The sequence below is a fragment of the Asticcacaulis sp. genome, assembly GCA_024707255.1.
Classification (GTDB): Bacteria; Pseudomonadota; Alphaproteobacteria; order Caulobacterales; family Caulobacteraceae; genus Asticcacaulis.
The window spans coordinates 1,141,258-1,867,500 of record JANQAC010000002.1; the positions used below are offsets into that span (position 1 = coordinate 1,141,258).

Genomic DNA, 726,243 nt, shown 5'->3' on the forward strand with positions numbered 1-726,243 from the left:
AAGGAAGGTCTGTCGGTTCTGGAATACTTCAACTCGACCCACGGTGCTCGTAAGGGCCTCGCGGATACCGCGTTGAAGACCGCCAACTCAGGTTACCTGACGCGTCGTCTCGTCGACGTTGCCCAGGACTGCATCATCATGGAAACCGACTGCGGTACCACCAAGGGCATCACCATGAAGGCGGTGGTCGAAGGTGGTGACGTACTGGTCTCGCTCGGACAGCGCGTTCTCGGCCGTACCACGGCGGAAGACATCAAGGACGTGGCGACCCAGGAAGTCGTGGTCGAGGCCGATACCTATATCGACGAAGACGTGGTCGATATCATCGAAGCCTCGGGCGCCCAGTCGGTCAAGGTCCGTTCGGTCCTGACCTGTGAGGCTGAACTCGGCACCTGCGCCGCCTGTTACGGTCGTGACCTGGCCCGCGGCACTCGTGTCAATATGGGTGAAGCGGTCGGTGTCATCGCGGCGCAATCGATCGGCGAACCCGGCACCCAGCTCACCATGCGTACCTTCCACATCGGCGGTACGGCATCGGTGGCTGAGCAATCCTTCTACGAAACGACCTCGGACGGCGTGATCAAGCTGTCGGCCGCTCCGACCGTCAAGGGCTCGCATGGCGACCTGATCTCCATGTCGCGTAACCTGGTCATCACGGTTCACCACGATGGCAAGGACCGCGAAACCTACAAGGTGCCTTACGGCTCGCGCCTGCGCGTCACCGAAGGCGCCACGGTCAAGAAGGGCCAGCGCCTGGTCGAGTGGGATCCGTACACCACTCCGATCATCACCGAAGTCGGCGGCAAGATTCGCTTCGAGGATCTCAATGACGGCCAGACCGTCCGCGAGGAAACCGACGAAGCGACGGGTATCTCGAACCGCGTGGTTGTTGACTATCGCGCCACCACCAAGGGCGCGGAAGTCCGTCCCGGCATGGGCATTACCGACGAAGCCGGCGCCTACAAGAAGCTGGCCAATGGCGGGGATTCCCGTTACCAGCTTCCGGTCGGGGCCATTCTCTCGGTGGGTAACGGCGATGAGGTCAAGCCGGGCGATATCCTCGCTCGTATCCCGACCGAAGGCGCCAAGACCCGCGACATCACCGGTGGTCTGCCGCGCGTCGCCGAACTGTTCGAAGCCCGCCGTCCGAAGGACTGCGCCGTCATCGCCGAAATGGATGGCCGCGTCGAATTTGGCCGCGACTACAAGAACAAGCGCCGCATCAAGATCACCCCTGAGGGCGAAGGTGAAGCGGTCGAGTTCCTGATCCCGAAGGGCAAGCATATCTCCGTCCATGACGGCGATTATATCCAGAAGGGCGACTACATCATCGACGGCAACCCCGATCCGCACGATCTGCTGCGTATCCAGGGTGTTGAGGCGCTGGCTGAATATCTGGTCAACGAAGTGCAGGAAGTCTACCGTCTGCAGGGCGTGCCGATCAATGACAAGCACATCGAAGTCATCGTGCGCCAGATGCTGCAGAAGGTCGAAATCCTTGAACCGGGCGACACTGGCCTGATCAAGGGCGACCATCTCGACAAGGCGGAAGTCGACCTTGAAAACGCCAAGGCTGAAAAGCGTGGTGGCCGTGCGGCCCTCACGCAGCCGATCCTGCTCGGCATCACCAAGGCATCGCTGCAAACCAAGTCGTTCATCTCGGCGGCTTCGTTCCAGGAAACGACCCGCGTCCTTACCGAAGCTTCGGTTCAGGGCAAGATCGATACCCTGGACGGTCTGAAGGAAAACGTCATTGTCGGCCGTCTGATCCCGGCTGGTACCGGCGCCTATCTCCGTCAGCTCCAGCGCGTGGCCATGAAGCGCGACGAGCAACTGTCGCATCAGCGCGAAGAGGCCATGGAGCCTCTGCCCGCCGAAGTGCTGCTGGAAGGTCCTGTCGACGCCGGCGAATAAGGGGGTAAGCCCCCTTAACCCGGAATCGGGCCTGTGGTGGCTTCCGCAGGCGACTAAATTAAAGGCCCCTGAGCCGTGCGGTTCAGGGGCTTTTTCTTATTTGGTGAAGGTGATGGTCCGCCAGTTGTTTATCTCGACGAACTTGCGATATTTCTCGTAACCGGACACAGCCGCTTCACCCTTTTCCTTGCTGAAGACGGCATAGATTTCCTTCTCTATCGCCTGGTCGCGGGTCTGGTCCGGTTCCATGGCCGCGGCATTGACATAATGCGTGGCGATGATGACATTCGGCGCGCCGGCATTATACCCGTCCTTGACCATGAAGATGTAGTTGTCGATCAGGCCATGCTTTTTCATGATTTCCAGGGCGGGCACCTGGGAGGCTTTCAGGCCGACCAGATAATCATCGACATGGTTGGGATCGACCTCGACGACGGTCTCGCTCCAGATGCCTGTATCGGGCGTGTAATCCTTGTACATATCAGCGGATGCCGCCGTTGCAGAGACGAGCAGCACGGCGGCGCTAATGGCCGGCAAATACTTGATAAACATGGGATAGCCCCTTCAGTAGGGCGCAAAGGCACACATGCGCGGTGAATGTATGGAAGCATACTAACGCAAACGTACTTACCTCTAATAACATGGTTCTTTATGGCGCGCTATTAACGGTTTCGGCGCCAACCAGGGGTCATACCACCTGTCCGGCTGCCCAACCGGATGACCAGGCCCACTGGAAGTTATACCCGCCCAGCCAGCCAGTGACATCGACGCATTCGCCGATAAAATAGAGGCCGGGGCAAAGCTGGCTCTCCATGGTTTGTGAGGAGAGGGCGCGGGTGTCGATGCCGCCCAGGGTCACTTCGGCCGTGCGATAGCCTTCAGTGCCGTCGGGGATAAAGGTCCAGCGATTGACGGCATCAGCCAGGGTTTGCAGAGCGGCATTGCTGAGGTCTGCCATTCGAGATTCCGGCGGAAGGTCATGCCATTCCAGGATGCGATCGGACAGGCGTCGCGGCAGGATTTCCGCCACAACATTGCCGAGCGTCTGTTTCGGGCGATCCTTGCGCCGGCTCAAGAGATATTCTAGGGCATCCACATTTGGCAGTAGGTCTACTTCGATGGCCTGGCCAGGTTTCCAGTAGGACGATATCTGCAAAATCGCGGGTCCGGAAAGGCCGCGATGAGTGAACAGAAAGCCATCGGTAAAGCTGGCCTTGCCACAGGCGACCCTGGCGGTCAGCGAAACGCCGGACAGGCCTTCGATACCGGCCAGCTTTTCGCCGCCAAGCGTGAAGGGCACCAGGGCGGCGCGGGTTTCGGTAATATCGTGGCCGAACTGTCGGGCAATATCATAGGCAAAGCCGGTGGCACCCATTTTGGGAATGGACAGGCCGCCCGTGGCGATCACCAGCTTGTCAGCCATGGAGCAGCCGTTCGACGTATCGATTTCGAAGCCATCTCCAGTCTTCAGCACGCCTTCAACCGATATGCCGAGATAGAGTTCGCCACCGGCTTCCGCCAGATCATCCAGCAGCATATCGATAATGTCACCGGCGGACGTTTCACAGAAAAGCTGGCCTTCGGTTTTCTCGAAATAAAGAATGCCGCGTTTGACGACGCGATCGAGGAAGTCCCAGGGCGTGAAGCGTTTCAGCGCCGAGATGCAGAAGTGTGGATTTTGCGACAGGAAATTCTTCGGCGTGGCCTGCAGATGGGTGAAATTACACCTGCCGCCGCCGGAAATGCGGATCTTTTCGGCCGGCTTTTTCGCGTGATCGATCACGGCCACGCGCCGTCCGCGCCGGGCGGCTTCGATACCGCACATCAGGCCGGCGGCGCCTGCGCCTACAATCACCACATCGAATTTTGCTGCTGTCACTTTTTTTCTCATAACTTGACTTAAGGTCTGGCTTGCCGGGATCGAAACTTAACCTTAAGGTCACCCGGCTTTCAGCAGACAAAGGAGTCGGCCATGTCCGATCTTGAAACCATTACACAAAAAATCAGCGCCGCCGTCGGGGAAAATTCCGGTCTCGGCAAAATCATCAAGGTCGACTTCGGCGACGCTGGCAAGATTCTCATCAATGGCGCCGCTGTGCCCAACACCGTGACCAACGAGGACGGCGAGGCCGACACTACGATCCAGATCGCCATCGATGATCTCATTGCCATGTCCAAGGGCACGCTCGACCCGATGATGGCCTTCATGATGGGCAAAATGAAGATTCAGGGCGATATGAGCGTCGCCCAGAAACTCGCGCCCTTGCTGAAAGGCGCCTGATTGTTATGGGGTCAAGGGGGGCGGTGCCCCCTTGCCTTGGACTTATCCAGGTCCCTGCGTATTCGGCCCGGCCTTGCCGATAACGCGATCCGCCACGAAGGGATTGCTCTGTCGTTCGACATTGAAGCTCGACATCGGCCCATGCCCCGGCACAAAACGCACATCGCCCAGCGGCCATAGCTTCTGCGTGATCGAATGGATCAGGTCGGCGTGGTTGCCGCGCGGAAAGTCCGTCCGCCCGATCGATCCCTTGAACAGGACATCGCCCACCTGCGCGAACTGCGACGGCGCATGATAAAAGATCACATGGCCTGGCGTATGGCCAGGGCAGTGAATAACCTGCCAAGTCGTCTCACCTAAAGTCACCGTGTCGCCGTCATGCAGCCAGCGGTCGGTCGTGAAACTGCGCATGTCGGGGATGCCGTAGCGCTGGCCCATGTCCGGTATGCTGTCGATCCAGAACTGGTCGTCCTCATGCGGGCCTTCGATGGGGGCGCCGGTGCGCTCTTTGAGTTCCGCCGCACCGCCGGCATGATCGGCATGGCCATGGGTGATCCAGATCTTCTCCACGGTCAGGCCGCGCCGTTTGACCTCGTCCAGGATCGGGTCTAGATCGCCGCCGGGATCGATGATGGCGGCCTTGTTTGTTTTCGTACACCAGACCACCGTGCAATTCTGCTGCAACGGCGTGACGGGGGCGACAAACAGACGGATGGGTGGCTCTGTGCTCATAACTCATGAAATAGGCGAAACGAGCCATTAAGGCTACCCACCGGTTAAGATAGTTGCAGATTTAATTTTTGTGTGTAGGCTTCGTGACAAGACAGGTACTGGGGTGGTCCTTGGAATGACTAGTCGCCTGTTAAAACACATAAAAAGGTGAAAAATGAATCCTTTGCGAATTAAGTCGCTGGATGCGATCCTGGCGACAGCAGAGAAAAAAGTCGCTGCATCGATCCCTGGGGCCTGTCCAACTGACCTTGCTGGGTATCGGCGCGGTAATCGGCACCGGTATCTTCGTGCTGACTGCAGCCGCCGCCCAGAAAGCCGGTCCGGGTATGATGATCTCCTTCATCATCGCCGGCGCCGTTTGCGCGGTCGCGGCGCTTTGCTATTCCGAACTGGCCTCCATGGTGCCGGTCGCCGGCTCTGCCTATACCTATTCCTACGCCGTCATGGGCGAAATGGTCGCCTGGCTGGTTGGTTGGGCGCTTATACTGGAATATGCGCTTGGTGCCTCTGCTGTCGCGGTCGGCTGGTCCGGCCATATCGTCGGGTTTCTCGATGACATAGGGATACACATACCACACGCTCTCACTGTCGGACCGCCCATCTCCATCGGCTTCATCAAGGGGGGCGAAATCGGCGGTATACTCAATCTGCCTGCCGTTATCATCACCGCCGTTGTTACACTACTGCTGGTCATCGGCACCAAGGAAAGTGCCACGGCCAATGCGGTCCTGGTCGCCATTAAGATTGCTGCGTTGCTGTTATTCATCGTCCTTACCCTGCCGCTGGTGACCGGCCATATGGATAATTTTAGTCCGTTTACCCCCCGCGGCTGGGGCAACCCGCTCGATGGCACCGGAACAGGCGTTCTTGGCGCTGCTGCCTCCATCTTCTTCGCCTATGTCGGCTTCGATGCGGTATCGACCGCCGCCGAGGAAACCAAAAATCCGCAGCGCAACGTGCCGATCGGCCTGATTGCTTCGCTGGGCATCTGCACCGTGTTCTATATACTGGTTGCGACCGGCGTAATCGGTTCGTTCGGCGCCCAGCCGCTGGCTGATCCGGCGACGGGCCAATATTTCGCTGACGGCTCGACGGAGCTTTATGCCAGCGCCGCCTGTCAGGCCGCCCATGCGCCGCTTGTTTGCTCCAAGGAAGCCCTGGCTCACGTCCTGCGCGAAGTGAACAGCAATCCATTGTTTGGTAACCTGATCGGCCTGGCCGCGACGATTGCCCTGCCGTCGGTCGTGCTGCTGATGATGTTTGGCCAGACGCGCGTCTTCTTCGTCATGGCGCGTGACGGACTGTTGCCGAAGGGCCTGTCAGCCGTTCATACCAAGTTCAAGACGCCCTGGGTGATCACCCTGGTCACCGGCGTCGTCGTGGCCATTGCCGCGGCTTTCCTGCCGGTCGGTTCTCTGGCGGATTATTCAAACGCCGGCACACTGTTCGCTTTCGCGGCTGTCTCGCTGGGCGTCATGATCCTGCGCTTCACCGACAAGACACGCAATCGTCCGTTCAAGACACCGCTGCTGTGGATCATCGCCCCGCTGTCGATTTTCGGCTGCGTACTGTTGTTCGTCAGTCTGGGCACAGAATCCAAGCAGGTCTTTTTCGGCTGGACCGCGATTGGCCTCGTTTTGTACTTCGCCTACGGCTTCTGGCACTCGAACGTCCGCAAGGGCATCATCGAAGACCATGAAAACGACGCGGACCTGCCGCCGCCTCCGGGCACGACCTGATCCTGAAAAGGCGCCCCAACGGGCGCCTTTTTTATTGCGTGAAGACCTGCTAGGTGCGTGACATGCTTCCTATTGAAGAAATATATGCACCTCTGAAATCCTGGCTGGCGGAAAAGACCGCGGCCCTGATTATTGCGCCGCCGGGCGCCGGCAAGACGACCGGTATTCCGCTGGCCTTACTGGATTCGCCGTGGTTGGCCGGCCAGAAGATTATCCTGCTCGAACCGCGCCGGCTGGCGGCTCGTGCCGCCGCCGCCCGCATGGCTGAGACCCTGGGCGAACCGGTCGGACAAACGGTCGGCTTCCGGGTGCGCGGCGAAAGCAAGATCAGTGGAAAGACGCGGATCGAGGTCGTCACCGAAGGGATTTTCTCACGCCTGATCCTCGATGATCCATCGCTGGATGGCATCGCTTGCGTGATCTTCGATGAATTCCACGAACGCAGCCTGGATGCCGATCTCGGCCTGGCCTTCGCGCGCGATGCGCAAGTCCTCCTGCGCGATGACCTGCGCCTGCTGGTCATGTCGGCGACCCTCGATGGCGACCGTGTGCTCAGCCTGATGGCCGATGCCGGGCGCTTCGAATCCCACGGACGTAGCTTTCCCATCGAGACCCATTATCTCGGCCGCAATCAATCATTGATGATGGAGCAGGATGTTGCTCGTCATGTGGCCCGGCTGTCCGCCGGGCTCACGCCTGAACAGGCCGAGACAATGCTGGTCTTCCTGCCGGGGCAGGGCGAGATTCACCGTGTTGCGCGCTTCCTCGATGAGATCGGTCTGCCACCTCATATTGATCTCTGCAAACTTTACGGCGCTATGGATTTCAGGGATCAGGCGCATACTCTGGCGCGCAATGCGCCAGAACGGCCAAAGATCGTCCTGGCCACGGCGATTGCCGAAACCTCCCTGACGCTCGATCGCGTATCAATGGTTGTAGATTGTGGTCTGTCACGTTTGGGACGCTTCGATCCGGCGCGCGGTGTCACCCGTTTCGTTACCGAGCGCGTCTCCAGAGCCTCAGCCGACCAGCGCCGCGGACGCGCCGGCCGGACACAGGCGGGCGACGCCTATCGCCTGTGGGATGTCGAGCAGGACCGTTCCCTGATTCCCTTCGCCAAACCGGAAATACTGGAAACCGACCTGTCGCAACTGGCACTTTCGCTGCGGCTGTGGGGTGCCAAATCGACGGAGAGCCTGGCCCTGCTGGACCATCCGCCCAAAGCGGCGATGGACGAGGCCGTGAAACTGCTTCAGGTACTGGGCGCATTGGACAGTCATGGCGATCTGACGGCGCATGGCAAGGCCGTAGCGCAATTGCCGATGGCGCCACGCCTGGCCCATATGCTGATCCGGGCAGCCGAAAATGGCGCGGCTGAGCAGGGCGCCAACCTGGCCGTCCTGCTCTCCGAAAACGGTCTGGGCGGCAAGTCGACTGATCTCGATACCCGCCTGGAGGCGTTGTCACGCGACAAATCGCCGAAGATTACTCAGGCCCGCAACCTGGCGCAAAACTGGGCCCGGCAGGCGCAGAGCCTGAGTCAAACCAAGAGTAAGGCAGGGGGGCGTATCCTGTCACATCACCTGCTGGCGGAATGTTTTCCGGAACGTATTGCAAAGGCGCGCGGTAAGGCTGGCGAGTTTGTCATGGCTAACGGGCGCGGCGTCTATGTCGATGAGCATGACCGGCTGGCGCGCGCGCCTTATCTGGCGGTTGGCGACCTCGGCGGCGGCACCGGGCGCGACCGTATCCTGCTGGCCGCGCCTTTAAGCGATGGCGAGATATTGGCGTTGTTCGATGACAGGTTGGAACGCACCACGGCTTTGGAAAAGGTCAATGGCCGGTTCCGCGCCTTCGATCAGGTTCGGCTGGGGAGTCTGGTGCTTTCCAGCAAGCCGAGCGATACGATTCCACCGGAGCTGCTGCTTGAAGCGGAAGCTGAAGAGATCAGGCAAAAGGGATTGAAAGCGCTGAATATTCCAGAAAACGCGCAAACCTTTCGTGCCCGTGTTGCCTTTCTGCGTAGCCAGGACGACAACTGGCCGGATCTGTCAGATGACGCGCTTCTTTCCGGACTCGCGGACTGGCTCGGCCCTTATACTGCAGGCAAGTCCATGCTGTCACTCAACGGAGGCATCATATCGCAGGCCCTGCATGGCCTACTTGATTATGACCAGCAGCGCGCGCTGGATAAGCTTGCGCCGGAAACGCTTAAGATGCCGACCGGCTCGAATATCAGTATCGATTACGAGGCCGAAGGCGGTCCGCGCCTGGAGGTGCGGGTGCAGGAGCTGTACGGAACAACCATACACCCGGTAATCGGTCCAAACCGGACGCCAATAACCCTCTCCCTGACTTCGCCGGCGCACCGGCCGATCCAGATCACAAAAGACCTTCCGGCCTTCTGGGATGGTTCCTGGGCCGAGGTACGCAGCGAGATGAAGGGGCGTTATCCGCGTCACGTCTGGCCGGAAAATCCGCGTGAAGCCGATCCAACCACTCGCGCGAAACCTCGCGGCACATGATCCTTAATGGCTCCGGCGCGTATAAGCCTAGAAGGAGCCGCCATGATCACCGTTCACCACCTCGATAATTCCCGTTCGCAACGCATTCTGTGGCTGCTGGAAGAGCTGGGCCTGCCTTACGAAATCAAGGCTTATAAGCGTGGCAAGGATATGCTGGCGCCGCCTGAACTAAAGGCGGTGCATCCGCTTGGCAAGGCACCGGTGATTACCGATGGCGCCCTGGTTGTAGCGGAGACGGGCGCCATTATGGACTGTATCCTGTCCACCTATGGTCATGGTCGGTTGATGCCGATGATCGGCACAGAAGCGCGGTTTCAATATACCTACTGGATGCATCACGCCGAAGGGACGGCCATGACGCCTTTGCTGCTGAAACTGGTGACCAGTGCGATCAGGAGCCACGCGCCGTGGCTGATTAAGCCTGTTGCCAATCGTATAGCTGACAGTATCGATGCCAAGCTGGTGACGCCGAACCTGAACACAAATATCGATTTCTGGGAAAACACCCTGGCCAGGTCATCCTGGTTCGCTGGCGCCGAATTCAGCGCGGCGGATATTATAATGAGTTTCCCCCCTGGAGGCAGCCGCCAGCCGGGCAGGGGCCGGGGCAAGACCACATATCAGTGCCTGGCTGGGGAAAATCCACACCCGTCCGGCTTACGAGAAGGCGCTGGCGCGGGGCGGGCCGTATGCCTATGCCTGATCAGAGGGTGATGCAGCCGGCGAAAGCCAGGCCAATAAAGGGCAGAACGACTAGCTTGAGAATCAGCTTTTTCATGATGGGTACTCTCCTGAAGTAACACTCAGGCTACGGTGCGGAAGACCGCTTGTAAATGCGTAAGGCACCGTTTTTAGCAGTGCCTTACGCGATCGGGCATATTCCGGCCAGGTTCTTTAACGGCTGGATGAATAGGTCAGATGGTCGGCGCCGCTGCGATCGATGATAATGCAGCCGGAGAGGCTGGCCGCGAGAATGGCGACGCAGGCAAGTTTGATGGCAATGGATTTCATGGTTTTCCCCAGGGTTGGATTTAGAAGGATTGCGAGCCGCTGACCGTTTCCGCCGGTTTTTCGTCGGCCGGTGCCGGTCCATTGTCGGTGTGGTAGGTGTGATCCGGCGATACATACATGATGCAGCCGGTAAGGCTTATTACCAGTGCGGCCGTGCAGGCCAGTCTGATGATGAGATGTTTCATGGCGGTGTCTTTCGTCGAGACGCCGGATGCGCCCCCTTGAATTCAAATCTAGATTTCGATCTATGAACGGTAAATGAACCGTTTCCACCTTAATTCTATTTAATATTCAGGCGGTAATCGCCTTTTCTTGCGCCTGTGCCTCTTTTGCCCAACGGCTGGCGAGTGGCGTACAGATCAGCAATTGCAGCGGATGATAGATCATGATCGGCAGCAGGATCAGTCCCAGGCCAGACGCATGACCGGCGAAGATGAGCGACGCCATCGGTACGCCCGTGGCCAGACTCTTTTTCGTGCCGCAGAAAACCACGGCTGAACGGAAGGCGGGGGCTATGCCGCCATAATCGCACAGTTTCCATAGAAGCAGCAGTACGCCAAAGAACAGGACGAGCGTAGCGGCAATGACGGACAGCAGGGTCGCCAGGCTGGTGGAACCCCAGATATTGAGGGCAAAGGAGTCGCAGAACGAGGTGTAGACAAGCAATAATATGGTGCAGCGGTCAGCCACATGGGCCAGTTTCTTGTGGCGATGCAGCCAGGCGCCGATCCAGCGGCGCAAAACCTGGCCAATGACCATGGGCAGGACCATCCATTTGAACAGGTCTATAAAAACGCCCACGACATCAAGATGATGTCCGGAGGTTTTCAACAGAAGGCTCATCCACAGCGGCGTAACCACAATACCGATCAGACTGGAAATCGTGGCGTTGAAGACCGCCACGGGCACATTGCCACGCGCCGCCGAAGTCATGGCGACAGACGAGGATACGGTCGATGGCAGAGCGCATAGATAGAAGAAGCCGAGTTGCAGGTCAGGGCTGATCCAGCGTCCGGCGATGGCCAGAAACACAAGGCCGATGACGGGGAAAAGCACAAAAGTGGCGCTCTGGATGATCAGGTGCAGCCGCCAGCGCAAAACGCCGTCTTTCAGGGCATTGAAAGAAAGCATGGCGCCATTCAGAAAGAAGATCAGTGCGATCCCCAGCCTAGTCAGCAGTTCCGGATGCAGAAAGCCGCCATGCGCACCCGGCGCCGGAAACAGGGCCGCCAGAATGATGGCGATGACCATGCCCGTCAGGAAGCCGTCAAATTTCAGACTGCCTATTTTCACAGAGCCTGCCTCAAAGCCCCGCCGCCGCATAGATCATTATGCCGGTGGCGACCGACAGGTTGAGGCTGTCGGCACGGCCCTTCATTGGAATCTTGACATTGGTATCGCAGATGGCAGCGACTTCCGGCGTCAGGCCGGATTGTTCCGTGCCCATGACGATCAGGGTCGGTCGCGTATAGGGCGCCGTGCGGTGGTTGTGCGTGGCGGTGAGCAGGGTGCCGACCACCGAACCGGTCCAGCGCCTGCGATCGGCCAGGAAGTCATCACGGCTGCACTTGACGATCGGCAGGGCGAAGACCGAACCCATGGTGGCGCGCACGGTTTCCACCGAAAACGGATCGACGCAGTCGTCGATCAGGATGACGCCGCCAATACCGGCCGCGTCTGCGGTGCGGATGATGGTGCCGAGATTGCCGGGATCGCGTACCTGTTCCAGTGCCACCCAGACATCATTTGATTGCGGATCGATATCGGCCAGGGTCTTGACGACCTGGGCAAACACCGCGACCACCATCTGCGGATTGTCTTTGCGCGAAATTTTCTCAAGAATTTCACGCGTTACTTCCAAAACCTCACCTTTTGCCTTCAGGGTTTCATCGATTGCGCGGCGCAGCAATGGATGCTGGTCGGCATCCTTGCCATAGACCAGAATCTGCGGGGCAAATCCTTGGTCGAGGGCATCGATGATGATCTTCAGGCCCTCGGCCAGGAATTGCCCGGTGGCCTCGCGTTCCTTGCGCATATGCAGGGCGCGAATGTCCTTGACAGTCTGGTTGGTGAGAGAGGTTATCTGCTTAATCACGCATCCACCTCGCAAAGAAACTCAGGCCGATCTCGCGCGGCGCAATATCAGCCGGTTTTACGCCTTTAGGCGGCTTCAGGTCCTCGATCAGGGTCAGTTCGCCGTAATCGACACGGCCCACTTTGGCTGGTCCCACGGCTTCAGCCACCAGATGCGCCAGGGCCGGGCCGGAGACACGGGCGGCATAGGCGTTGAGCAACAGGAAAGACGCTTCATCGCTCAAAAGCTGGGCGCACAGATGAACCATTTCCGGCAGATCCTCAAACAGCCGCCAGACCTCTCCGGTGGGGCCGCGACCGTATTTCGGCGGATCAAGGATGATGCCCTCATATTTCGATCCACGCTTGACCTCGCGCTGGACATACTTGCGGGCGTCTTCACAGATCCAGCGGATCGGCGCTTCGCTCAGGCCGGAAAGGGCGGCATTTTCGCGCGCCCAGGCGACCGCCTTTTTGGAGGCATCCACGTGAGTGACGCGGGCGCCGGCTGCCGCGGCCACCAGGCTGGCGACGCCGGTATAGCCGAAGAGGTTCAGTACGCGCGGGCTGTCGAGTTTTGCCACGGCTTCTTTTTGCCACGCCCAGTTGGCAGCCTGCTCCGGAAAGAAGGCCAGGTGGCGGAAATTGGTGAAGCGGCCATGAAATCTGACCCCATTCTTTCCTGAAGAATCGGCCCAGCCCAGCGTCCATTGGTCGGCGGGCCGGCGTGGAAACCGCCAGTTGCCTTCATCGTCCTCGCCTTGCGGATCGAAAATGGCGTCGGCCTTGTCCCAGAGCTGAGGGTATTTCGGCGTCCACCAGCATTGCGGCTCGGGGCGAATGACAAGGTAATCGCCATAGCGCTCCAGTTTCCGGCCGTCGCCGGAATCGACGAGGGCGTAATCAGCCCAGGCTTTGGTGCGTAAGGTTGTCGGAGTATCGGTGATGATCATGCTCAAGGCCATAAGCGCATGGCCCGTCTTCGTAAAGGGGCTGGACGGCAAAAGTTGCGGGCGCGTGATCGGTCTTGTCCCAGTGAAAGGGCCGGGTTGGCAGTTGCCACAGGGCAAAGCCGGCGGCGACCGATTGCAGGCACCAGTAGGCCGGGGCGCTGAATATATCGGCCCACGTCAATCTCAGGCCGGCGCGGCGTGCGGCAAGGGCAATGGTGATCATGCCGCTCAAGGTTCCGAACAGGAACAGGGACAGATCAAACGGTGACAGAATATGAAGGGGATGCGCGGGATCGCCGATGCGCTGCAATTCCGTCAGCAATAGGGAAATGATCACCATCAGGCTGAAAGGCGCGTAGCAGACGGCGGCCGCGACGCTTAAGCCCACGCCGAGGAACAGGCCCAGCCAGGTGCGTGGCTTCAGAGGTGTATTGAGGCGTGTATGGACCAGCAGGGTCTGCATATAGCCCTTTATCCAGCGGGTCCGTTGCGGAATCCACGTCTGGCTGAAAACAGGCGGCGTCTCGACCGTGGGCGAGGCAATCATGCCGGTCTGGTAGCCCAGTTGCGCCAGACGCAGGCCGAGATCAGCGTCCTCGGTGACATTGAAAGCGTCCCAGCCGCCAACAGTACGCAGGACGTCTGCCTTGAAATGATTGCTGGTGCCGCCAAGCGGGAAGGGCAGGCGCAGGGCGTTCAGCGCCGGTAAAAGCACATCGAACTGCACGGCATATTCGGCGGCGAACTGACGGGGTATGAAACCGGTCCCACCCTTTGGCCGCAAAGGGGCTTGAAGGCAGGCCAGCATTGGATCACCCTTGGCAAACGCCCTGGCAGCCTCCCGTAGTTGGTCTGGTTGAGGCTGATCCTCGGCATCATAGATCACGATGAGATCGCCCCTGGCCTGTTCCAGTGCGTGGTTGAGCGCGCGTGGCTTGGTGCGGGGAAAGCCGGGCGGAACGGCGATGACCCGCATATAGTCCGGGAGGCTGTGGACACGGAATGCTGTCAGGGTATCTTCGTCATCCGATTCCAGGGCAAACAGAATTTCGATCCGGTCGCGGGGATAGTCGAGCGCCTGCATGGCGCCCAGAAGCTGCGGGATAATGCCGGCTTCCTTGTAAAGGGCGACAATGACGCTGTAGGCCGGCAGGTTTTCATTGACCGCCTCGGTCAGGGGATCTGCCGGTAGGTTGGTGGCGGGAAAGATCAGGCAGGCGGCGAGGCGCAGCAGGGCATTGCCCATAAAGCAGGCCCAGCCTGTCCAGTACAGGCCGCTAAGCAGGCCGGAGACTGACCACAGGCACAGTCCGCAAAATGACAGGCCGATGATGACAAACAGGCATAGTTGCTGCCAGGAAAGTCCTGAACGCGCGGAAAAAGATGTCTTGAGAGGTGAGATCGCCGCATGACTGCGCCAGGGGATGACGACCGCGAAAAAACCTGCTTTAAAGCCGCCTGGGAAGATCTGGACTGTGACGTCGTGGTATCCGAGTCTGCGCACAACCACTTTTCGGTAAATGTGCGCAACAGCGCATCGCTTCTTCGATATGGTTTCATTTTGAAACGCCCCCAGAATAGCCATAAGGCGCAGGTTTTGGTGCCGAATAAACCAATTGGAAGTAGGCGGGTTGCGGAAAAAATACACCCAAAAGTTGATTTTAGGAGGCGTCTTCGGGGTAAGTCTTTGCCTTTGCGCTGTTGCCGCCGTCATATGGGCGAGCCGGTTGCCGCCACGAGAGACGCTGGCGGCGGGGACGCAGCCGCTGAAAGTCATTTCGCTCGATGGCTGTGCCGACCAATATGTGCTGGCCCTGGTGCCGCGCAATCAGATACTTGGCCTGTCAGACCGGGCGCGGCTGTCGGATGCCTATTTCCGCGAACGTGCGTCGAACGTGCGACGTATCCAGCCGCGTCTGGAAACAATACTGGCGCTAAAGCCAGACATAGTGGTGCGCACCTGGGGCGGGGAGCTGGACCTGATCAAGGCGCTGGAAAAGCACCACGTCCGCATCGTCAATATCAATAACATCACAAACTACGACCAGGCCAAGCCTGAGCTATTCCGGGTCGCCGCCGAGCTGGGGCAGGACGCCGGCGCCGGCATAGAGGCCCGCAGGTTCGATCAGGCCATGGCCGCCATCCGGCCGGTGGGGCAGGGACGAACCGCGCTGTACTACACGCCCGGCGGTTACAGCGCCGGGCCTGACACCATGGTCGGCGATATGCTGCAAAGATTGGGTTTCAAGCTGGAGACTCAGAATAAGGGGTTCTTCTACCTGTCCCCCGAGGTTCTTCTCAGCATGAAGCCCGATATATTCGCCCTGGCCTTTTATGACGATCGTTACGCCATGCGCCGTGTGCCGGGGCGTAACCCGCTGGTCCGTGCAAAAATCGCGGCGTCGCCCAATTTCACCTTGCCGCGGCAATCGGTAAGCTGTTCGGGGTGGTATACGGCCTATGATCTCAGCGAACTTTCGCAATCACCGCTGACCGGCAGCGGCGGCCTGAAGGCGGTGCCGCAATGACGCTTTCGCTCCGTAGTCTATCAATGGCGCTTGGCGTTGCGATTGTCATTCTCCTGATTGTCCTGATGCTCTTCGGAGATGTGGCCATGAGTGGTGACATGTGGTTCGACGCGTTCTTCCGCTGGAACTCACTGCCGGCGGAAATCATCTGGGGTATTCGCCTGCCGCGTAATCTGGCGGGTGTTGGCGTCGGGGCCATGCTCGGCATGAGCGGCGCCCTGATGCAGGGCCTTTTGCGCAATCCGCTGGCGGAACCGGGCCTGCTCGGCGTTTCAGCGGGTTCGGGTCTGGGGGCGGCACTGGCGATTGTGTTCGGTCTGGGTTTGACGCCTTTTGCCGTTGAAGGATCTCGCCTTGGCAGGTGCGGTTCTGGTTGCCGTGATACTGCTGGTATTTGTTCAGCGTTTTCCGCAGCGTCAATCATTAATTTTGTTGGGCGTCGGTCTCTCCAGCCTGTGCGGCGCTTTAATGGCCCTGGTCTTCAACCTGTCACCGTCACCTGTCACCACCTCTGAAATGCTGAGCTGGATGATGGGCTCTGTGCAAAACCGTAGCTGGTACGACGTGCTGATGTGCCTTGTCGGCCTGGCGATTGTATGCGGCCTTTCTCTGCGCCTGGGCAAAGGATTGCGTTTCCTGACCCTGGGCGAGGAAACCGCGCGATCCATGGGGATCGATATGACGCGTCTGACGCAGGTCATCGTCATCGGTTCGTCACTGTTGGCAGGGCTGTCGGTGTCGGTGGCGGGCGTGATCGGTTTTGTCGGACTGGCAGCGCCGCACTTCGTCCGCGCCTTTGGTATCAAGGATCCCTATGCCCTGATCTGGCCGTCGGCCCTGACCGGTGGATTGATGGTTCTGGTGTCGGACGGCCTTATCCGCTTGCTGCCGCCCACGGCCGATGTCCATCTCGGAGTCCTGACCTCGTTGGTCGGCGCCCCGCTTTTCGCCATACTGGCCTATAAGAGCGCCAGAAGCTGGATGCAGGATTGATTTACTTGGCGCGCTTTTTATCCAAAAAGTGCGGACACTTTTTTGGAAAGCGCTTATGCCGAACCTTATTCTCCAGTCCGTCAGCGTCAAACTCGGCCGCGACACCGTGGTCCATGACGTGTCGGCCGAACTGGCGCCCGGCAAGCTTTACATACTGGTAGGCCCGAACGGCGCCGGCAAGACGACCCTGCTCAAGGCCATGGCGAGCCTCATTTCCTTGCAGTCGGGCATGATCAGCTACAATGGCCTTGATCTCGCCTTGCAGCGGCCGGGCGTGCGCACCGAGCATATCGCCTATCTGCCGCAGGAGCGCAGCATCGCCTGGGATCTGAGCTGTGTCGATGTGGCTGCCTTGGGCGCGCAGCATATGGCACCTGAACTGGCCCGGCAGAAGGCATTTGCCGAACTTCAGTCCCTGGGTCTGCAGGAGGTTGCCGATCGTGGCGTCTTCAAGCTTTCAGGCGGTCAACGGGCGCGCGTGCTGCTGGCCAGGGTGCTGGTAAGTCAGGCGGACGTTCTGCTTCTGGATGAACCCCTGATCGCGCTTGATCCCGCGTGGCAGAGGCAGGTGCTGATCCGGCTGAAACAGCGCGCCGAAGCCGGTCAGACCGTCATTCTCAGCCTGCATGACCTGCATCTGGCGGCGCAATTTGCCGATACGGTCATGCTGATGGATAAGGGGCGGCTCGTGAAGATAGATGGGCCGGAAAAGATATTTATTCCCAGTCTGTTGTCGGATGTTTTTAATCTGAAAGGCGAGTTGGTGGGGGACGAGGGGCAGAAGACTCTCCGGCTGGAGAGTCTGCCGCTCCTTTAATTGCGCTTTTTCTTTTTCGCGGTTTTCTTCTTCGTCGTCTGGGCCTTTTTCTTCTTAGCCGCTTTGGTCGCTGTGACCTTTTTCTTGACTACGGCTTGCGGTTTGACGACCGGATTAGGCACGGGCGCCATCGTGGTCGGGGCAGGGGCCATTGTCGTTCCGGTCAGTTGCGCCGCGGCAGCCGCATTGCTCGTTATGCCCTTGTTGTAATCGGCATAGCTGATCGGAGCATCGGGCGAAGCGACATCGCTGAATTCCGGCCCGGTAAACGGACCGATCGGGCCGGGGAAGCCGCGCTGCACGTCGGCCATGGCGGTCAGGGGCGCCGTGCCCCCATTCAGCCGGGCGCGATAGACGCGCATGTTTTCAGTCACACGCATCATATAGTTGCGCGTTTCGGTGAAAGGGTGGCATTCGATGAAGGACAAAGGATCGGCGGTGGCGCCGCGGGGGTCGCCGCAGGTATCGATCCAGGTCTGCATCCGGCTGGGACCGGCATTATAGCCGGCGGCGGCCATGATGTAAGAGCCATCGAACTTGTCGACCAGTTCGCCCAGGTGATACTTGCCGAGCGTCATATTGTATTCTGGCTCGTAGAGCGCCGCATCGCCGCTATAGCCGATGCCGAGACGTCGGGCGACGGCCCGTCCGGTCGAGGGGATAAGCTGCATCATGCCGCGCGCATTGGCGCCAGAGCGGACACTGGGGTCGAAGCTCGATTCCTGTCGGGTAATGGCCAGCACGAAGGCCGGTTCCGGGCCGGAGACGTTTGGCACACTGCGCACGGGATAGGCGCGTTCCGGCAGGTAGAAGCCGCGCTGCATCGCCACGCGCGCCACCTTCATGGCCATCAGTTGCGAATCGTATTGCCCGACAAGGTCGACCAGCAGGGCCTCTTCCTCGGCATTGGGCATGACATCATCGAGATGCAGCACCAGGGCTCGGAACAGGTCCAGTTCGCCGGCCTGACCGAGCAGGCGCGCCGCCTTGATCATTTCGCGGCCCTCGAAACGGGCGCGATCGGCAGCGCTTGGCACCGGATCCTTACCAAGGCTGATCGTCTTGATGCCGGCCTTTTCCGCGGCCATCTGACCATAGAAGGCGTAGATATATTGCCCACCCTGTTCATAATAGCGCTGGGCCAGGGTGGCGTCAGCATCGATGCCATTCAGCGCCGGATGGTTGCGCGCTTCATAGGCGCGGCCCAGCCAGTAATTGGCGCGCCCCTGTGTGATCGGTGAAGTGCCGGCCGTGGCCAGGGCCTGGAAGTGGCGGATGGCCGAGTCTGTATCGTTCAACTTAAGCAGTGCCATCCAGCCGGCGAAGAATTCCGCTTCGGCCATGCTTTCGCCGGGATCGAAGCCGCCGTTATTCATGGCATCATAGGCGGCGCGATAGTTGCGGGCCTTCAGGGCGGCTTTGAAATAACCCAGGCGCAGGGAGTAAAGCTGGCTGGCGGCTTCCGGGCTGGCCGAAGCCTGTGGCAGGTCAGGCAATAACTGGAAGCCGAGCGTTTCCAGTCCCTTACCGTTCAGGTATTTGGCGCGGGCAAAGGCGAGCGCCGAATTATGCGGATCGCCGGCCAGCGCCGCTTGATAGAGCCCGTCCGAAGCCGCCGAACCGGTACGCATGGCGATCACGGCATTGGCGACATCGGCGTCATGCTGGCCGACATAGGCGGTCATATCACGGATCGCCTGCGAATTGGCGTTTTGGTAGTTGATTTCCAGGCAAAGCAGACGCGCCCTGTGGTCGTCCTGATTGAGGTAGGTGCCGAAAGCCTGGTAGAAATTCGCCTGGGCGAGCGAATCAAACACTTTCGTCCGCCACCAGCTTTTCGCCAGGGCGCGGGCGTCCTCAGTACGCGCCAGGTTGCCATAGGCCGAAATCAGGGCTGTGGCGCCCTCAGTGGTCTGCGGCGGCGCGCCCTTAAACCAGTCAACGATTTGTTGCGCCGTCATGCCCGACAGGCCGATCAGCTTTTCCGCGGCGATCTGGCGCTTGGATTCACGCGGCCAGCCCCACAGGTCACGGCGGGCGGCATCAAGCGCGGCGAAGCTGTAAATGTTGCCGTCATTATTGATGATGGTCCAGGTAACGATCTTGCGCGCCACGGGATTGGTCAGGCCCGCCGCCAGCGAATCGGCCTGGGCGAAATTGCGTGACTTCACAGCGGAAAGTGCCTGCTCCAGCAGGTCCATGTCATTGCCGGAAAGGCCCGAAGGGATATAGGGCCGCGCCGTATCGGTCGGCATGGGCATGGTGGCCTGGGGGGCGCCGTTGACTTCCGGCGCCGGATCATCCTGGGCGGCCACGGGTTGCAATGTGCCCAGGGTAAGAGCGCTGACGCCCGCGATCAGGAGGGCCTTGCGGAAAAGAGGATTGAGCTTACGTATCTGGCGGTCAGTCGGGGTCATAATAATCCTGTCATTGGGCCAAAAGCGGTATGGCCGAACTATAGGCGATAGTTTCTTTTTAGAAAGCCATTGCGGCGAATGCTTTGTGTATCTATGGCTATTTTTATATATTCCCAAGCCACAGATGGCCGAAAAACCACAACTTTCCGTGTTTGCGGTGAGACGAGAGTAGACGAATGACCGATACATCTGCCCAGCCCCTGTTTCGCGGCGTAATTACCGCCCTGGTGACGCCGTTCCGTAACGGCGAGGTGGACTATGCGGCGTTTGAGAAACTGATCGAGCTTCAGATCGCCGCCGGTGTGCATGGCGTAGTGCCGGTCGGCACCACGGGTGAAACCTCGACGCTTTCCATGGAAGAGCACCGTAAGGTCGTTGAACTGTGCGTGCGCAAGGTGGCGGGGCGTATCAAGGTGATCGCCGGCGCCGGTTCCAACAATACGGCTGAAACCCTGGAACTGGCGCATCATGCCAAGGCCATGGGTGCCGATGCTGTGCTGGTGGTGGCGCCTTATTACAACAAGCCCTCGCAGGAAGGTATCTATCAGCATTTCAAGGCTTTGAACGATTCGGTTCAGATTCCGGTTCTGCTCTATAATGTCCCCGGCCGTACAGTCGTCGATATGAGCAATGACACGATTGCGCGTCTGGCGAAACTGCCGAACATCGTCGGCATCAAGGATGCGACCGGTGATCTGGAACGCATCAGCCAGCAGCGCCTGCTGATTGAGGGCGACTTCTCATATATATCCGGCGATGACCCGACCTTGCTCGGTTACCTGGCGCATGGCGGCCATGGCGTGATCTCGGTGACCTCGAACGTGGCGCCGGCGCAGGTCGTGGCCATGTATGAAGCCGCCGCGCAAGGGGCCTTCGATACCGCCCGCCAGTGGCAGGACAAACTGATCACCCTGCACAAGGTGCTGTTCGCCGATCCTCGCCGTCGCCAACCAAGTATGCCATGAGCCGCCTCGGCATCTGCACCGATGAGGTGCGCCTGCCGATCGTTGCCTGTTCGCAGGGTGTGCGGCCGCAGGTCGATGAGGCGATGGCTTTGGCGGGGCTTGAGGTGGAGCCGGCCTGATGGCGGAACTGACCACCAGCAAGACAATCGCCGATAACCGGCGGGCGAAGTTCGACTATTTCCTTGAGCAGAATACCGAGGCGGGCATCGCGCTTACCGGCACCGAGGTGAAATCCCTGCGCTCCGGTCGGGCCAATATCGCTGAATCCTATGTCAGTATCGAGAACGGCGACGAATTGTGCCTGATCAATGCCGATATCCCGCCCTATGGCCATGCCAACCGCTTCAACCACGAGCCGCGCCGCCGCGCAAGCTGCTGCTGCACCGTAAGGAAATCCACCGGTTCATGGTCGCCATCCAGCGCGAGGGCATGACGATTATCCCGACCCGGCTCTATTTCAATGACAAGGGCATGGTGAAACTGGAAATCGCGCTGGCCAAGGGCAAGAAGAACCATGACAAGCGCGAGGCCACTGCCGAACGCGACTGGGCGCGAGATAAAGCCCGCCTGATGCGGGATAAGGGCTAAGGATTCAAGGAGATCACGGATAAGGCACGGATGCGCATCGCAGGCGATGCGCCACGGATGAACACGGATGCTATTTTTTGCCTCCCGCAACACCCCAATGCCAACCGTTAGTAAGTAGCTTGCCTTTCAGGCTCTGAATGCGCCGATCTACGAATATCCGTGACTGTCTGTGTCGCTGCGAAGCGGCATCCGTGCCTTATCCGTGATCCTCTTGCCCTTAATATATTTGCCACGTCACAGCACACCCGGAAAAGCGCCGCCGTCGATCAGCAGGCTTTGGCCGGTGATATAGCCGGCCTGAGCCGAGCACAGAAAGGCGCAGGCGGCGCCGAATTCGTCTGGATCGCCAAAGCGTCTGGCCGGAATGGTCTGCCGGCGTTCCTCGCGGATGATCTCGATATCGACGCCGCGCTGTTCGGCAGTGCGTTTCTGGCCCGATTGCAGGCGATGGGTGTCGAATGACCCCGGCAGCAGGAAATTGATCGTGACATTGGCATGGGCCACGCTGCGCGCCACGCCCGCCAGGAAACCGGTCAGGCCGAGGCGCGCGCCGCTGGAGAGATCAAGACCTCCCAGAGGCATCTTCACCGAGCCTGAAGTGATATTGACGATGCGGCCGAAGCGCCGCTCGACCATGCCGTCGATTACCTGTTGCACCAGTTCGATTGGCGTTACCATGTTGCCGGTCACGCCTTCCAGCATGGCGGCGCGGTCGATCTGGCGGAAATCTCTATAGGGCGGGCCACCGTTGTTATTGACCAGTATATCGACCTGCGGCACGGCGGAAATCAGCGCCTCCTGGGTTTCCTTCAGGCTGACATCGCCGGCAACCGGGATGACCTGCGCGCCCGTCAGTTCGCGTATCTCTGCCGCCGTGCGCTCCAGCTTTTCGGCATCGCGTCCATTGATTACTACCACGCAGCCGGCCCGCGCCAGTTCAATGGCACAAGCCTTGCCAAGCCCTTCACTTGAGGCACACACTATGGCGCAGCGCCTTTCCAACCCCAGATCCATGAATTATACCTTGTGCTCCGAAATCGACAGTAGATTGCCATCGGGGTCTTTGAACCACGCTACCTTGTCGCCGCTGGGCGCCGTCCAGACACCATGGGGCGTTTGCGCCGCGCCCAGCCAGTCATAGAGTTCGAACTTGATGTCGAGCGCGGTGAGGGCGAAGACCTTGTCGTCAATATTGGTCACCTGAAAACCGAAAACCGTGTAGGGCGCGACATATAGCTTCGGTGGTTTGGTCAGACGGATCAGGGTCGAACCGGAACGCAACACCAGGGCGTATTCATCCCGGCTGAAAACGGTCAGGCCCAGAATGCCTTCATAGAAGGCGCGGGCTTGATCGAAATCGCTGACGGCCAGAAATCCCATCGGTGTGGCGTCGCGCAGGGGCAACGGGCCAGCCGCTGCGGATTTGGTCAGATTAAGTCCGAGCATAGCATGGACTCCGCAAGATCATACCGCGTCACCATGACGGCACCCGGCATAAAAAATCAAACCGGAAGCTGAAGCACTTTCCGAATAGTGTGGCGCACTTTTCGGATTAAAAAGTGCGTAGAAGCAAAAAATTAGAGCGCCGATCTGATCCAATCAGATCGGAAAACGCTCTATACAGTCTCGTCGTAATCTTCCTCGGCGCCCAGGAATTTCGGCGGGTTGTGGCTGGAGCGCGGACGGCCGACGACACTGGCCAGGTCGGCGAGATCGACGAAGGTATCGGCCTGGCGGCGCAGTTCATCGGAGGTCATGGGCGGCTGTGACTTGACGGTCGAAACCACAGTGACGCGCGCGCCCTTGCGCTGGACGGATTCGAGCAGGCGGCGGAAATCGCCGTCGCCGGAGAAAAGGACCAGGTGATTGGCGTGTTCGGCCATCTCCATCATGTCGCAGGCGATTTCGATATCCATGTCGCCGCGCCAGCGCTTGCGGCCCTGGCTGTCGGTATATTCCCTGGCGGTCTTGGTGATCAGGTGGAAGCCGTTATAATCGAGCCAGTCGACCAGCGGTCGTATCGGCGAGTAATCGTCGCCCTCGACCAGGGCGGTGTAATAATAGGCGCGGATCAGTATGCCGCGTTTGCGGAATTCATCGAGTAGCTTGCGATAGTCGATGTCGAAATTCAGCGCCTTGGCGGCTGAATAGAGGTTGGCACCGTCAATAAAAAGCGCGATACGGTCGGTCGGATAAAAGCTCATGGCTATACGCTATCCTGAAAATGTGCAGTTAAAATGGCAGGCGAAGATAAGAATATGTCCGTTTTTATTGCCTACGGTTCCAACCTGTTGTCTGGTCCGGTGACTGCATCGCAAGCTTTCAGCGAGGTTGTCAAGAACTTGCAGGCACGAGGACTGATTGTGAACAGGATTTCACGTTTGTGGTCTTCAAAAGCCTGGCCAAATCCAGACGATCCACCCTATGTTAATGCCGTCCTGCAGGTCGAAACGAACTTGCAACCCACGGAATTGATGTTGCTTTTGCATGATGTGGAGCGCGGCGCCGGGCGCGTGCGCGATGGACGCCTCAATGCCCCGCGCGTGCTTGACCTTGACCTTATCGCTTATGGCGATGTTGTTATGAATGGCGAAAATGGTCTGATCCTGCCGCACCCGCGCGCCGCGGAACGGGCCTTTGTTATGGGGCCACTGGCCGAGATAGCGCCAAAATGGGTCCATCCGGTTTTACAGCGCCCGGTGGCTGAGCTTTTTAAGGCGGCTACAGTCGGCACAGACGCCTATCCTTTGGACAATGCCGCTTCCTGACGCATGGCGCGCTGATCGATCCAGACATAGAGCCCGACGCCCGTAAGCACCAGCAGGGTGCCGGCGATATCGGCCAGGCTGATATGCTGGCCGAGGATCAGGCCGCTCAGAACCAGGGTAAAGATCGGATTGATAAAGCTGATAATGGCGTTGGCCTGCGAGGATATGCGGCTCAAGGCAAAATTGGTTAAATAGCTCGGCAGGACAGTGGCGCCGATAGCCAGCCCGATCACCAGGGTGAGCAGGGGCGGGGTCATGTGGATGTCGCTCACCTTATGGACGATGAGGAAATGGATACCGGTCGCCAGCGCCGCGCCGCTCATGGCCCATGAGGTGAAGAGTGACGGGCCCATGCGCCTGATAAGTGGCTTGGCCAGCAGCAGATAGAGCGCGAAAGCGACCGAAGAGACCGTACACCACAGCACGCCGCTGATCACCGCCGTGCCCTGGGCATGCAGGTCGGTCAGGAAAACCAGCCCCAGGCCGATATAGCTGATGGCGAAGGCCCAGACCGCTTTCAGGCGCATGGGCTGTTTGAAGAACAGGGCGCCGAACAGGATAACGAACAGCGGATAGGTAAAAAGGATCAACCGCTCGAACTGCGGCGACAGGGTCGTCAGGCTCTCGAAGTCGGTATAGCTGGCGACCCAGTATCCCAGGATGCCGACGCCCAGCGTGCGCAGATAAAGGCCGGGATTGCGATTAATCGGCGGCAGGTCGTGCGTGCCTTTCGCCTTGCCGCGCAGGAAGGTGATAACGCCGAACACTATGAAAAACGGTGTCGCCACCGACAGGCGCAGCGCCATCAGGGCCGAAGCATCGACCTGGTAGTTATAGGCGAGCTTGATCCAGATGCCCTTGCTGGCGAAAAGAAACGCGCCCAGCATGGCGAGAATATAACCGCCCCAGGTCAGGAGCCAGGGCGCGGAGAGTAGCGATTTCTTTTCAGAAGGTTCAGACATTGCAGGGCCTTTGCGGGCGCCTGTTAAATTCATGCGCCCCGGAGTTCGGGAAGGGGCGCGGATCGGACGATCTTACGCCTTGGGTTTCTTGCGCGAAATAAGACGCACGGACTTGCACGCCCAAATAAGCTTGGACATGATGTCGATGTGCGTCAGCGCGAAGGAATTGGCGAAATTAGTGATCATGAGCGGGCACTTAAGGGGTTTAATGTCGCTAAGCAACCGCAAAAACCGGTTTACGATGTCACGTTGGGTTACGCTCTGTTTGGTCTTGAGTGTTCTGGTCAGTGTTCTGGCGGCGCCGGTTCTGGCGAGGCCGGCCATTATTTCCGGCATGGCCTATGTGATTGATGGTGATACGCTTGTAATTCGCAAGCGGCACGTCCGCCTTTTTGGCGTTGATGCTTTTGAGCGCGACCAGTCCTGCGGGCGGTTCCGCTGTGGCACCGAGGCGCGAAAGGCGTTGCGCGACCTCACGAATGGCCGAACGCTGACCTGTGAGACGAAGGCAATCGATACCTACGGCAGGACTGTGGCGGTTTGCAAAACATCCGATGGGCGTGATGTGGGTGGTGAAATGGTCAGACGGGGACTGGCGGTGGCCTATAGACGTTTCTCGTCGCAATATCTCGACGAGGAAGCCTATGCGAAATCTCACCATCTTGGCGCGTGGGCCGATGGTTTTGAAAGTCCGTTGCAATACCGCCGTAAAGAGCGCTGAAACTATGGCAATATGTTGATAAAGCTGCGTTATTACAAATGCTTGCGAAAATTGCCTTTATTTTGCCGCATTTTTCCCCAAACGTGATATATGGGTGCTAAAGGCGGGTGAGTGGGTGTAAAATACACTTGGCTTCTGACATTGCAGGCTGCGCTGCCCCTTTCAATTTAACTATTTGAAGGCAGCAGGGAAGCGTACGCGCGTGGTCACCTCCGTATATTCGTCATACAGCGTCAGCCAGATCGCCGCCCTGTCACCAGCGGCCGTCGGATCCATGACGGCGACGGACATCGCCTCCCTGTCATCGACACAGATTTCGGCCTTTGGCGTAGAGGTCATCCAGGCGTTGAACGCCACGCAACTGGCGGCCATTTCGACCACCCAGATGAAGGCGCTGACGACGACGCAGATCGCCGCCTTCACCGCCAGCCAGATGACCTTTTCCGGCAAGCAGTTGTCGGTTCTGCTCGAAGCCCAGATGGAAGCTTTTGGCGTTGAGGAAATCGCCGCCCTGACCACGCAGCAGATCCAGGGCCTGACGGCGACGGATATCGGCGAGTTCTCGACCCAGCAGTTCTCGGTTCTGTCGCCGGCCCAGCTTTCGGTCCTTTCGACCCTGCAGATCAAGGGCATGGACGCGGACCAGCTTGGCATTCTGACGACGACCCAGCTTGGCGCCTTTTCCTCCACGCAGTTATCCGGCCTGAACTCGACGCAAATGAAGGCCCTGCCGGCGACGATCATCGACGCCATGACGACGACGCAACTGTCCGGTCTGACCTCCACCCAGATCAACTGGATGGGATCGGACGGCCTGGGCGCGCTCGATGCCAGCGATTTTGCCAGCCTTTCGGCCACCCAGATCCAGGGCATGACCACCACCGAGGTACAGTCCCTGACGGCGGCGCAACTGAACGCCCTGACCTCCACGCAACTGGCCGCCCTGAATTCAACCCAGATCCGGGCATTGACAGCGGATGAACTCAATGGTCTGAGTGCCGGTCAACTCAGCGGCCTGACCTCGACCCAGGCCTATTACCTGCAATCCACTCAGCTCAGCCAGCTCTCGGCGACCTTTATAGGTAACCTGAATGAAACCCAGTGGACGGCGCTTTCGGCGACAGCGCTCCGGGGCTTAAGCAACGACCAGATTGAGAGCCTGAGCGCCAGCCGGGTCAGCCAGATGACGGCGACCCAGGTCAAGGGACTGACCGAGACGCAGATAGACGCCTTATCTCCGGTGCAGGCGGCGGCGCTGACAGAGACTCAGGTTTCGGCTCTCAACACCACACAAATAAAGGGCCTGGATACGTCCTTCCTGACGGGGCTGTCGGCGACGCAGGTCGGCGCCCTGACATCGGCCCAGTTGAACGCCTTGACCGACCAGCAGGTCTACAGCCTGACCGAAACCGAGCTTGGCCTTCTGCGTACGGACCAGATCAAGGGGCTGAGCCTGACGGCCATGCAATCGTTCAGCACCACCCAGGTTCTGGCGCTGGGCTCGGCACAGCTAAACGCGCTCAGCGTGACGCAGATCAAAGGCTTGACGGCAGACGACATCGGCATCCTGACCGTGACGCAATTGTCTGGCATCAGTTCCACCCAGATCGCCGGCATGACGACCACCCAGGTCAGTGCCTTCAGCCCAGACCAGATCGGTAACCTGACGGTGACGCAGATCAAGGGGCTGACGGCCGCAGGCGTTGGCGTACTGACCCAGGATCAGCTACAGGCGCTTTCCACGGCCCAGCTCAGCAATCTGACCTCTACACAGATCGGCGGTCTTGGCCAGGATATCATCAGTTCGATCAGCAATACCCAACTGGCGGCGATGACGGCCGGTCAAATATCGGCCCTGGGGTCAAAGGCGTTGCAGGGACTGACGGCGGACCAGATCGGCAGTTTGAACTGCACGCAGTTGCGCGCCCTGACTGTGACCCAGATCGGCTATCTGAGCGAAGACCAGATTGCCAGCCTGAGCCTGACCCAGATCACGCTCCTGACTACGACCCAGATCAAGGGGCTGACGGCAACGGATATCGGCACACTGGCCAATACCCAGGTCAATGCGCTGTCGATAACCCAGATGGCGGCTCTGACGATTGGCGCCATAAAGGGTTTAAGCGAAGCCCATATTGCCGGCCTGACGACCACGCAGATCAGGGGGCTGCCGGCAACTCTGATCGCTGCCCTGACCACGAGCGAGATTGCGCAACTCAGTACCGCGCAACTGGCGGCGCTCGGCACGGATCAATGGGCGGCGATGACGGCCAGCCAGATCAGCGCGCTCAGCGAGGATCAGGTGACTTCGCTCACCACCACGCTGCTGCGGTCATTGTCGACGACACAACTGAAGGGACTGAACGCCACCGATATCGCCGAACTGAATAATACCCAGATCGCCGGTTTATCGGAAACCAGGTATCGGGCTTGACGGCAACCCAGGTGGCCAGCCTGTCCTCGGAAGATTTGACGGCGTTTACGGCCTCTCAACTGGCGGCCCTGACAACGACACAGATCAAGGCGCTGAGCGCGGATCAGATCGCTTCGCTCAATCCGTCGGACCTCGGTCGATTCACGGCGTCTCAGTTGAATAATCTGACCTCGGTCCAGATCAAGGCGCTGACGACCGACCAGATATCGCAACTGACGACAACCCAGATGTCGGCCCTTTCCACCACCGGGCTGAGCGGGCTGAAAGATACCCAGGTCGCGGCGTTGAGTTCGACCCAGCTCAATGTCTTGACAACAAAACAGGTGGCGGCCCTGACAACGACCGCGACCGCGAGCCTGACGGCCGATCAGATGGCCAGCCTGAGCACAACCCTGCTGCGGGCGATGACCGTCTCCCAGATCGGCGGCCTGTCCAACGATGAAATCGCCGCATTGACGGCTTCACAACTGGCGGCCCTGCTGACCAGCCAGATCAAGGGCCTGACGTCGACGCAACTGGGGGCGATCAGCGACACGCAACTGACAGCACTAGCATCAACGCAAGTCGCCGTTCTGACGGCGGCGCAACTGGCAGGGCTGAGTTCCGACAAGATATCCGGATTGAGCGCAAGCCAGCTCTTGAGTCTGAGCAGTGCCGCCATTGCCGGTCTCAGTGCTGGAAATCTGTCAGGACTGACCACAAGCCAGATGGCGCTGCTGTCGACCACACAGGTCAAGGCGCTGAGCGCCTCCGGCCTGTCCAGCCTGACAACGGAGCAGGTGACGGCGCTCAGCACGACCCAGATTCGCTATATCAATACGGCCGCGGTCAAGGGACTGACAGGTGAACAGCTTGACGCCTTGGACACGACGACGCTGCAATCCCTGACGACCACCCAGATCAGGAGCCTGAACCCGACCCAGATCGCGGACTTGAATCCGGACGACCTGGCAAGCCTGACGACAACTCAGCTCCGGAGCCTGACGATCACGGAGGCTGGTGCGCTGACGGATGACCAGGTAGCGGCCCTGAGCCTGACCCAGGTCAGTAGCCTGGCTACATCGCAGATCATGGGGCTTACCGCCACGGCGATTGGCGGTTTGTCGGAAACGCAGATGGCGGCCCTGAGTACCAGCCAGATAGCCGCGCTTTCCAAGGGGGGGGATGGGCGGCCTCAGCAATACGCAGATATCCAGCCTGACAGCGACCCAGATAGCGGTTTTCAGCACCGCGCAGATCGCCGCCATGACCGCCGACCAGATTGCCGGCCTTTCCACCACAGCCCTGTCATCATTGAGCCTGGCGCAGCTTGGCGCCCTGACGTCCACCCAGATGCAGGCCCTGACGAACGACCAGATCGCCAGCCTGACCACCACCCAGATCGGCGCGTTTTCCGCCACGGCCATCGGCGGCTTGAGCGGGCAGCAGGTATCGGCACTAACCGCGGAGCAACTGGCGGCGCTAAGCACTCGTCAGATAGCCGCCCTGAGCGGCACGGGCATAGAAAGCCTGTCGACAACCCAACTGCAAAGCCTGACCACGACGCAGTTCCGGTCGCTCACGGCGATGCAGATCGCCCGGTTCAGTGAAGACCAGATTGCCGGACTGACCACTTCGGAAATCGCCGCCATGACCACGGGGCAGATGGCCGCCCTGACAGCGACGGAAGCCGGGGCGTTGCAGCCTGAGCAACTGTCTGTAATGACTTCTACGCAACTGGCGGCCCTGACCGTGACGGCCTTTGGCGGTCTCACGGCCGACCAGATGGCGGAGCTGAACACGACGCAGTTGAACGGCCTGGCGGCTCAGCAGATCGCCTCCCTGACCGAGGATGAAATATCCGGACTGACGGTGACGATCCTGAAGGGCATGTCCACGACGCAGATCCGGGGGCTGACAGCGACGGGTCTCGCCGCCTTCAGTGCCGATCAACTGGCGGCCTTCAATACCACCCAGATTGGCGCCCTGACCACCGCGGCGCTGACTGGGCTGAACGACAGCCAGGTAGACGCCCTGAGTGATGATCAGTTGAAGGCTCTGACCTCGACCCAGCTTGGTGTTCTGACATCAACGGCTCTTGGCGGTCTGAGCTCAGGAGATATATCGCTTCTGACCACGACGCAGGTTAAGGGGCTGACGGCGGCAGAAATCGGTTATCTGTCAACGACACAGCTTAAGGGCCTGTCGGCGCTACAGATGTCCGGGTTGACCACGACCCAGCTCAAGGGGCTGACCGCCGATGAGGTGGCCAGCCTGAGCACCACCCAGATGGCGGCGCTGGACCGGACTCAGGTCGCCAACCTGTCGGAAACCGGCGTCGGCGGCCTGACATCGACCCAAATATCGAATCTGACCACGACCCAGGTTTCCAGCCTGACCTCGACCCAGATCGGCGCCCTGACCGAAACCCAGGTGAGGGGACTCTCCACCACCTTGCTGGCCGGCCTGACCACCACACAGATTTCCGGCCTGACCACGACCGGCATCGCGGCACTGGAAGAGAGCCAGATCGCCAGCCTGACGATCAGCCAGATTGCCAGCCTCAGCGCCACCGCCCTCGGCAGCCTGTCCTCGACCCAGGTGGACGAACTGACCACCAGCCAGTTGCACGCCCTGAGTTCCACCCAATTCGGCGGGTTGTCGGAGACCGGCATAACCGGCTTGTCCGTGACAGATTTCGCCACCCTGACCACGACCCAGGTCAAGGGACTAACCGGCGCCCTCATCGCCGCCCTGACCACAACGCAGGTGGCTGGACTATCGACGACCGACATCGCCGTTTTCTCCACGACGCAGATGGGCAGCCTGGCCTCGACCCAGCTTGAGGTTCTGACGGCCGGACAACTGGGCGCGCTGACCTCGACCCATCTTGGCGCCCCGGCGACGGCAAGCCTCGGTGGACTGACTTCGGACGGCGTTGCCACCCTGACGACAACCCAGCTTCGTGGATTCAGTTCGACCCAGATCGGCTATCTGAATGAAACCAATATCAAGGGCCTGACCACAACCCAGTTGACCGCGCTCACCACGACCCAGATCAAGGGGCTGAACGCCACCGAGGTGCAGGCCCTGTCGCAAGCGCAGCTATCGGCCTTGTCGACCGCACAGCTTGCCGCCATATCGACCGACGGAATCCAGGGTCTGAACGACGACCAGATCGCCGGCATGACCCTGACGCAACTGGTCTCCATGACCTCGACCCAGATCGGCTCGTTGACCACCAGCCAGGTGGCGGCGCTGAATGCCACGCACCTGTCGACCCTGACCACGACCCAACTTCACGGCCTGAGCCAGACACAGATTGGTGCGCTGAACCCGGATGAAATATCCGGCCTGACAACGACGGGGCTGGCAAGCCTCTATACGAGCCAGATCGGGGGCCTGACCTATACGCAGTTGGGCGCCCTCACGACAACGCAGATCGGCGCGCTGGTGACGACACAGGTAGCTGCCATCAGCCCTGATGCCATCTCCGGCCTGAATGAAACCCAGATCGGCAACCTGACGACCACGCAAATCGGGGCGCTGGGCGCTACGCAAGTGGCGGCCATGGAAACGGAAGATGTGGCGGATATGAATGTCACGCAGATCGCCGCTTTCAACAGCACCCAACTGAAAAGCCTGACCACGACGCAGATCGGTAACCTGACGACCACCCAGGTCCAGGGGATTGACGACGACCCAGGTTGGAAATCTGACAACCGTGCAGCTCAAGGGGCTGACCACGACGGAGATGGCCGTCCTGACCTCATCGCAACTCCAGGCGCTGACGACGACTCAAATGGCAGCCCTGTCGGTGACGGCGGTCAGTGGTTTTACCGAGAGCCAGTTGCAGGCAATGACGACCACCCAGTTCAAGGCCCTGACCTCCGTTCAGCTTGGCGCCTTGGCGGCGACCGGTATGGCGGCGCTGACGGCAGCGCAACTGGCCGTCCTGACTTCGACGCAAATGTCAGGATTGAAGGCGACCGAAGCCGCTGCGATTACAACCACGCAACTGGCGTCATTGACATCGACACAGCTTTCCGGTCTGTCACCCGCAGGCATGGCTGGTCTGACAGCCGAACTGGTAGCGGCGCTTTCGACCACGCAACTCAAGGGACTGAGTGCCAGCCAGCTATCGGGCCTATCCACCACCTATATAAGCGGTCTGACAGCGGCTCAGATCGGCGCCCTGACCACGACCCAGCTCAAGGGTCTGACGGCCGATCAGATGGGGGCGCTATCGACCACCGATATCTCGGCTTTCAGCACCAACCAACTGGCCAGTCTGACGACGGCACAACTGACCGGTTTGGTTTCGACCGGGGTCAACGCCCTGTCGACAACGCAACTGGCGGCCTTGAGCTCCGTGCAGATCAGCGGCCTTTCCACGGGTGGCCTGTCCGGACTGACGTCAGGCCAGACGGCCGCGCTGACAACCGCCCAGATATCCGGCCTGACCCAGACGCAGATGGGCGCTCTGACCACGACCGTCATCAACGCCCTGACCCAGACGCAAATTTCGCAATTGACGATGGTGCAATTCGGTTCCCTGTCCGGCACGGGCGTGGCGACCCTGCTCGAAGCCCATATCGATTCGATCACGACAACCCAAATCGCGTCCCTTTCCAACACAGGCATCAGCGGCATGACAGCGACGGAAATGGCTTCGCTGTCGCTCGATCAACTGGCCGCCTTCAATTCCACCCAGATCAGCGCCCTCTCGACCGACGCCATCAGCGGCCTGACCGAAACCCAGATCGAGGCCTTGACCCTGACGCAACTGGCCGGTTTGACCGCTACACAAATCGGCTCGCTTTCGGACGCGGATATTTCCGCCCTTGGCACCACTGAAATCGCCTCGCTGACCACCACGCAACTGGCCGGTCTGGTGCGAATGCAGCTTCGCGCCATGACGACGGCGCAGATCGCGGCTCTGACGACGACGCAGGTGGGCAGCCTGTCAGCGACGCAGCTTTCCAACCTGACCACGAACGAAATCGCCGCCCTGACGGTGACGCAATTCAAGACCTTGTCATCCGGCCAGTTCGGCGCCCTGACGGTGACGCAGCTTGATTACCTGTCACCGGGGGAAATGGCGGCGATATCCGGCATCCAGATCAGCGGCCTGACGACAACGACGATGTCGGTTTTGGGGACGACCTTCCTGACCGGGTTGAATACCTATCAGATCGAAGCCCTGACTCCGCAGCAGATCAGCTATCTGACGCCGGCCCAGATTGGCAGCCTGTCCGCCATCCAACTGGCGGCACTGGTGGCGGCCCAGGGATAACGAATGCATAGCTGGGAACGGGCGCGCCGCATCATTTTTTTATGCCGCCTGATCATTGCCGCACCGGCATTTTATCCGAATGCAGCCATGCTCTCTCGGCTGTTCAAAATCAGGAGGGCTGTCATGTCAGCAATATTGCCGCCGGACCCCGGCTCAGGCGCATCTCATCGGGATAGTTTTCCCTGGAGTGCGATCATCATCATCGGTTTTTCCATATTCGTCGTCGGATGGATGATCATGACCGCGGGCACCATGTAGACCGGGCCGTTCTAGAACTGGAAGCGCGTGCGCAGGGATACCGAGGTGTTGGTATATTCCGGCAGCTCCTGGTATTCAGCTTCTATCGAGAAGTAACTGTAGGGATTGTCGGCCGACAACCGGAAACCGGCCACGGGGCCGCCGCCTTCGATATTGCCGCCGACCAGGGTGAAGCTGTCGCCGCCAGTGAAGTTCGCTACCGTGTCCGGCAGGGTGGCGGAGACATTTTGCTTGTAACCGACCCAGAGTTCCGGCTTAAGGAATGAAGTCCTGTAGCTGAGGTTCAGCAGGGCGGTCGAGGTCAGCAGGTGTCCGTCACGCGCCCCCACAGTAAGATCGAAAAAATCGCCGCCCCCGCTTTCCGTATGGTCGTTTTCATGAAGCTGGTAATAGTCGGTCAGAATTTCAGGCGTAACCACCCATTTGCCAAGCCGGAAATCGTATGAGGCGCCCGCGCCCCCGCTGACAGAGTAACCATCCCACTTGGCCGTCGCCACATGATCGACCGTCGTGGTCAGGATGTTGCGCGTACTTTTGAAGGTATCGTAGCCGGCGCCGGCGTGCAGCCAGGTCTTCAGGCTGCTGGTATTGAGGCGCCAGTAAGCGCCGATTGTGATATCGGAATTGGACATGCCTTCAGCCGCCAGGGCGAATGTATCACGCGGCGAAGCGGAGGTCAGGGACAGATAGGTGCCGACCATCTGGTTGCCATAGATCTGCCTTTCGCGGCCGCCGGCGAAGCTGAAACCCGTCGATTTGAAGCCGGCGGTATCGCTGTAGGCGCGGTTGATGCCGTAGCCGTATTCCTGGAGCCAGTACTGCCCGCCGTTATTATCCGGGATGAGGGTCAGGTTGCTTAAGGAGCGGTTCAACGAGGCCGATCCGACGGACAGGGAAATCAGATTTTCACCGGAGTAGTCGGGCAGGTACTGGTTGTAGACCTGATCGAAGGCGTCCTTGTCCGTGGCCGCCAGCAGGGATGATTTGGCGCCCGAATCTTGGGCTACAACGGCTAGAACCGGCATCAACGCGGCATACTGATTGGACGAGTAGCCGGCTTCGCCTTGGGTCTTCAGGCGGAAATTGGCGGAAAGCACAGTATCCGTATCGTTAAGCGTCAGGTCCGAATGGTAGAGGTAAGGAATATAACCATCCAGCGTTGAGGTCGTCATATCGCCCAGGCTGATGCTGGAGCCGGTGAGGATATTGAAGCTGGTCGGCGTGGTCAGGATCTTATCAAGGGTCAGGTATAGCTTGGCGCCGTCATCGAAGGTCACCGAGCCGGAGCCGGACAGAATCGGTACGGTGGGGCTGTAGACGGCGAGCGTCAGGGCCAGACTGCTGTCCGAACCGACATGCAGGCTGCTCATCCGGACCGAACTGCCGGCCAACAGGCCGGCGCTGGCGCCGCTGTCGATATCCATGGCGATGTCGCCGGACGAGGTCAGCTTGCCAAGGTAGACCGCATCATTGGTCAGGCTGAAGCTGCCGGTGCCCGTGCCGTAGTCCACATTGCCGTAGATGTAACCGCCGGAGGATGACAGGCTGTCATTGCCGGAGCCGAACAGGATACTGCCGTAAATATAAGGGGCGGCGATGGCTTCATCATCGTCGCTGTCGGTCGCGTTGTTATCGACCTGGGTAATGGTGACGCCGCCCGTATTAGCGCTGACGTCGATGGCGGTAGCCTTGCCGGTGATGGTGTCCGTCGTGCCGTCGCCATCATCGTCGGAGGCGGTGATAATGGCACTGATCGTGCCGCTGTTGGTTATGGTCGTCAGTGTGCCCGACACGTCGGAAATGGCGGTGGCGCTGCCTGTTGAGCCGGAAGACGACGCATAGATGCCGGAACTGGCGCCAACATTGATCGTGGGGAGGGAAGCGCCGGAAGCGATGCTGACGGCTGTTGCCTTACCGACATTGGAGACGGTATAGACCGTATTGCCGTCGGCATCTTCGGCGGAGGTCAGGTATCGTGTCGTCGTGGCGCTTACCGTACCGTCGATATCAAGCCGGGGTGTTATGGCACCGCTGAGCAATGAAATGGCGGTGCCGTCCCCGCCGTAGGATGACGCGGTGATGCTGCCGGTGCTGCCGATGCCATTGTCGATGGTTGTTGCATAGTCCGTACCACCGATTTGCAGGGCGGTGGCGTCGACGCCGGGATGGACGCCATAGGCACCGATGGCCCCGCGATTGAGCAGACCGTAATTGACGGAGGGCGGATCAATGGCCGTCGAGGTGTAGGTCAGGCCGCCAAGTGTGATATTTTCTGTCGACGAGCCGATCACCAGAGCCGGTGCTGAGCCGTATTGCGTCAGGCTGGCCGTGGATTGCGAGGTGTCAACAAGGCCGTCGCCATCCTCGTCGGTATTGTCATCATCCGTGCTGGTCACGGAAGCGCCAAGCAGGACGCCGTTGGCGACATTGCCGGCGATGCTGACCAGCGGCCCATCCTGAAGCAGGTTGTTGGCCGGGATCAGGTTTTCATAAAGGGCCTGAGTGAGCGCCGCGGTCGAACTGTAGGCTGTGCCGCTGTAGGAACCATCGATGATCAGGTTGCCGCCAATATCGCCGGTGAGCGTGATCGCCGAGGCGTTTTCACCGAGCGTGCTGACCGAACCCGACAGGTAGACATTGCCGGTAACGCCTTTTTCGAGGGAAATGCCTGTGGAGTTATCGCCGATCAGCGTCATGGCGCCATCATAGGTAAAGGCGCCCTTGACCTGGTTCTCGAAGCGGATGCCATAGGATGAGTTCCCTTCGACATCGATGGCGGAATCGCTTGTGATATAAACGTCGCCGACAAAAGGTGACGATCCTGTAGAATGGATGCCGTAGCGGCCGGTGCCTTCGGCCCAGGGCGCATCAATGTAGCCGTCTTCGGTCCCGTCGAGGCTGGTGGTATCCGAGGCCGTGTAATCGTCTGTGACCGTGATATCGCCGGTCAGGACCAGACCCTTGGTGCGATCGGGGAAATCGGTGATCAGAATGCCGGTCGAGCCAGACTCAGAGCCGGACATGGCGATGCTGCCTTCGAAATCGAGTGTGTTGTCACTGTCTACCGTTATGGCCGTGCCGCTGGTCAGGGTAATGGAGCCGTCGGACGTAACCGTGAGATCGCCGGCTGTGCTGGTCAGTACGGGCGAGGTGGTCGCGGTCGAAATCGATGTTTCGGCAAGTGCCCGCGTGCCAAGTCCTCCGCTGCCGAGAACCAGTCCGAGGGCTGTGGCGGTCAGGAGGGTATGTTTACGCATCTTGTCAGGGCTCCAATTCTCATTCGTGCGCCGATGGGCTGGCGTGAAAATGAAAAATCAGAAGGGCTCTATTAAGTCCGCTTTGATGCAGCCCTGACACTCCGCAACAGGATTGAAATGAAAAGACGCCCCGCAGGGCGCCGTTTCGTGAATATGTGAAGGCTCAATGATGCGTATGGCTGTGCGGCTTGCTGTCTTTTTTCGGAATGTGCGCTTCGTGCATGGCTATGGCGGTCGCCTGCTTGCGGCTGGTGACCTTTTTGCCGCTGCCGCTTTTCAGTTCACCTGCCTTGAATTCGTGCATGACCTTTTCGACCTTCTTTTTCTGGCCGGATGTTTCCTTCGGCATGACTATGCTCCTTTGAAAGCCCACCTGTGCGCATTAGACAGCCCGGCCGGTAAAAATGCCATGCGGGCATAGGGGAGGGTGGCAAAATAGTCATTGGCGAGGCAGCCAAAAACAGGCATTCAGGCGGGCATGACTCTGATTCTCTACGGCATACCGAACTGCGACACGGTGAAAAAGGCGCGTAACTGGCTGACCGCCAATGGCGTCACCTATGAATTCCATGATTACAAGAAGGCTGGGATCGATGCCGCGCGTCTCAAGGCATGGTCGGAAAAGCTGGGCTGGGAAAAGGTGCTCAATCGCGCCAGCAGCACATTCAAGGGCCTGGCCGAAGAAGCGAAGCAGGGGCTGGACGAGACAAAAGCCATAACCCTGATGATGGCGCAGCCATCAATGATCAAGCGACCGATTTTCGAGAAAGACGGACAGGTGATTGCCGGATTGAAGCCGGACAGCGCCGAACTCAAGGCCCTGCTTATCTGACGCGCGTCCAGGTTTCGGACCGGCAGATGCGGTCGCCGAACAGGCACTCACGGCTGTAAAGGGTGGTGCCCTGAAGGGTAAGTGTTGCAGCGTAGGTCTTGCCTTCCTTGGGGCTGTAAGCCTTGCCCTTCCAGCTATTGGCGCCATCGGAAACCAGGTCGTAAAACACCTTGTCGCCGATGTGGGCTTTCGTTTTGACCGCTGGATTGAGCCAGGCGATCGTGCCGCAAACCCCCTCGGACTGGCCGCCGGCGCAGGGCGCAAAAGCGATTTGTGCCTGGCCGTTTGCGCGCTGCCAGTTACCGGACAGATCCGCCGCCAGAACCTTACCCGGAATGGCCAGCGAAAAAGCCAGCAGAAGTGATATTGATAAGCGCATGAACAAGCCCAACCTTTGACAACAATATAGGCGCTGTTGCCTTCGCTTTGGTTAAAAATCACCCGATCGTTTCATGCGTGCCGACGTCACCCTTGCGCCAGTAACCGGATGCCTTGATCCACGACGGATTGACGCCATGATCGTCGATCAATTGTTGACGGATAAGTTTGGCCAGTGTGCTTTCGCACGCCACCCAGGCATAAACAATGCCTTGCGGCAGGTGCATGGCCTTGAGCGCCTCGTTCAGGCAGTTAGCATGGCCGCCCTGGCGATAGACCCAGTGAACGCTGGCATCGGCTTTCGTCTCGAAATGCAGACGGTCTTCCAGGCCATCCACTTCGGCCACTACGCAGACCTTCGTGCCCTCCGGCAGTTCTTCCAGCCGCCGCGCGATGGCGGGCAGGGCGGTGTCGTCGCCGATTAATAAGTAACGGTCGAAGGTGGGTGAAATCAACATTGATCCGCGTGGCCCGCCGATATTCAGAATGTCTCCAATATTTGCATTCATGGCCCAGGCTGTGGCTGGGCCGGCCTCATGAAGGGCGAATTCGATATCCAGGGTCTGGCCGTCAAACCGGCGCGGCGTGTAGTCGCGCATGATTGGCTTAGGCCCGTCACCCGGCGGCAACCCCGGCTCCGGAAGGATCAGAATGCCGGTATCCGGATCGGGAAAAAACAACTTGATATGATCATCGAAACCCAGGCTCTGAAAGCCGGTGAAATCGCCGGCAAGCGTGACGCGCCGCAGGTGAGGCGTAATCGCTTTCACCTGTGTGACGGTCAGTTCACGCCGGCGGGTTTCAAAGCGGACGCGGGTAACCGAACGCCCGTCGGTCAGCGCATCCATGTTACAGTCTTTCGATTTTCTTGGCGGTTTCATCGATCAGGTCGACCACCGCTTCGATCTCGGCCTTGTTCATCGGGCGCATCCCGCGGGTGCGCAGGGCGGCTTTCAGGTTGGCCATGGCGCGGAAGAGCGGGGCATAGTCGCCGTGTTCACCGCGCTGGCCGTCCATCATTGAGAATAGCTGATCGACCTGCTCGGCCTTATCCGCCAGATGGGTGATGCCGGCCTCGGTAATGGTGGCGGACTTGCGGCCGTCCTCATTGGGGGCAATGGTAATGAAGCCTTCATCTTCCAGCCAGCTCAGGGTTGGATAGATGACGCCGGGGGAGGGGCTGTAGGCGCCGTTGAAGCGGTCCTCGATGGCCTTGATCAGTTCGTAGCCGTGGCTGGACTTTTCGCTGATGAGTTTGAGCAGTACCAGCCGCAAACCGCCGTGACCAAAGCCACGCCCATCCCTGCCGCCGCGCATCCGATCGAAAGCGCGTTCAAAGCCTTCACGGCCGCGACCGCCAAGACTGCCGCTGAAGCCGGCGCCAAAACCGCGATGACCGGGGCCGCCAAAGCCGTCCCGATGGCTGAAATTACGGTCAGCGCAAGCGCCCTGTCCGCGACGGTGAAAAAACATGCCTCGCATGTGAGGTCTCCTTTGCTATATATAGTTCGTAACGCGATATATCGAAAATAAAAACACATCAGATTGATAATGCGTCCATTTCGATATTAATTAGATATATCTAAATATGATCGAACGCAAGGGCGGGCGTGAAATTATTTGATTACGAAAACTTAATGCGACTCCCTGCATCCAAAAGATGTGTGTCGCGCCTCTTATTAGTCAAAGGGGCTGGCATAGGTGCGGCCCGACACAATACAAAGGAGTATTCATATGGATTGGGACGGCGTAAGCGGCATTCTTGCCATTGTCATGATTTTCGGTATGCCGGTTTTTATCGTCGGCATCATTTTTCTGTTTATCTTTCGTAGCAATGCCGAAAAGCAAAAAACCCTGCGGATGGCAATTGAGAAAAGCGACAGTTTGCCGCCGGAATTTCTCGAAAGCTTGAAAAGCCTTCAAAAGAAACCGCGAACCGCAGCCAATGATGTGCGCGCCGGTCTTATCCTCATCGCAATCGCGCTGGGAATGATAGCGCTGGATGCGGTGACACATAATTATGTGATCGGCGGTCTTGCCGGCGTTGCCGCCATCCCCGGCTTTATTGGCATCGCCTTGCTGATCCTCGGCATTATCGGCAGCCGCAAGCAATAAACCTCTCGCGGCAACCCGGAGAACACCTCATATGGGCCTGACAGGCGATAAGCTTGACCTGACGCGGCAGTCCGATGTCGATCTCGTGCGCCTGTGCCTGGGCGGCGACAAATCGGCATTCGCCGAACTGGTGCGTCGTCACGGTAGTCTGCTGCGGACCCATATCCGGCGGATGGGGGCACAGGGGCCGGATGCCGATGACATGGCGCAGGAGGCTTTCATGAGTGCCTACGAGCATTTGTCGGAATTCCGTTTTGACGGTGCCTTTGTTGGCTGGCTTAAGCGGATTGCCTCACGCCGCTACCTGAAAAAGGTAAGGGCGAATCAAAAATACCTGCTGACGGACGATATGAGCGCTTTTGAGCCTGAGCCTGCCGCCAATGAAGGCGAATTTCGCGCCCATAATCTTGATGCGGCCTTAAATCGCCTCAAACCTGTGGAACGCCTGTGCGTGACGCTCAATTTCAGCGGTGACCTGTCTCATCAGGAAATAGCTGACGAACTCAAGCTGCCGCTGGGCACGGTCAAAAGTCATATCAAACGCGCCATGGATCAGTTGAAGACCATTTTGAACGCCAAACCTGCTCCCGTACTGGAAACCGGAACATGAGCGATATGAAACTGGATGAGGGCGATATCCGCGATCTGTTCGCGGCGACGCCCTTTTATAACGATGCTGCGGCCTTCGAGGCGCGCGTGATGCGCGGCCTGCGGCTGAAGCTGTGGCTGCGGCAAGGCTTCGTGGCCCTGGCCGGTGTTGTGGGCGGACTTTATGCCCTGGCGCAGTTCGTGCGCGTGCCCAACTGGTCATTCGGCGAAAAAGTCCTGAGCGGCAGCCGGATGGCGCGGGTCGAAACCGACCAGACCTTCCGCGCCGGTGTCGAATTTTTCGACGTTATCGGCAAGAACGCGGTCAATCTGTTCTACTCGTCGCTGCATTATCTCGGCATCATGCAGACCCCGATCTTCTTCTGGGTCAGTTTTTCCCTATGTTTCGCGTGTTTAGCGCTGTATTACGCCTACTCCCAAGAGGAGACTATCTAGCTTTAGATATGCCGGGTAGTTTCAAGCGCTAAACGAGAGAGTTACCCTTGAGCAGCCAAACCGCCCCCAACCGTACCAAGCGCCTGACCGCTCCTGAAATCCAGGCGCGCAAGGGCAAGACGCCGCTGGTTGTCCTGACCGCCTACACGACGCCGATGGCGCGGATCATGGACCCGCATTGCGATATCCTGCTGGTGGGGGATAGCCTCGGCATGGTGATCCACGGCCTGCCCAATACCATCGGCGTCACCATGGACATGATGATCCTGCATGGCCAGGCCGTCATGCGCGGGGCTGAAATGGCGTTCGTCGTCGTCGATATGCCGTTCGGCTCATACGAAGCCGGCGTCGAACAGGCATTTGAGAATGCCGTGCGCCTGCTGAAGGAAACGGGCGCACAAGCGGTGAAGCTGGAAAGCGGCCCGACCGTCGCCACCACCATCCGTTACCTCACTGAGCGCGGTATTCCCGTCATGGGTCATGTCGGCCTGCGACCTCAGGCGGTCAATGTCGACGGCGGTTTCAAGGCCAAGGGCCGCACCGAGGCCGAACGCCAGAAGGTCATTAAGGAAGCGCAGGACAGCGAAGCCGCCGGTGCGTTTTCCATTGTTGTCGAAGGCGTGGCGGCAGATCTGGCGGCGGAGATCACACAACTCGTCAGCATTCCGACCATAGGTATCGGCGCTTCGGCGGATTGCGACGGCCAGGTTCTGGTGACCGACGACATGCTGGGCCTGTTCGACTGGACGCCGAAATTCGTCCGCCATTATGCCGATTTGCGTAACCAGATCGGCGCGGCGGTGGAAGCTTATGCGAAAGATGTCAGGGACCGTAGCTTCCCCGCCCCAGAAGAGACATATTTTACTAAATAAGTAGGGTTAAGAGATTTTCGGGGGAAGGCTCACGGCCGCGCCGCTGTATACGGTTGCGTTAACCCGTGCCAAAGGTTAGGTTCGCGCCGAATTGGAGCGCCTGACGGGCATTCCCCCAGTGATATGATTGATAAAGGATTCGCCGTGAGCGACATTTTTGACGAAACCGAAGAGAACCTGCGCGCCGACAAGTGGATCGGCATCGTCAAGAAAACCTGGCCGTGGGTGGCTGGCGTTCTGGCTCTGGCTCTGGTGATTGCGCTGGGCGTCTGGGGCTACCAAAGCTGGCAGGCAGGTATTGCCGCCAAAGCCGCCGAATCGTATGGGCAGGCGGTCGAATCGCTCGGCAAGGGCGATAAGGCCGTGGCGAAAACCCAGCTTGAAGCGACCATAAAGGCCGGCAATGCCACTTACAAGGCCCTGGCTTTGCAGCAACTGGCCGGCCTGGCGCTGGAAGACAACAAGACGGCGGAAGCCATTGCCGATCTGGATCAGGCGGCAAAAGCGACGAACAGCGCCCTGATCAGTGATGCTGCCGCGCTCAAGGCTGCCTTGCTGGCCATGGATACCAGCAGCCTGGCCGACACGCAAAAGCGCCTTGAGGCGCTAATGAAGGAAAAGCGTCCCTTTGCCGCCATGGCCAAGGAGGCGCTTGCCATGGCCAAGCTGCAATCCGGCGATATCAAGGGCGCCCGCACCGATCTGCAGGTCCTTTCAGTGACTCTCGGTACGCCGGATGGCGTCAAGCAGCGCGCCGCGGCCTTTGTCGCCGCCATCGATTCCGGTGCCATCGGCACGGCCCAGGCCATGATCAAGCTGCCGGAAGCGCCCATGCCGGTCATGCCGCAAATGCCCGTGCCGCAAGAGGCGCAGGCACCGGCGCAATAAGCTACGGATCAGGCCGTCCGCCGGTCTCAGTCAGAATTCTTGTTATGGAAACCCCGCATATGAGCTTGTCGATGGTTGATTTCAAAGGTGTCAAGCGCAACGGCGCCAGCCTGGTGGTTCTGGCGGCGATTGCGGCCATAGGCTTGAGCGGCTGCGCCACGGCGCGCAAGCTGAACCCGTTCAAGGATCATAACAGTGATCAGGGGGCGGTTGCTTCGCAGGGGCAGCGCATCTCCATCGTGGCCTTCGACCAGAAGCTGCAACCCTCCAAGAGCCTGAAAGGCATCGGTTATTACCTGCCGCCGGCCGCGCCCGTAGCCAACTGGCCGCTGGCGAGCGGGCCTGACACCCCGGTGCAGAACGCCGCGGCCGCCAAGGACTTCAAGGTGGCCTGGAGCAAGTCCATCGGCACGCCCAGCAAGGGGCCGAGCGAGGTTCTGGCCCAGCCGGTTTCCGACGGGCAGTTGATCTACACCATGGATGGCGAAGCGCGGGTTTCGGCCCATGATGTGGCGACCGGCAACCAGGTATGGAGCGTCGACCTCAATCCGCACAACAAGCGCGACAAGACGGCCTTCGGCGGCGGCCTGGCGCTCGATAACGGCAAGCTGTACGTCACTTCCGGATTCCGGTTTGTCGAGGCGCTCGATGCCGCCACCGGCGCGGAAATATGGAAAAAGGTCGTCGATACGCAGCTTCATGCCGCGCCGACCGTCAATGCCAGCTATGTCTTCGCCAGCGATGTCGACAACCAGATTTTTGCCTTTGACCGCAATACTGGCGAAATGATCTGGACCTATCAGGCCATTGCCGAGCCGGCGCGACTGCTGAAATCGTCAGCGCCCGTTGTTTCCGGCGACATCGTTTATGCGCCTTTCTCTTCCGGCGAACTGGTGGCGCTGAATGCCGCCACGGGCGATCCGGTCTGGCAGCAGGTTCTGGCGCAATCGAGCCGCACCAATGCCCTGTCGGAAATCCGTGATATTTCCGGCCGTCCGGTGCTCTATAATGGCACCGTCTTCGCCGCCAGCCATTCCGGCGTATTCCAGGCCATGGATGCCAAGACCGGAAATCCGGCGTGGAAAGTCGATACCGACAGCATCAACTCGCCATGGGTGGCCGGTGACGTTGTTTTCCTCGTCAGCCTGCAGGGTGAACTGATCTGTGTCAGCCGGGAAAGCGGCCAGGTCTACTGGATCAAGGATCTGAATGTTGGGTTCCAGAAGACCAAGAAGGGTTTCTTCGGCATGGGTCGTGAGAAGAAGGTCGGCAAGATTCCCCTGTGGGCCGGGCCTGTCCTGGCGTCCGACCGGTTGGTGATGGTCAATTCCCTGGGCGAGGCGGTGGCTTTCGATCCCAAGACCGGCGATCGCCAGGAAACGATCAAGCTTGGCGGCGCCGGTTTCATCGCACCCATCGCGGTGGGTGACAAGTTGTTTGTCGTCACCGACGACGCCAAGCTGGTTGCCATTCAGTAAGTGCGCCTCATGCCCGGCTTTCTCTTCAAAGGCTGGGAGTTTGATCTGGCGGTCAGGTATCTACGAACGAAACGAAAGAATGGCGGCATAGCGCTTATCGCCATCCTGTCCTATGTCGGGGTGGCCCTCGCTGTTACGGCGCTGATCGCGGTCATGTCGGTGATGAATGGTTTCCAGGGCGAAATCATGGGCCGTTTCCTCGTATTCAACAGTCACGCTGATATCACAGGACCGGCGATCAATAACAGTGGGCGTGATATACTGCTTGCTCGTATCAGAACTGTGCCGGGTGTTATGGATGCGGCACCCTATGTCGAGTCATCGGCACTCGCAGAAAGCTCGCTCACTGGTGTGCCAGTTTTTATCCGCGGTGGCGAGGCCGAAAGCCTGAAAAGCGCTGGCATTGGCGGGGACCTGATCGCCGGTTCGCTGGATGATTATATGAATGACAGCGTTCTGATTGGTGAGGGTGTGGCGGACAGCCTTGGGCTTAGGGCTGGCGACCAGATCGTGTTGACGGTGGCAGGCGGCCAGTCCGATGCGTTGGCGGCCGTGCGCCGGCCGTATACCGTAGCAGGTGTCTTCAGCTCTAAAGTCGCCAAGATAGACCAGACCTATATCTACATGCCGTTGCCCGAAGCACAGGACTTGCTGGGGAAGGGCAACAGATGGGATGTGATCGAAATCCGTGTGCGCAGTCCTTATCATATCGAGCGTTTCGCGCCGCGTTTGAAAGCGGCTGCAGGTAAGTCCGCCAGGATCGAAGACTGGAAACATCGTGACAGCGTCGTCTGGGGTGCCCTGAAATTTGAAGCGGCTGCCATGCGGGCCATTCTGTTTTTTGTCACCGTCATCGCCGCTATGAATATCGTCTCGGGCATTGTGATGCTGGTCAAAAACAAGGCGCGTGATATCGCAATTCTGCGCACCATCGGCGCTGGCAAGGGAGCTGTTACGCGGATATTCTTGCTGGCGGGTGTCCTGGTTGGCGGCGCCGGTACGCTTACCGGGCTTGTAGCAGGTGCGACCATCGTTACCTTTATCTATCCGTTGCAACGGGGCCTGGAGACGTTATTTCATTTCAGCTTTGCTATGGGCGGCATGGCCTATCTCCCGGCCAGTTTGCATATCGGTGAAACCCTGGCAGTTATCCTAGGCGCCTTCGTGGCGACCAGTCTTTGTACTTTGATCCCGGCTTTGGCGGCTGCGCGCCTGGAACCGGTGGATGCGCTACGTTACGAATAGCGCGCATTTGTAGTCATGCTTTTAAAGTGGCTATTTGAGCGTTTTTCGCTATAAGGCGGCCATGCCTTTAAAAATAGCCATTGTCGGCCGGCCTAATGTCGGCAAATCGACCCTGTTTAACCGCCTCGCGGGCAAGAAGCTGGCCATTGTGGATGACCAGCCCGGTGTCACCCGTGACCGCCGCTACGCCACCGGCCGCATCGGTGACATTGACCTCGAACTCATCGATACCGCCGGTTTTGAAGACCTGAGCGACCATTCTCTGGAAGCCCGGATGCGGATTCAGACTGAACGCGGCATCGAAGAGGCTGATGTTGCCTTTTTCGTGGTCGATGCCCGCGAAGGCGTGACGCCGCTCGATCGTATCTTCGCCGATATCCTGCGGAAGAAAGACAAGCCGGTCGTCATGATCGCCAACAAGGCCGAGGGGCACCAGGCGGCGGCCACCGCCGAGGAGGCGCGCGTTCTTGGCTTCGGCGAGCCAATCCACCTTTCGGCCGAACACGGCGAAGGCATGTCCGAACTCTACGAAGCCACTGAAAAGTACCGCCAGATGTTTGAAGGCGACTTCATGGAGGCCGACGATGAGGCAGAAGATGAGGACACCAAGCCGATCCGCATCGCCATTATCGGTCGTCCGAATGCTGGTAAATCGACCCTGATCAACAAGCTGCTGGGCGAGGATCGCCTGCTGACTGGCCCCGAAGCCGGCATTACCCGCGATTCCATCTCGGTGGACTGGGAATATGAAGGTCGCACCATTCGCCTGGTTGATACGGCCGGCCTGCGCCGCAAGGCGCGGGTACAGGAAAAGCTGGAAAAACTGTCCACCAGCGATACCATCCGGGCCATTACCTTTGCCGAGGTCGTGGTTCTGGTGATGGACGAGGCCAATGCCTTTGAGGTGCAGGATCTGCAAATCGCCGATCTGGTCGAGCGCGAAGGCCGCGCACTGGTCTATGCCGTATCCAAGTGGGATCTGGTCGAAAATCCGCAGTCACGGCTGAATGAAATTGTGGAAATATCCGAGCGTATGTTGCCGCAACTGCGTGGCGCGCCTTTGGTGACGCTTTCCGGCGCCACTGGCCGGGGGCTGGAACGCCTGATGCCGGCCGTGCTCAAGACCTATCGCAACTGGTCGGCCAAGATAAAGACGCGCGATCTCAATGACTGGCTGGCCCTGGCCATCCAGCGCCATCCGCCGCCCGCCGTCAGCGGCAAGCGCATCAAGCCGAAATATATGGCCCAGACCAAGGGGCGGCCGCCCACATTTGTGCTGTTCGCGGCCCGCGCCTACGCCATGCCGAATCACTATACGCGCTATCTTATCAATAGTTTGCGCAGATCTTTTGATATGCCGGGTGTGCCGATCCGTCTGACAGTCAAGGCCAATTCGACCACCAATCCCTATGACGAAGGGGCTGCGTCCGAAACCTCAGGCCCGCCGCGCGTTCGCTCCAAACCGAAGTCCAAACCGGGAGAAAAGCCGGCGCACCCGAACCGCGTCCGCCAGAAGCCGAAAGGGGCGCCGCCGCCCAAGCCCAAGGTTGTGGTCAAGGACCGGACCGAGGTCAGCAAGGCCAAGGCGGTAAAGGCTAAGGCCATGGGCCCGAGCACCAAGCCTGGCGCGGCAGGACCGGGCGGCCGTTCCAAGGTCAGGCCAAAGCAATAAAAAAAAGCGCCCCGGATAGCCGGGGCGTTTTTTATTCAGAGCTTCTCCAGAACGCGTGCCAGTTTGGTCAGCATGGCATCGATATCATCTATGGTGACATCGAGCGGCGGACGGAAGCGAATGCTGTCGGTGCCAGCACCAAGCAGCAGCAGGTTTTCCGTTTCCAGCGCCAGATCGACCAGACGGCCCTTGTTGCGCCGGTCATTGACCGTAAAGCCCTGATAGAGGCCAAGTCCCCGCACATTGCTGATCAGGTCGGGGAAACGATCCACCAGTTGATTGAGGCGGTCGAACAGGCAGCTGCCCTTGGCCGTCACCTGGTCCAGCAGCCCTTCGTCCTCGACGATCCGCCATTCCTGCACAAAACGCACCATGTCCGCGAGCGTTCCGCCCCAGGTGGAATCGAGCACACCGACATCTTCCATCGGGTTCAGCATGTAGACGGCGCCATTACCGAACTTCTTGGCGACCGCAATGGCCTGCGGCGGATAGGGAACGTCGAACAGATCGATGGAAAAGATAGCGCCGGTCTGGCCGCCTGAGGTCTGTACTTCATCCAGTCCCCAGCCGATATCATAGTCGTGACAGAGCCTGGACAGGCCCTGATAGAAGCGCGGTAGGGCCAGGCGATGGCCGCCGGCACCTTGCAGTGGCTCCAGGATAACACCGGCGATTTCATCCGGATGATCACGCATGAAGGCTTCGATCAGGCTCAGGCAGCGATCGACTTCCAGCTCATTTTCGGCATTCGACCGGCGGGCGTCATATTCCGGAAACGGTACCTGAAGATTGCCGTGAATGATGCCGCGAAAATCCCTGGTCGCCACCGGATCGTGAGTCAGATTGGTAATGTTAAGGGCAAAAACCGTACGCCCATGAAAGGCTTGCTCGAAATAGATGAAGCGATGGTTGAGGACCGTCCTGCCCTTGGCCTGCTGTTTATGATTGTGCAGGTTGATGAGATATTTCATCATGTTTTCGACGGCCTCGGCCCCCGAATTGACGGCATAGACCTCGACATGCTGGTCGCGCATACAGATGGGCGCCAGGCGATGGAGCAGGCGGTAATAGGCTAGGCATTGCGGGGTCAGGAAATCCGGATTTGCCATTTTGTTATTGGCGGCCAGAACCAGTTCGCGGACATAGTCAGGCTCGAACAGGCGCGGGTGATTATAGCCCAGAAGCTTAGAGCCATAGAGGCCGCACCAGTCAGTGATACGATCGCCATCCACTGTAGCCAGAGTCATACCCTGACTATGGGCAAGATCGACCACGAAGGGGTAAGGCTCGGCAATGACATACTTGCCGAGTTCCTCGAGCATGGAAGCGCTTTGCGCTTTGGGATAGGCGGGGGGCGTATGAGTGTTCATTTTGCCATTCTGAACCGATTTTTGGCAAAATGGAAGTTAATTTATGCAAAATGATCGCCAATTAAATCAAAATGACGGCGCTCAGGCGTATTGCGCGGCCTTGAGTTTCCAGTCAGGAAAACTGACCGTTTCAAGCGGCGGCACCCTTTCGGGATCGGCCAGTTCTAGGATAAGCGGAGCGATTTCCGCTGGCAGCGGCAGGGTTTCCGGATCTTCACCCGGATAGGCGGCAGCACGCATACGGGTGCGCATGGCGCCGGGCGACACAATGGCGGCGCGGACAGGGGTGATCTCGATTTCGTCGGCCCAGGCGCGGACCAGGGTTTCCATGGCGGCCTTGGTGGCGCCATAGGGGCCCCAGAAGGCTCGGCCTGTAGTCACGCTGGCACCGGTGGTCAGGAAAATGGCGCGGCCGGCGCTGGACTGGCGCAAAAGCGGCTCCAGGGCGCGCAGCAAACGCCAGGTGGCGCCGAGATTAACGGCGACGACCTTGTCGAAATCCTTAGGTTCGTGGTGCGTGACCGGACTGAGTGTACCCGAAATTGCGGCGGCATGGACCAGAACATCGATGCGGCCAAAGCGTTCGAACAAAACGAAACTCAGGCGATCAAAGGCATCGCTGTCGGTGATATCGAACGGAATAAGGGTGGCGTGCTGGCCGGTGGCAGCGAAGACTTCGTCATCCAGCTCTTCCAGCGCCGCCTTTGAACGTCCGCAGGCGATGACCTGAGCACCGGCCTTGGCAAGGGCCAGGGCGCAGGCACGGCCAATCCCCCTTGAAGCGCCGGTGACAAGGGCGATACGGCCGATCTGTGCGGTCATCTGAAGTCCTGTATTCTAGTAGCTGTTGGCGAGCAGCGAAAGCTGGGCACCGGCGTTTTCACCCTCGGCCTCAACCTCACGATCGGTCAGTCGCGTAGGGTATTCACCGGTGAAATAGTGGTCGGTGAACTGCGGATTGGCATTGTCGCGGCCGCTATGTCCCATCGCCTTGTAGAGACCGTCGACAGAGAGGAAGCCTAAGGAATCGCATTCCAGCCTCTGGCGCATCTCTTCCAGGGTGTGGTTAGCGGCCAGCAGTTTCTCGCGGTCCGGCATATCGATGCCGTAGAAGTCCGGCCACATGATCGGCGGCGAGGCCGAGCGCAGGTGAACTTCCTTGGCGCCGGCGGCGCGGACCATGCGGACGATCTTGACCGAAGTGGTGCCGCGCACGATCGAGTCATCGATCAGGATGACCTTCTTGCCTTCGAGCACGATGCGGTTGGGGGCGTGCTTCTTGCGGACGCCCAGATCGCGGATGCCCTGGGTCGGCTGGATAAAGGTACGACCGACATAGTGATTGCGGATAATACCCAGTTCGAACGGCAGGCCGGATTGTTCGGCGAAGCCAAGCGCAGCCGGCACACCGGAATCCGGCACGGGCACGACGATATCGGCATCGGCCGGATGCTCTATTGCCAGTTGGCGGCCCATGCGCTTGCGCACGTCATAGATGGACTTGCCATTTACGATGCTGTCCGGGCGGGCGAAATAGATATATTCGAACAGACACGGACGGGCGGACTTCTGACCGAAGGGTTTGAAGGAGGTCAGGCCGGTTTCGTCGATCTGGACCACTTCGCCATGCTCAACATCGCGCACGAAGGTGGCGCCGATCATATCAAGCGCACAGGTCTCCGAGGCAAAAACATAGGACTCGCCCAGCTTGCCGATAACCAGCGGCCGGATGCCGAGCGGATCACGAGCGCCGATCATCATATTGCGCGTCAGGGCCACCAGGGCGAAACCGCCTTCGATATGACGCAGAGCGTCCATGAAGCGATCGATGATCTTGATCGAACGCGAACGGGCAATCAGATGCAAAATGACCTCCGAATCGGAGGTCGACTGGAAGATGGACCCTTCGCTGACCAGTTTGGTGCGCAGGTGCATGAAATTGGTGAGGTTGCCATTATGGGCGAGGGCGATGCCGCCGTCATCCAGATCGGCGAACATCGGCTGGACGTTGCGGATGAATGCACCGCCGGCGGTTGAATAACGGGTATGGCCGATGGCCGAGCGGCCTTTCAGGCGGGCAACCACTTCGGGCTGGGTAAAGACATCGCCGACCAGGCCATGTTCGCGTTCGGTATAGAAGCGCTTGCCGTCACAGGAGGCGATGCCGCACGCTTCCTCGCCGCGATGCTGGAGGGCGTGCATACCGAGGACGGTAATGGCGCTGGCGTCATCTATGCCAAAGACGCCAAATACCCCGCATTCAAGGCGGGGGCGGTCATCGTCGGAGTCACGCTGGTGGGCTTGGGGATCGGTGAGAGCAGACAGTTCAGGCTGAGACAACAGCATGGAATCTCTTTTCTAAAACGCAGTGACCGTCCGCACGGGGAGACCGGAGGGTCAGGTTACTGATTGTCCTCGACCACCTTGTTGGCCACACCCGTACTTGCCGGAATGAAGGCCTGGATGATCTTGGCGCATTTGACGCTAAGTGGGTAAACCTTGGCGGCGCGAAACCAGTGAGGTTGCCGGTCAATAGGCGTCACCGCGGAAAAAATCAAATGGAATACGCCCAAAACCACCAGTGTACGGAAGATTCCAATGCCGATGCCCAGAACGCGGTCGAAGGTATTCAGAGCCTTTTGTTTCTGGATCTTCTCCGAAAGGGCGTGACCCAGATAACGGATGCCGAAATAGATCAAAAGGAAGATGACAAAGGCGGCGATATAGCCGGTGATGGTGTCGAGGTGGAAACTGTTGGCGATAAAGGGCTTGGCGATAACAGAGACAAACAGCGCCAGGAAGAAGGAAATCAGGTTGACCAGTTCCTTGGTGCCGCCACGCACAAAGCCTGCGACGCATGATATGGCGAGAATGGCCAGAAAGATGAGATCGTAGGCTTGCATGTTATCCCCCATATGTGATGGCGCCGGCCATTTTCCAGTCCTGAAGCGTTTTTATTGAGGACTGAGCGGGCCACGACGTCTGGGCGTAGTCATACCATTTGCGCACAGGCTTAACAACAAGGGTTAACTGGCAGGCGTGCTAGCCCTGTGGGAACAGGCTGGTGACGGCATCGACCAGGGTGGTGAAGCCGCGCACCTGCAAGGGCGCGTTTTCGGCGGCCGTTTGAGCGGTGACAGCGCTGGAAAATCCGAGCTTAAGCGCCTCTTTCAGACGGCCTTCGGCGCGGGAGACCGAGCGGATGTCGCCGGAAAGGCTGATCTCGCCAAAGACTACGCAATCGCGCGGCAAAGGTACGTCGGTCAGGGCGGATACCAGGGCCAGCGCTGCGCACAGATCGCCGGCGGGTTCGGAAATGCGCAGGCCGCCGGCGACATTGAGATAGACGTCCTTCTGGCCGAAACCTATCCCGCAGCGCGCTTCCAGAACGGCCAGGATCATGGCCAGACGGCCTGAGTCCCAGCCGACCACAGCTCGGCGCGGGGTGCCATAGGCAGAAGGCGCCACCAGGGCCTGAACCTCGACCAGCACCGGGCGCGAGCCTTCGATGCCGGCGAAGACCGCCGATCCGGACGCGCGTTCATGGCCGTCGCCCAGGAACAAGGCGGAAGGGTTAGGCACTTCGCGCAAGCCGGAATCGCCCATTTCAAACACGCCGATCTCGTCGGTGGCGCCAAATCGGTTCTTGGTGCCGCGCAGGATACGGAAGGGATAGCCGCGTTCTCCTTCAAATGACAGGACCGCATCGACCATATGCTCGACCACACGCGGGCCGGCGATCTGACCTTCCTTGGTGACATGGCCGACCATGATGATGGAGGTGGATTGTTTCTTGGCCAGTCGCACCAGTTCACCGGCGCAGGCGCGTACCTGTGACACCGATCCTTGCGCCGCCTCGACGGCGTCAGACCACAGGGTCTGGATGGAATCGATGATGACGAGGTCGAACTTTTCGCGTTTCAAGGCTTCCAAGATGGTGCGCAGGGCGGTTTCGGCGGCGAGATCGACCGGCGCCTTGGCCAGCCCCATCCGTCCAGCGCGGCCGCGTATCTGCTCGACGGCCTCTTCACCGGAAATATAGGCGACTTTCAGGTTCTTTAGTGCGGCACTGGCGACCACCTGTAGCAGCAGGGTCGATTTGCCGACGCCGGGGTCACCGGCGATCAGGATGGCTGAGCCCGGCACCACGCCGCCGCCACATACCCGATCAAATTCATCGATACCCGTCACCATGCGAACGGGAATTGCATCCTCGCTCTCAAGAGTCTCGAATTGCAGCTTGTTCAGACGAGAGATTTTGCCAGGCGATTCCGGTTTAAGTCCGCCGGGTGGCGCACTATAAGTCTCCTGAACGAGAGTGTTCCACTGGCCGCAGCCGCCGCACTGTCCGGCCCACTTGTTATGGACATTGCCGCAGGACTGACAGACATAGATAGCGGAATCGCGGGCCATGACACACTCATATGAAGTTATTTGTTCTTCGTATGTTCCGTTTTCGCAGTGGTGTCAAGGACCGGTTATTCGTAATTGCTCTCATACAGATGGCTGTTGGCCAGATTGCCGAAACGCACGGTATTAGCGTCGAACGACACGCGGACAGTGCCGATGGGGCCGTGACGCTGCTTGCCGATAATGACCTCGGCCATGTTGCGGCAGCGGTCCATGTCTTCCTGCCAGGTCAGGTGCTCGGGCGTGCCTTCGCGCGGTTCGGCTCGGCCTAGATAGTAGCTTTCCCGGTAGACGAACATGACGATATCGGCGTCCTGTTCGATCGAGCCGGATCTGCGCAGGTCGGAAAGCTGCGGGCGCTTGTCATCGCGGCTTTCCACGGTACGGGAAAGCTGGGACAGGGCGATGACCGGAATGGCCAGTTCCTTGGCGAGGGTCTTGAGGCCCATGGTGATGGTCGAGACTTCCTGCACGCGGTTCATATTGGCGCCGGCGTCGCCGATGGTGACAAGCTGGAGGTAGTCGACCATCAGGCAGTCGAGACCGGCCGTGCGTTTCAAACGGCGGGCGCGGGCCGTCAGCTTGGCCAGGGTAATGCCGCCGGTGTCGTCGATATAGAGCGGGGCGGCGCTGATCTCCATCGCCGCTTCCTTGATCTGCATAAACTCACCAGGCGTGATTTCGCCTTTGCGGATCTTGTCTGACGGCACGCTGGAGGCATCGGACAGCAGACGGCCAGCCAACTGATCGGCCGACATTTCGAGTGAGTAGAAGGCGACGATACCGCCGCGCACGGTCTTGCGGGTGCCATCGGGTTGCGGTTCGTAGGCATAGTTCTTGGCGATATTCATCGCAATATTGGTCGCCAGCGCCGTTTTCCCCATTGAGGGGCGGCCGGCCAGGATGATCAGGTCGGACTTGTGCAGGCCGCCGATCTGCTTGTCGAGGTCGGTCAGACCTGTGGATATGCCGGCCAGGCCGCCATCGCGGTGGAAGGCTTCCTCGGCGTGGTTCAACGCGCCGGCGACCGCGTCCGAAAAGCTGACAAAGCCGGTGGATGAGCTGCCGGTTTCGGCCATGGAAAAGAGCTGCGATTCCGCCGCTTCGATCTGTTCGCGGGCGTCCTGCTCACCCACCGCCGCCTTGGCGATTTCACCGCCCAGGCGGATCAGGTCGCGGCGCAGGGCCAGGTCATAAATGACGCGGGCATAGTCTGAGGCATTGGCAGCCGGCGGTGCACGATCGACGAGATCGGCGAAATAACGGATGCCGCCGAGATCCTGGAATGCCTGATCCGCCTTGAACTTGTCGAGCAAAACGATTGGTTCCGCCAGATGGCCGATGCGGATCTGCTCTTCAATCACCGCGAACAGGCGCTGGTGGAAGGGCTCATAGAAATGACGCGGCTGAAGACCATCATACAGTCGCTCATAGGCGCCGTTATCAAACAGCAGACAGCCGAGGAGGGCCTGTTCCGCTTCCAGATTATGCGGAATGGTCGAAGGCGTTTCAGGGGCGGTGTGAAGCGGGGGGAGGGTGTCGGGCATGGCGGCGGTCATAGAGTCAGGTTACGGCATGTGCAAGCCGTGTCATCCGGTTAATTTTTGTGTCCACTTAAGGCCAATTCACAGCCTGTGAAGTCTGGGGATAGAATCTGCCGAGCATAACATGAAAAACCCCTCGCAGGCGAACCGGCGAGGGGCGTTTTTTGGCCACGAAAGTCACAACACACGCTGTCATGATTCCGGGTGAAGGGCCTGTGGCCCTTCTACCAAGTTTGGCTGAGCTTGGCGTAAAGGTAACGACCATTGAAGCCAAAGGGCGAGAAGCGGGTGAAGGAGAGGGCGCCGACACCGTTGCCGCTGGTGATGTTCAGATTGGCCGGGGTCGCGTCCGGGTATTCGTCGAACAGATTATCCGCGCCGAGCGTGATCGTCGTGCCCGTGCCAAAGCGATAGCTGGCCGACAGGTCAACGAGGGTATGGTCGCCGCTGTGAATATCATTGGCCTGAACCGAGGCCGGGTCAATCACATCGCCGTAATAGGTGGCGCGGCCATTGACGGTCCAGTTGCCGGCATTCCAGTCCACGCCCACCGTGGCCTTATCCTCAGGCGAGGAGTTGGTCAGGATGACCTGGCGAACACGGGCGAAAAGCACCGGCTGAGGATCGAGGGGGGAGTTATTCAGCGGGTTCAGGCTGTCGATCTCGGTCTCGTTGTGGTTATAGGCCAGCGAGAAGTTGAAGCGGCCGAAATCGGTCGGCAGGCGATAATTGGCCACCAGGTCGACGCCGTTGGTTGTGGTGTCGGCGCCGTTGATGAAGAAACGCGCCGCGGACACGCCATAGGGGGCCAGCAGATCCGCAACCTGGGTGGAGAAGGTGCGGGAAATGTTTTCGGACAGCAGGATGCGGTCCTCGATCTTAATGCTGTAGGCATCGAGCGTCACTTCAAACGGACCGCGCTTCCAGACGCCGCCCAGGGTATAGCTGGTCGATTTTTCCGGGTTGAGCGGTTCGGCGCCGAGGGCCGTAGCAACGGCGCTGGTGGCCGGGAAGGTGCCGGTTTCGACGATCTTGCCGACGCTGCCGCTGGTATCGAGTACACTGGCGGTAGAGGTGAAATACTGCTGGGCCAGGGACGGCGCGCGGAAGCCGGTTGAGACCGAGCCGCGCAGGGCGAAGCTGTCTGTCAGCTTGTAACGGGCCGCCAACTTGCCGGAGACATTGTCGCCGAAATCGGAATAGTTCTCGGCGCGGATGGCGGCATCGAAGCTGAAGCGGTCGGTGATATCAGCCGCGACATCGGCATAGACACCGACATTGTTGCGATCGACATCTACGACATTGCTGGGCTGGAAGCCGCTGAAGCCCTGAGCGCCGGCGGACTTGGTCGTGTCGGAACCGAGGGCGTAGGAGGCGACATCTCCGGCCTTGATAGCGTATTTTTCCTGACGGGCTTCGAGGCCGAGCGCCAGGGTGAGCGGGCTGGCCCAGCCAGATACTGCGAACGGACGGCTGATATCGGCGTTGAAGACGGTCTGATCATACTTCATCTGGCCGTCATAGAAATCACGTGGCGAGGCGGCACCATAGGACGGGTTGACGCTGTTCAGCGTGTAATAGTCGAGCTTATTGCCACCGGCGCTTAAGGAAAAATCGCTGGTCCATTCGCCGAGAGCGCCGCGCAGGCCGATTGTGGCTGAATAGTCTTTGGATTGCGCATTTATAATCGGCAGGAAGCCAAACGGATAGATTTCGGGAATGTTGCCGGACGCATTGGTGTGGCGGAAAAAGGCCGCGCTCTTGGAGTTGAGGTCCGAAGCGCTGGCATTGCCGTAAAGCGTCCAGTTGTCGTTCAGCGGCTTGCCGGCATTGACGAAGACGCTGGCGCTCAACTGGGCCGGATCACCATAGCGGCTGGTGACAACGGCCGGCGAGACGAGGCCGTCGATATCGCCGCGCGAGGTCGGGGCGCGGTGGCGGGTTTCGGCGGAGATGGTCAGGAAGCCGTCGGAACCGAGCGGCAGGCCGACCCAACCGGAAACATTGGTGGTGGCGCCGTCGGAAGCATGACGCGAGGAATTGGCCGGGCTGACGTCGGTATCATATTCGCCGTAGGAAACACTGACACCGGCGCCATGATTAGCCTCGCGCAGATGCAGGTTTATCACGCCGGCGATGGCATCGGAGCCGTATTGCGCCGAGGCGCCGTCACGCAGGACTTCCAGGCGGTCGAGCGCGATTTCCGGGATGGCGTTGAGATCGACGGCGGATGACCCGCGGCCAGTCGAGCCGTTGACATTGACCAGCGCCGAAGTGTGGCGACGTTTGCCATCGACCAGAACCAGGGTCTGGTCGGGCGACAGGCCGCGCAAGCTTGCGGGGCGGACGTTATCAGTGCCGTCGACACCAGCCGGGCGCGGGAAATTCAGGCTGGGAGCCACGCGGGAAAGGCCCTGCGCCAGTTCGGTCGAGCCCTGGGTTTGCAGGCTTTGCGCGGTGACGACATCGACGGGCGCCAGGGTGTCGAGGCGTGAGCGGCGGCTGGCGCGCTGGCCGGTAACGACGATTTCGGTGGGCTGTTCATCGGCCGCCGGCGCGGCTTGATTGGTATCCTGCGCGAAGGCGGCGGGCGCAAAACCGGCCGACAGGCTAAGGACAAGGGCGGTTGTCAGATAGAGACGTGAAGTGGACATGCGTAGGCTCCATTAATTTCGGTTCGGGTTCGTCTTTAAGGCGATTTTCCGACTCGTGCGGTTGTGCTGAGCCACAATTGGTCGCATTGCTGTCATATTTAAAGAGGGAGCGCCGCAATGAATTCTTCTAAATTGCGTTAGAAAAACTATTCATAAATTCTGCACGGAACTCGAAATTTAGTTAAAACTATTTATTATTCAATTTATTGTGCTTGTTTCGTGTGTCGAGCGAGTGTGCTGCGCTCTTCTGAATTTGTGAGCGCACTCCTTATATTGTAACCATTCGTGACATCGGTGCTGGTCTGTCACAATTCGCATAACGGGTGTAGAGTGCCGGCAAGGCGTTCAAAAACGCATTCATGGGAGGCTGATTTATGAAGCAAATCAATTTGCTGCGCCTGATATTGGGCGGGCTCGTATCCGGGATTATCATCTATGTCATCGAGGCGGTCACCAATGCGGTCATATTGGGGAAGGACTGGCAAATGTGGGGCGCCGTCGCCAAAACCGTTTTCCCGATGCCGTCAGAGAGCGTGTCGCTTGTACACTGGGCTTTGCAGGCTTTGGTCGCGGGTATAGCCGGCACCTATATCTATGCCGGTATCCGGACATGGGCAGGCGCCAATCTGCGCGCCGCATGGGTATCAGGTCTACTTATCTGGGCCGTGGGCTGGCTGGGCATGAGTTTCGACAAGATGGCGATGGGAATCGAGCCAGCCAGAATGGTGCATTACAATGTGCTTGCGGCACTGATCGCCTGTTTGCTGGGGCAGGTGGCGGCAAGTTATGTCTACAAGGACAAGCCGTGATAAAAAAACCTCCGGAAGCCTTGGCTTCCGGAGGTTTTAAACTTTGAATTCGACAGGCCGAAGCCCGATGAATTACGCGGTTTGCAGGTTGGCAGCCGAGGTCTTGCCCTTTTCAGTGACCAGCTCGTAGCTGATCTTCTGATTTTCGTTCAGGGTGCGCAGACCGGCGCGCTCAACGGCCGAGATGTGAACGAACACGTCCGCACCGCCGGTGTCGGGCTGAATGAAACCAAAACCTTTTGTGGGGTTGAACCACTTAACCGTACCCGTAGCCATGATGGCCTCCGTTTATTGTAACGCACCTTCGTGCATGAAGTACGCATGGAATTACGCGAACTTTAAAATCCGAAAAGAGTGCGTCTTGGAAGCCTTGTGGGCGGTCGTGCAAGTCAAACCTTAATCTCGAATGCAGTGACCATACCTGTTTTCCAAGGAATAGCAAGACGGATCAGTCGGTTGCAGTAAACAGGCTGTGACAGGGATATAGAAAAGCCTTCGGAAGCGAGGCTTCCGAAGGCTAAATAGTCAACGCTTAGAAGCGATTAAGCTTCGTAAGGCGCGTTCTGCATGGCTTCGCCGGCGCCGCCTTCGAGCATATCGGCCGCGGCTTCTTCAGCAGCGACACGATCTTCTTCGAATTGCGAGGCGATGACATTTTCGCCGGAAGCCTGACGTTCAGCTTCATCAGCCGAGCGGGCCACGTTGACCGTGAGGGTCAGCGAGACTTCCGCGTGCAGGCGCACAGTGATGACGTGCAGGCCGAGGGTCTTGATCGGCGTATTCAGAACGATCTGGTTACGCTCAACCTTGCCGCCGGCTTCAGCAACGGCTTCGGACACGTCACGGGCGTTGACCGAACCGTAGAGCTGGCCGCTGTCACCCGCCTGGCGGATGATGACATAGGTCGTGCCGTCGAGTTCCGAGGCCGACTTTTCAGCGGCGGCCTTGTTGGCGGCGTTACGGGCGACGATCTGTTCCTTCTGGGCCTCGAAGACCTTCAGGTTGGCAGCCGTGGCGCGCAGGGCCTTGTGGCGGGGCAGGAGGAAGTTACGGGCAAAGCCGTCCTTCACACCAACCACGTCACCGATGGTGCCGAGGTTTTCGACACGTTCAAGCAAAACAACTTTCATGATCTCTGCTCCTTACTTCACAACGTAGGGCAGCAGGGCCAGGAAACGGGCGCGCTTGATGGCCTTGGCCAGTTCGCGTTGCTTCTTCTGGCTGACGGCCGTGATGCGCGAGGGGACGATCTTGCCGCGTTCCGAGATGTAACGTTGCAGGAGCTTGACGTCCTTGTAGTCGATCTTCGGGGCGTTGGCGCCGGAGAACGGGCACACCTTACGGCGGCGGAAGAAAGGACGGCGGGCGGGACCGTTGCCGACAGGCGCGCCGGGAGCGGTGGAGGCGATTGCGTCTTCAGACATCTGGTGCTCCCTTATTCTGCGAAGTCAGGCGTGCGTTCGGCACGGTCGGAGCGATCCGAGCGTTCCGGACGGTCACGGCGCGACAGGACGGGCGACAGTTCGAGGTCGAGCTCTTCGACGCGAACGGTCAGGAAACGGATGACGTCTTCGTTGATCGAGAGCTGGCGTTCCATTTCCTTCACGGCCGGGGCCGGGGCGTCGATGGCGAGCAGCGAATAGTGAGCCTTGCGGTTCTTCTTGACACGATAGGTCAGGTTGCGCAGACCCCAGTATTCGATCTTGGCGATGTGACCACCGCCTTCTTCGATCAGGTGCTTGATGGTGTCGTTAAGAGCTTCCGCCTGTTGCGGCGAAATATCTTGCCGTGCGAGCACGGTGTGTTCGTAAAAGGGCATGTTTATCCTCTTCCGTTGCTCCGGGTGGCGCCTTGAACCAGCGGAAGGTCTGGTCAGGACGATGGATCGGACATGACACGATGTCAGCCGACCACCCGGAAGGGAGCGCCCTCATAGATGAGGAACGCTCAAAAGGCAAGAGTTGTTTAGTTTTGCGCTCAATTGCCGGGCGGTCTGCACCTTATTTTCCGGCGTCGACTGCCTGCAAAAGCGTGCTTACATGGGTGGAGGCGTCGCCGCTGTCATGGACGAAGGCAATCTTCCCATCCGTGCCGACGACATAGGAAATGCGGTTGGACATGTTCATGGTGCCCATCTGCGCATCATAGGCTTTCGTGACCACGGCCTTGGTGTCGGCACCAACCGGGAACTTGCCCTGGCAGACTTCCTTGGAAAACTTTTGCAGTGTGCCGATCTCATCCGTGGAGACGCCGACGACGGTTACATGCTTCGCCTCGAACTTCGGAATGGCTTCGGAAAACTGGTGCGCTTCCAGCGAACACCCGCCGGTAAAGGCTTTTGGATAGAAATAAACCACGACAGGGCCGGATTTGAGGGCGTCCTGCAGTGAGAATGTGCTGACGACGCCATTGGTGGCGACCGGAATGCTGAAGCCCGGCGCCTTGTCGCCAACCTTGAGGGCGGCGAAGGCCGGGGAAGCGAGCAGGGTGGCTGTAGCGACGGCGGTCAGGCCGAGAGTTATTTTCTTCATGAGCGTATCTCCTGTTTTAGTGACGCTATGCCTTATACGGTGGCCTGGCAAGATCGGTTACCGGCGAAGGGTAATAACTAAAATTGTATCGGCACGCTTGCTCTGAAGGTCGCATTGTCCTAACGGAGTCGCCGGTTAAATTCTGAGAGGCAAGCATCATGACACTGGCTTTTGTTTTTCCGGGGCAGGGGTCGCAAAGCATCGGCATGGGCGCGGAACTCTACGACACCTTTGCCGCAGCGCGTGAGGTGTTCGATGAGGTGGATGAGGCTCTTGGGCAGAAGCTTTTCGCCATCATGCGCGAAGGGTCCGAAGATCAACTGACCCTCACAGAAAATGCTCAACCGGCGATTATGGCGGTGTCGGTGGCTGTATCGCGCATCCTCGAAAAGGAATTTGGCGTTCCGTGTTCTGCCGCGAAATATATTGCCGGTCACTCACTTGGTGAGTATTCGGCCCATGCGGCGGCGGGCACCTTCTCGCTGGCTGATACGGCCCGCCTGCTCAAGCTGCGCGGCCAGGCCATGCAGCGCGCCACGCCGTTGGGCGTCGGCGCCATGGCGGCCCTGATCGGCAAGGCCGACCTGGAGCTGGCGGAAAAAGCCTGCGAGGCCGGCGCTGCCGCCGGCGTGGTGGTCATTGCCAATGACAATAATGCCGGGCAAATCGTCATTTCCGGCATGAAGCAGGCGGTTGAACTGGCGGTCGAAAAAGCAAAGGAACTGGGCGCCAAGGGCATGTTGCTCAATGTCTCGGCGCCGTTTCACTCGCCTTTGATGCAGCCTGCCGCCGAAGAAATGCGTGCGGCGCTGGCGAAAGTAGCCATCAATCAGCCGGTGTCCACCCTGGTGGCCAATGTCACGGCGCGCCCGATCGGTGGCAAGGATGAAATCGCCGATCTGCTGGTGCGCCAGGTGACCGGCCGGGTGCGCTGGCGGGAATCGGTGCAGTGGCTGGCAACCGAAGGCGGTGTCACGACCTTCGCCGAGTTGGGCGCAGGCAAGGTGCTGACGGGCATGAGCAAGCGGATTGCGCCTGAAGCCAATTCGGTGGCTCTGAACGGCGCGGCTGATTTCGAGGCTTTTGCGGCATCGCTCAAAGCTTGACTAAGACAATCTGCTTGATCCCTTACACGGTTTTCGCCTAAACGCGCCGCCATACATTGTTTCTGAGGAGCCGATTCATGTTCGACCTGACTGGAAAAACCGCCCTTGTTACCGGCGCGACCGGCGGCCTTGGCGCCGCCATCGCCCGCTCGCTTCATGCTCAGGGCGCGAAGGTCGTTCTGTCCGGCACACGCGAAAGCGTTCTGGCTGAACTGGCCGGCGAACTCGGTGCTATGAGACCTGAAAGTGCTTTCGTGACTGCCGCCAATCTGTCCGATGCGGCTCAGGTCGATGGCCTGGTCGCCAAGGCTGAAGAGGCGGCCGGTTCCGGCCTCGATATCCTGATCGCCAATGCCGGCATCACCCGTGACGGTCTGATCCTGCGCATGAAGGACGAGGACTGGGAAACCGTCATCAAGGTCAATCTCGAAGCCTATTTCCGTCTGGCGCGCGCCGCCACCAAGGGCATGATGAAGCGCCGTTACGGCCGCATCATCGGCATCACGTCCGTGGTTGGCGTCACCGGCAATCCGGGCCAGACCAACTATGCCGCCTCCAAGGCCGGCATGATTGGTTTTTCGAAGGCCCTTGCGCAGGAGGTTGCCAGCCGCAATATAACCGTGAACTGCATTGCTCCGGGCTTTATTGCCTCGCCCATGACGGACGAACTCAATGAGGCGCAAAAGGCCGCCATCCTGACTAAAATTCCGGCCGGCGCTTTGGGTGAAGGCAGTGACATCGCCGCGGCGGCCGTTTACCTGGCCAGCGCGGAAGCCGGCTATGTGACGGGTCAGACCCTGCACGTCAACGGCGGCATGGCGATGATCTGAATATAACGGGCGGGCAAAATGCGCATTAGATGTGTGTTTTGCCGCTCTTGCTTTGGCCGGTGTTTTTAAATGTCTTGAAACGCCGGTTTTATATGCCTACAAGACAAAACTGGATTCTATCCTCCCCTTGGGACCCTGCGGTCTCGGGTCCTGAGTTTCTACTTTCTGAAGGGACAATAAATGTCTGAAGTTCTTGAACGTGTTCGTAAGATCGTGATCGACCATCTGGATGCTGATCCGGACAAGGTCACGGAAAAGGCGAGCTTTATCGACGATCTGGAAGCCGACAGCCTCGACATCGTTGAGCTGGTCATGGCTTTCGAAGAAGAATTCGATATCGAAATCCCTGATGACTCGGCTGAGCACATCCTGACCGTGGGCGACGCTGTCGCCTATATCGATGGCAAGCTGAAGTCCTAAGTCCAAAGACTTGCTTGAGCGCGGTTTCAGACTCTGTTATGGGGGTTTGGCCGCGCTTAGTTGTATCCAGGTCTGGCCGTAACATGTATGGCCAAGTTGAAGGTTGATCGCCTATGGTTCGTCGCGTCGTAATTACCGGTCTCGGTCTGGTTTCGCCTCTGGGTAACGGGGTCGAGATATCCTCGGAAACGCCTGCTGGAAGGCAAGTCCGGCGCTGGTCCCATCACGGCTTTCGATACAACCGACTATGCCTGCACCGTGGCTTGCGAAATCCCGACCGTCGATGGACGCGGTGGCGGCGGCCCGGATATCGAAGGCTCCTTCGACCCGTCTGCCGTGCTTTCCAACAAGGAACGCCGCAAGGTCGACGACTTTATTCTCTATGCCATCGCCGCGGCCGATGAAGCCCTGAATGATGCCAACTGGCACCCGGAAACGGATGAAGACCAGGAGCGCACCGGCACCCTGATCGGGTCCGGGATCGGCGGCCTCGGCATTATCGCCGACACCGCCTTAGAACTGCGTGACAAGGGACCGAAACGGATTTCGCCCTTCTTCATCCCGTCCTCGCTGATCAACCTAGCCTCCGGTCAGGTCTCGATCCGCCATAAGCTCAAGGGGCCGAACCATTCCGTGGTCACGGCCTGCGCCACAGGTGCCCACGCCATCGGCGATGCGGCGCGTCTGATCATGTTTGGCGATGCCGATGTCATGGTGGCCGGCGGCGCAGAATCGGCCATCGTGCCGGTCGGGATTGCGGGTTTCATCGCCTGCCGCGCCCTGTGTACGGCGTTCAACGACGCGCCTGAAAAAGCCTCGCGTCCCTATGACAAGGACCGCGATGGTTTCGTCATGGGCGAAGGTGCCGGCATTGTCGTTCTGGAAGAATATGAACACGCCAAGGCGCGCGGCGCCAAGATCTATGCCGAAGTTCTTGGCTACGGCCTGACCGGCGATGCCTACCATATCACCGCGCCCTCCGAGACCGGCGACGGCGGCTACCGTGCCATGGTGGCGGCGGCGAAAAATGGCAATATCGATCCGAAGACGATCGATTATGTCAATTCGCACGGCACCTCTACGATGGCGGACGGCATCGAACTGAAGGCCATCGAGAAATTCCTGGGTGACCGCGCCGCGACCGGCACCGTCTCATCGACCAAGTCGGCGATCGGCCACCTGCTGGGTGGCGCCGGCGCGGTAGAAGCTATTTTCTGTACTCTGGCGATCCGCGACCAGATCGCCCCGCCGACCATCAATCTCGACAATCCGGATGTCGACACCCCGATCGACCTGGTGCCGCACAAGGCCAAACCGATGAAGATTAAACGGGTTCTGTCTAACAGCTTCGGCTTCGGCGGCACCAATGCCGCGCTTATTCTGGGTGCGGTTGACGAATGATTCGCATCACCGGCCAGGCATCGTCGGAAAAGGGGGCAAGTCGCTTTGGGCCCCTCTGGCGGGGCTTTTGGCCGGTCTGTTACTGCTGGTTTTTTCCGGCGGCCTCTTCCTCTATGCCCAGCTTTACGGGCCGGGTCTGAAAACCGCCACGCGCGTGACGCTGGCGCATGGCCTGAGCGTCAGGGGCATGGGGCAGGCACTTGAAAAGGCGCATGTCATCCATTCCGCCAGCCTGTTCCGGATGGCGGCAAGGTTCAACGGCCGGCACAGCCTGAAGGCCGGGACTTATGAGTTTCCAGCCGGCACGTCTCTGATGAGCGCACTGCGGCGGATTGAGGATGGAAAGGTGGTCCAGACCTTCATCACCATCCCCGAAGGGCGGACCTCGGCCCAGGCTGTGCGTATCCTGATGGGCGTCAAGGATCTGACCGGCGATGTTGAAGTGCCGCCGGAAGGCGCCATCCTGCCGGAGACCTATCTCTATCAACCAGGTGAGACGCGTCAGGCGGTGCTTGACCGGATGCTCGATGCCGGCCGTGATACGCTGGACGCGCTGTGGGCCAAACGCGCACCGAACCTGCCGTTCGCCACCAAGGAAGACGCCCTGATCATGGCCTCGATTGTCGAGCGCGAAACCGCCCTGCCGGCGGAGCGCCCGCGCGTGGCGGCCGTTTTTATCAATCGCCTGCGCAGCGGCATCCGCCTGGGCTCAGACCCGACCGTCATTTACGGCATTTCGCATGGTGAACCGCTTGGCCGGGGGCTGACGCGCGAGGAACTGGATACGCCGACGCCGTGGAACACCTATCAGATCGACAAGTTGCCGGTGACGCCGATCGCCAATCCGGGCAAGGCATCAATTGCCGCCGTGCTCAATCCCGCCAAAACACAGGATCTCTATTTCGTCGCCAATGGCACCGGCGGGCATGTTTTTGCCGCCAGCTACGAGGAGCACCTGGCCAATGTCGCCAAATGGCGGGCCATGGAAGCCCAGGTCAATGTCTATACGTCTTCTGCCGTTGCGCCAGAGCCGCCTGGGGCGCCATCCGTTGCCAGGACCGACAAGCCGGCAAAACCAGTGCGTCTGAGTGCCAGGCATTAATACCCCCGACATCCGGAGATACCCCCATGAGCCTGGCTAGCATGACCGGTTTTTCCCGCGTTGAGGGCGGGCATGACACCTTGACCTGGACCCTGGAAATGCGCAGCGTCAATGGTCGCGGTCTCGACGTCAAATACCGCTTTCCGGCCGGTTTTGACGCAGTGGAGAGGCTGGGGCGTGAGCTGGCCAAGAACCGGTTCCAGCGCGGCCAGATAAACCTGACCGTATCGGTCGGCAGCGCCGCGGCGAAAGCGGGTGTCACGCTCAACAAGGATGTGCTTGAATTCTATCTCGAAGCCAGCCGCGCCCTGATCGACGCCGGTGAGGCGGTGACGCCTTCCGTGGACGGTCTGCTGGGATTGCGCGGCGTTATCGAGGCGGCCGGCGACGAGCGCGCCGAGTTAACTGCCGATGCCGAGGCGGTCCTGGCGGCTGATCTTGCGGCGCTCTTTGATCGTCTGAAAGAGGCTCGTGAAAGCGAAGGCCGGGCGCTTGAAGCCATATTGAAGGGCCACCTGATCACCATGGCGGCCTGTGTTGAACGCGCCAAAGGACTGGCGGATCAGCAGGTTGAGGCGATCAGGGAACGCTTCTCCCGTCGGCTGGATGAATTGCTGCCGGATGCCCAGGATTTCCAGGAGCGCGTCCTGCAGGAAGCCGCACTTCTGGCCACCAAGGCCGATGTGCGCGAAGAGCTGGACCGCCTGACCTCACATCTTGACCAGGCGCACCAGTTGATAGACGGTGAAGCCGCACCCGGCCGCAAGCTCGATTTTCTGGCGCAGGAATTCATGCGCGAAGCCAATACCCTGTGCTCGAAATCGGCCTTTATCGAATTGACCCAGACGGGGCTGGAGCTTAAAGCCTCGATTGATCAGTTCCGTGAACAAACGCAAAATGTGGAGTAGGCGATGCCGAATACCTCAAACCCCGGCACGCAGCGCATAAAGCGCGGTCTCATGCTTATCGTTTCATCGCCTTCCGGCGCCGGCAAGACCTCTCTGTGCCGCCGGCTGATGGCCGATCACGCCGATCTCGATCTCTCGACCTCGGTCACCACGCGCAAGCCGCGTCCCGGTGAACAGGAAGGCCGCGAGTACCACTTCATTGATGACACCCACATGGATGAGCTGATCGCCGAGGATGCCTTCCTCGAACATGCCTCGGTGCATGATCATCGCTATGGGAGCTTGCGCGAACCGGTCGAACGTGCCTTATCGCAGGGCAAGAACGTGCTGTTCGATATCGACTGGCAAGGCGCGCAGCGTATTTCCGCCAAGGCGCCTTCGGATGTGGTGCGTATTTTTATTCTGCCGCCATCGATGGAAGAACTGAAGCGCCGCTTGATTGCCCGCGCGCAGGACGATATGACGGTGATCGAGCGTCGCCTGGCCCGTGCCAAAGGCGAGATCGCACATTGGGCGGAATATGATTACGTCATTCTGAATGACGATTTTGACCGGTCCTATGCCGAACTGATTCACATCTATCATGCCGAGGTCGCGCGCCGTTCGCGGGGGCTGTGGATCGCGCCGTTTGTCGATGAACTGATGTCTGAGCCTATTTAGGTTAGATGCGGTGCTATCATTTGAAGAATTAAGAGCGATTGGTTTTGAGGGGTTTTATCCCGTTGGTAGCCTTCGTGATGAACTAACGCTTATCCCGACTGTGCCGGGCATATATCTAATTTTGTTGGCGCAAAAGACTGTACCGCATTTCATTGACGTGGGGACTGGCGGTTTTCATAAGAGGAAAAATCCCAATGTAACCACCAAAGATCTTAGGGCGAAATGGGTTACAGAGTAAGCCTCCGGCGAGGGCCGCCTTGTTCATTCGCCTTTGTTTCGCGCAGTTATCTGCCTGTAGGTAGTGCTGGCAGTAGTGCCGGCACTGGTGCTGGAAAGTTTTGTCGATGGCTACAAGCGGGATATATGTTCAGCGCCGGACCTGGAGTTGGCAAGAGAAGCGTCAAATTGTGGACGAGGCGTTTTCGGGAGAGGCCAGTGTTTCGGCCGTAGCACGGCGGCATGGCCTTCAAAACCACCAGATATATCGCTGGCGGGATGGCCTTGCGGCAGAACGTGTGAATGAGGCTGCCGGAGATTTCGTTGCGGTCACGGTGACGCCGGAGGCTGGCGTGGCTTTGGTGCCGGCCCTTTCAGGTCCTGGCAAGGACACGGAGGCCAAGACGCCGAAGCGTGCAAGTGGATGTACCAAGGGCATGGTCGAGATCGTTATGCCCGATGGATCGTTGATCCGGATTCCGGTCTCAGCCGGCGCTCGATTTGCTGCTGACGTGGTGGCGGCGGTGTCGCCCAGACGGCTATGATCCCGGTTCCGGCCGGTGTTCGGGTGTGGTTGGCGATGGGCCATACCGACATGCGAAAGGGCTATAACGGTTTGGCCCTGATGATCCAGGAGAGCCAGAAGCGTGATCCATCGAGCGGGCACCTGTTTGTCTTCCGTGGCCGCCAGGGCGACAAGATCAAAATCATCTGGCACGATGGCCAAGGCGCCTGCCTGTTTTACAAGCGTCTGGACCGGGGCCGTTTCATCTGGCCGGCCGTCAAGGATGGCAGTGTCAGTATCTCGCCAGCCCAACTGGGCTATCTCCTGGAAGGGATCGATTGGCGCAATCCGCAGATGACATGGAAGCCGGAAAGTGTCGGCTGAACGGGCATGTTTATTGGGTTGAGAGCCGTAAAATTCCTTTGCAAGATAGGGGTTTTGTGATTCACTTCGGCATGGAAACGACGCCCCAAATCACTCCGGACAATGTGGTCGCTTTGGAGGCGAAGCTCCTTCATGCGCAAGCCGAGCTGGCGGCCGCCAAGGCGGAAAATGCTGACGCCCTGGCGACCATCACGCACCAGAAGCTGGTCATCGCCAAGCTCCAGAACGCGCTGTACGGTCCGCGCTCGGAACGTAGTGTCCGTCTGATCGATCAGATGGAAATGACGTTCGAAGAGATCGAGGCGACCGCGACCGAGGCGGAACTGGCGTCGCAGGCCGCTGCCACCAAAACCTCCACGGTCGAAGGCTTCGTGCGCAATAAGCCGGCGCGCCGGGCCTTCCCCGAGCATCTGCCGCGTGAGCGGGTTGTCGTGCCTGGTCCCACAGCCTGCGCCTGTTGTGGCGGGGATCGTCTGCGCAAGCTTGGCGAGGACGTTACTGAAACCCTGGAGGTCATTCCACGCCAGTGGAAGGTGATCCAGCATGTGCGCGAGACGTTCACCTGCCGGGACTGTGAGAAGATCAGCCAGGCGCCAGCCCCCTTCCACACCATCCCCAGAGCCTGGGCCGGGCCGAACCTGTTGGCCATGATGCTGTTTGAGAAGTTCGGCCAGCATCAGCCCCTGAATCGGCAAATCATGCGCTACGAGAAGGAAGGCGTGCCCATCAGCCTGTCCACGGCCGCCGATGCTGTCGGCGCCTGTTGCGCCGTGCTCGATCCCCTCATCCGCCGGATCGAAGACCACACCTTTGCGGCCGGACGCCTGCACGGTGACGATACGACGGTGCCCGTGCTTGCAAAAGGCAAGACCGACACGGGGCGGATATGGATCTATGTTCGCGATGACAAGCCCTTCGGCGGCACATCGGCGCCGTCAGCCATGTTTTATTATTCAAGGGATCGAACGGCGGAGCATCCACAGGACCACCTGAAAACATGGCACGGCATCTTTCAGGCCGATGCCTATGGCGGTTACAGCAAGCTCTATCTTTCGGAACGAAGGCCGGGACCGATCCTGGAGGCGGCCTGCTGGGTTCATGCCAGGCGGCCCTTCTTTGCCATGGCTGATGCAGAGCAAAATGCGCGTCGCGTGGCGCAAGGCAAGGTGGCCTCCGTCCTATCGCCTATGGCGCTGGAGATGGTGCGTCGCATGGATGCCCTGTTCGATATCGAGCGCACGATCAACGGCAAGAGCGCTGAGGAGCGCAAGGCTGTACGTCAGGTTTCATCTGCGCCCCTGGTCGATGACCTCCATGCCTGGGTGGTGACGCAACGCGCCAAGCTGGCGCGCGGCAACGACCTTGCCAAGGCCATGGACTACATGCTGAAGCGCTGGCCGGCCTTCACGCGCTTCCTCGATGATGGACGAATCTGCCTCAGCAACAATGCTGCCGAGCGCGCCCTGCGCGGCATCGCCCTGGGTCGAAAATCATGGTTGTTTGCAGGCTCTGACCGCGGCGGTCAGCGGGCCGCTGCCATGTACAGCCTTATCGTCACGGCAAAGCTCAACGACATTGATCCCCAGGCCTGGCTGGCGGACGTCCTCGACCGTATCGCCGCTCACCCAGCCAACCGAATAGACGACCTCCTGCCCTGGAACTGGAAGCGGCTCCGCCAACTCGAACAGAAGGCGGCATAACCCCACCTGCGGCCTACGCCGAATGCTTACGTTACAGATACGCATATTCTATATGTCGGCAAAGCCGGAACAAATTCTGGCAAAACGCATTTGCGGAAACGTCTGCAACAATATTTTCAATTTGGCTTGGGGCGGAATATTGGCCATTACGGTGGTCGCTATATTTGGCAAATTAAAGATGCCACTGATCTAATCGTGGCATGGAAGCCCACCTACTCCGAAGATGCCCGTAAAGCCGAGAAAGAGTTCTTGTGGGAATTTGAAGCACAGTACGCGAGACTACCTTTCGCAAATTTGAAGCGATAGGCTATATCAATTGGGCCAGCCTCAGAAAATCTTGCGGTGAAATCTGCTCGGCGCGTTCGGTGGGGGGAATGCCTGCTTTTTCCAGCAGAGCTTCGCCGCCCAGTGGTTTTAGCGACGCGCGCAGCATCTTACGACGCTGGCCGAAAGCGGCGGCCGTGACCTTTTCCAGATTTTTGATAATCGCCTTGTCCGGGCGGTCGGTCTTCGGAATCAGTTTGACCACGGCACTGTCGACCTTCGGCGGAGGTGTGAAGGCACGCGCCGGCAGGTCCATGATCTTTTCACAGTCACAGAGCACCTGGGAGATAACCGATAGCCGACCATAATCGTCATCCCCGACCGGCGCCACAACGCGCAGCGCGACCTCAAGTTGGAACATCAGGGTCATGGACAGCGGCTGCCACGGCCCCGTCAGCCATTTGATCAGCAAAGGTGTGCCGACATTATAGGGCAGGTTGGAGACAATATGCGCCAAAGGCGGTAAACCGCGATCCGCAAGAGACTGGGCTTCATTGACCTTCATGGCATCACCTTCGATGACCTCGAAACGGTCACCATAAACCGCATTCAACTCACCGAGCAGATCAATAAAACGGCTGTCCATCTCGATGGCGATGACTTTTTTCGCCTCGGTTTCCAGCAGGGCGCGGGTCAGGCCGCCGGGACCGGGACCGACCTCGATGACCACATCGTCATCGAACGGCCCGCCGAGGCGGACAATCTTGCGGGTAATATTGAGATCGAGCAGAAAATGCTGGCCGAAAGATTTCTTGGCCATCAGGCCGTGGGCTTCAAGGCTTTCGCGCAGGCTGGGGAGGGTCATGAGAAGGCTCGATTACGGCTGATATCATCGGCGGCACGAATGGCGGCCACAAGGCTGTCAATCCGCGCAATCCCCTTGCCGGCGATATTGAAGCCGGTACCATGATCCGGTGAAGTGCGGACAATGGGCAGGCCGAGCGTGATATTGACGCCGCCCCAGAAATCGAGGGTTTTCAACGGGATCAGGCCCTGATCATGGTACATACAAAGCGCCGCGTCATAACCAGCGCGAGCCTCGTCATGGAAGAGGGTATCCGCCGGAAAAGGCCCATCAATCATAATACTTTCGTTTTGCAACTTATTGACGGCGGGTTTCAAAATATCAATTTCCTCGCGGCCTATGGTGCCGTCCTCGCCGGCGTGCGGGTTAAGACCGGCCATGACGAGGCGCGGCGCGGCAATAGCGAAATCTTTGATCAGCGCGGCATTCGTAATGCGCGCCAGTTCAACCAGTCCGTCGATGGACAGCGCCGCCGGTACGGCGCTCAAAGGCATATGGATGGTGGCCAGCACTACGCGCAAGTCTCTGGCTGTCAGCATCATGACCGGTGTCGGCACGGTCTCGCCCTCCCGGCAAAGCTCGGCGAGATATTCGGTATGGCCGGGAAAGGTGAAGCCCGTGGCGTAAAGCACCGACTTGGCTATGGGGCAGGTGATCAATGCCCGCGCCCGGCCGCTGAGGCATAGTTCGACACCAGTTTTGATCCAGTCAATGATATGGGAGGCATGGGCACTGTCGGGACGCCCGGCGACGGCAGGTGCACTCAAGGGGCTGTCCAGCACCGGCAAGGCGTTGGCGAAATGGACGTTCCCTTCCGAAACATCGGCCACGCGTACGACCGGCACACCTTGGGCGGCCAGCAGAGCGGCATCACCGACCACGCAAAAAGCTAAACCAGCCTGATCTCTCAGGCTGGTCCAGGCTTTCGCCGCAAGCTCCGGGCCGATCCCGCAGGGATCACCCAGGCTCATTACCAAAGGCGCGTCAGTGATTTTCAATCGTCGCCGTGCTTCTCAGTTCGCGCAGGTAGCGGCGCCCCAGCATGGACAGCCGCTGATTGACCAGGTTGTTTTCGACCTGGTCGCGGCTCAGGGCGTTATCACCGGCCAGTTGGCGGTCGCAAACATAGAGCACGTTCATGTTTTGCGCATTGCGCAGCGGCTCGGTGACCTGATTATTCTTCAGCGGGCGCAGGGCATCTGCATAGTTGGTCAGCAGGGTTGAAAGCTGGGCGTCGCCCAGATCGGTGACCTGGACACCGGCGGGGCCCTTGCCATTCAGATCATCGAAAGCCTCACAACTATCGACGCGCGACCGGAAACTGGCGAGGGCCGCGTTGGCGGCGGCCACATCGGCGGGGCTTGCATTTGCGGGCAGGGGAACAGCCGCCTGCTTGATGCGGAAGACCATATCGGCATTACCGTCGGTCTTCTGGCGCAGCAGGTAAACGTAAACGCCGTCCTTGGTGACGATCGGCTCGCTCATCTCGCCGGGCTTGAGCGAGGCCAGAACGGTTTCGACAGCCGGATCCATATTGCCGGAAACCAGCCAGCCGGCATCGCCGCCATTGGCGGCTGACGGGGCATTGGAAAACTGGCGAGCGACGGCCTGGAAAGGTGCGACCTTGGCCGCAATCTGATCACGTAACTGTTTGGCGCCCTGAAGTGCATTGGCAGGCGAACCGGCCGTCGTGTTGTCGATGAAGATTTCAGCCACAAGATATTGCGGCTTCTGGCCATCGGCGATGACCTTGTCCATCAGGGAATCGACCTGAGCCGTGCCGACATTGGCACTGGAATGATAGCGACCGCCGACCAACTGGTTCCAACCGGTTTCAGCGGCAATTTGGGCGCGCAGGGTTGCCGGTTCGACCCCGACGCGTTTCAGTTCGCTCAGGAGTTGGTCGGGCTTCAGGTTGCTTTGCGCCGCCATGCGGGCGATTTCGTCGTCGACTTCGGCATCGGTCACCTTGACCTTCCAGTGGTCCATCTCCTGCTGTTCCAAACGCTCGTCGATCAGGCTGTTCAGGGCCTGCTGCTGGAAGGCGGCATAATTTTCCTGCGTCACCTGCACGCCCGACGTCACGATCAGCAGCAACATGCGCTGTTTCAGGTCATATGAGGTGATCATGTCATTATTGACGGACACCAGGATGCCTTCCGCCAGAGGCGGCAGTTGCGGCGCCTGAGTATCCGGTGTCAGCGCCGGCTGCGAGGCGAGGGCGGCGTCACCCGTATCTGGTGTCTGCGGGAAGGTCTGCGCCAGAACGGGCGAGGCGCTGAGCATCAAGGCCATGGACAGGACGGGTAAAACCCTTGAGATGAATGAGCCGGAGGTCAGAGAATAGGACATGTGCATAGCGTGAGGGTTTGACCTGAATTTAGCGGACATCGTTAACCTTCGCAGGTGATGTTCCCAATGTGGTTAAGTTAAGGCGGAAGAATATCGAGGATGACGCTTTACCATTTCGCGCCGTAAGTTGGGAATTGTTTTGCTGATAAACCAGCTCGAACCAGCTACAGTCATCCTTATAGATCAGGCTTATGGTCGATTTACGCCAGGAATCAGAAACCAGGTCACGGTCAAGCCGCGCACCTATGCCCCAATGCTGGGTGAAGAAGTACTGGCCGTAAAGCTGGAGATTGCGGTAATTGTCGCCGAAGGTTTTCAGCTTGCCGTTCGAAGCGAGTTCGGCCAGCCGGGCGGCTCTTTCCACCGCTCTTTCGGTAGTATCCGTAATATCGCTGGCGGCGTAATAGCTGGTGATCTGGTTCGGCGTCAGGACATTATTGACGATATAGCGCAGAGTAGCGGTCGTATTCTGGCGAATGGCGGTCAGGCCATATTCACCCTGGCTCAGCCGACCGGTTTCGCTGTCAAAACGCAGGCGCGTGTAGCCATTCAGACCGGTATGGGTATCGAAGCTGCCGGTGGCGATCCAGTCGGATTTTTCACGGCCAAGACCCGATGGATCATAGGCATAGCTTGCGGTACTGCCGTTCGGCTTCACGATTTGCAGGAATTGTGACTCCGCTTCATTACGCAAAACCCGCCCGATCAAACCGTCTACCTGAAGTCCTGAGTTGAAGCGCAGTTCGCCGCGCAGGCCAAGGCTTGCCCGACTGCCGGCCTCATAAATATCAAAGCCCGGAGATTTGTTGAAACTGAACAGGGTTGTTTCATCAAACTCAAAGGACTGACTGTCTTCAGTCGGCAGATAAGGGCTTTCCTGTGTATCAGGCGATACCGCGAACTGCGCGACGGGCTCTATGATAGCCGTAAAGCTCTTGAACCTGCGGTACATGGGGTAGCTGATGTTCAGGCCCGCCGTCGCCAGATCGCGCGACACATCATAGGCCGTGCCGGTGGTATCCAGGTCAGTGATCTGATAATAGTCGTGGCGCACATCCAGGAATGGCCCCCACTTGACACCATTCCCGCTTGTCATGTCTCCGGTCCAGTTCAGACCGGCACTGACGCGGTTGGTGTCGTAACCCGTTGTACCATCGGATGCCACAGGCGCGCCGATATCGATGGCCCTGAGTCCCGATACATTGCCAAGGCGCTTGTGGTAGATGCCGATGGCATTGGCCGATAATGTTAGTTGCCCGCCAAGGATGCGTGATTTCGGTGACCAGTAGGCTTCGACCTGCGGCGCGATGGTCGGGAAGAAATCGGAAGTGATCGCATAGGGTTGCAGGCTGGTGCCGCCGGCACTATCCAGATAGCCACCAACCTGCAGGCTTTGGAAGTTCGCCAGGGTGACGGCGAAATAGGCATTGGAGACCTGACGCGTCACATTGAACTGATTTATAAGCTGGCGGGAATCAACGGACAGGTCACCGACCTGATCAAAGGCGCCGTCAATGCCGTAGCGCTCGAAGAAGTTGGCGTAGTCGCCCTTCGGGTCGCCGCTCTCATCCTTTACGTGCTGGGCGGTGAAGTTCCAGCGCCAGTCTTTATTTATCTTGAAGGCGCCGTCCGCCAGCAGGTATTCACGCGTCGCCGAAACGCCGTGGCGATTGCCGTCATTGTCGAAGAATGCCTCGTTGGTGAAGCCGCCGCGGACGTGCAATGTGCCGGAATAGAAGCGGCGCATATAGTCCAGGTTGAGCAGCGGATTGACACTGGCATTCAGTTGCGGGCTGACGATCAGGTACTGGTAGGGTGAGATCGACCAGAGATAGGGTTGCTCATAGGAGAATCCGCGTTTCTCATCGGCCGAAATCTTCGGCGGCAGGAAACCGGAGGCGCGCTCCAACTCCGGGTCCGGTGTCCAAAGGTAGGGCGCATACAGGACCGGGACACCTTTCAGCTTCACCACCGCGTTATTGTAAAAGACCATCTTCTTGTCTTTACGCTGGGTGATCTGGCTGGCTTCGATCGACCAGGTCGGATCCTGCGTCTCCCCGTTCTTCACGCACAGGGCACAGGGGGTATAGATGACATTGGTCAGGCGGTTGATATCCGGGCTGATCTGTTCCAGCCGTCGGGCAAAGACTTTTGAATTGTCGCGGCCGATCGAAGCGAAATTCTCGCTATAACCGGACTGCATGTTGTCGTCATAGGTGATCTTGTCGGAAAACTGTACGCTGCCATCCTCGTTCAGCGTCTGGGTGTGGCCTTCGGCCGTGGTGACGCCGGTCACTGAATTGGAAATGACCTTGTCGGCGCGGATGGTCCGGCCATTCTGACGCAGTTCGACGCTGCCAACGGCTGTCGTGACGTCATCATCGCTGTTGATGACCTGGTCGGCTTCCAGGTAAGACGTGCCCCTTGTCAGGCCGTCAGTGCCCGGCGTGGTTTCGGTGCGAATGACTTTGGGGATAGGCTTGGCATTGGCATAGGGCGGACGTGTTTCATCCACCACAGGCATGGGGGGCGTTATTTCTGTGGCCGCGACCTGTGCAAGCGCCAGTTCAAAGGCAAATTGCGTACCGGTCATGCCGGCCGATCGACCACTTTGGGCCTGGGATTGCGCCATGGCATGGCTGCAGCCTGCACCCATGGCGATCAGGGTTATGACACCCGCGCCGATCCGGCCTGCCTCCAGCTTGTAAGAATAGCGCTTAGTCATCGCCTGCCGTATCAGTCCTGTAGTTCAAAATCAAAAATTGCAGAACGCCGGCAGGAATGCCGCATCGGTTCATATAACATAGCCGGCTGAGAAACCGACGAAAAAGACATGCCTAAAGAGACAAATCGAGATCACAGCGTGAAGATTAGCCTGTTTAGCCATCCTCTGTGTAAACGATCAGGGTCATGGCGGCCAGCATGGCCAGAATGGCCGGCGACCAGCCCGCCAGAAACAGGGGGATTACGCCGGCCTTGCCCATGCTGGAAAACAACTGGTTGACGAAGAAAATGACGAAACCAAGGCTGATGCCGGAAATAACCAGACTTGTCATGCCGCCCAGCCGCATAAGACGCAGGCTGAAAACGGCGCCCAAAGCTGTCATGGCGGCGAACATCAGCGGTGTTGACAGAAGCTGATGCAGCTTCAGTTCATAAAGCGCGGTTGAGAAGCCTGATACGCGATTTTGGTGAATAAGGCCGGGCAGGCGCCAGAAGGGGACACTCTGGGTAGAGGCGTATTTCTTGAAAGCCTTTTGCGGGTCCAGGTTTGAAGGCATGGTCAAAACGTCATAGGGCGCGGTCGGCGGACCGGTGACAGTCGCTTCCTGGGCATTGCGCAATTGCCAGTAGCCCGGACGCAGGGTGGCTTCCTGGGCATCGATCCGCTTGCGGAATACCGGCACCTGCTTGGCGTCGATATCGTAAATCCAGAAGGTAACGCCCAGCAGGTGGCCCATGACCTTGCTGTCCTGGCTGGCGGCGCGGATAACGATCTGCTGCCGCCCATCGCCCTGACGCAGATAAATGGCGCCATTTGACGGTCCCTGAACGGGTGCATCTGTCTCTCCGAGGCGTGCCGTCACGCGTTCATAGTGATCATTGAGCCTGGACGCGACCGGATTCAATACGCCGATCGTCAGCAGGCCGAAGGCAAACGCCATGACGGTAGCGGGCAGGATGAAGCGCCAGGCTGAAACACCGGCTGCACGCATGGCGATCAGTTCGCTGCGGCGGTTGAGGTTCACAAAGGCGAACAGGGCACCGAACAGAAAGGCGAAGGGCAGAAGCACCAGGATCGAACCCGGTGACTTTTCCAGCATGAGGCCAATGACCGACAGGCCGGAAACATCGGCCTTGGCGCCCAGCGTCTTGGAAATGCTGACATATTCGATCAGGAAGATCAGCGCCGCGACAATCATCAGCGCCGACAGGAAGGCCTGGATGCAGGTTTGCAGAATGTAGGTCTCAAGGCGGCTTTTACGCCAGGGATTGAGATAGGCCAGATTGTCCAGGAATGCGGGGCGGCTCAGGTTCATGACATTTCCCCTACAATGGCCGCAAGGCCGCTTTGGCCTGTACCGCACGGGGACGCAAGCCGGGTGTCAGGCCATCATGCCTGCGGATCTGGCGCCAGCACAGGAAGACCGGAACAAGGGGGACAACATATTGCAGTATATTGATGATCCAGGCCGAGGCGCTGGCCGTTTCCACCACCACCCCGAATATACGGGTGCCGGCCGCCGCGGCCGCCGCGATGGCAATCCGCTGTGCATAACCGTTGCGGCTGAACCGGCCGCCCAGCACGCTGACAATGGCCAGCATGACGAAGGCCAGGTTATAGAGCGGGTTAGCTATGCGGGCATTGGCCTCGGCGTAGTATTTTTGCCAGACTGTTTTTTCGTAATCATAGCGGATCGGAAAGGCCAGTTCGTGCATGTAGCGGTCGCCTTCCTTATATTGCAGGTAATCGTCACTGGTGAAATAGGACGTGATGTCGAAGCTGTATTCGTCCCATGTCAGGTGATCGAGTACGCCCTTGCCAGCCAGTTGCTGGTTCGAGCCGTTACGCATAATCAGGATGGAGCTGCCGTCGATCTTTTTGATACGCCCCTCGCGGGCAGCGAACGTCTGGTCCTTGCCGTCGGGCTCGTCGGTACGGATGAATATCTGCCGCAGCAAACCGTTCTGGTCGATCTTCTGGACATAGATGGTCAGGCCCGATTCGGAGGTGGAGAAGTCACCCTCCTTTACCAGGCTGGAGATCAGGTCGTTCTTGACATCGAAAAGCGCCTGCCGCATCGCGCGGTTGGTCAGGGGCTGGATGAACAGGTTCACCATCAGGCTAATGAGCGTGAAGTAGATGGCGATACGCAGAATCGGATAGGCCACGCGCATCAGCGACATGCCGCTGGCGTAGGCCGCGGTGAATTCATGTTCACCCTGCATTCGGGTCAGGGCCACAAGCGTGCCGACGAACAGGGCGATGGGGAATATCAGCCCGGCGAGTTGCGGCATGGACAGCAGGGTGATCTTGATGAAGGTCCAGGCATTCTGGCCGCGCTCCACTACCAGGTCGAACTGGGTCAGGGACTGACTGAGCAGGGCAATGGCCGTCAATGCCGCCACGGCGCCGCCAACCGGCAATATCAGTTGGCGGAATATGTAGCGGTCAAGTGTGCGCATATTTCAGGTTAACTCGTCAGATGCCTTGTTCGCGTCCTCTTTTGACCGCTTACCGAGTTAATTACAAGCTGTTGCATGGTGCCATGCAAAAAAATTGAACACTTATGTACAGTCGGGCCATAAAAGCGGGATCAAACCCCAGACACGGCCTTTTCATGCTGCAATCCGGTAACAAAAAAGTTGCAGAAAACACTTCTGTCGGCGGGTAAAAAGGGGCATAGGGCTTAAGACTGCCGCCGTTTCAGGACGGCCACTGCTTCGGAGGAATTCATGCCGCAACCTGCCATTACACTCGCCACCGCACCTGCCGCCAAAACCTGCCTGGCGCTCATTCTGGGCGAAGGCGAGGGTGTCAGCGCCGGGTTTTCCAGGCTGGTTCCAGAGGCGGCGGAAGACGCGAAAGCCTCCCTTGCCGCTCTGGGTTTCAAGGCGGCGCGCGGTAAGACGCAACTGCTCAGCCGCCCGGCCGGCACGGACGCCGTGGCCCTGGCGGTAACCGGAGGCGGCGATCTTGCCAAGCTTGACGATGCCGGCATGGAAACCATTGCCGCCAGCCTTTATCATGCCGTCAAGGGCGCCGGTTTCGAGGGCCTGAGTTTCGACCTGACCGGCTACGCGCCGGAACTTGTGGCGCGGGCATTGCTGGCCTTCCATCTGGCCTCTTACCGCTTCGATAAGTATTTCGGCCAGGCCAAGCTGGACAAGGCGCCGACGCTGAAAAACATCACCCTTGTCTGCGACGATATAAAGGCGGCGGAGGCGGCGTTTGAACCCCTGGCGGCCCTGCGCGACGGTATTCTGTTCGCGCGCGACCTGGTATCAGAACCGGCCAATGTGCTTTATCCGCAATCCTATGCCGATCGCGTCAAGGCGCTGGAAACAACTGGGCTGCAGGTCGAAGTGCTGGGCGTGGCGGAGATGGAAAAGCTCGGTATGCACTCCCTGCTTGGTGTTGGCCTCGGCAGCCGCAAGGAATCGAAACTGGTCATCATGCAGTGGCAGGGCGCGGGCAAGGCCCAGCCCGTCGCCTTTGTCGGCAAGGGCGTAACCTTCGATACCGGCGGCATTTCGATCAAGCCCGCCGAAGGCATGGAAGACATGAAGTGGGACATGGGCGGCTCCGCGGCTGTGGTCGGCGCCATGATCGCGCTCGCCAGCCGCAAGGCGAAAGTCAATGCCGTCGGTATCATCGGCCTGGTGGAAAACATGCCGGATGGCAATGCCCAGCGACCGGGCGACGTGGTGAAAGCCATGTCGGGCACCACGATCGAGGTTATCAATACCGATGCCGAGGGTCGGCTCGTCCTGGCCGACGCGTTGTGGTATTGTCAGGACCGTTTCAAGCCGCAGTTCATGATTGATCTGGCGACGCTGACCGGCGCTATGATCATTGCGCTTGGTATGGATTATGCCGGTGTTTTCAGTAACAACGATGAACTGGCTGAGAGAATCGGTGAAGCGTCCAAAGCTGCGGGTGAGAACACCTGGCGGATGCCCTTGCCGCCGCAATATGAGAAACAGATCGATTCCAAGATTGCCGACATCCGTAATATCGGCGGCCGTCCCGCCGGATCGATCACCGCGGCGCTCTTCCTGCAACGCTTCGTCAATAATGTGCCCTGGGCGCACATGGATATCGCGCCCGTGGCCTGGACCAATGAGCAACGCATCCCGACCGTACCGGAAGGCGCGACCGGTTTCGGTGTGCGGACGCTTAATCAACTCGTCGAGCGCTTTTACGAGCAATAGGTCTCATGCCGGACATCTGGTTCTACCATCTGGAAAAGACACCCCTGCCTCAGGTTTTGCCGGACCTGCTGGAAAAGGTCGTGCAAAAAGGGTGGAGGGCCTATGTGCATGGCCATGACGATGACAAGATTGAGGTCTTGAATGGACAGTTGTGGGCCTATAGCCCGGCCTCCTTCCTGGCGCACGGCCGGGAGAGGGATGAACTGTCGCCGCGCCAGCCGGTCCTGCTTGGGGAATCGGGCGAGATGGTCAACAGTCCAGATGTTTACGTCTCAGTTGCACCGGTGGACTTTCCGGATGTCTCTGCATTGCAGAGGTGCCTGGTTGTCTTTGAAGGCAGCGATGACGAACATCTCGGCTGGGCAAGGCAACAATGGAAACGATTGAAAGGCGAGGGCGCCGATCTCGCCTATTGGAAACAGAACGCGCAAGGCCGTTGGGAGAAAATACAATGAAGAAATTACATCAACGTGGCGTTATTCTTGCTTTATTTTTCATGGGGCTGTCTTCATGTACATCGGCGCCGGAAACGCCTGTGGCTCACACACCCGAGCCTGCGCCTGTGCCCGCTTATCATCCGCCAGTGGTCAACCGACCTGCGCCGCCGCCAAAACCCGTTTATAAGCCCATGGTTGAGGATCAGTGTGGCGCTGCGGCCCTGCAGTACCTGGTGGGTAAGCCGCGCACGGAAATTCCGGTGCCGCTCGATCCGGGCAAGCGCCGGGTTGTCTGTTCGAGCTGCATCGTGACCCAGGAATACCGCTCGGATCGCCAGACCATCGTTTTCAGCAGCGAAACCGGCCTCATTGAATCGGTTAAATGCGGGTAACCACGATTTAGTGGTTTTGGGTGGTATTTCCGTTGGTCTGTGATCCGGGTGATGCTACCCTGAGTATAAGTGAAGAGACGAATCGACGGTATGCGGGGCGACCCGTCGTCCATACCCACCCAAACGATCGGGTCTTGAACGCATGGATAAAAAGCTCATAGGTGAGGGAAGGCCGGCGGAAATACTGCTGGTTGACGATAACCGCGGCGATGCGCTGCTGGCGGCCCACGCCTTCAGGGAATCGCGCGTCCAATCCAATCTGACGGTCGCTTCTACCGGGGAAATGGCCCTGGCCATGCTGGCGCAGGAGGGCGATTACCGGGGTAAGCGGCTGCCAGACCTGATCATGCTGGATCTTGGCCTGCCGAAGATGAGCGGCGTAGAGGTGCTGAGCCGAATCAAGAGCGATGTACGCTTCAGGCATATCCCCGTGATCGTGATGTCGAATTCGGGCGCCGGCAGCAATATCCTGAAAAGTTACCAGCTTCATGCCAATGCCTATGTCATCAAGCCCGTCGATCTGGCAAAATTCCGCGAAGCCATTTCGCTGATAGAACAGTTTTTTTTCCTTCTGGCCTGCGTGCCTTCCCAGAATATAGACGCATAAGGAGGACGCGCCATGCAGGAACCCCGACACATTACCATGACTGCTCCAGCCGATCCCGCCGAAGAATTCAAGGATTTCGCCTATATCGTCTCGCACGACCTTGCCGGTCCGGTCCGGTCGATGGTGGCGTTTTCCCAGTTACTGAAAGAAAGCCTGCCGGTTGTCGAGAAGGCCGAGGATCAGCTTCATCTGGACCTGATTATCGAAAGCGGCCAGAAGCTGGGGGAAATGATCCAGGGACTTCTGGCCTTTTCGCGCCTGAATACCGTGCCACGCAATCGCACCCTGGTTGAACTCGAAATTGTCGTGGCGCGTTGCTACATGCAGTTACAGTCGCAACTCGATGCCACCAAGGGACATTTCAACTACCCGCGGATGCCGGAAGTCATGGCCGACGCCCAGCAGATGCACACGGTATTCTTCGCCCTGCTGGATAATGCCATCAAGTTCCGCAAACCCGATCAGGCGCCGGATATCCGCATTCGTTGCGACAAGACGGCCGATTTTTGGGAGTTCAGCATCTCGGATAATGGCATCGGCATCGATCCACTGTTCTACGACGATGTGTTCCGCCCGTTGCGCAAACTGCATACGGATGAGGTCTACCCCGGTGTCGGCATGGGGCTGACCCTGGCGCGCAAGATCATAATGGCGCATGGCGGTGAAATCTGGTTGGAGCCGTCCGATATGGGTGGCCTGAAGGTCAATTTCACCCTGCCGCGTTAAACGCCTGCCTCGGACTTGGCGGTTTCGTATCTTTCCGCCGCGGTCATCCATTCGGCTTCCAGCGCAACCATTTTTTCTTCCAGCTTTGCCTTGTCCTTCCCGAGACTTATGGCGAGCGCCTGATCCTTTGCATAGAGGTTCGGATCCCCCAGCTTGAGATCAAGCAGCTTGATCTGGTTGCTGGTCGCTTCAATCTGGCGCTCAAGATCATCGGCCTTCTTCTTTAGCGGGGCAAGGGCGTTGCGCGCGGCGGCAGCGGCCTTGCGGGCCTCCTTGGAATTGATCTGCGGGTTCTTTTCCTTGGCGGCTTCAGCGGCTTCTTCGCGTGTCGCTGTCTTGGCGCGTTCGATGACCAGTCTGGCGTAGTCATCCATGCTGCCGGTATAGGTTTTCACCGTACCGTCATTGACCAGCCACAGCTTGTCGGCCACCAATTCGACCAGAGAGCGGTCGTGGGTGATGATCAAGACGGCGCCTTCGTAATCATTGAGCGCATCGAGCAGGGCGCGGCGGCTGTCGATATCGAGGTGATTGGTCGGTTCGTCGAGGATCAGCAGGTGCGGCCGTTCCATCGCCACCATGTTAAGCAGCAGGCGGGCGCGTTCGCCGCCGCTGAGGTCCTTGACCTTGGTTTCAACCTTTTGCGCGCCCATACCGAACGAGCCGAGACGCGAGCGGCGCACCTGGCCTCGGTTTCATCGGGACGTGCGCGGCGGATCATTTCCAGCGGTGTATCTTCCGGATCCATCGCTTCAATCTGATGCTGGTGGAACCAGGCCACGGTCATGCGGCGGTCGCGCCACTGCGTGCCATGACTCTCGGTCAGGGCGCCGGCCAGCAGCTTGGCGAAGGTCGATTTACCGGCGCCATTGACGCCCAGAACCCCAATGCGATCATCGGGATCGAGGCGAATATTCATGTGGCGCAGGATGACCGTATCGCCATAGCCTACACTGGCATCTTCCAGACGCAGGATAGGTGGTGAGAGCTGTTTTTCCGGCGAGGGCAGGATAAAGGGCGCCACACGGTCCTCGATGGATGCGGAGATGGGCGGCAGCTTTTCCAGCTTCTTCATGCGCGATTGCGCCTGAGACGCCTTGGATGCCTTGGCGCGGAAGCGGTCGACGAACGCCTGCAGGTGGGCACGCTCGGCTTCCTGCTTGGCGGCATTGGCAGAGTTCAGGCGGGCCTTTTCGGCGCGCATTCGCTCGTAATTGTCGTAGTTGCCGCTGTAATAGTCGAGGCGCTGGCCGACGACATGGACGATGGCATCGACCGATTCATTGAGCAGGTCGCGGTCATGGGAAATCATCAGGGCGGCATTGGGATAGCGCTTCAGGCGCGCTTCCAGCCACAGGGCACCTTCAAGATCGAGATAGTTGGTCGGTTCGTCTAGCAGCAGAAGGTCGGGTTCGGCCAGCAGAGCACCGGCGAGCGCCGCGCGCATCCGCCAGCCACCGGAGAAATCAGAGATCGGTCGGGTGAGGTCGGCATTCGAGAAACCGAGGCCGCTGAGGATTTCGGCCGCCTTGGCCGGCGCGCGATCTGCGCCGATGGCATAGAGATCGTGATGGATTTCCGCCTGATGCATCGGATCGGCGGTTTCCAATGCGCGCAGCAGATCGCGCCGGCGCACATCGAGATCGAGCACTTCATCGATGAGATGCTTGGGCGAAGCCGCGATTTCCTGATCCACGCTGGCAATGCGCCAGCCCTTGGGCGTGGTGATTTCGCCGCCGCCGGGTTGCGATTTGCCAAGAATAAGACCGAACAGGGTCGATTTGCCAACGCCGTTCAGACCAACCAGTCCCGCCTTGGTGCCCGGCGTCAGGGTCAGGTTGGCGCCGTCGAAAAAGCGGCGGCCATAGGCGTCGTACACCAGGTTGGTAATCTGCAACATTGACTTAAAAACTTTAGAATTTACGGGTTGGCGAATGCGTTTCGCATCGCTATAAGCCAGCCCAACGCAAACGCAACACAAAATGGATTTCCAATGTCCCGTACCTTCTCGATCATCAAGCCCGACGCCACCCGCCGCAACCTGACCGGCGCGATCAATGCCGTCATCGAAGCTGCCGGCCTGCGCATCGTTGCCCAGCGTCGCGTGAAGCTGACCCAGGCGCAAGCCGAGCAGTTCTACGGCGTCCACAAGGAACGTCCTTTCTTCGGTGAACTGGTAGGCCAGATGACCGCCGAGCCGGTCGTTGTTCAGGTGCTGGAAGCGGACAACGCCGTGCCGAAGTACCGCGAAGTCATGGGGGCCACCAACCCGGAACAGGCCGCTGAAGGCACCCTGCGCAAGCTGTTCGCCCTGTCGATCGGTGAAAACTCGGTCCACGGTTCGGACTCGGACGAGAACGCTGCGATTGAAATCGCCCAGTTCTTCACCGAAGACCAGATTGTAGGTTAAGCCTATGGGGCGTGGGGGCCATAGCTCGCAAGAGCTATACTCTTGCATCGCTAAACCCCACAAACCTTGCCTTCTTCAAAGAAAAAAGCCTGGTCGATTGACCGGGCTTTTTTCTTTGAAAGAGATAAGACTTTGTGGGCATGGACCCCAACCCCATTAGTTTGACCGCAGTTCGTTCAACAACGCCTGATTGTCGTAAATCTTGTCGAGCGCTACACTGACGGCTGCGGTAGACACCACAATCGCGCGATTGATCGCTGCGTCGTAAAAATACGCCCCCCAGGCTATGGATATTGCCATCGAACACGGCACCGATGATCTCGCCTCTGGCATTGACGGCGGGCGAGCCGGAGTTTCCGCCGACAATGTCGTTGGTGGTGACGAAATCCATCACCGTATTGCCATCGAATTTGCCGCGAGCTTCGATAAACGATTGCGGCAATTGATAAGGCGCCTTGCCGGTGGCCCGGTCATATATCCCCTTCATGTAGGTAAAAGGGGCGACTGTAGTGCCGCGCCAGGTCCAGCCCTGAATACGGCCATAGGAGAGGCGCAGCGACCAGGTGGCGTCGGGATAGGTGTCCGTGCCATAGGCTCTGAAGCGCACGCGCGCGATTTTTTCCGCCGCGATGCGCGTGGGGGCGGCAACCCGGTTTTCATATTGCCGCCGTATATCGCGCGAGGCCGGATCAATGCGCAGGGCGTACTGGATCATCGGATCGGACGACGCCTTGACCGCCGCCATGCCGCCTTGCCATAAGGTTTTACGGGTATCGACATCATCCAGACCCGTATTTTCCACCAGAAACGCCGCCAGTTCTTCCGGCGAGGACTTCCCCAGCAGTATCTGCGTTTGCGGGGCGCCGGCGCCCAAATACTCCCGCGCCTTGGACAGGCGGAATTCCAGATAAAGCTGTTCGAGCGGCTTCTGGACCTGCGCGTTGGCGAAGAGGTCGCGCTCGATCGCCGGCAGGCGCGAGTCGGCAAATTCCGGCAGGCGTTCGGCGGAGGGTTTCTGACGTTCGGCCGCGCCTCGCACCAACTCGCGGGCATAGTTGAGCAGGGTGGAGCTATAGGGGGTATTTTCCAGGAAATTATAGGGTAGAAAGAGCTCGGCAGATGCCTTCTGCGCCTCGGCGATCTCGGCCCACGGATCGCCGGTTTCCAGAGCAAACGAGCCGGTCAGGGTTGATTTGAGATAGGTTTCTTCCTGACGTTTGACGGCAATCATGGCCGGATCGCGCAATACCTGCCATTCAGCGGCCATGGCCTTGAAGCCGTTTTCGATGCCGAAGATCGCATCCTGGCTGATGCGCCGGTTTTCCTCGTCCTGCTCGGCGAAGGTGATCAACCGGCCGCGCAGTTCCGATTTCATCATCTGCACCGGCGGATAAACCACATCGCGCAGGGTTTCCAGTTGCGCGGCGGTCATCAGGCGTTTGGTCGTGCCAGGATTGCCGGCGACAAAAACCGGATCGCCCTCGCGCGGGGTATCGGTATTCCAGACCAGGTAATCGGGAGTCATGACAGGCGAATCATTTTCGTAAAGGCGGAGGAAACCGATATCGAGCGCATAGCGTGGGAAGTTGAAATTATCCGGATCGCCGCCAAAGAATGCCGCTTGGAATTCCGGTGCAAAAACAAGGCGTACATCGGAATACTTACGGTATTTATAGAGCTTGTACTGGCCGCCCTGATAGAGCGGTACGATTTCGCAGCGCGTCCTGATATCGCCGCCGCAGGCTTTTTTCTCGATGTCAGTAGAGGCCGCAGACTGCGCGCGTACAAAGGCGTCACCGGTCAGGCCGGCCGTCGCTGCGTTGATCTCCTTCGTATAGTCCGTGACCGAGGTGAGGATTTCGGCCATCAGTCCGGGGCAGGTGCGTTCGTCCTCACGCGCTGCCATATAGCCCTCAGTGACATAGTCCTTTTCAGGATCAGACAGGTCCTGCGCACATTCCAGGACGCAATGGTGATTGGTGAAGATCAGGCCTTCGCCTGAGACGATCGCCCCTGAACAACCTGAACTCAGGCGGACACTGGCGCCCTGAAGATGGTCAAGCCACTTTTGATTGAGCTTTGTGCCGTAGGCGGCATTGACCCTGGCCAGGGGAAAATTATCGAACGTCCATAGACCCTCTTCGGCGGTGGCGCGTCCAGAGGTCAGGGCAAACATCGCCAGAAAGACAAGGGTAGCTGTGCGGATCATCAAAAGCCCAAACCATGTAAAGTCGGATCATAGCATGGTTGCGACTGTTACCGTGTAACTGTCCGGATTACATTTTCGTAAGGAATTTTTCCCTAAGAACCTGGCGTAAGGCCTGGGCATAGAGCCGGTGTTCCTCGGCCAGAACACGCGTGGCCAGCATGTCGGCCGTGTCGCCTTCCAGAATCGGGACGCGGGCCTGGGCTATGATCTCGCCTTCATCCACGCCACTCGATACCCAGTGAACCGTGGCGCCGTGTTCGATCACACCGGCTTCCAGTGCGCGCTCGTGGGTATGCAGGCCCTTGAAGTCCGGCAAAAGGGCAGGATGGATGTTAATCATCCTGCCTTCCCATTGCTGCACCAGCCAAGGCGTGAGCACCCGCATATAGCCGGCCAGGCAGATAAATTCGACGCCATTGCCTCGCAATTCGGCATCGATCAGCCGTTCATGGGCCTCGCGGTCTTTGCCGTATGGCTTGTGATCGATGGCAAAGGTTTTCAGTCCATGCGCTGCGGCCCATTCCAGGCCGCTGGCGGCGGGATCGTTGGAGACGACCAGCACAAACTCGGCCGGAAAATCCGGCGCTTTCGCTGCTTCGACCAATGCCATCATGTTTGAGCCGCGGCCGGAAATAAAGATGGCCGCCTTAATCTTGCGCATCACTTTGCTGCCAGTTGACCGACAATAAAGGCATCCTCGCCGGCATTGAGCAGGGCCGCCAGAACGGCATCGGCGTCTTTCGGCGCGACATAGACCACGAAGCCGACGCCGCAATTGAAGGTGCGCAGCATCTCGTGCTTGTCGATATTGCCGGTTTCCATCAGCCATTTGAAGACCGGCGGGAATTCCCAGCCGTCGAAATCGAAGGTGGCGGTCAGGTGGTCCGGCACCGCGCGATCCGGGTTCTCGATCAGGCCGCCGCCCGTGATGTGAGCGCCGCCCTTGATCAGGCCGGACTTCATCAGCGGCAGAACGGTCTTGATATAGATGCGGGTCGGCTCCAGCAGGGCCCGGGCCAGCGACATACCCTTGGCGAACGGTGCGTCCGAGGCCCAGTTGAGGCCAGCCACTTCGATCACCTTGCGGATCAGCGAATAGCCGTTAGAGTGCGGACCGGAGGAGGCGAGGCCGATGATGACATCGCCTTCGCGCATATCATCCATGCGCGGCAGAACCTTGTGGCGATCGACGGCCCCGACCGAGAAACCGGCCAGATCGTAATCGTCATTGCCATACATGCCGGGCATTTCTGCGGTTTCTCCACCGACCAGGGCGCAGCCGGCGCGCTTGCAGCCTTCGGCGATGCCGGCGACGACGCGCTTGGCGGTATCGACATCGAGCTTTGACGTGGCATAGTAGTCGAGGAACATCAGCGGTTCCGCGCCCTGGGCCAGCAGGTCATTGACGCACATGGCGACGAGATCGATGCCGACCGTGTCGTGGCGGTGGGTCTCGATGGCGATCTTGAGCTTGGTGCCGACGCCATCCGTCGTGGTGACGATCAAAGGATCATCATAACCGGCCGCGCGTAGATCGAACAGGGCGCCAAAGCCACCGAGTGAGGCTTCTGCACCGGGGCGGCGGGTCGATTTGGCCAGCGGCTTGATGGCATCCACCAGGGCTTCGCCCGCGTCGATATCGACTCCGGACGCCGCATAGGTTAAGCCAGATTTTGAGCCGGGTTCGGACATAAATAAATTCCTGTGATCACTTTGCCCTGTATCGGGGCTATTCGGGTTTGCTATAACTACAAAATGACGCCAATTACAAATACCAATGACCTGATCGCCTTTTGTGAAGCGATAAAATCCGCCCCGTTCATCACGGTCGACACCGAATTCATGCGCGAGACGACCTACTGGCCCAAGCTTTGCCTGATCCAGGCGGCCAGCGAGACTCATGAGGCCATTATCGATCCTTTGGCCAATGGACTGGATTTAAAACCTTTTCTCGCTGTTTTGGCTGATGAAAGCATACTGAAGGTCTTTCACGCCTGCCGTCAGGACATGGAAATCTTCGTCAATCTGGGGGTCATGCCCAGGCCCGTCTTCGATACCCAGGTCGCCGCCATGGCCGCCGGTTTCGGTGACCAGGTCGCTTATGATTCGCTCGTGCGGCAAAAACTGAAGATCGATATCGACAAGGGGTCGCGGTTTACCGACTGGGCGCGCCGCCCGCTGTCGGACCAGCAACTGCATTATGCGCTCGGCGACGTGACCCATCTCGCCAAACTGTTTCCCCAAACTGCGCGACCGTTTGGAACGCCGGGGGACGCCTCGACTGGGTGTCCGAGGAAATGAAGGCCCTGACGGCCCCCTGGCCTCTATTCAACGAGCCCGGACGATGCCTGGCGCCGGCTCAAGCCCCGCAAGCATTCGGTCAAGTATATGGCGGTATTTTCGCAGGTCGCAGCCTGGCGGGAGCGAATGGCGCAGGAACGCGACATGCCGCGCGGCCGTATCCTGAAGGATGAGGGGATTGACGAGATCGCCACCCAGATGCCGACCGATCCGGCGGCATTCGATCATCTGCGCTCGACCTCCAAGGGGTTTGGCGCCTCGAAATTTGGCCTCGATCTGGCGGAAATCATCCGCAACGTTCTGAAGAATCCTGATGCCTTCGCCCCGAAGGTGGAAAAATCGGCCCCGCCGGTGCAGGTACCTGCCTCCGTGGTCGAACTGCTGAAGGTGCTGCTCCGCATCCGCTGCGAGGAAGAAGGCGTGGCGCCGAAGCTGATCGCTACAGTAGCTGACCTCGAAAAGATCGCACTGGATGACAAGGCGCAGGTGCCGGCATTGGAAGGATGGCGCCGAACCGTCTTTGGCGATGACGCCCTGCGTCTGAAACGCGGCGAACTGGCCCTGGTGCTGAACGGCACCAAGGTGGAACTGGTGGAACTGGACTAGCAGCTTCCGCCGCTGTCGGCCTCCTTGCGGTTCAGCACATAGGCCTTTCCGTTCCAGCGCATGACGGGGAAGCAGAAGCCCGGACCGCCGATCATGACGTCCGGCCAACCACCGGGCGTCTTTTCTTTTGTGGCCAGGAAGGTCGGTATGCCTTCGCTGGCGTAGATAACCTGCCATTTGCCTGACGCCTTGCTCAACAGGCTGAATCCCTGGCCGGTCATGCCGTAGCAATAGGTGCCGTTGTTCGTAATGACGAGGTCGGCCATGCCGTCGTCGTTTATATCGCGGTAGTCTTCGGGGGCAATGGTGGCCAGGCCGTTTTCATCGTCCGGACAACCTGTCCACTGGCCGTTTTTCATGACCATGCCGGCCGCCTGGTATGCCTGGGCGATATCAGAGGGCAAGGGCTCCGCCTCGGCGGACGGTGACAACAGGGATACGCAGAGTACTGGAACCGCGACATGTTTCATGACCGCCTCCTGTAAAATGGTGAATACAGAAAACGCCCGAAACGCGAAACTGGCAAGTCTAATAGGTGATAATATTGAGGCTCAGCTTGAGCGACTGGGCCAGGGCGCGGGCGCGCCGGCGGGTCTGTTCGCCCAGCAGCAGGTCTTCCCATCCCGATTTGGCGCTCAAGATCAGGTGAAGTTCGTGTTGCCGGATATGAGCGTGGCTCAGCAATTGCGCAGATTTGGCGGAGAGGTCGCAGCCGAGACGCAGGAGAAGCCCCAGTTGCGTCGCCTGCCTGAGCATGTCCTCGCCCAGGATCCGGCTGATCAGAACCGGCTCCTTGTTGTAGGAATCGCCGCTGTAACGCGTGTAGATCGTGCAGGCGAGGAAGACGCGTTCCTGGTGGTTCTGGCCGGGAATGGGCGCGCGCAAGACCTGATCGCAGGCGAGATCGGCGCGATGATCCGGATGCAGTCGGGCGCCGATGTCTGACAGTTTCGCCGCCGCGCGGATCAGCCGGACGGCGGGGCGCTCAATGATTGCCTCGTCGATACTGTCGTAGAATTCGGTCGCCCACTGTGCCAACGCCGGACCGAGATCGTCATTGATGCCGAGACGATGGCCAAGCGAAGCACAGCCTGCGATCAGCGGATCATCGGCCCTCAAAGGGGCTTCGAGCGCCTCGAACAGCAGCCCTTCGCGCAGGCCGAAGGCGGAAAAACACAGGGTTTCGAAATGCAGAACCTCGATCAGCCCCTGCATGACAAGCGCGGCATAGGCGATATTTTCCAGCCGCCGCTTCGAAACGCCAGGCAGCTTTTCCAGCGATGAAGGCGACTGGCTGGCGATCAGGCGGGCAATCGACAGAGCTTCGCGCGCCGGTAACTCAAATTGTTGAATGACTTGCAGCGGATAGTTCTGTTTCTGCATCCAGATCAGGGCCAGATTACGCCAGGCCCCGCCAACGGCATGAAACTGCTTGTTTGAAAAGCGGCCCCGCAAAGGCTCCAGGCGGTCCCGAACAGTCCTGTAAGTGGTGTCGAGGTCAACCGGCTTTGGCGCGCCGAGCGCAAAGGGTCCGAGCGGCAAGGTGATGCCGCGCAGGCCCTGTTCATTTCCACTGCTGAGATTAACCAGCTCAAGACTGGAGCCGCCAAGATCGCCGACCACCCCCTCGGCATCGAGATGCCCGCACTTCACGCCCATGGCGGAATAATGTGCCTCCTCGGCGCCGCTGAGCACCCGGACTTGAAAGCCAGTTGTGTCAAGGATGGTGGCGACAAAATCAGGACCGTCCACGGCTTCACGGATGGCGGCCGTGGCGACCACATGGACATCTTTCAGGTCATAGGATTCCAGTATGGCCTTGAAACGGCGCAGCGCGACCAGGCTTTCCTGCATTCCACCCTTGTGCAGACTGCCGGTGACTTTCAGTTCGCGGCCCAGGCCCGCCAGAACCTTCTCATTGAAGATGGGCCAGATAGAACGGCCCTCAACGCGGTATATTACCAGACGAACGGAATTTGAGCCGATGTCGATGACTGCGGTATTGTAATTCAAGATATCCGTTTCCCGCATTGCACGCCGAGACAAGACTTCGCTAGCCCGTTTGAGGGGCTTTTACCAGCCCCTGAACGTTTGCGCGATTGACTTCATTGTGAGTGGACTATTTGCGCGCGCCGACGTGATCGAAGGCTTGCGGCAGATCCTTGACGCCACGACCGCGACCGGAAAGCGACGGATTGGTCATGAAATAGTCATGGGCGGAGAAGGGCTTGTCGAGGTGGCTGGCATCGAGACGGCTGTAGGTGCCGTTCGTTTGCAGGAACCAGGTCTGGGCTTCGTCATTCAGATTGGCGACCATGATCTGGTCGAGCACCTGGCGGTGAACTGTCGGGTTTTCGATCGGGATCAGGGTTTCAACACGGCGGTCGAGATTTCGGCTCATCCAGTCGGCGCTGGAAATGAAGACGCGCGCCTGATCGGACGGCAGGGCATGGCCATTGGCGAAACAGACAATGCGGGCGTGTTCGAGGAAGCGGCCGACAATCGACTTGACGCGGATGTTTTCCGAAACGCCGGGCACACCGGGCCGCAGGCAGCAGATGCCGCGAATGACGAGATCGATCTGAACACCGGCCTGACTGGCCTGATAGAGTTTTTTGATAACGGTCGGATCAACCAGGGCATTGAGCTTTGCCCATATCTGCGCCGGTTTTCCCGCCTGAGCATTGAGAATTTCCTGATCTATCAGATGTATCAGGCCGGGTTTTAAAGTAACAGGCGAGAAATACAGCTTCTCCATCATTTCAGGCCGGGCGTAGCCGGTGATGAAATTGAAGACGCGCATAGCGTCGCGGCCCAGTTCCGGATTGGTGGTGAACAGGCTGAGATCGGTGTATATCTTGGCGGTGATCGGGTGATAATTGCCGGTGCCGAAATGGCAGTAGGTGCGCAAGGCTTCGCCTTCGCGCCGCACGACCACCGACAGTTTGGCGTGGGTCTTGTATTCGACAAAGCCGTAGACGACGTGGACACCGGCGCGTTCCATGGCGCGCGCCCAGCGCAGATTGGCTTCTTCGTCAAAGCGCGCCTTGATTTCGACAAGGGCGGTGACGTTCTTGCCCTGTTCGGCCGCCTCGATCAGCGCCGCCACGATCGGGCTGTCCTTCGAGGTGCGGTAAAGGGTCTGCTTGATGGCGATAACATTCGGATCGCGCGCCGCCTGGCGCAGGAACTGCACCACGGCGTCAAACGATTCAAATGGATGGTGGACGAGAATGTCCTTTTCACGGATGGCGCCGAAGACATCGCCGCCATTGTCACGGATACGCTCCGGGAAACGCGGCTCGAACGGCTTGAATTTCAGGTCATTTCGGTCGCGCGGAATGAGCTGCGACACCTCGGCCATACCGAGAATGCCGGTGATATTGACGATATCCTCCGGCGCAGCGTGCAGGTGACCGACGATAAAGCTGCGCAGGTCATCCGGCATGGTCAGATCGATTTCGACACGCACAACGGAACCGAGGCGGCGCTGTTTGATGAGTGCCTCGAACTCGCGCACCAGGTCTTCGGCTTCTTCTTCCATTTCAATGTCGGAATCACGCAGGATGCGGAAAAGGCCGCGCGAGACGATGTCGAAACCTGGGAAAAGCTGGTGCAGGAACAGCGAAACAAAGTTTTCCAGAGAGACGAACTTGCGGCGGACCGGACCGGTATCACCCGGTTTGCGCACGGCGGTTTCAACCTCCCAGAAGCGCTTCACGCCGGTCGGGATCGGGACCAGGGCGTACATGGTCTTGTTGTCCTTGCGGCGCAGCAGCTTGAGGACGATCGAAAAGCCGAGGTTCGGGATGAACGGGAAGGGGTGGGCCGGATCGATGGCCAGTGGCGTGAGGACCGGGAAAAGCTGGTTTTCGTAAACTTTTTCCAGCCAGGCCGTATCCGTCTTGTTGACATCCTTTGCCGAAAGCAGGTTGAGGCCGTTTTCCTGAAGCTGGTTGCGAATGCTCGACCAAATGGTCTGCTGCTTGCTCATCAGTTCGCCGGCAGCGCGGTTAACCATTTCCAGTTGTTCCTGGGGCGTATGGCCGTCGACAGACAGCACGCGCACGCCCTCGCGCACCTGACCCTGAAGGCCGGCGACGCGCACCATGTAGAACTCGTCAAGGTTGTTGGCGGAAATCGATAGAAAGCGCAGGCGTTCCAGCAGGGGGTGGCGCGGGTTTTTGGCTTCTTCAATGACGCGCTGGTTGAAAGCCAGCCAGCTCAGTTCCCGATTGATGTAGAGGGATGGATCGAGCGGCGCGTCACTGCTGAAATCAAACGGCGCTGGCGCCGTGGCATGTGCAACCGGCCCGCTCTCCGGCAGGGCGGGAGCGGAGGTCGTATCCAGGGCCAGGTTCGAGATCGGTCATAACGGTCACTTCATCAATGGAATCAGTCCTTGCCGGGCAATCTAGCGTAAAAACCTAAAGAAACTGCCGGACCTGGCTGATTATCGCAAATTATCGAACGGCGTTACAGGCTCATCGCCAAACATATCCGTTTCGTGGTCGAAAAAGGACTTGGCCAGGGCGCGATTGAACGCACGTCCATTGGCATAATGTTCCAGTTCTGTGACAATTTTTTGCGCGGCGCTGACCGAGCGGTTCATTCGTCTGACGATGTAGTCGATAAAATCGGGCGAAGGCGAAATGGCCCGCTGGGCGAACAGCTTGTTGAGGATGGCGACCAGCAGATCCTCGTCCGGTTCGGGCAGGGTGATGATCCGCATGGCGTTCAGGCGGCTGGCGAGATCCGGAAGCTGGATATTCCAGGCGATGGGCTGATTTTCTGTCAGTAAAACAAGCTGTTGTCCGGACTTCTGAACGTGGTTGAAGAGGTGAAACAGCGCCTCTTCCGACGCCTTCTCGGCGTCATCAATCACATAGGGAACCGGTTGCAGAGTGGAGAGGTCGAGATCATGCGTTTCCGTGGCTGTCAGGAACAGGCCGCCGGTCTGCGCCGCAAAAATATGCCCCAGATGGGTCTTGCCGCTGCCGGGCGGTCCCAAAAGGATCAGGTGCGGGCTCAGCCATTGATCCGGATGCAGCAGAAGGCCCATGGTCGCCGCCAGTTCCGTGGTGACGATGAATTGGTCGCGACTGTAGCGGTCGCCGGATTCCAGATCGAGGGGCAGTTGCAGGGACATATGGCTAATGTAGAATTGCCGGCCGTCGATGACAATGACCGCCTGACAGATATTCCGGGGACGATCCATGACGAATTGTGAGTAAAATCAGACCGGCACGCCGGGCAAATGCGGCAAAAAGCTTGACTTTGCCGGCGCATCATGTGCCCTACGGCGCAACGAAATTCCCTATGTCATCGGCTTTCACATGCATATTTATCGCTCCCATACCTGTGGCGCCCTGCGCGCTTCCGACGCCGGCACTCAGACCCGCCTGTCGGGCTGGATTCATCGCAAACGCGACCACGGCGGCCTGCTGTTCATCGACCTGCGCGACCATTACGGCCTGACCCAGCTTGTTTTTGATCCGTCTTCGCCAGGCTTTGCCAAGGTGGAGCGTCTGCGCGCCGAGAGCGTGATCCGCATCGACGGAAAGGTGGTGGCGCGTGACGCCGCGACGATCAATCCGAACCTGCCTACCGGCGAGGTCGAGGTCTATGTTGGTGATGTTGAAGTGCTTTCGGAAGCCGCCGAACTGCCGCTGCCGGTCTTCGGTGAACCGGAATATCCGGAAGAAATCCGCCTGAAGAACCGCTTCCTCGACCTGCGCCGCGAAACCCTGCACAAGAACATCGTTCTGCGCTCGAAAGTGATCCACTCGATCCGCCAGCGCATGGTCGATCAGGGCTTCCTTGAGTATCAGACCCCGATCCTGACGGCCTCGTCGCCGGAAGGCGCGCGCGATTTTCTGGTGCCGTCGCGCCTTCATGCCGGCAAGTTTTACGCCCTGCCGCAGGCGCCGCAGCAATTCAAGCAACTGTTGATGGTGTCCGGCTTCGACCGCTACTTCCAGATCGCGCCGTGTTTCCGTGACGAAGACCTGCGTGCCGATCGTTCGCTCGAATTCTACCAACTCGACGTTGAGATGAGTTTCGTTACGCAGGAAGACGTCTTCGCCGCCATCGAACCCCTGATGCACGGCCTGTTCACCGAGTTCGGCGAAGGCAAGCGCGTCTCCGCCTATCCATTCGTGCGTATTCCGTATCGGGAATCGATCGCCAAATACGGCTCGGACAAGCCGGACCTGCGCAATCCGATCGAGATGCAGGACGTGTCGGATAAGTTCCGCGGCGGCGGCTTTGGCCTGTTTGCCCGCATCCTGGAAAACCCGGCCAATGCCGTTTGGGGCATCCCCGCGCCGAAGGGGGGCAGCAGAGCTTTCTGCGACCGTATGAATTCCTGGGCGCAGAGCGAAGGCCAGCCGGGCCTGGGCTATATCTTCTGGTCGGAAGACCGGGGCGGCTGGGGCGGCCCGATCGCCAAGAACCTCGGTCAGGAAGGCACTGCGGCCGTCATGGGGCAGCTTGGTCTCGGTCAGGGCGATGCCGCCTTCTTCGTGGCCGGCGATCCGAAGGTCTTCTATAAGTTCGCAGGTAACGCGCGTACCAAGGTCGGCACCGATCTGAACCTGGTAGATGAAGACCAGTTCAAGTTCTGCTGGATCGTCGATTTCCCGATGTTCGAGTACAACGAGGACGAAAAGAAGGTCGATTTCTCGCACAATCCGTTCTCGATGCCGCAGGGCGAGATGGAAGCCCTGCAAACCAAGGATCCGCTCGATATCCTGGCCTACCAGTACGACATCGTCTGCAATGGCTACGAACTGTGCTCCGGCGCCATTCGTAACCACAAGCAGGATATCATGCTGAAGGCGTTTGAGATCGCCGGCTATGATGAAGCTTTTGTGGAAAGCCAGTTTGGTGGCATGTTGAACGCCTTCAAGTACGGCGCCCCGCCGCACGGTGGCCTGGCGCCGGGCATCGACCGTATCGTCATGCTGCTGGCTGGACAGACGGCGATCCGCGAAGTCATCGCCTTCCCGCTGAACCAACAGGGCCAGGACGTCATGATGAGCGCACCGTCTGATGTGCTCGACAAGCAGTTGAAGGAACTGCATATCCGGACGCAAATGCCGATCAAGGTCAGCTAATGGGGGTGGGGGCCTGAGGCCTCAGGACGTCTCTCTTTCAAAGAAAAAGCCCTGCCGATTTGGCAGGGCTTTTTCTTTGAATAAGGTAAGGATTTGTGGGGTCACAGACCCTAAACCAATAAGTTTAATGGACCACACACACCGGAATGCGCAGGCCGCGCGGCAGTTCCGTTGCCTCGTCACCGCAGGTCTGGTCAAGCTGGCGCTGTGTCAGGCCGATCGCCGAGCCCATTTCCGCGCCAGAGAAATTGACCCCGCTCAGGATCGCGCCCTTGAAATTGGCATGTTCGAGGTAGGCTCCGACAAAATTGGCATTGCTCAGATTGGCGCCGGCAAAATTAACGCGGCCAAACAGGGCGGCTGAGCCGTTAATGTCGCGCAGGTCGGCCCCGGCGAAGTTCGTGCCGTTGAAGATGCCAAGCCCCATGTCGGATTGACGCAGACGGGCGCCGGCGAAATTCCTGTTTTTCAGAGTGCGGTTGTTGAAATCGGCCTGAAAGAGATTGCAGCGCGGACAGTTGGCGCCATTTTGCGCGCTGGAGACCTGGGCGGCATTCTGCGCCATGGCGGGGGCGCTGATGAAGGAAGCGGCCAGCAAAGCCAGGACAATACGTTTCATAAAAGGACACCTTCGCTGATTTAGCGCTGATTTGGCGCTTACTGCCGGAAGACCAGCAAGGGAAGGGCCAGTTGATACCCTCCGTTACCGTTCCTCTACATCATCCTTTTCAAACGCCGGGTTAACCGCATCCTGTTTTTTGCGATTGCCAAATGGTACGACCACCAGATTGTCGGTCGCCGTGCCGCGTGCAAAGCCTTTCGAGATCAGTTGTGAAGCCGGCATGGCGTTGCTCGGCACGTCGTCTGTTTCGGGCAGGGCGTCGCCATGGAAATAGCCCTGACCCAGGCCATCGGCGTTCAGTTCATCCGGATCGGCATTGGAGAGATCGTCGCGGTCGAGGTAGGATATCGCAAGTTCGCGGAAAATATAGTCGAGGATAGAGGTCGCCGACTTGACCCGGTCATTGCCGGTGACTGGGCCGGCCGGCTCAAAGCGCGTAAAGACATAGGCGTCGACGAATTCTTCAAGCGGCACGCCATATTGCAGGCCGATCGAGATGGCGATGGCGAAATTGTTCATCAGCGAGCGGAAGGCCGCGCCTTCCTTGTGCATATCAATGAAGATTTCGCCGATCGAGCCGTCTTCATATTCGCCGGTATGGATATAGACCTTGTGGCCGCCAACGCCGGCCTTCTGAATATAGCCTTTGCGGCGATCCGGCAGCTTGGTGCGGGACCGCTCGCGTTCGACGATTTTTTCGATGACCCGTGGCGCCGCCTTCTCGATAACCGGTTCAGGCGCGGGGCGCCTGGGGGCATCATCAATATCGGGAATATCGAGCTTGAAGTCGGGCGGCGCGTCGGCCCGAAGCACTGAAACAGCCCTCAGACCGGAACTGGCGGCCAGGGAATAGATTTTCATCACGTCAACCACGCCCTGATCCCAGGTCAGGCGGAACGGCGTTGTTGCGGGCGCATCGATCAGGCTTTCAATGGATTGGCGGAGGTGAATTTGCGCCTTGCGGCCAGGTGGGCTCAGCAACTGATAAGCCTGATCCGAAATCAGGCGAAGTGCTTCCGGATCCTTGTGGCCGAAGATATGGACATCCGCTTCCTGAATTTCGGTTTCTGAAAAACCCATGACAGGCAGCAGGTTGAAAGCCGGATCTGAGAGATCGCTTTCACTCAGGCCCCAGATGTCCTGGATGAAGGCGGCATCGATATGGCGGACGGAAAAAACCTCAGCCAGAGATGATGCCGTGAGTAGCGCCGCTTCAAGCCGGTTGATTTCGAACTCGCTCAGGCCCTTCGATTTCAGCGCAGCCACATTAATATGCGGGGTGTCGATCAGGCTGCGGCTGCCGAGCAGGATCGGGCGCACATCGCCCCAGCTATGAGAAATGGCGTTCAACCCCCTGATAATGCAGGGTTTTATTGTCGGCACAAAAACGCCGTCCTCGGTTTCCATGACCGTCAGAAGCTCGCTGACTCCCTTATCGCCCAGCCCGGTGCCCGGGCGCAAGCTCAGTTCGGCATCATCGAACAGAGCGGTCACCTGTGCATTACGCAGGCCAGTTTTCTTTGTCAGCTTGAGTGCCATCTGGGTGAGGTCCAGCGCCGCGGACTTGATCTCGGCATGGCCTTTCAGGGCGGTGATCCGGTAGAGGCGCTGGCTCAGACGATCGGTCTGCTCCGCCTTGTCAATGGCGAAATTGCCATAAGAGGCCAGATGCGCGGCAAGGGAGGCAGACGCGTGAACCGCCGCCGCCTCGAACAGGGCAAAGATGTGGGTGGCCAGATCAATGCCGGCGGGTTCGCCGAGGCTGAGCCCGCGGCTCATTATAGCTTCACCGAGTCCCGCCGGGGTCAGGGCCAGCGGGCGCGTGGCGGCCCGGCGCAGACTGTCATCAAGCGTTGCCGAAAAACCGATGGCCGATTCGATATCGAGTGCCTGCGTCCAGAGGGTGACGGCATCGATAAAGGCGTCTACCGCGAATACGCCTTCGTCTGAAATGAAACGTTCAACATTGATCGCCGCCCGGGCAGCAAAATTCTGCGCCTCTATCGCCTCAGAATCCTGCGGGGCAAAAACCACATGCAAGGCGCCGGTTTCCAGTGCCGCTTCGGCCGCCAGAACCGCCGATGGATCACCGGCAGCGAGAAGATCGCGTTCGCCGATCACCGCCCGCAGGCGGGAGGAGGCCGGGGCGGTCGCCGGCGCGCGTGACCATTCGGCGGCCGCCATTCCCTGGCTGAGCTGAATTTGCCGGGCAATCAGGGCATCCGAGGCCCCGAAGCGCCGGGCTCTGGCGGCGGCGCGGGCAAGCGCCGGATTGTGTTTCAGGCTGGCGCGTTGCTCGCCTTCGGACCGGTCGATGGCGCCGGTGATCTCGTCCAGAGCCTCGGCCAGACGCGTTTGCGCGACGGCAGCCAGGGATTGGGCGCGGGCATCGATCAGGAGTTGATTGATGACGCTGTGGCCGGCATGATCATCGAGGTAAAGGGGCGCCGTTTCCGTGACCTCCGGCATCTGGTCGCCGGCCGTCGGGTGGACCCGGTGGCCGGACTTAAAGGCAATGGCGGGAGCCGCCGGGCCGGCCAGAAGGGTGATGCCCAGCATATCGGCGAACTCAGCCGCTGCCTTCGCATCGGGGAAGTATCCAAGCCGGAGTCCCCACTGGGAGAGACGATGAGCGTAGCCGGTCATGGCGCCGTCGAAAGCGTCTTCTTCGGGATTTATCGACAACTCGGCGGCACTAGCCGGCAGGTCTCGCGCCAGCGAATCAGCCCAGTCCATCCAGGCTTCGGCCTGAACTGTGGTCAGGTCGCGCGGGCACAAAACCTCGGCGAATCCGTTCGCGCGCTCGATCTCACGCAACTCCAGATCGGGCAAGGTGGCGAGTGCGCTCAGGGCAGGAGACAGATACGACATGCCTTTATCCTTGGTTTATGATGCCTTATCCCCAGATGTAGCGTTAATTTCAACAGGCATCAATAAATCTGGTGGGGTGGGCACCATTCATCCACAATATGTTGATCTGCTTGTGCAGCGTGGCAGCGGACAATATTTTCAGTGCCCGCTTTACCTTGGGCGGGCGTCTCACTATAGATATTGACAGGTTTCGGGGCCGTGACTGGCTCCACGCAAGGATATCACGATGCAATGGTTGCTTAATTTACTCGCTCCCTCATTCACCTGGTGGAATGGCGCCACGCTTGGCACCCTGTTCACCATAGGCAAGCGCGGCCGCAAGGTCGGTGAGGACGAATTCGGCAATCGTTACTATGAAGACCGCACGGCGAAGAACACCTATGATGCCGGCCGCAAGCGCCGCTGGGTGGTTTACAAGGGCTATGCCGACGCCTCCAAGATTCCGCCCGACTGGCACGGCTGGATGCATTACACCTATGACACGCCGCCGTCTGAAGCCCCGCTGCGCCGCAAGGCTTGGGAAAAACCGCACCTGCCCAATATGAGCGGTACTCCCTATGCGCAATTCCCACCGGGTTCGATGAATGCCGAGGCCGAGCGCGCGAAGACGACGGGCGATTACGAAGCCTGGAAGCCGTAAGGAGAATTATGGCATGAAGCGCATCACTGTTTCCGGCTGGACCTTGCTGGCGGCGGCTGCGGCGTGCGTTGTCATTCCGGCTTCCGCCCAGGTTCCGCCGCCTGACCGGGGCGGTGATGGCGGCCAGGCGCCGCATTATGTCGATAACGCGGACTATGATCCGCAGCCTTACTATGTCGATGGCGTGCAATATAAGCCCTATGTGCCTGAGAAGAAGAAGGCCAAGCCGGCCGCGGACAGTGTAAAGCCGGCCGCCGCGCCAGTAACGTCGGATGGTGAACCGCTTAGCGAACTTCATCCCTATGTGCCATCCAGTTCGGCAAGCGTGGCCCAGGCGAATGCCCCTCAGAAAGCCGCGCCCGCGTCGTCTTCGTCCGAAAGCGTTGTCAGCTACGCACCAAAAAAGCGACCGCGCTATGCCGTGGCGATCATCGAGGCACTGGATAAGGTGACGGCCGAAAGCGTGCGGTTCGAGGCGCCGATCGGTAAGCCCATCCGTTACAAGGGCCTGATCTATACGGTAAAGGCTTGTGAAACCACCGCCGATGACGAGGTGATGAGCGACGTCATGGCCTATGTGCGCGTGCGCAGCAATCCGGTGGCGGCCACCAATACGTCACCGGCAGTGAAGTCGAAGGAAGTCTTCCGCGGCTGGACTTTTGCGTCGACGCCAAGCCTGAACCCGATCCAGCATCCGGTTTATGATGCCTGGGTGATCGGCTGCCGCCAGCCGTTGCCGGGCAATGCCTAAGACAAAATTGACATGACCATCTGGCCGGAAGCTGTCCGCGGCAGGTCATAAAAGTCGGTTTTAAGGTCGATGGCGGCGGCCAGTTTTTCCAGATATTCGGCCTTGGGCATTTCAACCACGCCGAACTGACGCAGATGATCGGTCTGGAACTGGCAATCGAGCAGAGTGAAACCGCCGGCCTTTAGCCGCGCCACCAGATGGACGAGGGCGATTTTCGACGCGTCGCGGGCGCGCGATACCATGCTCTCTCCGAAAAAAGCACCGCCGATCGACACGCCATAAAGCCCGCCCAGCAGAGTTTCCTTGTCCCAGACTTCAACGCTGTGCGCCAGGCCGCGCGCAAACAGCGCCTGATAGAGGGCCTGAATGGAATGACTGATCCAGGTGGACGTGCGGTTCTGCGCCTCCTCGGCGCATAATTCGATAATCTGCGTGAAGGCTGTATCGATACGAATGGTGTACAAGTCCCGCCGCACCGTGCGCGACAGTCGTGTCGACACATGAAAACCATCCAGCGGCAGGACGCCGCGCATGGGCGGATCGACCAGGAACAGATAATCATCATCGCGCGCATCCGACATCGGAAATATGCCGGTGCGGTAGCAATTGATCAGGTCATCGAGTGTAAAGTCAGTCAAGTCGGCAGATCCGTGGTCTGGCGCCCATGAATACCGTCTGGAAATCAGAAAGCAATAAGGTTCAATGCCTTATGTGGCCTTACAATTGAAGCTGTCCATGATCTTGTTGGGTACGCGGATATTTCCGAACGGCGTGGTGGCGCCATCGGTGAAGCTTGTATGATAGGCGATATCGCAGGTCTGGCCGGGCTTCGGCAGCATCTGGTTCTTGTCGATATAGGTGGTATGGACGGTGTCCGGGGCGTAGCCGGATTTGGTGACGGGAATAACCAGCCAGTTGGTGATATAGCTGAACACAAAAAGCGGCCGTTTGTAGGGCTCGATGTGGACATCCTTGAGGACATAGGAATCGAACGGCCGCGACGGCAGGACATATTCCTTTGCCTGCGCCGGCGTACTGGCGAGTAAAATAAGGGGTAATAGCCCCAGACCCAGATTCATCTTGTCCAACATATCGGCGACAATATCACTCTAAACCACCCTTTGATGCGTGACAATGTGGACGAAACCAAGGCCACCCTCCCGCAACGACCAGACCATAATAACGCAGCACTACGCATCAACGAACACTGATATTATATTACATCATCAATGAACCTGTCATGAACGAAAAAAAGCCTTGCGGGCTGCAAGGCTTTTTCAGGTGACTTCAAGAGAAAATTCAGGCTGGATTGGCCAGAGCTTCCTGCGCTCTGATCCAGTTTTCCAGCCAGTGAATATTGTAATCGCCGGACTGAATATCTTTTTCCTGCAACAGGTCGAGGAACAGGGGAATGGTGGTGTCGATGCCGGTGACCACGGTTTCACCCAGGGCGCGTTTCAGGCGGGCCAGGGCTTCCGGACGATCGCGGCCGTGAACGATCAGCTTGCCGATCATCGAGTCATAGTAGGGCGGGATGGTGTAGCCGTTATAGACCGCCGAATCCATGCGCACGCCCAGGCCACCGGGCGCATGGAAATCCGTTACCGTGCCAGGAGACGGCACGAAGGTACGTGCGTTTTCGGCATTGATGCGGACTTCGATCGAGTGGCCGTGCATATCGATATCGGCCTGCGTGAAGCTCAGCGGATAGCCCTCGGCGATACAGATCTGTTCGCGCACCAGATCGATACCAGTGACATATTCGGTGACCGGGTGCTCGACCTGGAGGCGTGTGTTCATTTCGATGAAGAAGAACTCACCGTCTTCATAGAGGAACTCGATGGTGCCGACGCCTAGATAGCCAATCGCCTTGATGGCGTTGACGACGATCATGCCGATCTTGTCGCGCGCCGTCTTGTCAATGGCCGGCGAGGGGGCTTCTTCCAGCACCTTCTGGTGGCGGCGCTGCAGCGAGCAGTCGCGTTCACCGAGATGGACCACATTGCCGTGGCTGTCGGCGATGACCTGGATTTCGATATGGCGCGGCTTTTGAAGATAACGCTCCATATAGACCGTGCCGTCACCGAAGGCAGCAGCAGCTTCTGTTTGGGCGCTCATCACCTGCTCAGCCGGGGACTCGCGGTCCTTGGCGACCTTCATGCCGCGTCCGCCACCGCCGGCGGCGGCCTTGATGATCAGCGGGAAGCCGATCTTCTCGGCGGCTTCCATGGCTTCCTCGACCGTGGCGACGCCGCCATCCGAACCTGGAACAACGGGAATGCCTGAATCCTTGGCAGCCTGTTTGGCGGTGATCTTGTCGCCCATCATGCGGATGTGTTCGGGCTTCGGGCCAATAAAGGTCATGCCATGGGCGCCGACGATCTCGGCGAATCGCGCGTTTTCCGACAGGAAGCCGTAGCCCGGATGGATCGCCTGGGCGCCGGTGATTTCGGCGGCGGCGATGATCGACGGGATGTTGAGGTAGGACTTGCTGGCGGCCGGCGGCCCGATGCAGACGCTTTCATCGGCCAGATGGACGTGCATGGCGTTGCGGTCGGCTTCCGAGTGGACGGCGACCGTGGCTATGCCCATTTCCTTGGCGGCGCGGATGACGCGAAGAGCGATCTCGCCACGGTTGGCGATCAGGATTTTATCGAATGTCTTGACCATGTGTCTTACTCGAAGACGACGAGCGGTTCGCCAAATTCAACCGGCTGGGAATCGCTGACCAAGATCTGCGCCACCACGCCTTCACGCGGGCTGGGGATGGGGTTCATGGTCTTCATGGCTTCGATGATCAGCAGGGTCTGGCCCTGCTTGACCTTGTCACCTACCTTGATGAAGGCGGCAGCGCCCGGCTGGGGCGCCATGTAGACGGTGCCGACCATGGGCGACTTGATGGCGTCCTTGGCGACGGCGGGGGCCGCCGCGGGCGCAGGATCAGCCGCCGGGGCGGCAACCGGAGCGGTGGCAGGCGCGGCGACGGGGGCGGCGGCCTGCGGCACATAGGAAACGCTGGCGGCAGCGGTCAGTTGGCGCGCCACGCAGATCTTCAGTTCGCCCTGTTCGACCTCGATCTCGGTCAGCTCGGTTTCCTTCAGGATGTCGGCGAGCTTGCGGATCAGCTTGGGATCGATCGGATCGGCTGCGGGAGCTTTGGGAGTCGTCATGTGATAACCTTGTACAAAGTCTTGAAAAACAAAGACTCTACTGTTTAACGAGGGACAGAACGGCGCGAACGGCCAGTTCATAACCAATGGAGCCAAATCCTGCAATAACCCCTTTGGCGGCCATCGACACATATGAGTGATGCCGGAAAGGCTCGCGAGCATGGGGATTGGAGAGGTGGCATTCGATGATCGGTATGCTCAGGGCCTTAAGGGCATCGTAGAGCGCGACCGAGGTGTGGGTATAGGCGGCCGGATTGATGATCAGGGCATCCGCTTGTACACGGGCTTCCTGAATCCAGTCGACCAGTTCGCCTTCATGATTGCTTTGCCTGAAGACGAGACCATGGCCCGTGCCTTCAAGCAGGGCCTGGCAGCGCGATTCGATATCCGAAAGCGTGTCATGACCATAAATTTCCGGCTCACGGACCCCAAGGAGGTTGAGGTTTGGACCATTGAGGACATATATGGGCTTGGACATGAAACCTTCGAAAAAGAGCGAAGCGGACCTTGTAACGTGTCGCGGATAGGCTCACAAGCCGAACGACGCTAAATGGCGTCAGTTTCGGTAAAAAATGGCGTAAAAATGGTGAAAATTCTGTTGAACGGCGAAGAAAGGGAGGTTACGGCCTCCAATCTGACGGCGCTTATCGAAGATCTCGGACTGGATGGCCGCAAGGTGGCCGTGGAGAGGAATTTCGAAATCGTGCCGCGCTCGACCTATCTGGCCACGCCGCTCAATGACGGCGACCGGCTGGAAATTGTACACTTTGTTGGAGGCGGCAACTGAGCCATGGATGATCAATCTCTCATTAGCGACACATGGACCGTTGCCGGCCGCACCTTTACCTCGCGCCTGATCGTCGGCACCGGCAAGTACAAGGATTACGCCCAGAACGCCGCGGCTGCGCGGGCGTCTGGCGCCGAGATCGTTACCGTGGCGGTGCGCCGCGTCAATTTGACCGATACCAGCCAGCCGATGCTGATGGACTATGTGAAGCAGGATGAATTCACCTACCTCCCGAATACGGCCGGTTGCTTTACCGGCGAGGATGCGGTGCGTACCCTGCGCCTGGCGCGCGAGGCCGGCGGCTGGAACCTGGTCAAGCTGGAAGTCCTGTCCGATCCCAAGACCCTCTATCCGGACATGGAAGAAACCCTGCGGTCGCTGAAACTGCTGGTCAAGGATGGCTTCGACGTCATGGTCTATTGCTCGGACGATCCGGTCTATGCCCGCAAGCTGGAAGAAGCCGGTGCGGCCGCCATCATGCCGCTGGCCGCGCCAATCGGCTCGGGCCCGGGCATCCAGAACCCGGTGACCCTGCGCATCATCATCGAGAACGCCAAGGTGCCGGTGCTGGTCGATGCCGGGGTGGGCACGGCATCGGAAGCGGCCGAGGCTATGGAACTGGGATGCGACGCGGTGCTGATGAATACCGCTATCGCCGAGGCGAAAGACCCGATCCGCATGGCGCGCGCCATGAAATATGCGGTCATGGCCGGACGGGATGCCTACCTCGCCGGTCGAATGCCGCGCAAGCTCTATGCCGATCCGTCTTCGCCTCTGGCGGGGTTGATCTAATAAAAGCCCCGCAAGTCAGGCTTGCGGGGCTTTTATTATTTGCCGCTGCGAGCGGCGACAACCGCCTTTTCGAGTTCGTCGAGTTTTGCACCATCGATGGCGGTATCTCCGATGATGAAGGTCGGGGTGCCTGTGATGCCGAGATCGGCGCCCAGTTGCATGACCTTGTCGATATGGGCCTTGACCTCGGCCGATGCGGCGCTGGCCCTGACGGCGGCCGGATCAAGTCCCAGCCGGCCCAGGAGCGCGGTCATTTCAGTCTCGCTGCTGACCTGTTCGGTCATCAGGGCATAGTGAACCGCTTCATACTGTCCGGCCTTCGCCGCGCCGAGCGCGAAGGCGGCGAGAGGGCGCGAGTTCTGGTTGATGACCGGGTATTCCTTGACGATGATGGCAACGTCCGGATTTTTCGCCAGGAAGTCCTTCAGGACCGGCGTGGCGGCGCGGCAGTAGCCGCAGTTGTAATCCAGGAATTCGACGATTTTAATTTTAGCGTTCGGGTTGCCGAGAACCGGGTCGCTCTTATCGTTGAACAGAGACTCATGCTTGCTCTTGACCGCCGCGGCCATGGCCTTCGCCTTGTCGGCATCGTTTTGCGCATTCAGCTTTGTAATGGCCGTTTGCAGCATGGCCGGCCGGTTCAGCATTCCCTTTTCAACGACGAAGCTCTGGATCTGCGGCACCACATAGGGCGCGCCGGCCAGGACCACGGCAAAAACAGCCAGGGCGGTTGTGATATTAGCCTGGGAGAACAGGTCTTTCCATGGATTTGCGGATATTTGGGGCGGCACTTTGGGTTCAGTCACTTATAAAGCCTTGTCTGTTTTCAATTCTTGCGGCGTCGCTGAGTTTCCCGATCGACCGGATCGATCCCCATTTCTGAGGAACTGGTCATCACGATATCGCGGGCGCGGCGGTATTCGGGCGACTTGATGTCGAGGTACTTCTGCGACCATACCGCGGAAGTGCGGGCAGCCATATAGTCGCCGGCATAGAACTGCGCCTCCGCAGTGGATAAACGGGCGAGGCCCGGTTGGTTTAGAGCGTCGTAAGCCTGCGCCAGTTGCTGCCAGGCGAAGCTGTCATCCTCTTCGTATTTGATCGATTGCTGAAGATGCGCCACGGCGGCGTTGAGGCTGTCCTTGTCACCCACCGCGATCAGGGCCTGGCCCAGATTGAGCTGCAGCAGGGGCGCCTGCGGCATCAGCTCAACGGATTTCAGGTGTGCCGGCACGGCCAGCGCCGCGCGGCCCGTCTCGAAATAGATTTGCCCCTTCAATTCCCACAGATAGGGATTGTCCGGCTGCTCAGCGATCAGTTGATCGAGCTGTGTGATCGCCTGATCCCATTGGCCGCGCTTGTAGGTGGCGATTACGCGGGCATAACGGGCCGGGTAGGAGGTGTCGGTTTCCGGGTACTTCTGGTAGGTCTTGAGCGGGTCATCGAGAAAACCGGACAACTTGGCCTTGACGATGTCGAATTCCTTCACCGTTTCCGGATTGTCCGGCGTGTTGTAGTGCGGCTGCGACTGCGCCAGGCGCGTCGTCGCCTGGATGCGTTCGCGCGAAAGGGGGTGCGTGATGAAGAACTGGTAGCGTTCGGCATTGCTGAACGTTTCGACATTACGGAACTTGTAGAAGAAATCGACCAGCCCCTTGGCCGACATGCCGGCTTTTTCCATGGCTTTGACGCCGGCGACATCGGCGGCGGATTCCTCCGTCTGCATATAGTGCAGGGCGCCAAGTGTGCCGAAGGTCTGCGAACTGGCCGCCAGGCCAAGGCCCGCATCCGGCGCACCGGCCAGGGCCGCCACAATGCCAAGGCCGAGCGAGATCGCCATGGGGGCGCGGGCGGCGCGTTCAATCTCGTCGGTGCGCATCATATGGCCGCCGCTCAGGTGTCCGGTTTCGTGGGCGATGACGCCGAACAACTGGTTTGGATTGTCGGCTTCCATGATGGTGCCCGTATTGATGCCGATGCGCAGGCCCGTTGTGGCGAAGGCGTTCAGCTCATCGCTTGCGATCAGCAAGTAATGGACGCGATCGGGGTCCAGACCGGCGGCATCCAGCACGGGACGGGTGTTGGTCTTGAGGAAGGCTTCAACTTCGGTATCGCGGATAATGCTTTGCGAGTCCTGGGCATTGGCGCTGACCGGCAAAAAAACGGCGGCTGTCAGCAGGAAGGTCGGGATGAGCATCCGTGCCGCATATCGTTTCAGCGTTTGAAAAGCCGGCATTCTCAAGACCCTGTTTAATCTCCGCCTCACGGATTTTATTAGGCGTGAAGGATGACAAATCTAAGGCGGGCATCGATCCAGATCAATGCCCGCCCTGTCAGGTCTTGGATATTTGGTTTTAAATATTTGGGGCGCTTAACGGCGCCACCAGCCGCGTTTTGGCTTCTCCGGCGGTGCGCTGATCTCGTTCGGATCAATGGCTGCCACCACTTCCGGCACCGCCTCCGGCTCCGGCGGCGCGACCGCCACGGTTTCGGTGATGACCGGTTCAGCTATCGCCGGTTTCAACACCTTCTTTTCCGCCCTGGCGCGTGATGTCCTGGCCTTCACCGGCTTGGTGGCCGTTTCCGCAGGCACGGCCTCAACCGTTTCCGCTTCCGCTGTCTTCTTGCGGCTGCGTGTCTTGCGCGCCGGTGGGGTGTCCTCAACGGCAACCATGGGCGGCGCGCTGGCGGCGAAGGCCGCTTCCGGATCGACATCGACATCATGCGTCAGGGGCATGGGGGCAGTGTCATTCGCGGCGGCGGCTTCATCGACAATCATGGTCACTGCTTCCGGTGCGCCCTTGCGACTGCGACGCGGGCGCGGACGACGACCGGACGGCGCACCGGTATTTTCCGGCACCAGCGAGGTTGGCTGCGTCGTTTCCGCACCGAGCGCTGAGGTCACGGCCTCGGCTATGGCGGCTTGCGGCGAGGCGGCTTCCTTCAAAGCGTCACGCGAGGCGTCGGCTGAACGCGCGGGCTGTTCAAAACGCTTCTGCTGCTCCTCGAACGGATCGATCCAGACATAGGGCGCCTCAAGCGACGGCGTGCGGGCGCGCACCCAGCTATAGGTTTCGCGCGGACGGCTGTCGAAACCGGCGCGGCGGCCACCGCGACGACCGCGACGGCGACGGCCGCGGCGACCGTCGTCAGTGCCGCTGTCGTCCTCGTCTTCGCCATCCTCTTCGCCTTGCGCAGTTTCCGCCTGGGCAGAACGCTCTTCACTCTCAAACCGGTCACGACCACCGCGGCGGCGGCGGCGGCGCTTGCCGTTACGGCCGCCTTCACGCTCTTCGCGTTCCGGACGCTCAGCGCGCGTTTCACCGTCCTCATCGTCGCCATCTTCGGCTTCGATCGTCTCTTCGTCCTCATCCTCTTCCTCGGCCACGTCGGGCGTGGTGTCGAAGGCAATGGGCTCCGGCCGGACGGGCGGAACGAAATCAACCTCATCGGCGTGGACCGTGCGAACGATCTGAACCTCGGTGTGACCCAGGTCGGTGTCGATCTCGATATTGACCTTCAGGCCCCATTCGAGGCGCAGCTTCGACAGATGAACCTGCTTTTCATTGAGGATGTAGAGCGCGACATCCATCGGCACCTTGACGGTGATGGCGCCGGCGCCATTCTGCATAGCTTCCATGTCGATGGTGCGCATGGCCGAAAGGGCAGCGGAATCGACCGAACGGATGCGGCCCTGGCCTTCGCAGTGCGGACAGATAATGGTGGTGCCTTCGAGGAAGCCGGTCCGGCGGCGCTGGCGGCTGATTTCCATCAGGCCGAAGCCGGAAATCTTGCCCATCTGGATGCGGGCGCGATCCTCGGCCAGCGCATCCTTCAGTTTCTTTTCGACGGCGCGGTTGTTCTTCGGCTCATCCATGTCGATGAAGTCGATGACCACCAGACCGGCGAGGTCGCGCAGACGCATCTGGCGGGCGGACTCTTCGGCCGCTTCCAGGTTGGTCTTGAGGGCGGTCGCCTCGATATTGCGTTCCTTGGTCGACTTGCCGGAGTTAACGTCGATGGCGACCAGGGCTTCGGTCTGGTTGATGACCAGGTAACCGCCCGATTTCAGCGGTACGACCGGTGAATAGATTTTCGAGATCAGGTCCTCGACGCCATAGCGGGCGAAGAGAGGTGTATTGGCCTTGTAAAGCTGTATCTTCTTGGCCTGGGACGGCATGATCATGCGCATGAAGTCCTTGGCGGAACGGTAGCCGTCCTCGCCCTCGACCAGTACGCCGTCGAAATCCTTGTCGAACAGATCACGAATGGCGCGCTTGACCAGGTCTTCCTCTTCATAGATCAGCGCCGGCGCGTTGGATTTCAGCGTCGTTTCGCGGATGGTTTCCCAGACGCGCAGCAGATAATCATAGTCGCGCTTGATCTCCAGCTTGGTGCGCTTGGCGCCGGCCGTGCGGACGATCAGGCCCATGCCGTGCGGCACGTCCAGGCTCTGCACAAGGGTTTTCAGGCGCTTGCGATCCGAAGTATTGGTGATCTTGCGCGAAATACCACCGCCGCGCGCCGTGTTCGGCATCAGCACGCAATAGCGGCCGGCCAGCGACATATAGGTGGTGAGCGCCGCACCCTTGTTGCCGCGCTCTTCCTTGACGACCTGGACGAGCAGGATCTGGCGGCGCTTGATGACTTCCTGGATCTTGTAACGGCGGATCAGATGCTGGCGCAGACGGCGCTCTTCATCCGGCAGGTCGTCATCGTGACTGTGATCGTCTTCCTCGGCTTCGTCTTCATCCTCGGCATGACCATTTCCATTGCCGTTATTGGCGGCAGCCTGCGCCGCCAGTTCCGCCATCAGCTTTTCACGGTCAGCGACCGGGATCTGGTAATAGTCCGGGTGGATTTCGTTGAACGCCAGGAAGCCGTGGCGATTGCCGCCATATTCGACGAACGCCGCCTGAAGGCTGGGCTCTACGCGTGTGACCTTGGCAAGGTAGATATTGCCGCGGAGTTGTTTTCTGGCGTGGCTTTCGAAATCAAACTCTTCGACGCGGCTTCCGTTCATCACGACGACACGGGTTTCTTCCGTGTGCGTCGAGTCGATCAACATGGTCTTTGACATTAAAGATATCTCCGGAGCGCTCAAACGCGGGCGTCCGCACGGATCGTGATCCGGCGGCGGCAAGGGCGTGGCGCTGATAGGGGGTAAGAAGGCGCGCGCGGGCGAGGACGACGTTTAAGGCATCTGTCTTCGTTTGATAGCGGTTGAGGCTCAAGGCGCAGCCCATAAGGTATTGTTCCAAACGCAGTATCTGCGCGCCATAAGGCCGCGCAAACTTAATAAAGGTGTGATGCGGGTTCCGGGCGAAAAGCGCTTCCATTCCCCGGCGGGGTTGCCGGAACGGGCATGAAGGCGAGATAGGCGCGCGGCGCCGTTATCACAAGGGTTCGTCATAATCAGTCGGCGAAAAGTCTGCGCTTTGGCCGGACTCATGACGGACGATACCCGAATGTCACATGTTCGCAAAAAGCCGGATACGTCAATCTAATTCTTTGTGTGTGTCGGCAGGGACATATTTTTACCCCCCTGCTGCGATCCTTAACAACATGGCAACCATATTCGGTAATGGAAATATAACCGTACCCCTTAATCGTATTTCTACACCCCTGTGGCAGTATGGAGGGACAGCCGGAGAATACCGGCCAGAAAACACACATAATGTGGTGCGTGGAGTAGTGAATGTTTCGACGGTTTGACGTCCCTGGCAGTGCAAAGACCATCCTGAAGGCGATAACTCTGGCCGCCAGTGTGTGCGCGTTCGTGCTTGTCGCGCAGCCGGCCCTGGCGGGTGGCAGCGACGTGGTCAAGGTACGTCTGGGTGGTGATGCAGCACAGACGCGTATCGTTATCGAACTGGAAAAATCGGTCGCCGCCAAGATTGTCAGCCGCGACAGCGAAACCGACCGTCAGGTCATCGCCCTGCCGGATATCGATCTCGACAAGGCCATGGCCGGGCAGGGGCAGGGACTGGTCAGCGACTGGAAGCTTGAAAACGTGGCCGGCAGCGTCCGCCTGAAGCTCAATTTCAAGTCCGGCGCCAAGATTTACCGCCGCTTCCTCCTGCCCCCCGGCCGATGGCATCAGTGTTTATCGCTATGTGGTCGATATCGTACCTCAGGGCGCAGGAAAAGGCCCTGATGCGGCCAGCCGGCTCCTGGCGTCCGTACCGGTGGTTACGGCCGCGGCCCAGGCAACGGTTCAGCCGGTTGCGCCCAGAAACCGCAAGAAGGTCATTGTCATCGACGCCGGTCACGGCGGCAAAGACCCGGCGCCCATGGCGGCAAGACCTGGGAAAAGGACGTCAACCTCGCTGCGGCCAAGGCCTTGCGCGCGGCGCTTGAAAAGACCGGCCGGTATAATGTCATCATGACGCGCGACACCGACAGCTTTGTTGACCTGCCTGCGCGTGTCCGCATCGCCCGCTCGGCCAATGCCGACCTGTTCATCTCGCTGCACTCGGATTCAGGCGGCGACGGCAATACGCGCGGCGCCTCGATTTACACCTTGTCGGATTCCGGCACCGAACGGGCTGCCAAAAAGGCTCTGATCAAGGGCGACTGGTCGCAGGGCGAACCGCCGGCCGATGCCATTGTCAGCCGTATCCTGATCGACCTGACCCAGCGCGCCACCAAGAATCGCTCTTCTACTTTCGCCCAACTGGTCATGGATAATATCGGTGACTCGACGCCCCTGCTGAAAACGAACCAGCGCCAGGCCGGCTTCGTGGTCCTGCTGGCGCCGGATGTGCCAGCCGTGTTGCTGGAAATGGGTTTCGTCAACAATCCGCAGGATGAGGCCATGCTCAACGATTCGGGACACCGCGCCGTGATGATGGGGCAGGTGGCCAGGGCGATCGACAAGTATTTCGATAACAGCGTCCAGTACGCCTCGTTCGCTGGTCTGAATTAACTGACGGGTGCAAGCCATTGAAAATATAGAAGTCCTGCCATCATCGGCAGGGCTTTTTTTTGTGCGTAAGCGCCTGTGCCTAAAATGAGGCAGGCCAGGCGCGCGTGAATGAAATTTCGCTGAATGGCTTTGCCAATCGCGCACTGTTTGCTAAGTGTTGACGTCAATGACGGCAGATCGCATCGATCTGTGAACCGGATCGGTGGTTGGAGGTTTTTTGGTAAGGTCGTCTGAGCGTTGGTTTGCCATGGCCGGTGTCGCCGTGATGACCGCTGTGGCCATAGCGGGCTTCGCGGTCGCCATATATGCGGCGTGGCTGTTCCATGACATGCCCGATGGCAGCGAGCTGGCGGATTTCCATCCGGTGACCTCGGCGCGTGTGTTCGCCTGGGACGGCACCCTGATCGGTGAATATGGTCAGGAGCGCCGCATTTATGTGCCCTTTAACCGGATGCCGACACGGGTGACCCAGGCGTTCCTGGCCGCCGAAGACCGGAACTTCTTTACGCACAACGGGGTCGATGTCAGCGGTGTGTCGCGCGCCATGGCGAAGAATGTCTTCAACCTGCTGCGCGGCAAGCGGTTTGAGGGTGGCTCGACCATTACCCAGCAGGTGGCGAAGAACCTGCTGCTGAATAATGAGCGCACCGTAGGCCGCAAGCTCAAGGAAGTGATCCTGGCGCGCCGGCTGGAAAACTCCCTGCCGAAAGATCAGATTCTCGAACTCTATCTGAATGATATCTATCTCGGTTATCGCTCCTATGGCGTGGGCGCTGCTGCCTTCAACTATTTCGGCAAGTCGCTCGACCAGCTTTCCTTAAGCGAAATGGCTTTCCTTGCCGCCCTGCCTAAAGGGCCTGAAAATTACCGTCCGTCCACCCACAAGGCGGCCGCCATCGCGCGTCGCAACTGGGTGCTGGGCGAAATGGCTAAGGCCGGCTGGGTATCGCGCGAAGAAGCCGCCGCGGCCATGCAGGACGATCTTGTTATCCAGGACAAGCCGCGCCGCGCCAAGTATGCCGATGCCGACTATTTCGTCGGTGAGGTCGAGCTGCGCGCCAGGAAACTGTTCAACGACGCCATCTACACTGAGGGCTATTACGTCAAGACGACGCTCGACCCCAAGCTTCAGACCATGGCGCGGGAAGCGCTGATGGACGGGCTGGAAGTCTATGACCGTCGCCATGGCTGGCGGGGCGCGTGGGGCAATATACCGGTCACCGATAACTGGGAATCCGATGCCCTGCAGGCGGAAAACAATCTGCCGGACTCGCGCCGGGCGCCTTCCGAGCGCGCCGATTGGCAGGTCGGGATGATCGAGAAAAGCAGCGGCTCGGTCAGGGCTATCGATGGTGGCCACGGCGTGATCCGCGCCGATGATCTGGCCTGGGCGCAGGCCAACCGCCCCCTGAAAGCGGGCGATCTGGTCTATGTGTCGCAAGCCTCGACTGGCGTTTACCGCCTGCGCCAGGTGCCTAAAGTCAATGGTGCGCTGGTAGCCATCGATCCCTATTCGGGCCGGATCGTCGCCATGGTCGGCGGCTATAGCTATTCGCTGTCCAAGTTCAACCGTGCCACGCAAGCCTCGCGCCAGCCGGGCTCTTCGATCAAGCCGTTTGTCTATGCCGTCGCGCTGTCGAAGGATTTCACGCCGGCTTCCATGGTCGATGACGGCCCCATCAGCATGATGGGTGGCGATGGCAAGATGTGGACGCCATCGAACTATGAGCACGATTATCTCGGTATGCAACCGATCCGTCGCGGCCTTGAACTGTCACGCAATCTGATGACCGTGCGCCTGGCGCAAAAGACCGGCATTAAGCCGATTACTCAGGGGATCGTCAATTTTGGCGTGCTCGACAAGATGCCATCGGAAATGTCGATGGTTCTGGGTGCCGGCGAAGTTAATCCCTACCGCCTGACCAATGCCTATTCCATATTCGTCAATGGCGGCCGCAAGGTGAAGCCGCATATGATTGATGAGGTGCAGGATCGTAACGGCAAGGTGGTTTACAAGGCCGATGAACGCAACTGCCCGGCCGCCTGTACGGCCGATTTTGACGGCTTGGAAAGTCCGCGCCTGTCGCCCCAGGGCGACGTGGTGCTCGACCCGATCACCGCTTATCAGGTCAACTCGATGCTTCAGGGCGTGGTCCAGCGCGGTACAGGTGCGGCGGCACGGTCGCTTGGCATTCCGATGGGGGGCAAGACCGGCACGACCAATGACTACCGCAGCGCCTGGTTTGTCGGTTATACGGCGGATCTGGTGGTTGGGGTCTTTGTCGGTTTCGATGACAACAGTTCGCTGGGCAATCATGAAACCGGCGCGGTGGCCGCCTTGCCGATCTGGATGGACTTCATGAAGAACGCCAATGCCGGCAAGCCGAACCGCGATTTCAACAAGCCGCATGATGCGGTGTACATGTCGGTGCATGGTGTCGAAGAAGCCTTCAAGCCCGGCACGGAGCCAAAATATACGGCGCCATCCGAGGATGACGGACCCAAACCCTACCTCGATACCTGGTCGGATGACGGCGATACCAGCGGGCCGGTAACGGTTGTGCCGGCGGAAGAGCCGCCACCACCACCGAAGCAAAAGGCTGATACCGGTACGCTTTATTAAGTCATCAGGGTTGTCATTCAAGGCGACGCTCTGTAAACCCGCCGGCACACTTTTAGGAAAATTACCATGCGTTTGGATATCGAAGCGTCCGCTTCCGAGATCGAGCAGTCCATCGGACTGCTCAGGAGGCGTCTTTGACTGGGATGTCGCCCTGCGTCGTCTCGATGAATTGAATGCCAGGGTCGAAGACCCGACCCTGTGGGACAGGCCCGACGAAGCACAGAAGGTCTCACGCGAACGCTCGAAGCTCTCGGCTTCCGTGGAAGCGGTGCGTTCGATCGAAAAAGAACTGAAGGATGCCATCGAGTTCGCCGAACTCGGCGACATGGAAGGCGATGAAAGCCTGGTTGAGGAAGCCCGCAGCCTGCTGAAAGACCTGAAAGCGCGCACCGACCGCGCGGAACTGGAAGCCCTGTTGTCCGGCGAGGCCGATGGCAATGATGCTTACCTCGAAATCAATTCCGGCGCCGGCGGCACGGAATCCAACGACTGGGCGGGCATCCTGCTGCGCATGTATACGCGCTGGGCCACCGCGCACGGCATGTCGATCGATGTCGAGGAAGAAACTCAGGGCGAACAGGCCGGCATCAAGTCGATCACGCTCAAAGTATCGGGTGAAAACGCCTATGGCTGGCTGAAGACCGAGGCCGGCGTTCACCGTCTCGTGCGGATTTCGCCGTTCGATTCCAACGCCAAGCGCCATACCTCCTTTGCTTCGGTGTGGGTCTATCCGGTGGTCGACGACACGATCGTCATCGATATCAATCCCTCGGATGTGCGCACCGATACCTACCGCGCTTCCGGTTCCGGCGGTCAGCACATCAACAAGACAGACTCCGCCGTGCGCCTGACGCACATCCCGACCGGGATCGCCGTCGCTTGCCAGGCCGGCCGGTCGCAGCACGCCAACCGCGATGAAGCCTGGAAGATGTTGCGCGCCCGCCTCTACGAACAGGAACTGCAAAAGCGCGAAGCCGCGCAGCAAGCGCTGGAAGATTCCAAGACCGATATCGGCTGGGGGCACCAGATTCGTTCCTACGTTTTGCAGCCCTATCAGATGGTCAAGGATCTGCGCACCAATGTCGAAACCTCCGATACTCAGGGCGTGCTCGATGGCGATCTTGATGCCTTCATGGGCGCGTCACTGGCGCAGCGGGTCGGTGTCACGCGGGATGCTTGATCTCCGAGTTTCTGTAACTCGGCAAGCGCAAAGCGCGCCCGAGCTTATGCGAGGAGCCATGCGGCGTTTGAGCTGAATTAAATATCCGGTTTTGCGACTTTCGCATGACTGGGTGTCTTGGCGACATTGACAACTTCAGCATGAGCGGCCGCGTCAGTATGGGCGGTCGCCGCGATGTGTGCCGGCTGCTTGCGGCGGCCTTTCTTGATGACGATCTGTGCGCCCATATAGCGTGAGTAAACCTGGGTGAATTCCGCGCCCAGGAAGAAGATTTGCGTCGAGTAATAGATCCAGATCAGCACCACGATCAGCGAACCGGCGGCGCCATAGGCCGAACTAAAGGCGCTCTGGCCGAGATAGATACCGATCAGGAACTTGCCGAAGGTGAACAGGATGGCGGTGATCGCCGCGCCGATCCAGACATCGCGCCATTTGATATGGACGTCGGGCAGCACCTTGAAGATCATGGCGAACAGCACGGTGACGACGCTGAACGAAATCACCAGGTTGACGGTGTGCAGCAGGAAGGTGATGGAGATATAGTCTTCAAAGAAGGCGCTGATCGCCGAAAGCGCGGCGGAAATGACCAGTGCGATCAGCAGCAGAAAGCCGATGCCGACAATCATGGCGAAGGACAGCAGCCGCTTCTTGATAAACCATGTCCAGTGGCCGTTCTCACGTTCCTCCACATTCCAGATGGTATTGAGTGCATCCTGCAACTGGGCGAAAAAACTGGTAGCCGAGATCAAAAGGGTGACGATACCGATCAGGCTGGCGATGTAGCTGGCCTTCGGGTTGCTGGTGCTGGCCAGCATGGTCTGGATCGCGCTGGCGCCCTGGTCGCCGATCAGGCCGCGTATTTCATCGAAAATATAGCCGCTGACGGCGTCCCGCCCGAAAGCCAGACCGGCCATGGCGATGACAATCAGCAGCAGCGGGCCGATGGACAGCATACTGTAAAAGGCCAGCGCGGCCCCAAGGCGCGGCACCTTGTCGTCATTCCATTCGCGGATGGTTTCCTTGAGGATGAACCACAAGGCCGGAAGCGTCAGGGCCGGGCGCTTGCGAGATGTGTCCGTCATGAGGAGCCGCCGGTAAAGGGAGAATCGAAAGCGCGAATATGAGCATAAAGGAAATAAAGAAAAAAGCCGGAGAGGGCGATGTCTCCGGCTCTTCAAGGCTGCATTCGGCGTGCGTTTTCTACTTCAGATCGGAAAGCGCATTCAGGTCGTAGCTGTTCAGGCTCGGCGTGCCAAAATCGGACGGTGTGGCAGGCGCCGCCGGACTGACGGAGGCAACAGGCACCGGCTCGGCCCGGCGGCTTTGCAGGCAGCGTCCCCGGAAGAAGGCGCCGACATCGATGGCCAGTTGATCGTGGGTAATATCACCTTCGACATAGGCCGTGGCTTGCAGCTTGATCTGCTTGCCGGTGATCGAGCCGACGATACGGCCGCGCACTTCGATGGTTTCGGCCTCGACCTTGCCTTCGATATTGCCGGATTCTCCTACGATCAGGTGGCCGACCTTGACATCGCCGCGCACGGTGCCGTCGAGATGCAGGTCACCATTGCCCGAGATATTGCCCTCGATCAGCAGGCCGGAGCCGAAGCTGGATAGGGGACGCGCACCCGCGCTCGTGGCGGGCTTGGTGCGGTTCATATTGACAGTGGGCGTCTCCAGCGGCGGAACGACGGCGGGGGTCGGCTGCGGCTTGGCGGCGGGCGGGGTCGGTTTGCTAGTTTTGTTGAACATAATCTCCAGCCTTTAAGAAACGTGCGGGGTTTTGAGCGCGACCATTTTGCCAGACTTCGTAATGAAGGTGGTTGCCGGTCGAGCGGCCTGTGCTGCCCATCGAGGCGATCCGCTGATCGACGGCGACCCGTTGTCCGGGACGAACGGCGGCGGAAGCCAGGTGGGCGTATCGGGTCTTGAAGCCATTGCCGTGATCGATCTCGACCACATTGCCATAGCCTGTGCGGACGCCGACGAAGGAAACGATGCCGGGGGCCGTCGAATAGATCGGCGTCAGGTAGGGGCCGGCAAAGTCCTGTCCCTGGTGCATATGGGGACGGTGAGTGAACGGATCAAACCTCACGCCAAAGCCGCTGCTTTCACGTGTGCCAATGGTCGGGCGATCGAAGGGCAAGCGCTGGGCGCTGTTTTGCAGGCCGCGCATATCGCTCAGGTCCATGGCCGCATTGCGGATGCGTTCGGCGAAATCTTCATCGACGCCCAGGAAGCTGGCCAGCGCCTTATTATCCTTGGCGTCGGTCAGGGGATTGCCACTGCTGCCGCCGGCAAAAGCCTGCGGGTTGAGGCCGGCGATGCGGAAGGCCAGGCGCAGCTTTTCGGCGCGAGTCTTGGCGAAGACCTCGGCCTGGCTCACCATGCGCTCCTGCTCGGCACGCACCGAATAGATGCGTTCGATAGGCGGCAGGCTGTCATCTATGGGCGCAGGCGACAGAGCGGCCACAGCGCCGGGAACTCCCTTGAAATCTTTCAGTAGTGCAACCAGCCCCTGATGGCGTTTTTCGACCGTTTCGGCGAGTTGGTCGAGGGAGCCGGAATTGGCCGTTGCCTGTTGCGTGGCGATATCGAGTCGGGCCTGCCGATCGGCGATCCAGCGCTCGGACTGGGCCTTGACCATACGCAGTTGTTTTTCAGACCCACCGCCGTGATTGGCCGCAAAGAAGAGGGTGAAACCTGTGGATATAGCCAGCCAGGTGACCAGTGCCGAGGCGAGGATCGTCAGAACAAGTTGTTTTACGGGGCTTAGAACATAGCCACGGGTTTCGGTGCCCGAACGAATGTAGAGCTGACGTTCCGGAAATATAGATTCCATCCAGCCGCCCAGGGATCCCTCGTTTGTCTTGGTCGTCATCATCCGCACCCTCAACCGCTTGTTAACTATGCCTTTACGACGTTAATTGCGCAAGATGTATATCGTACCGGAAGAGGGGCGCCCAAGGTCGCGGAGGTAATGCTCAATAAAATCAGTTTATTAAGATCCGCGGCCATGGCCTGTGTCCCAATTTGAATGCCTGTGACCAGACTGCTTCAAGATTGGTGCCGTTCTGAATTTGCCAATAAATCCCTTTTCACGCGAGTTGTGGATAACCGCCCGCAAAACCTGAAACGTCAAGGGACGGGCCTGTGCATGGATTTCACTGAACTGTCATTAAGCTGAATTACTCACTTACAAGACTTTTTAATGTGTTTAAAACCTCATCGATATGTCCCTTAATCCTTACCTTACGCCATTCTTTTCTGATCATTCCTTGCGGATCAATAATAAAGGTGGAGCGGTCGGTGCCCATATAGACCCGGCCATACAGGCTTTTCTCGCCCCATGAGCCAAATGCGGCGATGGCGGATGTGTCAGGATCGGACAGAAGCGGCATCCGCAGGCCGTATTTGGCGATAAACTTTTCGTGATCCTTGAGGCTGTCTTTCGAGAGGCCATAGAGTTTCGCTCCCAGCTTTTCAAATTCCGGCAGGGCTTCGGAAAAGGCGCAGGCTTCCTGTGTGCAGGTGGGCGTATTGTCGGCCGGGTACAAAAAAAGCACCGCCCAATGGCCTTCGAGATCGGCAATCGAGACATAGCCGCCGGCGCTAGAGGCCAGGGTGAAATCGGGTGCCTTGTAAGGCTGGAAATAAGTTTCAGTTTTCAATGATTTCGCCATGACATCGCCTCGCTCTGACTCTAAAGAAGAATAGGTTGCGTTAACATTATTTTGCGCCGACCGTCCTATACATGAACTGCCCTGATGCCTAGCCGCCAATAAAGTAAAAACAGCCGAGCCCTGCCGAGTCTAAGTGAAGAGAATTTTCGACATAATCCGCAAACGGCTGCGCCTTTTCATCCTGGGCTGGGTGGTGTTCATGGTCGTGGTTCTGGGGGCGCGGCTGGCCCAGGGGCCGATCCGCGTCGACGGCATCCGATCCATTATTATTTCCCGCCTGGAGACGCAATTACCCCGCACGGAAGCCAGCATCAAGCATCTGGATCTTGTCTGGTTCGGTGATGCCCGCGCAGTCGGTTTCCGGTTTGAAGACCTGATCATCACCGACCGGCAGCACCGGATCATTGCCCGTGCCGGCCGGATGGAAGCGGCGCTGGCGGCGGACAGTCTCATTGTGGCGCACTTCGCGCCGGCACGCCTGACGGCTGAGGATTTCTTCGTCGCCGCCTCGGTCTCGAAGGAAGGCCGTTATGATCTCGGCTATGAGGCTCACGGCAAGCCGGGACGCACAAGCGGCCTGGCGCGTTTTTTCTATGACCTGACGGGGCCGGAAAAGCTGGGCCAGCCGGTCAGTTTCACCCGTCAGCTCAGCCTGAAGAACGGCCAGTTGCGGCTGATTCAGGAAGGCGCGCCGCTCGACTGGACCGCCAATGTATCGACCGTCGACTTTACCAAGTTGCATGGCAAACTGACAGCGCATACGGCCTTATCCATTGACGGCCTGGGCATGGAGGCGGGGGCGCCCGCCACTTTTAAGGCCGAAGCGTCGGGCGTGGTTGGCCTGGGCCGTGCCAGCATCTCGGCCAATCTCCATAACCTGGTGCCGAGCCGGGTGTTCCCTTCAGTGGGCCTGACCCGCGCCCTGGCGGGCATCAATGCGCCGGTCGATGGCCTGACCCGCGCGGATTACAGCCAGAAAAAGGGATTCGAGGGGGCCGCTTTCGATATCCGTGCGGCGGCGGGGCGGATCGATATCGGCGACTTCCACCAGCCCTTCAATGAAGCCCGTATCCGGGCAAACTACACCTCGGCAACGCATACCGCGCAGTTCGATACGTTCCGCGTCAAGTCACGGATGCTGGATACCGACCTGAAGGGCGCAGTCATTGTGCATCCGGGCGATGCCAAGGCCAAACGTGACATGGCCCTGGCGTTCAATTTTACCGGACCGCGGGTGACTGCCCGGCTGGCTGACGATTTCGCCCTGCAAACGCTAACCAACGCACGCCTCAGGGGCAGTTATGTGCCGCGTCAACGTCGCTTGCACATTGAAAGCGTAACAGGGCTGATCAATGGCGCGCCGCTGCAAAGCCAGGGTGTTGTCTACACGGACGATACAGGCGAATTGGGCGCCGACCTGACGGCGCAGATAAAGGGGCGCTTCACCAAGGAGGAGGTTTTTGCCTTCTGGCCGGAAGACCTGTCGCCGAATACACGCGCCAATCTGATCGAACGCATTCGTGGCGGGGATTTCGCCAATGCGGATTTCGTCCTCAAGGCCGAGCCGGGCGATTTCCATTATCTCGAAAACGAGGACCTGCGGCTCGATTTCGATTTCGAGAATCTTGAACTCTATCTCGAACATCGCCTGCAAAACGCCAAAGGGCTGAAAGGCCACGGCATCCTGCTGGGCAACAGCTTTGCCATGGATGTTTCCGGCGGCCGGCTGCTGGATGTCAACCTGATCAAGGGCGGGCTGAGCGTGCCCGACTTCCGCGATCGAAGGACAAAAACCCATATCTGGCTCGATGCCGAGGCGGATGTGCCGAGCGTCATCGAGGCGATCGACCCCATTACCGATAATCATCTGAGCCAGAATGGGCTGACCCGCCAGCGTTTGAGCGGCGCAGCCACCGCCCATGTCGAGATTGATTTCCCGGTCTTCGGCAATATCACCAATGATAATTTCAGCGTCAAATTTAACGGCCATATCAACAATGGCGCTTTCAAACAGGCAGCATTGGGCTGGGATATGACCCAGGGGCAACTGAACATAACCGGTGATCTGCTGGCCGATAAGCTGACCATCACCGGACCGGCGCATCTGGGGCCCTATTATGGTGATATCGGTTACCGCACGCAGATGAACGTCCGGTCGCAGGACATTGATTTCACTGGCCATTTCAATGCCGCGCAGTTTGGCGGTTCGCCGAAGGTGCCGGTGGCGATTAACGGGCAGTTTACCGTGGCTGACCGGGCCGGAAAGGGCCGGATCAGTTCGGATATTTTCCGCGGAAATGTAAGCTGGAGCGGCAATCCAGAAGGCGAGGAACAGCGCCCGACCGACATGCTGATCGAGGGCGCGATCCTTTCTGACGGTATGGAAGGGCAGGGACTGCCCATTTTCGAGCACCTGAAGCGTGAAGTCCCGACCCGCATATCCCTGTTGCGTTCCGGTGATATCTGGAGCGGCGAAATAGACGCGGAAGCGCTATCCGGCGATATCGCCTATATCCAGGGAACGCGGTCGCGGCTCGTCTATAAATCGGTTATTACGCCGGATGAAGCCGATGAAATGGGCTATGGCGCCTTGCCGATGTTCAAGGCACCGCGCCACCTGACGGTCAATATCTCACTTGATGGCCAGTCACGCGAGGCCCTGCTCAAGCTGGACCAGATGAGCGCCGTGCTGGGTTGGTCAGAGATACCGGGCACGGATGAATTGCGGCGCCGGTTAGACATGAAGGTCATGCCGGATGACTGGTATGTGCTCGGCCTGCCGAAAGCCTTTTTCACCCCGCCGGCGCCGGTCAATGTTACGGCCCTGTGGCAGCAGGACGACAAGACCCTGACCGGTGAGGTGAAGCTGCTCGATCAGACTATCAGCTTCGACATGCCCCTGCGCGGCCATGGCAGTCCGCCGCCGATCATGCTGCCCAATACCTCGGTTCCCTATGAGCTTCAGGTACGCGGCACCGCCAGCGATGCTGTGCTGGCGGGCCTGGGTTACTCGCAGACTCCCGTTCATATTGCCGGTAACGTCGGCCTGGTATTCAGTCTGTACAATACGCCAGGGCAGCCCGCCGCCGTGCTCAATCTCGATGCGACCGCCGCCCAGTTGGGTATACGGGCAACGGACTGGAACAAGCCGGTGGGCGAAGCGGCACAATTTGCCGTGTCTATCGATGAGCAGGGACCCGATGGCGGCACAAACCTGTCGCGCATCTATGGCGAGGGCGCGCATATCGGCATCGATGGACGGGCGTCATTCTCGGACGCCGGCGACCTGCAATTCGGCGATTTTTCAAAGCTTTATCTGAAGGACTTCATTGATGTTGCTTTCAAATATTATGCCGTACCCGATAGGAACACCAATATCATCTCGATCAGCGGCAATCAGCTTGATCTGCGTCCCTGGCTGGACGCCAAGAAAGAGCGCGTTCTTAAGGCCGTGACCAAGGCCGTGATCCCGACTGAAACCGTCACCGCGGGGCCGCCCGTGCCGGCGACGCACTTGGTGGTCGATCTGGCGCAATTGCGCATGGCGCCGGACGGTGTTTTCAATGATCTGAACCTGGACCTGACTTGGGATGGCCGCAATGGCCTGAGCGGCTCAGGACATGGGGAAAGCATGGATGGCAGCCCCTTCACCCTGGCCATGACTTCCGAAGGCGGCTACAGCCTGTTTACGGCCAGGACCGGCAATCTGGGCAACGTCATCGAGACAGCAACCGGCAATCACAATGTCAGGGGCGGCGTGGCCGTTATTGATGGGGTTTATGCCAATGGCCAGATAGATGCCTCGCTGCGGGGACACGATGTCCGTGCCCAGCAGATACCGATACTGGCGCAGTTGCTGACGGTGGCGTCGCTCCAGGGGCTGAACGATACCCTGGTGGGCGACGGCATCCTGTTCACCGATTTCGATTTTCCGATCCGCTACAAGGACAATGTCGTCTTTATCCGTGACGGTTATGCCAAGGGCGAGGCGCTCGGCATAAATGTCTGGGGCACAAGCGACCTGGATACAAAGGCTTTGGCCTTGAGCGGCACCCTGATCCCTGCCTACAGCCTGAATGGCATCTTCGGTGACCTCAGATCGAACGGACTTGGCCTTGTCGGGATCAAGTACCATGTCCACGGCACACAGAAGGCGCCGGAAGTGCTGGTTAATCCGCTGTCGGTCGTCCTGCCGGGCTTCATGAAGGTGTGGTTCGATTCCAGCCGCAAGGAACCGTTCCCGGCGCTTGACCTGCCGACCCTGGAAAACAAGCTCGACGACCTGCGTGACCGCAACGACAAGAGTCTCAAAAAATAGGCCGGCTGGGCTTCCAGCCGGCCTGTTCATGTTGGGGGAAATCAGACTGGCCTGACCAGAACGATCTTCTTTTTGCCCTGCGAAATCTTGATGACGCCGTCCGCATTCAGGTCGGCTTTTGTCACCAGTTGATTGCCGTCAGTAATCGCTACATCATTGACGCGCAGGCCACCGCCCTGAGCCAGGCGACGCGCCTCGCCATTGGAGGCGGTCAGGCCGATGCGGGTGGCGAGGGCCGCCAGCATGATGCCTTCCTCCACGGTGGCCGTCTCGATTTCCACGGTAGGCAGGTCGGCCGACAGCACGCCCTGTTCGAAGGCTTTCTGGGCGGTGTCGCGGGCAATGACCGCGGCTTCGACGCCGTGGACCATTTTCGTCGCTTCATCGGCCAGGATCTTCTTGGCTTCGTTGATCTCGGCGCCTTCGAGCTTTTCAAGGCGGGCGATTTCGTCCATCGGCAAGGTGGTGAACAAGCGCAGGAAGCGGCCGACATCGGCGTCTTCGGTATTGCGCCAGTATTGCCAGTAGTCGTAGGCACTGAGCATGTCGGCATTGAGCCAGATGGCGCCGCCGACCGTCTTGCCCATCTTGCCGCCTGAGGCCGTGGTTAGCAAAGGCGTCGTCAGTCCGAATGCCGCCTTGGTATTCATCCGGCGGGTCAGTTCGACACCGTTGATTATATTGCCCCACTGATCCGAACCGCCCATTTGCAGGATGCAATTATATTTTTCGTTTAACTCACGGAAATCGACCGCCTGCATCAGCATGTAGTTGAATTCCAGGAAGGTCATCGGCTGTTCACGATCAAGCCGCAGCTTGACGGAATCGAAGGTCAGCATCCGGTTGATAGTGAAATATGTGCCGAAGGTGCGCAGGAACTCGACATAGCCGAATTGCGACAGCCAGTCGTCATTATTGACCATGATGGCGTCATTGTCGTCTTCCCCGAATTTCAGGAAATTGGCGAAAACGCGTTTGATGCCGTCCATGTTGGACTGGATCTGTGCGTCGGTCAGCAGCGGGCGTTGCGTGTCCTTGAAGGTCGGATCGCCCACCTTGGTGGTGCCGCCGCCCATCAGGACAATCGGCTTGTGACCGGTTTGCTGCAACCAGTAGAGCAGCATGATCTGAACCAAGGAGCCAGCGTGCAGAGATGACGCCGTGGCATCGAAGCCGATATAGCCGGTCATCATGCCCGCCGCCGCCAGGGTGTCGAGCGCTTCGGCGTCGGTACACTGATGGATGAAGCCGCGCTCTTGCAGTGTGCGCAGAAATTCGGATTTAAAGCTGTGTTCGGTCATGATAGCTATAACAGTGTCGAAGTTGGGCCGCCTGTGTGGCCTGATATGCAGCGCAACGTCAAGACATAAGAGGCCCCGGATGATGAAAGTGCTTGGTTTTATGACCGGAACCTCGCTGGATGGCGTCGATCTGGCTGTTCTTGAGACCGATGGTGAAACGCAAGTGGTTTTCGGCCCCTGGGCTGAATTGCCCATGCCGACCACGACGCGGGAGGTATTGGAAGCCGCAATCCAGGCGGCCCTGAAGTGGCCGCGCGGCGAAGCGGAGCCGGCCATCTTCAACCAGGCCCGGCAGGCGATTGTGAAGTGTCACTTTCAGGTGGCAAGCGATTTTCTAGAGGAGAACAGCCTGAGTTTCGCTGATTTCGACGTTCTGGGCGTCCATGGCCAGACGGTCCTGCACGAACGTCCGAAAGGGGGCGTCAGAGGGCGGACGGTTCAGCTTTTCGACGGCCAGGCTTTTGCCGACCTGACCGGTGTGCCCGTGGTTTGCGACTTCCGCCAGGCGGATATCGAAGCCGGCGGCGAGGCCGCCCCCTGATGCCGGTCTATCATCAAGCCTTGGTGGAAAATGCCGGCCTTGATTTGCCTCTGGTTGTCATCAATCTTGGCGGCGTGGCCAATATCACCATGATTTCCGACAGGGGGCTTGTGGCGATGGATACCGGTCCGGCGAATGGCCTGATGGATCAATGGATGCGACGCCACGGTCGCGGCGATTTCGATCATGAAGGGCGCATTGCCGCGACCGGCAAGGTTCATGACGATATCGTCGCGCAATATATGGCACACGAATTTTTCAAGGCGGCGGCGCCGAAGTCGCTCGATCGGTATGATTTTACTTTGCAAGCCATTGAAGGGCTGAGCTTCGAGGACGGCCTGGCCACGCTCAGCGCCTTTACCCTGCAAAGCCTTCTGGCGGGCATCGACCTGACCGGCGTTAAACCGAAAGCGGTTATCCTGGCTGGCGGCGGACGGCATAACCGGCATCTGGTCGACCAGATCAAGGCGGCCCTGGCGCCGGCGGAAGTACGGCTGGCCGAAGACCTGAACTGGCGCGGCGGCGCGCTGGAGGCAGAAGGGTTCGCCTATATGGCCGTGCGTTCGCTGAAAGGGCTGCCGATTTCCTTCCCCGGCACCACCGGTGTCAAAATGCCTCTAACCGGAGGACGTGTCAGTTATCCAAAAATACGCCATCAATCACTGGCGGGTTAGAGTGCATCTCAAAAATCAGATCGGAAAACGCTCCAGGAGACGGGATATGAGAATTGCACTTATAGCGGGCTTGCTGGCGCTGACGGCCTGTTCGCCGGTTAAACCGATATCGGACGCCTCTGTGGACGCCTCTGCGGCGGCTTCATTTGCGGAGAGCGCCTCAGCGTCTCTGGCGACCGAAGCCGTGTTATTGCCGCAAGCCTTCATCGGGCACTGGGATGCCAGTCTGGATGCGTGTAAGGCAACCAGCGATATGAAAGTGATCGTTACCCAGACGGAGCTGACTTTCTGGGAAAGCCGCGGGCTCATAAAGAGCGTCACCATCAACGGTCCGGACGAGGTGACGGTCAGGGCCGCCTTTTCCGGCGAAGGCGAGCAATGGGACCGCGCCATGCACATGGTGCTGGCTGATAACGGCCAGACCCTCAAGGTGGATGATACGGCGCGTGTCCGCTGCCCGTAATAACTGTCAGTAATTACTCGCTTTCGCCTGCCATGCGGCGGTCGATATAGGCACCGACGCGGCGCTCGACTTCCGGCAGTTGCTCGTTCCAGAAGTGATTGGCTTCCGGTACCACTTCCGAGGCGATGGTAATACCCTTCTGTGTCCGCAGCTTGGCCACCACGCGATCGACTTCGGCGGTCGGCACAATCGAATCGTTGCCACCATGCAGGAACATGCCGGAGGCCGGGCAGGGGGCCAGGAAGCTGAAATCATAGGCATTGGTCGGCGGCGATACCGAGATAAACCCATCGGTTTCGGGACGGCGCATCAGCAACTGCATGCCGATATAGGCGCCGAAATCATAACCGGCCACCCAGAATTGCGAGGCGGTCGGGTTCTTGGCCTGCAGCCAGTCCAGCGCCGTGGCGGCATCCGCCAGTTCGCCGATACCGGAATCGAATTCGCCCTGGCTCTTTTGCACGCCACGGAAATTGAAGCGCAGGACCGAAAAACCGCGCGTCATGAACAGGTGGAACAATTGCACCGTGACCGGATTATTCATGTGGCCGCCCGCCTTGGGGTGCGGATGCAGAATCAACGCGATCGGCGCATTCTCTGTCTTGCCGGCGCTGTAGCGGGCTTCGATGCGTCCGGCGGCGCCGGCCAGAATGACTTCGGGCATTCAATCACCTTGTAAAATCATAAAATTGTCATGTTGCGGCGCAAAATACTTGACTGCATTAGTCGGAATTATTACATTCCAACTCACACCGCCAAAGGCAGCAATTGCGCCTCTTAGCACAAAGATTTCTCTTTGCGCAGGTTTTTGAAACAAATCCGTACAGGATCCCTCATGCGCCTATCGACCAAAGGACGTTATGCGGTCATGGCCATGACCGACCTGGCGCTGAATGCGCAGGGGAGCGAAAAGGGTGGCCGTCCCATTTCCCTGTCGGAAATTTCCGAACGGCAGCAGATTTCACTCTCCTATCTGGAACAGTTGTTTGCCCGCCTGCGCAAGGCCGGACTGGTCAAAAGCGCGCGCGGCCCTGGCGGCGGCTATACGCTGGCGCGCGAAAGCAGTGCCTTGTTTGTTTCCGAAATCGTTCTGGCCGTCGATGAGCCGATCAAGGCTACCCGCTGTTCGATGACCTCCAACAAGCTGGGGGCCAACAAGCGCCTCACCAAGGACCAGGCGGTGCGTGAAATCGGCTGTATGCCGGGCGGCCAACGCTGCCTGACGCATAATCTGTGGGAAGACTTAGGGGTAGCCATTCATGACTACCTGTCACAGGTCTCGCTGGAAGATGTCATCCGTAAACGGACGCGCAAGACGGTCCGGATCGCGACGCCGGAAGCCGTATCTCCCCTGATGGTGGAGGCGTAGATTTTGGCGAACATCCTGTATCTTGACCACGCTGCGACCTCGCCGCTTCGCCTCGAAGCGCGTGACGCCTTGCTGCGTGCTGCGGATATGGGCGGCAATGCCTCGTCAGTGCATAGTCTGGGCCGTAAGGCCAAACTGACCCTGGAAGAGGCGCGCAATGATATTCTGGTGCGTGTCGGCGCCATCGGTATCGGCGGACTGGTCTTTACTTCTGGCGGGACGGAAGCCAATGCGCTGGCCTTGCATCAGGCGAAGGGTTACGATTACACAATTGTTTCCGCAGGCGAGCATGACAGCATCTATGGCGCGGTCTCCGAAGCTGTAATTGCGCCCCTGAAAGCCTCCGGCGAGATCGATCTGACTGCGCTGGAAACCTTGTTAGAACGCGATGGTCGACCGTTTGTCTCAATCATGCTGGCCAATAGCGAAACCGGCGTGATAAATGATGTCGCCAGGGCCGCGTCACTGGTCCACGCCCGTGGCGGCTGGCTGCATGTTGATGCCGTGCAGGCCCTGGGCAAGATCGCTATCGATTTCGCCGCATTGGGGGCGGATTCGCTGTCCTTTAGCGCGCACAAGATCGGTGGCGGGCAGGGTGTGGGCGCCTTGGTCTATAACCGCGACCATACGCCAAAAGCCCTGATCACTGGCAGCGGCCAGGAACTGGGTATGCGCGCCGGCACGGAAAATATCGCCGGCATTGCCGCCTTCGCGGCGGCGCTTAAGGCTTGCCACCCCGCCTCTGAAGATTTATGCGGCGCACAAAAAGCGGTCGAGATCGCGCTAAAGGCGCTCGGCGTCACCCTATTGGGTGAAGCGGCGGCGCGTGTGCCGGGCATTCTCTATATCGCGCAAGCGGATTGGGCGTCGAACCTGCAACTGATCCATATGGATATGGCGGGTATCTGCGTCAGTTCGGGCTCCGCCTGCTCGTCGGGCAAGGTGAAGTCGAGCCGTGTGGTCACAAATATGGGACGCCCCGATTTGGCGGATAAGGTGCTTCGGATCTCGGCCGGCTGGACGACAAAGGCAGAAGACTGGCAGCGTTTTTATGACGTCTGGTCAAAGGGTTATGAAGTGTATTTGAAGCGTCATGCGAAAGAACTGGTGTAATGGCTGCGGTTAAGGAAACCATCGAGACGGTCGCCGGGCTGGAAACCTACGAGCACGGCTTTGTCACCGATATTGAAATGGAGTTCGCCCCCAAGGGTTTGAGCGCCGATATTGTGCGCTTTATTTCCGCCAAGAAGAACGAGCCGGAATGGATGCTCGACATGCGTCTGGCCGCCTATGAGCGCTGGCTCACCATGGAGGAGCCGGACTGGGCCAAGGTCAATTACCAGAAGATCGACTATCAGGATCTCTACTACTACGCCGCGCCGAAGAAGAAGGACGGGCCGAAATCGCTCGACGAGATCGATCCGGAACTGCTGAAGACCTACGAGAAGCTGGGCATTCCGCTGAAGGAGCAGGAAGTCCTGGCGGGGGTTGTCGGCGCGCCGAAATATGCGGTTGATGCTGTTTTCGACTCGGTGTCGGTGGTCACCACCTTCAAGGATGAATTAAAAAAGCATGGCGTGATTTTCTGCGCCATTTCAGAGGCGTTGCGCGAATATCCTGATCTCGTGCGTCAATATCTGGGTTCGGTCGTGCCGGTGTCGGATAACTATTTCGCCGCCCTGAATGCCGCCGTCTTTTCCGATGGCTCGTTCGTCTATGTGCCGCCGGGCGTGCGCTGCCCGATGGAGCTGTCGACCTATTTCCGTATCAATGCTGAAAACACCGGTCAGTTTGAGCGCACCCTGATCATTGCCGATAAGGGCGCCTACGTCTCCTATCTCGAAGGCTGCACGGCGCCTCAGCGCGACGAAAATCAGCTTCACGCCGCCGTGGTCGAACTGGTGGCGCTGGATGATGCCGAGATCAAGTATTCGACCGTGCAGAACTGGTATCCGGGCGATGCCGAAGGCAAGGGCGGCATCTATAACTTTGTCACCAAGCGGGCCGATTGCCGTGGCGCGCGCTCCAAGGTGTCGTGGACCCAGGTGGAAACCGGCTCGGCCGTGACCTGGAAATATCCGTCCTGCATCCTGCGCGGCGATGAAAGTGTCGGTGAGTTTTACTCGATCGCCGTCACCAATGGCGCGCAGCAGGCCGATACCGGCACCAAGATGATCCACCTGGGCAAGAACACCAAGTCGCGCATCATTTCCAAAGGGGTATCGGCGGGGAAATCGTCCAACACCTATCGCGGCCTTGTTTCGGCGCATGCAAAAGCGTCTGGCGCGCGCAACTTTACCCAGTGCGACAGCCTGCTGATCGGCAAGACCTGTGCCGCTCACACCGTGCCCTATGTCGAGAGCGATACGGCCAGGGCGCAGTTCGAGCACGAGGCGACAACGACCCGCCTGAGCGAGGATCAACTGTTCTACGCCATGCAGCGCGGCCTGTCGCAGGAAGAGGCGGTGGCCTTGCTGGTCAACGGTTTCGTGCGCGATGTGTTGCAGGAACTGCCGATGGAATTCGCCGTTGAGGCACAAAAACTGGTAGCCATCAGCCTCGAAGGCTCGGTGGGTTAGGAATTGACTATTATGCTTTCGATCAAAGACTTATCCGTCGCTGTTGACACCAAGCAAATACTGAAAGGCCTGTCGCTCGACGTGCCGGCTGGCGAAGTGCATGCCATCATGGGGCCGAATGGCGCTGGCAAGTCGACGCTCGGCTATGCACTGGCCGGCCGTCCGAACTATGAAATCAAAGGCGGCAATGTCGTGTTCAACGGCGAAGATCTGCTCGACAAGGGTGTGCATGAACGCGCGGCCGCCGGGCTCTATCTCAGCTTCCAGTATCCGCTGGAAATCCCCGGTGTGCCGGCCCTGACTTTCCTGCGCACGGCGCTCAATGCGCAAAAGAAGCTGCGCGGTGAGGCCGAGGTCTCCGCGCCGGAATTTCTCAAGCGCGTGCGTGAGGTCGCCAAGACCCTGAAGATCGACATGGAGATGCTGAAGCGTCCGCTCAATGTCGGCTTTTCCGGCGGCGAAAAAGAAGCGCATGGAAGTGCTGCAAATGGCGTTGCTGGAGCCGAAGTTCCTGATCCTCGACGAAACCGATTCCGGCCTCGATATTGATGCGCTGAAGGTCGTCTCGGATGGCGTCAATGCTTTGCGCGCGCTCGATCGCGGTATGCTGGTCATCACCCACTATCAACGGTTGCTCGATCACATAAAGCCAGACCGCGTCCATGTGCTGGTGGCCGGTAAGATCGTCCGTTCGGGCGGTCCGGAACTGGCGCTGGAACTGGAAGCCCACGGCTACGACCAGTACCTGGGGGAAGCGGCGTAATGTTGCCAGCGCTGGACATCTTTGATCCGTCGTCCTACCCGACGCGCCGCGACGAGGAATGGAAATATTCCGACCTTAGTCGCGTGCTGCGCGACGCGCCCAAGAAGGCGATGGTCGTCCGCACGCTTTCAGAACTGGAAGCGGAGCCGGATGGCTTTGTCTATTTTCCCGCCGATGAAGCCGGTTTCGAAGGTCTGCAAGCCGCGGCCGATTTCGCCATGCAGAAGGCGCACGGACGCCTCTATATCGATGGCAATGACTTCGGCGACGAGGACGGCTATCTCGGTTATCAAGGCCGTGGTGAAATCAACCTCGCCGCCGGCCAGGAACTGGTGGTCTTCGAGGACTATACCGGCGCTTTCGATTACGCCGTCCACAGCCACCTGCGTTTTACCCTGGCCGAAGGCGCGAAGCTGACGCGCGTGGTGATCCTGGACGAGCCGGAAACGGCCGTCTCTGTGCGCCAGTCAATGGTTGAGGCCGCGCCGAATAGTGTCTTCAAGCAATATGTCTTTTCATCGGGCGCGAAGTTCCAGCGCTTCGAGACGCACGTAAGTCATGCCGGTCACGGCGCGGTTGTCGAAATGAACGGCGCCTACCTGCTGAAGGACAAGCGTCATTTCGATTACACTACGCGTGTGACGCACGGCCAGATCAATGGCGTGACGGCTCAACTGGTCAAAGGACTGGTCAAGGACACCGCTACCGGCGTTTTTCAGGGCCGCATCCTGGTTGAAAAGGGCGCGGACGGCACCGATGCCCGGATGCGCCATCAGGCCCTGATCCTGAACGACGGTGCCCACATCCGCGCCAAGCCGGAACTGGAAATCTATGCTGATGACGTGCAGTGCGCCCACGGCAATACGATCGGCGCACTGGACGAAGAGGCGCTTTTCTTCTGTGAAAGCCGCGGCATTCCGGAAGAGACGGCGCGCGCCATGCTGACCCATGCCTTTGTCCTGCCGGTGGCCGATGCCATAGAGGATGAGGTATTGCGCGAAACCGTGTTGAATTTCCTGGAGAATGCGTCGGAGAGTTTTCATTCGGGAGTTGGGCATGCCCTTTGACGTTGAAAAGGCCCGCGCCGATTTCCCGATCCTGTCGCGCGAGATCAAGGGCAAGCCTCTGGTCTATCTTGACAGCGGCGCTTCGGCGCAGAAGCCCAATGCGGTGATCGATGCCATGTCGCACGCCATGCGGCACTCTTACGCCAACGTGCATCGTGGCTTGCATACCCTGGCCAACGAGACAACCGACGCCTACGAAGCTGGCCGTGAGACCGTGGCACGCTTCATCGGCGCGCAGACCAACGAAATTATCTTCACCAAGGCGGCGACGGAATCGATCAACCTGGTCGCCAATAGCTGGGGCAAAAGCCTGCAAGCCGGTGACGTGATCCTGACTACCGAGATGGAGCACCACGCCAATATCGTGCCTTGGTACATGCTGGCAGAGCGCAAGGGCGTGAAGCTGGTCTATGTGCCAATCCTGGATGACGGCTCACTCGACATGGCCGCCTTCGATCAACTGTTGACACCGCAGGTCAAACTGGTTTGCGTCGCCCACATGTCAAACGTGCTGGGCACGATCAATCCGATTGCCGATATCATTGCCAGGGCCCATGCGGTGGGTGCGAAAGTCATGGTCGATGGTTGCCAGGGCGTGGTCCATCTGCCGGTGGATGTGAAAGCGCTCGATGCTGACTTCTACGCCTTTTCGGCGCACAAGCTTTATGGCCCGACGGGGCTCGGCGTGCTCTATGCCAAGGCAGAGCTGCTCGAGGCCATGCCGCCTTGGCAAGGCGGCGGCGAGATGATCGCGCACGTCACCAAAGAGAAGATCACCTGGAACGAACCGCCGCATCGCTTCGAAGCCGGGACACCTGCCATCCTTGAAGTGATTGGCCTCAAGGCTGCCATCGATTGGCTGTCGCAATTTGACCGCGCCGAGGTAATCGCCCATGAACATGCGCTGTATCAACGTGCGCATGACGCCCTGACACAGATCAATAGCTTGCGTGTCCACGGTGAGGCATCGGGCAAGGGATCGATCCTGACCTTTTCGCTCGGCCAAGCCCATGCCCACGACGTGGCGCAGATCCTCGACCGCTACAATGTCGCCGTGCGGGCCGGCACGCACTGCGCCGAACCTTTGATGACCCGACTGGGCATGACCTCTACCGTTCGCGCCTCTATCGCCCTATATAATACGGAAGCCGAGATCGATGTCCTGGCCGAGGCTGTCGCCAAAGCCCAGTCCTTCTTTGCGTAAAGTGTGAGCCTCATGACCGAAGCTGTTGAATCACAAGAGTCCTTATTTAGCCTGGATGAGATGGGCGCCAACCAGCCGTCGGCCCTCGCGCAGGAAGAACTGACGCGTCTGACAGATGACCTGATCGCGGCCTTCAAGACGGTCTTCGATCCGGAAATTCCGGTCGATATCTATGAACTCGGCTTGATCTATCGTGTTGATGTGTCGGATGATCGTGATGTGGTTGTGGATATGACCCTGACGGCGCCGGGCTGCCCGGTGGCCGGCGAAATGCCGGGATGGGTCAAGGAAGCCGTCATGACCGTCAAGGGCGTGCGCGACTGCGATGTCAACCTGGTGTTCGATCCGCCCTGGGATTCGTCGAAGATGAGCGACGAGGCCAAGCTGCAATTGAATATGTTCTGATCATGGATATTCAAGTTACCCCTCGTCAGCGCCGCCCGCGTCCTGCCGTTGTCTCCCTGACTGACGCGGCCGCCGCGCAGGTCAAGGCCATCATGGCGAAAGCCGACAAGCCCTATGCCGGCCTTCGGGTGGGTGTGAAACAGGGCGGTTGCGCGGGGCAGGAATATGTACTGTCCTATGCCGAGGAGGTCGGGCCGATCGATGAGGTCGTCACCGACAAGGGCGTGACGATCCTGATCGAGCCCAAGGCCGTGCTCTATCTGGTCGGTACGGTGATCGATTACGAGACGACCAAACTGGCCTCGAAATTCGTGTTCAAAAATCCGAATGAAACCGATGCCTGCGGTTGCGGCGAGAGTGTGACGATCAAACCCGTTACCGCCGACTAACGCCGCAACCGCAAATTTGTACTGGAATGGGGGTTGCGGCGAGAGTGTGACGATCAAACCCGTTAATGCTGACTAACCGCCGCAAACGCTAATTTTAATTGGAATGGAGCTGCGGCGAGAACGTAACGATCAAACCTGCGGAAGGCGGATGGTCAACCGCAGGCGCGTTTGGCTGTATCTTCTTGCAGCCAGGTCAACGCGTCGTCCAGCGAGTCGAAGGATTCCCTGATGTCATGCGGGAATAGGCCGTTAACGGTATGTACGCGCCGGGCATCCAGAGGGTTGTTGACGATGATCGCTGCCTTCAGGCTGTAATTAATGCCTCGTGTGCGGTCTTCCCACCAGACGGCGAAGCGCTCAAGTTCATTGACAGCGACCAGCCCATCAGAGCGGCGGTAATCCAGAAGACGATCGTACAGCCAAGGTTCTGCGAGGCTGGCATAGGTCTCGATCCACTTGTCAATCAGGGCCTGGCTGTCAATATCGCCGCTGATATTGAAAACGATCAGATGCTGATCTTCATCAACACGGGCGCTGATACGAAAGCCGCGAGACATAAGAAACTCCATGATCCACCGGGACGGCTGATCATAGGCTGCGACCTTTAAAAAGAGACTTAATCGCTCACCAGTACTGAAGCTGCGAGCGGCTGACCTGTCGCCTCGCTGATCAATGCCTGGGAGCGTGCCTCGATCCGATAGCGCAGGGTGGCAAGGAATTCGTCCTTGCCCATGCCCGGCGGTATCGGCTCCAGAAATTCCAGGATGGCCGTGCCCGGTGTCTTCTTGTAATGATCTTCCTGCCAGAACAGCCCCAGATTGGTGGCAACCGGTACTACGGACATATTGAAGTTGTTCATCATGTGCCACACGCCGGAACGATAACGACGATAGGTGCCGGGCGCGTTCAGATGGCCTTCCGGATAGATGAGGATACTGCGACCGTCCTTTGCGGCATCGGCGGAACGGCTGGCCAAATTCTTGCGCGCTTCGATACCACCGCAGTTATTGACGACAATGGCGCCCAGCTTGGAGAGGAGGGTGCTCATAAGCGGAAATTTTTCAAGATGATCACCGGTTACGAAGGCCAGGTCATCGAACTGAGAGTAGATGCAGAAGCCATCGCCCCAGCTATGATGCTTGCAGGCGAAGATTACTGGCTGCGCCGGAATATGTTCGCGGCCGCGGACCTCCAGCCGGATGCCGGCGAAAATCCGCATCGCCTGCACCATACGACGCGTGTAGCGCTGGATAATCCATTTGACCGGTTTGCGCCCTGGGAAAAGCGTCAGAACCAGCGCCATCAGGCTGTAGGTAACTGACAAAAACCAGTAGGCGACGGCAAACAGAAAGCTGCGCATGACAGACATACCCCAAATTGACAACGCCACTTGAACAGTGTTCAAGTGGCGTTGTCAATGGAAATTCAGGGCAGGCTTAAGCCGCGTTGGAATCCGATTTAAGTGACTCGGCAATGGTCACCTTGTTGCGGCCGTTATTTTTAGACGTATAGAGCGCCTTGTCGGCCCGATCGAGCAGGTCGAAGGAATCCTCGGCATATTCGCGCTGAGCGATGCCGGCGGAGATGGTGACGGTGCCCAGGTCTTCGTTGGTGGAGCGGCGCTTCAACACGCGCGAAGCGATTTCGGTACGCGCTTCGTTAAGCAAGCGCTCGACCGTATCACAGGTTTCACCAGGGAAGAGCAGGCCGAATTCCTCGCCACCGTAACGAGCGGCCAGGCGTGGCGGACGGCCAATACGGGCCAGGACCGAGGCGACATAACGCAGAACCTGGTCGCCGGTCTGGTGGCCCCAGGTGTCGTTGAAGCGCTTGAAATGATCGATATCGATGACGGCCAGGGTGAGCGGGCTGGAAATATCGTTGCTTTCGCAGTGACGATCCAGGGCCTCGTCAAATGACTTGCGATTTGCCAGGTTTGTCAGAGCATCGGTCATTGCCTCCATGCGCACCTGATCCAGGTGCTTGCGGAGACGATTGACCTCGCGCGAGGATTCCGTGAGACGGCCTTCCAGCAGGGAATGGTGATCGAGAACAGTCGTGGTGGCTTCCGCCAGGCTGTCGATCAGGCTCTTGAGCGCGACGGCCTCAACCTCGCTCATCGACTTGCGGGCACCCTCCAGGGTTTCGCCATAGGTCTTCTGCGCCTGCTGGGCTTCGACGATGACTTCGGTGATGGACGCCAGTTCGCGGGTCAGCTTCAGGCCGGCATCGCGTACTTCATCGTTCAGCTTCAGACGGGCAATGAACTTGCTGGCCAGGCTTTCGGAAATATCTTCGGTAATGGTTTCACCGGCGGCCACCAGCCGCTGGATTTCCTGTGCCAGAGGGCATTCCGGATCGCCGGCGACATAAAGCCAGATCTCATAGTTGAGCGGGGTCGGCCAAACGCCGTGGTCCTGCATCAGGCGCAAGGCTTCGCCGGCTAGGGCATAGGCGGCAGGACTTCTTACGCTGATCTCTATGTCGTTGTTCATTCGTTCTTCTGGCCCCCTTTCAGGGACCTTCCCTGGCGGTCTCGTGCGACCTGATTCTTCGGGACGCATCTGCACCTTAAACGAACTTCTCTGACAGGCGGTTAACAGCCGGAATACAAATGCTGTAAAAATTAGTCCTTCAGAGGCGTTGCCCGCATTAAAAATGCCGGCATGTGATCACCAAAAAGGCGTGTCATTTGATGACTTGGGCTTTGATTTTTCTTCGTATTTTTCTTTCTTGCCCGTGCGGCGCGCAGCCTTGGCGGGCCGCGCCTCCTGTATATCCGGCGCCGAAATTATTTCTTCGGAAATCGGCTTTTTTTCTGCCTTAACCGGCTCGACCGGGGCAGATTGCGGAGCTGAGCGTTCGCGGGGCTTGTGATCACGCTGCGGCCTACCCCTGGTTTTGCCTGATTCGCGGCGAGGTTGCCGTGAGCCATCGCGCGGCGCATCGCTGAGTGCCGAATAATCGACATCAAGCTCAAGACCGGTCGGCTCTTTCTTGATGAGCTTGACGACCTTGTCATAGTTTTTCTCATCATGTGGCGACAGCAGCAGATAGGTTTCGCCTGTCCGGCCCGCGCGGCCTGTACGGCCGATCCGATGGACATAATCGTCGGCGTGAATTGGGGCATCAAAGTTGAAAACATGTCCCACCGCCGGGATATCCAGGCCGCGGGCGGCGACATCCGAAGCCACCAGCAGGGTCAGTTCGCCCTTGCGGAAAGCATCGAGCGTCTTCATGCGCAGCGACTGGTCCAGGTCGCCGTGGATCGGCGCCGCATTAAAACCGTGAACGCTCAGGGACTTGGCAACGATATCGACATCGGTCTTGCGATTGCAGAACACGATCCCGTTCTGGATATCCAGGGTCTTGAGCAGGGCGCGCAGGGCGATCCGCTTGGCCTTTACGTCCTTGTGCGGCACGCGCAGCACGTACTGGGTGATGTTTTCGTTGGTTGTGGCCGGGCGGGAAACCTCGATGCGGACCGGATTTTTCAGGAAGGCTTCGGTCAGGCGGGTAATTTCCGGCGGCATGGTGGCCGAGAAGAACAGGGTCTGGCGCGTGGGCGGGGTTAGCTTGAAGATGCGCTCGATATCTGGAATGAAGCCCATGTCGAGCATCCGGTCGGCTTCATCGACCACCATCATGGTGACGCCATTGAGCATGACCTTCGAGCGCTCGAAAAGGTCAAGCAGACGACCCGGCGTGGCGATCAGCACATCAACACCCTTATCGAGCTTGGCCACCTGGTCGGCCATAGAGACGCCGCCGATCAGCAGAGCCCAGTTCAGCTTGTGGTACTTGGCGTATTTCTCGAAGGCTTCGGCGACCTGGTCGGCCAACTCCCGCGTCGGCTCCAGCACGATCGCGCGCGGCATACGGGCGCGGGAACGGCCGGCGGCCAGCTTTTCGATCATCGGAAGGGTAAAGGCGGCAGTCTTGCCGGTGCCGGTCTGGGCAATACCAAGGACATCGAGGCCGGTCATGGCCACCGGAATGGCCTGTCCCTGAATAGGGGTAGGGGTATCGTAGCCGGTTTCGGCAACAGCCTTGAGGACCTGTTCGCTCAGGCCCAGATCGGAGAATTTCGTCATGACACTCTTTGAATGGAATGCATTTCCATCCGGGCAAGCGATCTTACGGGGCTGGGAATGCGGCGCGCCGATCGTGGCGCAATAGATGGGCGGCCGGTGTCCGCGAACTGGAGCAAGGCTCAGACGCAGACACGCGCGAACCGGATATTTCGGCTCGCGCGTGTCTGATACCAGAAATTACAGTAAATAACAGGCTTTTTTAAACATCCAGGTCGTCGGCGACAAACTCGGCATGATCCTGGATGTAACGGAAGCGCAGTTCCGGCTTGCGGCCCATGAGGGTCTCGACCAGGTCTTCGACATCTTCCTCATCATGGGGCAGGGTAACGCGGGCAAGAGTCCGCGTCTTTGGATCCATGGTGGTTTCCTTGAGCTGGGCCGGCATCATTTCACCCAGGCCCTTGAAGCGGCCGATTTCCGGTTTCTTGCCTTTGAAGTGCTTTGCCAGGATTTCGGCACGATGCGCGTCGTCCTTGGCGTAATGCGTTTCCTTGCCATGGCTGATTCGATAAAGCGGCGGCATGGCCAGGAAGAGATTGCCGTTGCGGATCATGTTGGGCATGGTCCGGTAGAAATATGTGATCAGCAGGCTGGCAATGTGAGCGCCGTCAACATCGGCATCGGTCATGATAATAATGCGCTCGTAACGCAGATCCTCTTCCTTGAACCGGGCGCCGGGCTGAACACCCAGCGCCAGGCCGAGGTCAGACAGTTCCACATTGGCGCGGGCTTTTTCACCGGTCGCCGAGGCCACGTTCAGGATCTTTCCGCGGAGGGGCAGGATGGCCTGGGTATTGCGGTTGCGGCCCTGCTTGGCGGAGCCGCCGGCCGAATCACCTTCGACGATGAACAGTTCAGTGCCCACAGCGTCCTGGCGGGCGCAATCGGCCAGCTTGCCCGGCAGGCGCAGCTTGCGCGTAGCGGAGGCACGCGCCACTTCCTTGTCCTTGCGGCGCTTCAGACGCTCCTCGGCGCGCTCGACGATAAATTGCAGGATGCGGTCAGCCTGCTTGGGGGATGAGGTCAGCCAGTGATCGAACGGATCAGCCAGGGCTTTTTCCACCAGGCGTTGGGCGTCGCTGGACGACAGACGATCCTTGGTCTGGCCCTGGAATTCCGGGTTGCGGATAAAAACCGAGATGACGATCCCCGCCTGCGCCGCCACGTCCTCTGCCGTAATCAGGCCGCCGCGCTTATCGCCGGTCATTTCGGCATAAGCCTTCAGCGATCGGGTAAGGGCGGCGCGCAGGCCGGCCTCGTGCGTACCACCATCGGGCGTCGGGATGGTATTACAATAGCTCTGGCAGAAACCGTCATGTTCGCCGAAACCGGCACCGGACCACACCACGGCCCATTCCACCGCGCCAGCCTCGCCTTTACGCTCGACGCGGCCAGAGAAAATATCGCCCAGGGTTTCGGTATCCTTGACACGCTCGGCCAGGTAATCCGCCAGGCCGTTCGGGAAATAGAATTTATCCTCGGCCGGTGTCTGGTCGTGGATCAGTTCTGGTGCGCATTTCCAGAAAATCTGTACGCCGCGGAAGAGGTACGCCTTGGCCTTGGCCATGCGGTATACGCGCGCCGGCTTGAAACGGGCCTCAGGCCCAAAGATTTCCGGATCGGGCAGGAATCGTTCCAGAGTGCCCTTCTTCTTTGAGGGGCCGACCTGAATGACATCGGTCAGCTTATGTCCCTTGGAGAAGTTCTGCTGCCATTCGTAACCATCGCGCCAGACAGTCACTTCCAGCTTTTCGGACAGGGCGTTGACCACCGAAATACCGACACCATGCAGCCCGCCGGAGGTTTCATACGCCTTTCCGGAGAACTTGCCGCCGGAATGCAACATGGTCAGGACGACTTCGAGCGCCGACTTGCCGGGATATTTCGGGTGCGGATCAACCGGAATGCCCCGGCCATCGTCGCGGACGCTTAAGTACCCGTCCTTGTCCAGCTCCACCCAGATCGCCTTGGCGTGACCAGCTACAGCCTCGTCCATGGCGTTATCAAGCACCTCGGCAAAGAGGTGGTGAAGCGCTTTTTCATCTGTGCCGCCGATATACATGCCGGGGCGCTTGCGGACAGGCTCCAGACCTTCAAGCACCTCGATGCTTGAAGCGCCATAACCGGGATCTACCGTGACCGGCGCGTGCTGTTTGGCAGCCGCAGGCGTGGTCCGGGCAGCGGGCGCCGGGGCTTCCGGTGATGGCGAGGCGGGCTTTTCAGGCTCATCCCCAAAAAGCGAGGATTGCGGGATATTGGACGTCATAACTTTAACATGGGGTGATTCGGCTCTCAGTCATAAAGAGGCAACAAGCAACCCACAATTAAAAAAGGCCGCGAACCCAAAGGTTCGCGGCCAGCTATTTCTTTGCCCTTGGTCAGGCTTAGAATTTTAGAACGACGCCTTGATGGTGGCGGCGAAGGTCGAAGGTTGCTTCGACGCGTCGGCCCAGCGCAGGTCAAGACCCAGGGTGTCATTGATGGCGTAGGTGACACCGATATTCTTGGTGGTGTAGCCGTACAGCTCGTAATTGCCCAGGGCGCCCGAAACCGACCACTTGTCGGTCAGCGGATACGACGCGTTAACTTCGTAATACGGATCTTCCAAGCCGTCGGTGTCGAGGTACATGGCGGCGCCGATCGTGCCCTTGCCCATCGGATGGTTGACGGCGGCCTTCAGCTCGCTGATCACGTCACCGCCGGAGGACGGGTAGGTGTAAGCAACCACGCCGAAGTCGAAGTTGAAATTGCCGGCCGAAGGCGTCAGGCCCATATACAGGTCGAGTTCGGTATCGGCATTGCCGTCGCCGTAAGGGAAGTCAACGTTCGAGGCCCAGGCGCCTGCATAGAAGATGCCCTTCGAGTAGTCGATGCCGCCTTGCAGGGCCGCGTTGTTGTCGGTTTGGGTGACACCGCGCCAGACATAGTTGCTGGTCACAGCGATATTGTAGCTCAGGTGACCGGCATCGTCTTGAGCCATTGCAGCCCCGCCGGCGAAAAGTGCGCTGATGGCAACAGCGGCGACAAGAGTCTTTTTCATGATCATATCCCAGTTCAGTGGTTGGCGCCGGTTCGTAATGGCCGGCTCAGGAGGATTTGGTGTGTGACGGTAAAACCGAAGTTAATGTAGCAAGTTTTTGGGGCGAGCAAAGTCCCCCAATGTCATTTAGCAACGCTTTGATGTATATTTACAACGTTTGTTTCAATGGCTTAATGCGCCCCGGCCGTACTTGAAACCACGCGTGATGACATTGATTTTCAGCCGGTTTTATTTGCCGCGGCGGCGGTCGTCATAATTATGAAATTAAAAAGTCAAATAAATCATATAGTAGCAAGGGTAACCGTATCGCGGTGCAAAAGGTGAGGGCCGCGTCCGGAAACGCGGCCCTCTGTTACCAGCTTAGAAAGCAGCCTTAAGCGTGACGGCGAGACGGGCCGCCGACGGCTTGATCACTTCCGGAATGTTGGTGTCGGACGCGCGAACATCGACCGAGAAGACCGGGGTGATGGCATAGGTCAGACCGAGGTTTTCGGTCGTGTACTTGAAGCCAGCGGTCTTTTGTTCACCAACGGCGCCCGAAACGCTGAGCTTGCTGGTCAGCGGGTAGGAACCGTTGATTTCATAATACTCGGTATCATCAACATCGGTGTTATAGAAATAGGCGGCGCCGATGGTGCCCTTGTAGAACGGGTGGCTGACGGCGGCCTTCAGTTCGGTCGAATCAAGGGTATCGTCATTGTAGTTATAGTAGATGGCGCCCAGATCGAAGGTGAAGTCCTTATAGACCGGCTTGATGCCGGCATAGAGATCGAGTTCGTAGTCGGCGAAATCGACATTGGACGCCCAGGCGCCGGCGTAGAACAGGCCGTGCGAATAGTCGATACCGCCCTGGATGGCCGGATCGCCTGCCGTCTGGCTGACACCGCGGAAAACGTAATCGCTGGTGGCGGCAACGTTATAGCTGAGAGTGCCGCCAGCGAATTCAGTGGCGGAAGCCGAACCGGCGATGACGGCAGCGGCGATGGCCGTAGTGGCCAGGAGCATATTTTTCATTATTGTGTCCTCAGATTGAGTTTGTGTGCCAAACCCCATCCGAAGCGTTTCCCGCGCCAGTTATGGTAAAATATTGCGGCGCGGAATCAGATTACATTTTTATGACAGTCACTCCAACACCTGTGATTACAAAACACACGCCTGTGGCATATTTGCATTGAATGCGGTCAAAAGGTGGCAAAAAAATTAATTGCAACAAGGCTGTGGATAAAAAACGGAGCGCTCCATAAAGGGGCGCTCCGTCTCTTTTGTGCAACTGATTAAAAATGGTAGCTTAGTGATCCATGACTTCGTCATGAAGCGAGGCATCAAGGCCGGCTTCTTCCTGATCGGCCGTCACGCGGAGACCCGTCGTGAACTTGCAGATGATCAGGATGACGAGAGTGCCAAGGGCGGACCAGCCGATGGTGACGCCCAGGCCGATCAACTGCTTCACGACCGTGGCACCTTCGGCCAGGGAGTTTACCGTGGTGTCGGCAAACAGACCCGTCAGGATGGCGCCCAGGAAACCGCCGGCACCATGGATGCCGAAAGCGTCGAGGGAATCATCGTAGCCAAGCAGCTTCTTCATCCAGGTGGCCGAGACGTAGCAGACCGGACCGGCGACCGCACCGATGATCATGGCGCCCGTCGGATTGACGAAACCACAGGCCGGGGTAATGGCGACCAGGCCGGCGACCAGGCCGGATAGGATGCCGATCAGCGACGGCTTGCCGCGGAAGATCCATTCGACGACCTTCCAGGTCAGGCCGGCGGCGCAGGTGGCCAGCAGGGTGTTGAGCAGGGCCACCGAGGCGACTGCATCGCCCGTCCATTCCGAACCGGCATTGAAGCCGATCCAGCCAACGAACAGCAGGGACGCGCCGATCAGGACGAAGATCGGGTTGTTGGCGGGCATTGATTCCGTGCCGTAGCCCTTGCGGCGGCCGAGGAAGAGGGCCGCCACCAGACCGGCGACACCGGCATTGACGTGAACGACCGCGCCACCGGCGAAGTCCTTGACGCCCAGGGTGCCGAGGAAGCCACCACCCCAGACCATGTGACAGATCGGGGCGTAGACCAGGATGGACCACAGAGCCATGAAGAGGATCAGGCCGGAGAACTTGACGCGCTCAGCAAACGCACCCGTGATCAGGGCAGGCGTGATGATGGCAAAGGTCATCTGGTAGGAAATCCATGTGTATTCCGGCACCGAGGCTGTAGCCATGTAGGCCGTATTCGGCGTGACGTGGCTGAGCATGGCCGTATCGAAGCCGCCGAAGTATTGGTTCAGCAGTTCGCCACTGAAACCAAACAGGTCGGTGGCGGTGCCGAACGACATGCTGTAGCCGACAACGTACCACAGGACCGCAACAACGGCCGTGACGCTGACCGACTGGGTGACGGTGGCAATGACGTTCTTGCGGCGGACCATACCACCGTAGAAGAGGGCGAGGCCCGGCAGGGTCATCATCAGCACCATGGCGGTGGAGAAGATGAGGTAGGTGGTGTCGGCCTGGCTGAGTGCCAGTTCTTTCTGCGACGCCAGCAGGGCGGGCGCCGGAGCGGCTTCAGAAGTCGCTTCCGAAGCCGCGGTTGATTCCGCAGCGGAGGCCGCATCGGAGGTTACGGCTTCAGCAGAGGCCGCGGCCGACTCCTGAGCCAGAGCGAAACTGGCGACGGGTGCCGCCAGCAGAAGAGTCGCCGCCGCGGCGATGACTTTCGAGAGTTTGATCCACGTTTTCAAAGTATCCCCCTTGGATAGCGGATATTGCACCTGCTCACAGTGCCGTGACTGCAAACTATCGCAAGTGCTTTATGGAGCGGATCAGGGGAGAAGGGGGTGCACGTGCCGCCTTGCGTCATTTATGTGTCGGAATGCAGCTAAATAGCGTGAAAACAAAGAGTTTTTGTTCGGTTTCATTTGCAATTATAATGATATCATATGAAACTATAAAATGTAATACAATAGAACCCGATCTCGGCCTTGCCGTTTCAATTGTGCGGCGCAAAGAAAACAGGCCGCTCCTTTACGGAACGGCCTGTTGTGAAATTCATGTCCTGGGACAGGAAATTCAGCTTAGCACTTGTAATACATCTCGAATTCGATCGGGTGCGGACGCAGTTCGAGGTTCATCACTTCTTCCATCTTCAGTTCGATGTAGGAGTCGATGAAGTCGTCGTCCATCACGCCGCCCTTCTTGAGGAAGGCGCGATCCTTGTCGAGGTTCTCCAGGGCTTCACGCAGGCTGCCACAGACTTCCGGGATGTTCTTTTGCTCTTGCGGCGGCAGATCATACAGGTTCTTGTCGGCCGGCGCGCCCGGATCGAGGCGGTTTTCGATACCGTCAAGACCGGCCATCAACAGGGCGGTGAAGGTTAGGTAAGGGTTGCCCATCGGATCCGGGAAGCGGGCTTCCAGGCGCTTGCCCTTCGGCGACGACACCCACGGAATACGGATCGAGGCGGAACGGTTGCGGGCCGAATAGGCCAGCTTGACCGGGGCTTCATAACCCGGAACCAGGCGCTTGTAGCTGTTGGTCGTCGAGTTGGAGAAGGCGTTGATCGCCTTGGCGTGCTTGATAATGCCGCCGATGTACCACAGGCAGAGATCCGACAGGCCGGCATACTTGTCGCCGGCGAAGAGCGGCTTGCCGTCCTTCCAGATCGACTGGTGGACGTGCATACCCGAACCGTTATCACCGAACATCGGCTTGGCCATGAAGGTCACCGACTTGCCGTAGGCATGGGCGACGTTCTGGACGACGTACTTGTAGAGCTGGGTACGGTCGGCCATGGTCAACATGTCCGAGAACTTCAGGCCGAGCTCGTGCTGGGCCGGCGCCACTTCATGGTGGTGCTTTTCCGGTTCCATGCCCAGTTCGCCCATGATCGACAGCATTTCGCCGCGGATGTCCTGAGCCGAATCGACCGGGTTGACGGGGAAGTAACCGCCCTTAGGCCCAGGGCGATGGCCCATATTACCTTCCGGATAGACCTTGGCCGAGTTGTGCGGCAGTTCGGTCGAGTCGAAGGCGTAGCCGGTGTTGTCCGGCGTGATCGACCAGCGGACGTCATCGAACATGAAGAATTCGGCTTCCGGGCCGAAATAAACCGTGTCACCGACGCCGGCCGACTGCGTATAGGCCAGGGCCTTCTTGGCGATCGAGCGCGGATCGCGGTTGTAAGGCTCGTTTGTGTCGGGATTTACAACGTCGCAGAACATGAACAGGGTGGTCTGCTGATAGAACGGGTCGATATAGGCTGTGTTCAGGTCAGGGCGCAGCTTCATGTCGGATTCGTTGATCGCCTTCCAGCCGGCAATCGAGGAACCATCGAACATGGTGCCGTCATCGAGGAAATCTTCGTCGACGAGGTCGATGTCGAAGGTCACGTGTTGCATTTTGCCGCGCACATCGGTGAAACGCACGTCAACATACTTGACGTCCTTTTCCTTGATGAGCTTGAGAATATCTGCAGATGTCATATTTGACGCCCCATTAAGCCTGTAATTAATAAAGTGGGGGAGACGAAACGCCGGCGTTGGTTAAACCGCCTGCGGCCCGGACTCTCCGGTTCTGATGCGGACGACGTCGAGGACATCGCTCACAAAAATCTTGCCGTCACCAATCTTTCCCGTGCGGGCCGCCGTCTGGATGGCTTCCAGGGCAGCCGGTGCGAGGTCGTCGGCAACAACCAGTTCGATCTTGATCTTCGGCAGAAAATCAACAACGTATTCGGCCCCTCGGTAGAGTTCCGAGTGGCCTTTCTGGCGGCCATATCCCTTGGCCTCCAGCACGGTCATGCCTTGTACGCCGATTTCCTGAAGGGCTTCCTTCACTTCGTCGAGCTTAAAGGGTTTGATGACGGCTTCTATCTTTTTCATGAGCTATCCATAAAACTGTAGACCGTTCAGCCCCGTAACTTGTTTGCATTGCGCAAGAATGCAAGCTCATTTCCGGCGAGCGATCTCACATGGCTGTAAAACTTGCTTACGATGCGTGAACGGTGGGTGCCGCAGCCTTTAGCGGCTGGCGGCGTGGAATTCAAAAGGAAAATGCGTTTTAGCGCGATTTGCGCGCTTATAAAGAGAAAATTTACCCGACTCGGCGGGCTGTCCCCTAAATTGGCGAAAATACGTTTCCACTGCAATTATTTTGGCGGATTGCAGATGCAAAATCGCTGTCCGGTCGTCTGAATTGACGCGGCGCAGCATTATAGGCTTCGTGATTCATTTTCATGACACTTGACTGAGGCTGCGCTTTGGGTCAGACAGCGCCCCCTCGGACCTGCGTCCTCTGGCGTCCGATATTCAAGCTGGCACATGCGGATGTGGCGGAACTGGTAGACGCACTGGGTTTAGGTTCCAGCGCTGCAAGGCGTGGAGGTTCGAGTCCTCTCATCCGCACCAGCATTTATTGACACTCGTTGAATTTGAAACAGGGGTGGCGCAATGGTCGTGCCTCGGCTAGTGTCGGCGCCTGATACCGCTTAGGGGCCGTGCATGAAGTCGAAATTCGCGTTGTTCATTCTTTTCGCCATGATCGCCGGCGTCGGCGCCGGCTGGGCCAGTCACGAATATCTGGCCGCCGAAAATCTGGCGACGGCGACCACGATCTTCGGCCTGCTGACCAAGATTTTCATCACCCTAATCAAGATGATCATCGCGCCCCTGGTTCTCTTCACCCTGATCGCCGGCATCGGCCACATGGAAGACGCGGCCTCCGTCGGGCGTGTAGGCATCAAGGCGCTGGCCTGGTTTCTGCTGATGTCGATTGTCTCGCTGGTCATAGGCATTCTGATGGTCGAATGGCTGAAGCCCGGCGTCGGCATGAGCCTGCAAGTGGCGGGTGAAGCGATCAAGGTGCCATCGACCGAAGGCTTCACCATCGAGAAGTTTATCGAGCACCTGATCCCGTCCTCGATCATCAAGGCGATGGCCGATAACGAAATCCTGCAAATCGTCATCTTCGCGGTGTTCGTCGGCACGGCCATATCCATGCTGGAAAAGAAGTCGCCGCGCGTCATGGAACTGGCCGAGGAAGCCTCGGCCATCATGCTGAAGGTGACTGAGATCGTCATGAAATTCGCGCCATTTGCCATCTTTGGCGCTTTGGCTAAGACGGTGAGTGAGCAGGGGCTGCCGATCCTCGTTACCTACGCCAAGTTCATGGCCGGGTTCTATGGCGCCATGGGCGTGCTTTGGGCGTTGCTGATCGTCATTGGCTTCCTGTTCCTCGGCGGCCGGATGCTGCGGGTGCTGGGCGTTATCCGCGAACCGACCCTGCTGGCCTTTTCGACCGCCAGTTCCGAAGCCGCCTATCCGAAATTGCTGGCCGGCCTGCCGACGGTCGGGATTTCACGCAAGATCGTGTCGTTCGTCCTGCCGCTCGGCTATTCGTTCAATCTCGACGGCTCTATGATCTACTGCACCTTCGCCACCCTGTTCATCGCCCAGGCATATGGCGTCCATTTTACCACGGCCCAGATCATCATGATGCTGTTCCTGCTGCTGATTACCTCCAAAGGCATTGCCGGGGTGCCGCGCGCTTCGCTGGTGGTCATCATGGCGACCCTGGCCTATTTCGGCCTGCCGGCGGAATGGATCGCGCTTGTGCTGGGTGTCGATCACCTGCTCGATATGGGGCGTTCGGCCACCAATGTGCTGGGCAACAGCGTCGCCTCGGCGGTTATTGCCAAGTGGGAAAAGCAGCTTGATGTCGAAGAGCCGTTAAAACTTTAAGTGCTCTTGTCGAAGTGGGGTTCCGGCGGTGGCGCGGCCGTAAAGTGATAGAGTGGCTTGTTGAGGGATCGTGGCGACAGGCTGTCGCGGTCCACCCACTGCGTCGCCTGCATCTGCCATTTGCCAGCGGCGTCCTTTCCGATATCTGCCTTAAAATAGAAGGCGAAACTGTCATAGGGATTTGAACCGTTAGGCCCTTCATTGTGCCAGCAGGTGGCGGTAAAATGCGTGGCGTCCTGCCAGACCATGGTGGTGCAGTGGGCCGGAAATATCACCACATCGCGGATATGCGGCCAGTCAGCGAGGGTGAGCGAACCTTGTGTCAGGTCAGCACGGTCGAAGCCCGAAGCCAAAACGCGGCCATCGGGTGAGGCGGAGGCTTCCTCGCGGACCACATATTTGTCGCTGTTGGGCAGGACTAGATAGGTGTTTTCAGAGTTGGCGAAATGGCAGGTAACGCCGGCCACCGGGTATAGCTCTCCATCCTTGCCGCGCAGCTTCATCACACCGGTCAGGAAGTAGCGCTGGCAGCCCTTTGGATCATTCGTGTAGGTGGTGACCGCTTCTCCCTTGTGGAAAATCGTCAGTTCGCGGTCATTGCGCAGGGCCAGGCCGGGATTGGCGTCTATCAGCGCCGCTTCCACCGCTATGGTGCGCTTTTCCTGTTCCGATCCTTCGAAGGTGGGATCGACACCTTCGGCACGTTGTGGCGGCGCCTTGTGGCAGCCAGCCAGAGTGAAGATAAGGACGAATGAAAGAATAAGACGCAAACGAACCTCCCTGATTGCGTGGCAAACCTGAACGGAATTTTGCAAAAAATCAGGCTGGAACGCGCAGGCGGGGAGGTTGGCCGCTATAACCATTAAAATTCCCACACGAGCCGACATTTCCCCGACATAAACGTTGACCTCGCCCGCAATCATGCCATAAGGGCACATCTTTTGGCGCCCAGGCTCAAGCAGGGGCGCTTTGTCGCTATTATTAACCGCCCGTGCGGGCCTGACGCGAGGTCAGGGGCCAAACCGGCATAAGGTAACTGATCGATGCAAGTCGTTGAAAAACTGAATGAAGGCCTGAGCCGCGTCCTCGAAGTCACTATCGCCAAGGGCGATCTGACGCAAAAGCTGGACGCCAGGATCGCGGAAATCACCCCCAAGATGAATATCAAGGGCTTCCGTCCGGGCAAGGTGCCGCAGGCCCACGTCCGCAAGATGTACGGCAAGGAACTGATGGGCGAAATCATTCAGGAAACCCTGAACGCCACGACCGAGCAGGCGATGAAGGATGCCAATATACGCCCCGCCAGCCAGCCCGAACTGAAGCCGATCGGCGACATCGAAGGCGTGATCGACGGCAAATCCGACCTGGCCTATGAAATCGCCGTCGAAATGATGCCGATTTTCACGCCGATCGAACCGGCCTCGATCGAACTGACCCGCCCGGTCTATGAGCCGACCGACGCTGATATCGACGAGGCCCTGAAGACCGTTGTCGCCGGCTCGAAGCAGTTCGAAGCCAAAACCGGCAAGTCGGTCAAGGCCGCTGACGGCGACAAGCTGATTATCGATTTCGTCGGCAAGCTGGGTGATGAAGTGTTTGAAGGCGGTTCGGCCGAAGGCGCTGAACTGATCATCGGTTCGGGGCAGTTCATTCCGGGCTTCGAAGAGCAACTGATCGGCGCCAAGAAGGGCGAAGTGAAGACGCTCAACGTCACTTTCCCCGAAAACTATGGCGCGAAGAACCTGGCTGGCAAGGCCGCGACCTTCGAGACCACCGTTCAGGACATCCTGGCGCCGAAAGAAGGCGAAGCCGATGACGAACTGGCCAAGAGCCTCGGTCTGGAAAGCCTGCAAGCCCTGAAGGACATTCTGAAGACGCAACTGCAACAGCAGTACGGCCAGGCGTCGCGCTTCAAGATGAAGCGCGCCCTGCTGGACGTGCTTGACGAAAAGCACAGCTTCGAACTGCCGAAGCGTATGCTGGAAGCCGAATTCAACGGCATCTGGCAGCAGGTCGAGCAGGACAAGGCCAATGGTCAGCTCGCCGAGGAAGATGCCGGCAAGTCCGAGCAGGAACTGAAGGACGAGTATATGAAAATCGCCGAGCGCCGCGTGCGTCTGGGCCTCGTGCTCGCCGAAATCGGCACCCGCCAGAACGTCCAGGTCACTGACCAGGAAGTCAACCAGGCCATCATGCAGGAAGCCCGCAACTATCCGGGCCAGGAGCGCCAGGTGTTCGAGTTCTACACCAAGAACCCCGGCGCCGCCGCTCAGATCCGCGCGCCCATCTACGAAGAGAAGGTTTGCGACCTGATCTTCTCGCTGGCCAAGGTCACCGACACGCCGATCAGCAAGGAAGACCTGCTGAAGGAAGAGGAAGAAGCCTAAGCTTTCGACTTGCAAGCGAATTAAGAAGAGGCTCCGGAAAGGGGCCTCTTTTTTATGTCTAGCCTCTGGTCAGCCGCGTAATCTGTGAGATAAAGGGGCTGCGCCGGGCTCAGCCGGCTTAGGGGGAAACTTCCATGCGTAAGACACTTATCGCGCTCGTAAGCGGCGCCATGCTCATTGCCATGCCGGCCATCTGCCAGGCCCAGGCGGCCGAACCGGCGCCGCCTGCGGAAAAAATCGCTCTGGTGAAACGGTATTTCAACGCCATTCATTTCGAGCAGATGATGACGGGAGTCGTTAACCAGATAACGCCGGCCATGATGGCCCAGGTCCGTAAGTCGCATCCGGAACTGACCGATACCGAATTCCAGGCGGCGACCGACGCCATTACGGAAAGCACCGGCGATTTCATCAAGAAGATGACCGACGCCTCGATACCGGTTTATGCTGATATCTTCACGGTCGAGGAACTCACGAAGATGGATGAGTTCTATGAAACACCTATTGGGCAATCGATCATGGCGAAGGTGCCGGAAGCCTCGCAAAAACTCATGCCGACCGTCATGGCCCTGATGCCCGACTTCCAGGCCGATGTACAAAAGCGCCTGTGCGCCAAGATCGACTGCTCGGCGAAAAAGACCGACAAGCCGGCTTGATATAATCCGCTTTGAATTTTGATGCCCGGCTGAGACATGCTGTCTTCCCGAAACAGGAGGACAGCATGTCGACAGCCAGACAAGCCACGAATAAACCCAGTGCCGATAAACGCGCGGCGCGGACGGATGCGGCCCATCGCTCCCAATGCGATGATCCGGCGGAAGGTGGTAATATTCAGGAGGGGCGACTGCCCAAATCGCAGTCCGGGCGCCCGCACAGGCAGGGGCAGGGCGTGGATGAGACAGGCAAGGACAGCAAGGCGCCACATACGGTTCGGTAGTGACGCGATCGCCACTTGAAATCCTGTGGGTAAATTGCCAAGTTGAGTCCCGGCTGGGACGCATCCACTTACGGTTAAGAACTTTAGCCCTATATCTGCGGTCAGCTTCGATATTTATTCCAGATAAGGATTCGTGATGCGCGACCCCGTAGACCACCTGACCATGAACCTTGTGCCCATGGTCGTCGAGCAATCCAGCCGGGGAGAGCGTTCCTACGACATCTTCTCGCGTATGCTGAAAGAACGCATCATCTTCCTGACCGGTCCGTTTGAAGACGGCATGGCCAGCCTGATCTGCGCCCAGCTCCTGTTCCTTGAGTCGGAAAACCCGAAGAAGGAAATCTCGATGTACATCAATTCGCCCGGCGGTCAGGTGACCTCCGCCCTGGCGATCTACGATACGATGCAATACATCAAGTCGCCGGTTTCGACCGTCTGCATGGGCATGGCCGCTTCGGCCGGCTCGCTCATCCTGCAGGCCGGTGAAGCCGGTCAGCGTATCTCGCTACCGAACTCGAAGATCATGGTCCACCAGCCTTCGGGCGGTGCGCGTGGTATGGCTTCGGATATCGAAATCCAGGCCGAGGACATGCGCAAGACCAAGAAGCTGCTCAACGAAATTTACGTCAAGCACACCGGCCAGTCTTACGACACCATCGAAAAGACCCTGGACCGCGACCGTTACATGACGGCCGAGGAAGCCAAGGAATTCGGCCTGATCGACCACGTATATGAAAAGCGTGCCGATGCCGAAAAGGAAGCGTCGTAAGTCTTACGACTTTTGAAATGCAAGCGGGCGTCCGGAGCGATCCGGGCGCCCGCTTTCGTTCATGGCTTCTGTGTGAAAACGCGGTAGTGGCCCTGACGCGCCGCCGCCAGCATTTCGGTATCGCCCGCGGTATCGCCATAGGCGGCTTCGAGATCGAGCGCGTCGCCGAAAGCTTCGCGCAGGCGCGACATCTTTTCCTCGCCCCGGCAGTTCAATCCGGTCAGTTCAGGCAGCAATGTGCCGCGTTCGGAGAATTTCAGCCGTGTGCCGATAACGCGATCAGCACCGATCAGCCGCCCAAAAGGACCGACCAGCAGTTCCGGCGAGGCGGTGACGATGACGCGCAGGCGATCCGGCTGGTCATGCGTCTGCCAGGCGACCAGAGCATCTGGCCGAAACAGACCCTTGCCGGTTTTGGTGACGAATGCCTTGACCAGAATTTCAAGCTCCCTTTGAGATATATCGCCTAACAGGCTGTGTAATAAGCGTGCTTTCAGGGCGCCGCGATCCCTCGTTTTCGCATAATCGATCAGCATATGCGGCCGGAACGCAAGCGCACTTGCCATCTGCAAGCTACCCTTGGTGGCTTGCAGAAAGGCGATAAAACTGTCCTTGCAGGTCAGGGTGCCGTCAAAATCGAAGGCGATTATCTTTTTCACATCGGGCGTGGCCTTTGCGCCGCGCTTTGCGGAACCTGCGGTTTTTCCAGCGATTTTTTTCAACATAAGCGGTAAAAACTTTCAAAGACAGCCCGCATGGCTTTCAATATCTATCTCTTATCCCATATAAAGATAGTTAAGCGAGACGTAGCGCGTGTTGGCCGGTTGAGGCGTGGTCTAAACTGTGCATAAATACGTATCGATACGTTGGATATAAGGGGTATCTGTGCCAAAATCAGCCTTTGTTAAGGGCTGCGGCTATAGGATACCCTGTAATTTGGGCCGGCGACTCATGTTATGCGAGTCGTTCAGCGCCGGCCACTTGAGGTGAAGAAGCATATGACCAAAGCCGCGACGGGCGACAGCAAAAGCACTCTGTATTGTTCTTTCTGCGGAAAGAGCCAGCATGAAGTGCGCAAACTTATTGCCGGCCCCACCGTGTTTATCTGCGATGAATGCGTTGAGCTGTGCATGGACATTATCCGCGAAGAGCACAAGATCGCCTTCGTGAAATCGAAGGACGGTGTCCCGACGCCGAAGGAAATCCGCGAAGTACTCGATGATTATGTCATCGGCCAGAGCCAGGCGAAGAAGGTTTTGTCGGTCGCGGTTCACAACCACTACAAGCGCCTCAATCACGCCCAGAAGGGCAATGATGTCGAGCTGGCTAAGTCGAACATCATGCTGATCGGCCCGACCGGTTCCGGCAAGACCCTGCTGGCCCAGACACTGGCCCGCATTATCGACGTGCCGTTCACCATGGCCGACGCCACCACGCTGACCGAAGCCGGTTATGTCGGTGAAGACGTCGAGAACATCATCCTGAAGCTGCTGCAGGCCGCTGATTATAATGTCGAACGCGCCCAGCGCGGCATCGTCTATATCGACGAAGTCGACAAGATTTCGCGTAAAAGCGACAATCCCTCGATCACCCGCGACGTGTCGGGCGAAGGCGTCCAGCAGGCGCTGCTCAAGATTATGGAAGGTACGGTCGCCTCTGTGCCGCCACAGGGTGGCCGCAAGCATCCGCAGCAGGAATTCCTGCAGGTGGATACGACCAACATCCTGTTCATCTGCGGCGGCGCTTTCGCTGGCCTGGAAAAGATCATTTCCGGCCGCGGTAAGGGCACCTCGATCGGTTTCGGTGCTTCGGTAAAGGATCCGGAAGATCGCCGCACCGGTGAAATCCTGCGCAATGTCGAGCCGGATGACCTGATGAAGTTCGGCCTGATCCCGGAATTTATCGGCCGTCTGCCGGTTTTGGCCACCCTGGAAGACCTTGACGAAGTGACCCTGGTCAAGATTTTGACCGAGCCGAAGAACGCCCTGATCAAGCAGTATCAGCGCCTGTTCGAAATGGAAAACGTCACGCTGAACTTCACCGAAGAGGCTCTGCTGGGCGTTGCCCGTCGTGCCATTCAGCGCAAGACCGGCGCGCGCGGCCTGCGGTCTATCCTCGAAGGCATCCTGCTGGAGACCATGTACGAACTGCCGACCATGCAGGGCGTCGAGGAAGTGGTCATCAATGGCGAAGTCATTGAAGAGCGCGCCCAGCCGCTGCTGATCTATGCTGAAAAACGTTCCGGCGGCGCGGCTTGATCTACGCTGATGGGCTGCAACCCGTCATCCGGATGCGATGCGGTGCTCACGTATAAATATACGCTCCGCTCCGCGTCTCGTCGGCTAACGCGTTTCGCCACATCATCGTAGCCAGGCTTACAGCGATAAAATATAGACGCGGTTCCAGAGACGGGACCGCGTTTTCGTTTAATATGCCTGTTACACTCCCATTTATGGGTGCAGGGTCCGTGACCCTGCCGTGACCCTGTCTTGAATCTGCGATAATCTATCCCACATTCAGTTCAAGGCGCCTGATCGGGGCGATGAGGGGACTTATCCCCCGCATATTCCCGCAAATGACGCGTTTTATTTTAAGACTCGGTTGAGCGTGAGAGCCTGAGGTTTAGACTAAGGCATCCGGCGGCATTGAGTCTGTGAAGGAGTACCCATGCTAGATGTATTGACCATCCCTGTGCTGCCATTGCGCGATATCGTGGTGTTCCCGCACATGGTCGTGCCCTTGTTTGTCGGCCGTGAGAAATCCGTGCAGGCGCTGGACGAGGTCATGAAGGGCGACAAGCAGATCCTGCTCGCCACGCAGAAAAATTCCGGTGATGACGATCCCGATGTGGACGCCATCTATGAAATCGGCGTGCTGGCCAATGTGCTGCAACTGCTGAAACTGCCAGACGGCACAGTGAAGGTGCTGGTTGAGGGCAAGACGCGTGCGCGCATCAAGCGCTTCGTCTCAACTGATGCCTATTATGAAGCCGAAGCCTATCCGCTGGAGGCGCAACTGGCTGAGGGGCCCGATGCCGAAGCGTTGCAACGCGCCGTGGCAGAGCAGTTTGAGAACTATATCAAGCTCAACAAGAAGATTCCGCCGGAATCGCTCAACGCCATCGCCGAGATTACCGACGCCGATATCCTTGCTGATTCCATCGCCGCGCATCTGGTCGTCAAGATCCAGGACAAGCAGGCTCTGCTGGAACAGCTTTCAGTCAGCAAGCGACTGGAAAAGATCTATGCCCTGATGGAAGGCGAAATCTCCGTCCTTCAGGTCGAGAAGAAGATCCGCTCGCGCGTCAAGCGCCAGATGGAGAAGACCCAGCGCGAATATTACCTGAATGAGCAGATGAAGGCCATTCAGCGCGAACTCGGCGAACAGGACGAGGGCAAGGACGAACTGGCCGATCTCGAAAAGAAGATCAAAGGGACCAAGCTGTCCAAGGAAGCTCGCACCAAGGCCATGGCCGAGCTGAACAAGCTGCGCCACATGAGCCCGATGAGCGCGGAAAGTACCGTCGTGCGCAACTATCTCGACTGGCTGCTGTCCATACCCTGGGGCGCCGCCAAGCCTAAGGCAATCGACCTGCAAAAGGCCGAGGATATCCTCGAAGCCGATCACTATGGCCTGGAAAAAGTCAAGGAACGCATCCTTGAACACCTGGCCGTGCAGGCGCGTATGGGCACTTTGAAAGGCCCGATCCTGTGCCTCGTCGGTCCTCCGGGCGTCGGCAAGACCTCGCTGGGCAAGAGCATTGCGAAAGCGACCGGCCGTGAGTTCGTGCGTATCAGCCTGGGTGGCGTGCGCGATGAATCGGAAATCCGAGGTCACCGCCGGACCTATATCGGCTCCATGCCGGGCAAGATCATCCAGAACATGAAGAAGGTGAAATCCACCAACGCCTTCTTCCTGCTCGACGAAATCGACAAGATGGGTAATGACTGGCGTGGCGATCCCGCGTCGGCCCTGCTCGAAGTGCTCGACCCCGCGCAAAACTCGACCTTCGCCGATCACTATCTTGAAGTCGATTACGACTTGTCGAAGATCATGTTCGTCACTACGGCCAACAGCCTGAACATGCCGCAGCCTCTGCTCGACCGGATGGAGATCATCCGTATCCCCGGCTATACCGAGGATGAAAAGGTCGAGATCGCCAAGCGTCACGTCCTGCCCAACCTGATGAAGGAACATGGCCTGACGGCGGAAGAGTTCGTGGTGCCGGAAGCGGCGATCCGTGACATCATCCGCTATTACACCCGTGAAGCCGGCGTCCGTTCTCTGGAACGCGAACTGGGCAATCTGGCACGCAAAACGATCCGTGACCTAGCCCGAGAAAAGGTCGCATCGATCACCATCGATGACGAACGCCTTGCCAAATATGCCGGCGTCAAGAAGTTCCACTATGGCGCCACGGACGAGGTCGATCAGGTCGGCATCGTCACAGGCCTGGCCTGGACGGAATTTGGCGGGGATATCCTCACCATCGAAGCCATCAAGATGCCGGGCAAGGGCCTGATGAAGGTCACTGGCAATTTGAAAGACGTTATGAAGGAATCCGTTTCGGCGGCCAATTCCTACGTCAAGGCGCTGGCGCCGAAGTTCGGCATCCTGCCGCCGGTCTTCGACAAGACAGATGTCCACGTCCACGTTCCGGAAGGTGCCACGCCGAAAGATGGTCCATCGGCCGGTGTCGCCATGGCGGTGGCCATGGTCTCCGTGCTTACCGGTATTCCGGTGCGCAAGGATCTGGCCATGACAGGGGAAATCACCCTGCGCGGCCGTGTCCTGCCGATCGGTGGCCTGAAGGAAAAGCTGTTGGCGGCCCTGCGCTCCGGCATCAAGACCGTGCTGATCCCGAAGGAAAACGAGAAGGATCTGATCGATCTGCCGGCCAATGTGAAATCCGGACTGGAGATTATTGCGGTATCTTTGGTGGAAGAGGCGCTTAAGCACGCGCTGACCAAGCCACTGACCCCGGTGGAATGGATCGAGCCGGTGATCGCCGCCACGGCGGTTACACCAGCAGATGATGCGGATGCCGCCACGGCGCATTAACGAGCACTCACGAGCCTTAAAAGACGCTCTGCCGGCACCTGTCGGCAGGGCTTGTTTTTGGCCGTAATAAACCGCGTTACGCAGGGCAGGGGGCGCCGGATACCGAAAGAATCAGTTCCCTTATCCACAAGGCATTTGCGTTAATTTCCATAAAAAAACTGTACTGCCTGGTTTCATTTTCTCCCACAGGCTGGGGATAGGTCTTCAAAAGGGCGTGAAAACGCTCAAACCCTTTAAAAAACACGGTTTGCACCGCAATAAACGGCATTTATTGCTTTGACGGGCGTACGTTTTTGTAGTCTCTATCGGCTTCACCCGTTAACGACTCACGGTTTGAGCCGGCAGCGTTAGAGGGTAAGCTTAGCAACTGACCCCAAGACGGGTAAGGGAGAGAGATTTATGACGAAAGCTGAACTCGTGGCCGCCATTGCCGATCAGGCCGGTCTGACCAAGGATCAAGCCAAGAAGGCGCTCGACGCTTTCACCGACAGTGTTGTGGCCGCCCTGAAGAAGAATGACGATGTGCGCCTCGTGGGCTTCGGCACCTTCCTCGCCGTCAAGCGCGAAGCCGGCACCGCCCGCAATCCGCGCACCGGCGAAACCGTCCAGCGTCCGGCTTCGGTCACGGCGCGTTTCCGCGTCGGTGAGGGCCTCAAGGGCGCCCTGAACGGCTAATGCATCCGGTCCTTTGCTGGACCGTTTCGCACGATATATGAGAGGCGTTTTCGTATTTGGTGAATTAAATCATCGGATACGGAAACGCCTCTTGACTTATGGGGACAGGCTTGGCACATCGAACGCTTCATGGAAGGGGCGATTAGCTCAGCTGGCAGAGCGGCTCGTTTACACCGAGTAGGTCGGCGGTTCGATCCCGTCATCGCCCACCAGGCTTTCCCGCATTTATGTGATCTTTAAGGCTCAGTGCCGCACTTGTGCTCATTCCGGGCGGCCTGCCAGATTTCCCTGGCAGCGTCCAGGTTCATCCAGGCTACGCCAAAACCGACGATAAGGTCCGGCCAGGCGGAGGGCCACACCAGGGTTAGGGCGCCGGCGCCCATAATGGCAAAATTGGCAACCGCGTCGTTTCTGGCCGACAGAAAAGCCGCCTTGGTCAGGCTGCCTTTGTGATGTCTGTACTTCGCCAGCAGAAAGGCGCAGCCCAGATTGACTACCAAGGCGCCCAGGCCTGTAGCAGACAGGAGCCACGGCGCAGGTGGCGTAAAGGTGTGGAACTTAGCCCACGCCGTCCATAGAAAAGCCACCGCAGGAAAGAGCAGAACCAGGGCCAGCACCATGCCGGTGCGTGCGCGCAACTGCGCGGACCATCCCAGGGCCAGGGCTATGAGGAAATTGACCGAAGCGTCCTCGAAGAAATCGGCGCTGTCGGCAAACAGCGAGACAGAGCCGATCTTCTGCGCCATGAAGAATTCAATGACGAAATAGGCCAGGTTGGCGATCGCCACGATTATAACGGCGGTCCTGACAGCCTTGGTATGCATGTCATTCATTCCCGTGATCCGCAAATTTGAATTTCAGCAGTTGGCGGATTGGCGCGAGGAATGTCAACACCAAGGAGCGAACATCTGCCGTAAAGCCAGGCGGGTTCTAATCGAAGTGCGAAGTCCGGTTTCGGACTAGCAGGCTTTTCTGATTTGAGCCAGTTCGGCGTTGAAAACTTCGGCCGGCGTTCGGTATCCCAGGCACTGACGGGGCGTATTGTTCATCCGCAGAGCAATAGAGGACAGGGCCGCATCCTCGAGTCTTTTCAGATCAGTCTCGAGCGGCAAATAGCGGCGCAATCTCCCATTCGCGTTCTCGACGGAACCCTTTTGATAGGGTGAGGCCGTGTCGCAAAAGTAGCTTCTGATACCCAACGACTGATGCAGCGTTTTCCACGCCATGAACTCGGTTCCACGGTCGAAAGTGACTGACTGGCGGCCCTGAGATGGGAGAGGGCGTAATTGCTCCTGGATGGCGCCTAAGACACCTAACGAGTGGCGATCCTTATTGCGGATGACGACTTGGTAACGGCTTTTGCGCTCGATCAGACTGGTGATGTTTGCCTTTCCGAAGTCGCGTCGGAAAATCACCAGATCGGCCTCCCAATGTCCAAAAGTCTCGCGATTAGCAATGTCTTCAGGTCTTTGTTTTATGTTACAATACAAAGGGATATGTGACCCTCTTGGCTTGCGGCCACGGAGGCCACGCCGAGTTCTACGCCGGCGGGCGAGCAGGGTGTAAAGCGCCATCTCACGGTTGCTGCGATCGTAGATAAAGCGATAGATCGTCTCTGAACAGACGCGGCCGAACCTGGATTTACCCACAGGGTGAAGCTTGAGACGACCGGCGATTTGTTCAGGTGACCAGTGCTGCTCAAGTCTCTCTATGATGTGCACACGCAACTCGAGATCACGCTCCAGCTTGCGCCGTTTAAAACGCCGCTTGCGCGCGAACTCGGTTGCGTTCCATGCAAACCATCCAGAGTATTGCGGGCATTCTCTATCGTGAAAATAATTGCGCCGAATTTCGCGATAAAGCGTCGAATGGTGGCGGCCGAGCATCTTGGCGATCTGCGTGAGTGGAATTTTGCGATCGAGCAGTTTGTAGATTGTCTGACGTTCTTCCTTCGTCAGATGGGTGTAAGAATGGCCCATAATGGTCTCTCAAGAAGCGGTTGATTTTATGGATCATTCGCTCTTCAAAATAGAGTCCACCCGGCTACAATAAAATATCGCATAATAAATATTATGGGAAATTTATTGCCATGTACAGCTAATGGAGATTCATTTTAAGCCCTTATGTCATCCTTATGCGCCGGCCGAATCTTAAGCACATACACTTTATCTGCAAGCCAATAGCCTGACTCTGCCAGCGCTTATCCGCGCTAAGTTTTGCGTTTGTATGGAGTCTTATCATGGCCACCACGATCTCAGCTCACTTTGAACCGACCACCGACAATTTTGGTCGCCTGACGCTCAAGGCGCATCGTAATGTCCAGGCGCTGCCGCAAAATCTTCTGATCGTCCTGGCATTTTTCAGCGTGCTTATTCTGGCATTGACGGGTCTGGCCCTGGCCGACAGCGCCATCTTCGAGCCTCATCACGCTGGCACGACCTATTATGGTGGCGTTCCGCTCGATTACGACTGATCATTCACTTAAAGTGAAACCTTAACTTCCATCTGGTCATAGGCAGGCTCTACGCCGGCCGGCAGAATTGCTTTAAGCGCCTTATAATCCATATCCTGATGCAGATTGGTCAATATGGCACTCTCTGGCCTGACCCGCGCAATCCACCCCAGCGTCTTCTCCAGATGGGAATGGGTCGGATGCGGCTTGTAACGCAAGGCGTCCACGATCCATACTTTCAGCCCCTGCAGAGCCTCAAAGCTCTCTTCCGACATATCCGACACATCACTGGAATAGGCTATGTCGCCCATCCGGTAACCGACGGACCGGATAGGTCCGTGAGCCTGATCGAAGGTGATGACCGGCAGATCACCGCCCTCGCCGGAAATTGACCACGCCTGACCGTGCGCCGGCAGGCGACGCGGCTCGCATACCGGCGGATAGCCGAGATTTCCTTCAAAGACATAGCCAAAACGCCGGGTCAGGGTCGCATAGGTCGCTTCATCCATATAGCCGTCTATCGGCCTGCCGCGGGCGAAGGTAAAAGCACGCATATCGTCCAGGCCATGCGTCTGGTCGGCATGGTCGTGCGTCCACAGGATGGCATCGATATGCGGCACGGCAGCCCGGATCATCTGTTCGCGGAAATCCGGTGCCGTATCGATCACCACTGATGTCAGGCCGGCACCATCCGAGAGACCAAACCAGGCCGAACAGCGCGAGCGCCGGTTTTTCGGATCTCGTCGGATCACAGGCGCCCCAATAGCCATCGACGCGCGGTACGCCTGTCGAGCAACCAGATCCCAATATCCTGACTGTCAGGGTTTTGGCCATCAGCGGGGTATCCGGTCGAACAGGCCGAAGAAGGCATCGTGCGTGCGCGCCCCTCACCTCGTCGAGGCTCCAGCCGCGGATTTCTCCCAGCTTGTCATAGACATGCGTCACGAAGGCCGGTTCATTGCGGCGGCCGCGCATCGGAATGGGCGCCAGGTAAGGGCAATCGGTTTCGATGATGATTTTATCGGCAGGCATGTCCTTGATAATATCACGCACATCCTGCGCCTGTTTGAAGGTGGCAATACCGGAGACGGAGAACCAGGCGCCCATTTCCGCGCAGGTTTTGGCCAGTTCGGCGCCGCTGGTATAGCAGTGGAGCAGCAGCTTGAACGGTCCTTCGGCGTGGGCTTCCGTCAGGATCTGCCCCATGACGTCGTCGGCCTCGCGTGTATGGACCACCAGCGGCAGGCCGCTTTCACGCGCGGCGGCAGTATGGACTTTAAAAACCTGCGCCTGGATGTCGCGCGGGCTGAAATCATAATGGAAATCAAGACCGCATTCGCCGATCCCGACCACTTTCGGGCGCTCGGCCAGGTCCAGCAGGGTTTGTACACTCAATTCGGGATTTTCACGCGCTTCGTGCGGATGCGTGCCGACCGTTGCCCAGATATCTGCATTATCCGCAGCAACCTTATAAACAGCATCGAAATTGGATACGCGATCGCAGATATTGACCATCAGATCCACGCCGGCAGAACGCGCACGGGCGATTACCTCCGTCTGGTCCTCGGCGAACTGCGGGGCGTGCAGATTGACGTGTGAATCAATGTAACGATAGTCGGTCACTGCTGATATATTACCTTAGGAAAGCGTCGCCAGTTCATTGTAAACAGACCAGAAATAGTCACCGCGATCCAGGTTGACACCCTCAACCTCGCCGACCGCCTGATTGAGACGCGACCACAGTTGCGAATAATTTTGCCCCTTTTGCGGCGTATCCGTGCTGAGGGCCCGCTCATGGAGGCGATCAGTCAGGCACATCATGAAGGTGGCGAACTTGCGCGCGCCGTCGTTCTTTGCTGAAGACGATTTGAACATGGCGGCGACCTGCATCAGTTCGGCGCGCGGCGGCAGCGGTTTTTCCAGCAGCTTGCCGGCGAAGGCATCCATCTCCAGAGCCCCCTCCTCCATCAGGCTCAACGCCCGGCCCGGCGCGCCATGCGCCAGCCGGACCAGCCGGCCAATGGCTTCTTCATCGATATCGGCACGTTTGCGGAGAAACGACTCTACCGCCTGATCGGTCCAGGGAATGAAGGTCAGACGGCGGCAGCGCGAACGGATGGTCGGCAGCAAACGGCCGGGCGAATGCGAGATCAGGAAGAGAATGCCCTTATGCGGCGGTTCCTCAAGAATCTTCAATAAGGCATTGGCGGAATTGATATTCAGGTCATCAACCGAGTCGATAATGCACACCCGATAGGCCGAACGCGACGGCGCTTTCGAGAAGAATTCTCCGATCTCGCGTACGGCATCGACGCTGATATTCTTCTTCAGCTTGCTCTCGCCCATTTCGCGTTCGAGCACGAGAAGATCGGGATGCGAACCGGCAGTAATGAGGCGGACATCGGCATCTTCCGGCGACATGCCGAGCGTCCCATAGCGCGGATCGCGGTCATGTCCCATCAGGAAACGGGCGCAACGAAAGGCAAAGCTCGCCTTGCCCAAGCCTTGCGGGCCGCACAGCAGCCAGGCGTGATGCAGCCGGTTTTTCTGGTAGGCCGAGGCAAACGCCTGGTCCGGTCCTTCTGCCTGCTCGAAGGCAAAACTCTCGCGCGGATGGGTCAACTCGGCCATCAGGCGCCCCGTAATTCAGGAAATGTTGACTGCACAAGGCCCCAGATATCGGTCGCTATCGGCTCAATACCGCGGTCGGCATCAATAACGCGATAGCGTTCCGGCACCTGACCGGCGCGGGCCAGAAAGCCGGCGCGCAGGCGTTCGTGAAAAACAAGCCCCTTCGATTCAAAGCGATTTTCGGCATCGCCACGTGACTCGGCGCGCTTGAGCCCCGCCTCGACCGGCATATCCATTACCAGCACCAGATCCGGCTGAGTGGGCCCCACCACAACGACATCCACCTGCTCGATAAAGGCCGGCGCCACGCCGCCGCCGGCGCCCTGATAGGCGCGCGACGAATCGGCAAAGCGGTCGCAAACCACCCAGGCGCCGCGTTGCAGAGCCGGCCGGATGACCTTTTCCAGATGATCGGCGCGGGCGGCATACATCATCAAAAAGCTCGCTGACCGGCGACCAGCGGGTGGCGTCGCCGCGCACCAGCAGGTCACGCAGGGCTTCGGCACCCTGAGAGCCGCCGGGTTCGCGCGTCTGCACCACTTCGAGGCCGAGCGCGCGCAGTTTCGCCACCAGGGCCTTGACCTGGGTGGATTTGCCGGCGCCCTCACCGCCTTCAAAGGTGATGAAACGGCCGCTGTGATGTGCTGGATGTTCGGATGATGTGTTCACGCAGCGAGATAGACCGTCTTTTGGCGCAATTCTCAAGTCCAAAAAGCGGGAAAATGCGTCTAATCGTCGTGAACCAGTATGGCGCCGGTAAAGCCGGCGCTGATGGCTTCCTGGCGGCGTCTTTCGGCCGCCGCTGCGCCTGTGAAGGGGCCAGTATAGACGATATAGAGGCTGTCGCGCGTATTGATGCGGGCATCGGCCAGCCGGTCTTGCGCGCGCTGGGCATTGTCGCGCTGCGAATAGGCCCCGACCTGGACGATATAGCGCTGGTTGTCATCCGCCGTCTGTGCGGGGGCTGCGGCATAGACCGGCGCGGGCCCCAAACGTTCCGCCGGGCCAAGCCAGGTGATCCTGACGCGGGCGGTGCCGGAGGTATAGACGCCGAGCGCCTTGGCGGCCCCGCGCGACAGGTCCATGACGCGCCCCTCGACGAACGGCCCGCGATCATTGACCCGGACGCGGATCGTTTTGCCATTATCGAGATTGGTGACCTCGGCGATGCTCGGCAGCGGAAAGGTTTTGTGGGCGGCGGTGATGGCGTCAGGGGAAAAATATTCGCCATCGGCGGTCGTGGCATTGGGGGATTCGCCGCCGTACCAGGAGGCGATGCCGGTCTCGGTGTGGCCAGTGTCGGGGATACGCGGATAGTAGGTCTTGCCGCGCACGGTATAGGGTTTGAAATTGCCGGAATTATAGGCCGGATCGCGTGCGATCCCTGGCCCCTCGCCGGAGACATTCGGGCGCGTGGTGGCGCAGGCGGCCAATAACATCATGAATACAAGGGGTAAAAGTCTTGTACTTAATGTGCGGAATGAGCTTTCTCGCTCGGACATGGGCCTGATCTCGGCTGGGATGCGACTACAGATACCACTCTGCGCGCAATTTGCGAAATCTTGGTTAAAGCGCATTAGGCATGTCAGCTTAAAGTGAAGCTCCTCAGGCTCTGCGCCGCCTTTCGTCTTGGCGGCACGCGGCGCTCGCCCTCTTCACGTGGGGATGATCTCAATGAAGCCACCGACTGCGCCGTTCCCCGTGCGGACAAGTGGCCGAGGGGTTTAAAGCAGTAGTCTTGACACCGGAGCGTAAGCGAACGGTTCGGCGAAGCCAAAACCGCCGCCGCACCTCTAAGATTTTTTCAACAAAATGGCATCTCAGGACCTGGCACAACTCCGGAAGCCCGTTACAAGCGCCGTTCCCTCGTGCGGACAGGTGGCCGAGTGATTTAGGGCAGTGTCTTGAAACCGAAGCGTAAGCGAACGGTTCGGCGTAGCCAAAACCGCCATCGCCCGAAGGGCGATATCCTGTCAATTTTTCAACAAAATAGCATCTCAGGACTTGGCACATGTTCGGAAGCCCGTTACAAGCGCCGTTCTCTCGTGCGGACAGGTGGCCGAGTGGTTTAAGGCAGCGGTCTTGAAAACCGCCGTAGGTGGAAGCCTACCGTGGGTTCGAATCCCACCTTGTCCGCCATTACTAAAAAAGCCGGCCCTTTGAGGCTGGCTTTTTTAGTAATGCAGGTGGGGACTTGAATCCACGGATTAAAGCGGGTTCGGCGAGCGCCGAAGTTTAATCCTGTTAAAACCACCGGCTCCGCTTTTTTGCGGTCAATCGAACAAAAAAAGCCCTTCTCAGTAAGCATCTTGCGCCTCTCAGCTTGCGATGGTACGTAATTCGAAGATCAATGGAGGGTGGAATGAAACGTAGTTCAGTTGGCTGGATGAGTTTAATCATATCGGCAATATTGGTACCGTCTTTGGCTTTTGCTCAAGCGGCGGGTACTGCTTCAAGCACGGCTTCTTCTGTCGCCGCTACGCCGCCCAATCCTGTTGCGGGCCTTTTCGCAGCGATCATTTTTATGGGTATGTATTTTGCGCCTGGTATTGTCGCAACCTTGCGTAAGCATTCTGCGGTACTAGCGATCTGGGCAGTCAATTTGTTCTTTGGATGGACTATCATAGGATGGATATGGGCGCTTATTTGGGCACTTGGTCATACCTTCAATAAAAGCCAACAAAATATAATTGTGACTCAGGTGAATGCTCCTGTAGAATCCAAGCAGGCAGCTTCACCATTAACGCCTCAACAAGTTTCTGAACAGATCGAAGGTCTAATCGCCTTAAAGGACAAGGGGCATCTTACAGAGGAAGAATTCGGTTTAAGAAAAGCCGAAGTATTGAAGCGAATGGCATAGGCGACACCCAAACCTGCGATCCTATAATCGCCACCCCCATGCCGCGCTGACAACGATTTCGCAGCTATAGTCGTCCCTTAGGATCCCGGGCGCGCTTGCTCGGCGTTCCTGCATTCGTCGCCGTCAACGCAGGAACTACCCCACCACCAGCGGTCGCCGCATCGACAGCTTTCTGACGGTATGCGTCTTCGAGATCATCACCAGGCTTTCGGTGGTCAGGAACACTTCCCCGCGTGCGGTGGTTTCCTTCTGCACGCCGCGCAGTAAGGCCCCATGCGTCACGCCGGTAGCGATAAAGACCGCATCCGAACTGACCAGGTCGTTGAGCATGTATTTGCGGTCGAAATCTGTCAGCCCCAGACGCGCGGCGCGTTCCCGCTCGTCGCCATTGCGGAAGACCAGCCGCCCCTGGAACTGGCCGCCGACACATTTCAGCGCCGCGCAGGCCAGGACGCCTTCCGGCGCGCCGCCCTGCCCCAGATAGATGTCGATGCCGGTTTCCGGTTGAGCGGTATGGATGACGCCAGCGACATCGCCATCAGTGATCAGGTGGACGCGGGCGCCAGCCTTGCGCAAGCTTGTGATGATGCCATCATGGCGCGGCCGATCGAGCACGCAGGCCACGATTTCGGACACGTCGACGCCTTTTGCTTTGGCGAGCGAGCGGACATTTTCTTCCGGCGTCCAGTCGAGATCGACCACACCTTCGGCATAGCCGGGCCCGATGGCCAGCTTGTCCATATATGTATCCGGCGCGTGCAGCAGCCCGCCGCGCGGCGCAAATGCGATGACGGCCAGGGCATTGGCCATGGCCTTGGCAGCCAGGGTGGTGCCTTCCAGCGGATCGAGGGCGATATCGATGGCCGGGCCTTTGCCGGTGCCGACCGTTTCGCCGATATAGAGCATGGGCGCTTCGTCGCGCTCGCCTTCGCCTATGACGATGCGGCCATCCATTTCGATGGAATTGAGCGCGGTGCGCATGGCATCGACGGCGGCCTGATCGGCGGCTTTTTCATCGCCGCGGCCGATATGGGCATAGCAGGCAATGGCGGCCTCTTCGGCGACGCGGACGATATCGAGGCTCAGGTCGAAATCCGTAGCATGGCCACGCCGGGTGTCCTTGGCGAAATCAGCGGTTTCTGGCATTGCGTTTCTTCTGTAAACTGACGGCGGTTTAACGCGCCGTCTTATATTATTTTATGACGGGCGGTGGCGCGGCGCGCTTGCGCAGGTCTTCCGCCAGGGCATTGATCTGAGCCGGCGTAGTGGTCTGGGCTTCGATCGGCGCCGTATGGGCCGGGTCAATGCGGCCACGCGCATCGGCGGCGAAGGTTTCCGGCACGGTGTCATCCCAGACCAGGGCGTCGGTTTCAGTCTTGAGTTGCTGCCGTTTCCCTAGAGTTTCGGTCACGGCCGCCTGAAACTCGGCGGGAGTGGTGATATCGGTGGGCGGCACGGGAAATTCTGACCATTTAGGCATGGAGTTGATGTCGGCCTGGGGCGCCGCCGGTTCGGCGGCCGTCTGCGCGAGCAGGTGAGTCGGGCCCACAAGCAGGGCGAGCGCAGCCAATGGAGCGGACAAACGATGCGCGGATGTGAATTTCAAAGGGATGCTCTCCGCTCTGGCGCCTGCATAACCGCCGATATGGCAAGACAATTTGGGCGTGTCCGAAATCTGGCGCAAAATACCGGCAGGAGCATGGCCAAGACAAGAGAAATATAAATTTAGTTGTCTTGACGTGAGCCTTGCCGCACGGCCAGTCTGTATCCGGATGACTGATTTGGGACGCCGCCTATGACCAAGACACCGCGCAAAACCGCTGCCTCTGCTCCTTCGCCAGAAAAGCCGGCAGCAAAGGCCAGCGCCAAAACGATCTCGGCCGCCAAAAAGCCGGTGGCGCCCAAGGTAAAGGCCGCCACCAAACCGAAATCCAAACCGAAACCGGCACCAAAACCAGCGCCTGTCAGAACGCCCGATCCCGCTCCTAAGCCTGCGAAAACGTCGTCGACGCCGGCCTTCGATTCGGAAACGCTGCGGAAGATGGAGGAACTTTCGGTCAATATCGCCAAGGCGGCAATGACCGCCCAGAGCGCCCTGGCCAAGACGGTGTTTGCCCAGCCGGAAGCCGGCGGCGCCCCGGCCGATCCCTTTCAGGTCGGGCCGGCCATGACCGAGGTGATGGGGGCTCTCGCCGCCAAGCCCGACAAGCTGGTGGAGGCACAAAGCGAGCTTCTGACCGGCTATATGGAACTGTGGGGCAAGATGACGCGCCGCACGCTCGGCACGGAAGCGGCGCCCGGAAAGCCTGCAGACAAGCGATTCGCTGATCCGCACTGGCAGGAGCACGTCATGTTCGACATGATGAAGCAGTCCTACCTGTTGTCATCGAACTGGATCAACAAGCTGATCTCAAGCGCCGAGGGTGTCGACCCTATGGTCAAGCGCCGGGCGGAATTTTTCACCAAGCTGCTGACCGATGCCATGTCGCCGGCCAACTTCCTGCTCTCCAACCCTGCGGCGCTTAAAACCCTGGTCGAAACCAGCGGTGAAAGCCTAGTCAAGGGCATGGAGCGTTTTGCCGAGGATATGGCGCGCGGCGATGGCAAGCTGAAGATCAGCCAGGCGGATACGGACAGCTTCGTGGTGGGGCGCAATGTGGCGACCACGCCGGGCAAGGTGATCTATCGCGGCAAATATTTCGAACTGCTGCAATACAGCCCGACCACCGAACAGGTGCGCGAAATCCCCCTGCTGATCTTCCCGCCGTGGATCAACAAGTTCTATATCCTTGATCTCCAGAGCAAGAATTCACTCATCAAGTGGCTGGTGGACCAGGGCTTTTCTGTCTTTCTGGTTGCGTGGGTCAATCCCGACGCCTCGATGAAGGATACCACCTTCGAGGACTATATGTTCGGCGGCATCTATGAAGCCGTGAAGCAGGTCATCGAACAGACCGGCGCGCCGTCGGTCAATGCGGTTGGTTACTGCATCGGCGGCACCCTGCTTGGCTGTGCCCTGGCCCATATGGCCGCCACGGGCGACAAGACGATTTCCGCCGCCACCTTCTTCACCGCCCAGCATGATTTTTCGGAAGCCGGAGACCTCCTGCTGTTTACAAGCGAAAGCTGGTTGAAGGAACTGGAGCGCCAGATGGATGCGGCCGGCGGGGTGCTGTCCGGCTCGGCCATGGCCGATACCTTCAATTCCCTGCGCGCCAATGATCTGATCTGGTCGTTCTTCGTCAATAACTACTTGCTAGGCAAAGAACTGACGCCGTTCGACCTCCTGTGCTGGAACGCTGATCAGACGCGGATGCCCAAGGCGCTGCACATGTTTTACTTGCGCAAGTTCTACGGCGAGAATGCCCTGACCAATGGCAAACTGACCCTGGCCGGCGTCGATATCGACCTGAAAAAGGTGACCATCCCCATATATGAGCAGGCCGGCCGTGAAGACCATATCGCGCCGCCGGGTTCGGTCTATAAGGGCTCGAAACTGTTCGGGGGACCGGTCACCTTCATGCTGGCCGGCTCTGGCCATATCGCCGGCGTGGTCAATCACCCGGATGCCAAGAAATACATGCACTGGCTGAATGACGCCCATCCGGATACGCTTGAGGACTGGATTGAGGGCGCGGTGGAGCACGCCGGTTCCTGGTGGCCGCACTGGGCTGGCTGGCTGAATGAACGCTCCGGCAAGATGGTTGAAGCCCGTGATCCGGCCAAAGGCAGACTCAAGCCATTGATGGACGCGCCGGGCAGTTATGTTCTGGTCAAGTCATGATTTTTCGCCTGCGGCGTTAAATGGTAAGGGTATACACCATTATGGTGTATGCCACATAAAACGACTTGATTTTTGATTCAAGGAATCAATATTGATTTTGGCACGATGATCACAATTTTACAAATAATTCAGTAGTTAATGAAAGTACTTGAAGGTTTCAGCTTAATTGCATTGCTGCCGGATTTTCAATTATCAATATTGATTTCGTCATTTTACTTCCGGGAAATGAAAAAGCCGCTCACCAAACGGGCGAGCGGCTGAAAATCCCTGTCTGAGCGAAAACTCAGGTCCGCAGGATAATGGTTTCGACGATCGGGCGCCGGCCCCAGATGGCCTGGGCTGCCTTCTTGACGATCCGCGCCACGACAATCTCGACACCTTCGTCCTCATCGCGCGCCTCGACCGGCATGGCCTTGATCGCCTTCTCGACGCTCTGGCAAATGGCTTCCAATTGGTCCGAGATAATGTCGTCATCCTCGTAGGCCAGGCCAAGCCCCCTCACCTCGACGATCGACGACAGGCGGTTCTTGCTGTCGAGCGCGAAGGCGACAAACATCATGCCATTATGAGCGGCATGGCGGCGTTCGCGCAGAGCGTCGGAGGCTTCCGGCACCAGGTGCCCGCCATCAACGAACAGGCGGCCCGACGGTACTTCGTCGACGATCTCAGCCAGTCCCGGCGCCAGGCGTACCATCTCGCCATTGTGCGGCGTGATCTGCTCATCCACACCGCATTCCGCAGCCAGGGCAGCGTGTTTCAGGAGGTGGCGACGCTCGCCGTGGGTCGGCACAGCGATTTGCGGACGCGCCAGGGTGTACATTTCCTTGAGTTCATCGCGGCACGGGTGACCGGAAACGTGAATGCCGGGATGATCGCGTTCGGTATGGATCTCGACGCCGAGGTCTGACAGGCGGTTTTGCAGGCTGCGGATCGAAATTTCATTGCCCGGAATGACGCGCGAGGAGAAGACGCAGGCGTCGCCGTCCTTGAGCTTGACCAGCGGGTGATTGCCGTCGGCGATACGCGACAGGGCCGCGCGCGGTTCACCCTGCGAACCCGTGCAGAGATAAAGCACCTCATTGGCCTTCAGATGCTGCGCCTCGCCTTCGGTCACCGGCTCAGGGATGCCGGCCAGGAGCCCCACATGGCGGGCCGCGGCGGTAATGCGGTGCATCGAGCGGCCAACCAGACAGACCTTGCGCCCCGCTTCCATGGCGGCGCGCATAACCGAATCGACGCGCGCCACATTCGAGGCGAAACAGGCGACGGCGACGCGCTTCTTCAGGCTTTTGATGACGCGGGTCAGTTCGACACGGACATCGTCTTCCGAGCCAGCGCGGCCCTCTACGAACACATTGGTCGAATCACAGACCATGGCCAGCAGGCCCTCGTCTCCCAGCTTGCGGATGGCGGGAATATCGGTGGCGGCGCCGGTGATGGGGGATTCGTCGAACTTCCAGTCGCCGGTATGGAAAACCGTGCCCAGTTCGGTGCGGATCGCCAGGCCGTTCGGTTCGGCGATGGAATGGGTAAGCGTAATATAATCAATATCAAACGGCCCCAACTTGACGTTTCCGTTCAGCGGCACTTCGGTCAGGTCGCAGTCATCGACGCCGGCTTCACGCAGCTTTTCGCGCACCAGATAGGCGGTGAAAGGCGTGGCGAATACCGGCGCCTTGATCTTGTCCCATAGCCAGCCTAATGCGCCAATATGGTCTTCGTGGGCATGGGTCAGCACGATGCCGAGGATGGTCTCACCGACCAGGAATTCCGGATCGGGCACGATCACCTCAATACCCGGCGTTGTCAGGTCACCGAAGGTGACCCCGACATCGACAATGATCCACTGGCGGTTATCGGCCGGCCCAAATCCGTACAGGTTCAGGTTCATGCCGATTTCGTTCGAACCGCCCAGCGGCAGGAACACCAGTTCGTTTTGCTTCTTTTTCATTTACAGCCAATCAGGATGCGGCGCGTGCCAGCGTCCGCTTATAGATTTCGAGCAGCCCGCGCAGGGTCAGGTCGTGGTCGAAATGGTCGATGCTGTCTGTAGCACCTTCAAACAGAGAAGCCACCCCACCAGTGGCTATAACCGCCATCTTTTGCCCATATTCGGCCTGGATGGACGCGATCATGTATTCGATCAGGCCGATATAACCCCAGAAAATGCCGGACTGCATGGCGCTGACCGTATCCTTGCCGATCCTTTTGGCCGGTTTCTCGATAGCGATGCGGGGTAATTTGGCAGCCGCCTGGTGCAGCGCCTGGAGAGAGAGGTTGATGCCGGGCGCTATGGCGCCGCCTTCATAGCCCCCATCCGATGCCACCACGTCGAAGGTCGTCGCCGTCCCGGAATCGATGATGATCAGTGGGCCGTCATAGGCGATATGGCCGCCGACGGCATTCACCAGACGATCGGCGCCGGCTTCGCGCGGCTTGTCAATGCGGATATCGATGTTGAGGTGCGTATTCTCGCCAATCACATAGGGCTGGCGGTTGAAATACCGATGGGCCAGCTTGCGCAGGTTGAAAAGCGATTGCGGCACGACCGAGGAAATGATGCAGTCATCAATCGATTTGAAATCCAGCCCCTGCATCTGCATCAACTGGTAGAGCCAGGCGGCATATTCATCCGCGGTCCGGGTGCTTTCCGTAGCCACGCGCCATTGGGCGATCCAGCCCGTGCCATTATGAATGGCGAACAGGGTGTTGGTATTGCCTTGTTCGATGGCCAGAAGCATTAAACCACATCTCCATAGGTGATGTCGCCACCGGTCACCATATGGACCTGGCCATCCGCTGCCTCAATCTGCAGGCCGCCGAAATCGTCCAGTCCAATGATACGGCCGGAGAGCGATACGCCGTCCTGCGTGACACTGACAAGACGATCCCGGCCATAGGCGCGCTTCAGCCAGGCTTTGGCGATATCGCTGAAATCCTTGCTGCGCCACAGGTCAAGCACGCCATCAAGATGGCCGTTGAGCTTGTGCAGCAGCGCCACGGCGTCAAGGTTTTTGGCTTCGGGGCTGATTTCTTTCAGGGCCACCGTCAGGTAGCCTTCCAGGATCGGCGCCACCCGCAGGTTCATGCCGATACCGATGACAACGCCGAGATGATCCGGCTTATCCGTGGCTTCGGTTTGCACCAGTATGCCGCACAGCTTGCGGCCGCGATGCAGGATATCGTTGGGCCACTTGATCCGCATGGCCTGATCCGTATCCGGGATGATTGGCCGCAGCATTTCATAAACCGCCAGTGCAGTCACGAAGGACAGTTGCGGCACGCGGCGCACATCGATTTCCATGACTTCCCAGCGGGAGGCCATGAAGTTGCCCTTGGTGCCAACCCAGCTCTTGCCGTGACGGCCGATCCCCTTGGTCTGCTCCTTTGCCAGTATCCAGCCGGGGCCGGATCGCCCGGCCCGCAGACGGGCCAGGCTCAGTTCCTGAGTAGAGGGCAGTGAATCGAAGATCTCGAAATCAGCCAACGATTCAGCCTAACTGCCGAAGCCCTGCGCCGCCGACTGGGCCAACGGATAGACGTAAATCAGGAAAACGATCACGACCGGGAAGGAGAAGGCTGCCGCCGCATAAGCAATCCACCGGGTTTCCAGGGGGGACTTGTCCATATCGCCGGCCGGTGCATCGAACCACATCAGCTTGAGGATACGCAGATAGTAGAAGGCGGCCACAACCGAAGCAACGAGACCCGCCGCTGCGAATTGCCAGAGGCCCGCCGTGATGGCGGCGCCGAAAACAAAGTACTTCGCCCAGAACCCGCTGAACGGCGGCATTCCCAGAACCGACAGACACAGGATCGTCAAGACGATGGTCATCGGCATGTTGGTTTTCGAGAGGCCCGCCAGGCTGTCGATACGGGTCACCGGCTCGCCCTTGCGGCTAAGCGCCATTTGGACGGTGAACAGGCCCAGGGTATCAACCATGTAGAGGACAAAGAAGATCAACAGGGCCGGAATCCCGACCGCGCCGGCGGCGATGGCCAGAAGGGCATAGCCCATATTGGCGATCGACGAATAGGCCAGCAGTCGCTTGATGTCCTTCTGCATCAGGCCGCCCAGAGCGCCGATGACGAAGGACAGCACGGCCGAGGACCAGCACAACCTGGCGCCATTGGTCCGCCTGCGCCGCGAAGCCGGTTTGCAAGACGCGGGCGAACAGCACCATGGCGGCGAATTTCGGCGCTCCGGCGAAGAAGGCTACGATCGGGGTCGGGGCGCCTTCATAGACGTCCGGCGTCCACATATGGAAGGGCGCGGCGGACACCTTGAAGGCCAGGCCGCAGATCACGAATACCAGGCCGAAAATCAGGCCGACATTGAGATTGGTCGTGGCCGATTGCGCGATGTCATGAAAGTTCATCGAGCCGGCGAAACCATAGACCAGCGAAGCGCCGTAAAGCAGCAGGCCGGACGACAGAGCGCCCAGGACGAAATACTTCAGACCGGCTTCCGACGATTTGGCGTCATCACGACGGAAGGCCGCCAGCACGTACAGCGCCAGGGATTGCAGTTCGAGACCAACATAGAGCGAGATCAGATCACCGGCAGAGACCATAAGGCTCATGCCCAGCGCTGCCAGCAGGATCAGGATCGGCAACTCGAAGCGGCCGGCACCTACACGGTCGAAATAGCCCTGCCCCAGCACAATGATGAAGACGGCGGCGATATAGATAGCCACCTTGGCGAAGAGCGCCACGCCATCGACGATGAAGGAGCCGCCGAATGCCGCCCCCTGATGCCCGAAGGCGGCGGCGAAGGCGGCGGCAATCAGGGCCACGCCGCACAGGGCGCTGACCGAGATCATGCCCTTGTCACCGCGGAAGGCACCAAAGACCAGGATCAGCAGGGAACTGACCGCGAGGATCGTTTCCGGAAGTCCCAGGTGAAGAGCGAGATTGAAATCCATAATGTGTCTCGTCCTTTATCCGCCAATGACCGTCTGATAGGTCGCAACGACCGCATCTACACTGGCAGTGGTAATGTCAAAAACGAAGGCCGGATAGACGCCCAGCGCAATCGTGCCCAGGATCAGCGGCGTGAAGATGATAATCTCGCGCACCGACAGGTCCGGGTATTTCTTGAGTTCGGCATTATGCACTTCCCCGAACATCACGCGCTTGTATAGCGTCAGTGCGTAGACGGCCGAGAAGATCACGCCAGTGGTCGCCACGAAGGCCACCCAAGTGCCCCATTTGTAGGCGCCGGTCATGGTGGTGATTTCGCCGATGAAGCCGGAGGTGCCGGGCAGACCGACATTGGCCATGGTGAACAGCAGGAACACAAAGGCGTAGTGCGGCATCAGCTTGGTCAGGCCACCATAGAAGGCGATTTCACGCGTATGCCAGCGGTCATAGACGACGCCGACGCAGAGGAAGAGCGCGCCGGAAATGACGCCGTGGCTGATCATCTGGTAGACCGCGCCCTGCACACCCAGGGCGTTGCCGGCAAAGATGCCCATGGTCACGAAACCCATGTGGGCGACCGAAGAATAGGCGATCAGCTTCTTGATGTCGGTCTGGCGGAAGGCAATCAGCGAGGTCACGACAATGGCGATGACCGACAGGACCATGACCAGGGGCGCGAACATTTCGGACGCATAGGGGAACATCGGCAGGTTGAAGCGGATAAAACCGTAGCCGCCGAGCTTCAGCAGGATACCGGCCAGCATGACCGAACCGGCAGTCGGCGCCTGAACGTGGGCGTCGGGCAGCCAGGTGTGGACCGGCCACATCGGCATCTTGACGGCGAACGAGGCAAAGAAGGCGAACCACAGGAAGGGCTGAACCTCACGGGCGAACGCGAAGTGCGACAGGGCCGGGATATCGGCGGTGCCGGCGGCACTGACCATATAAAGCATGGCAGCCAGCATCAGGACGGAGCCCAGCAGGGTATAGAGGAAGAACTTGTAGGAGGCGTAGATCCGGTCCTTGCCGCCCCATATGCCGATGATCAGGAACATCGGCACCAGGCCACCTTCAAAGAAGATGTAGAAGAGGAACAGGTCGAGCGAGGTGAAGACGCCGATGACCAGTGTTTCGAGCAGCAGGAAGGCAATCATGTATTCCGTGATGCGTTCCTTGATCGACTCCACGACGCCAGGATACATAGCGGCATCAGGAAGGCCGTCAGGAGCACAAACAGGATCGAAATGCCATCAACGCCCATATGGTAGGAAATCGGCCCAAACCATTGATAATGCTCTTCAAACTGATAGCCAGAGGTGGCGCGGTTGAAACCCGCGACCATCACGACGGACAGGACGAGCGTAATCAGCGTGGTCCACAGGCTGATCCATTTGGCGTTCTTGGCGATGACAGCCTCGTCGTCCTTTCGCGCCATGGCGCGCAGAATCATGATCACCACGGCCCCGAACAGGGGGAAGAAAGTGGTGAGGCTGAGCAGGTTGGGGATAGCGGGTATCATTTTAAAATCCATCTCCCCTTAGTGGACCAGCCAGAAGACATAGGTCAGCAGCCCCACGACGCCGAGGAACATAGCGAACGCGTAGTGATAGACATAACCGGTCTGGGTCTTGACCAGATTCTTGGCCGACTTCAATGCCGTCCAGGCGGCGCCGTTCGGCCCCAGATTATCGATGATCTTGATATCGAGCACCTTCCAGAAGAAATCGCCCAGAATCCGGGTCAGCCCGACGAAGGTGGCCTGATAGATCTCATCGAAATACCACTTGTGGTACAGGAAGTTATAGACCGGGCCATCCTTGGCGGCCATCTGCTTCGGCAGGTTCGGCCGGGCAATATAGTAGTACCAGGCCAGAAGCATACCGAGCAGGGTTACGGCCAGCGGCGCCAGCTTGACCCACATCTCTTCGATCTCGTGGGCTTCGTGCATGATATGGTTGGTCGGGCCGGTGAAGATGGCGTGACCCCAGAATTCATGCGCGTGCTCGCCAATGAAATAAGGCGCGAAGGCAACACCGGCAAAGACCGCACCGACGGCCAGGAGGCAGATCGGCACTAGCATGACCCACGGGCTTTCGTGCGGCTTATGATCGTGACCATGTCCGTGATGATCATCGTGACCGTGGTCATCGTGAGCCGGCTCGGACGCATCATGACCATCGATCACTTCATGATGGTGATCATCGTGCGTATGTTCCCAGTGCTTCTTGCCATGGAAGGTCATGGCGATCAGGCGCCACGAATAGAAGGAGGTCAGGAGCGCAGCGGCGATGCCCATGCAGAAGGCGAACATGCCCTGCGGCGTGTTGTGCGCGGCCCAGGCAGATCCGATGATGGCATCCTTCGAGAAGAAGCCGGCGAAACCGAACTGGGTTTCCGGAATACCAAGACCGGTGATGGCGATGGTGCCGATGGTCATGACGCCATAGGTGATCGGCAGATATTTCCACAGGCCGCCCATCTTGCGCATGTCCTGCTCGTGGTGCATCCCGTGGATCACCGAACCGGCGCCCAGGAACAACAGGGCCTTGAAGAAGGCGTGCGTGAACAGGTGGAACATTGCGGCCTGATAGGCCCCTACCCCCGCCGCGAAGAACATGTAGCCGAGCTGCGAACAGGTCGAATAGGCGATGACGCGCTTGATGTCGTTCTGTGTGAAGCCAATCGAAGCCGCGAAGATGGCCGTGATGGCGCCGATATAGGCGACGATCATCTTGGCGACCGGGGCATATTCGAACAATGGGGACAGCAGGCAGACCATATAGACGCCGGCCGTGACCATCGTGGCGGCGTGGATCAGGGCCGAAACCGGCGTCGGGCCTTCCATGGCGTCCGGCAGCCAGGTGTGCAGGAAAAACTGCGCCGATTTACCCATGGCGCCGATGAACAGCAGGAAGGCGGCGAGATCGAGCGCCGAGAACGACTGGCCGAGGAATTCCCGAGGTCTGGCCCTGGTGGGCCGCGATCATCGGGAACAGTTCGTGGAAGTTGATCGTGCCGAACTGCCAGTAGACCGTCATGATGCCGAGCGCGAAACCGAAGTCACCGACGCGGTTGACGACGAACGCCTTGATGGCGGCGCTTGAGGCGCTGTCCTTCTGGAACCAGAAGCCGATCAGCAGGTAGGAGGCCAGACCGACCCCTTCCCAACCGAAGAACAACTGCATGAAGTCGGCGGCAGTCACCAGCATCAGCATGGCGAAGGTGAACAGAGACAGATAGGCGAAGAAGCGCGGACGCGACGGGTCTTCGCTCATATAACCCCAGCTATAGAGGTGGACCAGCGACGACACTGAGGTCACCACGATCAGCATGGTCGACGACAGGGCGTCAATGCGGATCGACCAGGCCGAATGGAAGGTGCCGATATTGATGAACGGCAGGACAGAGACCGTAAAGTCCTCCATCCCGCCCCAGGTATGCTGGATGAAAGTGAACCAGCTCAACGCGCAGGCGACAAAGAGCAAACCGGTCGTGATGGCCTGCGACGGGATATTGCCGAGCCAGCGGCCGAAGCCACCGACAATGGCCGCGCCGACGATGGGCGCGAATACCGCGAGTGTCACCACTGTGGACATATCGGAAAGCATGATGCTGCTTATCCTTTCATCATGCTGGCGTCATCGACGGCGATATCGCCGCGATTACGGAAGAAAGTAACGAGGATGGCGAGGCCGACGGCGGCTTCGGCCGCGGCGACGGTCAGGACGAACATGGCCATGATCTGTCCCTGCACATTATGCAGGTAGGACGAGAAGGCCACGAAATTGATGTTGGTCGACAGCAGGATCAGTTCGAGCGACATCAGGATGATGATGATGTTGCGTCGATTGAGGAAAATCCCCAGCACGCCGATGGTGAACAGGATAGCCGAAACCGTGAGATAGTGGACGAGATCTATAGTCATTCCGAAATACCTTCTCCGGTTTTGACAGGCACGATTTCGACCGCATCCTTGCGGCGGCGCGTGACCTGGCTGAAAATATCCTGGCGCTTGACGTTCGGGCGGGTACGCAGGGTCAGCACGATGGCGCCGACCATGGCGACCAGAAGTACGAAACCGGCGGCCTCGAACAGATAGATGTAGGTCGAATAGAGCGCGTGACCTATCAGCTTGATGTTCGGCTCGGCCGCAGTCGCCACCAGTGGCTGATTGCCGGCGGCGGCGCCCTTGGTCGCCACGGCGATGCTGATGGCGACGAGTTCGCCCATCAGCACGAGCCCGACCACAAGCCCGATCGGCAGGTAGTTGGCAAATCCCTGGCGCAGTTTCACGAAGTCGACATCAAGCATCATGACGACAAACAGGAACAGAACCGCCACGGCGCCGACATAGACGACGACCAGCAGCATGGCGAGGAATTCAGCGCCCAGCAGGATGAACAGGCCGGCCGCCGAGAAGAAGGCCAGGATGAGGTACAGCACGCTGTGTACCGGGTTCTTGGCGGTGATGACCATCAGGCCGGAAGCCAGGGTCACCAAGGCCAGAAGATAAAAGGCGATAGCGATTACAGTCATGTCTCTCTTTGCCTCTTAACGATACGGCGCGTCGAGTTCGAGCGAACGGGCGATTTCGCGTTCCCAGCGGTCGCCGTTGGCCAGAAGCCGTTGCTTGTCGTACAGAAGTTCCTCGCGGGTATCGGTCGAGAATTCAAAATTCGGCCCTTCGACGATGGCGTCAACCGGGCAGGCTTCCTGGCACAGGCCGCAATAGATGCACTTCACCATGTCGATGTCGTAGCGCGTGGTGCGGCGGCTGCCGTCGGCGCGCGGTTCGGCCTCGATGGTGATGGCCTGGGCCGGGCAGATAGCTTCGCACAGCTTGCAGGCGATGCAGCGCTCTTCACCGTTTTCATACCGGCGCAGGGCGTGTTCGCCACGGAAACGCGGGCTGAGAGGGCCCTTCTCGAACGGATAGTTGATCGTGGCCTTGTGCTTGAACATGTATTTCACGGCCAGGCCGGTGGCCCCCACGAAATCGAGAAGCAAGGCGCCCTTAATGCCTGAAACAAGACGGGAAATCATAAGGCACCTCCATATACGCGGTAACCGGCGATAATAATGACAGCGACCAGCGACAGCGGCAGGAAGACCTTCCAGCCCAGGCGCATCAACTGGTCATAGCGATAGCGCGGCACAATGGCCTTGGCGATGGCGAACATCAGGAACCAGAACACCACCTTGACGATGAAGGTCAGCAGGCTGATCAGGATGTACGGCAGGCCGTCATGCGCCAGCGGCAGCGGCACCGGGAATTCCCAGCCGCCGAAGAACAGGATCGAGATCATGGCGCACATCAGCACGATGTTGGCATATTCACCGATCATGAACAAAAGGTATGGCGTCGATGAATATTCGACCTGATAGCCGGCCACCAGTTCCGACTCCGCGTCAGGCAGATCGAATGGCGGACGGTTGGTTTCGGCCAGGGCCGAGATGTAGAACATCACCATCATGCCGAACATGACCGGCAGCTTGATGATGCCGAGGCCGAGCTGGCCGCCGCCGCCAAGGAAGTTCCAGTTGAGGATGCCGCCGCCCTGATGGGTGACGATGTCGGAGAGGTTCATCGAGCCGGTCAGCAGGATGACCGTCACGATGATGAAACCGATCGAGACTTCATAGGACACCATCTGGGCCGCCGAACGCAGGCCGCCGAGGAACGGGTATTTCGAGTTCGATGCCCAGCCGCCCATGATGATGCCATAGACGCCGAGCGACGAAATGCCGAGCAGGTACAGGATGCCGACATTGATATTCATGACCACCCAGCCCGGCGCGAACGGAATTACCGCCCAGGCCAGGAAGGCGATGACGAAGGTCAGCAGCGGCGCCAGCAGGAAGATCGCCTTGTCGGCACCGGCCGGAATGATGACTTCCTTGAACAGGAACTTGAAGAAGTCGGCAAAGGACTGCATCAGGCCGAACGGCCCGACGACATTGGGCCCCTTGCGCATCTGCACGCCGGCCCACACCTTGCGGTCACCCCACAGCAGGAAGGCCAGGGACACCATGACACCCATGATGACCGCCAGGGTCTCCCCTACCGTAATGATCGTCCAGCCCCAGCCAGATGCCCAGAAATTATCCATCATCATATAGTCCTTACTCAGCCGCCACGCTCAGGGGCGCCTTGCGGGCCGCCGAACATTCCGCCATCGCCACGGAGGCGCGGGCGATCGGGTTGGTCAGATAGAAATCGGTAATGTGCGAAACGAACGGACGGTCGCTGATCTCGCCCTTCGCGCCGATCGCTTTCACATCGAAAGTCTTCGACGCCGGACGGACATCGACGCGGCCAAAGACCGGATGATCGGTGATCAGCTTTTCGCGCAGGGCGCTCAGGTTGTCATACGGCAGGGTGTGCCCGACATAACCCGACAGCGCCCGAATAATCGCCCAGTCTTCCTTGGCCTCGCCCTTCGGGAAGACGCAGCGCTCGGCTATCTGCACGCGGCCTTCCAGATTGGTGTAAATGCCCGACTTCTCGGTATAGGCGGCGCCCGGCAGGATGACATCGGCGGCCGCGGCCCCCGCATCGCCATGTGAACCGATATAGACCACGAAAGTTTTGTCGAGATTGCGCGTGTCGATTTCATCTGCGCCCAGAAGAACCAGAAGGTCAACCCCGCCGTTCAGCATGGTCGTCGCATCCTTGGCTTCACCAACCGGCACGAAGCCGAGATCGAGGCCCGCGACGCGCGAGGCGGCGGTATGGACGATGTTGAAACCGTTCCAGCCATCCTTCACCACGTCATAATCATCAGCGATGATGGCGATTTCCTTGAGAATGGCCGCCCCATCCGCGCCCGAAAGCACATTGGTGCCCACCAGGACCGCCGGCTTCTGCGCGTTCTTCAGCACATCGCGGAAGGCGTGCTTCTTGAGGTCTTTCAGCGCCTTCGGGCCCGCGCCAATATGGGCATAGTCGTAGGTCAGATCGACCGGTTGGCCGATCACCGCCACCTGCACCTTGCCCTTGAGCCACGACTTGCGGATACGAGCATTGATCAGGGAGGCTTCGGCGCGCAGGTCGGTGCCGATCAGCAGGATGGCGTCGGCCTCTTCCAGCCCAGCGATGCCGGTATTAAACAGCCAGGATTCACGCGGCGTCGCCTGCGTCACCGGGCCGATCTTGGCGCCTTCCTGGCGGCAATCGAGATTGGTGACGCCCAGACCGTAGAACAGGTCCTTGGTCGCCTTCATGGCTTCGGCGTCGATCAGGTCGCCGGCGATAACGCCAATCTTCGAGGCGTCGGTCGCTTTTATTTTGCCAGCCACCGTGGAAAGCGCCTCATCCCATGACACGGCCACCAGCTTGCCACCCTTGCGGACATAGGGTTTGTCGAGGCGCTGGCGCGACAGACCATCGACCGCATAGCGCGATTTGTCGGTCAGCCATTCCTCGTTGATCTCTTCCTTGAGGCGCGGCAAGGCGCGCAGCACAGCCGGACCGCGGTTGTCGATACGGATGTGCGCACCCAGCGCGTCATGCACGTCGATGGTCTCGGTCTTGGTCAGTTCCCACGGGCGGTAGTTGAATGACCACGGCCGGTGGGTCAGCGCGCCGACCGGGCACAGGTCGTTGACATTGCCGGACAGCTCCGACGACACCGACTGTTCGAGATAGGAGGTTATCTCGGCGTTTTCACCGCGCGAAATCATGCCCATTTCCGTCACGCCAGCCACTTCCGTGGTGAAACGGACGCAGCGCGTACATTGGATGCAGCGCGTCATGAAGGTCTTGATCGTGGGACCTAAGTTCTTTTCCTCGACCGCGCGCTTGTTTTCATCGTAGCGCGAAGATCCCTTACCATAGGCTACTGACTGGTCCTGCAGGTCGCATTCCCCGCCCTGGTCGCAGATTGGGCAATCCAGCGGGTGATTGATCAGCAGAAATTCCATCACGCCTTCACGGGCCTTCTTGACCATCGGCGTGTTGGTGAAGATTTCCTGCCCTTCGGCGGCAGGCAGGGCGCACGACGCCTGCGGCTTCGGCGGTCCCGGCTTGACCTCAACAAGGCACATGCGGCAGTTGCCGGCGATCGACAGGCGCTCATGATAGCAGAAACGGGGGATTTCCTCGCCCGCCAGTTCCGCCACCTGCAGCACGGTCATGCCGGGGTCGAACTCGACCTCCACACCATTGACTTTTGCCTTAGCCATGCCTGTTACACCTCAACAATTGATAATAAATCACGGAATTTAATCAGGTTCTTCAGAACCATGACTTGTTGCCCGCGACATAGTCTTCGTAAAAACTCTGGTCGGATTTGACCAGGTAGATGATGGTCTCGATAAAGGCGACCAGCCCCATGATGAGCGGCGGGATGCCGACCAGGATCCACCCGATCGTGCCGCACACCAGCATGATGATCCCGGCGGTCGTCTTGCCGAGATAGAACTTATGCACCCCGAACATGCCGAGGAAGAAGGCCAGAAGCGCCGCCACATACTTGTTGCGCTCGCCCATCGCCGTCATGATGACGTAGATGCTGACCGCACTGTCACCCGATGCCTCGAAATCGACCGTGGAACCGGCCGGGACAAAGACCGTATCGCCCATCAGATCGCTGACGCTGAATGTATAGCGCTTGCCGTCATCACCGCTGATGAGGCCCGTTGATCCATTGAATGAGAGTACCTTGCCCCGCATGATCCCCTACTCCGCCGCCATCGTATGGCCGGCAAAATTGCTCTTGCGTGACCGGTAAAGCGCGATGCGTTCCTCGATTTCCGGACGGAAGTGACGGATCAGGCCCTGGATCGGCCAGGCCGCCGCGTCACCAAGCGCGCAGATGGTGTGGCCTTCGATCTGGGTGGTCACTTCCAGCAGGGTGTCGATTTCCGACGGATCGGCATCGCCCTTCACCATGCGCTCCATGACGCGCCACATCCAGCCGGTGCCTTCGCGGCATGGCGTACACTGGCCACAGCTCTCATGCTTGTAGAAATAGCTCAGGCGGGCAATGGCGCGGATCAGGTCGGTCGACTTGTCCATGACGATGACCGCCGCCGTGCCGAGGCCCGACTTCAGGTTGCGGAGCGTGTCGAAATCCATCGGCAGGTTTTCGCATTGCTCGGCCGTGATCATCGGCACCGATGACCCGCCGGGAATGACGGCCTTCAGATTGTCCCAGCCACCACGAATGCCGCCGCAGTGATCCTCGATCAGTGTGCGGAACGGGATCGACATGGCTTCTTCGATATTGCACGGCTTGTTGACGTGGCCGGAGACGCAGAACAGCTTGGTGCCGGTATTGTTTGGCGCGCCGAACGAGGCGAACCAGGCCGCGCCGCGGCGCAGGATGGTGCCAACCACGGCGATCGATTCCACATTGTTGACGGTCGTCGGGCACCCATAGAGGCCCGAACCGGCCGGAAATGGCGGCTTCAGGCGCGGCTGGCCCTTCTTGCCTTCCAGCGATTCCAGAAGCGCGGTTTCCTCGCCGCAGATATAGGCGCCGGCGCCGTGGTGGATATAGACATCGAAATCCCAGCCATGGATGTTGTTCTTGCCGATCAGCTTCGCCTCATAGGCTTGCTTGACGGCGGCTTCCATGCGCTCACGCTCCTGCACATATTCACCGCGCAGGTAGATGTAACAGGCATGGGCCTGCATGGCGAAGGACGCGATCAGGCAGCCTTCGATCAGCAGATGCGGATCATGGCGCATGATCTCGCGGTCCTTGCAGGTGCCGGGTTCGGATTCGTCGGCATTGACCACCAGATAATGCGGGCGGTCCTTGACTTCCTTCGGCATGAAGGACCACTTCAGGCCGGTCGAGAAACCAGCGCCGCCGCGGCCACGCAGGCCGGAATTCTTGACGTTGGTGATGATCCACTCGGCGCCGTAGGACAGAATGTCCTTCGTGGCGTTCCAGCAGCCACGCTGCTTCGCCCCCTCCAGGCCCCAGTCATGGAAGCCGTAGAGATTGGTGAAAATACGATCCTTATCTTCGAGAATGCCAACCATGATTACGCTTTCACCTCAGGCTTGGGCGCTTCCGTACCGGGCGCATTCGGAATCTTGATCTTCTTCGCGGCAGAGCCGTCATAGAGCTTCGGATCGGTCAAGGAGGACACGCCACCCAGCGGTTCGGACGTGTGGCGGCCATTATAGGGGCCCGGTTTTGGTGACTTGCCGGCGGCGAAATCATCGATGATCTGCGCCAGATTTTCCGGCGTCAGGTCTTCATAATAATAGTCGTTGATCTGGGCCATCGGCGCATTGCAGCAGGCGCCCAGGCACTCGACTTCCTGCCAGGTGAACTTGCCATCGGCCGACAGCTTGTCCTTCGGACCGATCTTGTCCTTGCACACCTTGATCAGGGCATCAGATCCGCGCAACATGCACGGCGTGGTGCCGCATACCTGAATCAGGGCCGCAGAGCCGACCGGTTCCAGCATGAACATGGTATAGAAGGTCGCCACTTCAAAAACGCGAATCTGCGGCATCGCCAGCAGTTTGGCGATAGCGGTGATGGCGGGTTCGGACACCCAGCCTTCCTGCTTCTGCACCAGCCATAGAATCGGGATCACCGCGCTCTGGCGGCGGCTTTCAGGATATTTGGCAATCCACCAGTTGGCCTTTTCAAGCGTTTCCGCTGAGAAGGTAAAACTGGCCGGTTGCTCCTTGGCGAGACGACGAACGGACATCAGGCCCCTCTACACAAATAAACAGGCAGCGCTTTACACCCGCAGCCCAGGAATGACAGTTTAATTTTTAAGGGTTTCACAGAAATCACTGCGTCACCCCATCTGCAACGGCACGGGCCCTGGCGCGGGCGCCATCAATACGCGCGCCGATCTCCTTGATGTGCGGCAGGAAGCGCGCCAGCCGGCGGAACACAAAGACCGACAGATAAAGGGCGTAAAGATAGGGCGACGAGGTGAGTTCCGGATGAAAGCGGTAGATGTAATAGCGTACGGCTACCATGACGACGGCGAAGGGCAGCCAGATAGAACCGTAACGGATCACTTCATCGCGCAGAAACCCCGACGCACCGCCCGGATGATAAGGCCAGGCGCTCTTGCTCATCAGCCAGCGTACCAGGATGACGGCCGAGATGACCACCACCACGAACAGCAGCGGTAAAAACGCCCACAAAGCCGGATGGGCGTGGAACAGGGCGGCTTGCTGAGCCTGTTGTGCGGCATATGCGTTCATTTCTGCATGGCCTCATAACGGGCATTGCGCGCGGCGCGCACACGCGCCTGCGCTGCTGCCACCACGGGCAGCCGGCGGGCACCAAGCAAACCGATCACCGCAATGCCCAGAAGGACAAAGCGGGCCGTTTCGTTTTCAAGCTCGGGCCTGAACTGGACGAGCAGCGTAAAACTCAAGACGCAGACCAGCATCGGGATAACCGGCAGGAACAGGTAAAGGAGCATGTCCATGACATATCCCCTGGCGCCACCCGAATGGTAGGGCCAGCTTGGACGCGACAGGAACAGGCTCAAGGCCATCATGGCAACCAGCAGTCCTGCGGCGATCAATACACCGGTCAGCGGGGCATCGGTCATCGGTCGATTTCCCCGAAGACGATGTCGAGCGAACCCAGAATGGCGGAGACGTCGGCCAGCAGGTGGCCGCGGTTCAGCCAGTCCATGGCCTGCAGGTGCGGGAAGCCCGGCGCGCGGATCTTGCAGCGATAAGGCTTGTTGGTGCCGTCGGAGACCAGATAGACGCCGAATTCACCTTTCGGCGCCTCGACACAGGCATAGACCTCGCCTTCCGGCGTCTTGAAGCCTTCGGTATAGAGCTTGAAGTGATGGATCAGGGCTTCCATCGAATTCTTCATTTCGGCGCGGCGCGGCGGCGTCACCTTATGGTCGGTCGAAAGGACCGGACCGGGCGTTACCTTAAGCTTGTCAATACATTGCAGCATGATCTTAACTGACTGGCGCATCTCCTCGACGCGGCAGAGGTAACGGTCCCAGCAGTCGCCATTTTTGCCGAGCGGGATATCGAATTCCAGCTCGTCATAGCATTCATACGGCTGCGACTTGCGCAGATCCCAGGCCACGCCAGAGCCCCGCAGCATGACGCCGGTAAAACCCCAGTCGAACGCCTGCTCTTTCGACACCACGCCGATATCGACATTGCGCTGCTTGAAGATGCGGTTTTCGGTGATCAGGGTTTCGATATCGTCGAGCGCCGGCAGATATTCCTTATTGCACCAGTCGGCGATATCCTCGATCAGTTCCGGTGGCAGATCCTGATGGACCCCGCCCGGACGGAAATAGTTGGCGTGCAGGCGGGCGCCGCAAGCACGCTCATAGAAGACCATCAGCTTTTCACGATGCTCAAAGCCCCAGATCGGCGGCGTCAGCGCACCGACGTCCATGGCCTGGGTTGTCGTATTCATGATGTGCGACAGGATGCGGCCGATTTCCGAGTACAGTACGCGAATCAACTGGCCGCGCTTGGGCACTTCGAGGCCCAGCAGCTTTTCGATGGCCAGGCAGAAGGCGTGCTCCTGGTTCATCGGTGCCACATAATCGAGGCGGTCGAAATAGGGCACGTTTTGCAGATAGGTGCGCGATTCCATCAGCTTTTCGGTGCCGCGATGCAGCAGGCCGATATGCGGATCGACGCGTTCGACCATTTCACCGTCGAGATCGAGCACAAGGCGCAGTACACCGTGCGCCGCGGGATGCTGCGGGCCGAAATTGATCGTGAACTTGCGATCATCATCGCCCTTGTTCACAAAAGGCTCTACACCGTCTGCCATGAAATCAAACCCTTATCCGTAACTCTTAATGCCAGGCCAGAGCCTAGACCTTCGCCTTCTCGTCGCCCGGCAGCACATATTGTGCGCCTTCCCACGGCGACAGGAAGTCGAATTTGCGATATTCCTGAGTGAGCTTTACCGGCTCATAGATCACGCGTTTCTGTTCTTCATCATAACGCACCTCGACATGCCCCGTCATCGGGAAGTCCTTGCGTAAGGGGTGGCCCTGGAAGCCATAATCCGTCAGCAAACGACGCAGGTCAGGGTGATTCGAGAACAACATGCCGTACATGTCGAAGGCTTCGCGCTCATACCAGTCGGCATTGGGATAGATCGAACGAATCGACGGCACCGGCAGCACTTCATCGGTCTGCACCTTGACGCGCAGCCGGATGTTCTGGGTCAGCGACAGCAGATGGTAGACCACATCGAAACGCAGCGCCCGCTTGGGATAATCGGCGCCGCAGACATCGATCAACTGGTGGAAGCGGTAAGGCGCCTGCTTCAGCTTCGCCATGATCTCGACGATGCGCTCACGATCGACCGTCAGGGTCAGTTCGCCAAAAGCGATGACCGATTCGACAATCGCTTCCTTGAAATCGGCCTGGGTCTTTTCGGCAAGCACCTGTAGTTTTTCCAAAGACATATTTGCCCCTTTCCTTAGCGACGGATGCTGCCGGTACGGCGAATCTTCTTCTGCAATTGCAGAAGGCCGTACAGAAGAGCCTCGGCCGAAGGCGGACATCCGGGAACATAGACGTCCACCGGCACGATGCGGTCGCAACCACGCACGACGCTGTAGCTGTAGTGATAATAGCCGCCGCCATTGGCACAAGAGCCCATGGAAAGCACGTAGCGCGGGTCGGGCATCTGGTCATAGACCTTGCGCAGCGCCGGCGCCATCTTGTTGGTCAGGGTGCCGGCAACGATCATCAGGTCGGACTGGCGCGGTGAGGCACGCGGGGCCATGCCGAAGCGCTCCATATCGTAGCGCGGCATAGACGCCTGCATCATTTCGACGGCGCAGCACGCCAGACCGAAGGTCATCCACATCAGCGAACCGGTACGGGCCCAGGTGATGACATCGTCAGCCGAAGCGACCAGGAAGCCCTTCTGATCCAGTTCCGCCGAGACCTGCTCGAAGAACTTGTCATGAACCGCGGGATCATAGCCTTCAACCGAAGACCGGCCAGCAGATCCGGCAGGAATGATTACTCCCATTCCAGGGCTCCTTTTTTCCACACATATATATAGCCGAGACCCAGTTCGACCAGGAAGGTTACCATTGACCAGAAAGCGACGTGCATTCCGCCATTGGGCATGTCGAACAGCGACACCGCCCACGGGAACAGGAACGAGGCTTCCAGATCGAAGATGATGAAGAGGATGGACACCAGATAGAACCTGACGTCGAATTTCTGGCGGGCCGAATCGAACGCATTGAAACCGCATTCATAGGCCGACAGCTTTTCGGTATCCGGCGCCTTGGGCGCGATCACCAGCGCGCCAATCATGAAGCCGAGTCCCAGAAGGGTCGCTACGCCTATAAAGATGATGACGGGAAGATATTGCAGAAGAAATGCGTTCATCAGGTCACCTAACCCCTCACTATAAAACACGGACCGCATTCGAAGCGCTTTTTGGCAAGCGCTTTTGGCAGGCGCATCCGGCGACGATATTAACTATCGCCCCGGACTCAGTCAGTAGGCTATTAGACCACTCTGTTCAAAGCTTCAAACCATTGCGGTGCGAAAAAATCACCTTTTGCCCACTTTCTTTCACTTTTTAGCCCTCTTGCACATACAATGAAAATCAGTCGCAATTAACGCTCTTTAAGTTACAAAGTTATCCAGTGGTTTGGTTCTGGCGTGACGATTTTTTCCGAATTACATGTTGACACCCCCTCGCCCGCCGAACTACTAAGCGCACCTCTTCGAGCGATGGCGGTGACGCTGTCATGATGAAGATACAAGGGAATGCGGGTGTAGCTCAGTTGGTTAGAGTGTCGGCCTGTCACGCCGAAGGTCGCGGGTTCGAGCCCCGTCACTCGCGCCACCCCTGCTTTGGTTAAGCAACGGGTGGCACCGCATTTTCCCTGTCTTCAATATTCTCCTGAAATACTTTTCTCACCGACACAGGCCGCGACACAAGCGGCTTGTGAATGACTGCGCTTTTGTTGTTGACACCCCGTTCCGCCCGAACTACTAAGCGCGTCTTCTCAACGGACAGCTTCACTGGCCGTCGGGATTAGGGAAATGCGGGTGTAGCTCAGTTGGTTAGAGTGTCGGCCTGTCACGCCGAAGGTCGCGGGTTCGAGCCCCGTCACTCGCGCCACCCCTGCTTTGGTTAAGCAACGGGTGGCACCGCATTTTCCCTGAATTTGCCTTTCAGATTATCAGATATTATCCACGCGTGGCGCGTTTGCGCCATGTCCGTTTTGCCTGCACGCGTAGCGTCGGCGGACATAATTAAGCCCTCTTTATTTCCAAATTTGCGACACGACTGAAACGCGGATTGCTGATCCGAAGCAATTGGTGTGCGCCAAATGGCGTTTGCCACCTTTTCGACGGTAAAAATAAAGGTTAAGAGGTGAGCCTTGGTTTCACGAACGACATATACGAAGGCCGCGGGATCACCGGACAGTATCCAATAGCGGGCCTCACCTCCATCCACTCAATATAAAGCATCCCAGGGAAGCTTATCCAAATGCGCAAACACAGACTACTGACCGCAACCGCCCTCACCCTGAGCCTGGGCCTTGTTGCCCTTGCGGGGGCAGGCGGTCAGGCCTTTGCCGCCACCACGATTTCCGATGGCCGTACGACGGGTGTGAAAACCTCGGATACCGGTGATCTGACTGTGGCCACGACCGGGTCGATCACCGTGACCTCTGGTAATGCGATAACGGTTGATTCGAATAATTCGGTCACGCTCAACGGCAAGATCGATATGCTGAAGTCGGCCGATGGTTCGACCGGTATCCTGATCGATGGCGGCCATACGGGCAATCTGACCATCAGCGCCAATATTACGGTCACCGATGACTACACGCAGTTGGACACCAACAAGGACGCGGACGGCAAAGACGCGCCTGACGGCATCCTGGAGGCCCCCTTCTCTGATACCAAAACGCGCTACGGTATTCATTCGACGGGGACGACGCCCTTTATCGGCAATGTGGACATCACCGCCGCCAGCACGATCGCGGTCGATGGCAATAATTCCTACGGCGTCCGCTTTGAAAACAATATCCAGGGTAATTTTACCATGGACGGCACCGTCACCCTGAATGGTGACAACAGTACGGCTGTATCCCTGGAAAATGGCGCAACGGGGAATGTCTATCTTAGCGGTGCGATCACCGCCCACGGCAAGGACAGCGGCGCCGTGAAACTGGCCGGTGACTTCGGCGGCAATGTCATTATCGACGGCACCTATACCGGAACCGGCTACGCCACCGTCAATGCCCTGGGCGCCGACGCCCTGAAAGTGGTTCTGGCCACCCCGGCTGATCTTTACCAGTCAGGCCCGCTCGTCAGCATTGAAGGCAATCTGGCGCAGGGCCTGCTGATCGGTTCGACCATAACGGCCGATACCAGCGACGCCAACAAGAGCAATACCGACCAGGACGGCAACGGCATCGTGGATGCCAACCAGCAGACCGCCAACCTGACAAATTACGGCGCCGCCCCGGCGTTGCGCATTGGTTCGGCCACGGGCGACATCACGCTGGGCGGCCTCGTTTTCAATTCCTCAGCCCTGCCCGCCAATAAGCCGGCGATCAACTACGGCCTTTGGGTGCGCGGCGGCATTACCGGCTCGGGTGTTTATCAGGATGTCGACAACGTCGCCGTTCAACTGGGCGGCACTGGCCACGCGGTCAACATCGCCAACGGCATAGGCATCGCTGGCACAGTCTCTTCGACGGCTTACGGCGGCGACGCCACGGCCCTGTCGGTCCAGAGCGGCCTGTCCACGCCCCTGCTCGATGTCACAGGTGCGATTCGCGGCACGGCTGTTTCGGCCACGTCCCTGGCCAGTACCGATGCGGACGGCACCAAGCACTATACGACGGTGGGCGACACGACGGCTTATGGCGTCGACATCCTGGCCGGCGCCAACCTGCCGAAAATCAATGTAGCCGCCGGCGGCGGAATCTATGCCGCGGCCACCGGCTCAACCGAACATGCCGTGGCTATCCGCGACCTGTCCGGCACGCTGACAGAAATCAATAACAACAATATCATCAGCGCCACGATCTCAGCGTCAGACGACAATGTCGACGGCACCGCCGATTCGCTGGTCAACCGCCCCATCGCCATCGATGTTCGCGCCAATACATCCGGCGTGACCATCACCCAAACGGACACGGCCCCCACGGACAGCGACGCCGACAAGGCCATTCCCATGCCCTATATCCTCGGCGATATCCTGCTGGGATCGGGCAACGATTCGATCACCTCCAATGGCGGACTGATTTCCAGCAATATCGATTTCGGCGCGGGCGCCAACAGCTTCAAGCTGGATGGCGCTGCCACCTATCTCGGTAAGATGAGTGGCTCCGGAACGGTAGATCTGGATATTGCCAAGGGCACTCTGTACCTCGCTTCCGGTTCGGCGCTCAGCCTGACCAATCTTCATGTCGGGGCGGAAAGCACCCTGGCCCTGACCCTGGACACCGATCACCCGACCGTGCCGATCTTCACCAACAGCGGCGCCGCCACCTTCGATGACGGCGCCGCGGTCAGCCTGACGCTTAACAAGCTGATCGTCGCTCCGACCGTATTTACGGTGATGACCGCATCGAATATCGACCTGGGCACGCTGGATTCGGTCAATTTGGATGGCAAGATCCCCTATCTCTATCATGCCGACCTGACGACGAATGCCGGCGACACCACGCTCTATGCCAATTTCCGCCTGAAGAACCAGGAGGAGGCCCAGTATTCGGACAACCAGTACGCCGCTCTCTCCCCCGTTCTGTCCGCCGTGGCCCAGGATACGGCGGCCACCAGCATCCTGATGTCGCAAATGACCAAGGAAGGCTTCGACCAGATCTACAATCAGTATCTGCCGGATTATTCGGGTGAAAACCTGCTCAGCCTCGCCACGGGCGCCGCTTCGCTGAACCGGACCCTGAGCAGCCTGACGCTTGTACCGGATAATAATGAAGGCCAGTGGTGGCTTCAGGAATACGGCTATCAGGTCAAGCGCAAATATGGCGAAACCGCCGGCTTCAAATCTACCGGTTTCAGCTTCGCCGGCGGCCGCGAACGTGAAGTCTACGGCAACCAGATGCTCGGCCTGTACCTGGCCTACACCTCCGGTTCACCGCTCGATACATTCGCCATTGCCGGCGAGAAAATGGTCAATTCCGACGTGACCCTGGGCGGTTACTGGCGTATCCGGACCGGCGGACTGAAAGCCTGGGCCCATGTCGGCGCCGGCTATACCTCGTTCGAGACCACCCGGAATATCCTGGCGACCAACGGCACCACCAATATCAACCACATTGCGGCAGCCAAGTGGAGCGGTTACTCCTACAGCGGCGGCGCCGGGGCTTCTTATGAGGTCAAGGCCGGCCGGCTCAGCTTTACCCCGCAACTGCTGACGGACTACTATGCGCTGCGTGAAGAAGCCCATGATGAAACCGGCGGCGGCGATTACTACGATCTTTCCATCGCCGATCGTGACAGCCACCTGATGACGGCCAGTGCGCTGTTTAATGTCAGCTACAACAAGTTCTTCGCCAAACCGGAAATCTGGTTCGGCTACAAGCAGAACGTCTCGGCGCAGATCGCCGACACCATCGCCAACTTCAAGGGCGCCACACCCTTCACCTTGACTGGCGGTAATATCGAAGGGGGCGGCCCGGTCGCCGGTTTCCGTATTTCGGCCGACAACCAGTACAGCTATTTCTCACTGGAAGGCGAATACGAAAAAGAAGGACGATTATACCAACTATTCGGTCTCGCTACGGACACGCTTCCAGTTCTGATCGGGCATAAATTGCAAAATGAAAGCCGTCGTGGATATTCGCGGCGGCTTTTTTATGTCCGCTTGCCATTTGAGGCGTTTTGAGCACATTCAGACCTGACTGGAGACGCGCAATGGCTGAAGAGATCGTACATGTATCGGATACCGCCTTCTGGGTGGCCTGGTATCGCTGGCTGGAAACCCAGCGTAAGGATGCCCTCTTCCACGATCCGTTGGCCGGTAAACTGGTAGGCGAGCGCGGCAGGCAACTGGCGCGCCATATGGGCATCGAACGCGCCATGGCCTGGTCGATGGCGCTGCGGACGCACATCATCGACGGCTATATTATGGAAGCCATTGCCGGTGGCGTGGATTGTGTTGTCAATCTTGGCGCCGGACTGGATACGCGCCCCTATAGGCTGGCACTGGTACCGGATTTCCTCTGGATTGAGGTCGATTTCGCCAACATCGTCACCTTCAAGACCGACGCCCTTGCCACTGATCAGCCGCTTTGCCGGCTTGAACGTATCGCCTGCGATTTGTCACAAGATACAGGCCGCGAGGCCCTGCTGGCGGATGTGAATACCCGCGGGCGCAATATACTGGTCCTGACCGAAGGCGTCATACCCTACCTGACGAACGAAGCGGTGGCCGCGCTGGCAAAAAATCTGTGTGAACAAAGCCATATAACTCGTTGGATAACCGACTACTTTTCCCCTTTCTTTCTGGGGTTGGCCGCGCGCGGCGCCATCGTCAAACAGTTGCAGAAAAATGCCCCCTTCCGTTTCAATCCCGGCCCCGATCCGGATGACTGGCCGCGCTTCTTTGCCGCCAGTGGCTGGCAGATAGAAGATATGCGTTTCATCGGCGAGGATGGCCGCAAGCTGGGCCGCGATCTCCCTGCCAACTGGCTGATGCGGATGATGATGCGCTTCGCCAAAGAAGAACGCCTGCGCCCTTACCGCCGGATGAACGGCTATGCCCTGTTGAAAAAGGGTCATGAGATAGTGCCGATAGAGGTTTAGGCAATCATTCGAAATATCTGATTTCATGAATAAATACGTCGACGCGCCATCGCTTGTTAATACTTAATTAAGAAAATCAACCCATCCTTCAAGCATAACCTCAGCGGGCACGCCATTTCCGCTCATGCAAAAACTGCTCAGGTATGGCCGATCCTAATTGGGTATGGCCCATTTTGACGAAGCCATACTCGGTATGGCCACCAGCCTGCATATTACTAATTTCAATTTTCATTAAGCTGCGGTATGTCTGCCCTATAGCTGTCTGAAACAGCAGGATACAGGGAGACAAACGAATGTTACAATTTTCGCGTCGCGCGCTTATGGGCGCGGGTATGGGAACGCTGGGCCTGGCGCTTGCGGGGTGCGCGCTCGCTAACGGTAAGTCTGCGGCTGCCTCCGCGGACTTCGTCACGATCGATGGCATCCATTTCAAGTTGAAGGGCGAAACCTACCGCTATGTCGGCGCCAATATCTGGTATGGCGCCTACCTCGGCTCAGCGGCCAGCTTTGGTGACCGCACCCGCCTCGTCAGGGAACTGGACGACCTCAAGGCGCTGGGTGTCACCAACCTGCGTGTTCTGGGATCTTCCGAACTGTCGCCGCTGATCAATTCCCTTGATCCCGCCTTTTCCAACAAGCCCGGCGATTATAATGCCGACCTGCTGACCGGCCTCGATTTCCTGCTGGCGGAAATGGCCAAACGCGACATGAAGGCCGTCCTCTACCTGACCAACTTCTGGGAATGGTCGGGCGGCATGGTCACCTATCAATACTGGACCAATGGCGGCACCTATATCAACATGAATGACCCGGCCCATCCCTGGCCGGCATTCGCCGACTTCTCTGCGCAGTTCTATGCCAGCGGCGCCGCAAAGGACGCCTATTACGCCTATATCAAAATGCTGCTCGGCCGGACCAATTCGATCACCGGCAAGGCATACAAGGACGATGCCACGGTCATGGCCTGGCAGTTATCGAACGAGCCGCGTCCGGGCGGCAGCGAAGCCGCTATCAAGGCGCATGTGGAGGATTATTACGACTGGATCAGCGAAAGCGCGGCCCTTATCCGCGCACTGGCGCCAAACCACCTCGTTTCTCTCGGACACGAGGGGCTTATGGGCGCCAATGGCAGCGAGGACATCGTCATCAAGGCGCACGAACACATCGATTACCTGACGGCGCATATCTGGCCACAGAACTGGAGTTGGGTCGACAAAGACGATCTCGGCGGCAGTTTCGATGCCGGCGCGGCCAAGGTGCAGGCCTATATTGATGCCCATATCGCCATCGCCAAAAAAATCAACAAGCCGCTGGTCTTCGAGGAATTCGGCTTCCCGCGCGATAATATCAGCTATGATCCCGGCACCCCCACTACCTACAAGGACCGCTTCTATGGCCTGATCTACAAGGCCGTGGAAGACGCCATCGCCCACAATACGCCGGTGGCCGGTTCCAATTTCTGGGCCTGGGGCGGCGCCGGCCGCGCCCTGCATCCGGATCACCACATGCTGCGCGGCGAGACCGCCTATGTCGGCGACCCGCCCCACGAACCGCAGGGCTGGTACAGCGTTTTCAATACCGACACCTCGACGCAAAACCTGATCAGGGCCCATGCCGCCAATCTGCGCAACATCAAGAGCGCGTCATAACCAATTGCAATAAATATAAAAATGGCCGCGCCACGTTAATAGGGGAGAACGCGGCGCGGCCAAGGTTTATCAGAAGAGGCCGTTCTGATAATCCGTGAATGTCTGTTTGCCGGCATGTGCCGAAAGCCCTCTCACAACACCGCACTCAATGTTGCTGAGGATGAAGCCTTAAGAACACGGGTTTCCCATACGGAACTATCTTGCTGAATGCCCTATAGTCGGTTACGGGTGTTGCCGGAAGATACGCTTCTCGCATCACAGAGTTGCAATATATGGAACAGATACGGCTTGACTTCGACGATCTGAAAGCGTTTTTCGTCGTAGCGGAAACCGGCAGCTTCGCCCGCGCGGCTGAGCGCCTGGAAACATCAAAATCGATTATCTCGCGGCGTGTCGCGCGGCTTGAAACTATGCTTTCAGCGCGCCTGCTTCACAGAACAGCGCGCGGCACCCACCTTACGGAGGGCGGCATGCTGTATTACGAGCAGGCCCGGCAGGCCATGTCGCAGCTTGAATTTGCCGGCGAAAACCTGGCGGAGTCGAACGCCGACCTCTCCGGTCCCATCAGGCTCACCGGGCCGGTGTTTTTCGGCCATGAATACCTCGAACCGGTCCTGGCGGAATTCGCCAGGCAGTATCCCAAGATCGAACTGGATGTAGACTTCAGTGACGACAAACTCGACCTGCACAGCGAGGGCCTCGATATCGCTGTCCGTGCCGGTCAACTGAATGATTCCAACCTGACGGTCCGCCGGCTGTGCCAGTCCAGCCGCGTCGTTGTGGCCAGCCCCGCCTACCTGGCGCAAATGCCACCGCTGCAAAGCCCTGCGGACCTCGATCAGCACATTATCCTGCATTACAACGGCACCCACACCCAGGATCTCTGGCGCTATCGCCACAACGACCGAACGCATTCCCTCAAGGTCAGGCCGCACCTGCGCTCAAACAGCCCTGGTATGCTTCTGTCGGCCGTCAAGGCGGGGGTCGGCATCATGGTCATGCCCGTCTATGTCGCGGGCGCCGCGATACAGTCGGGCGAAGTGGAAGAGGTGCTGGCCGATTATGACTGGGGCCTGACCGAAATCAGCCTGATCCTGCCGCACGGCAAAAACACCACACGCCGTGTCCGAAGCCTGGTCGATTTTCTGCTTCTGAAATTTCACAATAAATTCAGTTAAGCGAAGGGCTTGACAGTCATCTCAAGGATTGCGACTTTGAAACTGCGGTAATCCTTGCCGCTACAAATGGGGGAAATCTCATATCTTTTTCAAACCCTTTACGGGTGAAAGTAATCGTGCGTGGCGCTATCCTGCTGGCGCTTGGCCTGTCAGTAACCGGCTGCGCCACCATCACACGCGGTACGCATGATGTGTTCGTCGTTGAAACCGATCCAATCGGCGCCAGTGTCACGACAACCAATGGCTTTACCTGCAAAGCCACGCCGTGCAGCCTCAAGATGGCGCGGAAATCCGATTTTGACGTCACTATCAGCAAGCCTGGCTACAAGACCTGGACGGGTCATGTCACCAATAAGGTGGCTGGTGGTGGGGGCGCAGCCATGGCGGGCAATGTGCTCGTCGGCGGCATCATCGGCGCTGTAGTCGATGGCAATAACGGTTCCATGCTTGATCTCGTGCCCAACCCGCTGGTCGTCAAGCTTGAAGCCGGTGAAGATGCGCCTGCTTCGGGCAGCGCAACCGGCGTCGGAAACTAAAGAAGTACCGCCTTCGGTCAATGGGCCGAAGGCGGCTTCACTTTCACACCAGGTGGCTGGGGCTGTTCGATCAGACCCGTGTCACCAGAAGCCCCGCCGATACCCGGCACCACGGCGACCTGGTAATCCGGCGGTGTCCGGAACCATTTCGGGTCTTGTCGGGCCGCTGACAGTTCCAGTACCTCAAAAAGCGCATCGCGGCGCCCCTTCTGCGTCATTTGCAGGATGATATTATCGCTGCTGGCGCAGACCATGCCCGATTGATTCAGATAGCCGGAAAATTCCATCAACCGGCATGGACGTCCAGCAACCAATGACGCCCCCACCACCTTGAGCGTCGATTGCTGCGCCAGAATCGACAAATCGAGCGGCAGCGGAAGAATACCCTCCGTGCGATCGAGTGGAAAGACGAGAGCCAGCCGATTCTGCCCCGTTGCGGTCAGGCTGATCAGCACGCCCTTTTCCCGATCAGCGATATAGGATTGCGGCCCGCCACCCGCCGTCAGATCGACACGCGTTTTCATGCCTGACCGGCGGATATTTACGGGCGTTGGAAATCCGGCAACCTTCACCCTGGCATACAGGTCCGCACGCGTTGCCGCGTCAGGCTCAGAGATCGCCTGTGCCTGAACCACAGGCGCCATCACCAGCATGAAACCTGCCATTGCCGCTGCAAACCATGACTTCAGGGCGTTTGTCATATTCCGACTCCCAACACGCGGCGATTTATGGCAAGATCTCGGCGATGAAACCTATCCTGAGCTCCGCTCCCATTCCCACCAGAGACGGCTTTGTCGTGATCGATGCCCGCGGACATCGCTGTCCGGTTCCGACCCTGAAACTCCGTCGAAAAATGGAGGCATTGGAAGATGAGCCCGGCTTTATTCTGTGGGCAAATGACCCGATGGCGCAGATCGACATTCCCCACTTTTGCAATCAAAACAATTATGTATTGCTTTCAACAGAAGTGGTGGATGAGGCATGGCTTTTCACGATTGCGCGCGCCGGACGGTAGCCCGATGTGTTACAACAATGTTTACTGTTCCTCTTTAAGAATCGCGTACCCTGAATGACACCGCTCAACCGCCGCACCCGCTCAACAGGAGCTGATATCTTGACCCTCCAGGCGCGTTTGCTGCTGATAAGCCGTGATGACGCCTGGTTACAGGCGATGGGTGACGAACTGGACCGCCTGGGCTTGCGCACCCTCAGTGCTACGGAAGTCGAAGCGGGCTGTGTGGCCCTGGGCGACGCGCCAATTGAAGCCGTCATTATCCATGAAACCGGCAGCAACAAATGGCCGGACGCGGTAAGTCCGCTGCGCGCTGCCGCCTGGCCGCGCCGGATTCCCGTCATCATGATGCGCAATGACGACCAGCACCAGGTTCCGGATGGCTGGGACATGGTACTCACGCGTGATGCCCATCCGCAGCAGATACTGGTCAGCGTCGAGCACCTGGTGCGCGCCTGCGTTGCCGAAGAGGAATATGACACCCGCCGCGAAACGTTTAACGTCGACCTGCAACCCCTTGACGTCATTCTGCAAAATCAGGAACCGCTTGCCGTCCTTTCGATCGGCCAGCCAGACCCGGAATATCTTGCCATCACCCACAGCCTGCGTGAACTGGGCGTTGAAGTGACTGCGGCCCTGTCGTCCTACAGCGCTTTTGACTACCTGCACGATAAGACCTTCGACGCCGTACTTTTGTGGGGTGGCGCGCAACCAGCCGAATCCCTGTCGATCGCCGCTGGAATGCGTCGCAATACACGCCTCTACCACACACCGGTCCTTCTGCGCCTGAACAGGCTGATAGAGCTTGATGTCGGGGACGCCTTCATGCGCGGTGTCAATGATATCGCCAATCCCAGGGCGCACATCGCCGAGGTGACGGATCGTCTGGTGCGCCTGGCCCGTACGCACCGCCGCCAGTTGACCATCCGCAAGACACTTGAAGCCATGCGCCATCATGCGCAGATGGATAAGGGCACCGGCCTTTTTGGCCGCGACCTGTTTGCCGCTCACCTCGCCCGCCTGTCAAAAGCGGCTGGAGAGCGTCATCGCACACTCAGCATCTGCGTGCTGAAGATCGCCGAAACACCCGAGGTCACCCGCGCCCGCTCGCGCGGAATGCTTGATAAGGCCGTGCCGCAGATCGGCTCAATGGTAGCGCGCCTGGTTCGCGCCGAAGATACGGCGGGCCGGCTTTCCAATGATGTCTTTGCCATCGCCCTGCCCGCCACCTCGGCCATTTCCGCCCATAATGTCGGCGAACGGATATCCGCAGTCGTCAGTTGTACCGCTTTCGATTCCGGCCAGGGTAAACCGCCCTATGTCGTGGAATTCATCGTTGGCGCCGCGCAAATTCAGCCCGGCGAACCGGCGGCCGAGGCCCTGATGCGCGCCGCCGCGAAGGTCGGAAACCCGAACCGCGAGGCAGTTTAGGCTTCTGCGGCGAGCCGGGCCAGATCCTTCATGATCCGCTCGGCAGCCGCCAGGCGCCCGGCGGCGTCCGGCCACTCCCCTTGACCAGCAGTTTCTGATCCGGCCGCAGCTTCCAGTCATTCGGCCGGGACTGGATGTGCCTTATGAGCCCCATTGGGTTATTGAAGCTGTCATTGCGGAAGGTGACGACCGCGCCCTTGGGGCCGACATCCAGCTTTGACACGTTAGATTCCCGGCACAAGCCCTTGATTCCGACGACTTTCAACAGTTGTTCCGCTTCTTCCGGTATGGGGCCAAACCGGTCAATCAGTTCCGACGCCAGGGCCTCGCGGTCAGCCAGCTTTTCAGCCTCCGATACTCGGCGATAGAGCGACAGACGAATATTGAGGTCGGGAATATAGCTTTCGGGGATCATCACCGCGGCGCCGGCATTGATCTGCGGCGACCAGCTTCGCGCGTCGGTCAGGCTGTCTGCACTGCGTTCGCGCAGTTCCGCCACGGCATCTTCCAGCATCTGCTGATAAAGTTCGACGCCGATTTCCCGGATATGGCCCGATTGCTCATGGCCAAGCAGATTGCCGCCGCCACGGATATCGAGGTCATGGCTGGCAAGCTGGAACCCCGCTCCCAGATTATCCAGTGATTGCAATACCTTGAGGCGTTTTTCTGAAGCAACGCTCAAGGTCTTGTGCTGCGGGGTCGTCAGATAGGCGTAGGCGCGAGTCTTGGAACGCCCCACACGGCCACGTATCTGATAAAGCTGGGCCAAGCCGAACATGTCGGCGCGATGCACGATCAGCGTGTTGGCGGTCGGCACGTCCAGCCCGGATTCCACTATGGTCGTGGAAAGCAGTACATCATACTGTCCCTCGTAAAAGGCCGTCATCACGTCTTCCAGTGCGGTCGGCGCCAGTTGCCCGTGACCGATGACAAACTTCACTTCCGGCACCTGGGTGCGCAGGAAATCCGCTACATCGGGCAGATCACTGAGGCGCGGCACGACATAATAGACCTGGCCGCCGCGATACTTTTCCCGTAGCAGGGCTTCACGCAAAGCCACAGGATCATAGGGCAGCACATAGGTCCGCACGGCGATGCGGTCGACCGGCGGCGTGGCAATGATTGACATGTCGCGGATGCCGGAGAGCGCCATTTGCAATGTACGCGGGATAGGCGTGGCTGAAAGGGCAAGCATATGAACATCGGCACGGAAGGTCTTCAGCTTTTCCTTATGCTTGACGCCGAAATGCTGCTCTTCATCAACAATTACAAGGCCCAGATCGTTAAATTTCACCTGATCAGAGAGAAGTGCGTGAGTGCCGATCACCACCTCGATCTCGCCCTTTTTCAGACCTTCGCGGGTTTCGTCGGCATCCTTGCGGCTCACCAGCCTGGAAAGCTGGCGCACACGGATCGGCCAGCCCTGGAAGCGCTGGGTGAAGGTCTTGAAATGCTGCCGCGCCAGCAGGGTAGTGGGGCAGACAATCGCCACTTGCTGGCCCGACATGGCCACCACGAAGGCCGCGCGCAGGGCCACCTCGGTCTTGCCGAACCCGACATCACCGCAGATAAGCCGGTCCATCGGTTGGCCCTTACCAAGATCTTCCAGCACATCGGCGATGGCGTTAAGCTGGTCGTCGGTCTCTTCATACGGAAACTGGGCGCAGAACTCATCATAAAGCCCGGCGGGCGGATCGATGGTCTGCCCCTGCTTCATGGCCCGCGCGGCGGCAAGCTGGATCAAGCCGTCGGCCATCTCGCGCAGGCGTTCCTTCGCCTTGGCTTTACGCGCCTGCCAACTGGCCGAACCCAGGCGGTCCAGTTGAGCGCTGTCGCTGTCCGCGCCATAACGCGTCAGCAGGTCGATGTTTTCGACCGGCAGGTAAAGCTTGGCGTCATTGGCATATTGCAGGTCCAGACAATCGTGCGGTGCACCGGCCACATCGAGCGTCTTCAGGCCATCATAACGCCCAATACCGTGCTCGATATGGACCACCAGATCGCCCGGCGAAAGCGCTGAGGCTTCGGCCAGAAAGTTGTTAGCTCTCCGTCGTTTACGCGGTCTCGCTAATCTGTCGCCTAAGATATCCGTCTCGGAAATCACCGCGAGGGATTCGGTCTCGAAACCGTGGTCAAGCGGCAGGACAGCGCGCTGGATCGGCTTGACCTTGGTGCCGGCCACGCCAAAGCTTTGGGCGTCGGCCAAGTCCGTTGCCAGCCGCAGTGCGGTCAGCCCGTGATCCGCCAGCATGACGCCCAGGCGGTCGGATGAGCCATCGGTCCAGGAAGCGAACAAAACGCGCTTTCCCTGTTTTGCCAGGGCCTTGGCGTGATCGGTTACCGCCGTGAAAAGGTTAGTCGAATCGAGCAGGCGTTCCTGACCGAAGTTACGGCCCGGACGTCCGCCCAGATCGATGGCGTCGGCGCCTTCCCGCTGAAAGGTTTCAAAGCGCCGTACACGTTGTCCGGTCAGGGCGGCTTTCCAGTGCACGTCATCGAGATAAAGCCGCGCGGGCGGCAGGGCGCGGTAGGCGGAACCGCCCTTCTCTTTCGAGGCTTCCGCCCGCAGCTCATAGGCATCCTGAACACTTGCCGCCCGCTCGGCAAACGCGTTTTCCGCAAGCACATCGAGCATCAGCAGGCTCTTGGGCGGCAGGTAATCGAAGACGCTGTCCAGGCCGTCATAAAACAGCGGCAGCAGGTGCTCTATGCCTTGCCGGCGAATGCCCGATGACAGGGCGGCATAGAGTGGATCATCTCCCGCTGCACCGAAGGTTTCGAGATAGTGCTGGCGAAAACGGCTGATGCTCGCCTCGTCCATTCGGACTTCCGACACCGCCGTAAAATCCAGCCCGGTGATCTGTTTTAACGAGCGCTGAGTTTCCGTATCAAAGCTGCGGATCGATTCCAGCGTATCGCCAAAGAAATCGAGCCGAACCGGTTCCTCGTGGCTGGGTGAAAAGACATCGAGAAGGCCGCCGCGCACCGCGAACTCACCTTTTTCCGACACGGTCGATACACGGTTATAGCCATGCTTCAGGAAATAGGCTTCGAGATCCCGGATATCGATCGTCTGGCCGGGCCTAAGCGACAGGCGCCCTTCCTGGATAACACTGACAGGCGGCACCTTTTGCATCATGGCGGCGGCAGTCGTGAGCAGAAGAACTGGCGCGGCCGGCGGCATGGGCTTGTATTCCGCAAGCCGCGACAGGGCATACATGCGCTGGGCGATTATGCCTGGCGTCGGGCTCATGCGATCATAAGGCAGGCAGTCCCACGCCGGGAAACTCAATATCTCAAGGCTGGGGGCGAAAAATTTCAGCGCTTCGATAACCGCATTCATGCGCGCAAAATCTCGCGCCACGAAAACACTCAAACCTTCGCCGCGCGCCAGATCAGCCGTGATCAGGCTGTCAAACCCTTCCGGCACACCGCTCAAAACCAGCGGCGCTTCAGAACGCGAAATCTGAGACAAATCGGCCATGCGCTGTTTAAATCTTTGTGTAAGTTGTCTTGTAATAGATATTGAGTTTATTCATAATTACGGATTTAAATTCTTCAGGCGTCGGATCACGTTCAATGATCCAGCCATAGAGATCCTGGTCCGGCACTTCGAGCAGGATTTCAAAAATATCCAGTTCCTCGTCGCTCATTCCCGGCAGCATGTCGTCGGCAAAATTGCCAAGGATGATGTCCGCTTCCTTGAAGCCCCGGCGCCAGGCCCGAAAGGACAGCTTTCTGAGGCGCGCTTCCCGCATTTCCGATTCTGTCACAGTAAACGCTCCTCAAATCTAAACTGGCCCTTCTCATAAAGCATTTTTGGTGCTTGATAAGCCCATGCGACCAGAAATTTTGTTTCCCTACTATGCGCCGGTGACCAGTCTGAAAGGTGTCGGCCCCAAGCTGGCGCCTGCCTTGAGCGCTCATGTCGGTGAGCATGTTCGTGACCTGGCCTTCTTTCTGCCATCCAGCCTTATAAAGAGGCCATTGGTAAGGCTAGGCGAAGCCAGAATTGGCGAAATCCAGACCGTGCGGGTCAGAATCGGCGCCTATCTTCCATCCCCTGGCAAGGCGCCGCAGCGCATTGATGTGTTTGATGAGACCGGCCGCCTGCAACTGATCTACTTTCACCGCATACGCGGCTTCGAGGCTCAGAATCCGGTCGGTGCCGAACGCCTGATCAGTGGACGGATCGAAAAATTTGGCCAGCATCTCCAGATGTCGCATCCGGATTACATCGTCGATGAAGCGCGCGCGGACGATATTCCCGCTTGCGAACCGGTCTATCCGGCCACGCTCGATCTGTCGTCACGCATGATCCGAAAGTTCATCCAGACGGCGCTTACTACCCTGCCCGACCTGCCGGAGTGGCAGGATAAGGCTATATTAGACAAAAATATATGGCCGGCATTTAATCAGGCCCTCAAAGCGGCGCACACACCTCAAAGCGAGCTGGATTTTTCTCCAGAGTCCAAAACCCGGCAGCGCTTGGCCTATGATGAAGCCCTGGCGCATCAACTGGCGCTCAAGAGCCGGAAACTGCATCGCCAGAATACACCGGCGCGCGTGGTTGATTTCCACCGCCTCTCGGATCAGGCACTTGCCGCCCTGCCTTTCGCCCTGACCGGCGCACAGATGCGCGCGCTTCAGGATATCCGTGCGGATCTGCGCTCCGGCCACCGCATGAACCGGCTGGTCCAGGGCGATGTGGGTGCCGGCAAGACGCTGGTTGCGCTCCTGGCCATGATCGATCTGGCGGAAGGCGGCTTCCAGAGCGTACTAATGGCCCCTACCGAAATCCTCGCTCGCCAACATTATGAAAAAAGTCTGCCAATCCTGAATGATATCGGCATTACCTCAATCATCATGACAGGCCGCGACAAGGGGCGACTGCGCGAGGAAAAGCGGACTGTTGTCGCCAGCGGCGAAGCCATGACCGTCTTCGGCACTCACGCGGTTTTCCAGGAAGGGGTAGATTTCCAGTCCCTGCAACTGGCGGTCATAGACGAGCAGCACCGCTTCGGCGTTGGCCAGCGGCAGAAATTGTTCTCCAAAGGCGATTCCGTCCATTACCTGTCAATGTCGGCCACCCCCATCCCGCGCACCCTGGCCCTGACGCAGTATGGCGAGGCCGATCTTAGCATTCTCGATGAAAAGCCGGCCGGCCGCCAGCCGATCCATACGGCAGTCCTGCCGCGGCAGCGTCTGCCCGATGTCATTGGCCGCCTGCGCAGCGCCATCGATTCCGGTTCGCAAGCCTACTGGATTTGCCCCCTGGTTGAGGATACCGCCGAATCGGACCTGATCGCGGTCGAACTCCGCCATCGGGAACTGGCCGAAGACCTTGGCCTGGAAATCGGCCTGGTTCACGGCCGAATGCCCTCTGAAGAGAAGGATGCCGTCATCAGCCGCTTTGCCGCCGGCGATATCCGCATTCTGTGTGCCACCACTGTAGTTGAAGTCGGCATCGATGTCCCTACGGCCTCTATCATCATTATCGAACAGGCCGAGCGCTTTGGACTGGCGCAACTCCACCAGTTACGCGGGCGAGTTGGGCGGGGACGCGACAAGAGCGCCTGCATCCTGCTCTACGATACGCCCCTATCCAAAAACGCCCAGGCCCGGCTGGAATTGCTGCGTGACACCGAGGATGGCTTCAAAATTGCGGAAATGGATTGGAAGCTGCGCGGCGAAGGTGACATTCTGGGGGCCAAACAATCCGGCTTTCCCGATTACCGCTTCGTCGATCCGGTGGCCCATACCGGCCTGATCGCCATGGCGGCGCGCGATGCGGCCTATATTCTGCAACATATGGAGTCCTTGCCAGCGCCTCGTCGCAGAGCGATAGAGGTTCTCAGGCAGTTGTTCGACTGGCGCGCAGACAGCCCCGACAAGCAGGATTAGGCTGGCGGCGACATGGCCTCGAATAATTGCCAGCGGGCCTGAATATCTGCCTGAAGATCGCCGTAGAAAAGATTGTAAGAATTAACCTTTCTTTGATCCTCCCACGTCCCGTCATCCTTGAAGGAGGGCGATTTGGGCTTGTCGACAAACAACAGCCCCCCAGGCAGTGCGCCGACACCTTGCGGACGCTCAGCGCCGGTTCCGTGCCCCATTCCAGCCCCGTCGCATTTGTGGCGCCCTGAGAATGCCGCGCATCCACCTCATCGTCGGAGGCGATACCATTCAGGGGATTGACACAGACCCCTTTGCGCGATCCCATAGGCTGCAGGGTTTCCCCCTGCCAATAGACGGCCTTTTGCAATACCTGCAAGGCGACATCCGGCCGGCCCGAATTGATACTGACATAGCTGACAACGCAGCCGACTTGACGGCGCGACAAACAGGCCGGCGTCTGGGCGGTCACGCCAAACTGGCTTTCCGGCACGAGAGCTTCCAGGAAATAGGCGGCGACCAGTTGCGACTTCAATTCCGGATCATTCGCCACCACATCTCGGACCAGGCGGGACACCAGCACGCCGCCCTGTTCCAATCCGACAATGACAAAGCCGCGGCCGCCGCGGCGCACTTTGAGGAACTCGGCAAAGGCCGCGCTTACGTCACGATAGGCAAACTGACGTGCCTCACGCAGATCTTCCTTCAGGTTCAATTGGGTAAACAGGCTGCCCTGCCGGTATTTCGGCGCATAGACATTGCCCATGATGGCGAAAGGTGCGGCATAGTTCGGCAATTGCACGCGCTGCACCTCGGCCTTGATGGCATTGCTCGTGGTCGAGCCCAGCCACTGATCGCCGCCATTATAGCTGGTGCCGTGAACGAAAAAGACATCCACCTTGCGAGGATCGGCATAATAATGGGCCGGATTGAGATACCAGCCATCCGCCCTGGCATAGTCGGGCGCGGACGGCGGATGATATATCTGGAAGGGGATCTTGGGGTCGAGATAGTTGCGGTGAATGTCGTTCTGCAAATACAGGAAGGCCAGCGCCAGAAAGCCGCCGATAACAAGGCCGATCAACAGGCTGAGCCTGCGTTTCTGTAAAATCTGTTTCCACATTCCCTAATGAACTTAAGGGGAGAAGCCCCCAAAACAAAGGCCGCATCCGCCCGGTCAGTTCACTTTTTGTGACCCTGGATAACAGATCCATCCCTGGCGATTTTGTACAACGCATTCGGCCAGCGCTTATGCACCCAGAACCATTCCTCCGGGTTATTGCGTACGGCCTGCTCTATAAAAGCGCTTATCTTGCAGACGGTTGTTTCAATATCCTGAGCCTTGTGCCCGGTGTCATCCACCTCAATCGGATCATGCACCGTGACATGAAAACGCGCCTTGTGCAGCCGGCGGATCGTCAGGGGCTGCAAAACCGTGCCGAAACGCTGGGCCAGGCGCGTCGGACCGGGCGCCGTTTCAGCGATTTGCCCGAAGAAGGGCGTCGGCACGCCGCGATTGAACTTCTGGTCGTTCATCAGCCCGACCGACTCGCCGTTTTGCAGGGCGATGAGCAGTTCCTTGGCGCCATCCCCGCCCTTGGGCGCGAACATGGTCACGCCATAGGCCGCGCGCCCGGCCCGAATACGGGCATCGACATAAGGGTTATTAGCGGCGCGGTAGGTGATCATGTAGGGCACTTTCGCTGCCAGGATCGCCGCGTTCATGACCTCCCAGTTCGACAGGTGGCCGGAAATGAAGATCACTGGCTTGCCGCTGGCGGCGATGGCTTCCAGCCTCTCGAAGCCTTCAATTTCTATACGCGACGGATCACGGACAATCCGGTCCATGATGGCAAATTCGCCGGCCATGGTGCGGCCGGTGTTTTCCCACTGCCGGGTGATGAGGCGTTTGCGCGCCGCGTCCTCCATCTCCGGAAAGGCCAGTTCCAGATTACGCTTCACCGTTTTCTGCACCGGCGTCAGCGGGCCCAGGGTCTTGAACAGCCAGCCACCAAAATCCGAAGCCGAATCCACCGGCAGGGCACGGGTAAAGGCCGCAAAGGCATCGTAAAGCAGGGCCTCCAGACGCCAGGCCAGGTCTTGTATGAAGGCGGGCTTGTCCGCCATCAGGCCGCATCCTTCGCAGCTTTTTGTGCGGAAAGAATCTTGCGCAGGCGGTTCAGCCGCGCTTCAGCCGCCAGGTGGCTGCTGTAAAGGCCGTCCCAGCCACCAGTGAAATGCGCGCGAAAGATGAAATAGCGAATGAAAACGAACGGATATTCAAAGGGCAGACGCAACCAAATGGCCCAGGCCGGCTTTTTCAGCACCTTGGCCTGAAGATTGGTATAGGAATCGAGCTTGGCGCGAATATGTTCATAAGATCGCGCCGAAAAATGCATGACCGCGCCATGCAACTGCCCCACCGGCTCCGCCTTTGTATCGACCGTATCGTGAACGAGGCTCTCACGGAACCGGACGACCCGCCGATCATATAACCGGACATAGTTATGGTAATCCGCCCAAAGACGCGGCTTTGTCTTGCCGGGATACACATTCCGGATCCTGAAGCGGTAGGCATTCAGCTTTGGCCCCAAAGTCATCAGCGCCTTGATTTCACTGAAAAGCGCCGGCGTGACCACCTCATCGGCATCCAGATTGAGAATCCAGTCGTATGACGCACAGTCTTCACTGTATCGCTTTTGCGGTCCGTAACCTGGCCAGTCGTGATGGATGACGCGGGCGCCGAGCTTTTCGGCCACCGCCACCGTATCGTCGGTCGAACCACTGTCAATGACCACAACCTCGCTTACCAGCCCCTGAACCGCACGGATACAATCGCCAATGCGATCGCCTTCGTTTCGGGCGATAATACAGCAGCTTAAGGGTGTTGGTTCAGTTGCGTCCATGTTACCTCTTGTGCCCAAGACCTCCAGAACAGGCAAGCCTTCCTTTTCGCCATGACAGAAAAACACGCCCCGTCCGCACCGGTTATCCTCTGGTTTCGCTTCGATCTCCGGCTGCATGACCATGCCGGTGTCCGCGCGGCCCTCGAAAGCGGTCGCCCTGTCCTGCCTCTTTATATATGGGATGAAGATGCGGGGACACGGCCCTTGGGTGCGGCCTCGAAATGGTGGCTGCACCGGTCGCTTGAATCCCCTGGATACGGACCTTCAGACATATGGCTCGCGGCTGATTATCGAGCGCGGCAACTGTCAGATTGTTCTGGCATCTCTTTCCAGAGAATACAGCGTAAAAACAATATACTGTTCGAAGACTTTTGATCCGAAAAATGAACAATATGATGAGGAACTGGCGGACGAACTGGCGGCGGCGGGAATCGAGCTGAAACGCCTGAATACCGCCCTTTTGTCCTCTCCAAATGCGCTCAGCACACAGGGCGGTACGCCTTTCCGTGTTTTTACCCACTTCTACAAAGCCCTGCTGGCATCCGGCGCCTGCGATATCGCCGCCATGCCCAGCCTGCCGGATGCCCCCTGGCCGCAACCGACGACATGGCCAGGCTCACTCTCCATTGCCGAACTGGAGCTGCAACCGAAGCTAACCCCATCCGGCCAGGACTGGTCAGAGGGCTTCAGCCGCTTCAAGCCCGGAGAGGCCGGCGCGCGTGGCACGCTAAGGCATTTTCTTAAGAACCATCTGCAATCCTATGACATAAATCGGGATCGTCCAGACCTGGATGTAACGTCCCACCTGTCTCCCCATTTGCGATTCGGCGAAATCAGCCCACACCGGATACTGTTTGAAACTGAAAAAGTCGCCGATTCGGATCATCGTTTGCAGGGCGGCGCGGCCAAGTTTCGCGCCGAACTCGCCTGGCGGGAGTTCTCCTATGGCTTGCTCGCCCAGCAACCACGGCTGCATGAAATCAATTTCCGCCGCGACTTTGACCAGTTCGACTGGCGGCATGACGACAAACAATTTCGTGCCTGGTGCCGGGGCGAAACCGGCTACGAACTCGTCGATGCCGGCATGAGAGAACTCTGGCAGACCGGTTATATGCATAATCGCGTGCGAATGGTAGCGGCCTCCTTTCTCGTCAAACACCTGCTGATCGACTGGCGCCGAGGCGAGCAATGGTTTTGGGACTGCCTCCTTGACGGGGATCCGGCCAATAATCCGGCAAGCTGGCAATGGGTCGCCGGTTCCGGCGCCGACGCCGCCCCCTATTTCCGCATTTTCAATCCGATTACCCAGGCCGAAAAATTCGATCCCAAAGGGGACTATCGCGGCCGCTACATACAGGGTTATACACACCTTTCCACAGGCCCAAATAACAGCAGAAAACAGGCAGAACTGTTTGATAAACCGGATAAGGTTTCAAATTACCCACAGCCTATCGTCGATCATGCGCATGCCCGCGACCGTGCTCTGGAGGCTTACAAAAATCGTGCGGTTTATGAGGAGCAAGAGTCGTGACAACACAGATTGAAACCCAGGATTTGGCCAAACTGATGGAAGACGGTGCTGTCAAAATTCTGGATGGTAGCTGGGCTCTGGATGGCACCGACATGCGGGCGCTTTATAAGGCTGATCATATTCACGGTGCGCAATTCTTTGATCTGGATGCCATCAGCGATCACAGCACTCCCTTGCCACACATGGCGCCCTCGCCCGACCGATTTGCTGCGGCTGTCGGACAGATGGGCATTTCGGAAACCGACCACGTTGTCATCTATGACCGGCAGGGCCTGTTTTCAGCCGCGCGCGTATGGTGGACATTCCGGCTGATGGGACACGAAAAAGTGCAGGTTCTGCGTGGCGGACTGCCGGCCTGGAAGGCAGCCGGTTTCCCTGTCACAGATCAGACTTCCATTCCCTACCCGACCACTTACGCAGCAAACCACACGCCGGAAAACATCATAAATATAAATGACCTACAGAATATACTTAAGGTTGAAGACAGCCTGATCCTCGATGCGCGGCCAAGCACGCGCTTTGAGGGCACAGCCCCAGAACCGCGCGCCGGGCTACGGTCAGGGCATATGCCTGGCAGCCGCAGCCTGCCGTTTGGCGAACTGGTACGCGACGGCGCCCTGAAACCGAAAGAGGAACTGGATGCGATTTTCCAGTCCTGTGGTGTCAGCGATACCGGGCCGATTGTGACGACGTGCGGCTCTGGCGTAACCGCGGCCATCATAAGTATGGCCCTGTTTGAGGTGGGCCATACCTGTGCGCGACTCTATGACGGTTCATGGGCAGAATGGGGCCAGGAAAGCCTGGACACTCCCGTCATCACAGGTTCCTGATATGAGAAAGTCATGGCGACTCCGACAGGGCTCGAACCTGTAACCGTCCGCTTAGAAGGCGGATGCTCTATCCAGTTGAGCTACGGAGCCTCAAACGCAAGAATGCGCTAGTGCGTCCAGCTTTGTCTGCGGCCGAAGGCAAAATTGTCGGCATAGGCCTTGATGATCTTCGGCGGCGCTTCCGGCTCGATGAGACGGAACGGAATGCCGTGATGTTCGGCAAAGGCCATGGCCTGGTCCTTGGTCTCGAAGGTCAGACGCACCTGAGCATCGGTATCTGCAGATGACGACCAGCCCATCAGCGGATCAGGCGTACGCGCGGATTTCGGTTCAAACTCCAGTATCCAGTCATGGGTCTTGCCACGGCCGGATTGCATAGCTGTCTTGGCAGGTTTGAAAATACGCGCGAACATCGTTGTCTCCTGGATACGCTGGGATCTGCTCATCCTTACGTATGTGTCTGTTACTACCAAACGCAGCCAGCGGTAAAGAGGAAAGGCAAGACATTTAAAAAGCCGGCCCCAGAGGGAGCCGGCTTTTTTAAATGGTCGGGGCGAGAGGATTCGAACCTCCGGCCTCCTGCTCCCGAAGCAGGCGCGCTACCAGGCTGCGCTACGCCCCGACTAAATTTAACTCACCAACACAGGGCCCATTGCATGGTGCCAATGTGCTGGTCGGGGCGAGAGGATTCGAACCTCCGACCTGCTGCACCCAAAACAGCTGCGCTACCAGGCTGCGCTACACCCCGTTGCCCGGCCAGTAACCAAGGTCACCGGCTGAGAGGCGCGCTTCATGCCATTTTCACCAGACCTCCGCAAGCCCTCCTGACATGAAAAATCGCCAAGTTGCTGACTTTTATTGATTTCACCTTGTAGCCCAGGGAAAAAGGCGTGGATAACCGAGACCTCACGCTCTTACAGACATAAAAAACGCGAACAGCATGACCTGTTCGCGCTTTTTTGAATACGACTTATGACAACTGATTATACAAATGCCCTGGGCTGAACCTCGGTAACCACAAGCCCTTTTGGGCCTTCGCCGAAGCGCACCATGATGGTATCGCCCTGCTGGACATCTTCCAGGCCATAGCGGCGCAAGGTCTCGATATGGATGAAGATATCGGTCGGGTCATCGCCGCGCACCACAAAGCCATAACCCTTTGTGCGGTTGAACCACTTGATAGTTGCGGCCTCAAGATCACCAACGCGCACACTGTCATTGACAGCGCGCGAAACCCGTGGCGCCTGAATATCCGAACGGATCGGCGAAGAGACACCTTCAGCGACGGCATCCAGTTCATCAATCTCGATGACCTGCCAGCCCTTGGCCCGCTTGGCGATCTTGCAGGTAATCCGCGCGCCCTCATGCGCGCTGTCACGACCCATATCGCGCAGGCTTGAAATGTGAAGCAGAACATCACGCATACTTGTCAGCGTCGAATCCTGCGGGACGATGAAGCCATATCCCTTCGCGGCGTCAAACCATTTCACATGACCTGAAATCGTTACTAATTCGTCGGCTTCGGTTTTGCTATTGTAATCAAACAAACTCATCTATCCTCACCCATGTCGCCATGAACTTTCAAGTGACACTCATTATAATAACACGGATATCTCAATTTGGGAGGCAAAAAAGAGAATATATTCGCATGGATTGAGAAAATACGCCAAAAAATCGCTTTAGGCGAGTGTAATTGTGATCACGCGAGCGCCTGAGACCGTTACCAATTGGTAATTATCTGTGGATAACTCAACAAGCGGCTATCAACCCTTGGCAAAAAGATACCGATGAAGGGGAATACTCAGCCGCTTGAATGGCAGTCCCTAGGGGAGTCGAACCCCTCTTTTCAGGTTGAAAACCTGACGTCCTAACCGATAGACGAAGGGACCGCGTTCAAGAGGTGCGCTAGGTAACCGTTCTTATTTCGGGATGCAAGCGCTATTTTCATTTTTTTCCTGTGCAGACATTCAGTCCGGCTATCAGGCCAGGGCAATGTCCTCGATTTCAAGCTGAACCCCTCGCCGCCCCATATAGTCATCGGCCTTCAGCCGCCCCACCACATGGATCAGTCCGACCGGGCGCAAAAGCGCGTCACCGATCGCCGTGCCCTCGGCGCGCCACATGATGCCTTTCAGCTTCGCCCCGCTGTCATCACTCAACTCAAAGCGGATGTGGCCGCCCTTCATGGCCTGGGCGAAACCGACACGGACGCCGGCGAAAGCCAGCATCGGCTCCGGATTGCCCTGGCCAAAGGGCGCCAATAAATCAAAGCGGTCATAGAGCGCGCGCGATGCCGCCTTCACACTCAAAATGGCATCGATCTCCACCGCCTCGATCTGGTCGACCTCTGACACATGGGTCGTCACATAGTCATTGATGAAACGACGGAGCTCGCCGATCCGCTCGCGCTCCACGCTCAGGCCCGCCGCCATGGCGTGCCCCCCGCCGGAAAGCAGAATACCGGCCTCGAAGGCCGCACCAACCGCCTCGCCGAGATTGACGCCGGCCTGCGACCGGCCCGACCCCTTGCCCATGCCGCTGACCGGATCAATGCCAATAATAATGACCGGCTTATGCCAGCGCTCGCGCAACCGGCCGGCCACGATGCCGATAACGCCGGGATGCCAGTCTTCGCGCGCCACAATAATGACCGGATCATCACTTGGCCACAGCCCCTGCGTTTCCGCGGTCTGCATGGCCTGGTCGAGCACTTCGGCCTCGATGTCGCGGCGGGTGCGGTTCAGTTCATCCAGTTCATGCGCCAGCGCGGCCGCTTCTTCGGCATCGTCGGTCGATAACAACCGGACGCCGAGGTCCGAGCGCCCTACCCGGCCGCCGGCATTGATCCGCGGCCCGATGACAAAACCGGAATGGAAGGTGCTCATCAGATTGACCGCCGCGCTCTTGTCGCCGGCCACTTCCATCAGCGCCTTTATGCCGGCATTCTTAAGCTGCGACATGACCTTGAGCCCCTGCGCCGCCAGGGCGCGATTGAAACCAGTCAGGGCCGTAACGTCGCAAATGGCGCCCAGTGCCGACAGATCAAGCCACTGGCGCAGATCGGGCTTCGGACGATCGCTGAACAGGCCGCGCTTTTCGGCCTCGCGGTTCAGGCCGGCCAGAACCACGAAAACCACGCCCGCCGCCGCCAGATTTCCCTGCGCCGAGGTGCAGCCAGGCCGGTTTGGATTAACGACAGCCAGGGCGTGCGGCGGCTCCTCGCGCATAAGGTGGTGATCGATAACAACGACATCGAGGCCAATACTGGCTGCATAATCCAGCGCCCTGTGGGCCATGGCGCCGCAATCGACCGTCACCACCAGGTCCGTGCCCTGACGCTTGAGCGTATCGAAGGCGGCATTGGAGGGGCCGTATCCCTCTGTCACGCGGTCGGGCACATAGACCTCAAGCTCATGCCCCATATGTCGGAACCAGCGCACCAATTGCGCTGCGCTGGTGGCGCCATCGACATCATAATCGGCGAAGATACTGATTTTTGCCTTGCGTTCCAACGCGTCCAGTATGGCGCCGACGGCTTTGTCCATGTCCATAAAGCACGAGGGTTCCGGAAACAGAGCTTTGAGCGTCGGGAAGATGAAGTCCTGCAAGCCTTCTGGCGTCACACCACGCCCGGCGGTGAAACGCGCCAAAGGTTCGATGAAATCGGCTTCGGCCACATTCATCAGCCCCAGACGATGGGTAAGCTCGCGCAGGGTTTCCGATGCAACCCCTTTGGCCGCAATACGTTCCCGCCACCCACGGCCGCTCAGCGACGTCGTAACACCGAGATAGGGCGGGACATTTTGAGCGGGCTTAAGCGGGGAATGGGCATCCATATCGAGTCATCTCTTTTGCAGGACAAGCAGACTAACAGACAAGCCCACGGGAGCAATGGCGCAATCACCCGCGCGGTCACGAAAGCGAGAACACGCGGGGATAAGTCAGGCGCCGGTTGGCAAATCCCGCAGCCTGCCATAGGCTAACGTCAGAATCGCATAATTGGGGGTAATAGGGTGGCGTCAGATACACAAACCGATCGGGTCGGATTTGGCCGAATGCTGGCCTTTATCGGCCCCTGCGTGCCCTTTGCCGCCCTGGGTTTGCCGCTCGTCGCCACCCTGCCGGAATATTACGGCACGCAGCTACAGCTTGGCGCCATGGTCGGCACCGTCTTCTTCATTGTGCGTTGCTTCGATATTCTGGTTGATCCGGTCCTCGGTCACTGGATGGACCGCACTCGCACTAAACTGGGCCGTTTCAAGCTGTGGATGCTGATCTGCCTGCCGATCCTGTTCGTCAGCACCGGTTTTATATTCCTGGCGCAAAGAGGTGTCGGGCCTGTCTATCTCGGCCTGTGGCTCTTCGTTCTCTATGTCGGTTTTTCCATTGCGGCTTTGAGCCAGGCCAGTTGGGGCACGGTCCTTTCCACTGATTATAACGAACGCTCGCGCATCTTCGCCTGGTGGCAGGTCGGCAATATCATCGGCATCCTGGCGGCGGCGGTCATTCCGGTGATCGTTCAGAAACTCGGCTACAGCTATATTTTCGGCGTCCAGTTGATGGGCGGTTTCATCATGCTCACCCTGCCTGTCAGCATCGGCATTGCCCTGTGGCTGGTCCCGGAAAAAATCTCCAATACAAACACGCATGACCTGAAGCTCGGCCACTATTTCGACATGTGGAAACGCCCAAATGTGCGCAGCATTCTCTATGCTGACCTGTTCATGGGACTGGCGCCGGGCGTGATGGCCGCCCTCTTCTTCTACTTCTTTGAGGAGACCAAGGGCCTGACGCGCTTTGAGTGCAGCGTCGCCATGCTGCTTTACTTCGTGGCCGGCATCATAGGTGCGCCCATCTGGGTTATCGCGTCCAAGAAAATGAGCAAGCATAAGGCATTGATCCTGTCGTCCCAGATCTTCGCCGTGCTTTACGGCGCCATGTATTTCGCGCCCAAGGGCAATTTCATTATCTGCGCCGCCATGACCTTCGCCAACGGCATTCCCTATGCCGCTTCGCTGCTGCTGACCCGCGCCCTGATGGCCGATATAGGTGATGAGGTCATGCTGGAAACTGGCCATGACCATAAGGGCACCCTGATGGCGATCCTTTCGGCCACCACCAAGGTCGGTTACGCCATCTCGGCCCTGACCATCACCATATTAGGCGTGCTGCACTTCAATGTGAAATCCCCCAAGGACAGCCCGCCCGATGCCTTGATGTGGGTCGAAATCTTCTTTATCGGTCTGCCGGTCATCTTCCTGATCCTGGGCGCCGTCTCCATGCTGCGCTACAACCTGACGCCAGCACGCCATGCCGAAATCATGTCGCAACTGAAAGCAAAGGATATCCTGTGAGTGAAGGCATGGAAGGTTTGCTCGAAGTCATGCGCCGGCTGCGCGATCCGCAGACCGGCTGCCCGTGGGACAAGGAACAGACCTTCGCCACCATCGCGCCCTTTACCATCGAGGAATCCTACGAGGTGGCCGATGCCATCCAGCGCAATGACCTGCGCGACCTGAAGGAGGAACTGGGCGACCTGTTGTTCCAGGTGGTTTTCCATGCCCAAATCGCCGAGGAAATGGGCCTGTTCAATTTCGACGATGTGGCCGCCGGTATGAGTGAAAAGCTGATCCGTCGCCACCCGCACGTTTTCGGCGATGCCGGCGACCGCACCGCCGATGAGCAGAACGCCGCCTGGGAAGTCATCAAGGCCGAGGAACGTAAGGCCAAGGAAAAACACGGCCTGCTCGATGATGTGCCGGTAGGACTGCCCGCTCTCACCCGCGCCGCCAAGTTGACCAAACGCGCCGCCCGTGTCGGTTTCGACTGGCCAAGCGTCCATGAGGTGCTCGACAAGCTCGACGAAGAGACCGAGGAACTGAAGGCCGAGGTCGCCAAAGGCGATGTACAGAAATCACATGAGGAACTGGGGGACATCCTGTTCGTCCTGGCCAACTTGGCGCGCAAGCTCGATGTCGAGCCTGAAAACGCCCTGCGCATGACCAATGCCAAGTTCGTCCGCCGCTTTGAGATCATCGAGGCCGAACTGGCGAAGATCGGCAAGACGCCGGATCAGTCGGATCTCGCGGAAATGGATGCCCTGTGGAATGCCGCCAAGCTGGCCGAGCGTGAAAATTCCTGAGAACTTCGGCGGAAAGCCCATTCCCAAACGGCTGCGTAATACGCTGCTGAGCGTGCTGTTCTGCGGCGGGCTGTTTGTGGCCTATTACCAGTTGGCCGACCAGACGCCGATACCACCCGATACACACATTACCTACGAGCAACAGGACCGGTTTCGACTGGATATCGAGGCTGACGGTCACATCAGCCTTTCGGATAAAGCCGGCACCTACCATTATAAAATTTCGCAATTCGCGCTGCGTCGCATTTTGCGGGCCTTTCATCGCGTCGAATGGTTTGATCGCAACATCCTGACCTATGGCGATGCCCGCTCACAGTGTGTATTGAGCCTGACAGAAGGTTACCGGAAGGCCGCCATTAGGTACAATTGCGAAACGCAAGCATCTGAAATTCTCATGCCTGTTCAGTCACTTGAGCTAACGACACGCTTCCGGAAAGTATTGCAACGCGATGAACCGACATTGCGGGATTACAAGGTGACTCACAAGGCAACCCGGTTGCTTTCAAAATAAAACCAATGACTTGCCATTCGCACTTAACGCACATGCCTGCCGCCCTTCAGTTTCAATCCACAAGTCATTTTCACACTCTCTTGCGAATCAAAAGATTAACGCGCATCACTTGCGAATTGCCCGTGAACCATGGTGCCGCGTATGAAAAAGCCTGCCAAAGCGCCCCTCTCCAAAAGCGCCCGGAAACCCGCCAAACCCATCAGCAAGGCCGCTGTTCAAAAGGCACACCGCTCGCTGTGCCCTATCAACCTGACCCTGGAAGCGGTGGGCGATCGCTGGTCCATGTTGATCGTGCGTGACCTGATGTTGCGCGGGCACAGCAGCTATCAGGGATTCCTGCGCGCGGAAGAGAAGATCGCCACCAATATCCTGGCCGATCGCCTTTTAAAGTTGGAGCAACATGGCCTGATCAGCAAATCGGCCGACCCGGCCGACAAGCGCCGGTTTATCTATGCCCTGACCGAGCGCGGCGCCGACCTGGCGCCTATCCTTGTCGAACTGGCGCTGTATGGCCTTAAATACGAGCCGATGGCCAATATGGCCAAGGAAGTCATTCTGGATATGCAGAAAAACAAACAGATCTTTGCCCAGCGCCTGACGCGCAACTTCACGCCGAGACCTGCTGAAAAGCCGGTCAAGAAAAAGGAAGAGCCGGTCGAGGAAACCCTCAGCCTGTTCTGACAGCCTACTCCATAGCTGCCAATTGGTCGTGCTCCATCTCTTCCTGCGACAGCTTCTTTTTCGGCGCGGCGATCAGCAGCAGAAGCGGCATGGATAGCAGGCACAGAATGAACATCAACCAGAAATTATCGACATAGGCGATCATGCTGGCCTGGCGATTGACCTCGGCATTAAGCGCCTCCAGTCCAAGCTGGCTCTGGCCATAACTGCTGCCCATCAGCGGCCCATTGCCGCCATTCAGACTGTCCACAATGCCGGCATGGGCCTTTTGCGTATTGGCGACCTGCAATGCCTGAACCATGGCGATACCGATACTGGATCCAATATTACGCACCAGGCTGTAGATGGCCGTGCCTTCCGGCCGCAGGTTTGGCGCAAGCGTTGCGAAGGTGGCGGCGGATAGCGGCACGAACACCAGCCCCATACCAATGCCCTGAATGATTCCCGGCCAGATGATATCATGCTGCGACAGCATGATCGTATAGGTACACATCCACGCCAGCGAAATCGCTGTCAGACCAAAACCGGCCGCCAGGATCAGGCGCAGGTCGACCTTGCCGACCATTCGCCCGACCACCAGCATGGCCAGCATGGTGCCAAGACCGCTCGGCGCTGTGACGATACCGGCGGTCATGGCCGAATACTGCATCAGCCCCTGCAACATGGAGGGCATCAGCGCGCGCGTGGCGAAGAGCACCATGCCGACGATGAAGATGAACAACAGGCCGGTGACGAAATTGCGGTTATAGAGCAGCCTATAATCAAGGAATGTCTGTCCGGCCGGACGCGTCGCTGTGTGGATAATAAAGCAGCCCAGGCTGATAAAGACGATGATCGCCTCGATCCAGGTTTCCGATGAGGAGAACCAGTCATTCGACTGCCCGCGGTCGAGCAGCATTTGCAGGGCGCCGATGGCCAGGCTGAGCGCCGCAAAGCCGAAGACATCGAAACGAATGCTGCGTTTTGCGATGGTGTGCGGAATGTATTTCCAGATGCCGAAAAAGGCTGCCGCGCCGATCGGCACATTGATGAAGAAGCACCAGCGCCAGTCATAGGCGTCGGTCAGCCAGCCACCGAGCGTCGGTCCCAGGATCGGCCCAACCATCACGCCCATTCCCCAGACCGCCATGGCGGACCCATGCTTTTCGCGCGGGTTGATATCAAGCAGGGTCGATTGCGACAGCGGCACCAGAGCTGCGCCGAATATGCCTTGCAGCAAACGCGCCAGAACGATTTCCGACAAATTGCCGGCGATGCCGCACAGCATTGAAGCCACGGTAAAACCGGCAATCGAAACCAGAAAGACGTTCTTCAGCCCGAAACGATCGCTCAGCCAGCCGGTCAGCGGCGTAGCGATGGCGGCGGCCACGATGAATGAGGTCAGTACCCAGGTAATCTGGTCGGACGAGGCGTTGAGGCTGCCCTGCATGTGCGGCAAGGCCACATTGGCAATCGTTCCGTCGATCGCCTGGATGATCGTCGCCAGCATGATCGAAATGGTGATCATGGTGCGGTTGATCGGCGCACCAGAAGCCGGGGAAGCGGTACTCATCAGGAATTCTCTATAAGGTCTTGTAATTCTTCCAGAACAGACGTGGCAACGACGATTTTTTCGGGGTCGATCCTGCCGATCAGTTCGCGGCGCAAGTCATCGGCCCTGGCGCGCACCTGTTCGTAGATGGCCTGTCCTTCCGCCGTTACGACCAGCAATTTGACCCGCCGGTCGCTTTCAGACGGTAGCCTCTGCACCAAGCCGGCCTTTTCCAGGCGATCGATCGTCGAGACCATGGTGGCCGCCTCCACCTGAACCAGTGTGGCCAGTTCCACTTGCGACAGCGGCGCTTTCGCCTTGGCGATATAGGCAATGCTGAGCCAGCCGGCCTGGGACACGCCCAGATCCTTCAGGCGACGATCGAGCGCCAGCCGCCAGATGCGGGCGGTCGTATGCAGGGCATTGGAAAAGCGTTCTTCGGCAGACATGATGAGGCGGCTAATAGTTAGAAGGCTAACCATTTACGCCCGAGTGATGTCCATTACAAGCTCTGTCATGACAATTTCATCAGCCGCCGATCATTTTCTCATAACGGCCGTAAGCCTGATCGCTCAACTTGACGCGCAGATGGACGCGCCCCTCTTCATCCTCATGGCGGCCAAGAACGCGGCCATGCTGATAAAGGAAAGCGATGACATCCCCCTGATGCGGTTCAAGCGTGAGATCAAGCTCCTCGCCTTCGGCATCGACCAGTAAGGCGACCTGGCTCAGCAGCGCGGTTACCCCCTCGCCGGTGATGGCCGAAACCATCAAAGGCTTGTTATTGGCGCGATCGGTAACAGCGCGCGCATACAGAATATCCTTGGTTTCATCGTCCAGCAGGTCGATCTTGTTCCACACCTCAACCATGCGCGAGCGGTCCAGATCCGGCAGGATATGCGCCATGACCTGCTCGACATCCTTCTTCTGCGCCTCGGTTTCCGGATTGGAGACATCGCGGACATGCAGGATCAGATCGGCCTGTTCCACCTCTTCAAGCGTAGCCCTAAAGGCCGCCACCAGTTCGTGTGGCAGGTCGGAAATAAACCCGACCGTATCTGACAATATCGCCGAACGGCCATTCGGCAGCTTGAGCGAGCGCAGGGTGGTATCGAGCGTGGCGAACAATAAGTCCTTGGCAAAAACCTCTGATTTCGTGAGATTATTGAACAGGGTCGACTTGCCGGCATTGGTATAGCCGACCAGCGCCACGATCGGATACGGCACCTTCTTGCGCTGGCTGCGATGCAGGCCACGCGTGCGCCGCACCTCTTCCAGTTCGGACTTCAACTGCTTGATCTTGTCGGCGATCATGCGGCGGTCGAGTTCGATCTGGGTTTCGCCGGGACCGCCGGTGGTGCCGGTGGCGCGCTGACGTTCCAGGTGGGTCCAAGTGCGCACAAGCCGTGAGCGCTCATATTCCAGCCGCGCCAGTTCGACCTGAAGCTTGCCTTCACCGGTGCGGGCGCGACGTCCGAAGATTTCGAGGATCAGGCCGGTGCGATCGACCACCTTGACCTCAAGCTTCTTTTCGAGATTGCGCTGCTGGATCGGCGTCAGGGAGCCATTGACGACGCACAAAGATACTTCAGCTTCCTCGCACAGCGCCTTGATTTCCGACACCTTTCCCTCCCCGAAGAGAGTGGCCGGATTGAGCTTGCGCACACGCACGCTCATTGTGCCTACAATCTCCAGATCGAGCGCCATGGCCAGGCCCACGGCTTCTTCTAGCCGTGAGTCTTCGTACCGGCGCGCAGGCGGATTTTCTCCGCCCGCGCGCACATGCACATCTATATCGGGATCAACAACGACAGCGCGCACGATTTCCGGCGCGTTGTCATGAAAACGATCGCTCAAGCAACAAATCCCTGATGGGTCTTAGTCGTCAAGGTCTTCTTCTTGCTCGTAAAGCTGGACCGGCGCGGCAGGCATGATGGTTGAGATCGCGTGCTTGTAGACCAGTTGCGATTGACCGTCACGGCGCAGGAGGACACAGAAATTGTCAAACCAGCTCACAATGCCTTGCAGCTTGACGCCGTTGATCAGGAAGATGGTCAGGGGGGTCTTGGTTTTGCGGACGCTGTTAAGGAACGTATCCTGCAGGTTTTGTTTCTTATCGTGGGACATTGTCGGCCCTTCTCGTTTAAAATTTGAGGGGCACAATACCCCTCACACAGACAATAAGTCTCTATTTATGCAAAGATTCCAGGTCTTTTTCAACCATACGCCGATAAAATTATTTTACACACCTGCCGATGCGCGGGCGCGTTCGATATAGACTTCCCTTAGCGCACAAGCGATTGGGCCGGGTTTGCCATCACCAATCATGTGATCGTTTATGGCGACAATCGGCATGACGAGACTGGTGGCGGCCGTGATAAAGACTTCCGAAGCCGCCTTGGCCTCATCCAGAGTGAAGCTTTCTTCCCGCAGTTCGATTCCGCTGTCAGCGACCAGAGGCAGCAGGTTGAGCCGCGTGACGCCCGCCAGGATATTGGCCGTCAGGCTGCGGGTTTTGATCATCCCATCAACCACGATGTACACATTGGTCGAGCCGCCCTCGGTAACGACGCCGTCGCCATCCACGAAAATAACCTCGCCCGCACCCTGCTCTTTCGCGGTCTGCTTGGCCAGCACATTGGGCAACAGGCCCACCGTCTTGATATCGCAACGCCCCCAGCGAATATCCGGCGCGCTGATCGCCTTGATACCAGCGGCAGCCTTGCGGGCGGCGGCCTCACGGTCGACCGGTCTGGCGGTAATCACCACGGATGGGCGGATATTTACCGGAAACACATGGTCGCGCGGCGCCACGCCCCGGCTGATCTGGAGATAGACCAGGCCTTCGCGGATGCGATTGCGGCGCACCACCTCGTTCAAAACGACCAGCAGAGATGTGCGCGGCATCGGCATGGCGATCTGCAGTTCCGACAAAGACCTCTCTAGCCGGTTCAGGTGACCGGTGAGATCGGCCAGACGACCGTCGAAAACCGACCAGACCTCATAGACGGCATCTGCAAACTGATAGCCGCGATCCTCTATGGAAACGGCGGCTTCGCTGGTGCGCACATAAACGCCATTAACATAAGCAATTCTCGGCATTACGGCTTAGACCTCATCCTCATCGGCACGTATATGCGCCAGGCCGAGACTCTTCAGCTTGCGGTGAAGCGCCGAGCGTTCCATGCCTATGAAATTGGCCGTACGCGAAATATTGCCGCCGAAACGCACGATCTGTGACGACAGGTATTCACGCTCGAAGACTTCCCGCGCATCTCGCAGCGGCAGGGCGATGATCCGCTCCGGCCGGATGGCGCCGGCAGTTGCCGATTCCACCACTTCCGACGGCAGCATGTGCGCGGTGATCGGCTCGTTCGGGTTGCCGGAAGCCAGGATCAGCAGGCGTTCGATATTGTTGCGCAACTGCCTGACATTGCCCGGCCATTCATGGACCTGGAGCGTCGCCATGGCGTCTTCGCTGAGGATGCGCTTCGGCAACCCCTGCGCCGCGCTGATGCGATCGATGAAATACTGCACCAGTTCGGCGATATCGCCGCGTCGTTCGCTCAGGCCGGGCACCCGCACCGGCACCACGTTCAGGCGATGGAACAGGTCTTCGCGGAAACGCCCGGCGGCGATTTCGGACGACAGATCCTTCGAGGTCGAGGAAATGACCCGCACATCGACCTGCACGTCCTGGGCGCCGCCGACACGGGTAAAGCGTTGCTCGACCAGCACCCGCAGGATGCGACTCTGGCTTTCCGGCGGCATATCCGCCACTTCGTCAAGGAACAGGGTGCCGCCGTGGGCACGCTCGAACACGCCGATCTTGCGCGGACGACCGCCCTCGCCTTCTTCACCGAACAGTTCAACATCAAGGCGTTCCGGCGTCATGCCCGCCGCCGAAATTGGCACGAACTCACACTTGGCGCGCGGGCTGACCTCGTGGATCATCCGCGCCACCAACTCCTTGCCGGAACCAGCCGGCCCGGAAATCATGATGCGTGAATTAGCCGGCGCCACCTTGGCGATGGTCGACCGCAGCAATTGCGCCGCCGCAGAGTTACCGATCAGTCCGTCCGGCACGACGGCTTGGCTGCGCAGGCGCTTGTTTTCTCGGCGCAGACTGGTCAGTTCAAGCGCTCTCTGAACAACCATGATCAGGCGCTCTGTTTTGAAAGGCTTTTCGATGAAATCGAAAGCGCCTTTCTTGATTGCGGTCACGGCGGTTTCGATGTTGCCATGGCCGGAAATCATGATGGCCGGAATATCCGGATCAAGCTCATGAATGACACTGAGCAGTTCCAGACCATCCAGCCCGCCGCCCTGCATCCAGATATCGAGCACGCACAGGCTGGGCTTGCGCGCCTTGATCGCCCGCAGGGCCGAATTGGAATCGGCCGCCGTCCGCACCGAATAGCCTTCATCCTCCAGGATGCCCGCGATCAGTTCGCGGATATCGGCCTCGTCATCAACAACCAGAATATCAACGCCAGAAGAGACTTTCATCACTTACACCCTCATCATCTTGGGCCCGCTTGCCGGAGCCTCATTCGCAGCCGGGCTTTGCCCCGCCTGCATACGCGGCAGACGCAGGACAGCCCGCGCGCCGCTTAAATGGACCGCGTCGTTGAGATAAAACTCACCGCCGTGGTCTTCGAGAATACGCTTTACTATGGCCGGGCCGAGGCCCGTTCCCTTTTCCCGTGTGGTCACATAGGGTTCGGTCAACCGGTCGCGGTCCTTTTCCGGCAGGCCGATACCGTCATCCTCGACCTCGATGACCAGTTCTCCCTCCTGCTGAGACATCTCCACCCGCAGATGGCCGACAATGCCCTCAGCCGGATCAACCTCGTCGGTGCCGCGATCCCGCATCAGGCGTGAGGAAATCGCCTCGCCACCGTTCTTCAGCACATTGCCGAGGGCCTGGCTGAGCATCCGCCCATCGCAGACAACCCGCAATTCCGGCAGAGGTTCGATAATTTCTATACTGATGTCCGGCCGCGCCCACCGCTGGGCAAAGACCGCCGCGCGGACCATTTCCGCTGCGTCTTCCTCGGCAAAATTGGGCGCCGGCATCCGGGCAAAAGACGAAAATTCATCGACCATGCGGCCGATGTCGCCCACCTGCCTGACAATCGTATCGGTCAGGCGATCAAAGGTATCGATGTCGGTTTCGATCTGCGGCCGGTATTTCTTGCGGATGCGTTCGGCCGAAAGCTGGATCGGCGTCAGAGGGTTCTTGATCTCGTGGGCGATCCGTCGCGCGACGTCCTTCCAGGCGGCGTTACGCTGGGCGGCGATCAGGCGCGTGATGTCATCGAAGGTCAGAACCGCGCCGCCGGTTTCCAGCGCCGAGATGCGCACGCGGACACGACGGGTCTCGCCCTTGCGGACCAGGTCAACCTCCTGCTCCTCCACGCGATGGACAGACGCCTTATCAATAAGCTCAGCGATTTCAGGGGCTAATTCACGAATATTAACACCAAGCGCATCCTCAGACGGGATGCTCAGGAAATGGGCGGCATGGCGATTGATGGCCGAGACGTGCTCCAGCACATCGATGCCGACAATACCGGCACTGATTTCCGACAGCACGGTTTCGATGAAGCGCCGCCGGCTCTCCGCTTCCTCGCCCGCCGATTTGAGCGCCGCCTGCTGGCTTTGCAGGTCCGAGGTCATGCGGTTAAAGGCGCGCGACAATACGGCGATATCCTCGGATTGCTTGACCGTCATGACCCGCGCATTCAGGTCGCCGCCGGCCACCTTGTCGGCCGCCTGCACCAACCGCGCCACTGGGACAGCAATGCTTTCCGCCGCAGAGGTTCCGCCCCAGATGGCGCCGATCAGCACCAGCAGCACAGCCTCCAGATAAGCCATGAAAAAGATGCCCTGAGCGCGGATCTTCTTATTGGTCGTCTCACGGTAATCATTGATCGCCTGGTTGGCGGTCTGGATCTTGGCATATATGCCCGTGGGCAGCGGTTTGATGCCGTAAAGCATGGCGCCATTATAATCATCGAGTGAATAGAGCAGCCGGATCGCATCAGGGTTACCGTAGGGATAGGCTTTCGGCCCCGTGGCAGCCACGTCCTGGATGACGTCAGAGGGCGGCGCCATATAGACTGGCGCGGTCGGCGATTCCGCGCGTGCCAACACCTGCCCTGTGCGGTCGATGATATAGATCGCGGTCAATTCACCGCTCTCCTCCTCCAGAATCTTCTTCAGCCCCACGGAAAAAGCCAGTCGATCGGGGAAAAGCGCACGCCCTTCCGGGCTTTCGACGCGAAGTTGCACCGTTTTCATGGCCACGCCGGAGGTACGCATAGCTTCCTTCAGGTAGACACCCGCCAGATCGTAACCATTCTCGACGGACGTCTGGACCCGGTCGGAAAACCAGGTGTCGATGCCGCGGTTGAGGAAAGTAAAGGACAGGGCCACGATAATGGCCGGCGTCACTGCCGCCAGCGAAAAGAGGAACACAAAACGCAGGTGCAGCCGCGCGCCAGCATCGGCGCCACGGCTGCGGGCAATGGTAATCACCCGGCGGACGACAAAGAATATCAAACCCAGCAAAAGCGCCAGGTTGAGGAATATCAGGATCAGCAGGTAATCAGCCGTATTGCCCACCGGCCCCTTGACCGTGAGCCCTGTGCCGGGGCTGGCAATGATAAGCCAGACAATGAAAGCGGTCGTCAACATGGACGCGCCATAACCCACCGCCAGGGCAAGCTTCTGCAAGCTCGTCGAGCGGAGCGTTTTCAGGCTGCGCACAAATATGTGCAACCATCGCCGTTTTGCCGATGCGTCCTTCAAGACTATAGCTTTCAACCACAATAGAGTGACATTTGCGCACTACTGTGTCCGAATATCAACAGCAATGTTGCAAATATCACAATTATTTAATGCTGAAAATCAGGCCGCCATCAGGGTGCGAACCGCCGTTTCAATGGCGCCGGCGTCCTCCATGCGACACAGGCGCGCCTTGTCCTGACGACGGACCAGTGGGTCCGGATCATGGGTCGAGGCTTCGATATAGGCGCCCAGATGCTTCTTGAACATGCGAAGGCCCAATACATCGCCGTAAAACAGCATGGACGCCTGCATGTGTTCGATCAGTAGGTCCGCTCTTTCGTTCAAGGTTATCGTCGGCAAAGCCTCATCATTATTCAGCGCCTGGTTCAAATCGCGCGCGAACCAGGGCCGCCCGTAAATGCCGCGGCCGATCATCACGCCATCCGCACCCGATTGCGCCAGCGCCGTTTTCGCGCTCTCCAGACCGATAATATCGCCATTGACGATGACCGGGATGGCGACAGCCTGCTTCACCACAGCCACAGCCTGCCAGTTGGCCTCGCCCTTGTAGAACTGCTGGCGTGTGCGGCCATGAATCGTCAGGGCGGCAATGCCCAGCTTTTCGGCTCGCATGGCCAGTTCGGCGGCATTATGTTTGTCATCCCACCCCAGGCGCATCTTGACCGTTACCGGCCGCGAGGTGGCCTGCAAGGCAGCCGTCATGATGCGTTCGGCCTGGTCAAGATCGCGCATCAGGGCCGAACCGCACAGCACGCCGGTCACTTCCTTTGCCGGGCAGCCGAAATTGAGATCGATGATGTGGGCGCCTGAGGCTTCCGCCAGTTCGGCGCCGCGCGCGATATGCGCCGGATCGCGGCCGACCAACTGGACAATCTTCAATCCGTCATGCTCGCCAAGCTGCGCCTTGCGGACAATATCAGGTCGCCCGCTCTCCAGATCAGCACAGGCCACCATTTCGGTCGCGGCATAGGGCGCGCCGAGCTTGTGCGCCATCTGGCGGAACGGCAGGTCTGACACCCCGGTCATGGGCGCGATCAGGACACGTCCGGGCACCCTCACACCGCCGATCTGAAGATTATTTATAGTCATTGCGCCCCCATACACAGTTTCTGGCTGTTGCACCACTTCGGTTTCGCGCTAAACAGGCGCCATGAACACGGACTTACGCCCCTTTCACGCCGTCATCGTCGCCGGCGGCTCAGGCAGCCGCTCCGGCGGCCGGAAACAATGGATGATCCTGGGTGGCCGCACGGTACTCGACTGGTCGATCGCCGCCTTCGAGGCCGCCGGCGCCACGCAGATCGTCGTGGTCGTGCCGGCAGAAGATGTTAAACAGGCCCAGACCGCCTATGGCGGTCGCGTCTGGATCGTGGCCGGCGGCGCCCAGCGCGCCGATTCGGTGAAGGGCGGCCTGAAGGCGCTGATGACCGACAGCGACGATATCGTTCTGATCCATGACGCTGCCCGGCCATTGCTGAAACCACACCATATCAATGCTTTGCTGGCCGAACTTGAGACCAAACCGGCGGCGATCCTGGCTCTGCCGGTGACGGACTCGCTGAAACGCGGCGATCATAACCGCATCGTCGAGGCGCCGGCGCGTGACAATCTGTGGCGCGCGCAGACCCCGCAGGCTTTTCGGTTGAACGACATTCTGCGCGCCTACGAACGCTGGCCGGCCGAACAGGTGCCGACGGATGAAGCCATGGTCGCAGCGCATTCCGGGATCAACGTCACGCTTGTAGAAGGCGATATGGCCCTGCACAAGCTGACCTATCCCGCCGATTTCGCCTTGCTCGAAGCTTTAATAATGGCGGATAAACCCCAGGAAAAAATCATGAAACAGATCAGGATCGGCCAGGGCTTCGATGCCCACCGCTGGGGCGAGGGTCAAAGCGTCTGGCTGTGCGGGATCGAGATCGTCCACGACCAGACCCTGATCGGCCACAGCGACGCCGATGCCGGACTGCACGCCCTGACAGACGCGCTGCTGGGCGCGGCCGGCCTTGGCGATATCGGCGATCACTTCCCACCCACCGATCCGCAATGGAAAGGCGCTTCGTCCGACCGCTTCCTGAAACATGCCGCCGACCTGATCCGTCAGCGGGGCGGGGAAATCGTCAATGTCGATGTGACGCTCATCTGTGAACGCCCGAAAATCAAGCCGCACCGGGAAGCCATGCGCGCCCGGATCGCCGAAATCATCGGCGTAAATATCGAACGGGTCAGCGTCAAGGCAACCACGACCGAGCAGATGGGCTTTACAGGCCGTGGCGAGGGCCTGGCAGCCCAAGCGGTCTGCAGCATAGAAATCTGAGGCAATCGCCTGTCATTGCTGAACTTTTTCGGCTCACCCCCGTCGGCTTAGCTTTTCAATAAAACCCGTTGAATTGTTGCGGGTTTTATTGCGAAGCATTCTCACCACCTTCTGCTATTGAAAACCTATTTTGCTCCGAATATATGACGGGGGTTCGCGTCCCTCCCATATCAGCCAAGAGGTATTTCCATGGCCTTCGAACTCCCCGCCCTGCCCTACCCCGCCGATGCCCTTGAGCCGCACATGTCGGCCAATACCTTCAGCTATCACCACGCCAAGCACCACAAGGCTTATGTCGACAACCTCAACAAGCTGATCGACGGCACCGAATTTGCCGGCCTGTCGCTGGTCGAGATCGTCAAAGCCTCGGAAGGCAAGAACCCCGGCGTGTTCAACAATTCCGCCCAGGTCTGGAACCATACCTTCTTCTGGTCATCCATGAAGCCCAATGGCGGCGGCGCGCCCACCGGCAAGATTGCCGAAAAGATCAATGCCGATTTCGGTTCGTTTGACGCCTTCGTCGAACAGTTCAAGACCGCCGGTGCCACGCAATTCGGTTCGGGCTGGGCCTGGTTGGTGCTTGGCACTGATGGCAAGCTGAAAGTGACCAAGACCGGCAATGCCGAAACCCCGTTCACCAAGGGCGACAAGCCGCTGCTGACGCTCGACGTCTGGGAGCACGCCTACTATCTCGATTACCAGAATCTGCGTCCGAAGTTCATTGAGACCTTCCTGACCTCGCTGGTCAACTGGGACTTCGCCAACGCCAATCTCGATGCCCCGCTGCATCCGGGCGTCTGATTTCCGCTTGTAATTCAGGCTTAAAAGGCGATCCTTGCGGGTCGCCTTTTTCTTTGGAAACCTCATGGATACCACCGCCCTCGCCGCCCGCCTGATCGATCTGCTGAAGGCACAGAAAAAGACCATCACCACGGTCGAAAGCTGCACCGGCGGGCTGATTGCCGGCGCCATCACCGCCATATCGGGCTCGTCCGAGGTGTTTGAAACCGGCTTTGTCACCTATTCCAATGCCGCCAAAACGGCCCTGGTCGGTGTACCGGATGCACTTTTCCCCCAATACGGGGCAGTCAGCGAAGAGGTGGCTTCCGCGATGGCTGAAGGTGCCTTGAAAACCGCCGGCGCCGATATTGCCCTCAGCGTCACCGGCATTGCCGGTCCCACGGGCGGCAGCGCTGAAAAGCCGGTCGGCATGGTTTGCTTTGGCCTGAGCCATAGGGGGAAGACACTGACCCGTACCCGGCAGTTCGGCAATATCGGCCGCGATGCCGTTCGCGCCGAAAGCGTAGCCTATGCCCTGCAATGGGCGATTGATGCCTTAAGCGCCTAGCTGGTCTACCCTGAGCCCGTTTACCCGGACATTCTCAAGGCGCAGATCGTCCGTTTGGCTGACAATGCTCGCCTCGGTCACGCCTTTAAAGCGGCAATCGCGCAGGACGATGTCGCTGACCGGCGCGCCCGGCAAGCCTTGCGAATCCAGCACGCGCAGGGCGTGGTCTGCCGTCAGGCGCTCGACCACGACATGGCGCAGCACCGGTGTGTAAGCCCCTTTTGCTCCTTCTTCATAGTTGAAATCACAGGTAATGATCGCCTTGCTGACCTGGCCCACGCTGATGTCACGGACATAAATATTCTCAAGTACGCCGCCGCGCATGGCGTTATTCTTGAAGCGCAGCGCGTACCACAGGTCAGGACTGTTCATCCGGCAGTTTTCGGCGAACACCCAGCGTACGCCGCCGGAAATCTCGCTGCCGATCACCACGCCGCCGTGACCGTCCTTCATGCGGCAATTGCGGATCAGTATATTCTGCGACGGCCGCGCCAACCGGCGCCCATCGGCATTGCGGCCCGATTTGATGGCGATGCAGTCATCGCCGGTATCGAAGGTACAATTTTCGATCAGCATGAAATCGACCGATTCCGGGTCGCAACCATCATTATTCGGCCCGTGTCCGAAGACATCGACGCCACGCACAATGACATTGTGGCACTGAACGGGATGGATGTTCCAGCAGGGCGAATTGCGCAGTTTTACGCTTTCAATCAGCACATTTTCGCAGTTGTAGGTCTGAATCAGGTTTGGCCGCAGATAGTGGCCGTCGCCGAAAACGCGTTTCTCGACCGGTATATTATCCTCGGCCATCTGTGCCAGGGTCAGGCGCGCGGCGCGCTGGCTCGGCATCCCTTCCCGCCAGCCAAAACGCTCGCCGCCGCTCCAGGACCACCAGGCTTGCCCTTGACCGTCGAGTGTACCCGAACCGGTAATGGCGATATTCCTTTCACAGAAGGCATAGACCAGCGGCGAATAATTCATCACCTCCAGCCCCTCATAACGCGTGAAGACGATCGGATAATCCTTTGAATCCGTGCTGAAAAGGATGATCGCGCCTTCGCTGAGATGCAGCTCCATATCGGATTTGAGATGAACAGCACCGGTCAGGAACCGGCCAGCCGGCACATACACTTGTCCACCACCAGCCTCGGCGCTAGCGGCAATGGCCGCCGCAATGGCCTGCGTGTTCAGCGTCACACCATCCCCTTTGGCACCAAAATCGGTGATGTCAAAACGGCGTGTCGGGATAACTGGCGGCTTTACCGTGCGCGCAATATCGGTTGCTTTCACCCACGGATCGCTGTCAGCGGCCACAGCACCAGTAGTCACAAGACTCAGGGCGGCGACGTATTGAAAAAGGTTCCGGCGGGAAAAACGAGTGGACATGGCATTTCCTCTTTTCCGCACCCTACCATCTGTCAGGCGCCTGTCCAGCCATAATGATACCGGTGTCAATTGAGGCGTTTAACGGACTCAAATGATAGCGGCAACGCCTTTAGCGGCTATCGGCGCGGGCCGTACAATTGCCTCGCCCGGCTCTCGAAAATCGCCAGCAACTTGGAGACCGCCAGGTTGAAATTCGCTTTAAAAACAGCATCAAGGATCGGATTTCTGATGTCGATATCGAGATCGAAAGCCACCTTTGTGCCCAGGGCTGAAGGTGTAAAGGTCCATCGCCCCTGTAGCTTGCGAAACGGTCCGCGGATCAGATCGAAATCAACCAGGAATGCTTCGGCGGCCCGCGTTACCCGCGTCGAAAACCGCTCGGTCAGCAACTTGAAACCGACCGCCACATCGGCGTCGAAACGGACAATATCCGCATCGACGGCCCGGTTATAAGCGCGCAGGGACTTGATCCACGGAATGAACTCCGGATACCGCTCGACATCGCCAACCATTTCCCACAGTTGCGCCGGCGCATACGGCAGGTCGCGCTCCAGACGCAGCTTGGTCATGGACTATTTCTTGGCCGCGCGCGCGGCCCGCAGGCGCTCAAAATCCTCACCAGCGTGATGCGAAGAGCGGGTCAGTGGCGAAGACGACACCATCAGGAAGCCCTTGGCGCGGGCAATGGCCTCATACGCCTTGAACTCGTCCGGGGTCACAAAACGATCGATAGAAGCGTGCTTGCGCGTCGGCTGGAGATACTGACCGATGGTGATGAAATCAATGCCGGCAGACCGCATGTCGTCCATGACCTGCATGACTTCTTCGCGCGTTTCGCCCAGGCCGACCATGATGCCCGACTTGGTGAACTGCTGCGGGTCGCGTTCCTTCACGCGTTCCAGCAGGCGCAAGCTATGGAAATAGCGCGCGCCGGGGCGGATCTTGAGATAGTTGCGCGGTACGGTTTCCAGGTTGTGATTGAACACATCCGGCTTGGCGTTGATGACGATCTCGGCCGCGCCTTCCTTTCGCAGGAAGTCCGGCGTCAGGATTTCGATGGTCGTCTTGGGTGATTGCGCCCGGATCTGGCGGATCACCTCGGCGAAGTGTCCGGCGCCGCCATCTTTCAGATCGTCGCGGTCCACAGAGGTGATGACGACGTGCGACAGCTTCATCAGCGCGACGGTCTCGCCGACGCGCCGCGGTTCATCGGCATCCAGCGGCTGCGGCAGGCCGGTTTTGACGTTGCAGAAGGCGCACGCCCGCGTACAGGTGTCGCCCATGATCATGATGGTGGCATGGTTTTTCGACCAGCATTCGCCGATATTCGGGCAGGCCGCTTCCTCGCATACGGTCACCAGCTTGGCGTCGCGCACAATGCCGCGCGTCTCGTTATAGCCGGCGGAACCCGGCGCTTTCACACGCAGCCAGTCGGGTTTTTTCAGGATCGGCGAATCCGGCTTGTTCTGCTTTTCCGGGTGACGCAGTTCACGCGGGCCGGCTTCAACACGATTTATCAGAGTGACCATGAGACTCAATGGGGATGCAGGGCACAGTTCGCCTCGCCCTAATTGGTCTTTTCACGTCATAATATCAAGTCAATTCCTGCTAATAGTGCGTTGCAAATGTCATAGCCGGTTCACGGAATCTCCCGTATAGATTGGGGAATGGGCGCGTTACCTTGTCGAAAATCCGTGATATTGGCGCTTGCCCTGAGCGCCGTCATTGGCGTGGCCGCCTGTTCAAAATTCGGTGACCACGACAGACAACCGGGCCAGGCCTTTCTCGACAGCCAGATTCCGGCCGGACTGTCGCCGCAGTACTACCCGCCGGAGGGCTTTGTGTGGGGCGGTTATCGCGCCGGCTCCCTGCCTGAAGCGCGCTATGGCGTGGCGTCGCCGCCGATCAATCCCAGGGCCCAGGTGCTGATCCTTGCCGATGCCGATTATCCGGCCGAGGTCTATTTCGAACTGATGCGGCAATGGCTGGACGCGGGTTATGGCGTCTGGCTGCTGGAAGCCCCCGGCCAGGGTGGATCAGGCCATTATCTTTTGCAAAATCAGAGCGTTTTCATCAAAAGTTATCATGACGGCCAGCTTGTGGCGCGTGATTTCATCCGGGATATTATCAAGCCTTCGCCCAATAAACCCCTGTTCGTTATCGGCACCGGTTACAGCGCGCTCACGGCCCTGTCCCTTTCAACCCTGCTGAAAGATGACAACCTGAAAGGCTTTATCGGCTACGATCCTTATCTCGGTGGCCCGATCGCCAGGGGCGAACCCTGGCACCGCGACGCCGCCCAATCCGGCTACTGGGGTGGCATCGCGCAAACCTGGCAGATGTCCAATCCCGATCTTCGGATGCGTCAGAAAAGCGAAAACTGGCAAAAACAGATGCAGAAGGCATATGCCGATCTGAATGGCCAGCACCTGCCCCTCACCACTCTCAAAGATGGCGCGCAAGTCCTTATAATAGAACCAAAAACAGGCACTACCAATCAGGCGAATACGGCCAGCGCCCTGTGCGCCCGCCTGCCCCACTGCACCCTTCAAGCCGGTGGCAATCCGGAAACCCTCGGCGCAAGCGCAAACGCCTTTATTCAGGCGCAGTTGCCGAGCATTCACTGATCCGGATCAAGGTCAGGATACTCTGCCAGCAGGGCCCGCGTCACACCATTGGTCCAGCCGAAACCATCCTGTAATGGATATTCCCCGCCGCCGCCCGGCCGCCGCGTCTCGACATCGTATTTTTCCAGCATCTTGCCGGTCTCGCGGTAAGTCAGGTCCACAGTGTGGATAAAGCGCCCCGCCAGATCTTGCGCCTGTTTATCATAACCATAATCACTAAGCCCCTTGACCGCGATCCATTGCAGCGGCGCCCAGCCATTCGGGCTGTCCCATTGCTGGCCGGTCGGGTTCTGCGTCGTGCGCAGCCCGCCTTGCGCCGTCAGTTGCAGGCGCGTCAGCCGGGCCGTCGCCTTGGCTTGTGCGTCCGTGGCCAGACCGACAAACAACGGGTAAAGCATAGCGGCCGATGCTGTCAGGGTAGGCCGGCCGGTGCCGAGATCGTAATCGGCAAAACGGTGATCACGCCACAAATAGCGCGTGATCGCCTTTTTGCGCGCCTTCGCCCAATTATCGTACTGGGTGGCGCAGACAATATCCGCCAGCTTGCGGCAGCGATCAGCGATGATCGTTTCCTGCTTCCATAACAGACTGTTGAGATCGACCGGCACGATATCCGTGGTGCGTATGCTCGACAGGTCCATTGGTTCCTTCAGCCAGCGCGAACTGAAATCCCAGCCACTTTCCGCCGCGGCGCGCAAATCCCGATAGACCTCGGCGGCGGGGCGATCGCTTTTGGCGGCGGTCGCCACATCTTCGGCATAGGATTCCTCGCGCGGCGTATCGCGGTCATCCCAGTAACGATTGAGCTGGCTGCCATCCGGCATGACCACAACCCGCTGGCAGGGCGTATATTTCACCGCGCAATAGCTGCCCGCCATCCAGTAATCGTGTTCCTTGCGCAAGGCGGCCAGTTCACGCGACTGTCTGCCGGGGTCGGCCGAAGGCTTGATCTCCAGCATCAGGGCGAAGACCGGCGGCTGCGATCGGCTGAGATAATAGCTGCGCGCCCCATTGGGAATATGGCCGTAACGCTCGATCAGGCTTTCAAAGTCGGTCAGCATGGATTGCGCCAGTGCATCCTGGCCATCCGCATACAGGCCCAGCATCGTGAAATAGCTGTCCCAGTAATAGATTTCACGGAACCGCCCGCCGGGCACGACATAGGGTTCCGGCAGCGGAAGCGCTGATGAGCCCTCACGGGCCGCTAGCGCCGGACGCGCCAATTGCGGCCACAGGCTGGCAATATGCGCCTTCAGGCTGAGGCGTTCACCGGATGGCGGCGGAGACACCGGTTCCGCCGGCGGATCAAAATTGGCCGCAACAAACGCCGTCAGCGCCTCGCGGGTTTGCGGCGGATGCGCCTGATAATCGGCCATGATATCGGCGGCGGGCCGTCTGGCCGTCATGTCGACAAAGGTCTTGCCGTCGGGGAATATCTTCTGTGTCTGAACCTGAATGAACAACGGCCCGTAAAGATCGGCGGGCGAAGGTGTCTGCGCAAAAGTCGAGGGCGCCGTAAAGGCCAGCAAAAGGGGCAGGAAATATCGGTGCATTGGTGTCCTCCGTTGCCGCTCCCCTGCCGCATATTAAAGACGAACCTTCACGCTCATGGCAACCCCTCCGCATCTACGAAGATTTTCGTTGACTCAATACGAAGACCTTCGTATATCTTGTCCATGACCCAATCAGATACTCCCGCCCGCAAACCGACCGAATCCGAACTGGAAATCCTCCGCGCCCTGTGGAGCAAAGGCTCCGCCACGGTGCGCGAAGTCTTCGAGGTGCTGTCCACGGAGCGTGAAATGGGGTATACGACGGTCCTGAAAACCATGCAGATCATGCTCGACAAGGGCCTTGTGTCGCGCACCGAAGACGGCAAGGCGCACATCTATACCGCCGCCATGCGCGAGGAAGACATGCAGGGCCAGTTGCTGAAAGACCTGAGTGACAAACTGTTTTCGGGCTCCCCCGCCCTTCTGGCCATGCATGCTCTCTCCCTGCAACCGGCCAGCGATGAAGAGATTCAACTGATCAAGGCGCTCATAGAGCGCAAAAGAGGTGCGTGATGAATCCCCATATGGAAGCGCTCGGCTTTACCCTGGTACATTTCTGCTGGCAGGCCGCGCTTATCGCCGCCGCCTACAAGCTGACGGAGCTTTTCCGGCCGAACCTGAGGCCGCAGGCACGCTATACGCTCGGATTGGCGGCCCTGCTGGCCATGACCCTGGCTGCCCTGGCGACCTATATTTATGAAGAAATCCGGCTTTACCAGCCCGTGGCTGCCGGCACCGTATCTGCCTCGCCCCTGTTTGACAGCGCCCAGGCCCAGACTCTGTCCCAGAGCCTGTCGAACTGGCTGCCCTGGCTTGATGCCTTTTGGTTGATGGGCGTCCTGGCCCTGACCTTCCGCATGGCCAGCCGTCTGTGGCAGGTTCATGGCCTGAAAAAGCACGCTCAGGCAGCGCCGATCGCGGTTCAGGATCGCTTCAGCGCCCTGCTCCGTCGCTTTGGCCTGACCGGCAAGGTGCAGGTCCGCCTGCATCCCGCGATCACCGGACCGTTCGTCGTCGGCGCCTTCCGTTCGGTAGTATATCTGCCGCTGTCGGCCGTGACCTCGCTGTCGCCAGCGCAGCTTGACGCCGTTCTGTCACACGAACTGGAGCATATCCGCCGCGCCGATTATCTGTGGAACCTGGTCCAGAACCTGATCGAGACCCTGTTCTTCTATCATCCCGCCGTCTGGTGGATCGGCGCCCGCTTACGCGAACAGCGCGAACTGTGCTGTGACGATGCCGCCATCCGCACCTGCGACGATCCGATCACCTATGCCACCGCCCTGCTCAACCTCGAAGAACAGCGCCGCGGTATGCCGGCCAACCTCGCCCCGGCCAACCTTGCCATGGCCCTGAACGGCCAGGGGCGCCACGAACTGCTGTCGCGTATTTCCCGCATCCTGGGTGAAACACCGGACTCCCGCCTGAAAGTGCGTCCGGTCGCCTTCGTCCTGCTGCCCGTCATGCTCCTGACCCTGACGGCCTTCGCCGCCGCACCGGTCACCGAGGCTGCGCACAAGATATGCCCGGAAAAGACGGCAAAGGTCACCGCCACCGCCAATCTGGCCCTAGCCAGCCTGCAGGAAGCCATTACCGGCCATCCGGCACCAGAACCGCAAGTCTCGACCACTGTCGCGCCGGCTAGTGTCAGTGTGCCGGATGTCAAGCTCAACTGGTCTAATCAATCCGAAACAGACGATATCGATCCTGACGCCATCGCCGCCCAGGTCCGTGCCGAAGTCATGAAAGCCAGGGCCGATATCGCCAATGCCAAGGACATCGATATCGATCCGCAGGCTTTGGCGGCCCAGGCCCGCGCCGATGCCATGCAGGCCAAGGCGGACATGGAACGCCAGGGCATTGCGCACGATATCGATCCGGATGCCATCGCTGCCCAGGTTCTGGCCGAAACCCAGCACGCCAAGGCCGATGCGGCGCGCGTCGCCCTGCTTAACCTCGACCCCGACGCCATCGCTGCCCAGGCTCGCGCCGCCGCTGTGGCCGCCAAGGCTCAGATGGCCGCGCAAAAGGCCGCCAGCAAGGCAGAATGGGCGCGCAAGAAGGCAGAAAACCAGCGGCTGAAGGCTCCCAAGGCGCCTGTCGCACCGCTTCCGCCTGTACCGCCCGCCCCGCCAGCGCCCATAATCGAATCGCCCGCCCCGCTGGCCGAACCGCCAGCGCCCCCTGAGCCACCTGCAGCACCTACTCTATCATCATGGCATATAATTTCCCCATCACAGTCACCTGCAAACAAAGCTTATAGGGTATTGAAACCGACGATAACGGCTTATCCCATTGCGGTTCCGACGCCCGTCGTCGACACCACTTCAGCCCCAGTTATCGCACTGAATAGGCTGCCGAACGCCCATGCGGCCGCCATTCCATCGCCTGATCCCAGGTCGGAAGTCGTGATAAATGTCCGAACCATCCAAAAGGTGAAGGTCGACACCACGCCCTGATCGGTTTCTTACCGGATTGCCCGCATCTTCCCCTTTGACCTGTTCAGTTTCCATCGGCTAGTATGGTGAACAGTGGCCATTCCGATCCGAGGGTTGGAATGGCGTGATAATCAGGGTCGCCGGACCTGCCGTGTTGGCGGCGGGCCGTGCCCGAGGGGAGTTTTCGTGCATGAAGCGCGAGTTTAAGGCCAGCGACACCCAGACCTCGCTGTTTGATGCCCTAATCGAGGCGCAGAGCCGGTTCAGCGCCGGCAAGGTCATCATCGAAGACCAGGACCGCAAACCGCTGAGCTACGGCCTGTTCATTACCGGCGTCTTCGCTCTGTCACGCCTGTTGAAGCGTTACCTCGGCAATGAAGACCGCATCGGCATGATGCTGCCGACCTCGACCGGCGGCGCCGTGTCCTTCTTCGCCCTCCATGCGCTCGGCAAGGTGCCGGTGATGATCAATTTCACCGCCGGCCAGGCCAATGTGAAGGCCGCGATCCAGACCGGCCAGGTCAAGACGGTTTTGTCCTCGCGCCGCTTTGTGGAAAACGCCAAGCTCGAAGACCTGATCGAGAGCCTGAAGCCCTATGTGCGGATCATCTATCTTGATGATATCCGCAAGGAAGTATCTACGGTCGACAAGCTGTTCGCCGTCGCCGCCTCCAGGCTACCGGGCCTGTTCGTCAAAAAGACGAAAGCCTCCGATATCGGCGTTATTCTCTTTACGTCCGGCAGTTTCGGCACGCCGCGCGGTGTGGTCCTGACCCAGTCCAACCTCGTTTCCAATACTCGCCAGATCGAAGCCCATATTGAACTGAAACCCGACTGGGTCGCCTTCAATCCGCTGCCGATCTTCCATTCGCTCGGCCTGACCGGCGGCGTCATCCTGCCCCTGCTGGCCGGCCTGCGCAGCTTCCAGTACCCCTCGCCGCTGCATGTGAAGGTCATTCCGGAACTGCTGCGCGAGATCGAAGGCCTCCCTGCTGTTCTCGACGGATACCTTCGTCAACCAGTATGCCCGGTCCGGTGCGCCTGAGGACTTCAAATCGCTGGAATTCATCGTCTGTGGCGCCGAGAAGGTGCGCGACGAAACTCACCATCTTTTCAAGACCCAGTTCGGCGGCATCCCCATCCTGGAAGGCTACGGCGTGACCGAATGTTCGCCGGTAGTGGCCGTCAATTTCCCCGACAATAACCATTATGGCACGGTCGGCGTCATGCTGCCCGAAATGGAAGCGCGCCTGGAGCCGGTCGAAGGCATTACCGGTGGTGGCCGCCTGTGGGTCAAGGGACCGAACATCATGGGCGGCTATATCAATATCGAGCGCCCGGATGTGATCGAAGCGCCGAAAGACGGCTGGCATGATACCGGCGACATCGTCAATATCGACCAGGAAGGCTTTGTCACTATCCTTGGCCGCGCCAAACGTTTCGCCAAGATCGCCGGTGAGATGGTCTCGCTCACGGCCGTGGAACGCATCGCCGAGGAGGTCTGGCCGGATAACCGCCACGCCGTGGTGGCCGTATCGGATGACAAAAAGGGCGAGCGCCTGGTGCTGATCACCGACAAGGGCGATGCTGACGTATCGCGCCTGACGAACTGGGCAAAGGAGAACGGCACGCCGGTTCTGGCGATCCCTAAGAAAATTCTCAGGATCGAGACCGTGCCCGTGCTGGGGTCCGGCAAGACGGACTATGTCACCCTGCAAAAAATGGCCGAACTGGCGGCCTGATGCCGCATTGACAGCGGCCACGCTTCATCTTATGGCGCAAATATGGCCCTGACCTTTTCCACAGGCAAGACACCCCGCGATTCAGAAGTCCGCTTCTGGACGCTGCTCGCCGTGGTCATGGCCCTGCTCACGCAGATCCTGTTCCCGCCGCAGGTCATGGCCATGCCTTCAGCGCATGGTGTGCAGATGGTGCTGTGTACGTCCGGCATGGATAGCCAGCCGATCATTGACAAGGTGGTCATCAAGTCGCCTGTCAAGAAGCCGGGCCTGGCCGGCCTGAAGTGCGCACAGTGCGTGCTGGCCTCCATTACGGCCATCACCACGCCGCAGCCGATTTTCCAGCCAGCCGTCTACGAAATCTCTCACGCCGATTTCGCGCCTTCCAGCCGCCGCAGCCCAATTAAGGCGCGCGCCCCGCCTCGTCCGCATTCCTGCGGCCCTCCGTCTGAAATCTGATTCCCGAAAGCACACTCGCTGGCAGTTTCGCCGGCGTACCCTTTTGCCTGTTTCAGACGGTTAAAATCATGAAAATCAATGCGTCCAAAGCGCTCATCGCCGCGCTCATCGCCTCTGCCTCCCTGCTGCCTTTCCTACCCTTCGTCGCTCATGCGGAAACGGCCGACGCCGAAACTGGCGACATGCCAAAAGAAGTCATCGTCGTCGGCCAGAAAAACGCCCCGATCACCGTTGTGCCACGCGGTTTGTCGGTCTCTCTCGGCCACGAACAGTTCGACGCCATCAACGCCATCAATGTCGAAGACCTGATGAAATATGCGCCGAACTTCTTCGTGCGCAAACGCTTTGTCGGTGATGACAACGCCGTGGTCGCCCTGCGCGGCGCAAACACGGTTCAGAGCGCCCGTACGCTCGTGCTGGTAGATGGTTATGTTGTCTCCAACTTCCTCGGCAACCGCTACGATTATCCGCCGAAATGGAATGTGGTCGGGCCGGCTGAAATCCGCCAGTTCGATATCGTCTACGGGCCCTATTCGGCGCATTACGGCGGCAATTCGATGGGCGGCGTGGTCTCGATCACCACGGAAACACCAAAGAAGACCGACATGTACGGCTCCGTGCAGGCATTCACTATGCCGTTCAGGGAATATGGTTTCGACCAGACATTCAGCGGCTATTCGGTTGAAGGCGGGCTGGATTACAAGGCGAAGACTTCCGGTTGGTCGGCGCGCGCCTCGTTCCGCCATTTCGAGAATACCGGCCAGTCCATGACCTATAACCTGCTGGCCAAATCGAGCACGGCCGGCACCTATACCCCCGTGACCGGCGCCTATGTCGATGATCGTCTGGCCACGCCCGTTTTCGGCGCCGCCTCACCGGTAGATGTCACCCAGGACCAGGCCCGTCTGCGTGTCGGTTATGCCTGGGATAATGGCTGGAAGCTCGATGCGCTGGCCATGCTGTGGCAAACAAAACAAAATCTCGACAATCCGGTCTCCTGGCTGGTTGATGCCAATGGCAACACCGTCCTGCCCACTGCCGCCGGCACCAAGGTCAGTTTCAATGGCGTCAACTATGTCGCCAAGGGCACCACATATTCCGGCATGGACCGCCTTGAGACCCTGACGGGCCTGCGCCTCTCCGGAAACTGGAGCGGCTGGGACGTATCGGCCAACCTGTCACATTACGATATCGGCAAGTGGCAAAGCCGCACCTCATTGGATCTGGTCAGCGCCGCCGGCCAGCGGACGCTTTACAACCACCCTGGCTGGTGGACCTTCGATGGCACGATCGAACAGACACTCGGCCGTCATGATCTGGCTTTTGGTGTGACCTCCAACCTCTACCAGACCGATGCCAGCACCTATAATACAAGCCAATGGCGCACGGCCACCGATCCGGTTTTTGCCTCGCGCACCCTGGGCAAGACGTCGATTACCGGCATCTTTGCTGAAGATGCCATTGACTTGGGCCGCGCTGTCCTGACCCTCGGCGGTCGTTATGACGACTGGCGCGCTTTTGACGGCGGCATCAGCTCGGGCGGGGCGCTGCAATATTACCCGGATCGTCATGACAGCGCCTTTTCCCCCAAGGCCAGCCTGCAGGGCGACGTCGGCCCCTATAATTTGCAACTGAGCCTGGGCACAGCCACACGCTTCCCCACGGTCGGCGAACTGTTCCAGGGCAAGATCAATGCCGGTCAGACCACCATCGACCCCACCAGCTTCGATCCAAACCTCAAACCGGAAGTCTCACACGATATCAGCCTGATTGCCCGGCGGCACTTTGATCGCATTACCCTGACCGGCAGCCTGTTCAACCAGTCGATTGATGACGCCATCTTCAGCTATCAGGGTATCCTCGACGACGGCACGGTGGTCTCGCGTTACCAGAATATCGACCGTATGAACCAGTCTGGTGTCGAACTGATTTTCGAATCGCACGACCTGCTCATTAATGGCCTGACGATCGAAGCCAGCACCTCCTGGATGGATGCCCGCACCGAAAAGAACAGCACCGCGCCGAGTTCCGAAGGCGTGCAGTTCCCTCGCATTCCGAAATGGCGCAGTAACGGCAATCTGCGCTACGCCTTCACGCCAAAGCTGAAAGCCTCCATCGGCTGGCGTTATGGTTCACGGCCCAATTCCGACCTGTTCGGCCTGGTGCGCGGCGATGCCTATGGCTACCAAACGGAGTATTTTTTCCTCGATACGCGCATCAGCTATGACCTGACCAAGGCCACGCAGATCAGCTTCGGCGTAGATAACGCCAATAACGATCAGGCCTATGTGTCGCACCCCATGCCGCAACGCAGCTACATGCTGGAACTGAAGTATCGGAACTAAGGCATGGAAAAAGAAAAACAAAAGGTTATCGACTATCGCATGTTCTGGCGCTGGCATTTTTATGCCGGACTGGTGTGCATACCGTTCATTATCATCCTGTCGATCACCGGCCCGATCTACCTCTTCAAACCGCAAATCGAGGCCGCCATTGATGCGAAATACGATCACCTGGCCTTTGCCGGCGCGCCGCAACCGGCGGACGCAATCGTCAAGGCCGCGGTAGCTGCCGTACCGGGTTCACGCTTCAAGGCCATCGAAGTCCGGCCGGATGCTCATGATGCTGCACGCGTCATCGTCCTCAAAGGTGATGACAAAATTCGTCTCTACGTTCATCCAAAAAGCCTGAAGATACTGAAACAAGTCCCTGAAGACGCTCGCTTTATGGAGGTCGTCAAAACCATCCATGGTGAACTGTTTGCCGGCCGTTTTGGTCAGGTCATTGTCGAACTTGCGGCCTGCTGGGCCATCGTCATGATCCTGACGGGGCTTTACCTGTGGTGGCCGCGCGATATCAAAGGCATCGCCGGGCTGCTTTATCCTCGCCTCAATATGGGCAAGCGCATCTTCTGGCGCGATATTCATGCGGTGGTCGGCATCTATGTCTCGGCGCTGGCGCTGTTCCTGCTGCTGACTGGCCTGCCCTGGACCTATGTCTGGGGCAATGTCTTCAAGTCTGTCCGCGCCATCGCCAGCCCGGCACCAGTGGCCCAAGCCTGGAGCCAGGGCCGCGCCGACGAGAAGAAAATGCTGAAAGCCGAAGGCACGGTATCCACCGATCTAAGTCGGCTGGATGCCCTGCTCGATACCGCCCGCGCGCTGAACCTGCCCGCGCCGGTGACGCTTAGTGCACCAGCCAAAGGCGATACTTTATGGAAGCTGGCCTCCGATACCGGCAACCGCCCACAGCGCGTCACTATGATGATTGATCCCACCATGCTGGAGGTGATCAGCCGCGAAAACTTTGCCGACAAGAAGCCGCTCGATCAGGCCGTGGGGTATGGAATCGCCGCCCACGAAGGCCAGTTGTTCGGTCCGCTCAACCAGGCATTGGGCGTTCTGACGGCGCTCGGTCTGATGACCCTGTGCGTCAGTGCCGTGGTCATGTGGTGGCAGCGGCGACCTACTAACCGGCTTGGCGCGCCACAGCTTTTACCCGACGAAAAGCTGGCGCCCGGCCTGGCCCTGATCATTATCGTATTAGGTATCTTCCTGCCGGTGCTGGGCTTAAGCCTGATCGTTGTTGGCTTGCTCGAATGGTTGGTTTTACGTCGCATTCCTGCGGTGCGTGACTGGCTGGGCCTGAAAGCAAATGGGGCGTGGGGTCTGTGACCCCACAAACCTTGCCTTGTTCCAAAGAAAAACCCGGTCTTTTGGACCGGGTTTTTCTTTGGAATAGAGAAGACTTGGAGCCCCAAGAACGTTCTTTGGCCCCAAACCACATGAGTTTTACAGATTGATCATCCGGCCATCGGCGTCGAGCGAGGCTTCGAGAATCGCTTCCGACATGGTCGGGTGCGGGAAGACGGTGCCCTGCAGGTCTTCTTCGGTTGCTTCCATGGTGATGGCCAGGCAGAAGCCCTGCACCATTTCCGTGACGTTGGCGCCAATCAGGTGCGCACCCAGAAGCGCGCCGGTCTTCTTGTCGAAGATCACCTTTACGAAGCCACCCGGCTCGCCGGCGGCGATCGCCTTGCCGTTGGCCTTGAACGGGAAGCGGCCGATCTTGATATCCAGGCCCTTTTCCTTGGCGCCCTGCTCAGTGATGCCGACTGAGGCGACTTCCGGGGTGGCATAGGTACAGCCAGGGATCGGCGGATTGAGATTGGAGAGCTTCTTGCCGGCCATATAGTCGGCGGCATGGACGGCTTCGTGGCTTGCCTTGTGGGCCAGCCAGGGCGGTCCGGCGCAGTCGCCGATGGCGTACAGCCCTTTCACGTTGGTCTTGCCGTGGCTGTCGTTCTTGATGTGACCGCGGTCCATCTCGACGCCCAGCTTTTCCAGGCCGAGGTTTTCGGTGTTGGCCACGATACCGACAGCGACGATGCAGCCTTCGGCCTCTAACACTTCAGCCTTGCCGCCAACCTCAACCGAGACCTTCACGCCGGAAGCGGACTTCTCGACCTTGGTGACTTTCGCGCCGATGCGGAATTTGAAACCGCGTTTCTCAAAGGCTTTTTGAGCCTCAGCGGAGACTTCCTTGTCCTCAACCGGCAGGATGCGATCGAGCGCTTCCACCACGGTAACGTCCGCGCCCAACGACCTGTAAAAGCTGGCAAATTCGATCCCGATGGCGCCCGAGCCGATGACGACCAGCGACTTCGGCATGCGGTTGGGCGACAGGGCGTTGCGGTAGGTCCAGATGCGATCGCCGTCCGAAACCGCGCCGATGGCGGGGATTTCACGGGCGCGGGCACCGACGGCCAGCATGACGTTCTTGGCGTCTACAACCTGCTCGCCGCCTTTGTTGAGCTTGACGCGAACCTTCGGCGCATCCTTGCCCGGCTCCAGCGTGGCGAAGCCCTCGATCACGTCGATCTTGTTCTTCTTCATCAGATAGCCGACGCCGCCATTGAGCTGCTTGGCGACGGCGCGCGAGCGCGCCACCACCTTCTCAAAGTCGAAGCCTGGCTTTTCACCGGTCAGGCCGTAATCACCGAGGTGATTGATCTTGTCGAACACCTCGGCCGATTTCAGCAGCGCCTTGGTGGGAATACAGCCCCAGTTCAGGCAGATACCGCCAAGCAATTCACGCTCGACGATGGCGACTTTCAGGCCGTTCTGCGAGGCACGGATCGCGCCTTCATAACCGCCCGGACCGGAACCGATCACAACGAGATCATAAGTCATTGTTTTCAGCTCCTTACGCCAACATCTTGATAGGATCTTCGATCAGCGGCTTGAAGGCGCTGATGAACTTGGCGCCAATCGAGCCATCGACGACGCGGTGATCGCAGGTCAGGGTCACCGACATGACCGTGGCCACGGTGAGTTGTCCGTTCTTCACGACCGGGCGTTGCTCACCCGCGCCGACCGACATGATGCAGCCCTGCGGCTCATTGAGGATAGAGGTGAAGGTCTTGATACCAAACATGCCGAGGTTGGACACCGAGAAAGTGCCGCCCTGGAATTCTTCCGGCTTAAGCTTGCGCTCACGCGCGCGTTGCGCCAAATCCTTCATTTCCTTCGATATCTGCGCCAGCGACTTGGTCTCGGCCTTGCGTACGATCGGGGTGATCAGGCCGCCATCGATCGCCACGGCCACGGCCACATCGGCGTTATGGTGCATGGCGATGCCTTCAGGCGTATAGCTGGCATTGGCTTCAGGCACTTGCTTAAGTGCCAGGGCTACCGCCTTGATAATCATGTCGTTTACCGAGACCTTCACGCCCTGAGATTCCAGCGCTGTGTTGATCTTGGTGCGCGCCGCCAGCAAGTTGTCAAGTTCGATATCGACGGTCAGCGGGAAGTGCGGGATGTCGCGGAACGACTCGGTCATGCGGCGGGCAATGACCTTGCGCATGTTGTCGAGCGGCACGAGATCGTAGGAACCGGCCGGAATGCCCAGTTGCTCCAGCGATTGCACCTTGCGCGGTTCAGCGGTCGGGGCAGATGCAGCAGGTGCCGCCTTGCCCGTACCACCAGCCAGAGCGGCTTCAATATCGCGCTTGATTACGCGGCCATGCGGACCAGACCCCGGAATGGCCTTCAGGTCGAGCTTGTTAATCTCGGCCAGGCGGCGGGCCAGCGGCGAAGCGGCCACGCGCGCACCAGAGGCGGCAGGCGCAGCGGCCACTGGCGCGGCGACCACGGGTGCCGGAGCAGCAGCAGCCTTGGGCGCTTCCACAGCCGCGGCCTTCGGCGCCGGTGCAGCCGCATCCCCAGACAGGCGGGCGATCGGGGTATTGACCTTCACGCCTTCGGTGCCAGCCTCGACGAAGATAGCCTCAATCGTGCCTTCATCGACGGCCTCGACTTCCATTGTCGCCTTGTCGGTTTCGATTTCCGCGATCACGTCGCCGGCGGAGACAGTGTCTCCCACCTTGACGTGCCACTTGGCCAGAATGCCCTCTTCCATCGTAGGAGACAGGGCCGGCATCAGGATATCAGTCATGCTGGGCTTCCCTTACTTGTACGAGACTTGGCGGACGGCGGCGATGATCTTTTCAACGCTGGGGACCGTCATGGCTTCCGAGGTTGGCGGCGTAAGGCATCGGCACATCTTCCTGGTGGACGCGGGCCGGTGGGGCATCGAGATCATCGAAAGCCTCGGCCGTGACGCGGGCGGCGACTTCGGCGCCGATGCCGCAGGGGCCCCAGCCCTCTTCGACCGTGACCAGACGGTTGGTCTTGCGGACCGAAGCGACGACGGTATCGGTATCGAGCGGACGCAGGGTGCGCAGGTTGACGACTTCCGCATCGATACCCTCGGCTGCCAGTTGCTCGGCGGCCTTCAGGGCGAAGCCGACCATGCGCGAGTGCGCGACGATGGTGACGTCCTTGCCTTCCTTCTGGATCTTGGCCTTGCCGATCGGCAGGACGAAATCCTCGATTTCCGGCAGGTCGAACTCGTTGCCGTACATCATCTCGTGTTCGAGGAAGACGACCGGGTTCGGATCGCGGATGGCCGCCTTGAGCAGGCCCTTGGCATCGGCCGCGTCATACGGCGCAATGACCTTCAGGCCCGGCACGTTGGCGTACCACGACGAATAGTCATGGCTATGCTGGGCGGCGACGCGCGAAGCGGCGCCGTTCGGACCGCGGAAGACGATCGACGACTTGATCTGACCGCCGGACATATAGAGGGTCTTGGCCGACGAATTGATAATGTGATCAATGGCCTGCATGGCGAAGTTAAACGTCATGAACTCGATAATCGGTTTCAGGCCGGCCATGGCGGCGCCCGAACCGATACCGGCAAAGCCCATTTCGGTGATCGGGGTATCGATGACGCGGCGGTCACCGAACTCTTCCAGCAGGTTGCGGGAAACCTTGTAGGCGCCCTGGTACTGCGCCACTTCCTCGCCCATCAGGAAGACCTTGTCGTCGCGGCGCATTTCCTCGGCGATGGCGTCGCGCAGGGCGTCACGGACGGTGATCTTGACGGTCGGCGTGCCTTCCGGCCACTCTGGTTGAGAAATGGCCGGCAGCGATTCCACCGGCGCGGCGGCGGGCTTGGCAGCGGCTGGAGCAGAAACCGGTGCCGCTTGAGGCGCCTCAGCGGCAACAGGCGCGGGCGAGTTTTGCCTGGTGGCGCTTGCCACCCCACCTTCGAGACGGGCAATCGGCGTATTGACCTTGACACCTTCGGTGCCGGCATCAACCAGCAGGGCTTCGATCTTGCCTTCATCGACGGCTTCGACTTCCATCGTCGCCTTGTCGGTTTCGATTTCGGCGATCACATCGCCGGCGGATACAGTGTCGCCAACCTTGACGAGCCACTTGGCGAGCGTGCCCTCTTCCATGGTCGGAGAGAGCGCGGGCATGAGAATATCAGTCATCTGGGATTATGCCTCAAGATAAACGTCGGTATACAGTTCGGACGGATCGGGTTCCGGGCTCGTCTGGGCGAAATCGACCGCTTCCAGCACAATGGCTTTCACATCGTTATCGATCGCCTTGATCTCGTCCTCGGCCACGCCGGCCTGTTGCAGCATGGTCTTGATGTGGTCGATCGGGTCGCGGGTCGCCTTGACCTCATCGACCTCGTCCTTGGAACGGTACTTGGCCGGATCGGACATCGAGTGACCACGATAGCGGTAGGTCTTCATTTCGAGGATGTACGGGCCCTTGCCGGAGCGGGCGTGCTCGGCGGCGCGCTCGGCGGCGTCCTTCACCGCGAAGACGTCCATGCCGTCCACCGTCTCGCCGGGGATGCCGAACGAGGCGCCGCGTTGCGACAGGTTGACCGTGGCAGAGGCGCGGGCCAGCGAGGTGCCCATGGCGTATTCGTTGTTTTCGATTACATACACGACCGGCAGCTTCCAGAGCTGGGCCATGTTGAAGGACTCGTAAACCTGGCCCTGGTTAGCCGCGCCGTCACCGAAATAGGTGAAGGAGACATTGCCGTTCTGACGATAGAAGTCAGCAAAGGCCAGGCCCGTGCCAAGCGAAACCTGGGCGCCCACAATGCCGTGGCCGCCGAAGAAGCCGGCTTCGATGTCGAACATGTGCATCGAACCGCCCTTGCCCTTGGAAGAGCCGCCGATCCGGCCGGTCAGTTCCGCCATGACTTCTCTGGGATCCATGCCGGCGGCCAGCATGTGGCCGTGGTCGCGGTAGCCGGTGATGACCTGGTCGCCCTTTTCAGCGGCGGCATACATGCCAACGGCGACGGCTTCCTGGCCGATATAGAGGTGGCAGAAACCACCGATCAGACCCATGCCGTAGAGTTGGCCGGCGCGCTCTTCAAAGCGGCGGATCAGCACCATTTCCCGGTAATATTTCAGCAGGTCGTCTTTGGAGACATTGCTCAGCTTCTTGCCAGTATCGGTTTTGCTGTCTTTCTGGGCGGCACGCGCCATGGACATCTCCCATAACAAAAACTACGGCCGATTTATATCCGGCCTTGAAACATAGCGGCCCTCTGCACTCGCGCGGAAAGCCCGGCGCAGCAAATCAAAGGCTCCCCTCCTTTATGAGAAGCCTGCCTTCGCGTAAAGGGCTAAAGAAAGGTCAGGAGTTAGCGTTCTGAACGATCGGGCCACGGATAACGTAGGCTTTCGGCTCGGAAAGACCCAGCAATACGCGGGCACGCTCTTCAAGTAAATCTTTTGACAAATTATCCGTGCGCAAGTATTTGGCGCGCGCTTCAAGATCAGCGCGTTCAGTTTTAAGCTGTGCAAGCTGCTGCTCTTTAACCACCATCTCGTGGTTACGCGCTTCCTGGGAAAAGAAACCCTTATCACCCGTCAGGTACTGAACGCATACATAGGTCAGTACAAGCGTAATTATGGCGGTAGGCAGGTATGGCCTCAGACGAAAAAACACTACTCAAGCCCCTTCTGGACTGCGGCAACACGTAATGGCCTTTTTTGAGCCTTCGCGGTTAACATAGTGTTACGAAACATGTCGGGGCACACATAAGAATTTATCACTGATGCTTTTGAAAAATCAGACTTATCACGGCGTTTTTATCTTTGTTGTCAAAATGTGAGTGCCCGCATGTGCAAGTACCGATGTTGATGACAGAAAGCGCCGCCGGACGCGTATGCAGGATACGCGAAAAAGGGTTAACGAAGGCTGAGTTTTTCACCCTAGACTTACGGGCAACTGTGTTTGAGTGTGGCGCGGATCAGGTGATCTGCGCCATTTCTTTTGTGTGCCAGTTTGAGTTTTTAGCGATCATAGCGTTGAGTGCTGTGATCATCCACCTCGCAATGGCAATGAGGGGGCACTTCTTTTGTTTTCCTCTGCTTGTGAGGGCCTGATAGCGGTCTTTTACGTCGGCTTTTGATCGGCTTGCGGTTACGGCAGCGGCGAAGAGGAGGTGGCGGATGTGGCGCCTTCCGCCCCAGATGGTTCTTTTTCCCCTGAATGTTCCGCTATCCCTTGGATGAGGGGCCAGTCCGGTCAGGCTTGCGATCTGTTTTCGGTTTCTGTGTCCGAGCTCAGGCAAATCCGCGATCAGGGTTGCTGCGGTAACCGGTCCGATGCCTGGCGCACTTTGCAGGCAGACAGAGGCTTTGCGGAAGTCAGAGTTGGCCTCGATCAGTTCGCGGATTACGGCTTCAATGCTGCGGATTTGCTGATCAAGGATGCTGAGCATGTGGTCGAGGCTTTGGCATATCCAGGGATCATTGCAGAACTGATGTCTACGGGTACGTTCCTGCTTGCGCATTTCGACCATCTGCCGGCGCCTGCTGAGATACAGGCTGAGCCTAACCCGTTCGGTCGAGCGAGGTTGTGACGGTGCCGGCTTTAGGGCCTGCGCCATATGGGCCAGCATGGCTGCATCAACGCGGTCTGTCTTGGCGCGTCGGCCTGAGGCTTTAGCAAAGTCTCTGGCGTCTCTGGGGTTTACGCGGACAAAGGCACCCTGACGCCGCTCCAGTTCTGTGTGCAGGGTCTGGTCAACACGGCTTGTAGCTTCGAACACGACAAGACGTTGGGTGTCGAGGCCATCCAGCCAGGCTGTGATGGCATCAGTGTGGTTATCGATCTGAAAGTAACGCGAAGTTTGACTGTCGAAGATGTCGAGTGTCGCTTTGGAAACATCGACGCCAATGGGAAATTGGTGCAAGGTCATGGGGCCTGTCCTTGTCAATACGGGGTCGGTGGCGACCGCCCCCTGGCAACTGTTCAGGTTTGGTGTGAAGCTGCCGGGGACTGAGCCCAGAAACGATCTCTAAGGGATCGGGGTTTGGACAGTCTCCCGGCGGCGATCTTCACAATAGCATACCCACAACAGACAGGGTTTGGGGCCTGCGGGTCCGGACTCATATTTGGGATTCCTTTGAGCCTGCGGATGTGATTCACTTTCTTTGCCAGGAGGTGGATCATGTCTGATTTGTTTTGGTTTTCTGATGAGCAGTGGGCGCGGATCGAGCCTTTGCTACCCAAAGGACGTCCTGGAAAGCCGCGTGTGGACGACCGGCGGGTTTTATCCGGGATTGTTCATGCTTTGAAATCGGGTGGCCGCTGGAGTGATTGTCCGCCAGCCTATGGCCCGAAGAAGACGCTTTACAATCGCTTCGTGCGCTGGGCCGATCAGGGCGTGTGGGAGGCAATTTTCCATGCCCTGGCCGGTCAGGAAGCCTTGCCTGACCGATTGTTCCTCGACGCGACTCTGGTGCGAGCCCACCGCTCAGCCGGCGGTGCAAAAGGGGGCTTTGGCCAATGGTATCGGCCGTACCCAGATCGGACGCCAGAGCAAGATCCACGCTCTATGCGACGCATATGGCAGACCCTGGACGCTCGTCGTAACGCCTGGGAATATTCCCGATGTCGCCGTCGCTCAGCAGTGCATAGGTTCTCTGGCACCGACAGGTGAGTTGGTGGCGGACAAGGGATATGACGCCAACGCCCTGCGTGAATGGCTGGCGGAGCGTGGGACAAAGGCGGTCATCCCGCCTATGCGTCATCGCCGCATCCAGTTCGCCTATGACAAACGTGTCTACAAGCAACGTAACGTAATCGAGCGCATGTTCTGCCGCTTCAAAGATTGGAGGCGAGTGGCCATGCGGTACGACCGAAAGATTGAAACCTTCATCGCAACCATAACCATCGCAGCCATCGTCAACTGGTGGGCAAAATAATATGAGTCCGGACCCGTGGCCCCAAGACTTACCTCACTTCAATAAAAATCCCCCGCCCCGAAAAGGGCGAGGGATTTTATTGAAATCAAGACAGGTTTTGTGGGGTCACGGACCCCACTCCCCATAAATCAACAACGGATAACACCGACACCCGCATAAACCGCTTCATCATCCAGTTGCGATTCGATGCGCAGAAGCTGGTTGTACTTAGCCGTCCGGTCCGAACGGGCCAGCGAACCGGTCTTGATCTGACCGCAGTTCATGGCCACGGCCAGGTCGGCAATGGTTGAATCCTCGGTTTCGCCCGAGCGGTGCGACATGACCGAGGTGTAGCCGGCACGGTGCGCCATATCGACGGCGTCCATGGTTTCCGACAGGGTGCCGATCTGGTTGACCTTCACCAGGATCGAATTGGCCATGCCTTCGACAATGCCGGTTTCCAGGCGATCCGGATTGGTGACGAAGAGATCGTCGCCCACGAGCTGGATACGGTCGCCCAGACGGTCGGTCAGTTCTCTCCAGCCTTCGTAGTCGTCTTCCGACATGCCGTCCTCGATCGAGCAGATCGGGAACTTGTTGGCCAGGTTTTCGAGATAATCGACCATCTCAACAGGCGACAGGGTCTTGCCTTCGCCTTCCAGATGATACTTGCCGTCCTTGAAGAACTCGGTCGAGGCGACATCCAGCGCCAGCCAGAAGTCCGAACCGGCCTTGTAGCCCGCCTGTTCGCCGGCCTTCATGATGAAGGAAAGCGCTTCCTCGGCCGAGGCCAGGTTCGGGGCGAAGCCGCCCTCGTCGCCGACATTGGTGTTATGACCGGCGGCCTTCAGGCCCTTCTTCAGGCTATGGAAGATTTCCGCACCCATGCGCAGGGCTTCCGAGAACGACTCGGCGCCGGCCGGAACAATCATGAATTCCTGGATGTCGATGGGGTTGTCGGCGTGGGCGCCGCCATTGATAATGTTCATCAGCGGCACCGGCAGAACGCGGGCAGCCAGACCGCCGACATACTTGTAGAGCGGCAGGCCGGAGGATTGCGCGGCGGCGCGGGCCACGGCCAGCGACACGCCGAGGATGGCGTTGGCGCCCAGTGCGCGACTTGTTCGGCGTGCCGTCCAGATTGATCAGGGCCTGATCGAGGCGGCGCTGGTCCAGCGCCTCAAAACCGGCGATGGCCTCAAAGATTTCGCCGTTGACGGCGTCAACCGCCTTGCGGACACCCTTGCCGCCATAACGCTTGGCATCGCCATCGCGCATTTCCACCGCCTCGTGGGCGCCGGTCGAAGCGCCGGAAGGCACGGCCGCACGGCCGAACGAGCCGTCATCGAGGGTGACATCGACTTCGACCGTGGGGTTGCCACGGGAGTCGAGGATTTCGCGGGCGACGACGTCGATAATTTCGGGCATGGGGAATCCTGCTATGTGAAACGGTCTGAAAGCAGGGCTGCATTAGCAAGGCCGGGCTCCGATGACAAGCGCCGCTCATGCGCCATTGGGAAATTACGGCGCGACCCGGTAGCCATCCGATGCCGAGACCCACTGCATGACCTGGTCCTGGTCCGGCTTGGGCACGCCGTCGAGCGTCCCCTTGGCGACCAGATTGCCGCCGGAGGGGATATAGGCGGTGCAGATTTCGTGGCCCACCACGGACGCCATGCCGGAGGCAATACGTGCCAGGACCGGCTGGGCCTGATCCGCCGGCACATCCGTGCCATTGACCGTCAGGCGAGCGCCAGAGATGTTTTCCTCGCGGATTGTGCCGCAGACGGCGCCATTGCGGATCTCGACATTGGTATTCATCTCCAGAATGGCCGGCGGGCTTTTTTGAAATCAGCACGGTCGCCTTATTGGTGAAGCTACCGTCGGCATTGAGATGATAGGTCGCCATCGAAGAACAGGTCTTCGCCATCGCGTCAGGCGCATAACACTGCGCCATGCCCTTCCCCGCCGGGGCCAGCGGCCCGACATAGGCGTTTGCAGGAGAAAGGGCGGCCGCCATTAAAGCCAGGAACATGGTATTACGCCTCGTCTCGAAATAACTGAATCACGGATGGTCCGCACGCCGCAATAAGACGACCATGCGTGTTCATTTTATGACGCACACGGTAACGATCGAGCCACATTGATCCCTTACCGGGTTGGGCTGACACTACGGCTACCAGGAGATTGTCATGAAAATCGCCACCTTCAATGTCAATGGCATCAATGGCCGGCTGCCGGTCCTGTTGCAATGGCTGGCGGAACGCGAACCCGATGTCGTCTGCCTTCAGGAACTGAAGGCACCGGATGAGCGCTTTCCGGCGAAAGCCCTGGAGGATGCAGGTTATGGCGCCATCTGGCACGGTCAGAAAAGCTGGAATGGCGTGGCGATCCTGTCCCGCGACATGAAATTGGTTGAAACGCAGAGGGGCCTTCCGGGTGATCCGGACGATACACATAGCCGTTATATCGAGGCGGCCGTGAACGGCATAGTGGTTGGTTGCCTCTACCTGCCGAACGGCAATCCGGTCGATACGCCCAAGTTTCCCTACAAGCTGCGCTGGTTCGAGCGCCTGGCGCAACATGCCAATGGTTTGCTGGAAAGCGGCGCGCCCGTGGTGCTGGCGGGCGATTATAACGTCATGCCGACCGATCTGGATGTCTACAAGCCCGAACGGTGGCAGAATGACGCCCTGTTCAAACCGGAGGTTCGTCAGGCTTTTCATGCCCTGGTGGCGCAGGGCTGGACCGATGCCTTGCGCCATATGCACCCCGGCGAGCGCATCTACACCTTCTGGGACTATTTCCGCAACGCCTTCGCCCGCGATGCCGGGCTGCGGATCGACCACCTGCTCTTAAGCCCTGCCCTCGCCCCTCGCCTCGTCGGGGCCGAAGTCGACAGCTTCGTGCGCGGCTGGGAAAAGGCCAGCGACCACGCGCCGGTGTGGATCGAACTGGCGCCGGCGAAATGAAAAAACGCGGCTTCGTTTCCGGAGCCGCGTCTGATTTCTGCTTTTTATTTTGCCGCCGTCTTTTACCTGACGGCTGAAGCTAAACCCGAGGGCTTAGTCCTTCTTCGGCGTAATGACCTGACGGCCCTTGTACATGCCGGTCTTCAGGTCGACATGGTGCGGACGGCGCAGTTCGCCGGTGTCCTTGTCTTCGGTGTAGGCATTGGCGCCCAGCGCATCATGCGAACGACGCATATTGCGGCGCGAGGGCGAAACTTTACGCTTGGGAACGGCCATTTCCGTGTCTCTCTTAAGGTCAAGGGCCTGGACCGCGAAGCCATCAGGCACAAAATAAGGTTGCGACGCACAGTATGTGAGTCAGAAGGCGCGCCTTATGCCCCATGTTGGATATGGGATCAAGGGATAATCGCCCGGAAATGGCGATTTTCAGCCCAAAAGACCATTCGCGCGACTGGCTTCTGCCAGCGGATCGGTCTCCGGCCTACCCTTGCGCATCTCACTTTCAATTTGCAATCTGGCCTGATCAAGCCCTGCCTTGTCAAAGGATTTCGGCGAAACCAGCCGCCGCCCGTCCGTCAGTATGACAATCCAGCCATGATGGATGCGGCTGCCCGCGCGCTCGTGGTCATAGCTTTCTGGCGTAAGCACCCGGATGTCTTCGGCTTTTATGTGATGCGTCTTGCGCCATGAGGTCAGGCTAAGCAAACGGATGCGGATCTGGCCATCGGACACCCGCCATTCCCGATGACGGCCGATACAGGCCCACAGGATAATACCAGCCGCCAGAGGCAGGGCCACCATATTGATCAGGATAAAACCAAACGGCGGCACCTTGCCCGCCTCAATCAAGGCCCAGTCATGATAATCACTGCTGATCGCCGCCGCGGCCAAAACTATGCCTATCACAACATAGAGAAACCGTGGCAGAAATCCGAGCTGGTCTTTCAGAAGCATGATACTGCGCTAAGTCCGATCATGAAAGGAATGCACGTGAAGTCTATAACACTGTCATGGCCCTTCTGGGCAGTCCTGTCAGCGGCTTTTGCCGCATTGACCGCCATCTTTGCCAAGGCAGGCGTGGAATCCGTCAACTCCAACATGGCTACCTTGATCCGTACAGTCGTTATAGTGATCGCAGCTATCGCATTTGTCCTGATAACGCAAAGCTGGCAAAGTCCCGGCAGTATTTCGAATCGCAGTTGGCAATTCCTTATCCTGTCAGGGCTGGCAACAGGGGCGTCCTGGTTCTGTTATTTTCACGCATTAAAGCTGGGGGATGCCGCTCGCGTCGCCACGATCGACAAACTGAGCGTCGTATTCGTCTCGGTTTTTGCCGTATTGTTTCTTGGCGAGAAACTGTCATTCCCGAACTGGATCGGTGTCGGTCTTATCGCTACCGGCGCGATTCTAGTCGCCTGGCGTCTTTAAGAGAGGCAACCGCCCTCTCTTACGCTTCAATCTGGGCCGACGCCTCGATTTCGACCAGCCATTCCGGATTGATCAGGGCGCTGGTGCCGATAAAGCTGGACGCCGGGCGGATCTCGCCGAACAGTTCGCCGTGCGCGCGCGCGGCATCCTTCCACAGGTTCATATCGGTCAGGAAGATGCGCGTGCGGATGATGTCGGAAGCCTTGCCGCCGGCCGCTTCCACCGCCTTAATGATGATTTCAAGTGCGGCTTTCGTCTGCTCATAGGCGTCCGTGCCAGCTACCTTGCCGTCGCGGATCGGCGCGGTGCCGGACACTTCGATACGGTTGCCCGAACGGACCGCGCGGGAAAAGCCGATTTCAGGCTCGAACGGCGAACCGGAAGAGATCAACTGGCGGGGCATGAGAATTCCTCCTTTTAAAGGGAAACCACGAATGAACACCAATAGACACGAATATTCGTGTGCATTCGTGTCTATTCGTGGTTCAGTTTTATACCAGCCGGCTGCGTACCTTGGCGGCGGCTATAAAGCTTGAGAACAAAGGATGCGGCGCAAACGGGCGCGACTTCAGTTCCGGGTGATACTGCACGCCGATAAACCACGGATGATCCGGCCGCTCAACGATTTCCGGCAGCAGGCCATCCGGCGACATGCCGCTGAATTGCAGACCGCAAGCTTCCAGGCGCTCGATATAGTCGCGGTTGACTTCATAGCGGTGGCGATGGCGCTCGGAAACGTCCGTACCGCCATAGATTTCAGCCACTTGGCTGCCTTCCTTCAACTTCGCGTCAAAGGCGCCCAGGCGCATGGTGCCGCCCAGATTGCCGCCGGCCGCGCGCTGGGTCAGTTCGTTGCCATTCAGCCATTCGGTCATCAAACCGACCACCGGTTCGCTGGTATGACCAAACTCGGTCGATGACGCATCCTTGATACCGGCCAGGTGGCGCGCCGTTTCCAGCACCGCCATCTGCATCCCGAAACATATGCCAAAATAGGGCACATTATTCTCACGGGCAAAGCGCGCCGCCTCGATCTTGCCAAGCGCCCCGCGCTCGCCAAAACCACCCGGCACCAGGATGGCGTGGACGTTTTCCAGCCGCTCGATCACCGCATCCGGCGCGCCCTCGAAGGTTTCCGATTCGACCCAGTCGATCTTGACCCGGACATTATTGGCCATGCCGCCGTGGTAAAGCGCCTCAATCAGCGATTTGTACGCGTCCTTCAGCACCGTATACTTGCCGACGACCGCGATGGAGACTTCGCCATCGGGGTATTGATAGCGCTGGGTGATATCTTTCCACATCGCCAGGTCCGGCGCGGCAGCGTCGTCCATGCCGAAGACATTCAGCACCTCGGTATCGAGGCCCTGCTTGTGGTAATCGATCGGCACGGCATAGATGTTATCCGAGTCCATCGCCTGAATGACGGCCGTCTCGCGGACATTACAGAACAGGCCGATCTTGCGGCGCTCCTCAGGCGGAATCTCCTGTTCGCAGCGGCACAGCAGGATATCCGGCTGGATGCCAATCGAGCGCAGTTCCTTGACCGAATGCTGGGTCGGCTTGGTCTTCATCTCGCCGGCCGTCTTGACGAACGGCAGAAGCGTCAAATGAATGAAGCAGCACTGGCGGCGCGGCAGTTCCTGGCCAAGCTGGCGGATCGCTTCAAAGAACGGCAGGCCTTCGATATCGCCTACTGTGCCGCCGATTTCCACAAGGATGAAGTCGGCATCGCCCTGGTCGGACACCACGAACTGCTTGATCTGGTCGGTGACGTGCGGCACCACCTGCACCGTGGCGCCGAGATAGTCGCCGCGGCGTTCCTTTTCGATGATGTTCGAGTAGATGCGGCCGGTGGTGATGTTGTCGCTCTTGCGGGCGTTGACGCCGGTGAAGCGCTCATAGTGGCCGAGGTCGAGGTCGGTTTCGGCGCCGTCGTCGGTGACGAAGACTTCGCCGTGCTGATAGGGCGACATGGTGCCCGGATCGACGTTCAGATAGGGGTCCAGCTTGCGGAGTCGGACCTTGAAGCCCCGCGCCTGGAGCAATGCCCCCAGAGCCGCCGACGCCAGACCCTTGCCAAGCGAGGAAACCACCCCGCCAGTGATGAAAACGAAACGGGCCATATCAGTTCAGTACCATAAAATCGGAGATAACCCACGGAAGTTGCCCTCCGTGGGTCGGAAACAGGTTTTAAATACGCGGGCTTTCGCCCCCGGAATTGCCTAGTGTGAGGCCGATGAGGTCGCCGCACTGGACGGCGTGGCCGAAGACGGCGTCGTCGAGGACTTGGCGGCAGATACCGGCGCCTTGGAAGCTGCCGAAGAGGAGGACGCCCAGATGCTTTCCTTGGCCTTCTCGACCTGTTTGGCCGAAACCGAAGCCGAAGAACTGGCGGGCAGCTTGAGCGGCGCCGGCAGGACGGCCGGCTTGCTGTTCAGGACCGGTGCAGCAGGCGCCGTCGAGGTCGTGGCCGGCGCTGCGCCCGCCAGAGGCAGGTCGCTTAAGGAAGGCGCGGCCGAGGCGCTCGTCTGAGCAGCCGGGGCGGCCGGTTGTCCGGAGGTATCGACCGTCAGGCCGCTGGTATCAACCTTGTCGACCGCCGAAGTTTGGCGCGTCGAGTAGTTGCCGACAATGGTCAGGCCGATGGAATTGGCAAAGAAGATAAAGGCCAGAATCGCCGTTGCCTTGGTGAGCAGGTTGCCGGCACCGCGAGCGGACATGAAGCCGCCACCGCCACCGCCACCCATGCCGAGCGCGCCGCCTTCGGAGCGCTGGATGAGGATCAGGCCCGCCATGCTGACGCTGACGAGGATTTGGATGGTCAAAAGAATGGCAAACAGCATGTCAGGTCTTTATATTCTCGATCACGGATACGCGCCCGCCACCGGAGGTCCGGCGCGGGAAGTTGCACGCCCTTAGCATCCCTTTACGCGGATGGCTATAGGGCAAGCGGCGATAACACAGCCAAAATATGGCGGACGCGGACGATTACAAGTCCCGCCGTAAACAAACACCTGACATAAACATCAGACCGGTGCGGTGTCGGCGGCAGCTATAATGGGCATAAAGTCTTCAACTGTCAGTGACGCGCCGCCGACCAGAGCGCCACCGACCCCCTCCAGAGCCAGCACCTGCCCCGCGTTGGACGCCTTGACCGAGCCGCCGTAAAGCAGGTGCGGTGCAACGTGCGCGCCAAAACGCTGGTCAAGATACCGGCGGATCAGGGCAAACGCCTCCAGTATCTGCGCGTCCGAGGCAATCAGACCGGTGCCTATGGCCCAGACCGGCTCATAGGAGACCTGGAAAGGCCGGTCCGCCAGTTCATCCGGCAGGCTGTCGGCCAGTTGCCGCGACAGAACCGGTATGGTCAGTCCGCCCTGGCGCTGGTCAAGCGTTTCGCCGATGCAGATGATCGGCTCCAGTCCGGCGCGCAGCGCCGCCTGGACCTTGCGCGCCACCAGGGCGCAGGGCTCCAGATGGCCGTGCCGACGCTCGGAATGGCCAAGAATGACCATGGAGGCGCCGGCGTCCTTCAGCATGGCGGCGGAAATATCGCCGGTATAGGCGCCGGAATCGGCGTGGTGGCAATCCTGGCCGCCCAATATGATATCTGTTCCCTTCAGGACATCGGCCATGAGCGGCAACAAGGTGGCGGGGGAAAGAGGGCCACGCGCGCCGAGTGGCTTCGGCTTTGCGCGGCGATCGCTTCGGCAACGGCAAGCGAGGCTTTAACCCCGTTCATTTTCCAGTTGCCCGCGATAAGATGTCGATGTGGCATTAACTCGTCTTATGTTGGTTTGTTTTTCTGGTCACCACCCGAAAAGCCCCGTCACCGCTTCTGGTGAGCGATTGTCCGGCGTCAGGTGCGTGACGTGCGTAAAACATAGACTGCCAGTCGCCTGCAAGCCAAGCGAAACTTCAAGCCTAAACTTCAAGGCAGGGCATCCCGGTGCGTTGACAAGAAAATCCTTGAAACGAATAAATTCCCTTTGTAACAGCCTTATTCGTGCCGTAAGACACAGCCACATATGGCGGCCCTGGGGCTGACTGCGACTTGCGAGCCCTGTTCCGGCCTCGTCTACAGGATAGATATAGCGATGATCACCCTCTTCCGAGAATTCACCAAGTCATGGGTTTTTAAAGGCTTGATGGTCCTGCTGGTCGCCTCGTTCGCCATTTTCGGCCTGCGGGATGTGTTCGGCAAGATGGGTGGCGACAAGGTCATTGAGGCCGGTGACCGTTCCGTCTCGGCCAATGAATTCAAGTCGAAGTTCGAACAGTACAAACAAGGCTATTCCGAACAGAATCAGGGGCAAACCCTCAGCAACGACGAATTCGTCGAAAGCGGACAGCATCTCCAGATGCTGAACGAACTGGCTGACCAGACGGCCTTCGCCGCGTGGCTTGATTCGATCGGCGTGAAGCCCTCCGCCAAGATGATCGTCGCTGAAATCGCCAAGATCCCCGCTTTCTTCAACAACGTGACCGGTCGCTTCGACAAGGACACTTACCGGATGATGCTGGCCCGCAACCAGATGACCGAAAAGCAGCTCGAAGACGAGATCGCCGACCAGATCGCCAGCCAGCAGTATTTCACCGCCGCCGTCGCCGGCTTCAAGGCGCCGCGTATCTACGCCGCCTCGCAGGCCGCCATGACCCTGCAAAACCGCGATGCCAGCATCTTCGTCGTCAATGAAAAGAACATTACGATGCCGGCGCCGCCAACCGATGCCGATATCGCCGCCTTCTACAAATCGCGCCTTGAACAATTGCAGATGCCGGAACTTCGTCAGGCGTCGGTCGTGCGTTTCGATCCGAACGACTACCTGAAATCGATCACCATCGATGAAGCCGCCGTGCGCAAGATGTACGATGACCGCCTGAAGACCCTGGTGACGCCGGAAACGCGTTCCTTCGTGCAGGTCACCACGCAGTCGGCCAGCGATGCCAATGCCATTTCAGCCGCCCTCAAGGCCGGCCAGACGCCGGAACAAGCCGCCAAGGCCCACAAGGGCCAGGTCATCACCTATGACCAGAAACCCCAGACCGCCGTGCCCGACGCGAAGATTGCCGCCGCCGCCTTCGGCCTGAAAACCGGTGAGGTGTCCGGCGCTATCCAAGGCGAACTGGGTTATGCGGTCATCAAGATGGGCGACATCAAGACGGGTGCCACGCCCTCCTATGAAAGCGTCCATGCCCAACTGGCCCAGGACTATGTCAAGGAACAGGCCGCCAACCGCGTCAACAAGGACTCGAATACCTTCTCCGACGCTATCCGCGCCGGCAAGGACTTCAACGCTACGGCCAAAGACCTGGGCCTGACTGTCGTCAAGCTCGAACCGATGACCGCGCAGGGCCAAACCAACAATCCGCAGGTCAACTACTCGAAATTCGCCGCCCTGGTGAAGGCCATCTACGACCTGCCGTCGGCCGGTTCGGCCTCCGATGTCGAGGAACTCGGCGAAGGCCAATATTTCGCCGTCCGTCTCGACGCCGTGAAGCCCGCCGGCGCCCCGCCGCTCGAACAGATCAAGGGTGAACTGGCGCAGTACTGGATGGCTGAAAAGGTCGCCGGCCTGGTCCAGGCCAAGGCCGACGAAGCCCTGGCCCGCCTGAAAAAGGGCGAATCCTTCACCGCCGTCGCCGCCAGCCTCAATGCGCCGATCAAGCCGCTCAATGGCCTGAACCGCGCCATGGTCCAGCAGTCCGGCCTGCCTCAGGCTCTCGCCGGTCGCATCTTCGGCGGCGAAGCGAACGAGAATTTCTCCGTGCCGCTCAACCAGGTGAATATCGCCGTCGGTCATATCGACGCCATCCACCAGGCCGATGCTCAGCAAGCCAATACGATGTCGACCGCCATCCGCGGCCAGATGACGCAAAGCATCCAGCGCGATATCGCCCTGACCACGCGAAATGATGCCCGCAATGTCGTCAAGACGCAGCTCTATCCCAATACCGCCGTCGTGGCGCTCGGCGTCACCCCGCCGGACCCCAAGACGATCAAGACCGAAAAGAAACTGAAGTGATCGGAGAGGCCGTGACTTTTGCCGCCAGCGAAGGCGCCTTTACCAAAGCTTATGAGGCCGGCAAGCCTTATATCGTTTGCCGCAAGCTGATCGACGACCTGGAAACGCCGGTTTCCGCCTATCTCAAGCTGTCGCGCAGCCGCCCCTACTCCTTCCTGTTTGAATCCGTCGAGGGCGGCGCGCTGTCAGGCCGCTACTCGATCATCACCTTGTCGCCCGATCTCGTCTGGCGCTGTTTCGGTGAAAAGGCCGAACTGGCCACCGGCGCCGATATCGCCAGGGCCAATTACACGCCGGAAGAAAAGCCGACTCTGGATAGTTTGCGCGCCCTCGTTGCCGCCAACCGCATGGACATCCCCGAAGGTCTGCCACCGATGGTCTCCGGCCTGTTCGGCGTCTTCGGCTATGACATGATTCGCCTGATGGAACCGCTCGGCGCTGCCAATCCGGACCCGCTCAACCTGCCGGACGCCTGCCTGGTGCGCCCGTCGGTCATCTGCGTGTTCGATAATGTGGCGCATGAAATCCTGCTGGCCAGCCCGGTCTGGCCGGATGAGCGCCAGGCCCAGGACGCCTATAGCGCGGCCCTCGGCCGGCTCGATTCGGTCGAGGCCGATCTGCGCGTGCCGCTGGCCGCCCAGCCAACGGCCACGGACCATCGCCAGGAACCGCTGATGTCACCGACCTCGGCGCTCGATTACGGCCGCATGGTCGAGGCTTCAAAGGAATATATTGCCGCCGGCGACATCTTCCAGGTCGTGCCCAGCCACCGTTTCGAGGCGCCGTTCCATCTCGATCCGTTCTCGTTCTATCGTTCCCTACGCCGCCACAACCCCTCGCCCTATCTCTATTATCTCAATTTCGGTGACTTCCAGTTGGCCGGCTCCTCGCCGGAAATCCTGGTGCGTGTACGCGACGGCAAGCTGACCATCCGCCCGATCGCCGGCACCCGTCCGCGCGGCAAGACGCCGGAACAGGACAAGGCACTGGAACTGGAATTGCTGGCCGATCCGAAGGAACTTTCCGAACACCTGATGCTGCTCGATCTCGGCCGCAACGATGTCGGCCGCATCGCCAAGCCGGCCAGCGTGCGCGTCACTGAAAAGTTCGTTATCGAGCGCTACAGCCACGTCATGCACATCGTCTCCAATGTCGAAGGCGATGCGCCGGATGATATCGATGCCGTGGATGCACTCCTGGCCGCCCTCCCCGCCGGCACGCTCTCCGGCGCGCCCAAGGTCCGCGCCATGGAGATCATCGATGAACTGGAATCGGTCAAACGCGGTGTCGTCTATGGCGGCGGCGTCGGCTATATCTCAAGCGGCGGCAGCGTCGATATCTGCATCGTCCTGCGCACGGCGCTCTTCAAGGACCGTATGATGTACGTCCAGGCTGGCGCCGGCGTGGTGGCCGACAGCGTGCCCCAGACCGAGTATGAGGAAACCTGCCACAAGGCCGGCGCGCTAATCAAGGCCGCCCAGGACGCCTGGCGCTACAATTACCAACAGAACTAAACGGAAAATTACCGTGCGGATTCGCTGCCGACTGGCAATGCTTCTTTGACGGCCTCATTCGGTGTGCTGGACAGCTCAAAGTCGGCCTTGCCGGCGGGCGCGACCGGTTTGGCCACCGCGGCAGGCTTTCCTGCATTGGCGCTGATCAGCGGGCTTTTCGTGTAAACATAGGCCAGCAAGGTCGCCGCGCCGATAAAGGCGCATCCAGCCAGCAAAGACAAGACACCGGGCAGCCGGTAACGGGAAGGCGACCGCAACAGACCCTGTGCCGCGTCCAGACGCTCGTCAAGGCGCCCTTCTGGTCGCCCCTCAAGCGGCACCGTCTCCGCGATGTCCCGAATCGTTTCCATGAGCGGAAGCTTAAGCATATTTGCCACGCCGCAAAAGACTTCTGACGTTTAGGCTTGGAAAGCACAGCACTTTTGCTTACATACGGCTGGAATATGGAGGGTGCCAATGATCCTGGTCATCGATAATTACGACAGCTTTACCTACAATCTCGTCCACTACCTCGCGGAACTGGGCGCGGAAACGCAGGTCTGGCGTAACGATGCCCTGAGCGTCCAGGACGCCCTGGCCCTGAAACCGCAAGCCATCCTGCTGTCGCCCGGCCCCTGCGCGCCCGATCAGGCCGGCATCTGCCTGCCGCTGCTGCGCGCCGCGCCGGAAGACATGCCGGTACTCGGTGTCTGCCTCGGTCATCAATCCATCGGCCAGGCCTATGGCGGCGATGTCATCCGCGCCAAGACCCTGATGCACGGCAAGACCAGCCAGATACATCATAATAATAAAGGCATTTTCAAAGACTTGCCCAATCCTTTTACAGCGACACGTTATCATTCGCTGGCCGTAAAGCGCGAGACCCTGCCCGATGATCTGGAGGTCACCGCCTGGACCGAGGACGGTGAGATCATGGGCGTCCAGCACAAGACGCGCCCGATCCATGGCGTCCAGTTCCACCCGGAATCGATCGCCACCGAAGGCGGCCATCAGTTACTGGCCAATTTCCTCAATCTGGCCGGTATCGAAAGCCACAACCTGTATGTCTGACGCTTTCAAGCCCCTGCTGGCCAAGCTTGCCGAAGGTCAGACCCTCAACGAAGACGACGCCGAGCAGTTCTTTTCCGCCTGCCTGCGTGGTGAACCGACGCCCGCCCAGGTGGCCGCGGCCGTCACCGCTATCCGTATTCGCGGCGAAACGGTCGGCGAAATCGCAGCCTGCGCCCGCGCCATGCGCAAGGCCGCCATCCATCTGGAGCATCCGTATGACGTCATTGATGTCTGCGGCACCGGCGGTGATGGCCTGCACACGCTGAATATCTCGACCGCCGTCGGTTTCGTGGCGGCAGGTGGCGGGCTGAAAGTGGCCAAGCACGGCAACCGCGCCATTACCTCCAAATCCGGCACGGCCGATGTGCTGGCGGCGCTGGGCGTCAATATCGACGCCACGCTCGAACAGCAACGCCGGGCCCTTGATGAGGCCGGCATCTGCTTCATGTTCGCGCAATCGCATCATGGCGCCATGCGGCATGTCTCGCCGATTCGCCAGCAACTCGGCTTCCGCACCATCTTCAATCTGCTGGGACCACTCAGCAACCCCGCCGGTGCCAAGCGTCAGGTCGTAGGCGTCCCCTCGCCGCGCTTTGTCGAACCCATCGCCCAGGCGCTGGGCCAATTGGGCGCCGTCAAGGCATGGTCCGTCCATGGTTCCGGCCTAGACGAACTGACCACGACGGGCGAAACCGATGTCGCCGAATGGCGCGATGGCTTTGTCCGCCTGTTCAAGATTACCCCGGAAGCCGTGGGCCTGCCCCGCGCGGCTTTGGCCGATATCACCGGCGGTGCGCCGGAGCACAACGCCGCTGAACTGGCCGCCCTGCTTGACGGCAAGAAAAGCGCCTACCGCGATATCGTGATGCTCAACGCTGCCGCCGCCTTCCTGGTGGCCGATACGGTCGAGACCCTGCGCGAAGGCGTAGAAAAAGCGGCCAAAGTCATTGACGATGGCCGGGCCAGACGGGCGCTCGACACACTCATCGCCACTACCCAGGCGGCGTAACACTCTTATAACGCAACTGTTGATCCCGCGTGATGACGCGGCATGTTAGGCTGGATATGACTGAACCCACAGGAGACGATATGCTGGATATTCTCGACAGGATCGCCACCTACAAGCGCGAAGATGTCGCCACGCGCCGCGTCAAGACCACGCTGGACAATCTCAGATCCCAGATCGCGGCGGTTGGCCCCACGCGTGGCTTTGCGAAGGCTCTGGTTGCCAACAAGCAGCCAAACAGCCTCTCCCTGATCGCCGAAATCAAGAAGGCCAGCCCGTCAAAGGGCCTGATCCGCGAGGACTTCGACCCCAATTACCTGGCCCAGTGCTATGAAGCCGGCGGCGCATCCTGCCTGTCGATCCTGACCGATAACCCCAGTTTCATGGGCCACGAATCACACTTCCAGTCAGCCCGTGCCGCCGCGTCCCTGCCCTGCATCCGCAAGGAATTTCTCGTCGATACCTGGCAGGTGACCGAATCGCGTGCCATCGGCGCCGATGCCATTCTTGTCATCATGGCGATGATCGATGATTCCCTGGCCGCCGACCTGATCGATACCGCGCATCATTATGGCATGGATGCGCTCGTCGAGGTCCACAATGCCGAGGAAATGGCGCGGGCGCTTAAGCTGAACTCCAAACTGATCGGCATAAACAACCGTAATCTCAGGAATTTTCATGTCGATTTGGCGGTCACCGAAGCGCTGGCGCCCATGGTATCGAAAGAGCATATCCTGGTGGCGGAAAGCGGTATCTTCACGCCATTCGATGTCAAGCGGCTGGCTCGTACCGGCGCCACGGCCATGCTGGTAGGCGAAAGCCTTATGCGACAGGGCGATGTGACGGCGGCGACAAAAAATCTCTTGTCGTTAGCTTGACATTAACAGGAACACATATAGAACATCAGGCATAGGTTCATGACTTGTTCCCGAAAATTGGGGGACAGGCGCTGCTTGAGGTTTTGCCATGCTGACGACCAAACAACGCGAACTCCTGATGTTCATTCATGAACGGATCAAGGAGACCGGCGTGTCTCCCTCCTTCGACGAGATGAAGGAGGCGCTCGATCTGGCATCCAAGTCGGGCATTCACCGGCTCATCACGGCCCTTGAGGAACGCGGCTTCATTCGTCGTCTGGCGCATCGGGCACGGGCGCTGGAAGTCATCAAACTGCCGGATCAGGCCACCGCCTCGGCCCCGCCGCGTGGCCGCCAGGCTTTCGTGCCGCAGGTGGTGGAAGGCAGCAGACCCGTTCCCGAAGCCCCCAAAGCGGTCAATGACGACACACGCGAACTGCCGCTTCTGGGCAAGATTGCCGCCGGCGTGCCGATAGAGGCCATGGGTCATGAACGCGACCGCCTGCATATTCCGGAATCCATGCTGGGCGCCGGCGAGCATTATGTCCTCGAAATCGAGGGCGATTCCATGATCAATGCCGGCATTCTCAATGGCGACTATGTCGTCATCAAGAAAACCGACACGGCGCAGTCCGGCGAGATCGTCGTGGCCCTGGTCGATGATGAAACTGCCACGCTCAAGCGCCTGCGCAAGAAGGGGGCGTCGATCGCCCTGGAAGCCGCCAATCCGAACTACAAGACGCAAATCTATAATGATGGCCAGGTCAAGGTTCAGGGCCGTCTCGTCGGCCTGATGCGCAAGTACCACTAAAGGGAAGCGTCGCCTTCGGCCTCGGATGGCCGAGACCAGTAGCGATTGCCTCTCAGGGGCTGGGCGGCCTTGATCGCCCAGCCCTTTTCTGTACGCGTCAGTTCCAGCGCGCCAAGGGTGCGGAAATCACTGGCGGTGATGTGATTGACGTTGCCGCATTGGGCGGGCCACTCCCCCATTGGATTACGCATGACCACCAGATCGCTGGCAAGGCACAACTCAGTCAGTCGCTCCGCTTTCGGCGGTTTATTGCTGAACCAGAACCCGATCCGGACCGGATTTTGCGGCAAGGGGACGCAAGCGTAGCCCTTGCAGGCGTAGTTTTGATCCCTGGAAGGGTCATCCAGCGCTTTCAGGCCATAGTGCTGAGTCCATTGCTCAAAGCCATATTGCCGGACCCTGGAGCGCACGACATAAGCACTATACCCTACACGGATCGCCGCATTGCCGCCCTCAGGATCGATCCACACATCCGGCGCCACGACTCGCGGCCACCACAGGATAGCCGTCGCCGCCAGCAGGCCGGCCCAGCGCGCCTTACCGCGCACCAGGCAAACCCACAGCAGACCGACAAAGGCTATGCCCAGCACAAAGGGCGGCGCGCTGGGCCAGTTGATCACGGCCTGAGGCAGGTCGGAAGTCAGGGCGGCAATGCGCTCGATCAGCCACAAGCCAAAACCCGCGACGCGCAAGGCTATGCCGCCCAATGGCGTGGCGCTGAAAACCGTCCCCAGGGCCAGGGCTGGCATGACGATGAAGGCCGTCACCGGCGCCTCGAACAGGTTTGACAGCAGGCCATAGACCGAAAACCGGTTGAAATAGGCAATGGCGAAGGGCGTAGTGGCGGCCGTGGCGACCACCGAGGCCAGCAATGACAGCCACAGCCCACGAAACGCCGACTGGATCGCCTTCACCCACATCGGTACGCTGATTTCACCCACAGGGGGCTTAAGGCTTTCCGCCAAGGCCAGCAATGCCGCCGTGGCGCTGAAGGACATCTGGAAACCAGGCTGAATTACGGCTTCCGGCGTCAGACAAATGACCACGATGGCAGCGATCGCCAGCGCCCGCAGACTGAGCGCGCGCCGGTCGAGCAGAATGGCGCCAAACGCCACGCAGGCAACCACCGCCGAGCGCACCGCCGGCGCGGGGGAGCCTGACAGGGCAAGATACAGAAGAATACAGATAATACTCAGACCCGCCGCCCATTTCTTGACCGGCACATGCAGGGCCAGCCACGGCACGCAGGCCATCAGCCCACGCAAGGCAAAAAAAATAAATCCGCCGACAATCGCCATATGGACGCCGGAAATCGACAGAATATGCGCCAGCCCGGAATCGCGCATGTCCTGGATCAGGCTTTGCGGGATAAAATTTTCATGTCCGGTTACCAGCGCCGCCGCGAAACCGCCAATGGCGCGGCCATTCTGCCAATCCGGGGCCGTGGCCTCAACCAGTCGCCCGGTAATAGACCAGCGCAGACGATTGAGCTTCATCACGAGGTCCAGCCGCCAGCCATGCGGCGGCGAGGCGATAATCCGCGGCACGCCTGGCACAAGCCCGACGCCGCCGATGCCCTGATACCAGGCGCTGCGAGCAAAATCATAGCCGTCCGGCATATTGGGTGGTGGCGGCGGATTGAGAATGGCGAAGGTCGATATGGCGTCTCCCGGCCTGATTGCCACCGCCTCCAGCGTGCCTGGCCGCAATGATACCCTCAGCCGCAAAGGCGTGCTTTCCGGACGGACGCCACGCATGGCAATAGGCGCCAGCAAAAGTCGTGGCTGGTCCTCGCTCGGCGACACCACGTCGATCACATATGCCTGAAGCGTATAATTGCTCACCTCCGAGCTTAAAACCGGCGCTTTCACATGCTCGGTCCTCAGCTTGCAGACCGCGGCGCCAAGTGCGAAAGACGCCAGAAGGATCAACACACTGACAAGGTGACCATTCGCACCATACCGGCGCGCCATTGCCAGCGCGATCAGGCATATCACTGCCGGCAGCAGCACCCACCATAGGCCAGGCTCGAACGGCAGGTTGAGATAGATGGCCGCCCCCGCTCCCATGGCCACCGGCAGCCACAGGAACAAGCGTCCTGTTTGCAGGGCCATCGCGGCCTCGGTCCGGCTTTTGAGGAAAACGATTACGGAATTCAAGCGGACAGGTCTCTTAATGGCGACAAAGGGCTTGGGTTGTCGGCAAAGAGAGCTATAAGACGCTCACAAAATCGTCCCCCTGATGTATAAATGACCATGACCCAATCCAAACCGCAAGCTGTAGTCACTCGTTTTGCCCCTTCGCCGACTGGCTACCTGCATATCGGCGGCGCGCGCACGGCCTTGTTCAACTGGCTCTACGCCAGGCACACCGGCGGCAAGTTCCTGATCCGCATCGAAGATACCGACCGCGAGCGCTCGACCCGCGCGGCGGTGGATGCCATTTTCGAGGGGCTGGACTGGCTGGGCCTCAAGCCGGACGATACGGTCGTTTTCCAGCACGCGCGTGAAGACCGCCACAAACAGGCGGTCACTGAGCTGGTGGCAAAAGGCCGCGCCTATGCCTGCTTCATGACCCAGGAAGAAACGGAGATCGCCCGCGAGGCTGCCCGTGAAGCCGGCCACGCCCTGCGTTCGCCGTGGCGCGACCGCACGCCGACGGAGACGGAACTGGAACAGCCGCACGTCATCCGCTTCAAGGGACCGTTGGCCGACACGCTGATGGTGCCCGACGCCGTGCAGGGCGATGTCACTTTCAATACGAAAGACATGGACGACCTGATCCTGCTGCGCACCGATGGCACCCCGACCTATAACCTCGCCGTTGTGGTCGATGATCATGACATGGGGATCACCCATGTCATTCGCGGCGATGATCACCTGAACAACGCCGCCCGCCAGAGCCTGATCTATATGGCGCTCGACTGGCCGGTGCCAACCTTCGCCCATATTCCGCTGATTCATGGCCCCGATGGCGCCAAGCTTTCCAAACGCCACGGCGCGCAGGCGGTCGGCGATTACCAGGGTCTGGGCTACCTCCCCGAAGCCATGCGCAATTATCTGGCGCGTCTTGGCTGGTCACATGGCGATGATGAAATCTTCGATGACAAACAGGCCATCGAGTGGTTCGACATCGCCGATATCAACCGCGCACCGGCCCGTCTCGATTTTGCCAAACTGGGCTCGGTCAATGCCCACTGGATTCGCATAGCCGACAACCAGCGTCTGGTCGATCTCGTCGCTGCCGAACTGACCGCCACCGGCCACGCAAAAATACCCCAGACGCGCGAAATTTTGGCCCGCACCATTCCCCTGGTAAAAGAACGCGCCCAGACCATCGTGCAACTGGCGGAAGCCGTTCACTTCGCTGTGGCGAAAGGACCGGTGCCGCTGGATGAAAAAACAAAAAAACTTCTGACTGAGGAAACAATATCACGGCTCAATCGTCTTCACGAAAATGTGTTGACATGGGACGACTGGAGTGCCGAATATATTGACGGACAATTGAAAAAATTCGTTGAAAATGAAGGTATTGGCTTCGGCAAGATCGGCCCGGTCCTGCGCGGCATTTTGTCGGCCGGACACTCCGCACCGGATATTTCAAAGCTTTTGGCCTCGATCGGGCGCGAAGAGACCCTTGTTCGCCTGACGGGGGGTCTTTTCATTTAGGATTACAGTTTGTAAAGCAGGCGCGACGCCGATTTAGGTGCGCCGCACACAGGACCGGCAAACGGTCTAAACCTTTTACCGAGGTAGCGTAATATGAGCCAGACTACTCCCGCCCAAATCAATTTCGAAGGCAAGGCCGTCGATCTGCCCGTGATGAAGGGCACGCTTGGCCCGGACGTCATCGACATCCGCAAGCTGTACGCCGAAACCGACGCCTTCACCTACGATCCGGGCTTCACCTCCACGGCTTCGTGCGAAAGCAAGATCACCTTCATCGATGGTGACAAGGGCGTATTGCTGCACCGCGGCTATCCGATCGGCCAACTGGCGGAAAAGTCGTCGTTCCTCGAAACCTGCTACCTGTTGCTGCATGGCGAATTGCCGACGGCCGCCGAATTCGAGCCTTTCGAGAATTCGATCACACGCCACACCATGCTGCATGAACAGTTCGACAAGTTCTTCTCCGGCTTCCGCCGTGACGCGCACCCGATGGCGATCATGACCGGCGCCGTCGGCGCCCTGTCGGCTTTCTATCACGACAGCCTCGATATCCATGATCTGAAGCAGCGCGAGATCTCGGCCCACCGCCTGATCGCCAAGATGCCGACGATTGCTGCCCGCGCCTACAAGTACAGTGTCGGCCAGCCGTTCGTGCATCCGCTTAACAAGCTCAGCTATTCGGAAAACTTCCTGCGCATGTGCTTCGCCGTTCCGGCCGAGGAATATGTGCCCAATCCGATCCTGACCAAAGCGATGGACCGTATCTTCATCCTCCACGCTGATCACGAGCAGAACGCCTCGACCTCGACCGTCCGCCTGGCCGGGTCTTCGGGCGCCAATCCGTTCGCCTGTATCGCCGCCGGCATCGCCTGCCTGTGGGGGCCGTCGCACGGCGGCGCCAACGAAGAGGCGCTGAACATGCTGAAGGAAATCGGCACGCCCGAGCGCATTCCGGAATTCATCGCCGGCGTCAAGGCCCGCAAGTACAAACTGATGGGCTTCGGCCACCGCGTGTACAAGAACTACGATCCACGCGCGACCGTCATGAAGCAGTCGGCCGACGAGGTTCTGGAAGCCGTTGGCGACAAGAACGATCCTCTGTTCCAGGTCGCCAAGGAACTGGAAAAGATCGCTCTGAACGATGAATTCTTCATCGAGCGCAAGCTGTATCCGAACGTCGATTTCTATTCCGGCATTACCCTGTCGGCCATGGGCTTCCCGACCACCATGTTCACCGTGCTGTTCGCCCTGGCGCGCACCGTGGGTTGGATCGCGCAGTGGAAGGAAATGATCGAGGATCCCGGTCAGAAGATCGGCCGTCCGCGCCAGCTCTATACCGGCGCCGGTCAACGCGACTATACGCCGATTTCGCAACGCGGCTAAGTTATGGAGTGTGGGGCCTGCGGCCCCACGTCTTCTCTCCTTCCAATGAAAAACCCGGCCCAAAAGGCCGGGTTTTTCATTGGAACAGGGCAAGGCTTGTGGGTCCTGCACCCTCCGTTTAACTTAGGCCGAGAAAATCCAGCACCGCCGCCGCCGCCTTTTCCGCCGGCGGCCTCTGACCGCGCCCCATGATATCAAGCGCGGTGAACTGTTCGACTATCTGCCTGTCGCGCAACACTTTATCGCCCAACCGCTCATCCACAGCCTGAACCAGATTAGCGACCGTCGCGTCGTCCTGGATAAATTCCGGCGCGATCCGCTTGTCGGCCATGATATTGAACATGGTGACGTGCTTCAGCGTCGAAATCCGGCGATAGATCCAGTAGGTCAACGGCTCGACCCTGTAGGCAATCACCATCGGGCACCCGGCCAGGGCCAGCTCGGTCGAGACTGTACCCGAGCAGGCCAGGGCCAGGGTGGCGGCTTTCATCGCCGAATGCTTGTCCGCTTCGCCATAGACCAGCAGCGGCTTCACCGGCCATTCCGATACACGGCGCTCAACCAGGTCACGGACCGTATCGGCCACCGGCATGACCAGACGGAGATTTGGATGCGTGGCGTTCAGCCGGGCAATCGTCTCGGCAAAGAGCGGCGACAGGCGCTTAATTTCCGATGGCCGGCTGCCCAGCAAGACCAGCAGCAACGGATCATCCCGCAAATCAATCCGCTTGCGAAATGCAATCGGATCAGCATCGCTCAGGTCAATATTCAGTGCCGGATTGCCAACCACGACGGTCTTCAGGCCGGCGGCCTCGAAAAACGGCGGATCCATCGGGTGCAGGGCCAGCAGAAGATCCACCGATTGTGCCAGGGTTTTTGCCCGGCCAGGCCGCGCCGCCCAGACCTGCGGCCCGACATATTTGATCAGCCTGACCTGCGGCATCACCTTGCGGATAGCGTTGGCGACCCGCAGTGTAAAGCCCCAGGAATCGACCAGAATGATCACATCCGGCTTTTCGGCCTGCGCGTAAGCCACTGTTTCGCGGACACGTTTCATGACGCGTCCATAGGCTTTTACCGCTTCCAGCAGCCCCAGTATCGACAGTTCGGAGATATCGAACGGACTGACCACGCCCTGCTCGGCCATACGCGCGCCACCGACACCGAAGAAGGTCAGGTCGGCGTTCGGCGCCTGGCGTCGCAGTTCGGCGATCAGCCCGGCGCCCAGGGCGTCGCCGGACGCCTCGGCGGCCACCACCATGATACGCTTAGTGGTCATCGTGGCCATAAATGAAAACTCCCAGCTCGGCGGCGCGGGCGTAGACGGCCGGCTTATCGACGATCAACAGGGCCTGGGCCTTCGCCACAATGCCGCAAAGGCCGGCGGCAGCCACGTCCTCGACCGTTTGCACGCCGATGGTCGGCATATCCAAGCGCAGGTCTTGTATTGGTTTGGCGAGCTTGGCGAGCACTCCCTTGCGATTAGCAAGCGTTCCGCGCAGCGCCGGATTGAGCGTATGGATACGCCCCAGCACGGCCTGTGTGCCTTCCTGCGCCTCAACGGCCAGGGTGATCCGGCCGGCCACCACTACTGCCTGGCCGATATCGAGCGCACCGATGGCCGCCGCTATGCGCATAGCTTCCTGGGCGTCTTCCATGGCTTCCGGTGACGGGTCGGGGCCCGCTTGCAATCCGCAACCGATCAGCAGTTCCGGATTGGCCTCATGGGCGCCTTCGATATGATAGCCCTGGCTTGCGATCACCTTGGCGACCTGACGCAGCAGGGAATCGTCCCCGCCCCTGCCCGCTGACTGGATGCTGTGAAGGTGCTGGTCCTTCTGCATTGTGTCGAAATCCGGACGCTGAACATAACCGCACATAGTGACAGCCTTTACCTGCTCTGCGGCCAGTATTTCGAACAACCGCGGGAAATCGCCCAGGCCGAGCGTATGGCCGGGGTGGTCATTCAGTTCGGCATCGGACAGACCATCGATACGGATGACCGTATAGGGACGCCCGGTCTGCTTCAGATAGCGGGCGATTTCGACCGGCAACGCGCCGCCGCCGGAGATCAGGGCAAGTTTGGTGTTGGGCATTGGCCTCTCTTGTTACGGGGTTTGGGGGCTGTGGCCCCAAGCCTTTTTTTTTCTTCCCTTGCCCTCTAATAGGGGGCAAGGGAAGAAAGAATATAGAAGATTTGTGGGGTCACGGACCCCACGCCCCGTTACAGGACAGCGTCAATGATCCGACGGCAAACAGATCGGCCGCGTTGAATCTTCACGAATAAACCGAACGATCTCCACCACCTGGTCGATATCGGAGAAGTTCTCCAGCACGTCGTCGAGGCGTTCCTGGAAGGTGCCCTCTTCGGCAAACATCATCCGGTAAGCCGTCCGCAGCGCCAGTATAAGCTCACGCGAGAACCCACGGCGCTTCAGACCCACCAGATTCAGCCCCTCAAGCCGCGCATGATTGCCCCAGACCGAGCCATAGGGAATAACGTCCTTGGTGACGATCGCGCCGCCACCGATAAAGCTGTAACGCCCCAGGCGCGCAAACTGATGCACCGCGCAAGAGCCACCGAGAAACACGAAATCCCCAACCTGCACATGGCCGCCGATCGACGCCTGATTGGCCATGATGACATTATTGCCGAGGATGCAGTCATGCGCGATCCCTGATCCGGCCATGAACATGCAGTCATTGCCGGCCACGGTTATGCCGCCGCCCTTTTCCGTGCCGGTGTGCATGATGACATGCTCACGCACCAGAACCCGGTCGCCAACAGTCAGTTTCGTCGGTTCGCCCTTGTGCGCCAGATGCTGCGGCGCGCCGCCCAGGCAGGCAAACGGATGGATTGTACCGTCAATGCCGATCTCGGTCACGCCGTCGATGACGACATGCGATTTCAATACGGTCCGGTCCCCGATCTTAACCTGCGGCCCGACTATGCAGTAGGGCCCGATCTGGACGTCAACGCCGAGCTGCGCGCCGTCATGGATGATCGCGGTCGGATGTATCGTTACAGTCATTTCGGGCTCTCAACCACCATGGCGGCGAACTCGGCTTCGCAGATAATCTTGTCGTTCACATAAGCCTCGCCGCGGAATTTGAAGATATCGCCGCGATGGCGCACGACTTCCACCGGCATACGCACCACGTCGCCCGGACGGACCGGACTGCGGAACTTTACACCATCCACCGACATAAAGAAGATGGTCTTGCCTTCAACATCTGCGTCCAAAGATTTCGACATCAGCACGGCGCCGGTCTGGCCCATAGCCTCAATCAGCAACACGCCGGGCATGACCGGATTTTCCGGGAAATGGCCATTGAAGAACGGTTCGTTGAAGGTGACATTCTTGATGCCGACCATCGACTTGTTCTTCACCCAGTCTTCGCCGCGATCAATCAGCAGGAAGGGATAGCGATGCGGAATGCGCTTGAGGATTTCGGCGTAGTCCACGCTGGCCTGAGTGTCAGTTGCCTCCGGCGCATCATCAGCAGTCGTGCTCATTAAAGTCTTACCCCTTGTCCTTCGTCATTGCGTTTTTCTCCAGCCAGACCATTTCGCGCAGGAACTGCCGCGACGGCCGGGCCGGAAATCCGGATACCATGGTGGCGGCCGGTACATCCTTGAATACACAGGCGCCGGCGGCGATCTTCGCGCCCGCGCCTATGTCGATATGGTCTATCACGCCGGCACGTCCGCCGAACATGGCACCGTCACCAACTGTCACCGATCCTGAAATGCCGGTATGCGCCGCCAGGATGCAGTTGCGTCCGATCTGGCAGTTGTGACCGACCTGAACCATGTTGTCGATCTTCGTCGCCTCGCCGATGACCGTATCGTCATAGGCGCCGCGGTCAATGCAGGTGCCGGAACCGACGCTGACATCGTCCTGCAGGATAGCCCGCCCCAGTTGCGGCACATCAACCAGGCCCTTGGCATCCCCGCTGACGCCAAAGCCGGCCTCGCCGATATGGCCGCCCGAAAGCACCTGGACCCGGTCGCCCAGCAGAGCGCAGTAAATCGTGCTGTGCGCGCCGATGCGGCAATCACGTCCGATGCGGCAGCCGGGACCGATCACCGCATAGGCTTCGATCCGCGTACCCGCCCCGATCTCGACATCCTGGCCGATCACCACGCCGATACCGATCGTGACGCCCGCCTCCATCTTGACGCTTGGATGGATGGCCTCAGTGCCCTCGTGCCGCCGCGTCCGGTAAAGCTGCGTCGCCACACGGGCCCAGGCGGCCTGCGGACTGGCCGTTGCCGTGGCCACGCTGGCCGCCGGCACCTGATCGACGAAATCCTCCGTCACGAAAACGAATTCCGCCCCGGTCCGGTGCAGGTTCGTCAGATAGCGGCGGTCACTGAAAAAGGCCGCATGACCGCTCCCTCCAAACGACAAAGGGGCGCAGGCCGTAACGAACCCGCTCCCCTTCTTTTCCGGCACAATCAGCCGGCTGGAGGTCAACGCCACCACCTGATCCAGGTCTATTTTTGAACCGATATCAAAAAAACGCGGATCAGGCATGAACGGTGTTATCTCTTAATTACTTCGCGGGCGCTGCTCCCGCCGCCGGCTGGTCAAGCTTGACGCGATCGAAAGCCGGCAGGGTCTCGCCCGAGGCATTCATCTTGGCAACAACGTCCGTGGTGATGTTCATCGCGGGGTTGGCATAGAGGAAGCTGGTTTGAGTCGGCGAACCATTCGTATTCGCAGTCATGTCATAATGCAACAGGGAGTCGGCCGAGAGAACCGTGGCGCAGCTCTTGGCGGTGACCACAGCGTTGATTTGCGGGATCATCTTCTGGAAGATGGCCTGCATCACTTCCTGCTGGGTATACTGCATTTCCTGGTTACGCTGCTGAACCTTGGCCTGGAACTTCTGGCGCTTCTCTTCCCAGGCCTGAGCCTTACCTTCCCAGGCGGTCTTGCCGGCCGGGGTGGCGGCGCTGGTCTTTTGTGAAGCGGCCAGGGCCTTGTATTCGTCCTCAATGGCCTTGCCCTCGGCGCCGAGTTCGGCATCGACCTGGCCCTTCAGTTGCACGAGACGGTCCGAGGCTGACTTGCCCATGTTCGAGGTCGACATGGCGGTCTGTTCGTCCAGCACGCACTGGCCAGGAACGGCGGCGCCGAAGGTCGGCGGCGTCGGAGCAGCGGGGGCTGCGGCCGGAGCTGCAGCTTGCGCCATGGCTTGGCCAGCGCCAGCCATGAGAACGGCGGCGGAGGCGATAAGGAAGAGCGATGTTTTTTTCATAGTTTTGTTCATCTCTGGGTATTGGTTAGAATTGCGTGGATTGCGAGAAGCGGAAGGATTCAACCTTGTCATACGACTCTTTCGACAGAACCTGGCTCAGATCGAACTGGACCGGGCCCATCGGGGATTTCCAGCGGATGGTAATACCCGCGGAAGCGCGAAGAGACATATCATCGACGATATTGGTAAGCGGCTTACCAGTGGAGTCAATTTTTAGGCGATCGTCAACATTGCCGAGCGTACCTAAATCGAGAAATAGAGCGGTTTTAAGGCCGTACTGGTCCGGCAGGCCGTTGGGGATGCCCAGTTCGGTTGACAGGATACCGTAGGTCTGGCCGCCCAGCGCATAGCCGGTTGAGGTATCGCGCGGCCCCATGCCGGCATATTCGAAGCCACGCATCGTATCGCCGCCCTTGAAGAAGCGGTCGTTGATGCGGATGGCGTCGCCGCGCCACGGAATGATAGACCCGGCGGTGCCGGAGACGTGCAGGATCATGTCCTTCTTGAAGCCATGATACCAGTGACCTTCGAGTTCCGAACTGACATACTTCACGTCGCCGCCCAGGCCGGCGAAATCCTGGCGCAGGGTGAACATCCAGCCACGCGTCGGCTGGATGTAGTCGTTACGCAGGTCGAAAGCCAGCGAATAGCCGACGCTGGAGGTCACCCCGGTGCCGCAGCTATAGAGCAGACCGTTACAGGCGTCCGACGAGGTATAGGTAATATCGTCGCTGCGGTAGTTATAACGCAGGCGCAAAGACGAGAAGCCGTTCAGGCTATAGCCCAGTCGCAGGCCGGCGCCGTAGGAATCGGTCGAGTAATCAACGCCGTTATAGTGATAGGAGCTCTGGAACAGGTCGAAGCCCGCCGAAACGTCACGGCCCATGAAGTGCGGTTCGGTGAACGAGAAGTCGATCGTCTTCTGGATCGAACCGGTCTGGACGCGGGCGCGGACCTGCTGGCCGGTGCCGCGGAAGTTCTGCTGGGCGATAGAAATATCAAGGATAAACTTCTGGATCGACGAGAAGCCGGCCCCGAATGACAGTTCGCCGGTCGGCTGTTCCAGCACAGCCACTTCGATATTGGTCTTGCCCGGCACGGCTGACGGCTTTTCGGTGATCTTCACGCCGGTATCATCCTGCTTGAAGAAGCCAAGGCCGCGCACATAGATCTTGGAGCGTTCCAGCAGAGCCTTGTTGTAAGCGTCGCCTTCCGACACCAGCATCTGGCGGCGGATGACCTTGTCGAGCGTCTGGGTATTGCCGACGATATTGATCTTGTCGATATAGACGCGCGCGCCTTCATGGACATTGAAGACCAGGTTGACATTGTGCGTGTTCGGATCGGCCTCTTCCGAAGGCCGGATATCGACAAATGCGTAACCGGCTGCACCGGCGGCAAAGGTCAGGTCATCGACGGCCTTTTCGACGCGGTCGCTTTCATAAAGCTGGCCCGGACGGATCGAAATGGCGTGCTGGAGGTTTTCCGCCTTCAGCTTGTCATTGTCGGTCTTGATGGTGATGCGGCCGAAATTGTACTTCTGACCTTCATCAAGCGTATAGGAGATGGCGAAGTCCTTGCGGTCCGGCGTCAGTTCGGCCACCGCCGAAATGACGCGGAAATCGTAATAGCCCCGATTGGTGTAGTACTTGCGCAACTGCTCGCGGTCATAATCCATCCGGTCGGGATCGTAATTGTCGTTCGACGAGAAGAACTTCCACCACAGCGATTTCTGCGTGACCACGACCGACTTCAGGTCATTATCCGAGAAGGCATGGTTGCCGATGAAGTTGACGGTCGAAACGCCGGTCTTCGGGCCTTCATTAATCTCGAAGATCAGGTCGACGCGCTTTTGCGGCAGTTCGACGATCTTCGGCGTAACGGTCGCCGAGATACGGCCGCCCTTGCGGTAAAGCTCGATGATGCGCTGGACATCTTCCTGCACCTTGGCCTTGGTGAACACGCCACGCGGACGAATCTGCACTTCATCGCGCAGCTTGTCCTTGGTCATGGCGTGGTTGCCCTCAAAGACCACCTGGTTGATGATCGGGCTTTCCACGACCGTCACGACCATTTCATTGCCGTTCATGGCGATCTGAACATCGGAGAACAGGTCTGTGCGGTAAAGCGTCTTGACGGCGGCGTCGATCAGTTGCGCATCGACCGTCACGCCCGGCTGGAACGGCAGGTAGGAAATGATGGTCTGCGAATCAATCCGCTCATTGCCGGCCACGACGATGTGATCGACATAAGCCGTTTGTTCGGCAGCGGCCGGGGCCTGGGCTTCCTGCGGGGCGGCATCAGCGGCGGGCGCAGCATCGGCAGGCGCCGTTGCGGGAGCGGCATCCTGTGCCGGCGGCGTGGCTTCCTGGGCCTGTGCCCCCGTCGCCATAAGGCCCAGATGGGTCAGGGCCAGTACGCTGACGCCGAGAGTAAGGGAGCGGGTAAGGGTCATATGGCCTCTTGTAACCGTGGTCTTTGCGGCGCGAACGGCCGGCGAGAAAGCGAAGGGGTTGGTCAGTCGTATCACGAGAACAGCCCCCCGATGAACTTGGTCAGTCCGATATTGTTAATGTCATTCCAGAAAGCGAATAGCATTAAGCCTAATACCAGCACTATGGCAATCCGGAAGGCCGCATTCTGGAATTCGGCCGAAATCGGCTTTTTGGTCACACCCTGCCACAAGATAAAGGCCAGGTGGCCGCCATCGAGCGCGGGAATGGGCAAAAGGTTCAGGAATCCGACGCCGATCGAGATGTATGCCATGAGTTGCAGATAGGTGAGAGTCATGCCGGCGACGATTTGCCAAAGGGGCGCCTTGACCTGGGCCGCCGCTATGGTCACGTCGCCCGTCGTCTTGGCCATCCCGACAATGCCGCCGATCTGATTGCCGCTCTCTTTTCCGGTGAAAATACGGCTAATATAGGTCAGGTTTGTATCAAGCACCTGCCAGGTTTTGTTGTTGCCAATAACCAGTGCCTGCCAGGGATTTACTGGCCGGCTGATCACATTGCCGCCAACGGAAATGCCGATGACACCGCCCTTGATCGTTTCGTTGTCGCGGCCCGGCATACTGAGCAGCGCACGCTTAGGCGTCACGGTCAGGCTGACGATTTTGTGGTCACGCTCCACCTCGACGCGCGTAGGTGTCTCGGCCCTGAGCGCAATCAGCGTTACAAAATCCTCATTACTCCTGATTTCGTGGCCATCAACGCTGACAAAGGTATCGCCAACCTTCAGCCCCGCGGCCTCTCCCACATTCCCCGGCAGGAATGACAGAATCGTCGGGCGGCTTATCTGATCCCCAACCGTAAAGGTAATCAGGCTGAAAAGCGCGATCGCCAGCACGAAATTGGCGGCCGGCCCGGCCAGGATGATCAGGAATTTTTGCCACAACGGCTTGAAGTGATAATAGTCCTTCACCGCCTCCGCGCCTTCGCGCTCGGTTATGGCAATGCGCGAGGCTTCCAGTTCCTCGGGCGACGGCATCATGGAGGTGATGTTTTCATCGCCGGCAAACTTGACATAGCCGCCCAGCGGCAGCGCGCTCAGGCACCACTCAACGCCCTGCTTATCCGTCTTGCGCAGGAGAATCTTGCCGAACCCGACCGAAAAACGCTCGATACGGGTTTTGAACAGGCGCGCCACGCTGAAATGTCCCAGTTCGTGAAAGGTCACGATCAGGGAAATTATAACCAGGAACGGCACGATGTATGCGATGATACTCAGCAAAACGGTTTCCCCTGACGCGTTGCGACCACGACCCTACGCCGACAACCTGGCGGTGGCGAAAAGCTCGCCCACCAGGCGCCGGATATCGGCATCGATCTCCAGCGCGCGTGTCATGGTCTCGTCGTTCGTATCACGACTTGCGTGATCTTTGGAAGGGATAGACGGCAATTGAGCCCGCATCATGGCGGATTCGACAAATTCGGCGATCTGCAAAAAGCCGATCCGGCGGTCAAGGAATGCCTGCACGCAGACCTCATTGGCGGCATTAAAGACAGTTGGCATCCCCTCCCCCGCCTCCAGTGCCTCGCGCGCCAGGCGCAGCATCGGAAAGGCCGTCAGGTCGGGCGCGCTGAAGGTCAGGGTGCCGCGCGCCGCCAGGTCGAGTTTCGGCGCCTGCCAGTCGATGCGCTGCGGCCAGCCCAGGCAGTAGGAAATCGGCACGCGCATGTCCGGGGAGCCCAACTGCGCCAGGGATGACCCGTCCTTATATTCGACCATCGAGTGAATGACCGACTGCGGATGAACCAGAACGTCGATTTTGCTCGCGGACATATCGAACAGATAGGCGGCCTCAATGAATTCCAGCCCCTTGTTAGCGAGCGTGGCGGAATCGATGGTGATCTTGGCACCCATGTTCCAGTTCGGATGCTTGAGCGCCTGCTCGACCGTCACCGCCTTCAGGTCTTCGCGCGACCGCCCCAGGAACGGCCCGCCGGAAGCGGTCAGGACCAGCTTCGATACCCGTGCCGGATCGTCCAGCACCTGGAAGATGGCATTATGTTCGGAATCGACCGGCAGGACGGTGCCGCCATGGGCCTCCACGCGTTCGATCAGCGCCCGGCCGCAGCAGACCAGCGCCTCCTTGTTGGCCAGGGCGAGGATGGCGCCGGTACCGGCCGCCGCCCAGGTTGGCTTGAGGCCGGCAATGCCGACAATCGCCGCCATGATCCAATCGGCCTTGCGCCCGGCGGCTTCACAAACGGCTGCCGCGCCGCAGGCAATCTCAAGCCCGGACTCGCCGATCAACGCCTTGAAGGCCGACCACTGCGTCTCGTCGGCCAGGACCGTAATGGCCGGGCGATATTTCAGCGCCTGTTCGGCCAGAAGCGCCACATTGCGCCCGCCGACCAGGGTTTCGATCACATAGTCTTTGCCCGCCACGCCCGTTTCATCGAGCAGGCGCAGGGTAGACACGCCGATCGAACCGGTTGAGCCGAGAATAGATATGCGCCTGATCGTTTTTTGGGGAAGAGTGGAATTCATATTTCAGTGCCTAGCATGACCAGCAGACGTATACCCCCGATGGCGACAATGGCAAACATCAGACCATCCACCCGGTCGAGCAATCCGCCATGACCGGGAATCAGCGTGCCGGCATCCTTGACGCCGAACCGCCGCTTGAGCGCCGATTCCCACAAGTCGCCCGCCATGGTTGCCAGCGCTACCAGCAAACCGACGACCGAAGCAGACGTGTCATGCTTGAAGAGGCCGGTGATATCCGACAGGGCGCCCGCCGTCAGCATCCCGGCGATCAGTCCGCCGGCGAACCCGGCCCAGGTCTTATTAGGTGAATAACGCGGCCACAGCTTCGGGCCGCCGAAGAACTTGCCGGCGGCAAAAGCGGCGCTGTCCGCCGCCCAGGCGATCAGGAAGGCAAAAAATACCCATTCCACGCCGCGTTTGCTTTGATGCAGCCACATGATGACGATGGCCGGCCAGCCGATATAGAGCGCACCATAGGCGGCATCCACCCAGCCAACATGCAGCCGGTAGGCATATAGCCCGGCGCACAGCGAACCGAAGCACAGCATCAGGATAGACAGCAGGGGATGGCCCAGATAGCCGACGAACAGCGCCGCAATGGCCGCCGTCGCCACAGCAACGGCGATCCGCCCCGAAATATTGGGCGCCATCATCAGCCCCCATTCGATGCACAAAAGCGCCACGCCAATGCTGATCATCACCAGGAAGGGCCGGTGATCCTTGAGCATGGTTATGCCGAGGACGACCGCTATCAGAACAAGGGCCGATACGACGCGAACAGCGAGTTCACGCCCCTTGCTCTTCGGTTTTACGGCAGGCGCGGCGGCACGGTCATCAGAGGGCTGACTTGACATGTCCCGCTTCCACAGCGCCAAACCGGCGATCCCGGTGGGCGAATATATCCAGCGCCGCCTTCAGGGGTTCGTAGCCGTAATCGGGCCACAGGATGTCCTGGAACACAAACTCCGCGTAGGCCGCTTCCCATAGCAGGAAATTCGACAGCCGGTGTTCGCCACTGGTCCGGATCAGCAGGTCGAGCGGCGGCAGGCCATGCGTCGACAGATATCCGCCAAAGCTTTCCGGCGTGATATCGTCCGGGCTCAAGGCACCCGATTTTACCTCGGCAGCAATCCGCTTCACCGCTTCGACAATATCAGCCTGAGCGCCGTAATTCAGCGCCACCTGAAGATAAAAGCGCGAATTGTCCTTCGTCTTTTCATGCGCCTCATTGACCATGCCGACAATATCCGCCGGCAGCCCCGCTTCCTGACCGACGATCCGCACACAGACGCCTTCCCGGCGCAACCGTTCCAGGTCAGACTTGATAAAGGCGCGCAGCAATCCCATCAGGTCATTGACCTCGGCTTCCGGCCGGCGCCAGTTCTCCGTCGAGAAGGCAAAGACCGTCATGTGCGTCACGCCAAGATCGACCGCCGCCGTGATGGTGCGCTTCAGCGCATCGACGCCGGCCTTATGACCCATGGTGCGTATCTGGTTCTTTGCCTTGGCCCAGCGACCATTGCCGTCCATGATGACGGCAACATGAAGCGATTTTTTTGCCAGCCCCTTCACGTCATGACTCTTTTCACCCGCCTGCGGGGGTATGATGAGAGCATCCGTGGGGCCTAAAGGCATAAAGGCAACTTTCGTTTGGCACAGGCCGGACTAAAACACGTCACAGGTAAAACGGCGAACCGCTTAGAGACTGCTTTGAAATGCATCAGGCTGAGTCGAAATGAACTGATTTTGAGAACCGGCGCACAGCGTACTTAAGTACCGTGAGCACCGGAAGCGCAGAAAACAGCTCGTTGCAGGCCAGCGACACGCATTTGCAAACCGTCTCTTAAACCTGCATGATCTCGGCTTCCTTGACCTTCAACAATTCATCGATACGCTTGATCGCTGCATCGGTAAAGCCCTGCACTTCCGTGCCGCCTTTCTTCTCTTCATCCTCGCTGATCTCCGAGGCTTTTTCGGCCTTCTTGAGGTCATCCATGGCCTCCCGGCGCACATTGCGAACGGCGACCTTTTGCGTTTCGGCATACTTGCCGGCGATCTTGACCAGTTCCTTGCGGCGCTCCTCGGTCAGGGGCGGAATCGGAATCCGCAGGGTATTGCCGTCGGTGATCGGATTGAGTCCCAGACCGGCATTGCGGATGGCCTTTTCTACGGCCGTGACCGTGCCGCGATCAAACACATTGACACTGATCATGCGCGGTTCCGGCACCGAGACCGACGCGCAGGCATTGAGCGGCATGGAGGAACCATAGGCATCGACCATGACCTGATCGAGCAACGACGCCGAGGCCCGGCCGGTGCGCAGGCCGGAGAAGTCGTCCTTCAGGGCATCGACCGCCTTGTCCATGCGGTCCTTGTAACGGGTGAGTTCAGGCTTTGCCATGACGATATCTCGCTTATTGTGTGATGACGGTGTAGGTGCCCTTACCGTGGATGACCTCATTCAGGGCACCAGGCGTGCGGATGGAAAAGACCACGATCGGGATGGCGTTTTCACGCATCAGGCTGACGGCCGACGCATCCATCACCTTAAGATCCTTTGACAAGACCTCAAGATAGTTGAGGTTTTGATAGCGCTCAGCCGTCTTGTCCTTCTTCGGGTCAGCGGTATAGACGCCATCAACCGACGTGCCTTTGAAGAGCGCATCGCAGTTCATTTCAGCGGCGCGCAGGGCGGCGGCGGTGTCGGTCGTGAAGTAAGGCGCCCCCGTGCCGGCGGCGAAAATGACCACCCGGCCCTTTTCAAGGTGACGAATGGCGCGGCGGCGCACGAACGGTTCGCACACGGCATTCATCTGAATGGCGGATTGTACGCGCGTGTCGATGCCCTGCTTTTCGAGCGCATTCTGCATGGCCAGCGCGTTCATTACCGTGGCCAGCATTCCCATATAATCAGCGCTGGAACGTTCCATGTCCCCGGCTGCCTTCGACAGCCCCCGGAAGATATTACCCCCGCCGATCACCAGACACAGCTCCACTCCCAGGCGCGCCACGGCGGCGACCTCGGCGGCGACTGCCTTGACAGTATTCATGTCGATCCCGAAGCCCTGGTCGCCCATCAGAACTTCGCCGGAAACCTTCAGCAGGATGCGCTTATAGGCCAGGGGCGCGGTCGAAAGGGGCACCGGAGTCTCAAGCGGTTGGATTGTCATGGTCGGCTCCGGTGAATCAGTCAGGCGTCAGATATGTGACGGCTTTAGCGCTTTAAGCGCGCTTTGGATAGGCGGAAGACCCCGGCAGGACCGGACTTCCACGCCTGATTGTCATAAAAAAGAGGCGCCGGCATGTCAAATGCCGACGCCTCCAAAAGCCTCGAAAAGGAATGCTTTTAAGCGTTTATCAGACGCCGCCCGTCATCGAGGCGACTTCGGCCGCGAAATCATCGACCTTCTTTTCCACGCCTTCGCCCAGGGCAAGACGCGTGAAGGCGGTGATCTTCACCGGCGTGCCGAGGGTCTTGGCGGTTTCCGCCACCAGTTCCTCAACGGTCTGGTCGGGGTTCATAACGAAGGCTTGCTTGTGCAGCACCACTTCTTCGTAGAACTTGCGGATACGGCCTTCGATCATTTTTTCGATGACCTGCAACGGCTTGCCGGATTCCTTGGCCTGCTCGGTCAGAACAGCCTTTTCGCGCTCGACATGTTCCTGGTTCAGATCTTCGACGTTCAGCGACAAAGGCTGGGTGGCAGCGACGTGCATGGCAACCTTGCGGCCCATTTCCTTCAGCACTTCCGGATCACCTGCCGACTCGATGGCGACGAGCACGGCGATGCGGCCGAGGTCCGGCGCGATCGCATTGTGGATGTAGGTGGCAACGACGCCTTCCGACACGCTGTGCTTGGCGAAACGGCGCACGACCATGTTTTCACCAATCGTGGCGATCAGGTTGGTGATGTCGTCGGAAACGGCGGCCGCGACGTCTTCCACCGTGTTGGCGGCGATGCCAGCCTGGCCGGCCTTGCGAGCCAGGGCCTGGAACAGGTCATTGCGGGCAACGAAATCGGTTTCGGCGTTGACCTCGACGGCAGCGGCGGTCATGCCTTTGCCTTCGACCTTCGACGCGATGACGACCAGACCTTCCGCAGCGACGCGGTCAGCCTTCTTGGCGGCCTTGGAAAGCCCCTTGGCGCGCAGCCAGTCCATGGATGCTTCGATGTCGCCGCCGTTTTCAGCCAGCGCCTTCTTGCAGTCCATCATGCCTACGCCCGACTTTTCGCGCAGTTCCTTAACCAGGGCAGCAGTGATTTCAGCCATGAAATCCTCCTAAGTTTGATGTTTCAGATTCGCAGCTTCATAGCCGCGATACATGTCAATTAAACAACAGCTTAAAGCCACCCAAGAACGTCAAATGGTGGCTTTAAGCTGTCACACGTCTCGTAAGGCCGGGCGGCTCTATCGCGCCGGATTAGCCCCCTATATAGGAAGCCTTAGGCTTCGCTGGAAGCCTCGGCGGCGTCATCGACAACCAGGGCCGGCTCGATCGGATCGACCGAAGCGCCCAAGTCACGGCCCGAAGCCACCGGCCGGCGGCCAGACCGTCCAGAACCGAATCGGCGATCAGGTCGCAGTACAGTTGCAGGGCGCGCGCAGCGTCGTCGTTACCCGGAACCGGATAGGTGATGCCGTCCGGATCGGAGTTCGAGTCGAGGATGGCGATCACAGGAATGTTCAGCTTGCGGGCTTCCTGGATGGCGATGCCTTCCTTGTTGGTATCGATCACGAACATCAGGTCGGGAATGCCACCCATGTCCTTGATGCCGCCCAGCGACAGCTCAAGCTTTTCGCGCTCGCGGGTCAGGGTCAGCAGTTCCTTCTTGGAACGGCCGGCCGGATTGTTGTCGAGGACGTTTTCCAGCTCGCGCAGGCGCGCGATCGAACCGGAAATGGTGCGCCAGTTGGTCAGGGTGCCGCCGAGCCAGCGGTGGTTGACATAATACTGGGCCGAACGCTTGGCGGCGGCGGCCACCGGGCCTTGCGCCTGGCGCTTGGTGCCGACGAACAGGACGCGGCCGCCGCTGGCAGCCACTTCACGCACCTTCAGCAGGGCCTGGTGGAACAGCGGCAGGGACTGCGACAGGTCGATGATGTGAATGTTGGAGCGCGAACCGAACAGGTAGCGTTCCATCTTGGGGTTCCAGCGGTGAGTCTGGTGACCGAAGTGCGCGCCAGCTTCGAGCAGGAGGCGCATGGAGATTTCTGGCATAGCCATGATGTAGTATCCTTCTTCCGATAATCCGCCGCAGATAGAAAAGCTTAAACAGGCCCAATGCCTGTTGCCGCCTCGGAACGCTATCAGCCCGACTTAGGGAAGATGGCGCGCATCTGCGTGTGAGATGGCCTGCACCTATTCACAATTTCAAAAAAAAGCAAGCCTCACCGGCAAGAAAAGTACGAATTGCAACCAAAGGATCAAATCCAGCCCTTGAGCCTCTGTCACTGCTATTTCAAAAGACCAAATTCAAAAAACTAGGCATCTTCCAGTTCAATTATGCCCGATATATGCTTGAGTGCCCCGCGTAGATGCGCGTCCAGGTTATAACGCTGCGGCAGTTTAAACTCGATGACGCCTTCGCCACCGAGATCGGCCGTCAGGCTGATCTCCCCGCCCCTCGGTGATTTGGACGCTTCCAGCTTTTCCCTGAGTTCAGCCATGTTGATCACATTCGCCAGAACATGCACCCTCAGGCCCATATCATCGGTCTTGAGCGTTTCGGACATTGGACCCGCATCATCACCGAAGAAGCGCACTTCCCCATCCCGCCCCTTGCTGCGCACCTTGAGAACGATCGAATTGCCCACTTCCAGGTGATCACGATTCTTGCGCAGCGATTCCGGCGGGAACAGCACCTCATATTCTCCACTGGGGTCGGACAGGGTGACGAAGGCAAATTTTTCACCCGATCCCTGCGCGGCCCGTTCCTGCTTGCGGCGAATAATACCCGCCATGCGGAAGGCTTCACGGCCTTCCGAAGCCAGAGCCACGGCATCGGCGTACAGGGTAACATTCCGCCGCTTGAACACATCAAGCATGTCCTGCAACGGGTGGCCAGACAGATAGAAGCCAATGGCCGCCAGTTCCTCATCAAGCCGCGCGGGTCCCGACACCATGGCCACATTGGGTAGGCGCGGCCGTGACGACTCATTGGAACCAAACAGGCTGACCTGGGAGGCCGCCCGATCCGCCGCCATGCTCTGAGCATAGGCCATAAGGATATCCGCCGCCGCCACAATTTGCCCGCGATTAGGATGGATGGAATCAAACGCCCCTGCCCTGGCGAGGTTTTCCAGTGCGCGCTTGTTGACCGCCTTCGGGTCGATACGCTCCAGGAAGTCGAACAGGTCGGTAAACTTGCCGCCTTCCTCACGCGCCTGAACCACGCTCTGCATGGCTTCAAAGCCCACATTGCGAATGGCGCCCAGCGCATAAAGCACCTCGCCATTTTCGACATCGAAATCGGCCATGGATCGGTTGATATCGGGCGGTCGGATCGTGACATTGAACCGCCGGGCGTCCTGATAGAAAACCGCCAGCTTGTCAGTATTTGTCATATCGAGGCTGAAGGTCGCCGCGAAAAATTCGACCGGATGGTTGGCCTTCAGATAGCCGGTCTGATAGGAAATAAAGGCATAGGCGGCGGCGTGGGATTTGTTGAAGCCATAGCCGGCGAACTTGTTGACGAGTTCGAAAATACTGTCCGACTGCTTTTCAGGCACCCCCTTTTCAGCCGCACCGGAAATGAACCTTGCTTTTTGCAAGTCCATTTCCTCTTTCTTCTTTTTACCCATGGCCCGGCGCAGCAAATCGGCTTCCCCAGGCTGTACCCGGAAAGAACCTGTGCGATCTGCATTACCTGTTCCTGATAGATGATGACGCCGTAGGTTTCCTTCAATACCGGCTCAAGGCTCGGATGAAGCATGTCGATTTCCATCCGGCCGAATTTCCGGTCGACATAGGTATCGATATTATCCATCGGCCCAGGCCGATAGAGCGAGATAAGGGCGGTGATCTCTTCCAGGGAACTGCACTGCATCTTCCGCAGGGTGTCACGCATCCCCTGGCTTTCAAGCTGAAACACACCGATCGACTGACCGGACGCCAACAGATCATAGGTCGGCTTGTCATCCAGCGGCAGGGTTGAATAATCGATATCGACACCGCGCTTTTTCAGATAATTCTGCGCCCGCTTGAGCGTGGTCAGGGTTTTCAAACCGAGGAAGTCGAACTTGACGAGACCGGCGCTTTCCACCCATTTCATGTTGAACTGGGTCGCCGGAATATCCGACCGCGGATCACGATACAGTGGCACCAGTTCGGTCAGAGGCCGGTCACCGATCACAATACCGGCGGCGTGGGTCGACGCGTTACGGTAAAGCCCTTCAAGCCTCAACGCTGTATCGAGCAAACGCCTGACCGCATCGTCGTCATCTCGCGCTTCTTTCAGGCGCGGCTCGATTTCGATGGCCTGCGCCAGGGTCGTCGGATTGGCCGGGTTGTTCGGCACCATCTTACACAGACGATCCACCTGTCCCAAAGGCAATTGCATCACCCGTCCGGTATCACGCAAAACGGCGCGTGCCTGAAGCGTACCAAAGGTAATAATCTGCGCCACCCGGTCACGACCGTACTTTTCCTGCACATAGGAGATCACCTCTTCGCGGCGCTCCTGGCAGAAGTCGACGTCGAAGTCCGGCATCGAGACCCGTTCCGGATTGAGGAAGCGCTCAAACAGCAGACCAAAGCGAAGCGGGTCCAGATCGGTAATCGCCAGCGCCCAGGCCACGGCCGAACCGGCACCGGAGCCCCGCCCCGGTCCGACCGGAATATCGTGCGCCTTGCCCCACTTGATGAAGTCCGAAACGATCAGGAAGTAGCCTGGAAAGCCCATCTGGATAATGATGCCGATTTCCCGCTCCAGACGCGCCCAATAGTCTTCTTCTGGCACGGCCAGCTTGACCTGTTTCAGGCGCATTTTCAGGCCCTCGCGCGCCTGATATGTCAATTCTTCCGCCTCGTTTCGCCCAGCGCCGGTATCGAAGCGCGGCAGGATCGGATCGCGTTTGCTGACAAGAAAAGCGCAACGCCTGGCGATTTCCAGCGTATTATCGCAGGCTTCCGGCAGGTCGGAAAACAGCTCACGCATCAGGGCAGCCGGTTTGAACCAATGCTCCTTCGTGACCTTGCGGCGGTCTTCCTGCCCCATATAGGCGCCATCGGAAATACACAGCAGGGCCTCATGCGCCGAAGCCAGATCCTGCGTGGCAAACTGAACATCATTGGTGGCCACCAGCGGCACGTCATTAGCATAGGCAAATTCAACCAGACCGACTTCTGCCACACCGCCCTTGACGCCGCCCTGAGGCGACCCGTCATGGCGCTGCAATTCAATGTAAAAGCGATCCCCAAAGGCCGCCTGCATCGCCCGAAGCGCTGTCACCGCCTCATCCGGCTTGCCCTGACGGAACAGCACGTCTACCGGCCCATCAAAACCACCCGAGAGCAGAATCAGCCCCTCGTTATGCTCGACCACCTGCTCCCAGCGGACATGCGGTTCTTCGGCGGCATCCGCATCGACATAGGCGATGGAAGACAATTTGGTGAGGTTGAGATAGCCCGCTTCATTCTGGACAAACAGGACGACGGTCGGAATCTTGCCCCAGCGTTCTGATGGCGCGCCGCCAATGCCCCTGACCGGCAGCGAACAGCCAATAATGGGCTGGACACCCGTATCCTTGCACACCTGAGAAAATTCGAGGGCGCCGAAGAGATTGCAGCGATCAGCAATTCCCACGGCCGGCATGTTCTGTTTATGGGCCAGCTTGCCCATATCATAGGCCTTGATGGCGCCTTCCAGCAGCGAATAGGCCGACTTGACGCGCAGGTGGATGAAATCTTCGCTCACGACGCGCTCCTATGGGTGAATCCGGCCCGGCTCGCGCGACTCACGCCGCCAGCGACACCACATGGCACATGAGGAAAACAAAACCCGTTACGGCGGCAAATGACAACATGTTATGCAGGGCGCTGATCATTTTTCCACATTCCTTTGCGTTCTATTGATGTTCTTTAATTCATGATTTGTTCTATATTCTTGTTTTGTTCCAATCGCAATAGGGATTATGTTCCACAGGCGGAACAAAATTATAACCTGTTGATTGATAAGTGGATTAAATTTCCGCGTGGACGTCGAAAGGCACTAACTGGCCGTCAAGCAGCCTGACCACCCGGTCCATATGCCTGGCCAGTTCCAGGTTATGGGTGGCGATCACCGCCCCCACGCCCTGGGCCTTGACGATGGCCTTGAGGGCGTCAAACACCTGCCCTGATGTCGCCGGGTCGAGATTACCCGTCGGCTCATCCGCCAACAGCAGGCGCGGCTTGTTGGCCAATGCCCGTGCTATGGCCACGCGTTGCTGTTCGCCGCCGGAAAGCTGCGCCGGCAGGTGATCCAGTCGTTCCGCCAGCCCCAGAGCGGTCAAAAGTTCGCGCGCCCTCGCCTCGGCCTCCTTCATCGGCCGCCCCAGAATACGTTGCGGTACAGCCACATTGCCTACCGCCGTATATTCCGGCAACAGGTGATGGAACTGGTATACGAAACCGATCTTTTCCAGCCTCGCCTTAGTGCGCAAACGCTCGTCCGCCGAATGAAAATCCTCGCCGTCAATGCTCAGGTGGGCATTCGGCGCCGCTTCCAGCAGACCAGCGGCATGAAGCAGGGACGACTTGCCGGAACCCGACGGCCCGACCAGGCCGACCAGTTCACCGGGCATGACATCGAGATCGACGCCCTTTAGCACGGCCAGCTTACGACCATCGCCCAGCGCGTAATCGCGGTGCAGCCCTTTTAGCGACAGAACCGGGTTACTCATAACGGAGTGCCTCCACGGGTTCGAGCTTGGAAGCCCACAAGGCCGGGAAGAAGGTGGAAATACAGGCCGCCAGCAGAGAGGCGATAACCACGAACGCCACCTCGGACGGCTCCATCTTGGCCGGCACAGCATCGAGATAATAGACATCGGCGGGGAACAGCTTGGTATGCAGCAGCCATTCCAGGAAATGCTGGATCGGCCCGATGAAGGTGCAGAAAAGGACTCCCAGCAGCAGGCCCGCCGCCGTACCGGCAGCACCTATGATCGTGCCTGTCATGAAGAATATCCGCGAAATCGCCGCCCGGTCGGCGCCCATGGTGCGCAAAATGGCGACATCGCGGGTCTTGTTCTTCACCAGCATGACAATGCCGGAAATGATGTTGAGCGTGGCGATGATGACGATAAAGAACAGGATGAACCGCATGGCTGTGCGCTCGACCTTGAGCGCGCCCCACAGCGAGGCGTTCTGCTCCTTCCAGTCGGAAATATAGGCGCCCTCGCCCGCAGCCTTTGTCAGGGCCGGACGGTAGAGGTCGATATCATAGGGCTTGTCGACCTTTATCTCGACCGTATCCCATTCGTCTTCACGATCGAAGAAAAGTTGCGCCTGGGTGATCGGCATATAGATGAACGCCTTGTCGATATCGCTGACGCCGCTCTTGAAAATGCCGCCGACTGTATATTCCTTGCGTCGCGGCGTAGCGCCAAAGGCGGTCGAGCCGCCTGGCGACACCAAGGTCACTTCGTCGCCGGCATTGAGCCCCAGTTCATTGGCCACGCCACTGCCAACCAAAATGACATCGCCGCCATAATCGCCGACACCGAACTGCGCCATGCCATCGGCCGGCTTGATGCTGTCACTGATCAGCTTCGTGTGTTTGAGCGCTTCGGGGATGACGCCACGCATATAGGCCAAGCCGGTCTGGCCATGCGAATTCTGGATAAGACCGGGCGAGATCGAGATAAGGATTTGCATCAACAACACCCGGTATCGCCTTGATCCGCTTGAGCATATCGTCACGATGGGCGAAATCGTTGATCGGCTGTCCGGAGACATAGGCATGGCCGCTGAAGGCCAGGACGCGCGACATGAGTTCATCGCGGAAGCCGTTCATGATCGACAGCACGCTGATCAGGGCCGTCACCGCCAGCATGATGCCGGTGAAGCTGATAATGGCAATAACGGCGATGCCGCCGTCCTTGCGCTTGGTGCGGAGATATTTCAGGGCGAGATCGAATTCCCACCCTTTGAAATTGAACAGCGACAGCAACGATCCCATGCGGCCTATGCCTTCGAGAGTTGCGCGAGGCCGGCGTCAAATGGCACGGTCAGGCGCTCGCCGGTGGCGCGGTTCTTGAGCTCGACCTGGCCGTCCGCCAGCCCCTTCGGGCCGATGATCAGTTGCCAGGGTACGCCGATCAGATCCATGGCGGCGAACTTGGCGCCGGCACGCTCGTCGGTATCGTGATAAAGCACGTCGCGGCCGGCCGATTGCAGGGCCGAATAAGCCTTTTCGCAGGCGGCGTCGCAGGCTTCGTCGCCCTGACGCAGGTTTATGATCGCCACATCAAACGGCGCGACGCTTTCCGGCCAGATGATGCCGGCCTCATCGTGCGAGGCTTCGATGATGGCGCCCAGCAGACGCGACACGCCGACGCCATAGGAGCCCATATGGGCGGTGATTTCGCCGTCGGGGCCATTGACAACGGCCTTCATCGGTTTGGAATATTTCTCACCGAAATAGAAGATATGGCCGACCTCGATACCGCGCGCCGAAACCTGCTTGTCTGCCGGCACCTCGGCCTTGAAGCGGGCGTCGTCGTGCATTTCCTCGGTCGCGGCATAGAGCGCGGTGCGGCCCTCGAAAACATGCTCCAGATTATCCCAGTCGACCTCATTACCGGGCGCCGGCATGTTGATCAGATCCTCATGGCAGAAGACGGCGCTTTCACCGGTATCGGCCAGGATGATGAATTCGTGCGACAGGTCGCCGCCGATCGGGCCGGTATCGGCGCGCATCGGCACCGCTTTCAAACCCAGACGTGAGAAGATATTCAGGTAAGCCGTGAACATGCGGTTATAGGATTTGCGCGCCGCTGCCTCATCCACGTCAAACGAATAGGCATCCTTCATCAGGAATTCGCGGCCGCGCATCACGCCGAAACGCGGGCGCTGTTCGTCGCGGAATTTCCACTGGATATGGAAGAGGTTCAGCGGCAAATCCTTGTAGGACCGCACCGTGCCGCGGAATATCTCGGTGATCATTTCTTCATTGGTTGGACCGTACAGCATCTCGCGCTCATGGCGGTCCTTGATGCGCAGCATTTCCTGGCCGTAGTCTTCGTAACGGCCGGATTCACGCCACAGGTCGGCGAGTTGCAGGGTCGGCATCAACAGTTGAATCGAACCGGCGCGCGCCATTTCTTCTTCGACGATCTTTTCGATCTTTTTCAACACCTTGAAGCCCAACGGCAGCCAGGCATAGATGCCGGCGGCTTCCTGACGGATCATGCCGGTGCGCAGCATCAGGCGATGAGAGACGATCTGGGCCTCGGCGGGATTTTCTTTGAGAAGGGGCAGGAAGAAGCGCGACAGGCGCATGGTTGAGAATCCGTATGTAACTTGAGTTGCGCGCACCCTAGACAGTTAGTCCTGGAGAGTGAAGCGCTTTTACACGGGATTATGGCGGATTCGCGTTACGCGCCGGGAATTGTCGGCAGGGGGATATGGATGAAGTACATGAAGACGATCACGAACACCCAGACGACCAGCGCCACCAGGCTGTTGATCCTGACCTTCTTCCACAGGTTATGGGTGATCGGCGCGCCGGGATCATTGCCCTTGATGACCTCGGTGCCTTCTTCCACCGGTGTGCGGTTCCACAGCGGCAGGATGGCGAAAAAGGTCACCCACCAGATCATCAGATAGATGGCGGCCCAGCTAATCGGGTTCATTGGCGCTTCCTGTGGCGTTTCCTGTGATTGCGGCCTAGATCAGTCCCAGACCTTCTTCCACACCTAATACCAGATTGAGATTTTGTACAGCGGCGCCGGAAGCCCCCTTGCCGAGATTGTCGAACACCGCCACCAGGTTGGCCGTATCCTGGTCCGGATTGCCGAAGACATGGATCAGGAGTTGGTTGGTGTTGGCCAGCATGGCGCCATGAACCGCGCCAGTCTCGGCGCTTTCCTCAGCCGAGGCCACGCGCACGAATGGTTCGCCAAGATAATGCGCCGTCAGCAGGTTGCGCACCGCATCGATATCCGGTTCGTCCGGCAGCGCCCAGAGGTGCAGCGGCACCTGGACGATTAAGCCTTGCGGAAAATTGGCGACGACCGGCGTGAAAATCGGCGGGCTTTCCAGGCCGGAATAGACGGTCATTTCCGGCAGGTGCTTGTGCGAAAGCCCGGTGGCATAGAGGCGCTCATGGCCCTTGCCGTACTCAGGGCCAGCCTCGAATTCGGCAATCATTGATTTGCCGCCACCGCTGTAGCCCGTCAGCGAGGTGGCAGTAATCGGGAAAAAGGACGGGATAATGCCGCCCTCGACCAAAGGGCGCGTCAGGGCAATGAAGCCTGTAGCGTGGCAACCGGGGTTGCTGATGCGTTTCGACGTCTTGATGGCGGCGCGCTGCTTATCGCTCATTTCCGGGAAACCGTAGGTCCAGTCCGGATCAGTGCGGAAAGCGGTGGAGGCATCGATTACGCGCACATCAGGATTTTCAACCATTGACACGGCCTCGATCGCCGCCTCGTCCGGCAGGCACAGGATCACCGCATTAGCCGAATTGAGCGCGTCCCTGCGGGCGGCGGCGTCCTTGCGCTTGCCGTCGTTGAGGCGGATCAGTTCGATATCCGGGCGCTTTTCCAGCCGCTCGCGGATCTGCAGACCGGTCGTGCCGGCTTCGCCGTCGATGAAGACTTTATGTGACATGGTCTACCTTTCTCCCCCCCTGCTTGCGGCAACGCCGTTGTGGGAGAGGTGGCGAGATTGTCTCGCCGGAGGGGGCCGCTTACGTGGGGAACGCCCCCTCCGTCAGCTTCGCTGCCACCTCCCCCGCTACGCTTCGCTTGCAAGGGAGGAGAATAAAGAAAAAGCGCTCCGGTTGCCCGAAGCGCTTTTCCGCATGAGTTTGTGACTCGTGCGATTAACGCTTCGAGAACTGGAAGCTCTTGCGCGCCTTGGCGCGGCCGTACTTCTTACGCTCGACGACGCGCGAGTCGCGGGTCAGGAAGCCGGCAGCCTTCAGAGTCGGGCGCAGGCCCGGCTCGTAATAGGTCAGGGCCTTTGACAGGGCGTGGCGGATGGCGCCGGCCTGGCCGGAGAGGCCCGAACCGACAACCGTAACCATGACGTCGAACTGCGAGGCGCGGTCGGTCAGGTTCAGCGGTTGGGCAATCATCATGCGCAGGACGGGACGAGCGAAATACACTTCCTGTTCGCGGTCATTGATGACCCACTTCCCGGAACCTGGCTTGATCCAGACGCGGGCGATGGCGTTCTTGCGCTTGCCGGTGGCATAGGCGCGGCCGTACTTGTCGAGAATCTGGACGCGGACGGGCGCGGCTTCAGGATTCGACGACAGGGAAGCCAGGGCTTCCATACCTTGAGCGGGAGCTTGGATATCGGACATTGTTATGCGCTCCGGACGTTCTTGCGGTTCAGCGACTTGAAGTCGACGACTTCCGGTTGCTGAGCTTCGTGGGGATGGGCGGCGCCGGCGTAGATACGCAGGTTGGTCATTTGACCACGGGCCAGCGGGCTTTCCTTCGGCATCATGCGCTCGACAGCCTTGGTCAGGACGCGTTCCGGATACTTGCCGTTCAGCAGTTGGCCAAGCGTGCGCTGCTTGACGCCGCCGGGATGGCCGGTGTGCCAGTAGAAGATTTCGTTTTCCTTCTTGCCGGTCAGGTGGACCTTCTCGGCATTAATGACGACGATATAGTCGCCGGAATCAACGTGCGGCGTATAGGTGGGCAGGTGCTTGCCGCGAAGACGCATGGCGATGTACGAGGCCAGACGGCCGAGCACGGCGTCCTCGGCGTCGATCACGATCCACTTCTTCTCGACATCAGCGGGCTTCAGCGCCGCAGTCGTGGAGGTCAACATGATAAAATCCTTAGGTTTCCATCCGAAAAGGATATCCGGGCGGAGAAGAGCGCGGGATATACGGGAGAGACCCCGACCTGTCAACGCATTATTTTCAGCAAAAGCACCAGCAATCAATTGTTTTTAATGAGAAATTTCACAAAGGTATTAAATTACCGCAACATTTTTCGCTGTCACGAAACGGTAATACGGACGTGGCAACTCCTGAACATAGCTCATTTGTGAGGATAATATGCAAATTTCCCGACGTATCATGCTTGGCGGTGCGATCGCTACGTCTTCCGCTTTCGCTGGCCTTGGCCACCGTGCCCTGGCCGCTGCCCGCGTCGAACCAGCCGCCGATCCCGGCTATCTCAGCGAAATCAAAGGCTATGGCCCGCTCCTGCCAGATCCGAAAGGCTTCATAGACCTGCCGGACGGCTTTTCCTACACAACCTTCTCGGCCCTGGGTGAAACCATGGATGATGGTTTCAAGGTGCCTGGACTGCATGACGGCATGGCCGCCTTTCCCCACACCTCACCCGACAAGGTGGTGCTGGTGCGCAATCACGAGATCAAGCACAATATCACCGATATCGGCCCGCTCGGCGACCGCCACCAGTTAATCGACAAACTGGATCGCACGCGCGTTTACGATCATGACACCAACGGCGCGCCTTTGAGCGGCGGGACCACCACCCTCGTCTACAATGTAAAGACCCGGCAACTGGAAAGCCACTTCCTGTCGCTGACCGGCACCTCGACCAACTGCGCCGGCGGTCCGACGCCATGGGGTTCTTGGCTGTCTTGCGAAGAAACGACGCAAACCGCCGGAGACGGCGTCAAAAAGGACCACGGTTTCGTCTTCGAGGTGCCCTCCGGCTACAAAGGCATTGCCGCCCCGGTGCCGATCAAGGCCATGGGCCGCTTCAACCACGAGGCCGTCGCCATCGATCCGCGCACCGGCATCGTATACATGACCGAGGATATGTCGGATGGCGCCTTCTACCGCTACCTGCCGAACGACACGCGCTATCTGCACAAGGGCGGCCGCCTTCAGGCCCTGGCCTTCCGTGACGTGCCCCGCGCCGCCACCAGCAACAAATATGCGCATCTTTGGAATGTCGGCGACCGTCACGCCGTCACCTGGATTGACCTGAAGGACGTCGAAAGCCCGGACGACAGCCTGCGAACGCAAGCCTATCTCAAAGGGGCCGCCCGCTTCTCGCGCGGCGAAGGCATCCATTACGGTCATAATGAACTGTTCTTCGCCTGTACCTCTGGCGGCGCGAAAGCCTATGGCCAGCTCATGCGCTATATCCCCAGCCCTTATGAAGGCAGCGACCGCGAAAAGGACCAGCCGGGCCAGATCGAGCTGTTCGTCGAATCCGGCGACCTGCGTGTCATCGATTATGCCGACAACCTGACCGTGGCGCCGTGGGGCCACCTATATGTCTGTGAGGACCGTTATTCCGACGTGCTGAATAACCACCTGCGCATTGTCACGCCTGAAGGCAAGGTGACAACCTTTGCCCGCAATGTCGACGCCCTGCATTCGGAATGGGCCGGCGTCACCTTCTCGCCGGACGGCTCCACCCTGTTCGCCAATATCCAGACCAACAGCGTCACCGTGGCCATTACCGGGCCCTGGGAAAAGTTCAGTCGGCAGGTCGTCTAGCGAAATACCCGGTCGGCGCGCGCCACGCTCCAGGTCAGCCATACCGCCAGCGCCAGCACACAGACCGCAACCACCTGATGCGCCAATGCAAAGCCCAGCGTGACGACTGTAATCAAAGTGGTCACGCCCAGGGCCGCCTGAACCCAGGTGGCGGTCACCAGCGTCGCCGACAGGGATTTCAGGCCATCGTCATTGATCTTGCGCGCCATCACCAGGGCATAGGCCGTGGCGAAAATCAGCAGCAGATAGGCATTCATTCGGTGCATGAACTGCACAAGCCCCTGATCGTGCAGGAAGCTGTAGCCGACGCCTTTCGCCCAGTCGACCGGCGGGAAGATATGCCCGTTCATCAGCGGCCAGTCATTATAGACCAGGCCCGCGCGATTGCCGGCCACCAGGGCGCCCAGCATACACTGTACGAAAACAACCAGCAAAAGCAGCCACGTCACCGCTTTCCAGCCATCCGGCGCCCCACGGCCACGCGTTTGCCCTTCCAGCGCCTCAAGCCCAGTCCAGATAGAGCCGCACATCAGGATCAGCGCCAGCGACAGGTGCGTCATCAGCCTTTCCGGCGCCACTTCGGTCCGGTACTGCAAGCCGGAATGGACCATCCACCAGCCGACAAAGCCCTGGACCGCGATCAGCCCGACCAGCACGCCGCAGCGCCAGATCAGCCTCGCCGGTATCGCCTTCGCCAGCAACAGGCCGATAAAGCCCACAAGGTAGACCAGCCCCAGCAAACGCGCGAGCAGGCGATGCGCCCATTCCCACCAGTAGATGCCCTTGAACTGCTCCAGGTCCATATGGGCGTTCATGATGCGATACTGCGGTATCTTCTGATAGCCCTCGAAGGCCGCCTGCCAGTCGGTTTCGTTCATCGGCGGCAGGACACCTGTCACCGGCTTCCATTCGGTGATCGACAGGCCGGATTCGGTCAGCCGGGTGGCCCCGCCGACGCAAACCAGGGCCAGAACCAGAAAGGCCGCCACAAACAGCCAGGCCGCCACCAGGGGTGACTTGAGGGGAAGTCGCGCCATACGCTTCATTCAGATATCCAACTTTTAGAACTTTTCTTTAACGCGCACCTTAATCCGAAAAGTGCGTTACACTTTTCGGGATGCGCTTAGCCAATTCCGCCGCCCACCCCTGTTTCAAATCCTTGCCGTTTGCCTGAAGAGATTGTAACAAAGGTATGGCGTCGCTTTGATTTTGCCCATACCGCAACGGGCAATTCAAGCGCTTCGCGCACGAAAAAGGCCGAACAATGGCCAAGAAAGGACCCCTCAGCCATGACGGCAGAGAACTACATCCTCGCCACCCTGGCCGGTTTTGTGGTCGGCTGGATCGCCAACGCCATGAGCAAAAGCCGTTTCAGCTTTCCCATCAATGTCTTCGTCGCCATTTTCGGCGCCGTCCTGCTCAATTTTTTCACCCAGAGCAGCGAAATGATCGGCGATCACTTTTTCTCGATCCTGATGGTATCCTTCGCTGGCAGTTCGGTATTGCTTGGCCTGTTCCACCTCACCCGCATGATCGAGCGCCGCTGATGCCAGGTCCGCTTGACCGCCTCAGCCTGCCCCAGCGCCGCGCCATCACCTGTCTGGGGATTCTCATATGGCTGGGCTTTTACGTCTGCGTGGTCGCCGCATTGGCCGGCTTCCTGCATGGCGGCCAGATCACGGCCCTGATCTTCTACGCCCTGGCCGGCACCCTGTGGGGTGTGCCGATCATTCCGCTGATCTCCTGGTCGGAAAACTACAAAGGCAAGAAGAAAAACAAATGAAAGAAGAAACGGCCAGACCGGTATTACCCGCTATCGGCAAGGGGCGACTGGAAGCCTTCAGCGACGGCGTCATCGCCATCATCATCACCATCATGGTGCTGGAACTGCAGACGCCCGAAGGCGTCGACCTCCACGCCCTGCTCGATGTCGGCCACACCTTCCTGCTCTATGCCTTAAGCTTCATCTATGTCGGCATCTACTGGAACAACCATCACCATCTGCTCCATGCCTGCCACAAGATAAATGGCGGCGCCCTGTGGGCCAACCTGCACCTGCTGTTCTGGCTGTCGCTGGTCCCCTTCACCACGCGCTGGATGGGGGAAAGCGATTTCGCCACCATCCCCACAGCCGCCTATGGCCTATCCCTGCTGATGCCCTCCATTGCCTATTCCATACTGGTGAAGGTGCTGATCGCCGTGAATGGCAGGGACAGTCTGGTGGGGCGGGCGATCGGCAGTGATCTGAAAGGCTATATCTCGACGGCCATCTACATCCTGGGGCTGGCCCTGACGGTCTGGAACAGCTTTGCCGGCATTGCCTGCTATGTGATCGTGGCCCTGATCTGGCTGGTGCCGGACAGGCGGATCGAACACGAATAATCCCCGGTGTTTTGCGGCAGTCTATGCTTTTGGGCATGGAACAGACCGATATCACCCAGCGCCTGCGTAAACTCGCTTTAGATCTGCTTGATGCCTACGAGCAGATTGATACACCCGCCACCTTTGCCGAAGCCGACCGCGCCGCCAAGGCGCTGATCTCGATTGGCAAGGCAATTAAACTGGCCTGGGATGAGGCGGCTGCACCAAAACCGGCTGTGCCGCCAATTGCTCCGGCACCGCGAAAGGCGTCGGGACCGTCGCCCTATCTGGAGGTCGAGCGCCAGGCCAGAGCGCTTATCGAGGCCGACAAGGCGCTTCGGGGCGGCCAGTTGAGCGATGCAGAAATTGATGCGCTGCTAGGACTGCCTGATCCGGCCGTCAGACGGCTTTGAGCAGAACCACGAATGCACCAATTTAAGCATTGTCTCGCCCAAAAGTACGCAAGTTTTATTCGTGTTTATTCGTGTGCATTCGTGGTTACAAAATGATGGTGTCGCTGCGCGACGCTTTCTCAGTGGGAGCGACAGGATTGATTACGCTTCGCTCCATCGCGTCTTCATGACAGGCAAGCCTGTCATTCGCCGTCGAACCTTTTACGGTTCGAAGCTTGGCGCGCAGACCTGAAACAAATAAGCCGTGGGCCTTTGGGCCCACGGCTTATTTGTTTCAATGGTCGGAGCGACAGGATTGAACCTGCGACCCCTTGACCCCCAGTCAAGTGCGCTACCAGGCTGCGCCACGCTCCGCCAAAACATAAGGAAAACAGCAGGTGTCGCCCCTAAGAGAGGCGGCTTATAGAGACGAACATCGCCTGCGGCAATCCCCAAAAGTCAGATTTCCGGGAAATTCCACCGGAAATTAACTGCGCTTCGCAAGGTCGATATGGCGCGCCAGGCTGGCCTGAGCCTCTTCCAGAGCATTGGCGATTTTCAGAAAACGGTCGCGCATCTCGGCTGACATCGCCGCTGGCGGAACCGACGCGCCACCAAAGACCGGCTGACGCACACCTTCAGCATCCTCAGCCGCGATTTCATCCTGTGACACCAGCCCCTGCTCGGTCGCCACCACTTCGTCAGCCGGGCCGGAATAGCGTTCGCCGGAGGGATTGAGAATGGCCTTCTGCCCCTCATCCTTGAACAGCTTCTGCACGCCGCGAATGGTGAAACCACGATCATAAAGAAGCGTCTTTACGCCCATCAGCAGGTCGATATCCTGCGGGCGGTAAAAACGGCGGCCACCGGCGCGCTTGGTCGGACGAATGAAGGTAAACTTGGTCTCCCAGAAACGCAGCACATGCTGCGGCACGCCCAGAGCATCGGCGGTCTCGGAAATGGTCCGTAAGGCGAGCGGCCCCTTGTTCACCGGTGCGCTACCTCGTTACTCGTGCGTGCCGGCATCGACACGCGCCTTGACGATCTGCGAGGCGCGGAACGAGATCACCTTTCGCGGATCGATGGCCGCAGGCTTGCCGGTCTTGGGATTGCGGCCGACGCGGGCATTCTTTTCACGCACCTGGAAAACGCCAAAGCCCGACAGCTTCACCGTATCGCCGCGCTCCAGCGCTTCAACCACCAGATCAAGCGTGCGTTCAACAATCGCCGCGCATTCCTGCCGCGGCAGGCCCAGTTCATTGTGAACGTCTTCGAAAAGTTCGGCTCGCGTCAAGGTCTGCGATTTCATGGTCTCAAGCGCCCCCTGCAGAATGGTTTTAACCAAAGCAAGCCCGCACAATGCCGCAATTATCGCTATCCGTCAAAGGCTTATAGAGAACTTATGATAAAAAACGTCCGTTACGGGAATAACCCTACAAGCGGATAGCCGCCGCGCCCCAGGTCAGACCGCCGCCCAGCGCCTCTATCAGCACCAGATCGCCCGGCCTTACGCGGCCGTCCTGCACACCGACATACCAGGCCAGAGGAATACTGGCCGCGGAGGTATTGGCGTGCTGCGCCACGGTCGAGATGACCTTGTTTTCATCCAGGCCAAGCCGTTCGGCCACGCCATTGAGAATACGCTGATTGGCTTGGTGCGGTATGAACCAGTCGATATCGGCGATTTCGAGATTGGCCTTTTCCACTGCCGCTTCAACGGCTTGCGATATCTTATGAACCGCGTGCTTGAAGACCTGGTTGCCCTGCATCCGGATCTTGCCGATCCGGTTTTCAGCCTCGAACGTGCCGCCGTCGACATAGAGCAGATCGACCTTGGAGCCATCGCAGCGCAGATCGAAACCGAGGATGCCGCGATCGGCCTTGGTCCCCACGCCTTCGACCGGCTCAACCACGACCGCGCCGGCACCATCGCCGAACAGGATGCAGGTGCCGCGGTCGCTGTAATCGAGCAACTGGCTCATCGCCTCGGCGCCGATCACCAGTACGCATTTCGACAGGCCACGCGCCACAAAACCATCGGCCACGCTCAGGGCATAGACAAAGCCGGAGCACACCGCCTGGACATCAAACGCCGGACAGGTTGGCGCGCCGAGCTTGTTCTGCACGATCGAGGCGGTGGAAGGAAACGGCATGTCCGGCGTGGTGGTGGCGACGATGATGAGGTCTACATCCGCCGCCGTCTTGCCGGCGGCCGCCGGGGCGACCTTCGCGGCCTCCACAGCCAGGTCGGAGGTCTTCATGCCGTCGTCGATCTTGTGACGCTGGCGAATACCGGTCCGTTCGGTGATCCAGGCATCGGAGGTATCGACCATCCGCGCCATATCATCATTGGTGATCACTTGTTCCGGCAGGAATCCGCCAACCCCGGTAACCGCCGATCTTAACACACGCATGTTCCTAGTTTACCTTATCGCCCGCGGCTACCACGGCTGGTGTTTCTTTCAGGTCCGCATCCATACCGGCTTCCGCCGCCAGGCTTTGCGAAAACTGGGCCAGACTGTCAACAATATCACGCTCATAACCGCTGGTCGCCAGCGAAAGCCCGACCCGGATGGCGTTCGAGAAGGCGCGCGCATCCGCACCGCCATGACTTTTGATGACGATGCCCTTCAGGCCCAGAAGCGGCCCACCATTGCTGGCGCCCGGATCGATGCGCTTCGCCATCGCCTTCAGCGCCGAACCGGCCAACACGGCCCCCAGCATAGCCATCGGCCCCGATTTGAAAGCGTCCTTCAGCAGATCCTTGATGAAACGCGCCGTTCCCTCGGCGGTCTTCAGCGCCACATTGCCGGTAAAGCCATCCGTGACGGTGACATCGACCGTGCCGGCGCACAGGTCCGTGCCCTCGACGAAGCCATAATAATTCAGACCGAGGGTGTTTTCCTTGAGCAGCTTATGGGCCTCGCGCACTTCTTCATGGCCCTTGACGTCTTCCGAACCGACATTGAGCAGACCGATGGACGGCTTTTTGACGCCATGCACGGCGCGGTGGAAGGCGGCGCCCATCAGGGCGAATTCGATCAACTGGCGGGCGTCAGACGTCACATTGGCGCCGACATCGAGCACGGTGCCAAACCCCTTTTTATTGGGCCACGAACAGCCGATGGCCGGACGCTCCAAGTCATCCGTCATCATCTTTAGGATCATCTTGGAGAGCGCCATCAGGGCCCCGGTATTGCCGGCCGAAATGACCGCCCTCGCCTCGCCGGATTTCACGGCATGAATGGCGTTGGACAGGCTGGTATTGCGGCGGCGGATCGCCTGGGCCGGCTTTTCATCCATGGCCACGCATTGATCAGTATGGATGACAACCGATCGCGCTTTCAGCTTCGGCAGCTTCGCCAGTTCGGCATTGATTCGCGCTTCGTCTCCATGAAGCTGAAAAAAGACCGCCTGATGCTCATCGAGCAATAGCGCGGCGCCGCGCACCGTTACCGCCGGGCCATGATCGCCGCCCATGGCGTCAATGGCGATAATGACAGCATCTTTCGGAATAGCCGGATTTGACTGAGGTTCTGTTGTTGCCGACACGGACCTATCTGACCTCACCTAAGCTTTTCTCACTCAAAGCACATACTCTGCAAACAAGCCGCGGACGATAGCGGCACTTTGCAACTATGCAAGCCCAATCATCTGCCAGGTGGTCCGTCATGTCGCTATTCATCGCGTTTCAACTGCGCCAGGACGGCGAAAGGCGACGGCTCCTTCACCGGTTCCGGCTCTTCGAAAACCGCGCCGGGCTTGCGCGCGAAAGGATCATAGGCTTCGCCCAGCGCTTCGATCACATACTGGCCCAGGTCGATCTGGCCGTTTTCGATCACATCCGGTTCATCGAGATCATCCAGCGTGAATTCTCGGGCGCCGACCTCGGCAATCTCTGTGGTGACCCGCTGCTTTTCGATGCAGTCGATCTCCAAGTCGCTCGAAATCTCATGAGTAAAAGGCTGCAGCGTCACGCCGCATTCCTGCGTGACCTCGCCCTTGAGCGCCAGACTGACGCGCACAACCGGCTTTTCACCCGTCACCTGGCGTGTGTCGATATGAGCGACAAGGCTGTTCAGTTCGATCATGCCGAACGCCTTTGCAATCACGTCGCGGCGCGCTTCGTCAGCAACCAGCTCGACTTTCAGCCCCTTGGCGGCCTGATCGAAGCGAACACGATGCTCCCAAAGTCCGGTATCCTGCTGGTCACTCATTGCTCTTCTCCACTCATTACAAGGTCTGCCGAGTCTGCATCGCTTTCAAGCGCCTCCGGCGGCGAAAAGGCCGGCCGGCCGGCCAGTACGTCATCGACCTGAAAGGCATCATACGCCGCCTGTGCATAGATGGCGAATGCCTGCGCCCGTTCAAGAACCGCCGCCGAAACCGCCTGCCCCCTGACCTCTCCGTCCGCGTTATCGTCAGCATAGTCCGAGCCGGCCATGATCGTGCGCGCCGTGTAGTCGGCAGCCGCCGTCAGAGAGGCGTCCCGCCACAGGTCGTCCCAGCGTTTCAGGCGCGTATAGATGACCTGACCGAGCTTTTTCATCTTCTTAGGCACGCTGAGATCGCCGACGCCCTGCTCCCGCAGGGTCGAGATCAAGCGCCAGCAGGAAGGAATCGAACAGGGCCTGCGCCGTTTCCTGCGCCTGATCGTGGCGCGGATCGCCTGCCGGCAAAGATTTCAACCGCGTTACAACAAGCCCGACGTGAAAGGTCAGCAGTTCAAACCGGGCCCCGATGGCGTCATCCACGCCGTAGTCCAGATAGAAGACCGGCTGTCGGGATTGCATCACGCAGGCCAGGTAAAGCCGGTCGCCGACCTGCTTTGCAGGGCGCGGTTTAAAGGCGGATTTCAGCTTGTCCAGAAGGCTTTGCATCACATATCTCTGGTTGGGTTGGGCCGATGAATATCCCTTTGGAAACAGGGATGATGTGTCGCCATTCAGGCGCTGTATCCGGCGAAAAATTTGCTGTTCACGGCCATGTTTAAGCCTTAAGCTTGCCGTAAGCCTAAATTCCCTATAGGTCAAATGCGTTTCGTTTTCTAAACAGGATATTCATGCGCCTGCTCTCCTTCAAGACAAGCTCGGCTCTGGTTGCCGCGTCCGCCCTGGCCCTGCTGGGCACGGCCTGCGCCCCCACCATGACGCACCACGGCTATCTCGCGCATGAAGCCAAGCCTTCGGTGGATATCAAGGTCGGCGACAGCCAGGCCACCGTGCTCGATAAGCTGGGCGCCCCGTCGCAGACCTCGGTCTACAAGCCGTCGGAATGGTATTATATCGACCAGGTGTCGATGAAGATGACCTACAAGCAGCCGCGCGTCACGGCCCGTTCGGTGACCGTCGTCGATTTCGACCCCAGCACCCAGACGGTCGCTACTGTAAAGACCCTGTCCCTGGCCGATGGCCGGGTACTGACGCCGAACCCGAACAAGACCCCGACTCGCGGCCGTTCGCTGACCGCGCTCGAACAGGTCCTCGGTACTGTCGGGCACCAGCGCCTCGACAACAGCCAGGACACCAATCCCGGCAACAACCGCCGCCGCGATTAAAATGCCTCGAACATGTGTAAAAAAGCCCGCCAGATACATCTGGCGGGCTTTTTTTTTATTTAAGATATTCGCCACAGATGACACAGATGGGCACAGATTATCTGCGTCTTCGAGAGTCAGAAACAAGCCTGGATACCCTGCCTACTGATCGCAAAGCGACTGTCATTTCACAATGCATGATGTTCCAGATGCTCGAATCATCTGTGCCCATCTGTGTCATCTGTGGCTAAACCTTATCTGAATGCCCCCGCCGTTTCCGGCGGAGGCCATTACCTTAAGCGCCGTGAGCCAATACCGCCAGCATAAGCAAGGCCACAATATTCGTGATCTTGATCATCGGATTGACCGCCGGGCCGGCCGTATCCTTGTACGGATCACCGACCGTATCCCCAGTCACCGAAGCCTTATGCGCTTCGGAACCCTTGAGGTGCTTCACGCCGTCCTTGTCGACAAAGCCGTCTTCAAAGGACTTCTTGGCGTTATCCCACGCGCCGCCGCCGGAGGTCATCGAGATGGCGACGAAGATGCCGGTCACGATAACACCGAGCAGCATGGCGCCCAGCGCTTCAAACGCCGGCACCGCGCCACCGATATAGTAGACGATGGTGAACAGGACAATCGGTGACAGCACCGGCAGCAACGACGGAATAACCATTTCCTTGATCGCCGCCTTGGTCAGCATATCGACGGCCCGGCCGTAGTTGGGCTTGGACGTGCCGGCCATGATGCCGGGATCCTCGCGGAACTGCTTGCGCACCTCCTCCACAACCGCCTGAGCCGCGCGGCCGACCGCGGTCATGCCCATGCCGCCGAAGAGATAGGGCAGCAGGCCGCCGATCAAAAGGCCGATAACGACCCACGGTGACGACAGCGAGAAGGTCAGGTTGCCCAAGCCCTGGAAGATGGCGGGGGCGTCGGTCAGACCGGCGAAGTATTTCAGGTCAGACGTATAGGCGGCGAACAGCACGAGAGCGCCGAGACCGGCGGAACCGATGGCATAACCCTTGGTGACGGCCTTGGTGGTGTTGCCGACCGCATCGAGCGCGTCGGTGGTGTGGCGCACTTCCGGCGGCAGGCCCGCCATTTCGGCGATGCCGCCGGCATTGTCCGTTACCGGACCGAAGGCATCCAGCGCCACGATCATGCCGGCCAGGGCCAGCATGGTGGTGGTGGCGATGGCAATGCCGAACAGGCCAGCCAGCAGATAGCAGCCGATGATGCCGGCCACGATGATCAGGGCCGGAACCGCCGTCGATTCCATGGAAACCGCAAGGCCCTGGATGACATTGGTGCCATGGCCGGTGACCGACGCCTGGGCGATGGAAACGACCGGACGCTTGCCGGTGCCGGTATAGTATTCGGTCACCACGATAAAGCCCGCCGTCACCGCCAGGCCAACGAGACCGCAGTAAAAGAGGGTCATGCCGGTAAAGTGGAAGGTGGTGCCGGCAGAGACATATTCAAACGGCGTATCGAAGCCGAGACCGGGCAGATACTTTATCACTGCCGCCAGAGCCACGATCGACAGAAGACCCGTGGCGATCAGCCCCTTGTAGAGGGCGTTCATGATGTGGTTGTCCTTGCCGAGACGGACAAAGAAGGTGCCGATGATCGAGGTGAGGATGCAGACACCGCAGATGACCAGCGGCAGCAGCATCATCATGCCGACATAGGGGGTTTCGCCGAAGAAGATGGCCGCCAGAACCATAGTGGCGACGGTGGTCACCGCATAGGTTTCAAACAGATCGGCCGCCATGCCGGCGCAGTCGCCGACATTGTCCCCGACATTATCGGCGATGGTGGCCGGATTACGGGGATCATCCTCCGGAATACCGGCCTCGACCTTGCCGACCATATCACCGCCGACATCGGCGCCCTTGGTGAAGATGCCACCGCCGAGACGGGCGAAGATCGAGATCAGCGATGCACCAAAGCCCAGCGACACCAGGGCATTGATCAGGTCGCGGTCATGCGCCGTCTTGTGCAGCACTTCGGTCAGGTAGGCATAATAACCCGACACGCCGAGCAATGCCCCGCCGGCTACGAACAGACCGGTAATGGCGCCGGCATTGAAGGCCAGTTTCAGGCCACGGGCGAGGCTTTCAGACGCCGCCTGCGCCGTGCGGACATTGGCCCGGACCGAAATCAGCATACCGGCATAACCGGCGGCACCCGAAAGCACGGCACCGATCAGGAAGCCGATGGCCGACAAATAACCGAGAAAGATAAAGGCAAGTATGAAAATGACCACGCCGACCATGGCGATGGTGGTGTACTGACGCTTGAGGTAGGCCGCGGCCCCTTCCTGAATCGCCGCGGCGATTTCCTGCATACGCGCATTGCCTGCATTGGCCTTCATCAGGCCAAGAGTCTGGACGACACCATACAGCAGGCCAAGTATGCCGGCCGCTATGGCCAGCATCAAAGCAATATTCATAATGTAACCCCTGTGTCTTTATATTTGAGGGGCGCACATGACCGCCGCCCCATTTTCGGGAATCAAAAAGAAGACAAAATACAGTGTCTTACTTTTCGATTGAGGCGGAGAGTGCCAAATGTTTACCTGAGTTTCAAGGCCATATGTTGCCGCAACCCATTATAATTCAAAGGTTTTCGCGCCGCGAATGCTGCATTGCGGGGGTGCGAATACTTATAATATGTAAATTCAGACCGTTATGAAAAACGCACCGCAACACAACCAGCGGGGGATATCCGTCAGTACGGATGGCGCTTCGGGCTTTGCGACAGCACATCGATCGATTTGATGACACCGGGACCGGTTATTTTCGTCCATTCGCCCATCATGACCTGCTTGAAGCGCGGCTCATCCAACAGGTAATCCTTGCCACCTTGCGCAAAGGACGTCCGCGAGGCGGCGCGGACAAGGGAATCGCGGAAATAGGGTTCCTTGTCGCGGAATTTCGCCTCGTCGGCCGTCATGGTCAGGTTGATACGGATATTGAGGAAGATGTAATTGACCAGACGGCCGTCCACGCTGATCGGTATGGCGACCGCGCCCAGTTGCACCGAGGCATTCCCCGCTTTTTTGGCTTCCCCGCCTTCGCTGGCCAGGACGGGCGCGGCAGACAGGCAGAGGCCGGCGGCGGCAGCGCCCAGCAAATAACGACGATCAGGTTTCATGCGCCGATTCTGGCGCAGAATGGTTGATAACGCCTGAATGAAAAAGCCTCCGGCGTAACCGGAGGGTTTAAACTTAGTGATTGTTGTATTTGTCTCTATGCTTGTTGCCCTTATTGCGACCATCGTGCCAGTGGCCATCCTTGTCACGCCAGCCATAGGGATTGTCGTTGTCGTTGCGCCAGGCGTCGCCATAGGCGTAGGGCGGCGGCGTGGTATGGCGGTAACGGTCATAATAGACGTGCTGATAGCGATCCTGCGGCGGGCGCTCCTTGTAATAGACGACCGTGTAGCCCCGAGGCGGTGGTGCCGGATCGTAATAGGCGCCCTGGTAGGAATAGTATTCACCGTTGTAGCATTTGACGCTCGACTTGCCGACATTGTTGCCGATCACGCCGCCGACCACCGCGCCGCCAACCGTGCCGAGGCCACGTTCGTTCTTGGAAATCTGGCTGCCAACAAGGCCGCCAATGACCGCGCCGATAATCGTGCCGTTGGTCTGGGCTTCCTTCTTCTTGGCGTAGCAATAGCCATCATAACCGCGCAGGTCACGATCCTGCGCCGAGGCCAGACCGGGTATCATCAGCCCCGCCGCCAGGCTGATTACCAGCCCCATTTTCAGAGTCGTTTTCATTGGAATACCCTCCTCAGATTGCCGACGGACAAATCCGCGCCGACGGTTCTGCGCGAAAGGGCTAGGCTTAAACCGGGCTTATCGCAATTCCGGTGCCCGGTGGATTGCGTGAGGATTTTATAAGTTTTCGGAAAATGGCTATAGCGGGTGCGTGAAGCCCTTTTTCACCACGTCCAGACGTCGGCCGTCCGCCCACAGTTCCGCGCCGGCCGGTGTGTCCTCTGACAGACCGATACAGGCGCCGATATCATAAAAACCCGCCATGACCAGCGCCTTAGCACCGTGATCATCAGCCGTACACAGAATCTGGTAATCATCACCGCCGGTCACTAACTCAACTGGACTGATACCCGAGGCGATAGCAGCACGGGCGGACAGCGAGGTCGGCACCCGATTGAGGTCCAACCGTATCATCAGGTTGTTGGCGCGCGCCAGATGGTCAGCATCGGCCAGCAGGCCATCGGATATATCCATGGCGCAGCGCGCATGATCACGGAGAGCCGGGATCAGGTCGGTGCGGATCTCCGGCAGGTGATAGGCACTAATGACCTCGTTGACATCCGCGTGCGACAGACCGAGCAGTTGCCCCTGCAGGGCCTTCAGGCCAAGATATCCTTGGCCGATATAGCCGCTCACGAGTACCCGGTCGCCCGGCTTGGCGCCGAGACGGGAGAGGGTTTTTCCGGCCGGCGCCTTGCCAAACATCGTCATGGAAACCACCAGCGGCCCTTCGGTGGAAACCGTATCGCCGCCGAACAGGCTCAGGCCATAGCGGTCCTGATCGATTTTCAGACCGCGCGCGAAATCGGCTTTTTCGGCATATGTTGTGCCGCGCGGCCAGGCGGTCACGAGCTGGTAGCCATAAGGCTTGGCACCCTTGGCAACGATATCCGACAGGTTGACGCGCATCAGCTTGCGCGCCACCAGATCGAGCGGATCGTGCTCGAAAAAATGAACACCGCCCACCAGGGCATCGGTATTGACAACCAGATCGCAAGACGGATCACCGCCAATGACGGCGACATCATCGATCAGTCCCCTCGCCTCGCGGCTCAGGCCGGCCAGCGGTTTGAACAATTGATCAATGATGGAAAACTCGTCGGGTTCGCTCATACCGCTCTCACCGCGATCAGAAGGCCGTCATTTTGCACGTCACGGATGAAAATACGATAAAACTTTCCGTGACTTTCGCCCGGCAGGTGTTATCTGCGTACATCGGCGGCTATGCCATCGAGCGCCGCATTGACGAAGCGCGCCTCGGTTTCACCATAGAAGGCGCGGGCGATTTCGACATATTCGTTGATGATCACCTGGAGGCCGATATCCGGGCGGAACTTCAGTTCCCAGGTGCCGGCGCGCAGGATGGCGCGGACCGTCGGATCGAGGCGCTCGATGCGCCAGCCGGAAGCCAGGCGGTTGATGATCAGCGGATCGATCGCCGACTGCTCTTTCACGATAGTGCGCGCGCCTTCGGCAAAGAAGGCTTCGTCAGCGGCCGCCAGGGGCTCGCCGTCAAGATCGCCATCGAAGCGATAGTCGGAAAATTCGCGGATGACGGTTTCGACACCGGCACCGGTCAGATCAAGCTGGTAAAGCGCCTGAACCAGGACGAGACGCGCTACGGTACGGGCGCGCTTTTCCTTGTTGGACAAAGTCTTTGCTTCAGCTTCGTTGGCGTTGAGCTGATCGATGACCGCTTTCAGGCTGGTCGGTTTTGGCGTGGCGGCATCGCTCATTGGGTGCCATCCATCAGGCTTTTGCGCAGACCGATCATGGTCAGGCAGACCTTGGCGACCGTGCCGCCCTTGTCGCCCTCCGAACGGCGGGCGCGTACCCAGGCCTGATCTTCGTCTTCAACGGTCAGGATGCCATAACCGATGGCCAGGCGCTGCTTGTAGCTGAGGTCCATCAGGCCGCGAGCGGATTCGTTGCAGACATAGTCATAATGGGTAGTGTCGCCGCGGATGACACAACCCAGGGCCACATAACCGTCATAGGCGCGGCCGGCCGGCCGGTGGGCGGCATCTTCGGCCATGGCGATGGCGGCCGGGATTTCAAACGCACCTGGCACCGTGACCACATCATATTCCGCGCCCAGCGCTTCCAGCGCGTCCTTGGCGCCGGCCAGGAGTTCGTCGGCGATATCGTCGTAGAAACGGCTTTCGACGATCAGGATGCGAAGCGGATTTTCAATGGTCAAAGCGAGTCGTCCTTAAAAGGCTTGAAAGGCAGGTCAATACGCCCTTATGCCTTTCTGAAAAAGCAAAATCTACAGAGTTTGCCAGTCGATGATGCTGAGACCGTACCCTTCAAGCGCCGCCGGCTTGGGGCGCGTGCCGGACAGGGCGATCATGTCGCGCACCCCTAGATCGAGCAGGATCTGCGCACCGACGCCATAATCGCGCAGGCCGCGCGAACTGTGGGCCGCGCCATCATCCGAGCCGAAGCGGTTCGACAGCACCTTCGGATCAGGGTCGCGCAGCAGCACCATGACGGCCGGACCATTGTGCGCCGCCAGGGCTTCCATGGCCTTCTGCACATAGTTGCTGCGGAAGGCGCCGCCCTGCCCGCCCAGCACATCCGAGGCGATATCGAGCTGGTGCATACGTACGAGTGTCGGCTTGTTTGGCACCGGCTGCGCCTTGACCAGGGCCAGGTGCTCGGCGCCATCCAGTTGATTGCGATAGACAAGTAAACGGAACTGACCGCCCCACTCGCTCTCGAACGGACGCTCCAGCACACGCTCGACAAAGCGCTCGGTGCGGCGGCGATAGGCGATCAGGTCGGCGATGGTGCCGATCTTCAAGCCGTGGAGTTGCGCGAAAGGCACCAGGTCCGGCAGGCGTGCCATGGTGCCGTCGTCATTGATGATCTCGCAGATCACGCCAGCCGGATAAAGCCCGGCCATACGCGAAATATCGACAGCGGCTTCGGTATGGCCGGCGCGGACCAGCACCCCGCCTTCACGAGCCACCAGCGGAAAAACGTGGCCGGGAGACACGATATCGCGGGAATCCTTGGTGGTATCGATGGCGACAGCGATGGTGTGAGCCCGGTCCTTCGGCGAGATGCCGGTCGAGATGCCGTCCTTGGCCTCGATGGAAACCGTAAAAGCAGTGCCGTTGCGCGCGCCGTTGTCATGCACCATCGGCGGCAGGCGCAGGGTCTTGGCGCGCTCACCGGTGATCGACAGACAGATCAGGCCGCGGGCAAAACGCGCCATGAAGTTGATGATGTCGGGCGTCGCCATCTGCGCGGGGATAACGACATCACCTTCGTTCTCGCGATCCTCGGCATCGACCAGGATATAGGGGCGGCCATTGCGGGCGTCTTCCAGGATATCCTCGATGGAGGAGATCGGGCTGTCATAGCCATTATCCGGATTGGTGCCCAAATCGGTGGTGATCTTGTTCAGCGTCATGATGGTTACTCTGTCTCAAACCAACGGGCGGCATAGCGCGCTAAGCGATCAACCTCAAGGTTTACGCTGTCACCGACTGTCATTTTCGACAAGGTTGTGTGCAGCCAGGTGTGTGGGATAATGTTGACGCCGAAGGTCTGGCCCTCGACTTCGTTGACAGTCAGCGAAATGCCGTCGAGCGCTACCGATCCCTTGGGCGCGATAAAGCGGTGCAGCGGCGCCGGCGCTTCGAAGGTCAGGCGGTAGCTGTCGCCGTCCTGCTTGACGCTGATGAGCTTTGCCAAGCCATCGACATGGCCGGAAACGATATGGCCACCCAGTTCATCGCCGATCTTCAGGGCGCGCTCGATATTGACCTTTGAGCCTTCCTGCCACTGGCCCAGATTGGTCAGGCTGAGCGTCTCGTTGGAGACATCAAGATCATAGCTGCGACCCTGTTTGGAAACCACGGTCAGGCAGCAGCCGGCATGGCTGATCGAGGCGCCGATCTCGACATCATCGAGGTCGAAATCGACATGCATGGTCAGACGCACGCCGGCGTCCGACTTGATCAGGGTCTCGACGGTCCCCATGCTGGAAATAATGCCCGTAAACACGTTTAGTCCTCAGATCAGTTCATAGGTTTCCCAGAGGTCGTCGCCGACCGACTGGACGCCCAGGCGCGTGAACCGCACCATGTGGTTGATATCCTCAATATTCAGGTGCCCGATCACCGGCCGGGCGTCTCCGCCCAAGATGGTGGCCGAGCGAAACCATTCAAGGCGATCGATCAGGCCAGCGCGCAGGAAGGCCGTGGCTATGACGCCGCCGCCTTCGACAAACAGCCGCTCGATCCCGGCCACACTGATGGCTTCGAGCGCCGCTTCGAGATCGACACGCTGGTGTTTCGACGGCACTTTCAGCGCCCGAACGCCCAAGGATTGCATTTCACCAGTGACTTCAGTTGTCGTGACAACATAGGTCGGGATGACGCGCGCCGTCTGGGCCAGCTTCGACGTCAAAGGCAGGCGCGAACGGGAGTCCAGCACGATCCGCGCGGGTTGGTAGCCTTCGTAATTCGGCAGGCGGACGGTCAGTTCGGGATCATCCTTCAGAACGGTTTCGATACCGACCAGGACCGCATCATGGCCACCGCGCAATTCGTGGACGACACGGCGCGCTTCCTCGCCAGTGATCCACTTGCTCTGGCCGGAGGCCGTGGCAATGCGACCGTCCAGCGTTGTGGCCAGCTTTAATGTGATTTGTGGGCGCATTACTCCGAACCTCGTTTAGAGGTTCGGCAAGGGCGACTGCCCGCCGCGCACTTTTGCGCGTAAGCCCGCGCGGCATCTGAGCGCACTAGAAAAAAGCTTAATTGCAAATGGCTTGCCATTTGCAATTAAGCGTCGTCGGATGGGGAGATGTCCTGCTCGCCCAGCCCCTGCCTGATATCCTTCGGATCTTCCGGCGCATCATTGTCCAGCCCCTCATCGCCCAGAAACTTGGCGAAGTCCGAGGTCTCACGGAAATCCCGATAAACCGAAGCGTAACGGACATAGGCCACCACATCGAGTGACTTGAGCGCATCCATGACCAGGCCGCCGACCGTATCGGACGGAATATCGGTCTCGCCCATGCTTTCCAGTTGGCGGACAATGCCCGACACCATGCGGTCGACTCGGTCCTGATCGACCGGTCGCTTGCGAAGCGCAATCGATATGGAGCGTTCCAGCTTTTCACGGTCGAAAGGTGTGCGTCGTCCCGAGCGCTTGACCACCATCAGGTCGCGCAACTGTACGCGTTCGAACGTGGTAAAACGTCCGCCGCATTCCGAGCACGACCGGCGGCGACGGATCGCCGCGCCGTCTTCCGACGGGCGGCTGTCCTTCACCTGGGTTTCAAGGTTTCCGCAAAAGGGACAGCGCATGTTTGCTTACCCGTAGATTGGGAAGTTCTTGGTCAGCATCAGCACCTGGGCACGGACCTTTTCCTGCACGGCCAGATCGGGCTTGCCCTCATTGGCCGCCATGCCATCCACCACGTCAGCGATCAGGTTGCCGATGGTGATGAACTCCGCCTCACGGAAGCCGCGGGTGGTGCCGGCCGGCGTGCCAAGACGGACACCAGACGTGATGGTGAAAGGCTTGTCATCGAATGGAATGCCGTTCTTGTTACAGGTGATGAAGGCCGCTTCCAGCGCTGCTTCGGTATCCTTGCCGTTCTGCCCCTTCGGGCGCAGGTCAACCGACATGACGTGGCTATCGGTGCCGCCGGTGACAATGGCCAGACCGCGCGAAACGAGCGTATCGGCAAGCGCCCGGGCGTTGGCGACGACCTGCTTGGCGTAGGTCTTGAATTCCGGCTGGAGCGCTTCGCCGAAGGCCACGGCCTTGCCGGCGATGACGTGCATCAGCGGGCCGCCCTGCAGGCCGGGGAAGACCGACGAGTTGATCTTCTTGCCGATCGCTTCGTCGTTCGACAGGATCAGGCCGCCGCGCGGACCGCGCAGGGTCTTGTGGGTGGTGGTGGTGACGACGTGGGCGTGCGGCAGCGGATCAGGATAGACGCCGCCGGCGACCAGGCCGGCATAGTGGGCCATATCGACGAACAGGTAGGCGCCGACCGAATCGGCGATCTCGCGGAAGCGTTTGAAGTCGATATGACGCGGATAGTTGGAGGCGCCGGCGATGATCAGCTTCGGCTTGTGCTGCTGGGCCAGGTCATTGACCTGTTCCATGTCGATCAGGTTGGTGTCGCGCGTCACGCCATAGGGCACGACATTGAACCACTTGCCCGACTGGTTGGCCGGGGAACCATGCGTCAGGTGACCGCCGCAGGCCAGGTCCATGCCCATATAGGTGTCGCCCGGCTGGAGCAGCGAGAAGAAGACGGCCTGGTTGGCCTGGGCGCCGGAATGCGGCTGGACGTTGGCGAAGGCGCAGTTGAACAGGGTCTTGGCACGTTCAATGGCCAGGCGCTCGACATCATCGGCGTATTCGCAGCCACCGTAATAACGACGGCCGGGATAACCTTCGGCGTACTTGTTGGTCAGGACGGAGCCTTGCGCTTCGAGAACAGCTTTCGAGACGATGTTTTCCGAGGCGATCAGTTCGATCTGGTCCTGCTGACGATGCAGCTCGCCCTTGATGGCCGCCATGACTTCGGAATCTTGGGTGGCGAGATCGTTGTTGAAGAAGCCTTGCGGGATGAATGAGCCGGCGTTCGCGGGTGCGTTCAAGGGAGCGATTCCTGTGCTGGAGGAAGGATAAGGGGGATATGGGGAGCGTTTACGCTTATAGCCAGCGTGAGGCAAGGTTTTTCCCCTGGTTCGCAGTTGCGAAATCGGCAGGCATGTGGCAATAACGGCAGGAACTCCGGACTCAAAGCACTTTGAGTGGCTATTTCTGGCGCCTATCCCCAGAACCTCCCCAATTTAAAGATATCATGCTTTCCCTCACCACGCTTAAACGCGAATGGTTGGCGAATCCGCGTAACGACCTGCTGTCCGGTACGGTCGTCGCCCTGGCGCTGATTCCCGAAGCCATTGCCTTTTCCATTATCGCCGGTGTCGATCCGGCCGTCGGGCTCTACGCCTCCTTCATCATCGCCATCACCATTGCCATTGTCGGCGGACGCCCGGCCATGATTTCGGCCGCTACCGGCTCCATGACCCTGGTCATGGCCGGGCTGGTCAAATCCCACGGGCTCGATTACCTGCTGGCCGCCAGCCTGCTAACCGGCGTTTTCCAGATCATCATTGGCCTGCTGAAACTCGGCAGCCTGATCCGTTTCGTATCGCGCTCGGTGATGACCGGTTTCGTCAACTCACTGGCGATATTGATCTTCCTGGCCCAGATGCCGCAGCTGATTCACGTCACCTGGCCAACCTATGCGCTGGTGGCCGGCGGACTGGCCATCATCTACGGTTTTCCCTACGTCACCAAGGCGGTCCCCTCGCCGCTTATCGCCATACTGGTCATTACCGGGCTGACGCTCTGGCTGCATCTCGATGTCAATACGGTGGGCGACATGGGCCATATGCCGACCGCCCTGCCGCCCTTCCACATTCCGCGAGTGCCGCTGACCTGGGAGACCTTCGTCACCATCGCACCGCTTTCGGCCACACTGGCCTTTGTCGGCCTGCTGGAATCTTTGATGACCGCCAATATCGTCGATGACATGACTGATACGCCATCAGACAAGAACACCGAGACACGCGGCCAGGGCATTGCCAATATCGTCGCTTCGCTGTTCGGTGGCATGGCCGGCTGCGCCATGATCGGCCAGAGCGTGATCAATGTCAGCTCCGGTGGACGTGGACGGTTGAGTACGCTTTGGGCGGGGCTGTTCCTGCTGTTCCTGATGCTGGTGCTGCAATATTGGGTGGGTCAGATTCCCATGGCGGCGCTGGTGGCGGTGATGATCATGGTCAGTATCGGCACATTCGACTGGCAGTCCATCCTGCGTCTGCGCACGGCCCCAAAGCAATCGAGCGCCGTCATGCTGGTGACGACCGTGGCGGTGGTCGCCACGGGCAATCTGTCCATCGGCGTATTACTGGGTGTACTGATGAGCGTCATCTTCTTCGCCCTGAAAGTCAGCCGGCTCGTTTCGGTCGATTGCACGGAGACGGATGACGGCAAGTGCCGGACCTATACCGTGCATGGCCAGTTGTTCTTCGTATCGGCCGATCTGTTCACCAGCGGGTTTGAATTCCACGGTCATCCGGAAAAGGTGACCATCGATCTCAGCCAGGCGCGGGTGTGGGATATCACGGCGGTTGAGGCGATCGACAAGGCCGTCTTCCGCTATCGCAAGAGCGGCGCCGATGTGCAGGTTATCGGCATGAGCGAGGCGTGCAGTACGCTGGTAGAAAAGGTCGGTCAGTTCGACAAGACCTTTCTGCCGTCAAGTGCGGTCGGTGACTAGGCTCAGGACCTGTTGATTAACAGGATTCCCAAATCAGGTTTGTTATGTTTCACTCTTTGCAGGAGTGACTTGCCATGAGTGATTTGTTTTTGCTGTCTGAGCGCCAGTTCCACCGCATCCGTCCCTATTTTCCGCTGTCGCACGGGGTACCGCGTGTGGATGACCTTCGGGTTGTGAGCGGGATTATTTACGTTATAAAACATGGACTTCAGTGGAAAGATGCGCCGTCAGGTTACGGCCCACACAAGACGCTATACAACCGGTTTATCCGCTGGAGCCGGCTGGGTGTGTTCAACCGCATTTTTCGCGGCTCTGGCCGGACATGCCCGTGAACCCGACCGGCTGATGATCGATGCAACCCATCTGAAGGCACATCGGACGGCGGCAAGCCTCCTTAAAAAGGGGCTCTTTCCCGCTGCATCGGTCGCACGAAAGGCGGCCTCAACTCAAAGCTCCACGCTGTGACAGACGGCCAGGGGCGGCCTTTGGTGCTGCTTCTGTCCGAAGGCCAGATGAGCGACTATAAAGGTGCGGCCCTGCTGCCTGACTCTTTGCCCAAGGCTAAAGACCTGCTGGCTGACCGTGGCTATGACGCTGACTGGTTCCGCAAAGCCTTGATTGAAAAAGGTATTACGCCCTGCATTCCGCCAAGGCAAAACCGAAAAATCCAGGTCGACTACGACAAACGGCTCTACAAACAGCGCCACAAGGTCGAGAACATGTTTGCAAAACTGAAGGACTGGCGACGCATACACACACGATACGAACGATGCGCACACACATTCTTCTCAGCCATACTCATCGCCGCTACCGTAGCCTTCTGGATCAATCAATGAGTCCTGAGCCTAGCGACGTACAAACCAATTAGTTTGGCGTTACCTGCTCTCCGCCCTCGCCTTGTGACGGTTTGGCCGCCTGACCAACCGTATCGGTCACGCGTCGCGTCATATCCTGCGTATCGGTTGTGGCGCCGCCCGGTGTCCGCATCGGCGCCGGCGCGGCGGGCTTGAGGCTGGCCGACGGATTAAGACCCGTTCCTTGCGCCTTCAGCATCAGGTTAATGGTTTCGCGCACAAATACCGCGTCCGTCACCACGCCGAGTTCCAGCCGCTGATTGTCGTCTTCGACCTGCTTGATCAGAACACCGGCGACAAAGGCGTGTCCCTTATCGCCCTGGGACGTCATGAAGACCGGCCCGCCGGAATTGCCCGGTACAGCGGTCAGGTCAATCAGGAAAGTAGGATAAGTGGCTGAAGGCGCTACCGGCCATGAAGCCAGGCGGCCAGCGCGCAGGATCGGGAAACCGGCAACATTGGCGGAAAGGCCATGCGGATAGCCAAGCGTCATCATCTCGTCGCCCGCCGCCACGCGCTCATTGACGAAGGTGGCGTCATCGGCCAGCCATTCGGCCGGAATGGCGGAATCGCGCAAGCCCTCCGGCACATTGACCGGGATGATGGCGATATCCTGCGCTGGATGCTGATACCAGGCCGGCCCATTGACCGTGCGGATGGTCATGTTGGAGGGCACATAGCTCCAGTTGCCCTTGACGCCCTGGACGCGCCAGCCGATCCGCACATCAGCGGCCGGCATCTTTTCGAAAACGTGGGCGGCGGTGACCAAGACGACTTCGCTCGTGCCGTCGGCCTTCGGAACGGATACCAGAAACCCGGTGCCGACCATACGCTTGGCCTCGCTGATCGGCTGATCGATCTGCACGGTCGCCTTGATCAGGGCTACTGTCAGGTCAACATCCATCATCACGCTTTTCCCCCAAAAAACCTAAAACAACAGCCAAAGCCATTTGACGACATTTCCGGATTGGGTCAATCCTCTACCCCAATCGTGCGCCACGTCATTACAAAAACCCTTCCGGTGATTTTGACCAGACCTGGTAACCCTTTTATGACGCAGGCTGGTTTTGCCGCCACACTCCCGATCAAGGAATATTCAAGTGTCCGCTTCCCCGAAGACAGCCACCCTCCTGCCCGTCGCGCCCTCGCCGGCCCGTCAGCCGTTCGAGATCACGCAACTCGGCCATACGCGCGTCGATGACTATCACTGGATGAAGGACGACAACTGGCAGGCCGTGCTGCGCGACCCCAGCCTGATCCGCGCCGATATCAAGGCGGCTTTGGTCGAGGAGAATGCCTATTCCGCCGCCGTTCTGGAGAGCACGAAAGCCTTGCAGGACGAGATTTTCGCCGAGATGAAGGGGCGCATCAAGGAAGACGATGCCAGCGTCCCCTCACCCGATGGCACTTTCGAATACTATTCGCGCTTCGAGACAGGCGGCCAGCATCCGATTATTGCCCGCCGTCCGCGCACAAAGGCAGCGTTTCCAGCCCCACTCCCTGCCATCGATGATACCCGCACGGCCGAACAAATCCTGCTCAACGAAGATGAACGCGCGAAAGGCAAGGATTTCTACGAGACTTCGGATGCCCAGCACAGCCCGGACCACAGCCTTTTTGCCTGGGGCGAGGATATACAAGGCTCGGAATATTACACCGTCTATGTGAAAGACCTGGCGACCGGCGAGATCCTGCCCGACCCGATCGAAAGCTGCGATGGCGGCTTCACCTTCTCGCCGGATTCCCGATATATCTTCTGGACCTGGCGCGATGAAAACTCCCGCCCGGCCAAGGTCTATCGCCGGCCGGCCAGAGGCGGCGAAGACGTGCTGGTCTATGACGAGCCGGACGAAGGGTTCTTCCTGCATATCGGCACGCTCAGTTCCGACGCCTTCATCAGCATCGGCGGCGGCAACCACGAGACCAACGAAACCTGGCTGATCCCGGCCAAAACGCCCGAAGCCGCGCCCTTCTGCGTGCAGCCGCGCGAAGACGGCATCCAGTACGACATCGATCACTGGGACGACCGCTTCGTCATCCGCACCAATGCCGACGACGCCATCGATTTCAAGCTGATGGTCTCGTTCGCCGGAAGGCCCACGCGCGAAACCTGGACCGATCTGGTGCCACATCGCCCCGGCATCTACATCACCGGTTCCGGCGTCTATAAGCGCCACATGATTCGCGTCGAGCGCGAGAACGCCAATACCCGCATTGTCATCACGCGCAAGGCCGATATGACCGAGCATGAAATCTCGGTGGCCGAGGAAGCCTACGCCCTGGGCGCCGCCGGCGGTTATGAATACGATACCGACATCCTGCGCTACAGCTATACCTCCCCCACTACTCCGGCCCAGACCTTTGACTACAATATGGAAACGCGTGAGCAGGTTTTGCGCAAGGTCCAGGTCATTCCCTCGGGCCACAATCCGAAAGACTATGTCGCCCGGAGGCTTTACGCCACAGCCCGGGATGGCCAGAGCGTCCCCATCACCGCGCTGATGAAGGCCGACACAAAGCTCGACGGCTCCGCTCCGCTGATGCTCTATGCCTACGGCTCCTATGGTATGCCGATGGACCCCGGCTTTTCGATCCGCTCATTAAGCCTCGTCAATCGCGGCTGGGTCTATGCCATCGCCCATATTCGTGGCGGATCGGAAAAGGGCTATGGCTGGTTTCTAGACGGCCGCAAATACAAGAAAATGAACACCTTCACCGACTTCATCGCCTGCGCCGAAAGCCTTTGCGACGCCGGATACGGCACGCGCGGGCGCATTGTCGCCTATGGCGGTTCGGCCGGCGGGATGCTTATGGGCGCGGTCACCAATTTGCGCCCGGACCTGTGGGCGGGCGTTATCGGCGCGGTGCCGTTCGTGGATGTGCTCAATACCATGAGCGACATCTCCCTGCCCCTGACCCCGCCGGAATGGCCGGAATGGGGCAATCCGCTGGAGGACGAGGAAGCCTACACCTACATCGCTTCTTACAGCCCTTATGACAATATCGAGGCGAAGCCCTACCCGCCTGTTTTAGCCACCGGCGGCCTAAGCGATACCCGCGTCACCTACTGGGAACCCATGAAGTGGATCGCCCGGCTGCGAGAAAAAATCGACGTCGGCGTCCCCCATGCTGCTCAAGATCAATATGGAGGCCGGTCATGGCGGCGCGTCGGGCCGCTTCGAATTCCTGAAGGAAATTGCCTTTGACTATGCCTTCGCCATCTGGGCCCAAGAGAACAAGAGCGAGCGCAAGGCATGATCGATATCCGCCCGGCGAGGGAAGACGACTTCACCGCCATTACCGCCATCTATGCCTGGAATGTCGCGCATGGCACCGGCACCTTCGCCCTGGAAGCCCCTCCCGAAAATGAGATGCTCGCCGGTTTTCACGCCGTACAGAAACTGCGCCTGCCTTATCTGGTGGCGGAGGAGGACGGGAAGATTCTGGGCTATGCCTATGCCGCGCCCTTCCGCACCCGCCCGGCCTACAAATATGTCGTGGAGGACAGCATCTACCTGGCGCCGGAAGCCACCGGCCGCGGCATCGGCAAGGCGCTGCTGCTGAAATTGATGGAACTCTGCACCGAGCGCGGCCTTTACAGCATGATCGCCGTGATCGGCGACAGCGAAAACCTGGCTTCGATCGGCGTACATAAGGCGTGCGGTTTTGACTATACCGGCAGCCTGCCGCGCGCCGGTTTCAAGTTTGATCGCTGGCTCGATGTCGTCTTCATGACGTGCGACCTGCTGCCCTACACACCCGATCCGCAAGGGGCCGGCTGGGACGATTAATTGGCCCGATTTCGATAACGACGTTCACTCAAAAGTAGCGATTTTGTGAAATAATGCAGGCATAGTAACTGCTTACCCATGTGACCTCATGTCCTCCCTGCGCCCTCACCGCCAATCCTCGGCGATCGGCTTTTACGGCTTTATCGCCCTGCTGATCGCGGCGGCCGTCATTTCCCAGAAAGCCCGCGCCGGTGAAATCGAGACCGGTGCGGTCCTGACCACAGAAGTCGACTCCCTTGTCAGCGGCGGACTCGATGTCGGCTCCAGCGGATTGAGCAATCTCGACCTGACGGCGCACTGGCAGAATGACAGCGGCTGGGAAGCCTTCGGCTATGTGCTGGGCGACTTTGGCGACGATTTTTCCGCCAACCGGGTCGGCGATGTGCAGGTGACCTCCAATATCGACTGCCCGGATGGTTGGAGGTTGTTTGAAGCCTATGGGAAAAAGACCTTTGGTGAGGATCGGGGCTATGTCATGGCCGGCCTGATCAATCTCAACGGCATATTCGACGTGCAGGATAATGCCACGGTCTTTCTGAATGCCTCGCACGGCATCGGTGTCGATTATTCGCAGACCGGTCCCTCTATCTTCCCCACGACCGGCCTCGGCCTGGTCGGGCAGTGGCATTTCACATCACGCCAAACCTTCCGCGCCGGCGTCTTTGACGGTGTGCCGGGTGATCCTTATGACAACACGAAATTCGTCTATATCAAGCTCTCCGAGGAAGAAGGCTCGCACCTGGTTGGTGAATATCAGTACGACTTCACCGGCGGCTTCGTGAAACTGGGCGCCTGGAAGAACACCGCCACCCTGGACCGCCTCGACGGCACGGGTACATCCGGCAATAATGGCGGCACCTATGCGCAGGCTGGCTTTACCCTGACCGGCAATGACGACCACGGCCTCAAGGGCTGGGTCCGCGCCGGGCTGGCCAATGACCAACTGATGGCGATTGCCGATTATGTCGGCGGCGGTCTGGTCTATACGGGCCCGATCAGGGGGCACGACAGCGATCAACTGGGCTTCGCCATCGCTGCCGCACATTTTGGTGCGCCATATCAGGCATCTACGGGTGAAACCCTCAGGCGCGAGATCACCTACGAACTGACCTACCGCTGGGATATCCGCGACGGCCTGTCCATCCAGCCCGACCTTCAATATGTGCAAAACCCTTACGGCCGAACGGATACCGACGACGCCGTGGTCGTCGGCCTGCGCCTGAAGACGGACCTTATGGCTTGGCGGTGATTATCGGCCACACCAACTATTTGGTTGCGTAGGCGTCCGGGCCAGGCGAAGGCTGATACTCTTCCGCGTGACTGGCAGGGTATATCGCATCCGCATCACCGCGATATATGCCTATGCTGTCATCCATCAGGTAGAAGGCGATAATTGCCAAAACAATTATCAGGACAATCCCCGGCCAGGAAATCGCCGGTGAGTCTGAAGCGCGATATCTGTCACGATCATAATAGCCCATTCTTTCCTCCATACAGAAGCGAATGCCGCCTGATCATCATGACGAAATAAATCGTAAAAAATCACGAAGACTCATCGCCTTCATCATAAGAACATCATAAGCAGGAAATCGGGAAGCGTGGCTGGGGAACTAGGACTCGAACCTAGAATGACGGTACCAAAAACCGGAGTGTTACCATTACACCATTCCCCAGCATATAGCTGGTCCCGCCAGCGAAGCGTGTCGCCGCGAGAGGCGTGGAGATAGCGCAAGGTTTTGCTCAACGCAATCCCCTGCAACAACTTTTTCGCGGCAAGGTGCCGCTGCCAAAGCTTTATTTGTGGATCATTGGCCAAAATTGTTGTGTTTTATGGCCCTCAGTCATTGATAAGGCCATGCAAACTTATCTTTTGCCCACAGTTATTGCCTATAACCGACTGATGGCGAACAGCTTTCAACGCTTTACCGGCGAGTCGATTCTGGGGGCGACCAACGCAGCCATACTGACAGACGCAGAACTGGCCCAGGCGATGTTTGATGCGCCACAAGCCATTGTCTCACACGGGACCGAGGCCGATCCCATCTTCCGCTATGCCAATGCCCAGGCACTCAGACTGTGGGAAATGGACTGGGAGGCTTTCATCCGCCTGCCCTCGCGTCTGAGCGCCGAAGTGGCCAGCGATATTCAGTCCGACCGTAATGCCTTGCTGAAAGAGGCGCTCGCCAGAGGCTGGGTTGATGATTATGCAGGTGTGCGTATTTCCAGCACTGGCCGGCGGTTTCAGATCCGGAATACGATCTTGTGGAATGTGGTTGATAGCCGGGGCATCCATCATGGCCAGGCGGCGTTTATCCGGGATTGGCGCTTTCTCTGAAATATGATAGGTCCGCGCCATGTTCGAGACCGCTCAACCCCAGCTCCCCGTCGTCATCGCCGCCTTTTATCACTTCTTCGATTTCCCCGATTTCGAAGCCATGCGGATGCCGCTGTATGACCGCCTGAACACCCTGGGCATCAAGGGTTCCCTGCTGATCACCGCTGAAGGGGTCAATTCGACCATGGCCGGTACGCGGGAGGCCATAGACGCATTTCTCGATTATCTGCAAAACGACCTGATTGGCGCGCCCGTCACCTGGAAGGAATCCTTCGCCGATTACCAGCCGTTCGGGAAACTGCGCGTCCGGCTGAAGAAGGAAACCATCGGTATTGGCGAACCGGTCTCGATGAAGCGCTTTGGGCAATATGTTGAGCCCAGGGACTGGAATGCCCTGATCACTCGCAATGATGTGGTGATCATCGACACGCGCAATGACTACGAGGTCAATCTCGGTACGTTCGAGAAAGCGATCGATCCCAATATTCCAAACTTCAAACATCTCCCTCAGTGGACGCGCGACAATGCCGAACTATTGAAAGGCAAAAAGGTTGCTACCTTCTGCACTGGCGGCATCCGCTGCGAGAAATATACCTCCTGGCTGATCGACCAGGGGATCGAGGACGTCTATCACCTCAAGGGCGGTATCCTGCAATATTTCGAGGACGTTCCCGCAGAGCAATCGCTTTGGCAGGGCGAATGCTTTGTCTTCGACGAACGCATTGCGGTTGACCATAGCCTCCAGCCGTCGCAGACCGCCATCCTCTGCCTGCATTGCGATCATGCCCTCACTGCGGAAGACCAGCAGCAGCCGAGCTATATAAAGGGCATTTCCTGCCCGCACTGCGAAGGCGATGTCCGTCACGCCCACGACCGCCCGCCGACGCAGAAACGCCCCGGCCGCGTTAAGTTCTGATCTTCGGTGCGGCACGGCCACATTGCGACCTGAACACGCCGCATGACAACCTCTTCATTTGACCTGACCGCATTAACGGCTATGCTGTCTACCGAATATCTATGGGGGGCTTTGGGTTACGCATGAAACAGTTCTTTATAACGCTGGCAGCCGTCGTCGTGGCCCTGCTGATCGTCTTTGTCGCCCTGCCAATCGGCGCGGTGGTCATGATCGCCTCGGCCGCCAAGCCCAAGGTGCCGGAGGCGGTCGTCCTGTCGCTCGATCTGCGCCAGAAGATGACCGACCAGAGCCGCAATACCCCCCTCGCCTTTTTGATGGGCAAGAGCCTGTCGACCATGGATGTGGTCACCACACTGCACCATGCGGCCGATGATGCACGCGTCAAGGGCGTCTTTATCCGCCTGCCCGAAGGCGGCATGTCGCCCTCCGCGGCCGAGGAAATCCGCAATGCCATCGTCTATGTTCGCCGCGCCAACAAGCCGGTCATCGCCCACAGCCAGGGCCTATACCCGGATACCATGGTCGTCGCCTCCTACATGCTGGGTGCCTCCTCCGGCAATCTGTGGATGCAACCGCATTCCTCCTTCCAGGTCACCGGCATCGCCACCTCGACCATGTTCCTCAAGCGCGCCTTCGACAAGTACGGCGTCAAGGCCGAGTATGAGCAACGCTACGAGTTTAAGAACGCGGTCAACCCTTATCTTTACAGCGATTACACACCAGCGCACCGCGAGGCGACGCTTGGCTGGATGAACAGCATCTATCATTCGATGATCAACAATGTCGCCGCCGATCGGCGCGCCAATGCTGGCAAATTGCAAGCCACACTGGAGGCCGGCCCTTACGGCGCCGAACAGGCCCTCAAGCTTGGCCTGGTCGATCAACTCGGCCAGGTGCAGGATGCCGAAGACGCTGCGCTCAAGCGCGCCGGCAAGGACGCCGAAATTATGGATATCGGCGACTACGAACGCACCCTGACGCCCGCCTTCTCTGGCGAAACCATTGCCGTGATTGACGGTGAAGGCGCCATCATGACAGGCCGCGCTGGTAGCGGCGGCGGTTTCAACAGCGAGCCCGGCATGATTTCGGATGAAATCGCTGGCGCCTTCTACAAGGCCGCCAAGGACAAGAATGTGAAGGCCATCGTCTTCCGCGTCTCCTCGCCGGGCGGTTCGGATACCGCCTCTGAACAGATCGCGGAGGCCATGCAGGCCGCCAAGGCCGCCGGCAAGCCTGTCGTCGTCTCGATGGGCGAATATGCCGCTTCCGGTGGCTACTGGGTGTCGTCCGGCGCCTCGTCGATCGTCGCCAATCCAAGCACCCTCACCGGCTCGATCGGTGTCTTTGGCGGCAAGTTTGCCATTGGTGACGCCCTGGCGCGTTTTGGTGTCGATAACCGCGACATCTCGGTGGGCGGCGATTACAGCCAGGCATTCAGCCAGACGCAGGGCTTTTCGCCGACGCAGCGCGCCGCCCTCTCCGGCTGGATCGACGAGATCTATAATGGCTTCGTCACTCATGTCGCCACCGGCCGCAAATTGCCGGAATCGACCGTGCGCGATATCGCCAAGGGCCGTGTCTGGACCGGCGAACAGGCGCTGGGCCTGAAGCTGGTGGATAAGCTGGGCGGCTTTTATGACGCCGTCGATGTCGCCAAGGGCCCGGCCAAGATCGACAGCAAGGCCGAGGTACGGCTGGTCGATTACGACACCGAACCTGGCCTGTTCGGTGGCGCCAAACAGAGCATCCATATGGGCATGAGCGGCATCAAGGCCCTGTCCTTCCTTGGCTGGGCAATGAGCGATCCGAAGACGGAAGCGGTCATGACCCAGGTCCGTGACGAACGCCTGCGCGAACAGGGTGCCAGCGTCCTGGCCCCGGAAGCCTATCAGGCAACGATGAGATAACTATTTTTCAAAACTAAAAAAGCCCCCGCATTTGACAATGCGGGGGGGGGTTTTTTTGCATCTGCCTTCCTGCATTATTCTGCCCATATCCATGCACCTCCGCCTCAAGAAGGCCCTCCTGTGTTAATTTTCACCGAGAACTGACCCAGTATTTTCACCTAGAACTGACCCGCCTAAAAGGTATAATCCTATGGGTCATGTTGGGGTCAAGTCACAGTTTTCTCCCTTCTCGATTTCACTGTTGCGGTGCTTGCCTTGAAGCGGAAGCTGTCGTTTCCGGTTTCAAGGATTATGGCAGTGATGCGTGAGCCGGTCGAGCAGCGCGGTGGTCATCTTGGCATCGCCGAACACACCCGCCCATTCGCTGAAGCTGAGATTGGTGGTTATGACGACGCTGGTCTGTTCGTAGAGCCGGCTTAGCATGTGGAACAACAAGGCGCCGCCGGACGCGCTGAACGGCAGGTAGCCCAGCTCATCGAGGATGACCATATCGAGCTTGAGTAACCGGTCCGCCATTTGGCCGACCTTGCCCTGGGCCTTTTCCTGTTCAAGCAGGTTGACCAGTTCGATGGTCGAGAAGAAACGCACCTTCTTTCGATGATGCTCGACAGCCTGCACGCCCAGCGCTGTGGCGACATGGGTTTTGCCAGTGCCAGGTCCCCCGATCAGGACAACGTTGTGCGCACCGTCGATAAACTCACATCGATGTAACTGCCGCACAAGCGCTTCATTGACCTCACCGGAAGCAAAGTCATAGCCCGACAGGTCTTTGTAGGCCGGGAAGCGGGCCGATTTGATCTGATAGGCAATAGACCTGACCTCCCGCTCAGCCGTTTCGGCCTTCAGAAGCTGGGACAGGATTGGCATCGCGCTTTCAAACGCAGGCGAGCCCTGCTCGGTCAGTTCGCCTGCGGCCTGGGCCATGCCGTACATTTTCAGAGCTCGTAGCATGATGATAATGGCCGCACTGGCGGGATCATGACGCATGACGGCCCTCCGTGCGCAAGGCATCATAGCGCTCAACATTAGCCAGGGGTTCCTGCCTCAGCCGCAGCGCCTGTGGCGCATCGATTGTATCGGGCGGCGTTGTCCCGTCGATCAGGCGATGCAGCAGGTTCAGGATGTGTGTCTTGGTTGGCACGCCACCAGCCAGTGCCAGCTCAACGGCTTGCAAGACGACCTGTTCGTCATGTTGAAGAACAAGGGCCAGGATTTCGACCATTTCCCGATCGCCACCAGGGCGTTTGAGGAGGTGCCCCTGAAGCCGCCGGAAGGATTCCGGCAGATCAGTGAATGGCGCGCCGTTACGCAGGGCGCCTGGCTTGCGCTGGATCACCGCCAGATAGTGACGCCAATCGTAGACGGTGCGACCAGGCGTATGATGGCTGCGATCTATAATCCGTTGATGCTCGCACAGGATCTGACCTTCCGCCGCCACGACGATGCGATCTGGATAGACGCGCACGCTGACCGGGCGGTTGGCGAACGAGGCCGGCACGCTGTAGCGATTGCGCTCCAAATGGATCAGGCACGTCGGGGTCACCCGTTTGGTATGTTCGACGAAGCCGTCGAACGGCCGCGTGGGCGCCATTAAGTAGTCCTGCTCTTCCGCCCAGACATCCGCAATCGTCCCCGGCAGTTCACCATGCGGGATTTCCCGCCAGTAAGCGATACACCGCTCTTCCAGCCAGACATTCAGAGCCGCCAGGTTCGGGAAGCTGGGTATCGGTATCCATAGCCGGTGACGGGCATCCTGGACGTTCTTCTCGACCTGTCCCTTCTCCCAGCCTGACGCCGGATTGCAGAACTCGGCATCGAACAGATAATGACTGGCCATCGCCTGGAAGCGCAGGTTCACCTGCCGCGCCTTGCCGACTCCGATCTTATCGACCGCCGTTCTCATATTGTCATAAATACCCCGCCGCGGCACCCCGCCCAGCACGCGGAAGGCTTCGACATGAGCATCGAACAGCATCTCATGCGTCTGAAGCGGATAGGCCCTGAGGAAGAAGGCCCGGCTGTATGCCAGCTTGAAGTGGGCTACCTGAAGCTTGGTGCGCTCGCCACCCAGAACGGCCCAGTCCTCGCTCCAGTCGAACTGGAAGGCTTCGCCGGCCTCGAAGGCCAGGGGTACGAAGGTCCCGCGGCCAGTTGTTTGCTGGTCACGCAAACGACTGGCTTTCCAATCCCGCGCAAAAGCCGCCACACGACCATAGGATCCCTCGTAACCCAAGGCAATCAGATCGCCGTGGAGCTGTTTGATGGTGCGCTTTTGCTTGCGAGACTTGCCAGTTTCAATCTTCAGCCAATGCGCCAGTTTCTCAGCGTACGGGTCCAGCTTACTGGGCCGGTCCGGCACCCGATACTTCGGCTCAACAGCGTCAGATCGTAGGTATCTGCGGATAGTGTTGCGGGACAATCCTGTCCGCCGCGATATCTCCCGGATCGATATCCGATCACGGAAAGCCCAGCGTCTGATGACGCTCAATAGTGCCATGTCTATCACTCCAAGGCCCTCGCTGTCTGACAACGAGGGGAGTTTCACATGGGTCAATTCTCAGTGAAAATTACGAGGCCAAGTGGGTCAGTTCTAAGTGGAAATCAACAGCCCTCCTGATCAAACACCTGACTCGCGTAACGCCCTATTCTGGACAGGCAGAACCTGACCAATCTCCTCTAGGCAAGGATCTGCCAGACAACCATTCCAGCCAAATGTCCTGACCGTGAGCATTTAACATCCGTGCATCCAGCGAAACTAATCCTCGCCGTGCAATAAACATTCATAAACACCAATAAAAAAAAAGCGGCGGAAGATTTCCCTTCCGCCGTCTCCTTTAAGTTACTACGAAGGTTCGATCTTAGTGGCTCAGATCAAAGCTCAGATATTGACGCAAACATGAAGTTACAATTGTTCAAGCGCTAATCTGTCTCCCGAGGTCCAGATATTTCGCAAAAAAATGGCGAGCCTGCTAGGCTCGCCATAAGTTGTGTCCTCGAGCGAGGTTTAGAAGTTGTAGTATATAGCCACGCGCGCAGAACGCGGAGTTTGATACTGAGAAGGCAACAAATAGTTCGGGCTATATTGGAAGTTGCTTGCCGACCCCTTTTCCGACACTTCGTTCAGAGCCGTAGGTGTTTGAGCGTTGAACAGGTTAAAGATGTCGGCACGGAAGGTCACGCGCCCCTGAGCCCAGTTCGGCGTGTAGGATGCGCCGGCATCAAACGTAAACGTCCAATCCGTACGGCCCGAAGTCCCGCGTTCCTTGAGTGCTACAGTACCGTCCGAGGACATGCAGTAGAAGCTCGAGGCGCTGTACAGAGCCAACTGGCCGGAGTCGTAGCCGATAGACGGATCGGAAGTGTCCACAAAACCGAAGCAGTTAAGCGGACGGCCTGAAGTGGCGATGAAGTTACCCGAGAACGAAACTTCATCATTAAGCTTATAGTTGCCAAAGAGTTTGATTGAGTGACGGCGATCATTCGGCAGGAAGCCGCTGGAGCCTTCTTCGAATTTGAAGTTATCAAAGTCCTGAGTGGCGCCGGCATCGACCTGGCCGAGAGATGTATTCACATAACCTTCAACATTGCCGCGGCTTGCTGAGAGGGTATAGGAGCCATTCACATTCCAGTTGCTTCCTCTCCACTCGCCGAACAATTCAACCGCCATATAGCTGCGCTTGAATTTAGGCAGTTTAAAGTAGCTGGCGTCGACCGTATTGATTTCAGAAGTGCCATCACCATTCGCATCAAACGAAAGGGTCACGTCTTCACCTGGATTGATGATCTGGCAGGGCGCCACCGTTGAAGCCAGGGCATCCTGAGCGTCTTCAGTGCTCATGTCGTAGCCCTGATCGGCAGCCCAGCTGATGTAAGGCTGATAGCTGCAGTGATCGTCCATGCCACTCTTGACCTGACGATAAATGCCGCGAACACCCAGAGTCAGATCGTCCGAAAAGCGCTTTTGCGAACCAAGGATAAATTCATCCTGATACATGGGGCTTAGGTTGTTATCAGCAACAGAATCAGCCGCTGGTGCTGTCAGCGAACCATTTACATTCGTACCGCCAATTTGACGTCCCTGACCGATTGGAAGACCTGTCGCCGTATCGACACCAGTGGTAACGTAAAAGTCTTCAACCGTAGCCTCGATGCCCGAAGCCCGGATATTCGTATTCGAGGCCACTGGTATATAGAACCGCCCAGCGTTACCAAATACTTTGAAGTCCCCGTCACCATTGACATCCCAAGAGAAGCCGAGGCGAGGTGCGATAGAATTATCAGCGTGGACGAAAGCCTCGCCATCGCCGTTCTTGTTAGTGAACGACTCAGAACGCAGCCCCGCATACAGCAAGAGGTTTGGATTGATCTGCCAGCTGTCCTCGACATACCAGGCCGAGTTTTCTACATCATACGAACTTGAACCCGTCGTATAAACCCAGCGGCGAGCATAGTTCGTGCCCACAGGCAACAACTCACCGTTTACAGTACGTCCTGCGGCCTCGGTAACCAGATAGTGACGCCAATACTCACCACCGGTGTAAACTTCGCCCACTTTCGAAGACGTGAACTTTTCACCATCGTAGCCAAAGCGGATCTCATGATTACCCAATTGCCAATCCGCATCAATACGAATTGACGTACGTTCGTCAGATTCTGGCGAAGCAGTCAGATCGGGGATGAAAACTTGGGACAGGCTATAGCAACCGATATAGGTCGTCGTGCTCGCGCTTGCGCGGCTATCAAAAGCACGTACGCATTTTGCGGCTTCAGGATCAGTCACCCGCGGATCCTTGTTATCATAGGCGCTCTTCAAATGCCCGCCTTGAACCGAAACCGTAAAGTTCTCTGTCAGGTGCCCGGTATATTTCAGGATATCAATATCACCGCCATTGGTCAGATTATATTGAGAATCGAAATTCTCATGCTTGCCACTATAGAAGGACTCCGCGCCTTCTGCAGTGCTGTTTGTATAATTGGTGTATTTGACCGTATCCTTATTGCGGATACCCGTATATTCCAGGTGGTGGTTCGGTGTAATATACCAATCCAACTTCAGTAAAGCCTGCGGCGAATTATCGGCAGTATGATAGCTGTCGATCTGACGATAGACGTCGCTTTCATTGTTTTGGCCCTGAATAGCCGCGAACATGAACAACTTGTCTTTAATGATAGGACCGCTGGCATATTCTGTATAGGTGAAGCTGCTGCTGGTATTGGCGCTGCGATAACCGAAAAGATGGTTGTCAGAGGCCGGATTATAATCACCGTTCCCATCAATAAAGCCGGGGGTGTAAGCTTCATCCGGATCTTTAGAGAGAACATCGCGGCCGCGGGTCTTAAGTTCGGCCGGCGCATACACCATACTACCGCCAAATTTCCATTTGTTAGTACCGCGCTTGGTCACCAAAGAAATGACCCCACCGAGCGAACGACCGTATTCCGCGCCATATCCACCCGTTTTAATCTGTTCCTGTCCTATAGCATCAAACGGAATATCAGCATAAGTCAAAAGCGTCCGAAGGTTCGTAACATCAAACCCATTAATATAGTAGCCGTTTTCAGCAACTGACGAACCGCCAATGGAAACCGTATTCCCGAAATCGGCTGGACTGCCGTTCTTAACAGTGCCGGGCGCCAAAAGTGCTACGGACGAGATTTCACGATTGATCGGCAGAGACGCCATCTGTGAAGCTGTGAAAATGGATGTCGATTCCACCGACTTGACGTCGATCGGATTCACCGTCCGGGAACCACGGACAACGACCGTCACAGTATCATTAGTCAGATCGGCAGATACACCCAAGCCAGCCTTAACTTCGACATCCTTGGAAACACCGTTTGACGATGTCAGGGTGTAGAGCCCCGGAGGAACAGCCGAAAATGAATATTCGCCACTCGCCGATGCTGTAATACTGCGGGAAACGCCGGTTTCGGTATCCAACATCGTGACGGTAGCGCCTGGATCCGTCTTACCGGTAGCATTACCAACAGCGCTTTGTGCCAAAGCTTGGGTCGGCGTCAACATTAATGCCGACCCCGCAATTACAGACAACGCCGCACCGCAGATCGTCGTCGTGGCCAGAAGGCCAGATCGCAAAGATAATTTTTTCACTTGTTTCTCCGGGTTACATGAGGGTGTAGGCGCACCCACCGCAGTTTCCAGCATTACACGCTGTTAATGAAGTTAAAGCCCCCTGTCGCAAATCCGTCAATCGCGCGACATATTTTTGTCGATATCAATTGCAACCTGTTTCAATAAAGTCACAGGCGAAACATTACCTTAGGGAAACTATTATTAGCGCTTTCTGGTTAATTTAACCGACACGAATGCATGTAATTCAGCGAACTGAAAATTTATGTAAAATCAATTAATTGAAACAAAAATATGAAGCGCCGCGTCATCGGGGAGGAAGCAAATAAATTCCCCTGAATAGCTACGTTATCCCGAAAATTATTTCAGACGATTTTGCGTTGCCCGCATTGCCAAAATGGCAAAATATCAGAACAGATGCAGATCCGACGCATAATTTCTAACGCCTGACATGGACATATGTCGCCGATGTAACCGCTTCCGGCGGGTAACTGGCGGCCAGAACATGTATCAAAAGAAGACTGAGCACCGCGGCCGCAATCCGCTGCGAACGTTTTGATAAATATATAAAAAAGGCCAAACCCATGTCTATCCCGTCCTGATCTTCTCAGGAAGGAAGCAAACCGTGAGCCAGCCGTAAGATCAGCCAACCGCTGCAGCGGGAAACGGCATGGCTCTGATTTTCTGGACAATTTCGGTGACGCGGCGACAGTTCGCGCCGAGATCGGGAATATTGTAACGACTTACCGACCGAACATCGATGCTGCGCGGGTCAATCCGGATGACGATATCCGATTTGAAACCGTAGAAATTGTCCTGGTAGGTGGCTTCCACGCGCCAGGGAGAGGTGCCGAAAACCGTATAGTGGTTCTGCTTAAGCATGGTGACAATCGCTGGAATTTGATCTTCTGTTACAACCAGATTATCGATTGTCTTCGCGGCTGGGCAGGTCGCTTCGTTGATGGCGGCAATGGTTTTCCCCCCCAATCGAGCGATTCGTTGCGCGGCACCCGCGGCAAATCCTCGATCGGCAAGGCATCCCGGCCTCTTAACGTCACCATCTTATCCGAGAAGCTCAGCGGCCGATCCCAGTTGGTGGCAACGTCGGCAATCGGCGGATAATCCTTGAGCAATTTGTGATACCAGGCATAACCGCCAAGCAGACCGCCAGCGATCACAACTGCCGCCAGGGCCCAGGGCGCACGGTACTTTGGACACTTGAAAAGTGAAATCAGCAGGGACAGCGCTGCCACGGCCAAGGCCACCATCGCCATACGCGGGCCAATGCCCAGGGTCAGAGTCTTGAAGCCGAGATCGAGGCTGATATAGCCCAGATGCGTGATCATCATGGTGCCCAGCAGGAACAGGGCCGTGATGACCGAAACCATGAACGCCAGGTGCGCAAAGGCAAATCCCTTCTTCCGCGCCTTATGCGGCGTGCCATTATAGGCATTATCGGAATGCGGATCGGACACTCGGCACCTCCCAGGCTATGGCGGGTTTTGGTCAACGCAAATTAGCCCAAGGAAAGCCTGCGTCACGCCCTTACCTTCAAAACACGAAAAACAGCGCAAGAAAGTTAAATATTCAACATTATTACACGGCTCCGAAAACCGCGTTGGCCGGCCTGAAACACATGATTTTCAGGACTTTCAGGCGCTTTCAACATGCCACAAAATCGTTGACAGATCAATATCTTGCTGACCAACTGCAATGTCCGCCGTCGCATCTGATACATCATTCAGGCGGTCAGCGACACGACGCCCGCGCACCGCCGCCGGCAGATTGAGCCATAGCCCCTTAAAGGCCGCGTTTTGCTGACGTGCGAGGGCTGCGCAACGATCCCGCCAGGCGGCTTCACGGAATGTGGCATCCAGAACAACCGATTGCCCGGTGTCCAGAGAGGTTTGCGCCAGGGCAAACATATGATCATAGACCCGCACATTTTCAGCGGGCGAATAGGCTTCCTTCGGCAAGGTGTCATATTCTGGCCAGGCCCACAGACGTTTGCGGATTTCATCGCTGCGCAGGATGACGGCGCCGGGCGCCCGGCCGATTTGAGGTGCTTCCTGACGAGCGCGCGTGCTTTTACCCGAACCTGACAGGCCGCCTATCGCCATCAGTTGTGCCGGCTGCATCTCCAGAAAGTCCTTCGCCGCCTTGAGATACATCCGGGCCTTATCCATGCCGCCATTCAGATCGTGTGCCGAATTGGCGCTGACGTGACAGCGCACGGCCGCGCGCATCGACATATAAAGCGGCAGGCATTTCAGCCCAGCATAGACGGCTGAGGCATCCCCTTCAAGGCGTGCCGCCTGCTCCAGCCAGATATTCAGCACCAGATTGGCCGCCGCCTCATGCCCCCTCACCCACAGATCCATCAGCAGGAAGGCCAGGTCATACAGCACGTCAATCTGGCTCAGGCGGTCATTGAATTCGATGCAGTCGAACAGGACGGGTTTACCATGCTCCATCAGGATATTGCCAAGATGCAGATCTCCATGGCAATGGCGGACAAAGCCCCCTGCAAACCGCGCCTCTAAAGCTGGCGCCAGTTCGGCATAGACGGCCTGTATGGTCCGATCATAGACATCAACCAGATCAGCGCCCAGTTGTTCACGAAACAAGGCTATGTTTTCACGATTTGAATCAATTACATATTTTGTATTGCTGACGTGCTGCTTATCGCCGCATATCTCGGAGCCGGCATGAAAGCGGGCGATCAGTCGTCCCAGATCCCGCATCTGCCCCGGATCCGGCGTCCAGTCTGGTCGGCTGGCACTTTGCGCCGCCAGCACACCGGCCGTATCGAAACGACGCATCACCAGAACGCTCTCTTCGGCGATTTCCTCGATACCAAGATAGATGTCCGCCGCCAGGCGCTGATTGAAGCGCAGTTCCCGCAGCAAGGCTGTCCGGCGTTTTTCCGGCGTGGTGAAATCAAGAAAACCGTAATCGACACTTTTCTTGAGCTTGTAGGCCCGTTCACCCTTTAATACGACAGTCGCACACGAGGTTTCAATGACTTCGTCGGCGCCTTCACGGAGATAATCGAGAGCCTGACTTAACGACACAAACCACTTCCCTCTGATCTATAATCGCCAAACCGGCTAAGCCGCTTTTGTCGTTCTGGCAAGCAGATTAGCCTTGACCTCCATAGCCTTGCCTACCAGATGTCAGTCATGACGACGCCCGCCTCCCTGCCCGCCGATGTTAAGGCCATCATCTTCGATTGCGACGGCACCCTGGCCGATACCTTCGGCGCCCATTTCCGTGCTTTTCGTGACATTCTGGCGGACTATCAGGTCACTTTCGAGACGGAATTTTATCACGCCCGCCTGGGTCTGTCGCGCTATGAGTTGCTGGAGGAACTGAAGCAGGCGCAGGGCAAGCCCTTTGATGAACAGGTCGTCGCCAAGCGTAACACTGCGGCATTTCTGACGCATCTGCCAGCCATTCGGCCAATACCCTACACGCGCGACGTTCTCCGCAGCCAATATGGACGGCTCAAGCTGGGTGTCGCCTCCGGAGGGCAGCGGCCCATTGTCGAAGCCACACTTAAAGCCATCGGCGTGGTCGATATGCTCGACACCATCGTGACCATCGAGGATACTGGTATGGGCAAGCCAGCCCCCGATCTTTACCTGTTGGCAGCGGAACGATTGAACGTCGCCCCCCGTTTCGTTCTGGCTTACGAAGACAGTGACGAAGGCATGGAAGCCGCGGAACGCGCCGGGATGCGTGTTATCGATATCCGACCATTTTACAGGACCGATCCAGCCAGGTGGTAATCAGGGATAGAGCCTGGTGCGCGACCAGTTGCCGCTGGTTGTCTCGCGGCGGAACTGAAGGCGGTCATGCAGACGAAAGGGCTTGTCGCGCCAGAACTCGATGCTGAGCGGCGCGACGCGAAAGCCGGTCCAGTGGGGCGGGCGATCGATCTTGCCCAGACCGAACTTCAGGCCGTATTCCGCCACCTTCTTTTCCAGTGCGAACCGGTTCTCCAGCGGCCGTGACTGATCCGAGGCCCAGGCGCCGATCTGACTTTGCCGCGCACGGCTGTGGAAATAGGCATCGGCCTCGGTATCACTCACCCGGCCGACGGCTCCACGGATACGCACCTGGCGACGCAGGGACTTCCAGTGAAACAGCAGAGCTGCTTTCGGATCTTGCATCAGTTGCTGACCTTTTGCGCTCAAGGTATTGGTGTAGAAGACAAAACCAGCTTCATCGAAATCCTTCAACAGCACCATGCGCACATCGGGCAGGCCATCGGCATCGACTGTGGCGACCGCCATGGCGTTCGGGTCATTCGGTTCCTTCACGCCGGCGTCTTTCAACCATTGACCGAACAGGGCAAACGGTTCACCGGCATCGATCTCGGCCTCATGCGCCGCATGGGCCTCGGCATATTCATCGGCGGAAGGGCTTGGCGGGATCAGCGAGATCGGTCATAGCGGCCTTAAGACTTTGAAAAGGATAATCAGGCATTAATTTCAGGATGCGGCGTTGAAAATCAGCGCCGCTCCATAGGTGTCAGAATGGACTTCGGAGGCATGAACTTCAAGATGGCGGGGGTAAAAACAAGAGCCGAAGCGCTTGAAGCCCTAGGCCTGAAGGATATGGCGCCGGACGATGCCATCCGCTACGCCTTCCGCCAGCGCCTGAAGCAAGTTCATCCGGATCTGAACGGCGGCACGGACGCCCAGCTCAGGCGGCTGATCCTGGCGCGGGATATGCTGACATCCGACACTAATGCACCTTTAAAACAGACAGATTTTCCTCAACAATTCGACAGGAACGAGCATCGGTCTCATGGCGCCAGACCTCTGCATATCAGCCTGCATCAAGCCCTTTTCGGCGGCAGCGTTTCGACGGATGTTCCGGCGTTGGAATTTGCCGAGGCGGACGCCCCCCTGGCCTCTTTGATCGAAACCAGACGTATGTACATTGTCCTGCCGCCGGGCTTGAGGGACGACACTGTAGTCAGCCTGACCTGTAACGCCTCACCCGGACAAAGGCTTTTCTGCATCCATATCGAAGCAGGTGATGAGTGCCGCGTCTGGGGCAACGATATCTGGATGACAGCCACGATCGAAAGCCGCTTTTTACGCAGCGGCGGCCAGACAATCATCGATACACCGCATGGGCCGCGACATATCAATATTGCCGCCCGCACACCATCAGGTGCCAGCCTTTGCCTGAAGGGCCAGGGGCTGCCGGCCACCGACACGGCGCCTGCCGGCGACCTGCATATCCGGCTGGAGTCCTGCGCCGATACTATGCGCCCGGCGGGTCACGTCCTCACCGATTTCCGCCAGCGTTGGGCGTCATAATCTAAAACAAAATGCGATTTTCCCGCGCCCCTCACCTGTGCCATGACGACGGCAAATAAACGGGGATCCGCACATGGCACTCAGTTACGACACTTTCAGTCCATCGCTTGGCATCCGCCAGGATGCCTTTGGCAACCCCATTGGCAAGGCTGTGGAGGGTTGGCAGGGCTGCACCCGATTGCCAGATACGGAACTCCTCGGACGGACCTGCCGGCTGGAGCCTTATGATATTGCTCATGCCGAAGGACTTTACAGCGCCTATGTCGAGGATGACGGCCGCATGTGGAGCTACCTGCCCTATGGCCCGTTTGACAGCGCCCAGGCCGTCAACGAAAGTATCCAGGACTGGCAGAAAAACAGAGGCTTACATACTTTTGTTATTATGAAGAATGAGCAGCCGGTCGGCCATGCCAGCTTTATGCGTTATGATTTGACGCACGGCAGCGTTGAGGTTGGCGGCGTCACCTTTTCACCGGCCCTGCAACACTCGACCGCAGCGACCGAAGCCATGTATCTGATGATGAAGCACGCTTTCGATCAGGGCTATCGCCGCTACGAGTGGAAATGCAACCAACTCAACATACCATCGAGCCTCGCAGCTTTGCGACTGGGCTTCAGCTTCGAGGGCGTCTTCCGCAATCATCAGGTGGCACGTGAAGGTCGGCGCGATACGGCATGGTACTCCGTCATTGCAGAGGAATGGCCTCAGGTCCGCGCGCGCCTCGAAGCCTGGCTTGATCCGGCCAATTTCGATGCGGATGGCATACAGCGTCAAGCCCTGAGCGCTATTCCGCTTTAAATCTCAGCCGCCGAAACCGCAGCCGGCGGCTTTGTCAACAGAGGCGAGTCCTTTTCGATCATGCCGTTTTCGCGCGCCACCAGAGTCGGCACCAGAATCTGGCTGGTGACGTTTGTCGCCGTGCGCATCATATCGAGGATGCGGTCGATCGCCGCCAGAATCGCCAGACCTTCCAGCGGCAGGCCGGCCGTGGAAAGCGTCACCGTCAGCATGACCGTCGCCACACCGGGCACGCCGGCTGTGGCCAGAGACCCTAGAATCGAGGCCAGGGCGATCAGCAAATAGTGCTCCGGCGTCAGTACAATATGGAAATAGTTGGCGATGAAGATCGAGGAAATCGCCGGATAGATGGCGCCGCAACCGTCCATCTTCATATTGGCGCCGAGCGGCAGGGCAAAACCGGCATAGGACTTCGGCAGTTTCAGATTTTCTGTCGCCACAGCCAGGGAAACCGGCAAGGTGCCGATCGAGGAACAGGTGAAGAAAGCCGTCTGCTGGGCGGTGAAAATACCCTTGTAAAAACCCGTCACTCGCAGGCCATGCAGTTTGAGCAGGATCGGGTAAACGACAAAGATTTCGGTCAGACAACCAAGATAGATCAGGCCGATATAGGGAATCAGCGGCTTGAGTGCCTCCAGGCCGTAGCTCGCCACCACGGAGCCGATCAGGCCGAACACCCCGATTGGCGTTAGCTGGATGATCCAGCGCGTCAGCTTGAACATGACCTGAGAGCCCTGCTCAATTAAATCCGACAAGCCCTTGGTTTTTTGACCTAAAGCGCCGAGAGCCGCGCCTACCAGTATGGCGAAGAAGACGATGCTGAGTATCTTGCCGTCAGCAAAGCTCTTGAAGATGTTCGATGGCACGATACCGGTGATGACCTCGACCGGGCCAGGGATCGGATCGTGCGCCTCGACGACCAGCGGCAGACCGGCCAGGCCCGCACCCGGCTGAAAATAGATGCCGATGACCAGCCCGACTGAAACGGCGATGGCCGAGGTGACCATGAACCAGATGATGGTCTGGGCGCCCAACTTGACCGCGCGGCCGCCAGTCCCCTCATCGCCATGCCCCAGGCGTGCGATGGAAGCGGCGATAGTGAAAAAGACCAGCGGCGCCACCAGCATCTTGATGGCGCGGATAAAGGTATCGCCGATCGGATTGAGAAAGGGCAAGGCGTCCTTGCCCCAGTACAGCGCCACACCGATACCCACCACGAAGGCGACCAGAGTTTTCAGCCAGAACGGAATTTTACCAAGCCAAGCCATAACAATACTTTCAGTCGTAACCAATTGACTGATATATGGGCGTACATTCAAACCTTTACACACTAAAAAAATTGCACGGTCAGTTAAACGCGGCTAAAGCCAGTGGGAAATCTACAGGCTGCAATTCCATGTCTCACAATACCTTCGGTCATCTCTTCCGTGTCACCACCTGGGGCGAAAGCCATGGTCCGGCGCTTGGCTGCGTCATCGATGGTTGCCCGCCGGGAATCGCCCTGTCGGAGGACGATATCCAGTGGGCCATGGATCGCCGCAAGCCGGGCGGTTCGCGTTTCGTCACCCAGCGCCGCGAAGCCGATGAGGCAAAAATCCTCTCCGGCGTTTTCGAAGGCGTCACCACAGGCACACCGATCTCGATCCTGATCGAGAACACGGACCAGCGCTCGAAGGATTATGGCGACATCGCCAAACAGTTCCGCCCCGGTCATGCCGACTACACCTATTTCGCCAAGTACGGCGTGCGCGACTATCGCGGCGGCGGCCGGTCCTCCGCCCGTGAAACGGCCGCACGCGTGGCCGCCGGCGCCGTGGCGCTGAAAGTATTACAGGTATTGGTCGGTGAACAGGTCAAGGTGCGCGGGGCCTTATCACAACTCGGCATCCACAAGGCGGCGCGCGGCAACTGGGATTGGGAAGAGGTCGGCAACAATCCCTTCTTCTGCCCTGACCCCGCCTCGGTGACGCTGTGGGAAGACTATCTCGACGGCATCCGCAAGGCCGGCTCCTCCATCGGCGCCGTGGTCGAGGTCGAGGCCGAAGGCATCCCCGCCGGCTGGGGTGCCCCGATCTACGGCAAGCTCGATTCCGAACTGGCTTCGGCCCTGATGAGCATCAATGCCTGCAAGGGCGTCGAGATCGGCGAAGGCTTCGGCGCGGCCGAACTTTCGGGCGAGGAAAACGCCGATGAAATGCGCATGGGGCCAGACGGCCCTGAGTTCAAGTCCAACCATGCCGGCGGTATCCTAGGCGGCATTTCCACCGGCCAGACGGTTGTGGCGCGCATGGCGCTGAAGCCGACCTCATCCATTCTGACCAGGCGCGAAAGCATCGATGTCAAAGGCAACGAAGTCGAACTGATCACCAAGGGACGTCATGACCCCTGCGTGGGCATCCGCGCCGTGCCAGTGGCCGAAGCCATGATGTCCTGCGTGCTGCTCGATGCTTACCTCAGGCATCGCGGCCAGACGGGCGATGGCCCGCATCGGGTGGGCGCCTGAGCCTATTGTAATTGTAAAAGTTACATTTATATATCGGGTCACAGTTCAAGAGGGAGCGTTTCTCATGATCGACAAAAGACCTTACAATCAACTCGGCGGCGCCAACCACGGCTGGCTGAATGCCAAGCACCATTTCTCGTTCGCCTCCTATTATGATCCGGCCAAGATGGGCTGGGGCAGCTTGCGCGTCTGGAACGACGACGAGATCAAGTCACAGACCGGTTTCCCCCCGCATCCGCACAATGACATGGAAATCATCACCTATGTCCGCGAAGGCGCCATTACCCACCAGGATTCCCTTGGTAACAAGGGACGCACGGAAGCAGGTGATGTCCAGGTCATGTCGGCCGGCACAGGCATCCGCCACTCGGAATATAATCTGGAAAACGAAACCACCAAGATCTTCCAGATCTGGGTCGAGCCCAGCGTGCGTGGCGAGCCGCCTGCCTGGGGCGCCAAGCCCTTCCCCAAGGGAGACCGCGCCGGCAAATTCGTTACCCTGGCCTCCGGTTTCAAAGGTGATGAAGACGCTCTGCTGATCCGCACGCCGGCCCGCCTGCTGGGCGCCACCCTGCTGAAGGACCAATCCGAATCCTATACGCCGGTGGAAGCCCCCGAAGGCCAGACGCGCCATCTTTATCTGGTGGTGGCGCGCGGCAAGGTCAGCGTCAACGGCGTCGAACTTGATGAACGCGACGGTGCCGCCATAAAGGATGAAGCCACGCTCGACATCCGGGCGCTGGAAGACGCCGAGGTCGTGCTGCTCGACGCCGCATAATCAACCTTGATCAGCCTCCGGAAGGTGCTAACCTGCACCTTCCGGAGGTATTTCATGCATACTCCCCCTTTTGTTGCTGTTTCATTTCTGGCTTTAGCTGCCTGCTCTCCGGCGCATAAGGCGGAAGTCGCCAGCGCCGAATCAGCCGCCGGCTCCGCCGTCATGTCGGCTATTACACCGCCTCCCGGCAGCCAGGCTCATATACTGGGCGGTGTCGATCTCAACAAATCCATCACCTTGGTGGGCACTGAGCCTTTCTGGAACATCCTGTTCGGTGATGGCCGCCTGGTCTTTTCCAGCCCGGATTCGCATCTTGGCCGCACGGTGTCGGCACCATTCATCCTGAATAAGGACGGCGCCGAATGGCATGACCAGGATATGGATATTTATCTGACACCGGTACGCTGCTCGGATGGTATGAGCGACCGCAGCTATCCGCTGAAAGCCGTTGTGCATATCGGCGAAACCGTCCTGAAAGGCTGCGCCAACAACACATCGCGCCTGCCCCAGAACCGTCCCTGAGTTACTTCAATCCGACCAGTTTGTGCGTCTGGATGCTCATGCGCCATTGCGGGTGCGTCAGGCAGTAATCGATCACCGCCTGGGTATTAGCGGCCTGCTGCGGATCGTCCTTCGGCTGGAGATAATAGCGCTCGAAATCCAGGGTCAGAAATTCGGCCGGGTTGACACCTTCTTGCGGCCAGACCAGTTTCAGCTCCTGACCTTGGGTTTGATGCAGGCGGTTGTCCGCCTTGGGGCTGACACAGATCCAGTCAATTCCCTCCGGCACTTTCAGGGTGCCATTGGTCTCGACGGCGATAAAATAGCCCGCCGCCTTGACTGCCCGGATCAGGTCTTCATCCAGTTGCAGCAGAGGCTCACCGCCAGTGAATACCACAGCCTTATCGGCGGAACGCCCCTCCCCCAGACAGCATCCAGCGCTGTCACGACATCGGCAGGTGTTGCGAATTTGCCGCCATTTTCACCGTCGGTGCCGACAAAATCCGTATCGCAGAAGGTGCAGGCGGCGGTCGTCCGGTCCTGTTCTCGGCCGCTCCACAGATTGCAGCCGGCAAAACGCGCGAAGACATTGACGCGACCAGCTTGCCCCCCCCTCGCCTTGCAGGGTCAGAAAGATTTCCTTGAAACTATACATCAGCGCTCCGCCGGCGTCCGGGCCTCAAGAAAGTGCTCAAAGCCGGTTTTACGCAACTGGCAGGCCGGGCATTCGCCGCAGCCATAGCCCCAGGCATAACGCTCGCCCCGCACGCCCTTGTAGCAGGTCGTGGTTTCTTCCAGGATCAGATCAACCAGGGCCTCCCCGCCCAGTTCCTCGGAAAGCGCCCAGGTCTGCGCCTTGTCGATCCACATCAGCGGCGTGTGAATTTCATAGGGTCGCTCGATACCCAGTTGCAGGACTGTCTGCATGGCCTGGAGGGTCCCGTTGCGGCAATCGGGATAGCCGGAAAAATCGGTTTCGCACATGCCGCCGACCAGGTGATCCAGGCCGCGCCGATCGGCCACAGCCGCCGCATAGACGAAGAACACGAGATTGCGCCCCGGCACGAAGGAGGACGGCAGGCCGCGCCCGGTCATGACGATCTCGGTCTCGCGCGTCAGCGAGGATTCCGCCACGGCGCCGAAACCGCGCAGGTCGCAGACATGGTCTTCGCCGAGACGTGTCGCCCACCCCGGAAAAACCTCGCGGAACTTTTCCAGCACCGTGGTTCGGGTCGTCATCTCGATGGCATGGCGCTGGCCGTAATCGAACCCGATCGTCTCCACACGCTCGAAATGGGTCAGGGCCCAGGCGAGGCAGACGCTGGAATCCTGCCCCCCGGAAAAGAGGACAAGCGCGGATTTGGCGGCGGGAACACGATCCAGGGACGCGGACATGGAACGAAAACTTTCGATGCTGTGAAGTCCTCATCTAAAACGCGCCTTTACGACGTTTTGCAAGCCTTTTGACGCGACGCAAAAACGGTTTCCTTTGACGTTTACGTCAAGCTGGCCAATTATAGGCGGGCGAGAGGTGCAATCCATGACCCAGCTTTTTTTCCGACATGTTCGGCACGATTATCGACAATACGCCCTACATGAAGGCAATCGGCGCCTATTATGCCGGCGCTTCGGAAGACGGCATCACCATGGCTATGCCATGGCGTGAAGATCTGGTCGGTGATCCTGAAACCAGAGTCATCGCCTCAGGCGTGGTTACGGCTCTGCTCGATAACTGTTGCGGCATGGCGGTATGGGACAGGATCAACGCATTCAAGCCGGTCGCCACCCTCGACCTGCGCATCGACTATATGCGCCCAGCCCTTCCCGGCCACGAATTGAAGGTGACCGCCAAATGCTACAAGCTGACGCGCAGTATCGGTTTTGTTCGCGCCTTCGCCTATGAAACCAGCGTTGAGGATCCGGTAGCCGCAGCGCAGGGCGCCTTCATTGTGACGGCTTTGAAATCCGATGCCGGAGACGTGAAATCATGACTAAACCGGACGCCGTATTGAAGGATATTCCGTTCGCCAGCTTTTTGGGTGTGCGCCTGGAACTGGCCGGCGACGAACTGACCGCCCACCTCCCTTTCGCCCCGCACCTGATCGGTAATCCGATGATCCCGGCCCTGCATGGCGGCGTTATTGGCGCCTTCATGGAAATCACCGCCATGGCGCAACTGAAACACCACGGCAATTTCGACCATGTCCCCAAACCGATAGATGTCAATGTCCAGTATCTGCGCTCAGGTAAGCCACTCGATACCCATGCCCAGGCCGTTGTGAAGCGCATCGGGCGAACCATTTCGAGCGTCGAGGTTTCCGCCTGGCAGGAAACGCGCCAAAGTCCTATCGCCACCCTTCAGGCTCACTTCCTGATGGATTGAACCTGGCAATTCCCCTTAACATCGTATTTTGCAATTGAACAATCCTGGATTGCTGATACCCCTAATGGGGTGCAGCAATAGGGCTGCGCTTGCCTATATATGATTCTGAGGGATCACACATAATGTCAAAAGAGAAAAAAATAAACGTTGCCAAAGCCTTATCAGCACAACTTCGCGCAACGGAAGAGGCCATTGACACCGCTCTGTCCGAAGCCGCCCATTTGATCGAAACCTATGTTTCTTCCCGGCGCGCGATTCGCATGTCGACAATTATAGGCAACGACGTCCATCAAAATACGCTCAAGGCAATGATGGCGCTCAGCACGGCGCAACAACACATGACGGCCGCGCACGCAAACCTGACCTTGGTTCAGGCACAGATCGGCCTCGGCAATGTCGCCATCCTGCCAGCCGATGACAAGCCTGCCCCGCCGCCGACCGGTCATTACGTGACGCCTGTTGAGGAAGTGGTCATCGCCGCCGAATAGCCTCTTCCTGTCCAGGCGGAATCGCGGCTTAAGTCCATTCGTGACGGGCGTCACGCGAGGACGTTTATATGCTGCATTCTCCCCTGGCCATTTTCGGCGCTGTTTTTCTGATCTTCGCCAGCCTCACGGCTTTTATCTTCGGGACATGGCGGGAAAGAGCCGGCGCGGCGGTTTATCTGGCAGCTTACCTGATCGCCAACGGGCTGAACTGGCTTAGCCATATGCAGGGCCTGAGCCATACAATAACGGATATCCTGTGCCTGATCGGATTTATCATCCTCTCCTGGAAATCGCCGCACCCTTGGCCATTATGGGCGGCTGGCTTTCAACTCGCCTCCACCATGACCGGCATTTGTGACTTGCTAAACATCAATGTCTCCAAATGGGCCTATATGACGCTCCTTATCGTTTCGGCGTATGGCGTACTCTTGGCCCTGCTCGTCGGGACTTTTGCCGCCGCTCGCAGAAAATGGCAGCAACGCATAGGCAGAAGCGAATAAAATCCAGAAAATAGGTTGATTTTCCTATTATTGGATTTATTTTCCTCTGAATTAATTGTAATTCCTATTCCGGTGGCCCTCTCGGCCTTATCTTTTGATACGACACTTGGTATGACCCTTTCGCATAACCACATCTGGGCCGCAATCGATGCCCTGGCGAACCGGCTCAATACCACGCCGTCGGGATTGGCGCGCCTGGCGGGTCTCGACCCGACGAGTTTCAATAAATCAAAACGCGCCTCGCCGGAAACGCCATCTCGGCCGCGCTGGCCGTCAACGGAAAGCCTGGCCAAGTTGCTGGAAGCCACGGGCATCAAGTTTTCCGAATTTGCCCTGCTGGCGGAAGGCCGGTCTGGCGGACAGGGTATTCCGCTGATCGGCTTCGCCCAGGCTGGTAATGAGGGATTCTTCGACGATTCCGGCTTTCCACTAGGTCAGGGCTGGGATGAAATCACCTTCCCGTCGGTTAATTCGGGCCTCTATGCGCTCGAAATTTCCGGTGATTCGATGCTGCCGCTTTACCGGGATGGCGACCGCATCCTGGTCGATCCCCATAATCAGAATCTGCGCAAGGGCGACCGTGTGGTGGTCAAAACTATCGATGGCGAAGTCATGGCCAAGGAACTGGTGCGATATTCGGCGCGTCAGATCGAACTGCGGTCATTGAATCCTGACTTTCCCGACCGGACATTTGATCGCTTGCAGGTGGCGTGGATAGCAAGGATTGTATGGGCCAGTCAGTAGAGTGAATGTACGGGGTTTGGGGCCTGCGGCCCCAAGCCTTCCCTGTCTTGTTTTCTCTCCGCCCCCTGAGGGCGGGAAGTAAACAAGAGAAGAAAGATGTGGGGTCACGGACCCCACGCCCCGTAACAATTTGCTCTACGACTTCCCCGCATAGTCGCCATATTCCCACTCATATGGCACGCCTGTATCCCCCAAAATAAACCGAACCAGATCAGCAAAGGCGGCTTCCGTGCGGACATCATTCGACAGGATCAACACGCAACGCTTGGACGTCTCAAGGCAAACCAGGGTGTTGGCTGTCTGGCCGTCATGGCCGCCCTTGAAGAAGCCATGCCCCTGCGGCCCGTCAAATACCACCACACCCAAACCCGCATACAGATCCTTGCGCTGCTGATCCGCCGGCAATTCATCGGCAAAAGGCGGAAACTGCGTCTTCGTAACGATATGCAGTTGCGGTTTCACCATCTCCGCCCGCGAAGCCGCTGAAAGCCCCTCTCCCCGCACCAGGGCCGCGGCAAATTTCGACAGGTCATCAATGGTCGTATCCATCGAACCGGCGGCCCGCACCTTGCTGCGTTCGTCGTGCTCAACAGCCTCCCCTTTGTCGTTGAAGCCATCCGCCAGATTCGGGCGGAAGTCATCGCGCCACATCAGCGAAGTGCGCGTCATGCCGAGGTTCTTGAATATGCCATTCGTCAGATCACCGACATCGACACCCAGTCCCTTATCTTTCCGTCCCTGCTCGATGGCGAATTGCAGCAGTATCAGTCCTTCCCCGGAATAGGCAAAGCGGGTGCCCGGATCGAAATGGATATGCAGTTTTTCATCCGGCTCCAGCCACCAGAAATTGGCGAACCCGGTGGAATGGGTCAATGCCATGCGCGGGGTGATCAGCTTCCAGCGCGGATCACTGGCCAGATCTTTGTAGGGTCCGTACTTGTCCGGATAGATGGCATTGGTGTCGTACTCGATCAGCGGCCTGTCGAGATCATCGGCAATCGGTGTATCGAGCCCGATCCGCCCCTGATCGACCAGTTTCATGACCGTATAGGCAAAGACCGTCTTGGTCAGCGAGGCGCCATACATAACCGTGTCGGTCTGGAGCGGGTCTCCCTTGGCATTGCGGACGCCATAAGCATGGACATAGGCGACCTTGCCGTCATCGATGACCGCAACGGCCAGCCCCTTGCCGCCCGTCGTTTTCAGGGCATCGGAAACCTTCGCGTCGATCGCCATTGGGGCGGGCAATGGTCGGGGTTCGGCGGCCAACAGCGGTGTGGCCATGAGAAGCACGAGAAGAGACGCTAACCGAATCAAGCCTACTCTCCTATTTTTAACCCTTTGATTTATTATCCATATAATTTCGAGTATATGCGAACGTCGTAAATACTACCGATAGAAGCATTACTGCGGACAAGATGGCTGCAAACCAAAACAACACACAAAAATGAAAGTACTCGGAAGCTCCAAGGGAAGCGAAAGCGACAACCAGACCCCATAGGTTCTGGTTTAAATTTATTTTGAAATTTTCAGTCACTGCTCTCCCCCTTGTTCCAGCTTTTACTCAGTCAGTTTACCTGAAATTCCCTGCTCCAGCAAAGAAATCGTGCGCTCCAAACCAAAGATGGCCACGAATGAGCCAAAGCGCGGCCCCTGACTTTGCCCCAGAAGCACTTCATACAAAGCCTGAAACCAGGCGCGCAAGGGCTCGAATTCATGCGCTTTTCCGACTTCAAAGACGAGATTTTGCAAGAGGTCTGAATCGCGCGTATCGGCCGGTAGTTCCTTAAACTTCGCCACCAGATCGGACATTGCCGCCTTTTCCTTTTCATCCGGCAGGCGGAAGGTTTTCGATGGCTTCACGAAGTCCTCGAAATAGTTGATCGCATAGCCGGCCAGGCGGTCGAGCACAGGCTCGCTTTCCGGCGTGGCGCCCGGAATATAGGCACGCAGGAAGCCCCACAGCGTTTCCTTATCTTGGGCATTGGCCACCGAAACCAGATTCAGCATCAGTCCGAAAGTCACCGGTGGCGACTTGATCCCGGTTTCGCCGCGCAGCACGAACCAGACCGGATTTTCGATCTGCTTGGCCTCTTCCTGTTTCGGGAAGGCGTCAAGCTGCTGGAAGAATTCGTCGGTCGCGCGGGGGATGACATCAAAATAAAGCTTCTTGGCCGATTTCGGCGACTGGAACATATAATAGGCCAGGCTTTCCGGCGCACCGTAGCGCAGCCAGTCCTCCATAGTCAGGCCGTTGCCCTTCGACTTGGAGATCTTCTGGCCGGCTTCGTCGAGAAACAGTTCGTAATTGAAGCCTTCTGGCGGCGTCCCGCCCAGCACCTTGCAGACCTGAGATGACACTTTAACGGAATCGATCAAATCCTTGCCCGCCATTTCATAATCAACGCCCAGCGCGGCCCAGCGCATGGCCCAGTCGGGCTTCCACTGCATCTTGACGTGACCGCCGGTCACCGGCACCTCAAAGCGCTCGCCATTTTCCTCAAAGACGATCGTGCCGGCCGCCACATTGCGCTCCAAGGTCGGCACCTGGAGCACGAAACCGGTCTTCGGCGAGATGGGCAGGAAGGGCGAATAGGTGGCGCGACGATCCGGCCCCAGGGTCGGCAGCATGACCTTCTGGATATCGTCGAAACGATCCAGAGCGGTCAGAAGCGTCTGGTCGAACAGGCCGCTCTTGTAGCATTCGGTCGAAGACAGGAACTCATAGGTGAAGCCGAAGCTGTCGAGAAACGCCTTCAAACGCGCATTATTATGCTGGCCGAAGCTCGGATATTCGCCGAACGGATCGCGCACCACTGTGAGAGGCTTATAAAGGTCTTCGCGCAGGATATCCGCGTTGGGGATACCATCCGGCACCTTGCGCAGGCCGTCCATGTCGTCCGAAAAGCAGATCAGGCGCGTGGCCCAGGCATTACCGGTCATGGCTTCGAAAGCCTGGCGCACCATGGTGGTACGCGCCACCTCGCCGAAGGTGCCGATATGCGGCAGACCTGACGGCCCATAGCCGGTCTCGAAGATCACCGCGCGGTTCAAGCCCTCAAAAGCCTTCAGCGCCTCATCCGTCTTGCCGGCCTCGATCAGGAGAGCGCCTGTTTTTGCGCCTCGTGCCCCTGAATGCGCGATTTGACCAGACGCGCAATCAGGTTGCGGGCCTGTTCAAACGGCCATGCACGGCCGGCGTAAGCAAGGGGAGCAAGAGACGACATGAGGAACCGGAAACTCCATAATTTAAAGAGGCCATGGCTTTAAGCCGCGCGCCTCTATGCGTCAATGAAAAGCATTCGGGAAACCCTCTTCGGCAGCCAATAACTTAACCTCCCCTTACGGAAACATTTTCGCTTGACCCATCTGTTGAAAGCACATAACTTTACGTTGACGTAAATGTAAGATTCTGCCACTGTCTATTCAAATCCAGAAAATGCCCATGGAAACGCACCCTAAAGACTCCAATCGCACCTATTCGATCCGTCAACTCTCCAAGGAGTTCGACGTCACGGCCCGCGCCCTGCGCTTTTACGAGGACAAAGGGCTTATCTCGCCGCAACGTAAAGGCCAGACACGCCTCTATTCGCCGCGGGACCGCGCCCGCCTGCAACTGATTCTGCGCGGCAAACGCCTGGGATTCTCGCTGGTCGAGATTCATGAAATCCTCGATCTTTATACGCCGAAGGATCATGGCGCCGCCCAGATGCGCGCGACCCTGCACAAATATCGCGGCCAGATCGAGACCCTAAAACGCCAGCGCGAGGATATCGACGCGGCGATCAAGGATATGATCGAAGGCTGTGCCTGGCTGGAAGGTCAGATCAATGAGCTGGAAGCCGAAACCTCAAACTGATCAACATTTAATTCTACTTTCCTAAACAGGGATAATAAGAAATGGCCTACGTAGCCCCGGTCCGCGACTATCAGTTCCTCTTCGAAAATGTCTTCAAGACGGACCAGTACAGTAACCTGAAGGGCTTTGCCGATGCCGACTCGGCGACTGTGGCCGCCATTCTGGAAGAAGCCGCGAAATTTGCCGAAGAGGTCGCCCACCCCATCAACATCACCGGCGATAAGGAAGGCTGCACGCTCGATCCGGTCACCCATGAAGTCACCGCGCCCAAGGGCTACAAGGAAGCCTACAAGGCCCTGACCGAAGCGGGCTGGACCGCCCTTTCCGGTGATCCGCAATATGGTGGCCGGGGACTGCCGCACTTCGTCAATACCGCCTTTTCGGAAATGCTGTCCGGCGCCTCCTCCGCCTTCGGCATGTATCCCGGCCTGACCGAGGGCGCCATTTCCGCGCTCACCGCCGGCGGGACGCAGGCACAAAAAGACCTCTACCTGCCCAAGCTGATCAGCGGCGAATGGTCGGGCACCATGAACCTGACCGAACCGCATTGCGGCACTGACCTGGGCCTGCTGCGCACCAAGGCGGTGCCAACCGGTGACGGCAGCTACAAGATCACCGGCCAGAAGATCTGGATCTCGGCGGGCGAGCACGACTTCACCTCGAATATCTGCCATCTGGTGTTGGCCCGACTCGAAGGTGCGCCCGCAGGCGTAAAAGGTATTTCGCTCTTCCTGGTGCCGAAGTTCCTGCCCGATGCCGACGGTAATCCCGGTGAACGTAATTCGCTGCAATGCGCCGGCCTTGAGCACAAGATGGGCATTCATGGCAATTCGACCTGCGTCATGATGTATGACGAGGCCAAAGGCTTCCTGCTCGGTCAGGAAAACGAAGGGCTGAAGATCATGTTCTACATGATGAACAATGCCCGTTTCGGCGTCGGCCTCCAGGGTCTGGCGATCGGCCATGCCGCGCTTGTCGCCGCCAATCAATTCGCCAGGGACCGCCTGCAGGGCCGCGCCCTCACCGGCCCGAAATCACCGGAACTGCCCGCCGACAGCATCCTTGTTCACCCCGATGTCCGCCGGATGCTGCTGGAAAGCCGCGCCCTGATCGAAGGCGGCCGCGCCTTCCTGGCCTGGGTGTCGCTCCAGGCCGACCTGGCGCACGTTTCCGAAGACGAAAAAGAGCGCGAAAAAGCAAACGACTATATGGGGCTTCTCACCCCTGTTATTAAAGCTTACCTGACCGATAAGGGCCTGAAGGTCACGCAGGACGCCATGCAGGTCCATGGCGGTTCAGGCTTCACCGAGCATTTCCCGGCTTCGCAATATATGCGCGATGTCCGCATTACCCTGATCTATGAAGGCACCAACGGTGTGCAGGCGCTCGATCTCGTCGGCCGCAAGCTGCCCTCCAAGGGCGGCCGTGCCCTGCAAACCTTCCTGGGCGAAATCGACACCTATATCGCCGCCGAGGAAAGCGACACGAAAGTACCGGCCTATATCAAGGCGCTGAAAGACACCAAGGCGAAACTCCTCGATGGCACGATGTGGCTGATGCAGAACGGCATGGGCAATCCGGATGCCGCCGCCGCCGGTTCGCTCGATTACCTCCACCTCTTCGGCCTGACCTGCACCGCCTATATGTGGGCGCGCATGGCCAAAGAAGCCCAAGCTCAGATCGACGCCGGCGCCACCGATCCCTTCTTCGACACAAAGCTCAAGGTCGCCCGCGTGTTCCTGGAACGCATCCTGCCCGACGCCGAAGCGCATCTGATCAAGATGAAGGCCGGATCAGAGGGCCTGATGGCGCTGGCTGACGATCAGTTCTGACCGGCTCTCGGGGACCGGCCAGGCTGGTCCTCGTAAAATACACGCGACAAGATAGCCGCCTTGCCCGTTAACCATATCCGGTCTACCCTGTTCGTTTGGGGATAAGGGGCCTGGTATGAAAACGATTATAGCTGTGATCCTGTTAGCTTGCGTCACGGCTTTTGGATTATGGGCGATTGCGCCGGAAACGTCCGCCAGGCAATCCTGCGCGGTACTTTCGACAGCCTGTATCAATACACCGGCCGAATTTACCCACGTCATCACCGATTATCACGGTGTGGCTTCGGATGGGCAACCGCAATCGGAATATATCTCGCTTTACAAAAACAGTGACGACCAGGAGCCGACGGTCCGCTTTGAAGCCAGGACCGATTCCCTGACCAGGGCCGAATTACCGGCAGACTTTACCTGCGCGCCACGCGGCGCGGATGAACTCCTGTGTCATCGCCCGTTGCAGGACAGCGGCATAGAGGAGACCGCTATTATGCGTCCGCAGGGCTTCCTGGGACTGCAAGCCTGCGATCCGTCCTATGACGTGCTTTATCTCACCCCACGCGCCGGGCTTTCCGGTATCCGGCTTGAAGACTATGCCGACCTGCGCCAGGGGGCCTCGCCACCGAGATACACCCGGTGGCAGGCCATGCTGGACCGCCGGAAGTGTGGCTAAACCAGAAAACTAGAGATTTTCCAGAACGTATTCGGCGCTGGAAACCTTGAATTCACCACCGGCCTCGACGAACAGCTTGTCGATCTTGCCATCTCGGATCACGGCGGCATAGCGCTGCGAACGCGGTCCCATGCCGAAACCCGAAGCATCAAGCGTCAGGCCCATGGCCTTGGCGAACTCGCCATTGCCATCGGCCAGCATGACCACTTCGTCATTGATGCCCTGATCCTTCGCCCACGCCTTCATGACGAAATAATCGTTGACCGAAGTGCAGGCCACAACATCGACGCCCTTGGCTTTGAAATCGGCGGCATGGTCCTTGAAGCCCGGCAGGTGGCGCGCTGAACAGGTCGGGGTGAAGGCGCCTGGCACAGCGAACAGGACCACAGTCTTGCCGGCGAAGAAGTCTTTTGAGGCAACGGGCTTGGGGCCAGCTTCGTCAACCAGGGTCAGGGTGAGTTCGGGGATGGAGTCGCCGGATTGCAGGGTCATGATATGTCTTTCTGAATGGATCGCGGCGAAGTCCTAAGGGAATTCGCCATCAAAATGCGATACGGATGGCTATCCGCATTTGTGGCATTTTGCAATCAAGACAGTCGTATCCATATAAGGTACTATAACCTCCTCCCGCTCGCACGCTTCCAGAGGCACTGCCATGATCAGCTCATCAGACACGTTTACCGAAGATGGTCATCCGCCCGCTCATATCTCCTATCAGGGGCAGTTGCTGATCGCCATGCCGGTACTGAATGACCAGCCTTTCAATCACAGCGTCATCTATGTCTGCCAGCATGACGAGGATCACGCCATGGGCCTGATCCTCAACCAGCCGATCAGTGGTCTGAATTTCAGCAAGATGATGAAGGAACTGGGCATAGAGAGCGACACCCCACACTTCGCCCAAAGGCTGGCCATGCAAAAGATATACCGTGGCGGCCCGGTCCAGAATGACCGGGGCTTCGTGCTGCACAGCCTCGATTACCAGATAGACGACATCACACTCGATCTCGGCGGCCCCTTCATCAGCCGTCCCGATGGTGAGGAACAGGGCGTGGGACTGACCGCCTCACGCGACATCCTGGTCGATCTGTCCGCCGGCGCCGGTCCGGCCCGCAGCCTGATCGCGCTCGGTTACGCCGGCTGGGGGCCAGGCCAACTGGAAAGCGAGATCAGCCAGAACGCCTGGCTGGTCGTGCCCGCGAGCCAGGAACTGATTTTCGGCGGCGATCCGGAGCATCTGTGGAGCCGGGCCCTGGCCAGCATGGGCATTCAGCCGGGACATCTGTCAGGGACGGCGGGAACAGCTTAAGCCGGCCTCAGTTCGCTGCTCAGGGATGCCGCCAGGAAAGCCTCCGCGTCGGCAGGTTTCAAAGCCTTTGCAAACCCGTAGCCTTGCCCCAGGTGACACCCAAGGTCATTGAGCCGCTTGGCAAGCACCATGTCCTCGACACCTTCGGCCACGACCTCCAGTCCGAAATCACGCCCCAGGGTCAGGATAGCGTGAACGATCTTTTCCGACGCCGCATCCGTTTGCAGCGTAATGATAAATGAGCGGTCGATCTTCAGGGTGTCGAAAGGCAATTTGGCCAGATACGACAGGGAAGAAAAGCCGGTGCCGAAGTCATCGAGCGCGATACCGGCGCCCGCGTCACGCAGGGCTTCCAGTATACGCGCCGTGGCGTCCGGATCGCGCATGACATCGCTTTCAGTCACCTCCAGCTTGAGACATCTGAGCGGCAAATCCGCCTCGCGAATCAGGCGCGAGACATCTTCCACCAGATGCAGACGCTCGATCTCCGGCGCCGACAGATTGACGCTGACGAAGAAGCCGGCGGGCAGATCATAGGCCGCACGCCACTTCGCCAGGCAGTTCACCGTCGAATTGAGGATGATCGCGCCGAGATCGGTCATCAGGCCGAGATCGCGCGCCGCCGTCAGGAAATGATCCGGCGGGATAATGCCGCGTTTCGGATGCACCCAGCGAGCCAGGGCCTCGAAGCCCGCGATCACGCCTGTCTTGAGATCGACGATCGGCTGATACCAGGCGTGAATCTCGCCACTGATAAACGCCTTGCGCAACTCGGCCTCCAGCGCCAAACGGGTCAGGCCATCGCTTTCCAGGTCACGCTTATAGGCCGCCACACCGCCCGCCCCTTTTAACCGGGCCGCCTCAACCGCCATTTCGGCACGGCGCAGCAGTTCGGCACTTTCGAGCGCACCGGCGCCCCCCTCGACCGAGACCGCGCCCATCGAAAAGGTCGGGTGAATATCGAAGCCGGCGATGATAATCGTGCGCTCCATGGCATTTCGCATCCGTTCGGACACGCGCGGAAAGCCACGCAGGGTCAGGACCGCGAATTCATCCTCGCCCAGCCGCGCCAATACGGAAGCGCCGCCAAAAGCCTCTCGCAGGCGTTGCGCCAGAACGCCCAGCACCAGGTCGGCGCGCTCATGACCGAGCGCCTCATTAAGGCGGCGAAAACGATTGAGATCGCCCACCACCAGATCGTAATCGCCCTCATGCGACAAAAAGGGCCCGGCTGGCGCTCAGAAATCCCCGGCGATTGTAGAGGCCGGTGAGCGGATCGATATGGATATCCTGAACCAGACTGTCTGCATCCGGCATCTGGCGGATGTCCCGGCTCATCTCGGTCACTGTGCCAAGCACAAGGGCCGGCCGGACCTTACGTCCCTTGAAATACAGCAGGCGTCGGTCTTTCAGCCGCATCAGGCACTGAACATGCGCCTCGCCCGGCAGACCGGCAACAGTACGCACTTCGAGCGTTTTCAGGATCATGTCCAGCCGGTCGGTTTCACCGGAGGCAAACAGCGGCATCAGGTCTTCAAGCGTAAAGACGCCATTCAAAGGCAACAAATCAAGCGCTTGCGCATCCCCCCTGAATTCAAAACGGCCACATGACAGGTCATAGGCCCATAACAGGCTGTCGGCGCCCGCCAGCGCCAGCGCACGGATAGTGTCATCCTCAAACCATAGGGGTGATGCGTTTACGCGATCCATAATGCCTTTGCTTTCCACACAGTCTGGCATTATCAGGAATGACGTGATTTGCGCCGGAATGCACCGGCAAGGGCATAAAAATTATGCCGCCAAAATGGCTGACACATCGCTCATGGATTTTGGCCCCAAAATCGCGCTGGCACACGCCTTTTGCGCGCTTATGGCCGAACCGACACGCACCAGATCATCGCGGTTGACTCCTTCGATATCAGACGCCACCTCATCAAGCGTAAAGACCTTGCCGAAGGTCGACAACTGGCTGGCGAAGGTGCCGCAGCGCGAGGCCGCCCCTTCGTGATTGAGGAACAGCGATGTCATAAATTGCGCCTTCGCCCGTTCAAGTTCCGCTTCCACAGGGTTGGATGAAAGCTCGCCAAGAACCTTTTGAATCAGTTCGACAAGCGGCGCTACATCCGCGGCCGCGCAACCGGCATAGACGCCGAATATCCCGCCATCCCGATAAGGCGTGGTGAAGGCATCGATGCTGTAGGCCAGCCCCCTCGCCTCGCGCGCCTCCTGGAACAGGCGCGAAGCCATGCCGCCGCCCAGGATTTCGCTGAACAGGCGCAATGGGATGATATCCTGGCTCAGCCGGCTGACGCCTTCAAAGCCGATCGTCAAATTGGCCTGTTCAATTCTGCGTTTCTGAACGTGGCGTTCCGTGGTGAAGCGCATAATCGCCGGCTTGTCGAAACCCGCATGGGCCGGAACGGACTCGACGCATGGTTTCAGCGCCGCATAAACCTCTTCCGGCACCACACCACCTGACACACAGATGACGATCTGATGCGGCGCATAGAGGGTATCGGCGAAGGCGCGCAAAGCCTCCGGCGTTACCGGTTTCAGGCTCTGTTTTGTGCCCAGGATCGGACGGCCGAGCGATTGCCCGGCGAACATGGCCGATTGCAGCAGGTCGAACACATGGTCGTCCGGCGTATCGTAGGCTTCGAGAATCTCCTGCTCGACCACCTTCTTTTCACGCGCCAATTCTTCCGAGTCGATAGCCGGGCGGAACATCAGGTCGGTAACGATTTCCAGTGCCAGAGGCATCAGGCTGTTCAGGCCACGCACTTCAAAACGCGTATGCTCATAGCCGGTGGAGGCATTAATCGTGCCGCCCTTGTGCTCGATGGCTTCGGCCAGGTCGCGGGCATTGCGGCCGCCGGCGCCCTTGAAAACCATGTGTTCCAAAAGATGCGCCCAACCCGACTGCGCTTCGGTCTCAAACCGCGCCCCGCCATAGATCAAGGCGCTTAGAGCAAACGTCTTAAGCCCCGGCATAGGATCGATCAGCAGGCGCAGGCCGTTATCGAAGGTGTAGAGCTTTTGCGAGGCGAGAATAGTCAAGCGTTTTTGTTCTTTCTGGCGCGCTGGTAAACAACACTGCCGAAAACACCCAGTAAAGCCCAGCCAAGGCCGAACCAGGTCAGGGCGTACTCCATATGGCGGTTAGGCAGGGGCGCGGTCAGCGGTCCCTGCGACAGGCCCGCTATATCGGCGTGACTGGCCTTCAGGTCAAGGACCAGGAAATAATCATCTCGCAGGCGGGCGTTCAACCGCGGTCCCATTTCCGAGGCCGAGCGCCAGTACCAGTCGTTCTCGGCCACGCGATTGACCAGGGTAAACGGCCCGGATTTTTCAAAAGCTCTCAGGCGACCAACCGGTGTAATCACCAGTGCCACGGGAGGTAATTTTTCCCTGGCGAATCCGATATCGACCAGCATCGCCTGATTCACGAGCGGACAGGCCGTCAGAACCCGATACCCCGGCACACCATCGACTTCCGAGTGCATGTAAATCGCGCTGCCCAGGTCGATCTGGCAAGCTGCCAGAGCTGCCGACCGCCAGTCGGGCTTCGCCTGAGCCAGCAGCGTTTCCGCAGGCATGGGCTCGGCGGCTTCCGTGCGCGCCATGTCGGCAATCAGCCCTTCCTTCCATTTAAGGCGTTCAAGCTGCCAGATGCCCAGGCCATTTAGGATGACAAAGGCGATCGCGGCGGCAATGGCCAGTCCGGGCGGCACGGCTTTCAGATATTCACGCAGGGTCATGAGGGGCCGGTCAAATAGTGAGGGCGCCGGCTCTGTAGCCGACGCCCGGAAAGCAAACTCAAATTCAGTCGCCCGCCTAATGTGGGCCGCCAAAGATAACGTAGACGAAGGCAAAGAGGAAGAGCCAGACCACGTCAACGAAATGCCAGTACCAGGCGGCGGCTTCGAAACCGAAGTGCTTCTTCGGCGTGAAGTCACCGGCAATGGCGCGGAGCAGACAGACGATCAGGAAGATGGTGCCGATCAGGACGTGGAAGCCGTGGAAGCCCGTGGCCATGAAGAAGGCCGAGCCATAGAGATTGGCGGCGCCGGTGGCATCGGCCGCATCCTTGAACAGGAAGAAGTGGAAGTTGTGCTCCTTGGCGACTTCCATATATTCAAAGCCCTGAACACAGGTAAACAGCGCACCGAGGATGACGGTCAGCAACAGGCCCTGGATGGCGCCCTTGCGGTCATTTTGCTGGAGCGCGTGGTGCGCCCAGGTGACCGTGGTGCCGGAGGTCAGCAGCAGGAGGGTATTGACCAGCGGCAGGTGCCGGGGATCGAGCGTTTCGACGCCGGCCGGCGGCCAGGTCGACCAGGCGGTCTTCACTTCCTCGATGGCCGACATGTCGCCGGCGCGATGGCCATGGAAAAGGGCCATTTCAAAGAAGATCCAGAAAAAGGAGACGAAGAACATGACTTCGGAGGCTATGAACATGATCATGCCATAGCGCAGGCCAAGCTGCACGACCGGGGTGTGATCGCCCGCCTTCGATTCCTTGATGACGTCACGCCACCAGAAGACCATGGTCAGCAGAATCAGCGCCAGGCCGACCAGCATCAGCCACCATTCGCCCTTGGCAATGCCGAACAGGCCGCGCATACCGGCCACCATGCCGAATGCCCAGACGACCGCCGATGCCGACCCCATCAGGGGCCACGGGCTGGGGTCAATGATATGGTAGTCGTGTTTAACGCCGTGATGGGCCATTTTCGTTCAACTCACCTTTTAGTACCGCTTCCTGGAGGGCGGCTGATTTTATATGTCAGGCATAACCTGAGATTCTGATTATGCCAAATTATCTTTAAACACAATGCAAAGACCGCATTCAGGATGCGGTTTTTGAGACGCTTGCGGGTACTTTCGATTCAAAAAACGTATAGGACAAGGTCACGTCCGGCACGGTATTGGTGTCGCTGTTTTCCATTAGCTTCGGATCGAGGAAATAGACCACCGGAAAGCGCTGCGATTCACCGGGCTGGAGCGTGACATCATTGAAGCAGAAACACTGCGTCTTCATGAAGTAGGCGCCCATGGTATCGGGCAGCACATTATAGGTGGCCCGTGCCGTGACCGGATGGTCGGCATTGTTCTTCACATCGAACCATACCATGGCCGACTTGCCAACGCGGGTATCAAAATAAGGCTTCTCCGCCTTGAAACTCCACGGCACGCCATTGGTGTTGGTGTCGAAGCGCACACGGACGATTCTTTTGCCGGGCGTCTGGATCGCCGCCAGGGTGGCATTGGCCTTGCGGGCCGTTCCGGCAAAACCGGTGGCGTTACAGAAGGCGCGATAAGCCGGCACGGCGGCGGCCGTGAGGGCGCACATAACGACAAGTGCCCCTACCAGCGACAAAACCACCTTGCTGTTCCGGTTGAGCGCCATGCTTAGTGGCTTCCCGATACAGAGGCGCGCGCCTCTGCTGCATTTTCAGCATCGTGCCTGATGCCCTGCGACATGCGCGCCATCGAAATGAAGAAGACCAGCACGACGAACGCGGCAAGCGCCAGCCCGATATAGAGGTTGCGCTTTTTCTGGGCTTTCACATAGGCGGCCTTGCCTTCCACCAATACGTTTTCTGGCGGGTTTTCAGGATGCTCGGTCATGACATCAGTCCGGTAATGACGTGTTCGACCAGCAGGGTGGCGAACAGTGCCGTCAGATAAAGGATGGAAAAGGCAAACAGGTTACGCGCGGCCAGGGCTTCCTTCTTAACATCGTATAGGCTGGCCTCACCACCTTCCGGGTGATCGCCGGCACGCGACAAAAAGACGCGCACGGCCAGATAGATGAAGAAGGCGCCGCCGAGGATGGAGACCGCCGCATAGACCAGTCCGCCCATATGGAAGGCAATCGGCAGGCAGGCTACCGGCGCCATCACCAGCGAATAAAGCAGGATTTGCAAGCGGGTCGATTTGGCCCCTTTAGCCACCGGCATCATGGGAATGCCGGCATTGGCGTAGTCTTCGGTGGTATAGAGAGCCAGCGCCCAGCTATGCGGCGGGGTCCACAGGAAGATGATGGCGAACAATATCCATGCCTCGATCGGCGCATGGCCGGTAGCCGCCGCCCAGCCGATCACCGGCGGAAAGGCACCCGCTGCCCCGCCAATAACAATATTCTGCGGCGTACGGCGCTTCAGGATCAGAGTGTAGAAGACGACATAATAGGCAATGGTCAGGGCCAGCAGGCCGGCCGCAAGACCATCCGGAAAGGCGAGCCACATCAGGGCCACAGACAGGAAGGCCAGCACGCCGCCAAAGGCATAGGCATCGCTTTTGGTCACCCGACCGGCCGCGACGGGGCGCATCCGGGTGCGGCGCATCAGGGCGTCGGTCTCGCCTTCGATCGCCATATTGAGCGCGCCGGCCGCCCCTGCACCGATGGCGATGCAGAAAACCGCTACCGCCGCCAGCAGTGGATTCATATGGATGTTGGCCCAGGACTGGGAAATGATCAGGCCGGTAAAGCCGGTGAAGACGACCAGCGACATGACGCGCGGCTTCAAAAGCTGGAAATAGTCACGCGGCGATCCGCGCATGGCCTTTGAGGCATAGGCGTCGCGCAGATTCGCTTCCATCTCCTCACGGGTCAGGGCGGTTTGCGATTTTTTCGCCTTGGTTTTCGGTTCGGAACTCAAGCTACGGGCCTTCAAGAACAAAGGGGGCGAAGACCGTTCGGACTTCACCCCCCGATTTTAGCAATCCAGTTTAGCGGATTTAGTGATGTGCGTCTTCGTCTTCTTTTATTACCGGCAGTTCCGAGAACTGGTGATAAGGCGGCGGCGACGACAGGGTCCATTCCAGGGTAGTGGCGCCCTCGCCCCATGGATTAGCCTCACCCTTGCGGCGGACGATAGCGGCTTCCAGGCACATAATCAGGAAGACCACGACGCCGACCGCCGTAATGGCATAACCGATCGAGGAAATCTTGTTCCAGTAGGCAAAACCTTCCGGATAATCGACATAGCGGCGCGGCATACCTTGCAGACCCAGGAAGTGCTGCGGGAAGAAGATCAGGTTGACGCCGACGAACATGATCCAGAAGTGCGCCCCGCCGAGCCACTTATTGTACTTCACGCCGAACATCTTCTCGAACCAGTAGTAGAAGCCGGCGAAGATCGAGAAGACGGCGCCGAGCGACAGCACATAGTGGAAGTGCGCGACAACGTAATAGGTATCCTGCAGGCTGTAATCGACCGCGGCATTCGAGAGGACGACGCCGGTGACGCCACCGACCGTGAACAGGAAGATGAAGCCGATCGCCCACTGCATCGGTACGGTGAACCACAGAGACCCACCCCACATGGTGGCGATCCACGAGAACACCTTCACGCCGGTGGGCACGGCGATGACCATGGTGGCCAGAACGAAATAGGCGCGCAGATCGAACGACATACCGACCGTGTACATGTGGTGCGCCCACACGATGAAGCCGACGAAGCCGATGGCCATCATGGCGTAGGCCATGGCGAGATAGCCGAAGACGGGCTTGCGCGAGAAGGTCGAAACGATGTGCGAGATGATGCCGAAGCCCGGCAGGATGAGGATGTAAACTTCCGGGTGACCGAAGAACCAGAACAGGTGCTGGAACATGATCGGATCGCCGCCGCCGGTCGGATCGAAGAACGAAGTGCCGAAGTTACGGTCGGTCAGCAGCATGGTGATGGCGCCGGCCAGAACAGGCAGGGACAGCAGCAGCAGGAAGGCGGTGACCAGGATAGCCCAGGCGAACAGCGGCATACGGTGCAGGGTCATGCCCGGCGCGCGCATATTGAAGATGGTGGTGATGAAATTGATCGAACCGAGAATCGACGAGGCACCGGCCAGGTGGAACGACAGGATGACGAGGTCCATGGCCGGTCCGGGCGAGCCCGTATGGCTCGACATTGGCGGGTACATGGTCCAGCCGCCGGCGAAGCCATGCTCGCCCCAGTGCCCCGAAGGCGTGAAGATCGAGGTGCAGAGCAGTATCCACGAAGCGACCAGCAGCCAGAACGAGATATTGTTCAAACGCGGGAAGGCCATGTCGGGCGAACCGATCATGATCGGTACGAACCAGTTGGCGAAGCCGCCCATCGTGGCCGGCATGACCATGAAGAAGATCATGATGACGGCGTGGGCCGTGACCACAGAGTTAAAGGCGTGTTTGGCGTGGTCGGGGTTCGACAGGTTGAACAGGCCCATGGAATCGAGCATCGAGCCCTTCATGAAGACCTGGAGGCCGGGCTCGGCCAGTTCCCAGCGGATCAGGCCCGAAAAGGCGCCGCCGACCAGACCGGCCATGATGGCGAAGATCAGGTAAAGGGTGCCGATGTCCTTGTGGTTGGTGGTGAACACCCAGCGGGCGAAGAAGCCCGGCTTGTGTTCGTGCGCGTCATGCGCATGGCTGTCCGCGTGGGTATCGCGTTCATGAGTGATGGCAGTTGAAGACATGATGGATATCTCTCTGAACTGAACTTAGTGCGCGGCGGCCGCACCGGAAGCGGGCGCGGCAGAGGCTGAGGCGTTAGCGGGCGTAGCGGCAGCGGAAGCCGGCGCGGCGGAGGCTGCGGCCTCGGCAGAAGCGCTGGCAGCCGTAGCGGCGGAGGCGGCGGCTTCCTCAGCGGCGGCGGCAGAGGCCGCGGCTTCCGAAGCGATCATGGCACGGGTCTTGCCGCCGTTCTTGATGATGAAGGCGTCGAAGTCGGCATCACTGACCACCTTGACCTCGATCGGCATGTAGGCGTGGTCCTTGCCGCAAAGCTCGGAGCACTGGCCGTAATAGGTGCCGATCTTCTCGGCCTTGAACCAGGTGTTGTTCAGGCGGCCGGGAATGGCGTCGATCTTGAAGCCGAAGGCCGGAACGGTGAAGGAGTGGATGACATCGGCGCCGGTCGTCTGGACGTGGATGACCTTGTTGACCGGCACGACCAAAGCATTATCGACTTCCAGCAGATATGGGACACCAGCGGCCTTGGCGGTTTTGATGTCCTTGGCGTCTTCACGCAGACGCGATTCGATATCGGTCACGCCCAGTTCGGGGTAGTCATAGGTCCAGAACCATTGGTTTCCGGTCGCCTTCACCACGACATCGGGCTTCGGCATGTCATTGTAGTCGCGCAGCAGGCTGAGCGAGAAAATGGCGATGACGACGAGAATCAGCACGGGGATGACCGTCCAGATGATCTCGATCAGGGTGTTGTGCGAGAACTTGGCCGGGACCGGATTGGCTTTCTTGTTGTAGCGGACCATGATCCACAGCAGCAGGCCAGCGACCAGCAGACAAATAGCGACAATGATAGGGAACAAAAGGTCATTATAAAACCATTCCGTCTGGCGCTTCAGCGCCGAACCCGCCGGCTGCCAGCCCATGGCCTTGTCCGTCGGCTGTCCCATCACGTCCTCGGCAAAGGCCGAGACCGACATGGATGCCGATAAAGCCAGCGTGGCGACCGCACCGGAAGCGGCCTTAAACAGCCCCGATCCGGAAAGCCCTTTGCCGAAAAGCCTTTTACTGCCCATTCGCAAAACCCTCATTTTCACGGCGGCCCGATGCGAACGCATCCGTAGCTGCCTATCCCTGAAACTTATACGCGACCCTATTCTGAACGAATCTGGCGCACTTTCAGACCTGTAAACCGGTCTATCCAACTGGGTTCCATAATGCCTTCACGGCGAATTGCAAAGGGCAAAAAAGGGATTTGCCTTTTTTCGGCCCGAAAGAGCCGTAACCGCGGCGCCGGTGCGGTCTTTTGTCGCATCTTTGCTGGCGCGCGGATGCGCGCGAAGAACCTCGCATAAGCTCGGGCGGCCGGTCGGCCTTGCCTCAAGCGCCGGAAGGCTATTAGGACAGTTTTCGCCAACAAAATCTGAGTTTGTCATGGCCAAGGGCGTCCGTCACGCCTAAATAGGAGGCTGTAGTTACTTTAACGAAGATTTCCCATGGCCGACTCCCTTGACGCTTCCAACGCTACTTATGGACAGGATTGGGGCGATTTCGATCTCGCCGGCGCTCATGGCGTCCTTGAAGAGGCGCTCAAGGGCGCCGATGATGGCGAAATCTTCATAGAGAAGCGCGAATCCGAATCCCTGATGTTCGATGACGGCCGCCTGAAGGCGTCGGCCTATGGCGCCGACCAGGGCTTTGGCTTGCGCGTCGTGGCCGGAGAGACCATCGGCTTCGCCAACAGCGCCGAGTTGTCGCTGGAGGCCATTCATCGCGCCGCCGAAGCCGCTGTCCTGGCCAAGACCGGCAAGCCGGTCAATGTCAGCCTGACCAGCAATCCGGTGCGCTCCAACCAGTCCTATTACCAGGCCCATGACCCCTTAAGCGAAATGGCCTTTGCCGACAAGATCGCCCTGCTCCAGGCCATGGATGCCTATGCCCGCCAAAAGCATTCCGGCGTGGTGCAGGTGTCGGCCTCGCTGGCCTGTGACAAGCGCGCCATCACCATCCTGCGGTCGGGTGGTGAACTTTATCACGATTACCGCCCCCTCGTCCGCCTGAATGTCAGCGTGTCAGTCGAGCGCAATGGCCGGCGCGAGACCGCCTCGTCAGGTGGCGGCGGACGTATCTCGTGGTTTGATATCACCGCGCCGGAAAAGTGGCAGGCGCAGGTCGACGAGGCCATCCGCCAGGCCCTCGTCAATATTGACGCCGTCGCCGCCCCCGCCGGTGAAATGGATATTGTGCTTGGGCCAGGCTGGCCGGGCGTTTTGCTGCATGAAGCGGTCGGTCACGGCCTGGAAGGCGACTTCAACCGCAAGGGCACTTCGGCTTTTTCCGGCAAGATGGGCAAGCAGGTCGCAGCTAAAGGTGTCACCATCGTCGATGATGGCACCGTGCCCGACGCCCGTGGCTCGCTCAATATTGACGATGAAGGCACCGCCACTTCCTGCACTACGCTCATCGAGGACGGCACCCTGGTCGGCTACATGCACGACCGCCTCTCCGCCCGCCAGATGGGCGCCAAAGCCACCGGTAACGGCCGGCGCCAGTCCTATGCCCACCAACCCCTGCCCCGCATGACCAATACCTTCATGCGCCCGAGCCAGGACAAGCTGGACGACATGATCGCCAACACGAAGAAGGGGCTCTACGCCGTCAATTTCGGTGGCGGCCAGGTCGATATCACCAATGGCAAGTTCGTTTTCCAGTGTACCGAAGCCTATCTGATCGAGGACGGTAAGATCGGCGCACCGGTCAAGGGCGCTACCCTGATTGGCGATGGTCCGGCAGCCATGCAACAGGTCGACATGATCGGCGACGACTTCAAGTTCGATCCCGGCGTCGGCACCTGCGGTAAGGCCGGCCAGAGCCTGCCTGTGGGAATCGGCCAGCCGTCCCTGCGCATTCGCGGCCTGACGGTCGGCGGCACCAGCTAACCCGGTTTTACATTAAATCTCTGTCACAATACGGCGGCAAAAAGGCGAAGAAATCGTAATCGGAATTCACAACAATGCGCTGATATTACTATATTTTATATCAACTAAGCTTCATTTTATATCAACTAAGCTTCGCGCCCGCAATTCGTTTCGCTTGAAATTGTTACGGCCATTTAACTTGTCACAAACCTGACCGCAGGTATGCCATGCCCCAACGGACGCCGCGCCCATTCGGCGTCCCACCGGGGAAAACAATTCATGCGCCTGCGTACCTCCACTGCCCTTGCCGCCATTTGGCTGGCGCTCGCCACCGGCACCGCCGTTCAAGCCGCCGAGGCGCCGTCTGCGCCCATAACGGTCAGTGCCGCCGGGCCGGTTCAGACCTTCCAGCCCGCATACTTTCTCGAATTCCAGGTCTCCACCGCGTTCGACATGGTGCTGCATGTGCCGGGCTTTGTGTTCGATGGCGGTGAAAGCGCGCGCGGATTTTCCGGCACGGCCGGCAATGTGCTGATCGACGGCCAGCGCCCGACCACCAAGGCCGATCTTGGCAATACCCTGTCCAACATTAATTCCGCCCAGGTCGATCACCTCGAACTGATCACCGGCGGCGCGCCGGGCATCGACATGCACGGCCACCGCCAGATCGTCAACGTGGTGCGCAAGACCGACGCCAAGCCGAATTTCTCGGTGCTAGGCATCTATCGAAACCTCGACGGCCGCGCCAATGCCGGCGTCCTGCTCTTCACCTATAATGATAACCGCAACGGCAAAAGCACGGATATCACAGCAGATATTTTCAATTTCTTCGATAACGGCGCGCAGAATGGCCGGCGGGTAACGACCGACAACACGGGCCAGAAAATCCTCAATATGTACCAACACGCCGGCGGCACCGGTATCGAATCACAGGCATCGCACTCACGTCCGCTATTCGGCGGCAAGATCACCTTCAACGGCACCTATAACCCCTCCATCTATCGCCAGACCGTGACCTACGATCAGGATGGGGCCATGGGTTATGAAACCTTCATGGAAAAGGACATCCCCAGCGAACTGGGCAGCCAGTATGAACGTGCGTTCGGCCACGGTCTCAATCTGAACCTCAATGTTCTCAGCCGCCATGAACGCATCCATGACATAGATATCTATACCGACCAGACCGGCACTGCCGATTACCGTGCCCTCAGCCTGACCAATGAGCGCATTCTCAACGGCCGCCTGAGCTGGGAAAAGAACGACCGCCTCACCCTGGCCGTCGGTACGGAGAGCGTATTCAACAGCCTGGACCGCGACTCGTCCTTCGTTATGAACGCCACCAGCCCCAATGTGCCCACCGATCATGTCCGCGTGCAGGAAGACCGGACGGAATCCTTCGTCTCGGCCAACTGGAAGGCGACCAAAAAACTGAGCTTTGAGGGCGAGTTGAAGGTAGAAGCCTCAACCATTGCCGTGCCGGCGGCCGACCGCTCCGATTCCTTCACCTATTACAAGCCGCGCTTCCAGGCGGTTTATGCCTTCAGCGACAAGACAAAGCTAAGCTGGAAAACGATCCGCCAGGTCGACCAATTAAGCTTCAATGGTTTCGCGTCGTCAGTTCAGCTTGAGACCAACCATGTCACCCTGGGCAACAGTAATCTGGTGCCGCAGAAGGACTGGATGAACACCCTTATTCTGGAGCAGTCCTTCTGGGACAAGGGCGCCGTCAGCATTGCGCTGGAGCATTATGATTATCAGGACACCGCCGACTTCATCGCCGTGGTCGATAATGGTGACATCTATACGGCCAGCGGCAACATCGGCACCGCGCAGGGCGACTTTGTCTACCTGAAGCTCGATACGCCCCTCGATCGCTTCCATATTCCGCACGGCACACTCAGCCTCGACTGGCTCTATCGCCAGTCAAAGGTAAAAGACCCAATCACGGGCAAGGATCGACGGATTTCGGGCATGGAGCCGCATATCTATTCGGCCAGCTTCAGCCAGGAATTTCCGAACTCCGGCACAAGCTGGGGCGTCGATCTGGAAAGTGCCGGGAAGAACCGTAATTATCTGGCCAACGAGCTGACCGACGCTCATTTCGATCCGTGGACGCAGGTGTGGTTCCAGTACAAGACACCTGGCAAGCTGACCTTCAAGGCCATGCTGAAGAACCCGCTGAACCTGCGCTTTACCCTTGATCGCACAGTTTATGAGGGTCTGCGCGGCCTGTCGCCGATCGCTTTCACCCAGCACACGACAACCAAGATCCCGCCAATTCTGGAACTGAGGCTGAAGAAGGATTTCTGACTTACCGGGCCTGGGGTCCCATAGCTCACAAGAGCTATACTCCTGTATCGCTAACCCCCGCAAACCTTGCCTTTATTCCAAAGAAAAACCCGGCCCTTAGAGCCGGTTTTTTTTTTGGAAAGAGAGAAGACTTGGGGCCGCAGGCCCCAACCCCCACAAGTCAGACAACCTCCGTTGTCCCCTCGTCCACCGCCTTGGTGGTGTCGTTAGCGCCGTAGGACCACTTCTTCAGCACGAAGCTCAGCAGGAAGAAAACCACGCCGATACCAACACCCAGCCAGCCGATGAACTGGAAGGTATCCAGCGACGACATCAGGGCCGACTTGTTATCCAGCACCTTGCCACCAACCGTCTCAGTCGAGGCGAAGGTCGAGATAATGGCGGCGACATACTGGCCAAGCGACGCCCCCAGGAACCAGATGGCCATCATGGTGGCGACAATGGTCGGCGGCGACAGCTTAGTCTGCTGCGACAGCCCAACCGGCGACAGGCTCAATTCACCAATGGTGTGGAAGAAATAGGTCAGCAGCAGGAAGAAGGCCGGCAGGCGCCAGTTGGCATCGGCCAGAGGCGCGGCCCAGACCAGCACCAGAAAGCCCAGGCCGACATTCAGCAGGCCGAAAGCGAATTTCTTGACCGGATCGGGGTCCATATTGCGATTGCCGAGGAAGGTGAAGATCGCCGCGAAGACCGGCGCCAGGATGAGGATAAAGCCGGCATTGAAGGTCTGGGTCTGCGAAGCGGTCATACCCATGTCGATCCAGATCGAACCGGCCGGCACCGTCATGGCTGCCAGTTGTTCCTGCGAGGCCAGCACGAACTTGCCGATCACCATAGGCGCCTTCATGATGTTGAGGTCGGTATTGCGCTCAGCGAACAGGGATAGCGACGATCCCGCCTGCTCAAACAGGGCGAAGAAGATGGCCGAGGCGCCGGACAGGATCATGGCAAGGCCCAGCCGGAAGCGTTCCTGGACATTGTACTTCGTGAACATCTGAATGAAGACATAGATGATGATCGCCACCATGCCCACCGTCAGGGCCGTGCCGACGATCTTGTTCTTCTGCACCAGGAAAAAGATCACCGGCACCATGGCGAAGCCGAACAGATAGATCAGGTTTTCCTTGGAAATCCCGGCCACCTTTTCCTTTAGGACTTCCGGCTTCGGCGGCTCGCCCTTGCCTTGCAGCCGATTTGCCAAGCGTGAACATGATCAGGCCGGCCAGCATCCCGACCCCGGCCAGGCCGAAGCCCGCCCACCAGCCGACATTTTCACCGAGATAGCCACACAAGGCCGCTGCCCAGAACGAACCGAGATTAATGCCGTAATAATAGAACTGGAAACCGGCGTCGCGGCGCGGATCCTTGTCCGGATAAAGCTGGCCGACAATCGAGGAAATATTCGGCTTCATGAAACCGACGCCCATGATGATCAGCGACACCGACAGATAGAAGGCTTGTTCCGCCCACGGCGTGGCCACCTTCATGCCTTTGGTGAACGAACCGGCGGGCAGGTCGGCCGGGATCGGCGCACCGGCCGGCAGCCCTTCGACATGATAACCGCCATCCGGACGGCCCGACCAGTCATAGCGATGATCACCAATCTGGAGCCTGACGGCGCGGTCCTGCCCCTTGCCTTCGACAACGAATTCATATGTATGTCCCTGGTAGGTCAGGGTATCGACATTGGCCTTGCCCTCGAAGGCCATGCCGAAGTGACCGGCCACCAGCAGGATAGCGCCAAAAACAATGGCCTTGCGCGTGCCCAGCCAGCGGTCGGCGATCAGGCCGCCCAGCAGTGGCAGCAGATAGATAAGCGTGGTGTAGGAGCCATATTGTGCATTGGCGTGTTCATCAGTGAACAGGAAGTGGCGGACCAGATAATAGATCAACAGGGCGCGCATACCATAGTAGGAAAAGCGTTCCCACATCTCGGCGAAGAAGCAGACGAACAGCCCTTTCGGGTGGTTGCGCATCTGCAAAAGGACGGGGATGGCGGTCAGGATTGTTACCAGAATCCCGGCCGCGATGACGATATTGATCATTCTGTTATCACTCGCAAAGGAAGGCGGCTCAGATCCTTCGCTCAGCGAGGTCGTTGCCTTTTTAACGACAAGACCAGCAATTTAAGCCCTTGGCAAGCATAAGAGTCACTGCACATGCGAAACTGTATACGATTCTTCACACTCAAGCGCCGTGAGGCTCGCGCCATCAGGCACGGCGGGCAGTCGCCCTTGCCGATCGAAATTCGATCGGAAATGTCACTCTAAAAAGTACGTCACGCTTTGGGGATGCGCGCTAATAAGCTTCCGCTTCGTACAGCTTGCGGAAATCGCCCTGCCAGACGCCGTTGAACTTTTCCAGCAGACGGTCGGCCGGCGTAAGCCCACTGTCGGCGATCTCGAACAGTTCGCTTAAGTATCCGGTTTCATCGACCATCCCGCCGGACAGACGGTTGCGGTTCTTCAGGCCATGTTTGGCGATCTCCAGCACGTCCATCGCCCAGTCCTTGACCGGACGGCCTGCGATCTCGCCCTTGAGGCCGGTTTTAGCCGCCATGCCGCGCAGGGTGTTGTGATCGTCATTCGTCCAGCCCCTGACCAGTTCCCACGCCGCTTCCAGTGACGGCTGGTCATAGAGCAGGCCCGCCCACAGCGCCGGCAGGGCGCACAGGCGTCCCCACGGTCCGGCATCGGCGCCGCGCATTTCGAGATACTTCTTGAGACGCACTTCGGGGAACAGGGTGGTCAGATGGTCGGCCCAATCGTCCATAGTCGGCAACTCGCCCGGCAGGGCCGGCAGTTCGCCCTTGAGGAAAGCCTTGAAATCCTGGCCGGAGGCATCGATATAGCCGCCGTTCGCCGCGCCCTCGCGCTTGACGAAATACATCGGCACGTCGAGCGCGTATCTGGCGTAGCGCTCGAAACCGAAGCCGTCCTCGAACACGAAATCCAGCATACCGGTGCGGTCCGGATCAGTGTCGGTCCAGACATTAGCGCGCGCAGACAGGAAACCGCTCGGCTTACCCTCGATAAAGGGCGAATTGGCGAAGAGCGCCGTAGCGATCGGTTGCAGGGCCAGGGAGGTGCGGAATTTCAGCACCATATCGGCCTCGTCGGCATAGTCGAGATTGGCCTGCACGGTGCAGGTACGCAGCATCATATCAAGCCCCAGCTTACCAACCTTCGGCATATAGGCGCGCATGATGTTATAGCGCCCCTTGGGCATGACCGGCGTTTCCACGCGCGTCCACAGCGGCGAGAAACCGAGGCCGATAAAGCCAAGCTTCAGCTCGGAAGCGACCGTCTTGACCTCTTCCAGGTGCTGGCCGGTCTCGTTGCAGATATCGTGGAGGGTTTCCAGCGGCGCGCCCGAAAGCTCGAACTGGCCGCCCGGTTCCAGAGTCACCGAGGCGCCGTTCTTCAGCAGGGCGATGATCTTGCCGTTCTCATAATAGGGCTTCCAGCCAAAGCGCTCCAGCCCCACCAGCATGGCCTCGATACCAGACGGACCCTCATAGGTTGGGCGGCGCAGGGTATCGAGATGAAAGGCAAACTTCTCGTGCTCGGCGCCGATGCGCCAATTTTCGCGCGGCTTGTTACCGGCTTCAAAATAACTGACCAGATCGGCCATGGTGCGGACAGGTTCCGCCTTAGAAGTCTCAGCCACGCGCCCTGCCCTCTCAATATTGCAAGCGGGGCTTATATGGGCTGCCCTTCCGTCACTGGCAAGGTGACAATTATGTTTTTGGCGATTTACTTCCAGTCGCCAAGCGCTGCCTGATAGAGGGTCAGGGCGGAAATGGCCGCGGTATCGGCACGCAGGATGCGCGGACCGAGATTGACGGGATGGACGTTTGCCATACCGCGCAAGGTCTGGCGCTCATGGTCATCAAAGCCGCCTTCTGGTCCTATCAGGATTGCCGCGCTCTTGTTTGTCAATGTTGACAGAACGTCCAGCAACGGACTGGTGCGGCGCGCATCGCCTTCATGCGTGCTGTCCTCGTCACCGAAAATAATCGCCTCCACGTCGGGCGCCGCCAGAAAGGCATCGAGCTTTACCGGCGCCAGAATCTCCGGCACATCCAGCCGCTCGGTCTGCTCGGCCGCCTCCTGGGCGATGATCTTCAGGCGCTCCAGCTTGACATGGTCCGACTGCGTGCGGCGGGTCGTCAACAGTTGAATCCGCGACGTGCCCAGTTCCGCCGCCTTCTCGATGATATATTCCAGCGGGGAACGTTTAATCAGCGCCACGGCCAATACCGGTCCCCGCCCGGGCGGCTGCGGCTTGGTCTGTTCGGTCAGCCTCAGCATAATCTGCTTCTTTCCCGTCTCGGCGATCTGCGCGGTCCATTCGCCGTCACGGCCATTGAACAGCGACACTTGATCACCCGCGCCCTTGCGCATCACGGAGGTGAGATACCGCCCCTGGTCAATATTGAGCGGCAGGGTCAACCCTATGCTGAATGTGGGCGTCGGTTCAGAAATGTGGAGGCGGATCATAGGACGGGTTTAGCGCCTAACTCTTCACCTGCCAAGATGCGCGCTCGTAAAGCCATCGACCTTATCCGTATATTCACCCGGCAGGCCAAGCTCGCTATTGACCTCGCCATGTTTCAAATCTTCCGGCAAAACCGGCGCAGAATGACCGGCGTCCTTCAGACGGGCGGCGAAGTCGCGGCTTTGCCCACAGGAATCATCCGGGCGTTTCAGCGCGCAAACCAGCATCATCGGCACCGCATCCGGCGCGATATGCTGTGCCGGCGACAGGCTGGCCCAATAGGCCGGGTCAGTGCCGAAAGCGTCGTCATAAAGCTGCGTGTGCTTACGGTTCATCACCGAGGCCACGTCATAGGCGGCGCTGTCCAGCACCACCGTGCCTGACCAGTTGTGACCGCCGGCGCTGCGCACGCGCGACGGATCCGCCGAAAGCAGCGCCACCAGATGCGCGCCGGCGGAATGGCCCATCAGGATCAGCTTGTTACCATCGCCGTCCCATTCGCTGGCGTGCCTCTGCACATAGGCGACCCCTGAGGCCACATCCTGCGCCTGCACATCGACCCTGGCTTCCGGCAACATGCGGTAATCGATACTGACGAAGATATATCCCTTCGGCAGCCAGTGTTTGACCTTGTTCTCCACCACCCCGGCCATGTTCTTGTCGCCGATGCGCCAGCCGCCACCATGCACCATGACGATGACCGGCGCGTGATCCGGATGCGGCGGCAGGTAAATTTCCATTGTCTGTTCGGGACTGGCGCCATAGCTGGCGCTGCGCTGCGTGGCGCCCGGCACCAGCTTTCCGGCATCCGGCGGCGGCGTGGCATCGGATTTTGTCTTGATGCGTTCGATCAGGCGCTGACGAAGAAATTGCGCTTCTGCGGGAAGCGCTAAAGCAGAGAAGACTGAGACACAGCCCAGAAGGGCCAGCAGTTGCATTCGGGCCATGATACCCCTCCGGTATGATCTGCCGGAGGCTAAATCCTGCCACATGACTGCACGATGAACAGAATGGCTCTGGCAGCGAAATCGTATGTCCGGTATCCGGTTTTGCTTATCCCGGCCTTTCAGACATGGTAAACATGTCCCCATGGACGGGAGGGGCGAATGGAGTTCATTACAGCTCACATAAACTATGTTTTGGTTGCCGGCGGCCTACTGGGCCTGTTCCTCGGCGGTGAAGCCCTGATCCGGGGCGCCGTCGCCCTGGCGGAAGCGCTTAAGATTCCTAAGCTCATTATCGGCCTGACCATTATCGGCTTCGGCACCTCCATGCCCGAACTGCTGGTCGCCCTGCAATCGGTACAGCAAGGCGCGCCGGATGTGGCCGTGGGCAATGTCGTCGGCTCGAACATCGCCAATATCCTGCTGATCTTAGGCGTCGGCGCCCTGCTGCGGCCGATCGCCACCACCGCCCGCAATGTCCGGCGCGAAGCCCTGATCATGCTCGTGGTCAGCGGCGCCCTGACCTGGCTGGCCGGGTCGGCGTCCTGTCACAACGCGACGGCCTGATCATGGCAGGCGCGCTGGTGGCCTATTTGCTGCTGGTCTATCTGCTGGAAGGCCGCAAGGGTGAGGAAGACATCGCGCCGAAAGTCAGCCTGTCACCTCTGGTGGCGCTTATCTGGATGATCGCCGGATTGGCGGCCCTGATCGCCGGCGCCGATGGCCTGGTGCGCGGCGCCACCGCCATAGCCCGTGATTTCGGCGTTTCCGATGCTGTTATCGGGTTGTCGCTGGTGGCGGTCGGCACCTCCCTGCCCGAACTGACCGTCACCATCCTCAGCTCGATCCGTCGCCAGAATGAAATGGCGCTGGGCAATGTGCTGGGCAGCAATATCTTCAATATACTGGGCATTCTCGGCATCACCGCCGCCGTCCATCCGCTTTCGATTGCGCCGCATTTTCTCCATGTCGACCTGCCACTGATGCTGGCCGCGGCCATCTGCCTGGCGGTGATCATCTTGCGGCGCCAGCCGATCGGACGCCTGGCCGGCCTGTTGTTCCTTCTGGCCTACGCCGGCTATATGGCCTGGCTGGTGAAGGGCCCCGCCCTGCTGGCTTTGCATTAAAAAGGCGGGCTGTACGGCCCGCCTTTCACTTTGCTTGACGCGCATCTTAATCCGAAAAGTGCAGCACACTTTACGGGATGCGCTTCCTTACTTCTTCTCAGCCAGAATATCATCCAGCAGAGCCGGTTTGCCCTCGATCCGTTGCAGGACCGGGTAACGCAGGCCGCCGTGATAATCGATCTTCACGGTCTTGTAGTTGTCGTCCGACTTCACGATCAGTTCGATCGGGCCGGTGCCGGTCTTGGCATCGGTGATGGCCTTCTTGAGCAGGTCCATGTCAAACGTCTTGCCATTGACCGCCACCAGGGTCATGCCTGGCGTCAGGCCGGCCTTGAAGGCGGGACTGTCCCACAGTTCGGACATGATGGAGTTGTCCTTGCTGCTGACCGAAAAGCCGATCGAATAGTTCAGGTTGGAATATTTACGCAAGGATTCCAGAGACTTGAAATAATCGGTCGGGGTTTCCTGATAGACCAGCTTGTAGCCGCCGCGGGTGATACCATCGGTCGGCGCCGCGCCGTCATTGTTCTGGCCGTAGCCATAGACGCGCGCTTTCAGGAAGCTGTCCCAGTCGTAAGCGTAGACGCCATTCAAGGTTTTTACCACGTCATCGAAGGTATAGGTCGTCTCACCCCAGTCGCCATTCTTGATGCCGAAGAAAGCCTTGGCGAAATCGTCGAGCGATTTTTTGCCTCCGGTCTTCTCGCGGATCAGGGTATCGGCATCGAGCCAGATCATCAGACCTTCATTGTAATAGTCTTCCGAGCGCTGCATCGAGGTCCAGTTCTGCGGGCTGCGCGACGAGATGATCGGATCATTGGTGGTGTCGATCAGCGGACGCCACTTACGGCCCGGCAGGTTGTCATAGGAGGCGAAGATCATCGCCAGGGCGCCCAGATCCTGATCCTTGCTGAGCAGGCCCGAACGCCCGGCGAGCATATAGCCCCAGTACTGCGTCTGGCCTTCATAGACCCAGAGCAGCGAGTCGCGCATCGGCACCTGGAAATTCGGCGTCCAGAGATCGGCGCCGCGGCGGAACTTGCCGTTCCACGAATGGGTATATTCATGCGCCAGCAGGTCGCGGCCCACGAAGGCCGTCTTCCAGTCGGTCAGATATTTTTCCGACACACTGTTCTCGGAGGAGCGGTGATGTTCCAGCCCGATGCCGCCCAGCGTATCCGTAGCCGCCACCAGGAAATCGTAATGATTATAATGATGTGCGCCATAAAGCTTATAGGCTTGTTCAATCAGCTTCCTGTGGATGGCGATGACATCATCCGGCGCATTGAGCATATCCGGCGCATCGGCCATGATGTTCAGGCGCACCGGCGTATCACTGCCCTTCGGCGTCAGATCCCAGGTCTTGAAATAACGCCCGGCATAGACCGGCGAATCGATCAGGGTGTAATAGTCGGTCGTCTTGAAGACGATGGTGTCGCCGGACTTGCTGTCGGTTTCCAGCCCGGTGGCGTAGCCGAAGCCGGCCGGCACTTTGAGCGTGGCCTGCACCGGGATCTGTTTGGCATAGTAGCCCGCCGGATACATGGAAGCGAAGTTCCATTGCAGATCGACCATGTCGGCTGTCATGGTGATGCGGCCGGCGCTGGAGGTCACGGGCGCCAGGTATTTGAACGCCACCTCTACCGTCTTGACGCCTTCCGGCACGGTGATGTGGAAGGCGTTCATATCGATCGGGTCGCGCAGCCAGTTGATGCGCTGACCATTTGCGGTGACGATGATATCGGCTACACGGCTCAGTTCGGTGCCCGGCGAATGGTGGCCCGGCAGCCATTTTGGCAGCATCAGCACCATGTCACCGCTTTTGACGACCGGCACGGTTTCATTGACCTGAAAAATCCGGTGATCAAGGTCGGTGGCGTCCACCGTAACCTGCAAGGTGCCGGGATAGGGGATATTCTGCGGCTGCTCGACCGGCACCGCGGGCGGCGCCATATTCACTCCTGTGTCTTGGGAAAACGCGGCCGGAGCCAGGACCGCAGACATCAGCGCCAGTGCGCTGACCAAACTCAAACCGTATTTTTTCATGAAACCCTGACTGACGCTGGAACACCCCGGAGGGTGACTAACCAAGCGCAACTTGTTTCTTTTGTAAAGGTGTCAGGCGCAACATTACTTACGTGTAATGTTAGGCCAAGCATCGCCCCCCTTCATTAACCGTAGTCAAGATTACGGTCAGCTTGACAATGGATCAACACCAATTTGATATGTCTGGTGGCAGGTCACGCCCCAAAGCTAAGGTCATATGCCAAGGTAATTTAGAGGAAGAAGGAACGGCCGATGAAATTCCTGACTGCAATGCCTCTGATTGCCGCCTTACCATTGATCCCTAGCTTGGCGATGACCTCGGACCTATGTATGGCCGGCAGGAAAAAGGCGCTGATGGAAGCCCAATTCTCCGGACCAATAGTCTGTTCTGGAAAGGATGCCACGTTCATTCTTGCAGGACGGACATCGGGGAATGAGTTGTCGATTTACGATTACCGTTATCGATATCACCCTTTGAATGGAAGCGTTGATCACGGAGGACAAAGGATAGTCATTTTTCACGGCGAGAAATACGTCGGGCAATATGCTTTAACTGTCCCATCCTACGTCTCGATTTCCGTGGATGGATCATCGGTAAAGATTAAATCCCGCGACACCTCGAATCCAGCTTCCTTGGATTTTTCGAAAGGACCGCCCAGGAAGATATTCGTGAACGGAGAAGTCGTTGAATTATTTCGCTGATCGGTCGTAAACCAATTTGCTGTTATTCTGGCAGCGGAATAAACTCCACCTCGTCACCCGGCACCTTCGGGAAGGCGATGCCGTCCTGTGCCTGCCAGTCCACCTTGGCCTGTTCGATCCGTTCCGGGCGTGACGACACGAAATTCCAGTAGATATGACGCTCGGTCAGGGGCTCGCCGCCGATCATGACGAAATGCGCGTCATCAAGCGCCGTGATCTGTGCCGCCGCGCCCGGCGTCAGAACCGCCATTTCATAAGGCTCCAGCCGCTGGCCGTCGATCTCGATAGCCCCATTGCAGGCATAGACAGCGCGCTCCTCGGCGGTCAGCGGCGCTTCCACGCTCTTGCCCGCCTTAAGCCGGAACTCGGCATAGAGGGTTTTGGCATAGGTCTTCACCGGCGAGGTCAGGCCGAACGCCTCACCCATCATAACCCGCACGGACAAACCGTCTTCAGTAATGCCGGGAATTTCATCGGCGTCATAGTGGTAGAAGGCCGGGTCGATTTCTTCGTCGGCTTCCGGCAAGGCCAGCCACAGTTGCAGTCCGTCGAGGTGGCGGGCCTTGGACTGCGCCTCTTGTTCCTCCCGCTCGGAATGGGTAATCCCCTTCCCCGCCACCATCAGGTTGATATCGCCTGGCTTGATCACCGAACGCGTGCCCAGCGAATCGCGGTGCAGGATATTGCCGGCGAACAGATAGGTGACCGTGGCCAGGTTGATATGCGGATGCGGCCGCACATTGATGCCAATGCCCGGCGCGAAATCCGCCGGTCCCATATGATCGAAGAAAATCCACGGCCCCACCATACGGTGTTTGGCGAAGGGCAGCACACGCCGCACCTTGAAGCCCCCCAGATCCTTTTCCCGCGCCGGGATGATCAGGCTGACCGTATCTGGAAGGGTTTCGCTCATGTCTTGTCTCCTGTCAGGCCCAGAATGACCTCATACCGGCCCACCGCCTCGCTCCAGGCGAATTCGGCCCAGAACCGCTTCTGCGCGGCACTGCCCAGACGGCGCTGTAAGGCCGCATCATCTAGCAGATGTCGCAGGGCATTGGTCAAGCTGTCAATGTCCTCCCCGTCGACAATCAGGCCGGTTTCTCCGTCCAGGACCACATCGGCAACGCCGCCCGCTTTCCCGGCCACAACCGGCACACCGCAGGCTGCCACCTCCAGGAAGGCCGGAACGAACGCATCGACGCCCGAAGCATCCGGCCGGTTCGGCAGCACGAACACCCGCGCCTGCCGGATCAGTTCCGCCCTGGCCGTATCCGATACGTAGCCATGGAAATTCACCTGCCCGGAAACCCCCAGCGCCGCCGCCAGCTCGGTGAGACGCTGACTGTCCTCGCCCTGGCCCACCACATCTAGCGTCAGCCTGGGATACTGCGGTTTCAGCGCCGCCAAGGCGCCGACTACCTGATCGATGCCTTTTCGCGGCTCAAGACGCGCGATACAAAGCAAACGGTCACCGGATACATGCGGCCTTAGCCCCAAATGCGCGCCTTGCGGCGGGGTGACGCCCGGCAGGACAATATCCACCGGCGTTTGCCCGGCCATGGAGCGCGCCAGTCCTGCTGTAAACTCTGAATTGGCAACAACCACATCGGCCCTCGCCAATACCGACCGGATACGCCCGGTTTGCGCCTTATCGGTATATTCGTTGCCATGCGCCAGACAAACGACGCGGACACCTTTCAAGGCTTTGCGGGGCAGGCTCTCCAGGCTTTTCCAGCTATCGGCCACCACTGTGGTGACGCCGCCACGGGCAATCCGGCGCCGGATCGCGCCGGCCATTTGCATTCGCCGCCAGAACCGCGGGCCGCCGAAGCGATGGATGGCATAGCGCCGTGAGGCATCGAACGCCTTCACCGCCGCCAGCCGGCTCTCGCGGCAGTAGACCGCCGCCGGATGCCCGCGCAGGGTCAGGGCATGAACCAGCCCTGTCATCAGGGCGGGCGCGACACCGGCTTCCGGCAGGAAGGTCTGGGCAACGAACAGGATCATCTGCGCCGCCTCTTCCGGCTGTGTGTTTTTTTGGCTTTAACCGGCGCCGCAACGGGTGCTTCCACCTTTGCAGTCGAGGGCACCAGTTCGATCGTCGTCGCCAGCGGCACCTCCAGATGCGCTACCTCATCGCGCGCCACGGCCTTGATCGTGTAGATGCCGGGCTTATCCTGCGGATTGAACGACATCAGCACCACCTTGGTGCGGTTATCGAAAACGCGCTTACCATCTCCTACCGGACCGCGCACGGCCGCCAGGTGGTTGTAATCACTGGCCGCATAGATTTGACCGTCAGGGGTCAGAACCTTCAGATCGTAGGTCACCTCGCCCGTGCCGCTGCTGTCGGCGCTGAGGCCGGTAAAAACCAGCTTGATCACCAGTTGCGCGCCCGGTTCGGCGCGGGCCACGCGGCTGATCTGGCGCGCGCCACCATCCGCCTTGTCGAATTCGGCCAGTTGCGATTGTGGGATGATGATTACCATCGCAGAAAAGCCGCCATTGTGATCGGGGAAACCCGTTTTCGGATCGTATTCCACCGCGCCCGGCTTTTCCGGCATCAGGGTTACGCCGCTAAAGGACGGTCCCGCCATAAGACTTAACGTCGTGGCCAGCGCGGCCATTTTCCATGCCTTCTGCATTTTATCCCCCAGGGATCGCCCAGGGCGGTCCGCGTTTGTCACTATCCATTTTGCGTCACACTATCGTCATTAACCAAAAAAGCCCCTGTTTCCAAAGGGAAACAGGGGCAAAGGTGAATTTTTAGGGAGTTGAGACGCTTGTCAGGCGAATCCGGGTTAGCTCGCCGTATCCGGCACGGCACCCAGTTCGCCGCTTTCACGCGCCTTGCGGCCGTAAACCCATTCAAATACCGGCGAGGCCATAACCGTTGTGATGATGGCCATCATGACCAGCATGGCGAACAGAGGCAGGCCGATAATGCCTTTCTGCAGGCCGATATTGATGATGATCAGTTCCATCAGGCCGCGCGAATTCATCAGCGCCCCGATGCCCAGCGCCGTGCGGTTGTCCTCGCCGCTCAGACGCGCCGCGCCCCAGCAGGCCACGAACTTGGCCAGCACTGACGCCAGCAGGACGGCGCCAGCCACCAGCAGCATGGGCACAGAACTGACCATGTCCATGCGGGTATTCAGGCCCGAATAGGTAAAGAACATTGGCAGAAGCACGATCACCGCGAACGGCTCGACCTTCTTCTTCAGTTCCTCGCACAGCTTGCCGCGCGGAATGGCGGTGCCCAGAATGAAGCCGCCGAAGATGGCATGGATGCCGACAGCGTCCATCACGAAGGCTGCCAGGAAGAAGCAGATCATGACAATGGCGAGAACGGAATGGCTTAGTTCCCCCTGGGCTTCAACCATGCGCCCCAGCGGCGCCAGTAACCTGCGGCCAATGAAGATCACAAACAGGGCAAAGGCGAGACCACCGGCAATCGCCACGACCGCCACGCCCGGCCCGGCGCCGAAGGTCGCCAGCACGATAGCCAGCACACACCACGACACGGCGTCATCGAAGGCGCCGGCCGTCAAGGATAAAGTGCCCAGGGCCGAATTGCTGAGGCCACGCTCATTGATGATGCGGGCCAACATCGGGAAGGCCGTAAGCGCGATGCAGGCGCCCATGAACAGGGTGGCATTGAACCGCGAAATGCCCTCTGCGAACAGACCCGGCACGGTCATCAGCCATGGTGTCATCAGGATCGCCAGCAGGAAGGGCGCGGTGATGCCCGCCAGAGAGACGAACATGGCGCTCTTGCCCTTTTGGGCGAAGTGATCGGCGCGGAAGGTGGTGCCGACCATGAACATGTAAAGCCCGACACCGAACTGCGCGCCGGTATAGAGGACGTTCTTCATTTCCTTCGGAAAGACGGCGCCCTGGATTTCCGGCAGAAACAGACCGAACAGGGATGGCCCCAGGATAACGCCGGCGATCATTTCGCCGACCACCTGGGGCTGGCCGAGAAACTTCTGGCCCAGCCAGCCAACCACGCGGCAGGTCACGATAATGACAGCCAGTTGGAGGAAGAAGTGCGTGGAAAAATCACCTGGCGCATAGGCTCTCGTGACGCCATCCGCGCCCACGGCGCCATGCGGCGACAGGATATTGGTTATTTCATGGATGGCGCTTTGCAGCAGGTCCGCTGGCACCAGATCGAGCATATTCACTTGGTTTCCCCGGTTGTTTGTTATGACGAGATTATGGTTTGGGCCTCGCCGGCTGCCTTAAGGGGTCGCAGATTTTGAAATTGGTCAATTGAAAAGAATATTTTTAAGTCATTTGTTTTATTGAAAAAATTACCGTTGCTATTTCACAACACTGTAGCAACATATCTACATTTACACTGTTTTTCTTGTAGCAATGTGGATTCTCTTTGCAGATGAAAGCCGCCTGTCCTATCGTGGCAGGAAGAGTGTTCGGGGAAACATAATGACCACTATCAGCAGCCGCGATTTCAATCAGGATGTCGGCAAGGCCAAGCGGCTCGCCCGCCAGGGACCGGTCTTTATCACCGATCGCGGCCGCCCCTCACACGTGCTGATGAGTTTCGAGGCCTTCCGCCAGATCAGCGGCCAGACGGAAAGCATCATCGATCTTCTGGCCATGCTGCCAGCAGAAACAGCCGATCTGGAACCGACCGGTTCAACGGTCGCCTGGGACCGCACAGCCGGGCTGGAAGACTGATCCATGTACCTGCTCGATACGCCCGTCATCACTGAACTGCGCAAGGCCCGAACCGGTGGCTGTGATTCCGGCGTCGCAACCTGGGCCGCCGGTATCGCTCGTCAGAATCTCTATATGTCGGCCTTAACCCTGCTCGAACTGGAAAACAGTGTTGGGAAAGCCGAGCGACGTGACAAGCTACAGGCTGCCCCCCTGCGCGCCTGGCTGGATGAGCAAGTGATGAGCGCTTTTGACGGCCGTATCCTGCCCATAGATGCCGGTGTGGTAAAAAAGCGCGCCGCCATGGGCTATGTCGAATCCAAAAGTGAACGCGATGCCCTGATGGCCGCCACGGCACAGGCGCATAGCCTCGTCCTGGTCACACGCAACACTGCTCACTTCAAAGCCGCGCGCGTCAAGTTGTTCAATCCCTGGGGCTACACGCCCGACATCGATGATGTGGAAGACGCCGACTGGCAGCAGGTGGCGCGCAGTGGCTCGCAATGGCTGAAAAGCCTGTTTTTGAGATAGGGCTGGTTTAGACGGTGCGTAAGGCGGGTCACAGTCTGCGTCTGGAACTGAGCGGCACCGATGGTTCGCTGTTCGAGACCCAGCACCCGCACGGCACCGAAGCCGACCAGTTCACCATCGGCGACGCCCTGAAACTGCGGCCGGAACGGGGTTACGCCTACGCCTGCCCCGTAAAGCGTTTTTAAGGGCCGGACATGTTCCGGCCTTTAATCCGTGTTCGGCCTAAATGATCCACGCAAAGCCTTTAACTGCCTGCCATCAGCTCAATCGGCGCTTTCAAAATTTAGAAAAGCTCTTTGTTTCAAAGGCTTTTTCGTCAATCTCCGTCATAAATCTGTCATAAAAACAAATCGACTCTTGCCGTCGCACCTGCCAAAGAAGCGCCACTGAAAACCCGGCAGAGACAGACTCCGTGACCTCCACGCCTCATACCGCAAAAGCCGCCGGCCTTCCCGCCAGCCTGCTGTTCCTTATCCCGATCATCGTGGGCCTGCTCTATGTCGGCTGGAGCGTGCATCATGACGCCCTGTCGATCGGTGAACCGATCACTTTGGGCGCCTTCCTGTTCCTCGGCCTGGCCCTGCTGATCGCTTTCGGCTTTGAGTTCGTCAATGGTTTCCACGATACCGCCAATGCGGTCGCCACCGTCATCTACACCCATTCGATGAAGCCGCTGACCGCCGTTATCTGGTCGGGCGTATTCAACTTTCTCGGCGTCCTGGCCTCCACCGGCGCCGTGGCCTACGGCATCGTCATGCTGCTGCCGGTCGAACTGATCCTCCAGGTCGGCACCGGCGCCGGTTATGCCATGATCTTCGCCCTGCTGATCTCGGCCATCATCTGGAACCTCGGCACCTGGGCGCTCGGCATTCCCAACTCGTCCTCCCATGCCCTGATCGGCTCGATCATGGGCGTCGGCGTTGCCAACCAGTTGATGACCTCGGCCATGAACGCCACCTCCGGCATCGACTGGGCGCAGGCCATCAAGGTCGGCAAGGCGCTGATCTTCTCGCCGCTAATCGGCTTTTTTGTTGCGGGGCTTCTGCTGCTGGCGATGAAGGCGCTGATCCGCAACCCGAAGCTCTATGAGGCCCCACAGGGCGAAACCCCGCCGCCTTTGTGGATACGCGCCACTCTGATCGCCGCCTGCACCGGCGTTTCCTTCGCCCATGGCGGCAATGACGGTCAGAAGGGCATGGGCCTGATCATGATCATCCTGATCGGTGTCGCACCGGCCACATATGCGCTCAACCGCACCCTGCCCGACACCGCCCAGCCGGCCTATATGGCGCAACTCGACGCCGGCGCGCAGGCTTTTACCAGCCATGCCAATGGCGCTACCGTGCCGACGCTAGATATCGCCCGCAGCGCGGTCAATGCCGCCGTGCGCAACCGCCGCATCGATACGCCAGACCTTTACGGCGCCCTGGCTTTGATGACCAATCATATCGAAGACGAGATCAAGACCCATGGCGCCCTGCGCAATGTGCCCGCCGCCGACATGCCGCAACTGCGCAACGACATGTATCTGGTCAATGCCGCAGTCGGCATCGTGAAAAGCGCCAAAACGGCGCCTCCGGCGTTTTCCGGGCTGCAATCCACCCTGAATGACATGACGCGCTATGTCCCCAACTGGGTCAAGATCGCCACGGCTCTGGCGCTGGGCCTGGGCACCATGGTCGGCTGGAAGCGCATTGTCGTCACGGTCGGCGAAAAGATCGGTAATTCGAAAATGACCTATGCGCAAGGGGCTTCTGCCGGCATTGTTTCGGCCGTCACCATCTTCGCCGCCGAACGCCTGGGCCTGCCGGTTTCGACCACCCATATCCTTTCCGGCGCCGTGGCCGGCACCATGACCGCCAACCGCTACGGCCTGCAAACCTCGACCCTGCGCGGCATTGCCCTGGCCTGGGTGCTGACCCTGCCCGCCACCATCGCCATTTCCGGGGCTCTGTACTTTATTTTCCGGCAGTTTTTGTGATCTGAACTTTTGCAGGCTGGTTGATCCTCACCGTTCAAGAAAGTAAGGGAATCCACAGATTGCACAGATTAACACAGATTTTCAGTGCATTATCATCAGGCATTGCATGTGTTCCGGACATTGAATGGCGCGAAGCGTCAGCGTTTTCACATTTCCATACACCATGGATGGATGTTAGGGCGCTGAAAAATCTGTGTTAATCTGTGCAATCTGTGGCTTCACTTCTTACTCTTGCTTCATAAGACAAAAGTGTCAGGAATTAGACACTACCCCACCGCCGACGGCCTGATAAAGCCCGACCACCGCATTAAGGTGATCGGCCTGCGCCTGGATCAGGTTCAATTGCGCGCCCAGCAATGTACGTTGCGCGTCGATCTGTTCGAGATAGGGCGAATAACCGGCCCTGTAGCGATTCCCAGCCAGCCGGTAAGCCTCCGCCAGCGAGGCGGTCTGGTCCGTCAGAATCAACAGTTGCGCATTGATCCGATCTACCGCCGCCAGTGAATCCTCAACCTCGCGGAAGGCATTCAGCGCCGCCTTCTTGTAGGCAAACGCCGCCTGGTCGCGCCGTGAGGCCGCGGCTCCCGCCTGAGCCTTGAGGCGCCCGCCCTGGAACAGCGGCTGGACGATATTGCCGCCGAGCGAGAAGACATCATAGCCATGCGGCAACAGGTCCGAGCTGGCATAACCGCCGGAGGCCGTCAGGCGTATCGTCGGCATGAACGCGGCGCGGGCCACATCGAGTGAGCGATCGGCGGCGACAATCTGCGCTTCAGCCTGGGCGATATCCGGCCGGTTACGCAACAGGTCGGATGGCAGGGAGACAGGCACGACCGGCACGGCCAAATCCCCCAGAGCCACGCCGCGTTCGATAGCGCGCGGATTATCTCCCAGCAGGATACTCAACGCATCTTCCTGACGACGGATCGCCAGTTCGACAGCCGGGATCAACTGTTGAGCCGCACTATATTCAGCCTGCGCCTGCTGCAATTCAAGCTTCGGACTGTACCCCACATCAGCGCGATGACGCGCCGCCGCCAGCGCCTGTTCGCGCGTGGTCAGGGTGGCCTGTAAAAGCGTCAGCCTAGCATCGAGCGCCCGTAGCGTGATGTAACCGCTTGCCGTCGCGCCGGCCACGCTGAGCCGCGTCAGCTCACGGGCATATTCCGAAGCCTGCAAGCTCGCGCGGGCGGCTCTTGAGGCATTGCGCAAGCGTCCGGAGAGATCGACCTCATAGGACAACGGCAGGTCCGCTTCGCCGGCGGTTTGCGTAACCGGCCGTCCGGTGACCGAAGAAATCGATCGTGAATAGGCGCCCGCGCCGCTGCCATTGAGCGAGGGCAACAGCGCGCCTTCCGCCGCCTTATAGCCAAAGCGCGCCTCATCGACCCGCCCCGCCGCCAGGGCAATATCCGTATTATTGGCCAGCGCCGTTTCGACCAGGTTTGTCAGAACCGGATCATTGAAGCCACGCCACCAGTCAATATTGACCGGGGCCGGTGCGGCCGCCGCTTCGCGCCATCCCGCAGGCGGCGTCACCTGCGCGCTCACCGGCACGTCCGGGCGCGGCCCGGCGCAAGCCCCCAGCATACACGCCACGCTCAGCAGCAAAACCGGTTTCATACCTTCCCCTTCGCATGGCTGGCGACATGGGTTTCCACCGACATGCCCGGCCGCAGGCGCTCCGCCAGTTTCTGGCCAGGATCAATGCGGATACGGATACCGATCCGTTGCGGGATCTTGACGAAATTACCCGTGCCATTATCGGTGCGGATAACCGAGAATTCCGATCCTGCCGCCGGCGACAGACGCTCGACATGACCGTTGATCTTCGCCCCGCCCAGCGCATCCACCCTCATGACGACCGGCTGCCCTACCGCCATACGCGCCGTCTGGGCCTCCTTGTAATTGGCGATGACCCAGCGGTCGGGCGGCACCAGGGAAAGCAGTTGCGTACCATTGGTGACATACTGCCCGACGCGCACACCGATCTCGCCCAGTTGTCCGGCTTCCGGCGCACGGATGACCGTATTGCTGAGGTCGATCTCCGCCAGTTTCAGTTGTGCCCGCGCCGCCTCGACCTGCGCCATCAGCCCGCCGCGCCCGACCTCGACCGTGCGGATATCCTGCTGCGTTATTTCCCCCGCCGCCTTGGCCTGATTAACCTGCGCTTCCGCCGCGCGCAGGGCTGCAAGCGTCGAATCCCGCTCGCGCAGCGATACCGAACCATCCCCCACCAGCTCGTCGACGCGCTTCATATCGGCCTGTGCCCGCAGAAGCTGGGCCTGAGCACTGGTCAGCGATGCCGCCTGCCCTTGCGCCGCCGCGGCCCGCGAGGCCCGCGCCTGTTCCGAATTGGCGAGGCTCGCTTCCGCTGCCGCCAGACTCGCCCGCGCCGCCGCCACGCGCTGCTGGTAGATGCGGTCATCGATATGCGCCAGTACCTGCCCGGCCTGCACGGTCTCGTAGTCCTTGACCCTCACCTCGGTGACATAGCCGCTGACCTGCGGCGCAATAACCGTCGTGCGACCACGCACATAGGCGTTCTGCGTTACCTGATCACCGCCGGTAAAAGGCGGCAGGTTCCAGGCCCACAGGATCAGCAGGACGGCGACCACCGCCAGCACGGCAAAGAAGGCCAGCACGATATTCGGGCGCTGCGGCGGATGCCAGTGACGCGGCGCCTCGTCCGGGGCCTGGGGTTGAGTGGGGTTCACAGCGTCGGTCATACAGCCGCCTTTGCAGTGGATGAGGATTGGGCCAGGGCCTGCTTGCGGTCCGCCAGCCGTTTTAGGATAATCAGGTAAGCGATATAAACGGCCGTCAGGAGGGCGATGACCATGACCAGCCGCGCCACATCATTGAACGCCGCCACATTAGCCTCGCGCGAAATGACCTGCGCGAGTGAGGTAATCCCTCCTTGTACGCGCGCCGCCACGGCCGGATCACCGGCCAGCAGATGACTGTACATGGACTGGCTATGCGCCCTCGCCTGGATGACCTGATATGTGCTGAGGAGCGCCGAACCAGCCAGACCGCCGATATTCTGCGACAGGCCGAACATGACGCTGAAACTGACGATGAATCCCTTGCCCTGCTCCAGTACCTTACCGAAGCCAAACAACAGCGCCGGACCGATAAAGAAGGTCGAACCGAAGGCCAGGATCGCCTGTGACAAATAAAGCTGCGGCGGCCGCGTCAGGCTGGAAGAAAAGCTGTCGAGCCACGCCCCAAGCGCGATGACCAGCGAGGCCGCGATGATCATGTAGGGGATGCGCGGCGCTTTCAGCAACCCGGCGCTGACAAGCGTGCCGCCGATCATGGCGAACAGGATGACCGCGAACAGGCCGTGAAGCTGGTCATTATTCAGCCCGCCGACGGTCAGCAGGCCCAGCGTGCCATAGGTTTGTTCGCTGAGCGCCAGCCGCACCAGCATGGCCACGATGCAGAAGCGCAGGATATCCCGGCTGCCGATCCAGCGCAGATGAAGCAGCGGATTGGTGCGCTTGTATTCGATGAAGCCGACAAGGAAGAACAGGATAACCGATACCGCCAGAGCCCAGCCAAGCCACGGCGTATCGGTCCACCACAGGCTGCGCCCCATGACGAGTGAGACCGACAGCAGCAGCATAGCCGGCAGGAACAGGGCGAAGGTCAGGGCATCGAGCGGATCAAAGACCGGCACCTTGTCGGTCGGCGGCAGGCGTACCAGATTGGCGCCGGCCGACGCCGCCAGCGCCAGGCCCAGTTCGATCATGTGGATGGTCTGCTGGCCATTGACCAGCAGTTGCTCCACCGGCAACAGGCGGGCGATTGGCGTCGCCAGTTGCGGCAGTCCCACCGCGAAGACGATGGCCAGCGGCCGGTACTTCGCCGGGAAGACCTGCATCAGATTATAGATCACCAGCGATGACATCCCTGCCGCCAGAAAGCCGCCGGCGGCGCGCGCCACTATGGCCAGGCTGAAACTCGGCCACACAAGTTCGCTGAAGACCAGAAGTATATAGGGCCACAGCAGCGCCCGCATGACCGGCGGAATGCCGAACTGCATCCGTGCCTTGATCAGCAACAGGTTTGCCGAAGCATTGAAGGCCACATAAACAGCCAGCAGCCAGGTCACTTCGGTTGTCGTCACGCCCAGGCTGCCTGCCAGCAGCTGGGTATTGACGCTGACAATGGCATTAGAGAGGCTCGCCGCCATAGCCATGATGAGGGCCACAATCACATAGCCCACCTTGCGCCGAGCGGGATGGCTCGGGGCATAGGGCGAGCCTGGCATGGTCGGCCGTTCGTGCGGCGCGAACACGTAGTCACTGTTCGTCGGTTTGCGGGCCTGTTTGCGCATGACGAAGGCATCGTCCTGTAGCGTGGGTGAAAGGCGGCAGGGACTTAAGACGCGAAAATCTGGAGACTCGAATATGTTTAACGCAGCTTAACCGGCAATTTCCTAACGGCCACTAAATAAAAAGCCCATCCGCAGCGTTACGGATGGGCTTTCAAACGTGAGTTTTGCAGGTTTTTATTCGACCGGCATCATACCCGGCATCATGTTGGTGTTCAGGTGATACATGACCCAAAGCGAACCGATCACCAGAATGCCGACGATCAGCACGGTGAAGACAAAGGCGGCGTTGTTCCACATCTGGCTGGAAGACGCGTTCATGTGCAGGAAGAAGTACAGATGCACCAGAATCTGCACCACGCCGATGGCGACGACGACCGGGATCAGGGTCGCGGCCGGCATCATGTGCGCCATGGTCAGACCGAACGGAATGGCCGTCAGGATCACCGACAGGATAAAGCCGATGACATAGGACTTGACCGTGCCGTGACCGGCCGTGTCATGGTGGGCGTCGTGATGCGCCACCTCGGCATGGGTCAGGTCGGTATCGACCGGCTTTGCGTGGGGGGAACGCGCCTTCCTGGGCTTGGCGTTATCGGGCGTGCTCATCAGGCGGCTCCCATCAGATAAACGATCGTGAAGACACCGATCCAGATGATATCCAGGAAGTGCCAGAACAGGCTCAAGGACATCAGGCGGATGCGGTTGGCGGGGGTCAGGCCGCGCTTGAACAGATGGACAAACATAACGCCCATCCAGATCAGGCCGGAAGTGACGTGCAGGCCGTGCGTGCCGACCAGGGTGAAGAAGGCCGATAGGAAGGCTGAGCGGTCGGGACCGGCGCCTTCCTCGATCAGCTTGATGAATTCATGGATTTCCATGCCCATGAAGCCAAGGCCGCACAGGGCGGTAACCGCCAGCCAGCCGATGACGGCTTTAAGCTTGTTGGCCTCCATGCCGATCATGGCCAGACCGTAGGTCAGCGAGGAGATCAGCAGCAGCGCCGTTTCCACCGCCACATAGGGCAGATCGAACAGTTCGCGGCCATTGGGGCCACCGGCGATATTGCCTTTCAGGACGGCATAGGTGGCGAAAATCGACGCAAACAGGATGCAGTCGCTCATCAGGTAGATCCAGAAGCCAAGCGTGACTTTCGGCCCTTCATCATGATGATCACCGGCGTGGTGGGCGTCGTTCGGATTGTGATCGTAGGCGGAATCGATCTGGTTTTCGTAACCCGCCACAGGATTGATGGTCTTGCTCATACTTATTGTTCCGCCTTCTTGAGATTGGCGAAGTGCGCGTCTTCGATCGCCTTGACCTCATCGGCCGGCACATAATAGTCGCGGTTTTCGTTGAAGGTATGGACGATGCCCAGGCCGATCATGACCAGTAGGGCGCCGCCCGCCATCCACCAGATGTGCCAGACAAGGCCGAAACCGAGGCCCGCACTGACAATGCCGATCAGGAAGCCCGTGGGGGTATTGTGCGGCATATGGATGGGCTCGTAAGCTTTCGGCTGCACATAGGCGGTGCCGGTCTGCTTGGCGTCCCAGAAGGCGTCGTGGTTGCCGATCTTCGGCAGGACGGCGAAGTTATAGAAGGGCGGCGGCGAGGACGTGGCCCATTCCAGGGTACGGCCATCCCAGGGATCACCGGTCAGGTCACGCAGTTCATCGCGCTTCCAGATGGAATAGACGATCTGAACTAGCTGGGCGATGATGCCGACAAAGATCAGCAGGGCGCCGCAGAGGGCCACGATCAGGTAGATGTGCCAAACGGGATTGTTGACGTAGTCCAGGCGGCGGGTCATGCCCATCAGGCCCAGCGCATAGATCGGCAGGAAGGCAATCCAGAAGCCGATCAGCCAGCACCAGAAGCTGACCTTGCCAATGCCGGCGTGCAGCTTGAAGCCGAACGCTTTCGGGAACCAGTAGTTCAGGCCGGCGAGGCAGCCGAAGACGACACCGCCGATGATGACGTTATGGAAATGGGCGATCAGGAAGACCGAGTTATGCAGCACGAAGTCCGCGCCTGGAACGGCCAGAAGCACACCGGTCATGCCGCCGATGACGAAGGTGATGATAAAGCCGAGAGTCCACATCATCGGCAGTTCAAGACGGATGCGGCCGCGATACATGGTGAAGAGCCAGTTGAAGATCTTCACGCCCGTGGGGATCGAGATAACCATGGTCGAGATGCCGAAGAAGGCGTTGACATTGGCACCCGCGCCCATGGTGAAGAAGTGGTGCAGCCACACGAGGAATGACAGGACACCGATGGCGGCGGTGGCGTAGACCATGCCGTCGTAACCGAACAGGCGCTTGCGCGAGAAGGTGGCGACCACTTCCGAGAACACGCCGAAGGCCGGCAGAATCAGGATATAGACTTCCGGGTGTCCCCAGGCCCAGATGAGGTTGACGTACATCATCGGGTTGCCGCCGCCGTCATTGGTGAAGAAGTGCATCCCCAGGTAACGGTCGGCGCCCAGCAGGGCCAAAGTGACAGTCAGGATCGGGAAGACCGCGACGATCAGCACGTTGGCGACCAGGGTCGTCCAGGTGAAGACCGGCATACGCATCAGGGTCATGCCCGGCGCGCGCATCTTGAAAATGGTGGTGATCAGGTTGACCCCCGAAAGCAACGTGCCCAGGCCGGATATCTGCAGCGCCCAGATGTAGTAATCCACCCCTACCCCCGGTGAGAACTCAAGCTCCGAGAACGGCGGGTAGGCCAGCCAGCCGGCGTGCGAGAATTCACCGACAACCAGCGAGACGTTGATCAGGATGGCGCCCGCGGCGGTCAGCCAGAAGCTCATGCTGTTGAGGTAAGGGAAAGCCACGTCGCGTGCACCGATCTGCAGCGGCATGACCACGTTCATCAGGCCGATGACGAAGGGCATGGCCATGAAGAAGATCATGATGACGCCGTGTGCCGAGAAAATCTGATCGAAGTGGTCGGGCGGCAGGTAGCCGGCACCGCCATTGGAGGCCAGAGCCTGCTGGCTGCGCATCATCAGGGCGTCGGCGAAGCCGCGCAGCAGCATGATCAGGGCCAGGATGATGTACATGGCGCCGATCTTCTTGTGATCGACGCTCGTCAGCCATTCGGTCCAGAGGTATTTCCACTGCTTGAAATAGGTGATCAGGCCGAGGACGAGGATGGCGCCACCCACCATGCCGGCACCGGCCACCATGATGATCGGCTCATGCCAGGGCACCGAATCGAGCCGCAGCTTGCCGAACAGGAATTCGACAAGCGGCGAAGCGTCGGCCGTTGAAGCCGCGTGAGCGGCGGGTTCTGCTTGCGTTAACATATGATACTAGCTCTTGTGCGCGCCAGATGACTGGAGAAGGGTTTGGGGAGTGAGGGCCGCTTCAGCGACCGCAGGTTTCACAGCTTTTGTTTGTGGTGCTTCACCCGGCTTGCATTGGGCGGCGCCCGGCGCCAGATCCTTCATCATTGCCATATTGTGGGCATCGTCCGTGCAAAGCCCGCCGGTGGCGCAGTTGTTCAGGATCTTGTGGAACAGGTCCGGCTCGACCGAAGCATAATAAGCCGGCTTGAAAGCCAGGTCGCGCTTGGCGATCTGCGCATAGGCGGCGGTGTCCAGCGAGGCCTGCGAGGCTTGTGCCTTCGCCACCCACGCCTTGAAGCCGGCGTCATCCATAGCCAGGGCCTGGAACTTCATACCGGCGAAGCCATGGCCGCTGTAATTGGCCGAGATGCCGTCATAGGTGCCGGGATGGTCGGCGCGCAGCGAGAGCTGGGTTTCCATGCCGGTCATGGTGTAGATCTGCGAGCCGAGTTGCGGAATGAAGAAGGAATTCATCACCGTGGCCGAGGTCAGTTTGAAATGGACCGGCGTGCCGACGGGCATGGCCATCTCGTTGACCGTGGCAATATTGTATTCGGGATAGATGAACAGCCATTTCCAGTCGAGCGACACAACCTCGACCTCAATCGGCTTGACGTTCGCCTTGGTCTCGTGCGGCGCCAGCGGCGCACGCGGGTCGAGTTCATGCGTTGAAACCCACGTCACGGCGCCCAGGGCGAGAATGATCAGGGTCGGGATCGCCCAGACCACCGCCTCGATGCGGTTGGAATGCTCGAAATCCGGAGCGTAAGTGGCCTTCTTGTTTGACGCGCGGTAACGCCAGGCGAACCAGATGGTCATGAAAATGACCGGCACGACGGGAATCAGCATCAGCAGCGTGGCCAGGATGATCAGGTCTTTTTCCTGCATCCCGACGGGCCCCTTGGGGTCCATCACGACCATGTTACAGCCGGACAATAGCGCCGCGCCCGCAATCAGGCCGCCCGCGATGAAGGCGCGCGTTATTGTGCGCCGCAATATAGAAGACAAGGAAACGCTCCGCTTGGAAAATACGGCCTGGTGAGGGCGCGTCGACTGACGATCCAAAGGGTTCACAGGATTAAACCTAAATCACACAAAGGAGTTGGCACACTCTTCGCGCTTATGATTGCGAAGATTCCGACGCGTAAACAGGAATTTCATAACCGTCGCAAAGGGGCACATTGTCGCACCGCCGCATTTATTTTTTCGCGTTTGCGTAAAAAAACGAAGTTATTTAACGCCGACGGGACTGACAAAAAAAGTCAAATAACCGTGACATCAAAAGGCGGCGCGCCCATAAAACAGCAAATTTTCGTTAAGCTAAAATTTGAAAAAAGCGTTGCAATATCCCAATTATGCGATAGCGTGAGATAAATTGACGCAGGCGTTAAATTTAATTGACGTGAAGGAATTAAAGTATGGAAGTGACTAAAGCCTATCCGCGTGTCTATCAGTTTGGACCGGTTTTCAAATCCCTTCTTCTGGCTGGTGCCCTGGCGCTTATCGTTATGGGTGTGACCGGGGCGATACAATCCTATACCCACATGCACGGCGTTGTCGCCCAGTTCGGCGGCGTCCTGCTCAGCCTGATTCCGATTGCCGCGGCCCTGTTCGGCACGCCGATGGTCTGGCGCTGCAAGCTGTCTCTGTACGAAGATCGTCTGGAATATAATGGCCTGGTAATTGATGCCGTGATCCGCAAGTCCGATATTATCGACAGCCTGATGCCGGCGCCGCAATACGGCATGTTCCAGATCTTCCTGACCCTCGCCGGCCATCCGTTCAAGCGCCTGCACCTTGCCGTGCTTGGCCATATGGATGATGCGATTGAGCGCTGGGTTAATGGCCTGCCCCATGCCGAGCCGGTCAAGGTTCGCATCTGAATCACGCCACAGAAAAACCGAACGGCCGCCGAACCTATTCGGCGGCTTTTTTTTATTTGGCTTCGTCACGCTCCGGTTTGCGGAACCACACCAGCCAGACGGATACAGCGATCAGCATCCCTGCCAGGGAAAACCAGGTAATGGCGTACATGAGGTGGCTGTTGGGGAATTTCACCACCGTCAGTCCACCTTTCGGCCAGCCGCCCGGATTGGGCGTGGCGTCGGCATCGATAAAATAGGGCGCGACCGCACCGATATGGCGGCTTTGCGCAATGGCGGCGATATCTCGGCGATACCAGGCGTCACGCGCCGGATCATTGGCCTGCTGGAGGAACCAGCCCTTGCTTTCCGGCATACGTAAAAGGCCGGTTATGCTGACCTCCCCCTGAGCCTGCGCTTCAGGCCGCGTCGCCGGCGCCCGCTTGTCCATCGGCACGAAACCGCGGTTGATATAGACGATGCTACCGTCATCGCGCTTCAGCGGCGTCATCACCCAGTAGCCTGCGCCATAATCCGACAACGTATAGACCTGTGCCTCGGCCGCGTTCATCAACTGGCCGCGCAGGGTGACGTGGCGATATTCGTCATCGGCCCTGTTGACCCGCGGCCAGTCCGCAGGCCGGGGCGCCTCGACCACCGGCGCCGCCACGCGTGCATTGACCCGCGCGATCAGGTCGGTCTTCCAGGCCAGTCTCTGCACCTGCCAGACACCAAGCATCAGGAACAGGGCAATGGCCGCCACAGTCAGGAAACCGAACAGGAGCGAGGACAGGGAGATTTTGCGAGTGGACATGGCGCGCCTCATGACTATGCGCGCCCTCCTATCACAAACCGGCCGCGACAGGACATCACATTGCTTTTCCGATTGAAGCGGTCCAGAGAAGACGACATGACGGATAATGCTCCTGCCCTGCCCGACTTGCGCCAAAAACTGACTGATGACGGGCATATATTCGCGCCGCACGCGGTCACGCAAACCCTGCTGCCGGCGGATTTTGCCGAGCACTGGCCGGCATTCGCGGCCTCATGGGATGATCTGGGGCCTGACCGTTTCATGGCCGATGGCGGGCGCTATCGCAAACGCCGCCACGCCGTTTTCGGCCTGTCTACCGGCATATTCACCCGCCAGGCGCACCAGCCGCACTACCAGAGCCGCGACTACAATATGCTGAACGGCGGCGTCCAGCGCTGGTTCGATCCCGTGACCGAGGCCACCGCTACCAATCCGGCCTTCCGCGCCCTGCTCGATCTCTGCCGCGACCTCTTCCATGCGGCCGCTTCGGACTGGCGCGTCGAAATCCATCAGTTCCGCATCGAGCCCGCGCCGGATGAAACCGGCCAGCCAACGCCGGAAGGGATGCATCGTGACGGCGTTGACTGGGTGGCAGTTATCCTGATCGATCGCCTGAATGTCAGCGAAGGCGTCACCGCTATCTGCGGCCCAGGACGCCACTCCCTGGGCGAATTCACCCTGACCGATCCGCTCGACGCGGTCTTTCTCGATGACCACCGCGTCCTGCATGGCGTCACGCCGATCCATCGCCTGGATCAGACAGAGCCCGGTCACCGCGATGTCCTGGTCATCACCTTCCAGCGCCAGTCATAGATTTGACGCCGGGCTTGTCGATGCGGCCAGTCTCCTGTCATAGTCGCGCCATGAAAACGATTGAGCCGCGCCCGGCCGCACCTTCGGACAGTGTCACGCGTGTCGGCGCCATCGACCTGCTGCGCGCCCTAACCATGGTGCTGATGATCTTCGTCAACGACCTGTGGTCGCTGAAGGACATTCCGGCCTGGCTCGAACATGTGCCACGTGGCGTCGATGGCATGGGCCTGGCCGATGTCGTTTTTCCGGCCTTCCTGTTTATCGTCGGCATGTCCCTGCCCTTCGCCATCGACAGCCGCAGGGCAAAGGGCGACAGCGATCTTCAACTCGTCGGTCATGTAATCGGCCGGTCGATCGCCCTGCTGGTGATGGGCGTTTTCTTCGTCAATGGCGAAACCCTCAATGCCGGCGCCACCGGCATGACCGCGCTTGTTTGGGACTGCGTATGCAGCGTCGCCTTTATCCTGATCTGGAACGCCTACCCCAGAACCATGCCGCAATGGTCGCAAAGGGGGCTGAAGGGGCTGGGCGTTCTTATCCTGCTCACCCTGGCCTTTATTTACCGAGGCGGCGAAGACGGACACTTGGAGCGATTCGCGCCGCATTGGTGGGGGATACTCGGTCTGATCGGCTGGTCCTATCTGGTAGCAGCCCTGGTCACCATTTTCGCGCGCGGGCGCCTTGTCATCCTGGTTGGCGCCTGGGCGGTTTTCAGCCTGCTGAGCGTGATCTGGGCTGCCAAGTTGGTTCCGGCGCCTCTGCACATCCTCCCCGAACCGATCATCGATGGCACCATGACCGCCCTCAGCCTGGGCGGCGCGGTCATCGCACGGCTGTTCCAGATATTTCAGGCAAGGAATCAAAATTGGCGCATGACGGCGATCTTTGCCGTCATCGCCGCGCTTTTGATCGCCCTGTCCATTTACACCCGGCAATTCTGGGGACTGTCCAAACTGGCGGCCACGCCGGCCTGGCTGTTCCTGTGCAGCGCCTTCACCCTGATTGCTTTCACAGCGCTTTACTGGATCAGCGATATGGCCCGAAAATCGCATTGGTTCAATCCGGTGAAGCCCGCCGGCACCGACACGCTTTTGTGCTATCTGATGCCGGCCTTTCTCTATCTGGCCATGGATGTGGTTTCCCTTAATCTGCCCGACCCATGGCTGACCGGCGGCATCGGCCTGGTCAAATCGCTGATATTTGCCCTGATCTGCGTCTGGATGGCCGGCGCCCTGCGCCGGATCGGCATACGGCTAAAATTATGAGCATTTAAGATAAAACGATAATAAGCCTGTTTGTGGGCAGGCTTTTTACAATCGCTGACTCGCCGGCCTATATTTTCCTTACCCTGTAATCCGCATCCTGATCTCGTTGTTCACAGCGAGTCACGCCATGCCCCGTACAGCCACATTCCAGAATCATGGATTTCAGTCCGCCCCCTTAAATCGACACCGCGCAGCGATGGTCGTGAACTGGTCGTCTTTGAAAGCCTCGTCGCGCTTCTCGCCCTGCTGCTGATCATTTCCGGCTTTAGCCTTTATGTTGGCAGGACTTTCAATGCCCCTGAGGACATCATGCCGAGCGGCGCCGTAAAGGTCAGCACGCACATACCGGCCGAACCGCCCTTGAGCCTGGTGGAAGCATGACCCGTTCGGCCAATTTCACGCCCTACATACTGGCGGCTTTCTTTGCCGCAGTTTTACTGGCACTGGTTGCCGCCAGCGCCTGGTCTCACGAACAGGCGGACCGGTTCGCGCAGGCGAATGCCGATGCGACCGATGTGCCGTCCGATGAAGAGGCGCCCGTTACGGATGCTGTCATCGAGGCGGTGAATTAGGTGGCGTAGTTCGTCGGCACCGCCTGTTCATTTTTCAGCGTTTCCATCGAAATGTAGGCCGAAACATCGAACAGGTCGATTCGGCTGACCAGGCGCTTGTAGATGGCGTCATAGTGGGCAATGTCCGTGACCACGATCTTGATGATGTAATCGAGGTTTCCCGCCAGGCGATGTACCTCGACGATTTCCGGGATATCGAGAACGCCTGACCGAAACCGTTCCAGCCAGTCCGCCGTGTGATGTGCCGTCTTGACCATGACAAAGACAGTCGTTGCCACATTCATGCGCGCGCGATCGAGCACCATGACATGGCGGTCGATATATCCCTCCTCCCGAAGACGCGTAATGCGGCGGGAACAGGCGGAAGGCGATAGATTTACCCGTTCGGCCAGGTCCGTCAGGGCCGAATCAGCATCACGTTGCAACAGGTCGAGCAGTTTGCGGTCACGATCATCAAGCATACCAAATATTGCATTAAATTTATGAAATACGCAATTTATTTGCGAAAATAAAGCTTAAAGGTCACTAATACGCGCGCCATTTCCCTAAGCTTCGCCATAAGATGAGAGTCCAAAAAAGGAGTTCGGAATGCGCAGGATCGGTTTGCTCGGCGGCATGAGTTGGGAAAGCACCGCCACCTATTATAAGCTTATCAATGAAGGCGTCCGCGAGGCGATGGGCGGGCTGGCCTCGGCCGATATCCTGCTGCGGTCACTCGATTTTCAGTCCGTGGTCGCCTTGCAGAAGGCCGATCGCTGGGACAAGGCCGCGCAATTGCTGGGCGATGCCGCTCAGGGTCTGGAAGCCGCCGGCGCCGACTGCATCCTGATCTGCACCAACACCATGCACCTGGTGGCCGAACAGGTCGCCGCCAGTCGCGATATTCCCCTGATCCACATTATCGGAGAAACCGCCAAGGCGCTGAATGCCGCCGGTCATCGCCGTCCGCTCCTGCTGGCGACCCGCTACAGTATGGAACACGGCTTCTACGCCGAACATATGAAGCGCTATGGCCTGGATATCCTTATCCCTGACGCCGATGATCGAATGGCCTGCCATAACGCCATCTTTGACGAACTGTGCCAGGGCGTTGTCAGCGAACGCGCGCGTCAAGCCCTGATTGACATGACCCGCCGTGGCGCCCTGCGCGGCGCCGACAGCGTCATCCTGGGTTGTACCGAACTGGGCCTGAGCGTTGATGCCGCCTGCCTGCCCCTGCCCTGTTTTGACTCAACCCACATTCACGCCCAGGCGGCGGTCGATTTCGCCCTGGCGGCTGCACCTGCCTCGCCGCGGCAATTCGTCATGGACGGCGCCTATATCTGATCCTTGCCGCTGGCTTTTCCGGCGTGCTATAAGCCGGACCTGCATTTTCAAGGTTTTGCCATGCTGCGTTATGACTCCATTGCCGCCACGCCGGCCGCCGATTATCCGTTCCGCAACCTGATCGGCGCTGATATCCTGCCGCCTGAACTGGAAAGCGATATCGCCCGCGATTTCCCGCAGATCGACAAGACCGGTTTCATGCGCCCGGAAGACTTCCCCATGGGCCCGTCTTTCAAGGCGCTGCTGGAAGAGGTTCGCGGCGAAGGATTCGCCCGGGCCATCGGCGACAAGCTGGGCGTCAATCTCGTCGGCAAACCCACTTGGGTGACCGTGCGCAAATGGTCGGCGCTCAAGGACGGCCGCCCGCATACCGATGGCGCCGACAAGCTGGCCTCGGCCCTCATCTATCTTAATCCCGAAGGCAGCAGTGGCGGCAACCTGCGTTTCCTCGAAGGCCCGGACCAAAGTGGTCCCGGCACCAAGGAAGTGAACCCCGGTTACGGCCATTTCATCGCCTTCCCGCGCCTGGATAATAGCTGGCATGGCCATACGCCTTTCGAAGGCGAACGCCGGGTGGTGCAGATTGCCTGGCTGGTCAGCGAAGACGCGGTGGCGCGCAAGGCCAAACGCCACGGCATTACCGAATTCCTCAAGAAGCTGTTCTCGAAGACCAAACAAGACGAGATGATGTAAAGAAGTGAACGCTTACTTCCGACAGTCATTCGTTGACTGGAGGCAAGGGCGACCGGATAACCGGCGTAGCGCCCGCCCGAGCCTTTGCGAGGCTTCTTCAAAGAAAAAATGCAGACGACGCTGGTATTTTAAAGCAACGCTTTAAAATACCAGCGTCGTCTGCATTCCGCCGCCGGGCAAAACCCAGTCCACCCGCCAGCCGTCTTCAACGCGCGCAATCCGGTCGCTATCGCCGTTGATGCGGGAATCCGTGAAATTGCGGACATTTTCCTTACCCCCCGCCATGACAGAGAGGGTATTGGCCGTTTCGCTTTCCGTCGGCGGCTCAATCTGCGTGGTGGCGGTATAGAAGCCCCGGTCATCGCTGCTCGTCCGCGCCCGGATTTCTCCATTCAAAACAACCTCAATAGGCGTCGTCGGCGCCACGCGGCCGGCGATCGCCAACGCGCCGGCGCGGTCATAATCGATCACCGCCACCGGCGTGAGGTCATTGAACAGGGCCAGGCTGGGCGCGCCCGGCCGCATCAGAACCGCCTTGTCCGGTGCGCCGACCGGAATGAACAACCGGCCATCGGCGTGCATCGACCGGCCGCTGTCCTCAGTCGACAGATCGAAAAGCCCGCCATCGGGTCCGGACGGCAGCTCGGCGCGGAACCGCCCCTTGGAATCCGAGGTAACCCCGACGGCGCGATTGCCGGCATAGCTGAACCGCACCCGTGCATTGGGGATCGTCTGGCCGGTCACAACAAAGATGTTGGAACCGGCCTGATCAACGCCGGTAATTTCGGGCGCGCGCCAGTAACCGGCGGCCTCAAGGGCGCTGGTCGCTTCCGTCGTCTTCGGCTTTTCCCCGCATCCGGCAACCACAGCCAGCAGGGCAAAACTCACGATATATCGGATATGGCGGGCACGGATCGGCGACATGCAGACATCATTATCCGGTTTCCCGCCTGACGAACAGAGGTCTGAATGGATTGCCATTCAGTTTTATTCGGATGACAATGCGAGTCGCTCTGTTTCAAAGATTGATCCGTTTATGGCCCCCACCACCTCCGATATCCGTTCCGTCTGCGTTTATTGCGGCTCATCGTTCGGCGCCAATCCGCTTTACCAACAGGCCGCGCGCGACCTGGGACAGATTCTGGCGGGCGCTGGCTTGAGGCTGGTCTATGGCGGCGGCGGCGTTGGCCTGATGGGCGAGACCGCCCGCGCGGTGCATGAGTCCGGCGGCGAGGTGCTCGGCATCATGCCGAAATTTCTGCAGTCGCGCGAAAGCGTCTTCGGCGAGGTCGAAACCCGCATTGTCGATAACATGCACGAACGCAAGATGATGATGTTCGAGGAGGCCGACGCCTTCGTGGTGGTACCCGGCGGCGTCGGCACGCTGGAAGAGGCCATCGAACTGATGTCATGGCGCCGGCTGGACCTGCACAAGAAGCCAGTAATCTTTCTCAACACCAACGGCTACTGGGAGCCGTTCTTCACCCTGATCCGCCATACCGAAGCGGAGGGCTTCACGCCCTCCGCCTTTCTTGATACCTATCTCAGCGTCGATACGGTCGAAGAGGTCTTGCCGGCTATCGCCCGCGCAGGCGCGCATACGGTCAATATCGATACACGGAGAGTTGTCTGATGACGCGCTCGCATAAGGCCGCCGAACTGCACTTTATTTCACGGATCGGCTGGTTGCGCGCCGCGGTTCTCGGCGCCAATGACGGCATCATCTCCACCGCCAGCCTGATCGTCGGAGTGGCCGCCAGCCCGGCCGACAAGAGCGCCATCCTGCTGACGGGCATCGCCGCCCTGGTCGCCGGCTCGCTTTCGATGGCCGCCGGCGAATATGTCTCAGTCAGCTCACAGGCCGATACCGAAGCCGCCGACATCGCCCGCGAAACCCAGGAGCTGAAGGACTTTCCCGAAGCCGAGGCTGAAGAACTGACCCAGATCTATGTCGCTCGCGGCCTGGAAGAACCACTCGCCCGGCAGGTGGCCGAACAACTGATGCAGACGGATGCCCTGAAAGCTCATACCCGCGATGAACTGGGCTTTTCCGAGCATACCGAGGCTAAGCCGATCCAGGCGGCCCTGACTTCTGCCGTCACCTTTGCTTCCGGCGCCATCCTGCCGCTTCTGGCCATGTGGTTGAGCCCTCGGCCGTTGATCGTATGGATCGTGGCGGCCTGCGCCATTGTCTTTCTGGCCGCCCTGGGCGCGTTGGGCGCCGTGGCCGGCGGATCGAACCTCGGCAAGGCCGTTTTCCGCGTCACCTTCTGGGGCGCGATTGCCCTGGGCGTCACCGCCGGCATCGGCAAGCTGTTCGGCGCGGTGGTTTAGCCCTGTAGCCGCTTCGCAATCTTGTCGCGGCCGATCAGGAAGCTCAAGGCCCCCATGTCGGGACCGTGGTCCATACCGGTCAGGGCCGGCGCAGCGGCATGAAGAGCGCCTTGCCTTTGGCGCCGGTCGCCTCCTTGATCGCTCCCGACCAGGCGGACCAGCTATCGCGGCCATAGTCGGCCGGCAGCAATTCCAGGGCCTTGGCGGCAAAGGCTGCATCCTCGATCTTCGGCGTGATGTCGCCACCGATGATCTGCGCCCATTCCGTCACTTCGGCGAACTTGTGCAGGTTCATCTTCACCGTATCCCAGAAGAGCTCACCCAGATCGGCGTTCAGGGCTTCCAGACGCGGCTTGGCATCGGCATAAGACATGGCCTGCAACACCTGGGCATTGAGGCGCATGAGATCATCGAAATCATAACGCGCCGGCGCGCGCCCCATCTTGTCGAAATCCTGACCTTCTACCAATGCCATCAGGGAGGGCGCGGCTTCCAGCGCATCGGAGGTGCCGATCTTCGCCAAATGGGAGGTGATGGCCAGCGGCTCCAGGCCATCTTCGCGCATCTGTGAGATCGACATTGAGCCCAGACGCTTGGAAAGGCCCTCGCCATCCGCGCCAACCAGCAGCGGCATGTGCGCGAAGACCGGCAGGGGCGAACCACCAAAGAAAGCAGACAACGCCTCGAAAATTTCCAGTTGCGTGCCAGTATTGGCGACGTGATCTTCCCCGCGAATGACATGAGTGATCTTCATGTCGATATCATCCACCACCGACGGCAGGGTATAAAGGAAGGCGCCATCCTCGCGGATCAGCACCGGATCAGACATGGAGGTGGTGTCGACCTCGCAGTGGCCGCGCACCAGATCTTCCCATACCACACGCTTGCCATCCAGTTTGAAACGCCAGTGGGCTTTGCGCCCCTCAGCCTCATAGGCGGCCTTCTCGGCATCCGTCAGCTTGAGCGCGGCGCGGTCATAGACCGGCGGCAGGCCGCGCGATAACTGCACCTTGCGGCGGCGATCCAGTTCCTCGGCGGTTTCATAGCAGGCATAGAGGCGGCCATCGGCCTTCAGGGCATCAGCGCATTTCTGGTAAATGTCGAAGCGCTTCGACTGATTGTAGCGCTCCCCCCATTCGAGACCCAGCCACTTCAGGTCGGTCTCGATCAGGTCTTCATTTTCCTTTGTCGAGCGCTCCAGGTCGGTGTCATCGATCCGCAGCACGAAAACACCCTGGTGCTTCTGCGCAAACAGCCAGTTCTGGATGGCGGCGCGCACATTGCCGGCATGGATGCGGCCGGTGGGTGAAGGGGCAAAACGAACCTTGACGGTCATGGAATGGTCTCATCATAAAAACGGAGCCTTCCCTTACCCCCCTGCACCCGATTTGAAAAGACTTGATGCGAAAACACAGTAAACGCCGCTTAGGAACCGTGACATCCCCGTCAATCTTTTATGACATCAAGCGCTGGTTAAGGTCTTGCCGCTACTCCCGCACCAAGGCGCAAAATAGCGCCAGGTAGGTGTCAGTTTCAAGTAAGGCGCAGCTTATATGCAGAAGGCCCTGTGCATTTCCGATATTACCGATCGTATCGATCCGGTATCGCCGCAATGCTCTAATTCCACTCTTTATGAAACGTTCCGGGATGAATCCGATCTGATGGTCGTCGCGGTGGCCGATGACGCCGGGCGCGTCCTCGGCCTGATCGAGCGCCACGCCTTCAACCTGACCATGGCCGGCGAATATGGCCGCGCCCTCTATGGCAACAAGCCGGTCACTACCCTGATGGACCCCGCACCCCTGCTGGTCGATATCGACACGCCCCTGCGCGACTTCACCCGCACGACTCTCAGCGAACGCCCGTCGGAACTGATGCGCGGCTTCATCGCCACCTGTGATGGCCGCTATGCCGGCGTCGGCACCTCGCTGTCGGTTCTGAAAGCGATCAGCGCCGACCTGCACCAGTCGCTTGGCCGGCAGCAGGAAATGACCAATGACCTGATCCGCCTGAGCAGCGAATCCCAGCGCCACCAGACCTTCCTCAACATGGTTATCCAGAATATCCCCGCCATGGTTCTGGTCAAGAACGCCGCCGACCAGAAGATCGTCCTGCTCAACAGCGTTGGCGAGGACATGCTCAACGTCTCCAGTAATAAAGTCGTCGGCAAATCCAGCGGCGACTTCATGACCGCCGAACGCGCAGCGCTTTACAATACCTACGACCAGATGGCGCTGCAAAGCGATGAGCCCATTATGCTCAAGGAGGAGCAGGTCACCGACGCCCATGGCCACCAGCGTGTCATCCAGCTCAAGAAAACGGTCCTGCGCACCCCTTCCGGTGAAGCAGACTGTATCCTCACCCTGGGCATTGACCTGACCGAACAGAAACAGGCCGAGGCCCGTATCGCCCATCTGGCGCATTATGATCCGCTGACGGGCCTGGCCAACCGCGCCCTGTTCACCCGTGAAATGGATGCGGCCTTAAGCCGCGTTCAGCGCCATGACCGCAAGGTGGCCCTGCTGTGCCTCGATCTCGACCGCTTCAAGGCGATCAACGATTCCTACGGCCACCTGACGGGTGACCAGTTGCTGACCGAAGTGGCCGAGCGCCTGCGCGGCTGCGTGCGCAAGAGCGATATCATCGCCCGCATGGGCGGCGATGAATTCACCATTATCCAGGACATCGAAAGTGCCGAGGATGCACAGCACCTGGCCGGCCGGATTGTCGATGCCCTGAAACTGCCCGTTATCGTCAATGAAACAGCCCTGGACATCGGGGTAAGCATCGGTATTGCGCTGGCGCCGGCAGACGGCATGGACGCCAACAACCTGCTGTCGCGCGCCGACCTGGCCATGTATCGCGTCAAGGCCGAAGGGCGGAATGGCTGGTGTTTCTATCGTCCGGAAATGGACGCGCAATTGCAAAGCCGCATCGAGATGGAGCAAGACCTGAAGGCCGCCCTCGCCGGCAACCAGTTCCAGCTCTTTTACCAACCCCTGCTCAACCTTGACAGCGGCCAGGTCGTCTCGTTCGAGGCCCTGCTGCGCTGGCAACACCCAACACGCGGCATGGTCTCGCCGGCGGAATTCATTCCTCTGGCCGAGGAATGCGGCCTGATCGGCCAGCTTGGCGAATGGGTGCTGAACGAAGCCACGAAAACGGCCGCCCACTGGCCGCAGAACTGGCGCGTGGCGGTCAATATCTCGCCGCTTCAGTTCCGTCACAAGTCACTGGTGAACCTTGTCAAAAAAGCGCTGAAAAGCTCCGGTCTGTCGCCGGCGCGCCTGGAACTGGAAATTACCGAAAGCGTCATCCTTGAAGACGAGACCCATAATCTGGCCATCCTCAACGCCATTCGGGCGCTCGGCGTCCGCATCGCCATGGACGATTTCGGCACCGGTTATTCAAGCCTGAGCTACCTGCGCACCTTCCCGTTCGACAAGATCAAGATCGACCAGTCCTTTGTTCGTGACCTGCCGCATGACAAGAATGCCCTGTCGATCGTCAGGGCCATTACCGACATGGCACAATCGCTCGGCGTTCTGATCACGGCGGAAGGCGTCGAAACGGAAGCCCAGATGGAGGCGCTCAAGGCGCTCAATTGCGGCGAAGCGCAAGGCTATTTCATCGGCCGCCCGGCGCCTGTCATCGATGCCTATGTTCAGCCGGTCGCCAGATATGGGACGTAAAAAAAGCGCCGGTCGGTCCGGCGCTTTCATATCAGTCGTCCCGATGCACACGCTCGGAACGCTCGTGGCGTTCCTGGGCTTCGATGGAGAGCGTCGCCGTCGGGCGGGCTTCGAGGCGGCCCAGGCCGATCGGCTCGCCGGTTTCCTCGCAGAAGCCGTAGCTGCCGTCGTCGATGCGCGAAATGGCTTCGTCGATCTTGCTGATCAGTTTGCGCTGGCGGTCACGGGTGCGCAGTTCAAGCGCGCGATCGGATTCCGAAGAGGCGCGATCCACCAGATCCGGATGGTTTTCCGTCTCTTTCTGCATGATGTTGACGGTTTCCTTGGCGCCTTTCAGGATCTCGTCCTTCCAGCCATTCAGCTTGGCCCGGAAATAGGCCAACTGGCGGGTATTCATATATTCTTCGTCTTCTGTCGGACGGTATTGTTCCGAAACTTGTACGGCAGACATGTTGCTTTGACACCCCTATTGATCGACGCCCAATTGACGACGCATGGTCCCGGTGTCTTAAGGCCGGACACCGCAAACCCTAAACAGCAAAAACGATACCAGTCGCAGCTACCTTCCCCGCCGGTCACGGCAGCGCGATTTGGCGGCTTATAAAGGGGTATCATTAACCTGTGAAGCGATTTTACGCGGACCGGCCGATTTATGCCGTGAAGAGGCTGTGAACAAATCCGGCGAACGCCTCGGCGGCATGACGCAGCCGTTCCGGCCAGTGTTCCGCGGCCTCCGCATCGGCGCCATCAGTGATGTATTTGACCGCCGCAAAAGGCAGGTTTTCAATGCGGCAGACCTTGGCCAGGGCGTAGGCTTCCATATCCAGAACCTGGCAATCCATGGCCAGCGCTCCGGTCACGAAACTGTCGCCGCTGCCGCACAGGCCGCCGGTCAGGTCGGGAAACAGAACCGGTGTTTCCAGCATGGCGGGTATGGTTTCATAGGGCGTTTCGCCGTGCGCGAAGCCCAGCGGCGTCACGTCCATGTCGCGCTGGACGAACTGATTACACGCGATCAGGTCTCCGGTGCGGAAACAGCGGCTGCCCGCAGTGCCGAGATTGACCACCCGCGCCGGCAGCCGCCCTTCATATCGGCGTCGTGTGAGTTCACGCGTCAGGGCATGGGCGGCATTGACCTTGCCAATCCCGGTATAAATGACATCTGCGCCCAGTGCGTCCAGCAATCCCATGGCCTCCTGTTTCAGGGCCATGACGAAAAGCGTATCCTTCATACTTCAGGCATTACATCAGGCGGCGTTTGGCTAGTTCGACGCAGGCGCGGGTCTCGATCTCGTTGAGCACGCCCTGCAAACGGTCGTCCTCGATCTCTTCCTTCTGAAGCGCGATCATCGATTGCAGGCGGATCAGGGCCTCGTCATCAATATCGCCGGAAAGCACGCTGACCTTGAGGTCATCCAGCGCATCGAGAATATCATGTGAGCGCTTGATCTGGCGACGGCGGCGGCCGGTCAGCACATCTTCTTCGCCCTGAAGCGCCATCAGCGCATCAATGCCCATCATGCCGAAAGCAGCCGAAGTCTGTGCCGTGGCGGCGGATTTGCCCGCGCCGTCCTTGCCGGACAGCGAAAATCCGCTGCCTGCCTTTTTCACGCCGCTGGACGAGCCGCTGATCGGCGCGCCGGTAACTGAATTGATCCTGAATGTCATAATCTGACCTGCTGCGAACCCACACACTATATTAAGACGCCGTGTAGTTTCTTCTGTTTTTCTGTTTTGCCCGGCTGACAAAGCATAGGGGCAAAAACCGGCTTTTGCCAGTGAACGACACGGTCATTATTGCCGCCTCAGGGTAAGCGAAGCCTTAACGCCCCGGCACAAATTTCCCGTTGACGGATACGGCCGAGATGCGCGCGGAGAAGCCGCTGATAATAATAAGAAAAATTGTCGCCGATTCGTGGCACGGATTTCGCAACCGGATCGACAATTATGGTTAACGGGTAAATTCATGCGCCTCACCAAACTGAAAGCTTTCTTTTGCGCCACCGCGATCGCCGGGCTGATGCTATACAGCCCCGCCGCGATGGCCAGCTCGCGCATCAAGGATATCGTCGATGTCGAAGGGGTGCGCACCAACCAGTTGATCGGCTATGGCATCGTCGTCGGCCTGAGCGGCACCGGCGATACGGTCCGCAACTCGCCCATGCTCAAGCAGAGCCTCGAATCGATGATGGAGCGCATGGGCGTCAATGTCCGCGACGCCAATCTCAACACCAAGAACGCCGCCGCCGTCATGGTCACCGGCGAACTGACGCCCTTCGGCGCTTCCGGCTCGCGCATCGACGTCACCGTCTCGGCCATGGGCGACGCCAAGAGCCTGCTCGGCGGCACGCTACTGGTCACGCCCCTGCTCGGCGCCGATGGTGAAGCCTATGCCGTGGCGCAAGGCACCGTCCAGACCGGTTCGGTCTCGGCCGGCGGGGCGTCCGGCTCCTCGGTCACCAAGGGCGTGCCCACCGCCGGCCGTATCGCTTCCGGCGGCACGATCGAGCGCGAAACGGCGTTCAATTTCAATTCCATGCCCTTTCTGCGCCTGACCCTGCATAATCCCGATTTCGCCACCGCGCGCCGCATCGCCGACGCTATTACCCGCCAGTACCCGGGCACGGCCATCGCCGAAAATCCCTCGATCGTCGCCATCAAGCCCCCCGCCGGCATGACCATGATGGATTTCATGACCCTGGTCGAGCCGATGAATGTCGATGTCGATACCCCGGCCAAGGTGGTGATCGATGAGGTCAACGGCGTCATTGTCATGGGCGAGAATGTCCGCATTTCGCGCGTCGCCATCGCTCAGGGAAATCTCACCATCCGTGTCGATGAACAGCCGGGCGTCAGCCAGCCCCTGCCTTTCTCGCAAGGCCAGACGACGGTTGTGCCTTCCAGCAATGTTTCGGTGGATGAGGAAAAGGGCAAACAACTGATTCAGTTGGGTGGCGGTTCCTCCCTGTCGGACCTGGTGGCTGGCCTCAACGCCCTGGGCGTGACGCCGCGCGACATGATCGCCATATTGCAATCGATCAAGGCCGCCGGCGCGCTGCAAGCTGATATTGAGGTCATGTAATGGACAGCGCAGCCCTTCTCACCCTTCAATCCGCCCAGACCCAGGCCGCCACTGCCCAGCAGAACCAGGCGACAGCCGCCCTGAGCAACAAGACCGGCCAAAATTCTGAAAAGGGCAATGCAAAGCTTGGCCTCGATTTCGAGACCATGTGCCTGACCAACCTGCTGTCGCCCATGTTTGAAGGACTATCTACCGATGGCCCCTTCGGCGGCGGCCATGCCGAGGAGACCATGCGCTCCTTCTATGTCGGCGCCATGGCCAAACAAATGGCCCAGCGCGGCGGCATAGGCATCTCCGACATGATGCAGAGCCAGTTGCTCAAACTCCAGGAAAAGGGAGCCGCCTGATGGCCCTCGCCGCCGCCAACGCCACCGAACGCGCCCGGCAACTGATCGCCCTGACCACCCGTCTGGGTGAACGCCCGGTCTCGGAAACCGCCAGCCTCCAGGCCCGCCGCCCGCAGGATATTCTGGAGGGCATCGAAGAAACGCGCAACCTGTCGAACCTCTACCGTCACGAATCCATGCGCATCAAGGCGGATCCCAGCCTGCTGGAAGGGCTGGATCCGGCCGACAAAAAGGCCCTGCGCGAGGCGACGGAACTGTTCCAGAACCGCCTGCACCAGTACGAACTGGCGGTAAACGCGGCCAAGACCATTACCGAAGGCATCATCAGCGCCGTCGCCGACGATCTGAACAGCCGACGCAAGCAGACCTCGCCCTATGGCGCCAGGGGCCGCACCATCGACACCGGTCCGCAATCGCTCAATTTCGGCAAGAAGGCATAAACTGTAGCGTCACTTTGGTCCGGGCGTATTTTTAGGATCCGTATTTAGTCCATTTTGCATGCGCTGCGCTTTTGGGTCAGTGTAGGCGCCTCGTTTTAGGCCGTCATCTCGTGGCCCCTTTGCGCTTGGCACCTGCACCACGCGGTCCCAATAGTCCGAATTTTCCGGCTTACTCATGTAATTCTTTTTAGCGACAGCCGCCTGCAAACCGGCATCGGGCTTCGGCCCGAGGTTCTTCTGGCTGGCCAGGTCGGTCATCTGGCAACCCGCCGGCAGAGGCTTTCCCGCCTTTTGCGTCGAAACGCACCAGTCGTGATTTTGCAGGGCCTGCGTCACCTGTCCGCGCCCGCCTTTCAACGTCCCCACGCCGCTGGGCAATCCAGCCGGCGGCGACATGGCGCCCAACCGTCCGCCACCGCCTGCCGGGGCCAGTCCCGACGGCGCCACCTTTTGCAGGGCCGGGATATTGACATCCGGCGTTTCATGCAGGTTCAGGTCGCTGACCTGACCAACCGTTTCCTGGGCCTTCGCCTCCAGTTCTTCCTGCGCCTTCTTCTTGGCGCGGGCACTCATTGACGGACTGGGCGGCGCATCAGCCACCGTGGCCGGCGCCGTCAGATCGAGTGGCTTTTCCTTGGGAATGGTGACGGTGATCGGCTTGACGGGCTGCGGCTGGACCACAGGCTGTGGCACGACGGCCGGCGGCGCCTGCTCGGTTTCCCGCGGGGCCTCGTCAACCGGCTGGGGCGTATCCGGTTGCTGCACTTCGCGCGGCACGATCACCGGCACGGGCTCCGGCTTCACTTCCGGCTGCACTTCAGGTTTTTGGGGCGGCGGCACATCCCATATCTCGGCGGGCAGAAAGGGCTCTTCGATGAACTGGCTGTCGAGATTCCAGATTTCCGGATGGGTGGCCACCAGCATCCAGAACAGAAGGCCGTGCAGTATAAGGGCCAGGACAATGGCGCCGGTCAACCGGGAGCGGCGGCTGGTACGCGCCGTTATGCCTGCCAGCCACAGCTCCATGCTGTCACCGACGCGCTCCCTCATCCGTATGATGCCAGCCTGCATAGGGTTTGATCCTCTTCGTCCCAACCCTGACGATAGATTCAGGCCGTACTTTGTCCTGTTTGTATGAAGGTGTCAAAAAAGACCCTGCTGACAGATATCGTCAGCCTGATCCCCTAGCGTCAAAATCCGATGTGCAATGCCGTGTCAAAACATTAATGTTGCCAAATTGTTCTTGCACCCCTCTGGCAAATCGCGGCAAAGCCTCTATATACTCCCCTGTTCCATTTTTTGAGGATATGCGCGTATGGCCAAGCCTTCCGATCAGGACTTCATCAAGGTTCGCGGTGCCAGGGAGCATAATCTCAAGGGCGTTGACGTCGATATTCCGCGCGGTGAACTGGTGGTCCTGACCGGGCTTTCGGGTTCTGGGAAATCCTCACTAGCTTTTGATACCATCTATGCCGAGGGCCAGCGCCGCTATGTCGAAAGTCTGTCGGCCTATGCGCGTCAGTTTCTGGAACTGATGTCCAAGCCCGATGTCGACCTGATCGAAGGGCTTTCCCCCGCCATTTCCATCGAGCAGAAGACCACGTCCAAGAATCCGCGCTCGACGGTCGGCACGGTGACCGAGATCCATGACTATATGCGCCTGCTGTGGGCGCGCGTCGGCATCCCCTATTCCCCCGCCACAGGTCTTCCCATCGAATCCCAGACCATTTCGCAGATGGTCGACAAGATCATGGCCCTGCCGGAAGGGACGCGCCTGCTGCTGCTGGCCCCCTTCGTGCGCGGCCGAAAGGGCGAATACAAGAAGGAAATCGCCGATCTCCAGCGTCAGGGCTTCCAGAGACTGAAGATCAATGGTGAGTACTATCCCATTGAAGACGCACCGAAACTCGACAAGAAGTTTAAGCACGACATTGATGTGGTGATCGACCGTGTCGTCGTCAAATCCGGCATCATGGCGCGCCTCGCCGATTCGCTGGAAACTGCCTTGCGGCTGGCTGACGGTCTCGCCATCGCCGAACACGCGGACCTTGAAGAAGGCGATACCGAACCAAAGCGAATCATCTTTTCCGAAAAATTCGCCTGCCCGGTCTCCGGCTTCACAATCACCGAAATTGAACCACGTTTGTTCTCGTTCAACAATCCATACGGCGCCTGCCCGACCTGCGACGGCCTCGGCGTCAAACTGGCCTTCGACAAGGATATGATCGTCGCCGATCCGAAACTGTCCCTGACCGGTGGCGCCATCGCGCCGTGGTCGAAAGGCCCCTCGCCGCTCTATACCCAGACGCTCCAGGCCCTGAGCGTTCACTATGGTTTCAAGATGGATACGCCGTGGGAAAAGCTCGGCGATGACGTCCAGAACGTGATCCTGCACGGCTCCGGCGGTCAGAAGATCAAGTTCGTCTATGAGGATGGCAGCCGCCGCTACGACGTCACCAAGGTGTTCGAGGGCGTCATTCCCAATATGGACCGCCGGTGGCGCGAAACCGATTCGTCGTGGGTGCGCGAAGATCTGGCCCGCTATCAGTCGGAAACGCCGTGCGAAGCCTGTGGCGGCGCGCGTCTCAAGCCGGAAGCCCTGGCGGTCAAGATCGACGCCAAAAACATTTCGCAGATTTCCGGCCTGTCGATTCTGCAAGGCCCATGAATGGTTCTCAACTGTCGAAGACAAGCTGACCCCGCAATCCCAGGAAATCGCCCGGCGAATCCTCAAGGAAATCAAGGACCGGCTGCGCTTTCTTAATGATGTGGGTCTGGATTATCTCAACCTGTCACGCAATTCCGGTACGCTTTCAGGCGGCGAATCTCAGCGTATCCGCCTGGCCTCGCAGATCGGCTCCGGCCTGACCGGCGTACTCTATGTACTCGATGAACCTTCTATCGGCCTGCATCAGCGCGACAATGACCGCTTGCTCGTCAGCCTCAAGGGCCTGCGCGACCTCGGCAATTCGGTTTTGGTGGTTGAACACGATGAGGATGCCATCCTGCAGGCCGACTATGTCATCGACATGGGACCAGCCGCAGGTGTGCATGGCGGTGAGATCATTGCGCAAGGGCGGCCGGCCGATATCAAGGCCAATCCCAAGTCTTTGACCGGCCAGTACCTGACCGGCAAAAAGGAAATTCCGCTCTTCTACGGCGAAGGTCACAACGACCAGCGCCGGCCAATCAACAAGAAGAAGATGCTGAAGGTTATCGGCGCCCGCGGCAACAACCTGAAGAACGTCACCGGCGAAATCCCGGTTGGCGTCATGACCTGCATCACCGGCGTCTCCGGCGGCGGCAAATCCACCTTTACCCTTGAGACCCTGTACAAGGCCGCCGCCCGGCGCCTCAACAACGCCTCGGCCCATCCGGCGGCGCACGACAAGATCGAGGGTCTGGAGCATTTCGACAAGATCGTCGAGATCGACCAGTCGCCGATCGGCCGTACACCGCGCTCCAACCCGGCCACCTATACCGGCGCCTTCGGCCCGATCCGCGACTGGTACGCCGGCCTGCCGGAATCGAAGGCGCGCGGCTATGGCCCCGGCCGCTTCTCGTTCAACGTCAAGGGCGGCCGCTGTGAAGCCTGTTCGGGTGACGGCCTGATCAAGATCGAAATGCACTTCCTGCCCGATGTCTATGTCACCTGTGATGTCTGCAAGGGCAAGCGCTACAACCGCGAGACCCTGGATATCGTTTTCCGCGGTCATTCGATCGCCGATGTGCTGGATATGACGGTCGAGGAAGGCGCCGACCTGTTCAAGGCGGTGCCGTCGATCCGCGATAAGCTGAAGACTTTGGAACGCGTAGGACTGGGCTACATCAAGATCGGCCAGCAGGCCACCACCCTTTCGGGCGGCGAGGCCCAACGCGTCAAGCTCAGCAAGGAATTATCCAAGCGCGCTACCGGCAAGACGCTCTATATCCTCGATGAACCGACCACCGGTCTGCATTTCGAGGACACGCGCAAACTGCTGGAAGTGCTGCATGAACTGACTGACAACGGCAATACGGTCGTGGTCATCGAGCACAATCTCGACGTCATCAAGACGGCCGACTGGCTGCTCGACTTCGGTCCCGAAGGCGGCGACGGCGGCGGCGAAATCGTGGCCTTCGGCACCCCCGAACAGGTGGCGGCCAACGACAAGAGCTGGACCGGCAAGTATCTCAGGGAGATGCTGGCAAAGCACCGCAAGCGCCATCTCGAACCGGCGGAATAGTTCGCCTGAAAAGGGAGACGCTTAATCTCCGTTAACCCTTTTTCGGCACAGTGCGGGCATGAAAAGCCTGAGTCGCGCCTCCGCCGTTTTTATGGTCAGCCTGCTGGCCCTCTCACTTTTTGCCTGTTCCGGCAAGAAGGATGCCCATGCACCGGAAGCCGAACATGAAGCCGAACACGCCACAGAAGCGCACGGTGGCCCGCCGGTGTCCAAATGGACCTATGACGGCGATACCGGACCGGAGCATTGGGCCCAGCTTGGCGGCGCTTCGGCGATCTGCGGCGACGGCCAGCGCCAGTCACCGGTTGACATTACAGGCCAGCCGAAGATGCAGTTTTCGCATATCGGGCTGAACTATAATTCGGTGACCGCCACTATCCAGAATACCGGCAAGACGGTCCGCGTGGCGCCGGCGAATGGTGGTGATCTTGAAATCGACGGCAGCAAGTATGCGCTGAAATCGATCGAGTTCCACAGCCCCAGCGAACACGCGATCAACGGCCATCATTCTACGCTTGAAAGCCAGTTCGTCCATGTCGATGACAAGGGCCATACGGTGATCGTGGCGGTGCTTTACGATATCGGCGTGGCTGATCCGATGCTGGGTTCGCTGTGGACCTACCTGCCGTCTGATCCGGGCCAGCCGGTGCCCCTCGCCGATCTGCTGATCAATGCCCAGGACCTGATGCCCGGCACCGAGGACTTCTACGTCTATTCCGGTTCGCTGACCACGCCGCCCTGCACGGAAGAAGTGACCTGGATGGTCTACACGGCGCCCCTGACCATCAGCGCCGAACAGGCCGACGCCTTCCAGCGCCTGATCGGGCCAAATGCCCGCCCGCTACAGGCGCGTCATGAGCGTGATTTCTTCCGCATGGCCGGAACGAATTAAACAGGCCCGTTAACCGGCTGCCTTTTCCTCGACTTCACGCGGCTTGATCTTGCCACGCAGGGTCCGATAGGCCGCCGCCGGCGCCGCCAGTTCGATACTGATGCCAAGCGGCATGACGAAGGCGAAGGTCAGGACCGTGGCGATCACCGAGGCCGGAGTCAGGAAACTGTCAACGCTCGTCATGTCAGGCATCCGGATTTCGCCAGTGACATTCAAACCCAGCGCCAGCACCTGGATGGCCTCGATGATCTTGTCACACAGGAAGGCCACCACCTGAGCCAGGGCAAAAGCTGTGGCATAGCCTGTGAAAAGGGACCAGAACCGATCCCGCGTCATGGCAAAACTGCCAAATAGATCAAACCGTTTCAGATCAAAGCTCTGAACGCCATTTAACGACAGCCTGATCCCCAGCCACAGGGCGACGCCTATGGCAGCGATAAAACCCAGCGACTGGATGCCCGCCGCCGCCTGTACATTTCCGCCGCTGATCAGCAGGCCCAACAGACCCGCCAGCGCGGAAATACCTGCCAGAACACCGAACAGGATGACCAGGGACAGCGCCCGCACGGCCATGATGCGGATTTCCTGCCAGCCAAAGGCCAGGAAGCCCAGGCGATCGTCCGTTTCGCCGAACACGACCCGGCAGACGGCACAGACCAGCACCGACGACATCAGAATATAGACAGGCGCGCACAGGAGGACCGCCGGTGCAATTTGCTGATTGAGCGAATTAAGGGTTACAGGGTCAAGCTTGCCTGACTGGAACATGGCAAACGCCTGCGCCACAGCCGGCCCCGCCATATAGACCATGATCAGGCTCATGACGCCATAACCGAACAGGGTGATCGCGCCCCAGAAGGCGATCAGCTTCGGGCGTTCGCGGATGATACGGAAGCCCTCGAAGGCAAAATCGAACGTCAGGTTCATGCACAGGTCTCAGCCGTCCGCACGTTTGCGAACAGCCTATTTAGACCTGATCGCCATGATCTGCCTATAGGCGGAGGCCAAAAATCCGACAATGAGCGGGAAAAGTCCGAAAATACTTAATGCAAGCAAGGCACTGTGAAGCCATATAAAAGCGCTGCCATGACCAAACTGGCGCACGGCCAGTCCGCAGGCCAGGGCAAAAGGCAGTATGATTGCCATCAATCCTGTAAACAGCCTGCCGACATTGCCGGTACTCAGCCCCAGGGCATTCAGGGCCACCAGCTTGCGGCCGCCGATATTGGCGGCGGGCATAAGGACAAATTTAAGCGCCACGAAGACCAGAAACAGGACCGCGGCAGCGATATAGACGATAAACATATAGTCGGCGCCTGAGTGACGGCGCCAGATGGCGCAGACCGCCGCCATCGAACTCTCATACCCGGCCGCGAGGCCCGACAGACTGAGCGCAATGGCGAATACTAGGAAAATCGCCCCGGCAATCAGCAGGACAAAGGCGCCAGCAATCAGCGCGGCCAGAAGCAGGCGCAGTTCCGGGCGACCGATCTGCACACCGCCAAAGCCCAGCCCCTCCGCCCTGGCCTCCTTGCCAAACAAGGCGATGCGATAGAGCGCCCCTTGCGAAACAAGCTTCAGGAGCAGTACGCAGAAAATCAGAATGAACGGCGCCAGCCTCAGCGGCAATTGCTGCCCGGACAGCAGCCACGGCCCGCCGGCCAGAACCGCGAACAGCAGGACAAGCACCAGCCACACGCCTGCCCATGCCTGCGGCAGGAAGGCCACAGCCGCCTTCAGGGCCTTCATCACTGAAAAATCCGCACGCATCTTACCCCCGCCATGGCCTTGCCACCTCATTTCAGGCCATTCGTGATTTAGAAACAAATCCATTCGCTTTAAAAGCTTATTTCGTTAATACCGTCGCATTTCCCGTTCGCCCTTGCTATAGCGCCACACCATGACAACTTCTCCTTCTCCCGTTCACGTTATCGGCGGCGGTCTCGCCGGTTCCGAAGCCTGCTGGCAGCTTATTTCCGCCGGTGTCCCGGTCATCCTGCATGAAATGCGCGGCGGCACACGCGACGGCCAGCCAATCACCACCAATGCCCACCAGACCGATGGCCTGGCCGAACTGGTCTGTTCCAATTCCTTCCGTTCCGATGACTGGCAGTTCAATGCCGTGGGTCTGCTGCATGAGGAAATGCGCCGCGCCGGTTCGCTGATCCTGGCCAGTGCCGACAAGCACCAGGTGCCCGCCGGCGGTGCGCTGGCCATGGATCGCGATAACTTCTCAAATGCCGTCACTGAAACGCTGAGCAATCACCCTCTGGTGACAATCGTGCGCGAGGAAGTGGCCACCCTGGCCGACAAGGACTGGGAAAACGTGGTGGTCGCTACCGGCCCCCTCACCTCCGAGGCCCTGTCGCAATATGTACTGGATGTGTCCGGCGAAGGGCAACTGAGCTTCTTTGATGCCATCGCGCCGATCATCCATTACGATTCTATCGACATGTCGAAGGCGTGGAAGCAATCGCGCTACGACAAGGAAGGCCCCGGCGGCGACGCGGCGGCCTATATCAACTGCCCGATGGACAAGGACCAGTACGAAGCCTTTATCGATGCCCTGCTGACCGGGCCGAAAGCCGATTTCAAGGACTGGGAGCATGTGCCCTATTTCGACGGCTGCCTGCCGATCGAGGTGATGGCCGAGCGCGGCCGCGAGACCCTGCGCTATGGCCCGATGAAGCCGGTGGGGCTTACCAACCCGCATAACCCGACCGTCAAGGCTCATGCGATCATTCAATTGAGGCAGGATAATGCCTTGGGAACATTGTACAATATGGTCGGTTTTCAGACCAAACTGAAGCATGGTGCCCAGGCCGATGTCTTCCGCATGATTCCCGGTCTGGAAAACGCCCAGTTTGCGCGACTGGGTGGCCTGCACCGCAATACCTTTATCCAGTCGCCGAAAATCCTTGACCGCGAACTGCGCCTCAAATCGCACCCGGCCACCCGTTTTGCCGGCCAGATCACCGGCGTGGAAGGCTATGTCGAAAGCGCCGCCATCGGCCTTCTGGCCGGACGTTTCGCCGCTGCACAGGCTTTGGGCCGCGAACTACCCGCACCGCCGGAAACTACGGCGCTCGGCGCCCTGCTCAACCACATTACAATAGGTCACCTAGAAGGTGGTTCCTTTCAACCCATGAACATCAACTATGGCCTGCTTCCCCAACTGGAAGCGCCAAAGGTTGATGAGAATGGCCAAAAAATCCCCTTAAAGGAACGCGGCCGCGCCAAAAACGCCTGATGTCCCTGCGCGCCTTGCAGGATTTGCAGGACTGGCTAAATATCGCCTGAATTTTCGGCTAACTGCCGAAGATCATGGGGAAATCATTCAGGTCGTTATTGTGCGTTTGTTGAAGTACATGTCTTTGGCTGCCTTGCTGGCGGTCGCCGGTTGCGCCACGGAAAAGACGACCGAAACGGTCTATATACCGGTCGTAGCGCCGGTCACGCCCAGTTCGCTCACGCCTCTGCCGATTATGCTGTTCAACCAGACCAAGCAGGGCCGCAAACTCTTCACACTGAACGCCGAGTTCCCCTATTGCGATCCCGGCACCGGGATGGTGATCGTGGTGCCCAAATGGTATGTCACCGATTTCGCCTCCGTGCCGTGGTATGGCCAGAGCGTGATCGATCCGCAGGGCCCCACCGCCCGCGCCGCCATCATCCATGACTGGCTCTATACCATCGGCGAACCCGGCAAGCGCGATGTGGCCGATGGCATCTTCTACCGCGCCATGATCAAGTACGGCGTACCGGAATACCAGGCGCGTATCGCCTATAACGCCGTCCATATTGGCGGTCAGGCGGGTTATGGACTAGCCGGGGACTGGCAGTTTACCGATCCGGCGCATCAGGATGTGAAACAGCTACCCCCCCTTCGCCAAGCCGCGAACCGGCGCTGTGCGCATCATGCCGAAATGCCAGGGCTTCAACGAACTGATCCAGTCGGGCTGGCGCGCCTATCCGGAAAAGCCGGTCAGTATTGCCGTGCCGCCCCCCGTGGTCGTGACCGAAAAGCCGCTGGATGATGTGCTGAAAAAGCTGCCCTGGGGCAAGAAAAAGACAGACTAGATCCGGCCAGTCACGAACGCCCCAAACAACCGAAGGCGCTTGGCGAGCGGCCCCGGCGTTTGCCCATGCCAGTAACGGGATGCCAGAGACGCCGGCAGGGCCAGCGGCATGAGCGCAGTTGGCAGACCTTTGGCTGCACGGCTGGCTTCGCGCTTCAGGTGCGCCAGTTCCCTATTGCCGGCATCGCTGAGGCCACGGCTCGCCTTGATCTGCGCCATACCGTAGAGGCGCGCAATCTCTGTCAGGTCGGCGGTTTCGCCCAGCACCCGCGCGGACAGGCGCAGCAGGTTACCCTCACCGCGGTCAACCACACCCAGCGCCTCTTTGATTGCCATCGGCCCCTTACCAAGCAAGGGCATCTGGCCTTCGATCAGGTCGTAAAATGTCACCGGCGCCAAACTGTAGCGCTCGACCATTGCCTTGATGGCTTCGGTCAGCGGATGGTAGCGGACCGGCCGGCCCTGCTCGATTGCTTCGATGGCCTCATACCACCAGCGCAGGCGGATTTCGCCCATCAGAGGATCGGTGGTCCGCTCCGGAATCTCACGCAGGGTTTCGAGGAACGCAAACAGGGCCAGCACTTCGGCACGCTTGTCCACGTCTGGGATAAAGGCGCAGGCAAGACGAACGTCCTCGGACTTCGGTAGCAATTCTGAGGACGTCACTTAAACCTATCCGAAAATCGTTTGATACATCGCCATGCTCGCCAGCATGGGCAAAGACAGCAGCGTATTGATGCGGCTGAACATCATGGCCTTTTTCGCGGCGGCGGCCTTCTGTTCCGGCGTGAAGCCTTCGCGGAGACCGAGCGCGATCTTCTGCGCCGGCCAGATCATGTGCCAGACATTGAAAAACATGATCAGGCCGAGCCACATGCCGACCCCGATAAAGATGAACTGGGCATTGCCCTTGTCGAAGCCGAACACATAGCCCGCCGGCCCCAGGCTGGCGAAACCGAAGCTCAAAGCCTGGACGATGTAACCGCGCAGCCAGGCCAACGCCAGGCCGAACACCACGGTGAACAGGGCGGCATAACGGAACCAGAACAGGGCTTCCGGCGCGATATATTTGCTGACCGCCGGTTTCAGGTCAGCCGGTATATCCGGCATGACGCGGATTTGCACAAAGTTGAAATAATAAAGCAAGCCGATCCACAGGACGCCGCTCAGCACATGCGCCCAGCGCAAGCTTGCCGTCAGGAAAATGACATCGAACCCACCCGGCGAATGAATGCCAAAGCCGACCATGACCAAAACCGCCAGCAACAGGCTGACGATCATCACATTGCGAAGATTACTAAGAAAACCAGCCATGATACGCCCCTGCTCATGAGTGAATGGATTCGCAGCATAGGCGAACTCGGCCCGTAAAGCAAAACGGCCTCCGATCTGGAGGCCGTTTCATTTATATCAGGGCATTTGCTTCGGTTTTTTGCCGTCCTTAAAGCCACCCAGATCCACGACTTCCGCGTCCGGATCATTGCGGTTGACACCCCAGATCAAGATGATCGGCAGGGCGACATAGATCGACGAATAGGTGCCGATCAGGATGCCGAAGACCATGGCAAAGACCAGTGGGAACAGGGCCGGACCGCCGAGGAACAGCATACCGGCCAGGGCCAGGACCGCGGTCGAACCGGTGATGATGGTCCGTGACAGACGCTCGTTTTCGGAGAGGTTGATGATATCAGCCAGCGGGGTCTTCTTGAACTTGCGCAGGTTTTCGCGCAGCCGGTCGAAGGTAATGACCTTTTCGTTCATCGAATAGCCGATAACGGTCAGGAGCGCCGCGATCGAGGTCATGGTGAATTCGATTTGCAGGAAGGCCATCATACCGACTGTCAGGGCCACGTCATGCAGCACGGCAATCACTGCGCCGGAGCCGAATTGCAGGCCGGAGGGGAAGCGAATCCAGATATAGACCAGCATCAGCAGCAGCGCGGCGCCCAGCGCCAGGAAGCCGGAACGCAGCAGTTCGGACGATACCTTGGGGCCGACCACTTCTGTACGCTTGAAGGTGATGCCCGGCACGGCGGCGGCGAGCTTGGATTTCACCGCCTCGACACCGTCATTATTCTGTTGCTGCTCGCTCAGCTTGAACTTGATGATGACGTCACGGGGGCTGCCGAACGCTTGAACCGAGGCATCTTCCGCGCCGAACGTGGTCATGCGCGCCCGCAGGTCGCCCAGATTGGCGGCGGCGGCGTCTCGACTTCCAGCACATTACCGCCGGCGAAATCGGTGCCGAGGTTAAGCCCCTGGGTGAACAGCACGACGACCGTCGCAATGATGGCGAGACCGGAGATGATGGCAGCGACCGGCGCATACTTCGTGAAGCGGAAGTGGAACTCGGTCGGCAGGTTTTTGATAAGTGGCCAATGCATGGGCTTGGAACCTTAAATCGGAAGTTTCTTGGGCTTGGTGGCGCGATACCACCAGCCGAGCAGGACCTGGCTGACCAGGATGGCCGAGAAGACGGAGGTGAAGACGCCGATCATCAGCGTCCAGGCGAAACCACGCACCGGGCCGGCGCCGAAGACGAACATGATCAGGGCCGAGATCAGCGAGGTGATATTGGCGTCCAGGATCGACACCAGGGCGCGCGAGAAGCCGACATCGAGCGCGGCGATCGGTTTATGGCCGCTACGCTCTTCGTCACGGATGCGCTCATAGATCAGCACGTTGGCGTCAACCGCCACCGCGAGCGACAGGATCAGGCCGGCGACACCCGGCAGGGTCAGGGTGGCCTGGAAGACGGTCATCGAGGCGATGATCAGCACCAGGTTGACCAGAAGGGCGGCAATGGAGACGCCGCCGAAAACGAAGCCATAGGCCAGGAACATGAAGACGACGATGGTGATGAAGGCGATGATGGTCGAGACCATGCCGGCATGGACCGCATCCGCGCCCAGTTCGGCGCCGACGGTGCGCTGGCTCTCAAAGTTCAGCTTGGCCGGCAGGGCGCCGCTCTTCAGGATATTCACGATTTCCGAGGCTTCCTCATGACTGAAACCACCGGTAATCTGGCCGGTGCCGCCCGTGATGGCGCCCTGGATGGTCGGTGCGGAAACGATATGGCCGTCGAGAATGATGGCGAAACGCTTGCCGATATTGCGTGAGGTGGCGTCACCGAAAGCCTTGGCACCCTCACCGTTGAAGGCGAAATCGATGGCAGGACGCTGATACTGATCGACACCGACATTGGCGCGCGTCAGGCTGCCACCGGTGACCAGAATAGCCTTGCGCACGACAAGCGGACGACCGGTCTGATCCTCAGGCAGGGCCTCTGACCCCGGCGGGATGCGGCCAGCGGCCAGATCGGCCGGGCTGACGGTTTCATCGACCATCTGGAAGGTCAGCTTGGCGGTGCGTCCGATAACGCGCTTTAGCTGCTCCGGATCGCTTTCACCCGGCGCTTCGATGACGATGCGGTTGATGCCCTGGCGGCTGATCGAAGGTTCCTTAGTGCCGAGGCTATCGATCCGCTTGCGGATAACTTCGATGGAGGTTTCCACCGCGCCGGCCGAGGTCGAGCGAATGCCTTCCTGGGTCAGGGTCAGGGCGATCGTCTGGTCATTGCCGCGCTGGACATTGATGTCCTTGACGGAGGCGTTGTTCGGCAGCGGCGTGGCCAGGCGAATGAGGGTCGAATAGGCGTCATTCAGAGCCGCCGGATCGGTGATGCGGACGGTGACCGTCGTGCCCGAAGCCACCAGATTCGTAAAAGCTATCGACTTTTCATTCAGGCGCGCCCTCACCTCTTCGGTGACGCTGCTGATCTTGGTCTTCACCAGATCGTCCGTATCGACTTCCATCAGGAGGTAGGAGCCGCCCTGCAGATCGAGCCCGAGATTCAGAATCTGGGTCGGCATGAAGCCTTTTACCTGATCCCGCACACTGGCCGGGAGGAAATTGGGCAGGGAAAACAGAATGCCCAGAAGGGTAGCGGCGATAACCAGCCCTACCTTCCAGCGTGATAGATTGATCATGATCGGGATGCTCGGTCTTTAAACTGTAACGGCTTAATTCTTGGCGTCGTTGGCCGGGGCGGGTTCGCCCTTGACGCGGACCTCGGTGATCATCGCCTTGACCACGCGCACATTCACGCCGGTGGCGATTTCAACCATGATTTCGGCGTCCTCGATGCGGGTCACCTTGCCGATCAGGCCGGACGACATTACGACCGTGTCATTGCGCTTGAGCGCGGCCAGCATGGCCTTGTGCTTCTTGGCCTGCTGGCTTTGCGGGCGGATCATGAAGAAATACATGGCGCCGAAAAGGATCAGCATCATCGGCAGCATGGTGATCAGGTCACCGCCAGGGGTGGCGGCAGCGCCGGCGGCCTGGGCAAAGGCGGGTGTTGCGAACACGAACGTCTCCTAATATTGATTTTTTACACGCGCTACAGGCGGGGCAAAAATGGGTTCGCCATACATAGGCACAACCCGAAAAAGGTCAATGACATATTTGCCACGACCTCTTTACGGGCGGAAAAGCCTGATAGCTTTGACTTTGAAAGCGGTTAGGGCAGAACAAGGGCGGGATCGATCGGACGGGCGATGTCGGTCGATGGCGTATAGCGGATTTCAAAGTGCAGTTGCGGCTTGTCGATGGTGCCGGTCTGGCCGACCGTGCCGATCACCTGCCCCTTGCTGACCCGTTCGTTGTTCTTCACCTTCATGGTCTGGAGGTGGGAATAGCCCGTGTACCAGCCGTTATCGTGCTTGATATAGATGGTGTTACCCAGTTCCTTGACCTGGTCGCCTTCGTAGACAACCGTGCCATCCGCCGCCGCCTTTACTTCGGTGCCTGAGCTGGCGCCGATATTGATGCCGTCATTGCGAATGTTCGGCCCCAGTTGACCGAAGGGCACCAATACATGCCCCTTCACCGGCCAGATAAACTTGCCTTTGCCCATCTGGGCAATCTGCGCATTGGCCGGGAAGCCGGCCACCGGCGGCACGGGTTTGGCGACAACGGGCTTTGCGGCCGCCACCGTCGGCGCGGCCACGGTGGGCTTGGTTACGACCGTTGTCGTGGTCGTGGTTGTCGTCGTTTTGGCGGGCTCAGAAACAACGGGCTTCGCCGGCGGCGGTGTCGTCACAACCGGTTTCGCCGGTTCCGCCGCCGCCAGCACCGTCTTGACCTTGGTCATAGTGGGGCCATTGGCATGGTCTTCCACGCCCTTATCGACCGCGGAAGCCGGCAGCAGGATCTTCTGGCCAACACGCAGGGCGGAATCGACCGTCAGGCCATTCAGCGCATACAGGCTCTTCACCGGCACGGCGAACCGGCGCGAAATACCGAACAAGGTGTCCTTCGGCTGCATCACATAGATATAGGCGGCGCCGGCCGGCTGAGTTGCCGCCGCCGGAGCCACCGGCTTCGTCACTTCCACGGGCGGGGGCGGAGGCGGCGAAGGTGTCAGGGGCGCAAGTTCCGCCGCCTGGACGCTGCCGGAGGGCGAAGGCGTCGTGACAGGTGGCGGCGCCTCTTCCACCGGCGCCGGCTGGATCGTCGCTGTCGGTTCGGCCGGCCGGTCCTGCATATAGATGGGATATTTCGGCTGCGGCATCCCTGCGCTCGTACATGCCTGCAACGTGGCACCAGCCAGCACGATCAGGGATAACCGGACCACCGCGTGGCGCAGACGGCCATCTGAATTCAGGTTTTGCAGGATCATGACGGGCTCCGGATCGACGAACAGGCAGATTTTGGCCAAAACTACTCTATGCAAACTTATGGCTAACGATTCGTTAAGTCATTCTGAAAAATCCCTTAACAAATCAACGTGACTGCCCGGCCGGACAACTTGGTTAAAATGCCCCGATCCGGTGTGTTGCTTTGCAAATCAAAGCCGCTTCCATTAGCCTCGATCCTGGCCTGCTGGCGGAGAGTTTACGCCACGGATTGCAACTCCGTGCAGCCCCGTTCAATTCGGGGGCAGGCCTCCACTCCCCCTTTTGAAAAATCTTTCAGCGGCCCGCATCCAATCTGGCATCCAGCGGACATCAAGTCTCAGATACATGATCTTACGGAGAGACGGAGATGTTCGTAACCTTTTTCGATCACTACTGGTGGCTGCTTTTTCCCCTGGCCTTCGCTGTATTCGGCGTGATGCGCGCGATCCTGAAGGACGATGAAAGCCGCCGCATCCTGTCGCTGATCCGCAGCTATACCGACCAGGGCAAGGAACCACCCGCCGAACTGCTCGCGCTGCTGAAGCGCTGATTACAAGGAAACCGAGCCATGACCGCAACAGACCTTTTCAACAGCTACTGGTGGCTGATCTTCCCGATTTTCGGCATGGGCATGGGGCTTGTCGCCATGCTGGGCCATTTCCGTCACCGCAGCGAAACGCTCAAACTGATCAAGACCTATGCCGACCAGGGCAAGGAACCGCCCGCCGCCCTCCTGGAAGCCCTGCGCAGCGATGAAGACCGCGCCTATAACTGCCGGGGGAGGCAACGCAGCCACTGGAGTCAGGTTGTCGTGTTCGGCGCCCTTGCCGCCGCCTTCGGTTATTTCGGCTATTACGGCGAAGGCGGGTCGATTTTCATTTCGCTGGCCATAGGTTTCGGCATCGCCACCGCCGCCCTGCTGGTCATTTCCATTATCCGGGCGCTGACGGGCGCATCACTGCCAAAGGGATAAGGCATGGATGACCCGCTGATCCGGCGGGCCAGAGAAGGCTCAAGCGATGCCTTCTCACGGCTGGTGGCAGACCATCAACAGGCGGTGCGCGCCTTCGTGCGCCGCCTGTGCGCCCTGCCGGACGATGCCGACGACTTGGCGCAGGAAGCCTTTGTCACGGCCTGGGCCAGTCTGCATAAGCTGCGCGATGGCGTGTCGTTTCGCACCTTTGTCTGTGGCATTGCCTATCGCAAGGCGCTGAATGACCGCCGCCGCTTCAACCGCTCCGGCGCCCGCAACACCGAATGGTTCGGCCTGCAAGAACAATCACGAGCCTCAACCGTTGATTCAAAACTGACTGTGCAGGCGGCGCTTGCCAGTCTGCCACTCGACCAGCGCGCCGCCATATCGCTCTGCGTCGCCGCGGATTACAGCCATGCCGAGGCCGCCGAGATTTTGAGGCTTCCGCTCGGCACGATTAAGTCGCATATTCTCAAGGGAAGGGCCAAACTCAACGCCCTTCTGGGTGTACCGGATGACAACTGATCCTTTAAAAGCAATGTTGACGGCTGACGAAGCGCCCGCCCCGCCGGCGCGCGACCTCAGCTTTGTCATCGCCGTCATGAAGCGCGTCGAACAGCGCCGCCTCTACCGTAACCTGGCCTGGCTGGTGCTCGGCACGGTCGCCGTTACAGCGCTCCTGTTCCTGATCATGCCGTACCTGACGCCGGCCCTTACCGCGGTCGGCCAATCCATCTGGCCACTCGTCATCACCCTGACGGTCGCCGGCTTTTCGCTGGTCGGTTTTGAATCCACGCGCCGGGCATTGGGCCTGCGCTTCTAGCTTTCCCTGGCCACACCGGCGATCAGCGGCACGAACCGCACCTCACCGAGATCTTCCGTCTCGTAGCCATCCGCCGTCTTGGTATAGCGCAGCAGGCGCTGGGTGGAGCCTCTACCTTGCGGCCCCACCATGATGCCCTTGGGCTTCAGTTGCGCCAGCAGGTGCGTCGGTTCTTCCGGCAAGGCGGCGGTGACGAGAATACGATCAAACGGTGCCTGTTCCGGCCACCCCTCCCAGCCATCACCGAAGCGATAGATGATATTTTCCAGCATCAGGCGCTTGTGGCGAATTTCCGCCTCGACCATCAGGGAGCGATAGCGTTCGATCGTATAGACATAGCGCGCGAGGCGGCTGAGCACGGCGGTCTGGTAACCGCTGCCGGTGCCGATTTCGAGCACGCGGTGACGGCCCTCAATCTTCAGCGCCTGGGTCATCAGGGCCACGATATAGGGCTGCGAAATCGTCTGTCCACAGTTGATCGGAATGGCGCTGTCTTCCCACGAGCGATCAAGGAACAGTTCCGGCACGAACAGGTCGCGCGGCGTATATTCCATGGCGTGCAGGACTTTTTTATCCGTAATGCCCTGTTCTTTCAAGGCGTTGAGCAGACGCTCCAGCCGGGTGGGTTCTTCGCTCATTGCGCTGTTTCCACCTTTTTGGGCGCCACGCCGCCGAGCGTCTTCTTCAGACGGTGCAGGGTCTCGTTATGCGTCAGGTCAAGATGCAAAGGCGTCACCGAAATACGCTTTTCGGCGATCGCCTTGAGATCGGTGCCGTCAATCAATGATTGCTCGTAATTATGGAAATCGATCCAGTAATAATCCCGGCCGCGCGGATCGATGCGGCGGACGGCGTGCATTTCATGCAGGTTGCGGATGCCCTGGCGCGTCACCTCTACGCCGGCGACATCATCGGCGGCGCAATCCGGAAAGTTGATGTTCATGATGACATCAGAGGGCCAGCCCTGCCCGATCAGATTGCTGACCACGGGCGCGCCATAGACCTGCGCCGTCTGCCACTGGGCTTCGATATCTAGGTCGAAATCCAAGCACTGCGACAGAGCGATGGAGGGGATGCCGAGCGACATGCCCTGCAAGGCGCCGGCCACCGTACCGGAAAGGGTGACATCCTGCGCCAGATTGAAGCCGCGATTGACACCGGAAAGCACCAGATCAGGGGAGAGTCCATCAGGTCGCTGACGGCGATCTGCACGCAGTCGGTCGGTGTGCCGCCGGCGGCAAAGCGGCGCTCGCCCAGGCGGCGGACGCGGACCGGGTCATGCAGCGATACGCCTCTGCCCTTGCCGGATTGTTCCAGCACCGGCGCACACACCCAGACATCATCGCTGAGCGCCGCGGCGATATCGTAAAGCACCTTCAGCCCGAAGGCGTCGATACCGTCATCATTGGTGAGCAGGATACGCATGGGGCTTTTGTACGGCGATTTCAGAGGCCGGGGCAAGCGGTACGGCGGCTTTTTTTGAGGGGTTTTGCCCCCTCCGTCAGCGACACCAGCCCTTCGGGCTTCGCGCTGCCACCTCCCCCGCTTCGCCAAGAGGCTCGCAAGGGAGGAGAACAAAAACCCTCCTCCCCTGCAAAGCGGGGGAGGTGTCGAGCAAGCGTAGCGCGTCGAGACGGAGGGGGCCTCTTACTTACCCTATATGCGTCAGGCCGCCCATATAGGGCTGGAGTGCCGACGGAATAGCGATGCGGCCGCCCTCGTCCTGATAGTTTTCCATGATGGCGACCAGGGTGCGGCCAACCGCCAGGCCGGAGCCATTGAGCGTATGGACAAAGCGGGTGCCCTTTTCGCCGGCCTTGCGGGTGCGGGCGTCCATGCGGCGCGCCTGGAAATCCCCGCAGTTCGAGCAGGACGAGATTTCGCGGTATGTGTTCTGCGACGGCAGCCACACTTCGAGATCGTAGGTCTTCTTCGCGCCAAAGCCCATATCGCCGGTACAGAGCAGCATGGTGCGGAACGACAGGTCGAGCTTTTTGAGGATGGTTTCGGCGCAATTGGTCATGCGGTCGTGTTCGGCAGCGGATTGTTCCGGCGTGGTAATCGACACCAGTTCGACCTTCTGGAACTGGTGCTGGCGGATCATGCCCTTGGTATCGCGGCCGGCCGATCCGGCCTCGGCACGAAAACAGTTGGTCAGAGCCGTAAGGCGCAGCGGCAGCTCTTCCTCGGCGGTGATGGCTTCGCGCACGAGGTTGGTCAGCGTGACTTCAGCGGTCGGGATAAGCCCCCACTGCTTTGTGAACGCACCTGCCTTTTTTAGCTCATTCAACTCAAAATTATATTGATTAACGTCTTCTTGAATCACTTCCGCCAGACGCCGATTGTATTCGGCTTCAGCTTCTTCAGTATCGCCATACTGAGACATAACTTTAGAAGCTATTTCAGTAGCTTGCCTTCCTCTTTTAGAGCCTAGCTCCCTAGCCATCTCCCCAAATTTTTCATTGTAAGCATCGCTATCAAATGAATGAATGAAGAATAAATCATTCTCAAACTTAGGCAATTGGCCAGTGCCATACAAAGCTAACGGTTTTACCAATACCGGCGGATTGACTTCGGTATAGCCGTGCTCCGTCGTCTGCACATCAAGCATAAACTGGCCAATAGCGCGTTCCAGACGCGCCAGTTGACCCTTCAGAACCACAAAGCGCGAGCCTGACATCTTGGCCGCGGCTTCAAAGTCCATCATTTTAAGCGCTTCACCCAGATCGGCATGATCCTTGGCCGGGAAGCTGAGAATGTTCGGTGCGCCATGCTTGCGCACCTCGACATTGCTATGCTCGTCGGCGCCTTCCGGCACGTCCTCGAACGGGATATTCGGCAGCGAAGCCAGCAGGTTGCGCAGTTCCTCGCCCTTGAGGCGTTCGGTTTCCTGAGTCGTCTCGATCGTGCTCTTCAACTCGGCGACCTCGGCCATCAGGGCCTGCGCCTTGGCTTCGTCCTTCTGGGCCTTGGCCATGCCGATCTGCTTGGAGGCGTCATTGCGGCGGCTTTGCGCCGCCTGGAAAGCGGTCTGGGCGGCGCGCAGATCGGCATCCAGCGCCAGCAGGGCATCGACATCCGACTGCGCGGTTTCGCGACCGCGCCGTGACCAGCCCTGAACAAAGGCTTGAGGATTTTCGCGGATCGCCTTGATATCGTGCATGTTAGAAGCCTTGACGTGAAAGCGGGGAATGGCCCCCTCCGGCGCGACAGGCGCGCCACCTCCCCCGCTTCGCCAAGCGGCTTGCAAGGGAGGAGAAGTAGGTCGTCTTATACGATTTGGATTGTATCAGGCAAGCCCATAGACCGCGCCACACACGCTGTCGAGTTACGGGTCAAGGGGCATTATGCCCCTTGTGGCTTGCCTTTTCTTAACTCGATGACCTTTACGCACAGGATCGAGATTTCGTAGAGCAGCACGATCGGGATGGCCAGCATACATTGCGAGATCGGATCAGGCGGCGTCACTACGGCGGCCACCACCACGATGCCAAGAATGGCATAACGGCGCAGCGAGCCGAGCATCTTCGATGTCACCAGCCCGGTGAGGCCCAGCAGGGTCAGTACCACCGGCAACTGGAAGCAGAGACCGAAGGCGATCATCAAGGTTTCGATCAGTTGCAGATATTCCGACACTTTCGGCATGAACTGCACGACCACGCCGCCGGAGCCGGTCACCTGCTGGTTCAGCGAGAACCACAGCACCATCGGCAGCATGAGGAAATAGACCATCGCCATGCCGAGGATGAACAACACGGGCGCCGCCACCAGGAACGGCAGGAAGGCCATGCGTTCGCGCCGGTAAAGGCCGGGCGCCACAAAGCGATAGACCTGAAAAGCCAGGACCGGGAAGCTGACAATGACGCCGCCGAACATGGCCAGGCGCAGATTGGTGAAAAAGACCTCCATCGGCGCCGTGGCGATCAGCGGGATATCCTTGACATTGCCGATGGCCTTCAGGCCCAGCAGCACGGAAATCAGGTCGAAAGGCCCGCCGTGGCCGTGCAACTTCTGCTCCTCATAGAGTGAGGACGCCACCGCCAGCGGATGGGTCAGCAGCGAGAGAATGGTATTGTGGAAGGCATAGCAGAAGATCACGCAGGCCAGGAAGGCCACCACCATGATGATGATACGCGTGCGCAGTTCGATCAGGTGATCCATCAAAGGCGCGCGCGATGCCTCGATATCCAGTTCGTCCGGATCAGCGGTAATGATGTTGCGCTTGGACTTGTCTTCTACCTCAGCCGGCAGGTTTAACTCTTCGCTGCTCATGTAGCGCTCTTTTTTCGTGCGGGTGCGCTTGACGGGCGTGACAGTCGGCTCAGGCACAGGCTCAGCAGCGGCTTTTGGCTTGCGGACACGCTTGGGTTTGGCCGGCACTTCGGTCTTCTCAACCGGCGGCAGGCCGTCCAGTTGCGGATCTCGACGGTTCATCCGCCGTCTCTGGCGTATAGGTGGCCGGCTTATATTCTGGCGTTGGCGCCGTCAGGCTGGAGCTGATGTCGCTTTCCAGCGCCTTCATCTGGTGGCCGACATCCTCAAGCCCCAGTTTCCCGGCCCTGAGCGCATCGACTTCCTTGCGCAGGTCGTCGAGTTCGCTTTGCCGTGCCATGTCCTCGAATGAGGTGCGGAATTCATCCGCCATGCGCCGCATCTTGCCGACGAATCGGCCAAGCTGGCGCAGCAGTTTCGGCAGGTCTTTCGGACCGACGACAACCAGCGCCACGACAGCAATAAGAATGAGCTCACCGCCCCCGACACCGGGCACCATGTGAAAGACTTTCTCTTAGGAATTCAGACAGATGCGATCAGGCTTTCGGCTCATCGTCCTTCTTGGACTTCACATCGTCTTCATCGTCCTTCAGGCCGTTCTTGAACGCCTTGATGCCCTTGGCGGCATCGCCCATCAGGCCCGACAGCTTGCCGCCGCCAAACAGGACCAGGACCACCAGACCGATGATCAACCAGTGCCAGATGCTGAAACTACCCATACTCTAATCTCCTTTGCGAGCCCGCCCACCTATCAGATGGGGGGCCGCCCCTTCAAATGTCAGTCCGTCAGGACCAATTTACGCTCTTATAGGCGCGTTTTAACCTGTCTTGGAAGTGTTTTTGCGCAAAATCATTCCTTCTCGAAGAAATTATTCCTTCTCGAAGAAGTCCTGTGCAAACTCCGTTTCTTCCATCTCTTCCAGAAGCAGCGGATCTTCGGCTGTCTGTCCGCTGGAAGGATCGGGCACCATGAAATCCGCCGGCACATTGATGTCAAGCAGACCGGCAGCGCGCATTTCGGCTGCCCCCGGCAGATCAGCCAGCGACGGCAGTGAAAACTGCTCCAGGAAGGCGTCGGTCGTGCCATAGGTGACCGGCCGGCCGGGTGTACGCCGGCGCCCGCGCAGCTTGATCAGGTTCATTTCGTGCAGCACGTCGAGCGTGCCACGCGACAGGCCAACTCCGCGCACGGATTCGATCTCGGCGCGCGTCACCGGCTGGTGGTAGGCGATAATGGCCAGCGTCTCCAGCGCCGCCTTGGACAGTCGGCGCGGTTCCTCGCGCTCCTCGACCATCAGGTAGCCGAGATCGGCGGCGGTACGGAACTGCCAGCGGTCATTGATGATTTCCAGCGACACCCCGCGACCGGCATAACGCGCGCGCAAGGCGGCCAGCGCCTTGCCGACATCGGCGCCTTCCGGCAGGCGATAGGCAATTTCCGAGGCCGACAGCGGGCCATCGGCGGCGAACAAAAGCGCCTCGATGGCGCGCTCGACGGTTTCCGGCGTCATGTCTTGTCTCCCATGATCGCTTGTCTTTTGCGCATATAAAGCGTTTCAAAGGTCGCCAGTTGCTGAAGCTGCAAATGGCCTTCCTTGGCCAGTTCCAGAGAGGCGGAAAGGGTTGACGCCACATAGGAGACCCGCCGCGGCCCATCGCTGCGCACCGGCTGCGGCGCCACATCATCGAGCGCCGTCCAGTTCGTCAATTTCGGCAGTTGCGCCCGCAGATTATCGCGGGCGTCTTCCAGCGAATAGGCTTCGATGCGGCGGGTCGGATCATAATGGCGCTCGATCTCGCGGCGGCGCTGGGTGACATAGGCACTCATCAGGTCGAAGACATTGGCCTCGATGCGCGACGATGGAATGATCAGCCGCGCCTCAGGATCGCCGCGCGCAAAGACATCGCGCTTGAGCTGCGGCCGCGAGGTCAGAGCCTCCACCGCCTTGCGCATGGCTTCCAGTTTTTGCAGGCGATAGGCCAGGGACAGGGCCAGTTCTTCCGGCGCCGGTTCGTTGGTCTGCTTGCGTTCGGCCTGCGGCAGAAGCAGGCGCGATTTCAGGTAGGCCAGCCACGACGCCATGACGAGATAATCGGCCGCCAGGGCGAAGCGCAGGCGGCGGGCCTCCTGGATGAAGGCGAGATACTGCTCGGCCAGGCGGGTGATCGAAATCTTCAGCAGGTCAACCTTCTGCTGGCGGGCCAGGGCCAGCAGGACATGCAGCGGCCCTTCATAGCCATCGAGTTCGAGGATAAGCGCCTCGTCATTGGCGATTTCCTCGGCAACCTCCGGCCCTGGCCCCTCAAAGTCGAGACGCCTTTGCAGGACATCGTGTTCCAGTCCTTTCGGCGTGGTATCACGGCTCATGATGGCATGGCCTCGGTCGGATCAGATTTGGCGCCAGCATCCTGGCCGCGCGCCATCACCCCATCGAAACGGGCGCGCGCGTCGACCACATCGATCGGTTCCGGCATTTTCAGCAGACGTTTGATGGCGGCTTTCGCGCGGCGCAACCCCTCGCCCTTCAGTCTGGGCGTCACATGCGCCACCGACTTCATCTCGGCCATCTGACCGCTGCAATGCAGGATCACATCAACGCCCGCGCGCAAGGCGGCCTTTGCGCGCTTTTCCAGAGTGCCGGAAAGGGCATTCATGGACAGGTCATCAGTGATCAAAAGACCATCGAAACCAATGACATCGCGGACAATCTTCAGGCACTTTCTTGAGGTCGTCGCCGGATTGCGCTTGTCGATGGTGCGATAAAGCACATGGGCCGTCATGGCGATCGGCATGTCGGCATTGACCTGGAAGGGATAGAAGTCGACCTTCAGCAATTCATCGAGTTTCGCATCGACGCGCGGCAGATCGGTATGCGAATCAGCTCCGGCCCGTCCGTGGCCGGGAACGTGCTTGATCACCGGCAAAATGCCACCAGCGAGGAAACCTTCGCAAGCCGCGCGCCCCATGACCGCGACGGCCTGCGGCGTCATCCCGTAAGCGCGATCACCGACAATTTCATGAGCGCCAGGCTGCGGCACATCGAGCACCGGCGCGCAATCGACATTGATGCCCAGTTCCGCCAGGTCATGCGCCATCAGGCGCGCGCCGAGGCGCACCATTTCGCGTTCTTCGGAAGGATCATTGGTCACTTCGGCAAAACGCGAAGCCGGCGGATAGTCCGGCCAGTGCGGCGGCCGCAGGCGGCGCACCCGCCCCCTCCTGGTCGATAAGGATCAGGGCGTCATGCGCCACCAGCTTCTTCAGCGAAGTCACCAGCGCCTTTACCTGAGCCGGCGTTTCGATATTGCGGCGAAACAGGATAAAGCCGAGCGGCTGGAGATCGCTGAAAAAGCGTTGTTCCTCGGGCGTCAGTTCGGTGCCCGCAAGTCCCAATATACACGCGGCGATACCCTTGCCCACGGCCCTACTTCACGATGCAGTCGTGGCCCGACGCCTTGAGCGCCGAACAGAAGGATTTCGCCTTGTCCGCGCTCAGGCCGGTAAAGGCCGTGCGATAGAAGGTGCCGTTGGGCGTGGTGACCTTTTCAATCCGCTTGCTGGCACCGCCGACAAACAGGCCGTAGGAAGACGCCACCTTGGCATATTCGGCATTGGCGATGTCGGTCGAGGTATAGGCGCCGATCTGGACGGAGGCCGAACCACTCGCCGCCGGTTTGGCGGCGGCAACGGGCGCCGTCACCGGCTTGGCGGCGACAGGCGCGGCCGGCTTGGCGGCAGCCGGTGAAGATGCGGACGCACTGGCGCCGGGCACCGGCGTGGCGTCGATCCGGGCGGGGGCCGCGCTGCTGGTTATGGCGCTGGTGCTTGATTGCGACGGCAGCGGCCCTTCAATCGGCGCGGCCGGCAGAGGCGCGATATCGACCGTCGAGGCGCTGGCTGCCGGCCGCGCGCCGGGCACTTCCGCACCAGGCGCGAAGGTGGCGATGCCGGATTCTGCTCAGGTCCTGGTCGCTCAGCGGCTTGGCGTCCTGAACCTGGCCTTCCTTGATATCCCCAAGGGAATCACCGACTTCCGGAGCAATATTGCCATGCTTGTTAAGGGTGCCGGAATTATAGAGGATGACCACGACAAGCAGCAGAACGACCAGGCAGATGCCGCTGATGATCAGCGTGATCGGCGCCTTGTCACGCGAAGCCGGCGTCCGGCGCGATTCGTAGCTCAGATTGTCCTCGGTGGGGGGCGAATAGGTGCCGCGATCCCCGAAATCTCCGCGATCCTTATCTGACATGGTGAAAATCCCCATAGGTCCGGCGATTGCACACCGGAAAAACACAATAATAGGTCCGATTCCTTACGGGAGTCGTGTGGAATCGGGCGCGAAGATACAGACTAGCCAGCAATTTTGACAGCCCTGTGGCCAAAAATGTCCGGTCCGCCCTCGGATCACACCTCGCAGGCAATACCATCGCCATATTGCGCCCTTACCGGCTCACGTCTATCTCTTACGCATAAGGAGACTGATCATGGACCAGGCCATAACTGACAATATCGGCGAAAGCCGCTTCGAGCTGAATATCGACGGTCAGATTGCCCATGCTGATTACCGGATATCGGGCGAGACGCTCTATATCGATTATGTCGAGGCCCCGCCGGCCTTGCGTGGCACTGACGCCGCCGGCCGGCTGATGGAAGGCATCATGACGGCCGCGGCCGAAAAAGGCTATGCGGTCGAACCGGTCTGCGGCTATGCCGCCGCCTGGATGCGCCGGCATCGCAAGCTTTAGGCGGGTATTTTCAGGACAAAACGGGTCTCTTCCGGCGTGGAGGTCGCCGTCAGTTCGCCGCCATGGGCACGGGCGATTTCTGACGCGATGTAGAGGCCGAGCCCCATGCCCTGCTGCATAGACTGGCCGTGCCCGCGCACGAAGGGCTGGAATAGGCGCGTCATAATATCCGCCGGTATCTGCTGTCCGCTGTTGGCGACCTGGAGTTCGAGCTTCCCCTCTCTGCTTCCGGCGCTGACGCGCACCGGCTCATCCGCCGCCCCATAGGTCAGGGCATTTCCCAACAGATTGGAAAAGAGCTGCGCGATACGGCTGCCATCGCAATCGACCGGCGAACGCAAATCGTAATCCACGGAGATCACCCGTTCGGGCCAGCTTGTGCGCAACTCGCTGATGACCTGGTCAAGAACGGACTCAAGCCGTATATCCTGACGAATATCGAGCGCAATTCCAGTCCCCATGCGGCCGCGGGCAAAATCGAGCACATTCTCGATCAATTCAGTCATGCGCGAGGTACAGGTCTGCATCATGGCTACAAGACGGGCGCCACGTTCATCGAGGGGCATTTTCTCAAGCAAGGTCACCCCGGACATGATGGCGCCAAGGGGATTGCGCAGGTCATGCCCCAGCACGGCGATGAACTGCTCGCGTAACTCGGCGGTCTTCTGCGCTTCGGCCAGTTCGGATTGCGCGGCCGCCATGTGGTAATGTGTGTCAAGGTGATGGGCGATCAGTTCGGCGTACAACTCGAACATGCCGATGATTTCCGGCATATTGACCCTGGCCGGCCGGCTGTCGATGGCGCAGAGCGTGCCGAAGAAACGGCCGTCCGGCAATATGATCGGCACGGAGATATAGCTTTTCAGCCCGTAGATCGCGGGGGTGTGATGCGTGGCATTGTGCGGATCGTCTGCGGCATCATCAAAGGCGATCACTTTCAGGCTCTGGCGAATTTCGTGGCAGAGCGTGGTTTCAACCTTCAGTTCCCCGCCGGGTTTCAGGCCAAAACCGATATTATCCCGCACCCCGCAGGCCACCCAGCGTTCCGGCGTGACACGCGCCACGGCCGCAAATCCCATGCCGGTCGTACGGCAGACCAGGTCGAGTATTCGCGGCACGGCCGCAATGCCGGCAACGGCGTCGATATCCGTCTGAAAATCGCTTTTTCTTGTGATATCCAGCGTGTCCATAAACGATGTTGGTCACACATGACACGACAAGGCAAATGCTGATTTCGCCTGATACGGGTGACTATCCAATATGCGCGGCGAAAAAAATTTTAGCCGAAATGCGCAGAAATTGTTGCCTTGACGGTCGTCAGTATCTCATCCGAAAGCGACTCATCACTGACGGCGCGCGCCAGGACCATGGCGCCGACCAAGGTCGATAACAGGGTGATCGCTTTTTGACGCCCCTCACCGGCTTCGGTCAAAACCGCCAGGGCGTCCAGATAGTTCGCCGTCCCTTCGCTGAAGACCCGCCGCACGGGCTCAGCCTGACGAGCCACATCGGCGGCCAATGACGGAAACAGACACGCCTGGCCTGGCTCATCCCGGTTTTTCGTCGACAGATAGCGCGTGACATAGGCGTCAAGCTCCGCCCTGCGATCGCCCTTCGCCGTCTTCAGGCGTCCCGCCTGGCGTTCAAGGGACGCCGCACAGGCTTGCGCCACCAGGTCTTCCTTGGAGTCGAAATAGGTATAGAATCCGCCATGTGACAATCCGGCGGCCTGCATGACATCGGCTACCTTGACGCCGTCAAAGCCATGCCTGCGAAACCCCTCGGAGGCCGCCGCCAGCAGTTTCTCCCGATTGGCCTCGACATTTGCTTTTGATGTTTTCATGCCTTGACTATACATGATCATTATCATAAATGCAATCATGACAGTCATCATGTAAAATGAGTCCGCCATGATTTCGACCATCCTCGCCGCCCGTCTGAAGCGCCACAATATCCACTATGGCTGGGTGATGGCGGGCGTCACCTTCCTGGTCATGCTCACCACCGCCTGCGCGTTGGGCGCGCCGGGCGTGCTGATGCCGCCTCTAGAAAAGGAATTTGGCTGGAGCACGGCGGAAATTTCCGGCGCGCTCGCTTTACGGCTGATCCTCTTCGGCGCCATCGCCCCTTTCGCGGCGGCGCTGATGCTAAAATTTGGCCTGAAGAAGGTGGTGTCGCTGGCGCTTGCCCTGATCGTCAGCGGGCTTGGCCTCTCCATGCTGATGACTGAGATGTGGCAACTCGTCCTCTTCTGGGGCATTTTTGTTGGCATCGGTTCCGGCATGACCGCCATCGTTCTGGGCGCCACGGTCGCCACGCGCTGGTTCACCCACCGCCGCGGGCTGGTCATTGGTCTGCTGACTGCCAGTTCGGCCACCGGCCAACTGGCTTTCCTACCGCTGGTCGCCAGGATGTCGGAAAGCTATGGCTGGCGCGCCGCCCTGATGCTGGTGGTCGGGCTGCTCGGCGTGGCCCTGGTCGCCGTGCTGTGCCTGTTGCGCGACCTGCCGACCGATCTCGGCCTCCTGCCCTATGGCGAAACCGAAGCCGTGCCGACGCCGCCGGCCAGTCAGTTATCGCCGATTGCCATGCTGGGGGAAGCCGCCAGAACACGCACCTTCTGGATCCTATTCGCCAGTTTCCTCGTCTGCGGTGCCTCGACCAACGGCCTGATCCAGACCCATTTCGTCTCCCTGTGCGGCGATTACGGCATGGCGGCGGTCACGGCCGCCAGCGTTCTGGCCATGATGGGCATATTCGACTTCATCGGCACCATCGGTTCCGGCTGGCTGTCCGACCGCTTCGATTTGCGCTGGCTTTTGTTCTGGTATTACGGCCTGCGCGGGCTTTCGCTGCTCTATCTGCCACACACTGATTTCACCTTCGGCGGCCTGTCGCTTTTCGCCGTCTTCTACGGCCTCGACTGGATCGCCACCGTGCCGCCGACCCTGAAACTGACGGCGGAAAAGTTCGGCCGTGAAAAGGCCGGCGTTGTTTTCGGCTGGATCTTCGCTGGCCACCAGTTGGGCGCGGCCGCCATCGCCTTCACCGCCGGCTATATCCGCACGACCTATGAAACCTATATTCCGGCCTTCCTGATCGCCGGCAGCCTGTGCCTGTTCGCCGCCTTTTTCGTACTGCTGATCATGCGGCCCAAACCCGTGACCGCTACAGCCTAAATCACCAAGGCGGCGCCTGAACAGCGCAGGCCATTGACCTGGGCATCGACCTCACCCAGCCCGATACCCAGTTGATCGAGCAAGGCATTGATCACCGGATCAAGCACCGGCCCAAGGCCAGCAATCAGATTGCCAAGGCTTTTGGTCACCACATCCAGGCCGATGCCCAGCCCCAGCACATTGGCCGTCAACTGAGTCTGGCCCGCCAGGGACGAGCCGATGCTGGTCACGACGTCGTTGGTACGTACAGTCTTCACGGTCTGGTTGCTGATATCGGCGGCGCTGAAGGTGGCAGCCTGCCATGTCGTCCCGCCGACCATAATCTGCGATTGGGCCGTAACCCCGCCGACCAGCGGGATCGTCACCAGTTGCGCCGGTGAAATGGTCAGCGTTTTCCTGAAGTTGTTCAGGTCAGCCGGATTGATCGTGCCGATGGCGGCCTGACCGATGCCGGGGCTTAAGGCCAGAGTGACACTGTTCAGTGTCTTGTTGGCATTGCAGGAAATACTCGACAACTTGCCCTGGGCCGAAGCGAGTTCGATAAACAGCGGTACATGGACCAGACTGACGCCCGACAATCCGGGCACCAGAGAGGCATCCAGATAAAGCCTTGCCTGCGCCGTGCGGATAATCGGTTCGCCAGTGCGGGTCACGGTCAGCCAGGCGGAATGATTGGGCCGCTCACCGATCGCCATCCAGACCTTCAGGCCCGCCAGCCCCGGCACCTGCGCGCCCAGATCAAGCTGGACCTGCCGGTCCTGGTTGGCCAGTGACAGAATAGCCTTGGCCAGGGTCAGGCTGTCGACGTTGATCGCGGCGTCGGCCCCGCCGACAATCCGGTCCTGCTCGCCATAGGCGCCGATATCGACCAGATCGCTCAGCTTGATCTTTGTCGATTTGATCGGACTATTGGCCAGTATTTTCAGCGGCGTCCTGGCATTCGCGTCCGCCTCATCGGCCAGCAGGGTCAGGGCGTCGCCGACCGTGATGTCGCTGGCCAGGGACTGATCAAAAGTGGCCGCCGTCAGGTTGGCGCGGGTATGCATGGCCTGGACATAATTCAGCAGGTCGATCTTCGCGCCGGCCAGGTTGTTGTAATCCATGACAGTCAGATTGACCGTGCTGCCGGTCAGGCCGCTCAGGAGCGCATTGGCCACACCGCCATTAACCGAGGCCAGCCGCGTGCCGATGCTGAAAGCCGCCAGCCTGACCGAAGAGGCGGTCGCCGTGCGGGTGATGTGCGCCGTATTCTGGCCCAGCATCCGCCCGAAAAACAGGCTGGCATCCGCGCTTAAGGTCACCTGCGCCGCATTGGCGTCGGCCACCGGCGTAACCTTGAAACGCGCGGAGGGTGTCTTGCTGACACTGGCGTCGTAAAAGCCGGTCTGCGTCGTCGCCGTGAGGGTGTCTCCGTGCGCATTGGCCAGCACCACCGCCTGGGCCGCACTTTGAGCTGTGGCCAGATTCGCCGCCGCTGACATCGCCGCCAGGTCGGCCGTACCCTGCAATTCGCGGCTTTTGACATAGACATAGCCCATATCGACGGCAAAAGCTGCCAGCGCCACTGTAATAATCATCAGCCCTGCCCCCATGATCAGGACGGACCCGCGCTTGTCGCGCTGGAAGCGAGCCAGGAAATGAACATGAAATGATTTCACGGCACCCTCCCGAAATTTAGTAGCCGCCGCGAACGATGGACGCTGAGCGTATTATTGTGTCCGGCATTCCCGGCGGCAGGGGAAAAAGCTCGAATGTGCCGCCGTCTGGCTTATAAGTCAGGGTCACGGTCACAACCTGCGTGCCTTCCGTAATGGAGAGGGCTGCCGTGCCTTTTGACAGGAAGGCGTACTTGTCAGCCTCGCTGTCCATGACGCCTTGCGCCAGCTCGAGCCGTTCGGCGGCCGTATTGCCGGCAATGGCCGTGCGCGCGGCGTCATTGACCATCTGCTGCACGCCATGCGCAGTCGAAAAATAACTGCCATAGTCCACAATCCCGGCCAGCATCAGAATGAACAGCGGGCTGATCAGCGCGAACTCAACCGCTGATGCGCCCGTTATATCCGAGCCTACGGCGCGAAATAAAAAGGCCCTGCGAAACATGTGTCACCATTCAAGGACGAGATAACCGCAATAGCAACTTAGGATTGCATATTTAAGTTTCTCAATTCCTAATGGTTCAAATAACGCTGTGGAGAGCGATATTCATCCTGACGGCAGCCTTATGAACCACAGGCCATATCCCTACAGTCTCCTTGCAACCGGATGAATTAGCTTCTCTCCAGAAAGCAATGGAGATACCCAATGGCCACCCCTTCCCAATCTTCAGGCAATAACGGCCTGGTCGTCATTATAGCCGTCGCTGTCATCGCCATTCTGGCGGTCGGCGCCATCTTTCTGATGCAGGATCACCGTTCCGGCAGCGAACGGGTCGGTGATGCCATCGAGGCCGCGCCGCACGGGCTTGACAAGGCAGCGGACAAGCTCGGCGATCAGGCGCCGGCGGATAATGTTGAGCGCAATATCGACAAGGCCGGTGACAAGGTGGAAAAGGCTGTCAACTGATCAGGATAAAAGAGTGGCCGGGCGATTATTCGCCGGCCATTTTTCATATCCGGCTTCATGTCTGGTGGATTGGTAGGCCCGGAGGGACTCGAACCCCCAACCAGACCGTTATGAGCGGTCGGCTCTAACCATTGAGCTACAGGCCCCCAAATATGAAGGGAGGCCGTGCTAACATGCACGCCGTCAGATTTAAAGGCTATTTTTGAACGGTCGGGCCTGTTCAGCCCACATTCATGCGCGATCGCTCATCATGGACATACCGTAAAGCCAATCCCAAGGCTTGCGGCACTCAAACAAGAAAGACTATCCACATGCCCGCCATCAAATCCGCCCTGCTGAAATCCTTTGCTTTAGGTGCCCTGAGCGCCGGCCTGGTTGCCGCCCCCCTGATGGCCCCAAATGCAGCCTTGGCCCAGACCACGCAACCCGTTCTGGTCATGCCGGCGCAGAGCACCCTGTCCCTCAGCGCCAATGGCGAGGTCAGTGCTGCGCCCGACATGGCCACCATCAATTTCGCCGTGGTGACGCAAGGGTCGACCGCATCCGACGCCATGAAAGCCAATAATGTCCGCATGAACGCGGTCATGGCGTCTCTAAAGAGCGCCGGCATCGCGGCCAAGGACATTCAGACGTCGAGCCTAAATCTCAACCCGCAATATGACTATACCGATGGTCAGGCGCCGAAGCTGACCGGTTACCAGGCACAAAACCAGATCACTGTCCGCGTCAACGATCTGAACCAGACCGGTCCGGTGATCGATGCTGTTATCAAGGCGGGCATCAACCAGGTCAATGCCATCAATTTCGGCCTGAAGAACGATGAAGCCATGACCGACCAGGCCCGCCAGGCCGCAGTCGCCACCCTGCTGAAGCGCGCCAACCTCTATGCGGCCGCCACCGGCATGAAGGTCAAGCGCATCATCTCGATCGAAGAAGGCGGCCCGGTCTATAACCAGCCGCAGCCGATGATGTTCGCCCGCGCCAAGGCGGCCGATTCTTCGACGCCGGTGTCTTCCGGTGAACTGCAACTGAGCGTCAACGTCTCGGCGACGTTTGAACTGGAATAGCCTCTCCTCCCCTGCCTTGAAGCCTGTCCTGCCAAAAGCGCGACAGGCTTTTTTTTGTGCATGAAATTCAATCAATGCGATAAAGCAGGTGACGTAAAATTAAGACTTTATTAACCTGCGCGCATGTTTGGAAAACGCGCCCCTTCATATGCGATTGCAAAAGTCGCCCCCGCCCTGCCCGTTTGGCTGGCTGTGGACAGCGTGTTCAATCCGGTAAATGTCGGTATTTTCCTGGCGGCCTTGCTTTTCGGCATGAACGCCTGAACAACCGGCTTGCCCTGCCCGCCTTGCGGGATTAGGACAGGCCATGACCAAGACAGCGCCTGCAACCCTTTCGCCATTGTTCGTGACCGAGCTTTACCGCGCCGACCTGATCGCGCAGCCGGGCTTTGACGACTTTCTCGCCGAACTGGACGACACCTGCCGCGCCATCGCCGACGAGGATGAAGCCGGCCAGACCTGGTCGCAGCAGAAGGGCTATCTCGGCTATACCTCCTATGCTTCGCTCAACGACCTGCCGGCGCGGGCCAGTGTCTTCGCCGACCTGAAGGCTATGCTCGATACCCATGTCGCCGCCTTCGCGGAAAAGCTCGATTTCGACCTGCACGGTCAGAAACTGAAACTGAATTCCCTGTGGATCAATATCCTGGAGCCGATGGGCCATCATTCCAGTCACATCCACCCGCACAGCGTCATTTCCGGCACCTTCTATGTCTCCATCCCGGAAGGCGCCAGCGCGCTGCGTCTCGAAGATCCGCGCCTCGGCTTCATGATGAATGCCCCTTTGCGCAAGGCCAATGGCCGGCCGGAGCACCAGACCTTCGTCAATGTCACACCCCAGGCCGGCACGGTGCTGCTGTGGGAAAGCTGGCTGCGTCATGAGGTGCCGATCAATCTCAGCGATGATGTACGCATTTCGGTGAGTTTCAATTATGGCTAGTGTGAAAACCGCTCTCGTTGGTTACGGCTACGCCGGCAAGACCATCCATGCCCCGTTGATCCGAGCCGCAAAAGGCCTGGAACTGACCACCATCGTATCCTCGCGTCCGGCCGATGTGTTAGCCGACCTGCCCGGCATAACCGTGGCGCCGGATCTCACCACCGCCCTCGCCGATCCGTCGATCGAACTGGTCGTCATCGCCACGCCGAATGAAATTCACGCCTCCATGGCACATGAAGCGCTGGATGCGGGCAAGCATGTGGTCATCGACAAGCCGTTTGCTCTCAGCGTGGCGGAAGGTGAATCCGTGCTGGCCCATGCCGAACGCGTCGGCAAAACGGTCTCTGTCTTTCATTGCCGCCGCTGGGACAGCAATTATCTGACCCTGCAAGCCCTGCGCCCTCGCCTAGGCGATCTCTATCAGGTGATTTTGCGTTATGATCGCCTGCGTCCCGTGGTGCGCAATCGCTGGCGGGAACGCGCCGGTCCCGGCTCCGGCATCTGGTTCGATCTGGGCTCGCATCTCGCGGATCAGTCGATAAGCCTCTTCGGCTGGCCGGAATGGATATCGGCCGATATCGCCGGCCAGCGCCCCGGCGCACAAACTGATGACTATTTCCACGCCATCCTGGGCTATGGTCCGCTGCGCGTGATCCTGCATTCGTCGATGATGACCACCATTCCCGGTCCGGCGCTTGAGGTCCAGGGCGCGCAGGGCGCCTTCGTCAAGTTCGGCATGGATACGCAGGAAGAGATGCTGAAAGCCGGCCGCATACCTGGCGATATCGGCTGGGGTGTTGATCCGGTCATGGGCATTTTCACGCCGGTGGCCGGTGAAATCGCCGGTCAGTCACAGGAAGTCACCGCCACACCCGGCAATTACCTCGCCTATTACGAAGCTATTGCGAAAACCATACGTGAAAACGCGCCCAATCCAGTGACCGGAGAGGACGCGCTCAAGGTGATGAAACTGCTGGAACTGGGCTTTGTCAGTGCGCGTGAAGGGCGCAGAGTTATGACTTAGCCATCCAAATCTCCTGAGATTTGGCAAGGCAAGCGCCCGCCCGAGCGGATGCGAAGCAAGTCCGCGCGGCGTTTGAGCGCCTATAAAGGCAGCACTCTCCGCTTCTTCGAAAAGCTCATATAGCCGACATTGGCGCCGAGGCGGAAACCGACGCCGGCGCGGATCGGCGCCAGCACGATGCCTTCGGCGCGCTGGTAGGTGATGCCGAGGCCGCCGATGAAATAGGCCGAGCCTTCGACGCCGGGAAAGCGGCGATACATGAAGATCGGCTCGCGCAGGTTATAGACCAGGGTGAAGACGCGCGAGGCATTGGCGCCGGTATCGAACCCGATCGAAGGCCCCTGCCAGTACATGTGGGTCGGCTCTGCCACGTCCTTCATGAACAGATTGCCCTTGCCGTAGCGCACGCCGATACCCACGGCACCGGAAGCTTCGGTGCCGGCGATATAGGCGGTCGGATGATCGCCGTAATCGGCGAATATCTTTTCGAGTGCGCCGCCCAGGGCTTCGACCGTCACGCCCAGGAAATCGGAACCGGCGGTCAGGATTTCATCACGGGTATAGTAGCGATATTCCTTTTCCTCGGCAGGCTGGTTCTTCTCGGTCGGATAGGTTTGCGCCAGACTCAGGCGCGGGGCCAGGCCGGCGATCACGGGCGTGGCGGCGGCGGCCACGCCAGCCAGAAGAAACGAACGACGTTCCATGGGCGAAAACTCCTAAACTTGATCGATGGGATCTATCGCCGACAAGGTTAACAGATGATTTACTAACATCCCCTTACGCGCGCATTCCCCGGTTACGTGCAGGGTGCCTGTGGCATGTGTCCTGAATAGGGCTTAACTTGCCGCGACTTCGCCGCATTTCTTAATGCAAACCCTCATCAGATGTTATAGTCTCAGCCCATCCGTAGTTTGCCATATGGGGGTTCCGGTGACATCAGTCGGCGCTTTTTTTTACCTACCGCCAGGGCGTCAATATAGCGATACTGGCCAACTATGTCCTGCTCGCCATCCTGATTGTCATTCATTCCGTCACCGCTCCGTGTGAGCCCCCGGCGGCACGCCTGATCGTCATTCTGCTGTGGCTGCTGGTGCTTCTGGTCATCGCCTATGTATGGGTGACCTGCCGTGAGCGGTTGTGGTGGATGCTGCCGCAGATGCTGGCCCTGGCCCTGGCCATCATGTCCCTTGCGACAATGACCATTTACCAGTCCCAGGGCAGTGGCGACATTTGTCTCTACGATCCCAACCCGATCAAGTTTGAGCTGCGGAAAAAATAGACACGGGACTTCAGGCTCATTTGCGCTCGGTGTCAGTGACGTCGCGCGCCCCCTTGAATTCGGACGTATCGCGCCAGACCGGCCACTGGTGCGAATTGGCCAGGGTCTCGCCGATTTGATAGTAAAGCGTGGCGTCTTCGACCAGCCCGCTTAAATCCCAGCCTGCCGACCATTCATCGCCCGGCTGATGGTAACGGTGGTCGGTATAGTCCTTTGACAGTGCCTCCCCCGCCGCCTTGCCGCCTTTGACCATGTCGTCACCCGAATACGCCACCAGCATCGGCACGCCACGCTTGACCAGCGGGAAGTGATCCGAGCGGAAGAATCCGCCGGCTTCAGGACGCGGATCAGGCGTGATGGTGCGGTTCTGCTTGCCACCATAGAGCGCCACCATGTCATCAAGCGACGATTGGCCAACGCCTTCGACCACGATATCCTTTGTCGCGCCATTGACATTGAGCGCGTCCATATTGATGCCGGCCACCGTCTTCGCCAGCGGATAGACCGGATTGCTCGCATAATATTCCGACCCCAGAAGCCCGCTTTCCTCGGCGGTAAAGGCGATCATGACGATTGAGCGTTCCGGCTTTTCCGCTTTTCCAAACGCCCGTGCCAGTTCCAGCAGGGTGGCGCTGCCTGTGCCGTTATCGACCGCACCATTGCAAATTTTGTCAGCCGCCTGAGGGGCGCAGATGCCGAGATGATCCCAATGGCCAGTATAGAGTACGGTCTCGTCGGGATATTTGGTGCCTGGCAGGCGGGCGATGATGTTGTGCGTGGTGATCTCGCTGGCCGCCACCTTGTAACCGCCGCTCAACGTCACATTCAACGCCACCGGCTGGAAGTCCTTCGAGCGCGCCCTGATCCGCAGGTCAGCCAGATCGAGCCCCGCCCCCTTGAAAAGCGCCTCCGCCGTTTCATGCGTCATCCACGATTCCAGTTTCGGACTGGCGGCCGACGGATCGGGCCGGACGATATCGAACTGCGGGCCCGACCAGGAATTGCGCACCGTATCCCAGCCATAGGAGGCCGCGTCAGCGTCATGGATGATGATAACGCCGGCGGCGCCGCGACGGGCGGCTTCCTCGTACTTGTAGGTCCAGCGGCCGTAATAGGTCATGGCCTTGCCGCCAAAGGTCATCAGTTTTGGTTCGACGAAGTCCGGATCATTGATCAGTTCGACCAGGATCTTGCCTTTGACGTCAACACCTTTGAAATCATCCCAGCCGCGTTCCGGCGCGGTGACACCATAGCCGACGAAGACCAGGGGCGCCTTGTCGAAGCTGACATCGCCCAAAGCCCCGCGCGTCGAAGCGGTGATGTCTGCGCCCTGCTTCAAATCCATGCTGTGACCGTCGGCAAAATTGAACGCCAGTATCGGATCGCTGACCACGAACTGGCGCAGGTGGACCGCCTGTGTCCACCCGCCGTTTTCTCCGCCCGGCTGGAAGCCGGCGGCGGCAAAGCCGTTCGACATATAGTCAATCACCTTCTGCTCGGCCGGCGTGGTAATGCCGCGCCCCTCGAACGCATCGGAAGACAGCACCTTGATGTCATCGGAGATGCGCGCGGCGGTGATATCCTGCGCCTGGGCGGCGCCCGCCAGTGAGAACAGCGCCACAGAGGCCATAAGGATGGATTTCAACATAACGCATCTCCCAGATTGGTTTCTATTGATGCTAGTTTGCCATGAACAGGAGTCAAGCCTGTGCTGGCGGTTGATATGTGTTTATGCGCTTGCCCCTTACGGCAAACCCGGTCATAAAAGTCATTGATAGCGCTAACAATTATAATATCATTGGGAGAATGAGATGGCCCCGTTTGGATTGACGCGCCGCAGCCTGTTTGCCGCGACTTTGGCTTTGGTTCTGCCCCTCGGCTTCATCGGTCCGGCCCATGCCAAACCAGCTCAGTCACCGTGGGTGACGGTCTGGTCCACCGCGCAGATGACACCGGGCGCCGACAGCGCCCTCTCCCCGGCCGACGCGACTGACGCCACCCTGCGCCAGACGATCCGGGTCGCCAAGGGCGGCAATATGATCCGCCTGCGCCTCTCCAATGCCATGGGCACCGAACCACTGTCCCTGCGCAATGTCCATGTCGCGCGGACGACAATAGCCGGAGCCTCCACCATCGATCCGGCCACGGATCATCCGGTTACGTTTGGCGGTTTGAGCGACATCGTCATTCCCGCCGGCGCGGACTATATTTCCGATCCGATCTCAATGACCGTGGCCGATCAGTCTGTCCTTGCCATCAGTTTTCATATGCCGGCAGGACTGCCCCAACAACAGACCGGCCATCCTGGGTCGCGCACCACCTCCTGGATCGTTCACGGCGACCATGTCAGCGATGCCGAGCTGCCGGAAGCGAAGAAGTTCGATCACTGGTTCACCATAGCCGGCCTCGATATTGAAAACGGATCGGCCAGGGCCGCCGTGGTGGCCTTCGGCGATTCGATCACAGATGGTTACGGCATCAAGCCGAACAGCGACAGCCGCTGGCCGGATTTTCTCGGCCGTCGCCTGAAGGACAAACAAATTTCGGTACTCAATGCCGGCATCGGCGGCAATCGCCTCCTGCTCGATGGCCTGGGGCCGAATGCCTCGGCGCGTTTCGACCGCGATGTGCTCAGCCAGAGCGGCGTCAGATATGTGATCGTGCTGGAAGGCGTGAACGATCTTGGCATGTTGACGCGCGACGCGCCCGTAACGCAAGCGGCGCATGACGACCTGGTTGCCCGCCTCAAGGCGGCTTATTTGCAGATGATCACCAAGGCCCACAGCCACGGTCTGAAGATCTACGGCGGCACAATCACGCCCTTCATGGGTATGGATTATTACCACCCCGACGCCCTGAACGAGGCCGACCGCCAGGCCGTCAACACCTGGATACGGACATCCGGCGCCTTTGACGCGGTGATCGATTTCGATGCCGCCCTGCGCGATCCGGCACAGCCCTACCGTCTGTCACCGGCTTATGACAGTGGTGACCACCTGCATCCGTCATCCGCCGGCTACAAGGCCATGGCGGAAGCGGTGGATTTGAAACTGTTTGAAAATTAACGGCTGCCCGCCAGTTGCTGGGCGGCCTGTCCGCCCGGCAGCTTCCAGTTGGTGCTGAAGCGCAGCCAGTCACCGGCATGATGTCCGGGCTGGCTGATATCGGTCTGCGCCCATTTCAGGACCGTCACCGCCAGCCCTTCTCCCAGGCCGTAACCCGGACGGCTTTCGGCGGCGACCACGCATTGCGTCAGGCCGCCGTCGTCGCCGATCTGGCAATCGACCTGGGCCTGACCTTCAATGGCGCTGACTTTCGCTACGCGCGGATATTCCCCGGCCTGGCTGAGATCGCCATCGCGCGTATAAAGACGGGTTCCATCGGGAATAACTGGCGCGGCTGTCGGCGCGCAGTGAACACCGCCACCGGTCGCGGTGGCATCCTGCGCAAAGGTTTGCGTGGCAGTCAGGACACTCAGGACGGATAAGCAAAAAACAGTCGTTTTCATAAGCCCACACTCACAAGGATTTCCGTCAGTAAGCCACTGGACGACATAAGGGGACAATTAGGGGATTCCCGCAATCCCTAAATTTGAAATAGGTGGTTAAGAGCGCTTCGACCGCATTGAGGCACAAACGCCCAGCCCCTTCCCTATTGCGACGCGTCATGCTATCCGCACCCGCATGAGCCCAAAGAACCAAACAGACCTTTCCAAGATCCGCAATTTTTCCATCGTCGCCCATATCGACCACGGCAAATCGACCCTTTCCGACCGCCTGATCCAGTTCACCGGCGGCCTCACCGCGCGCGAGATGAAGGAACAGGTGCTCGACAACATGGATATCGAGCGCGAACGCGGCATCACCATCAAGGCCCAGACCGTCCGCCTCAACTACAAGGCCCACGACGGCGAAACCTATGTGCTGAACCTGATGGACACGCCGGGCCATGTCGACTTCGCCTACGAAGTGTCGCGCTCGCTGGCCGCCTGCGAAGGCTCGATCCTGGTGGTGGACGCTTCGCAGGGCGTCGAAGCCCAGACCCTGGCTAATGTCTACCAGGCCATCGACAACAATCACGAGATTGTGCCGGTCCTCAACAAGATCGACCTGCCGGCCGCCGAGCCGGAACGCATTCGCGCCCAGATCGAGGACGTCATCGGCATCGACGCCTCGGATGCCGTCCTGTGTTCGGCCAAGTCCGGCCTCGGCATCGAGGATGTGCTGGAAGCCGTCGTCACCCGCCTGCCCGCCCCGAAAGGCGACGAGAACGAACCGCTGAAGGCCCTGCTGGTCGATGCGTGGTACGATCCCTATCTCGGCGTCGTCGTCCTGGTGCGCGTGTTCAACGGCCGCATGAAGCCCGGCCAGATGGTCAAATTGATGAATGCCGGCGCCACCTACAAGATCGACAAGCTCGGCGTCTTCAGCCCGAAAGCCACAGACGTAGAGAGCCTCGGTCCCGGTGAGATCGGTTTCTTCACCGGCCAGATCAAGGAAGTGTCCGACGCCGCCGTCGGCGACACCATTACCGACGAGCGCAAGCCGACCGCCCCAGGCCATGACGGGCTTCAAGGAAGTCCAGCCGGTCGTCTTCTGCGGCATTTTCCCGGTCGATGCCGCCGATTTCGAAGACCTGCGCTCGGCCATGGGCAAGCTGCGCCTAAACGACGCCAGCTTCTCGTTTGAGATGGAAACCTCGGCCGCGCTCGGCTTCGGCTTCCGCTGCGGGTTCCTCGGTCTGCTCCATCTCGAAATCATCCAGGAGCGTCTCAGCCGCGAGTTCAATCTCGACCTGATCGCCACCGCGCCATCGGTCGTCTATAAGATCTACATGAATGATGGTGAGGTCATCGACCTGCATAATCCGGCCGACATGCCCGACCCGGTCAAGACCGACCATATCGAGGAACCGTGGATCAAGGCGACCATCTTCTGCCCGGACGATTATCTCGGCGCCATTATCAAGCTCTGCCAGGATCGCCGCGGTGAACAGGTCGATCTTTCTTACGTCGGCACCCGCGCCATGGTGGTCTATAACCTGCCGCTCAACGAAGTGGTTTTCGATTTCTATGACCGCCTGAAATCGGTCTCCAAGGGCTATGCCTCGTTCGACTACAATATCGAAGGCTACCGCGAAGGCGACCTGGTCAAGATGTCGATCCTGGTCAACTCCGAGCCGGTCGATGCCCTGTCCATGCTGGTCCACCGCGATCGCGCCGAAATGCGTGGGCGCGGCATGTGTGAGAAGATGCGCGAACTGATCCCGCAACACCTCTTCGTGATCCCCATCCAGGCGGCGATCGGCGGCCGGATCATCGCCCGCGAAACCGTGCGCGCCCTGCGTAAGGACGTGACGGCCAAGTGTTATGGCGGCGACGCCACACGGAAGAAGAAGCTTCTCGAAAAGCAGAAAGAAGGCAAGAAGAAGATGCGGCAGTTCGGCAAGGTCGAAATCCCGCAGGAAGCCTTCATTGCTGCGCTTAAGATGGACAATGACTGACCTGGGGCACGGCCCCTGGACCCGGAATATTATCGTTTCTATTAAAAAAGCCGGAAGCAATCTGCTTCCGGCTTTTTTAATGCGCCTTCTGATAGGCTAATGTTTCTTCCTTGTTTAGCGGCTCGATCGTATCGACCATGCAGTGCATGGGAATAGCTGTCGTGATGTCGCCGGTTATATCGACATCGAGCGGCCCGCAGACGCGGGTGCTGCCACGATATTCCAGCTTGATCGCTTCGTTCTTCGTCATGCATGGACCGGTCATGTGCATGACCAGCGAATTGCCGCTGCGATCGACCAGAAGCAGGGTCTGGCGGTCGATCACAGTGGAGGTTTCCAGTGGTGATGAGACGCATTGCGCCGGCGCCACCGAACGGACACCGGGGTTGGGCGTCCGTTCAACGTGAGACGTGGCCGCGCAGCCGACGACCACGACGGCCAGAACCGCCGCCGGACCCGCCAGAATCAGTCTTGTGTTGCGCACCTTAATTATCCTTGTCCAGTAAGGCCGCGGCTTCGCGGGTTATCGGCTCAAAACTGTTGATCAGGCACTTCACCGGGCGCTCGCCGTTTTCCGACCGCAGGAGCATAGCGTCATGCGCCTGGCAAATCTGACTGGTGCCGTTAAATTCAAAGCCGATCTGCGAGAAATCGGTCATCGACTTGCAGGGGCCTCCGATATCCATTTTGTAGGGATTACCCCAGGTATCATAAACCAGCAGCGTATGGTCATCGACCACATGCTTGCGGCCGATATTGCGGCCTTCGAGGCATTTCGGCGCAACTTTTGCCTGCACCGACGCCTGATCACCGCCATCCGCGGGCGTGCCGGCACAGGCCGTCACGATCAGGCCACCAGCCATCAGGCCCGCGATTGCAAACCCCGCCATGTACATAGTCTTCGCCATCATCCTGCTCCCTCTGATTATTTGGGTTTGTCAGCCCTGGGCTTGACGCCATAGGCCGCCGCCTCTTCCGGCGTCAGGTGACGCACGGCCTGTATCGGGCAAGTCTTGAGCGGCCGGTCGCCCATGTCGCTGTAAACAATCTCACCATCGAACGGCCCGCAGATATCGTTCAGGCCGCTGCCGCGCGACTTGATACCAATACGGAAACTGGAATCCAGACCGATACAGGCCGGCGTCATGGTCAGTTCATAGGCTTCGTTCCAGTTGGAAATGATGATGACCTTGTCATCCTTTTCCGTTTGGAAACTGCGTACCTGCGAGGAATCGAAACAGGCCCTCGGGTCACGGGCGGGCCTGTTATCCGGCGCGGGCCGGCCGGCCGACGCCAGCGCCACACCGCCCACGGCCATGACACCGAGAGCGGCAGCGAAAAGGGCGGCGAAACAGGTCGACTTCTTCATGACAACACCTCTTACGACAAGGGATAGGCTCTCGAAGCTGAACGCAGAATGAACATATTGTTTATACGTCGCCCCGCGGCAAAAGGCGTCGCGGATCGAGCAAATTTTTTGCCGCACGCGGCAGGGCGGACGGTACGCCGATAATCTGATTTAGCAAGCCCCTGGCCAGTAGCGGCGCCAGGCAGAACCCACGCGCGCCCAGACCGGTCAACAGATAAATGCCTTCATCCGCCGCTCCCACGACCGGCAGGTAGTCGCGCGTCATGACCCGAATGGAGGCGCGGGACTGGAATGGACGGTCGGCTACACGGGCGGCACGCTCAGGCATGGCCCTGGCGAGGCTGTCGAGATTGCGCGCACGATCGGCCTCGCGCACATCATCCCCGCGATCTTCGCGTTCGTGGGTAGCGCCAAAAAGAAAGCCATCCGCCAGCGGAATAGCATAACCACCCCGGCTCAAGGCGCTTTTAAGCGGTACAGGATCGGTTACAATTTCGAGCTGTCCGCGCACCGGCCGCAGATCGTAGCGCATCCGATAATCCGCCAGATCGAAGATGCCGTCACCGCAAGCGAAGACGACGGCGTCATAGCCCGCATGAACCGCCCCCTCAGAGGTTTCAAGCCGCCAGCCTGCCTCTGTCAGGCCGTAGCCAGTGATCCGCGCCTGTATTACGGTTTTCTGCCCCAAAAGTGCCGACAGGATTTTAGCGGGCCTGACCCACAGGGCCGTATGGAGACCTATGCCCGAAGCCTGAGGTATATCCATTGCCTCTCCCGCAGCAAATAGACTCAGATCGCCTTCGGCGAAACCGGATTGCTTGGCAATCCGCTCAAAGCGCGAGGCGTCTTTTGGCGTGGCTTCGCATTGCCATACCCCCTCCCCCAGAATGGCCTGAGGGCACAATTGCCGATACAATGCCGCGGCGTAGGCGAAGGCATCGGCGAACAGCGCCGATATGTCATTGTCACCTGCATCCAGGCGCGGCGTCACCAGGGCGGCAGCATTACCGGATGCGCCGGCGCCAATGCCCTCGGCCTCGAAGAGATCGACGGCAAGGCCCAATTGCCGCGCTTCATGGACTAGCGCGCAGCCGGCAATACCGGCGCCAACAACCGCCAGCTTTTGAGGACGTGAAAGCGCCGGTGATGTTTCGCGGGCGCGCACCGCCTCCAGCCGTTCCCGCTTGCGCCCAAAGCCGGGACACTTCTCAACGGTGAAACCGGCCGCCTGGAGCCCTCGCCGCACGAAGCCCGCCACGGTGAAGGTGGCCAGACGCGCGCCCCCTTTGTCCGCTCGGCGACCAGGGCGAAGACATCATCCGCCCACATGTCGGGATTTAACGCCGGCGAAAAGCCATCGAGAAAGACGGCATCGGCCTTGCCCTCCCACGCCGTCAGGGCGGCGCGAACATCCATCAGCCCAAGCGTCAGGCTGACGCCCCATTGTGGGAAATTCATAAAATGGAAGCCGCGCCTTGGTTTTGGCCATTGCGCCAACAAAGCCTCGGCAAAGGGCTCCAGTTCGGGCCACGCCGCCAAAGCCTGGCCGGCATCGGCGGCGCTCATCAAGAAGCCCTCGACAGAAAAGATATGCAGATGTCCGCCGGCTGGCCGCGCCTCCGCCCACAGCGCCATGACGGCGGCGATATTCAACCCCGTGCCAAAGCCCAGTTCGAGCAGGGTAAAGTCACTTCGCCCGGCCCAGATATCCGGCATATGACAGCCCGCCAGAAAAACGGCGCGGGATTCGCTCAATCCATCCTGGAGCGAATAATAGATGTCGCCGAAGCGGCCGGATCGCGGCGCGCCATCTTCTGCGAAATAGAGTTCAGGGTCAGTCTGAGACATGCCCGCTTCTAGCCCAGGCAATAAAAAAGGGCCACCCAAAGGCGACCCTTTTCACATCAAATGCCCGAAGGCGAATGATTAGGAAGAAACGGCTTCCGAAGCGGCTTCCGAAGCCGGAGCCATTTCCGAAACGGCAGCGTCCGAAACGGCGGCTTCCGAAGAAGCGGCTTCTTCGGTCGGGGCCTTCGGGGTGCAGGCGGCGACGGACAGAGCAGCGCCGGCAACGGCAGCGATCAGAGCGATACGAACGATCTTGGAGGTCATGGATCTATTCCCTTTGATAGTTTGAAGGTACAGGACCATTCCTGAACCTATTGCCGAGGGTATTAGCACCCCCGTCAAATCTTGTAATTAGTGCGAAGCCGAAGCTTCGGCAGCGGCGGGCGAAGCGGCGACAGCGGCATCAACGGCAGCCGACGAATCGGTGGCATCGGCCGGAGCGGCTTCAGGCGCCATTTCCGAGGCAGCGCTCTCTTCAGTGGCAGCGGGCTTCTGGCAGGCGGCGACCGACAGGGCAGCGACGGCAGCAGCAGCGACCAGGGCGGTACGAACGATCTTGGAGGTCATGCGATCAGATCCTATTTTCTAAAATAGAGCGCCAGGAGCTGATACCCAGGCCCGAGCCTTTTCATACCTATTTTGACCGAGTCCCGCAAGAGTTTATTTCACAAAACTGTGATCACCTGCGTAACTAAATGCATCTTTTTCATCGAAAATGAGGTATTTTTGGCAAAAAACGATCACGTTAATCAGTATTAACGGAGAAACTGGCCAAAAATCGTGATCGTAAACCGGCGAATCGTGCCGCCCTGACAATATCCGCATTGCTTGTTGATGAAACCGAAACCCGCCTTTATGCCGCCGCGCCTTCGGCCGGGATATTATTGAGCGCTTCTTCCATTTCCAGGAAACTGGGTTGCAACTGCGAAGGAATGCTGCCGCGGCCGATTTCCACCGATATCTGCGCCGCATTGCCATGCAGGTGCGCCACAAGCACCGACTGGATAATCTTGTAGAAAGACGAATCCTCCTCGATGACACCGCTCATGCGGGCGGCGAACGGCCCGACCAGGCCATATGACAGCAGGATGCCGAGGAAGGTCCCGACCAGCGCGCCGCCGATCATGGAACCGAGAATTTCCGGCGGTTCGGTGATCGAGCCCATGGTCTTGACGACCCCCAGAACGGCGGCGACGATGCCGAGTGCCGGCAGGGCGTCGGACAGCGACTGCATGGCGTGGGCCGGATGCAGGGCCTCGTGGTGATGCTTTTCAAGCTGCTTTTCCATGGCATCCTCGACCTGGTGCGGGTCTTCGAGGTTCATGGTCATCATGCGCAGCGTATCGCAGATGAAATCTGTGGCGAAGTGATCCTTAACGATCTTGGGGAAACGGTTGAAAATCGTCGAATCGTGTGGCTTTTCGATATGACTTTCCAGCGCGATGACGCCCTTGGATTTCATCGTCTTGGTCAGCAGGAACAGCAGAGACAGCAGGTCGCGGTAATCGCTCGCCTTCCATTTCGTGCCGCCGAACACCTTCCCCATGCCGCCGCCCATGCCCTTCAGGGTGGTCACGCTATTGGAGATCAGGGTGGCGCCAATGGCGGCGCCGCCAATGGCCATCAGTTCGTGCGGCAGGGCGTGGAGAATCGGCGCCATATTGCCGCCGGAAATGATGTAGCTGCCGAACACCATGGCGAACAGGCAGACAATACCGATAATCTGAAACATTTAAAGGAACACCCAGCGACTCGTTTATGAGCCTGACTATGGTGACCAATCCTTAAAGGGGCGTTAGCCATTAACCGCGTTTTTTAACTTTTCGCAGCCCCGGTCATCTCGTTTCGGCGACGCCGCCGGTCATGACGACAAACTGGTTGGCCAGGTCAAAGCTGAGATAGCCATCCGCCGTCAGGTGGTTGGCCCTTTGCCATTCACGGATGGCGGAACGTGTGCCGACGCCGATCACGCCATCGATAACGCCGGGGTCGAATCCGGCGGCCTTGAGCGCTTCCTGCGATTTGAGGCGCTGATTGAGGCTGAGCGGCGGCTCGACCGGCCACGGTGTCACCGGCCCCGGCTTGCCGGCGATACCATCCGCCAGGAAACCGACCGCCAGGGCATAGGCGGTGGAATTATTGTACTTACGGATGACATAGTGGTTGGGCAGGGCGAGCCAGGCCGGCCCCTTCGCGCCCGAAGGCAGAAGGATCGTGGCCGGCTCCGACACTTCGGCCGGCTTCCAGTAGCCGCCATCGGCGCGCTTGACACCCAGCGCCGCCCATTCGGTCGGCGTCTTTTTCGCCGTTTCGGCCAGATAGTAGTCGAACCCGACCGGCAGCATGACCTCGACTGCCCACTCTTCGTCCGGCTTCCAGCCGGCTTTAGCCAGCAGGTTTGCCGATGAGGCCAGGGCATCGGAATCCGAGCCCCATATATCCACCTTGGCGTCATGATCACCGTCGACGCCAAGTGTCAGGTAATTATCCGGCAGGAACTGGGTCTGGCCCATCGCACCGGCCCACGAGCCTTTCAGCGTGTCGCGGCTGATGCCGGAATCGCGCAGGATCTTAAGGCAGGCGATCAGTTCACTTTCAGCCCAGTCACGGCGGCGGCCATTATAGGCCAGGGTCGCCAGGGCCGACACCACATCTATATTGCCCTGAACGCGGCCGAGATCGCTCTCCATGGTCCAGATGCCGCCCAGCACCTCGGCCGGCACGCCGGAGGTGCGCACGATCTCCGGCACATTGGGATTGGCATCCAGCCGCGCACGGGCCGCGGCGAAACGGGAATCGGTAACGGTCTGCCGGATATAGGAACTGGCCGGCTTGGAAAATTCCGGCTGCTGCGAATCGGATGACGTGACACTGGCCTGGGGGGTGACATTGCTCAGCACCTGGGCCGTGAACATCGGGTCGAAGCCCTGCCCGGCCGCTTTGGCGATAAAGCTTTGCTTCCAGTCATCAAAGGTCGCATTGGCCGGCAAGGGCGTTGTCGCAGCGGGCGCGGGCGTGGCCGCTTCACTGGCGGATGCGAAGGAAGACGAAGTGGCGGAAGCCTCGGGCACTGGCGGCGTTACGGGCGTCGGCGCCGGCTGCGGCGTGGCCGTGCTGCACGCGGTCAGAATGGCGAACAGGCTGATGTAACGTAACCGCATGGCATTTCCTCAACTTCTTGAATGGCCAGCTAACCTCATTGCGTTCGGCTTTCCAAGCCCTTAAAAGCCTCACTTTGTTGTCAGAATGATGTGAGAGGCCGGAAATTGCCCGATTTCGGCAAATCACCGTTGACAATTCCGGACCTCTCCCCTAGATACCCGCCCTCTAACGAAGTTGGCCCATGCGCGCGACCCGGTTGTGCTGCCCTGTTCCCGCTTCTTCGCATCTATTTTTAAGATCAGGTGAAAACCAATGAAAGTCCGCAGCTCGCTCAAGTCGCTCAAGGGTCGTCACCGCGATTGCAAGATCGTGCGCCGCAAGGGCATCGTCTATGTCATCAACAAGACCGATCCGCGCTTCAAGGCCAAGCAAGGCTAATCACGCTTCTGCGCCAATACATGCGAATAACGCTTAAGGCACACGCTTTAAGCGTTTTTTCGTGTCTGGCACTTGCCTTTTAATCCACAGGTCATCGGGACTTATCCTCAAGGCTACCGTTGAGAAGCTGATTCGCAACCGCTATGGTTAAACGAACCGCTTTTACAGGATATCCGCCATGGCCGACGACGCCCCCCCTCTCCTTCTCCGCCGATGATGTCATTTCCGGCGCCGCCCAAACCCGCCTTCGTACCATCATAGAGCGCATCGAACGCCTTGAAGAAGACAAGGCCGGCATCATGGGCGACATCAAGGAAGTCTACGACGAAGCCAAGGGCGAAGGCTTCGATGTCAAGATTCTGCGCAAGGTCGTTTCCTTGCGCAAGAAGGACAAGGTCAAGCGCGACGAGGAAGAAACCATCCTCGACCTCTATCTGACCGCGATCGGCGACCGCTAACCGCCTCATGCCAGAAAGTGGTCACCACTTTTTGGATAAACGTGAGGCGCAAACAATGCCTTGACGATACTCAAAGCCGTCCTCATGTTCACCGCATGAGGACGGCTTTTTCATGCGCGGCGAGACAGGATGGCATTTAAGACCCCCGCCAAAGCCATGACGCGATCGAAAGGGCTGCAAGCCAAAAAGCCCTTGCAGGCAAAGACGCAACTCGCAGCCAGGCCACTGGCGCCTGCAGACCAGATCAAGGCGCAGAAAAAAGCCATGCAGGCGTCCACGATCCGTGCGCTGGAAAAGGCGCGCCGGATTGCCGCCGAGCAGGGCGTCGAATTGTCCGAATGGGAGACCGACTTTATCGAAGGCGTCACCGAGCGGGTCAAGACCTATGGCCGGGCCTTTGCCGATCCTGACAAGGGCGCCATGAATGGCACATTATCTCTGCGCCAAGGCGTGAAGCTAAGGGAAATCCGCAAAAAAGCCCAAAAGGGCAAACAGGCTGCCCCGGAAGAGAACGAAAACGAATGATGCCCAACCGCCGCCATCTGCTTTCCGGCTTGACCGCCACCGCCCTCTTGCCGTTCCAGGCATTGGCGCAGGCCCGCCAGCGCAAGGAGGTACTGGTCTTCTATTATGGCTGGTACGGCACCAAAGCTCGTTCCGGCCAGGATATTCACTGGCTCAATCCCGATACGGCGCATGAACGCATTGCCGATGCGCCCAACTATCCGGTCGGCGGTCCCTATGACAGCCTCGATCCGGATGTGATTGCCCGTCAGATGGCGCAGATCAAGGCGGCCGGCATTACCGGACTGATCGTTTCCTGGTGGGGCCGGACCGACCGCACCAACGACCAGTTGCGACGGGTGCTCGATGCCGCCGGTGTGCAGGGGCTGAAGGTCACTGCCTATGTCGAGCAGGTGTCCAGCGCTGAAGGCGTGGCCGAGGATACGCTTTATCTTTATCGCACCTATGGCCACCATCCCGCCTGGCTGAAGCTCGATAACAAGCCGGTCATCATGTATTTCGACCGCCTGATGCAGAATATCGGCCTTGACGGCTGGCAGAAGGCGCGCACCCTGATCGAAAAGCAGGCGCCCAATGCCATCAGCTACATCGCTACCGCCAATACGCTGAAGGAAATCAAGGCCCGCAAAAGCGCTTTCGACGGTCTGCACATCTATTCGCAACAGTTCGAGGGCGCGGAAACCCGGTTTTTGCCGTCTTTGTGGCGCACAAAATACTACACGGACTGGGTCAGGGCCCAGAGCGGCGCCAAGGTCACCACCGCCACCATCCTGCCCGGCTTCGATGACCGCCTGCAACGGGACCGCAAGGGCAAGCGTCCGGTTATCAAACGTGAGAATGGCATGCCGTTCCGCGATTTGTGGAACGCCGCCATTGCCGCGAAGCCCGACTGGATCCTGATTGTCTCGTTCAACGAATGGCACGAGGCCAGCCAGATCGAGCCTTCCACCGCCTTCGGAATGCGCGAGTTGGAGACCTGCCGGCAGATGAGCGCCAAATTCCTCAGGTAATTTCCAAATCGCCAGATTTGGCCAGGGCAAAGTGCCCGCCGGCGCCGTTGCGCCGAGCCTCGCGGCGTCTGAGCGCATTAAAAAACATGACAAGGCTGTCACCTGTGCTAAACAAAACCCAACAAAATTATAACAGTTGGGAACGATGACACAGGATGCGAAGACCGCCGCCGCGCCGGGCTGGCTGGAAAAGATCAGCTATGGCTCAGGCGATTTCGGCTTCAATCTCTACTGGACAACCATCAGCGCCTTTCTGCTGATCTTCTATACCGACAGCTTCGGCCTCAATGCCGCCGCCGCCGGCACCATGCTGCTCACCACCAAGCTGGTCGATGCCTTCGCCGATCCGATCATGGGGGCCGTGGCCGACCGGACTCGCACCAAATGGGGTCGTTTCCGCCCCTGGCTTTTGTGGGCCGCCGTACCGCTGGCCGCTTCCGGCGTCCTGACCTTCACCACGCCCGATCTCGATTCCACAGCCAAGCTGGTCTACGCCTATGCCACATTCGCCCTGATGATGGTCATCTATTCGGTCATCAACATCCCTTACGGCGCGCTTTCCGGCGTTCTGACCAGCGAACCCCAGGCGCGCACCCAGCTCAACAGTTTCCGCTTTGTCGGCGGCTTCCTGGGCGGCACATTCGTCACCTATATGACCCCCAAGTTGGTCAAATATCTCGGTGGTGCAAATGAGGTGCTGGGTTGGCAACTGACCATGACGATCTACGGCATAATTGCCTGTGTCCTGTTCTTCACCCTGTTCCTGACAGCGCGCGAACGTGTCGAGCCGGTTATCGAGCAAAAGGTCAGCCCGTGGAAGGATATCGGCGATCTGCTGCAAAACCGCCCCTGGCTAATCATGTTCGTGCTGGCCCTGGTGGTCATGGTGACGATCAGCACGCGCATGGGCGCCAGCGCCTATTACATCAAATACTATGTCGGTCGCCCCGATCAGACGGGCCTGTTCCTGACCGTATATGGCGGCGCCCTGGCCGCCGGCTCGCTGATCACCCCCCCTGCTCACCCGCCTGATCGACAAGCGCCGGCTGCTGATCATTCTGATGGTGCTGGTGGGCGTCCTGTCCTCAGTTTTCGTATTCATCCCCAAAGACCAGATCGGCCTGATGTATGCTCTGCAAATTGCCATCGGCCTGTGCCTGGGGCCGAAATCGCCCCTAACCTTTTCGATGTATGCCGATTGCGCCGACTATAATGAATACAAGACCGGCCGCCGCGCCACCGCCATGACCTTCGCCGCCGCCACCTTCTCGCAGAAGCTGGGCGGCGCCCTGGCCTCATTTGTCATCGCCAGCGTCCTGGCCAGCCTGGGCTATGTCGCCAACCAGGCGCAGACCGGCGCCTCCCAGACCGGCATTGTCCTGCTGATCAGCGTAGTGCCCGGCGCCCTGGCCCTGCTGGCTGCCATCATCATGTGCTTCTATAACCTGACCGATAAACGCCTGGCCGAGATCCAGGCCGCTCTTGCCGAACGGAAAGCCCAATCGTGAGCCTAATAGACTTCTCCGCCGAACATTGCATTCTAACCAGCCCTACCGCCCTGCCGCTCGCCGCCGGCTTCCTGTGGAACCCGCACATGATGATCCACATGACGGCGCGCGGCTATGCCACAGCGCAGTTCATGCAGCCGGAGCCATCGAAATACGCCCGCGCGCAGATCATGGAGGCGAAGCACTTCATGCTGCCGGAACAGGGCACCTATGCCCATCATCCCGGCCGCTTTTTTTACGTCAAGGACCGCGAAACCGGCAGCCTGTTTTCTGCGCCCTATGAGCCGGTGCGCGCCCCGGTCGAGGCATTCGCCTTCGAGGTGACACCAACCGATATCCGCTGGACGGTCGATCGCCCCGGTCTGCGCGTGGAGATCACCCTCACCCTGCCGGTCGATGACGCCTGCGAGCTTTGGGAAGTGCGCCTGACCAACAGCGGCAAGCGTGACCGCAAGATCAGCTTCTACCCCGCCTTCCCGCTTGGCCTAATGAGCTGGATGAATCAGTCGGCGACCTATGATCCGGCGCTTGGCGGCATAATCGCCGACTGCGTAACGCCTTACCAGAAGATTGAAGATTACTTCAAAAACAAAGCACTAAAGGATAAGGTTATCCTGCTGAGTGAACGGGCGCCCCTGGCCTTCGAGACCCGCCAGGCGCGCTTTGAAGGCGAAGGCGGACTACATAAACCCGATGCCGTCACGGCCGCGCAGATGGCGGATGGCGTGGCGCTGTATGAAAATCCGATCGCGGCGATGCAGTTCGACCACGATCTGGCGAAAGACGAAAGCGTCAGCCACCGCTTTCTGTTCGCTCCGGCTTTCGATGAGGCCGAAATCGCCCGCCTGAAGTCGCTCTATCTCTCCGAAACCGGATTTGCGAAGGCCCGCGACGCCTATGCCGCCTATATGTCGGCCGGCGCGAAGGCGATCAATATTGATACGCCCGATCCGCATCTGGATGCCTTCGTCAACACCTGGCTGCCGCGCCAGGTCTATTATCATGGCGACACCAACCGGCTGAGTACCGATCCGCAGACACGCAACTTCCTGCAGGACGCCATCGGCAGCGTGTACGTCAAGCCCGAAACCGCCCGGAAAACCCTGCTCAAGGCGCTTTCACAACAGCACGCCAATGGCTCCATGCCCGATGGCATCCGCATGTATGACGGCGCCGAACTGAAATACATCAATACGGTGCCGCATACCGACCACAGCGTCTGGCTGGCCCTGCTGATGGAAGCCTATCTCGACGAGACCGACGACTACGCCGTGCTCGACGAATTGGTGACCGATAAGGAAACCGGCGAGGCCCGCACGGTACGCGACCGGATTTCCGCCGCCAATCAATGGTTGATCCAGGCGGTCGATCATCGCGGCCTCAACTTCATCGATCAGGGTGACTGGAACGACCCGATGAACATGGTCGGCTGGAAAGGCAAAGGGGTTTCCGGTTGGCTGTCCTTGGCCACGGCGCATTCGCTTCGCCTGTGGTCGCAGATCCTGGCGCGCGATAGCCGGGATGGCAGCGCCTTTGCCTGGGCCGCGAAGGCTTTCAATGAGGCCATGAATACGCACCTGTGGGATGGCGACTGGTACGGGCGCGGCATTACCGATGACGATGTGAAATTCGGCATCAAGGCCGATGTCGAGGGCCGCATCTATCTCAATCCGCAGAGCTTCGCCCTGATGAGCGGCGCGGCTGATGCCGGCAAGCAGCAGCGCATGGTGACCGCCATCGCCGACCAGATGGAGACGCCCTATGGCGTCGAAATGATCGCGCCGGCCTATACGCACATGCGCGAGGATGTCGGGCGACTGACGCAGAAATTCCCCGGCGTGGCCGAAAACGGCTCGGTCTATAACCACGCCGCCATCTTCTATATCTATTCATTGTATCAGGTGAATGAACCGGCAAAAGCCTTTGAACTGTTACGTAAAATGCTGACCGGTCCGAACGATGAAGATTACCTGCGACGCGGGCAGTTGCCTGTTTTCGTGCCCAACTATTACCGCGGCGCGCACCGCCAGCATCCGGAAGCCTCCGGCCGCTCATCGCACCTGTTCAATACCGGCACAGCATCGTGGCTTTATCGCAGCGTCATCGAAGGTCTGTTCGGTCTGAAAGGCAGCCGCGAGGGCCTGTGTATCCGGCCGCAACTGCCGGAGACCTGGCCATCGGCGCGCGTAACCCGGCACTTCCGGGGCGCGACATTCGAGATCAGGATCACACGCGGCACGCCCGGCCTAACGGTGGATGGACAGGCCATCCCCGGCGACACCCTTACCGATATCGTCGCCGGGAAAACCTATCATGTACAGGTCAGCGTTTAGGCCACCGCGCCGATAAAGACCGGGATCGATACGTCGATCTTCTGGTTTTTCGGCGTCAGAGTGCCATCGTCATTGACCGCGAACACGACAAGATCATTGCTCTTCTGGTGCGCCACCACCAGACGCTCTTGTGCTTCGTAAAGCGCAAAGAACCGCGGCCAGTTGCCGAGCGTCGGTGATATCTGGCGCAGGGTCAGGCGTCCGTCTGCGGCCACATCGAAAACAGCGATGCTGTTATGGCCGCGATTGGAGACATAAAGCCGGTCAGCGGCGGCATTCAGTGTGATATGGGCACAAAAACTCTCGCCCGTGAAACTCTCCGGCAGCGGGCGGATGGTCTGGATGGCTTCAAACCGGCCGTTCGCCGCCTTTTTCAGAGCAATAACCACGCTGCTCAGCTCCGTCACCAGAAAGGCGTGGACACCATCCGGATGGAAAGCCAGATGGCGCGGCCCGGCACCGCCCGGCGCATGGAATGCCTCGAACGCCTCCCCGACCTTGCCGCTGGCCGCGTCAAACCTGTAGCCGAGGATCTGGTCAGTGCCGAGATCGACGCTGTAAATGTGGTCGCCATGGAACTGAACCCAGTGGGCGTGCGGCCCTTCCTGACGGTCCTTGTTCGGGCCAGTGCCGGTGTTCTGGCGATTGACGGGCGGCTGTTCCAAAACGCCTCCCGCACCGATTTTGAAAACGACAATATTGCCTGAAGAGTAATTAGCCACGGCCAGATACCTGCCCGTCGGATCGACCGCCGCATAACAGGGGGCGGCGCCCTGGCTGGAGACCTCATAGCTTTGCATCCATGATTGATCATAGACACCGATGCGGCCGTCATCCTTTTCATTCAGCAAGTAATAGTGTTTCGAGGCCGGGCTGTAAGCCCCGAACGAGACATTTTCGATAGCCGGAATGGCGCTTCCCAATGTCCAGCTATCGGTCGCGGCTTTATAAGTCAGCGGATAGATGCCTTTCGCGCTATCTGAGCTATAGGTGCCGACAAACAGGTTCAAATCCGCCTCCTCTGCATGGGCCAGGGCCGGCATGAACAGGGTCGCCGTCGTACCGCCCAGGAACATCCTGCGATCAGGTGTAAAGGATGTGCGGGTCATGTCGTCCTCCTGAATTATGTATATGCACCCTAGTCGAGACTCTCCGCTTTACGCCAGCCCTTTTCGCGCCCGCACAACTCGCCTGATGCGCGAAAACACATTCCCGTCTTTCCACTTCATTAAGGGATAGGCGTAACAATGACCGGCATTAAGTACGCCCCTGGGCCCTGAGTATCCATGCCACCCATTTCCAGCGACAAGGCGGCCCTGCACGCCTACGAACCGATACGGATCAGAGAGATCGCCAGCTACAGCCTGGGCGATGCCGGTTTCAACCTGTACTGGGCACCGATGTCCGCTTTCCTGATGATCTATCTCAGCGATGTGGTGGGCCTGACCCTTGTCAGCATTTCCACTCTTCTGATCGCCATGCGCCTGGTCAGCGCCTTTGCTGATCCGGTATTCGGCGCCATCGCCGATCGCACCCGAACGACCTATGGCCGCTATCGCCCCTGGTTCCTGTGGCTCTGTCTGCCCCTGGCAGCTTCCGCCATCATGTTCTTTTCCATCACCAATGCGCCCGCGGAAGCGCGCCTGATTGGCGCCTATGTCGGCCTGATCCTGATGAACCTGATCTATACGGCGGCCAATACCGCCTATAACGCCCTGTCCGGCGTGATCACGCCCGATTCCGCCCAGCGCGAACTGATCATGAGTTCGCGCTTCGGTGCGGCCTTCCTCAGCGCTGTCTTCATTACCTGGATCACGCCAAGGTTCATCGATTGGGCCGGCCGCGGCAATGCGGCACTCGGTTGGCAATTCGTCATGACCATCTATGGCGTCATTGCCGTCGCCATCCTGGTCAACCTGTTCCTGCAAACGCACGAACGCTTTGCCTCCAACGCGCCTCCCAATGCCAACCCGCTGCTTGATGCCGCCGAACTGTTCAGGAACCGTCCGTGGGTAATCCTGTTCGGCCTGGCCGGCGTGGTGATGGCCGCTTCCATGCTGCGCACGTCGATATCGCCCTATTTCATGAAAACCTATGCCGGCCGTCCCGACCTGGTCGTCAGCTTCCTGATGACCTTTACCCTGGGTCTGGCTGCGGGTTCCGTCGGCGTGGCCTTCGTGACCCGCCTGATATCACGCCAGGCATCGATCGCCCTTATGCTGGGTCTTATTGCCCTGTCGGGGCTGGGCCTCTATCTCTGCGGACCGCACCAGATTCTCCTGATGTTTGCCCTGCAGGCGGTCAGCGGCGCCGCCTTTGGCTTCATCGGCACCCTGACCTTCGCCATGTATGCCGATACGGCTGATTTCAATGCCTGGAAAACCGGGCACCGCGCCACGGCCATGACCTATTCGATGATCATGTTCTCGAAAAAGGTCGGGGCGGCGGGCGCCGCCGCCTTTATCGGCTGGGCACTGGCGGGCTATGCCGCCAACCTGCCAGTCTCGCCACTTATACTGGACAATATTCGCCTGCTCATGGGGCTGGCCCCCGCCATTCTGGCCCTGGTCGGCATCGGCATTATCGCCCTGTATGACCTGACGCCGGAAAAGGTCGTCAAGCTTCAGGCGCAATTGCTGGGCGGCCTTGGCCGGTCAGAATCTAGCCAGCTTCCTTGACCAGGCCTTCGAGCCCGCAGTCACGCACCTTGCGGTAAAGCGTCGAACGGCCGATGCCCAGACGACGCGCCACTTCCGACATATGGCCGGCATAGACGCCGATGGCGTGCTCGATCAGGTCGCGTTCGATATCTTCCAGCTTGCGCAGGTGACCGGCCTCATCAAGGATGCGTACCGGCGCATCATGCAGCGCGTCCTGGTCATCGGGCATATGTACGACCGTGGAGAGCGTCATTGGCTCCATGACGGGCATGGGCGCCACCTGGCCGCTGATCGCCGGGAAGTCGAAGGCCTGCAGATGCGGACTGTCAGCCAGGACAATGGCGCGATAGACGGTATTTTCAAGCTGGCGGACATTGCCCGGCCAGTCATAGGCGCACAAAAGCTGCATGGCCTCAGCGGATACGCCGCTGATGCGCTTGCCTTCTTCCACGTTAAAGCGGCGGATGAAGTGATCGATCAGTGCCGGAATATCGTCACGACGTTCACGTAAAGAGGGCGCTTCGATCGGGAAGACATTGAGACGATAGAACAAATCCTCGCGGAAGGCACCTGCCTTGACCTGGTCGGCCAGGTTGCGGTTGGTCGCCGAAATGATGCGGACATCGACCTTGACCGGCCGCTTGGAGCCGACCGGATCGATCTCGCCTTCCTGCAGGGCACGCAGCAGCTTGACCTGCATGTCGAGTGGCAATTCGCCGACCTCATCGAGGAACAGGGTGCCGCCATTGGCTTCCTGGAACTTGCCGAGATGCTTGTCCGAAGCGCCCGTGAAAGAACCCTTTTCGTGGCCGAACAGGATGGATTCAACCAGGTTTTCCGGCAAGGCGCCGCAGTTAACCGCCACGAACGGCTTGCCGGCACGCTCACTTGAGCCCTGGATGGCGCGGGCGATCAGTTCCTTGCCGACGCCGCTTTCACCAAGGATCAGCACGGGAATGGACGATTTAGCGGCGCGTTCGCCCAGGCGACGCACCAGCGCCATCGGACCGGACGTGCCGATCAGGTCATCAAAGGAAATACGGTTGGCCGTATGCTTTTTCAGGCGCGCCACCTCGGCGACCATATCGCCCATTTGCAGCGCATTGCGCACGCTGACCAGAATGCGTTCGGGAGAGGCCGGTTTGATGAAAAAGTCCTGGGCCCCGGCCTGCATGGCCTTGACCACGGTATCGATGCCGCCGGAAGCGGTCAGCACAACCACCGGCGTGCGGATGCCGGCGGCGCGGATTTCCTTGAGGGTATCGATGCCGGACTGGCCGGGCATGACCAGATCGAGAATAACCGCGTCGATACCGGAATTCTGCGACAGGCGCTCATAGGCTTGCGCGCCGTTTTCCGCATGAAGCACCGAGAATCCTTCGCGCTCCAGGACCGCCTGTATCAGGCGGCGCTGCGTCGGATCATCGTCACAGATCAGGATCGTTTTCGCCATATCAATATCCACCATCGTTCTGATTGGGCTGTGCCGGCATTTCCGGACACGGCTTATTTTGGGACAAACCTACCCCTCCCAGGTGAAAATCAGGTGTAGACCTATAGTTAATGTCCCGTTTTCGCACCGCCCTGTTCTCTTCCCTGCATGGCGCTTCTTAGAAATTGCGCGAGCCCCCTCGATTTTTCCTGGCTTTATCGCTATGTCCCATCCCATGAACACACATGCCCCCCTCGCCGCTGATACCCTCCCAATCTGGGATCTGTCTGACCTTTATTCAGGACCGGAAGATCCTAAAATCGCTGAAGATTTCGCGCGAGGGGAGAAAAGCGTCAGGGAACTGGCGAAGCTTCAGGGGCAGTTCGTTTCGGCGCGTGCCAATCCGGAACGCCTCGGCCTGCTGATCGATCAGGCTGCCGGCCTGTATGAGAAGGCGATGGACGACATGGGCGGCGCCCTGGCCTATGCGACGCTGGCCTCCACCATTGACCGCGAGAATGCCCGCATCGCCAAGATGCAGTCCGATCTCGGCACCCAGGCCGCGATGATCTCGGCGGACAGTCTGTTCCTGTCGCTGGAACTTAATCAGCTCGAAGACTGGGAAATCGAGAACGCGCTGAAAGCGACCCCCAAGGCCCAGCGCTGGCGGCCGTGGCTGCGTCGTATACGCGCCAGCCGCCCACACGAACTGACGCCCGATCTCGAACGCCTGATGCTGGAGCGGATGCCGGCGGTGGGGCAGTGGACGCGCCTGTTCGATGAAACCCTGACTCGCCTGCGGGCCAAGGTCGGAAAAGAAAGCCTCACGCTCAATGAAGCCCTCACGCGCCTGTCGGCCCCACAAGCCCCTGTGCGCAAGGCCGCGGCGCAAGCCTTAAGCGTGGCTCTGAAAGAAAACGCGCCTGTGCTGGCGCTGGCGCTCAATACCCTGGCCTTTGAAAAGCAGGTTGAAGACCGTTGGCGCAAGTACGAAGATCCGGCCGCCTCGCGCCACCTGGCTAATGAGGTAGACAAGGACGCGGTTGACGCCATGGCAGAGGCCGTATCGGAATCCTATGTCAACCTGTCGCACCGCTATTATAAGATTAAGGCTAAGGTGCTTGGCAAAAAACAGCTCGACTACTGGGACCGCAATGCGCCCCTCACCCAGGATGTGCAAAAACTCTACACCTGGGCCGAAGCGAAAAAGATTGTGCTAGACAGCTTCGCCCAGATGGGTCCGGAATTCGCCGAACGCGCCGAGCGTTTCTTCGATCAACCGTGGATCGACGCCGCCCCGCGCCCCGGAAAATCCTCCGGGGCCTACGCTCATCCGGTGACCGCCAACCGCCATCCCTACGTCATGCTGAACTTCACCGGCGACCGCCGTGAAGTCCTGACCCCCGCACACGAACTGGGCCACGCCGTCCACCAGACCCTGTGCCAGCCGCTCGGCTCCATATTGGCCGACACGCCCCTGACCCTGGCCGAGACGGCCTCCATCTTCGCCGAGGGACTGGTGTTCGAGCATCTGGTCGCCACGGCCTCGCTGGAAGAAAAGAAGGCACTTCTGGCCGGCAAGATCGAGGACGGTCTCAACTCGGTCATCCGCCAGATCGCCTTCCACCGCTTTGAAGAGAAATTCCACGCCGCCCGTTTGGAGGGTGAAGTCGCGCTCGACCAGATCAACGCCCTGTGGTTGGAAGTCATGGGCGAATCCCCGGGGCCGGCCATCAGGCTGAATGACGGCTATGAGGTATACTGGGCCTATGTCAGCCACTTCGTCCATTCGCCCTTTTATGTTTATGCCTATGCCTTTGGCGACCTGCTGGTCTCGGCTCTGATGGAAAAGCGCCGCGAGAACCCCGCCGCCTTCACGCCGCTTTACCGCGAATTGCTGGCTGGCGGCGGCACGAAAACCTATGTCGAGGCCCTGGCGCCCTTCGGCATGAACCCGCGCGAGAAAAGCTTCTGGAAAATGGGCTGCGCCCGTCTGGAAGGCTTGATCGAAGCTTTCGAGGCATTAGTGTAAATGGATGACAAGACCTTCCAGACAAAAATGAAAATTGCCTGGAAGGGCTGATCGAAGCTTTCGAAGCCCTGGTTTAAGCGTCATTTCGCCCCATTGACCAAACGGGCGGGCTTTTGTAAGACCGATACAGGAAACACTGTTTGCAGGGACACATCACCTGCCCGTTAAAGGATATGAGCATGGCCGACCATCACGACGATTCCGATTACGTACACGGCCATATGGATGTCCATCAGCAACAGCACTCTTATGAACTATTCGCCAGCCTGACCAAGTGGGTCAGCCTGCACCTCGCTGTCGTGCTGGTTTTCCTCGTCATTCTCACCTGCACCCAGATGGGCTGGCTGACCGCTCTGATCGCCGCTATCGTTGTGGCTGCTCTTGGCTGGTTCATGCTGAAAAAGAAACCTGACGCGGCCCATTAGGATGCGAGGGTGTCATGATCAACCTGACACCCAAGCAGGAAGCTTACTTTGAGGCCCTTACCGCCAGCCTTGAACGCGACACGGGAAAGTCTCTGGCATCGTGGATAGATCTCGTCCGCGACGAATGCCCCGAAGCAACAAGACAGGGCCGCGCACTCTGGCTTAAAGCCCACCACGGCCTGAGCCAGACGCGCATCCGTCAGATCCTCAATGAATTCCTGCCCCCCGACGCCGGCTGGACCAATCCCGAAGCCCTGCGCACCGCCCTTTGGAAAACGCCGGCTTCCCTCGCCCTGCTGACCGCTTTCGAATCGCTGATCGCACATTTGCCGGATGTCGTGCCGACGCAGAGGAAAGGCTACAGCGCCTTCAGCCGCGATTACCAGTTCGCCGCCCTGAAGCCCGTAAAAGGCGGGGTCCGCATCGGCCTGGCCCTGCCGGTGGAGAGCGATTCGCGCCTAGTGCCGGCACACCGGGAAAAGTGGTCCGAACGTTTGCAGTCAAGCCTTATCGTGACATCGACTACCGCCATTTCCCGCCTAATGCCGCTTGTGAAGCGCGCGCACAAGAATTCATGACACCGGTGGCAATTTAGTGTAGGTAACGATTAGCACGATCAGAAATCGCGTAACGAGGCTTTGACTCGACGGTCGTTTGACCCTAACAAACAGAGTAACGAAGTTACGATTTCAGGTCGCAACCTATACAATTACGCAGTCGTTCAGAGGGAAACACAGTGGGCCTAACCCTTGCCGTCACCACAGAACAAACCGCCGGGGAAACCCGCGTCGCCGCCACGCCGGATACGGTGAAAAAATGGACCGCTGCCGGCCTGACCGTCAATGTCCAGTCTGGGGCGGGTCTCGGCGCCTCGATCACTGACGACGCCTATACGGCGGCCGGCGCCACGATCGTCAAGACGGCAAAGGATGCGCTCAAGGTGGCCGATATTGTGCTCAAGGTGCGCGGCCCGGCCAAGGACGAGATCGCCGCATTGAAAGCCGGCGCCATCGTCGTCGCTACGCTCGATCCCTACCGCGAAACCGAAACGCTGAACGCCCTGGCCGCCAAGGGCACCTCCGCCTATGCCATGGAATTTGTGCCGCGCATCACGCGCGCACAGGTTATGGACGTGTTGTCGTCCCAGGCTAATCTCGCCGGCTATCGCGCCGTCATCGAAGCCGCCAATGCCTATGGCAAGGCGTTCCCGATGATGATGACCGCCGCCGGCACGGTGGCGCCTGCAAAAGCCTTCATCATGGGCGTCGGGGTCGCCGGTTTGCAGGCCATCGCCACGGCTCGCCGTCTGGGCGCGGTGGTCACCGCCACGGATGTCCGGCCCGCTACCAAGGAACAGGTGGAATCCCTGGGCGCCAAGTTCCCGGCCGTCGAAGACGAAGAGTTCAAAAACGCTCAGACCGCCGGCGGCTATGCCAAGGAAATGTCGGCGGAATACAAGGCCAAACAAGCGGCGCTGACCGCCTCGCACATCGCCAAGCAGGACATCGTCATCACCACGGCGCTGATTCCCGGCCGGCAGGCGCCGATTCTGGTGACCAAGGAGATGGTGGCCAGTATGAAGCCAGGCTCCGTGCTGATCGATCTTGCCGCGCCTCAGGGCGGCAATGTCGAGGGCTGCGTCGCCGACAAGGTGGTGGATGTGAATGGCGTCAGGATCATCGGTTTCTCCAACATCGTCGCCAGCATTGCCGCCGATGCCTCGGCGCTCTATGCCAAGAACCTGCAAGCCTTTGTCGGCCTGCTGATCGACAAGGACGGCAATCTCGCGCCAGACGGCGAAGACGAAATCCTCAAGGCCGCTCTGGTTACGTCCGGCGGCGCCATCGTCCACCCCAATCTGAAGGGCGCCTGATGGCCATAGATTATGAACAGCAGGCCGCTGACTGGTATGAGGCGTGGAATTCGCGCGACGCCCAAAATATCTGCGATCTCTATGCCGATGATCTGGTCTTCACCTCGCCTTTCATTCGCAAGCTCGGCCTGTCCGAAGACGGCGCCCTGACCGATATTCAGGCTTTTTATGCTTATGTTTCCAATATGTTGCCGCGCATACCGAACCTTAAATTTGAACCGGTCGCCAATTGCATCGGCGTAAGCGGACATACCCTCGTCTATCGCAACCAGTCGAGCCATATCGTCACCGAGACCTTTGAATATGATGACCAGGGGTTGATCCGCCTGGCAAATGCGGCGTTTTCGACCGCCCCGATCAAGAGGAAAAACTATGGAAGCCGTTGATCCCACCATCTTCCGCCTGGCCATCTTCGTGCTGGCCATTTTTGTCGGCTACTACGTTGTCTGGAGCGTGACACCCGCCCTGCATACACCGCTGATGGCGGTCACCAACGCCATTTCCTCGGTCATCATCGTCGGCGCCCTGATCGCCGCCGCCGCTCATGCCGATGGCGCCGGTATCGGCGTCTGGGTGTCGAAAGGTGCCGGCGGCATCGCCTCTGCCCTGGCCGCGGTCAATATCTTCGGCGGCTTCATGGTCACGCGCCGGATGCTGGCCATGTACAAGAAAAAAAGAAAGAAAGTGGAGGGCAAGTAAATGGATTTCGCCAATATTTCCGCCCTCGCCTATCTTGTTTCGGGCGTCCTGTTCATCCTTGCCCTGCGCGGTCTTTCGTCTCCGGAAACCAGCCGTAAAGGCAATCTCTACGGAATGGTCGGCATGGCTATCGCCATCGGCGTCACCCTGCTGTCGCTGCTTGGCAAGGGCGACCTGGATCCGGTCACCATCGTCATCATCCTGTGCGGCATCGCCGTCGGCGGCATTGTCGGCATGACCATCGCGCAGAAGGTCTCCATGACGTCCATGCCGCAGCTCGTGGCAGCCTTCCACTCGCTCGTCGGCATGGCCGCCTGCATGGTCGCCATCGGCGCACTCTACGCCCCGCAGGCCTTCGGCATCGATGACGGCGCCGGCGGCATCAAGGCGCAATCATTGATCGAACTGTCGCTTGGCGTGGCCATCGGCGCCATCACCTTCACCGGTTCGGTCATCGCGTTTGCCAAGCTCAACGGCAACATGTCCGGCGCCCCGATCATCCTGCCGGCCCGCCATCTGATCAATATTGCGTTCGGCGTTGCTGTCGTAGTGCTGATCGTGACCCTGATTGTCACCCACGGCCTAGCCACCTGGGCCTTCTGGGGCATTTTCATCCGGCTCTCGTGCTCGGCATCACCCTGATCATCCCCATCGGGGGCGCCGACATGCCGGTGGTCGTCTCCATGCTCAACTCCTATTCGGGTTGGGCCGCGGCAGCGCTTGGCTTCACGCTGGAAAACATCGCCCTGATCATCACCGGCGCCCTGGTCGGCTCCTCCGGCGCCATCCTTAGCTACATCATGTGCAAGGGCATGAACCGCAACTTCTTCAGCGTCATCATGGGCGGCTTCGGCGGGGATACCGCGGCGGCCGGCGGCGGAGCGGTCGAAACACGCCCGGTCAAACAGGGTTCGGCCGACGATGCCGCCTTCATCATGAAGAACGCTTCCAAGGTCATCATCGTCCCCGGCTACGGTATGGCGGTGGCCCAGGCCCAGCACGCCTTGCGCGAAATGGCCGACAAGCTGAAGGAAGAAGGCGTGGAAGTGAAATACGCCATCCACCCGGTCGCCGGACGGATGCCGGGCCACATGAACGTCCTGCTGGCCGAAGCCAATGTGCCTTATGATGAGGTGTTTGAACTGGAGGACATTAACAGCGAGTTTGCGACCGCTGATGTGGCCTTCGTCATCGGCGCCAATGACGTCACCAATCCGGCGGCCAAGACTGATCCCTCCTCGGCCATCTTCGGAATGCCGATTCTGGAAGTGGAGAAGGCGCGCACGATCCTCTTCATCAAGCGCGGCATGTCGGCGGGCTATGCCGGCGTCGAAAACGAGCTGTTCTTCAAGGACAATACCATGATGCTCTTTGGCGACGCCAAGAAGATGGTCGAAGGGATAGTGAAGGGGCTTTAAGAAGAGCCCCCTCGCTCCCTGAATGACCAGCGCCTCTTCGTCATCCGGCAGAGAGGCGTTTCCATTCAGATACGGTTCAGCCTTAATTTTTTACAATGCCGTCCGTTATGATAGGTTCATAACAAAACTGTAGTGATGGTGATTATGTTGAAGCTGATGAAATCCGTGTCGAAATCTTCTGCCGCATTGCTGGCCCTTGGCCTCCTGAGCGCCCCTGGCCTCGCCTGTTCTGGCGCAGACCACGACCAATGGAATCACGACGCAGGAAGCCTCCGCCTCGGATGCCTTTCCGGGCCTCAAAGGTTTCCTCAACCTGCCGGCGGCCGATCGCAGCCAGATCAATGTCTATTATGCCGTGCGCATCAAACACGCCGATCCCGCTGCGGTAAAAATCATCATGATGCATAACGGCCAGAGCCAGCCGCTGCACGTCGGCCCTGATGGCCGCATCACGCCTTTGCCGACCCGCGACCAGTTGAATGGCGGCGCCAAAATAAGGATCAGCGGTCCCGCCAGCGGCAGCTATGCCATGAAGCTGCACGTCTTCTCACCCCAGCCGAATGGAAAAACCTATGATGCCGCCGGACTCGCCACCGGCGTCAGACAGGCCAATTCGGCCATGGGCAAGATCGCCGGTGCCCTGGCCCTGATGCTGCCCAAGCTCGATCGTGTCTATTTTGTCGGCGGTGGCAATGGTGAGGCGGAATTCGCGGGCGGCCAGAAGAAGGCCCTGCCAAGGACGACCTCAGCCGGCGAATATCCGGCTGGCACGCCCTATTTCGTGCCGGGGCAGATGAACGGCGCCACCCGCCTGACTTTCAGCAATGCGGTCATCCTGGCGCATTACGACAATCCGCCAAAGTAAGATTGATCGCCGGAGCGTGTTAAATCTCGGCCTGCTGTGAGGATTTAACCGCCTTCTGCGCCGTCATATACATCCCCAGCCAGCCACTGGCAAAAGCGCATATCCCTACGATAATCGGGCACAGGATGAACAGGGTCGTCGTGTTCGGCAGGTGCAAGAGGTCGATCCAGAAATAGGCCGTCAGCAGTATTCCCGTCAGCCAGGCAGGAAACTGCCCGACCTTGCCAAGCAGGGTGGCGAAATAACCGCCGACCAGCGCACCCACAGCCCAGGTCATCGGGATAATGATAAAGACCTGTCCGGCCACCGTTTTCATCAGTTCGGCCTTCTGCTCGGCATCGACCATGTAGATGCCCGGCGGAAACGGAAAGAGCTGATCGAGCACATATTTGGCGATCGTATAGACCAGCATACCCAGAAGCAGGCCAGACAGCACGACCAGGACGACGACAAGCGTCTGGCGCGTCTTGCCATCATCCCACTCGCTGATCCAGTCCTGAAAGCGACCGGTGAACGACGATTTGGCCATAATGGATACCCCTCATCCCTGTTACAAGACACATTGATGTCCCGATCAGGCCATCCGGTCAATGCCTTATTATTAACACAATCCGGACGGGCCTGACAAATGCCGGTTTAGAGACTTCAGCCGCCGGCCACCGGACGCGGCTTCCCGTTGTCATCAATGGCCACGAAGGTGAAAATCGCTTCGGTCACGCGCACCTTGTCCTCGCCCTCGCGTGGCCGGCGATAGGCGTCAACCTTCATCTTCATCGAGGTCCGGCCAACCGATATGACCTTGGCATAGACCGTGACCTCGTCCCCCACCTGCACTGGCGTCAGAAAAACCATGCCATCGACCGCGATCGTGGCAACACGCCCCTTTGACAGGCGCGCGGCGATATTGCCGGCCGCGAGGTCCATCTGCGACATCAGCCAGCCGCCGAAGATATCACCCGACGGATTGGTATCGGCCGGCATGGCGGTGGTCAGTATGCCGAGGTCTGCCGGGTCGGGCTGTTCGGAATGATCGTGGGGGCTGTTGGCCATGAAAATATCTCCTGCGGCACAGGCAGCAAAAAGCGCTGAAAGCCGGGCCTTCAGCGCTTTAAAACATTATGCCTGTCCGTTCAAAGCTCTAAACGGACAAATAAACTAGGCGCGGACCGGACGCGGCGTGGCGGGGGCACCGCCTTCACGTTGCAGGCGCTTGCGGGCCAGCTTGCGGGCGCGGCGAACGGCTTCTGCCTGCTGGCGGGCGCGCTTTTCGGAGGGCTTTTCGTAATGTACGTGACGCTTCATTTCGCGGAAGGAACCTTCGCGCTGCATCTTCTTCTTCAGGGCCTTCAGGGCCTGGTCGACATTGTTGTCACGGACGAAAATCTGTACCAAAAGGTATCTCTCCATTCAGGGTTCGAGGGCCAGTGAGGACATGCGCCAGATATTCCGGCAGCGGCCCCTCGGCCAATTGTGAAAAAGAAACTTACGCCCGCAAACCAGAGGCGTGCAGGAAGATCGGCCTTGCCCATACATGAGGCGAACTGCCTTGTCCAGACAAAGCCCGCTTCAAAAGGGGTTTTTGATCGCTTTTTTGCCGATTTCCTGAGGAACTGCGACCTTTGCGACCTTCGCAGATGCGACATTTTGTTGCCGTCATGACCGACTTCCCCCCTTGGCGGGAAGCCCGGCAACGCCTATTGTAACAACATGACCCTATCCGCGCCTCTTTCCGGTCTCAAGGCCGCCAGATCCCGTCTGGCAAAGGCCGTGGCCGCCTTTGTGCCCGAACTCGGCCTGAACCGCCAGAGCGTGGAAGCCGGGGCGCGCAGCTTAGGCATCAGCGAAGGCGAGCGCGACCTGATCGCCCCGCACGGCGCCGCCGATATCGCCGCCATCCTTTGGCGCGATCATGATGAGGTTTTGCTTCACCCGGAAATGGCCGAATCGCTGGCCGGCATGAAAATTCGTGAAAAGATTGGATATCTGCTCAATCTGCGTCTTGACGAGGCCGCGAAGGACGAAAAACTGGCCCGACGCCTGATGGGCTATTTCGCCCTGCCCCTTCATGCCGCGCTCTATCATCGCCTGCTATGGCAGACCGCCGATATTATCTGGCGCCTGGCCGGCGACACGGCGCTGGACGAAAACCACTACTCCAAACGCATGATCGTTTCCGGCATTATCACCACCGCCATGATGACCCGCCTGTCGCGCGGCCGGGAAGCCCAAATCGAACAGATCGACCGCAATATCGAGCAGGTCATGCAGTTTGAAAAGTTCAAGGCAAAGCTGCCGGTCAAGCCGGAAGACCTGGTCCTGAACCTGGCCAAAACGCTCGGGCGCCTGCGTTTCGGCCAGCCGGCAAGCGTCACATGACAGCCTTGCGCGCCCTGCTCGCCTGTGTCTGGCTGCTGTTCTCTCTGACGGCAACCATCGCACCGCCGGCAACGGCCAAAGACATGCCCAGCGACATGTCGTGCCATATGGATCATATGGAAATGACCGGCAAGCCGGCACCGCGTCATAAGCCGGATACGCCTGCGGCGCCGCAAACCGTCATGCCCTGTTGCAGCCAGCCTGTGCTCGCCGCGGATGCCGAACCGGTTGCGCTTCTCTCGCGCCCCTGTGAACCGGCCCGGTTGACACCCGCTATTGCCCGGCCGCTCGCCAACCTGCCTGCCCGTCTGGAGCCGCGTCCGCCGAAAATCGTTTGATGGAATAACCCTTTCCCATCAAATATTTTCAGGAGACAGCTTATGTCTTATCTAAAGTCGACAACCGCCCTGGCGGTGCTTTTTGCGTTGTCCGCCGCGTCAGCTTACGCCCAAAATACAACTAAAATGAACATGTCCACCATGGATATGCCGGCACAAACCGCCGAGCCTGATCATGGGGCAGACCACACACAGGATCAGAAGCCCCCCGCCACCTCGCCCCAAACCATGGACCATGACATGTCCGGCATGGATATGTCTGGCATGGATATGTCTGGCATGGATATGTCGCATATGGACCATATGAACATGTCCGGTTCGGGCTCCGGCTGGCAGGTCATGTCACATGCCGTGCTGAACTTTGTGTCCGACAATCAGGAAGGCCCGCGCGGCGAATCGAAAAACTTCGCCGAAGGCATGGTCATGATCATGGCGTCCCGCAAACTCGACGACCGCAATGACCTTGATCTCAATCTGATGCTGTCGCCCGATGCCTTCATGGGCAAAGGCGGCTATCCCTTGCTGCTGCAAACCGGCGAAACCGCCGATGGCGTGCATCATCTGGTCGATGCCCAGCACCCGCACGACCTCTTCATGGGGGCTACCGCCAAACTGACGCACCGCTTCGATGGCGACACCAAAGCCTTCGTCCTCATCGGCTGGCCGGGTGAATTTGGCTTCGGTCCGACCGCCTTCATGCACCGTGCCTCCGGTGAAAACTTCCCGACCGCGCCGATCACCCATCACTGGCTCGATTCCGGCCACATCACCATGGGCGTGGTCACCGCCGGCCTCGCCAGGGCCCGCTTCAGCTTGAGGTGACGCAGTTTACCGGCCGCGAACCGGATCAGTACCGCTTCAACCTCGATACCCCGAAGCTGGATTCCACGGCCATTCGCCTCACCTGGCAGATCAATGACAGCCTGTCAGCGCAAGCCTCCTGGGCCCATCAGGTCAGCCCCGAGCAACTCGCGCCGGATGAAGACCTGCAACGGCGATCGGTGAGCTTCGATTACACTCACGCCTTCAAGGCCGGAACGCTTTATTCGACCCTGGCCTGGGGCCGGAAGGAGATCGACCACGGGCATTCCAGTTGCACTACCGCTCCGCTGCTTGAGTGCGGGAAAAAGCCTTCCGACGGATATCTGTTCGAGAACACCTTCAGGTTCAACGATAAATGGATGGCATTGGGCCGTTATGAGCGCGTCTATAATGACGAACTGGTCCATGACGGCGCTTACTGGGTGGCTAAGACCGAGATCGGCGCCATCCGTACCTTCGACCTGGGACACGACATGACGCTCGGCCTGGGGCTTGTCCGCCAATTCAATACTGTGCCGGATACCTTGAAACCGGTCTATGGCGATCATCCCAACGGTACGGTCGGCTTCCTGCAGCTCAAGATCCACCCGATGTCTGGCTCAATGACTGGCCCAATGACTGGCATGAAGATGTAACGAAAAACCCCGCCGGAGATGTCTCCGGCGGGGCTTGATTATCGCGGCTGGTCAGGCTCAGGCGGTCAGTTCGGCCTTTGCCTTGAGACCTTCCAGGCCCGGCGCGGTCGAGGTGATATTGACCTCGGAAATGACATATTCCGAGACGCCGTTGGTATGAAACGGATCGCGGCGCAGCATGGCCTCGACCACTTCACGGTCGCCCTCCGCCAGGATCATGCCGCCGGTGCGCGGTACGCGGCGGCCAGCGGCCAGAAACAGGCCGTTGGCATAGCCTTCCTTGAGCCACGCCATATGGGCTTCGAGATGGCGGTCAACTTCATCATTGGGGACCGTATAGGTCAGGGTGACAATAAACATGGTAATTCCTTTAGCTGGGGAGAGCCTTGCAAAGAGATTGGCGGACCGGACGATCAAATGTCAATTCGCAACTGCAAAAAGTGTGCCTGGCGCGACTAAGCCTTGATGCGGTTGATATGTCCCATTTTGCGTCCGGGGCGGGGCTCGTCCTTGCCATAGACATAGAGGCGTGACTGCGGTTCGGCGGCCAGGGTCGGCCAGTCGAGTATATCCGGCCCCAGCAGATTGGTCATTTCAACCGTGCAGCGGGCTGTGGTATCGCCCAGTGGCCAGCCGACCACGGCGCGGATATGCTGCTCGAACTGGTCGCACAGGCAGCCATCCTGGGTCCAGTGACCGGAATTATGCACGCGCGGCGCAATCTCATTGAGCAGCAATTCATCACCCGGCAGAACAAACAGTTCCACCGCCAGGACGCCGACATAGTCAAGTCCCTCCAGCACCTTGCGGGCAATCTCATGCGCCGCAGCGGTCACGGCATCGGAGACCTGCGCTGGCGCCAGGGTGGTCGAGAGGATGCCGCCGACATGGTGGTTTTCGCCGATCGGGAAGGTCTTGATCTCGCCGTTCCAGCCGCGTGCCGCCACCACCGAAATCTCGCGCGTAAAGCTGGCCTTTGATTCAAGGATCGACGGACGGCCATTCAGGCTGTCATAGGCAGCGGGCGCCTCTTCCAGGCTTTTGATCCACACCTGCCCCTTGCCGTCATAGCCTTCGCGGCGCGTTTTCAGAAGGGCCGGCAAACCGGATTTGGCTAGCGCGTCCTGCAGCTCCTCCAGGCTGTTGATTTCATAGAAATCGACAGTGCCGATTCCGGCTTCACGCGCGAAGCTCTTTTCCAGCACGCGGTCCTGGGTGATGCGCAGCGCCTTGGAGGACGGCGCCACAACGGCGCCCCTGCCGGTCAGGAAATCAAGACTGGCGGCGGGAACATTTTCGAACTCGAAGGTGATGACATCGCAACTTTCGGCCAGACGGGCCAGAACGGCCTCGTCGGTATAGGCCGCCACTTTGGAGGCCAGCGACACCTGGGCGGCGGGTGAGCCGGCATCCGGGCCAAAGGTCACCACCTTGAAACCAAGCCGCGAGGCGGCCTGCGAAAGCATCCGCCCGAGTTGGCCGTCACCGAGAATACCGATCGTGCTGCCAAGCGGCAGAGGTTCTTTTAGCATATCAATCTTCTACTGTATCCGGAACGCTGTCGGTCTGCGCCTGGCGCAGGGCTTCTATGCGCTCAGCCAAAGCCGGATCGTTCAGCGCCAGGATCTGCGCCGCCAGAAGGCCGGCATTCTTCGCGCCCGCCTCGCCGACCGCCAAGGTGCCGACCGGCACGCCCCCCGGCATCTGGACGATGGAGAGCAGCAGATCAATCCCTTTCAGGCCATCGCGCACCGGCACGGGCACACCCAGCACCGGCAGGGTGGTCATGGAGGCGGTCATACCCGGCAGGTGGGCCGCGCCGCCGGCGCCGGCAATGATCACCTTGTAACCCGCCGATTTCGCGCCTGTGGCGAATTCATAAAGCCTTTGCGGCGTCCGGTGCGCCGAGACGACGCGCGACATATAGCTGACGCCCAGTTGATCGAGCGCGGTAGCGGCGGCCTTCATCACGCCCCAGTCGGAACGGGAGCCCATGATGATGGCAACCTGCGGCGTGTCAGCCATGTGAAAGTCCTTGAAAAACGGGGCCTTTGAGAAAGGCGCGGAGTATAGTCAGAAGCGTTCGCACTGCAACCCCCTTCCGCTTGCCTCAAAATCGTTATTTTTGCGCCCGGTTGTTGCCTGGCGTTCCGTGGAAAATGCGGTGTGAATATATGGCCGTTTGCATTGCGCATGACCGGCTTCCGTGCTTTCATAAGACGCTCAAATGACCAGCGCCACCCTCATAAACCTTTCGGGAAGAATGGGCCTGAACTCGCATCACCAGAAGATGGCCGCCCCGCCCGCAACGCCTCCGCAGATGCCGGAGAGCCCTGCGGAGACACCGGCGCGCGCCACCACGGCCTCGATGCAGAGCCTGATTGCCCATTATTTTGAAAGCAATGCCTCGGAAGCGTCGGCGCTTTCCGTCTCTGATGCCGGTTCAGTTTCCGGTTCAGTTTCCGGGCCTCCCCATGCCCTGAGCGCGCCGCACAGCGAAACCCGCCCGAAAAGTCTGGAAATGGCGGCGCCACCTCCTGTAACGGTGCCGCCGGCCTCGCCCTCTTCTCTGGTCGCCCAGCCCGACTGGCCGCCGGCGGCGCGGGCGCTGGTCGATTCGCTGATGCAGGAAAACGCCTCCCTGCGTGAACAGCTTCAGCAGCAGGCCCTGCATCTGCAAAGCGCCCAGGGCCAGGCCGACAGCGATGTCCTGACCCCAACGCTCAATCGCCGCGCCTTCCTGCGCGAAGTGCATCGCGCCATGGCTGATTGCCGGCGCTATGGCGAAGACGCCTGCCTGCTCTATCTGGACATGGATGGCTTCAAGGGCATTAATGACGCCTATGGCCACTCGGCCGGTGATGCGGCCCTGATCTATGTCGCCGAGACCCTCAATGCCAGCGTCCGCGAAGGCGACAGCGTCGGCCGCATCGGCGGCGATGAATTCGCCATCCTGCTGCGCCATGCCGACCTCAAGTCATCACGCATCAAGGCCATGCGGCTTGAGGCCGAACTGATGATGGGCACGTTTGAATATGGCGGTCTCTATCTCAAGACCGGCGGGTCTTTCGGCGTGCGCGCCTATGCCGCCCAAGCCTCGGCCGAAGCCTGGCTAAGCGAAGCGGACGCCGCCATGTTCCTCGTCAAGAAATCGTCGCGCTGATCTTACATCGAGGATGAGGCTGCCGACGACGATGCGGCTTCGGCGCCCGGCAGGGAACTGTCGACCGGTGGCGGTGTGGGGCTTTTATCGGCCATCCACGATGAACATCCCGCCAGCAAAGCAATAAAGGCACTTGCGGAAATTATTCCAACCAGTTGTCTGCGCATGAAAATGCTCCATTAAAAAGGGACCGGACATCACATAGATATCCGGCCGCTTGGCCTTAATAGCTGGAAGAACTGCTAGCGCTCGAAGAGGACGTCACGGTGCCGTCAGGCGAGACGGAACTAGTCGTCGTCTGGGTTGAGGCGCCCACCACGGCGCCATCCTGAGAGGTTACCGTGCTGGTGGTCGTGCTGGTTTCAGAGCCTGACGCACAGGCCACAAGCGTGCTGGCGAGGGCAATAAGGGCGGCGGCGGAAGCAGATTGAATAAAGGTCTTGCGCATGATGAAGTTCCTTCGTTGAGACATCAGGCGGGCGCCCGGTAACCCACAACAAAGAAACGCCTGCAGGAGGTCACACACGCGTCAGCCCGGGCATACTGAGCCGAAAACCGCAAAATCGCAGCGTGGTTACCTGCCGGATTTCATAAAGGCAGAGTGTTAGCCATCGAAGGAAAAGAGCCGGCGCTGCTCGTCGATGGCGAAGGCGTCGGTCATGCCGGCGATGTAGTCGCAGATCACCCGCGCCCGCGCCGCCTCGGTATCCTTGGCACACACCCGCTGGAACCACTCCGTCGGCAGGGTATCGGGTTCGGTCATGAACAGCTCGAACATCTCTTTGAGTGTCCGCTTGGCGTGGCTGCGCGTGCGATTGAGCTTGTAATGCTTGTACATGCGCTCGAACAGGAAACCACGCAGGCGCGAAAGATCATCATAAACCGGCTTCGAGAAGGCCACCATCTGCCGGCGCGCCATGCGGACATCCTCGCCCGTTTCCACACCATCTTCTTTCAGGCGGCGCGCGGTCTCGGCCAGCACATCGGCCATCATCAGGCCGATCATCCGCCGCACACCTTCCAGGCGCAGGAGACGGCTGTCGATCGACGGCCAGTCTTTTTGTACCGAAGCCAGGGCCGGGCCGATCAGCGGCACGGTCATCAGGTCTTCGATGGTGAAAAGCTCGGCGCGCAGACCGTCATCTACATCGTGGTTGTTATAGGCGATATCATCGGCCAGGGCGGCACACTGGGCCTCCATCGAGGCGAAGGTATCGGTGCGCAGATCCCATTGATTATTAAAATCAACGATGGATTTCCACGACGGCTCCTGCATGTGATGGCTGACGGGACCATTGTGCTTGATGATGCCTTCCAGCGTCTCCCAGGTCAGGTTCAGGCCGTCGAACGCCGGATAGCGCACCTCAAGCCGGGTGATGACGCGGAAGGTCTGGACATTGTGATCGAAGCCGCCCCAGGGCTTCATGCATTCGTGCAACTGGTCCTCGCCGGCGTGGCCGAACGGCGGGTGCCCCAGGTCGTGCGACAGGGCAATGGTTTCGGCCAGGTCCTCGTTCAAACCCAGCGAATGCGCCAGCGACCGGGCGATCTGCGCCACCTCCAGGCTGTGGGTCAGGCGCGTACGGAAATAGTCGCCTTCATTGGCGACGAACACTTGGGTCTTGCCCTTCAGGCGGCGGAAGGCGGTCGAATGAATGATGCGGTCACGGTCGCGCGCGAAGGCGGTTCGCGTCGGGCTTTCCGCCTCGGGATAGAGGCGGCCGAGGCTCTTTTCGACTTTGGACGCAAAGGGGGCCAGGGGCTTCATGATCTCTCCGCAAGCAATTTCACGCTGTCGCTATACTGATTTCCCTAAAAAATCTTTGGGAAATATGACCGCGGGGGCTGATTTTGCCGGCAAATGGGCCCATATTGCCGCCATGAGCCATAATATCACCCTCACTGCCTCCGCCGCGAAACATCTGAATGCCCTGAGCCGGGATGCCGGGCACCCCGTCATGCTGCGCGTCCTTGTCGAGGGTGGCGGCTGTTCGGGCTTCCAGTATGTACTCGATCTGACCGACACAGCCAGTCCGGACGAGAGCCGGATTGAATTTAATGGCGCCACGGCCCTGGTGGATGAAATATCCGCCCCCTGATGGCGGGATCAATGATTGATTATGTTGAGGAACTGGTCGGCTCGCAGTTCAAGATTCTGAACCCGCTGGCCGTGGCTTCCTGCGGCTGCGGCACCAGTTTTTCGCTGTGAAAATTCCGCTTCTGTGATTATCCTGCCGGTCGCTCAACCATTGAGGACAGGTCATGCCGCTCCACGCCATCGTCGCCCGCCCCTTCATGCCGGCAAAGGATTTTGCCTTAAGCAAGGCGTTTTACGAGGCGTTGGGTTTTAAAAAACTGCTCGACAGCGAGGTGGCGATATTCGCCTGTGAGGGCGCCGGCGGTTTTATCCTGCAAAATGCCTGGGTCGAGCAATGGGCGCACAATTTCATGATGCAGTTGATGGTCGAGGATCTCGACGCCTGGTGGTCGCATATAAACGGCCTCGATCTTCCCGGTCGCTTCGGCGTCCAGCCGCTCAAGGCACCGAAAATGCAGCCCTGGGGTCTGCGGGTGGCTTTCGTTTATGATCCTGCCGGTGTCCTGTGGCACGTCTGCGAGGCGCGGCCGGATGCGCCGCAGGACTTCACCTGATTGGGGTTGCCCGAATCCGCTCATCGAACTACACCTGAGCGCATGAAAATAGCCACCTGGAACGTCAACTCCGTCAATGCCCGCCTGCCGCTCTTGCTGGAATGGTTCCACGAGGCGCAGCCCGATGTCTGCGGTCTGCAGGAAATCAAGTGCATCGACGAGAAGTTTCCCATCGAAGCATTTGAATCGCTTGGCTATAATTGCGCCATCCATGGCCAGAAAACCTACAACGGCGTGGCCATCCTGTCGAAATTTCCGATGAGCGACATCCGGCGCGGGCTGCCGAAAGCGGACAACGATCAGGATGATCATTCGCGCTATATCGAAGCCGTGATCGAAGCGCCGGAGCCAGTGCGTTTCGGCTGCCTCTACCTGCCCAACGGCAACCCGGTCCATACCGATAAATATGCCTACAAGCTGCGCTGGCTGGAACGCCTGCACACCCATGCCGAAGTACTGCTGAAACTTGAAGAAATGACCATTTTAGCCGGTGATTTCAATATCATACCGACAAAAGCCGACCTGTGGAAGGAAGGCCCATGGCTGGATGACGCCCTCTATCAGCCAACCGTGCGCCGCGCTTACCAGGGCCTGAAAAACCTCGGCTATACCGACGCCTTCGAGGCCCATTCCACTTTTTCAGGTTCCCCTGAAGACAACCGCTACACCTTCTGGGATTACCAGGCCGGCGCCTGGCCGAAAAACGAAGGCATCCGCATCGATCATCACCTGCTCTCCCCGCAGGCAGCCGATCGCCTGGCCGATGTGATCATCCACAAGGATACACGCGGCCGCACGCATGACGAGGCCAAGCCTTCGGACCACGTACCCGTTGTCGTTGAACTGACAACAAAATCTTAACCCGCCCGCGTCACAATAAGGGTTTGTTATCCATATAGTCTGGCGCGATCCTAGATGGCCCATGCCGCTCGCATTCTGTTGTATTTTCTGTTTGCCGGCATCGGACTGACCCTGATCGCGTCGGGCCTGATGTGGTGGTTCGAGTCGTCACGCCGCCTCGCCCGCGCCCTCAATACATCCCTTGGAAAGACCGCCGACGCCGTGGTCTACGATCTCGGCGGCCAGAAGGCGGCGGGGCTGGACTTCACTGCTGGTGATCTCGCCATCATGTGGAAGACCGGCGCGCAGGGGCTGGTCTTCGCTTTCGATGAAATCGAAGGCGCCGAACTGATCGTCGATGAACGCGTGGTTGCCCGCGCGCAGAAGGGCGAAAGCCGCAAGGTATTGAACGAAACCCACGCCCAGGCGTCGAAAGTGACCCTGCGCCTGATGTTCAACGATGTGGAGACTCCGGAATTCGAGGTTAACCTGTTCGGTGATGTCAGTCATAACCCGGTCCACGCCCAGACCGCCGCCGAGGCCGTGCGGATCGGCCGCAAATGGCTGTCTCATATCGATGCCGTCATCAAGCGTATGCCGGTCGATGACCGCTCGCCCTATCCCGAAGACGCGGAAAAAGCCGTCGAGCCCGTGCGAAAGCCCGCCCCGCAGGTAAACGCCAGGTCATCCTTCAGTGACCTGCCCCCCTGGGAACAGACGGAAGCGGATATGGGGGAAGACGATGACACAAACGACACTTATCGTGATGAAAAGCGGTAGCCCCTGCGGTTAAAGACTTAACGCGCCACGAAATTCGTGGTTAACTTCCTGTAGATAAATCAATAGCCGCTACAGGTAACCTCGCCTTGCCGACCTATTTGCCCACGATTATCATTCTGTCAGCAGCGGTACTGGCCATTCTGGTCGTGCTGTACCGCGTCTATGACTCGCGCGTTGAACAGCCCAAAAAGCTGGAAGATGAACTGCGCGACGGGCTGGAAACCTTCAAGGCCGATGTCATGGTGCTGGAACCGGTCCGCAAGGCGGCGGCCGCCAGTTCCTTTGCCGGCGACCGCCTGATCATTGTCGAGGATTTCGGCAAGAAGCCACACCGCCCTTACAAGATGTCGCAACTCATGGGCATGGAGGTCATTGTCGACGACAAGGTGATCGGCCGGGTGATGCGCAGCGGCCCGCACATGATGCTGGACGACATCGCCCCCACCGTTCATCGCGTCACCATGCGGCTGGTGCTCGATGACCCCGCCTTTCCCAGTTTCGAACTGGTTGTCTGGGATCCGAACGACACCCTGACAGCCCGCGCCGAAGGGCCGCGCGCCGCCATCAACAATGTCCGCAAGTGGTTCTATCATGTCGAGGCGGTCCTGCGCCGCACGATCAGTGCCCCTCAGCCGGTCATCGGCGCACCGGCGGCCGCGGCGCCTGTGCGCATACCCGACTTCGTGCCGGCGCCTTCCCTTACCCCGCCGCCAGCACCGCCCCCCATGGCCACGGCGGCAAGCCCGGCCCTGCCTCCGGCCTCCGCCCCGCCGGCCAGACCGGAAGGCGATGTGCTGAACGCGCCGCTCATTCCGTATATCTAAGCCGTAAACTCATAAATATCACCGCCTTGCGCGCTTGTGCATGGCCAAGCCCGTATCGCCATGTTAGGCGTTGAGACTATCGAGACCGGTCGGAGACTTTAGACCTCATGTGGACCCTGGCACTGGCGTGCGCCTTCTTCCTCTGCATCCATCTGATGATCAGCGGCACGACGATGAAAGACCAGATCATCGCCAAAATCGGCGGGGTCGCCTACTATATCCTTTTCTCCCTGCTATCGATCGGCGGCCTGGCCTGGATGATCATCGCCTTCGGCATCGCGTTGAGCGACCCGATGAATGTGGTGCTGTGGAAATCGGAAACCTTCCTGCGCGTCATCGGCCTGTTTGGGAATTTCCTGGCCTTCCTGCTCGTGGTGGTTGGCATCGTCACGCCTTCGCCCACCAACCTCATGGCCCTGCGCCAACTGCCGGATAAGACGGTCTACGGCATTGTGCGGATTTCGCGGCACCCGATCCTGGCCGGCATCGGCATCTGGGCGCTCACCCACATTATCTGCAATGGCAACCTGGCGGCGTGGATTTTCTTCGGCTCGATGCTGGCCTTGTGTGCGCTGGGGGCCAATAATATCGACCGTAAACGCATGGCATTGATGGGCGATGTTTATGCTTCCATCAAGCGGCGGACCTCGATCATCCCCTTCGTCGCCATCATCGAAGGCCGTACCGCCTTTGCACCGGAAGAGCTCGGCGTGGCGCGGATGCTGCTGGCGGTTTCCATGTTTTCGGCTGTGACGGTACTGCACGAACTGCTTTTTCACCGCCAAGGCGATCTGATCTTTATAATTATTGCGGCAGCGCACCCAATCCGGGTTAATTTGCCATTGATCTTATCACAATTGTTTGAACAAATAGGCGTATAGCGATCTGAATAAATCAGATGGGTGGGTTCGCGTCGGTTATGAAGCTCTCGGCTTTTACCTTGTTGCTGTTTTTCATCGCCGTGGCGCTGGTCATGGCCAGCCTGATCGGGCATTTCCGCCCCGTACCCCATATAAGCGAATATGCCTACTGGCTGATGACCGCCGCCTTCGGCGTGCTCACCTTCGGCATCATATTCAAGGGCCGAACTCAGTAAATAGTGTATTCGCTGGGCTCCGGGGCCACTTCCTCATCGATAGACAGCGCCAGCACCAGGGCCTTCAGCGCTTCCCTGCCCGTGCATAGCGGCACCGCGCGCACGCCCCGTACCGTATCCAGAAAACGGAAGACGCTGGTGCCAAGCGGATCCCTGGCGATATCTGCCTCGGCGAAATCGGCATTCAGACGAAATGGCGTATTGTTCTCGAACTTGCGGTTCAGGAGGTCGATATTGACCTCACCGCTGGGATAGACGATCCGCATGGTGCGCTCGCGCGCTTCCGCCATGCGCGAAGCCCGGAAATGCGCCATCATGCCGTTCTCGAACTCCACCTCGGCCGTAACTTCATCGGCTCCAACCGCCTTATAACCTTCATCCGTGCGATAGCGGGCGGTGGCCTGCATCCCGCCCGGTCCGGCGCCCGCCAGGCTCTGGGCCAGGTCAAGATCGTGGATCATCAGATCGAGCACGACGGACACATCGAGATTGCGTGTCGAGGCCGTGCCGTTGCGCACGGCTTCCAGGCGCAAGGGCCTTTCCGGCACATCATAAAGGCCCATGGCCTCGAAAACTGCGCGCTCCTGGTGACCACATGCCAGGACCAGTCCTTTTTCCGCCGCCAGATCGACCATGGCGTGACCATCAGCAATGGTAATAGCCAGCGGTTTTTCGCTGTAGACATGCACCCCGCCTTCGAGGGCCTTGAGCGCGACCGCGGCATGGGCGAAGGCCGGTGTAGCAATGGTCACGGCATCGATCCGGGACAGGAAGCCGGCCAGTTCATCGCCGCCGAACGCCTGGACGCCATGCTGGGCCGCCAGGGCCTCGGCCCGCGCGTTGTCGAGATCATAAATCCCGACAAATTCGACAGACTGAGCCTGCTTGTATTTATTGGCATGATAGCCGCCAAAAACACCGGCGCCCGCGACGCCCACTCGCAAAACTTCAGCCATGACAATCTCTTCTGTCGTTAATGGGTATCTGCTTAAACCGCTTCGCGGCAAAAATGGAATACAATTTACGCTACATAAATTGTGCAAAGCCACATAAACCGCTTTTTCGCCATGCTTATCGGGTCTAAACAGGGCGAACTTTTACCGCTCGCACTTGCCTGATGTCGGTGAACGACCTCTGGATGGACTGGGAGATTTTGCCTGTGACACGTTTGTTTGGCGCCTATGTAATTGTTGACTACAGCGCCGCCGAAGGCAAGAAGACCGGCGAATCCTCGGTGTGGATCGGCGTGATGAAGCGCGATATCCGCTTCCGTCTTTCTTATGAAGCCCACAATCCGGCCACCCGTGCTGAAGCCGTCGCCCTCCTGAAGACGATCCTGGCCGACCTGCACAAGCGCGGCGATCGCGTCTTCCTGGGCCTTGACTTCGCGCTCGGTTTCCCGCGCGGCACGGCGTTACGCCTTCAGGTCAAGGGCGCGAACTGGGCCGGCATGTGGGAGTTCCTGGCCAGGAACATTGTCGACAAGCCCGACAACAAGAACAACCGCTTCCAAGTGGCCGCCAAGATGAACCGCCTGATGACCGATGAGGCATATCCTTTCTGGGGCTGCCCCAAGAGCGACGCGCAAAAGTGGCTCTCCACGCTGAAACCGGAAAGCCTTGGCGATTTTCCCGAATTCCGCCTGACCGAGGAAACCGCTCGCAAGGCGCACAAGAAAGCCCAGGCCGCCAAGAGCCTGTGGCAGATGCATGGCGCCGGCGTCGTGGCCGGCCAGACCATGCTCGGCATTCCGGCCTTCAAGGCGCTGGCGGAAGGTTTGGGCGACAGCGCGAAAATCTGGCCGTTCCAGACCGGTTTCGGTACGCTCGATGAGGCCGCGCTGGATGGCATCTCCACTCTGATCGCCGAGGTCTTCCCGGCCGTTTTTGACGGCGAGGCCGAGCCCGGCGAGGTCAAGGACGCCACCGGCGTGCGCGTGGCGGCGCAGGCCCTGGCCGAGGCCGACGACAAGGGGCAACTGGGCGCCCTGTTCGCCGCGCCGAAGGGGTTGAGCGAGACCGAACTCAATATTGCTTCAACCGAAGAAGGCTGGATCCTGGGTGCTTAAGCCCCTCGTCATCTATCTTCTCGCCGCCATCGCCGAAATCGCCGGCTGCTACAGCTTGTGGTCGGTGCTCAAGCTGGGCAAATCGCCGCTGTGGCTGATCCCCGGTGCGCTGTCATTATGCGCTTTCGCCTGGCTACTGACGCTCATCGATACGCCCGCCGCCGGACGCGCCTATGCGGCCTATGGCGCCATCTATATCAGCGCCTCGATCAGCTGGCTGTGGTGGGTGGAGAAACAGCGCCCGGATCTTTGGGACATGGCCGGCCTTATGCTTTGCCTGGCCGGTTCGGCGGTCATATTGTTCGCCCCACGCCCTACATAAAAGGAAACCAAATGACCGCCTATGTCATCATGATCCGCGACCGCATCACTGATCCGGCTGAAATGGCGATCTACGTCGAACTGGCCCGCAAGGCGCGCGGCGACAATCCGCCCCGGCAACTGGCCTTTTACGGCGCCGATGAAGCCCTGGAAGGGCCGAAAGCCGACGGCATCGTCATTCTCGAATTCGACGACATGGACCACGCCCGCGCCTGGCATGGATCCCCCGCCTATCAGGAAGCAATGAAGCACCGGCAGCTTGGGGCGGATTATCGCGTGCTGCTGGTTGATGGCGTCAAGCCGGCATAACCCTGGCCGCCCGCCGGTCAAGCCACAGGAAACGCGCCGTCTGGAAGGTGCCGGAAATCAGCGACGCGGCCACCACGGCCCAGACCAGGCCAGCCACGCCCCAGCCAAAGACAATGCTGAATACAAATCCCAGCGGCAGCATGATCGCACCGTAGGACACATAGTGGATGACGGTCGGCGCCAGAATGTCCTTCCGGGCGCGCAGGGCCTGGGCCGCCACCACCTGCAGGCCATCGGGGATAAAGAAGAAGCACGACAGCAGCAGGCCCATCTTCACATTGGGCAGCAGATGCGGGTCATGGCTGTAGAAGCGCGATATCGTGCCGGCAAATAACGCGGTAAATATCACCACGGCGGTCATAAAGGCGCCTGCTGAGATAAAGCTGACCCGTCCCATCCGCGCCAGAGCGGCACTATCGCCCGCGCCGAACGCCTTGCCGACCAGCACCGAACAGCCCGCCGACAGCCCCATCGGCACCATGAAGACGACGCTGGCATAGTTCAGCACGATGGTCCAGCTCGCCACCTCGATCTCGCCGATATGGCCGGCAAACATCGTCATGCCGGCAAAGGCACCGACCTCAATGAAATAGGCCGCGCCGGTGGCGTAACCGACATGGCGCTGCTCGATCGCCCCATGATGATCCTTTTCCTGACGCCCCAGCAAATCGAACGGCTTTGTTTCCTTCAGGCGCAGAATATGGATCAGCAGTCCCGCGGATTGCAGGCCGCGCGCGATCAGCGTGGCGGTCGCCGCCCCTATGGCGCCCTCGAAATGAATGCCGAACAGGGTGACATGTCCCGGCACCAGCAGAAGCAGCAAGGCGACATTGAGCGCATTGGCGATCAGGGTGGCGATCAGGGTATCGCGCGTCCGACCCAGCGCTTCCAGGAACAGCGAGCCGACTTGTCCTGGCAGGAATACCGGGATCGAACACGCGAACAGGATCAGCGGCAGGTGCGCCCCCGCCACCATATCGGGCTTCACTACAAGACCCAGGAAATGCGTGCCGCCCAGCAGCAGGATCGCCATGAAACCGATACCGAGCATCAGGGCATAGCCTATGCCGCGCTGGAAGACCGCCCCGACGCGGTGCAGGTCGCCCGATCCCAGAAAATGCGAGGTCTTGACCTGGACGCCCATCAGCAGGCCCATCGAGGTCAGGGCCGGCACCCAATGCAGCGCCTGCGCCAGGGTCAGATACCCCAGTTGGGCGGAACTGTGCTGGCCGACGATGATGGTATCCATCAGCGCCATCAGCATGACACCGACGCGCGAGGCGATCACCGGCCATGACAGTCGAAAAAGGGCGGCAAACGCCGCCCTCGTTTGAGGCTCAATCCGGGTGATCAGGGTTTTCATGCCCGGCTCTGTAGCCGATTTTGTGATCACGGTCCACGGACAGCCGATAAAAAACCCGGACCGGGGTCCGGGTTTGATCTCCTGGCTACGCAGCGGGTTAAGCCGCTTTGCTGGCCGCCGATTTCAGGCTGTGCAGACGCTCGGCCACCAGGAAGCTGAGTTCCAGCGCCTGGTCGGCATTGAGACGCGGATCGCAGTGCGTATGGTAACGATCCTGCAAATCTTCTTCCGAAAGCGCAAAAGCGCCGCCGGTGCACTCCGTCACATTCTGGCCGGTCATTTCGAGGTGCATACCGCCTGGGTGGACGCCTTCCGACGCTGCGATATCGACGAAGGAACGTACTTCCGACAGGATACGATCGAACGGGCGCGTCTTGTAGCCATTATTGGCCTTGACGACATTGCCGTGCATCGGATCGATCGACCAGATAACGGGCGAGCCATGTGTCTTGGTAGCCGCCATCAGACGCGGCAGGCGCTCGCCCACCTTATCGGAGCCGAAACGGCCGATCACGGTCAGGCGGCCAGGAATGCCTTCCGGATTGAGCGTATCGATCAGGCGCAGCAGGTCGTCCGGCTCGATGGTCGGACCGGCCTTGACGCCAATCGGATTCTTGATGCCCTTCATATAGTTGACGTGGGCGCCATCGAGCTGGCGGGTGCGCTCGCCGATCCAAAGCATGTGGGCAGAGGTATCGTACCAGTCGCCCGAGGTCGAATCGACGCGGGTCATGGCCTGCTCGTAGTTGAGCAGCAGGGCTTCGTGTGAGGTGAAGAAATCGACCTGACGGATTTCCGGTTGGCGGTCAGGCGTGATGCCGATGGCCGACATGAAGCTCAGGGTCTCGGAAATCTTGTCAGCCAGGGCGCGGTAACGCTCGCCTTGCGGCGAACCGGAAACGAAGCCCAGCGTCCACTTGTGGATGTTGTACAGATCGGCATAGCCGCCCTGCGCAAAGGCGCGCAGCAGGTTCAGCGTGGCCGAGGACTGGTGATAGGCCTTGATCAGGCGCGACGGATCGGGAATGCGCGCTTCGGGCGTGAATTCCATGCCGTTGATATTATCGCCGCGATAGGATGGCAGGGTGATGCCATCAATCGTCTCGATCGCAGACGAGCGCGGCTTGCCGAACTGGCCGGCGATGCGCCCCACCTTTACCACCGGCTTGCCGCCGGCAAAGGTCAGGATGACCGCCATCTGCAGGATCAGACGGAAGGTGTCGCGGATATTGTCAGCGGAAAATTCCTTGAAGGATTCCGCGCAATCCCCCCTTGCAGCAGAAAGCCATTGCCTTCGGCCACCTTGCCGAGCGCCGAGGTCAGGCGACGGGCTTCACCGGCAAAAACCAGCGGCGGCAGGTGCGACAGTTCGCTTTCAACAGCTTTGAGGGCCTGGGTATCCGGGTAATCATCCGGAATATGCAGGGCTGGCAGGGAGCGCCAGTCTTGGGGGGACCATGTCTTTTTCATTGTTCTATTTAAACTCTAAGCCGGTCAAACTCAACACTGAAACCGGACGAGATACATATAGGCGGGAAATTTGTTCTGTAAAGTCCGGCACTTGTAGTTAAATTCGTAACTTTATGCTTTCGCGCGCCGCCTTAACCGCCAGAATTGCCGCCATAACGGCGAAAGCGCCCAGGCAATAGAACCAGGCGCGCCACAGGCCGTAGCTGATGGTGCCAATGACCAGAAAGCAGGTTGCCTGCGCCATCAGGTAGGGCTGGAAGCGCTGAGACAGAGTCCCTTCAGCGGAGGCAAAGGCTGTATCATCATCAAGGGCGCGCAGACCATCGGACGGCTTTTCCACCTCGACGCGGTCGCCCTTGATGTTCATGTTCCAGAAAAGCCAGAACCAGAAGATGGCCAACAGCAGAAGTCCCGGAATCCCCAGTTCCAGCCAGGCTTGCAAGGCCATGTCATGCGGGTGATTGGGGATCATCGGGTCGAAGCGGCGCGAGGTCTCGTAGCCCCACCCCCATATCGGCTTTTCCAGCGCGCGGGATACGGCAAAGGTCCAGATATCGATGCGCGCCGCCCACGATGGCAGCAGGTCGGTCTTGATCTTCTGCGCGAGACCACTCTGCATCAGTCCGTAGATGATGGCCGGGAACAGCAGCATGGGGATCAGGCTCAAGACGGCCATCACCCGCTCCGGCGCCAGGGCTTTCAGCGCCCGCGGCCAGTATTTCACCGCAAAGAAGACAACCGTAGAAGCCACCAGAGCCAGTAGTTGCGCATTCGTGTCACTGGCAAAGCCCGCGGCGATCAGCGCCACGGCCGTCAGGGCGACCGTCACGGGCTTGCCGCGCGCCATCTGGACCATGACCAGCGGCCAGAACATCATCAGCAATGCGCAATTGGTATTGGCGAAGCCGACGATCAGCATGTTGTCGCGGCTTTTCGACACATTGGCGCTCAACATCTGGCGCAGGCCAAAATGGCTTACCGCCTCCATGAACTGCACCACGGCCAGCGCGCTCAGAACATAGGCGAACCACTTGAAAAGTGCGTAGGCACGGGCATCACTCACAGACCGGGCGCCAAAAATGCTTGCCCAGGCAATTAGCCACAGCACCATGGGCACGGTGATGGTGACATCACCGGTAATGACCAGTTGCGAGCCCTTATACGCCTGGGCCAGGGGCACACCCCGGATGACCGCCTCGGCGAAATCCGAACGCAGCAGGCCAAGTACAAGCAGAAGCGCCGTCAGGGCGATGAAGGGCGCAAACGCCTTCCAAGAACCGTGCGACCGGAGCAGATGCCCCAGGCTGAAAAGGCCGATCAGCAGCAAAAGCGCCGGCAGGCCGGTGGTCGAGACGTAGGCCCACAGGCCGAAGACCGTCAGTCCGCCGTAAAGCACCCAAGACGCATAGCCATCCTTGACCCGTCGCCAGAGACTTTTGTTTCGATCGGCGCTCAGCAGGCCCAGCTTGTCCTGCGTCATGCCCTTTTATCTTTCAATGTCACCAGTTCCTCGGCGGCAGTGGGGTGTACGGCGCAGGTGGCGTCCCATTGCGCCTTGGTCAGCTTGGCCTTCACAGCAATGCCGGCCAACTGGATGATTTCACCCGCCTCACCGCCGACTATATGTACACCCAGGACGATATCGCTTTTCTGCTCGACGATCAGCTTCATGAAGACCCGGCTTTCGCCCTGCACAAAGGCTGTTTTCATCGGCCGGAAGCGCGTCTGGTAGATATCGTATTTTAGCTCCTGCTCGATCGCCTCCGCTTCGGTCAGGCCCACCGTGCCAATCTGCGGCTGGGAGAACACCGCCGTCGGGATATTTTCGTAATCGAAAGCGGTAGGATGATCCTTGAACGCCGTTTCGACAAAGGCGATGGCCTCGCGGATCGCCACTGGAGTCAGGTTGGCGCGGTTGGTGACATCGCCGATGGCATAGATATGCTTGTGGCTGGTGCGTGAATATTTATCGACCGGCACAGCGCCATGCACATCAGGCGTGATACCGATGGCGTCGAGGTTCAGGCCCTCGGTTTTCGGCTTGCGGCCTGAGGCATAAAGCACCTGGTCGGCCAGCATGGTTGTGCCGTCGTTCAGGCTGATCTCCATGCCGGCCTCGGTTTTTTTCAGAGCCACCGGATCAAGCTGGGTGCGGATCTTGATCCCGCGCAGGGCCATTTCACTGGCCAGGTGGTCGCGCACATCGTCATCGAAGCCGCGCAGGATCTTCTGGCCGCGATACAACAAGGTCACATCGACGCCCAGGCCGTGCATGATGCCGGCGAATTCGACCGCGATATAGCCGCCGCCGACAATGGCCAGCGACTTCGGCAATTCCGGCAGGTTGAACATGTCGTTCGAGGTCAGGCCATGTTCGGCTACGCCTGGGCAATGCTGCGGCAGGAACGGCCAGCCACCAACGGCGATCAGGATATTCTTTGCCGAAATAACACGTTCCCCGCCCTGTTTTGTGGTCAGGATGAGGTGGTGTTCATCTTTGAAAGCCGCATGGGCGGCAATAACCTCGACACCGGCCTTGACCAGGTTGGCAGTGTAGATCTGCGACAGGCGGGTGAGTTCGGCGTTATTGGTGTCCTTGAACTTTTGCCAGTCGAAGACGCCGATCGAGGCGTCGTTCCAGCCGAATCCCTTGGCATAGTGGACCTGCTCGGAAAATTCCGAGGCATAGACCATGAACTTCTTCGGGACGCAGCCGCGCAGCACGCAGGTGCCACCAGGGCGGTCCTCCTCGGCCACGGCCACCTTGAGGCCCAGTTGCGCCGCCAGACGCGCCGCACGCACCCCGCCGGAGCCGGCGCCGATAACAAACAGATCGTAGTCGTACTTCGTCATATCGATACTTTCGCGCGGATGATCCGCTTTAATCAAGGATGCAGGACCGTGACGCCTTCTTCGCCGCCGATCAGGGCGACATCCGCCAGATCGAGGAACAGGCCGTGATCCACCACACCGGTCAGCGACTTGAGCTCATGCGCCAGCCCCGCCGGTTCGTGGATCGCCCCGCAAGCCACGTCGAAGATAAGGTTGCCACCATCGGTAATCCAGTGGCTCTCGCCCTTCATACGCACCTTCGGCATCATATTGATGTCGAAGTCGACCAGTACGTCGGAAATCCGGTTGACCGTGCCCTTCCAGGCGAACGGTTCGACCTCGATCGGCAGGGGAAACTTGCCCAGCAGCGGCACATTCTTGGCGGCGTCGGCGATGACGATACAAGACTTCGCCTGCTCCCAGATCAGCTTTTCACGCAGCAGGGCCGCGCCGCCGCCCTTGATCAGGGCCGGGCCGGGCCCGACTTCATCCGCGCCATCAACACACAGGTCCAACACCCCGACATCATTGATATCTTTAATCGTCAGACCCAGGCTTTCGGCCAGTTGAGTCGTCTGGATAGAGGTCGAGACCAGGGTCAGCTTCATGCCGGCCTTGACCTTTTCGGCCAGGGCCTTGACGAACCAGGCGGCCGTCGAACCGGTGCCGAGGCCGACCTTCATGCCGTCCTTCACATACTGCGCGGCGGCATCACCCACCTGCTTCTTCTGTTCGTCTGCTGTCACTTCTTGGCTGCCTTTTCTGCTGCTTTTCTTTCACGGAAGGCCGTCGCCCAGCCCGCCTTTTCAATCTGTTGCGCGCGCTCGAAAGCCAAAGCCCCAGGCGCGACATCGGCGGTGATCACCGAACCTGAACCCGTCATGGCGCCATCGCCCACCGTCACCGGCGCCACCAGCGAGGTATTGGAACCGATAAAGGCGCGCTCACCGATCGTGATCTTGTATTTGAAATAGCCATCATAATTGCAGAAGATGGTGCCGGCGCCGATATTCGAGCCCGGCCCTACGCTGCCATCGCCCAGATAGCTCAGATGATTGGCCTTGGCGCCCTCACCGATGGTCACATTCTTCACCTCGACGAAATTGCCGATATGCACATCCTTGCCGATGTCCGCGCCCGGCCGCAGGCGCGCATAGGGCCCGATCAGTGCGCCCTCACCGACCTTCGTGCCTTCGAGATGCGAGAAAGCGCGGATCACCGCGCCGGTCGCCACGGTTACGCCCTCGGCAAAGACGACATTCGGCTCGATGGTGACGCCCGGCGCAATCTCGGTGTCATACGAGAAGAAGACCGTCTCCGGCGCCGGCATATGTACGCCATTATCCATGAAAGCCCTGCGTACGCCGTCCTGCCAGACCTTTTCAATCACCGCCAGTTCGGCCTGGCTGTTGGCGCCCAGCACTTCGTTTTCCTCAGCAAAGGTGACGCGCGGCTGCAATCCCCGCGCCCGCGCCAGGCCAACGATATCGGTCAGGTAATATTCGCCCTTCGAGTTTTCGTTCTTTACCTCGGCCAGCAGCGAGAACAGCAACTCACGGTCACAGGCGATGACGCCCGAATTGCAGGCCCTGATCTTCAGTTGTTCGGGCGTGCATTCGCGCATCTCGACAATGGCGTTTAATTTATCCCCATCCAGCACCAGACGGCCATAGGCGGCGGGATCAACCGCTTCAAAGCCCAGCACTGCCACGTCGGCCTCAAGCGTGAACACCGGTTCGAGCACCCTGGCGGCCATCAGCGGCGAGTCCGCATAGGTGACGATCACCTTGCCATCGAACCCGGCCAGAGCCTCTCGCGCCACATTAACGGCGTGAGCCGTGCCCTGTGGCGGGTCTTGGATCACGATATTGTCCGCGCCCACACGCTTGGTCGCCGTTTCGCGTACCGCCGGGCTGTGATTGCCTACCACCACGATCACTTTTTCGCACCCGACCTCATAGGCCGCATCGATGGCGCGATCGAGCATGGTGCGCCCGCCGATTTTATGCAGCACCTTGGGCAGCGGACTTTTCATTCGCGTCCCCTGCCCCGCCGCCAGAATGACCGCCGCGCGCCTTTTAACACTCATTTGACGACTCTTTTCGTTTGCCACTCAGGCCGATTTAGCCCAAAGCGAACCCGAACGAAACGACAAAACGGCTTTGGATAAAATGAATCTCGACGGTTACATTCTGGCTTTCGATCTCGACGGCACGCTGGTGGACAGCGCCCCGGATATCATCAATGCCCTGAACGTCGTTTTGCAGGAACAGGGTGTGAAACCCTACCTTCTCGATGAGGCACGCCCGCTGATCGGCCGCGGGGCTATGGAGCTTCTGCGCCGTGGCTTCGCCTTGGCCGGCGCTCCCTGGCCGCTGAGCAGGAAAAACCATTGCTTAACCGTCTGCTGGATCACTACGAGCAGCATATCAATGACCACAGCGTCGTTTACGACGGCCTGAATGAGGCGCTGGATATGCTGGAAGCCGCCGGCGCGCGCTTTGCCGTTTGCACCAACAAGCCCAACTATCTGGCGGTCAAACTGATCGAAACAATCGGCCTGTCGCACCGCTTCGGCTCGATCAAGGGTGCCGATGTCGTGCCCAACAAGAAGCCCGCCGCCGGTCACCTGCGCGCCTGCATCGACGACATGCGCGGCGACATGGCGCGCGCCATCATGATCGGCGACTCGGAAACCGACTTCCTGACGGCGAAAGCCGCGGATGTGCCCAGCATCCTGTTCACCCACGGCTACAGCGAACGCCCCCTCACCGAACTGAACGCCGATGCCCTGCTCGATCATTACCGTGAGCTGCCGGCGGCGGTGCAGGCTTGCCTCAAATCACGGGCATAAAATAGAAAAGGCACTTGCGCCGGGCGTTGACGCAGGCTAAGACGCCGCTCCCTGCATTGGTTCGGACGCGTAGCTCAGCGGGAGAGCATTCGCTTCACACGCGAAGGGTCACAGGTTCAATCCCTGTCGCGTCCACCATTTCCACTTTTTCCAGATTGAAACCGTCTAATGGGTCAGACTGCGCCAGGCCGTATGCGTCTTCATCGGCTGAGACCTGTAATCCGCGTGGCTGCGCATCATCAGACCGACCTCCAGCACCAGCAGGACCAGACACACCATGATAAAGCCGCTCAGGGCGGCGATGGCGGGGGATACTTCCGGCAGGTCTTCGGCGATGGCGGCGCGCATGGGGATACTCCTGTGACTGACCACCACATATCACAGCGGCATTGCCGCCTTTTTAAGACAGACGGTTAACAGGCGGGTAAGCCACAAACCAGATCAAGCCCCGGATTAAGGCAAAGGCCGTGGCGTAACGCCTTCATTGGTCATCACCACCGGCCGGATATGGCCATCGGGCTCGAAAATCATCCGCTCTATGGCCAGTTCGCGGTGATTGCCATCGGTCTCACCGAGAGGCCGGCGGTGATAAACGATGTACCAGTCATCCGTGCCGGGAATATTGACCACCGAATGATGCCCGGCGCCACGCGCGATCCGCATATCCTGCTGGAGGATCTTGCCATGGCTCTTGAAGGGGCCAAACGGCGTCGGCCCCATGGCATAGGCCACGCTGTAATCAGGACCGGTCCATTCCCCCTCGGACCACATCAGGTAGTAAACGCCCTTGCGCTTTATCATGAAAGATCCTTCGACATATTGCGGATCGGGCGTGATTTCCTTGTAGGTTTCGCCATCGGGAAATGGCACCACGCTTTTCAGATCCGGCGCCAGCTTGACCACATTGCAGTGCTTCCAGCCGCCGTAATACATGTAATACTGACCGTCATCGTCACGGAAAACCATCTGGTCGATCGGCTGGGCGCCATTATGGATATTGCCGATCAGCGGATGGCCCAGCGCATCCCTGAATGGGCCTTCCGGATGATCCGACACCGCGACACCTATGCCGCCCAATTCACCGGCATGGACATCATTGGCGCCGAAGAAGAAATAATATTGGCCGTCCTTCTCGATGGCCGAGGGCGCCCACAAGGCGTAGGCCGCCCAAGGGACATTCTTCACATCCAGCACATGCGGATGTTTCTGCCAATGGACCAGATCATCCGAGGAAAACGCGTCCATGAAGGTCTGCTTCAGGAAAGGCGACCATATCTTCGGATTGGCACGTAGTTTTTTCTGCGCATCGCTCAGCTCGGCGGATGCGGTCGGCGTGGCCTCGGCCGAAAAGGTCGGGTAAATCCAGTATTGGTGCGCAAAGATGCGGATTTCCGGATCGGCATACCAACCCGGCACGATCGGATTGGCGGCCAGCGCCGGAAAGGCCACCAAACCTAAAAATGCCAGCGCCATTGCGGCCGTTTTTTGCATCCCTGTTCTCCCTGTACCGTAGACCATAGGCAGGCTCTCCCCTGTTGACAAGCCACCGATAATGCAGGGCTTTATCCTCATTGATCCCTTATCCACCTAGCCGCATCCTTGTTTCACCTGCTCGCACAAGGTTCGGATGATGTCTGACAGACAATTAACGGAAGATAGTATCGCTCATGACATCCGATCGCCGATGAGCGCCGCGCTCGGCCTGTGCGATCTGCTGGCCCAAAGCGAGCCCCTGACCGACAGACAAAGGGCATTTATTCGCACGCTCAAGGCGTCAGTCGACACGCTGAGGAACCAGGTGGAGCATTTGCTGGAAACGCACGGTTATGCTTCGCCCCCCGCCTCTGCCGACCTTGATCTGCCGCATTCCCCGCCGCCCGACGACACCAGGCCAAAAGTCCTGCTGGTTGATGACTATGCCCCCAATGCCTTGGTGGTCGCCACCTATCTCGAAAAGTTTGGCTATGACTACGATGTCGCCGACAATGGGGTCGAAGCCGTCACCCTGGCCCGACGCAACCGCTATATCGCCTGCCTCATGGACGTGCAGATGCACGACATGGACGGGATCGAAGCCACCATGGCGATCCGCGATTTCGAGCGTCAGGAACGGCGCCCGCATCTGCCGATCATCGGTGTCACAGCCCACGCGCTTTCCGGCGACCGCGAGCGGTGCCTCGATGCCGGCATGGACGAATATGTCGCCAAGCCGTTCAACCCCACGGAATTAGAAAGCCGGCTGGCCGCCATCTCATCCGCTTAAACGTCCTGCTGGTCCTCGCGCAGGATACCTTCCAGTTCCTCGCGTGACAGCCGGGCGAAATTGATCATGTCCGGCTCGCTCTCGAAGAAGGCAAAAGAGCGCCTCAGCGTTTCGATGTCGTGATTGCGGAATTTCTTCGCCCGCCGCTCGATATCCGCCTTGGGGTATCCCAGCGCGATCATGGCGTCGCGCGCCATGGTCAGGGACGAATCCAGCAGTTCGCGGTGATAATAGTCGGCGCCGGCACGATCGAGATCGAAGGCGTGGCGGCGATTGCGGGCACGAGCGAAGATCTTGAGCTGCGGGAAATTCTCCTTGGCGAGCTTGACGATTTCCACCGCGCTGTCGGCATCGTCGACCGCCACCACCAGCATCCGCGCCTCCTCGGCACCGGCCGACCGCAGCAGGTCCAGCCGCGTGGCATCGCCAAAATAGGCTTTCGAGCCGAACTTGCGCAGTAACTCCACCTGTTCCGGGCTCTTTTCCAGAACCGTAATCTCTACCCCCTGGCTGACCATGAAACGGCCGACGATCTGACCGAAGCGACCAAAACCGGCGATGATCACACCATTATGCTCGTCGATCTCGTCATAATGGGCCGGCAAGGTGCTCATGAACATCGGCTGGATATATCGGCCATAGATGGCGACCAGGATCGGCGTCAGGGCGATCGACAGCGCCACGAGCAGGACCAGGAATTTCTGGATTTCAGGATCGATCAGTTTCAACCCGCCGATCATCTGCAGCAGGACGAAGGCGAATTCGCCGCCCTGGCAAAGACCGAAGGCCAGCCCCAGGGCCGGGGCCGTATCGAGCCTGAACAGACGGCCAAGCCCGAACAGCAGAAGGCCCTTCACCACCATGACACAGACCACCGCGGCGATCAGCCCGACCGGATGCGCCATCAGGACGGTGAAATCCATGCCCATGCCGACCGAGATAAAGAACAGGCCGAGCAGCAGGCCCTTGAACGGCTCGATATCGGTCTCGATGGTGCGGCGGTATTCCGAATTGGCCAGAACCACCCCGGCGATAAAGGCGCCCAGCGCCGGGGAAACGCCCACCAGTTCCATCAGGATGGTGACGCCGATGACCAGGGCCAGCGACGCGGCCGTGAAGACCTCGCGCAGGTTGGCGCGGGCAATGGCGCCGAAGATATAGCGCGACAGGTACTTTCCGCTGAAGATCACGCCCGCAATCACCGTCACCACCGCCACCGGCTGCAGCCAGGCCGGCCAGTGGGCGATCAGGCTGGTTGAATGCTCGCCGGCCGCCGGCAGAACGCTGAGATGCAGGCTGGATGCCAGTAGCGGGATGATGATCAGGATCGGGATGACGGCGATATCCTGGAACAGCAGGATAGCGAAGGAAGTTTCCCCGACGACTGTATGAGTCAGGTTCTTTTCACGCAGCATCTGCATGACAAGGGCGGTGGAGGACAAGGCCAACGCCATGCCGACCGCCAGAGACGCCTGCCACGAATGGCCAAGCAGCACGCCGGTCACCATCAGGGCCAGGGCGGTCAGGGCCACCTGCAGGCCGCCCAGGCCGACAATCTGCTTGCGCAGGCGCCACAGAATGGCCGGTTCCAGTTCCATGCCGATCAGGAACATCATCATGATGACGCCGAATTCGGCGAAGTGCATGACCTTTTCCGCCTCGCCGATCAGGCCAAGCACGAACGGGCCGATAATGATACCGGCGATCAGATAACCGAGCACCGATCCGAGCCGGAAACGCTGTGCCAGCGGCACGACCACGCAGCCCGCCAGCAGGAAGACGAACACGTTGAGTAAAAGATGTATGTCCATGCCGCGCCCGCAGAATCTGCCCTAAATCCGTGAAAGCGCAGTATCTAGGTATGGCGGCCGGAATGACAAGCTTTTCCTGCCCTTTGTCATTCGTCTTTGCGCCCATATCCGGCTCTTGCGGATATCCCGGAAACATCGGAGAGTGACCGGACCATAAAAATAAAATTTGAGAGGATACCATGACCAATATCAACAGGCGTCAACTGGGATATGGGCTTGCTACGGGCTTGGCGGGCGCGAGCCTGATCGGCTCCGCGAAGGCCGCCCCCGTAGATCTGAGCTTTCCCAAGGATTTCCGCTGGGGTGTCGCCACCGCCGCCTACCAGATCGAAGGCGCCGTGAAGGAAGACGGGCGCGGCCAGACAAACTGGGACGTTTTCAGCCATACACCGGGCAAGGTCGCCAATGGTGACAATGGAGACATGGCCTGTGACAGCTATCATCGCTATGCCGATGATGTTCAGTTGATGAAGAACCTCGGCGTCGGCACCTATCGCATGTCACTGGCCTGGTCACGCATCTTCCCGGAAGGCCGCGGCACACCCAATCAGAAGGGAATCGACTACTATAACCGGGTCGTCGACACGCTGCTGGCGGCCGGGATCGAGCCCTATGTCACCCTGTTCCACTGGGACCTGCCTCAAGCCCTGCCCGGCGGCTGGCAGAATCGGGATACCGCCCTGGCCTTCGCCGACTATGCAGGCTTCATGGCAGGCAAGCTGTCGGACCGCGTGCATAATTTCATGACCGTCAATGAACTGCGCTGTTTCACCGATCTCGGTCATCAGGTCGGCATCCATGCACCGGGGCTGAAGCTGGATGCGGCGGAGGTCAATCAGGTCCGCCACCATGGCGTTCTGGCGCATGGTCTGGGCGTACAAGCCATACGCTCCCAGGCCAAGCCGGGCACTCAGGTCGGACTGGCAGACAATACGGTCTTTTACTGCCCGGTAATGGAAACGCCCGAACATATCGCCGCTGCCAAAAAGGCGACGCGCGAGAAGAACGCCATGTTCCTGACCGCCATCATGGAAGGGCGCTATATCGACGAATACCTGACGGAACAGGGCGCCGCCGCACCGAAGGTGCAGGCCGGCGACATGGCCGCGATTTCCAGCCCGCTCGATTTCGTGGCGCTCAACATCTATACGCCCGAATGGGTGCGCGCCGATGATGGCCCCAGCGGTTATGTCACCATTCCGCATATTGCTTCGTCGCCGCGCATGGCCTCGCCGTGGCTGGTGGTCGGTCCGGAAGTCGCCTATTGGGGACCGCGGATGGTCAGTGAACTGTGGAGCCCGAAGACGCTCTATATCTCTGAAAACGGCGCCTCAGCCGACGATCCCGTTATCAATGGCCATATCGACGACGTCGATCGGGTCATGTACCTGCGCAACTATTTCGGCCAATTCCGCCGCCTCGTCGCGGAAGATTATCCGCTCAAGGGTTACTTCCTGTGGAGCCTGATGGACAATTTCGAATGGGCGGATGGCTATTCCAAGCGGTTCGGCATCCACTATGTCGATTTCGCCACCCAGAAACGCACGCCAAAATTGAGCGCGCTCTGGTACAGGGAGGTCATCCGCCAAGGTCGGATCGTCTGATCTGAGAGCGCAGGGACCGGGGTAACTCTCCGGTCCCGACCACGCGCGACCTTGACAGCCAGCACCGGCATAGGTTCAACTGAAACCATGCCGTCAGCCGATAATATTCCGTCTACAGACCATCCCGTCTTCGATTTTACCGAAGGCACATTGCCGCTCGTCATTGCCGCGCCCCATGTCGGCACCTATATTCCACCGGACATCGCCGCGAAGCTGAACGAGACCGGCCGGGCCGTGCGCGAGACCGATTTCCACGTTCACCGCCTGTTCGATTTCGCCAGAGACCTGGGTGCCACCACGCTTTTCGCCACCCATTCTCGCTATGTCGTTGATCTCAACCGCGATCCGGCCGGCGCCAATCTCTATCCCGGCCAGTTCGAAACCGGCCTCTGCCCGGTCAGCGATTTCGACCAGAACCCGATCTATCCCGAAGGGCATAATCCTTGCGCCGCAGAAATCGACTTTCGCCGCGAGACCTACTGGCAGCCCTATCATGACCAGCTTAGAGCCACGCTCGACGCTGCCGTGGCGCGCCATGGCAAGGCACTTCTCATCGATGCCCACTCGATCCGCGGCATGATCCCCAGCCTGTTTGAAGGCCGCCTGTCCGATCTCAATTTCGGCACTAATTCCGGTGCTACCCTGCGGGGAAATACACTTAAAGCTTTGCAGGATTGGCGAGCAAAAACAAATAGCTACAGCCATGTGCTCGATGAGCGCTTCAAGGGCGGCTACACCACGCGTCACTACGGGGCCTTATCTGAAGAGATTCAGGCCCTCCAGATTGAAATTGTTCAGGACACTTACCTAGACTCGAACACGCCGCACCTGTATGACGCTGGCATCGCCGCCCCCTTAAGTAACACCCTGCGCCCGCTCGTCGAGGCGCTTGTGGCGGCCCTTTAAATTGCAGGTGTCCCCATGAGTTCCCCCTTCCACCAGAAAACAGCCGAGCGCGGCAATATCATCGACGGCGCCGGCTACGCCAAATCCCTGCGAGATCGCCTGGCTATCCATGTCAGCAACCTCAAAGCGACGCACGGTCTGACGCCCTGCCTCGTGGTCGTCATTGTCGGTGAAGACCCCGCCAGCCAGGTCTATGTCAAGTCCAAGGGCGAAATGACCCTGGCGATCGGCATGGAATCGCGCACCATCCGCCTGCCCGACACCACTTCCGAAGATGAACTACTGAAGATCATCGATGATCTCAACCGCGACAGCGTGGTCAATGGCATTCTGGTGCAACTGCCGCTACCGAAGCACATGTCCTCTCTGAAGGTGATCGACGCCATCAATCCGGACAAGGATGTCGATGGTTTTCACGTCATCAATGCCGGCAAGCTGGCCGTGGGTCTTGACGGCATCGTGCCCTGCACGCCGCTGGGTTCGCTGATGCTGCTGAAGGATGCCGCCGCCGCACATGGCGATACGCTGGCCGGCAAGAATGCCGTCATCGTCGGCCGCTCCAACATCGTCGGCAAACCGATGGCACAGTTGCTGCTTAATCAGGACTGCACCGTCACCATCGCCCACTCGAAAACCAAAAACCTCGCCGAAGTCTGCCAGGGCGCCGATATCCTGGTGGCCGCCGTCGGCCGTCCGAAATTCATCGCCGGCGACTGGGTAAAAGACGGCGCCTATGTGATCGATGTCGGAATCAACCGCATTGAGGTGGATGGTAAAGGCAAGCTGGTCGGCGATGTCGATTTCGATGGCGCGAAAGACCGCGCCTTGGCCATCACGCCCGTGCCGAAGGGCGTCGGTCCGATGACCATAGCCTGCCTGCTCAACAACACCATCAAGGCCTTCTGCCTGCAGAACCATCTGCCGGTTCCGGACGGCGTTTAGTATGTCGGGTGTCGTCATCATCGGGGCCGGACATGCCGGCGGGTCGGCGGCGGGGTTCCTGCGTCAGTACGGCTACACTGGCCATATCACCCTGATCGGCGCTGAACCCTACCTGCCCTATCAGCGCCCGCCGCTGTCCAAAGCCTGGCTCAAGGGCGAAGCCTCGCTCGATGACCTCTACCTACGTGGCGACACATTCTATGCCGACCAGAACATCGATGCCCACGTCAATACACAGGCGGTGTCTATCGATCGCATCGGCAAGACCGTCACCCTGCTGGGCGGCATCACCCTGCCCTATGACTATCTGATCCTCGCCACCGGCTCGAAAGCGCGCCCATTCCCGGTGCCTGGCGCCGACCGCGTGCCGCATCACCTGCTGCGCACGCTCGATGACGCCGAAGCGCTCAAGAATGCCCTCCAGCCCGGTCACCGTATAGGCCTGATCGGCGCCGGCTATGTCGGGCTGGAAACCGCCGCTTCGGCGCGTCATCTCGGCTGCGAGGTTACCGTTTTCGAGCGCGAAAGCCGCATCCTGGCGCGTGTCGCCTCCCCCGCGCTGTCGAACTTCTTCACCGAAATGCACATGGGGCGTGGTGTCGGTATCTTTACGGAAGCGGCGATTACCGAGCTTTCAATCGGCCAGGGCGATAAAAAAGTGGTCCATCTTGCCGACGGCCGCACGCATGAGTTCGACCTGCTGCTGGTCGGCATCGGCGCCCTGGCCAATGACGATCTGGCGCAGGCGGCAGGGCTCGAATGCGCAAATGGCATTGTGGTCGACGAACTGGGCCGCACCAGTGATCCGGATATCTTCGCCATCGGCGATGTGACCTCGCGCACCCTGCCCATCTATGACGGCCGTTTCCGGCTGGAGAGCGTGCCCAATGCGCTCGAACAGGCCAAGCAGGCCGCCGCCGCCATTACTGGTTACAAACCGCCGGTCGTGGAGACGCCATGGTTCTGGTCGGATCAGTATGAATTCAAACTGCAAATCGCCGGTCTTCTGCGCCCCGATACACGGGCCATTGTCCGTGGTGATTTGACCAGCGGCGCCTTCAGCGTCTTCCACCTTGACGGCACAGGTCGCCTGATGGCCGCCGAATGCGTCAGCAAACCGGCCGATTTCATGGCTGCCAAGCTGCTGATCGCCAAGGGCGTCGCCCTGGATGACACCATCGCCGATCCGGAAGTTTCTTTGAAGCCTTACTTGCAAAAGTAACCATCTGGCAGCGCACAATTTGAAGTGACATTCGCCGCCATTTGCGCTTAGCTCACGGCACAAATACACCTCACCAAAGAGGATTCGATGTCCAGTTCCCCCAAAGTTTTCCCCGACGCCAAAAGCGCGCTTGAAGGTTTTACCTTCGACGGCATGACCGTCATGTCCGGCGGCTTCGGCCTGTGCGGCATCCCTGAAAATCTGATCGCGGCCCTGCGCGATTCCAGCGTGAAGAGGATCACCGTCATCTCCAACAATGCCGGCGTCGATGGCTTTGGCCTCGGCCAGTTGCTGGAAACCCGGCAGATTAGGAAGATGATCAGTTCTTACGTCGGCGAGAACAAGGAATTCGAGCGGCAATATCTCGCCGGTGAACTGGAGCTGGAGTTCAATCCGCAGGGCACTTTGGCTGAGCGTATCCGCGCTGGCGGCGCTGGCATTCCCGGCTTCTATACCGCCACCGGCGTCGGCACAATCGTGGCCGATGGCAAGGAAATCAAACGGTTCGGTGACCGCGATTATGTGCTGGAAACCGGCCTCGTCGCCGATCTCTCTATCATCAAGGCGTGGAAGGGCGATGCCCGCGGCAACCTGATCTTCCGCAAGACAGCGCGCAATTTCAACCCGATGATGGCGACGGCCGGCAAGGTCTGCATCGCCGAGGTCGAGGAAATCGTGCCGGTCGGCTCACTTGATCCGGATAAAATTCATACGCCGGGCATCTATATCGACCGCATCGTGCAGGGCACTTTCGAGAAACGTATCGAGCAAAGAACCATCCGCGCAAAGGAAGAAGTATAATGCCCTGGACCCGCGATGACCTCGCCAAGCGCGCCGCCCGTGAATTGCAGGACGGCTTCTACGTCAATCTCGGTATTGGTATCCCGACCCTAGTGGCCAACCATATCCCCGAAGGTATGACGGTCACGCTGCAGTCGGAAAACGGTATGCTCGGCATGGGGCCCTTCCCCTATGAGGATGAGATCGATGCCGACCTGATCAATGCCGGCAAGCAGACCATTACCGAGCTGGACGAGACGAGCTATTTCTCGTCATCGGACTCGTTTGCCATGATCCGCGGCGGCCATATCAACCTGACCATCCTGGGGGCCATGGAAGTGGCCGAAAACGGCGACATCGCCAACTGGATGATCCCCGGCAAGCTGGTCAAGGGCATGGGCGGCGCCATGGATCTGGTAGCCGGCGTCAAGCGTGTCGTCGTGGTCATGGACCATGCCAACAAGCACGGCGAATCGAAGGTTTTGAAAGCCTGCACCCTGCCGCTGACCGGCACGCGCGTGGTCAATCTGATTATCACCAATCTCGGTGTGTTCGAAGTCAAGCCGGATGGTTCGGGGTTGAAACTGATCGAACTGGCGCCGGATGTGACGCTGGAAGACATCGCCGAAAAGACCGAAGCGGCTTACGAAGTGGCGCTGGCTTAAGTAAGAAGACCCACCATCTGCGCTACGCTTGATGGTCCCCCTCCCGGCATAGCCGGGGAGGTATAAAGAATGCCCTTTCTATACCTCCCCACCTCTGGTGGGGAGGGGGACCGCGCCTGAAAGGCGTGGTGGTGGGGGTTCTTACTGACTTACAGCCCCTCAACCTTCTGCGTCGCCGATGGTTTCGCCATTTCCTGAGGCATCGCCGTCTGGGCATAGCTGGCCAGGGCGTCCTCGCTGAAATCGATCAGGCTGGTCACCACCTGGGTCGTCGCCTGGTTATAACCGTCCGCCATCAGCGACATATCGCTCTTGCGCACGGGAATATCGGCGCTGATGAATTTCTGCCCCACCACCATACGGTCCGACAGTCGGATCAGACGCGCATCCAGCGCCACCGAAACCGTCGGGCGATTGCGCTTATAGTCCGTCTCGAACTTGCGCACGCTGATATCGAGGCGGAAATTGGCTGCCGTCGGCCCTCGCGGTTCAAGCGTCACCGTCTGGCCGCCACGCGCGAAGCCGGTCGAGATCGCGTCCTTGAAGAGGCCAGAGGCCGCCGAGGTCCAGCGCGCTTCGGCCACATAGGCGACCTCACTGCCTTCCACTGTAACGATGCGATCGCCGGCGCTGTCCTGCGGGAAGGTAACGGTGCCAAACACAATGCCCGTAGGCGCCATGCCAACCGCGCGGCCGGCCGTGCCCGCCGCCTCGGCCTTTTGCTCGACCATCTCCGGCGTATAGCCGAAGCGATAAAGCTGGGCCGGCTTGGTCTTGGGCAGCAGGGTCACACAGCCAGTAAGCGCTATAGCAACGCCCAGAACAGCCGTCGTCTTCAGGGTTTTCATAAGCGCACTCATTGGCTCACCTTTCTTTCCTTGGCGACGGGCTTGTTGATCAGGCCCTGCGGGCTGGCCTGTACGGAATCAACCAGATCCTTGACCGATTCCGAGGCGTCATTGAGGTTGCGCAGGCTTTCCTGCAACTCCGGCAGGGTGGTCGAATTAAGCTGGTCCGCCGGTGCCTTCATGGCATCGGCCAGGGTCGCCACATGATCGGCGGCATCGGCCAGTTTCTTGGTGGCCGCATTGATCTGATCGAGCGTCTGCGGCAGCTTGTCAGAGGCCACGCCATTGGTCGAATTGGCCAGGCGCGTCACCGCATCGGCCGCCTCGCCAGCGCTGACAATGGCCGCGTGAGCGTCATCGATCATCTGCTCGCGGCCCTTCAGTTCGGCGGTGATGGCTTCGAGATTGTTCAGGCTGTCCGAGAAGGTCTTGATGTTCTGGTCCGACAGCAGGCGATTGACGCGGTTCAGGCTCTCATAGGTATTTTCGATCACCGAACCGGAGCCGGACAAGAGCTTCGAGAGCGCGCTTTCCTGACTGTGGATCAATGGTGGCGGCGCGCCCGGCTTGTGCTTCAGCAGCGGCGCATTGGCCGAACCGGGCGAAATCTGCATGTAGAAAAGCCCGGTAATGCCCTGTGGCTCCAGAGAGGCGACGGAATCGACGCGTACCGGCGTGCCTTCATCAAGCTGCACCGTGGCGATCACCTGATGGGTATTGGCATTGCCGAGACGCAGGCCCGTCACCTCACCGACCTTGATGCCATTGAAGTGGACTTCCGCCCCTTTGGTCAGGCCGTCGACCGGCGTGTTGAACTCGACCTCATAGGTGCCGAAGCTCTTGTTGAAGTCGAACTGGATGAACCAGAAGGCAAAGACAGTCAGCACAAGCGCGAGGGCAAATGTGGCGAGACCGACCAGAGCATAATGGGCTTGACGTTCCATATCGTGTTCCTACTTCTTCCCCCGTCCGCGTGGACCGTGGAAATACTCGTGTATCCACGGATGCGAAGATTTTTCCAGTTGCGAGACAGGCCCCTTCTCCACCACATGCCGATCCGCCAGCACGGCGATTTCGTCACAGATGGCGTAGAGACTATCAAGATCGTGCGTAATCATAAAGACCGTCAGGTCGAGGCTGCCCGCCAGTTCGCGGATCAGCGTATCGAAGGCCGCCGCGCCGATCGGATCGAGGCCCGCCGTCGGTTCGTCGAGAAACAGCAGTTGCGCATCCAGCGCCAGGGCCCGCGCCAATGCCGTGCGCTTGATCATGCCGCCGGAAAGCTCCGAAGGCGCCAGGTCGGCGGCGGTCAGCGGCAGACCGGCCATGGACATTTTCAACAGCGCCACGGCGCGCGCCTCGCGGCGGCTCAGGCGGGTAAATTCCATCATCGGCGCCATGATGTTTTCCGCCACGCTCAGGTTGGAAAACAAGGCCCCACTCTGGAAAAGTACCCCTGTTTTGGCTTGGATCTGGCGCGTCTTCTCGTCATTACCTTCATAAAGACGATGGCCAAACAAATGAATATCGCCAGCGGTCGGCTTTTGCAGCCCAAGGATGGACCGCAGAAGCACCGTCTTGCCGGAGCCGGAGCCGCCGACAATGCCCAAAATCTCACCGCGCCGGACGGTCAGGTCGAGGTTTTCATGGACGACATGGCTGCCAAAGCTGTTGTTCAGGCCCGTGATAATGATCGGGTCTTCACATTCTTCCTTCAGAGGGGGGACGACCTTCCTTTTCATCAGAACGTAAACCCGTTGAAAAGCATGGCGAAGATGGCGTCGATCATGAAAATCAGAAAGATGGATTGCACCACGGCCTTGGTCACCTGACGGCCCAGACTGATCACATCATCCTTGACCGACATGCCGAGGCGGCAGCCGACCACGGCAACCGTAACGGCGAACACCGGCGTGCGAACCATGCCAACGAACAGGTTGACGGTCGGCACATAGTCATAAAGCCGCTGCACGAAATATTGCGGCCCCAGACCGAGCGATCCCCAGATGGCCAAAGACCCACCCAGCAGACCGGCAAGGGTGCCGATAAAGGTCACCAGCGGCGTCATGATGACCAGGGCCACCACGCGCGGCAGGACCAATGCCTCATAAGGATCAATGCCCATGACCCGCATGGCGTCGATTTCCTGGTTCATCTTCATGGAGCCGATTTCGGCCGCGAAGCCCGACGCCGAGCGTCCGGCGATCAATACGGCGGCGATGACCGGCGCGAACTCCCGCATGACGCCGATGGAGACGAAATCGATGGAGAAGACCGCCCCGCCATAGGCTTTCAGCGACAGCACCATCAGGAAGGCCAGCACCGCCCCGACAAACAGGTTGGTGACGGCGACAATCGGCAGGGCCTCAAGCCCGGCCCGCTGCATGACATTGAACAGCGGCGCCCAGCGCACGCGTGATGGCCTGGCGATCGACAGCATGATCAGGGTCATGACATGACCCATGAACACCGACTGGGCGATGAAACCGCGCCAGAAGCCCGACATCAACTGCCCAAGATGGACCAGTCCGTAATAGACCGGATGCAGCCAGAACTTTTTGACTTCCGGGTTTTCCCGGTTGTAGGTATCCATGGTCGGACGATTGGCCCCGACCAGGGCAAAGAGCCGCGCATAGTTATCATGGCCGGCGAAAATTTCGCCGTCGAGCTTGTCGGTCAGGGCGTAATGCAGGGCAAAGGCGCCGGCGCTGTCAAGCGCTTCCAAGCCGTCTGTCGTGACTTGTACCTTGTCGTACTTTTTCAGCGCCGCCTGCATCCGTGCCGCGATGCCCTCCAGGCTCGTAATGATCCACTGGCCGCTCAGATTGAGGACAGCCACGCTGTCGCCGCCTTTTGCGGGCGCCGTGATGGTAAACTCAGCCTTGATCGGTTTGGAGGTCGCCCTGTTCATTCTGACTTTAAATCGGCTGACTTTAAAATGGCTTCATTCTGCGCGTGATGCCCGATCATACATGCCGCATATTGATAAAATGGCAATAGTGAAGGCGAAAAAACCGTACAGCACTGTTCACTTTTATACAGACTGTGTTTCGCCCTGCGGCAGCCTCACCCGATAAACCCCTTTGAAACCTTCGGGTTCAATCGGCTTACCCTTGCGCAAGACCTCAAGTTTTCCCTGACGCGCCAGACCGATGATCACCGCGCGCACCTTCGGCAATTCCCGCCGCCAGTTGATGGCGTCTATTGCCTTGGCCACCTCATTGGGGCTAATGGAGTCACCCTTTCGCACATGCGATAAGAGATCAAACAGGGTCTCTTCGACGAGTTGTGACATGGGCATTTCTCCGGAGTAAGATGATGAGCGCCGACGCCAGCCAGTATGAAAAAATAACCGAAGGCGAGTTTGCCGGTTGGGTGATAGCGCCCGAAAGCGACACCTTCAACGGCCTGGTGGGGCCCTATTACTACCAGTCGGACGATCCCGCCAACGTCAAAGTGGCGTTCAAGGCGGAAAAAGCGACATCTCAATGGCGGCGGCACGGTGCATGGCGGCTGCCTGCTGACCCTGGCGGATACCTCTCTGTTTGTCTTCGCCCTGCCCCACCTGGCCGATGGCGGCGCGGTGACGCTGCAACTCGACTCCCAGTTCCTGAGCCCCGGCCGCGAAGGCGACATCATCGTGGCGACGGGTGAAATAACCCGCGTCGGCAAGTCGGTGATCTTCGGCCGCGGGCAACTGACCTGCGGCGACCGTATCCTGCTGAGCTATTCCGGCATCATGTCACGCCTGGCCGCCAAGCCTTCCGGGGATGCTTAATTAGAGCTCAAGCCGCATGGCTTACCTCGCAACAGCTCGGACGGGCGGCCGCCCTTGCCGCTAAGACGCGGAGGTCAAAGCCCATACACCGCATTCGGCAGGGCGCCGACAATGGCCGCTGACAGGCAGGTGGCCAGGAAAGCCGCCGCCAAACCCTTCCAGATCAGACTGATGATTTCCTGGCGGCGGTCCGGCATCAGGGCGCCGAAACCGGCCACCGTGATCCCGACCGAGCCGATATTGGCAAAGCCGCACGTGGCGTAGGTCAGAAGGATGCGGGTGCGCGGCGTCATGTCGGCCAACGGGATCGCCGCCAGTTTCAGAAAGGCAACGAACTCGGTCAGCACCATCTTGATGCCGAGGATTTCCCCACCCTTGGCCGCCTCGTTCCACGGCACGCCGATCAGCCAGGCCAGGGGCGTAAAGACCAGCCCCAATATGCGTTCCACCGTTACCGGCTGGCCGCCGATCGCCGGAATGACCGTCAGAATCGCATTGGCCAGGGCCGCCAGAGCCACCATCACCACCAGGATGGCGGCAATATTCATGGCCACGGTCATGCCGTCCACCGTGCCCTTGGAAACGGCATCAATCGCGGAATCGTATTTCAATTCGCTGCCGTAATCGAGCTTCTCGACCTTGTGGTTGATCAGGTCCGGCACGATGATCCGCGCCAGCAGAACGCCCGCCGGCGCCGAAACCACGGCCGCCGCCAGTATATGCCCCGCAGCGTCCGGTAGGACGTTCTGCAGGATCAGCACATAGGCCACCATGGTCGAGCCGGAAACATTGGCCATGCCGATCACCACCAGCACGAACAGTTCCGAGCGCGTCAGCTTGTCGAGATAGCCCTTGATGATGATCATGCTCTCGACATTTCCGACGAAGATACCGGAGGCCACGCCCAGCGAGGTGGCGCCACCCAGGCCGATCGTCTTCTCAAAGATATAGCCCAGGCCACGAATAATGATCTTGAGCACACCGATATGCCACAGCAAAGCCGACAGGGCGGAAATGACCAGGATCAGCGGCAGAACCTTGAGCGCGAAGACGAACAGCGCGCCTGAATTGGTTACTGCATAAGGCTGATCACCACCGCCCATATAGCCGAAGACGAACTGCATCCCCTGGTCGGTGGCATCAGACAAGGCGCTCATGCCATTGGCGACACCGCCCAGAAGGACGTGAGACTGAGGCACCGCGAACAGGGCCAGGATCAGCACGACCTGAATGGCGATGGCGCCGATCGTCAGTCGGATCGGGAATTTACGGCGGTTCTCCGACAGCCCCCAGCAGAACAGAATGATGACCACAATGCCTGCCAGGCTTTGCAGGTTTTCCAGACCGTAATGAAAGGGCAAGGCTGCCTCCCGAGACATGTAAAGCGTCCGGCTATAGCTTTGAAACCCACATTTTTTGTGACAGCGGCGCATATCGCCATCTTTACAAACTTCAACGAATAGTGATCTGTCAGGTGCAACAAAGCCGTTTAGAGTTTACTGCGCACTCTGACAGAAAGAAACCCCGATATGAGCCTGGCCGCAGGGCAAAGCACGCCCCAGAACGACGCGACCACCCGCCACCTGCTGGTGGTCGATGATGATGACCGCATCCGTACCCTGCTGAAGGAATTCCTGAGCCGACAGGGTTTCCGCGTCACCGCCGCCGCTCACGCCGATGCCGCCAAGCGGATGCTGCAACTGCTCGATTTCGACCTGCTGATCCTTGATGTCATGATGCCGGGCGAGGATGGTTTCTCGCTGTCGAAATGGGTGCGCGCCAATTCTAATGTGCCGATCCTGATCCTGACCGCGCGCGGCCTGCCCGATGACCGGATCATGGGGCTTTCGATCGGCGCCGACGATTATCTCTCCAAGCCGTTCGAGCCGCAGGAACTGCTGCTGCGCATCGAAGCCATCCTGCGCCGCACCGGGGTGAAGCCGGCTTTGCCGAAATCGATCAATATGGGGCCATTCAGCTTCGACCTGGAGCGCTCGGAACTCAGCAAGAACGGCACGCTGGTCCGCCTGACCGAAGCCGAATCACAACTGCTGAAATACCTGGCCGAACGCGCCAATGTACCGGTCGACCGCATGGACCTGGCCAAGGACAGCGTCGACACCACCGGCCGCGCCGTCGATGTCCAGGTCACCCGCCTGCGCCGCAAGATCGAGCAGGATCCGAAAAACCCCCGCTATCTGCAAACCGTGCGCGGCAAGGGGTATATGCTGGCTCCGGACTAAACCTTGGCCTCCCCCAAGCGCAAATTGCCGAAGATCAAATTCTGGCCCGCCGTCCTGAAGCGTAATTTCCCGCGCACCCTGATGGCGCGCGTCCTGCTGATCATCGTCCTGCCGATTGCCATCATGCAGATCGCCATCACCTGGGTGTTTTTCGACAAGCATTGGGAGACCGTCACGGCCAAGCTTTCGGAGGGGCTGGCCGGAGATATCGCCTGGGCGGTGCGCGCCTATGAGGCCAATCCCACCGAGGCCAACCTCCGGCAGATCAGCGACCAGGCCGATACCACCATGCAGTTGTCGATCAGCCTGCGCAAGGGCGACAAGCTGCCGCTCAACCGCCGGGAATCGATCTTCATCGCCCTCAACCGCACCATAGACAAGGCGCTGGGCGATCAGCTCGAAGAGGTCTACTGGTTCGATACCACGCGTTATCCCGGCTATGTTGATATCCGTGTGCAGGTCAAGGAAGGCGTCCTGCGCTTTATCGTTCCCAAGGACCGCGCCTTCGCCACCACCGGCTATATCTTCATCTTCTGGATGCTGGGCGCCACCATCATCCTGACCACTATCGCCATGCTGTTCATCCGCAACCAGGTGCGCGCCATCGAGCGCCTGTCACAGGCCGCCGAACGCTTCGGCCGCGGCGAAGAGGATGTCGGTTTCAAGCCGTATGGCGCCACCGAGGTACGCGCCGCCGCCGAAGCCTTCCTCAAGATGAAGGCGCGCATCCAGCGCCAGATCGAGCAGCGCACCACCCTGCTCGCCTCGGTCAGCCATGACCTGCGTACCCCCCTGACCCGCCTCAAGCTCGAACTGGCCATGGGAGAGCAGGACGAGGCAAATACGCGGATGAAACAGGACGTCTCCGAAATGGCCTACATGATCGACGAGTACCTAGCCTTTGCCCGCGGTGAGATGGCCGAGAATACCGACAGCGTGTCGGTTCGCGCCCTGATGGATGCCGTCACCGACAGCGTGGCCCGTGCCGGCCACAAGCTGCAAACCGAACGCCTGGCCGAGGACCTGCGCGTCAATATCCGCGAAATGGCCGTTCAGCGCGCTCTGACCAATCTGGTGATGAACGGCTTTCATTACGGCAAGCATGTACGTTTTCATGCCGAGGTGACGCCTGGCGAGAAGCTGCGGCTGATTATCGATGATGATGGTCCCGGCATTGCGCCGGAAAAACGCGAGGAAGCCTTCAAGCCGTTCTCAAGACTGGATGAGTCGCGCAACCAGAATATCAAGGGTGTCGGGCTGGGCCTGGCTATTGCCCGCGATATCGTCCGCAGCCACGGCGGCGAACTGATGCTTGATACCAGCCCGCAAGGCGGCCTGCGCGCCGTGATCAGCCTGCCGGTATCAGCGGGCTAAGCGACGTCCACCAATTCCCGTGCCACCGCCTCGGCGATCTTGATACCGTCTATAGCCGCCGACAGGATGCCGCCAGCATAGCCCGCCCCCTCGCCCGCCGGATAAAGCCCCTGCGTGTTCAGGCTTTGCAGATCCTTACCGCGCGTAACGCGGATAGGCGATGAGGTACGCGTTTCCACACCGGTCATCATGGCGTCCGGATTGTCATAGCGTTTGATCTGACGTCCGAAAACCGGCAGGGCCTCGCGCATGGCTTCGATGACAAATCCCGGCAGGCATTCGCTGAGGTCGGTCAAATGAACGCCCGGCTTATACGAGGGCAGCACCTGGCCAAATTCGGTGGAGGCCCGACCGGCGAGGAAATCGCCCACCTTTTGCCCCGGCGCCTGGTAATTCGAACCGCCGGCGACAAAGGCCGATGATTCCAGCCGCCGCTGTAACTCAATCCCCGCCAGCGGATGGCCGGGATAGTCGCGCTCCGGATCAATACCGACCACAAAGCCAGCATTGGCATTGAATTCCTTGCGCGAATACTGGCTCATGCCATTGGTGACCACGCGGCCGGGTTCGGATGCCGCCGCCACCACGCACCCGCCGGGGCACATGCAGAAGCTGTAGACCGTGCGGCCATTTTTGCAGTGGTGCGACAGGCTGTAGGCCGCCGCCCCCAGATCCGGATGACCCGCGCAGGCACCGAAGCGCGCCATGTCGATCCATGACTGCGGATGCTCTATGCGCACGCCGATGGAAAAGGGTTTGGCCTCGATAAAGACGCCGCGATCATATAGCATCTGGAAGGTATCGCGGGCGCTGTGGCCGACCGCCAGCACCACCTGATCGGCTTCGAGGTAACCACCATCATGCAGGTGCAGCCCACACACCTGGCGCGTACTGTCCCCGGCGATCTCGATGTCGATATCGGTTACGCGCGTTTGCCAGCGGTATTCACCGCCCAGCGCTTCAATGGTTTGCCGCATATGCTCGACCATCGAGACCAGCCGAAAGGTGCCGATATGCGGATGGGCTTCGGTCAGGATTTCCGGCGGCGCACCGGCCTTGACGAACTCGGTCAGCACCTTGCGGCCGAGATGGCGCGGATCCTTGACTTGGCTGTAAAGCTTGCCGTCCGAGAATGTCCCCGCTCCGCCCTCGCCGAACTGGACATTGGATTCGGGGTTCAGTTCGCCCCTGCGCCACAGTCCCCAGGTATCCTTCGTGCGTTCGCGCACCACCTTTCCGCGCTCCAGGATGATTGGCTTCAGCCCCATCTGGGCCAGGATCAGCGCCGCGAACAAGCCGCAGGGGCCTGCGCCGATCACCACCGGACGGCGCTTCTGGCTAACCGCCGGTGCATGGCCGATAAAGCGATATTCCGTCTCCGGCGTCAACTTCACGGAGGGATTGCCGGCCAGCCGCGACAGCACGCCCGCCTCATCCTTCAGAACCACGTCCACCGAATAAATCAGCAGGATGGCGGACTTTTTCCGCGCGTCATTGGCCCGGCGCGCGATCTCGAATGACAGCAATTCATCCGCGGTAATGCCCAGCCTTGCGCAGATCGCTTCCGGCAGGGCTTCGGATGGATGATCGAGCGGCAGTTTCAATTCGGTGATACGGAGCATGGCCGTGCTTTACCGGCAATGCCTCCGCCACGCAACCGCGGACAAAAAAGCCCCGCACGATGGCGGGGCTTCAGTTGAGCACAGGTTTAGGTGTTTAAAACTTCGCCGAGACACCAACGCGGTATGTGCGGCCATAGAATTCGTTTTCCACCAGTTGACGGGAATTGCCGATGGTGCGACGCCACACCGATTTGTTGAGGTTCTTGCCCTCGACGAACAGTTGCAGGTTCTGCGTAACCGCATAACCGATCTTCATATCGAGCTTGCCATTGGCCGCCGTATAGATATCGGTGTCGCGGCTTTCCCCAAGGGTATCGAGGTACTTAGAGCGATAGGTGTAGGCGATGCGCGCGTTCCAGCCGTATTTTTCATAGGTCAGTTCGGCGGTGCCGGTCAGGTCGGAGGTATAGATCAGCGGCACATCTTCGCTACGGCCTGGCGCGCCATCGGTGCTCGACTCCTGCGCGGTCATGTTGAACGAGGTACCGAGCCCGTCGAAAGGCGCCGGCAGGCTGTCGAACTGCATGAGGAAGTTGAATTCGACTCCGGAAACCTTGGCCGACTTCAGGTTTTGCGACTGGGTGATCTTGGCGCCGTTATAAAGCGTGCCGTTGATCGTCTCGTTGTCAGCATCGCGCTCGGTGACAAAGATCGGATTGTCGATCGACTTGTAGAAGGCGGCGACCGAAATCATGCCCTTTTTGCCGAAATAGTGCTCGTAGCCGGCATCGAGATTGACCGAGGTCAGCGGATCAAGGTCCGGATTGCCGATTTCCAGTTCGATATCGTCATCGTCATGATTGACGGCGACGCGCGGCGCCAGGTCGACATAGTTCGGACGGCCGATCGAGGTGGTGGCAGCGAAACGGACGAGCGAATTGTTGTTGAAGTCGTAGCGGCCGACCAGCGAGGGGAACAGGTCGGTATAGGACTTCTTGCCAAAGCTGTTGAAGGCCCCGGCCGCTTCCAGGTCCGCTTCCGTTTCGATGGCGGCGGTATCGTAGGCGATGGCCTTGTAGGTGGCATCGGTCTGCTCGACACGCAGGCCGGGGATCAGGGTCAGGTCGCCCTTGCGGATGGTGGCCTGGATATAGGCCGCCGCCACCTTTTCGCGGACATCATAGTCGCCGCCCAGTTCATCGGCGATGCTTTCGCCGACATTCAGTTCCATCAGGCCATTGGCTTCGGCGTAGTCGAGCGACTTGAGGAAATCGACCGTAGGACCGAATTCACGGCCATAGAGGCTGCCGGCATCGTAGGATTCAAAATCGCTCAGCTTCATGTCGCTGAGATCATAGTAGCGGTAATCGACGGCGCTGCGCTTGTGACGCTCTGAATACTTCGCGCCCATCTTGAAGGTGGTGTCGCCACCGAAAGCCGAGGTCGGCAGGGTGTAGTCGGCCGATGCCTGGGTCAGGGTCTCGCGGGCGTGGTCGGCTTCCAGTTCCGCCGACTTGGCGGTGTATTTGGTGGCGTCATAGGCCACGTCGTTCGGGCTGACCCTAAACAGCAGGTCGGACAGGTCATAGGTGCCCGATACGGCATTCTTCTTGGTCGCATAGGCGAAGTTGTAACGGGGATCGTCGTCCTTGATGGCCGTCGAACTGGTGGCATCGACCTTCAGCTTGCCGGCACCGACCGTGAATTCACCGCCCAGATTGACCGTGGCGATATGTTCGTCTTCAAAACGATACTTGGCGTTCCGGTTGGCGGCCTTGCCGGCGGCGAACGTGCCGTCGTCATTGAGCGCGTCTTCCAGATTGACGCGGAATTCCTGGCGCTGCTCCATGTCGGTGAAGTGCGAGAACAGGGTGCGGGCATAGAGATGCACGTCATCGTTCGGCTTGTAGTCGAAATTCAGCGCCGCGCCCTGGCGGTTGCGGATGACGTAATAGTCGCGCAGGCGCCAGTCATCCGGCTTGCCGTCTACCCAGTTGTCGGAGCCCTGGAAATTATCCGAAGCCTGCGGACGGCGCGAGGCATTCAGCGCGGCCACGATGCCGAATGCATTGTTCGGACCGAAGCGCGTGCCGGCTGAGATATCAGTGTCGTAGGAGGTCTTGTCGTTCAGTTCGATGTAGCCGGCCGAATAGCGGGCGCTGAGGAACGGTTTCTTGCGATCGAAAGCCGAAAGGGTCTGGATATTCACCGCGCCGGCAATGGCGCTGGCGTCGTATTCGGCGGTCTGGCTCTTGATGACTTCGACCGATCCGATCAGGCCGGTCGGGATGGTGTCCAGCTTCACCGAACGCGTATCGGATTCGGGGGCGGCGGCGTCCTGGCCGTTGACACGAACGGCGGCGAGCGACGGATCGAGCCCCCGGATGACGACATACCGGCCCTCGCCCTGATCATCGACCACCGCGACGCCCGGCATACGCGCCACCACTTCACCGACATTCTGGTCCGGCAGCTTGCCGGCGTCATTGGCGGTGACCACTTCCTTGGTAACCGAAGCAAATTTTTTCTGCTCCATCGACTGGCGCTCGGCGGCGCGCGTGCCGAAGACGACAACCTCGATCGGCGCGTCAGCCGCCGCGGCGGCCGTGGTTATGGCTTCCTGCGCCTGTGTCTGACCGGCGGACAGAGTGAATGCGAGAGGCGCCACGGCGGCGCCGGCAAGCAAATATTTCATTTTCGACATTAACAGCCCCACAATTTAAAAAATTTACAGTTTAATTTATGCAAATTTTGGTATTACACGGATGTGATCGCTATTAAGGACAGCAGATGATGAATTTCACAACATTTTATAACAGATTTATGACAACAAACTTAGCATTTATAAGTGTTGCTTGTTTATCATCATGCGCACCTATACATAAAGAACTCATCTCGGACTCTATACTTGTTTCACACGGCACCGGCACACCCGTTATGGCCGCTGCCGAGACCGAGGCAGTCGCCACAAAAGCGCTCGACAGCGCCGACGACCCGGAAATCTGGGTCGATGCGAAGGATCCCCGCCGCGCCCTGATTTACGCCACCGACAAGAAGGCCGGGCTTTACGTCTATGATCTGACCGGCAAGCAGGTACAGTTCCTGGCCGTCGGCCCCATGAACAATGTCGATCTGCGCAGCGACCTGGCCCTCACTGGCCTGCCGGAAACGGTCATCGCCGCTTCCGATCGCGTCAAGGGCGGAGCGGCAATATTCAAACTCGACCCCGTTACTCTGCAAACGAAGCCCTGGGGTTTCGTGCCCATGCCGACCAGCGAAGCCTATGGCTTCTGCATGGGTGTTACCAAGGACAACCAACTGACCTTCATCATGGTCGGCAAGAATGGCGATGTGACCCAGTCGGTCATCACCAGCGAAAATGGCCAGCCCCAGGCCCGTATCGTGAGGCAATTCGCCGTCGGCACCCAGTCGGAAGGCTGTGTGGTAGATGACACCAGCGGACGCCTCTATATCGCCGAGGAAAATGTCGCCCTGTGGCAATATGGGCTTGACCCTGTCAGCGGCACGGCGCGCACGGCGCTGGAAACCCTTCCTTCGCAGAAGCTGGTAGCCGATATCGAGGGGCTGACCCTGCTGCGCGAGGGACAGAAAACCTTCCTGATCGCCTCAAGCCAAGGCGACAGCGCCTTCGCGGTCTGGCGCGTTGAAGGCGAAACGCCAGCCTATCAGGGTCGCTTTTCGGTCTATCCGGGCAACGGCATAGACGCCGTCACCGGCACGGATGGCGTGGCAGCACTGGGCGACCAGGTCGGCCCCTACGGCAAGGGCGTCGTGGTGATGCAGGACGATTCCGACACCGATGGCGAAACACCTGCCACCGCCCGTCAGCGCCAAAACTTCAAGATCGTTGACTGGAACGAGATCGTGAAGGCCCTGAAAATACAATAACAAAAGGCGGCCGCATCTGCAGCCGCCTTTTCTTTATCCCAACTCCTTGGAGCGCTTGTGCGCTGCGTCAACCGACGCAAGGATCAGTTCGTCCAGCCCTTCGCCCGGCTTGCACAGGATATTGAGGGCCGCTTCGGTCGTGCCGCCCGGAGAAGCGACTTTTTTGATCAGGGCTTCCGGGTCTTCACCGGTTTCATCGAGTAGGCGCGCCGCCGAAATCAGCGTGCCGCGCGCCAGGTCGCGGGCGTGGCTGTATGACAGGCCATTGGCCCTGCCGGCCTTTTCCAGCGCCCGCACGAAGGCATAGACATAGGCCGGCCCCGAACCGGAAACGGCCGTGGCCGAATTGATCTGGTCCTCGTCCGCCAGTTCCACCGTCTGGGCCATGGGCGCGAACAGGCCGCGCGCCGCGTCCATACCCGCCGCCGTGTCGGCATAGAGGCTGGCCACGCCCTTGCCGGTGGCCACGCCCGTGGTCGGCATGACGCGCGCCGTGGGATGACCGGCAAATGCCTGCTTGAGCTGGGTAGTCGTCACCCCGGCCATGACCGAGACAATCACGGCGGCCTTGTCGATATTGCCGCTGAGAATTTGGGCCACGGCGTGCCAGCCCTGCGGCTTGACGGCGAGGATGATGGTTTTCGCGGCGTGCCAGGTTTCGGGCAGCGGATTGAGCTTCGCGCCGTCAGCGGCATAGGCTTGCGCTTCTTCACTGGGCTTCAGGTCGAGGATCATCACGTCCGGGGGCGTAACATGCCCCTGAACACGAAAGCCCTTGAGGATTGAGGAGCCGAGCGCCCCGGCGCCCACAAGAAGGATCGGTTTGGCGAGACTCATTTTTTGGATATCCTCAGACTGATGCGTCCGTTTTTAATAGGTTTGGCGGCTCACCGGCGCAAGTGCCCGCCGGGCCGCTAAGTGATGAATTCAGGCCTCGCGCCCCTAAGCTTCACCCCTGGTCTCGAACAGACAGGCGGCAAAGGCGTCGGAGGCCGTGCTGACGCCCTTGAACCAGAAATCGAAAGCCGGAAAGAAACGATCCACCGCCTCGGCGGCGCTGTTGATCATGTGGGCGCTGGCCATGACCGAACTGCGTTCCAGCGGATTAAGCGCCACCGTATGACGGAAGATGACGTCATAGACGCCTTGCCCGTCCGCGGCTTCCGTATCGCGGAACACCTCGAAATGCCCAAACCAGACATGCGAATTGACCAGGCACAGCAGTTCGTAAAGCCCGCCCAGGCGGTTTTCCGCCAGGGGCACGCCCACGCCGCTCTCGACATCGAGCGAGCAGCACAGTTGCAGGCAATCGCCTTCCGGCCGCCACGAAAACCACATCTCGTAAGTGCGCCAGTCGCCGGCGAGGGCGAAACCAAGATCGCCTTCCGGCGTACGCTCGAATTCCAGCCCTTCCTCGGTCAGGATGGATTCCACCATGTCGAGCGGATCGAACGGGGCATCGCTGTCGAGGGTTTGCGGGGTATTCATGAAAACTCGTTCTAAACGTAAAAGTTAGTCTTGCGGCACTTCGGTGTCTGGCTTCACGCCCTTGCCCTTCGGCTTCACCGACAAGGCAGCGACCGCCGCGCGCAGTTCAGCCACTTCGGCCCGCAGTGCGTCCAGTTCATCGCGGCGCACCAGGTCCATTTCAGCAACGAAGCGATCACCCTGGGCGCGGAAAGCCGCCTTGGCCTCTTCGCCCGCCGCCTGGGCCAGCGACATGGCGCCCGTGGTCATCTTGGCCAGTTCGTCGAGGAAGGGGTTTTGGCTTTGCATCACAGGCACTCCGAAGAAATAAGACGCTGTCTATATAGGCGCTTATCTCATTTCCGACAAACTTTTCATGATTCTGGCGATACCGCTTCTCTTTTGTGGCGACGAGTCACAGCAGAGTTGTTAATAGGCAGGTATGATACCGCTCAGTCGCCGCGAGGCTCCTCGCAAAGGCTCGGGCGCACAGTCGTGCTTGCCGAAGTCCGAAGACTTCGGAACCCATCGGAGACCCTATGCCCTTGAACATGCCTAATATAAACCCTGTCATGTTGCCTTTGGGGCCGCTGGAAATCCGTTGGTATGCCGTGGCCTATATTGCCGGCATTGTGTGCGGCTGGCTCTATATAGCGGCATTGATAAAGAAAGAAAGCCTGTGGGCGCCGCGCCGCGCGCCGGTCAGCAGTGCCCAGCTCGACGACCTGATCCTGTGGATCACGCTCGGCATCATTATCGGCGGCCGCATAGGCTATATTCTCTTCTACGACGCGTCGATCATCTGGAAACATCCGCTCGAAGTCTTCATGATCCAGCACGGCGGCATGTCGTTCCACGGCGGCTTTACCGGCGTGGCGGTGGCCACCATACTCTATTGCCGCGCGCAAAAATTCTCCCTGCCGCGAATGCTAAACCTGGGCGACCTGCTGGCCTGCGCCGCGCCGATCGGCCTGTTCTTCGGCCGCATCGCCAACTTCATCAATGGCGAGCTGTGGGGCCGCGTCACCCATGTGCCGTGGGGCATGGTGTTCTGCAACCAGTATATTGAGAAGCAGTATAACGACATCTGCCCGGCCGGTCTGGAGCCGCGCCATCCCAGCCAGCTTTATGAAGCCCTGGGCGAAGGCCTTCTGCTGTTCATCCTGCTGTGGGTGTTGGCGAGCTTCTACCGCAAGTTCAATCGTCCCGGCCTGATCATGGGCACCTTCATCGCCGGCTACGGCATTATCCGCATCCTGCTGGAAAATGTCCGCGAACCCGACGCACAGATGCTGCCCTTCTTCAAAAACATCATCACCATGGGGCAGTCCCTCTCCCTGGTCATGGTCGCCGTCGGCGGCTTCCTGATCTGGCGCGCGCTCAAAACGCCGGTGCCTGAGCCCGAAGCGGAACCTGAAGTGCCTGTCGAGACCGCCGAGCTTGATGGCTAGTTCATGATACCTGCTTATAAATCCTCCCCTCTTGGAGGGGAGGTGCCGAGCAACGCGCAGACCGCAGGTCGCAGCGCGTCGAGGCGGAGGGGTAAAGACCACACTCTCTAAACGCCGGTATTTACCCATCCACCGCTCCGCGGTCCCCCTCCCCTCCAAGAGGGGAGGATTTTATAGCGATCCAATTATGCCTTCAGACTCTGCCCCCTCTTCCCCTTTGACAGACCGCCTGATCGAGCAGATCACGCTCGAAGGCCCAATGCCGGTAGATGCCTATATGGCCCGCTGTCTGCTCGATCCGATCGACGGCTATTACACAAAACATGCCGCGCTTGGTGCGGATGGCGATTTCATCACCGCGCCGCTGGTCTCGCAAATGTTCGGCGAAATGATCGGCGTCTGGATGGCTCAGACCTGGCTATCAATGGGATCACCCGCCCCCTTCCGGCTGGTTGAGATCGGCGGCGGCGACGGCACCCTGATGAGCGATATCCTGCGCGTCGCCGAGCTTGTGCCTGGCCTGCGCGAAGCCGCTGAAGTCACCCTGGTCGAAATCTCGCCGCCCCTGCGCGCCCTGCAAGGCCAAAAGGTGCCGGACACCGCCTTCGTGTCCTCGCTGGATGGCGTGCCCGAAGACCTGCCGGTCATTGTGATCGCCAATGAATTACTCGACTGCCTGCCGGCGCGGCAATTCATCCGCGCTGAAACCGGCTGGTTCGAGCGCTGCGTCGGCCTGCAGGATGGTGCGCTCGCCTTTGGGCTTGTGCCAGCGGGTCAAGAGTTTGTCCCGCCGTTCGATGCCGCCATCGGCGATCTGGTGGAAGTTTCACTTGCCCAGAACCGGCTGGCCGAAAACCTGGCCCTGCTGATCAAGAAGGCCAATGGCGCCGCCCTGCTGATCGATTACGGCCGCGACAAACCAGAGCCTGGCGACACACTCCAGGCGCTTTATCGCCATCAAAAACATGATCCGCTCGAAGCGCCCGGCCAACATGATCTGACCGTCTGGGCCGATTTCCCGGCGGTCGCGGCGGCGGCGGCGCGAATGGGTGTCACCGTCAGCCCGATCACCGCCCAGCGTGATTTCCTGAAGCGCCTCGGCATCGATGCCCGTCACGCAGCGCTTCGTGAACGCAATCGTGATCAGGCCGAAAAACTCCAGCGCCAGTACGACCGGCTCATGGCGCCCAACCAGATGGGCACCCTGTTCAAGGTTCTGGGCCTGTCCTTTCCGGACAGCGTTAACCTCTTCGCGCTTGAAGCGAACGTGACCGCCCTGTAGGATAAAAACAGGCGCAAAAAGAGCCTTTTAAATCGCCGGCGGACACAAAACCGCCGCAGCCGTCCGCCTTGATGGCGACGCCACACACAGACATTCCCATAGCTTAAGTCGCGCCCCTAAGGCTTTGCGATTATGGCTCTTTTTACAGTAACAGGTTTCCTACATGTCCTTGCTGCCTTCGCGTATCCTGCACCCGCTTCTCGATCTCGCCCAGATTCAACACGGCTTCTTCACCCGCCACGGCGGCGTTTCGCAGGATCTCTACGGCAGCCTCAATCTCGGCCTCGGCTCAAAGGATGAACCCGACGCCGTGCTGGAAAACCGCAAGCGCGTGGCCGCTTCTTTCGGTCGCCCGGAAAACTACCTGCTAAGTCTCTATCAGGTCCATTCCAGCATTGCTCTCAAGGTCAATGAGCCCTTCACCGGCGAACGACCGGAAGCTGATGGCCTGGTCACCGCTCGCGCCGGTGTGATCCTCTCGGCGCTTTCGGCCGATTGCGCGCCGATCCTGTTCTGCGATCCGCAAAGCCGCGTCGTCGGTTCGTGTCATGCCGGCTGGAAGGGCGCGCTTGGCGGCGTTATCGAGGCCACGCTTAAGGCCATGGCCCAGCAGGGCGCCAAGACGGAACGCATCCGCGCCGTCATCGGCCCGTGCATTCAGCAAGCCTCCTATGAGGTCAGCGCAGATTACGAAGCGACCTTCGTGAAGGAAGACCCGGAGTCGAAAGCCTTCTTCATTCAGGCCAATGACCTCGATAAGCGGATGTTCGACTTGCCCGGCTACTGCCTGATGCGCCTGAAGCGCGCCGGCTGCGCTGAAACAGCCTCCACCGGTCATGATACCTGCGCCGACGCGGCCCAGTTCTATTCCAACCGCCGCGCGGTCAAAACCGGCGAGCCGGATTACGGCCGCCTGATTTCCTGCATCATGATCCGGGCCTGATCAGCGCTTGACGGTACAACTGGTGCGCTGCGGATCGACGATATGGACATCGCGCGCATCGCGGTTCTCGTCGCGCTCGAAATAGACCGCCGGCTGGCCCGACTTGTCGGGCTGGAGGTGGCCGATTGCACCGGCGAACTGACCGGTGGTCAGGCGGATGATGTCGCCCGCGCCGCGCACCCATTTGCCGGATGTATTCGCGGTCGTATAAGTGCCCTGCTGATTGAGTTGCAGAAAGCCCATGTTGGAGTAGCGAAGTTCATAGTGGTAGTCCTGTCCGGCCACGACGCCGCCCATGCGCTCCATCCAGGCGCAGGTCAGCCGGCCTTTCGGCACAATGCCGGCCGTCGGCGCAGCGCCCGGCGCCTTGAAAGCCAGCGCACCGGAGACATAGCCGCTGACCGAATAGACCTCCCCCGCCGGGATGAAGGCATTGAGATAGCCGCCTATGCCGTTTGATGTACACGGCCCCGACAGTTCAACATGGGCCCGGTCCTGCTCCGAATAAAAGACGCATCTACTGTTTTCGAGGTAAGACCGGTTGGCGACCAGAGGCAGGTTTACCGTCTGTCCCTGGATCACGACCGTCGAACTGCCGGTGAACTGCCCGCCTTTGAGAACCGCCGTGACCGACCAGGTGCCCAGGGGACGACCATCACGGTCCGTCAGGACACCATTGCCGGTGACCGCGCCCATATTGGCGGTAACCGGCGTGCCCGGTGACGGTTGCGGCACAGCGGCCATGGCCGGCAAGGCGGCAAGCCAGATGGCGCCCCAGAAGGCACCCAGGATATAATGGTATGATTTGCGCATGGAATCCGCCCCCCTTGATTGTCCGGTATCTAATCCACAAACCGGCCGCTGCAACAAGTCCAGAACCCGCAATCCACTTCATCCCAATGAGCCGCTTAGCACAGACCGGCAATTTTTAACTATTTACGACGTTTTGGTCTTGAACCGCGGCTTTCACCTGCTAAAAGCCGCCTCATATGACCAATCCCTCCATAGCCGCTACGGGAAAACCCGCCATGAAACTGCTCTCCGCCAACTCCAACCGGACCCTGGCCCAGAATATCGGTGATTATCTCGACATGCCGCTGTGCAAGGCGCGCGTCCAGCGCTTCGCCGACAACGAAATCTTCGTTACCATCGATGAAAATGTCCGCGGCGAAGACGTCTTCGTCATCCAGTCGACCAGCTTCCCGGCCAACGACAACCTGATGGAACTGCTGATCTGCATAGACGCCCTGACCCGCGCCTCGGCCAAGCGCATCACCGCCGTCATCCCCTATTTCGGCTATGCCCGACAGGACCGCAAGACCGGCGGCCGCACGCCGATCTCGGCCAAGCTGGTGGCCAACCTGATCACCCGCGCCGGCGCCCACCGCGTGCTGACCATGGACCTGCACGCCGGCCAGATCCAGGGCTTCTTCGATATCCCGACCGACAACCTGGTCGCCATCCCCTTCATGGCCAAGGACATTCAGGCCAATTACAAAAACGCCTCCGACCTGATGATTGTATCGCCGGATGTCGGCGGCGTGGTCCGCGCCCGCGCCCTGGCTGATCGTCTTGGCGGCGATCTCGCCATTGTCGACAAGCGTCGCCCGCGCGCCGGCGAATCCGAAGTCATGAACATCATCGGCGACGTCACCGGCCGCGACTGTATCCTGTTCGACGATATCGTTGACTCCGGCGGCACCCTGGTCAATGCGGCCAAGGCGATCCTTGAACGCGGCGCCACCTCGGTTTCGGCCTATATCAGCCACGGCGTACTGTCGGGCGAAGCCATCAACCGCGTCGACAAGTCCGTCCTGAAGGAACTGGTGATCACCGACTCCATCGAGGCCCCGGAAGCTATCCGTAATCATCCGAAGGTCCGCATCGTCGGCGTCGCCCCCCTGATCGGCGAAGCGATACGCCGCATCGCCAACGAAGAGTCCGTATCGAAACTGTTCGATTAAGCCAGCGACTCACGAAAAACTTTTCGTGACAGGTCAAGTCTGAAATACCGCACAATTAACCGGACAGGCCATTGTTTTTATTAAACAATGGCCTGTTTTTCCTTGCGCGACCATTAACCTCTTAAGTTGCGCCGCGTCATAATTTCGGCGTTTTTGCTGTTGAACACTGCGCCATACGCGCTAAGCCTTTCTGAGGGGGCTTTGCGCCTTTCGTCACACAATAGGAATCGTTAGCCGCAGACCGGCACTTTCGGCTGCGGACACCTTGGACTCAAAGGGGAATATACGTATGAAGCTGGCACTCACCAAGGGCTTTGGCACCAGCCTGATCGCCCTTAGCTTTGCCATCACCTTGGCCGGCTGCGCCACCGATGCGCCGCCGCCGGCACCACCACCGCCGCCGCCAGCACCGGCCGGCCCGCCGGTCGCCCTCGCCAGCGAAATCTCCGATGCCGCCGCCGTCTACAAGGATTACATCGAGAAGGTCTCGGTCATGAAGGGCCAGTATGCCGATGGCGCGGCCATTCAGGCTCAGCTCGCCTCAGCCGAATCCTTCGAACCCAACCAACTTGCCCACGGCGCTGTGGCCTATGCTGCCATTGTGGCCATGCAGGAGCCCGCTTTCCGCTCCATTATGCGCACCTATGCCGCCAATGACGCGACACGCGCCGATATCAAGGCCAAGCTGATTGCCGATCCCGCCTATGCCGCGGTCATCCCCGGCGCTGATGCCGCCGCCCGCCGCATGATACTGGCCCTATCAAGCGACGGCCAATCCGTCTACAAGGCCGGCGCCGGCGTCAAACAGGCGGCCTATGACATTCAGCATGAAAAATGGTCCAAGGAATTCGTGGCCGACCGCGACGGCCGCCTGGCGCTCGCCAAGGCCAATTCCGTGACGCTCGCCAGCGTGCAGTCGGATGACAGCGCCCGGTTGCTGGCCGCCGCCCTTTCCGGCCAGGGCCTCATCACCAGCGCCGATACCGGCCAGTCCACCGGCCAGAGCACGGTTCAGGTTGGCCTGCCGGTTCAGGCCACGCAAGCCACGCCGGTTAACGGCGGCAATCCCGCCCTGATCCCTGATGCGGGCACGGCACCTGTCCCCGCCGAGGCTAGCGCGACTTCGGCCGCGACCAGCGTCTTCGATCGTCCGGACCTGTTCAACCAGCCCTACACCCGGGCCGTGAACCGCGCCCTGACGATCGCCGCCCTGGCCCTGCTTGGCGAAGGCGGCGAAACCAACCTGCCGACCCTGACCAGTCTGCTGGATGACGGCGACGGCCAGCGCTGCCTGCAAATGAGCAAACTCAACCTCTATCAGTGTCTGGCAGTCGCCAAGCCGCACTATGAGGATGTCTTCTGTGTCGGCCAGCACGTCCTGATGGATACTGGCCAATGCCTGGGCAAGATGTCGAGCAATGCGCTCAGCTTCGCGCCGGTCACCCGCGTCGGTTTCAAAGCGGACGGCACCTCGGCCTATGCCGATCCGAAGCCCTACCTCAAGCCAGCGCCGGTGAAGAAGGCAACGAAGAAGAAAACGTCCACGACCGCCAAGAAGAAAAAAGTAGTCCTGGCGCCTGATTAGGTCTTAAGGCGGCACGTCCAGTAGTGGGCGTGCCGCCTTTTTTTCCTTGCAGCGGTTGCTTTGCCGGGCATTGTCGTGTATCGGGATCGCCTCCAGAAATTCGGACCGCCGGGCCAATTGTGGTACCGGCGTATTTCTATTGAGGTTTATGGCTATGGCCGACATTATTCTTGACGTTGAAGTACGTGAGCGCACCGGCAGCGGTGGCGCGCGTGAAACCCGCAATGCCGGCAAGGTGCCGGGCATTCTCTATGGTGGTGACAAGGCCCCGGTGCCGATCGCCGTCAACCTGAACGAATTCCGCAAGGCGCTCTATACCGGCAAGCTGAACGGTCACCTGGTGACCCTGAAGTACGGTTCGGAAACCCAGAAGGTCATCGCCAAGTCGATCGACTTCCACCCGGTCACCGATGTGCCGATCCACTTCGACCTGTACCGCGTTGACGAACACGCCCAGATCAAGATCTCGGTTCCGGTTCACTTCAAGAACCACGAACTGTCGCCCGGCCTGAAGAAGGGCGCTGCCCTGAACGTCGCCATCCACGAACTGGAAATCCTGGTTCCGGCCGACCACATTCCGGAAGACATCATCGTTGACCTGACCGGCCTCGAAATCGGCCAGAGCGTCCACGTCTCCGACCTGAAGCTGCCTTCGGACGTCAGGGCGCATGTCGCCGGCTCGGAAGTCGTTGCCTCGATCACCGCCTCGGGCGCATCGAAGAGCGAAGACGCGGCGGAAGCCGCTGCCGCCTCAGAAGGCTAATGGGCAACTGTGTTTGAGTGTGGCGCGGATCAGGTGATCTGCGCCATTTCTTTTGTGTGCCAGTTTGAGTTTTTAGCGATCATAGCGTTGAGTGCTGTGATCATCCACCTCGCAATGGCAATGAGGGCGCACTTCTTTTGTTTTCCTCTGCTTGTGAGGGCCTGATAGCGGTCTTTTACGTCGGCTTTTGATCGGCTTGCGGTTACGGCAGCGGCGAAGAGGAGGTGGCGGATGTGGCGCCTTCCGCCCCAGATGGTTCTTTTTCCCCTGAATGTTCCGCTATCCCTTGGATGAGGGGCCAGTCCGGTCAGGCTTGCGATCTGTTTTCGGTTTCTGTGTCCGAGCTCAGGCAAATCCGCGATCAGGGTTGCTGCGGTAACCGGTCCGATGCCTGGCGCACTTTGCAGGCAGACAGAGGCTTTGCGGAAGTCAGAGTTGGCCTCGATCAGTTCGCGGATTACGGCTTCAATGCTGCGGATTTGCTGATCAAGGATGCTGAGCATGTGGTCGAGGCTTTGGCATATCCAGGGATCATTGCAGAACTGATGTCTACGGGTACGTTCCTGCTTGCGCATTTCGACCATCTGCCGGCGCCTGCTGAGATACAGGCTGAGCCTAACCCGTTCGGTCGAGCGAGGTTGTGACGGTGCCGGCTTTAGGGCCTGCGCCATATGGGCCAGCATGGCTGCATCAACGCGGTCTGTCTTGGCGCGTCGGCCTGAGGCTTTAGCAAAGTCTCTGGCGTCTCTGGGGTTTACGCGGACAAAGGCACCCTGACGCCGCTCCAGTTCTGTGTGCAGGGTCTGGTCAACACGGCTTGTAGCTTCGAACACGACAAGACGTTGGGTGTCGAGGCCATCCAGCCAGGCTGTGATGGCATCAGTGTGGTTATCGATCTGAAAGTAACGCGAAGTTTGACTGTCGAAGATGTCGAGTGTCGCTTTGGAAACATCGACGCCAATGGGAAATTGGTGCAAGGTCATGGGGCCTGTCCTTGTCAATACGGGGTCGGTGGCGACCGCCCCCTGGCAACTGTTCAGGTTTGGTGTGAAGCTGCCGGGGACTGAGCCCAGAAACGATCTCTAAGGGATCGGGGTTTGGACAGTCTCCCGGCGGCGATCTTCACAATAGCATACCCACAACAGACAGGGTTTGGGGCCTGTGGCCCCAAGTCTTTTTATTCAATAAAAAAGCTTCGCCCTTTTCGGGCGGGGCTTTTTTATTGACTAAAAAGGTTTGTGGGGTCACAGACCCCACACCCCATAAGTTTTCGGAGTCGTCTGTGTACCTTATCGTTGGCCTTGGCAATCCCGGTGCGCAATACGCGAAGAACCGCCATAATATCGGCTTCATGATGATCGACGAACTGATCCGCGGCGCCACTTTCGGCCCGGAAAAAGAAAGCCTTCGACGGCATCACCTCCGATGGCCAGATCGAGACTCTAAAGGCATGGAAAAAGTGCTGGCGCTCAAGCCGCAGACCTTCATGAATCTCTCCGGCCAGAGCGTGCAGAAGGCTATGCAGTTCTACAAGATCAAGCCGGAACGCGTGATCGTTTTCCACGATGAACTGGACCTCGCCCCCGGCCGCCTGCGCATGAAACTGGGTGGTGGCCATGCCGGCCACAACGGCCTGCGCTCGATCATGGCCAATATCGGCCCCAACTTCATGCGCGGCCGCATGGGCATAGGCCACCCCGGCGCCAAGGAAGATGTGCTGCATTGGGTGCTGGGGGATTTCGGCAAGTCGGATCAGGCGTGGGTCAATGCCATGAATGATGCGTGCGTGCGCGCCCTGCCCGTGCTGCTTTCCGGCCTGCCCGATGCCGCCGAGCGCTACACCACCGAGGTGATGCGCCTGGCCCCGGCACCCAAGCTCGATACACGGCAGTTGAATGCGCAGAAAGACTGAAATCAGTTCACTTGTTTGAGAATAGGCTTCCGTGTCATAAGCCAGACTTGAATAAAGAGTTTCTATTACAAGTCTGGCTCATACATATCAGCAAATAGGGTATGTATTGCTATTACATCCGTCGCAATTAAATTTTTCAACGGTATAATAAGCCGTTATAGTGCCGGTTGTCCCATGCTCACCACCGCATAATAACCATTTGTAACCGACTTCATTTGAATGGCTGGCATCTGAATAATATGTATAAACATATTGCTCTACGGGCAAAGCTATCGCATCGCCGACAACCGCCAGCCCTACCATCGAGACAGCCACGGCCAGTGCCGCTGTTTTGAACAGTTTCATAGCATTCTCCAAATTGTTTGAAATGAACGTGAAACGATTGTCCCGGAATGCTATCTGGATACCACACTTTTACATAAACAAAATACTTAAAGTTGAATTTACCAAAGATAAAAATAACCCCATGATTGCAAATACGTTTCTGCGGAAATAAAGTATTAGCAATTAAATCGCCCGAATTCGCCCAGCCTCTGGTCCCGCAAGCCAAAATGCTTTAGGGGACGGCCAACTGTTTTCATTCCATACGAAGCTCCTGATCCATGGCCCTTAAAGTCGCTATCGTCGGTCTGCCCAATGTCGGCAAGTCCACCCTGTTCAACGCCCTGACCCAGACCGCTTCGGCCCAGGCCGCCAACTATCCCTTCTGCACCATCGAGCCCAATACCGGCGATGTGGCCGTGCCGGAACCACGCCTTGAGGTGCTGGCGAAAATTGTCGGCTCGAAGGAAATCATTCCGGCGCGCATGAACTTCGTCGATATCGCCGGCCTCGTGCGCGGCGCCTCAAAGGGCGAGGGCCTCGGCAACCAGTTCCTGGCCAATATACGTGATTGTGACGCCGTCGCCTTCGTGGCGCGCTGCTTCGTCAATACCGATATCACCCATGTCGAAGGCCGCATCGATCCGATCAGCGACCTCGAAATCATCGAAACCGAGCTGATGCTGGCCGACCTGGAATCGCTCGAAAAGCGTCTGCCGAACCTGGAAAAGCGCGCCAAATCCGGTGGCGACAAGGAAGCTGCCCTCACCGTCTCACTGATCAATGCCGCGCTGGAAGAACTGCGCAACGGCCGTCCGGCCCGCATTGCCTATGAGAAGGGTAAGATTTCCAAGGAAGACACCAAGGCTTGGGAGATGCTGCAACTGCTGACCTCCAAACCGGCGCTCTATGTCTGCAATGTGGAAGAAGATGCCGCCGCAACAGGCAACGAACTCTCCACGAAAGTCGCTGAACGGGCCAAGGCCGACCACGCCAACAGCGTCGTCATCTCGGCGCAGATCGAGATCCGAAATCGCCCTGCTGGACGCCGACGAGCGCAAGGAGTTCCTGGAGACGCTCGGCCTGGAAGAGCCCGGCCTCAACCGCCTGATCCGCGAGGCCTACAAACTGCTGGGCCTGCAATCCTATTTCACGGTCGGCCCCAAGGAAGCCCGCGCCTGGACCATCCATGTCGGCGACACCGCCCCGCAGGCCGCCGGCGTCATCCACACCGATTTCGAAAAGGGCTTTATCCGCGCCGAAACCATCGCCTATGACGACTTCGTCAAGTATAACGGCGAAGCCGGCGCCAAGGAACACGGCAAGTTCCGCCAGGAAGGAAAGGAATATCTGGTCAAGGACGGCGACGTGATGAACTTCCGGTTTAACGTCTAGTGTGAGAACTATCGGCTAACTTGCCGTGTCTGCGCAATAATGTCTGCGATTTGCGCCTCAGTCATGGCTTCAAAAGCGGCCGTAGCGACCTTCACCTCGGCATCATCGCCACCTTGCCCCCCAGCGACGACTTTTCCACCGATAACCGTGACGAAAATCGTGCCCGGAGGTGGACCGCTATCGAGAGCCAGCAGTCCACCGTTATCACACGAAAAGACCTGCCATGAGGTCCGCCCGAAGACTCGCATTACAGGCCCGGTCTCGCACTTGATATCGGCTTTTACCGGAGATTGAGGGGCCTCCGTAGGCGTCACAATGACCGGTGGCGCGCCTGACGCTTGTCGCTCTTCAAGCTGCTTGGCCTGGCCGGCCAAATCCGGCACGCCCAACTCTTTGCGCAACGCATCGCTGATCAGACCGCTGTCATAGGCCCCTCTTGTCCAGCCATTGAGGTCCGTACTCATCTGGGTGCCATAGATCTGCTTCTGGCCGATGGTTTGGAGATAGCGGTCCAGTGTCGCCGCTGCGATCCATGGCCCGCCAGGGTCGCCCTTTTTTGTGGCGATAACCGCAAGCGTATGGGCGAGGAGAAAATCATCAGAGGTGGTACTATGTTGGAACACCAATGCCGCCTCGACAAAATCAGCGCCCGTATGCAACCGCCCCTCAGCCAGCAACTGCCGCACCTCAACGTGGCGTGCGGCATCCCGCGGCCCCACGACGGCCCAGTCTATTTTGGCGATGTCAACGGAACGATCCGCCTGATCGGCGTCGTAAATTCGCTTCATGTCCGGGTCTGAAGCGGGTGCGGCAGGAAGCGTTTTCGGCGGCTGTGCAGCAACAGCACCAGAACATAGCGCCCCTGAAAGCCATATCGCCAGGCCGATCCAACCAATTGCTATTTTCATCCCCGCCCCCTGCTATTTCAAACATAGGTATCATAAACAGGCCACCACCGCCAAGGTAGATCAATGTAAAAGCCCGCCGGATCACTCCGACGGGCTTTTGCTTATCTTTAGCTGGAACGGGATAGCCCGCTGTGGCGTGGCGAAAATGATTGGCTTTCGAGAAACGGAGCGGAGTGTACTTCAGTACATGAGCACCGTATCGCAGAAAGACAGTCATTTGCAGCCCGTCACAGTAGGGCTATCAGTGTTTGCCGCGCCAGACCTGACGGTACGCCGCATAGGTCACGCCGGCCATCAGCAGCAGGAACAGGATGACCGATACGCCCATCTGCTTGCGCTCAGTGGCGTGTGGGTCGGCGGCCCATTCGAGGAAAGCCGCGACATCCTGGGCTTCCTGTTTCAGGGTCGCCTTGGTGCCATCGTCGTAGGCCACCTTGTCATCCGCCAGAGGGGGCGGCATGGCCAGGACGCCACCCAGCGGCACCTTGTGCGGGTCGCCCTTCCAGGAAGTCGCCAGAGCGCCGTGGACATAGGGGTTATAGTGCTGGGTCGCCGCGACCTCCAAACCGGCCGGGGCCGGCTGGAATCCCGCCAACATGGAGGCGACATAGTTGGCGCCGCCTTCACGCGCCTTAGTGATCACCGACAGGTCGGGCGGAATGGCACCGCTGTTGGAGGCCTTGGCGGCTTCCTCGTTCTTGAACGGCGACGGGAAGCGATCCGAGGTTGTGGCCTTGCGGGTGATCTCATCACCGGTATCCGGATCGATGTCGGCGATGTCGAATTCCGAGGCGATCTGCTTCACCACCGGATTGTCATTCGGGGTCTTGTACTTCGGATCGTAGAAGGGGCCGCCCTTCTGACCGAGGTTGCGGAACGACATCAGGTGCATCGAGTGACAGGCCGAGCAGACCTCACGATAGACCTTGTAACCGCGCTGCAACTGCGCCTGATCGAACGAACCGAATGGCCCTTCAAAGGTGAAGTGGTGATCCTCCGGCTCCTTGAAGCCTTCGCTGGCCACGGCATGAACGCTGGCGGTCAGGGAGACAACCACGGCCAGACCGGCCACCACCTTGAGGGTTTTCGTCATAAAGCTATTCATGTGACTTAGCCCTTTGTCTTGGCGTGGGCGGCCAGGACAGCTTCGGAAATCGAGGCCGGCACGGGCAGCGGGTCTTCCTTCAGGCCGATCCACGGCATGATGATCAGGAAGAAGGCGAAATAATAGACGGACAGCATCTGCGACAGCCAGACGACCTTGAGGCCGAGGGGATTGCCATGGGCATCCGTGGTGATCGAGAACACAAGGTTATCCGGCAGTTGCCCGCCGCACCAGCCAAGGCCGATACAGGCCAGGACGAACAGGACGAAGAACCAACGCATGACCGGACGGTAGCGCATCGACTTGACCTTGGAGGTATCCAGCCACGGCAGGGCGAAGATCAGGGCGATAGCGCCGAACATGGCGGTGACGCCCAGAAGCTTCGCCGGTATCGGCCCGATATCGAAGGTGATGGCGCGCAGGATGGCGTAGAAGGGCAGCATGTACCATTCGGGCACGATGTGCGACGGCGTCTGCAGCGGGTTCGCCTTCACATAGTTGTCGGCATGGCCCATGGCGTCCGGCGCGAAGAAGACGAACACGGCAAACACGATCAGGAAGAAGATCATGGCCAGGCCATCCTTCACCGTGGCGTAGGGTGTGAACGGCAGGGTGTCTTCCTTGGACTTGATCTCGACGCCGGTCGGATTGTTCTGGCCCACCACATGCAGCGCCCAGATGTGCAGGACGACCACACCGGCGATGACGAACGGCAGCAGGTAGTGCAGCGAGAAGAAGCGGTTGAGCGTCGGGTTATCGACCGCGAAACCGCCCTGCAGCCAGGTCAGGATCGACGGGCCGACCACCGGGATGGCGCCGATCAGGTTGGTGATGACGACCGCGCCATAATAGGACATCTGGCCCCACGGCAAGACGTAGCCCATGAAGGCGGTGGCGATCATCAGGAAGTAGATGATGCAGCCGAGCAGCCACAGCACTTCGCGCGGCGCCTTGTAGGAGCCATAATAGAGACCGCGGAACATGTGGATATAGACGGCGAAGAAGAACATCGACGCGCCGTTGGCGTGGACGTAACGGATCAGCCAGCCATAGTTGACATCGCGCATGATGCGCTCGACGGAATCGAATGCCAAGTCGGCATTGGCCGTATAGTGCATGGCCAGGATAATGCCGGTCAGGATCTGCACGCCCAGGCAGAGCGACAGGATGCCGCCAAAGGTCCACCAGTAGTTCAGGTTCTTCGGGGTCGGGTAGTCAACGAAGCTGTCATAGGCCAGGCGGACGATCGGCAGGCGCGAATCCAGCCACTTTTCAATGCCGGATTTCGGCTCATAGGTCGAGGGATGATCGCTCATTTAGCCCACCTTGATCTTGGTGTCGGACAGGAAGGTGTACTCAGGCACTTCAAGGTTCTTCGGTGCCGGTCCCTGGCGGATGCGGCCGGAGGTGTCGTATTCCGAACCGTGGCAGGGGCAGAACCAGCCGCCGTAATCGCCGGTGCCGAAATTGGGCACGCAACCCAGGTGCGTACAGACGCCGATCAGCACGAGATACTGCTCATGGCCGGCCTTGACGCGTTCCTCGTCGGTCTGCGGATCACGCAGGGTCTTGATATCTACAGCCTTGGCTTCGGCGATTTCCTTCTTGGTGCGATAACGCACAAAGAGGGGCTTGCCGCGCCATTTCACGACCGCCTGCATCCCCTCTTCCACCTTGGAAAGATCGTATTCGATCGAGGCGAGCGCCAGAGTATCGGCCGCCGGATTCATCTGGCCGATAAGCGGCACCGCCACCATGGCCGCGGCGCCGACAGCCCCCGCGCCGGCTGCAATGTAGATAAAGTCACGACGATTCGGATCTTGCCCGACGTCCGTCACAGGTTCGCTCACCTTGCCACCTCTTCGTTTCTCAAGCCGGACCAGGATTTTACGCCCCGTGCCCGACACCCTCAAAAATTCTTAATCACTCATGACTGATTCCGTTAACAAAGACACGCTCTGCAACAGGCACACGCCAAGAATCCGGCACGTATATTCATACCAACTGCGTCTATAACCACAATTCAGTGACGGATACAAACCGCCAAAACACTTTTCTTGTCTAATTTTTGCCTTCGTCAGGATAGCTTTTCCGACAAATCATTGCGAATGATTTGCAGCATGACATTTTAGACTGGACATTTGCCCGCCGGAGCGGTGAAAACGCAGCCACCACGCTTCACTTATCCGCAAGAGCAGACCGCAATGCGCTTGGCGCTATACCAGCCGGATATCCCGCAAAACCTTGGCGCCGCTATTCGCCTGAGCGCGGCCTTCGAGATTGATCTCGATGTCATCGAGCCGTGCGGTTTTCCGCTCGGCGACAGGGCGATCAAGCGTGCGGCCATGGATTATGGCCGCTGCGCCAAAGTGTCGCACCACGTGTCATGGGAAGCTTATCTCGGTTTCCTGCGCACGGATATACCGGCGGCACGGCTGGTGCTTTTCACCACCAAATCGGCCGAACCGGCCTATGATTTCACCTTCCGGCCGGAAGATATCTTGCTGATGGGCCGCGAAAGCGCCGGTGTGCCGGAAGAGGTTCATGCCCGCGCCGATGCCCGCCTGTTCATCCCGATCAGCGTGGAAGCCCGGTCGATCAATGTGATCAACGCAGCCAGCATGGCGCTGGGTGAGGCCCTGCGGCAGACCGGCGGATTTCCGGTTCGTCAGGCCACCCTGGAATAGCGCGCCTGGCCATCCGGCTGTTCCATATAGCGGTCGAAAACGGCGCAGACATTGCGAATCAGCATCTTCAGCGGCGATGTCAGGCGCACCACCCGGCGACGGCACTCGACCACGCCCAGGTCTTCCAGGGGCTTCAGGCGTTCCAGTTCAGCATCGAGCGCATTGAACGCCATACCGTGGCGCACGAGGATGTCCCCGATATCGGCCTCGAAATAGCACATCAGTTCGGCGATCACCGCTTTGCGCACGCGGTCATCCTCCCGATAGGCCCAGCCGCGCGCCGTGGCCAGGTCGCCTTCGCGGATCAACCGTTGATAGGTGGCACTCTGGCTGACATTCTGCGCCAGCCCTTCGTCAAATTCGCTGATGGCGGACGCGCCGAAGGCCAGCAGGCGATCATTGGGCTGGTCGGTATAACCCATGAAATTTCGGCGCAGACGATGCCCCTTCAGTGCGACGGCCAGACCATCCTCGGCACGGGCGAAATGATCTATGCCAATCGGTGTATACCCGGCCGTACCAAGGGTTTCCGTCATGCGCTCGAACAGGATCAGCTTATGCGCGGCATCCGGCAGGGCGGCCGTGTCGATCAATCGTTGATGCTTGCGCACCCACGGCACATGGGCATAGGAAAAGCCGCTCAGGCGATCCGGATGCAGGCTTAAGGCATCGGCCAGGGTGGAGCCGAACGCGGCTTCATCCTGGAACGGCAGGCCATAGATCAGGTCGAGCCCAAGGGCCTTGATACCGGCATCGCGCAGGGCATCGACGCAGGCGCGCACCACCGGCATGGGCTGGACGCGGTTGATGGCCTTCTGCACCTGCGGGTCCGTATCCTGCAAACCCAGACTGACGCGATTGAACCCCAGTCCGGCATAGACGCGCGCCATCTCCGGCGTCACCCGGCGCGGGTCAAGTTCGATGGAGATTTCGGCGTCGGCCAGGAAGACGAACCGGTCGCGCAGGACATCGAACAACAGTTCCATGTCCTTCGCCTGGAGCAGACCCGGCGAGCCGCCGCCAAAATGCAGGCTGTGGACGTAAGGGCGCATGGCGATCTGGCGGCTGACATGGGCGATCTCGGCGACCAGTTGATCGACATAGGCCGCGATCGCGTCATAGCGGCGCGTTATCTGGGTGTTGCAGCCGCAGAACCAGCACATCTGCTCACAATAGGGGACATGGATATAGAGACCGATACTGCCGCCGGCAGACAGGCCGTGCAGCCAGCCGGCATGAATATCCGACGATAAAGGCTTGAAATGATGGGCCGAAGGATAGCTGGTGTAACGCGGCGCCTCACGGTCGAGCAGGTGGCGCGGATCATGCTCCTGCCAGTTACGAGGCTTTTCAATTATAACGACCATGCAAGTCGGCTCCCGTCGGGTGAGCCTCGATTATAGCCGACAATTCCCATGGTAATTATGTGGCTATTCGCCGCATGAAATATCTGTGGCAGGTACGGCCTGCCCGCGCTATCACGACGGCATGACCCATACCGCTCCCCTCCCCACCGATCTTTTAGCCGACCGTCAGGCCCAGGCCGCCGCGTGGTTCCGTTCTTTGCGCGATTCGATCTGCGCTGCCTTCGAGCAACTGGAGGACGAAGCCCCGGCCGCGCTCTATGGCGAAACCGCTGGCCGTTTCGAGCGCACACCGTGGAACCGCGAAGCCGGTGGCGGCGGCGAGATGTCGATCATGAAGGGCCGGCTGTTCGAAAAGGTCGGCGTGCATATCTCGACGGTCCACGGCAGTTTCTCACCGGAATTCGCCAAATCGATCCCTGGTGCCGACATCGATCCGCGCTTCCATGCCACCGGCATTTCGCTGATCGCCCACATGACCAATCCGCATGTGCCGGCCGTGCATATGAATACGCGCTTTATAACCACCACCCAAAGCTGGTTCGGCGGCGGCGCCGACCTGACCCCGCTGATGGCGGCTGATCGCCATGCCGAGGCCCCCGATGCGATCGCCTTCCACAAGGCGTTCCGCGAGGTGTGCGATGTCGCCGATCCAGCCTATTATGAAAAATTCCGGGCGTGGTGCGAGGACTATTTCTTCCTGCCCCACCGCAACGAGCCGCGCGGCGTCGGCGGTATTTTCTACGATCACCTGAACAGCGGCGACCATGCCGCCGATTTCGCTTTCACTCAGGATGTCGGCCGGGCCTTCCTCGCCGTCTATCCGCAGATCGTGCGCGGGCGTTTCAATCAATCATGGACAGAAGACGACCGTGAGGCGCAACTGATCCAGCGCGGCCGCTATGTCGAGTTCAACCTCTTGTATGACCGGGGTACGATTTTCGGTTTGAAAACAGGCGGTTATGTGCCATCAATCATGTCGTCCATGCCGCCAGTCGTAAAATGGCCGTAGGTCTTATTGCCACAAGCCATAAAAGCGGTGAAGTGGCCCTGAGCCTCTTGACGATATAGTTAGAACTGTAACATTCTTGTCGAATGACCATATCTTCTTCACGCCTGCGCCTTGTTGCGGGCTTCGTCATTCTGTTCTTGCTGTATCAGTCGTCAGAAGCCATCGGTGCGCGACTGCTCCATAACGATGTCCTTGCCGCCAGTCTGATGGTCGCTGCCTTTATCGTCGCCTGGCCAGTTGGAAGACTGCTTGGTTACAAAGGCTTCGACGCCTACGCCCTCAGTCTGAAATGGCCAGCCCTGCGTCTCTTACTTGGCGGGCTGTTGCTGATGGGGGCAGTCCGCCTGGCGGCTGTCTTTTGGGGGCTCAACACTGGCATATATGCAATTGGCACCCCATCGCCCGCTCACGCTCAGGCCCTGCCGCTGGTATTACTCGGCGCGGCGGTCATCACCTTCATACCGTCAGTTGCGGAGGATATCCTCACGCGCGGTTTCTGGCTTGAGGCGGCACGGATAAGGTGGGCCGGCTGGAGCTTTATTCTGGCCACCAGTCTGATCTATGTGCTCAATCACGTTTTCCACCTTGCTGACCCGCGGGAATGGATACGCCTCTTCTGTTTCGGCATTGCCTACGCCGCAGCGGCATGGAAATGGCGCAGTCTGTGGGCAGCGGTCGGTCTGCATTGGGGCTGGAACCTTAGCAACGCCCTGTTGGACACCTTTGTCACCCTGAACAATACGGGGCCAACCGTATGGTTATCGGCGGGAGCCCATCTCGTGACGGCGGCCATCATATGGCTCTGGCCCAAACCAATCGAAACGACTTAACCCGTCCAGCGCATTTTCATATAGAGGCCGCCAGCCTTCAGTTCGTCCAGCATCTGCTCGATACGCTTATGCCGTGTGCCCTCGCGTTTTGCTTGTTCTATCCAGCCGAGATAATCGTTCTGCTGGTAAGGTGGCCGCGCTTCATAGCGCTCGTACAGACCTCGCCCCTTCAACAGCTTGCGGATATCCTCCGGCATGGAATGGATTTCACCAGCCATGAAACAGATCACGTATTGCACAGACAGCCATAACTAGCGCTAGCGCAAGCCAAAAGCCGCCGAATACAGTTTTGTAGGTGCGCAACCCTTTCTTAAGCCTGTCGTCCATATCAGGCTCGATTTTTTGAGAAAAAATTTCAAACGGAGTGTTAGGGGTTGGGAAAAATTTACGGTCAGGATTTCGAATATTATACCAATTTATATAACCTTGAAAAACAGGCGCAAATATAACGGCATATAAGCCGGTTAGTGCAACAACCAGAACAACGGCACCAACCATTAGCATAAAATGAATACCGTAGGTTGGATCAACCACCTCAGCTACCCAGGAATTTCGAGATCGCGCCCAGCAGATCGTGGCGCTGGCTCGGCTTTTTCAAGGTCGTCAGGGCCTGATCGACCAGCGCCGGATCGATGCGGATGCCCCGCCGGCTGATCAGCAGGTCAGAAGCAAAATCCTCGCAGAATTCCGGATGGCACTGAAAGGACAGGGCCTTGCGCTGGGTGTAGTAAAGCGCGCCATGCGGGGTGAAATCCGATCCCGCAAGCACGATGGCGTCTTCCGGCACCTTCACCACCTGATCCTGATGGGTGACGGCGCAGGCAATCTTCGCAGCCCCCGCACCCGCCAGTTCCTGCCACAGGTCATGCGCCTGAACCTCATATTCGTGCAGGCCGATGCCCCAACCCTTATGCGATTTCTCGACATGGCCGCCCCAGGCCTGCGCCATCACCTGATGGCCAAAGCAGATGCCGACCACGGGGACTTCGGTATCGAGGGCACGCAGCCACTCCATCAGCGCCACAATCCACGGGTCGGACTCATAGACGCCGGCCGGCGAACCGGTGATGACAACGCCTTTCAGACTTTCATCCTGATCGGGAAGTTCGCCCGCCAGTGTCTTGAAAACCTTGAAGGAACGCCCTTCGCTGGCCAAAAGCTGAGCGAACATGTCGGCATAGGTGCCGTAGGTGGCATCGAGCCCCGCGGGCGGGACGCCGGTTTCCAGAATGGCGATATAATCCTTACGCATACTCATGATCCCCGAATACGGCTCAAGATTTGGCTTCTTTCGCAATTGCGTCAAGAGCCGCCTCAATCACGCTTTGTGAGAAATCATGATTAAGCCATTCGGTTTCCAATTGTTTAAGCGCTGCCCCGACCGCCGGCCCCACAGGCAGACCGCGCGCGATCAGGTCGGCGCCCTTCACCGGAAAGACAGGGATTTCAAGGCCGGCCAGCATCTGCATGACATAGGCGACGGCAGCGGCTTCCTTGCCCTGGTGTGCGGCAGCCAGATAAACGGCATCCTCCGTGGCCTGACGACCGTGCAGGTACATCAGCCGGGCAAACGGCGCGTTCTCGGCCAGGCCATCGAGCGCCCGGCCGGCATCGCGCAGGCGGTTATAAAGGCGCTGCGACCATTTCAAGCGCGTCTGGCAGGCATGTAGCGCGGTGGCGGAAAGCCCCACCCCGCTGTCGATCAGGGCCATCAGGCGGATTTCCGCGTCATCCGTCAGGCCGATCACCGCCGCCAGTTCCGGCAGGGCCTCGCCGGTCGCGTGCCAGCCGGGAATGACATGCGACATGATCCCGCCTGACTGCATGGCGGTAAAGGCCAGCAGGGGCTGCGGCAGGGCCAGGGTTTTCAGCAGTTCCTGCTGGATGCGCTCGCCGGAAAGCCCGTCTATACCCGCTTTCAGCGCCACGCAGGCCGCCAGAGAGCCAGCATCGATTTCCCGCGCATAGCCCGCCGTGAATCGGAAAAAACGCAGGATTCGCAGGAAATCCTCGCGGATACGCTGTTCCGCCTCGCCGATGAAGCGCACCCGGCCCGCTTCAGCGTCAGCCAGTCCCTCACCGGTCGGATCGTAAACCTGGCCGTCGATATCGGCATAGAGGGCGTTGAGGTAGAAGTCCCGACGCAGGGCGTCTTTCGCCCAGTCGGTGGTATATTTCACCACCGCCCGGCGGCCATCGGTCTCGACGTCTTCGCGTAGGCTCGTGATTTCGTAGGGGGCTCCGTCGATCACCGCCGTGATGGTGCCGAACGCCTTGCCCGTCGGCACACTGCGGATACCGGCGGCTTCCAGGGCGGCTTCCGTCTCGTCCGGCGTCAGTTGCGTCGACAAATCGAGATCGCTGACCGGCTTTCCCATGATGAGATTGCGTACACAACCGCCGACAAAACGCACGCAAGCCTCACCGCCTTTCGCCTCAAGGGCGGAGAAAACCGCACGCGTAGCCGGGGATTGCATGTCTTCGGAGAGCGGAATCGTGGTCATGACACAACCTAGACCGTCACGCGGCCTGGATCAAACGGCCTTGGTGACACATCCCGTGAAATTCAGGCCAGGCTGGCTGTAACGGATCATCAGACGGTTTGGATCGACTGGCCCCGGCAGGGTGATGCCTTTTGCCTTTTCAAAACCGAAGGACTGAAAATAGCTGGGCGTCCCAACCAGCAAAACCGCCCGCAGGCCCTTGGCCAATGCGGCTTCCACACAGGCATTGATCAGCGCCTTGCCGATGCCCTGGCTGCGGCAGGCATCATCCACGACGATGGGGCCGAGAAAAGCGATGCGCTCACACACCTCCCCCCTCCCGCACCTCGATCGGCCACAGGCGCACGCTGCCCAGCAATTGCCCGCCGCGCAGCGCTACGAAACTCATGTCGGGCAGGATATGCGAACCTTCGCGCAGGCGCTCCGCGGTCTTGACGTATCGGCCCGGCCCGAAGGCATGGTCCGTCAGTTCCAGGATGCGCTGCCCAAGGTCCGGCGTCTCAAGACAAATCGTAAAATCCAAAGCCAGTGCGTCCAGAGCCAAATGCCCGATCCCGGTTTACAGTAGATACAGTACCAATACTGGCGGCCAAATAAGACCTGCACGTGACAAGGTCAATCAAATACACCGCAATTATTGCATCGGTTTATTTCGCCGGTCTATTTTGACAGGAAGGCCATGAAGGCGGCCTGCGCTTCCGGGCTCGTCAGTTGCCGGCGAAAAACGGCCCCCTCGGCCTGGATCACCTGCCACAGCTTTTCCGGATCACGCATGAACGCCTTGGTGTGTCGCAGGCTGGAGAGGGACAGCTTCACCAGTTTTTGCGCCATGGCCTGGGCGGCGGCGTCCAGTCCGTCACGCGATACAATGCTGTTGACCAGACCTAGCTTTTGGGCGTCTTCGGCGCCGATCACCTCGCCCAGCGCCATCCAGGCAAAGGCGCGTGCGTGGCCGATGCGTTCGGGTAAAAGCAGGGTCGAGCCGGCCTCCGGCACAAGGCCCAGCTTGAGGAAAGGCAGGCTCAGGCGGATATCGTCCGTCGCCACCACCAGATCGCAATGCAGCAGCAGGGTGACGCCAACGCCTACCGCCTGCCCCTGAACCGCAGCGATGAGTGGTTTGTCAAAAAATGTAAGGGCCTTCAGGAACCGGAAAACCGGCATATCATCATGGTCGACGCCGTCGTCCTGATAAAGTGGCAAATCCTGCGCGAAATCGAGGATGTCGTTGCCGGCGCAGAAATCGCTCCCCTCGGCCGATATTACCACCACGCGCACCGCCTCATTTTCAGAGGCCTGCGCCAGTTCTTCCGTCAGAGCGGTATACATGGCCTTGGTCAGGGCGTTCTTCTTAGGCGGGCGGTTGAGCCTGAGCGTCAGCACGCCGTTATCGAAATGGCTTGAAATATCGCTCATGGTCGGGTTCCCTGTTTTGTCCACCCTAGCCAAAGTTGACGCGAACGGCAACTCGAAATCTTATCCGGCGCAAACCGTGCGGATGCAGTCCCGCAGCCAGCGATGTGTGGGATCGGCGTCCATGCGCGGATGCCACAGCAATGACACCCGGATCTCCGGCACGGAAACCGGCAGGGGGAAACTGTGCAGACCTTCGCGCAGATGCTGCGTATAGCGTTCGGGCACACAGGCAATCAGGTCCGAGACGCGGGCCAGGGCCAGGGCCTCCGAAAAGCTGCCGACCATCACCGCAATTTCGCGCTTGAGACCGAGTGGTTCAAGTGCGGCGTCGACTGGTCCCCGGTCCGCGCCCCGGCGTGAAATCAGGATATGCCGTCCGGCCGCATAACGCGCGGCGGTCATGTCTCCCGCATTCAAAGGATGATCGTGGCGCACCACGCCAATAAAGCGGTCACGAAACAAAGCCTGCGCGCGCAACTCCGGCCCCGTATCGCCGCCGATGACGCCGGTTTCCAGATCGACGCGGCCATCGCGCAGGGCCGAACTGTCCTTGTCCGGCTTGGGCAGAAAGTGCAACCGCACGCCCGGTGCCTCCGCGTTTACCCGCGCCAGGATGGCGGCACCAAAGGTCTCGACAAACCCTTCCCGGTTTCGCAGCGTGAAGGTCCGTTCCAAGCGTCTCAGGTCCAGCCCCTCGGCCGGTCGCAGGACGGCTTCAACTGCTTCCACCAGTCGCCCGGTCTGTTCGCGCAGTTCCAGTGCCCGCGGCGTGGGCACCAGACCACGCCCGGCGCGTACCAGCAACGGATCACCGGTCGTTTCCCGCAACCGGGCCAGGGCACGGCTCATGGCGGAGGGGCTTAGTCGCAGCCTTTTGGCGGCACGCGCCACGCTGCCTTCGGTCAGCAGCACATCGAGAGTGACAAGCAGGTTGAGATCGGGATGAGACATGCCGCACCTACAACATAGCGTTAAATGCACGAATAGACTGCATATGATGCGTCTTCCGCCATAACAAGCCAAGAGATATTCTGCCCGCATCGCACCCCTCAAAGGAAATTGCCATGTCAGCCAATCCGCAGACCCTGCCGGTCGCCGCACGCTGGGGACTCGCCAGCCTGTCCCTGTCCATGCTGATGCCGTCCCTCGACACCAGCATCGCCAATGTCGGCCTGCCCACCCTGGCCGAGGCATTCGGCGCCACCTTCGAGGAAGTGCGCTGGGTCGTGATCGCCTATCTGATCGCCATCACCGCCGTCATTGTCAGCGCCGGACGGCTGGGCGACCTGTTCGGCCGGCGGCGCCTGCTGCTGACCGGCATCGCGCTGTTCACCCTGACCTCACTGCTATGCGGAACCGCCCCTACGCTCTCATGGCTGATCGCCGTGCGCGCCGCGCAAGGGTTGGGCGCGGCCATCATGATGGCGCTGACCATCGCCATGGTCAGCGAAACCGTACCGCCGGCCCGGACCGGCAGCGCCATGGGAATGCTGGGCACCATGTCCGCCATCGGCACATCGCTTGGGCCCTCGCTGGGCGGCGCCCTGATCACGGCGCTTGGCTGGGAAGCCATCTTCCTGATCAATGTGCCATTGGGGATATTGAACCTCTGGCTGGCTTGGCGTTACCTGCCGGCAGATCATATCTCGCCAAAAGCGGCATCCCAGGGCCTCGACATGGGCGGCACACTGCTGCTCGTCATCACCCTGGCGGCCTACGCCCTGGCCCTGACGACAGCCCGTCCCGGTCTGGCCAGTATCAGCCTGCTGAGCGTTGCTATCCTGGCCGCCGGCGCCTTCATATACGCCGAAACCCGCGCGGCCTTTCCCCTGGTTCGGCTGGCGATGTTCCGCGATCCGGCCCTGAGCGTCAGCCTCACGGTCAGCACATTGATCGCCAGCGTCATGATGGCGACCCTGGTCATCGGGCCGTTCTATCTGTCCCGCACACTCGGCCTTGATCCCATAAATGTCGGACTGGTGATGTCGGTGGGGCCCGTCCTGTCCGCACTGAGCGGCGTCGTGGCCGGCCGGTTGGTGGATCGTTTCGGGGCATCGACCATGGTCGCCGCCGGCTTGTTCGCCATGATGTCCGGCGCTGTGGGCCTGGCCGTTCTGCCGGCCCCGTTTGGCGTCGCCGGCTATATCGCCGCCATCGCCCTGCTCACACCCGGTTATCAACTCACCCAGGCGGCCAATAATACCGCCCTGATGACGGGTGTGCCGGCCGATCAGAAGGGCGTGGTTTCGGGCATGCTCAGCCTGTCGCGCAATCTGGGCCTTATCACCGGCACCGCCTTGATGGGGGCCGTTTTCGCCCTGGCATCCGGAACGGATATCACGACCGCGCCACCGGAAGCAGTGGCCGGCGGCATGAAGGTCACCTTTCTGATGGCAGCCGTCCTGATGTTAGCGGCCCTGGTCATGGCGGTGCGGACCTCAAGGCTTGCCCGCAAGCAACCGGCATGACGCTGTCCATAATGCCTTGTATTCGCCACAAGCCGGCAATAAACCTATTGAAAATTAATTCGTGGCGGGGCAAACCGCAACGGTAATTTCACAGGTCGGACCAGCGGAGAGACGCCACCAATGAAAATATCTTTCGATTTCAAAAAGATGGTACAAAGGGCGCAAACCCTGGCCATCGCACTTGGCCTGGCGGCCCTCGCCAGCGCCGGTACACAGGCCGCCTATGCAGCGCCGAAGAAGGCCGAAGCCGCCCCGGCCGGCGAATTCAAGATCGATCCAGCCATTCAGGCCAAGAGCATGACCGATATTCCGGCCATTATCGCCCTGGGTAAAATCGATTGCGATCCGGTTGACGCCTACCTGATGGGCCCTACCGAATTTGCCAAGGATGACGGCACCAAGGTCAAGGGACAACTCTATGAAGTGGCCTGCAAAACCGGCCCCGGCTTCATCATTACCAGCATTTCCCCCACTGAAGTGGGCCAGGCCTTCACCTGTTCGCTGGCCGCCAAGCTCCAGGCAACGCGTCCGGAGTCCATCCTGTGCGTCCTGCCGGAAAACAAGCCGCATTATGCCTGGCTTACCTCCATCGTCCAGCCCTACCTGCCCGGCTGCCAGATCAGCGATGCCCGCGTGATCGGCTCGACCTCGACCGAACCGCTGATCGACCGTTATGAAGTCGGCTGCGGCACGCAGGCCGGCGGCATCATCGATTATGCCCAGCTCGGCGCCAAGGCCCCGACCGAATTCAAGAGCTGTCTTGTGGTCGATGGCACCAGTTCCGCCTGTCAGTTCACCACCAAGGAACAGACAATGGCCGTCCTGAAGCCCGTCGCCGCTGCGGCTGACAAGGATTGTCAGGTCAACAATGTCCGCTTCGTCGGGGTCAACAAGGAAAACGATGGCCTGTTCTATGAATTCGGCTGTGCCAACAAGCCGGGCTTCATAGCCCTGACCAAGCTTGACAACACCTTTGAACGCAATATCGCCTGTGCCAGCGCTGCTGGCCTGGGTGGCTGCAAGTTCACCGATGCCGGCGTGGCCGCCGCTGATGCCAACGGCACCTATTCGGCGCTTCTGGGCAAGGCCGGCTTCCCCTGCACGGTCGATGACTACAATGTCCTGGGCACTCAGGAACAGACCAAACGCGATTATGTTGAGTTCAAGTGCAAGGAACAGCCCTGGGGCCTGATCGGCTTCGTGCCGCAGCCAGGCAGCACCGCCGGTGTGCGCGTCAATGACTGCTTCATCGACCAGACCAGCCGGAAAATGTGTACCTATGTCACCGAACCGCAACTGCGCACCCAGATCGACAAGCTGATCAAGATCGCCCAGCCGGGTAAGGACTGCGATGTCAGCGATGTGCGTTATATCGGTGAATCCGATGGCATCGAAGGCGCCGTCATCATCGAAATCGCCTGCAGCAACAAGCGCGGTTACATTGCTGTCATCGCTGCCAATCGCAACAGTATTGCCGATTCGACACCTTGCAAGATTGCCAAGTCGCATAACGATCCGGTTCAATGCACGATCGCCGGCAACGGCACCTACTCCTCGGCGGACTAACCGCCTGAAAACCTGAAAAGGCCCGCGAGGTTACGGCCTCGCGGGCCTTTTTCATGCCGATTTGCGGCGGTAATAACTGGATGGCAATGGAGACGATGATGAGACTATGGATGGCAGCGGCCGTTTTTCCCTTGATGCTTCTGGGAGGCTGCGATCTCTTGACTAAACCAGAGGCCGGTCCCGCCTACGCCATCCCTGCCCCCACGGCAAAAGGCGAGGTCCAGCTATATCCAGCCACAGATCCGAAGGCGACGCGGCCCTCCGTCCAGGTCCGCGCCGGCGATTGCGACAAGGAAACATGCGAGGTTCTGAAGGGGAAAAAATGGCAACCTTTGATAAAGGCTGACGTTGCCGCCCTCCCCTATCTCTCGGTCATGATGCCCACCGGCTCGGTCTACAGCCCCGACCTGTGGCGGCCGGTCGGGGCCAGCGGCCGTTATGTGCTGGTTAGTCCCGCCGGTTTCGATGGCATCCAGCGCGGCCTGTTCGACGGCCTGCGCATCGGCGTGCAGGATGCCACCTTCGCCACCTATTTCACCGCCTATTCGATTGAAAATGCCGCCACCCTCAAGGCTCTGGGCCTGTGTACCCGTGACATGGCGGTCGATTCCGGCGATCCGCTCAAGGCCAATTGCGCCCAGAAGGTCGGCAGCGACCGCTATGTCCTGCCAGTCAATGGAGAGATCGTCATCGCCGGAGACAAGGCCTGGCTGCTGCAACGTCGCCCGGACCGTTCGGCCAATCTCGTTGACCTGTTCGCCCTGCCGCGTGGCGCACCTGTATGCCTGCCGGGCCTGATCATCGATACAGACGGCAAATGGATGGGCACGCCCGACAAGGCCCTGTCGCCCGACCTCTTCGTCTCGCGCTCACGCCCTTCGCCGGAATATGAAGCGCATAAGGAAAAGCTGCTGAGGGCCTGCGCCGGTAACTGAGTCAGAACCACGAATGCACACGAATAGACACAAATTCTATTCATAGTGAATGGTCAGGATGTTTCCGAAAAGCATTCAATCCTATTCGTGCTTATTCGTGTACATTCGTGGTTCAAAAACCTGGCCTTACAAACTTTCCATGAAACGGCAGGATTCGCCTTGGGACGGGCGGATAATTTCGTCATCGCGCATAACCACCTTGCCGCGGATAATCGTCGCCTTGGGCCAGCCGGTGACTTCCAGGCCGTCGAACGGAGTCCAGCCCGAGCGCGTGCGCATGTCGGCATGACGCAGCACCCGCTTGTGGTTCAGGTCAACCAGGGTGACGTCGCCGTCATAGCCTTCGGCCATGCGCCCCTTGCCCGCCACGCCGAAGACGCGCTGGGCGCCCGCCGAGGTCAGGTCCACCAGCCGCTCCAGTGACATGCGACCGTGGGCCACATGGTTCAGCATCACCGGCAGCAGGGTCTGGACGCCCGGCATTCCAGACGGCGAGGCCGGATAGGGCTTGGCCTTTTCTTCCAGGGTGTGCGGCGCATGATCGGACCCCAGCACGTCGGCGATACCGCCATTGATGCCATGCCACAGGCCATCGACATGATACTGGTCGCGAATCGGCGGGTTCATCTGGGCCAGGCCCTTCAGGCGCTCATAGGCTTCCGGCGCCACCAGGGTGAGGTGCTGCGGCGTGATCTCAACCGTAGCAATGTCCTTGTTTTCCGATAGAAAATCGATTTCTTCCTTAGTGGTCACATGAAGAACGTGGATGCGCTTGCCGGCCTCGCGCGCCAGCCGAACCAGGCGATGGGTCGACTGGATGGCCGATTGGGCGTCCCGGACGAAATCGTGGCTCGTCCAGTCGCCTTCGCGCGCCAGCGGGCGGCGTTCTGCCAGACGATATTCATCCTCGGAATGGAAGGTGGCGCGGCGGTTGACATTGGCCAGTACCTTCGCCACGCCCTCGTCATCGGCGATCAGCAGCGTACCGGTCGAGGCCCCCATGAACACCTTGACGCCGCAGCAGCCCTTCAAGCGCTCCAGTTCCCCCAGTTCATGAACGTTTTCATGCGTACCGCCGACATAGAAGGCATAATCGCAGTGCATCCGGTGATGCGCGCGCTGCAATTTGTCGGCAAAGGCTTCGGCATTGGTGGTCGTCGGGTTGGTATTGGGCATCTCGAAGACCGCCACGACCCCGCCCATGACGGCGGCCTGGGAACCGGTCTCCAGGTCTTCCTTCCATTCCAGGCCAGGCTCGCGGAAATGGACCTGGGTATCAATCACGCCCGGCATGGCCAGCAGGCCGGTGGCGTCGAAAATCTCGCCTGCCGATGCCTGCGACAGGTCGCCGAAGGCCGCGAACTTGCCGCCGGTAATGCCGATATCGCCCTTGCCCCGCCCGGCATGATTGATGATTTCGGCGTTACGGATGATCAGATCGAAATTGCGAGGCATGGCGGTGATCCTTTAGTCAAGTCAATGGGCGGACAGTAGACCTCGGATACCGTCAAGTGAAGCGAAACTTCACCCTGCCATCTCTCTTTCGATGACGGCCGCCACATGATCAATCGTCAGGTCGAGCATATGGCAGACATTCTGCTTCAGCTTTGGATCAACCATCTGGATATCCGCCAGAGTGCGCGGCCCGCGAATGACCAGTACATGGCCGCCGATCGGGGCGTCGGCTTCATCCGAAGGCCCGAACAGGCCGAAGGTCGGGATGCCGGCGGCCGCAGCCAGGTGCAGCCACAGTTCGTCATTGCCGACAAACATGACGGCTTGCCGCAGAGCCGCATAGGCGTTGAGTTCGGTGACGTCCCCGCCGATCTCCATCACTTGGGCGCGCGGCGTCGCCATGCGCAGGGCCTGCAGGGTGTCGCGCTCGGCCTCGGAGCCGATAATCAGCAGGCGATGACCGGCAAGCGGCCCCTCTTCCCGCATCAGTCGCGTGGCCAGAACAGCAAATCGCTCCGTCGGCCAGCGCCGCCCCAGCCAGCCAGCGCCCGGCGCCATAACGATCAGCGGCCCGGTTTCGCGGCCACTATCGATCAGGCTGCGTGTCTGCGCTTCGCGGCGCGGTGATACGCGCAAAGCCGGCATGATTTCCAGCGGATCAAGCCTCAACTTGGCGGCGATCTGTTCCAGCACGCCCGCGCTGTCATTCGGATTGAGCGTAAAGCGGGTCTTCGCCTTCATCATGCGCGAAATCAGGGTGGGGCCGATATCGACGCACAGCCCCCATTTACGCCGGCTCAGTTCACTCAGGCCATGCAGCGACTTCAGCTTAAATAAGGCGCCGTCAAAGGCTTGTAACTCGTCGATCAAGTCGTCATCTTGAAACAGCACGGCCGAGGCTTGCGTTGTCGCCAGCGTGATCCGGGCATGGGGAATTTCCGCTTTCAGGCGCGCGATGACGCCGCTCAGGGCCAGGGCCTTGGACGGTTCGCACAGGGCCAGCAAAAGAATCGGAAATTCACCTGTCATGCGCCATACTTAGTTCCTGAGACGATCATAACAAGACCCATCATGACCGCAGCTTCCGTTACCGCCCTTACCCATCGCGCCCTGATCGCCGTTTCCGGCCCGGACTGGGCCAAGTTCCTCAAAGGGCTTTGCACCGCCCATATCGACGAAATTGTCGAGGAAACGGCAAGGGGCGAATTTCATAGACTGCATTACGGGGCTTTTTTGCGGCCCCAGGGCAAGATGATCTGTGATGTCCTGCTACATGCCGTCTCTGCTGACGAAATCTGGCTAGATGTGCCGCTATCCGAACGCGATGACCTGCTGGCCAAACTCAATATGTATAAGTTGCGCGCCCAGGTGACGATCACAGCGCCCGACCATCCGGTTTACGTGGCTTTTGGCGGCGATCTGCCGGATGGCTTTATGGACGACCCGCGTGGATCAATCATTGATGTTGCCTTCGGTTTTGCGTATGCGCCGCAAACCACAACCGCCTCGCCTGACGACTGGCGCACCTTCCGCTATACCCACAGCCTGGCCGAGGCCGGTGCCGATTTTGGTCGGGACGACCTCTACGCCATCGACGCCAATCTCGACCTGTTGGCGGCGATAGACTTTCACAAGGGCTGCTATGTCGGGCAGGAACTGACCTCGCGCATGAAGCGTCGCGGCCAGATCAAGAACCGCATATTGGGCTTTCGTTATGCGGGCGATGCGCCGGCCGCTGGCGCCGAAATTCTCAATATTGAGAAACGCGCCGGTGAAATTCTGGCCGCCGCGCAGGGGTATGGTTTGGCCCTGATGCGGATCGACCGACGCGAGGGTGCGCTTACGGCCGATGGCAGGCCGATTTCTCTGAATATCCCGGCCTGGATCGCGCCCGCCCTGCCCGAAATCACCGCCGAATAAAGACCGAAAAAAGGAATGCCTTCATGTGCGATAAAGCACGCTGCCCCTGGCCCAAGACCGATCCGCTTTATTGCGCCTATCATGACGAGGAATGGGGCGTGCCGGAATACGACCCGCGCGCCCTGTGGGAGAAGCTGGTGCTCGATGGTTTTCAGGCGGGATTGTCGTGGATCACCATCCTGCGCAAACGCGACGCTTTTCGTGCGGCCTTCGCCGGTTTCGATCCGGAAAAGGTGGCGCGCTTTGGTGACACCGATATCGAGCGCCTGATGAACGATCCCGGCATTGTCCGATCGCGCGCCAAGATCGTTTCGGCTATCGAAAGTGCCCGCATCACCCTCGACCTGCGCGAAAAAGGCACCAGTTTCACCGACTTTATCTGGGCCATCCAGGATCATAAACCAATCACCAACCACTATGGCTGGGGCGAAATCCCGACCGAAACCAAAACCTCACAGGAACTGGCCAAGCTGCTGAAAAGCAAGGGTTACAAGTTCTGCGGCGCCGTCATCGTCTATGCCTTCATGCAGGCGGTCGGCATGGTCAATGACCATACAACGGCATGTTTTCGTCACGCCGAGATTGCGGATATGGCGAAAACGCGATAGCCTCAACTCAGATTATCCGGGGGACGCCATGGAACTGATGTTTCAACCACTAAAGCGCTATGTCGATTTTAACGGCCGCTCCCGCCGTACCGAATACTGGCTGTGGTTTCTGTTCCAGATGATCGCCAGCCTGGTGTTCAGCATTCTCAAATCCGCGATTGGCAACACGGCTGAACTGCTTAATTTCCTTTTTTCGCTGGCCATCCTTCTTCCGACCCTGGCCGTGGGCGTGCGCCGCTTTCATGACATCAACCGTACCGGCTGGTGGATCGTCTTCCCGCTGGCCGTCCTGATCGTCGCCCTGATTGTCTTCTTTTCAGTCAGCGGCGGCGCCTTCATCAACAACTTGAAGTCCTTTTCGGGTATTGGTCCTAATCCCACACCGGACCAGGCCATGGCCATGATGACAGCCCTGGCCCCTATGTGGTGGGTCTTTTTAGCCTGGTTCGCAGCTTCGCTCGTAACATTCGTTTTCAATGTAATGGACGGCACACCGGGCCCGAATCGTTTTGGCCCAGATCCGAAAGGCCGGGGCGGCGATACGAGTGTATTCTGATCAATCGATAATGGGGGTTTCGATGTCCAATGTGCCTTTGATTTTCCAGCCGCTTGTTAAATATGTCGATTTCCAGGGCCGTGCCCGGCGATCGGAATTCTGGCTGTGGGTACTTTTCCGTATTGCCCTTGGCATGGTGATGGGCACCGTAATGACCAGCGTCATGTTCACAGGCATGAACTTCCAGAACCCGGATCCTTCGCAATTCATGGGTCGCTATTTCTCGGTCATGCCCGTACTCCAACTCGTGAACCTGGGTTTGCTGCTGCCCAGCATAGCCGTGGCCGTGCGGCGCCTGCATGACATAAACCGTACCGGCTGGTGGTACATCATGCCCATCGTCGTCGCGTTTATTGGCATGATCCTGTTTTTCATCTTCTTCGGCACACAGATGTTCACCCTGATCGGCAACAATGGCAACATGACCGATCAGCAATCCATGCAGTTCTTTTTCAGCATGTTTGGCTCGTTTTTCCTTTGCCTGGTCCTGCCGCTGCTGGTCGCCGAAATCGTCATGTTCGTTTTCTATGTCACAGACGGCACCCCGACGACCAACCGCTTTGGTCCCGATCCCAAGGGCCGCGGCGTTCAGGCCACCCCCGAAAGCGTATTTTGATTGAAGCCCGCGAGACAACGGCCACAAATCGCGGTATGAGCGATTCATGGCCGATCTCAGTTTTGAATCCACCCTTATGGGGCTTATCTGCGGCGTCGATGAAGCCGGGCGCGGCCCGTGCGCTGGCCCGTTATGCGTGGCCGCCGTCATTCTCGATCCGGCCAATATTCCCGAAGGCATAGACGATTCCAAGGCCCTGACCGAAAAGCGCCGCTTCGAACTGGAACCGCTGATCAAGGAAGCCGCCGTCTGCTGGTCGGTGATCACCATGTCGGTGGAAGAGATCGACTGCCTGAATATCCTGACGGCCACCATGGAAGGCATGAAGCGCGCGGTCGAGGCACTTACCCCTTGCGCCGAGCACGCCCTGATCGACGGCAACCGCTGCCCGAAACTGTCCATTCCCTCCACGCCGCTGATCGGCGGCGACGCCCGTTCGCTGTCCATTGCCGCCGCCTCGATCCTGGCCAAAACGGCGCGCGACCGCATCATGATCGAGATGGATATCGTCTATCCTGTCTACGGCTTCAAAAAGCACAAAGGCTATCAGGCCGAAGCGCACCTGGAGGCTTTGCGTCTGCACGGCCCTTCACCTATCCACCGCACAAGCTGGGCGACAATTCGTGAACTAAGCTGGGGCGAGAGCGCCTGATCCGCGCAAAAAGTGAGTCTTTTCGGACTCACTCCCAAAAAAAGCGAATCGGCCGATTCGACAGTATGGTTAATTTAACCAGCCATTAACCGCGAAACGATTCTAGTCATTGGATTCAGGGACTTAAACCGCCCTCCAGTGTCAGAAGGATCTTCGTCTTGCGCAAATCGACCGCTATCAAAATCCCGTCCGTTCCGCAGGCGCCGCTCAAGCTCGACACCATTCACCTCGGCGAGTGCATCGAGGTGCTGAAAACCCTACCCGACGCCTCGGTCGATCTCGTCTTCGCCGATCCGCCCTATAATCTCCAGCTCGGCGGCGACCTCCTACGTCCGGACAATTCCAAGGTCGATGCGGTTGATGACGAGTGGGACCAGTTCGCGTCGTTTGAGGCCTATGACAGGTTCACCCGCGAATGGATGCGCGAATGCAAGCGTGTGCTGAAGGACGACGGCGCCATCTGGGTCATCGGCTCCTACCACAATATCTTCCGCCTCGGCGTCGCCATGCAGGACATGGGCTTCTGGGTGATGAACGACGTCATCTGGCGCAAGGCCAACCCCATGCCCAACTTCAAGGGCACCCGCTTCACCAACGCCCACGAGACCCTGATCTGGGCTACCAAGGCCAAGGGCCAGAAGCGCTATACTTTCAATTACGATGCGCTGAAAGCCTTCAACGAAGATACCCAGATGCGTTCGGACTGGTCGATTCCGCTCTGCACCGGCGATGAGCGCCTGAAGGACGAAAACGGCAACAAGGCGCACCCGACCCAAAAACCGGAAGCCCTGCTCTATCGCGTCCTGCTGGCCTGCACCAAGCCCGGCCATGTCGTGCTCGATCCGTTCTTCGGTACCGGCACCACCGGCGCTGCCGCCAAGCGCCTGGGCCGCCACTTTATCGGCATCGAACGCGAGGAAGCCTACCGCAAGGTGGCCAGCGAACGCATCGCCCGCGTCATCCCCGCCACCGCCGAAGACCACGGCTGTCATGGGTTCCAAGAAGGCCGAACCGCGTGTGCCGTTCGGCGCCGTGGTCGAGGCGGGCCTGCTGCAACCAGGCGACATTCTCTATACGCCCAAGGGTGACAAGACTGCCCGCGTCCGCGCCGATGGCTCGCTGGTTCATGGCGAACTGACCGGTTCGATCCACAAGATGGGCGCCATGATGGAACAGGCCCCGGCCTGCAACGGCTGGACCTACTGGCGCTTCAAGACCGACGCCGGCCTCAAGCCGATCGACGATCTGCGCTCACGCATCCGTGCCGACATGAACTAGGTTTGCCGCGGCGAAAGTATGGCTTTCGCAAGGCAAGAGCCCCTAGGACCATAAGTTTAAGAGCGCGGACGGCAACGTCCGCGCTTTTTTAATCGAACAGCCGTGCTGCGACGGGCTTCATCTTCAAGGCCTTGGCGAAGACGGTCGGCAGGGCCTTTTCACTGACAGGCAGTAGCTGGAAGCGGTTGTTCTGACGCAGGAAATCACGCACCGCTTCATCTGACAGATGCGTGCGCCAGACCGCCTGTGTCAGGGCAAAATGGGTGAACACGTGCTCGTAGCTGCCGATCGCCTCGAAAGCGGCAGATATCGGCGGCATCACCTCTTCGGTGCGATAAGGTTCCGAGCGCCATTCGGTATGTGGCAGCCCAAGCATTCCACCCAGCAGTCCCTTGTCTGCACGGCGCTCTACAATGACCTGATCACCGACAAGCATGACAAACGCCACGCCGTAACGCCGCGGCTTCGGCGCCTTGGCCAGCTTGACCGGAAAGCGTTCCTGTTCGCCGCGCGCCCGCGCCAGGCAAGCAGTGGCCAGCGGGCAATCGCCGCACGCCGGTGATTTCGGGCGGCAAATGAGTGTCGCCATATCCATCAGGGCCTGCGGCCAGTCACCGGCGCGATCATCACTTACCCATTGCGCCGCCGCCTCGCGCACCTGCGGCTTGGCGGTCGGCATCTGCGTCTCAATAGCGTAGAGCCGCGCCATGATGCGTTCGATATTGCCATCCACCACATTGGCGGCGTGTCCGAAGGCGATGGCCGCCACCGCTGCTGAGGTATAGGGGCCGAAGCCCGGCAATTTCAGCAGTTCCGCCTCATCAGCCGGGAAAATGCCACCGTGATCGCGCACCACTGTCCGGGCGCATTCCAGCAGCTTGCGGGCGCGGGCATAATAGCCAAGACCCGCCCAATCCGCCATGACACGGCCGTCCTCGGCTGCGGCCAGATCGCGCACGCTTGGCCATAAATTGAGAAATTTTTCGTAATAGGGCGCGGCGTGCGGCACGGTCGTCTGCTGTAGCATGACCTCGGACAGCCAGACACGGTAAGGATCGCGCTCGCCGCGCGCGCCAGGGCAGCTTGCGGCCGTGTGCGTCATACCAGGCCAGCAGATCGGTTCTTAATGACGCGACAACCGCCCGATCCTTCAGTATAATCCCGCTCATGAAACGCCCGCTGCCATCCCTTGAAGACTCGCTCCGCATCCTGCGCACGACTCATACCCGGCGTATGCCCAAACCACCGCCGCCGGTAAAGAAGCAGGTTACGCCGCTGCTGAAAAGCCTGCAGGCACGCTTTGAGCAGATGGACGATGGGTCCGGCAAGCTGAAAAACCGCTGGACGGAGATCGCCGGCGAGGCGCTGGCCAAATTGTGCGAACCTGTCCGCATCATCAAGGGCCGCGCCCATGGCGCCGGGGCTCTGGAAATCCGCGTCATGGGGGCCTATGCGCCGCTGGTTCAGCACCAGTCCGCCACCCTGATCGACCGGATCAACCTCTTCCTCGGCGCGAAGACGATCGACAAGCTGCGCATCATCCAGGGGCCGCTGACCCAGGCGCCGAAAAAACCGCAATATATCCGGCCCAAACCGCTTTCGGCGCAGGAAGAACTGGCGCTCCAGCAATCCTTGAGCGATGTCGAAGACGAGAAGCTGAAAAAATCCCTGCTTCAGCTCGGCCGGTCTGTCCTCAAGCGCGAGAACATGAAGAGTTAGGCGCAATAATTCTCAAAACACAAATGCCATATTTACAGCGCAATCGAACGCTTTAAAAAGGCACAGACTTAAGGATGCGAGTCCCTCCGGGACTGCCACCTTTCCAAACCATTTTCGGGGCTGAATATGCAAATTTCTGTCGGCAAAACCCTTCGCATGACCGGCGCGGCCGCCTTCATGGGCCTGACCCTGGTGGCCTCAGGATGCAGCAAGACCAGTTCCACCGGAGCGGTCGGTGCCGATGAAATGTCGATGGGACCGGCGGATGCCAAGGTGACCGTCATTGAATACGCCTCGGTCGCCTGTCCGATCTGCGGTCACGTCAATGAGACGGTCATGCCGGAATTCAAGGCCAAATATGTCGACAGCGGCAAGGTGCGGTATGTCTATCGTCCTATGATGACCGGCAATCCCGCCGTCGCCGCCGCGGGCCACCTGCTGGCCGAATGCGCCGGCAAAGACAAGTATTTCACAGTGATCGATCAGGTCATGCGTTCCCAGGAAGCCATGGGCGGCGAGGAAACCGGCTATGCCAATGCCCGCCCGGTCCTGTTCAGCATCGGCCAGTCGCTCGGCATGTCGGAAGATGCCTTCAACAAGTGCATCACCGATGAAAAGGGCCTGAAGCGCCTGAACGACCTGAACCAGCAATATATGACCAGGGATGGCGTCAACGGCACCCCGACCTTCGTCATCAACGGCAAGAAGCTTGACCGCATTCCGCTGAATATCGGCGATTTCGATGCCGCCCTTAAGCCCGCGCTCAGCAAGTAAGGACCGACATGATCTCCTCCAGACGGACTCTCCTGGCCCTGACAACCACCGCCCTGCTATTGGCCGGGTGCGGCAAATCGATCAAGCCGGTCGAAGGCGATATGAGCCTGGGCGCCGGCGAAAACGCCAAGGTGACCCTGATCGAATATGCTTCGGTCACCTGCGCCCACTGCGCCGAGTTCAACAAGGACGTCATGCCCGAACTGATGGCCAAGTACATCACGCCGGGCAAGATCCGCTATGTCTACCGCGAATTCCTGACCGAGCCGCGCGATGTCTCGGCCGCCGGCATCCTGCTGGCACGCTGCGCCGGCAAGGAAAACTATTTCAAGGTCGTCGATGAGATCATGAAGGCCCAGGGCGAGATGTTCGGCGACGGCACCACCACCAATGCCCTGCCGGTGCTGAAGCGCATCGGCGCCTCTGTAGGCATCAAGGACGACGCCTTCAATAAGTGCATTACCGATGAAAAGGGCCTGGCGCGCATCCAGGATAATGTCGACAAGTATCTGAAAGAAGACGACATCACCGGTACGCCGACCTTCTTCATCAATGGCAAGCGGTTCGAGCGCAAGACCGGCACTATTGCCGACTTCGATGAGGCTTTCGCGCCCCTGCTGGCGGGCAAGTAATCCATGATCCGGCGTATCGCGGCGGTTGCCCTGGCTGCTTTCCTTTTGCCCCCTGGCTCAGGCGGCGGACCTGTCCCCGGCGCTGGTCAAGGTCATGCCCACGGATCATGTCCTGGGCAGCGCCAAGGCGCCGGTCACGATCATCGAATACGGCTCGGTCGCCTGCCCGGCCTGCGCCAGTTTCAATGAAACCGTCTTCCCGCAGCTCAAGGCGAAATATATCGACACCGGCAAGGTGCGCTATGTTTTCCGCCCCATGCTGACCGGTGTGCCGGTGATCGCCGTGGCCGGCACCCGCATGGCCGAATGCGCCGGTCCCGGTAAATATTTCGACGTGGTCGATGCCGTCATGCGCGGCCAGAAGGACTATTACGCCTGGGGCGAAAGCAATATCATCGCCCAGCCGATCCTGGTGAAGATCGCGGCGGGCTTTGGCCTGTCGGAAACGGCCTTCAATGCTTGCGCCGGTGATGCCGCCAGCCTCGCCCGCCTGCAACAGGCGCACAAGGCGGCCATCGAGTCAGGCATACACAGCACCCCCAGCCTGTTCGTCGACGGCAAGGAAATGGAACGCCACGACCTCGACAGCCTGGAAGCCGCCATCAAAGCCGCCAGGTAAGCTCATCCACAGGAATTAACCCTCTTCATACCAATCTGTCTTGACGCCCGCCGTTCTGCTATGAAGGTGGTAGAATCGTTATGGCACGCCAAAAAGGCGAATTGGGTTCTTCCTTGCACTTTCAGAAGATCAAGCTTTCAGGGTTCAAGTCCTTCGTCGATGCGACAGAGTTTCGCATTGATCCGGGTCTGACCGGCATTGTCGGGCCGAACGGCTGCGGCAAGTCGAATCTGCTTGAAGCCCTGCGCTGGGTGATGGGCGCCACCTCCGCCAAGGCCATGCGCGGTTCCGGCATGGACGACGTCATCTTTGCCGGTTCGGACAAACGCCCGTCGCGCAACTGGGCCGAAGTCACCCTGACCATCGACAATTCGGAACGCCTGGCGCCGCAGCCCTTTACCGACCAGCCGATCCTTGATGTCGCCCGCCGCATCGATCGCGGGGCGGGGTCTTCTTACAAGATCAATGGTAAGGAAGTGCGGGCGCGCGACGTGCAGCTTCTGTTCGCCGATGCCTCGACCGGCGCCAATTCACCGGCGCTCGTCCGTCAGGGGCAGATATCGGAACTCATCGCCGCCAAGCCACAGAATCGCCGGCGCGTACTCGAAGAGGCCGGTGGCGTTTCCGGCCTGCATACCCGCCGCCATGAGGCCGAACTACGCCTTTCGGCCGCTGAATCGAACCTGTCGCGCCTTGATGACATCGCCCGCGAACTGGACTCAGCCCTCTCCCGCCTCAAGCGCGAAGCCCGCCAGGCCGACAAGTATAAGAAGATTTCCGCCGAAATCCGCGCCCTGCAAAAGGCCATCCTGCACGCCAAGTGGCTGGAGGTACGCGCCATGCTGGAAGGCGCGATCAACGACATGCAGGCGCAGAGCCAGCGGGTTGAGACCACGGCCCGCGCCGCTGCGGTCGCGCAAACCGCCGCCCTGAAAGCCGCCGAGGCCATCGGTCCTTTGCGTGAGGAAGAGGCCGTGGCCGCTACGGTCAACCACCGGCTCAATATCGAGAAGGAACGTCTCGATCTGGAAGAAAAACAGGTTGCCAGCGAGATTGAACGTCTGAAAGGCGACATCGCCCGGCTGCGCGGTGACTTCCAGCGTGAGGTCGATCTGTCGTCCGATGGCTCGTTACAGGTCGAGCGCCTGCAATCGGGCCTGGCGCGGGTGCAGGAAGAAATCGCCAGCGCCCCCTCGCGTGAGCCGGAACTGAAACGCGCGGTCGAGGCCGCCGAAGCTGAGCGCGTCAAGGCCGATCAGGCCATCGAGGCCATAGCCGCCGAGCAGGCCGCGCAGGTCGAGCGCCAGCGGCTGGAAGCGTCGCGCCTTGGGGAAGCGAAATCGCGCTTCGACCGCCTGAGCCAGCAACTGCAGACGGCACAAAATGATCGCAAGGCCCTGGGGACGTTCGATTACAGCGCTCTGGACGGCCTGAAGGCGCAGGCGGCGACGGCGCAATCCGATCTGGAATCTGCCCGCAAAGCCACTGAGGAGCTGGAAACGGCCCGTCCGGCGCTGGCCAATACCGAGGCGCAAAGCCGCAAGGCGATGCGCGAGATCGAGGACCAGTTGGGCCGCCTGACCGCAGAGGCGCGCGGTCTGTCGCAAATCCTGACCAGCGTTCGCAAAGAAGGCGCGCCGGTACTGGATGCCGTTCGTCCGGACAAGGGCTATGAACTCGCCCTGGCCGCAGCGCTGGGTGATGACCTTAATCTCAGCCTGTCTAAGAAGGCCGTGCAGACTGCACTCGCTTTCTGGAGCGAGGATTTTGAGAGTCAGGCAAAAGCCATTGACATGACAGCGCTTGGCGTGATGCCGCTCAGCGCCAATGTAAAAGCCCCGGCCGCCATGGCCTTGCGCCTTTCCACCATCGGCGTGGTGGCACAAGCCGATGGCGACCGCCTTCAGGGGCAGCTTCCGATCGGCGCGCGTCTGGTCTCGAAGGAAGGTGACCTGTGGCGCTGGGATGGCCTGATCGTCCGGGCCAAGGCGCCCAAGCCCGCCGCTGTCCGGCTGGCCCAGCGCACGCGTCATGACGAATTGGAAACCGAGATCGACGGGCTGAAACCGAAACTGGAAGAGGCGAAAAAAACGCAAGCCGCGGCCGCAGAAGCCCAGCGCATCCACGAAGACAGTCTGCGCAATGCCCGCAATCGCCTGCCCGATCTGGAGCGGGCCTTACGCACCCGCCAGAATGACCTTGAAAACCGTCTGCGTGCCCAGACACAATACGAAGCCCGTCTGGAATCGCTGGAGGCCACCCTCGCCCGCCTGACCTCCGAACATGCCGAGGCAAAGACGGCCTATGACGCCCTGCTGGCCAGCCAGTCCGCCGCGCTCGACAATGAAACCATGCGCGCTCGCCTTAATGAGGCGCGCGCCATGGCCGACAGCCATCGCCAGGCCGTCATGCGCGCCCGCGCCGATCTCGACCAGGACGCCCGCGACCGTCAGGCGCGTGAAGCCCGCGAACGCACTCTGACCCGCGAACTCACCGACTGGAGCCGCCGTACACAAGATTCTGCGGCGCGCCTGCTCAAGCTGGAAAAAGATCAGGCGACCGCGCAGGCCGCGCTGGAAGCCGCCCAGTCGGCACCGCGTGAGTTCGAGAGCAAGCGCATCACCCTGGTCGATTCGCTGCAAACCGCCGAAAAGCGCCTCAGTGAAGCCCGCGACAAATTGAACAGCGCTGAGGCCGAGCGCCGCGACGCCGATATCAATGTGCGCATGCTGGAGCAGGAAGCTTCGGCCGCCCGTGAGGAACGCGCCGGCGCCACGGCCCGTCTCGAAGCCATTCAGGGCAAGGCCGCCGAAATCGAAGCCATCATCCTTGACCAGACCGGTGGCACGCCTGACGATCTGGGCAAGCGCCTCAAGGAAGAAGCCATCGCCACCCCGGCCGATGCGTCGGGCGCCGAATCGCTGCTGTCGGGCCTGGAACGCGAACGCGACCAGTTGGGCGCCGTCAATCTGCGCGCCGAGGAAGAAGCCACCGAATACGAAGGCCGACTCGATACGCTTTCAAAGGAACGCGCCGACCTGACCACCGCCATCGCCAAATTGCGCGACGGCATCGACGAACTGAACGCTGAGGGCCGCGAACGCCTGCTGGCCGCCTTTGAGATTATCAACGAACACTTCAAGACCCTGTTCGTCACACTGTTCGATGGTGGTTCGGCCGAACTGCGCCTGGTCGAATCGGACGATCCGCTCGAAGCCGGCCTGGAAATCTACGCCTGCCCGCCGGGCAAGCGCCTCTCAACCATGAGCCTGATGTCGGGCGGCGAGCAGGCTCTGACCGCCACCGCCCTGATCTTTGGCGTCTTCCTGGCCAATCCGGCGCCGGTGTGCGTGCTCGATGAAGTTGATGCGCCGCTCGATGACGCCAATGTCGACCGCTATTGTCGCCTGCTGGCCGAGATGCGCGAACGCACCAAGACGCGTTTCATCGCCATCACCCACAATCCGGTCACCATGTCGCGCATGAACCGCCTGTTTGGCGTCACCATGAGTGAGCGCGGCGTCTCACAGCTGGTCAGCGTCGATCTGTCGCAGGCCGAGGCCCTGGTGGCGGAGCATGTGGCGTAGGCCATTCCAAATTTGGAAATATGAGCTTTTCCAACACGAAGGAAATGGATGATGAATTTTGAGCTTCGCTTGGAAGATATTGATCCTGAGTGGCTCATAGAAACCACTTATAAGTATGGTCCATTTTATACATGCGGTATTGGCGGTCGACAGGAACTCTCTAGCGGGCGCTTCTACGGCGATGCTAAATATCAGTTTTGCTATTATGAACAAATCAGGGATACGGGTCCTGACGAATTCATGGTTCATATATATAAAGCCACAAGTCGACGATTTTTCGGTGATAGACCAGATATCATATCTGAAGATATTGATTATATAAAAGAAAATATCACATTCTTCTACAAGACTTTTGATATTTTTACGCTCGGGGAATTTGGTTTTGGGGGAAGAGCCAAAAGGTGCGCGAAGGACGTGAAATTTAATTGGGGTATCTGGTAATGGGCCTGAATGCAGCTATCAATGCGTGCGTACGAAATGGGCTTATCAGTTATAAGCATCTCGGTATAACGCGCCAACTAACCTTTTCGCACCGCCAAAAATGATCTCGAAAAACCGCTGACAGCGTTGTTTTCTATTTTATTTCAAACAACTCCACTTTGTGCCGCGCAATTGCTTGACCTTTGGGTGTCTCTTGAGTAGGTTCCGCGCCGTTCTTAGCCGGAATAACGATCCCTGTTATTCTGCCTGCCAGGTGCCAAACGTGACAGACGAACCACCCGATAAGTCCTCGGATCAAGACGAACTGAACGATCTTGATAAGCGGCTGAAGGCGATCGAAGCGCGCAAGCGCAAGACGCATGATGTCAGCGGCGAGGTCGGCGCTAATCAGGGCTACCAGGCCCTGGGAGAGCTGCTTGGGGGATTCTGGGCGGTCTGGGGCTTGGCTGGCTCAGCGACCAGTATCTTCACACCCGGCCGTTCGGGGTGATCATCGGCGCTATTCTGGGCATGATTGTGGCGGTCTATGCGATCGTCCGCTCAAGCCGGGATAAATAGGTTACTGTTTGAATTCGCCCGCAAGGGCACATGAAATTGTCTAAAGAGGTTTTGGGGCTTATGGCCGATCCGTTACACCAGTTTAAGATTGAGAAGATCGTCGAACTCCCCACCTTCCATCTCGGCGGGGTGCCGGTGGATATGTCGATCACCAATTCCGTAATGGCCATGATCATCGCCGTCGGTCTGACCTGCCTGTTCTTCCTTCTGACCACCGCCCGCGCCAGCATCATCCCCGGCCGCGGCCAGGTGATGGCGGAAGGCATTTTCGGCCTGATAGACGACATGACCGATTCGATCATCGGCCACGATGGCAAGCAGTTCCTGCCTTATGTCCTGTCGCTATTCCTCTTCATCCTGAGTTGTAACCTGCTCGGCATGTTCACCTATTTCACCGCCACCTCGCAGATCGCCGTCACCCTGACGCTCGCCGCCATGACCATCCTGCTGGTGCTGGCCGTCGGCTTCATTCGCAATGGCCTCGGCTTCTTCAAGCTGTTCGTGCCGTCGGGCGTGCCCTGGTACATCCTGGTCGTGCTGGTGCCGATCGAAGTCATCGCCTTCATCATGCGCCCCGTCACCCTGACGCTGCGGTTGTTCGGCAACATGCTCGGCGGCCACATTGTCATGAAGGTCTTCGCCGGATTTATCGTCACCGGTCTGACCCTTGGCGGCCTTGGCGCCGTAATCGGCCTCGCCTCGATGGGCACCATCGTGGCGCTCACCACCCTCGAATTCCTGGTCGCCTACCTGCAAGCCTTCGTGTTCGCGGTTTTGACCTGCGTTTATCTCAGTGACGTGGTCAATATCGGCCACCACTAGGTTCTTCTTTCAATCTGTCCCTTTCCAAACTCGGAGTTAACACCCCATGGACGTTCAATCTGCAACCCTCATCGCCGGCGGCCTCAAGTACATCGGCGCTGGCCCGGCGACCCTCGGCATGATCGGCGCCGGTATCGGCCTCGGCATCCTGTTCGGCAACTACTATGTCGGCGCCCTGCGCAATCCTTCGGCTGCCAAGACGCAACAAACCAACCTCTTCATCGGCATGGCGCTGACCGAAGCCCTCGGCATCTTCGCCTTCGTTATCGCGCTGCTGATCCTCTTCAACGCGCCCAGCCTGTAAATTGAACACTTGCTGCCGGCGCGGGCTCTTCTGCGCCGGTCACAGGTTTTCAGGAATAAGATATGACAACCGCTCCCTCACCAGAGGCCACCTTATCTGCTGACGACGCCTCCGGCGCTTCGTTCTCGGCCACGCCGAGCGTGACCACGGTTGCCACCCTGGTCCGAGGTCAGGCTGTTGCCGAAAGCCAGCTTCCCGCCCATGACGCCCACGCAACAACCGAAACGGTTGGCGCCGAAGGCCAGCATGAGGCCAAGGAAGGCGGCCTGCCGCAGTTGAATACCGACCACTGGGCCGGCCAGATGATCTGGCTCGTGGTGATCTTCCTCGTCTTCCTGACGCTGATGGCGAAGGTCTTCGTGCCGCGCCTGCGCACGGTCATCGACACGCGCGGCGCCACCATCGCCGAAGACTTGGCCAATGCCCGCGCCAACCGCGACGAGGCCGAGGCCCAGGCGAAGCAGGCCGCCGCCGAGACCGCCGAAGCCCATGCCGCGGCCCGCAAGCTGGCGGCCGAGGCCCTGGCCCGTTCTAACGCCGAAGTGGCTGCCGCCACCGCCGCCGAGGACGAAAAGCTCGGCAAGCGCCTGGCGGAAGCCGAAGCCCGCATCCGTGCGCAGCGTGACGAGGCCATGGGCCATGTCAGCGACATCGCTCAGGAAACGGCGTCGCTTCTGGTTCAAAAACTGACCGGCAAGGCGGCCACCGCCGCCGCGCTCAAATCAGCGCTCGGAAAGGTCTAGGATCATGGAAATGCTTACCGAAGCCGAATTCTGGGTCCGCGCCGCCCTGGTCATCTTCTTCCTCATCCTGTTCGTCACCAAGGTGCCGGGCAAGCTGTGGACGTCGCTGGGCGATACCGGCAAGGCCGTTCGCGCCGAACTGGACGAGGCCGTCCGCATCCGCCAGGAAGCGACCGATCTGCTCAACAGCATCAAGGCGCAGCGCCCTGGCTTCCGAAGCCAAGGCCCGCGAACTGATTGCCTTTGCCGAGGAAGAAGCGGCTCGCATGGCTGCTGAAGCCCGCGTGAAGCTGGAAGAGACCATCAAGCGCCGCGAGGCCCTGGCCGAACGCAAGATCGCACAGGCCGAAGCCAACGCCACGGCCGACGTCAAGTCCGCCGCCGCCGATCTGGCCGCGCAACTGGCCGAGCAGATCCTGCTCGATCAGGTCGCCAAGGCCAAGACCGATACGCAGGTCGACAAAGCCATCGGCCAGCTCGAAGGCCGCTTTAACTAGAAGGGCCACAGGCCCTTCACCCATAACTCGACAGCGCTTGCTGCGAGGATAGGGTTAAATGTTCAAGGCCCGGAACTTAAGGTTCCGGGCCTTTTTCTATGCGCGCTATGGCCGCCTGGTATATCTGCGGCGTCTGTGGCTTGACGAATAAGGAGCTAATCTCCGGATAGGTCTTGCGGATGGCCGCTTCCATATCCGCGACAAGACGTTCCACCTGGGTGATTGTCAGGCCGTCCTCGAACTCCAGGCTGAGCGCCGCCACCACCTCCATGGGCGCCATGTGAGTGGTCAGCAGGCCATTGACCCGCAGGACGCCATCCATGCCTTCGACAAGGCGGATAATACCCTTCTGCATAGCTGGATCGGCACGCTCACCAATCAGCAGATCCTTGCTTTCTTTGGCGAGGAAAATGGCCACAGCCGCCAGCACCAGGCCAATGAGCAGCGAACCTATTCCGTCGAAGCGCGGCTCGTGGAAGGTCACCGAAGCCCATGTGGCGGCCAGCGCAATCAGGATGCCCAACATGGCCGCGCTGTCCTCCAGCAGGACCATGAATTTCGGCGGATCCTTGCTGTTGATAATGGCCTTAAGATAGCTCTGGTCGCCCTTATCCGCCCGCACGGACCGGACAGCCACCCACCATGAGCCGCCTTCGAATACCAAAGACAGTCCGAGCACAATATAGTTGATTACTGGCCGCTCCATAGGTTCCGGATTTTGCAGGTGGACAATGCCTTCGTAAAAAGACACCCCCTGCCCCGACCGCAAAGATTAGCAGGGCGACGACAAAGCTCCAGAAGTACAGCTCACGGCCATATCCCAGCGGATGGGCCTCGTCCGGCTTGCGCCGCGAGCGATGCATCCCGTACAGCAGCAGCACCTCATTGCCGGTATCGACAAAGCTGTGAATCGCCTCGGAGAGCATGGCCGAAGATCCGGTCATGGCCGCCGCTACCGCCTTGGTGACGGCCACCAGGATATTGCCGATTAGGGCGGCGAATACGACCTTGTTTGATTCGGATGCCATACCGTCTCCGTGGGTGGAGCTTTCGGCGTAAGGCCTCTGACGTAAGGATTCAATGAGACAGCAAAAAGCCCTCCGGCGAGCGGAGGGCTTTCAAATCATTTGCTGTTTTTAGACCGTCCGCGGCTTGCGGAGAAATCGGCGGCGGATGCCGACCAACTGACCGCGCCCCCTCAGGATCAACCGCTCGAACTTGAGCACCTGCTGCCAGAAGATCGAAACCACCTGCGGATTGCGGCGCAGCAGCTTGCGCAACGGCATAACCCAGTTGGGGTGACGGCGCTTGAGATGGATGAACTGGCGGCGTGCCCAGAAGGCATTGCGCAGGATCATGATCAGGCCGACGAGGATCAGGAAATAGTGACCGGGAATGATGATCAGCAGGAAGCCCGCCGCCAGGAAGACAAAGCCGAGCGCAATCATGATCCAGCCCAGCGCCTTCTTCGAGAAGCGCTTGGCGGCCCGCTTCACCGAGCGCGCCTTCGCCTTCCAGTCACGTGGAGCGGATTTGGCGGGGACCAATGATTTATAGGGCGCGGGCGCGCCATTTTCACTCGACATTTTGCTTATCTGGACGCCTTGTCACGCCCCATCAACTCTAAATTTTTTGCGACGCAACATAGCGTCCTTGGCCTCATATGGAGAGGCAATACGGCAATGTAAAGGCTCGTCCTGAATATCCGGTGAATGTGGAGAAAAATTAATTTCCCCTGCGTTATCCGGGCATCAGGCCGCGTCCTCTGAAGCGCGTGCAGGCCGTTTCCTGAATACCGATTTCACGCCCTGCTTTACGCCCTGACGCGAACTCTGCATGAAGCGAAAACGGCGGGGCATCAGTCCGCGCTCAACGCGCAACCCCTGCAGCCAGACCAGCGAAATCACCTTGGCGCCGGGCCGCAGCATGGCCCGAACCGGACCCAGCCAGCGCGGATGCGCCCTGACTTGGCGCATGAACTGACGCTTGATCCACATCGAACTGCGCAGCAGGAGGATCAGACCAAACAGCACGAACGGCACGCCCACCGGCCCCGGCAGGGGCGCCAGGACAACCCCGAAAGCCATCAGCACCATGCCGGCCAGGCTCATGAGCAGTTTTAGCAGTATCGCCATTTTTCTCGTTCAGGCGCTTTCCGGAATGAAACGCGCCCGCCTTTGTTTGTGCCACATATTATTGGCCGCCTGAGGGCGACCTTGGCACCTATATAGGGAGACTGAGATCAAGAAACGATGCGACGACCTGCCACAGATCGTTATTTGGCCATCACTTAATATGACAGCAGTTTGCGCGGCTTGTGAGCCGGCGCGGCGGCGGGCTTTGGACGCGGGCGGCGATTGCGCAGGATCGCCTTCAGGTCGTGACGGAAGCGATAGAGAAAGCGTCGCTCCTTGGGCAGAACACGGCGTTCGAGACGCAGGGCCTGAAGCCACAGCATAGCAACCACCTTGGCGCCCGGCCGCAACATGGCGCGCAACGGCCCCAGGAGCTTCGGATGGGCGTGGACGAGTTTGACAAACAGCCGCTTCACCCACATCGAGCTTCTCAGCAGGATAATCAGGCCCAGCAGGATGATGGGCACGCCAAACGGCCCCGGCAACGGCGTGATTACCACCCCGACCGCCATCAGCACCACACCCAGCACTGTCATCAGCAATTTGAAGAACACTGTCATGATTTGAAGATGGGATGGACCTCGTCGGAAGTCCATCCCATCTTCGTCTTTCACGCGATAAAAAGTGGTTAGCCGGCCGTTAAGTGTAGCTTAAGCGCGGCGCGCGGGCGGCGCGGGTCTCATCCAGGCGCTTGGCAGGGGCCAGATAGGGCGCGCCCTTGAAGCGGGCCACGTCGCCGGCTTTCGCCGCTTCGGCCAGGGCGCGCAGCACAGCGATGAAGCCGTCCAGTTCGTCCTTCGATTCGGTTTCGGTCGGCTCGATCAGCATGGCGCCATGGACGACCAGCGGGAAGTACATGGTCATCGGGTGGAAGCCCTCGTCGATCATCGCCTTGGCGAAATCAAGCGTGGTCACGCCGGTGCCTTCCAGCCGAGAATCATCAAACAGAGCTTCGTGCATACACGGCCCTTCCGGGAACGGCACGCTCATCAGATCCTGCAAGCTGGCCTTGATATAGTTGGCGTTCAGCACGGCATCCTCGGCGACCTGACGCAGGCCATCAGAGCCGTGGCTGAGCATATAGGTCAGGGCGCGGATGAACATGCCCATCTGGCCGTGGAAGGCGCACATGCGGCCGAAATTGGCGGCGGAACTGCCTTCATCATGCTCGACCAGATTGAAACCCGAGCCATTGGAAACTACCCACGGCTTGGGCGCGTAAGGCGCCAGCGCTTCCGACAGCACTACCGGACCGGCGCCCGGACCGCCGCCGCCATGCGGCGTCGAAAAGGTCTTGTGCAGGTTGATGTGCATGGCATCGACGCCGAGATCGCCCGGACGGACGCGGCCGACGATGGCGTTGAAATTGGCGCCGTCGCAGTAAAAATAGGCGCCGGCCTCGTGGGTAACGCGGGCGATCTCGACGATATCACGCTCGAACAGGCCGCAGGTGTTCGGGTTGGTCACCATGATGGCGGCGACGTCCGGACCGAGCTTCGCGGCCAGATCCGCCACATCGACGCGGCCGTCAGCCGTCTGGGCCACTTCCTTCACGGTGTAGCCGACAAAGGCCGCGGTGGCCGGGTTGGTACCGTGGGCCGAGGTCGGGACCAGCACGGTGCGGCGATGGCCCTGCCCCTTGGCCTCGTGGGCCGCCTTGATGGCCAGCAGGCCGCACAGTTCGCCGTGCGCGCCGGCTTTCGGCGTGATGGCGACGGCCGGCATGCCGGTCAGAGTTTTCAGCCAATGAGCCAGCGTATCCATCAGGGCCAGCGCGCCCTGCACGGTCGAAACCGGCTGCAGCGGGTGGATGTCACCGAGGCCAGCCACTCGCGCCATCTTCTCGTTGAGGCGCGGATTGTGCTTCATGGTGCAGGAACCGAGCGGATAGAGCGCCAGGTCGATGGCGTGGTTCTTCTGCGACAGACGCACATAGTGGCGCATGGCTTCCGGCTCGGTCAGGCCCGGCAGGGAGAGATCGTCACGCAGCAGGCCATCGAGGTCGGTCGCGTTGACCTCGATATCGGCGAAGTCGACGCCGGTGCGGCTGTAGTCGTCTTTTTCAAAAATGAGCTTTTCGGATTGCAGCAGGCCCTTGCCACCGAGCAGGGTCTTGAACGAGGTGGCCTCAACCGTGATTTCGGGGGCCGAAGGACGACCAACATTATTCATGCTCATTGGGCGACCTCCTTAAGCGTGGCGACAAGGGTAGCGATATCGGCGTCCGAGACGGTTTCGGTAACCGCGACGATCAGGTGGTTTTCGAAGCCCGGCGCGTTTTGCAGGCGGGCGAACGGCACGCCACCGAGGACGTTTTTCGCCGCCAGGGCTTCCACAACTGCGATGGCCGGCTTGGCCAGCTTGACGGTGAATTCGTTGAAGAAACGCGGGGTGACGATGTCAAAACCGGCGGTCGCCAGTTGATCCTTCAGGGCGTGGGCCTTGGCGTAGTTGATCTTGGCGACGCGCTTCAGGCCGGTCTGGCCCAGCAGGCTCATGTGGATGCTGAACGCCAGCGCGCAAAGCCCTGAATTTGTGCAGATATTCGAGGTCGCCTTGTCGCGGCGGATATGCTGCTCGCGGGTGGAAAGCGTCAGCACGAAACCGCGCTCGCCATCGGCATCGACAGTCTCGCCACACAGACGGCCGGGCAACTGACGCAGGTATTTTTCCTTGGCGGCAAAAAGCCCGACATAGGGACCGCCGTAGGACAACGGCACACCGATCGACTGGCCTTCAACGGCCACGACATCGGCGCCCATTTCACCGGGCGATTTCAACAAGCCGAGCGACATGGCTTCGGTGATAACCACGATCAGCAGGGCGCCGGCGGCTTGGGCGGCCTTGGCGATCTCGGTGACGTCCGTAGCCGTACCAAAGACGTTCGGGGTCTGAACGACGACGCAGGCGGTGTTGGCGTCGATATGTTGCAGCACGTCGGCTTCGTTATCGACAGCGACGGCGCAGGCTTCGGTCTCGATCCCGACGGCATGGGCCAGGGTCTCGACCGTTTCGCGGTAGTGCGGATGCAGGCCGCCAGAGAGTACGGCCTTGTTGCGCTTGGTCACGCGGGTCGCCATCAGCACACCTTCGGCGGCGGCGGTCGAGCCGTCATAGAGCGAGGCGTTGGCCACCGGCATACCGGTCAGGCGGGCGACCTGGGATTGAAACTCGAACAGGACCTGGAGCGTACCCTGCGCAATTTCCGGTTGGTAAGGCGTATAGCTGGTCAGGAATTCCGAGCGCTGGATGATGTGATCGACCGTCGCCGGGATATGGTGGCGATAAGCGCCGGCGCCGACAAAGAACGGCACCTTGGCAGGGCTGACGTTCCGGGCGGCGAAGGCGTTCAGTTGCGCCTCGACTTCCAGTTCACCGGCGAAGGCCGGCAGGTCAACCGTGCCCGTGCGGCGGGCCGATTCCGGCACATCAACAAACAGGGCATCGATCGAATCGACACCGATTTTTTCCAACATGGCGGCGCGGTCGCCGTTGCTCAGGGGGAGATATCTCATGGTTTTACTTTTCCAGACCAACACAGCGGCCCCCTCCACCATCGCACGGGCGACCCCGTTCGTGGTCCCCCTCCCCCGCTTCGCCAACGGCTTGCAAGGGAGGAGAAGGAGGCTCTTATTTTTCTCCTCCCTTGCGTTAGCGGGGGAGGTGGCGGGCGAAGTCCCGCCGGAGGGGGCAAAACGCCGTAAATTACAGCGTCGCTAAATAGGCTTCGTAGGCTGCGCGATCCATCAGCGCGTCCAGTTCCGAGGCATCGGCCAGCCTGATCTTGGCGATCCAGCCACCGGCTTCCGGCACGGCATTGATGGTTTCCGGCGCACCGGATAGCTCGGTATTGACTTCGATCACTTCGCCCGATACCGGCGCATAAACGTCCGACGCCGCCTTGACGCTTTCGACAACGGCGAAGCTGTCGCCGGTCTTCAGCACCTTGCCGACCTCTGGTACTTCGACGAATACGACGTCGCCCAGGGCCTCGGCGGCATAGGCAGTGATACCGACAAAGGCTTCATTGCCGGTAATGTTGACCCATTCGTGGTCCTTGGTGAACTTCATGATCTTAACCTTTCGGCTTGCGGTGATAGCCGTTGGCAACGAACGGCAGAGAGACGATTTCGGCGGCGTAAGGCTTGCCGCGGGTTTCCAGTTTCAGCTTCGTGCCGATGGCCGACGACGCCGGCGGTACATATCCCATAGCGATCGAGTAGCCGAGGCTTGGCGAGGGCACACCGGAGGTGACGATACCCAGCTCGGCGCCTTCTTCGCTGAGAATTTTCGCGCCTTCGCGGGCGGGCGGGCCTTCGAGCACACGAATGGCGACGCGGACGCGGTCCAGTTGGCCGTCCAGTTGTGCGCGCAGGCGGTCGATGCCCTTGATATCGCCACGCGCCAGGCGCGACTTGTTCATAGCGAAACCGAGATTGGCCTCGGCCAGGGTATAACCGGCGCCCATTTCGTGACCATAGAGCGGCATACCGGCTTCGAGACGCAAGGAATCGCGGGCGCCAAGACCGATCGGCTTCACGATGGGGTTCGACAGCAGTTCGTCCCACAGGTCGCCGACGCGCGCGGCCGGGAAGCTGATCTCGAAACCGTCCTCGCCGGTATAGCCGGAGCGCGAGATATAGGCGACCTCGCCGAGCAACTGGAAGGTGCCGCATTCCATGAAATACATCTCAGTGGCGGCCGGGCAGAGTCCCTTCATCACGTCCTTGGCCTTGGGGCCTTGCAGGGCGAGCAGGGCGCGATCACTCAGGACTTCGAATTCGACATCAGCGCCGGTTTCGTCATCGGCAATAAAATCGGCGATGATATCGAAATCCTGCTCCTTGCAGGCGGCGTTGACCACCAGCATGAAGCCTTCGGCGAAGGGGCGCGAGACCATCCAGTCATCGAGAATGCCGCCCTCTTCATTGAGCAGCAGCGAGTACTTCTGTTTGCCCTGAGGGAGGATGGCGAAATCGGTCGGGGTCAGGGCTTCGAGTACGGCAATGGCGCCCTCGCCGCTCAGGCGCGCCTGGCCCATGTGCGAGACATCGAACAGGCCGGCCTCGGCGCGGGTCCACTTGTGCTCGGCCAGCACGCCCTCATATTTGACGGGCATGTTATAGCCGGCAAAGGGCACCATCTGGCCGCCCAGCGCGACATGCTGGTCATAGAGGGGGTGAATTGGAGTTCGGAATCGGAGTCGGACATATGGCTTCACTCAAAACAGGGGTGACGGTTCGGTCGTTCTGCGCCCCCGCTGTCCTTTTGACCTGAGAGATTTAGGCGCTATTTACGCCGTTGCTCCGTCGGTGGGATGTCGAGCATCCACTTTCCAGCGTTTGAGTTATCCTACGGTCCGTGAGCCTGAGCGTTTCCGGGGCGGTTGCGCCTTCGGCGGTGTAACCGAAGCTACACTCTCTCCCGTAGGGGTGTTTCGCTTGTGCGTTAGGCCGGATTAAGAGTCAAGACGTAAGAATACAAACTATCTATCCCCACTTCACTAGCTGTGAATGGCCTTAAGTGGACAGCTGTGTAACTGACAGAATTAGCCCTTGCGCGTTTTATCGAATCGCGCACCTATAACCTTTCTCTCTTCACATGAACTCCTTGATTTTTTAAGCAGGAGTCTGTCATGAATTTGAGTGTTCCCCCTGAAAACGAAAAAAACCATGTAACTATCGGCTTTGGCAGGTGGTTCCAGGGAATGGCTAATGGAAAATACGCGATTAATGCACTGGTTTTGATAGCCGCAATGGCTTTTGGGACCATACTTGTTTGGAAACTGCTCGGCTAATGCAGCCAATGCACCAACCAAAACACTAGCAGCGCCGCAATCCCGATCACTAGTCCGGCCAGAACCAGCATCACCGTCAGGCTGGTCAGTTTTTGCGTCAGGGGTATCGGCTCGTAACTATAAGCATCCGCCGGCCAGACCTTGCTTTTGGCCAGCGCCTTCAGTTCACCAACCGTGAAATCCCGATAGACCAGGCACTTGTCCGGCCACAGCCACCAGAAAGGCGAGACCTTCTGTTCCGCCGGCGGCTTGACACCATGTATGGCCAGCAGGGTCAGCATGTCGTCGATATAGAAGTCGATCGTGGCATTATCATCGAGATCGCCCAGCACCCAGGCATCATCGCCGCGCGCCTTGAAAGCCGCCAGGCATTCCGGCGACAGGCGAGTTTCCAGCAGGTCATACAGGCCCTTCTCAAGCGGTTTAACCATTATTGACGATAAGCTTCAGATGACTTTTGACGCGCACCTGCGGCGGGTCATAGAGTTCCGGCCGTGGCACCACTTCCTTCCGCCCCAGGAAACGGTGTTTGTATTTCGCCATTTCCGGCAAGAGCGACGCCTCCAGGTGGTGGGTTTGGATCTCGACGCATTCATCGGCGATGCGTTCGATGTGGCGATTATGATAGCGTCCCGGCGGTGTGACAAGCACCAGTTTTTTCTTGGGAAACCGCTCTTTCAGATACCGCGCCGTGGCGGCGTGGTCGCCGTCCGCCGTCACCAGGTAGCAGACATCGAACAGATCGTCCTCGGCATCGGCGGCGATGGAGAGCGCCAAATTGACGTCGCCCTGTTTCTCAACCGATATCTGCCACTTGTGCCCGCAACTGTTGCAGCCATCCATGGCGTGGATGAAGTGGCCCATACGGCAGATCACACCCTGCCCTTGCAGCGCCTTCATGTAATCCTCGTGGCGTTGCAGCTTGGAACGGCTGGTCGGCGAGAAGGCCGAGCACCACACCACGCGCTTCACGACCTCGGACTTCGGCGCGATGGCGCGGCCTAAAGCCTTTAGATTCAGCCATTTGAGATAGGGGCGCTTGTAAGCATCGACAGCGTGATAAAGGTTGAAGCCGTCATAATAAAAGGCGGCACGCTTGCGGAAGAAGGGCAAGGACCAGCCGCCTCCCGAACCTGTCTCCCGCCCTTTAGACATACTCAAGCCCACCAGTTAACGTCTTGGTAACAATAAACCTCAGTTACGGGCGTTTGTCAGCAGGTTTGTGTTGAGAAGGGGAAAGAGAAAGCAGGAAGCCCCACCACCAACGCGCGAGCGCGCGTCGGTCCCCCTCCCCGACAAGTCGGGGAGGTATAAAAGAGGACGTGTCCATGCTCACATTTGTTCAGGCGCGCTGAGGCCCATCAGGTCGAGGCCCAGTTCGAGCTGGCGCAGGGTCAGGCTGACCAGTCCCAGGCGCGAGGCCTTGAGCGCGGCGTCTTCTCCCACCAGAACCGAGCAACTGGCATAGAATTTCGAGAAACCCTGCGCCAGGCGATAGACATGGTCCGCGAGAATGTTCGGCGCACGCTTGAGATAGGTTTCCTTCAGCGCGTTATCGAAGCCATCGAGCAGCAGGACCAGTTCGCGTTCGGCCGGCTCGGTCACGGTGATTAGGCCGGCCGCCAGCCCCTGCTCGCCGGCTTTACGCAGGATCGATTTCATCCGGACCGCCTGATAGAGCAGGTAAGGCCCGGTCTTGCCCTCGAAGCTCATGAAACGGTCGAGATCGAAGATATAGTTGGTCAGGCGGTGATTGCTCAGTTCAGCGAATTTCAGCGCCGCCACGGCCACCTTGTGCGCGGTATCGGCAAAGGCGGCTTCGGAAAGCCCCTCCCCCAGACCGGCCTCATGCAGGCGGGCATTGGCTTTTTCGACCGCCTGGCTGATCAGGTCGCCCAGCTTGAGCGTGCCGCCATCGCGGGTCTTGAAGGGGGTGCCGTCCGGGCCGTTGACCGTGCCGTTGGCGGCGTGCTCAAGTTGGCCCTCCTGCGCATAACCGGCGAGATAGGCCGTGCGGAAAACCTGCTCGAAATGCTCGGCCTGGCGCTGATCAACAATATAAAGGCTGAGATCGGGCCCGAATTCCTTCTGGCGCTGCACGATGGTGGCGACATCCGTGGTGCCATACATGGCCGAGCCTTCGGAAGAGACGGCCAGCAAGGGTGGCGGGCTGGGCACTTCGACCACCGAGCCATCCTCCAGCTTCTTCTTGCGGGTTTCGCCGGGGCGCGCGACGTGAACCACCTGCGCCCCATTGTCCTCGACCAGCAGCCCCTTGGCCTTCAGATCGGCGATCATCGGCTCGACATACGGGTCAGCGTCGGATTCGCCGTACCACAGGTCAAATTCAACGCCGAGCGCCGCATAGTCACGCTTCAGGGCTTCGCGGCTGACCACCACGAAATGCTGCCACAGGGCGCGATAGCCCGGCCGGCCGTCCTGTAATTCCTTGGTCGCCTTGCGCGCCGCCGCCAGGAAGTCCGCGTCCTTCGCCTTGATGCGCGCGCTCGATTTCGGGTAGATCCGGCCGAGATCCGCCAGGGTCACCGGCGACTCTTCCGGATAAGGCCCGGTATAGGCCCCATCGAAATAAGGCAGGTCCGGCTGTTCCTCGGAGAGCCCAACGATCAGTTGCCCCATTTGCAACCCCCAGTCGCCGAAATGGGCATCGCCTATGACCTCGTCACCGAGAAACCGTAGGGTACGCTTGAGGCTTTCGCCGATCACCGCCGTGCGCAGGTGGCCGATGTGCATTTCCTTGGCGACATTGGGACCGCCGAAATCGATCATCACCTTGCGCTTTTGCGCCACCTTTGGCGCACCGATGCGAGGATCGCCTGCCAGGGCATTGGCGCGATCCGACAAGGCGTCGTGCGACAGGGTGAAATTGAGGAAGCCCGGCCCGGCGATTTCAAGCTTTTCCAGGCGCACATCGCCATCGAAATGCGACACGATCTTCGTCGCCACCTCGCGCGGATTGGCCTTGGCGGCCTTGGCCACGGCGAGCGCGCCATTGCACTGGAAATCGGCCAGGTCGGGGCGATCCGAAGCGTTCACGCGGCCGGCCGAGGCATCAAAACCTTCCGCCACAAAGGCAGAGGCGGTGCTGGCACTCAGTTCGGTCTTGAAGTCATGGGACTCGATGAAGGCTTCGGTAAAGGCAGGCATGGCGGTATCCGGGGAAAAACTTCCGCCGTAATAGGGTCTCACCGCACCTAAAACAAGAACCTTATTCGGCTGGCTTCTGCTCGACAGGCGAGACATAGCGGAAATGCTTGCCTTCACGGTTGAACTCGGCCATTTGCGGCGTCACATCGAATCCGATCAGCACCTCGAAATTCGAGCCGGAGATCGTGATGTCCTTGCGCGGGATATAGATACCTTCCAGGCGCGTATTGACATCCACCCGCTGCTGACCTTCGGCGAAGGTGACCGGCAGCTCAAATTCCTGCTTGGCCAGGACGGTCTTGTCGCGCTCGGTGACGGCAATCCAGTAATGATAGACATTGGTCTGGCCCTCCGCCTGCGGCCCGCGGCCGAGCGAGAAGCTGATATCCATGCCAACCTGGATCGGATCCGTGCCCTCATAGGCGCATTCCGACTGGATACCGTTGATTTCGCCGGTCCACATGGCAGCGGCGGTCGTCTGCACATCATTTTTGAACTGGTGGTAGCGCGCGGCATCATAAAGCACCTTGACGTAAGGGCACGCCCCCTCGGCCTTGCGTTTTTTCAGATTCAGCGAGCGGTTTCCCCACTCCTCGTCCTTTTTCTGCCGGTCGGCCGCAGCCTGCTGGTCATCGTCGGCGCCGCCACCGCGTCCGCCCATCTGCGCCATGGCGGCACCGGCTGAACCACTAAGGAGCACACCCAGGCAAACCCCGGCCCAAATACGGCGCATAACAACTGACATAGGCGTGAAGTTCCCCAACAGCGAATAAGATGGATGAAGCGGCTTTTAAGCGAAGCGCATCCTTAACGGATGTGTAGCGTCTTGAAATCACTTTTCAAAGGGTTTTATGGAGGACTTGCGGCCAAAGTGCGGCGGACGGGCTTCACCATTGATATGCCCTCAAGCCGGGCGGGCTTCCTCGCATCAGGCTCGGGCGGGCAGTCGCCCTTGCCAACGATTGCTTTGCAATAGTTGGAGACGCATATTCCCAAATCCGCCGAAAAGACTTATGTGAGCCCTATGAATTCCGCTGTCCGCCCCCTTAAGGTCTATCTCGCCACGCCGCGCGGCTTCTGCGCCGGCGTCGACCGCGCCATCCAGATCGTCGAGCGCGCCATCGAGCGCTATGGCGCGCCGGTCTATGTCCGCCACGAGATCGTCCACAACAAGCATGTGGTGGACCGCCTGAAGGGCCTGGGCGCCGTGTTCGTCAAGGAACTGGATCAGTGCCCGCCGGATCGTCCGGTGGTCTTTTCGGCCCACGGTGTGCCCAAATCGGTGCCCGCTGATGCGCAAAACCGCCAGATGTTCTATCTCGACGCCACCTGCCCGCTGGTTTCCAAGGTCCACGTCGAGGCCGAACGTCACCATAATGAGGGCCGCGAGATCATCCTGATCGGCCATGCCGGCCACCCTGAAGTCATCGGCACCATGGGGCAACTGCCCGAAGGGACCGTGAAACTGATCGAAACGGTCGAGCAGGCCCTCGAATTTACACCGGTCGATCCGGATAACCTGGCCTTTGTTACCCAGACCACGCTTTCGGTCGATGATACCGCAGAGATCGTCGGCGCCCTGAAGGCGCGCTTCCCGCAGATCAAGGTGCCGCACAAGGAAGATATCTGCTATGCCACCACCAACCGCCAGGAAGCGGTCAAGCAGGTCTCGGCCGATTGCGACCTGGTGCTGGTCATCGGCTCGGCCAAATCATCCAACTCCCAACGCCTGGTTGAGGTGGCCCTGCGTGGCGGCGCCAAGGCCGCGTATCTGGTTGACGATGCCAGCCATGTCGACTGGTCATGGTTCGACGGCGTTGATACGCTCGGCGTTTCCGCCGGGGCATCGGCGCCGGAAAACCTTATAGAGGAACTGATCGCTGCCGTTTCCGCCCGCTTCGATGCCGAGGTGATTGAGAGCAACGGCGTGCGCGAGACGGTCACCTTCAAGCTGCCGAAAGCCGTCGCCTGAGCATGACTGAACGCGCGCACGTCACCCTCTATACGGATGGCGCCTGCAAGGGCAATCCCGGCCCCGGCGGCTGGGGCTGCATCCTGATGTCCGGCCTGCACGAGAAGGAACTCTACGGCTACGACCCCAGCACCACCAACAATCGCATGGAGCTGATGGCGGCTATCGCCGGTCTGGAAGCCCTGAAAAAGCCGTGCGACGTGAAGCTTTATATCGACAGCCAGTATGTGCTGAAGGGCATGACCGAGTGGATCAGGGGCTGGAAGGCGCGCGGCTGGAAGACGGCCGACAAGAAGCCGGTGAAAAATGATGATCTGTGGATCCGGCTCGATGCCGCCGCAAAGCCGCACAAGATCAAGTGGATCTGGGTCAAGGGCCACGCCGGCAACGAACTGAACGAACGCGCCGATCAACTGGCCAACAAGGGCATAGAGGAAGCGCGCGCCCGCGCCTGATTTATTTCCTGATCTTTAACCTCCGTTAGCCCTGTCATGGCATGATGGCCTTGGACAGAATGTCATCACAACGCAGGTTCAGAAATGAACTCCATCAACACCAATATCGGGGCCATGATCGCCCTGCAGAATCTGAACGCCATAAACCGCGATCTTCAGAAAACGCAGAACCGTATCTCGACCGGCCTGAAGGTGGCCAGCGCCAAGGATGACGGCGCCACATGGGCCATCGCCCAGAGCCAGCGCTCCACTGTTTCCTCGCTTGATGCCGTCAAACAATCGCTGTCGCGCAATTCGTCCGTGGTCGATGTCGCCATGACCGCCGGGGAATCGGTGTCCGATCTGCTGACCCAGTTGAAGGAAAAGGCCCTCGCGGCTTCGGATACGTCGCTCGACTCCACCGCCCGTGATGCGCTGAAAAACGATTTCGTCGCCATCCGCAACCAGATCACCAAGACGCTGGCCACCGCCGGCTTCAATGGCATCAATCTACTGAACGGTTCCAAAACCTCCATCGCCGCCCTCGCCAATGCCGAAGGCACCAGCCGGCTGACCGTGGCCGCGCAGAACATGTCGCTGGGCGGTTCCATCGTGACACTCGGCGCCAATGCCGATTTCTCGACCGCCACCTCGGCGGCGGCCCTGCTCAGCACGCTCGATTCCTCGATCAATAATGTCTCGGCCGCCCTGGCGCGGCTCGGCACGTCGTCAAAAGCGCTGGATAATCACCTGACCTTTATCGGCAAGCTGCAGGATACGATCACCGCCGGGATCGGAAATCTGGTCGATGCCGACCTGGCGAAGGAAAGCGCCAAACTGCAATCCCTCCAGGTCAGGCAGCAACTGGCCATTCAGATGCTGTCGTTCTCAGCGCAGTCCCAGTCATGGGTACTCAGCCTGTTCCGGTAGTGAGCGGTCAGTCGAAATCGAAGATATCGCCAAAGTCGAAACGCTTCTTTTTCTTCCGGTGCGAAAAGTCGCGCCCCTCGTAGCGGCTGTCATAATCGTCCTCCCGCCGGGCACGCGGCTGCGCCGGCGGCGGCAGGGGAATATCGCGGTCATCCTTCGACAGGGCAATCAGCTTTTCCAGTTCGCCGCGGTCCAGCCACACACCCTGACACTGGGTACAGATATCGATCAGTATGCCTTCACGGATGACTTCACGAAACGATCCCTGGCAGACAGGGCAGATCAGGGCCGGCATGGCAACTCCTTCAGGTGGACCTATCCTCTGACATGGAACTATAAAATCCAAAGTCAAGGGACAACCTTCAGATCCCTTTTGAAGCGCCGCCAGTTGCGCACATAATGCGCCGCTGAATGGGTCAGCTTGCCGATCTGCTCCGGCGTCAGTTCACGCGTCACCCGTGCCGGCTGACCGATCAGCAAAACACCGTCAGGATATTCCTTTCCTTCCGGTACCAGGGCGCCCGCACCGACAATGGTGTTCTTCCCGATCTTCGCCCGCGCCAGGATCACGGCGCCGATGCCGATCAGGCTGTTGTCACCGATCTCGCAGCTATGGATCATGGCCTTGTGGCCCACGGTCACGTCATCGCCGATCGTCAGCGGCAGGCCGTCATCAGAATGGAGCACGGCGCCATCCTGGATATTGCTGCGCGCACCAATGGCGATCGGGTCATTATCGCCGCGCACCACGGCGCAGAACCAGATACTGGCGTCCTCCCCAAGCGTCACATCCCCCATCACATCAGCCGAGGGCGCTATCCAGAAACGGCCGTCTGCCGGCAGGTTCGGCGTCTTGTCTCCCAGTGTATATATGGCCATGAGCGCCTCCCGTGTCCGATTGTTTCTTTATGACGCATTTGCGAAATTATGAAAGTGATCGGCGTAATTAAGATATCGCTAACCAAGCTCGGCGAATCTGATAGCGTCATCACAGGCAGGGGAATCAGTATGCCCCTTCCGCGATCGGCATCAGACTTAAAGGTTCCAGCCTTAGAGGTTTAACAGTGGCAGTCCGGGTTGCGTTTTCATCCCTTGCTTCTCCTCCACCGCCCCACGGCGATGATGGCCCCTCTTACGCCCCTTCCGGCGGCTGCCGAATCTCCTCCCCCAACCGCGTATCCCGTACACAAAGGCGAGCCACTTCTGGCGTCGCCTTTTTTCATGTTCTTTTTTAGGAGCCCACCATGACCAAGCGAGCCGCCAAACGTTTTATGCGCGAAGGCAATCTGGATGCGGAGCAATTCGCGCCGGATACGAAAGTGCGCCGTATGAATGTGCATGGTGCAGGCATCAATAACGGCTGGTCGCCGGCCAATGAAGAACGTGACCAGTCCTATGTGAAGACCATCAAGCCGAAATCCGAAGGCCAGGCGGCCCTTATGGCGGCGATCGATGAGAAGAACCTCGTGCTGGCGCTCGGCCCCGCCGGCACTGGTAAGACCTATCTCGCCATCGCCAAGGCCGTGGAAGCACTGGAGGCCGGCAAGGTCGGCCGCATCGTTCTTTCGCGCCCTGCCGTTGAGGCCGGCGAATCGATCGGCTTCCTGCCCGGTGATATGGAGGACAAGCTGGCGCCTTACCTGCGCCCGCTCTATGACGCCCTCACCGATCGCCTCAGCATGAAGCGCGTCAAGGCCCTGATGGCCGAGGGTTTGATCGAGATCGCCCCGGTCGGCTACATGCGCGGCCGCACGCTCAACAACGCCTTCGTGGTCATCGATGAGGCGCAGAACTGCACCTATGTCCAGCTCAAGATGCTGCTCACCCGCCTGGGCTGGAACTCGACCATGGTCGTCACCGGCGATCCGCACCAGTCCGACCTGCTGCCGGGCATTTCCGGCCTGGCCGACGTGGCAGACAAGTTCGAGGCGGTCGAAACTATCGAGGTGGTCCGCCTGAAGGACAAGGACATCGTGCGCCATCCGCTGGTGGCGCAGATGCTGGGCGTGCTGTAGGCGCAGCGACTGCCGCTCAAACGGAAACGGCGGGTTTCGGCCCGCCGTTTTTTTCGCCCCCGGCAAAGAAAAAGCGGCGAGGTCACCCTCGCCGCTTCTCTTGTAGCTGATCTGTCAGAACCTAGAAGTCCTTCGAGACGTTCAGATAGAACTGACGACCGATGATGCCGGTGCTGTATTGGCTTCCGAAAGGATAATTGCCAAAACGGCTTGCCGATCCGGCATAGACGCCTGAACCGATAATCGGCGCATACTTGTCAAACAGGTTATTGACACCGGCAATGACTTCAAAGGTCTTCGCCCGATAACGCAGTTCAAGATCATGCGTGACGAAGGGCGGAACCGAAGCCGCATAGGTAGCGTTCGGGGCGTAAGAGACATTGCCGCCCGTATTACCGGTTTCGTTGCGGAAACCCATATTGCTGGCATTGCCGATGTAGTTGAATGTCCAGGCCAGGGTCCAGTCCTTGTGCGTAAAGCGCGTCTGTACGTCACCCGCCCAATGTTGCTGACCGATCAGCCCCGTATAGTTGTCAATGATCGAGTCCGGATAAAGCTGAATCTTGTCGTACTTATAGTAGGTGAATTTAGCGTCGGACGACAGAGTACCATAGTTGAACTCATGCTCGTAATTGACCGTAAAGTCGATACCTGCACTGGCTTCTGTCGGAATGTTGCGATAGCTGCCATCGATCGTGAGGATCGAATGATAGGTCGGCGACAATGGATCCATATCACGGACAAATTGATCGCAATAGCCCGGCTTGGAGCGGAAATCGACGCTGGCATAGCAGGCGCCCACGACGGCCGCGCCACTGGAACTGATCTGGTTGGCGATCTTGATTTTCCAGAAATCGATCGCCAGTTTGAAGCCCGTGCTCGGCGGCGTCAGAACGAAACCAAGCGTGGTGGCATAAGAGGTTTCAGGCTCCAGATCGGTACCACCGTGTGTCGTGATCACGGCAGATGGATTGGCGCCATCATAATCGCCCGGAATGCCATCCGCCAGACAGTTGGCCTTGATGGTTGGGCTGACCTTCGGGCGGCCCGTGACGGCATCGGTGTCATCATAACGGATGCAGGGGTCGAGACCAAGTTGGTTCAGATAACCGGTTTGGTCATTCAGATACAGTTCGTAGAGAGCCGGCGCCCGGAACGATGTTCCTGCGGTGCCGCGAACGCGGAAGATGTTGTCGACAGCCCAGTTGAAACCAACCTTATAGGTGCCGGAACCGCCAACACTTTTGTAGTTGCTGTAACGGCCCGAAAGGTTGAGTGTCAGGTCTTCAAAGAACTTCTTGCCGCGCACCACCGGTGCTTCCAGTTCGAAGAAGGCTTCAGACAGATGGTCGGTGCCCTTTGTTTCACCCGCCGAAGACTGATTATAGGAATTACCGGAACGCGACAGCTCCCCCGGCAAGTCATCGATCTTGTCTTCACGGAAGCTGACACCAAATGCAGCGCCCAGAGCACCAGCCGGCAATTGATACAGATCACCTGTGATTGTGGCTTCGGCGATGTTCTGTTCATAGACAGTCTTGCCAACGTCCTGGGTGAAATACCAGGCTTCTTCTTCAGGTGTGAGCTTGGCCTTGGTCAGGGCGTCATTGGTGAACAGATTGAGCGGAATACAACCCGCCGGCGCACCGGTGCCACAAGCTTCGCCAGTGGTGGGATCTGAATAGAAAAAGGCATTCTGATCAAAGCCAGTGCCCCAGTCGATCCGATCTGCATAGATAGCGGTGCCGGCATAGGTTCCATCGCTCTTAGAATGTGACACATACGCATCCCAGTTCCAATTGCCTATATTACCGCGCGCTCCCCCAAGGAGACGAGTGAAGTCGACCTTTTGCGTCGAGACAAATTTATGCAAGGCAATCGGCTCAGCAATGGTCGGGAATGGGTTGACCGAGGCATAATCGGAATAATACGGGAACAGTTCTCCGTATTGCGATTGCGATGACTCACGGCGTCCCCACATGAGTTCGGTGTAGAGCTCTGCCCCCCCCATCCAGTCGGGACGATAATTGCCTTGTGCGTAAAGGAACGAGCGTTTTACGGGCGAAAATGCTGTAGAATCAAGCGCTTCCTGAGGATCAAAGTCGATTTGCGAATTCTTCGTAACGGATCTCGAAATCAGGAATGCCGGGTATGCCAACCGTGGTCACCGAACCAGGCATGGAACGGTAGTAACGGTTGGTGAAAACATCAATCACCACGTTCTGCGCCAGGCCATTGGCATTATAGCACTTATATTTGCCGGTATTGACGTCTACCAGATCGGCACGGCTGCCGTCAGCATTATAATAGTAATCCTGCGGGCAAGCCAGGCCAGGACGATCGGACAGATAGAGCGGCTTTTGCTCGTAATATTCGCCGGAAACCAGGATATTGCCTTTGTCGAAGCTCTTGCCCCACATGGCGCTGGCGCTGTAGCTGTCGGCACCGCTCTTTTCGGATTTTAACCCCGAAGCTTCCAGGTGCAGACCGTCATAGTTCTTTGTCGTGATGATATTGACCACGCCGGCGACGGCATCGGAACCATAGATTGACGAAGCGCCGTCGGTGAGGATTTCATAACGCGACACCAGGGATTGCGGAATGAAATTCAGGTCAACCGCACCTACCGTTCCGCTGACGCCGGCAGGCGGCATACGCCGGCCGTTGATCAGAATCAGCGAGCGCTGCGCGCCCAGGCCGCGCAGGGAGAGTGTGTTCACACCATCCCCGCCATCCACTACGTAACCGGTAAAGGTATTGTTGATCTGACCTGCACCGGCCGCGATCGACGAGGATTGCAGTACGTCGGCAGCGCTGATCATGCCGGAAAGGCTCGAACGTTCCGATGTGATGATCTGGACGGGAGCGGCTGAATTGAATTCGGACTTCCGAATACGAGAGCCCGTGACCACAACCTCCGTCGTGCCTTCATCGGCCGGCGCGGCTTCCGGGGCTGCGGGGGCGGCCGTCGTGTCGTTGGCGGGCGGCGCATCCTGGGCAAAAGCCGCCCCCCACATACAGCGTGGTCAGAATGGTGCCGGCCAGCAACCATTTGCGCGTCAAATTCGTCGATTTCGACATAAAAAGCTCCATTGTGTCTGGTCCCCGGACCTGAATGAACACTATCCCGTCACAATTTCGACGCAATAACAAAATGTTTGCAATGCAAACTTATAAGTAATTGTGTGATCACTTTGCCGCACTTCAATAAACGCAAGGCGAAACAGTGTGTTGTGAAGGGCTGATATATTACAAATCGTTCATGTTTGTAGTTCTGAAATACCTAATTGATCAGGCCGCATTTAGGACTTTTCAGGAAATCCTCCATCAGCCCCAGGCTCTGCTCCTGCCACTCTACATGCCACGGCAAGGTGTGCCACATGCCCTTGATTTCGGTGTATTGCACATCCTTGCCAGCCGCTTTCATGGCTGCATAAAACATGCGGGAATGCTCGGTATCGGCCTGGCGGTCGTGGTCTCCGTGGAACAGCAGGATCGGTATATTGGCCTTGTCGACATTCTTCAGCGGATCCATGCCATCGACCGTATGGCCCTGGATATCCCGCTGAACATGACTACCTCCCCACAGATTACCGATGCGTTGCAGGCTGGAAACACCTGCACCGGCAATGGCACATTTGTAAGGACTGTTTGGCCGCACACTGGCAGCGATGGCCGCGAAACCGCCATAGGAATATCCCATGATCGCCATGCGCTTCGGATCAGCAACACCGCGCGACACCATATGCGGCTGCATCATCATTATCGTCCGACATCTTCAGGCCCCACTCGTTATCCCCGGCCTTCCACAACTTGTCTCCCCAACCTTCCGAGCCACGATACTGGGGCTGGATGACGGCGATGCCGCGGGTAGCAAAGAACTGCGGCCAACCAGTCATGTCCCAGGTCTGTTCGTCGCGCGCCCAGGGGCCGCCATGCGGCAGGACGATCAACGGCACCGGTCCCTGATCGGGCGTCCAGCCCGGCGGATAGGTGATGAAGGCCGGAATTTCAAGGCCGTCGCGCGCCTTGTAGGTCACGAATTCCGGTTTACCCAGCGTCTTTAGATCGATCCAAGGTTTGGCGCCCCCCAATGATTGCAGCTTGCCATTCTTGTAAAGGTAATATTGTGGTGGAAAGTCCGGGGATTCAACCTCAACAACCGCCATCTGATAAGTGTCGCGGTTGATGGTCAGGTGTACATTTTTACCAGTAAAGCTGGCTTCTATCGATTTTTGCGCCGCCGCCCATTTCGGATCAAGGTAGCTGACAATGGTATCCGGCCCCTCGACCGCAACCGCGAAGATGTCCGTTTTCTTGTTGGCACGGTCAATGGCGAAGCTGACCTTGTTGATATCGTACTTGTCATTGGCAAACAGAGGCTCCGCCGAGAACGCCTGCGCTTTAATATCGTAATCATAGATGGCACTGTGATCACCGTTTATATTGGTCGAAATCACCAATTGATTTGGGTCGGTGTCAAAACCCAGGATAGTAATGTTTTTGCGGTCGGCCACCTTGTAACTCAATGGCGCATGATAGACCCACTGACCACTAGCCCTATCCTTGATATAGACCTTATACCAGTATTCGCCACTCACGGCGTCTATCTGTTCTCTTATCATCGGTTCGCCGGTATTGAGATCGACGCCGGCCGCCAAATAGTTGAATTCAGTCGAGCCCAGGGCGACGGTTCGCGTCTTGCCAGTCTTAGTATCCAGTTCAAATATTTTCTGGGCAAAATCATCGGGATTGACCGTTTCCATCAGCACCTTGCTGTTATCATAGAGATTCCGGTTGAAAATGGTTGCCGAGATGCCACGCTCCAGGGAATCGCGCACGTCCTTATTGAGTGTGCCCGTCATCTTGAAGGGCTCCTCGATCTTGCGGCCTTCGAGGTCGGAATAGTAGAGCTTGTTGGTAAAGGTCGGCTTGCCGTCACCACCGGTAATCGGCTGTTCGGTGATGAAATATATCTTGTCGTTACTGAAGAAATCGACCGCGATAATGCGCTGGGTCTTAGAGGGTATCCACACCGGCTTCTGACTAAGGTCGTCTGTATTCCAGATCGAAATGACCGGCCATTGCTGGTCCTTTACCGCAATCAGAGCCGCAATATGCTTACCGTCCGGCGAAATGGTTACGCCCGTCAGTTCGTCATAACGCGCCAGGTCGTCGATCGACACAGGCTTGGCCGGCGGCGTATAGGCGGCGTGAGCAATGCCGATAGCCCCTGCCATCAGCCCAACCGACACGGCAGCGACGGCGGTGGATTTCAGCAGGGTTTTAAGAGGATTGAATGATACGCGTGTCATGGGGCAGCGCTCCGGTAAATTTTGCAACAAACTGGCCATGATGCAAAGCCGCCGTCAACCCGTTTGTGGCGGATTGACGGCGCTTTCATGTCACCTTACCAATTTGTAATGCGCCCTGCGCCTATTGGCTTTTCGTAAAAACCCAAGTCGTTTTGCCGGGCACCACGACTTTGAGCCTGCCGCCTTCGCTGGCCACCGCTGCGGCCGGCACCTCTCCCACCACATGCAGGGACTGGATAAACCGCCCCTCCCCCACAGTGGCGCTCAAGGCTTGCGGCACATCGGAGAGATTGACCAGCACCGCCACCTCATCATCAGGCCCTGTGCGCGTGAAAACCAGGGCCGGATCGCCGGCCTTCGACTGCACCGTCATTTCACCCGTGCCGAAGACCGGATGATCACGGCGGAGCGTATAAAGCGCGCGGTAGTATTCGAGCAGCGAATGGGGATCACCCGCCTCGATCGCCACATTCTGGCTGGCGACATTGATCGCCACGTCGCGGTAAGGCCTACCCGTGGTAAAACCTGCCGTGCGTGGGTAGCCGGTCCAGCTCATCGGCGACCTGATACCGGGATCGTTGAATACGCCGCCATTGCTCATGCCGATTTCCTCACCGTAATAGGCAAACGGCGTGGCCGAGGCCAGGATTGAGATGGCGGCGGAGAGTTTGTAATCCGCCGGATCATTGACACCAAACTGGTTCATCAGCCGGTCACCGACATAAGCGTCATGGCTTTGCAGGGCCAGCGGCATCAAATCCCGATTGGGATTGGCAAGTTGCCTGACCAGTGGCGCCTGTAGTGCGTCCTTTTTCGCGCTGTCGATAATCGATCCCTGCACGCCATAGGCAAAGGCGCTGCACGCCTTGACATACATGTCCGCCCCTTCCGAGGCTTCGCAGATCATGTAGCGGTTATCGTATTCATCGAGCGTTTCCCGCAGCTTCGCCACGATGCCCGGATTGGCGGTGTTGTTGAAATAGGCTTTCGGGCCGTCCTCGATCAGCATGGTGACGGCATCCAGCCGAAAGCCATCCACGCCCTTGTTCATCCAGAAACGCATGGTGTCCTGAAGATAGGTGATCACCTTCGGGTTCTTCAGATTCATGTCCGGCATGGAATCCGAGAAGACGCCATAATAGAGCCCGACCCCACCGGGCACGATCTTCGTCACCGGTTTCCAGGGATCATTATAATAGGCGCCGCTGACCCCGCGCATCTTTTGATTATACCAGCCAGGGTTTTTATCTGCGAAGACATACCAGTCGCGGTATGGGCTGGCCTTCGATTTCGCCGCATCCTGGAAAATGGCATTGCCGCTACCGGAGTGATTGACGACGAAATCGAGAATAACGCCAATGCCGCGCTTGTGGGCTTCCTGCACGAAGCGCTCGAAGTCCGCCATGGTGCCGTAATCCGGATTGACGGCGCGATAATCATTGACGGCATAGCCGTGGTCGCCGTCCTGGCTGGGCATCATCGGCATCAGCCAGATACCGGTTACGCCGAGATCGTGCAGATAATCGAGCTGCGAGGTCAGGCCGTTGAAGTCGCCCACCCCATCACCGTCGCTGTCCTTGTAGGAGCGGACGAAGATTTCCATGAAGGCGGCGGTTTTGTTCCAGTCCTTCGGCAGGGCGCTGGCCTTGGCCTCAACGGCCACGGGCGAGACATCAATCTGCGCCTGAGCGGCGCCCGCCAGGGCCAGTATGGATACGGCGGCGCATAGCGCGATACGCTTCAAAGACATGATTCAGCTCCCTTTATTTTATTCTGTGCCGGCAAGGTGGCACCTCGCCCGCGGCTTGGGAAGCTGAATACGTATGCGGAAATTATTGCTCCATGACGCGGACATCGCGCCAATTGGGCTGGAACGACCAGACCTTGGCGCCGTGAGCGGTAATGACTATACGATGCTCACCCCGCCATTTGACCGACAGGCTGACCGGTTTCTGAGGATTTGACGCATCGAAGATTGCCACAGCCGTCCGGCCATTCATCAGCCCCTCCGTGCGGCGCAGAAAGACCTCCTGTACTGGTGAGCCCCACACACAATCCTTGTTGATGACTTCCGCCTGATAATGACCGGTCGGTGAGTCAATCGTATCGACAGGCTCTTCCGTACACAGGCCGATGCGATTGCAGCCCGACAGGATCAGGCTGCTGCCGGCAATAAGGATAAATCTGAAGACCAGGGCAAACATTGGCGTTGCATCGTTTCCCGCACGGCAATAGTTGCCGCTCAGGTAAACTTACGCCTCAAGGGTTAATATTTTCCACATCTGTGGAAATGTGACACACGCCCCCTGATGCCAATTTACACATTCCTTGCAAGTAAAGGGAAAGCCCGCATTTTCAAACTATTCCCACGGCCGCATCCTCCTGTGGATAAAGGAGCGCACGCCATGGATATCTACGCCTATATCGTCCGCGATCATCGCAAACTGTCTGGCCTGATGGATGACCTGATGTCGATCCGGTTGCCCGCGGTCAGACAAACCCTTTTCGATCAGATCAAAACCGAGCTGTCCGCGCACAGCGATTCCGAGGAGCGCACCTTCTATGCCGCCCTTGAACACGCCATCCCGACCCAGGAAATGAACGACAAACTCGAACATTCAGAGCACGAGCACCATGAAATAAAGGCTTTGCTCCATGTGCTGGACCGGTTGTCGATCAGCAGCGAGGAATGGATGGAAAAGTTCGGCGAGCTGAAATTCGCTGTCGAGCATCACGTTGCCAAGGAGGAAGGCGAGATATTCCCCCGCGCCAAGGAAGCCATTTCCCCGCTCGACGCCCATCGCCTGGCCCTGCAGATGGATGCGCTGAAACAGCAAATCCTGGCGGGGCATGACAATGAGACCGTCATCTATTTATAGACAGGCCGGCGCACTCTCACGGATCACGCCGCGGGCTTGGCAAACATCTTCGCCAGTGCCCAGTAACTGACGGCTGCGATAAAGAAGGCCGGCAGGGTGGCGCCGATCGCCGGCAGCAGGCTGAGGAAATAGTAGTAGGTGGCGACGCCGGCCGCCCAGGCAGCGAATGCGTTGACATGCACGCCATAAGTGAAACGATAAACGCCGCTGACGCGGCTAATGTCGAGCACCGCCACCTGGCGCTTGCGAATGAGGAAATGATCGACCAGCAGCACGCCATAGAGCGGCGTGAACACCGAGCCGATCATGTAAAGGAAGCTCATGAATTCGGCCATCGGCACAAACAGCGCGATCAGCGTACAGAGGACACCGAAACCGATCACCAGGTGACGAATGCGGAAGTGCAGCAATGATCCCAGAGAGGTCGCCGCCGAGAAGATATCGGCGAAGACATTGTCCGTCTCGTCGATCAGGATCAGCAGCAGGGCCAGTCCGCCGCCGGTGGTGGCCAGGGCCGACAGCAGGAGTTGATCCGGATTGCCGGCCGCCATCAGGGCATAGGCGGCGCCCAGCGCGAAGAACCAGATATTGGCCAGCAGATAGCCGAGGGTAGAGCCCTTGAAAACCGCGCCGGGAGACTTGCCGAAGCGGGCATAGTCGGCGATCAGGGGCAGCCACGACAGCGGCATGGCGATGACGAGATCGATGCCGCCGCCCAGAGACAACGAACCATCGCCCTTGCGCGCAAAAGCCTCCGCCAGATTATGGTCGGCCAATAAGGCATATGTCATCCAGGCCGCGCCGGCCAGCAGCAGCCAGATACCCCAGAGGCGCAGGAAGCGACGGACAAAGCTGAGCGGCCCCATCACCGCCAGGCCGGTGGCGGCAACGCCGAAAAGGAGCGTCCACAGGACCGGCAGAGTAAAATGGAAGGTGTTGGTGGAAAGTGTATTGGCCGCGTCGCGCATGGCAATGATCTCGAACGCGCCCCAACCGACCAACTGGATAACATTGAGGATCGCCGCCACCGATGCGCCGCGCACACCCAGCGTCGGCCTTAGCGCCCCCATAGTCGACAGGCCGGTATCGGCCCCGACCACGCCCGCCAGCCCCAGCAGCACAGCGCCTGCTACGCTGCCGATGACGATAGCCAGCAAGCCTTCGGCCAGCGACAGGCCCGGCACGAGATAGGCGCCCGCCTGAAGCACCAGCAGGCCGATACCCAGCGAAAACCACAACGAGAAGGCGTCACGCGAAGTCAGGCTGCGTTTTTCAGCCGCAACCGGCACGAGCGGGTCATAGGCGTCCTGGTCGGAAATATCTGTCATCTGGGCAAGCTTCTGGAATCAAATAAAGCTTATCCATAACAGAGCCCGAAAGTTCCGCCTATCGGTTCCCGCCGATCAGATCGCCCAAGCCGCCGAGCACCGAGCCTTCACCCCGATTAGGGCCTGCGCCGCCGATCGCGGCGCCGATGCGCCCGGCAAGGCGCGCAAACGGCAGGGACTGTATCCAAACCTTGCCCGGACCGGTCAGGCGCGCGAAAAACACCCCTTCCCCGCCGAACAGCATGGATTTCACCCCGCCGGCCTGGATCAGGTCGAAATCGACCGTATCGGTAAAAGCCGCCACGCAGCCCGTATCGACGTGCAGTTCCTCGCCGGCCTTCAGTTCGCGCTCGATCACCATGCCGCCGAACTGGACGAATACCCAGCCATCGCCTTCGAGCTTCTGCATGATGAAGCCCTCGCCGCCGAACAGACCGGTCATGACCCGCTTCTGGAAGGCGATGCCAAGCGACACCCCCTTGGCGGCACAGAGGAAGGCGTCTTTCTGGCAGATCAGCCGGCCGCCGACATCCGACAGCTTGATCGGCACGATGGCGCCCGGCACCGGCGCCGAAAACGCCACACGCGCCTTGTCGCGGCCATTATGGGTGAATACGGTCGTAAACAGGCTCTCGCCGGTGATCAGTCGCTTGCCGGCGCCAAGCAACGCCCCCATGAAGCCGCCGCCCTGCGCGCCGGAACCATCGCCGAATACGGTGGTCATGCCGACGCTGGCATCCTTCCATACCATGGCGCCGGCTTCGGCAATGGCGCTTTCGCCTGGATCAAGTTCGATTTCGACGAATTGCAGTTCCTGGCCCTTGATCTCGAAATCGATATCGTCGGCAATGCCGGACTGGCGGTGATGGGTGACGGGAACGGACGGCAGCATGAAAACCTCTCTGGTGACAATTGCAGAAGATGTAGCGATGCCCGCGCCGATGTGAAGGGACTTTGCAACAGGAAGTGCTGATGCAACGATACTTCGTTGTAAACCTTGCCGAAACGCCGCCCGTGCAGTAGGTTTCCTGAAGCGTTCAGAAACACACGCCTTTCGAGACATTTACGTCATTGTCGGACCGGTAAATCCGGGTGGCCGGGGAAGCTATGCCCATGATTTCGAGTTCCAGATTACCTCTGGTCCTGCTTTTGCTGTCGCTGGCGTGCGCCTCCCTTTCGGCCTGTGGAAACACCCGCAGCCCCCCGGAAGACGTGGTTAAAAATCCCGCCTCCGGAATGGCCTTCGCCCGCGCCACCCTCGGCAAGATGCCCGATGCGGCCCGCCAGGCGTTCAGGGACAAGCTCAAGGCGGAGAATGAGCGGCTTGGCGCCGAACTGAAGACCATCCTGACATCCGGCGAGTCTGGACAGCTCGGCCGCCTGGCGGTCTTTGCCCAGGCGCGCAAGGCCAATCTCCAGGAACTGACACGCCGGATATCCATCGAGAATGGCCTGCTGGCGCAGATCGACCCCGAACACGTCAATTACAGCGGGACCGATCCCAACAGCGCCCTCTCCCACGCTCAGGAAATAACCACTCACCGTACCGTTATCGCCCAGGCGGTGCTGATGGCAGGCGTTGAGCAAAGATATCTGCGCCGTGTGCTGTCGGTCAGTCCAGTGCTGCGGGAGGCCAGTCAGCGGCAGGACGATGCGCAAGGGTCGGCAACCGCGCCGTCAGCCAATGTCGGCACCATTCCCTACTATATCGACGAGATGAGGAAGGAACCCTGCCTTTTCATCTCGCCCGACGCCACCCCGCCTGCCCCCATCTCCCTCCGCGGCATCGAACTCGGCATGAACCGTCGCAAGGTCATTGACACCCTGTGTGCCTCGGAAAACGGCGAGGTCCGCATCCAGGTCCAGGCGGTCGGCCAGACCTACACCCCCGGCAGCGTGGAAATCGGCGCCCGCCTGCTGGCCTGGGAAGCTTACCGGAAAGGCGCCGCCTACAGCCTGGACTATCTCGGCGTCAATGCCTGGCTGGCCAATCCGGAAAACAGCGCCGAAATCCGCTCACTGGTGCGGCCCTACCTGAAAACCACCCGCTTCTGCCTGCATTGCACGGGCACCGGCCACGAAGACGAAAATCTCCTCAGCGTCGAATATGCGCCCGAAGGCACGGTGGCGGCGATCATTCACGCCCGCCGCTTCACCGACACCGCCTCTCCGGACGCCAATGGCAGCGCACCGCTGGTCGATCGCGCCAGTCCGCAGCCGATGAATGTCGTCCTCGACCCGCTGCGCAATCAGTTCGGCACGCCCTCCTTCGTTTTCCGCAACATGGTCGCGTGGGTTTATCCCGATGGCCAAACGCCGCTGCAACCGGAAGCCTGGTCCACGCAGCCTTCGCCGGACGGCCTGACGACAGGGGTACGGCTAAATGACGCCAACTTCACCGTCGCCACCCCGCTTGAGGCCGGCACGCCGGCCTTCATGACGATATATAAAGCCCTGTCGGCCCGGCCGACCCCGGCCACCTACTGCGTGTCGAAATACGCCTATGACGGTCTGGACAGCGCCTGGCCGCTGAAGGCGATTTATGCCGACCGCTATGGCGCCCGCCCTTACGACCCTTCGGCGGCGGCGCCCGGCGAAACAGACCATTGCGGCGTGGTCGTCTATGCCGTGATGGATGTGACCGCCAATGACAGGCGCGACATCTATGTCACCGACAGCACACCGGTTTACGGGCTTACGGTTACGATCATTAATACCACCCGTCTGGCGGATGTACACAAGCGTGAGGCCCAGACGGTCATCGACCGGATGAAGGCCCTGGCCGCCACAGCGCAATCGGCGAAGCCCGTCGACCTGCGCCACTGAACTTTCAGGCTTGTCCGCGCGCAGCGATCAGCCTATGCTCATCCGCAGTTCACCGGGGTGTCCGCGCGTAAAGGCGGGCTGAGACGAAGGTCTAGTCCTTCAAACCCGCCGAACCTGATCCGGGTCATGCCGGCGAAGGGAGTTGGATACGCTTACGGCCCTCAAGCAGCGATAGCGGCAGGGCAACTAAAATAAGCGCCCGCGATCTGCGCGCATGATCCCTCTTAATTTGCGAGGGACATAATGAATAAACCTGTTATCCAGAAGCCTATCAAGGTCGAGAACTCACCCATACCCGGCTCGCGCAAGGTCTATGAGCCGGGCGTCCGCTTCCCGGCACTCCGCGTGCCGTTCCGCGAGGTGGCGCTGCACGAAAGCGCCAATGAACCGCCGGTGACCATCTACGATTCCTCCGGCCCCTATACCGATGAAAACTTCACGCCGGATATCAGCAAGGGCCTGCCGCGCCTGCGCGAACAGTGGATTGTTGACCGCGGTGATGTCGAATATATCGAGGCCCGCGAAGTGAAGCCCGAAGATAACGGCAATGTCTCCGAAGGCGCACTGGCCCCGCAATTTCCCAACCTGCCCAAGGTGCTGCGCGCGAAAGACGGTAAGTCCGTAACGCAATACGAATACGCGCGGGCTGGCATCATCACGCCGGAGATGGAATATATCGCCATCCGTGAAAACCTGCGCCGGAAGGAACAGGCCGAAACGATCCGCGACGGCGAAGACTTCGGCGCCTCGATCCCCGACTATGTCACCCCGGAATTTGTCCGTGACGAAGTGGCGCGCGGCCGGGCCATCATCCCCGCCAATATCAACCACCCAGAAGTCGAGCCGATGATCATCGGCCGCAACTTCCTGGTCAAGATCAACGCCAATATCGGTAATTCGGCCGTCACCTCCTCGATGGAGGAGGAAGTCGAAAAGATGGTCTGGGCCATCCGCTGGGGCGCCGACAATGTCATGGACCTGTCGACCGGCCGCAATATCCACAATATCCGCGAATGGATCATCCGCAATTCGCCGGCGCCAATCGGCACCGTGCCGATCTATCAGGCGCTGGAAAAGGTCAACGGCGTGGCCGAAGACCTGACCTGGGAGGTCTACCGCGACACCCTGATCGAACAGGCCCAACAGGGCGTCGATTACTTCACCATCCATGCCGGTGTGCGTCTGGCCTATGTCCACCTGACCGCCAAGCGCGTGACCGGCATCGTGTCGCGCGGCGGCTCGATCATGGCCAAGTGGTGCCTAGCGCACCACAAGGAGAACTTCCTCTATACGCACTTCGAGGAAATCTGCGACATCATGCGCGCCTATGATGTGTCGTTTAGCTTAGGTGACGGCCTGCGTCCCGGCTCGATCGCCGACGCCAATGACGCCGCGCAGTTCGCCGAGCTGGATACCCTGGGTGAACTGACCAAGATCGCCTGGGCCAAGGGCGTTCAGGTCATGATCGAGGGCCCCGGCCACGTGCCGATGCACAAGATCAAGGCCAATATGGACAAGCAGCTCAAGGTCTGCGGCGAAGCGCCTTTTTACACCCTGGGGCCACTCACCACCGATATCGCGCCGGGCTATGACCACATTACGTCTGGTATCGGCGCGGCCATGATCGGCTGGTTTGGCACCTCGATGCTGTGCTATGTCACGCCGAAGGAGCACCTCGGCCTGCCCAACCGCGACGACGTGAAAACCGGCGTGATCACCTACAAGATCTCGGCCCATGCCGCCGATCTCGCCAAGGGCCATCCCGGCGCGCAAATGTGGGATGACGCCATGAGCCGCGCCCGGTTTGAATTCCGCTGGCAGGACCAGTTCAACCTGGCGCTCGACCCGGAAACCGCCCGCGCCTTCCACGACGAAACCCTGCCGAAGGAAGCCCACAAGACGGCGCATTTCTGCTCGATGTGCGGGCCAAAGTTCTGCTCGATGAAGATCAGTCAGGAGGTGCGGGACTATTCCGCCGCCATGACCGACAACAAACGGGCGGATATCGAAAATGGCATGGCGGATATGAGCCAGAAGTTCCGTGCCTTGGGTTCGGAAATCGACGTCCCTGCTGAGTAGCTGGGGCACGACTATAACGCGCTTGAGTAATGGGGTGTGGGGTCTGCGACCCCACACCTTTTAAGCTAAAAACCAAGCTCATGCTGAACTTGATCATCCACTCTTAGTATACCAACTAGAAGCCATTGGCTTTTACGTCTCGAATGAGTTCCAAAGGCAAGCCTCATTCCTTTATTGAGATAATCAGTCTCATATGTATTTTTCAAAGATTTAAGAGCTTCGTCTTCGCTACTGAGTTTTGCTCTGCGACGGAAAAAGGCAGTCGATGTTTCCCAGTCGTCACAAGTGTGGCTGTGCTCTGTTCCAGAATCGCTCTTCCATTTAAAGCTAAATTCATACGGGCAAGGTGTCAGCGGCTTTGCAGGCGCGTCAAAGAATGAAAATTGATTAGCTAAATCAGCATGTTTTCGTGCTTCATCCGTGAGTTCAGATTGGCTCTTCTTTTGCCATTTAAGCGTGAGCTCTTTTGGTTTTAAAAGCGTCAAGGTCTCATATCGAGATTCAGCTTCATGAAAATTTTCTCTCGTCATAATTCCTGCGAGGCGGGAACGTTCGCTTTGTCTCAAGCTGCTCGTGACCCTTATAGATTCGGGAACTACCTTCTGACTTTCCTTACGTCCGTCATGGCGAGGCGACGTATATTGGTATTTAAGCCAATCCCACCGCGCGAATTTTTGCGGTTCCTGTAAAATTCTAAAGGGGACAGGGTAAAGACGCCGCCACTTGTGGTCTCGTCCTACTCCCGCACAACAAACAGTTTCAGAATAACTGCTACTACGGTGAGGAACGGCCTTCACCAAAATTAGACATTCATCAGGCGATTGCTTTAACGTGCTCAAATTGTCGGACCCCCAAATGCTTGGCCTTTACACCAACCAAGGACTCGATCTTATCTGATACCAACCTGCGGTGGCAATACCTATAATCTCGCTCATAGCAGAGCAAACAAACATCCGCGTTTTGCATTTTTTCGATAATAATATCGATACACGCTGCCGCCTCTTCAGTTTCTAAAACTTTTTTATAAATATACTCAAATAAACGGAAATTTCCTGCTCTCGCGGCATCTCGCCCCTCCTTGGGATCGCCTAGAGCACGCAAATGAGTATAGCCGATACCAGCTTCGGCCAGTGCTGCATCTAAGCTTGATTTTGAAAATCCCGGCCGGCGCGACTGTGCCCTGTCACGAATGTCAATGACAAGTGTTACGCCGGTTTCAGCCAAGGTGCTCACAAAATCAGTCTGCGACACCCCCTCGTAACCAATAGTATTCAGCATTACACCCTCTCACAGACTCACTCATTAATTGCCTCATGATTGCAATAACTAACTCTTAAAGCCAGAGGGTAGTTATTAAATAGGCTTATTATATGGTGCTTCGGCTCTGCTCCACGCCTCAATGCGCCAACTCACCTTCACCACATAGCTGCGCAGACAACTTGTAATTTCGCCTGATAGGGTTTATATAACTTCCATCAACGCCGATATCTCCGGCGGCGCATAGAGCTTACGACCCCGCGCCCGGATTGAGTTTTCTCACATTATCCCCGTCGATCACCGCGCATTTATAAGCGGTGCATCCGGCTATTGAATTTCCAATTGCCTAACAAAAAAACAGACCGCCGGAAACGTCCCATGGATGAAACCGCCGGCAAAGGATTATTATGTATACCCAAACCAAAACCCAAATGGCGCATATGCGCCCCGACCTGCGTCTCGTGGCCCGCAAGGCTGCCAGAAATACGGACCTCGTCGCCCTGCCCGTCGGCTTCAGCCGCCGCGAATTGCAGCGCCTTGTCGCCGACATGATCGATTAGTCTTCCCCCCCACTCCACTCAATAAAAAAAAATGCCGTCCGGCAAACCGGGCGGCGTTTTTTCGTTTGGGTGGGAAGAGCGCGCCAACGCTCTTCCCTGTTTTCGTCCGGCCCGCGGCAACCCGGAGAGGAAGCTTTAGCCGGACAAAACCGGCTTAGTAGCTCAGGTCGAAACCGACGCGCACATAACGCGGCGTGTTGTAGTTGGTCGGCGTACCGTAGTTTTCGTCCTTCACGTAGGTGTTCGTCGTATCGTCGTAATCGCTGTCATAGGTGGTGTAGCGGGTCACGACGCTGTGCGTGTCGAACAGGTTGAAGATATCGGCGCGCAGGACCAGGTTGCCGCCCATGGCGTACTTGGCGGGAACCGTGTAGCGCATCGAGACGTCGATATTCTTGGTCCAGTCGGCCTTCAGGCCCTTGCCCTGCGGAGCCGGTTCGCCGCCGCAATAATGCGACACCGCGCCGTAGCCGAAGGCGTAGCCGTCATCGGCGTTCAGGCCGAGACAGGAGAAGCGTTCGGGCGACTGCACGATCACGTTCGCGCCCACCATGAAGGACGGCGTGAGCTGATAGGAACCCCACAGCTTGAAGGTATGGGTACGATCGCCGGCCAGCAGGCCGCCGGAATAGTTTTCCATACCGGGGGAATCCCAGCCGTAGGTGGCGCCGGCGTCATCCTGAACGGTGTTGCCGTACTCAGTAACCGTGCCGGAATAGTTACCCGACAGGCGCGAGTAGGTGTACGACCCTTGCAGGCCCCACTTGCCATCGAAGGCGCGCTTGAAATCGAAGGTCAGCGCCTGGTATTCGCGCTTCGCATCGTGGAAATGACCGAGCTGGTCGGCCGACAGCGTGATGACGCGCTGATCGGTTTCACCCGGCAGGGCCTTCTTCAGGCGGATGGTGGCGGAATGATCGCCAACGTTCCAGACATAGTAGTTGTTGGAAATTTCGCCGCTGGTGTACTGCGAGTCATCCAGGTTGTTGTCGTTGAGGTAGGTGATGATGGCGTCGGTGAAGTCCAGATCTTCCGAAACGTCCTTGGTCGAACGCAGGGTGCCGGTGACGCCGACCGTCCACAGGTCGTTGATCCTGTAGCTGGTGCCGAGGATCACTTCGTCGACATGCGTGGCCTTCAGGCCCTCAGCCGTCTTGGAGTTGGCGCCTTCCTGCTCGCCATTGCCGTAGACGTAGCAATAGTTACCGGAGACGTCGACGCCGGAGAAGCCCGGCGCGGAGCCAAGGTTCGAGGTCGGGCACGGCGCGTCATAATTTTTCTTCACGTAGGGCGTGCCAACGGATTGCGGCAGACCTGTGGTCGCATCGATCACCCAGCCGCCGGCCGGCGCGTTGAAGTATTCCTGATAGTACAGGTCCTTGCCACGGAAGCCCATGTTCATGGCCGGCGGAATGAAGTTCTTGCCGAACGAACCGAATATCTTCCACTGGCCTTCGCCCGTCGGATCCCAGGCGAAGCCGAGACGCGGCGCGACATTGCCATTCAGGTCCATATATTGCTGGCCCGACAGGTTGTACTGCTTGAAGGAGTCGTCACGCAGGCCGAACTGCAGGTTCAGGTTCCGGGTGACATCCCACGAATCCTGGATGTAGACCGCCTGGCCTTCCGACGACACATTGCCGCCAAGGTGTTCATAGATCACGTTCAGCAGGGTCTGGTCGGCCACACCGTCATTATTGGTGTCATAATCCCGGAAGCGGTACTGGACCGGCGAGCCACCGGTCAGGTCGGTCGTCTTGGTTTCCGAGTTCTTCTCGTGGTCGATGCCGAAGCGGACGTGGTGGTGACCCCAGGCGTCGAAGCGAATATCGCCATCGGCGCGCCAGAACTTGCGCTCCATGTCAACGACATTGATCGCAGAGTTGGGCTGGCCTGTGGAGATCACATTATAGCTGCCGTCCACGGCATAATGGCGGACATAATAGCTCGTCAGGTCGGTCGGCAGCAGGTTGTCGCGGTCTTTCATGTCGCCGACGGCGGCCGAGACCGAGAACCAGTCCGTCACCTTGCCGGCATAGTTCAGCACCCAGTTCTGGCCGCCCAGTTCCTCGTTCACGCCGGCCTGGTAGGCGCCGATGGTGTCCGTTGCAGGATCATAGGCGTACTGGCTCGACTTGTCGGTGTTGGTGGTGTCGAAATAGGTCAGCGAGACGTGCTGGGTCGGGGTGATGTAGCCGTCCAGCTTCAGGCCCAGGAACGGGTCGGTGTTCTTGGTTTTGGTGTAGGTATTGGTGTTGAGGCCCGCCTTGGTGTCGGCATAGTCGTTGAACTGGTACAGACCGTAGGCGAACAGGCGATCCTTGATGATCGGGCCGCCGGCTTCCACCGACAGCGAGTTGTTCTGAACGCTGGTGAACTTGCCGCGATAGTCATAGGTATCGAGCTGGTCGTTGCGCAGGGTCGTCGGCTGGTAGTTACCATGGACCGCGAACATGAAGGTATTGGTGCCCGACTTGGTGGTGGCGTTGACCACGCCGCCGGTGGCGCGGCCGAATTCAGCGGCGTAACCGCCGGTCTTGACTTCGACGGTCTTGTAGAAGTCGAACGGCACGCGGGCGGACGACACATAGGTGTCCGGATTGGTGATGTTCAGGCCGTCGATATAGTAGGCGTTTTCAGCCACCGAGCCGCCGCCGAACGAGGCCACGGCGCGGTCGCCGGTGCCGAAGCCGGGATTGCCCATGGTGACGGTCGGGGCCAGCATGGTCACGGCGGTCAGGTTGCGGGCGATCGGCTGCTGCGAGGTCAGAGTATCGAGGTCAACCGTCAGGCCCGTGGTGGTCTTGGTGAAGTCCTGGCGAACGCGCTTGCCCTTGACGACGATCGTTTGCGTGGCGCCGGTCGTATTCAGGGCGGCGTCGATGCGCACTTCCTGCGAGATAACGACGCTGACGGTGGCTTCATACTTATCGTAGCCCGGCGCCTCGACGACGACGGTGTAGTCACCCGGCTGCAGGCCGGTGGCTGAGAAAGAGCCGGCGGCGGTCGAGGTTAAAGTGCGTGACTGGTTCTGACCGACCGAGGTCAGGGTGACGGTGGCGCCGGCCACGGGTGCACCACTGCTGTCAGAAACCGAGCCGATAAGCGCACCCGAGGTGTAATCCTGCGCCTGGGCCACGGTCGGGGCGAGGACAATTGCCGTCACAGGCAGAACCAGCCCGGCAAGGGCCGCGCCACACAGGGTCGTGGTCATCATCAGACCGCCCCGAATGGACTTCGTCTTCAAAAACTTCATAAAATTGCTCCGGGATACCGCCGGCTGGGTCATGAGCGACGCAACCGAAGAGTCCCTAAAGCGCCCATGTCGCAAATTCGTCAAATTAAAGTACAAAAAAATACAATTTCAACCGAAACATGTTGCAGTAAAAATACACATTGTGTCGAATATTTACAATAACGACGCTATACGAACTATATTTGGCCAAATTTAAAATAATTACGCTATTTTTTGATATTTAAAAACAACGTTATTTACATTATTTAAAAACCCATATTCAAAAATTTACTAACATTGTTATTTTATACATCTTTAACAAAAAAGAAAAAACAATCTGACTCCAAAGAAAGTCTCACGTGATAGGTAATTACAGCCGCTGAATACCGCAATGTGCGGCTAATGGGTTGGGAAATCATATATTATAAGGTGTCAGCGCGCCCCGAAGTGGCGGCCGTGGCTGCGCGGATGCAGGATCATCAATATGCGCGGCGCTTCGGGATTGTGCGGCAAGGGCGAACCGCACTCCGCATAGAGCCACTCGCCCACCGCAAAGATGAGCGGTTTCAGGCGCTTCTGTATCACCAGTTGCGGACGCAAATCGCCCTCAAGCTCTACCCAGCAGCAATCAATCAGCCTGTCCATAGGCAATTGGGCCATACGCCTTTACTCACCGCGGCCCGGCATTTCTCCTGCCGGTCCACGCACAAAACCCGCCTTCTGGTGAGTTGGTCAATCGTGTTCAAGCTTTGTTCCGAAAGCCACACGACTGTCAATTCACAAATGCTTTTCCGCATTCGGCATGGCTTTCTTATGCCGCTGCGGGCATTTCTGGCGGCATGGCACGCACATCCTCCTACCTGAACCCCTTCGCCCTGTGGACCGACCTGGCCATGCAGACCATCGGCATGATGCTGGCCTCGGCCGAGGTCATCAGCCACCGCACGACACGCATGGCGAACGCGTCCAGACCACCCAGCGCCAAGGATGCCGCCGAGTTCACCCTGATGGGGCAGGAAAAGATGGAGGCCGTTACGGAATCGATGCAGGCCGCCGGCATGGCGATGATGGCCTTTAGCCCGTTCGCGGCGATGAAGATGTTCAATGAAATGGCGGCCGTCCAGGCTGACATTTTCCACCTCGCTACCAGTTCGAGCCTGCCGATGGCGATCTCACGCAACCAGAAACTTGGCCGGTCAATGCGCCGGGCCGCCAACAGCGTGGCCAGCCTGTCTGACCAGACGGCTAATGGGGCGCTTGATACGCTCAAGCCGATCCATTCACGCGCCACGGCCAATGCCAGACGGCTGGGCAAAAGCTGACCGTCCAATATGTTGCGATTGGAAGCCGGAAGTGATGACGCAAGGTCAGAGAACCTTGCTATGCTGGCGGCAATCATAACACTGCCACGGCCCTGACATGAAATCCCCGCACGACCATACCCTGAGGCAGCCCCTCAGCGACCTGATGCACGAACGCACATTGCCGATATACAAGACACCCGTCGCGGTGCGGAGCTGGGTCTACCTTGTCAGCGACGGTCAGCGCCAGGCGGAAACCGACTGGATCAACAGCCTCGAAGCCGGTGATGCGGATCGCTGGCGGCTGGCGCAGTCCGACGAGACCAGTGGCCGCATCTGGGAGCGCCATGGCGAATTTTCGACCTGGCTGAAATACGACACGGACATTTCGCTTTCGGCGGCCACAAAGGCTGATCTTGGCTTCTGCCGGATCCGCACGGCTGATTTTGACTGGCTGACCGGCGCGCCGGGCGAGGTCTTCCGCAGCGTCGAAATCTCAGTGTTGCCCTATGAACCCAAACCGGCGCAGTTGCAGAAGGTCATAGACCTGACCCAGGCGGTGTGTTGCGACGTATTTGACGGCGCCGCACGCATCTGGTCGGATTTCCGGATGCACGAGGGCGGTGCCGGCCGCATCTATGTGCAGGACAAGGGGCTTAAGAACGACGAGGCTTCGCGCCTGCTGCAAACCCTGATCGAGATCGGCCATTACCGTAAGCTGGCCCTGCTCGGCTTCCCGGTGGCGCGCACTTTGATGGGCTGGCTAAAGGACGCCGAAGCCCGCCTGGCCGGCCTGACCTCCGATATGGCCAGCCAGAGCGCTTCGCAGGAACAACTGCTCGAACGCCTGATGGCGCTCTCGGCGGAGGTTGAAGAGCGCGTCAATGCCGTCCGCTTCCGCCAGGGCGCCACAGACGCCTATGCCCGCCTGGCAGAAGACCGGCTGATCAGTTTGCGAGAAACCCGCGTGGCCGGTTTTTCGACCATGCAGGAATTCATCGAACGCCGGTTGCAACCGGCCATGCGGACCTGCGAGGCAGCGTCACGGCGGCTGGACGATATTTCGGCGCGCATCGGCCGGGTCAGTGACCTGCTGCGGGCGCGGATATCGATCTCTCTGGAAGTACAGAACCAAAGCCTGCTCAAGAGCATGAATGTTCGCGCCAAACTTCAGATGAAACTGTCCGGACTGGTCGAAGGGCTGTCGGTCTTCGCCGTTGGCTACTATATCTTCAGTCTGGTCAAATACATGATCGATCCCTTGCTCGATCCGCACCTGGCGCATCTGCTCTACGGACCGATCATCGCGGTGATCCTCATCCTGGCGTGGCTGTTCATCCACCACCGCAAGAAAAGCATCGGCCATTCGGAAACATAGGCTTTTGTCCTTCCCCTTCCCCCTGGCAGCCGATAAAGGAAGGCCCAACCTCCTCCGCCTGAGAAATATGAGTCGATGTCCCATCCTGAATTACTGAGCGGCCTGGCCGATATTGCCGACCAGTATGACGCTGTTTTCTGCGATATCTGGGGCGTCATCCACAACGGCCGTCAGCACTTCCCGACCGCCTACGAGGCCCTGCGCGAATTCAAGGCGAAGCACGGCCCGGTCATCCTGATCTCCAATTCGCCGCGCCCGCGCGACAACCTGATCGAACAACTGGCCAGCACGGGAATCCTTTCAGACGGCTTCTCTGATGTGGTGTCCTCAGGTGACGCCACGCGCGAATATCTGCGTAAGTTCGCCACGCAAGGTGCCGGCTGGAAACTCGGCCCCGAACGCGACAATGTCATCTATGAAGACATCGATATCGATCTTTCCGGCACGCCCGAAACAGCGGCGTTCATTTCCTGCACCGGCCCGTTCGATGATGAAAATGACGTGCTGGAGCAATACCAGCACGCCTTTACCCTCGCCGCCGGGCGCAAGGTCGTCATGATCTGCGCCAATCCGGACAAGGTGGTGCAGCGTGGTGACAAGATCATCATGTGCGCCGGTTCGCTGGCCGATCTCTACGCATCGCTCGGCGGACCGGTCATCATGGCCGGCAAGCCCTACGCACCGATCTATGACCTGTGCTATTCAGCGCTGGAAAAGATCACCGGCAAGCCGCATGACAAGTCGCGCATCCTGGCCATCGGCGACGGCCTGCCGACGGATGTACTGGGCGCCAACGGCCAGGGGACTCGATCTTTTGTTCATCGCTGCTGGTATCCATGCCGCAGAGGCCACCAATGCCGAAGGCGTGCTCGATCCGCTGCTGCTCAAGGCCGTGCTTGATACAGAGATGGCCAATGCGAAATACGTCGCCGATGCCCTGAGATGGAAGGCTTAAAGTACCTTCCGGTAAACGATGAAGCCTGAGCGCTGCGCCACCTTGTCGTAGAGCTTTTGCGCCGTGCGGTTGGTTTCGTGCGTATGCCAGTAAATCCGCGATGTGCCAGCCTGCCGTGCCGCTTCATATACGGCTTCGATGAGGCCGCGCGCTATCCCCCTGCCCGCGGTACGCCTCCAGGGTATACAGATCCTGCATATAGCAACTCATCTCGATCGCCGAAGTCGAACGATGAAAGAGATAGTGCGCCAGTCCGGCGATTATGCCGTCCTTTATCGCCACAACAGCCGATATCGGCTCCGCCGGATCAAGAAAGCGTGCCCAGGCTGTTTCAGTCACGATATCCGGCAGGGCGGTGGCGCCGGAGCGGCCATAAAAGGCATTATAGGCCAGCCAGAGCGGCAGCCACTGCGCATAGTCTTCCGGCACGACCGGGCGAATGAGAAAATCGGACATGGCCCGTCATAACACTCCCCGCCGAAAAGCAAAACGCCCGGCAGCCATGCGGCCACCGGGCGTCTTCACCATCACAAATGTCTTGTCATCAGCGTCTTGCCGCGCTTCGTGACCGCTTTGCTTATATCGGTTTAGTCGAACAGGGCGTCGATATCGTCCTGCGAATTGGTCTTGCCCATGTCCTCGGCGGGAATATCGAACAGAGCGTCGATATCGTCCTGCGAATTGCTTTCAGCGGCTTCCGGTGCGGCGGCCTGGGGCGCTGTTGCGGCAACTGGGGCCGGAGCGGGAGCCGGTTTTGGTGCCGGGGCAGGCTGTGGCTTCGGCTCGGGGGCTTTGGCAGCGGGCGCGGGCGTTGGCGGCGCAGCAGGCTTGGGCGCAGGTGCCGGAGAAGGTGCCGGTGCCTTGGCAGCCAGGGCGTCGGCCTTTACCGGAGCTTCGTCGAAACCCGAATCGAACATGGCGTCGATGGCATCCTGCTTGGTTTCCGGACCACCAATGGCCGGGCCGTTGAGCAGCAGATCGTGGCGTCGCTTTTCTTCAGCGGTCATTTCCTGTGGCGTCGAATCCTCGACCCCAAGGGTATTGGCCAGCTTGCCGACGCGCTCCTCAATCTGCTTCAGGACGTTCACGACTTTCGACACGCGCTGGCCGGTGATGTCCTGGAACGAGCAGGCTTCAAAAATCTTCATGACCTCGTCATCGACCGCGGCCTTGTAGGCATTGGCGTCGCCGCCAAACTGGTCGATCGAGAAGCCCATCATGGCCTCAGCCGAATTCATGATGTTGTGGGTGGCGTTTTCGGTATCGCGGGTAATGGCTTCGAGTTCCGCGCCGGCGGTCGGGATGCGTTCCTGCGAAATGTCGTGAGGACGCATTTCGCGGATTTCTTCTTTCGCCTTGGCGATATAGCCGGCAATGACGCTGAATTCTTCCGAGCGGCGCTTGTCCAGTTGCTGGAAGAAGCCGCGCATCAGGGCCACGAGCGCCTCGGATTGCTGCATCAGGTTGATGAGCTTGGGCTCAAGCTCGCCGACCATGGCGGGATCAAACCCTTCCGGCGCGTAACCTTCGTCTGATTTTGATGCTGGCAGGGCCATTGTAATCCTACTTTTTAGACGAGACGTGTCTTTGAGAGACGGTTTAGCACGCGCCAGGGCTTAGAAGTCGCCGAGAACGGCGGTGATCTTTTGCTTGAGAGTCGCCGCATTGAAAGGTTTAACAATGTAATTGTTAACGCCGGCTTTCTTCGCCGCAATGACGTTTTCCGTCTTGCTCTCGGCCGTAACCATGATGAACGGCGTGCGCTTCAGGCCGTCATCGGCGCGAACCTTGAGCAGCAGTTCGTAACCCGTCATCGGCTCCATGTTCCAGTCGGAGATGACCAGGCCATAGGAGCTCTTCTTCATCTTGTCGAGCGCTTCGGTGCCGTCTGAGGCTTCCTCAACATTCTCAAAACCAAGCTGCTTCAGCAGATTGGAAATAATACGCAGCATGGTCTTGTAATCATCAACTACCAAGACCGGCATGGACATATCGATGGCCATGTAACGCCCCACTTTTTTCTAAGCGAGCCCTGCAATGTGCAGGCCCTTCCTTTGTACGTGACCAGAATAGGGGCGAGACGATAAAATCCGGTTAAGAGCGTTTGCAAATTTTATCATTATATTTCAACGATATATCCTCTATTAACCACGATTTATGGTGAAAATTCCAGCGCGGATTTCATTTTTTGTCCCGCTTCGGCACGTTTTTTCTGGCTCAAACGCCGCCGGGCTCGCCGCACTGTGCTCAAGCAGCGGAGCGTTAGCACACTCCTTAAGCGGCGACGGGCCTTGCCCTTGCCGGATATCTCCACAGCGATATCCGGAATGTTTCGGGGAAAAAATGCCTTGGCAGCCGTATCGGTGTGAACTAGAGCAGGAAACATGACCCAAGATACTTTCAAAGCCTACTATCTCGACGAACTGTCCATCGACCAGACCGCCTCACGCGTCTTTACAATCGATGACGCGGCCATCCGCGCCTTCGCCGATGTCTCGACCGACCATAACCCGGTCCATGTCGATGAGGATTTCGCCGCGAAATCGCCGTTCAAGGGCCGGATCGCCCACGGCATGTTGCTGGGCGCCTATATCTCGGCCACCCCTGGCCACGGACCTGCCCGGCCGCGGATCAATCTATGTGTCGCAGACGCTCGACTTCAAACGCGCCGTCCGTCCGGGTGATGAAGTGACGATCGAGGTGACAATCAAGGCGATCGACCTGAAATCCGGCCATGTGACACTTTCGACCCTTGCCAAGGTGCGCAACAAGACCATGTTAAGCGGAACCGCCGTGGTTATCGCCCCCAAGAGACCTGCCTGAACAAGAGACCAGCATAGTCAAGTGACCGCCCTCCTGCCCCGCTCCATCAAGGTCATCACGCTTGGCGTGGATGCCGGTCACGGCCTGCAAGCCGATGCGCCCCTGCCCGCTAGCGCCAGCGCAGCGATCGGTAGTTTTGATGGTGTACATATAGGCCATCAGCATGTGATCGAATCGGCCATCGCGGCGGCAAAGGCCCAGGGTGTCCCATCGGCAGTCATCTGCTTCGATCCGCACCCGCAGAGCTTCTTCCATAAAGACGGCAAGCCTTTCCGGCTGATGCATCTGTCACAGCAATTGCGCGCCTTTGAAGCGCTCGGCGTCGACTATGCCTTTGTCCTCAGCTTCGACGCCAACCTGTCTTCCCTGACGGCTGAAGACTTCGCCCGCCTGATCCTGCGCGACTATCTCAAGCTTAGCCACGTCTCCGCCGGGTTCGACTTCCAGTTCGGCAAACGCGGGGGCGGCCATGCGAAGGACCTGGTGGCCTTTGGCGAACAGTTGGGCTTCACCACCGATATCCTGCCCTGCCAGACCGACGCTGAAGGTCACAAGCTATCCTCCTCGGCGGTACGCGACGCCCTGCTGGCGGGCGATGCGAAACTGGCGGCGGAAATCCTCGGCCACCCGCAAGCCTATCTTGGCGAGGTCATTCATGGCGCCAAGCAGGGCCGCACCATCGATTTTCCGACCCTGAACCTGATGCTGGGTGACTACCAGCGCCCGCGTTACGGCATTTATATCACTGAGACCACCCTGCCCGATGGCCGCGCGATCAATGGTGTAAGCAATATCGGCGTGCGCCCCACGGTCGGCGGCGATATCGAACTGCTTGAAACCTATCTCTTCGATTTCAGCGAGGAGATTTACGGCCAGGTGGTGGAAACCGCCCTGCTCGACTTTATCCGTCCGGAGGCGAAGTTCGCCTCCTTCGATGAAATGAAGCTGGAAATTCAAAACGACGCTGCCAAGGCGCGAGCTTATTTCGCCAAACCTTAGTCAACTCCCCAGCGTACGGCTTGCCCCACCAACCATTATACTATAGTGGGGTATACTATGGGACATATCCGTAAGAACAAGAACGCGCTCACTGCCCGCGTCCGCCGCATTACCGGTCAGATGGCCGCTGTTGAAAAAGCACTGAAGGGCGATGCCGGCTGCTCGGACATCCTCCAGCAGGTGGCCGCGGTCCGCGGCGCCATCAACGGCTTGATGGACGAACTGATTGCCGACCATCTGAAAGAGCACGTGGCCGCGCCCGACCTGACGCCCGCTGAACGCACCGAGGGTGCGGAAGACCTCATAGCCATTATTCGCCGTTACGCAAAGTAGACCTCCATGACCACGCCTCACGATCACGTCTTCCTGGGCCGCGCCCATGATGAAAACGCTCGCCGTACCCTGTGGGTGGTTGGCCTGACCGCCGTCATGATGGTGGGCGAAATCGCCGCCGGTTATGTGACCGGCTCCATGGCGCTGCTGGCCGACGGCTTCCATATGGCGACGCACGCTGGAGCGCTCGGCGTCGCCGCGGCGGCCTATGCCTATGCTCGAAAACACGCTTCCAATCGTCGCTTCAGCTTCGGCACCGGCAAGGTCGGCGATCTGGCCGGTTTCGCCTCGGCCCTGGTGCTCGGCCTGGTGGCTCTGGGCATAGCGGGCGAATCGATCTGGCGACTCTTCCAGCCGATCCACGTGGCATTTGTCGAGGCCACCTGGATTGCCGTGCTTGGCCTGATCGTCAATGTCGCCAGCGTATTCCTGCTGTCCGGCGGGCATCATCATCACCACGGGCACTCTGACGGCTACGATCACCACCACGACGATCATGACCATCATCACGATCATGGCGGGCAGGATAACAATCTGAAATCAGCCTATATGCATGTATTGGCCGATGCCCTCACCTCGGTCCTGGCCATCACCGCCCTGCTGGCGGGCCGCTTCCTCGGATGGATTTGGCTCGATCCGGTGATGGGCATTGTCGGCGGTATCGTTATCGGTCGCTGGTCGTGGTCGCTGATGCGGGAGACCGCCGCTATCCTGCTCGATACCACCGATCGCCATGTCGCCGAAGAGGTTCAGGACCTTGTGGAAGCGCCCGGCGATACACGGCTGGTCGATCTGCACGTCTGGCGCATCGGTCCCGACGCCCACGCCGCCATTGTCAGCGTCAGCGGCACGGCCGATCACGCCATGATCCGCGACCGGTTGAAGCCCGTCCATGAACTGGCGCACCTGACGGTCGAAACTTGGTAATCACAAACGTCTGACCGGCTGGCGCAGGATAGTGCGCAGCTTGGCGGGTTCAGTTTTACGCGGATCGCTAAGATAGATTTCATGGTGCTTGCCGGTCTCGACCAAACCATTGGCCGGCAGCCAGTCCTCATGCAGACGCTTGAGCACCGGCCCTTCGTCATCATAAGGGCCGATATGCAGGATCTGCGCGCTTAAGCCCTCTTCCAAACGTTCCAGGCGCACCTTTTCCAGCCCCGGCAAGCCTTTCTTCATTACCACCTCGCTGAGCGCGGCGCACAGGTGGCTTTTCTCGATCCAGTCCGGTTGCAGGATCATCATGGTCCATGACCATTTCGATTTTTCGCGCGTGACGAAGCTGTTCATGTCCTTCGCCCACCACTGACCTTCCAGCGGCCCGACCACATAGTCCCGGTCAAACGCCCGTTTGCTCATGAATTTCAGCGTGTAGGAGAGCGAATAGAGCGCCTCGATGGCCTGAGCGTATTCCGGCGCGATGTTTGGATCGCCCTTGCCGTCGAACATCAGATATTGCAAGGGCGGCACCTCGACGAGCGCAAAGTCCTTCACGGGCGCACTATAAAGCGGTTTATATTCCACTTTCAGATCGATCTTGCTCAATTTGCAGCCTCCTGTTTCCGCCAATCTATCTGCGGTTAATGCCAGAAACTGCCAGCAGGCTTTCACGGCATATTTTGACTCTGGCCGCATTTGCGTTAACCTCAATTAACGACTGTCTGGTGGGGGTGTCAGAATGCGTGTCATCAAGCTTGTGTTTTGCGGCCTAACAGCCCTGTGTCTGTCCGTCATTGCTTCGACCGCCAGCGCCATGGGCGGTTATAATGACTGCGATTTCGCCGATCTTCACCGCTTTGAAACCCCCGGCCTGACTTTCATCGCCGGCAAGATCACGAAAAGCACGTCCTTCAAACCGGCAGCCTTGTTCGAGGCCGGCGCGCCATGCGTCGGGTTGGAAGCTTCGATATGCGCCGGCCCCGCCAATGACACCATCGCCCGCAACCAGCCGGTCATTATCGCCTTCACCCGCGCCGGCTCGGCCTGCATTGTCTTTCAACAGGGCGCCGATATCCGTTCCGGCTGGGTTGATCTGGCGCGTATCAATACAAAAAAAGCCAGGCCGATCACGTTCGCCAACTGGCAAGGCGCCTGGCACGCCGACGCGAACCGCACGAAAGCCGACATCACCGTCATGAGCGTGGCGGACTTTTCCAGCAAATATCAGGCCCAGCAGACCCATCCGGATCCGGAATCGATTTACGCGCTGCTTACCTATGATCCGGCGAAACGTGCCGGCCTGACAGCCCAAAGCGTCGGCCTGACGGGTTATGCGGCCTACACCTTCGATACGATCGGCGGCACCGACACCCACCTTGGCATGTTCACTGCCACCACCGACTTTAATGGCCCGGTTCTGCTGTATGATGAAGCCGCCGAGGACCACCATGAGGACCGCGACACAGACTGCCTCGTCGTCATGCTCAATTTCGGCGATACGCTCGCCGTCACCGACCAGGGCCGCTGCGGCGGCGAGAGCGTGCGCTTCAACGGCACTTTCAGCCGCACCAAGGCGCAATATCGCTAGGCAAGTCTGTATGGCTCTGTTAAAGCCGGAACCATGATGATGTCGGGGCTTCGCACCATACGAATTTGACGCCCGGTACGCGGTTCATATACCCGTGCCGGGAGGTTTTTTGCGCCCTATTACAGACACCTTTTTATAAGACCTGAGAGTCATGTCCGATTCCCCTGCTACCGTGACCGCCCGCGATTACCGCGAGACCGTCTTCCTGCCTGAAACCGACTTCCCGATGCGCGCCGGCTTGCCCAAGGCCGAGCCGGAACTGCTGAAAAAGTGGGAAGAGGCCGACCTCTATCACGCCGTGCGCAAGGCCCGTCAGGCCGCCGGCGCCCCGCTGTTCGTACTGCATGACGGCCCGCCCTATGCCAACGGCAATATCCATATCGGCCACGCGCTCAACAAGATCCTGAAGGATTTCGTCGTCCGCTCGAAGTTCCTGACCGGCCATGATGTCGATTACGTGCCGGGCTGGGATTGCCACGGCCTGCCGATCGAATGGAAGATCGAAGAGGAATTTCGCTCAAAAGGCCGCAAGAAGGACGAGGTGCCCGCCGCCGAGTTCCGCAAGGCCTGCCGCGAATATGCCGCCAAGTGGATCGAGAGCCAGCGCGAGGAATTCAAGCGCCTGGGCGTGCTTGGTGAGTGGCAGAACCGCTACGCTACCATGGATTTCAGCACCGAAGCCAAGGTGACGGCCGAGTTCCACAAGTTCCTGATGTCCGGTCAGCTCTATCGCGGCTCCAAGCCGGTGATGTGGTCGCCGGTCGAGCGCACGGCGCTGGCCGATGCCGAGATCGAGTACCATCCGCATGTATCGCCGACGATCTGGGTGAAGTTCCCGATCCAGCCCGGCGACTGGGGCGATGCTTCGGAAGCGTATGAGCACCTGCACGGCGCGTCGGTCGTTATCTGGACTACCACCCCGTGGACCATCCCCGCCAATCGCGCCGTCAGCTTTAATCCCAAAATTGCTTACTTCGTTTATGAGGTGACCGATGTAAAATCCGAGGAAGAGCTGGGTTTTGCGCCGTGGGTCAAGGTTGGCGACAAACTCGTCCTGGCCGAAAAACTGGTCGAGGGCGTGCTCCAGGCCGCCAATGCGAAGTCATGGAAACAAGTCATTGATGTGCCTGCCGAAGTGCTTTCCGGCCTGAAGCTGTCGCACCCGCTGGCCGCGCTTGCTTCTGATCCGCAAAGTGGTTACGGGTTCGATGTGCCGATGCTGGCTGGCGAGCATGTCACCGACGATGCCGGTACGGGCTTTGTCCATACCGCGCCCGGCCACGGCGCCGACGACTATCTGGTCTGGCTGAAATCCGGCCACTCGCTCGATTCGATCCCCGATACGGTCGATCCCGACGGCGCATACTATCCGCATGTGCCGCTCTTCGCTGGCCTGAAAGTGCTCGAAACCGAAGGCAAGAAGGCCGGCAAGTTCGGTGACGCCAATAAGGTGGTCATGGAAAAGCTGATCGAGGCCGGCAATTTGCTGGCGCGCGGTCGCGTCGAACACTCCTATCCGCATTCGTGGCGCTCCAAGGCGCCGGTCATCTTCCGTAACACGCCCCAGTGGTTTATCCGCATGGATGGCGATGACTCGCTCGGGATAAGGCGATGGCCGCCATCGCCGACACCGCCTTCTATCCCGATCAGGGCCGCAACCGCATCGGCGGCATGGTCGAGACACGCCCGGACTGGCTGATCAGCCGCCAGCGCAACTGGGGCACGCCCTGGCCATGTTCGTCGATAAAAAGTCTGGCGAGCCGCTGAAGGACGAAGCCGTCAACGAACGCATCGTCAAGTACATCACCGATGGCGGCGCCGATGCCTGGTTTACCCGTCCCGACGCCGATTTCCTCGGCAACGGCTATAATCCGGACGATTACGAGAAGGTCACCGACATTCTCGATGTCTGGTTCGATTCCGGCTGCACCCACGCCTTTGCCCTGGAAGATCGCGCCGATACCCACTGGCCGGCCGACCTCTATCTCGAAGGCTCCGACCAGCACCGCGGCTGGTTCCAGTCAAGCTTGCTGGAAAGCTGCGGCACGCGTGGCCGCGCACCCTATAATGCTGTCCTGACCCACGGTTTCGTGCTCGACGAGAACGGCGAGAAGATGTCGAAGTCCAAGGGCAACACGACTGCCCCGCAGGACGTCGCCAAGGAATCCGGCGTCGAAATCCTGCGCCTGTGGGTGGCCTTCGCCGACTATTCCGAAGACCTGCGCATCGGCAAGCAGATCATCCAGACCACGGTCGACGCCTACCGCAAGCTGCGCAACACCATCCGCTACCTGCTGGGCGCCATCCATGGCTTTACGGATGCTGAGGCCGTGCCTTACGCCGATATGCCGTCGCTGGAGCGCTATATCCTCAACGAGGTCTATACGCTCGACGCGAAGGTGCGCGCCGCCTATGAGGTCTATGATTTCGCTGCCGTGGTCCGCCCGGTCGCCGATTTCTGCATCCAGACGCTTTCGGCGCTCTATTTCGATATCCGCAAGGACAGCCTCTATTGCGATGCGCCCTCGTCGCTGAAGCGCCGCGCCTGCCGTACGGTGATGAACATCCTGTTCGAGCGCCTGACCCTGTGGCTGGCGCCGATCCTGACCTTCACCTGTGAGGAAGCGTGGACATCTCGCGGCAACGCACAGGCCAATCTGTTCCGCGTCCTCGAAGACGTGCCCGCCGAATGGCACAATCTCGCTGAACACGACCGCTGGCAGAAGATCGAAACCGTGCTTTCCGTTGTCACGGCCGCCCTGGAAGAAAAGCGCCGAGACAAGGTGATCGGCTCGGCCCTCGAAGCCTCACCGGTGGTCCATATCGCCGATGGCGCCACCTGGGAGGCCATGCAGGGAATCGACGCCGCCGAGGTCTTCCGTACCTCGCAGGCCACATTGAGCCTCGATCCGGCGCCGGCCGATTCTTTCAAGCTCGAAGGATTGGCCATGATTGCCGTCGTCTTCGCCCGCGCCGAAGGCCGTAAATGCGCGCGTTCGTGGCGCATTCTGCCAGAGGTCGGCAGTGATCCACGTTACCCCGACCTGAGCTTGCGCGATGCCGAAGCGGTCGCCGCCTATGACGCCACTCACAACACCTCCCTGGCCGGATAAGCCTTATGGATAAGCTGCGCGCGCATTTCACCCCGCTCTACACCTCGCTTGGCCTCAAGGGGCTGGGGCTGGCGGTCATCGTCCTGATCCTCGACCAGCTCACCAAGCTGGGCGTGCTCTACGGATTAAATCTTCAGGCCATCGGCGATCAGGTCAATATTTTGCCCTTCTTTTCGCTCACCATGGTCCATAATCAAGGCATCAGCTTCGGCCTCCTGACTTCGGGTGGCCTTGGCCGATGGCTGTTGGTGCTGTTTCAGTTCGGCATGGGCCTGGCTCTTATGGACTATGTGCGGACGCAGACGAACGCGTGGCTGACCGTCAGCCTCGGCCTGATCATCGGCGGCGCCATCGGCAACGGCATAGACCGGTTCCGGCTGGGCTATGTCGTCGATTTTCTGGACTTTTCGGGCACGCATGTGTTCCCGTGGGTCTTCAATGTCGCCGACAGCGGCATCTGTATCGGCGTGGCCCTGCTGGTCTGGTACTTTATCCGCGCCGACCTGACGGCCAAACACAAGGATGCGGCTTAACGCTTGGCAGCGTCCGATAAAACAAGTATCACTTCCCCACGGTTCGGCGTGGTTAAAACACCGAATGGGGACATTGGAGCAAATGATGAAGTCGGTTAAGATTGCGGCGGGTCTGTTGATCGTGGCGGGTATCGCCCTTTCGGGGTGCCAGTCCACCAAGAACGCCCTGGGCCTGAACAAGGTCGTGCCCGATGAATTCCGCGTCGTTACTAAGGCGCCGCTCGTCGTGCCGCCGGATTACGCCCTGCGTCCGCCCGCCCCCGGCGAACCGCGCCCGCAGGAACTCCAGCCGGAAAGCGCCGCCCGTCAGGCGCTGCTTGGCCAGCGTGACGCCGTCAACCGCTCCGCCGGCGAAGCCGCCCTCGTCGCCCGCATGGGTGGCAACAAGGCCGACCCCTGGCCCGCTATGTGGTGGACGATGAATTCGGCGACCTGACCTACAAGGAGCCTTCCTTTGCCGACAAGGTGATGTTCTGGAAGAAGCCCGCCGAGGCTTCGGATTCAGCCAGGCCGCCAATGCCAATGCTGCCGCCGGCAATACGCCCGTGCCGGTCGATGCCGCCGCCGAGCAGGCGCGCCTCAAGGCGCTGGTTGGGGATAATCCCATCATCATTACCCAGAAGCCGAACCCAAAGTTCAAGCTGCCCGGCCTTTAAGTTTCGGGCCTTCAAGGTTACCGATAATTTACTTGAGCAATCAGATGAAAAGGCGTTCCTTCGGAGCGCCTTTTTCTTTAGGCCAAACATATTCAGGAGGTTCCCATGGTATCGCAGCGTATTCTCTGTCTGGCTATGGCGCTTTCGCTGACCGGACTGGCCCAGACAACCTACGCGGCAGATGCAGCCGCCGAATGCGCCGCCAATGCCTCGCTTGATACCCGCGTCGAAGCCGTTCTGGCCAGGGCCGACCGTCCTGAAGGCCAGCGCGCCAATGATGCCAACCGCCTGAGTGAAACGCGGTTCGTGCTGTCCCACATAAAGCCTGGAGACCACGTTCTCGATCTGGGTGCCGGTGGTGGATATGAATCCTATTTGCTGTCGGCGGCAGTCTGTGGCGGCAGCGTCGATCTCGCAAAAATCCGCCCAAATGGGTGGAGGCCTTCAAGATGGAACCGGCCCGCCAGGCGCTGGTGGCCACCCGACCGAATGTGCATCTGGTGACCTCGGATTTCGGCAAGGTGCCCGCACCGGCCGCCCCCTATGATGCCATCTTTATCGGCACCATCTACCACGATACCTATAATGAAGACGGCCATGACGCCGTGGCCATGGACAAGGCTCTGCTTTCGGCGCTGAAGCCCGGCGGTCTGCTGATCCTGACTGATCACAGGACAGCGGATGGCGCCGGCGCCAGCGCGACCAATACGCTGCACCGGATCGACAAGGCGCAGGTGCTCAGTGATTTCAAGGCCGCCGGTTTTGAACTGGTCGAGGATAGTTCAGTATTGGCTAATCCGGCGGACGATCATTCTAAGAACGTGTTCGATCCATCGATCCGCGGCCATACCGACCGCATGGCCCTGGTTTTCCGGCGACCGTTACAATAGCGGTCAAAACCTTAACAGCGACAAGACACCCGCGCCGACTCCGGTTATAAAGTCCGGATGTCCCTTATTCAGCGTCTGCCCCAGGATACCATTAATCGCATCGCCGCCGGTGAGGTCGTGGAGCGCCCGGCCTCGGCGGTCAAGGAACTGGTGGAAAACGCCATCGATGCCGGTGCAACCCAGATCGATATCCGCGCCGATCTGGGCGGCCTGTCGCGTATACTTATCGAGGATAATGGCTCCGGCATGGGGCCTGAGGATTTGCAACTGGCCATCGAGCGTCACGCCACCTCCAAGCTGAAGCCAAAGGCCGACGGCACCTGGGATCTGCTGCATATCAAGACCCTCGGCTTCCGCGGCGAGGCCCTGCCCTCTATGGGCTCAGTGGCGAGGCTCGACATCACGTCCCGCCTCAGGGACGGCACACCGCTGAATATCCGTGTCGATGGCGGCGTCATCGCTCCGGTCCGCCCGGCCGCCTTTGGCGGTGAGCACGGCACGCGTATCGAACTGACCGACCTGTTCTACGCCACCCCTGCCCGGCTGAAGTTCATGAAGTCCGAGCGCGCGGAAAACATGGCCATCGCCGAAGAGGTCAAGCGCCAGGCCATGGCGCATGAAAATGTCGGTTTTTCGCTTGAACTCGACGGCAAGAAACAACTGAAGCTCTATGCCGAACCGGCCGGCTTCGAGGGCCGCCTGAAACGCCTCTCTGCCTTGCTGGGCAATGATTTTTCCGACAATGCCCTGCTGATCGACCAGGGCCGCGAAGGCGTGCATCTCACGGGCTATGCCGGCCTGCCGACCTTCTCACGCGGCAATGCGGCGCACCAGTATCTGTTCGTCAATAACCGCCCGGTGCGCGACAAGCTGCTGGCCGGCGCCCTGCGTGCCGCCTATGCCGATTTCCTGGCGCGCGACCGTCATCCGCTGGCCGCGCTGTTTGTTGAGATCGACCCGCAGGAACTCGACGTCAACGTCCATCCGGCCAAGACCGAGGTACGTTTCCGCGACCCGAACCTGGTGCGCGGCCTGATTATCGGTGCCCTGAAGCACGCCCTGGCTTCGGCCGGCCACCGCGCCGCCACCACGGTGGCGCACCAGACGATCAGCGCCTTCCAGCCTCAGGTGGTACAGCCCCTGCTGGGCCTGAACCGGCCTTATAATCCAGTCTCGGCGGCGCAGATTGCTGCCGTGCGCCCCTATATGACGCCTTATTTACCTGAGGCCACGCCCTTTTCTCCGACCGCACGCGTCGAGGCCGAGCCCTTTTATGGTGATACGCCCGGTGTGGCCGAAGCCTATGCACCGGATATCATGGAATTGCCGAATGAGGTTCAGGCGCCAACTCAGGCTGAAGCCTTTCCGCTCGGTGCGGCACGGGCACAACTGCACGAAACCTATGTCATCGCCCAGACCGCCGATGGACTGGTCATCGTCGATCAGCACGCCGCCCACGAACGTCTGGTTTATGAGCAGATGAAGGTAGCCATGGCGACCGGCAATGTGCAGAGCCAGAGCCTGCTGATTCCGGAGATTGTCGATCTCGAACGCGAAGAGGTCAGCCGCCTGATGGCACGTCAGGCCGATCTGCAATCCATGGGCTTGAGCATTGAGGCTTTCGGTCCGACGAGTGTTCTGGTGCGAGACTTGCCGGCCCTTTTGGGCGATTGCGATATCGCTGGTCTGGTCCGAGATCTGATCGATGACCTGACTGAGCACGGCGAATTGCTGGCGCTGAAGGAGCGCATGGCGGAAATCTGCGGTGATCACGCCTGCCGGCACAGCATCCGCTCCGGCCGCCGCCTCACGGGTGAGGAAATGAATGCCCTGCTGCGCCAGATGGAGGCCACGCCCCATTCCGGTCAGTGCAATCACGGCCGCCCCACCTATGTCGAACTGAAGCTCAAGGATATCGAAAAACTGTTCGGGCGGCGATAAAATCAAGCCCTGAAACGACCACCGGGGCGCCGCGATCCTGTCGCGCGCCCCGGCAATGCCCCCGCCCTTTGACTCTGTGGGCGAATATCCAATAAAAAAGCCTGCAATCAGCGGATTGCAGACCCCAAAATTAGTGCGTCAGGTTCAGAATGATCAGGCCAAGGCCCATAACCACGCCCCATACCTGAACGCTCAGACCAGCCACCAAAAACAGTTTCAGCCCATCGGAACGGCGCTTCGTGGCGCGCGGACTTACGGCTTGTGCAGTTTGAATATCCATCACCTTGACCCCTAATTTAGTAATAGTCTGCTCAGGCTGTCAGCAATTTTTGTGCCTCGTTTTTTGGGCCGGCTTGCTGTTCATGCCTTGTTAAGGCCATATTGGGGATAAGAGTTAAGAACCGTCAATAGATAATTTTTAACCCTGCGTTAAATATACCACTTGCCCGGTCTTTATGGTTTTTTTATTTAATTAAATCCGCAGCTTACGAATTAAAAATTTTTTGTTTCAGGAATAAAACCTGCGCCGCGCCATAGGTTTTGACGTTGATTTTTTGCCACACATCTGTGACAAAATCATCCTCATCCGCCGCCCGCTCAAAGACGATTATGGCATTTTCTAACAACCAGTTACCGCTGATGAGTGCCGCCAAAGCCTTTTCCCCCAAGCCTTTGCGATAGGGCGGATCGAGAAAAACGAGGTTGAAAGCCTCCGCCTGAGAGCCGGGGCGCGCCCCCAGTTGGGTGGCATCCCGCCTGTGGACGCGGGTTGTGCCAAAAAGACCGAAGGTTTCCACATTGTCCCGGATTGCGCCACGTGCCGCCTCGTCGGTCTCGACAAATAGACAGAACCCCGCTCCGCGCGACATTGCCTCGAAGCCGAGCGCGCCGGAACCGGCAAATACATCCATGACGCGGGCGCCTTCCGGGTTCGGCGCCCAGTCGGCATGGGCCAGAATATTGAAAATGGCCTCGCGGGCACGATCGGAGGTCGGACGGGTATTCTGCCCGTCCGGCGTCACCAGCGCACGGCCCTTGAATTTGCCCCCGACGATCCGCACCGTTTCAGCCCTTAGCTGTCACGGCGCGGCTTGAAGGGGGGCTTGCCCCCCGGACGCGGCCCGCCGGATGGCCTGTCGCCGGAAGGACGCCCACCAGGCTTGCCACCACGCGGCGCCCCCTTGAAGCCACCGGCAGACGAACGATCACCGCCTTCGCGCGGGGCATAATCGCGCTTGGGGCCACGGCTTTCGCCATCACGCGCGGCATAGGGTTTCTTGAAAGTGGGGCGATCGCCACGTTCGGCACCTTCCGCGCGGGCCGGACGATCGCCATAGTCGCGCTTCGGACGGTCATTATAGCCGCGTTCGCCACCGGCATTGTCACGCGCGGCATAGGGCTTCTTGAACGCCGGACGATCACTACGTTCGGCGCGTTCGGGACGTGGGGTCCACTTTTTCTCACCACGCTCTTCACGCTTCTGGCCACCGAACTCGCGCTTGGCGCGTTCGTAGGCACCGGCTTCACCGGCGGGAATACCATCGCCATCGCGTTTGGCGTAAGGCTTCCTGAAAGGACGGTCACCTTGCGAACCTTCGTTCCGAGGACGATCTCCAAAATCACGCTTGGGACGGTCGCTGTAGCTCCGCTCACCGCCGGCATTGTCACGCGCTGCATAAGGCTTCTTGAAGGCTGGACGATCACCCGTCGGTCGATCGCCAAAATCACGGCGGGGTCGGTCGCCCACAGGCCGCTCGCTACGTTCCGGACGCGGCGTCCAGGTCTTTTCACCATAGGGCTTGCGATCACCGAAATCGCGGCGCAGTGCGGGTTCAGGACGACGGTCGCGGGCTTCGCCATCACCTTCAAAGCGCGGACGCTCGTCAAAATCGCGGTCCTTATAGTCGCGCTTTTCAAACTCGGTGCGTGGTTTCCATTCCTTCGGCTTTTCAACGAACTTCTTGTCGCCGAACTTTTTCGCACCAAAGGCCGGCTTGTCTGTCTTGAAACGATCTCCACCACCGCGACGACCGGCGGGCGCGCCCGTGGTTTCACGAGAGGCGGAGATACTGCGTGTCTGTGAAGCACCTTCCGGCGGCAGATTGCGCAGTTGCACGACATCGGCCAGCATTTCGCGGATCACGCGCGGGCCGATTTCCTCAACCTCGCCCGGCTCCAGATTGCCGAGCAGGAAAGGCCCGTAGGCCAGGCGGATCAGGCGGTTGACCTTCAGGCCGATTGATTCCAGCACCTTCCGGACTTCGCGGTTCTTGCCTTCGGTGATCGAAACGGTGACCCAGCAGTTGGCGCGGCCATCGGCCTTTTCCGCCACCTTGTCGAGCGTGGCCTCCATCGGGCCGTAGATCACGCCGTCGACCGTGGTACCGTCCTTCAGGGCGTCGAGACGCGCCCGGGTGGTGTGACCAAGCGCGCGGGCACGATAGCGGCGCACCCAGCCGGCGGAGGGCAATTCCAGCGCGCGCGCCAGTTCGCCATCATTGGTAAGCAGCAACAGCCCCTCGGAGTTGAGATCGAGACGGCCCACCTTCAGGACGCGCGGCAGGTCCGCCGGCAGCTTGTCAAAAACGGTCGGGCGGCCGGAGGGATCACGCTCCGTAGTCACCAGACCGACAGGCTTGTGATAGCGCCACAGGCGGGTGGGCTCGGCCTTGCCGACCACCTGGCCATCAACCGTGATAACATCCGTGGTCTTGACCAGTACTGCGGGGGTTTCGAGGATACGACCATTGACGGCGATCTTGCCCAGGCCGATCAGGCGCTCGATCTCGCGGCGCGAGGCCAGGCCGGCGCGTGCCAGCACCTTGGCGATGCGCTCTCCAGCGGCGATCTTGTCGTCTTTTTTCGGGGCCTTCTTCGGGCGCTCGGGCTTCTTACCGGCGGCGTCACGGGCGTCACGCATTTCCTGCGGCATATAGCGGTGACCGTCGGCGATCTCCTGCAATTCCTTCGCAGCCTGGATTTCCTGCGGCGTCAGCTCGCGTTCGGATTCGTTCTGAGGCTCGTTACGCTCTCCAGCGTTACTGTCTTGGGTCACGATGTATCTTTCTAAAATGTCTTGACGCTCTGGTCCTGGCCCGTCTTTAAGTCCTTATGGAAGACGATATCGACTTGATGCGCATGGCGCTGGAAAAGGCGCGCGAGGCGGCCCTGTCCGGCGAGGTGCCGATAGGCGCCTTAATCTTCGATCCGTCAAGTAAAACTGTTGTAACAAGCGCCGGAAATGCGCCGATTTCGTTACATGACCCCACGGCGCACGCTGAAATAAGGGCCCTGCGCGCGGCGGGTGAGCAACTCGGCAATTACCGCCTGACCAATCTTTGGCTGTACGTGACGCTGGAACCCTGCGCCATGTGTGCCGGCGCCATCAGCCATGCCCGCATCGGTCGGGTCATCTATGGCGCCCCCGATCCCAAAGGTGGCGCGGTCGAGCATGGACCAAAATTCTTCGCACAGGCCACCTGCCACTGGAAACCGGATGTTACCGCAGGCATATTGGCCGAAGACAGTTCGGCAATGCTGAAATCCTTCTTCAAGACCAGACGCAAGGGAACACAAAATGGCGGGTAATGGTTTCAATCTCGGCCCTCTCCAGCCTTTCTGGGATGAAGTGGTCCGCGAAGCCGGCATTGTCTGGGCGAAACTGGGCGAACATCCGGACATGATGGCCAATATCGGCTGGGCCGCGGCTATCCTTGCCATTACCCTGATGCTGTCCGGCATGGCGTCGGACGCCGTAAAACGCGCCTCGCGCCGGCTGGTTCACAAAGATGGCGACCGGACCCTGCTGGAGTTCTTTTCGCAGGTGGTGCGCTGGATTGTCCTGGCGGTCGGACTGGTGGCGGTGCTCAATCGTCTGGGCGTCCAGACCGCTTCCCTGCTCACCGTGCTGGGCGCGGCATCGCTGGCCATCGGCTTAGCCCTGCAGGGCACGCTCGGCAATGTGGCGGCCGGCCTGATGATCCTGTTCAACAAGCCCTACCGTATCGGCGACACGGTCTATCTTGGCGAAATCAAGGGCACGGTGCACCGGCTGGGCCTGTTCGCTACCGAAATCAATACATTGGACGGGGTGCGCGTTTTCGTTCCCAATACAAAGGCATTTACCAACGAGATCACCAACATCACGACAAACGCTGCCCTGCGCCTCGAAGTGCTGGTCGATGTCGCTTACGATACAGACCTTAGACAGGCATTGGATATCCTGATGGATGTAGCGATGAAGCAGCCCGAGCGGCTGAGCACGCATGACCCGGTCGTCGGCCTGACGGAGTTCGCCGCCAGCGGAATTACCGCGAGGGTATTGCTTTGGGTCATGCCCGCGCATGGTATCGCCGCCCGAACCAGCCTGATGATTGATATCAAGAAAGCTCTCGATGCGGCGGGAATCGAAATTCCCTTCCCGCACCAGGTCGAGATCAGCAAGGCTTAAAATTTGTAGCGCAGACCCAGTTCGACAACTGGATACGTCTTGAAATCCCTGATGTCATCTTCCAGGCTCTGGCGTTCCGTTTCCAGCGCCGTCTGCACTTCCGGCGTGTCGGCATAGACGCTGTCAGACGTCAGGGTAACGCGTGGGCGCCCCTGGAAATAGGCACCGGCTTCCAGATTGATTTCCATCACACCGACCGGCCAGCGTGCGCCGATACCGAGATAGGGTACGGTATCGTCAAATGTGGCGCGTCCATTCAAGGTGCCAACCTGGGCATCGGTCAGGGGCACACCGCCGACGATTACGGTGCCGTTGGCGCGGCCCGTCGCCACGACCTTGTTGTCGTTTTTGTAGACGCCGGCGGTAAGGTAAAGGGGCCCCGTCTCGCTGAAGCGGTAGTCGAGTTGCGCGCCATAGGAGGCGAGTTTCAGATCACCGTCATAGCGGATGTCGTCACTGGTGTCGTCATAACCGAAATTGGCGCCGTTGGCGATGGCGCGGAGAGTAAAATGCGGGCTCAGTTTCACGCCAAACTCGGCGCCATACCCCAGTGTACCGGCACGGGCGCCAATAAAATCAGGCTCGACCGCCTGCGCACTGACAGGGGCAACGGCGATGGCGCCAAGCAGGGCAGTGGCGATAAACAGGTGACGCATGATGTGGCTTCCCAAGTTCCGTAAATTTTGCGGCAGCATAGAAATACCGCTGCCGGTTCACAAAGTGGTTTGAGAGGCTGAAATATTAGAGGGGCGTAAAGGAAGCCTGAACGGCCAGCCGTTTAACTCAGCCCTTTGCGGCCGATATCGTAGAACCGCTGAGCGCGCTGCTCGACCAGTTGGTCCGGCGACAGGAAGCTCATCGCCTGCAATTCCTTTTCCAGCACATTACCGAGGGTCTCGATCATAACTTCCGGATCAGAGTGCGCACCGCCGGCCGGTTCTTCGACGATACGGTCGACAATGCCCATCTTGAGCAGGTCCGGTGCGGTGATCTTCATCTGATCGGCGGCATCCTTGGCGCGCGAACCGTCATGCCACAGGATCGAGGCCGCACCTTCCGGCGAGATCACTGAATAGATGGAGTGTTCGAGAATCAGGACGCGATTGGCGGCGGCCAGCGCAATGGCGCCGCCGGAACCACCCTCGCCCGTCACGGTGGCAATCACCGGCACGCGCAAGGTCAGGCCCTTTTCGGTCGAACGGGCGATGGCTTCGGCTTGGCCGCGTTCTTCCGCGCCGATGCCGGGATAGGCGCCGGCGGTATCGACAAAGGTCAGGACCGGCAAACCGAACTGTTCAGCCATCTCCATCAGGCGCACCGCCTTGCGGTAGCCTTCCGGTCGGGCCATGCCGAAATTGTGCTTGAGGCGCGTGGCGGTGTCATGACCTTTTTCGTGGCCCATGACCACGACCGACTGGCCGCGGAAACGCCCCAGGCCGCCGACAATCGCCTGATCGTCGCCAAACTTGCGGTCACCGCGCAGTTCGACGAAATCCTCGATCAGGCCGCTGATATAATCGACGAGATGCGGCCGTTCCGGGTGGCGGGCGACCAGCGTCTTCTGCCAGGGATCAAGACGCGAATAGGTCTCGCGGCGCAGAACTTCGGTGCGCTGGCGCAGAGCATCCAGTTCAACATCCAGATTGGCGCCACCGCTTTGCGACAGCGCGGAAAGCTCCTCGATCTTGGCTTCCAGGTCCGCTATAGGCCGTTCGAATTCGAGATAATGTCGCATCAGGTCGCTCTTGATTGCCCCAAATGTACGCGCGTGGCGTTAAAAACCAATACCGAATAAGGCAACACCCTTAAAGGCTATACCTTTTAGAAGAGAGGCCGTTTAACAGCAAGTCGTGATCCGTCAAAGGGGATTTTTCAAAGGGCGAGGTTTACCCCTGCCCGCTGCTTCGCCAACGGATGATGGCTTTCCATCACCTCCCGCAGGCGTTCACCTGCCACATGGGTATAGATCTGCGTGGTCGAAATATCAGCGTGGCCGAGCAGGGTCTGGACGGTTCTAAGGTCGGCGCCCCCTTCCAGCAGGTGAGTCGCAAAGGCATGGCGCAGGACGTGCGGCGACACGCGCGCCGGGTCAATGCCGGCATTGAGCGCCGCCTCATCAAGCAATTGCCCGACCCGTCGGCGCGTCAGATGACCATCAGCGCCGCGCGAGGCAAACAGATAGGGATTGTTCTTGTCGTCCGCCGGCAAAAAGGCCGGACGAATCTCCAGATATTCCCGTATGGTGGCGCGGGCGGACGGATTGAGCGGCACCAGCCGTTCGACGCCCCCCTTGCCCCTGATAATCAGGTAGGCCGGGTCGCGCTGGACGGCGTCAAGCTTTAAGCCGATCAGTTCGGAAATGCGCATACCGGACGCATAGGCCATCTCGATCAGGCACTCCAGCCGGACGGCCTGGTGCGGGTTCTTCTCCGCGCAGGCGGTGATCAGCGAATCGACCTCAGAGCGGGAAAGGACTTTCGGCAAGCTCAGCCCTTTTTTAGCGGCGGCGATCTTGCGGCTGGGATCGGCTCCGGCCAGGTTTTCCGCCACGCAGAAGCGGTAGAATTGGCGGATCGCCGAACGCTTGCGCTGGGTGGTGGCCGCTGACAGGCCACGTTCGCTCAACAGGGTGAAGTAGCGCGCCAGATCCAGTTCCGCCAAAGCGAGCAATCCGGAAGCGGTAACCTGCAATGTATCGGCCAGATCCGCCAGATCGCGCCCGTAAGCTTCCAGTGTAGGCTTCGCGGCATTGCGCTCCACGGCCATCATTTGCAGGAACTGTTTTACGGGGTCGAATCTGGAACTCATAAGGTTAAGTCTGGCAAAGTCACCCTAATATCGTGTAAAGCAGGCAAATGACCGCCGAGCCTGAGCCTTCCGCTACTGAACCCCCAATACCTGGGTCTCCAGTGCGCCCCGTCTTCACCCTGCCGAAAACCGTTGCGCTTGTCGGCCTGATGGGCGTTGGCAAGACCACCATAGGCCGCCGCCTGGCCGATCATTTCGGCTTGCCCTTCGTTGATGCAGACGAGGAGATCGAGAAGGCGGCCGGCATGACCATCGCCGATATCTTCGCCAACTATGGTGAAAAAGGATTCCGTGACGGCGAACAGCGTGTCATCGCCCGCCTGCTGGAGGGGGAACCGCGCATTCTGGCCACCGGCGGCGGCGCGCTTACTCACCCACTCACCCGTGAAAATCTCAAGGCCAAGGCCATTACCCTCTGGCTGAAAACCGACATCAAGGTGCTGGCCAAGCGCGTGGCCAACCGCCCTCACCGCCCCCTGCTCAAAGACCGGAACCCGATCGAAGTGCTCAAAGAACACGTCAAGACCCGTTATCCCTTGTATGAAATTGCCGACATCACCGTCGATACTGGCGATCAGTCGCACGTCAAGGCGCTCGATCAGGTGGTGGCGGCCCTGCACGCCCATATAACGGGTGCAAAATGAGCGATATCAGGCGTATTGCGGTTTCCGGCGAGGGCTTCAAAGCCTATGAGGTGATTGTCGGACAAGGCCTTCTGACCGAGGCCGAGAAGTGGGTCGCTCCCTTTCTGACCAACAGCCGCGTGGTCATGGTGACGGACTCCAATGTCGGGCCGCTTCATGCCGACCGCATCCTGGCCCAGTTCGAGGCCGCCGGCCGCAAAACGCACAAGATCGTAGTGCCCGCTGGCGAAGAAACCAAATCCTATGACGGCCTGAAATTCGTCCTCGATGCCCTGCTCGATTGTGGCCTGGACCGCAAGGATGTGGTGATCGCACTCGGCGGCGGCGTCATCGGTGATCTGACCGGCTTTGCCTGTGCCGTCTATATGCGCGGCATTGACTTTATCCAGATCCCGACCACGGTCCTGGCCCAGGTCGATTCCAGCGTCGGCGGAAAGACGGCCATAGATCACGAAAAGGGTAAGAACCTGATCGGCGCCTTCTGGCAACCGCGTCTTGTCCTTTGCGATCTCGATATCCTCAAAACCCTGCCAGCGCGTGAAATTCGCTGCGGATATGCCGAGATCATCAAGTACGGCCTGCTGGGCGACAAGACCTTCTTCGACTGGCTGGAAGCCAATGACAACAAGGTTCTATCACTTGAACCGGAAGCTATCCTTCATGCTGTCGCACGCTCGGTCGAGATGAAGGCCGAGATCGTCGCCGCCGACGAACGCGAGGGCGGTCAGCGTGCCCTGCTCAATCTTGGCCACACCTTCGGTCATGCGCTGGAGGCAGAGGTCGGTTTTGGCGATAAGCTGCTGCATGGTGAGGCCGTGGCCATCGGCATGGCCCAGGCTTTCCGCTACAGCGCGCTCAATGGTGAATGCACCGAGGAAGACTCCAACCGCGCCGTGGCGGCTATTCAACATGCCGGCCTGCCAACGCGCATGGGCGATATCAGGAATGCCCCCTTCGATGCCGACCGCCTGATCACCCATATGGGTCACGACAAGAAGGCCGAGGGCGGCACCCTCACCTTCGTGCTGGTCAATGGCATCGGCCGGGCCTTTATTGCCAAAAAGGTGCCGGCGGAACAGATTGCCGAATTCCTCATATTGGATGGCGCCGTTTCATCCGCCACAGCGCCAGCCTAAAGGTCCAGTCTCATGCTGATCGCCTCCCTTATCGCCCTGGTTCCTGTCCTGCTGCTGATACTGGGGGTATCGGCGATTTTCAGCGCCGGCGAGACCTCCATGACGGCCGCCTCGCGCGGCCGGATGCACCAGTTGGAACGTGACGGCGACAAGGCGGCCAAACGGGTCAACAAGCTCCTGACCAACCAAGAAAAGATGATCGGCGCCATCCTGCTGTTGCAGAATGTGCTCAATATCGGCGCCTCGGCCATCGCCACCATCTCGATCGACCGCGCCATTCCCGGTCCGTGGGGCGCGGCGATTTCCACCGCCTTCATGACCGTCATGGTGCTGGTCTTCGCCGAAGTCCTGCCCAAAACCCTGGCCATCATGAAACCGGATGACGTGGCGCGCTTCCTGTCACGGCCCGTAAGCTGGACTGTCTTCGTTTTCGGCCCGATCATCAATGCCGTGCAATGGTTCGTGCGCGCCGTCCTGCGTCTGTTCGGCGTGCGCATGTCGATGGAGGTCGATGTGCTGGCGGCGCACGAGGAAATCCGTGGCGCCGTCGAATACCACCATGATGAAGGCGCGGTGCAGGTTGAAGACCGCAACATGTTCCGCGGCGTACTCGATCTCGCCGAGCTCGATGTCAGCCAGATTATGGTCCACCGCAAATCGATCGACATGATCGACGCCGACCTGCCGACCGAGCGCATTATCGACATTGCCCTGGGTTTCAGCCACACCCGCGTGCCGCTTTACAAGGACAATACTGAGAATATCATCGGCATCCTTCACGCCCGCGACCTGATGGCGGCGGTGATCCGCGCCAAGGGCGATATCAAAAGCGTTGATGTCATGGCCATTGTGCGCGAGCCGTGGTTTATCCCGGACACCACCAATCTCAAGGATCAATTAGCCGAGTTCCGGCGCAAGAAGGCGCATTTCGCTCTGGTGGTCGATGAATACGGCGCCCTGCAGGGGCTGGTGACGCTGGAAGACATCCTGGAAGAGATTGTCGGTGAGATCGATGATGAGCACGACGCCGTGCTGACCGCCCTGCGCCGCCAGTCCGATGGATCGATCCATGTCGATGGCGACCTGGCCATACGCGACCTTAACCGGGCCATGGACTGGGAACTGCCCGACGAGGATGCCGTCACCATTGCCGGCCTGGTGATCCATGAGGCCCGCACCATCCCCGAACCCGGCCAGACCTTCATCTTCTATGGCCGCAAGTTCCAGATCATGCGCCGCCAGCGCAACCAGATCACCGCGATCAAGATTTCACCGGTTTGAAAAGAGGATCACGGAAAGGCACGGAAGAAAGACGGAAAAGGCACGGAAATTAGAAAATAACCCGCTCAATTTGTACTTTTGCCGAAGCCCCGAAGTTCACAATCAAACCAAGTCTGAGGTTGGTGCCACGCAAATAATTCAAAACCTGTAATTTGTGTTGTGAGGCGATACCTTCGCAGGCTTTGAGTTCGACAATGATTTTATCAAAGCAAATGAAGTCAGGGCGATAGGTTTGAACCAATGGCTCGCCTTTTGAGCACCGAAAGGTATGTTTGCGCGCAGGAATTCCTTGGCAAGGCACTCTTGATAAACAGGTTCGAGAAAACCGAAGCCCATTTCTTTATAGACTTCAAATATCGCGCCGCGGATTCGGAAAACTTCGTTTTCATAGAGGAGTTTATCCATTTCTTTTCCGTGTCTTTCCGTCTTTTTTCCGTGCCTTTCCGTGATCCTCTAAAAAAATGCCGCCGGATCACTCCGGCGGCATTTCATTTCAATCATTCAGCGGTCGTTTCTTCCGGCTCGTCCTTGCCCTGGGCATGGAACAGTGGCGATATCATCTTGCCGAAGAAATGCGATATCTCGTCGATGATCGTGTAGGTCGCCGGCACAAACACCAGCGACAACAGGGTTGAGGTGATCAGGCCGCCGATCACCGTCACCGCCATGGGCTGGCGGAAGGCGTCATTACCGACGGCGACAGGAATCATGCCGGCGCCCATGGCCACGGTGGTCATGACGATCGGACGCGCCCGTTTTTTGGCGGCTTCAAACAGGGCCTCGGTGCGGCCCATGCCCCCCTTGATTGCCACCATGGCGTATTCGACCAGCAGGATCGAGTTCTTGGCGGCGATACCGACCAGCATGATCAGGCCGATATAGGTCGGCATCGACATGCTCATCTGCGCCAGGATCAGGCCGATGAAAGCCCCGCCAAAACACAGAGGCAGCGCCAGCAAGATGGTGAACGGATGGCTAAAGGAACCGAACAGCAGCACCAGCACCACATACATCAGGGCAATCCCCGTTAGAATGGCGGCGATGAAGTTCGGCACCATTTCAAGGAAGTCCTCGGTATTCGGATTGGGCACAATGCGAACGCCGGGGATTTCGCCCTTCTTGAGCTTGACCATGGTCGGCGTCGCCATGACGGCGGCATCGGCGGTGCCGTTGGGTACGCCATTCAGGTCGCCATTGACCGTGGCCGAGCGGGTGCGGTCGATCCGGTTGATCTTGATCGGGCCGGCGCCGAAGCTGATATTGGCCACCGCCGTCAGCGGCACTGAAGTGCCGGAGCGCGTCGGCACCATCAGCGTATTGAGGTTGTTGATGTCGTAGCGGGCATCCGCCTTCAGCAGGACGCGGATCGGAATCTGCCGGTCACCGTCATTGTACTTGGCCAGGATCTGGTCGATATCGCCCATGGTAGCCACGCGCGCCGCCGAAGAGATGGTTTCGGTCGAAACCCCCATCAGCGCCGCCTGGTCAGGCTTCGGCGTGATGACGACTTCCGGCTGAACCAGGTTATCCTCGGAATGAACATTGGTCAGTTCCTTGAGTGCCGCCATTTCGCGCAGCAACTGCTGCGAGGTGGAGGCCAGCAACTGCTCGTTATCCGAGGCCAGTATATAGGCCACGCCGGTGCCGCCGCCGCCATCCTGGCCGAAGCTGCTGTGGATACCGGGATATTTGGCCAGGGTTTTCGAGAAAGCCTGTTCAAACTGGGTCTGCGAGAGCTTGCGCTCCTTTTTCGGCACCAGGTTGACCGTGATCGTGGCGCTTTCCATGTTCATGACGGCATAGGTGCTGCGCACTTCCTTGTGCGTAGCCAGGTCGGCGACGATGCGCTTGACCACATCATCGGTTTCCTGCAGTGGCGTCCCTGGCGTCAGCGTCAGGCTCATGACCGACATCGACTGGTCATCGGCCGGAATATTGTCGCTCGGTATGGTCTGCAACAGGACGATTGAGCCGATGAAGAACATGATGCCGCCGAGGAACGGCGCCCAGCGCGCGCGCAGAAGCGAGGTCTTGAGCCGGATGGTCAGCACAATGGTGCCGAGGCCCCCCGCCATGCCGATCATGGCGATAACGCCGCCGATGATCATCGAGGGCATTTCCGGCTTGATAATGACGCCGTCAGGCCCCGGATGCGGGAAGATGAAGCCCGACCCCATCGCCATGATGCCAAGGGAGAACAGCAGCCCGAATTCGAGCGCCGCCCAGCGCGCCTTCATGTAGGGTTTGTAAAGGACGAAGAACAGAACGAGCGTTACCGCGAGTACGCCGGCGGCGGCGATGCCCATCGGCACCGCGCTCTTGGTCAGGTACTGGATCAGCAACAGGATGGTGATCAGCAGGCCATGCATCAGGATGTACCAGCGCCATTTCAGGTGGCCTTCCAGACACCATTTCAGCATGGCCTGATAACCGTCCATCCAGAACGGCTTGTCGTTATCATGCTTGGGATTGGCGCGCAGCAGATAGGCGCCCATCAGCGGCGTGAGGGTTCGCGCCACCACCAGCGAGAAGAACACGCTGACGCAGGAGGCAATGGCGAAGCTCTTGAAGAACTGACCGACGATCCCCGGCATGAAACCTGTCGGTGCGAACACGGCGATCAGGGTCGCCGTGGTCGCCACGACGGCCGGGCCGATTTCGTCGGCGGCTTCGATAGCGGCCTGATAGGGCTTCTTGCCCTCGCGCATATGCCTGACGATGTTCTCGATCTCGACGATGGCGTCATCGACGAGAATACCGACGGTCAGCGAAAGAGCCAGCAGGGTCACGACGTTGAACGACTGGTTCAGCAGGTGCATGACATAGAAGGTCGGCAGCAGCGACATCGGCATGGCGACGGCGGAAACCAGGGTCGCCCGCCAGTCACGCAGGAACAGCCAGACTACGAACACGGCCAGGGCCGCACCGATAGCCAGAGCTTCCATCGAGGTGTCGAAGCTGCGCTGCACTTCCTTCACCGAGGATGAAACCTCCTCGATCTGTACGTTCGGGTTGGAGGCTTTCAGCGCCTCCACGGCGGCGCGAACGCCTTCAGCGACCTTGACTTCGGACGTGGCGCGGGTCCGCTGGATATTGAAGCCGACCACCTCATTGCCGTTATAACGAGCGCGCGTCCGCGGCTCGGACCAGGTGTCACTGACCGTGGCGATATCACCCAGCCGCACACTGCCGCCATTGGACAGGGTGATGCGCGTGTCCGAAAGCTGCTGAACACTGCTGGCGCCACCGACTGTGCGGATGGTTTGCTCGGAATCGCCGGCGTTGAAGCGGCCGCCCGGCATATTGACGTTGAAATTGCGCAGTTGCTGGCTGATGTCGCCGGCCGTCACGCCCTGCGCCGCCAGCTTGGCCGGATCAAGTTCGATGCGGATTTCACGTTCGACGCCGCCGTCACGCGTCAGTTGCGACACGCCCTTGACGCCCAGGACCTTCTTGGCGACATCGTTATCGACATACCAGCTCAGGTCTTCCGGCGTCATGTTGGCGGCCCGGATCGTATAGCTGAGCAGCGGCTGCCCCTGCGCATTCTCGACGCGTGACACAATCGGATCGAGCACATCGGACGGCAGGTTGGCCCGGACGCCCGCCACGGCGTTGCGGACGTCATTGGTCGCCTTCTCCAGGTCGGTTTCAAGCTGGAAGGTGATGACAGTGGTCGAGGCGCCTTCGTTGACAATCGACTGGATATGACGCACGCCGCCCAGGCCCGATACGGAATCCTCGACGATGCGAGTCACCTGGTTCTGCAGTTCGGTCGGCGCGGCGCCGGAGCGGACGACGGTGACGACCACGATCGGGAAATCGATATCCGGCCAGTTGTTGATGCGCATCTGACCAAAGCCGAGGAAGCCGGCGATCGTCATGACGACAAAGAAAACAAGGGTCGGGATGGGGTTACGGATCGACCAGGACGAAATCTGGAAGCCACCGCCGCCTTGCGCTGAAGATGCGGTAGACATGATCAGTGCTCTCCGCCGGCTGCCGTTGTAGCGGTGGCCTTGACCAGGTCGCCATCGTTAAGGAACCCGGCGCCGGTTGTGACCACGCGGTCACCCGCGACAAGCCCTTCCTTGACGATGACATCCTTACCGCCCGCCGTTGTACCGAGCAGAACCTTGCGCAGGTGCGCCTTGTTGTCGGTGCCGACCACAAAGACCTGCGGCAGGTTTTCATGATAAACAACGGCATTTTGCGGGATCAGCAGCACATTTTGGGAGCCGGCCGCGATCGTTCCGGAAGCAAACATGCCCGGACGCAGGCCTGATTCCCACGGCACGCTGACGCGGGCGTAGCCCAGGCGTGTCGCCGGGTCGACCATCGGCGTAACGATGCGCACCGAACCGCTGACCGGTCCGGTGGATTCACTGGTCACCGTCACCGGCATACCGGCGGAAACATTGTGCAGGTCGCTTTCGACCACCTGCATGTTGAGCTCAATTCGCCCATCGCGGACGATGCGGAACAATTCAGCGCCCTGGCTGATATTCTGGCCCAGAACCGCCGTGCGGTGGGTAACGATGCCGGAAACTGGCGCACGGACCGTCGCCATGTTGAGCTGGGTCTGCGCCGTTTGCATGGCGGCTTCCGTCGTCAGCTTGGCGGCCTCGGCATTATCGAGCGCGGCGGCCGACAGATAGCCCTGCTGGAACAGGGTCTGGGCGCGCAGGTAAGCCTTGTTCGACTGGTTGTAATTGGCCTGAGCCTGCTTGAGCTGAGCCTGGAGCAGGACATCGTTCATTTTCAGCAGGGGCTGGCCTTGCTTGACGGTTTGCCCTTCATCGGCCAGCAGCGCTACGGCGGTCAGCCCACCGGTTTCGGCGCCGACGGCGACCTCCTGCCAGGCGCTGATTGTACCGGTGCCCACCACCTGGACAGGCGCCGTATCCTGACGCACCACGGCGAAATTGACGACCGCCGCATGGGATTCCGCCTTGCCGTCATCCTTTTTCTTGCTGCAGCCGCTGATGCCGGCGCCGATAACCAGCGCCATGGCGACGAACGCCGCCACTGATCGTGACCGCGAACCGGCTTTCAGAGTTCCCCAAATCATGCCCATTGATCCTACTTTTATTATGTGCCGCGCATCTACGGACACAGATGTTTCTTATACCGCACTCTGATGCGCGCCCCGTTGCCTGTCAACGAAGGGCGACATTACAAATCCTTCACTAACGCACACCCCGGCGGACGTCATCGCGCCCGCATGACACCGTTCTCTTTCGCTATAGCACAATCTGGCAGAAAACTGTCAGTAGCTAAAACATGGGCAATGCTTGAAAAGAGGGTTAACCGGAGCGATAACGACTGGATTATTGCTTATTTATTTTGGCGCCGTCAGGCTGGGGCTGCAGATCAAGGGAGAACGTCATGAGATGGCAAGGCGGACGCAGGGGCGGCGTTGAAGATCGTCGGGGCGGCGGCGGCATGGGCCCGGTGGCCGGCGGCGGCGGGCTGGTTCTGGTGGTCGTGGCGCTAATCGGCTATTTCGTTTTCGGTATCGACCCGCAGACCATCATGAGCGCCGGCAGCCAGAGCGCGCCGGCGTCGGACGTACAAGCCTCTACCGGCACGCCGGGTGATGAGGAAGGTCAGTTCGCCGACGTTATCCATACCTCCGCCAATGATACCTGGCAGGCGCTTTTCCAGTCGGAGGGCAAGGACTTCCGCCCCTCCACCATCGTGCTCTACACCCAGGGCACCCCCACCGGCTGCGGCATGGGCGAAGCGGCCATGGGACCGTTCTACTGCCCGGCCGACGAGAAGGTCTATATCGATCTCGACTTCTTCCGCACGCTCGATAACCAGCTCGGCGCACCGGGTGATTTCGCCAAGGCCTATGTCATCGCCCACGAGGTCGGCCACCACATCCAGAAACTGGAAGGCACAAGCGACGCGGTCAGCCGCCAGGAACAGCGCCTGAGCAAGGCTGGCGCCAATGCCCTCTCCGTCAAGCTGGAGCTTCAGGCCGACTGCTATGCCGGCGTCTGGGCCAAGCGCGCCAATGACAAAGAACACTGGATCGAGGCCGGCGATATCGACGAAGCCCTCGGCGCCGCCACAGCGGTGGGTGACGACACGCTACAGGAAAAGGCCCAGGGCCGTGTGGTGCCGGACAGCTTCACCCACGGCTCGGCGGCGCAGCGCACCCAGTGGTTCAAGGCCGGCTTCCGCGCCGGCGATCCGGCGGATTGCCGCACTTTCGGCTAACGCACCTCGATTGCCGGCAGGCTGTTGATCGGCTCAATGGTGATATTGCGAAAGAAGGTTTCCGCCCCTTCGGACTGCAACTGTATCGCGCCGTGAGTTAGAGGCTCGCACGGGGCCGTATCGCTGGCCTTGTCGCAGATGCCCCACACCTCCATGACCGGCACGCCATTGACCACATGGACGGCATGGTTGGCGAAGACGTAGAGATCGAGCGTGTTCCACTGGCCGACCGGTCTATCGGCGTTGAAATTGTTTTCGATGTTCCACAGGGCGGTATTGCCGACGGCCGAGCCTTTCGGGGCGCCGGCCATGAAACGTTGTTTCGGATCAATGATCGATGGATCAATGGCCACGCTGGAATCGACCCGCAGACCGGCGCCGACCGGCACCACCATGCCGACGCTGCCAGTCATGATCTCGAACTCAACCGCGCGCGACCAGGTGCCCCAGACCGCGCCGGGCGCGCCGTGGGTGTGATACAGCAGGCCGTTGTTTTCCGGGTCGTTGAAGCGCGGCGCGTAGCGCTTGCCGCTCCACTTGTATTCCAGCCGCAGGTGGTAGTTCTTGAAATCACCCTTGTGGACCAGGCTTCCCCAGGTCCCGCCGCTGACACGCAGCGCCGGCGCGCCATCCTCGGTCACCACCGTGAAGATATCGCCCTTGCCACCCGGACCGATCGGTTTTGCATCCCCGGCATTATAGGTCACAGCCGCATCCTTATAGCCCAGCCAGGCCGTCCAGTCGTTCAAATCCTTGCCATTGAACAGCGCCTCAGCCGGTCCCGTGGCCTGTGGAATATTTTTCAGCACCAGGGTTTGCGGATGAAAGGCCGGTGCTTCGGCCCGCGCCACACCCAGTCCGAACGCCAAGGCCAGCCCGGCAGTAGCAGCAAGACGCTTCAACATATCTCTTCCCAACTTTTATATGATTGTACACGGTGGTAATCTATTACATACACATGCGTCAAGGCAGTGAGGAGATGGCTTCAGTGCGAAGCGGCGGACTTGTTCAGCGCGTCGTACATGTTGATTTTCATGCCGCCGGGCACGATCATGTCGCCGCCCTTCATATCGGCCGGACAATCGCCCAAGCGTTTACCAATTACCGTGGTAGTCGATTTGCCGTCTCCGCTCATCGGCGGTTCCATGGTTGCGGCAATCGTCTGGTGATACTCACTGTCGCTGATCATTTCCATGCGGATATGGCTGGTGATCTTGCGGCCTGACATTTGGCAAACCGAATCGACATCGACGGTTGTTCCGGTTTTTACGATATTACTTTGGGTGCATTGGGCATCGCCGGTGCCCTTCAGGCCGACCTCAACCATCCGTTCGCTCAGGCCCTGATCCACGCAGAGCTTGCTGACCAGGCCCGCCGGCATCCCCGGCACCGACGTCGTCATTTCCCACAGGCCGGGCTTCTGCGCCATCGGGCTGGCCTCCGCCAGTGGAGCCGGTTTCGCCGCCTCGGTGGCGGCTTCCGGTGCTTCAGGCGCCTTTGGCTTGCTGCACCCAGCCACGACGCCCAATGCAATCATTAAAACCAAGCCTGTAGTCAAACGCGTAACAGTCATAAGGCGTCTCCTCTAATCTGCGCCCATTACCATACAACCGAAGAACAATGTTACAAACCCATATTAGCGAAACTTGGCCAGAACGAGCCCGGCCTTGAGTTTCACGCCATCCCCCGTCACGTAGTCGCCTGGCTTCATGCCGGCCGGACAATCCCCCAGACGCTTGCCGTCGGTGATCGTGACCTGATTGCCATGGCCCGCAAACGCCGGCGAATACCGCGTCTCGACCGTCTGGTGGAACGCGTCATTGCCGATGATATCGACATGGATATGCGAGGTCAGGGTGGTGTCATTGACCATGCAGACTGTATCGATGTCGGCGCCATCATCGCTCTTGGTAACCGAGCGCGCCGAACATTCGAGATGCGCCATTTCCGGCTTGCCCGGCAGGTCATGGCCGATCAGGGCCAGCTTTTCCCCTTGAGCGTCGTTGACGCAGATTTTCGACACCGAGCGCCCCCCCAGTTGCGGCAGGGTCTGGGTCAGTTGCCAAAGTCCGGCCCGCTGCCCCAGCCGGCTGACCTTGTAAACCGGTGCGCTTTCGGACTCCGCCTCACTGGCCGCAGCACTTTCCACCGCGTCCGACGCCGCCGCCGCCGATAGTCCGGCGCCATCTTCAACAAACGGGGTGCGCGGCTTTTCCGGCTTGTCGCAGGCGGTCACGAGGAAAGCTGTCATCCCCAACATGACAAATTTCAACTTCATTGCGAGTCCGCCTCCGATGCCGGGCTGTCGCCCTCCACCGACATGACAGGCGCGTAGCTGGCATAGGCCGCCGCCTCTTCGGCCGTCAGGCTGGCGGCGGGGCTTTCACCAGCGTCCGCCACGTCACCGGATGCTCCAGGGCGCGGGCTGCAACCGCCGAGGACGCAAATGACCAGGCCGGACGCAATTAAACAGACAAACGGTTTCATACTTGACCTTCAAAGACACCCTATTTCCGAACATATTCACGAGATTGTAAAGACGAAATTCGGAAGTGAAGCTTTAAGTCCGCGCGATAGCGGGGTCATCCGGCAGTTTCCAGTCGATCGGCGCATAGCCTTTCGACGCCAGAAACTCATTGGCGCGCGAAAAGGGTTTGGTGCCGAAAAAGCCGTTATGGGCGGAAAGCGGCGACGGATGCACCGATTTGATCACCAGATGCTTCGAGGTATCGACAAATGCGGCCTTCTTTTGTGCATAACTGCCCCACAGGATGAACACCACCGGCTGCGGCAGGTCATTGACCGAGCGGATCACCGCATCGGTGAACTTTTCCCAGCCCTTGCCCTGGTGCGCCGCCGCCATGCCCATTTCCACGGTCAGCACGCTGTTCAGCAATAACACGCCCTGTTTTGCCCAATGCTCCAGGAATCCGTGACGCGCCGCCGGGATACCGAGATCACCTTGCAATTCCTTGTAGATATTGACCAATGAGGGCGGGATGCGCACGCCGGGCCTGACCGAGAATGACAGGCCATGCGCCTGGCCTTCGCCGTGATAAGGATCCTGGCCCAGAATGACGATACGCACCTTTTCCGGCGGCGTCAGGTCGAGGGCACGGAAATAGTCGGCTCCCTTTGGGAATATCCGCTTACCCGCTGCGCGCTGGGCCTGAAGAAAGGCGCGCAGGTCGGCCATATAGGACTTGGAAAATTCCGGCGCCAGCAGGGCCTTCCAGCCGTCATCGAGTTTGATATCGCTCATGCCGGCATCCCGCCGCGACTCCTTCATTAAGTCAAGCGCTCAAGCGCCGCGCGGGCTACCTCGCATAAGCTCGGGCGGGCCTTGCCCTTGCCGGCTAAAGCCGGAAACGCCCATCAGGATTTCGTGCAGGTGCCCGTCACCTTGCCCATGACATGCAGCGTCGTATCCTGTCCGGCGGTGGAGGCGGTTACATCGCCGCTGAAAGACTGCCCGTCATCGGCAATGGTCAGGGAACCGGTGCCTTTGACGGCCGCGCAGTCCGTGGTCCAGGAGACCGTCTTGCCGGCTTCACTGAATTTTTGGCCCTCGCATTGCGGTCCGGTCACGACCACAGGTGGCGCTTTCAGGTCTTCCGGATTGGCGCAGAGGCTTGCGGTTGTGCTGGTCGGCGCCTGGCCGGCGACCGTCGTGGTGGTGGTGATTTCCCACAGGGAATCCGGCCCTGGCAAAACCGGCGCATCCGTGACCTCCGGCGGCGTATCGGCCACGGTTGCGGCGGCCGTTGTTGGCTTTGGATCAGGCCCGACCTGATCCATTACAGCGGGGGAAACCACGCCGAACACAAATCCTGCGGCGGCGGTAAAGGCCAGGGCAAGGGTGGGACTCATGAACAAGGCTCCTGTCAAAACAAAAACCCCGCAATGCCGCCCACCGCCATATTAGGCTTGGAACCAAATCACGCCAAATCAAAAACACATCAAGCATTTGACTTTTATTGATTTTTTATACAGCCCACCTTGCCTAGAAAGCCCTGGCCTATACACGCCTTACCATAAATTTACAGGTTCAGGTGCTGCACCGGTCGACTACCTTGCCGTCAAGGCCGGTTGTCACCTCGCCTTCCGGCGTCCGCACCGTGCTTTGACCTTCCACAGCCTTGCCGCCGTGTGAGAAGGTCCACTGGCCGGCGCCCTGCGCCACATCGCACTGGGATTTCCACGACACGACATCGCCATCACGCGTAAATTCCGGATCGCTGCACTTGCCGCCGGTCAAATCCTTCGGCGGATTAAGCCAGCTATCCTCGGACATGCACATCCAGGTCGTGTTCTTGCTTGCCGCGCCATCGCCGGCTTTCGTCTCGACTTCGAGTTCCCATAACCGGCCCTTTTCGTAAGCCGAAGCCTCGGTCGCGCCCATGACTGTAAACAGCGCCACAGCGGCGCTCAAAAGATACATATTGCGCAGTGTCATCTTTTCCTCCTCAAAATCTTTACCCCTCTGAATTGAGCTTAGACCACATAAAAGGCGCAACTCAAGACCACTCTCATAGATGTTACACAGCACAAAATTGAATCACGTTAATCTATAATCGCACATAAAAATCTTTATTTAAAAATATTACGCTCTCATAATTCATGTAATTAAAAATTATATACATAATTCATTATTTTAAATTTCCATGTATGATTCATGTATTTAAAATTGACACAATTACGACATAACAAAATTGTGAAGACGTCGGAAGCAGCGACACTCTCGATACAAATGAAACCGCCGTATATTGTATCAGATCGGTAAGTGTGTATTGTCACCACTTTGCAATCATAACTTCACAAAAACCGAGGCCGCTCGTGACTCTCCGATCCCCCTCCACCCTTCGCGCCCTGCTGACCGGCACGGCCTGCCTGTTCCTGGCCAGCGCCGCCCTGCCCACCTTCGCCGCCGACGATGCCAAAGCGAAGCCGGACGCCGCCACCGATAAAAAGACCGACAAGGATGACGCCCTGCCGCCCCTGCCGGACGACAAGACGATACACCAGTCGATCCAGCTTGATGGCAAGGCGCTGGGCTATGACGCCACGGTCGGCAGCATTCCGGTGCGCGATGCCAAGGGCAAGAAGATCGCCGATGTCGTCTTCACCGCTTATATCGTGCCCGGCAAGGATGTCGGAAACGGTTCTGGTCGCCCCGTGACCTTCGCCTTTAATGGCGGCCCCGGCGCCTCCTCGGTCTATCTCAATATGGGCGCCGTTGGCCCCAAGCGCGTCCAGTTCGGCGATGAAGGCGACTCCCCCTCCGATTCCAGCGTCACCACCGACAATCCCAATAGCTGGCTCGATATGACCGACCTGGTCTTCATCGACCCGGTCGGCACCGGTTATTCGCGCTCGCTGGAAGATGACGACGCCACCAAAAAGGATTTCTGGTCCACTGAAGCGGATATCCAGTATCTGTCGCGTGTCGTCTATGACTGGCTGGTCAAGAATGGCCGACTGCGGTCGCCGAAATACGTCATGGGCGAAAGCTACGGCGGCTACCGGGCGCCACGCATCGCCAATGCCCTGCAAACCCGCATGGGGGTCGGCGTCTCCGGCCTGATCATGGTGTCGCCCTATCTCGACCCGGCCGCTGTCGGCTCAGAAACCGCACTTTCGCCCCTGCCGTGGATGATCAACCTGCCTTCCATGGCCGCCGCCAATTTCGAGAAACAGGGCAAGCTGACTCCCGCCGCCATCGCCGAGGTCGAGCAGTATGACCGCACCCAGTTCGTTACAGACTTTCTGGCCGGCCGCTCCGATCCACAGGCCGTCAGCCGGATGGTAGCCAAGGTGTCGGAATATACCGGCCTCGATCCGGCGCTCGTGGCCCGCATGGATGGCCGCATCGACAGCATGACCTTCGTGCGCGAAAGCCACCGCAATGAACGCAAGATCGGTAGCTGGTACGATTCCAACGTCACCGCCTATGATCCCTTCCCGGAATCGCCCAGCCAGAAGTCCGGCGACCCGATCCTGAACGCCCTGCTGGCGCCCACCACCAGCGCCATGGTCGATTTCGTCACGCGCGAGGTCGGCTGGAAGACCGATGCCCATTACGAGGCCCTCTCCCCGGTCGTTGGCGAAAACTGGCAGCAATATCCCAATGAGGACAAGCCGGTCAGCGACCTGCGCCAGGCCATTGCCAACGACCCGAAGATGAAGGTGCTGATCGCCCACGGCTATAACGACCTGTCCTGCCCCTTCTTCACCTCGCGCCTGGTCGTCGACCAGTTGCCGACGTTTGGCGGCACCAAGCAGGTGAAACTCTCCGTCTATCCTGGCGGCCATATGTTCTACAGCCGCGCCGGCAGCGGCACCGCCTTCAAGGCCGACGCCAAAGCCCTTTACAGCAAGGATTAAGTCATGACTTTCCGCACCCTTACCTCCGTCGCCGCCCTGCTGGCCCTGGCCGCTACGCCCGTCATGGCCAAGCCGAAGCCTGCCGCACCGGCCGCTAATGCCTCGGTCACCCCCATGACGCCGGATGTCTTCGACAGCTATGACAAGGTCCGGCCCGACGCCGATTTCGTCCGCCGCGTCGTCATGATCCCAATGCGCGACGGCACCAAACTCTACACCGTCATCGTCTTCAAAAAAGGCACCACCAACGGCCCGATCCTTTTGTCGCGCACGCCCTACGACGCCAAAAGCACCATGGCGCGCACGCCGAGCCAGACGATCAAGGAAGTGCTGCCGGCGATGTATAATGAATTCGTCGACGACGGCTATATCATCGTGACGCAGGATATCCGCGGCATCCATAATTCCGAAGGCACTTTCGTGATGAATCGCCCGCTCGCCGGGCCGCTCAATGATACGAAGATCGATGAATCGACCGATGCCTATGACACCATCGACTGGCTGTCGAAAAACATCCCGGAATCGAACGGCAAGGTCGGCATTGTCGGCTCGTCCTATCTCGGCTTCACCTCGCTGATGGCCGAAATCAATCCGCATCCGGCACTCAAGGCCGCCGTGCCGCAAAGCCCGATGGTCGATGGCTGGATGGGTGACGACTGGTTCCATAACGGCGCCTTCCGCGTCAGCAGCTTCGACTATGCGCTGGAGCAAAGCACCGGCAAGGCCGAGGCCGGCGCCGCCATTCCCGGCGGCGTGGGCGACGATTACAACCGCTATCTTGAAGCGGGTTCGGTCGGCGATTACGCCCGCAAATGGGGCATCGACCAGGTGCCGTTCGTTCGCAAGCTGATGGAAAATCCGGCCTACACGACCTTCTGGTCAGGTCAGGCGGTCGACAAATGGATGGCCGAACAGCCGCTGAAGGTGCCGACCATGCTGGTCGTCGGCCAGTGGGATCAGGAAGACAGCTACGGCGCACCGGCGGTCTACAAGGCGATCGAGCCCAAGGACACGAATAACGACATGGTCTCCCTTGTCATCGGGCCGTGGCGCCATTCCGGCGTAAATCATTATGGCTATGACCTGGGCGCTCTGACCTTCACCGGCGATACGGCACAGGAATTCCGCGTCAAGTATATGAAGCCCTTCTTCGACCACTACCTGAAGGGCGCCCCCGATCCGCATACCCCGCCGGTCCTGACCTATGCCACCGGCGTCAACCATTGGGACAGATCCCCCAAGTGGCCGATGGGCACCCTGACCCCGCTCTATATCGGCGACAACGCCACGGCCAGCTTCGACAAGCCATCGGCGGCGGCGCATGATGACTATGTTTCCGATCCATCCAAGCCGGTGCCGTTTATTCCGCGTCCGATCAACATGGCCGATTCCAATCAGTGGAAGCCGTGGCTGGTGCATGACCAGCGCTTTGTCTCCGATCGTCCTGATGTGCTCTCCTATACCAGTGCGCCGCTGGAAAAGGCCGTGCATGTCATGGGCGCGCCGGAGGTCGATCTGTTTGCCGCCACCAGCGGCACGGACAGCGACTGGGTGGTCAAGATCATCGATGTCTATCCTAATGAATCGCCGGAAGATGCTTCACAGGGTTCCAAGCCATCCACGGCCGGTTTCGAGCTGCCCATGGGCATCGAAATCTTCCGCGGCCGCTATGTCCACGGCTTCGACAAGCCGGCGGCGCTTACGCCCGGCAAGGTCGAGGAATACAAGTTCGCCCTGCCGAACATCGACCATGTCTTCCTGCCGGGCCACCGCATGATGATCCAGGTGCAGTCGTCGCTGTTCCCGCTCTATGACCGCAACCCGCAGACCTTTGTCGATAATATCTTCAATGCCAAGCCAGCCGACTATAAGGCGGCGACGGAAAGCGTTTATCGCGGCGCGGATACCGCCTCGGCAGTGTGGCTGCCGATTGTGAAGGAATAAAAAGAATCTCCTCCCTACGAAGTGGGGAGGAGAAAAATTACTGCACCGTCGCCGAAACCGTCGAAGCCGCTCTTGTCGCAATGGTCGCCTCATACTGTGCGTGTTCTTCGTCACGCTCCGTCTTCCACGCCTTGAGCAAGACGGCGCGGCGCTTCGGATAGCGGTTTTCCATCGGCGTCCAGGAGATGATCCGGTCTGCCCGCAAATGTCGGAACGCCTGGCGCATCTCGCACCACACCACCACCATGCGGATATGCTCGAAGAAACCCAGCGCGATCGGCCAGACCACGCGGTCGGTCGTCACTTCCTTGAGGTCGGTATAGCGCACCTCGACCCGGCACTCGCTGCGGATCGAAGCGCGGATATCGCCGAGATCGATCCGGCTCGGCGGCGTCGACCAGCTCGGCACGACCAGCAGGCCGGAGGTATCGATTTCATCGGCCAGATCCTTCGGCAGCACAGCGACAATCTTGGTCAGGGCGTTCTGCGCCGCTGCCCCCAGCCGGGCATCGCCACGATCGGCCACCCAACGGACACCCAGAACCAGCGCTTCCAGCTCTTCCTGTGACAGCATCAAAGGTGGCAGCATATAGCCCGGCCGCAACACATAACCGACACCCGGTTCGCCTTCGATATGCGCGCCCTGAGCCTGAAGCGCACCGATATCGCGGTAAAGGGTGCGCAGGGAGATATCGAGCTCGCGCGCCAGTTCCGCCCCGGATACCGGATAACGATGGCGGCGCAACAGTTGCAGAAGGTCCAGCAGGCGGGTGGCGCGTGACATGACGGCATCCTTTGGTCAGGTGGGCTCAGGTACGCGATACTGACACCTTCCTACTATCTACCTGATGACACATTCTGTCAGTATAATTCCGGCGAGACCGCAAATATTGTGAAACGGTAGAGTTAAAGCGCCAGAACCTGGTTTACTGCTTCACGCATTTTCCTGGCTGGCGCGTATTGCGGATGCCTCAGGCCGATCACAGTCAGCATTCGGTCTCCAACCTGACAACGGGCAAAGTGAAAGCCGGTATCACCTAGCGGCGCCTGCTCCTCAACGCACATTCCCGGAATCCCGGTCAGGGCTGACCATCCTTTGGCGCTAAACACCAAAAGCTTATCCATTTTGTGCGCTTCGGCAATACTGAGTACTCTTTTCCGGCCGGCATCAGATTGCTCGGGCGTTGCAACGGCATAGCGTTGATCTCCGCCGCCGATCGCGCAGGGCACGAACTCGAAAAAAGTCACGCGGTTATAGAAGTCTGCGCGATCCCAGTCGAAATAGTTGGGAATGGCGTTGAAGAACTGAACCTTAGGCCAGGCGCCAGAAACAACGTTCGCAATAGATTCAATGGTGTAACCAGCATGGTCCTCCGGAGTCCAGGCCGAATAGCCCATAATTCCAAGACGCTGCCCCTTCAAACCCTCTGAGTCGTAAAGTGGTCCAACCCACGGCATATGTTCAATCATTTGAGCCCCCTGTCCGGTAATAATTGCCCTCTATCCATAGCCATAGTGCCAAGTTCTGTCAGCAGAATTCAATCGATGATTCCATAGGCTTGACTTTCGCCAGGCAACATACATACTGGTCGGTATGGAAACGCACTCATCCCCGCGCCGCAATGCCGGCCAGACCCGCGAACGCCTGCTCAATGCCGCCTTTGAGGAGATCTATCATTCCGGCTTTCGCGGCAGCGACCTGAATACCATCCTGGCGAAGGCCGGCGTCACCAAGGGGGCGCTCTATCACCACTTCGATGGCAAGGACGCGCTCGGTCATGCGATCGTGGAAAATGTCATCGCCAAAATCACGCAAGATAAATGGCTGGCGCCGCTCGATGATGTCGATGATCCGATCGATGCCCTGATCGGCATACTGGACAGCACCGGCACCTCAGAGGCCGAGGTCAATGGTGGCTGTCCGCTCAATAATCTGGCGCAGGAAATGTCGCCGCTCGACGAAGGCTTCCGCCTGCGCCTGTCAGAAATCTTCGCCAACTGGATCGGCGGCGTGACCGACGCCCTGCGGCTGGGCCAGGTCAATGGCAAGGTCCGGCGCGATATCGATCCACGCGAAACCGCCACCTTCTTCGTGGCCAGCTATGAGGGCTATATTTCCCTGGCCAAGACGGCGCAGGACGCCCGCGTTTTGCGCTCCGGCATCAGGCAGTTGCGGGTTTACCTGGAAGGGTTGCGCGCCCCGATCAAGACAGCGTGAGTTGACGCCAATCTTTACGTAGACGTAAATAACCTGCGACTTGACCTCGATGGTTTCAATTGATACCGTCAACAAAACGATACAGGGACATTTCTATGACGATTGCATCCGCGGGCGCGAAATTCCGAGCGGCCATGGCCGCTGAAAAGCCCTTGCAGGTCATAGGCGCCATCAATGCCAACCATGCCCTGCTGGCCAAACGCGCCGGCTATCGCGCCATTTATCTGAGCGGTGGCGGTGTGGCGGCTGGCTCGCTGGGGATGCCCGACTTGGGCATCAATACGCTCGATGATGTCCTCATCGATATCCGCCGCATCACCGATGTCTGCGATCTGCCGCTGATGGTCGATATCGATACCGGCTTCGGCCCGTCCGCCTTCAATATCGAACGCACGGTCAAGTCGCTGATCAAGTTCGGCGCGGCGGCCTGCCATATCGAGGACCAGGTCGGCGCCAAGCGCTGCGGCCATCGCCCCGGCAAGGAAATCGTCCCCACCTCGGAAATGGTCGATCGCGTGAAGGCCGCCGCCGATGCCAAAACCGATCCCGATTTTTTCCTGATTGCCCGCACCGACGCCATTGCGGTCGATGGCGTGGAGGCTGCCATCGAACGCGCCATCAAATGCGTCGAGGCCGGAGCGGATGGTATCTTTGCCGAAGCGGCCTATGATCTGGAAACCTATCGCCGTTTCGTCGACGCCGTGAAGGTGCCGGTACTGGCCAATATCACCGAATTCGGCAAGACACCGCTGTTTACGCGCGACGAACTGGGCGGAGCCGGCGTCGCTATCCAGCTTTATCCGCTGTCGGCCTTCCGCGCCATGAACAGGGCGGCGGAAAACGTCTATGAAGCCATCCGCCGCGACGGCCACCAGAAGACTGTACTCGATACCATGCAGACGCGCGAGGAACTGTACGACCGCATCGGATATTACGCCTTTGAAGACCGCCTCGATGCCCTCTTCAACACCAATAAATTAAAGTAAACAGGAACAAGGAAATGCCCCATGGACGGAGACATCCAGCCCGGCTTTAAGCCCAAGAAATCCGTGGCCCTGTCCGGCCAGATCGCCGGCAATACGGCCCTGTGTACGGTCGGCCGCACCGGCAATGACCTGGCCTATCGTGGCTACGATATCCTCGACCTGGCGGCGACGTCGGAGTTTGAGGAGATCGCCTACCTACTGGTGCACGGCAAGCTGCCCAATGTCAGCGAACTCAGCGCCTACAAGACCCGGCTGAAGTCCCTGCGCGGCCTGCCCGCCACGCTCAAGGCCGTTCTGGAAAGCCTGCCCTACTCCACGCACCCGATGGACGTGCTGCGCACCGGCGTGTCCGTCCTGGGCTGCCAGTCGGCGGAGCGCGAAGATCATAATCATCCCGGTGCCCGCGATATCGCCGACAAGCTGCTGGCAAGCTTAGGCTCCATGCTGCTTTACTGGTATCAGTTCAGTCATAATGGCAAGCGCATCGAGGTCGAGACCGACGATGACTCGATCGGCGGCCATTTCTTGCACATGCTGCATGGCAAGCCCCCACCGCTTTCCTGGGTGGATGCCATGCACACCTCGCTGATCCTTTATGCCGAACACGAGTTCAACGCCTCTACCTTTGCCGCCCGCGTCATCGCTGGCACCGGCTCGGACTTCTATTCGTGTATCATCGGCGGCATCGGTGCCTTACGCGGCCCCAAGCACGGCGGCGCCAATGAAGTCGCCTTTGATATCCAGAAACGCTACGACAATCCGGACGAGGCCGAGGCCGATATCCGCGCCCGTGTCGAACGCAAGGAGGTGATCATCGGCTTCGGTCACCCCGTTTATACGGTTTCCGACCCGCGCAATGTGGTGATCAAAGAGGTGGCCCGCCGCCTCTCCGCCGAACAGAACTCTATGAAAATGTTCAATATCGCCGAACGGCTGGAAAGTGTGATGTGGGATGCCAAGCGCATGTTCCCCAATCTCGACTGGTTTTCGGCGGTCTCCTATCACATGATGGGCGTGCCGACCGATATGTTCACGCCCCTGTTCGTCATCTCGCGTACCGCCGGCTGGTCGGCCCATATCATCGAACAACGCCAGGACGGCAAGATCATCCGCCCCAATGCCCACTATACCGGCCCGGAGGATCGCCCCTTCGTGCCGCTGAAAGACCGTCCTTAAATCTTTCTCCTCCCCTGCGGAGCGGGGGAGGTGTCACGGCGTAGTCCGTGACGGAGGGGGCCTTTTCCCGCTTCTGAAGCCCCCTCCGTCTCGACAAGCTCGCCACCTCCCCCGTACGCTTGGCTATAAGGGAAGGATAAATTGAAGAAAGCCCATCATGTCTGCCCATATCCCTAACGAACGCCCCGCCCCCGATACCGTCCTCACCGATATCGTCGACTATGTCCTGAATTACGAAATCACTTCCGGCCTCGCCTATGAAACGGCGCGCAACTGCCTGATCGATACCCTCGGCTGCGGGCTGGAAGCGCTTGACTATCCCGCCTGCGCCAAGCTGATGGGGCCGATCGTTCCCGGCACCATCGTGCCCAACGGCGCCAAGGTGCCCGGCACCCAGTTCCAGATTGATCCGGTCCAGGCCGCCTTCAATATCGGCGCCATGATCCGCTGGCTCGATTTCAACGACACCTGGCTGGCGGCCGAATGGGGCCATCCGTCCGATAATCTCGGCGGCATCCTCGCCGTTGCCGACTGGCTGTCGCGCACCGCCGTCGCCAATGGCCGCGCCCCCCTGACCATGAAGGCCGTGCTGACCGCCATGATCAAGGCGCACGAAATCCAGGGCTGCCTGGCGCTGGAAAACAGCTTTAACAAGGTCGGCCTCGATCATGTCGTCCTCGTCAAGGTGGCCTCCACCGCCGTGGTGGCCCAGATGCTGGGCCTGGACCGTGACGAAATCATCAATGCCGTGTCGCTGGCCTGGGTCGATGGCCAGTCTTTACGCACCTATCGCCATTCGCCGAATACCGGTTCGCGCAAGTCCTGGGCCGCTGGTGACGCAACGTCGCGCGGCGTGCGCCTGGCTCTGATGGCCGCGAAGGGCGAGATGGGCTATCCGTCCGTGCTGACGGCCAAAACCTGGGGCTTCTATGATGTGCTCTTCAAGGGCCAGCCGTTCAAATTCCAGCGCCCCTATGGCAGCTATGTGATGGAACAGATCCTGTTCAAGATCAGCTTCCCGGCCGAGTTCCATTCCCAGACTGCCGTCGAAGCGGCCATGATGCTGCATCACAAACTGGGCGCGCTCGGTAAAACGACCGAGGACATCAAGCGCATCACTATCCGTACGCACGAAGCCTGCATCCGCATCATCGATAAAAAGGGCCCGCTCGATAACCCGGCCGACCGCGACCACTGCATCCAGTATATGGTCGCCGTGCCGTTGATCTTCGGTCGTCTGACCGCCGCCGATTATGAAGACAGCGTGGCGTCTGATCCGCGCATCGATGTCCTGCGCGACAAGATCACCTGTATCGAAGATCCGCAGTTTACCGCCGACTATCACGATCCGGACAAGCGTTCGATCGCCAACGCCCTGACTGTGGAACTGACCGACGGCACGGTGCTGGACGAGATCGTGGTCGAATACCCGATCGGCCACAAGCGCCGCCGCGCCGACGGCATCCCTCTGCTCGAAGCCAAGTTCAAGACTAATCTGGCCCGCCGTTTCCCCCCGAAGCAACAGTCGGCGATCCTCAAGGTCAGCCTCGATCAACAGGCGCTGGAAACCATGTCGGTCAATGAATATGTAGATTTATATGTGATTTAACGACCCAAATTCAGCGGCATAGCGAAAACCTGCGTCCAATAGGTGCCAGTATCGTCCGCCTGATACATGGCTATTCCGGTTTCCCTGAAAGCGCACATCAGGATATTCTGGCGGTGACCGGGGCTGTTCATCCAGGTTGAAACCACCGCTTCCGGATCTTCGGAATTGAGCTCGATATTCTCGCCGACCATCTGATAGACATAGCCGGTGTCCTTTACCCGCTTGCCAGGCGTCGAACCATCCGGTGCATTGTGGCTGAAATAATGACGCGTCGCCATGCCACGGCTCTGGCGCTCGGCGGCTTCCGACAGTCGCGTTTCAACGCGCAAAGGCTGGCAGCCATGACGGACACGTTCGGCATTGATCATGGCCAATACATCGCCCTCCGGGCCGCGCGGCCTGGCATCGGCATGTGAGCAAACAAGGCCGGCGCAAGCGGCCGTAAGCAAGGCAAGGGTACGCATACTGAAATTCCGATTGGGGGTATCGGGGACGATGCGCCTGATCCGTTAACTTTTTCCAAACGCATAGCCTGACCGCGCCATTAAGGCTTTTCGCGGTGGCCAACAAGTCCTATAGCCGCTTCATGCATATCCGACCCGCCACCGCCGCCGGCCATGACGCCATCTGGGCCATTATCGAGCCTATACTCCGCGCCGGCGAAACCTATGCCCTGCCGCTTGACTGGAACCGCGAGACCGCCCTCGCTTACTGGTTTGCCCCGCCGCACCAGGTTTTTGTGGCGGAAACAGATGGCGAAATCCTCGGCCACTATTTTCTGACGCCCAACCAGAAGGGCGGCGGCGCCCATGTCGCCAATTGCGGCTTCATGGTCTCGTCCGCCGCCAACGGTAAGGGTATAGCCAGCGCCATGTGCAAACACGCGCTGGAAACGGCAAAAATGCAGGGCTTTCGCGCCATGCAGTTCAATTTCGTCGTCAGCAGCAATGCGCGCGCCGTCGCCCTGTGGCAGCGCATGGGCTTCGAGATCGTCGGCCGCCTGCCCGGTGCCTTCAATCACCCGCGCCTCGGCTTTGTCGATGCCTTTGTGATGTACAAAACGCTTTGATCACGCCCGATCAAATTTTTGAACGCACTGACTAACGCGGAAGTGAGCAAGCGTTAATTGGCGTATAAGCGTCCGTATGAAAGACTAAACAGAGGGTTTCAGGAGCAATCATCATGAGCATCAATCTGTTTAATGAAACGGCGCGCAAGGCGTTCGTCGATCAGCATATGGCAGCCTTCAAGGCAGGTGTGCGCGAGGGCCGGGCAGCCCGCGAAAAGCTTCAGACCCGGATCGAATCCATGACTTCTGTCCGCTTTGGCGACGACGACCGAATTGCCCTGCGCGACTATTTGCGCAAGCTGTCGTGGATGTACCGCAAGGGCGAGATCGACGAGCGCACGACGCAGCAAGGCCTGAACAAGGTGGTCATGGCCGCCGCCAACAGTCCGGAAGTATTGAACTATATCCGCGCCTAAGCCCCGCGCCTGATCCTTTCCATTATATAGGAAAAATCCTGCGCGGCATGGCCCTGATTGCACAGGGCTTCATAAAGCGCATGAGCGCGCGAGCCCAGCGGCGTATCGGCATTGGTCTGGGCCGCCGCCTGCATGGCCAGGCTTAAGTCCTTCAGCATCAGGGCGGCGGCGAAGCCCGGCTGGTAATCATTATTGGCCGGCGAGGTCGGCACCGGCCCCGGCACCGGGCAATAGCTGGTCATCGACCAGTTCTGGCCCGAAGCTTTCGAGGCGATATCGAAGAAGACCTGATCCTTCAGGCCGAGCTTTTCTGCCAGGGCAAAGGCTTCGCAGGTGCCGATCATGGTGATGGCCAGCAGCATGTTGTTGCACAACTTGGCCGCCTGACCGGCGCCGGCTGCGCCGGCATGGATGACGACCTTCCCCATCTGTTTCAGGATCGGTTCGGCGCGCTCGAAAGCACCTTTGGGCCCGCCGCACATAAAGGTCAGGGTGCCGGCTTTCGCACCGGTCACGCCGCCGGAGACCGGGGCATCGATCATCGCATATCCGGCCGTTTCGGCCTGCGCAGCCACGTGACGGGCGCTCTCGACATCAATGGTTGAGCAATCGATCAGCAAGGCGCCCTTCGGCGTCCGTTCCAGCACCTGCGAATAGACCGAAAGCACATGCTGACCGCCCGGCAACATGGTGATCACCGCCTCAGCCCCTTCGCACGCCTGGCCCAGCGATGTCGCCCCTAAGCAGCCATCGGCCACGGCCTGTGTCAGGGCCGCTTCGCTCAAATCATAGGCGCGCACCTCATGCCCGGCCTTCGCCAGATTGGCGGCCATGCCGGAGCCCATATGGCCCAGGCCGATAAACGCGATTTTCATAGCGAAAGCTCCTCTGAAACCGGGACAAACATGGCTTCTACCATCGCCTTTGTGACCCCTGCGGGCGTTTCCGGCGACCATTTCGGCGCGTGATCCTTGTCCTCGATCACCGCCCGCACGCCCTCGGAAAAATCATGGGTGCGAATAATATGGCAGGCGACGCGGTACTCCATCCGCATCATATCCTCAAAGGATGACATCTGCGCGCCGCGTCGCAATTGTTCGAGCGATACGGCCATGGACAGCGGCGACCGCGTCTTCAGGATATCCGCCTGCGCCGTGGCCCAGTCATCATCAGCCATCTTCAGCGCCAGGCAGATATCGGTGACGGTCGGGCGCGAAAAGCAATGATTGATTATATCGAGATGCTCGGCATAGGTCGGTGTCTGAGGCGTTTCCGTATAATCGGCCAGCACCGCATCCGGCGCCTCGCCCGCCAGAATCCGCGCCTTCACCTCCGGCAATTTTTCGAAGGCGACAAAATGCGTGGCGATGCCCGCCGCCAGCACATCCCGGCCCTTCAACCGCGCGCCTGTGAGCGCCAGCCAGGTGCCCAGTTCGCCTTCCAGACGCGGCAGGAACCACGAGCCACCGACATCCGGGAAAAGGCCGATACCTGTTTCCGGCATGGCAAACAGCGTATGTTCGGTGGCAATACGGTGCGAGCCGTGGATCGAAATACCGACGCCACCGCCCATGGTCACGCCATCAAGGAACGCTATATAGGGCTTGGGAAAGCGCTTGATCTGGGTGTTGAGTGTATATTCGATGCGGAAGAAATCAGCCGCCTCGACACCATCCACCCGACCGGACTGCGCCACCATGCGGATATCACCACCGGCACAGAAGCCGCGGGTGCCCTCGGCATGATCGATCATCAGCAGCGTCACGCGGTCATCAGCCGCCCATTCGGTCAGGGCCTCGCTCATCATGCGGCACATATCCGTATTCAGCGCGTGCAGGGCGTGCGGACGGTTGAGCGTGATCCGGCCGATGCCGTTCTCGATGCGGGTAATAACGTCCATTACTGATCTTTCAGCATGTCGCGCGCGATGATGACGCGCATGATTTCATTGGTGCCTTCGAGGATCTGATGCACCCGTAAATCGCGCACGATGCGCTCGACGCCGTATTCATGCAAATAGCCATAGCCGCCATGGATCTGCAGCGCTTCGTTGGCCACTTTCGAGCCGGTATCGGTGACGAAGCGCTTGGCCATGGCGCACCATTTGGTGGCGTCCGGCGTGCCGGCGTCCAGCCGCGCAGCCGCCTCATAGAGCATGGCGCGGGCCGCCTGAAGTTCGGTTTCCATGTCGGCCAGCTTGAACTGCGTCACCTGAAACTCATTGATATGCTTGCCGAACTGGCTGCGTTCGGCCGCATACTGCCGGGCGCGATCGAGCGCATCTTGCGCGCCGCCAAGCGAACAGGCGGCGATATTGAGCCGGCCGCCATCCAGCCCCCTCATGGCGAACTTAAAGCCCTCGCCTTCATCACCGATGCGGTGTTCCACTGGGATGCGGACATTATCGAACAGAACCTGCCGCGTCGGCTGGGCGTTCCAGCCCATCTTTTTCTCATTGGCCCCGAAGCTCAGGCCCGGCGTCTCCTTCGGCACGACAAAGGCTGAAATGCTGTCGTCGGTCTTCGCCATAACGACATAGATATCCGAGACGCCGGCACCGGAAATGAACTGTTTTGAACCATTGAGCACATAGGTCTCGCCATCGCGCTCGGCGCGGGTTTTCATGGCGGCGGCGTCTGAGCCAGACCCCGGCTCGGTCAGGCAGTAGCTGGCGATCAGCTCCATGCCGGTCAGCTTCGGCACGAAACGCGACCGCAGATCGGCCGAACCAAAACGGTCGACCATCCAGGTACACATGTTGTGAATAGAAAGAAACGCGGCCGTAGCGATGCAGCCGCGCGAGAGTTGCTCGAAGATCAGCACGGCATCGAGGCGGCTCATGCCCGATCCGCCGTGTTCTTCCTGGGAATATATGGCAGCGAAACCCAGTCCCGCCGCCTCGCGCATCACATCGACGGGAAAATGCTTGTGCGCATCCCAGTCACCGGCATGGGCCCGCAGGCGGTCATAGGCGAAACGCTGCGCCAAATCTTGGATCATTAACTGGTCGTCGTTCAGCATTCGGTTTCCTGGCCTGTATCCTCTCCTCTGACGGGAAAGGTTTTTTCTTGTACCTCCCCACCTTTGGTGGGGAGGGGGGCCATTGGCAAAGCCAATGGTGGTGGGGTCTCTTACTTTAACTCATCGTCGGAATAATAAACGCCTGATCACCAATATCCCCATCCGGCCAGCGTTGGGTAACCGTCTTGACCTTAGTGTAGAAACGCACGCCGTCCTCGCCATACTGGTTCATGTCGCCAAAGGCCGAGCGCTTCCAGCCGCCGAAGCTGTGATAGGCCACCGGCACGGGGATCGGCACATTGATCCCCACCATGCCGACATTGACCTTGGCCGCGAATTCCCGCGCCGCGAGACCATTGCGCGTGAAGATCGCTACGCCATTGCCATAGGCATGTTGTGAAGGCAGCAAAGCCGCCTCTTCCAGCGTTTCGGCCCGCACCACCTGAAGCACCGGCCCGAAAATCTCTTCCTGATAGGTCTGCATATTCGGCTTCACATGATCGAACAGGGTCGGCCCGATAAAGAAGCCCTCTTCATGGCCCTGTAATTTCATCCCCCGGCCATCAAGCAGCAGTTCCGCGCCCTCATCGACGCCCATCTGAATGTAGGTTTCCACCTTGGCCTTGTGGGCGGCGGAAATCACCGGCCCATAGTGCGCCTCGGCGTCGGTAGAGATCCCGACCTTCAGTCCCCGCGCCGCGTCGATCATCCGCTCGACAAAGGCATCCGCGGTCTTTTGGCCCACCGGCACCGCCACCGGCAGGGCCATACAGCGCTCGCCAGCCGAGCCATAGGCGGCGCCGACGATATCCTTAACCACCTGGTCGAGATCCGCATCCGGCATGATGATGCCGTGGTTCTTGGCGCCGCCCATGGCCTGGACACGCTTGCCGTGAGCCGCCCCCGTGGCATAGATATATTGCGCGATATCCGACGAGCCGACGAACGATACGGCCCTGATATCCGGATGGGTGATCAGGGCATCGACCGCCACCTTGTCGCCATGGACGACCTGGAACACGCCTTCCGGCAATCCGGCTTCGATCAATAGTTGACCGAGACGCACCGGTACGGACGGATCCTTTTCCGAAGGTTTGAGGATGAAGGCATTGCCGCAGGCCAGCGCCACGGCCGACATCCACAGCGGGATCATGGCCGGGAAGTTGAACGGCGTAATGCCGGCCACCACGCCCAACGGCTGGCGCATCGAATAGACATCGATACCCGGCCCCGCACCCTCAGTGTAATCGCCCTTCAGCAGGTGCGGGATACCACAGGCGAATTCCACCACTTCAAGCCCGCGCTGGATGTCGCCCTTCGCATCGGCGATGACCTTGCCGTGTTCGGAGGACAGCAGGTGTGCCAGTTCCTCCATGTTCTGCTCTATCAGCGCCTTGAAGGCGAACATGACGCGCGCCCGGCGCTGCGGGTTCATCGCCGCCCATCCGGTTTGCGCCCTCACCGCCTTCTGGATGGCGTCATCCATGTCGGCGGCGGTGGCCAGGGCCACGCGCGCCTGAATGAGGCCGGTATTGGGATCGTAAATATCGCCAAAGCGACCTGACGCGCCTGTTACAGACTTGCCGTTTATGAAGTGGGAAATCTCACGCATCAGGTGCCTCACAATCGTGGAATTAAGCGGCCTCGGTCACTTTCGTCCGTGCCTTTGCCGTGGCGATCTTATCCCGCGCCATCGAATCGGCAACCACATTTGTGATCACATTTGCGCTTTTTGCTCTGGCGAAAATATCCGCCAGGCGTGGGCCTATGGCATCCACCTGCGCCAGAATATGCGCTTCGTCATTATGGCCGGAGATTTCGCCGGCCACCATGATGATACCCCCGGCATTGATCACATAATCCGGCGCGTACAGAATACCGCGCTCACCGAGGATCACGCCGGCCCGCGGCGTCAATAGTTGATTATTGGCCGCACCCGCCACTACCGTGGCTTGCAAACGCGTCGCCACCTCTTCGCTGATCGCCCCGCCGAGCGCACAGGGCGCCACCACATCGACCGGCTGCAACAGGATATCCTCGACAGGCACGCTTTCAGCCCCGAAGCGATCGCGCATTTCGGTGACACGTTCGGCATTGATATCGGCCACCACCAGGCGGGCGCCGAGCGTATACAGTTCTTCGCACAGATAGCTGCCGACGTGACCGAGTCCCTGCACGGCCACCTTCAGGCCCGCCAGATCCGAGCGGCCGAGTTTGGCCTTGACCGCGGCCTCGATACCGACGCGAACGCCGCGCGCCGTGAAGGGCGACGGATCGCCACCGCTCTTGCCAACAGCCGCGTCGAGACCCGACACATAACCGGTGGTGCGCGCCACGATCTTCATGTCGGCAACCGAAACCCCGACATCCTCGGCGGTGATGTACTGGCCATCAAGGCTGTCGACGGCGCGGCCGAAGGCTTCCAGAACGGCCTCGCGGCGATCCGGCAGAACCGGCCCCAGAATCACCGCCTTGCCGCCGCCCATGGGCAGATTGGCCATGGCATTCTTGTAGCTCATCCCGCGTGATAGGCGCAGCGCATCACCCAGCGCCGCCACGCCGCTGTCATAGGCCCACAGGCGGCAGCCGCCGGCTGCGGCACCCAGGGCGGTGGAATGAACGGCGATGATCGCCTTCAGGCCGGAGGCGGCGTCTTCCACCATCAGGACTTTTTCGTGGACGTCGTAATCGGGATGGTCAAACATCGGCTATTTCCTTGAATACAGGCATCGGGTGTGTGGCATTATGTGGAAGATTGGGGGGCCTGGAGACCAGCCCGCCGCCTAGCGCGCTGGTTCCGGCGAAAGGCAGTTTGCCTGTCAGGTCCGTTCCTGGGCCATTACCGGAGCCGGCGCTGGGCGGAGAGCCCCGGCGACCATAATCCGGCACGTCTGTGTCCGCTAACGTCGCATGAACGTACATGGCGGCTGTCCCTGTTTATATAGTTGCGACGGAGACTAGACGCATTTGAGGAGAAAGTGTTTCCGAACTATCGCCACAAAGAGATTGGCACGGGTGAAACTATCTGCGATAATCGCTAAACAAAGAAAAATATTTTGCTGCAGGGCAAAAAGACGCAATGAACAAGAATAAAGCCGGCCAATCCCTGGATGAAATCGATCGTAAAATTCTGCGCCTGCTGCGCGCCGACGCCCATCTGACCACACAGGAAGTGGCGGACAAGGTCGGGCTGTCCCAGACCCCTTGCTGGTCACGGATCAAGCGGCTGGAGGAATCGGGCGTGATCGCCGGCTACGTGGCCCTGCTCGATCCGGAAAAGATCGGCCGTCCTTTGTCGGTCATTGTTGAGGTCAATCTCGACCAGCATGATGACGAGAAGATCGAGACCTTTTCCCGCCACCTGGCGCAACTGCCGGAAGTGACAGACGCCTATCTCACCACCGGCGAATATGACTATGTTATCATCGCCGCGGTCGAAAATACCGAGGACTATGAAGGCTTCCTGCGCAAGCGCCTGCTGAAATTCCCCGGCATCCGCCACGCGCGCTCAACCTTCTGCCTGCGCCGGCTGAAACGCGATCCGTCGCCTTCTCTGTAAGGGCGAATGGTCTGCATCACCTTCCCCAACCGCGCGATCTGCGGTAAGGTGAAGCCGCCCGGTTCATCGGGCTCATCGCTCCAGCAGAAGGCGCCGCTCCATGATCGTTCGTACCGGATTTCTGATTACCGCCGCTATTGTCGCCACGCTCAGCCTGGCCGCCTGCGCCACGGATGCGCCGCAGGCTTTCGGTCGATGCAGGCGCCCCTGCTGCCGCCTCAGGAGAGCCGCCGAAAACCCTGGTCGGCACCTGGCAACTGGTGCAGTTCCAGCCGAATGATGCGGGGGCGGCACCAGTCAAGCCTGATACGCCTGATAAATACGAACTGACCTTCCTGAGCGGCGGACGCGCGGCCATGAAGGTCGATTGCAACCGCGCCACCGCTATCTGGGAAATGACGCCGACCGATGGCACGCACGGTCATCTGACCTTCGGCCCGCTCGCCATGACGCGCATGGCCTGCCTGACACCCGGCCTGGATACCAAATGGGAACTCAACGCCAATTCCGTGGCGGACTATAAGGTGGACGGCGATACACTGTCGCTCGGTCTCGAAGGCGGCCGGGGCGTCTACACCTGGTCGCGCAAGCCGGAATAATCAGCCCTTCGCCACCGTCTCCAGGGCCAGGGCGTGGAGCGGGCCGCTTAGCAGGTCCGCCAGCGCCTTGTTGACCAGTTGATGCTGGCGCACACGCGGCAGCCCATTGAAGGCATCCGATACGATGCGCGCCCGGTAGTGATCGCCGTCACCGGCCAGGTCGGTAATGGTAACGTCCGCACCCGGAAAGGCCGCTTCGATGCGGGCCTGAAGATCGCTTTGCGCAATGGCCATGACAAGTGTTCCTTAAAATCCGGCGCAGCTTTAACCGGTTTCAATCGGTTTGGATAGAATTTTGGCGGTTTGGGCAGGGTTTTACAATGCTCACGCCGCCCTTTGCGCTTCGTCATCCAGCCCTCCAGGGCCAAGAGACAGCCATCCCCTTCTGCCAACTCAAATTTATCAATCACGCACCCCAAAAGTCTGGGCTGACCGCTTAACGGCCTTTAATGCCGAAGCCCCCCGCATCCCCTATAGGGAGCGCAGGACAGACCAAACCGTATCATAATGGTCACTCATTCGGGGTTTTTCAGACACGCATTTTCCCCCGCAAGATGCAATTAACCAAATAACACTATGGTCCATAACAGTTTCAACGGAGCCTCCTCTATGCGTACCCCCTCCCACCGGACACACCGGACCTTTATCGCCGCCGCCAGCCTGATGGCCCTGACATTTGCTGTTCCGGCCCTGGCCCAGCAGGTGCCGCCGGATGTCCAGGCGAAGATCGACGCCATGCAGGCGCAGATCGATGCCCAGCAGGCCCAGCTCAACGCCCTGAAATCTCAGATCGCCACGCAATATAATGCGCCGGTCGCGGCCCCGATTGCGCCGGCGCCCGCTGTAGCCGCTGCCCCCGCCAAACCGGCCACGTCCGCCGTCACCGCCACGCTCAAGAACGGTTCGCCAATGCTGGCCTCGGGCGACGGCGCCTTCACCTTCAACATCAAAGGCCTGTTCCAGGCTGATGCCGCCACCTACAATCAGGACAGCAACCTGCCCGCCGCCGTCACTGCACGCGATCTCAACAGCGGCACCAATATCCGCCGCGCCCGCGTCATCTTCAACGGCAAGATGTTCAGCGATTTCGACTATAACCTGACGTTTGACTTCGGCGGCACCGGCGCCGAGGATGTCGGTCGCGTCCACGAAGCCTGGGTTCAGTATTCCGGCTTCAAGTCGGCCAAGTTCCGCGTCGGTGAATTTGCCCCCCAGTATCGGCCTGGCCGATGCCGGCTCGCAAGGCGGCTCTGCTTTCCTCGAACGTCCGGCCGTCGCCGAAATGGCCCGCAATGTCAGCGCCGGCGATACCCGCATGAGCCTGGCGGCTTTCAATGCCAAGGACCGTTACCTGTGGTCTTTTGCCGTTACCGGCAACACCATGTCTGCGCTCAATACGGCGGCCAGCGGCTTCAATACGATCAATAATGACGAACAACTGGGCGTAGCGGCCCGTATCGCCGGCACGCCGGTTAAAACCAAGGATGCGCTGATCCATGTCGGCCTGAACTATTCCGGCATTATCAATCCCGCCGATACCGGCGCCGCGGCCGCGACCCGCTATCCGGTTCAGTTGCGTGAGCGCCCGGAACTGCGCGTCGATGCCACCCGCCTTGTTGACAGCGGCGCCATCAATGCGGATTCGGCCTCTGTTACCGGTCTCGAATTCGGCGCCCAGTACAAGACCCTTTTCCTGCAAAGCGAAGCCTTCGATTACCGTATCCAGCGCCTGAACGCCGCCACCGGCGTCACCAATCCGAAGTTTACCGGCTGGTATGTTGAAGGCGGCTGGGTGCTGACCGGCGAAAGCCGCAAGTATAATACCCAGACGGCGGCCTTTGATGGCGTGACACCCGCAGCCAACTTCGATCCGGCCTCTGGTCACTGGGGCGCTTTTGAGCTGGTGGCGCGCTATTCGACGCTCGATCTGAACTATCATGATCAGGCCGCGCTCGCCGCCGACCGTATCCGAGGCGGCCAGCAGGATATCACCTCGCTGGGCCTCAACTGGCAGCTTACCCCCACGGTCCGATTCATTTTCCAGGGCCAGAGCGTGGAGGTCAACCGCCTCAATGCCGCCGGCGACCAGATCGGCCAGGACTACACGGCCTTCGCCGTTCGCAGCCAGTTCGGCTTTTAATCTAGCCTGAGACTTGCAAAGGCCCGGTGATCAGACGATCATCGGGCCTTGTTTTGCCCCCCCCTTCGCACCGGCTGAAAGTTTCCGATGACTTCCAGGTTCACTTTGCACAAGCGCGCCCTGATGACGGCGATCCTGTGCCTGTCCGCTTTTTCCGCACCCGCCTTCGCCGGTGATGTTCAGGTGGCCGTGGCCGCCAATTTCACCGAACCGGCAAAAGAGATCGCCGCCGCTTTTGAGACAAAAACCGGCCATCGCGTCACCATGAGCTTTGGTTCTTCCGGCGCGTTTTATAGCCAGATCCAGCAAGGGGCGCCGTTTGAAGTTTTTCTTAGCGCCGATGCTGAGCGCCCGACCAGACTCGAAGCCGAAACCCTCGGCGTCAAGGGCAGCCGCTTTGTCTACGCCTACGGTACTCTGGCCCTGTGGAGCGCCACGCCCGGTTTGATTGACGGCAACGGCGCCGTTCTCAAAAAAGGAAATTTCCAGCATATCGCCATCGCCGATCCGGCTGCCGCGCCCTATGGTCTGGCGGCCGTCGAGACCATGAAGAAGCTTGGCCTGTATGACACCCTGTCACCGAAAATCGTCAGGGGCAGTTCCATCGCCCAGACCTACGGCTTTATCGACAGTGGCTCGGCCGAACTGGGTTTCGTGGCCCTGTCGCAGGTCTATAAGCAAAATAAAGGATCGCGCTGGATCGTGCCCGCTGCCTTCTATACGCCGATCGACCAGCAGGCCATCCTGCTCAATCCGGGCGCCAACGATCCGGCAGCCAAAGCCTATATCGCCTTCCTGAAAAGCCCGGAAGCGGTTAAGATCATCAAATCCTACGGCTACGCGGTTCACTGAAAGGCGCCATGACCGATCTTGCCAACGCCATCCATGTTACCGTTCTGCTCGCAACAGTTACCGCCCTGTCCCTGCTGGGGATCGCCACGCCGATCGGCTGGTGGCTATCACGCAACCGCAGCCTGTTCAAAGACATAATCACCGCCGTTATCGCCCTGCCGATTGTCCTGCCGCCGACCGTTCTCGGCTTCTACCTGCTGGTCGCCATGGGACCGAAAAGTCCGTTGATGGACCTGCTGCATCCGTTCGGCATCCGCACGCTCAACTTCTCCTTCGCCGGACTGGTGATCGGCTCGATCATCTATTCCCTGCCCTTCGCCGTGCAGCCAATCCGTAACGCCTTTGAAAGCCTGGGCCGGCGCCCGTTTGATGTCGCCGCCACCCTGCGTGCCTCCCCGCTCGATACCTTTTTCACCGTCGCTTTGCCGATGGCGCGCAAGGGCTTCCTGACTGCCGCCCTGCTCGTCTTCGCCCACACGGTGGGTGAATTCGGCGTGGTGCTGATGATCGGCGGCGCCATTCCCGGCAAGACCGAGGTGATTTCCATCCGAATCTGGCAACTGGTCGAGCAACTGGACTGGCCCAATGCCCACAGGCTGGCCGGCGGTTTGCTGATTTTCGCCTTCATTGTCCTGCTCTCTCTACTGCTGATCGACCGCCGCTGGAGCCAAAGGCATGATTGAGGTCTCACTCAAGGGTTCTGCCGGCGGTTTCATGCTGGACGCTGAGTTTTTCCGTTCCCGCTCAAGGCGTTACCGCCATCTGGGGACCGTCTGGCTCCGGCAAGACGACCCTGCTGCGCGCCATAGCCGGGCTGACCCGGCTGGAAGGCCATGTAAGAATTGGCATGGATACCTGGCAGGACGGGCAAAGGTTCGTGCCCGTTCATAAACGTCGTATCGGTTATGTTTTTCAGGAAGCCTCGCTGCTGCCGCATCTTTCGGTACGCGGTAATCTCGATTTTGCCCTGAAAAGAAACGGCGGCTGCACCGTCGATTTCGACGGACTGACAGACCGGCTGAAGCTGGCGCCCCTGCTCTCTCGCTCAGTGCATAAACTCTCCGGCGGCGAACGCCAGCGCGTCGCCCTGGCGCGTACCCTGATGAGCGCACCCGAAATCCTGCTGATGGATGAACCCCTGTCCAGTCTCGATGGCGAGGCCAAGGCCGAGATCGTGCCGATGATCGCGGCCTTGTCACGCGATACCGGCCTGCCCGTTCTTTATGTCAGTCATGACGCCTATGAGGTCGAGCGGCTGGCAGACCGTGTTCTTCGGATGAGCAAGGGGTGTATCATCGAGACGCCGGATACTGCCTTCAACGCCAGTCTGGACGGCCTCACCGAAGCCCAGGTCCGCGCCTTGGCGGAAGCCGCGCTCAAAGCGGGGATAAAAGTCTAGCTGACGAACTGCTCGGCCAGCACGCGCTCGTCATAACCATTGCCGGCATCAAACAACAGGGTCGCCTTCAGGTCTTCGGCCTCGGCGATATCGACGCTGATGACATCGCGCACGTCATAGGTATCGGCCGCCGCGCTGATCGGACGCTTCTCGACCTCCAGCGCCTCGATCCGCACCTTGGCGGTATGCGGCAGGATAGCGCCGCGCCAGCGCCGGGGGCGGAAGGCGCTGATCGGGGTCAGGGCGAGGGCCTTGGCGGTCAGCGGGATGATGGGCCCGTGGGCGGACAGATTATAGGCGGTGGAGCCGGCCGGCGTCGCCACCATGATGCCGTCGCAGATCAGTTCGTCCAGCCGCACCTTGCCGTCGATCAGGATACGCAGCTTGGCGCCCTGGTGCGACATGCGCAGCAACGACACTTCGTTGAACGCCAGCGCCGTATGCTCGGTGCCGGCACGCGTGCGCGCGGTCATGCTGAGCGGACTGATCAGGGTGCTTTCGCTCTTAAGGATACGCTCCAGCAGGTTGTCTTCGGCATAGTCGTTGAGTAGGAAGCCGACACTGCCGCGGTTCATGCCGAAGATCGGTATCTGCGCCTTGAGATACTTATGCACGGTCTGCAACAGGAAACCGTCACCGCCCAGCGCCACGACCACATCCGGACTGGCGGCGGCGCCGTATCGCGCTTTCAGCCGTGCGCAGGCTTCCTGCGCTTCGGGGCGGTCTGAGGCGGTAAAATCGAGGCGGAGTGACATCAGGGCCGTTTTGACGGTGAATTTGGCCTATCTAAGCCGGTTTTTGCCGATAAGTCTAAGCAAATCAGAGCGCCTGATCGATCAGTACGGCTAACCTGCGACGCGCCTCGGCGGCGGACAGGCTGAAAATAGACAGGACCAAGGGCTTTTGCCCCTCGGTCATTTGCGGCGCCGCCTCATAAGCTTCCTGCCAGACTGAGAGAATATGCAGAAATACGGCGCGATCAAGACCGGCGGCGCAAAGGGCCAGGGCCAGCGGCACGGCCGATTCCGACGCCAGAACCAGGCCCAGGCCAACCGTGTCGAGCTTAAGCCGCCGGGCCAGTTTGCGCACGAAGCCCGCCGCTTCACCGCCACGCACCAGGGCGATCAGCTTGAGATTTCCGTGCGCCTGCCCGTTGCCATAGCTTAGGCGTAACTGCGATTTGGCGACGGGCAGGCCCTCATGCGCCAGGATGGCGGCGCGGATATCGGGATTTTCAGACGCGCGGCGCGCAAAGGAAAGCTGGTCTTCCTCATCGAATGACAGGGCCGGATTACCGATAAGCGCAGCCATTACCCCGTCATTGTTCGTGCGGATCAGAGCCTTGACCACCTTCCAGTCAAGGCCAGGCCGCGCCGCGATCAGGCGATGATGCGCCTCTCCGCTCGCCGCAATCAGGGCCAGAAGCGCCTGAGGCGTCAAGGCCGGCAGCGAGGCGCGGAGTAAAGGCGCCGCCAGATCGACCGGCAGCCGGCACAGGCGCACCACCAGGTCCTCGTCGGAGCGGATCAGGTCGCCGGGCGAAAGCTCAGCCGCTTCGTGGATTTCACACAGCGCGGGACGCACCGCCAGGGCGAGCCCGACATTACGAAAATCGCGTGGCGCAGGCCCTTCCGGCTGCGCCACGCTCAGTTGCGGCAAGCCTGGCCTGGTTTCCGATAAAAGGGCGAGCGGCAGGGCGGACAAGAGTGTGACGAGACCTGAAACGGAGAGAATCGTGGTGAACGAAGTCTGACAAAACAGGGTGAAGACTTGTTTAATACCTAGGCACAACACCGGCAGCTCAACCACAAGTTAAAACAACAATGTTATATTTAAAAAATGCGAGCGGTATTAAGGTTGTCTCAATTGACAGCCGCTAGGATAGGTTTCTGTTCAGTGTACCCATAAAAAAGGACATCCATGTCCGATACGTCTCAGGAAACCCCCAGGGCACCGATATCCGAGCCGGCCAGTGCCGGCCCTGCCGTTATGGCGTCTCCGATTTCCAGTGGACGCGAGGCGCTTATTATCGAGCATGACGACGCGGTCGAAATCATTGAGCGCCTGAGGGAAACCCATGTCGATATCAATGGCCACACCTTCCTGCTGAAGCTCGATACGCTGATCGTTCGCTTGGGCGCCAAGTGGGAAGACAAGCGCGAACAGGTTTTCGATCACCTGAAGCTGGCTTTTGAGCGCGCCCATCCTGAACCCAACTGGTGCATCCCGATCAATGAGGATTGCTGGCTCGGCATGTTGCCGGAAACCGGCTCCCGCAAGGCCGCCCTGTTCATGGCGGAGACCTGGCGCGAGCTTTGCAGCTTCTTTGTCGGGGACATGTCGGCGCTGGAAATTCCGCTTTATGACGTATTGGCCGAGGATGTTGACCGTCTTTCGCTGAAGAAGATCGATCTCGCCACCTATTTTCCATCCGGTGACGCCGAAAGCGCACCGATCAAGGCCCGCCATGGGTTTTCCGGCGATGACTCAAAATCAGATAGCGGTGCCGCCGGGCAGCGGCCGCTGATTGTCGCCACCAGCCTGTCCCATGCCGGCCGCAATCTCAAGGTCGCCAGTTCGATCGAGCCCCTGTTCGAGATGAAGAAGATGGTGCTGATCGGCCATCGCCTCGAATCTCTGGTGATGGAAAATCTCGACAACACCCTGCTCGACCGCAAGGCCCTGGCCAATCTCGACTGGGGCCTGCGCGAGATGGTCGATATCCTGAATATCGACCAGGGCCTGAAACTGCTGAAACTGCGCACCCCTGAACAGCGCAAGATGATGATGGTGGTGCCCGCCGCCTTTTCGACCTTCGCCTCGGCGCGGGCGCGCCAGCGGATCACCCAGGAGGTCCAGAAGGCCGCCATGGAAATGGGCCTGAAAGTCCTGTTCGAGGTTCGCGGCCTGGATGGCGTACCGCCGCACCGGGTGCTGGAAATTGTGTCCCTGATCAAACCCTTCTGCATGACCGTGGTCGGCTCGGTCAGCCCCGATCGCAAGGTGATTGCCGGTCTGGCGAAATGCGGCCTGTCGGGCGTCTGCGTTGAATATGACGGCGCCAAACGCGACGAAGACAATCTGCGGGACTATCTTGGCGCCCTCGCCGCCGCGGCGAAGGTATCCGCCGGCGCCTGCATGGTTCAGGGTTTCGACAATTACCGCCAGATGGCCGTGGCGCGGCTTGCAGGGGTCACCCACGCCAGTATGCGCACCGCCGCCCTGATGTCGCCCAGGTCACCGGCCCCCGCTGGAACGGAAGACGCCGGAAGCTAAACCTCCGGCGTCAATTCAGAATTGGAAATCTTTTAAAATCAGGCGGCTGTGCGCGTAAGCCCATCGCCGCCGCTTTCAGCCGCGCGATGCCACCGGCGTCCCTTGCTGTCGCGGTCAAGACGCTCATAGAGATAGATCAGGTCTTCACGCGGCGCAAACGGCACCTGGGTCAGGAAGCGTTCGATCAGGCGCTCCTGCATCCGGACCGGATCGAGATGACCGGCTTCGGCCTGGAGCGTATGAAAGGTCTCGACCGCCATGCGGAAGGTCTGGAACATCCGGGCCGGCAGACCGGCGCGATCATAGATGGCGCGCAGGCCCAGCGCACCGGCGTCATGCACCATCAGCCAGGTACGCTCATGCGGCACGCCCGAAAGCTCGGCCAGGGCGTGCTCAAAGAAACCAATATGCCCCCGCGCCAGCGCCCGAAGCATCAGCGACGGCGTCAGGCGTCCGGAGATCATCAGGTGATGCGCCAGTCCCTGCGGATCAAAACTGGCGCCGGCCTGGTCGGCCATATCGACCGTGGCGCGCTCCTGGGTGGCGTTGACGATTTCAACAGCCGTTTCCGGCGAAATGGCATGTTGCGAGATCAGTTGCTCGCGCAAGGCCGCGCTGACGACATTGACGAGGCGTTCGCTGATGGAAACCGGCAGTGTCTTGCGATTGACCAGGACGCTGTGCAGCACTTCCGACGTGCTGAAGCGGTCCATGACCCGGTTCATGCCGCCTTCGGAAAAGCGGGCATTGTCATTGGCGCAGGCGATCACCACGGCTTCCTCGACGCCGTTATCGGCCAGGGACAGGGTAACAACCTCTGACAGCGCCTCACGCTTGGCAATGGCGACCTGCCGCACCGGTCCGCCCGAACGAATGATGTCGGCCAGGTCTTCATCGGTAAAAAGAGGTGAATGGGTCAGGACCGGTACCGAGACCGTGATTACATCCTGGGCCAGCTTCAGGGCGACATCGTGCGGCAAAAGCTCGGACGTGCGCAGGGTGACGGCCAGGGCGCGGCGCACCAGTTCGGCGGCGTCCTGGGCCAGCATTCGGATAATTTCCTGCGCCGCCCGGCGGTCGCCTTCCGACAAATCGCCGCGCTCCATGGCCCGGCAGATCTTGTGCGTGGCAACGGCGCGATCATCGGCATTTTCGCTGCGGACCAGACGCTGGATATCCAAGTCGGACAGGCTGGCGCGCTGAGTGAGAATATTACCGGCGGTCATGATGGCGAATCCTTGCGAAAGGCTTGAAAATACAGTGTCGCGCCGGAATCCTAATGAAACCTTTATCGGCACGGTTGCCGCCCTGTTTACCATGATAAATAAGGCGAAAAGCCCACTCCGGCATCGCCCCTCCGTTTCCGGCAAGGGAATCAAACGCGCTCCGCCTTTCGCAAAACCACATCAAAAATTTATATCACGCTTTCAAAGGTAACCGGACGGCAACAAACACCTGTTACTCTCAGCCGCATGAACGCCTTCACCCCTGACCTGTCTCGCAAGCCGGCGCCGCTTCCGCGCGGCGCCTCACGCGATTCCATCGTGCTTGATTACGGCCTGATCGCGCAATGGCGGCTGGCGCCCTACGCGCTCGGCTTCTTCGGCATGGGGCTGCCGCTTTTCCTCTGGACGACCCAGGTGGCCCTGCCCGTGTGGCTGACCGGCCTCTTCATGCTCCTGTTCATCATCAACTGGACCGTCTTCATGATGATGAAAAGCCAGGCGGCCCGCCGCATGACACCTGTACCCGTGCCCGACGCAGCTATCCGCCGCGGCCTGATCCGTGAACGCCTGTGGCGGCAGTGGCTGGCGGGCGGACTATGGACCCTGACGCTTCTCGCCATATCGCTCAGCATCGGCGCCGGCCCCCATACGGCCACCCTGCTTCTGCTATGCGCCGGCGCGGCGGTCGGCATCATCTTTTTCAGCGCGCCAGTGCTGATTTTCCTGCTGACCCTGGGGCCGCTCGCGGCGGCCGGGCCGGTTTTTGCCCTGTACCATCTCGATTCCTCCGGCACACTGGCACAACCTATGATAGGCGGCATGGCCCTGGCCCTGGCCATGGCCTTTATCCTCAACCGCCACATGCAGGAACATTACCTACTGGAGAACGCCCAGCTCGATGCCGCGCTCGAACGCGAAGCGGCCCGCGCGGATACCGAAGCCCTCAATGAAGCCGGGGTGGCCCTGATGGAAACCCTGTCACGCGAAGTGCAGAGCGGCCTGAAGGGCGTCGAGCAGAACCTGCTGCAGGGACTTACCCACCTGACGCGGGCGCCGGCGCCGCGCCAGTATGTCGATGCCGCCCTCGCCGAAATTACCCATCTGCAAACCATACTCGTCACCACGCTGGATAATGACACCGCCGCCGCCGGCCAGATCGAGATTGACCTGCAACCGCTGGATATCGAATTGCTCGTAGAGCGCCTGATGGCGCAGTTCGCCGATCTGGCCCGCGCCAGGGGCCTGGTTTTCACCTGCAATATGCAGGGCCTGCCAGCGGAGGGGGCTGTCCGTGGCGATGAGCATCGCGTCGAACAGATCCTGGCGCATCTGCTGAGCAACGCCCTGCTCTATACCCAGCAGGGCCGGGTCGAACTGAAACTGATCCACCTGCCCGAAGGCTATCTGCGCATCGAGGTGGTCGATTCCGGTCCGGGGCTCAGCGAGGAAGAACTGGCCCTGGCTTTCGCGCCGCACAGCCGTATCCTGCGAACCTCCTCCGGTCATTCGGGCGCCGGCCTGGGCCTCAGCCTGTCGCGTTCCTTGAGCGAACTCATGGGCGGTCGCACCGGCGCGGAAAGCACGCTGGATGTGGGCTCGAAATTCTGGCTCGACCTGCCTTTCGACCGGCACGCCAAGGCGCCGCCGCGCCCGGTTGAGTCCGAGACGGAAGAAACCGCGCCCGACCATTCCCTGCGTATTCTGCTGATTGCCAATGACAGCCTGCGCGCGGCACAACTCCGCGATGTGCTGGAGCATCAGGGCCACAAATGCCTGACCTCGACCACGCGCGAGCGCGCCCTGACCCTGGCCCGGAAAGCGCCGGTCGATGCCTGCCTGATCAGCACCGGCCCTTTCGAGGCGCTGGAAGACGCCGCCAACCGCGAAAAGCTGGCGACCTGGCTTGAAAATTTGCGTGCCACGCAAGCCAACACCCATCTCAATATCATCGCCCTGCTGCCGGACGGCCTGCAGGCCGAAGCCCTGAACGCACTGGGCGTCCGCGCCCTGCTGATGCCGCTCAACCGGGAAGCCCTGGTCCGCGCGCTTGCCTAAACCTGGCCCCTGAACCGTTACCAGACCTGGACGCGCTTCTCCGGCGGCAGGTACATTTTATCGCCTGGCTTGACATCGAACGCCGCATACCAGGCATCGAGATTGCGCACCGTATCGCCGCGATATTCATCCGGCGCATGGCCGTCGGTCAGGATCTGCTGTTTTAAAGCCGCTTCACGGTCCTTGGCGCGCCAGCTTTGGGCGAAGGCGAGGAAGAAGCGCTGGTCGCCGGTCATGCCGTCCTTGACCACATCGGACTTGCCGCCGAGTGACAGCAGATAGGCGTCATGCGCCGCCGAAAGCCCCGCCACGTCGGCGATATTTTCGCTCAGAACCTGCTTGCCGTTCAGGCAGACGCCCTCGAACGGACAATAGGCGTCATATTGCGTGGCCAAGGCCGCGCCGGCAGCCTGGAAATGCGCCAGGTCATCCGGCGTCCACCAGTTGGCCAGGCGCCCCTGCGCATCGAACATAGCGCCCTGATCGTCGAAACTGTGACTGATCTCATGGCCGATAGTGGCGCCGATTGCGCCGAAATTATAGGCCGCATCGGCCTGCGGATCGAAATAAGGCGCCTGCAGGATCGCCGCCGGGAAATTCAGCGCATTCATCATCGGCAGGTTGACAGCATTGACTGTCTGCGGCGTCATCACCCATGTCCCGCGGTCCGGCGCCTTGCCGAGCTTGGCGAGGTTCAGTTGGTAATTGAACATCTCAGCCCGCTTCATATTGCCGACCGGATCGCTGCGATCGACCTTTAACGCCGAGTAATCGGTCCACTTGTCGGGATAGCCAACGCCTACCTTCAAGGTCGCCAGCTTGGCCAGCGCCTTCTGCCGCGTTTCCGGCGACATCCAGGTGATGTTCTCGATGCGCCTATGATAGGCGGTCAATTCCTGGTCGACCATGGCCTTGATTTTCGCCTTGGCTTCCGGTGGGAAATAGCGTTCGACATACATCTGGCCGACGACCTCGCCCAGCGCGCCATTGGTGGCGCTGATCGCCCGCTTCCAGCGGTCACGCGGCTTTGGCGTGCCGGTCATGGCCGTGCCGAAGAAGGCGAAATAGTCGGCATAATAGGCTTTGGGCAGCACAGCGGTATAGTGTTCGATGGTCCGGAAGGTCAGGTAGTCCTTCCAGACGGACAGCGGCTGGCTCCTGACTAATACCGCCATGCCGGTGACCGCCGAGGGCTGCCAGACAATGAAGTCCTGTTGCCCTTCGAGCCCTGCCGCCTTGAAATAGGCCGTCCAGTCCATGCCCGGCGCCTTGGCAGCGAAATCGGCCTGTTTCCACGGATTGTTCGCCTTGTGGACGTCGATCAGATCGACCCGCGTGGTGTGGCTTTTGGCGATTGCCGTTTCCAGCACCATGATCTGCGCCGCCTTCGCCTCGGCATTCGTAATGCCGGCGCGCGTCAGGGTCGAGACAATATGCGCCTGATATTGCTTGCGCAGACCGGCCATTTCGGCCGAGTCTTCCAGATAATAGTCGCGGTCAGGCATCCCCAGCCCGCCCTGCATCAGGTAGGGCATATTGTGGTCAGGGTCTTCGAAGCCCTGCTGCACCCACATGCCCAATACATGATCCGTGTACATATCGGTGGCATTCAGCGCATCGACATCGGCGCGAAGCTGGCTGCCGAGATAGGTCGACAGCGAGGCCGTGTCGTGGATGGCGGCGATGGCGTCGAAATCGGCCTGTATAGGTGCAAGCCCTTTGGCTTCGATGCCGTCTTCGTCCATGAAGGCGGCATAGTAATCGCCCACCTTGCGCTGGCCTTCGCTGGCTGTTGATGCAGCAGCGGCATTCTGGATCAGGGCCTTGACCTCGTCATTGGTCTTTTCGACCAGAACCGCGCCGGGTCCATAAGACGATTTGTCGGCCGGGATTTCGGTCGCCGCGATCCATGCGCCATTGGCATATTTATAAAAGTCATCACCGGGTTTGACCGAGCTGTCGATCCCCTTGAGGTCAACCGTGTGATCCTGCGCCAGGGCGCCGCCACACAGCCAAACCGTCACCATCGCCGTCCCGAATACCAGACGAAGCTTTTTCATGACCATCTCCCACCAGGATTGCTGTTCTGTATTGTCTCATATGTGACGAACTGTTTCGCCATAAAGTCAAATTACAAAACGGCAATCCTTCGCGGCAGGCCTAACCTAGTCCAAAAGCATCGCCAAAGCCGCCGGCACTGCCGCCGGGTTTGCCGTCGCCATCACCTTCCTCGTCGGGACCGAAGGCCGACATCAGTTGCGTGGCGAACAACATACTCTGCTGGCCATCGCTGCCGCCAAAGACCATGTTCATGATCGCTTGGTCGGCCTTGACCTTGTCCCAGCGGGCGGCGAGCAGGGTATTGCCGGCGGTGCTGTCCTCGATCGGGTCCAGCGGGCGGACGGTTACGGTCGATGAGCCGCCGGTGCGCGTCAGGTTGGCGACCACGTCCGTGACATTGAGGGCGTGACCGTTCCTGTAGAAGATGCTGCGATTGGCCCGCGCCGCCGCCGGGAACAGATTGGCGGCAATGGCATTGGGGCGGCTCTGGCTGGCGTTGATCAGGCTGGCCGCGCCATCTGGCCCCAGGAAGTGCGCGGCATAGAGTTCACCCCGGGTCGGGTCGCGGCCAATGCGCCCCTTGAGATAGGCGGCATGGCCCGCCGTCAGTTCCGCCCCCATGACCGCGCTGGCATTGGCGTCATAACGCAGGCCCAGCACCTGCTTGCGGGCCGCCGGGTTACTGACGTGATAGAGGCCGTCCCGCCCCTTGCTGATCTGGTCGGCATAGGCGCCGTAGCCATGCTTGGCGCCGTGGTTTTTGACGACGCCCAGCCAGGTCTGTTCGATGAACTGAAACAGACCCGCCGCTGACGAGGTCGGCGCCTTGGCATTGGGGTTCAGCGAGCTTTCCCGCGTTGCCGTCTTGACCAGGTAATTGAAATCCACGCCCGTGGCGTCGGCCGCGCGTTGCAGGGCCCCCATGACGCCGGTGCCGGCCTGGCGCGCCGTATTGCTGACGCCACGGCTCATCTGGTCAGCCATCTGGCTCAATATATTCGGGTCAACCGTTTGCGGAATATAGCTACGCATCAACACACCCATTGCGGACCGGCAGATTTTGCCGCCCGCGTGGTTAATATGCGTTTAACGTGTGTTAATTTTCCGGATTGCGGAAGCGTTCCGGCCTGTAGATGCCGCCATTCGGGCTTTCCCGGCCCTCGACCAGGGCCAGAATGATCTTCGCTGCCAGAGGTGCGAAGACATAGCCGTTCCGCCGCATCCCCGTGGCGACCAGCACACCAGAGGCCGGGTCACGGCCGATCAGCGGCCAGCCATCCAGTGTGGAGGCGCGAATGCCGGTACGCGGCACGGCTTTTTCCAGTTCGAGGTCGGGAAACAGGATCTTGGCACGGCCTTTGAGATCAGCGACCACGGCCGGCTCGATATCGAGATCGGACTGCCCGACCTGCATGGTGGCGCCAAACCGGGCGCCGTCGGCGCGTGTCGCCAGATAGCCCGCCGCCGCCCGCAGCACGACCGGCGGACGGCTGGCCGGCAGATCGAGCAGGTGCCCCTTAATGGGAGACAGATGGGATACGCCCAGCTTTTGGCTGTAATAACCGGCGGCAATGACGACCTCGTCCGCCTCCACCCGGCCGATATGAGCGACATGGACAAACCCGGCCTCTGCGCGCTCGACCATTCCCCGCACCATAACGCCGTCAAGTGCCCGGAAGTGATCCTCAAACGCTTGCAGCAGGGTCATGGCCGATACATTGCCGTCGCCGGACACACGTATAGCCGACAGTTCCGGCTGGATGCCAAGACCATGGCGCAGATCATCGGAAACCGGGGCCAGTTCAGCCCCCGTATGATGCAGGCTTTCGGGCACCTCCCCTGCCCCGCCCGGCCAGACGAAATAGCTATGGCCTTCAAGCACTTCCGGCCACAAATAGCGCAGGCTCTCCGGCCACAATGGCATCAGATCTTGCCAAGTCATTTGCGCCGCCTTCAGCCTGTGAAAACTGAAGGCCGGATCGGGCTCGTTCATCGCTTCCATGGCCGGGGCTATCATGCCCGCCGCAACGCCCGAAGCCGTATCTTCCGGGGCATCACGGGCAATCAGAGTCACCTTGTGACCACTCGCCTGTAAGGCAACCGCAATGGTCAGGCCGGTAATGCCGGCGCCAACAACAATGACTGATCGGGGAACGGATTGCGTCATAAGGACGACCTACGCGATTCCGCCCGCGGAAGCCATGCGGCAATCTGACATTTCAGGGAAATCCGGCCTATGCCGTAAAAGAACGCGCCGGAAAACGCGCCCAAAAAAAACGTTATGGTACCGCCTGCAGGTTTCGAACCGGCTACCTCCAGAGCCACAATCTGGCGCTCTACCAAGTGAGCTAAGGCGGCACGCTAACGCGAGGGGCCATCCTCTAATATGGCCCGGCCCCTCAATCAAGCCCTTATATGCGTTTTATACAAGATTCAGATCAGGGCCGCACGTCCCTACTTATATCCCTTGGCCGCGATATAGTCCTGCAGGTCCTTGATGCGCGTCTTGTCAGAGGGGTGAGTCGACAGGAATTCCGGCGGTGCGCCCGAATTCTGCGCCATCATGTTCTGCCAGACCTCGATGGCGGCGCTCGGCCGGTAGCCAGCCTTGGCCATCAGATCGACGCCGATACGGTCGGCTTCGGATTCATGCTTGCGGGAATATGGCAGCAGGATGCCCAATTGGGCGCCCAGTCCGCCATAGCTCGAAATGACTTTCTGCACATTACCCTTGGTGGCCCCCGTCGCCACCTGAAGCGCGCCTTGCGCCGCCATCTGCTGCGAGGCGCGTTCTGCCGCGTGCTTGCCGAGAACGTGCGCCGTTTCGTGGCCGATCACTGCCGCCAGTTGGTCGTCCGTCTTCACCACCTTGAACAGGCCGGTATTGATGCCAACCTTCTTGCCGGGGATGACGAAGGCATTGGGCTGAGGATCATCGAACAGCACATATTCCCAGCCGGTTGCGCCCAACCCGGATGCAGCAGCAATGCGCGCCCCGACCATCTGGATGCGTTTGTTGAGCACCGGATCTTTTGAAATTTTCGCTGTCTTGAGCTGCTCCTGCCAAGCTGCCAGCGCGCTTTGCTCCAGGGCCGCGTCATCGACCAGCAGGAATTGCGACCGCCCAAGTGTCTGATTGGTTTCGCAGCCTGTCAGTGCGCCGCCCCCTAAAAGCGCCAGCCCCAGCATAGACAGTTTCAGATAACGCCTCATAGTATCTCCCTCAGATGTCATGTCACCAGTGTCACTTTTGACCACCCTAGCCTGTGGCGGATAAAAAGAACATGCGTTTGCACATGAAAAAGCGCCCCGAACAGATGTCCGGGGCGCCTTTATGGACTTCACACCTTAGTTCAGTTGCCACTTCACGGTGGTACGCAGAACGGACCCGATCTTTACGTCACCCTGGCTGGTATCGACCCGTCCTTTATCCTGGACCATCCGGACCGTGGCCGGCCCGAAGCCGTAGTTTCCGGGGCTTTCAGACAAGGCCGTGCAGTGAACGCGGCCTGCCTTGTCGAGAACCGTGCATTCGACCGTGGCCGTCCCTTCGACTTCATTATCCGCCGCGCGCGATGGATAATATTGCCCCAGGGCGTTTGCATCCGGGAACCGCGTCCAGCGCGCCTTTACATAGGTGTTGGCAGGGGCTGACGAAGACGAGTCGCCCGGCTGTGGGGCTGATGACCGGCGGCGCCTTTGCGCCATCATCAGGCTTGACATTCACCTGCGGATCTATGGGGACGGTCGGGACCGTCGGCGGCGCTTCGGCAACAGGCGTATGCGCCACTATAACGTTTTTAGGCGCCGGTGCCGGATCAGGCGGCGGTGGCGGCAAGGGCGGCTTGTAGAATTCCAGAACCGTTGATGGCGGATCGGGCGGGTTTTCGACTATAGCCGTCGTGAAGGTCTGGTTGAAGAAGTAATACAACAAGGCCAGATGCAGAAGAACAGCAAACAACATACCCCAGTAGAAGGACGGCGGCAGTCTTTTTGACCTTGGGGTATCAAATATAGGCGAGTGAAAGCTGTGAACAGCCTCTGTCATGATATATCTCCTCCATGATTACAAAACCACGCAGAAGGGATTACAGCCCGCCCGGCAAAAGCACATCACCGATACATTGCTGTACGCATCTGCATCAACGAGTATATTGCATTTACTTTTCTTGCTCTGGTAAAAGAGTACTCCCGTTTCAAATTTGACGCAAGCGTCAATAGGACGTCAGCCCGACAGATCAGGCACAAAAAAGCGCCCCGAACATAAGCTCAGGGCGCTTCTTTTAAGTTTGGCTATGATCAGCCCGGCAAGGTCCACTTATAGGTGAACTTCCGCCGGTCACCATCACGCAACTGGCCGCCAACCGACGATGGGTCAACCCGTGCATAGCGGATGAACGCCTTAACCGTGGCTGCGGCAAAGCCGTAACCCTTCGGGCTTTCGTTGATCACGTCACAGGAGGTGACGCGGCCCGATGCATTGATGGCGCAGTCGATCGTGACCGTGCCTTCAACTTCGTCGTTCAGCGCGCGGTCCGGATACAGATCGGCAAGAACGTCACCGCTCGGATAGCTCCACTTACCGGCCACATAGTGAGGCCCTGGCGGGGTCACGGGCGGCGGCGTGCCGGTGTTCATCTGCTGCGGCGGCTCTTTGTACTCCTGGTGCTTTTCCTGCGGAACAGGCGGCACCGGAATCGGAGGCGGCGGCGTCACACTTGGCACCGGCGGCGTTTCACGCGGCTGAACCACGGGAGGGGGCGGCGCCTTAGGCGGCGGAGGCGGAGGCGGAGGCGGCGGCGGCGGCGGAGGCGGTGCGACCAGGTCGACATTCACCTTCTCATCCGTAAACTTTTCCGCCTTCAGCTCAAACTTCGCCTGGAGGAAGTAGTACGCGACACCTAAGTGCAGCGCGGCGGCGACGCCAAGACCGACCCAGAGAGAGGCCGAAGACTTCTTCTCTGGCGGATCAAGAATCGGGTCCCGTTTCCTATGGGGTGTTTCTTCCATAAATTAAGACCCTCTTACTTTGCGTCGTCTTCACCCTGAAGGGCGACGCTGTAGAAACCATTGTCCTGCAGCTTGTTCATCACCTTCATGAACTCGGCGTAGCGGGTGCCTTTGTCACAACGGATGAAAATACGCTCTTCATCGGGGTTACGTGCACCGATTGCCTTCTTGAGATCATCCCCAAGGGTATCGAGCGACGATAGTTCGTTGCCGACATACACATTGCCGCTTTTTTGCAGCGAGATGTAGACCGGCTTCGGCGGGTTGGCGATCGGCTTGGCGATCGCCGGGGGCAGCTTCACTTCTACCGACACAGTGGCGAGCGGTGCCGCCACCATGAAGATAATAAGCAGAACCAGCATGACGTCGACGAACGGCGTAACGTTGATTTCGCTGTTGGCTTCGACGTGAAACTTCGAGCCGCCACCACCTGATAGCTTGGCTCCCATATCAGTTACGCCCCTTTGTCGAGTTGACGCGACAGGGAATTGATCAGTTCGGAGACGAATTGTTCCGAACGGATGCCGTAGTTGGAGATGGAGGTGTTGAAGATGTTGTACATGACAACGGCCGGGATAGCGGCGATCAGGCCGAGGCCGGTAGCCATAAGGGCTTCAGCGATACCCGGAGCAACGACAGCCAGGTTGGTCGTGTGCGATTGGGCGATCGAGATGAAGGAGTTCATGATGCCGTAAACGGTACCGAACAGACCGATGAAGGGCGAGGTCGAACCGACCGAAGCCGAGGAAGGACAGGCCACCCGACAGGCGCTTGGCCAGACCGGCCTGAACAGCGGCAACCGAAGCCCGGGCGCGGTGCAGAACGCTGTCACGATGTTCGCCCGAGATCGACAGACCGGCTTGCTTCGAGAGCTGGACTTCTTCGGTGGCCACGGCGGCCATGTCGGCCAGCGGGTTACCGGCGAACTCGTCCGAAACCGAGATGCGGTTGATGTCGGCGATCGAACGGGCGCCACGATAGGCTTCGAGGTAGTTCGTGGTGACGCGGTTCAGCGACGAGAAGTCCATCAGCTTCATGATCAGCAGAACCCGAGGAGATCACCGAGCAGATGGCCAGCAGGGTCATGACGAGCTTAACGACAACCGTCGCGCCCATGAACATGGAGACGAAATCGACATTGGCGGCGTGCGGCGCGGCGGCGGTCGACGAGCTGTCTTCCGTCGTGGCTTCGTCGGCGGCCGGAGCGGCAGTGTCCGTCGGGGCGGCGACCGAAGCGGCGGCCGAGGTGGGGGCCGCGGCCGTGGCGGCCATGGCGGGAGCGCTCATCAGCAGGGCGGCAGCGCCAAGCAGAGCAATGAGCGGATTAGATTTCTTGTGTTCGAGCATTTTTCGCCAATTCCTGAATATGGACTTCACCCACCGAAGGGTTGACCAAGGACTAAAGGGGAAGCGTTTACCCCATGTTAAAAACAACAGACGCGCAAAAGACCTCAGGCGCAAGCCTTCGGCCCCAACGAGTCCCCGTGTCCCGACATAGCCCGTACGAAATCTGACGTCCGTATCACGCTGTGCCAGGGCACAAACTCTGCCAGTATGAACCAAAGCGGCTCAAAAGGCGACCTCTTTGTTACAGGCTGTTACACCCGTGACCCAAGCGGTTTGGGCCTAAATGATCCGGCTACGCCTTAAACGTCAAGGTGTCAGTTACAGACTTTTCACGCCACCGTGACCTGAAAAACCCAGCGCTTACCAAACTATGAAGCAAAAGTTCAAACATGTCCGATAGTTAATGTTGCAAAGGGGTCGCAAAAAAAATTTGCCGCATGGTCAAAAAAAATTCGCCTCGGCGGGTGTCCGTTCGCAAAAAACGCCTTTAAGGCGAAAATTATCCGCCGGCTGCAACCCCCGGACACGGGGGCGATATGTTAGCGCTCCCAAAAACGGTGTTATAAGGGATTGTCGACTCGTCCTTTTTGACCCCTCGCCCCACCTGCATAGCTGTCCGCATCGGAAAAAGGTGCGCATTCGAAGCTTTGGCGGCGCGTTAAAGTGGTATTCGGCATTATCAGCCCGCAGAAGGCGGCCGGTTTCATTGTACCGCTCAGACGAATATGCAAGATTTTTGCGCCGATTTCGACAAATCTTCGAGAATGCCGCATCGTTTTCGGAGTTTCCCCGATAGTCTGGCAGACTATCCCCCTCCCTATGGCCTAAGCTATCGCTTACCGCTCCCCCGGACCGATCAAATGCAGACCTCACTTGAAACACGCGCCCTCGCCGCAGGCGCAGGCGGCTACCTCGCCATCGACCTGAGCGTCCTGGCCGCCAACTACCGCCACTTGTCAGCGCGTGCCGGACAGGCCGTTACGGGCGCCGTGGTCAAGGCCGATGCCTACGGATTGGGTGTCTTACAAGTATCTGCAACCCTTTACGCCGAGGGTTGCCGTCATTTTTTCGTCGCCCAGGCGTGCGAAGCCTTTACCCTGAGACCGGGCCTGCCTGCCGATGCTGCACTTTATGTGCTCAATGGCCTGCCGGAAGGCTGCGAGACGACCTGTGCCGACCAGAACATCATTCCGGTGCTCAATTCGCCGCACCAGATCGCACGTTGGACCGCTCTGGCGAAAACGCGCGGGGAGCGCCTGCCCGCCGTGGTGCAATTCGATACCGGCATGGCGCGGCTGGGCCTATCAAAGGAAGAGGCCCGCGCCCTGGCCGCAGCACCGGAAGCCCTGGCGGCACTGGATATACGCTTTATCATGAGCCATCTGGCCTGCGCCGACACGCCGGAAAATGCCGCCAATGCCGCTCAACTGACCCATATGCATGAAATTAGCACGCTTTTCCCCGGCCTGCCGGTCAGCTTTGCCAATTCCGGCGGCCTGTTTCTGGGTGATGGCTTCCTGCAACACCTGACGCGCCCAGGCATTGCGCTATACGGCGGTGCGCCTAATGATGCCGGTCCCAACCCGATGCAGGCTGTGGTCAGCCTGCATGTCGCGGTGATACAGCCCCGTACCGTACCCGCCGGCACACAGATCGGTTATGGCGGCGCCTATACCGCTGCGCGCGACATGCGATTGGCGACCCTTGGCGCCGGTTATGCCGACGGCCTGCCGCGATCCTTAAGCCCGCGCGGCGCGGCCTGGCATGGTAATACCCGCCTGCCGATTGTCGGGCGGATATCGATGGACAGTCTGATGGTCGATATCACCGACCTGCCGCCCGGCGCATTGGCCGAGGGCGATTTCGTCGAACTGATCGGCCCGCATCAGTCGATCGACGCTATTGCCGCCGATGCCGGCACCATTTCCTATGAAATCCTGACGGCGCTGGGCCGTCGTTTCTACCGCGAATATCGGGGTTAGACATGAAAATTATCATCCTCGGCGCCGGCGTGATCGGCGTCACCACCGCCTGGTATCTGGCCAAGGCCGGCCATGAGGTCACGGTGCTCGACCGCCAATCCGGCGCCGCCCTCGAAACCAGCTTTGCCAATGCCGGCGAGGTCTCGCCCGGCTATTCCTCGCCCTGGGCGGCCCCCGGCATCCCGCAAAAGGCGCTGAAGTGGCTCTTCATGGAACATGCCCCTCTGATCGTGCGCCCGACCATAGATCCAGCCACGGTACGCTGGATGCTCTCCATGCTGCGAAACTGCACGAAGGCCCGCTATGCGCGCAACAAGGGCCGCATGGTGCGGGTGGCCGAATATTCGCGCGATTGCCTGATCGCCTTGCGGGCGGAAACCGGCATCCAATATGACCAGCGCACGCAAGGCACACTGGAGGTCTTTCGCAGTCAGAAACAACTCGACAATATCGGCAAGGATGTTGAGGTGCTGAAGGCCGGCGGCGTGCCGTTCGAGATACTTGACGCGGCCGGCTGCGCCCGTGCCGAGCCCGGCATCGACGCCAGCCGGATTGTCGGCGGCCTGCGCCTGCCCAATGACGAGACCGGCGACTGCCACAAGTTCACCACCGCCCTCGCCGCCCTCGCTGAGGCCGCCGGCGTGCGCTTTATATATAATGTCGATATTCGCGGCCTGAGGCATGACGGCCGGCAGGTCACCGCCGTGGAGACCGGCCAGGGCGAATATACGGCCGATGTCTTTATCGGCGCGCTGGGCAGCTATACGCCGAAACTGGTAAAACCGCTGTGTCTCAACCTGCCGGTCTACCCGGTCAAGGGCTATTCGATCACCGTACCGATCATCAACGAGGGCCGCGCTCCCGTTTCGACCGTGATGGACGAAACTTACAAGGTGGCCATCACCCGCCTGGGGGACCGTATACGTATCGGCGGCATGGCCGAGATTGCCCGATTCAACCTGGACCTGCCGCCGGCCCGCCAGGCCACCCTCACCCATTCCGTCGAGGATCTGTTCACCGGCGCCGGCGATCAGTCACAGGCGAAATTCTGGTGCGGCCTGCGCCCGATGACGCCCGACGGCACGCCGGTGATTGGCCGCACGCGCTATGACAATTTCTGGCTCAATACCGGCCACGGCACGCTCGGCTGGACCATGTCCTGCGGCTCGGCACGCGTGCTGGCCGATATGATCAGCGGCGCGAAGCCGGAGATCGAAACCGGCGATCTATCGATAGATCGTTATTAATCCGGATGAGCGACCACCAGCAGCATGGTCGCCACCGACTTGCCGGGGTTTGAAATGGCATGGGGCACATCCACGGCATAGCGGGCCGTTTCCCCCTGACGCAGCTTCGTCTCTTCGGCACCCGCCCGCACGACAGCAGAACCGGACAGGACGGACAAATGCTCACGCGCGCCCGGTTCATGCGCCTCCGAGGTCAGTGAGCCGCCCGGCTGGATGATCAGTTCATACCATTCGAACTTACCAGCCAGTTCGATTGGTCCCAGTATGCGCAGCTCGCTCTGACCATCCGGATTGATCAGCGAGGGCGTGGCATGGGCCGCCACTACCGAAATGAGCGGCGCGGTCCGTTCGGGCCGACCGCTGGCCAGAAAGTCGGTGATCGAAACCCCCAGAGCATTGGACAGCCGCCACAGCACGGCCACGGTCGGATTGGTGGTATTGCGCTCGATCTGGGACAGCATCGACTTGGATACCCCTGCCCGCTTCGACAGCTCATCAAGCGACAGTTTCTGTCCCTGGCGCAAGGTCTGCAATGTGGCGCCGATGGCGGGCGGACCTTCAATGGCGACGTTGGCGATAACCGGACTGGACATTGGTATTGTTCTTTTTCAAATTATCCGCTATAGCGGATTTTAGATCGATATATTGCACATCGTTCGATTTAACGGCCACCCTAGCCCAAAGAGGTTTTCATGTCGAGCCAGTCGCCTAACCGCACGGACGCCTTTTATGAAGATGTAAAAGCCGCGCTCGCCACCACACGGCAGGAAGGGCTCTTCAAGTCCGAGCGCGTGATCGCCACGCCCCAGGGCGCGCTGGTACGCCTGGCTGATGGTCAACAGTTGATCAATATGTGCGCCAACAATTATCTCGGCCTGTCCTCGCATCCGGCAGTCATCGCGGCCGCCCACAGGGCGCTGGATGAACGTGGTTTCGGCCTGAGTTCCGTGCGCTTCATCTGCGGCACCCAGGACCGTCATAAGGAACTTGAGCAACGGCTGGCTCGCTTTCTCGGCACCGAAGACTCCATCCTTTATGGTTCGGCGTTCGACGCCAATGGCGGCCTGTTTGAAACCCTGCTGACCGAGGCCGACGCCGTGATCAGCGATGAACTGAACCACGCATCAATCATTGACGGCATCCGCCTGTCAAAGGCCCGGCGTTACCGTTACAAAAATAATGACATGGCCGATCTGGAGCGCTGTCTCCAGGAGGCGGACGCCGCCGCGCGCGCCACAAACTGGTCTTCACCGATGGCGTCTTCTCGATGGACGGCATCATCGCGCGACTGGATGAGATTCGCGCCCTGTGCGATCGTTACGGCGCTCTGCTCGGCGTCGATGACAGCCATGCGTCGGGGTTTATCGGCGCGCGCGGGCGCGGCACCCATGAACTGCGCGGCATCTTCGGCAAGGTCGATATCATTACCGGCACGCTGGGCAAGGCGCTTGGCGGCGCATCGGGCGGTTTCACGGCAGGTCGCCGTGAGGTGGTCGAACTGCTGCGCCAGCGCTCGCGCCCCTATCTCTTCTCCAATACGGTCGCGCCCATGATCGTCGGCGCCACCTTGGCCGTGCTTGATCTGCTGGAGCACGACACCACCCTGCGTGACCGGCTGGAACAGAATGCGGCGCGCTTCCGCAAAGGCATGAGCGAACTGGGTTTTGAACTCAAGCCCGGTGAACACCCGATCATCCCGGTCATGACCCACGAGGCGGAAACGGCGCAGAAACTCTCCGCCCGTCTGCTGGAACTCGGCCTCTATGCCGTCGGCTTCTTCTATCCGGTGGTGCCGAAGGATAAGGCGCGCATCCGCGTCCAGATCAGCGCTGCCCATACCGATGAGGAACTGGATCAGGCGCTGGCTGCCTTCGCCACTGCCGGCCGCGAACTGGGGCTGATCCGATGAGCAAAATACTGATTATTGGTGCCAATGGCCAACTTGGCAGTGAACTGGCCATGGCGCTTGCGGAAAAGTATGGCGCGGCCCAGATTATCACCAGCGATATCGCGCCGGCAAAATCGGGGCATCTCAAGCATGAAATCCTTGACGCAACCGATGCGAACGCCCTGCGCCGCGTCGTGACCGAAAACGCCATTACCCAGGTCTATCACCTCGCCGCCGCCCTTTCTGCCACGGGGGAAAAGAAACCCCTGTGGGCCTGGAACCTGAATATGAGCAGTCTGCTCAATGTGCTTGAACTGGCGAAGGAATTTAACTTCCGCCTCTTCTGGCCCAGTTCCATCGCCGTCTTCGGATCGACGACGCCAGCCGACCACACGCCCCAGAAGACCATTATCGAACCGGAAACCGTCTACGGCATCTCCAAGCAGGCCGGCGAAGGCTGGTGCCGCTGGTATCATGAAACCCATGGCGTCGATGTGCGCAGCCTGCGCTATCCCGGCCTGATTTCTTACAAGACCCCTCCCGGCGGCGGCACCACCGATTACGCCATCGATATCTTCAGGGCGGCGGTGGCGGGCGAGCCCTACACCTGTTTCCTCAATGCTGATGAAACCCTGCCAATGATGTATATGGCCGACGCCGTGCGCGCCACCATCGAACTGATGGAAGCGCCCGCTGAATCCATCATCGAGCACGGCAGTTACAATATTGCCGGGATCAGCTTCTCACCGGCCGAGATCGCCGCCGAGATCGCCCGCCAATCCCCCGGATTCCACATTGAGTACGCGCCCGATTACCGCCAGGCCATCGCCGCCGCCTGGCCCGACTCGCTCGATGATAGCCAAGCCAGGCAGGACTGGGGCTGGCGCGCCGCATATGGCCTGCCTCAGCTTGTCAGCGGAATGCTGGACGGCATGAAACAGCAAATGCCTGTCAGCAATCCCGCGCGCGCCGCCAACGGATAGACCACTTTATACGCAGGTAAATAGATTTAAATTTTCAATTCCTTACGACATCAATCGCACATCGTACTTGAGCTCAAACCCGCGTATACCGGCTACGGTTTCAGCTACCGCCATCAGCAGGTCGTTATAGGTCCGCGAGTCGAATGACTTGTCGGCACAGGCTTCCTTCTGGACCTCCAGCGCCGCCTTTTTTCGAACAAAAGGTCGGCCAGGGCGGCATCCATCGCCAGTTCATCCGGCGTCACGCCCCCGGACGCCGCCAGCCGCGAAGCCGCCAGAGCTTCCGTGATGTCTTCAAGTCGTGTCAGGCGGTCATGCATCGGGCTGTCTCCCTGACACACGATGTGCAGATAAGATTAAAGGCCAGGTTAAAAATACCGCGCCGGATCATACGGCGCTCACAATCTGCGCCGGAAAAACATATGGTTCCCTGATGCGCAGTTTGCGACGCTGCCGGCAAGGAGCCAGCGCATGATTACCGCAGATGAAACCCAGATCACCCGTGCCCAGATGGCCGCTCTTCTCGTCGCTTTCAGGCTTGAGGATCACCCTGACGATATCCCGCTCGATATCATCGAATTGATCGCCCTGCGGATGCGGCGTCGTGAGGATATCGACGTATTCGAGCTGGGGATTTTCGTCCGCGCCAACCTGATCAGCTTCGAGCAAGGCGTCTTGTCCTTTCCCGATATTCATACCCGTTTCATGGCCGCCGCCCTCGCTGCGCCTCTGGGGCCCGCCGAATTCGCGGAAACCCTGCATATCGGCACGCGCGGCTGCCGGCTTTAACTCAGGCGATAGAGCCCCGCTCCGTGAGACGGAATACGGGCCGTGAAACGCCCGCTGACCTTATCCAGGTCGGTACGTGCCCACAGATCGCGCACCTTCGCGCTTTTGAGTCCCAATATGCCCAGATCGAAGCTCAGTTCGGCATCATCGGATGTGGTATTGAACAGCGCCAGGTAATAATCGCCATTTTCGGCCCGTGCCGTCCAGACGCGCCGGCCATCGGCCAGGAAATGCGGCTGGTTATCGTGGCTTGACTGGTTGACGGCAATCACCTCGTCATTGGTCAGAAGATCGAGCGTCGGCTGATCGAGGTGACGCAGATCGCCGCCCATGATCAGCGGCGAACGCGCAATCGACCACAGGGTCATCAGGGTCTTCTGCTCCGCCGGGGTGAACTTGGTGTCGCGGTTGCCAAGCGCCAGCCGCCCCAATGGCAGCATGTCGGCATCCGGCCAGCCGCCGATCGTGCGGTGTTCGTTCCAGTTTTCCAGCCGGGTAAACTGCGCCTCAAGCAGCGGCCACTCGTCCCAGAAATCATCGCTGATCCGCCACATCTGGGCGTATTTCCGCACATGAGCGGCACGCGGCACCGGCGTTTCGCCCGGCGACAGGCTTAGGATGATCGGCCGGCCGGTTTTGATGATGGCCGCGTGCGCCGCCTCGATTTCCAGCGCGTGGGCATCGTAAGGCCGACTCATATCGTCCATCTTGACGAAATCGACACCCCATGAGGCATAGAGCGCGAATACGCTGTCATAATAGGCTTGCGCGCCCGGCTTCGTCATATCAACGCCGTACATGTCCGGATTCCATGGGCAGATGCTATCAATATTGGCAATATCCTGCGCATGGAATTTGGTGCCGAATACCGGCAGGTTCTGCTCGACCGCCAGGCGCGGGATACCCCGCATCAGATGAATGCCGAATTGCAGGCCCATAGCATGAACCTGGTCGGCAACAGGCTTGAAGCCCTTTCCATCCGCCGCCGAGGGAAAACGGTTCGGCGCCGGCAGCAGGCGGCCATAGCCGTCCATTGTCGGGACCGGCTTGGCGGCATAGGTATAGCTGGTGGCGCCGGGCTCGTACCACTGGATATCGATGGTGAAGACCGTGTAGCCGTGTGCCTTCAGCTTGTCGGCCATGATTTGTGCTGTTTCCAGCGCCTGGGCCTCGTTGATGGTAGTGGCGAAGCTATTCCAGCTATTCCAGCCCATCGGCGGTCGAGGCGCCAGTGCCGCCCCTGGCGCGGCTTGGGACGCCGTGGCAGACGCCAAAAAAGGCAAGGCGCCCGCGCCTGTGATCAGGCCGGACATCAGGCTGCGGCGGCTGGTGGTCAGTTTCATGGTCTCGCTCCCGTTTATTGTCTGAGTAATAACAGCCTGATTGTAAAAATCCACCCCAAAACGATTTATGGACATTTTATACAGCCTACGGGGTATCGGCATAATAACCTTACGGGCAGGCGCGTAGAGTATTGTCAGGTGTCATTAAAAAATGACAAAAAATCAAAGCGTTGACCTTTCTGGTCCGCAGTTTTCGCAAATACCCAGGAGATATCCATGGCCACGACCGGATCTTCCCAGACATCCCAGGACAAAGGTGCCAGCAAGATCAAAAAAGGCGCCGCGGCACGTATTCAGCGCGACAACGATATGGACAATGAGCGAAATCGCGCCACGCACCAGGAAAGTCGGGACCGGGACGAGCACAGGCACTTTCATGCGGCGGATACGCAGGATATCGAGCGTTCGCAATCTTCGGCTCGCGCCCAAAAACGCGAAAAGGGCTGGGAAGACCGGGATGGCGGCCGCGAGAACTGGCGGGGCGAAACCGCAGATGACCGCAGCTATTCCCACTCCGACTACTCGCACTATAACGATGATAGCCGCGCCTATCAGTCCTTCAGCCGTTCCGGGGGCAATCGCTCGGCCGGCAGTCGCTATGTCCAGAAGGGGAAATGGCGCCAATCGCCGCCCGGACGATGGTTATGGCGATCCGATGAACGAGGTCGACCGCCGCTATCTCAGTCATGAACGCGGCTATTCCGGCGCCCGACCAGACGACCAGCGCTGGCGTGAAGATGACCGGGGCCACTATGACGGCAACCGCGCCGAACGCGATCGGGATGACCTGAACGACCGGCAGAATGGCTGGCAGGCTAATGTCCGTGTCGACAACCGGGATGACGAACGCCGCCATCCTGACGACCGCCGGTTCCAGAACAACTGGCGTGACCGGCAGTGGCGCGAAACCGCCTATCGCAGCGGTGCGCATGAGTGGCGACCCAATGATGACTGGCGCAACGAACAGCGCAACGGCAGTGAATATGACCGTGACCGCGGTTCCTACGGCAATTCCCGTTTCCGTGACGATGATTACGGTTATCGCGCCTCACGTCAGGACGAACGCGATTACGGGCACGAGGACGACCGCAGCGATCCGCGCCAGCCACGCGGCTACAGCGCCACTTCGGAGCGCGATTTCGAGGACCGCAATCCGTCGCGTGAATGGGAACGCAATCCATCTCATACCGGCCGGGGGCGACGTAGCTGAACCGACGGATTTTCGTCAGTCAACCACAGGAGGAAAAGATGCATGTCAAGGATATCATGAGTACCGATTTTCATATCGCCAGCCCGCAGACCACCCTGCGGCAGGCAGCGGAAATGATGCGCGATGGCGATTTTGGCTACCTGCCGATCGGCGACGGCATCAAGCTGAAGGGCGCGGTGACGGACCGCGATATTGTCATTCGCGCCGTGGCGGCAGGCATGGGACCGGACACGCACCTGAGCGATGTCATGTCTGAAACCATTGTCTACTGTTTCGAGGATGACGACCTGCGCGAAGCCGCCGATGTGATGAAGCGCGAGCAGATTCGGCGCCTGGCTGTGCTTAATGACAGCAAGCGCCTGGTCGGCGTCATTACGCTGGGCGATATCGCCCGCGCCGATGAGCAAAGACTGGCCGGTGAGATCGAGCTTCAGGTGGCCCAGATTTAAACCATTAGATCGCTGATAAAGCCGGCCAGGAAAAAGGCCGTATAGGCGCCGAAGGCTGCCAGCCCGAGCAATGATAGTCCCAGACCGATCCAGGCCACGGCATCCATTTCGGCGTGAGCCGTCTCCGTGTGGGCATGATGACGATCATTATTGATCTGCATATTCGCCTCCTCTAAATGGAGCAAGCATAGTCTTTTCGGCGTAATGTTGCAGTTGTGAACGTTACCCCCGAATATAAATCCCGGATAAGCCGAAAAGCGCCGACGGCCGTTGACTTTTGACGTGAAAAGCCGCCACCCTCGCCCTTCCAGATGCAAAGCGAGGGAACGCAGTTATGGCAAAGGTTACCGGTCTGTCGGGCAATGAAATCTACTGCATGGCACTCAAGGGTTATTCGGCTGGCGAGCTTGTGGTGGGCAACAGTGTCAATTCCATGGGCTTCCTGGGTTCGCTGGGCGCCGGGCTGAACAATATCCTGGGCGGTGAAATCCCGCAGGTCACCCAAGCCATCCAGGACGGCCGGATGCACGCCTTCGCCCGCATGGCCAAGGAGGCGCAAAACCATGGCGCCTCCGGTGTGGCCGGCGTTTCCGGCGACCTGCGCGCCTTTTCCGGCAATACCGAATTTCTGTTTGTCGGCTCCTGCGTTTTTTCAAAAAATGGTGGCGGAGAATTTTTCACCACGGCCGGCAATGCCCAGGAACTCTGGTGCCATATGGATGCCGGCTACCGGCCGATCCAGCACGTCTTCGGCAATATCGCCTATTCGATGGGGATTGGCGGCGGCTTCATCGGCGCGCTCAAGCAACTGGGCCGCGGGGAGATTTCGGAATATTCAGACGTCTTTAACAAGACCCGCCACAAGGCGCTCGACCGCATCACCGCCGCCGCGAAGGCCGATGGCGCCAATGCGGTGCTTGGCATCCGCACCACCATTCTGCCGTGGATGGGCACGCATGAAATGGTCATGACCGGCACGGCGGCGCATCATCCGGGCCTCGACAGTGGCCATGTAGTCACCTCTGACCTGACCGGCGAGGAGTTATGGTCGATGGCGTCGCTTGGCTACGCACCGATGAAACTGCTGATGTCGACCTCGATCTATTCGCTGGGCCTGGTCGGCGGCATCTTCTCGGCACTTAAATCCTTCGCCAAGCGGGAGATCAGCGAACTGACCTCGCTGGTGCATGACGCCCGCGAACACGCGCTCGATCGCCTGAAGGCCGAGGCCGATTCCATCGGCGCCGAGGAAGTGGTGGGGGTGAAGACCTATATCATCGAAATCGGCCAGGGCCTGATCGAATTCATGGCCATCGGCACGGCCGTGCGCAAGGCCTCCGGCATGGGGACCGCCACGCAGATGATGCCGGCCCAGGCCATCGTCCATGACAAGGACACCTGGATGGATTCGGATATGGGCATGTCATTGATGCGGCCGGCGGACAGCCAGGGGGCGTAATGCAAAATCTGCCTGAAGGATGGTTACTCGTCACTGATGAAGGGCCTCATCTTGTCGCTGAATTAAGGCGGGAAATGATGGCAAAGCACGCCCTCTACCGCGACTCCGTTGAAGCAGTCGCGCGGAAAAATGGCCACGACGACACCCTATTCAGGCTTTCCGGCGATAGATACGCCCAAGTTCATCTTACTTACCAGGTGGAGACTACGCCCCAATGGCCCATGACAACAATCTTTGATACCTATCAGAACTGGCTGGATGACTTAGCGGCAAACGAAACGAAATGAATAGAGCCGCTTAAGACTAACTGTAAACGATGTCCCTGCTCGAAAATATCGCTGCCTGCACGGTCTGCGCCCCTTCTCTGCCGCTGGGGCCGAGGCCGGTGGTACAGGCCGCCGATCCGCGCGCGAAAATCCTGATCATCGGCCAGGCGCCGGGGCTCAAGGTGCATCTGACCGGCATCCCTTTCAATGACGCGTCCGGCAAACGCCTGCGCGACTGGCTGGGTGTGACGCCGGAACAGTTCTACGATCCGTCAAAAATCGCCATCATGCCGATGGGCTTCTGCTATCCTGGCCGAGGAAAAGGCGGTGACAATCCCCCTCGCCCGGAATGCCCGCCACTGTGGCATGAGCGCGTGCGTGCCGCCCTGCCCGATATTAAACTGACCCTGCTGATTGGTGCATACGCGCAGGCCCATTACCTCGGCACTCGCCGCAAGGCCACACTGGGAGACACCGTCCGTGCCTGGCGGGACTATATCGATGACGGCTACCTGCCCCTCGTCCATCCCTCCCCTCGCAACGGAATATGGCTTAGGCGAAATCCGTGGTTCGAGACGGAGATCGTGCCTTACCTGCGATCCGCCATAGTGACAGCGCTGACATAATTTACGCGACCTCGGGTCCGGCTTTGTGGTAATAAGGGCGAAATAAAGACCACATCCATGTTTGACCGTACACAGCGTTACCTGTTCGAGGACTTTGTCAGGGATACCCAGGCCGCCCAGACGGGCGAGGCCCTTTTTGCGCATCTGCAACGCTGCGTCGGCCAATATGGCTACGATCAGATGATTTTTTCGATCGCTCACGATCCGCTGATGCCAAAATCTCATCAGCGGCCGAGCCTTTTCAACACCTATCCGGAGGACTGGCAAAAGACCTACCTGGAAAAGGACTATGCCCGTCTCGATCCGGTGCTCCACGCCGCTCTTACGCACACATCCGGCTTCACCTGGGAAAAGCTGGAGGCCACCTCCAGCTATACTGCGGCCCAGACCCGGTTCATGAACGAAGCCGTCGATGCCGGCCTCAATAATGGCATAGCCGTGCCGATGAGGGCGCTGAAGGCCATTGGGGGTGTCGGGCTGGCGGCGACCACGCCCCACGACGGCGCCTATGCCCATCTCGACCTGATCAATGCCCTGTGTACGCAGTTTTACCTGTCCTACCGACGGCTTTACGCTCGCCCGGCGCCAATCGTAAGCCTGTCTCCCAGGGAAACGGAAGTTCTCACCTGGATCGCCGCCGGGAAAACGGATGAAGAGATCGCCGTCATCCTGGGTATCAGCCGCAATACAGTCGATACCCACCTGCGCAGTATCTTCCGCAAGCTCGATGCCACCAACCGGGTCTCAGCCGTGGTGACCGGATTGACACAGGGTCACATCTGCCCGTAGTGCGCCGGCGAATTTGCGCGCTCCGATCGCAACTCCATGTTAAAAACTGAGCGATTGGTGAGATTGGGCTCGATGTTTGATTCTGAACAGCGCTATCAGTTCGAGGATTTCGTCACCGACACCCGGCAGGTGACGGCGGATGCGGATTTGTTTCGCCTGCTGAAGAAGGCTGTGGCTCAGCATGGCTATGACCGCATCAGCCTGTGGGTGATCGATGACCCGGACCTGCCGCAGCGTGTGCATGGCCGCGGCGTCCTGCACAATTTCCCCGAAGAACTGCGCGATTACTACAAGGAAAACAACTGCGATTCGTATGATCCGGTGATGCAGGCGCTCAAGGTCCAAATCGGCAGCCTGGACTGGGAAACACATGAAAAGCGCTCTCAGTACAAGCCGGCCCAGACGCACCTTTACAATGTCGCGCGCGAGGGGGATTGCATCATGGGGTATCGACCCCGGTGTGGGGCCGCAACGGATTGATGGCCAGCCTGGGCCTGGCCTCGGCGGAAAAGCACGATGCCACACATGCGTCCACTCAGGCCAATCTGGATCTGATCGGCGCCCTGACAGCACAGTTTTATCTCAGCTACAAGCGGCTAAATGCCCGCCCAGCCACGCCGCACCGTCCTGCCGCAGGGGTGACACCGAAGGAGGCCGAAATCCTCAGTTGGGTGGCCTCCGGCAAGACCGATGCCGAAATCGCCATTATCCTGGGCATCAGCCGTAATACGGTCGATACCCATATGCGCCACGTCTTCGCCAAGCTGGGCGCACACAGCCGCGTGACGGCGGTGGTCAAGGCCATCGCCGAGGGCATTGTTCATCCCTGACCCCGCCGGATCACGAATTCTCGTGATGGCGCGAAATAATGGACTGTGATTGTCTCATCCCGATGCGTAGCGTTTCAGAGGCGGACATGTCCAGCAGGGTCGAGTCGGGGAAAAAGTCTTTTCCAGAACCACTGACATATGACGAAACATGTATGGAGGTTCTTGAGCGGCTGGATGAACTGAAAAGCCTGGCGCTGCAAACCGGCGATCATGAACTGGTCGATGGCCTGGACTATGTTTTCGAGCGTTTCATCACGCGCTACTGCGATTCCAAGCACGCCGAACTGAATGGCCGGATGCGCCGGCACTTCCTGCCGCCAAAGGCATACATGAATTAAGCCTGCATTCAGGAGGCACCGCTCCGATTGGAGCTTGCACCGGGGGGCGCGGGGGGCCAGAATTGTCCGCACATACGGGAGGCAACCTATGTGCGGACAATTTGAGGCCGCCCTCTATCTGAATTTCCTGAAAAACACCCTTCACCTGCCCAACGCGCCGGACCAGATGGAATTCGGCCAGCCATCAAAGGTGGTGCCGACCGGTGGCGCGCCAATCGTGATCGAAAATCCGGAAAACAGCCGGCTGGAGGTCATTCCGGCGCGTTTTGGCCTGATCCCTCACTGGTATTCCGGCGTGTTGAAGGACTGGAAAGCCACCACCTTCAATGCGAAGCTGGATACGGTAACGGAAAAGCGTGTCTTTCAGGGTGCGTGGAAATACCGCCACGCTCTGGTGCCGGCCGATTGCTTCTATGAATGGTCGGGCGAAAGAAACGCCCGCCGCAAATGGCGAATCACCCGCGCCGACAATCAGCCCATGGCCTTTGCCGCCCTTTGGGACTGCGCAAACCTGGCGGAAGGCGAGATATGGAGCTTCAGCCTGCTGACGCGCGATGCCGACCACGATATGGCGCCCATCCATGACCGCGAACCGGTTATCCTCGCCCCGGACCAATGGGATAACTGGCTGCGGCGCAAAGCGGTCGATCTGACGGCCACCGTATCGCTCAGGCTTCAGGCGGAAACACCCGCCGTCCCGGTACAGGGCGCATTGTTCTGATCACATCTCGCCAAAGAACTCGCGCTGGGAGCGTTCCAGTTCCTCCACATAGCGGCGGTTGACGTACTTCTCCGTCAGCAGCCCCAGGAGCTTGTGATCCTCATCTACCACCGCCAGGTCATCGACACCGAAATGCTCGAAGACGCGCATGATCGCCGAAATGTCCATGTCCGGCCGGACATAGACCTCGGTCTGGCGGGCCAGTTCACGCAAGGGGGTCAGCGTCTCCTGGTTTTCGATCCACGCCTCGGCCGTCAGAACGATGCCGCGGTAATCGCCCCTGTCATCAACCAGCAGCACGCGGGAGGTCGAACCCAGCGGCACCTGCTCGCGCATGGCCGCTACGCTCAGGCTGTCCGGCAGGGTCGTATGGTTCTTGCGCATCAGGCTTTGCGCGGTCAGGGCTTTGACCCAGCCGATATCACGGGCATTGCGCACCGTTTCGCCGCGCAGATGCAGGCGCCAGGTCGAAAAGGAATAACCAAAGCGCTCGCGGATAATGGCGCTGGAACACAGAGCCGCGGTCACCACCGCCGCCGTCAGGTTGAAGTCGTGAGTTACCTCAAGCACCATCAGCGACATGGTCATCGGCCCGCCGACCACGGCCACGGCCAGGGCCGCCATGCCGACCAGTGAGGCATTAAGGATATCGAGATCCGCCGCCGGATAGATCTGGTTGACGATCTGGGCAAAGGCCGCGCCGAGCAATGACCCCAGGAACAGCGAGGCGAAGAACAGGCCCCCACGAAAGCCGAAGGCCAGGGAGATGACCGAGGCACACAGTTTCAGCGCGAAAACCGCCAGCAAGGTCACCACCACGGCCTGCTGCGCCATGTAGAGGTGCATGGCGCCGTGTCCGGAACTCAGGGCCTGCGGGGCCGCCCAGGCTACCGGAATGAGGAACAGCCCGCCGATCATCGGCCGCCAGATATCGCCGATCGGCAGTTTGCGCACCACGGCCTCGACACTGGCCACCAGTCGGATGATGGCGATACCGACACCGGCGCACAATGCGCCCAGAACGGCATAAAGAAGATAGCCGCTGATTTCGATGGTTTGCCCGATGGTTGAGGCAATGACGAACGGCTCGATATTCATCAGTTGTGCCGCCAGAACCGCCATCAGCGAGGCCGCCGCCACCGGGGCCAGCGCTGCCACGGTATAGCCGCCAAGGACCAGTTCAAAAGCGTAGAACGCGCCGGCCAGAGGCGCACCAAACGCCGCCCCGATGGCCGATCCGGCCCCCGCCCCCACCAATGTGCGCAAGGAGACGCGCTTGAGATCGAGCCACTGACCGATCTTGGAGGCGATGCCGCCGCCCAACTGGGCATAGGCCGCCTCAAGCCCGACCGAGGCGCCGAAGCCATTGGACAGGAAGGTCTGGAACGACACGATCAGGCTGTCGCGCAGGGGAATGCGGCCGCCGTAAAGCGCATTGGCCTCTACCACGTCGATCGGCTGGCGGGTGCGGCGTGGAAAAATAAACCGCACCAGACCCAGAGCGGCGCCACCGAGCGGCAGGGCCACCAGGTGCCAGGGCTCGATATTAGGTAACGCACTCAGGCGCAGGTCCGGTGAAAAGCCATAGAGAATGGATTGCAGCATATGGGCGAAATGCCCAAGCAGGGCCGCCATCACACCGGCAAGCAGGCCCACCCCGCCCGCCAGTACGATGAACCACACCTCCGAGCCCTGAAGATGACGCTTGATCAGCGCCACGCCGCGCAGGACCGGCCGCTTGACGACCTTTCCCAAGATGTAATCACTCAGATGCGGATTAGATAAGGACATGCTGGCTCACGACGCATACCGCTTCACCCTAGGCCGGCCGCATGGCCTTGTGAAGACAATTCGTGCTTTAAGATCAATATCCTGCCGCTATCTATCCTCGCCGAATATCTCGCGGATATCCTGCGTCCACGGCAGGCATAGCGCAAAGGCCACGCTGAGCAGACCAACCGGCAACCAGACGGCCGCGTGGCCCCATGTCAGGGTCGCCACCGCCCCCAGCAAGGCACCACCAATAAAGCAGACGCACAGGCACAGGAAGAACAGCGACTCCCGACGCCTCTCCCGCCCTTCACCATAGATCAGCCAGGCAATGGTGGCGCTGGCGAAATGGCGCAGATTGGCGCTGGTGGTCACGGATGTGTAGGCAAATTCGCCCAGGCGGTAGAAGGCCGACGCCTGTAGCGCCGCCACGAAGGCGATGCCGGTGACCACCAGCATGTCGGGCACGCTTTTGGGCAGGAAGGCGACAACGACCAGAAAGGCAATCTCAAGGCCGAGCGAGAAGCGTGCCTGCGATGGCAGAAGCGTGCCCAGCGGCTTTTCTTTCAGCACCTGCGCCACGGCGACGCCGCAGATATAGGCGGCGATCGGCGCTGCAAACGGCAGGACCAGGCGCCCCTGCCCCTCGGCCATCCGAACGACCATCAGCACAATATTTCCGGTCATGGCATTGGCGAAGACCCCGCCATAACCGGCATAGGTGAAGGCATCGAGCATCCCCGCCGCCGCGATCAGCAGGGCAGCGACAGGCAGGGTGCGTTCGGGTCTTTTGCCGAGAAGGGTGTGATCGCTATTCATGCCCTCTTTTATGGCGAAGCCCGATCAGGCCGCAAGCAGGATATGAACCGCCTTCTTGGCCGTATCGAAAACAGATGGCGTCTGCTGCATCTGGGCGGTCAGGGCCGCCCCCTGGAACAGCAGCCCGATCTGCCGGCCGGTGTCCAGCGGATTGGCCAAGCCGGCCCTCTGGCAAAGTTCGACGAACCTACCTTCGACATATTCCGAAGCCGCCCGGCCGCGCGCGGTAATGCCTTCATGCTTGCCGATATATTCCTGGCCCGCCTTCATCGCCAGACACCCCCGGCAGGTGCGTTCCATCATTTCGCGGCGCACATCGAACAGGGCCAGGATCTGCTCTCGCGGATCATCGCTGCGCGCCAGGGCCGGTTTGAGCAGATAGGTGTCGGTGTCCTCGCCATACTGGTCCAGCACCGCCTCGATCAGGTCTTCCTTGGAGGGAAAATACTTATAGAGGGTGCGCTTGGAAATGCCGCTGTTAGCCATGACCGTGTCGATGCCGGTGGCATGAAAGCCGCCGTTATAGAAGGCATCATAGGCCAGGGCGATAATCTCCTGCTTCTTGGTGGGGGCGGCGGTATCGGCCATGTCGAAATCTCCTGAATTCCAAATTTCCAAAGGAAATTTGGCAAGGCCGAAGGCCGCCCGAGCTGATGCGAGGAGCCATGCGGCGTTTGAGCTAAAAAAACTAGCACAGCCGCTTGACAATGTAAACTGATCTGTTTACCTATGGCGATGTAAACAGATCGGTTTACATTTCTCGGCCGCCGGATTCGACGGCTCTTTCAAAAGGAAGTTCGTCATGTCCTACGCTAATCAAGTTGTCCTCGTTTCCGGTGCAAATCGCGGCATCGGCGCCGCCACCGTCCGCGAACTGCTCAAGACCGATGTAAAGAAAATCTATGCCGGCGCCCGCCGTCTCGACTCCCTGCCCGACTTCGGCGATGCCCGCGTCGTGCCGCTGCAACTGGATATCACTGACCAGTCTTCGGTCGATGCCGCTGTGAAGGCCGCCGCCGATACCGATATCCTGCTCAATAATGCCGGCACCGCCGTCTTCGCCAACTTCATCGAAAGCCCGATCGAGTTGATCAATGGCGACATGAACACCAACTATTACGGCACCCTTCGCATCATCCGCGCCTTTACGCCGGTTTTCGAAGCCCGCAAATCCGGCACCATCGCCAATGTGATCAGCGTGGTCGGCCTGACATCGGCGCCAGGCCTGGCCGGCTATTCCGCCTCCAAGGCCGCCCTGCAATCCCTGACCCAGACCCTGCGCGTCACGCTCAAAGGCTCCGGCATCAAGGTGCTCGGCATCTATCCCGGCCCGATCGATACCGACCTGGCCAAGGATATCCCGATGCAGAAGGCCACGCCGGAACATGCCGCCGAACAGATCGTCAAGGGCATTGCCGCCAATGAAACCTACATCTTCCCCGATCCGGTGGCGCTGCATATCGGCAATCTCTGGGCCACCGACGGCAAGACGCTCGATACAGCTCTGGCCGGTGAAGGCTAAGACAACAAAGGCGGGACTTGGTCCCGCCTTTTCTTTGCCTCTTAGCAAGGTAGCTTGCTCCAAAAGCAATTCTTACAAAATAATTTCCGCAGATGGCATCGAAATGGATTTTCACCTGAGAGGGCAAGACTACACCATTACTATAGGTAGCGATGTTGTACGTGACGGTATGTACCTAGAGGTTGAAAATCCCCTCAATGAGGTGAAACCACTGTTCGATATATTTTATTCTGATCAAATAGGTGAAATGTTTATCACGACATTTAAAGAGGACATTCCCTTGGAGGTCATGGAGTGGGCGATTTCCATAGCTAGGCTCCGCTTGGTACCGAAATATCTAAAGTAAAAAACAGATGCCTCAATAAGGTTAGAAAAACACCGGTGGCGGACGCCCCGTATCCATCTCCCGTTGCACCTGAATCAGTTCACGTTCCTCGCCGCGCAGACGCATCGCCGTCAGGACGCCGCTGTAATAGACGCCGGTATCGATCCCTATCCGCCAGCGCGTATTGGCCGGCACCTTGTGCGGCGAATGGCCATGCACCACCACATAGTCGCACGCCTGATCGGCGCGCAGGAACCGCCCGCGAATATACATGAAGGTAGCGCCGTCCTGTTCCGTCAGCGGACGGTCCGGATCGACGCCGGCGTGGACGAACAGGTAGTCATCCGCCTGGAAGGATGACGGCATGGCGCGCAGCATCTCCAGATGCGCCGGGTCGACCTTAGACGCGAACCGGCGGCTGACCTCTTCCCAGATTTCCATGGACCGCGCCATATAGTGCATGACCACGCCGTAGGAATCGAGCGTCGCCGCCCCGCCCCAGTCGCGCCAGGTATCGCCGAAATCGGGCTCGTCGAGGAAGCGCAGCAGGGCTTCCTCGTGATTGCCCATCAACGCCACCACATCGCACCAGTCCGCCGCCAGCAGATGCCCAACCCGATCCAGCACCTGCCGCGAAGCCGGTCCGCGATCGATATAGTCACCCAGCAGGACAATGCGCGGGCGTTCACCCAGCCCTTCCGCATCAGCCCGGATTCGCTCGATTATCTGCTCAAATAGATCGTCATAGCCGTGGATATCGCCGATGGCGTAGGTCAATTGTGCAATGCGGGAGGTCATGCGCCCTATATAGGCAAGGGGCGGCCGGTTTCAAAGCAAAGTCTTCATGGCTTCACTGAGCGGCGTGCGCGGCACCTCGCCGATCACCTCGGCCAGACGCGGGTCTTCCAGCGCGTGCGGCACATCCCACAGATACAGCATTTCCAGCGCCGCCCGCATGAAGGGATCAAACAGGGCAATCAGCGAAAACAGGATGCGCGGCATGTGGCCCACCGTAACCTTGCGCCCTAGGGCAAGCCGCGCCGCCTCCGCCAGCCGTTTCGCCGAGACATTGTGGTTCTCGAAGTGGAAGACCTCATAGGCGCCAAGCGCGGTTTCGACCTCAGCCAGTTTGACGATCGTAGCCGCCAGATCGGGCAGGAAAGCCCAGGCATGGACGGTGGTCTTTTCACCCGGCGTGACGATCCGGCCCTTGCTGAGATCCTTGGCCACCAGCGCCCCCATCCAGCTATTGGACGCCTCGCTGCCAAAAAAATCGCCGGCACGGATGATGATGGTGCGCAGGCGCCCGGCTTCGGCGCGGGCGCGGAACATGGCTTCGATCGAGACCCGTATACGGCCTTTCAGCGTATCGGCCGCGAAGGGCGTCTGCGGCGTCAACACCTGTGGCATGGCCGAACCGAAATTATAGACGCTGCCGGGATAGATCTGGCGTGCATCAAGCGCCTCGCAGATATCGGCCGCGGCGGTATAGGTCGGCAGGGCCTTTTCCGCCCAGACCGGATAGGGGACGTTCAGGCCATTGAACACCAGATCGACCGCCCCCGTGGCCCTTGCCACCGCTGCCGCGTCGAACAGGTCGGCATGAATCGGGATGATCCCCTCGCCCGCCGTCTTGCCGGCGCGCACCAGGCCCAACACCCGCCAGCCCTTATCGAGAAAGGCCCTCGCCACCACCTTGCCGATACCGCCATTGGCCCCCAGAACCAGAACCGTCTTCATGTCTTCTCTCCTTGCATTGACAGGATGAGATTTATTCCATTTGATTACGCATATAAATTACCTATAATTTGAATATAATTATTCAAATTTGAATGGATTGAACATGCTCGACTGGACCCTGCTTCGTGCCTTTCTCGCTGTGGTCGATACCGGATCACTGTCGGCGGCGGCTGCCCGGATCGGCGCCACTCAGCCGACCCTGAGCCGTCACATCAAGGAACTGGAAGCCACCATCGGCACGCCGCTGTTCCGGCGTTCGGTCAAGGGTCTGGAGCCGACCGAAGCCGCACTCGGCCTGGTGGATGATGCCCGCGACATGGGCCGTGCCGCGCAAAGCCTGGCGCTCAAGGCGCAGGGCAAGGCCGAAACCCTTTCGGGCACGGTGCGCCTCACCGCCTCGGTCGTGGTATCCAACCTCATCCTGCCGCCGATCATCGCCGACCTGAGGCGCGAGGAACCGCTGATCCAGGTCGAGATTGTGGCGTCAGATGCTTCGCAAAACCTGCTGCGCCGCGACGCTGATATCGCCCTGCGCATGTTTAACCCAACACAGAATGCCCTGATCGCTCGCAAACTCGGCGAAACGCCGCTGGGGGTCTATGCCGCCAAGGATTATCTGACGCGCAAGGGCCGTCCGGAGACCATGCTGGACATGCTCAAACACGATGTCATTGGCTTCGACCGCGCCGACGACATTATCAAAGGCTATGCCGCCATGGGTTATCCGGTGACGCGCCACCAGTTCCCTGTGCGCACGGACGACCAGATGGTGTGCTGGCACCTGTTGCTGGCCGGCGCCGGGATAGGGTTCGCGCAATGCCTGCTGGCCGATGCGCAGCCAAATCTCGTCAAGCTCGAACTCGGCATGACCTTGCCCGCCCTGCCCATCTGGCTGGTCATGCACGAGGAGGTGCGCACCAATGCCCGCATTCGCCGCGTCGCTGATTTCCTGACCGCCCGCCTAACGGCCCTCCTCAGCGTAAGACCCTAGACAAGGGGACAATCAAAGTATATGGGAGCCAATATATTGGAGCCGATATATCTATGCCCTCACCCACCGATCCGCAAATCGTCATGGATTCCCTGCGGCGCATCGTCCAGGCCCTGCGCCAGTCGGCCACGCACAGCGAACAGGCGACCGGCCTCACTGCTGCGCAACTGCTGGTGCTCAAACGCATCCAGGCGCATGAGGGCCTGTCGGTCAATGAACTGGCCGCCGCTACCTTTACCCACCAGAGCACGGTGTCCGAAATCGTCAGTCGCCTGGAAGCCCGTAGTCTGATCCGGCGGGCGCGTGCCGCCGCCGATGGCCGCCGCGTCGAGCTTTACCTGACCGAGGCCGGCCAGACGGCGCTAACAGCCAGCCCCGTCAGCGCCCATGAAAAGCTGATGCAGGCGGTCGCAAACCTGCCGCCGCCGACCCTGGAAAAACTGGCCAGTGGCCTGATTGCGCTCATCGAAGCCGCGCATCTGAATGAACACCCCGCCCGCTTCTTCTTTGAAGACAAGAGTACCCCCGATGAGTGATCACGAAATAAAGAACGCCTCCACCACGCCCGGCCTGCCGATCTCGCTGGGGCTCGGTCCGGTGCTCGAAAAGGCCGATGTCGAGCGCCACCCGCGCGCGCTTGATCGCCGCAGCCTGCTGATCGGCGTCCTGTGCATCGGTCTGGCCCTGGTCATGACGCCGATCGCGCGCGGCCTGATGGCGCTGATCGGCCTGATCACCAACCTGGCCTTTTATCAGCGCGTGGGTTTTGACCTCGTCTCGCCAGCCGGCCACAGTCTCGGCCTGTTTGTGATCGCCGTGCCGGTGATCGGCTCGCTGGTTGTCGGCCTGATGGCGCGCTATGGCGCCAAGGCCATTCGCGGCCACGGTATTCCGGAAGCCATGGAGCAGATCTTGACCAATGACAGCCGCATTCCGGTGCGCATGACCTTCCTCAAGCCGCTGTCCGCCGCCATCGCCATCGGCACCGGCGGCCCCTTCGGCGCGGAAGGCCCGATCATCGCCACCGGAGGCGCGCTCGGCTCCCTGCTCGGTCAGGTCATCCATGTCACGGCGCATGAACGCAAAACCCTGCTGGCCGCCGGTGCCGCGGCCGGCATGACCGCCATCTTCGGCACGCCGTTTTCCGCCATCCTGCTGGCCATCGAACTTCTGGTCTTCGAATTCCGCCCACGCTCCTTCATCCCTATCGCCCTGGCGGCCCTGACCGCCATCATGCTGCGGCCCTTCTTCTTCGGCACCGACCTGTTGTTCCATATCGCCACCTTCGCGCCGGCCTCCCCCACCGCCCTGATTGGCTACGCTGCCCTTGGCGTCATCATGGGGCTATTCGCCGTCGTTATCGCCAAGTCGACCTACCTGATTGAGGACCTGTTCGAGCGCCTGCCGATCCACTGGATGTGGTGGCCGGCCATCGGCGGCCTGATTGTCGGGCTGGTCGGTCTGTGGGAACCGCGCGTCATGGGGGTCGGTTACGACAATATCGACCGAATCCTAAGCGGCAACTTCCTTGGCATCGCTCTGCTCACCTTCTGCCTGCTGAAATTCATTGCCTGGTCGATCGCGCTCGGCAGCGGCACATCAGGCGGGACGCTTGCGCCCATTTTCACCATCGGCGGCGGGCTGGGCGTCCTGACCGCGCAGGTGTTTGAAGCGGTGCTGCCTTCACTGGGACTTGACCTGCGCATGGCCGGACTGGTCGGCATGGCTGCCTGCTTCGCCGGCGCCTCTCGCGCTCTGTTCGCTTCTGTGCTGTTCGCCCTGGAGGTGACGCAGCAGTTCAACACCCTGCTGCCGCTTCTCGCCGGTTGCTGCACCGCCTTCATGGTCTCGGCCTTTGTCATGAAAACCACCATTATGACAGAAAAGCTGGTGCGGCGCGGCCACCACGTGCCTTCAGAATATACGGCGCATGGCCCGCAAACGTCTGCAAAGCCGTGAACATACCAACGTAGCAACAATTTAATGTTATAGATTTTTACGAAGCTTATGAATTTAAAGCTTTATTTCCGTAAATTTCTGCGTATGCCTTAAAGAAAACAATCCGGGGCAAGAGGCATATGGACGCCAGGGTATTTCTCGACAGACGCGGCGTGTGGGCGTTCGGACTGGGCTGCATATGCGTTACTGTCGGCGTTTTGCTGCACCTGCCGATGTTCTGGATGGGCAAGGACATGGGGTTCGCCCTGGCCGGGATGCCGATGGACAACGGAATGTTGTTCGGCATGTTCCTGATCGTCGCCGGCATCGGTATTGCCGCCTACGGCCTGCTGCCCAAAGGCGTAGATGCGCAGGTCAAATCCGCCGCCCGCATTGCCGTCGCCGCGCCGGAAGATGCAAAACTTGGTCCCGCCCATGCCCTGCTGATGCTGGTTCTGGTCGTGGCCCTGATCATCGACGTCATGAAGCCCGCCTCGCTCGGTTTCGTCATGCCGGGCCTGATCAAAGAGTACGGCGTCAGCAAGGCGGAAGCCTCGCTTGTACCCTTCTTCGCCCTGATCGGCACGGTCACCGGCTCGATCCTGTGGGGTATCATCGCTGATATCTATGGCCGCAAGGCATCGATCCTCCTGTCCGCGGTGGTCTTCGTTGGCACCTCGATCTGCGGCGCCATGCCGAGCCTGTTGTGGAACGAGATCATGTGCTTCCTGATGGGCGCGGGCGCCGGCGGCATGTTGCCTGTCACCTATGCCTTGCTGGCTGAAACCATGCCGTCGCGCCATCGCGGCTGGGCGCTGGTGCTGGTGGGCGGGCTGGGCGCGGTCGGCGGCTATTTCGCCGCATCGGGTTTTTCCTACCTGCTGGTGCCGACCTTCTCGTGGCGCATCCTGTGGCTGATCAATCTGCCGACCGGCCTCATCCTCATCCTGATGGGCGGCCTGATCCCCGAATCGGCCAAGTTCCTGCTGTCGCGCGGCCGCGATGAGGAGGCCCACAAGATCATGGCGCGCTTCGGCACGGTCAGCCACAAGCTGGGCGCAAATGAAGAGGACACCGATGACACCTTCGCGCACCATCACTCGAAGCACGATGGCAGCGAGCCGAAACTCTGGACGCCGGGCCTGATCGGCAAGACAGCGGCTCTGACCATCGCGGCACTCGCCTGGGGCCTGATCAATTTCGGCCTCTTGCTATGGCTGCCCAATGACCTGGTGGCCAAGGGCTATTCCATGGCCCTGTCATCCAGATTGCTGGCCGAATCCTCGCTGATCGCCTTCCCGACCGTTTTCCTGTGTACCTGGATCTACAGTCAGTGGAGTACCAAATGGGCCTTCACCACCATGGTCACCATTACGCTCGCCGGGCTCATCTGGGTGCTGCTGCTGGAAACCGGCAAGGGCGGCAGCCCGGTCCTGCCAATCGCCCTGCTGATCATCGGCTCCAACGGCATCCTGGCCATCCTCCTGCCCTATGCTTCGGAAAGCTATCCCCTGGCGATCCGCGGTCGCGCCACGGGCTGGATTGCCGCCTGCACCAAGGGCGGCGGCGTGCTGGCCCAGACCCTCAGCATCACCGCCCTGGTGCCGCCGCTGGGGATTGCCGCCGGCATGATCATCGTGCCGATCGTCGTCACCCTGGGGCTGTTCGTCCGTTTCGGCACCGAAACCAAGGGCCTGGACCTGCGGCAACTGGAACACCCGCAAAAGAAGTAGCGCGATCCCGCATCCTCGCTTAATGTAATTCAAAATAAGAATTACATTGGGGAGAGTGGTATGCGCGTCAATCTGAAGGCGGTCGTGATCGCCAGTCTGGCCGGACTTTTGTTCGGCTTCGATACCGCCGTGATTTCCGGCGTCACCCATGCCTTGCGCGATGTTTATCACCTCGATGATCAGGGCCTGGGCCTGGCTGTTTCCGTCGCCCTGTGGGGCACCTTTTTCGGCGCGCTTTTCATGGGCCGGCTGGGTGATGCCATCGGCGGGCGCGACGCGCTGCGGGTCATCGGCCTGATGTATATCGCCGCCTCGCTGGGCTGCGCGCTGTCGCCGTCTCTTGTCCTGTTTGTCGTCTCACGCTTTATCCTCGGCCTGGCCATCGGCGGATCTTCGGTGCTGGCGCCGGTCTATATTTCCGAAATTGTCCCCGCCGAACGGCGCGGCGCGCTGGTCGGCCTATTCCAGTTCAATATCGTCTTGGGCATATTGCTCGCCTATTTGAGCAACTATCTCGTCGGGCAGATGATCACCGATGCGTCGGTCTGGCGCTGGAAACTCGGCCTGGCCGCCCTGCCCGCCGGCATCTTCTTCGGGCTGCTGTTTACCATCGGCCAGAGCGCGCGCTGGCTGGCGGCCAAGGGCCGCATCGACGAAGCGGTCAAAAGTCTGACACAACTGGGCATTCAGGATACCGCCTCCACCATCGCCGACTTCCAAAAATCCGATATCGGCCAAGGCAAGCTGAGTTGGGTCAAACACAAAAAACCGATCATTTTCGCCATCCTGCTGGCCCTGTTCAACCAGTTCACCGGCATCAATGCCATCCTCTACTACCTCAACGACATCTTCGCCGCCGCCGGTTTCAGCGCCGTTTCGGCCGATATCCAGAGCGTGGCCGTAGGCGGCGCTAACCTGGCCGCCACCCTGCTTGGCATGGCGCTGATCGATCGCTTCGGCCGCAAGAAACTGCTGACCATGGGCGCAATCGGCATGGTGGCGGCGCTCGCCGGCGTCACCATCATCATGTCCACCGGCCAGGGACAGGGCTTCCTGCTGGCCCTGCTGATCCTGTTCATTGTCTCGTTCGCCGCGTCACAGGGCGCGGTGATCTGGGTCTATCTGGCGGAAATCTTCCCGACACCGGTGCGATCGCGCGGACAAAGCCTCGGCAGCGCCACCCACTGGATTGTCAACGCGATCATCTCCGCCGTCTTCCCGCTGGTGGCGGCACATACCAAGGCCCTGCCGTTTGCGGTTTTCGCCGTGGCGACGCTGATTCAGTTTGTCGTGGTGTCGAAATTTTTTCCGGAAACGAAAGGCGTGGAACTGGAGGATATGGAAAAGGCATTATAGAATATAAAGTATTGTATAGTTTTGATATTTAACTCTATGAAAATTCTAGGAGAAAATTATGAGTAACGTTGACGCTGGAGTTCTGTATGACGAAATAGAATTGTTACTTGTAGGCGCGCCTGAATTATCCGAATTAAAAACAGAAAATGGAACAGTATGGCTTGGCCGGGTAAGCTCAGCAATAAAACTTTGGGACGTTACAGAAACTATAGCATTAAGAATGGCGATTGATAATATTTTTCGAAATCATGCCACTGATTATAAAAGACAATACGACATCATCATTCACATTTTACGTACCGCAAAAAATGATATTCGGTTAAAATCAATCGGCCCCTCTACAACAATTATACCCAAAGGGGAAATATACACGTACTTTGAAGAGATTAGAAAAATTATTAAGGAATCTTCAAAAGAAATGTTTTTTATAGATGCTTATCTTGACGCAGATTTTGTCAAAAATTATTTCCCCCACATTAAAGACGGGATAATTATAAAAATCCTAACCAGCACAAAAGGAAAGCTTAATGCTTTAAAAAGTGCTACTGACATGTATGCCCAACAGCACGGTTCTAAAGTCGAAATCAGAACCAATGATGACATACATGATCGTTGGATGATTATAGACCAATCCGAATGTTATCAATCTGGAGCCTCAATAAAAGATGGTGGGAAAAATGCTGCCACTACAATCACTCAGGTAGTAGACATCGCTTCAGTGATGATCGGCCATTATAACGCAGTTTGGCCATCATCCTCACTTGTTCTAAAGACATATTAAAATCATCACCCAACTATTGTTGGATATCTTACATGTCAGATACGCATAACCTTACCTCACTCGATGCTTTTGTCGCCGGATTGCCCAAGGCCGAACTGCACCTGCATATCGAGGGCTCGCTGGAGCCGGAGTTGATGTTCGCCCTGGCCCAGCGCAACGGCATCGCCCTGCCCTATGACTCGGTCGAATCCTTACGCGCCGCCTATGATTTCTCCAATCTCCAGGACTTCCTCGACATCTATTATCAGGGCGCCAATGTCCTGCGCACCGAGGCAGACTTCTACGATCTCGCCATGGCCTATTTTCAAAGGGCGGCGGCCGATAATGTCCGCCATACAGAAATTTTCTTCGATCCGCAGACCCATACGGATCGCGGTGTTCCCTACGCCTATGTCATCGAGGGCCTGAGTCGCGCGGCGAAGGACGCGGAAACCCTGGGCCTTTCGGTTTCACTTACCCACAGCTTCCTGCGTCATCTCTCAGAGGAAGCCGCCTTCGAGAGCCTGGCCATGGCCGTGCCGTACCTGGATCGGATCATTGGTGTCGGACTCGATTCCTCCGAGGTCGGCCATCCGCCATCGAAATTCGCCAATGTCTTCGCCAAGGCAAAGGAACTGGGCCTGAAGCTCTGCGCCCACGCCGGCGAAGAAGGCCCGCCGGCCTATGTCTATGAAGCGCTGGACGTGCTGCACATCGACCGCATCGATCACGGCAATCGCTCACTGGAAGACCCCGTGCTCGTCGGGCATATCGTGCGTGAGGGCCTGACATTGACGGTCTGCCCGCTCTCCAATCACAAGCTGTGCGTGGTAAGAGACCTGAACGACCACCCGATCCCCGACATGCTCAAAAAAGGCCTGCGCGCCACGATCAATTCCGACGATCCGGCCTATTTCGGCGGTTATGTGAACGACAATTTCCTCAGCCTGACCCGCCGCGGCCTGATTGACCGCGGGGATTGCCTGACCCTGGCGCGTAATTCGATCACCGGGTCTTTTCTGAGTAATGAGCGTAAAGCGGCCTTAATCGCTGAAATAGAGGCGTTCGCGGCGGAACACTGACGGCTGGGCCACGGCCACGGCGGGCAGATCAACGGGCAATTCCGGCGGCGCATCTTCAAAGACCGGGCTTCGCGGCAAAGGCGAATAGGTCCGGCGCGTAACCGGCCTGGCGGGTGTGGTGAACAGCGACCCGAAAGCGGCGCTCAAACTCACAACCAGCCCACCGCCAACCAGCAGACACAAGGCCAGTCGCAGACTGCCCGGATCGCGGTATTGATAATAGAGGCCACACAAAACCGCATAACTGATCATCCAGGCGATCAGGCTGCCGCGCACCGGATAGTCCGGCGCAATCTGTCGTGCCAGCAGCGAGGTAAAGAGATATAGCCCCTGCAGATAGATATGCAGACCGATGATCCAGCCGGCCGCGCGCCAGGCATTGGCCCAGTAAAGTCCCCAGTCGCCATTCATGAAATTCTGCGTCATGAAGGCGGCATCAGCGAGATTATTACCCAGGGTCTCGCGCACCCCGGCAAGAAACGAGTCGAAATCGACATAGCTCTGCGCGGAGACAGGCAGCAGGAATTTTACCGCCAGCAGCAGAGCGATCGCCAACTGCCAATCGATCAGTCTTTCACCCAGCCAGAGGATAAAACGCCTGAAGGTCATTATGCCGCATCCGCAAACATCCGGTCATTATAGCGGGACGCGTCCTTAAACACCATAACGTGTGTGGCCGCGCTTTTGGGCATTACGGAAGCGCGGCGGTTCATGATCAGTGGGTCGCGTCTTCCATGCCCTTGCCAACGGCGGTGATATCCTTGCCGACGCCCTGAATGGTGTGGCAGGCGGACAGCACGGGCAGAAGGGCAATAACAGCGATCAGGGCGAGACGTTTCATGGTGTATTCCTCAGATTGAACAGCTTGCAAGGGTGACTCGCAATTGCGGCGAATTTACGGGAAATCCGCTTACCTGCAAAGAGCCAGACACGAAAGGCCCGATGACACCTGATGTCATGGGGCATGGCTTTTCACGATCCGGAAAGTCTTAGTTGCTGGCGGCGCTTTCCATGCCCTTGCCAACGGCGGTCACGTCTTCACCGGCGCCCTGAATGGTATGGCAGGCGGCCAGGATCGGCAGGATGGCGATAACGGTAAACAATGCGAGGCGCTTCATGTCATTTGTCCTTCTCAGATTAGGTGGCATCAGGCGCCACGTAAGGTCAGAATTGAGTTTTGCGCATAAGGATTCAATGAGCGCGTCTTATGGATAAAATCATGGCGACATCGGGTAACCGTGGCGCCTGGCGACGTAAAAGCGTATGAGCGCCTGTATGAAAAAACCCATTGTCATTATAGGCGCCGGTCCGACCGGACTGATGGCCGCCGAGATTTTAAGTGCCGCCGGAAAGCAGGTGGAAATTTACGACCGTATGCCCTCTGTGGCGCGCAAGTTCCTGCTGGCCGGCCGCGGCGGGCTGAACCTGACCCATTCCGAACCGTTCGAGCGCTTCGTCACCCGCTACGGCAAGCGGGCACCGCTGTTGAAACCGGCGCTGGAGGCCTTTACACCCAAGGATCTGCGCGCCTGGGCCGACGGGTTGGAGGCCGAAACCTTTGTCGGCACATCGGGGCGGGTATTCCCAAAAGCCATGAAAGCCTCCCCCTGCTGCGCGCCTGGCTGAAACGGCTGGAGGCGCAGGGCGTGGTTCTGCATACCCGGCATGAATGGCGCGGCTGGCAGAACGGAGCGCTGTTGTTCAATGACGATGTGCGGGTAACGCCGGCAGCCACCATATTGGCGCTGGGCGGGGCAAGCTGGCCCAGGCTGGGCGGTGATGGCGGCTGGACCGGTTTGCTGGCGAACAGGGGCGTTGAGATTGCCCCTTTTCAACCGGCCAATGTCGGTTTCCAGACCGCCTGGAGCACCCATTTCTCCGACAAATTCGCCGGTGAGCCGCTGAAGAATATCGCCGTTAAATTCGCCGGGCGTGAAGTGAAGGGCGAACTGATGCTGACCCGCACCGGGCTTGAGGGGGGCGCCATTTATGCCCTCAGCGCGGCCTTGCGCGACGCCATTGCGAAAGACGGACATGCTGATCTGGTCATCGACCTGCGCCCCGACCTGTCAGCCGACCAGGCGATCAACAAGCTGAAACGCGCCTCGCCCAAGGATTCCCTGAGCAACCGCCTGCGCAAGGCGCTCAACCTGTCACCAGCCGCCATTGCCCTGGTGCATGAAAAGCCAGGCGCGGACTTCAAGACGGTAACGGTGCGGCTGACCGGCGTGCAGGGACTGGAACGCGCCATTTCCTCCGCCGGCGGTATCCGTTTCGAGGCGCTGACGCCGGATTTTGAACTAAAGGCTTTGCCGGGTGTCTATGCAGTCGGGGAAATGCTCGACTGGGAAGCGCCCACCGGCGGCTATCTCCTGCAGGCCTGTTTCTCGACCGCTGTTGCGGCGGCACGGGCAATATCAGGCAAGTAAGCAACCCCACCCCCAACGCGCAAATGCGCGTCGGTCGCAGAGCTGGCGAAATGCTGGGGCTCCTCCCTACAATAATCTTTTCAATTGCATGTCGCTGGACATGAAGCATCAGTCTCGTAAAACTTAATTATCAGGCGTCACTGGCACGACGCCAGCGCCCCCTTCGCCATAATAAGACCAGCATAGCTACCACCGTCCTCTTGACGCGAGGCCGGTTTCGTTGATACCGCTAACATATTGCGCCGTCAGATGCGCCTTTTTGCAAGAGGAAATGCCATGAAATCGATCGCCCCTCGTGCGGTGCGCTGGCTTATGTCGGCCGCGCCCTTCGCCCTTACTACCGCGCTCACCGCGACCATGCTGGTCGTTTCGCCGGCCACCGCCGCACCGCAAACGCCCGCAGCCTGCCAGAACGCCCCCTGCCCCTTTACCGATGTCACCCTGTCTCCCGAAGCGCGCGCCCGTGACCTGATCGGCCGCATGACGCTCGATGAGAAGGCACAGCAACTGGGCCATATCGCACCGGCCATCCCGCGCCTGAACGTGCCCGAATACAACTGGTGGAACGAAGGTCTGCATGGCGTGGCGCGCGCCGGCATCGCCACCGTCTTCCCCCAGGCCATCGGCATGGCGGCCTCGTGGGATCCGGACCTGATGCATACGGTCGGCACGACGGTTTCGACCGAGTTTCGCGCCAAATATGCCGAACGCGTCCATGCCAACGGCGGCACCGACTTTTATCGCGGCCTGACCGTATGGTCGCCCAATATCAACATTTTCCGCGATCCGCGCTGGGGTCGCGGCCAGGAAACCTATGGCGAAGACCCCTTCCTGACCGGCCGCATGGGCGTGGCCTATATCACCGGCCTGCAGGGTGACGATCCGGCCCATCCGCGCGTGATCGCCACCGCCAAGCACTTCGCCGTCCACAGTGGTCCTGAGGAAGGCCGTCACCAGCAGGACATGAAGCCGTCCGCCCACGACCTGGAAGACACCTACCTGCCGGCCTTCCGCGCCGCCGTGACCCAGGGCCAGGTGCAATCGGTGATGTGCGCCTACAATGCCCTCTATGATGTGCCGGCCTGCGCCAGCACCGAACTGATGCAGAAACACCTGCGCGACGACTGGGGCTTCAAGGGCTATGTCGTCTCCGATTGCGGCGCGGCCGCCAATATCTACCGCCAGGACAGCCTGCACTATACCAAGACCGCCCCCGAAGCCGTGGCCGTGGGCTTCAAGGCCGGCATGGACCTGATCTGCGGCGATTACCGCAACAACATGACGACCGAACCGGAAAACATTGTTGCCGCCGTCAAGTCCGGACTTTTGCCTCAAGCAGTCGTCGATCAGGCGCTGGAACGCCTGTTCGAGGCGCGTTACCGCCTGGGCCTGATGGACCCGGTCTCGGCCTCGCCCTATGCCAACATCACGCCGGCCGATTACAACACGCCGGAGCACCGCGCCACGGCGCTCAAAATCGCCCAGGAATCCATCGTCCTGCTCAAGAACGACAACAATTTGCTGCCATTCGGCGATGCCATCAAAACTATCGCGGTGATCGGGCCAAATGCAGATAGCTATGATACCCTGGTCGGCAATTATTACGGCCGCCCGACCGCGCCGGTGACCGTGCTTGACGGTCTCCGCGCCCGCTTCCCCAATGCTAAGATCATCTATGCCGAAGGCACCGGGCTGATCGGCCAGGCCCAGCCGCCGGTGCCGGATGACGCCCTGTGCCTCGATGCCAAATGCACGAAACAGGGCCTGAAGGCCGAATGGTTTACCACGCATGAGCCTTCGGGCTCCCCCGCATCGACCCAGACCGTGGCCAATGCGACGGCAAGCTGGAGCGCGGTCGACAAGGACAGTTCAGCGCGCTTCACCGGCTACATCAAGGCGCCGCAGGACGGCGAATACAGCTTCCGCTACGCCAGCGAGAACGGCTACCGCATCTGGATCGGCGACAAGCTGATCGTCGATGAATGGGGCGTCGGCGATGCACCGTCGATTGCTTCCGGCAAGATCACCCTGAAAGCCGGCACCATCTATCCCATCAGGATCGAAGCCTTCCAGCGCGATGCCACCGGCAACCAGCGCCTGGTATGGAGCACGCCGGCCAATAATGGCGATGACGCCGTGGCGGCCGCCAAAGAGGCCGACGCCGTGGTCTTTGTCGGCGGGCTATCGGCGCGTATCGAGGGCGAGGAGATGAAGGTCGAGGCGGCGGGTTTCGCCGGCGGCGACCGCACCAGCCTGGACCTGCCCGCGCCGCAGCAAAAACTGCTGGAACGCGTCTCGGCCACCGGCAAGCCCGTCGTCCTGGTGCTGATGAACGGCAGCGCGCTCGGCATCAACTGGGCCAAGGCGAACGTGCCCGCGATCGTCGAGACCTGGTATCCGGGCGGCGACGGCGGCACGGCCGTGGCCGGCGCCCTGGCCGGCGATTTCAGCCCGGCGGGTCGCCTGCCCGTGACCTTCTATAAATCCGCGGACCAGTTGCCCGCCTTCACCGACTATTCTATGACCGGCCGCACCTATCGCTATTTCAAAGGGGATGTCCTCTATCCGTTTGGTTACGGCCTGAGCTATACGACCTTCGACTATGATGGCGCCGCTCTCTCAGCGCCGACGATCAAGGCGGGCGACACCGTAACGGCGCAGGTCAAGGTTACCAATAGTGGTAGCCGTGACAGCGACGAGGTCGTGCAGCTCTACATCAAAAAACCAGGCGACAGCGCCAATCCCGTTCTCGCGGGCTTCCAGCGCATCCACCTGAAGGCGGGCGAAAGCCGCACAGTCAGCCTGGCACTCGATGCCCGCGCCCTGTCGCAGGTCGACGACAAGGGCGCTCGCCATGTTCTCCCCGGCCGTTATGATATCAGCCTGGGCGGCGGCCAGCCGGCCTACGCGAAGACCGTGCCTTTGGCATTGACCGTCACCGGCGAGACCGAGGTAGCGCCGTAGGCAAGAGCCAGGTCTTACTCCCGAACAAACCGCAAGGCAGGTATTGCGCCCCGCCTTGCGGCTTTTCTTTTGGAACAAATACTCCGCCGGGCATCTTCGGCATAGGACTGTAGGTGTATGGCGCACACGCGCTCGCCTGCAGTTTTGAGTAAACATTCATCATATGTTCAGTCTAAGCCAGTGACCAAACTAAAAAAAGCCCCCATATCGGGGGCTTTTTTAGTTTGGTTGCGGGGGCCAGATTTGAACTGACGACCTTCAGGTTATGAGCCTGACGAGCTACCGGGCTGCTCCACCCCGCGTCACCTAGAGATCGGGCTTGTGAGCGCAGCCCGGTATTTTACGTTTTTCGGTTTTGCTTTCACAAAACCTCGGGGCTGCTCCACCCCGCGTCACCAAGTTTCGGGCCTGTGAGCGCAGCCCGGCATTTTACGTTTGTCTGTCTGGCTTATGGCCATCCAGACGGGGCTGCTCCTGCCTACGCCGTCGCATGAGATTAGTGTCTCATGCGGTAAAAGCAAAAAGACCGGCAAGCGGGTTTGCCTGACGGTCTCTTTGATAGGATTGTAATGAAGGGCTTTATATAAAACCGCCTGTATTCTGTAGACCTGGCGACGACCTACTCTCCCGTGACTTAAGACAAAGTACCATCGGCCCAGGAAGGCTTAACGACCGAGTTCGGAATGGGATCGGGTGGGGACCTTCCGGCATAGCCACCAGGTCAACAGAATACAGGGGTTTTGAGAAGACATTGTATGCACTTATGCTTGTTGTTCCATAAATTTTATTGAGGAACGATCAAGCCGATCGGATTATTAGTACCAGTTAGCTTCACACGTCACCGTGCTTCCACACCTGGCCTATCAACGTGGTAGTCTTCCACGATCCTCAGCGAGACCTTGTTTTGAGGTTAGTTTCCCGCTTAGATGCTTTCAGCGGTTATCTATTCCATACTTAGCTACCCTGCTGCGCGGCTGGCGCCACGACAGGTCCACCAGAGGTATGTCCATCCCGGTCCTCTCGTACTAGGGACAGATCCTCTCAAGTCTCGTACACCCACGGCAGATAGGGACCAAACTGTCTCACGACGTTCTGAACCCAGCTCACGTACCACTTTAAATGGCGAACAGCCATACCCTTGGGACCTGCTCCAGCCCCAGGATGTGATGAGCCGACATCGAGGTGCCAAACTTTGCCGTCGATATGGACTCTTGGGCAAAATCAGCCTGTTATCCCTAGAGTACCTTTTATCCGTTGAGCGATGGCCCGTCCACGAAGGACCACCGGATCACTATGGCCGACTTTCGTCTCTGCTCGACTTGTCAGTCTCGCAGTCAGGCGGGCTTATGCCATTGCACTCGTCGAACGATTTCCGACCGTTCTGAGCCCACCATCGCGCGCCTCCGTTACACTTTGGGAGGCGACCGCCCCAGTCAAACTACCCACCACGCCATGTCCCGGACCCGGATAACGGGTCTCGGTTAGACGTCAACAACAATAAGGGTGGTATTTCAAGGATGGCTCCACGCAGACTGGCGCCCGCGCTTCATAGCCTCCCACCTATCCTACACATGTTGTTGCTAACGCCAAGGCGAAGCTATAGTAAAGGTTCATAGGGTCTTTCCGTCTGACCGCGGGAACCCCGCATCTTCACGGGGAATTCAATTTCGCTGAGCCTATGCTGGAGACAGTGGGGAAGTCGTTACGCCATTCGTGCAGGTCGGAACTTACCCGACAAGGAATTTCGCTACCTTAGGACCGTTATAGTTACGGCCGCCGTTTACCGGGGCTTCAATTCGCGGCTTGCACCACTCCTTTTAACCTTCCGGCACCGGGCAGGCGTCAGACCCTATACGTCGCTTTACAGCTTCGCAGAGCCCTGTGTTTTTGATAAACAGTCGCTACCCCCTAGCCTGTGCCACTTCATACTGGTTGCCCAATGTGAAGTCACGCTTATCCCGAAGTTACGCGTGTAATTTGCCGAGTTCCTTCAGCATAGTTCTCTCAAGCGCCTTGGTATACTCTACCTGACCACCTGTGTCGGTTTCGGGTACAGTCTCTGTATGAGTTATTTCCAGGGACACGTTCCCTGCAAGGACAATCCAATAAGCCCTCACAAGTTACCGCATCCGTCACTTCATACTGGCCCAGGAATATTTACCTGGTTCCCATCGACTACGCCTTTCGGCCTCGCCTTAGGGGCTGGCTAACCCTACGCAGATTAGCTTTACGTAGGAACCCTTGGTCTTTCGGCGAGAGTGTCTCTCACACTCTTTATCGCTACTCATGTCAGCATTCTCACTTCCGATACCTCCAGCCAACCTCACGATTGACCTTCACAGGCTTACGGAACGCTCCGCTACCGCTTGCTATGCAAGCCCTGATCTTCGGCACATGGCTTTAGCCCCGTTACATTTTCCGCGCAGGATCGCTTGATCAGTGAGCTGTTACGCTATCTTTAAAGGATGGC

666 protein-coding genes, 15 tRNA genes, 2 rRNA genes, 56 pseudogenes, 2 riboswitches and 1 other annotated feature (2 of these 742 cut by a window edge) are annotated in these 726,243 nt (G+C 59.3%); of the genes and pseudogenes, 333 read left to right on the forward strand and 406 right to left on the reverse strand.

Annotated features, from left to right (window positions below; genetic code table 11):
• Positions 1-1,914, forward strand: the final stretch of a protein-coding gene (gene rpoC / locus NVV72_16685) for a DNA-directed RNA polymerase subunit beta' (GenBank protein ID MCR6660888.1). It extends 2,277 nt beyond the left edge of the window; the window shows 1,914 of its 4,191 coding nt (coding positions 2,278-4,191); its start codon lies off the left edge, out of view; it ends in the stop codon at positions 1,912-1,914.
• Positions 1,915-2,010: 96 nt separating this feature from the next.
• Here the strand turns inward: rpoC and NVV72_16690 are convergent, their stop codons facing one another.
• Both NVV72_16690 and NVV72_16695 read right to left on the reverse strand, forming a co-directional pair.
• The gene (locus tag NVV72_16690) at positions 2,011-2,466 is read right to left on the reverse strand and encodes a hypothetical protein (GenBank protein ID MCR6660889.1); all 456 of its coding nucleotides are present in this window, start codon (positions 2,464-2,466) and stop codon (positions 2,011-2,013) included.
• Between the two features lie 136 nt (positions 2,467-2,602).
• Complete coding sequence (locus tag NVV72_16695) at positions 2,603-3,793, reverse strand: NAD(P)/FAD-dependent oxidoreductase (protein MCR6660890.1); 1,191 nt, start codon at positions 3,791-3,793, stop codon at positions 2,603-2,605.
• 93 nt (positions 3,794-3,886) lie between these two features.
• On the opposite strand from NVV72_16695, the gene NVV72_16700 reads away from it, so the two are divergent.
• Positions 3,887-4,195: an SCP2 sterol-binding domain-containing protein gene (locus NVV72_16700; protein ID MCR6660891.1), complete on the forward strand. Its 309-nt coding sequence runs from the start codon at positions 3,887-3,889 to the stop codon at positions 4,193-4,195.
• Between the two features lie 42 nt (positions 4,196-4,237).
• On the opposite strand, the gene NVV72_16705 is transcribed toward NVV72_16700, so the two are convergent.
• Positions 4,238-4,927, reverse strand: coding sequence for an MBL fold metallo-hydrolase (locus NVV72_16705; protein ID MCR6660892.1), 690 nt, complete (start codon positions 4,925-4,927; stop codon positions 4,238-4,240).
• 154 nt (positions 4,928-5,081) lie between these two features.
• Between NVV72_16705 and NVV72_16710 the strand changes: the two are divergent.
• The 3 genes and pseudogenes from NVV72_16710 to NVV72_16720 all read left to right on the forward strand — a co-directional run bounded on the left by NVV72_16710 (position 5,082) and on the right by NVV72_16720 (position 9,894).
• Positions 5,082-6,666 (forward strand): annotated as a pseudogene (locus tag NVV72_16710) (amino acid permease).
• A gap of 62 nt (positions 6,667-6,728) precedes the next feature.
• Positions 6,729-9,191, forward strand: a complete 2,463-nt coding sequence (hrpB, locus tag NVV72_16715) for an ATP-dependent helicase HrpB (GenBank protein MCR6660893.1) — start codon at positions 6,729-6,731, stop codon at positions 9,189-9,191.
• A 42-nt stretch (positions 9,192-9,233) separates the two neighbouring features.
• Positions 9,234-9,894: pseudogene (locus NVV72_16720) on the forward strand (glutathione S-transferase).
• A 328-nt stretch (positions 9,895-10,222) separates the two neighbouring features.
• On the opposite strand, the gene NVV72_16725 reads toward NVV72_16720, so the two are convergent.
• The 5 genes from NVV72_16725 to NVV72_16745 form a co-directional block, all read right to left on the reverse strand.
• The gene (locus tag NVV72_16725; GenBank protein ID MCR6660894.1) at positions 10,223-10,387 is read right to left on the reverse strand and encodes a hypothetical protein; all 165 of its coding nucleotides are present in this window, start codon (positions 10,385-10,387) and stop codon (positions 10,223-10,225) included.
• 106 nt (positions 10,388-10,493) lie between these two features.
• Positions 10,494-11,495, reverse strand: coding sequence for a bile acid:sodium symporter (locus tag NVV72_16730; GenBank protein ID MCR6660895.1), 1,002 nt, complete (start codon positions 11,493-11,495; stop codon positions 10,494-10,496).
• A gap of 10 nt (positions 11,496-11,505) precedes the next feature.
• Positions 11,506-12,297: an RNA methyltransferase gene (locus tag NVV72_16735; protein MCR6660896.1), complete on the reverse strand. Its 792-nt coding sequence runs from the start codon at positions 12,295-12,297 to the stop codon at positions 11,506-11,508.
• Positions 12,290-13,228, reverse strand: coding sequence for a class I SAM-dependent methyltransferase (locus NVV72_16740; protein ID MCR6660897.1), 939 nt, complete (start codon positions 13,226-13,228; stop codon positions 12,290-12,292). Before NVV72_16740 ends, NVV72_16735 begins: the two co-directional genes overlap by 8 nt.
• On the reverse strand, positions 13,179-14,732 hold the full coding sequence (locus NVV72_16745; protein MCR6660898.1) for a glycosyltransferase: 1,554 nt from the start codon (positions 14,730-14,732) through the stop codon (positions 13,179-13,181). Before NVV72_16745 ends, NVV72_16740 begins: the two co-directional genes overlap by 50 nt.
• A gap of 223 nt (positions 14,733-14,955) precedes the next feature.
• Between NVV72_16745 and NVV72_16750 the strand changes: the two genes are divergently transcribed.
• The 3 genes and pseudogenes from NVV72_16750 to NVV72_16760 all read left to right on the forward strand — a co-directional run bounded on the left by NVV72_16750 (position 14,956) and on the right by NVV72_16760 (position 17,566).
• Complete coding sequence (locus NVV72_16750) at positions 14,956-15,756, forward strand: iron ABC transporter substrate-binding protein (GenBank protein MCR6660899.1); 801 nt, start codon at positions 14,956-14,958, stop codon at positions 15,754-15,756.
• Positions 15,753-16,749: pseudogene (locus tag NVV72_16755) on the forward strand (iron ABC transporter permease). Before NVV72_16750 ends, NVV72_16755 begins: the two are co-directional and overlap by 4 nt.
• Positions 16,750-16,804: 55 nt before the next feature.
• Positions 16,805-17,566 (forward strand): ABC transporter ATP-binding protein, encoded by a 762-nt coding sequence (locus NVV72_16760; protein ID MCR6660900.1) that lies wholly within the window; start codon positions 16,805-16,807, stop codon positions 17,564-17,566.
• Here NVV72_16760 and NVV72_16765 read toward each other — a convergent pair.
• Positions 17,563-19,983, reverse strand: a complete 2,421-nt coding sequence (locus tag NVV72_16765) for a lytic transglycosylase domain-containing protein (GenBank protein MCR6660901.1) — start codon at positions 19,981-19,983, stop codon at positions 17,563-17,565. The genes NVV72_16760 and NVV72_16765 overlap by 4 nt on opposite strands.
• Positions 19,984-20,159: 176 nt before the next feature.
• Between NVV72_16765 and dapA the strand changes: the two are divergent.
• Positions 20,160-21,067, forward strand: a pseudogene (dapA, locus tag NVV72_16770) (4-hydroxy-tetrahydrodipicolinate synthase).
• A pseudogene (gene smpB, locus NVV72_16775) lies at positions 21,067-21,536 on the forward strand (SsrA-binding protein SmpB). The pseudogenes dapA and smpB overlap by 1 nt, the downstream one beginning before the upstream one ends.
• A 234-nt stretch (positions 21,537-21,770) precedes the next feature.
• On the opposite strand, the gene NVV72_16780 reads toward smpB, so the two are convergent.
• From NVV72_16780 to NVV72_16790, 3 genes are all read right to left on the reverse strand, one after another.
• Positions 21,771-22,550, reverse strand: coding sequence for an SDR family oxidoreductase (locus NVV72_16780; protein MCR6660902.1), 780 nt, complete (start codon positions 22,548-22,550; stop codon positions 21,771-21,773).
• Positions 22,551-22,553: 3 nt separating this feature from the next.
• The gene (locus NVV72_16785) at positions 22,554-22,982 is read right to left on the reverse strand and encodes a VOC family protein (protein ID MCR6660903.1); all 429 of its coding nucleotides are present in this window, start codon (positions 22,980-22,982) and stop codon (positions 22,554-22,556) included.
• A gap of 170 nt (positions 22,983-23,152) precedes the next feature.
• Entirely contained in the window at positions 23,153-23,740 is a 588-nt protein-coding gene (locus NVV72_16790; protein MCR6660904.1) for an NYN domain-containing protein, read from the reverse strand.
• 54 nt (positions 23,741-23,794) lie between these two features.
• On the opposite strand from NVV72_16790, the gene folK reads away from it, so the two are divergent.
• A complete protein-coding gene (gene folK, locus NVV72_16795; GenBank protein ID MCR6660905.1) occupies positions 23,795-24,304 on the forward strand; it encodes a 2-amino-4-hydroxy-6-hydroxymethyldihydropteridine diphosphokinase in 510 nt (169 codons plus the stop codon).
• On the opposite strand, the gene NVV72_16800 is transcribed toward folK, so the two are convergent.
• Entirely contained in the window at positions 24,277-25,266 is a 990-nt protein-coding gene (locus tag NVV72_16800; GenBank protein ID MCR6660906.1) for a DMT family transporter, read from the reverse strand. The genes folK and NVV72_16800 overlap by 28 nt on opposite strands.
• Positions 25,267-25,402: 136 nt before the next feature.
• On the opposite strand from NVV72_16800, the gene NVV72_16805 reads away from it, so the two are divergent.
• The 6 genes and pseudogenes from NVV72_16805 (at position 25,403) to NVV72_16830 (ending at position 33,954) form a co-directional block, all read left to right on the forward strand.
• Entirely contained in the window at positions 25,403-25,987 is a 585-nt protein-coding gene (locus NVV72_16805; protein ID MCR6660907.1) for a thermonuclease family protein, read from the forward strand.
• 202 nt (positions 25,988-26,189) lie between these two features.
• On the forward strand, positions 26,190-28,421 hold the full coding sequence (locus NVV72_16810; GenBank protein MCR6660908.1) for a hypothetical protein: 2,232 nt from the start codon (positions 26,190-26,192) through the stop codon (positions 28,419-28,421).
• 11 nt (positions 28,422-28,432) lie between these two features.
• Positions 28,433-29,443: pseudogene (locus NVV72_16815) on the forward strand (ice nucleation protein).
• Between the two features lie 223 nt (positions 29,444-29,666).
• A pseudogene (locus NVV72_16820) lies at positions 29,667-32,063 on the forward strand (ice nucleation protein).
• 1,003 nt (positions 32,064-33,066) lie between these two features.
• Positions 33,067-33,696: a hypothetical protein gene (locus tag NVV72_16825; protein MCR6660909.1), complete on the forward strand. Its 630-nt coding sequence runs from the start codon at positions 33,067-33,069 to the stop codon at positions 33,694-33,696.
• A 3-nt stretch (positions 33,697-33,699) separates the two neighbouring features.
• Complete coding sequence (locus tag NVV72_16830; GenBank protein ID MCR6660910.1) at positions 33,700-33,954, forward strand: hypothetical protein; 255 nt, start codon at positions 33,700-33,702, stop codon at positions 33,952-33,954.
• A gap of 11 nt (positions 33,955-33,965) precedes the next feature.
• On the opposite strand, the gene NVV72_16835 is transcribed toward NVV72_16830, so the two are convergent.
• Both NVV72_16835 and NVV72_16840 read right to left on the reverse strand, forming a co-directional pair.
• Entirely contained in the window at positions 33,966-37,211 is a 3,246-nt protein-coding gene (locus NVV72_16835; protein ID MCR6660911.1) for an autotransporter outer membrane beta-barrel domain-containing protein, read from the reverse strand.
• 163 nt (positions 37,212-37,374) lie between these two features.
• Positions 37,375-37,560, reverse strand: coding sequence for a DUF6496 domain-containing protein (locus NVV72_16840; protein ID MCR6660912.1), 186 nt, complete (start codon positions 37,558-37,560; stop codon positions 37,375-37,377).
• 129 nt (positions 37,561-37,689) lie between these two features.
• On the opposite strand from NVV72_16840, the gene NVV72_16845 reads away from it, so the two are divergent.
• Positions 37,690-38,043, forward strand: a complete 354-nt coding sequence (locus NVV72_16845; GenBank protein MCR6660913.1) for an arsenate reductase — start codon at positions 37,690-37,692, stop codon at positions 38,041-38,043.
• Here the strand turns inward: NVV72_16845 and NVV72_16850 are convergent.
• Genes NVV72_16850 through NVV72_16860 form a run of 3 tightly spaced genes read right to left on the reverse strand, consistent with a single transcriptional unit; the run spans position 38,036 to position 39,903 of the window.
• On the reverse strand, positions 38,036-38,422 hold the full coding sequence (locus NVV72_16850) for a DUF2147 domain-containing protein (protein ID MCR6660914.1): 387 nt from the start codon (positions 38,420-38,422) through the stop codon (positions 38,036-38,038). The two genes, NVV72_16845 and NVV72_16850, sit on opposite strands and share 8 nt — an antisense overlap.
• Positions 38,423-38,480: 58 nt before the next feature.
• Positions 38,481-39,269 (reverse strand): siderophore-interacting protein, encoded by a 789-nt coding sequence (locus NVV72_16855; protein ID MCR6660915.1) that lies wholly within the window; start codon positions 39,267-39,269, stop codon positions 38,481-38,483.
• Between the two features lies 1 nt (position 39,270).
• Complete coding sequence (locus tag NVV72_16860) at positions 39,271-39,903, reverse strand: PadR family transcriptional regulator (GenBank protein MCR6660916.1); 633 nt, start codon at positions 39,901-39,903, stop codon at positions 39,271-39,273.
• A 252-nt stretch (positions 39,904-40,155) separates the two neighbouring features.
• On the opposite strand from NVV72_16860, the gene NVV72_16865 reads away from it, so the two are divergent.
• The 8 genes from NVV72_16865 (at position 40,156) to der (ending at position 47,735) form a co-directional block, all read left to right on the forward strand.
• Complete coding sequence (locus tag NVV72_16865) at positions 40,156-40,536, forward strand: DUF6249 domain-containing protein (GenBank protein ID MCR6660917.1); 381 nt, start codon at positions 40,156-40,158, stop codon at positions 40,534-40,536.
• 31 nt (positions 40,537-40,567) lie between these two features.
• On the forward strand, positions 40,568-41,146 hold the full coding sequence (locus NVV72_16870) for a sigma-70 family RNA polymerase sigma factor (protein MCR6660918.1): 579 nt from the start codon (positions 40,568-40,570) through the stop codon (positions 41,144-41,146).
• The gene (locus tag NVV72_16875) at positions 41,143-41,580 is read left to right on the forward strand and encodes a hypothetical protein (GenBank protein ID MCR6660919.1); all 438 of its coding nucleotides are present in this window, start codon (positions 41,143-41,145) and stop codon (positions 41,578-41,580) included. Before NVV72_16870 ends, NVV72_16875 begins: the two co-directional genes overlap by 4 nt.
• A gap of 47 nt (positions 41,581-41,627) precedes the next feature.
• The gene (gene panB, locus NVV72_16880; GenBank protein ID MCR6660920.1) at positions 41,628-42,452 is read left to right on the forward strand and encodes a 3-methyl-2-oxobutanoate hydroxymethyltransferase; all 825 of its coding nucleotides are present in this window, start codon (positions 41,628-41,630) and stop codon (positions 42,450-42,452) included.
• Between the two features lie 144 nt (positions 42,453-42,596).
• A complete protein-coding gene (locus tag NVV72_16885; GenBank protein MCR6660921.1) occupies positions 42,597-43,340 on the forward strand; it encodes a tetratricopeptide repeat protein in 744 nt (247 codons plus the stop codon).
• A gap of 71 nt (positions 43,341-43,411) precedes the next feature.
• Complete coding sequence (locus NVV72_16890) at positions 43,412-44,818, forward strand: PQQ-like beta-propeller repeat protein (GenBank protein ID MCR6660922.1); 1,407 nt, start codon at positions 43,412-43,414, stop codon at positions 44,816-44,818.
• A gap of 9 nt (positions 44,819-44,827) precedes the next feature.
• Positions 44,828-46,063, forward strand: a complete 1,236-nt coding sequence (locus NVV72_16895) for an ABC transporter permease (GenBank protein MCR6660923.1) — start codon at positions 44,828-44,830, stop codon at positions 46,061-46,063.
• 61 nt (positions 46,064-46,124) lie between these two features.
• A complete protein-coding gene (der, locus tag NVV72_16900) occupies positions 46,125-47,735 on the forward strand; it encodes a ribosome biogenesis GTPase Der (protein ID MCR6660924.1) in 1,611 nt (536 codons plus the stop codon).
• A gap of 35 nt (positions 47,736-47,770) precedes the next feature.
• Here the strand turns inward: der and NVV72_16905 are convergent, their stop codons facing one another.
• The 7 genes from NVV72_16905 to NVV72_16935 all read right to left on the reverse strand — a co-directional run bounded on the left by NVV72_16905 (position 47,771) and on the right by NVV72_16935 (position 57,713).
• Positions 47,771-49,105 (reverse strand): aminotransferase class III-fold pyridoxal phosphate-dependent enzyme, encoded by a 1,335-nt coding sequence (locus tag NVV72_16905; protein MCR6660925.1) that lies wholly within the window; start codon positions 49,103-49,105, stop codon positions 47,771-47,773.
• 81 nt (positions 49,106-49,186) lie between these two features.
• Positions 49,187-49,927, reverse strand: coding sequence for an SDR family NAD(P)-dependent oxidoreductase (locus tag NVV72_16910; GenBank protein MCR6660926.1), 741 nt, complete (start codon positions 49,925-49,927; stop codon positions 49,187-49,189).
• Between the two features lie 15 nt (positions 49,928-49,942).
• Entirely contained in the window at positions 49,943-51,451 is a 1,509-nt protein-coding gene (purF, locus tag NVV72_16915; protein ID MCR6660927.1) for an amidophosphoribosyltransferase, read from the reverse strand.
• A 56-nt stretch (positions 51,452-51,507) separates the two neighbouring features.
• Positions 51,508-52,008 carry a CvpA family protein gene (locus tag NVV72_16920; protein ID MCR6660928.1) on the reverse strand — a complete coding sequence of 167 codons (501 nt, stop codon included), beginning with the start codon at positions 52,006-52,008 and terminating at the stop codon, positions 51,508-51,510.
• 139 nt (positions 52,009-52,147) lie between these two features.
• Entirely contained in the window at positions 52,148-53,518 is a 1,371-nt protein-coding gene (gene radA / locus NVV72_16925) for a DNA repair protein RadA (GenBank protein MCR6660929.1), read from the reverse strand.
• A gap of 65 nt (positions 53,519-53,583) precedes the next feature.
• On the reverse strand, positions 53,584-55,062 hold the full coding sequence (locus NVV72_16930; GenBank protein MCR6660930.1) for a replicative DNA helicase: 1,479 nt from the start codon (positions 55,060-55,062) through the stop codon (positions 53,584-53,586).
• A gap of 221 nt (positions 55,063-55,283) precedes the next feature.
• The gene (locus NVV72_16935) at positions 55,284-57,713 is read right to left on the reverse strand and encodes a TonB-dependent receptor (GenBank protein MCR6660931.1); all 2,430 of its coding nucleotides are present in this window, start codon (positions 57,711-57,713) and stop codon (positions 55,284-55,286) included.
• 374 nt (positions 57,714-58,087) lie between these two features.
• Here NVV72_16935 and NVV72_16940 point away from each other — a divergent pair, with 374 nt between their 5' ends.
• Positions 58,088-58,522 carry a hypothetical protein gene (locus NVV72_16940; protein ID MCR6660932.1) on the forward strand — a complete coding sequence of 145 codons (435 nt, stop codon included), beginning with the start codon at positions 58,088-58,090 and terminating at the stop codon, positions 58,520-58,522.
• A gap of 72 nt (positions 58,523-58,594) precedes the next feature.
• Here the strand turns inward: NVV72_16940 and NVV72_16945 are convergent, their stop codons facing one another.
• From NVV72_16945 to NVV72_16965, 5 genes are all read right to left on the reverse strand, one after another.
• Positions 58,595-58,798: a cold-shock protein gene (locus NVV72_16945; protein ID MCR6660933.1), complete on the reverse strand. Its 204-nt coding sequence runs from the start codon at positions 58,796-58,798 to the stop codon at positions 58,595-58,597.
• A 266-nt stretch (positions 58,799-59,064) separates the two neighbouring features.
• Positions 59,065-59,652: a 50S ribosomal protein L9 gene (gene rplI, locus NVV72_16950; protein MCR6660934.1), complete on the reverse strand. Its 588-nt coding sequence runs from the start codon at positions 59,650-59,652 to the stop codon at positions 59,065-59,067.
• A 12-nt stretch (positions 59,653-59,664) separates the two neighbouring features.
• Positions 59,665-59,946, reverse strand: coding sequence for a 30S ribosomal protein S18 (gene rpsR, locus NVV72_16955; GenBank protein MCR6660935.1), 282 nt, complete (start codon positions 59,944-59,946; stop codon positions 59,665-59,667).
• Positions 59,947-59,957: 11 nt separating this feature from the next.
• Positions 59,958-60,341 (reverse strand): 30S ribosomal protein S6, encoded by a 384-nt coding sequence (gene rpsF, locus NVV72_16960; protein MCR6660936.1) that lies wholly within the window; start codon positions 60,339-60,341, stop codon positions 59,958-59,960.
• 181 nt (positions 60,342-60,522) lie between these two features.
• The gene (locus NVV72_16965; GenBank protein ID MCR6660937.1) at positions 60,523-61,053 is read right to left on the reverse strand and encodes a redoxin domain-containing protein; all 531 of its coding nucleotides are present in this window, start codon (positions 61,051-61,053) and stop codon (positions 60,523-60,525) included.
• A gap of 158 nt (positions 61,054-61,211) precedes the next feature.
• Here NVV72_16965 and fabD point away from each other — a divergent pair, with 158 nt between their 5' ends.
• From fabD to NVV72_17015, 10 genes and pseudogenes are all read left to right on the forward strand, one after another.
• A complete protein-coding gene (gene fabD / locus NVV72_16970) occupies positions 61,212-62,159 on the forward strand; it encodes an ACP S-malonyltransferase (protein MCR6660938.1) in 948 nt (315 codons plus the stop codon).
• Positions 62,160-62,236: 77 nt separating this feature from the next.
• Entirely contained in the window at positions 62,237-62,989 is a 753-nt protein-coding gene (gene fabG / locus NVV72_16975; GenBank protein ID MCR6660939.1) for a 3-oxoacyl-[acyl-carrier-protein] reductase, read from the forward strand.
• Between the two features lie 180 nt (positions 62,990-63,169).
• Complete coding sequence (locus NVV72_16980) at positions 63,170-63,409, forward strand: acyl carrier protein (protein ID MCR6660940.1); 240 nt, start codon at positions 63,170-63,172, stop codon at positions 63,407-63,409.
• A gap of 113 nt (positions 63,410-63,522) precedes the next feature.
• A pseudogene (gene fabF, locus NVV72_16985) lies at positions 63,523-64,810 on the forward strand (beta-ketoacyl-ACP synthase II).
• 67 nt (positions 64,811-64,877) lie between these two features.
• Entirely contained in the window at positions 64,878-65,912 is a 1,035-nt protein-coding gene (gene mltG, locus NVV72_16990) for an endolytic transglycosylase MltG (GenBank protein MCR6660941.1), read from the forward strand.
• Positions 65,913-65,938: 26 nt separating this feature from the next.
• Positions 65,939-66,820: a YicC family protein gene (locus NVV72_16995; protein MCR6660942.1), complete on the forward strand. Its 882-nt coding sequence runs from the start codon at positions 65,939-65,941 to the stop codon at positions 66,818-66,820.
• 3 nt (positions 66,821-66,823) lie between these two features.
• Complete coding sequence (gene gmk, locus NVV72_17000) at positions 66,824-67,480, forward strand: guanylate kinase (protein ID MCR6660943.1); 657 nt, start codon at positions 66,824-66,826, stop codon at positions 67,478-67,480.
• 344 nt (positions 67,481-67,824) lie between these two features.
• The gene (locus tag NVV72_17005; protein ID MCR6660944.1) at positions 67,825-68,241 is read left to right on the forward strand and encodes a transposase; all 417 of its coding nucleotides are present in this window, start codon (positions 67,825-67,827) and stop codon (positions 68,239-68,241) included.
• Positions 68,238-68,585, forward strand: a complete 348-nt coding sequence (tnpB, locus tag NVV72_17010) for an IS66 family insertion sequence element accessory protein TnpB (GenBank protein ID MCR6660945.1) — start codon at positions 68,238-68,240, stop codon at positions 68,583-68,585. The genes NVV72_17005 and tnpB overlap by 4 nt, the downstream gene beginning before the upstream one ends.
• A 71-nt stretch (positions 68,586-68,656) precedes the next feature.
• On the forward strand, positions 68,657-70,285 hold the full coding sequence (locus NVV72_17015) for an IS66 family transposase (GenBank protein MCR6660946.1): 1,629 nt from the start codon (positions 68,657-68,659) through the stop codon (positions 70,283-70,285).
• A 307-nt stretch (positions 70,286-70,592) separates the two neighbouring features.
• On the opposite strand, the gene rsmA is transcribed toward NVV72_17015, so the two are convergent.
• The 6 genes from rsmA to NVV72_17045 all read right to left on the reverse strand — a co-directional run bounded on the left by rsmA (position 70,593) and on the right by NVV72_17045 (position 78,953).
• A complete protein-coding gene (gene rsmA, locus NVV72_17020; GenBank protein MCR6660947.1) occupies positions 70,593-71,414 on the reverse strand; it encodes a 16S rRNA (adenine(1518)-N(6)/adenine(1519)-N(6))-dimethyltransferase RsmA in 822 nt (273 codons plus the stop codon).
• A complete protein-coding gene (gene pdxA / locus NVV72_17025) occupies positions 71,411-72,406 on the reverse strand; it encodes a 4-hydroxythreonine-4-phosphate dehydrogenase PdxA (GenBank protein MCR6660948.1) in 996 nt (331 codons plus the stop codon). The genes rsmA and pdxA overlap by 4 nt, the downstream gene beginning before the upstream one ends.
• Complete coding sequence (locus tag NVV72_17030) at positions 72,399-73,766, reverse strand: peptidylprolyl isomerase (protein ID MCR6660949.1); 1,368 nt, start codon at positions 73,764-73,766, stop codon at positions 72,399-72,401. Before NVV72_17030 ends, pdxA begins: the two co-directional genes overlap by 8 nt.
• 28 nt (positions 73,767-73,794) lie before the next feature.
• Complete coding sequence (lptD, locus tag NVV72_17035) at positions 73,795-76,491, reverse strand: LPS assembly protein LptD (GenBank protein ID MCR6660950.1); 2,697 nt, start codon at positions 76,489-76,491, stop codon at positions 73,795-73,797.
• A 154-nt stretch (positions 76,492-76,645) separates the two neighbouring features.
• Positions 76,646-77,806, reverse strand: coding sequence for an LPS export ABC transporter permease LptG (gene lptG, locus NVV72_17040; protein ID MCR6660951.1), 1,161 nt, complete (start codon positions 77,804-77,806; stop codon positions 76,646-76,648).
• A gap of 10 nt (positions 77,807-77,816) precedes the next feature.
• Positions 77,817-78,953, reverse strand: coding sequence for an LptF/LptG family permease (locus tag NVV72_17045; GenBank protein MCR6660952.1), 1,137 nt, complete (start codon positions 78,951-78,953; stop codon positions 77,817-77,819).
• A gap of 270 nt (positions 78,954-79,223) precedes the next feature.
• On the opposite strand from NVV72_17045, the gene NVV72_17050 reads away from it, so the two are divergent.
• The 5 genes from NVV72_17050 (at position 79,224) to NVV72_17070 (ending at position 82,864) form a co-directional block, all read left to right on the forward strand.
• The gene (locus NVV72_17050; protein MCR6660953.1) at positions 79,224-80,702 is read left to right on the forward strand and encodes a leucyl aminopeptidase; all 1,479 of its coding nucleotides are present in this window, start codon (positions 79,224-79,226) and stop codon (positions 80,700-80,702) included.
• Positions 80,703-80,707: 5 nt separating this feature from the next.
• Positions 80,708-81,157 (forward strand): DNA polymerase III subunit chi, encoded by a 450-nt coding sequence (locus NVV72_17055; GenBank protein MCR6660954.1) that lies wholly within the window; start codon positions 80,708-80,710, stop codon positions 81,155-81,157.
• 80 nt (positions 81,158-81,237) lie between these two features.
• Positions 81,238-81,531, forward strand: a complete 294-nt coding sequence (locus NVV72_17060; protein ID MCR6660955.1) for a proteinase inhibitor i78 — start codon at positions 81,238-81,240, stop codon at positions 81,529-81,531.
• 142 nt (positions 81,532-81,673) lie between these two features.
• Positions 81,674-82,138, forward strand: a complete 465-nt coding sequence (locus tag NVV72_17065) for a response regulator (GenBank protein ID MCR6660956.1) — start codon at positions 81,674-81,676, stop codon at positions 82,136-82,138.
• A gap of 12 nt (positions 82,139-82,150) precedes the next feature.
• Positions 82,151-82,864 (forward strand): ATP-binding protein, encoded by a 714-nt coding sequence (locus tag NVV72_17070; GenBank protein ID MCR6660957.1) that lies wholly within the window; start codon positions 82,151-82,153, stop codon positions 82,862-82,864.
• Here NVV72_17070 and NVV72_17075 read toward each other — a convergent pair.
• Positions 82,861-84,764: pseudogene (locus NVV72_17075) on the reverse strand (ABC-F family ATP-binding cassette domain-containing protein). The gene NVV72_17070 and the pseudogene NVV72_17075 sit on opposite strands and share 4 nt — an antisense overlap.
• 93 nt (positions 84,765-84,857) lie before the next feature.
• Between NVV72_17075 and ndk the strand changes: the two are divergent.
• Positions 84,858-85,274 carry a nucleoside-diphosphate kinase gene (ndk, locus tag NVV72_17080; protein ID MCR6660958.1) on the forward strand — a complete coding sequence of 139 codons (417 nt, stop codon included), beginning with the start codon at positions 84,858-84,860 and terminating at the stop codon, positions 85,272-85,274.
• 34 nt (positions 85,275-85,308) lie between these two features.
• On the opposite strand, the gene NVV72_17085 is transcribed toward ndk, so the two are convergent.
• The 3 genes from NVV72_17085 to purM all read right to left on the reverse strand — a co-directional run bounded on the left by NVV72_17085 (position 85,309) and on the right by purM (position 89,175).
• On the reverse strand, positions 85,309-87,483 hold the full coding sequence (locus NVV72_17085; GenBank protein MCR6660959.1) for a S46 family peptidase: 2,175 nt from the start codon (positions 87,481-87,483) through the stop codon (positions 85,309-85,311).
• Positions 87,484-87,550: 67 nt separating this feature from the next.
• Positions 87,551-88,147 (reverse strand): phosphoribosylglycinamide formyltransferase, encoded by a 597-nt coding sequence (gene purN / locus NVV72_17090; GenBank protein ID MCR6660960.1) that lies wholly within the window; start codon positions 88,145-88,147, stop codon positions 87,551-87,553.
• The gene (gene purM, locus NVV72_17095; protein MCR6660961.1) at positions 88,144-89,175 is read right to left on the reverse strand and encodes a phosphoribosylformylglycinamidine cyclo-ligase; all 1,032 of its coding nucleotides are present in this window, start codon (positions 89,173-89,175) and stop codon (positions 88,144-88,146) included. Before purM ends, purN begins: the two co-directional genes overlap by 4 nt.
• Before the next feature lie 63 nt (positions 89,176-89,238).
• Here purM and NVV72_17100 point away from each other — a divergent pair, with 63 nt between their 5' ends.
• Complete coding sequence (locus NVV72_17100) at positions 89,239-89,784, forward strand: hypothetical protein (protein MCR6660962.1); 546 nt, start codon at positions 89,239-89,241, stop codon at positions 89,782-89,784.
• 87 nt (positions 89,785-89,871) lie between these two features.
• A complete protein-coding gene (locus tag NVV72_17105) occupies positions 89,872-90,390 on the forward strand; it encodes an HRDC domain-containing protein (GenBank protein ID MCR6660963.1) in 519 nt (172 codons plus the stop codon).
• Here NVV72_17105 and NVV72_17110 read toward each other — a convergent pair.
• The 4 genes from NVV72_17110 to NVV72_17125 all read right to left on the reverse strand — a co-directional run bounded on the left by NVV72_17110 (position 90,387) and on the right by NVV72_17125 (position 95,608).
• Positions 90,387-90,860, reverse strand: a complete 474-nt coding sequence (locus tag NVV72_17110) for a hypothetical protein (GenBank protein ID MCR6660964.1) — start codon at positions 90,858-90,860, stop codon at positions 90,387-90,389. The two genes, NVV72_17105 and NVV72_17110, sit on opposite strands and share 4 nt — an antisense overlap.
• 58 nt (positions 90,861-90,918) lie before the next feature.
• Positions 90,919-92,421, reverse strand: coding sequence for a Ppx/GppA family phosphatase (locus NVV72_17115; protein MCR6660965.1), 1,503 nt, complete (start codon positions 92,419-92,421; stop codon positions 90,919-90,921).
• An 88-nt stretch (positions 92,422-92,509) separates the two neighbouring features.
• Positions 92,510-94,756, reverse strand: coding sequence for an RNA degradosome polyphosphate kinase (locus NVV72_17120; GenBank protein ID MCR6660966.1), 2,247 nt, complete (start codon positions 94,754-94,756; stop codon positions 92,510-92,512).
• 87 nt (positions 94,757-94,843) lie between these two features.
• On the reverse strand, positions 94,844-95,608 hold the full coding sequence (locus tag NVV72_17125) for a DnaA/Hda family protein (GenBank protein MCR6660967.1): 765 nt from the start codon (positions 95,606-95,608) through the stop codon (positions 94,844-94,846).
• A gap of 118 nt (positions 95,609-95,726) precedes the next feature.
• Here NVV72_17125 and aspS point away from each other — a divergent pair, with 118 nt between their 5' ends.
• A complete protein-coding gene (aspS, locus tag NVV72_17130) occupies positions 95,727-97,508 on the forward strand; it encodes an aspartate--tRNA ligase (protein ID MCR6660968.1) in 1,782 nt (593 codons plus the stop codon).
• A 124-nt stretch (positions 97,509-97,632) separates the two neighbouring features.
• Here the strand turns inward: aspS and NVV72_17135 are convergent, their stop codons facing one another.
• Positions 97,633-98,127, reverse strand: coding sequence for a pentapeptide repeat-containing protein (locus tag NVV72_17135; GenBank protein MCR6660969.1), 495 nt, complete (start codon positions 98,125-98,127; stop codon positions 97,633-97,635).
• A gap of 84 nt (positions 98,128-98,211) precedes the next feature.
• The gene (locus NVV72_17140; protein MCR6660970.1) at positions 98,212-101,001 is read right to left on the reverse strand and encodes a ribonucleoside-diphosphate reductase; all 2,790 of its coding nucleotides are present in this window, start codon (positions 100,999-101,001) and stop codon (positions 98,212-98,214) included.
• A 226-nt stretch (positions 101,002-101,227) separates the two neighbouring features.
• On the opposite strand from NVV72_17140, the gene NVV72_17145 reads away from it, so the two are divergent.
• Together NVV72_17145 and NVV72_17150 are read left to right on the forward strand one after the other, a co-directional pair.
• The gene (locus tag NVV72_17145) at positions 101,228-101,641 is read left to right on the forward strand and encodes an NADH:ubiquinone oxidoreductase subunit NDUFA12 (GenBank protein MCR6660971.1); all 414 of its coding nucleotides are present in this window, start codon (positions 101,228-101,230) and stop codon (positions 101,639-101,641) included.
• Positions 101,642-101,654: 13 nt separating this feature from the next.
• Positions 101,655-102,392, forward strand: a complete 738-nt coding sequence (locus NVV72_17150; protein ID MCR6660972.1) for a DUF2155 domain-containing protein — start codon at positions 101,655-101,657, stop codon at positions 102,390-102,392.
• On the opposite strand, the gene aat is transcribed toward NVV72_17150, so the two are convergent.
• The 5 genes from aat to aroQ form a co-directional block, all read right to left on the reverse strand.
• The gene (gene aat, locus NVV72_17155; GenBank protein ID MCR6660973.1) at positions 102,389-103,030 is read right to left on the reverse strand and encodes a leucyl/phenylalanyl-tRNA--protein transferase; all 642 of its coding nucleotides are present in this window, start codon (positions 103,028-103,030) and stop codon (positions 102,389-102,391) included. The genes NVV72_17150 and aat overlap by 4 nt on opposite strands.
• A gap of 69 nt (positions 103,031-103,099) precedes the next feature.
• Positions 103,100-103,483 (reverse strand): hypothetical protein, encoded by a 384-nt coding sequence (locus tag NVV72_17160; GenBank protein MCR6660974.1) that lies wholly within the window; start codon positions 103,481-103,483, stop codon positions 103,100-103,102.
• A 208-nt stretch (positions 103,484-103,691) separates the two neighbouring features.
• Positions 103,692-105,062 (reverse strand): acetyl-CoA carboxylase biotin carboxylase subunit, encoded by a 1,371-nt coding sequence (accC, locus tag NVV72_17165; GenBank protein ID MCR6660975.1) that lies wholly within the window; start codon positions 105,060-105,062, stop codon positions 103,692-103,694.
• A 5-nt stretch (positions 105,063-105,067) separates the two neighbouring features.
• A complete protein-coding gene (accB, locus tag NVV72_17170; protein ID MCR6660976.1) occupies positions 105,068-105,562 on the reverse strand; it encodes an acetyl-CoA carboxylase biotin carboxyl carrier protein in 495 nt (164 codons plus the stop codon).
• 37 nt (positions 105,563-105,599) lie between these two features.
• Positions 105,600-106,040 carry a type II 3-dehydroquinate dehydratase gene (gene aroQ, locus NVV72_17175; protein MCR6660977.1) on the reverse strand — a complete coding sequence of 147 codons (441 nt, stop codon included), beginning with the start codon at positions 106,038-106,040 and terminating at the stop codon, positions 105,600-105,602.
• Positions 106,041-106,148: 108 nt separating this feature from the next.
• On the opposite strand from aroQ, the gene thiS reads away from it, so the two are divergent.
• Together thiS and NVV72_17185 are read left to right on the forward strand one after the other, a co-directional pair.
• Positions 106,149-106,349, forward strand: coding sequence for a sulfur carrier protein ThiS (gene thiS / locus NVV72_17180; protein ID MCR6660978.1), 201 nt, complete (start codon positions 106,149-106,151; stop codon positions 106,347-106,349).
• Between the two features lie 3 nt (positions 106,350-106,352).
• The gene (locus NVV72_17185) at positions 106,353-107,141 is read left to right on the forward strand and encodes a thiazole synthase (protein ID MCR6660979.1); all 789 of its coding nucleotides are present in this window, start codon (positions 106,353-106,355) and stop codon (positions 107,139-107,141) included.
• 35 nt (positions 107,142-107,176) lie between these two features.
• On the opposite strand, the gene NVV72_17190 is transcribed toward NVV72_17185, so the two are convergent.
• The 3 genes from NVV72_17190 to NVV72_17200 all read right to left on the reverse strand — a co-directional run bounded on the left by NVV72_17190 (position 107,177) and on the right by NVV72_17200 (position 112,221).
• Positions 107,177-107,947, reverse strand: a complete 771-nt coding sequence (locus NVV72_17190) for a DsbA family protein (protein MCR6660980.1) — start codon at positions 107,945-107,947, stop codon at positions 107,177-107,179.
• A gap of 20 nt (positions 107,948-107,967) precedes the next feature.
• The gene (locus NVV72_17195; GenBank protein ID MCR6660981.1) at positions 107,968-109,377 is read right to left on the reverse strand and encodes a M48 family metalloprotease; all 1,410 of its coding nucleotides are present in this window, start codon (positions 109,375-109,377) and stop codon (positions 107,968-107,970) included.
• 135 nt (positions 109,378-109,512) lie between these two features.
• The gene (locus NVV72_17200; GenBank protein MCR6660982.1) at positions 109,513-112,221 is read right to left on the reverse strand and encodes an Rne/Rng family ribonuclease; all 2,709 of its coding nucleotides are present in this window, start codon (positions 112,219-112,221) and stop codon (positions 109,513-109,515) included.
• A gap of 618 nt (positions 112,222-112,839) precedes the next feature.
• Between NVV72_17200 and NVV72_17205 the strand changes: the two are divergent.
• The 3 genes and pseudogenes from NVV72_17205 to prfB all read left to right on the forward strand — a co-directional run bounded on the left by NVV72_17205 (position 112,840) and on the right by prfB (position 117,872).
• A pseudogene (locus NVV72_17205) lies at positions 112,840-114,069 on the forward strand (N-acetylmuramoyl-L-alanine amidase).
• Between the two features lie 247 nt (positions 114,070-114,316).
• Positions 114,317-116,692, forward strand: a complete 2,376-nt coding sequence (locus NVV72_17210) for a penicillin-binding protein 1A (protein MCR6660983.1) — start codon at positions 114,317-114,319, stop codon at positions 116,690-116,692.
• A gap of 66 nt (positions 116,693-116,758) precedes the next feature.
• A protein-coding gene (prfB, locus tag NVV72_17215; protein MCR6660984.1) for a peptide chain release factor 2 occupies positions 116,759-117,872 on the forward strand; the annotation gives its coding sequence in 2 pieces (ribosomal slippage) (positions 116,759-116,827 and positions 116,829-117,872; 1,113 coding nt in all).
• Between the two features lie 77 nt (positions 117,873-117,949).
• Here the strand turns inward: prfB and NVV72_17220 are convergent.
• From NVV72_17220 to NVV72_17235, 4 genes are all read right to left on the reverse strand, one after another.
• Complete coding sequence (locus tag NVV72_17220) at positions 117,950-118,954, reverse strand: YihY/virulence factor BrkB family protein (protein MCR6660985.1); 1,005 nt, start codon at positions 118,952-118,954, stop codon at positions 117,950-117,952.
• 118 nt (positions 118,955-119,072) lie between these two features.
• The gene (locus NVV72_17225; GenBank protein MCR6660986.1) at positions 119,073-119,624 is read right to left on the reverse strand and encodes a polymer-forming cytoskeletal protein; all 552 of its coding nucleotides are present in this window, start codon (positions 119,622-119,624) and stop codon (positions 119,073-119,075) included.
• Positions 119,608-120,753, reverse strand: a complete 1,146-nt coding sequence (locus tag NVV72_17230; protein MCR6660987.1) for a M23 family metallopeptidase — start codon at positions 120,751-120,753, stop codon at positions 119,608-119,610. The genes NVV72_17225 and NVV72_17230 overlap by 17 nt, the downstream gene beginning before the upstream one ends.
• Before the next feature lie 307 nt (positions 120,754-121,060).
• Positions 121,061-121,654: a peroxiredoxin gene (locus NVV72_17235; protein ID MCR6660988.1), complete on the reverse strand. Its 594-nt coding sequence runs from the start codon at positions 121,652-121,654 to the stop codon at positions 121,061-121,063.
• A 34-nt stretch (positions 121,655-121,688) separates the two neighbouring features.
• Between NVV72_17235 and NVV72_17240 the strand changes: the two genes are divergently transcribed.
• Positions 121,689-125,873, forward strand: coding sequence for a DUF3971 domain-containing protein (locus NVV72_17240; protein MCR6660989.1), 4,185 nt, complete (start codon positions 121,689-121,691; stop codon positions 125,871-125,873).
• Between the two features lie 41 nt (positions 125,874-125,914).
• On the opposite strand, the gene tyrS is transcribed toward NVV72_17240, so the two are convergent.
• Complete coding sequence (tyrS, locus tag NVV72_17245) at positions 125,915-127,174, reverse strand: tyrosine--tRNA ligase (GenBank protein MCR6660990.1); 1,260 nt, start codon at positions 127,172-127,174, stop codon at positions 125,915-125,917.
• Between the two features lie 82 nt (positions 127,175-127,256).
• On the opposite strand from tyrS, the pseudogene NVV72_17250 reads away from it, so the two are divergent.
• Positions 127,257-128,389: pseudogene (locus NVV72_17250) on the forward strand (anhydro-N-acetylmuramic acid kinase).
• Between the two features lie 46 nt (positions 128,390-128,435).
• On the forward strand, positions 128,436-128,852 hold the full coding sequence (locus tag NVV72_17255) for a hypothetical protein (GenBank protein MCR6660991.1): 417 nt from the start codon (positions 128,436-128,438) through the stop codon (positions 128,850-128,852).
• 13 nt (positions 128,853-128,865) lie between these two features.
• On the opposite strand, the gene NVV72_17260 is transcribed toward NVV72_17255, so the two are convergent.
• On the reverse strand, positions 128,866-129,516 hold the full coding sequence (locus NVV72_17260) for an alpha/beta hydrolase (protein MCR6660992.1): 651 nt from the start codon (positions 129,514-129,516) through the stop codon (positions 128,866-128,868).
• Positions 129,517-129,687: 171 nt separating this feature from the next.
• Here NVV72_17260 and NVV72_17265 point away from each other — a divergent pair, with 171 nt between their 5' ends.
• From NVV72_17265 to NVV72_17300, 8 genes and pseudogenes are all read left to right on the forward strand, one after another.
• A complete protein-coding gene (locus NVV72_17265) occupies positions 129,688-130,221 on the forward strand; it encodes an Rrf2 family transcriptional regulator (protein MCR6660993.1) in 534 nt (177 codons plus the stop codon).
• 3 nt (positions 130,222-130,224) lie between these two features.
• Entirely contained in the window at positions 130,225-131,334 is a 1,110-nt protein-coding gene (locus NVV72_17270) for an aminotransferase class V-fold PLP-dependent enzyme (protein ID MCR6660994.1), read from the forward strand.
• Entirely contained in the window at positions 131,334-132,800 is a 1,467-nt protein-coding gene (gene sufB, locus NVV72_17275) for a Fe-S cluster assembly protein SufB (protein MCR6660995.1), read from the forward strand. Before NVV72_17270 ends, sufB begins: the two co-directional genes overlap by 1 nt.
• Positions 132,801-132,812: 12 nt before the next feature.
• Positions 132,813-133,563, forward strand: a pseudogene (gene sufC / locus NVV72_17280) (Fe-S cluster assembly ATPase SufC).
• A complete protein-coding gene (gene sufD / locus NVV72_17285; protein MCR6660996.1) occupies positions 133,563-134,630 on the forward strand; it encodes a Fe-S cluster assembly protein SufD in 1,068 nt (355 codons plus the stop codon). The pseudogene sufC and the gene sufD overlap by 1 nt, the downstream one beginning before the upstream one ends.
• Positions 134,620-135,834 (forward strand): cysteine desulfurase, encoded by a 1,215-nt coding sequence (locus NVV72_17290; protein ID MCR6660997.1) that lies wholly within the window; start codon positions 134,620-134,622, stop codon positions 135,832-135,834. The genes sufD and NVV72_17290 overlap by 11 nt, the downstream gene beginning before the upstream one ends.
• Before the next feature lie 60 nt (positions 135,835-135,894).
• Positions 135,895-136,239 carry an SUF system Fe-S cluster assembly protein gene (locus NVV72_17295; GenBank protein ID MCR6660998.1) on the forward strand — a complete coding sequence of 115 codons (345 nt, stop codon included), beginning with the start codon at positions 135,895-135,897 and terminating at the stop codon, positions 136,237-136,239.
• A 2-nt stretch (positions 136,240-136,241) separates the two neighbouring features.
• Positions 136,242-136,628 (forward strand): iron-sulfur cluster assembly accessory protein, encoded by a 387-nt coding sequence (locus NVV72_17300; GenBank protein ID MCR6660999.1) that lies wholly within the window; start codon positions 136,242-136,244, stop codon positions 136,626-136,628.
• A gap of 152 nt (positions 136,629-136,780) precedes the next feature.
• On the opposite strand, the gene NVV72_17305 is transcribed toward NVV72_17300, so the two are convergent.
• From NVV72_17305 to NVV72_17355, 11 genes are all read right to left on the reverse strand, one after another.
• The gene (locus tag NVV72_17305; protein MCR6661000.1) at positions 136,781-137,185 is read right to left on the reverse strand and encodes a hypothetical protein; all 405 of its coding nucleotides are present in this window, start codon (positions 137,183-137,185) and stop codon (positions 136,781-136,783) included.
• 59 nt (positions 137,186-137,244) lie between these two features.
• The gene (locus NVV72_17310; protein MCR6661001.1) at positions 137,245-137,988 is read right to left on the reverse strand and encodes a 1-acyl-sn-glycerol-3-phosphate acyltransferase; all 744 of its coding nucleotides are present in this window, start codon (positions 137,986-137,988) and stop codon (positions 137,245-137,247) included.
• 76 nt (positions 137,989-138,064) lie between these two features.
• The gene (locus tag NVV72_17315; GenBank protein ID MCR6661002.1) at positions 138,065-139,123 is read right to left on the reverse strand and encodes a GGDEF domain-containing protein; all 1,059 of its coding nucleotides are present in this window, start codon (positions 139,121-139,123) and stop codon (positions 138,065-138,067) included.
• 177 nt (positions 139,124-139,300) lie between these two features.
• The gene (locus tag NVV72_17320; GenBank protein ID MCR6661003.1) at positions 139,301-140,722 is read right to left on the reverse strand and encodes a DEAD/DEAH box helicase; all 1,422 of its coding nucleotides are present in this window, start codon (positions 140,720-140,722) and stop codon (positions 139,301-139,303) included.
• A 199-nt stretch (positions 140,723-140,921) separates the two neighbouring features.
• Complete coding sequence (parE, locus tag NVV72_17325) at positions 140,922-142,988, reverse strand: DNA topoisomerase IV subunit B (protein MCR6661004.1); 2,067 nt, start codon at positions 142,986-142,988, stop codon at positions 140,922-140,924.
• 126 nt (positions 142,989-143,114) lie between these two features.
• Positions 143,115-143,762, reverse strand: a complete 648-nt coding sequence (locus NVV72_17330; GenBank protein MCR6661005.1) for a TorF family putative porin — start codon at positions 143,760-143,762, stop codon at positions 143,115-143,117.
• A gap of 360 nt (positions 143,763-144,122) precedes the next feature.
• Complete coding sequence (locus NVV72_17335) at positions 144,123-144,776, reverse strand: TorF family putative porin (protein MCR6661006.1); 654 nt, start codon at positions 144,774-144,776, stop codon at positions 144,123-144,125.
• A gap of 274 nt (positions 144,777-145,050) precedes the next feature.
• The gene (locus tag NVV72_17340) at positions 145,051-146,502 is read right to left on the reverse strand and encodes an ammonium transporter (GenBank protein ID MCR6661007.1); all 1,452 of its coding nucleotides are present in this window, start codon (positions 146,500-146,502) and stop codon (positions 145,051-145,053) included.
• A 333-nt stretch (positions 146,503-146,835) separates the two neighbouring features.
• Entirely contained in the window at positions 146,836-148,242 is a 1,407-nt protein-coding gene (gene glnA / locus NVV72_17345) for a type I glutamate--ammonia ligase (protein ID MCR6661008.1), read from the reverse strand.
• A gap of 60 nt (positions 148,243-148,302) precedes the next feature.
• The gene (locus tag NVV72_17350; protein ID MCR6661009.1) at positions 148,303-148,641 is read right to left on the reverse strand and encodes a P-II family nitrogen regulator; all 339 of its coding nucleotides are present in this window, start codon (positions 148,639-148,641) and stop codon (positions 148,303-148,305) included.
• A 138-nt stretch (positions 148,642-148,779) separates the two neighbouring features.
• Complete coding sequence (locus NVV72_17355; GenBank protein ID MCR6661010.1) at positions 148,780-148,971, reverse strand: hypothetical protein; 192 nt, start codon at positions 148,969-148,971, stop codon at positions 148,780-148,782.
• 110 nt (positions 148,972-149,081) lie between these two features.
• Here NVV72_17355 and NVV72_17360 point away from each other — a divergent pair.
• Together NVV72_17360 and NVV72_17365 are read left to right on the forward strand one after the other, a co-directional pair.
• Positions 149,082-149,166 (forward strand) — tRNA-Leu (locus tag NVV72_17360).
• Between the two features lie 93 nt (positions 149,167-149,259).
• Positions 149,260-150,498 (forward strand): dicarboxylate/amino acid:cation symporter, encoded by a 1,239-nt coding sequence (locus NVV72_17365; GenBank protein ID MCR6661011.1) that lies wholly within the window; start codon positions 149,260-149,262, stop codon positions 150,496-150,498.
• On the opposite strand, the gene NVV72_17370 is transcribed toward NVV72_17365, so the two are convergent.
• Positions 150,495-151,268 (reverse strand): hypothetical protein, encoded by a 774-nt coding sequence (locus tag NVV72_17370; GenBank protein ID MCR6661012.1) that lies wholly within the window; start codon positions 151,266-151,268, stop codon positions 150,495-150,497. The genes NVV72_17365 and NVV72_17370 overlap by 4 nt on opposite strands.
• Before the next feature lie 273 nt (positions 151,269-151,541).
• On the opposite strand from NVV72_17370, the gene tig reads away from it, so the two are divergent.
• The 4 genes from tig (at position 151,542) to NVV72_17390 (ending at position 154,591) form a co-directional block, all read left to right on the forward strand.
• Positions 151,542-152,885 (forward strand): trigger factor, encoded by a 1,344-nt coding sequence (gene tig / locus NVV72_17375; protein ID MCR6661013.1) that lies wholly within the window; start codon positions 151,542-151,544, stop codon positions 152,883-152,885.
• A 134-nt stretch (positions 152,886-153,019) separates the two neighbouring features.
• Complete coding sequence (locus tag NVV72_17380; protein MCR6661014.1) at positions 153,020-153,541, forward strand: DUF2059 domain-containing protein; 522 nt, start codon at positions 153,020-153,022, stop codon at positions 153,539-153,541.
• A 65-nt stretch (positions 153,542-153,606) separates the two neighbouring features.
• Positions 153,607-153,822 (forward strand): hypothetical protein, encoded by a 216-nt coding sequence (locus NVV72_17385; GenBank protein ID MCR6661015.1) that lies wholly within the window; start codon positions 153,607-153,609, stop codon positions 153,820-153,822.
• Between the two features lie 136 nt (positions 153,823-153,958).
• On the forward strand, positions 153,959-154,591 hold the full coding sequence (locus NVV72_17390) for an ATP-dependent Clp protease proteolytic subunit (GenBank protein ID MCR6661016.1): 633 nt from the start codon (positions 153,959-153,961) through the stop codon (positions 154,589-154,591).
• A gap of 59 nt (positions 154,592-154,650) precedes the next feature.
• On the opposite strand, the gene NVV72_17395 is transcribed toward NVV72_17390, so the two are convergent.
• Entirely contained in the window at positions 154,651-155,250 is a 600-nt protein-coding gene (locus tag NVV72_17395; GenBank protein MCR6661017.1) for an HAD-IB family hydrolase, read from the reverse strand.
• Between the two features lie 339 nt (positions 155,251-155,589).
• Between NVV72_17395 and clpX the strand changes: the two genes are divergently transcribed.
• Together clpX and lon are read left to right on the forward strand one after the other, a co-directional pair.
• Positions 155,590-156,849: an ATP-dependent Clp protease ATP-binding subunit ClpX gene (gene clpX / locus NVV72_17400; GenBank protein ID MCR6661018.1), complete on the forward strand. Its 1,260-nt coding sequence runs from the start codon at positions 155,590-155,592 to the stop codon at positions 156,847-156,849.
• A gap of 409 nt (positions 156,850-157,258) precedes the next feature.
• Positions 157,259-159,652: an endopeptidase La gene (lon, locus tag NVV72_17405; GenBank protein ID MCR6661019.1), complete on the forward strand. Its 2,394-nt coding sequence runs from the start codon at positions 157,259-157,261 to the stop codon at positions 159,650-159,652.
• A gap of 76 nt (positions 159,653-159,728) precedes the next feature.
• On the opposite strand, the gene NVV72_17410 is transcribed toward lon, so the two are convergent.
• The gene (locus NVV72_17410; protein MCR6661020.1) at positions 159,729-159,920 is read right to left on the reverse strand and encodes a hypothetical protein; all 192 of its coding nucleotides are present in this window, start codon (positions 159,918-159,920) and stop codon (positions 159,729-159,731) included.
• Positions 159,921-160,051: 131 nt separating this feature from the next.
• Between NVV72_17410 and NVV72_17415 the strand changes: the two genes are divergently transcribed.
• Both NVV72_17415 and NVV72_17420 read left to right on the forward strand, forming a co-directional pair.
• Complete coding sequence (locus NVV72_17415; protein MCR6661021.1) at positions 160,052-160,327, forward strand: HU family DNA-binding protein; 276 nt, start codon at positions 160,052-160,054, stop codon at positions 160,325-160,327.
• Positions 160,328-160,463: 136 nt separating this feature from the next.
• A tRNA-Val gene (locus NVV72_17420) sits at positions 160,464-160,539 on the forward strand.
• Positions 160,540-160,563: 24 nt separating this feature from the next.
• On the opposite strand, the gene NVV72_17425 is transcribed toward NVV72_17420, so the two are convergent.
• Together NVV72_17425 and NVV72_17430 are read right to left on the reverse strand one after the other, a co-directional pair.
• On the reverse strand, positions 160,564-161,160 hold the full coding sequence (locus tag NVV72_17425; protein ID MCR6661022.1) for a cation transporter: 597 nt from the start codon (positions 161,158-161,160) through the stop codon (positions 160,564-160,566).
• A gap of 126 nt (positions 161,161-161,286) precedes the next feature.
• On the reverse strand, positions 161,287-162,306 hold the full coding sequence (locus tag NVV72_17430) for an IS30 family transposase (protein ID MCR6661023.1): 1,020 nt from the start codon (positions 162,304-162,306) through the stop codon (positions 161,287-161,289).
• 260 nt (positions 162,307-162,566) lie between these two features.
• On the opposite strand from NVV72_17430, the gene NVV72_17435 reads away from it, so the two are divergent.
• Complete coding sequence (locus NVV72_17435) at positions 162,567-162,800, forward strand: hypothetical protein (GenBank protein MCR6661024.1); 234 nt, start codon at positions 162,567-162,569, stop codon at positions 162,798-162,800.
• Positions 162,801-162,808: 8 nt separating this feature from the next.
• Here NVV72_17435 and NVV72_17440 read toward each other — a convergent pair.
• From NVV72_17440 to NVV72_17460, 5 genes and pseudogenes are all read right to left on the reverse strand, one after another.
• Positions 162,809-163,613 (reverse strand): annotated as a pseudogene (locus NVV72_17440) (MBL fold metallo-hydrolase).
• Positions 163,613-164,402, reverse strand: a pseudogene (locus NVV72_17445) (TatD family hydrolase). The pseudogenes NVV72_17440 and NVV72_17445 overlap by 1 nt, the downstream one beginning before the upstream one ends.
• A 15-nt stretch (positions 164,403-164,417) precedes the next feature.
• The gene (locus tag NVV72_17450) at positions 164,418-165,410 is read right to left on the reverse strand and encodes a DNA polymerase III subunit delta' (protein MCR6661025.1); all 993 of its coding nucleotides are present in this window, start codon (positions 165,408-165,410) and stop codon (positions 164,418-164,420) included.
• Positions 165,410-166,079 (reverse strand): annotated as a pseudogene (tmk, locus tag NVV72_17455) (dTMP kinase). Before tmk ends, NVV72_17450 begins: the two are co-directional and overlap by 1 nt.
• Positions 166,080-166,138: 59 nt before the next feature.
• Positions 166,139-166,852: a septal ring lytic transglycosylase RlpA family protein gene (locus NVV72_17460; protein MCR6661026.1), complete on the reverse strand. Its 714-nt coding sequence runs from the start codon at positions 166,850-166,852 to the stop codon at positions 166,139-166,141.
• Positions 166,853-167,459: 607 nt separating this feature from the next.
• Between NVV72_17460 and NVV72_17465 the strand changes: the two genes are divergently transcribed.
• Positions 167,460-167,549 (forward strand) — tRNA-Ser (locus NVV72_17465).
• Between the two features lie 223 nt (positions 167,550-167,772).
• On the forward strand, positions 167,773-168,270 hold the full coding sequence (locus tag NVV72_17470) for a superinfection immunity protein (GenBank protein ID MCR6661027.1): 498 nt from the start codon (positions 167,773-167,775) through the stop codon (positions 168,268-168,270).
• A 135-nt stretch (positions 168,271-168,405) separates the two neighbouring features.
• Here the strand turns inward: NVV72_17470 and glpX are convergent, their stop codons facing one another.
• The 3 genes from glpX to NVV72_17485 form a co-directional block, all read right to left on the reverse strand.
• Positions 168,406-169,416 carry a class II fructose-bisphosphatase gene (glpX, locus tag NVV72_17475; protein ID MCR6661028.1) on the reverse strand — a complete coding sequence of 337 codons (1,011 nt, stop codon included), beginning with the start codon at positions 169,414-169,416 and terminating at the stop codon, positions 168,406-168,408.
• A 46-nt stretch (positions 169,417-169,462) separates the two neighbouring features.
• Positions 169,463-169,876 carry a hypothetical protein gene (locus NVV72_17480; protein ID MCR6661029.1) on the reverse strand — a complete coding sequence of 138 codons (414 nt, stop codon included), beginning with the start codon at positions 169,874-169,876 and terminating at the stop codon, positions 169,463-169,465.
• A 119-nt stretch (positions 169,877-169,995) separates the two neighbouring features.
• Positions 169,996-170,331, reverse strand: a complete 336-nt coding sequence (locus tag NVV72_17485) for a hypothetical protein (protein MCR6661030.1) — start codon at positions 170,329-170,331, stop codon at positions 169,996-169,998.
• Here NVV72_17485 and phaC point away from each other — a divergent pair.
• Positions 170,312-172,054 (forward strand): class I poly(R)-hydroxyalkanoic acid synthase, encoded by a 1,743-nt coding sequence (phaC, locus tag NVV72_17490; GenBank protein MCR6661031.1) that lies wholly within the window; start codon positions 170,312-170,314, stop codon positions 172,052-172,054. The two genes, NVV72_17485 and phaC, sit on opposite strands and share 20 nt — an antisense overlap.
• Before the next feature lie 283 nt (positions 172,055-172,337).
• Here the strand turns inward: phaC and NVV72_17495 are convergent, their stop codons facing one another.
• The 20 genes and pseudogenes from NVV72_17495 to NVV72_17590 form a co-directional block, all read right to left on the reverse strand.
• Complete coding sequence (locus NVV72_17495; GenBank protein MCR6661032.1) at positions 172,338-174,005, reverse strand: ribonuclease J; 1,668 nt, start codon at positions 174,003-174,005, stop codon at positions 172,338-172,340.
• A 10-nt stretch (positions 174,006-174,015) separates the two neighbouring features.
• Positions 174,016-174,795 (reverse strand): type III pantothenate kinase, encoded by a 780-nt coding sequence (locus tag NVV72_17500; GenBank protein ID MCR6661033.1) that lies wholly within the window; start codon positions 174,793-174,795, stop codon positions 174,016-174,018.
• Complete coding sequence (locus NVV72_17505) at positions 174,795-175,541, reverse strand: biotin--[acetyl-CoA-carboxylase] ligase (GenBank protein MCR6661034.1); 747 nt, start codon at positions 175,539-175,541, stop codon at positions 174,795-174,797. The genes NVV72_17500 and NVV72_17505 overlap by 1 nt, the downstream gene beginning before the upstream one ends.
• 9 nt (positions 175,542-175,550) lie before the next feature.
• A pseudogene (gene nuoN / locus NVV72_17510) lies at positions 175,551-176,979 on the reverse strand (NADH-quinone oxidoreductase subunit NuoN).
• 15 nt (positions 176,980-176,994) lie between these two features.
• Positions 176,995-178,496, reverse strand: a pseudogene (locus NVV72_17515) (NADH-quinone oxidoreductase subunit M).
• 18 nt (positions 178,497-178,514) lie between these two features.
• Positions 178,515-180,573 (reverse strand): annotated as a pseudogene (gene nuoL / locus NVV72_17520) (NADH-quinone oxidoreductase subunit L).
• Between the two features lie 20 nt (positions 180,574-180,593).
• Positions 180,594-180,902 (reverse strand): NADH-quinone oxidoreductase subunit NuoK, encoded by a 309-nt coding sequence (nuoK, locus tag NVV72_17525; GenBank protein ID MCR6661035.1) that lies wholly within the window; start codon positions 180,900-180,902, stop codon positions 180,594-180,596.
• Positions 180,899-181,513 (reverse strand): NADH-quinone oxidoreductase subunit J, encoded by a 615-nt coding sequence (locus tag NVV72_17530; GenBank protein ID MCR6661036.1) that lies wholly within the window; start codon positions 181,511-181,513, stop codon positions 180,899-180,901. The genes nuoK and NVV72_17530 overlap by 4 nt, the downstream gene beginning before the upstream one ends.
• A gap of 15 nt (positions 181,514-181,528) precedes the next feature.
• Positions 181,529-182,020, reverse strand: coding sequence for an NADH-quinone oxidoreductase subunit NuoI (gene nuoI / locus NVV72_17535; GenBank protein ID MCR6661037.1), 492 nt, complete (start codon positions 182,018-182,020; stop codon positions 181,529-181,531).
• A complete protein-coding gene (gene nuoH, locus NVV72_17540) occupies positions 182,017-183,087 on the reverse strand; it encodes an NADH-quinone oxidoreductase subunit NuoH (GenBank protein ID MCR6661038.1) in 1,071 nt (356 codons plus the stop codon). Before nuoH ends, nuoI begins: the two co-directional genes overlap by 4 nt.
• A 13-nt stretch (positions 183,088-183,100) precedes the next feature.
• Positions 183,101-185,161: an NADH-quinone oxidoreductase subunit NuoG gene (gene nuoG / locus NVV72_17545; protein ID MCR6661039.1), complete on the reverse strand. Its 2,061-nt coding sequence runs from the start codon at positions 185,159-185,161 to the stop codon at positions 183,101-183,103.
• Positions 185,162-185,213: 52 nt separating this feature from the next.
• A complete protein-coding gene (locus NVV72_17550; protein ID MCR6661040.1) occupies positions 185,214-185,651 on the reverse strand; it encodes a TM2 domain-containing protein in 438 nt (145 codons plus the stop codon).
• Positions 185,652-185,657: 6 nt separating this feature from the next.
• The gene (gene nuoF, locus NVV72_17555) at positions 185,658-186,971 is read right to left on the reverse strand and encodes an NADH-quinone oxidoreductase subunit NuoF (GenBank protein ID MCR6661041.1); all 1,314 of its coding nucleotides are present in this window, start codon (positions 186,969-186,971) and stop codon (positions 185,658-185,660) included.
• A 2-nt stretch (positions 186,972-186,973) separates the two neighbouring features.
• Positions 186,974-187,654, reverse strand: coding sequence for an NADH-quinone oxidoreductase subunit NuoE (gene nuoE / locus NVV72_17560; GenBank protein MCR6661042.1), 681 nt, complete (start codon positions 187,652-187,654; stop codon positions 186,974-186,976).
• Positions 187,655-187,739: 85 nt separating this feature from the next.
• Complete coding sequence (locus NVV72_17565; GenBank protein ID MCR6661043.1) at positions 187,740-188,165, reverse strand: hypothetical protein; 426 nt, start codon at positions 188,163-188,165, stop codon at positions 187,740-187,742.
• Positions 188,162-188,521 (reverse strand): hypothetical protein, encoded by a 360-nt coding sequence (locus tag NVV72_17570; protein ID MCR6661044.1) that lies wholly within the window; start codon positions 188,519-188,521, stop codon positions 188,162-188,164. Before NVV72_17570 ends, NVV72_17565 begins: the two co-directional genes overlap by 4 nt.
• Entirely contained in the window at positions 188,518-189,732 is a 1,215-nt protein-coding gene (locus NVV72_17575) for an NADH-quinone oxidoreductase subunit D (GenBank protein MCR6661045.1), read from the reverse strand. Before NVV72_17575 ends, NVV72_17570 begins: the two co-directional genes overlap by 4 nt.
• A 43-nt stretch (positions 189,733-189,775) precedes the next feature.
• On the reverse strand, positions 189,776-190,378 hold the full coding sequence (locus NVV72_17580; GenBank protein MCR6661046.1) for an NADH-quinone oxidoreductase subunit C: 603 nt from the start codon (positions 190,376-190,378) through the stop codon (positions 189,776-189,778).
• A gap of 14 nt (positions 190,379-190,392) precedes the next feature.
• A complete protein-coding gene (locus NVV72_17585; protein MCR6661047.1) occupies positions 190,393-190,953 on the reverse strand; it encodes an NADH-quinone oxidoreductase subunit B in 561 nt (186 codons plus the stop codon).
• Positions 190,944-191,321, reverse strand: a complete 378-nt coding sequence (locus NVV72_17590; GenBank protein ID MCR6661048.1) for an NADH-quinone oxidoreductase subunit A — start codon at positions 191,319-191,321, stop codon at positions 190,944-190,946. The genes NVV72_17585 and NVV72_17590 overlap by 10 nt, the downstream gene beginning before the upstream one ends.
• 389 nt (positions 191,322-191,710) lie before the next feature.
• Here NVV72_17590 and NVV72_17595 point away from each other — a divergent pair.
• The 7 genes from NVV72_17595 (at position 191,711) to NVV72_17625 (ending at position 200,096) form a co-directional block, all read left to right on the forward strand.
• Positions 191,711-191,787 (forward strand) — tRNA-Asp (locus NVV72_17595).
• 202 nt (positions 191,788-191,989) lie between these two features.
• Positions 191,990-192,066, forward strand: a tRNA-Asp gene (locus NVV72_17600).
• Positions 192,067-192,438: 372 nt separating this feature from the next.
• Complete coding sequence (locus NVV72_17605; protein ID MCR6661049.1) at positions 192,439-195,813, forward strand: autotransporter outer membrane beta-barrel domain-containing protein; 3,375 nt, start codon at positions 192,439-192,441, stop codon at positions 195,811-195,813.
• A 29-nt stretch (positions 195,814-195,842) separates the two neighbouring features.
• Positions 195,843-196,733, forward strand: coding sequence for a class I SAM-dependent methyltransferase (locus NVV72_17610; GenBank protein MCR6661050.1), 891 nt, complete (start codon positions 195,843-195,845; stop codon positions 196,731-196,733).
• Between the two features lie 332 nt (positions 196,734-197,065).
• Positions 197,066-198,382, forward strand: coding sequence for a cellulase family glycosylhydrolase (locus NVV72_17615; protein ID MCR6661051.1), 1,317 nt, complete (start codon positions 197,066-197,068; stop codon positions 198,380-198,382).
• A 272-nt stretch (positions 198,383-198,654) separates the two neighbouring features.
• On the forward strand, positions 198,655-199,560 hold the full coding sequence (locus NVV72_17620; GenBank protein ID MCR6661052.1) for a LysR substrate-binding domain-containing protein: 906 nt from the start codon (positions 198,655-198,657) through the stop codon (positions 199,558-199,560).
• Positions 199,561-199,676: 116 nt separating this feature from the next.
• On the forward strand, positions 199,677-200,096 hold the full coding sequence (locus NVV72_17625) for a PEGA domain-containing protein (GenBank protein MCR6661053.1): 420 nt from the start codon (positions 199,677-199,679) through the stop codon (positions 200,094-200,096).
• Positions 200,097-200,113: 17 nt separating this feature from the next.
• Here NVV72_17625 and NVV72_17630 read toward each other — a convergent pair whose 3' ends face one another.
• Positions 200,114-200,797, reverse strand: coding sequence for a hypothetical protein (locus NVV72_17630; protein MCR6661054.1), 684 nt, complete (start codon positions 200,795-200,797; stop codon positions 200,114-200,116).
• Between the two features lie 44 nt (positions 200,798-200,841).
• Between NVV72_17630 and NVV72_17635 the strand changes: the two genes are divergently transcribed.
• Entirely contained in the window at positions 200,842-201,111 is a 270-nt protein-coding gene (locus NVV72_17635; protein ID MCR6661055.1) for a sulfurtransferase TusA family protein, read from the forward strand.
• 99 nt (positions 201,112-201,210) lie between these two features.
• Positions 201,211-202,539: a diguanylate cyclase gene (locus NVV72_17640; protein ID MCR6661056.1), complete on the forward strand. Its 1,329-nt coding sequence runs from the start codon at positions 201,211-201,213 to the stop codon at positions 202,537-202,539.
• Here NVV72_17640 and mfd read toward each other — a convergent pair.
• Together mfd and NVV72_17650 are read right to left on the reverse strand one after the other, a co-directional pair.
• Positions 202,536-206,023, reverse strand: a pseudogene (gene mfd, locus NVV72_17645) (transcription-repair coupling factor). The gene NVV72_17640 and the pseudogene mfd overlap by 4 nt on opposite strands.
• Before the next feature lie 7 nt (positions 206,024-206,030).
• A complete protein-coding gene (locus NVV72_17650) occupies positions 206,031-206,312 on the reverse strand; it encodes a succinate dehydrogenase assembly factor 2 (protein MCR6661057.1) in 282 nt (93 codons plus the stop codon).
• Between the two features lie 64 nt (positions 206,313-206,376).
• On the opposite strand from NVV72_17650, the gene recG reads away from it, so the two are divergent.
• Positions 206,377-208,443 carry an ATP-dependent DNA helicase RecG gene (gene recG / locus NVV72_17655; protein MCR6661058.1) on the forward strand — a complete coding sequence of 689 codons (2,067 nt, stop codon included), beginning with the start codon at positions 206,377-206,379 and terminating at the stop codon, positions 208,441-208,443.
• Here recG and NVV72_17660 read toward each other — a convergent pair.
• The 3 genes from NVV72_17660 to NVV72_17670 form a co-directional block, all read right to left on the reverse strand.
• Positions 208,394-209,518 carry a DUF3089 domain-containing protein gene (locus NVV72_17660; GenBank protein MCR6661059.1) on the reverse strand — a complete coding sequence of 375 codons (1,125 nt, stop codon included), beginning with the start codon at positions 209,516-209,518 and terminating at the stop codon, positions 208,394-208,396. The two genes, recG and NVV72_17660, sit on opposite strands and share 50 nt — an antisense overlap.
• Before the next feature lie 98 nt (positions 209,519-209,616).
• Positions 209,617-210,561 (reverse strand): lysophospholipid acyltransferase family protein, encoded by a 945-nt coding sequence (locus NVV72_17665; protein MCR6661060.1) that lies wholly within the window; start codon positions 210,559-210,561, stop codon positions 209,617-209,619.
• Entirely contained in the window at positions 210,561-211,340 is a 780-nt protein-coding gene (locus NVV72_17670) for a glycosyltransferase family 2 protein (protein ID MCR6661061.1), read from the reverse strand. Before NVV72_17670 ends, NVV72_17665 begins: the two co-directional genes overlap by 1 nt.
• 115 nt (positions 211,341-211,455) lie before the next feature.
• Between NVV72_17670 and NVV72_17675 the strand changes: the two genes are divergently transcribed.
• Together NVV72_17675 and sseA are read left to right on the forward strand one after the other, a co-directional pair.
• Positions 211,456-212,871: a DNA photolyase family protein gene (locus NVV72_17675; protein MCR6661062.1), complete on the forward strand. Its 1,416-nt coding sequence runs from the start codon at positions 211,456-211,458 to the stop codon at positions 212,869-212,871.
• Positions 212,868-213,701, forward strand: a complete 834-nt coding sequence (gene sseA / locus NVV72_17680) for a 3-mercaptopyruvate sulfurtransferase (GenBank protein ID MCR6661063.1) — start codon at positions 212,868-212,870, stop codon at positions 213,699-213,701. The genes NVV72_17675 and sseA overlap by 4 nt, the downstream gene beginning before the upstream one ends.
• A 13-nt stretch (positions 213,702-213,714) precedes the next feature.
• Here the strand turns inward: sseA and NVV72_17685 are convergent.
• The 7 genes from NVV72_17685 to recJ form a co-directional block, all read right to left on the reverse strand.
• Positions 213,715-213,791: transfer RNA gene (locus tag NVV72_17685), tRNA-Arg, on the reverse strand.
• Positions 213,792-213,808: 17 nt separating this feature from the next.
• A complete protein-coding gene (locus NVV72_17690; protein MCR6661064.1) occupies positions 213,809-214,114 on the reverse strand; it encodes an ETC complex I subunit in 306 nt (101 codons plus the stop codon).
• Positions 214,115-214,246: 132 nt separating this feature from the next.
• Positions 214,247-214,323: transfer RNA gene (locus NVV72_17695), tRNA-Pro, on the reverse strand.
• A gap of 49 nt (positions 214,324-214,372) precedes the next feature.
• Positions 214,373-214,449, reverse strand: a tRNA-Pro gene (locus NVV72_17700).
• Positions 214,450-214,684: 235 nt separating this feature from the next.
• Positions 214,685-215,254 (reverse strand): cold shock domain-containing protein, encoded by a 570-nt coding sequence (locus tag NVV72_17705; GenBank protein ID MCR6661065.1) that lies wholly within the window; start codon positions 215,252-215,254, stop codon positions 214,685-214,687.
• Between the two features lie 261 nt (positions 215,255-215,515).
• Positions 215,516-215,590 (reverse strand) — tRNA-Glu (locus NVV72_17710).
• Between the two features lie 90 nt (positions 215,591-215,680).
• Positions 215,681-217,537 (reverse strand): single-stranded-DNA-specific exonuclease RecJ, encoded by a 1,857-nt coding sequence (gene recJ, locus NVV72_17715; GenBank protein MCR6661066.1) that lies wholly within the window; start codon positions 217,535-217,537, stop codon positions 215,681-215,683.
• Between the two features lie 219 nt (positions 217,538-217,756).
• Between recJ and NVV72_17720 the strand changes: the two genes are divergently transcribed.
• The 4 genes from NVV72_17720 to NVV72_17735 all read left to right on the forward strand — a co-directional run bounded on the left by NVV72_17720 (position 217,757) and on the right by NVV72_17735 (position 221,035).
• Entirely contained in the window at positions 217,757-219,055 is a 1,299-nt protein-coding gene (locus NVV72_17720) for an MFS transporter (GenBank protein MCR6661067.1), read from the forward strand.
• Between the two features lie 8 nt (positions 219,056-219,063).
• Complete coding sequence (gene mazG, locus NVV72_17725; protein MCR6661068.1) at positions 219,064-219,843, forward strand: nucleoside triphosphate pyrophosphohydrolase; 780 nt, start codon at positions 219,064-219,066, stop codon at positions 219,841-219,843.
• Positions 219,830-220,354 carry a hypothetical protein gene (locus tag NVV72_17730; protein ID MCR6661069.1) on the forward strand — a complete coding sequence of 175 codons (525 nt, stop codon included), beginning with the start codon at positions 219,830-219,832 and terminating at the stop codon, positions 220,352-220,354. Before mazG ends, NVV72_17730 begins: the two co-directional genes overlap by 14 nt.
• Before the next feature lie 141 nt (positions 220,355-220,495).
• Positions 220,496-221,035, forward strand: a complete 540-nt coding sequence (locus tag NVV72_17735) for a helix-turn-helix transcriptional regulator (GenBank protein MCR6661070.1) — start codon at positions 220,496-220,498, stop codon at positions 221,033-221,035.
• Positions 221,036-221,039: 4 nt separating this feature from the next.
• Here the strand turns inward: NVV72_17735 and NVV72_17740 are convergent, their stop codons facing one another.
• The 8 genes from NVV72_17740 to dusB form a co-directional block, all read right to left on the reverse strand.
• On the reverse strand, positions 221,040-222,587 hold the full coding sequence (locus NVV72_17740) for a DHA2 family efflux MFS transporter permease subunit (GenBank protein ID MCR6661071.1): 1,548 nt from the start codon (positions 222,585-222,587) through the stop codon (positions 221,040-221,042).
• The gene (locus NVV72_17745) at positions 222,587-223,015 is read right to left on the reverse strand and encodes a MarR family transcriptional regulator (protein MCR6661072.1); all 429 of its coding nucleotides are present in this window, start codon (positions 223,013-223,015) and stop codon (positions 222,587-222,589) included. The genes NVV72_17740 and NVV72_17745 overlap by 1 nt, the downstream gene beginning before the upstream one ends.
• A gap of 79 nt (positions 223,016-223,094) precedes the next feature.
• The gene (hflX, locus tag NVV72_17750; GenBank protein ID MCR6661073.1) at positions 223,095-224,423 is read right to left on the reverse strand and encodes a GTPase HflX; all 1,329 of its coding nucleotides are present in this window, start codon (positions 224,421-224,423) and stop codon (positions 223,095-223,097) included.
• Positions 224,424-224,444: 21 nt separating this feature from the next.
• Positions 224,445-224,693, reverse strand: a complete 249-nt coding sequence (hfq, locus tag NVV72_17755; protein ID MCR6661074.1) for an RNA chaperone Hfq — start codon at positions 224,691-224,693, stop codon at positions 224,445-224,447.
• A gap of 114 nt (positions 224,694-224,807) precedes the next feature.
• Entirely contained in the window at positions 224,808-225,668 is an 861-nt protein-coding gene (locus NVV72_17760) for a D-amino-acid transaminase (protein MCR6661075.1), read from the reverse strand.
• Positions 225,669-225,674: 6 nt separating this feature from the next.
• A complete protein-coding gene (locus tag NVV72_17765) occupies positions 225,675-227,075 on the reverse strand; it encodes a sigma-54 dependent transcriptional regulator (GenBank protein ID MCR6661076.1) in 1,401 nt (466 codons plus the stop codon).
• 3 nt (positions 227,076-227,078) lie between these two features.
• A complete protein-coding gene (locus NVV72_17770) occupies positions 227,079-229,340 on the reverse strand; it encodes a PAS domain-containing sensor histidine kinase (GenBank protein ID MCR6661077.1) in 2,262 nt (753 codons plus the stop codon).
• Positions 229,341-229,481: 141 nt separating this feature from the next.
• Positions 229,482-230,471, reverse strand: coding sequence for a tRNA dihydrouridine synthase DusB (gene dusB, locus NVV72_17775; protein ID MCR6661078.1), 990 nt, complete (start codon positions 230,469-230,471; stop codon positions 229,482-229,484).
• Between the two features lie 61 nt (positions 230,472-230,532).
• Between dusB and NVV72_17780 the strand changes: the two genes are divergently transcribed.
• The 3 genes from NVV72_17780 (at position 230,533) to NVV72_17790 (ending at position 233,047) form a co-directional block, all read left to right on the forward strand.
• A complete protein-coding gene (locus NVV72_17780; protein ID MCR6661079.1) occupies positions 230,533-231,699 on the forward strand; it encodes a bifunctional 2-C-methyl-D-erythritol 4-phosphate cytidylyltransferase/2-C-methyl-D-erythritol 2,4-cyclodiphosphate synthase in 1,167 nt (388 codons plus the stop codon).
• Positions 231,700-231,888: 189 nt separating this feature from the next.
• A complete protein-coding gene (locus NVV72_17785) occupies positions 231,889-232,500 on the forward strand; it encodes a superoxide dismutase (protein MCR6661080.1) in 612 nt (203 codons plus the stop codon).
• A gap of 64 nt (positions 232,501-232,564) precedes the next feature.
• The gene (locus tag NVV72_17790; GenBank protein ID MCR6661081.1) at positions 232,565-233,047 is read left to right on the forward strand and encodes a CinA family protein; all 483 of its coding nucleotides are present in this window, start codon (positions 232,565-232,567) and stop codon (positions 233,045-233,047) included.
• Here NVV72_17790 and NVV72_17795 read toward each other — a convergent pair.
• The 3 genes from NVV72_17795 to lipA all read right to left on the reverse strand — a co-directional run bounded on the left by NVV72_17795 (position 233,036) and on the right by lipA (position 235,965).
• Positions 233,036-234,436, reverse strand: a complete 1,401-nt coding sequence (locus NVV72_17795; GenBank protein MCR6661082.1) for a glycoside hydrolase family 28 protein — start codon at positions 234,434-234,436, stop codon at positions 233,036-233,038. The genes NVV72_17790 and NVV72_17795 overlap by 12 nt on opposite strands.
• Before the next feature lie 116 nt (positions 234,437-234,552).
• Entirely contained in the window at positions 234,553-235,005 is a 453-nt protein-coding gene (locus tag NVV72_17800) for an SRPBCC family protein (GenBank protein MCR6661083.1), read from the reverse strand.
• Between the two features lie 3 nt (positions 235,006-235,008).
• The gene (gene lipA, locus NVV72_17805) at positions 235,009-235,965 is read right to left on the reverse strand and encodes a lipoyl synthase (GenBank protein ID MCR6661084.1); all 957 of its coding nucleotides are present in this window, start codon (positions 235,963-235,965) and stop codon (positions 235,009-235,011) included.
• A 165-nt stretch (positions 235,966-236,130) separates the two neighbouring features.
• Between lipA and NVV72_17810 the strand changes: the two genes are divergently transcribed.
• Complete coding sequence (locus NVV72_17810; GenBank protein MCR6661085.1) at positions 236,131-237,063, forward strand: alpha/beta hydrolase; 933 nt, start codon at positions 236,131-236,133, stop codon at positions 237,061-237,063.
• Here the strand turns inward: NVV72_17810 and treF are convergent.
• A complete protein-coding gene (gene treF, locus NVV72_17815; GenBank protein ID MCR6661086.1) occupies positions 237,057-238,616 on the reverse strand; it encodes an alpha,alpha-trehalase TreF in 1,560 nt (519 codons plus the stop codon). The genes NVV72_17810 and treF overlap by 7 nt on opposite strands.
• A gap of 123 nt (positions 238,617-238,739) precedes the next feature.
• Here treF and NVV72_17820 point away from each other — a divergent pair, with 123 nt between their 5' ends.
• The 6 genes and pseudogenes from NVV72_17820 (at position 238,740) to NVV72_17845 (ending at position 246,926) form a co-directional block, all read left to right on the forward strand.
• Positions 238,740-239,129 carry a BlaI/MecI/CopY family transcriptional regulator gene (locus NVV72_17820; GenBank protein MCR6661087.1) on the forward strand — a complete coding sequence of 130 codons (390 nt, stop codon included), beginning with the start codon at positions 238,740-238,742 and terminating at the stop codon, positions 239,127-239,129.
• Positions 239,129-241,075 carry a M56 family metallopeptidase gene (locus NVV72_17825; GenBank protein ID MCR6661088.1) on the forward strand — a complete coding sequence of 649 codons (1,947 nt, stop codon included), beginning with the start codon at positions 239,129-239,131 and terminating at the stop codon, positions 241,073-241,075. The genes NVV72_17820 and NVV72_17825 overlap by 1 nt, the downstream gene beginning before the upstream one ends.
• Positions 241,076-241,244: 169 nt before the next feature.
• Positions 241,245-242,796: pseudogene (locus NVV72_17830) on the forward strand (AMP-binding protein).
• A gap of 42 nt (positions 242,797-242,838) precedes the next feature.
• Positions 242,839-243,252, forward strand: coding sequence for a hypothetical protein (locus NVV72_17835; protein ID MCR6661089.1), 414 nt, complete (start codon positions 242,839-242,841; stop codon positions 243,250-243,252).
• Between the two features lie 68 nt (positions 243,253-243,320).
• Positions 243,321-245,597 (forward strand): TonB-dependent receptor, encoded by a 2,277-nt coding sequence (locus NVV72_17840; protein MCR6661090.1) that lies wholly within the window; start codon positions 243,321-243,323, stop codon positions 245,595-245,597.
• Positions 245,598-245,600: 3 nt separating this feature from the next.
• Complete coding sequence (locus tag NVV72_17845; protein MCR6661091.1) at positions 245,601-246,926, forward strand: PepSY domain-containing protein; 1,326 nt, start codon at positions 245,601-245,603, stop codon at positions 246,924-246,926.
• Between the two features lie 117 nt (positions 246,927-247,043).
• Here the strand turns inward: NVV72_17845 and lpdA are convergent, their stop codons facing one another.
• From lpdA to NVV72_17875, 6 genes and pseudogenes are all read right to left on the reverse strand, one after another.
• Complete coding sequence (gene lpdA / locus NVV72_17850) at positions 247,044-248,444, reverse strand: dihydrolipoyl dehydrogenase (GenBank protein ID MCR6661092.1); 1,401 nt, start codon at positions 248,442-248,444, stop codon at positions 247,044-247,046.
• Between the two features lie 13 nt (positions 248,445-248,457).
• Positions 248,458-249,708, reverse strand: coding sequence for a pyruvate dehydrogenase complex dihydrolipoamide acetyltransferase (locus NVV72_17855; protein ID MCR6661093.1), 1,251 nt, complete (start codon positions 249,706-249,708; stop codon positions 248,458-248,460).
• Positions 249,709-249,720: 12 nt separating this feature from the next.
• A pseudogene (locus tag NVV72_17860) lies at positions 249,721-251,095 on the reverse strand (pyruvate dehydrogenase complex E1 component subunit beta).
• 6 nt (positions 251,096-251,101) lie between these two features.
• Entirely contained in the window at positions 251,102-252,118 is a 1,017-nt protein-coding gene (gene pdhA, locus NVV72_17865) for a pyruvate dehydrogenase (acetyl-transferring) E1 component subunit alpha (protein MCR6661094.1), read from the reverse strand.
• A 151-nt stretch (positions 252,119-252,269) separates the two neighbouring features.
• Positions 252,270-252,584, reverse strand: a complete 315-nt coding sequence (locus NVV72_17870; GenBank protein MCR6661095.1) for a septum formation initiator family protein — start codon at positions 252,582-252,584, stop codon at positions 252,270-252,272.
• A 304-nt stretch (positions 252,585-252,888) separates the two neighbouring features.
• Positions 252,889-253,842, reverse strand: a complete 954-nt coding sequence (locus tag NVV72_17875) for a transposase (protein ID MCR6661096.1) — start codon at positions 253,840-253,842, stop codon at positions 252,889-252,891.
• Between the two features lie 252 nt (positions 253,843-254,094).
• On the opposite strand from NVV72_17875, the gene NVV72_17880 reads away from it, so the two are divergent.
• A protein-coding gene (locus NVV72_17880; protein MCR6661097.1) for an IS5 family transposase occupies positions 254,095-254,851 on the forward strand; the annotation gives its coding sequence in 2 pieces (ribosomal slippage) (positions 254,095-254,426 and positions 254,425-254,851; 759 coding nt in all).
• A gap of 128 nt (positions 254,852-254,979) precedes the next feature.
• On the opposite strand, the pseudogene eno reads toward NVV72_17880, so the two are convergent.
• Together eno and NVV72_17890 are read right to left on the reverse strand one after the other, a co-directional pair.
• Positions 254,980-256,258 (reverse strand): annotated as a pseudogene (gene eno / locus NVV72_17885) (phosphopyruvate hydratase).
• A gap of 93 nt (positions 256,259-256,351) precedes the next feature.
• Positions 256,352-256,651, reverse strand: coding sequence for a hypothetical protein (locus NVV72_17890; protein MCR6661098.1), 300 nt, complete (start codon positions 256,649-256,651; stop codon positions 256,352-256,354).
• Between the two features lie 371 nt (positions 256,652-257,022).
• On the opposite strand from NVV72_17890, the gene NVV72_17895 reads away from it, so the two are divergent.
• Positions 257,023-257,802 (forward strand): exodeoxyribonuclease III, encoded by a 780-nt coding sequence (locus tag NVV72_17895; protein MCR6661099.1) that lies wholly within the window; start codon positions 257,023-257,025, stop codon positions 257,800-257,802.
• A gap of 93 nt (positions 257,803-257,895) precedes the next feature.
• Here NVV72_17895 and rpmF read toward each other — a convergent pair whose 3' ends face one another.
• Together rpmF and NVV72_17905 are read right to left on the reverse strand one after the other, a co-directional pair.
• Positions 257,896-258,078, reverse strand: coding sequence for a 50S ribosomal protein L32 (gene rpmF, locus NVV72_17900; GenBank protein MCR6661100.1), 183 nt, complete (start codon positions 258,076-258,078; stop codon positions 257,896-257,898).
• 150 nt (positions 258,079-258,228) lie between these two features.
• The gene (locus NVV72_17905) at positions 258,229-258,651 is read right to left on the reverse strand and encodes a hypothetical protein (protein ID MCR6661101.1); all 423 of its coding nucleotides are present in this window, start codon (positions 258,649-258,651) and stop codon (positions 258,229-258,231) included.
• Between the two features lie 150 nt (positions 258,652-258,801).
• On the opposite strand from NVV72_17905, the gene NVV72_17910 reads away from it, so the two are divergent.
• Positions 258,802-259,230 (forward strand): EamA family transporter, encoded by a 429-nt coding sequence (locus tag NVV72_17910; GenBank protein MCR6661102.1) that lies wholly within the window; start codon positions 258,802-258,804, stop codon positions 259,228-259,230.
• A 19-nt stretch (positions 259,231-259,249) separates the two neighbouring features.
• Here NVV72_17910 and NVV72_17915 read toward each other — a convergent pair whose 3' ends face one another.
• The 4 genes and pseudogenes from NVV72_17915 to tpiA form a co-directional block, all read right to left on the reverse strand.
• Positions 259,250-259,633, reverse strand: coding sequence for a RidA family protein (locus NVV72_17915; GenBank protein MCR6661103.1), 384 nt, complete (start codon positions 259,631-259,633; stop codon positions 259,250-259,252).
• Between the two features lie 88 nt (positions 259,634-259,721).
• Positions 259,722-261,356: a CTP synthase gene (locus NVV72_17920; protein MCR6661104.1), complete on the reverse strand. Its 1,635-nt coding sequence runs from the start codon at positions 261,354-261,356 to the stop codon at positions 259,722-259,724.
• Positions 261,357-261,455: 99 nt separating this feature from the next.
• The gene (secG, locus tag NVV72_17925; GenBank protein MCR6661105.1) at positions 261,456-262,076 is read right to left on the reverse strand and encodes a preprotein translocase subunit SecG; all 621 of its coding nucleotides are present in this window, start codon (positions 262,074-262,076) and stop codon (positions 261,456-261,458) included.
• Positions 262,077-262,259: 183 nt separating this feature from the next.
• A pseudogene (gene tpiA / locus NVV72_17930) lies at positions 262,260-263,011 on the reverse strand (triose-phosphate isomerase).
• 319 nt (positions 263,012-263,330) lie between these two features.
• Here tpiA and NVV72_17935 point away from each other — a divergent pair.
• Both NVV72_17935 and trpE read left to right on the forward strand, forming a co-directional pair.
• Positions 263,331-265,259: a SurA N-terminal domain-containing protein gene (locus tag NVV72_17935; protein ID MCR6661106.1), complete on the forward strand. Its 1,929-nt coding sequence runs from the start codon at positions 263,331-263,333 to the stop codon at positions 265,257-265,259.
• 11 nt (positions 265,260-265,270) lie between these two features.
• Positions 265,271-266,773 carry an anthranilate synthase component I gene (gene trpE / locus NVV72_17940; protein ID MCR6661107.1) on the forward strand — a complete coding sequence of 501 codons (1,503 nt, stop codon included), beginning with the start codon at positions 265,271-265,273 and terminating at the stop codon, positions 266,771-266,773.
• Between the two features lie 8 nt (positions 266,774-266,781).
• Here the strand turns inward: trpE and NVV72_17945 are convergent, their stop codons facing one another.
• Positions 266,782-267,141 carry a hypothetical protein gene (locus tag NVV72_17945; protein ID MCR6661108.1) on the reverse strand — a complete coding sequence of 120 codons (360 nt, stop codon included), beginning with the start codon at positions 267,139-267,141 and terminating at the stop codon, positions 266,782-266,784.
• An 88-nt stretch (positions 267,142-267,229) separates the two neighbouring features.
• On the opposite strand from NVV72_17945, the gene NVV72_17950 reads away from it, so the two are divergent.
• The 4 genes from NVV72_17950 (at position 267,230) to lexA (ending at position 270,497) form a co-directional block, all read left to right on the forward strand.
• Positions 267,230-267,823, forward strand: a complete 594-nt coding sequence (locus NVV72_17950) for an aminodeoxychorismate/anthranilate synthase component II (GenBank protein MCR6661109.1) — start codon at positions 267,230-267,232, stop codon at positions 267,821-267,823.
• Entirely contained in the window at positions 267,816-268,832 is a 1,017-nt protein-coding gene (gene trpD, locus NVV72_17955) for an anthranilate phosphoribosyltransferase (protein MCR6661110.1), read from the forward strand. Before NVV72_17950 ends, trpD begins: the two co-directional genes overlap by 8 nt.
• Before the next feature lie 80 nt (positions 268,833-268,912).
• Positions 268,913-269,707, forward strand: a complete 795-nt coding sequence (gene trpC / locus NVV72_17960) for an indole-3-glycerol phosphate synthase TrpC (protein ID MCR6661111.1) — start codon at positions 268,913-268,915, stop codon at positions 269,705-269,707.
• Positions 269,708-269,795: 88 nt separating this feature from the next.
• Positions 269,796-270,497, forward strand: coding sequence for a transcriptional repressor LexA (gene lexA / locus NVV72_17965; GenBank protein MCR6661112.1), 702 nt, complete (start codon positions 269,796-269,798; stop codon positions 270,495-270,497).
• Here lexA and NVV72_17970 read toward each other — a convergent pair.
• On the reverse strand, positions 270,494-272,656 hold the full coding sequence (locus tag NVV72_17970) for a ComEC family competence protein (protein ID MCR6661113.1): 2,163 nt from the start codon (positions 272,654-272,656) through the stop codon (positions 270,494-270,496). The two genes, lexA and NVV72_17970, sit on opposite strands and share 4 nt — an antisense overlap.
• Positions 272,657-272,752: 96 nt before the next feature.
• Between NVV72_17970 and gltX (NVV72_17975) the strand changes: the two genes are divergently transcribed.
• Both gltX (NVV72_17975) and gltA read left to right on the forward strand, forming a co-directional pair.
• The gene (gene gltX, locus NVV72_17975; GenBank protein MCR6661114.1) at positions 272,753-274,165 is read left to right on the forward strand and encodes a glutamate--tRNA ligase; all 1,413 of its coding nucleotides are present in this window, start codon (positions 272,753-272,755) and stop codon (positions 274,163-274,165) included.
• A 93-nt stretch (positions 274,166-274,258) separates the two neighbouring features.
• A complete protein-coding gene (gltA, locus tag NVV72_17980; protein MCR6661115.1) occupies positions 274,259-275,548 on the forward strand; it encodes a citrate synthase in 1,290 nt (429 codons plus the stop codon).
• A gap of 118 nt (positions 275,549-275,666) precedes the next feature.
• On the opposite strand, the gene lpxB is transcribed toward gltA, so the two are convergent.
• The 23 genes and pseudogenes from lpxB to rplM form a co-directional block, all read right to left on the reverse strand.
• Complete coding sequence (lpxB, locus tag NVV72_17985) at positions 275,667-276,836, reverse strand: lipid-A-disaccharide synthase (GenBank protein MCR6661116.1); 1,170 nt, start codon at positions 276,834-276,836, stop codon at positions 275,667-275,669.
• Positions 276,817-277,644: a UDP-2,3-diacylglucosamine diphosphatase LpxI gene (gene lpxI / locus NVV72_17990; GenBank protein MCR6661117.1), complete on the reverse strand. Its 828-nt coding sequence runs from the start codon at positions 277,642-277,644 to the stop codon at positions 276,817-276,819. The genes lpxB and lpxI overlap by 20 nt, the downstream gene beginning before the upstream one ends.
• A gap of 141 nt (positions 277,645-277,785) precedes the next feature.
• Positions 277,786-278,580: an acyl-ACP--UDP-N-acetylglucosamine O-acyltransferase gene (lpxA, locus tag NVV72_17995; GenBank protein MCR6661118.1), complete on the reverse strand. Its 795-nt coding sequence runs from the start codon at positions 278,578-278,580 to the stop codon at positions 277,786-277,788.
• Entirely contained in the window at positions 278,577-279,065 is a 489-nt protein-coding gene (fabZ, locus tag NVV72_18000; protein ID MCR6661119.1) for a 3-hydroxyacyl-ACP dehydratase FabZ, read from the reverse strand. Before fabZ ends, lpxA begins: the two co-directional genes overlap by 4 nt.
• Before the next feature lie 7 nt (positions 279,066-279,072).
• Positions 279,073-280,089, reverse strand: coding sequence for a UDP-3-O-(3-hydroxymyristoyl)glucosamine N-acyltransferase (gene lpxD / locus NVV72_18005; protein ID MCR6661120.1), 1,017 nt, complete (start codon positions 280,087-280,089; stop codon positions 279,073-279,075).
• Positions 280,090-280,108: 19 nt separating this feature from the next.
• The gene (locus tag NVV72_18010) at positions 280,109-280,816 is read right to left on the reverse strand and encodes an OmpH family outer membrane protein (protein ID MCR6661121.1); all 708 of its coding nucleotides are present in this window, start codon (positions 280,814-280,816) and stop codon (positions 280,109-280,111) included.
• A 25-nt stretch (positions 280,817-280,841) separates the two neighbouring features.
• The gene (bamA, locus tag NVV72_18015; GenBank protein ID MCR6661122.1) at positions 280,842-283,271 is read right to left on the reverse strand and encodes an outer membrane protein assembly factor BamA; all 2,430 of its coding nucleotides are present in this window, start codon (positions 283,269-283,271) and stop codon (positions 280,842-280,844) included.
• A 71-nt stretch (positions 283,272-283,342) separates the two neighbouring features.
• On the reverse strand, positions 283,343-284,548 hold the full coding sequence (locus tag NVV72_18020; GenBank protein MCR6661123.1) for an RIP metalloprotease: 1,206 nt from the start codon (positions 284,546-284,548) through the stop codon (positions 283,343-283,345).
• Positions 284,549-284,581: 33 nt separating this feature from the next.
• Positions 284,582-285,811 carry a 1-deoxy-D-xylulose-5-phosphate reductoisomerase gene (dxr, locus tag NVV72_18025; protein MCR6661124.1) on the reverse strand — a complete coding sequence of 410 codons (1,230 nt, stop codon included), beginning with the start codon at positions 285,809-285,811 and terminating at the stop codon, positions 284,582-284,584.
• Positions 285,808-286,665, reverse strand: a complete 858-nt coding sequence (locus NVV72_18030; GenBank protein MCR6661125.1) for a phosphatidate cytidylyltransferase — start codon at positions 286,663-286,665, stop codon at positions 285,808-285,810. The genes dxr and NVV72_18030 overlap by 4 nt, the downstream gene beginning before the upstream one ends.
• Positions 286,646-287,341 carry a polyprenyl diphosphate synthase gene (gene uppS, locus NVV72_18035; GenBank protein MCR6661126.1) on the reverse strand — a complete coding sequence of 232 codons (696 nt, stop codon included), beginning with the start codon at positions 287,339-287,341 and terminating at the stop codon, positions 286,646-286,648. Before uppS ends, NVV72_18030 begins: the two co-directional genes overlap by 20 nt.
• A 313-nt stretch (positions 287,342-287,654) precedes the next feature.
• A complete protein-coding gene (frr, locus tag NVV72_18040; GenBank protein ID MCR6661127.1) occupies positions 287,655-288,212 on the reverse strand; it encodes a ribosome recycling factor in 558 nt (185 codons plus the stop codon).
• 13 nt (positions 288,213-288,225) lie between these two features.
• Positions 288,226-288,981, reverse strand: coding sequence for a UMP kinase (pyrH, locus tag NVV72_18045; GenBank protein ID MCR6661128.1), 756 nt, complete (start codon positions 288,979-288,981; stop codon positions 288,226-288,228).
• Positions 288,982-289,168: 187 nt separating this feature from the next.
• The gene (gene tsf / locus NVV72_18050) at positions 289,169-290,083 is read right to left on the reverse strand and encodes a translation elongation factor Ts (protein ID MCR6661129.1); all 915 of its coding nucleotides are present in this window, start codon (positions 290,081-290,083) and stop codon (positions 289,169-289,171) included.
• 173 nt (positions 290,084-290,256) lie between these two features.
• Positions 290,257-291,038 (reverse strand): annotated as a pseudogene (gene rpsB, locus NVV72_18055) (30S ribosomal protein S2).
• Between the two features lie 257 nt (positions 291,039-291,295).
• Positions 291,296-294,729 (reverse strand): annotated as a pseudogene (gene dnaE / locus NVV72_18060) (DNA polymerase III subunit alpha).
• A 265-nt stretch (positions 294,730-294,994) separates the two neighbouring features.
• On the reverse strand, positions 294,995-295,696 hold the full coding sequence (locus NVV72_18065) for an ABC transporter ATP-binding protein (GenBank protein MCR6661130.1): 702 nt from the start codon (positions 295,694-295,696) through the stop codon (positions 294,995-294,997).
• Positions 295,689-296,976: pseudogene (locus NVV72_18070) on the reverse strand (lipoprotein-releasing ABC transporter permease subunit). The gene NVV72_18065 and the pseudogene NVV72_18070 overlap by 8 nt, the downstream one beginning before the upstream one ends.
• A gap of 5 nt (positions 296,977-296,981) precedes the next feature.
• Positions 296,982-298,298: a proline--tRNA ligase gene (locus NVV72_18075; GenBank protein MCR6661131.1), complete on the reverse strand. Its 1,317-nt coding sequence runs from the start codon at positions 298,296-298,298 to the stop codon at positions 296,982-296,984.
• A gap of 95 nt (positions 298,299-298,393) precedes the next feature.
• Positions 298,394-298,651, reverse strand: coding sequence for a DUF1467 family protein (locus NVV72_18080; protein ID MCR6661132.1), 258 nt, complete (start codon positions 298,649-298,651; stop codon positions 298,394-298,396).
• A gap of 34 nt (positions 298,652-298,685) precedes the next feature.
• The gene (argC, locus tag NVV72_18085; protein MCR6661133.1) at positions 298,686-299,630 is read right to left on the reverse strand and encodes an N-acetyl-gamma-glutamyl-phosphate reductase; all 945 of its coding nucleotides are present in this window, start codon (positions 299,628-299,630) and stop codon (positions 298,686-298,688) included.
• Positions 299,631-299,844: 214 nt separating this feature from the next.
• Positions 299,845-300,330 (reverse strand): 30S ribosomal protein S9, encoded by a 486-nt coding sequence (gene rpsI, locus NVV72_18090; protein ID MCR6661134.1) that lies wholly within the window; start codon positions 300,328-300,330, stop codon positions 299,845-299,847.
• Positions 300,331-300,332: 2 nt separating this feature from the next.
• Complete coding sequence (gene rplM, locus NVV72_18095; protein ID MCR6661135.1) at positions 300,333-300,806, reverse strand: 50S ribosomal protein L13; 474 nt, start codon at positions 300,804-300,806, stop codon at positions 300,333-300,335.
• Between the two features lie 232 nt (positions 300,807-301,038).
• Here rplM and NVV72_18100 point away from each other — a divergent pair, with 232 nt between their 5' ends.
• On the forward strand, positions 301,039-302,463 hold the full coding sequence (locus NVV72_18100; GenBank protein ID MCR6661136.1) for a DUF839 domain-containing protein: 1,425 nt from the start codon (positions 301,039-301,041) through the stop codon (positions 302,461-302,463).
• Here NVV72_18100 and NVV72_18105 read toward each other — a convergent pair.
• A complete protein-coding gene (locus NVV72_18105) occupies positions 302,460-303,509 on the reverse strand; it encodes a COX15/CtaA family protein (protein MCR6661137.1) in 1,050 nt (349 codons plus the stop codon). The genes NVV72_18100 and NVV72_18105 overlap by 4 nt on opposite strands.
• A 243-nt stretch (positions 303,510-303,752) precedes the next feature.
• Between NVV72_18105 and NVV72_18110 the strand changes: the two genes are divergently transcribed.
• From NVV72_18110 to NVV72_18125, 4 genes are read left to right on the forward strand one after another with little or no spacing between them, the layout of a single operon-like run.
• Positions 303,753-304,010, forward strand: a complete 258-nt coding sequence (locus NVV72_18110; protein MCR6661138.1) for a transglycosylase — start codon at positions 303,753-303,755, stop codon at positions 304,008-304,010.
• On the forward strand, positions 304,010-304,246 hold the full coding sequence (locus tag NVV72_18115; GenBank protein ID MCR6661139.1) for a DUF2842 domain-containing protein: 237 nt from the start codon (positions 304,010-304,012) through the stop codon (positions 304,244-304,246). Before NVV72_18110 ends, NVV72_18115 begins: the two co-directional genes overlap by 1 nt.
• Positions 304,243-304,845, forward strand: coding sequence for a TMEM175 family protein (locus NVV72_18120; protein ID MCR6661140.1), 603 nt, complete (start codon positions 304,243-304,245; stop codon positions 304,843-304,845). The genes NVV72_18115 and NVV72_18120 overlap by 4 nt, the downstream gene beginning before the upstream one ends.
• Positions 304,846-304,880: 35 nt before the next feature.
• On the forward strand, positions 304,881-305,237 hold the full coding sequence (locus NVV72_18125; GenBank protein ID MCR6661141.1) for a hypothetical protein: 357 nt from the start codon (positions 304,881-304,883) through the stop codon (positions 305,235-305,237).
• 278 nt (positions 305,238-305,515) lie between these two features.
• On the opposite strand, the gene NVV72_18130 is transcribed toward NVV72_18125, so the two are convergent.
• From NVV72_18130 to NVV72_18165, 8 genes are all read right to left on the reverse strand, one after another.
• Positions 305,516-305,591 (reverse strand) — tRNA-Pro (locus NVV72_18130).
• A gap of 112 nt (positions 305,592-305,703) precedes the next feature.
• The gene (locus NVV72_18135; GenBank protein ID MCR6661142.1) at positions 305,704-306,207 is read right to left on the reverse strand and encodes a MerR family transcriptional regulator; all 504 of its coding nucleotides are present in this window, start codon (positions 306,205-306,207) and stop codon (positions 305,704-305,706) included.
• Between the two features lie 15 nt (positions 306,208-306,222).
• Positions 306,223-306,525, reverse strand: coding sequence for an integration host factor subunit alpha (locus tag NVV72_18140; protein ID MCR6661143.1), 303 nt, complete (start codon positions 306,523-306,525; stop codon positions 306,223-306,225).
• Between the two features lie 124 nt (positions 306,526-306,649).
• Positions 306,650-307,630, reverse strand: a complete 981-nt coding sequence (locus tag NVV72_18145) for a ketoacyl-ACP synthase III (protein MCR6661144.1) — start codon at positions 307,628-307,630, stop codon at positions 306,650-306,652.
• Positions 307,631-307,634: 4 nt separating this feature from the next.
• Positions 307,635-308,714, reverse strand: a complete 1,080-nt coding sequence (gene plsX, locus NVV72_18150; protein MCR6661145.1) for a phosphate acyltransferase PlsX — start codon at positions 308,712-308,714, stop codon at positions 307,635-307,637.
• A 179-nt stretch (positions 308,715-308,893) separates the two neighbouring features.
• Positions 308,894-309,433 (reverse strand): DUF177 domain-containing protein, encoded by a 540-nt coding sequence (locus tag NVV72_18155; GenBank protein ID MCR6661146.1) that lies wholly within the window; start codon positions 309,431-309,433, stop codon positions 308,894-308,896.
• A complete protein-coding gene (locus tag NVV72_18160) occupies positions 309,430-309,777 on the reverse strand; it encodes a hypothetical protein (protein ID MCR6661147.1) in 348 nt (115 codons plus the stop codon). The genes NVV72_18155 and NVV72_18160 overlap by 4 nt, the downstream gene beginning before the upstream one ends.
• A complete protein-coding gene (locus tag NVV72_18165; protein ID MCR6661148.1) occupies positions 309,770-310,096 on the reverse strand; it encodes a hypothetical protein in 327 nt (108 codons plus the stop codon). The genes NVV72_18160 and NVV72_18165 overlap by 8 nt, the downstream gene beginning before the upstream one ends.
• Positions 310,097-310,278: 182 nt before the next feature.
• Between NVV72_18165 and bamE the strand changes: the two genes are divergently transcribed.
• The gene (bamE, locus tag NVV72_18170) at positions 310,279-310,773 is read left to right on the forward strand and encodes an outer membrane protein assembly factor BamE (protein ID MCR6661149.1); all 495 of its coding nucleotides are present in this window, start codon (positions 310,279-310,281) and stop codon (positions 310,771-310,773) included.
• A 274-nt stretch (positions 310,774-311,047) separates the two neighbouring features.
• Here the strand turns inward: bamE and NVV72_18175 are convergent, their stop codons facing one another.
• From NVV72_18175 to NVV72_18225, 11 genes are all read right to left on the reverse strand, one after another.
• Positions 311,048-313,210 carry a sodium-translocating pyrophosphatase gene (locus NVV72_18175; GenBank protein MCR6661150.1) on the reverse strand — a complete coding sequence of 721 codons (2,163 nt, stop codon included), beginning with the start codon at positions 313,208-313,210 and terminating at the stop codon, positions 311,048-311,050.
• A 278-nt stretch (positions 313,211-313,488) separates the two neighbouring features.
• Positions 313,489-313,914 (reverse strand): hypothetical protein, encoded by a 426-nt coding sequence (locus tag NVV72_18180; protein MCR6661151.1) that lies wholly within the window; start codon positions 313,912-313,914, stop codon positions 313,489-313,491.
• A 73-nt stretch (positions 313,915-313,987) separates the two neighbouring features.
• Entirely contained in the window at positions 313,988-314,545 is a 558-nt protein-coding gene (locus NVV72_18185) for a glycine zipper 2TM domain-containing protein (GenBank protein MCR6661152.1), read from the reverse strand.
• A gap of 138 nt (positions 314,546-314,683) precedes the next feature.
• On the reverse strand, positions 314,684-315,658 hold the full coding sequence (thiL, locus tag NVV72_18190; GenBank protein MCR6661153.1) for a thiamine-phosphate kinase: 975 nt from the start codon (positions 315,656-315,658) through the stop codon (positions 314,684-314,686).
• An 89-nt stretch (positions 315,659-315,747) separates the two neighbouring features.
• Entirely contained in the window at positions 315,748-316,281 is a 534-nt protein-coding gene (nusB, locus tag NVV72_18195) for a transcription antitermination factor NusB (protein MCR6661154.1), read from the reverse strand.
• Complete coding sequence (locus NVV72_18200; GenBank protein ID MCR6661155.1) at positions 316,278-316,745, reverse strand: 6,7-dimethyl-8-ribityllumazine synthase; 468 nt, start codon at positions 316,743-316,745, stop codon at positions 316,278-316,280. Before NVV72_18200 ends, nusB begins: the two co-directional genes overlap by 4 nt.
• A gap of 69 nt (positions 316,746-316,814) precedes the next feature.
• Entirely contained in the window at positions 316,815-317,966 is a 1,152-nt protein-coding gene (gene ribB, locus NVV72_18205) for a 3,4-dihydroxy-2-butanone-4-phosphate synthase (protein MCR6661156.1), read from the reverse strand.
• Positions 317,967-317,971: 5 nt separating this feature from the next.
• On the reverse strand, positions 317,972-318,562 hold the full coding sequence (locus tag NVV72_18210) for a riboflavin synthase (GenBank protein MCR6661157.1): 591 nt from the start codon (positions 318,560-318,562) through the stop codon (positions 317,972-317,974).
• Positions 318,563-318,571: 9 nt separating this feature from the next.
• Positions 318,572-319,219, reverse strand: coding sequence for a RibD family protein (locus tag NVV72_18215; protein MCR6661158.1), 648 nt, complete (start codon positions 319,217-319,219; stop codon positions 318,572-318,574).
• Positions 319,220-319,344: 125 nt separating this feature from the next.
• Positions 319,345-319,872, reverse strand: coding sequence for a transcriptional regulator NrdR (gene nrdR / locus NVV72_18220; GenBank protein ID MCR6661159.1), 528 nt, complete (start codon positions 319,870-319,872; stop codon positions 319,345-319,347).
• Positions 319,873-319,878: 6 nt separating this feature from the next.
• Entirely contained in the window at positions 319,879-321,153 is a 1,275-nt protein-coding gene (locus NVV72_18225) for a serine hydroxymethyltransferase (protein MCR6661160.1), read from the reverse strand.
• Between the two features lie 165 nt (positions 321,154-321,318).
• Positions 321,319-321,373 (forward strand) — a sequence feature (sul1 is cis-regulatory element that is thought to sense ions involved in sulfur or methionine metabolism; They are found in Alphaproteobacteria).
• A 16-nt stretch (positions 321,374-321,389) separates the two neighbouring features.
• Here NVV72_18225 and NVV72_18230 point away from each other — a divergent pair.
• A complete protein-coding gene (locus NVV72_18230) occupies positions 321,390-322,874 on the forward strand; it encodes a SulP family inorganic anion transporter (protein ID MCR6661161.1) in 1,485 nt (494 codons plus the stop codon).
• Positions 322,875-322,948: 74 nt separating this feature from the next.
• A pseudogene (locus NVV72_18235) lies at positions 322,949-323,710 on the forward strand (IS5 family transposase).
• Between the two features lie 28 nt (positions 323,711-323,738).
• On the opposite strand, the gene NVV72_18240 reads toward NVV72_18235, so the two are convergent.
• Positions 323,739-324,635 (reverse strand): serine protease, encoded by an 897-nt coding sequence (locus tag NVV72_18240; protein ID MCR6661162.1) that lies wholly within the window; start codon positions 324,633-324,635, stop codon positions 323,739-323,741.
• 223 nt (positions 324,636-324,858) lie between these two features.
• Here NVV72_18240 and NVV72_18245 point away from each other — a divergent pair.
• The 3 genes and pseudogenes from NVV72_18245 (at position 324,859) to NVV72_18255 (ending at position 328,768) form a co-directional block, all read left to right on the forward strand.
• A pseudogene (locus tag NVV72_18245) lies at positions 324,859-326,986 on the forward strand (S9 family peptidase).
• Positions 326,983-327,519: a GNAT family N-acetyltransferase gene (locus NVV72_18250; protein ID MCR6661163.1), complete on the forward strand. Its 537-nt coding sequence runs from the start codon at positions 326,983-326,985 to the stop codon at positions 327,517-327,519. Before NVV72_18245 ends, NVV72_18250 begins: the two are co-directional and overlap by 4 nt.
• Positions 327,520-327,607: 88 nt before the next feature.
• Positions 327,608-328,768 carry a carbohydrate porin gene (locus tag NVV72_18255; protein MCR6661164.1) on the forward strand — a complete coding sequence of 387 codons (1,161 nt, stop codon included), beginning with the start codon at positions 327,608-327,610 and terminating at the stop codon, positions 328,766-328,768.
• Positions 328,769-328,784: 16 nt separating this feature from the next.
• Here NVV72_18255 and NVV72_18260 read toward each other — a convergent pair whose 3' ends face one another.
• Both NVV72_18260 and NVV72_18265 read right to left on the reverse strand, forming a co-directional pair.
• Entirely contained in the window at positions 328,785-329,000 is a 216-nt protein-coding gene (locus NVV72_18260) for a hypothetical protein (GenBank protein MCR6661165.1), read from the reverse strand.
• A gap of 118 nt (positions 329,001-329,118) precedes the next feature.
• Positions 329,119-329,192 (reverse strand) — tRNA-Gln (locus NVV72_18265).
• 44 nt (positions 329,193-329,236) lie between these two features.
• On the opposite strand from NVV72_18265, the gene NVV72_18270 reads away from it, so the two are divergent.
• The 3 genes from NVV72_18270 (at position 329,237) to sppA (ending at position 332,677) form a co-directional block, all read left to right on the forward strand.
• Entirely contained in the window at positions 329,237-329,854 is a 618-nt protein-coding gene (locus tag NVV72_18270; protein MCR6661166.1) for an MEKHLA domain-containing protein, read from the forward strand.
• A 19-nt stretch (positions 329,855-329,873) separates the two neighbouring features.
• Positions 329,874-330,770, forward strand: coding sequence for a rhodanese-related sulfurtransferase (locus NVV72_18275; GenBank protein ID MCR6661167.1), 897 nt, complete (start codon positions 329,874-329,876; stop codon positions 330,768-330,770).
• Positions 330,771-330,892: 122 nt separating this feature from the next.
• A complete protein-coding gene (gene sppA / locus NVV72_18280; GenBank protein MCR6661168.1) occupies positions 330,893-332,677 on the forward strand; it encodes a signal peptide peptidase SppA in 1,785 nt (594 codons plus the stop codon).
• Positions 332,678-332,883: 206 nt separating this feature from the next.
• On the opposite strand, the pseudogene istB reads toward sppA, so the two are convergent.
• The 6 genes and pseudogenes from istB to NVV72_18310 all read right to left on the reverse strand — a co-directional run bounded on the left by istB (position 332,884) and on the right by NVV72_18310 (position 341,842).
• A pseudogene (gene istB / locus NVV72_18285) lies at positions 332,884-333,664 on the reverse strand (IS21-like element helper ATPase IstB).
• Positions 333,654-335,174, reverse strand: a complete 1,521-nt coding sequence (gene istA / locus NVV72_18290; GenBank protein ID MCR6661169.1) for an IS21 family transposase — start codon at positions 335,172-335,174, stop codon at positions 333,654-333,656. The pseudogene istB and the gene istA overlap by 11 nt, the downstream one beginning before the upstream one ends.
• Before the next feature lie 507 nt (positions 335,175-335,681).
• Positions 335,682-338,843, reverse strand: coding sequence for a TonB-dependent receptor (locus NVV72_18295; protein MCR6661170.1), 3,162 nt, complete (start codon positions 338,841-338,843; stop codon positions 335,682-335,684).
• 567 nt (positions 338,844-339,410) lie between these two features.
• Complete coding sequence (locus NVV72_18300; GenBank protein MCR6661171.1) at positions 339,411-339,650, reverse strand: DUF1499 domain-containing protein; 240 nt, start codon at positions 339,648-339,650, stop codon at positions 339,411-339,413.
• Positions 339,651-339,679: 29 nt separating this feature from the next.
• The gene (locus NVV72_18305; protein ID MCR6661172.1) at positions 339,680-340,243 is read right to left on the reverse strand and encodes a hypothetical protein; all 564 of its coding nucleotides are present in this window, start codon (positions 340,241-340,243) and stop codon (positions 339,680-339,682) included.
• A gap of 177 nt (positions 340,244-340,420) precedes the next feature.
• Positions 340,421-341,842: an AAA family ATPase gene (locus tag NVV72_18310; GenBank protein ID MCR6661173.1), complete on the reverse strand. Its 1,422-nt coding sequence runs from the start codon at positions 341,840-341,842 to the stop codon at positions 340,421-340,423.
• A 108-nt stretch (positions 341,843-341,950) separates the two neighbouring features.
• On the opposite strand from NVV72_18310, the gene NVV72_18315 reads away from it, so the two are divergent.
• On the forward strand, positions 341,951-342,559 hold the full coding sequence (locus NVV72_18315; GenBank protein MCR6661174.1) for an HAD family phosphatase: 609 nt from the start codon (positions 341,951-341,953) through the stop codon (positions 342,557-342,559).
• Here NVV72_18315 and pdxH read toward each other — a convergent pair whose 3' ends face one another.
• On the reverse strand, positions 342,560-343,216 hold the full coding sequence (gene pdxH / locus NVV72_18320; protein ID MCR6661175.1) for a pyridoxamine 5'-phosphate oxidase: 657 nt from the start codon (positions 343,214-343,216) through the stop codon (positions 342,560-342,562).
• A gap of 93 nt (positions 343,217-343,309) precedes the next feature.
• On the opposite strand from pdxH, the gene NVV72_18325 reads away from it, so the two are divergent.
• Together NVV72_18325 and NVV72_18330 are read left to right on the forward strand one after the other, a co-directional pair.
• The gene (locus NVV72_18325) at positions 343,310-344,104 is read left to right on the forward strand and encodes a hypothetical protein (GenBank protein MCR6661176.1); all 795 of its coding nucleotides are present in this window, start codon (positions 343,310-343,312) and stop codon (positions 344,102-344,104) included.
• A 73-nt stretch (positions 344,105-344,177) separates the two neighbouring features.
• Positions 344,178-344,903 carry a GNAT family N-acetyltransferase gene (locus NVV72_18330; protein MCR6661177.1) on the forward strand — a complete coding sequence of 242 codons (726 nt, stop codon included), beginning with the start codon at positions 344,178-344,180 and terminating at the stop codon, positions 344,901-344,903.
• Here NVV72_18330 and NVV72_18335 read toward each other — a convergent pair.
• The gene (locus NVV72_18335) at positions 344,900-346,171 is read right to left on the reverse strand and encodes a dicarboxylate/amino acid:cation symporter (GenBank protein ID MCR6661178.1); all 1,272 of its coding nucleotides are present in this window, start codon (positions 346,169-346,171) and stop codon (positions 344,900-344,902) included. The two genes, NVV72_18330 and NVV72_18335, sit on opposite strands and share 4 nt — an antisense overlap.
• A gap of 128 nt (positions 346,172-346,299) precedes the next feature.
• Between NVV72_18335 and aroC the strand changes: the two genes are divergently transcribed.
• From aroC to NVV72_18350, 3 genes are all read left to right on the forward strand, one after another.
• Entirely contained in the window at positions 346,300-347,406 is a 1,107-nt protein-coding gene (gene aroC, locus NVV72_18340; GenBank protein MCR6661179.1) for a chorismate synthase, read from the forward strand.
• A 64-nt stretch (positions 347,407-347,470) separates the two neighbouring features.
• Positions 347,471-348,184, forward strand: coding sequence for a pirin family protein (locus NVV72_18345; protein MCR6661180.1), 714 nt, complete (start codon positions 347,471-347,473; stop codon positions 348,182-348,184).
• A gap of 54 nt (positions 348,185-348,238) precedes the next feature.
• Positions 348,239-348,706, forward strand: coding sequence for a hypothetical protein (locus tag NVV72_18350; GenBank protein ID MCR6661181.1), 468 nt, complete (start codon positions 348,239-348,241; stop codon positions 348,704-348,706).
• A gap of 1 nt (position 348,707) precedes the next feature.
• Here NVV72_18350 and queE read toward each other — a convergent pair.
• A pseudogene (gene queE / locus NVV72_18355) lies at positions 348,708-349,343 on the reverse strand (7-carboxy-7-deazaguanine synthase).
• Complete coding sequence (gene queC, locus NVV72_18360) at positions 349,340-350,080, reverse strand: 7-cyano-7-deazaguanine synthase QueC (GenBank protein ID MCR6661182.1); 741 nt, start codon at positions 350,078-350,080, stop codon at positions 349,340-349,342. Before queC ends, queE begins: the two are co-directional and overlap by 4 nt.
• Before the next feature lie 167 nt (positions 350,081-350,247).
• Between queC and NVV72_18365 the strand changes: the two genes are divergently transcribed.
• The 5 genes from NVV72_18365 (at position 350,248) to NVV72_18385 (ending at position 352,800) form a co-directional block, all read left to right on the forward strand.
• Positions 350,248-350,676 carry a PaaI family thioesterase gene (locus NVV72_18365; GenBank protein ID MCR6661183.1) on the forward strand — a complete coding sequence of 143 codons (429 nt, stop codon included), beginning with the start codon at positions 350,248-350,250 and terminating at the stop codon, positions 350,674-350,676.
• A complete protein-coding gene (locus tag NVV72_18370) occupies positions 350,673-351,068 on the forward strand; it encodes a PaaI family thioesterase (protein ID MCR6661184.1) in 396 nt (131 codons plus the stop codon). Before NVV72_18365 ends, NVV72_18370 begins: the two co-directional genes overlap by 4 nt.
• Before the next feature lie 122 nt (positions 351,069-351,190).
• Positions 351,191-351,556 (forward strand): hypothetical protein, encoded by a 366-nt coding sequence (locus tag NVV72_18375; GenBank protein ID MCR6661185.1) that lies wholly within the window; start codon positions 351,191-351,193, stop codon positions 351,554-351,556.
• 68 nt (positions 351,557-351,624) lie between these two features.
• Positions 351,625-352,056, forward strand: a complete 432-nt coding sequence (locus NVV72_18380) for a hypothetical protein (GenBank protein ID MCR6661186.1) — start codon at positions 351,625-351,627, stop codon at positions 352,054-352,056.
• A gap of 111 nt (positions 352,057-352,167) precedes the next feature.
• A complete protein-coding gene (locus NVV72_18385; protein ID MCR6661187.1) occupies positions 352,168-352,800 on the forward strand; it encodes a helix-turn-helix transcriptional regulator in 633 nt (210 codons plus the stop codon).
• 135 nt (positions 352,801-352,935) lie between these two features.
• Here NVV72_18385 and NVV72_18390 read toward each other — a convergent pair whose 3' ends face one another.
• Both NVV72_18390 and NVV72_18395 read right to left on the reverse strand, forming a co-directional pair.
• Positions 352,936-354,084, reverse strand: a complete 1,149-nt coding sequence (locus tag NVV72_18390) for a beta-lactamase family protein (GenBank protein ID MCR6661188.1) — start codon at positions 354,082-354,084, stop codon at positions 352,936-352,938.
• Positions 354,085-354,360: 276 nt separating this feature from the next.
• Positions 354,361-356,027: pseudogene (locus NVV72_18395) on the reverse strand (lysine--tRNA ligase).
• Between the two features lie 218 nt (positions 356,028-356,245).
• Between NVV72_18395 and NVV72_18400 the strand changes: the two are divergent.
• The 3 genes from NVV72_18400 to NVV72_18410 all read left to right on the forward strand — a co-directional run bounded on the left by NVV72_18400 (position 356,246) and on the right by NVV72_18410 (position 359,158).
• Positions 356,246-356,659 carry a MerR family DNA-binding transcriptional regulator gene (locus tag NVV72_18400; protein ID MCR6661189.1) on the forward strand — a complete coding sequence of 138 codons (414 nt, stop codon included), beginning with the start codon at positions 356,246-356,248 and terminating at the stop codon, positions 356,657-356,659.
• Between the two features lie 41 nt (positions 356,660-356,700).
• Positions 356,701-358,491, forward strand: coding sequence for an acyl-CoA dehydrogenase C-terminal domain-containing protein (locus NVV72_18405; protein ID MCR6661190.1), 1,791 nt, complete (start codon positions 356,701-356,703; stop codon positions 358,489-358,491).
• Between the two features lie 115 nt (positions 358,492-358,606).
• Positions 358,607-359,158 (forward strand): hypothetical protein, encoded by a 552-nt coding sequence (locus NVV72_18410; protein ID MCR6661191.1) that lies wholly within the window; start codon positions 358,607-358,609, stop codon positions 359,156-359,158.
• Between the two features lie 9 nt (positions 359,159-359,167).
• Here the strand turns inward: NVV72_18410 and NVV72_18415 are convergent, their stop codons facing one another.
• Entirely contained in the window at positions 359,168-359,650 is a 483-nt protein-coding gene (locus NVV72_18415) for a peroxiredoxin (protein MCR6661192.1), read from the reverse strand.
• A 163-nt stretch (positions 359,651-359,813) separates the two neighbouring features.
• Here NVV72_18415 and NVV72_18420 point away from each other — a divergent pair, with 163 nt between their 5' ends.
• The gene (locus NVV72_18420) at positions 359,814-360,467 is read left to right on the forward strand and encodes a YqgE/AlgH family protein (GenBank protein ID MCR6661193.1); all 654 of its coding nucleotides are present in this window, start codon (positions 359,814-359,816) and stop codon (positions 360,465-360,467) included.
• On the opposite strand, the gene NVV72_18425 is transcribed toward NVV72_18420, so the two are convergent.
• From NVV72_18425 to coxB, 10 genes are all read right to left on the reverse strand, one after another.
• On the reverse strand, positions 360,464-361,687 hold the full coding sequence (locus tag NVV72_18425; GenBank protein ID MCR6661194.1) for a bifunctional diguanylate cyclase/phosphodiesterase: 1,224 nt from the start codon (positions 361,685-361,687) through the stop codon (positions 360,464-360,466). The genes NVV72_18420 and NVV72_18425 overlap by 4 nt on opposite strands.
• A complete protein-coding gene (locus NVV72_18430) occupies positions 361,677-362,177 on the reverse strand; it encodes a hypothetical protein (protein ID MCR6661195.1) in 501 nt (166 codons plus the stop codon). Before NVV72_18430 ends, NVV72_18425 begins: the two co-directional genes overlap by 11 nt.
• An 81-nt stretch (positions 362,178-362,258) precedes the next feature.
• Positions 362,259-363,524: an insulinase family protein gene (locus tag NVV72_18435; protein ID MCR6661196.1), complete on the reverse strand. Its 1,266-nt coding sequence runs from the start codon at positions 363,522-363,524 to the stop codon at positions 362,259-362,261.
• Positions 363,521-364,225, reverse strand: coding sequence for an SURF1 family protein (locus NVV72_18440; protein ID MCR6661197.1), 705 nt, complete (start codon positions 364,223-364,225; stop codon positions 363,521-363,523). The genes NVV72_18435 and NVV72_18440 overlap by 4 nt, the downstream gene beginning before the upstream one ends.
• Positions 364,226-364,301: 76 nt before the next feature.
• Positions 364,302-365,198, reverse strand: a complete 897-nt coding sequence (locus tag NVV72_18445; GenBank protein ID MCR6661198.1) for a cytochrome c oxidase subunit 3 — start codon at positions 365,196-365,198, stop codon at positions 364,302-364,304.
• Positions 365,199-365,316: 118 nt separating this feature from the next.
• Positions 365,317-365,877 (reverse strand): cytochrome c oxidase assembly protein, encoded by a 561-nt coding sequence (locus NVV72_18450; protein ID MCR6661199.1) that lies wholly within the window; start codon positions 365,875-365,877, stop codon positions 365,317-365,319.
• A 2-nt stretch (positions 365,878-365,879) separates the two neighbouring features.
• A complete protein-coding gene (locus tag NVV72_18455; GenBank protein MCR6661200.1) occupies positions 365,880-366,098 on the reverse strand; it encodes a hypothetical protein in 219 nt (72 codons plus the stop codon).
• Complete coding sequence (locus NVV72_18460; protein MCR6661201.1) at positions 366,095-367,072, reverse strand: heme o synthase; 978 nt, start codon at positions 367,070-367,072, stop codon at positions 366,095-366,097. The genes NVV72_18455 and NVV72_18460 overlap by 4 nt, the downstream gene beginning before the upstream one ends.
• Positions 367,073-367,211: 139 nt before the next feature.
• Positions 367,212-368,927, reverse strand: a complete 1,716-nt coding sequence (gene ctaD, locus NVV72_18465) for a cytochrome c oxidase subunit I (GenBank protein ID MCR6661202.1) — start codon at positions 368,925-368,927, stop codon at positions 367,212-367,214.
• A 24-nt stretch (positions 368,928-368,951) separates the two neighbouring features.
• Positions 368,952-369,899, reverse strand: a complete 948-nt coding sequence (coxB, locus tag NVV72_18470; protein MCR6661203.1) for a cytochrome c oxidase subunit II — start codon at positions 369,897-369,899, stop codon at positions 368,952-368,954.
• Between the two features lie 516 nt (positions 369,900-370,415).
• On the opposite strand from coxB, the gene tldD reads away from it, so the two are divergent.
• Together tldD and NVV72_18480 are read left to right on the forward strand one after the other, a co-directional pair.
• Entirely contained in the window at positions 370,416-371,858 is a 1,443-nt protein-coding gene (gene tldD, locus NVV72_18475) for a metalloprotease TldD (GenBank protein ID MCR6661204.1), read from the forward strand.
• Between the two features lie 258 nt (positions 371,859-372,116).
• Positions 372,117-374,147, forward strand: a complete 2,031-nt coding sequence (locus NVV72_18480; protein MCR6661205.1) for a hypothetical protein — start codon at positions 372,117-372,119, stop codon at positions 374,145-374,147.
• Positions 374,148-374,307: 160 nt separating this feature from the next.
• On the opposite strand, the pseudogene NVV72_18485 reads toward NVV72_18480, so the two are convergent.
• The 4 genes and pseudogenes from NVV72_18485 to NVV72_18500 form a co-directional block, all read right to left on the reverse strand.
• Positions 374,308-376,192: pseudogene (locus NVV72_18485) on the reverse strand (oligopeptide:H+ symporter).
• A 253-nt stretch (positions 376,193-376,445) separates the two neighbouring features.
• Entirely contained in the window at positions 376,446-377,780 is a 1,335-nt protein-coding gene (locus tag NVV72_18490) for a glutamate--cysteine ligase (protein ID MCR6661206.1), read from the reverse strand.
• A 122-nt stretch (positions 377,781-377,902) separates the two neighbouring features.
• Positions 377,903-378,649: a 16S rRNA (uracil(1498)-N(3))-methyltransferase gene (locus NVV72_18495; GenBank protein MCR6661207.1), complete on the reverse strand. Its 747-nt coding sequence runs from the start codon at positions 378,647-378,649 to the stop codon at positions 377,903-377,905.
• Between the two features lie 24 nt (positions 378,650-378,673).
• Complete coding sequence (locus tag NVV72_18500) at positions 378,674-379,594, reverse strand: alpha/beta hydrolase (GenBank protein ID MCR6661208.1); 921 nt, start codon at positions 379,592-379,594, stop codon at positions 378,674-378,676.
• Between the two features lie 159 nt (positions 379,595-379,753).
• Here NVV72_18500 and NVV72_18505 point away from each other — a divergent pair, with 159 nt between their 5' ends.
• Together NVV72_18505 and NVV72_18510 are read left to right on the forward strand one after the other, a co-directional pair.
• Positions 379,754-380,158 (forward strand): hypothetical protein, encoded by a 405-nt coding sequence (locus NVV72_18505; protein MCR6661209.1) that lies wholly within the window; start codon positions 379,754-379,756, stop codon positions 380,156-380,158.
• A gap of 2 nt (positions 380,159-380,160) precedes the next feature.
• The gene (locus NVV72_18510) at positions 380,161-380,718 is read left to right on the forward strand and encodes a hypothetical protein (protein ID MCR6661210.1); all 558 of its coding nucleotides are present in this window, start codon (positions 380,161-380,163) and stop codon (positions 380,716-380,718) included.
• 87 nt (positions 380,719-380,805) lie between these two features.
• Here NVV72_18510 and NVV72_18515 read toward each other — a convergent pair whose 3' ends face one another.
• Positions 380,806-382,764, reverse strand: a complete 1,959-nt coding sequence (locus NVV72_18515; protein ID MCR6661211.1) for a peptidase M61 — start codon at positions 382,762-382,764, stop codon at positions 380,806-380,808.
• 252 nt (positions 382,765-383,016) lie between these two features.
• On the opposite strand from NVV72_18515, the gene NVV72_18520 reads away from it, so the two are divergent.
• Positions 383,017-383,466 (forward strand): hypothetical protein, encoded by a 450-nt coding sequence (locus NVV72_18520; protein ID MCR6661212.1) that lies wholly within the window; start codon positions 383,017-383,019, stop codon positions 383,464-383,466.
• Positions 383,467-383,488: 22 nt separating this feature from the next.
• Here the strand turns inward: NVV72_18520 and NVV72_18525 are convergent, their stop codons facing one another.
• From NVV72_18525 to NVV72_18540, 4 genes are all read right to left on the reverse strand, one after another.
• Positions 383,489-384,379, reverse strand: a complete 891-nt coding sequence (locus NVV72_18525) for a pirin family protein (protein MCR6661213.1) — start codon at positions 384,377-384,379, stop codon at positions 383,489-383,491.
• Entirely contained in the window at positions 384,376-385,473 is a 1,098-nt protein-coding gene (locus NVV72_18530) for a glycosyltransferase family 4 protein (protein MCR6661214.1), read from the reverse strand. Before NVV72_18530 ends, NVV72_18525 begins: the two co-directional genes overlap by 4 nt.
• The gene (locus NVV72_18535; GenBank protein ID MCR6661215.1) at positions 385,470-386,111 is read right to left on the reverse strand and encodes a hypothetical protein; all 642 of its coding nucleotides are present in this window, start codon (positions 386,109-386,111) and stop codon (positions 385,470-385,472) included. The genes NVV72_18530 and NVV72_18535 overlap by 4 nt, the downstream gene beginning before the upstream one ends.
• Before the next feature lie 156 nt (positions 386,112-386,267).
• Positions 386,268-387,647 (reverse strand): cation:proton antiporter, encoded by a 1,380-nt coding sequence (locus tag NVV72_18540; protein ID MCR6661216.1) that lies wholly within the window; start codon positions 387,645-387,647, stop codon positions 386,268-386,270.
• Between the two features lie 268 nt (positions 387,648-387,915).
• Between NVV72_18540 and NVV72_18545 the strand changes: the two genes are divergently transcribed.
• The 4 genes from NVV72_18545 (at position 387,916) to NVV72_18560 (ending at position 390,661) form a co-directional block, all read left to right on the forward strand.
• Positions 387,916-388,170: a type II toxin-antitoxin system Phd/YefM family antitoxin gene (locus NVV72_18545; protein MCR6661217.1), complete on the forward strand. Its 255-nt coding sequence runs from the start codon at positions 387,916-387,918 to the stop codon at positions 388,168-388,170.
• 3 nt (positions 388,171-388,173) lie between these two features.
• The gene (locus tag NVV72_18550; protein ID MCR6661218.1) at positions 388,174-388,680 is read left to right on the forward strand and encodes a type II toxin-antitoxin system VapC family toxin; all 507 of its coding nucleotides are present in this window, start codon (positions 388,174-388,176) and stop codon (positions 388,678-388,680) included.
• A gap of 14 nt (positions 388,681-388,694) precedes the next feature.
• Positions 388,695-388,865: a hypothetical protein gene (locus NVV72_18555; GenBank protein MCR6661219.1), complete on the forward strand. Its 171-nt coding sequence runs from the start codon at positions 388,695-388,697 to the stop codon at positions 388,863-388,865.
• A gap of 227 nt (positions 388,866-389,092) precedes the next feature.
• On the forward strand, positions 389,093-390,661 hold the full coding sequence (locus NVV72_18560) for an inorganic phosphate transporter (protein MCR6661220.1): 1,569 nt from the start codon (positions 389,093-389,095) through the stop codon (positions 390,659-390,661).
• Between the two features lie 252 nt (positions 390,662-390,913).
• On the opposite strand, the gene NVV72_18565 is transcribed toward NVV72_18560, so the two are convergent.
• The 7 genes from NVV72_18565 to cyoA form a co-directional block, all read right to left on the reverse strand.
• Complete coding sequence (locus NVV72_18565; protein ID MCR6661221.1) at positions 390,914-392,284, reverse strand: efflux transporter outer membrane subunit; 1,371 nt, start codon at positions 392,282-392,284, stop codon at positions 390,914-390,916.
• Positions 392,281-393,390, reverse strand: coding sequence for an HlyD family secretion protein (locus tag NVV72_18570; protein MCR6661222.1), 1,110 nt, complete (start codon positions 393,388-393,390; stop codon positions 392,281-392,283). The genes NVV72_18565 and NVV72_18570 overlap by 4 nt, the downstream gene beginning before the upstream one ends.
• Positions 393,387-395,006: an MFS transporter gene (locus NVV72_18575; GenBank protein ID MCR6661223.1), complete on the reverse strand. Its 1,620-nt coding sequence runs from the start codon at positions 395,004-395,006 to the stop codon at positions 393,387-393,389. The genes NVV72_18570 and NVV72_18575 overlap by 4 nt, the downstream gene beginning before the upstream one ends.
• A 174-nt stretch (positions 395,007-395,180) precedes the next feature.
• Complete coding sequence (gene cyoD, locus NVV72_18580) at positions 395,181-395,612, reverse strand: cytochrome o ubiquinol oxidase subunit IV (protein ID MCR6661224.1); 432 nt, start codon at positions 395,610-395,612, stop codon at positions 395,181-395,183.
• Positions 395,612-396,268, reverse strand: a complete 657-nt coding sequence (gene cyoC, locus NVV72_18585; GenBank protein ID MCR6661225.1) for a cytochrome o ubiquinol oxidase subunit III — start codon at positions 396,266-396,268, stop codon at positions 395,612-395,614. Before cyoC ends, cyoD begins: the two co-directional genes overlap by 1 nt.
• Before the next feature lie 2 nt (positions 396,269-396,270).
• The gene (cyoB, locus tag NVV72_18590) at positions 396,271-398,319 is read right to left on the reverse strand and encodes a cytochrome o ubiquinol oxidase subunit I (protein ID MCR6661226.1); all 2,049 of its coding nucleotides are present in this window, start codon (positions 398,317-398,319) and stop codon (positions 396,271-396,273) included.
• 6 nt (positions 398,320-398,325) lie between these two features.
• The gene (gene cyoA, locus NVV72_18595; GenBank protein MCR6661227.1) at positions 398,326-399,369 is read right to left on the reverse strand and encodes a ubiquinol oxidase subunit II; all 1,044 of its coding nucleotides are present in this window, start codon (positions 399,367-399,369) and stop codon (positions 398,326-398,328) included.
• A 410-nt stretch (positions 399,370-399,779) separates the two neighbouring features.
• Between cyoA and NVV72_18600 the strand changes: the two genes are divergently transcribed.
• Positions 399,780-400,244, forward strand: coding sequence for a hypothetical protein (locus NVV72_18600; protein ID MCR6661228.1), 465 nt, complete (start codon positions 399,780-399,782; stop codon positions 400,242-400,244).
• 52 nt (positions 400,245-400,296) lie between these two features.
• On the opposite strand, the gene NVV72_18605 is transcribed toward NVV72_18600, so the two are convergent.
• Positions 400,297-401,037, reverse strand: a complete 741-nt coding sequence (locus NVV72_18605; GenBank protein ID MCR6661229.1) for an SURF1 family protein — start codon at positions 401,035-401,037, stop codon at positions 400,297-400,299.
• A gap of 96 nt (positions 401,038-401,133) precedes the next feature.
• Here NVV72_18605 and NVV72_18610 point away from each other — a divergent pair, with 96 nt between their 5' ends.
• The 3 genes from NVV72_18610 to NVV72_18620 all read left to right on the forward strand — a co-directional run bounded on the left by NVV72_18610 (position 401,134) and on the right by NVV72_18620 (position 403,687).
• Positions 401,134-401,850: a 2OG-Fe dioxygenase family protein gene (locus tag NVV72_18610; protein ID MCR6661230.1), complete on the forward strand. Its 717-nt coding sequence runs from the start codon at positions 401,134-401,136 to the stop codon at positions 401,848-401,850.
• A gap of 50 nt (positions 401,851-401,900) precedes the next feature.
• Complete coding sequence (locus NVV72_18615; GenBank protein MCR6661231.1) at positions 401,901-403,115, forward strand: DUF5009 domain-containing protein; 1,215 nt, start codon at positions 401,901-401,903, stop codon at positions 403,113-403,115.
• 377 nt (positions 403,116-403,492) lie between these two features.
• Entirely contained in the window at positions 403,493-403,687 is a 195-nt protein-coding gene (locus NVV72_18620) for a hypothetical protein (GenBank protein ID MCR6661232.1), read from the forward strand.
• Here the strand turns inward: NVV72_18620 and NVV72_18625 are convergent.
• Positions 403,684-404,148, reverse strand: a complete 465-nt coding sequence (locus NVV72_18625; GenBank protein ID MCR6661233.1) for an Lrp/AsnC family transcriptional regulator — start codon at positions 404,146-404,148, stop codon at positions 403,684-403,686. The two genes, NVV72_18620 and NVV72_18625, sit on opposite strands and share 4 nt — an antisense overlap.
• 127 nt (positions 404,149-404,275) lie before the next feature.
• Between NVV72_18625 and NVV72_18630 the strand changes: the two genes are divergently transcribed.
• Complete coding sequence (locus tag NVV72_18630) at positions 404,276-405,013, forward strand: aspartate/glutamate racemase family protein (protein MCR6661234.1); 738 nt, start codon at positions 404,276-404,278, stop codon at positions 405,011-405,013.
• Positions 405,014-405,073: 60 nt separating this feature from the next.
• The gene (locus NVV72_18635; GenBank protein ID MCR6661235.1) at positions 405,074-405,706 is read left to right on the forward strand and encodes a 2OG-Fe(II) oxygenase; all 633 of its coding nucleotides are present in this window, start codon (positions 405,074-405,076) and stop codon (positions 405,704-405,706) included.
• 141 nt (positions 405,707-405,847) lie between these two features.
• On the opposite strand, the gene NVV72_18640 is transcribed toward NVV72_18635, so the two are convergent.
• Positions 405,848-406,630 carry a hypothetical protein gene (locus NVV72_18640; protein MCR6661236.1) on the reverse strand — a complete coding sequence of 261 codons (783 nt, stop codon included), beginning with the start codon at positions 406,628-406,630 and terminating at the stop codon, positions 405,848-405,850.
• A gap of 112 nt (positions 406,631-406,742) precedes the next feature.
• Between NVV72_18640 and NVV72_18645 the strand changes: the two genes are divergently transcribed.
• The gene (locus NVV72_18645) at positions 406,743-407,339 is read left to right on the forward strand and encodes a TIGR00730 family Rossman fold protein (protein ID MCR6661237.1); all 597 of its coding nucleotides are present in this window, start codon (positions 406,743-406,745) and stop codon (positions 407,337-407,339) included.
• Positions 407,339-408,040, forward strand: coding sequence for a VIT family protein (locus tag NVV72_18650; protein ID MCR6661238.1), 702 nt, complete (start codon positions 407,339-407,341; stop codon positions 408,038-408,040). Before NVV72_18645 ends, NVV72_18650 begins: the two co-directional genes overlap by 1 nt.
• Positions 408,041-408,119: 79 nt before the next feature.
• On the opposite strand, the gene gltX (NVV72_18655) is transcribed toward NVV72_18650, so the two are convergent.
• Positions 408,120-409,376 (reverse strand): glutamate--tRNA ligase, encoded by a 1,257-nt coding sequence (gltX, locus tag NVV72_18655; GenBank protein MCR6661239.1) that lies wholly within the window; start codon positions 409,374-409,376, stop codon positions 408,120-408,122.
• Between the two features lie 217 nt (positions 409,377-409,593).
• On the opposite strand from gltX (NVV72_18655), the gene NVV72_18660 reads away from it, so the two are divergent.
• The gene (locus tag NVV72_18660) at positions 409,594-411,732 is read left to right on the forward strand and encodes an EAL domain-containing protein (protein MCR6661240.1); all 2,139 of its coding nucleotides are present in this window, start codon (positions 409,594-409,596) and stop codon (positions 411,730-411,732) included.
• Positions 411,733-411,763: 31 nt separating this feature from the next.
• On the opposite strand, the gene dksA is transcribed toward NVV72_18660, so the two are convergent.
• The 3 genes from dksA to NVV72_18675 form a co-directional block, all read right to left on the reverse strand.
• Complete coding sequence (dksA, locus tag NVV72_18665) at positions 411,764-412,183, reverse strand: RNA polymerase-binding protein DksA (protein ID MCR6661241.1); 420 nt, start codon at positions 412,181-412,183, stop codon at positions 411,764-411,766.
• A gap of 199 nt (positions 412,184-412,382) precedes the next feature.
• A complete protein-coding gene (locus NVV72_18670) occupies positions 412,383-412,964 on the reverse strand; it encodes a hypothetical protein (protein ID MCR6661242.1) in 582 nt (193 codons plus the stop codon).
• 10 nt (positions 412,965-412,974) lie between these two features.
• Complete coding sequence (locus NVV72_18675; protein ID MCR6661243.1) at positions 412,975-413,400, reverse strand: flagellar assembly protein FliX; 426 nt, start codon at positions 413,398-413,400, stop codon at positions 412,975-412,977.
• Positions 413,401-413,698: 298 nt separating this feature from the next.
• Here NVV72_18675 and NVV72_18680 point away from each other — a divergent pair, with 298 nt between their 5' ends.
• Genes NVV72_18680 through NVV72_18690 form a run of 3 tightly spaced genes read left to right on the forward strand, consistent with a single transcriptional unit; the run spans position 413,699 to position 415,601 of the window.
• Positions 413,699-414,814 (forward strand): flagellar basal body P-ring protein FlgI, encoded by a 1,116-nt coding sequence (locus tag NVV72_18680; GenBank protein MCR6661244.1) that lies wholly within the window; start codon positions 413,699-413,701, stop codon positions 414,812-414,814.
• The gene (locus NVV72_18685; GenBank protein ID MCR6661245.1) at positions 414,814-415,161 is read left to right on the forward strand and encodes a rod-binding protein; all 348 of its coding nucleotides are present in this window, start codon (positions 414,814-414,816) and stop codon (positions 415,159-415,161) included. The genes NVV72_18680 and NVV72_18685 overlap by 1 nt, the downstream gene beginning before the upstream one ends.
• The gene (locus tag NVV72_18690; GenBank protein ID MCR6661246.1) at positions 415,161-415,601 is read left to right on the forward strand and encodes a flagellar basal-body protein FlbY; all 441 of its coding nucleotides are present in this window, start codon (positions 415,161-415,163) and stop codon (positions 415,599-415,601) included. The genes NVV72_18685 and NVV72_18690 overlap by 1 nt, the downstream gene beginning before the upstream one ends.
• A gap of 9 nt (positions 415,602-415,610) precedes the next feature.
• On the opposite strand, the gene NVV72_18695 is transcribed toward NVV72_18690, so the two are convergent.
• Positions 415,611-416,672 (reverse strand): hypothetical protein, encoded by a 1,062-nt coding sequence (locus tag NVV72_18695; GenBank protein ID MCR6661247.1) that lies wholly within the window; start codon positions 416,670-416,672, stop codon positions 415,611-415,613.
• A 244-nt stretch (positions 416,673-416,916) separates the two neighbouring features.
• Here NVV72_18695 and uvrA point away from each other — a divergent pair.
• Positions 416,917-419,827 (forward strand): annotated as a pseudogene (gene uvrA, locus NVV72_18700) (excinuclease ABC subunit UvrA).
• A 58-nt stretch (positions 419,828-419,885) separates the two neighbouring features.
• Entirely contained in the window at positions 419,886-420,719 is an 834-nt protein-coding gene (locus NVV72_18705; GenBank protein ID MCR6661248.1) for a carbonic anhydrase family protein, read from the forward strand.
• Between the two features lie 9 nt (positions 420,720-420,728).
• On the opposite strand, the gene NVV72_18710 is transcribed toward NVV72_18705, so the two are convergent.
• Together NVV72_18710 and NVV72_18715 are read right to left on the reverse strand one after the other, a co-directional pair.
• Positions 420,729-421,646: a hypothetical protein gene (locus tag NVV72_18710; protein ID MCR6661249.1), complete on the reverse strand. Its 918-nt coding sequence runs from the start codon at positions 421,644-421,646 to the stop codon at positions 420,729-420,731.
• A 36-nt stretch (positions 421,647-421,682) separates the two neighbouring features.
• A complete protein-coding gene (locus tag NVV72_18715; protein ID MCR6661250.1) occupies positions 421,683-422,489 on the reverse strand; it encodes a hypothetical protein in 807 nt (268 codons plus the stop codon).
• A 130-nt stretch (positions 422,490-422,619) separates the two neighbouring features.
• Here NVV72_18715 and trmFO point away from each other — a divergent pair.
• Together trmFO and NVV72_18725 are read left to right on the forward strand one after the other, a co-directional pair.
• Positions 422,620-424,019 (forward strand): annotated as a pseudogene (gene trmFO, locus NVV72_18720) (methylenetetrahydrofolate--tRNA-(uracil(54)-C(5))-methyltransferase (FADH(2)-oxidizing) TrmFO).
• A 68-nt stretch (positions 424,020-424,087) separates the two neighbouring features.
• A pseudogene (locus tag NVV72_18725) lies at positions 424,088-424,799 on the forward strand (DUF1353 domain-containing protein).
• Here the strand turns inward: NVV72_18725 and NVV72_18730 are convergent.
• The 6 genes and pseudogenes from NVV72_18730 to NVV72_18755 all read right to left on the reverse strand — a co-directional run bounded on the left by NVV72_18730 (position 424,796) and on the right by NVV72_18755 (position 430,520).
• On the reverse strand, positions 424,796-425,464 hold the full coding sequence (locus tag NVV72_18730; protein MCR6661251.1) for a squalene/phytoene synthase family protein: 669 nt from the start codon (positions 425,462-425,464) through the stop codon (positions 424,796-424,798). The pseudogene NVV72_18725 and the gene NVV72_18730 overlap by 4 nt on opposite strands.
• Positions 425,465-425,470: 6 nt before the next feature.
• Complete coding sequence (locus NVV72_18735; protein MCR6661252.1) at positions 425,471-426,112, reverse strand: hypothetical protein; 642 nt, start codon at positions 426,110-426,112, stop codon at positions 425,471-425,473.
• Positions 426,113-426,208: 96 nt separating this feature from the next.
• Positions 426,209-427,182, reverse strand: a pseudogene (gene secF, locus NVV72_18740) (protein translocase subunit SecF).
• Positions 427,183-427,194: 12 nt separating this feature from the next.
• Positions 427,195-428,787 carry a protein translocase subunit SecD gene (gene secD / locus NVV72_18745; GenBank protein MCR6661253.1) on the reverse strand — a complete coding sequence of 531 codons (1,593 nt, stop codon included), beginning with the start codon at positions 428,785-428,787 and terminating at the stop codon, positions 427,195-427,197.
• A gap of 33 nt (positions 428,788-428,820) precedes the next feature.
• Entirely contained in the window at positions 428,821-429,168 is a 348-nt protein-coding gene (gene yajC, locus NVV72_18750; protein MCR6661254.1) for a preprotein translocase subunit YajC, read from the reverse strand.
• A 152-nt stretch (positions 429,169-429,320) separates the two neighbouring features.
• A complete protein-coding gene (locus NVV72_18755; GenBank protein MCR6661255.1) occupies positions 429,321-430,520 on the reverse strand; it encodes a M23 family metallopeptidase in 1,200 nt (399 codons plus the stop codon).
• Between the two features lie 326 nt (positions 430,521-430,846).
• On the opposite strand from NVV72_18755, the gene NVV72_18760 reads away from it, so the two are divergent.
• From NVV72_18760 to NVV72_18775, 4 genes are read left to right on the forward strand one after another with little or no spacing between them, the layout of a single operon-like run.
• The gene (locus NVV72_18760; protein MCR6661256.1) at positions 430,847-431,029 is read left to right on the forward strand and encodes a hypothetical protein; all 183 of its coding nucleotides are present in this window, start codon (positions 430,847-430,849) and stop codon (positions 431,027-431,029) included.
• 18 nt (positions 431,030-431,047) lie between these two features.
• Positions 431,048-431,452, forward strand: a complete 405-nt coding sequence (locus NVV72_18765) for a hypothetical protein (protein ID MCR6661257.1) — start codon at positions 431,048-431,050, stop codon at positions 431,450-431,452.
• A gap of 3 nt (positions 431,453-431,455) precedes the next feature.
• Entirely contained in the window at positions 431,456-431,977 is a 522-nt protein-coding gene (locus tag NVV72_18770) for an RNA polymerase sigma factor (GenBank protein MCR6661258.1), read from the forward strand.
• A gap of 13 nt (positions 431,978-431,990) precedes the next feature.
• A complete protein-coding gene (locus tag NVV72_18775) occupies positions 431,991-432,275 on the forward strand; it encodes a hypothetical protein (protein MCR6661259.1) in 285 nt (94 codons plus the stop codon).
• Here NVV72_18775 and NVV72_18780 read toward each other — a convergent pair.
• The 11 genes and pseudogenes from NVV72_18780 to NVV72_18830 all read right to left on the reverse strand — a co-directional run bounded on the left by NVV72_18780 (position 432,272) and on the right by NVV72_18830 (position 440,798).
• Positions 432,272-432,913, reverse strand: coding sequence for a protein-L-isoaspartate(D-aspartate) O-methyltransferase (locus NVV72_18780; protein MCR6661260.1), 642 nt, complete (start codon positions 432,911-432,913; stop codon positions 432,272-432,274). The two genes, NVV72_18775 and NVV72_18780, sit on opposite strands and share 4 nt — an antisense overlap.
• A pseudogene (gene surE / locus NVV72_18785) lies at positions 432,910-433,700 on the reverse strand (5'/3'-nucleotidase SurE). The gene NVV72_18780 and the pseudogene surE overlap by 4 nt, the downstream one beginning before the upstream one ends.
• Positions 433,701-433,926: 226 nt before the next feature.
• Positions 433,927-435,438, reverse strand: coding sequence for a serine--tRNA ligase (gene serS, locus NVV72_18790; protein MCR6661261.1), 1,512 nt, complete (start codon positions 435,436-435,438; stop codon positions 433,927-433,929).
• Between the two features lie 182 nt (positions 435,439-435,620).
• A complete protein-coding gene (tatC, locus tag NVV72_18795; protein ID MCR6661262.1) occupies positions 435,621-436,436 on the reverse strand; it encodes a twin-arginine translocase subunit TatC in 816 nt (271 codons plus the stop codon).
• Positions 436,437-436,665: 229 nt separating this feature from the next.
• Positions 436,666-437,046, reverse strand: coding sequence for a Sec-independent protein translocase protein TatB (tatB, locus tag NVV72_18800; protein ID MCR6661263.1), 381 nt, complete (start codon positions 437,044-437,046; stop codon positions 436,666-436,668).
• A gap of 37 nt (positions 437,047-437,083) precedes the next feature.
• A complete protein-coding gene (locus NVV72_18805; GenBank protein ID MCR6661264.1) occupies positions 437,084-437,266 on the reverse strand; it encodes a twin-arginine translocase TatA/TatE family subunit in 183 nt (60 codons plus the stop codon).
• A 150-nt stretch (positions 437,267-437,416) separates the two neighbouring features.
• Positions 437,417-438,058 (reverse strand): SMC-Scp complex subunit ScpB, encoded by a 642-nt coding sequence (gene scpB, locus NVV72_18810; GenBank protein ID MCR6661265.1) that lies wholly within the window; start codon positions 438,056-438,058, stop codon positions 437,417-437,419.
• Positions 438,055-438,915, reverse strand: a complete 861-nt coding sequence (locus NVV72_18815) for a segregation/condensation protein A (protein MCR6661266.1) — start codon at positions 438,913-438,915, stop codon at positions 438,055-438,057. The genes scpB and NVV72_18815 overlap by 4 nt, the downstream gene beginning before the upstream one ends.
• Positions 438,912-439,968 (reverse strand): annotated as a pseudogene (nagZ, locus tag NVV72_18820) (beta-N-acetylhexosaminidase). The gene NVV72_18815 and the pseudogene nagZ overlap by 4 nt, the downstream one beginning before the upstream one ends.
• Positions 439,969-439,972: 4 nt before the next feature.
• Positions 439,973-440,467 carry an SPOR domain-containing protein gene (locus NVV72_18825; protein MCR6661267.1) on the reverse strand — a complete coding sequence of 165 codons (495 nt, stop codon included), beginning with the start codon at positions 440,465-440,467 and terminating at the stop codon, positions 439,973-439,975.
• Complete coding sequence (locus NVV72_18830; protein MCR6661268.1) at positions 440,397-440,798, reverse strand: hypothetical protein; 402 nt, start codon at positions 440,796-440,798, stop codon at positions 440,397-440,399. The genes NVV72_18825 and NVV72_18830 overlap by 71 nt, the downstream gene beginning before the upstream one ends.
• A gap of 235 nt (positions 440,799-441,033) precedes the next feature.
• Here NVV72_18830 and NVV72_18835 point away from each other — a divergent pair, with 235 nt between their 5' ends.
• A complete protein-coding gene (locus tag NVV72_18835; protein ID MCR6661269.1) occupies positions 441,034-441,294 on the forward strand; it encodes an N-acetyltransferase in 261 nt (86 codons plus the stop codon).
• Here the strand turns inward: NVV72_18835 and NVV72_18840 are convergent.
• Positions 441,291-442,484, reverse strand: coding sequence for a GAF domain-containing sensor histidine kinase (locus tag NVV72_18840; protein ID MCR6661270.1), 1,194 nt, complete (start codon positions 442,482-442,484; stop codon positions 441,291-441,293). The genes NVV72_18835 and NVV72_18840 overlap by 4 nt on opposite strands.
• Before the next feature lie 89 nt (positions 442,485-442,573).
• Entirely contained in the window at positions 442,574-443,137 is a 564-nt protein-coding gene (locus NVV72_18845; GenBank protein MCR6661271.1) for a TetR/AcrR family transcriptional regulator, read from the reverse strand.
• Positions 443,138-443,204: 67 nt separating this feature from the next.
• Between NVV72_18845 and NVV72_18850 the strand changes: the two genes are divergently transcribed.
• Positions 443,205-444,473: an MFS transporter gene (locus tag NVV72_18850; protein ID MCR6661272.1), complete on the forward strand. Its 1,269-nt coding sequence runs from the start codon at positions 443,205-443,207 to the stop codon at positions 444,471-444,473.
• Here NVV72_18850 and NVV72_18855 read toward each other — a convergent pair.
• The gene (locus NVV72_18855; protein MCR6661273.1) at positions 444,470-446,131 is read right to left on the reverse strand and encodes a pilus assembly protein TadG-related protein; all 1,662 of its coding nucleotides are present in this window, start codon (positions 446,129-446,131) and stop codon (positions 444,470-444,472) included. The genes NVV72_18850 and NVV72_18855 overlap by 4 nt on opposite strands.
• A gap of 16 nt (positions 446,132-446,147) precedes the next feature.
• A complete protein-coding gene (locus tag NVV72_18860; GenBank protein MCR6661274.1) occupies positions 446,148-446,573 on the reverse strand; it encodes a pilus assembly protein in 426 nt (141 codons plus the stop codon).
• Positions 446,574-446,774: 201 nt separating this feature from the next.
• On the opposite strand from NVV72_18860, the gene NVV72_18865 reads away from it, so the two are divergent.
• A complete protein-coding gene (locus NVV72_18865; GenBank protein MCR6661275.1) occupies positions 446,775-447,035 on the forward strand; it encodes a hypothetical protein in 261 nt (86 codons plus the stop codon).
• A gap of 70 nt (positions 447,036-447,105) precedes the next feature.
• Here the strand turns inward: NVV72_18865 and NVV72_18870 are convergent.
• Positions 447,106-447,181, reverse strand: a tRNA-Ile gene (locus tag NVV72_18870).
• Between the two features lie 165 nt (positions 447,182-447,346).
• Here NVV72_18870 and NVV72_18875 point away from each other — a divergent pair.
• The 3 genes from NVV72_18875 to NVV72_18885 all read left to right on the forward strand — a co-directional run bounded on the left by NVV72_18875 (position 447,347) and on the right by NVV72_18885 (position 450,066).
• On the forward strand, positions 447,347-448,102 hold the full coding sequence (locus tag NVV72_18875; protein MCR6661276.1) for an SIMPL domain-containing protein: 756 nt from the start codon (positions 447,347-447,349) through the stop codon (positions 448,100-448,102).
• 307 nt (positions 448,103-448,409) lie between these two features.
• Entirely contained in the window at positions 448,410-449,042 is a 633-nt protein-coding gene (locus NVV72_18880; protein MCR6661277.1) for a TIGR02466 family protein, read from the forward strand.
• Positions 449,035-450,066 (forward strand): oxidoreductase, encoded by a 1,032-nt coding sequence (locus NVV72_18885; protein MCR6661278.1) that lies wholly within the window; start codon positions 449,035-449,037, stop codon positions 450,064-450,066. The genes NVV72_18880 and NVV72_18885 overlap by 8 nt, the downstream gene beginning before the upstream one ends.
• Before the next feature lie 80 nt (positions 450,067-450,146).
• Here the strand turns inward: NVV72_18885 and NVV72_18890 are convergent, their stop codons facing one another.
• Positions 450,147-450,770 (reverse strand): DUF1134 domain-containing protein, encoded by a 624-nt coding sequence (locus tag NVV72_18890; GenBank protein ID MCR6661279.1) that lies wholly within the window; start codon positions 450,768-450,770, stop codon positions 450,147-450,149.
• Between the two features lie 386 nt (positions 450,771-451,156).
• Here NVV72_18890 and NVV72_18895 point away from each other — a divergent pair, with 386 nt between their 5' ends.
• Positions 451,157-451,345 carry a hypothetical protein gene (locus NVV72_18895; GenBank protein MCR6661280.1) on the forward strand — a complete coding sequence of 63 codons (189 nt, stop codon included), beginning with the start codon at positions 451,157-451,159 and terminating at the stop codon, positions 451,343-451,345.
• A gap of 16 nt (positions 451,346-451,361) precedes the next feature.
• Here the strand turns inward: NVV72_18895 and NVV72_18900 are convergent, their stop codons facing one another.
• A complete protein-coding gene (locus NVV72_18900) occupies positions 451,362-452,993 on the reverse strand; it encodes a M28 family metallopeptidase (GenBank protein ID MCR6661281.1) in 1,632 nt (543 codons plus the stop codon).
• A 163-nt stretch (positions 452,994-453,156) separates the two neighbouring features.
• On the opposite strand from NVV72_18900, the gene NVV72_18905 reads away from it, so the two are divergent.
• On the forward strand, positions 453,157-454,410 hold the full coding sequence (locus NVV72_18905) for an SGNH/GDSL hydrolase family protein (GenBank protein MCR6661282.1): 1,254 nt from the start codon (positions 453,157-453,159) through the stop codon (positions 454,408-454,410).
• Here NVV72_18905 and NVV72_18910 read toward each other — a convergent pair.
• A complete protein-coding gene (locus tag NVV72_18910) occupies positions 454,407-454,853 on the reverse strand; it encodes an energy transducer TonB (GenBank protein MCR6661283.1) in 447 nt (148 codons plus the stop codon). The genes NVV72_18905 and NVV72_18910 overlap by 4 nt on opposite strands.
• Before the next feature lie 175 nt (positions 454,854-455,028).
• Between NVV72_18910 and lepA the strand changes: the two are divergent.
• Positions 455,029-456,847: pseudogene (lepA, locus tag NVV72_18915) on the forward strand (translation elongation factor 4).
• A 76-nt stretch (positions 456,848-456,923) separates the two neighbouring features.
• Here the strand turns inward: lepA and NVV72_18920 are convergent.
• The 9 genes and pseudogenes from NVV72_18920 to NVV72_18960 all read right to left on the reverse strand — a co-directional run bounded on the left by NVV72_18920 (position 456,924) and on the right by NVV72_18960 (position 463,225).
• Positions 456,924-457,331: a DUF6491 family protein gene (locus NVV72_18920; protein ID MCR6661284.1), complete on the reverse strand. Its 408-nt coding sequence runs from the start codon at positions 457,329-457,331 to the stop codon at positions 456,924-456,926.
• 1 nt (position 457,332) lies between these two features.
• The gene (locus tag NVV72_18925) at positions 457,333-457,737 is read right to left on the reverse strand and encodes a DUF6491 family protein (GenBank protein ID MCR6661285.1); all 405 of its coding nucleotides are present in this window, start codon (positions 457,735-457,737) and stop codon (positions 457,333-457,335) included.
• 35 nt (positions 457,738-457,772) lie between these two features.
• On the reverse strand, positions 457,773-458,216 hold the full coding sequence (locus NVV72_18930) for a DUF6491 family protein (GenBank protein ID MCR6661286.1): 444 nt from the start codon (positions 458,214-458,216) through the stop codon (positions 457,773-457,775).
• Positions 458,217-458,277: 61 nt separating this feature from the next.
• On the reverse strand, positions 458,278-459,381 hold the full coding sequence (gene mnmC / locus NVV72_18935; GenBank protein MCR6661287.1) for an FAD-dependent 5-carboxymethylaminomethyl-2-thiouridine(34) oxidoreductase MnmC: 1,104 nt from the start codon (positions 459,379-459,381) through the stop codon (positions 458,278-458,280).
• A 176-nt stretch (positions 459,382-459,557) separates the two neighbouring features.
• Positions 459,558-460,064, reverse strand: a pseudogene (locus NVV72_18940) (MnmC family methyltransferase).
• Positions 460,065-460,142: 78 nt separating this feature from the next.
• A complete protein-coding gene (locus NVV72_18945; GenBank protein ID MCR6661288.1) occupies positions 460,143-460,328 on the reverse strand; it encodes a hypothetical protein in 186 nt (61 codons plus the stop codon).
• Positions 460,329-460,415: 87 nt separating this feature from the next.
• Entirely contained in the window at positions 460,416-460,631 is a 216-nt protein-coding gene (locus NVV72_18950) for a hypothetical protein (protein ID MCR6661289.1), read from the reverse strand.
• Between the two features lie 286 nt (positions 460,632-460,917).
• Positions 460,918-461,796 carry a flagellar motor stator protein MotA gene (gene motA / locus NVV72_18955; protein MCR6661290.1) on the reverse strand — a complete coding sequence of 293 codons (879 nt, stop codon included), beginning with the start codon at positions 461,794-461,796 and terminating at the stop codon, positions 460,918-460,920.
• Positions 461,797-461,899: 103 nt separating this feature from the next.
• The gene (locus NVV72_18960) at positions 461,900-463,225 is read right to left on the reverse strand and encodes a lytic murein transglycosylase (protein MCR6661291.1); all 1,326 of its coding nucleotides are present in this window, start codon (positions 463,223-463,225) and stop codon (positions 461,900-461,902) included.
• Between the two features lie 253 nt (positions 463,226-463,478).
• Here NVV72_18960 and ykgO point away from each other — a divergent pair, with 253 nt between their 5' ends.
• The 7 genes and pseudogenes from ykgO (at position 463,479) to NVV72_18995 (ending at position 469,438) form a co-directional block, all read left to right on the forward strand.
• A complete protein-coding gene (gene ykgO / locus NVV72_18965; protein ID MCR6661292.1) occupies positions 463,479-463,604 on the forward strand; it encodes a type B 50S ribosomal protein L36 in 126 nt (41 codons plus the stop codon).
• 143 nt (positions 463,605-463,747) lie between these two features.
• Positions 463,748-464,062, forward strand: coding sequence for a DUF2312 domain-containing protein (locus NVV72_18970; GenBank protein MCR6661293.1), 315 nt, complete (start codon positions 463,748-463,750; stop codon positions 464,060-464,062).
• Between the two features lie 129 nt (positions 464,063-464,191).
• Positions 464,192-464,587, forward strand: coding sequence for a hypothetical protein (locus NVV72_18975; protein MCR6661294.1), 396 nt, complete (start codon positions 464,192-464,194; stop codon positions 464,585-464,587).
• Positions 464,584-465,597, forward strand: coding sequence for a hypothetical protein (locus NVV72_18980; protein ID MCR6661295.1), 1,014 nt, complete (start codon positions 464,584-464,586; stop codon positions 465,595-465,597). The genes NVV72_18975 and NVV72_18980 overlap by 4 nt, the downstream gene beginning before the upstream one ends.
• A gap of 145 nt (positions 465,598-465,742) precedes the next feature.
• Positions 465,743-466,552, forward strand: a pseudogene (locus NVV72_18985) (MFS transporter).
• 106 nt (positions 466,553-466,658) lie between these two features.
• On the forward strand, positions 466,659-467,105 hold the full coding sequence (locus tag NVV72_18990; protein MCR6661296.1) for an MFS transporter: 447 nt from the start codon (positions 466,659-466,661) through the stop codon (positions 467,103-467,105).
• Positions 467,102-469,438: a glycosyltransferase 36 gene (locus NVV72_18995; GenBank protein ID MCR6661297.1), complete on the forward strand. Its 2,337-nt coding sequence runs from the start codon at positions 467,102-467,104 to the stop codon at positions 469,436-469,438. Before NVV72_18990 ends, NVV72_18995 begins: the two co-directional genes overlap by 4 nt.
• Here NVV72_18995 and NVV72_19000 read toward each other — a convergent pair.
• The gene (locus NVV72_19000; protein ID MCR6661298.1) at positions 469,435-470,547 is read right to left on the reverse strand and encodes a lactonase family protein; all 1,113 of its coding nucleotides are present in this window, start codon (positions 470,545-470,547) and stop codon (positions 469,435-469,437) included. The genes NVV72_18995 and NVV72_19000 overlap by 4 nt on opposite strands.
• A gap of 177 nt (positions 470,548-470,724) precedes the next feature.
• Between NVV72_19000 and NVV72_19005 the strand changes: the two genes are divergently transcribed.
• The gene (locus tag NVV72_19005) at positions 470,725-472,116 is read left to right on the forward strand and encodes a glycoside-pentoside-hexuronide (GPH):cation symporter (protein MCR6661299.1); all 1,392 of its coding nucleotides are present in this window, start codon (positions 470,725-470,727) and stop codon (positions 472,114-472,116) included.
• Here the strand turns inward: NVV72_19005 and NVV72_19010 are convergent.
• Positions 472,100-473,551 (reverse strand): sigma-54 dependent transcriptional regulator, encoded by a 1,452-nt coding sequence (locus NVV72_19010; GenBank protein MCR6661300.1) that lies wholly within the window; start codon positions 473,549-473,551, stop codon positions 472,100-472,102. The genes NVV72_19005 and NVV72_19010 overlap by 17 nt on opposite strands.
• Before the next feature lie 214 nt (positions 473,552-473,765).
• Between NVV72_19010 and NVV72_19015 the strand changes: the two genes are divergently transcribed.
• The 8 genes and pseudogenes from NVV72_19015 (at position 473,766) to NVV72_19050 (ending at position 480,842) form a co-directional block, all read left to right on the forward strand.
• The gene (locus tag NVV72_19015) at positions 473,766-475,562 is read left to right on the forward strand and encodes a M3 family oligoendopeptidase (protein MCR6661301.1); all 1,797 of its coding nucleotides are present in this window, start codon (positions 473,766-473,768) and stop codon (positions 475,560-475,562) included.
• Positions 475,563-475,741: 179 nt separating this feature from the next.
• Positions 475,742-475,987, forward strand: coding sequence for an aa3-type cytochrome c oxidase subunit IV (locus NVV72_19020; GenBank protein ID MCR6661302.1), 246 nt, complete (start codon positions 475,742-475,744; stop codon positions 475,985-475,987).
• A 14-nt stretch (positions 475,988-476,001) separates the two neighbouring features.
• Positions 476,002-476,565, forward strand: coding sequence for a DUF4287 domain-containing protein (locus tag NVV72_19025; GenBank protein MCR6661303.1), 564 nt, complete (start codon positions 476,002-476,004; stop codon positions 476,563-476,565).
• Positions 476,566-476,723: 158 nt separating this feature from the next.
• Positions 476,724-477,860 carry a Re/Si-specific NAD(P)(+) transhydrogenase subunit alpha gene (locus NVV72_19030; protein ID MCR6661304.1) on the forward strand — a complete coding sequence of 379 codons (1,137 nt, stop codon included), beginning with the start codon at positions 476,724-476,726 and terminating at the stop codon, positions 477,858-477,860.
• Complete coding sequence (locus NVV72_19035) at positions 477,860-478,246, forward strand: nuclear transport factor 2 family protein (GenBank protein MCR6661305.1); 387 nt, start codon at positions 477,860-477,862, stop codon at positions 478,244-478,246. Before NVV72_19030 ends, NVV72_19035 begins: the two co-directional genes overlap by 1 nt.
• Complete coding sequence (locus NVV72_19040) at positions 478,233-478,559, forward strand: proton-translocating transhydrogenase family protein (GenBank protein ID MCR6661306.1); 327 nt, start codon at positions 478,233-478,235, stop codon at positions 478,557-478,559. The genes NVV72_19035 and NVV72_19040 overlap by 14 nt, the downstream gene beginning before the upstream one ends.
• Positions 478,560-479,977 (forward strand): annotated as a pseudogene (locus tag NVV72_19045) (NAD(P)(+) transhydrogenase (Re/Si-specific) subunit beta).
• A 355-nt stretch (positions 479,978-480,332) separates the two neighbouring features.
• Positions 480,333-480,842, forward strand: a complete 510-nt coding sequence (locus NVV72_19050; GenBank protein ID MCR6661307.1) for a hypothetical protein — start codon at positions 480,333-480,335, stop codon at positions 480,840-480,842.
• Positions 480,843-480,861: 19 nt separating this feature from the next.
• On the opposite strand, the gene NVV72_19055 is transcribed toward NVV72_19050, so the two are convergent.
• The 3 genes from NVV72_19055 to rpsU all read right to left on the reverse strand — a co-directional run bounded on the left by NVV72_19055 (position 480,862) and on the right by rpsU (position 482,234).
• The gene (locus NVV72_19055) at positions 480,862-481,371 is read right to left on the reverse strand and encodes a hypothetical protein (protein MCR6661308.1); all 510 of its coding nucleotides are present in this window, start codon (positions 481,369-481,371) and stop codon (positions 480,862-480,864) included.
• Positions 481,372-481,487: 116 nt separating this feature from the next.
• On the reverse strand, positions 481,488-481,892 hold the full coding sequence (locus NVV72_19060; GenBank protein ID MCR6661309.1) for an acyl-CoA thioesterase: 405 nt from the start codon (positions 481,890-481,892) through the stop codon (positions 481,488-481,490).
• Between the two features lie 105 nt (positions 481,893-481,997).
• Positions 481,998-482,234 carry a 30S ribosomal protein S21 gene (rpsU, locus tag NVV72_19065; protein MCR6661310.1) on the reverse strand — a complete coding sequence of 79 codons (237 nt, stop codon included), beginning with the start codon at positions 482,232-482,234 and terminating at the stop codon, positions 481,998-482,000.
• A 315-nt stretch (positions 482,235-482,549) separates the two neighbouring features.
• On the opposite strand from rpsU, the gene NVV72_19070 reads away from it, so the two are divergent.
• The 4 genes from NVV72_19070 (at position 482,550) to NVV72_19085 (ending at position 485,013) form a co-directional block, all read left to right on the forward strand.
• On the forward strand, positions 482,550-483,218 hold the full coding sequence (locus NVV72_19070; GenBank protein MCR6661311.1) for a COQ9 family protein: 669 nt from the start codon (positions 482,550-482,552) through the stop codon (positions 483,216-483,218).
• Positions 483,215-483,556 carry a hypothetical protein gene (locus NVV72_19075; protein MCR6661312.1) on the forward strand — a complete coding sequence of 114 codons (342 nt, stop codon included), beginning with the start codon at positions 483,215-483,217 and terminating at the stop codon, positions 483,554-483,556. Before NVV72_19070 ends, NVV72_19075 begins: the two co-directional genes overlap by 4 nt.
• Positions 483,557-483,688: 132 nt before the next feature.
• Positions 483,689-484,378, forward strand: a complete 690-nt coding sequence (locus NVV72_19080; GenBank protein ID MCR6661313.1) for a hypothetical protein — start codon at positions 483,689-483,691, stop codon at positions 484,376-484,378.
• The gene (locus NVV72_19085; protein ID MCR6661314.1) at positions 484,375-485,013 is read left to right on the forward strand and encodes a hypothetical protein; all 639 of its coding nucleotides are present in this window, start codon (positions 484,375-484,377) and stop codon (positions 485,011-485,013) included. Before NVV72_19080 ends, NVV72_19085 begins: the two co-directional genes overlap by 4 nt.
• Positions 485,014-485,070: 57 nt before the next feature.
• Here the strand turns inward: NVV72_19085 and NVV72_19090 are convergent, their stop codons facing one another.
• The 3 genes from NVV72_19090 to purE all read right to left on the reverse strand — a co-directional run bounded on the left by NVV72_19090 (position 485,071) and on the right by purE (position 487,038).
• Positions 485,071-485,373 (reverse strand): YciI family protein, encoded by a 303-nt coding sequence (locus NVV72_19090; GenBank protein ID MCR6661315.1) that lies wholly within the window; start codon positions 485,371-485,373, stop codon positions 485,071-485,073.
• Between the two features lie 95 nt (positions 485,374-485,468).
• Positions 485,469-486,545, reverse strand: coding sequence for a 5-(carboxyamino)imidazole ribonucleotide synthase (locus NVV72_19095; GenBank protein ID MCR6661316.1), 1,077 nt, complete (start codon positions 486,543-486,545; stop codon positions 485,469-485,471).
• A 1-nt stretch (position 486,546) separates the two neighbouring features.
• Positions 486,547-487,038 (reverse strand): 5-(carboxyamino)imidazole ribonucleotide mutase, encoded by a 492-nt coding sequence (purE, locus tag NVV72_19100; protein ID MCR6661317.1) that lies wholly within the window; start codon positions 487,036-487,038, stop codon positions 486,547-486,549.
• A 238-nt stretch (positions 487,039-487,276) separates the two neighbouring features.
• Between purE and NVV72_19105 the strand changes: the two genes are divergently transcribed.
• Entirely contained in the window at positions 487,277-488,176 is a 900-nt protein-coding gene (locus NVV72_19105) for a GGDEF domain-containing protein (protein MCR6661318.1), read from the forward strand.
• 223 nt (positions 488,177-488,399) lie between these two features.
• Here NVV72_19105 and NVV72_19110 read toward each other — a convergent pair whose 3' ends face one another.
• Complete coding sequence (locus NVV72_19110; GenBank protein ID MCR6661319.1) at positions 488,400-488,624, reverse strand: hypothetical protein; 225 nt, start codon at positions 488,622-488,624, stop codon at positions 488,400-488,402.
• Positions 488,625-488,780: 156 nt separating this feature from the next.
• Entirely contained in the window at positions 488,781-489,944 is a 1,164-nt protein-coding gene (locus tag NVV72_19115; GenBank protein ID MCR6661320.1) for a deoxyguanosinetriphosphate triphosphohydrolase, read from the reverse strand.
• Positions 489,945-490,056: 112 nt separating this feature from the next.
• Between NVV72_19115 and NVV72_19120 the strand changes: the two are divergent.
• The 7 genes and pseudogenes from NVV72_19120 (at position 490,057) to NVV72_19150 (ending at position 494,368) form a co-directional block, all read left to right on the forward strand.
• A pseudogene (locus tag NVV72_19120) lies at positions 490,057-490,385 on the forward strand (iron-sulfur cluster assembly accessory protein).
• Positions 490,386-490,438: 53 nt separating this feature from the next.
• The gene (locus NVV72_19125; GenBank protein ID MCR6661321.1) at positions 490,439-490,828 is read left to right on the forward strand and encodes a hypothetical protein; all 390 of its coding nucleotides are present in this window, start codon (positions 490,439-490,441) and stop codon (positions 490,826-490,828) included.
• Positions 490,829-490,870: 42 nt separating this feature from the next.
• The gene (gene xth, locus NVV72_19130) at positions 490,871-491,689 is read left to right on the forward strand and encodes an exodeoxyribonuclease III (protein ID MCR6661322.1); all 819 of its coding nucleotides are present in this window, start codon (positions 490,871-490,873) and stop codon (positions 491,687-491,689) included.
• A gap of 54 nt (positions 491,690-491,743) precedes the next feature.
• Positions 491,744-492,448 carry a hypothetical protein gene (locus NVV72_19135; GenBank protein MCR6661323.1) on the forward strand — a complete coding sequence of 235 codons (705 nt, stop codon included), beginning with the start codon at positions 491,744-491,746 and terminating at the stop codon, positions 492,446-492,448.
• Between the two features lie 86 nt (positions 492,449-492,534).
• Positions 492,535-493,272 (forward strand): hypothetical protein, encoded by a 738-nt coding sequence (locus tag NVV72_19140; protein ID MCR6661324.1) that lies wholly within the window; start codon positions 492,535-492,537, stop codon positions 493,270-493,272.
• Positions 493,273-493,379: 107 nt separating this feature from the next.
• Positions 493,380-494,153, forward strand: a complete 774-nt coding sequence (locus NVV72_19145; GenBank protein MCR6661325.1) for an NnrU family protein — start codon at positions 493,380-493,382, stop codon at positions 494,151-494,153.
• A 59-nt stretch (positions 494,154-494,212) separates the two neighbouring features.
• Complete coding sequence (locus NVV72_19150) at positions 494,213-494,368, forward strand: hypothetical protein (GenBank protein ID MCR6661326.1); 156 nt, start codon at positions 494,213-494,215, stop codon at positions 494,366-494,368.
• Here the strand turns inward: NVV72_19150 and NVV72_19155 are convergent.
• Entirely contained in the window at positions 494,362-495,324 is a 963-nt protein-coding gene (locus tag NVV72_19155; protein ID MCR6661327.1) for a Gfo/Idh/MocA family oxidoreductase, read from the reverse strand. The genes NVV72_19150 and NVV72_19155 overlap by 7 nt on opposite strands.
• Positions 495,325-495,527: 203 nt before the next feature.
• Between NVV72_19155 and NVV72_19160 the strand changes: the two genes are divergently transcribed.
• From NVV72_19160 to NVV72_19170, 3 genes are read left to right on the forward strand one after another with little or no spacing between them, the layout of a single operon-like run.
• On the forward strand, positions 495,528-496,436 hold the full coding sequence (locus tag NVV72_19160; protein ID MCR6661328.1) for a cobalamin biosynthesis protein CbiG: 909 nt from the start codon (positions 495,528-495,530) through the stop codon (positions 496,434-496,436).
• A complete protein-coding gene (locus tag NVV72_19165; protein ID MCR6661329.1) occupies positions 496,429-496,758 on the forward strand; it encodes a YnfA family protein in 330 nt (109 codons plus the stop codon). The genes NVV72_19160 and NVV72_19165 overlap by 8 nt, the downstream gene beginning before the upstream one ends.
• Positions 496,759-496,769: 11 nt before the next feature.
• Positions 496,770-497,066 carry a DUF1330 domain-containing protein gene (locus tag NVV72_19170; protein MCR6661330.1) on the forward strand — a complete coding sequence of 99 codons (297 nt, stop codon included), beginning with the start codon at positions 496,770-496,772 and terminating at the stop codon, positions 497,064-497,066.
• Here NVV72_19170 and NVV72_19175 read toward each other — a convergent pair.
• The 6 genes and pseudogenes from NVV72_19175 to glmU form a co-directional block, all read right to left on the reverse strand.
• Positions 497,053-498,429, reverse strand: coding sequence for an MATE family efflux transporter (locus tag NVV72_19175; GenBank protein ID MCR6661331.1), 1,377 nt, complete (start codon positions 498,427-498,429; stop codon positions 497,053-497,055). The two genes, NVV72_19170 and NVV72_19175, sit on opposite strands and share 14 nt — an antisense overlap.
• A 97-nt stretch (positions 498,430-498,526) precedes the next feature.
• Positions 498,527-499,899, reverse strand: a pseudogene (locus tag NVV72_19180) (3-deoxy-7-phosphoheptulonate synthase class II).
• Between the two features lie 97 nt (positions 499,900-499,996).
• Positions 499,997-501,379: an O-antigen ligase family protein gene (locus tag NVV72_19185; protein ID MCR6661332.1), complete on the reverse strand. Its 1,383-nt coding sequence runs from the start codon at positions 501,377-501,379 to the stop codon at positions 499,997-499,999.
• The gene (gene gorA, locus NVV72_19190) at positions 501,376-502,752 is read right to left on the reverse strand and encodes a glutathione-disulfide reductase (protein ID MCR6661333.1); all 1,377 of its coding nucleotides are present in this window, start codon (positions 502,750-502,752) and stop codon (positions 501,376-501,378) included. Before gorA ends, NVV72_19185 begins: the two co-directional genes overlap by 4 nt.
• A 32-nt stretch (positions 502,753-502,784) precedes the next feature.
• On the reverse strand, positions 502,785-503,477 hold the full coding sequence (rpiA, locus tag NVV72_19195) for a ribose-5-phosphate isomerase RpiA (protein MCR6661334.1): 693 nt from the start codon (positions 503,475-503,477) through the stop codon (positions 502,785-502,787).
• Complete coding sequence (glmU, locus tag NVV72_19200) at positions 503,474-504,820, reverse strand: bifunctional UDP-N-acetylglucosamine diphosphorylase/glucosamine-1-phosphate N-acetyltransferase GlmU (GenBank protein MCR6661335.1); 1,347 nt, start codon at positions 504,818-504,820, stop codon at positions 503,474-503,476. The genes rpiA and glmU overlap by 4 nt, the downstream gene beginning before the upstream one ends.
• Before the next feature lie 82 nt (positions 504,821-504,902).
• Here glmU and NVV72_19205 point away from each other — a divergent pair, with 82 nt between their 5' ends.
• The 3 genes from NVV72_19205 to NVV72_19215 all read left to right on the forward strand — a co-directional run bounded on the left by NVV72_19205 (position 504,903) and on the right by NVV72_19215 (position 505,723).
• Positions 504,903-505,193: an HAD hydrolase-like protein gene (locus NVV72_19205; GenBank protein ID MCR6661336.1), complete on the forward strand. Its 291-nt coding sequence runs from the start codon at positions 504,903-504,905 to the stop codon at positions 505,191-505,193.
• Entirely contained in the window at positions 505,124-505,585 is a 462-nt protein-coding gene (locus tag NVV72_19210) for an HAD hydrolase-like protein (protein ID MCR6661337.1), read from the forward strand. The genes NVV72_19205 and NVV72_19210 overlap by 70 nt, the downstream gene beginning before the upstream one ends.
• Positions 505,586-505,648: 63 nt before the next feature.
• Positions 505,649-505,723, forward strand: a tRNA-Val gene (locus NVV72_19215).
• A 27-nt stretch (positions 505,724-505,750) separates the two neighbouring features.
• On the opposite strand, the gene NVV72_19220 is transcribed toward NVV72_19215, so the two are convergent.
• Together NVV72_19220 and NVV72_19225 are read right to left on the reverse strand one after the other, a co-directional pair.
• Positions 505,751-505,933, reverse strand: a complete 183-nt coding sequence (locus tag NVV72_19220; protein ID MCR6661338.1) for a hypothetical protein — start codon at positions 505,931-505,933, stop codon at positions 505,751-505,753.
• Between the two features lie 105 nt (positions 505,934-506,038).
• Positions 506,039-507,076 carry a glycoside hydrolase family 43 protein gene (locus NVV72_19225; protein MCR6661339.1) on the reverse strand — a complete coding sequence of 346 codons (1,038 nt, stop codon included), beginning with the start codon at positions 507,074-507,076 and terminating at the stop codon, positions 506,039-506,041.
• Positions 507,077-507,215: 139 nt separating this feature from the next.
• Between NVV72_19225 and NVV72_19230 the strand changes: the two genes are divergently transcribed.
• Positions 507,216-507,848 (forward strand): response regulator, encoded by a 633-nt coding sequence (locus NVV72_19230; GenBank protein MCR6661340.1) that lies wholly within the window; start codon positions 507,216-507,218, stop codon positions 507,846-507,848.
• Here NVV72_19230 and NVV72_19235 read toward each other — a convergent pair.
• Positions 507,845-509,659, reverse strand: coding sequence for a monovalent cation:proton antiporter-2 (CPA2) family protein (locus NVV72_19235; protein ID MCR6661341.1), 1,815 nt, complete (start codon positions 509,657-509,659; stop codon positions 507,845-507,847). The genes NVV72_19230 and NVV72_19235 overlap by 4 nt on opposite strands.
• Before the next feature lie 179 nt (positions 509,660-509,838).
• Here NVV72_19235 and NVV72_19240 point away from each other — a divergent pair, with 179 nt between their 5' ends.
• The 6 genes from NVV72_19240 (at position 509,839) to NVV72_19265 (ending at position 515,778) form a co-directional block, all read left to right on the forward strand.
• Positions 509,839-511,263 carry a GH1 family beta-glucosidase gene (locus tag NVV72_19240; GenBank protein MCR6661342.1) on the forward strand — a complete coding sequence of 475 codons (1,425 nt, stop codon included), beginning with the start codon at positions 509,839-509,841 and terminating at the stop codon, positions 511,261-511,263.
• Positions 511,264-511,314: 51 nt separating this feature from the next.
• A complete protein-coding gene (gene hutG, locus NVV72_19245) occupies positions 511,315-512,169 on the forward strand; it encodes an N-formylglutamate deformylase (protein MCR6661343.1) in 855 nt (284 codons plus the stop codon).
• 15 nt (positions 512,170-512,184) lie between these two features.
• The gene (gene folD, locus NVV72_19250; GenBank protein ID MCR6661344.1) at positions 512,185-513,111 is read left to right on the forward strand and encodes a bifunctional methylenetetrahydrofolate dehydrogenase/methenyltetrahydrofolate cyclohydrolase FolD; all 927 of its coding nucleotides are present in this window, start codon (positions 512,185-512,187) and stop codon (positions 513,109-513,111) included.
• A gap of 1 nt (position 513,112) precedes the next feature.
• Complete coding sequence (locus NVV72_19255; protein MCR6661345.1) at positions 513,113-514,333, forward strand: FAD-dependent oxidoreductase; 1,221 nt, start codon at positions 513,113-513,115, stop codon at positions 514,331-514,333.
• An 87-nt stretch (positions 514,334-514,420) separates the two neighbouring features.
• Entirely contained in the window at positions 514,421-515,134 is a 714-nt protein-coding gene (locus tag NVV72_19260; protein ID MCR6661346.1) for a CoA transferase subunit A, read from the forward strand.
• A complete protein-coding gene (locus NVV72_19265; protein MCR6661347.1) occupies positions 515,134-515,778 on the forward strand; it encodes a 3-oxoacid CoA-transferase subunit B in 645 nt (214 codons plus the stop codon). The genes NVV72_19260 and NVV72_19265 overlap by 1 nt, the downstream gene beginning before the upstream one ends.
• Positions 515,779-515,927: 149 nt before the next feature.
• On the opposite strand, the gene NVV72_19270 is transcribed toward NVV72_19265, so the two are convergent.
• The 5 genes from NVV72_19270 to NVV72_19290 form a co-directional block, all read right to left on the reverse strand.
• A complete protein-coding gene (locus NVV72_19270; GenBank protein MCR6661348.1) occupies positions 515,928-516,626 on the reverse strand; it encodes an ABC-type transport auxiliary lipoprotein family protein in 699 nt (232 codons plus the stop codon).
• Between the two features lie 8 nt (positions 516,627-516,634).
• On the reverse strand, positions 516,635-517,570 hold the full coding sequence (locus NVV72_19275) for an MCE family protein (GenBank protein ID MCR6661349.1): 936 nt from the start codon (positions 517,568-517,570) through the stop codon (positions 516,635-516,637).
• Positions 517,571-517,579: 9 nt separating this feature from the next.
• The gene (locus NVV72_19280) at positions 517,580-518,368 is read right to left on the reverse strand and encodes an ATP-binding cassette domain-containing protein (protein MCR6661350.1); all 789 of its coding nucleotides are present in this window, start codon (positions 518,366-518,368) and stop codon (positions 517,580-517,582) included.
• The gene (locus NVV72_19285) at positions 518,368-519,537 is read right to left on the reverse strand and encodes an ABC transporter permease (GenBank protein ID MCR6661351.1); all 1,170 of its coding nucleotides are present in this window, start codon (positions 519,535-519,537) and stop codon (positions 518,368-518,370) included. The genes NVV72_19280 and NVV72_19285 overlap by 1 nt, the downstream gene beginning before the upstream one ends.
• Before the next feature lie 123 nt (positions 519,538-519,660).
• Entirely contained in the window at positions 519,661-519,921 is a 261-nt protein-coding gene (locus NVV72_19290; GenBank protein MCR6661352.1) for a DUF3253 domain-containing protein, read from the reverse strand.
• Positions 519,922-520,128: 207 nt separating this feature from the next.
• Between NVV72_19290 and NVV72_19295 the strand changes: the two genes are divergently transcribed.
• Positions 520,129-520,404: a PaaI family thioesterase gene (locus NVV72_19295; GenBank protein ID MCR6661353.1), complete on the forward strand. Its 276-nt coding sequence runs from the start codon at positions 520,129-520,131 to the stop codon at positions 520,402-520,404.
• Positions 520,405-520,478: 74 nt separating this feature from the next.
• On the opposite strand, the gene NVV72_19300 is transcribed toward NVV72_19295, so the two are convergent.
• Entirely contained in the window at positions 520,479-521,783 is a 1,305-nt protein-coding gene (locus tag NVV72_19300) for a NupC/NupG family nucleoside CNT transporter (GenBank protein MCR6661354.1), read from the reverse strand.
• Positions 521,784-521,933: 150 nt separating this feature from the next.
• On the opposite strand from NVV72_19300, the gene NVV72_19305 reads away from it, so the two are divergent.
• Positions 521,934-522,647 (forward strand): response regulator, encoded by a 714-nt coding sequence (locus NVV72_19305; GenBank protein MCR6661355.1) that lies wholly within the window; start codon positions 521,934-521,936, stop codon positions 522,645-522,647.
• A gap of 3 nt (positions 522,648-522,650) precedes the next feature.
• Positions 522,651-524,021, forward strand: a complete 1,371-nt coding sequence (locus tag NVV72_19310) for an ATP-binding protein (protein ID MCR6661356.1) — start codon at positions 522,651-522,653, stop codon at positions 524,019-524,021.
• On the opposite strand, the gene NVV72_19315 is transcribed toward NVV72_19310, so the two are convergent.
• Together NVV72_19315 and NVV72_19320 are read right to left on the reverse strand one after the other, a co-directional pair.
• A complete protein-coding gene (locus NVV72_19315) occupies positions 524,018-525,643 on the reverse strand; it encodes an NAD(P)/FAD-dependent oxidoreductase (GenBank protein ID MCR6661357.1) in 1,626 nt (541 codons plus the stop codon). The genes NVV72_19310 and NVV72_19315 overlap by 4 nt on opposite strands.
• 94 nt (positions 525,644-525,737) lie before the next feature.
• Positions 525,738-528,287 (reverse strand): TonB-dependent receptor, encoded by a 2,550-nt coding sequence (locus tag NVV72_19320; GenBank protein MCR6661358.1) that lies wholly within the window; start codon positions 528,285-528,287, stop codon positions 525,738-525,740.
• A gap of 119 nt (positions 528,288-528,406) precedes the next feature.
• Here NVV72_19320 and NVV72_19325 point away from each other — a divergent pair, with 119 nt between their 5' ends.
• Complete coding sequence (locus tag NVV72_19325) at positions 528,407-529,492, forward strand: phytase (protein MCR6661359.1); 1,086 nt, start codon at positions 528,407-528,409, stop codon at positions 529,490-529,492.
• A 33-nt stretch (positions 529,493-529,525) separates the two neighbouring features.
• On the opposite strand, the gene proC is transcribed toward NVV72_19325, so the two are convergent.
• The 3 genes from proC to NVV72_19340 form a co-directional block, all read right to left on the reverse strand.
• Entirely contained in the window at positions 529,526-530,329 is an 804-nt protein-coding gene (proC, locus tag NVV72_19330) for a pyrroline-5-carboxylate reductase (protein MCR6661360.1), read from the reverse strand.
• Between the two features lie 105 nt (positions 530,330-530,434).
• On the reverse strand, positions 530,435-530,980 hold the full coding sequence (locus NVV72_19335; protein MCR6661361.1) for a YbjN domain-containing protein: 546 nt from the start codon (positions 530,978-530,980) through the stop codon (positions 530,435-530,437).
• A 24-nt stretch (positions 530,981-531,004) separates the two neighbouring features.
• Positions 531,005-531,268, reverse strand: a complete 264-nt coding sequence (locus NVV72_19340) for an accessory factor UbiK family protein (GenBank protein MCR6661362.1) — start codon at positions 531,266-531,268, stop codon at positions 531,005-531,007.
• Between the two features lie 236 nt (positions 531,269-531,504).
• Here NVV72_19340 and lgt point away from each other — a divergent pair, with 236 nt between their 5' ends.
• The 3 genes from lgt (at position 531,505) to pgeF (ending at position 534,635) form a co-directional block, all read left to right on the forward strand.
• Positions 531,505-532,410, forward strand: coding sequence for a prolipoprotein diacylglyceryl transferase (gene lgt / locus NVV72_19345; GenBank protein MCR6661363.1), 906 nt, complete (start codon positions 531,505-531,507; stop codon positions 532,408-532,410).
• A gap of 187 nt (positions 532,411-532,597) precedes the next feature.
• Positions 532,598-533,692 carry an SAM-dependent methyltransferase gene (locus tag NVV72_19350; protein MCR6661364.1) on the forward strand — a complete coding sequence of 365 codons (1,095 nt, stop codon included), beginning with the start codon at positions 532,598-532,600 and terminating at the stop codon, positions 533,690-533,692.
• A 163-nt stretch (positions 533,693-533,855) separates the two neighbouring features.
• The gene (gene pgeF / locus NVV72_19355; GenBank protein ID MCR6661365.1) at positions 533,856-534,635 is read left to right on the forward strand and encodes a peptidoglycan editing factor PgeF; all 780 of its coding nucleotides are present in this window, start codon (positions 533,856-533,858) and stop codon (positions 534,633-534,635) included.
• Here the strand turns inward: pgeF and NVV72_19360 are convergent, their stop codons facing one another.
• Positions 534,636-535,448, reverse strand: coding sequence for a hypothetical protein (locus tag NVV72_19360; protein ID MCR6661366.1), 813 nt, complete (start codon positions 535,446-535,448; stop codon positions 534,636-534,638).
• A gap of 215 nt (positions 535,449-535,663) precedes the next feature.
• Here NVV72_19360 and NVV72_19365 point away from each other — a divergent pair, with 215 nt between their 5' ends.
• From NVV72_19365 to NVV72_19375, 3 genes are all read left to right on the forward strand, one after another.
• The gene (locus NVV72_19365) at positions 535,664-536,599 is read left to right on the forward strand and encodes a ribose-phosphate pyrophosphokinase (protein ID MCR6661367.1); all 936 of its coding nucleotides are present in this window, start codon (positions 535,664-535,666) and stop codon (positions 536,597-536,599) included.
• A gap of 289 nt (positions 536,600-536,888) precedes the next feature.
• Positions 536,889-538,184, forward strand: a complete 1,296-nt coding sequence (locus tag NVV72_19370; protein ID MCR6661368.1) for a hypothetical protein — start codon at positions 536,889-536,891, stop codon at positions 538,182-538,184.
• A 154-nt stretch (positions 538,185-538,338) separates the two neighbouring features.
• A complete protein-coding gene (locus NVV72_19375; GenBank protein ID MCR6661369.1) occupies positions 538,339-538,947 on the forward strand; it encodes a 50S ribosomal protein L25/general stress protein Ctc in 609 nt (202 codons plus the stop codon).
• Between the two features lie 29 nt (positions 538,948-538,976).
• Here the strand turns inward: NVV72_19375 and NVV72_19380 are convergent, their stop codons facing one another.
• Positions 538,977-539,930: a transposase gene (locus NVV72_19380; GenBank protein MCR6661370.1), complete on the reverse strand. Its 954-nt coding sequence runs from the start codon at positions 539,928-539,930 to the stop codon at positions 538,977-538,979.
• Between the two features lie 299 nt (positions 539,931-540,229).
• Between NVV72_19380 and pth the strand changes: the two genes are divergently transcribed.
• Positions 540,230-540,859, forward strand: coding sequence for an aminoacyl-tRNA hydrolase (pth, locus tag NVV72_19385; protein MCR6661371.1), 630 nt, complete (start codon positions 540,230-540,232; stop codon positions 540,857-540,859).
• A gap of 87 nt (positions 540,860-540,946) precedes the next feature.
• On the opposite strand, the gene NVV72_19390 is transcribed toward pth, so the two are convergent.
• Entirely contained in the window at positions 540,947-541,204 is a 258-nt protein-coding gene (locus NVV72_19390) for a DUF6289 family protein (protein ID MCR6661372.1), read from the reverse strand.
• Between the two features lie 257 nt (positions 541,205-541,461).
• On the opposite strand from NVV72_19390, the pseudogene ychF reads away from it, so the two are divergent.
• A pseudogene (gene ychF, locus NVV72_19395) lies at positions 541,462-542,575 on the forward strand (redox-regulated ATPase YchF).
• 8 nt (positions 542,576-542,583) lie between these two features.
• On the opposite strand, the gene NVV72_19400 reads toward ychF, so the two are convergent.
• The 4 genes from NVV72_19400 to petA all read right to left on the reverse strand — a co-directional run bounded on the left by NVV72_19400 (position 542,584) and on the right by petA (position 546,438).
• Entirely contained in the window at positions 542,584-543,483 is a 900-nt protein-coding gene (locus NVV72_19400) for a hypothetical protein (protein ID MCR6661373.1), read from the reverse strand.
• A 241-nt stretch (positions 543,484-543,724) separates the two neighbouring features.
• The gene (locus NVV72_19405; protein ID MCR6661374.1) at positions 543,725-544,576 is read right to left on the reverse strand and encodes a cytochrome c1; all 852 of its coding nucleotides are present in this window, start codon (positions 544,574-544,576) and stop codon (positions 543,725-543,727) included.
• A gap of 17 nt (positions 544,577-544,593) precedes the next feature.
• Positions 544,594-545,904 carry a cytochrome b N-terminal domain-containing protein gene (locus NVV72_19410; protein MCR6661375.1) on the reverse strand — a complete coding sequence of 437 codons (1,311 nt, stop codon included), beginning with the start codon at positions 545,902-545,904 and terminating at the stop codon, positions 544,594-544,596.
• On the reverse strand, positions 545,905-546,438 hold the full coding sequence (gene petA, locus NVV72_19415; GenBank protein MCR6661376.1) for a ubiquinol-cytochrome c reductase iron-sulfur subunit: 534 nt from the start codon (positions 546,436-546,438) through the stop codon (positions 545,905-545,907). It lies immediately after the preceding gene.
• 354 nt (positions 546,439-546,792) lie between these two features.
• Between petA and NVV72_19420 the strand changes: the two genes are divergently transcribed.
• A complete protein-coding gene (locus NVV72_19420) occupies positions 546,793-547,275 on the forward strand; it encodes a tRNA (cytidine(34)-2'-O)-methyltransferase (protein MCR6661377.1) in 483 nt (160 codons plus the stop codon).
• On the opposite strand, the gene hemN is transcribed toward NVV72_19420, so the two are convergent.
• Positions 547,257-548,642: an oxygen-independent coproporphyrinogen III oxidase gene (gene hemN / locus NVV72_19425; protein ID MCR6661378.1), complete on the reverse strand. Its 1,386-nt coding sequence runs from the start codon at positions 548,640-548,642 to the stop codon at positions 547,257-547,259. The two genes, NVV72_19420 and hemN, sit on opposite strands and share 19 nt — an antisense overlap.
• 121 nt (positions 548,643-548,763) lie before the next feature.
• Here hemN and hemF point away from each other — a divergent pair, with 121 nt between their 5' ends.
• Together hemF and NVV72_19435 are read left to right on the forward strand one after the other, a co-directional pair.
• The gene (gene hemF, locus NVV72_19430) at positions 548,764-549,651 is read left to right on the forward strand and encodes an oxygen-dependent coproporphyrinogen oxidase (GenBank protein ID MCR6661379.1); all 888 of its coding nucleotides are present in this window, start codon (positions 548,764-548,766) and stop codon (positions 549,649-549,651) included.
• An 83-nt stretch (positions 549,652-549,734) separates the two neighbouring features.
• A complete protein-coding gene (locus NVV72_19435) occupies positions 549,735-550,481 on the forward strand; it encodes a CPBP family intramembrane metalloprotease (protein ID MCR6661380.1) in 747 nt (248 codons plus the stop codon).
• Here NVV72_19435 and NVV72_19440 read toward each other — a convergent pair.
• From NVV72_19440 to NVV72_19475, 8 genes are all read right to left on the reverse strand, one after another.
• Positions 550,478-550,699, reverse strand: a complete 222-nt coding sequence (locus NVV72_19440) for a YdeI/OmpD-associated family protein (GenBank protein ID MCR6661381.1) — start codon at positions 550,697-550,699, stop codon at positions 550,478-550,480. The genes NVV72_19435 and NVV72_19440 overlap by 4 nt on opposite strands.
• Complete coding sequence (locus NVV72_19445) at positions 550,689-551,015, reverse strand: hypothetical protein (protein MCR6661382.1); 327 nt, start codon at positions 551,013-551,015, stop codon at positions 550,689-550,691. Before NVV72_19445 ends, NVV72_19440 begins: the two co-directional genes overlap by 11 nt.
• Before the next feature lies 1 nt (position 551,016).
• A complete protein-coding gene (locus NVV72_19450) occupies positions 551,017-551,733 on the reverse strand; it encodes a gamma-glutamyl-gamma-aminobutyrate hydrolase family protein (GenBank protein ID MCR6661383.1) in 717 nt (238 codons plus the stop codon).
• Between the two features lie 22 nt (positions 551,734-551,755).
• Positions 551,756-552,985: a CCA tRNA nucleotidyltransferase gene (locus tag NVV72_19455; protein ID MCR6661384.1), complete on the reverse strand. Its 1,230-nt coding sequence runs from the start codon at positions 552,983-552,985 to the stop codon at positions 551,756-551,758.
• A gap of 30 nt (positions 552,986-553,015) precedes the next feature.
• The gene (locus NVV72_19460) at positions 553,016-553,294 is read right to left on the reverse strand and encodes a GNAT family N-acetyltransferase (GenBank protein MCR6661385.1); all 279 of its coding nucleotides are present in this window, start codon (positions 553,292-553,294) and stop codon (positions 553,016-553,018) included.
• The gene (locus NVV72_19465) at positions 553,287-553,529 is read right to left on the reverse strand and encodes a hypothetical protein (GenBank protein MCR6661386.1); all 243 of its coding nucleotides are present in this window, start codon (positions 553,527-553,529) and stop codon (positions 553,287-553,289) included. The genes NVV72_19460 and NVV72_19465 overlap by 8 nt, the downstream gene beginning before the upstream one ends.
• Positions 553,530-553,645: 116 nt before the next feature.
• Positions 553,646-554,401 (reverse strand): enoyl-CoA hydratase, encoded by a 756-nt coding sequence (locus NVV72_19470; protein ID MCR6661387.1) that lies wholly within the window; start codon positions 554,399-554,401, stop codon positions 553,646-553,648.
• A gap of 60 nt (positions 554,402-554,461) precedes the next feature.
• Positions 554,462-555,352, reverse strand: a complete 891-nt coding sequence (locus NVV72_19475) for a LysR family transcriptional regulator (protein ID MCR6661388.1) — start codon at positions 555,350-555,352, stop codon at positions 554,462-554,464.
• A gap of 113 nt (positions 555,353-555,465) precedes the next feature.
• Here NVV72_19475 and NVV72_19480 point away from each other — a divergent pair, with 113 nt between their 5' ends.
• The 3 genes from NVV72_19480 to NVV72_19490 all read left to right on the forward strand — a co-directional run bounded on the left by NVV72_19480 (position 555,466) and on the right by NVV72_19490 (position 559,370).
• Positions 555,466-556,869: an MFS transporter gene (locus NVV72_19480; protein MCR6661389.1), complete on the forward strand. Its 1,404-nt coding sequence runs from the start codon at positions 555,466-555,468 to the stop codon at positions 556,867-556,869.
• Positions 556,870-556,989: 120 nt separating this feature from the next.
• Positions 556,990-558,435, forward strand: coding sequence for a hypothetical protein (locus tag NVV72_19485; GenBank protein MCR6661390.1), 1,446 nt, complete (start codon positions 556,990-556,992; stop codon positions 558,433-558,435).
• 158 nt (positions 558,436-558,593) lie between these two features.
• Positions 558,594-559,370, forward strand: a complete 777-nt coding sequence (locus NVV72_19490; GenBank protein MCR6661391.1) for a hypothetical protein — start codon at positions 558,594-558,596, stop codon at positions 559,368-559,370.
• 126 nt (positions 559,371-559,496) lie between these two features.
• Here NVV72_19490 and NVV72_19495 read toward each other — a convergent pair whose 3' ends face one another.
• Together NVV72_19495 and NVV72_19500 are read right to left on the reverse strand one after the other, a co-directional pair.
• Positions 559,497-560,825, reverse strand: coding sequence for a dihydroorotase (locus NVV72_19495; GenBank protein ID MCR6661392.1), 1,329 nt, complete (start codon positions 560,823-560,825; stop codon positions 559,497-559,499).
• A gap of 69 nt (positions 560,826-560,894) precedes the next feature.
• Entirely contained in the window at positions 560,895-561,854 is a 960-nt protein-coding gene (locus NVV72_19500) for a glycosyltransferase family 9 protein (protein MCR6661393.1), read from the reverse strand.
• Positions 561,855-561,896: 42 nt separating this feature from the next.
• Here NVV72_19500 and NVV72_19505 point away from each other — a divergent pair, with 42 nt between their 5' ends.
• The 6 genes and pseudogenes from NVV72_19505 to NVV72_19530 all read left to right on the forward strand — a co-directional run bounded on the left by NVV72_19505 (position 561,897) and on the right by NVV72_19530 (position 566,455).
• Positions 561,897-562,745 carry a folate-binding protein gene (locus NVV72_19505; GenBank protein ID MCR6661394.1) on the forward strand — a complete coding sequence of 283 codons (849 nt, stop codon included), beginning with the start codon at positions 561,897-561,899 and terminating at the stop codon, positions 562,743-562,745.
• Positions 562,746-562,768: 23 nt separating this feature from the next.
• Positions 562,769-563,353, forward strand: coding sequence for a DNA-3-methyladenine glycosylase I (locus NVV72_19510; GenBank protein MCR6661395.1), 585 nt, complete (start codon positions 562,769-562,771; stop codon positions 563,351-563,353).
• Positions 563,354-563,381: 28 nt separating this feature from the next.
• Positions 563,382-563,909 (forward strand): DUF805 domain-containing protein, encoded by a 528-nt coding sequence (locus tag NVV72_19515; GenBank protein MCR6661396.1) that lies wholly within the window; start codon positions 563,382-563,384, stop codon positions 563,907-563,909.
• A 22-nt stretch (positions 563,910-563,931) separates the two neighbouring features.
• Complete coding sequence (locus tag NVV72_19520) at positions 563,932-564,525, forward strand: DUF805 domain-containing protein (GenBank protein ID MCR6661397.1); 594 nt, start codon at positions 563,932-563,934, stop codon at positions 564,523-564,525.
• A gap of 46 nt (positions 564,526-564,571) precedes the next feature.
• Positions 564,572-565,177, forward strand: a complete 606-nt coding sequence (locus NVV72_19525) for a ribonuclease HII (protein ID MCR6661398.1) — start codon at positions 564,572-564,574, stop codon at positions 565,175-565,177.
• A gap of 182 nt (positions 565,178-565,359) precedes the next feature.
• A pseudogene (locus NVV72_19530) lies at positions 565,360-566,455 on the forward strand (site-specific DNA-methyltransferase).
• Positions 566,456-566,543: 88 nt separating this feature from the next.
• Here NVV72_19530 and NVV72_19535 read toward each other — a convergent pair.
• Positions 566,544-567,624, reverse strand: a pseudogene (locus NVV72_19535) (A/G-specific adenine glycosylase).
• On the opposite strand from NVV72_19535, the gene NVV72_19540 reads away from it, so the two are divergent.
• The 13 genes from NVV72_19540 (at position 567,623) to NVV72_19600 (ending at position 577,151) form a co-directional block, all read left to right on the forward strand.
• The gene (locus NVV72_19540) at positions 567,623-568,174 is read left to right on the forward strand and encodes a DciA family protein (GenBank protein ID MCR6661399.1); all 552 of its coding nucleotides are present in this window, start codon (positions 567,623-567,625) and stop codon (positions 568,172-568,174) included. The pseudogene NVV72_19535 and the gene NVV72_19540 sit on opposite strands and share 2 nt — an antisense overlap.
• 126 nt (positions 568,175-568,300) lie before the next feature.
• Complete coding sequence (locus NVV72_19545) at positions 568,301-568,948, forward strand: DsbA family protein (protein ID MCR6661400.1); 648 nt, start codon at positions 568,301-568,303, stop codon at positions 568,946-568,948.
• Positions 568,949-568,956: 8 nt separating this feature from the next.
• Complete coding sequence (locus NVV72_19550; protein MCR6661401.1) at positions 568,957-569,580, forward strand: DsbA family protein; 624 nt, start codon at positions 568,957-568,959, stop codon at positions 569,578-569,580.
• 94 nt (positions 569,581-569,674) lie between these two features.
• Positions 569,675-570,199 (forward strand): DsbA family protein, encoded by a 525-nt coding sequence (locus NVV72_19555; GenBank protein MCR6661402.1) that lies wholly within the window; start codon positions 569,675-569,677, stop codon positions 570,197-570,199.
• Between the two features lie 113 nt (positions 570,200-570,312).
• The gene (smc, locus tag NVV72_19560) at positions 570,313-573,786 is read left to right on the forward strand and encodes a chromosome segregation protein SMC (GenBank protein ID MCR6661403.1); all 3,474 of its coding nucleotides are present in this window, start codon (positions 570,313-570,315) and stop codon (positions 573,784-573,786) included.
• Between the two features lie 48 nt (positions 573,787-573,834).
• Entirely contained in the window at positions 573,835-574,227 is a 393-nt protein-coding gene (locus NVV72_19565) for a hypothetical protein (protein MCR6661404.1), read from the forward strand.
• 262 nt (positions 574,228-574,489) lie between these two features.
• The gene (locus NVV72_19570) at positions 574,490-574,717 is read left to right on the forward strand and encodes a hypothetical protein (protein MCR6661405.1); all 228 of its coding nucleotides are present in this window, start codon (positions 574,490-574,492) and stop codon (positions 574,715-574,717) included.
• The gene (locus tag NVV72_19575) at positions 574,663-574,785 is read left to right on the forward strand and encodes an AtpZ/AtpI family protein (protein MCR6661406.1); all 123 of its coding nucleotides are present in this window, start codon (positions 574,663-574,665) and stop codon (positions 574,783-574,785) included. Before NVV72_19570 ends, NVV72_19575 begins: the two co-directional genes overlap by 55 nt.
• Before the next feature lie 60 nt (positions 574,786-574,845).
• Positions 574,846-575,607, forward strand: coding sequence for a F0F1 ATP synthase subunit A (locus tag NVV72_19580; protein MCR6661407.1), 762 nt, complete (start codon positions 574,846-574,848; stop codon positions 575,605-575,607).
• A 46-nt stretch (positions 575,608-575,653) separates the two neighbouring features.
• Positions 575,654-575,911, forward strand: a complete 258-nt coding sequence (locus NVV72_19585; GenBank protein ID MCR6661408.1) for a F0F1 ATP synthase subunit C — start codon at positions 575,654-575,656, stop codon at positions 575,909-575,911.
• A gap of 62 nt (positions 575,912-575,973) precedes the next feature.
• The gene (locus NVV72_19590; GenBank protein MCR6661409.1) at positions 575,974-576,654 is read left to right on the forward strand and encodes a hypothetical protein; all 681 of its coding nucleotides are present in this window, start codon (positions 575,974-575,976) and stop codon (positions 576,652-576,654) included.
• Between the two features lie 4 nt (positions 576,655-576,658).
• Entirely contained in the window at positions 576,659-576,931 is a 273-nt protein-coding gene (locus tag NVV72_19595; GenBank protein ID MCR6661410.1) for a hypothetical protein, read from the forward strand.
• On the forward strand, positions 576,921-577,151 hold the full coding sequence (locus NVV72_19600) for a hypothetical protein (protein MCR6661411.1): 231 nt from the start codon (positions 576,921-576,923) through the stop codon (positions 577,149-577,151). The genes NVV72_19595 and NVV72_19600 overlap by 11 nt, the downstream gene beginning before the upstream one ends.
• Positions 577,152-577,227: 76 nt before the next feature.
• On the opposite strand, the gene NVV72_19605 is transcribed toward NVV72_19600, so the two are convergent.
• The 9 genes from NVV72_19605 to gcvT all read right to left on the reverse strand — a co-directional run bounded on the left by NVV72_19605 (position 577,228) and on the right by gcvT (position 584,429).
• On the reverse strand, positions 577,228-577,857 hold the full coding sequence (locus tag NVV72_19605; protein MCR6661412.1) for a cation transporter: 630 nt from the start codon (positions 577,855-577,857) through the stop codon (positions 577,228-577,230).
• Positions 577,760-578,179, reverse strand: a complete 420-nt coding sequence (locus NVV72_19610) for a cation transporter (GenBank protein ID MCR6661413.1) — start codon at positions 578,177-578,179, stop codon at positions 577,760-577,762. The genes NVV72_19605 and NVV72_19610 overlap by 98 nt, the downstream gene beginning before the upstream one ends.
• 108 nt (positions 578,180-578,287) lie before the next feature.
• Complete coding sequence (locus NVV72_19615) at positions 578,288-578,737, reverse strand: hypothetical protein (GenBank protein ID MCR6661414.1); 450 nt, start codon at positions 578,735-578,737, stop codon at positions 578,288-578,290.
• Between the two features lie 165 nt (positions 578,738-578,902).
• A complete protein-coding gene (locus NVV72_19620) occupies positions 578,903-579,286 on the reverse strand; it encodes a hypothetical protein (protein MCR6661415.1) in 384 nt (127 codons plus the stop codon).
• 155 nt (positions 579,287-579,441) lie between these two features.
• The gene (locus tag NVV72_19625; GenBank protein MCR6661416.1) at positions 579,442-579,846 is read right to left on the reverse strand and encodes a hypothetical protein; all 405 of its coding nucleotides are present in this window, start codon (positions 579,844-579,846) and stop codon (positions 579,442-579,444) included.
• Positions 579,847-579,925: 79 nt separating this feature from the next.
• Positions 579,926-581,464 carry an aminomethyl-transferring glycine dehydrogenase subunit GcvPB gene (gene gcvPB, locus NVV72_19630; GenBank protein ID MCR6661417.1) on the reverse strand — a complete coding sequence of 513 codons (1,539 nt, stop codon included), beginning with the start codon at positions 581,462-581,464 and terminating at the stop codon, positions 579,926-579,928.
• The gene (gene gcvPA / locus NVV72_19635) at positions 581,461-582,801 is read right to left on the reverse strand and encodes an aminomethyl-transferring glycine dehydrogenase subunit GcvPA (GenBank protein ID MCR6661418.1); all 1,341 of its coding nucleotides are present in this window, start codon (positions 582,799-582,801) and stop codon (positions 581,461-581,463) included. Before gcvPA ends, gcvPB begins: the two co-directional genes overlap by 4 nt.
• A gap of 190 nt (positions 582,802-582,991) precedes the next feature.
• Positions 582,992-583,357 (reverse strand): glycine cleavage system protein GcvH, encoded by a 366-nt coding sequence (gene gcvH, locus NVV72_19640; protein ID MCR6661419.1) that lies wholly within the window; start codon positions 583,355-583,357, stop codon positions 582,992-582,994.
• Positions 583,358-583,361: 4 nt separating this feature from the next.
• Positions 583,362-584,429, reverse strand: coding sequence for a glycine cleavage system aminomethyltransferase GcvT (gcvT, locus tag NVV72_19645; protein ID MCR6661420.1), 1,068 nt, complete (start codon positions 584,427-584,429; stop codon positions 583,362-583,364).
• Between the two features lie 202 nt (positions 584,430-584,631).
• Positions 584,632-584,723: riboswitch (glycine riboswitch) on the reverse strand.
• A gap of 198 nt (positions 584,724-584,921) precedes the next feature.
• On the opposite strand from gcvT, the gene NVV72_19650 reads away from it, so the two are divergent.
• A complete protein-coding gene (locus NVV72_19650) occupies positions 584,922-585,083 on the forward strand; it encodes a hypothetical protein (GenBank protein MCR6661421.1) in 162 nt (53 codons plus the stop codon).
• On the opposite strand, the gene NVV72_19655 is transcribed toward NVV72_19650, so the two are convergent.
• The 4 genes from NVV72_19655 to NVV72_19670 all read right to left on the reverse strand — a co-directional run bounded on the left by NVV72_19655 (position 585,080) and on the right by NVV72_19670 (position 588,984).
• Positions 585,080-585,514, reverse strand: coding sequence for a hypothetical protein (locus tag NVV72_19655; protein ID MCR6661422.1), 435 nt, complete (start codon positions 585,512-585,514; stop codon positions 585,080-585,082). The genes NVV72_19650 and NVV72_19655 overlap by 4 nt on opposite strands.
• Complete coding sequence (locus NVV72_19660) at positions 585,507-586,238, reverse strand: NYN domain-containing protein (GenBank protein ID MCR6661423.1); 732 nt, start codon at positions 586,236-586,238, stop codon at positions 585,507-585,509. The genes NVV72_19655 and NVV72_19660 overlap by 8 nt, the downstream gene beginning before the upstream one ends.
• 177 nt (positions 586,239-586,415) lie before the next feature.
• Positions 586,416-588,251 carry an arginine--tRNA ligase gene (gene argS / locus NVV72_19665; protein MCR6661424.1) on the reverse strand — a complete coding sequence of 612 codons (1,836 nt, stop codon included), beginning with the start codon at positions 588,249-588,251 and terminating at the stop codon, positions 586,416-586,418.
• A 61-nt stretch (positions 588,252-588,312) separates the two neighbouring features.
• On the reverse strand, positions 588,313-588,984 hold the full coding sequence (locus NVV72_19670) for a Tat pathway signal sequence domain protein (GenBank protein MCR6661425.1): 672 nt from the start codon (positions 588,982-588,984) through the stop codon (positions 588,313-588,315).
• Positions 588,985-589,275: 291 nt separating this feature from the next.
• Between NVV72_19670 and ispH the strand changes: the two genes are divergently transcribed.
• From ispH to NVV72_19685, 3 genes are all read left to right on the forward strand, one after another.
• Positions 589,276-590,223, forward strand: a complete 948-nt coding sequence (gene ispH / locus NVV72_19675; GenBank protein ID MCR6661426.1) for a 4-hydroxy-3-methylbut-2-enyl diphosphate reductase — start codon at positions 589,276-589,278, stop codon at positions 590,221-590,223.
• A gap of 2 nt (positions 590,224-590,225) precedes the next feature.
• Positions 590,226-590,678 carry a ribonuclease HI gene (gene rnhA, locus NVV72_19680; protein MCR6661427.1) on the forward strand — a complete coding sequence of 151 codons (453 nt, stop codon included), beginning with the start codon at positions 590,226-590,228 and terminating at the stop codon, positions 590,676-590,678.
• Between the two features lie 84 nt (positions 590,679-590,762).
• On the forward strand, positions 590,763-591,587 hold the full coding sequence (locus tag NVV72_19685; GenBank protein ID MCR6661428.1) for a flagellin: 825 nt from the start codon (positions 590,763-590,765) through the stop codon (positions 591,585-591,587).
• Positions 591,588-591,594: 7 nt separating this feature from the next.
• Here the strand turns inward: NVV72_19685 and NVV72_19690 are convergent, their stop codons facing one another.
• Positions 591,595-591,882, reverse strand: coding sequence for a zf-TFIIB domain-containing protein (locus NVV72_19690; GenBank protein ID MCR6661429.1), 288 nt, complete (start codon positions 591,880-591,882; stop codon positions 591,595-591,597).
• Between the two features lie 53 nt (positions 591,883-591,935).
• Positions 591,936-592,466, reverse strand: coding sequence for a gamma carbonic anhydrase family protein (locus NVV72_19695; protein MCR6661430.1), 531 nt, complete (start codon positions 592,464-592,466; stop codon positions 591,936-591,938).
• Positions 592,467-592,831: 365 nt separating this feature from the next.
• On the opposite strand from NVV72_19695, the gene NVV72_19700 reads away from it, so the two are divergent.
• Positions 592,832-593,602 carry a PhoH family protein gene (locus NVV72_19700; protein ID MCR6661431.1) on the forward strand — a complete coding sequence of 257 codons (771 nt, stop codon included), beginning with the start codon at positions 592,832-592,834 and terminating at the stop codon, positions 593,600-593,602.
• Between the two features lie 121 nt (positions 593,603-593,723).
• On the opposite strand, the gene NVV72_19705 is transcribed toward NVV72_19700, so the two are convergent.
• The 6 genes from NVV72_19705 to NVV72_19730 all read right to left on the reverse strand — a co-directional run bounded on the left by NVV72_19705 (position 593,724) and on the right by NVV72_19730 (position 601,121).
• On the reverse strand, positions 593,724-595,583 hold the full coding sequence (locus NVV72_19705; protein MCR6661432.1) for a TonB-dependent receptor: 1,860 nt from the start codon (positions 595,581-595,583) through the stop codon (positions 593,724-593,726).
• A gap of 115 nt (positions 595,584-595,698) precedes the next feature.
• On the reverse strand, positions 595,699-596,619 hold the full coding sequence (locus tag NVV72_19710; GenBank protein MCR6661433.1) for a TonB-dependent receptor plug domain-containing protein: 921 nt from the start codon (positions 596,617-596,619) through the stop codon (positions 595,699-595,701).
• A gap of 266 nt (positions 596,620-596,885) precedes the next feature.
• Positions 596,886-597,362, reverse strand: a complete 477-nt coding sequence (locus NVV72_19715; GenBank protein MCR6661434.1) for a prolyl oligopeptidase family serine peptidase — start codon at positions 597,360-597,362, stop codon at positions 596,886-596,888.
• On the reverse strand, positions 597,325-598,917 hold the full coding sequence (locus NVV72_19720) for a S9 family peptidase (GenBank protein MCR6661435.1): 1,593 nt from the start codon (positions 598,915-598,917) through the stop codon (positions 597,325-597,327). The genes NVV72_19715 and NVV72_19720 overlap by 38 nt, the downstream gene beginning before the upstream one ends.
• Before the next feature lie 121 nt (positions 598,918-599,038).
• A complete protein-coding gene (locus NVV72_19725) occupies positions 599,039-600,667 on the reverse strand; it encodes an alpha-amylase family glycosyl hydrolase (GenBank protein ID MCR6661436.1) in 1,629 nt (542 codons plus the stop codon).
• A gap of 82 nt (positions 600,668-600,749) precedes the next feature.
• Positions 600,750-601,121 (reverse strand): hypothetical protein, encoded by a 372-nt coding sequence (locus NVV72_19730; GenBank protein MCR6661437.1) that lies wholly within the window; start codon positions 601,119-601,121, stop codon positions 600,750-600,752.
• 201 nt (positions 601,122-601,322) lie between these two features.
• Between NVV72_19730 and NVV72_19735 the strand changes: the two genes are divergently transcribed.
• Positions 601,323-601,796: a hemerythrin domain-containing protein gene (locus NVV72_19735; GenBank protein MCR6661438.1), complete on the forward strand. Its 474-nt coding sequence runs from the start codon at positions 601,323-601,325 to the stop codon at positions 601,794-601,796.
• A gap of 23 nt (positions 601,797-601,819) precedes the next feature.
• Here the strand turns inward: NVV72_19735 and cytX are convergent, their stop codons facing one another.
• The gene (gene cytX / locus NVV72_19740; GenBank protein ID MCR6661439.1) at positions 601,820-603,124 is read right to left on the reverse strand and encodes a putative hydroxymethylpyrimidine transporter CytX; all 1,305 of its coding nucleotides are present in this window, start codon (positions 603,122-603,124) and stop codon (positions 601,820-601,822) included.
• A 58-nt stretch (positions 603,125-603,182) separates the two neighbouring features.
• On the reverse strand, positions 603,183-604,016 hold the full coding sequence (locus NVV72_19745; GenBank protein ID MCR6661440.1) for a TIGR00266 family protein: 834 nt from the start codon (positions 604,014-604,016) through the stop codon (positions 603,183-603,185).
• A gap of 221 nt (positions 604,017-604,237) precedes the next feature.
• Here NVV72_19745 and NVV72_19750 point away from each other — a divergent pair, with 221 nt between their 5' ends.
• Together NVV72_19750 and thiC are read left to right on the forward strand one after the other, a co-directional pair.
• Positions 604,238-605,950 (forward strand): hypothetical protein, encoded by a 1,713-nt coding sequence (locus tag NVV72_19750; GenBank protein ID MCR6661441.1) that lies wholly within the window; start codon positions 604,238-604,240, stop codon positions 605,948-605,950.
• A gap of 43 nt (positions 605,951-605,993) precedes the next feature.
• A riboswitch (TPP riboswitch) is annotated at positions 605,994-606,108 on the forward strand.
• Positions 606,109-606,193: 85 nt separating this feature from the next.
• The gene (gene thiC / locus NVV72_19755; protein ID MCR6661442.1) at positions 606,194-608,029 is read left to right on the forward strand and encodes a phosphomethylpyrimidine synthase ThiC; all 1,836 of its coding nucleotides are present in this window, start codon (positions 606,194-606,196) and stop codon (positions 608,027-608,029) included.
• Positions 608,030-608,094: 65 nt separating this feature from the next.
• Here thiC and NVV72_19760 read toward each other — a convergent pair whose 3' ends face one another.
• Both NVV72_19760 and NVV72_19765 read right to left on the reverse strand, forming a co-directional pair.
• Positions 608,095-608,559, reverse strand: a complete 465-nt coding sequence (locus tag NVV72_19760) for a hypothetical protein (protein ID MCR6661443.1) — start codon at positions 608,557-608,559, stop codon at positions 608,095-608,097.
• A gap of 283 nt (positions 608,560-608,842) precedes the next feature.
• Positions 608,843-609,307: a DUF488 domain-containing protein gene (locus tag NVV72_19765; GenBank protein ID MCR6661444.1), complete on the reverse strand. Its 465-nt coding sequence runs from the start codon at positions 609,305-609,307 to the stop codon at positions 608,843-608,845.
• Positions 609,308-609,693: 386 nt separating this feature from the next.
• Here NVV72_19765 and NVV72_19770 point away from each other — a divergent pair, with 386 nt between their 5' ends.
• Positions 609,694-609,846 carry a hypothetical protein gene (locus tag NVV72_19770; protein ID MCR6661445.1) on the forward strand — a complete coding sequence of 51 codons (153 nt, stop codon included), beginning with the start codon at positions 609,694-609,696 and terminating at the stop codon, positions 609,844-609,846.
• Between the two features lie 154 nt (positions 609,847-610,000).
• On the opposite strand, the gene NVV72_19775 is transcribed toward NVV72_19770, so the two are convergent.
• On the reverse strand, positions 610,001-613,102 hold the full coding sequence (locus tag NVV72_19775) for a carboxypeptidase regulatory-like domain-containing protein (GenBank protein ID MCR6661446.1): 3,102 nt from the start codon (positions 613,100-613,102) through the stop codon (positions 610,001-610,003).
• Positions 613,103-613,513: 411 nt separating this feature from the next.
• Complete coding sequence (locus NVV72_19780) at positions 613,514-613,741, reverse strand: hypothetical protein (protein ID MCR6661447.1); 228 nt, start codon at positions 613,739-613,741, stop codon at positions 613,514-613,516.
• Positions 613,742-613,920: 179 nt separating this feature from the next.
• Between NVV72_19780 and NVV72_19785 the strand changes: the two genes are divergently transcribed.
• The 3 genes and pseudogenes from NVV72_19785 to NVV72_19795 all read left to right on the forward strand — a co-directional run bounded on the left by NVV72_19785 (position 613,921) and on the right by NVV72_19795 (position 616,715).
• Positions 613,921-614,403, forward strand: coding sequence for a hypothetical protein (locus NVV72_19785; GenBank protein MCR6661448.1), 483 nt, complete (start codon positions 613,921-613,923; stop codon positions 614,401-614,403).
• A gap of 97 nt (positions 614,404-614,500) precedes the next feature.
• Entirely contained in the window at positions 614,501-615,760 is a 1,260-nt protein-coding gene (locus tag NVV72_19790) for a DUF3422 domain-containing protein (protein ID MCR6661449.1), read from the forward strand.
• A gap of 75 nt (positions 615,761-615,835) precedes the next feature.
• Positions 615,836-616,715, forward strand: a pseudogene (locus NVV72_19795) (TIGR01459 family HAD-type hydrolase).
• Between the two features lie 123 nt (positions 616,716-616,838).
• Here NVV72_19795 and NVV72_19800 read toward each other — a convergent pair.
• From NVV72_19800 to NVV72_19810, 3 genes are all read right to left on the reverse strand, one after another.
• Positions 616,839-617,171 (reverse strand): GNAT family N-acetyltransferase, encoded by a 333-nt coding sequence (locus NVV72_19800; GenBank protein ID MCR6661450.1) that lies wholly within the window; start codon positions 617,169-617,171, stop codon positions 616,839-616,841.
• Between the two features lie 131 nt (positions 617,172-617,302).
• The gene (locus tag NVV72_19805; protein ID MCR6661451.1) at positions 617,303-618,271 is read right to left on the reverse strand and encodes a protein phosphatase CheZ; all 969 of its coding nucleotides are present in this window, start codon (positions 618,269-618,271) and stop codon (positions 617,303-617,305) included.
• Positions 618,272-618,331: 60 nt separating this feature from the next.
• The gene (locus NVV72_19810) at positions 618,332-618,718 is read right to left on the reverse strand and encodes a response regulator (protein ID MCR6661452.1); all 387 of its coding nucleotides are present in this window, start codon (positions 618,716-618,718) and stop codon (positions 618,332-618,334) included.
• A 381-nt stretch (positions 618,719-619,099) separates the two neighbouring features.
• Between NVV72_19810 and NVV72_19815 the strand changes: the two are divergent.
• From NVV72_19815 to dmeF, 4 genes and pseudogenes are all read left to right on the forward strand, one after another.
• Positions 619,100-619,538, forward strand: a pseudogene (locus NVV72_19815) (MaoC family dehydratase).
• Between the two features lie 21 nt (positions 619,539-619,559).
• The gene (ribF, locus tag NVV72_19820) at positions 619,560-620,537 is read left to right on the forward strand and encodes a riboflavin biosynthesis protein RibF (protein MCR6661453.1); all 978 of its coding nucleotides are present in this window, start codon (positions 619,560-619,562) and stop codon (positions 620,535-620,537) included.
• A 57-nt stretch (positions 620,538-620,594) separates the two neighbouring features.
• Positions 620,595-620,870, forward strand: coding sequence for a metal/formaldehyde-sensitive transcriptional repressor (locus tag NVV72_19825; GenBank protein MCR6661454.1), 276 nt, complete (start codon positions 620,595-620,597; stop codon positions 620,868-620,870).
• Between the two features lie 6 nt (positions 620,871-620,876).
• On the forward strand, positions 620,877-621,797 hold the full coding sequence (dmeF, locus tag NVV72_19830; GenBank protein ID MCR6661455.1) for a CDF family Co(II)/Ni(II) efflux transporter DmeF: 921 nt from the start codon (positions 620,877-620,879) through the stop codon (positions 621,795-621,797).
• Here dmeF and NVV72_19835 read toward each other — a convergent pair whose 3' ends face one another.
• Positions 621,798-622,415 carry a GyrI-like domain-containing protein gene (locus tag NVV72_19835; protein ID MCR6661456.1) on the reverse strand — a complete coding sequence of 206 codons (618 nt, stop codon included), beginning with the start codon at positions 622,413-622,415 and terminating at the stop codon, positions 621,798-621,800. It lies immediately after the preceding gene.
• A gap of 133 nt (positions 622,416-622,548) precedes the next feature.
• On the opposite strand from NVV72_19835, the gene NVV72_19840 reads away from it, so the two are divergent.
• The 7 genes and pseudogenes from NVV72_19840 (at position 622,549) to mutL (ending at position 630,530) form a co-directional block, all read left to right on the forward strand.
• On the forward strand, positions 622,549-623,397 hold the full coding sequence (locus NVV72_19840; GenBank protein MCR6661457.1) for a hypothetical protein: 849 nt from the start codon (positions 622,549-622,551) through the stop codon (positions 623,395-623,397).
• A gap of 151 nt (positions 623,398-623,548) precedes the next feature.
• Positions 623,549-626,510 (forward strand): annotated as a pseudogene (gene ileS, locus NVV72_19845) (isoleucine--tRNA ligase).
• Positions 626,511-626,515: 5 nt separating this feature from the next.
• On the forward strand, positions 626,516-627,043 hold the full coding sequence (lspA, locus tag NVV72_19850) for a signal peptidase II (protein MCR6661458.1): 528 nt from the start codon (positions 626,516-626,518) through the stop codon (positions 627,041-627,043).
• A gap of 85 nt (positions 627,044-627,128) precedes the next feature.
• A pseudogene (locus NVV72_19855) lies at positions 627,129-627,699 on the forward strand (DUF3035 domain-containing protein).
• A gap of 105 nt (positions 627,700-627,804) precedes the next feature.
• Positions 627,805-628,203 carry a hypothetical protein gene (locus tag NVV72_19860; protein MCR6661459.1) on the forward strand — a complete coding sequence of 133 codons (399 nt, stop codon included), beginning with the start codon at positions 627,805-627,807 and terminating at the stop codon, positions 628,201-628,203.
• Positions 628,149-628,589 (forward strand): hypothetical protein, encoded by a 441-nt coding sequence (locus NVV72_19865; GenBank protein MCR6661460.1) that lies wholly within the window; start codon positions 628,149-628,151, stop codon positions 628,587-628,589. The genes NVV72_19860 and NVV72_19865 overlap by 55 nt, the downstream gene beginning before the upstream one ends.
• Before the next feature lie 57 nt (positions 628,590-628,646).
• Complete coding sequence (gene mutL, locus NVV72_19870) at positions 628,647-630,530, forward strand: DNA mismatch repair endonuclease MutL (protein MCR6661461.1); 1,884 nt, start codon at positions 628,647-628,649, stop codon at positions 630,528-630,530.
• Positions 630,531-630,660: 130 nt separating this feature from the next.
• On the opposite strand, the gene NVV72_19875 is transcribed toward mutL, so the two are convergent.
• From NVV72_19875 to NVV72_19885, 3 genes are all read right to left on the reverse strand, one after another.
• Positions 630,661-630,810 carry a hypothetical protein gene (locus NVV72_19875; GenBank protein MCR6661462.1) on the reverse strand — a complete coding sequence of 50 codons (150 nt, stop codon included), beginning with the start codon at positions 630,808-630,810 and terminating at the stop codon, positions 630,661-630,663.
• 205 nt (positions 630,811-631,015) lie between these two features.
• On the reverse strand, positions 631,016-631,591 hold the full coding sequence (gene rsmD, locus NVV72_19880; protein MCR6661463.1) for a 16S rRNA (guanine(966)-N(2))-methyltransferase RsmD: 576 nt from the start codon (positions 631,589-631,591) through the stop codon (positions 631,016-631,018).
• Positions 631,592-631,602: 11 nt separating this feature from the next.
• Positions 631,603-633,585, reverse strand: a complete 1,983-nt coding sequence (locus NVV72_19885; protein MCR6661464.1) for a pseudouridine synthase — start codon at positions 633,583-633,585, stop codon at positions 631,603-631,605.
• 56 nt (positions 633,586-633,641) lie between these two features.
• Here NVV72_19885 and NVV72_19890 point away from each other — a divergent pair, with 56 nt between their 5' ends.
• Together NVV72_19890 and NVV72_19895 are read left to right on the forward strand one after the other, a co-directional pair.
• A complete protein-coding gene (locus NVV72_19890; protein ID MCR6661465.1) occupies positions 633,642-634,118 on the forward strand; it encodes a nucleoside deaminase in 477 nt (158 codons plus the stop codon).
• Positions 634,108-634,980 (forward strand): mechanosensitive ion channel family protein, encoded by an 873-nt coding sequence (locus NVV72_19895; GenBank protein ID MCR6661466.1) that lies wholly within the window; start codon positions 634,108-634,110, stop codon positions 634,978-634,980. Before NVV72_19890 ends, NVV72_19895 begins: the two co-directional genes overlap by 11 nt.
• Here the strand turns inward: NVV72_19895 and NVV72_19900 are convergent.
• The 3 genes from NVV72_19900 to NVV72_19910 form a co-directional block, all read right to left on the reverse strand.
• Entirely contained in the window at positions 634,977-635,636 is a 660-nt protein-coding gene (locus NVV72_19900) for a hypothetical protein (protein ID MCR6661467.1), read from the reverse strand. The two genes, NVV72_19895 and NVV72_19900, sit on opposite strands and share 4 nt — an antisense overlap.
• A gap of 122 nt (positions 635,637-635,758) precedes the next feature.
• On the reverse strand, positions 635,759-636,718 hold the full coding sequence (locus NVV72_19905; protein ID MCR6661468.1) for an acetyl-CoA carboxylase carboxyltransferase subunit alpha: 960 nt from the start codon (positions 636,716-636,718) through the stop codon (positions 635,759-635,761).
• 134 nt (positions 636,719-636,852) lie between these two features.
• Positions 636,853-637,788 carry a tyrosine recombinase gene (locus NVV72_19910; protein ID MCR6661469.1) on the reverse strand — a complete coding sequence of 312 codons (936 nt, stop codon included), beginning with the start codon at positions 637,786-637,788 and terminating at the stop codon, positions 636,853-636,855.
• 47 nt (positions 637,789-637,835) lie between these two features.
• Here NVV72_19910 and NVV72_19915 point away from each other — a divergent pair, with 47 nt between their 5' ends.
• The 3 genes from NVV72_19915 to NVV72_19925 are packed head-to-tail and all read left to right on the forward strand — an operon-like array spanning position 637,836 to position 640,849.
• Positions 637,836-638,432: a shikimate kinase gene (locus NVV72_19915; protein MCR6661470.1), complete on the forward strand. Its 597-nt coding sequence runs from the start codon at positions 637,836-637,838 to the stop codon at positions 638,430-638,432.
• Positions 638,429-639,568: a 3-dehydroquinate synthase gene (gene aroB / locus NVV72_19920; GenBank protein MCR6661471.1), complete on the forward strand. Its 1,140-nt coding sequence runs from the start codon at positions 638,429-638,431 to the stop codon at positions 639,566-639,568. The genes NVV72_19915 and aroB overlap by 4 nt, the downstream gene beginning before the upstream one ends.
• A gap of 12 nt (positions 639,569-639,580) precedes the next feature.
• Entirely contained in the window at positions 639,581-640,849 is a 1,269-nt protein-coding gene (locus NVV72_19925; protein ID MCR6661472.1) for an HlyC/CorC family transporter, read from the forward strand.
• 49 nt (positions 640,850-640,898) lie between these two features.
• Here NVV72_19925 and NVV72_19930 read toward each other — a convergent pair.
• The 3 genes and pseudogenes from NVV72_19930 to NVV72_19940 form a co-directional block, all read right to left on the reverse strand.
• Positions 640,899-641,185: pseudogene (locus NVV72_19930) on the reverse strand (GxxExxY protein).
• Between the two features lie 161 nt (positions 641,186-641,346).
• The gene (locus NVV72_19935) at positions 641,347-644,829 is read right to left on the reverse strand and encodes an efflux RND transporter permease subunit (GenBank protein ID MCR6661473.1); all 3,483 of its coding nucleotides are present in this window, start codon (positions 644,827-644,829) and stop codon (positions 641,347-641,349) included.
• A 2-nt stretch (positions 644,830-644,831) separates the two neighbouring features.
• Complete coding sequence (locus NVV72_19940; protein ID MCR6661474.1) at positions 644,832-645,920, reverse strand: efflux RND transporter periplasmic adaptor subunit; 1,089 nt, start codon at positions 645,918-645,920, stop codon at positions 644,832-644,834.
• A gap of 317 nt (positions 645,921-646,237) precedes the next feature.
• Between NVV72_19940 and NVV72_19945 the strand changes: the two genes are divergently transcribed.
• Complete coding sequence (locus tag NVV72_19945; protein ID MCR6661475.1) at positions 646,238-647,077, forward strand: zinc metallopeptidase; 840 nt, start codon at positions 646,238-646,240, stop codon at positions 647,075-647,077.
• Here NVV72_19945 and NVV72_19950 read toward each other — a convergent pair.
• The 7 genes from NVV72_19950 to NVV72_19980 all read right to left on the reverse strand — a co-directional run bounded on the left by NVV72_19950 (position 647,074) and on the right by NVV72_19980 (position 651,533).
• On the reverse strand, positions 647,074-647,982 hold the full coding sequence (locus tag NVV72_19950) for a DUF1080 domain-containing protein (GenBank protein MCR6661476.1): 909 nt from the start codon (positions 647,980-647,982) through the stop codon (positions 647,074-647,076). The two genes, NVV72_19945 and NVV72_19950, sit on opposite strands and share 4 nt — an antisense overlap.
• A gap of 80 nt (positions 647,983-648,062) precedes the next feature.
• Entirely contained in the window at positions 648,063-648,614 is a 552-nt protein-coding gene (locus tag NVV72_19955) for a DUF3617 domain-containing protein (protein ID MCR6661477.1), read from the reverse strand.
• 99 nt (positions 648,615-648,713) lie between these two features.
• Positions 648,714-649,355 (reverse strand): DUF3617 domain-containing protein, encoded by a 642-nt coding sequence (locus tag NVV72_19960; protein ID MCR6661478.1) that lies wholly within the window; start codon positions 649,353-649,355, stop codon positions 648,714-648,716.
• Positions 649,352-649,564: a hypothetical protein gene (locus NVV72_19965; protein MCR6661479.1), complete on the reverse strand. Its 213-nt coding sequence runs from the start codon at positions 649,562-649,564 to the stop codon at positions 649,352-649,354. The genes NVV72_19960 and NVV72_19965 overlap by 4 nt, the downstream gene beginning before the upstream one ends.
• Positions 649,565-649,637: 73 nt before the next feature.
• On the reverse strand, positions 649,638-650,339 hold the full coding sequence (gene ung, locus NVV72_19970) for a uracil-DNA glycosylase (GenBank protein ID MCR6661480.1): 702 nt from the start codon (positions 650,337-650,339) through the stop codon (positions 649,638-649,640).
• 113 nt (positions 650,340-650,452) lie between these two features.
• Positions 650,453-650,947, reverse strand: a complete 495-nt coding sequence (locus NVV72_19975) for a DUF3617 family protein (protein ID MCR6661481.1) — start codon at positions 650,945-650,947, stop codon at positions 650,453-650,455.
• Between the two features lie 178 nt (positions 650,948-651,125).
• Positions 651,126-651,533: a hypothetical protein gene (locus NVV72_19980; GenBank protein ID MCR6661482.1), complete on the reverse strand. Its 408-nt coding sequence runs from the start codon at positions 651,531-651,533 to the stop codon at positions 651,126-651,128.
• 380 nt (positions 651,534-651,913) lie between these two features.
• Between NVV72_19980 and NVV72_19985 the strand changes: the two genes are divergently transcribed.
• Both NVV72_19985 and NVV72_19990 read left to right on the forward strand, forming a co-directional pair.
• Positions 651,914-653,461 carry a peptidase S10 gene (locus NVV72_19985; GenBank protein ID MCR6661483.1) on the forward strand — a complete coding sequence of 516 codons (1,548 nt, stop codon included), beginning with the start codon at positions 651,914-651,916 and terminating at the stop codon, positions 653,459-653,461.
• A gap of 3 nt (positions 653,462-653,464) precedes the next feature.
• Positions 653,465-655,405 carry a CocE/NonD family hydrolase gene (locus NVV72_19990; protein MCR6661484.1) on the forward strand — a complete coding sequence of 647 codons (1,941 nt, stop codon included), beginning with the start codon at positions 653,465-653,467 and terminating at the stop codon, positions 655,403-655,405.
• 37 nt (positions 655,406-655,442) lie between these two features.
• On the opposite strand, the gene NVV72_19995 is transcribed toward NVV72_19990, so the two are convergent.
• Both NVV72_19995 and NVV72_20000 read right to left on the reverse strand, forming a co-directional pair.
• Complete coding sequence (locus tag NVV72_19995) at positions 655,443-656,189, reverse strand: YafY family transcriptional regulator (protein MCR6661485.1); 747 nt, start codon at positions 656,187-656,189, stop codon at positions 655,443-655,445.
• 122 nt (positions 656,190-656,311) lie between these two features.
• The gene (locus NVV72_20000) at positions 656,312-656,875 is read right to left on the reverse strand and encodes a hypothetical protein (protein ID MCR6661486.1); all 564 of its coding nucleotides are present in this window, start codon (positions 656,873-656,875) and stop codon (positions 656,312-656,314) included.
• 124 nt (positions 656,876-656,999) lie between these two features.
• Here NVV72_20000 and NVV72_20005 point away from each other — a divergent pair, with 124 nt between their 5' ends.
• The 4 genes from NVV72_20005 (at position 657,000) to NVV72_20020 (ending at position 661,394) form a co-directional block, all read left to right on the forward strand.
• Positions 657,000-657,623 (forward strand): TetR/AcrR family transcriptional regulator, encoded by a 624-nt coding sequence (locus tag NVV72_20005; protein ID MCR6661487.1) that lies wholly within the window; start codon positions 657,000-657,002, stop codon positions 657,621-657,623.
• A gap of 95 nt (positions 657,624-657,718) precedes the next feature.
• Positions 657,719-658,609 (forward strand): methylisocitrate lyase, encoded by an 891-nt coding sequence (prpB, locus tag NVV72_20010; protein ID MCR6661488.1) that lies wholly within the window; start codon positions 657,719-657,721, stop codon positions 658,607-658,609.
• Positions 658,610-658,630: 21 nt separating this feature from the next.
• Entirely contained in the window at positions 658,631-659,785 is a 1,155-nt protein-coding gene (gene prpC, locus NVV72_20015) for a 2-methylcitrate synthase (GenBank protein ID MCR6661489.1), read from the forward strand.
• 157 nt (positions 659,786-659,942) lie between these two features.
• Positions 659,943-661,394, forward strand: a complete 1,452-nt coding sequence (locus NVV72_20020) for a bifunctional 2-methylcitrate dehydratase/aconitate hydratase (GenBank protein MCR6661490.1) — start codon at positions 659,943-659,945, stop codon at positions 661,392-661,394.
• Here the strand turns inward: NVV72_20020 and NVV72_20025 are convergent.
• Positions 661,391-661,858 (reverse strand): CAP domain-containing protein, encoded by a 468-nt coding sequence (locus NVV72_20025; protein ID MCR6661491.1) that lies wholly within the window; start codon positions 661,856-661,858, stop codon positions 661,391-661,393. The two genes, NVV72_20020 and NVV72_20025, sit on opposite strands and share 4 nt — an antisense overlap.
• Before the next feature lie 95 nt (positions 661,859-661,953).
• On the opposite strand from NVV72_20025, the gene NVV72_20030 reads away from it, so the two are divergent.
• Positions 661,954-662,463: a GNAT family N-acetyltransferase gene (locus NVV72_20030; GenBank protein MCR6661492.1), complete on the forward strand. Its 510-nt coding sequence runs from the start codon at positions 661,954-661,956 to the stop codon at positions 662,461-662,463.
• A gap of 113 nt (positions 662,464-662,576) precedes the next feature.
• Positions 662,577-662,879, forward strand: coding sequence for a hypothetical protein (locus NVV72_20035; GenBank protein ID MCR6661493.1), 303 nt, complete (start codon positions 662,577-662,579; stop codon positions 662,877-662,879).
• Here NVV72_20035 and mmsB read toward each other — a convergent pair.
• From mmsB to NVV72_20060, 5 genes are all read right to left on the reverse strand, one after another.
• Entirely contained in the window at positions 662,876-663,754 is an 879-nt protein-coding gene (gene mmsB / locus NVV72_20040; protein ID MCR6661494.1) for a 3-hydroxyisobutyrate dehydrogenase, read from the reverse strand. The genes NVV72_20035 and mmsB overlap by 4 nt on opposite strands.
• Entirely contained in the window at positions 663,751-664,779 is a 1,029-nt protein-coding gene (locus tag NVV72_20045; GenBank protein MCR6661495.1) for an enoyl-CoA hydratase/isomerase family protein, read from the reverse strand. The genes mmsB and NVV72_20045 overlap by 4 nt, the downstream gene beginning before the upstream one ends.
• Positions 664,779-665,900 carry an acyl-CoA dehydrogenase family protein gene (locus NVV72_20050; protein ID MCR6661496.1) on the reverse strand — a complete coding sequence of 374 codons (1,122 nt, stop codon included), beginning with the start codon at positions 665,898-665,900 and terminating at the stop codon, positions 664,779-664,781. Before NVV72_20050 ends, NVV72_20045 begins: the two co-directional genes overlap by 1 nt.
• 115 nt (positions 665,901-666,015) lie before the next feature.
• Positions 666,016-667,515: a CoA-acylating methylmalonate-semialdehyde dehydrogenase gene (locus NVV72_20055; protein MCR6661497.1), complete on the reverse strand. Its 1,500-nt coding sequence runs from the start codon at positions 667,513-667,515 to the stop codon at positions 666,016-666,018.
• A 19-nt stretch (positions 667,516-667,534) separates the two neighbouring features.
• Positions 667,535-668,605: an amino acid dehydrogenase gene (locus NVV72_20060; GenBank protein MCR6661498.1), complete on the reverse strand. Its 1,071-nt coding sequence runs from the start codon at positions 668,603-668,605 to the stop codon at positions 667,535-667,537.
• A 374-nt stretch (positions 668,606-668,979) separates the two neighbouring features.
• Between NVV72_20060 and NVV72_20065 the strand changes: the two genes are divergently transcribed.
• Positions 668,980-669,459, forward strand: a complete 480-nt coding sequence (locus tag NVV72_20065; GenBank protein MCR6661499.1) for an Lrp/AsnC family transcriptional regulator — start codon at positions 668,980-668,982, stop codon at positions 669,457-669,459.
• Between the two features lie 173 nt (positions 669,460-669,632).
• The gene (locus NVV72_20070) at positions 669,633-670,058 is read left to right on the forward strand and encodes an META domain-containing protein (protein ID MCR6661500.1); all 426 of its coding nucleotides are present in this window, start codon (positions 669,633-669,635) and stop codon (positions 670,056-670,058) included.
• On the opposite strand, the gene NVV72_20075 is transcribed toward NVV72_20070, so the two are convergent.
• A complete protein-coding gene (locus tag NVV72_20075; protein ID MCR6661501.1) occupies positions 670,059-670,292 on the reverse strand; it encodes a BolA family transcriptional regulator in 234 nt (77 codons plus the stop codon). It abuts the gene before it with no gap.
• Between the two features lie 675 nt (positions 670,293-670,967).
• On the opposite strand from NVV72_20075, the pseudogene NVV72_20080 reads away from it, so the two are divergent.
• From NVV72_20080 to NVV72_20100, 5 genes and pseudogenes are all read left to right on the forward strand, one after another.
• Positions 670,968-671,216, forward strand: a pseudogene (locus NVV72_20080) (OprO/OprP family phosphate-selective porin).
• Positions 671,191-672,198, forward strand: coding sequence for an OprO/OprP family phosphate-selective porin (locus NVV72_20085; GenBank protein ID MCR6661502.1), 1,008 nt, complete (start codon positions 671,191-671,193; stop codon positions 672,196-672,198). The pseudogene NVV72_20080 and the gene NVV72_20085 overlap by 26 nt, the downstream one beginning before the upstream one ends.
• A 123-nt stretch (positions 672,199-672,321) precedes the next feature.
• Positions 672,322-673,050, forward strand: coding sequence for a molybdate ABC transporter substrate-binding protein (gene modA / locus NVV72_20090; protein ID MCR6661503.1), 729 nt, complete (start codon positions 672,322-672,324; stop codon positions 673,048-673,050).
• Between the two features lie 8 nt (positions 673,051-673,058).
• Positions 673,059-673,733 carry a molybdate ABC transporter permease subunit gene (gene modB / locus NVV72_20095; GenBank protein MCR6661504.1) on the forward strand — a complete coding sequence of 225 codons (675 nt, stop codon included), beginning with the start codon at positions 673,059-673,061 and terminating at the stop codon, positions 673,731-673,733.
• Positions 673,730-674,449 carry an ATP-binding cassette domain-containing protein gene (locus NVV72_20100; protein ID MCR6661505.1) on the forward strand — a complete coding sequence of 240 codons (720 nt, stop codon included), beginning with the start codon at positions 673,730-673,732 and terminating at the stop codon, positions 674,447-674,449. Before modB ends, NVV72_20100 begins: the two co-directional genes overlap by 4 nt.
• Here the strand turns inward: NVV72_20100 and NVV72_20105 are convergent.
• Together NVV72_20105 and NVV72_20110 are read right to left on the reverse strand one after the other, a co-directional pair.
• Positions 674,446-675,204 carry an NAD kinase gene (locus tag NVV72_20105; protein ID MCR6661506.1) on the reverse strand — a complete coding sequence of 253 codons (759 nt, stop codon included), beginning with the start codon at positions 675,202-675,204 and terminating at the stop codon, positions 674,446-674,448. The genes NVV72_20100 and NVV72_20105 overlap by 4 nt on opposite strands.
• Positions 675,205-675,268: 64 nt before the next feature.
• On the reverse strand, positions 675,269-676,108 hold the full coding sequence (locus NVV72_20110; protein MCR6661507.1) for a DUF2336 domain-containing protein: 840 nt from the start codon (positions 676,106-676,108) through the stop codon (positions 675,269-675,271).
• Positions 676,109-676,369: 261 nt separating this feature from the next.
• Between NVV72_20110 and NVV72_20115 the strand changes: the two genes are divergently transcribed.
• The gene (locus NVV72_20115) at positions 676,370-677,725 is read left to right on the forward strand and encodes a hypothetical protein (protein ID MCR6661508.1); all 1,356 of its coding nucleotides are present in this window, start codon (positions 676,370-676,372) and stop codon (positions 677,723-677,725) included.
• 38 nt (positions 677,726-677,763) lie between these two features.
• Here the strand turns inward: NVV72_20115 and NVV72_20120 are convergent, their stop codons facing one another.
• Positions 677,764-678,936 (reverse strand): DUF2336 domain-containing protein, encoded by a 1,173-nt coding sequence (locus NVV72_20120; protein ID MCR6661509.1) that lies wholly within the window; start codon positions 678,934-678,936, stop codon positions 677,764-677,766.
• Positions 678,937-679,197: 261 nt separating this feature from the next.
• On the opposite strand from NVV72_20120, the gene NVV72_20125 reads away from it, so the two are divergent.
• Positions 679,198-681,006 (forward strand): ATP-binding protein, encoded by a 1,809-nt coding sequence (locus NVV72_20125; protein ID MCR6661510.1) that lies wholly within the window; start codon positions 679,198-679,200, stop codon positions 681,004-681,006.
• A 17-nt stretch (positions 681,007-681,023) separates the two neighbouring features.
• Here the strand turns inward: NVV72_20125 and NVV72_20130 are convergent, their stop codons facing one another.
• The 9 genes and pseudogenes from NVV72_20130 to NVV72_20170 all read right to left on the reverse strand — a co-directional run bounded on the left by NVV72_20130 (position 681,024) and on the right by NVV72_20170 (position 689,424).
• Positions 681,024-683,066 (reverse strand): M13 family metallopeptidase, encoded by a 2,043-nt coding sequence (locus NVV72_20130; GenBank protein MCR6661511.1) that lies wholly within the window; start codon positions 683,064-683,066, stop codon positions 681,024-681,026.
• Positions 683,067-683,166: 100 nt separating this feature from the next.
• On the reverse strand, positions 683,167-684,039 hold the full coding sequence (locus NVV72_20135) for a transglycosylase SLT domain-containing protein (GenBank protein MCR6661512.1): 873 nt from the start codon (positions 684,037-684,039) through the stop codon (positions 683,167-683,169).
• 124 nt (positions 684,040-684,163) lie between these two features.
• Positions 684,164-685,234 carry an FAD-binding oxidoreductase gene (locus NVV72_20140; GenBank protein MCR6661513.1) on the reverse strand — a complete coding sequence of 357 codons (1,071 nt, stop codon included), beginning with the start codon at positions 685,232-685,234 and terminating at the stop codon, positions 684,164-684,166.
• Between the two features lie 115 nt (positions 685,235-685,349).
• Positions 685,350-685,425: transfer RNA gene (locus NVV72_20145), tRNA-His, on the reverse strand.
• 96 nt (positions 685,426-685,521) lie between these two features.
• A complete protein-coding gene (locus tag NVV72_20150; GenBank protein ID MCR6661514.1) occupies positions 685,522-686,280 on the reverse strand; it encodes a M48 family metallopeptidase in 759 nt (252 codons plus the stop codon).
• Positions 686,281-686,415: 135 nt separating this feature from the next.
• Positions 686,416-686,790, reverse strand: a complete 375-nt coding sequence (locus NVV72_20155; protein ID MCR6661515.1) for an energy transducer TonB — start codon at positions 686,788-686,790, stop codon at positions 686,416-686,418.
• Between the two features lie 576 nt (positions 686,791-687,366).
• Positions 687,367-688,077, reverse strand: coding sequence for an energy transducer TonB (locus tag NVV72_20160; GenBank protein ID MCR6661516.1), 711 nt, complete (start codon positions 688,075-688,077; stop codon positions 687,367-687,369).
• Between the two features lie 14 nt (positions 688,078-688,091).
• Entirely contained in the window at positions 688,092-688,526 is a 435-nt protein-coding gene (locus tag NVV72_20165; GenBank protein MCR6661517.1) for a biopolymer transporter ExbD, read from the reverse strand.
• Between the two features lie 5 nt (positions 688,527-688,531).
• Positions 688,532-689,424, reverse strand: a pseudogene (locus NVV72_20170) (MotA/TolQ/ExbB proton channel family protein).
• A gap of 860 nt (positions 689,425-690,284) precedes the next feature.
• On the opposite strand from NVV72_20170, the gene alr reads away from it, so the two are divergent.
• The gene (gene alr, locus NVV72_20175; protein ID MCR6661518.1) at positions 690,285-691,406 is read left to right on the forward strand and encodes an alanine racemase; all 1,122 of its coding nucleotides are present in this window, start codon (positions 690,285-690,287) and stop codon (positions 691,404-691,406) included.
• A gap of 2 nt (positions 691,407-691,408) precedes the next feature.
• Positions 691,409-692,653, forward strand: coding sequence for a D-amino acid dehydrogenase (locus NVV72_20180; protein MCR6661519.1), 1,245 nt, complete (start codon positions 691,409-691,411; stop codon positions 692,651-692,653).
• Here NVV72_20180 and NVV72_20185 read toward each other — a convergent pair.
• On the reverse strand, positions 692,650-693,246 hold the full coding sequence (locus NVV72_20185; GenBank protein ID MCR6661520.1) for an XRE family transcriptional regulator: 597 nt from the start codon (positions 693,244-693,246) through the stop codon (positions 692,650-692,652). The genes NVV72_20180 and NVV72_20185 overlap by 4 nt on opposite strands.
• A gap of 258 nt (positions 693,247-693,504) precedes the next feature.
• Here NVV72_20185 and NVV72_20190 point away from each other — a divergent pair.
• The 4 genes and pseudogenes from NVV72_20190 to NVV72_20205 all read left to right on the forward strand — a co-directional run bounded on the left by NVV72_20190 (position 693,505) and on the right by NVV72_20205 (position 696,313).
• Positions 693,505-693,819 (forward strand): annotated as a pseudogene (locus NVV72_20190) (aminotransferase class I/II-fold pyridoxal phosphate-dependent enzyme).
• A 101-nt stretch (positions 693,820-693,920) separates the two neighbouring features.
• A complete protein-coding gene (locus NVV72_20195; protein ID MCR6661521.1) occupies positions 693,921-694,562 on the forward strand; it encodes an aminotransferase class I/II-fold pyridoxal phosphate-dependent enzyme in 642 nt (213 codons plus the stop codon).
• Entirely contained in the window at positions 694,559-695,524 is a 966-nt protein-coding gene (locus NVV72_20200; GenBank protein MCR6661522.1) for an NAD-dependent epimerase/dehydratase family protein, read from the forward strand. Before NVV72_20195 ends, NVV72_20200 begins: the two co-directional genes overlap by 4 nt.
• 471 nt (positions 695,525-695,995) lie before the next feature.
• Positions 695,996-696,313 carry a hypothetical protein gene (locus NVV72_20205; protein MCR6661523.1) on the forward strand — a complete coding sequence of 106 codons (318 nt, stop codon included), beginning with the start codon at positions 695,996-695,998 and terminating at the stop codon, positions 696,311-696,313.
• Here NVV72_20205 and NVV72_20210 read toward each other — a convergent pair.
• Positions 696,310-697,656: a glycoside hydrolase family 27 protein gene (locus NVV72_20210; GenBank protein ID MCR6661524.1), complete on the reverse strand. Its 1,347-nt coding sequence runs from the start codon at positions 697,654-697,656 to the stop codon at positions 696,310-696,312. The genes NVV72_20205 and NVV72_20210 overlap by 4 nt on opposite strands.
• A gap of 216 nt (positions 697,657-697,872) precedes the next feature.
• Here NVV72_20210 and NVV72_20215 point away from each other — a divergent pair, with 216 nt between their 5' ends.
• Genes NVV72_20215 through NVV72_20225 form a run of 3 tightly spaced genes read left to right on the forward strand, consistent with a single transcriptional unit; the run spans position 697,873 to position 699,315 of the window.
• Positions 697,873-698,346, forward strand: coding sequence for a hypothetical protein (locus NVV72_20215; protein MCR6661525.1), 474 nt, complete (start codon positions 697,873-697,875; stop codon positions 698,344-698,346).
• Complete coding sequence (locus NVV72_20220; protein ID MCR6661526.1) at positions 698,255-698,866, forward strand: hypothetical protein; 612 nt, start codon at positions 698,255-698,257, stop codon at positions 698,864-698,866. The genes NVV72_20215 and NVV72_20220 overlap by 92 nt, the downstream gene beginning before the upstream one ends.
• A 56-nt stretch (positions 698,867-698,922) precedes the next feature.
• Positions 698,923-699,315, forward strand: a complete 393-nt coding sequence (locus tag NVV72_20225; GenBank protein ID MCR6661527.1) for a CBS domain-containing protein — start codon at positions 698,923-698,925, stop codon at positions 699,313-699,315.
• On the opposite strand, the gene NVV72_20230 is transcribed toward NVV72_20225, so the two are convergent.
• Positions 699,312-699,476, reverse strand: coding sequence for a hypothetical protein (locus NVV72_20230; GenBank protein ID MCR6661528.1), 165 nt, complete (start codon positions 699,474-699,476; stop codon positions 699,312-699,314). The two genes, NVV72_20225 and NVV72_20230, sit on opposite strands and share 4 nt — an antisense overlap.
• 173 nt (positions 699,477-699,649) lie before the next feature.
• Between NVV72_20230 and NVV72_20235 the strand changes: the two genes are divergently transcribed.
• The 8 genes from NVV72_20235 to NVV72_20270 all read left to right on the forward strand — a co-directional run bounded on the left by NVV72_20235 (position 699,650) and on the right by NVV72_20270 (position 704,344).
• Positions 699,650-700,774 (forward strand): heavy metal-binding domain-containing protein, encoded by a 1,125-nt coding sequence (locus tag NVV72_20235; GenBank protein MCR6661529.1) that lies wholly within the window; start codon positions 699,650-699,652, stop codon positions 700,772-700,774.
• Positions 700,774-701,061 carry a hypothetical protein gene (locus NVV72_20240; protein ID MCR6661530.1) on the forward strand — a complete coding sequence of 96 codons (288 nt, stop codon included), beginning with the start codon at positions 700,774-700,776 and terminating at the stop codon, positions 701,059-701,061. The genes NVV72_20235 and NVV72_20240 overlap by 1 nt, the downstream gene beginning before the upstream one ends.
• A 29-nt stretch (positions 701,062-701,090) precedes the next feature.
• Entirely contained in the window at positions 701,091-701,666 is a 576-nt protein-coding gene (locus tag NVV72_20245; protein ID MCR6661531.1) for a uracil-DNA glycosylase family protein, read from the forward strand.
• A 57-nt stretch (positions 701,667-701,723) separates the two neighbouring features.
• Positions 701,724-702,455, forward strand: coding sequence for a LuxR family transcriptional regulator (locus NVV72_20250; GenBank protein ID MCR6661532.1), 732 nt, complete (start codon positions 701,724-701,726; stop codon positions 702,453-702,455).
• Between the two features lie 72 nt (positions 702,456-702,527).
• Positions 702,528-702,935, forward strand: coding sequence for an autoinducer binding domain-containing protein (locus tag NVV72_20255; protein ID MCR6661533.1), 408 nt, complete (start codon positions 702,528-702,530; stop codon positions 702,933-702,935).
• Positions 702,935-703,285: a helix-turn-helix transcriptional regulator gene (locus tag NVV72_20260; GenBank protein ID MCR6661534.1), complete on the forward strand. Its 351-nt coding sequence runs from the start codon at positions 702,935-702,937 to the stop codon at positions 703,283-703,285. The genes NVV72_20255 and NVV72_20260 overlap by 1 nt, the downstream gene beginning before the upstream one ends.
• Before the next feature lie 152 nt (positions 703,286-703,437).
• Entirely contained in the window at positions 703,438-703,623 is a 186-nt protein-coding gene (locus NVV72_20265) for a hypothetical protein (GenBank protein ID MCR6661535.1), read from the forward strand.
• 88 nt (positions 703,624-703,711) lie between these two features.
• A complete protein-coding gene (locus NVV72_20270) occupies positions 703,712-704,344 on the forward strand; it encodes an SOS response-associated peptidase (protein MCR6661536.1) in 633 nt (210 codons plus the stop codon).
• Here the strand turns inward: NVV72_20270 and NVV72_20275 are convergent, their stop codons facing one another.
• The 3 genes from NVV72_20275 to NVV72_20285 all read right to left on the reverse strand — a co-directional run bounded on the left by NVV72_20275 (position 704,345) and on the right by NVV72_20285 (position 707,521).
• On the reverse strand, positions 704,345-706,135 hold the full coding sequence (locus NVV72_20275) for a chloride channel protein (GenBank protein MCR6661537.1): 1,791 nt from the start codon (positions 706,133-706,135) through the stop codon (positions 704,345-704,347). It abuts the gene before it with no gap.
• 87 nt (positions 706,136-706,222) lie between these two features.
• Positions 706,223-706,933, reverse strand: a complete 711-nt coding sequence (locus NVV72_20280) for a DUF1275 domain-containing protein (protein MCR6661538.1) — start codon at positions 706,931-706,933, stop codon at positions 706,223-706,225.
• Positions 706,934-706,957: 24 nt separating this feature from the next.
• Positions 706,958-707,521, reverse strand: coding sequence for a TetR/AcrR family transcriptional regulator (locus NVV72_20285; GenBank protein MCR6661539.1), 564 nt, complete (start codon positions 707,519-707,521; stop codon positions 706,958-706,960).
• A 214-nt stretch (positions 707,522-707,735) separates the two neighbouring features.
• Here NVV72_20285 and NVV72_20290 point away from each other — a divergent pair, with 214 nt between their 5' ends.
• Entirely contained in the window at positions 707,736-708,455 is a 720-nt protein-coding gene (locus tag NVV72_20290; GenBank protein MCR6661540.1) for an SDR family NAD(P)-dependent oxidoreductase, read from the forward strand.
• A gap of 367 nt (positions 708,456-708,822) precedes the next feature.
• Here the strand turns inward: NVV72_20290 and NVV72_20295 are convergent, their stop codons facing one another.
• Positions 708,823-709,578, reverse strand: a complete 756-nt coding sequence (locus tag NVV72_20295) for a serine/threonine protein phosphatase (GenBank protein MCR6661541.1) — start codon at positions 709,576-709,578, stop codon at positions 708,823-708,825.
• Between the two features lie 30 nt (positions 709,579-709,608).
• Positions 709,609-710,520, reverse strand: a complete 912-nt coding sequence (locus tag NVV72_20300; protein ID MCR6661542.1) for an NAD-dependent epimerase/dehydratase family protein — start codon at positions 710,518-710,520, stop codon at positions 709,609-709,611.
• Positions 710,521-710,623: 103 nt separating this feature from the next.
• Between NVV72_20300 and NVV72_20305 the strand changes: the two genes are divergently transcribed.
• From NVV72_20305 to NVV72_20335, 7 genes are all read left to right on the forward strand, one after another.
• Entirely contained in the window at positions 710,624-711,511 is an 888-nt protein-coding gene (locus NVV72_20305; protein ID MCR6661543.1) for a LysR family transcriptional regulator, read from the forward strand.
• Between the two features lie 53 nt (positions 711,512-711,564).
• Positions 711,565-712,047: a MarR family winged helix-turn-helix transcriptional regulator gene (locus tag NVV72_20310; protein ID MCR6661544.1), complete on the forward strand. Its 483-nt coding sequence runs from the start codon at positions 711,565-711,567 to the stop codon at positions 712,045-712,047.
• Positions 712,040-713,470, forward strand: a complete 1,431-nt coding sequence (locus NVV72_20315) for a chloride channel protein (protein MCR6661545.1) — start codon at positions 712,040-712,042, stop codon at positions 713,468-713,470. Before NVV72_20310 ends, NVV72_20315 begins: the two co-directional genes overlap by 8 nt.
• A gap of 119 nt (positions 713,471-713,589) precedes the next feature.
• A complete protein-coding gene (locus NVV72_20320) occupies positions 713,590-715,182 on the forward strand; it encodes an MFS transporter (protein MCR6661546.1) in 1,593 nt (530 codons plus the stop codon).
• Positions 715,183-715,242: 60 nt separating this feature from the next.
• Positions 715,243-716,538, forward strand: a complete 1,296-nt coding sequence (locus NVV72_20325; GenBank protein ID MCR6661547.1) for a sugar porter family MFS transporter — start codon at positions 715,243-715,245, stop codon at positions 716,536-716,538.
• Between the two features lie 58 nt (positions 716,539-716,596).
• Positions 716,597-717,319, forward strand: coding sequence for a hypothetical protein (locus tag NVV72_20330; protein ID MCR6661548.1), 723 nt, complete (start codon positions 716,597-716,599; stop codon positions 717,317-717,319).
• A 32-nt stretch (positions 717,320-717,351) separates the two neighbouring features.
• Positions 717,352-718,380: an adenosine deaminase gene (locus NVV72_20335; GenBank protein ID MCR6661549.1), complete on the forward strand. Its 1,029-nt coding sequence runs from the start codon at positions 717,352-717,354 to the stop codon at positions 718,378-718,380.
• Here NVV72_20335 and NVV72_20340 read toward each other — a convergent pair.
• The 3 genes from NVV72_20340 to NVV72_20350 form a co-directional block, all read right to left on the reverse strand.
• On the reverse strand, positions 718,342-718,989 hold the full coding sequence (locus NVV72_20340; GenBank protein ID MCR6661550.1) for a hypothetical protein: 648 nt from the start codon (positions 718,987-718,989) through the stop codon (positions 718,342-718,344). The two genes, NVV72_20335 and NVV72_20340, sit on opposite strands and share 39 nt — an antisense overlap.
• 106 nt (positions 718,990-719,095) lie before the next feature.
• Entirely contained in the window at positions 719,096-719,221 is a 126-nt protein-coding gene (locus NVV72_20345; protein MCR6661551.1) for an entericidin, read from the reverse strand.
• Between the two features lie 148 nt (positions 719,222-719,369).
• Positions 719,370-719,498, reverse strand: coding sequence for an entericidin (locus NVV72_20350; GenBank protein MCR6661552.1), 129 nt, complete (start codon positions 719,496-719,498; stop codon positions 719,370-719,372).
• Between the two features lie 202 nt (positions 719,499-719,700).
• Here NVV72_20350 and NVV72_20355 point away from each other — a divergent pair.
• Positions 719,701-720,809: pseudogene (locus tag NVV72_20355) on the forward strand (TIGR03862 family flavoprotein).
• 276 nt (positions 720,810-721,085) lie between these two features.
• Positions 721,086-723,773: a glycoside hydrolase family 3 C-terminal domain-containing protein gene (locus NVV72_20360; protein ID MCR6661553.1), complete on the forward strand. Its 2,688-nt coding sequence runs from the start codon at positions 721,086-721,088 to the stop codon at positions 723,771-723,773.
• 225 nt (positions 723,774-723,998) lie between these two features.
• Here the strand turns inward: NVV72_20360 and NVV72_20365 are convergent.
• From NVV72_20365 to NVV72_20375, 3 genes are all read right to left on the reverse strand, one after another.
• A tRNA-Met gene (locus tag NVV72_20365) sits at positions 723,999-724,075 on the reverse strand.
• A gap of 304 nt (positions 724,076-724,379) precedes the next feature.
• Positions 724,380-724,494: ribosomal RNA gene (gene rrf / locus NVV72_20370) — 5S ribosomal RNA — on the reverse strand.
• A 73-nt stretch (positions 724,495-724,567) separates the two neighbouring features.
• Positions 724,568-726,243 (reverse strand): 23S ribosomal RNA (locus tag NVV72_20375) (it continues 1,180 nt past the right edge of the window).

Bases quoted from the DNA above. Each gene is read 5' to 3' on its own strand.
- NVV72_16690 (MCR6660889.1), bottom strand. From the start codon at position 2,466: ATGTTTATCAAGTATTTGCCGGCCATTAGCGCCGCCGTGCTGCTCGTC.
- NVV72_16700 (MCR6660891.1), top strand. From the start codon at position 3,887: ATGTCCGATCTTGAAACCATTACACAAAAAATCAGCGCCGCCGTCGGG.
- NVV72_16705 (MCR6660892.1), bottom strand. From the start codon at position 4,927: ATGAGCACAGAGCCACCCATCCGTCTGTTTGTCGCCCCCGTCACGCCG.
- hrpB (MCR6660893.1), top strand. From the start codon at position 6,729: ATGCTTCCTATTGAAGAAATATATGCACCTCTGAAATCCTGGCTGGCG.
- NVV72_16725 (MCR6660894.1), bottom strand. From the start codon at position 10,387: ATGAAACATCTCATCATCAGACTGGCCTGCACGGCCGCACTGGTAATA.
- NVV72_16740 (MCR6660897.1), bottom strand. From the start codon at position 13,228: ATGATCATCACCGATACTCCGACAACCTTACGCACCAAAGCCTGGGCT.
- NVV72_16760 (MCR6660900.1), top strand. From the start codon at position 16,805: ATGCCGAACCTTATTCTCCAGTCCGTCAGCGTCAAACTCGGCCGCGAC.
- NVV72_16765 (MCR6660901.1), bottom strand. From the start codon at position 19,983: ATGACCCCGACTGACCGCCAGATACGTAAGCTCAATCCTCTTTTCCGC.
- NVV72_16780 (MCR6660902.1), bottom strand. From the start codon at position 22,550: ATGGATCTGGGGTTGGAAAGGCGCTGCGCCATAGTGTGTGCCTCAAGT.
- NVV72_16785 (MCR6660903.1), bottom strand. From the start codon at position 22,982: ATGCTCGGACTTAATCTGACCAAATCCGCAGCGGCTGGCCCGTTGCCC.
- NVV72_16790 (MCR6660904.1), bottom strand. From the start codon at position 23,740: ATGAGCTTTTATCCGACCGACCGTATCGCGCTTTTTATTGACGGTGCC.
- folK (MCR6660905.1), top strand. From the start codon at position 23,795: ATGTCCGTTTTTATTGCCTACGGTTCCAACCTGTTGTCTGGTCCGGTG.
- NVV72_16800 (MCR6660906.1), bottom strand. From the start codon at position 25,266: ATGTCTGAACCTTCTGAAAAGAAATCGCTACTCTCCGCGCCCTGGCTC.
- NVV72_16805 (MCR6660907.1), top strand. From the start codon at position 25,403: ATGATGTCGATGTGCGTCAGCGCGAAGGAATTGGCGAAATTAGTGATC.
- NVV72_16825 (MCR6660909.1), top strand. From the start codon at position 33,067: ATGGCTTCGCTGTCGCTCGATCAACTGGCCGCCTTCAATTCCACCCAG.
- NVV72_16830 (MCR6660910.1), top strand. From the start codon at position 33,700: ATGCATAGCTGGGAACGGGCGCGCCGCATCATTTTTTTATGCCGCCTG.
- NVV72_16835 (MCR6660911.1), bottom strand. From the start codon at position 37,211: ATGCGTAAACATACCCTCCTGACCGCCACAGCCCTCGGACTGGTTCTC.
- NVV72_16840 (MCR6660912.1), bottom strand. From the start codon at position 37,560: ATGCCGAAGGAAACATCCGGCCAGAAAAAGAAGGTCGAAAAGGTCATG.
- NVV72_16845 (MCR6660913.1), top strand. From the start codon at position 37,690: ATGACTCTGATTCTCTACGGCATACCGAACTGCGACACGGTGAAAAAG.
- NVV72_16850 (MCR6660914.1), bottom strand. From the start codon at position 38,422: ATGCGCTTATCAATATCACTTCTGCTGGCTTTTTCGCTGGCCATTCCG.
- NVV72_16855 (MCR6660915.1), bottom strand. From the start codon at position 39,269: ATGGATGCGCTGACCGACGGGCGTTCGGTTACCCGCGTCCGCTTTGAA.
- NVV72_16860 (MCR6660916.1), bottom strand. From the start codon at position 39,903: ATGCGAGGCATGTTTTTTCACCGTCGCGGACAGGGCGCTTGCGCTGAC.
- NVV72_16865 (MCR6660917.1), top strand. From the start codon at position 40,156: ATGGATTGGGACGGCGTAAGCGGCATTCTTGCCATTGTCATGATTTTC.
- NVV72_16870 (MCR6660918.1), top strand. From the start codon at position 40,568: ATGGGCCTGACAGGCGATAAGCTTGACCTGACGCGGCAGTCCGATGTC.
- NVV72_16875 (MCR6660919.1), top strand. From the start codon at position 41,143: ATGAGCGATATGAAACTGGATGAGGGCGATATCCGCGATCTGTTCGCG.
- NVV72_16890 (MCR6660922.1), top strand. From the start codon at position 43,412: ATGGTTGATTTCAAAGGTGTCAAGCGCAACGGCGCCAGCCTGGTGGTT.
- NVV72_16895 (MCR6660923.1), top strand. From the start codon at position 44,828: ATGCCCGGCTTTCTCTTCAAAGGCTGGGAGTTTGATCTGGCGGTCAGG.
- der (MCR6660924.1), top strand. From the start codon at position 46,125: ATGCCTTTAAAAATAGCCATTGTCGGCCGGCCTAATGTCGGCAAATCG.
- NVV72_16905 (MCR6660925.1), bottom strand. From the start codon at position 49,105: ATGAACACTCATACGCCCCCCGCCTATCCCAAAGCGCAAAGCGCTTCC.
- NVV72_16910 (MCR6660926.1), bottom strand. From the start codon at position 49,927: ATGACCGCACAGATCGGCCGTATCGCCCTTGTCACCGGCGCTTCAAGG.
- purF (MCR6660927.1), bottom strand. From the start codon at position 51,451: ATGCTGTTGTCTCAGCCTGAACTGTCTGCTCTCACCGATCCCCAAGCC.
- NVV72_16920 (MCR6660928.1), bottom strand. From the start codon at position 52,008: ATGCAAGCCTACGATCTCATCTTTCTGGCCATTCTCGCCATATCATGC.
- radA (MCR6660929.1), bottom strand. From the start codon at position 53,518: ATGGCCCGCGATTCCGCTATCTATGTCTGTCAGTCCTGCGGCAATGTC.
- NVV72_16930 (MCR6660930.1), bottom strand. From the start codon at position 55,062: ATGCCCGACACCCTCCCCCCGCTTCACACCGCCCCTGAAACGCCTTCG.
- NVV72_16935 (MCR6660931.1), bottom strand. From the start codon at position 57,713: ATGTCCACTTCACGTCTCTATCTGACAACCGCCCTTGTCCTTAGCCTG.
- NVV72_16940 (MCR6660932.1), top strand. From the start codon at position 58,088: ATGAAGCAAATCAATTTGCTGCGCCTGATATTGGGCGGGCTCGTATCC.
- NVV72_16945 (MCR6660933.1), bottom strand. From the start codon at position 58,798: ATGGCTACGGGTACGGTTAAGTGGTTCAACCCCACAAAAGGTTTTGGT.
- rplI (MCR6660934.1), bottom strand. From the start codon at position 59,652: ATGAAAGTTGTTTTGCTTGAACGTGTCGAAAACCTCGGCACCATCGGT.
- rpsR (MCR6660935.1), bottom strand. From the start codon at position 59,946: ATGTCTGAAGACGCAATCGCCTCCACCGCTCCCGGCGCGCCTGTCGGC.
- rpsF (MCR6660936.1), bottom strand. From the start codon at position 60,341: ATGCCCTTTTACGAACACACCGTGCTCGCACGGCAAGATATTTCGCCG.
- NVV72_16965 (MCR6660937.1), bottom strand. From the start codon at position 61,053: ATGAAGAAAATAACTCTCGGCCTGACCGCCGTCGCTACAGCCACCCTG.
- fabD (MCR6660938.1), top strand. From the start codon at position 61,212: ATGACACTGGCTTTTGTTTTTCCGGGGCAGGGGTCGCAAAGCATCGGC.
- fabG (MCR6660939.1), top strand. From the start codon at position 62,237: ATGTTCGACCTGACTGGAAAAACCGCCCTTGTTACCGGCGCGACCGGC.
- NVV72_16980 (MCR6660940.1), top strand. From the start codon at position 63,170: ATGTCTGAAGTTCTTGAACGTGTTCGTAAGATCGTGATCGACCATCTG.
- NVV72_16995 (MCR6660942.1), top strand. From the start codon at position 65,939: ATGAGCCTGGCTAGCATGACCGGTTTTTCCCGCGTTGAGGGCGGGCAT.
- gmk (MCR6660943.1), top strand. From the start codon at position 66,824: ATGCCGAATACCTCAAACCCCGGCACGCAGCGCATAAAGCGCGGTCTC.
- NVV72_17005 (MCR6660944.1), top strand. From the start codon at position 67,825: ATGGCTACAAGCGGGATATATGTTCAGCGCCGGACCTGGAGTTGGCAA.
- tnpB (MCR6660945.1), top strand. From the start codon at position 68,238: ATGATCCCGGTTCCGGCCGGTGTTCGGGTGTGGTTGGCGATGGGCCAT.
- NVV72_17015 (MCR6660946.1), top strand. From the start codon at position 68,657: ATGGAAACGACGCCCCAAATCACTCCGGACAATGTGGTCGCTTTGGAG.
- rsmA (MCR6660947.1), bottom strand. From the start codon at position 71,414: ATGACCCTCCCCAGCCTGCGCGAAAGCCTTGAAGCCCACGGCCTGATG.
- NVV72_17030 (MCR6660949.1), bottom strand. From the start codon at position 73,766: ATGTCCTATTCTCTGACCTCCGGCTCATTCATCTCAAGGGTTTTACCC.
- lptD (MCR6660950.1), bottom strand. From the start codon at position 76,491: ATGACTAAGCGCTATTCTTACAAGCTGGAGGCAGGCCGGATCGGCGCG.
- lptG (MCR6660951.1), bottom strand. From the start codon at position 77,806: ATGAACCTGAGCCGCCCCGCATTCCTGGACAATCTGGCCTATCTCAAT.
- NVV72_17045 (MCR6660952.1), bottom strand. From the start codon at position 78,953: ATGCGCACACTTGACCGCTACATATTCCGCCAACTGATATTGCCGGTT.
- NVV72_17050 (MCR6660953.1), top strand. From the start codon at position 79,224: ATGCCGCAACCTGCCATTACACTCGCCACCGCACCTGCCGCCAAAACC.
- NVV72_17055 (MCR6660954.1), top strand. From the start codon at position 80,708: ATGCCGGACATCTGGTTCTACCATCTGGAAAAGACACCCCTGCCTCAG.
- NVV72_17065 (MCR6660956.1), top strand. From the start codon at position 81,674: ATGGATAAAAAGCTCATAGGTGAGGGAAGGCCGGCGGAAATACTGCTG.
- NVV72_17070 (MCR6660957.1), top strand. From the start codon at position 82,151: ATGCAGGAACCCCGACACATTACCATGACTGCTCCAGCCGATCCCGCC.
- ndk (MCR6660958.1), top strand. From the start codon at position 84,858: ATGTCCCGTACCTTCTCGATCATCAAGCCCGACGCCACCCGCCGCAAC.
- NVV72_17085 (MCR6660959.1), bottom strand. From the start codon at position 87,483: ATGATCCGCACAGCTACCCTTGTCTTTCTGGCGATGTTTGCCCTGACC.
- purM (MCR6660961.1), bottom strand. From the start codon at position 89,175: ATGTCCGAACCCGGCTCAAAATCTGGCTTAACCTATGCGGCGTCCGGA.
- NVV72_17100 (MCR6660962.1), top strand. From the start codon at position 89,239: ATGACGCCAATTACAAATACCAATGACCTGATCGCCTTTTGTGAAGCG.
- NVV72_17105 (MCR6660963.1), top strand. From the start codon at position 89,872: ATGGCGGTATTTTCGCAGGTCGCAGCCTGGCGGGAGCGAATGGCGCAG.
- NVV72_17110 (MCR6660964.1), bottom strand. From the start codon at position 90,860: ATGAAACATGTCGCGGTTCCAGTACTCTGCGTATCCCTGTTGTCACCG.
- NVV72_17115 (MCR6660965.1), bottom strand. From the start codon at position 92,421: ATGCGGGAAACGGATATCTTGAATTACAATACCGCAGTCATCGACATC.
- NVV72_17125 (MCR6660967.1), bottom strand. From the start codon at position 95,608: ATGGATCGTCCCCGGAATATCTGTCAGGCGGTCATTGTCATCGACGGC.
- aspS (MCR6660968.1), top strand. From the start codon at position 95,727: ATGCATATTTATCGCTCCCATACCTGTGGCGCCCTGCGCGCTTCCGAC.
- NVV72_17135 (MCR6660969.1), bottom strand. From the start codon at position 98,127: ATGAAACGTATTGTCCTGGCTTTGCTGGCCGCTTCCTTCATCAGCGCC.
- NVV72_17140 (MCR6660970.1), bottom strand. From the start codon at position 101,001: ATGTCGTATCTGTCTCCTGCCCTGAGCGCACTCGCCACCTTGCCCGAT.
- NVV72_17145 (MCR6660971.1), top strand. From the start codon at position 101,228: ATGCAATGGTTGCTTAATTTACTCGCTCCCTCATTCACCTGGTGGAAT.
- NVV72_17150 (MCR6660972.1), top strand. From the start codon at position 101,655: ATGAAGCGCATCACTGTTTCCGGCTGGACCTTGCTGGCGGCGGCTGCG.
- NVV72_17160 (MCR6660974.1), bottom strand. From the start codon at position 103,483: ATGTTGGACAAGATGAATCTGGGTCTGGGGCTATTACCCCTTATTTTA.
- accC (MCR6660975.1), bottom strand. From the start codon at position 105,062: ATGGTCAAGACATTCGATAAAATCCTGATCGCCAACCGTGGCGAGATC.
- accB (MCR6660976.1), bottom strand. From the start codon at position 105,562: ATGACGACTCCCAAAGCTCCCGCAGCCGATCCGATCGATCCCAAGCTG.
- aroQ (MCR6660977.1), bottom strand. From the start codon at position 106,040: ATGTCCAAGCCCATATATGTCCTCAATGGTCCAAACCTCAACCTCCTT.
- NVV72_17185 (MCR6660979.1), top strand. From the start codon at position 106,353: ATGGATGATCAATCTCTCATTAGCGACACATGGACCGTTGCCGGCCGC.
- NVV72_17195 (MCR6660981.1), bottom strand. From the start codon at position 109,377: ATGCCGGCTTTTCAAACGCTGAAACGATATGCGGCACGGATGCTCATC.
- NVV72_17200 (MCR6660982.1), bottom strand. From the start codon at position 112,221: ATGTCAAAGACCATGTTGATCGACTCGACGCACACGGAAGAAACCCGT.
- NVV72_17210 (MCR6660983.1), top strand. From the start codon at position 114,317: ATGGCCGGTGTCGCCGTGATGACCGCTGTGGCCATAGCGGGCTTCGCG.
- NVV72_17220 (MCR6660985.1), bottom strand. From the start codon at position 118,954: ATGACGGACACATCTCGCAAGCGCCCGGCCCTGACGCTTCCGGCCTTG.
- NVV72_17225 (MCR6660986.1), bottom strand. From the start codon at position 119,624: ATGTTCAACAAAACTAGCAAACCGACCCCGCCCGCCGCCAAGCCGCAG.
- NVV72_17230 (MCR6660987.1), bottom strand. From the start codon at position 120,753: ATGACGACCAAGACAAACGAGGGATCCCTGGGCGGCTGGATGGAATCT.
- tyrS (MCR6660990.1), bottom strand. From the start codon at position 127,174: ATGACCGAACACAGCTTTAAATCCGAATTTCTGCGCACACTGCAAGAG.
- NVV72_17255 (MCR6660991.1), top strand. From the start codon at position 128,436: ATGAGAATTGCACTTATAGCGGGCTTGCTGGCGCTGACGGCCTGTTCG.
- NVV72_17260 (MCR6660992.1), bottom strand. From the start codon at position 129,516: ATGCCCGAAGTCATTCTGGCCGGCGCCGCCGGACGCATCGAAGCCCGC.
- NVV72_17265 (MCR6660993.1), top strand. From the start codon at position 129,688: ATGCGCCTATCGACCAAAGGACGTTATGCGGTCATGGCCATGACCGAC.
- sufB (MCR6660995.1), top strand. From the start codon at position 131,334: ATGGCTGCGGTTAAGGAAACCATCGAGACGGTCGCCGGGCTGGAAACC.
- sufD (MCR6660996.1), top strand. From the start codon at position 133,563: ATGTTGCCAGCGCTGGACATCTTTGATCCGTCGTCCTACCCGACGCGC.
- NVV72_17290 (MCR6660997.1), top strand. From the start codon at position 134,620: ATGCCCTTTGACGTTGAAAAGGCCCGCGCCGATTTCCCGATCCTGTCG.
- NVV72_17295 (MCR6660998.1), top strand. From the start codon at position 135,895: ATGGGCGCCAACCAGCCGTCGGCCCTCGCGCAGGAAGAACTGACGCGT.
- NVV72_17300 (MCR6660999.1), top strand. From the start codon at position 136,242: ATGGATATTCAAGTTACCCCTCGTCAGCGCCGCCCGCGTCCTGCCGTT.
- NVV72_17305 (MCR6661000.1), bottom strand. From the start codon at position 137,185: ATGTCTCGCGGCTTTCGTATCAGCGCCCGTGTTGATGAAGATCAGCAT.
- NVV72_17310 (MCR6661001.1), bottom strand. From the start codon at position 137,988: ATGCGCAGCTTTCTGTTTGCCGTCGCCTACTGGTTTTTGTCAGTTACC.
- NVV72_17315 (MCR6661002.1), bottom strand. From the start codon at position 139,123: ATGAACAACGACATAGAGATCAGCGTAAGAAGTCCTGCCGCCTATGCC.
- NVV72_17320 (MCR6661003.1), bottom strand. From the start codon at position 140,722: ATGACGAAATTCTCCGATCTGGGCCTGAGCGAACAGGTCCTCAAGGCT.
- parE (MCR6661004.1), bottom strand. From the start codon at position 142,988: ATGACGTCCAATATCCCGCAATCCTCGCTTTTTGGGGATGAGCCTGAA.
- NVV72_17330 (MCR6661005.1), bottom strand. From the start codon at position 143,762: ATGAAAAAGACTCTTGTCGCCGCTGTTGCCATCAGCGCACTTTTCGCC.
- NVV72_17335 (MCR6661006.1), bottom strand. From the start codon at position 144,776: ATGAAAAATATGCTCCTGGCCACTACGGCCATCGCCGCTGCCGTCATC.
- glnA (MCR6661008.1), bottom strand. From the start codon at position 148,242: ATGACATCTGCAGATATTCTCAAGCTCATCAAGGAAAAGGACGTCAAG.
- NVV72_17350 (MCR6661009.1), bottom strand. From the start codon at position 148,641: ATGAAAAAGATAGAAGCCGTCATCAAACCCTTTAAGCTCGACGAAGTG.
- NVV72_17355 (MCR6661010.1), bottom strand. From the start codon at position 148,971: ATGCTGCGCCGCGTCAATTCAGACGACCGGACAGCGATTTTGCATCTG.
- NVV72_17365 (MCR6661011.1), top strand. From the start codon at position 149,260: ATGAAGTCGAAATTCGCGTTGTTCATTCTTTTCGCCATGATCGCCGGC.
- tig (MCR6661013.1), top strand. From the start codon at position 151,542: ATGCAAGTCGTTGAAAAACTGAATGAAGGCCTGAGCCGCGTCCTCGAA.
- NVV72_17380 (MCR6661014.1), top strand. From the start codon at position 153,020: ATGCGTAAGACACTTATCGCGCTCGTAAGCGGCGCCATGCTCATTGCC.
- NVV72_17385 (MCR6661015.1), top strand. From the start codon at position 153,607: ATGTCGACAGCCAGACAAGCCACGAATAAACCCAGTGCCGATAAACGC.
- NVV72_17390 (MCR6661016.1), top strand. From the start codon at position 153,959: ATGCGCGACCCCGTAGACCACCTGACCATGAACCTTGTGCCCATGGTC.
- clpX (MCR6661018.1), top strand. From the start codon at position 155,590: ATGACCAAAGCCGCGACGGGCGACAGCAAAAGCACTCTGTATTGTTCT.
- lon (MCR6661019.1), top strand. From the start codon at position 157,259: ATGCTAGATGTATTGACCATCCCTGTGCTGCCATTGCGCGATATCGTG.
- NVV72_17410 (MCR6661020.1), bottom strand. From the start codon at position 159,920: ATGCCGTTTATTGCGGTGCAAACCGTGTTTTTTAAAGGGTTTGAGCGT.
- NVV72_17415 (MCR6661021.1), top strand. From the start codon at position 160,052: ATGACGAAAGCTGAACTCGTGGCCGCCATTGCCGATCAGGCCGGTCTG.
- NVV72_17425 (MCR6661022.1), bottom strand. From the start codon at position 161,160: ATGAATGACATGCATACCAAGGCTGTCAGGACCGCCGTTATAATCGTG.
- NVV72_17430 (MCR6661023.1), bottom strand. From the start codon at position 162,306: ATGGGCCATTCTTACACCCATCTGACGAAGGAAGAACGTCAGACAATC.
- NVV72_17435 (MCR6661024.1), top strand. From the start codon at position 162,567: ATGGCCACCACGATCTCAGCTCACTTTGAACCGACCACCGACAATTTT.
- NVV72_17450 (MCR6661025.1), bottom strand. From the start codon at position 165,410: ATGGCCGAGTTGACCCATCCGCGCGAGAGTTTTGCCTTCGAGCAGGCA.
- NVV72_17460 (MCR6661026.1), bottom strand. From the start codon at position 166,852: ATGATGTTATTGGCCGCCTGCGCCACCACGCGCCCGAATGTCTCCGGC.
- NVV72_17470 (MCR6661027.1), top strand. From the start codon at position 167,773: ATGAAACGTAGTTCAGTTGGCTGGATGAGTTTAATCATATCGGCAATA.
- glpX (MCR6661028.1), bottom strand. From the start codon at position 169,416: ATGCCAGAAACCGCTGATTTCGCCAAGGACACCCGGCGTGGCCATGCT.
- phaC (MCR6661031.1), top strand. From the start codon at position 170,312: ATGGAGGAACTTTCGGTCAATATCGCCAAGGCGGCAATGACCGCCCAG.
- NVV72_17495 (MCR6661032.1), bottom strand. From the start codon at position 174,005: ATGAAAAAGAAGCAAAACGAACTGGTGTTCCTGCCGCTGGGCGGTTCG.
- NVV72_17500 (MCR6661033.1), bottom strand. From the start codon at position 174,795: ATGCTTCTGGCCATCGAACAAGGCAATACCAACACCCTGTTCGCCATT.
- nuoK (MCR6661035.1), bottom strand. From the start codon at position 180,902: ATGACTATAGATCTCGTCCACTATCTCACGGTTTCGGCTATCCTGTTC.
- NVV72_17530 (MCR6661036.1), bottom strand. From the start codon at position 181,513: ATGACTGTAATCGCTATCGCCTTTTATCTTCTGGCCTTGGTGACCCTG.
- nuoI (MCR6661037.1), bottom strand. From the start codon at position 182,020: ATGATTTCCCGTCTTGTTTCAGGCATTAAGGGCGCCTTGCTTCTCGAT.
- nuoH (MCR6661038.1), bottom strand. From the start codon at position 183,087: ATGGATAATTTCTGGGCATCTGGCTGGGGCTGGACGATCATTACGGTA.
- nuoG (MCR6661039.1), bottom strand. From the start codon at position 185,161: ATGGCTAAGGCAAAAGTCAATGGTGTGGAGGTCGAGTTCGACCCCGGC.
- NVV72_17550 (MCR6661040.1), bottom strand. From the start codon at position 185,651: ATGCGGGGCAAGGTACTCTCATTCAATGGATCAACGGGCCTCATCAGC.
- nuoF (MCR6661041.1), bottom strand. From the start codon at position 186,971: ATGGTTGGCATTCTCGAAGATAAGGATCGTATTTTCACCAATCTCTAC.
- nuoE (MCR6661042.1), bottom strand. From the start codon at position 187,654: ATGTCCGTTCGTCGTCTCGCCAAGGAGCAACCGGCCAGTTTTACCTTC.
- NVV72_17565 (MCR6661043.1), bottom strand. From the start codon at position 188,165: ATGAACGCATATGCCGCACAACAGGCTCAGCAAGCCGCCCTGTTCCAC.
- NVV72_17570 (MCR6661044.1), bottom strand. From the start codon at position 188,521: ATGACCGATGCCCCGCTGACCGGTGTATTGATCGCCGCAGGACTGCTG.
- NVV72_17575 (MCR6661045.1), bottom strand. From the start codon at position 189,732: ATGGCAGACGGTGTAGAGCCTTTTGTGAACAAGGGCGATGATGATCGC.
- NVV72_17580 (MCR6661046.1), bottom strand. From the start codon at position 190,378: ATGTCTTTGGAAAAACTACAGGTGCTTGCCGAAAAGACCCAGGCCGAT.
- NVV72_17585 (MCR6661047.1), bottom strand. From the start codon at position 190,953: ATGGGAGTAATCATTCCTGCCGGATCTGCTGGCCGGTCTTCGGTTGAA.
- NVV72_17590 (MCR6661048.1), bottom strand. From the start codon at position 191,321: ATGAACGCATTTCTTCTGCAATATCTTCCCGTCATCATCTTTATAGGC.
- NVV72_17605 (MCR6661049.1), top strand. From the start codon at position 192,439: ATGCGCAAACACAGACTACTGACCGCAACCGCCCTCACCCTGAGCCTG.
- NVV72_17610 (MCR6661050.1), top strand. From the start codon at position 195,843: ATGGCTGAAGAGATCGTACATGTATCGGATACCGCCTTCTGGGTGGCC.
- NVV72_17615 (MCR6661051.1), top strand. From the start codon at position 197,066: ATGGGAACGCTGGGCCTGGCGCTTGCGGGGTGCGCGCTCGCTAACGGT.
- NVV72_17620 (MCR6661052.1), top strand. From the start codon at position 198,655: ATGGAACAGATACGGCTTGACTTCGACGATCTGAAAGCGTTTTTCGTC.
- NVV72_17630 (MCR6661054.1), bottom strand. From the start codon at position 200,797: ATGACAAACGCCCTGAAGTCATGGTTTGCAGCGGCAATGGCAGGTTTC.
- NVV72_17635 (MCR6661055.1), top strand. From the start codon at position 200,842: ATGAAACCTATCCTGAGCTCCGCTCCCATTCCCACCAGAGACGGCTTT.
- recG (MCR6661058.1), top strand. From the start codon at position 206,377: ATGCGACCAGAAATTTTGTTTCCCTACTATGCGCCGGTGACCAGTCTG.
- NVV72_17665 (MCR6661060.1), bottom strand. From the start codon at position 210,561: ATGGCGGACAAGCCCGCCTTCATACAAGACCTGGCCTGGCGTCTGGAG.
- NVV72_17670 (MCR6661061.1), bottom strand. From the start codon at position 211,340: ATGGACGCAACTGAACCAACACCCTTAAGCTGCTGTATTATCGCCCGA.
- NVV72_17675 (MCR6661062.1), top strand. From the start codon at position 211,456: ATGACCATGCCGGTGTCCGCGCGGCCCTCGAAAGCGGTCGCCCTGTCC.
- NVV72_17690 (MCR6661064.1), bottom strand. From the start codon at position 214,114: ATGTTCGCGCGTATTTTCAAACCTGCCAAGACAGCTATGCAATCCGGC.
- NVV72_17705 (MCR6661065.1), bottom strand. From the start codon at position 215,254: ATGAGTTTGTTTGATTACAATAGCAAAACCGAAGCCGACGAATTAGTA.
- recJ (MCR6661066.1), bottom strand. From the start codon at position 217,537: ATGGATGCCCATTCCCCGCTTAAGCCCGCTCAAAATGTCCCGCCCTAT.
- NVV72_17720 (MCR6661067.1), top strand. From the start codon at position 217,757: ATGCTGGCCTTTATCGGCCCCTGCGTGCCCTTTGCCGCCCTGGGTTTG.
- mazG (MCR6661068.1), top strand. From the start codon at position 219,064: ATGGAAGGTTTGCTCGAAGTCATGCGCCGGCTGCGCGATCCGCAGACC.
- NVV72_17735 (MCR6661070.1), top strand. From the start codon at position 220,496: ATGAAAAAGCCTGCCAAAGCGCCCCTCTCCAAAAGCGCCCGGAAACCC.
- NVV72_17740 (MCR6661071.1), bottom strand. From the start codon at position 222,587: ATGAGTACCGCTTCCCCGGCTTCTGGTGCGCCGATCAACCGCACCATG.
- NVV72_17745 (MCR6661072.1), bottom strand. From the start codon at position 223,015: ATGTCTGCCGAAGAACGCTTTTCCAATGCCCTGCATACGACCGCCCGC.
- hfq (MCR6661074.1), bottom strand. From the start codon at position 224,693: ATGTCCCACGATAAGAAACAAAACCTGCAGGATACGTTCCTTAACAGC.
- NVV72_17760 (MCR6661075.1), bottom strand. From the start codon at position 225,668: ATGCCGAGAATTGCTTATGTTAATGGCGTTTATGTGCGCACCAGCGAA.
- NVV72_17765 (MCR6661076.1), bottom strand. From the start codon at position 227,075: ATGAAAGTCTCTTCTGGCGTTGATATTCTGGTTGTTGATGACGAGGCC.
- dusB (MCR6661078.1), bottom strand. From the start codon at position 230,471: ATGACTATAAATAATCTTCAGATCGGCGGTGTGAGGGTGCCCGGACGT.
- NVV72_17780 (MCR6661079.1), top strand. From the start codon at position 230,533: ATGAACACGGACTTACGCCCCTTTCACGCCGTCATCGTCGCCGGCGGC.
- NVV72_17785 (MCR6661080.1), top strand. From the start codon at position 231,889: ATGGCCTTCGAACTCCCCGCCCTGCCCTACCCCGCCGATGCCCTTGAG.
- NVV72_17790 (MCR6661081.1), top strand. From the start codon at position 232,565: ATGGATACCACCGCCCTCGCCGCCCGCCTGATCGATCTGCTGAAGGCA.
- NVV72_17795 (MCR6661082.1), bottom strand. From the start codon at position 234,436: ATGTCCACTCGTTTTTCCCGCCGGAACCTTTTTCAATACGTCGCCGCC.
- NVV72_17800 (MCR6661083.1), bottom strand. From the start codon at position 235,005: ATGACCAAGCTGCGTCTGGAGCGCGACCTGCCGTATGCGCCGGCGCAA.
- lipA (MCR6661084.1), bottom strand. From the start codon at position 235,965: ATGGTCACTCTGATAAATCGTGTTGAAGCCGGCCCGCGTGAACTGCGT.
- treF (MCR6661086.1), bottom strand. From the start codon at position 238,616: ATGCACCGATATTTCCTGCCCCTTTTGCTGGCCTTTACGGCGCCCTCG.
- NVV72_17820 (MCR6661087.1), top strand. From the start codon at position 238,740: ATGACCCAATCAGATACTCCCGCCCGCAAACCGACCGAATCCGAACTG.
- NVV72_17825 (MCR6661088.1), top strand. From the start codon at position 239,129: ATGAATCCCCATATGGAAGCGCTCGGCTTTACCCTGGTACATTTCTGC.
- NVV72_17835 (MCR6661089.1), top strand. From the start codon at position 242,839: ATGGCCCTGACCTTTTCCACAGGCAAGACACCCCGCGATTCAGAAGTC.
- NVV72_17840 (MCR6661090.1), top strand. From the start codon at position 243,321: ATGAAAATCAATGCGTCCAAAGCGCTCATCGCCGCGCTCATCGCCTCT.
- NVV72_17845 (MCR6661091.1), top strand. From the start codon at position 245,601: ATGGAAAAAGAAAAACAAAAGGTTATCGACTATCGCATGTTCTGGCGC.
- lpdA (MCR6661092.1), bottom strand. From the start codon at position 248,444: ATGACTTATGATCTCGTTGTGATCGGTTCCGGTCCGGGCGGTTATGAA.
- NVV72_17855 (MCR6661093.1), bottom strand. From the start codon at position 249,708: ATGACTGATATCCTGATGCCGGCCCTGTCTCCTACGATGGAAGAGGGC.
- pdhA (MCR6661094.1), bottom strand. From the start codon at position 252,118: ATGGCGCGTGCCGCCCAGAAAGACAGCAAAACCGATACTGGCAAGAAG.
- NVV72_17875 (MCR6661096.1), bottom strand. From the start codon at position 253,842: ATGACCTTGCACCAATTTCCCATTGGCGTCGATGTTTCCAAAGCGACA.
- NVV72_17890 (MCR6661098.1), bottom strand. From the start codon at position 256,651: ATGAATACCAATGTCGAGATCCGCAATGGCGCCGTCTGCGGCACAATC.
- NVV72_17895 (MCR6661099.1), top strand. From the start codon at position 257,023: ATGAAAATCGCCACCTTCAATGTCAATGGCATCAATGGCCGGCTGCCG.
- rpmF (MCR6661100.1), bottom strand. From the start codon at position 258,078: ATGGCCGTTCCCAAGCGTAAAGTTTCGCCCTCGCGCCGCAATATGCGT.
- NVV72_17915 (MCR6661103.1), bottom strand. From the start codon at position 259,633: ATGCCCCGCCAGTTGATCTCTTCCGGTTCGCCGTTCGAGCCTGAAATC.
- NVV72_17920 (MCR6661104.1), bottom strand. From the start codon at position 261,356: ATGGCCCGTTTCGTTTTCATCACTGGCGGGGTGGTTTCCTCGCTTGGC.
- secG (MCR6661105.1), bottom strand. From the start codon at position 262,076: ATGCTGTTTGCCATTCTTTTGACCATCCAAATCCTCGTCAGCGTCAGC.
- NVV72_17935 (MCR6661106.1), top strand. From the start codon at position 263,331: ATGATCACCCTCTTCCGAGAATTCACCAAGTCATGGGTTTTTAAAGGC.
- NVV72_17945 (MCR6661108.1), bottom strand. From the start codon at position 267,141: ATGCTTAAGCTTCCGCTCATGGAAACGATTCGGGACATCGCGGAGACG.
- NVV72_17950 (MCR6661109.1), top strand. From the start codon at position 267,230: ATGATCCTGGTCATCGATAATTACGACAGCTTTACCTACAATCTCGTC.
- trpD (MCR6661110.1), top strand. From the start codon at position 267,816: ATGTCTGACGCTTTCAAGCCCCTGCTGGCCAAGCTTGCCGAAGGTCAG.
- trpC (MCR6661111.1), top strand. From the start codon at position 268,913: ATGCTGGATATTCTCGACAGGATCGCCACCTACAAGCGCGAAGATGTC.
- lexA (MCR6661112.1), top strand. From the start codon at position 269,796: ATGCTGACGACCAAACAACGCGAACTCCTGATGTTCATTCATGAACGG.
- gltX (MCR6661114.1), top strand. From the start codon at position 272,753: ATGACCCAATCCAAACCGCAAGCTGTAGTCACTCGTTTTGCCCCTTCG.
- gltA (MCR6661115.1), top strand. From the start codon at position 274,259: ATGAGCCAGACTACTCCCGCCCAAATCAATTTCGAAGGCAAGGCCGTC.
- lpxB (MCR6661116.1), bottom strand. From the start codon at position 276,836: ATGGCCACGATGACCACTAAGCGTATCATGGTGGTGGCCGCCGAGGCG.
- lpxI (MCR6661117.1), bottom strand. From the start codon at position 277,644: ATGCCCAACACCAAACTTGCCCTGATCTCCGGCGGCGGCGCGTTGCCG.
- lpxA (MCR6661118.1), bottom strand. From the start codon at position 278,580: ATGACTGTAACGATACATCCGACCGCGATCATCCATGACGGCGCGCAG.
- fabZ (MCR6661119.1), bottom strand. From the start codon at position 279,065: ATGAGCACGACTGCTGATGATGCGCCGGAGGCAACTGACACTCAGGCC.
- lpxD (MCR6661120.1), bottom strand. From the start codon at position 280,089: ATGCCTGATCCGCGTTTTTTTGATATCGGTTCAAAAATAGACCTGGAT.
- NVV72_18010 (MCR6661121.1), bottom strand. From the start codon at position 280,816: ATGAAAAAAACATCGCTCTTCCTTATCGCCTCCGCCGCCGTTCTCATG.
- bamA (MCR6661122.1), bottom strand. From the start codon at position 283,271: ATGACCCTTACCCGCTCCCTTACTCTCGGCGTCAGCGTACTGGCCCTG.
- dxr (MCR6661124.1), bottom strand. From the start codon at position 285,811: ATGAATTCCACTCTTCCCCAAAAAACGATCAGGCGCATATCTATTCTC.
- NVV72_18030 (MCR6661125.1), bottom strand. From the start codon at position 286,665: ATGTCAAGTCAGCCCTCTGATGACCGTGCCGCCGCGCCTGCCGTAAAA.
- uppS (MCR6661126.1), bottom strand. From the start codon at position 287,341: ATGGACGGCAATGGTCGCTGGGCCAAGGCAAAGAACCAGATACGCACC.
- frr (MCR6661127.1), bottom strand. From the start codon at position 288,212: ATGGCAAAGCCTGAACTCACCCGTTACAAGGACCGCATGGACAAGGCG.
- pyrH (MCR6661128.1), bottom strand. From the start codon at position 288,981: ATGACAATCCAACCGCTTGAGACTCCGGTGCCCCTTTCGACCGCGCCC.
- tsf (MCR6661129.1), bottom strand. From the start codon at position 290,083: ATGGCTGAAATCACTGCTGCCCTGGTTAAGGAACTGCGCGAAAAGTCG.
- NVV72_18065 (MCR6661130.1), bottom strand. From the start codon at position 295,696: ATGAGTAACCCGGTTCTGTCGCTAAAAGGGCTGCACCGCGATTACGCG.
- NVV72_18075 (MCR6661131.1), bottom strand. From the start codon at position 298,298: ATGCGCCTGTCGCGCTTCTTCCTGCCCCTTCTCAAAGAAAATCCCGCC.
- NVV72_18080 (MCR6661132.1), bottom strand. From the start codon at position 298,651: ATGAACCCGATTAGCTGGGCCGCCATCTATCTGATGATCTGGTGGGTG.
- argC (MCR6661133.1), bottom strand. From the start codon at position 299,630: ATGTCACATAAAGTCTTCATCGACGGCGAAGCCGGCACGACCGGTCTG.
- rpsI (MCR6661134.1), bottom strand. From the start codon at position 300,330: ATGTCCGATATCCAAGCTCCCGCTCAAGGTATGGAAGCCCTGGCTTCC.
- rplM (MCR6661135.1), bottom strand. From the start codon at position 300,806: ATGTTGACCTCCACGACTGCGGCGCTGAAGCCCGCTGATGTCGAGAAG.
- NVV72_18100 (MCR6661136.1), top strand. From the start codon at position 301,039: ATGCAAATTTCCCGACGTATCATGCTTGGCGGTGCGATCGCTACGTCT.
- NVV72_18105 (MCR6661137.1), bottom strand. From the start codon at position 303,509: ATGAAGCGTATGGCGCGACTTCCCCTCAAGTCACCCCTGGTGGCGGCC.
- NVV72_18110 (MCR6661138.1), top strand. From the start codon at position 303,753: ATGACGGCAGAGAACTACATCCTCGCCACCCTGGCCGGTTTTGTGGTC.
- NVV72_18115 (MCR6661139.1), top strand. From the start codon at position 304,010: ATGCCAGGTCCGCTTGACCGCCTCAGCCTGCCCCAGCGCCGCGCCATC.
- NVV72_18120 (MCR6661140.1), top strand. From the start codon at position 304,243: ATGAAAGAAGAAACGGCCAGACCGGTATTACCCGCTATCGGCAAGGGG.
- NVV72_18125 (MCR6661141.1), top strand. From the start codon at position 304,881: ATGGAACAGACCGATATCACCCAGCGCCTGCGTAAACTCGCTTTAGAT.
- NVV72_18140 (MCR6661143.1), bottom strand. From the start codon at position 306,525: ATGAAATCGCAGACCTTGACGCGAGCCGAACTTTTCGAAGACGTTCAC.
- NVV72_18145 (MCR6661144.1), bottom strand. From the start codon at position 307,630: ATGCGTGTGTTAAGATCGGCGGTTACCGGGGTTGGCGGATTCCTGCCG.
- NVV72_18155 (MCR6661146.1), bottom strand. From the start codon at position 309,433: ATGAGTGACCAGCAGGATACCGGACTTTGGGAGCATCGTGTTCGCTTC.
- NVV72_18165 (MCR6661148.1), bottom strand. From the start codon at position 310,096: ATGCAAAGCCTTCTGGACAAGCTGAAATCCGCCTTTAAACCGCGCCCT.
- bamE (MCR6661149.1), top strand. From the start codon at position 310,279: ATGCGCCTGCTCTCCTTCAAGACAAGCTCGGCTCTGGTTGCCGCGTCC.
- NVV72_18175 (MCR6661150.1), bottom strand. From the start codon at position 313,210: ATGAATATTGCTTTGATGCTGGCCATAGCGGCCGGCATACTTGGCCTG.
- NVV72_18180 (MCR6661151.1), bottom strand. From the start codon at position 313,914: ATGAAACCTGATCGTCGTTATTTGCTGGGCGCTGCCGCCGCCGGCCTC.
- NVV72_18185 (MCR6661152.1), bottom strand. From the start codon at position 314,545: ATGAAAACGACTCTGAAAATGGGGCTGGTAATCAGCCTGGCGGCGGGG.
- thiL (MCR6661153.1), bottom strand. From the start codon at position 315,658: ATGAGCGAACCCGACGAGTTTTCCATCATTGATCAATTGTTCAAACCG.
- nusB (MCR6661154.1), bottom strand. From the start codon at position 316,281: ATGAGCGATGCCGCCACGCCAAAACCGACCAGCCTGAAAGCGGTCATC.
- ribB (MCR6661156.1), bottom strand. From the start codon at position 317,966: ATGACGCTGAACAAGATCACCACCGATTTGGGCACCAATCCGGATAAT.
- NVV72_18215 (MCR6661158.1), bottom strand. From the start codon at position 319,219: ATGCGCCCACAAATCACATTAAAGCTGGCCACAACGCTGGACGGTCGC.
- nrdR (MCR6661159.1), bottom strand. From the start codon at position 319,872: ATGCGCTGTCCCTTTTGCGGAAACCTTGAAACCCAGGTGAAGGACAGC.
- NVV72_18230 (MCR6661161.1), top strand. From the start codon at position 321,390: ATGCTTTCCCTCACCACGCTTAAACGCGAATGGTTGGCGAATCCGCGT.
- NVV72_18240 (MCR6661162.1), bottom strand. From the start codon at position 324,635: ATGATGGATGTTGACCTGACAGTAGCCCTGATCAAGGCGACCGTGCAG.
- NVV72_18250 (MCR6661163.1), top strand. From the start codon at position 326,983: ATGATCGATATCCGCCCGGCGAGGGAAGACGACTTCACCGCCATTACC.
- NVV72_18255 (MCR6661164.1), top strand. From the start codon at position 327,608: ATGTCCTCCCTGCGCCCTCACCGCCAATCCTCGGCGATCGGCTTTTAC.
- NVV72_18260 (MCR6661165.1), bottom strand. From the start codon at position 329,000: ATGGGCTATTATGATCGTGACAGATATCGCGCTTCAGACTCACCGGCG.
- NVV72_18275 (MCR6661167.1), top strand. From the start codon at position 329,874: ATGTTCGAGACCGCTCAACCCCAGCTCCCCGTCGTCATCGCCGCCTTT.
- sppA (MCR6661168.1), top strand. From the start codon at position 330,893: ATGAAACAGTTCTTTATAACGCTGGCAGCCGTCGTCGTGGCCCTGCTG.
- istA (MCR6661169.1), bottom strand. From the start codon at position 335,174: ATGGCACTATTGAGCGTCATCAGACGCTGGGCTTTCCGTGATCGGATA.
- NVV72_18295 (MCR6661170.1), bottom strand. From the start codon at position 338,843: ATGCTGGAAACTGCGGTGGGTGCGCCTACACCCTCATGTAACCCGGAG.
- NVV72_18300 (MCR6661171.1), bottom strand. From the start codon at position 339,650: ATGCTTAAGCAGAACCACTATACGGTTTTCGGCACCTCTCCCTGGCGC.
- NVV72_18315 (MCR6661174.1), top strand. From the start codon at position 341,951: ATGACGACGCCCGCCTCCCTGCCCGCCGATGTTAAGGCCATCATCTTC.
- NVV72_18325 (MCR6661176.1), top strand. From the start codon at position 343,310: ATGGACTTCGGAGGCATGAACTTCAAGATGGCGGGGGTAAAAACAAGA.
- NVV72_18330 (MCR6661177.1), top strand. From the start codon at position 344,178: ATGGCACTCAGTTACGACACTTTCAGTCCATCGCTTGGCATCCGCCAG.
- NVV72_18335 (MCR6661178.1), bottom strand. From the start codon at position 346,171: ATGGCTTGGCTTGGTAAAATTCCGTTCTGGCTGAAAACTCTGGTCGCC.
- aroC (MCR6661179.1), top strand. From the start codon at position 346,300: ATGTCTCACAATACCTTCGGTCATCTCTTCCGTGTCACCACCTGGGGC.
- NVV72_18345 (MCR6661180.1), top strand. From the start codon at position 347,471: ATGATCGACAAAAGACCTTACAATCAACTCGGCGGCGCCAACCACGGC.
- NVV72_18350 (MCR6661181.1), top strand. From the start codon at position 348,239: ATGCATACTCCCCCTTTTGTTGCTGTTTCATTTCTGGCTTTAGCTGCC.
- queC (MCR6661182.1), bottom strand. From the start codon at position 350,080: ATGTCCGCGTCCCTGGATCGTGTTCCCGCCGCCAAATCCGCGCTTGTC.
- NVV72_18365 (MCR6661183.1), top strand. From the start codon at position 350,248: ATGTTCGGCACGATTATCGACAATACGCCCTACATGAAGGCAATCGGC.
- NVV72_18370 (MCR6661184.1), top strand. From the start codon at position 350,673: ATGACTAAACCGGACGCCGTATTGAAGGATATTCCGTTCGCCAGCTTT.
- NVV72_18375 (MCR6661185.1), top strand. From the start codon at position 351,191: ATGTCAAAAGAGAAAAAAATAAACGTTGCCAAAGCCTTATCAGCACAA.
- NVV72_18380 (MCR6661186.1), top strand. From the start codon at position 351,625: ATGCTGCATTCTCCCCTGGCCATTTTCGGCGCTGTTTTTCTGATCTTC.
- NVV72_18385 (MCR6661187.1), top strand. From the start codon at position 352,168: ATGACCCTTTCGCATAACCACATCTGGGCCGCAATCGATGCCCTGGCG.
- NVV72_18390 (MCR6661188.1), bottom strand. From the start codon at position 354,084: ATGGCCACACCGCTGTTGGCCGCCGAACCCCGACCATTGCCCGCCCCA.
- NVV72_18400 (MCR6661189.1), top strand. From the start codon at position 356,246: ATGGAAACGCACCCTAAAGACTCCAATCGCACCTATTCGATCCGTCAA.
- NVV72_18405 (MCR6661190.1), top strand. From the start codon at position 356,701: ATGGCCTACGTAGCCCCGGTCCGCGACTATCAGTTCCTCTTCGAAAAT.
- NVV72_18410 (MCR6661191.1), top strand. From the start codon at position 358,607: ATGAAAACGATTATAGCTGTGATCCTGTTAGCTTGCGTCACGGCTTTT.
- NVV72_18415 (MCR6661192.1), bottom strand. From the start codon at position 359,650: ATGACCCTGCAATCCGGCGACTCCATCCCCGAACTCACCCTGACCCTG.
- NVV72_18420 (MCR6661193.1), top strand. From the start codon at position 359,814: ATGATCAGCTCATCAGACACGTTTACCGAAGATGGTCATCCGCCCGCT.
- NVV72_18430 (MCR6661195.1), bottom strand. From the start codon at position 362,177: ATGGATCGCGTAAACGCATCACCCCTATGGTTTGAGGATGACACTATC.
- NVV72_18440 (MCR6661197.1), bottom strand. From the start codon at position 364,225: ATGACCCTGCGTGAATATCTGAAAGCCGTGCCGCCCGGACTGGCCATT.
- NVV72_18445 (MCR6661198.1), bottom strand. From the start codon at position 365,198: ATGGCCCATCACGGCGTTAAACACGACTACCATATCATTGACCCCAGC.
- NVV72_18450 (MCR6661199.1), bottom strand. From the start codon at position 365,877: ATGGCGCTCAACCGGAACAGCAAGGTGGTTTTGTCGCTGGTAGGGGCA.
- NVV72_18455 (MCR6661200.1), bottom strand. From the start codon at position 366,098: ATGACCGAGCATCCTGAAAACCCGCCAGAAAACGTATTGGTGGAAGGC.
- NVV72_18460 (MCR6661201.1), bottom strand. From the start codon at position 367,072: ATGGAAGCGAATCTGCGCGACGCCTATGCCTCAAAGGCCATGCGCGGA.
- ctaD (MCR6661202.1), bottom strand. From the start codon at position 368,927: ATGTCTTCAACTGCCATCACTCATGAACGCGATACCCACGCGGACAGC.
- coxB (MCR6661203.1), bottom strand. From the start codon at position 369,899: ATGTCGGTCTCGGCCTTTGCCGAGGACGTGATGGGACAGCCGACGGAC.
- tldD (MCR6661204.1), top strand. From the start codon at position 370,416: ATGGCCGACTCCCTTGACGCTTCCAACGCTACTTATGGACAGGATTGG.
- NVV72_18480 (MCR6661205.1), top strand. From the start codon at position 372,117: ATGCGCCTGCGTACCTCCACTGCCCTTGCCGCCATTTGGCTGGCGCTC.
- NVV72_18490 (MCR6661206.1), bottom strand. From the start codon at position 377,780: ATGGCCGATCTGGTCAGTTATTTTGAAGCCGGTAACAAGCCGCGCGAA.
- NVV72_18495 (MCR6661207.1), bottom strand. From the start codon at position 378,649: ATGATCCGCCTCCACATTTCTGAACCGACGCCCACATTCAGCATAGGG.
- NVV72_18500 (MCR6661208.1), bottom strand. From the start codon at position 379,594: ATGGCCCGAATGCAACTGCTGGCCCTTCTGGGCTGTGTCTCAGTCTTC.
- NVV72_18505 (MCR6661209.1), top strand. From the start codon at position 379,754: ATGGAGTTCATTACAGCTCACATAAACTATGTTTTGGTTGCCGGCGGC.
- NVV72_18510 (MCR6661210.1), top strand. From the start codon at position 380,161: ATGGCAGGCGCGCTGGTGGCCTATTTGCTGCTGGTCTATCTGCTGGAA.
- NVV72_18515 (MCR6661211.1), bottom strand. From the start codon at position 382,764: ATGAAAAAATACGGTTTGAGTTTGGTCAGCGCACTGGCGCTGATGTCT.
- NVV72_18520 (MCR6661212.1), top strand. From the start codon at position 383,017: ATGAAATTCCTGACTGCAATGCCTCTGATTGCCGCCTTACCATTGATC.
- NVV72_18525 (MCR6661213.1), bottom strand. From the start codon at position 384,379: ATGAGCGAAACCCTTCCAGATACGGTCAGCCTGATCATCCCGGCGCGG.
- NVV72_18530 (MCR6661214.1), bottom strand. From the start codon at position 385,473: ATGATCCTGTTCGTTGCCCAGACCTTCCTGCCGGAAGCCGGTGTCGCG.
- NVV72_18535 (MCR6661215.1), bottom strand. From the start codon at position 386,111: ATGCAGAAGGCATGGAAAATGGCCGCGCTGGCCACGACGTTAAGTCTT.
- NVV72_18540 (MCR6661216.1), bottom strand. From the start codon at position 387,647: ATGCTCGATCTGGTGCCAGCGGACCTGCTGCAAAGCGCCATCCATGAA.
- NVV72_18545 (MCR6661217.1), top strand. From the start codon at position 387,916: ATGACCACTATCAGCAGCCGCGATTTCAATCAGGATGTCGGCAAGGCC.
- NVV72_18550 (MCR6661218.1), top strand. From the start codon at position 388,174: ATGTACCTGCTCGATACGCCCGTCATCACTGAACTGCGCAAGGCCCGA.
- NVV72_18565 (MCR6661221.1), bottom strand. From the start codon at position 392,284: ATGAAACCGGTTTTGCTGCTGAGCGTGGCGTGTATGCTGGGGGCTTGC.
- NVV72_18570 (MCR6661222.1), bottom strand. From the start codon at position 393,390: ATGACCGACGCTGTGAACCCCACTCAACCCCAGGCCCCGGACGAGGCG.
- NVV72_18575 (MCR6661223.1), bottom strand. From the start codon at position 395,006: ATGCGCAAACAGGCCCGCAAACCGACGAACAGTGACTACGTGTTCGCG.
- cyoD (MCR6661224.1), bottom strand. From the start codon at position 395,612: ATGAGCACGCCCGATAACGCCAAGCCCAGGAAGGCGCGTTCCCCCCAC.
- cyoC (MCR6661225.1), bottom strand. From the start codon at position 396,268: ATGAGCAAGACCATCAATCCTGTGGCGGGTTACGAAAACCAGATCGAT.
- cyoB (MCR6661226.1), bottom strand. From the start codon at position 398,319: ATGTTAACGCAAGCAGAACCCGCCGCTCACGCGGCTTCAACGGCCGAC.
- NVV72_18600 (MCR6661228.1), top strand. From the start codon at position 399,780: ATGGAAGTGACTAAAGCCTATCCGCGTGTCTATCAGTTTGGACCGGTT.
- NVV72_18605 (MCR6661229.1), bottom strand. From the start codon at position 401,037: ATGTCCACTCGCAAAATCTCCCTGTCCTCGCTCCTGTTCGGTTTCCTG.
- NVV72_18610 (MCR6661230.1), top strand. From the start codon at position 401,134: ATGACGGATAATGCTCCTGCCCTGCCCGACTTGCGCCAAAAACTGACT.
- NVV72_18615 (MCR6661231.1), top strand. From the start codon at position 401,901: ATGAAAACGATTGAGCCGCGCCCGGCCGCACCTTCGGACAGTGTCACG.
- NVV72_18620 (MCR6661232.1), top strand. From the start codon at position 403,493: ATGACCCGTTCGGCCAATTTCACGCCCTACATACTGGCGGCTTTCTTT.
- NVV72_18625 (MCR6661233.1), bottom strand. From the start codon at position 404,148: ATGCTTGATGATCGTGACCGCAAACTGCTCGACCTGTTGCAACGTGAT.
- NVV72_18630 (MCR6661234.1), top strand. From the start codon at position 404,276: ATGCGCAGGATCGGTTTGCTCGGCGGCATGAGTTGGGAAAGCACCGCC.
- NVV72_18635 (MCR6661235.1), top strand. From the start codon at position 405,074: ATGCTGCGTTATGACTCCATTGCCGCCACGCCGGCCGCCGATTATCCG.
- NVV72_18640 (MCR6661236.1), bottom strand. From the start codon at position 406,630: ATGTCGCCGATCCGTGCCCGCCATATCCGATATATCGTGAGTTTTGCC.
- NVV72_18645 (MCR6661237.1), top strand. From the start codon at position 406,743: ATGGCCCCCACCACCTCCGATATCCGTTCCGTCTGCGTTTATTGCGGC.
- NVV72_18650 (MCR6661238.1), top strand. From the start codon at position 407,339: ATGACGCGCTCGCATAAGGCCGCCGAACTGCACTTTATTTCACGGATC.
- gltX (MCR6661239.1), bottom strand. From the start codon at position 409,376: ATGACCGTCAAGGTTCGTTTTGCCCCTTCACCCACCGGCCGCATCCAT.
- NVV72_18660 (MCR6661240.1), top strand. From the start codon at position 409,594: ATGCAGAAGGCCCTGTGCATTTCCGATATTACCGATCGTATCGATCCG.
- dksA (MCR6661241.1), bottom strand. From the start codon at position 412,183: ATGTCTGCCGTACAAGTTTCGGAACAATACCGTCCGACAGAAGACGAA.
- NVV72_18670 (MCR6661242.1), bottom strand. From the start codon at position 412,964: ATGAAGGATACGCTTTTCGTCATGGCCCTGAAACAGGAGGCCATGGGA.
- NVV72_18675 (MCR6661243.1), bottom strand. From the start codon at position 413,400: ATGACATTCAGGATCAATTCAGTTACCGGCGCGCCGATCAGCGGCTCG.
- NVV72_18680 (MCR6661244.1), top strand. From the start codon at position 413,699: ATGCGCCTCACCAAACTGAAAGCTTTCTTTTGCGCCACCGCGATCGCC.
- NVV72_18685 (MCR6661245.1), top strand. From the start codon at position 414,814: ATGGACAGCGCAGCCCTTCTCACCCTTCAATCCGCCCAGACCCAGGCC.
- NVV72_18690 (MCR6661246.1), top strand. From the start codon at position 415,161: ATGGCCCTCGCCGCCGCCAACGCCACCGAACGCGCCCGGCAACTGATC.
- NVV72_18695 (MCR6661247.1), bottom strand. From the start codon at position 416,672: ATGCAGGCTGGCATCATACGGATGAGGGAGCGCGTCGGTGACAGCATG.
- NVV72_18705 (MCR6661248.1), top strand. From the start codon at position 419,886: ATGAAAAGCCTGAGTCGCGCCTCCGCCGTTTTTATGGTCAGCCTGCTG.
- NVV72_18710 (MCR6661249.1), bottom strand. From the start codon at position 421,646: ATGAACCTGACGTTCGATTTTGCCTTCGAGGGCTTCCGTATCATCCGC.
- NVV72_18715 (MCR6661250.1), bottom strand. From the start codon at position 422,489: ATGCGTGCGGATTTTTCAGTGATGAAGGCCCTGAAGGCGGCTGTGGCC.
- NVV72_18735 (MCR6661252.1), bottom strand. From the start codon at position 426,112: ATGGCTGGTTTTCTTAGTAATCTTCGCAATGTGATGATCGTCAGCCTG.
- secD (MCR6661253.1), bottom strand. From the start codon at position 428,787: ATGATCAATCTATCACGCTGGAAGGTAGGGCTGGTTATCGCCGCTACC.
- NVV72_18760 (MCR6661256.1), top strand. From the start codon at position 430,847: ATGTTCGTAACCTTTTTCGATCACTACTGGTGGCTGCTTTTTCCCCTG.
- NVV72_18765 (MCR6661257.1), top strand. From the start codon at position 431,048: ATGACCGCAACAGACCTTTTCAACAGCTACTGGTGGCTGATCTTCCCG.
- NVV72_18770 (MCR6661258.1), top strand. From the start codon at position 431,456: ATGGATGACCCGCTGATCCGGCGGGCCAGAGAAGGCTCAAGCGATGCC.
- NVV72_18775 (MCR6661259.1), top strand. From the start codon at position 431,991: ATGTTGACGGCTGACGAAGCGCCCGCCCCGCCGGCGCGCGACCTCAGC.
- NVV72_18780 (MCR6661260.1), bottom strand. From the start codon at position 432,913: ATGAGCGAAGAACCCACCCGGCTGGAGCGTCTGCTCAACGCCTTGAAA.
- serS (MCR6661261.1), bottom strand. From the start codon at position 435,438: ATGCACGATATCAAGGCGATCCGCGAAAATCCTCAAGCCTTTGTTCAG.
- tatC (MCR6661262.1), bottom strand. From the start codon at position 436,436: ATGGATCACCTGATCGAACTGCGCACGCGTATCATCATCATGGTGGTG.
- tatB (MCR6661263.1), bottom strand. From the start codon at position 437,046: ATGGTGCCCGGTGTCGGGGGCGGTGAGCTCATTCTTATTGCTGTCGTG.
- NVV72_18805 (MCR6661264.1), bottom strand. From the start codon at position 437,266: ATGGGTAGTTTCAGCATCTGGCACTGGTTGATCATCGGTCTGGTGGTC.
- scpB (MCR6661265.1), bottom strand. From the start codon at position 438,058: ATGACGCCGGAAACCGTCGAGCGCGCCATCGAGGCGCTTTTGTTCGCC.
- NVV72_18815 (MCR6661266.1), bottom strand. From the start codon at position 438,915: ATGAGCCGTGATACCACGCCGAAAGGACTGGAACACGATGTCCTGCAA.
- NVV72_18830 (MCR6661268.1), bottom strand. From the start codon at position 440,798: ATGTCAGATAAGGATCGCGGAGATTTCGGGGATCGCGGCACCTATTCG.
- NVV72_18835 (MCR6661269.1), top strand. From the start codon at position 441,034: ATGGACCAGGCCATAACTGACAATATCGGCGAAAGCCGCTTCGAGCTG.
- NVV72_18840 (MCR6661270.1), bottom strand. From the start codon at position 442,484: ATGGACACGCTGGATATCACAAGAAAAAGCGATTTTCAGACGGATATC.
- NVV72_18845 (MCR6661271.1), bottom strand. From the start codon at position 443,137: ATGAAAACATCAAAAGCAAATGTCGAGGCCAATCGGGAGAAACTGCTG.
- NVV72_18850 (MCR6661272.1), top strand. From the start codon at position 443,205: ATGATTTCGACCATCCTCGCCGCCCGTCTGAAGCGCCACAATATCCAC.
- NVV72_18860 (MCR6661274.1), bottom strand. From the start codon at position 446,573: ATGTTTCGCAGGGCCTTTTTATTTCGCGCCGTAGGCTCGGATATAACG.
- NVV72_18865 (MCR6661275.1), top strand. From the start codon at position 446,775: ATGGCCACCCCTTCCCAATCTTCAGGCAATAACGGCCTGGTCGTCATT.
- NVV72_18875 (MCR6661276.1), top strand. From the start codon at position 447,347: ATGCCCGCCATCAAATCCGCCCTGCTGAAATCCTTTGCTTTAGGTGCC.
- NVV72_18880 (MCR6661277.1), top strand. From the start codon at position 448,410: ATGACCAAGACAGCGCCTGCAACCCTTTCGCCATTGTTCGTGACCGAG.
- NVV72_18885 (MCR6661278.1), top strand. From the start codon at position 449,035: ATGGCTAGTGTGAAAACCGCTCTCGTTGGTTACGGCTACGCCGGCAAG.
- NVV72_18890 (MCR6661279.1), bottom strand. From the start codon at position 450,770: ATGGAACGTCGTTCGTTTCTTCTGGCTGGCGTGGCCGCCGCCGCCACG.
- NVV72_18900 (MCR6661281.1), bottom strand. From the start codon at position 452,993: ATGTTGAAATCCATCCTTATGGCCTCTGTGGCGCTGTTCTCACTGGCG.
- NVV72_18905 (MCR6661282.1), top strand. From the start codon at position 453,157: ATGGCCCCGTTTGGATTGACGCGCCGCAGCCTGTTTGCCGCGACTTTG.
- NVV72_18910 (MCR6661283.1), bottom strand. From the start codon at position 454,853: ATGAAAACGACTGTTTTTTGCTTATCCGTCCTGAGTGTCCTGACTGCC.
- NVV72_18925 (MCR6661285.1), bottom strand. From the start codon at position 457,737: ATGGCGGGGTTTGCAATCGCGGGCCTGATGGCTGGTGGCCTGATCGTG.
- NVV72_18930 (MCR6661286.1), bottom strand. From the start codon at position 458,216: ATGAAGAAGTCGACCTGTTTCGCCGCCCTTTTCGCTGCCGCTCTCGGT.
- NVV72_18945 (MCR6661288.1), bottom strand. From the start codon at position 460,328: ATGACCTCCAAGATCGTTCGTATCGCTCTGATCGCTGCCGTTGCCGGC.
- NVV72_18950 (MCR6661289.1), bottom strand. From the start codon at position 460,631: ATGACCTCCAAGATCGTTCGTACCGCCCTGGTCGCTGCTGCTGCCGTC.
- motA (MCR6661290.1), bottom strand. From the start codon at position 461,796: ATGTTTCAGATTATCGGTATTGTCTGCCTGTTCGCCATGGTGTTCGGC.
- NVV72_18960 (MCR6661291.1), bottom strand. From the start codon at position 463,225: ATGCGGTTACGTTACATCAGCCTGTTCGCCATTCTGACCGCGTGCAGC.
- ykgO (MCR6661292.1), top strand. From the start codon at position 463,479: ATGAAAGTCCGCAGCTCGCTCAAGTCGCTCAAGGGTCGTCACCGCGAT.
- NVV72_18970 (MCR6661293.1), top strand. From the start codon at position 463,748: ATGGTTAAACGAACCGCTTTTACAGGATATCCGCCATGGCCGACGACG.
- NVV72_18975 (MCR6661294.1), top strand. From the start codon at position 464,192: ATGGCATTTAAGACCCCCGCCAAAGCCATGACGCGATCGAAAGGGCTG.
- NVV72_18980 (MCR6661295.1), top strand. From the start codon at position 464,584: ATGATGCCCAACCGCCGCCATCTGCTTTCCGGCTTGACCGCCACCGCC.
- NVV72_18990 (MCR6661296.1), top strand. From the start codon at position 466,659: ATGGTGCTGGTGGGCGTCCTGTCCTCAGTTTTCGTATTCATCCCCAAA.
- NVV72_19000 (MCR6661298.1), bottom strand. From the start codon at position 470,547: ATGACCCGCACATCCTTTACACCTGATCGCAGGATGTTCCTGGGCGGT.
- NVV72_19005 (MCR6661299.1), top strand. From the start codon at position 470,725: ATGCCACCCATTTCCAGCGACAAGGCGGCCCTGCACGCCTACGAACCG.
- NVV72_19010 (MCR6661300.1), bottom strand. From the start codon at position 473,551: ATGGCGAAAACGATCCTGATCTGTGACGATGATCCGACGCAGCGCCGC.
- NVV72_19015 (MCR6661301.1), top strand. From the start codon at position 473,766: ATGAACACACATGCCCCCCTCGCCGCTGATACCCTCCCAATCTGGGAT.
- NVV72_19020 (MCR6661302.1), top strand. From the start codon at position 475,742: ATGGCCGACCATCACGACGATTCCGATTACGTACACGGCCATATGGAT.
- NVV72_19025 (MCR6661303.1), top strand. From the start codon at position 476,002: ATGATCAACCTGACACCCAAGCAGGAAGCTTACTTTGAGGCCCTTACC.
- NVV72_19035 (MCR6661305.1), top strand. From the start codon at position 477,860: ATGGCCATAGATTATGAACAGCAGGCCGCTGACTGGTATGAGGCGTGG.
- NVV72_19040 (MCR6661306.1), top strand. From the start codon at position 478,233: ATGGAAGCCGTTGATCCCACCATCTTCCGCCTGGCCATCTTCGTGCTG.
- NVV72_19055 (MCR6661308.1), bottom strand. From the start codon at position 481,371: ATGGCCAAATCGTCGTTCACCGGTCGCTTTCAGGACTGGATCAGCGAG.
- NVV72_19060 (MCR6661309.1), bottom strand. From the start codon at position 481,892: ATGGCCAACAGCCCCCACGATCATTCCGAACAGCCCGACCCGGCAGAC.
- NVV72_19070 (MCR6661311.1), top strand. From the start codon at position 482,550: ATGACCCTATCCGCGCCTCTTTCCGGTCTCAAGGCCGCCAGATCCCGT.
- NVV72_19075 (MCR6661312.1), top strand. From the start codon at position 483,215: ATGACAGCCTTGCGCGCCCTGCTCGCCTGTGTCTGGCTGCTGTTCTCT.
- NVV72_19080 (MCR6661313.1), top strand. From the start codon at position 483,689: ATGTCCACCATGGATATGCCGGCACAAACCGCCGAGCCTGATCATGGG.
- NVV72_19090 (MCR6661315.1), bottom strand. From the start codon at position 485,373: ATGTTTATTGTCACCCTGACCTATACGGTCCCCAATGATGAAGTTGAC.
- NVV72_19095 (MCR6661316.1), bottom strand. From the start codon at position 486,545: ATGCTAAAAGAACCTCTGCCGCTTGGCAGCACGATCGGTATTCTCGGT.
- purE (MCR6661317.1), bottom strand. From the start codon at position 487,038: ATGGCTGACACGCCGCAGGTTGCCATCATCATGGGCTCCCGTTCCGAC.
- NVV72_19105 (MCR6661318.1), top strand. From the start codon at position 487,277: ATGGGCCTGAACTCGCATCACCAGAAGATGGCCGCCCCGCCCGCAACG.
- NVV72_19110 (MCR6661319.1), bottom strand. From the start codon at position 488,624: ATGCGCAAGACCTTTATTCAATCTGCTTCCGCCGCCGCCCTTATTGCC.
- NVV72_19115 (MCR6661320.1), bottom strand. From the start codon at position 489,944: ATGAAGCCCCTGGCCCCCTTTGCGTCCAAAGTCGAAAAGAGCCTCGGC.
- NVV72_19125 (MCR6661321.1), top strand. From the start codon at position 490,439: ATGCCGCTCCACGCCATCGTCGCCCGCCCCTTCATGCCGGCAAAGGAT.
- xth (MCR6661322.1), top strand. From the start codon at position 490,871: ATGAAAATAGCCACCTGGAACGTCAACTCCGTCAATGCCCGCCTGCCG.
- NVV72_19135 (MCR6661323.1), top strand. From the start codon at position 491,744: ATGGCCCATGCCGCTCGCATTCTGTTGTATTTTCTGTTTGCCGGCATC.
- NVV72_19145 (MCR6661325.1), top strand. From the start codon at position 493,380: ATGTGGACCCTGGCACTGGCGTGCGCCTTCTTCCTCTGCATCCATCTG.
- NVV72_19155 (MCR6661327.1), bottom strand. From the start codon at position 495,324: ATGGCTGAAGTTTTGCGAGTGGGCGTCGCGGGCGCCGGTGTTTTTGGC.
- NVV72_19170 (MCR6661330.1), top strand. From the start codon at position 496,770: ATGACCGCCTATGTCATCATGATCCGCGACCGCATCACTGATCCGGCT.
- NVV72_19175 (MCR6661331.1), bottom strand. From the start codon at position 498,429: ATGAAAACCCTGATCACCCGGATTGAGCCTCAAACGAGGGCGGCGTTT.
- NVV72_19185 (MCR6661332.1), bottom strand. From the start codon at position 501,379: ATGACGCAGGACAAGCTGGGCCTGCTGAGCGCCGATCGAAACAAAAGT.
- gorA (MCR6661333.1), bottom strand. From the start codon at position 502,752: ATGACGAAGTACGACTACGATCTGTTTGTTATCGGCGCCGGCTCCGGC.
- glmU (MCR6661335.1), bottom strand. From the start codon at position 504,820: ATGAGTGTTAAAAGGCGCGCGGCGGTCATTCTGGCGGCGGGGCAGGGG.
- NVV72_19205 (MCR6661336.1), top strand. From the start codon at position 504,903: ATGAATCTCGACGGTTACATTCTGGCTTTCGATCTCGACGGCACGCTG.
- NVV72_19220 (MCR6661338.1), bottom strand. From the start codon at position 505,933: ATGCGCGCCGCCATCGCCGAAGACCTGCCGGAAGTATCCCCCGCCATC.
- NVV72_19225 (MCR6661339.1), bottom strand. From the start codon at position 507,076: ATGCAAAAAACGGCCGCAATGGCGCTGGCATTTTTAGGTTTGGTGGCC.
- NVV72_19230 (MCR6661340.1), top strand. From the start codon at position 507,216: ATGTCTGACAGACAATTAACGGAAGATAGTATCGCTCATGACATCCGA.
- NVV72_19235 (MCR6661341.1), bottom strand. From the start codon at position 509,659: ATGGACATACATCTTTTACTCAACGTGTTCGTCTTCCTGCTGGCGGGC.
- NVV72_19240 (MCR6661342.1), top strand. From the start codon at position 509,839: ATGACCAATATCAACAGGCGTCAACTGGGATATGGGCTTGCTACGGGC.
- folD (MCR6661344.1), top strand. From the start codon at position 512,185: ATGAGTTCCCCCTTCCACCAGAAAACAGCCGAGCGCGGCAATATCATC.
- NVV72_19255 (MCR6661345.1), top strand. From the start codon at position 513,113: ATGTCGGGTGTCGTCATCATCGGGGCCGGACATGCCGGCGGGTCGGCG.
- NVV72_19260 (MCR6661346.1), top strand. From the start codon at position 514,421: ATGTCCAGTTCCCCCAAAGTTTTCCCCGACGCCAAAAGCGCGCTTGAA.
- NVV72_19265 (MCR6661347.1), top strand. From the start codon at position 515,134: ATGCCCTGGACCCGCGATGACCTCGCCAAGCGCGCCGCCCGTGAATTG.
- NVV72_19270 (MCR6661348.1), bottom strand. From the start codon at position 516,626: ATGAAAACCCTGAAGACGACGGCTGTTCTGGGCGTTGCTATAGCGCTT.
- NVV72_19275 (MCR6661349.1), bottom strand. From the start codon at position 517,570: ATGGAACGTCAAGCCCATTATGCTCTGGTCGGTCTCGCCACATTTGCC.
- NVV72_19280 (MCR6661350.1), bottom strand. From the start codon at position 518,368: ATGAAAAGGAAGGTCGTCCCCCCTCTGAAGGAAGAATGTGAAGACCCG.
- NVV72_19285 (MCR6661351.1), bottom strand. From the start codon at position 519,537: ATGAACAGGGCGACCTCCAAACCGATCAAGGCTGAGTTTACCATCACG.
- NVV72_19290 (MCR6661352.1), bottom strand. From the start codon at position 519,921: ATGTCACAACTCGTCGAAGAGACCCTGTTTGATCTCTTATCGCATGTG.
- NVV72_19300 (MCR6661354.1), bottom strand. From the start codon at position 521,783: ATGTCTCGGGAGGCAGCCTTGCCCTTTCATTACGGTCTGGAAAACCTG.
- NVV72_19305 (MCR6661355.1), top strand. From the start codon at position 521,934: ATGAGCCTGGCCGCAGGGCAAAGCACGCCCCAGAACGACGCGACCACC.
- NVV72_19315 (MCR6661357.1), bottom strand. From the start codon at position 525,643: ATGCTCCGTATCACCGAATTGAAACTGCCGCTCGATCATCCATCCGAA.
- NVV72_19320 (MCR6661358.1), bottom strand. From the start codon at position 528,287: ATGTCGAAAATGAAATATTTGCTTGCCGGCGCCGCCGTGGCGCCTCTC.
- NVV72_19325 (MCR6661359.1), top strand. From the start codon at position 528,407: ATGACAACAAACTTAGCATTTATAAGTGTTGCTTGTTTATCATCATGC.
- proC (MCR6661360.1), bottom strand. From the start codon at position 530,329: ATGAGTCTCGCCAAACCGATCCTTCTTGTGGGCGCCGGGGCGCTCGGC.
- NVV72_19335 (MCR6661361.1), bottom strand. From the start codon at position 530,980: ATGAATACCCCGCAAACCCTCGACAGCGATGCCCCGTTCGATCCGCTC.
- NVV72_19340 (MCR6661362.1), bottom strand. From the start codon at position 531,268: ATGCAAAGCCAAAACCCCTTCCTCGACGAACTGGCCAAGATGACCACG.
- NVV72_19350 (MCR6661364.1), top strand. From the start codon at position 532,598: ATGCCTTCAGACTCTGCCCCCTCTTCCCCTTTGACAGACCGCCTGATC.
- pgeF (MCR6661365.1), top strand. From the start codon at position 533,856: ATGTCCTTGCTGCCTTCGCGTATCCTGCACCCGCTTCTCGATCTCGCC.
- NVV72_19360 (MCR6661366.1), bottom strand. From the start codon at position 535,448: ATGCGCAAATCATACCATTATATCCTGGGTGCCTTCTGGGGCGCCATC.
- NVV72_19365 (MCR6661367.1), top strand. From the start codon at position 535,664: ATGAAACTGCTCTCCGCCAACTCCAACCGGACCCTGGCCCAGAATATC.
- NVV72_19370 (MCR6661368.1), top strand. From the start codon at position 536,889: ATGAAGCTGGCACTCACCAAGGGCTTTGGCACCAGCCTGATCGCCCTT.
- NVV72_19375 (MCR6661369.1), top strand. From the start codon at position 538,339: ATGGCCGACATTATTCTTGACGTTGAAGTACGTGAGCGCACCGGCAGC.
- NVV72_19380 (MCR6661370.1), bottom strand. From the start codon at position 539,930: ATGACCTTGCACCAATTTCCCATTGGCGTCGATGTTTCCAAAGCGACA.
- NVV72_19390 (MCR6661372.1), bottom strand. From the start codon at position 541,204: ATGAAACTGTTCAAAACAGCGGCACTGGCCGTGGCTGTCTCGATGGTA.
- NVV72_19400 (MCR6661373.1), bottom strand. From the start codon at position 543,483: ATGAAAATAGCAATTGGTTGGATCGGCCTGGCGATATGGCTTTCAGGG.
- NVV72_19405 (MCR6661374.1), bottom strand. From the start codon at position 544,576: ATGACGAAAACCCTCAAGGTGGTGGCCGGTCTGGCCGTGGTTGTCTCC.
- NVV72_19410 (MCR6661375.1), bottom strand. From the start codon at position 545,904: ATGAGCGATCATCCCTCGACCTATGAGCCGAAATCCGGCATTGAAAAG.
- NVV72_19420 (MCR6661377.1), top strand. From the start codon at position 546,793: ATGCGCTTGGCGCTATACCAGCCGGATATCCCGCAAAACCTTGGCGCC.
- hemN (MCR6661378.1), bottom strand. From the start codon at position 548,642: ATGGTCGTTATAATTGAAAAGCCTCGTAACTGGCAGGAGCATGATCCG.
- hemF (MCR6661379.1), top strand. From the start codon at position 548,764: ATGACCCATACCGCTCCCCTCCCCACCGATCTTTTAGCCGACCGTCAG.
- NVV72_19435 (MCR6661380.1), top strand. From the start codon at position 549,735: ATGACCATATCTTCTTCACGCCTGCGCCTTGTTGCGGGCTTCGTCATT.
- NVV72_19440 (MCR6661381.1), bottom strand. From the start codon at position 550,699: ATGGCTGGTGAAATCCATTCCATGCCGGAGGATATCCGCAAGCTGTTG.
- NVV72_19450 (MCR6661383.1), bottom strand. From the start codon at position 551,733: ATGCGTAAGGATTATATCGCCATTCTGGAAACCGGCGTCCCGCCCGCG.
- NVV72_19455 (MCR6661384.1), bottom strand. From the start codon at position 552,985: ATGACCACGATTCCGCTCTCCGAAGACATGCAATCCCCGGCTACGCGT.
- NVV72_19470 (MCR6661387.1), bottom strand. From the start codon at position 554,401: ATGAGCGATATTTCAAGCCATTTCGATAACGGCGTGCTGACGCTCAGG.
- NVV72_19475 (MCR6661388.1), bottom strand. From the start codon at position 555,352: ATGTCTCATCCCGATCTCAACCTGCTTGTCACTCTCGATGTGCTGCTG.
- NVV72_19480 (MCR6661389.1), top strand. From the start codon at position 555,466: ATGTCAGCCAATCCGCAGACCCTGCCGGTCGCCGCACGCTGGGGACTC.
- NVV72_19485 (MCR6661390.1), top strand. From the start codon at position 556,990: ATGAAAATATCTTTCGATTTCAAAAAGATGGTACAAAGGGCGCAAACC.
- NVV72_19495 (MCR6661392.1), bottom strand. From the start codon at position 560,825: ATGCCTCGCAATTTCGATCTGATCATCCGTAACGCCGAAATCATCAAT.
- NVV72_19500 (MCR6661393.1), bottom strand. From the start codon at position 561,854: ATGACAGGTGAATTTCCGATTCTTTTGCTGGCCCTGTGCGAACCGTCC.
- NVV72_19505 (MCR6661394.1), top strand. From the start codon at position 561,897: ATGACCGCAGCTTCCGTTACCGCCCTTACCCATCGCGCCCTGATCGCC.
- NVV72_19510 (MCR6661395.1), top strand. From the start codon at position 562,769: ATGTGCGATAAAGCACGCTGCCCCTGGCCCAAGACCGATCCGCTTTAT.
- NVV72_19515 (MCR6661396.1), top strand. From the start codon at position 563,382: ATGGAACTGATGTTTCAACCACTAAAGCGCTATGTCGATTTTAACGGC.
- NVV72_19520 (MCR6661397.1), top strand. From the start codon at position 563,932: ATGTCCAATGTGCCTTTGATTTTCCAGCCGCTTGTTAAATATGTCGAT.
- NVV72_19525 (MCR6661398.1), top strand. From the start codon at position 564,572: ATGGCCGATCTCAGTTTTGAATCCACCCTTATGGGGCTTATCTGCGGC.
- NVV72_19540 (MCR6661399.1), top strand. From the start codon at position 567,623: ATGAAACGCCCGCTGCCATCCCTTGAAGACTCGCTCCGCATCCTGCGC.
- NVV72_19545 (MCR6661400.1), top strand. From the start codon at position 568,301: ATGCAAATTTCTGTCGGCAAAACCCTTCGCATGACCGGCGCGGCCGCC.
- NVV72_19550 (MCR6661401.1), top strand. From the start codon at position 568,957: ATGATCTCCTCCAGACGGACTCTCCTGGCCCTGACAACCACCGCCCTG.
- NVV72_19555 (MCR6661402.1), top strand. From the start codon at position 569,675: ATGCCCACGGATCATGTCCTGGGCAGCGCCAAGGCGCCGGTCACGATC.
- NVV72_19565 (MCR6661404.1), top strand. From the start codon at position 573,835: ATGATGAATTTTGAGCTTCGCTTGGAAGATATTGATCCTGAGTGGCTC.
- NVV72_19580 (MCR6661407.1), top strand. From the start codon at position 574,846: ATGGCCGATCCGTTACACCAGTTTAAGATTGAGAAGATCGTCGAACTC.
- NVV72_19585 (MCR6661408.1), top strand. From the start codon at position 575,654: ATGGACGTTCAATCTGCAACCCTCATCGCCGGCGGCCTCAAGTACATC.
- NVV72_19590 (MCR6661409.1), top strand. From the start codon at position 575,974: ATGACAACCGCTCCCTCACCAGAGGCCACCTTATCTGCTGACGACGCC.
- NVV72_19595 (MCR6661410.1), top strand. From the start codon at position 576,659: ATGGAAATGCTTACCGAAGCCGAATTCTGGGTCCGCGCCGCCCTGGTC.
- NVV72_19600 (MCR6661411.1), top strand. From the start codon at position 576,921: ATGGCTGCTGAAGCCCGCGTGAAGCTGGAAGAGACCATCAAGCGCCGC.
- NVV72_19605 (MCR6661412.1), bottom strand. From the start codon at position 577,857: ATGGAGCGGCCAGTAATCAACTATATTGTGCTCGGACTGTCTTTGGTA.
- NVV72_19610 (MCR6661413.1), bottom strand. From the start codon at position 578,179: ATGGCATCCGAATCAAACAAGGTCGTATTCGCCGCCCTAATCGGCAAT.
- NVV72_19615 (MCR6661414.1), bottom strand. From the start codon at position 578,737: ATGTCGAGTGAAAATGGCGCGCCCGCGCCCTATAAATCATTGGTCCCC.
- NVV72_19620 (MCR6661415.1), bottom strand. From the start codon at position 579,286: ATGGCGATACTGCTAAAACTGCTCATGAGCCTGGCCGGCATGGTGCTG.
- NVV72_19625 (MCR6661416.1), bottom strand. From the start codon at position 579,846: ATGACAGTGTTCTTCAAATTGCTGATGACAGTGCTGGGTGTGGTGCTG.
- gcvPB (MCR6661417.1), bottom strand. From the start codon at position 581,464: ATGAGCATGAATAATGTTGGTCGTCCTTCGGCCCCCGAAATCACGGTT.
- gcvPA (MCR6661418.1), bottom strand. From the start codon at position 582,801: ATGAGATATCTCCCCCTGAGCAACGGCGACCGCGCCGCCATGTTGGAA.
- gcvH (MCR6661419.1), bottom strand. From the start codon at position 583,357: ATGAAGTTCACCAAGGACCACGAATGGGTCAACATTACCGGCAATGAA.
- gcvT (MCR6661420.1), bottom strand. From the start codon at position 584,429: ATGGTGCCCTTTGCCGGCTATAACATGCCCGTCAAATATGAGGGCGTG.
- NVV72_19650 (MCR6661421.1), top strand. From the start codon at position 584,922: ATGAATTTGAGTGTTCCCCCTGAAAACGAAAAAAACCATGTAACTATC.
- NVV72_19655 (MCR6661422.1), bottom strand. From the start codon at position 585,514: ATGGTTAAACCGCTTGAGAAGGGCCTGTATGACCTGCTGGAAACTCGC.
- NVV72_19660 (MCR6661423.1), bottom strand. From the start codon at position 586,238: ATGTCTAAAGGGCGGGAGACAGGTTCGGGAGGCGGCTGGTCCTTGCCC.
- argS (MCR6661424.1), bottom strand. From the start codon at position 588,251: ATGCCTGCCTTTACCGAAGCCTTCATCGAGTCCCATGACTTCAAGACC.
- NVV72_19670 (MCR6661425.1), bottom strand. From the start codon at position 588,984: ATGCGCCGTATTTGGGCCGGGGTTTGCCTGGGTGTGCTCCTTAGTGGT.
- ispH (MCR6661426.1), top strand. From the start codon at position 589,276: ATGAATTCCGCTGTCCGCCCCCTTAAGGTCTATCTCGCCACGCCGCGC.
- rnhA (MCR6661427.1), top strand. From the start codon at position 590,226: ATGACTGAACGCGCGCACGTCACCCTCTATACGGATGGCGCCTGCAAG.
- NVV72_19685 (MCR6661428.1), top strand. From the start codon at position 590,763: ATGAACTCCATCAACACCAATATCGGGGCCATGATCGCCCTGCAGAAT.
- NVV72_19690 (MCR6661429.1), bottom strand. From the start codon at position 591,882: ATGCCGGCCCTGATCTGCCCTGTCTGCCAGGGATCGTTTCGTGAAGTC.
- NVV72_19695 (MCR6661430.1), bottom strand. From the start codon at position 592,466: ATGGCCATATATACACTGGGAGACAAGACGCCGAACCTGCCGGCAGAC.
- NVV72_19700 (MCR6661431.1), top strand. From the start codon at position 592,832: ATGACCAAGCGAGCCGCCAAACGTTTTATGCGCGAAGGCAATCTGGAT.
- NVV72_19705 (MCR6661432.1), bottom strand. From the start codon at position 595,583: ATGTGGGGACGCCGTGAGTCATCGCAATCGCAATACGGAGAACTGTTC.
- NVV72_19710 (MCR6661433.1), bottom strand. From the start codon at position 596,619: ATGTGGGGGGCGGCTTTTGCCCAGGATGCGCCGCCCGCCAACGACACG.
- NVV72_19715 (MCR6661434.1), bottom strand. From the start codon at position 597,362: ATGATGCAGCCGCATATGGTGTCGCGCGGTGTTGCTGATCCGAAGCGC.
- NVV72_19720 (MCR6661435.1), bottom strand. From the start codon at position 598,917: ATGACACGCGTATCATTCAATCCTCTTAAAACCCTGCTGAAATCCACC.
- NVV72_19725 (MCR6661436.1), bottom strand. From the start codon at position 600,667: ATGTCTTTGAAGCGTATCGCGCTATGCGCCGCCGTATCCATACTGGCC.
- NVV72_19730 (MCR6661437.1), bottom strand. From the start codon at position 601,121: ATGTTTGCCCTGGTCTTCAGATTTATCCTTATTGCCGGCAGCAGCCTG.
- NVV72_19735 (MCR6661438.1), top strand. From the start codon at position 601,323: ATGGATATCTACGCCTATATCGTCCGCGATCATCGCAAACTGTCTGGC.
- cytX (MCR6661439.1), bottom strand. From the start codon at position 603,124: ATGACAGATATTTCCGACCAGGACGCCTATGACCCGCTCGTGCCGGTT.
- NVV72_19745 (MCR6661440.1), bottom strand. From the start codon at position 604,016: ATGCTGCCGTCCGTTCCCGTCACCCATCACCGCCAGTCCGGCATTGCC.
- NVV72_19750 (MCR6661441.1), top strand. From the start codon at position 604,238: ATGATTTCGAGTTCCAGATTACCTCTGGTCCTGCTTTTGCTGTCGCTG.
- thiC (MCR6661442.1), top strand. From the start codon at position 606,194: ATGAATAAACCTGTTATCCAGAAGCCTATCAAGGTCGAGAACTCACCC.
- NVV72_19760 (MCR6661443.1), bottom strand. From the start codon at position 608,559: ATGACGAGAGAAAATTTTCATGAAGCTGAATCTCGATATGAGACCTTG.
- NVV72_19765 (MCR6661444.1), bottom strand. From the start codon at position 609,307: ATGCTGAATACTATTGGTTACGAGGGGGTGTCGCAGACTGATTTTGTG.
- NVV72_19770 (MCR6661445.1), top strand. From the start codon at position 609,694: ATGTATACCCAAACCAAAACCCAAATGGCGCATATGCGCCCCGACCTG.
- NVV72_19775 (MCR6661446.1), bottom strand. From the start codon at position 613,102: ATGAAGTTTTTGAAGACGAAGTCCATTCGGGGCGGTCTGATGATGACC.
- NVV72_19780 (MCR6661447.1), bottom strand. From the start codon at position 613,741: ATGGCCCAATTGCCTATGGACAGGCTGATTGATTGCTGCTGGGTAGAG.
- NVV72_19785 (MCR6661448.1), top strand. From the start codon at position 613,921: ATGGCACGCACATCCTCCTACCTGAACCCCTTCGCCCTGTGGACCGAC.
- NVV72_19790 (MCR6661449.1), top strand. From the start codon at position 614,501: ATGAAATCCCCGCACGACCATACCCTGAGGCAGCCCCTCAGCGACCTG.
- NVV72_19800 (MCR6661450.1), bottom strand. From the start codon at position 617,171: ATGTCCGATTTTCTCATTCGCCCGGTCGTGCCGGAAGACTATGCGCAG.
- NVV72_19805 (MCR6661451.1), bottom strand. From the start codon at position 618,271: ATGGCCCTGCCAGCATCAAAATCAGACGAAGGTTACGCGCCGGAAGGG.
- NVV72_19810 (MCR6661452.1), bottom strand. From the start codon at position 618,718: ATGGCCATCGATATGTCCATGCCGGTCTTGGTAGTTGATGATTACAAG.
- NVV72_19825 (MCR6661454.1), top strand. From the start codon at position 620,595: ATGGGACATATCCGTAAGAACAAGAACGCGCTCACTGCCCGCGTCCGC.
- dmeF (MCR6661455.1), top strand. From the start codon at position 620,877: ATGACCACGCCTCACGATCACGTCTTCCTGGGCCGCGCCCATGATGAA.
- NVV72_19840 (MCR6661457.1), top strand. From the start codon at position 622,549: ATGCGTGTCATCAAGCTTGTGTTTTGCGGCCTAACAGCCCTGTGTCTG.
- lspA (MCR6661458.1), top strand. From the start codon at position 626,516: ATGGATAAGCTGCGCGCGCATTTCACCCCGCTCTACACCTCGCTTGGC.
- NVV72_19860 (MCR6661459.1), top strand. From the start codon at position 627,805: ATGGTATCGCAGCGTATTCTCTGTCTGGCTATGGCGCTTTCGCTGACC.
- NVV72_19865 (MCR6661460.1), top strand. From the start codon at position 628,149: ATGGAACCGGCCCGCCAGGCGCTGGTGGCCACCCGACCGAATGTGCAT.
- mutL (MCR6661461.1), top strand. From the start codon at position 628,647: ATGTCCCTTATTCAGCGTCTGCCCCAGGATACCATTAATCGCATCGCC.
- NVV72_19875 (MCR6661462.1), bottom strand. From the start codon at position 630,810: ATGGATATTCAAACTGCACAAGCCGTAAGTCCGCGCGCCACGAAGCGC.
- NVV72_19890 (MCR6661465.1), top strand. From the start codon at position 633,642: ATGGAAGACGATATCGACTTGATGCGCATGGCGCTGGAAAAGGCGCGC.
- NVV72_19895 (MCR6661466.1), top strand. From the start codon at position 634,108: ATGGCGGGTAATGGTTTCAATCTCGGCCCTCTCCAGCCTTTCTGGGAT.
- NVV72_19900 (MCR6661467.1), bottom strand. From the start codon at position 635,636: ATGCGTCACCTGTTTATCGCCACTGCCCTGCTTGGCGCCATCGCCGTT.
- NVV72_19910 (MCR6661469.1), bottom strand. From the start codon at position 637,788: ATGAGTTCCAGATTCGACCCCGTAAAACAGTTCCTGCAAATGATGGCC.
- NVV72_19915 (MCR6661470.1), top strand. From the start codon at position 637,836: ATGACCGCCGAGCCTGAGCCTTCCGCTACTGAACCCCCAATACCTGGG.
- aroB (MCR6661471.1), top strand. From the start codon at position 638,429: ATGAGCGATATCAGGCGTATTGCGGTTTCCGGCGAGGGCTTCAAAGCC.
- NVV72_19925 (MCR6661472.1), top strand. From the start codon at position 639,581: ATGCTGATCGCCTCCCTTATCGCCCTGGTTCCTGTCCTGCTGCTGATA.
- NVV72_19935 (MCR6661473.1), bottom strand. From the start codon at position 644,829: ATGTCTACCGCATCTTCAGCGCAAGGCGGCGGTGGCTTCCAGATTTCG.
- NVV72_19940 (MCR6661474.1), bottom strand. From the start codon at position 645,920: ATGATTTGGGGAACTCTGAAAGCCGGTTCGCGGTCACGATCAGTGGCG.
- NVV72_19945 (MCR6661475.1), top strand. From the start codon at position 646,238: ATGAGATGGCAAGGCGGACGCAGGGGCGGCGTTGAAGATCGTCGGGGC.
- NVV72_19950 (MCR6661476.1), bottom strand. From the start codon at position 647,982: ATGTTGAAGCGTCTTGCTGCTACTGCCGGGCTGGCCTTGGCGTTCGGA.
- NVV72_19955 (MCR6661477.1), bottom strand. From the start codon at position 648,614: ATGATTGCATTGGGCGTCGTGGCTGGGTGCAGCAAGCCAAAGGCGCCT.
- NVV72_19960 (MCR6661478.1), bottom strand. From the start codon at position 649,355: ATGAAGTTGAAATTTGTCATGTTGGGGATGACAGCTTTCCTCGTGACC.
- NVV72_19965 (MCR6661479.1), bottom strand. From the start codon at position 649,564: ATGAAACCGTTTGTCTGTTTAATTGCGTCCGGCCTGGTCATTTGCGTC.
- ung (MCR6661480.1), bottom strand. From the start codon at position 650,339: ATGAGCGATATCAAACTCGATGACGGCTGGAAGGCCCTGCTGGCGCCG.
- NVV72_19975 (MCR6661481.1), bottom strand. From the start codon at position 650,947: ATGAGTCCCACCCTTGCCCTGGCCTTTACCGCCGCCGCAGGATTTGTG.
- NVV72_19980 (MCR6661482.1), bottom strand. From the start codon at position 651,533: ATGACACTGCGCAATATGTATCTTTTGAGCGCCGCTGTGGCGCTGTTT.
- NVV72_19990 (MCR6661484.1), top strand. From the start codon at position 653,465: ATGACTTTCCGCACCCTTACCTCCGTCGCCGCCCTGCTGGCCCTGGCC.
- NVV72_19995 (MCR6661485.1), bottom strand. From the start codon at position 656,189: ATGTCACGCGCCACCCGCCTGCTGGACCTTCTGCAACTGTTGCGCCGC.
- NVV72_20000 (MCR6661486.1), bottom strand. From the start codon at position 656,875: ATGATTGAACATATGCCGTGGGTTGGACCACTTTACGACTCAGAGGGT.
- NVV72_20005 (MCR6661487.1), top strand. From the start codon at position 657,000: ATGGAAACGCACTCATCCCCGCGCCGCAATGCCGGCCAGACCCGCGAA.
- prpB (MCR6661488.1), top strand. From the start codon at position 657,719: ATGACGATTGCATCCGCGGGCGCGAAATTCCGAGCGGCCATGGCCGCT.
- prpC (MCR6661489.1), top strand. From the start codon at position 658,631: ATGGACGGAGACATCCAGCCCGGCTTTAAGCCCAAGAAATCCGTGGCC.
- NVV72_20020 (MCR6661490.1), top strand. From the start codon at position 659,943: ATGTCTGCCCATATCCCTAACGAACGCCCCGCCCCCGATACCGTCCTC.
- NVV72_20025 (MCR6661491.1), bottom strand. From the start codon at position 661,858: ATGCGTACCCTTGCCTTGCTTACGGCCGCTTGCGCCGGCCTTGTTTGC.
- NVV72_20035 (MCR6661493.1), top strand. From the start codon at position 662,577: ATGAGCATCAATCTGTTTAATGAAACGGCGCGCAAGGCGTTCGTCGAT.
- mmsB (MCR6661494.1), bottom strand. From the start codon at position 663,754: ATGAAAATCGCGTTTATCGGCCTGGGCCATATGGGCTCCGGCATGGCC.
- NVV72_20045 (MCR6661495.1), bottom strand. From the start codon at position 664,779: ATGGACGTTATTACCCGCATCGAGAACGGCATCGGCCGGATCACGCTC.
- NVV72_20050 (MCR6661496.1), bottom strand. From the start codon at position 665,900: ATGCTGAACGACGACCAGTTAATGATCCAAGATTTGGCGCAGCGTTTC.
- NVV72_20060 (MCR6661498.1), bottom strand. From the start codon at position 668,605: ATGTTTGACCATCCCGATTACGACGTCCACGAAAAAGTCCTGATGGTG.
- NVV72_20065 (MCR6661499.1), top strand. From the start codon at position 668,980: ATGAACAAGAATAAAGCCGGCCAATCCCTGGATGAAATCGATCGTAAA.
- NVV72_20070 (MCR6661500.1), top strand. From the start codon at position 669,633: ATGCGCCGCAGGCTTTCGGTCGATGCAGGCGCCCCTGCTGCCGCCTCA.
- NVV72_20075 (MCR6661501.1), bottom strand. From the start codon at position 670,292: ATGGCCATTGCGCAAAGCGATCTTCAGGCCCGCATCGAAGCGGCCTTT.
- NVV72_20085 (MCR6661502.1), top strand. From the start codon at position 671,191: ATGTCGGTCGCGTCCACGAAGCCTGGGTTCAGTATTCCGGCTTCAAGT.
- modA (MCR6661503.1), top strand. From the start codon at position 672,322: ATGACGGCGATCCTGTGCCTGTCCGCTTTTTCCGCACCCGCCTTCGCC.
- modB (MCR6661504.1), top strand. From the start codon at position 673,059: ATGACCGATCTTGCCAACGCCATCCATGTTACCGTTCTGCTCGCAACA.
- NVV72_20105 (MCR6661506.1), bottom strand. From the start codon at position 675,204: ATGTCACTCCGCCTCGATTTTACCGCCTCAGACCGCCCCGAAGCGCAG.
- NVV72_20115 (MCR6661508.1), top strand. From the start codon at position 676,370: ATGTCCGATACGTCTCAGGAAACCCCCAGGGCACCGATATCCGAGCCG.
- NVV72_20125 (MCR6661510.1), top strand. From the start codon at position 679,198: ATGAACGCCTTCACCCCTGACCTGTCTCGCAAGCCGGCGCCGCTTCCG.
- NVV72_20130 (MCR6661511.1), bottom strand. From the start codon at position 683,066: ATGAAAAAGCTTCGTCTGGTATTCGGGACGGCGATGGTGACGGTTTGG.
- NVV72_20135 (MCR6661512.1), bottom strand. From the start codon at position 684,039: ATGAGCCGTGGCGTCAGCAATACGGCGCGCCAGGCCGGCACCGGCGTC.
- NVV72_20140 (MCR6661513.1), bottom strand. From the start codon at position 685,234: ATGACGCAATCCGTTCCCCGATCAGTCATTGTTGTTGGCGCCGGCATT.
- NVV72_20150 (MCR6661514.1), bottom strand. From the start codon at position 686,280: ATGAGGCGTTATCTGAAACTGTCTATGCTGGGGCTGGCGCTTTTAGGG.
- NVV72_20155 (MCR6661515.1), bottom strand. From the start codon at position 686,790: ATGTCAAGCCTGATGATGGCGCAAAGGCGCCGCCGGTCATCAGCCCCA.
- NVV72_20160 (MCR6661516.1), bottom strand. From the start codon at position 688,077: ATGGAAGAAACACCCCATAGGAAACGGGACCCGATTCTTGATCCGCCA.
- NVV72_20165 (MCR6661517.1), bottom strand. From the start codon at position 688,526: ATGGGAGCCAAGCTATCAGGTGGTGGCGGCTCGAAGTTTCACGTCGAA.
- alr (MCR6661518.1), top strand. From the start codon at position 690,285: ATGCAGACCTCACTTGAAACACGCGCCCTCGCCGCAGGCGCAGGCGGC.
- NVV72_20180 (MCR6661519.1), top strand. From the start codon at position 691,409: ATGAAAATTATCATCCTCGGCGCCGGCGTGATCGGCGTCACCACCGCC.
- NVV72_20185 (MCR6661520.1), bottom strand. From the start codon at position 693,246: ATGTCCAGTCCGGTTATCGCCAACGTCGCCATTGAAGGTCCGCCCGCC.
- NVV72_20195 (MCR6661521.1), top strand. From the start codon at position 693,921: ATGGACGGCATCATCGCGCGACTGGATGAGATTCGCGCCCTGTGCGAT.
- NVV72_20200 (MCR6661522.1), top strand. From the start codon at position 694,559: ATGAGCAAAATACTGATTATTGGTGCCAATGGCCAACTTGGCAGTGAA.
- NVV72_20205 (MCR6661523.1), top strand. From the start codon at position 695,996: ATGATTACCGCAGATGAAACCCAGATCACCCGTGCCCAGATGGCCGCT.
- NVV72_20210 (MCR6661524.1), bottom strand. From the start codon at position 697,656: ATGAAACTGACCACCAGCCGCCGCAGCCTGATGTCCGGCCTGATCACA.
- NVV72_20215 (MCR6661525.1), top strand. From the start codon at position 697,873: ATGGCCACGACCGGATCTTCCCAGACATCCCAGGACAAAGGTGCCAGC.
- NVV72_20220 (MCR6661526.1), top strand. From the start codon at position 698,255: ATGTCCAGAAGGGGAAATGGCGCCAATCGCCGCCCGGACGATGGTTAT.
- NVV72_20225 (MCR6661527.1), top strand. From the start codon at position 698,923: ATGAGTACCGATTTTCATATCGCCAGCCCGCAGACCACCCTGCGGCAG.
- NVV72_20230 (MCR6661528.1), bottom strand. From the start codon at position 699,476: ATGCAGATCAATAATGATCGTCATCATGCCCACACGGAGACGGCTCAC.
- NVV72_20235 (MCR6661529.1), top strand. From the start codon at position 699,650: ATGGCAAAGGTTACCGGTCTGTCGGGCAATGAAATCTACTGCATGGCA.
- NVV72_20240 (MCR6661530.1), top strand. From the start codon at position 700,774: ATGCAAAATCTGCCTGAAGGATGGTTACTCGTCACTGATGAAGGGCCT.
- NVV72_20245 (MCR6661531.1), top strand. From the start codon at position 701,091: ATGTCCCTGCTCGAAAATATCGCTGCCTGCACGGTCTGCGCCCCTTCT.
- NVV72_20250 (MCR6661532.1), top strand. From the start codon at position 701,724: ATGTTTGACCGTACACAGCGTTACCTGTTCGAGGACTTTGTCAGGGAT.
- NVV72_20255 (MCR6661533.1), top strand. From the start codon at position 702,528: ATGTTTGATTCTGAACAGCGCTATCAGTTCGAGGATTTCGTCACCGAC.
- NVV72_20260 (MCR6661534.1), top strand. From the start codon at position 702,935: ATGGCCAGCCTGGGCCTGGCCTCGGCGGAAAAGCACGATGCCACACAT.
- NVV72_20265 (MCR6661535.1), top strand. From the start codon at position 703,438: ATGGAGGTTCTTGAGCGGCTGGATGAACTGAAAAGCCTGGCGCTGCAA.
- NVV72_20270 (MCR6661536.1), top strand. From the start codon at position 703,712: ATGTGCGGACAATTTGAGGCCGCCCTCTATCTGAATTTCCTGAAAAAC.
- NVV72_20275 (MCR6661537.1), bottom strand. From the start codon at position 706,135: ATGTCCTTATCTAATCCGCATCTGAGTGATTACATCTTGGGAAAGGTC.
- NVV72_20280 (MCR6661538.1), bottom strand. From the start codon at position 706,933: ATGAATAGCGATCACACCCTTCTCGGCAAAAGACCCGAACGCACCCTG.
- NVV72_20285 (MCR6661539.1), bottom strand. From the start codon at position 707,521: ATGGCCGATACCGCCGCCCCCACCAAGAAGCAGGAGATTATCGCCCTG.
- NVV72_20290 (MCR6661540.1), top strand. From the start codon at position 707,736: ATGTCCTACGCTAATCAAGTTGTCCTCGTTTCCGGTGCAAATCGCGGC.
- NVV72_20295 (MCR6661541.1), bottom strand. From the start codon at position 709,578: ATGACCTCCCGCATTGCACAATTGACCTACGCCATCGGCGATATCCAC.
- NVV72_20300 (MCR6661542.1), bottom strand. From the start codon at position 710,520: ATGAAGACGGTTCTGGTTCTGGGGGCCAATGGCGGTATCGGCAAGGTG.
- NVV72_20305 (MCR6661543.1), top strand. From the start codon at position 710,624: ATGCTCGACTGGACCCTGCTTCGTGCCTTTCTCGCTGTGGTCGATACC.
- NVV72_20310 (MCR6661544.1), top strand. From the start codon at position 711,565: ATGCCCTCACCCACCGATCCGCAAATCGTCATGGATTCCCTGCGGCGC.
- NVV72_20315 (MCR6661545.1), top strand. From the start codon at position 712,040: ATGAGTGATCACGAAATAAAGAACGCCTCCACCACGCCCGGCCTGCCG.
- NVV72_20320 (MCR6661546.1), top strand. From the start codon at position 713,590: ATGGACGCCAGGGTATTTCTCGACAGACGCGGCGTGTGGGCGTTCGGA.
- NVV72_20325 (MCR6661547.1), top strand. From the start codon at position 715,243: ATGCGCGTCAATCTGAAGGCGGTCGTGATCGCCAGTCTGGCCGGACTT.
- NVV72_20330 (MCR6661548.1), top strand. From the start codon at position 716,597: ATGAGTAACGTTGACGCTGGAGTTCTGTATGACGAAATAGAATTGTTA.
- NVV72_20335 (MCR6661549.1), top strand. From the start codon at position 717,352: ATGTCAGATACGCATAACCTTACCTCACTCGATGCTTTTGTCGCCGGA.
- NVV72_20340 (MCR6661550.1), bottom strand. From the start codon at position 718,989: ATGACCTTCAGGCGTTTTATCCTCTGGCTGGGTGAAAGACTGATCGAT.
- NVV72_20345 (MCR6661551.1), bottom strand. From the start codon at position 719,221: ATGAAACGTCTCGCCCTGATCGCTGTTATTGCCCTTCTGCCCGTGCTG.
- NVV72_20350 (MCR6661552.1), bottom strand. From the start codon at position 719,498: ATGAAGCGCCTCGCATTGTTTACCGTTATCGCCATCCTGCCGATCCTG.
- NVV72_20360 (MCR6661553.1), top strand. From the start codon at position 721,086: ATGAAATCGATCGCCCCTCGTGCGGTGCGCTGGCTTATGTCGGCCGCG.